Origin of the sequence: Phocaeicola salanitronis DSM 18170 (assembly GCF_000190575.1) — a bacterium.
Taxonomy (GTDB): Bacteria; Bacteroidota; Bacteroidia; order Bacteroidales; family Bacteroidaceae; genus Phocaeicola; species Phocaeicola salanitronis.
The window spans coordinates 230,465-1,153,210 of sequence record NC_015164.1; the positions used below are offsets into that span (position 1 = coordinate 230,465).

Below are 922,746 nucleotides of genomic sequence, written 5' to 3' on the forward strand. Positions count from 1 at the left end.
TTTCCATAATAGTATATGTATTTTATCTGAATGAATCAGTCAGTAATTTTATCTCAATCATGGGAGAAATGCGTTCGTACAGGATGTTGTAGACAGCATCTACTATCGGCATATTCACATGCAGGTGCTTGTTCAGTTCCTTGATGCATTTTGTGCCGTAATAGCCCTCTGCTATCATTTCCATTTCGATTTGTGCACTTTTCACCGAGTATCCTTTGCCTATCATGGTACCGAACACACGGTTACGGCTGAAATTGGAATAAGAGGTAACGAGCAAATCGCCTAAATAAGCCGAGTCGTTGGTGCATCGGTCTACCGGATGTACCGTATCTAAGAAACGGTTCATCTCTTGCAGGGCATTCGAGACCAATACAGCCTGGAAATTATCTCCATACTTCAGACCGCTGCAGATACCTGCCGCTATGGCGTATACGTTTTTCAACACCGAAGCATATTCGATTCCTGCCACATCCGTATTTACGGAAGTCTTGATATATTGTCCGCTCAGCTGGCGGGCAAACATTTTGGCTTTTTCGATGTCTTTACATCCCACGGTAAGGTAAGAAAGACGCTCCAGAGCCACTTCTTCCGCATGGCAAGGCCCTGCCAGTACGGCGATGTTTTCTTCGGGCACATCATACATCTTGTGAAAATAATCGGATATGATCATGTTTTCATCGGGTACGATACCCTTGATGGCTGTTACGATGAACTTGTCCTTTAGCTTCGTTTTCAGCTTTTTCAGGTGTGCTTTCAAGTAAGGTGAAGGAGTGACGAATATCAGCGTATCCGATTCTCTCACTACTTTGTTTATATCCGATGAAAAGTTAATGCATTTGATGTTGAAGCGCACACTGGTCAGGTAAGCCGGATTATGCCCCAACCGCTTGAAGTCCTCGATGCGGTCGTCTCGGCGCATATACCAGTTTATCGTACCGGCTTGGGCAAGGACAATCTTTGCGATAGCCGTTGCCCAGCTTCCTCCACCCATGATTGCTATTTTCCCGGGTAATTTCATGTTTGTTTTTTACTTACATGATTTTACTTATCCATGCTGCGATTTCGTCAACACTTGGATTAGCCAGTCCCAATTTATATTTCTTGTTTACTCCGCAGATGTCCATTTGCAGCTTTTGCGGATTAACTTCTTTCATGTCTGATACCAAATTATATCCTGCTTTTTGGATAAGCGGGACCCATTCTTCAGGAATGCCTAAAGCAGTAAATTTTTCAGTTTTGTCTTTAGGGACCACCTTTTCGGGACGCATCTGCGGGAAGAACAATACTTCCTGAATGAAAGTCTTGCCCGTCATAAGCATAACCAGACGGTCGATGCCGATTCCGATACCGCTTGTAGGAGGCATACCGTATTGCAGGGCACGCAAGAAGTCCTGGTCAATAATCATCGCTTCATCATCGCCTTTGTCGGCTAAGCGCATCTGTTCCTTGAAGCGTTCTTCCTGGTCTATCGGGTCATTCAGTTCCGAGTATGCATTGGCAAGCTCTTTCCCGTTTACCATCAGTTCGAAACGTTCGGTCAGTCCGGGTTTCGAGCGGTGCATCTTGGTAAGGGGCGACATCTCTACGGGATAATCGGTGATGAACGTGGGTTGTATAAAGGTGCCTTCGCAGAACTCGCCGAAGATTTCATCAATCAGCTTGCCCTTGCCCATGGTGTCGTCGATTTCCATGTTCAGCTTTTGGCACACTTCGCGGATTTGTGCCTCGTCCATGCCAGTCAGGTCATAGCCGGTCTTTTCTTTGATGGCTTCCAGGATAGGCAAGCGGCGGTAAGGCGCCTTGAAGCTGATGATGTTTCCGTCAATTTCACGTTCGGGCTTTCCGTTTACAGCGATGCAGACGGTTTCCAACAGCTTCTCGGTGAATGCCATCATCCAGTTGTAATCCTTATACTGTACGTACAGTTCCATACAAGTGAACTCCGGATTATGATTGCGGTCCATGCCTTCGTTGCGGAAGTTCTTGCCGATTTCGTATACACCTTCGAATCCGCCCACGATGAGCCGCTTCAGGTAAAGCTCCGTAGCGATACGCAGGTACATGTCGGTATCAAGAGCGTTGAAGTGGGTAATGAAGGGCTTGGCGCTTGCACCGCCTGCAATGTTCTGCAAGGTAGGGGTCTCTACCTCCGTATAGCCGGCTTCGTCCAGTACGCGGCGGATGGTACGTATCACCGTAGCGCGTTGCAGGAAGATGTCTTTCACTCCGTCATTTACTATCAGGTCCACGTAGCGTTGGCGATAGCGCAGTTCGGGGTCTTCGAACTTGTCATACGCCACGCCATCCTTGTATTTTACAATGGGAAGCGGGCGGAGCGATTTCGCCAGCACGGTCAGCTTCTGCGCATGGATGGATATTTCTCCCATCTGAGTTCGGAATACAAAACCTTCAATGCCGATGAAGTCGCCTAAGTCGAGCAAGCGTTTGAATGCTACATTGTATAAGTCTTTGTTTTCATCCGGACAGATGTCATCGCGGGTGATATATACTTGGATACGTCCTTTCGAGTCTTGTAGTTCGATGAAAGAAGCTTTTCCCATTACACGGCGCGACATCATGCGTCCTGCAACTGATACTTTGCGCGGTTCTGCCTCATCATCCTTGAATTCGGCTTTTATATCGGTTGAAAATGCATTGGTTACATACTCGGCAGCAGGGTACGGATTGATGCCCATCGCTCTCAGTTCATTCAGACTGTTGCGTCTGATAATTTCCTGTTCACTTAGTTCTAATACGTTCATTTGTTAATACATTAACTCAATTTCGGTACAAAAATAAAAAACTTTTTGCAATTTTACCCTATATCTTTCGTTCTTTTCTATGGGCTTGTTTAAAAAATAATTGTAAGTTATCGATGAATGTATTTGGCAGGTGCCGCGGATATAGTTGGAAAGCTCATCGGACATGGCTTCCTTGACTTATGAAGCTATATGCTTTAATTTGTGGAAGCGAACAGGAAATGCGTTATTTATTATAGGTATATGATTGGGTATCGAGATATGAAAGCAGAAAATCTGTTAGGGGACTTTCGCGCTCATATCTCGATTGCCTTTTGGGTCCGTTCGAACCTTATTCTTCAATGTTCTGATAGAGGAAACGTTTGATGCTCTTCTTTGCTGTCTTTTCGAATTCTTCGGGATAGAGACGGATGCGGGTAATCTGTGAATAAGCAGGCAGTTGCTTATTCAGTTCATTGCGGTTCGCTTCCATTGCTTGTTCCAGCTGGATTTTGCTTAGTCCGTGAGCAAAGGTGTCCTCGTGGTCGGGATAGACTAAAGCGATAAGCTTGTCTCCCGAGAGCAGGACGAGCGATTCGCCTACGAAGGGCAGGTTGTTCAGGCGGGCTTCGATTTCTTCAGGGTAAATGTTCTGCCCCGACGCGGTGAGGAGCATGTTCTTGCACCGCCCTTTGATAAAGATATTCCCTTCAGCATCTTTTATTGCCATGTCTCCTGTGTGGAGCCAGCCTTCGGCGTCAATGGCTTGTGCGGTGGCTTCGGGGTTCTTGAAGTAACCCGACATCACGTTCTGCCCGCGGCATATCAGTTCTCCGGGGATATGCTCAGGGTCGGGCGACAGCACTTTGGTCTCCATGTTTGTCACGGTCTTCCCGCATGAAGTGTATAGGATTTCGTCCCAGCGGCTATGGCAGATGAGCGGTGCGGCTTCGGTCATGCCGTAGGCGATGGTGTAGGGGAAATTTATCTTGCGTAAGAAGGCTTCTACCTCGACATTGAAAGGTGCCCCTCCGATGACGATTTCGATGAAGTTGTTGCCGAACACCTCCATGGCTTGCGTACGTATCTGTTCTTTGATTTTGTCGCTTACGATAGGGAGTTTAAGCAGGAGCTTGCCCAGCTTGTTGTCCACCTTCGGAAGGATGTTTTTCTTGAATATCTTTTCTACGATAAGAGGCACGCAGGCAATGACGCGCGGGCGTATTTCGGCAAATGACTCGGCTATGATTTTAGGCGAAGGCATGCGGGTCAGGAACCATAGATGTACGCCTGCCGTTACGCCATAAAGAAAATCGAAGGTCAGCCCGAATATGTGCCCTAAGGGAAGCATGGATACGACGTTGTCGCCCGGCTGGAGTCCGACTTTCATGCGGATGTGCTGGATGTTTGAAGTAATGCACCGGTAAGGAAGCATAACCCCTTTTGAGTATCCCGTGGTGCCTGAGGTATAGTTGATGACCGCCAGTTCTTCAGGGTCTTCGCATCGGTAAGAGACGTTTTCGGCACGGAAACGGCATGGATACCGCTTGCCGAACTCTTCGTTCAAGTGTTCACGGGCATAAGTGAGTTGCTTGGAGCGTGACACTACAAGGTCGAAGTTCTTCAGTTCAATGATGCCTTCCAGCCGGGGCATGGCGGCTTCGTTGAAGTTTTCCCATACTTGGTCGCCCACGAACATCATGCGGGCTTCGGAGTGATTGACTACATTATGCACATTGTCTGCCTTGAATTCGTGCAGGATAGGTACTGCTACGGCTCCGTAGGTAATGATGCTTAGAAATACGGCGGTCCAGTTAGCGCTGTTCCGTCCGCATAAGGCGATTTTATCTCCTGGTTTGATACCGGCAAATTCAAAAAGAATATGCATCTTTTCTATCTTGCGTGCTACGTCCCGGTATTGCAGGGTGGCACCTTTATAATCGGTCATCGCGTCCAGGTTCCAGTTCTGACGGATGCTTTGTTCTATTAGCTGTATGAGGCTTTCTTTGGTTTCCATGTTGTTTATGGGTTGCACATTTACTGCATAATTGTGCGCAAAAGTAATAATTTTATGCTTTCCGGCATAGGGTTCCATGAATTTATTCATACAATTTGCGAAAGAAAGGCAATAAATGGTCTTCTTTTAGTTTAACGTTGGAGGTCTTTTTCAATTTCTTTGTAAGATTCGGTCATTAGCATTTGCAGGTTCTCTTCTCCCTTTTTGCCCAATGGATAGATGGGGGTATGGATGGTAAGGGACAACGGATGCCAGGATAATATTTTTCCGGTGCGCGGCAGAACTTTGAAGGAACCGTTGATGGTAAGCGGAACAACTGGCATCTGCAGTTGGTCTGCAATGAAGAATGCGCCTTTTTTGAATGCATTCATTTGTCCGGTGTATGTACGTGCTCCTTCGGGGAAAACGACGAGTGAAGTTCCTCCTTGCAATACATTTTCTGCCTCTTTGATGGTTTTATATATTTTACGCGGGCTTGTCTTGTCGACAAAAATAAAGCCGGCAGATTCGCATGCTTTTCCTACGAAGGGGATTTCCCGAAGGCTCTTTTTCATCATCCATTTGAAATTACGTCCTAAAAATCCATATATCAGGAAAATATCGAATGCCCCTTGATGATTGGCTACAAATACATACGATGTCTTTTGGTCGAGAAGTTCGTGCCCTTTTACTTTTACGGGTAGCAAAAACAGATAGCATGTCAGTTGCGACCAAAGTTTGCCTGGGTAATATCCCCAAAAGTGACCGTTTCCTAACCAGCATCCTAACATGGTAGTCAGTGCAGTGATGATAGTAGCTGCCAAAAAGACAGGCAGTCCGATGCAGATTTGATAAATGATGTAGATGATTTTCATGTTTAAGTTTATGAGTTTGTTAGTTTTTCCTGTTGATTGGAGATGTGTTTTTATTCTTATTTTTTCGTTTTCAGCGTAATTACGGTTATTTCGGGCCATGCCCCCAAACGCATGGGAAACATAACGAATCCCAATCCGATGTTTACATAGAGCCCTCTTCCGTTTTCTAAATACATGCCTCGATGTTCTGGATAGACAAATTTGGAGAAAGAAAAGCCGAAAAGATTGACTTGCATGTCATGTGTATGTCCGGCTAACATCAATTGGATGTTAGTACGTGGCAAGACTTCCCGTCTCCAGTGTGTCGGGTCATGACTTAGCAGGATTTTAAACATGTCTTCTGTCCCTTTCTGTGCCTTAGGCAGATTCCCTTGGTTAGGGAAAGGCGGATTCCCGCTATTTTCAACTCCAATTAGAGCGATAGAGTCGTTCCCGCGATGCAGGATACGGTGTTCATTCATTAGCATATCCCAACCCATTTGTTTTTCGCGGGATATTAATGTGTCAACATTGGCAAGCCGGTCTGTTTCGGTATCCCAGTGTACGTATGTACCGTAATCGTGATTGCCCAAAACGGAATATATGCCATCTTTAGCCTGAAGTCGTGAAAGGATATGCATGAAGGGTTTTAGTTCATCGGCACGGCTATTGACCAAATCACCTGTAAATACGATGACATCCGGATGTTGTGCGTTGGAAAGCGCAACGGCACGTTGCAATGCTTTCCCTTTATCTGTCCAGCTCCCTGTATGTAGGTCGGAAAGCTGTAGTATGCGGTAACCGTCGAATGCCTGAGGTACATCTGCTGATGTAAATGTGACTTCTTTTACCTGAAAAAACTCTTTTCCGAAAATAGCTCCGAACACGATGTAGGCACAGGTCGCTAAAGATGCAAACAAGGGGAGGCATATCTTGGCTAACGAGTACAAGCGAACCAGTGGGAGAGGGGCAGAGGTTCTGAATAGGCATTGTGCTGTTTTTTTGCAGAGGTAAAGAATTGTATCGCACACCATAAATACCATCTTGGGTACGGCGATACAGAGTGCTATGATGAGGTACATGCTGAAAGCATGTTGTAGTGAATGACGGAAAAATATAAAGACAAGGAGAGCCAGTAGCAATCCGATACTGGGCATCCACCATATCCGGCGTTTCCATTTTTTTGTACTGTGCTTGATATAAAATTTATAGATATACCAATCGGGAAGCAGCAGCAGAATCAAGAAAAATAATGTAATGCGTAGTAAAATCATGGTATGATTAATATTGTAGGTTCATTGTCAAATAGTTTTGTATATAGGAAACCTCCTTCCCACGCCGGGCTGCATAGTCCGCCAGTTGGTGCTCGTCTATTTTCCCTACGGCAAAGTAACGGGCTTGCGGATGGGAAAACATCAGGCCGCATACTGATGCGTGTGGTTGCATCATGCCATTTTCCGTTAAGCGGATGCCGATGCTTTTTATGTCAATAAGTTCATCAAGTAAAAAAATGACCGATAAATCAGGTAAGGAAGGATACCCTACCGCAGGGCGGATGCCTTGGTATTCTTCATTCAGTAATTGTTGGCGGGTAAGGTGCTCGTCTTTTGCATATCCCCATACTTCCTTTCGAATCATTTCGTGCAATTTATTTGCAGCAGCTTCTGCCAACCGTTCATTTAGTGTTTGAATGAGCAAATGCTTGTAAGGGTCATATTCAAATCGTTTTTCCAAAGTTTCGTCTATCGTCGTGGCAAAACCTCCTACTGTATCAGGAATGCCTTGTGACAGAGGACGGACAAAGTCACTTAAACATAAATAAGGATCGGAGTCGTGTACACGTGTTTGTTGGCGTAATAAAGGAAGCTTTTTGCCATCCAGAATTAAGTCATCACCATCGGCATTTGCATCCATCAGCTTGAAAACTGCTTTGACGTTGCATATTTGTTCCATCGTATTCAGCATACGCATAGCTTCCTTATGGAGTTGCATGGCTTCGGTTGCTTTGGGGATGTCAGAAGCAGGAAAATTTGCCAGCCATGCGGCACGGCAGGCATCGCACCCATGGATTTCGGCGATTGAAGCGAACCGTGGCTGAAAATTCCATGCATGGAAAAAGTAAATCCAATTGATGTAATCAATCAATTCATGAATCGTATATGTAATAAAGGTTATTTTAGTTCTCATATCCTGTATTATCGGTTGAAACGAAGGGCTTCTCCTCGATGGCATGTGTTTACATTGCCGTCAGCATAGACTAATTCTCCGTTGACAAATGTTTTCTCTACTTTTGAATGGAATGTTCTGCCTTCGTAAGGGCTCCAGCCGCATTTGCTAAAGATGCAGTCTTGGGTAACGGTCCATTCATGGTTGGGATTAACGATGACCAAGTCTGCTTTATATCCCGGGCGGATGTAGCCTCGTCTGTCTAATTGAAACAGGTCGGCTGGTGCATGGCACATTTTTTTTACAACCTGTTCTATTGTTGTTACCCCTTCTTTTACTAACTCTAACATGCAGACCAATGAGAACTGGATAGAAGGCATGCCTGATACGGCTTTCAGTGCTCCTCCTTGTTTTTCAGACAAGAGATGAGGGGCATGGTCGGTTCCAATGACGTCAATGCAGTCGGTATTTAATGCGCACCGTAACATTTCCCGGTCAAATGCGGTTTTGATGCTGGGATTGCATTTGATGCGTGAACCTAATGTCTTATAATCCTCTTCGCTGAAGAGCAGATGAGGCACACACACTTCTGCTGTAATGTGCTTTTCGGCGAGTGGCTTGTCTTCGAAGAGTTGCAATTCACGGGCAGTGCTGATGTGAAGCACGTGTAACCGTGCTCCTGTTTCTTTAGCCATTTGCACGGCAAGTGAAGACGATTGCCAGCAAGCTTCTTCGCTTCGTATTCTCGGGTGAAGCGCGATATCCGGATTTTCTCCATATTTCATCTTGACAAGTTCGGTGTTCCATTGAATAATTGACGGATCTTCGCAATGCGTCGCAATCAGCATGTTTGCTTTGCTGAATATTTGTTTCAGCGCATTTGTGTCATCTACCAGCATATTGCCTGTGCTGGCACCCATGAATAATTTGATACCGCAAATTCGGGTATTGTCCAGCTGGGAAAATAAATCAGCGTTGCTGTTGGTTGCACCAAAGTAAAACGAATAGTTGACAATACTCTTTTCTGCAGCCATTTCAAACTTGTCTTCCAGCGCTTCCAGTGTAATGGTCTGTGGCTTGCAGTTGGGCATATCCATAAAAGATGTGACGCCTCCTGCGGCAGCTGCAGCACTTTCTGTAAGCATATCGGCTTTGTGGGTTAACCCTGGGTCGCGGAAATGCACATGGTCATCTATTACACCCGGAATAAGGTAGCATTGGTGTGCGTCAATGATGTTGTCGTACCACCCTTCCGGTTCCGGTTCGTTAGCCTGTACGGCGGTGATAATGCCGTTTTCTATAATTACTGAACCAATTATCTTTTCTCCATTGTTTACGATAATGGCGTTTTTTATACACGTTGTCATAAGAAATGAATTAAAATTACTGGTAAATAAAAACTTATAAGACTCTCGCCGTGTTCTTATTCAATGTAATTATCTGGCGGATATGCGGTATAGCTCTCTTGCGTTGTAACGTCTATATTCAAAGTGTTGTTATGGTTAATCATGCCGTATCTGCGGATATGTTTTGAATAGGCTGTCCCATTTCAATCGGATTACTCCGAATACGGCTTCTCCAAAAATGCTGCTGTTCATTTTCGAAGTCCCTAATTCTCTGTTAACAAAAATAACTGGAACTTCTTTTATTTTGCAACCGCATTTGTATGCCGTAAATTTCATTTCGATTTGAAATGCATACCCTTTAAAGCGGATTTTGTCAAGTGGGATTGTTTCCAGCGCTTGGCGGCGGTAGCATTTGAATCCGGCGGTCGTGTCATGGATAGGAAGCCCGGTAATAATCCGTACGTATTTTGATGCGAAATAGGACATCAATACCCTTCCCATGGGCCAGTTTACTACGTTTACTCCACTTATATAACGCGAACCGATAGCGATGTCGAAGCCCTCGTCGTGGCAAGCTGCATATAATCGGGGCAAATCAGCGGGGTTATGGCTGAAGTCTGCATCCATTTCAAATATATAATCATACTGGTGTTCGATTGCCCATTTGAATCCTGTAATGTATGCAGTCCCTAAACCTAATTTCCCTTTCCTTTCTATCAGGAACAGGCGTTCCGGGTATTCCGTTTGCAGATTGCGTACAATTTGAGCTGTGCCGTCCGGTGAGTTATCATCAATAATAAGAATGTGGACACATTTTTTTAATCCGAATACCGCCCGGATAATATTTTCTATATTTTCTTTTTCGTTGTAAGTCGGTATGATTACAACGCTGTCACTTGCCTGCATCATATTATTTTTTTTGCAAAGATACAGAATGAGGTTGATTAAACAAAGCACTAAAATGTTTTTGTAAGAAATTTAAGTCCAATAAAAGCATCGTGGTGGAGGGCAGGGACTGATTCGCACCGTAAATGTAGGGCAAATCGAAGTGATTTGGGGGCTGTTTCCTGCTCTGATAAGCGGTATATACCCCGCAGAATGTATGAAAACTAATTTTTATTGTAAGATTTATGCCGAAATATTTGGCTATTTCAAATAAAGGCTATACATTTGCACCCGCAAACGAAAAAGAAGTCGCACTCTTAGCTCAGTTGGTAGAGCAACTGACTCTTAATCAGTGGGTCCAGGGTTCGAATCCCTGAGGGTGTACTTCGGAGGGAGTTTGCGCGGGAAATTTGACAATTTATAGTAGTGGATGCACTCTTAGCTCAGTTGGTAGAGCAACTGACTCTTAATCAGTGGGTCCAGGGTTCGAATCCCTGAGGGTGTACCAGGCCGTGAGGTGAAAAAGAAAAAGATTCTGAAAACGATGCGTTTTTAGAATCTTTTTTTTGTTGTGTATCTGTCTGTATGCAAGTGCTGAGGTTTTAATATGCGTTTTTTTCTCCCTGGATTGCATTGCGGATGGTACGGTAGATAATATAGATGTCCAGTCCGAAGCTCCAGTGTTCGATGTACCAGATGTCGCCTAATACACGGCCTTCCATGTCTTTCAGTTCTTTTGTCTCTCCACGGTAGCCCGTGACTTGGCTCCAGCCTGTGATGCCGGGCTTTACAAAATGGCGTACCATGTATTTGTTAATCAGTTTTGAGTATTCTTCTGTATGCTTGAGCATGTGAGGGCGTGGGCCGACTATGCTCATATCGCCCAATAGTACATTGATGAACTGGGGAAGTTCGTCGATGTTGGTTTTTCGCATGATGTCTCCCCATTTTGTCTTGCGCGGGTCATTCTTGGTTGCTTGCAGGGTGTCGGCTTCTTTATTGACTTTCATTGAGCGGAACTTGATGCAATAAAATTCGCGGTCGTTCAGTCCGTTTCGTTTTTGGCGGAAGAATACCGGGCCGGGCATGGTCAGTTTTGTAATGATAGTCACGATAATAAGGACGATGGGGAATAGGGTGCACAAGAATAGCAACGAAAATGCAATGTCGAATGCGCGTTTCAAGGCTTTGTTCTCCGGACGGCTAAGCGGGTCGGGGCGCAGGCTCAAATAAGGCACATTCCCTATCATGTTGAAATATACTCGGTTGTGCAGGTAGTTGCGCAGGTTGGGCACGCTGTAGAAGTGTACCAGGTTGTTTTCGCAATAGTTGATGATAGGCACAATAATGTCGGCTTGTTTAGAAGGAAGGCAGCAAAACAGGAAATGGATATACGTGTGGGAAATAAGGTAGCCAATCACTTCTTCCGGCTTGCCTAAATAGGGACATTCCTTGAATTGGGGGTTGGGCTGTTCGTCAAAATATCCCGCAACCGAATATCCGCTGGCAGGGTCGTCTGCCAGTTCATGATATAATTCGATATTATTGGTCGTGCTTCCTACCAAAACCACATAGTTAAGATGGGATTCCCGGCTCCGGTAAGCTTTCAGGGATGCGTGGAAAATGAGCCTGTATGTACTTAGGGCTATGAATAATGTTGCGATGTAAGCCGCAAAGAATAGGGAGAATACATTGAGGTAATCTCCTGTTGCCAGCAATATGCCGCTTACGGCGGAAAAGTACAAAACGTTGCGTAGTACGCGCAGGACAATTTGGAAACCATGTACTTTCTGCCGGTGCAGGATGACACCTCCCCGCATGGTGCATATCAGGTAACAAAGCGATAGGGTGACCAGTATTTGAATTAATGACGCATGATGGGGAAGAGGGTGTAAAGAGGTCTCTTTCCAATAATATAGTGCATAAAACAGGCCGTTGCATAAACATAAATCGCCTGTGATGACAATAGCCTGAATCAGGCTGTTATATTGGGGCTTATAGTTCTTATTCTCCATATAATTATTGGGTTCGTTTGATAAAAGTGCTTTCTCTATAACATTTAAGTGTCTATTCTTGTTTTAAAGGGCTTTTACTTTCATGTTCTTTCCAAATTTATGTTCAGTAATCTATAAGGTTTCATCTGCAAAGGTCGTAATAAAATTAAACACTCACAAGGATTTCCTTTCAAATTGCCCTCTTGTTTCTAAAATAATGTTAATATATGAAAGGTTTTTGCCTGTAATGTATGTTCCATAACATAAAATGTATATCTTTGCATCGTGTTTTTCATGGTATTAGATTTAAGGTTAATGAAGATTGGGAATCTGGGAAGATTCCCTTTTTTTGTGCCCTGCCGTTTTTATATAGTTGCGGCGGTCCACACAAGTATCTGCATCGGACTGTGCATGTATATCCGAAAGGAACTGTACAGGGGTGAGACAACAGGCGTTACAATTGTTACAAATAACAATTAATAAAATCGAGAAAAGAAGAAAGAAGACTCTTGATTATAAATAATATTATATATAAATATATATTTATATATAATATTATTTATATGTGTCTCTCTCCTTGAAGCCTCCTTGTCAAAATCCGATTTTGTTATTTGTTATTTGTAACAATTGTAACGCCTGACTGTCTTCGTTTGGCGTATCATAAATAAAAACCGGAGCAACTGCTTGGTATTTCCATTAGAATCCCTTATATTTGTTATTGAGTTTGCACTCAAGGCTTATATATAATAAGGTATAGAAGAAATATGATGAATATAAAACTTCGACTGATTGTAATGAACTTCCTGCAGTTTGCCGTGTGGGGAGCTTATCTGACTTCGATGGGGACTTATCTGGCAGGAGTGGGCTTGGGTAGTCACATCGGGCTGTTTTATGCCATGCAAGGCATTGTGTCTTTGTTTATGCCTGCTGTTTTGGGCATTGTCGCCGACCGTTGGGTTCCTGCCCAGCGCTTGTTGAGCTTAAGCCATTTGCTCGCGTCTTTGTTTATGGCAGGGGCAGGTTATTATGGCATGACGGCTGGCGATGCGGTGTCTTTCCCGGTGTTGTTCGCTTTTTATTCGATGAGTGTGGCTTTTTATATGCCTACTTTGGCTTTATCCAATTCGGTGGCTTATACGGCGCTCGACCGTGCAGGACTGGATACAATCAAGGCGTTTCCTCCTATCCGGACATGCGGGACTATCGGTTTCATCTGTTCGATGTGGCTGGTAGATTTGTGGGGATTCCAGTCCAATTATATGCAATTCTTCGTGTGTGCAGGGTGGGGCATCCTGCTGGCGGTTTATGCCAATACGCTTCCGGCTTGTCCGGTGAGCCGGGAGGCTGGCGGGAAGAAATCGTTGGCTGAGGCGTTGGGCTTGAAAGCGTTCTTGTTGTTCCGCCAGCGCAAGATGGCGATTTTCTTTGTCTTCTCGATGCTGTTGGGCGTATCGTTGCAGATAACCAATGGGTTTGCCAATCCGTTTATCACCAGTTTCAGCGCTTTGCCCGAATATGCGGATACGTTTGGCGTCCAGCATGCCAATTTGCTGATTTCGCTTTCACAAATCAGCGAGACTTGCTGCATTTTGCTGATTCCGTTTTTCTTGAGCCGTTTCGGCATCAAGAAAGTGATGCTGATTGCAATGGTGGCATGGGTCTTGCGGTTTGGACTATTCGGATTGGGCAATCCGGGGAACGGCGTTTGGATGTTTATTCTTTCGATGATCGTATATGGAGTGGCATTTGATTTCTTCAATGTGTCAGGTTCATTATTTGTAGATAAGGAAACCGATGTGAGCGTACGTTCCAGTGCACAGGGCTTATTTATTATCATGACCAATGGATTGGGTGCGACCATCGGGACATTAAGCGCTCAGGCTGTAGTAAATTGCTTTGTTGATTTTAATAGCGCGGTTCCTCAGGTCGAGGGATGGAGTAAGGCTTGGTTTATTTTTGCGGCGTATGCATTGATAGTGGCAATTTTGTTTGCTATTGTCTTTAAATATAAACACGTAAAAGAATGAAAGAGATTGAAATGAAAATGCTGGATATGTCAACCGTGTTGAGGCCGTCTAATTCGTTTGCGCTGGTATTGGAAGAAGTTGGGGATGAGAAACGGAAATTGGCATTGATTATCGGTGCGGCAGAGGCACAAAGTATCAAAATGGGAGAGTTGAATTATAATCCGCCCCGCCCTTTTACACACGATTTGATGTTGAATGTCATTAAAGCGGGAGGAATACAATGCATGAAGGGCATCATTTATGAAGTGAGGAACGGCATTTATTACTCCTATTTATATATAAGGAGAGCAGACGGCGAAGTGGAGGTGGTTGATGCGCGTACATCGGATGTGATAGCATTGTCGTTGCGCGCTGGTTTCCCACTATATGTGTACGAAGATATTTTAGAGCGTGAACAATTGAGGAATATATCGACGGACGGCTCTACTTATACGCTTACGGTAAATTCCGTGGATATGGATACGCTGAAAAAGGCGATGGAAGAAGCGGTTGCAGCCGAGGACTATGAACGTGCATCGCAATTGCGGGACGAAATCCGTAAGAGGGAAGATGAAGGAAAAGACAATCGTTGATTTTAGAATGAACAGGTATGCATACATTTTATACACCGGATATTGCGGTAAAGACTGAGCTTCCGGAAGAAGAAGCAGCCCATTGTTTGCGCGTATTGCGGCTTACTATGGGGGATGAGGTAGTGCTGACGGATGGGAATGGATTCTTTTATAAAGCCGTAATCGATTCCATTGCAGGAAAACGTTGCCAGGTGAAGATTGTGGAATCTATCTTTCAGGAGCCGTTATGGAAAGGGCATTTGCATGTGGCGATGGCGCCCACGAAGAATATAGACCGGACTGAATGGTTTGCGGAGAAGGCGACTGAAATCGGGTTTGATGAACTGACTTTCTTGAATTGCCGTTTTTCGGAACGGAAGGTAATCAAGACGGAGCGCATCGAAAAGATTGTGGTTTCGGCGGTTAAGCAATCGCTAAAAGCACGGAAGCCAAAGGTAAACGAAATGATTGATTTCGATAAATTTGTCAGGCAAGATTTTAAAGGGCAGAAATTTATCGCGCATTGTTATGAAGGGGAGAAGCTTTTGCTAAAGGATGCTTTGGATGTTCGAATGGACGCGGTTGTATTAATCGGTCCCGAAGGGGACTTTAGCCGGGAAGAGGTCGCATTGGCAGAGTCTTGCGGATTCCGGCCCATCAGTTTGGGAAAATCAAGGTTGCGTACCGAAACGGCGGCTCTTGTGGCGGTACATCTGATGAATCTGGCACATGTGACGGAAAGCTGATGCAAACAAGTGTAAGATAGAAGCGTTAATGATAAAATGAGATTATGATGGACAATAAAATAATAAGGTGGATAGGTTGGATGGGATGTGTGCTGTTGCTGGCTTCATGCAAAAGCGGAGATGAATACGAAGCGGCTTTACCCCGGGATGCTGCTTTGGTGGTTTCGTTTAATCCGGTATCCATCGTTGAGAAGAGCGGTTTGTCGGGCGAGGAAGGAAAAGCAAAAGTGCAACGCTTGGGGGATGCGTTAAAGAGCGGCATGCAAGGCTCCGGACAACTGGTGGATAAGGTAATGGAAAATCCATCAGAAAGTGGCATTGATTTTCGGAAGAAAGTCTATTTATTTGTAGAATCCCAGTCGGTTTCCGCCGGTGTGTTGGCACGGGTGTCCGATGCGGGCAAACTGGAATCCTTGCTCGAAGTATTGGGCAAACAGCAGATTTGTGATGTTTTGACCCAAGAGGAAGGATATACGTGGACAACTATGGGAAATTGGCTGGTGGCGTATACCTCGGATGCTTTATTGGTGTTGGCAGACCCTAACGGAGGCGTTCCTCAAGACTTGTGCCATACGGCCTCGATGTTGCTCCGCCAGAAGAAAGCGGATGGGTATTGTGCTACATCAGATTTTGAGAAGATAAAAGCCGGGAAGGGGGATATTGTGGCATTGACCTCATTGGACATGCTTCCGGGGCAATACGTAAGTCCTGTTTTGATGGGAGCTTCCGGTGGGTTGGAACTGAAAGATATTAAAACATTGGCAGATGTGACTTTTTCGCAAGGCAAGATGCGTATTGATTTCACCAACTTGACTACTGGTCAAGTCATGAAGCAACTGCAGGAAAAGCAGGCTCAGGCTTTTGGAAAGATAGAGGGGACATATTTGGATAAATTTCCTGCCAATACCGGCTTCTGGATGTCCATGCATATAGACGGGAAGAAAATCTATGAGATCTTATGCAAGCATCCTTTGCTGAACAGCCAGCTGGAAAACTCGATGATGCCTATTGATTTTGAGTCGGTGTTGGGTTCAATGAAGGGGGATATGGCGGTAGCCGGAAATCCTGTATCGGGTAAATTTATTGCTTATGCGGACGTTACCGATGACCGTTTCTTGCAGACGTTTGAAAACCTGAAGCCGTTGTTGGCATTGACAGGCGGACGGATGCAGCTTGTCAGCCGCGGTGCTACGGGTTATGAGTTCCGTGTGTCGGACGGGAGCATGTTAGGGGTACGTCCCGGATATCAGGTGTGGTGGTTCGGTGTTTCGAACGGACGCTTTTATGTGACGAATCAAGTTGACTGGATAGATGCTTTTGTCCCGGGGCAGACATTGCGTGATTGTCCATGGGGAAAACAGGTGGAAGGCAATTTGCTATATTGGGGAATGAATTTGGAATCTGCCGTAGAAGAAGCAGGGCAAACTTATGGAGCGCTATCGGAATGGAAGCAGGCTTTGGGCTTTTTGCAGGGACTGGATTATTTGACGTTTGTCATGGAGGACATGAATAAGTCCCGTTTGGAATTAGTGATGAAAGATTCAGATCGGAATATTCTTCAGTCTTTATTGGGTGCAATCAATTAATACGTAAAGGATGGAAACAATCGAGTTACAACAAACCCTGCCGGAGGTATTTGCCGGCAGGGATAGGGTTATCTCTGATGTATGGCATCGGGAGATAGCTTTTCAGAAAGGGAAGATTTACCTGCTGGAAGCAGCTTCGGGGACGGGTAAGTCTTCTCTTTGTAGTTTTATATATGGATATCGGAAGGATTATCAGGGTATTATTTCCTTTGACGGGCAGAATATCCGCAATTTGTCCGTATCCCAATGGGTGCATTTGCGGAAAACTTCATTGAGCATGTTGTTTCAGGAACTTCGCTTGTTCGGAGAATTGACGGCATTGGAAAATGTGCGGATGAAGAATGCATTGACAGGGTATTGTCAACGGAAACAGATTGACGAATGGTTTCAAAGGTTAGGGATTGATGGGAAAAAAGACCAGAAAGTGGAACGTATGTCTTTTGGCCAGCAGCAGAGGGTGGCGTTTATCCGTGCATTGTGCCAGCCTTTTGATTTTATTTTCCTTGACGAACCGATAAGCCATTTGGATGATGGAAATAGCCGCATTATGGCAGATATACTGAAAGAGGAAGTAAACAAGAGGGGAGTAGGCGTGGTAGTGACTTCTATCGGGAAGCATTTGCCCTTGGAGTATGAGAGGGTATTGAAGCTTTAGGTTCCGCAACGCATTTATTAATTATTCATATTCATCGGATTATGGTTTGGAAATTATTGAGGCAGCATCTGAGCGTCTCCCAATTGGCAGGTTTTTTCTTTGCCAATGTATGCGGTATGGTAATTGTGTTGCTTGCCGTGCAATTTTATCGGGATGTTTTGCCGGTATTTACTCAGGGAGATAGCTTTATGAAAGGGGATTATGTCATTGTGAGTAAGAAAGTCAGTACATTGGGGACAATTGTGGGCAAACAGTCGGCATTTTCTTCGGGAGATATTCGGGACATTGAGGCTCAGCCTTTTGTAAAAGGGGTGGGGCGTTTTATCCCTTCTCAGTTTAAGGTGTCTGCCGGTATGGGGTTGCAGGGTATAAAAATGTCGACGGATTTGTTCTTTGAGGCGGTACCGGACGTATATGTGGACGTAAAATCGGAGAAATGGAACTTTAATCCGAACTCCGGTGAAGTGCCGATTATCATACCTCGTAATTATTTGAATTTGTATAATTTCGGGTTCGCTCAAAGCCGGAATTTGCCTCAATTGTCCGAGGGGTTGATTGGAATGGTTAGTTTGGATATCCGTATCATGGGCAATGGGAAGGTGAAGCAGATGAAGGGGCGTATCGTTGGATTTTCCAATCGGCTCAATACGATTCTGGTTCCCGAAACGTTTATGCGTTGGGCGAATAGCCATTATGGTGCGGGAGAAGACGCAAAGCCTTCTCGTCTGATTGTAGAAGTCAATAATCCGGCGGACGAGCGTATCGTTCAGTATTTTCAGCGGAAAGGGTATGAAATGGAGGGCAATGAACTGGATGCAGGTAAAACGGCTTGGTTCTTGAGGGTGATTATCGGAGTTGTATTGTCGGTCGGCCTGTTGATTAGCGCACTTTCGTTTTACATTCTGATATTAAGCGTTTATTTGTTGTTGCAAAAGAATATGCGCAAATTGGAAACCTTGTTGTTGATAGGATATAGTCCGGCGCAAATAGCGCGTCCTTATCAAATACTTACCATTGCATTGAACTTGTTGGTGTTGCTTTTAGGTGTTGGGATTGTGGCGTGCGTGCGTTCTTGGTATGTGCCGGTCCTTTCTGCTTTGTTCCCTGAAGCGGGTGTGGCTGGGTTGGTTCCTGCGCTGGTTGTGGGAGTCGTAGTTTTTGGGTTTGTATCTGTGCTGAATGTATATATAATTCGCCGGAAGGTGAATGCTGTTTGGTTTCGTAAAAAGTAGAGCGTATGGTTAGGCAAGTCGAATTTACATTAAAACCTCGTACGAGAGGGTTTCATTTGATAACGCAGGAAGTAATGAGCCATTTGCCGGAGTTGCCCGAAACGGGTCTGTTGCATTTGTTCATTAAACATACGAGTTGTGCATTAAGCATTAATGAGAATTATGACCCTAGTGTGCGTAATGACATGGAGCGTATTTATAATAATCTGGTGAAGGAGAATCAGGCTTATTATACGCATGTGGATGAAGGTCCCGATGATATGCCGAGTCATGCCAAATGCAGTCTGACAGGAGTGTCTCTTACCATACCTGTAACGTCCGGACGCTTGAATTTGGGTACATGGCAGGGGATTTATTTATGTGAGTTCAGAGATTATGGCGGAGCACGTCGGATTGTGGCCTCAATACTTGGTTAAGCCTCTTTGTTTTCGCACACGGAATGTTTTTTGTGTGAATAAATGTTTAAAAACGGGCGGTATTGTCTCCCCTTTTTAATATATAGTTTCATGTTCGCTGGAAAAAGTGGTTTTTTTACAAAAAAATGTTAGTTAGGATGACAAGATAATAAGATATTTATATAAATTTGCGTAGATGATTAATGATACATTGAACCATTAAAATGTGGTTCTGGTAGAAAATAGTTGAATCTATAAAAAATAAAGAGTAAAGCTTATGTCAAAAATCGTTGGACACATTTCGCAGGTAATCGGTCCGGTGGTCGATGTGTACTTCAAGTTGGATGAAGGGCAGGATGTAGAACAATCATTGCCGAAAATCCACGATGCGTTGACAATCGTCCGTAATGACGGTCGTACGTTGGTGATTGAAGTGCAGCAACATATCGGTGAAGACACTGTACGTTGCGTAGCCATGGACAGTACGGATGGTTTGAAACGCGGAATGGAAGTCGTTCCTGCCGGTCACCCGATTTCTATGCCGGTTGGAAGTCAGATTAAAGGACGTGTAATGAATGTGGTCGGTGATGCTATCGACGGAATGAAAGAATTGGATAAGGCGGAAGGCTTTCCGATTCATCGTGAACCGCCGAAGTTTGAAGACTTGGCTACTTCGCAAGAAGTCCTTTTCACGGGTATTAAAGTTATTGACCTTTTGGAACCTTATTTGAAAGGAGGTAAAATTGGTCTGTTTGGTGGTGCCGGTGTAGGAAAGACCGTGCTCATCAAAGAGTTGATTAACAACATTGCCAAGAAGCACAATGGTTTCTCCGTCTTTGCCGGTGTGGGTGAACGTACCCGTGAAGGTAATGACTTGTTAAGGGAAATGATTGAGTCTGGCGTAATCCGTTACGGCGATGAATTCTTGAAGAGCATGGAAGAAGGCAATTGGGATTTGTCGAAAGTGGATTACAAGGAAGTGGAGAAATCTCAGGTATCCATGGTGTTCGGGCAAATGAATGAGCCTCCTGGTGCACGTCAGTCGGTGGCTCTGTCCGGTTTGACACTTGCGGAATCTTTCCGTGACCGTGATACGGGCGAGAATGGTCCGCGTGATATCTTGTTCTTCATTGACAATATCTTCCGTTTCACTCAGGCTGGTTCCGAGGTTTCGGCTTTGTTGGGACGTATGCCTTCTGCGGTAGGTTATCAGCCGACATTGGCAACGGAAATGGGACAGATGCAGGAACGTATTACTTCTACAAAGAATGGTTCTATCACTTCGGTACAGGCTGTATATGTGCCTGCCGATGACTTGACAGACCCGGCTCCTGCAACGACCTTTACTCACTTGGATGCTACTACGGTGTTGAGCCGTAAGATTGCCGAGCTTGGCATTTATCCTGCCGTTGACCCCTTGGATTCTACTTCACGTATTTTGGATCCGCTGGTCGTAGGCAAGGAACATTATGATACAGCCCAACGCGTTAAGCAAATACTTCAACGTAATAAAGAGTTGCAAGACATTATCTCTATCTTGGGTATGGATGAATTGTCGGACGAAGACCGTCTGACCGTAAACCGTGCCCGCCGTGTACAACGGTTCTTGTCACAACCGTTTGCCGTAGCAGAGCAGTTTACGGGCGTGCCCGGCGTGATGGTTTCAATCGAGGATACAATTAAGGGATTCAAGATGATACTGGACGGCGAGGTGGATTATCTTCCGGAACAGGCTTTCTTGAATGTCGGTACGATTGAGGACGCGATAAAGAAAGGAGAGAAACTGCTTGCTGCTGCGAAAGGATAGTATTGAGTTTTTTAAAACTAAGAAAGAATGAAAGAACTTCATCTGGTTATCGCTTCACCTGAACAGACCGTTTTCGATGGGAAAGTGGACATGGCTGTATTGCCCGGCGAGCTTGGAGAATTTCAAGTGCTGGTGAACCATGCGCCATTGATTTCTTCGCTTATGGCTGGAGAAGTGAGGTATACGGCTGGAAAAGAATCGCATGCCTTGGCTATCAAGGGCGGATTTGTAGAAGTCAGGGACAATCAGATATCAGTTTGTGCCGAGCTCTAAAGAGAGGGAAGCTTGAGTTAATGCTATTGACAGAATGTTATTAAAGGCGATAAAGAAGAAATTCATTCAGGAACTGACAGGGACAGGTCTGATCCTGACAATCGGAACGCTGTTGTTTTTCCATTTCTTTTTCCCGGAAAGGTATTTCCAATGGTTTCCGCTGATTCCTGTGTTTTTCTATGTCTTTGGCCTTTTCTATATTTATATGTTTGAATTCAGCTATCAGCTGGGGGCAGACAAAATAGCGATGACTTATTTGATATGTAAGGTGCTGAAATTTATTTTGAGCGCTTTGGTACTGATATTTTACGGATTCGTAATAGAAGACGAGGTGGGTGCTTTCGTGGCTGCATTCGTTTTCTTTTATTTTGCGTTTCTGGTTTTTGAAACCCGTTTCTTCCTTCGCTTTGAAGCGAAACTGAAATTAAGTAAACAAGTAAAAAATGAAAAAAATACGGTACATAGTAATAACACTGCTGCTTTTGTTGGCAATTCCAACCACGACGCTGAAAGCGGAAACGGGCAGTGATGGGGAGATAGATGTGAACGAATTGATATTCGGGCATATCGGTGACGCGTACGAGTGGCATATAGTCTCGTTTGGCGACACTCATCTCACTATCCACCTTCCGGTAATCGTAAAAAGCAGTACGGGCTGGCATGTGTTCTGCTCTTCTCATTTGGAAGGAGGAGAAGAATACGAAGGCTTGTACATTGCCGAGGGGGGTGCCAATGACGGTAAGATAGTGGAACGGAATGCTGCCGGTGAAGAGGTGAGGCCTCTTGACATTTCCATAACCAAGAATGTGCTTGGCTTGTTCATCAACAGTGCGTTGCTGGTGGTGATTATGCTGGGCTGCGCGCGCTGGTATAAGAAACACGCGTTAGAGCAGGGAGCTCCTAAAGGCGGTGTGGGAATGATAGAGGCAACCGTAATGTCTATTTATGACGATGTAATCAAAGGCTGTGTAGGTGAAGATTACAGACGTTATGCACCTTATTTGCTGACCGCTTTCTTCTTTGTGCTGGTGAATAACCTGATGGGATTGATTCCTATCTTTCCGGGAGGGGCGACTGTAACAGGTAATATTGCCATTACGATGGTCTTGGCATTATGCACGTTCCTTTTCACCAATATTTTCGGTACAAAGGCTTATTGGAAAGACATTTTTTGGCCTGAAGTTCCAACATGGCTGAAAGTGCCGGTACCTATGATGCCGTTGATAGAATTCTTCGGTATATTCACTAAACCGTTTGCATTGATGATTCGTCTTTTTGCCAATATGATGGCAGGCCATGCCGCTATGTTGAGTTTGATAGCAATCATTTTCATCACGGTTAAGGCAGGACCGGTAATCAATGGTTCAATGACAATCGTCGCTGTGGCATTCGGAATTTTCATGAATGCGCTCGAGCTTTTGGTCGCATTTATCCAAGCGTATGTGTTCACGATGCTTTCGGCCGTGTTTATCGGTTTGTCGAGAGTGAAAGAACACGCAGAAAAATAAAGTAATAAATTAAAAGTATAACCAATTAAATTTTTAGAATTATGTTATTATCAGTTTTATTGCAGGCTGCTGCAGGTGTTGGCATTAGTAAATTAGGCGCTGCTATCGGCGCAGGTATCGCAGTATTGGGTGCAGGTATCGGTATCGGTAAAATCGGTGGTGCTGCCATGGAAGCTATGGCACGTCAGCCGGAAGCATCAGGCGATCTGCGTATGAACATGATTATTGCTGCTGCCTTGGTCGAAGGTGTGGCTCTGATTGCAATCGTGGTTTGTTTGTTGACTTTGTTCTTATAATAAAAACGATACATTATGGGATTATTAACTCCGGATCCGGGGCTGGTGTTCTGGATGATTATCACGTTCGGCGTCGTATTCGTCTTGTTGGCGAAATATGGCTTCCCCGTAATCATCAAGGCAGTAGAGGACCGGAAAGCATATATCGATAATTCGTTGAAGGCTGCACGCGATGCGAATGAACAGTTGGCGAACGTGAAGCTCGAAGGCGAAAAGATTCTTGCTCAGGCACGTGAGGAGCAGAACCGCATCTTGAGTGAGGCCGCCGTTACACGCGACCGCATTGTAAAAGACGCTCAAGACCGGGCTATTACCGAAGGCCAGCGGCTGATGGCGGAAGTGAAAAAACAGATTGAAACGGAAAAAGAAAGTGCAATCCGTGATATCCGCCGCCAAGTGGCTGTCCTTTCGGTCGAAATTGCCGGGAAAATCATGCGGAGTAAGCTTGCCGATACAAAAGAGCAGAATGCTTTGATTGACCGTATGTTGGATGAAATGCTTGAATCTTCTAAAAAATAATAGGTTATGAATACAGGAGTTGTTTCCAGACGTTATGCAAAAGCTTTGCTCGCTTATGTGAAGGCGGCAAAAAAAGAAGACAAAGTATATGAAGAAGTGAAAACGTTAGCTTCATACTTTGAGCGTGTTGCCGGTTTGCGTCACGCGGTGGAAAATCCTGTATTGGATATTCCGGCAAAACTGAAACTCTTGCGGGAAGCTGCGGGAGGAGCGGGCGTGAGCCAGGAACTGATGCGTTTCTTCGGGCTGGTATTGGAAGAAAAAAGAGAGAAATTCTTGCAGTTCATGACCTGGTCGTATATCGACTTGTATCGTGAGGATAAAAACATTCTCATCGGCAAATTGACAACGGCTGTTCCTTCTCCTAAACTGGTGGCGTATTTGCAAAAGACATTGTCTGAGGCGAATAACGCAACGGTTGAACTGGAGACGAAAGTGGATGCTAATCTGATCGGCGGCTATATCGTAGAAGTGGCAGGCACTCGTATGGATGCAAGCGTAGCCAACCAGTTGAAGCGTGTAGAACAGCAGTTTATTGCAAAAAACAGAAGAATAATTTAAAACAAAGCTTATGCCAGAAAATAATAATATTAAACCCAGTGAAGTTTCAGAAGTGCTTCTCCAGCAATTGCAGGGGATTGACACTTCACTGAAATTCGACGAAGTGGGTACCGTGCTTCAGGTGAGTGATGGCGTGGCTCGTATTTACGGATTGCGTAATGCCGAAGCTAACGAATTGCTTCAGTTTGAGAATGGTATCATGGGAGTCGTGATGAATCTGGAGGAAGATAATGTCGGAGCCGTTTTGTTGGGTCCTACCGACCAGGTAAAAGAAGGTATGGTAGTAAAACGTACTAACCGTATTGCCTCTATTAATGTAGGCGAGGGAATGTTGGGACGTGTTATCGACCCGTTAGGCGTGCCTTTGGACGGGCGTGGCGAAATCACAGGGGATACGTGTGAGATGCCTTTGGAGCGCAAAGCGCCGGGAGTAATCTTCCGCCAGCCGGTTACCGAGCCGTTGCAGACAGGGTTGAAAGCGATTGATGCGATGATACCTATCGGACGCGGGCAACGTGAGCTGATTATCGGCGACCGTCAGACAGGTAAGACCGCCATTGCGATTGATACCATTATCAACCAGCGCCATAATTATGAGGCAGGTGATCCGGTATATTGTATCTATGTCGCTGTAGGACAAAAAGGGTCTACGGTGGCGAGTCTTGTAAATGTATTGCGCGAAAAAGGCGCGATGGATTATACGATTGTGGTAGCCGCTACCGCTTCCGATCCTGCTGCCTTGCAGTATTTTGCGCCGTTTGCGGGAGCTGCTATCGGCGAATATTTCCGCGATACAGGCCGTCATGCCTTAGTCGTTTACGATGACTTGTCAAAGCAGGCGGTCGCTTATCGTGAAGTGTCTTTGATTTTGCGCCGCCCCTCAGGACGTGAAGCCTATCCGGGCGATATCTTCTATCTGCATTCCCGTTTGTTGGAGCGTGCGGCGAAGATTATCAGCCAGCAAGAGGTGGCAGAAACCATGAACGATTTGCCCGCAAGCCTGAAAGGGAAGGTGAAAGCCGGCGGTTCGCTTACCGCATTGCCTATCATTGAGACACAGGCAGGCGACGTTTCGGCTTATATTCCTACCAATGTGATTTCTATTACCGATGGCCAGATATTCTTGGAAACAGACTTGTTCAACCAAGGTTTCCGTCCTGCCATCAACGTGGGTATTTCTGTATCCCGTGTCGGTGGTAGCGCACAGGTCAAGAGTATGAAGAAAGTGGCAGGTACGTTGAAAATCGACCAGGCGCAATACCGCGAGCTGGAGGCATTCTCTAAGTTCAGCAGCGATATGGACCCTGTCACCGCTATGGCTATTGACCGCGGACGTAAGAATAATCAGTTGCTTATCCAGCCTCAATACACGCCGATGCCGGTAGGTGAACAGGTGGCTATCTTGTATTGTGGCACGCACTCGTTGATGCGGGAAGTCCCCATAGACAAAATACGTGCTTTTCAAGATGCGTTCTTGACCACCATGCGTGCAAATCATCAAAAAGATGTATTGGATGTCTTGGCGGCTGGCAAGATCAGTGATGAGGTAACGGCAATCATCGAAAAAGTAGCGGCAGATACAGTAGGACAATTTAAAGAAAAATAATCATCATGGCATCACTGAAAGAAGTAAAAGGAAGAATCAGTTCCATCAACGGTACGCTGAAAATCACTTCGGCGATGAAGATGGTGGCCTCTGCTAAGCTTCACAAGGCGCAGGGGGATATCGAAAGCATGCTTCCTTACGAACGAAGACTACATCACATGCTTACCAATTTTTTGAGTTCGGGGCAAAGTGTAGAGTCGCCTTTCATTGTGAAACGTGATGTGAGGAAGATTGCCATCGTCGTGTTTGCGTCAAACAGCAGTTTGTGCGGGGGCTTCAATGCCAATGTAATCCGGCACTTGCAGGAAACGGTTGCAGAATATGCGAAAACAATCGGGAAAGAGAATATCTTGGTTTATCCGGTAGGACGCAAAGTTGCGGATGCTGTCAAGAAAATGGGGTTTGCTCCCATGGGTGATTACCAGCACATGAGCGGCAAACCGAATTACCAGGAAGCTTCCGGTTTGGCGGCAGAGCTGATCAACCGTTATTTGGCGGACGAGGTTCAGGAAATCATTCTGTTGTATAATCACTTCAAGTCAACATCTTCGCAGGTGCTGGTGAAAGAGGCTTATTTGCCGCTTGACCTTGAAGCTGAGCAAAAGGCAGGTGCTGCACAAGAAGGCAGGCAGAAAGGGCAGATGGAGGCAGATTACATTATCGAACCCTCAGCAGAGCGGGTTATGCAGGAATTGCTTCCTAAAGTGCTCCGTTTGAAAATCTATACCGTCTTGCTTGATTCGGCTGCCGCTGAACATGCCGCACGTACAATGGCGATGCAAATTGCAACGGATAATGCGAATGATTTGTTGCAGGAGCTTACGTTGCTCTACAACAAGAGTCGTCAGCAGGCTATTACCAACGAATTGCTCGATATTGTGGGCGGTACGATGGCGTAAATAGTTTAAATGAAAAGCTTAGAAATGGAGAAAGGAAAGTAATGTTTGCTTTCTGTAGTCTTCGTTTCTAGGCTTTTTTTGTGGAATTATCTTAGATTCGTTCAGATAATTAAGAATTGATATAATCCTCTATTTTTCAAGCCTTAGAAATTCTCTAAGGCTTTCTTTATTTATCCGTCGATATTCATTACTTTTGCATAAAGCGATGTTTTATTATTAAAATAATTTTTTGATGAATGTTGATGAAATATTAAGCCGCCTGCATATTGAGCGGCTGAACGAAATGCAGCAGGCCGCTATCCGTGCTTTTGGGGGAGGGGATGACGTCATCTTGCTTTCGCCTACGGGGTCGGGCAAGACGCTGGCGTATCTTTTGCCTCTGCTTTCTTTTTTGAAACCCGGAGTAAAGGGGGTGCAGGCTGTAGTGTTGGTTCCTTCGCGTGAACTGGCTTTGCAGATTGACCAGGTATTCCGTGCGATGGGGACAGAATATAATGTAATGAGCTGTTATGGCGGCCGTCCGGCGATGGACGAGCATAGGGTGATGAAGAACGTGAATCCGGCGGTGATTATCGGTACGCCGGGCAGGATGAACGACCATCTTCAGAAAGCGAATTTCGATGCTTCTGCGGTCCGCCTGTTGGTGATAGACGAGTTTGACAAGTGCCTGGAATTCGGCTTTCAGGAGGAAATGGCTTCGGTGATGGGGCAATTGCCCCGGATAGAACGGCGTTTCCTGCTCTCTGCCACCGATGCCGAAGAAATACCTCGTTTTACAGGTTTAAGAAGAGTGAGGAAACTGGATTTCCTCCGTCCGGAGCACGTTTTGTCTTCCCGTTTGCATTTATATAAAGTGGTGTCTCCCGTAAAAGACAAGCTGGATACCTTATTCCGTTTGCTTTGCTGCATTGGAAACGAATCGACGCTGGTGTTCTGCAATCACCGGGAAAGCGTAGAGCGGGTAGGGGAATATTTGCGTAGGATGAAAATGTACTGTGAGGTGTTCCACGGGGGCATGGGGCAGGACGAACGCGAGCGGGCGCTGTATAAGTTCCGCAACGGGAGCTGTCCGGTGCTTGTCTCTACGGATTTGGCTGCCCGGGGGCTGGATATTCCGGAGATAAAGAACGTGGTGCACTATCATCTTCCGGTGTCTGAGGACAGCTTTATCCACCGCAACGGGCGGACGGCGCGTTGGGAAAACGAAGGGAATGCGTATGTGTTGGCTTATCAGGAGGAGGCGTTGCCTTCTTATTTGCCGGAAGACGCGTTGGAGGATTATGAATTGCCCGGTTCGGTGTCTTTGCCGCCTTTGCCCGAGTTTGTGACTTTGTATATCGGAAAAGGGAAAAAAGACAAGATAAATAAGGTAGACATTGTCGGTTTCCTGTCGAAAAAAGGCCGTTTGCAGAAGGACGAAATAGGGAAGGTAGACGTGAAAGAACGTCACGCTTTTGTGGCAATCGCCCGAAGAAAGGCTAAACAAGTGTTAAAACTTGTACAAAATGAAAAGATTAAGGGGGTAAAAGCTTTGATAGAAGTGGCAAAATGATAACTTTGTGTCAGAGATCTGTCCGTTCTTTATATTGAACACAGAGACACAGAGACGCGGAGTTTTATTTACGGTTTTACAATTTACGAAGTATGATTTCATATCAAACTGGTAAATGGTAAACCGTACATTGAAAAATAAACTATTTCTCCGTGCCTTTGTGTCTCTGTGTTCTGTTTTTATCTGTGTCAATGTGTAATTAAAATATGCCCCTTGTTGGTAATTTGTAAGCCTGAAAGCCGGCTTAGCGTAAAATTATTCATAAAACTTTTGGATATAAAAAAATAATTGCTAACTTCGCATCCAAGAACTAATGATATTGTTTAACCAAAACAAACTACCAAATGAAAAAACATAATTTTAATGCGGGACCTTCTATATTGCCTCGCGAAGTGATCGAAAAAACAGCTCAGGCTATTCTGGATTTTAACGGATCAGGACTTTCGTTGATGGAAATCAGTCACCGCGCTAAAGACTTCCAGCCTGTGGTAGACGAAGCAGTGGCGTTGTTTAAAGAGTTGTTGAACATCCCCGATGGCTATTCCGTGCTGTTCTTGGGCGGAGGCGCAAGCCTGGAGTTCTGTATGGTTCCTTATAATTTCCTGGAAAAGAAAGCCGCTTATCTGAATACAGGCACATGGGCGAAAAAAGCCATGAAGGAAGCAAAAGCTTTTGGTGAAGTAGTAGAGGTGGCCTCTTCGGCCGATGCCAATTATACATTTATTCCGAAGGGATATGAAGTGCCGTCGGACGTGGACTATTTCCATATCACGACCAACAATACGATTTACGGTACCGAGCTTCATGCGGACCCGGAGGTAAACGTGCCGCTGGTGGCTGACATGTCTTCCGACATCTTCTCGCGTCCGGTTGATGTATCGAAATACATCTGCATTTACGGCGGCGCGCAAAAGAACCTGGCTCCTGCAGGCGTGACTTTTGTTATCGTGAAGAATGATGCGGTAGGGAAAGTTTCGCGTCACATTCCGACCATGCTGGATTACCAGACCCATATCGAGAAGGGCTCTATGTTCAATACACCTCCTGTAGTGCCTATTTATGCGGCTTTGCAGACCTTGCGTTGGCTGAAGGCGCAAGGCGGGGTAGAGGAAATGCAGCGCCGTGCCAAACTGCGTTCGGACATGCTGTATGCCGAGATTGACCGCAACAAGTTGTTCCGTGGCACGGTGACGGCTCCCGAAGACCGTTCGTATATGAACATTTGTTTTGTGATGGCTGACGAATATAAAGAACTGGAAGCTGATTTCTTGAAGTTTGCCACCGAAAAAGGTATGGTAGGCATTAAGGGTCACCGTTCGGTCGGAGGATTCCGTGCTTCATGCTACAATGCACTGCCTGTGGAAAGCGTACAGGCATTGATTGACTGCATGCAGGAGTTCGAGAAGATGCATTGATTTGATTTACGAAAAATGGAATGGAACACAGAGGCACAAAGACACAGAGTCTTATTTACGATTTTACAATTTACGAAGTACGATTAAATCATAGAAATAGTAAGCAGTAAATGGTACATTGAAAAATAAATTTTTTCTCCGTGTCTCTGCGTCTCTGTGTTCGATTTTTCCGCTATTCATTCCTGATTAACTATAACATTGAATATGATGAAAATATTGGTTGCAACAGAGAAACCGTTTGCTAAGGTAGCGGTAGACGGTATCCGTAAAGAAATAGAAGGAGCTGGTTACGAATTGGCCCTGTTGGAGAAATATACTGATAAGGCGCAATTGCTGGATGCGGTGAAAGACGCAAATGCTTTGATTATCCGGAGCGACGTGATAGACAATGAAGTGTTGGATGCTGCCAAGGAACTGAAGATTGTAGTACGTGCCGGAGCGGGATATGACAATGTAGACCTTGAAGCGGCTACGGCTCATGGCGTATGCGTAATGAACACGCCGGGGCAGAACTCGAATGCGGTGGCAGAGCTGGCTTTCGGAATGATGATAATGGCTGTCCGCAATTTTTATGACGGCAAATCCGGTACGGAGTTGAAAGGCAAGAAACTGGGTATTCATGCCTACGGAAATGTGGGACGCAATGTGGCCCGTATCGCTAAGGGTATCGGCATGGAGATTTATGCTTACGACGCTTATTGCCCCAAAGAAGTGATGGAGGGTGACGGAATCGTTCCGGTAGATTCCGCCGAAGCCTTGTACGAAACCTGTAACGTGGTTTCGCTTCACATCCCGGCTACTGCTGAAACGAAGAATTCCATCAATTATGATTTGGTGAACCGTATGCCGAAGAACGGGCTGTTGGTGAATACGGCACGTAAGGAAGTCATTAACGAGGCAGACTTGCTTCGCTTGATGAACGACCGTCCTGACTTGAAGTATGTGACGGATATCATGCCGGTCCATCATGCCGAATTTGCCGAGCAATTCCCCGGACGTTATTTCTCTACTCCGAAGAAGATGGGCGCACAGACCGCCGAAGCCAATATCAACGCGGGCATAGCAGCCGCAAAACAGATTGTCGGCTTTTTGAAAGACGGATGTGAGAAGTTCCGGGTGAATAAGTAACTATCAATTAACAATTAATAATTAATAATTAATAGTTAATAATTAATAATTAACTATGCGGCACTGTGATTGTTTTGTTCTTGCGGATTACAAATCCGGCGTAGCAAAATCCATACCGCGTATGATATAATTGTTAATTATTAATTATTAATTATTAATTATCAACTGAATACTATGGTAAAGATAAGACCCTTTAAAGGCATACGTCCGCCGAAAGAGTTGGTGGAGGAAGTGGCTTCGCGCCCCTATGACGTGCTTAATTCGGAAGAGGCGCGGGCAGAAGCCGCGGGCAATGAGAAATCGCTGTATCACATTATCAAGCCTGAGATAGACTTTCCCGAAGGAACGGATGAGCATGACCCGCGCGTATATGAAAAAGCGGCAGAGAATTTCCGGATGTTCCAAGAGAAAGGCTGGCTGGTGCAGGATGAAAAGGCGTGCTATTACGTCTATGCCCAGACGATGGACGGGAAGACCCAATATGGATTGGTGGTAGGTGCGTACGTGCCCGACTACATGAACGGGAACATCAAGAAGCACGAACTGACCCGCCGCGATAAGGAAGAAGACCGCATGAAGCATGTACGGGTGAATAATGCGAATATCGAACCGGTTTTCTTCGCTTATCCGGAAAACGCGGAACTGGATGCGATTGTGAAGAAATATGTGGAACGGAAGCCTGAATACGATTTCATCGCGCCGGGAGACGGATTCGGCCACACATTTTGGGTAATAGACGCGGAGGAGGACATCGAAGCCATCACGCGTGCATTTGAAAAGATTCCTGCCATGTATATTGCCGACGGGCATCACCGGAGTGCGGCGGCTGCACTGGTGGGGGCGGAGAAAGCCCGGCAGAATCCGAACCACAAAGGGGATGAAGAATACAATTACTTCATGGCAGTATGTTTCCCCGCCAATCAGTTGACCATTATTGACTATAACCGGGTTGTGAAGGATTTGAACGGATTGACTCCACAAGCTTTCATCGAAGCCTTGAGAAAGCATTTTGAGGTGGAGGAGAAGGGGGCGGAAATCTATAAGCCGCAGGCTTTGCACAACTTTTCGCTTTATGTAGGGGGCAAATGGTATAGCCTGACCGCGAAGCCGGATACGTATGATGATACTGACCCGATAGGCGTGCTGGATGTAACGATTTCTTCCAGGTTGATTCTGGATGAGATATTAGGCATTAAGGATTTGCGCTCGGACAAGCGCATTGATTTCGTAGGCGGCATCCGTGGATTGGGAGAGCTGAAGAAGCGGGTGGATAGCGGCGAGATGCAAATGGCGCTGGCGTTGTATCCGGTATCGATGAAGCAGTTGATGGACATTGCCGATACGGGCAACATTATGCCGCCCAAAACCACCTGGTTCGAGCCTAAGTTGCGTTCGGGGCTTGTTGTTCATAAGCTGGAATAGGAGTTAGAGGGAGTTATTTCAGAAACGCAGATTCACGCAGATTTTCGCGGATATTCAATTATAGTAAAACAAAATTGGTTTGCGAAAAATGGAATGGAACACAGAGACACAAAGACACAGAGCTTTATTTTTTGAGAGAACAGAGTTCACAGAGTAAAAGTCTGACTCTATGGTCTTTACCTTCTCTATATATTTATTTCTCCGTGCCTCTGTGCCTCTGTGTTCAATAGAAAGGATTAACGGATTTTTCGCAATCCATTTCTGATTGACTATAAAATAATCCTCGAAAATCTGTGTTTCTGATGTCGGTTTCAGAAGCAAGGCTAACTCCCTCTAACTCCTATCCCATAAATGAAGAATTGTAAAAACGCAAAAATTCTTTGTTCTTCATTCTTCGTTCTTCATTTAAAAACTCCTATCTTTGCACCCGGTTTTGAAAAACGGATTGGATTTATGGAGCGTGTTACATTCAAAGGGTTTGCGTATGGAGCTATAGCAGCTGCCAGTTATGGGTTGAATCCCTTGTTCGCCTTGCCTCTTTATGCCGATGGCATGGGGGCGGATTCTGTGTTGTTTTACCGGTATGCCTTTGGGCTGGTCATGCTTGGCGTGATGATGTTGGTGCAGAAGCAGTCGTTTGCATTGCGCCGGTGCGAAGTGTTGCCGTTGGTAATCATGGGACTGCTCTTTTCCTTCTCGTCGCTTACTTTGTTCTTGTCTTATAATTATATGGATGCGGGGATTGCCTCCACCATCCTGTTTGTCTATCCGGTGCTGGTGGCCATTCTGATGGCGGTATTCTTTAAAGAAAAAGTTTCCCCGATAACAATGATTTCTATCGCATTGGCGTTTACGGGCATCTCGTTGCTTTATCAAGGCGAAGGCGGGCAGACTTTAAGCCTGACGGGCGTGACGCTGGTCTTTATATCCTCGCTCACGTATGCTCTGTATATAATAGGTGTAAACCGCTCGGTATTGAAGGATATGCCTATCGCCAAGCTGACATTCTATGTCTTGTTGTTTGGCTTGAGCGTCTATGTGATACGCCTGAAATTCTGCACCCAACTGGATGTAGTCAGCCAGCCGGTATTATGGATAAATCCGGTATGCCTTGCCTTGTTCCCGACCGTTATTTCATTGGTGGCAATGACAAAGTCCATTCATTATATCGGTTCGACTCCAGCCGCCATATTAGGTGCATTAGAACCGCTGACCGCTATCTGTTGCGGGGTGTTGGTGTTCGGCGAACGGCTTACTCCCCGCATTATATTGGGAATTGTGCTGATACTGATAGCCGTGACACTTATCATTCTGGGCAAGTCGTTGATTCGCCAGCTTCAGGTACGGGTGATTCACCGTAATCATCATTTCCCGCAACGTTAACCGAAAAAGGCAGGAGGACACGTGGACGATACCTATAGAACCATAACTGGACCTTCGGAAGCTGTTTATACGGAGAAGCGGAGCAAGTTTATCGCCGTTGCCCTTCCTGTGCGTACCCTTGAAGCGGTGAAAGAGCAGCTGGATATTTACCAGAAGAAATATTACGATGCCCGCCATGTGTGTTATGCGTATATGTTAGGGGCGGAGCGGAAGAATTTCCGTGCCAATGATAACGGAGAGCCTTCGGGCACAGCCGGAAAACCGATATTGGGGCAAATCAATTCGAAAGAGCTGACCGATGTGCTGGTGATTGTGGTGCGCTATTTTGGGGGTATCAAGTTAGGTACAAGCGGGCTGATAGTAGCATACCGTACGGCTGCTTCACTGGCTTTGGAGGAAGCCGAAGTGGTAGAAAAGACGGTTGACGAAGAAGTGGGCATCGCTTTTGAATATCCTTTTATGAACGATGTGATGCGGATTGTGAAAGAAAATCTGCCTGAGATTGTGAGCCAATCCTATGATATGGATTGTTTCATGCGTCTGCGCATCCGTAAGTCGGAAATGCCGCGTTTGCGTGCGCGGTTGGAAAAGGTGGAAACGTTGCGCTTTGTGTAAGGTTTAAATTTTGCTCAGGTTTATTTGCGAATTGTTTCCGGGAATGTAATGATGCCGCCTTGTGGTATTCGTACGACGGCGTTCGCACAGGCAAACGGGGACGGTTGCTTATCAAAGGCGGGAAAACACTCGATAAATAACCTTAGGAACATAGCTGAAAGCAATATTTTTATACTTTTGCATCGAAAATAATGATTATATGAGACAAATAATATACGCAATTATAATATTATATTCTATTTTGATAATTTCAGGATGCAACGGAAATAAAACAACAAACAAACTGATGCCGGAACTTGAACAAGCGGAAAAGGTAATGTTCGACCATCCGGACAGTGCATTGCATCTATTGGAAAGTATGGAGATTCCTTCGTCACAAACTGATAAGGAGAACCATGCGCTGTGGTGTCTGCTGACCTCACAGGCAAAGGTAAAACAGCTGATGAAAATCTCTTCCGATTCGCTTGTACGGATAGCATACGATTATTACAAGCCTACAAATAATGCCCGTAGAAAGGCAATGTCGGCCCTCTATATGGGAAACATCAATTACAATTTGGGTCATATAGAAGAAGCAATGAAGTATTATTTGGAAGGTAAATCAGAAGTAGAAAATACGGAAGATTATAAAACAGGATACCTTATAATGTCTTCTTTAGGAAAGTTATATTTATATCGTAACTTAACAGACTATGCACTGGAATCCTGCACAAAGGCATACGATTATGCTGTCAGAGATTCAAACTTACGGTATCAAATGGGTGCATTACAATATTTAGCCAGATGCTATTGTATCTCAAATAAACTTCCCAAAGCGATAGAGTCCTATCAAAGATGTAGTGCAATAGCAGCAGAGCTTGGACTTAAAAATACTGATTATTATTATGACATTCAACATGAAATAGCTTTAGTGTATACGAATAGTCATAAAATAGAAAAATCTTTGAGTATTTTGCAGTCATTTCCAATAGAATATCGTCCATTCTCATTAATAGGCAAGAACTATTTTCGTTTAGGCAAATTAGATTCAGCTTTTTATTATCTAAATAAAGCATTGAATACTGATAATATTTATACAAAGGCATCTGTTTATGAATATTTATATAGATTAAGTGAGAAGCCTAAATACAACCAATACCTGAAAACTTATTGTGACTCATTATTGTTTTATAATGACTCTATTATTGCTATAGATAAAGGAAAACAAATCATAGCCTATAAAGAAAAGTATAATAATGAAAAATTAATTACAGAAAAACAAAAGTTGGAGTTGGAAAAAGCTAATATCACCTATTGGTGGATGTTTACTGTAGTGATAGTTCTGCTATTGGGTATTTTACTTATTTATATTTATTTGCGTAAGCGAATTACAATACAAAAGAAAGAAGAGGAGTTAACAAGTTTGGCTTTACAACTACATCAAAAAGAGCTAGAAGTTGAAAAGAACGAATCATATATTGTAGAACTTCAGTCACAGTTTGCAGAAAACAATAAGAAGAAGGAGCTTTATATTGAGCAGATAGAGGCACTCAAGAATTTGAAAAAAGAAAATGAACGTTTGTCTTTAGAGAAAAATATGCTACATGAAAAGATTGCTTCCTATTCTATATCTTCTCATGAATTGTCGAATGTAAAGACTTTATCTGATAGACTTCTATTATTAGAAAAAAGGGAAAAAGAATTATGTTCTTTATTGTTGACGCAAATACCATTCTTACGAAATCTTCATTTGAAGCCTGTCTACTTGAATGATACGGAACTAAGTGACATATGTCAAGTAACAGATAATATATTTCATAATTTCACACAACGATTATCAAAAGAAATCTCATCCCTCAGTGAGCACGAAATAATTTTATGCTGTTTGATTAAACTTCGTTTTTCCATCACAGAAATAGCTGTTTTCTTGAACATAGCTCCCACATCCGTTTCACGAAGCAAGCTCCGCGTAAAAAACAAGATTTACGCAGAGTTGGGTGAAGATTCAAAGGAAAAGAGTCTTGATATCTGGCTTTGGGAATATTGAGGATTGCATTTGTCTATACAGGAAGATTGATACGCTTTGTAGAACATTGATTTATATTGTTTTATAAATTTCATCTTCATCGTGCTTGTCTATTCCGTATCTATATCATTTTTATCGTTATAATTAGATTCGTATCTATTTTTGCGACAGAAAAATTAACGCAAAATAGATACATGATTATGAGATTCTTTTTCTTAGCATTGTTTGTTGCTACATCATTGACAGCCAACTCACAAACGATATCAGGAAAGTTGGTTGAAGAAAATGGTAAACCGTTGCCCTACGCCAATGTGGTACTGCTCTCACTACCGGATTTGGCGTTTGTAAGTGGAACCATCAGCGAGGAAGACGGGGCTTTCACACTGGAAGCCACATCGGAGAACCAGATAGTGAAAATATCTTCCATAGGGTATAAAACGGTGTACAGACCAGTATCTCCTGCCAATATCGGTATCGTGCAACTCGAATCGGATGCACAATTGTTGAATGAAGTTGTTGTTAAAGGTAATTTACCTGTGACACGCATGAAGGGTGATGCTATGGTGACAAATGTGGAGAATAGCGTGTTGAGTAAGGCTGGCTCTGCCAATGATGTGCTGGCCAAAATACCGAGTATTACCAAAAAGCAGGATGCTTTTGAGGTTTTCGGGAAAGGAACACCTCTTATATATATAAACGGTAGAAAGCTGCATGATCTGTCTGAACTTGAACAGCTAAACTCCAATGATATCAAGAATGTTGAAGTTATCCGTAATCCCGGATCGAGATATGATGCGACAGTAAAGGCAGTGGTTCGCATCCGGACAGTGAAACGTCAGGGGGACGGTTTCGGGTTCAACTTGCGCTCCAGCTATTATCAGTCGAAGAATACGGATTTGATAGAACAGGCAAACTTCAATTACCGGCATGATAATTTGGATATTTTCGGTTCTATATATTACAACCAAATGGAAAGCTGGCAGGATTTCAGTCTGAAACTGGAAGAAAGAGGTACAAAGGTGTGGAATCATGATATGAAGAGCAATGGTGAGTTTTATTCAAAGATGCTAAACGGCAATATCGGATTCAATTATCAGTTGAATGACAATCATGCTTTTGGTATGAAATATAAGGCAGGAAGGACTCTGAATGAAGAAAATCCGCTTTCTAAAGAAACCGATATAAATGTTGACAATGTATTCTATGACAACATAAAGGTAAACAGTTACGATTGCTATGATTATAATCCCGACCATGAATTAAACGCATACTATAACGGACAATTTGGAGATGTGAATCTTGACTTCAACGCCGATTATCTTCAGAATGGCAAGCGTAGCAACTCCGTATTTCAGGAAACCAGTCAGACTTCGGAAAGCCGTGATGTCCATTCTGCCAATCATGTAAAGAACCGGCTTGTGGCAGGAAAGCTGACTTTGTCACTCCCATTGGGTGGAGGTGCTTTTGCCGTGGGCAGTGAAGTAACCTATACCCATAGAAATGACGACTATATAAACGAAGAAAACTACGTGCCGTCTTCATTCAGCAAGATTGAGGAACTCAATGCTGCCGGATATGCGGAGTATAACCGCAGTTTTCCGTGGGGCGACTGGTCGCTTGGGTTGAGGTATGAGCATGTCAAGTTTGACTATTACGAAGACGGCAGGCATATTGACGAGCAAAGCCGTACATTCGATAACTTCTTTCCGAATATTTCATTCTCAACTCAATTAGGAAAAGTGCAGGCTCAGTTGAGCTATACGGCAAAAACTCAAAGACCGACTTACAGTGAGTTGAGTAACAATGTGTTTTATTCAGACCGTTTTACCCTCCAAAAAGGCAATCCGGCTCTTCGCCCTACCATCATACACGACCTGACACTGTCCGCCGCTTGGAGATTCCTGCAAATGTCATTGTCCTACTCTCAGACAAAGGACTGGATTCTTAATTGGGGAGAACTGGTAAATGAAGATGCTTCACTGACCATGCTAAGTCAACGCAACTGGGATAAGTCTGTTCCCATGTTTGCCACATTTTTGTCGGTCACTCCTAAAATCGGGTGCTGGTCTCCTATGCTGGGTGTTGGAATGCAGAAACAGTGGCTGGTTGTCGATTATTTCAAAGAATCGAAAAACTTGGACAATCCCATATTTACCGCTTCATTCAATAATACTTGGGAGTTGCCTTTAGATTTCATGGTGAGCCTTGATTCATACATACAGAGCCCGGGTGCGACACAGAATATTTATTTTGAGAAACCGAACGGGTATGTGAACGTGTCGCTCAGAAAGAGTTTTCTGAATGATGCTTTGAGCGTTGAATTGAGAGGCAATGACATTTTCAATACGAATAAGATAAGCTATAGCATGTATAGCGGCGACTATTATCTGTATCAAAAAAGCGTATGGGACAGACAGGAGTTTGTGGTGACAATCCGTTACAAACTTAATGCAGCCAAGAGCAAATACAAGGGAACGGGAGCCGGAGACAGCCAAAAGAGCCGTATGTAAATTGATTAAGACTGTAAAAATGAAAACTATCAGAATGTTATTAATATTGGTTTGTACACTTATTTCAGTTGGGGTATCGGCACAAACCATAAGTGGAAAATTGATTGATGAGGACAGCCAGCCGTTGCCCTACGCCAATGTGGTGTTGCTGTCATTGCCGGATTCGGTATTTGTTTCAGGAGCCACATCGGATGATAAAGGAAATTTTATCCTGAAAGATTTATCTTCCCGAAGCTACCTGTTGCAGGTTTCATACATAGGCTACCAGCCGCAGTCCATACTATTAGAAAATCTGGACAGGAAAATAAACTTAGGAGATATCCGGTTGGTGCAGGACGCCGTGGCTTTAAAAGGCGTAACGGTAACAGGCAGTAATGTGGTGGAAAAAATAGACAGACAGATTGTCATCCCTTCATCTAGGCAGATTAAAGCGGCTACGTCCGGTTATGAGTTGCTGAGCCACATGCAGCTTCCGGGGCTGAAGGTGAACAGTATGGAAAGGAGCATTTCAACCGTAAGCGGAGGACGTGTGCAGTTAAGAATCAACGATATTGAAGCATCCACCGCACAGGTTCAGGCTCTGAGACCGGACGAGGTACTGAGGGTGGAATACATTGACAATCCGGATATGCAGTATGCCAATACGGATGTGGACGCCGTTATCAACTATGTAGTAAGGCGCAGAGAGTCGGGCGTTGCGGGAGGATTCAATCTGACCAATGCCGTTACGACCGGTTTTGGCAATGACAATGTGTATATCAAGGTCAATCATAAGCTGTCGGAGTTCGGTTTCAACTACTATGTGAGCTATCGTGACTATAATGACCGTTTTGTGGATGAGAACCAGTCTTTCAGCCTTCCGGACGGAAACCGTAACCGTTATCTGAAAGGCATAACTACTCCTTTCAATTACGCCGACCATTACTTGGAGTTGAATTATAATCTGACCAAACCGGAAAGGTATGTATTCAATGCCTCTTTCACGGACAATATTTTCCGTTCTCCCCATAACGATTACGGTCAGATTATTCGGGAGGAAGGCAAAAACGACATCTATAGTTTTACAAAGAAAATCAATAGTTCCAATTCTCCTTCATTGGACCTGTATGGAAAGGTGTCGCTACCCAAGAAACAGGAACTCATGCTGGATGTGGTAGGAACCTATATCAGTTCCGACTTTGAACGGAACTACAATGAAGCACTCAGCGAAGGAGGCGCTCCATATTCTGAATACATCTACAGTACGGATGGAAAAAGATACTCATTGATTGGTGAAGGTATTTACAGGAAAAACTTCAAGAACGTGGCTTTAAGCGGCGGGTTGAAATACACGCTGGCATACACCAATAATAAGTACAAGGGTGACGTAAAGCAGACGGATGGGATGCACAGTTCGGACTTGTACGGTTATGTGCAGGTAAATGGGAAATGGAAGAAACTAAGCTACCTGTTGGGCGTAGGCCTTTCAAGGCAAAGCTATGATGAATCCGGAAAAGGGTATTCGTTCTATATGTTCCGCCCTTCGGTTTCATTATCCTACAAACTGTTTGAAGGAGCGACTCTTAAATACGTGTTTTCCAGCACGCCGAATGTGCCGTCGTTGTCATCACTCAGTGACATCCGCCAGCAGCTTACGGATATAGAGGTCAACCGTGGTAATCCCAATCTGAATCCATACCGCTCATACAGCAATACGCTTCAGCTTTCATGGGGAAACAAATGGGTGGACTTGCAGCTGAAAGGAGGCTATTATTTCAGCAAGAATCCAATCATGGAAGAGGTAAGCAGGGTATCACAGCAGGACGGCAGCTATCTGTTCGAATATGGTGTGGATAACCAAGACCGTTTTTCAAGGTTGAACGGGCAGCTCTATGCCAATGTGGACATTGTTCCTGATATGCTTTCGCTCAGTCTCTATGGTGGTGTGAACAGATACGAGTCGAAAGGAAATTCCTATTTGCATACCTTCAACGCATGGTATGGTGGCGGCAATTTGTCATTCACTTATAAAAAGTTCTCGGCTTATGCGGTTGTCTCCAGCCGTTATAACACCTTGTTCGGTGAAACGGTTAGTTACGGTGAGAAAAACTGTATGCTTCAATGTTCATACAAAATCAAGCACTTCAATGTGGGTGCCGGTATGCTTTATCCTTTTAAGTCCAAAGGATGGAGCGGTGGCACGAAATTGCTGAGCAATGAGGTACGGAAAGAAACTTGGTCCTTCATAAAGGATAACGGGAACATGTTCCTGCTCACTCTGTCATGGGATTTCAGTGTGGGAAAGAAACACCATGCAGGAACCAAGGTCACGAACAATGTAGACCGGGAAACTGGTATTGTTATGTAACACAATCTTTAAACATATATTTAAACGACAGGCTCTAAGAGCCTGTTTAAATTTTGCTCAGGTTAATTTTGCGAATTGTTTTCGAGGATGTTTTTCTGACTTTATGAGGAAGATAGCGGGCTATCTGACGAATAAAATCGGGAAAACAGACCGGAAACAAACGCAAAAGAACCTGATAGAATATTACTTTATTGGAAAATTTAAACAGGCTCTAAGTCCGAGCACATTTCAAAACAGGCTCTTAATAAAATGTAACATGTTTGTAACATGTTTGACATAAATAGTTTACCTTTGTCCTTTACCTTTGCACAAGTTAAAAATGAAGAGACAAATGAAAAAATATCTCTCTGCGCTGTTGTTGGCGCTCTCTGTAGCATCTGTCGGTGCTCAAGATTTTAGTTGGAAAGATGCGGTTCCCGAGATTCACGGTACAGTGCGTGGAAAGTACGAATATCAGACTTCAACAAACGCACAACGCTTTCAGGTGCGTAATGCGCGTGTAAGCGCTACGGGCAAGGTGCTTCCTATCGTGAGTTATAAAGCTGAAATAGACCTTTGCGATGAGGGGGTTATCAAGATGCTGGATGCCTATGCAAGGGTTACTCCATTTAAAGGTTTTGATGTCACCATCGGGCAAATGCGTGTGCCTTTTACCATCGATGCGCACCGTTCTCCCCATTTGCAATATTTCGCAAACCGTTCGTTCATTGCCAAGCAGATGGGAAGCTTGCGCGATGCGGGTGCCACGTTGAAATATTCAATGAAAGAGAGCTTCCCTTTTGCTATCGAGGCAGGATTGTTCAGCGGGTCCGGATTGACCGAGCAGAAGGGATGGCACAAGGCGCTTTCCTATTCAGCCAAGTTGGAATTAATGCCGTTCAAGGGATACAACTTGACCTTGAGCACGCAGCGCATCCGCCCTTTCGACCGGAATATTTATATGTATGACCTCGGTACGTATTACGAATGGAACAATTGGCACTTTGAAGTGGAAGGGATGTATAAGGACTATGCGCATTCCGATTTCAAGAGCGTGTGGGCGGTAGACGCGTTCGTTAATTATGATTATTTTATCAAGAAAGAGAAGAGCCTGATAAAGAAAGTCTCATTTTTGGCGCGTTTCGACTACATGGGGAATAACAGTGATGAATTGGATGAAGATGGAATCGATTATATCATAACCGATTATGAGCGTAAACGTATTACAGGCGGCTTGACGTTTAGCTTCGGAAAACCGTTTCAGGCAGACCTCCGTTTGAATTATGAAAAATATTTCTATGATGATGATGCGTTCGCATTGGAGTCGGAACAAGATAAATTGGTAATAGAAATGATGGTTCGCTTCTGATAATTTGCTTTTATAAACATTTATTTTGCCTTTCCGGTTGTATTGGTTACACCTGGGAAGGCTTTTTGTTTAATGAATGTCCGAAATTAGCCAACGTAGGAGCGGGGTTCGCCGCGCCCGTATGTGTCCACGTGGATGTTTTCGGGCAGGCAAACCCTGCCCCTACAAGTTATTGGTAAAATGCGGACATTCATTGTATAAAACTTGTTTATTTGTATGATTTTGTGGGTTTTTCCATAAATCCGTACTTTATTTCAAGGTTTTGATGTATCTTTAGCCCCCGTTAAAAGTTTGGGAAACATGGAGCAGGAAACTTTTCATCTTTTCTTGTGGGTGATGTCTGGCATAGCCTTGATTGTATTTGTCGCCCTTTATTTCGTGAAAGCCGGGTATGGCATTTTTCGGACGCCTTCATGGGGATTGTCTGTCAATAATAAAGTGGGATGGGTGCTCATGGAGTCACCCGTATTTATTGTGTTGCTCGTCTTGTGGGCATATAGCGGGATAGGGGTTGCCTTCCCTCAATTCTTGTTTTTGTTGCTTTTCTTATTGCATTATTTCCAGCGTTCGTTCGTTTTTCCGTTTTTGATGAAAGGGAAGAGCAGGATGCCGGTGGCTATTATGGCTATGGGCATTGTATTCAATGTATTGAACGGGATGATGCAGGCCGGAGGGCTTTTCTATTTTAACGAGGGCGTGCCTACGGGTATCGGGCTGGGCTATCTGCTGGAGCCGCATGCCTTGATCGGACTTGCTTTGTTCTTTATCGGGATGGGCATTAACTTGCATTCCGATAGTGTTGTCCGGAATTTGCGCAAGCCCGGCGATACCCGTCATTATCTTCCGCAGAGAGGGATGTACCGGTATGTGACTTCTGCCAATTATTTGGGTGAACTGATAGAATGGACGGGATTTGCTGTTCTTACGGCTTCGCCTGCCGCATGGGTATTTGTTTGGTGGACTGCGGCAAATTTGGTTCCTCGCGCAAATGCCATTTATCATAAATATTGCGATGAGTTTGGCGCTGAGGCAGTAGGAAAACGGAAACGAATTATACCTTATATATATTGATAGTAGTAAATTATTATACAATGAAAGATTCGAAATTGTTTACTCCGGTCACGTTGGGACCGTTGACCTTGCGGAACCGTACCATCCGTTCGGCTGCATTCGAGAGTATGTGTCCGGGGAATAAACCTTCGCAGATGTTGCTGGATTATCATCGGTCTGTAGCTGCAGGAGGAATAGGGATGACTACGGTGGCGTATGCTGCCGTTACGCAAAGCGGTTTGTCTTTCGACCGTCAGTTGTGGATGCGTCCTGAAATCGTTCCGGGTTTACGCGAGCTGACCGATGCGGTGCATAAGGAAGGGGCTGCGGCCGGCATTCAGTTGGGGCATTGCGGAAACATGTCGCATAAAAGCATCTGCGGGTGCATGCCTGTAGGAGCCAGCAGCGGATTCAATTTGTATTCGCCGACTTTTGTGCGCGGGCTTCGTGCGGATGAGTTGCCTGAAATGGCACGTGCTTACGGGCGTTCGGTCAATCTGGCCCGTGAAGCTGGTTTTGATGCGGTAGAGATTCATGCGGGGCATGGCTATCTGATTAGCCAGTTCCTTTCTCCTTCTACCAACCATCGGAAAGATGAGTACGGCGGTTCGCTTCAAAACCGGATGCGTTTTATGGATATGGTGATGGAAGAAGTGATGAAAGCGGCAGGCAATGACATGGCGGTTTTGGTCAAGATGAACATGCGCGACGGATTCAAGGGAGGCATGGAATTGGACGAAACGTTGCAGGTGGCAAAACGTTTGGAGCAGTCGGGCGCGCATGCGTTGGTGTTGAGCGGAGGATTTGTAAGCAAGGCTCCGATGTATGTGATGCGTGGCGAGATGCCTATACGGAGTATGACGCATTACATGGATTGCTGGTGGCTGAAGTATGGTGTACGCATGGTAGGCAAGTGGATGATTCCCAGCGTGCCTTTCAAAGAGGCTTATTTCTTGGAAGATGCATTGAAGTTCCGGAAGGAAATCAAGATGCCGTTGGTATATGTAGGCGGTTTGGTATCGCGTGAGAAAATAGATGAGGTGCTTGACTGCGGTTTCGAAGCCGTACAGATGGCGCGTGCTTTGCTGAATGAGCCGGGATTTGTGAACCGTATGCGGGAGGAAGAGAATGCCCGCAGCGGTTGTAAGCACAGTAATTATTGCATTGCGCGTATGTATTCCATTGAAATGGCATGCCATCAGCATTTAAAGGAAGAATTGCCTCCGTGTCTGAAGAAGGAAATAGAGCGAATCGAGAAAAGACAGGCGTAGATATGGAAAATGAACGGAAATTAGCGGTTGTTACCGGTGCCGATGGAGGTATGGGCAGGGAGATAACCCGTGCGGTGGCTATGGCAGGCTATCGGGTGATAATGGCAAGTTGCCGTCCCCGGAAAGCGGAAGAAGTGCGCCGGATGTTGCTTCAGGAACAAAATGGTTTGCAACTTGAAATCCGGGAACTTGATTTGGCTTCGCTAGCTTCTGTCTCGGCTTTTGCCGAGCGGTTATTGGCAGAAGGTGTTCCGATCTGCTTGTTGATGAACGATGCCGGAACGATGGAAACGGGCAGGCACATTACCGAAAACGGGTTGGAGCGTACGGTGAGTGTGAACTATGTAGGTCCTTATCTCTTGACGCGCAAACTGCTCCCCTTGATGAAAGAGGGGAGCCGCATTGTGAATATGGTATCGTGTACCTATGCCATTGGGCGGTTGGATTTTCCCGATTTTTTCACCAAAGGGAAGAAAGGGGCGTTCTGGCGCATTCCTATTTATAGCAATACCAAGCTGGCACTGACGCTTTTCACAATCGACCTTGCCAATCGGGTGCGCGAGAAGGGAATCGTTGTTAATGCGGCCGATCCAGGCATTGTATCAACCGATATCATTACGATGCACATGTGGTTTGACCCCTTGACGGATATTCTTTTCCGTCCTTTTATACGTACTCCGCGGAAAGGGGCTGCTACAGCCGTTCACTTGTTGTTGGACGAAGAAGCGGGCAAACGGACCGGAACGCTGAACGTAAGTTGCCACGCCAAACCGCTTTCGGATAAATATGTGCATCATGTGCAGATGAAAGAACTTTGGGACAGAACTGAAGAGATTGTAAAGCCTTGGCTATAAAAACGAAAGGGCGTTCTCAAAATAAGCCTTGGCAAAATTTAAGCAAGCTTTTATTTGATAAAAAGGATTGTGTAACAGTCGGCTAATTCATTGCGGGTTAGCCGGCTTTTTTGTATGGAGTACGGGATATAGCACAAAGATAAACAACGGCACTATCCGGTTAGCTATCTTTCCTGTAATGGCGAAAATTGTAAAATTTAAATAGGGATTTTCTGCTTTTTTGAATTGCTTGCGGAAGCTGGGGGATTCGAACCCCCGGTACGGGAAATCCGTACGGCAGTTTAGCAAACTGCTGGTTTCAGCCACTCACCCAAACTTCCAATAAGCTGATTGTAGCGCATACGGGAATCGAACCCGTGTTTCAGCCGTGAGAGGGCCGCGTCCTAGGCCACTAGACGAAAGCGCCATATAATCTTTATAGAAAGAACAGCGGAAGCTGGGGGATTCGAACCCCCGGTACGGGAAATCCGTACGGCAGTTTAGCAAACTGCTGGTTTCAGCCACTCACCCAAACTTCCAGTCTTTCGATTTCGTTTTGGAGATACGCTTTTCTTAAACGCGGTGCAAATATAGGGTGACTTTTTGACTTGTGCAAACTTTTACCTTACTTTTTGTAACTTTTTTCTGACTATATTCATTTCGTGAAACGCATTTTTCTGATAGTAAAACATTTATATCGCTACGGAAAAATTTGAAAAGATTCATGTTAGAATGGAGCTAATTCCGATATTTAAGGTTGCCTGTGTGAACTTATTGCCTTGTTGATTGTTATAAGGGTAAATGAGGTAAAGCAAATCCGGAATTGTAACAAGTACAATTTAGTAATATACTCCGTAAAAGTATTGTGTCGTATTTATATTTTCCGTACCTTTGCGCCTCATTTTTTAAATCAGTATTAAACCACTTAAATTTTTTTGTGTATGATGAATTTCAAAGAAGGACATTGGAAGTATGAAATCAACGTTACCGATTTCGTGAAAACAAACATTACCCCTTACGAAGGCGACGCTTCTTTTCTGACAGGTCCTACTGAACGTACGAAAGCAGTGTGGAACAAATGCTTAGAGGCTCTTGCGGAAGAACGGGCTAACGGAGGCGTACGTTCACTTGATTCTTCTACCGTTTCTACTATTACTTCGTTTGCGCCAGGATACATTGATAAAGAAAATGAAGTGATTGTCGGTTTGCAGACTGATGAATTGTTGCGTCGTGCCATTAAGCCCTTTGGTGGAATTAAAGTGGTGGAGAAGGCATGTCGGGAGAATGGTGTGGAAGTAGACCCGAAAGTAAAAGATATATTTACGCATTATCGCAAGACGCATAATGACGGTGTGTTTGATGCCTATACCGATGAAATCCGTTCATTCCGTTCGCTGGGTTTCCTTACCGGGTTGCCCGATAATTATGCACGCGGGCGCATTATCGGTGATTACCGCCGTTTGGCATTGTATGGTCTTGACAGACTGATTGAGGCTAAACAGGATGATTTGCGCCATTTGACCAGTCCGATGACCGATGAACGGATTCGTCTGCGTGAAGAGGTGGCAGAGCAGATTAAGGCTTTGAAAGAAATCAAGACATTGGGTGAACAATACGGTCTCGATTTGAGCCGTCCGGCTGAAACCGCTCAGGAAGCGGTGCAATGGGTATATATGGCTTACCTGGCTGCGGTGAAAGAACAGGACGGTGCGGCAATGTCGTTGGGCAATGTGTCTTCGTTTCTTGATATATACATCGAATACGATATGGCGCACGGGAAACTGGATGAGCTCCATGCGCAGGAATTGATAGATCAGTTCGTGATAAAATTGCGTATGGTGCGTCACTTGCGTATGCAGGCATATACCGATATTTTTGCCGGAGATCCGACTTGGGTGACTGAATCTATTGGCGGACGTTTTAATGATGGACGGATGAAGGTTACGAAGACTTCGTTCCGCTTCTTGCAGACGTTGTATAATTTAGGCCCTTCACCCGAACCGAACTTGACGGTATTGTGGAGTCCTCAATTGCCCGAAGGCTTTAAGGATTTCTGTGCCCAGGTATCTATCGATACTTCTTCTATCCAATATGAAAACGATGATTTGATGCGTGAGGTACGTGGGTCGGATGACTACGGAATCGCGTGCTGTGTGTCTTATCAGGATATAGGCAGACATATCCAATTCTTCGGGGCACGTTGCAATTTGGCAAAAGCGCTTTTGCTTGCTATCAATGGCGGGCGGTGCGAGAATACCGGTACGGTAATGGTGAAAGGCATTCCCGTATTGAGCAGCGATGAATTGAATTTCGAGGAAGTGCTTGCCAATTACAAGAAAGTGCTGAAAGAAATGGCGCGCGTGTATAACGATGCGATGAACATTATCCATTACATGCACGACAAGTATTATTATGAAAAAGCGCAAATGGCGTTTGTCGATACGAATCCTGAAATCAACTTGGCTTACGGCGTGGCAGGCATGTCTATAGCTGTCGATTCGCTTTCTGCTATCAAATACGCCAAAGTAAAAGCACGCCGTAATGACATCGGTTTGACAGAAGGTTTCGATATCGAAGGCGAATTCCCTTGTTTCGGAAACGATGATGACCGGGTAGACCATTTGGCTGTAGACCTGATTTATTATTTTGATGAAGAGTTGAAAAAACTTCCGGTTTACAAACATGCGAAGCCTACATTGTCCATTCTTACGATTACTTCGAATGTAATGTATGGAAAGAAAACCGGAGCAACTCCCGACGGGCGTGCTAAAGGTGTGGCTTTTGCTCCGGGCGCCAATCCGATGCATGGACGTGATAAGAACGGTGCGGTCGCTTCGTTGAGTTCGGTGGCAAAATTGCGCTACCGCGATTCACAAGATGGCATCAGCAATACGTTTTCTATTGTGCCGAAGTCGTTAGGTGTAGACCGTGAGAGCCGCATTGAAAATCTGGTTACGCTGATGGACGGTTATTTTGTAAAAGGTGCGCATCATTTGAATGTAAATGTATTGAACCGTGAAATGCTGGAAGACGCAATGGTACATCCGGAGAAATACCCGCAGCTGACTATCCGTGTATCCGGTTATGCTGTAAATTTCATCAAGTTAAGCCGCGAGCATCAGTTGGAAGTTATTTCACGTAGCTTCCATGAGCGGATGTAACATAATGAGTTGAATGCAGAGATATACAAACGCAGAGATTCATTTTGGATTCTCTGCGTTTGTGTCTTTACGTTTGAATCAAAAAAATAGAATTATGATAAGAGTACATTCATACGAATCGTTAGGCACGTATGACGGACCGGGCATCCGGCTGGTTGTGTTTCTGCAGGGATGCAATTTCCGCTGTTTGTATTGTGCCAATCCCGATACTATCGACTGCAAGGGGGAGGGTAAAAATACCGCTCCCGAAGATATTCTGCGTATGGCGGTCAGCCAAAAGCCTTTCTTCGGAAAGAAAGGAGGCATTACATTCAGCGGAGGGGAGCCTACGATTCAGGCGAAAGCCTTAATACCTTTGTTCCGTATGCTGAAAGAAGCAGGCATTCATATCTGTGTGGATACGAATGGAAGTGTTTGGAATGAAAGCGTAAAGGATTTGTTTACGCTTGCTGATTTGGTATTGCTCGATGTGAAAGAATTCAATGATGAGCGTCATCACTTGCTTACTTTGCGCAGCAATGAGCAGACTCTTCAGACAGCTGCCTGGTTGGAAGCCAATGAGAAACCGTTTTGGTTGCGGTATGTGTTAGTGCAAGGATATAGTGCTTTCCGTGAGGATATTGAGGCATTGGGCAAACATTTTAAAGACTATCGGATGATAGAGCGTGTGGAGATTTTGCCTTATCATACCTTGGGGGTGCATAAGTATGAAGCAATGGGCTTAAGTTATCAATTGAATTCTGTAAAACAGAATACGCCCGAACAATTAGAAGAAGCTCGGGCATTATTTGAAGTTTATTTTAATAAGGTATTTGTGAACTGATGGCATCATGCAAGCCGGTTCGAAAGCCGGCTTGCATTTCAATGAGACTAACTGCATTTTCGACACGATTAGTAATCGTCATGCTGTACGATTAGTAATCGTTAGGCTATACGATTACTAATCGTATCTGTAATGAAGCAACTCATCCGGCAAAGTCAGTATGGCGGCGTTGGCGTAACAGATAGAAAGCGTATGCGGCGATAATTATAAAACATAGCAGGGGGACGATAAAGCCGGTGGCAGTGTTCACCGTATCGGCTATGTAACCCATAATGATAGGGGCGACCGCTCCACCTACGATACTCATAATCAGATAGGATGAGGCTCGTTTGGTATGTCCGCCTACTCCCCGTATGGCTAAAGCGAAGATGGTGGGGAACATGATTGATTCACAGAGAAAACAGAAGAAGAAAGCGCTTATTGACACGGTTCCCAAGCCAGCCATGACGATTGACATAGAGAGAATACCGCCTATGGATACACAGGCTAATAAGCGTTCGGAACGGATAAACCCCATTGCCCAGCTTCCTGCCATTCTTCCTGCCATAAATAATCCCATTCCTGCAAACGAAAGCCATAGCGCTGCTTCGCGGGGAGAGATGGAACCGTGTTCCGTTACATAATTGATAAAGAAACTATTAATGCCGGTCTGAGCGGCTACATAGAAAAACAGGGCAATCAGCCCGAATACAAAATTCCCGTGGCTCCATAAAGAGCGTTTGGTACCTGTTCGTGCAACGGCGGCAGGGTCTTCAGCTTTAATTTCCGGCAAATGGATGCGTGAGAACAGAATAGCTGCCAATAATACAAGTGTGCCGATAATGGCATAAGGCATAGCGACACTGCTTTCTTTTTCATTGGCAGTAAAGATAAACAAACCACCAATCAAAGGGCCGCATATCCAGCCTAATCCGTTGAATGACTGCGCTAAATTAATCCGGCGTTCGGCAGACTCTTTCTCTCCCAAAACCGTTACATACGGATTGGCTGCCGTTTCCAGGCAAGTCAGTCCACATCCGATAATAAACAGCGAGAGCAAGAAAAAAGGAAACGACATGATTTGTTCGCCGGGGATGAACATCAAAGCGCCTGTCCCATATAATAGCAAACCTGTTACGACACCGGTTCGGTATCCGCAACGCCGGATAATCTCACCGGCAGGCATTGCCATTAGAAAATAGCCGCCGTAGACTACAGCTTGTATCAATGCCGAATGGGTTTTTGAGATGCTCAAAGCGTCTTGAAAGTGTTTGTTCAATACGTCTAAGATGCTATGGGCAAATCCCCATAGAAAGAAAAGCGTGGTTATTAAAATGAATGGAACAAGGTAATTTGTTCCATCGCTTGTCTGCACTAGTTTTATTTTCGGTTTCATAGATGTATATTGTTGATGAGTTGCTTGTCAACCGGATGCTAACTTCTGCTTACTTCCAAACCTTTGTTTGACAAAGTCATTTCTACGAAACGGGCTCGGTCGTTTGGAGGATTTTGCACGAGTATTTTCCGGATTCGTAAAGCTGCTTCCGGGTCTTTGGCTACCATGTACAGGTATCCGCCTCCGCCAGCTCCGGGGAGTTTGTAGCCTAAACAGAGGTCATCTATTCTTTTTGTTAATTCCGCTATTGCTTTAGGATTAGTGCCTGCGTCAAGCAATTGGTTTTGCTGCCAGGTCTTGCGTATCAGCCGTCCGGTCTCTTCGAAATTATTGCGTAGGATTGCATCGTACAAATTAAGTGCATGTTGTTTCATTTCACCTAATAGCTGTAGATGTTCGGTCGAATTTAAGAACATGCTACGGACGATTTCCGCCAAAATGCTTTTGGCTGTCCGCGTAATGCCTGTATAATATAATAAATGGCATTTCCGGTATTCATCATTGGTGAAGAGATGTTCGGGCAACCAACGTACCATCGGTTCTTGATTCCAGCCAGGTTGTGTCTGGAGCAATTTCACGCCTTGTAAAACGCCTCCGTATTGGTCTTGCCAACCGCCTCCGGTAGTAAGCAGTTGTTCTAATATTAAAGTCCGGCTTCCTATTTCCTGTTTATCCCAATTCAGTCCACAAAAGTCGTTGACTGCTCCCAATACGGTAGATGCAAGAATGGAACTGGTTCCCAATCCGGAGCCTGCCGGTATGGCGGATAGCAAAGTGACTTCGATTCCCGAGCCAAAAGCCTGTAATTGTTTTTCCAGTGAACTGAAATGTTCGGTAGAGAAATCGGGGTGGAATCCTGCCAGCACTAAAGCTGCCTTGGGAATAGAGAAAGGAGACCCTACTTGGTTGAACTGATGCAGTTCTTCGTATGTCGTAACAGTTTCCATCGCTCCTAAATCAATGGAACGAAGGGTGATGCGATAAGCGTTCGAAGGCTTTACGTAAACTTGAAGCGGCGGTTGTCCGTTTAGTTCGATAGCGATGTTGACCACATTCCCGCCTTCCATTAAGCTATAAGGCGGTGTATCGGTCCAGCCTCCGGCAAGGTCTATACGTACGGGGCTGCGTCCCCACACAATTTGGTCTGCATAAACCGATAAACGGGGTGATTGCTTATGTTTGACCGTTGATGTCAGCCCTTCGCGCATCAGCCGAAAGGCAGTATCTTCTTCACGTTTGACTTCGTTCGTGAATTTTCCTTCTTTTAATTGAAGTGTTTGTGCCCGGAACATTGCGTCACTAATGCGGGTCATTAGTGGAGCAGAGTCGGGTAAGGGGTGAGGGAGAGGCAGGCGGAACTTTGTAAATTCTTCTGCTGCTTCCTGTAGATTGAGTTGGTAGAATATGCTTTTTTCGTAGTTATCAGCCAATGCGTTCCAATTGTATTTACGGAATTCTTCACGCTGGCTTGCCAGACGCCGTAAATTGGCGTATGCTGATATCTCGTCTGCTGATAGCTTTTGTGCTTGCATCCAAATGGTTTTACCGGTTTGTAGCTCAGGTTCGCTTGTCATCCAGCGCAAGACTTTTTCCAACTCGTCTTTGGTATGGCAAATCGGGAATAGCCGTGCGGCTTGTAAGTCTTCACTGTGTATGATTTGTCCCGCATCCAAACCTCGCTGGGCAAGCCAGTCTGTGACGGGCATTTCTTGGTATAGTGTGTCTTCCTTGTCCAATGCTCCACGGAATGCATCGTTGAATCCGTATGGGCGGGCTACATAATCGGTTTCGCCAATCGGTACAACATCTATGCAGCATCCTGTAGGGACATTGAGTGCCCAGTTGTTCTCAGGAACTCCAGTGATGATGTTTCGGGCGTTCAGTTTCCAGTCTGATGCGATACAGCTGTTTTCAATCCATACTTCAGAATTTTCGGGAGTGAATGTATAGTGGGTGATTGCATTCTGGACGAAAATGGCAGGATGCGGTTTGACTTTCTTGTGCATAATCATCCGCTGGTCTATCACGCAGTTTTGAATGGCCAATGTTGATGAAATCATTTCGCGGCTGGTTCCATAGTGATGGAATTCACCTCCCGGCAGCGGAAGTATGGCTACGGTAAGCTGGTTCAGTTCCGCATCTTCTATTTGGGGATGTGCGCCTAATGCACGTCCAAAATCAGAATACAAATCATAATACGTAATTTCACCGTTTTCATTGACGGAATGTTTGATTAATAACTCAATGGCACGGTCGCTTAAAAGCCAGATACCTATATCCATCAGGAAAAGATAATCTTGCATCAGTTTGCCTAACAGTTCTACGCTGGGCTTTTGCAACATGAAGTCTAATTGCTCCGGATTCTTGCGTGAGGATACGAAGACACCGTGGTTCTTTGCCAATTGTGGGTCTACCCATAATCCGTAGCAAACAACATCTGCTTCGGGTATGTCCTGCAATGCTTTTGACGTGCGGATATACACATCTCCGCTGGCAATGAGTGTGTGCAGGCTTTCGGGAGCTTTTTGCATGATTTCTTCGTATAAAGGAATCTGAAGTGAAAGAAGATTCTGTGTCAGCCGTTGTCCGCGTCCCCAGCGGAATACAGGGATAGGGGTCAGAATCTTGCCTGAAGGTGCGTAGGCAGGAAGCCTTCGGCTTTGTCCGCCGGCATGTAATAGGATACGTTTTTCGTTTCCCGTCCAAGTTGCCAAGTCATCCGTTATCCGATGAGTAGTTTCTGAATGCTTCTCTTCATTCCGGCATGCTTGCAACAGCCATGTTGTTCCTCCTCCCGAACCTAGTTTGCTGTCAATAGGGTCAGAAGTACAAAACCATTCTTTTGGGTCGGTATGAGTGATGTCGTGAAAACACGTTACTAAATTAGGGGGAAGTGATAAGAGCTTTTTCATACAGTCTGATGATTGATGCAGATTCCTTTCATATACCATTCATATAAGCGGTGGATGCCTTCATCTATTTCGATTTTGTGATGCCATCCTAAGTTGTGCAGTTTGCTTACATCGGTTAATTTGCGTAATGTGCCGTCAGGTTTCGATGCATCCCAACGCAGTTCGCCTTTAAATCCGATTTCTTTCATGATTTTCCCGGCAAGTTCCTTGATGCTCAACTCTTTGCCTGTACCTACGTTGATATGGCAGTTGCGTATTTCCTTGTCTCCTTCTTTGTAGGTATCTTTAAAGTCGACATTCAGCAATACATGTACGCTGGCATCTGCCATTTCTTCACTCCATAGGAACTCGCGCAGTGGTTTTCCTGTACCCCATAGTGTGACCGCTTCGGGCGTGATGCCGAATTTTGCCAGTTTCGCTAAGATTTCTTCGTTGCTGTTGCTTCCGTTCACTCCTTCTACCGGGCGCAGGTCGATGTCTTTGCGTACGGCATCCCAGTTGTTTTCGTTCAGGCATTTTGCCAGATGGATTTTTCGGATCATTGCCGGAAGGACATGGCTGTTTTCCAGATGGAAATTGTCATTCGGTCCGTATAGATTGGTGGGCATTACCGCAATGTAGTTGGTGCCATATTGCAAGTTAAAGCTTTCACACATTTTCAATCCGGCTATTTTGGCGATGGCATACGGTTCGTTGGTATATTCTAAGGGGGATGTGAGGAGGACTTCTTCTTTCATCGGTTGAGGCGCTTCACGCGGATAGATGCAAGTGCTTCCTAAAAAAAGTAATTTTTTCACATTGTGGCGGAAGCTTTCGCCGATGACGTTTTGTTGTATCTGCAGGTTTTGGTAAATAAAGTCAGCACGGTATTGCAAGTTAGCCATAATACCTCCTACGTGTGCGGCTGCCAATACAACTGCATCGGGCTGTTCTTCGTCAAAGAACCGTTTTACGGCGGCATTGTCCAACAAGTCCAGCTCTTTGTGGCTTCTGCCTGTTAAGTTGACATATCCTCTTTGCTGGAGGTTATTCCAAATGGCAGACCCCACCAGTCCGTGATGTCCTGCCACGTATATTTTCGCTGATTTATCTAACATGATTTTGCTTTTGATTCTTGTTTAATAATTAGCTTGTATGAAAAATTCACCACAGAGAACACAGAGTATCACAGAGGAATTATTTAAAAGTCTTCGTGTGCCTCTTGTGCTTTGTGGTGAAACATCGGTTAGTTTTAGAAGCTGTTTTGAATTTCTCCAAAAAGTTTTTCTTGGGTTGATGTATCCGTTTTCGTGTGTGCTTTGGGCGATTTTTTGGTCCTTTCCGCTCCTGTTCTTCGTCAGATAGCCCGCTATCTTCCTCATCACAGAAGCGAAAATGCCTCAAAAACTCATCCCAAATCATCGCACGATAAATTCAAAACAGCTTCTTATAACATGCCTAATTTATTCGGTTTTATCCATTTCGGCTTTTAAATGCAGTTTTTTTACAAAGCGCATGTCGTGTTCTACCATAATGCGTACCAATTCAGGGAATGGTGTTTTGGTAGGATTCCATCCTAAAGTCTCTTTTGCTTTTGTCGGGTCTCCTAAGAGTTGCTCTACTTCGCACGGGCGGAAATATTTGGGGTCTACTTCTACAAGAACCCGTCCTGTCGCCTTGTCAATTCCTTTTTCATCTACACCGCTTCCTTGCCATTCCAATTCGATGTTGAGATAATGGAATGCCAATGTACAAAACTCGCGCACCGTATGCATTTCGCCTGTTGCTATCACAAAATCTTCAGGCTTGTCGTTTTGCAGGATAAGCCACATGCATTCTACGTAATCTTTGGCATACCCCCAGTCACGTTTGGCATCAAGATTTCCTAAATACAGTTTATCTTGGAATCCTTGTTTGATGCGTGCTGCTGCCAATGTGATTTTTCGGGTTACAAAGTTCTCGCCCCGGCGTTCGCTCTCATGGTTGAAAAGGATGCCGTTTACTGCAAACATACCATAACTTTCCCGGTAGTTTTTGGTTATCCAGAAACCATATTGTTTAGCTACTCCATACGGCGAGCGTGGATAGAAAGGTGTTGTTTCTTTTTGAGGGATTTCCTGTACTTTGCCGAACAGCTCCGATGTGGATGCCTGATAAATACGGCAAGTTTTGTCAAGCCCGCAGATGCGTACCGCTTCCAATAGGCGTAATGTGCCGATAGCATCGGCTTCTGCTGTATATTCGGGTACATCGAAAGATACCTTTACATGGCTTTGCGCAGCCAAGTTGTATATCTCGGTCGGATGTATGTCGCTGATGATGCGGATAAGCGAACTTGAGTCTGTCATGTCTCCCCAGTGCAGGTTTACCAAGCGGCTTTTCTTCATGTCGCGTACCCATTCATCTAAATAAAGATGCTCGATGCGTCCTGTATTGAATGAGGAGGAGCGGCGCAGAATGCCGTGCACTTCATATCCTTTTTCTATTAAGAATTCGGCCAGATAAGACCCGTCTTGACCGGTGATGCCGGTAATTAAAGCAACTTTTCTCATTGTTTCATTTTTATATATCGCACAAAATAACAATTTTATTTTTGGACAGCCAAGTGTAAGAAAGAATTTTTGTATCGTTTCTGATGGGGGAATATGGAAATGCCAAACTTTTCAGAGGATAATGAAAAGTTTGGCATGGATGACGGGGATATTTATTTAATGGAGAGTATCAAAGAATCAGTCTCTGCGAAAAATATCCCGTGTATAAACTTTTTCTTTTACATCATCTAAAGATGAGTCATACCGGTTCGCGATAATTGCCTGGCTTTGGCGCTTAAATGTTTCTAAATCATTTACAACTTTACTTCCGAAGAACGTGCTTCCGTCTTCCAATGTTGGTTCATAGATGATGACAATTGCCCCTTTTGCCTTGATGCGTTTCATTACTCCCTGAATGCTGCTTTGGCGGAAATTGTCGGAATTTGATTTCATCGTAAGACGGTAAACGCCGATGATGCATTGACGTTCTTCATTCGGGTTATAATCTCCCCGGTTATAATAGTCATAATATCCGGCTTTATGCAGGATGCGGTCGGCAATGAAATCTTTTCGGGTACGATTGCTTTCTACAATTGCCTGAATCAGATTTTCGGGTACATCTGCGTAGTTGGCAAGAAGCTGCTTGGTATCTTTGGGCAAGCAATATCCGCCATATCCGAAACTCGGGTTGTTGTAATGTGTTCCAATGCGGGGGTCGAGGCAAACGCCGCTGATGATGGCTTGTGTGTCAAGACCTTTCATCTCGGCGTATGTATCCAATTCGTTAAAATAGCTGACCCGCAAGGCCAGGTAAGTGTTGGCAAATAATTTTACGGCTTCCGCTTCGGTCAATCCCATGAACAATGTGTCAATGTTTTCTTTGATAGCTCCTTCTTGCAATAGGTTTGCGAAAGTATGGGCAGCTTCATCCAGACGTTTGTCTCCTTCCGGACGGCCTACAATGATGCGGCTGGGGTAGAGGTTATCATACAATGCCTTGCTTTCGCGCAGAAACTCTGGCGAGAAAATGATGTTTTCGCTATTCATTTTCTTGCGTATGCTTTCTGTATAACCGACCGGAATCGTACTTTTGATAACCATGATAGCGTTTGGATTGACGCTTTTTACCAGCTTAATAACTTCTTCTACGTGGCTGGTATCGAAGTAATTCTTTACCGGGTCATAGTTCGTGGGAGCGGCGATAATGACAAAGTCTGCATCGCTATATGCCCGGGCACCGTCAAGCGTAGCCGTCAGGTTCAGTTCCTTTTCAGAGAGATATTTCTCGATATATTCATCCTGAATGGGAGATTTACGCTGATTAATCAAGTCGACCTTTTCAGGAATAACGTCTACAGCTGTAACCTGATGGTGCTGGCTCAGCAATGTGGCGATGCTTAAACCGACATAGCCTGTACCGGCTACAGCTATCTTAAACTCTTTCATGTTACTTTGTTTTATCTTTTTTATTCTTGTTTCCTTCGTCATACCCGTATCCGTAGCCATATCCATAACCGTATGTTTTTCCGCCATAGCCATATTTGGCTCCATATTCATAGCCGTAGCTATTCTTGCGTTTGCTCATGTCGATGTCATTGATGACGGTTGCTAGTTTGGGGAATTTCTTTTCATCGCGCAATACATTGATGTAGCGGTATCCTGCCTTGGGAGTGACATCTGCGCGGCAGACATAGACACATAAATTCGCTACACGTCCGATAATTGCCGTATCTGTAACCATTGCGATAGGGGCGGTATCTAAGATAATGTAGTCATACCGCTGTTTGAGTAGTTCTATAGCACGGTCGAGTACATCCCGAGCCACCAGTTCGGTCGGGTTGGGAGGTACGGGACCTCCGGGAAGGATATCCAGATTCGGACTGATATCAGAAGTCTGGACCATATCGAATATGTTGACATGTTCCGGATCGGCAAGGTAGTTGGTGATGCCTTCGGCACGTCGTGAAAGGTTGAACACTTTGTTCAGACCGGGCTTGCGGATATCCATACCTACGATAATGGTCTTTTTTCCTAAGAAAGCAAGGCTGACAGCGGTATTTCCCGCCACAAATGATTTTCCTTCTCCCGGTTGGGTAGATGAGAAAAGTATCACTTTTTGGTCTTTCCCTAACATGAACAACAGGTTCGTACGTAAGCCACGGAACGTTTCCTCCATGATGTCGTTTTTGTTTTCACGCACTACTACGGCTCCTTTTTCCGGTTTCTTGCAACGGGGCAATTCGGCGAGGATAGGAACGTCTGTGATATGTTCTACATCTTCTCGGTTTTCTATCTTGTATTTTAACAAGTCACGCAGATATACGATGCCGACCGGAATGCCTAATCCCAATATCAGTGCGGCTAAAGCGATAATTTTTTTCTTGGGAGAAACAGGGTCTTTATCAGCCAATGCATCTTCGATGATACGCCCGTTGTTTGCCGTAGCGGCAAGCGTGAGGGCGTTTTCCTCCCGCTTTTGTAAAAGCATGGTATAGAGTGCGGCTTTGATTTCCTGTTGGCGAGCGATGCTTAGGAATTCTTTTTCTTGAATTGGCGCATTGCTGATTCTGCCTTCAAATTTGCGGGCTTGGCGTTCGATGTCGCTTTTTGCAATATTCAGTCCTTTCAGTACGCTCTCGACCGTAGTTTGAACGCTATGGCGCATCGCTTCGATGCCTGTATTCATATTGATTACGGCTGGATTGCTTTCTGAGGAGGTACGTAACAGACGGTTCCGTTCGACAATCATCGCATTGTATTGGTCGATAGCGGAAGTCAGGTTTTGGTCTTGCAATCCCACATTGGAAGGAATCACTTCATCATCGTTTTTGGGGTCGTTGATGTAGTTACGCAAAAATTCCACTAATTGGATTTGAGTCGCGTTTTCCATACGTTGTTGTCCGTATCTGGAACTTTCTTCCAAGGCTAGTTTTGCATCGCTGGTTAAGTCTGTCAGTCCTGAACGTTGTTTAAAATCAGCCAGTTCTGTTTCTGCTGTTCCTAATTCCCGATTAATGATGCTGATGCGTTCTTCGATGAATTCTGCAGTTTTCTGAGCCACTTCGTTCTTTTCGTCGTTAGCATCCTGATTATAGAAAGCTACCAGACAGTTTACGAAGTCAATGCCTCGTTGTTTGTCTGTATTTTGTACGCTGATTTGTGCAATTGTTGTGGTTTTCGATGTTGCTTCTACCGTAAGGTTTTCCATATAATCTTGTGCCGTAACGGTAGGAGAACTGATATATGCCATTAATTTTACGTCTTCTTCCATTGGTTCGGGTAGAGAATCGTTTTTAGAGAAATTAATGACGCCTACCGGTGTAGGAAGTATGGCGGGTAACCGGTCGAATTCTTTTTCTATTTCTTCTTCATCTCCTTCTTCGTCAATAACGTATTTGGCATGCACATGCAGCTTTCCGTCAAGAGTGTATTTCATTTTCAACTTGACAGGAGCTTCCAGCTTGTCGGCTTCTTCGGGAGTCATGAATACGTTTACGGGGGAAGTCCGGTAGAGCGGGATGTTGTATCCGGTAATACGGTCTTTTGCTATAGTTGTATACAATCGGAGTTCGTTTACCGCTTTTTTGATAAGGGTGCGCGAATGTAAGATTTCCACTTCATTGTCGAAGTTGTTGGTCATGGAGAACATGCCTAAATCCTGAATGGCGGCTAAAGGAGATGCGGCCGAATTTCCACCCTTTTGTTCCTCTTCCTTAATCAATACAGCTGCTGTGATGTTGTATACAGGTTGTTGGTAGCGCAAGAAAAGGAATGCCAATATCATGCATGCGATCACACTGATTACAAACCAGGGCCAATAGGCAAGGTATTTGAAGAATATGGCATACAGGTTTATCGTTTCTTCACTGTTCTGTTCGTTGAAATTTTGTTCTTCCATACGTTTTTGAGTTCTTAAGTTTTTAAGTTCTTAAGTTGAGTTCTTTTTAAGTTGTTTATTTCAGTATATTGACTAACAAGCTGGCGATAGATACCAAGATGGAGGTTGCAGAGATAATGGTAGTTGTAGTATTACCGATATCAGAGTTCTTTGCCTTGGTCTTGTTGGGCGTTACATAAAGGATGTCATTCTGGCGGAGGTAGAAGTAAGGCGAGAGCACGATGTCGCTCTTGGTCAGGTCGAGTTCGATGATTTCGCGTTTTCCGTCCGCTTCTTCACGAATCAGTTTTACATTGGTTCTTACACCATATACCGTCATATCTCCTGCCATGGCAAGTGCCTCGAGCACGTTTACTTTTTCATTGCTGACATTGAATGTGCCGGGGCGTGCTACTTCGCCCAATACCGAAATCTTATAGTTCGCCATACGTACGGTTACAATCGGAGATTCCTTCAGATAAGGTTTCAGCCGTTCGCGGATCAGGTTTTCCGCTTCGTTTTTCGTAAGCCCTCCTACATGCAGGCGTCCCAATACCGGGAAATCGATGTCGCCTTCATTGCTTACCAGGTATTGTTGGAGGGTAGGTTGTGTAGTCGTGTTGATGTTAGTCAGAGCTGCATTCAAAGGGGTTTGCACCGTCAGGTTGAATGGTGCGGCAGCCTGTGGGTCGGTTGTGTTAATCGTGATGCTTAACAAGTCTTTCGGCATGATTTGGGCATCGTAAAGAGGAATTTCTTTTCCATATTCGTTCACTATCTGCGGGTCTTGCAGATAAGGCACATTCTTATAAGAAGTGCATCCTGCAGAGAGAACTGTTACAGTTAGGGCGAAAAAAATGGTTTTCAGTTTCATTTGTTTTGGGTTTGTAAATTTTAAATGCATCGGATAAAAACTTCAGCATTTAGTGTTTATTAAAGAATCACTTGATTATCTCTTGTCGTTTTATCTTATCTGAAAAGCCTTCCGAAAAGTCCTTTTTTCTTATTATCTTCCGGCTCCGTATCGTTTTCGTATCTGTCGAGCAAGTCTTCGTATGACAATTTTTTTGTAACCATTTCATAAATAGTTCCCCAGTCGGGTAGTCCTCCCAAGTTCCGGTCATCGATGAACAAGTCTGCTTTCAGCTTCCGGGAGTAGTGGTTGTTTTGTCCTTTTTCTTCTTCGGGGTAGTCTCGGTTGACGGCATAGAACTCCAATCCACGTTGCCGGCAGAACTCAACGGCTTCTTCCAATAGCTTGCCTTCACGTACGCTCCAGAGGATGAGCTTATGCCGTTCGGCTTTCAGTTTCTTTAAAGTTTCGATAGCAAACGGGATTTCAGGACCGATTGCCGGATATTTGTGTTCTACGATGGTTCCATCAAAGTCAACGGCTATTAGCATAGTTGTAAATTTAAATGGATAATATAAATTCGTTAATTTTTCGTGTCAAAGTGTGCTCCAACATTGCTTGTTTATTCTTATTACATATATTATATGAGACGAATAAGTAAGTAATTTTTAGAGCGTATGTAAAATCTGCGCAAAAATACAATTAATTCTTGAAAGCACAAAGAGAAAAACTTGTTTTAAGAAACAGTTTTGAATTGTTCAAAGATGTTCAAAAGAAGCATGTTATCTCATATATGTGCATTTCCTCTCGGATATATATGCGTAGCCCGATGCAGATAGTTGCGTGTGCCGCCGCAAATGTCCAGGCAAATATAACGTTGCTTATCGGAAAAATTTAGAAGCTGTTTTGAATTTATCGTGCGCTGATTTGGGATGAGTTTTTGAGGCATTTTCGCTTCTGTGATGAGGAAGATAGCGGGCTATCTGACGAAGAACAGGAGCGGAAAGGACCAAAAAATCGCCCAAAGCACACACGAAAACGGATGCATCAAGCCAAGAAAAACTTTTTGGAGAAATTCAAAACAGCTTCTAAGCAGGCTTAAGCGTCCTCAATATAAAATAGAGGCGATGAAAACTTAAAAACTCACAAACAGTTGGCGTATATAAAGGCATTTTATTATTTTTGCCGTCATAAATTTAGAGAAAAGATGAAACAGGTCAGACAAGTGCTTGCGGCATTGTTTTTTGCCGCTTTGTTTTTGCCGAGTTGCAATAACGGCAAGACGTATGCAGAATATCGAGAAGATGAATTGAACGCGATTGATTCTTGGATTGCTTCACATGACTATGATATAATAAGCGAGAGGGAGTTTTACGCGCAGGATACAATGACAACAGACAATCAGTTTGTCTTGTTCGAGGAAAGCGGTGTATATATGAATATTGTGGAAAAGGGCAAAGGCGAGTCGGTTTTGCCGGACGGCTCGTATTCGATTCTTTCGCGCTATTACGAGATCGCGATGCAAGACCGGGGCGATATGTTCAGCTTGGGAGATACCCTGACGGGGAATATGAAGCTGTACAACTATCCGCTTTACATTGTGGATTCGTCATGGTCTTTGCCGATGTATATGCTGCATCCGGAGGAGTATAAAGTGACCATTAGCGGAGATTCTTACTCGGCGGCTTTTTCGGCCAGCTATATTATGTATGCGGTTTACGAAACTACTTCAGTGCCTTCGGGATGGCTATTGCCGTTGAAGTATATCAAGCCTTCGCGCACGTCATCCTCTACGGACGTTGCCCGTGTGCGCCTGATTGTTCCGCATGCGGAGGGAACGTATGACGCTTCTCAGGCGGTATATCCGTGTTATTATGAAATCACTTATAATTTAGGAAAATAATGGCTCTGATAAAATCAATCTCCGGCATTCGAGGAACGGTCGGAGGCAATGCGGGCGAAGGGTTGACCCCGCTGGATATTGTAAAATTCACCTCTGCTTATGCGGCATTGATTCGCCGCATTTCTTTTGTGAAAAGTAATCGGATTATCGTAGGACGTGATGCGCGTGTATCGGGTGAAATGGTGCGCCGTTTGGTATGCGGCACGTTGATGGGCATGGGATTTGATGTCGTGGATATCGGTTTGGCTTCTACACCGACCACCGAGCTTGCCGTGACTATGGCAGGGGCGTGTGGAGGCATTATCCTGACAGCAAGCCATAATCCGAAGCAATGGAATGCATTGAAATTGCTGAACGGGCAGGGCGAATTCTTGAATGCGGAAGAAGGGCAGGAGGTTCTGCGCATGGCGGAAGCTGAAGCTTTTGAGTATGCCGGTATCGACCGCTTGGGGAGCTATACCGAAGATTTGAGCTATAATGAGAAGCATATCGAACGCGTATTGGCGTTGGATTTGGTTGATGTGGAAGCTATCCGCAAAGCCGGTTTCCGTGTCGCTATCGATTGTGTCAATTCGGTAGGAGGCATCATTTTGCCTCAATTGTTGGAGCGTCTGGGCGTGAAGCATGTCCGGAAGTTGTATTGCGAGCCGACAGGAGACTTCCAGCATAATCCGGAACCTTTGGAAAAGAACTTGGGAGACATCATGAATCTGATGAAAGAGGGAGGAAATGACGTGGCCTTCGTGGTGGACCCGGACGTAGACCGTTTGGCGATGATTTGTGAAGACGGGACAATGTTTGGCGAAGAATATACGTTGGTTTCTGTGGCAGATTATGTATTGAAGCACACGCCGGGCAATACGGTGTCGAATTTAAGTTCTACACGCGCTTTGCGTGATGTGACCAATAACTATGGCATGCAATATTATGCCTCGGCTGTAGGTGAAGTGAATGTTGTTGCCAAAATGAAAGAGGTGAATGCGGTAATTGGAGGCGAAGGCAATGGAGGTGTGATTTATCCGGAAGCGCATTATGGCAGAGACGCGTTGGTAGGCATCGCTTTGTTTTTAAGCCATTTGGCGCACGAAGGGAAAAAGGCGAGTGAGCTTCGTGCCGTTTATCCGAAGTATTGCATGGCAAAAAAACGCATTGACCTGACGCCGGATACGGATGTGGATGCGATATTGAAAAAGGTGAAGGAAACCTACCGTAAGGAGGAAGTGAACGATATAGACGGGGTGAAAATCGATTTCGCCGACGGTTGGGTACACCTGCGTAAGAGTAATACCGAACCGATTATCCGTGTTTATTCAGAAGCCGGAAGCATGGAAGATGCCAACCGGTTGGCGGATGAGGTGAGTGCATGTATTTGAGCTGATTTATAATTAGGAGGAACTATGCTGATTTACAATACGACTTATCACGTGGAGCTGGCGGACGCACGCAATTTCGTCATCTGGCTTCACGAGTGCTATATACCCGAAGCGGAGAAATCGGGGGAGTTGAAAAATCCACGTGTCTTACGTATCTTGAGCCATAAGGAGCAGGACAGCGAGTGCTTCTCTATGCAGTGGGAAGTGGAAGATAGTGCTGCGCTTCACCGTTGGCACACACAGGTTGGGGCGCGCCTGAACGATGAATTGATGAAAACGTTTAAAGACAAGGTGATAGGTTTCCCCACCTTGATGGAGGTCATTGCGTGATACAGCCCGTAAAGGAAAAGATTATCTTGGGTATCGACCCGGGTACGAATATTATGGGGTACGGGGTGCTGAAAATTACCGGTATCAAGCCTGAGGTGATGACGTTAGGGGTGATAGACCTGCGCAAGTGTGAAGACCCGTACTTGAAGCTGAAACATATTTACCAGCGGGTGCAGGGGGTCATTGCTTCGTATTTGCCCGACGAGCTTGCTATCGAGGCTCCTTTTTATGGTAAGAATGTCCAGTCGATGCTGAAGTTAGGACGTGCGCAGGGAGTGGCGATAGTGGCTGCCTTGTGCCGGGATATTCCGGTAACAGAATATGCGCCTTTGAAAATAAAGATGGCAATAACGGGAAACGGGCAAGCAAGCAAGGAGCAGGTGGCGAGTATGTTGAAACGGATGCTTCATATCCCCGATTCGGAAATGGGACCTTTCATGGATGCCACCGATGCTTTAGGCGCCGCCTATTGCCATTATCTGCAGATGGGACGCCCGTCGCTTCCCGATGCTTATTCGGGGTGGAAAGACTATATTCGCAAGCATCCTGAGAAGATTGTGAAATGAAATTGATGGGTTCATCACAGATTACACACCTATTAATGGATGGATGAATCTGTGCAATCTGTGGTGAAAAACAATAATGACAATGAATATTAAAACGACATTGCTGATGGGAATACTTGCCACGTTGATTTCCGCTTGCCGTCCGCATTCCGTTTCGTACGCTTCTTTCGATGAATATCCGGTGTATGAAGGGGGATGGGAAGAGATGGCATATACCCCTGAATGCACCGATTTTGCTTTGTGGGCACCTACGGCTCAAGCTGTTCGGGTATTGGTTTATGAAACGGGGCAGGGAGGCGCTGCCAAATGGATGATAGATATGCAACCTGCAGGAAACGGGATGTGGAGGGTATCGGTGAAAAGCGACCTGAAAGGATATTTTTATGCTTTTAATGTGCGGATAGATGGTGCCTGGCAAGGTGATACACCCGGATTGTGGGCGAAGGCGGTAGGTGTGAATGGAAATCGGGCTGCTATCCTTGATATGCAGGAGACCGACCCTGAAGGATGGAAGCAAGACAAGCGTCCGCCGATGAAAAGTTTCTCGGATATGGTGATTTACGAGATGCATTTGCGCGATTTCTCCGCCGATACCGTGGGAGGAATGAAGCATCGGGGTAAGTATTTGGCATTGGCAGAAGACAGTACACATACGTGGACGGGAGAACGGACAGGGCTTGCCCACCTGAAGGAACTGGGCGTAACCCATGTGCAATTGATGCCTGTGGCGGATTTTGCTTCGATAGACGAGACTAAGCCAGAAAGGCTTCAATACAATTGGGGGTATGATCCGAAGAACTATAATGTACCTGAAGGTTCGTATGCAACCGACCCATTCGAACCGGGAATACGTATCCGTGAATTCAAGCAAATGGTGCAAGCTTTGCACAAGGCGGGTATCCGGGTAATCATGGATGTGGTTTATAATCATACGTTCACTACACACGGCGGTATCTTCGAACGTACCGTTCCTGGATATTTCTATCGTAAGGATGCAGACGGGAATTTTGCCAACGGTTCGGGATGTGGGAACGAAACTGCCAGCGAGCGGGCGATGATGCGCAGGTTCATCGTAGAATCGGTATGCTATTGGGCGAAAGAATATCATATTGACGGTTTCCGTTTCGATTTGATGGGCTTACATGATATTGAGACGATGAATGCCGTGCGCCGTGCCCTTGACCGTATCGATCCTACTATATATGTGGGAGGTGAAGGCTGGTCGGCATCCGTTCCCCAGTTTCCGTCAGATTTGCTTGCTACAAAGGCGAATGTAAGTAAGATACCTCGGATAGCGGTTTTTCGGGATGAGTTTCGTGATAGCTTGCGCGGTCCTTTCGGAAACGATGAGAAAGGTGCGTTTCTTATTGGACGTCCAGGATATGAGCGGGGGATTCGTTTCGGTTTATCGGGAGGTGTATATTCTTTGACTTCCAATGATTCTGTTCCGCTTTCTCCTATGCAATTCATCAGCTATGTGAGTTGTCACGATGATTTGTGTCTGGCTGACCGCTTGAAAGTGACTTTGCCGGGTGCTTCCGTACAAGAATTGTGTGCGCTTCAGAAGTTGGGGGCAACGGCCATTCTTACTTCGCAAGGCATTCCTTTCCTCTTTGCCGGAGACGAGTTCCTTCGTGACCGGAAAGGTGCTCCGAATCCGTATAATATGCCAGATGCGGTCAATGCAATCAATTGGCATAATAAGATGCTTTATCGTGAGGTCTTCGATTATTATCGAGGGCTGATTGCGATGCGTAAGGCGCATCCTGCTTTCCGCATGGGCGATGCCGAATTGGTGCGTACATATTTGGAGTTTCTTCCAGTGCAGGCTGTGGGGGTAGTGGCTTTTCGCCTGAAAGGAAATCCGTGCGGGGATTCGTGGCTGAATACTATTGTAGTATTGAATGCACGTACAGAACCGGTTAAGGTCGATATACCTGACGGAAAATATTGGATTGTGTGCCAAGGCGGTAAAATCGATTTAGTTATGGGATTGGGGACGGTAACGGGAACCCAATTGGTAGTACATCCGCGTTCGGCTACGATTATCCATCAATAAATATAAAAAATAAAACAGCAGACAATGCAAAATATTATTACGATTGAAAATGGTGTTACCCGGCATCCGGCATACCGCTTGCGGGAACCTATCAACTTGCAATTGGGGGCAGATGAACACATTGCTATTGTGGGACCTAACGGAGGCGGGAAGAGTCTTCTGGTAGACACTCTCACGGGACGTTATCCGCTCTTGGACGCGAATGAAGTGAAGTATGACTTTTCGCCTTCGGCATCGAAAATGGTATCTGACAACATTAAGTACATAACTTTCCGTGATTCGTATGGTGACTCGGATGCCACGTATTATTATCAACAACGGTGGAATGCACATGATGTAGACGATACGCCCGTGGTGCGTGACCTACTTCCGGAGTGTAAGGATGAAGACTTGAAACGTGCCTTGTTTGGATTGTTCGGGGTGGAAGCGATGCTCGACAAGCATATTATCCTTCTTTCGAGCGGGGAACTTCGGAAATTTCAGTTGACAAAGACTCTATTAAGCCATCCGCGTGTGCTGATTATGGACAATCCGTTTATCGGGCTGGACGCAAAGACGCGTGATTTGTTGCAAGTTCTCTTGAAGGAGTTGACCGAAATGTCCGATTTGCAAATCATCCTCGTGCTCTCGAAATCAGACGATATCCCTTCGTTTATTACTCACGTGATTCCGGTGTCCGACCGCACGTGTGGAGCAAAAGTGACACTTTCGGAATATTTAGCGTCATGTCCTGTAATTCCTTCTCACGTATTGTCTGAAGAAAAGCGTGGGCGCATTTTGAACCTGCCTTACACCGATAATCTCTACCATACCGAACACATTGTCGACCTGAACAAGGTCAGCATCCGGTATGGCGAGCGTACGATATTGAGAGAACTTGACTGGACCGTACGATGCGGTGAGAAATGGGCGCTGAGCGGAGATAACGGCTCGGGAAAATCTACTTTGCTTAGCCTTGTATGCGCCGACAATCCCCAAAGTTATGCGTGTGACATTTCGCTCTTCGGACGGAAACGTGGGAGCGGGGAGAGCATTTGGGAAATCAAGAAACACATCGGGTATGTCAGCCCCGAGATGCATCGGGCATACCTGAAGAATCTGCCTGCTATCGATATCGTGGCAAGCGGCTTGCATGACTCCATCGGGCTTTATAAGAAACCAGACGAAGCCGGACGGGAAGCGTGTGAATGGTGGATGGATATTTTCGGCATCCTCGACTTGAAGGACCGTAGCTTCCTTCAGTTATCCAGTGGAGAGCAACGTCTTGTGCTTTTAGCCCGTGCTTTCGTAAAAGACCCTGAACTTCTAATCTTGGATGAGCCGCTTCATGGGCTTGACTTATACAACCGCCGGATGGTGAAAGACATTATTGAGGCTTTTTGTGAGCGTCAGGACAAAACGTTGATTATGGTGACGCATTACCAAGAAGAACTTCCCGCTTGTATTACCCACCGGCTCTTTCTGACAAGGAATGGATAGGGACATTGTTTTATCAATTAAAATAAGTTAATTGGTGTCGTTCGCTTTCCGATTCCCAATTTCTTTCAGATTTGTTGCCTTGCTTTGCATTAGAAAATTAAATGAAACAAAATTAGTAATAACCTTTTAAAAAGTAAGCCTTATGAAAAAGTGGATGTTTTTATTAGTGAGTTTATTTACGATGCAAGTGGCGATGGCAGACAATGACAAGCCGATTACCTTTGAACAACTTCCGGCATCAGCCCAAACCTTTATTAAGCAGAATTTCCCTGATGCGAAGGTAGCCTTCGTGAAAATGGAAAAAGAATTTCTCGATGCTTCTTATGATGTGGTGTTCATCAACGGTGATAAGGTCGAGTTTGATAAGAAGGGAAATTGGAAAGACATCAATTGCCGGCGGATGACAGTGCCACAAGCTGTAGTCCCCGCTAAGATTCAAGAGTTTGTAAAAAGTAACTATCCCGAAGCTAAGGTGATAAAAATAGAGAAAGACCGTTACGAATACGAAGTGAAGCTTACCAATTTTTGGGAACTGACTTTCGACACCAGCTTCAATCTCATCGACATGGATAACGATAACGATTGAAAAAACAATGGGTAAAAAATGTGATGCCGATGATAAATAGAGGGTATCCCTTAAATAAGACAAAATTAGTCAACTGATTCACATGCATATTGTTGTGGATTAGTTGACTTTTTGTAAGCCTTCGGCAAAGTATGTATTGCCAGAAAAAAACACGGTTAAACCGCCTTATTCTGACAACAAAAAAGGAGCTACGTTTTATCGTAACTCCTTGATTTTCTCTTGTCGGGGTAGCGGGATTCGAACCCACGACCCCCTGCTCCCAAAGCAGGTGCGCTAACCGGACTGCGCTACACCCCGAATGCCTGTTTTTAAAACCGGTGCAAAGGTAATGGTTTCTCTTGTAACCTGCAAATTTTTGGCAATCTTTTTTCTATTTCTTTAGCATTAATGTCTTGAAAGGAGTGGGGTATGGGGTCTCAAACTCCATCCATTCGTGTGTTACTGGATGGTAAAAACACAATTTAAAGGCATGAAGAGCCAATCTTCCCAACGGATTCATTTCGCATCCATAACGTTCGTCTCCTACCACGGGATGCCCTAACGATTGCATGTGTACGCGAATCTGATTTTTCCGCCCCGTTTCCAGTTGCAATTCCAATAACGAAAAGCCATTGGCACGTTTGATGGTGTGATAATGAGTCACCGAATATTTGCCTCCATCATCTGTCGGAGAGGAGCTTACGTATAGCTTACGGTCGGTAAGCCAAGAACATACCGTGCCTTCATCTTGTTCCATCTCTCCTTGTACAATTGTTACATAGCGGCGGTCGCGCACAAGGTCGTGCCAGTTATCACGTAATGTATGCTGTGTTTTTTCATCTTTGGCATACATCATAATGCCTGATGTTTCCCTATCCAGGCGGTGGACGACATAAATCCGGTTCCCTTTATGAATCCGTTTTACATACTCATTTAATATATGTTGTGCCGTCCGCTCTTTTTGACGTTCTGTAGCAACCGAGAGCAACCCTTCTTTTTTTTCAACAACGATGATGTATGCATCTTCATATAAAATCTTCAGCATCGGATGATGGAATTCGTGTTTGTGCTTTTCCCGGCTGATTTGCACACACATGCCAGGTTGCAACGGATAATTGTAAAGCGTCTGAATCGTATTGTCTACCAATACAACTCGGTTAGTCAATAAAGCTTTAACCCGTGTACGGCTGATTCCTGCCATTTTCTTCATCAGGAATTCCATCAATTCGCCCGGTTCGCTCACCCGGTAAGTCGTATATTTCGCAGCAGCACGTGCCATGATAGGCTTGTTTGCTTTAGAGTTTTTTCTTGCCACGTCTATTTTTTTTAATGAGTTTTCTTTTCTAATAATACCACATTCTCCACATGATGCGTATGGGGAAACATATCTACCGGCTGGACTGCCTTTACTTTATATTTCACATCGAGTAACTGCAAATCGCGGGCTTGTGTAGCCGGATTGCAACTCACATAAACGATGCGTTCCGGTTCTGCCGCCAATATCACCTGTATGACATCGCCATGCATGCCTGCCCGAGGCGGGTCGGTAATGATCACATCGGGCCGTCCATGCGTGCGGATAAAATCTTCGGTCAGGATATCTTTCATATCGCCTGCATAAAACAAGGTATTCTTTATGCCGTTCAATTCTGAATTGACTTTGGCATCCTCTATCGCTTCGGGCACATATTCGATTCCTATTACCTTTTTAGCCTGACGGGAAACGAAATTGGCGATGGTTCCGGTTCCGGTATACAAATCATATACCAGCTCATTGCCCGTTAATCCGGCAAAGTCACGGGCTACCTTATATAAATTATAGGCTTGTTCTGAATTGGTCTGATAAAAAGACTTAGGACCTACCTTGAACCGAAGCCCTTCCATCTCTTCGAAAATATGGTCTTTCCCTTTGAATACGCATACATCCAAATCGCCGATTGTATCGTTGCATTTGTTATTGACCACATATAATAAGGAGGTGATTTGAGGGAACTTGTCTGCCACAAATTGAAGGAGTTCCTTCATTTTCTCCAATTCCTCGTCATTCACAATCTTGCATTGCAACAAGACCATCAACTCTCCGGTAGAAGAGGTACGTACCATCATATTGCGCAACATGCCTTCTTGCGTGCGCAGGTTGAAAAAAGCATACTGATGTTCGTACGCATAGTCGCGGATAGCGTTGCGGATTTGATTGGAAATATCATCCTGGAGCCAGCATTTCTCGATGGCAAGTACTTTGTCGAACGCACCGGGGATATGAAAACCCACCGCATTCATCTGCTCGTATTTCACATCCTGCTTTACTTCTTCTTCGGTCAGCCAACGCTTGTTCGAGAATGTGAATTCCAGCTTATTGCGATAATACATCGTCTTTTCCGAACCGATGATGGGGCTGATTTCCGGCAATTCGATTTTCCCGATGCGGGTCAGATTGTCATACACTTGCTTTTGCTTGTACCGAATCTGGTCGGCATACGCCAGACATTGCCACTTGCATCCGCCACACACACCGTAATGCTCGCAAAACGGCTCTACACGCATCGGAGACTTTTCGTGCAACTTTACGGCTACAGCCTCCGCATAATGGTTTTTCTTCCGCTTGACTTGCAAATCGACAATATCGCCCGGCACTACGTATGGCACAAAGATGACCAGATCATTCACCTTGGCAACAGCTTTTCCCTCTGCCGCCACATCCGTTATCGTTACCTTTTCCAGTAAAGGAAGTTCTTTCTTCTTTCTTGTCACGTTGTTTCCCTATAAATCAATTTGGGTGCAAATTTAGGTATAAATCTCGATTTATACGCCAGTGAGATAAGAAAAAGTCAAGGTTACCCCTATCTTTTGGGCATGATAGCTCGGTAAGAAAAGAGGATTATCCTTTTTCGGTATAAGATAATCCTTTCCGGCAAACAGGATGTTATAATTTCCCGTTGCAGAAATCCATGTTCTCGTGGTCGCATTTTGCGGCATCCCGAATCTCTCTCAGAAACAGGCGTGCACACATTTCGGCATCGTCTCCCGCCCGGTGATGCAGTCTGTAAGGTATCTCGAATTGGTCGCAGAGATAATCCAGTTTGTTGCAATCGAAGTTATAAAGCTTGCGGGCGGCACGAAGCGAGCAATAATACGTGATGTCCGGCTTCTTGATGTGGTAAAATTGCAGCGAGTGTCGGATGCACCCGATGTCGAAAATGGCGTTGTGTGCCACCAGTACCGGACATTCGCCCAAGTACTCGGTTATCTTCGTCCATATTTCAGGAAACTCCGGAGCATTTTCCGTATCGCTTGGGCGTATCCCATGAATCTGCATGTTCCAATAACTGTAGTAATTGCCTTCGGGGCGGATAAGCCACGAACGGGTTTCCGCAACTTTCCCGTTGCGCACCACACAAATGCCCGCCTCACAAATGGAAGCACGCTTTCTTGTAGCGGTTTCAAAATCAATGGCGATAAAGTTTATTCCTTGCATGGGGATCCTCCTTTTTCTCATAAAGATGCATCATATTTGAAATGAAGTTACGCATCTCGTTGATTTTTATTAGCTAAACCATTAAATTATCTATGAACATATATGCAAAATTGGTCAAAATACTTGAGGCATGCAAGTAATTTTATACTTTAAGCGGCATTAAAATGTGTATTTACTGCCTCAAGCGTGTTCAGCCTGTTTGCTGCCGTTTTCAGATAAGCCTTTTCTTTGACTATACGTTACACACGAAGGGGGAAAGTGTGAAATCCCTGCGTAATATTCCCAAAACTCTTGACAACCGCTTTTCCGGATAGTATCTTTGAATTAAAACGCAGCTGGTTGCGTCAGCACACAGATATAAGTGCGGCGGCAAACGCGTATAGGCAGGGCTGACGCATTACTTGATTTCATCATTTTGCCATGGTGCATCTAAAAGTTCTGCAAGAAACTCATCACTCCATCCCGCCATTTTTCTTTTACCCTTAAGGCTTGCTTTTCTCTTGTTGTTTTTTAGTTGTGTCATGGCAATCTTGTTGAGTAGTGAAAAATTCTGTGCCGCATTTTTCTTTTTTTTCTGACTGTCCTCATTGAATGAGACATCAAGCTGCCAGTGAAGATTGTTCTCAATACTCCAATGGCTTCTGATAGTTTCAGTTATACGTTCAGAATCCAATGGCAGGGATGTTATGTAGTAGTGTCTCTCCACTGTGGTCTTTCCTGACTTTATGTATTTTTTCGTATTAGTCAAACATACCACTGAGTTTACACCTTTCCATTTCAAGACTTTAGACAGGACTCCATTGTTATATACCTGACATACACGTCTCTCGAAGCGCCCATGTGAACTCTCTTCCGTTATGCTGTACCTGTATCTTGTCTGAGGTATATGACCTATTCCGTCAATATTGTTTCCATATATGTCAATATCAGAGAACCAACCTTCTATCGTTTCATAAAGTTTCTTCTGGTTCTTCTTTACACTTATAAGATAGTCAGCTTTTGCATCGATGATTGTACTTACTATTTCATGCTGGCAGGCAATGGCATCAATGGTAATTATACAGCCTTCAAGGTCAAGAGCCTTTATCAATAAAGGGATTGCCTTTATTTCGTTGCTCTTGTCACTTACCTTTTCCTGGCCTAGAGAGACACCGTTGGCTGACGCCCAAGCACTTACTATACGCAGAGATTCAAAACTGCCGCCACTCTTCTCTTCACGTGCACCGCGTATCTCTTTACCGTCTATGGATACAAGACCACGGTATTTGCCGCAAATCTCACGTATCCAGGTACGAAAGCCATTTTCGAGTTCACTGGGAGAAAGAAGGGAAAATACACGATTGAAAGTGTCATGAGAAGGGACACATTTAAAGTCCTTTATACGTGAGCGGAAGAAAGACTCGTGCATCTTACCAAAATCGGCAACCTCATACCAGCTTTCCGCACCGCCGATGACTGCTGCCATTGCGATATAAAATATACACTCGAAACTGTGTGCCCTTAAATGATCACGACGGGGATCCTTTATTGTACGGAGTATTGAGATGATTTCCATTGGATGTTTTTTAACTTGAATATATAGGACAAAAGTAAAGAAAAAAGCTATTGTAAACAGGATGTATCACTGAGATTCTTCAAACTTAGTTTGATTTTTAGTCTATTAAGTAATGCGTCAGCCCTGTTATTAATCTTACACCAGACGAAGCTGTCTGCATTGAAGCAAGAAGATAGTAATGATAACCTTTTAAATAATCTGAGTATGATAAATTAGTAATCATTGCTCTGGATATTTTTCGAAAATCAATTTTCCCCCGCTAAATATGTGTACAAAATTCATCTCACCACAGAGGTCACAGAGACGCACAGGGGAATTAAAATTACACTGTGTCCTCTGTGGGTGGTATGGACGTTGTTTATTGCCCCTCCCAAAAGCTCAATCAGTCCAAGTTCCTTTCTCCTGTCCGCTCTATTTCGTCGATTACTTTGAGTAAGTATTGCCCATAGGGGTTTTTCAGCATGGGTTGTGCCAGCTGGCGCATTTTATCGGGGGTAATCCAGCCTTGGCGGAGGGCGATGCCTTCGAGGCATGCCACTTTCAGCCCCTGGCGCTTCTCGATGACTTCGATGTACGTAGAGGCTTCGGCAAGTGAGTCGTGGGTACCGGTGTCGAGCCATGCGAATCCGCGCCCTAAGGTTTGTACTTTCAGTTCGCCAGCGGCAAGGAAGGTCTGGTTGACCGTGGTGATTTCCAGTTCGCCGCGTGCCGAAGGTTTGATGTGCTTGGCAATGTCCACCACCTTATTGGGATAGAAATACAGTCCGGTCACGGCATAATTCGATTTGGGGTGCTCGGGCTTTTCTTCGATGCTCAGGCAATTTCCTTCCTTGTCGAATTCCGCTACGCCGTAACGTTCGGGGTCGCTCACCCAGTATCCGAATACGGTAGCTTTGCCTTCCGTCTCGGCGGTGCGTACGGCTTCTTTCAGCAGGCTGGTGAATCCGTTCCCATGGAAGATGTTGTCACCCAATACGAGGCAGGCGCAATCGTTTCCGATGAATTCTTCACCGATGATGAATGCTTGGGCAAGCCCGTCGGGCGAAGGTTGTTCGGCATAGGTAAAGCGTACGCCAAAGTCGCTTCCGTCTCCCAGCAGGCGGCGGAATCCCGGAAGGTCGTAAGGGGTGGAGATAATCAGTATGTCGCGTATGCCGGCAAGCATCAGGGTGGAGATGGGGTAGTAGACCATCGGCTTGTCGAAGATGGGCAGCAATTGTTTTGACACTCCTTTTGTGATAGGGTAGAGGCGTGTGCCCGAACCGCCGGCTAAAACTATACCTTTCATGTCTTTAGATGGATTGTTTGGTTTATGTCTTGCAAAGTAAGTTTTTTTTTGTCTATCGGCAAAATTAAAAGGGAAAAAATCTCATTTTCGCTTTCAAAAGATTATATTTGTAACATAGATTTAAAATGTAGTGAAGAAGTATGAATAGAAGGCATTATTGGATGGCGGCGATGTGCTTGATGACGCTTGCCGCTTGTACGCAAACGACGAAATTGCCCGAGAATCCGGAGGATAAAGAAGAATATCGTGACAACCAAGGGAATAGCTGGATTTATAACGCCATGTTGATGCGCTGGGCATTGATGCCGTCGGCTATGAACGGGCTTTCGACGACTCATTATTATTATCCCAATACGGGTTCGTGGACTGACGCGAACGGCACGCGTGTCAATGCACCTTCGGGAGTGAAGGTAAGTTCTTCGAGAACGGAAAAGTCGAAATCGAGCGGGCGTGTGTTCGGCACTACGCGCCGTTCTTCGGGCGTTCACGCATAAAAATAAGGTAATACAACAGTTATTTATGGAAAGAAAATATGTTACGCCCCGTGCAGATTATCGGGAGAAGATAGAGGCTTTGGGGTTTGACTTTCACGGTGATTATTGGCGTGAGGAAGCTTATTACCGGTTTACGTCAGACGAGATAGAACGGCTGGAGAAAGCTACGGCAGAAGCCTATCGCATGTATTGTGAAGCTGCGGGGTATATCATCGAAAAGGATCCGGAATGGATGGAGCGTTTCTTGCGCCTCCCTTTGGACGTTTGCCGGCGTATCCGCGAATCATGGGATGCGGACGAGCTGAGTCTGTACGGGCGTTTTGATTTCATGTTGGACGAAAAAGGCGTGCCCCGCATTTTGGAGTTCAATGCCGATACGCCCACTTCTTTGCTGGAAGCTTCGGTCATCCAATGGCAATGGAAGGAAGAGGTCTTTCCGGAGCTTGACCAGTATAACGGCATCCACGAGGGATTGGTCCAGTCGTGGAAAGATATTGTCCCTGCGGGCGGCAATGTGCATTTTGCCGGAGTGTTGGAGAACCATGAAGATACAGGCACGTTGCAATATTTGGCAAGTACGGCAATGGAAGCCGGGTATTCTACCCGTGTGTTGGACATGAACGATATGAATTTGCAGGACGGATGCTTTTACGATCCGAGCGGGGAACGTATCGGACATTGTTTCAAGCTATATCCGTGGGAGTGGATGGCGGATGAAAGTCCGGACGGATGCCTTGCTTCTGTGGTATGGATAGAGCCGATATGGAAACTGGTGATGTCGAACAAAGCGATTTTAGCGAAGGTGTTTGAATTGTTTCCTGATTCTCCTTACGTATTGCCTTGCTTTTTGTCGCGTCCGGAGTCGGGGGTGTATTGCAAGAAGCCGGTGTTTGCCCGTGAGGGGCATAACGTGAGCGTGGTGGACATCCGCAATTGGGAAGAACGTGCGCTGGTGCGCGAAACAGAAGGCGATTACAACACGGGGGCATACGTGTATCAATGGTATGTGAAGCCTACGGTGTATGGCGGACGTTATCCGATTATCGGATCGTGGATAATAGGAGGGGAGCCGGCGGGTATCGGCATCCGTGAGAACCGTACCGAAATCACCGATAACCTGTCGGAGTTCGTTCCTCATGTAATTTCATTTACGATTTAGCGATTTACTATTCACGGTTTTATTTGTTGATTCGTAATGCGAATCAGGAGTTAAATGTAGTTATGTTTCACAGGAGTTATCACTTCGTTCAGGAGTTATACTTCACGCGGTATTTATTTGTGCATTTTGTATATGCCACGTAGTAAAGACGATGTACACATCGTCTCTACAGAAGCGGTGCAAAAGGTATTGGCATCTAACTCCCAGCCCGCACTGGCGGGCGATAACTACCTATAACTCCCTTTTAACTCCTGATTGGCATTTGTAAACGCTAAATCGTAAATCGGCAAATTATTTCATTCCTCTTGCCTTATAGATGCGCTCCTTAGCGTTGTTGATGTGTTGGAATTTCTCTTCGGCAGCTTTGCGTATGTCTTCTCCTAATGTCGCTACCCGGTCGGGATGATGTTTCAAGGCAAGGCGGCGGTAAGCGGCACGCACTTCTTCATCGGTTGCTGACGGATCGATTTCCAATACCTTGTAGGCATCGGCAAGCGAGGCACCTCCGAGGTTCAGCATGGATTCCACTTCTTTTTCGGAGAGTTGCATGGCCTGTGCCACTTCTTTCAGGGCTTCTATCTCCTGTTGGCATACATGCCCGTCGCTTTGTGAGATTTTGGCGAGGAAGTCCAAAAGTTGCAAGCGTTCGCCGTATGTGAGGTTGGCTGCAATTTGTGCGCCGCATTCGTGAATTGTATTGCGGAATGCATAAGGGTTGGAGGCATCCATGCGCTTTTGTTGTTCGAAGAGGTTCAGGAGGATTTGTTCCCCTTCGTTTACGGCATCTTCTCCGAAGTTGGTGCGGAGGAAACGGCGTACGAACTCCATTTCGCTATGCATGATTTTCCCGTCTGCACGGATAATGTATGAAGCCATTACCAGCATGGAGAAGAGGAAGCTGTTGCGCTGGCCTGCATGGGTATAGGAGGCTCCTCCTTGCCCGTTATCAAAATCCGCTTGCGCATCGTTCGCTTTGTCGAATAAGGAGCCGATGGCGTATCCTGCCAAGGCACCCAGCGGACCCAGAGCCATGAACCCCATGATTCCGCCAATCCATTTCCCTATTTTCATAATCGTATGGGTATTAAGTAACGATTCATAATCAATTTATTCATGTGCCGGTTTTGCCGTGCGGATTAGTCTTGACTGGGTTGCGTATAAATGATATCCATTTGTATCTTCTCGCTTTCATCGGCAGATTCGTTGAGGTCTTTTCCTCCCACCAGCATAGCAGAATTAACGCTTAGGTCATTTCCTATTCCGATGATATTTCCTTGCGAGTCCGTCTCGGTGGTAACAGGCACGAGCAGTATCTTGTTCCAGTCCGGATGTTCTGCTTTCCATGCTTCCCATTGGGCTGTACCCTTTTCTATTTCCGGCCGGATTTCGCTGAATATAGCCGCAATCAGGCGGTTGAGTTTCGAAAATGAATAGGAGTTGTCCGTGCTGTTGTATGATGAGAGGAACGAGGTGTGCTCGTCGTATACTTCGTTGTTTTCAAAAAAGCTTTTCATCTCATCTGCCCGTACCATCAGCAGGTTGGCGGGAGTCCCCATCTTATAAGGGCTGGTGCTCGGATCTCTCATTTTCGTAAACGAAAGCGAGATGGAGTTTAATGTGTCCGTCCGGTGTTCTTCGTACATCTCTTCTATCGGGAGTGTCACTTTCGTGCAAAGTCCGGCAGGAGTCTTCAGGTATGTGCATGTAGGATCATCTACCAGGTTTTGCAGCCCTGAGTTTTGGAAACGGGTTGACATGAACACTTCATTGGTTGCGGTCATCGGCACAATGGCGGTCACCAATGAGTCCGCCGTATCTGCCGAGTTCCGGCTCATGTAGGAAACCGTCAGGTGCAGGTAGATGTCGGAAATGTAGAGGATGCAGCCTTCACCGTTTGTTACGTGTATATAGAAGCCTTTCAGCACATTGTTGATAAACGATTCGGAGTCTTTAAAATACGGGTGTACAGTTTCTCCGTTTTCCACGGCGGTCACGTCGTACTTGCTTTTAAAGTTGTCGCAGAATGCATTTCCTAAATCGATGGAAATGTGCTTGTAATAGTCTGATGTTTGGTGAAGCGAGTCGCTGACCGTTTGGTCGTAGGCTGTATAGTCTTTTGTAGCCAACGGCGGATTTTGAGTGTTGTAATAGCGCGTGGGATCCATGTTGGTGTAATACAGGTTCTTGTCCAGCCCGTTGTCTTGGATAGGCATGGTTAATGTATCTACCTGTACACGCATCGGCGCCAGCGAATCGCCGAAGTAGCTTGTATAATATAGCCCTAACGTAGCTTCGTCGATACTTTGCAGGCGGTCGGGCAATGAGAAGTTTTCGGGGCAGTTTATCTGGACGAGGAAATCAGACGTAAAAGTGCCGTAATTTTCATCGGTAAACTTGCCTAGATAAGCTGTGGTGGAGCGTGAATATACGGAGTCAAGCAAATGCGATTCCGTCTCTACGGTATACGAATCGGCTTTTGCCTGAATGAATTCTTCGTTTGAAATGAATTGTCCGATTCCTGTTGTCTCGTCATCACAGCTATAGAGTGTGGCGGCGATAAACCCTAATGCCGCCAAGAACTTGAGTTTCATTGTTTTGATATTAATGATTATATGTTTTTGGTTATTCGGGAGTTTCCCAAACTTTGTCGTAGAGCGCGTCACAAGCGTCTGCATATTGTTTTTCGTCCGCTTGATAGTCTACTGTCGGGAGGTTCAGGCTGCGCGCATAGTCCATAATGGCAGGATTTACCTCCTTGCTGTTTTGGATGACTCCGTCTGAATAGGTAATGGCTAATTTGCACAGTTCTTCGTAATTGACCGGAGTCTGGATCATTTTTATGTCGTCCGGCGTGATTTCACGGAATATTACTTGTTTGGCGAAATCGGGCGACAAGTTCGATTTGAAGCCGTCTCCGTATACAGAGAAAATGACTTTTGAATCCCGGAAAGAAGGCTCGTCGTAATACGCTTTCTTGATAAAGAGCGGAACGACAGCGCTCATCCAACCGTGGCAATGAATAATGTCGGGGCACCACCGCAGCTTCTTGACGGTTTCCAATACGCCGCGGGCATAAAAAATAGCACGTTCGCCGTTGTCTTCATATTCTTTCCCGTTCTCGTCGGCTTCCATTAAGCGGTGTTGAAAATAATCGTCATTATCAATGAAATAAACCTGACGGCGTGCTGCTTGGATAGAAGCGACTTTGATAATCAGGGGATGGTCGGTATCATCAATGATGATATTCATTCCCGACAGGCGGATTACTTCGTGCAGCTGGTTGCGCCGTTCGTTTACATTTCCCCATTTCGGCATAAAGGTACGTATCTCCCGCCCTTTGTCTTGGATTGCCTGAGGCAGGTTTTGGCCGATTAACGATAATTCACTTTCTGGTACGTAAGGAGTAATTTCTTGTGTAATGAATAAAACTTTCTTTGCACTCATGTTATTTTCTATTGCTCATAAATAATTGCGCAAAGATACAAAAAAAAACAGATGCGCTTATTAATTCGTATGCGATATTTACCTTATAGTTTGTTAATGTCGGATTGAACATGCATTTTTTTGCAATCTGTTTTCGTTATCTGCCAAAAATGTGGTTACTTTGCACCCGATTTTTTAAAAGCATAGCGTTTAATTATCAGAAAAATGGAATTAATTCAAACTATTCGGGAACTTCGGGCGAAGCTGGACGCGCTTCGCGGAGAAGGTAAAACCATTGGGCTGGTTCCTACGATGGGAGCTTTGCATGCCGGTCACGCTTCGTTGGTGAAACGCGCCGTCGCAGAGAATGATGTGGTGGTGGTAAGCGATTTTGTCAACCCCACCCAGTTTAATGATAAGGACGATTTGGCGAAGTATCCGCGCACGCTGGATGCTGATTGCCGTTTGCTGGAGTCGTGTGGGGCGGCGTTCGTGTTCGCTCCGTCGGTAGAGGAGATTTATCCCGAGCCCGATACGCGTACGTTCAGTTATGCGCCGCTTGACACGGTGATGGAAGGAAAGTACCGTCCCGGGCATTTCAATGGAGTATGCCAAATCGTGAGCAAGTTGTTCCTGATTGTGGAGCCTACGCGCGCTTATTTCGGTGAAAAAGATTTCCAGCAGCTTGCCATTATCCGTGAAATGGTACGCCGCTATCCGTTCGATTTGCAGATAGTGGGATGCCCCATCGTGCGTGAGGCGGACGGGCTGGCATTGAGCAGCCGGAATGCCCGCTTGAGCGGGGAGCAGCGCAAGCAGGCGTTGCAAATCTCGAAGGCGTTGTTTGCCAGCGTGGATTATGCCAAGTCTCATACGTTGGCAGAAACGAAGGCGTTTGTAGAAAAGACAATAGCCGATGCCGAGGGGCTGCGCCTGGAATATTTTGAAATCGTAGACGGGAACACGTTGCAGACGGTAGGCGAGTGGGAAGAAAGCAAGTATATCGTAGGATGCATTACCGTATTTTGCGGTGAGGTCCGTTTGATAGATAATATTAAATATAAGGAGTGACAACGCGATGATGATACAGGTATTGAAATCGAAAATACATTGTGTGACGGTGACCGAAGCGAACCTGAACTATATGGGCAGCATTACGGTAGACGAAGACTTGCTGGATGCCGCCAACATGATTGCAGGCGAGAAAGTGCAGATTGTGGACAATAATAACGGCGAGCGTTTCGAAACCTATATAATAAAAGGTGAGCGCGGTTCGGGATGCATCTGCCTCAATGGTGCCGCCGCCCGCAAGGTGCAGGTAGGCGATGTGGTCATCATCATGTCCTACGCTTTGATGGATTTCGAGGAAGCGAAGTCGTTCAAGCCTTCGGTTATTTTCCCCGATACGCTCACGAACAAAATCTGATACATCCACACAGGCATTCGGAAAACGTATTGCGTGCCATTGCAAGCGTGGAAAGTATCTTTAAATAAATCGGCTATCAAGTGTAATGTCCGTAGGCTGCTTAGGGGCGAGGTTGCTCGCCCCTAAGCGTATCCGTAGCACAAGGGCAGGACAGCTTTACCCCTATAAGCAGTTTGGTGAAAGATGGAATTCATAGTATAAAATTTATGCGCATGTCTTTATCTAAGAAAAAGAAATGGACGTACGGATGCATCGGAGTGCTGCTTGCGCTTTTTATAAGTTACTTGTTCCTGCCTTATTATGCGCGGCAGGCTTTGGTGCATTGGATGCCCGTAATCGATGATTTAGAAACGTTTCACCGTAACGTGGTGCGTCATAATCCTCAGGATGTCTGGCATTGGAAGAAAGCGGAGGAATATAACCGGTACCGGCTTCTCCCGGAAGATTCAGCCTATTTGGATAGTCTGCGTACGGTCTCTTTTCTGGTTATCCGGCACGATAGCATCTTGTTCGAGAGTTACCGGGACGGATGGAACGATACGTTGACTTCAAATCTTTATTCAGCCACAAAGACCATTGTGGGGCTTTTGACCGGCATTGCGCTGGATGAGGGAAAGATACATAGTTTAGACGATAAGGTTTCGCGCTATATCCCTATATATAATAAAGGTATGCAGGCGGATGTTACGGTTCGGGATTTGCTTACGATGAGCGGGGGAATGGCATGGGACGAATCGTATGCCTCGCTTTTTTCGGTTACGACACATGGATATTATGGAAACGATTTGTATGAGTTGGTGACCGGGCTGGAAGTGGCAGACCCTCCCGGTGTCCGGTTTTTATATCGGAGCGGAGAAACCCAACTTTTGGCTTTCGTCCTTGAAGCGGCTACGGGAGAGACGTTGAGCAGGCTTGCGGAAGAGAAATTATGGAAGCCGATGCAAGCCGGGCAGGACGCCTATTGGTTATTGGACAAGAAAGGGGGCGATGAAAAGGCATTTTGTTGCTTTCATACGACGGCCCGTGATGTGGCGCGCTTCGGAAGGCTTATTTTACACAAGGGGAACTGGAACGGAAAGCAGCTCATATCACATGCCTATATGGACGAGATGCTCCGTCCGGCTTCTTATCTGAAAGACCAATGGGGAAAAGATTCGCTCGATTATTACGGCTTGCAGACTTGGATTATGCGTTACCGGGGTGAGGAGATTCCATGCATGAGGGGAATGCTGGGGCAATATATTTACGCCATACCTTCGAAAGATGCGGTTGTCGTGCGATTAGGGCGCAAACGGCATGATGTTTATGAAGGACCTTTTACAGTAGATATGACCCGATATTTGGACATTGCGATGCGGATATTGGAACATTCGTGTATCTGATGTGGCGTTTACGGATACCCGCATGGGCAGGGAAGGCGATAAATTTCAACAAATTTGCTTCTTCGGTTGTTATTCTATAAACAATCGATTTTGAAAATGAAAAAAAATGTTTATCTTTGTCTGAACCTTAACCTGCCTGCTATGAAGAGAAAGGTTATCTGTTGTATATGTGTGGGCTGCCTGTTGCTCTTCGGGTGCGAAAAGCGGCAAATGCCTGATTTCCCAGTATTTGAAAAGCTGGGGATGATGAATGATATGCTTTCACGGATAGAGGGTAGAGGCTCTTCTGGACTTACTTTTTCAGATATAGAACTGACTAAAGACTTGCTTTACGACCGTTATACGCCGGAGGATATTTACCCTTATGGCGATACGGTACGTAGTTTTAAGTGGGAGACGATGCGCAAATGTTTGGCGTTTATTGAGAACATGCAGCATGATACGGTGCGCTGGGCTGTACTTTGCAATTATAAAAACCGGAATCAGGAAGCGCCTTTGGTGCATAAGTATGTCCGGAATGAATATGGGCGTGTGTCTGATACATTGGGCGTAGAGCGTTATCAGTCGGTGCCTCTGTATCGTCCGTCTGATATGGAAGTTCCCGAACGGTACGGGCGGGATGGCTCTTTGGTTTATTTACAGGGTGAAGACGGCGATTTTTTTCATGTGATTCCTGTTACGATAGGAGGGGATTGGTTCGTTCCCCGGCGTTATGTGAAGCGGCTTTCCCCGGATACAGAGTTTCATCATGTCATATTTGTAGACCGGAAAGACCAGAATATCGCTACAATGGAGCGGATGGGCGAAGGCAAGTGGGCTGTACGGAGCATGAATCCGGCAACGACAGGTGTGCATCGCCCGCCGTATGCGCAAGAGACGCCGTTGGGGATGTTTCTTTTGCAAGAGAAAAAGGCGCGGATGGTATTCCTGAAAGATGGAGGCTCTGCCACGGGCGGATATGCTCCTTATGCTTCCCGGTTTACGAACGGGGCATACGTGCATGGCGTTCCTGTTAATGTTCCTCAAACCGCTATGATAGAGTATAGTTGGTCTTTAGGCACTGTTCCCCGTTCGCACATGTGTGTGCGTAATGCTACTTCGCATGCCAAGTTTATTTTCGACTATATGCCTGCAGAAGCCACGCTGGTAGTGATTATTGAGTAATGCGAATCAGGAGTTAAACGTAGTTAAGTTTCACAGGAGTTATCACTTCGTTCAGGAGTTAAAGGTCTATAGCTTTTCTTCTGAAAGCGGTGGAAAAGGTATTGGCATCTAACTCCCGGCCCGCACTGGCGGGCGATAACTACCTATAACTCCCTTTTAACTCCTGATTGGCATGAGTAAATAAAGCGTTTCCATGCTCTATAAGGATGTACCGTTTGAAACGGTATGTTCATCTATGTGCATTACCCTTTGGATATACATGCGTAGCCCGATGCAGATGATTGCGTGTGCCGCCGCAAGCATCCGGACCGGGCATGACATTACTTATCGGGGCATGCGGCAAGGCTATGCGGTGAAGGGGAGGGTTGTATCTTCCTTTCCAATCAGCAGGGGCAAAATGTATGAAAAACCGTTTTTGACAAGTCTATCTGCCAAAACATGCCCAAAAACACCTTATTTGTATTTGATATGTTGCAAATTTTCCATAGCTTTGCAGACACTCTACTTATGAGAAACATAATAACCTAATAAATCTTACCAAAAGAAATGGAAACAAAAAGAGTTTACACCTTCGGAAACGGACATGCCGAAGGAAAAGCGGACATGAGAAACCTGCTGGGCGGTAAAGGCGCTAACCTTGCTGAAATGAACCTGATTGGCGTACCTGTTCCTCCCGGTTTCACCATTACTACAGAAGTTTGTAACGAATATTTCGAAAAAGGCAAAGACGATGTAGTAGCTCTGTTGAAAGATGACGTCGAAAAGTCCATTGCGGGAGTCGAAACACTCATGAAATCAAAGTTCGGTGATGTAGAAAATCCGTTGCTCGTATCTGTACGTTCGGGTGCACGCGCGTCTATGCCGGGCATGATGGACACTATCCTGAACTTGGGACTGAATGACGAAGTGGTTGCCGGATTGGCACGCAAGACAGGCAACGAACGTTTCGCATGGGATTCATACCGCCGTTTCGTGCAGATGTATGGCGATGTTGTATTGGGCATGAAGCCTGCCAATAAAGATGATATCGACCCGTTCGAGGCGATTATCGAAGACGTGAAGAAAAAGAAAGGGGTCCGCTTGGACAATGAACTGGAAGTGGACGACCTGAAAGAACTGGTAAGACGCTTCAAGGAAGCTGTTAAGACTCAAACCGGTAAAGAATTCCCTGCCAATGCTTACGAACAATTGTGGGGAGCTATCTGTGCCGTATTTGATTCGTGGATGAACGAACGTGCCATCCTTTACCGGAAAATGGAAGGCATACCGGCTGAATGGGGTACAGCCGTAAACGTGCAGGCAATGGTATTCGGAAACATGGGCGACACGTCTGCTACCGGCGTTTGCTTCTCTCGTGATGCCGCTACAGGCGAAGATCTTTTCAACGGTGAATACCTGATTAACGCCCAAGGCGAAGACGTAGTAGCAGGTATCCGCACGCCGCAACAGATTACTAAAATCGGTTCTCAACGCTGGGCGCAACTGCAAGGCATTTCAGAAGAAGAACGTGCCAGCAAATATCCTTCGATGGAAGAGGCCATGCCGGAAATCTATAAAGAACTTGACGAGCTGCAGACCAAACTGGAAAACCACTATCATGACATGCAGGATATGGAATTCACAGTACAGGAAGGAAAACTTTGGTTCTTGCAGACCCGTAACGGAAAGCGTACAGGTGCTGCCATGGTGCGTATCGCCATGGAGATGCTGGAACAGGGCTTAATCGATGAAAAGACAGCTGTCTTGCGTTGCGAACCGAATAAGTTGGATGAACTGCTTCACCCTGTATTCGATAAAGAAGAACTCCGTAACGCTAAGGTTTTGACTCGCGGACTTCCCGCTTCTCCGGGTGCTGCTACAGGTCAAATCGTATTCTTTGCAGAAGATGCGGCTAAATGGCGTGCCGATGGTCATCGGGTGGTTATGGTACGTATCGAAACTTCTCCCGAAGACTTGGCTGGAATGACCGTTGCTGAAGGTATCTTGACCGCACGCGGCGGTATGACTTCACATGCTGCCGTAGTGGCTCGCGGTATGGGTAAATGCTGTGTGTCGGGTGCAGGAGCTATCAATGTAGACTATAAAGCCCGCACGGTAGAAATCGATGGTGTCGTGCTGAAAGAAGGTGACTATATTTCCTTGAACGGTAGTACAGGCGAAGTTTATCAGGGCGAGGTGCCTACCAAGGCAGCTGAAGTATCAGGAAACTTTGCAAAACTGATGGACTTGTGTAACAAATATACCCGCTTGCAGGTACGTACCAATGCGGATACTCCCCACGATGCGGAAGTAGCCCGTAAGTTTGGTGCCGTAGGTATCGGACTTTGCCGTACGGAACACATGTTCTTTGACAATCAGAAGATTATCGCTATGCGTGAAATGATTCTGGCACCGGATGAAGAAGGACGCAAGAAAGCGCTTGCTAAGTTGTTGCCTTACCAGAAGAATGACTTCAAGGGCATATTCAAAGCAATGGACGGTTATCCTGTAAATGTACGTTTGCTCGACCCGCCTTTGCATGAATTCGTTCCGCACGACCAGAAAGGCCAGGAGGAAATGGCGAAAGCGATGGGTGTTACGGTAGATTATATCCACCAGCGTGTAGAAAGTCTGTGCGAGCACAACCCGATGTTAGGTCATCGCGGATGCCGCTTGGGAAATACTTATCCCGAAATTACCGAAATGCAGACGGAGGCTATTTTGGGTGCCGCTTGTGAGCTGAAGAAAGAAGGTTACGACCCGCATCCTGAAATCATGGTTCCGTTGATTGGTATCTTGTACGAATTCGAAGCACAGGAAAACATCATCCGCGCTACGGCTAAGAGAGTTTTCGAACAAGAAGGTATAGAAGTGCCGTTCAAGGTAGGTACGATGATTGAAATTCCACGTGCGGCTCTGACCGCTAACCGCATCGCTTCGCATGCTGAATATTTCTCATTTGGAACGAATGACTTGACGCAAATGACATTTGGCTATTCGCGCGATGATATCGCTTCCTTCTTACCGGTTTATTTGGAGAAAAAGATTCTGAAAGTAGACCCGTTCCAGGTACTTGACCAGAACGGTGTAGGCCAGCTTATCCAAATGGCAGTAGAGAAAGGCCGTTCAGTACGTCCTGATTTGAAATGCGGTATCTGTGGCGAACATGGAGGCGAGCCTTCATCAGTGAAGTTCTGCGATAAAGTAGGATTGAACTATGTCAGCTGTTCTCCATTCCGCGTGCCTATCGCACGTTTGGCTGCGGCGCAGGCTGCTATTGAAGGCACTCTCTAAAATTAGAATCCCTCAGGCAGAATAGCAATTAAGATTTGTTTCAGGCTGTAATCTACCGATTTATACGGTGATTACAGCCTGAGTTGCGTTAAGACAGTTCGTGCAGTTGACATCAAAAAATCGCCCAAAGCACACACGAAAGCGAATACATCAAGTCAAGAAAAACTTTTTGGAGAAATTCAAAACAGCTTCTTAGAATTGTGCATACCCACATCGCCTGCACGGACAACCTCAAAGAGGTTGAACCTCGCACGTCCGGCTCTTTCTTGCCTCGCACACTCGACAACCTCGAAGAGGTTGAACTATGCTTAACCGCTGGTAGCTCCCCGAAGGGGAACACCTGCGGATTATCCCGTCTCCCTTCTCCTCCATCGACCTCTTCGAGGTTGATTTAACTCCCAGCCCGCACCGGCGGTCGATAACTGCCTATAACTTCCTTTTAACTCCTGATTGGCACTATTTATCTAAGAGCCTGTTTGAATTTTCCAATAAAGTAATATTCTATCAGCTTCTTAGAAGCTGTTTTGAATTTATCGTGCGATGATTTGGGATGAGTTTTTGAGGCATTTTCGCTTCTGTGATGAGGAAGATAGCGGGCTATCTGACGAAGAACAGGAGCGAAAAGGGCCAAAAAATCGCCCAAAGCACACACGAAAACGGATACATCAAGCCAAGAAAAACTTTTTGAAGAAATTCAAAACAGCTTCTTATAAAGAAGAATAAAAAACATTGGACCATGACATCGATAAAACTAAAATTCAGACCGTCAGCGGTGCAGGGCAAGGAAGGCTCTTTGGTGTTCCAGCTGATACACGGACGCTCGGTGCGCAGGATAACGAGCGGGTATAGAATCTTCGCCGGGGAATGGGACAGTAAGACAGGGCGGATATTGCTTCCGTCGCTGTCGTCGCCGCGCTACACTTTCCTCGTTTCCCTGAAAACAGAATTGCAATGGGAGCTTGAGAACCTCAGGCGGATGGTGGAGGAAAGCGAAACAGCCACGGGAAATGTAAGCCTTGACGAAATCGCCGCCAACTTCCAACCTTGTACGGACACGCCGGACAGCGTATTCAACTTTATCCACGAACAGGTACGGCACAAGAAAAAGCTCGGCAAGGTACGCTCAGTCGAAACCTATCGCTCGATGCTCAACAGCCTCATGCGCTTCCGTAAGGGCGTAGACCTGACTTTCGACATGGTGGACGGCGGGCTTTTGGAACTCTACGAGGCGTGGATGCAAGGATGCGGACTGACGCGCAACACCACCTCTTTCTATATGCGCATACTGCGCACTAACTACAAGTTGGCGGTAGAGAAAGGGCTTACGCCCGACCGTCATCCGTTCAGGCACGTCTACTGCGGCATGGACAAGACAGTGAAAAGGAGCATGACTTTCATCGAAATCAAGAAAATCAATGACTTGGATTTATCACGGAACCCAAGCCTGGACTTCGCGAGGGACATGTTCATGTTCAGTTTTTGTACGCGCGGAATGTCCTTCATCGATATGGCGTATTTGAAGAAAACCGACCTTGACAACGGCTGCCTGGCATACCGCCGCAAAAAGACGGGGCAGCTGCTGACAATGGAATGGACCGAGCAGATGCAGGCCATCATGGACAAGTACAAGCCCAACGGCACAAGATACCTCTTGCTCATCATCACCCGTGAGGACGGGAGCGAACGCAGGCAGTACCAGAATCAAATGAGGAAAATCAACCGGCACCTGAAAGAAATAGCACGCCTGGCAGGGCTGCCGCTGCCGTTGTCTATGTATTATAGCCGACACAGTTGGGCCACCATAGCTCGTGGCAAGGACGTTCCGCTGTCGGTCATCAGCGAAGCCCTCGGACACGATTCGGAAACGACAACGCAGATATACCTCGACTCGATAAAGTCAAGTGAAGTGGATAAGGCAAACCGGATGATTTTGGAGGGTCTCTGACGCAAACAACAGTTTCACGAAAATGGACTTCTCCTATTATGAGATGGACATTTTCGTAAAACATCTAAATGCCAACAACTAACAGGACTTCCGTGAAAATATTCCGTCAACAAATTGCCAAATCGCTTGTCGCTTCATAAAAAATAATAGCAAATAAACCTGCAAAAAACACTTGACATTTAATTATTATTGCTACATTTGCAGCGGAATGTCCATCTCATAATAGGAGACGGACAAAAAATCCGTCATGAAAATCAATGCCAACACAAACGCTATTATGAGTGGTGACGGAGATGGAATAATCTTATGAAATTAAGGGAAGTCAACAGCCTGATTTGTGTAACTGCTTGTTATCGTGTAATTTGAGATAGCTTGCAGGACTAGAAGAAATGTCCCTGCCTGAAGAAATGAACGAATCTCGGATTAATGCGCAAGACCGTCTTTCTATAGAAAAAGACATATCTTCGGACGTAAATGGCCACCTCCAATGGTTTGTCATGCGCGACCTTAAGCGGTGGAACGCCAAGCTGTCAGCCTACGAGCTGTTCAAGAGTTTGAAGATACAGGTCTTTACGCCGATGGTGTGGAAACTGGTGACCCGGAACGGCAAGCGTTACCGGGAAGAAGTGCCTTTCATGCAGGACTTGCTTTTCGTGCATGACACACGGCTGGCGGTTGACCCGATAGTCGAGAAATACGACACCGTGCAATACCGCTACGTGCGCGGAGGTTACAAAATACCGATGACGGTGAGGGAAGCCGACATGGAACGTTTCATCCATGCCGTGGAATCCACCGAGAATACACGCTATTACGCGCCTGAAGAAATATCCTCCGATATGATAGGACGGAAAGTGCGCATCGTCGGCGGTCCGCTGGACGGCTACGAGGGCAATTTGCAGAAAATGCAGGGCGCACGCACCAAGCGGATGTTCGTAGAACTTCCCAACCTCCTTGCCGCTGCCGTTGAGGTGCAGCCTGAATACATACAGCTTATTTAGAGCCTGTTTATAGTAGAACAAAATTGGTTTGCGACAAAATCTTGATGTATTGTCATCCTGAACGAACGTGAAGGATCTCGTAGACATCCACGTGGGTGCATCCGAGATGCTTCACTTCGTTACCAATGACGGATTATCCTTAACCCTCTTGTCATTCTGACGACCGTAGGGAGGAAGAATCTCACATCCACGTGGATGTTTACGAGATCCTTCGCTGGCGCTCAGGATGACAATACCTGTCATAATCGAATGGGTTTTCCGCAGGAAATAGGCACTCAGCATGACAAATGATTTTTCGCATTTTATTTCTGATTGACTATAAATTTTGCTCAGGTTAAGAAGCTGTTTTGAATTTCTTCAAAAAGTTTTTCTTGGCTTGATGTATCCGTTTTCGTGTGTGCTTTGGGTGATTTTTTGGTCCTTTCCGCTTCTGTTCTTCGTCAGATAGCCCGCTATCTTCCTCATAGTAAAGACGCAAGATTTTGCGTCTCTACAAAAAACTCATCCCAAATCATCGCACGATATAGTCAATCAGAAATGAATTGCGAAAAATCCGTTAATCCTTTATATTGAACACAGAGGCACAGAGGCACGGAGAAATAAATATATAAAGAAGGTAAAGACCATAGAGCCAGACTTTTACTCTGTGAACTCTGTTCTCTCAAAAAATAAAGCTCTGTGTCTTTGTGTCTCTGTGTTCCATTCCATTTTTTCGCAAACCAATTTTGTTTTACTATAAATTCAAAACAGCTTCTTAAACTCCTCAAAAAAATGTACACGATAGACCAATTCAAGTCCCAATGGAAAAGCCTTCACCATCCGTCCATGAGCGTGGATGGCGACGTAGCCTTCTTCTATCAGCTATACGGCAGGCTGTACCGTCTTGTCGGGCAGGAAGCGAGGTGCTTCGACAGCCATAGAATCCTTCCTTTCCTGCTTTACATAGAGAATACCGTCGCCGTCGGGCTTGACGGCGTTTACGAATACAGGTACCGCTGCGTAGGCGATGTGGAGAGTAGCTGGTGCGATGGCTTGGGAATGAGTGCCAAAGCCGGTTCCGAAGTCCACAACCTCGTGGGAAAGGCCGTGACAGACGCAAAGTGCAGTGCCCTCAGGCAATGGATGGTCGAAAGTGTGCTTTCAGGGGATTTCATCCGTTTGAGTGAAATGCTGGCTTGGTTTGCACGCGAAGACAGAATCTTGCGGCAAGTCTTTCCCGACCTGCGCTACCGTAAGGCGATGTTCATGCGGTTTGTCGGAAAAAGGTTGGGGTCAAAGAAGATGCTGTGGGCTGACCTTGCCTTCAACTGGCGTGACAAGCACGGTTATTCCTTGGCGGATACCATAGCCAAAGAGTTCCGTTACGAGACTTCTTTCGTGGACGGAAAGGAAAAGGCTTTGCTGATGGAAACGGCAGAAATGCTTGATGCAATCCATTCCGAACGGTTGGATACTTATACAGTTTTAGAGCGAAAAGACGAACGCACGTTCGCTTTGCGCCATAGGGACGGCCGTGTGTTCCATGACGTAATTTTCCCGACACCCGCTCCCCAAGACGTGCCAAGCCTTTATCTTGCCGCCCAACTCGTTACTTACAATAACAAAACATACATAAGCGGTTCCGCCGTATGGCTCGACGAGGAAGACCTGCCCGTATGGAACGGTGAAACCGTCTGGCACGGCATCCTGAAGAAAGAGCAGGAGGCGGCAAGGAACATTTATTTCACCACTGCGTTCGGCAAGCGGATAAACCTTTACGAAGACCTCTACACCGTGCCGTCCGACCCGGAGGAAGCCTATTATGCCGACATGGGCATCTATTTCGACGAGCCGAACATCTTTGATTTCTTAGGAGGCCGTCCGAATGGCAGGGTAATCTATTTGGGTGGCTGACAGACAGCTTCTTAATTATTAATTGTTAATTATGCGAATCAGGAGTTAAACGTAGTTATGTTTCACAGGAGTTATCACTTCGTTCAGGAGTTAAAGGCCAATAGCTTAACTTCTGAAAGCGGTGCAAAAGGTATTGGCATCTAACTCCCAGCCCGCACTGGCGGGCGATAACTACCTATAACTCCCTTTTAACTCCTGATTGGCATTAATTATTAATTATTGTCGTGTCCGACATAACCATAAACATAAACGGAGGAAACAACCAGATCCTCCCCAACGCTACGGAAGCCGTGCAGAATTTCTACGGCGGCCACTTTCCGGAACATCCGCTTCCCGACCCATCCGCTCAGGAAACGGAACCTCCCGAAGCGCAGAAGCTTGCCCTATATATAAATAAGGAGAACCTCGGCCGCTATCTCTCCCTCATCGGCGAGTGCCGGTCGGCTACCGAACTGGCACGTGTCGTGGTGGAGATGGTGGAACAAGAGCCCAGGCTCTTCCCCGAAGAAATGGTGAAAGAACGCTTCATCAGCCTCCTGCTGCCTTTCGCGTCCAAGCTTGAAAAAGGCAAGACCATCGACAACATCCGTGCCCGCATCAACGACGCATGGATGAACCGTCCCAAGAAACGTCCCTGAACCTGTCTGAAAAGACCGCCCTGTCATGAACCCGATACTCATTCCAAGAGGACAAGTCACCGGGAAACTTTACGCATTTCCGGCATTTCACTTGAAACTCTTGGCTGATGAAAAAAAGCGCGTTCATAAAGAAGATAGCGGAAGCAGTCATCGAATCCATCCGGGAAGAGCATTTTGAGATACCTTATCTCAGGCAGATAGCCGCCGCTCAGGAATACCTGAATGCAAACCGCAACGCCGACCTCTCGCACGTAAAGTGCCTTCTCCGCTGGATAATGCCCAAGGAGTACCACGATGAGATAGACAAGCTCCACGAGCGGGAAGAACCCAAGTTTGTCTGCATCATCAACGGCGGCCAGAACCTCATCGCCCCGAACGCGCAGCAGGCGGAACAGAACATACAGGATAGTACACCCGAAAAATGAATATATACTGCATCGGCAGTTGAATATATACTGCAACTGCAGTTGAATATATACTGCAACTGCCGATGCAGTATATATCCCTAAAAAATAGATATAGATAACGTTTCCAAAACATACATGTATGACAAACGGAAAGAATAAAATCGAAGCCATATTCAGCGAACGCAACATAGATGAAGATTGCGATACCATAGCGAGACTGCTTTCACCCTATCGGAAAACGATTCGTGAATCGCTAAATCAAGGCAGCTATGCCGAAGCTGCAACCATCCTGCTTGAAGTGCTCGAAAGCCTCACTTACCACTTCGTGGAAGACGAGCATTACAACTATTTCGATGATATGTACAGTCCCGACTATGTTTGCCAAGACATGATGGAGGCAATCATCAGCTCTATCAAAAGCGGGAATTTTCCGGCAGCAGAGTTGCAATGGTTGAAAGATGGATTGGAAAAATTGAAGCATACGGAAGCATACGAAAATTATGGTGTGCCGTATGTGTTAGATGTGTGGGAGAGATTTTTGGCTTAAATGTTATTCGTGCCAATCAGGAGTTAAAAGGGAGTTATAGGCAGTTATCGCCCGCCAGTGCGGGCTGGGAGTTAGATGCCAATACCTTTTGCACCGCTTCTGTAGAGACGATGTGCACATCGTCTCTACTACGTGGCATATACAAAATGCACAAATAAATACCGCGTGAAGTATAACTCCTGAACGAAGTGATAACTCCTGTGGAACTTAACTACGTTTAACTCCTGATTCGCATTATTCATTGAAAAGCATGCCTCCAACACCCAAAAATGATTAATGGATGCCGCTTGCCAAAGAATAAAATACCGATAAATTTCTTTCCATTGAAAAGATTTATTATCTTTGTTTTTATCTTCAAGCATTTAAAGGAATATGACACAACAAGACTATATATCAAAATTGTCTCCCCATCTGTTTTGGGACATAGACAAAGAGCATGCAGATATGGACAGTTGCCCGTCGCAAATTATTCAGCGTGTGCTTGAATACGGGACGCTGGCCGACTGGAAACTGATACTCGCTTATTACGGATTAGATAAAATAGTCGCTGAGTGCCGTTCGCTACGGACATTGGATGCCAAAGCGCTATCCTTTATCTGCTGCATTTCACACACAGACAAAACCCAATACCGATGTTATCATACCACACAGTCGAGCCACACACATTGGAACTTCTAAAAGAACTTTCAAACCAAGACTTTCTTTCAGAAGCAAGACTGGTGGGCGGAACAGCACTGGCACTCCAGTATGGGCATCGTATGTCTGTAGATTTATCCACTACAAGATATTTTAGGATTTTATGCATCGAAATATCCTGAATATTCCATTTTCCGCGCATTAATGAGCCTGACCTATTTCGAAGATGCAGAAAACCAGTTCATGCCGAAAATGTTTACAAATGTGGCATGGGAAGATATAAAAGAAACCATTCGCAAAGAAGTCTCACGAATATCTTTATAGGTGAACTGTCAGTAAGTCATTGCTTTTGAAATGCCCTTCATTTTTCACGTAAGCGTCCAATATTGCCCGTCCTAATAAATGTGCCTACCTTCACGCTGTTAATATAAAAAGTTTATTGAGAAACTATTTTGAATTTCTCCAAAAAGTTTTTCTTGTCTTGATGTATTCGTTTTCGTGTGTGCTTTGGGCGATTTTTTGGTCCTTTCCGCTTCTGTTCTTCGTCAGATAGCCCGCTATCTTCCTCATCACACAAACGGAAATGCCTCAAAAACTCATCCCAAATCATCGCACGATAAATTCATAACAGCTTCTGGTATGTGCAGCAGTAAAGATTTGAAAGGTTTTTCATCCGCTACAAGGGTGAGACCTATCCGAATGGCGAAAGCATACATGGGAGAAGTTTCAGTACCAATAATATGCTAGGACACTCCCTTATAATATTACAATGTTATAACATGCACAACAAATCGATTAGAGGGACATCGTTCACCCTTCCATCCGTGAAGAAACTTAAGAAGCAATTAGGTGAAATGGATGCTTTCACACAATATATTGAAGTTGCTTTAAGGCATCTTGAAAAAGGGTACAATGCAACAGAAATGACCAATAATCAATATGTCAAGGCTACCGCAACTGAACTGGGAGTGAATTTGCATAATATAGACATAGAAAACTACAAACAGAAAATCATTCTTCGGGGATGAGTTGAAGTCCGCCCGGTTTAAAGATACCATACATCAAGTTTGCATGTCCCATGCCAAAAATAAGTTTGTCAAGGCTTACAACCAGGGTGGTGAACCGGCAGCTGAACGCTTTTCCAATATCTTAAAGGAATTCTTTATGAGGGAGCGTAAATGTAATGATGCCGGATTTACCCCGGAAGAGAGGCTGCGGGAAAGGCAAAGCTTGGAAACGAAGGAACACCTGATAGAATTGCGCAGCCTGTTGGAGAGTGAACTGTCAAAAGATTCGGAATTCAGAAGCCAGTATTATACAGAAGCTCTTAATTACTTGAAGAAGTTTTGGAAGGAACTATTTGCTTTTCTGGACGATGGGGATCTTCCGATAGACAACAATCTGGCAGAACGGACCATCCGGAAGCTGACCACCCAGCGCAACAATTCACTCCATTATGGCAGTGATGCCGGGGCTGAGATGGCTGCAACTTATCATAGTGTAATAGGAACGGTAAAGCTTCATGGCAGTTCTGTCTGGAACTTCATCGGAACTTTTTTCAAAAATATCTTTAACGGGTGCAGGGATTATGTTAACATGGTTCCTGACAAAATCACTTTGGCTGCCGGCCAATGTTAAATTCAAAACCAATTAATTAACAAAACTCGGTTTAGGGCACTGAAAAGTGCCCTTTCAAAAGGGGATGCCCTAAATTGAGTGCTTACAAAATGTCGGTGGAAATAGATGACAGAGTCTGGTTGGGTTCCAATGTCATCGTTCTTCCCGGTGTTCATATCGGCGAAGGAGCCGTATGTTGTGCCGGATGTGTGGTGACAAAAAATGTGGAGCCTTATGCAGTGGTGGCTGGTATTCCGGCAAAGAAGGTCGGAGAAAGACCCAAAGTATTGAAATATGAGTTTGATGGGAAAAGTTGCAGATTGTACTAAAATGAATTTTAGAATAAATGGCACAATCCAATAAAGAAAACAGTAAACGTATTGCAAAGAACACGTTACTGCTCTACATACGTCTTATCTTCACAATGGCTGTCGGGCTATTTACAAGCCGAGTCATATTAGCGACTTTAGGTGTAGAGGATTATGGGGTATATAATGTAGTTGCAGGATTCGTTATGATGTTTTCTTTTTTTACGAGCTCGTTAGGAGCAGCCATCAGCCGCTTTTTGACATACGAGTTAGGGAAAGGAGAGAGCGGTAAACTGCAACGCATATTTTCAACAAGCGTCAATGTGCAATTATTGCTTTCTTTGGCGATCTTGATTTTAGCGGAAGCTATTGGCGTATGGTTTGTCAACCACAAGTTGAATATCCCTGCAGATAGGCTGTATGCCGCAAACTGGGCATTCCAATGTGCTATTTTATCGTTTATCTTTAACTTAATCAGTGTACCTTATAATGCTGCTATCATAGCTCATGAAAGGATGAGTGCTTTTGCATACATCAGCATATTGGAAGTAACGTTGAAGCTTGCAATTGTTTATGTATTATACATATCCCCTATTGATAAGCTGATTACTTATTCCATATTGTTTGCCTTTGTCGGGTTGGTGATCCGATTGGTTTATGGAGGATATTGCAGGAAACATTTTGCTGAATGCCGTTATCAGACGGTTATCGACAAGACGATGTTGAAAGAAATTACGGGCTTTGCCGGATGGAATTTGTTGGGAAGTGGCGCATACTTGTTCAATACGCAAGGTGTCAATATTGTCATGAACCTGTTTTTTGGTGTGACTGTGAATGCCGCACGAGGTATCGCGACGCAGGTAGAAGGCGTTGTGAGACAGTTCGTGACAAATTTCACAACAGCTTTAAACCCGCAAATCACAAAATCGTATGCAGCAGGTAATATGGAATATATGTACACTTTGGTTTGTCGTGGCGCGAAATATTCTTATTTCCTCATGCTTGTCTTTGCTGTCCCGTTTATGTTTGAAGCTGACATAATATTGAAATTATGGTTGGACAACGTACCTGAATACACTTCCATTTTCCTTAGGTTGACCATGGTTGGGACACTTTGCGATGTATTGGGTAATTCGACGGCAAACGCTTGTTGGGCAACAGGAAAAGTGAAGAAATATTACTTGTGTGTCGGTTCAATAGGCTCTTTGGTGTTCTTTATCTCATATGGTTTGTTCGCTTTCGGTTTTCCGGCATATACTTCGTATGTGGTTTTTATTGTCATTTATATAATTCTGATTTTTGTGAAACTCTATCTCATAAAAGGGTTGATTGATTTCCCTGTGGCAATGTTTTATAAAGAAACATTGCTAAGAATTTTACCGGTGACTGTTTGCACGTTCATGATTACATCATTCTCCTATGGCATTCTGGAAGAATCCACAGGACGGATGCTGTTTACAGTTTTACTCTCAACCATTGCTTTAGGCATCAGTACATTTCTATTCGGGCTTGAACAGTCCGAAAGGCAAATCGTAAAAAACAAAATAGTTTACTTCAAGAAACGGTTTTTATAACTTATGCTAACATAATAATACCTACCTCTATAATTAAGCGTAATTCAATATGAAAATTCTGATATTGGGTGGCACAGGTGCAATGGGGAAGCATCTTGTCCAAAAAATGAAAGGGACGAATAATCAGGTGGCAGTGACTTCACGCCGTTTTTTTGCCGATAAAGAAAACATTTCCTTTATACAAGGAAATGCTCATGATTTGGACTTCGTAGACAACCTTTTGAGCAGAGACTTTGATGTCATTGTTGATTTCATGGCTTACGGAACGGAAGAGTTCAAATTGCGGTATAAGAAAATATTGGAGAATTGCGGACAATATATTTTTATGAGTTCGTCAAGAGTCTATGCAGATTCGGAACAAGCATTAACAGAAAAATCACCTCGCTTGTTAGATGTTTGTACCGACAAGGAATATCTTGTTACAGATGAATATGCCTTAGCAAAGGCAAGACAAGAGAATTTGTTGAGAAGTTCTGGTAGAAAAAATTATACGATAATTCGTCCTTATATTACATACAGCGAAAACCGTCTTCAACTTGGCGTGTTGGAAAAAGAAAGTTGGCTATACAGGGCGTTGAAAGGACGAACAATCGTGTTCTCTAATGATATTGCGTATAAGTATACGACTCTTACGTATGGCATGGACGTTGCTTCTGCAATCGTCCAGTTGATTGGTAATGAAAAAGCTTATGGAGAAACTTTCCATATCACATCTAATCAATCTTATCCTTGGGAAAAAGTATTGAGTTGGTATTTGGATGCCATAGAACAGTATTCTGGGGTTAGGCCTCGTGTAAAGATGGAAGAAAAATCTTCCAATCTCAAGTCTGACCGCACAAAATATCAGGTGAAATATGATCGTTATTACAATAGGCGGTTTGACAATGGCAAGATAAGTAAATTTGTTGATACTTCGTTGTTTATCGCAGCCAAAACTGGCTTGCTACAGTGTATGGATAGTTTTATAAAAAATCAGTCGTTCCTTTATATTGATTGGAAGAGAGAGGCTTATTATGATAGACTTGCTGGGGAATGTGCCTCTATCAAAGAAATGCCTACGCTGAAACAAAAAATAAAATATTTGATTTTCCGATATATAATATTTCCCTATAAATAAGAATAGACAATGGAACAATATTATACCAATGAGCGCAATGTGCAAATTCTTATTGCGCTCTTAAAAGAACATGGAATAAAGCGGGTGATTGCGTCTCCAGGCAGTACGAATGTCACATTCGTAGGCAGCTTGCAGCAAGACCCATATTTTGAAATGTACAGTTGTGTAGACGAACGCTCGGCTGCTTACATGGCATGCGGCATGGCTGCTGAAAGTGGTGAACCAGTTGTTTTGAGTTGTACAGGTGCAACTGCTTCACGTAATTATTTTCCGGCTCTTACAGAGGCTTTTTATCGGAAACTGCCTGTATTGGCAGTGACTTCTACACAGGATGAAAGCAAGATTGGTCACCTTGTAGCACAGGTCATAGACAGGACATGCCAGCCTAAAGATACAGTGGTTTGCAGCGTACATTTACAGACTGTACGTGATGAAAATGATTCGTGGGACTGCAATGTGAAAGCGAATGAAGCCATCCTTGCCTTGAAGCATCACGGAGGCGGACCGGTACATATTAATTTGACCACCACCTATTCAAAAGACTTCTCTGTAAAAGATTTGCCTAAGCAAAGGGTTATCCGGCGTTACTCCATAGAAGATGAATTGCCGGCTTTTCCGAAAGGCAAAATAGCGGTATTCTGTGGCTCGCACATTCGGTGGACGAAGAAAGAAACAGATGCGATAGACCGCTTCTGCCACGCTTATAATGCTGTTGTGTTTACAGACCCTTCCGCAAATTATGAGGGGAAATATAAAGTAGCCTATAATCTGGTCGCGCAACAAAGAATAGATGACGCTAACCGTCAAGTAGATCTGTTGATCCATATAGGCAATATGAGTGATTTCCCGAACATCATCAATCCAAAAGAAGTGTGGCGTGTATCTGAAGACGGGAAAATTGTTGACCGATACAAGAAACTTACAAATGTCTTTGAAATGCGTGAAGCAAGTTTCTTTAATCTTTATGCCGATAAAATGGCAATAGATAGCGATAATGACGATTCTTATTTGAATAATTGTCTTGCAGCTCAACACAGATTAGGAACAGAAATTCCAGACTTGCCATTCTCACATCTCTGGATTGCCAACCGGCTGCATGACAAACTTCCTAAAGATAGTGTATTGCATTTGGGGATTCTCAGTCCATTGCGCTCTTGGGGATATTTTGATATAGAAAAGAGCATAGATACATTCTGTAATGAAGGCGGATTCGGGATTGATGGGAACCTGTCTACTCTTATCGGTGCTTCGCTTATGAATCCGAATAAACTTTATTTTGGAGTAGTGGGTGACCTGTCTTTCTTCTATGATATGAATTCTCTTGGAAATCGGCATGTAGGAAACAATGTAAGAATATTGTTGGTGAACAATTCGTTAGGTGCTGAATTTTTGCTATTCAAACAAACCAATATTATTAATTGTGTAAATGATATAGAATCTTACATTTCTGCTAAGGATCATTTTGGTCACCAGTCTCCGGCATTAGTCCGTCACTACACTGAAGATTTGGGTTTCGAATATTTGTCAGCATCTGCTAAAGAAGAGTTCGAGCAAGTGTATTCTCGCTTTATAACGCCTGAGTTGACGGACAAACCTATGATTTTTGAAGTGTTCACTAAAGTGGAGGATGAAAATGAGGCTTTGAAACAAATGTGGAATATAGAAAAATCTGCTAAACAAAAAATAAAGCAGTCGATCAAAAGCGTATTGAGTGATGACGTAATAGATTTAGGCAAGAAATTTTTCGGTAAAAATTAGGGCTGTATGAATATATTGTTAATTGATCAGCCTTTATGGAATAGAGGGGATGAGTCCGCCCATAAAGGATTAATAAGAAGTCTTATAAAAAACGTTTCCAATGTAAAAATCAAAGTCATGGAGATAGATGTCGAACAGGCAGCTATTGATGAGTTTGATATGCAGTTGCCGCAAGTGCAATTCATAAATATTCATTCTCTAAGCAGGACATGGTTTATGCGGATATTTAATCATGCTTATGAATATTATATAGGATGGCTATTGTTGTGGATTCCAATTGGGCGAAAAATTAAAAAGATGTATGAAGAAGCAGACGTGATAATAATGGCACCAGGTGGTATAAACTTGGGTGGTTTTCAAGATTGGAAACATTTGTCTTTACTGCTCATTGCCCGTAAAATGAATAAAAAATTAGTATATTATGGAAGAAGCATCGGACCTTTCTATGACGAGAATTGGAAACAAAGACGTTTCAAAGAACTTGCATGTAAAGCTTTGAAATATTGTGAATTTGTTTCTTTAAGAGATGAGAAATCCGTTCAAGTAGCAAAAGAGTTGAATAACCTTTGTGTCCCAACTGTTGATTCGGCTTTTCTTGATTCTACGGAAGTTGAAATTCCCGTAGGAATACAGCAATTAATAGAGAATAATCCATATATAGTTTTTGTTCCTAACGAATTACGTTGGCATTATGCTTTTCAAAATATTGAAGCTTCTGATATTAATAATTTCTATGTCCGTTTGGTTGACATTATGCAAAAGTATTATCCTAAACATAAGATAGTCATGTTGCCACAAACTAATAATCAAAAGAGAAATGATTATGATTATTTCTGTGAATTGCGAGAAATTTTCCAAAATAAAGAAAATATTGTAGTTATACCAGATACGTATAGCAGTGATATACAACAAGCTGTGGTTAAACGAGCTATCTTGATGGTTGGGGCACGTTATCATTCTATTGTTTTTGCCATTAATCAAGGCATTCCATTCATCAGCCTGAGCTACGAACATAAAATGTCTGGTCTGCTTGAAAAATTAGGAGAGACTGACAGGATGATAGATATCGTTCCTATTTTTAGTAATTCTCAAACCATGGAAGTTGCTATCACACGTTTTGAGACTTTGTTAACAAACTTAGTCCGTCCTATGGTAGCGCAAGAGAAAGCTAAAATAATAGCTAAAGAATGTTTTGATAAATTCGTGAAAGTATTAGCAACAGTTGGTGAATAACATTTGAATGCCATATATGCGTTGTGGTAAATTTATTGACGTATCAAATTGCCAATTTATTTAAGAAATGGCTTGTTATAAAATGATAATAACATGATTAGTAGATTGGGTGCATCATATACAGACTGGGCAAAAAAAGAATGGTGTATCATTATTCTTTATACACTTATTTCTTTGCAATTTTATGCTTATGTAGGATTTAGCAATACAATGATAAAATTGCCATTGTTTTTGACAGTGCCATTGATGCTTGCATATTGTTGGAATACATTTATAAAGAATGTTCCTAATAGATTGTTTCTTTTAATGCGATGGCTCGTTTTGTTTAATATTATGGCCATTTTATGTGCTTTCGTATTTTGGAGACAGTCTATTGTTTTGGGATACAGGGCAATGGCTGTTGAATTTACACTCCTATTTTATTTTTATCTCATGCAACGTAAGCCGTCTATTCAATCGTTGGAAAAATATGTTTTTATATTTGGCGTGCTATATATCGTGCTTTGGATTTATGCCATGAATCAATTCCCAGTTCCTGTATTTGGATTTAATGAAGACGGTGAGGTAAAAGAAGATTTGTCCCGTGGTATCTTACGAATAAATTTTGGCAGAAAAATGTTTTTAGTTCTTGCTTATTTCATAGCTTTAAATAGGGGGTATGTTTTACGCAAAAAAATATGGTTTGCAATTGCTTCTATATTTTTTATAGTTATAGTGCTTCAGGTGACACGTCAGTTAATTTTGTGGACAGGGCTAATCACAATCATTTATGTATTTCAAAAGAATAAGAAATTATTAGTGATAGGAGTAGTATTCTTTATGATCTTATTCGCTTTGGGAAGAACTGTTAAGTTTAGTCCTGATTCTATCGTTGGCACTATGATTAATTTAACTGAAGAACAAATAGAAAGCAATAAGGCAGGCGATGAAAACATTCGCATTACGGAATACCGTTATTTTTTTACTCAGTGGTCTCGAAACATAGTGGCTGACATTATCGGCAATGGTTTTCCACATGGCGATTCATTATATGGTAGATATAATACAAACTTGGAGGAAAGGCAGGAGCTATACCTTTCGGATGTAGGCTATGGACGCATGAAAGTGGTTACTGGTATAGCAGGTATGATAGTTTACCTTGCTTTATTTGTAAGATGTTGTTTAATTCGTATGCCAAGCCATTTGGCGTGGACAAAGATGTTTATGTTGTTGTTTGCACTTCTGAATTTAGCTTCTGCACCATATTCAACAGCTGATGGTCAGATCACCATGTGCATCTGTGTTTATTTAATGACTATTTACGCATTACCAAAGATGAACAAAAAGCGATTTAATATATTAAAATCAAAATGAAATTCTCAGTAACTATCCCTGCTTATAAAGCAAGGTTCTTGAAAGAGTGCATTGAAAGCATTCTTGCTCAAACGTATAAAGACTTTGAACTTATTATTGTCAATGATGCGTCGCCGGAAGATTTGACTTCTATTGTGAAATCGTTTAATGATCCACGCATTCGATATTATATAAATGAAACGAATTGTGGTGCGGTGAATGTGGTGGACAATTGGAATAAATGCCTTGAATATGCTACAGGAGAATATATTATTTGTATGGGTGATGATGATATGCTGGCTGAAAATGCTCTGCAAACTTATAATGATTTGATCTGCAAATATCCAAATGTTGACTTGTTTCACTCACGAACAATGGCCATTGATGAGAAAGGCTTCTCTGTGGCATTAATGCTCATAAGAAATGAATATGAAAGCCTTTGCAATTTTATGCTTTACCGTTTTTTCCCTCATAATGGGAATATGCAATTTATTGGCGATTTTTGCTTTCGAACCACCACTTTACGTAAAGTTGGAGGTTTTTATAAATTGCCATTAGCATGGGAAAGTGATGATATTACAGCTTTTATGGTTGCAAATCCCAATGGAGTAGTGCATACCGCACACCCTACTTTTTTCTATAGGATAAATGGGCAAACAATCACTAATACAGGTAATGTTGAGATAAAATTAGAATCTACAGACAAAGCTTATTTATGGTATAAAAATTTCTTAACATCATACTCTCCTGTAAATGTATTGGAACAACAGCTTTTATTGCAGATAAAACAGAATTTGGATTCGTTTTTTACTAAAAAGAAAATACATATAATAGCCTCAGATATTGCACAAAATGTATTTCATTCATTTAAGTGGATCTTTCATAAAAACAGCTACAACTTATCTAGTGTATTAGTATTGCAAAGTATAGCTAAAGGTATAGTCGATAGTATTAAACATTAATATATTTAAACCATAACTTGTGATGCAAGAAAAAATCTTAATAATCGCCCATCTTTCATTTTCAGGTATGGGACCGTATGTTAGTGAAATAGTGAACACATTATCACCTAATGATAATATTAACTATTTCTTTTTTGATATGGAGGATAATTTCTTTGAGAAAAATGTAAAGCCTGAATTACATTCAAAAAGTATTTTCTTTAAATTTCATCATGGTATAATTTCTAAGGCTGATTTCTTGCTTGGTTACTATAGTGCTAAATACCGTAGAAAACTATTATCTTATTGCGTAAAAAATGAAATTACTATTGTTCATTTTATCAATGGTTGTACAGATACTAAAGTATTGAATAAGCTTCATAAAAAAGGAATTAAAACATTAGTGACGGTACATGATTTACATCCTCACGAGCAGAAAAAAGAATTCTATAAAATATGGAAATATAAAGTTTTGGCTAAACAAGAAATGCAAAATTTTAAAATATGCCCTAACTTACTCACCAATAGCCGTCTTCAATATGAAGAACTAAAGCGAATGTTCCCTGAAAAAAATATTTTTTTTCATGAATTCCCTTCTTTGGTTTCAAGCGAAATTAAAAATGGAAATGAAATTCCTCCAGAACTTAGAGAATTGCAAAATAAATACATTCTTTTTTTTGGTCGAATAGAAGAATATAAAGGTATAGGATTACTCTTTGATGCTTTTTGTCAATCTTCAATCCTAAATAATAAATATACATTAGTTCTTGCGGGAAAAGGGAAATTACCGACAAAAATAACTGATCAAACACATAATGTAATATTAATTAACCGTTATATTGCTGACAAAGAAATCGCTTATTTATATCGAAATGCAGCTGCTGTTGTCTATCCTTACATATCAGCGACTCAATCAGGGGTATTATCTTTAGCTTGTTTTTTTTGTACTCCAATGTTAGTCTCAGACATTCCCTATTTTACTTCAATGGTAAGGCAGTCTAAAATAGCGATGACATTTAAAAGCGGCTGTATTGAAGACCTTACAAAACAATTAAAATGTTTATTAAACAGTGATACGTTGCAAATGGAAAAAGACCAGCAAGTATTTTATAACAAATATTACTCGAATGTTTCTATCAGAAACAGCTTGTTAAATATCTATCTCAACTTGAAATAGTACAATGAAAAAAATATCTTTTATTTTACCAATTTATAATGTTGCTCCATACTTACAACAATGTTTTGATTCGATACATCCTTTTCTTATAAAAGGTCATCAAATGATATTAGTCAATAACGGAGAAGGATCGCTTTTCAACAAATGGGGATTCTAAAATATATAGATTATTAAAAGACTATGACTTACAGGATTTTCATTGTATATTGGAGAATGGAAAGCAGCTCATTTCTGTTGTAGAAAAAATTCCTTAACTCATGTCTTGTTTTGATGCCACATATATTGCCCATAAAAATAAAGAATATATTACGCAGGCGATGAACTTGTTAAAAGTCATCAGACAAAGCTATGATGCGACTCTAAAGCTACATTAATTTTTTACTTTTAATATCATGCACATCTATTTTTTTATTCAGGATATATCCTTAACAGGTGGAACAGAAAGGGTAACAGTAAATTTGTCTAATCTGTTTGTTGCAAAAGGACATCAGGTGACTATCGTTTCTTTCAATAAGGGAAAAGAAAAAGAAACTTATCAAACAGTACCGGAAGTAGATATTGTTTATTTATCACATGAACGATATCCTATTGATAATGGTTTTATCGCTCGTTTATACTCTTTTTATCAAAGTATTAATGCTTTAAAAACGTTTTTTAAAACACAGGTAGACCAATATGAAAAGAATGTTTTCATCGGACAAAACTTTTTCGCCAATACCTTGTTATGGTTGATTGGACAATCTAAGTATGTATTAGGATGTGAACATTTTAAGTATGACTTGTATCCGAAACCTGTCAGGGCTTTAAGATGCTTTGTTTATTCTTTCTTTAAAAAGATAATCGTATTGACCGATAAAGTCCGGATGAGGTTTTGCAGGCATCTTCCACAAAATAAAGTTGTCACTATTCCTAATATGGCGATTGCTAATGATGATTTTAAATTGGACCTAACCAGTAAGACCATCATTGCCGTAGGGCGTTTGCATCCTTCAAAAGGATTTGACATGCTGATTCCAGCAGCAAAAGACGTATTTGACAAGCATCCGGATTGGCATTTGAACATATTCGGAGAAGGAGAATTGAAAGAGGCATTACAATCACAAATTCAAGCTCTTGGTCTGCAAAGGAATATATTCTTAAAGGGATATACGGATAATATAAATGGGGAGTTCGCAAAAAGCGCCTTTTTTGTATTATCATCCAGATATGAAGGTTTCCCCATGGTCTTAGTGGAAGCAATGAGCCTGGGGATGCCTTCTGTAGCATTCGATTGCCCGGAAGGTCCCGCACAATTATTGGCAGAAGGAGGAGGCATCTTAGTTGAAAAAGAAAACATCTCCAAATTGTCTGAAGCCATGGATTATATGATAGAACATCCCGATTTCAGACAAAAGTGTTCTAAACATAGAGAGTTCATAAAAGAGCATTTGTCTCCGAAAGTTATCTATGAAAAATGGCGAAATGTTTTTTTAAGTTAAATGAAAAATGCAATGAATAATTATGGCTGGATAGTTACGCGCGGTACATTACTTTTAATTACACTCCTTTTCTGGAAACAGTTTATGGAATACCAGCAGAAAACATTCTTTACATACATGGGGAAATATCAAACAAGCAGAATCTTCCTATTATAGGACATGATGGAACAGACACATTTGAACTTTGGACTAAGTCAAATCCTCAAGGATACAAACGACATTATACCTCTAATAGGGCAGAGCTGCCAGAAGAAGAAATGATGACCGAGGCTGTGGAGGAATACTTTGAGTTATCAAGAAAGCCCGTTGCCGACATTTTAAAGAAAAACGAATGTTTTATCAACGATTTGTATGATATCAGAACAATAATCATTCTCGGTCATTCTTTAGGGAATGTGGATATGCCTTACTTCAAAGCCATATATGAATCAAATGATAGTCCGGCACAAATAAAATGGTACATGAGCTACTATAGCGATTCCGAGAAAAGAACATTGGAAGAAAAATTGCGCTCACATGTTGTTGGCGACAAGACACCAATTGCGATGTTTAGAATGGAGGGCTGGCTGATACAGAAAAATCCATAACAGTGCATTGAATCTTTTCGTTTTATCTATTTCAAACAATATATTTTATGAATATCAAGATTTTGGTGGCGGCTCACAAGCAATGTGAAATGCCCAAAGACAACGTGTACCTGCCTGTACAGGTGGGCAAGGCTCTGCATCCGGATTTAGACTTAGGTTATCAGCCTGACAATGGGGGGGAGAACATTTCGGAGAAAAATCCTTATTACAGTGAACTGACTGCCGTTTATTGGGCTTGGAAAAACCTGAAGGCGGATTATGTAGGATTGGTGCATTACCGCAGATATCTCGGAATGAAACACGGGAAAGATAAGTGGCAATGTCTGCTGACAAAGGAAGAAGCCCAAACACTATGCAAGAAACATGACATCATATTGCCACAGAAACGGAGATACTATATAGAATCGCTTTGGTCGCACTACGAACATACGCACGACATTTCTCATTTGGAAAAGACCAAAGGTATTATTGCGAAAGACTATCCGGAATATCTGCCTGCTTTCAACAAGGTAATGAAACGAACGTGGGGACACATGTTTAACATGTTCATCATGAAGAAGAGTTATGCGGATGAGTATTGTGCATGGTTGTTTGACATTCTATTTAAAGTGGAGAAACAAATAGATTTCTCTACTTTGTCAGCATTTGATGCCCGCCTGTTCGGTAGAATCAGCGAGTTGCTACTTGATGTATGGATAGAGACCAAAGGGTATTCCTATAAAGAGGTAAAAATGATACAGCTGGGAAACGAGAACTGGTCTCAAAAAATAAAATACTTCTTGGCGGCTAAGTTCTTTGGCAAGAAATATACGCAAAGCAGATAAATCCATAAAATTGTAAGCAGTCAAAAAAAGGCTATTGATTGAAATGGGTACCTTCGCTGCCGACTAAATTTATAGAATTATGTATAGCAGTGAAGATCTTGAAAGGTTTTACTTTCAGTACCAGACGGAGGCGTTACCCCGTGGAGAATCTCTCCAATCGTTTTGTGTCAAGAACAAAGTCCCTTATAACATTTTCCAGAAATGGTTTAAGGATACCCGCAAAAAAGTAGTTGAGGTTCAGGTTGACGGTGCTCCTGAGATTACCCATGAAGAAAAGATTAAGAAGCTGTTTTGAATTTCTCCAAAAGTTTTTCTTGGCTTGATGTATCCGTTTTCGTGTGTGCTTTGGGCGATTTTTTGGTCTTTTTTGCTCCTGTTCTTCGTCAGATAGCCCGCTATCTTCCTCATCACAGAAGCGAAAATGCCTCAAAAACTCATCCCAAATCATCGCACGATAAATTCAAAACAGCTTCTAAGACTGGTGACCGGCCTAAACCTGTATCAAAAGGCTGCAATGACAATCCCGTCCGCATATGGATTGACATCCGTATCAGTAATGGGTTACACTTGTCCCAAAAGAATTTAAGCTATCAGGACTTAGTCCGGATGATAGAGAAGCTGGAGGGTCTATGCTGAGTGTTACCGGTCTGAATCATTTTTATTATGTGCGTGACTTTACCGATATGCGTTGCAAGCACAGCCGTGTGTTGTCTATCATTCATAGGAATGACCATTTCTAAAAACACCTTACGCAACTGGCTTAAGAAAGGCAAGAAATACCTTGATGAGCTGGTTCGTGTATTGAAGAGTATCATGTCCAACGGATACAAGGCTTATATATTTATCGGGGATGAGTTGAAATCCGCCCGGTTTAAAGATACCATACATCAAGTTTGTATGTCCCATGTCAAAAACAAGTTTGTCAAGGCTTACAACCAGGGCGGTGAACCGACGGCTGAACGCTTTTCCAATATCTTAAGGGAATTCTTTATGAGGGAGCGTAAATATGATGATGCCGGATTTAGAAGCTGTTTTGAATTTCTCCAAAAAGTTTTTCTTGGCTTGATGTGTTCGTTTTCGTGTGTGCTTTGGGCGATTTTTTGGTCCTTTTCGCTCCTGTTCTTCGTCAGATAGCCCGCTATCTTCCTCATCACAGAAGCGAAAATGCCTCAAAAACTCATCCCAAATCATCACACGATAAATTCAAAACAGCTTCTAAATTCAAAACCAATTAATTAACAAAACTCGGTTTAGGGCACTGAAAAGTGCCCTTTCAAAAGGGGTGAGTGCTTACCCTTCTAACATCCATTTCCAGACAGGAATGATTTCGATAGTCTGATTACCTATAACAATACTGCTTTCCTCATTATAAGTAATGACAACCGAACGCTTTAGAGGCTTGAAGGCATTAAGCTTGACTAAGGCGGAAACTTCACGGTTGCGAGTCTCTTGATCGCTCATGTCATAAGATACTTGTATGCCAAGTTGCTCCGAAGGTATATAAAAATCAACTTCTACATTCCGGTTGTAATAAAACAACCCTTCACCGTATGTACGTAGCAAATAAATAGACACCACATTTTCAAGCAGCTTGCTTTCTGGGTTAATAAGAAAAAGATTCAAAACACCGTTGTCATAAAAATAATGTTTCTGCATCACTTCCCGTTGCGGAATGGTATCGGTAAAGTTTGATATGGAAAAGCAGAGATACGCTTCTTTTAAATAAGATAAATAGGTTGATATGGTGTTACGGTTTATTTTAGTTCCATCACCTTGCAAAATGTTTTGCAGACGCTTTACAGCCATCGGCTGCATTACGCTATCAGCAAGCTTCCGTATAAGTAGCGTCATACTTCGTTCGTTACGAATGCCTTTTCTAATAATGATATCCGAATAGAGCACTTTCTGGTAAAGTGACGTAAGCCATAAACGCTTATCGATGAAAGAAAATGATTCAGCCAACCCACCGAAATAAAAGTAATCGCTAAGTAAACGTACTACTTCCGCTTTTTGAGACGTAAGATGCCAATGCGGTTGAAGCACCACTCCTTTATATTGCAGGTATTCGGAAAAAGTGAAAGGCCAAATCTCTTGCATAAGGAATCGGCCTCCAAGCGTAGATGCTATTTCCCGACTCAGCATGTGCGCGTTACTGCCTGTAATGAATACCCGCCGTCCTTCATCGGCAAGTCTTCTGGCAAAATGCTCCCAACCGTCAATGTTTTGGATTTCATCGAGAAAGATTATCGGCTCATGTACAAAAAGTTCGCTGTAAGCATCAATGATAATGTGTAAGTCTTCTTTTTTAATATCGGTAATCCGTTCATCTTCGAAATTAACGAACAAGATTTCATGCGCATCATGTCCTTCATTTAACAATTGCTGAATATATTGATAAAGCATGTATGTTTTACCGGCACGACGCATCCCGACAAAAACGTAATTCCCTACCGGATCTATTTTTATATTACGTTTTTGCAACTTTATATTTTTAATGAAATCTTGTTGCCACAAGATGATTTCTTGAATGACTTTTTTTCCCATGTTGATTTTTGCTTTGAAAGCAAAGATAGTAAAAATTATTATATAAAGAGCATAATCGTGTAAAATATGCTCTTTATAAAGTGCATATTTATCTGATTTATGTTTCCTGTAGAATAAAATCATTAGAAAAATCAAATAATAAGAAGCTGTTTTGAATTTATCGTGCGCTGATTTGGGATGAGTTTTTGAGGCATTTTCGCTTCTGTGATGAGGAAGATAGCGGGCTATCTGACGAAGAACAGGAGCGGAAAGGACCAAAAAATCGCCCAAAGCACACACGAAAACGAATACATCAAGCCAAGAAAAACTTTTTGGAGAAATTCAAAACAGCTTCTAAACATAAATTAAACTTTCTATAATGTCAAGTACAAACATTCCGCGTCCGACGGACGCAAGCATTATCCTGACATATCGTTGTCCGATGCGCTGTCAGATGTGTAATATCTGGAAGAATCCTACCAACCGGCAGGAGGAAATCAAAGCTACAGATTTTCTGAAAAGGAAAAGGCGCGGAAAGAATCAGAATCCTGATTGTTTCTGCGCCTTTGCAATTTATGTGTCATAAACCTTATTCACTCCATACTGTCTGGTACCACGAAATGGCGGAACGGTAATAGTCGTTCCATCGGGTATTTCCTGGCACGGCATCGGGAATGTACATGCCCATTCCGCAATACTTGTCTTCGTCAAAATCGCCTATGATTTGACGGTTTACACTTTCTATGCAGCTTTTAGCTATTATCGTTTGGCTTAAAATTTGTTGGAATGCATCAGGAAGTACACCTTCATTCAGTTGTTGAATAAGGTCTGCTATATCAAAAGAGAAAAAACGGAATTGATTTCTTCCGTATTGTTGGATTGCATGGGAAGATAGATTTTCCACCAAAGAAGCTTTTGAAGCAATTTCTTCTCGCACAGAAGCTGCGAAAGCATCCATTTGTGTACAATCCACTACGGCGTATGTCCCCCATCGCCCTATTTCTCTATTGAACGAAACAACATCTGTACATATTTGGTTGAAATCGATATCATCTTGATATAACTCAGATAAAATGCGATGATAAGGGAAACCCTCTGTTGGCGTTTCCATTACAGATGCGATGCAATAATGTGTAGCATTTCGTAGTTCGTAACAAACTTCGGCGGTTTGCATCATGCAGGCATCAAACAAGACAAAATCAAGATTGCCGGGGAAGCTAGCTTCTAGTACATCGGCAAACTCGGGTATGTTAATGGAATTGTATGTGCTTCCATCCTGACCGAATGATTTTGTGGAAATAAACGGATTTTCTTCAGCAGGCATCCAGCTGGTGGCGTGCGATCCGAAAATAAGTCCGTAGCTTTCTGCCGGAATTATATCTGCCATGGCTTGCAAATTTGCTTGCATGACATCCGGATCGGTGGCGGTACCTGGAACTGCTGTATATTTCAATGCTTGTTCTACGACATTCCCTGTTGTTATGTCGCTTCCTTCTAAAGCAGGCTGTCCGTTTATCTGTCCATGTCCATCGGTGAAGAATGTTAAGATTTGCGTTTCCTTTAGATAACCGTTGTTATAGCTGTTGTTTGAAGACGGCTTGTAATAAATGGCTAACGAACAAGAGTCTTGGCTTTGTGCCAGACTTTCGTACATCCATACTACATTGTTCATGATGTCTGTATCCAAGTTGTTGTTGGCTATCAGATAAGCAAGTATCGCCCGTTTGGACTGTACGGGGCGTTCATGTTCGGGTATTTCGTCCGAGCATCCCACTAGGATGAAGAGTGAAACAATGTATAGGAACAGTTTTTTCATAATCAGTATTGTATGGCTTTTTTAAACTGGAATTCCGGATTTACGTCAATAAGTACCAAAGCATTCCCTTTCTGGTATTTTTCTTTCAGCTTATTGATTTCTTTCTGCAGATTCTTTTTCTTCTTATTGTAATAGACAAAGCAAGTACGGTTCTTCCCGTTTTCCTTTTGTTCTAAGTATTCTTTTAATTGGATGCTGTATTGGGCCCTGCCTATCAACAGGCCGTTATCGCTTAAAGAAGCACTGTCTACATATTGAATGTCTGTAAAATATACCAATGAGTCCGAGAATGAGGCAGATACTCCGGCAATGTATACACCATATTTATTTTTGTCCTTCGGCGATTTGGCAAGAACCGGAATGACCAGGGATGCGATAAGCAAAAAGCAAAGCAATTTGAACTGTTTCATAAATCTATAGTTTTATGAAGCAAAAGTAAGCAATTACGGGAATATATGAAACCTTCCGTATAGAAATTAACATAAAAAAATGAAGAATTAAGAATGAAGAATCAAGTTACGTTTGCTTGTTCTTCATTTTTAATTCTTCATTTTTCATTAAAATGGGTACCGACGTTTTACCCTAAATAGGATTTGAGCAACTTGCTGCGCGAATTTTGTCTTAATCTTCTGATGGCTTTTTCCTTAATTTGGCGTACGCGTTCGCGTGTCAGCCCAAATTTATCGCCAATTTCTTCTAACGTCATTTCTTGCGTACCTATACCGAAAAACATTTGGATAATCTCCTTCTCTCTGTCGGTTAACGTAGAAAGCGCTCTGTCGATTTCCCTCGAAAGTGATTCATTAACCAAGGAACGGTCCGCCATGGGTGAGTCATCGTTTACCAGCACGTCCAACAAGCTGTTGTCTTCGCCCTCTACGAAAGGAGCGTCTACAGAGATGTGGCGTCCGGAAACCTTCAGCGTATCCGATATCTTGTCGACCGGAATGTCCAACTCGTCTGCCAGCTCTTCTGGAGACGGACGGCGTTCGTTCTCTTGCTCGAATTTAGAGAAAGCTTTGCTGATTTTATTCAGCGAGCCCACCTGGTTTAGTGGCAACCGCACGATGCGCGCTTGTTCAGCCAAAGCCTGAAGGATGGATTGGCGAATCCACCATACGGCGTAACTGATGAATTTGAAGCCACGGGTTTCGTCAAACTTCTCTGCCGCCTTGATTAAGCCTAAGTTTCCTTCGTTAATCAGGTCCGGAAGGCTTAAGCCTTGGTTTTGATACTGTTTGGCTACTGATACTACAAATCGCAGGTTTGCACGTGTAAGTTTCTCTAACGCTGCACGATCGCCTTTGCGGATACGCTGAGCGAGCTCTACTTCTTCTTCTACCGTAATCAAGTCTTCGCGTCCGATTTCCTGCAGGTATTTGTCCAAAGAGGCGCTCTCTCGGTTAGTGATACTTTTGGTAATTTTTAATTGTCTCATTATTAAACACCGATTTGGGAACAAAGGTAAGAAAAAATATTGATATAAGTATCTTCTCTTTAATGAAAATTAAACATATTTGTAGCAAGGATGACTGTTTTTAATCTTTGAACTTCAATTTGAGCTGGACCCATTGGGCGGGTTGTTGCAAAAGCTCTTCCGGATTTTCTTCTTTCGGATTCGATACGGAAAGCCCCAGCAGGCGGATGGGATGGTTTTGATAGTCCACCCCCGAGAGCAATTGCTTGGCAAGCGGAAGGATGTCTTTCAGGATGCGGAGCGTTTTGTCCGTGCTGATGCTCCGGGTGATTTGGGTGAAATCATGGAACTTTACTTTCAGGGTGAGGGTGGTTCCCTTGAATTCTTTCCGCTCCAGACGCTCGCATAGTTCGCATGCCACGTGGTATAGTTCGATAATGGCGGAGGATGTGGTCGAAATGTCTTTCTCAAGCGTATGCTCGCATCCGATAGACTTGCGGATACGGACCGGTTCCACGGGCCTTTCATCGATTCCGCGCGCAAAATTGTAATAGATTTGACCGGCTTTCCCGAATTGGCGCACCAGCATGTCGAGCGAACATTCCCGAAGTGTTTTCCCGTTGTAAATGCCCAGTGTATGCATCTTTTGTGCGGTGACAGGCCCTACTCCCCAAAAGGATTCAATGGGCAAACGGTCTATAAAGGTTTGGGCTTGTGCGGGATGTATCGTGCAAAGCCCGTCCGGTTTCCGGTAGTCGGAGGCAATCTTGGCGAGGAACTTATTATAGGATATGCCGGCAGAAGCAATCAGGTGTAGCTCTTCGCGGATGCTTCGCTTGATTTCGCGGGCGATGTCTACCGCCAGTTCTATACCTTTTTTATTATGGGTAACGTCGAGAAAGGCTTCGTCCAGTGAGATAGGTTCGATAAGGTCGGTATATCGATGGAAGATTTCATGTATTTGACCTGAAACCTCTTTGTATACTTCCATACGCCCTTCTACAAAGTGCAGTTGGGGGCATAGCTTGAGTGCTTTCACCGATGACATGGCTGAGCGCACCCCGAATTTGCGCGCTTCGTAGCTTGCCGCGGCTACTACGCCCCGCTTTTCGGCATGTCCCACGGCAACGGGTTTCCCTTTCAGTTCGGGATGGTCGCGCTGTTCGACCGATGCATAGAAGGCATCCATGTCGATGTGGATGATTTTTCGCTCTGTATTCATAAAGTAAAGCTTTCTTCGTGCAAATTTAATGAAAGTTTTGTACTTTTGTGCGTTTCTTATGAAACAGATGTATGGAACACAGAGACACAAAGGCACGGAGAAAGGTATTTCATGCTTTGTCTTTCTTGAAAATAAAAGGCTCTGTGTCTCTGTGCCTCTGTGTTCATTTAATATAAAATAGGTATTATGATGAAAGAAGAAATCAAGAACGCATGCGAGGTCATGAATAAAGGGGGCGTAATCCTTTATCCCACTGATACCGTATGGGGCATCGGGTGCGATGCTACGAATGAAGAAGCCGTAAAGCGGGTGTATGAAATCAAGCGCCGCGCCGATAGCAAGGCGATGCTTGTGCTGGTGGACAGCCCGGTGAAAGTGGATTATTATGTACAGGATGTTCCCTCCGTGGCATGGGACTTGATAGAACTGACTACCAAGCCTTTGACCATCATTTATGACGGGGCGCGCAATTTGGCTCCCAATTTGTTGGCTGAAGACGGGAGTGTAGGCATACGGGTCACCAATGAGGCGTTTTCGAAAGAGCTTTGCTTCCGTTTCCGCAAGGCGATTGTGTCTACTTCCGCCAATATCAGCGGCGAGCCTTCTCCGGCGGTCTTTAGCGAGATAAGCGAGGAGATAAAGAGTGCGGTCGATTACATTGTCGATTTCCGGAGGGAAGAAACGGGGCATCCCAAGCCCTCCAGCATCATCAAGTTGGGCAAAGGCGGAGAGGTGAAAATCATCCGCGAGTAAGTGTAGTTTCAAATGCATATAGTTGCGTTGGCGTGCGGGACTATATCCGTATGCTTATGAAGGCAGGTGCGCAGGGCAATGCAACTGAGTCCGTTTTTGGACGGTTATAAATTAGACTGGACATGAAGATTTCTGAAGAAAGGTTTGATGTGCTTCAGCATTTCATCGCATGGCGCGAAAAGCACATCAAGGATAAACAATTCATATTGATGCTGAGCTTGCTGGTGGGCGTGTTCACGGCGCTGGCGGCGTATGTGTTGAAGTTCTTGGTAGAATACATTAAGGAGTTCCTGACCAACCGGTTCGACCCGATGGGTGCCAACTGGCTGTATTTGGTTTATCCCGTAGTAGGTATTTTCATAACGGGTTTGTTCATCCGGAAAGTGGTGCGCGATGATATCAGCCACGGTGTGACTAAAATCCTTTATGCCATCTCGCGCAAGCAGAGCCGCATCAAGCGGCACAACATCTGGTCTTCGGTTTGCGCTTCGGGCATCACCATCGGCTTTGGAGGTTCGGTAGGAGCGGAGGCGCCCATTGTCTTGACCGGTTCGGCTATCGGTTCCAATTTGGGAAGCCTGTTCCGCTTGGACCATAAGACCTTGATGCTTTTAGTGGGATGCGGAGCCGCAGGGGCGGTTTCGGGCATCTTCAAGGCTCCTATCGCCGGGCTGGTGTTTACGCTGGAAGTGCTGATGATAGACCTTACGATGGCTTCTTTGCTTCCTTTGCTGATTACCAGCGTTACGGCGGCTTCGGTTTCTTATCTGCTTACGGGTACGGAGGCGATGTTCCAGTTTCATTTAGACTATCCGTTTTCGCTGGAACGCATTCCGCATGCCATAGCGTTGGGAATCTTCTGCGGGCTGGTGGCATGGTATTTCACCCGTGCCATGAACTGGATAGAAAATATTTTCCGGCGTTATTCCAATCCGTACATCAAGTTTGCGATAGGCGGGACGATGCTGAGCATCCTGATATTCCTTTTCCCCCCGCTTTATGGTGAAGGGTATGATACGATTTCGCTCTTGCTCAATGGGACCACCGAGTACGAATGGGATACCGTAATGAACAATTCGCTTTTCTACGGCAATACGCATTTGCTTGTGCCTTATTTGCTCCTGATTATTTTGTTTAAGGTATTCGCTTCGAGTGCTACCAATGGAGGAGGCGGGTGTGGCGGAATCTTTGCTCCGAGCTTGTTCTTAGGGTGTATTGCCGGATTTGTCTTTTCGTATGTATGCAATGAGTTCCATATCGGCGACACCTACGTCCCTGAAAAGAACTTTGCTTTGATGGGCATGGCGGGGCTGATGTCGGGCGTCATGCATGCCCCGTTGACCGGTGTTTTCCTGATAGCCGAACTTACCGGAGGATACGGCTTGTTCCTTCCGTTGATGATTGTATCGGTATGCGCTTACCTGACGATTATCGTTTTCGAGCCGCATAGCATTTATTCCATGCGTTTGGCAAAGAAAGGCGAACTGATTACGCACCATAAAGACAAGGCGGTGCTGACCTTGATGAACATCGAAAGCATCGTGGAGAACGATTTCCTGAAAGTGCGTCCCGACATGGATTTGGGAGAAATGGTGAAGACCATATCCAAGTCGAGCCGGAATCTTTTCCCCGTAGTGGATGTGAACGATGAACTGATAGGCATCGTGGAACTGGATGATATCCGTACCATTATTTTCCGTCAGGAGTTGTATCACCGCTATCGGGTGGAAGGTTTCATGAAGGAGCCGAAAGCGCGGATTGTGAAGACCGACTCGATGGAAGAAGTGATGAAGAAGTTCGATACAACGAAGGCTTGGAACCTGCCTGTAGTGGATGAGGAAAACCGTTATTTGGGCTTTGTCTCGAAATCGAAGATGCTGAACACCTACCGGCAGGTATTGGTAGACCTTTCGGCGGAATAAATGATTGATTGAAGTTCACCTCGGATTGCACAGATGATACGAATTGTTTTATTTTAACCTGAGTAATCTGTGGTGGGAGAAAAACATAAAAAAAAGAATATGGAAAAGAAAGACTTGCGTATTGTATATATGGGAACTCCAGAGTTCGCCGTAGAGAGTTTGAAGAGATTGGTAGAAGGCGGATATAATGTCGTAGGGGTTATTACGATGCCCGATAAGCCGATGGGGCGTCATGGAAGCGTGCTTCAGCCCAGCCCGGTAAAGGAATATGCTGTATCTCAAGGACTGAAGATACTTCAGCCGGAAAAATTGAAGGATGAACGTTTTCTGGAAGAATTGCGTGCCTTGCAGGCAGACCTTCAGATAGTGGTTGCTTTCCGCATGTTGCCCGAAGTCGTTTGGCGGATGCCCCGTTTAGGTACATTCAACCTTCATGCTTCGCTCTTGCCTCAATACCGTGGAGCCGCCCCAATCAATTGGGCAGTAATCAATGGTGAGACTGAAACGGGTATTACGACATTCTTTTTGAAGCATGAGATTGATACGGGAGAAATAATCGACCAAGTGCGTGTGCCGATAGCCGATACTGATAATGTAGGTGTTGTCTACGACCGTCTGATGATGTTGGGAGGTGATTTGGTACTAAAAACGGTCGATGCGATTCTTGCGGGGAATGTCAGGACCATCCCTCAGGAAACGCTTTCAAGCGCAGGCGTTTTACATCCGGCTCCGAAAATCTTCAAGGATATGTGCCGCATTGATTGGACAAAAGGAGTAAAGCCGGTTTATGATTTCATCCGCGGCTTATCACCTTATCCTGCGGCATGGACTGAATTGTGTGAACCAGATTCCGCTCCTGTTGTCATGAAAATATATGAAACGGGAAAGGAGTTTGCGGAACATGCGTTGGCTCCGGGGACAATTGTGACCGATAAGAAAACGTATTTTAAGGTCGCTTCTACTGATGGTTTTGTACATTTGTTATCAATTCAGTTTGCCGGAAAGAAGCGGATGAACGTGGCTGACTTTCTGCGCGGGTACCGTCATTCGGAGAAAGCGATTGTAAAATGAAGGATGAAGAATTAAGAATGAAGAATAAGCGGATATAACTTGATTCTTCATTCTTAATTCTTCATCCTTCATTTTACAAAGACTCTCCATTCCGCCTGGCTATTGGCTCCGCTATTGTAGATAATGCGGAAACCTTTAAAGTCGGCAGACTGGCATTCGGCAATGCTTTCTAAGGTGAATGATACGATAGACTCCATGCTTTGGTCGGGGGAATCATTGTAAGCGTCGTGCCTGAACTCTACAGGGAGTAATCCGTTGGCGTCCAGTTCGCTTTGATTGGTCAGTACCAGATTAACCCCATGTTGTATATGTTTGCTCCCTTCGTAGACATATTGGATATTGAGGTGTTTTTTGCTGATGGACACATCGGTAATCTGTAAGGGGTCGTTTCCGAAATTATCTTCAGGCAAGGTGCGCAAATCGGATGCCGGAAGCGTGTTGACTTTGTAAAGCAAATCGACGATGCGGATGTAATGTCCTTCCAGAGAGGATTGGTCTGTAGGATTATTCAAGAAGATGAATCCTGCCAATATGCGTTGTCCGGTAGAATCTGCGTCAATAGACGATATGGTTTCCGGATTTTCGGGGATAAGGTTGCCGTATAAGTCAGACTCTATCGTTATGCCTTGATTGTCCATCATGACAGTTCCAAGAGTAGAAAATGTGCCTGCGCCTACATTGCTTTCTAAGTTAGCCAAATCATCGTCCGCATCTAAAGTACACGAAGAAAATGCCGGCATAAGTGCAAAAAGCAAACAGGTCGCGTATAAATAATGGATTGTTTTCATATTAAATTCTTATTTTATTTGTTCTTTTGTAGCTTAAATGAGAAGAACAATGATTTACTGCATCTGATATTGTTAAAACATTTTAACTGACTTTTTTGTCCTTGGGATGCAGTATTTGGAACATGTCTTCATTTTATAAGTGAAATGCAGTCAAAGGCAGATATATCAGAGAATGAACTTTCGCTTCGGTGTAAGCAAGAGGACATGAATGCACGTCGTATGCTCTACGAGCGGTATGGCGGTGTACTGATGGCTATTTGTCTTCGCTATACAGGTAATCGTGAGGAAGCAGAGGATGTGCTGCACGACGGATTTTTACATATCTTTGAATCAATTAAACAATTCACTTATCAAGGAGAGGGCTCACTTAAGGCGTGGCTTTCACGGGTTATGGTTAATGAGGCGTTAGGCTTTTTAAGGAAACGGAACGCTCAGACCCAGCAAGAAGTATTGTTGGATGAAATACCGGATATGCCCGATACGGAGGATACCGGATTTGACGGGTTGCCTCAATCTGTATTGATGCGGATGATAAGTGAGTTGCCGGACGGTTATCGGACCATATTTAATTTATATGTATTTGAAGATAAAAGCCATAAGGAGATTGCTTCGATGTTAGGGATATCAGAACGCACCTCGTCTTCCCAATTTTATCGGGCAAAGAGTTTGCTTATGAAAAAAATTAATGAATATAGAAATAAGGAGTTGACAAGATGAAAGACAAAGATAAATGGGCAATGCGCCTGCGCGATAAAATGGAAGGGTATTCCGAGCCTTTGCCAGAAGGATTATGGGAAAGGATGGAATCGGAAATATCTGCTCCTCGGGTGATTCCGATGTGGAGAACCCGACGTTTTGCGGTAGCGGCGGCTGTATTAGTTGTTGCGGTTTCTTTTTTGACCGTTTGGTTAATGCGGCCATTTTCAGACGATGCCTTGCATCTTGAGTCTTCTTTGGCGGAAAAGAAAAATCATTTTGCAGTGCCTGATGAAAAGCCAGTGCCTTCCGTTACGGAGATGCCTGTTCTGAAGGTCATGCCCGAAAAGTCTTTATTGGCTTTGGCTTCGGAGCCTGAAATGAAGCGGATCCAACCGGCATTGCTTCAGCGTATGGAAGTGCAAACCGAAGAAGTAAGGGAAGATGAGGCAGAGGAACCTTCGGCAGAGAATGTACAAAGCCGTGCGAAAGAACCGCCTGTTTCATATCAATCTTTCTATCAGGCAGACCGTGAACGGATGCAGCGTAATCAGGATATGGAGTTCGGGAAAAGGACACGGAAGTCCAATGCGTGGTCTGTAGGCATTAATGCGGGCAATACGCCTTACAGTTCATCCAATTCGTTTAACGGATTAGGACTGTTGAGCAGGGGGCAGTCTTTACAAACCACAGTATCGGATATGGTTTCGATTTCTGGTGAAGGCGGACAGGCTTATACTCAGGTCTTGTTGAATAACCGTGACCAGGTTTCGAAAACAGAAATTCATCACAAGATGCCGGTCACGGTAGGGGCTTCTGTTAAATGGAATTTCACTCCGCATTGGGCTGTTGAAACGGGATTGACTTATACCATGCTTGCTTCAGATTTGCGTTCCGGTTCAGGAACGTATCTGGAAGAGGAACAAAAGTTGCATTATATCGGCATTCCATTGAAGCTTCACCGTTCGTTGTATGATAGCCGTTGGGTATCTCTTTATGCTTCAGCCGGAGGAATGGTAGAGAAATGCGTTTCGGCAAATCAAGATGTCGTGTATGTCAATGGTATGTCTACGCATGAAGCTGAACATCATTCGCTGGATATTGATGCGTTGCAATGGTCTGTATCTGCATCGGCAGGCGTACAGGTCAATTTCACCAAGCAGCTCGGTTTATATGCCGAACCGGGTATTGTTTATTATTTTGATGATAATAGCGGGGTAGAAACAATTCGGAAAGAACATCCGTTTAACTTTAATCTTCAGGTAGGGTTGCGTTTTAGCTTTGGAAAGTAAAGTTTCTGGGAAACATTTTTGATATATGGATGTTTTTATGTATGTTTGTTATCCATTTATAGTAACGGCATGGTCATGAAAAAAGAATTGATAATATCTCCTTCGCTTTTAGCTGCAAATTTCGGCAATTTGGAACGTGAACTTGAAAAAATAAATAACAGTGAAGCAGACTGGCTCCATATTGATATTATGGACGGTGTGTTTGTTCCGAATATCTCTTTTGGATTCCCTGTATTAAAATATGTATCAAAGCTTTCAGAAAAACCGCTTGATGTGCATCTGATGATTGTACAGCCCGAGAAATTCATTCATGAAGTAAAAGATTTGGGGACAATGATGATGAATGTGCATTATGAGGCGTGTGTGCATTTGCATCGGGTCGTACAACAGATTAAAGATGCAGGAATGAAGGCTGGCGTGACTTTAAATCCTTCTACGCCGGTATCGATGCTGGAAGATATTATCAGAGATGTCGATATGGTTTTGCTGATGGGGGTGAATCCCGGGTTCGGCGGGCAGAAGTTTATTGAGCATACTATTGGTAAGGTCCGTGTTTTGCGTGAACTGATAGAACGTACAGGCTCATCTGCGCTGATAGAAGTGGACGGTGGTGTAAATTTGGATACGGGAGCGCGTCTGGTTGAGGCTGGAACCGATGTGTTGGTTACAGGAAGCGCTGTATTTAAAGCGCCGGATATGGGAGAGATGATTCACCGCTTGAAAATGTTAGGACGCTGAGTTGTTAGCTCATATTCTATCTTATCCGTTATTCCGGTTGACCGTTGTGTTGGCTGTCGGAATTGTTTTATCCGATTGGTTCTTTCCGGATTCGGCTTGTTTGATGTGGCTTGTAGGGGCATGGGGCATTGCTTTTCTGGGTGCCGTCGTGTGTTATCCGTTAAGCCGTTATCGTTGGCGTATGCTTTTCGGATGTATGGCTTATCTTGCTGCCGCTTTGTCGGGAGGCATTTTGTATCTGATAAATCGCGAAGCGGTACGTTTTGATTGGGCTGAAGGGCGTAATGTTTATGTAGGGACCATCCTTGACGTGCCCCATCCGAAAACCAAAACCATGCAGGCTGTAGTAGAAGTGGAGCAGGGAAGAAGCGTTTCCGATAGTATTTGGTATCCGGTGAGGCGGAAAGTCATGTTGTATTGGATGCCCGATTCCCTGCAAGGTGAATTGGCATGCGGTGACCGGCTTTGTTTTGAGGCAAATATCAGCCGTCCCGTTTCGGATGCGGATTTTTCCGGATTTGATTACGGCTTGTATTTGGAACGGCAGGGTATCGGAGGTACGGCGGTAGCTTTTACCGGATGTTGGCAAAGGTTGGATAATGCCGGTGCGCTTTCTTTCAGGCAGAAGGCCTTGTTATATCGCGAAAAGATTATAGAGACTTATCGCTTATGGGGATTGAAGGATGATGTGCAGGCAGTAGTGTCTGCCTTGACGGTTGGCGATAAGAGTGAACTGACCCGTGAATTGAAAGACAGCTATACCGCAGCGGGAACAAGCCACATTTTAGCCCTTTCGGGCATGCACGTTGTCATCCTTGCCCTCATTCTGTCTTGGCTGCTTTATCCGTTGCGCTATGTGCCTGGCGGTAGGTGGATAACCGGTTTTTTGATTGTGGTTTTCCTGTGGAGTTTCGCTTTTCTTTCCGGTTTAAGTCCTTCCGTGATTCGGGCGGTTGTCATGTATTCCTTGTGTGTCGCGGCGTCGGTTTTTACCGAAAGCCGGTTTTTAGGTGTTTCTTCGGTATCGCTGGCGGCTTTCCTGATGTTGGTATACCAGCCCTTGTATTTGTTCGACGTCAGTTTTCAGTTGTCTTTTGTCGCGGTACTTTCCCTTCTGTTGATATATCCGTTTATCGAAAGGCTGTTTCATTTCCGTTGGAAACCGCTTAATTGGCTTTGGAAGTCTATGGCGTTGACTATGGCTGCCCAATTGGGGACTTTGCCTTTCATTTTGTGTTATTTCGGCACGTTCCCTACGTATTTCTTGCTTGCCAATCTGGTAGTAACCCCTTTATCTATCGTTATTTTAGGTCTGGCATTGGTCTGTCTGCTTTTCGGGGCGGTGCCTTGGCTCGTAAAAGTCTTGGGTTTATCGGTTGAGTTATTGAACGGAATCATGGAGTGGGTGCAAGGCTTGTCTGGCTCTCAAATTACCTCTGTTTATTTATCTCCGGTGCAGGCTGGGGTGTTTGCCTTGTCTTTGATAAGTTTTCTGTTGTATCTGTCACGCCGGTCTGCCCGCCGGTTGATAGGGGTTTTGTGTTGTACGAATTTGTTTTTGGGTATGCTGCTTTTCGAATGCATGGCTCCTGCCGCTGACTATTTGTATTTCACGCGTGCCGGGATTTATACCAAGCGGGAAAGGAATGTTTCGCAACTGGTTTCCGAAACGAACCTGTACCGGATTCAGAACTTGCAAGTGGCGTTGGCAAATGACGGCAGGTGGAAAAACAAGCTGTCCAGCGAGCGTCTTGCCATTGATTATGTGTATGTCTGCAAAGGCTTTAGCGGCACTATGGCAGGACTGAGTGAGTTGTTTCAGATTAATTATGTGATATTCGATGGTTCGTTGAGCGATGCTTATCGGGAGCGGTTGAAACAAGAATGCCGTTCGATAGGATTGGCTTATACGGATATTACGGAGAAGGGGGCTTATGCGACTGTACTTCACTCCTCTGATGCTGCCATTGTAGGCAGATGATATACAGGAGAAAAAATCGGCTGACGCAACCGCCTGCGTTGGTCCTCACAGGCGGCTGTGTCAGCCGATGTAACCGCTTGCGTCAGCACTTGCAGGCGGTCACGTTTTTTATCTCATTTCTTTTCCTTGATAATGCCTACACAGCAGGCGCCGATAATCAGCAAGATACCTGCCAGCACCAGCATGTTCACTTCGGGAGGGACACTTCCTTCACGGGTGAAAAGGTGGAGGATTTGTCCGCCTGTAGCAGCGGCTACGATTTGAGGGACACAGATTGTCCCGTTGAACAAACCTAAATACGTTCCCATGTGTCCGCCGCTTAAAGAATTGGTCAGGATGGTGAAGGGCAGAGCCAGCATCGCAGTCCAGGCGCAACCGATGAGCAAGAATGATACAAACAGGGTATATTGGTTATGGATAAAGAATGTCGAAATAAAGCCGATTCCTCCCAGTATCAGGCTAAGCGAGTAAACCAGTTTGCGGTTTTTAAACGAAGGCAATATCGCAGCCCAGATTACCGAGCCGATTGCCTGTACGGCAAAGAGGATGCCTACCCAATTGCTGGCGTCCTGGTATTCGGGCGATTGGGTATTGAGCACCAAGGAGGTGACTCCGTCTTTTACGATTTCTACCGAAGGAGTGCCGAATACATTGGCAGCTACCGTTCCGTTGGTATAAGTCCACATGAACATGAAGGCGGCCCAGCAGAAGAATTGCACCAAGCCTACTGTCCAAAAGGCTTTCGGCGCATTCGCCAATAGCTTGAATACATTTACCTTTTCTTCTTTGTCGTTGTTGGTGATGCCATGATATTCGGCATAGAGCTGGGGCGGATATTCTTTTACCTTTATTGTGGTGTAGATGACGCATAATATCAGGATAGCGGCTCCTACATAGAACGAATAGATAACCGAATCGGGGATTACGCCTTTGGGCGCAATGTTGCTGATGCCGATGGCTGCAAAAATAAAGGGGAAAAGATAACCGGCAAGGCTTCCGGCATTGCACAGGAAGCTTTGGATAGCGTAAGCCAGCCCTTTCTGTTTTTCGTTTACCATGTCGCCGACCATCATTTTAAACGGCTGCATGGCTATATTGATGGAGGTGTCGAGCAGCATAAGCGACACAAGTCCGAATATCATCGCTTCTGATACGCTCATCCCGAAACTTCCGGCATTGGGCAACATGCACATTACCAATACAGCGATGAGCGCTCCGATAAACAGATAAGGGATACGCCTTCCGAAACGGCACCACGTACGGTCGCTGAACATGCCGATAAGGGGCTGTACGATAATGCCTGCCAAGGGAGGCAATATCCAAAAGTAGCTCAGGCTATGCGGGTCTGCCCCCAAGGTGGAGAAGATACGGCTGATGTTTGCGCTTTGAAGGGCATAAGCTATCTGTACGCCGAAAAAACCGAAACTAATGTTCCATAGTTTCCAAAAACTTAGGTTAGGTATTTCTTTCATGGTCTTTATATGTAAGTTATGCGAATCAGGAGTTAAACGTAGTTATGTTTCACAGGAGTTATCACTTCGTTCAGGAGTTAAATGCCAATACTCTTTCTTCTGAAACCGGAACAAAGGTATTGGCTTCTAACTCCCAGCCCGTCGGGCGGACGATAACTCCTTATAACTCCCTTTTAATTTCTGATTGGTATGAGTTAATGATGCGTTATCTTCCGCTTTCGTCTATCATCCGGCGGATTTTGTCATTGAATGCGTCTTGTTTCATCAGGCTTTCCAAGGACATGTGCATGCGCCAGCGCCAGTAATGTTTCGGGTTGGCAGGTACGTTTATCCGTTCGATGGCAATGTCGGGATTGCGCAAGGTTTCGTCCATAGATGTCCAGTCTTGCCACGTCAGGATGCACAGCATGGAAGGGCTGTACAGATGCCGGCGGATAACGTCTTCGCAGAGCCAGCCCGGTGCATGTTCGGGCAGTTCGCCCCAATGTCCCAGTTCATGATAGAAGAAGCGCGAGGCTACGTCCCGGTCTTCTTCCCACCAGCCCCGGAAGGTTGACATGTCGTGTGTGCCGATGGTGCAGACCGACCGGAACGGATAGGCATATACATGTCCGAACTCGTCTTCCGGATTCTTGGGCATCCGTTGGATTTCGAGCGAAAGAATCTGAAGCTGTTCCATAACCCAGGGCACACAGTCGGGAACCATACCTAAATCTTCGCCACACACCAGCATGGAGGTGGATTGTGTAAGGATAGGCAGCTTTTTCATGGCTTCCTGATACCAGAATTCGTTGTGGCGGCGGTAATAATAATCGTTGTACAGACGGTTGAAAGCATCTTTCTCCTGTTGGCTCAACCGGGTATAGATGAAATCGTTTTGTACGGCGATACGCGGGTGGTACATTTCCGGATTGTCGCGGTCTGGTATAAACAATACGTTGCTGACCAATGCATACAGCCCCTCTTTCAGGTCGTTATCCGGATTTTCCTGCCGGGCAAAGTAGCTCTCTATTTTCCGTTGGGTGTCAAACTCTGGACGCAGGGTATAGATATCGTGGTGTGAATGTTGCACGAAGGTATTCCGGACTTCCTGACTTTTTTCTCCAAACATGCTGTCGAGCATGGCGTCGTTAATGAACGGACGGGTCATGAATTCTTTCTGGAAATGCAGTCCGTAGCTTTCGATTTCTTCTGCGCTCATGGGCAATGCAGGTACAAACTGTCCCAAAAGCCCGTGTACGGAATGGGTCGGGATTTCCCAAATGCGGAAGAATCCCAAGATATGGTCGATACGGTAAGCGGTAAAATAGTCAGCCATTTTACGGAAACGGCGTTGCCACCATTGGTAGTTGTCTTTTTCCATGACCTTCCAGTTATAGGTCGGCATACCCCAGTTCTGTCCTTTGGTAGAAAAAGCATCGGGCGGTGCGCCGGCTTGTCCGTTCATGTTGAAATAATATGGCTCTATCCAGGCTTCTACGCTGGTGCGGCTGATGCCGATAGGAATGTCTCCTTTGACGATGACACCTTGCTCGCGCCCGTAGTTGCATGCATCAAGCAGTTGGATATGAAGCAGGTACTGAACGAAGCAGTGGAACGAGGTCTCGGGATAAGCTTCATTCTCAGGCGCACATAATTGCTCGGCAAATTCAGGCTGGTATGTGCTGTATGCTTGCCATTGGTGGAAGTCGGGGGTATGGAAATGGTCGCGCAAATAGCAGAAAGCGGCGTATGGACGTAGCCATTCGGCATTTTCCTGAAAGAAAGCCTGATAGCCTTCAGAAGAAAGAATGCTTTCTTGCTCTTGCTGGAATACGGCTTTCAGATAAGCACGCTTCCACTGGTTAACGGCTTCATAGTCAACCTGGGGCAGGGCATTAAGCTCGGTTCGTTTTTGTTCGAACGTTGCGGCTGCTTCTTTGTCTTGCAAGGAAGGAAGCTGGCGCAGGTCGACATACATGGGATGAAATGCGTAAATCGAAATGCTGCTGTACGGATAAGAGTCGGTCCATGTGCCTGTCATGGTCGTATCGTTAATCGGAAGTACCTGTACTGCATGTTGGTGTGTATCGGCTGCCCAGCGGATGAATGTCTTTAAGTCGCCGAAGTCGCCTACACCATAGCTGCCTTCCGAGCGGAGGGAGAATACAGGGATAGCGCTTCCTGCTACTTTGTATTTTTCGCTGGCGAAGAATATCTCTTCTTCCGGTGCGATATAGGTTTCCCCGGGTTGCAGGGATGGGGGAGTCATACGACGGTTGTCATGCGCTTCCCATTCAATGACCGTTCCGTTTTCCGGATTGACAATTGCATATTTGTATTCGAAGCTGGGAGGTAGTGTTGCTGCATCCAATGTCAGTTGCCATACGTTGGGCTGAATTTCGAACATACACAATAAAGCTGTTTTTCCCCAGTTGCCTAACACATTGCAGTTGCCTGTAATGCCCAGTACTCCTTCCTTCTTTTTGTTTAGAGGACAAAGGACACGGAAAACGATGCGTGTGTTGCATGAAATTTGAGGTATTGTGTCTGCCGGCTGGCATGTGTTCGCATTGCAAAAGGCTGAACTGAACCGGTAGGATGCCGATGGAAGGTCGCGCCAATTGTCTTGCACCAAATAGCAGCTGTCATCCCCAGCAGACAGATAGAGCGTATGAGGAAGCATGCCGAATTCTTGCCGGATGTTATGATTTTCGCGGCGCACTATATAACGGTACGTGATAAATGTAGCAGGAGCGTCCGGATGATAGTCGGTTTGTCCTTGCCAACAATAACCGTCTGCAGTAGACAATTCTACAACGGTTTTTTCATCAATGCAGACACATAGACTTTCACCCCATGTGGTGTGATACTGGATTCGAAAAGTTATAATCATAGTTATGGTATTAGAATTAAATTTGTGCAAAGATAGTCAGGCTGACCCATGACATTCGTGCTACAAAACAAAAATATAAATAAATATAAGTTTAAAATGCCTTTACAGGTATCTGTAGGCTGGTTTTATGGTACTCAAAATATAATATTGTTGTAGTATAATATTGGGTGAAAGCCGCTGGTAGCAGGCCTTTATTGTTCTCTTTTATCGTATAAGGGCATTCTTTGGAAAGTTCTATAAAACGTTTGGAAACACTCGGGCTATCTTTTGATTATCAGTAAGATAATGTTTGGGAAAGCTTCTATTTTTTTTCAATAGAAACAGGTATATGTCAGAAAGAGATACTTTTGAAGAAAATTCTTCTTTTTTATAAACATTAAATGTAAATACCATGAAGTTCAGACATTTGTTAGCTTTGCCGTTGCTGGCGGCAATGGGCTGTCAGCCCGTTCAGCGTGATTATGCTTTGTATGAAGATTATCCGATTGTGGAAGGAGATTGGATAGAAATGGCTTATTCTCCCGAATCTACAGAATTTGCTCTTTGGGCTCCTTCGGCAGAAGAAGTGAATGTAAAGCTATATGACGAAGGAACCGGAGGGGAGCCTGTTCAGGTATTGCCGATGAAGTCGGCAGAAAACGGTTTGTGGCGTACGGCTGTGGCACAGGATTTAATCGGGAAATTTTATACTTTTGATGTAAAGGTAAACGGAAACTGGCTGGGTGATACTCCGGGCGTATGGGCAAAAGCTGTAGGTGTTAATGGCGACCGGGCCGCAGTGATAGATTTGAATGCAACCGATCCGGAAGGATGGGAGCAGGATAAGCGTCCTGAATTGAAAAGCTTTGCTGATATTGTCCTTTATGAGATGCATCACCGGGATTTTTCCATTGATTCTTTATCGGGAATCGACCACCGAGGCAAGTTTTTGGCTCTGACGGAGAATGGGACAAAAACGGCTCGCGGGCAGAAAACAGGCATCGACCATCTGAAAGAGCTGGGTGTAACACACGTTCATATTTTGCCTTCGTTTGATTATTCATCAGTGGACGAAACGAAGCTGGATACTCCTCAGTACAATTGGGGATATGACCCGAAGAATTATAATGTGCCAGATGGTTCTTATTCGACCGACCCGTATGCCCCGGAGGTTCGTATCCGCGAATTTAAACAAATGGTGATGGCGCTGCATCAGGCAGGTATCCGTGTGGTGATGGATGTGGTGTATAATCATACGGCAGTGACCGAAGGGAGCAATTTCGAGCGTACCGTTCCCGGTTATTTTTATCGTCAGACGCCGGAAGGTAGTTTTGCCAATGCGTCGGCTTGTGGCAATGAAACGGCTTCCGAACGTGCGATGGTACGGAAATTCATGGTAGAAAGTGTGAAATACTGGGTGAACGAATACCATGTCGATGGTTTCCGCTTCGACTTGATGGGTATCCACGACTTGGAAACCATGCGTGCCATCCGTAAAGCTGTAGACGAAATAGACCCTACTATTTATATATATGGAGAAGGTTGGGCTGCAGGGGCGCCTCAATTGCCGATGGATTCGTTGGCGATGAAAAACAATATCGACCGCTTGTCACGTATTGCCGCATTTAGCGATGAATTTCGTGATAGCCTGCGCGGACCTTTCGGCAATGATGCTCAAGGTGCTTTCCTTGCCGGATTGAAAGGGCATGAGGCTGGTATTCGTTTCGGTATTGCAGGCGGCATCGAACATCCGCAAGTCAATGGCGAAGGGACTCATAAAGTGCCTAAATTCTGGGCATTACAGCCTACCCAATTTATCAGTTATGTAAGTTGTCACGATGACATGTGCTTGGCAGACAGGCTGAAGGCTACTATGCCACAAGCTTCGGTAAATGTGCGTAAAGATTTGCATAAGTTGGCATTGACAGCTGTATTGACTTCTCAAGGCGTGCCGTTTATCTTTGCGGGCGATGAAGTGATGCGCGACAAGCAGGGTGTTCATAATTCATTCAATAGTCCGGATGAAATCAATGCCATTCATTGGGAACTTAAAAAACAAAACCGGGACTTGTTCGATTATGTAAGCGGACTTATCGCAATGCGGCGTGCTCATCCGGCTTTCCGTATGGGGGATGCCGATTCGGTACGTAAATATCTGGAGTTCTTACCTGCAACCGAGGACAATGTGGTTGCGTTCCGCTTGAAAGGACAACCTAATGGGGATGCGTGGACGGATATAACGGTGATATTGAATGCGCGCGACCGTGCTACGTCTGTAGAATTGCCGGCAGGCGCTTGGCAGGTAGTATGCCGTGACGGACGGATTGCTCCGGATGCCGGATTGGGCACGTTGCAAGGAGGAAAGGTGAGCGTAGGCGCACGTTCGGCGTTGATTCTGCATCGTTAGTTATCTGTATGATTTTTATATCGAACACAGAGGCGCAGAGACACGGAGAAATTGACAATTCATGCGAATCGGGAGTTAAACGTAGTTATGTTTCACAGGAGTTATCACTTCGTTCAGGAGTTAAAAGCCAATAGCCTTGTTTCTGAAAGCGGTGTAAAAGGTATTGACATCTAACTCCCAGCCTGCCAAGCGGGCGATAACTACTTATAACTCCCTTTTAACTCCTGATTGTCAATTTTCAATTAAAAAACACTGTGCCTTCGTGTCTCTGTGTCCCATTCATATTTTCACAAACCGATTTTTTCTACTATCATAGATAGAATCGGTTTATAATCGTAATAGGTTTTATATTCCAACCCGTGGAATATACGTTCCAGCCCATGGAATATACATTCCAGCCCATGGAATATACGTTCCGGCTGGTGGAATATAAAATATAGTGTAGTTTTGTAGAAAAGGTTGACTGCTTTAAGCCTTATTCGTAGTACGAGTTGACTCGTATTATTACTATTCATGCACGGGGTTAACCCTGTGGCCTTTTTTCGATGAGGATTGCAGTTTGATGAAATTGTATTTCTTTATAGTAGGATTTGTATGATGAGAATAGACCATATTGCTTTGTATGTAAATGAGTTGGAAGAAGTGAAGGCGTTTTTTGTCCGCTACTTCGGGGCGGTTTCCAATGAGATGTATCATAATCCGCGGACGGGGTTACGTACGTATATCTTGTCCTTTGGCGATGGGGCAAGGCTGGAAATCATGTCGCGTCCCGACATGAAAGATGAGCCGAAAGATATGTTCCGCACCGGATACATTCATTTGTCTTTCGCTGTGGGAAGCCAATCGGAAGTGGATCGGTTGACCGGACTTCTTTATGACAATGGTTATCGGGTGGTAAGCGGTCCGCGTATTACAGGTGACGGCTATTATGAGAGTTGTATTGAGGGACCGGAAGGCAATCTGATTGAGATAACCGAATGAATTTTTGGCTTGGGGAATCCTGATATTTTCAATTTATCCCTATCTTTGTACTCTTAAATTTCAAATAATACAAGGTATGTTATCTAAAATCATTCTTCAAGCCAATATCGATAAGGTTGCCAAGTGTTTCGAGGCTGCCGATAAAATAGTGATTGTTTCCCATGTTTCGCCCGATGGGGATGCTATTGGTTCTTCGTTGGGATTGCTTCATTTCTTGGAAACGCAGGGAAAGGATGTGCACGTGATTGTTCCGAATGCATTTCCTGACTTTTTGCGCTGGATGCCCGGGGCAAAAGATGTGGTTCGTTATGACAAATATGGGGAATTTGCCGATAAACTGATATCGGAAGCAGACGTAATTTGTTGCCTTGATTTCAATGCCTTGTCTCGTATTGATGCGGTTGCGAAGCCGGTAGCAGAGGCGAAGGCTAAGAAAATCTTGATTGACCACCATCTGAATCCCGAAGGCTTTTGTCAGATTATTATTTCGCATCCGGAGATATCTTCTACCTCCGAACTGGTGTTCCGCCTGATTTGCCGTATGGGCTGTTTCGAGGATATAACTAAAGAGTGTGCCGAATGCATTTATACCGGCATGATGACCGATACGGGCGGGTTTACGTATAACTCGAACAACCAGGAGATTTATTTCATCATCAGTGAATTGCTGTCGAAAGGCATTGACAAGGACGAAATATATCGGAAAGTGTTCAATACGTATTCCGAAGACCGTTTGCGCTTGATGGGCTATGTCTTGTACGACAAGATGCAGGTGTACCCGCAATTTCGCTCTGCCTTGATTACGTTGACTAAAAGCGAGCAGAATAAGTTCCGCTATGTGAAAGGGGACACTGAAGGGTTTGTCAACATTCCGTTGCAGATAAAGAATGTTTGCTTTTCGGCTTTTCTCCGTGAAGATACCGAAAAGAATATGATTAAGATTTCCCTGCGCTCGGTAGGCGCTTTCCCCTGCAATAAGGTTGCGTCTGAGTTCTTTAATGGCGGAGGGCACCTGAACGCTTCGGGTGGAGAGTATTACGGCACGATGGACGAAGCCGTTCTGTTATTCAAGCAAGCCTTGGTGAAGTACGAGGATTTGTTGTTGAAAAACGGAGAATGATAGAATTGGACAAGAGGATTGTCCTCTTTAGGGAATGAAAACAATCATTCTAAATTAACGCAATGAGCGTGATGAACTGATGTCTCGTCCGTATTTGATATGTATGAGCATTCAAGTGTATGTCGTTGACAACGGTTTTGTGGTATCAAAGGCATTTACAGCGTTTTGAATATATGGATGTCCTGACGCATTTTAGAAGTATAGAAGAACTGACGAAAACGCTCTCACGTGAGCAAAGATTGCTAAGCGAGATGTTTGAGAAGCGGAAGCTTATGAAGTTTCCGTCGGGGCTTGCCATTGACCTTGTCGGAGGAAATGAACAAAGATTGAGAAAGCTGGTTGATTATGGTGTGCTGGTGGAATCCGGAAATGCAGTTGAGATTGAGAGCGACTATCTGAACTTCTTTGAGGAAGTGCTGAATGTCAATGAGGAAATTAGCGTATTAAGCGTACAGGAATGCATCAACACCCTGAAAGAGAATATCGGTTATTTCTTGCAAGAGACTAATCCCAACCGCAAAGCCGGATATCAGGATAGTGTGCGGCAACTTTTAAAGAAGACCGGATTCAGGACCCTGAAGAATGTGGTGGATTTGAAGCGAAATATGGACAATGCCTATAAGCAAGAACCCAATTATGTCATCAAAAAGAAGAAACTGGAGAATCTGGATGAAAAGAGCCATAGCATTCGTGCCATGATACGTGAATGTGAAAAACTGATGGATAATGAACACGCCTTTTTCATCATGGCCAATGATCCGCACATGGCAAAAACATGTAGCGATGTGAAGCATGATTTTGTAGAAGCCTATCATGCGCTAATGGAAATTGACAGACAGATTATTTCCTATATCAATCAGATAGACCTGCAAAATCAACTTTACAAAAAGATACGGAAGTTGAAGTACCTGCAAGATCAGTTGCTTATCAAGACTGACACGAACCTTGTAAAAGTTCTGGAAGAAAGGAATCCTCTTTGGATGGAATCCCGCCAATACAATAAGATTCGCCTGTCTTTAGAAATGCTAAGGGAAAACGATCAGGTAGTAAAGTTGCTGAGACGAATTGCCGAACGGAATGGGATACAGAAAACAGCCAGAACGGAAGCCGGGCCTCTGGGAGAGGAAGACTTGCAAGAACATATCCGGCAACTGAAGGAGGTGGATTCTGCCGAAGTCTGGAATGCATTTTTAGCATCAAGTTATAATCTGTTTGAATTCATTCTGAAGTATGACTATAAAGTAAAACGTAGCATAGAAGAACATGCTACTCTCTTCTGTCAGCTGGTTATCTTGCATCCTGATGAATGCCGGATAACAGGCGAATATGCAATTTATCAAGACATTGAATATCCTATAATTTATGCGAAATAATACTCAAAGAATATACGAGCGGTTAAGCCGGGGAGAGTTTCTTTCGGTAGACAGTGCAGATACCTCTGTCCGTCATCTGTATGAGGATATCGAGGAGAATTTGGAAGATTATACAGAATACTTCAAGGAAATCGGTCTGCAACTGGAATCTGGTAATGGTTACTTCTATTTTTCAAGAATAGGAGAGGGTAAACAGACGATAGAGCAGAAATTGGACAGCTTTTCAAAATGGCTTGACTATCTGGATTTTCTGAAATGCTATAATCAGTCATTTGCTGCAGGATATCAGTTTCGCAAAAGTCATTTGACAGAACAGATCAGTCTGGATATCGAACTGAAGGAAAAGGCAAACCGTTTGTTCAAAAAATACGGTGTGGGGTCTAATGTTGAAATAGTAAACAAACTGCTTCAGGAAATGCAGAACATGGGCTTTGCAGAGTGTATCAGCGAACTTGATGAGACCTTTAAGGTTACTTCGGCATTCCGCTATGTCGAAGAATTGGTTGAAATAATTCAAATTGCAAATGAAGATGAAATACCTGAATAAGATTATTTTTATCAATAGTGCCAATATTCCGTATGCAGAGATATCTGTAGACGGGAATGTGCATTTCACAGGGACTCAGGGTGTCGGTAAAAGTACGGTATTGAGGGCACTGCTGTTTTTCTACAATGCGGATAAACAGCATTTGGGTATTCAACAGGGACAGAAATCGTTTGATGAATTTTATTTTCGCCAGTCAAACTCTTATATACTTTATGAAGTGATTCGAGACAATGGCGCATATACGATACTTGTCGGCAGATATCAGGGACGCGCTTCATGGCGGTTTATTGATGCACCTTATCAGCGTGAATGGCTAATAGACGATGACAAGCAGGTATTGAGTGACTGGGTGAAGATTCGCGAACGTATAGACAAAGACGTAGCTGTTTCTGCAAGAATCGAGTCCGGTGTGATGTTCAAGGATATAATCTTTGGCAACACTCATGACCATAAATATGCGCGTTATGCACTGGTGCAGAGCTCGCATTATCAGAATATCCCACGAAGCATTCAGAATGTCTTTCTGAATACCAAACTTGATGCGGACTTTGTAAAGAATACGATTATACAATCCATGACTGATGAGGATTTGCCGATTGATTTGCAGACCTACAGACGGCTTGTTACAGATTTTGAGCGGGAGTATGACGAGATAGACTGTTGGTTCCGGCAAACACGTGATGGCAGTTACCCTGTGCGTCAGCAAGCATTGAAGATAGCTGAACAGGGCCGTACAATTGTAGCACTCGACCAGCAGTTGTCTGACGTATGGCACATGCTTAATCATGCTGTAGCTTATAGTGAAAAGCATATACCTCTTTTGGAGATAGAAGCCGCAGAAGTTGAAGCGGACATAGAGAAAGAGCATAACCGTGAAAAGGAACTTACGGCAGAATATGATAAAGAAAAAGACGCACTCAATCAGGACCTTGGTGCCCAAAAGGGTAAATTGAAGGAAATAGCACAGGCAAGAAAGTATTTCGCTGACGAGGGTATTGATGACAAACTCGCTCTTGCCGGTCGTGAGTCTGCTATCAGACAGGAGGCTGCTGATAAACAGACGCTATTGGATGATTTGTTGAAAGCTTATGCATCGATAGAAGAAAAGTACAACATTGCAAGAGGTAAACTGGAAAATGCACGTCAGGCGTTTGGGAACATGCAGAAAGAAGCATATTATCAGAAACAGACCGAACTTCAGATAAAGCGTAAGAGTTTGGAAGAAGAACGTACCAGAAACAGGAATCAGGTTATGGAGACTTTCAACAGCTGGCGACACGACTCTGACGAACGTCTGCAAATGTTGTTGACCGAACAGAACAGGACTGAAAATGCGCTGAAGGAACTCCGGCATTGGCATCCCAAAGCTACTGAAATAAAGCAAGTAGATGAGGAACTGCAACAATTGAATTTTTCGGAAAAAGAGAATGCGGCCCAACAGACAGCGGTAAAAAATCAGATTGCCCGGATTACTGCCGTGTATGAGATGAAAGAAACGGAGATAAAACAAGCCTCTCAGCGTGAGCAGGAACGTCTTGACGCTGACCGCACACAAATGCGTGAACAAATCGCGAAGATTCATGATTTATTGGATCGTTTAGACGGTTCTCTTTACAAGTGGCTTTGTGAAAACGCTGAAGGTTGGGAGAACACGATAGGCAAAGTCGTTGACGAAGAGAGGATTCTATATGCTCAAGGGCTTGACCCTCAGTTGGACACTGTGGCTAATGGTATGTTTGGCGTAAAGTTAAACCTGGATAATATTGCCTCTGTGCATCGTACGCCTGATGAATATAGATTGGAGAAGAATAACCTGGAAGAGCAGGTACGGCAGATTAACCATCAGCTTACGCAATTGCCTGTTACTCTTCAGGAAGAGATAGCTAAACTTGGCAAGAAATATGCTGTACAGGTCAATCCGCTTCGTCAGAAAATGACATCGTTGAAGGTGGAAGAAGAACAGGTGCCAGCCAAGCGGCAGAACCTGCAAAACCGCAGGCATAAGCTGGAGATGGAAGAACAGGAACAGATTGCCCGAGAAAAAGACGTTCGTGAACATTACTTTAATGAGGCAGTACTGCATGTGAATTCGGAGAAGGAGGCGCGCAATAAGTATGAATTGAAAAATAAAAAGGACCTTAAGGAGCTCGATTCATCGTTTAATAAAGCAGCCAAAGCACTCGATGAGGAATTGCGTATTTTCAAGGAGTCGCAAGATGCTGTAGCGGCCGAACGTAATCAGGAATTCGCCGCACAGAAGCAACAACTCAACGAACAGCAGAAAGCCGAACTTGCAGGCAAGGGCGTTGATACGAACCTGCTCGAGCAATACCGCAGGGCGTTAGAGAATTTAAAGGCTCTGTTGATGAGGATTGATGAAGAACGTTCAATTGTTATCAGATATCGCGACACAGAGCAAAATCTTTTTGCCAAGGAGCCGGAAATCAAAAAGGCAATTAAGACTATAGAGCAGCGGCTCGCCATGATACGTCAGCGTTATGAAGACAGGCGGACACGTATCGGGAAAAAATGTAAAGAAATGGAAGAGCGTCAGAAAAAGGTTCGTGGTGAACTGACGCATAGGAGAGAAGGCTTGACGCTTTATCATCAGATGGTAGAAAATGAGCATCTGGTGCCTGATGCTTTCCTCTCTGATGACAAGATGAAGAAGACCGAGTTGGATTGTCAGCAACTTTTAAGTCAACTTCGAGGTACGGTCAATCAGAAGCGTGAATCGATAGACAAGCTTAAATCCATAGTTGTCAGTTTCAATCGTAACTTTAAGCCCCAAAATGCTTTCCATTTCAATACAATGCCTGTAACAGACAATGACTATTTGGAGATTGCAGCGGATTTGCAGGACTTTATGGACAATAATAAAATCGAGGAGTTCCGCAGACGTACCAGCGAGCATTATAAAGATATTTTGGGACGTATCTCGGCGGAAATCGGTTCACTGATGAAACGCAGGTCGGATGTGGATGGGGTGATACAGGATATAAACCGTGATTTTATAGAAAAGAATTTTGCAGGAGTAATCAAGAGTATTGAACTTAGGGCAGATGAGTCATCTGACAAACTCATGAAACTGCTTATATCCATTCACGATTATGCGGTAGAGAATGCTTTTTCTATCGGCGAACTGAACCTTTTCTCAAATAATAATCGGGATGAAGTGAACCGTAAGGTCGTAGATTATCTGAAGAGCCTGTCTCATCAGTTGCAGAACGAACCGAATCGTCCGACTGTATCTTTGGGGGACGCTTTCCGTTTACAGTTCCGTGTGAAAGAGAACGACAATGACACCGGCTGGGTTGAACGTATTAATAATGTAGGATCGGATGGTACGGATATTCTTGTGAAAGCAATGGTTAATATCATGCTCATCAATGTGTTTAAGAAAAAGGCTGCCAAAAAAAGTGGTGATTTTATCGTACACTGCATGATGGATGAGATAGGTCGCTTGCATCCTACCAATATAAAAGGCATTCTGCAGTTTGCCAATTCACGCAATATCTATCTTATTAACAGTTCACCTACATCGTATAATCCATACGACTACCGCTATACATACCTGTTAAGTAAGCATGGAGTAAGGACAAGAGTAGAGAAATTGTTGAAACGAATAAATTAATCGGATAATATGGCAATAAGTGCGTCTATACAAGCATTGCTAGCCGGTGAACTGGTTGCCGGGTCGAGGCTGAACAGTAAGTTGCTTGATGAGCTGTTGGCAGAAGGTCTGCTGTTGGTTGTATCACGTGGCTCAAGAAAATCATATCGTGCCCGTGATGCTGAGGCGCTGAAAAGATTTCTTATAGACAAGGACGAGAGTTTCCGTATTATCGAAGCAAATGCTTTAGATTCCCGTGCCACAATGGCTGCGGAGACAGGAAACTCCAAACTCGTCATGGTCCGTTCCTGTCCGGGATTTCCTGTAAACAGTTATGAACCTATTGAGTGTTTTCTTGACGAAAATCCATTTGTGGTAAATCCGCAGGAAGGAAGCTTCCTTTTTGTCTCGGACTGGGAGAAATTTACAATTCCGGAAGATACAGTGGTGATTGGTGTGGAGAATATGGACAATTTCAGGATGATTCGCAGGCAGCGGACACTCTTTGATAGATATCTTCATAATCATGCTCTTTCAGATAAAGTACTTTTCGTATCCAGGTATCCGCAATCGACCGACCTTAGGAAATGGCTGTGTACTATATCCAATCATTATCTTCACTTCGGTGACTTTGATTTGGCAGGAATAAACATATTTCTCTATGAGTTTCAGCAATATTTGGGCAAAGAACGTTCTTCCTATTTAATTCCGGATGATATAGAATCCCGTTTGAAGTCCGGTTCCCGGAAAAGATATGATGAACAGTATTACCGTTTCAAAGACATTAAGTCGGATGTGTGCGAATTACAACAGTTGATAGATTTAATTCATCATGAGCGAAAAGCTTATGATCAAGAGGGTTACATATGTTGTAATCCGTAGAAACGGATAAGAATTGAAAGTTATAAAAATGCTGTCTTATCTAAGAAGCTGTTTTGAATTTCTCCAAAAAGTTTTTCTTGGCTTGATGTATCCGTTTTCGTGTGTGCTTTGGGCGATTTTTTGGTCCTTTTCGCTCCTGTTCTTCGTCAGATAGCCCGCTATCTTCCTCATCACAGAAGCGAAAATGCCTCAAAAACTCATCCCAAATCATCGCACGATAAATTCAAAACAGCTTCTAAAACCTGCAGCAGTTATTTAGGATTAGTCACGCATATAGGTTCATCTGCTGTAAGATTATTAATCTTCAGGCTGCAAGATTATTAATCTTACACCAGGCGAAGTTCTCTGTTTTTCTTGTAAATCCATGATTATTACTCAAATAAATTTGTTACTTTTGCTATGAGTAAAAGTTTTCATTGCATTGAGTAAAATGTAACAATATGTATAAACGAGCAGAATATCAGTTGATTACAGAGCGCATGAAAGAGCCTCGTAGGTTCATTCAAGTCGTTATGGGTGCCCGGCAGATAGGAAAATCAACGGTGGTCAAACAAGTGCTGAAAGATTTGGATATGCCTTACCAGTTCTTTTCTGCCGACAATGTACCTGCCACGAACAGTGCGTGGATTTCCGATTGTTGGGCGGCTGTGCGAAGCTTGAAGGAGAGCAAAGGCTGGGGAAGCGTTATCCTTGTAATTGATGAGATACAGAAGATTGCCAACTGGAGCGAAGTGGTGAAAAAGGAGTGGGACGATGATACATTCCATGACCGCGACATTAAGGTCTTGATTTTGGGGAGTAGTCGCGTATTATTGGAAAAGGGATTGTCTGAGTCATTGGCTGGGCGATTCGAAGAAATACGCATGAGCCATTGGAATTATCAGGAAATGAAGGAATGCTTCGGTTTCTCGCTTGACCAATATATGTTTTACGGAGGCTACCCTGGTGCGGCTACTTTAATTGGCGATGAAGACCGCTTCAGCCAATACATTCAGTCGGCTATCATCGAGGCTACCATTAACAAAGACATTCTGATGGATACGCCGATAAGTAAACCAGCTTTACTTCGGCAGACCTTTGAGTTGGGTGCTGCTTATTCGGGCGAATTGCTTTCGTTGAACAAGATGTTAGGTTCGCTTCAAGATGCAGGGAACACGGTGACATTGGCAGGCTATATCAATCTGTTGGATGAAAGCGGATTGCTTTGCGGGCTTCAGAAATTTAGCGTGGCTATGGCAAGGCGGCGTGCTAGTATTCCTAAGTTGCAGGTATATAACAATGCCTTGAAGATGGTGTATAGCCCGTTGACCTTTGAACAAGCCATTCTCAACCGTAAGGCATGGGGACGAATTTTTGAATCGGGTATCGGTGCCTATTTGGTAAGCCAAGCCTTTGTGTATCGTTTTGAAGTGTACTATTGGCGTGAACGGGATGATGAAGTCGATTTCGTTTTGCGCAAGAAAGGTTCGGTGGTCGCCATTGAGGTGAAAAGCAATGCGGAGAAGCGGACGGACGGGTTGGATAAGTTTCGTAAACTTTTCAATCCGCAAGCTGCATTTATTGTAGGTGATGGTGGCATCAGTGCGGAAGATTTTCTTTCGATGGATGTGAGGAAACTCTTCTGAGGAGGTTAAGCCTTCAAGTCAATGAATTAAGAATAATAAAAAGGAAAAACTATGGATACATTAAGTTTCACGAAAGTAAAATCATTGTTCATCCTAACTTTAATACAAAGAGACGATGGACAAAAGAAACAAACTTTGGAGACGCCAACAAATGGCGCGTGTGTTTAAGGCTCGCATGATTCTTTATGCAGCTTATGGAATTCCTGTTATCCGTGAGGATGGAAGTATAGACAATCATCCACATTGGTTCGAACTGGCAAAGGACAAATGGGCAAAGGTTTATCAAACCACAGGAACTCCGTGTAGTTGCTGGATGTGCAGAGGAGAAAAGTACAATCGTAAAGAATATAAAAAGGAAACTTTGCGCATTATCCGGGAGTCAATGGAGTAGAAATTGGGAAAGCCATTCTTTGTGTATCTAAGCAGGGAATGGTTTTCTTTTTTAGTTACCTGTATTGGTGATAGATTTCTGAAAGCATATCATAAAATCCCCAACCACAGTTGCTGGCATTATCAAGCAATTTCTCTATCCGTTCATAATATTGCGCCAATAAACCATGCATGAAAATAAACTTCATGGCTTTGTCGAAGTTGTTTTCCAAAGTAATGTAATATTGCTCCCACATGTCGCCAAAAGTCACGGTATATTCGCACCCCTGTTCGATGTAGAAAAGCATTAGGTCTGCGACATAAGTCGGTTCAGTTTTCAGTTTTTGGAAATCAGAGATGACTTTCCGGCATTTGGCGAATGAGGGCTTTTCCGAGAAACCACGGGTAGAGAAAAATTCCTGCCGGATGGCTTTCTTGCATTTCTCCAATTCGGCATTGCTGTCGGGAGTGAGATAGAACTCCAGATAGTCCTTGGCTTCTTTACGTGCGTCATACAGTTCAAGCATCACTTCTATGACTTGTTCTTTGGATAGTGTTTGAAGGTATTTCTTCAATTTTGCTTTTGACATACTTGATTTATTTTAAGGATTGATTGTGATTCATGAGTTTTTCCACGAGCGGCACATAATACTCCCGTACTTCTTCCGCCGTAGGTGTATGCCCACCGGGAAAATGATAGGCGTGCGTATAGTGTTGCAGGAACAACGGTTCAAAATGTGCCAGATGGTCATTCTCCCCAAACAATCCCCAAATGCGGTCGGAGAGTTTTGGGTGTGAATTGCCCCACTGGTGAGCTTGTACTTCGGCAAATTCGTCTATCAACAGTTGGTCTATTACGAGTTTCTGGTGCCCATCTGCCCGTAGCGATTTATATTCATGCGCTCCGATGCGTTCAATGAGAAAGCGAGTCATTTCTAAGTAAGGATTGCCCAATAAGGCAGGTATTCCCAAACGTGATGCCACTATCTGTGGAACAGAACCCACAAAGCAGCCGTCAGCAAACAAGTAAAGATAAAACCTAACCCGTTTGAAATGAGCGGTTTTTCACTATTCTGCCAAATGCCGGAAACGCAACGGAGTGCGGAATATTGAGCCATTTCAGTTACCAAGCCGTTAGCCGTCAGTTACCGAAGCAAGGACAGGTAACGCACAGAAAATGAAATTGTTGCAAGCCCGTGCCGATTGCGCCGATACGCACCGTTCTGCAAATCAATGGACGCTTACTCATAAGTTAATTTTGCGACAAAAACAGTAAGCGTATGAAAGTAGAAAAATTCAAGGTGCTGCTCTACCTGAAAAAGAGCGGAACGGACAAGTCGGGCAAAGCCCCGATAATGGGAAGGATAACGGTGAACCGCACGATGGCGCAGTTCGGATGCAAGCTGTCATGCAAGCCGGAGTTGTGGAACGCACGGGAAAGCCGTCTGGACGGCAAGAGCCGCGAAGCGGTGGAAACCAACGCTAAACTGGACAAGCTGCTGCTTGCGGTCAATGCGGCGTTTGACACGCTGGTGGAACGTGGGCAGGACTTTGACGCAACGGCGGTCAAGGACTTGTTTCAGGGAAGCATGGACACGCAGATGACCCTGCTGAGAATGACCGACCGCATCTGCGAGGACTTGAAGTCGCGTATCGGCATCGACCGTGCCAAAGGAACCTATCCCGGCTATTACTACATGAGAAGGACATTGGGCGAGTTCATCCTGTGGCAGTTCAAGACGAAGGACATCGCTTTCGGGCAGCTTTCCGAACAGTTCATCCACGATTACCAGAATTATGTCATGGACGTGAAAGGCTTGGCGGTGGACACCGTGCGCCACTATCTTGCTATCTTGAAAAAGGTATGCCGCATCGCCTACAAGGAGGGGTATGCGGAAAGATGTCATTTCGCCAATTTCACCTTACCGCAAAAGACAGAGCGTACACCGAGGGCGTTGAGCCGTGAGGACTTCGAGAAGATACGCGATGTGGAGATACCCGCATGGCGCACCACGCACATCCTTGTACGTGACCTTTTCCTGTTTGCCTGCTATACCGGAACCGCCTATGCGGATGCGGTGAGCGTCACAAGGGACAATCTGTACACCGATGACGAGGGATGCCTTTGGCTGAAATACCGCCGCCAGAAGAACGAGCTTCGGGCGAGCGTGAAACTGCTGCCGGAAGCCCTCGCCCTGATTGAGAAGTACCATGATGACAACCGCCCGACGCTGTTCCCGATGGTATACCATCCGAACCTCCGCCGGCACATGAAATCCCTTGCCGTCCTCGCAGGGGTAAGCAGCACCTTGTGCTATCATCAGGCACGTCACTCCTTCGCCTCGCTGATTACGCTGGAAGCCGGAGTGCCGATTGAAACCATCAGCCGGATGCTGGGTCATTCCAACATCCAGACCACACAGGTCTATGCCCGTGTCACTCCGAAAAAGCTGTTTGAGGACATGGACAGATACATCGAGGCGACCAAAGACTTGAAACTTATCCTTTAATCCTAAAACATTACATCTATGCGCAGTACATTTTCCATATTACCGTACATCAACCGTAACAAGGTAAAAGCTGACGGCACGACCGCCGTCCTCTGCCGCATCACCATAGACGGCAAGAGTTCCACGATAACCACCGGCATCTATTGCAGACCGGAGGACTGGAACAGCAAGACAGGCGTAATTCGCACCGTCCGCGAGAACAACCGCTTGCAGGAGTTCAAGAAGTCCGTTGAACTTGCCTATGAGGATTCGTTGAAGAAACAGAACGTGGTGAGTGCGGATATACTGAAGAATACGTTGGCAAGGAAAGCCGTCATCCCCACCAGGCTGTTGCAGATGGGCGAAAGGGAGCTTGAACGGCTGCTTGCCCGCTCAAAGGAGATAAATTCCACATCGACATGCAGGAACTCAAAGTATTATCAGAAGTACCTGAAAGATTACCTCACATCAACGGGTAAGGAGGACATCGACTTTACCGACATCACGGAGGAGTTCGGCAGTTCCTACAAGGCTTTCATGAAGCGCAACAAGAATTTCAGCGCACAGCAAATCAACAAGTGCTTGTGCTGGCTGAGCAAGCTGGTGTACCTCGCCGTGGACTACGAGATACTCCGCGCCAACCCGTTGGAGGACATGGAATACGAGAAGAAGCCCGCGCCGAAGCACAGGCATATCAGCCGTGCGGAACTGAAAGCCATCCTTGAAACACCCATGCTCGACCCGTTGCAGGAACTTGGGCGCAGGGCATTTTTGTTTTCAACGTTCACTGGCTTGGCGTATGTAGACATCATGCTGCTCCATCCGCACCATATCGGCACGACGGCGGACGGCAGGCGTTACATCCGCATCAACCGCAAGAAGACCAACGTGGAGGCGTTCATCCCCCTGCACCCGATAGCGGAGCAGATACTCGACCTCTACAACACGACCGACGACACAAAGCCCGTGTTTCCGCTTCCAAGCCGTGACGAGATGTGGTTCGAGATACACGAGTTGGGCGTGGCGATAGGACGGAAAGAAAACTTGTCCTACCATCAAAGCAGACACTCGTTTGGAACTTTCTTGATTTCGGAGGGCATACCCATCGAGAGCATTGCCAAGATGATGGGTCACTCAGGTATAAGGACTACCCAGCGGTACGCGGAGGTTACTGACAAGAAGATTTCAAAGGACATGGACAACCTGATGGCGGTCAGAATGATGTACGGAACGGGCAAATGGTACAAAAGACAAGAACTGCCAAAAGAAACAAACATTGATAATGAATAATATGAGGCATGACAATGGAACGGGGAATAATCACAATCACAGAAAACGGGGCGGTTGCCATGCCGACCGCTCCCGTCTGGATGACGCAGCAGGAAATGTCCGATGCGTTCAATGTGTTCGGCTGCCACATCCGCAAGGCTGTCCATGCCATATACAAGAATGGCGAATTGTTGGAAAGCGAAACGAAGCGGTACATCAAACAGGACAACGGGATAAACTACGATGTTTACAGCCTTGAAATGGTGATAGCCGTTTCCTTCAAGTTAAGAGGTCGGGAAAGCATGGCTTTCAGACGGTTTATCATGGGCAGGCTGACCATGAACAACAGACAGCCCGTCAACCTTTTCTTTTCGCTCTCCCCGTCGCGTGGAAAGAGAGCGGGAAATTGAGCAGACCTCAGACGGCGTAACACTGTTTTACAGGGAATTCCCGTCAGCCTACCTGAACGCTTCCCGGTAATTGGCGGCAAGCATCCGTTCGATGTCCGATTCCTTGTACAGAATCTTGCCGCCCAACTGGTAATAGGCGATTATGCCGTTGTTGCGGTAGTCCTGCAAGGTGCGTCGGCTCACTTTCAGCCGTGCCGACACCTCCTTGTCCGTCAGGAAGCGTTCGCCGCCCAATATCGGACGGCTGTTTGCCATAAAGTTCTCGATACCGTCCAGCAGACGGTCAAGGCTGTCGCCGAACTCGACGACAAGCGCATGGTTCTTGGTAATCATTTCACTCATTGTTACGTTGGATTTAGTGGTACATAATAATCAAACGGCTTTGTCTGCCAGCTTACCTTCAACGGGCTTGACGATGCGCAGCATATCCTCCGGTCGGTAAAACACCTTGTGGTTTATCTGCGAATAAGCCAGTGTGCCGTTGTCACGCAGGGTCTGCAAGGTGCGCGGACTGATGTTCAACTGTTGGCAGACCTCTTGGTTGTCCATCCAGCGGTTTAATGACTTGCCGCCTTGCTTGGCAAGGAGTTCGTTCACACGGTCTGAGAAGCGGCTGAACTTTGCCGCCATTTCTTCAAACGCCTCTTTCTGAAAAATCAATACTTCCATTGTCAATACTGTTTTTAATGTTGATACTCGGTTTTGGACGCAAAATAAATGGGTATCGTGCATCAAACAATAGGTTGGCACAATCGTGGCAGCTTGTGGCAGGGAGTGGCGTTGTTCGTAATCTAAGAGATATGGATTTTTAGCGAAAAAATGCTACCATATAATAATTCTGAACTTGCTATAACACAGCAATATTACTATCTATTTGAAATCTATATCCGACTTATGCCTTTATATTTCAATCAGGTTCGGGAGGTTAAAGTTTGTATAATCTTCATTCATAATAGATCCATTTGAGAAAATGGTTGGACCATCTTCCTTCACTCCGTGTTGTTTATGGATATGGCCAAACAGATGTAAACGGGGTTTTATTTCTTTTATCCTCGCCAAAAGTTCTGTCGAACCATAGTTTAACTCATCGTCAAAATCAAGAATACCATAGGGCGGGCAATGGGTAATCAATACGTCAGTATTGGTAGGTACGGCTGCATAGTTGCGACTCTGACGGTCAGAAATACAATCTTCCATGAACATGGGAACACCATAGAATTTAACTCCATCAATAACCACACCGGAATTACATAGATAATGTACATTCTTATCCAGTCCATCTATCTTAGATCCGTATAGGCAGGCATCGTGATTGCCACAAATAAAAATCTTGTGAGGGTAAGGAAGGTCGCAAAACCAATTCATGAAATCAATGGCTTCTTGCTCGCTTCCATTCATGGTAAAATCTCCTGAATGTATAAGGATGTCAGCATCGGGCAGCTGTGTGAGCTGCCGATGCTGACTGTGAGTGTCAGAGATGTGGAGAAAATTAATTGAGTTGGTCGGCATTTCCTTTTGAATTTCTATAACGGTCTATACATTGGTCCATCTTCTCAACCAAATCCTTTTCATCCTTTATCTCGCTACCATTAATGGTCAGGTTGTTGTTTTCTTCATAAAGGCGTTTATTGTCCTCATACAGGTCAATCCAATTCCAATGTTGCCAACGGAACGCATACTCTGCATCATCAACATAAATGAAATGGATATCCCATCCCCAGAAAAAATCACACCCTTCAATCTTCTGGTTGGTGTAGATCTTGCCAAGCTGTTTGTTGGACAGGTCAATGCACCCGCCGTAAAGGGTTGACAATAGCTTGTTACGCTTGTCAGCGATTATGTATTTCTTCCAATCAGCTTTTGCGTTGTAGGGATAGAGAATGTAAATGTCGTTGTCCCTGTAGTTCAAATGACATCCTCTCTCAATATAGTCCAATAAACCGGATATCACAAGTTCTTCTTGCACAGCCTTTTGCTTTCCTTCGAATGATGAGTGGTAATCAGGATTAACCTCGAAACTGGAAGAACACAACATTTCATCGATTGGGCAACTCCACTTGTCATCTAACAAATTAGAACGCCAAGACGATTGCGTACTATCAAAAGTAATCCCCCAAAACATATCCCATTCTGTAAATTTACTAATAAAATACCGCAATAAAGTGGATTTGTTCTTGTAAAATCCTTTTTCGCCGAATAGAAACTGAGCATTTCTCCATTTTGTCGCAAAATTATTCCACTCCCATTTATTGTTTTTATTTCTAAACAGAAATCGGATTGCACCATTGAAAAAGGCATATCCTTCTGCTTCCGATATAGCCGACTCCCAATTCCATTCTTTATCGTCACTCCAATCAGTAGGCCGCTCGGGTAGTTGCGCTTTCTGAGGTTTAAGTATTTGCTTGGCTTTCGCTATTTCCTCTCCTAATTGTTCAGGAGACGCTTTTGATTGTATTTTGAAATCTTCGCTTGCCAAATATTCATAGATGTTTTCCACGTGTTTGCTCAATTCATCTATTAATTTCAGACGAGCGGCCATTGCGTCAACCGTATTTATCGTGGTGTTCTCCGCTAAATTGCACACCACTCTCATCCACCTTCTGAAGCGACGCTCATTGAACGCTGTGCAGGATTCCAAATACCGGCATATCCCGAAGAACACGACCCTCTGCGTTTGAGTGAGCGTGGAAATAGTGTTCTCAGTGTATTTGGGAATGAAATCAAACTTCTTGAACCACTTTGGCAGATACGCACAGACATCTTCCTTGACTCCTGCTAAACGCTCAAAAAGGGAACTTAGATTCTCCAAAAATTCTGGCTTTGAGAGGATGGAAGAATAGATGCTAAAGCCATTATCATAGCGAAGCGATGAATCGTCTGATTCCGTTCCATATAGTTTCCATTCTTTTGATGTGTCCTTTGCCTCATTATATATGATAGCGCAATTCAAGAGATATCTGTTTAGGAAAGCAAAGAAAATCCTGTCAATCTCTCCATTACTGTCGCGGTTCTTCCAAAAGACATCCGTCCATTCAGTGTCGAGTTTTGTAGGAATGCCTTTTTCGGTATTAAGAAATCTTCCCCAAGCATCATCCTCTTTTGCCTTTTCTTCAATGTATCCGATAAAATCAGCCTTGAAATTCTCGAATGAAGTGAGTTGCTTACCACGAGCGTTCATTTTGATGTACAAGTCATCCGTTAGCTTGAAGTCTTTAAGATTAAGATAATAAAACACGATAGGTGCATTTTCAGAAGTCAAAGCTTTCCAATAATGTTCAAAGCTCTCTTTGTTTGCGTCAAACAATTCTTCCAAGCCATCAATAATATCGTTACCTTGTTTGTTGTTAATCTTTGTGCCGCCAATCATTCTCAACATTGATTGTATGGTTGGGTCTTGCTTCCAGGAAGAGTAAAACCAAGTACGGCTGGTTATGAAATCCACAATTCCTATGTTGCCGTCATATTCTTCAAAATTTTGGGGTATGCATAGGTTTCTGCAAAACTCCCTTGAAGATATTCGCGTCTCGTATGTGAAATTTCTCAGCCTTACAGAGGCTTCTTCGAGCTTGCCAGCCCTGAGTGCCACGTACCAATGAAGCAGCCATAGCGTGGTAAGCCTTTGTTGACCGTCAAGTGGAGATAGTTTGCCTTCGTCTTCGGAACCATAAACAAAATCAAGTTTCAATGCAGATTCCGGCAATTGATAGTCTAATGCCTGCTTTAGATTCCCAAGGAAATTATTGCGCAAGTATTCTTTGCCCAATCTGCCCTGTGCATAGTCGCGTTGTATTATCGGAATTTCTATTTGGTAATTGCCGATAAATTTCCAGAATGAAGTTGCTTCGTTTGTCATTGTTTGTCCTCCTGATCGTTTTGGTCAAGCTTTTCCAGGCATGAGTCTATATTGTTTTTGTAAGCTTCAGCATCGGCTTTTGTCCAATAGTTATTGTCACCGATTGTAGTTGAGTAATATTTCAGGAACACCTGTTTCGTGCAAGGCGGAACAAAAGAGGAAGTGGCAAACTTACTCTCTTTGTCTACTGCGAGCCTCCCGTCTTTCAATAGCTTCGGTATTGGTATCAGTCTGCCCTGATCCTTACCAATAATGACACGACGTTTCGCAGAAAAAATGGCGTTACCATAACTCCTATTCGTTGATGAGTCAAGCAGGGTGTAATTCCATATTCTGTTCTTTTCTTCTGGCGTCCAGACCTCAAGATCTTCATTGAAGTTCGCCTTTATTCTCTTGAAAAGTTCGTCTTTAGTCTCTTTGTCCTCGTTGTCGAAATATTCGTTTATGACTTTCTGCGTATCTTCGTCGGCACTTAGATAGACATTGACAAGCCATTCTTTACGCGTATCGTCATCTTCTTCCGAGTTGCTCGTGCTGGAATTGATGTGTTCCACATCCCAACCTTCCAACTTATACAGGTGGAACGGGAATTTGTAAAATGTCCCTATCTTGTATTTATTATTACCTTGTTGTGCCTGGTTTTGATTTATCACAGTCTGTATGTTGTGGAACAGCAATAGACGACAGCATTTGCGCTTGTCGCTTCCATCATCTTTGTATTGGTAGTCTGTGCCATTATTGCCTATCGTTCTCTTGATTTCGTCTTTCAGATAACACACAAACTCTTTCTTGTCCTTCTTCGCCTTCCATGAGTTTACAAGTTGTTCAATGGAAATGGAGCCTACCGCAAGGAGGAAACCTACGTAATGGTAAAGTACCAAGTCATCATACCATTCATTAAACGTTTGGAAATAGGATTTTACTATCTGCCAAGCTCTTTCTGTTTTCTGTAATTGGGTTTCTTCGTCATTATTCCCATCTTGGTGTGAGGACTTAAAGTATTCATAAAAGTATCGGAATGTCCTGTATTCGTCAGAACCAATAATCTTTCCCTTTTCATCCTCTTTATTGAGTTTTTCAATATTAAGCGCATTTCTGCTGCAAATCAAATCGAAGATGAAGTCTATACGCGTCGGACGATCATAACCCTTGTCGTGCAGGAATAGCCAAAACTCGTCGCTTTGCAGGGTATATTCTATCTTATCCCATTCGCTTGCGATTTCTTGTTGCCTCAATCTTAAACTGTCGGTCGACTTTCCTGCAAAATTAGATCTGTTAAGGAACAATGCCTTTATCAGCTCTGAATTGGTAAGGGCTATTTTGCCGATGTTCAGTCGGGTGAACACCTTTATGGGGTCTTCGTCAACAGATTCATACCATATAAAATTAACTTTGTTTTTCAGCTTGTCCAAGAATGCCCCTTTGTCAAAGTCAGGCTTGAGCCATTCGTTCACGGTTTTCCTGGCTTGAGCCATATAATAAAAGTCAATGTTGTCCCTTTCATCATATTTATCCATATTGAGAAGGAATTCCCTGCTTTTAGCGCGAGTTGCGTATTCCAATGAATAAGACTCATCGGAGTCAAGGCATCTGAGAATAATGTATATAGTGGTAAGTCGCTGTTGCCCGTCTATAACTTCCCACTTGCCAACGCTCTTATTGAGAATTTCCCTTATCGCTGAAAGTTTATTCCTTTCATGTATTTTTGCCACAATATCATTTTCGTTGCGCAGTCTCACTACCAATGGTTGCAAGCAATAGAATCCATCCTTGCTGGCATCGAACTCGTTGATGTCGTTGAGCAAGTCCTTCACTTGTTGGCGTGTCCACCTGTAGCCGCGCTGATAATTCGGGATGAAAAAGCTCAAGCCTGAAAGCTCTCCTATTGTTTTCAACCCAATTTGATTGTCGTTACATTGTTGTCCCATAATATTCGTAATTTTATAATTTTCCACTATAGTATTTCATTTCCTCTAATCCACAAAGTCCGAAGTCCTTTATTTCTCTCAGAAACAGCCGTGCACACATCTCCGCGTCATCTCCTGCCCGGTGATGCCGTCCGTAGGGAATCTTAAACTGGTCGCAAAGGTAATCCAGACTATTGCAACCGAAGTCATAGAGCTTGCGGGCGGCACGCAGGGAGCAATAATAAGTAATGTCAGGCTTCTCCATGCCGTATAGTTCCAATGAATGACGGATGCAACCGACGTCGAAAGCGGCATTGTGAGCCACAAGTATAGGAATATCTTTAAGGTATTCACTGATTTCCGCCCATACTTCCGGAAACTCTGGAGAGTCAACTGTATCATTCGGGCGGATGCCGTGTATCTGCATGTTCCAATAACTGTACCTGTTTCCTTGCGGACGGACAAGCCACGAACGGGTCTTGGTCACCTCACCGTTACGCACCACACAGATACCGGCTTCGCAAATGGAAGCACGTTTGCCTGTGGCCGTTTCAAAATCTATGGCTATGAAATTTATTCCTTGCATGGCTTGCCCTCCTTCTTTTCTGTATAAAAGTCCAATATGTTTTGGGCGAAGTTGCGCATCTCGTCACGTACCGATTCCGGCTCCAATACTTCCACTTGGTCGCCTTGGGCAAGCACCAACTGATAGAAGTCGAAAGTTGGTTTTAGGTGGTATTCAAAGAGAGTCGATTCGTCATCACTTCCAATCTCACGCTGTGATTCATGCAAAGGCAATGTGCGCAAATAGTCCGCAAAACCATTGTATGCCCGAAGAACAATCTTTTGAGACGATTCGTTAGAAGTGATTATGCCACAACATCCTTCAAAATAGCTGTGTACATCGAAGTTCTTTTTCATCTTGAACGTCCGTCCCGTATCTTGAATGTCTGAAATACGGTCGAGGGCGTACACCAAATACACATCACTTGGCTTGACGCCTTGTTCTTTATTCCGCTCGGAGTAATAAGGACTGCGCGCCACCACATACCAACGGCGTTTCACCACTTTCAAGAAGTAAGGCTCAATGTCGAATGTGCTGGGTTCCGGTTTGCCGAAGCCTTGGTGCGTAATGCTCAACACATGGTTACGACGCATGGCATCCGCAATGCAGGTCAGCCAGGTCTGTCCCGAAGGGATTTCCTCAAAGATAATCCGGTCTTCCAGCTTGTTATCCGCTTGTATCTGGTTCAATGTGGCGTATGAACTGATAAGCCAGCTGCGCAGATTATTGCCCTCTATGCGTTCCGGCTCGTCAATATAATAACGGTATCCGTCCTTCCGGTCACATTCTATATATACATCAAAAATGTCTTTGATGGCTTTCTTATGGTTATGAAAGGTCTTCAAAGGCAGTTCCTCGCCATAGCCTAATCCACTTTCCTGCCAAAGTTCATTGATTTCCTGAAACGTCAGCCGTTTGTATCTGCGCAAGATGTCCATCAGCCATACGTATCGTCCAAAAAGATTTGCTGCCATATTGCTGTCATTTAATGGTTATGCCACAAAGTTACGCATTTCCTTGTGCCAAATCGTAGCTCAATATTAAATTTTCTCTTTTTCCTGCATTTCTTTTTATGATATGCCGCGTTTTGGCATTTAACGCTCTTTACTTTGCAGCAGAATGAATGATAAACTTCTAAACATTAACGTATTATGGTAACAAAGAATTTAAGCAACGATTTTATGGCGAAAGTATTGGAAGATGCCGCTTGGAAGGAACTTTCGGGCGACTTTGCTTGGAACGAGCAACTGCTGGAGAAATACAAGGACAAGGTGGAATGGAAAACGGTTTCCGGCAACCGTACCATCCTTTGGACGGTCTCCATGCTTGAGAAATTTAAGAACAGAATTGACTGGGAAGAACTTTCCGGGTCGAACAATGAGCACCTATTTACGGCAGAAAACTTGGAGAAATACAAGAACTATTGGAACTGGCGGGAATTATCCCGTAACTCCGATCTGATTCTGACTTCGGAACTTTTGGAGCAGTTTGCCGACTGCTGGGACTGGAATGAAATTATTGATTGTTACGGCAGGGAAGGTTTGTTCAGTGCGGAGTTCTTGGAAAAGTATCAAGACCGCATTCCCGCTTCCTCTTTGCAACGCTCCCGCTTGTGGGACAAGCTGGTTGAGTATGAAGCAAAACGGTTGAAAGTACAGATTCTCTCTTGATGTCGGTTAATTGACTCCGCAAAAAGGTTGCCCAAAGACTGGATAGTAAGGGTAACCTTTTTAATTTTACCAACATAAATCACCATTAATGCCCGTAAAAGCATGAGCCACATGTGAAGCCTCATCGTCTTTTCCTTGATGGCTTAACGCATTCCACACCCCTGTTACGACTCTGCATGGACCACGACCATTTGGCGAATATTGCCAATTACCTTCTCTAAAACATGGAACTTGATTTAATATCGAGGAGGTAAGTAACCTGGCAGTCATGGTTGCCCCATATTTACGAAGCTCTAATGCGATTCCTGTTATGATTTCCTGAGCCAGTTCGTTATATTCTTCAGAGGATTGTGGATGCTTATTCATGGCTATCTGATTAGCCAAATCACAAAAGCGTGAATAGTCTGTCGTCTCGTCATAATGAGGAAAATGTCTGAAACGTTTAAATAACTTATGGCTTGCGAGAGCATCACAAACTGCTTGTGCAAAATCTTTTTTGTCTATAATACCTCTTGTCATATAACTTGAATGCCAACAATGCAGAATAACAACGCCTTTATGAATATATTCATGCAAGAATCCATCTTTACCCCATTTGTTAATTGGCTTCAAACCGTCAACGGGTCTATAACTGTCATAGGACTTTTCATTTCGGTATAAATATAAAATAACCTGTGGTTTAAACACGTCTATGAAATTGTCTATATTCGTAATTCCAGCATCAAAAGCTATTTCTTGGATACTATTCATTTCATCTGGAGTTATTTTACTTTGATCGACACCTCCTGAATCGTAAGTTTCAATAGCATGGCAATTATTCCATGCGATACTATTGATGATGGGGGAATCTTTTTCAAGCACACTATTTACGTCAACATCATACATCAAAGCTAATACTTCAGCGAAATATTGCCAAAATGTATTGCGCCATTCAGAAGGCCCTTCCGTGCGGAAATAGGTTTCTGAGTAAGAATTTATACTTTTCCCTTTTTCGAAATCTTTTAGATTTTCATACAAAGAATCTCCCCACCCATAGGTTTCTTTCCCCATTATTGCAATCTTAACCAATGAATCGGCATAATATTTACCACAGGATGGAACAAACAGTTCCGGTATTGCTTTTAAGCATTCGTCAGAGACATGAAGTTCATTTAATTTCTCAAAAAACATACGGCACAAAGGCTCGTATATAAGATTGCGCTGTTTCTGAATATGTTTATCTAAATCTTTCATTTCTATTGGTATTAGAGAATTCATACAATAAATGCAAATATAGGCAATTCCTTTTGTATGAACAAATAATGACATGAGAAAAAACGGGTATTTCTTCAATGTTACCGGCATCCCTTACAAAACCGATTTGGAAGAGCAGTCTCTATTATTGTATTACAGTCTGTTCAACAACAGCCTAACTTTAACATCCTGTCTGCTACTTTCATAAGTTGATGTACCAAACAGGATATCGTCATAACCCAAATGTAAGCGTATCGCTTCATTGAACCGATTGAGTTCAGGCTTTGTCAATGGATAACAAGTAGGAACTATTATGAAGACAATGGCATTATTATACTTTTCCAAAGTTAAGTATTGGTATTTGGTTATTGACTCTAAAATATAGTCCAAACGTCCATAAGTTCCGCTTGTGATGGACAAGTAATCGTATTGTCTTCCATACTCAATGTGAAGCAGGAAATCCACATCACTTCTCTTGAAACTACTTCCTTCGGCGGAAAGCTGTGTTATCAGGTTCTCGCGTGCAGCCATCCGTTTCAAATATTCCTCCCGTTTGTCCTGACGGTATTCCCGTTTCCGCTTGGAGCGGTTCTTCCGCTCGTTGAACAAGTAACGAGTGCTTTGCCGGGTAGTGTACCGTTCTCCGTTTTCTCCTCGGCAACGAAGCCGCCGTGGAGTTTGATGCTTCCAAATGCTTTCTTCCAGCTTGTCCAAAGCAATTTCATATTGGTTGGCTGGCTTATGGTGATTAAACCTCCGATTAAAGGTTTCTAATTGTTCTTGTGGGGAAAAACCCCAATAAGTGATTTCCCACAAACAGTGCATAGCAAGTTCTTCATTGGTGAGGTGTATGTCATCGGCAACCACAACATCCGCAGCCAAATCTTCCTCCCAACTGACTTCATGCATGGGATGCACTCTTATCCATTTTTCTTCTCCCTCCATTTCTCCACCGCTCCAGCTTACATGGATTTCATGTGGTCCATTTTTGGCAGGAGTCATGCGGCGCAAAATATCGTATGCCTCGCGGAAAGCATAAATGTTATCCAGATGTTCCGGCTCAAACTTCTCCAAGTGGGGACGAAGGCTGTCAAAATCTACTTTCATTACCAGTTCTTTCAGTGTCATAAGCAAATAGTTTTGCGCAAAGGAAGTGTTTTTCTGTGCCAAAATAAAGCACAGGGTTGATATTTTTTTGCTTATGCCTCAATTCGGCACACACCTTCTCTTATTTTTGCACTTGTAAACTCTAAATAGGTGAAAACAATGAGAAACATTCAGAATCACGACGTGAAGATATTCACGGACAACATCGAAACAACTGCCATTGAACAGATAGAACGGTTGCTGACCATCCCCGCATTCGGCGGTTGCAAAATCCGCATCATGCCTGATGTTCATGCAGGGGCAGGCTGTGTCATCGGCTTTACAGGTGACTTGGGAGACAAGGTTATCCCCAATATCGTAGGTGTGGACATCGGTTGCGGCATTCTTGTGCAGCCGTTCACCTGCATGAAAGAGATAGATTACCACGCCTTGAATGAGTTCATCCTACATCACATCCCGTCAGGACGCAATTATCGGGACAACAAGTATGCAACACTGTCACAAAAGTATATGGATGCTTACCGCGAGAGCAAGGACCTCATCAAACAGATGTGTTGCTACCGGGAATTGAAAGAGACGAAACGCCTCAATCTCTCCATCGGTTCGCAGGGCGGAGGCAACCATTTCATTGAATTGGATAAGGATGAAAGCGGTCTATTTTATTTGGTTGTGCATACCGGAAGCCGTAATCTGGGCAAACAAGTTGCCGATAATTACCAGAAGTTAGCCGTGAAATGCCAGTCCGGTTGGGCGGAACTGATGGAGGAACAGAACCGTCTGATTGCGGAATACAAGCAGGCCGGACGGAAAGATGAGTTGCAGGACGTTATCCGCGAACTGCACAATTCATTCAAGATGCGTAAACCTACGATACCGCCCGATTTGTCCTACTTGGAGGGCACCTATCGGGAAGACTACCTGTACGACATGCGCCTCTGCCAGCAATGGGCAAAGATAAACCGGCGCATGATTACGGGGCTTATCATGGATTACCTTATCCGTCAGGGATATGCCGACATGCGTGAAGACAACCTTCAGTTTGAAAGCATCCATAACTATATTAGCGATGATAACATCATCCGTAAGGGTGCCATCTCTGCCAATGCCGGAGAAAAATGTATCATCCCGTTGAATATGCGTGACGGTTCTCTCATCTGCATCGGTAAAGGCAACGAAGATTGGAACTGCTCTGCTCCCCACGGTGCAGGCCGCATCATGAGCCGAAGTCAAGCTTTCCAGAACATCAGTTTGGATGATTATGCCCGCTCTATGCAAGGCATCTATACAGAATGCGTGAACGAAGAGACCAAGGACGAGTCGCCGATGGTGTATAAGCCAAAGGACGAGATTATCCGCAATATCAACGATACTGTATCAGTGGTGAATGTCATTAAACCGGTGTATAACTTTAAGGCGGCGGAGTAAGCCACCCATTGGAAATGAATAGGACAAGAAGTATGACGGATTTTCAACAAATTTTCAATGTATTTGAAGACTATAGCTTGGCACTTTCCATGCTCGATGATTACGATCATCAACGGATGTCCCGACCGCAGGGATGTAAAGGCACATACGTTCTTACCTACGAAGAGTGCCGAAGCCTGATTGACACAATGCGTTTCAGCTGCGAGTCGGACTTGTTCGGTCATGAAAAGGATGATTCATTCAGAGGCAGCATTGGAAACATTTACCAGAGTTTCGCAGGAAAGGATGTCTATCCATCGGTGGAAGAGAAAGCTGCCAATCTGCTTTATTTCATCACCAAGAACCACAGTTTTAACGATGGCAACAAGCGTATAACGGCAGCTTTGTTTCTATACTTCCTCAACCTCAACGGCATCCTGTATGACGGAAAAGGTCAGAAACGTATAGCCGACCATACGCTGGTTGCACTTACAATTATGGTTGCTGAGTCACGCATGGAGGAGAAAGAGATTATGGTCAGTATCGTCATGCACTGTATCGGATAATTTTTTCCTTTTTCTATAAATCCCATATAAGAAAATATGAATGTTCGTAATTTACCCAACCCGACCACATTGAAAATGAAGATATACTTCGTTTGCCGATGAAGTATATCTTCGTTGGCTGTTGTAGTATATATTAAACTGGCGATGAAGTATATCTTCGTTCTCAGAGGGTATACGAAATTCAAGGAAATACAACAAAGAAGAAGGTGCTAAAAATTGATCTGCACTTTCTTCTTTGCTATCTTCAAACAGCTTTATTCAATAGCAACATAACTTTTATTTGTTCACATTCATTATTCTCTACGACAGTACCGAACAGGATATTTTCATATCCCAACCGGTTATGCACCGCTTGACGGAATGTCTCCAGTTCTGTATTATCCGGCGGATAACAGGAAGAATAGCGGATAAATACAATCGCATGGTCATATCGGCTTAAATCAAGCTGTTGGTATTTTGTCATGGACTCAAGGATATAGTCCAACCGTCCGTTTGTTCCAAGAACAACGGAACAATAATCATACCGGATGCCATACGCAATATCGAACAAAAATTCCACATCGCTACGCTTAAAGCTGCTGCCCGGAATGGTAAGCATCTGTATGAGCGTTTCCCGTTTTGCCATGACCTCAAGATATTCTTCGCGCTTGTCTTGACGGTATTTCCGTTTTTTCTTGCTGCGGTTCATCGGCTTGTTACAAAACTTGAATGGGAAATGTGCAATGGTCAGCCGTGCACCGTCTTCATCCCTTGCACGGAACTTGCGAGGAGTCTGATGCTTCCACATGCTTTCTTCCAACTTGTCCAATGCCACTTCGTAACGATTCAGCGGCTTCCGCCTGCCGAACATCTTGGAGAATGTGTCTTCACGATCTACGGGTGAGAAACCATAGAAAGTGATTTCCCACAGGCAGCGCATGGCAAGTTCTTCCATATTGAGCTGCATGCCGTTGGGAAAAACAAATTCTTTAGCCAATTCTTTCTCCCATACATTATCGTCCAAGAAGTTTACCTGTGTGATTTTTGTTCCGTCTTCTCTTGTTGTCGTTATTATGGTAACTTCCCCTCTATAATCCTTGTCCGGTTCCATGTTCCTAAGAATATCGTATGCTTCACGGAAGGCATAGATGTTATCCAAATTCTTCTTTTCCCATTTCTCCAGATACGGGAGAAGGCTGTCGAAGTCAACCTTCATGATAAGTTCTTTCAGTGTCATTTTTGATGTCGTTTATTGTTAGTTGATAAGATTGATTCAGCGTAATGTTTTGTTCCGGTCGGAGAGGAATGGCAAGATTATAGTCTAGTAAGAATTTGTTGCCGGAGTTTAGTTCATCCCATGTGTCATACTCCACCGCATAAATGTCGTTCTCCCAACCAAAGAAATCACCGTCATATTCCTGTGCGAAGCGCACGGCATACATGGTTCCGCTGATAATGGGGCATTGCGCCACAATGACCGATTGGGTCAAAGCCACTTGCATACGGCATCGGGCAACCAGCCTCGTAGGGTTTGCCTTCATGCCGAACGGATGTTCGGACACGATAGTTCCACCTTTTGCCACGATTTCCTCCTGTAAGGTTTTGTTTACTTTTGGATGTGTGATGTCCAATCCGGAAGCGACAATGGCGATAGTCTGCCCCTCCGCATCAAGACAACCCCGATGCGCCGCCGTGTCGCATCCCAATGCAAGACCGCTGATTACCACATGGTCTTGCCCGCCTATCTGCTTGCCAAACCGATAAGCTGCGTCCAAACCTTCAGCATCGGCTGCACGGGCACCGATAATGGTCACTGTATCGTTCCGGTTGAGCAATTCCAAATTGCCTGATACATGAATGAGAGGTGGGGTGTCATTGCATAGATTCCTGAAATGGTAAGGATAATCGACTGCATAATACGGAATAGTGATAACTCCTGCTTTAGCCTGCCTGTCCAATATCCGTTTCGCTTTGTCAAGCTCACGAGTGGCTTTTGCTGCCGTCCTTTTTAGCTGTTCGTTAACTTCGGGATTAACTCTTTCTATTATTTGCCGGGAAGAATATCCCAGCAGTTGCAAGCAAAGCAATTCTTCCACTGAAAGACATGAGGCTTTCCATTCGGTTTCTTCTTCTTTCCTTTTCTCAATTCTTCCTTTCAGAATGTCTGGCAAATCAAAATCTTCCATAATAAGTTTTTGCTTGCAAAAGAAATCATTAAATGTGCTGAATTGAAGCATAGGCAAATTATTTTTCTGTTCTGCCACGATTTGGCATTTAGCGCGAATACCTTTGCAAAAAACAGAAGGTATGAACAAGACACCGGCATGGAAAGAAAAAGCGTGGAAAGCCAAATGCCACGAGGGATATGCGGAAGTATCGTATGAAGACGTATGGTCTTTGGACACACGTTTGGCAAGGATTATCGCCAACCATCTTCGGGCTTTCTTGAAGGCAGAAAAAGGGCCATACGGCGGTACACCGGGCAACATCATTGAAAAGCATGGAGAAGACAAAGGCTATGCGGAATGGCTGAACATCATCCGCAAGATGATTTATGCTTTCGAGGAGTACCAGCGTACAGACCAATGGAGCGAGGAAGATGCGGAGAAGCGGAAACGCATCCGTGAAGGCATGAAACTCTTCATCGACCATTACGGAGATTTGTGGATATAATAATTTTAATTTTTTGCAATATGACATTCAAAGATTTATTGGAACAATTCAGTTTTGACGAGATAGCCCCGGCGTTCAAAACTTTGTGGCAACGGAATGCGCCGGAACAGGCCGCACGACTTGACATGGAGGGCTGGCGAAAAATCTATCATTCGATACAGGAGATAAAACCGGTGCATTCCCCTTACTATATCCGTTTGGGGTATCGTTGGGAGGGTTGCATACCAATGGTGGACATGAACTGTTCTGTCTATGCAAAAGAAGACAATGCACTATGCTATCCCCTCTCGAATCACTCACATTGGGCAGAAAGTGTCGGTATGGAAATCGTAATAGGGGAAGACGTAAAAATCGCTCCGAAAGAGTTGGTTGCCGGATTGCTTTGGGAAATCACATACTATGGCGGTACGGAGGCGATGTCGAATGAAAATCAGGAACGTTTTTTTAATCGGAGTAGGAATGCCAATAAATAAACGAAGGGTATTTACCGCCATATTAATCGGATTGGCTATGGCCGTTGTGCTTTATTACATCGTCCACTCGTGTGGCGGCATGTCAGAAGAACGGTGGATAAGAATCTTTTAATTATCATTAAAATGGAAACAACCAACGAAATCTTTTTCAGCGAGCATGGATTGACCTCTACTTCGGCATCCCATCTGGCGGATATCGCACAAGAAGTCATAGCCGGTTGTGAGGCAAAACTGAAAAATTTGACCTTTGTCACTACAAAAGTCGATATTGTAGGCTCTGCTTCCGAATCGGGCAAGACCGTCAACATCGGCTATGATGAAAAAATGTTGGAGCAAGTGCGCCCGCTTTTGGAGGAAATTTCTTCTATGAACGCTTTCTGCGCTTGGATGAGGGAAGCGGTCAAAGCCAAAGACAAGGAACTGAAACGGGTTGCCAACCAGACTTTTGAGGAATGGTGTACAGACAAAGGGATTGAACTCCCTTCCAAACCGAAGTATCCGGAAGAGACCAAGGAAGCGGATATAATTTCGCTGCTGAACATCAAAGAACGTAACCGTTATTTCCAACTGGAAGCCGTGGCCGCTACCATTGGCAAATATATTCATCCGGGCGGCGCGTTCTCTGCTGCCCGTGAAGAATTGCAAAATAAAATGGTGAAACCTTATAGCACGGACGGCAATGGGAAAGACACGCTGATTTATGCGCATACTCCATCCGTAAACCCGCAAAAGGTGGAAGACGTGTTCTTTGAACTTCAGAAATGGCATCGCCAAAATGAACGTGAGCTGAACAGGATGAAGTTTGCCATCAAGAAACAAGCGGAAAAGAAGACCTTGGAGGACATCCAGCAATTCAAGCAGGCATTGGAACAGGAGAAACAGCGTCACATGCAGCTTTTTACCCAATACAAAGAGTGGCAATTGGAAGAACGGGAACGTATTTCCCGCTTGAAGATTGTGGTGCCGGAAGCCTTGCAAGATACTTATGAGAGATTGAATAAATTGGAAGAATAAAACAAGGTGTTGTGAACCTGCTTCTCAATGGAAGCTAATCATGGCTTTGATGGAACGGGAGCTGTCAGTCCTATTGTGTGTGAAAAGTACGAAGGTACAAGGTATGTCAAATAAAAAAAACGGCGGATGTAGCTAATGCCTGCATGATGCACATCCGGTCTGAGCCTTTGCCGTAGTCTTTGTCTGTGTCTTGATGTTCCGGAATGGACATCGTTCGGACAGCTCCGTTCCTAACTTGAAATATCTGGTCTGTATATGGAATCATTAAGAAATGCGATACAACATCCCAAAGAACCATTCACTCTTGTTGAGAAAATTAAGATATGCCTGTTGTCTGTCTTTTTGTGTATAGGTCTGATGGCTCATATTTGTATGAGAATGTTAGGAATAAGAAAAACATCAGCTTGTCATCCAATGTCTCTTGTCAGATTGTTTGGGAATAAACGGAGGAATTAGTGTCATCCGTTATTCAGGTTGCCCGACTTCGGAGGTGCAACCAGCGGCAAGGCTTTCGGGGAGTAACCCGAAAGGTTTCGAGTAACTCGAAACATACCTTGCTGCTGCCACTTTTCGGCAGTAACCGAAAAGCCTTCGGGTAACTCGAAGGACACCTTGCTGTGCTTTTGAGAGCACAAGAAATCCGTCAATAAACGGATTTGAACAAGTGTTGTAATTTCGGCTTTCAAAGCATCGTTTCCCGATGCCCAAACTGCCCAAAAGAAGAAAGGGAATGAGGGCGGTGTGCAAGCCTGCACTTTATTGAGCTTACAGAGAACAAAGCCGGATTTTCATCCTTCTGAGAAACAGACAATAGTGTCAATTCGATGTTGATATGTGCCAATCACAGCCAAAACAGACATTAGACCAATAAGGAAATGCTATTTTGGGCAAATACAGCCTCGCTTGTTTACAAGCTCAGCGAACCAATGGTTTGCTAAAACAATGAAGAACAGAACCCGACAACCAAGAAAGTAATTCAATGCAGATAGGAAGCAACATGGTTTCAATGATATGCTGGTTTGCTGTCGTGTTGTTGTGCAGGTTTACAACAGCGAAACTTCAAATAAAGGTATCAGCAATGGATTGTGGCTTTAGAGAGGTGGAGTTTGAATGATATAAATCGGTGGTACAAAATACATCCGTCTATCAACGTAGTAATAAAGCAACAAAAGAATGGTGCAATAAACAAAAGCGTATGGACATACACACACTGGCCTGCAAACCAGCTCGCGTTCCAACCTGCCTGCCGTCCTGCTTGCCTGCCGACTGGCCCGCCAGCTTACCTGCCTACCGGCACACTGGCAGACAGGCAAACCTTCCAACAGACTAATCCGTCAACAGAAAAGCTTAAATACAATTGAGGAACAGTATGAATTTAAACGCGGGTGCAGTGCTACTGATTTTTCATCACCAAGATGAGCAACTAATGGCAATAATGAAAAGATGTTTGATTTTCTCTATTTTTCAGAAGAATAACTTTGGTAATAAGGGATAAAAACACTACTTTTGCAAATAAGAAAAGCGTTCTTTTGATTGATGCAGAACATTGCAGAATAGAGAAGCCCGCTGGTTTCCAAATCGTTACCTGTCAAGCTGACAATCTTTGTAAGTCCCTTGTTTTCAATGAGTAAGACAAAGTAATATGTCTTGCGCAATGCTAAGAATGCTCCATTGCTGTTGCCAACCAGCACACATGGCTTTTCTTGCTTACAGATGTTCTCAATAAATGCCAATGCCTCTTTCGGATGCAAGGGTAGGTCAGGCGTGAGGACTTCTGCCTCGCCCGTAAATGCCTGCCGCAATGCTTGGGCAGGTATACAACTGCCCGAAGCGAAGAAACCATGTAAGAAAAGTATTTTCTTGGTCATCATTGTTCTTTTATAAATTCCCAATGCCCGTCTTTGTCCGATCCGATACGCTTGATTATCGTTCCATTCAATTTTTTGATGTGACGTGCTACGGTAGCCCGACCAATGTTCAGTGCTTTGGCATATTCATCGTAGGTATATTCCGGATGTGCCTTAATCAGGGTAATAAGCCGCGTTGCAGTATCATTTACAGTATCACTTTCACTGTTTACAGTATCATTTATGCTTTGCTGATACTGTAAAATCCTACTTTCAAGGTTGGTGATATGCTGGGCAAGCATGATATCTTGGATAATCGTGCTGTCTTCTTGCTCACGGCTATCAATCAAGGCTTGAATATATTCACCCTTAGCATCTTTCGTTACGATGGAAGGGATGAGTCCTAACTGTCTTTGTATGATGTTCATCAGAAGCCTTGTGGTGCGCCCATTGCCGTCCACCCACGGATGAATGGTTACCAGACGAAAATGAGCTTCGAAACTCAGACGATAGCAGGTCGCCATATTATTTCTATCTACAGAAACAAGTGCATCGTTCAGCCATTGGCAAAAATCAGCGGTGGCTTGTGGAACTTTCTGAAATGCCATATAACTTCTTCCTCCAATGCCTGCACTTACGTTGCATCGACGCAGCTCACCGTTTGAGGAATCAAAGTTGCCGCCCATTGTGGAGTATTCCGAACCCGTACGTCGCATGACTTTAGCTGCCAACTCGCATAAAAAATTGACTGTATAGGATTTGGATGTTTTTGCCCATTCAAAACCGAAAAGATAAGCATTTTTAAGGTCCACATTCATCATCTGCTCAACAAGGCTTCTGCCTTTGGCAGCAATACCTTCATCGAACAACAATTGGTTTTCCACCTCTGTTACGGTAGAGCCTTCAATGGCGGTTGAGTGCGTGATAAGCGAATAGAGGTAGAATTTTTCATAATCCACCTGTTGCTCAATCCCCGAAGCCGTGTATCGGCTGATGGTTTCTATCAGTTTTTTATCAATATCTTTCATCGTATAGCTTTTGTATCATCTTTTATCACAACCCATTTGGAACAAGTCCAAGCCGATTAATGGATTCATTTACGAACTGCAAGGCTTCATGTATCCTTAGCACCTCTGTGTAATCCCAAAATTTCACTTCCTCTTTTATGGGGAGCGATTCTATCTCTTTTTTAATCCGTTCAATCTGTTTTTGGTCTGTGACGGCGACAATGCCTTGAACCGCTTTGTTGTTCTTGGCTTTCATTAAGTTTAGTATCAAGCTGTCGATAGAGCCGGAAGTTTGAACTTCAAACACATAAATCACGCGCCCCATGTTCCCAATGGTGACTTCCCATATTGCATCGACCACCGCGCCTGCGGCAACTTTCTTTTCAACCTCAGCCCGGAAACCTAGGCAATGACCGATTTCTGCCACTTTGTCCCGGATGTCATTGTGGATGAAAGTCGCATCTTTTTTGCTCGTGGCAATAAGTTCTTCTTCCTTGTCGGAAATGGTGCAATCTATAGAATCGTCTTGTAACTCATTCCATATAAAAGAATTTAACGCCAACAAATCGCAGATTTCATTATATCCGTATTCCTGAGACTTCGCCAGCAATTCTCGTCCGATGCCGGATAACTGTGCGTACATTTTCCCGTCCAATCTTGCCTCATAGCGTGGGAGGTTATTAATGTTCAAAGTTTTAAATCCGGTGTATGTCTTTTTATTCCAGAGTAGATATTGTGCGGGATAAGTTTTGCATAACAGCTCGCTCATAATAGCCGGACCAATACCTTTAATCTTTGAACGAAAATCATCCCATCGCTTTTCAATGTCGGCTTCTCCATAAATCAAATTGGCGAATTGTTTACGGAGCAATTCAATCCCGTTGGCTTCTATGATATTATCAATCTGATAATGCTTATTGCCCCACATCGCCATGGCCCATAGTGGCGAGAGATATTCAAACAAGTCATCTTCCGTCAGGGAAAGAAGCCGCTCTTTGGTGAAAACATGAGCTTTTTGCTGTGCTTCCATCTGTTCTTGTTTTGCCTCATTGGCTGCTGACGGATTTTGAGTCAGCCATTCTTTATAAGAAGCGAGATATTTTGTCAGTTTCTGTTCGTTCATCCTATTTATTGTGTTTATTTGCGCTCGTTTCTATTTGTACCCAAATTCAATCTTACTTCCCGATGCAGTATGTGTACATCGTTGATTATCAACAGTATAGCGCTCTAAAAGGTACAACCAACAGGTTGGCAAGTGTCTGAGAATGTGTAAGTTAGTGATTTTTAGCACCATTCTCGGCTTGTGCCTCCATTTTGGAAAGTAAAAATAAGTGTAATTTCTTGAATATCAAAATGTGCGGTACAAAAACTTGTGAAAAATGCCGATTTTTGATGAGAAAAGGTACAAAAATGGCCCTGAAACCGAGCGGGACATTATGATTATTTTGCGAAGTATTCAGTCTTCATTTAATAGGCATAAATCGGGTCCTGAAACGAGATTTCACCGACCATAAAAGCCTAGAGGTAGTTCAGTTGCTGTGTGGTCAATGTTTCGGTAATTGTTACAAACAATAGACTTATGTGACAGAAATCGCTATTTCTTAAGATTGTATAAGCAGTAATAATTTGAACAGAAAAAGAAGTATTATTTCTTTTATTGTTCAAATTATCACTATATTTGCAGTATGGACAGGCAATTAAATGAAATAGGAACCATTCCAGTAACGACTTCAATCATTGAATCGTTATATCCGGAACTTAAGTCTGCTAATAAGAAAGTAACCTGGCTCGAAAAGCAAGGGGTTATCATCAGACTTAAGCGAGGACTTTATGTGATCAACCCCGAATATTCAGGAAAGACTCTATCGAGTGAGTTGATAGCCAATCATCTCTATACACCTTCGTATATTTCAATGTCTACTGCACTACGATATTATGGACTTATCCCCGAGGCTGTATATGTTCATCAGTCAATGACGGTAAAGCATTCGCGTAGCTTTCAAACTCCGGTCGGCTGTTATGACTACAAACATATCTCAAAAATAGCATTTCCAATAGGAGTAAGGAGTATGTATAAGGATAATTATGCTTTTCTTATTGCATCACCGGAAAAGGCTTTGTGTGATTTGATTGCCAATTCCTCGCAGGTCAATCTTCGCTATATGAAAGATGTGGAAACATATCTTGAACAGGATATTCGTATGGATATGGATGAGTTCAATAAGATGGATAAAACCATATTCGAAGACTACATAAAAGTTGGCAAAAAGGCCGATTCAATTTCGACACTTTTAAAATTCTTAAGACGATGAAAAATGAAATATTCGACAATATGCTCTCCCGTTATGATTTAACAACAGAGCAACAGAAGAGAAACGCTATATTTGAAGTGAACCAACAAGTGATACTTGCTGGCTTGTATGCCGGAGGCTTTTTTGAGTCGGCGGCTTTCTATGGTGGAACTTGCTTGAGAATCTTTCATGGCTTACAGCGTTTCAGTGAGGATATGGATTTTTCATTGCTTACGCAAGATGATAAGTTCGATTTTACGAAATACTTTCCTGCTATCGTTGATGCTTTCACAATGGTAGGCCGTGAGGTTGAAATAAAGAAAAAAGACAAGAGGAATTTCGGAAAGGTCGAATCGGCATTTCTTAAAGATAATACCGATGTGTATGATGTGACTTTCCAGACAGAGAAATCTATAAAGATAAAGATAGAAGTAGATACTTGCCCACCGTTGAACTTCAAGACGGAACAGAAGCTATTGCTTCAACCATATTCATTTATGACCCGTTGTTTTACACTTCCCGACTTGTTTGCAGGCAAGATGCACGCCTTAGTATATCGTGCGTGGAAGAACAGAGTAAAAGGTCGTGATTGGTACGACTTTGAATGGTATGTACGCCATAATGTTCCACTTGATTTTGCTCATTTGGCAGAACGATGCAAGCAGTTCAACAATGAGGATATCACTCCAGAGTTATTCAAGGAGAAACTCATTGAGCGTCTCTCTTCAGCTGATATAAAACAAGTGAAAGAAGATGTATTGCCTTTCGTCCGCAATCCAAAAGAACTTGATATTTGGTCAAATGATTATTTCGTGCAGTTGGCAGGGATGGTAAGAATAGGATAATACAACATTAAGCTTTATTCAAGAAATAAAGCCTAAGGTATTTTTTCTTATTGGCGAAAGCAATCCAAGTACGGTTACACTTATTCATAGTCTTATTATTTTGCAAAGTACTCAGTCTTCAACCAATAGGCATAAATCGGGTCCTGAAACGAGATTTCACCGGCCTTATTATCCAATATATCATTCTTGATAAGGGCAGCCTTTGAACGGGATATTGAGGTCGTTGAAGAGATTTGATAGCGATGCATCACTTCGGTCGAACTAATGGCCTTTTCTCCAGCTATAAGAACCTTGAGGTAGTTTAGTTGCTGTGTGGTCTGTGTTTCGGTAATTGTTACAAACAACAGACTTAACTGCTCCACCAATGCTGTGTGCACCTCACGTACGATCTCAACGGTACATACATCCTTTGTTCTGAGCCATGAAAGCTGTGCCAACTGCTGTGCGTAGTATGGATGATTATCTACGAGCTTTGCAATCAAATGGCTTGCTTCATCGTCGATGTTTTTGCCGGTATCAGCGAAACGACTCTTGAAAAATTCTACAAGGCAAGGCGTGTCAATTTTATTGAGAAACATCAGATTGCCGAACTTGTAGAAGGGTTTGGATGAGTCGGTAAACACTTCCATCATCATGTGGCGCTTGCTACCATAAAGACAATAGGCCACACTTTGATGCAGCTGCCAATATGAACGCAATTTTTTCTGGAAATAGTCTGGGTCTGTAAATTCTGCGATATTTTGGAACTCATCTACGCAAATAACGATTTTCAGGCCCTTCTTCTTGGCAATCTTTTCAGCAAGATCGAGCACTTCATCAGGGTTGCGCTTTACCTCCTCCCAATCAAAGTCGATTGAAACCTCGTTAGTAGGGTCTGTACCGATTGAAATCTTGGGAACAAGGTGTGAAAAGAAACTCTTCGCGCTCTCGATTGCTTCCTCCCATTTTGTGGAAGTGGCGGCAATTACTTTCTGGGCGAGCAGCGAATAGAAATGCTCCTCGTTACGTACATTGAAAAGGTCGATATGACAGATTCGGAGGTTACAGTCCTGCGCCATTGCTAACTTTGCAGCCTTATTTACAAGCGAACTTTTACCCCAGCCGCGAGGAGAGATAATAATGGTATTGATTAACGATGTGAAGTACTGGACCAAGTAAGTCGTTTCTTTCTCACGATCACAAAAATCTTTTCCAGTAGTGATTTTTCCATAAATAAAAGGAACTTCCATATCACTCTATTTTTAATTGTAGTGCTAATATAGCACAAAAATGTAACTACAAAAATTGTTGCTACAAAAAGTGTATATACATTTATTGTAGTATTTTGCTGATTGGTGTTGTCTATACATAAATATCTGGATAAAAGTTGTACAATCATAATGGGTTTCGTTTTCTGGCAAGAAACAATATATTATTTGTTATAGGTGAAATACGAACTCTACGAATAATATAATAGCATTTAATATTTCAACGTTCAATAATGTGGCCAAGGCAGATTCAGGTAAGAGTAAATTCTAAAATTTATTTTTGTAACCTATCATAAAATAAAGTAAAACCGCTATATTTGCATATTATATGATATGTTGAGCTATGACGAAGAGTACGATGGGTACCAAGTTGCCAAGGAAATTGGGGCAGAAGATGCAAATTGTGGGTGAGCAGATCAGGCTGGCCAGACTGCGCAGGAATCTCAGTATCGCGCAGATTGCCGAACGCGCCACCTGTTCGCCTCTTACGGTTTCACGCATCGAGAAAGGCGTACCGACTGTGGCGATAGGTATTTATCTCAGGGTGCTTTATGCGCTTCAGCTGGATGATGATATTCTTCTACTTGCAAAGGAAGATGTAATAGGAAAAGCATTGCAGGATTTGAGCCTTAAGAAACGAGAAAGAGCATCCAAAAAAGAATAAAGTATGAAAAGACTCTACGTATTTGTTGATTTTGATTGGCAGAAAGAGCCAAAACTAATTGGAGAGCTGAGTTTCGAATCCTTTCGTGGCTCTGACAGCTATGGATTTTGCTGTAATGGTGAATGGCTCAAGGACTATAGCAATCTGTTTCTTAATGATGACTTGAATAACTACTATCGTCTGCACGCAGCTCTTGCCAAGGATATTTTCGGATGCTTTTCCACCATGAAATAAAAACGACGGACTTAAGGATGGGAATAACAAATGTTTCGACAATATTATATGATTTACACAATTTTCTTTTGATAATTAATAATATTCATTTATATACTTAAGATTTGGAAAATGAAAAATAGAGTGCATTATGGTGAGTTTACTTTAGACTATTGGCTTAAGCAACTTGTATCTGGAGGCATAGTACTTCCAGAATATCAACGTTCTTTTGTTTGGAGTAAGGAGCAGATTAAAAATCTTATAAATTCAATTAGCAGAGATGAATTTGTTCCACCAGTAACAATTGGTAAACTTAATGATAAAAATATCATCATAGATGGACAACAACGTTTAACTTCAATTGCTTTAGCCTATCTAAATATTGTGCCAAATGAAAGAAGATATAAAAAAACAGTAAAGGTTGAAGGTGATAATGAGGATGACGAGCTTGAAGAAGAACATTATTTCGAATGGACCATAAATACACTTAAAGAATTAGGAACTAATATCAATGAAATCAAAAAAGCCTTGATAGATAATCACGATTATGAGACTTTAGGAACCCATTGGGTTAATGATGAATTCCTTAAAAAGCATTATTTAGGTTTCTCTTATATAATTCCTCATACTGAAACTTTAGAAGATGCTCGGCATAGATTTTTTTCGACGATATTCAGAAATGTCAATATCGGTGGTACTAACTTATTAAAAACAGAAAGTAGAAAATCTCTCTATTATCTTAATAAAGCGTACGTTCCATTATTTGCGCCAGAATTTGCTCAAAACATACTTGTAAAACAATTTGGAGCAGATCCCCAGCCTATAGATTTTCTTAGATTACTTGCACTTGTTTTAGATTATTCAAAAAATAATGATTCATCCAAAGTGATGAAAGGATATAAAACAAAAAGCGAAATTTATTATGAGATTTTCATATCAGACACTGTAGATCCAGATTCTGCATCAGGCATATTTAAAAACATAAACGATATAATACCTAAGGCAGAGATTGAGGCGAAAATGAATGAATTAAAAGCAGAATGGATAAAATTATCTATGCCCCAAGACCTATCCAGCATCATTGACGTAGATATATATATGCTTGGTCTTATTTATTGGGTATTGATAAAAAAGGAACAATTGAATAATGAAAAAATTGCAGAATTGAAAGTAAAATTGGAAGATAAGATAAGAAAATTTAAGGGAAATCCTTCACATGCAAAATCTCCTGCATCGCTGAAATATTTACGAGAACGAATAAATGCATCTATAGGTATTTTTAAAAACTATTTAGCGTAATATATATGCATACAGACTTTATTATATCAGATATATTTGAAATTCTAGATGATGCCATAATGTCATCTTCTGGAATAGATCAGAATATTGCACATTATCCACTATGTGAATATATTTTACAAAGTGTTTTTTTACGACTAACGGGATATCAAGAACAAAAACTCAAATGCATCCTATGGGAAATAGCAAGTGATGATTTTGAATTTAGATATAAGTATCTAAATGGATCTATTAATGTAGGTGAATGTTCTCGATTAGAAGATAAAGATAAGGTATATAATGTTTTAAAGAAGATTTTGGAAAAGAAAGGACATACATACCCTTTCCCAAGTGAAGATGAAACAAATAGACAAATTTCTGAGATAAAAGAAAGATTGAAATTTAAATTTGAAGCAACTATATTTAAGAAATGGTTGCCACGTGAATATTCACGATTTATTGACTTTTCAAAAAATATACAATATAGAGTTAACGGTTATTTTACAGATAAAGGAATTTTTGGTGGTGATAATATTTTAAATGAATCATTTGACAAATTATATAGACATCGCAATAGGTGTGCTCACAATCTACTTTCGTATCAGAATAATGTACCCCAATTAGATGATTTAATCAAAGACGATGACGGTTCTGATAATTATTTTTCTCGAATTTTATTAATATGTATGGTTGATAATATTTTTACACGTATGTTTAAATATTATATATCGTATAAATGAATATCATAGCATGAAAAGAGGATAGGTTAAAACATACATGAGTGCTACATAAAGTTACAATTTTTAGGTAAGCAGTCAAAAAATGGCTATTGATTGAAATGGGTAACTTCGCTGCCAACCAAATTTATAGAATTATGTATAGCAGTGAAGATCTTGAAAGGTTTTACTTTCAGTACCAGACGGAGGCTTTGCCTCATGGAGAGTCTCTCCAATCGTTTTGTGTCAAGAACAAAGTCCCTTATAACATTTTTCAGAAATGGTTTAAGGATACCCGCAAAAAAGTAGTTGAAGTCCAGGTTGATGGTGCTCCTGAGATTGCCCATGAAGAAAAGACTAAGACTGGTGACCGGCCTAAACCTTTATCAAAAGGCTGCAATGACAATCCCGTCCGTATATGGATTGACATCCGTATCAGTAATGGGTTACACTTGTCCCAAAAGAATTTAAGCTATCAGGATTTAGTCCGGATGATAGAGAAGCTGGAGGGTCTATGCTGAGTGTTACCGGCCTGAATCATTTTTATTATGTGCGTGACTTTACCGACATGCGTTGCAAGCACAGCCGTGTGTTGTCCATCATCCGTGAACGGCTTCACCGGGAACCCTGTGACGGGGATGTCTTCATTGTCATGTCGCGAAACCGAAGGATAGTCCGTATGTTTTCATTTGACAATCATTCATACAGCCTGTTCGAAAAGAAGTTTGTCGCGGGCTACCAGTTCATGAAAGTGGAGCGGAACGGGGCGGATACCGTTTATCGGATTGACTGGAAAGATGTGGTCCTGATACTGGAAAACCCTATAGTTAAAACATTAAAAATCAGATAATTAATATGTCTGTTTGCTTGCGGTTTTGCGATTATTTTAGTACCTTTATATCTGTAAATCAAAGGTTTCAACATGATCGAACTGCAACATATAATAGACTCAAAAAGGGAATTGTTGAGTAGGGAAACCTACTCACGGAACCCTATAAATTATAGTGAAGGTATGGCAGACGATCAAAAAGACCGGTACATACAATACCTTGCTGAGCAGAATCAGAACCTCAGGTTGACAAATGACGCCATGAAGCTTGTCTTGGAGGATTTCATGGTTCAGATGAAGGAACTGAAGGATCAGGTGTCCTCCATGCAATCGAAACAGTCCGATTTGGAAAACCGGTTATCAGAAGAGCGCAAGCTTCGCCAATCGGCTGAACGGAAGGCAAAGGCTTTTCAGGAAAGACTTGATTTTGCCAATCAGGAACGTTTTGGAGACAGGCGTCAAAGGATACACTCCAAGGCAGAAAAGAGTGCTTCTGACCGGCAAAAGGAGAAAGATGATTATGACGGTACGGACGATACACTCCGTACGGATTCTGTAGACAATAACGAATCCCGGAATGAGCCGGCCCTTCCCAAAAAGGAACGTGACCTGGGCAATCGTCCCGACGGGTATAAAACGATGGGAGTGTCCGGAGAAGTGGTAGAGCATCCGTCAGATCTGACAAAGGTTCCCGGACGTATCATTGAAAGAAGGATGGTACGTGTATTCAGTTTCCGTACCTTCCTTACGGAAGAATGTTTTGAGATGGTCCATTATGCAGAGCCTGGCAAAAAGCCGAAATGGGGTTATTTCCCCTCTGAAGGCCATCCGGAGGTGGTAACTAAGTTTGAGGGGACTAAAGCCACTCCTGAATTTCTGCAGGCCATCGCCTATGAAGTTTATGTAAAGAATGTGACCTTCGGCCTTCTGCACCAATGGCTGACGGATATGGGAATGACCATTTCTAAAAACACCTTACGCAACTGGCTTAAGAAAGGCAAGAAATACCTTGATGAACTGGTTCGTGTATTGAAGTCCGTTGCCTTGGAAAAGGACTCGGTTGTGAACTGCGATGAGACCTGGTGCAAGGTGCGCAAATATGACCGTTATAAGAAGTGTTATATCTGGGTATTGGTCAACAAGGCTCAGAAAACAGCCATTTTCTTCTATGAGGATGGCTCCCGCGGCCGTGAGGTGCTTACGGATTTTCTGGGTGATGCGGAATTGAAGAGTATCATGTCCGACGGCTACAATGCTTATGTTTTTATCGGTGATGAGTTGAAATCGGCTCAGTTTAAGGATACTATCCATCAGGTTTGTATGTCCCATGCGAATAATAAGTTCGTTAAAGCCGGTAATCAAGGAGGCGAACCGCTGGCCGAACGTTTTTCAAAGCTTTTAAAGTGGTTCTTTTCTAAAGAACATATTTATGATGAAGCCGGTCTTACTCCGGAAGAGAGACTGCGGGAAAGGCAAAGCCTGGAAACGAAGGAACACCTGATAGAATTGCGCAGCCTGTTGGAGAGTGAACTGTCAAAGGATTCGGAATTCAGAAGCCAGTATTATACAGAAGCTCTTAATTACTTGAAGAAGTTTTGGAAGGAACTATTTGCTTTTCTGGACGATGGGGATCTTCCGATAGACAACAATCTGGCAGAACGGACCATCCGGAAGCTGACTACCCAACGCAACAATTCACTTCATTACGGTAGTGATGCAGGCGCTGAGATGGCTGCGACTTACCATAGTGTAATAGGAACGGTAAAGCTTCATGGCAGTTCTGTCTGGAACTTCATCGGAACTTTTTTCAAAAATATCTTTAACGGGTGCAGGGATTATGTTAACATGGTTCCTGATAAAATCACTTTGGCTACCGGCCAATGTTAAATTCAAAGCTAATTAATTAACAAAACTCGGTTTAGGGCACTCAAAAGTGCCCTTTCAAAGGGGGATTCCCTAAATTGAGTGCTTACTCATGGCAGTTCTGTCTGGAACTTCATCGGAACTTTTTTCAAAAACATCTTTAACGGGTGCAGGGATTATGTTAACATGGTTCCTGGCAAAATCACTTTGGCTGCCGGCCAATGTTAAATTCAAAACCAATTAATTAACAAAACTCGGTTTAGGGCACTGAAAAGTGCCCTTTCAAAGGGGGATGCCCTAAATTGAGTGCTTACAATTTTTAGCTATAACTCTTAAAAGGATCGTATCAAGTTTGTATTGAATAATGATGCGACCCTATTTTGTCTATAAGAAGGTATGTAATTTAAACTGTGTCAGCAAAGAGTAAAATAACATATTAACTTTGCTAACATAGTTTTTAATATGACAATATGATATTATTTATTGCATTAAAATATAAAAAATAGAATTCCATTAAGCTTACGCCGTAAAATCTAAGATATTAGGTATTGTAATGGTTTCAGTATAGACCTTTTAAGATGCAAATAAATAAAATTGTTGTATTATAATTTGATTTACATTTGGTTATTCTTAACTTTTAAGGAAAAATAAATCAACAAACAAGAACAAAAAAAAACTTATTCCATAATCAATTTAATTTTTATTGTATGGACATAAATCAATTGTCAGTTCTTTGAGCTGTTCATCCGAGAGATGCATATTTCTCAAAAGGCTCAACAGTTCTTCTTGGCGTGGCTGCCCCAGTGTCATGCGATACAAGGCAAGCACCTTAATAAGACGTTCGTACTTATATCGGTCACGACTGAGCGGATAAAGCGGAACAATACGTTCTATGTATTCCAATTTTGCCCGTTGTTCTTCCGTCAGTTCTGCTACAGGGAGACACCAATAAGGAACAATGTCCGAATGCATACCTTTCAAATTTGAATAGGCCATAGAGAACAATTCATCCCAAGTATGATAAGTCTCACTGGCATATAATTTTACCACATTTCTACGAATGGCCAGGCACTTAAAGCGGTTGATACGACCTTCACGTTGCTCCAGATCCACAGGATTGGAAGGAAGGTTCCAGTGAACAATCTTTCTGGCATACCAATGAAAATCAAGACCTTCCTGGCCGATAGAGGTTGTGGAAAGCAGGAATGGACGGAAAGGAGAATTGAATGCCTTACGGATATTGGTGGTACGTGCGACAGATTTGTCTGTGACTGTCTTATCAATAAATGGGATAGCAAAGTGGCAACGCATCAGTTGTTTTTTCTCTTCCTTACCCAAAGAATCAGTGGTGTCTATGCTGAGATTGCTTGTGCCGATAATGGCATCTGTGACTACTTGTCCCAGTTTTTTATTCTCTGTTTGTGTCATGTGCAGATATTCATCAAGTACAGCCTGCAGATTCCCCATCGCACAATAATCAAGGACTGATTCGTAATAATCATCATCGTTCTTTTTATTGTATATCAAGTCTATCACAGCTGCACTTTCAGGCTTGTTGAATACAGAGACTACTGCTTTGGCCACCATCTGGGCATCTTCTTCATTGCCAGATTGCCGATAAGCACATACCGCCGGTGAAGCGATGGCAATGTCCGTCATCACATCCAATGCATTTGAAGGTACATACAAGCCGGTCAAATCTTCTACTGGCTTTCCATCCAGTATTTTCATGAGCGTAAGAACAAGTCTGGCGTTGTTTCGCCCTTGTTGTGGAAGGGTACGTATAAGCGAATTCTGCATAAATTCTTCTTGAATTCTCTGTTTGATAATTTTCCGGATTGAGGAAAGTTTCTCTCCATAAAATATAGTAGGAGAGAAAAGTCCAGCCAAAGTTTTGCAAGGATACTCTAATATTCCGTCGGCTCTTAAACGATTCTCACCGTAACGGTTCTTCTTTTGAGAGGTATAGCGTATCTCTGGTTCTGTTTTCTTTAATTCTCCAAAAGTATATAACTCCGAATAATATGACATCATGATGGAAATCATTCTCGGTACCATTTCCCATGAAGAGAATAGGATAATCTTGGAGAAGTTGCGGGCTTCGTTACTCTCGAACATACCTCCGGCTTTATAGTATGGATTGGAGGCAGGAACCCAAAGTAACAACTGTGCTTTCTTCTCATGACGTGCTCCAAATACGAGGTCGTGGAGATACTTTAATTTCCCATTGGCAGCAGGGATGGGACGATAATTGTTGATGGCATACCTCGATAGAAGCAATGCGTCTATTTTCCCATATCTTTTTACATCTGAATGTGATAATGCCGAAACAATTCGCTTCTTCAGTTCGTATTTATCCATAAAGGACAACAAATAGGGGGAAGATTTGACGTATTCCATGGGAAGATTTCCCAAACGTACTCTCGTATTTTCATGACTCAGACAATCCATCAGATGCTGCCCCTCCGCAAACGAAAGGATATCTTCCGTCATGACCTGCACATCACTTACGCGGGAATCGTCTATAATGCCACTGTTGAACCGTTCCGTACGGCACATCACTCCATACAGAGCCTCTTCCGCTTCGTTCTTGGCAGACACAAGTGGTGTCAAATCAACCACATCCGTGCGTTTCAGCGCGGCAGAATAGGTGTGCCATATCAACTTGAACCGGTCGGCTTTATCTTTTGTAGCATATAGAAAATCCATTACTTTCATAAAGTCCTGATAATGTTCGTCATTCCCATTCGTGTTCAGCTCCTCAAGGGTGGAATAAGGTTTGTAGGGCGTAGCGGAAAGCAACAGAATTTTTGTATTGGAGCGTTTGTCGTCAAAGAATTTGTTGGCTAGCATGGATTGCTCGTCATTGCCTTGTTCAAGCAGTGAATTGAAGCGTTGAAACTCATCCATGATGACCAAGTCCGGATCGAGCATGTCTATACTGATTTCTGCGAAAATACGACGCAGCTTGTTAATCATGTCTGCCCGCTGACGATTGTCACAACCATTCTGTGCATACTCAATCAGTTGATTGATGATACTGTCTGACAAAATAGTCTGTAACTTACCATGCATCTCACAAAGATAATCATCTCCGCATCCTTTGATTTTTTCGTTATAAATGTTCGTAAGCTCCTGCCAGTTTTTTACTTTACAGCTAAGAAAATCACTGATAACTTCCTTATACCCTTTGAATTGAGTCAGTCCGCATAAGATATCACACATCAAGGCACGTTCATTGGCCGTTCCTTGCGCACTGTAGAAACGGAAGGAAGTGGAAGGAGTCAGCGGAATGATTGATTCAGGCATTTCTCCCTGTTCATGCTGTTCTGTAATCCGTTTCTCAGCCAATTTGATATAAAGATGCTGCATTGACAGACGACTCTCACTGATGCTCATCCGATTTTCAACCCCTAATTTTTCAATGTTCTGGTCGGCTATGTTGGCATTCGAACAGATATAAACCACCTTAAAGAAGTCATCCTTATTCTGTTTGTGCCATTCACGAACCAGGTTGATGACTTGTTTGGCCACGAACGTTTTGCCCAGTCCCACTTCATCAGCGAGCAATACCCGACGGTGGCCTAATTCTTTATAGATATGCAGGATACGATTTGCGGTGGCACGCTGAAAATCTTTTACTTCCTGACTCATAAGCGTTTGATTTGTTTAAGAACGTTTTCAAATGTGTTATACATCTCCATGAAATGGTCCGGGATGACCGTCTCGTCTGCTTTCTCAACAATTTGCCGGATAGAAGCGATGCGGTCAGGGTCTTTATAGGCCATTTTCACCATGTCCTCATAAAGTGAGGTGCTGATTTGCTGTTCCAGAGAGGACGTGTTATCATTGGCCAGCTCCTTTTCCAGTTGCTGGCTTTCCAATATATACGGTTCCACCTCATCTGTCAGCATGAATGCCAAATAGTTGATGAACTTTCCTTTCGTATTGATAAAGGAACGGAATATCGCTTTGTCCCGTTCTTCGACTGCTATTCCTTCCGTCTGTATTTTTATCAGACGGCGCAAGTCCCCAATTCGTATTGTATAGAATTCTGTCAATGAATCCAGTGGTATCTCTTTAAATGTCAAGTCGTCAGTCAAAATTTGTTCTTTACCATCACATCCTAAAGGACAAAGAAAAACAGGCTCCGAAGGTATCTTGTGAGTCAGGCATTGAATGGTAATAGTATAGCCTCCGTCATCAGACGTAACTTGTGCCTGCTGAATGGCCGAAATCGCACGACGCAACATCAATTCGTTGGTGACATCCTCTTTTCCACCGTCTTCCTCTGGTACCGAAATGACCTGCTCGAACATACATTCCTTACTGTCGTTAATCAGTTCACTTCGGTATTTTTCATACGAGGATTTGTAAGGGGCGAACTTCAGGTGCAGCAAAAACTCCACATTCCGCCCGAATCCATTCATAGTAGCATTGGTAGAACCGAGATATAGATGATTATAACTAAGATTGCCTTCGTACCGGCGTACGAAATACACTTTCTCGTGCAAGTCGACAGCCACATCTTTTTCCACCTTGTCGGTCAGTACTTCCTTGGGAGCGTAGACACCGTCATTAAACAAGTTTATGACTTCTTGCGTAACCGAAGCCTGTCGTGTGATGAGTGTCTTTTTAGCACCTGGACTGCAACTGACCATCTGATTCAAGATATTCTTGTCCACGAAAGGGGAGATGACCAGCATTTCTACCGCATGATTCAGCATACTTTGTTCAAAGCACTTTGTATATCCATCATATCTAGGTATCCCCATAGGGAAAAACTCGTAATCCTCAAAAGGAGAATCGGTAAGGTCAAATCGTTCAATGCTGTCAATGTCCTTACAGAGTGAACGCATATTTTTACGGATAGTACGGTTATCGGCTTTTGCGATTAACCATGTGAGGAAGTCTACAAGCGGTGCATGCTTGACTTGCGCTTCTCGGGTGGCCGGTTTGGCACCGATTTTACCAATAAGTTCACATACCACGTCCAGGTCGTTGGAACCGGTAAGGTTACGGGAAAGGACAATCAGTTTGATTTGCTGGGCACCGGTGTCTGGGTTCGTTTCTTTGATGAGCCATACTTTAGGATGAAAATTGACGAAACCACCCCCTTTTGCTTGCAGTGTTATCTGTACAACGCTCTGCTCCAGGAGTGAATACACTTTGGAATTGGCCTGCGGTACCGACATACATCCGGCATTGCAGAAAACGGCAAACTTGCCAGCCGATTGATTGATCGTCTCCAGTATCAGGTGAGGAGAGCGCATGGCCGTTTCCGTCAAATCGGTCATCGTACCCAACATAAAAGGAACCGACAATAGGGAAGGCATGTCCAGACTGTAGGTAGTACAAACCGCATAATCTATCACAAAACCATCGCTTTGCAACACATCCGTATAGACAATGTCATTCCATAATGCATCAGCCATTGACCGCCTCCTTTCTTAATTCCTCGGCAAAGGTCTTTACCGTTTCCCATCGGTAGGTGAGTTTATAGTAGTGTATGCGGTTCTTCTTGTCGTAAATATATGCAGGATTTCCTATTTTTCTGCGATTTCCCTTTACTCTTCGTTCCCGGTTGATAATCAACTGATCCAAACCTCCATCTTCTTCAATGTCATTGGCTGCAATGCGTTCCGCAATCTCTTTGCAGAACCATTTTCCACTGTTCTCCCGTATACTTACGGCATTCAGTACTTCGTCTATATCTGTACCACTATTCCGGTATTCTTCGAGTTTCTCCAGAAACTTAGTTCGCATTTCTTCATCCTGATATTTCGAATAGATATAGTTATATCGGATGTGTACCATATATATAAAATCAGCGAAACGTCGGGCCAGGTCTTGCAGTTCTCCAATCTCCTGCGGCAACTGGCGGGAGGGAATCTGTTCAAAACTATCGGCTATCACAAAGTCAGGATGATCTACGATGTAACGTAATAAGGTACCTTGACATGTTTCTGCGTTCAGAATGTGGTCCACAATGAAGTCTTTATCCTCTACGGTCAGGTCTAATGTACATTTCTGGGTAAAATCATAATCCACATTAGGGAAAGCGCAGAACTGGAACAAGCCAGACTTCTCATCTGCATCATCATTCGTATCTTCGTCATCTGTCTTGGTTACCTTAGGCCCATTGTGCAAGGTCTTTGAAGTGTAATAGATTAATTCATACAACTGTGGACTGCGTAAGATGCCAAAAGTCTGCAATCCTGAATTGTAGATGTATGCCGGATCATATTTTACATAACTGTTTGTATTTTTACCAATTATCTCACTTCCCGTGATGCCTCGTTTGTCCGCACTGCCTTCGTAAAGATTCTTTGTCATGATGCGTTCCAGCCGGATAATTTCCGCTTTCACCTCCGACAAACGGTTATATCGTTTTTCGGTTGCCTTGCGATAGAGTTGCGGCATGAGCGAGAAATATTTCATGTGCTTTTGCAGGGTAGATATTCCGGGGAACATACGGTCCGCGAAGGCATCACGGATACGGCCAATGCCGAGTTCGTCGAGGGCTACAGATTCCGAAGTCATTTTCAATACTTGCATGACTCGGGTTTGTTCTTCTCGGTTGCTGTGTATATATCCTAATTTCATAAAATTGCTAATAATGATTTTTTTATCGTTTCCTGATTCACTGTATCTGTCGTAGAAATGCGAAGCAGGCGAAGTCCTATGTTGGTGAAGATCTGATCTTTCAACGCATCACGTGATTGTTGGGCGCCATTCTCTTTATGGAAATGCCATCCGTCCACTTCTATGGCACAGATCGGCTGTTTGGTCAGGGAGTTATAAAGCAGAAAATCCACATGTGAGAATGGACTTTCGGCAAACGCTTTTTCTTTATCTTCCAGTTGATTCCAGTCGGCAATAAGTCTGGACAGTGGATAATGACAAAGTACTCCTGTATGGGGCAAACCTAATTCAGCAATAGCTTTTAACAGGATATTGTATATTAGATTCTCTGATAAATGTTCAGAGACGGCAGGATGAGCAGTTTCGTAAGCCAATCTTTCTGCTGTATATTGCTGATAGAGCAAATCAAAAACAGAATGCAATTTACTGGATTTCACTTCAAAATTGTTGTACTGAATATAACTGATTAGCTGGCTGAGATTGGAATCCTCTGGCATTTCATTTCCGTTTGTAACCAGACATAATTTGGTCTTAGCACGTGAAATGGCCACATTAAGCAAATTGGCGTCATCCGAAAATTCGGTAGGAGAGTTGTCTACCATACTCATAATGATGGTGTCACATTCCCGCCCTTGGTACTTATGTACTGTACTGGCTATGTCTTTTCCGATGGTTTTGTTGATTGCTTCAGCTTGTGCCCGATACGGAGTAATAATACCTATGCTTTCCGACTCTGCACATTCCGGTAACACCTCTTGCGTAATGACATCTATTTCACGTTGGTTGAAATGTCCTCTGGCATGGTTGCCGGGTACAGTTCGCATCACTTGCAATACATCTTTTTCTCCTTCGTCTGTAGTCATGGCAACTAGTTCTCCATTGTAAAAGCGCTGATTACAGAACTCTATGATTTTCGGATGGCAACGATAATGTTCTCTAAGCAGTGTTACTGGCGCATCTCGAAATATTTCTACGCACGATTGTAGGAAACTGTGTGTGACAGCATTGTATCGGTCGTCCACTTGATATGTGGTCTGAATAGCCTTCAACGCCAATTCTTCTTCTCGGCTTACCACATTGGGTAACTGTTTATCGTCACCCACAATCACGGCGTTCATGGCACATGATAGAGCCAGAGCCCCCGTCTTAATATCCACTTGTGAAGCTTCGTCCATAATCACATAGTCAAATACCAGGTCTTTACTTATACAGCTTTTGGCCGAATAAGTGGTACTGAGCACAACCGGATATTCTTTCATGAACTCTTCTGTTCTGGGCTTAATATCCTTGATCGTAAATTTTTTCCTTTGTCCGGTATTATACCGTTTAGCAATCTTATCCTTCAATAGTTGCAGAGAAGAGGAGCGAAGTTCTTTCATACTCTTCTGGATATCTATGCTTTGGAGTGCCGAAGCAATCGATTCCAGCTCTTGCTCTAATTCTGTTTTTCGAGAAAAGTAATAGGCCGACTCCAAACTGTGTATGACATCTATTGCTTTTCTATTTAAAAATGTCAATATTTTAGTTCCTAATGAAAAAGCCCATTGCAATCTAAACCATAAACCTGGCTTATGTCCGTTCTCAACCATCATCTGATAGCGGTTGAGCAATTTCATAAGTTTAGTCGATGGTTTGCCATTCAACCATTCATCTTCTGTATGGTTGTCTTCCCGCATTTCGTTGTATTTCGATTCTTTTAATAGGGCATCATATTCTGCCTTTAGTTTGGCCTGCCGGAGTTGTCCATCAAATCCTTGTGAAACGGCTTGAAGTGAGTCTTTCGCCAGATTCTTTGTAGTTGTTTGTTCTTCTAGCTTCCAATCTGTCATAGTAGGATACTCTGGCTGGTTGGCGATGAATGTTTCTTTGTTTTGTACACTGCCCAGTTGGGCCACAAGGAAGCCAAGTCCTTCTCCCTTTAGCTTCTCAGCTACATTCTCTACAGCCGAGTTATTGTTTGATACGACTAATATCGTTTTACCTTTCATCAGCAGATTGGCAATGATATTCAGTATCGTCTGTGTCTTACCGGTTCCCGGAGGTCCCTGAATAATGCTTACCTGATGTGTCAATGCTGCTTCTACGGCCGCTTTTTGGCTGGCATTGCATCCAAACGGATAATAGACTTGTTTGGGCATGGGGTAAGTTGCCAATTTTGTTTTGTCACCTAGGTATTGAGCCAAGGGAACATTGTCACGCTTCACATCTACCAATTCATATTGTTTGGATAGAATACTTTCATCATCTTTTTCCGCAATCAGTCCTGTTTCATCAGCCAGTTTGCGAAGATAATCCCAAATAGAACCTCCATTTTTGTCAATCGGGGTACGGGTAATATAGACCTCGTTTCCTTCTAGATTCTCATAGTAGCCATTGTCATAGGTCACTCGATAAAAAATGTAGCGACCATCTGTAAAACGTAGTAATTCTGTAACATTGTTAATGTGTTTATTATTGATGTATAGCCCTTTTTCTCCAAGATTGATTGTATCAGGATGTGTTAGATAAAGTAAACGTGACGGATTGTAATTGAATACACGTGGTGATGACGAAAACTGAACAGTCCAAAGTCCATTCTTGTTTTGATAAATAGAAGAAACACGTTCGGTGACAAACATTTGCTTGTCACCGCGTCTCTCTAAATCTATAATCATGTATTGGTATGGGTTCATATCAAATTAATCATCTAATATTTTGGCTACATCTTCTTTAGACCAAGTTCCTTTCAGTTTAGTCTTGAAATCGTCAATATTGTCAGCTGAGGTTACGAGCATTTTATAAAAAGCTGCGTTTTGGAAAATTATATCTTTTGCGTCATCGTTCTGTATAACAGGTTTTATTATTTTATCAATGACGTCTCCTGCTCTTTCTTTCAGCCTACCATATTTTCTTAGATTTAATTCAAGAATCTTAAATCTATTTACATCCATTACTATGTTGCTATTGCAATAAGAGTCACGAATGACAGAAAGCACATGAGTTAATTTAGAGCCATCGATATTTTTTACAATTTTAGTTGTATAATCATTTATGGCTACATTGCCACTTGCTATTCGTTCACATACTAATCCTCCAAAATTATTGATGATATCAGGTATAGGCTTCATGCAGTCATTTTCAATGAGAGCATTAATAATACGGTGACAATAATCGGTTGAATAATTTCCTATTGTATTTATTAAATCTGTTTCTTTTACAGAAAGAAGAAGAATTTTTGTCGCTGTTTTATTAATTAAATCTGGTAAATTTCTATACATCTTTTGTAATACATTCAAAATCAATACTATACAAAATCCATATTGCTTCTAAGAAACAAATTAGAAACAAAACTGTCTTTTTTGATAATTCTGTGTTTTTTTCTTTTCATTTGATTTCATTCTTTGCACTTGGTAACATTTGAGTGTCTCGACAAGCAGACTTACGGCTCAAACATCCCCTTGCAAAATCGTCTGACTTTCCCAATGGCTATTTTTGCAGCCAAAAGAAAAAAACACATTATATGGTTCAATGGCGACAGGATAATGCAAAGATACAACTTTCCATCAATAGGCAGTCACATTTTCCTGCCTAAATACAGTTTAGTTTAATTTAGCCTATATATAGAGCTAATAAACCAAACTAAACTGAATTTCGATGCCTTGATCAAATCACCGAAAAACTCTCTTCCCCCTTTTTATTTTTTCGCTGCACCCCTCTTTTATACGGGAAGCATCTTCCGATACTCCGCACACCGACTTTCGACCTTCCTGATAAGAATTATGTCGCGAAGGTATATGTCATGCCCCATTGTTCACAAGGTCAAGTCTGCCGATTCTCACCAAAATCTCCACCTCGGTTTCACTGAGGTTGTATTTTGCTGCGAAACCTTGCCGGAATGTTCCATGACACCTTTTGTTGCGCCAAAATTTTATCAAGCCCGAAAGTAGCGGATGCTACCAGAGGGAAGAAAAAAACTTAAAATATTGAGATTATGGCAAATTACGCAACAAACAATTTCTTTGCACAGACAGAGAACGAAAAAGACCTTATTACGATTGAGCAGTTCATAGAAGAGAATTTCTGTGATAGCAACATTGCGAGACATGGACAATGTGTCGAGAGTGAATTTTACTCTAAATGGGAATGTCCTCAAAAAGAAATGGATGAATTGATTGCCTTGCTGGAAGCACCTAAGCGAATTTACATTCGCATACATTCTTATGAGCTTGCGAATGAGTATGTGAGCTTCAGGACGTTTTCAAATGGAGTTTGGAACATCAAATAAAGACAGGTTTATGTACGAGAATGAAGAACAGTCCGACATCATAGGTAAGAGCTGCACCTTGCTTACCCCGTACAAGGGTTATACAGAGGGAACTGTTGTCGGCGACTATGGGGACAGAATCATTGTCTCCCTAACCAGCGGAAAAGAAATATCCGAATACCGAGATGAAGTAATCATTTATGAATAATAAGAATATACTTATGACACCGATAGCAAACAAATTTGTCCAGTGGGAAGTGCCTGCACTGGAGACATTGCGGAATAGCCGTGCGTACAAACTTCGTGAGAGCCTCAATAATGGAGGCAAGTTGAGCCGTGAAGATAAAAATTGGATAACCCGCAGCGTGAAGGAAAGCGTTTATTTCAAGCGAGGAATTGCCTTAAATGGCTATCACTTCGATTTCTCGGATGTCCTTAAGCGGTATTTTGTGAAACAACATGGGTTCATCTGTGAGTATTATGCCATTGACAAGACTGCATTAAGGTCAATATTGTACGGCAGAATAGATGACATTGTAGAATTAAATTAAGACAGGTATATGGGAAAATATCAGTTTTATCAAGACTGTAAGGTTACAGCCTGGGAACGTGATTATTTCACTGTGGAAGCTGAAAGCTACGAAGATGCGGAAGCCATTGTCCGTTCATGGAAATGTGAAGATGTTTCGAATATCATTGACAGCCGTTTGTGCTACGACGAATGGCGTGCGTTACCCGATACATCGGAATGTATGTCCCCCGATGAAAACGGTGGCAGTCCGACAATCGAGGTATATAACTCTGTTGGAAAAGTTATTATAAACAATGCTCCTGAAAAGGCTTAATCAAAATAGATTGTCATGAATGTAACGATAGAACATATCTTCTGTCCCTATTGCGAGGAAGTGATAAACCTGTATTTTAGAATTATGAATACGATTCTCTTTTCGTGTAATGAAGCTGAACTTCGCACAAGTATGGAACGTCTAAAGAAAGAGACCAGGCTTGACGAGTATTTCATATTCGGTTATGGGGCACATCATCTGTGGCTATGCCAGAGGAAACCGAGCGATAAAAACAAGGTCTTCGAGCATCGCATCATGATTGCCCGTTTCTGACCTTGCTGTATATGTATAGATTGCATTTTCTGGATTATTCAAGGTCATATTCTCAATACGCCGTATTGAGAATATGTACCTTCGATACTTTTTATCATGGCTATTTTCCGGGGGCAGGGATTCCTTTTTTATTTTCTTTTGGCTGCACCACACCCTTTTATTGCACATTCCATTCGCTGCGGAGCGACCCTCATGCTTTTGCCCGCAGGGGGCATTCCTGCCCGCTTTCCTGCCTGCCTCCTGCTTCCCATTGCAGCCGGAACAGACGCCTGACGGATGCTTTGCGCAAAGCCGGCTGTTGAACTTCCGGTCATGGCCCTCCACGCAGGGCTTTTTGGCCCGCCATTGGCTCCTTTTTGCCGCTTCAATGTCAAGCGGGTGTGGCTGGCCTGCCGACTTCATGCCGGCACTACGGGGAGAATATGCCTGCTTGCGCCTTGCGGACACGTCCTTCCGAAGCCCGTCGCTTCGTGTTCTACTTTTTCACTACTGCTTTTGGCCGAAGTCACAATCATTTTCCGCCGCAAAGATAGTATGCGGTCGGGAGCGGCTTGACAAGCCTTGACCAATGCACAGCTGTACAAATCTTCCTTTATCGGGCCTGCGGTTTTGGGGGACCAAAAATAAAGAGTATTTGCTGGCAGTCCTTGGTGCATCCCTTTGCGACACCTACTTTTTTGGGCATCGTAAAATTGATTTGTTTAACTTCTAAAAGCATTGAATTATGAAAAAGATTGAGAACACATTCACAGTGACAGGTTTCGTAGGTAAGGACGCTGAAATCCGCAGTTTCACCAGCGCAAGTGTAGCACGTTTCTCCCTGGCCGTAGGCCGTCAGGAGAAGTCCGGCGATCAGACCAGCCGGGTGTCCGCTTTCCTGAATTTTGAGGCGTGGCGCAAAAACGAGAACAAAGGGTCTTTCGACTACCTGGCCAAAGGCACCCTGCTTACCGTGGAGGGCTATTTCAAGCCCGAAAGATGGACAGACAAAGACGGCATCGAGCATAATAGCATCACGATGGTAGCCGTCAAGTTCTACCCGGCAGCGGAAAAGGAGGAAGCCCCTGCGGAGCCGGCAGCGAAACCGAAACGGGGCAAAAAATAACCTCCTGCTTCCCGGTCAAAAGCGGCCTTCGGGTCGCTTTTCTTATGCTCATTGTTATTCTCCTCGAGCCTGTTCCTTTTATACTGTATCTCCATGCCGGTCCCGCCGTCCATTGATTTTCCTGTGCAAAGTTAAGCCGGGCGGGAACCGTCAAGGCGCGGCTACATTTGTGGTTAACAACCATCAACTCGCAGGCTCGTCAATACTTCTTGAACACAAATGCAATCGTCATGGACTGTCCGCTTCCTCCTTGCCTTGTTCCCTCCTTTCCGGCTTGTATCCTGCACATAAAATCAAATCCCGTCGGAAGAGGCGAAACCTCTGAAGAGAGGGAAGAAAAACAAACAATTAAAATCATATCAAATGGAGAGAATTTACAGCTTCAAAGGATGGGTAAAAGCAATCATCGACAATGAAAACGCAGAAGTTCTGTGTCAGTTGGAAGAAAATGGGGTCGGCAATATAGGGAAAAAGACTCTGGTTGAAATGGCGAAAGCGCAATTTGAACACTGGAAAGAGTTTTGCCAACTACTTGACACAGAGAGTAGAATAGCGGTGCATGTTTGTGTATACGGCAATGACATTCTACCCAACGGCTTGCTTTGCCGGAAAGAGCACGAATGTGTCTATAGGGACTTCGTTAAAATTGAGCCGCACAGGAAGAATATTAACTTATAAAATTAAAAGACATGAAACAGATTATTTGGTCGAGCGAGGACAGGTTGGATGATAATGCAAGAGAAAGATACCAGGAATTTCAGCGTGAGGTGCAAGATGACAACACTTACATTGTCAGTGAAGAAGAATGGGCGGACGAGGTGTACGGCTATTTGGATGACGAACGGCATAACTTGAACAAGCACATTGACGGCGTTATCATGGTGTTTGCCGATTTAGGGCTGTGGTATGGCCGGAGGCAAGGCTACCAAATACTGGGCAGCAATATCGCCGACATATTGCACTCCCAATGTGATGAAGCCGAGTGGTACGGTGATGGTTACAACATTCGGGGGCGCATGATTCACCATGACGGAACAAACTATGTTTTGTACCGTATAGCCAAAGACAGGGACGAAGCGGAACGCATTGCCGCCAAAATCTACAGTGGGGAAATCGACGAGGAAGGCTTTCGCCGGAGAACCCGCTCCCTCTATCCGTATGTCGCCGATGTTTACGGCTGGAAGACCAGAAACCGTAAAAAGTCCGCGTGAGAATGACAAACATGGCAATGAATGCCGCAGCCGTCTATGGGATGTGTTGCGGCATATTCCTTTCATTCTGCATGAAAGACCCTTTTGCGGGCCGGGCAACCTGTTCTGACTCATCCGGACTAACCTTTTATATATACCTCTTTTCCCTTTTCTATTATTTTCTGTTCGCCTCTATAATCCGGACCGTAAGCCGTCTATTGTTTCTGCAAATTTCGATTGCCGCCTGTCAGTCCGCTCAAGGACCTCCTTGTTTGCTGGCGAAAAATCTTCCTCACCGTCTCCGCTGGCGAGCGTATTTTTCGCAGCATCCTTGTTCTTGGACTGGTCGCCAATCCTCGGGCAGAAAAATAAACAGCCTTCCGGTACAGGATTGTATCAGAGGGAAAAAAATCAAACTTAAAATTGAAGCATTATGACATTCAGAGAATTTATTAGCGAGAACGGCTACACGGTACAGACAACCTTTTGGGAAGATTTCACAATAGCCGACCGGTTTGGGCTTTCGGCTATCCGGGACACATACAACCGTGCTTTCAAGGAGTGGAATGAGAACTACAAGTTTCTGACCGAATTGGTATTGGTTCTCAATCACAAGATTTGGCAGCATCACAAGAGCCACCCCGAAGTCGCAGCACTTTACAATGACCTATGGAAGCAGGCAGACCTATACGCGGTCGAAAATCTGAAAGATGACGAGTTGAATTATTTTTTTGAAGTAACGGATTAAACAGATATTAAAATAGAAAAGATATGACAAAAGAAGAAGTTTTACAGCATGACAAGAAGTTCCGCTATATGCTCCTGTCCCGAATGCAGTCAGATTGCGAGTATTATCTGAACTATGGCAACAGGAATCCAAAACGCCTGTGGGCTGGCGATGAACAGCGACAAATCGAGTACATGATACTGTTGCATGACAGTTTCAAGGAGGATGAGAAACCGCAATGGCTGACAATGGATGAAATTATCGACTATCAAAAGAGAATGCTTGAGCCTGTCGCCTGATGCGAAAAGTAGCTGCAGCCGTCCTGATGGTGGCGGCTGCGGCATTTGCTGAGGTCTATCCCAACTCCTTTTTTATCGGCCACCGACATTCACTTCTGACATTTTTATTTTATTCAATGCCATGCGGCATAATAATTTATGAAAAGGTTTTATGAAAAAGAAGTATATCCGTCCCAAAGCATTGTGAAATTTAACGGATGTGCAGATACTGATTGCCTGCTCCGATTTTACCAGCTCGCCACACTCAATCTTGATTTCAAGAAATAGATGCCTGTCGTCTTTTTCAATTTGTATGTGATTGGTGGAGTTTTCCGTTATAAGGTCGTTAAAGCCGTTACTGGCTTTCAGCCCGAACCTTTTTACAATTTTATTCCGGATATTGAAAAGCAACCTTACAAGAGGAGGATAGTCGGAGAAAATCATGTCGTACACCTCCTGTGCCGTAATCTGCTTTTTCGTACATACACTTATCGAATATTTGTCTATGTAATCCATTTTACTGTTTTTTATTGCAACATTGCACGTTTATAATTTGACAATACATTTTCTATTCGGTCAAAAAACATTCCCCATCAATGTCTTTAATACGGATGACAGGAATACCCGTGCCATCCTCGAACTGTAGAACCCCTTTGTCCGGCTCTACACTCTTGACAATCCCGGTCGCCGTATGATAACTTCCACCCTCTTTCTTATCATCAGGCACAAAATAAGTAACACTAATAGTCGGCTTTTCATCCAATGATTGCAGATAAGCCAGCTTCCTGTTCAGCACTTCAGCATCACTTTCGGACAGTTCCTCTTCCGCCTCCGTCAGCCTTGCGGCCTCTGTGATGGCCGAATCATGTCCGGTCAATGCGGCAAAGGGAGCAAACTGGGCAGCACGGTTATACATGGACATCTGCGGATGTCTTTCGGAAACATGGTGCGGCAGGTTGATGATGTCGTCGTATGGGTGATTCATGCTTTGTGCCCTCCTATCTGTTCATTACGTTCCTTGGCAGTGGCGCCCTCTTCATAATTCAGTCCTTTCAGAATGGCGTTCTTACCGAACTGTTTCTTGATGTTCAGAATGGCCGTCTGTATTTGGCGCTCCTTGGCAAGCCTTTCCTTTTCTTCCCTCTGTTTCCTTTCCAGCGCTTCATAGTCTGTGAACAGGTCATACTGCACCGGAGACGGATTCTTGGCTGCCGTTTCTTCATCGACGACATGGTTCGTGGTCAGGTTGATGCGTCTCACCAGCAGCTTGGGATTGACAATCCGGCCGAAAAGTTCCATGACGGCTTCTGATATGAGCCGGGCGGATGATGTCGGGCTTTCAAGGTTGGCCGTGCCATGTGCGTGCTTCGGGACTTTCCGGCCATAGTAGTCGGTCGTTACTTCACCCTTATATGTTGTCCGTGCATCTTCATTGGACAGACTGGCTGTATCATAGCCGATGGTCAGCACGAGCTGGTCTGTAACCATCCTTTTGTCAAGCAGGTCGAGAGCGGCGCTTTCCGCCATTTCCCGGACTACCACACGGGCTTTCCGTACCGTGTATGGCTCCTGGAGCACCTGCCCGCTGCTGAACGAGTTCGTTGCCGGCTTATAGGCTTTTATAAATTCCATCGTGCAAGGCTCCCATCCCCAGGCATGGTCTATCAGCAGCTCTGCATTGACGCCAAACAGCTGATACAGCACCTCCTCGTTCCTGACGGACTGCCTTGCGATGTCTCCCATCGTGTAGATGCCGTATTGCTCCAGTTTGCTGGCTATGCCTTTTCCCACACGCCAGAAATCCGTCAGCGGTCGGTGCGTCCACAGCTTCCTGCGGTATGTCATCTCATCCAGTTCCGCTATGCGCACACCGTCCTTGTCCGCTGGGATATGCTTGGCCTCGATGTCCATTGCTACTTTGCAGAGGTACAGATTGGTGCCAATCCCTGCGGTTGCCGTGATGCCAGTCTGCCGCAGTACATCGCCGATCATTCTTCTTGCCAATTCGTGTGCCGTGACTCCGTAGGTGGACAGATAATCCGTTACGTCCATGAACACTTCGTCTATTGAATATACATGGATGTCCTCCGGGGCAATATAGTTGAGATATATCTTGTAGATGCGCGTGCTGTGCTCGATGTAATAAGCCATGCGGGGCGTAGCGGCGATATAGTCCACCTCCCAGTCCGGATGAGCTTTCAGATCAATGTCCGACACAGATTTTCCTGTCAGCCTGTATCCCCTTGAGTTTCTTCTGCGCCCGGCATTGACTTCCCTTAATTTCTGCTCAACCTCGAACAGCCGGGCCCGGCCGGGAATGCCGTATGCTTTTAGCGAAGGACTGACGGCAAGGCAGATGGTCTTTTCCGTCCGGCTCCTGTCGGCCACGACGAGATTGGTCGTGAGCGGGTCAAGCCCACGTTCCACACACTCGACCGAGGCGTAGAACGACTTCAGGTCAATAGCTATGTATGTCCTGCCTGTGTCCTGCATGTCTGTCTTGCCAACGGGTTATCGGTCTCTCCGGTAATCAGACTTCCTGAATCCGCCCCACAGCCCTTTAAGGATTTTGCCTACTACCCAGAACACGGCTATAATCACCAGAATTTCCATACTCTTCTCTTTTTATATAACCATATAATTATGCACTTATATAATTATGATTTTATATAATTATATATTATAACAATATCAATTCTATAACTCATTGAGGCTCTCCTCATTCTCCTCAATGTAAGTCATTATTATTGCGGCTGCAAGCGACCTCAAAGGAATATTACGGTGTGCATTGAGGCGGATTAGTTCAAGCCGTTTCTTTACCTCTTTGGGAAGCCAGATGGCAAATCCCTGCTCGCTTATGCCGGTATATTTTGCGAGGTTTTCCTCAAAGGCTTTCTTGCCTCTCTTGCGGCGTTTTGTCTCCCTTTCTGCGGCAGGGTCGCCGTTCGCATCCACGACGGGTTCTTTATCCTTGCCTGGTGTCGTTATGCCCCGCACGATGTCGTCCAGTCCCATGTTCGCAAGCGGGTTGTCTATTTCCGGTCTGCTGTTCTTTGCCATAGCCTTTATTTTTTAAGATCAAGTTCCTCGATGATTTTATTGAAAGCCGGTTCAAGCAGTTCCGTCTGGTTTTTCTCCAATGGGTACAGCGTGGAATATCTCTTTATGGCCACGCTCTGCCTCACCATCGGTGTAACGGTGCCGACCAGCCCGAGATACCCGATGGTCTGTTCCCGTTGCCGTATCTCTTCCGCCTTCCTCTCGGCCGCGTTGATTCGGTTGGGGATGAAAATCAGGCCGGCTGATGACACCGACTTCAGAGCCTTGACGAATATGCCTGTGGCGTCCACAGTGTCCGCGTCGAATGATATGGGTATTATTGCCGTATCCGCTGATTGGTAGATGTATGCCAGGTTGCGGTCGTTCAGGTTTCCCGGACAGTCTATCAGTACGATACCCGGCACTTCTTTCAGTTTGCCCATTACCTGCACGAGCCGCTTATGGTCGGACGTGTCAAGCATCTCCACGTTCCACGGGATCTGTGCGTCCGGTGCGGCGTCCTTTTCACGTTGGCGGTGACGGAACAGCGATGCCTGAAGGTCCGCATCTATCACAAATGAGGGGAAGCCATGCTCTATAAGATGATTTGCGAACAAGGCACAGAGGGTCGTCTTGCCAACGCCTCCTTTGATGTTGCTGAATATGACAATCTTGTTTTTCATGTCCATGCGAATTTATGCTATATAATTCACCTACAAAGATACAAAATTATCGGCTCACAGCAAAGGAAAGACAGTTAATAATTATATATTTATGATTTTATATATTTATATAATTATATAGTTGTATCTATTTCGTATCTATTTGTATATCAAATATGAAGAATGTCATATAGTGAAATTGTACAAGAATGAATATAAGGTGATTGAATTCATTATATATATAATTATATAACTATATAATTATATAATCACACAATAGAAGTCATTCCCGTCTGAAGGCTTTTCAACAAGGTTGTAGTAATTCAGCTCCTACTTACCACCTTGCATTTGAAGCAATCCGTTCACATCACCATTCCCGATATAAGCCAAGCATCTCCGTATCTTCTCGGCAGACCAATTCCACCATTGCAGCGTTTCAAGTTCCTGTATCACTTCTTCATCGAAACGCTTCCTTATCGGTCGGGCAGGAACACCGCCGACTATCGTATAGGGCGGCACGTCTTTCGTAACAACGGCACGGGCGGCTATGATTGCCCCATTGCCGATGTGAACACCAGCCATAATCACCGCTTCATAGCCTATCCACACATCGTTGCCTATCACGATGTCACCTTTGTTGTCCCAAGCCGTTGCCACGTCCGATTTCTCCAAATCCCAGTCTTCATAAAAGAGCGGGAAGGTGTAAGTGGATAGGGATTTTAAGGTATGGTTGGCACAGTTGAACAGGAATTTCGCGCCGCAGGCAATGGAACAGAACTTGCCGATTATCAGCCGCTCGTGGTTGATAGGGTAATGGTAAAGCACATTATTTTGCTCGAAAAGCAACGGGTCGGACACAAAATCATTATAGATGGTATAGTCTCCCACCTCGATAGACGGGGCTTTCACGACGGCATTCAGGTACACGGTCTGCGTGTCGCCTGTGCGTGGATATATCTTTTTCATTATGACGTTCTGTTCTTAATAGTGTTTATATTTCAGATAAATGACAGAAAGCAAGCCGAGTAATATCACATACAGATATTCTGCTGTCCAATAAACGGACAATGACGTGCTGAAACTGCTTATGCTCCACAAATAAATTTGATAAGCCACGATAGTTATCAGTTGGAAGATAAACGTCATGCGTGTCGCCCCCGTACCTGTTACGCTGTTCATATAGACATAGCCGGGCAAGGCAAAGATGTAGTTCAGCAACATGACTACAAACGGCAAATGGGCAATCTGCATCAGAGCTGTGCTTTCCGTATAAATACCGATAATCGGACGATAGAAAATCACGGCAAGGATGACCAGCGGAAAGCCGATGGCATATCCCAAACGGACAACACAGTTACATAGCGGGATGACCTGTCTCTTTTGTCCGGCTCCCAACAAATTGCTTACCAGCGAACCGGTAGTAGCCGCCAGCGAATTGACGATGACAAAGAACACCGTCGAGACACTGCGTATGACATTGGTAGCTGCCAGTTCCATTTCTCCCAAATGCTCGACAGCTACGAAGAAAGCAAGCCACGAGGCCACTCCGATAAACGAATGGAACATGCTCCATACGGACACACGACAAACATGATGTAACAAACCTTTATCAAAGTTCCAATACAAACCATAAAGCCGTCTGTCCATTTTCCGTAAGACATGAATTGTCAGCACAGCCAATGAACACGCTTCGGCAAAAGACGATGCGACGGCTGCACCCGCTATCCCCATGTCCCAATGGAATATGAGCAGCCAGTTGCCCGGAATGTTCACCAATACGGCTGTCAGGGCCGCCACGTTCAAGGCTTTTGTACGGGTAATGCCGACCAGAAACGAGCGTAAGGCAAGGAATGGAAAGGAGAACAGCAGTCCCCATATTCGTCCGTCCAAATAATCAATCACGGCATGATAGACTTCCGCAGAAGTTATCAGCCTACTTAGAATCATCGGGGAAAACAGCTTGGAGAACAAACACAAAAGGACAGCAAGTCCCGACAGGAAAAACAATCCTTGAAAGAACGTCTTCCCTGTTTCGGAATAGTGTTGTTCGCCGTTGCGCCGTGCGACAACAACCTGCAAGCCCAGACTGAAACCGAAGCCGAGCATATAGACAGCCAGATACCAGATCCCGGCAAGGGCGGATGCGCCCAACTCTATTTCTCCCACATGCCCCAAGAAAATGGCATCGGTAATATTGATAAGTTGTTCGATAAGGATGCTCATCATTACAGGAAAGTTGATGAGCCAAATATGCTTATATGTATAGTTCATTGTTCAACTTGATAGGATGCGACAAGTCCTGCTGCACGTGGCGGCATGACACATCGCAGGATTATGAATTTGGAATAATGGCAAAACAAGAAAGGACAAACCTGTTATAAGCCTGTCCGTTGCTGAATAGCTTGGTTAAAATGCTATCCGTTGAGCGCAGCTATATGCACACTTGCCATTTCATATGGGTTGAACAATTCTATTTTTTTCTGTTACCTTTGCAAAGATAGCATTTGTTCTTGATTATACCTCCAAGTTTCCAGTTTCTTTTTGTAGGATTTCCAACATTTCCCTCAAATTGACTTCGCTTTTTGGGGGATATGCACATTCCGGGTATTCACATCTTGTTTTTAATCCACTTATAAATTCTGGGTGTTACGATTTGCATCAGGCAAAGATTGGCTATACAAATAACCAGGCTTAAAACACCTAACAAAGCGTTTTCTACATTGGAATATTGCTCTTGACCAGCACTTATTGCCATGACGCAATAAGGCAAACATAACACGGTGCTGACAATGGCAGGAATATATTTGCGAATGATAAAGAATTGTATAATGTGGGCAACAAAATGCAAGCTGAAAGCCAGTAAACAAATATACCAGAACAACATGTTTCCTGTAATGATTGTAGCCATAGTACAAGCACTTATAATAACAAACTCCTCACACACGGCAATGCCGAATGCAGGACTTTGTAGAAAAGACAATTTTGACCGCAATGCAGGAAACCTCCGGGATAATTCTTTTTCATTTTTTTCAATCCATGCAGGCAGCATAACCATTTCCTCAAACTCATGGAGCATAAACATGATAGGAAGCAAATATATCAATATTAAAGTCATTCTATTCTATATTTTCGTTTCAAATTCAGCAAAATCAGTGTTGCTTGCTTCAATCCGCATCTTACAATGTTGGCTTCCGCGTAAAATGGATTCACAAATGGTTACTCGGAATGTTCTGTCATTCCACAACGACTGCAAAACATAAAGAATGCTTTGCCTGGAGCATTCACAAAGCAAAGGTGTCGAAACATAACCTTGTTTATGAAGCCTACAGGTGCATTCCATGAAGTATAAATCATAGACAGAACCTTTCTCTATCGTTTCGCATTTTACTCCCGGCAATTCATTGGCTTTGGCGAAAAACTGGTCAAAGTCTCCAGCCGCCTGTTCATACAAGTCTTTATAAATCTGAAGCGTGCCGCATTGCACACAGTTCTTGCCGCACTCACGGAAGAAAGTTTCCCTTTGCGCTTCTGGCAGTTTCGTGATACCTTTCTCAAAACCTTTGAACCAATCAGCCAAATCCATAAATTGCTATTTTAAGTAGTCAAACTGTTATCTTTCTTTTGATATATAAGCAGGGTAATCGTCTTTAGACAAACTTTTCGCTAACGTGTCCGGATTTACATCCCAAAGCGTAGGAAGATATTCAAACACGGCTTTCCCCTTATCAAGGTGGAAACGGACTTTGGCATCGAAAGCAACAGGCTTATAGTTGTCATCTCCTATAGGGTTGTCTCTATACAACAACTGGTTTTCTTGCCATTTCAGTTCTTTACCGTCAAAGTTCACATCGAATATTCCGCAGACCACAGCTTCCATCGTCTGATTTTGGACTGTTGTTGAGATACAACGCATATAGCCGGTCATCTGATTAGTGCTTTTCCTCATAGCCAGCTCATAGCGGAACACACTCGTCCCGGTATAATCTTTGGCAATAGTCATTCTTGAGCCTTTCCCATTCATATTATAAATCAGTTCATGCGTGACTGTAGTCATATTGAAGCCAAAGCCGTTTTCGGTTTTTGCCAAATCGGAAAACACTATCTTGTCGCTATACACGCCTTCTAACTTTCCGTTGTCAAGTTGATAGACTACATCATCCGTAAATAAATTCTTGCCAATGATATTTTCCTTCAGGAATTGAATTATTTCGTCTTTCATATCTATTTCTTTTTAAGCGAATCTGCATTTCTTCGTCACGATTGGTGATAACAAAGTAGTCGCCAGAACCAGCAACCACAAATTGCCGGACAACGGATTGTAAGCGGCTAAAAGTTCCGAAACAGTACTGCCTCCCGCCAGTCCTGCGGCAAATTCAAAAACAATCGTCAACAATGCCCAGCCTATCCCAATCAACCAACTATCTTTGGAGGTAAAGGCTTTTATTATTCGCGGAAGCAGTAGCCAAGTAATCAGAAAAATACATACGCTTAGTGTAATTCCGCTAACGGGCAATGCCCATTCCTCTCCGATGGTCTTCGCCAATACATATTCCCGCAGCCCGCCATTGAGAATGGCCACGGGAATAAAACAGAGCCAGACGGGAAGAGATTTTAGGACGTTCATATTCTTTTATTATTTTTCCCATTCCTCCTTCGTCATCCGCATGAAATGCTCCGTGCGGACATCGCCAAGCGGGGAGGTCTTGCCTTCTTCCGTATGATGGAAACGGAAACCGCATTTCTCCATCACCCGGCAGGATTTCGTATTGCCGTCATAATACCCGCACCAGACGGCGGTCATTCCCAAATCCTCAAAACACCTTCGCAGCAGGCGGCGCACGGCCTCTGGTATAAGACCCTGTCCCCAGAACGGCCTGCCTATCCAGTAGCCTATTTCAGCCTCGCCTGCCTGCATTTGAGCACTGTGCAGACCTTCTCCGTCCATGATTCCTGCGCTCCCGACAGGCTCGCCTGTCTCTTTCAGGACCACAGCATAGGTCTCCGGAGCGGAAAACACAGTCCGGATCACATTCAGGCTGTCTTCCACAGAAGTATGAGGAGGCCAGCCCGCAATAGGGCCGATTTCGGGATCCCGGGCGTATTTATATAAGGATTCTGCATCCGACTCTTGCCAGGGACGCAATATAAGTCGCTCTGTAACTATCTCTTTATCCATTGTTAAGACTTTAATTTCACTCTGTTTCTTCTGTTCCCTTTTTCCGTCTCGGTCCTTTGGTCCGTCCTCTGTTCAAATCGACATTGTATTTGTTCAGAATACGGAATATCGAACTCCTGCTGCTGAATCCGCTTACATTGGCAATGTCGTCCATAGAATAACCGGCATTGTACATATCCACGATGGTTCTTTCCCGTTCACTCCGGGATAAAGTCTTCATCGTCTTGGCCGGAGATTTGATGTTCTTTTGGAACAGCATGATATGGCTGGAAGACTTCCGCAATGCGGCTATTTCTTCCGGAAGAGCTCCAATCATTTCAAGAACCTCCGCCGCTGTAGTTTCCTTGAACAGTTCATTTCGGCTGTCAATTCGGTCATGAATGGAAATCAGACGCACGACCTTGATTCTGCACATCTCTATGCAGACGGCAAGTTCCCGCACTCCGCGAACCGCGTTACTGAACTTCGATACCACAAGCTCGTCACCCCGGTCAAGGGCATTCATGAGCTGTTTCCATTGCGGACGCATCAGCTCATGGTCAGTCTCTTCCTCAATCACCTGTACACAGCCGAATTTCAACATCCATTCCTTATCGGCCTCGTATGAATCATAGTGATTAGCCTTGAATATGTATCCAACTTTTGCCATTGTCTTATGCTGAAAATAATAACCGATGCAAAGATAATGTTTTTTGTTTGTCTGAAATCATACTCCGGCATATTTATTCTAAAAATCGTATTCTGAACTTACTTTTTCTTTCACTTGTTTTCATTGGAAATCATACTGTTGAATATGAATAAAAATAATCATCAAAATGTGGTTTTAAATCGCGTTTTATGGCAAATATTGTATAGTTTTGTGTCGTTTTTAGTCTGAAATTTCAAGATGATAGATACAAAATCATATTCAAAATCAAGGTCTCTTTTGGCCGGGTTGGTTGCCGCATCGGTAGCCATGTTCCTGTCCGTATCTTGTAGTAACGGAAATGGCAGTGCCGAATCGTCAATGAAAGAAGATCCTGCCGGAATATACGGAAAGTTCCTGAGTGAAATTAGAAACATGGACAGCCTCCCGACGGAAGAGCTGGCAATCCATATCAACCGGTGGCAGTCCCTCAAGGATTCCGTCTTTTTCTATGCGGCACAGGACACTTCCGGCAATCCCCATTCCGACCTGTACGGTAAATGCAACGAGGTTCACGATTCTCTCCGCACGGAGTTCACCCGTCTGGCAGGGTCAGCACCGCGTTCCTATCAGAACGTGTTTGTGCTCAAGGAAAGGACTTCTCCCTATTGCGACGACAAAGAACTGGCAGACGCGGCAGACAGTATAAGGCCTTTTTTTGTTTCTCTTGACAGTATTCCGCCCCTTGCCATTGATGGCAACGGCATTCGTTCAGCATACCGTCGGTTACTTGCCCGAACGTTGCAGGGTGGAATACATAATCTTACCGACTTGAAAACTTTCATCCGAGACGAGGATGTAATGTTCCGCATATTTCTTACACACCTTGATGGTCTGACTGGAGAGGATGTGTCGGATTTGACAAAAGACACGGAACGATGCTGCTCGCTGGTTTTTCTCGCTGCGGAGAAAAAGGAGATATCCTACCGGGATGCAATGATATACATGGCCATGCGTACCAACCGCCGGATTATACAGAATGCGGTTGCCTGCCTCAATGACATCCGCGAGGACAAAGTGAAATCCAGGGCGCAGGCATTCGGATATGCGTGCATGATACTGCAGCCCTACATCTCGATGGACGGCATTTGTATGGCCTTGCTTTCCGGATACGAAAAAGAGAAGTTGCGCCACATTGCGGAACAGACGCCTGCGGCTTTTACCCGGCTGGGAGATGTCCTGCAGTCGGACAATAACGGACTGGCGGAACTGCCCGGCACGCTGATGGGGATATACATCCGGACATTATGAACGAAACACAAACAGACATGAATATGCTACGACATTTTCTGAACGATTTCCTTTCTTTCGTCCCGTTGCAGTTGCCGCAGCTTCTCGACGTGACGACAATGGAGGAACCGCAGTTCTACGGAGACTATGTACTGCTTACATTTCCTCTGCGCGACACCTACGAGTTGGAAGAGGTAATGGACATGTTCGAGGACGACATGGAACTGATTACGCTGTACCACCATATCCCGATGCCGACGGAGCAGTACGGGCACAGCACCTGTGCGTACTCCAATCCCGCATTCGGGCAGATGTTCAAGATGAACACCAAGACCGATGCCGATGGCAGGGTCAGCTGCGTTTTCGCCACTATTTACGATTCGCTCGATCTGATGTACGGCGACCTTTGCCTTGATCTTAAACTGCATTCGAAAAGTGGCACATTGAAATACAGGAGGAACAAGGAAGACTTATTGATGGATTTTATATGAGAAATACATTGTACCGACAGATGGTGTACTGGATCAATGCACACAGGACATGGATTGAGGTGGCCGATGCCAGCCTTTACAGGGAGCACGTCATCGCAAGGAGCGACAGGACAGACTACCTCGTTTCCCGCACGCTGGTCCTACGGGCATTCAAGCCGAACGGAGGCTGTGCCGAAGGCACCGTGTGGAACATTCCCGAACACGATTTGGACAGGGCGTTGGCCACATTGCGCAAGCAGGACAGGCAGTTCCGTCAGCGAATCAAGAAAGCCGCCATGTATCTCACGGCTCCAGATGCAGAAGCCATCATACTGTTGGCCACACACGGCATTGTACGTTTGGAGCTGCTTGAACAGCCCATACATTTGACATCAAAGCCATCCTACCTATGACCAGCCTTCTATTACAATTTGTATTCATAGCACTGCTTGTCATTCTGCCGATGGCGTTGTACAGGAGCCGCCGTTCCTTCATGGCAGTATTCTACCGTGCCATGACAGACAATGCCCAGGCCCGCAAATTCTACACGCAGGTGCTTGTGGTCCTGTTGCTCCTTTTCCATTATGTCTATACGACCGGACATCCCGGACAGTTCGGCACGGTATTGTCTGCCATCGTATGTGCCGCCATGTTCTCCGCCAGGAGGACGGACAGATGGCTCCGCAAGCTGCTCGACCGTCCGAAGGCATTTGTCGCCTGCGGCGTCTTCGCACTGGCTGTATGTATCGTGCCGCAGTTGTTCACCCTGTCCGTTACCGTCTCATATATCCTTCTGGCAGCCCTGTTCTATCCCTCCGGCAGAGTTCTGGCCGAATGGGAGGACCGGGACAGGAGACTTTACCTGTCGGAACATCCGGATGAGATGTCCGACATCTACCATTGCAATCATCACGCGAGGCTGCCATGATAATGCGGACAGAAGCGGCCTTATCTTATCCGCACAATAGTCAATCACAAAAAACAGAATGAAGATGAAGAATAAAGAAGCAATGACCGCAACCATATCGACATGTATCGGTCTGTTCGACTTCCTCAAGGAAAAGGTCGGCGAACGCAAGACAAGGACAGAAGCCTATTGCGACCTGTTGGACAAGTCGCTGGCAGGCTTTGTTTCCCCTTTTTTAAGAAATCAGGATTTCGAGCTCAGGCCGAGGCAGTGCCATGTGACCGTTTCAGACCTCGCAACCGAATGGCGGTGGCACAGGGCTACTGTCCGTTCCTTTCTTGATACGCTGGAATCATTCGGACAGCTGGAAAGGACGAAACTGCCGAAAAGCATGGTCATCACCATGCACCTGCATGATGGCAGCCATGCCGTACCCGATATTGTGCAGGGAACCGCAGGCATTGTCCGTCAACTGAACGGAATCCTGTCCGAATGGATAAACGGCAGCACCACTTCCGATGACGCCGGTATTGCGTGTGGTCAGATTGTACACCAGTCCATCACCGATGTCGGACTCAAGTATGAACTGCCGGAAGACGACTGCAGTGTCACCTTGCAGAAGTTGCCGGAGAGGATGAACACGCGGGTGCTGAAAATTCACACCGCTGCTGTGGAGTGCATCGTTCTTGCTGCCCTGCGGAAAGTGTTGCGCCGGTCGAAGCCGGAAGAAAGCATGAAACTCATGCAATACTTCTGTTTTGATCTGGGAGCAAGCTGGCCGTCATTCATTGACCTGTCAAAGACTCTTGCAGAGCAAATTCTGAACTCAGGGAAAGAAAAGGACATCGACCACGACGACGACCGTCAGCTGCTCCTTGACGACCTTCACGACCCGTTCCTGTCGGCTGCGGCGAAAGCCCTGGAGAAATCCGCAGGTGCGGACTGCCGAACCCCATTGTATAACCACGGATAATCCGACCGATAACCGGCGTAGCCGTCCTGCCGTTTATAGCAGGCATCCGGGCTTGCCCGTCTGCCACCAAACAAAGGGATGGGGAGCCTAATACCCCAATGACAGGAGCCATTGGGAGAGATGTCCAGGCAGGCAGCAAGCTGGGACATGAAAGATTATCCAATGCAACAGAAGAAGCAGTATGGCAAATGCAAAACAGGTTCTCGACGTTCAGGTCTCCAAAGGCATCACCACCGCCCAAAGCAACGAACATCTGCGTAACCGCAGTGAGAAGGCGGCGGAATATGCCATGAAGAAAGGTAACTACGACCCGACAAGGGAACATCTGAACTTTGAGATAGTAAACGGCAAGGTGCGTCCTGTGGACAAAAGCCGGAGCATTCCGGATAGGATGGCCGACAGTCTCCGTCAGCGGGGTATTAAGGACCCGAACGAAGGACTGGTGGAACCCAAGTACAGGACGGTGGTCAACATTATCCTCGGCGGCTCCCGCGAACTGATGCGGCAGCTTGCCTTTGGAAAGCAGGATGTGGATTTCGAGCAAGGAGCGGACAACAGCCGGATCGTCAGAAAGCCGGAAATTGAGCAGTGGGCAAAGGATGCCTATAGATTCATCAGTGAAAAGTATGGCGAGCAGAACATCGCGGCGTTCGTTGTGCACCTCGATGAACAGAATCCCCATGTACATTGTACGCTACTGCCAATAAAGGACGGCAAGTTTGCATACAAGGAGATATTTGCCGGAAAGGACAAATACGAGTACAGCGCGAGAATGAAGCAGCTGCACAGCGACTTTGCCGAGGTGAACAGGAAGTGGGGACTTGCCAGAGGCAGCAGCGTCTCAGAGTCCGGCGCTCGTCACAGAACAACTGAGGAATACCGTCGTATGCTGTCGGAGGAATGTACGACCATTGAGGAACAGATAGCCCGGCACAAAGAAGTCCTTTCGGATCTCCAATCGGACATCCGGCTGGCAGAGCGCAGGGTTAAGGGTCTGACCTCTATGGTGGAAAATCTTTTGAAGAAGCAAGCGGAGAAAGAGGCAAGGCTCGCCGTTCTTGAAGACGAACTGAAAGAGCACAAGGGCGATGCCGATGCCATATCCGCCGAGACGGACAAGCTGAAAAAGGAGCTTGCCTATATCCAGCTTAAACTGGCAGACAAACAGGATAAGCTGAAGCTGGCTGACCGACAGCTGTCCGACCTCAAAGAGAACATGGATGCCATTCAGGAGAGGACAGAACATCTCAAGGAAGAAGCCTACAAATACTCCCGTGATGTCCATTCCAAAGTGGACAGTCTGCTCAAGGACGCGATGCTGGAAAATATGGTGAATGAGTTCCGTGACCTTTCGACACGGATGACCGGCCCGGAACGGCAGATGTTTGACGGCACTCTTGTACAGTCTATAGCGGAACAAGGGAAAGAGGTCATGCACTGCGCCACCTTGCTATTCCTGGGCATGGTCGATGATGCCACCACCTTTGCCGAAACACATGGCGGAGGCGGAAGCAAGAGCGACCTCAAATGGGGACGGGACGAAGACGAGGACAACCGTGCATGGGCTCTCCGCTGCATGAGGATGGCAAGTCGCATGATGAAGCCTGCAATCGGCAGGAAGCCCAAGCGTTGACCGGCATCCCTGACCCATAAATCAAAAGAATCAACCAATAAAGTATCAGATTATGACGAAACATATCATTTTGTTCTTTGCGGCACTTTGTTCGCTGCACAACCATGCGAATGCTGCACCGTCGGACAGCGATACTGTCCGATATGAAAGTTTCAGTAACGGCATTGAAATGCTACGCCCGATGCAGCCCTCTTATCTTGACGGAGTGGTAGTCCCGACACGCAAAAGCGGCAACTGGTTTGTCAGCCTGTCCGGAGGGGCATCGGCGTTTCTCGGCACGCCGCTCGGCTGTGAAGACCTTTTCGGGAGACTCAAGCCTTCGTACACTATGGGTGTGGGCAAATGGTTCACACCGTCGGTCGGCGTCCGTGTCAATTACAGCGGGCTGCATTTCAAGGACAGTCAACTGTCCACACAGGAATATCATCATGTCCATGCGGATCTGATGTGGAATCTGCTCGGAAGCAGGTATGCGAAACAGGATAATGTCCGATGGAGTCTTTCTCCGTATGCGGGTCTTGGGCTATTGCACAATGCAGACAACGGACATAATCCGCTTGCCATATCATACGGCATACAAGGTCAGTACCGTTTGTCCAAGAGGGTAAGTGTCCTGATGGAACTTTCCGGGACGACCACCTTCCAGGACTTCGACGGATACGGTAAAGCGAACCACCTCGGAGACCACATGCTTTCATTGACGGCAGGCTTTTCATTTAACATTGGCAAGGTCGGCTGGAAACGTGCTGTTGACACCCATCCGTATGAACGGCATAACGAGTGGCTGACCGGCTATGCGAACACCCTGACAGAACGGAACAGGCAATATGCGGGAAAGCTGGACAAGGAAAGAAGGACTTTGGACGAGCTGAAGAAGATTCTCGAAATAGAAGGGCTGCTTGACACTTACGGACATCTGTTTGAAGACATGGAAGCCGATGACAGGAGGTTTCCCGTAAACAATTACAGCGGACTGAACTCCCTCCGAGCCCGGTTGAAGAACCGTCATTGGGACGGCAACTCGCCCCTTGTAACAGAAACGGGTACAGACAGTATTCAGGGCATGAATACGGACAGCATCTGCAAAGTGGGAACGGACAGCCTGCCCGGAAAATGGAATGCGGCAATCAACCGCCCGGACACTGTTTCCGCAGCCGGTTATTTCGCCCTCATGCAGCATGGAGGCGAATGTATAGGCTCTCCGGTCTATTTCTTCTTTGATCTTAACACCGCCCACCTTACGGACTCTCTGCAAAAGGTCAATCTTGACGCGCTCGCTCATGTAGCCAAGAAGTATGGACTGTCCGTAAAAGTCACGGGAGCGGCAGATAGCGCAACCGGCACAGCTTCTATCAACAATGCGTTGAGCACAGCCAGAGCCGATTACATTGCCGGTGAACTCATCAAGCGTGGCTTATCGGCAGAAAGCATTACCAGAACATATGAGGGCGGCATATCGTATTATGTGCCGAACGAAGCCAACAGACACACGAAAGTAGAACTTTATTTCAGATAAGTAGTCTTTTTGTTCATAAATGGAAACTGCTTTTTCATTTTTTGTGCGAGCCTGTCCGTGACGGATTGGCTCTCACTTTTTTATTAGAATCTACTTCTGACTATCGCTTATGCCTGAAAAAGATCATCCATAGTTACCTCACTATGGACAATACTTTTATGCTTTCCACCTACTACACCGTATGTCGTCACAAAAGTGATAACAAGCGATTTCTTGTTTTTTGTCGCCATTCGGAACAGTCCCATACGTTCCCTCAGTTTTTTTTCATAGCTGTCGGTGATGCCATATTGGTCCGTGCTGAATTTCATTTCGCACAAATGGATAATCCTGTCTGCGCGTTCGATTATCATATCAATCTGAAAGCCGGGAATCCCTTTTTCAGGATCGGCCGTGCTCCGCCATGTGGATATGGCGGTTCCCACTCCGGCAATCCCAAGTGCTCCTTTAATCTGTTTATGATGATTCAGGCATACCAATTCAAAGCTCAGCCCCATCCATGCAGATACACTGCGTGAACTCATGTTGTTGCTCCACCACCTGTCGTCTTTGGTGTTGTTGTTTTCAATGAACTTATAATAGAAGAGCGTGTAGAAATCCGTAAGCCGGAATATGTTGTTTCGGACTTTTTGCCCATATTGTGACAACCGGGTGATAAAATCGCAACGCTCCAGATTCTTCAATATTTTGCTGAGAAACGCACCTTCCAAGCCGGTGGCTTTGGCTATGTCCTCCCTTAACATCCCAGACTTGTTTTCTGACAATAGTTTGACTACAGATATATAAGTGTCCGCATTGGCAAAAAGGGCGTTGTATAGTTCATCGAACTCATTTCTCAGCAATGCTCCTTCGGTGAAAAACAGCCAGTCTATATTCTGAACAAGGCTATCTGACATGTTCAGAAGGCTCAAGTAGTATGGTACGCCTCCTAATATCATGTAGCATTGTAATATCTGGTATCTGTCCCATTGACAGTTCCTTTGTCTCAGGTATTCTTCCGTTTCGTGCAGATTGAACGGTGGCAGGTGCAGGTTGCAGGTGACTCTTGCATGGAGACCGCCTTGATTTCCTACTATTTTGTCTGCCATCCATGATGTCGCCGAACCGGTGGCGATAAGCATGATGTCTGTGCGCCTGTTGCACCATCCGTTCCAAAAATTCTCCAATGCACTGACGAAGTTCGAGCGTTGTGTATCCATCCACGGCATTTCATCAATGAAAATAACCTTCTTTCTGTCAGAGGGCAATGTTTCAAGATAATCTTCAAGCGCATTGAAGGCATCATACCATGTCTCCGCTTTCGGTTGGCGTTTCTTGGACTGGCGGTGAAGTGCCCGCATGAAGTTCTTTATCTGAATCGTTGCTGAAGTCTTATGCTCACCCACGAACGTAAAATCGTATTTGTAGTTGAAGAATTTGTCTATAAGATATGTCTTACCTATACGACGGCGGCCGCTTATAATGACAAATTCCGAACGGTCTGAATCCAGACAACGTTGTAAATCCTCACATTCTTTCTTTCGTGAAATCAGTTTGTCCTGCATGATACTCTGTATTTGGGGCAAAAGTACTTAATCTGAATGTAATAGCCAAACTTTTTACGAATAAGTTTATACTTTATCTGCTAAAATAATCGAGATAAGGTATAAACTCATCAATATGTGGTGTTTGGGAGATAATACTTTATCCGCGATGTATCATCACTTAAGGTATGAACTCATCTCCCTATCCAAAAGGGTATTTGTATGGTATCCTTTTGTATCCAGTAATCACGCTTACTTTTATACTCCGCAAGTTCTGTCCGCTTTTAATCTGCCTCATAGCCACTCTCTCCGCTTTCTGGCATTCCCTGCCGGAGTGATTTTCCCATGCAAAAGTACAGCGTCCGTCCAGCCGTCAAGTACCGCTACGCTAACCGGTTCACGGATTGAGCGGCAGCCTTCCCAAATCGAAGATGAACCGCCGGTTCCCCGCAGGGTTGGGTATTCCGTTAAATCCATGACAGTTTCCTTGCCTTACCTGTTCTTTACACGCTGTCTGTCCTGCATGTAAAATCTTTCCCGACAAGGAAGCCGAAGAAGGCTTTCGAGAAGAGGGAGGAAAAAGAAAGTTTAACGAATAAAAATTTAGAGTTATGCCAAACTGGTGCAGTAGTGCATACGCAATAGAGGGCGATGCAAATGAAATCAAGAGCCTCTATGAATTAATGAAAGGATTGGAAAACATGGAAAAGCCTTCAGTGGAAAATGGCTTCGGGACTACATGGCTTGGATGCCTTGTGGATGCCCTGGGCAAGGATTGGAACGATGTAAGCTGTCGTGGTGAGTGGAGCTGCCTTGAAATGGACGGCGAAGTGATAAGGTTATACACCGAAACGGCGTGGTCTCCCTGCAATGAGGTGTTTGACCTTGTGAGGGAAAAATATCCGTCACTTTACTATTATTTTCAGGCGGAAGAGCCGGGCATGGGAATTTATGAAACGAACGACAGTTCGGGTGTCTATTTCCCCGACAGGTATTTTTTTGATGCCTGTACGCCCGAAGAAGAGTACATCAGCGAATACTTCGAGAATCAGGAAGATGCGTTCAAGTGGATTGAGAAAGAGACTGGGAAACCAATAAGGTCGGCAAAGGATGTCGAAGCTCTTGATGCAGAATGGAGTGAGAAGTGCGAAGATGCTTTCTGCTACCTGCATGAGTTTGAGGTGATAAGTTGACTCGGGTAAAGGGGCATATCTCCCGGGCTGCAAGTCAGTTCGGGGGATTTTTCATGTCATCACAATCCTTTTTCCAGTTCCTGCTCCCAGTTTTAGCCGGATGCCTTGAAAGGCACTGCAACCTTTTGTATGTCCCTTCCGTCCTGCCTTTTTATTTCGCAACTTCTGTCCACTTTTATCATGGGTCATAGTCTGTTCCTCCACTTCCGGCATTCCCCGCCGGAGTGATTTTCTCATGCAAAAGTACAGCGTTGGTACGGATGTCAAGCACCGCTATACTGACATGTTCAGAATTTGGCGGCAGCCTTCCGCAAATCCCAGATTTGGGTATTCCGCTAAATTCCTCCATGTCCTGCTTGTCTTTCCGTCCCTTTTCCCGCTGTGACGCTTGCATGTAAAATCTTTCCCGACAAGGAAGCCGAAAAAGGCTTTCGAGAAAAGGGAAGAAAAAAGTTTAACATACTAAAATTCAAGATTATGCACAGCAAAATTTTTCAAATTACAACGACAAAGGTAAGCAAGGACTGCTATCTGAACGAAGACACGCTCATGCAGGGCGATGACAGTTATTTTGACTATTGCGACAAAATTGACGAGGAGGAGCGCAAGTACCACATTGACGTATTGGTAAACCATATCCTGCCCAAAGGGATGTTCGAGCTTGTCGCTGAAGATACAATCCGCTACATCGGTGGGGCGGAAAAGTGGAAAGAAGAATTTGTCGCAGGTTTGCGTAACAAGGTGGAAGTCGTTACTCCTGACACAGTACAGGATTGGATTGGCCCGGTCTATCAGCTTGAAAAATACTTGAAGAACCCGCTTGAAACAGCTTATTGGTTTTATACGGATACGGAGGGTGCGCAATCCTATGCCGAACAGTCTTACGAGTTTATGCGCGAGGTTTGTGGGTATGAACCCGGCACACTGCTCTACATCGGAGGCGTCATTGATTATCATTTCTGACTCTAAATTAAAAGATTATGAACGAACAGGAAAGAATTGATTTGAAACGGAAATTACGGGAGGGACTTGCAGAATTGAGACTGACTTTTGACGAACTGCATAAGACCCTCGAATGGGCGGAATTGACGGAATGCTATCCTGAAGCATCCGCCGTATATAAGCGGATTGAATATCTGGAGGACATTGTAAATAAGATATGATATGAATGACAAGACAGCCATCATCGGCAGAGGCGGTATCCCGGCCGGTGGTGGCTGCCTCACAACGGGACTGGCCGAGCCTGTTATAACATGCCCATAGGTCATGGGCTCCCTCCTTTTTATAATGGATAAAGCTCATTTCCATGTACCGCCAACACCCCACAGGCTGTTTTTATGCGGCAAAGGTACAGCGAACGGATAGCCGGTCAAGGACCGCCTTGCCTATCAGGATAAAATTTGACGGAAACTTTCCGCAATCACAGATAGCGGCTTTTCATAAAATTTCACCGCAGATTCCTTGCCTGCTATCCTTGTCTTCGCCGTGAAAACCGCACATAAAAACAATCCCTTCGGAGGGTCGGAAGGCCCGGAACAAAGGGAAAATAAAAAATAGGACAATGACAACAGTAGAACTAATCAAAAGCATCGCCTTCGATTTCGGCTGGACAGTAAGTACAGACGAGGAAGAAGACACTGTAGTATTCGATTTCCGCTATTACACAAAGCATGGACTGGATTACGGATTTTGCGCCGAACTGACAGGAAACAAATTTGGCGGGTTTCTTGGGGATGTGGAGCGGTATTGCGAGGACTTTGACCCCGACTATGAAGCCTATCGGTGGATTGGCCATGACGGGCACGGCAAGTGTGGTGCACCTTACCATATCAAGGACATTGTGGATGAGATGGAAGAGGCGAAAAGACTTTTCACAGATTTTTATAACTCATTAAAAACAGCATTGACATGAGAACAAAGACACTTTACAGACGGGATGGTGAAAGAATAGGCATCAGCCGTTTCCCTAATTTCCACAAGTCCGGGAGCATTGCCGGAATGAAAAGGCTGTACTACGGAAAGAATGCGCTGCTGATTCGGTGCGGCAGGTGGATTTACAATGTATCAAGCGAACCCGAAATTTATTATAACTTGGCTCATTAGATTATTATGGAAAGAAATTGCAAGAAAGACTTTCAAGGTTGGAAAGGTATAATGGCTCTGAAGTTACTTTGCTGCAATATTGCGGCAGGCCGTTTCGACTGGCGGAAATACTGTACGCCGCAGCCTTATTATGGCCACGAGATTTGTGTTATACCCTTGCACAGCTCTTACGGTCAGATAGGCTATACCGTGTATTTCCCTTACTCCAATATGCCTGAAGTGGAATATGATTGGGAAATGGGCAGACTGACTGTTGATGAAGAGAATTGGCAGGAGTATTTTCAACAAAGCTGACAAAGACACGGGGCTGGCATCCACACTGGCCCCGTGTTCCTTTTTGTCTATCGCCGCATTCCGCCGCCATATTCCGCCTCTTGTAGCTCCTCCCTGTATTCGTCGAGTTCGTTCAGCTTCTCGTTTACAGCCTGCAGGTTGGTATCGAGCGTCGAATTGTAGTCGTATGGGAAGCTGTGCCGCACGGCAAGACCCGCATTGCATACACTTCCCACATCGAGCGCATCCTTCTCCCTGTTGTACGTTGCATACAGAATATCTCCGCTCGGCATTTCGAATACCGGCATTCTCTGATGCGTCAGTTTGGCAAACTGTTCAACGACCATATCCTTGGCAAGCTCTTTCACATCCACGCTCGCACGGTCAATGCCGTAGCGGTTGATGTGGTCGCGTACCTCCTGCTCCGAGTATTTCAGCATCACCTCATAGGTGCCGCCCACGCTCCCGTTATACACGACGGCAAAGTCCTTATCCTCGACAAGCAGGTCATCGCCCCTGTGCTGCAAGGGAGTCTGGTAGGTGTATTGTTCATCCATGCCGTTCCCGTCATAATATTCCTTGGCGCAGGCCAGCAGCCCCTCATAGTCTCCTTTTTCCCTCAGTTCGTCAAGTTGGCTCCTGTCATCGGTGGTTTGCAGGTAAGCCACGGACGCATAGAATGTCTTTCCCTTTGGAGAGGTCCCGTTTGCTATCCGTTCCGTATTGTCTTCGTCCAGTCCCCTTGCAATCCTGTCCACCTTCTGCGTGATTATAGAGGATGCCTTTTTTACATCCATCAGGGTTGTCTTGATGAACTGCGGGGACTCTTTCAATGAGTCGAGCCATGATTTGAGGTAGGCGCAGCTGTCTTCCTTGATGTGTTTGGTCATGCCGTAACGCTGTGAGACCAATGCGCTGCCGAGTTCGGCCACCAGTTCCTCCCTGGCATATTCCTTTGAACCGAAGGCTGTCGGTTCGAGGCGGTCGAGCACGCCTTTCGCACCGGTGGAATGGGTCATCTCGTGGAACAGGGTGCCGTAGAACGCTTCCCCGTCCTTGAACTGCCTCTTTTCCGGCACTACGATTTCATTCTTCGTAATGGAATAGTACGCACTATCCTGATGCATGGGCCGTATGGGACAGATCCACAGGTTCTCGCTTATCATCCGGTCCACCGGCTCGAAGTCGAACTGTTCGCCTGCCTTGACTTCAGGACGGCCGTTTTCCTTTTCCAGCTTTTCCCACAATTCCGGACGCGCTTCCCGCAGGTTGGTCTGCTGTACGTTGAACACCCTGAAAACCTGCATCCTCGGATAGACATTGTACTCCTTCTTCTCATCCTCGGAGAGATTCTTGTAGTCGTCATACTTGATTTTCTCCTTCGTCTCCTTGTGTATGCAGGTGAAAGTGGTGAGCATCACCGGGAAGGATTTCTCGCCGCGCAGCACGGAGACCCTCGGCAGTTCCTGTCCGTCCTTTCCCGGCTTGTTCATCCGCTGCACGCAGTCGAAGGTACAGAAGCGGGGTATTTTGTATCCCTCTTTCTCGCAGTGCAGCATCAACATGAAGGCGTTCATGCCGTTGTATTCGCGTCCGGACAGGTTGCGCGGCCACTGCAATGCGCCTTCCGTGAACCAGGGCTTGCGCCAGTCCTCATTGATGCTTTCTATCTTTTCAATCATCATCTCGGCGAACAGGTCGAGAGCCTTTTCCTCGCTGTTCGGCCCGTCCGCGTTCTGTCGTCTGTAACCGGCCATATCCGTCATCTGTTATCGTTGCCGGCCTCCGGCACATACTGGTTGAGTTCTTCCACACGGCAGGAGATGTCCGGCTTGCCGTCGTATAGGGAGAGGGACATTTCTCCTTTCGCGTCCACCTTGACACCCGGCTGCAGCCACTCCTCCTTTTCCTTGCCGAAACAGAAGAAGCGCACCCATTGGTACTCGAACCCGTCATTGACCTTCTCCGTGCTGAACGCGGAGAACATCAGGTACGGCTTGCCGGTCTTGTCCTTGCGTTCCTCTATGTGCTTGCCGGTCTTTCCACGGAAGACCATCTGCCCCTTGACGGAATCCGTGTTCCCGGCATCGGAAAGATCTACGGAATCTGCCGACAGGTTGAAATAGAGCTTCTCGCCCCTGCGTTTCAGCAAAAGGGTGCCCGTGACCTTGGCACGGGAGCCGTACCGGTATTCATGGACGGTGTCCTGTCCTCCGTCTTTGCTGACACTGACTTCCATGTTCCCGTCATTCCCGTTCTTTCCGGGGATGGAGACCTGGAGAGGAAAACTTACGAACTCCTTGCCGTCCTTGCCTGTGCGGACGGAGGCGTCGCGGCTGATCGTGCCGCATAGGGTAACATTGCATTTTATCATCGCTTGTCTTTTTTTGATGTGTGACATTTCCACCGGAAAGCGGAAGCAGCCATGTTGAAGTTGAACCGAAAAAAGTCTGCCGCTAATCGGGCGCCCTGATACGGATGTAGATTATCCATGCGGCAAGCAGCACCTGTATCCCGATGATGACAAGCGCCGCCACCCATCCGAACAGCTTAAGGTACATGACGGTATGCAGCACGCACGAGGACAATCCGAGTACATAAACACATAATTGCATCATCACGCTTTTCATATTTTCATTGCTATCTTTTCAGTCCTTCTGTCTGTCCCTGCAGTTGTTCCATTCCCATCTCGAAGTTGCGGGAAGCCGTCTCGGAGAGGATGACCGTGTTGAGCAGTCCACTCACGCGCATCCGCCTGGTCTCTTCGGAGAGAGAACGGTTGTTCAGCGTGGCCGACAGGCGGCTGAGTTCGGCAGAGGAAAGCTCCCTCGACATCTGCATGTTTCCGTTGTCGGCATGAAGCACGGTCTTGCCGTTTTCGTTGATGGTCAGGGTGCAGCTTTTCATACCCGGCAACAGGGATTTGAGGTCGATTCTCCCGCTGTCCATCGCAGCGGACACTTCCGCTTTCTGCCTTTCCTCTTCCTTGTTGTCAATATGCACGGCCAGCAGCATCAGGGAGGTGAAGGCGGTCATGGCCATCTCCACGACAGGATCGCTGCATCCGGACAGGCCCACGCCGCTGTCCTCCGAGGAGAGCAGTTTTTTCATCCATCCTTCGGTGGTGAGCGGTTTTCCGTCCCTGGTGCTTTCCGTACTCCTGTATCTGGCGAGCAAGTCGTTGCCGTTGTGCAGCACCTGCTGCCGGATGCTGCCTTTCTGGGCGATCTCTGCGAGGTACGCCGCCGGGTCGATGTCCCGCTGCGTGCCGTCCGCATAGATGTTTTTTACCCCGAAATGCAGATGTTCGCCGCCCGTCTTTCCGAGCTGCTGCCCAGACTTGACAGTATCCCCGGCCTTGACGGAGACTTCGCCGAGGTGCATATAGGTACACTGCACCTTGCTGCCGTCTTTCCGGCTGTATTCCACGGTCACGGACTGCCCGCTACCGCTTCCTTTCACGGAGACGACCTTGCCTCCGTTTTCCGTGGCGAGGACAGCATCCCCGTCACACCGGATATCCATGCCTTTGTGGACTTTCTCGCCACCGTTGGCCATGCGGCCGTCCACACCGAACGGGGTGGTGACAAAAAGGAAATCCTTCCTTTCGACCGGAAAGGAATAGGCCGTGCTTTCAGATTCTCCCAAAGGGTTTTCCTCCACGCCGAAATGCCGTCCCTGTGCCGCCATCTCCTGCATGACCTGACGGTCATATCTGTCAAGGCCGTTCTGCTCGATGATTTTCTGCAGGTTAGCGGCATAGCCGCTTCCCGTGGCATATCCGGCCCGGGCGATGCCTTCCGTCCACCCCTTGTAGTCATCCGGCGACAGATTGAAGCAGGCGGCATAGCGGCTGTTTTCTTTCAGGAAACGGGAGTGGTGTTCGTAGGAGTCGCCTACGGAGTCATAGCTGCAGAACTTTTCGTTCGGACGGTCGTCTGAGTACAGGGCATACCGCCCGCCTTTGTCAATCCATGACGGCGTGGCCTTGATGCCGAAGTGGTTGTTCTCGTTCTGTGCCAGTTGGCTCTGGCCGTTGCTGCTTTCCAGTATGCCTTGTGCCAGCGTCACGGAGGCGGGAATACCGTACCGCCGCATCTGTTCCATCGCGTATCCGGCATATTTCTCTGCGTATTCTTGATTTTTGCTCATTTCTTATAAATCTTCATCGTTTCATTCCTGTTTTCTGTTCTTCCTGTTCACTCTGTTCCGGCTGCCTTTCGGCTGATGCCGCTGTTTCCACGGAATTGTCCCGTGCCTGTCCTTTGCGCAGCACATCGGCAAAGAGAGCGGCCGCCAGGTTCAGCTTGTAATCGTCCTTGTCCTCGGCAAGCCACATCCGCTGCCATTGCTGTTGCGTGACGCTTCTCGGTTCCGGCCTTCGCCCGTCGATGGTCGCCGCGCACAGGATGCCGTCCTGTTTCGTCTTGAACACACTGACGCGCTGGATCCGGCTCATGTCTATATCCTTCTCCCCGCAACTGAACAGGTCAACCTTCAGGTCGGGTTTTGTTTCCGCAAGGGCGTAATACTTGTGTGCCAGTTCCATGCGCACTTTGTCAATGTTGTTCATCGCCTGCTTGAGCGTGGAGAAGAACCGGTTCACGTCCTCCTTGTCCGGATAGACGCTGTAACCGTTCTCGTTCTCCGGCTTGATGTAGAGTGCCCAGCGGTTCTTGTTGTCCTGTATCATCTGCACCCGGTCGAAACTTACCTCGCAGGCCTGCTTCACCGCAGGAGCTACATCCAACGTGGACAGTTCCTGTATCTCCCAGTTTTTCAGCCGGGCCAGAGATACCTCCTTGCCGGAGAAATAACTGTCGTCGGGCCTGAATCCCAATGCCCCGTCCGGATTGAAGAATCTTATCTGCCCGAAGCCCTCTTTACGCAAGGCTCTTTCGATGCGGCTCTTGTTCATTCCCGGCACCTCGTTGTCCACTTCCGTCGAAGCACCGGCCGGCAGAACCACATCCGCCGTTTTCGCGGCGTTGTCCCTGACCACAATGATGGTTTTCTTGTCCTTGTCCGGATGGCGGGCTATCTCGTCCGCTATGGCATGGTGTTTCGGAAGTTCCGCCCTCATGTCTGATGTCTGTCTCCGGTTGCGGATGGTGGCGTATTCAATCTTCTCGCCGCGTTCCGCCTTGCGTATCACTTCAAGGGCGTTATTCACGTCGCTTTCGATGGCGGCCATCATGAGCGGATTCTCCTGAAGTTCCCTGTTCCAGTATTCCACCGTCTTCAGACTCTCTTCCGACAGTCTTGCCGGCAGGCCGAGTTCCAGCATCTTGATGCCGGAAGCCACTTCCACAATCAGCCGTTCCTGTTTCAATGCGTCCTCCGAGGGTGCCATGCCGTTTTTCATCACCATGCCTTCACGTGCCAGACGCTGCTGGTGACCGGTGGAGCTGACAATCTGCCGAAGGGTTTCCTGTATATAATCGTGATAGTGTTCGAAATTCCGCTGCCGGGGCATATAGACGGCATCCTTGTCCGTTTCGTAATGGGGCATTCCGCTGCCGTCGTAACGGACGGGGACAAGGCTGTCTTTCATCTTCAGCAGAAAATCATTGAAGCGGATATGCAGCTTCCGGTTGTTCGCTTCCGTATAGCCCCTTTCCGCCACACCGCCGTATTGCCTCAGTGCGGCTTCATAGGATGGTCTGTCCACATCCTGCAGGGTGGTCTGGTCTATGTTGAAGAGGGTGCGCACTTCCCGGTTATGCACGCCCTTGTAATGTTTCCTGTCCTGTTCGTCCAGTCCGAGATAGGCTGTGCGGCTGATGATCTCTTCCGGATTGTTCCGGTTGACATATCTGTTCCAGTTGTAGAAAAGGAAAGGCACGCCCCGCTCATGCTCCCGGACGGACATACCCATCGCTTTGGCTTCATTATAGTGAATGAAAAGATTTGACCCGCAGCCGTTCTTGTCCGAGTGCAAAGCCATGAAAAGGGCATTGAACGGACTGACGGACACGCCGCGCGGATGGAACTTGGGATAGCCTTTGCCGGATGCGTTCAGCCAATACCCGTTTGCGTTCGAGGCTCCGTTCAAGGCTTCGGAAAGCAAGTCTATCTGCTTCCTCTCTGCATTTTTCTCTATGGGTGATTTTTCTTTCATACTCCGTATGCTGTTTTAATGGTCGGTTATTGGATGCCCCGCGTCCGAACGATGGTTTCAGGACGGTTGTTGTCGTAATTCTGGGAAGCCATCTGATTCATCCGGTCACTTTGGGCAAGCACGGCGTTGGCCAGCGTGTTCAGCGGTAGGGCACCTTTCCTGTAGGCATCGGCCACCACCGGACTGAGCTGGACGGTGCACGGCACATGGTCTATCGTGGCCACCAGCGTACAGCCTTGCAGCACAGGATTGACGATGCGGGGATTGAGCGGTTCGTCGGGATAACGCTTGTACTCCGTTTCCCGGTTCCCGGCGGTCAGTCCTTCCGACCGCTTGCGTTCCAGTGCCTCATGCCCGGCCTTGTTCAGCAGGTTCGCCCCGCCCAGGCCGATAAGGAGCATCTTCAACAGCGGATTACGGACAAACAGGCCCGCCACGATGCTTGCCATCGGCAGCAGGTTGTCTTTCAGTCGCAAGGATTGTGTCTTTCCCGTGAATGCTCCCAACAGGATGTCCGGAAGCATGGCCATGATGTAACCGAGGTTGCCGGTGATTTCACCCAGCCCGTCCAGTCCCACTGACCGTAACAGCCCGTTCCAGCCGTTTTCGTTGCTTTGGATGGCTGATGCAGATGGATTCTCCTGCCCGACAGTCGCAGTTTCTTCGTCGCCGTGAATTTGGGTTTGTGATTCTGTCCTGTTTTCTTCCCTCGGTTCCTCTTGCACTACAGCCTGCCCGTTCTTGTCCTCCGCTTTCTGCCTTTCCAGATCCCGCAGGTAGGCTTCTTCCTGGCCGGGAGCTACAATCAACGGAACATCCTTGTATTTTTCCTTCCGGTCATGTTCTGTTGCCCCGAAATCGGGCCACCACTGTGTGTTTCCCACTTGCATCCATTTCGTGAAGTCAAATTCGCATACAGGTATTTTCTTGCGCAGCACATTGTTTGCAGCGGCAAGGGTGACGTTTTCTTGGGGAGAAATGGCTGCGGCTTCCTTCCGGAACGTGGTGAAAACATTGCCGTCAATGCCGAACACGCCCTTGCTGATGCACGTTTCCACCGTAGGGCCTTCCGGCTTGTCCTTATCGAGATGTCCGGCAACGGCGGAAACGGCGGCATCCGCTCCAATGAACTTGGCGAATGTCGTCCACGACCCAGCGCCGCCCAGCATGAGAGTGTCCACAGAAACCCCCAATGCCCAGGCTGCACCTTTCTCTACCTTGCCCGGACGGTAGGCTGCCTCTCCTCGGGCTTCTATCTCTTCGGCAAGCGGCGATCGACCCAACACCTGCGGCAGTCCCAGCAGGCTCGACTCCGCCGCCTTGCGGATGATGTATTCTGCGGACGATTTGGGCATCCGTTCCTTGACCAGCTTGTCTATCATCAGCTGCTCCACGCGGTAGTCCACATAGGCATAGGCAAGGTCACAGCCCAGTTCCTTCGACAGTTCGTCGTACCGCTCCCTGCCGATTTCCTGCACGACGGCATGACGCCATTGTCCGGCGATACAGGCAAGGTCATGCTGCATCTCGTCGGACGAGACGATTTTCTCCCGGCACATCGCGATGTAGTCCTCGGTGGTTTTCGAGTTCCATTCTCCCGTGACCTTGAGGGTCTGGTAAGGGTCGCCGAGCGGCTGACCCGCCGTCGCCATCATGCTGAGTATGCCGCCGATGGAGGTGGAGTATTCCTTCATCTCCTCGCCCTGTTTCTCGTTCAGGTACGCCTGCGTCTGTTTCATGACGGGAACTATGTGGCAGACGAAATAGTTGTCCATAAGGGATTCCGTCTCCGCAAACTGTCTGCTATGTTTTATTCCTTCCATTATGTTGTCATATCATATCAAGTTCACCTGTTTCAGTAACTGTTCCTTTGTCTGTTCGATGGCGTTGCGGTACACCTCCATCTGCTTGGGGAAGAACGCTTCGAGCCATGCGTCCTTTCCGATGCGGTCGTGGATGAAGTCCACGGCCTGTGTCCGCTCGATTTCCACCGATGCCTCGCCTTCCTCCCGGTTGTTGAACCAGGCTTTGGTCCACCACCGGATGCCGGCACGGTCGGGATAGACGGTGACCGCCCTCGGTATGTCGAAACTCTGGATGTCGATGTCCAGTTCCGCCAGCGGGTCGATGATGCCGCTGGAGGCTACTGCTTCGGCACGAAGTTTTTTTTTAAGTTCCCGCCGCCCATTGTCGAAAGGTACACCTCATGCCGCAGGGCGAGGTAGTTCAGGAAGTCCGCTATCAGCAGGTTCTGTACCTTGCACACCAGAGGCAACGCTTTCTGTCCCAGACCGAGCGGGTTTGCCATGCTCGGCATCCGCTCATAAAAATATGCTTTCATCGCACCGGTCGTGAAGATGTTGCGAAGCGATTGCTCCGTATGTTCCGGCACCGTGTATCTTCCCAGCCGAAGGTCATCCATGTAGAGCGGCAGGAAACGGAACATCAGCCGTTCTATTTCCTCCCTGTCCCGTTCATAGTCGGTTTCCGGTGCGCCATCGTAGAAGCCGTCAGCACTGTCGCCGCCCGCTTCCTGCATGGCCTTGATGTTGCCGTACAGCATGGCGAGGAACTCCAGCGGATCCATTTCCTCGCCTTTGAACTTGACCCCGACATGCAACAGGTCGCCGCTCATCGCTACCGTCTGCCCGGCTTTCACTTGCCTGCCGAATTGGGCGAACACATTGGACAGGTGTCCGTATGTCACTTCATATTGTCCGTAGCGGATGGTCTGGCAGATGCCGTATGTGGGGTCGTTGCCTACACCCGACACGACACCGCTGGCCACGGCGGATAACAGGTAACGCCGCACGCCGAAGTCGATGCCGTGGTGGAAAAATCTCTCGCCGCTCTCCGGATGGTTCTGCTCGCCGTAGCCGAGCGACAGGCTCACATCCCTGCCGTCAGGTTCTGCGAACGGCATGCAGTAGCCGCTGTCGGAGTGCAGTATCATTTCTTCGGTATATTTCATTTTCTCATTTGTTTGATGTCCTATCTTCTCATGCCACCGCCTTGCGCCTGTCCCTCTTCTGTGGAAAGGCCCTGTGCGGAATTTCTCTGTGCGCTCTCCGGAACTTCCGTGCGGACAAGCCCGGCATTGTTGCCGATGAGCATCATGCCCAGGAACAACCCGGCTATCTTGCCGAGCCAGCCGGTGCGCCCGAAGACCAGGAAGGCGGCGGCGATAAGTCCCGCTATGCTCAGCCCGGACACGTTACCGCGTCCGAGGTTGCTGAAAAAACCGCCGATCATGTTCCCAAGTCCGCCTCCGGTGGCCTGGCCTATGAAGTTCGACACTCCATTCAGGCTGGAGCTGATGCTTGCCGCCGCACCGCCCACCGCCTCGGCTGCTTCTCCGGCCTTTCCTTTCAGTTCTTGTATATCCTCCGTCGTACCGGCAAGGGCATTCGTGGCCGATTCGCCGATGACGGTATCGCCCACGATCCTCGCCACGCTCTTGTCCGTGGTCAGCTTCTCCCATGCCACATAACCGGCCGCACTGCCTATGGCGGCAGTCTTCATCGCCTGACCCGCTCCGCGCAGGGTCTGCGAGGGATGCAACACGGCTTGTCCCGCACTCCTCCCGGTGGCTGCGGCAGCTTTACCCGCGCTTCTGGCGGCTTTTCCGCCGGCTTTCAATAATGTGTCCCAGAATCCCATATCTGTTCTTTTTACTTAAGGTCTTACATTCTTTCCGTTCTGCTTCCATCTGCGTCGGGCGGCTTCCACGATGTCGCGTTTGTCCGCAACGGGGAGCGAACCGCCGTCAATCTCTATCCAGATGTCGCCCATCGTGGTGTATTTCACCGCTATGGTCAGGCGTTGCAGTTTCTTGTTCATCAATTTGAGTTTCGGACGGATGCCGAACACGACTTCCATCCGTTCTTTCTCCGTCATCTTGTTGTCCGACAAGCAGGCGGTACGGATGTCGTTCACGATTTCCACGCTGCCGAGTATCAGTTCCCGGTATATTTTGTTCCGGCGTGACGAGAGGGCGACTGCAAGGGCGTTGGACGGATGTCTCGCAAGCTGCCGCGAGAAGTCGCCTAAATTGTCCGTCAGCCGGCTTATCTCATGGTAGAAGCCGTAGGTCTGGGCAGCATAGCAGACAATCGAGCGGAACGAGTCCAGATAATTGTTGAATTCCCGCTGCAGGTCGGTGGTACCCTCTATCTCCTCCTTTGTCCAAATGTGACCGGTAGTCTGCAGTAGCATCACCTTTTCCTGGCTTTTCAGTTCTTTCTGCGCCTTGTCGGTATAGAGCAGGATCATGCCTGCCAGTACCGGGTCGTTCTGTGCCCGGACTTTCGGAGAAGCGGCACACAGCAGTAGAATACAGGTCAATGTCATCGTCAGCTTCTTCATCTTTTCATCCTTTTTAATGTGCGAGTGCGGCTGCCCTGCGCCATCGGGTCATGGCCAGCCGTGCCACCTCTCCATTATCACGGTCCAACATCCCGGCTGTCACATTGTTCCATACGTCGTTCAGCGTATAGTACCGTATGCTCAGGTAGAGCAGGTGCAGTTTCCGGCTGAAAGCCGACAGTTTGTCGTTCAACGCCCACAAGGTCTTGCTGCGTTCTGCGCCTGTCAGCATGTTTTCCGTGCCTCCTTTCGCCACGGCATCGTTCAGCAGCGTGAACACGGAGACCAGTTCCGTGGCCGTCTCAATATAGAGGTTGTTCATGCTCATGCTGGCGATGATGCCCTGCGGGTTGTTTTTGATGGCCTTGCCCAGTTTGCCGAGGGTGAGGAATATCCTCACGCCGTCGTTGTACAGGTGCGTGCAGGCTTTCAGTGACGAAGCGAAGCCGCTGGCCGTCTTGAGGTAGCTGTTGTATTCTTTCTCCCATTGATGTATCCGGTTGAACTCCGCAGCAATGCTGTTCTGCAGTACCGCCGTCTGGGTCTGTCCCTTTATCTGTTTGTCAATCTGGCCGTTTATCAGCTCGTTCCCTTCGGCAAGAGCCACCCACTCCAACGGGTTGGAGGCTGCTATCTGCGCCTGCGCGATATGTGGCAGGAAAAGGGCGAGCACGGCGGCAAGGATGATGCTAATGGTTCGTGATTTCATATATTCCCTTTTTTCGTTTGTTGTATTCCACCCGTCCCCGGATGAGCGGCACGATGTCGTCTTTCCGTCTCATGCCTGTAAGGTCGAGCCGGGGCGTGTTACGGTCCGTCGAGAAAATGCGCACCGTCTTCAGTCCGCAGAGCTGCTGCATCAGGCTCTGATGTTCCTGGAAGTCCACGATACGGTACAATTCCATATAGTCCACCTTTCGGACGAACACACCCTGTTCACAGACAAGCTGCTCGATGCCGATGTGGTAGTGTGTCCTGCACAGGTAGATGAAGCGGTACAGCAGGACAAGCGACAGGAAAAAGAAGACAGCAACCCCGGCAACCGGGTATGGCACGCCTTCCATGCCGCCGTAGATGCCACCGGCACAGCACACGGCAAGGGACGGCAGCTCGTCGATGAAGAACTGCATCTTGTGTGGTCTCAATACGAGACTTTCCGGCTGTGATATGGATGGTGTCGTTCTCATCGGTGGAAGCCTGTTTTTCGTTCCTGTTCCGTATCTTCTTCTCTGGGACGGTTCTCTCGGGTGGATGTTTCCTGTCTTATGCCTGCCAGTAGCTCGTCGTTCCAGTCCTTGCAGGGAGCTTTCGGCTCTTCCCGCACGAACCGGGTGTCATCCTTTTCGTCCAGACCGAGAAAATCCCGCAGCCCATTCCGGAAATCCCTGTATTGTCTGTTCATCAGGCTTTCCTGTTCCTTTATGTCATCCGGATGGCACAGCCCGCTTGAGCGCATGGACATGACCTCTTCCCATGCGGCTTCGTATTTCCCGTAACATGACCGCAGGGCATCGGGCAACAGATCGGCATTGCCTCCGTCAATACCGCCTCCGGCAGGTATGGTTTCAAGATAGGCTTTTCGCTCAGGCGTGGACTCGATGCCAGACTTGACTATCCGGTGTATCTCTTTCTTGAGATTGTCGGCGAACTCCCGGCCTGCCGCATCGGTGTCGAAACAGATATGCTGCCGGGCGGAACGGGTACGGGAGATTACCCCACGCATCTGCTCCACGGTAGGAGTTCCACCGGTGGAGACGAACACGGCTTTTCTCAAATCCTTGTTCTCTTTCTGGTGTAGCTGGTAGTAGGACATGGCATCATAGCCGCTCTCGAACCAGTAAATGTGGGTGGCATCACCCAGGGCTGTCCCGGCAGGACTGCCAATCCACAGTCCCTCGCTCGAATTGCTTCCTTCGGCCTTGCCTTTGTAGCTGCCGCTGCCGTCCATCCTTGCCCGGCCCCGTTCCTCGAATCCCACGACCTTTTCCGGCTCTTTGGGCAGGCGGAGCGGGAATGCAAGGTTGGTATAGGACGACCCGTCCGGCCTTTTCCGCGTGGCCAGACAGAAATCTCTATGAAAGGCATATTGGGTGTACAGGTCTATGCCCCTATGTTTGAAGAAAAAGTAGAATTTCTTCTGTGTCTCTTTGTCCTGGGGGTTGAACTTGTGGATGTCGTAGTCGTCTATATTGAAGGGCCTGATGTCCCGTCTGGGCTGTATGATGCGTGTCTCCCTCTCGGGGATGGGCTGGTTCAGCAGGCGGTTGCAAACGAGGTTCACCAGCCTGTCGCCGGATATGCCCGCCCGGTATTCAGCAAAGAACTGCGGATGTTCCTTGATGAAGGAGATGATGTTGTACAACTTTTGCTGGGGTGGCTGGAAGCAGCACTGGCCGTTGGCCGTGACGATGAATTTGTCACCGCGCACACGCCTGCCGTCGCTGTCTGTCCGGACGTATGACGGATAACGCAGGCCGTCCCGCCTGTTCAGCCTGTAGCCCGCGTCAATGAGCACGTCCTGTATGGTCAAGCGCCGCAGAAAGTCATCGTATGTCAATTCGTTTCCGTTCATAGGCCTACCTCCCCATACGCAAGTCACTTATCTCCCGGTTCATCTCGGCCTCGAAATTGCGTATCGCCACATCCCTTGGCGTGTCCACACCCGGTTTGAAATAAGGTCTGGGCGGACCGCCGAACCGTTCGCCGTAGAACTCCGGCGCATGATGACTGTGCTTTATCCCGTGTACGACACCGGTCGTGACGACGGCTCCGGCTGTCAGGGCGGCGAATATCTTCACACCGAGGTCTTTCCGGGCTTCGGGGCGCATCTTCATGTCCACTTCGCTGAATATCTTCGAAAAGAGCTTCATGCGGTGGTAGTCATCGACCGCCAGGAATTTGTCATAGTCCTTCTGGCTGATTTCGTGGCTGACGACCTGCCCGTCGATGACGGCGGTCATCCTGTACTTGCCCTCAGCCTCTGCCGGATGGACGGCTATCTCGCTTACTTCCACTTCGCGCCCATGACGTCCTTCCTTATACCAGCCCCGGTTCTCGTTGAGATAGTAGAGATCCCTGCCGTCAATCACGGCTCCTTCGGACATCTGTTCCTCGGCAAGTCCCTGTTGCGGTTGTTCTTCAAAAAGCGTTTGTTCCTGCTGTTGGTGCCGTGCCAGGTCTTCCTGCACTTCCGGATGCAGGCCGATACTGATGCGCCGGTCGCTGTCCAGGGCTTCCATCGTCACCTTGTCCCGGTAGTCCGCTGCGATGATGTTATTGAGAAGCTCGATGCGTTTCTCTACCGGATGTTCTTCAATGGAGTTGGAGGTCAGCACCGCCGTCTCTTCCGCTGTCAGGTCATAGACGAAATCGGCGGAAACCGACTCCGACTGCACGGTCAGCGTCCGCTGCTCCGCATCCACGATAAGGCCGTGCGAGGACAGGCACTCCTGCCATTTCTCGTTGGAGAAGTACACGGGCGAGCTGACCAGTTCCTTGTAGGGCTTGGCCGGCTCGCTGCTCCGTTCCCGGGTGACAAGCGGCGTGATAACGCTTTGCAGGTTCTGTAAGACATCCGCAGGTTGCGCCGCAATCTCCCTTTGACCGCCTTTATAATAGAATCCGTAGCCGCCGGACTGGAGTTCGCCCGGCTTCATCCGTCCGTCCCAGCGTTCGGCGACGACGGGACCGGGATAGAACAGCTGGCCGCCGACCCTGCGCAGGTGAAAGCCCCATTGCTGGCGAGGCGTCCATCCGAGGAACGGGGGTGGCAGCCCCCTCCACCCGGTGCGTCCGTATTCGCCGATACCGATGCGGTATCCGTGAAGTCCCATCGCGACACGGCCGTTGGCGTTCCGGGCGTGGACGAAATCTTTGGGCATATAAAAGTCATTGCCGACAATGCTGGTAAACACATTGTAGGCTTTCTTGTTGGCCGTATTCGTACCCCAGTCGGTCAGTGCCAGCATCTGCCGCTCCGTGATGGGATAGGCAAGCAAAGGCGAGTCATGCCCCTGCACGACCAGGCTGTAGCCTGCGCCGTCAGGCACGATATGGGCCTGCATACCGTTGCGCATCAGGATGTCGCGCATCTCCGGCTGCAGATCCATCGCCCGTGGGTTGGTATTCTTTCGTATCGCCATTGTCTGATGATTTGGATTGTCTGTGATAGATTAAGCGTCTCCGTTTTCGAGGGCATATTCAAGTTCCCTGTCCTTGAAATGGACAAACTCTTCCGCCGACGGGTCTCCGACTAAAAGGTCGTTTTCCTTGCAGTAAAGAAGATACTCCTCCTGCCATTCGGCCGAGTGGTGATTGACAAAATCGAGCCAGCCGTATTCGCCGCTCTCCAGTTTCTCTATAAGGATGTCCTCCGGATAATACTGTTCTTTGTGCATGGTCGTGACGGTTATAAGGGTTATTTGTGAAGGGCTGCGGCACGGTTGCGCTCGGCGCTTTTCTTCTGTTCGTTCCACATTTCTTCAGTATAGTCGTCTTCGGAGACATAATTGAGGTTGCCGTCATCGTCCATGACCCAGCACCCGTAGCAGCCGAAGGTGTATTTATCCCATTCCCGTCTGGTCTGCTCGCGCCATTTCTCTCCATCGCCGTGGCAGAAGCGGATACCCGTCCTTGTATTGAGGTCGATGCCCACGGTGACAGGCTCGTCATCAACGACAATGGTCAGCGGTTCTCCGTGTTGCAGGCTGTTGACCTCTGCCGTGCCGAGGTGAAGTTCCTCTGCGGCCACCTGCAGATTGCGCCCGATGATGGGGGTAGGCACGGAAAGCACCTGCTTCGTCTCCGGGTCTATCTGCACGAATGCCTTGCTGTGGCGTCCGTCGGAGGTCTCCACGTCAACGATGACAGCCTTGCCGTCGAGTAGCTGTTTCTGCTGCGCCTCGCTGTATTTCTCCAGCGGGGAGGATTTCAGCACCGGATAGAATACCACGTCCGCCTGACCGTCGTCCCTGCGGATAAAGGCGATGCGTGTGCGACTTTCAAAAGTCTCACCGTTCTCACCGGTCACCCGGACAGGAAGCACAGGCGAATGCTTTCCTTGGCAAATGTCCTCAAGGACATACATGGGGAGATCCTCTATCATTTCTTGTGTAAGCCCGAATTTGGACAGTGTTCCAAACGGCAGTTCCGTCAAATCAAATCGTACTTGCTTCATATTATAAAATCAAATTCTAAATCATACTTTGCAAAGATAGATTGAATTTATTGTGACAGGCAAATATATGGAATAATAAGTAGTTGAAATATACTATTTTTATGATTAGAATATGATTTCTGCTTAAAAATCATATTCTAAACAGTTAAATAATCATATTCATATAAGAAATGGATTAGGATATTTGCACAGGGTGGATACGCCTTGTTACCTTTGCGGCATGAAAACAAAAAAATGGATGATGCTGGCTGCCGGTGTCATTATGACCACGACACCGCTTTTTGCACAGTTCAATACGGTCATGCCCGGTAGGACGACAGGTGTATCGGAATCTGTATCGCTGAAAGACGACGATATGGGGAACCGGCAGGGAAAGGCTTTTATGGAAGGATGCCTGTCTGAGGAAAAAAGCGCACCGGCATCGTCAGGCGAAGCCGGAAAGGAGAAATGGGTGCAACGCTATCTGAGCGTGTGCTATCCGCTCCGTAAGATGAAGGTCAATTCGCCATACGGGTACCGGACGGACCCATTTACCGGAAAGAGGAAGTTCCACAACGGCATAGACCTGCACGCGCGGGGTGACAAGGTGCTGGCCATGATGGAGGGCACGGTGATCAAGGTCGGACAGGACAGGGCTTCGGGAAAATATGTGGTGTTGCGGCACGGTGAGTTCACCGTCAGCTACTGCCATCTCTCGCGGATACTGGTCGGCAAAGGGGCTGTTGTCCGTCCGAGGGATGCGGTCGGCATTACGGGAAACACGGGACGCAGCACCGGCGAGCATCTGCACATCACTTGCAGGCGCAACGGGAAGAGTGTGAATCCGGCTAAGATTTTCAATTACATCAAAACCACACGGGAGAAATGCCTGGCGGCATTGGCAGAAATGTCATAAGACCTATGGCTCGTGCGTGATGGCGCGGACGATATGTCCGCCCCATACATGGGCCTTTATCAGGAACAGCGGCGGAACCGTAACGGTCTTTCCGTAGAAGATGGCGGCCACCACTTCGCCGCCGCACCGCTCTATCTCTTCCTTGTAGTCGGTAAGGCTCTGGCCGCTCGTGAACACATCGTCCACGATGATGATTCTTTTTCCCTTGATGTCGCCTGTAATATTGTAGTTTCTTTCAAGGATGCGTTCGCTGCCCTTGCACTCGTGCAGGCTCTCGCGTTCACTGTGTACATCGACATCATACAGTCCGGAGGTGAGTTCCTTCCGGTGGGTCGTGATGTACCAGTCGAGCCGCTTGAACCGCTGGCCGTATTTTATCCAGTTGCTGCATGGCATGAACATGACATGACAGGAAGCGGTGTCCACCGGCAGGGCGGCCATACAAGCCTTGAAGAAGTCGATGCCGTGGTTCTCTCCCTCTTTGAAGGCATAGAGAGTACGGCAGAACCCACGCTGTTCTTCGTCAAGCAGCCTTTTGTAGCGTGACGGATAATAATGGCCGTAGAACGTCACGCTTATGCCACGGAAACGGAAAGGCTTGAGCGGATGCCTGTCCTCGTAAAAATCGGGATGGGCGAAGCAGAACATACGGCAGGCATCCCTGTGCCCGGCCATCACAGCCAGACGGCAGTGGCGGTCACGGTCCTCGGCTTTATCGGCGAGCAGGGCAGCGGCAAAAGCGGCTTCCCCGGCTTTCTTCCGCCAGTACCCGGCCAGACAGGACAAGCCTATCGCTATGCCGACCAGTATCAGGAAGAGCAGCCTCGGTTCCATTACAATTCAAGTGAATTGTCCTTCAGCAGGAAATCATAAATACTGATGGTTGTAATACCTACTTCATCTCTTGTTACAGGACTTTCTTCACCGATGACAATAATTTTCTTGAACGAATCGTCCACTTTCAGTAGGGATGCCCGTTCCTGTTTTATCTTCTCATCAGACTCCATTCGGTAAGCCGACTGTATGTAGTACCGCCTGCTTCCCAAGTTGCAGACGAAATCGACTTCAAGGCTGGAACGCTGCTGCCTGCCGTTTTCATCAGTCACAACAACCGGAACGGTACCTACATCCACATTGAACCCACGTATCCGTAATTCATTGTAAACCATATTCTCCATCAGATGACTCCTTTCTGATTGACGGAAATTGATGCGGGCGTTGCGCAATCCCAAATCCATGAAGTAATATTTGTAAGGGGAGTTGATATATCGCTTTCCTTTGATGTCATAGCGGGTGGACTTTTCAACCAAAAACGAATCGATCAGGTAATCGATATATTCTTTGACCGTATCATAAGAGATGCTTGACTTCTTCTCGCTCCGGAAAGTGTTCGCCAGTTTGTTCGGGTTTGTCAACGCTCCGATACCGGAAGCCATGATGTTGATAAGTTCCTCCAGGTCATCGTCCTTGCGTATCTCATAGCGGTCTTTGATGTCTTTGATATAGGTCTCGTCGAACAAGGATTTCAGGAATTTCGCTTTCTGTTCTTCCGTATTATATGACAATATCTGCGGAAGACCGCCATATAGCATATATTCATTGAAGCCGGCCTGGATACTGCCCGGATAAACAGACATGTATTCACCGAAACTCAAAGGGTACATTTTCACTTCAAAACCACGCCCCCTGAACTCTGTGGCTATATCCTTGGAGAGAAACTTTGCATTACTGCCTGTTACATACACATCTACATTCCGCATCCTTAAAAAGCCATTCAGGACATCCTCAAACTTATCGAGCATCTGTACCTCGTCAAGCAGAAGATAATACATGGCGTCATCCGCAATGCGGCTTTCCATGTATGCGTACAGATTATCGGGATTTCTCATTTCCCGATTCTTATAGTCTTCCAGATCCACTTTTATGATATGGTCTGAAGCAATGCCCTCATTTTCAAGCCATGAAGCGAATATCTCAAAAAGAAGATAGGACTTGCCGCATCTGCGCATACCCGTTATGACCTTGATCATACCGTTATGTCGCAGGGAAACAAGTTCATCCAAATATTTATTCCTTTCTATATGTGCCATGCTAATCGAATTTTATGTCAGTTTATGACCGGTTTTTCGACTACAAAAATAACTGTTTTCAATCGCACGGCAAAATCCTAATCGGAAAAACTGTCATTGATGACACATTTTTTGGTTAGAATGTTTTTTTGAGAAAGTTTCTTGCCTAATTATACTCTTTTACCACGTGTTGCACCCATTCAGCCCTGCAACCTTCAGGGACTTATTTTGCTGCGAAAGTATCCGGCCGTCACAATCCTGCCAATGCCGGCATACCGCTGGGGCGTGAAAATCTTCCTCTCCGTTGTCGAGCGTATTTTCCCGTCCGGCCTTGTCCGGTTGCTTCTTGCCGCCTTTCCGATGCAGAAAAATAATCCCGAAGTCGCACAGAGGGCGAACAGAGGGAAAGAAACAAACTGATGTTGAACATTAAAATTGAAAGATTATGACGGAAGAAATCAGACAGAACGGCAGCACAGTGCTGGCAAGTTGCAGCGAACACGCAATCCCTATGATTTTCAACAATCTGTGCGGGAAGAACTTTTCGGGCAAGGAATACCGGGACTATATCCGGTATATAGCACTCGGTGAGATGGGCTTCAAACCCGGACGTATCGAACTTTACAGGGATGGAGAACTATTGAAGTCTGGCTACATCCCCAAATTCTGACCCCATGTTTTTAATAATGACCATTAAATCATAAACAAATAACTTTATAAATATGGAATTGACTAATATTCATCCGGCAGAAGCCTATCTCCGTAACGAACAGAACCCATCGTTTTTGTATATCAAGATTTACGGGGAGCGTAGGAAATTATTTATCAACCGGGGTGGTGAAAATGCCATCGGTATCATTGCCAAGGGAAAGCGCAAGCGTGGCTACATCTTTACAGACTGGGACAACATCGAAAAAATCTACGCCCCCTCACAGGATAATGAAAAGGACAGGAACAGGAAACTACTCCTTAAATACCAGCGGCTCGCACGCCTTGCCACGCATACCAACAACTGGCTCCGGAAAATTGCCGTAGCCGACCCGGAAAAGTCCCTGTATGAGAACCATATTACGACAGGAACAGTAATTGACGGAATGTGCATCAGTCTGGCAAGAATTGAAAAGTATTGCGGCAGCACGAGCATGGCCCTTTTCAGAAAGGCATTGAAAGATGGCAAAACTTTCTCTACCAGTCGTTTTGATTTTTGCGGTTATGACGGTACGCTTTGGTGCGAACCGGATGGTGAGGGAGGCATGAAGGCTGGCTTCAGCAAGGAATACCGGGATTGTGGAAACGGTTATTACTATTTGCTTATCAATGACAAGTTCATGATTGGGTACGACATCGACTAATCCGTCGGAACAAAGCTAAGCCGTGTCGGGCAGAATGGCCCGGTACGGCTTTTTATCTTTCCGGTCTGCCGACGGCAATGGCCTTTATACTTTTCCATTCCCTTTTCTACCTGCCGGGCATCCTCCCTTTTCTATTCCGGCGTTTCCGCCCCATTCAGCCGTGCGACCTCCTGGGGAACTATTTTGCTGCAAAAGTAACCGACAGTCCCAGCCTTTGCCAATGCCGGCAAGCCGCCGCAGGGGTGAGCCGGGAAAATCTTCCTCTCCGCTGTCGAGCGTATTTTCCCGTCCAGCCTTGGCCGGGTGTTCCTGCCGACTTTTCGGAGCAGAAAAATAATTCCCGGCGGCCGCAAACAGGCCGAACAGAGGGAAGAAAAATAAAAGGTTAAGCTATGAGTTACAACAGATTGAAATCACTGGCGGCAAATGTGGCCGCCATAGAAACAGCGGTGACTGTCCACAAACAACGCAGGAAAGCCACACAGGAAGAGAAACAGGTATTGGCGCAGTATTCGGGCTTTGGAGGTGTCAAGGAAGTGCTGACTATCGGAACGCAAATCCCCATGCCCGAAGAACTGGCGGAGCAGACAAACCGCTTGCAGGAGGTTTTGAGAACTCTTACAGGAGGGAGCGAGGGGGATTACGACCTGCTGATGAACAGTATAAAGGCTTCCGTGCTGACTGCGTTCTATACGCCGGATTTCCTCATTGAAGCCGTCGCAGGTCAGATACACACCACATTCAGGGAGAACGGACTGCAGATGCGCAGCTTCCTCGAACCGAGCGCAGGCATCGGAGGTTTCCTGCCTGTGGCTATGGGCGGCACACACAGCTACGCCATTGAAAAGGACATAATTACCGGGCTTGTGCTTTCTCTTTTGCATGATGAAGCAACCACCGTGACAGGAGGGTTTGAAGCAATAGACAGGCAGGAGCTGGAGCATCGGAAATTCGATGTCATTGCATCCAACATTCCGTTCGGCAATTTCCGTGTGTTCGATACGGAATTTTGGAAGAAAGGCGGTATTTACGAACAGGCCACCAAGACCATACACAACTACTTTTTCGTCAAGGCCATGGAACTGCTTAACGAGGGCGGACTGCTGGCTTTCGTCACTTCAAGGGGCGTAGCCGACACGCCGGGCAGCAAGTTCGTGCGAGAATACCTTGTCAGCCATGCTGACCTTATCAGTGCGGTAAGGCTTCCCGACACGCTTTTCATGCAGACGAGCGGTATCGAGGTGGGCAGCGACCTGCTCATATTCCAGAAGCACATGCACAAGGCATCCCTCTCGCTCCGGGAGAAATATTTCCTGCAAGTCACAAAGGAAAATGTAAATGCGGACGGTGCGATGACGGAATATGCCAACAAACTGTTTTCCATGCCGAAAACCGTGCTGGCAACAGACAGCCGCATCGTGAAGAACCAATACGGCAAATATGTACGCAAACATCACTGGCTCGGCTCTGATACGGCAATGGCACAATACCTTTCCGCTTTGGTTAAATATGACTTTGACAGATATTTCCACAAGAGCCTTTTCATCGGACAGGACGATGCGCCTGTACAGATGTCGCTTTTCGGTGGGGCGGTTGCCGCCGTGCCGGACAAAGGCAGGAGGGCATACACCGGGGATATGCCCGGATGGATGAAAGAGGGGGCGATAGTGCTGTTCGAGGGACAGGTAGGAACGCTCCGGTTCCGCAGGTCAAGCCACTACGAGGAAACGGCGGTGGATTTCATGCCATTGGACGAGGGCAAGGTCAATGTGGAGAGGGCGGCGGACTACTTGCCGCTCCGTGAGGCGTATTTCGAACTTTCAACGAAAGAGAGGGAGCAAGAAAAGGAACAGGCGGCTTTGCGTGAAAGGCTGAACACCCTGTATGATGCCTTTGTCACCAAGTGGGGATATTTCCACGAGAACGACAACAGGGATTTCATCATGCAGGACAGTCTGGGCATGGAGGTCTATACCATTGAAATGCAGGTCGGCGACAACATCTTCAAGTCAGACATCATGCGTGAGCCTGTGGCTTTCAAAAAGATAGACACAGGTGTAAGACTGGCACCGTTCGAGGCATTGGCAAGCAGCCTCAATTTCTACGGCAGGGTGGATATGGGCTACATTATGCAGTCCACAGGCACGGATTGGGAAGAAGTCATGGAAGCTCTCAAAGGGGAGATTTTCTACAATCCCGTTGCCGGATGTTGGGAGCATAAAGGAAAGTTTCTTGCCGGGAATGTCGTAGCCAAGCACAAGGAAATGGCTTCATATATTCCCTCTTTATGCAACACCGAAAAGGAATGGACGGAGGCATCCGTGAGGGCGTTGGAGGAAGCCATACCCGAAACGATACCTTACGAGGAGCTTGACATCAACATGGGCGAGCGGTGGATTGACACACAGATATACGCCGATTTTGCGGCGGAGCTGTTCGGCGTGGAAGCCGAGGTGATGTATTTCGATGTGAACGACACCTACCTTGTGAGGCTGAAAGGCTATTCTCCGGCGGCGTACAACACCTATTCCGTGCGGAATTACAACGGTGAAGACCTGTTCGTCCATGCCTTGCACGATACCGTGCCGGAGATAACGAAAGAGATTGATCGCAACGGCGACAAGGTGCGTGTGCCGGACGAGGAAGCCATACAGGAAGCCGCCACCAAGATACAGGAGATTAGGGAGCGGTTCAACGAATGGCTCGACAGGCAACCGTTGGAAGTCCGGGACGAACTGGTAAGGGTCTATAACGAGCGTTTCAACTGTTTTGTAAGGCCGCACTATGACGGTTCGGCGCAGACCTTTCCGGGGCTTTCATTCGAGCACTTCGCCTACAAGGAGCTTTATCCCTCGCAGAAAGATGCTATCTGGATGATTAAGCAGAATGGCGGCGGTATCTGCTGGCACGAGGTGGGCACGGGCAAGACGATGATAATGTGCGTGGCGGCTTACGAAATGAAGCGTCTCGGACTAATTAGGAAGCCGCTTATTGTCGGATTGAAAGCCAACGTGCACGAGATAGCCGACACGTTCCGCAAGGCTTATCCGTCTGCCAAACTACTCTATCCGGGCAAGGAGGACTTCACGCCTGCCAACCGGAAAGAGGTGTTTGCTAAAATCAAAAACAATAACTGGGACTGCATCATCCTGACACACGACCAGTTCGCAAAGATACCGCAGTCGGAAATAACCATGATGGAGATTTTCTCCGAAGAACTTGCCGATGTGGAGCGCAGCCTTGAGGTATTGGAGAACTCCACCATGCGCTACCGCAGCAGGCAGATGCAGAAAGGACTGGAGAAGCGGCAGGAGAATCTGAAAGCGAAACTCGCCGAATTGCGGATGAAAATCAATGAGCGGAAAGATGATACCGTGGATTTCCATTCGATGGGCATAGACCATATTTTTGTGGACGAATCGCACATGTTCAAGAACCTCATGTTTCAGACACGGCACACGAGGGTAGCGGGCATCGGCAACACCAAAGGCTCGCAAAGGGCGATGAATTTGCTTTTTGCCATCCGTGACATACAGCACCGTACAGGCCATGACCTCGGTGCGACATTCCTCTCCGGCACGGTGGTCGTCAATGCGCTTACCGAGCTGTATGTGATGTTCAAGTACCTGCGTCCTCATGAGTTGAGACGGCAGTCCATCAGTTGTTTTGATGCGTGGGCGGCGATATTCACGAAGAAAACCGCTGATTACGAGCTGAACGTGACAGGCTCAATCAAGCGTAAAGAGCGTTTCCGTACCTATATCAAGGTGCCGGAACTGGCGATGTTCCTGCGTGAGATTACCGACTACCGCACCGCCGACATGATTAACCTCGATGTGCCGCAAAAGAATGTGCGTTTCCTGTCATACGCCCCGACCATCGAGCAGGAGGAAATGATTGGGCGGCTGGTCTCCTTTGCGCATAGCGGACAATGGGAGGATTTGGGACTTGACATCCCCGAACCGGACAACCTCGACAAAGCGAAGATGCTCGTTGCTACCAATGTGGCACGCAAGATGGCTCTCGACATGAGACTGCTCGGAGACAAGTTCCATGACGATGCGGACAACAAGGCTTCTGTCTGTGCAAGGACGGTATATGACTATTATGTACGTTCCAATGCCAACCGGGGTACACAGTTCATATTCAGCGACCTTTCCACCTACAAGACGAATGAGTGGAACATCTACACCGACATCAAGGACAAACTGGTGCGGCTCGGTATTCCGGCGGATGAGATACAGTTTATCCAGTGCGCCCAGACCGAGAGGGCGAGAAAGAAACTCTTTGCGGACATGAACAGCGGCAGGGTGCGTGTGCTGTTCGGCTCGACTTCCATGCTCGGCACAGGTGTGAACGCCCAGCAACGGGCGGTGGCGGTGCATCATCTTGAGGTTCCCTGGAGGCCTGCTGACTTGGAACAGCGCAACGGCAGGGCGGTACGCAAGGGAAACACCGTCAAGCTCTGGGGCGGCAATGTGGTGGATATAGTCATCTACGGCACGGAGAAGACGTTGGATGCCTACAAGTTCAACCTCTTGCGTAACAAACAGATGTTCATCAATCAGATTAACAACGGCACGATTGCCGTGCGCCGCATTGACGAGGACAGCATGGACGAGGACAACGGCATGAACTTCGCAGAGTTCGTGGCCATCCTTTCCGGGAATACCGACCTGTTGAACAAGGCGAAACTCGACAACAGGATTATGCAGTTGGAAAAGGAACAGGCGATTTTCAAGAAAGAGCGCACCCGTGCCGAGCACAAGATTTCCGCCAACAGGCAGGACATCGAAAAGGCGGAACGGTTCATCGCCCAGGTCAATGCCGATAGGAAATACATCACGGCTTACACCGGAGAGCGGACGACCCTGCTGTTGAACCTGCCGCAAGCCACGGCAGAAGAAACCGGGCGTGAACTGCACCGCATGGCGAAAACATACCGCAGCGAGGCATACGCCACCATTGGCAGCTATATGGGGATGAACCTGCTGGTACGCAGCGAATACGACTTTTCCGGGACATTCGACCGCAACACGTTCTATGTCGAGGGCAGAAGTGGATTGAAATACCGTTTCGGCGTGTCGGGTGCGTTGCCGCTGGGGTTTGTCGAGTCGGCGCAATATCCCCAAACCACATTAGACAAACTGCCGGGCATCATCGACAATCAGCGCAAGAAAATCGAAAAACTGCAAAGCGAGCTTCCCACCTTGCAGGAAATCGTCAGCCGCAGATGGAGCAAGGCGGACGAACTTGCACGGCTCAAGCAGGAGTGCCGGGAGCTTCAGCGTCGGATAGACGAAGCCCTCAAGGAAGCGGAACAGAAACCGCATCCGGCACAGGAGGACATCGACAAAGCTGCCTGACCGTAATTCATATTTTAACCTTTACTCCCTGTCCGGTCGTGATGGCCGGGCAGGTTTTTCTGTATGGTATGCCCTGTGCGGCCCGCCCTGCCTTTATAGGCTGGCATCTGCCTTTTTTATCCTCCTTTTCCCTTTTTATCTGTAATAAGCACTGAAAATCATCAAATTGCAAGAGAATCACCCTGTTTTACATCCAAGAATGTTAAGTTGAGTGTTTTATTATTTCCACCGATTCTTAAAACCATCCTCTGCGTATGGCGGGCACATGGTAATATACTGTTTTTGAATCCATCATATGATTAACTCCATTTCTATGCAATTCCAAATCTCACCGAGGCAAGTGTAGCTTTCTGTCTCTTCTCTTTGAACTTGCTTGAGCCCTGCGGCTTCATAACAATGTATTGCAGATGGATTATTTTCAAATACACCAAGCGTTACTTTAGTTGCGCCTAATTCTTTGTGGGCATAATCAATAGCCATACCGACAAGCTTTTTGCCCAGACCGAGACCTCGCTTTTCATCATCAACTATTACGAATCCAAGTCGCCATTCTGAATTTTCAGGGGTTGGCTTTCTGAGTGTTATATAACCAATGACTTCCGCAGCATCAACCATAGTAAGAGCAATTGATGAATGTCCGTCTATGTATTTGTCATGATGTGAGTTAATATCATCTGCTGTGACAGGATAACGCGAATACCTGTCGGCACACCATTGACGCATTTGATACTCGCTTTTCAGCCATCCGGCAATAATATTTGCATCATCCGGATGGAATTTTCTTAATCGCAAAAGAATCTCGTTGCTCATATTCTATTGTTTATCTCGCTCCTCAGCCCAACAGAGCGGATTATTAAATGCAGAAGCGTGGACTGCAACGCAACACTTAGTTTGTAGGAAACCTTTGATACAAATGTGACAATAATAACCCACGCTATGTGCGTAATAGTCACTATTCTATTCTTGCATCAGTTTCTGAAATTCCTACGTTCACAAATTACAAGATGAGCATAACGCTTCTTTTTTCTTATGTCTTGGGAAGAGTTACCTCTATCCGAATACAAAATTAGTTATTATATTGATGTTTGAGTATTATATAGAACGGATTTATAACTTAAATTCTCTACTTTTGCTTGGCTCTTCTGTCGGTCTTCGTAAACTATGCCGTAATTTATCAAACTGTTCTTTGAACATGAGAAAACCATTTATGCGTTTTTTCAAATAAAGAGAGTTCAGCCAGGAAATTTCCCTGTCTTTGGCTTCAAGCTCTTGAGTGTGTATTCTTAAAGATCGCGTATCTGTTTTCCGTGCTGTTTCTGCATTTGTTGCATCTTAACTTTTAATTCATCAATTTCTTTATCACGCTTGGCAACTTCCTGACGCAATTTTGCATTGACATTATCAATGATTAGAAATTTTATGATATTTCTTGAATGTATAGGTTTGAGAGCCTTTTTATCGTCTCCCTTTATATCTGTCTTTCAATCCTTTTATATCTTTGTCCTTGCAGTCCGTCCTGACCTTCCGGCTTATTGTTCCGCGAAAGTAACGGATAACAGCTGCACCTTGCAAATCCTCACGGCCTGCGGTGGCCGACGGAAATCTTCCTTCTCGGGGAGAAGCGTATTTCTGTCGCCAGATTTGTCCGGTTGCCGTTATCACTTTCGTGGTGCGGAAAAATAAATCCGGCGAAGGTCTTTAAGGACCGAACGCAGGGAAAATAAAAAACGAAATTAAAAATTTGAAGTATGGAAAAAAACAGTGAGAAAAAAGTGGTCGTTGACGGTTTGACGTTAAAACTTCTGCGTAAGGATGAAAAATGGGTCTTCCCGTTTGTTACCTACTACCAGCACGGACTGGGCAGCCCAATCTGTCTGGAATTGCTTGAATATAAAGAAGACAGCAACGGTTTCGAGCCGGAGGCAGTCATAACCGTCAATCTTCCGGGCGTGGAGCGTAATGCCGGCTGCCAGTTCATCGACACGAACAACAACGGAGAAGCGGTGCTGGACTGGCTCGTGCTTTATGAGTTAGGTGTACCGACCGGCAGATACGCCGCTTCCGGCCATTGCATGTATCCCGAAGTGGACTTCTACCGGAGCGAGCGCTTCATGCGTCAGAAAGAATTTTGCGACAGGCATTTCAACTTCGTCGGCTGACAGGCAGGGGAGGGCAGTCATATTGGGCTGCCTTCATTGCCGGCAATTCCCTTTTTATGGCATACCGTCCCGGCATTTCATCCCTTTTCTACCCGGCTTTTCCCGCCCATGAAGCAAGGTAGGAGGTCTGTGCCGCTGTCCGCTCCTCAATCCAAGGTACGGAAGGCTGTGCCGGAGCACCGCCAGTCCGATTCTTGCCGCTCCATGCCGGAGCTTCGACAGATGTCGAAACAACACGGTATTCCGCTATGCAAGGCTTCCTGCCGGATCTTGCTCTGGCACATTCCGCCTTTAATCCGTATCTTTTCTTTCCGGGCCGTCAGTGTCATGGGCAAACGGTGACACATCCCGCTTTGCGCCGGCCTCCATATATTCCGGCAGATCTCAAGGCGGAAAGAGTCCCCTTTCTGTTTGCCTGGCAGACCACTATTCTCTACCCGCCCAAGCCGTTTCTCCCGTTATATCATCCTTTCCCTCTGCTTTTATCCCCGGCAGGGCCGTCCGTACAGTTATAATCGGTGCGACTTTATGCTTTCTCCGGATGCTTTCTGGCAGTCACCGGTCTGGTTTTACCGCTGCAAATATAGGCCGTCGCGCCTGTCCCTTACGTTTTGAAGTGCATTTCTTGCAAATTCTTCCTTGACAGCCGGGGCTGCCAAGAGTAATTGGCAAGAAAAAACGACGTGTGCGGCTTTGCCGACAGCCTTTGGTTGCAGCATAAAATCCCGACAGCGGTTCAGACAGAAAGGAACCGAAAAGAGGGAAAATAAAAGAAAGGTAACGGCAGGACCAACCACCTTGCCACAAAACATTTTATATTATGTTACATGTACACACTATCGGACGCATCGGCAAAGACTGCCAGGTGATTGCAGGAGCCCACGGCTCATTCATGGCTATGAACATAGCCGTTGACGATTATGCAAAGGGACAGAACGTCACCACATGGGTAAAGGTAAGAAGCAACAAGGAGAACCACATCCGGTTGGCTGAATACCTCACCAAAGGACGGCTGGTACTTGTTGAAGGCACGCTCTCATCTTCCCTGTGGACGGACAAAAACGGGGAGAGCCAGATTCAGCTTTCCATTACGGCGGAGAGCATCGCATTCATCAATACTGGCAAGAAGGACAGTTCGGCTGGCAGCCCGGACAACATGGCTGCCACTACGGACAGCACACCCGTTCCCCCTGCCGATATGCCGCAGGACGACAAGGACGACCTGCCATTCTGACAAAGGCATCCCGGTAACGGTATGGACTGGACTATGGTATATGCCGGTTCCGGTTTACGCTCTGGACAGAAAGAAATAGGAACAACCCTAAATGATAGAGATATGAGTAATTACGATTTTATAAAGATTGGAAACAAGGTTTTCTGGCATGACCCGGACGGCGGTTTGTCGGACGGTGTGTATCAGGTGGTGGATGTCCCGGAGGAAATCGAAGAGGACAGTATCATTTTGATAGCCTCGGACTATTCGGAGGCGGAAGTATTCGCAGCGGAACTGTCGCCGCTGTGATTTTCTTCAGGTGGCATATCGGAGTTGCCTGATATGCTGCCTGTTCCGCCAATCCTTTTATACGATTTGTGGAAAAATTACCTTTTGTATTTGTCAAATATCACATTCTTTTATACCCATTTATAGCGTTCATCCACACCGTTTCCATCTCCGGCAAACCCGTTTCCCTTTTCTATACGGCCGGGCCTTTATCCTCTCCTGGTCATTCCTGCTGTCACCGGCCATTGGTTTTATCAGATGCGAAGGTCGGCAGTCGCGCTTGATCCGTCGGCTTGAAGTGCATTTCTTGCAAAATTCTTCCTTTCCGTGAAAGAGTAATTTGGCAAGAAAAGCCGCCGTATGAAGCTGTTCCGACGGCCGGAACCTGCATCCATAAAACCCCAAAGGCGGTTCGGCAGAAAAGAACCGACAAGAGGGAAAATAAAACACAAGTTATTAACAAATTAAATTTTTGAATTATGGAAGCAACAAACATGAAGTCAGTAGAGAAGAACATCGCATCGGTAGCATTGGCAGACATTCAGCCGAGTAACTACAACCCTCGCAAGACCTTTGACGAGGCGAGCCTTGCCGAACTTGCCGACAGCATACGGCAGCAGGGTGTCTTGCAGCCCATAGGTGTACGCCCCATTGGTGAAAATCGCTTCGAGGTTGTCTTTGGCGAACGCAGATACCGTGCATCGCTCATGGCAGGACTGGAAACCGTTCCGGCAGTCATATACGAAGTGTCGGACGAGGTAGCCGAGGAAATGGCGGTCACGGAAAACCTGCAGCGCAAGGACGTTACACCCATAGAGGAAGCAAACGCCTATCAGAAACTGATAGAGAGCGGACGGCACGATGTGCATTCATTGGCTGTTCAGTTCGGCAAGTCGGAAGACTATATTCGCACACGGCTCAAATTCACGACTTTGATTCCCGAAATCGCAGCCCTTTTGGAAACGGACGAAATCACAATCAGTGTGGCAAGTGAAATCTGCCGATATGGTGAGGACATACAGAGTGAGGTGTACGACAGGCATCTGAAAGATGGAGTCATATACGGCAGTTGGCGTGGCATGAAAGCCGTAGATGTGGCGAAACGCATAGAAAGTGATTATACGACTGACCTTGACCGCTATTCCTTTGACAAGACCCTCTGCAAGTCCTGCCCGCACAACACCAACAACATGATGTTGTTCTGTGAGGGCAGTTGCGGAAAGTGTGCCAACAGGAAATGCCTTGAGGACATGAATGCAGCCTATCTTGTGGAAAAAGCCATGCAGATGTTGGCAGACCATCCTACCGCTTCGCTTGCTTATTCTATCTTTTACACCTGCAACGACACGACTGTCAAGCGGCTTGAGGAACTTGGCTACGAGTTGGAGAGATTATCATGCCGCCATGAGGACTATCCCGAACTGCCCGAAGCACCCGAAGCGGCAGATTACGAGACCACGGAAGAATACGAAGAAGCCCAAAGGGACTTCGAGCAGGAGCAGGAAGATTACAAGGCTGAATGCGAGGACATATTACGCCGAAGTGAAGAGGGGGAAATATCGCTCTATGTTCTTATCGGTAACAAAGACCTCTTTCTCGGTTATGTGGAGAACTCCGCAACGAATACGGCAAACGGCACATTATCGACAAAGGAGAAAGAACTTACTCCGCTTGAGAAACTGGAAAAGCAGGACAAGCGCAATAAGGAAATCGCCCTTGAAAAGACGGTTGCGGACACCAAGAAGCGGATTTTAGAGGTGGATGCCACAGATACCAAGTTCGGAGCTGACGAGGACAAGATGATTTATTACTTCCTCCTTTCATATCTCCGCAGGGAGCATTACGCAGCCGTAGGCATTGAGGACGAGAATGTGTACTACCTTTCCGACAAGGACAAGTTGCGCATCATTGAAAACCTGAATGGCAAGGCGAAAGCCGTTATCCGCAGGGACTTCTTGATTTCCGAGTTCCAAGACGCACCGGCCAGCGATGCCGCAGCCACCCTCTTGCTCCGATTTGCGGAGAAGCACATGCCCGAAACGCTTGCCGAAATCCGAAAGGGTTATGATGAAGTCTATGAGAAACGCCACCAGCGCATCGAGGAAAAGAAAGCAGTCCTCATGGTGCAGGACAAAGCCAGGCAGGAAGCGGAGCAGCAGGAAGAACCGCAACCCGATGAAACGCCACAAGCCGAAGATGTAGCGGCTTGACCTTTCCATAATTCAGTTCAGAAGCAGGGCGGAGAAATCCGTCCTGCATACTGTTGTGTTATGTGGTGCGTCGGTCATGCCTTTTTTAGTGAAAGCCACAAGGTGCGACGGCGGCACCATGCCGCTGCTATCCCTTTCTAACCGCCTGCCGACCTTTTCCAAAGCCTTGCCTCACAAGGCTCATTCCCTTTATACCGTTTGGGGGCTTCCCATGTTTCCGCCTCCATGCCGTCACCGCCGCAGGTTTTCTACGGTGCGAATGTAGGCTGCCGCGCCTGTCCCCTCCGTTTTGAAGTGCATTTCCTGCAAATTCTTCCTTGCCGGGGCAAGAGTAATTGGCAGGAAAAAACATCGGGAATGGCTTATCCGGCGGCCTCTCCCTGCACCGTAAAACCCGAAGCGGCTCCGGTTGCAGGATGCCGAACAGAGGGAAAAGAAAAAACTTAAATTCAAAAAGATGAAAACATTGGAAGAATTGTTACAAGAGCTTGGATGTGTCGGTGACGCATTCGACAGTACAGGAGAATTTACAGAAGCTGGAGACAAGGCATATCGCTTTCTGTTGGATTTGCTGTATGACATTGAAGGATTGACAGGAGAAAGTGTATCAAGCATAGTCAAGGAACTTGATGGGATATGTAATGAGAATTATTAAAAATCAAAACTATGGACAGAAATATTCAGGAATCGAAAGAGTATAGACTCGCAAAGGAGTGGGAGATGGCGGTGAACAGCTACAGTTTCGACCCCAGAAAATTCGCTGCGGCTATCCCGGGCATGCACCCGACAAATCAGCAGAGCCTTTACCGGCTTGTTCGGGAGTGCATCAAGGTCATGGCAGACGACAGCCGCCGTTACGATGACCGCAACAGGGCATCGCATGAAGAGGCGAAGTGCATCATGGAATATCTCAATGAACACGGAAAGTATATACCATTAAAATAAATCGAATATGAGAACAAAAGAATTGGAATTTGACGGCAAGACATACATCTGCCGTATCGTCGATTCAATTGACGGAGAAGAATTGTTGATTGGTTCAACCGAACTGCTTGACGCCTTGCAGCCGGGCAGTTTCGAGGATGTGAACGAAGGTTTTGCCAGTAAGGAAGCGGAAGACCTATACGACGAGGTATTCTACTTTACAGAACCGCAGAATCTTCTTCTGCCGGACAAGGAACTGATTGAAGTCTTGAAGGAAAGCAACCCGGATTGGTTCGAATGAAAAGAGTATAAATCAATCAAAAATCAAGATGATGGACAAAAAATATGTGGTACAGGTCGCACAGACCGTTAGAGAACAACTGATAGCAACGACCCGCATGGAAATCCTCATGTCTTGGGGTATCGGACAATTCACGCCTGCCATATTCAAGGATTTGCCGGGTCTGAAATTCCATGTGAACGGAAGACTATTTCAGGGCGATGTGCTTATATGTCTGAACGGCTCGGACTATTACGAGGTGTATCTTCGGGACGGTACGGGGGTGGAGTGCATCAGTGATGAAGTCTGTTTCGATGAACTGGGAGAGCTAATTGACCGCCGCATCGAAAGCGGGACGGACAAGGAGGAATATGCCCGTTTCTGCGAACAGACGGCGATGTCGCTCAGATGGTACAAATAAAGACATAGGGGAAAAGGATAACCCCGGAGGTCAGGCAAAGACCTTCGGGGCTTATTCATGTTACAGGTTCAGAGCCGTTTTTGCCTGATTTCCGGCATTCTCCTTTACGGATTATTAATTTTGGATGCTTTTCATTATCGCATCTAAAATCAGGACATTTCCGGATATGCTGGATAATTCTTTTAATGCAGTCACTGCTTCCGGCGCGATTGTGTTTCCATGCCGGGAAACAATCCACTCCTTTATTTTCGGAAACACCGTGTCTTCCGTGAGGTCCCATTCGGGGACGAGACACCGTGTGAGGGTATCGAACACGAAATCACGGATACCGTTTTTAACCAGCTTTTCGCAAAACCGCTTCATATTTACCTTTTCATAGCCGAGAAGCACGCATCCGGAATATACGGACAGCAGATCTGAAAACCTGACGGAACCGTATTCGCTGCACTTTTCCGCTGCCTCTGTCAAAAGCGGGAGCAGGTTGGTTTTCAGATAACGCACGCTTCTGCCCATAGAATAACCGGCATGGAGGGCATTGACTGAATGGGTAAGGAATGATTCGCAGGATTGAGCCAGTGAAGTGGCGCTATCCGGTTGGTCGTCCGAGGGCTTGCCCGCAAGATGGTTCCTTGCCATCAACCTTACACGGTCTCTTTCCACGAGTGCGGCCTGCATATTTTCAGCCATGATGTCACGGTAGTGCTGCCATGTGTCTCTCCTGTCACGGCTGCCTGCGAATGTGATTTCCATATAACCGCCGGATGCAGATGACGCTATTTCCAATTCCCCGCTGCATACAGTCATGTCGGATGTCCTGTCCCACTTGTTGCCGTCCACTATGATTTCACTGCCGTATATTCCGGTTGGTGCGGGAATGGCTGATACCTGCTCCTTGTTTTCTTTTACCTGTAAATAAATGGCCGAAATATTATAGGCATTCTCTTCGTTCCGGACGGCAGTCACTCCGGCATCGTCCCACACGAGGAAACTCCGTCTGTCGTATTGTATGGTCCTGCCTCTGTCATCCTGCATAGTCTTATGGGTGATCACAATTCTCTCCTTGCCAAAAATCTGCACCATAACCGTGTAGGATAAAGGCATGGACATCTGCCGGCCGTTTATTTTCAACCGTCCCTCTGCAATTTCTACTCCGTCTGTGGCTTGTGTCTCGGAGGCTTCTGCAGGTCCTGTTTTGACGCTTCTTGTCGGTTGCGGCTTTGCAACAGGAGAAATGGTTGGCTGAGATTCAACGAACGGAGGTGCAAACATCAGGGTCACGTCTTCCGACAAGGGAGGCAGCTCGTATTCCCTGTCCGGGTAAGGCTTCGGATAGTTGAGCCAGTATCCCAGTTTCTTCGCTCGGCTTGACGTGCGCAGGAAATTCCAGAAATCTTCCGCCCGGTACAATGCATCTCCTTTATTAAGGGTATTCACGATGACAGTTCCGTCAGGCATCGCATGGATGGATTTGAAGGATTCGTTGCCCAACACGCCGGGACGGAGACGCAGCACTTCGTCCGTCTTCCGGTTCCAGAGACGGGCATAGTCGGTTCGGTTGCCGTTCGATCGGCTCTCCACCAGCACCCACTCCTTGTAGAACTCACGCAGGCGGAAAGAACCGTCTCCCATGCGGAGCGGGGCGATGCGGCATTCCTGTGTCGCCATGTTCAGGTCGAGCAGACCGGGCTCCGTCCATAACCCGCTGTTGCTCCTTGCCATGTATTCTCCCAGCAGAAGGAGCCGGGAGGTTTCCGGCACCGGAATACAGCCGCTACTGAACCTGTCATATCCGGACATGTGGAACGGCATCCTGTAATATTTTCCGTTGCCTTCATAACGGTAAACCGATGAACGGCTGAACTCTCCCGGTATTATATATGGCATTCCTTTGCCATCTATGCCGAAAGAGGGAGGATAATTCATCCGGTCAATGAAAATGAAACGGCTTTCATATTTCATTCCCCGTGATGACATGGTGAATATGGTGGCACTATGGATGTCACCCATGCATAAATAACGTCCGCACCAGCGGAACTCGTGCGGGCTCTCGAGGGACAGGCCGCTCAAGCGGGGCCATTCATCGGCTTCCAGGGGATTTCTGCCTCCAACGGCGAATGTAGACCACTTACTATAACTGCTTAATGCGGCATAAAAATCCAATTCTTCCGAATATAAAAGAGCCTTTATCTTTGTCTTGCGCTGTTTCACCGGCTGAAGCGGTGTGACACGTAGATCCGCAACGAATGTACCCTGCCATTTCTCAACATCCGCCTGTCGCCATTCCCCATAAGCGAAATAACCCGCAAAACCTCTTGTGATATATCTGTTCCCGTCATCAGGCCATGCCATCCTTTCACGGGGCATCTGCCTTCGCAGTTTTATGGTTCTTGCCTTCATGCCGAAGTCATAGCGGGATTGTTTCAGCAGTTTGCAATACTGCCCGTACTTGCGGCATTTCTCCTCAAAAGCCTGCATTTCCGCCTGCGGAACCAATGCCAACAGGTAAATGTCATCTCCGTTCAGGTCATATAATGCGTACCCGTATGAGGAAAGTTCCTGTCCCAGGGCTGTAATGCCCATTTCGTGCGAGAAGCAGGAATACTGCATCACGATTTCGTCGAAACGGCCCTCTTTCAATACCGGTATCTCTTCTCCCCATTTTTTCCTTATCTCGTTGAGTGTGTCGCCAACATCCCCCTCGTCCTTGCGTATGTCGAGGGCCTGATCCCGTACCTCCTCCATGCAGTCATGCTCGTATGCCTCCATCATCTCCCTTATCCATTCCTTCACGGCTTTGCCGGATATTCCTTTAGAAGCGGAAACACCGGCCGGGACTTTTGAAAACGGATACCTACCCCCGAAAGTTTGTGCATCAGTATGACAAGCTGTCTGGGAGTGTAGTGTTCATCTTTTATCAGGTATTCGTTATCACGCAGGAGATAGCCGTCCTTTTCATTCCAATGCCCGTGAACGGAGTTGTCCCCGTTGCGTACATGGATGTGGTAGCTCGTGAACCTCGTGTAGTCGCCGTATAAAGCCTGAGGGCCGAACAGTTCGACACTCAGCGTGAACCACGCTTTCCTTTCCGTTTCGTTCCCCGACAGGAGGACCGTTTCCCCGTTGGAAGTGAAACGGAACGATACGGACCACTCGAAAGTGTCTGGGTACGGGATGCCTGCCTCTGCAAGCCATTTCGCCGCTTCAAGGTCTGGGATGATTTTCCGGTAGTAGTTAGCAAGCTCGTCTGTCAGCCCGTGCAGGTGTTCCCGCTCCGGCAGCAGAAGCAGGATGCGGTACAATATGCCAAGTTCTCCCGGTCCCTGCTCCATGAGGGTACGGGCAAGTCCCGACAGGCAGGCAACCGCACATTCGTCCGGGGACTGGGCGAGCAGGGCCACGCAGTACCAGAACCGGATGACATCATAGTTGTAGATTCCGGTTATGCGGTAATCCTCCTTTTCCTGCGGTGTGGAGGGTATGCAGGAATACCCCCGGATGACATCGGCCACGATACGGACAAGGGAGCTGTCCTCCGCATAAGGTTTCATCCGCTCCGTCTCTTTCCTGTTCGTGGGAGCATGGATGTATGAATCGAGGGCGGAGTTCAGCCGCTCTATCTTTCCGGACAATGCCGGGTCGCACCCGGGCGGCACAGGTATGTGGAGTGTGTTACGGTCGTTGACTGCATGGAAGGGTATGACCTCCTGCTGCGGGTTTTCATACATGGCGAGAGTCATGTCCAGGTACCAGTTCCAATACTCCCTACGTTTTTCCACGTCACCTTTCCAGTTATCGGAAAAGGGACTTCCACCGGAGCAGACCAGCGACACTATGAAATCGATGTCCATGCTCTCAGGGTCAAAACTGTCATCATCCTCTCCTTCGTAATCTTCCGGGTTCAGCATGGAGGCCGCATCACCGCAGACAAAATACCCGAGGCTGGCGATGGCCCAGCTCACGGTTGTGGTCGCCTCGTCAGGATTGTTCTGCACATGAAGCCACAGTTCGCCCGACTCCTTCTCGATGTCTTCCACCGAGTCCGGCTTTCTGTAAAGATGCTCGTTTATGCGGGAAAGCAGATGTACATTGTCCATAATCTGTCGCCCCGTGACAGAACAGGCTTTCTTGCAGCATTCGCACATGATTTTCTGCACGGTGAGTACATCGCCGACCTGTTTCATCAGTTCGATACGGCAGGACAGCGGCAGGTGCCCCGTGTCACTTTGGGCGATAATGCCTTTCAGTTTCTCTATGGTTTCTTTTATCATTTTCTCTGTATTCTCTCTTTTTTTATGTTAATGAAAACTTGTCGATACATCTCTTTCAGTTCCTCCGGAGCTGCGTCCACCACTTTCTGACCACCCTTGGCGCTGTTTTTGCCCCATATTACATAGCAAACTGTTTCCCATGCGTATTGCAGCACTTCTTCCGGGCTGGCTTCTGTTTCCTGACTGGGGGTATCATCCTCGTCATCATCCTCGTCGGAGGAAAAACCGCTTGGGACGATTTCAGACAGACGGGATTTTGTCTCCAGCAGAGCACCCAGGCTTTCGGCGTTTGCCATCCATGCGGCATAGTCCTTGGAATATTTCATGTCCTGCATGGACAGCACCCCCCGGACAAAAACGGGGACTGTATCGGCGGTAAAGCCGAACTGTTTCACATACTCCCGGAGGAATTTTTCCTGTAAGCGGGAGTGCTCATCATCGCAGAGGTCAAGATAATCCCACACCAACTGCCGCCACTCTTGCCCCAGCATTCCCAAGGCAAACACGGCAAAACTGCCGGGAAGGGCACACAGCTCATCGCTGAGATTGGTGTATTGTTCATATTGCCGCATGGCAAGCCGGGCGTACCGTTCCATCAAGTGGTGGAGGCTGGGGTATTGCACGGCACAGGCAAAAAGTTGGTTTACTCCCTTTTGGGGCAGTCCTGTAATGGGCAGATACTTCTTTTCCGGTCCTTTGAACTCCACAGCATAGCTGCGGGGAAAATCATCCTGCTCCAGAAGCTCACACAGGTAGTTCAGCACTTCATGACAGCATTCCTCCGTATTATCCCTGGCAGTAATACGGATGACGGCAAAGGCATCGTTGGCCGATGCGGTGAAGTGCACTGTTTTTCTCTTTTGCAGGTTGAACGGCAACCTGCCGGTTCCGTTTTCCTTCAGCTTTTCCACTATATCCGGTCGGACTTTCCCGACCAATCCCAACAGGTAATTGGTGTCCAAATACTGGAAGCTCATGCCATATACCTTATAGTTTACCGCCACATAGCAGGCAAAGCGCAGCAGCGGCTCCGGAACTTGCTCTGCATGGATACCTGGTTTCAGGGAATACTCCCGATTCCAGAAGCGATCATCTTCATTGTCTGTTGCAACAAAATACTTTTCCTGCAGCTCCCGTTTGAGCATATCAAGTAGATGGTGGTCAATTTCACCCCACCGGCTCTGGCGGCGCAGGTTTTCGCTGAAGGCGATGGCCTGTTCCGCATCCAGGGTCTCGGCCCGCTGTATTTCGGTCCACGCCCTAAGCAGTTGCCACACCTCAAAGGGCGCACCTTGACTGCTGACCACTACCGGCGGCCAGAGAGAATCAAGCCGCGTGATTCTCCCGTCAATAGCATCCTGGATGCACTGGTCAAAGAGCGGCTGCAATTCCTCCTGTACCTCGGGCTTCATCCAGTAACAGCGCCCGTCCTGGCTATTAAACTTGGGCAAATTCGTTGTTTTTTTCATTGCTATATAAAATCAACTTGTATGTTAATGATTTCACAAAAACCAGCAGGCCTTTATCCCGCATTTCCGGATATTCATTTGCCGTGCAATGCTTCCAGTCCGCAGGGTACTGGCAAACAGAGCCTGTTTCCTTGGAAATATATGCCCTTGTTGGGGCGTGCAATGCCGGCAGGAACAGGATAGCCGACAGGTACAGGATAATTTTTTGAATCTTGCCTTCATAGATGCAATTATGTATGTTTCCCAAAATATATCGTACTTCATTCCCGTTAGAAACAGAATCTCAAAAAGTTATACCAGCATACCGATAGATAAAACAGATCTCCGGCAATCAAGACAGTAAGCCGCTGTTTGAATTTCAGGTCACACTTTTCCTCCTTCAGCCTTCGCAGTTCCCTGAACATATAACTGAAGTCAACGGGAGTCCGGCTTAGCAGGTGGACAGGCAGCAAAATGATAGAGCCTACAAAATACCTCATTTCTCCGAACATGTAAAATGGGGCGAACAGGAACATCGGTATCAGTTCCCACCACCGGTAACTCACGTTCCTGTTCTTCTCTCTCTCCTTGTCAAGGCGTTCCTGCTCAGCACGGGCTGCGGCATCCAGTCTTCTCATGAAGGTTTCCTCCTTTTCTTCCATGATGTCGGCTATCAACTTGTAGTTTACACCGCGTTTGTACAGTTCCAGCTTGGCCTGTCTCACTTCCTTGTCCGTATATTCTCCGGTTACATTGTTGGCCATCATCAAAAGCTCATCGGTAGCGTATTCTTTTATTTTCATTGTGAGTTGGATGGTAATATTCTGACAGAACCGATTATATCATGGGCTTCGGATTCATGGGTCTCGGTCGCTGTCATTGAAACGATAATGAAACCGTCCAACGCCTTTTTATTCAGATAAAAAATTATACTCTGATTAAAGTTCATGCTGCCACCTCTTTCCAATGGATATTCCCTTCTGCCCGAAATCCGTTCAAACGGTATTCCGTTGATATTTACACTTTCGGGAGCGGTCCCGCTCATAGATTTCAACAACAGATTGCGTGCATTGTCGATTTCCTCGGTCGAAGAGAACTTTTTGTAGTTGAAGACAATGGTATTACCGGCATTGCCCATAAGCTGTAAAACACAGTTGTCATCTGATTTTACTACAGCATTCCATCCTGTGGGATATGTACACCTCAGTCCGCATGCTTTATTCACATACTCTCTCCTGCCGTCTCCTATGCTTTCATCGCTGCCGCTAAATGTTGCAGGATTATCCCCTTGGTTGGGTATATAATTGGTATGATCTGTTTCACTTTCCTGTATTCTGCCTTCAGATTCACTTTCCTGTGCGTATTTCTCTAATGTACCGTATTCCCACATGTTCCTTATTTCCCTAAAATCCGAAGGTACGGATTTTGTCAGTCCCGTAAAAAGGAATGCGAACATTATCAGAAATGTCATTTCAGCAATATATGCGATATATCGTGAGGCCCTTTTAGAGCTATACTTGTCTGCCAAAAGATAAGTTATACCCAATATAACTCCTGAGACAAGGCCTCCTATATGTGCCGCATTATCTATTCCTTCTTCCTTAGTTCCAAGCAAAAGATTGTAGATTACAAAGAAACCTATGCTAAACAAAAGAGATTTTCGCTGGTGTTTTTCTATCTTGTGATTGAAGATCAGGTAAGAAAGGAAGATGCCGTAAAGTCCGAAAATAGAACCGGAAGCCCCTGCGCTTATCGTTTCGGGATGAGCAGTAAGGCTTGCCAATGCCGAGAATAATCCGGTCAGGAGATAGGCGGTCATCAACTTTCTGCTTCCGATAATCTGTTCCAAGAATATCCCGATGTATAATAGAGCATACATATTCATCAGCAAATGGATTATCCCGATATGGATAAAATTGCAGGTCACGGTTCTCCACCAATCACCGGTAAGTGTGAGCGGACCAAAATCTGCACCCCATTTCATCAAAGAAATGCCTGTCGGTTCTATAAGGCTTACCCCACATATAGACATCACTATAAACAATGCCACATTTATATAAATAAGTAAGGGGGTTGCGATATTTCCTTTTCTTGGAGTTATTAGTGACCAGAATGACAGATCTTTGTTATCCTTTCCATTTGTCTCCTTATCGACAGGAAAGTTATATTCCTCAGAGCCTGCAGGGTTATTCTTTCTCTCTGTATCATCTGCATCAACAGTATGGACAGTTGATATGGTTTTTTCCTGATTATACCTGACCTTACCCCAATTAGCAGATTGCCCGGATGTGCATTCACACCCGGCAAAAAGATGCCCTTCTTGCCCGGCAGCACCGGCAAGTGCCTCCCTTATTCTTCGAATATTCCGTTTGTTATGTCCGAAAGAACATATCGAGGTACGCTTGTTCAGGTCGTTTACGCTATTGACCCATACCTGACCTTTGTCGAACACGACAAAAATCTGTTCTCCCCATGTCATACCCCAAAGGGAAGGATTGGTATGAGCCACGATGCAGTCCTCGCCGTAATGGTCCACGTCCCAGTCATAAGTTACCGACAACTTGTATATCTGGTCATAAATCGCCTGTTTGTCCAATGAGGTCGGTATGCTCTGGAAATCCAGCTTGCGCCGTTGGTGCCGGTAAAGTATAAAGGCAAGCAGTCCGGGAATGATACCGAGCCATAAAAGACCCTCTATATCAATATTGCTCGAATAATGCATCACTCCGCTTATGGAAATAAACATTGCGGCATAAAGCATCAACATATGCGATGCGCCGTAGTGGGTGTACGCCCAGCTGATAATCAGGGGAAGCGTCTTCTTTTCCAATACAAAGGCGGCAAGGGGAGCATTCTTTTCCTCACGGTAGCGAATCCGGTAGGCAAGCCACCATATCAGTTCGAACAATGCACCTATAATTAGGATTGCAACAATATAATCCGCTTCGTCCAGCTTGCTCTCCCTGGGTTTGATGAAATAAGGAACCCCGCCAAAGGTCAGTTCCTCGCAGGACACATCATAACCCTCGCTGGTAAAGTAATAAGTGTAAGTGTATTCCTCCTTGTTTTTGGAACTCGAATATGAGTTGCTGTTTGGCGGTACCGTTTTCCCGTTAATGGTCAACAAGGGGGGATTTTGGTCGGGACGGGCGTTGCAGGTCAGGATTGCACGGTACTTGACGTAATCGCTCTTCAGTTGCTCCACCTCCAGATGACATTCCAACTTGCTCATGTCCACTTCGGCAGGATGTACGGACACCCGGTATTCCGGCGTGGTATATGTCTTGCCATCGGCCGTCACGGATGCGACAGGGATTCTGGCTTCCCCACTGTTTTTGAACTGTACAAGATAATAGAAACCTGTTTCATAGCTATTGCTTTTCACACCGTTTATAATGGAACAGCTCTCTCTCTTATGCGGCTTCGGACCGTTCAACACTTTAATGCTGTCATTGAACACTGGGTAGGAAGCCGTGTCGAATCGGGAATTAACCAGTGCATACGTCAGCCGCAGTACCCGCCCGACACGGAGACCGCCAACCGTATCAAGCTCCGCATGAAAATATACGGAGTCTGCAGTCTCCGAAGCATGCGTATGGGCTACCGGCAAAAATGCAGATAGCAATAACAGGCAGACGAACATTCGGCTTCTGATGAAGCAGTATTTTGTTTTACTTGTTCTTTTTGTCATATATCGTTGTTGAATACCATATTAGCACTCCATTTTATAATATATTCCAGGTTATGTTTGGTGGATATGAGTTTGTACTGAACAGGTTGGGACACAGTGAATCCGTTTCCTGTGTCCCAACATCAAAGATTATCGGTCCTTGAACCTTGCTGGTTATCAGTCGGCGTCGTTATCGCACATGTGCCGGATAAATGCCTCGTTCTTCTCGTATTCCACCCCGGTGAGGATGACAGGGTCTGCAAGCCCTACAATCTTGTACCCCTTGGTATATGTAACCAGGATGCAATAAAGCTCATGCCCTTTTTCATCCTTTTCCACTTGCAACTGCACCGGTTGGTCGTTGCCGCTGGGTAAATCGCACAGGTACTCGAAATCATGGCGGTTGAAGGCTGCTACTATGTCGTCCTTGTCTGTCATGCTGCTGATGAACTTCTTGGTCTTGTAACGCTTCACCTCGCCGCCACTTGTACGGTTATAGATTTTAAGGCCTGCGGCCAACGCGGTAAGGACACAGAAAACCGCCCCGATAACACCGGCTGTCCGTACCAGCCATGAGGGGATGAATGGCAGCCACCCGGGAAAAATGACAAGCAGCACACATACTGCCGTCAGTCCCCAGTAAATCACCGGTTTTACTTTGTCTTTCCGTTTCTCGAATTTCTCCGGCATGGCATCATAGACCTCTCCGAAATGGCTGGGAAAATGTTTTCCCTCATCCATAATTTTTTCTTCTTCCAGTTTCATTTTTCTCTGTTTTTTATCCTATATTGAAATTTGATTTTTTCCAGGGTGATTCGTCATCCTCCAGCAGCAGGCTTACTATCTCGTATGCCGTTTCACTGTCATCCGGGTCGCCGTGCCATACGCCTCTGCCCATGACGAAACTCATTCCGTATTCCTCCCATGAAGAGAAATGCTCAAGTGCCGTATCTGCCGCCGCCTGCATGATTTGCCACATTTCACTCTCGCTCACATAACCGCAAAGGTATGCCCAGCGTCCGAGGTTTACCAGACGCACCAGATCCCATGCGATGACGCTGCCCGGCATCTTCCCTCCGGGACACCATCCGTTTTCTTCCATGCTCTCCGCTATCAGGCAGACATCTCCTATCTTGCTTTCCTCGTCGTCTCGCTCTTCCTGTGATATGTTTTCGATTCCCCGTTTCCGGACTTTTTCAAGGGCTTCGTCGGCCTCGGCATGATGCCCTTCTTCAAGCAGCCACTTCACAATCTCCAGTGTACTCTCGCGGTCAGTCACATTCCACCAGCTCTCAATCGTGCTCCTGATGCTTTCGACATCTTCCTCAGGACAGTCAATCGAATCCACATTCTCGTCATTATACACTAACATGGGCGCACCGAAAGCCAGCAGCCGGAGCTGTGCCGTATCCAGTTTGCCGTCGTCGGCTTTGTTAATGGTCCACCCATCACTACCGAAGGCGTCCATCATCTGTGCCATTGCATCGGATGAGGACAGTTCCTCTCCGAGTGTGCCGTCCATCATTCCCTGCATCATCTGCTGGGCGTATGCCATGTTCTGACGGCCTGCCTGCGCCACCGTCTCCGGGTCTATGCCCGCCGCTTTCAGCATAGCTTCCTGCTGTGCCTGTACTGCTGCCATGTCGGGCATTCCCGCGCCCATCTGTGCCATGAGTTGTTCCTCCATGCCGCCGGGCATCTGGAATCCCGGGATATTCCCGAACATGGACTGTGCCTGTTCCATAGCCGCCTTTACTGCGGCTTCCTGTGCCGCCTTTGCCATTTCCTCCGGACTTTGAGGATTTGCTTTTTCTTTTGTCATATCATCTTGATTATTAAAAATGTGATACTCTATCCTTCGGCTCCTGCCGTCAGCAGGATTTCCGTTATTTCGTTGTAACCCCGCTCACTGGCATAATACAATGCCGTATGCTGGAGATTGTCCGCAAGGTTCACGTTCGCCCCATGCTCCACAAGGAGTGAGACAAATTCGTTGTTCCCTTCTCTGGCGGCAAGGATTAGGGGCGTTTCCCCGTTCCCGTTCTGCGCATCTGCCTGTGCGTGGGCTGCTATCAGGTCGTTGCCGATAAACTTGTTCCCGGACCATGCGGCAAAATGTAGCGGGCTGTTTCCGTCCAATTGGGCCTTGTTTACATCAGCTCCGGCACCGATCAGAAGCCTGGCAACGGCAAGGTTCCCTTTCATGCAGGCGATGATTAACGGGGTTTCCCCTACGTCGTTCGCCGTATCTATCATGTCGGGGTATGCAGAAAGTAGCGAGCGGACGATTTCCGACTGGCCGTTGAAAGCCGCCTGATGAAGCGGTGTGTTGCCATGTGTATCGGTCGTGCTTTCTACGGACAGACGTTCCACCACTGTACGCAATCCTTGTGCAGTGGCGTAGTCTATCGCCTTGTGCCCCGTGTTGTCGGCTATTTCCGTGTCCGCTCCCTGTTCTATCAGGAACAGGGCGGCGTCTGTACGCCTGTTGTCAAGCAGACGGATCAACGGGGTACGGCCATCGCTGTCCGTTGCATCAATGTCCGCTCCGTATTGTACCAGTTTCCCGATTATCTCCTTGTTCCCGCTCCGGGAAGCGGCGTGCAAGGGTGTTTCCGACAGGTTGTTGGCGATGGTCGCATCCGCCTCGCTGTCAAGCAGCAGGTTCACGATGTCCCTGTAACCTTTCAGACAAGCGTAATGCAGCGGCGTATTGCCCTCGGCGTCCCGCTTGTTCACGTCGATGCCGCCTTTCTTCAGGAATATCAGCACGATGCCTTTCTGTCCGTTCCGGCAGGCATTCAGAAATGTCATGTTGTTGTCCATACGATTCTCAGCTGTATTTCAATAAAAATTTCACAAGGGATTCGTCGTTCTTCTTCGCCGCAATGTCCAGGGCTGTCAGCCCCTCATTGTTCACGGCGTTCACGTCCGGGGTACCGAAGTCCATCACGAGGGCGGCGGCTTCCTTCGAGCCTCTCATCGAGCTGGCTGCGATGTAATGCAGCAGGGTATTGCCCCATTTGTCCCTGGCGTTGATGTCCGCTCCGGCTTCAAGCAGTATTTCAAGTGTCTCTGCATCCTGTTCCGTGCAGGAACGCCCGTCGTATGGATATGACCTCGGCATGGCCGCGAAACGCGGTATGTTGCCGTCCCAGTACCGTCCCCCGTAGAGATTCATCGCAGGGGTCTGTCCCTGCATGTTGGCGGCATTTACATCCGCCCCGTTCTCCACAAGATAACGTACAGCCCAGATACCCGTATCATATCCTGCCCCGCGGCAGGCGACGGACAAGGCTGTGTTCCCCTCCTTGTCGGCGGGGCTTTCCGGGTCCCACCCGCATTCCGTCAGGCATTGAAGGAAATGCAGACATTCTTCCTTGTCCTCGTGCTCGTGTCCTCTGTTGCTCATCCATACGGCAAAGGCCGTCCGTTCTTCCGCGTCCCTGAAATTGGGGTCGGCACCGCCTCTGAGCAGCATTTCCGCTGCGGTGAAGTTCTCCCATGCCAGGGCGCAACCCAACGGGGATTTGCCCTTGAAGTCGGTCATGTTTTTATCCTCGCAGATGCTTTGGGTATCTACTCCGGAACGCAACAGGGCATCCAAGGCTGTCATGTCATTGTGCCATAATGCCTGGAAGATGTCCAGCCCTCCGGCGAGGGCGGCCAGACCGTCCGTTTCGGGGTCCTGTCCCGACAGCAATGCCCCGATTTTACGCGCACCGCTTTCCACGGCTATGTCAAAGGCGGTTTTCCCGATGCTGTCCTTTTCTTCAGGGTCTATCTGTCCGCTTTCCAGAATGAGCTTTGCGGTGTGGCAGCACTGTCTGTCCGATTCCCGCAGGTTTTCCAGTTCGGCATACGCTTCCTGCTTGGATTTGTCCGAGTACCACCGCTGGGAAAAATCTGCTATCCGTCCTTCCGTGCGCCTGATATCGTCCGCAATAAGTCCGGCAGACAAGCAGATGACGTGCAGCACGTTTCTGCCGCTCCTGTCTGTAGAATCAATGCGGTTCCCCGTCGTCAGAAGGGCATCGGCCATCTGGAAATTGCGGTTGCGCACGGCTTCGATGAGGGCGGTCGTGTCTTTGCCGGAACGGGGCACTCTCGCCCCTTTGGACAGGAGCAGGCCGGCAATGTCGGCATCGTCCGGTCGGGGACCGCGTCTTGCCATGACGCACAGTGGTGTGTCGCCGTCATCGTTTTTCACATTGGGGTCCGCGCCCCTGTCCAGCAGGATACCTACGGCTGTCATGTCTGCAAAATGGCAGGCCGTATGCAGAGGGGTATTGTTCTTGCGGCTTTCGTCCAGGCTGTCAAGCGGGACATCCTGGTATGCTTCGTATAATTCGGAAGGTTCCGAATCATGGGAAGTGTGCAGATTGTAGATTTCTTTATTGGTCATCATTGTTGCATGAAGTATTGATTAACGTTTCAATATGTTTGTATTTCCCGCCCAGCCGGAAGGAAATGGCCTTAAGTTCTCCGTACAGATGCTGTTTGCAAGCGGCTTCCGCCTTCAGGCGCAAGATCCGTGTGTATGCCAGCGGCTCGGGAGTGCCTTGCGGCATGGGGCAGAACGGTGACTCCTCGTCATGGAGGTAACGGAGGAAGGCTTCAGGAAGTCTTTCCGTGCCGTGGCCGACATTCATGGGCACAAGGCGTTCGGCTTCACAAAGCAGCCTGTGGCACTCATCGTACCATTCCACCATGAAACAGCAGAGGGCTTTGTTGTACAGTAGCTTAAAATCCTTGGCCGGAATACGGTCAAAGCACACATAGGCGGAAGAAAAAGCCTTGTTGCTTAGGAATGAAACTCCAGCAGCGAACAGCTTGTCCGCATCTTCTTTAGGTATGCCTGGGGTATTTGCAAACTGTGTCATATCAGAAAGTTTATTGGAATTTATAAATGACTTTTATTAAGTAGCCATGCTGCCTGCCACATTTTGTTGATTTAATGATCTAAAATTAAATTCTGTATTGTATTATTTTTCCATATAAAGCTGAAGCTATAATCCAAATCATATGTGGTGAAGGTGATTTCCCAGCTATTGTTGTATTTCTCGGATAATTTGATTTCTTCAGGATAGAATCTGTTTTGCCATGAGGCATATATTTCTTCCTTATGTGCCAACCGGCTTTCATCAGGCAAGCGGCTTCCCACTCGCTCATTCACTGATTTCCAGTTTTCCAGCAACACCTGTAAATCCAATATCTGCCGGGGTAATGGAGCCGAAGTGTCTCCATCCAGCCAAATCACTGTTTCAGCCGAATATGATGGCAACTGTAATGTACACCACCAGCCGCATCGCTCGTTCGGCCACCAATCGCAAACTTTGGAATGAAAAACTCCCAAGCCTTTTATCGCATATTCTCTTTTTCTTCCCAATAAAGCAATTGCCAGCTTCTTGATATGATTCATTGTTCTTGTTTTAAGTGTTATTTGAGAATGAGTTTTATGGTTTGAAAAAGAACACCGGTTGGGGCTACCTTTCCTTGCAGCCGATGAACTTGCTTTTGTATATGGCATACTCTACCGTATAAACAGCCAGTTTCACGCCTAAGAACATGCCAACAAGCAATATATATGCTACAAAACAAAAATGATTATACAGGAGGTCTGTCAAGAATATAGGTATCAGCAGGGCCGTGATTGTAGCGTTCTGAAACCATTTCTGTACTTTCAATAACAGGTCAATGTACAAGTGATTCTCTATGTAGCTGAACCCCCATCTGTAATTATGTCGTTTCAGGTAAGACAACGAGAACCATAGTCCTGTAAGTGAAGCGATAAGGGCTACATACCACCATGCATCCATGTATGGGAACATGCTTTTTAAGAATGTCAGCAGAACAATGCCAATGATGCTGCATTCATAGACTATTCTTACTTTTGTTGTATTATTCATATATATATATATTGTTTGTAGAAACGCCATTGGGTTGAAGCACCTCCGCATACGAAGTATTTCTGTATCTTCCGGCGTGATTTTACGAAAATTTGATTTTCATGCCAGAGCCTCGATGTAGCTGTTCTTGACAGCAGCCATCATAAAAGGCATTTTGATATATCCGTTCGCTCATACGATTCCTCCTGCAATCGGAATAGTGCCGGTACTTCGCTTTCGGGTCTTCCGGTATTCGACACATTCTGACCGACCTGCCCGGAACACACAGCAGGCCATTCCCGGATGCTCTATCCGGATGTAATACGCATCATGTTTTTCTTCCATGTACAGAAGGATGCTTCCTCTTTGTTTCTGAATCTTATCCATGTTGCCGAAACTAAATTCATATGCGCAAATATAGCAAAAGGATTGCAAAAACAAACTGACCGGTCTGTTTTATTGTGTTAAAACTTATAAGAAGGATGATTTACGGATATGGTTTTTACCGGAAATCTGCTTTCAGACCTTCAGTAAAGAGCAAAGGAAATGAAGCCTCTTTGTGTAAATCGCCTGATATTCAGCATTGAAATCTACCGATACCCTCCGTACCGTTGATGCCTTCTCAACATGCGGCTTAAATCTTTCAACTGCACAATTCCTTTCGTATTTCCCGAAATCCGATTCCCTGCAATACTTTGAAAGGAGCATTGTAAGATGCTGTCCTTCTGCTGCCAACTACTGAATTCTCTGTTATACAATTCTCAGCCAATGGCGATGCGTTATGATAAAATAAAGCAATATGACCCAAAGAGGATAAATCACCCAGGACATGATGCAGGAGAACCTTTGACTGCCAAACAGCAATGGCTTTTCCCGCATTATTTCAATTCCCCTTTTCTTTTTGATGTAATGCCTGCTCATGAAATGATACATGATACAATAGATTAGGATGAAGAAAATAAACGGCAAATCATAATCGAAGTTATCTTTGACCAATGGATAAATCAACACTATTGCAGGTAAAAATAATAGTCCGCAAAATAGCATCACAGTTCTTTCATGCGGGTTTTCCAACCGAAATTTGTCCCGGTTGAATATGAAGAATTGATAATACATTGCATCGAAGAAGAATTTTATCAGTCTGATTGCTTTCATGCTTGCTTTACATTATGGAAAAAAACGATATATTATCGTCAGGGCGGTCAGGATGATGTGTTCCCAAAGGCAGACCGTATTATATCTCATCCGATATAAAGCAGATATGCCTATACCGACAACTGCCCAACAGACGATTATCCAACAGGAAACGATGTAATTGCAGGAGGATTCGTAAATCCATCCGAAGCCTTCGCCTATGGGATAGAGTTCCGTATGCCTCGTGAACTGCAAGTAATTACTGATGCCTGCCCATAGCATCAACAGGCAGCATAACGCCCATATCGTCCTTGCTATCTTTTGCCAATGAATTATTTGTCCCAATTTATAATATCCGGCAACTAATCACTATTGGGGTGATTAAGTCGTTTGCTGCCGGCATACAGTTTCATAGCATAAGAAATAATCATTACCACCGTAAGATAAGTCATGATGATTGCGCCAACAATCCAACAAAAGTAGAAGTTGTTTTCATCAGACGGTATCATATTCTCCGGCAGTACCCCTGTGCGTTCATATTCCGCTTCGTATGTGCCAAGTGTTGGCAGTGCGCTAAACCATAATAGGCTCCAAAGGTTAAAAACAGCTTGCAGCAGAAGAGCGGACAACCGACACAACGTATTGCGTATCGCTATATCATACAATATATAAATGGGACAAATGCCAATTAGTGCCATCATGCTTACCAAAGGTCTGCGGTCGTCATGGGCAATCCATTCTCCCCCTTGCATTTCTATCGCATAATATTCAAAGTATAGAATAACAGCGAAAAGCAAGAAGTATATCGTGAACTTTATGACATTGGCTTTTCTCATTGAATTTGTATTTCAAGTTGGCAATCCTAATCCACCGTCTAAAATTACGGAAAATAATGGAGAGACTGACCATACGGCCGGATTTTTTTATGAATTATCCATACCGATTGGTTAAATACCCGCAAATGAATAGGTAGATTCCATAAATTACAATAGACAATCCCATATAGACGAATGCCCTATGAGGGAATATATCCAGATGATTGCTCCATAGCAACACAGGCATTATCACCGGGAGTGCTATCAGGAATTTTCTTCGGGTAAGCCGTAGGATGAACATGCCCGCCAGCAAAGTCAAGAACAGAACGGCAATGCTGAACCGGAAGAGGATGCCTATCGAAACGTCCATGTGCGCAATCGGTTTGCATACATTGATTTGATTGAGGCATACGCAATATGCCGCACAGCAGATTATATTCAATATGACAGGGACAAGTATTTTCATGTCATTCAATACCGTACAGCTTCTTTTTGGCGCAGACAAAAGAATTCCAATCCTGGAAAAGTTCTTTGATGCGGTTCACATATTTGTTGCCTTTCTTGTAGTCCCAATCCCAATGTACCCAAACCGTGTGGTATTTCTGGTTCGTGTCCACCGAATAGTGGTGCGTTTCCATTAGGATGTCGTCAATGTGGTTCCTGAAATCTTGGATGTTGTCCCAAGTGGAGAACTCCGGGTCGTATTCCTCTCCCTCCTTGAAATTCTTCGTCATATACTTTGTTTCTTTGTAATAGGTGCGGGATATGGATTCGTATTTCTCCAAAGTGTCCAGCGGCAATGTTTCAATGTCGTATTTCTCCACCATCTTGCGCAATTCGGAAGTGTCGCAGGGTGCATTGCTTACTACAAAGGCTTCGTGTTTCATGCCATCGTTCAGTCTTGTGAGAATCGGATAAAACTCCGTCGGTTTGTCAGGATTGTACCCGCAAGCCAGCCATTTCCACATCAGCAACCCTGCTGCGAGGATGGTCAGGATAAGTATTGTTCGCTTTTTCATGGGCAACTTGGGTTTAGCATACATATCAACTTATTTATCAGTCTTTGATTGTAAGACATGCCGTAAGCCCCAACAGTATTCCGTCTTGCTGTGGCTCTGGTAGCAATTATCTTCATCTAAATAAATATCCAACTTCCAAAAGTCCAAATCCTCTTTGCGGATGACATCGCCGTAGTTATCTATGAAAACAGCCACCTCGTCCTCCTCTTTCCAACTCCAAAGGTAGGGCAACCTGTAGCGGACAGTATGATTTTCGATATACAGTTTCTCCAAATCCCCATCTGCCGTACAAACTATTTTTCCCAAATACTTGCTCTCTTGTGGAGTATGGAAGATAATGGTCGGATGAAGCTCACGATATAGCCACCCCGACAGCACAAGGGCAGCTATAACGGCTATTGTCTTTACCAATCCTTTATGTCGTTTCAATCGGACAGTCATATTCTCCATTTTGGTTGCCAATGATTCAGCAGGAAACACTTCGACCTTATCCTGCGTTATGGGTTATGTTTCAGTCTGATACAAGCGTTATCTCGCCATCGCCTCATGCGCTGTTAAGCAACAGATAGAAAGTCGCGAACTGGACTATCAGAGAAACGACATAGATGCTGTAATAGAGCAGATACTTCTTCTTTTTATCGAACTCGGCGAAATACTTCCTATACTTGTCGTGTTTGAACAGGAATATGCGATTGGCATAATACAAGAACAGCACGATGATTGCGAAACACAAAATACAGAGGAAGATGTTCCCGACAATCATATCCAAAACACTCAATAATTCCACCCTGAAAATCTTGATGCAGGCAAGGCAGACAAGACAGAGCATCCAAAAGCTGATGATGCATGGGGTGTTAGTCGACCAAATTATGATAGAACCATTGATGCCTTTATGCATTTCGGCTGCTTCTTGTTTCTGAGCCATCGAAATGCCCCGTTTTATATAGCGGTTGTCCCATTTCGAGAGGCTTAGCCAATAGAAAGGGTTTAGCATCCTCTCGAAAATGAAGAACAGCAGCTTATAAGTGCAGTAATAATTTATATTGTAATATTTCTCCAATAATTTCATCATGCTTAATAAATAATGATGTATCCTTTTCCCTCCTTGTTTTTACGATTCCAAGCCAAATATCCAGTAACACGCCAACAGGTATAGGATGAGAAATACGATGAAGCCTATCCTGAATTTGAGTTCTTTCCGGGTGGGATGAAACCATTTTTTTATGCGTTCACCTGCTGTCTGCGGTCGTGGCATCAGTATGTCCGCCACTTCCTCAAAGGTCTTGCAGGCGAAAATCGCCTGCCGGAATTCGTCCACGCTTTCCCAGCTTTCTTCCTTGAACCACCGTGTCTTGGGGTATCGCTCCGTTATCAGTTCTTGCAGCTTTTGCAGCGGGAACGGTTCGGGGTTGTCCTTGTACTCGTATTCAATGGAAATCACACGCCCCTGCATTCCGGTAAAATACCCGAATATCCCTTGCCATTTCACTTTATGCGCCCCCGTTTCAACATATTTCGTCCCCGTTGCATCCACTACGATATAGTTTTTCCGCTTCTTTAACAACTCGGTATTGGTCGTTGTGTACAATTTCTCCGTGCGGAACACGTATATCATGTTGCCTTTGGTGGAAAAACTGAATATCGGGTATTTTAACTTCGTCTTCATCGTAAAAAATTGGTAATGGGTTGGTGCGGAACAGCGTTTAGCTGTTAGCTCAACCTTGTTAGCGATCTTTACTTTCTGAATCAGACAATCTTGTTAGCCTACAATACTGGCGGAAATCAGAAAGGTAGAACGAATATTGCGGATATTCGCGTAATACTGGCACGACCTTTTCTAAAAAGGCATTAACGTCATACAATAGAAAGTCCATATAGCAACAGCAGGTTCCCATTGCACCTCCCAACAGAAGCCCCAGCCCTTCCGGATTCAGAATTTCTTTCGTAATCCTATCCTCCAATGCATACCGGAAGCCTAAAACTAATTTTCTTTGTTCAGCACTTGTATTGTCATATGGAAATGCAAGAAATACAGCTTGCGCTCCAAACCGATTGATTTTATCAAAGATAGTCGTGTCGTTTTCGTAATACTGGGAAATCAAGTGAGAAAAACAGGTAGTACCGATAGCCACATCATACCGTAACTCTTCATTTTCTTCCGGCTCCAATTGATAGGTGACAAAAACATCCTTTGGATTTTCAAACACTTCTTTGCCATGTTCTTTTAATGTTTGCGTGATATGCCTACGGAGTGCCGTAAGAGGAAACATATCGCCTTTCAATTCATCAGCACGTTCAACATCTGAAATATACCTAAAAGCAAGACCTTCGCCTAACATTATTTCCATCATAATACAAAAAGTGCCATATCCTTGTTCTTCAGGCAAAGAGCATAAACCCTTTTCATAAAACGAAACAGCAAAATCATTTTGCTTGTCATCATAATTGGCATATACATAGACTTCTTCCATATTCACTTTAATCCCATGCATTCGGAATTCGAAAGAAGTATCCATTCCTGGATTATAAGGGAAGAAATGCCATTTGTTTTCCAGCGATTCCGGCATTCGGGATATTAAATAAGGATAGAGATAAAATAGGTGCTCATTCCCTTCTATTGAAAAAGTAAATTCATAATTGCCACCTATATTGAAATGCACGTCTTTTGCTATCAAGTCAGTACCTTGCTCAATAAATCTAACAACCACATCACCATCATATTCGTTACGTTTTTCAACCATTCTCGAAAGTTCTGCTTCATTCTGCAAAAACCATGACCAAAAAGCGTCAACCCTACTCTTAAATGGTACTTCTATATTGCATTGACGAATAAAATCAATCGTGTCTTCATCTCCTGGTGTCAATTCATCGGCTTTTGTAAAATAAGACAATGCTTCCCTATTCCTGCCAAGATAATAGAGAGCATAGCCCATTCGATAATTCCAGTTGGTATCCGACTCACCAACTTCTCGAATTGATTCAAGCAAGACTAATGCCTTTTCATACTCACCATTATAATTGTAAGCTCGTGCCAATAATCCGATTTCTTCAAAATCCCTGTTTGCTGGAAAGATTCCTTCTAAGAAATCAATTACATTCTGGTGTTTATCGGCTTCTGTCCAACTATCAATTTGTCGTTTTAGTTCTATATTCATAATTATATCCTTTATTTGATTGTTAATGGTTAGCAGGGAACGGCTTGTCCGTTATCCTGCGTTGTTAGCTGTATTTTAGTCAAAAGTCATGTAACACAAACAGACTTTTAACAAAATAATTTTCTACTGTCCATACGGCATAATATCCACCTGCACCGTCACTGTTCTGTGTGCTGATGAACAGTGTATTCCCTTTACCCAATGCCACGACAACATTGTTCGGGCTTGGTTCATACAGATGCGCTATATATACTGTTGGAAATTCCAATATTCCGGCAGGATGCTTGACAGTGATAGACGCATATTCTTCATGCGGAATATTATTCTCTATGCCTATCAAGTCAGAACAACCGTCAATGCTCCGAATAAAACCTGTTCCCAAATCGTAAACAATGGTGTGTCTTTGGGGATTAAAATCTTGGAAGCCTATTTCTACGGTTAATGTGTCGTTGGCATATACAAGATATTTATCCGTACTTTGCGGCTGTTTCTTCAACTGTGGCAAATCAGCCAAATAACGAATGCGGTTTTTATGAATTTCTCCTGTATGAGTGTTTCCATTCGGGTATGTCTTGGTTATGCCCGTTTCTGTTCCATATTCTACGCTATGCCATTCTTTATGGCTCTTTTGTGCATCCCAATCAACAAACACATGATTATCCAATAATTTGCCTATTACCGTTCCACTTATGTCACGTACATTTGTATATCCGTCCGTATCCTGAATGACACCGAAGAAACGCTGTTGTGCTTGTGTAGGCAGACAAAGCAGAAATGCCAATATATAGAAAATAATCTTTTTCATGCTTCTATTACAGCTAATGGTTTGACAAGGAGCTGCGTTTAGCAGCTAACTTGGCTTGTTATCAACTTTAATCATTATCATCATATCTTTCTCCTACTTGTGGATCATATAGAGGACACCCATATTCAAACAAAATATCTATAAATTTATTCATATCCTCACCATCCATTCCATAACAATCAATCATTACAGATTGAGAAGTAGTTGTTATCTGAAAGGCTCCTTTGTTGGAATTTTCAAAACTATTTTCATCAACTTTATTCCAATCAGAAAAAGCTTTTGCTATTTTCTCACGGATTTCATCGACTGGAACATTTTCTAATCCTTCAATATTTCCTTCATCACATAATGTTTCATAAACTTTATGATTATCTAAATAGGAATTTTCTTTATATCTCCAAAAACTCAGATTGTAACTCATGATAATTATATTTTGTTGGTTGACAATGGTTTAGCGGGGAACGCTGTCAAGCGTTATCACGCTTCGTTATCAGTTGATTATCTAAGCCGACAGTAATTATTTTGCGGATATAACCAAATATTAATGGCTGAATATTTGGTTCCCATTTAATCAATTCGTCAGGTGTTCTACAAATAATAGAAGTCTCATCAATATCAATAGATTGCAATATCAATTTTTCAAAAGGATATTTAATTACAAAATCACCTTCTTTATCAAAAACTATTATTAATGATTTGTCTATTTTTATGTTGTTGTACCTAATCAATTCAATTCTCTTTAATGTTGATTTCTCAAATTCGACATAAAACTTATCAATTTCATTCAGCTTATATTGAAATTTTTGATTCAAATCTATCATCATTTGATAGATAATTTGGTCAGATTTGTATTTGCTGCAAATAGTATAATCCTCTCTTTCTGAATTGAGTACTATATTAAATGTCAGCTTATCCTTTTGATTTCTCAAATCTGATATTGGAACAGGCTCTCTGGGTCTCCATAAGGATTCAAATCTAATTCAAACTGATGAGAATCATTATTAAAATGAAATAGTTCACCTGATATTATTGACCATTGCTTAGATAAAGGCTCATATTTAATTATAGAACCTTTTGATTTTATTTTTTTATGCATAATCATAAGTGTAATTGCTGATAATGGTTTGGAAAGGAACTCCGTTTAGGGGTTATCTTTCCTTGTTACTGATTTTATTACATTTACCGTCCAAAGAAGGCTGAATTGAATCTATTTTCATTATTGAATCAATCATGTTTGTGCCTTCACTTAGACGTATGAGTTCTTTTATTCTGAAAAAGTTATTTAACTTGTCATCATATTTATAATATGAATCAACATAAACTTTATCTGAAAACCTTGATGAATATGTACGTCTTGATATTATGCCTTTTTCTTCGATATTGTAAGCCAAAGATGAATAACCAGCATATGGATAATCAAAAACTTCTTTATCTTCCAACAGAAGTGTTTCTCCTGTATTTCCAAATGAAACAGAAAATATTACTCTTTCTGTCTGTTCGAAACATTCTTTCATACCATCATTATCATCATACCGATATTCAGAAGTCTTTTCAATGTATATGCTGTCTAAAACATTGTCATAATCTACATATCCAACCAAAGTATCTCTGAAAATGCAGTCCTTATTTTGAGATATATCTGTTGAATCTTTCCAACTTATTAATCCTATGGAAAGAATAGATGTTAATATCAAAAGAAACAGTTTCATATAAAATTTATATTATCAGTAATGGGATAGCGGGGAACGCTGTCAAGCGTTATCACGCTTTGTTAGTAACTTTTTTCTGTTGTGAGTTATTAAGACGTTGAACAAGCATTTCCTTAAACTCTGTACTATTACATTCATTTATAAGTTCTCTGTATTCAAGAGAATTTATTTCTGAATACACAGACTCTATTAAATGTAACAATGTCCATTCTATTCCATATAAAGCAGTCGGCGGAAAGAGCTTGATTAAAATATGTGCTTCATCCCAAGTGATAGGCTTAACTATCTTGCATAATAAGTCTTCATATTCATAAATTAATTCAGCCGTTATTCGTTCGTCTGTTTCATTGGGCATAGCACCCATTAAAGCTAATTGTTCAACTTCTTTTCTCATAACAATGTTGTTACTAATGGTTAGAAAGGAGCATCGTCAGATGCTATCTTTCGTTGTTACTAACTTATTTATATTTTTCAATCCGATAAATTATTGATACTTCATAACTTGCTCGATATTTAGAACTGATAAAGAAAGAGCATTAAAAGAAGCCCAATAGTCGGTACAACATATCTGACACTTAATACGGTCTTGTCCGAATATTTGGTGTTATAAACATTGTCTTGATATTTTTCCAACAAAGCCTTAATCCTTTTTTTGCTATAATATAGGTATATTACAGGCCAAGGGAGAAAACAGCCTATTACTCCTATTACAATTCTTTCTTCTCCGGAAGTATTTGGCAAAAAGAAATCTCCCGTTAAGAAAAACGACAGTATCAGCACGGCAAACAAATAAGCCATTGTGACAATTTCAGCCAATATGCACGTTGCCCCAAAACGGGGAAATTCTTCTCTCTTTATGCAAACCATGTAATACCTGAAAAACAAGTAGTCAATAATCGTTTTCATCGGCGATTGTTCTAAAACATAAATCACATTGTTGTTAGTAATGGTTAAGCAGGGAACGGCTTGTCCGTTATCCTGCTTCGTTAACATCATATTTAATTTCCATTCTAGTGTACCATATTAATACACCATAATCACAAGGTCCTTTTGTGCTTCAACGGCTTCATCGAGAATGAAGTTCAAATCGTCCATTTCCTCCTCGTAGTCGTAATCGCCGATACCATTGCCCTCTTCCAGAGAATTGTATTCCGTCCTCTTGCTCTCCAATTCAGAAACAGGTATGCTAATGATATAGGGAAAATCATCACTCAATGGAATAGGGATGAATGTGCTTTGGCTATCCAGTTGCCAAAGGTTTTCCGCACAATAGATTTGCGTTCCGAAATGATTGCAAATCTTTTCATATACATACCCGTACATGGAAGCGATTTCGGGATAACGGACTTCTCCGTTCACAATATCAGCCAATACAGCATAAGCATCCATATCCGTGTTCAGACTATCGTTGAAATAATCGTTCAAACTGTCAAGTCCCGGCTTCAGTGCTGCCTTTAATTGGTTAAGCAGCAGATTATCACGAGCTCCATAAACAGACTTTACCTTATCGGCTTCTGTCAAATATGCACAAACAGAGTAACTCATACTTATCTTTATTTTATGTTGTCGTTCCAGTGTACCATATCGTATGGATAATAGGGCAACCCTTTCAGGCTGCTATCATCCAGCCCCAAAACCTTGACCAATGCACCGCTCTCAAAACTCCAATATCCATCATGTATTATACCATATTTGTGGTCGTCATGCCAAGCACAATCGGAATGTCCTCGATACCATTCCCTTTTTAGATACTTTTCCAATCGCTTCGTCGCTTGAAGCTTGTTTGTTTTAGCCAAATCCGACACTTCCAAGATTGCCCGATAAGGCACAGCATCAAACACACAATCCGCCATTTCCTTCCGTTCCGGGAAACGGTAATTCAGCAATACATCATAAACACGGTCTTTAACTTCTTTCATGTCTATAAGTACGCGGAGTTTATCAATAACATTATTATCATACTCCAACATGATTCCTATTGAAAGCAACCATAACATCTGAACATAATAGCCATACGGAGTCCAGCATTTTTCTAAAACATTGATTGTTAAAATATAATTGGATTTTATAGATTCTAAATTCTCCCCCATAGAATACATAGTTACGATAGTATAAACTCTACAATCAAATAAACGTCCATACAAATCAGGGCTAATCTCATCACCATCTTTTTCTGATTGTTCTATCATACTATTAAGTTTTTCTATTCTGGTAGTATACTTAGCCAATTGCTTTATATACTGTTCTTCGGTAAAAAGTCTATCTCTTGTTTCCATTATGGTACACTGTTTTTGATGTTAATGATTTGGTGAGGAACAGCCTTAAGCTGTTATCTCGACCTTGTTATAAACTGAATTACATAGGTGCTTCTTTTTCGTATATTGGGTAAACAATAAGCGTGTCTTTAGTTACAACTTGCCCATTTTCATTTCGTTTCAAGAGCACATTTCCTGTAAATGTCATGTTATCAATCTTAAATTCTTTTATTTCATAATCCAACTGGTTTAACTCACTATAAGAGTCAGAGCTGTCAAAAAGCCCTACATATTTCTCTAAGATTCCACTTTTTTTATATATACTTTTTTGTTCGTAATAATCACGTCCTCCATATCTATATTGACGGATTATATATTGATTGTTTTCAGCTACAGCAGTGTCAAAGTTGAATAGAAACCACCATAATGGAGGAAAAATGACGAATGGAAATATATATACTCCAAAATAAATGCGCATACAGACTTTGCTCCATGTAGGTAGTTTTTTAGGAACACAGAACATCAGGACGAAAGGAGTAAGGAAAAACAATAACCGAAGAATATCACCAATATTCCAGCGTAACCGGTCACAATTACCTGACAAATTCAAAGTTATCAATCCTATTATTCCAGATAATAGATGAATACAGAGAATGATATAAAAGAATTTGGATTTCGTCATATTTCAATCAATACTGTTTATAATGGTTTGGTGAGAAACAACGTTAAGTTGTTTTCTCGACCTTGTTATAAACTTATCTTATTCCTTTCAACTCCTCTTTCATTTTCTCTTTTAGGTAAAAGAACAACAAAATATGCCAACACAAGTCAAAGGAGAATACGGCTTCTTCCTTTCTCCCTAATGCCTGATAGAACTTACATACATTCCGATATGCCATAAAAACAAATACAAGATAGATAGGCACCAGCATACAAAGACTTAATACCAAGACACAGACAGCTATCAGTGAATTTCTACAATAAGCTTTGTATTGTATCAATGCTTCTTCGTAATCGGAATTTTCCCAATAACCGAATGTTTTCAAATCCTCAACGCTCCAGCCTCTTTCTTTCAATAAATTAATAGCATAATCACGAATTTCATCATCATAGCCGTAACGCTTATAATTTTTTACAACATCTATTAGCTTATCATTGTCAAATCTCTTTAGAATATCAGAATCTTCCATAAAAAATTGTTTTATTGTTTATAATGGGATGCAGCTTGCTGCCGTTAGGCGGCACAGGTGCTTGTTATCGTCATTTTATACGGGTTTCATCATTATTTCAGGAATATTCCACATAGCTTTTGAATTATTCCAATCATGTTTATATTCAATTATTTCGGGATAATTCTTTTGGCAGATTTCTGAAATAAATTGTTTGAGAATATCTTCACTGACAATAGGCTCAAATCGCCAAAACAACATAAAAGCTATACCTTTATCACATAATGGATGCCTTAAAATATGAAAGACTGTATCTATATTTCCAAGAATGGGAAGATTACAAGCTATACCATATAAATCCATAGTTGATGAACAAGAATTTATCTGCTTATACAGATATTCACCAAACCAAGACTTCACGTCCTGTTCATCATAAATACTATATGGTTCTTCTCCTTTGACGTCTTTATACATAAAATCCGGAATAACAGAAATATCCTTTTTGTCGTTTGCCGGATTGTAATGTATATCTGTTTTAAGATAAAATCCATTAATATAGTTGATGATGATAATCTTTATAAGGTGGAAGACAGAGATGTCCTCTTTTATTTGAGTTTCATTCCACCTATAAACAGTAAAGTCTTGTGGTTGTGCCTGCCAAAAAATCATTAAAGCAGTAGCTTCGCTACATATAGATTGCTTCACAATCCATTCTATTAATGGTATATGAATATCCCAATTCACAACACTTGCGAGATAGTGTAGTTCGTCAGGTTCTGTTAATACAGACAACTTGTTTAAGTCAATGTTTGGATTTTCAACAATGTGGTTGTCTATATATTGTTTTATTTCATCTTTCATATTTTATGAATATTGACGATAATGGTTTGACAAGGAGCTGCGTTTAGCAGCTAACTTGGCATATTAATAATAAGTTACTGCTTATTTATGTAAACTCTACAGATAACCTTTTTAATACAATTCAACTTCAAAATAACGGAATGGAGGTTCTGCTATGTAATCCTCATCACAATACTGTCGAAGATATTGTGCAGCGCGTTGCTCTGCATAACCATAATTAAGTACAGAACCATTTTCATCAATCTCCAAATTATTGACGAATATGGCATATGTAGTTTGTAGAAGAGAAGGCTCTTCTCGGCAAACACTTAAATAGTCAATTCCTTCAAGCAAAGGCATTCCTACTGTACCGTTAGCTATCCAATAAGAGAAAATGTGTAACGCGCTGGATAACTCAGGGCTCACATGAATCCGTCTGCCACCAGTCTGTTCATCAGGAACAGGGAGTTCTGGTAAGTCATACCCCATTACCCATACATCTTCTACCGGGCAGTCTGAATAAATAGTTGGCCAATGTTCAATCATCCATGTTCTGTCTATTGCTCCCCAATCATTAACGGCTTCATTAGGTATATCACAATGAACACGACCCGCCATGAAGCCAGAAACGACCAATAATTGACGAGATGAAGCATCCTTTAGAGATTTTATAACCATAAAATCTACGACATCCTCATATGGATATTTCCCCTTACATCTGAAACGTTGGCCGATCCGAATTGGGGCAGAATCAATCAGTCTTGTTGCTTCCATAATCTTTTTTGTATAATGTTTATTATTAATGGGTTGCAGCTTGCCGCCGTTAGGCGGCACAGGTGCTTGTTAGCTGCTTGTTACACTATACTTTCTCTTTTATAATCAGTCATAGAATGCCCTAATTGGCTTATCAATTCTTGAACGCTTAATCGTTTTTTCATTATTTGTTGAAGCTCATTATTAGTTACACCAACCAACTGTACAAATTGGAGTTTTCCATTTGGGGTTATAATTTCTCCAGCTTCGTCGAGAATAGTGACAAAACCTGTTATGTTAGAAACTCCTTCCGAATCAATACCATTCGTTTGTCCCGTGTAAATATATTCATACGGTTTGAAGATAGAACCATTAGAGAATGTTTCTTCTGCCAATGACTGCAAGATGCCACAAATACATTCTAATTCATTTTGGACATTGTTCAAAGACGATTTTTTCAGTTTCAGAGTAAATTCAAAACCGTAACCGCTATATTCCTTATCTTCAGATTCTTTTTGATAAAGTTCAGACAATCCGAAAGATACAAAATGAAAAAAATCGTCATTTTCATATACACTTATATTATCCAATGGGTCTCCTCCAAGTCGGTATGAAAACAATGGAGCAAAATGCCGAGGTTCAGTTTGCTCTGGATATAATTTTAGGAATGTATCTGTTATTGCATTCCAACCAGTCATGTTTTTTTCTTCTTCCATATTATTCTTATTTTTTGTTTTGCAGCTAATGGTTTGCAGCTTGCCACTGTTAAGTGGCACAGGTGCTTGTTAGCAACTACATTAATAATAAGTCTTTTCCATTTCTACAACTTCATTTGCATTTTCATCCCAAAAGAGTGTTCCACATACTTCGCACTTTTCATTTGCCATATTGCTTTCCTCTTCAATCAACATGTCATAACATGCAAAATCTTTACAATTAGGGCAGGTTATGGAAATAACCACTCGACCTTGCTTTTGCTCTAAAGTTGATAACTTCCAAAAATCAGATTTTATAGACTTTAGTTTTTTGGCATCTTTTTTATAAGCCACCAATATGTTATAAGTGTCATTTTCTAAGTCAAGCAATACAACTCTTGCCCCAAGCTTTTCCAATTGCTTATCAAAATAGGATAACGCAAAGGGAATGAAATCACCTCGTTTGGGTTCTTCTATTTCTTGATTATATTTTTGATAAACTTCATCTTCGGATACAACCAATTGTACCCCCAACATTGATTGAAGTCTGTTGTTGAAGAAGTTATACAACATTCCTTGTCTATCTTCTCCACTCCAATCCACTATTAAGAGGAAATTTTTATCCACTAATTTATAGAACAGGCTTTCATCGTCTTTAATAGTCTGTACATTCATTTCCATAAGTTCTTTTTCTCCAAGAACTTTTGCGAGCATTGTTTTATAGTTCATATTTCTTATTTTTATTTGTTGCTAATGGCTAAGCGGGAAACGCTGTAAGCGTTATCACGCTTTGTTATAAACTCAATTTACTTTGCATGATTGGCTTTTATTTACCCACCATTCCTGTTCTTCCACTTCACGAGCCTTTTGTATCTCGTCCGTTGTCAGATTCTCATTGTGATAGGCATTATATAGATTTTCCCAACCATTCTTACGATATTTCGGTGATACAACCCATTCTCCTGCATCATTAAACAGGCAGAAGTTTGCTGGAGTATCTGGTATGATTTCATCTGCCCAGGAACAGACTTTTGTCAGCCCCTTTGCGGATTTCCACTTACCCCGATATTCAGATAAGTTCAATTTCAGTTCTGATATTTCATTTAGTCCTTTCTCTATTTGTTGTCCTCTCATCCGATACCCTTGTTTGAAAGAACCGGAGAATGTACCGCAATATCGTTTATCTCCGTATTCCTCAAACGAGTAATGCCCGTATATGAAACCGTCCACTTCCGTATATTCACTTTTTATTATTTGAGAACAGGAAGAAATGCTATCTATACAAACCTTTCCCTTAAACGGACATATTACGGACAATCGGGTACGACTGATACCCATTATCTCATATTCTCTACTATCCATTTTCCGAGCATCGGTAATATGAATGTCAATTCGGCTACAATCTTCTCCTAATATGCCAATCATGCTTGAATTGTCAAACAAGCCAGAAAGGTCTTGCTGCAAAATATCCGCTTTGTGATTTTGTGGATAGGCTACTCCACAAAACCAAAAGAGTAAAAAGATACTGATATGGTATATTTTCTGTTTCATATTTTGCATTACTGTTTATAATGGTTTGACAAGGAGCTGCGTTTAGCAGCTAACTTGGCTCGTTATTGATATATTAATATGTTATAATAACATCTAACTTTTTAAGTATTTTACCACTGTTACCGTCAATGACAAGCATTTTATTTTGCTTCTTTCTATTTATATAGTGATATTCCCAAATGTTCTTGCCCTGCCATTTGCCTCTATTCAAAATTCGTCTTGGATATTCCTTACTTGCTTTTAGCTTACTATATCTGTCGCCGATATACATTGCTTGTTCGCAACAAATTGAATATCCATCTTCATGATTTATAATCTTGATTATATCTCCTTTCGAATTAAATTTGTATTCCCTGCCAATCCGAACCCAATTAAATTCATTAGGCACAAAATAAAATAAACAAGACAATAATTTTCTGTTATTATCATAGATATATTGGGATATAATGCGATTTTCCTTATCTGTAACTGTGCGAAAGTATATATTTGTTCCGTTCACACCTAATTGCATTATTTCTTCAAAACACCTGTCAGAACAACAAATAGTAACACTGTTTCCTACTTCGACATTATAGGTTGTAGCAAGATGCAAATCCTGCCGGCTTATTGTATCTACCAAATGGCATGAGACCTCTTTTACCCCCTTGATTGCAGCACAACTTGATAGAAGTAAGAATAGGACAACATAAAATGCTGTATATCTAAGTATTTGTAACATAATATGCAATTATCAATAATGGTTTGAAAAGAAACGGCGTAAGACGTTATCTTTTCTTGTTAATAATATATTTATAGCCTCTTGAAAGTTATATCATCCGACACTCCCAATTCTTTCCGTTTAACTTCAAAGTCCTTTTTACTGAATGCCCCGAATTTGTTTTCTTGTGCTTCCCATGCTTCTTGTGTGTTATTTACGGGAATGATGTAATATTCGGTTGTATTCTTATCATAACGGGGTAAGGAAATTCCTATGCTGTCCCTCAAAGCACGATATGCCTTGACAAGAATAAAATCATTGTCATATCCCACTGCGTAAACACTTGCTCCGGTTATTCCCGTATAAGGCGCATCATCATCGTTTTGTTGGTGATAACACACATCCATATCTTCTTTGGTATCTACCGCTATCAAATAATAGTTCCCAGTAAGATGACGTTCATATACGAACCCGCAACTTTGCATTAGGGGCAACAATAAAAAAAGTAATGATATAACTGTTTTCATGCGCTCAATTATTATTAATGGTTTGGTGAGGAACAGCGTTAAGCTGTTATCTCGACCTTGTTACAGACGATTTTATTAACTTAATTCCATTTCCAATATCGTATATACCTGACCTTTGGCATTGCGAATAAGTATGGAAATGAAATCAAAAGCATTACATTTTAGATACTCTTTGTTTACCCAGTCGCCATTGATTAGTTGTACTTGTTCGGTGGCTGGGTATTCATCATCAAAATCGGTATTACTGCATCCAAGAATGATAATTTCAAATTCAGTTTCAGCATCTTTATCTACGAACTGAATTTCATGAGATAATGGTAGTTCTCTCTTATTCTCTATTAGTAATGCTTCATATCCATTATACCTTTCATCGAAAAGAGTAATCTTTTCTCCTGAATTTACTGAATACGCATATATTGCCAAAGGGAAATTTTGCTTGTTTGCCATGTAATTATCAATTAATTCACCACAAAAATAAAGTCTGAATTTTGTTTCATGTTGTGGTGATATTAACCGACCTTTCCAATACACAGGATTATTAAACCATGAATCTTCTATCAACTCAGGAAAATAATCTTTGTGTATAATGAATGGTTTTAGATAATCCGGTATATATTCCATATATTTCTGTATTAAGTTGTCTGTAATGGTTTGCAGCTTGCCGCCGTTAGGTGGCACAGGTGCTTGTTAGGCGATTTTTTAATCACAATTTACCAAACTCATACTTTTTAGGATTATGAATTGAATTAACAAGCAAAGAGGCACTTTGGGCAATACTGCTATTCGGTGATTTTGTCAAATCCTCAAACAATGAAATATGTTGTTGGATTAAATCCATTATACTTATCTGCATAAAATTTCGGTCTATGGATTTGAATGTTTTTATATAATCAGCATCCATTATTCCATCAAAATTTTCGTCAAATAATTTCGACTTAATTTTCTCATATTTCATCAGATTACCTTTAGTTGGTTTATAATTGGTTGAATGATCAACCTGTACATTAAAATTTGCAGCTTCAAAAAGTTCATTTATGTTTTGTAATAATATGGCTTGATTCGATTTGCCTTCCATCAGCAAACAGATATAGAATTTCAATCCCCAAGGGGTAATCCTATATAGCGTTTCCTGACATTCAAGTCTATCTATCACATATTGATAATCCGACACTTCAGCAAGATTGTTGAACATCTTTATAAAGATACCTTTTAAGCCGGTTGAATTAGTTTCATATACCGTAGCAAATCTATTCCACGGAAAATTGTTCATGCACTTTAAGAAATCCATAATATTTATATTTTAATTTTTTGCGCCTAATGGTTTGACAAGGAGCTGCGTTAGCAGCTAACTTGCCTCGTTATCAATATTTTAGAACCACTTCCTGTCTCTATCCTTCATGTCCTCTAAAGTAGGATATGGATGCGTATCTCTAAATGTATATTCATCTACAAAATCCTTTAATTCAACCATTCTAAAGCCACTGAAACCATTTCTATTGATTAAATCGGCAACCGAATCTTTTGCAACCAATACATTTTTCATCCAAAAAATATCAGGATATACCGTTTGTTCTCTAAGTTGAAAATCAAGATACAAATATGAAGTTATAACTTTATTCATTCTCTTAATCCTGTTCGAGTTCTCCAAATCAATGAATAGGTTATATGCCAAATGCTTGAATCTTATAAAGTAATATTTTTTATCGCTTATAGGAGCTAATTTCCTGGATAGCGGTGTTACTTCGCATATATCATACTCATCATAACAATTAAACTGTTTCAGAAACTCGAAAAGACAGGAAGATAATATAACCCCTTTAGAATGTGAATAATAATCTGTTCCTAGCTTTTTTACATTCGAGCATATCCAATAAAAGTGGGCAGGTAATTTGTAATTATCTGTCAGAGGAACAGGTTTTCCGGCTCTCATGGGTGTATAGTTAAACCAATCGTTGCTATAAACAGGATTGTTATAAGGATTTTTAGATTTTATGTCCTCTGTAAAAGTAGAGTCAATATATGGCGGTGCTATTAGAGTACCATGCCAAGGGGTTAATAAAATTTTGAAATTTGCCATATCTTCTGTCATTGTATTCTCATCTAATTATTGATAATGGTTTGACAAGGAGCTGCGTTAGCGGCTATCTTGGCTCGTTAGTAGCTTAGTTTACCTTTATCCTCATTGCGATATAAAAGGTTCATCAGCTTATTATAATTTCTCCCGTATAACAATATTTCATCATCATACACTCCATATATATTCTCATTTTCATCTGAGACTAATACCATGTGACCTGTATATATTTCGGCAAATGGAACAATGGAAGTAACCGATAGCTTTTTCGTTAATACAGGATGCAGATATTTATATGGATAATCCTTTAACACCTTCTCCACTTGGAAATCAACATCTGATTGTGGGAAGGTAATTTTGTATCCATAAAAATAGCATAGGAAGTCTATTAGTTTATCTGTTGGGTAATAATTTGCCCGGAAATATAAATCTAATAGATAATCTGCATCAATTATCGGCTGTCCTTTCCATTGATACCGAATATGCAAATATTGTTTTACTTCTTCTTCCATATTTTGACTTTTATAATCGCACTATTGCTACTAATGGTTCAGCAGGGAACGGCTTGCCGTTATCCTGCGTTGTTAGCGAAATTATTTTATATCACCACAGAAAACTAAGTCAAATACAGTTTTCTTCTTCCAACTATTTTCCTTAACCAAAGAGGTGTATATTCTTTACTTCGTGGAAATTTCTCAAACATCCCCAATAACCAATCAGGCTCCTGAAAAAAAGATGGAAGTTGTTCAAGGTTATCATAGTTGAAGTTGAATGTATATTGTTCCTTGTTTTTCAAGAATATTTCAACTTGAAACCATGCACCTTGTTTAGGATCTTTCTGATACATTCGTTTGCGTATGTCCCTAAGAGTATTACAAATTTTATCGCAGTTTTTAGTATTCAATGTAATTCTATCTCCATCAGAAGAAGTGATACTAAACATATCAACTACAGTTGAAACAAATAATATATCATATTCAAGTCCTTCTTTGAACTTTTGAGGCTCACAATCCATTATATAGGATAAAATGTCCTTGAATTGAGCTTCAATAGTATTGTCTGATTGATGACGAACAGGTATATCAATTAAAGGAGTTGCTCTTTTGCATACTGGTAATGACTGGTATTTGACATTTGGATTTTGAGAAACTTCCAATACCATTTTTACATACCACAACCAGTACTCTTTACGTTTCTCTACGTTTCCAGTTTCCACGAAGGGATTGCTGCCGGAACAAGCTATCGAGCATATAAAATCCGCATTCCAGCTTTCGAAATCAAAAGCATCATCATCTTCACCATTATAGTCTTCTATTGCTAATATGGAAGCTGCATCATAACGGATTGCATATCCCAAAGATATGATAGCCCAGCTTGCCATGTCGTCAGGACTGTCTGCGGATTGTTCCACATAATTGCGCAGCCGTTCTACAGAAACCAATATGCTTTCGGCAATTCCTTTATTCTTGTACAGATAACTGTCCATTTCCGACAAGACTTCAACCAACAGGTTTTCAGCACAAAATTCTTCTGGGAAGCTGGAACAGGCTTTCTTACAGCACTCACACAACACTTTTTGCACTGTCCGGGAGTTGCCTATTTGTTTCATCAAATCAACACGATAGGGTAAAGGCAAATGCCCCATGCTATTTTGATTGATTATTTCTTTCAGTTTTTCTATTTGCTGTATCATACTGGTTTCTGTTTTCGCTAATGGGTTGTGAATAGCAGACCGTTAGGGCAGCTCATTCGCTTGTTACCAACTTTTTATAAACATCCATCATTATAAGATTTCAAGAACTCATCAATCAATGATTTCGGATTACTTCTTGTAGTCCACATAATAGGTAAGTCGTAATATTCCAATTCGTGAACAATGACAGGAACTTCTTTACCTAATTGCTCTTTTATGACACCTTTTTTATGAAGTTCTTGAATAACAGAAATGATAATATCCATAAAGACCGACTGCATTTGGTCGTCTTGTTCATCCAACTTATTTTCTTCTCCATTTTTTTCGGCTCTCGAATACTCTTGTTGAGTATAGAATAAATTGGCTTCTTTAAAATACAGACGGAGATTCTTATCATTGCCGCCAATAGTACCCACTTCGTTTTGTAGCCAAAAAGCATAATTCCATTTGGCTTCCATTAAACTACTGGCATTCCTTTTTGCTACTTCCACTTGAGTTAAAGTGTTATAGCCTATTGTAATAACAGGACATCGGGGGTCGTCTTCAAGATTATCTTTCCAAAAGGAAATAGCATAGATATCTTTGATGTATTGTTTCCCCATTTTCTTAATCGCTTTTTCTGCTTTTGTATAAAAGCTTTCAAATAATGTTTCTCTATTCATGATTTATATATTTTAGTTGGTAATGGTTTGGTGAGGAACAGCGTTCAGCTGTTATCTCGACCTTGTTATCAATATATTGTTATTAAATGGAATAATATTCACATAGAGATTATCTCTTTTTAGTGGATTTCTTACCAAACTTCATGAGCAGTTCTTTATAAGCCTGTGAGTATTTTTCTCCCCATACCATTTTGAAACATCTTCCTCGAGATTTGACTTTAGCATTTGAAAAATATTCAAATGCTTTCTGATATTCTTTCCTTTCAAAATAAACGATTCCGACAAAATAATCTTTTTGGCCAGAGTCAAAACGTCCACTTTCTACATAATTATATTTATCAAGAATATTTCCCCAATATTGGGCGCTTTCAAAATCATTTAATGTAATATAAATGACAACAATATCTAATAACACATGAAAAGCTAATTCTTGCGATAACTTAGGTTCCTCTAATTCATCCCAAATTTTTTTATCAATAGATAAAACTTTTTCGTAATCCTTATTTTTATAGTATGGACTAATTTCATTTGCCCATAAAATGATTGGATTATTTGGTGATAATTTATCTTCCATAATACTAAGAGAATTATATTATTGATAATGGTTCAGCAGGGAACGCTGTTAAGCGTTATCCCGGTTTGTTAGCAAAATATTATACCCATTCTAATATTGGGTTAGGTCTATGAACAAGATACCGTCTATTACCCGGAATTGAAAATATCATTCCTGCAATGCAATTTCGTTCAAATTCCTCTTTTTACAATCCACAACGGCTCCATCCGTCTATCCGCATCTGAACCGCATCGATTTTCCAGACTTCCCCCACACGCTTCATCCAGAAACGATAATCAAGATTGATTCTTTCATCCTGCGCATAGATGTAAAGTTTGTTGCGGGAAACCTGTTCGGCATCAACCAGGCGGAAGGCGGCATACGTCCCCTCTGGAGAAAGCGACAAAGCGAGCGGCCGATACCCCATCCGTGGCTTCTCGGATACATACTGCTGCCAAATCTGCTGCAACTTCGGTCGCACATCCGGCGCATCAAAACCTGCCTGGTCGGTATATTTCTCCCATTGAGTCATGGCGGCAAAGAAAGCATACAGCACCTGTTCCGCCTGATGAACCGCATCAGCGTCCACCTCCAGCTTCTTCTTCGCCTGGTTTCGTTGCAACGAGGCGAACAGCTCCATCTGCTCCTGGGTAAAGAGGTCGTCAGGACGCAAGGAAAGGCGTTTATTGAAAGCAATGCCAAGCACCCCTTCATAGGTGATTTGAGTCTGCCGGACATGCAAATGACTCAGCTTCGGAAGCAGAGCTGCCAGATGCAACCCCTCATCGTCCAGCGACGTGGCACTCAAGTCCAACAAATCCACCTTACTTGCCTGCATCGTGGACAACCCCTTTCCCGTAATTGCAGGATTTCCTGCCAAAAGCAGATACTTCAAAGCGGGCATGGTGGCAAATACCGCAAAGCATGCGTCGGTAAGCTCCGCATATTCGATTCCTACATTGACCATTTTCTTGGCACCAGCCAGCGGTTGAACCTGTTCGTCTGTCAAAGGGTAATGCTTGACATGAAATCCCACCAAAGCAGGATAAGCGCCAATCTGTTGCATCACCTCCACAGACAGCTCGGGCATGAGCATCACCTTGTCGCCATCAAAAATCAGTTTGCCGTCCTCCCAGTCGATGGTACGTGCCCGCTTGGGAAAAGAAGTAAGTTCTTTTATCATCGTTCTATCATTTTAAGGTAATCTTTGTTCATAGACTTTCTGTTTTTGCTAATTTGTTTATAAATACACCTGTAGGTATAGGATATTTCGATAACCGACACCCGGCAGGTGTGTTTCCTGATCTCTAATAGCCGCACCCTACGAATCATCCAGCGAATCAAGCGGATTTGGGATTTTAGCTTTGTGTGCATTCGATGTATGAAGATATATGGCTGTAGTCTTTATGTCGTTGTGTCCCAACAGTTCCTGTATCGTGTGCAAGTCTGTCCCTTGTTCCAAAAGGTGTGTGGCAAACGAGTGGCGGGCAGTGTGTACATGCACTCGGTGCTTGATGCCCGCACGTTGTGCGGCTTCTTTCAGCACTTTCACCAATGCGCTTGCCGAGTACGGTTGTCCGGGCGTTTCGCCCTCAAACAGCCATTTCTTCGGTCGGTATTCACGGAAGTACCGCCGCAGCTCTTCCAGCAGTTTGGGCGAAAGCAGCGAGTAGCGGCATTTCTTGCCCTTACCCATGATACGCACGGACATCATTTCGCTGTTGATGTCTTTTGGTGTGAGGTTCAGCAATTCACTACGCCGTAATCCGGCTGAATAAACCAAGGAAATCATGCAGTGATGCTTGATGTTGGACAGTTGGTCGAGGATGCGTTTTATCTCGTTCTTGCTCAATACTTCCGGGACGGTCTTGTATTCTTTGGCTCGTGTGATGCCGCCGTAATACTGCCGTTTCCCGCCTTTCACCTGCTCGTAGTAGAACTTGATGGCGTTGATGCGCATATTCTGCTGTGAAACAGAAATTTTCTTTTCGTTTACAAGATAAAGAATGTACCTGTTGATGTCCGCCACTTTCAGGCGGTCGATGTTGCGCCCTTTGTGGTACTCCACGAAGTCGCTGAAATAAGCCCGGTAGGTCTTTATGGTGGATGGGCTGTAGCGTTTCTGTTCCAGCAGTTCCAGATAGCCTTCCGGCAGCGTGTATTCCCTCTTGGGTCTGGGATGCCGCACATATACCCGGCTGTAATCAATATAGGCATGGGGAGAATAGCGGTCGTAGAAATCCGACAGCTTGAAAACAGCAGCCGCCATGCAAGCGGAATCCTTGCCGGTCATTTCCACGCCTGTATCTTGGGCGAGCAGCAGGGGGATTGCCCCGTTTCCTGCATACTCTATCCGGACATAATCCACACCATCCTTTTCTTCCTTGTGAAGAACGATGCTTCCTCTTTGCCTCTGAGCCTTGTCCATGTCGTCGAAAGATTAATCATAAGCGCAAATATAGGAAAAGGATTGCAAAAACAAACCAGTTGGTCTGTTTTATTGTGTTAAAACACCTAATTTTAGATGATATGCGGGTGTGAGCGGGCGGAAAATCGGTTTCAGGCTTTCAACAAGGAGTAAATAAAATGCAGTTTCTTCCTCAGTTGCTTGATATTCAGACCTTGAAAAAATGATTGTTCAAAAGAGGAGCCGAAAAAGACTTGCCAGAACATTGAGGCCGTTTCTTCCACATCCAGGTCCTGACGCATTTCCCCGTTTTCTTTTGCCTTTTGGATGGCGGTCTCCCACAGCTGGAGATTCTGCTCGAATATGTTGGCCAGCTTTTTCTCTACATTCGGATAATATAATCGCACTTGCATCAGCAGATGGTAGTAGTAGAAATTGAAGCAGCACCCGTTGGGATTGTTGCCGTCGTTAAGCATGTGCACAAGGCGGTTCATGGTATTTTCCACACCCTCTACATATTGGTCGATAAACTCCGAAAACGAACCTCCCGTGAATTTGAACTTGTTTTCCAACTGCTGGGTGTTGAATACGTATTTGTCCACTACTGCAACAAACAGGTCAAGTTTGAGAGGGAAATAATAAATCAGTCCGGCTTTTGACAACCCACAGGCTTTGGCTATTTCCATTTGGCTTGCTTTTTCGTAATTCATTTTGGCGAATACCCGTAATGCATTTTCCAATACTTCTTCCTTGTTGGTAAACATACTTCTTCTGTTATTTTGCTTTCTGTAACAAAGATATGTATTTGAAACCATCTCACAATGGTTTTAATCTTTTTTTTGTATGGCTGATTATCGTTTTTTTTGGAGTATGATTAAAAAAAGTCTCGGCACACATCTTTCTATTTGCAAAACTCGAATCTGCCTTTCGATATGCGGAGTAATGATAGTTGGCCCGCTCATGACAGTTTTCCCATGATTCTGGAAAATAGAAACAAACTGGATGTGGACGGATATTGTTTCCCCCGATTTCCTTCCGGTTCAAAGATATGGAGGCTGCGGGTATGATAAGAAAAGAGGGAACAGAATATTTGCACCTCCACAGGAAGAAAAAGATGGTAATCCCATCATGCTGTCCATCCATTGATGGATAGGCAAACATATTCTTCATGTTCACATTCTTTTGTATAGTAATGAATTAAACAGATATGGCGCATTTTGTATTGAATCAAACGTTTAAACGGTTAAAGTCAGCATACTTTTTTGTGGAATAATAATAAAGTAGTACCTTTGCATAAAATATACGATTATGGCCATAACGATTAAGAACATCCCGGTTTTGGAAGGTGCTACGGCAGAGGATTTTGTGCGTAGTGCTGACAAGAATGCTGTAAAGGCAACGCCCCGTTTGTCGGCTACAGCCAAGAAACGGTTACAGAAAGTATTAGAGAAATCCCGTTCATTCCGTTTCAATTAAGCATGGACGAGATTTCCTTGTATGATGATTGCGTCATGCTTGCCTGCAATAAAGAGGTGCGTGATAATTGTCTCCCTTTCAGTTGTGGCGTGGACGACCTTGATGATTTTTTCATCAATGATGCCGATTTGTATGCGGAAGAATTGTTGGGGAAGACTTATTGTTGGGTGACGACGGAAGCCCCGCACCGTATTGTGGCGTTGTTCACATTGTCGAATGACAGTATCAAGACCAAGCTGATGCCCTCCAATGACAAAAACCGCTTCCAACGCAACATCGTCAATCCCAAGAGAGGACGCAGCTACCCGGCCGTGTTGATTGGCAGATTGGGGGTTAATCGTGATTTTCAAAACTCACCGAGCCATGTCGGTCGACAGTTGATGTCTTTTATCAAGGACTGGTTCCGACATGAGGACAACAAGACCGGATGCCGCTTTATCGTGGTGGATGCCTACAATGAGGACAAGGTGCTTCGCTATTATGAAAAAAATGGCTTTGTCCCCCTGTACAAGACAGAGGAAATAGAAAAGCAATACTATGATATTCCGCAGGACGAGCATCTGAAAACCCGCTTGCTGTATTTTGATTTGAAAAAGAAATAGAGCACCTTGGCGGATATGGTTTCCGATGTCCTTACTGGAAAAAGGTTTCAGCGACACGCCTATTTCTCAAAAAGCAGCATATATTCCACCTTCCTTCTTTTCTCTATGCTCGGAATTACCCTGCCTTTGTAGCACCGGAAAGAAATGTATTCCTCATAGATGTCCCGGTCGCCGGCCTCCAGCTTTTGTATGAGCCTGCTTTTGGGTATGGACTTGCTGCCTAAAAGCCTGTACGGGCCCACCTGGTAGGCAAGACACGAAAGCAGCGTCGAATCACGCCCGAACCGGCGGAACAGGCGGCACAGCTTCATCAGGTCGGCCTGCAGGATGGAATCGCCCTGCGCCCGGGTGATGTTGTTGGTAAGCCGCTCGCCGGGGAGCACATGGTGTCCCCAGCCCACATAGGGCCAGTGCTTCTTCTCGCCATGCCAGCCTTCATGGTATTTCGTGCATAGGATGGCCCTCTCCAGCGGAGGAAGCCGGTACAGGGACAGAGCGGCGGATGGTGTTCCTCCTCCGTGCTTTCCCTGCCCGTACAGGGCCGCCGCTGCGCACAGGAGCAGCACGACGGCCGTTGTCGTTCTTGCATGTCTCATTTCGCCCCCCGTTTGTTCAACACGTCCTTTATCATCTCCTTTACGTCCTGGCCTACCTGCACGAAGTTCTTGTACAGGATGCGCTCCCGTTCCTCCCTCGACGGGAAGGTGTAGAACTTCGGCAGGGGCACATACCCGGCTTCCTCTTTCTTTATCTCCCTCATGTCGAAGTCGGTCTTGCAGAAGAATTTCGTGGTCTTGAACTCCTCCGCTTCCTGTATGTTCATCGAGCCGCCTGCACCGGTCTTGGTCTTGGTGAAGTCCCTCGCCGTCTGGCCGCAGATCCAGCCGGTTGCCATGTCGGAGATTTTCGAGGCGGGAACCAGGCTGTCCATGTTCTCGTTGAGATTGATGGAGGTCTTGTCGCGGTCTATGGTTACGCCCTTCTTTATCTGTACCACCTTGCCGAAGATGTCGTTGCTCAGCCATTCCAGGGTCTCCTTGCTTCGGGCAGAACCGCTCACCACGTTGCCTACGGTGGTGATGATTTTCTCCATGCCCACCTTGCCGTAGTCGGCTTCCAGCTGCGGCAGTTCCTGAAAGCCCAATGCCACGCTCACCTTGTTGCTTCGGGCCGTTCCTATCAGGCGGTCTATCTTGTGGAAGTACAGGGTCGGAAGCTCGTCCACGATGATGCTCACGGGGATGTTCTTGCCTTGTCCGGTGTTCACACGGGTTACAAGGCGGTTCAGGATAAGGGCGTTCAGGGCGCCGATGATGCTCTCCATTTCCGGGTCGTTGGCGATGAGCAGGTAGCTCGGATTCTTCGGGTCGCTCACTTTCAGGTCGAAGTCGTCACCGTCCTTGTGGAATATCCAGTACGATTCCTTGGTCGCCAGGCGCGAGGTATAGACACGCAACGTTCCAATCATACCTTCCAACTGTTCCATCGCTTTGTTCTTGAAGGCGGTCTGGAACGGACCGAGCAGCGGTGCCACCTCGTTGTCGGTCTCCAATACTTCGAAGATGGTCTGGTAGCTCTCATTCAGGAACGACAGGATGTGCGGCATGTCGCTGTACTTGCCCAACCAGTAGGCGGGTTCCACAATGTTCCCGTCCTTGCGGTCGCGCACTACGCCCGTCGGCTTCCAGAACTTCGTCTCCGGGTCCTGCCGCTTCTCCGCATACAGCTTGTTTCCGTCCTTGTCGTAAGGCTCTTTCTCGTAGTTCACGAAGAAGTAGATACACGCGGCGAGGAAGTTCACCGCCGAAGTCTGGAAGAACTGGTCGCTGCCGCCGCCTCCCTCTTTCTTGCCTTTCTGCAGGGATTCCAGCAGGGTTTCCGCCGTCTCGCTCGCCGCTGCAAGGTTGTTGATGTACTTCGACTGGATGGGGTTCACCCTCCGGCTGTATTCCACATCCACGAAGTTGATGATGTTGAACTTGCAGCCTTGTGGCAGCTTGCCCAGCTTCTGGTTCTTCCTGTAATGATAGTACAGCTTGGTCGCCAAAGTGGGGAACTTATAGTCATACACGACCATCACGAAGCCCTTGGCGGAATGTTGCCTGATGAACGGCTCGATGATGGAGAAGGTCTTTCCGCTTCCCGGCGTGCCGACCACCCATGTACCTCTGAAAGGGTTGCTGATGTTCACCCAACCCTTACGGAACTTGCCCTTGTAGTAATAGCGCATCGGAATGTTCACGCTGTAGTTGTTCTCCACTTTTTCCTCACATTGTTCGAAGCTCTCGTTCTCGAAGTTAAAGCGGTCTTTCATCAGCCCGTCCTTGATGTATTTCGAGATATTGTCAAGTGCCACATGAACCAGTATCACGCCTGCAAGGGAGGCTGCCATATAGAGGATGATGTGTACGGGCAGCGTGTACAGCTGCATCCCCATCGGGTGGCCGAACAGCCATACGGAGAGGACGAGCAGCGCAAGGCCCGCCGTCAGGGGCAGGACGACCTGACGCTTGGCGTTGAACTCCAGATGTTTCTTGTTCCGCGTGCCGATACAGGTGATGCAGATCAGCAGGACGGTCGCCAGCTTGCTGTACACGAGGTGCCCGTCGCTGTATATCGCCCACCGCTTGATACGTCCGTGCAGGTCGGCGAGGATGCCGCCCCAGTCCCCGAATACGGAGGGGTCGAAGGCATACTCGAAAAACTCCAGCAGCACGGACACATAGACCGCCGCGCGGAATATCCGGTAAAATCCCTGTAACTCCTTGCTTTCTTCCATAAGCCTGTCTGTCTTTTAGTCCGTTTTTCTGCGATACCAGCGGTTACCCACCCGGATAACGTCCATGTCAAGACATGCGCCGTTTTCGTTCAGTTTGGTCTTTATCCGCTCGACGGTTGCCGGACCGATTCCCCATATTTCCATGAGGTACTGCTCGTCACGACGCACCAGGTCGCCTACATATCTTAACCCGTATGCGGTGAGGTGGTTCTGCGCCGATGGCTGGATGCCCAGGCTGAATAGCGGCTGCGAGAGGTAAGGCACCTCTTCCGCCGGTTTGTTCTCCACGGCAATCTCCAAGCCTTCCTTGATTCTTCTCAGGGTGTCGATGCGCTGCTCCAGCTCGACGACGGCCTGTCCGTCCTGCACTATGGCATCCCGCAGGCGGGCTGCCTTCTCCGTCAGGTCGGCATTGCTCCGCATCAGTTCGTCGTGGGTTCTCGCCAGGGACAGGTTCTCCCGGTCAAGCTCGTCCCGTCTGTATTCCAGCGAATCGACGGTATCCTGCAGTTGCCCTGCACGGTATTGCAGGGCGGAACATTTTTCATTGTCGGAGGCTATTTCACCCGACAGGGTTTCCAATCTCCTGACCTGAAGTTCAAAGCTATCATGGATAGAAAGAAGTGTATCCGCAAGTTCGTTCATCCGCTGGCGGCGGGATTTTCCCCGTGCGCATCGGTAAAGGATGACCAGTGCCGATACCATCAGCACCAGTCCGATAAGCATAGTAATATCCAATGTTTCCATATTGTTGTTATTTTTAGTTGTTCAAGGTAATGATGGGTCTTATCCGGTGTGCCTGTGTCTTCGGGGTCTCCTGCATGGCTCCGCTGCCTATCGAGTAGAGCCACGCTTTGGCGGTCTGTTGCCCCTCTACTTCCGTCGAGGTCCAGTACCAGCAGTCGCCTGTGCTGTCTGTGGGCAAGATGTCTCCGCCGCATTTTTCCAGTACGGGATTGACGACCTCCCGTGCCGCATACAGCAGGCGCATCTCCGCCACCGAGGGGATGTATGCGCTCTGTCCGTAGCACCACAGGTCGAATACCGCTTCCGCCATCGGCGAGGCGGTCTCCCGGGTGTCATATAGGGCAAAGGTGTTCGTGTTCCCGTCGAACGCTTCCGTGTCGGCGGATGTTCCTTGCTCCACGCCCAGAGTGTCCGCAAAGGCTTTGGGAGCGATGTCCCACAGATAGACGGCACGACCGTTCTCTTCTGTGTCGCCGTGCTTGCCGGTGTCGAATACGATGGCCACGGCCCGCTTGCCGGAAGTTTGGTACAACTCGTAGGAAAGGACCGTGCCGTCGTCGCAGAGGACATGTCCGGGCCGTACCGTCATGTCCGGAGTCTCGATGTGTGCGTCGCAGGCGGCCAGAGTTAAGACTGCCGCCACCGCAATGATGATATGTATCTTGTTTATTGTCATCTGTTCATATTTTTATTTTCCCTCATTTCATCAGTTATTTTACCGGCAGTTTCACGCCGAGCACGACACCTGCCCGCAGCAGGTCGGCTCCCTTTATCATCACGTCGCCCTTCGCCTGCCAGAAGAACACCCATCCCGACCGCAGCACATAGTTGTGTTCGTAGCCGAGGTGGATGCCGCCGAGGAATCTCTTCGTGTCACTGCCGCCCGATGCCCCGATGCGCAGGTTGCCGTAGTGGTTCCTGCCGCGTACCACGCAGGGCTTGTAGGCCACGCCGAAGCCGTAGGTGCGGTAGTTCCGCCAGAACGATTCCGGGCAGATATGCCCGCACGTCTCACAGTCTTTCCATTGCAGGTAGCCGTTAGCGAAGAACTCCCAGGCATTGTTGTAGTTCGTCTCATGTTCGTAGGCAAGGGTCAGATCCATGCCGTTCCGGTACAGCAGCCCGGCTCCGAGCGAGAGCCGTCCGGTGTTCCGCTGTGCCGAAGCTGTTACAGACAAGGTGAACACGGCCACCGCCAAGGCAAGCAGTCTGTTTCTTGTCCTTCCCTTATTTTTCAATGCTTCACTCATCATTTCCAATTCTTAATTCGTCACTCTTAATTCTTCATTGACATCATTCCTCCTCCAATAGCGATTGGTCAAACGAATCGGCGGCAAGCACGTCCTCGTAGTCGATGTGCAGGCTGATGTTGCGCCCGCTGATCTGTTTCTCCGTCATCTCGATGGTCAGCACCTTGTCGTTGGGGAAGGTCATCTTCTTGACGACTATCACATTGCGGTAGCCCCGCTTGAATGATTTTCCCAGTTCCAGCACCATTGCCGGAGTCAGCTCAATGACCTGCGAATTGGTTGCTTTCGACACCTTCTTGTCAGCGAGCTTCACACGGATTTCATCGATGTCAAACCGGATATGGGTCTTGTTCTCTATCGAGAAGTCGATGAAGAAGTAGTCGCCGGCCGCATAGATGTTGTTCAGCCGCATGGTCAGGCGGTGTGCCTTGCTCGCCACGTTCCGTATCTTGGCCGGGGAGTTCCAGATGCGTCTGGCCAGTCCGGTCATCTCCACTGTGGACATGGAGACGGTGGGATTGTGGTAGGCTTCCCGTTCCGCAGGCAGTATCTCCTTGTCGGTCACGGCTTCCTTCAGCCGGGTAGTATAGAGTAGCGCGTACTGCGTGCGGTAGCGTTCCGTCACGATGGTGACGATGGCGAGCACTTCGCCGTCCTCGTGTCCGGCCTCCTTGGGCTTCAGGCGGATAATGTTGTCCAATGGCTGGTCACCCGCCACCTTGTCGGTGGAGATGTCCACCAGTCGTACCGGTTCCGATGCCGTGATGACGGTCGTCACCTGCTCGTTCACGGTGAGCAGCTCCATTTCCTCGTAGGTTTTCTGGGCTTTTGCCTCGTATGCGGCGCACAGTCCGGCCGCAAGGAGAAACAGGCCCGTCATTCGATGTCTGTTCATGTCTATGCTTTTTATTGTTTATTCCCGTTGTTCATTCTTTCCCTCTGTTCGCCTTCCTCCCGTATTCGCTGCTCGGCAATTTCGCAATAACTCTTGTCGATTTCGAAGCCGATGTAGTGCCGGCCTGTCCGCAGGGCGGCGATGGCGGTCGTCCCGGAGCCGATGCAGTTGTCCAACACGAGGTCGCCCTCGTCTGTGTAGGTCCGTATCAGGTATTCTATCAGGGCTACTGGCTTCTGTGTGGGGTGGTAGAAGGCTCCCGTGCAGTGTTCCTTGGGTACGGATACTACCGATGTCGGGTATTTGTCATCGGCTATGCGCACTGGGGCGAGCTTCATGTCACCGTAGCAGCGGTTGGTGAAACCTTCCGTCTTGCGGCGGTCATGGTTCCGTTTTTCGGGCGGGCACGGGATCATCTGTGGGTGGTACACCGGCAGTTTCCGGTAGAACACCACGATGTCCTCATGCTGGCGCATGGGCATCCGGTTGGCGTTCAGGTGGCCGCTCACCCTGTCCTTGTGCCAGACGAGGTTGTATCTCCACAGCTTGGGCTGTGACAATACCAGTTCCGCCGTGAACATGCCTTGTGCGAACAGGATGATGGGGCTGTCCGGCTTGGTGATTCTCAGGTACTGCTCCCATAAGGGTGCAAGCGGGATTTTTTGGTCCCACCGGGCAGCCCCGTTCTGCCGGTTCAGCACGCCGTAAGGCAGATCCGCAATCACGGCATCGACGCTTCGGTCGGCTATCTGCTTCATCCCTTCCAGGCAGTCCATGTGGTATATCTTGTCTTGCTCCATTTTCGTCTTGTCTATTGTTTCTGGTTTCCGTTTACTAAATACACGAAGGTGCCGTACTTCAGTTTGACCTTGTTCTTCTTGATGGCCTTGCTGATGGCGTTGCTCGTTTTCTGGTAGGCGTTCTGCACGGCCTGCATTCCCCATTGGGCGAGGCTGTTGCCATAGCCGCCGGTGTTCATGCTCAGGTTGCCCGACATGGCGCTGCTGGCCACGTCCTTGCTCGTCTCGCGGAACTGGCTTTCCGGCACATACAGCCCTTCCAGCCCGTCGGTGTCGTACAGCGAGAGGCTGACCTTGACCAGCTTGTCACCCACGAGGATGCTGCTGATGCTGCCTTTCACCCTTCCGGAGGAAAAGCCGCTGACCGTGGCATACAGGTAGGTGCCCTTTCGGAGGGTGCTTCCGTCTATCTCCACATCGTCCAGCAGGCGCAGCCGCACACGCGAGCCGTCCACAGCCTTGATGTCCTCGTCGATGATGGCCTGGATGAGCTTCGGCTCCTCGCTGCTGCGGTCGAGCGTGTGGAAGTAGTCCGAGGATGCCTTGGCTTTCTTCACCACCTCGCTGGCCTTGTCATTCTCACCGGGAGTTTTCACGGCACGGCTGTCCTCGTCGATGCGGCCCTCTGCCTGCGGTTCCACTGGTGGTACCTCTGTTTGGGCCGTGTCCTCTTTTGCCGGCGGGGTCACTTCCTGCTGTCCGCGCAGCCTGGCTTCGGCAAGGGCTTTCTCCAGTTCCGCGAGGGCTTCTTCTTCGCGTTTCTTGGCGTCGGCAGCTTCCGCCGCCATACTCTTTTCCTGTTCGAGTTCTCCGAGCAGGGCGATGTCGTCATCGGTGTATTTCGATTCATATTCTTCCTTGTTTTCATCGGGTTCGTCCCTTTCAATGTTGTCCACGGCGGTATAGTCCTGTATCCGGCCCCATGATTTTGTCATGTTCTCGTACTTGCTGCCTATGCCGTCCCCGTTCTTAAGGGTGGCTTCCGGAAGTTCCGGGTTCAGGAACTCGGTGGTCTGCAGCGTGGTGTCCTGCACTTCGGCTTTTTCGGTGCGGAACAGGTCGAAGATGAAGTACGACGCGCCGAGCAGCGGCAGGTAGAGGATGGCCGGAAGCATGTACTTCGGTTGCCTGAAATTGATTTTCTCCAATATGCTCATCGTCATTGTTCTTTTGGTGGTTGTACATACAGCTCGGAGGACCGGTGCCTTTCCCGCAGGATGCTGTCCTGCATCTCGGTGGCTGTCCGCTTTACGGGTTGACGGTTGTACACGACGGTCAGCCGGTAGATGTTCCATGCCAGCCCTGCGGCGACGAAGGCAAATACGATGACAAGGAAAAGGGTGCGGTGCACGTTGGCAAAGCCCTGCACCTTGGCGGCCGCCTTGTCTATCCGGGTCGCCTTGGCGAACCTGCGCCCGGCATTCACCTCCCGCTCGTAGCGTTCCTTGTATTTCGGGTCGTTCCTGTCCGGCATCTTCTCGCCGAGCAGCATGCGTCTGAATCCTTTGATGTTCATGGTCGTTCCTCCTTTAATAGTTGTTCTTTGTCTTCTGCTCGATGTCCTTGTTCAGCAGCGTGCGCCAGTTCACGATGAGCAGCCCGTGCGGGTTGTTCTCCGTGCGCGGCACCCGTTTGAGCTGTCCGGCTGTGACCAGTTCGCGCATCAGGATGTTGCTCCGGCGTTCGATGCGCTGCCGTCCGTAGTAGGTGAACTCCATTTTGGCTGCATCGAATCGGATGCTGTCGCAGAAGATGGAGAACACCGCGCTCGTTCCGAGAATGTTGCTGTAGAAACCTTTCTCTTTGAGCGTATTATATTGTGCCAGTCCGGTCTCGTCCACCAGGTACATGGCCTTCTCCATCGTGTAACGGATGTACTTGTCATCCGGCGCAAGGGTGAAAAAGTAATGGTGGAACATTTCGACATGGCTCTTGGCCTCGACATCGAGCGTTTCGTCCATCGTGGTCTGGCTGACTAATATCGGCACGTTGCCGTCCAGCACATAGACTTTCTTGTGCGCGTCCGCGACCATTGTCCGGGCCGTCCAGATGCTCGACACGCTGATGATGACGCATCCTACAAGGAAAGCCGTGCAGACGATGCCTGTCAGCCTGATTTTGTTCTCCAGATTCTTTATGACCATTGCCTGCCTCTTTTTTCGCTGTTCAACCTACGTACATATTCGTCATGCAGCATGGGGATGATGCAGTCCTGCAGCTCGTCCAGCAGAGGGTCGAAATGTTCGGAGAAGACATGGGTGTAATGCCCCTGCATGAACACATGCACGAACACCCACCAGATGCCGCGTCTGCGCTTGTGCGGGTTCCTGCAAAGCCTTGCCAGATGCAGGCGGTAGGCGAGGTATTCCACAAGGGGCGAGATGTACCGGTCGTCACACTCGAAACCTTCGTCGAGTTCCTCGTACTTCCGGTCAAGCGTATGGTTCTCCGGCACTTCCGTAATCTCTTCCTGCATCCGTTTCTCGGCATACCGGCGGAAATTCTCGTCCGCCAGCCATTTCTCGATTCTTTTCTTGGTTTTCATATCCTTTTTGTTTTATGATTGATGATAGTTCTTAATGGGTCAGAGTTTCCTTATCGCGTCATGGTTCCGATGGCGCCCGTGGCTGTCATCTTCGCCTGCTGTGCCACGCCCTCACCGAAGTTACGGGTCGAGAAGGCGGTGTCTCCCTCCGGTATCATCCATGCGGCCAAATCCGGCACAAGGTTCAGGCATTTCAATGCCACGATGCTCGCCGCCATCAGGTAGCCGGCGGAGAAGAACGAGTTCTGCAGGTAGGCGGCCATCGTCTGCTCGCTCGCCGTTATCGCCGTCAGGTTCTCCACCTGGATGCACAGCACGATGTCGAACAGGAGCAATACGTAGAAGCCCACGAAGTAGAGCATCGCCCCGTAGAAGTGTACCGTCAGATACCTCGTGAGCCACTTCGCCCACGCGCCTTCCCATTTGGGCAGCAGCGAGAAAGCCCACTGTATTGGCCCGAATATCGTCAGCATCCCCAGCAGGATCTGCTGGCAGTATATCGTTGCCCACCACCCGATACGGAACACCACAAGGGCGATGAGCATGATGATTTTGTCGATGCCCACGACGATGCCGGAGGTCAGCGAGGTGAACCACAGCTTGGCCGCGTCTTTCTCCATGCTGGTCACTTCGTCCACGCCGGTCTGTTCCATCGTGGCCTCTATCAGGTTCGGGTCGGATGTTCCGGTATGGGCCACGTCCGCCTGCGCCTGTAGGCTGGTGTACATCGTGTCCCTGACAAAGATGAGTTCCTGCGCTTCCTCGAACTTATCGCTGATTTGCGCGGCTTCCGCCTGATAGAGGTCGTGGGTGTACGAGCCGATGCAGTTCGGGATGTAGGACAGGAAGTCCAGGAAGCACCAGTTGCTGCCGCTGCCTGCCATGCCCGTATCTGCCGGAGGATACCACCAGCACAGCACAAGCGACACAGCCAGCGGTCTGAACAGTTTCATTATGTCCAGAGGCTCGTGCTTGACCATCATCTTGTAGGCCATGCCCGCCGTCATGATGATGGCGAACAGGGCGGCGAGTGCCATGCACATCTGCAGGATCCACCAGAGCGGGCCTTGTGCACCGGTAAACGTGGCGTCGGTCAGAAACTCGTTGGTCTGAAAGATGACATCATCTATTTCCTCTTCCAGAAGGTCTATGCCGAAATTCGATAGGATATTTCCGTCTGCCATTTCCGTTTCTTTTTTAGTTCCTGTTCACGGTTTCTTCTCCGTCGCTTCCTCCGCTGCCGCCACCCGTCTGCGAGCCACGCACGGCAAACCGGGATTCGTTCCACCGCTCCACGGCATCGCGCAGGATGCTTCCTTTGTCGATAGGCTGTGCTTCTTCTGCGTTCAGCAGTCCCTCCGTCACGGTGGCGTTCTGTTTCCGGGCGAGGTAGAGGATGAGCGTCCCGTTCTGCCGGGCCACATCCTCGCTGATGCGCAGGTACTCTTTCTTCCGCTGGGCGTTGGGCATGTAGGCATCCTTGGTGGCGTTGATGGCGCACTGGTACACCTGATAATATTCTTCCCAGCGTTCCCGTTCGTCCGGCGTGCCGCCACACAGGAGAATGCGGTCGATGTTGCGCCGGAAGCGTTCCATCTGTCCGTTCACCTTGTCGCCCTCGGCGAGCCAGGCCAGGTCCACCTGCCTGTCGGCCACGTTCAATGCCTCGACAGCGGCCCGTTTGACCAGTGCCGAGTCGATGGCTTCCGCCTCGTCCGTCTGGTTGTAGAGGTTCACTCCGGCCAGCGTCCGGAACGACAGCTTGTTCTTCGCCGCCGCCGTCTTCTTGTACTTGTTATGCAACAGCGTGTAGTAGATTTCCGGGGTGAATGCCCCGGTGCCGGTTTCCATCACGGTAATCTGGTTCTGCTTGGGCGAGTCGTGGTTGTAGGTCACATACTGCGCATGGGCGGCATGTGCCGTCAGGACTGCCGCCGCAAGAAGTGTCATTGTTCGTTTCATGTGCATATCCTTTTCCTTTTTTCGTTAATAATCCAGTCTTCCGGCACCGCGCCAGCGGCCAAAGGCTCCGTCGATGATTTCCTGACGGCTGCGTGCCTGGTATATCTTTTCTTTCCAGTAGCCGATGCGTACCTGTATGTATCGCCATGTCTCCATATAGGCACGGTTCAGGTGCCGCTCGATGTCGTCGAGAGAGCCGTTGATGGCTTCCATGACCATCAGCAGGTCGGAAGTCGAGCAGGCAGCCGCTCCGGTGGCGTACAGCACAAGGTCGTTGAGCGACTTGTACAGCTGTTCCCCGTCATGGGCGATGTCTTCTATCGCTTTCTTGTTTATCGTGAGTATCAGGAGGTCTTCCGGCTCGGCCTTTCCGCGCTTCAGCACCTTGTCGTTGAACTCGGTCAGCATGTCCTTGTAGTCGCCGATGCGGTCGCTCACGGCCGTGTAGGTGTCCTTGGCGTTCAGCACCGTCCGCAGGGACTGGTACATCACGTCGATGACATCAAAGGCGCGTGTGTACCGGTCAAGGTCCACGTTCAGCTCCTTGTATTCCACGGTAGCGTCCTTGCTGTACTCGTGCAGCAGCTTGTTGCTGTATTCCAGGGTGGAACGTGCCAGCAGCAGGCTGCGCTGTTTCTTGTGGTCGTTGATGTAGGCTTCCACCGATACGATGTCGAAAGTCCATTGGGCTTTGGCGACATACGGCAGAAGAGCCAGCAGCAGGAAGGTCAAAGTCAGTCTCTGTCTCATCTTACGTCCTCCTTTCTTCCGTTCCCGCCGCGCAGGTTCCGCGCATTCTCCACCCACCGTTCGTGGCATTCTTCCACAAGCGTGAGCCTGCGTCCTTCATCCGTGTCCAGTTCGGGCAGCACATCCTTCAACAGGTCGATGATGCTGTACTTGTAATGCATCATCTTCTCCAGCGACACGAGGTCGGCGTAGATTCTCGTGAGGCGGGTGTCCACCTCACGGGCGATTTCAAGGCGGTCGCTCGACCATAGCAGGTGGTACACATCGCCCGTAGGCGTGTCTTCCATCGGCGGCGTGCTGGCATATTCGGTAGTAATCTTGCAGGAGGGGTATTCCCTCGCTATCTCTGCGATACGGTCGTTCACTTGCTTGGCCTTTTCCGCGTCCGACAGGTTCGGGTCGAGCGTCAGAACATCGGCCACATGGGTGTCGGTGTATTCCGTGGTCAGTTCCCATGTTATCTGCAGGATGGCACGGTGTATCTTGATGCCGAGGAAGTATTTGGGCTTCCTCGCGATCGAAAGGGTCGCCTTGAAGGTGATGACGCCGTTGATGTCCGTCATGGTGGCCTTGCGCACGAAGGTGTAACCGTTCCATGCTCCGCCGTCCTGCCACGTCAGGTTGTAGGCGGTCTTGCAGTCCTGCATGATGGCCGGGATGCGGTAGTAGTCGTCCGTCGCCACGGCATTGTCGCCGGCAGCCTCCGATTTTGCGTTTTCGTAGTCTGCCAGTTTTTGCTGCCACTCGGCCAATTCGTTCTTCAGTTCCTGTAGCCGGGTCTGGTTCGCATTATACTGCTGGCGGTAAGCGGCGGCATCTTCCACGCTCGATTCGGAGATTTTCTTCAATAGGGCGGCATTCTCATCCTCCAGAGCCTTTATCTGCGACTGGAGGGCGGCGACCTGGTTCTCGGCTTCCTGCACCATCCCGTCCAGTTCCGAGGTGTCCAGTTCATTGTCCGTCACGGTGGTCTGCATGGCGCAGTCTTTTGAATGGCTGTTCAGCGAACTGCCGCACTTGCGGCATTTGTATTGGGTCGAACCCTGTCCGAGGGTCGCGCCGTCAGAACAGGTCACGCTGATGGTCACGCTCTCGCAGCCCTGCAGCTTGGCGGCGTCCGTCGCCTGGTAGTAGTTCCGCGCATCGGAAGCGATATAGTAGGTGTACCCCTCCTCGTTTTCGTTGATTTCCGACAGGCGGGCGTTGAGCTGCGCCTTGAAGGTGTTCAGGTCCATCGAATAAGAGTCAAATACATCCTCATAGACGACTTCCTCCCGGTTCCAGCTCTGGGTCACGTGGATTTCGTAGGCGTATGCTTTTTTGGTCTGTTTCCCGCCACGGCTGATGACGTAGGCCTTCTGGCTGTAACGGATGGAGTAAGTGAAGCCGTCGTTTTGGTTGTTCAACTGCTGCACCCGGTCGCGCGACCATCCGGCATACCGCTCCGAGTTGGAGAGGGCCTGCTCGCGCTGCGAGGCGTTGGGATAGAACCCGGCGTCGGTGGTCTCGAAACGGGTCCATTCGCCGCCGTTCAGGATGCTGTTGTCGTCCGTGGGCGGATAATAGTCGCACAGCGACACGCTGCCTTGTTCCCGGCGGGCGATGTACCACCGCTGGGTGTAGTAATTCCCGGCGGCTTCGTCCATGTAGTCGGTAATCCACGAGGTCAGGTCGTAGTTGCTGAAGTCGAACAGCCCGGCCACATTTTCCGGACCGCCCACCATGTCGAGCAGGAGCCGTCCGGCATCCTGTTCCGCAGCTTCGTACAAGTAGCTGTAATGGTCATACAGGTGGAATATCTCTTCCACCTTGCCGTTCATCAGGTCATGGAACGAGCTGGTCTGCAGCAGGGCGTCGCCGATATTCCCGATGCCCGCCGTGGCCAGCCCCACACCCATGTTGTACAAATTGTCGAGGTCGCTCTGCAGGTTTTCTTTCGTGAAGTTGCCCGGTATGCGGGCCAGGTCGTCCAGCATCCGCTGCCAGTCAATGTTTCCCAGTTCGCTGAGCCGCAGCAGGGAGGCGAACTCTTCCTTGATTTCGAGAAAAGCCACGTCGGAAAAAGTCAGCGTGCTGTTGGTCACGATGCTCTCGAACTGCATGCACAGGCTCTTGGTGTCGTCGCACACTTTCATCAGGTAGCTGCCCCAGTAGAGGGCTGTCTGCGGGGATTGCAGCATCATCTTGGCCACCACCCAGATCTTCGGAATGATTTTCCGGGCAACCATGTTGTAGATGCGGCGATAATAGTAGTTCTCCGTGCTGCTGCTCCAGATGCCGAGTTCGGACAGGGCCTTGTGTTCAAGGAATTTCGACGAGAAGATGCCGGCGGCGGCGACCTCTGCGGCCGTATAGTGTTTGAGAATGTCATCCACTTGTTCACGGTAATAGCTCTCGGCGACCGTCTCCGTACCGAAGGCGGCGGCCATCGCCGCCACGGTGCGTGTGTCGTAGTTCACGCTGTAATACTGGGCGTGGACATGCTGCACGGTGGCGAGCGACAAGAACATTAGTATGAACGACAGCCGTTTCATGGTCATTTATTGCTGATTGTTTTTATCCCTCTTTTTCAGATTCAACACATGCCCCGCCGCATTCACCTTCTGGGCGAAAGGCAGGGACTTGCTTATGCCGCTGGCATCCCAGTCGCGGCAGTAGGCTTCGATGGCTTCCTGGTGGCTGCAACGGAGTTCTTTCTTGTACAGTTTCAACGCTTCCTTCTCCGCGCGTTCGGTGGTGTAGGTCATATAGCATTCGTGCGGCTCCTCCACGCCGTACACGCCGCTGGTCGAACCACGCCGGATGAAGACCTCGCGGAAGAAGCTGCGCCCTTCCTTGTTTTCCAACCTGTTGATGGTGAATATCTTCTTGCAGTCCACATCCGTCAGTCCGAGAATGGCCTTGATGCTGTCGAACCGTTCCTTGAACTTGCTCTGGTCGAGCAGCATCACCACATCGGAGTTGTTGATGATGGCTTCCTTTACTATCTCGCTGCCGATGATGTCCTGTATCTCCTGCGTCACCACGCCCACCGAGGCCCAAAACTTTCTTGCGGTCTTGTACATGAACTTGATGTATTCGGCCATGAGCGGCGAGGCGATGGCCTTCCACGCTTCCTCTATCACAAGGACTTTCCGGTTCTTCTTGATGCGCATCTTCTGCAGGAACACGTCCATGATGATGAGCGTTACGATGGGAAACAGTTTCTTATTTTCCTTGATGGCATCTACTTCGAAGACAATGAACGTTTCCGAGAACAGGGTAGTGTCCACGTTCTCGTTCAATATTTTGTCGTAGTTTCCGCCCTTGTAGAACGGCTGTATCATGTAGGTATATTTGTCGTAGTCTATCTCCGTGATGTTGTTTTCCAGACAGATAAGTTCCAACCGTTCACAGGAGTATTCATAGAAGGTGTTGAACGACAGCGAGTTTACTTTCAAGGCTTTCCGGCGTTCTTCCAGCATACGGATCTTGTAATCCACTTTCTGTTCCAGGGCCGGCAGGTCTTCCGTGCCCCAGGTGCCTTTCCGCTTCTCGGCGGCAATCAGGGTCTTGCGCAGGGTCTCACGCTGCACGGGGTCGTAGCCGTCAAAACCGTGGAAGTAGGCGTCGTAGTAGTCCGTCACCATCTGCTCCACGATGCGGAACTCCAGTTCCGTAATCCTTGTGTCCGACCCTTTCCATATCAGCAGGATCAGGTTTTTCAGGAAGTCTATCTTCTCGATGTTCAGCTCTGCCTGTGTGATGTTGAACGGATTCATGGTGATGGGCTTTTCCTCCGTGTAGCTAATGTACTTGCCGCCCAGGTATTCGCACAATCCTTCGTAGGAATTACCCGTATCAACCATCACCACGTCCGTGCCCTGCTCATGGAGCTGGCGCACCACGCTGTTCATGTGGAACGACTTGCCGCTGCCCGAAGGCCCCAGGCAAAAGAAGTTCGAGTTGTCCGTCAGCTTGTTCTTTCCCTCCTTTCCGGTGATGTCGATGGCCACCGGCACGCCTTGGCGGTCGGTGTAGTAGATTTTCAGCGGCGTATCCTCGCTGTGCTGTATGTGCTCCTTGTACATCAGGCACATGGCGGCGTCGCTCAGGGTAAGGAAACGGTCGTATTCCTCGTTCATGCTGAAACAGTTCCCCGGAAAGGAACTGACAAACAGTTCCAGCTGGTTGTAGGCGTGCTTGCTGATGTGGATGCCCATGCGCCCGAAGACGTTCTCCAGATAGTTGGTGCATTTCTGTATGTCCCTGTCGGCAGATACCCCTACAACAAGATTGAAATGGCTGTACACGAGCATCTTGCTCTCCCTGGCAACTATCTCCTGCACACGCTTGATGTCCTCCACGGCCATCTGGTTGCCGGGATTGGGGATACTTGCGTGACGGTTCTTCTTTTTGTCGAGTGCCGCCAGTTCCCGCTTTTGGTTGGGCAGGAAGATGATCTGGTTATAGACCACCGTCTCGGCTTCCGGTATGCTGTCGATGACGGACAGCAGGTCAACGGGCATCTCCGCATTGTTCACCTCTATATTGGTATAGGGCCTGACAAGCGAAGGCAGCGCGGCACAGTCCACGTCCACGAGGCTGTACACCTTGCAACGCTTGCCGCCCATCGAGACCGTCTCATCGTCCACCTTGAAATTGGTCATCGAGACAATCCTGTCCTTGAAGTTCATGGCGAAGTAGCGGTCAACGAACGCATTCGCCTGGGGCTTATCCAGGAACTCCGCTTGTATGCCCGCGTCATGGAGCTGGTCATGCACCTTGCGTATCTTCACGAGGAAGTCGCGCCACTTCTTGCCGTCGAAAGAGAATAGGCTGCTTTTTCTTGATTCCTGCGTAATGGTCAGGTAGCATACGCTGTCCGTGTACATCCGGCCTTTGAAGTACCGGAAATAGGCGGAGGATAGGAACTCGTGCCGGTCGCCCGTCACATCCTCGAACTGCTTGCGCACGAACACGTCCTGCTTGTGTATCGCATAGCCTTCGCCCAGCGTCTGTGCGACGGCGGTGAGCAGGCTTGTGAAATCGTAGTAGCTGTCGATGTTGGCCGAATACTTCTGCACAGGGTTCTCCATCCGCAGGACGGCCGAGTATTCCCCGGTCTTGGTGTACAGCACCCCGATGCCGTCCACGTCCTCCACGGTGAAATAGATGTCCTGGAAGATGCGCTTGCGCTTGCCGCCCGTGCCGAAGGCATGGACCGAAATGGCCATGCCCGCACAGAGGGCGATGAAAATCAGTATGATGTACAGTGTCATTGTCGGTTGCTTTCTGCTTAAGTAAGGGCAGACTCGCCTGTTCCAAAGCGGGCCTGCCCGGGTTCAACATTCAATAGGCCACGCGCTCTCCGTCATGGCTTTTTTTTCATTTCTTCTTCGAGCGGGCATAGACATACACTCCTTTCTGGTTCTTCTTGGTGTGAAGGCCTTTCCTTTGCTTGAGGATGATGAGCGAGATGCCCGCAGACAGGATGACGGCCAATACCACCAGTCCGGCCACGAAACCGGCAAGGCAGTAGGCAATGACGAAACCGACAATGGCTCCGCCTGCCGAACCCGCCGCCCAGTAGATATACCGTCCTTGTATGCCCATGAACTCAAGGGGCCGCTGAAGCCCCTTGAACAACGGGTAGTCCGGATAGCGTTCGTCCCTGCCTTTCATCGCATCTCCTTTTTAGCCGCCGATACCGAAAAACAGCGGAAGTGCCTGTGCCGCCGCAATCAGGAAGATGCAGGCACCCACGACCATCATGATTTTCTTCTTGACATCTTGCTCTTCGTTGTTCATCGCGATATAGACGCTGATGGCGCCCACGATGGCCACGACTCCGGCGATGGCATAGCACAGCTTCACCATGATGGGTACATACTTGGCGATTTCCTCCGCCACGGTGGTCAGGGCGTTGGTTCCGGCCGTGTAGTCGCCTGCGGTGTTCTGCGCCATCAGTGCGGCAGGCCCAGACACCAACAGAATGGCGAGCATCGCAACCTTGTACAATACTGCGCCTACGATTCTTTTCATTGCATTCTTTAACTTCTTCATTCTCGTTACTTTTAGTGATTACTATCATTGATATTCTGAATCTCTTTTCTATATGCGGTAGCCGAAAAAGGCCGGGAATACGATGGAGGCGCCTATGATGAACATGCATGCCCCGAACAGCATCAGGATGGATTTCACGATGCCGTCCTCTCCCGTGTTCCATTTGATATAGATCTGGAGCGCGGATATGACGGCCAGCACGGAGGCGACCGCATAACAGATGTAAAGGACGTACATCATCATCGTCACCACGAAGTCGTGCATGGTGGCAAGCGCATCCGCTCCCCATGAATAGTTTACGGCTCCGCTCTTGGCGAAGGCGAAGCAGGGAACAGTGAGCATCAGCAAGGCGCATACTGTCTTCTTCGTTTTCATCGCTAAATTTTGTCCATCGGTTTCCACGCCATTGCGGGACGGTTCTCCAGACGGCCGCCGGAAACCATCGCCTTGTACATATCGTCCGCTGTGAATGCCTCTGACAGGTAAGGGGTACTGTCCTCCATTTTCGCCTCGGCTTCGGCCTTCATACGGGCAAACCGCTCTTCGGCCGATTCCTTGTCTGTGTCTGCCGCGCCGTCCTGTATGGAAGTGCCGGAATTATCAAATGCGGTCTCGTACTTCTCCGTCCCGACGTTGAATCCGGTCTCGCTTTCCGTCACCGCCACGCTGTCCTGCCCGTCATCGGGGTCGAGTTCAAAGACTTCCTCGTCCGTCCTGCCCTGGCTTCTCTTTCGGTACAGGTCCCTGGCGATGTTGGCCGCATAGTAAACGACGTAGATTGCCGTCAGAATGATTGCGAATATAAAGTATGATTTCATATCCTAATATGAATTTTATTTTGTATTTAAAATTTGATTTGCAAAGAAAATCCATCTGTTCTATATTAAGAAATAATTGAAATACAAATTGCTGCTTCCTTAATAAGATTTATGGTATTTCTAAAAATCATACTCTAAAATCATATTCTGACATCTGTTTCATACTTGAAAATGCGCATTGGCAGACAAAAAAAGAAGCCCTCCGTCAGGAGAGCTTCATAAATTCCGACACGCTGGCCGGGTCAGCGTCTTTTGCCTCTTAAATAGTCGTTCAGGTCTTTGTAACCGTCGTACCGGTAGGCTTCGTTGTTGACTTTCCCGGTGAACAGCATGGCGATGGTTTCCACAGTCTTCTGTCCGGCAAGGTCATTGTCGAGGTAGCAATGGATGAACGGATATTCCTGCAAGTGTCCCAATGCCTTTTTAAGGTTGTTTATGGAGTTCATCACGAGATGGTCGCAAGGAACTTCAAGGCATATCTCCCTGTCTCCGGCCTGCCGCAGGGTCATATAGGAGAGAAAGTCCATGAATCCTTCGAAGACGCACACGTGGCCCTGCGTCTCGCCGTGCGTATGGCTTATCAGCGAAACATCCTTATTCTTCAGGCAGCCCTTGTAGTAAGGGTTGCGCACTTCATAGCCTCCTGACAGATTACAGAATGCCAGTCCGAAATAGTGTCGCTTGCGCAACTCATAATGCACTTCCTTGCAGAATATCTTTCCGATGTCGGCATCGATCATCCGGGAATGGAGGTACGACAGCAGCGCATGGTGTCGTAGCGGCACCACCCTTATATCCTTCATTTCCGCTTCCACCGGCCGGAGCATCACCGCCGGAAGCCGAACCCTCGGCAGTTCATTGGTTCCGGTGTGCCGTTCGATGCAGGCCAGCACCTCGCTTACACTGTCCGTTCCGTACAGGTGCTTGCCCAGTTCCACGAGGTCGCCCCCGGTAGCCGCCCCGAAGTCATACCATTCATTGAGCCGGTCGTTCACCTTGAACGATGGTGTGTCCTCCTGCCGGAATGGTGAGAGGTACCAGTATTGTTTCGATTTCACATACTGCGCATGGTGTCCGAGCTGTGCCAGGAAATCCACGATGCGTATCTGTTTTGCTTCCGATATGTTCATGTCGTTTTTCTTTCACTTGTTTTCATCAAACCGGTTTAGTTTAGTTTGTTTCCCTATATATATATGTACTAAATTAAACTGAATTATAGATGCCCGCGCCCGCCGTCATTCCTCGTCGAAAAGCATGGCTTCTGCCGGACTCATGTCATAATAGAATAGCTTATCCCGTTTGCGTATCAGCTTCAGGTTGTCGGTCAGGTAAAGTAGCAGCTTAACCATCACGTTCCTGCCGCGTTTGAAACCGATTGCCTCGTAGGAGGTCATGAGTGCCTGAAGCATGTTCTCGAATCCCTTAATGGGCTTGTCGCCAAAAGCAGCGGCAAGGGCTTCCCGGTGTTGCTCGATACTCAGGTCTGTAAAACTGGTCCGTGCTTTCGGTCTGGGGTGTTCGCTCACGGCATGACTTTCCGCAATGATGGGAAGCCCGGCTTCGTCTATCGTGAAAGCGAACGGCTTGAACTCCTTTTCTCGAATATGCAGGGCGTGCACCTCACTGATGCCGGGGTTCTCGTTGTCTTTGTTGATGACCAGCACCGTTTCCGCCTTGTTGCTCATCTCTGTACCGATATGCCCACGCACGTTATTGTCCCCTTTGTTCAGGTGCAACACGCAGTGGATATGCAGGTCGTATTTCGACGACCATTCCATCATTTTATTGATGACTTCCACGGATTCACTGGTACTGTTGATATCAAGCATCAGGTCGCGTATTCCGTCAATGACCACCAGCCCGTAGCCTTTGCTACGTCTTAGTGCATAGTCAATGACCTCTATGCGGATGGCAGGAGAATATTCGCGCAGGCAGATGAAGTCGAGCCTGTCGTTGTCCGTTGTGTCCGGAAGCCCCGCCAACTTGAGGATGCGCTCCAATACATTGTGGCAGTGGAAACGGCTCTGCTCCGTGTCCACATACAGGATCCTCTGCTTCCCTTCGGGCAAATGTGCCCGGTAGTTCAACACCTGTTTACCCGCCAGAGAAGCGGCGACAATGGCCGACACGTTAAAGGTCTTCTTCGATTTCGCCTTGCCTGTCGATGCGCTGAAGTTGCCGAGCGTGGCGATGGTCGAATTGTCAATCCAGATAATCTGCGGCGGTGTTTCGTAAGTGTCCGTCACCTTTATTTGCGAGGCGGACAGGATGTCCGAAAGGCGGCTGTCATCAAGTTCCGCCCCGATAATGTTAGTCCTTCTTTCGCTTTCCATTTTGTCTCCGATTAAAGAATGGTTCAACGGTTGCGGATTCGGCGGCCATCCGGGTCGCGTCGTCTATGGCTGGCTCGCAGTTCTGCAAGAGCCATTCATCCAGCTCCTCCTTGGCAAAATAAACCATCTTGCCTCTCGGCTTGTAGTGTGGAATCTCCTTGTTGGCGGTGAGCTTGTACAACATGCTTTCCGATACGCCGATATACACGCACGCCTCCTGGAATGTGAATACTTTCTTGGTGGAATAAAAAGACTCCTCAAGCATCTCCAGCCTTTTCAGCAGGTTTTCGACCGGTTCCAGTTTCTTCAGTACCGATTCGACTGTGGTGAGCCTTTCGCTCAGCCGTTCCATGAATGTTGTTCTGTTCTGCATTATGTGTATGATTAAATTTGACAATGAAAAAGCAAGCCTCCGTCGGGCATTGCGCTGACGGAGGCCAAAGTTATGCGATGTGTCCGCTATATCCGGACGAGAGACAATGACACTAAGCAAGTGTCATGGCAACTCTCACGCTTTTACTTTTCACATGTTTGGTTTCTTGGCAGTTTCTTTCATTCATCCAGTTCGCTCACGGCTTTTCGGATGCCGTATGCCACCGAGGTCATTTTATTTCTTGTCGCAGACAAAGCCGATGACAGACTGGTAGCCGAGACGGTACGTTTCCCGTCTTTCGACAGCAGGAACCCTCCGCGAGCGAGAACAGACTGCCAGTGCGCCTGTATGTATGACCTCTCAAGAAGGGCATCGAAGAGTACGGCCACATGGCGGATGTTGTTCACCCGGATTTGAAATCCCCTCTTGCAAGCAAAAAGAGCTTCCATATCCTCCATGCGGACTGTAGAAACGCAAAACAGATGATAAGTATTGGCGCAAGCCACGATACCTGTCATCTGTTCTTTGGTCAAATCACAGCCAAAAGAAATGGGTGGAGCATTCAGGGAAAAGCCGGTTTCATCCCGGTCGGCGGGAGAGCCGGGGTCTGAAATGTCATACATCCTTTTCAGTTCCATGCAGTTCTCGAATGAAAAGGTGTCCGCCACGAATAAAAGGCGGGTGCGTTCAGCCAGGTCGGTCAGAAGGACCTTGGCAATGTGAAGGTTCATTGCGTGGCAGTTCCGGCAGACTACGTTGCCACAATCAATGTACCGGTGACTGTTGATGAAGTCATCCACAAAGCGGCCATACCGTTTGCCGCCTGCCACGACATCATGTAGATAGATTTCCCTCGCTTCAGCGAGCAGTGCGAAAAGTTCTTCCGTTACATCCTGTTCTGCCGCGATGTGACGGCAGTGTTGCTTCCCTCCAAAAAGAGAGAAGACCATTTTCTGGTCTGTTCATGTCGAATTACTTTTAATTGATTGATAAATTATGATAATAGGATGTACTTCGATTGCATGGACAACCGAAGCTACACCCAATAAATATGTCCGCAAATTTGACATGATAATGGATCTGTTGTCAGTCGAATAAACCGTTTACAAGATTGACTGCCTCGTCTTTCTTCTTGTTGATAATCTTTGCATATACCTGGGTCATTTTTACATCCGCATGGCCGAGCAACTTCGAGGTAGTGTAAAGGTCTGCACCGAGGGTCAGCATCATCGTGGCGAAGGTGTGCCGACTTGTGTGAAATGAAAATCGCTTGTTGATGCCGGCAGCCTTGGCCCACGGTTTCAACAGGCGGTTTATCTCATTTCCGCTTGGCAAATCGAACACGAGGTCGTCCGGAGTCTTGTCCCCACGTTCCGGCATCCACTTCAGGGCTTCGGATGAAAGCGGCAGGTAAATCGGTTCTTTGGTCTTCTTCATGGATACCGCCAGACGGTACTGCCCCTTGTCGATAAAGACATCCTTCCATTGCAGCCTCTTGACATCACTGATGCGCAGGCCGCAGAAGCAGGAGAACAGATAGGCACACTTTATCTCCTCATATTTCATAGGCGTTGCGATGAGTGCCTTCACCTCCTCGATGGTCATGTAGGAGCGTTTGCTTTCCGGCAGCCGGATTTTGTCCGACTTGTCTATTTTGTCAAAGGGATTCGACCTCATGAGTTCCGCACGGACAGCCGCGTTCAAGGCGCTGTTCAGCACCCGGTAATAATTCTTGAGCGTGAAGTTCGACACTCGCTTGCCTCTCGGACGGTATTCCATCATCAGATAGTCGATATAGCCCTGGCAGAACGCCTTGTCTATCTGGTCAAGCGTAACCTTTTTCCCCGCATAGTCCTCGATAATGCGGATGGCCACCTTAATCTGGTTCTCGTCTTTCTTTCCCCTCTTTTCCTGATTCTCCTTGTAGGTTTGCATCCAGTCCAGCAGAAAGACTTTCTCCTTTTCGTTCTCAATACCGGCCTCACCGTTGGTCATTTCGATAATGCGTTTCGACTTGATGGCATTGGCGGCATTCATTGTCGCTTTATTCCGCCTGCGTGCATTCTCATCGGTTTCCGGGATGAGATACATCTTCAGATATTCATAGGTCCGTTTGCCGTTACGGTATATGTCCAGATACAGGCTCTTGCTCCCGTCGCTCAAGTCCTTCATCCGAAGGCGGACAGGCTCCTTCACTTTTTTAGGTTGTCTTATTCGTGCCATAGGAAATCCCTCTTTGTTTCTTCTGCCACAAAGGTACGAATAATAATCCAAAACGAGGAACAAACAAGAAACAAAAATGCACCAAAAAAGAACCAAACAACTGCAAACAATGAAAACAACTGCAAATAACAATACCCTTATAAATCCCTGTAATAAAGCCATTTTCTTTGCACTTGTTTGGATGTTGTTTTCATTTCACACCTTTACATTATAAATCTGTAAAATTATTGTTGATGGTTGATGTAATATCATAAATATTTGAATTTGGAATTAAAACTTTTAATTGAGATAAATCAACTATTGTTTTATTAATCAATTCCTTTACATCCCATCTGTTGATAAATTTAAGAAGTTCTTTGTCTGATACGCTATATCTATTTTTAATATTTTCGTATTGAGGCATTATCGTAAATATATTTAAATATACCCCAATGCCATGCTTTATCATATATGATATGACCTTGTTTAGAGTACTATTATTCCATGATTGATTTTTGTCCAACAAATCACTTTCGTTTGCATAATACTCAATATTTTCAGCGATAGCTACTACTAATGAATCGTCTATATTTACATTGCCATTTTGTGCTATATAGATAGATAACGCATCTATGTAGCCATCATTTTGTGTTGTTTTATTGGTGTTTTCAAGATTTGTACGCAATGTATTTATAAAGCTTGATGAAGGCAATTTTTCGAGAGGTTTATCATTGCTAAACAGACAACGGTAAGTATTGAAAATCTGTCCAGCGTTATTCACTTCAATCAATTCATTTATAATGGCAGACTTTATTGTTTCTTTAAGTAAGCCAAAATCACAAAATGAAGATTTACTTAGAATATTTACAACTTCAAAGTCATTAAATTCATTAGGCTGAATCTCTGATAGATACTTGTCTAATAAATTAGGTTGAATTTGTAGATTATAATCTTGATACGTTTCTTTGGCCTCTTTTACTGCGTCAATGAAGACTTCTGGGGAAACCTCTTTTGGTAACAGCTTAATATACTTAGCAATATCATCTATGGCTTTGAGTTGGTTAATACAATGCACATATTTTGACCCGGAAAATTCTTTTGAAGCCCTCCAAGAATTACAAAGTTTGTCAACAATTTGTTCCTTTGTTTTGTCACTTACATGACCTAAAAGGATTTTGTAAACATTTGGAAAGTCCAATGTCGAAATTGACTGTTTCTTTTGTAATGAAGCTAAATTCTCCCAGATTTCGTTGATAGTAGAATTATTTTTAACTAACCCATTCAGAACTTCAATCATTGCAGTCAGTTTTGCCGTATCAGTATTGGCATAAACCTCCGTTAGTATAGCGTCAAAGTTTTCATCAGTTTCTGCATATTCATTGATCTTATATCCTTCCAATTTATCTATACAATTGTTTATGTATCCAGTTAATGGAATTTGTTTGGCATTTGCAATATCGACGCCATAAGCTAAAGCTGATACTTCTGCTTTAAGTTTCTCGTCATTTGGTATAATGTTTGAAGCTAGACCTAAATACTCTCCACTTAATATTTGTTTTATTTCATTGTTGTCTTTATGTATAATATCTTTATATAATTGATATACGGCCATGCTTACGATGCTTACATCGTCATGTCTGACTTTATAAAGTGATACAAGTCTATTTATAAAGATTATTATATCCCTGATATTGGCTTCATTGTGTTGTAATCTGTACAACCTATTAATTATATTCTCATCTTGGTTTTTAGTATTACCAAATGCTTCTTCAAATAGTTTTCTAAAAATTCCTTTATAATCAGTTATTACAGGCTTAGGAACAGTAAAAGTAACAGGAAATGTCTTATTTATAAAATATTGAGCTAATTCATGTGCTTTCGTTTCGTTGTCTCCAAAAGCACATGAAAGATGTGTAATATCATAAGGTATTATTACCCAAATGTTTTCAAAGCCAGTTTCTGCAAAAAAAGTGTGAATAGAGGACCATAACTGTTTAACTTTTTCAGCAGGTAATCTATCCATGTTGTCAAAAATGATAACAAGCTTTCTGCACTTTTTAGGATTAAGATTGTCTGAAACATCTTGCATCCATTTTTTAAATTCAACGACTGATGGCTCTTCTTCACTAATAACTTCGTATTCAGTTTCTTTTTTTTCTTTATCATTGTATACAGCAAGTATATAGCTGAAATTTCTATAATTAGGATTTTTCCAGGCTGCTATAGCCCACACTATAAGAGTTATAACAATGGGTAATATGGCAATAATAATTGACCATCCCCAACCACACCTATCTGCTAACAAGGCACCAGTAAGAGACGCTATACTGGTGAATATTGTTGTGATAGTACCTGCAATTACACCATTGCTTAAACGTGGATATGATAAGGTTGTTGTTTCAGTCTTTCGTGCTAATAGTAGTTTTAATTTTTTAGGCCATGTAACGGATTTTGTCCCTCCACCTTTTGTCGTAATCTTTGTATAGCCGATTAATATCTCTTCATTGACTAATTTATCGGTAAGTTGCTCCAATAATGACCTGCGTTGCAGATCTTCTTGATTGCCCCATGCATCATATTCAAAAAAGAAGTAATCGGAACCATCTTTTTGCAAATGTTTTTCGATAAGTTTTACGACATTTGATTTTCCAGCTCCCCAAACGCCTTCTATACCGATTATTCTAGGTAAACAATCATCTTTTGTTAAAGAATCGTTATCCTTAATGTGTTTAGCTATTGCTTTTGATAGAGATTCCTGAGAAGCTCCATCAAATTTATCTATGCCTTGAGGCTTGTCCTGTATGAATCTAGGAAATTTTGTCATAATGTTCTATTGTTTTGAGCTTATTAATAGTTCTCGAATATCGACTTCTAATATTTGAGATATTTTTAATAATGTTTCAAGACTTGGTTGTGAAGTGTTTGTACACCATTTAGATACAGTAGCAGGATCTTTCTCCAATTGCTTAGCTAACCATTTATTGGTTCGCTTTTTCTCCACAAGCACAACCTTAATACGGTTTATGTCTTTTTCTTTTTCCATAAAGATTTTCTTTCGTTCTATGCAAAGATAAGAAAGCCTATCTATTTTTTATCATTTCAATAAGACTATTTGCAATATAAATTGCGAATTAGTTCAATATTGTGTATGGAAATACTATGTTCCACTATCTTTATAGAAACAATATATTGTTTGTGGTGTTAAAAAATGAACTCTATAAATAAAATAATAGTGTTTAGTATCTTCAAAATTCTGTTTCTGTAACTTATGTAATTGTAGGCGAGCAGATCAGGCTGACCAGATTGCGCAGAAATCTCAGTATCGCTCAGATTGCCGAACGTGCCACCTGTTCACCCATCACGGTTTCGCGCATAGAGAAAGGAGTGCCGACAGTGGCTATAGGCATTTATCTTAGAGTGCTTTATGCGCTTCAATTAGGTGACGATATTCTTCTGCTTGCAAAAGAAGATGCCATGGGAAAAGCCTTACAAGATTTGTGTCTTAAGAAACGAGAAAGGGCATCCAAAAAGGGATAGGTTATAAAAGAGCTTCATTTACTTGTCGATCTTGATTGTTGAAAGAATCAAGGCTAATTAGAAAGGTGAGCTAATAGTCCCTTTGTCGCTTTGACAACTATGGATTTTACTATAATAATGAATGACTTCTTGCTAAGTTGCTAACACTAATTAAATTGTAAATTCCTAGCAGAATGTACATTTACTATGAATTGGTTGTGTTTATTGAAGAAAAACAATAACTTTGCCTTATAATTTAATTTCTTAAAGATGGAAGGTAAGAAAATAAATCGGTTGAAATTAGTTTTGGTCGAGAAGAAGCGGACTGGTGTTTGGTTAGCGCAAGAATTAGGCGTTTCTCCTGTGACAATCAGTAAGTGGTGCTCAAATATAACTCAACCGTCACTTTTAACTCTTAGTAGGATTGCAGATTTGTTAGAGATTGATCCTAGAGTTTTATTAAATGGTAAAGAATAATATGGATAGTTCATATAGTCAAATAGTTGCACTCATCTGGAATATCGCAGATGATGTTTTGAGGGATGTCTTTCTTAGAGGACAGTATCGTGATGTGATATTACCTATGGTTGTTTTGCGCCGTCTTGATGCACTTTTGGAACCAACGAAAGAAGACGTAGAGGAAGAAATAAAAGAAAGTGGAGTTGATAATATAGACGAGGGAGTTTTGAAAGACATTACAAGGCTCAGTTACTTTAATACAAGTAAGTGGACCCTAAACCGTTTGAAGTCTCAGGCTTCGGATAATAATGATATTTTATACGATAACTTTGTAGAATATCTGAACGGTTATAGTGAGAATGTCCGTGATGTGCTTCGTAACTTTGAATATTACACTAAAGCACGAAAATTGGCCGACAATGACAGACTGCTTTCCATTATTGAGCGTATAACTGATCCAAGAATTAATCTAACCGATAAGAATACTATCGATCCTGATGGCTTGCCTTTACCGGCATTAACCAATGTGGGTATGGGAACTGTCTTTGAGGAATTGCTTCGTCGATTCAATGAGGAAAATAACGAGGAAGCGGGAGAACACTTTACACCAAGAGATGCGATTTCTCTTTTGGCGCATTTGGTCTTTGAACCCGTAAAGGAGAACCTCCCTAAGATTATAACACTATATGATCCGGCATGTGGTTCAGGTGGTATGCTAACCGAAAGTCGTGAATATTTACTTGATTTAGGAGTACGAAGTGCTGCTATTCAGCTATCTGGTACAGAAATAAACCCAGAGACGTATGCTATCTGTAAATCAGATCTTATCATAAAAGGTGTGGACCCAAGCGGCATACATTGGGGTAATACAATTACAGATAATAGCTTTTCAGACAAGTCTTTCGGATATATGATAACTAATCCTCCTTATGGTAAATCATGGAAGGAGGATAAAAAGAAAATATATCATGAAAAGATGCTTCTTGACCATCGTTTCGAACTGACTCTTACCAATTATGTTGGTGAAGAAGAAGTTTTAGATTCCACACCACGTACATCGGATGGACAGTTGCTTTTCCTTTTGGAAGAAGTTGATAAGATGAAACCTCTAGAATTTCAACCACAGGGAAGTCGTATAGCTTCTATCCATAATGGTTCGTCTTTATTTACAGGTGATGCTGGTAGTGGAGAGAGCAATATACGCCGTTATCTTATTGAAAAAGACTTGGTTGAAGCTATCATACAATTACCTAACAATATCTTTTACAATACGGGTATTTCTACTTATGTGTGGATGCTGACCAACAAAAAAAAGGATAACAGAAAAGGAAAGGTGCAGCTTATAGATGCTTCACAAGCTTTTGAAAAACTAAGAAAGAATCAAGGCTCAAGAAATTGCACAATTGAGCCTTATCGTACGGATATTTTAAGGGTCTATACAGATTTCGTTGAACAAGAAGCTAACGAGGAACTGAAAGTGGGGTCTAAGATTTTCGACGACGACGATTTCCGTTATTACAATGTAACTATTGAACGTCCGTTGCGTCTTCGCTGTCAGTTTAATTCGTTAAAGATTGATGAAATGCTTTATGATAGCAGTGATATTGAAGTAAGTAAGTGGTTGTATAATACTTATAAAGATAGAGTTTTTTCAGGTTTGGATTCAGAAATTCCAACTATAAAAGAATATCTGAATGATCAGGATATTAAGATAACCGATAAGAAACTAAATAAACTCATTTCGGCAAAGGCATGGAAAGACCGTCAGCGATTGATGATTGCTGCTAAGGTCTTGATGAAGGATATGGGTACGGATGTTTATATGGATTATAATCTATTCTCCGCCAAAGTGAATGCTACCGCTAAGGTGCTGAAACTTGAAACAAGTGCTGCCGAATTGAAAACTATATGCAGAGCGATGTCTGTAACAGATTCGAAAGCTACGCCTGTTGTAAAGAAAGAGCATAAGGTTAACAGTAAGGATGTCGTAATGCTTTTGGAAACTTATGGTGTACCAGAAGAAAAACTTTCTGATTATGGCTATCACTCAGTAAAAAAAGGCATGTATGTGGAATTTGAATCCGATAGTGAACTTCGTGATAGTGAAAAAATACCGGTAAAAGAAGATATCTACGATTATTTCCAACGTGAAGTTCGTCCATATGTTGAGGATGCATGGATTAATCTGCCGCAGACTAAGATAGGATGTGAAATATCTTTCAATAAGTATTTTTATAAGCCAACTCCTTTACGTTCACTTGAAGAGAATGAACGGGATATTATTGCTTTGGATGAACAAAGTCAAGGCTTTATTAAATCGCTATTCAAACAGATGTAATGATGGAAAGATATAGTGAATACAAGGATAGTGGTGTACAGTGGCTTGGGAAAATTCCAAGTCACTGGGAAGTAAAACGTCTTGCGAGTTGTTTTACAGAACGAAAAGTAAAGGTTTCAGATAAAGAGTTTGATCCACTTTCTGTTACAAAGAATGGCATTTACCCTCAGCTTGAAAATGTTGCCAAAACAAATGATGGTGATAATCGGAAGCTTGTTCTCTCTGGTGATTTTGTTATTAATAGTCGTTCTGACAGAAAAGGATCGAGTGGAGTTGCTAAACAAGATGGATCCGTCTCACTTATTAATATAGTCCTAAAGCCACGAAAAAATATTTATCCTGATTTTTGTAATTATCTACTTAAATGTTATTCTTTTATCGAAGAATATTATAGAAATGGACGTGGTATAGTAGCAGATCTTTGGACTACACGTTATGATGAGATGAAGACCATAAAAATATCTGTACCTTTATTAAATGAGCAAAAAGCCATTGTTAGATATTTAAATAAAGTTACATCAAAGATTGATGAAGCTATTGCCCAACAGCAAAAGATGATAGATCTTTTGAATGAGCGCAAGCAGATTATCATCAATAATGCAGTAACAAAAGGGCTTAATCCTGATGTTCCAATGAAAAATAGTGGGGTGGAGTGGATTGGGAAGATTCCTAAACATTGGACAACTATAAGACTAGGATATTGCGCATGGATAAGAGCTCGTTTAGGTTGGAAGGGACTAAAATCTGATGAATATGTAGATAACGGGTATCCCTTTTTGTCTGCATTTAATATCGTTAATAATAAGTTAGATTGGAATAAGCTTAATTATATAAATAAATTCAGATACGAAGAATCTCCTGAAATTAAATTAAGAATTGGAGATATACTTTTAGTAAAAGATGGTGCAGGAATAGGAAAATGTGCACGTGTAGATAGTCTTCCTTTAGGAGAAGCTACTGCTAATGGTTCTTTGGCTTTTATTACAGCGAATGAGAGAGTTTACTATAAGTTTCTTCATTATTATATTATAAGTAATAGCTTTAATAAGTATAAAGATTTACTCATAACCGGTATGGGGGTACCCCATTTAACTCAAGGAGAAATAAAAAATATGATGTTACCAATTCCTCCTCTTAATGAGCAATATATTATTGTCCAAAGATTAGATAAGAATATTAATGTTATAGATAATATTTTAGAACATTATTTGCAACAGATAACTTTCCTTCAAGAGCGTAAGCGAATAATAATCAATGATGTAGTAACTGGAAAAGTGAAAGTGTCATGAATAATTCATATTACATATTAGCAAAAGAGGATATCCAGATAGAACGGCTACATATTTGTACATGGGAATTTCCTAATGCTGATTCATATATAGAGTTTGGTATGGAATTTTCTTATAGAAGTTTTACAAATGATACTTTAAACATTTGGTTATCTGTCCCTTTTATTAAGGAGAACGATGATGTAAAATGTTTATTGAAGAATTTGGCTGATAGCGCAAACAGTCGCTTTATCTTTAATAATATAGTAAGTGGGATTAGTAATATCGGAGCCGATTCTCGAGATGGAAGTGTCTTGCATTTTGAGGGACGTGATTCGTTGACTATTTTACCTTGTAAGATAGACGTTTCAAGTGGTCTTCTAAAGTTTACTCTTAATAAGCCTAATAGATATGAAGGTAATTTATATTTTAGAGTTTTAGTAAAACATAATGGAACAATTGCGATAAAAAAATCAGGAATTGCCCAAAATACATATATATATGACCTGAAAATTAATGAAACTCGTAATTTACCAGAAGACATATATCATTTGAAATCAAATGAAAATTTGCAGATTTGTCAAATTCAAAATCTGTTCTGTCTACATTCTGTCCCTGATGATTTTGAGTTTAGTTTTATTGATTCTTCTAAGCTTAAAAACATTAGAAAACTAGAAACAGAAGCCTTCAAAAAATATCTTCCAGATGTGAAGGATATAGGTAAAGATTGCTATAACATAATGTTCCTAAAAGATTGTGGTAAAGAAAGTTATTCCCTGTTTACTACATGTTCTGAAGAAACTATTGGAACTAAGCAAATTTCACTTGCAATAGCTACAAATATATTATGCAGTCTACTTTTCTTTGTATATAGTGTTAGAACTGGAATTAAGAAGGGGGAGGTATGGTATATTCAAATGCCATGGGAAGGTATAATTGCTTTATTTGTACTAATTGTGCTATGTCTATATTTATTTCACATAAAAAGAAAAAAATAGTATGAAAGCCTTATTAGATACCAATATTATTATTCATAGAGAAGCAAATAAAATTGTGTCTCAAGATATAGGTATTCTTTATCGTTGGTTGGATAGAGGAAAATATACAAAATGTATTCATTCTGCAACTATTGAAGAGATAAAGAAAAATCCCAATAAAGAAACGGTTAAGCTTTTCTTGGTAAAGTTAGACAGTTATGAGACAATAGAGATACCTTCACCTATACAAGATGAAGTAAAAAAGATCTCTGAAAGCTATGATCGTACGGAAAATGACTTAATTGATACTTCTTTGTTGAATGAAGTATTTGTCGGACGTGTGGATATATTAATCACTGAAGACAAAAAAATTCATAAAAAAGCTAATGCTTTAGGGATTCAAGACAAGGTTTATACGATAGATTCTTTCTTGGAAAGAACTTTTGCAGAACACCCTGATTTAGTTAATTATAAAGTTCTTAATGTCCAAAAAATAAAATTTGGACAGCTCAGTCTTGAAGATCCTTTTTTTGATAGTTTAAAAGCTGATTATATTGGCTTTGATAAATGGTTCATAAAAAAATATGATAATGAGGCATATATTACTATAAATTCAAATAATGGGATGCTTTTGTCTTTCCTCTATTTAAAGGTGGAAGATGAAAATGAAAGTTATATGGATATAACCCCTATGTTCTCGCCTAAAAAACGATTAAAAATTGGTACTTTCAAAGTTATAAGTAACGGTTTTAGGTTAGGTGAAAGATTTATTAAAATAATTTTTGATAATGCTTTGAAAAATCATGTTCAAGAAATATATGTAACCATTTATGATAAACGTCCTGAACAAAGACGATTAATTGAATTATTGGAACAATGGGGATTCACTTTGTGGGGGAAGAAGAATGAAGAACTGGTATATATTAGGGATTTCTCACCTAAATATGATGTAAAGGATATTAAAGGCTGTTTCCCTTATATTTCAAGAGAGCAACAAGCATATATAGTCCCTATATATCCTGAATATCATACAGAACTTCTTCCAGATTCTATTTTAAATACAGAATCACCGCAAGAGTTTATTGAAGATTTTCCTCATCGTAACAGTATTAATAAAGTATATGTCTCAAGGGCTCTTGAACCTTATCCGAAAGTTGGAGACATTTTAATTTTCTATCGTACGGGAGGATTATATAAAAGTGTTATTACTACGATAGGAGTAGTGCAGGAACTTAAATTTGAGTTTAAAGATGAAGAAGATTTTATTTCATATTGTCGAAAAAAAAGTGTTTACCCAGAACAGGAGTTGAGGAACATGTGGAAGTATTCGATAAGACATCCTTTTGTTGTAAACTTTTTGTATGTATATTCTTTCCCGCATAGAATCAATATGCAAAAATTGATAGATCTAAAAGTTTTATCAGGTATAAACGATGCACCAAGAGGATTCAAACCGATAACAAAAGAACAATTTGAAATTATTTTGAAAGAGACAAAAAGTGATGAAAGTTTTATTATCAATTAAACCTGAATTCGTAGAGAGGATTTTTGATGGGAGTAAAAAGTATGAATATCGTAAAATGTTGTTCAAAAGAAATGATATAAATGTGGTTGTTATCTATGCATCTGCTCCAGTCAAACGCGTTGTTGGTGAATTTAGGATAAAAGATATATTTTCGGAAAGTGTAGATGTTTTATGGGAGAGAACAAAAGAATATTCTGGTATATCGAGAGAATATTATTTGTCATATTTCCAACATAAAAATATTGCAAATGCAATAGAAATAGGTAAGATTAAAAAATATAAAAAGATGAAAATGCTCTCTGACTATAATATTGCCCAGGCACCACAATCTTTTTGTTATATATCAGATTAGAATTAAAAAATATGAACAAGACAAACGAACAAGCTTTTGAAGCTTTGATAGAAAAGGCGCTTGTTGGCACAACATTAGAAGAACGTCAACAAACAGGTGTTAATGATATTGATGCACAGTCTCCAGACTTAGATAAATATTATTGGGGGCTGCTGAAGGATATGTCCGACAAGAAGTATGCTTTTGATATGCGTCGTTTGTGGTCGTTCTTGAGGACAACCCAACAAAATATTATAGATGAATATAAAGGAAAAAACATTGAAAACGAACTTCCTAAGCAACTTTCGAAAGCAATTGATACATTTGGTATTATTGAGGTACTAAGGAAAGGTGTAGATATAGATAATATTCATGTCACAATGTTTTATCCGAAACCATCGCCTGCCGATAGTCAATTATCAAAAGAAAAATATATTCAAAACCAATTCTCCGTGACCCGTCAGCAGACCTTTTCTGTTAGTAATCCAGGCTTGGAGATTGATATGGTGTTGTATGTAAATGGTTTGCCGTTATTTACATTCGAATTCAAAAATCCATGGACACATCAGACTGCCAAATATGATGGTCAAAAGCAATATAGGGAAGAACGGAATCCAAAGGAAACACTTTTGAAATTCGGTCGTTGTCTTGCCCATTTTACAATGGATAAGAACGAAGTATATTTCACCACTAAATTGAATTCGGGCAAAACATTTTTTATGCCGTTCAATCAAGGTCTGCCCAATGGACAGGGAGCAGGAAATCCAGTTAATCCTAATGGAGGATATAAAACCGCATATATGTGGGAGAAGGTCTTGCAAAAAGATATTGTGGCAGACATAATTATGAATTATGTGCTATTTGATTATGGTGAAGCAAAGACTCAAAAGAAGGTCCCTCATATAATGTCCAATGCCAAAAAACTTATATTTCCACGTTTTCATCAGCTTGATGTAGTTAGTAAATTGATTGTAGATGTAGCGAAATTTGGCGTTGGTAAAACTTATTTGATTGAACATTCGGCCGGTTCAGGAAAATCAAATTCAATAACCTGGTTGGCATACAAACTTATAGATGTTTGTCCTGTTACGATGGATGCTGTTCGTGCAAAGACACTAGATTCGCGTTTATATGATTCTGTGATCGTCGTTACAGACCGTAGATTGTTGGACAAGCAGATAACAGACAATATTAAGGCTTTTGGTAAGAGTGAAAAAATTGTGGCTCATGCTGATACTTCCAAAGACCTAAAAAAGGCCATTGAAGATGGAAAGCGAATAATTGTTACAACTATCCAGAAATTCCCTTATATATGTGATTCTATATCAGATGTGAGCGAACATAATTTTGCTATTATCATTGACGAGGCACATAGTTCGCAGTCTGGTATAGCTGCTGATAGTGTGAATAAAACAATTCAGAAGGACATGGATTGTGAAGGGGCAGATACAGACGAACTTTTGGAAAAACTGATGAAAGATCGTAAAATGAGTACAAACTGTTCTTACTTTGCATTTACAGCAACTCCAAAGAAGGAAACGCTTGAAAGATTTGGTTCAGAGGATAAAGACGGAAAATTCCATCCATTCCATCTTTATAGCATGAAGCAGGCTATTGAAGAAGGATTTATTCTTGATGTGTTGTCTAACTATACGACATATAAAAGTTATTATGAACTGACAAAAAGTATTGAGGATAATCCTGAATATAATAATGAAAAAGCCCAAAAGTTGCTCCGCAGAGCTGTAGAGCGAGAACCTAGAACTATAGAAGCCAAGGCTGAGATTATGCTGACACATTTTGATGCTAAGATATTCCGTAATCATAAGCTGAAAGGAAAGGCGAAAGCTCTGGTGGTAACTAAAGATATTGAGTGTGCGATTTTATATTATAAGGCACTCCAGAAGTTGGTGGAGGCAAGGAAACTTCCTTATAAGATATTGATAGCATTTTCTGGAGAGAAACAGATTATAGACAAAAGCATTGGATATGATACTCCAATATATAATACAAATAACATACAAGCTGCAGAACCTTATGGAGATTATTATGTGACACGTCGCTACACCGAGGCAGAAATGAATGGATTTCCTGATACTCAAACAGCTGAAAAATTCGAGTCAGATGATTATCGTATTTTGGTCGTTGCCAACAAATATCTGACAGGATTTGACCAACCGAAGTTGTGTGCTATGTATATTGATAAGCCTTTAGATGGCGTGTTGGCTGTTCAAGCTTTATCACGTCTAAATCGGGCAGCTCCTGACCTGGGTAAGCTTAGCGAAGATTTATTTATTCTCGACTTCTATAATAAAATAGAAGATATAAAAGAAGCTTTTGACCCTTTTTATACTGCCACAACTTTATCAGAAGCTACAAATGTGAATGTACTTCATGAATTAAAAGCTACATTGCTTGGAATGTGTGTATTCAATATGGACGAAGTGAATGAGTTCATCGATTTGTATATTCGTGGAGAAGAAGCTGACAAATGGGCTCCTATTATTGATGTTGCTGCACAACGATTTAATTCAGAAATTGAATGGGCTGAAAATGGGAAAGCTGATTTTAAGATGAAATGCAAGCAATTTGTTAAGGTTTATTCCAAAGCAGCTGCTATTATGAGTTATGAAGTCAAGGATTGGGAAAAATTATTCTGGTTTTTACGTTTCCTAATACCTGAACTTTATATTGAACCCAATGGCGGTAATGATATAAAAGACTTGCTTGATTATGTCGATTTAAATACATATGGCTTACGTCGTACCGTTTTGAATGAGACAATTAAGCTTGATGCTGGAGAAACGGTAATTGACCCTAACAAACCTATAATGGTAAATGCTGGAGGAGAAGATGATGAGCCTAAAGATCCATTGGATATAATTCTTAAAGATTTTAATGAACGATGGTTTAAAGGATGGGATGCTACGCCTGATGATCAGAAAGCAAAATTGATAAGCATTACAAAAGCTGTAACGGAGGATGAAGATTATCAGACTCTTGTTGTGGGTAATCCTGATAAGCAGGCTGTCGATGAAGCAATGGCTACTATAATCGATCGAATTATCCGAAAAAACGTAAAGGTGATATGTCTTTATACAAGGAATATCAACAGAACGATGGTTTTAAATATAATCTGCGTAATCTGATTAATCGAATGCTAGGTGATCTCGACTATGTAAAATGAATGTATGTAAGTAAAATAATTTTATCTACAGAAAAGAAGACGAGGTTAACTCAAAAGCATGAGTCAGCCTCGTCTTTTTCGTACTTCTAATGGGAACTGTTTACAAATATTAGATTCTCAGAGGAGGAATAATGTCTTTTGTGACAGGCTAGATAAAATCCACATTACACCTCCAGATCCTTCAACGGCAACCCATAATTATATTGTCTGAAAAATCCTCTGTGGATAAGTTTCAGACCAAGGGTCTGATAATACTTGTAATCGTCATCTTCGGTACAGAGGTATTTGTAACCGTATCGTGGGGCGTACTCCTTGAAGAAGCGGGCAAGGTCTTTCAGGTTCTCCTGTTGGTTTCGTTTGAAGTTGCTGCGAACAATGATAATACTCCAGTCAGGGATACTGCCGACACCACAACTATATTCCCAGAAACGGATGTATAAATCCATTTCGCCTACATGAACAGAAACACAAATGCCATTGGCGTTGTGCATGACGGAACAGCAGTTTCTGTAACCGAATCTCTCACACAAATAGAGATTGAAATCGTAAATAAAATCGGAATAGTTCATAATAATTTGAATTTTGATGGTTAATAAAAAATTGATTATAGACTGAAACCTCGCTTGCGTTTCGGTTTCTTTTTCTTCTTTTTAAGCCGGTTGGTCTGTATCGCTTCCTCCGTATCATAATCCGTAGGAGAGGGAGTGAACAGTCCAAGAGTAATACCGGAATGATTCTCCTGCTGATATTCATGCCGAGGTTCCTCGCGTATGGTTTCTGCCTGTGCCTGACGCTGGTTCATGGTAGCAGAAAGAGCGTTATATCTCAATTCCTGATCGATGTTCAGGAAACTGAACTTGCGGTCAATCTTGGAACCGCTAAAGGTCAGTTGGTCACATGTGAACTTGACACCTTGCATCTCTCCGGTCGTGCGACTTAGCTTCCATTGCGTATCAATTCCGTACTTCCGTAAGGCCAGTCGCAGCTCACTCCAACTTCGTGCGTTCGGAACTTCTCGTTTCAAGGCATGATAGATAAAATACTTTACCTTGTCATGACGACGCAATCGCATGAAATTGACATGCTCTTTTCCTTCGGCAAAATGCAAACGATAACGGGCTGTCAGCATCTTGCAGACCTTTTCGTTCCGGTAGCGGTCATTCTTGTCGCTGATGGTGCGGCCGTCATTATCCACCCGGTTGTAAACGATGTGACAATGCGGATGGTCACGGTTAGTATGCCGGGCGATGATGAACTGTGTGTTCTCGATTCCCATCAGCTTCATATAGTCGTGAGCGATCTTTAGCATCAGCCCATCATCGTCACGGATGCGGTCTTCGTCTTCTGCGGAGAAGCTCAATGATATATGACCGACCGTGTTCTTGACCTTGTCGTTCAGTAAAGTCTGCAACTCGAATTGTTCCGCTATTTCTTCGGGTGAACCGTAGACACCAACTGCTTTTAGCAGGCGTGACTTATCTTCTTTCAGCACATAGTTTACGCACCCGGAAAACGATGTGCCCTTGACAATTTTACCTATCATCCTTGAGCTGTTTTATGAGTTGTGAAATCTGTTGAACGGCGGTACTGCACTCATCGGCCACACGATAAAAACCGTAAGCATTGGCTCGTCTGGCAAGTTGATTCAGGTTCGTGCTTTCGCCAATCAGTTTTCGGATGATATCAAGATTTTCTCTCGTAATTCGTTCGCGCACCGTACCGTGTTCGATGAGTGAACGCACTACTTCGCTTTGACTGCGTTTACTGCGTCGGCTGAGTGCTCTGAGCCAACCGAATTGTTCGTCTGTAAGACGGATTGTTACTGTATTTTTCTTGTCCATAATATTTGCTTTTGAGATTAATAATTGTGACCATCGGGAGCCGTCTCACCGTCTTTTGAGGTGAGCAAGTGGCCGGGAAATGTAATACACCGGCATAAACTTGCTCCAGTGAAAAAGAAGTGAATCAGACATCTGAAAGTCATCGTTTGAAAAGTCCTTTTCGGGTACGTTGAACCGTTGCTGAAAGCGGTGCTTTCTCCACATTGACGGGCTGCAAATCGAAAGTTTCGACAAGCGTTTTCAAGGCCGGATTCAACGTGACAAGACGATTGAAAATTGCCTCCTTTGTCTCTTCTCTCAGCAGAAAATCAGCGATGTCATAACCCGCATCCCGTTCTTCTTTTGTTGCGTTTCTTTCCATAAAATCGAAAAGAAAAACCTCTATTCCCAGGCTTCGGATCATCTCCATTTTACTGTTCCAATAGTCGGTTGCACCCAGGTCAGGGAAGAGCAGGACACGTCGGTTTCTCAATACACTCATGGCATCCCGATTGAATGCTCCGTTCTTCCCGCCCGAAGCAATCCATAAATATTGCGGCAGATAGAAGCTGGATATCAAAGCGCTTTTCTCACTCTCCACAAGGGCAACCGGACGCTGCTGGTCGGAGGACAAAAGGTGCTCACCAAACAGGCATTGCCGGAGGTTGAAATTCTCTTTCTTCAGAAGGGAATGTACCCACGTGATGTAGTTGTGCGGCTTTTTAATCCGTCTTCCGTTTTCAGAATTGTAGAGCATCACTTTCCCGGTGCGTACCCGTCCGGAAATATCCACCTGCCAGAAGACCGTAGCTCCCGGCCAATGTTTCGAGGTTCCCACATGGTAGCGCAACATCAGTTCTTCGGTAGCCTCCTGCCCGAAATGGAAACTCAGAAACTGAAACAGCTTGTTCGTGTGATACAGCTTCAGAGACTGTCTCATGATTTCCGGTTCAATGAAGGATGGCACAGGAGGCAGACTGACGCGTGGCTTTGACACCGGCACAAATTCTTCGCTCAATCGTTCCTTGGCCATCGGGTTCTCGTCAAAGTACATTTTAGGCGTATAGTTGTAGCCGCACTTTTGTTCATGGTTGCATCGCCCTACATAATCGGGAAAGCTGATTTGCTTTTCCATATCGATGTATTTGGCAAAACAACTTTTGCGGTGGCAGTTCGGGCATGTGTGCCGGGTGCTGACACCTTTGTATGGTTCTAATGTGAATCTGTAGCTCATTTTTCTTTCTGTTTGGATGTTACTATGCACATTTTCGCAACTTCACAAACCCCTCGGTTGCGAAAATGTGCATAGTAACAGGTTTATTTACTGTATTCTCCATGATTCTCTTTTCTGAATAATGTTCCGATGTGGCGTTTTAGAAACATCTTGAAAGCATGCTCTTTCATCCCATAGCTTTCAGCAATGCCGATACCTTCTGCCGTTGTAAACCTCTGAGGCAGGTTCAGGTAGATGTTGCGGTGCAATTCGCTCAACTGTTCCTGGCTGACGGCAGTCTGCACCTTTACAGCTGTAGTCCGAAAATATTCAGTCAGCAGGATGGCACGATTCACGCTTTCAAGGTCAATCGTAGTCTTATCGCGCTCTCCGCAAGTCCATCGGGCAAGCTGGATAATCAGACAAAACCGGATAATGTAGATTTCCAGTTTGCAGTAAATACCTACCAAAGCATCATTGGTTTCCATATCACATTGGCGGGCATTTTCATGCTGCCAACCGTAAAGCCGTTGCTTGGCATCTTCATCGAATGGCAGGCATTGAGGCTGCAACTCATTATTCTCGTCATGCGGACAATCCTGTGCGATCAGCTTATCGATAATCTGTTGCCACTGAGACTCCAGTTCTTCTGGAGTTTCCCGGTCGTTCCATCTGCTTTTCAAGACAGATTCAGGCATCACGAAAAGAATACGGTCGATAAAACCGTTACTCGAACGCTCGCCCTTGACCAGTTCGCCCAGAATCTTCTTTTGGATAGTACCGATAACAGAGATGTAAGGACGTCTGATAAAAATGGAACTTTGCGTACTCTTGCGGTCGGAAATTGTAGGCTTGGCATTGAACACCGAAAGCCAGAACTGTTCTTCCGAACCGTTGTTGTAACGGTTGAAATTCTTGAACCAGGCCGACAGCTCGTCCGACCAAAGGCAGAGTCCTCTGGGATTCTGGGCATGTATCAGGCTCAATCCTTCGGGAGTGATATCCGAAACAAGAAAGCGTCTGCGCACGGGAGCTTGCGGAAACTCATCCAAACCAGCTTCCATGCGTTCCCTTTTGCTCATGGACATAGTGCATTCATACTCGGCATACAACTTCTGATACTCCTGATTCTGACAATAGTCATGTTCAATAAACGGCTGGAAAGCGAAACTCAGCGGATGACTCTTATTGGCTCCGGGGCGTCCAATCAGTGCCATGTACAGAATGGGACTTTCCAGCCAGTTGCGCTTTACCTGCACCAGATGGGAGTTTCCAATCCCCACGGCAATGGCTGCAAGGATAGCCGCAGCGACATAATCCACGGGATAGCCCTGACAATCGTGCAAACTACTGATGATACGCTGAATCCTGATAGGAAAGACCTCTATTGGGAATTCACCGCCGGACATCTTGGCTCCGATGCGCACAGCCTCGCCGATAATACCTTCTGCTGTTAATTTGGAGGTTTCCATAGCCGTGCAGATCAAAAGTTATAGCCTCCCTTTGGTTTGCGCTTCGCTCCATATACTATCTCCGCTGCCTGTTCCTGGAGCGATATTGCCTGCATCTGCTTGCGGCCGGACTCAATCCATTGCAGCAGCTCATCTTCATAGAAGTAGAGTTTTTTCCCTCGTTTGTAAGCCGGAATCAGTCCTTTACGCGCAAGCGTGTAAATGGTAGGCTTTGCCTTTCGTGTGATTTTACAGGCTTCGTCAATTTCAATAAGACGATGCTTGTCGGAAGAAGCCTGCGGTTGCAGTGCCGCTACCATTTGACGGATTTGTTCTATCTGCTCTGTGAGATAACCTACCGCCTGCGGCAGCTTATCAAAAGTGATTTGTTCGTTTGCCATACGTACTCGTTTTTAATTGTTCGCTGGCAAAGGAAATTGGTGTTTTGATGGTGGAAAACATCACCGGAATATAACTGTGAGATAACTTTTGGTGGTGATAAATTAGTATATTTGCAAAAAACAGACTATGAACAATACAGATAAAGTCTATCTAATAAAATGGGTTGGACCATTCTCATATGATGAGTTATATAATTGGGAAAAGAAATGGTTGGAGAATAATAATGAAAATTTTAATTTGTACTTGTTGCAAGGAAAAAGAAAATACGCTAGAAAATTTTCTTATTATTGTGGACAAACTATTAGATGCGTATATAGAAGACTAAAAGATAAGGATCATCATTTTAAAGAAATAGAACATAGCGATTATTCTATATGGATTGGTAAATTTTCCAATGTTGTACCGAATAAAACAGATATAAATGTAGTAGAGAAAATCATAACTTCAGAGCTAGCAGAATTGGAATTAGGATTTGAAAATATGATGAATGAAATAAATTTCCATCCACCAGTTTTCGATGTATATATTATTAATCAGTGGTATCATCCTATAAAAAATAGCGAATGGAAGAGGATTCATTATAATTCACCTGCTAATTATATTCCAGATTTAATGATTTATGATTCAAACTCAAAAGAAATGAAGGGAACTAGAAAAATAAGGAAATTAGGAATATTGGAATAAGTTTCATGGAGGATGTAAATTAAACTGTGTCAGCAAAGAATAAAATATTAACTTTGCTAACACAGTTTTTTTGTATGAAAGAAGAATTTGATTTTGAGAGTATCAAGAACAAGGCAATTGAACAGCTGAAAGCAGGTAAACCCCTGTTAGGTAAAGACGGTGCTTTTGCTCCCTTATTGGAAAGTATCCTGAATGCAGCTCTGGAAGGTGAGATGGATGCACACCTTACAGAAGAAGAACGTCAGATGGGTAACCGCCGTAACGGGAAAATGCAAAAGCAGGTTCAGACTCCATTAGGTGAGGTAACTGTATCCACTCCCCGCGACCGTAATTCAAGTTTTGATCCACAATTTATTAAGAAGCGTGAGACCATTCTGGCAGAAGGTGTTGCCGATCGTATAATCGGCCTGTATGCTCTTGGTAACAGCACACGTGAGATTAGTGATTGGATGGAAGAGAATCTTGGTAATCGTGTATCGGCAGATACAATCAGCGCCATTACAGACCGTGTACTTCCGGAAATAAAGGCATGGAAATCACGTATGCTTGATTCTGTCTATCCTATAGTCTGGATGGATGCCATCCATTATAAGGTAACAGATGAACGTGGTTGTGCTGTTACACGTGCAATCTATAATGTGCTGGGTATTGACCGGGAAGGACATAAGGAACTACTCGGAATGTATATATCAAGAAATGAGGGAGCAAACTTCTGGCTCAATGTTCTGACAGACCTTCAGAACCGTGGAGTCGAAGACATTCTTATAGCCTGTATAGACGGCTTGAGAGGTTTTCCTGAAGCAATCCAAAGTGTTTATCCCAATACAGCCGTACAGCTTTGTGTCGTACATCAGATTCGTAATTCCATCAAATATGTAGGCTCCAAAAATCAAAAGGAATTCCTGAAGGATTTGAAATGCGTTTATCAGGCTGTAAATAAAGAATCGGCAGAAAATGAACTTCTTAAGCTGGAAGATAAATGGGGCGAACAGTATCCTATTGTCATCAGGTCATGGCAGGAGAATTGGGATAAGCTGTCCGAATATTTCCAGTACACTCCGGCTATCCGTAAGCTCATATATACGACAAATACTGTTGAAGGTTATCACCGTCAGATTCGTAAGGTAACAAAGAATAAGGGCGTGTTCCCATCGGATACAGCCCTTGAGAAACTGGTTTATCTTGCATACCGCAATATACGGAAGAAGTGGACCATGCCACTGGCTAACTGGGCTACAATCTCACAACAATTAGCCATAAAGTTTGGAGAGCGATTTAAATTATTGTAATTTTACGCTCGTCGGGACGGGTGGTCCCGCCCCTTGGCGCTGGCCGTTCCCCGACCGATGAGTTTTCTAATAGGAAATAATGCGTGACACAGTTTATTTTACACTACCGTTTCATGTAATATTCAGATTTAGTCTGATTTTACATCCAGATTCTGTGTGTGACATTTTACGTTCAATAGTTGAGATTTCCAGGTCGCGAAGGGTATGGGCAAAGACATTCTTGATTAAGGTAGCAGTATGAATACGCTTTCTACCAAAAGCCTTGCCAATATTCCAACCAAAGTGCATAATATCAATGCTTTTAAGTTGTGAGTCAACCTTTACGGGCTATATCTTTTGTAAGGTATCACTTGTACTATATTCTGCAACGTATGTACATAGACGGTTGAGATCTTCTTCACTCATATAGGCAACCATTGTTTGCTTCGTATAGCTAATGACCTTTTCTAATTTGGTTTGAATAGCATGATCCTGTTTTGCGATGGCGTTGGCTCGCATGACTTCATATTCTGAAGGTTCAGAGATTGCTTCTTCAGTGGTAGGAGCAGGCTCAATGACATCAGGCATAGCCTGGTTTGAATCTTTGATTGTAGTGGCTGCCGGCTCAGAAACGGTTTCATTGTGATTTTTCATCGTTTGAAAAGCAGAGGAACGCAATAGAAAGGCTTCTATGCGTGGTAGCAGAAACTGATTGAAAGTTGTCTGTAAACTGGCATAGATCGCCATCAAGACAATTACTGTTGCAAAAAATGCAACACTACTACTGAAATCGTCAACACCTTTGGATATAACAAACTGACGAGCTAAAACGCCAACAACAAGAGTACCCACCAATACAAAGGTATAGAGTGCTATATGTTCTATATTTTTCTGGTTCATAGTGATATTTGCTAATTGTTTGTGCGCAAATATATGTCATTTAATAGATACCATGTTATAAATCCAAGAAAGTGGCAGCATTTGTCCTCGATATGTAGCTTTTTTCCTAGTTAAGAGTTTAATAACTATGAATTAAATTCGGCTTTATTATGTAATCTATTATTTTGAATTTAATCTTTTAGAAAATAATAAGATTGTAGTAGCTATCAATATTAAATGTGTATATTTGCTTGTAAATCAATTTTGTAATATGCATATAGTCTATAAAAGTAAACCTATGCCGATTCATATTGATAAATATGAGCATAATTCTTTTGAATATGATAAATGGATCATATCAGATGATTACAGGGAATTAAAATTTGGTTATGAATATCGTATTATAGTTTCTACAAAAGAAACTATCAAAGATTATAATGACTTAACATATGATTCAATTTTGACATCAGCTTTTGTGGAAAAGCTAACGATGTTGCTTAAATATGTCTTAGGAATATCTTTAAATTCCCCTCATAATCAGATATTTCACAAAAGGATTAGAGCTGTAGACTTTAGAGAGATACCTAAAGGTTGGGATGCTAATATTGATGAAATTGATACATATTTAATGGAAACGCTTCCTTCATTTGCACGGGCTGTTCCTATTCCTACTAATGGAAATATGAAAACCTCTATTTTGGATGAATTACATATTGCTCTTAATAATTATGATTCTTTAGATGAAGAAATTAAAGATTTAATAGCAGTGCATAATAGTGCTGTTGAATCCGACGAAAGAGCGTGTTATCTAATTATGGGGAAACTAATTGACATGATTAATTGGTTATATCCATTAAAGCATAGACTTGATAGACGAATTAAAGAAACTTTTCCTGAGCTAATTCCTTTCTTTGGAGATACAACAATAAAAGATTTAATGGGAATTGCTAATTCAAGAAAAGAAACAAGGCATTATAATGCGTCACCTCAATCATCTCATCCTGCATTAACAAATCAAGAGGCTGAATTATATTTTCAGCTTATAGATATTTTAGCTTTAAATATTGTTCGAATAAGACTTGGTTTACCTAAAATTACTGTGGAAGATGAGAAATAATAAATGAATAGGGAACTCTGAGAAATCAGAATTCCCCATTGATAATATAGAATTACTTCAACGAAATCTTATTAGCCGTCTCTCGCTTCTTGGAGTTAACCAAATCAGCATAGATTTGAGTGGTGGTGACATTCTTGTGTGTCAGCATCTTCGATACTGTGTAAATGTCTGTGCCTAAAGAGATTTGGATGACGGCGTATGAATGACGAAAGCAGTGGAAGGTTATGTGCTTTCTGATTCCGGCTTCGGCGATCCATTGTTTCAAGGGATGATGGGTCATGGAGCGAGTTAAGCCTTTGAAGACTTTTCCGGAGCCCCATTCGCCACACAACTCCAGTGCTTCCTGACTGATGGGGAGGGTAGCTTCTGTTTCCGTCTTTTCGGTGCAGATACGGATGTAATAGCCTTGGTCTGGCCCAACCTCAAAGTCTCGCCAGTCCAGCTTCAGAATATCACTGATACGGAGACCGGTCATGCAAGCAAATAGGGAGGCTTGTTTCAAGACTGGAATTTTGCATGGCGTAGCTGCCAGTTTCTTGACTTCATCAAGTGTCAGATACTCTTTCTTGACCTCTTTCCATTCTATCTTTTCCAGAAAGTCGTTCAAGTTCTCACGCAGCATCTTCTCTTTATAGGCTATTTTCAATAAGGCACGGAACGTCGAATAATAACCGGCTGCCGAATTGCGTGAGATATAAGCATTGGGATGATTGATCTGTTTGCATTTGAGCAGGTAATCTTTGAACTTCTCGCACAGTTCCACAGTGACATCACCAAAGGTGCATTTGCCGCCGACAAATTTCTCAAAGTGGTTGTAAACACAATCCCATTTCTCATACTTCTCCCGTGCCTTTGTCCGGAAGTAGGCGAGGAAATCTACCTTTTGCTTGTTCTTGTCCAAGAACCCGAATTCTTCATTGATAAGCGATTGGACACGGATACAGCGGATTGCCTCTGCCTTGTTCAGCATATCCTGATTGAACATTCTTTGCTGCTCGTTCTTGGGTTTGGCATAGATGTAGATGCCGAGGAATTCCCGGCGACTCATCTTCATCGTGTAAGGATTGCGGATGGCCGGATAATAATCCAGATAAAGAGATATACGGTCGTTACGCAATGGCTTTTGTCTCAAAGTTACGTTGGTGCATGTAAGTGTCATAGCTATATTGTTTCTTGATTAATACTTGTTTTTGTTGCAAATAAAATAGGTGTTATAATGGTGGTATTTATCACCGGAAAATAACTTTTGCTTCATTCTATCTTTGGAGGCTCAAAGAACTTGTCCAACTCTGCCCGCAGGATCTTGGTATATTTACCGACCTTGATACGGGGGATATTATGGTATTTCACATAATGGTAGAGTTGGTCCCGTGTCAGATTGAATCGCTCCATCGCTTCGGCAATAGTGTAGTATTTTGGTCCTTCGGGAGCTATGAGACCTTTGGCAATGTCCACATGCTTCTTGGAGTAGTACACCATGATGCCGACTTTCTTTTTGGGAATGGCATTCTTTGATACAAAAGAATAAATTGCTGTTAGTGTCATACCGAACTTCTCTTGCATATCTTGCGTGCTGTACCATTCCTTGATTTCAGGATCGGGAGCTTTCTTTGCAAAGTAGTCATCAATATGCTTTTTGCTCCAATAGGTTTTCCCACGATTAAAGGTTCGTGGAATATTATGTTCCTTAGCGATGTGAAATATCCAGGAATCTTTGACACCGAATTTCTCTTTAATCTCATTTGTGGTATAGAAGTCTATGATAGGAAGAGTGTCTTTAGGTTGTCGTTTCTTGTATGGGTTTCTTTTAAGCATCTCTTCTATATCGCTCTGCCGAACAAATGAAAGCCTACTGCTCAACTTGTAAGCAACAAGATGTCCAGTATAAATCATTTTATAAACAGCTTGCAGTGAAAGCCCCAACAAAGTAGCAGCCTGAGCGATCGACAAATATTCCTTGTCTTTAATATCTATCAAAGGCTTTTCACTCTTAACGATTTGAATCCTTTGCTCTTCCTGCTGAATCCGTTTTGCTCGTATGGCTTGTTTATAAGCCAAATTCGCACACCTGTGTGAGCAGTATTTCGTAGTTACTTTTTGTGCTACGAATTCTTGGCCACACCACTCACAAATCTTTTTAATTCTAATGTTGCTCTTTGCCATTTTACTTGAATTTTTAGGGTTTATTTCTCCTTGATTTCTCCAGTTTTATTCCCCCATCTTAAACTATATTCAACCATATTCAACTTTCTCCACGACCTTGCCAACGAAAATCCTCAGATTTCGTGGTGAGGTACACAGGAGGTACAAAAAATGGCGTAAAAAGGCTTAGCAACGATTATCAACGATACTTGGCAACAAAAAAGGCGCCCCGTAAAGAGCGCCATATTAATCGATTATAATCAATTTAACTATTTGATAATCAGATACTTACTTGCCGATGCAAAAGTGCTCAAAAATAGAGCCAAGCACTTCATCTGTCGTTACATCTCCTACAATATCGCTCAGATGAAAGATGCATTCGCGCAAGTCTTGCGAGATGAAATCGCCGGAGAGGTTTGTGGACAATCCTTCTTGCACGCGCCGGATAGCCGCAAGGGCATGGATGAGGGCTTCATAGTGGCGGGCATTCGTTACGATGACATCGCCGGTCTGGATGTCTGGAAGAGCGGCAAGTTCCACCAGCTTTTCTTGCAGGGCGATGATGTTTTGTCCTTTCTTGGCGGATATCTCAATGACTGTTCCTTGTGGAGAGAGGAAGGTGGGAGTGTCCGCTAAGTCACATTTGTTAAGGGCTACGATGACTTGTTTGCCTTCAAGGCGACCGGCCACTTGCCGGTAGAATGCTTGAAAGGCTGATTCTCCTTGTGATTTGTCACATACGAGAATTACGATTTGTGCCCGGTCAATGGCTTGGAAGCTGCGCTCAATGCCTAATGCTTCTATCGTGTCTTGGGTCTGGCGGATGCCGGCAGTATCGATGAAACGGAAAGTGATTCCGTTTAAGCTTATCGTATCTTCAATAATGTCGCGCGTGGTGCCGTGGATGTCACTTACTATGGCGCGTTCTTCTTTTACCAAGGCATTAAGCAATGTAGACTTGCCGGCATTGGTCTCGCCTATGATGGCTACAGGAATGCCATTCTTGATTGCGTTGCCCGCATGAAAAGAGTTAGCCAAATGAGAGATGAGCTGTTCTATTTGTGCGGCAAGAGCCTGCAATTCTGTACGGTCGGCAAATTCCAGTTCCTCATGGTCGGAGAAATCCAGCTCCAGCTCCATAAGCGAAGTGAGGTGAAGGAGCTGGTTGCGCAGCTTTGCCAGTTCTCGGCTGAAACCTCCGCGCATCTGATTCATGGCCAGGCGATGGGTAGCTTCAGACGTAGAGGCGATAAGGTCTGCTACTGCCTCCGCCTGGCTCAAATCCATTTTCCCATTCAGGAAGGCGCGCTGGGTATATTCGCCGGGCATTGCCGTACGGCATCCTTGCCCGATGAGCAAATGCATCACTTGCTGGAGGATATACGCCGAGCCATGGCACGAAATTTCGGTGGCATCTTCGCCCGTATAGGAATGGGGGGCACGGAAGACAGAGACCAGCACTTCGTCGATAATTTCTCCTTTGCTGTTTTTGATATGCCCGAAGGCAAGGGTGTAGGGCTTGCGTTCCGTCAGAGGGATGGTTGAGCCTATGGGGGTGAAAATGCGGCCGGTTAATGTCACGGCATCGGGACCGGACACGCGAACGATGCCTATCGCTCCTCCTTGGGCAGTGGCTATGGCACAAATGGTATCTTGTTGGTTCATATGGATGGTTTGCTATGATTATATAAGGTGCCGGCAAGTATCCGGACCGCTTGTTCAAGGTACAGCTTATCGGTTTCATCGAAAGCCGCCGGAAGGTCTGAATCAATGTCGAGCACGCCTTTTACTTCGCCTTGGACAATAAGAGGCACTACGATTTCCGAACGCGAGAGCGAACTGCAGGCAATGTGTCCGGGGAATTGTTCCACGTCGGGCACAACCAATGTCTGCATCCGTTCCCAGGCGGTTCCGCACACGCCCCGTCCTTTCTTGATGCGATAGCACGCCACGCTTCCTTGGAAAGGCCCTAATACGAGTTCATCGTTTTCCGCTAAATAAAATCCTACCCAAAAGAAGCCGAAAGCTTCTTTTAGGGCGGCGCATGTATTGGCGAGTACGCTTATTTCATGTGTTTCACCCTCGATAAGGGGGGCAAACTGGCGGAGAAACGTTTTGTAGCGTTCCGCTTTGTCTGTAATGTGGTCTTGTTTGAATTTAGCTTCCATTGTAATTTAAGGATAAAAAATCAAATCCGTTCAAGCACGACACGGATAAGGTCGTCTATTTGGTTCTTGTAACCCGTATTGGCTTCTTGCTTTACCCGGTTGGCTATGACCATGCATACCGTTGTGGCTTTGTGCCCAAGCAAAAGGGAGAGGCCGGCTATGGCGGAACTTTCCATTTCGTAGTTGGTAATATGCTGTCCTTTGTACTCAAAACTCTCTATTTTCTCGTTCTGGCGGGGGTCGGCAAGAGGGATGCGCAAGCGTCTGCCTTGAGGGCCGAAAAATCCGCCGCATGCCACGGTGATTCCTCTTACCATATCGTTTCTTGCGATGCGTTCCACTAATTCGTGATTGGCATGCACGGCGTATGGAGTGGGGGAGCAGAGGTTTCCTGTCCATCCCAGGTGGTTTAGCAAGGCGCGTTCCAGAGGAAGGTCGCTTACGGCATTCCGCCCCTCGTAAAAGTTGAGCAGCCCATCGAAGCCGATGGAGATTTCCGAGCAGACGAAAGTGCCTGCGGGCGTATAGGGTTGAAGCCCTCCGCACGTGCCGATACGTACCAGTTCCAGTTGGCGCAAGCTGTCTTTCTCTTCACGTGTCCCGAAGTCGATGTTGGCAAGTGCGTCCAGTTCGTTGAGCACGATGTCGATGTTGTCGCATCCGATACCCGTAGAGACCACGGTGATACGCTTGCCTTGGTATGTTCCGGTGATGGTATGAAACTCGCGGCTCTGGATGTCGCACTCTTTCGTGTCGAAGTGCGAAGCGACCAGGTTCACCCGTCCGGGATCGCCCACCAGTATCACCTTGTCGGCAAGCTGTTCGGGACGCACATGAAGATGAAACACCGAACCGTCTTCGTTGATGATGAGTTCGGATGGGGGAAAGTAAGTTTTCGTTTGCATAGTAGTCGTGTTTTTTTACCACAGATTACACAGATTTTTCTTATTAATGAAATAGAACGCAGAGCTTTTATTTTTGAGAAGGGCAAAAAGCACAAAGGCTGGCATTTGGCTCTGCGGCCTTTAGCCTTCTCAAAATTTTTCTTTCGCGTTTTTGCGTCTCTGCGTTCCATTTATCAATTGAAAATCTGTGTAATCTGTGGTGAGAATGTGAGATTCTATTTTCCTATCGGATCGCCTCCCGCGGGATGCTGGTCGGGCTGGGCGATGCTGTTCCGCATGTCGGTATCCGCCTGGATATTCTTCATGCGGTAATAGTCCATGATGCCGAGGTTCCCGCTCCGGAAAGCGTCTGCCATGGCTTTGGGCACTTCGGCTTCTGCCTGAATCACGTTGGCACGGGCCTCTTCCGCCTTGGCTTTCATTTCTTGCTCCAGCGCGACCGCCATGGCACGCCGTTCTTCCGCTTTGGCCTGGGCGATGTTCTTGTCGGCGTTTGCCTGGTCCATTTGGAGGGCAGCCCCGATGTTACGGCCTATATCGATGTCGGCTATATCAATAGAGAGGATTTCAAAAGCGGTACCGGCGTCCAGCCCTTTGCGGAGCACGAGCTTCGAGATAGAGTCGGGGTTTTCCAGTACCGACTTATGATTCTCGGACGAGCCGATGCTCGATACGATGCCTTCGCCTACGCGTGCCAAGACGGTATCTTCGCCTGCGCCTCCCACCAGCTGGCGGATGTTGGCGCGCACCGTTACGCGGGCTTTGGCGATGAGCTGGATGCCGTCTTTTGCCACGGCGGTCACAGGAGGCGTGTCAATCACCTTCGGGTTGACCGACATCTGTACCGCCTCGAACACGTCACGTCCGGCAAGGTCGATGCCCGTTGCCATCTGGAAGGAAAGCTCGATGTTGGCTTTCGATGCCGATACCAGCGCGTGCACCACTTTCTCTACGTGTCCGCCTGCCATGTAGTGGGCTTCCAGTTCATCACGGGTGATGGTGTTCAGTCCTGCCTTGTGGGCTTCTATCATGGCGGGCACGATGACATGGGGAGGCACGTTACGGATGCGCATCAGGAAAAGCTGTACCAATGATACGCGTACGCCTGATACTTTGGCGGAAAGCCAAAGGAAGAAGGGAACGTAATGAAAGAATACCGCCAAAATGATGACAATTCCAATCACGGCAATAATCTGCAAGTAGAGGGGAGGGATAATCATAATCATAGATATTAAAAAGGTGAATAAAAATCAGTTTCCGGCACGTTTTACATAAACCGTATTGTTACCGATACGGGTCACTTCGATGGAAGTGCCTTCATCGATGAACCCGTCGGCGGATTGTACCTCGATGAGATGCCCGTTGATTTCCGCGTTCCCAATCAGCGTGAGGCGCGTGGCAGACGTCCCGCGGTCGCCCACGCGGATGTCAAGCCCTTTCAATGGCTCGGGGCGGAAGTCAAGCTCTTTCTTCAGCGAAAGCCGGTCTACCGTTTTCGAGCGCATTACCCATACGGTGATGCCGATGATGCCTGCCGCGGTACAGCCCAGGGTGATAAAGCCTGCCTGCATGCCCATGCCGCTAAATGCGTAATAAATGGCATAAAGCAGGCTGCACGCCGACGCGATGCCCGCGATGGTAATGCCCGGCACGAGGAACACTTCGATAAGGAAGAGTATCAGTCCTGCCACGATAAGCGCGATGATGATAAGTATTTCCATAAGTGTCGTTTTTTTAGTTGGCAAGGTGACGGGTTCTCTTGTCACCTTATTTTCGTTTTCTCCAGTTCCGTATTCCGTATAGCCGTTTCCAGTTCCGCGATTTCATCCTGCAGCTCTTTCACGCGCCGCTCTTTGTCCAGGATGCCGGGGGCAAGCTGGTCTTTCCCCGCCTGGTTGCTTTCATGATATGCGGTGCGCAGGTTTTCGAGCGAGGCCTGAAGCTCATTCAGGTCTTTTTCCTTTTGGAGGTAAGAGCGGAATTGTTCGCGCGCTTCTTCCGAAACGAAGTCGGAAAGCCGGTGATAGACTGCATTGTCATCCACCACAAAGCGGAAATCGCCGTTCTTCTTCTTTTTCGTATCCTCGGCATACGTCACTTGTGCCAGGCGTTGTCTGGCGTTCCGCACCACATTGCCGCTGGTTTGTGTTTTCCTGATTTCCTTCAGGCTGGCAAGGGCAATGATGTCCTCAGGGTCGGAGGTCTCATAGTCGTACACTTCTTTCGATTCGTTGGGGACGAACACGTAGACGCATACCTTGCCTTCGGGCTGGTAGCGGTCGGACGCGAACCAGCCGAGGCGGTTCACTTCGTCGATGGCATACATATAGTCATTCGCCGGCGAGTTGAACGGCATGCCGATGTTATCGGGGCGCAGGTACGTGTTCTCGTCCGAGTCGTAGCGCGTGATGAAAATGTCGTAGCCCCCCAGGCTTTCTTCGTCCTCTGCGGCATAATAAAGGGTGATGCCGTCCGAATCGAGGAACGGGAAGTTCTGGCTGTACCCGCTCTGGCTTATCCCTTGCAAAGGCTGAGGGTCGCTCCAGCGGTCAATAAGTTTCATGCGTGAATAGAGGTGTGTTTTCCCCTCCTCATCGGTCTGCGGAAAGAGGGTCTTGTCTCCCCATTCATTGGTATAGACGGCGCCTTCTCCGTTATCGGTCATTTCGATGTTTCCCGAAGCTTTGCCCAGCTTGTAAGCGGAAAGGAACGAGGCTTTATCCACGACAAAACTATCGATTACGGTCACCCGTTCCGTCCCGCGCAGCATGCGTGCCGCCATCCTGCACCGCGAGAGCACCCGTTCCGCCTCTTCGGTATCCCGTTTTTTCTTTTCCAGCCACATGATGTGCTCTTCCAGGTTCTCTACCGCATCGTCAAAACGGTATTGGGTGTAGTAAAGCTTGCCTAAATAGAGGTAGGCGTTAATCACTTTCCGGGCTGCGCTTTTCTCAAGATAAGGTTGCGATTCCGCCAGTTCTCCGGTTTCGAAACAACATGCCCCGTACCAGAAGTTGTAATTGGCGTTCGAAGGGGCGCGTTTCACCAGTTTCTCGAATACAGGCTTGGCTTCGGCGAACTTGCCTTCGGTAAACCATTCTTTTGCCTGGTTTAACGTTTGGGCGTATGCCGTCCCTCCGCATGTCAGGGCAAGGAGCAGGGCGGCAAGGATATGTTTTTTCCTCTTCATGTGTCTTTTCGTGTTGTTTTCTCCAAAAGTACAAACTTTCTTTCAAATCTGAAGCATATTTCCCATTTCTTTTTTCAGAGTCGCTAAATTTGATGTACTTTTGTGCCCGGATTTGAACACAGAGGCGCAGAGGCACGGAGATTTTATTTGCGGTTTTACCATTTTCGAGGTACTATTTCATATCAAAATAGTAAATGGTACATTTAAAAATATTTGAATATCCGCAAACATCCCATGTAGGGGCGTATCGCATACGCCCTGAAGACACCCACGTGGATTAGTTGACGTATTCGGGCGTATGCGATACGCCCCTACATGGCAATTGGGTGAAATGCGGATATTCAAAAATAAAATATCCCTCTGTGTCTCCGTGCCTCTGTGTTCACAAAGAATGAAAAAAAACATGGGAAAAGAAGAAAAACTGATACATACCATCAACCGGAGGTTTAATAAAGGAGTGGTGGAATATGGGCTGATAGACGAAGGCGACAAGATACTGGTGGGGCTTTCGGGAGGGAAAGACTCGCTGGCCCTGCTGGAATTGTTGGCAAAGCGTTCGCGCATTTACAAGCCGCGCTTTTCGGTGGTGGCGGCGCATGTCGTAATGTCGAATATCGCGTACGAGTCGGATACGGGCTACCTCCGTACATTCTCCGAGGCGTTGGGCGTGCCGTTCGTAGGCTATGAGGCTTCCTTCGACCCCTCAACCGACACCCGCAAGTCGCCCTGCTTCCTCTGCTCGTGGAACCGGCGGAAAGCATTGTTCACCGTGGCGAAAGAGCAGGGGTGCAACAAGATAGCCCTGGGGCATCATCAGGACGACATACTGGAAACCCTCCTGATGAACATGACGTTCCAGGGCGCCATCAGCACGATGCCCCCGCGCCTGGTGATGCGCAAGTTCGACATGACGATTATCCGTCCGTTATGCCTGGTACACGAAGCAGAGCTGTCGGAGCTGGCACGCATCCGCGGATATCATAAGCAGTTGAAGAATTGTCCTTATGAGAAAGATTCATACCGCACCGATATGAAGGAAGTGTTGCGCACCCTGGAGCGTATGAACCCCGAAGCCCGTTACAGCCTTTGGAACAGCATGACGAATGTTCAAGCGGATTTGCTTCCGGCTTATGCCGAACGCAGAGGCGCAAAGACGCGGAGTAATAATTGAAATCTGAACACAGAGGCACGGAGATACAGAGATATTTTTATTGAATCCGCAAACAGCCAATGTAGTGGCAATCAGGCAAATGCGGATATTAATTGTTAATTATTAATTGTTAATTATTAATTGTTCAAGATGTTTACACAAGGAATTTATTCAGTCATTTTATTGGTTTTCTCCAACATCTTCATGACTTTCGCCTGGTACGGGCATCTGAAGATGCGTGAAGAGTTCAGCTGGTTCGCGGCATTGCCCCTCATCGGGGTCATTGCCTTCAGTTGGGCGGTCGCTTTTTTCGAATATTGCCTTCAGGTGCCAGCCAACCGGCTGGGGTTCCGCGACAACGGCGGCCCCTTTGATATCATGCAGCTCAAGGTCATCCAGGAGGTGATTACGCTCACCGTATTTACCGTGTTCTCGATGATTGCCTTCAAAATGGAGTTGAAATGGAATCATTTCGCCGCCTTCGCCTGCCTCGTGCTGGCGGTCTATTTCGTATTTAAGAAATAAATGAAAATGGAACACAGAGGCACGGAGACACAGAGCTTTTAAATTGACAATGGACAATTGACAATTATTTCCTCATCGGCATCGAAAATATCTCTCTGTGTCTTCGTGCCTCTGTGTTCAAATTTCAATTTTGTTCCGTCAAGGCTCAGTTCCGCTCTTCCCGCATCCGCCGGATTTGCTTCTCCACATCATACGCATTCCCGCGCGACTTGTCTTTGCGGAAAAACTCCTGGCGGCGGATGGAATCTTCTGCCTGGCGCTGGCGGATAAGCTTGTAGAAACGGTCCTCGTCGGGCGCTGGGGCAGCCGGAGCCTTCGGGGCGGGCAGGGTGTCTTGCGCCGCGCCGGGAGATGCCGTGGCGGTATCAGCCGGGGCATAAACGGGAAGAAGGCGGTTGTAAGTGGGAAACTTCAGGCTGTCCTCCCGCGTAGGCAGGTAGTCTTTATAGATTTTCCAGGCGTTGGCATGCTTGCGGTTGTGCTGCAGCATCCGCCCGCGCGGGGTAAGGTTGTTGTAGATGAATCCGAGGAAATCCAATCCTCCGACAACGGCTCCTGCACCTGTAGAGCCTCCGATGCGCCCTGCCGCACGCTCATACATCATCCCCCTTCCGGGGGCAAGGCTCCGCCCGTATTCTTCCGCAGAAACCGCATTGGGGTTGAGCGTCCAGTGCATTTCCCATTTCTCCGGGCGGCCCAGCACCAGCACGTCGTAGACCGGGTCTTCGCCGAAACGGGTCCAGATAGTATAAGGCAGCATCCGCACGTATCCTGTAGGTTTCTTCACTCTTGCCGTGTCCGTAAGGCTCCGCGGAAGGCGCAAGTCTTTCTTGAAATCCATCCAAGGCTTGTCCAGCGTGACGGCTTTCATCTCCTCGCGGGGCGCTTCTTCCGTGCCGCTGAAGTCGAACTGAATCATCCGGACAGCCTCTTCGTTCAGGCGGATATCCTTCTCCTTCCCGTTCTGGGCGTATGCGGGCAAGGCGCCGGACAAGGCAGACAATATGAATAATATACGGCGAAGTAAGCTCATTTCAGGTTCAAATATAGTCATCAGAAATGGATTGCGAAAAATCCGTTAATCCTTTCTATTGAACACAGAGGCACAGAGGCACGGAGAAATAAATATATAGAGAAGTAAAGACCATAGAGCCAGACTTTTACTCTGTGAACTCTGTTCTCTCAAAAAATAAAGCTCTGTGTCTTTGTGTCTCTGTGTTCCATTCCATTTTTCGCAAACCAATTTTGTTTTACTATAAATCATGCTTCATGCGAAAAACGGTGGCAAAAGTAGGCATAAAAAACGGGATTATTAACACGCCAATAGTTAATAATGCCGAAGGTTTTATTACTTTTGCAAGGCAAACGCCCCCGAAAGAGTTACGAATCCTAAAAAAAGAAAACAGAACATGAACACCCGCTTCCATCTGATAGACCGCTCCGCGTGGGAACGGAACGTCTACTTCGACTATTACTATCATCAAATCAAGTGCAAGTATAATCTGAACGCCAACCTCGACATCACGCCTCTCGTGGAATGGCAAAAGGCGCGCGGGCTGCGCTTTTTCCCCGTGATGCTTTACGTCATCATGAAAGCCGTCAACCGGAACAAGGAGTTCCGGATGAGCTTCAACGCCGGCGGAGAGCTGGGATATTGGGAAGAAGTCGTGCCCAGCTACACCTTGTTCCATCCCGAGACCAAGACCTTTACGGATATCTGGAGCGAATACAGCGAGGATTTCGACACGTTCTATCAGACGGTCGTGGCAGACATGGAGCGCTACCGGAATGTAACGGGCGTCATCAAGGCGCGCCCATGCCAGCCAGCCAATTTCTGTCCCGTCTCGTGCCTGCCGTGGCTGAGCTATACGGCCTTTGCGCAGGACACCTATTCCGAGAGCACGCTGCTCTTTCCCCTTATCAAGTTCGGGAAATATTTCGAGGCAGACGGAAGGACGCAAATACCCGTTTCGGTCTTTGTCAGCCATGCCGTAGCCGACGGGTATCATACGTGCAAGCTCATCAACGACATGCAGGAGATTGCGGAGCAGTTGTCCATTGCTTAGATACAAGAAGTCACGCCCAAGGTCGTCCCGATAGCCGTCAGAATCGTAATCAATGTCTGGATAATAATCCCCCAAATGTTTTTCTTGTTGTTTTCCATAGTTTTTTAGTTTTTGAGTTTGTCAGTTTAATTGAACACAGAGACACAGAGACACAGAGGGATATTTTATGAATCAATGTAGGGGCGGGGTTCGCCCGCTCGTATGCGCTTTGTCACGCCGGCATGACAAGCAAATCTGTTTTATTAGTAGAGACGTCACATTGTGGCGTCTCTGAATACATCCACAAAATACATTCATATACAGAACCATACCGCGATCAACCCTGCGGACGGGGAGACGCCACAATGTGACGTCTCTACTAAAATACCTCTAAATAATTCCTCCGTGTCTCCGTGTCTCTGTGTTCAAATATAAATCACACGCCCGGCTCCGATGCGGCAGGCTTGCGTTTCGCCGCTTCGAGGTCCACGGTAGTCTCGCCGCTCTTCTCCGCCTTCAGCGTAGCCGCCTGCGCCAAACGGCTTGCCACGGGGTTGAACTGCGCCTTGCCGATAAGCCCCTCGAAGTCCGTACCGGGTGTGAAAATCACGTTGATGCCCGTGATGTTCGCCGCCGTAAACGCCTCCATCGTTTCCGCGCCCGCCGACGAGAGCGAAATCCAGAAGTCGCCCAGCGCGCCCAGCTGCACCTTGTTGCCGTTCAGGAGCATTTCCACCAGGCACTCGCACATGTCGAGCACCACGCCCTGCACCGTGCCGCGCGAATACACCCCGTTGTGGTCGGCAATGTGTTTCACAAACTTGTCAAAGGTCATCGACTCGCTCATCTGAGCACGCGCGTACGCTTTTTCGCTCGCTTCCTCGTCCAACGGGTTGCGCATCATGTAGACAGAATAGTTAATCATAGTAGTTTAGTTTTAAGTTGGTTAGTTTTAAGTTTTTAAGTTTGTTAGTTTTTACCACAGATTACACCGATTTAATTAATAATTAATAATTAATAATGAATAACGGCGGATGTTCCGTAGCCAATTATTAATTATTATAGTCAATCAGAAATGAATTGCGAAAAACTATAGCCTGTTTTTTTAGTAGAGACGTCACATTGTGGCGTCTCTGAATGCATCCGCAAGACATTCACATACAAAAACATATAGCATCCCTTCGGTTGGGGAGACGCCACAATGTGACGTCTCTACTGCATTCCGTATTTTTCGCAAACCAATTTTGTTCTACTATAATTATTAATTATTAATTGTTAATTATTAATTGTTCATTGCAAAGGTACGCCATCTTCTCCCGTCCGCCAAAAATCGGGCACCGCTAATGTGTAAAAATCTGTTAACAAAAGGAGCTTTTTGTGTTAAATCGAATTCACCTGTTGATTATCAGCCGTTTATGGGTTGCAATCGTCAACTGTATCTTGTCTGCTATCTCCAGACGGACTATCAACTGTCTGTGTCCGCACCACACATAAATCATTGCGCGCCGTGCATATCGATGAAAATTTATTGACAAACGCTTGGATATGTCAAAAAAAATCCCGAATATTGCATGTAAACATAATTTATTAACGTACAAACCTTAAAAGCATCTTAGCCATGAAACGTTTTTTTACCCGTACCGTGCTCTTTACAGCACTTCTTTTCCTTGCCGGATGCGGCGGAGAAGATCCCGTAGTCCCCGAACCCGAGCAGCCTGGCCAGCCGGTGCAACCCGAAAATCCCGATACGCCGCCTCCGTCCGAAGAGGAAGTGTCCGCTTTCGTCCCTATCGATTGGGAGCAGACGGAGCTTCGCGGCTTCGATGCGGGGACCGGCGAAGTGACTTTAACGTTTCAGGGAGGCGGGACGCTGCCCGAGTTCGACGACGGGCATTCGGTGATGGTCATCGAGACCGACACCTCGGCACACATCCGCCGGGTGATGCGGAGCGAGGCAGACGGCGCCACGGTACGCTTGCAGACGGTGCAAGCCAACATGACGGAACTTTTCGCCGACACCGAGTTCGCCGTCTCGCTCACGCCTTCCGCCGCGCGCACCCGCACCCGCACGGGCGGCGTCACGTCTATCGACGAGGCGGGGGTGCTTCATCCCGTGAAGATTGTCGAACTGAACGGCGACGGCACTTACCGGAAGCTCTACGACGCCAAGGGGCAAAGCCGTGTGGACATCGGGGCAGAGAGCCGGATAGACCTCTATAATATAAATTTGAATGGGGTGGTCATCGCTTCGTCTGATGACGGCAATATGGCTCTTTCATGGGAATCCCTCAAGCAGCGTTTCTCGCTAAAGGCAGACGGCTATTTAAAGTTCACCAAGCCTGTCCGCGAAGAAGAAGTCACGGAAGGTCTTAAAGTCAAGCTCAGCGAGCTGGAAGCATGTCGCTTTGTATTCGGGGCGGAGGTGTTGAGCGAGTTGATTTTGCGGGCTGACATGAAAGGCGAGTTCTCGTTCGCGTTGAAGGACCCTGTCGAATTGGCTCAATTCAAACCGCAGGTATACAAATTCATTACCCCTTCGGGCATTCCTGTTTTCTTTACCTTGACAAGCGGTTTGTTCGCCGACTTTACGGCGGAAGGCAGCACGGAAAACACGGCAAGGACAGGAGTCAGTGCCGAGGGAAAATTCAACTTAGGCTTTGAGTACACCGGCAACTGGAAACCCATTCATGAGTTCTTCTACGATTATGACGTATATCCGTTTGAAATATCGGGCAAGGCAGAAGCCGGGCTGAAAGCTTGGGTATACCCCCAATTGCAACTGAAAATGTACGATTTCCTGGGACCGTCAGTCGAACCCAGCCTTTACGTGCGCGATGAGTTCAAGTCGGGTTATTTCGACCAATTCGGAACGGTAGAGCAGGATTACTATACATGGAACGAGAAAATGTTTGCGGGCGTTGACTTGCAAATCGCTTTAGGGCTTGATTTCTTAGGGCTTGAACAAACCCTTACGCTGGTTAACGAGAACATTGTCGACAAACAGTTCTACAATGCGCCCGACGCCATCAAGCTGGTGTATCCCGATACCGGCGCGAACGTGACGGTAGGCGAAGCGGTGCCCGTACGCTTCAATGTCACACGCAAAATGTTGGTAGCCGACCTCCCGCTTGCGCTGCTTCCCGTCAAGTTCGTTTCCGAGAAAGGCACGGTCAGCCAAGACTTCGCCATAACCGGCCCGCTGGGCAACGCCGACGTAGAGTGGACACCCGAAGCCGAAGGAGCCACCCTGACCGCCCAAATCTTCGATGCCGACGGCGAAGTGCTGCTGGAAGAAGTGTTCGCGCCGGAAGTGGAAGCAGCATATGAAAAATGGGTTACGGGTTCGGGAAAGATTGTAGAAGATTTAAACGGAAATGTTGTAGTCGAAGTTTATTGGGAGGATGTGCTTCGGCTTTACAAAAACGGGACCTACCTTTATACGCATAATCCTGACAAAATACCGCTTGAATGGATGCATGACGGGCTCCCCTACAACTCGTTGTCCCATGGGTATTGCACAGGGAAATATTGGTTTCTGGAGAATCCTTCGCGGTTGGTCTTAGAATTGGGGCAGAGTGTTGACTTGTCAACAAGTAACGGCAATCCGATACCCGGGCATATTTTCAGTATAAAATATATATTCGGGAAAAACGGTGCTTATGATATTATTTGGGGAGGAAATGATGATGGAAGCGTCAACAAAGATGTGATGGGAATACACTTTAAAGATGAGCAAGGGCAAACATCTGCTATTGTTTTTACGAAAGCTTCCGATTCAGCTCGAAATATGTCTCGCTCTACGGAAAAACGAATTCCGGTAACGCTACTTACAGTGGACGATGTAGGTAATGTGCTCGAACGTTCCGTTGAATGGCGTTCCCGATGAATTGTATTTTGTGACAGTGTGACAATTGTGACAAATGACAATAACTGAAAATGATTTTCCATCCGCCAAGGAAAAAGTGTGACTAAAATTTATATATATTATATATATAAATATATATAATATATATAATATAAATATATAACTTTTCTCTTCTTTCTTCCGTTTTCTGAAAAACATTATTGTCATTTGTCACAATTGTCACAATTGTCACGCCTTACCCCTGTGATATATGGCCGAACAAAATGAATTGCGAAAAACTATAGCCTGTTTTTTAGTAGAGACGTCACATTGTGGCGTCTCTGAATGCATCCGCAAGACATTCACATACAAAAACATATAGCATCCCTGCGGTTGGGGAGACGCCACAATGTGACGTCTCTACTGCATTCCGTATTTTTCGCAAACCAATTTTGTTCCACTATAAAAACACAAAAACGCATATATATGCATAATTCATTCTATCTGACTGCATGCGCACACGGATATAGCCGCGCCGCGCCGGGCAAACAGGAGCCTTCGCACGGGCGCGCGCGGACTTCTCTATCTGCCCTTGTGTTTTTCTTACAATATTTTTAAAATCCTTGATTGACAACAACTTTTTCATTATAAATTCTTGTTTTTTCGAAATATTTGTTTTATATTTGTAATTATCAACCAAGTAAAACGAACAAACCGTTAACTTTAAAACAACAATATATGAAAAAGCAAATGAAGAACATGCCCGCAATTCAGGAGGATGCCGAAGCAGAGCAGACAGCTCCGAAAGCCGGAGACATATTAAACGAACAAGACGCCTTCCTCCTGAAAAACAGCCGGAACATCATCGAGGGGCTGGGCAGGCACCTGATAGAAGAACGCCGCCTGAAAGAGCAAGCCCTGCAGGAAAGCGACCGCCACAAGCAGCGGGCGGACGACATGGCGGAAGAAGTCAAGCAAGCACATGCGGACGCCAGGCGGAAAGACGAGATAATCAACCGCAAAGACGAGGAAATCAGCCGGATGCGCGCCGAGAGCGAGCGCAAGGACGCTGCCCATGCCGAAGAAATCAGCCGGATGCGTGCCGAAAACCTTGCCATCCGCAAAGCCGCGGTCACCTACCTGCACGAAACTTCCGCCGCCCGTAACGGGAAAAACACCTCCGCACCCCCCGCAATCCCCGAAATACTGAATACTCCCAAAGCCCGCTCCCTGCTCGGGAAACTGAGAGAAGGGCAAATCCTTGACGAACACTGGCAACCCCTCGGGCTCTCGAACGCCGAAAGGGGAATCGTGGCGCAATACATCTCCGGACAGCTGGGCATCGCCGCACAATGGCAGACGTTCGGCTCCTTGTGGAACATGAAGCCCGAAACGCTGCGCCGTGCCGCGGCAAAAGCGCTTGACCAACGGAAAACGCTCGACTTCCAAGAATTGCTGAAAGGCCTGCTGAGGGCGTAAGCATCAATGTGGCAATGTGATAATGTGCCAATGTGAAATGAAGTAATGAGCACATTAGCACATTATTTATTAGCACATTATTTATTAGCACATTGTTTATTAGCACATTGTTAATTAGCACATTGTGTTTGCCCGTCTTATAGATTTGCAAGCCATTTCTTGCCTTTCGGCGTCCTGAACCAAATCAATATGCCGATGCCTATAACGAGGCATATCGAAAATAGAATGATTAAAAAATCCATACTTATCTATCGTTTTAGAATTTTATAACCTATTGCTGCAAACGTATATGTCAATGACACTCCTATTGTTGCCAATATGCCCTGTTGTATCCGGGCCTCATTCACTATAAGTGAAACTCCTCCTACCAAAGCCATTGACGTAAATACGAGCTTAGCCAAGTCAAAGAAAAATTTTCCAAGGTTTTCCCGGCTTAACTTTTCTTTTTCTTTTATTTCTTTTCGTTCCTCCTGTTGCCTTACAAAGTTGCTCATAATGAATACAAAGATATAAAATTTTGCCCGATAAAAAAGATTATTGAGGCAATAAATTTATCGTTCAAAAAATGGTTTAATCATATACTCTTATAAACGCATAAATTCTGAAAAGTACACGGATAAAATGTTAAAAATGCTTGTTGTGTATTCTTTTTGTCCGATTAGAAATGCGGTGGTACGCCTGCCCGTGCCAGCCACGCCGTGCCTGCCACGTGGCAGTTTTTTCCCAATCCATACGCTTACCTTTGCTTCCGTAATCAAGGCGCCCGTGGTTTTTCACCACAGATTACACGGATTCAATTAACAATTAATAATTCATTACAGAGAAAGCAGAAGACCATGAAAGCATTTTTGAAAATCGAGCGTTGCGGCGAGGTGTTCAGCGTGCGCAGCGAGAAGGCGGAACAGGGAACGATAAGCAAACGGGTGGTGACATTGAGCGACTGGTGCGGGCGGTACCCCGACCGCTACGTGGCGGTAATGCTGGGAGCGGTGGCAGAGGCGGACATCCATCCCGAAGACATCATCTACGGCGAACTGCGCTTCCAGACGCACGACCACAACGAGCAGACCTATCAGGACATCACGCTGGTGAACTTCGTCAAGCTGGGAAACGAGGAAAACTGATTTGATTGATAATCGAACACAGAGACACGGAGGCACAGAGGGATATTTTTATTCTTTGTCCTCTCAAAAAATAAAACTCTGTGCCTTTGTGCCTCTGTGTTCAAATTTAAAAAGCATTATGGAAAACATGATATTCAAAAGCAAGGAGTTCGGCGAAATCCGGACAATGACTGACGAACAGGGCGAGCCTTGGTTCTGTTTGGCGGATGTATGCCGGATATTGGAAATAAAGAGGGTAAGTGTTTGTAAATCAAGATTAAAAAGAGACGGTGTCTGTTTGGCAGAGGGGGTCTCAAATACCACCAACCAATACGGTGCAACTACAGGGCAAAAGCTTATGCTTACCTTTATCAATGAGCAAAATCTTTACAAAGTCATCATGCGGTCGGACAAGCCGCAAGCGGAAGGTTTTCAGGATTGGGTATGCGGCGAGGTGCTCCCCGCCATCCGCAAGCACGGGGGCTACATGGCGGTGCGGGCGGACGAGCCGGACGAGGTAATCCTCTCGCGTGCGCTGCTCATCATGCAGAAGGCATTGGAGCGCAGGGACAAGCGGATTGCGGAACTGGAGCCGAGGGCGGCGTATGCGGACGAGGTGATAGACTCGGTGTCGTGCATGACCACCACGCAGGTAGCCAAGGGCTTGGGCATGACCGCCATTGAGCTGAACCGCCGCCTGTGCCGGCTGGGCATCCAGTATTGCCAAAGCGGACAATACCTGCTCTACGCTGGCTATGCCCGGCAGGGGTATGCGCAGAACCGCACGTACATGTACCGCGACGCGGAGGGCGAAACGCATACACGGGCGTACCTGGTGTGGACGGAACGCGGACGGGAATTCATTCATCAATTAATAATTAATAATTAATAATTAACAATGAATAACGCAAGCGTGATAAACGACAAGGAAAAAACGGAACAACTAACTATTAATTATTAACTATTAATTATTCATTAAAACCATGAACATTACATTACAATTAAGTGATACCGCATACCAGCGGCTGGTTTCCACGGGAAGCCGAATCCAAGGGACTATCGGGCTGATTAACCCGATGGAAGGTAATTTTTCGGAACACAAGAAAGGCGTTTCAAAGCCGGGCACACGAAGCATCAAGTTGCGCCACGGAAGGGCTTCGGTGGGCGACACGCAGGTACGCCTGACGCTCCGCATCGGGCTGGACGAAGTGGACGTAATCCCTTCGCAGGTGATTGAGGACGAAAGCAAGGAGGCTTCGGCGTTCATCGAAGGGATGTATGACAATGTTTTCGGATATTAAACAATTAATAATTAACAATTAATAGTTAATAACGGTGGGTGTAAACATACGCCGTTATTGATTATTGATTGTCAATTATTAATTGTTAATTATTAATTATTAACTAAAAACTTATGTTCGGAATATCAAATAACGTCAGATGCCGGGAGGTGCGCGAGTGCACGCCCGAGCTGTTTTGGAAGGCGGTCAGGTCGCCTTTGGTCGCTGATATCTGTGCGCAGATAGCGGACGGACTGGAGAAAGTTCGTCGGGGAGAAATGGTAAAAGAAGATTACGAGACCTTGAAGGCGGGACTGAAGAAAAGGCTTCCGATTTTTACGCCGCATGCCACGTTTAGGAACGGGCGGAGGCTGAATGCGGATGCGGTGCCTTCGGGGCTTTCGATGTACGATATCGACCATTTGCCCAATCCGCGCGAGTATTGGGTGGATAAAAGTCAGGAACTTGCCGTAAAGGATGTGCTTCGGTTTGTAGTGCTGGCGCACATTACGCCCAGTACCGAGGGGCTGCGGTTGTTCTTCATTATCCCCGATGGGATGGACTTGGCAGGTGCGCAAAAGTGGATGTCGGAGCAGCTGGGGGACGCGAATTATGACCAGAGCGTGAAGGACTTGGCACGGTCTTCGTTCGTGGTGCCGGAGGATTATATTATTTATGTGGACGAGGATAGGCTTTTTTCAATTGACAATTGCCCTGCGGAAGACGGGACTGAAACAACCCATGTAGGGGCGTATCGCATACGCCCCGAAAACACCCACGTGGATGAGTTGGCGCATTCGGGCGTATGCGATACGCCCCTACAGGCGAAAAATGATAGTAAAGATAATTGTCAATTGAAATTCAAGGGCATCCCGTATGCCGACATCATCGCCCGTTGGTTTGCGCTTACGGGCGGCGAACCGGTGCAGGGAGAGCGCAACGACAAGTTGCATCGGCTGGCTTCGCACCTGCGGTATATCACGGATAATAACGAAGAAATTCTTTTACAGATTATGCCGAGGTATGGGCTGGGCGAAGAAGAAATGAAGGGGCTGATTCATTCGGCTTGTTCGGCGAAATGGTATTCGATGCCGAAGCTGATGAAAGAGGCATTGGATGGGGCGAAAATGAACACAGAGGCACAGAGCCACGGAGATTCTTTTTCGGAGGACTCAACTAAAAAACTCTGTGCCTCTGCGTCTCTGTGTTCGATTCCTCCCGAATTGCCTTCCCGTCTGCCCAAACTCATTTCCTTGTTGGTCAAGAACACCCCCGACGTGTACAAGCCTGCCGTGGCTCATGCGGTGTTTCCACCGCTCGCAACACACCTGCATAAGGTAAGATTCCGTTACATCGACAATGTGGAGCATGAAGCCACGCTGATGAACGTGCTTATGGCAGGTACGGGTGCCGGAAAAGATTGCATCTCGGAGCCGATAAACCGCATCATGGCGGACATCCGGCGCAGGGACGAAGAAAACTTGCGTAGGGAAAGGGAATGGAAGAACGAGGTGAACTCGAAAGGCTCGAACAAGGACAAGAGGCAGCGTCCCGAGGGGCTTGTGATTCAGGAAATTGATGCGGATATGACCAATCCGGCGTTTGTACTCCGTACCGCCGAGGCGGAGGGGCATTTCCTGTACACGAAACTGAACGAGATAGACCAGTTTGATGCCTTGCGCGGGTCGGGACGGGGAAACCAGCAGTTCCAGATTATGTGCCTGGCTTTCGACCCGGGGAACCGCTACGGGCAGACCCGTGTGGGGACGCAATCCATCACGGAGAAAGTCACGATTCGTTTCAACTGGAATGCCGCTACAACTATCCTGAAAGGGAAACGGTATTTCTCGCGTGTGCTGACGGACGGACCTATCTCGCGCATCAATTTCTGTACGATTCCGGAGCGTGAGATTGGGGCGGACATGCCGGTGTATGGCACGTATGATGCGGCGTTCGATGAAGAGTTGAGACCTTACATCGAGAACCTGAACCGTGCCACGGGGCTGGTGGATTGCCCGCAGGCTTTCCGGCTGGCGGAAAAGATGCGGAAGGAGAATGCCGAGTTCGCCACGCTCTCGCAAAGCCGTGTGTATGAGAACCTTTCGTTCCGCGCCAATGTAATTGCGTATCTCAAGGCTTGTGTGCTTTATGTGGCAAACGGGGAGAAATGGGACAAGACGATAGAGGAGTTCGTGCGCTGGAGTTTCCAGTACGACATGTGGTGCAAGATGGAGTTTTTCGGGGAGGCGATAGAGGAAGCAATGAAAGTAACAAACAGTTCTGATTCGAGGCATGGGCGGCATAACTTATTGGAGTTTTTGCCCGATGAATTTACCTTGCAAGACGCTATCCGGTTACGGCAAAGCGTGGGGATGAATGCCGAGGGAACAAGACCCATGATTAACCAATGGATATGCAGGGGGTATATCACCCGAAACAAAATGACAAATGACAAAATGACAAATGACAATTACAAGAAACTAAAATTCAGAAGCGATGGAATTGACATTAAAGCGAATCGCCAGGCGCGATAACTATACGATAGGCAGGCTGGAGGCGGATGGAGAATACGTGTGTGATACGTTGGAGCCTACGTGGCGCGACATCGGGCGCGGGCGTCCGGGCAGGAAGGTGCCGGGGCGCACAGCCATCCCCGAAGGACGCTACCCCGTGGTTATCACTTACTCGCCCCGCTTCAAGAAATGGCTGCCCCTGCTGCTCCACGTGCCGATGTTCGAGGGCATCCGCATCCATGCGGGGAACACCGCGGAAGATACCGCTGGGTGTATCCTGGTGGGCGAGAACCTGAAGCCGGGCATGGTGCTGAACTCGAACGCCTGGGTGCACCGGCTGAAGCAGAAGATTGTAGCCGCCAAGGAACGGGGCGAGGGGGTGTGGATTTCAATTGACAATGGATAATTGACAAAAGTGCTGATTGATTGAAACGCGGATTAACGCGGATTTTCGCGGAAAATAATTTATAAAATATAGTTAATCGGAAATGGATTGCGAAAAATCAGTGTGATTCTTTATCGAACACAGAGACGCAGAGACACGGAGAAATAATTATATAGAAAAAGCAAAGATCATAAAGCCAGCACTTTGCACCGTGAACTCTGTTCTCTCAAAGAAATAAAACTCTGTGCCTTTGTGTCTCTGTGTTCCAATCCATTTTTCGCAAACCAATTTTGTTCTACTATAATCTGCGTTAATCTGCGGAAATCCGCGTTTCAAAAAATCATCCTTGTCACGCACGAAAAGCTCTGTGCCTCCGTGTCTCTGTGTTCAATCTCTTCACTCTTCGTTCTCAAGCAACAGTTCCATGACCTGGCATGCCGATTTTGCGACCGATGTGCCCGGTCCGAAGATTGCCATTACGCCTGCCTGATAGAGGAAGTCGTAATCTTGCGGGGGGATGACTCCTCCGGCGAATACGAGGATGTCGTCGCGTCCCATCTTCTTCAGCTCGGCGATGATTTGCGGGATGAGGGTTTTGTGTCCTGCCGCGAGCGATGATACGCCTACCGCATGCACGTCGTTCTCTACCGCTTCGCGCGCCGCTTCCTCGGGCGTCTGGAACAGGGGTCCCATATCCACGTCGAACCCGCAATCGGCAAATCCGGTTGCTACCACTTTGGCTCCGCGGTCGTGTCCGTCCTGCCCCATTTTGGCAATCATGACACGCGGGCGCCGTCCTTCTCTCTTTGCAAACTCTTCGGTCAGTCCGCACGCCCGTGCGAAATCCGCATCCTTTTTACTTTCTGATGAATACACGCCTGAAATGGTTCTGATTACTGCTTTATATCTTCCTACTACTTTTTCGCACGCATCGGATATTTCGCCCAATGTGGCACGTACGCGGGCGGCTTCTACCGCCAGCTCCAGCAGGTTCCCCTTGCCGGTACGCACGCATTCGGTGATGGCTTCCAACGCTTTGCTGACTTCTGCCTGGTTTCGCCCTTCGCGCAGGCGGCGCAGGTTTTCTATCTGTTCCTGACGCACGGCGGTATTGTCCACTTCCAGGATGTCGATAGGGTCTTCTTTTTCCAGGCGGTATTTGTTGGTGCCCACGATAGTCTGTTCGCCTGAGTCGATGCGCGCCTGCGTGCGTGCGGCGGCTTCTTCGATGCGCATCTTGGGGATGCCGGTCTCGATGGCTTTTGCCATGCCGCCCAGTTTCTCTATTTCCTGAATGTGTTCCCAAGCCCGGTGCGCCAGTTCGTTGGTGAGCGATTCCACGTAGTAAGAGCCTGCCCACGGGTCGATTCCGCGGCAGATTTGTGTTTCTTCCTGGATGTAAATCTGTGTGTTGCGGGCGATACGTGCCGAGAAGTCGGTAGGCAAGGCAATGGCTTCGTCCAAGGCGTTGGTGTGGAGGGACTGGGTGTGTCCGAGCGCCGCCGCCATGGCTTCGATGCAGGTACGGCCTACGTTATTGAACGGGTCTTGTTCGGTGAGCGACCAGCCCGAGGTTTGCGAGTGGGTTCGCAGGGCAAGCGACTTGGGGTTCTTCGGGTTGAATTGTTTTACAATCTTCGCCCAAAGCATGCGTGCGGCACGCATCTTGGCAATTTCCATGAAGTGGTTCATGCCGATGGCCCAGAAGAAGGAGAGGCGGGGAGCAAAGGCGTCGATATCGATTCCGGCGGCGATTCCGGCGCGGAGGTATTCCAGTCCGTCGGCAAGCGTGTATGCCAATTCGATATCTGCGGTGGCTCCGGCTTCCTGCATGTGGTATCCCGAGATGGAAATAGAATTGAATTTCGGCATCTTTTGTGACGTATATTCGAAGATGTCCGAAATAATCTTCATGGAGAAGGCAGGCGGGTAAATGTAGGTGTTTCGCACCATGAATTCTTTCAGGATGTCGTTCTGAATGGTGCCTGCCATTTCTTCCAGCTTGGCTCCCTGCTCCAGCCCCGCGTTGATGTAGAACGCCATAATGGGCAATACGGCGCCGTTCATCGTCATGGAGACGGACATTTTATTCAAAGGGATGCCGTCGAACAGCACTTTCATGTTTTCGAGCGAGCAGATGGATACGCCCGCCTTGCCTACGTCTCCCACTACGCGCGGGTGGTCGGGGTCGTAGCCGCGGTGGGTCGGGAGGTCGAAGGCTACGGAAAGGCCTTTCTGTCCCGATGCCAGGTTCCGCCGGTAGAAGGCGTTCGACTCTTCGGCGGTGGAGAATCCGGCATACTGGCGGATGGTCCACGGCCGGAAGGCATACATCATCGAGTAGGGGCCCCGCAGGTAGGGAGGGATGCCTGCCGCATAGTTCAGGTGTTCCATTCCTTCGAGGTCTTCTTTGGTGTAGACCGGTTTCACTTGTATCTGTTCGGGGGTTTTCCAATTGGCGGCGATGCCATTGGCTTTTTGCCATTCCATTCCGTTTTGGGGATGGAATCCGGCATATATGTCTATGTTTCTAAAATTCGGTTTCATGGTTTTGCGTATTATTAATGGAACACAGAGGCGCAGAGACACAGAGTTTTATATTTCCCCGTTAATCTTCCGGCGTATCCCGTCTTTTAATACAGGGACATTGAAGTTGATGAGCAAGCCCAATTTCTTGTTGGCAAGTTTCAAATAAGTGACAAGCTGTACTTCATGTATGTCTTTCAGTTCCTCTACTGCTTTTAATTCTACTATCACGATGTCTTCTACCAATAAGTCTATGCGGAACTCTTTGTCAAGTTTTTCTCCTTTATAATAAAGAGGCAATGCAATTTGGCTTTCAACGTGATATCCTCTATTTTCTAATTCTGTAATAAGACACGCTTCGTAGACACATTCCAATAAGCCGGGACCAAGCTCTCTGTGTACTTCAATGGCTGCGCCGATAATGGCCCGGCTTAGCATATTATATATATTGTAATCGGATAAACTCATAAAATAGACCTTTGTGCCTCCGTGTCTCTGTGTTCAAAAATTATAATAATTGTTTGTTAAACTCGCGCAAGGTTTCCAAGACGTTGCAACGGACGTGGATGAAGTGTCCGATGCCGGCGGCTTTCAGCTCTTCCATGCATGCGGGGGCACCTGCCACGATGAACATGGCGCGGCCTGCCAACGCCCGGAAAGCCGGGACGGCATATTGCGCGTATTCGTCATCGCTGGAGCAGAGCACTACGATGTCTGCCTTTGCTTTCATGGCTGCATCAATGCCTTCTTCTACCGTTGCGAAGCCCAGGTTGTCGATGACTTCGTATCCGGCACATGCCAGGAAATTGCACGAGAATTGGGCGCGTGCCTGGCGCATGGCAAGGTTGCCGATAGTGAGCATGAATGCTTTCGGGCGTTTCCCGGAATGTTCCGTTTCGAGGCGGAGCGCTTCGAATTCGCTTGCGGCGCGGGCGGTCTCTAATTTGGCGAACGACGCTTCCTCTTCGTGCGGATGGTCCTTGCCTCCGCATCCGCATACATGTTCTAACGGGGCTTTATCGCCTGCCCGTTCGGTGAAATTGGGGTATTGGTTGGTTCCTAACAGGATTTCCTTGCGGCGTGATACGGCTTCACGGCGTGCCTTGTTGCTTTGGTTGACGGCATTTTGCACGCTTTCGTTCTGAATGGCTTTTACCATACCGCCTTCGTCTTCGGTCTGCAGGAAAAGGTTCCATGCTTCCTTGGCGATGGATACGGTAAGGTTTTCTATGTAATACGAACCTCCGGCGGGGTCAACGATGCGGTTGAAATGCGATTCCTCCTTTAATAATAATTGCTGGTTGCGTGCCAGGCGTTCCGAGAACTCATTGGGCGTTTCGTATACCGAATCGAAGGGGGTGACGGTCATGGAGTCTACTCCGGCAATAGCGGCGCTCATCGCTTCGGTTTGCGAGCGGAGCAGGTTGACGTATGAGTCGAATAAAGTCATGTTGAATGTAGAAGTGGTGGCGTGTACGTGCATCTGGCACGCATTGTCCTCTTCCGGCTGGTAAGCTTTCACGATGTCTGCCCATAGCATGCGTGCGGCACGGAACTTGGCGATTTCCATGAAATAGTTGGAGCTGATGCCGAAATTGAACTTGATTTTCCGGGCGGCAAGGCCGGCGGGGATGCCGGCTTCTGCCAGGCGGCTCAGGTATTCGTTCCCCCATGCCAGGGCGTATCCCAGCTCCTGGTAGATATAGGCTCCCGAGTTGTTCAGGCGGAGCGCGTCAACGCCGATGCAGCGGAAGTGGGGCCACTCTGCCAGTGCGTTTACCACTTCTGAAGCCAAACCGATAATCGGGCTCAGGTCTTTCCCTTTCTGGAGCATCTTGCTGATAGGGTCGAAGTTGACCGAACCGTGTATGTCCTGAGGGCCGTATCCTTTTTCTTTGAAATAGGCGGATAATAATTGTGCCAGTTGTACGGTATGCCGTTGGCATGTGGTAAAGTTCAGTTCGATGCAATCGCAATGGATGTCTTTCAGCAGTGTGTCGAGGACTTCCCGGCTGACATCCTTTCCTTTTATGTGGAAACCTAACGAGTCTATTCCTTTATTCAGGAGGCCGAGGGCTTTGCGGTTGGCTTCCTCGGGATTTTCCACCCGGATGTCCTGGCGGATGTACCAAGTGTTGTCATCCTTTTTGTTGCCTCTCAGATAGGGGAACTCTCCGGGAAGGGTTTCGATGGTTTTCAGCCCTTTTAAATCTTCTTGGCGGTAGAAAGGGTTTACCTTGAACCCTTCGTTGGTTTTCCATACTAATTTCTTTTCATAATCAGCTCCTTTCAAGTCGGCCTGGATTTTGTCCATCCATTCTTGCGCCGATACTTCCGGAAAATCAGAAAAGAGTTTTTCTTTTTTATCTGCCATACTTTGTGCTTTTAATGATTATGATTCAAGTTTATTTGCATGCCGGTTGGAAACGCATGCAGGGGCAAATATACAAATAAATTGCACATAACGGGCAAAAGTGTGACATTTTTCTTCAGGCATTTCCATACCGTTTCCTCATATTCTTCTATTTTGGTTTGTAAAAGTTTTGACTTCTTGTTTGATTTGCTTACATTTGCGCAACTTAAAATTATAATATCATGAATTGGTTACAAGATTTATTGACGAATCCTAACTCTATAGCGCATATTGTGGCGTTATATGCCTTTGTGATTTCGGGCGGAGTGTTATTAGGGAAAATCAAGGTCTTCGGCATTTCGCTGGGGGTTACTTTCGTCTTGTTCGTGGGAATCTTGGTGGGACACTTTGGATTTACGGGTAATCCTGCCATTCTTTCTTTCTTGCAAGACTTCGGACTGATATTGTTTGTCTTCTGCATCGGTTTGCAGGTGGGACCGTCGTTTTTCTCTTCTTTCAAGGAGGGAGGAATCCGGCTCAACTTGCTGGCGACGGGCATTGTGGCATTCAATATCATTGTCGCACTCATTATTTATTATGCGTTGCAGGGGCGTATCGAGGTGCCGATGATAGTCGGTATCCTTTGCGGTGCCGTGACGAACACGCCGGGGCTTGGTGCCGCCAACGAGGCATTGCAGCAGTTGAACTACGACGGTCCGGAAATCGCAATGGGATATGCCTGCGCCTATCCGTTGGGTGTCATCGGCATCATCCTTTCGATGATTCTCATCCGCTACATCTGCCGGGTAGACTTAGACAAAGAGTCGGAAGCTATCCAGCAGGCTGAAGAAGCCAATCCGCACCTGAAACCTTTCCGCATCCAGTTGCGGGTGGAGAATCCGGCATTGAACGGGAAGACCATCTTGCAGTTGCAGAATTTTCTGGCACGTAACTTGGTGTGCTCCCGCATCCTTCAGAACGGGGAAGTGAACATCCCCACTTCGAAGACGGTGCTTCACACGGGCGACGAGATGAACATTGTGTGCGCGGAAGATGATGCGGAAGCCATCGAGGCGTTTATCGGTTCGAAGATTGAAGTCGATTGGGAACACCAGAATACGGAAAACAAGCCGATGGTGTCGCGCCGTATCTTGGTGACGCAGCCTTCTATTAACGGCAAGACGGTGGGTGAGTTGCATTTCAGCAGCATGTATGGCGTGAACGTGACGCGTGTCAACCGTTCGGGTATGGACTTGTTTGCGGCACGTAGCTTGACCTTGCAGGTGGGCGACCGTGTGATGGTGGTAGGTCCGCAGGATGCCATCGAGCGTGTGGCAAACATGCTGGGTAACCAGTTGAAACGTCTGGACCATCCGAATATCGTGACTATCTTTGTCGGCATTCTGTGCGGTATCTTGTTCGGAAGTATTCCTATTGCTTTCCCGGGCATCCCGACGCCGGTGAAGTTAGGTCTTGCAGGCGGTCCGTTGATTATCGCCATCTTAATCGGACGTTTCGGCTATAAGGTACGTCTGGTGACTTATACCACGATGAGTGCCAACCTGATGCTGCGCGAAGTGGGGCTTGTGCTTTTCTTGGCGAGTGTCGGCATCAAGGCGGGCGAGAACTTCGTGCAGACGGTAGTCGAAGGAGACGGTTTGCTTTATGTCGGCATGGGATTCTTGATAACGCTGCTCCCGCTGATGATTATCGGCTTGATAGCGCGGTTGTATTACAAGATTAATTATTATACGCTGATAGGCTTGATTGCCGGTAGTACGACCGACCCTCCCGCATTGGCATATTCAAACCAGGTTTCGGGCAACGATGCGCCGGCTGTAGGTTATTCTACGGTATATCCGTTGGTGATGTTCCTGCGTATCCTGACGGCTCAGCTGTTCATCTTGTTTATGGCTTAGAGTTTCACCACACATTGAAATAAAAAGCGCAGATTAGCGCGGATTGATGCAGAAAAAGAATGAAAGATATTCTCTAATCTGCGAAAATCCGCGTTAATCTGCGTTTCTTTTACTTCGCTCTTTCCAATAGAGTTTCCACTTGCGCACGCCAGTCGGAAGCGTTTTCGGGTTGGAACGTTTGCAGCCCTGCGTTTTTCCCTGCGGCGATGTTCGATGTGCTATCGTCGATGAAAAGCGTCTCCTCGGGGCGGATTTGCGCATCTTTTATCATCTGGCGGAAGATTTCCGGTTCCGGTTTCATGCAGCCCATTTCGAATGAAAGATACAGCTTGTCGAAATATGCGTCTATGCTGTTTCCCTGCGGAGTGAATTGTGGCGTGCGTGCCCAGTAGTCCATTAAGTAGGGATTGGTGTTGCTGAGCAAGAAGGTGCGGTAGCCCCTTTGGCGTAATTGGGCGATGTAGTCCAGCTTACGGATGTCCATTCCGCTTACGAATCCCATCCACGCTTGCCGCACTTCTTCGCGTTCCAGCGGCTTGCCGCACAATATGCCCAGCTTTTCCCGGAAGGATTCTTCACTGAGCTTCCCTTCTTCCAATTCCTGGAATATTCCTGTCTGATGATATTTGTCGAGGATGCGGCCGGCATTTTCCAGTCCTAACCGGATAAATGCCTGTACCGCTTCTTCACGGTCGAGGTCTACGATGACCCCGCCGAAATCGAATGCAATGTTTCTTATCATGTTTTATTAAAGGGAAAAAAGAACACAGAGGCACAGAGACACAGAGAATTTCTTTAAATAATACTCTGTGTCTTTGTGTCTCTGTGTTCAATTAAAAATCAGTTTTTCAACCATTTGTCCAGCCAGCGGAAGAAAGTGCGTTGCCACAAGATGCCGTTCTGAGGCTTCAGTACCCAATGGTTTTCGTCGGGGAAGACGAGCAGCTCGGCGGGTATTCCCCTTAATATGGCTGCATTAAAGGCCGCCATGCCTTGCGAGGCGAGGATGCGGAAATCCTTTTCGCCGTGGATGCAGAGGATGGGCGTATCCCATTTGTCAACGAAGAGGTGGGGCGAGTTGGCATAACTGCGCTGCACGGCAGGGTCGTCTTTCTCCCAGTACGGGCCGCCTAAGTCCCAGTTGGTAAACCAAAGTTCTTCGGTTTCCAGGTATTGTTGTTCCATATTGAAGAATCCGTCGTGCGCAATGAAGGCTTTGAAACGTTTATTGTGGTGTCCGGCAAGCCAATACACCGAGTATCCTCCGAAGCTGGCTCCGACGCATCCCAATCGGTCTTTGTCTACGTAAGGCTCTTTTGCGATGTCGTCTATGGCGCTCAGATAATCGTCCATGCAATGTCCGCCGTAGTTGGTGCTGATTTCTTCCAGCCATTCCATGCCGAAGCCCGGAAGCCCGCGGCGGTTCGGAGCGATGATGATGTAATCGTTAGCTGCCATAATCTGCAGGTTCCAGCGATAGCTCCAGAATTGGCTGACGGGGCTTTGCGGGCCTCCTTCGCAGAAAAGCAGGGTGGGGTATTTCTTGTTCGGGTCGAAATCAACGGGATAAACCACCCACGAGAGCATATCCTTTCCGTCTACCGTCTTTGTCCAGCGCGGCTCTACCTTTCCCTTTTTCAGTTGGTTGAAGATATGGTCGTTTTCCGAAGTGATACGGGTCACCTTATGGTCTTTCTTCAAGCCGACCGTGAAGAGCTCATCGGCTTCGCTAAGCGAATGGCGCATCGTGAGCAACTGTTTGTCGTTCAGCATTTTCACAGATGCATAGTCGTACATTCCTTCGGTGAGTTGCTCCACTTCGCCTTTCAGGTTTGTGCTGTGAATCATGCTGGTGGCGTGCCATACGCCTGTGAAATAAAGTGTTTCGCTATCGGGTGCCCAGCAATAATCGTCCACGCCCGACTGGAAGGCTTCGGTGACGTATGTCTTTTCGCCGGTACTCAGATTCATCACACACAGGCGGTTACGGTCGCTCTCGTATCCGTCCCGCTCCATGCTTTGCCAAGCGATGCGTGTTCCGTCGGGCGAGAACTTCGGGTTGGTATCATAACCTTTATTCTGGTCGTTGGCGTCCTCTTTGCATAGGTTCCGGGTCTGTCGGGTCTCTATATCATAAAGGTATATATCCGAGTCGGTCGATTGCGAATACGCCACGCCCGTTTTCTTGCGGCAAGTGTAAGCGATTTGTTTTGAGTCGTTGCTCCATGCCAGCTGTTCGATGCCTCCGAAAGGTTTCATGGGGGATTCGTAAGGCTCGCCTGCCAAGATGTCGGCGGCTTCTCCTACCTTGTTTCCGTCAAAATCGGCGATGAACGGATGTGGAACCGTTTCTACCCATTCGTCCCAATGTTTGTACATCAGGTCGTTTATTACCCGTCCGCTTGCCTTGTCAAGGTCTGGATAGAGGTCGGAAGTGCGTTTGCCGTATTTCACTTGCGCGATGAAAAGCACTTTGGTTTCATCGGGCGAGAACTTGAAGCCTTCGATGTCGCCTTTGTATTCCGAGAGTTGTTTGCGTCCGGTTCCGTCGGGATTCATTTCCCAAAGCTGGTAGCTTCCGCCTTGTGGGGTGAGAAAAGCGATTTTCGTGCCTCCCTTTATCCATGCAGGGCTGCTTTCGTTTTCGGGAGTAGCGGTGAGCATCCGGTTGTTGCTTCCGTCGGCATTCATTGTGTAGATGACCGTGTGGCTGGCATTGTCTTTCACGCTGTAATACGATACGGTGTAAGCTATTTGTTTTCCATCGGGCGATACGCTTGTCTCTCCGATGCGCCCCATCGCCCAAAGCGCTTCGGGGGTCATCCGTCCGTCTTGAATGCTTATTTCTTGTTTCCCGATGAAGGGTTTCCCGCTGGGGGTGCCGGCATTGGCTTGTCCGCTTGCGGCAAGCAGCATGGCGGCGGTCATGGTCATTAAGTTTGATTTCATTGTTATGTGTTATTTATTTGATGTTCGTTTGAACACAATGGCACAGAGACGCAGAGGAAAAAATAACAAACTCTGTGTCTCCGTGTCCCTGTGTTCGATAAAATTTTCATTTTCCGGTAAAATAAGCCGGGTAATTGTCGAACAGGCAGTTCAGCTGGTTGCCTCCCATTTGGATGTTATCCATGTACGAGTATCCGTCCCGGTAAGTAAGACGGAGGCTTGTATAGGATACGTTCCACCAGTCCCAAGCGAACCTTAGGCTTGACTCTTCCCGATTCCCGTACCGGTCTTGCTTGTAAAGGTAGTCCTCGCCCGTATTGTCCGGATAGAAACGCAGTTCTTGGTAATAATAGGTATCGTAATCGTCATACCATTCGTCCGTCCAGATTCGGCTGCACAAGTAATCGGTCCGTTCCCGGTAATTGTTTGTCCCGTTTCCAAATTCGACTCCCAATCCTACGTATTCGCAAGACGTGAATGCCAATGTCATTGCCAATAGGAAAAATATGCGGTACAATGCCTTCTTTTTAGTTTTCATAATTGCCTCCTTTTTGCTTTGATTTCGTAGGGCAAAGATAAAAAATCAACTTCGTTCAGGCAAGTTGTTTTTCCTAAATCGGGCAGGGGAGATTCCTATTTGTGATAGGGATTTCCCCTTTTCAGAACGCTTTTTTGCTTTTGGCGCTTATGGTCTCGATGTCCAGCCGGATGATTTCCGTACGGTGGAATGACTTTTGGGCATAATCGATGCCGCGCATTTTATCGTTGGGGCAATATTTGCTTAATAGAAGCGAAAGTGCGGACATACGTTCGGCTTCATGCAGGCTGTGATGCGCAGAGCATTGCAGCACAACGCTCTCGTATGCAGTGGTAAATTGTTCCGGCTTTACTTTGGTCCGCCCTGTCACGCAAAAGGAAACTTGCGGGCAGGCATCGATGCATTTCAGCTTCCGTCCTGCGGGCGCGCAATGAATGTAGATGGAGTTCCCCCGGTCCCATACATAGCTGAGCGGAATGCCGTATGCTCCGTTCCCGTCTTCAGCACGCATCGAAAGAATGCCGAATTCACCCTCTTTCAGTATTTCGAAAGCCCGTTCTTGCTCCAATGTCCGGTCTTGCCGGCGGATTGTTGAATTGTCGAATTTCATGTTCCATTAAGAATTAAACGCTGCAAATTAACGGTTGGCTATCTCATAAATTTCCCGGCTTGCCTGACGGTCGAGGCGGACATAGCTTCCTATCTGTTCGCCTTTGTTTTCGTGCAGGTGGGCTACCAGCAGGCCGATGTCGGGATGCTCAATGCCTAATTCCCCAAAAGTGGTGGGCATGCCTATTTCATGTAAAAATGTTTTAAAGCGGGCAATGCCTTCCAGCGCTACGGCTTTTAAGTCGGCCGAGGCGGGAACATCCCATACCCGTTCAGCGAATTGTGCTATTTTGCCTACATTATGGTCTGCCATATAAGTCAGCCATGCAGGGAAAATGACGGCAAGTCCTGCTCCGTGAGTCACGTCATAGAGTGCGCTCATTTCGTGTTCCATAAAGTGTGAAGCCCAGTCCTCTTCACGTCCGGTTCCGCAAATGCCATTGTGTGCGACGGTGCCTGCCCACATGATATTGGCACGTGCGCCGTAGTTGTATGGTTCTTTTATTACAGTCCGGGCTTCTTTTATGATGGCTTTCAATGTGCCTTCACATAAGCGGTCTGTCACTTCCGTATCAGGCGTGTTGGTAAAATAGCGTTCCATGATATGTGCCATCATGTCGGTAATGCCGCTTGCCGTTTGCCAAGCGGGAAGCGTATAAGTCACTTCGGGATTCATTACGGCAAACGCCGGACGGAGCACTTCGGGTGTGCGCAGGCTGAGTTTCTTCAATCCGTCCGCTTTCGTAATCACTGAATTTCCCGAGCCTTCGCTTCCGGCGGCAGGAATGGTTAGTACCACACCGAGGCGCAAGGCCGTTTGCGGTATGGCTTTTCCTGTAAAGAAGTCCCAAAAATCACCTTGATAAGGGATTCCGGCCGCAATGGCTTTGGCTGTATCGATTACGGAGCCTCCGCCTACGGGCAGAAGGAAATCCACGTTTTCACGCCTTCCTAATTCGATGCCTTCGTATACTTTCGGGTCGGTAGGGTTGGGCTGGACACCTCCCAATTCGATGTGGGCAATATGGGCTTCATCCAGCGATTTCTTTACCCGGTCCAACAAGCCGCTTCGTATGACCGAACCTCCGCCATACACAATCAAGGCTTTGCTTCCACGATATTTTTTCACCAATGTCCCTGTCTGCAGTTCTGTCTCTTTTCCGAAGACAAATTCCGTCGGGCTATAAAAAATGAAGTTGTTCATATCCTTTATGGTTTTAATGGTTATAACGTAAAGCAAAGGTACAATAAATATCGGAATATTGCTTGTAATGGGTTTTGAAAATGGTCTGATAAGTTTTATCTCCTTCAGTCGGAGGGCGTAAAACTTATTCTGCTGCTTGCAGGTTTCCATCCTATTGAAATTTTATATTAATTTTGCAGGCAAAAACGGCAGATTGATATGAAACCACAATTTTTAATAGGTTCTCCCACTTCCGGATGCGGGAAGACAACTTTTATGTTAGGAATGTTGCGGGTCTTGCAGCGGAGAGGAATGAAAGTGCAGCCATTCAAGTGTGGTCCTGATTTTATCGACCCGCAATATCATGCGATAGCTTGTAATTGTGAATCTGTCAACTTGGATGCCTGGCTGGCTTCGCGCACTCATATCCAATCCGTTTATAATCATTACGCGGAGCCGGCTGATGTGTGCATTATCGAAGGGAACAGGGGATTGTATGACGGGTATAACCGGATGGAGAACAGTAGTGCGGCTTTGTCACGGATGCTGAATGTCCCGGTCATATTGGTCATAAATGCGCGTGCCATAGGCTATGCCATTGCTCCGGTTTTGTATGGGATGAAACGGTTTAATGCCTCGGTCCGGATAGTTGGGGTTGTCTTTACCCAGGTCGCCTCTCAGTCTCACGAAATCTCTTTGCGCGAGGCTTGTATCGATGTCGGGATAGAATGCTTAGGATATTTGCCGGTAGAGGAAGATATCCGTTTGCCGCAGCGTCATCAAGGGTTAACCCTTTCCGTCAAGCGTTCTTTCAGTAAGCTGATAGACCGGATTGCGGATTTGGTAGAAAAGCATGTTGACATAGAGAAACTATTGAATCTGTGCACCCGCATTTTCCCTTGTCCTTATACATTGCCTTATACGTCCGAGGTCGGCATAGACATGTTGCACCGTCCAGACAGGCGCCTGCGGATAGCTGTGGCCCGTGACCCGGCTTTTTGTTTCTTGTATCGGGAAAATGTAGACCGATTGGCCGAAGCGGGCAGAATTACATATTTTAGCCCAGTATATGGAAGCGATTTGCCGGAAGCGGATTATGTGTATATCCCCGGCGGATGTCCGGAGTTGTTTGTCCGCCAGCTTCATCGGAGGAAACGTTTGATGAGCCAATTGCGTGAATACGTAGAAGCGGGCGGCCGTTTATGGGCGGAAGGAGAGGGGATGACATTCCTTTCGCGTTCATTGACGGTACGTCAGGGAGGCACGGCCTATGAAATGGCGGGGATTCTGCCTTTTGACTGTACATTGGTAGACGCTAATCCGAGCAATGGCTATCGTTTGACCCGATGTGGGAATAATACATTCAAAGGTTATGAGAGCCATTATTCGGTGTTGGCTTCGTCATCGGATATACGGATTTCCGCAACGTCCTTATATGGATTGAGAGGCACGGAAACGGCAGCCCGCTTGTTTAGATATAAGAACCTGATTGCAGGATATGCGCACTGGTATTGGGGAGAAAACGATATTTTTTCGTTATGGAATTAAAAAATCCTTTTTGAGAATATCCACATAGAGGGGATTATTTGTGTCCTCCGTATAGTTTCTTTGCTGTATAAGCCATAAAGGTAAAGAGCCTTTAAGGGAACCGTTCTGCGATTGCCGTCTCCATTCTATTCGTGCGCATTACTAGGGATATTCAGTAAATGTCCCTAAAAAGTAAGATGGCATATAAAGTCGATAGAGTATAATCACTTTATATGCCATTATTATTGCCCTTTTTCTGTGTTTTTTCATATAATCCTATCTGTTGGACATGATGTTCCGGAAGAAGTCTGATGACCTCTTCTGCTCCTGTCTGTAAATTCATGTCATGCCGCTTTAGCTGTTCTGCTCGTGACCTTGTCTATCATCAGTACGGCATTTGCCGTATGTATTCCGAAGAAAATCCAAAGGATTTCAGTCTTCCTGTTCCTGGCCTTTATTCTTGCGAGTGAGTAGTGTTGCTTTTGAGTACCGAAGCTTCCTTCAAGCCGGGTGGCCCTTTCTTTGGAGAGTTCACTTCTGAGAACCTTTCTCAAGGGTTCATCCTTTGCCGCCCTTCCCTTGCGTACAAAGGAAGTGGATATACCATATTTTGTACAGAACCTTCTATTTGCATTGTTGGCATATATGGAATCTCCAGCCGCACATCTAACCCTGACATTCATGAGTTTCTGTTGCATACGGATACAGCCCTTCAGCCGTATTCCCTCATTGAATGCCTTGAACGAGAGGTGTTCGATAAACGATATACCGTCTATCTGTATGTTGTTAACCTTTGCACCGAATTCAACAGACTTTGTTTCCTTGCCTCTTACGATAGGACGTACGTAATGACGGTCGATGCTGACGATGCGGTCATTGACCTTCCTGCCTTCAAACAGTTCCTTCTCCTGTACAAGAACCTTTCTGATTATGGAAAGGCGTTTCTGATAATCCTGTGTATATCTGAGTGATCTCCCGTACTCCTTATGAATCTCATCCCTCTGTACGATGAGCTTTTCAAGGAGTCTGATCATACGGCGCTTGAGCATCCGTGTTCTTGAAGCTTTCCTCTTTCTTTTCTTGCAGTATGAAAGATAGGACTCTGACACATCCGCATATTTGTTACGGGGACGCCTTATCCCAAGATCCATACAATGCCGGCAGATATGCCTGTAAAGCCATTCAATACTTTCCCAAAGCAGTTTCATGTCTGTTGGAAAACGCATGTGACTTTCATAACACGTGGCATCAGTCATGCACACGTGAAGGTTCTCAAGATATGGTTTCCAGTGGGAGGCCAGTATCTCCTGAAGGGAGTCAATATCAAGACGGGATGCTATCTCATTGCGGATGGCACTGACTATCTTGTAGTTGGTTATGGGAAAGGCCGGATCTATCATGATTCCGCAGAACATCTGGTAGTGGAGGTTGCCGTTGAGATGTTCCACCAGCTGTCTGTCGGAGAATCCGGTGTAGGCTTTCAGGACCATAAGGGCAATCTTTGCCAGAGGGCTAAAAATGTTCCTGCGTCCAAGACGATGTTCCGACAAGCCTATGGCTTTTGCCATACGGTCAAACGGGAAAACTGAGTGAAGCCTGCCCAGTTCACTCTCATGAAAACTCTTGCGATATTTTTCCAGAACATCAAATTCTGTAAAGCCCAAAGTGGGCTGTATTTCCGAAATATTTTGTATCTTAGCCATATCTTTGTTGGGGTATTTCCCCCGTTTTGGCTGCCAAACCTTATTTTCGGGGGAATATCTAAAGATACAAAAAAGCCAACTAATTCGCAATACATTGTGTATGAATTAGTTGGCTAATTTTGTTATATTTACTGAATATCCCATTACTACTAAACTATACTTTGTTATACTCAGATTTTAAATGGTTGTTGTTATTATCTTCTCGCATCAACGCAGATAACTTCGTTTGGTGTAAGATTAATAATCTTCCGCTTGTAAGATTAATAATCTTGCAGCCTGAAGATTAATAATCTTACAGCGGATGAACCTATATGCGTTTGCCGCCACACCTATATCCGCAGGCTTCCGCAACCGGCTGCGTTTATGTACAATGATAGCTCCCATACCATATATAGCAAAAAAAAGAGGAAATCTGTCATCAGAAATCCTCTTTTCTAAGAGCGGAAAACGGGACTCGAACCCGCGACCCTCAGCTTGGGAAGCTGATGCTCTACCAACTGAGCTACTTCCGCATTTGCTTTTGTTTTCGGTGCACAAAGGTAAATCTTATTTCTGAATTAATCAAATAAAACCGGACTAAAAATTTGACACTGACATAAAATTCTTATGAATTCTTATGAGAATACTACTTCTGCTGCGCTAACATCTAAAGTTGACGGATGCCTTCATGGAATCCGTTTAAGCACGGAGGTGCGTGACAGGGTTTCATGCATTGGGCTATGCACTTAGATGAATTGCATCAGTCGTCTTTATAATAAATAGCAAAATACTCGGTTGAGGGTCGGCGGGTTCGAGTCCCGCTTGCCGTTCAATTTGATGAAAAGGAGTTACGGTAAAGTAACTCCTCTTTTTATTTCGGTGCTTTGTGATATAAGTAGATGGCAATAAACAAATAGAGGATATTTGGAATCCAAATAGCAAGAGCCGGAGGCATGTTTCCGTTGATGGCAAAAGTGGCTGAGATGGTTTGGAATAAGATATAAGAGAAACTTAATGCCAAACCGATACCTAAATGAAGTCCCATACCTCCCTTCACTTTTCGGGAAGAAAGCGAAAGTCCGATAGCCGTTAGAATAAATGCGGCAAAAGACATGGCTATGCGCCGATGGTATTCTACTTCAAACTCCTTAATGTTGGCGAATCCGCGTTGTTTCTGTTTTTGAATATATTCACGCAGTTGCGGGCTGGTCATGGTTTCTTGCTGGCCACGTGTAATCAGAAAGTCTTGCGGTTCCATCTTAATGATGGAGTCGATGCGTTCTCCCCGGGTAATTACTTCTTTCATGCCACGCATTTCCCGAATCATATAGTCACGGATAATCCATTTATGATAAGAGGCTGTATCGTACGTAATGCGTCGTGCGGTCAGGTGAGACACCAGTTTGTGGTCTTCAAATTTATCCAATGAAAATCGGTATCCGGTTTTATTGTAATTTTCGTAACGCTCCATGTAGGCGACTACCCCGCTATCTACTTCCAGCTGGATGTTACGGGCATAATCTGCAGATTTCTTTTTCTTGTATTTTTCCTCGAATTTCAATCGTGTAACGCTTCCTTTGGGAATAACCTCTGTCCCTAGCATAAAAGTCACAGCCGAAATAATGGCCGCCGATATCATGTAAGGGACCATCAGCCGCTTAAAGCTCATGCCTGTAGAGAACATCGCGATGATTTCGGAATTCTCCGCAAGCTTTGAGGTAAAGAATATCACCGCAATAAAGACGAACAACGGACTGAACAAATTGGTGTAGTAGGGGATGAAGTTCAGGTAGTAATCAAAAACAATGGCTTCGAGCGGCGCTTTATTATTAATGAAACGGTCGATGTTCTCATTGATGTCAAATACTACAGAAATGGAAATAATCAAAGCGATAGCAAAGAAGTATGTTCCCAGAAACTTGACGATAATGTACCGGTCAAGCCGTTTCAGCCATTTCTGTTTGAAAATGCTTTTCAGAAAAGGCATGAACTTAGCTGTTTTAGGTAACGTAACTTTCTGTTTAAGTTGTTCCAGTTTCATCATCTATATAATATTACAAACGCGTGGAAATTCGTTTTACCATAGCCGGTTTCCATGTAGTGAAATCTCCGGCGATAATGTGTTTGCGTGCTTCGCCTACTAGCCATAAGTAGAAAGCCAGGTTGTGGATAGAAGCAATTTGCAGTGCCAACAATTCTTGGGCATGGAACAGATGGCGCAGGTAAGCACGGCTATACATCGTGTCTACATAGGAGGCTCCGTCCGCTTCAATGGGGGAATAATCTTTTTCCCATTTCTTGTTACGCATATTCATGATGCCGTCTTTGGTGAAGAGCATCCCGTTTCGCCCGTTTCGGGTAGGCATGACACAATCGAACATGTCTACTCCCCGTTCGATGCCTTCTAGAATATTGACCGGAGTTCCTACCCCCATTAAATAACGGGGCTTATCGGCGGGCAAGATTTCGTTGACCACTTCAATCATTTCGTACATCTTTTCCGTAGGTTCGCCTACTGCCAATCCTCCAATCGCATTTCCGTCCGCATTTTTTGAAGCGATATATTCAGCCGAACGTTTCCGCAAATCCGGATACACACAACCTTGAACGATAGGGAAAAGCGACTGGTTATATCCGTATTTGGGCTCTGTCTCGTTGAAACGTGCCATGCAACGGTCTAACCAGCGATGGGTGAGTTCCATGGATTTTTTTGCATAGTCATATTCTGCCGTACCCGGAGTGCACTCATCGAATGCCATGATTATGTCGGCTCCGATTGTCCGCTCGATATCCATGACCCGTTCGGGCGTGAACAGGTGTTTGGAGCCGTCGATATGGGAGCGGAATTCTACGCCTTCTTCTTTCAGCTTGCGTATGCCCGAAAGCGAAAACACTTGAAAACCGCCGCTATCGGTCAGCATCGGACGGTCAAACCCGTTGAATTTATGCAGCCCTCCGGCAGCTTCAAGCACTTCAAGACCTGGACGAAGGTACAAATGATAGGTATTCCCTAAAATGATTTGTGCCTTGATATCCTCTTTCAATTCATGCAGATGAACCGCTTTTACACTGCCCAGTGTACCTACTGGCATGAAAATAGGCGTCTCGATTTGCCCGTGGTCTGTCGTAATCAGACCGGCACGGGCATTTGATTTCGGATCAGTATGTTGTAATTCAAATTTCATTCAAAACAATCAGATAATTGGTGTTTTCTCCTCTTTGGAACGCATTGCTTCCTGTTCTTTCTCTTTTTTCAGAATCGCTTCAAAGTCAATGGCATCCGCTACTTTTTCATCCGTTAAAGCCAATTGAAGCACTTCCTTAATGTCTTTTACATAATGGAATTCCAGTCCTTTCAGGTAAAGCGGTTGGATTTCTTCAATGTCTTTCCGGTTTTCTTCGCACAAGATAATGTCGGTAATGCCGGCGCGCTTTGCCGCTAAGATTTTTTCACGGATTCCACCTACGGGAAGTACTTTCCCGCGTAATGTGATTTCGCCCGTCATAGCCAGGTTTGGCTTTACTTTACGTTGGGTCAAAGCTGATGCCAATGAAGTTACCATGGTGATACCTGCCGAAGGTCCGTCTTTCGGAATGGCTCCTTCCGGCACGTGGATATGGATATTCCAGTTCTCAAAAATGCCTTCCGGCAGGTTGAGCAGGAAAGAATGCGCTTTCAGATACTCCAAAGCCAGCATGGCTGATTCTTTCATGACATCTCCCAGGTTTCCGGTTAAAGTCAGACGTTCTCCCTTTCCTTTGCTCAAGCTGGTTTCCACGAATAAGATTTCGCCTCCTACCGCGGTCCACGCCAACCCTGTAACGACTCCGGCATATCCATTCCCCTGGTATTTGTCGCGCGAGTATTCAGGCGTTCCTAAATATTGCTTGATGTCATCCGCTTTCAGTTCATGCAGGCCGGTGAATTTATCGCTGGCAATTTCCAAAGCAATCTTACGCATGACCTTCCCGATTTTCTTTTCCAATTCGCGTACGCCGCTTTCCCGTGTATAGTTTTCGATGATGTACTCGATAGCCGGCTTGGTGAACTTGACATGTGCTTTTGTCAATCCGTTTGCCAGCATTTCTTTCGGAATCAGGTGACGCCGTGCGATTTCTATTTTTTCTTCGGTAATGTATCCGCTTACCTCAATCAGTTCCATACGGTCTAACAAAGGAGTCGGAATCGTGCTCAGGTTGTTTGCCGTAGCTATAAACATCACTTTTGACAGGTCATAGTCCAAATCAATATAGTTGTCGTGGAACGTGTTGTTCTGTTCCGGGTCGAGCACTTCCAGCATGGCCGAAGCCGGGTCTCCCTGACGGTCATTGCCCAGTTTGTCTATCTCGTCCAGGATGATGACCGGGTTGGACGATTCCGCTTTCATCAGGCTCTTGATGATACGCCCCGGCATGGCGCCGATATAGGTTTTACGGTGTCCGCGGATTTCGGCTTCGTCGTGCACGCCTCCCAATGACATGCGGATGTATTTCCGTTTCAAGGCAGACGCGATGGATCTGCCCAATGAGGTTTTTCCTACGCCCGGAGGACCGTATAAGCAAAGAATCGGTGATTTCAAATCCCCTTTCAGCTTCAGTACGGCAAGATGTTCCAAGATACGTTCTTTCACCTTTTCCAGTCCGTAGTGGTCTTTGTTCAATATTTTTTCGGCATTCGGGATGTTTAACGAGTCGGTCGTGAAAACATTCCACGGAAGTGAAAGCAGTGTCTGAAGGTAAGTGAGCTGCACATTGTAATCGGGCGATTGCGGGTTGATGCGCTCCAGCTTCTGCAATTCGCGCTCAAATGTAGCCGCAACTTCCTTGCTCCATTTTTTTGCATTCCCTTTATTGCGCAGTTCGTCTATTTCGTCTTCCTGTCCGTTCCCTAATTCGTCTTGAATGTTTTTGATTTGCTGTTGCAGGAAATATTCCCGTTGTTGGCGGTCCAGGTCTTCCCGCGTGCGCATCTGGATGTCATGCTTCAGCTCAGCCAGCTTGGTTTCCCGGTTCAGCACTTGTATCAGGTTATACAGCCGGTCTTTTAATGTATCTTTCGACATCAATTCAAACTTTTCATCCAGGCTGAACGGAAAGTTTGTACAGATATAGTTCACCATGATATGGTCTTTGGGCAGGTTTTTCAATGCAAAAGTCACGTCCGGGCTTAACCTGTCACTGGCATCCACATATTGGTTGGCAAGGTCGGTGCACATATCCATCAATGCCATAAACTCGTCATTGTCCTTGACGCTCATGTCTTCGGGCTCGATTTGCACTCTTCCTTTCAAATAGGGAAGGGAGGAGGTTATTTCTTCCAGCCGGACTTTCACATTGCTGGCTTGCAAGATGACGGTAGTCGTTCCGCCGGGAAGTTCGAAAATCCGGAGTATCCTGCCGATTACAGCAAGTGGATATAAATCGTTGATGCCAGGCTCTTCGACTTCTGCCATTTTTTGAGTGGCTATGATGATATGTTGCTTGTTCTTTAATGCCGAGCGGACCAACTTCAGCGTACTTTGCCTGCCTACGGTTACGGGCATGACGATGCTTGTAAACATCAGCATGTTGCGTAAAGTCATGATGGGCAGTTCCCCGGTCAGTTCGTCGGCTGAAGGAGATTCGGCATCGGCCTTTATCTCGGTGACCATCGATACTTCATCTGTAGTTGATTGCATTTCGAAATCGTTTTCGTTTCTCTTTCTTCTTACCATAATTTGCGGTTAGTCTACTTTATAGTTTGGTCTATTCAATTTCTTTGTTCTCAAAACGGGTACAAAGTTAAGAAATCTGCTTCGAATACGGAAGTAGAAAAGTTGTAAAAGCATTGTCCGGAAGAAAATAATTTGTGATTTTATACATGGATATGGAGCGTTTTACTTATTTTTGGCGAAAAATAAGAGACAAAGGTATGAGAAGCCCCTTTTTCAGATTCAAGCAATTCACGATATGGCATGACCGGTGTGCGATGAAAGTTGGCACGGACGGCGTCTTGTTAGGCGCGTGGGTTTCATTGCGCCAGGCCCGGAACGTATTGGACATCGGGACGGGGAGCGGGCTGATTGCGTTGATGATAGCCCAGCGTTGTCAGGCGCAAGTGACGGGCATTGATATCGATTCGGACGCGATAGGGCAGGCGGGCGAAAACGCCTTGGCTTCGCCGTGGAGCGGACGCATCCGGTTTTGCCAGGCAGATGCGGGAGCATTCCAAGGCGGCGTGTATGATACGATTGTTTCCAATCCTCCTTATTTCAGGGAGCGGGTGCATTGTCCGGACGGGCAACGCAACGCCGCACGCCATACCGAGAGCCTGACATTCGAATGCCTGCTGGACGCGGTGGCGCGTTTAATGTCGGAAGACGGAAGCTTTTCGGTTATCCTGCCGGCAGAGGCGGGGGAACGTTTTATTACGTTAGCCGCCGAACGGCATTTGTATCTGTTGCGCCGGACGTATGTTCATACAAAGCCTTCGGCATCTCCCAAACGGGTCTTGATGGCATTTGTGCGCACGATACAGGCTTGTGAGACTACTCATTTGACCCTTGAGGAATCTCCCAACGTATATAGCCGGGAATACATCGGCCTGGTCGGTGATTTTTATTTGAATATAAACGCATGAAAACGCATGCGGCTGCGTTGGCCTACGTGACTATATGCGTTGGCTTGCGAAGCCTGTCTCGTTAGCCAACGCAGCCGTATGTGTTTCGGGCGGCGGCAAGACCGGTTTACCGCTTCGATAATCTTCTGAGCAGGTTTTGGTTTAATTGTAACAGTTTTTTATGCTTTTCCGCAATGCTGTAAGCCAAAGGGCGTGTGCCGATGAAATCGGTGAAGTGCTGCAATATGCTGAATGGCTCTACCGATGTTTTCCCCCGTTCAGGAGCAATCACTCTTAACCCCCGGTGCACGACCTCTACGGTTAAGTCCTTACCGCCCATCATGGGGTCTCCGTCGAAATGGAATACGCCCTCCTGATGGCGGTGGATTGTAATCTTTTTTTCTTTCATGATTTTGATTCGGCTGTTCTGATCCAATGTCTTGTTGAACAGCTGGAACGAAAGGGCAGGCACGTCGAGCACCGTAAAAGGTTCTAAGATGGTGATATCCATCATTCCGTCGGTGAGCGATGCCTGAGGGGCGATGTAGGCATTGTTCCCGTATTGCGAAGCGTTGGCGCAAGCGATAAGGAAGGCCTTGTGGCGCACGGTTCCCAATTCGTTCTCTATTTCATAGGTTTCCGGCTGGTATTTCAAGCTTTCGTGTAACGTATTTTCCAGGTATGTAAGCAGCCCTCTCTTTCCGGAATCGGCAAACTTCAAGCTGACGAATGCATCGAATCCCACCCCGCACGTGCAGAAGAAGGGGTGATTGTCGATGATGCCGTAATCAATGTCTTTAATAAATCCGCGGTTCAATGTTTCGATGGCTCCCCACACATTTATCGGAATATGCAGGTGGCGTGCCAGCCCGTTCCCCGAGCCGCAAGGGATAATTCCTAACGCCGTGTCGGTATGGATGAGTGAGCGCCCTATTTCGTTAATGGTTCCGTCTCCGCCGATAGCGGTTACGATGTCGATTCCTTTTTCCGCTGCATCCCGGGCGATTTCGCTTGCATGTCCTGCATATTCGGTTTTGCAAATGGTATAATCATATTGGTTTCGGTCGATATGCTTGTTTATCAGGTGCAGGATAAATTCTTTTCCATGCACACCCGATATGGGATTGACGATAAATGTGATGCTTTTTTTTGAGCTCATGTTAGTTAAGAGTCTTAGTTGTTAAATCCGCATCTCTGGCAAAGAGCATGGCAGAGGTCTTTTATTTGAAAACAAAAATAAGACTATTTTGTTTATAAACCGTATATTTTTGTAGAGAATTGACAGATAAAATATTTTTTTGCCACAATAGCTGATTTAGATTGCTAAAATTATTATCTTTGCACGTTCTTTTATTAAATAATGAAATCCGCCGGTGATGTTCCGGCTAATGTAAATAACATAATGTAAGTCGTTAGGATTTACCAAACAGAGTAAGAATATATGGGACTATTGCAAGACAAGCTGGGGAAATACAGAATCCCCCAAATGTATATGGAGCGGGGTGTTTATCCTTATTTCCGTGAAATAGACAGTGCCCAAGACACTGAAGTGATGATGGACGGAAGAAAAGTCTTAATGTTTGGCTCCAATTCATATATGGGGCTGACTTATGACGAGCGTATCATCAATGCAGCGATTGCCGCGACCCGCAAATATGGTACAGGATGCGCGGGATCCCGTCTGTTGAACGGTACGTTGGATATTCATGTGAAATTAGAAAAAGAACTGGCTGAATTTGTCGGGAAAGACGAAGCCTTGTGTTTCTCTACGGGATTTACCGTAAACGAAGGCGTGATTCCGCAACTAGTAGGGCGGGGTGACTATATTATATGTGATGACCGCGACCATGCTTCGATTGTAGACGGACGCCGCCTCTCATTCGCTACCCAGTTAAAGTACAAGCATAATGACATGGATGCGTTGGAGAAAGAACTTCAGAAATGCGAGCCGGATGCCATTAAGCTGATTGTGGTGGACAGTGTTTTCTCGATGGAAGGTGATTTGGCGAATTTGCCTGAAATAGTCCGTCTGAAGAAAAAATACAATGCGACTGTTTATGTAGACGAAGCTCATGGTCTTGGCGTGTTCGGGAGAAACGGACGAGGTGTATGCGACCACTTTGGCGTGACAAAGGACATTGATTTGATTATGGGTACCTTTAGCAAGTCGTTGGCGTCGATAGGCGGATTCGTTGCGGCAGATAAAGACATCATCAACTGGTTGCGCCATAACGCGCGCTCGTATATTTTCCAGGCCAGCAACACGCCGGCTGCTACGGCGGCTGCTATCGAAGCGCTTCATATCTTTCAGGAAGAGCCGGAACGTCAGGAAAACCTGTGGAAGATAACCAACTATGCGCTGAAGAGTTTCCGTGAGGCAGGTTTTGAGATAGGCGATACGGCGAGCCCGATTATTCCGTTGTATGTGCGTGACACCGACAAGACATTCGAAGTGACCAAGCTGGCGTTCGATGAAGGTGTGTTTATCAATCCGGTTATTCCGCCGGCATGTGCACCTCAAGATACGTTGGTCCGTTTTGCCTTGATGGCTACCCATACGAAGGAACAGGTAGACTTTGCTATCGATAAATTGATAAAATGCTTTAAACAATTGCATATTTTAAAATGACGGGAAAATCCCGTTGTCTTTTAAGGACATTTTTATAAAAAAGGAGGATTCATTATGGGAGCTGCCGGTAATAAAAAACCGAAGGGCATGCATAAAAAACATGCTCCGGCTTATCAGGTAGAAGAGGCCATGCATGAGAATGACCTTAAAAAAGGAAAGAAGAAATAGGCAAGAGCTTGTTTCTGAAATGTATTGAAGATGAACCGCAGATTAACAGGGATAGAGGGAGTCGGCAGGACTTGACGGAAATCAATGTTAGTCTGCGGTTCTTTAATAAAAAAGGAGGGCTTATGATACTGAATGAAAGAGACAGCCGGCACGAACAAGTGCTGCAGATTGCCCAGCAGATGATGATTGCCGCACGTACGGCGCCGAAAGGGAAAGGAGTGGATATCATTGAGGTGGCAATGGTGACTGAAAGCAATATCCGTATCTTGTCGGATACCATGAAGCAGATGTACGAAGAAAACGGCTTTAAGTTTTTCTTGCGTGACGCCGAAAACATACTGAATGCAGAGTGTATTATATTAATAGGTACGCGCGAGCAGCCTCAAGGGTTGAATTGCGGACATTGCGGTTTCGAAACTTGTGATGCCCGTGAAGAAGGAGTGCCTTGTGCGATTAATAGCGTAGATGTAGGGATTGCAATAGGTTCCGCCTGTTCGGTGGCTGCCGATCATCGGGTAGATACTCGTGTGATGTTCTCGGCGGGCTTGGCGGCACAACAACTTGATTGGCTGGACGGATGTAAACAGGTTTACGCGATTCCGGTAAGTGCTTCCTCTAAAAATCCGTTTTTCGACCGTAAGCCCAAGGACTGATTTCTTGTAGAAAAGGAATATATACTGCGTTGCCCAATAAAGATATCTGCATCGGCCTACGAAGTTATATTAATCGGCATGCGCAGTATATATTCATTTGCGAAACTTGTCAAATGAACTTTTCTACGGCATAAGCCACACCGTCTTCATCGTTTGACAGGGTGATGAAATCGGCGTTTTCACGTACTATCGGCTGGGCATTTGCCATGGCAATCCCTAAGCCTGCATACTGAATCATAGACAAGTCGTTGAAACCATCGCCTATGGCTATCATTTCTTCTTTAGCCAGTCCGATTTCTTTTAATAAAACAGATAAGGACTGGGCTTTGTCTATGCCTTTAGGGACAAGTTCAAGAAAATAAGGTTCCGAACGGAACACGCCCATTTTGTCTTTTAATTGTCCGTACATTTCTTTCTCTAAGATTTCCAGCCTTTTGGGCTCACCCACTATCAGACATTTGGTTATGGGGCGGGGGATGGCCTCCAGAAAGTTGTCCACCTTCTTTATTTTCATTACGTTCAGCAAGGCTTCTTTTAAGACATATTCGTCATCGGGCGATTCGGTTAATACAAATTCGTGGTCATACGTTACAATGGCGAATCCATTTTCTTTAGCACACTTATATAAATAAGGCAGGATGTCGTTTTCCAGCCATTTCTTGTACATCAGTTCTCCAGTCTTCCAGTCAATGATTTCACCTCCATTGTATGAAAGGATATATCCTTCGTAACGGTTTAATTCCAGCGCATTGGCTAATGGCGCCACTCCATAAGTCGGCCTGCCTGATGCAAGTACGATTTTCACACCTCGTTTTTGTGCTTCTATCAACGTATTCCGTGTGCGGTCGGTTATCTTTTTCTTCGAGTTCGTTAATGTACCGTCCAAGTCAAGTACGAGTAGTTTATATTTCATATTCAGAGAATTAAATTGAGCCGCAAAGATACACAAATCTTCTTACAATTACAATCTCCGGGCATGAGCGTATGTTTTTTCTGTCACATATCATGATGTTTTTCCGGCATTCGTTTCGTTTCAATGTTTATTTTTTGTAATTTAGTCCCAAGCTCCATTCAAAATGGAACAATAAGTGAATTTGTAAACCGAATTAAACTGGAAGAATATGGATATGGTATGGGATTTTGCCTTGCGCTTGTTCTTGGCTGGTGTAATGGGAATATTAATAGGATTGGAGCGTGAGTATCGGGCAAAAGAAGCGGGATACCGCACGCATTTTTTAGTGGCATTGGGCAGTGCGCTGATGATGATTGTTTCGCAATACGGGTTTACCGAAGTGTTGAAGGCTGATTTAGTCCGGTTGGACCCTAGCCGTATTGCGGCTCAAGTAGTAAGCGGAATCGGTTTTATTGGTGCCGGAACCATTATTCTGCAGAAGCAGATAGTCAGAGGCTTGACCACCGCTGCAGGCATTTGGGCGACTTCTGGCATCGGGCTAGCCATTGGGGCGGGTATGTATGGTATCGGAATAACGGCTACGGTTCTGGTCTTGCTGGGGTTGGAAGCATTAAGTTTCTTTTTTAAAAGCATTGGTCTGCGCAACCTGATGGTGGAATTTTCTGCGCACGATAAAGAAACGATAAAGCGCGTGTCGGCTAAATTCCATTCGAAAAATTACATTGTTGTGTCTTACGAAATGTCTGAAACCTATAGTGAAGGCACAGCTATTTATCATGTAAGCATGGTTATCAAAGCCAAGCGTATGAACGAAGAAGGGTTGCTTCTGATGTTTATGCAGGAATTTCCCGACATTACGGTGACTAAAGTGATTTGAGTTTTTTAGTTCGTAAGTTTTCGAGTCTGTTATAAGAGCTTTTTATAGCCGGGCTATTAAAAGGGCTTACAAACATAAAAACTCAAAAACTTGCGAACTGCCATGTTATCCGATAAAGATATTGACTGTCAAGAAGATTCTGTCGCCGTGTTCATTCACATCGAAATCAATTTTGTCTTCCCGGGCAAGCCATCCTATGGCTGCGTTTAAATCCCTGTCTGTTAGTCCTGTGGCTGATTTTAAATCTTCATACTCCCAGTGCCTGTTGTCTTTTAGCTTGTTCCAGACAATGCCTGCATTTTCTCCGATTTGAATTTTGTTCATTTTGTACTTAGTTTTAGGATTAATACTAAAGGTTTTTAAAGTGTATAAGGCAAAGTAAACAAAAATAATGCAGAAAATCAACTTTTTCTTTCGTTTTTTATCATTGCGGATGTATTTCCTGCGATTTGTGGAATTTAGTTCTTTCCAAATTACAATACCGTTTCCAGATATATTTCGATGCGCATTTCAAAAGCGTGAAATTTATTCGTTTATTCCGGCGATTTTATATACCTTTGCCTATGTTTTTTAAGAGAATCGAAAGATGATTAGAAGAAAAAAGGTAAATTGGAAGATTCCGAAAGGGGCTGAATTGACCGAATTGGACAAGAAAGTACTTTATTTTCAGAATAAGGGATGTCTGGTTCCGACCCGCGAGCTGATAAAGACTCCGGAACAAATAGAAGGCATCCGCCGAAGTGGTTTGTTGAATACGGCTGTGTTGGATAAAGTGGCGGAAAGCATAAAAGAAGGCATGAGTACCGCTGATATAGATAAGATTGTTTATGATTATACTACCAGCCATGGCGGAATTCCTGCTTGTTTGGGTTATGAAGGTTTCCCTAAGAGCGTGTGCACTTCTATCAATGAAGTGGTATGTCACGGCATTCCCTCGGAAGAAGAAATACTGGAAGAAGGCGACATTATCAATGTAGACTGCACAACGATATTGGATGGATATTATGCCGACGCATCGCGCATGTTTATCATTGGGAAAACCACTCCCGAAAAGGAAAAGCTGGTACAGGTGGCGCGGGAATGTATGGATATCGGTGCCGAAGCCGCTCATCCTTTTGGATTTGTGGGAGATATCGGCCATGCTGTCGAAAAACATGCCAAGAAGAATGGTTTTTCGGTGGTGCGTGATTTATGCGGGCACGGAGTCGGATTGGAATTTCATGAAGAACCGGATGTATTGCATTACGGGCGGAAAGGAACGGGGATGTTGCTGGTGCCGGGTATGGTATTCACCATTGAGCCGATGATAAATATGGGTACGTGGGAAGTGTTTATTGATGAAGAAGACGGCTGGACGGTTGTAACAGAAGATGAATTGCCTTCCGCACAATGGGAGCACACGTATGTGATGACTGAAAACGGTTTGGAAATATTGACATATTGAGTAGAAAGTATGGAAGCAAAAGACATAATTATATTAGGTATAGAGTCTTCGTGCGATGATACCTCGGCGGCTGTCATCCGGAATGGCGTATTGCTTTCGAGTGTGATAGCCAGTCAGGCTGTCCATGAAGCTTACGGAGGCGTTGTGCCCGAGTTGGCTTCGCGGGCACATCAGCAAAATATAGTTCCGGTAGTTCATGAGGCGCTGAAGCGCGCGGGGGTAACGAAAGAGCAGTTAAGTGCAGTCGCTTTTACCCGCGGTCCGGGATTAATGGGTTCGTTATTGGTCGGAGTCTCGTTTGCCAAGGGATTCGCGCGCGCATTAGGCATCCCGATGATTGATGTTAATCACCTGCAAGGGCATGTGTTAGCTCATTTTATTAAAGAATCGGATGAAGATGCCAGCCAGCCTGCATTCCCCTTTATCTGTCTGTTGGTGTCGGGCGGAAATTCTCAGATTATCCGCGTAAACGCATACAATGATATGCAGGTGTTGGGGCAAACGATAGACGATGCGGCCGGCGAGGCAATTGACAAATGTTCGAAAGTGATGGGGCTGGGTTATCCGGGCGGACCGATTATCGATAAACTGGCACGGACGGGAAATCCGAATGCGTATACGTTTAGCAAACCTCATATTTCAGGCTATGACTATAGTTTCAGCGGACTGAAAACCTCTTTTCTTTATTCGTTGCGTGACTGGTTGAAAGAAGACGCAGACTTTATCGAACATCATAAAGCAGACCTTGCCGCTTCGTTGGAAAAGACCATCGTGGATATTTTAATGGATAAGCTTCGTAAGGTGGTAAAGGACACAGGTATCAACGAAGTAGCTGTGGCAGGAGGGGTTTCAGCCAATAACGGTTTGCGGAATGCTTTTCGTGAACATGCAGCCAGATACGGTTGGAACATCTATATACCGAAATTTGGCTATACGACCGACAATGCGGCAATGATTGCCATAACGGGTTATTATAAGTATCAAGATAAAGATTTTTGCAGCATAGACAAACCTGCTTATTCGCGGGTAACTATATAGGTATCAAAAGTATTAATTAAAAGGAAAATAGTATGTCAGTAGAAACTAAAAAACTAAGTAAGGAAATAAGTGAAATTTTCTGGAGAGAGAATTTCACCTTGGCTACGGCTGAAAGTTGTACGGCTGGCAATGTAGCGGCAATCATTACAGCAATCCCGGGAAGTTCTCGTTTCTATAAAGGCGGAGTAGTGGCATATGCGGATGAAGTGAAACAGAATTTGTTGCATGTAAAGTCGGAAACACTGGAAACATACGGAGCCGTAAGTGAGGAAACAGTAATTGAAATGGTAAAAGGTGCTATTGAAACCTTTAATACGGATTATGCAATGGCTACTTCGGGAATAGCAGGTCCTGGCGGAGGAACTCATGAAAAGCCTGTAGGTACGATTTGGCTTGCTGCCGGAAGTAAAGATAAAATCATTACAGAAAAACTGACGGAAGACGAAGGACGCGAGAAAAATGTCCAATCTGCCACTAAAAATGTGCTCCAATTATTGCTTGAAGCATGCCAAAATCAAGAAAATGAGCAATAAATTGCTAATTAGTTGCAGAAAAACTTGCATATATAAAATAAAAGCGCTTACTTTGCACTCCGTTTTAAAGAGCATAGGAATAAAACTATAAAAACTAGATAGAAATGTCGAAAATTTGTCAAATTACCGGAAAGAAAGCCATGATTGGCAACAATGTTTCACACTCAAAAAGAAGAACGAAAAGAACGTTCGATGTGAACTTGTTTACAAAGAAATTCTACTATGTAGAACAAGATTGCTGGATTAGCCTGAAAATCTGTGCTAACGGCTTGAGAGTTATTAATAAGAAAGGCTTGGATGCTGCACTGACAGAAGCTGTAGCTAAGGGCTATTGTGATTGGAAATCTATCAAAATCATTGGTTAATTAAAAGGAGAGAATAAACTATGGCTAAGAAAGCTAAAGGCAATAGAGTACAGGTGATCCTTGAATGCACAGAAATGAAGGATAGTGGTATGCCGGGAACTTCTCGTTACATTACCACAAAGAACAGAAAAAATACACCTGAAAGATTGGAGTTGAAGAAATACAATCCGATTTTGAAAAGAGTAACAGTACATAAAGAAATTAAATAATAAGATACCATGGCAAAGAAAACAGTCGCAACCCTTCAGACAGGAAAAGAAGGCCGTTCTTATACTAAGGTTATCAAAATGGTCAAGTCTCCGAAAACAGGTGCTTACATTTTTGACGAACAAATGGTTCCTAACGAAAAAGTTCAGGACTTCTTTAAGAAATAAAGAGTTTGTCTCTATTCGATAAATGAAAAAGGTTCCTTTCATAACAGATGAGAGGGACCTTTTTTGTTGACGTCTAAATTTTGTTCGTAGATTATTCTTCGGTCTCTGTATTTTCAGTATATTTGCAGGAAAGAATAGGAACAGTCCGAAAGTCCGGTCATATATGTGCTTTTTAGAGGCTCATCTTTTTAGAAAGAGGACAATCCTATATTGGGAAAGGGATAATCTAACGGTTATCCGGATAGCATAAAAAATAGTTGAACCTAAAAGATAACGTATGGGAATTTTTAGTTTTTTCTCTAAGGAAAAGAAAGAAACATTGGATAAAGGATTATCGAAAACCAAAGAAAGTGTATTCGGTAAGATTGCACGGGCTATAGCCGGCAAATCCAAGGTGGATGACGAGGTGCTCGACAATTTGGAAGAAGTGCTGATTACTTCAGATGTAGGTGTAGAGACTACGCTGAAAATCATTAAGCGTATTGAAAAGAGAGTGGCTCAAGACAAATATGTCAATACAGATGAACTGAATGGCATCTTGCGGGAAGAAATCGCTGCGTTACTAACGGAAAACAATACTGTAGATGCGGAAAGTTTCAATATACCCGAAGGAAAAGCGCCATACGTCATTATGGTTGTAGGTGTAAATGGAGTAGGCAAGACTACGACAATCGGCAAATTGGCATATCAGTTCAAGAAGGCAGGAAAGTCTGTTTATTTAGGTGCTGCCGATACGTTCCGTGCCGCAGCTGTAGAGCAATTGATGATATGGGGTGAACGTGTAGGAGTTCCAGTCATTAAGCAAAAGATGGGGTCTGATCCAGCTTCTGTGGCGTTTGACACATTAAGTTCTGCCGTTGCCAATCATGCGGATGTCGTTATTATTGATACGGCAGGTCGTTTGCATAATAAGATAGGCTTGATGAATGAGTTGACAAAAATCAAGAACGTGATGCAAAAAGTGGTGCCTGATGCACCTCATGAAGTCTTGTTGGTGCTCGACGGTTCTACCGGACAGAATGCTTTTGAACAGGCTAAACAATTTACGTTGGCTACAGAAGTCAATGCCATGGCTATTACGAAATTAGACGGAACGGCAAAAGGTGGAGTCGTAATAGGTATTTCAGATCAATTTAAAATACCGGTGAAATATATCGGTTTAGGCGAAGGCATGGAAGACTTGCAGATTTTCCGCCGTCGCGAATTTGTGGATTCACTGTTTGGAACAACGGATAAATGAAAAAAAACACGATAGATATTATTACCTTAGGCTGCTCGAAGAATTTAGTTGACTCGGAAAAGTTGATGAAACAGCTTGAGGCGAACGGTTATAAAGTCACACATGACAGCGGGAATCCTCAAGGTGAGATTGCGGTAATCAATACTTGTGGATTTATCGGTGATGCGAAAGAGGAATCAATCAATACAATTCTGGAGTTTTGTCAGGCGAAGGAAGAAGGGAAATTAAAAAAACTTTTTGTGATGGGGTGCCTTTCGGAGCGTTATCTGAAAGATTTGCAAGATGAGATACCGCAGGTTGATAAATATTATGGAAAATTCAACTGGAATGAGCTGTTGGCAGATTTAGGAAAGCCTTATCATCCGGACTTAGCCATCGAGCGTCACTTGACAACTCCTAAACATTACGCGTATTTGAAAATATCGGAAGGATGTGACCGGAAATGTGCATATTGCGCCATTCCTATTATAACAGGCAGGCATGTGTCACGTCCTATGGACGAGATTTTGGATGAAGTCCGATTGCTGGTGTCGCAAGGAGTGAAAGAATTTCAGGTTATTGCGCAGGAACTGACTTATTACGGCGTTGACTTGTATAAAAAGCAGATGCTTCCGGAACTTATCGAAAAGATGGCAGCTATTCCGGGTGTGAAATGGATTCGGTTGCATTATGCTTATCCGGCACGTTTCCCCAAAGACTTGTTCCGTGTCATGCGTGAAAATGATAATGTATGCAAGTACATGGATATAGCGTTGCAACACATAAGCGACAATATGTTGCAACGCATGAACCGTCATGTGACAAAGGCGGAAACTTATGAATTGATTGAGCAGTTCAGAAAGGAAGTGCCTGGCATTCATTTGAGGACCACGCTTATGGTAGGATTTCCCGGGGAAACGGAGCAGGATTTTGAAGAATTAAAAGAGTTTGTCCGCAAGGTCCGTTTCGATCGCATGGGGGCTTTTGCATATTCAGAAGAAGAAGGCACTTATTCTGCTAAGCATTATAAAGACGATGTGCCGCAAACCGTAAAGCAACAACGTTTGGACGAACTGATGGAAATGCAGCAGGAAATATCAAACGAACTGAGCCATTCAAAAATCGGTAAGATATTTCAAGTCGTTATTGACCGTAAAGAAGGTGAATATTACATCGGCCGTACCGAATTTGACTCACCTGAGGTTGATCCTGAAGTGTTGATTAAAGATGAAGGGAAATTGCTGCACATCGGCTCGTTTCATCGGGCAAAAGTGTATGATGCGGATGATTTTGATTTGTATGCAACTTTATTGTCGTAAATGCCTCCATGAATAATAAAGAATTAACAAATGAATTAGCCCGGCGTTTAGGATATGAAAATCAAGATGCGGCGCAGCTTGTCAATTCAATGGTTACGATGATGAGCGAACAACTGCAAGAAGGGAAAACATTGGTTCTTGCCGATTTCGGAACATTTGAGGTAAAAAAGGAATTAGAGCGCATAGAAGTCAATCCATTGACAAAACAACGGTTCTTGGTTCCCCCCAAATTAGTTTTAACCTTTAAACCTGCTGCTGCATTTAAGGAAAAATTAAAAAATACACGCGCTATCCATGAATGACCAGATTACTTTACAAGAATTAATCGAGTTGTTGGCACAGCATCATCAAATAGAACATACAGATGCAGAAAAATTTGGCCGGACTTTCTTTGCCTTGATTGGAGAAGCGCTTGCAACTGACAAATATGTAAAAGTCAAAGGGCTAGGAACTTTTAAGCTTATTGATGCAGATGTTTGCGAAAATATGGGCACTGATGCGGAAGAACGCATTGGGATGCAAAATCATTTGCGGATTTCGTTTACTCCTGACGCAACTATACGCGACGCAGTGAATAAGCCATTCAATCATTTTGAAACAGTTTTGCTGAATGAATCAACGTGTTATGATGATATGCAAGAAGCGCCTGCCCCACAAGATTCTTTTACGGAAGACACTTCGGACGAAGAGTTAGGAATGCAATCTGATATAGCTGCCAGACATGAAGCTTTCATAAAAGAAGAGCCGTCGGTAAATAAAGGAACGATTTTAGAAAGTAATCAAGAAAAGAAAAATGTGTATTTGCATTTGCCTTGGTGCTTGATAACTTTTGTGTTGTTAGCAGGTATATTGATTGGTATAGGAGTCGCATGGATTATACTATCCGGTAGGCAATATGTACCGGAATCGGTTGTTCGGACTATAATAGAACAAGAAAAGAGTGCGGGAGCCGATACGTTATCGGCCGTTGCAATAACAGATACCCTTCAAGTGTCATCTACGGGACAAGAAGGGGAAACCGCTTTACCTGTCATTCTGTCTGATACGGTTCGTTATGACATGCAGGGAACGCTTACTACACATGTGCTTCGGCGTGGGGAAAGCCTGGCACGTTTGGCTGAACACTATTATGGGAATCGAAATTTGTGGACTTATTTGGCGCGTTATAACCGAAATAGAATAAAAGATGCGAACGATATACCAATAGGAACGTTGATATGCATTCCGAAACTGGTTCCAAAAGAATAGAGTTTGAACGTGGATATGTAATTCGTCTTTGGGTTTACGCCATTTTAAAAAACTTTAGCCCAATAAGATTTAAATGGAACGAGGCTGCTACTTTTTTTAATAAAAATTAGTTGTGCCTGTTAATATAATGCCGTACTTTTGGAATCGATATAAAAATGCGCAGGAAGCGCATGGAAGTTTAGATATTTGAAACATAAAAAATAAAGAGAAACTATGGCTGAAGCTATTGACATTCGTGCATTGAATGAACAAATTGAACGTGAAAGTGCGTTTGTAACAAACCTGATGACGGGGATGGATCAGGTAATTGTTGGACAGAAACATCTGGTAGAATCATTATTAATCGGTTTGTTGTCGGACGGGCATATTTTATTGGAAGGTGTACCCGGATTGGCAAAGACTTTAGCAATAAAAACACTTGCTTCGCTGATTGACTCCAAATATAGCCGTGTCCAATTTACTCCGGACTTGTTGCCTGCCGATATTCTCGGAACGATGATTTATAGTCAGAAAGAAGAACGGTTTGTGACAAATAAAGGACCTATTTTCGCTAATTTTATTTTGGCTGATGAAATAAACCGTGCACCGGCAAAAGTGCAGAGTGCTTTGCTGGAAGCAATGCAAGAGCGCCAGGTGACGTTGGGTAAAGAAACATTCGACCTCCCTTCTCCTTTTCTGGTTATGGCAACACAGAACCCTATCGAACAAGAAGGAACTTATCCGCTTCCGGAGGCGCAAGTGGACCGTTTTATGTTAAAGGTCATTATTGATTATCCGAAGCTGGAAGAAGAAAAGAAGATTATCCGTCAGAACATCTCAGGCGAAAAAACAGAAGTTCGTCCCATCCTTCGTGCAGAAGATATTATTGAAGCTCGGAAAGTAGTGCGTCAGGTATATTTGGATGAGAAAATTGAACAATATATAGCCGATATCGTTTTTGCGACCCGTTACCCGGAAAAATACGATTTAAAAGACTTGAAAGGGTTGATCGGCTTCGGAGGCTCTCCGCGTGCATCTATTAATTTGGCATTGGCTGCACGCAGCTTTGCATTTATTAAACGTCGTGGTTATGTAATTCCGGAAGATGTACGTGCTATTGCACATGACGTATTGCGCCATCGTATCGGACTGACTTATGAAGCAGAAGCGACCAACGTTACATCTGACGAAATTGTAAGCAAGATTTTGAATAAAGTGGAAGTGCCCTAAATGCTGCGGCACATAATCCGTATGTACGGAAACACTGGAGGTTGAATGTTTTTATTTGCAATGTAAATGCATTCGTCGTTTCCAGCCAATAGCTGAGGTTGGATGCATACGCTACGAATCATAATTGTAAATAATGCGAATCAGAAGTTAAACGTAGTTATGTTTCACAGGAGTTATCACTTCGTTCAGGAGTTATATTTCACGCGGTATTTATTTGTCATTTTGTATATGCCACGTAGTAGAGACGATGTGCACATCGTCTCTACAGAAGCGGCGCAAAAAGGTATTGGCATCTAACTCCCAGCCCACCAAGTGGGCGATAATTCCTTATAACTCCCTTTTAACTCCTGATTGGCATAAATAATCAAATAGTAAATGCATAGATGGAAACAAGTGAACTATTAAAACGAGTGCGTCAGATTGAAATTAAGACTCACGGGCTTTCAAGCAATATATTTGCCGGGCAATACCATTCCGCTTTCAAAGGGAGGGGTATGGCGTTTTCGGAAGTCCGTGAATATCAATTTGGAGATGACGTGCGCGATATCGACTGGAATGTGACAGCCCGCTTTGACAAGCCATTTGTAAAAGTGTTTGAAGAGGAACGTGAGTTGACCGTCATGTTGTTGGTTGATGTATCAAACAGTCTGGATTTCGGTACCGTAAAACAATTAAAGAAAGATATGGTGACGGAAATAGCTGCGACATTGGCTTTTTCGGCTATCCAGAATAATGATAAGATAGGTGTAATCTTTTTTTCAGACCGGATTGAGAAATTCATTCCGCCTAAGAAAGGACGCAAGCATATTTTGTATATTATTCGAGAATTGCTTGATTTCCAGCCTACAAGTACACGTACAGACATTCAGTGTGCCATTGAATATTTGACGAATGTATTAAAGAAACGTTGCACCGCATTTATGCTGAGTGATTTTATTGATGATCATGATTTTCAGAATGCGTTAACCATAGCCAATCGTAAGCATGATGTTGTGGCAGTACAAGTGTATGACCGCCGTATGGAAGAGTTGCCCAACATAGGTTTAATGAAAGTACGTGATGCCGAGACTGGTCATGAACAATGGATTGATACCTCATCCAAGTCATTGCAAAAAGCGCATCAGGCATGGTGGAAAGGACGTCAGCAGAAATTGAATGATATATTTACCCATAGTAATGTTGATTCTGTCTCCGTCCGTACAGACCAGGATTATGTAAAAGCATTGCTTAATTTATTTGCAAAACGAAACTGAGTGTAATTTATGAAACATACCTTATTATATATAGCGCTATTGATATTGCTTGTCATACCAAGAGCGAATGCACAAGTGACAGTTGATGCCAGTATTGACTCGTTACAGTTGCTGATTGGTGAGCAGGCAAAAATCAAGCTGCAGGTTAGTATGAACGCCAACCAAAAACTGCAGCTTCCGTTGCTTCGTGATACGCTGGTAACAGGGGTGGAAGTGTTGGATGTGGCAAAGCCTGACACTCAATTATTAAACGACAATAAACGCTGGCTCATATCACAAGAATATACCATTACATCATTTGATTCGGCATTGTATTATCTGCCACCGTTTGAGGTACGGGTAGATAATCAGGCTTATCGTTCGAAAGCTTTGGCTTTGAAGGTTTATTCTATTCCTGTTGATACCTTACATCCCGACCAGTTCTTTGGACCTAAAGATATACGTGAAGTGCCTATCACCTGGGAGGATGTGGCTCCTTTAGTTTATTCGGCTATTATCATGTTGATATTGGGTGCATTGGCTGTATTTTTCATTATCCGCTTCCGCGACAACAAGCCGATAATTAAGATTATCAAGATAGAGCCTAAATTGCCCCCGCATCAAGTTGCAATGAAGAAGATTGAGGAAATAAAAGCCGACAAGCAGGTTCAGCGTGAAGACCCTAAACTGTATTATACAGCATTGACCGAAGCTATCCGCACGTATATTAAGGACCGGTTTGGATTCAATGCGATGGAGATGACATCTTCTGAAATTATAGACCGTTTGCTGGAAGAAAAAGACCCGCAGTCTATTAGCGATTTAAAACTGTTATTTGAAACAGCCGATTTGGTGAAATTTGCCAAGCATGCTCCGATGATGAATGAAAATGACATGAATTTGGTGAATGCCGTTGATTTCATTAATCAGACTAAAGTAGAGGAAGACCCGAATGTAAAGAAAGAGCCGACAGAAATCCGTGTGGAGGAGAAGCGTTCCAAGCAAGGGCGTATCGCTTTGTTGTGTAGCATAGCAGTGGCAAGTATAGGCACTTTGGTTTGCTTGTATATGGTAATCCGTCATATAGTCGACTTGTTCTTTTAACTTTAACTATTAAGAATCATGATTTTTGCAAATATTGAATATCTGTTTTTATTGCTTTTGCTGATACCTTATATCGTATGGTATTTTATGCGAAGAAAAAAGACAGAGCCTACCATGCAGGTTTCAACAACCCGCATGTATATGAATGCTCCGCAAAGTTGGAAGGTATATTTGCTTCATGCGCCTTTCTTGCTGCGCATCGTAACTTTTATAATGATTGTATTGGTATTGGCTCGTCCGCAAACTACTGATAATTGGCAAAATACGGAAATTGAAGGCATTGATATCATGTTGGCTGTCGATGTTTCTACCAGTATGCTTGCCGAAGATTTGAAGCCCAATCGTTTGGAAGCGGCAAAACAAGTGGCAGCACAGTTTATTAACGGACGCCCTAATGACAATATCGGACTGACTATTTTTGCGGGGGAAGCTTTTACACAATGCCCGTTGACTATCGATCACGGTGTCTTGTTGAATTTGTTTGGCAGCATAAAGGGAGACATCGCTCAACGGGGACTGATAGAAGACGGAACGGCAATCGGTATGGGGTTGGCGAATTCCATCAGCCGCCTGAAAGACAGCAAGGCTAAATCAAAAGTCATAATTTTATTGACTGACGGAAGTAATAACCGAGGAGACATTTCCCCCCTTACAGCAGCCGAAATAGCCAAGCAGTTTGGCATACGTGTTTATACGATTGGAGTTGGGACAAATGGGACTGCTCCTTATCCGATGCCTACGTATGCAGGCGTTCAATATGTAAATGTACCTGTGGAAATCGATGAACAGACCTTGATTCAAATTGCCAGTACAACGAATGGAAACTATTTTCGTGCGACAAGCAATTCGAAGTTGAAAGAAGTCTATGAGGAAATCGATAAGCTGGAGAAGACAAAATTAAACGTAAAGGAGTTCAGTAAACGTGAAGAGGCTTATACACCGTTTGCCTTAGTGGCATTTTTGTGTATCTTGCTGGAACTTGTTTTGCGTAATACTATATTAAAGAAAATACCTTAAAATCAAGAAGTGTCATGTTTCGATTTGGAGAACCGATTTATTTATATTTACTCATTGTGTTGCCGGTATTGGTGATTTTGTATTTATATTCCAATTACCGGAGACGCAAGAAGATTCGCCAATATGGCAGTCCGGAATTATTAATGCATTTGATGCCGGATGTATCAAAATATCGTCCTGATGTGAAGTTTTGGCTGGTTTTTTCAGCTTTAGCCATGGTTATTTTTATGTTAGCGCGTCCACAGTTTGGTTCAAAGATGGAAACGGTTAAACGTCAGGGAGTTGAAACTGTAGTTGCACTTGACATCTCCAATTCAATGTTGGCAGAAGACGTAACTCCAAGCCGATTGGAGAAATCGAAGAAATTGATTTCACGCCTTGTTGAAACATTTAATAATGACAAAGTTGCCATGATTGTATTTGCTGGTGAAGCGTTTACCCAACTTCCCATAACCAGTGATTATATTTCTGCTAAAATGTTTCTTGAAACAATAACTCCTTCTCTTATTTCTACACAAGGTACAGATATTCGGGGGGCAATTGATTTGGCAATGAAAAGCTTTACTCCAAACGAGGGGGTAGGGCGTGCTATTGTATTGATAACTGATGGCGAAAATCATGAAGGAGGAGCCGTTGAAGCCGCACAGGAAGCAGCAAAGAAAGGCGTGCGTGTCTTTGTGTTAGGGGTAGGTTCTCCTGACGGTTCACCGATTCCTACAGGCAACGGAAGCGAGTTTCGCAGGGATAAAGACGGCAATGTCATTGTTACGAAACTCAACGAACAGATGTGTCAAGAGATTGCGAAAGCAGGGAATGGCATGTATGTACGGGTAGACAATACGAATAATGCTGAACGTGCGTTGAATGCGGAAATCAACAAACTGGCAAAGGCTGATGTCGAAACACAGATATTTACAGAATTTGATGAACAGTTTCATGTGTTGGCGTGGATTGCATTGATTTTGTTAGCCGTTGATTTAATGATATTGGAACGGAGAAATCCGCTTTTCAAGAATGTGAAACTATTTAAACAGGACTAAGATGTTACGAAAGGGATTTGTCATATTAGGGCTTTTCTTGGTTTCAGCCATGGCGTATGGGCAAAAAAATGAACGCGATTATTTGCGTAGCGGAAACAAGTTGTATAAGGACAGTACATTTGTGAAAGCGGAAGTAGACTATCGTAAAGCTTTGGAATTGGAACCAAAATCAACTGATGCCATTTATAATTTAGGAAATTCGCTATTGATGCAGCAAAAAGCAAAAGAAGCGATGGAGCAGTATGAAAAGGCATCACATCTGGAAAAGGATAAAATGAAATTGGCGCAGATTTATCATAATATGGGAGTGATCCTGCAATCGTCCAAACAATTGCCGCAATGTATAGAAGCATATAAAGAGGCATTGCGAAATAACCCTAAAGATGATGAAACACGCTATAACCTGGCTCTTGCACAAAAGCAATTGAAGGACCAGCAGCAACAGCAGCAAAATCAAGACCAGCAACAGGAACAGAAACAAGACCAAAAGCAAGACAAGAAAGAGCAGAATAAAGACCAACAAGACCAGAAAAAGCAGGAACAACAACAAAATCAGCAACAGCAGCAACAGAATCAAATGTCAAAAGATAATGCAGAACAACTGTTGAGAGCTGCCATGCAAGATGAAAAGAATGTACAGGATAAAGTGAAGAAAGGCATTCGTGTAGAAGGCCGCAAGTTGGAGAAGGATTGGTAATTCTTAATAAAAAATGGAGAATGAAGACTTATAAAAAACAGACACATACAATGAGACAATTGATTTTCTTTCTATTGTTAGCCATAACTGTTTTGCCAATACAAGCAAAAAATGATGTTACGCTGGTTGCTGAAGCTCCAGATGTAGTGGTAAGCGGTGATCAGTTCCGGCTGACTTTTACAGTCAATACGCAAAAGGGGAAAGACTTTTTGGCTCCTTCCATCAGTGGATTTGATGTGCTGATGGGACCGAGCCGCTCACAACAGAGCAGTACACAAATCATTAATGGCAAAGTATCTTCAAGCAGTGCCATTACTTATACCTATATATTGATGGCTGGGAAGGAAGGGACGTATACCATTCCGGCTGCCAGTATTGAAGTAGACGGTAAGAAAATATTTTCGAATGCGCTTACGATTAAAGTGCTTCCTCCCGATCAGTCGGCTGGCAATCAGCAGTCAGGGCAGGGCCAGAGTAATTCTTCACGTGGGCAAATAGCTGGAGGCAAGATTAGTGATAAGGATTTGTTTATTACGGCTACTGCTGCCAAGACCACAGTCTATGAACAAGAAGCTATCCTATTGACATATAAGGTGTATACATTGGTAAACTTGCGCCAATTGTACGGGAAAATGCCGGATTTGAAAGGTTTTCATACGCAAGAGATAGAATTGCCGCAACAGAAGACTTTTTCACTGGAGCATTACAACGGACGTAATTATAATACTACGATATGGAGTCAATACGTTCTTTTCCCTCAACAGACGGGTAAGTTAGAGATACCTTCCATTACATTTGAAGGAATTGTGGCGCAGCAAACTATTTCAGATGACCCGTTTGATGCATTTTTCAATGGTGGAGGATATATTGAAGTCAAGAAAAAAATCGTTACTCCGAAAGTAACCATCAATGTCAAGCCGCTTCCTGCCAAACCAGATAATTTTTCTGGAGGTGTAGGCGAGTTTACCCTTTCGTCATCCATTAACGCGAAAGAAGTAAAGACGAATGATGCCGTAACCATTAAGCTGACAATCAAAGGGGCAGGAAATATGAAATTGATTAACACCCCGGAAGTGAAGTTCCCTGAAGACTTTGAAATATATGACCCGAAAGTGACAAACAACTTTGACGTATCGCGCGCAGGATTGTCTGGGACACAAACAATTGAGTATTTGGCTATTCCCCGCCATGCCGGAGATTTTACTATCCCGCAGGTAGAGTTCACTTACTTTGATTTGAAAAGCCAGGCGTATAAGACGCTGAAGACAGAAGAATATCATTTGAAAGTCGCAAAAGGCAAGGGTAATGCCGATCAGGTAATAGCAGATTTTACCAATAAGGAAAATGTAAAAGTATTAGGGCAAGATGTACGCTTTATTAAGTTGGGCGATACGGAATTGCTCCCGAAAGGCAAAGTGTTCTTTGGTACCACAGGGTATTGGTTAGGATATATAATTCCGTTCATCATATTTGTTGTTCTGGTTATCTTCTTCCGTAAACAAGCTGCTGAGAATGCGAATATAGCGAAAGTGAAGACCAAAAAAGCCAATAAAGTAGCGACAAAACGTATGAAATTGGCTGGCAAATTATTAGCGGAGAACAAGAAAAATGAGTTTTATGATGAAGTGTTGAAAGCCTTGTGGGGATACATTAGCGATAAATTGAGTATACCGGTTTCACAACTGTCAAAGGACAATATTGAAGCTGAACTTATGCGGTATGGTGTGTCAGATGAGGTGACAAAAACGTTCATAGATGCCCTTAATGAGTGTGAGTTTGCCCGTTATGCACCGGGAAATGAAAATGAGGCAATGGATAAAGTTTATGCGGCCTCAGTGGAAGCTATCAGCAAGATGGAAAATAGTATCAAACATTAAAATGGATAGGAGAGAAGGATATATGAAAAAGTTTTATATTCTGTTGGCTGTGTTCTTGTTAAGTGCAGTGCAATTAGTTTCTGCAGCAACAAAAGCGGAAGCCGACCAAGCTTATCAGGAGAATAAGTTTGCCGATGCGATTGCTGCATACGAAACCATATTGGGCACGGAAGGTGAATCAGCTGACATCTACTATAATTTAGGTAATTGCTACTACAAAACGAAGAATATCGCTAAGGCGGTCTTGAATTATGAGCGTGCATTGCTTCTGAATCCGGGCGATGCCGATATCCGTTTTAATTTAGAACTGGCAAGAAGCAAGACGGTTGATCAGATTACTCCTGCCAGCGAAGTCTTTATCGTGGCATGGATGAAAAATATTACAAATCTGATGAGCGAGAAAGAGTGGGGGGTAACAGCGCTTGTTTCCTTTTTGCTTTTATTGTTAGGCCTGGCACTGTATATCTTCGGAAATCGCATTGTACTGAAGAAAGTCGGGTTTGTGGGCGCTATTGTTTTTCTGATAATGTGTGTCAGCGCCAATTTGTTTGCACGTGGACAGAAAAATAAAATTGTCAATCGTACGGGAGCTATTGTCATGTCACCCACTATTACCGTTAAAAGTACGCCCAATGAAAGTGGTACAGATTTGTTTGTGCTCCATGAAGGGACAAAAATTTACATACAAGATAATTCTATGAAAGGTTGGAAAGAAATCCGGCTTGAAGATGGAAAAGAGGGATGGCTTCCGGCATCTGCCATTGAAGTAATATAATTTAGTTGGAAGTGATTATGGATATACAGCAATTAATAGAAATAGACCGTGACTTGTTATTGAAATGGAACGGAAGCGGCTCGCTGTTTTGGGATGGATTTATGTGGATTGTGTCTGATACCAAGACATGGATATTTGCCGCTGCTATGTTGCTGTATATCATATTCAAAAATACAAAATGGACGCATGGCATGCTTATCATAGTCATGCTGGCGTTAACTGTCACGTTGGCAGATCAGTTCGCTTCAGGTTTATGTAAACCTTTTTTTGAACGGTTCCGTCCTACACAAGACCCGGAGCTGATGTATTTGGTAGATGTGGTCAACGGGTATAGAGGGGGGCGTTACGGGTTTATGTCCAGTCATGCAGCCAATACGTTTGCTTTTGCATTGTTTATTTCTTTATTGATACGCAATGGATGGCTGACCTGTATTTTGTTTCTTTGGGCGGCAATACCTTCTTTTTCCCGTATTTATTTAGGTGTACATTATCCGGGAGATGTGTTGTGTGGAGCTGTGTCCGGATGTGTTATGGCTGTATTGGTTTATTGGCTGTATCATGCAATCAAAAAGAAATATTTCGAATGTCCTCAGTATATTTCCGGACAATATACATCAAGCGGGTTTGCAATAGCTGACATACACCTTTTCTATAGTGTTTTGCTTCTGACTTGTTTATACATTGTCGTTGCTGGAATGATGGTGTCTAAATACCTGCATTTTTAATCAGATTCTGACTAATTCTTCTGCTTTAAGAGAAAAACAGACGGATTTGTTTTGAAGATTCATTTTCTTTCACTACATTTATATCGTGAATTAACATCTTATTTGTCTAACTTTAAAATTTTGGCTACTATGAACAGAACAATAACTTTTAATGAACTTCGTAAAATAAAAGATTCATTGCCAAGCGGGAGTATGCACCGTATTGCTGACGAATTGAATATGAGTGTAGAAACGGTGCGTAATTTCTTTGGCGGACATAATTTTAAGGATGGGAAGAGTGTTGGCATCCATTTAGAGCCGGGACCGGATGGCGGTTTGGTAATGTTAGATGATACAACTGTATTGGATAAGGCTATTGCAATATTGAAAGAACAGCAATCTGTCTAAAAAGTAAGAAGTCTCGGTGAATAATATAATTATTTGCTGAGACTTTTAAATTCAGCATTTATAAACCTTTAAATCTTTGAGTTATGGAAGATAAACTTATAACATTAGCTATTCTGACGTACTCGAAAGCCCAAATACTGCAATCTGTATTGGAAAATGAAGGGATTGAGTCTTATATTCATAATGTGAACTTGATTCAACCGGTTATTTCATCAGGAGTACGGGTGCGTATAAAAGAAAGTGATTTGCCGCAAGCATTGAAAATCATTGAAAGTTCTTCGTGGCTGTCTTCTGAGATATTGCATGAAGAATCTCCTGCGTCTCCCAAAGCCTCACATGTCTTAATACCTATCGACTTTTCTCCTTATTCATTGAAAGCTTGTGATTTTGGTTTTCGTGTGGCTGCAAAGATGCATGTAGATGTGGTGTTATTGCATGTGCATTTTACTCCTATTTACATTCCAAGCTTGCAATATTCAACAGATAATTTCGGTATTCCGTCTATAGAGAATGCTGCAAACATGAGAAGTATAATGGAAACTGTCCATAAGGAAATGGAGGATTTGGCAAAAATAATAGACAAGAAAATAGAAGACGGCATTTATCCTAAGGTAAAATATACATGCCTGTTGCGCGAAGGCGTTCCGGAAGAAGAAATTTTGAGTTATGCCCGTCATGAGAAACCGCTTATCATTGTTATGGGTACGAGGGGAGAACACCAGGAAAATTTGGAATTGATAGGGAGCGTTACTGCTGAAGTCATAGAGCGCAGTCCGGTCTTTGTTTATGCAATTCCGGAACAGGCTCCTTCAAAATCTATAGAAGATATTCACAAGGTTGCTCTATTTACGAGCTTTGACCAACGCGATTTGATTGCTTTTGATTCGCTGATTAAGACATTCAAAGATAATCAGTTTGAAATAACATTTATTCATATTAATTCGCATGAAGAGAAGCGCACTTGGAATGAAATCACGCTGGCGGGAATTAAAGAATATTTTAAGAAACAATATCCACAATTGGAGTTTGATTATGTAGCTGTAGATGAGTCGCATTTATTAAATAACATAGACCAGTTTATACAAACGAATAAAATAGATGTAATTTGTACATCAAATTACAAACGGAATATTTTTGCCCGTCTGTTTAACCCAAGCATGGCGCGTAAGATGCTGTTCCATTCTAATACGCCGCTTTTAATAATAAAATAAATTTAAAGAATGATGTTATTGACAACGACAAATACAATTGAAGGCAAGCACATTACTCATTATTATGGGATTGTGTCAGGTGAAACGATTATTGGAGCAAATGTTTTCCGTGATCTTTTTGCAAGCATTCGCGATATAGTAGGCGGACGCAGCGGTTCTTATGAAAAAGTATTAAGGGAAGCTAAAGATACAGCTTTACGTGAAATGCAGGAACAAGCACAGACGCTGGGTGCCAACGCAGTAATCGGAGTCGATTTGGATTATGAAACGGTAAACGGTTCCATGTTAATGGTAACAGCGAGTGGTACGGCTGTGACGGTTGTATAATCGTAAGCATTTGATAAACTACAGGTATTAACCTTTTATAGTAAAACAAAATTGGTTTGCGAAAAATTCTTGATGTATTGTCATCCTGAACGAACGTGAAGGATCTCGTGTACATCCACGTGGGCGCATCCGAGATGCTTCACTTCGTTCAGCATGACAAATGATTTTTTCGCAATTCATTTCTGATTGACTATATATACAACAATAGCGACTGTCACTATGTACCTACTAGTTGCAGTCGCTATTGTTTTGTTGAATCCTGCCCCTACAAAGCTATTAGGCTAAGAAGCTGTTTTGAATTTCTCCAAAAAGTTTTTCTTGGCTTGATGTGTTCGTTTTCGTGTGTGCTTTGGGCGATTTTTTGGTCCTTTTCGCTCCTGTTCTTCGTCAGATAGCCCGCTATCTTCCTCATCACAGAAGCGAAAATGCCTCAAAAACTCATCCCAAATCATCGCACGATAAATTCAAAACAGCTTCTAAATTGCGGACATCTATATTCATAAAAACATTTATACCACATACAGCCTTTGTCTTATTTTAGAAAAGGTTGACTCATAAATCAGAGTCAAGAAAATGAAAAAAGAAGAAAGTTTTGTGCACGATCATTCTTGCATCCGTGCAGTAGAGATTTACCGTTTGTGTAAAGTTGAGGGGTTGGACAATTCCGCCTTAATGAAAAAATTCGGCATAAGCCGTACGACTTTGTATCGTATATTGTCTACCTTTGAGCGTGAAAACCCTCAAATAGCAGAACAGATGAAACGTCAAGGAAAAGATGTGACTCCGGAAGATTACAAGCGTCTTCAGAATGAACTGGCCCGTTTGAAGAAAGAGCTTGAACGGGAACGCCTCCGCGCCGACTTCTATGAAGAGATGGTCGCATTCGGGGAGGAAGTATACGGCATACGGCTAAAAAAAGCTGGCACCAAGTAGCATGTAGGCTGCACGTCCGGGACAAGCGTCTTTACGGCATTGCCCCGATGTGCCGTCTGCTTGGTGTGAGCAAACAGGCCTACTACAAGCATGAGGACAAGCTTTTGCACCGCCTGGCGCTGGAATCTTTCGTTGTGGACTACGTCAGAGAGGTCCGCCGCAAGGATCCGGGCATAGGAGGAGGCAAGTTGTGGCAGATGTACAACCGCCGTTTCGGCACAGCCTGGCACGTGGGCTTCAACCGTTTTTATGCGATAATGGAACGCCACGGGCTTAAGCTCCGCCGCCGTAAGCGTCGTGCCGTGACGACCGATTCGCGCCACGGGCTTCCGGTCTATCCGAACCTGGTGAAAGCGCTGATACCCGATGCGCCCTGCCAGCTGATAGTGAGCGACATCACCTACATCGTATGCTGGACGGATCCGTTGACGGGGGAATACACGTTCTGCTACCTTTCGCTCATAACAGATTATTACACAAAGGAAATCGTGGGCTATAGCGTGGGCGAGACATTGGACTCCCGCTATCCCCTTGAAGCGCTGGAAATGGCCTTGCGGCACTATGGGGACAGGGACTTGAGCGGCCTGATCCACCATTCGGACCGGGGCGTACAATATGCCAGTTACGAGTACACGCGGCGTCTGAAGGAACGTCAGATCCGCATCAGCATGACCGAAAGCGGCAATCCGAAAGACAACGCGGTGGCCGAACGGGTGAACAACACGGTCAAGAATGAGCTGCTCGGCGGCATGACGTTCCTGAACATCACTCAGGTAAGGGAGGCGGTGAAGGCGGCGGTGGACTTTTATAACAACGAACGTCCCCACTGGAGCCTGGACGGCATGACGCCGGCCGAAGCCTCCCGGTGCAAGGGGGAGCTGAAGAAGAAGTGGACCAGTTTCCGGGAGAGAGCCATAAAAGGACAAAGCCGCCCACAGACTGGAAGCCTGCCGGCCTCCGGATGAAACTTACGTTTTTACCTTGTTATAGAGAGGAAGATGAAAATAAAAGCTTATCTTTGCCTCGAAAACGGAAAGGTAAACCCTTTTCATGAAAAAACGGCCACAGGGTTAACCCTGTGCATGAATAGTAATAATACGAGTCAACCCGTACTACGAATAAGACTTAAAGTAGTCAACCTTTTCTACAAAGCTACACTTTGTTTCCCTCAGAAGCCTGATAAATTTTATATTCCATGGGCTGGAACGTATATTCCACGCCGTGGAACGTACATTCCAGCCCATGGAATGTACGTTCCGCCAGCCGGAATATAAAACATAAGCAGCTGCTTGCAGAAAATCATCTATCCGATTACGGAACATCAGCCTTTTCATTTATTCTTTTATTTTTTTTGAAAAATTCAATAGATTCTGTTGTTGGTGCTAGATTTATTATATATCTTTGCCGCTGAAATAGGTTACTTCTATTTTATCGGACAGGTCTGATACACCTTTATATTATATATGTAATACATCTTCAAGGTGCAAGTTCCGATAAAACAGTAAGATTGATGGAGTAAGAATAAAAAGATATATGCTATGAAGCGTTTGCTTTTCGTCCTTTTGTCATGCATAGGACTGTCGGTTTCAGCGCAAAATTGGGCGGTGAAGACCAATCTGTTGTACGATATGACCGCGACCATGAATTTGGGAGCGGAAGTCCGTATGTCCCCACAGTGGACATTGGATGTATCCGCGAATTGGAATCCGTGGACCTTTTCCGACAACAAGAAGTGGAAACAGCTTGTTGTCCAGCCCGAGGCGCGCTATTGGTTTTGCGAGGCATTCAACGGTCACTTTGTAGGCGCGCACCTCTTGGGCGGCATCTACAACATGGGCAACTGGGATACCGATTTCACTTTCTTGGGCACCGATTTCGGCAAGCTGAAAGATTACCGTTTCGAAGGATGGATGGTGGGAATGGGCATTGCCTACGGATACCAATGGATGCTTTCCAAGCATTGGAGCGTAGAGGCGGAAATCGGTATCGGTTACGTGTATTCCCAATACGACAAGTACGACTGCGCCACGTGCGGCGAGACGTACGAACAGGATAAGCCCCATCATTATGTTGGCCCTACCAAGTTGGCTCTCAGCCTGATTTATGTCTTTTAATCTGCAATGCGTATGAAGAAAACAATCATTTATATCGGTTTCCTCTTGGCTTTTGCCGGAACGGCACAGGCGCAAGAAGGGTTGAAAGGAAGAATTACGGTCAACGATGTCAGTCTGTCTGTCGCTGGAGATTCGCTTCGTGTACAGATGGATATGGACTTCTCGGCATTGCATCTTCCGGCAAACCGTTCGGTTTCTTTATTGCCTTCCCTCCGTATGGATACGGCAATTGTCCGCCTGCCCGGAGTAGACGTCATGGGGCGCAGGCAATACATTCAGTGGCAACGGAACACCGGCAGGAGTGCGATGACGCAAGTGATACGGCGTTATAACGGCACGACGCAACACCTGCATTACCAGACTGCCGTCCCCATAGCGGAACGCCCGGGGCTGGTGCAAGTATACTTGGACGAAGATTCATGCGGATGCTTGCGCGAAGTGTTGGCGGACCGCAACCGCCTGCTTGCCGAACAAGACTTTACACCGGCTGTATTTACGCCACACTTTGTCTACGTCAGCCCACAGGCGGAAACCCGTAAGACACGCCACGAGAAAGGGGCAGCCTACGTTGACTTCCCCGTCAACAAGACCGACATACGTCCCGATTATCGCGGCAACCGGTCGGAACTGGCAAAGATAGAAAACACCATCAACCGCATCAAAGGCGATGCGGACGTGTCCATCAACCGCATTACCATCAAAGGATACGCTTCGCCCGAAGGGGCGTATGCCAACAACCGCCGGCTGGCGGAAGCACGTACCCGCTCGCTGGTAGACTATCTGAAAAAGGAATATCCGCTCGACGCTTCCCTGTTCCGGTTAGATTACGAGCCGGAAAACTGGGAAGGTCTGCGTGCTTACATTGCAAAGGGCAGCTTGCCCGAAAAGGATGCGTTGCTCAGCTTGATAGACAGCGGTTTGGAAGCCGATGCCAAAGAGCGCCGCTTGCGCACGGAATACCCCGAAGCATACCGCACGTTGTTGCGCGACTGCTTCCCGGCTTTGCGCCGTTCCGATTATGTAGTGGCGTATACCGTACGCGGTTTCGATGTGGAGGAAGCCCGGAAGCTGATTTGGAAAGAGCCGCAAAAGCTTTCGCTGCAAGAGATGTATGCTGTGGCGCAGACCTACGGAACGGGCAGCAAGGAATACAATGAAGTGTTCGAAACAGCGGTACGGCTTTTCCCCGATGATGAGGCGGCAAACCTGAATGCGGCGAATGCGGCGATGCAGCGAGGTGATACCGCAGGGGCTGCCCGCTATTTAGAGAAGGCAGGAGACAGCGCATCGGCTGATTACGCGCGTGGCATACTGGCGGCATTAAAAGGCGAGTATGATGCAGCGTCCGCTTACCTACAAAAAGCGAAAGCGGGAGGAATAACGGAAGCCGATGATGCTTTGCGCCAAATAGAAAGGATGAAGAAGTGAATTTTAACCGGATAGTAAATTAAAGAAAATAGATTATGAAAAGGTGGAGTTATTTATTCATGGCAATGGGTATCGCTACGGCATTTTCAGCTTGTAGCGATGAGGTTGACTTGTCAGCAAACAACGGAGGAGGTACAGAAGAAAGCACAAGCCAAGTGTTTATGCAATTCAATCTGGAACTTCCGGCAGTATCACGCAGCACTACGACTTCGGATGATGACGATGACTATGTTTCATCCGATGCAGGAGTGGAAATCGGGAAGGATTACGAAAACCAGGTTTCAGAAGTTTTGGTGGTAATCACAGATGCTACAGATGACAAGTTTATAACGAAAAGTTCTGTAGTAACCGCTACTCCTACAGCTAATAATACCACTTATGTAGTTCCATTCAGCACTACGGCATTGACAAGTTATGTAGGAAAATCTGTAAATGTATATGTTTACTGCAATCCGACACAAGAACTTAAAGAAGCAGAAAGCATCAATGTAAATATGATGACTTATGCATTGAAATCTGAAACTGATGAAACTATTTGGACTAACAATAAATTTTTGATGACCAATGCAGATGACGATTATGAGCGGACTTTGCCTGCCAATTTAGATGATTATAGAGTCGAGACCAATCCATTTGACTTAGAAACTATCAAAGTAGAGCGTGCCGCCGCCCGTTTTGATTATAAATCAACGGTTACTGACGAAACCTATACGTTAATGGAAGATGAAGAAGGAAAGCCGGAAGTAACAGTAACCTTAACGGATATGGCATTGGTAAACTTAAGCAAAGAGTTCTATTACCTGCGACGGGTATCTGCTGATGGAACCAATACATCTGCTACTATTGGTGGTACTGAAGTAGGTGGAACATCTGCTAATTATGTGGTAGATACGGATGCGGACTGGAAAAGTTCTTATTCTTCAGGCAGCGAATCTGACCATTTCTATTATATTTATCAGCCTAATGATGCCAGTGCTTCGACTTATGATTGGGATAGAATCACGGATGTTACAGGAACAAACGGAACAGATGATAACAATAATAGTTGGAATACAGATAACTCAAAAGGCGATTACAAAATCTGGTGTTACGCTACCGAAAACACGATTCCCGCTCAAGTTTCCAATCAGAAGAAAGGCATCACTACCGGGGTGGCTTTCAAAGGAGAAATTAAAGGCGTAAGTGAGGGTATGAAAACTTTGTTGAATGGTACCAATACCGTTTATGTATTCGATAACATCCTGTGGGGTACATGGGAGAACGTAGAAAAAGCCGCAGAAGCTACGGAAAGTGATAAAACAACTTTGGCAAATCCCTCATTGGCTGCTGCTTATAACGAAGCGACAAAAGAAGGTTACACAGACGCTAAAGCCGTAGCTGCCGGTTTCACCATATTCAGACCGAACACTACTGGGAAGTACGAAGTCCTTTACTATTATTGGAACCGTCATAACGATAACAACAATAACGGTTCCATGGGTCCCATGGAATTTGCCGTTGTGCGCAACAATGTGTATAAGCTGAGCGTAACGGGAGTGGATAAGTTCGGTCATCCTACAGACCCGGATGATGACCCCGACCCGGAAAATCCGGAAGACCCGGACGAAGAAGACGATGTTTACTTTAAAGTGGCAGTGGAGGTTCTTCCCTGGGTAGTACGCATCAATAATATTGAATTCTAATAAAAACGAGTAACCAATGAAACGGAGTATAATCCCGGTTGCAGGTGCGGCATTGCTGGCCGCATTGGTAACCTTCGCGTCATCCTCATGTGATACGGTCTATGACGATGACTTGCAGCCTTGCCCTACTGGCGTTTCCCTGCATTTTGTCTACGATTACAACATGGAATACGCCAATGCCTTTCCGGCAAAGGTAGATTGTATAACCCTTTATGTGTTCGACAGCGAGGGGAAACACGTCACCACTTGTACGGAAACCAGCGATGTGCTGAGCCGTGAAGATTATCGTATGCAGATTGACTTGGATGAGGGGGATTACCGTTTCATTGCCTATGGCGGGTTGGCTTGCCAAGCCCATTCTTTTGCGGTGGGGCAAGAACCGAAGCCGGGAACGCACTGGTCGGAATTGTCGGTCGAAATGGTGCACGATAACCTTACGTCCGCCCAAAAGTTGCACGATTTTTATTATGGGACGGCAGAAGGCAAGGTAGAGGAGAACGCCTATAAAGAGGTCACGCTCCGCCTGATGAAAAACACCAACAACCTCCGTGTGGTGCTTCAGCAGGTCAATGGCAAACCTTTGTCGGATGAAGACTTTACCTTCGCCGTGACCGATGACAACACGTTGTTTGACAACAGCAACAATCTGACAGCCAACGGAACGGTTACTTATTCGCCTTGGTCGCAAGGATGCCAGTCTGTAGGCGAGAATGAAGGAGAGGTGACGGTGGCATACGCCGAGTTTTCCACCTCAAGGCTGGTAAAAGAGGAAAGCCATCGTCCCCGCTTGTCCATCCGGCGTGCATCCGACGGGGAAAATATCATAGACATTCCGCTGATTGATTACCTGTTGCTGTTGAAAAGCGACGCATACAGCGAAATGGGCGAACAGGAGTTTCTGGACCGTGAAAGTGAATGGTCGTTGATATTCTTCTTAGATGACCGTGGGGAATGGCTGAAGACACAAATTGTGGTAAACGGCTGGGTAGTCCGGCTGAATGGAATGGTAATCGAATTTTAACGTACGGATATGAAAAGATGGTTTCTCTATATAGGTGCATGTTTGCTGGCGTTCGTCTGCTTTGCCTGTACGGGCGAAATGGAGGCAGACGGCAGTGGCAAGGAAAGGAGCATAAAACTCCAGTTGCAGCTTTCCTTGCCTATGGACGCATCTGCCCGTACGACACGCACGACATCCGGTTTTGAAGCAGGCAGCAAGTATGAAAACTACATCAATTTCAACGATGTAAACAGTTACCGGATCTATTTCTTCGATACAAACAACAACTATATTACCCGGTTTATTCCAACCAAGACCGTAATGACCGAAGCGACTGAATACACGTTGTATAGTGTGGAAGGGGAAGTGCCGGAGGATGTCCTCCGACATGCATCAAATAATGCAATGGATTTCAAGATTGTTGTTTTGGCGAATTGGGAAAATTACGAAGAACCTGAAGCAGGAAGCGCACTTAAAACGATTTGCAATGCGGATTGGGCACAATTCGAGATTTTAAAGTCTTTTGAACTGGGCGAAGAGAACCTTATCCCTTTCTATGGTGTCAACGAATACGAGGATGTACCGGTTCAGTATGGCGGAACCATCACTTTAAAAGAATCTATCCCATTGCTTCGTGCCATGGCGAAAGTGGAGGTAATACTCGACAAAGAAGACGAGTTGGACACGGAAGAGGTGTCTTTTAGCGATGTTACCCTTCACGGCTATAATTCAAAAGGTTATTGTGCTCCTATGAATGGTGCATATCCACAGAACGGGCACATTTTGCATTTGATTGGAGACCAGAACGAAGAGGGTTCAATCAATAAGACTATCCCTTTTTTACGAACCCAATCAGACAATAAAAAAGAAACATGGATAGCTTATGTCCCAGAGTATGACAATACATCGGACGAGGACAATGCCGCTTATATCGAACTTCGCTTTGATATTCAAACAGAAACGGATGAGAAAGATTTTGTCATTCACTTTGCGGATGATCAAACAGATATTGAGAATACATCTTTTGATATTACCCGCAACCACCTTTACCGTTTCAATGTAACGATAGACCCCAAAGGAAATTTGGCGGTTGAAGTGAATGATTGGGAAAATGTTTTTAATAATGATTTTATTTTCTAATGTTTATGAGGTATCTTGTATTTCTTTCTGCAATATTATGTGCAAATATTCTGTTAGGAAGCTGTTCCGAAGAAAAATTGGCAGCAGATAAAGAAACTTCTTCTAATTTTGAAGAAGGGGAATTGACATTGGCATCTCTCAAATTGGCTGTTAATAGTTTTGAAGTTGATGTACAATCTGATTCAAGAGCACCGGAAGAAGATACAGAGGCGGAAAGAGCTATCCATGATATTTGGGTATTTCAATTTGATGCAACAGAGAATCATAATCTGCTTATCTATCCTCGTTATTATACTATTGCTAATCAGTCGGAACTGGATAACCTTCAAGTGTGGCTGAAGCCCAACATCACGTCTACCGTTTATATAGTGGCAAATACCAACCAACCGAACTGGATAACCGACGAAACAGATGTTAGTTCTCGTGCAAATTTAGAAGCCCAAGAATTATATAATTTAGAACCCCAATTTACGAATGAAGGACAAAGCCTTTCCATTCCGATGACAGGATATAAAGACAATGTAATAATTAATGAAGAAAGTGGAACGGCAACGAATGAAGTTACTATTCCCGTCACCCGTATGTTTGCCAAATTGTGTGTAAAAGCAAATATAAACATTGATTATATGACATTGCGTTCTATAGCTATCAGCCGAATCCCTAAAGCCAGCAAAGTGACTGCACGGACAGGAGAAGGTGATGATAAAACAGACTATCAAAACGGATATTATTACTGGAACACAACGACTTTCGATTTAAATGGTGAAGAAGAACATATAGTATATGTTGCGGAAAATATGCAAGGAATCATAGAAGAAGATAATAACTCAGGAAAAAATGAAGGAAATGCTCCGGCAAAAGCCCTTCGATTGACCGTTGAAGTAGACAGAAAAGATCCGGTTACCGGAGATAATACACACCCCAATTATGTCGTTTATCCTGGAGGAAATGTATTAACAGATTTCAATATTAAACGGAATTGTATTTATAATGTAACCATTAACATAACCTGGGATCAAGATGTGCATATACCTTCCTCTAATTGTTTTGTCGTAGTACCAGGCAATCTGCTTTCGTTCGAGCCTTATTATCGTGAAGAAAAAGGGGGAGGTTACAACTTCAAAGATTATCTGGATGTAAATGACGAAACAGGGAAAAAAGTCATTGACAAAGTGGAGATTATCTGGCAGTCAAAGGATGCTATTGGTGACAACTCTAATGGAGACCTTGTTTGGTATAATTCAGAGACACAAAAAATCTATGTTAAAACGAATACAGAAGGTAACGCATTAATAGCTGCTTACAACAAGGACGATGAGATTATTTGGTCATGGCATATTTGGGTAACAGACCATGACCCTGCCAATTTAAGCAATGCCGTCAGGTATACAACTTATGTGTGGGATAGTAATGGGATTTATCCTGACCGACCTCGAACTTCCGGATTGGAAGTCATGTCTTGCAACTTAGGGGCATTGGCTAATGAGCCGGAAAACGGTCAAGACACAAAACCTTTTGGGATGTTATATCAATGGGGACGGAAAGACCCATTTCCTCCTGTATTAAAAGGAAATCCTGGAAACTATACGGTTCAAAATGTAGGAGAATATTATGATAATTCCAATGAACAAGTTGTGGGGATGACTTCGGCTGTAGACTCGACCCAGCTTTTTCATTCAATATCAGGAACTTATATGTTAAACTTGAGTGACCCTGTATATTATGCGATTCAGCATCCCACTGTTTTTATATGTGGAACAAAAGAAGTTATGAAAGGAGAACAGTATGTAGAAAATATTTTAAATTATGTTGCGGAAGGGGATTGGAATCACAAACACGATGACAAACTATGGGGAGGATTACCGCCCGCAGATGATGGTAGCATGGAAAAATACACGATTAACTCACAAAGGAATGTACATATATATGATAATTATGGATCTTCAAAAACGATTTTTGACCCTTGTCCCTATGGCTGGAGAACAGCACCTGGCGAGTTATGGTTAGGATTTACTAAAACAGGACTTAATCCCACGAATTGGGATGAGGTCAATAATTATCCGGCACCAGGTTGGAATTCATCTTGGTGGGGTACTTATATTTATATGCAAAGTTGGAAAGGGGAAAACGGGAATGGTTACACTTATTTTCCTAATCAAGGAACTCGTGTAGGCGATGGATATGGCATAAGAGTTGGAAGTTGCGGGAATTACCATAATGCTACTACAGACAGTGATAACCGGGTAAATATTTTACATATTCATAATAGTGCAAGATTATTTCATATTTTTGAATTCGAATTTCCGATGTATTATGTCAAATCAGTCGCCGGCCCTATCCGCTGTGTTCGTGACCCCAATCCAGGACAATAATACTTTTGCTTATAAGAAACATTTTTATATCTCTATCAATAGATAATGGGGAAGCGTCCCCACACATTTTACTTAAATTAGTAATCTTTGGAAGCCGGTTCGCAGGGATGCGCGCCGGCTTCTTTATACCATCGTGATATAGAAATTTTAAAGGAACATATACTGCCAGTGCCTGCATCTCCTGCGCTGTTTCCGTAGAGACGATGTGCACATCGTCTCTACATTTGATGGCATAAGTATATGTACAAAATGAATCGACATCTCACCACAGAGGCTTTAAACTTTTTCCTCTGTGCCCTCTGTGGTGCACATCGTCTTTGCATTTTTCGGGTGGGGTCTTGATGTATCGTAAGCATTCTAAGAAATACACATTGCATGCCCTATAGTTTGATTGTAATTTTGCCCCACATAACAATCAAACCGAATAGCAATGAACAGAACTGGATTTGAAGAATTAGAAATGCAGGTGCAACAAAGCGGCCTGTCATTGAAGTCGTACCTACGACAGATAGGAGTGAGTTATTCCACCTATCACTATTGGCAAAAGAAATACTCTGCCGAGAAAGACAGTATCAAACAAGAGCTGGCTCCGATCAATATCAAACGGCCAACAGCAGAATTGTCCTTGGATGAACAGGCTCCTTACGGCGTGTCCTTGTTGTTTCCCAACGGGCTCCGTGCCCACTTTGGAAGCGGCTCAGAGAAGCTGTTGATGGAAGTGTTGAACCAAAGTCTGCAGGAGGGCCATGTTTAACTTGAACGACACGATGCGCTACTTCCTGTGTCCCGGCAGGACGGACATGCGCAAGGGCATCAGTTCGCTGTGCGGGGTGGTGCATGAAAAGATGAAAAGTGAGGTGAAGAACGGCGATGTCTTCATCTTCATCGGCTCCAACCGCAGGCTTATGAAGCTGCTTCATGCGGAAGACGGCGGCATGGTGATGTACGTCAAACGGCTGGAGGCCGGACGCTTCAAACTGCCGGAATACGACCCGGAATCAGACAGTTATCCCATGGAATGGCGTGACCTGGTAATGATGGTCGAGGGCATTCAGGAAAGCCCGGGGCAGAGGCTCCGGCGGCTCAGGGCAGAGCGTAAGGAGTACCATGTATGACATGTCTTTTATTGAAAAAAGTGCTGGTATTATTGTATAATCCATTAATAATTAGTATCTTTACATCAGTAAAAAAGAGACAGGCAATGGATGAAAAAGCTATATTACTCAAGACGATAGAAGGGCTGAATGCCTCTATTGCTTCATTGTCTGCCACTAATAAAAAACAGGCTGAGCAGAATGAAAAACTGCAGGCGCGCATCAAGGAGCTGACGGCTCAGGTCGCATGGCTGAACCGTCAGCTCTTTGGGCGTAAATCGGAGAAGCTTCGCGCATATGACCCTAATATCCCCGATCTTTTTGCAGACGAGTTTGCCGGACTCCAACATCAGGCGGAAGAAAAGCGCGACGAAGCCGTTGGGAAGATTGAAAAGGAATCGGCGGAAGTACGGAAGCAGAATCGTCAGAACCGAAAAATGATAGAGGACTTACCCGTACTGGAGACCGAGACAATAGAACCGACAGGTGTTGACCTGTCTTTATACCGTAGAATAGGCGAAGAGATAACAAAAGTCGTCAAACACAAGCCGGGCATGCTTTACGTCAAGGAAATCATCCGTCCCAAATATGCACTCAAGGACAGCACCATGCTTCCTCCGGCTGGACAGAAAGGAGTGGAGATTGCCCCCATGCCGCTGATGCCTGTTGACAAGTGCATCGCTGATACCAGCCTGCTTGCCGAGATACTGCTTCAGAAGTATGAATACCACGTCCCGTTCTACCGTCAGATACGGCAATACAGGCATCTCGGGCTGAAAGGCCTTACGGAAAGCACGCTGGACGGATGGTTCAAGAAGACGGTAGAACTGCTGAAGCCCCTGTATGAGTCGCTTAAGAAAGAGGTCTTCTCTTGCGACTATGTGCAGGCGGACGAGACCACCATCCCGGTCATCAACAGAGGAAAGCACAAGGCGGAAAAGGAATACCTCTGGATGGTCAGGTCTGTCATGGAAAAACTGGTCATCTTCCATTATGACATGGGATCCCGGGCCGGATCAGTCATCGAATCACTGGCAAGCCAATACCGCTTCAAAGGATACCTTCAATGCGACGGTTTTGCAGGCTATGAGACAGCCTTCAAGACCAACCCCGACGTGCGGCTGGTCAATTGCATGGCGCATATCCGCCGTGATTTTGAGCATGCCTTGGGTGAAAACAAAAAGGAAGCCGAATATGGGCTGGCCCAGATACAGTACATGTACAGGATTGAGCACTGCTGCGATAAGGCGGGCTTGTCGTTCGACGGACGCAAAGCGAAACGCCGGGAACTGACACGCCCAATCATGGAGGCCATGAAGACGTGGATGGAAACGGAAGGCATCAAATACAGTCCCCAATCGCTAATCGGCAAAGCTGTCTCGTATGCCTATACCCGATGGGACAACATGATGAGATGCCTGGAGGACGGACGCCTGCTTTTGGACAACAACCTGGCGGAAAATGCCATCCGGCCAATTGCTTTGGGGCGCAAGAACTATCTCTTCTGCGGTAATCACGAGGCTGCCGTTAACATGTCTGTAATCTGTTCCCTGCTGGCCACCTGCAAGGCACACGATGTGAACCCAAGGGATTACCTGAAGGATATCATTGCCCAAATGCCGTATCATAAGAAGTCCGCTGATGAGGAACTGCTTAACCTTCTTCCGCACAAATGGAAACTGCAACATCCGGAGAGCCTGTTGACCAAACAAACTGTAGAATCCGCCAACTAACCACAACGTCAACATACAGGTTCAACAAAACTATAGCGACTGTCACTATGAATCCAATAGTAACAGTCGCTATCATTATATAGATATTTAATGACTGTAGTTTATCGAATGCTTACGATGTATCTGTGAAGGGGATACGAAAAAAGCCTCTTGAGAGAGAGGCTCTTTTGTGACCGCGACAGGATTCAAACCTGTAACCGGCTGATCCGTAGTCAGCTACTCTATTCAGTTGAGCTACGCGGCCAACATTTGTTTTTCGGAGTGATCGCGACAGGATTCAAACCTGTAACCGGCTGATCCGTAGTCAGCTACTCTATTCAGTTGAGCTACGCGACCCTCTTTCCTTTCTAACATCGAAGAGTGACCGCGACAGGATTCAAACCTGTAACCGGCTGATCCGTAGTCAGCTACTCTATTCAGTTGAGCTACGCGGCCTTCTCTTTTCGTTTGACGGGTGCAAAGGTAGGTACTTCTTGGGTAATATGCAAATTTTTGACGGATTTTTTTCTCTTTTTTATTCAATAAACCGTGAATTAAATATCTGCCAACCCAATGTCAATCCGAAATTCCAATTATTTTTCGGTGAACTATAATGATTTACGTATGCACCGATCGCTCCGAATGGAAGCTTGACGACCAATGACAATTCTCCCAGATATTCTATTCTGCTGAATAATTTCCCATAATGTGCTTGGGATTTATCATCACGCAGAATAGGGAAGATAGGGGCAAAACCATACAATTCCAGGCGTGCATGAAAAACTGGCGTAAACTGATAAATGGGCATCAAGCCTGCACCGATGAATTGATTGGCACGAAAAGCTTCATTGTATGAAATCTTACTATGTGCCGTAGGCGAAAATTCCCCCGCCTGCATCATTGTCGCGGTATAATTGTGGCTGAAATTTCGTGAAGAATAATAGGCGCGAATGTAATTTCCTAAAACAAATTTCGAGGATAATGGAAAATAGCGCTCCATTTCGTATGATAATTGCAGCCACGACTGCTGGTATTTATACTCGCCGTCATACGGATCGACGCTTGAACCTGCTTCGAAGCGTTCTTGTCCTGTATAAATATTTGCGACTAAACGCTCTTTTCGTCCTGCGGTCGCATATTGCCGGCTATCCAAGGTGTTTCCTTCCAATGCGACAGAGCCACCGAAAATTGTATAATGACTGCAATCGCTCTGGTCGTTATTAAAATCGATAACGTTTGTCTGGAAATATTCATCTTGCAAATCCCCGACACCTATGCTGAATTCGGCTTTTTGCCGATTGAGGAAAGGAAGCGAAAGCAATACCTTAACAAATTTTTCTTTCTTTTTGCTGAATACCGGTGAATTGCCTTTCGTAAATAGCTTTTCCTGTTTATAATAGTCGAATGAAGATAGCGAACCTATTAATCTGATAGAAGTCGGTATGTGGGTAGGCAAATCAATCCGTCCGGAAAGTTGCAGATTATTGTATATTTGCCCTAATTGTCCGTCTAATGACACTTCTTTGGAATAATTGTTCAAGTTCTGATAGGTTGCTCCAATATAAATCTGGTTTGCTCCATTCGAACTGACATTTCCTCCGACACGCAACGAAAGATCATCTTCCAGCTTTACTTTCAGATGCAGGTCAAAAGTATGGTCAGACGCATTATATACGGCATGCGGAATGATTTCGGATATCATATTGTCTGACATCAAACGGAAATACCCGCTTCGGAAATCTTCAAAACTAAATATTTCGTCTTCCGATGAATGAAATTCTTTTCGGATATAACGTTTCTGTTGTTCATTCGCTCCTTCGATTTCTATTTTGCGGAATCTGAATTCAGGCATCCGGCTTTTATAAGCAATGCGCTCCTTTTCCAATTGCCTGTAATTGACACGCCTTGAAATACGCATCTTTATCGTATCCATCAATTGGATGGTGCGGTTATAACCGATGTCATGCAGCTCATCATACCGGTTGAAATCCATCAGATTTACGTCTGTATATTTGAATGTCATCAGAATTCCCAATGAATCAGGCATGGAATAATCGGTTTTTTGCATAATCATATTTTCCAATTGCCCCATGATGTCGTCATCTTTGGGCTTACCGGGGTTGGAGCTGACGGCACTTCCTATCATAATATCCGGATGAAAGTCTTGCATCATTACATTGGTAGGGAAATTATTGTAAATGCCTCCGTCATAAACCAATACGGAATCGATTTCAATCGGTTTGAACATGGCGGGAAAACTCATCGATGCACGGACGGCATCACCTAAATCACCTTTGCGGAAAATAATCGGACGCTTGTTGTATACATCTGACGCCACACAGCGGAACGGGATGAACAAACGGTCAAAATCGTTATGGCAAGAAGCTGTAGCCTGCCCGAACAGTTGTAAGAAAGCAAAGTTCATTTGTAGCGGGTCGACTACACTCGAAGGTAAAAACTGAGCTTTTACCTTTTGCAATGGATTCTTCAGAGACACCCTGACATTCACAAATTCGGGAGTAGGCGGATTCTTTTTGAAATAATATATGTATTGTTCTTCGATATTCCCTGTATACCAACGTTTAAAGTCGTCCGACTTTATTAATCTTTCCATATCATCCGGCGAATATCCCATGGCGTAAAGCGCGCCTACAATAGCTCCCATGGAAGTTCCTGCTACATAATCAATCGGAATATTATTTTCCTCCAATGCCCGTATGATGCCGATATGGGTAATTCCTTTCGCGCCTCCGCCGCTCAGCACAAGCCCCACTTTCTGAGCCTTTAGCGGCAATGCGAAAAGGACGCAGAGGCATAAAAGGATGGAAACGATTTTGTTCATGTATTTGTTATCATTGATTAGAGATATCCAAAGATAAACAAAAAAAGATTCCTACAGAAGAAATCAGCCTTTTTTTATAATATAAGCGTAAAAAAGGACATCAAGAAGACAAAGAATGAGAAAACTTTGTTTCCTGATGTCCTTTCGTGACTCTTATCTGAATAGCTATTAAATATTAAATCAATTCAATGCTTCGTTTTACAAAGTTGGTCAATGCTTCACCTTTCAACATGCCGTTTTGCAACAGTGCCAGGTCGATAAGTTGATGAACGATCTTATTACCGGTTGCATACGAATTGATGATATCCGTCTTTTCCTGTTTCTTTTCGTCCAGCTTTTTGTCTATGTCCTTCAGCTCATCTTTTTCAGCGGTCGGGATTTCTTCGTCCTTCTTGCCTTCGTGCGCCTTGTGCAATTCGCTTTCACGCATTTTCAAGGTAGCGATTTCTCCTTCTACTGGAACCAGTTTCTCTGAACAAGCCGATTCTGCATCGTCCAACACTTGCTTGATAAGCTTATGGTCGCTATTCAATACCAGGTTGAACATATCCGGCATTTCGCCATAGAAACTCATGCCCGGCTGGATATTCGCCATTTCCTTCATACGGCGCATGTATTCGGATTGCGTAATGACAATCGGAGCGCCTGTTTCGCCCATCGGCTGTGCCTCTACATGAAATTCAGTCTTTTGCAGCTTAGGCATCTGCCCATTGAATACCGCAGTCAATACCTCTCGTTTGCTTTCGGGAAGCTCTTCGCCTTTCTGCTCGTCTTTTGTAATCAAACGGTCGATTACATCGGCATCCACACGCGTGAAACGACTCTTCTCGAACTTCTGTTCCAACATGTTCACCATAGGCACATCCAGTTGTCCGTCCAGCAGCAGTACGTTGTACCCCTTGTTCTTGGCTGCATCGATGTATGTATATTGTTCATCGGTATTGTTGGCGTACAGGTAAATCAGATTGCCGTCCTTATCGGTCTGATTGTCTTTTATCAAGGCCTGATATTCTTCGAAAGTATAATATTTGCCTTCCGTGTCTTTTAAAAGGGCAAACTTATTGGCTTTATCATAGAAGTCTTCTTGTGTCAGCATGCCGTAATTGATGAAGATTTTCAGGTCATCCCATTTCTCTTCAAACTCTTTGCGGTCGTTCTTGAAGATAGATTGCAGGCGGTCTGCCACTTTCTTGGTGATATAGGTAGAGATTTTCTTCACGTTCGAATCACTCTGCAAATACGAACGGGATACGTTCAGCGGAATATCCGGAGAGTCGATAACCCCATGCAACAACGTCAGGAAGTCGGGCACGATGCCTTCTACTGAATCGGTCACATATACCTGGTTGCAATACAACTGAATCTTGTTCCGTTGCAGTTCGATGTTGCTCTTGATTTTCGGGAAATAAAGCACACCCGTCAGGTTGAACGGATAGTCTACATTCAGGTGAATCCAAAACAACGGTTCGTCCGACATCGGATACAAGTCACGATAGAACTTCTTGTAATCTTCGTCTTTCAATTCGCTTGGCTTCTTGGTCCAGATAGGGCAGGTGTCATTGACGATATTGTACTCATCCGTATCGACTTGCTTGCCGTCTTTCCATTCTTTCTTCTTTCCGAAAGCGACCGGAACGGGCAAGAAACGGCAATACTTCGAAAGCAACCCCTGAATGCGGGATTCTTCCAGAAACTCTTTGCAATCATCATCGATGTGCAAGATAATGTCGGTGCCACGGCCGTCACGCTCTGCGTCTTCCAATGTAAACTCAGGGCTTCCGTCGCAAGTCCATTTAACGGCTTTTGCGTCTTCTCTATAAGAACGGGTTACGATTTCGACTTTCTTTGCCACCATGAAAGCGGAATAGAATCCCAAGCCGAAATGTCCGATAATGGCGTTGGCGTCATTCTTATACTTCTCAAGGAAATCATTAGCTCCTGAGAAAGCTATCTGATTGATGTACTTGTCTATTTCTTCAGCAGTAAGCCCCAGCCCACGATCGGATATGGTAATAGTCCCTTCTTCCTTATTTACTTTCACTTGGATAGTCAAATCGCCCAATTCGCCTTTGAAATCACCAGTAGAAGCCAATGTCTTCAGCTTCTGTGTCGCATCAACGGCATTAGAAACCAATTCGCGAAGGAAAATCTCATGATCGCTGTACAAGAACTTTTTGATGATAGGGAATATGTTCTCTGTAGTAACCCCAATATTACCTTTCTGCATATACATATATAGTTTTAATGATTATCTGATTTTCATTCCGTATACCGGCAAAAAAAATGCCAGACGGGAACCGTCTGACATTTTGTCCGTATTCTTTGTCATTTTAGCAGGCTTAGGCCTTGACTATTTCCATTTTCAGGGCGCTTCCGCCTTCGTCCATAGATACATGGACGGTATCACCTGCCTGTGGCGTCTCTTTTAAAAGGAGTTCGGCAAGCCCGTCTTCCAAATTGTTTTGGACAGACCGCTTCAGAGGCCGTGCCCCGAACTGTACATCATAGCCTTTCGAAGCGACAAAGCGTTTGGCGTCTTCATCAATCACCAGCTTGTACCCCAGTGTTTCCATACGGCGGTACAGACCTTTCAGCTCGATGTCGATAATCTTTTGCAAGGCTTCGATATCCAACTGGTCGAAGGTGATGATTTCATCCAGACGGTTGATAAACTCGGGCGCAAACGACTTGTTCAGTGCCTTGGTGATGACACCGCGTGAATATTCCTTATCGTCCGTACGGGTCTGGGCGGCAAAGCCGATTCCTTTCCCGAATTCCTTCAACTGGCGTGTGCCGATGTTCGAGGTCATGATGATGATGGTGTTCTTGAAGTCTACCGTCCGTCCGTAGCTATCGGTCAGACGCCCTTCATCCATCACCTGAAGCAGCAGGTTGAATACATCCGGATGGGCCTTTTCGATTTCGTCCAGCAATACGATAGAGTAGGGCTTACGCCGCACTTTCTCTGTAAGCTGTCCTCCTTCTTCGTAGCCCACGTATCCGGGAGGCGCTCCGACCAGGCGGGAAACCGTAAACTTCTCCATATATTCGCTCATGTCGATGCGGATTAACGCATCTGACGAACCGAACATTTCCTTTGCCAGTTCTTTTGCCAAATGGGTCTTTCCCACACCGGTCGGTCCTAAGAACAGGAAGGTGCCTATCGGTTTGTTGGGGTCTTTCAGTCCGATTCGGCTCCGCTGGATAGCTTTCACCAGCGTCTCTACCGCCTTGTCTTGTGCGATGACTTTCGAGAGCAAGACGTCTTTCATTCCCAGCAATTTGCTCCCTTCTGCCTGTGCCATACGCTGGACAGGCACTCCCGACATCATGGATACGACATCGGCTATCTGGTTTTCGTCCACTTTTTCACGGTTCTCGCGCAAGCTTTCTTCCCATCGGCTTTTCATCGTTTCCAGTTCTTCTTCAAGCCTTCGCTCACGGTCGCGGAAGCTTGCCGCCAGTTCAAAGTCCTGAAGGCGCACCGCTTCGGTCTTGTGCATCCGCGCCTCGTCTATGAGCTTCTCCTGTTCCTCCATTTCTTTCGGAACCGTTATATTAGTAAGGTGTACGCGCGAGCCGGCTTCATCGAGCGCGTCAATGGCTTTGTCCGGGAAATTACGGTCGGTTATGTACCGCTCGGTAAGTTTGACACATGCCTCGAGCGCCTCTTCCGTATACGTCACATTGTGGTGCTCTTCGTACTTGTCCTTGATGTTCCGCAAGATTTGCAGGGTTTCCTCCGGCGTGGTAGGCTCTACCAGCACTTTCTGGAAGCGGCGTTCCAACGCCCCGTCCTTTTCTATGTTCTGGCGGTATTCGTCAAGGGTAGTGGCGCCGATGCATTGTATTTCGCCCCGTGCCAATGCCGGTTTCAGCATGTTGGCTGCATCCATTGAGCCTGCCGCCGAGCCTGCCCCTACGATGTTGTGGATTTCATCGATGAACAGGATGACGTTCGGATTCTTCTTCAACTCGTTCAGGATGGCGCGGATACGCTCCTCGAACTGGCCGCGGTACTTCGTGCCCGCCACGATAGAAGTCATGTCGAGCGCCACCACACGCTTGTCGAACAGGATGCGCGACACTTTCTTTTCTACGATACGCAAGGCAAGCCCCTCTACGATAGCCGACTTGCCGACGCCCGGTTCGCCAATCAGGATGGGATTGTTCTTCTTGCGCCGGCTCAGGATTTGGGCAAGACGCTCGATTTCCTTTTCTCTTCCTACCACCGGATCCAGCTTGCCTTCTGCCGCCACTTGGGTCATATCCGTCCCGAACGAGTCAAGCACCGGCGTGTCATTGTCCGGCTTCTGTTGTTTGGTGCGGGTAGCCGGCTGGGGGTCAGAGGCATAATTCGCCCTTCCGTTCTCCGGATTATGGCGGCGGATACCGTCCTCTTCCTCATCCTCTTCTTCCTCGCCGAAATCCAAGCCGCTTTGGGGTTCGGTTTTGGGCACAAGCTTGTCCCATATCTTCTGATAGGTCACTTCGTTTTCTTCAAGTATTTGAGATGCTTTATTTTGGTTTTCTTTCATAATCGCTAATAACATGTGTTCGGTATCCGTAGCCGGACTTTTTAATACACGGGCTTCCAATATGCTCATCTTCAATATTCTGGAAGCCTGGCTGTCGAAAGTAATGTCTTCGGAATAAGCGTCTGACATATCCGCCTGCAAGCGCAATTCGTCCTCTAAGGTTTGCTTTATCTTTTGCAAATCCACGTATAGGCTCTGCAAGATACGAACCGCTTTCCCTTCGCCTTCACGTATCAGCCCTAAAAGCAAATGTTCAGGCCGGATACTGTTGTTCCTTAACCTGTTTGCTTCTTCTTTGCTGAATTGGATAACATCAGAAACTCGTTGCGTAAATTGATTGTTCATATTGTTTATTTTCCTCCTGTTCGGATGTTTGTTCATATTACCTTTGGATTCTCGCTTGCCGGCACCTGCAAAAATGTCAGCCAGACCCTGACAAAAATGCATACGGCTGTATCGGCAAACGCAGCCTGTTTCATCAGGCTACGCATGCGGCTGCATCAGCCATCGCAGCCGTATGTGTTTTTACATGCGGCTATACCCGCTATAAAATGCAAATATACATTATTAAATTAATATAGCCCGCACCTTTTGGTTGTATTTAACAAAATCTGTGCCAGAATGAAAATGCACGCATCGGGGAGGCTGTTTTTAAATATCTTGTTATCAATGCATTTTTTAAAACTTGCCCGATTTGTTTTGCCAATTCAACAAAAAGTCGTACTTTAGCATGATTTTTCAAGTAAGAACGATAAGTATTAATTTTAATTTGTTTCAATGCAAGAACAAGACAGAATTATAAAAATCAACATCGAGGAGGAAATGAAAAAGTCGTACATCGATTACTCCATGTCAGTAATCGTTGCCCGTGCCCTCCCGGATGTGAGAGACGGATTCAAGCCCGTCCATCGCCGTATCTTGTACGGGATGATGGAACTGGGAAATACATCAGACAAACCTTATAAGAAAGCCGCAAGAATCGTCGGCGAAGTGTTGGGTAAATACCACCCGCACGGCGATTCGTCCGTATATGGAGCCTTGGTGCGTATGGCACAGGATTGGGCTATGCGTTATCCGCTGGTAGACGGACAAGGGAACTTCGGTTCGATAGACGGCGATAGCCCTGCAGCCATGCGTTACACTGAAGCGCGCCTGAAGAAGATAGGCGAGGACATGATGCAGGACCTGTATAAAGAAACGGTGGATTTTACCAACAATTTCGATGATACGTTGCAGGAACCTACGGTGATGCCGACCCGCATCCCCAATCTGCTGGTAAACGGAGCGTCCGGCATCGCGGTAGGTATGGCGACAAATATGCCGACACACAACTTGTCGGAAGTAATCGATGCCTGTGTGGCATACATCGACAATAGCGATATCGATACGGACGGGCTGATGCAGTACATCAAGGCACCCGATTTCCCGACGGGGGGATATATATATGGTGTAAGCGGCGTGCGCGAAGCCTACGAAACCGGACGCGGGCGCATCGTGATGCGTGCCAAGACGGAAATCGAATCGCACCCGACTCATGATAAAATCATTGTCAACGAAATCCCGTACAACGTCAACAAGAAAGAGCTAATCGAGAAGATAGCTTCGCTGGTCAATGAGAAGAAGCTGGACGGCATTTCATATATCAATGACGAAACCGACCGCGAAGGCATGCGTATCGTCATCGATGTGAAACGTGACGCCAATGCAAGTGTCGTATTGAATAAGTTGTTCAAGATGACCGAATTGCAAAGCTCGTTCAATGTCAATAATATCGCTTTGGTACACGGACGCCCACGCTTGCTGAGCTTGAAGGACTTGATTCGCCTGTTCGTGGAGCATCGTCATGAAGTGGTTATCCGCCGTACGAAATTCGACTTGCGGAAGGCAAAGGAACGTGCCCATATCTTAGAGGGCCTGATTATCGCATCCGATAACATCGATGAGGTAATCCGTATCATACGTGCGGCGAAAACGCCTAACGAAGCTGTAACCAACTTGATGGACCGCTTCCAACTGACAGAAGTCCAGGCGCGTGCCATCGTAGAGATGCGCCTGCGCCAGCTGACCGGGCTGCTTCAGGAACAGCTTCATGCCGAATACGAAGAGCTGATGAAGCAAATCGCTTATTACGAAGAAATCCTTTCGAACGAGGAATTGTGCAAAAAGGTAATCAAAGACGAACTTCTTGAAGTAAAAGAGAAATACGGAGACAAACGCCGTTCGGAAATCGTTTATTCTTCGGAAGAATTCAACCCCGAAGATTTCTATGCCGATGATGAAATGGTCATTACGATTTCTCACTTGGGCTATATCAAGCGCACGCCGTTGTCCGACTTCCGTACGCAGCATCGTGGTGGAGTAGGGGCAAAGGGAAGCGAAACACGCGATGAAGACTTTATCGAGCACATTTATCCGGCTACGATGCACAACACCTTGCTGTTCTTTACTCAGAAAGGAAAATGCTATTGGCTGAAAGTCTATGAAATACCGGAAGGGAACAGGACTTCGAAAGGACGTGCCATTCAGAATCTGCTGAATATTGAAGCGGATGATAAAGTGACGGCATACCTTCGCGTGAAGAACTTGAACGACACGGAATTCGTCAATAGCCACTATGTGCTGTTCTGTACAAAGAACGGTGTCATCAAGAAAACCGTACTCGAACAATATTCACGTCCGCGCCAAAACGGTGTGAATGCCATTACAATCCGTGAAGACGACCGTGTGATAGAAGTCCGCATGACCAAAGGCGACAACGATATCGTCATAGCCAACCGCAACGGACGTGCCATCCGGTTCAATGAAACCGCCGTTCGCGAAATGGGACGTACCGCTACAGGTGTGCGCGGCATCACGCTGGACGAAGACGGTCAGGATGAAGTGGTAGGCATGATTTGCATTAAAGACCCGCAAAAGGAAACGATTATGGTCATTTCGGAACACGGATACGGAAAACGTTCCGATATTGAAGACTATCGTAAGACAAATCGTGGAGGAAAAGGTGTAAAAACTTTGAATATTACAGAAAAAACCGGTAAATTAGTCGCCATAAAATCTGTAACAGACGAAAACGATTTGATGATTATCAACAAGTCGGGTATTACTATTCGTTTGAAGGTGGCAGATGTGCGTATCATGGGACGTGCCACACAAGGTGTCCGCTTGATTGACTTAGGGAAGCGCAACGATAGCATCGGTTCCGTATGTAAAGTCAATTCGGATACAGAAGAACAAATGGAACAGATTCTGCCTGATGCCGCCAATGCCGAAGACAATTCCGCTGGCGAAAACGAAACAGGAAACGAGTAAAATAAATAAGTTTGTATTTTTAAATTAAAAGCAGTTATGAAAAAAGTTTTATTGACTACAGCGCTGTTCTTCACAGCATTCACTATCTCTGCGCAAGAAAGTGTAGTGAAGGAAGCAAAATCAGCAAAGAGCAATCCGGAAGAAGCGGCTAAGATTATCGAACCCGCTTTGGTTGATCCTTCTACAGCCAATGATCCTGAGACATGGAAATTGGCAGGCGATTTCCAGAAAGCCATCTATGATGATGAAAACATGAAACTGTATTTGCCTGGAGGACAAGCTGATACAGCTAAGTTATACAATAGTTTGGCTAAAATGTTCGAATATTACATGAAATGTGACGAAGTAGAACAGGCTAAAGTACAAAGCGGAGAACTGAAGAAGCCCAAGCTGAGAAAAAAATTGGCTAAGACACTTCAATCAGTACGTCCGAATCTGACTAACGGAGGTTCTGATGCTTATAACACAGGCAATTATGCCAATGCATTGAAATTCTTCGGTCTTTATGTAGACGCTTCTCAAAATCCGATGTTCGCAGATATCGACGAAGTGAAGAACGATACATTGAATCCGTTGATTGCATGCTATGCGGCTTTGGCGGCTAATTCATTGAATGATAAAGCCGCTGTAATCAAGTACGCTACAATCGGAAAAACTCACAAAGAAGAAGGCTACAGAGCGTTGATGTGCTTGGCTGAAGCATACGGAAAAGGTGAACAAACTGATTCTGTACAATGGTTGGCGACAATTAAAGAAGGAACTGAAAAATTCCCTGATCAAGAATATTTCATCGGAAACTTGATGGATTACTACATTCAAAAAGGACAAGTTGATGTAGCATTGAATGAAATTGATCAGGTTTTGGCTAAAAATGAAACTCCGTATTTCTTGTATGTAAAAGGTGTTCTGCAATATGAGAAAGAAGATTATGATGCAGCTATCGCAACCTTTAATTCAATCATCGCTAAAAATGATAAATTCGTAGCTGAAGCATATTCTAAAATTGGCGATTGCTATTTCTTTCCTGCGCAAATGATTGTAGAAGAAAACAGCAAGATTTCAATGGACGATCCTAAATATGCAGCAAACGAAAGCAAAATTAAAGAGCTTTATGAAAAGGCAAAACCCAATTATGAAAAAGCAAAAGAATTGGCACCTGATAATAAACAATTGTGGGGACAGTTCTTGCTGAACATTTATTGGAAGCTGAACAAGGCTGAATATGATGCTTTGGAAAAAGAATTAGCTATGTAATCTCTAATGGGATAAATTTATTTCTCAAATGAAGCAGAAACTGGATTTTAAAGGTTTCTGCATAAATCTTACCCAAGCTTACGTTTAAATATCATCGTAAGCTTGGGTAAATCTTTTTTAATGCAGTTCATCCGTAAGCTACATGGATATCCAATAGCGATATAATCGGAATTATGTTTAATTTATAACAATCAAAAGACAATAAAACAAATTACCCCCAAAAGTTTAATCTAACTTTTGGGGGTATTATAATAAAACTTCCTTTTGCTTTAATAGGCTCGTGCAAACAATACACGGCGTGCAGAAGGCTTGCCTGTTACCATATCCACTCCTGGAGTCAAGCTTTCCTCATCAGCTTCAAACGGAATGCAACGGATAGTCGCCTTTGTTTCTTCTTTGATTCGCTCCTCTGTTTCGGTTGTACCGTCCCAATGCGCAAGGATGAATCCGCCTTTTTCGATTTGCTCCTTGAATTGGTCGTAGGAATCTACCTTTGTGATGTGCTCATTGCGATACTTCAACGCTTTTTGGTAAATATTCGCTTGAATTTCTTCTAAGAGATTTTTTACATATTCTTCAATGCCATCACACGAACGGGTTTCTTTTTCCAGCGTATCGCGTCGCATCAATTCGATGGTGTTGTTTTCAAGATCCCTGCCTCCCATTGCAAGACGTACAGGCACGCCTTTAAGCTCATAATCAGCGAATTTGAATCCCGGACGCTTGTTGTCTGCGTTATCATATTTCACGGTAACGCCCATGGCACGCAACTTGTTTACAATACCTTCCACTTTGGCATCAATCAGCTTCAACTGCTCATCATTCTTATAAATAGGAACGATAACTACCTGAATCGGAGCCAAATGCGGCGGGAGCACCAAACCGTTATCATCTGAGTGGGTCATAATCAATGCCCCCATCAAACGGGTAGACACCCCCCACGAAGTAGCCCATACGTAATCCAACTTGTTGTTCTTATCAACAAACTGAACATTGAACGCTTTAGCAAAGTTCTGTCCTAAGAAGTGTGACGTGCCACACTGCAAAGCTTTCCCGTCTTGCATCAAACCTTCAATGGTATAAGTATCCAATGCTCCAGCAAAACGCTCGTTGGCACTTTTTACTCCTTTAATGACTGGCACCGCCATATATTTTTCAGCAAAATCGCCATATACATGAAGCATCTTTTGCGCTTCAGCTTCGGCTTCCTCACGTGTTGCGTGTGCCGTGTGTCCTTCTTGCCACAAGAATTCAGCCGTACGTAAGAAAAGACGGGTACGCATTTCCCAACGCACCACATTTGCCCATTGGTTGCACAAGATAGGCAGATCGCGGTATGAGTTAATCCAGTTCTTATAAGTGCTCCAAATGATGGTTTCCGAAGTAGGACGGATAATCAGTTCCTCTTCCAATTTAGCGGCAGGGTCAACGATGACTCCTGAGCCGTCTTCAGCATTTTTTAAGCGATAATGAGTGACTACGGCACATTCTTTGGCGAAACCTTCTACATGTTCCGCTTCACGGCTGAGGTATGATTTCGGAATCAGTAACGGAAAGTACGCATTGACATGTCCGGTTTCCTTGAACATCGTGTCCAACTGGTGTTGCATCTTTTCCCAAATCGCATATCCGTAAGGTTTGATTACCATACAGCCACGCACTGGTGATTGTTCTGCCAAATCGGCTTTTACAACCAAATCATTGTACCACTGCGAATAATTTTCGCTTCTTTTGGTCAGTTCTTTAAGTTCTTTTGCCATAAGTTTATCTATTATTTGTTTCTTGCTTCATAAGGCCATTCCCTTTTGCAGGGAATTCGGCTTGCAAAATTAGTAAAAAAGACACTGAATGCCTACGAAGCAAGGCTGTTTTTTATTCCTGATAGTTGAAATACCACCAATAGGTATCACCAAACTCTCTTCGCATTCCGTTTCGTTCTGTAATAAATGAAGTAAAGCCAGTTTTCCGCTTATGGTATTCATCATATCGTTTAATCAAAACACTGTCTTTTATAATGAAAGGGTAATCCGGATGAGACGACCGATACATCAGGATGGCTTCTTTATAATAGCGTGGCAAGGTATCTTCCGCATCGTAAAAGTCTACCAAGGCTTCTCCGAATTTATCTATTTGTTTTTCAAGCAATAACGAAGACAAATAATAATCAAGTGCAGTATATTTACCTATGCCTTTGTAACAAATATTACGCAAGAATTCCATCCGGTCTTCTCCTTTATATGGCTGTGCTCCGAGCAAATAATAAATAGAATCGTTGGTATAACGCAATGTTTGTGTAGAATCGTTTGCGAAGAAGAGTCCGTCTGAGCGGTAATATTGCGGATAAGCGAAAAGCTTTTCTCCCAGTAACCCGGCATGAGACATAGCCATGGAGCGAAGTACGGTTAAGGTCCGTGTAGCTTTTAGGGACTTCTTTCCAACTTCCAAAACCTCTGAATACTGATGTTCACGCAGGTAACGTTCAGCTTCCAATTCATGGTGAAAGTCACGTTCGGTATTTCCTATCAGAACAGTCATCAGGCTGAATAAAACGATTGTTAACAAGCCATTATTCATCTGTGATACAGAACCTGCTTCTTTATTTGATTGATTCTTGAAAAATCGCCCCACTCCATAACCTAATAGGATGTAAACCAATAATAATACAGGCAAGAGCCATCCCCAACAAGTATGATGATTGTAGATGTAAACATCTCTCCCAACATTAGTCAACACACCTAAAATCAGAAACGACGGAAAATAAGAAAGTGCGCGAAGGTTTCCTTTTAGCCTTAACAAACTATTGACTCCCCAGCGCAATAGGATTAAACTAAGGGTTATGATTAATGCACTTGCTAACGGAGCAAAATGAGTTTTGCCATGCGCCAACGAAAAATGTAACGCTTCTAAAATGTCCCGTTGGAAAACATATAAATAGACGAAGCTGAAAATAGCAAAAAGAAAGCCGCACACAACGGTTTGTATGCGAGCGGCCTTCTTATAAGCAGTATGGATATATTCACTCATTTTAGTTGACTGGATTTTTGGTTGACTAGGCTTTAGGAAATATCGATTAAGTTTGTAATAGATATTGTTAATCTGTTCCTAAGGCCTAGCATCTAGGAACTATTTCTGACGTTTCAATACTACAGCCGAACGTGCCGGGATGTAAAGTTTAAGCCATTCTTTCTTATCTTTTGCATACAACGGGTCGGCACAAGTAAAATGAGGTATCGAATCGTCTGAAAATCCGAATCCGCCAAACGCTTTATTATCAGTATTCAACACAACATGATATTCCCCACGTGGAACTAAAAATCCGTAGTCGGTAAACGAACGTGTCGGGTTAAAGTTAAATACAAACACTAAATCCTTCCGGCGGTATGCCAATACTTGGTCGCCATCGTTGTGCCAAACTTCTATTACATCGGTTTTTTGAATATTCTTGACACTTTCTATCAAATGAACCATAGCGGAATCGAAATCTCCTAAGTATTGATAACACAAAGAAGGATCGTCTACCAAATGCCATTGACGGCGAGCATACTTGTACGACCAGCCGTTACCTTCGCGCGGAAAATCAATCCATTCGGGATGTCCGAATTCATTTCCCATAAAGTTCAGATAGCCTCCATTGATGGTAGAAGCGGTCAGCAAGCGAATCATCTTATGCAAAGCTATGCCTCGTTCTGCGACACCATTCTCATCACCTTTACGGAAATGCCAATACATATCCGCATCGATCAAACGGAAAATAATCGTCTTGTCTCCTACCAATGCCTGGTCATGGCTTTCACAATACGAAATAGTCTTTTCGTCTTTTCTCCGATTGGTCACTTCCCAGAACATACTGGACGGTTTCCAGTCTTCATCCTTGCGTTCCTTGATTATCTTAATCCAATAATCCGGAATATTCATAGCCATACGGTAATCGAAACCATATCCTCCGTCATCAAAAGGAGCAGCCAATCCTGGCATACCTGACACTTCTTCAGCTATTGTTATGGCACGCGGATTGACCTGATGAATCAGTTTATTAGCCAAGGTCAAATAACAAATGGCATTGTCGTCTTGATGCCCATTGAAATAGTCTTCATAGCTGCAGAAAGCCTCGCCTAACCCATGACTGTAATAAAGCATTGAAGTGACTCCGTCAAAACGGAAACCGTCAAAATGGAACTCCTCCAACCAGTACTTGCAGTTCGAAAGCAAGAAATGGAGCACTTCATTTTTTCCGTAATCGAAACAAAGAGAATCCCATGCCGGATGTTCACGGCGGTCACCTTGATAGAAATACTGGCAAGGGTCTCCTGCAAAGTTGCCCAATCCCTCCACTTCATTTTTTACGGCATGTGAATGCACAATATCCATGATAACGGCAAGTCCCATTTGATGTGCTGTATCAATAAGCTGTTTCAATTCATCGGGTGTGCCAAATCGTGAAGAAGGAGCAAAAAAGCTGGATACGTGATAGCCGAAACTTCCATAATACGGATGTTCCTGAATAGCCATAATCTGAATGCAATTATAACCGTCTTTTACTACACGCGGCAAGATGTTTTCACGGAATTCATTATAGGTACCGACTTTTTCTGCATCTTGAGCCATGCCGATATGGCATTCATAAATCATCAAGGGACTTACATTCGGTGTAAATACTTTTTTCTTAAATTTATACGGTTTGCTTGGATTCCAGACTTGTGCGCTGAATATCTTGGTATTGTCATCCTGAACTACACGGGTAGCCCATGCCGGAATACGTTCTCCGCATCCGCCTTCCCAATACACCTTTAATTTGTACAGGTCGCCATGCTTCATGGCTTTCTCCGGAAGATTGATTTCCCAATTCCCGCTATTTTTTACTTTTTTCAGCTTAAACTTAGGTGATTCTGTCCAGTCATTAAAATCACCAATTAAATAAATTGCAGTTGCATTGGGCGCCCATTCACGGAATGTCCATCCTTTGTCCGTATGATGCAAACCGAAATAAAGATGTCCGGTCGCAAAGTCCGACAACGTTTTCTTTCCTGCCAGTTCTTTTTCCTTATCTATCGCATGTTGGTGCCTGCCGGTAATCGCGTCTTGATATGGAGCCAACCACGGGTCATTCTTAATGATATTCAATACTTCATCCATAGTATCAGCTTATTAATTATTTAACTCGTACTTTTACTATCAATTTCTTTATTTCATCAGGAGTCACACCGGGAGCGTGTCCGTCTTGAGGGAAAAAGAGGGCAAACATGCCGGGCTTTATTGTTAGGTAATCTTGAGCTAAGCCTTTATAGAAGGTTCTGTCTTTCGCTGTATCATATTCTTCTTCGGGCAAATCAGTACGCGGAGTATATCCCATTAATTCCACTCCCGACAAAGGAATCTGGATGTCAATGAAATCATTGTGAGTCTCCAACTTTGCTTCTTCTTTCGTTTTCGGTTTTGCCAAAGTAAAGTTTACGGTCAGCTCATTTTCTTTCAATGTCATTTTCCCTAATTCGTGTGCATTCAAATCGGTTGTTTTGAAGAAAGCCGCTACATCGGCAAACAAAGGGTTCAGCGATGCGTATTTCTCAAAATTTTCCAGTGTATCGACAACCATAATCGTATAAATTAAAAGGTTTATAATTAAGTTTATTCAAAATCATCTATTGTAAAGTTCGTAAAATCGGCAAAACGTTTCAATTGCTTGAACACGTCTGCAATCTTATCCACAAAATCCGGCTTGTTGAAAAAAGCATCCGGTATCCGGCAAGACACGGTATAATCTTTGCATTGGAGATATTGGGGATAAGGGAAGTCTTTAGGAAATCCTTTCGGCATTGTTTTCAAATGCTCCTCTCCCACTATCGGGAAATATTTTTTGAAAGCCGGATCTTCCACTATGGAACGATATTCGTCTATGTTGTCACAGATTGATTGGCGGACAGCCCTTAACATATCCGAAGGCATGCACCAGCTTCCGCCCGCCAGCATACAATTGTCCGGTTCCAAATGAATGTAATAACCACAATGGTTTGATTTTTTCCCTTTCGCATTGATATATCCGCCTATGTGGGATTTATAAGGGGATTTGTCCGAAGAAAAACGGACATCACGATAAATTCGGTACGTGCAATCTTTAGGCTGTACATGAGACACGCTTTCATCAAACACAGAGATGCGTGCTATTACGACAGCCAATAACTCTTCAAAGCTTTGCTGTACGTGCTGATATTCCGTTTTATGTTCCAGAAACCATTGGCGGTCATTGTTAGCTGCCAATTGCTTCAAGAAGTCCAATATGCCCGGTATATTCATGTCTTTCCTTTTTAGTGACACAAACATACAAAAATATTTGGAGAAAAATAAATTTAATCAGAAGTATTTTGCAACTTGTCAATAATATTCATCAGATCGGCATGAAGCTTGCCATTTGATGCCAATACTTGAATCCCGGAACAGAAAGAGTCTCCACCTTTGAAATCAGATACTTTTCCTCCTGCATTTTCCAGAATAAGCGTTCCGGCAGCAATATCCCATGGTCCTAAGAATGCTTCGATACGGGCATCGAAGCGGCCTGCTGCAATATAACATAATTCGGCTGCAGCAGCCCCTATCAGACGTAGTCCGCCTACATTGCCATATAACCTGTTTACCAAATGAACAGCCATCGGCTTATACGCTTCCGCATTATATGGGAAACCCAATTCGATAAAAGCGTCATCCAGTGCCGATACTGGAGAAACATGTATGGGAACCTCATTCAAATAAGAGGCCGAGCCTTTATATGTCCAAAAACATTCGTCACGGGTGATTTCGTATACGACGCCTATCAGCAACTCGGCTTTGTCTCTTAATGCGATGCTTACACAATATGGTGCATTGTTATGGATGAAATTAGTCGTTCCGTCTAACGGATCCACGACCCAGCAATATTCCGCATGCTCATTGTGTGCGATACTGCCTTCTTCTGTAATGAAGCCCGCTTCCGGAAGCAGGTCTTTCAGGCGTGCGACAATTCGTTTTTCCGATTCTTTATCGACATACGATACATAATCGTGCGCATGTTTTTTTTCTACAGCATTTCTGTTAAACTTCTTTTGTTCATCACGGATAAATGCCCCTGCCTCTTTTGCGGTTTCGCATACCTGCCTGGCCAACAACGATAAATTCAGCATATTATTTCTTCTCCTCCAACAATCTTCCGTTACGGAATGTCCCTTGACGGGTTATCTTCCCATTCGCGTCCATTTCGATAAAGGCGCCGTCTTTTTTCCCCTGCTTGAAAAATCCCTCAAAGCGTGAGCCGTCTTTATTTACAATGACTCCTTTGCCGTTTTCCTTTCCTCCGGCAAATTTACCGGTATATACCGAGCCGTCTTGCATACGCAATACGCCGTCTCCTTCAGCAACATTGTTTTTCCATTCACCTTCGTACTCATCACCGTTGCCCCACTTATAGTGCCCGTGCCCCGAACGTTGGTTATTTTTCCATTCGCCTTCGTATACAGCTCCGTTTTGCCATGTAAATATACCGTTTCCTTCTTGTTTGCCGTTTTTAAATTGACCTACATATTTGTCACCGTTCGGATATGTATAGATGCCTTCACCGGTACGCTCACCGTCGGCATAGTCTCCTTCGTACTGTTCTCCGTTCTGGAAGTAATAAGTGCCTTTGCCATGCTGCACGTCGTGCACCCAGTCGCCTACATATTTATCTCCATTGGTATAATAGAAAGTGCCTTTTCCGTCACGCTCGCCGTTTTTCCATTCGCCTTCATATTTCGAATTGTCTTCCCAAATCATGACGCCTGTCCCGTTTTTCAAGTCATCTTTCCATTCGCCTTCATATCGCGCACCTCCGTTCCATGTATAGATTCCCTTTCCGTTCCGCTTGTCCTGATGCCACAAGCCGACGTATTTATCGCCGTTATAATAATACATTGTACCTTCGCCTTCTTGGAAGTCCTGATACCACATGCCTTCATAGCGGTTATTATTCATGAAATAATAAGTGCCTTTGCCGTGCTGCTGGTCTTCGTACCATTCACCCACATATTTTTCGCCATCAGCGAACATGTATGTGCCTTGTCCTTGGCGTTTCCCTTTTACATACTCACCTTCGTATGTATCACCGTTTTTAAATACCGTTTTTCCTTTTCCGTTCGGACGGCGCCCTTTCAGTTCGCCCGTATATTCCGCTCCGTCCTTAAATTTATAATAGCCTAATGACATCTGGGCAGAAGCAGACAAACTTCCCCACCCGATAAATGCCCATAGCAATAATGTGTATCTGTTCATTCTTTTCTATGCTGTTTTTTTGAGACGTTCAAAATTAGTTTTTTTACTTCAGCTGCTGTAATTTCATTACACTTTTTTACCTGCGACTACAGATATTAAGTTTTCTTTACAGAAATGTCTTTGTGCCAATGTCAAAATCTCTTCGGAACAAACCTCTCTGATAGCTTTCAGGGAGCGCTCAAAGAAATCATTTCCCAGTCCGGCCGTTTCAATGAAAATCCATGCGTCCGATAAAGAGAAAGCGCTTTCATACGAACGGCACATGTCTCCCAACATATAGTTGCGCACCATTTCAAGTTCTTTTTCGGATACTTTCTCCGAACGCAAGATATCCATTTCTTTTTCTATTTCAGTGATGATAGGCTGGATGTATTCATTGGCAGCCTCGGTGCTGATTCCCAATATACCAATCTTAGGATAGTTCACCAATCCTGCGCTTATCCCATACGTATAGCCTTTTTCTTCACGGATATTCGACATTAACCTGCTTCCGAAATATCCCCCGAATAAAGTGACCAACACACGGAACTTCAAATAGTCCGGGTGTTGTTGGGAAAGCGAAAAGCCTCCCATTTTCAACGCGCTTTGCAATGCGTCTTCTTTTTCTACAAAAATATAATTGTTCTTCTCTTGCTGGGGTATATAGTCCGTAAAAGATGCTTTCACAGAGGTATCTCCCCAGTCGGATTCACCCCAATGCCGCTCGATACAGCGTATAATCTCCGGCGTGATTTTCCCCGATACATAAACCGAGCTGTTGCCGGAATGGTAATAAGTCCGGTAATATTTTTGCAATGCTTCGCGGTTGATACGGTCATAATCTTCCAGTTCTGCATATTTCCCCAACGGATGATGAATGCCGAAGAGGGCACGGTTTAGCCTTTTGCGTGCCATCACATCTACACGGCGTGCATTCACCTGAAACTGCTGCTTGTTCACATTCAAGATAACCGCCAGTTCTTTTTCAGGGAAAACCGGTTCTTTCACCATGGAAGCGACAATTTCTATTGTTTTAGAAAAATGCTTGCTTAATGAATACAAAGTGATAAAACCATAATTGACCGATGAAGACAAATCAAGCCACGCGCCATAATAATCCAGTTTCTCGGCTATCTGGGCAGAAGTCAGACTAGAAGTCCCTTCCCGTAGCATACGGTTGGTAAACATGGCTTGTAAGGGCTGGGTTTGGTTCCATTGCCCTCCTTTTATTAATAGGTCAAAACGGACTACATCTTCTTGACCGACCTGAATAATGTTCAACGGAACTCCGTTTCGCATCACACGACGTTCCGGTTCCGCTATCGAAAAATGTTCTATCTGACGAATTTCAGGAGCTGTTGTTCTATCTAAAGCCATTATCGTACTGCAAATTTTATTCCGATTACATTCATTGTTAACTCCTCCGGCTTGCACACTTGCCCGTACATTCGCAGAATGGCCTTTCCCTTTTCCGGCAAAGCAAATGTTCTGTCAAAAGAACAAGGAAATGCGTCATATTTTGCAGGAATCTTTCCGATAAATTTCATGGTATTCATTTTTTTGATTAGTAGCGTGCAAATTTACAAAAAAAATCTATTTTTGCATCCAAAACTTCATCAATATGAAAAATATGCATCGATGCATTCTTTGCATCGGGTCGAATTATCGGGCGGAAACTTTTATGGAACTGGCAGAAATGCTGCTCAACCGGCGTTTCCCTTCCATCCGGTGGGGAAAGATGATAAAGACTTTACCCGAAGGGACAACATGTCCTGACCCTTACTTCAATCGTGCCGCCTCATTCGATACGGCATGGGATGCCGATGCTTTGCGGAATTATTTTAAAAGCATTGAAAAAGCCTGCGGGCGTACATTGCTGAGTAAGCAGATGGGCATCATCCCTCTTGACATTGACTTGCTGATGATGGACAATACGGTGCTTAAGCCGGAAGACATGCAAAAAATGTATGTACGTCAAGCGTTGCAAGGGTTTGAAACATAACTGCATCACCTGCACGATTACTAATCGTACAGCATGACGATTACTAATTGTACAGGCGTACGATTACTAATCGTACACACAACGCAGCTATATTAAATGAATAAGACTACTTAATACAGGATTCCGGCAAACCGCTTATTCTTTTAACTTAAACGTCAGTGTACCCTTCTCATCAATAAGCAAATTCACATAATAGCATGACAAATCATCAGGCATACTGACCGTTGCCTGATAATGATAGCCCTCTGAATCAACTCCCGTAAATTTCATATCTGACAAAACCGACATTTTCAAGAAATCAGCAGGTACCGTACCTTCGAAAATCTCTTTGCCGATGTCTTTTGCGTACAGGCGCTGTTTGCCTTGAAATACACAGATATGAATAATGTTGTCATAATAAACATTGTCTACAATCATCCCTTCTTCGGTTATTGTAGGGCGGAATACTTTTTTGGTTGAAGGGTTGATATAGGCATATCCATGATAACGCTTCCCTTGAAAATAAAAAACAGAATCCTTTTCTATAACCTTCTTTTCAGGCTCCGTTACGGTTTGATAGCCAAACGGAATCGTATCGTTGTCTGATTTGTGCAAAGAGACCAAATCGCCTAAAGAGGTGTAGAACTGGAATACGTGTTCTTCGATTTTGATAATCCGGTAAGCGACTGGCTCCAAGCCTTTGGCCAACAATGAATCACCCGAAATGCTAAAACAGAACGGCATATTGATTTGGCTTGCAAGAAAAATACTATCTCCCTTAATTTTCAACATTGGCAATTCCGTATTGTCATCTATCCAAATGCCTTGCAAATGTTGCATAATCATTTGGTTCCTTTCCTCCTCAGCCTTTTCTTCTTTTTTTTCAACACTTCCCGTACAGGCTGCAATCAAAGGCATAAAAAGCATGAAAAATAATACTTTTCTCATTTTTTATTAATTTCTTGCTGCAAAAGTATAACAAATTAGCCAAGTATCGTCATATAACAGAAAAAAAAACTATATTTGCAGTATGATTGAATTAGCCAGACATATCGAAGTATTGCTTTTGGAGAACGATTGTGTAATCGTTCCCGGCTTGGGTGGGTTCATAGCTCACTACTGCTCTTCTAAATATAATAAGGAGACACATGAATTTTGTCCGCCGGTGCGTTCCATAGGGTTCAACCCAAAACTGGTAATGAACGACGGATTATTGGTCCAATCATACATGCAGGCATATAATACGGACTTTCCTGATGCTACCCGCAAAATAAAGGTTGTGGTAGAAGCATTGAAAGAAAAATTATATCAAGAAGGTCATGTGTGCTTGAATCAGGTAGGGACACTTTATTATAATATAAACGGTGTGTACGAGTTTGAGCCGGCCGAGAATGGATTCTTTACTCCATCGCTTTACGGATTGGCGGCTTTTACGGTTCAAAAATTGCCATTCAAGCCTACGATGGCAATCGAACCGTTGCGTCAGAAACCGGCAATGCGGTTGCCACGACACAAGCAGGCCTATTCTTATCAACGTTGGGCTCGAAATGCCGTGGCCGTAGCTGCTACCATTCTATTGTTCTTCTTGTTCTCCGTTCCGGTAAAGAACACTTATGTCGATGAAGCCAATTATGCGTCATTAGGTTCTTCCGGATTATTTGATGCAATCCGTAATCAGTCGGCTGCTTCTTGTATACTTTCTCCTGTTTCACAAGCTGCCGGCGGGAAAGAAGAACAGCCGCAAGCTCAAAAAAAGCAAGTAAAGAATAATGTAAATACGCTGAAACCGGTTGCCGTAAAAACCGAAAAGGTAGAAGCGCTTTCTAAAGCCGGACAAACGGCACGTCAGGCAAAAAAAGAAGCAAACGTTTCCAAGGTCTCTTCTCAAAAAGAAACGGTAAAAACTTCTCCGGCAGTTCCGAAAAACGGTAAGGCGAGCCATGTCATTGTAGCGAGTCTTACAAATTCCGCCGATGCCGAAAGTGTAGTGGAAAGCTTGAAAAAGAAAGGCTATACAGAAGCGCAAACGGTTGTTTCGCAGGGACGATACCGGGTTTCGTTGTACCACTATACTGATAAAGCGGAGGCTTACAAAAAAGTACAGGAATTAAAGAAGCAAGAAGATTTCGCTTCGGCATGGGTTTTTACTTCTAAATAAAATCAAGCAAACGAATATGAAGAGAGTAAGATGTCCGAAATGTGACCATTACATCCAATTTGACGAGACGAAATATCAGGAAGGCCAGTCTTTGGTTTTTGTTTGTGACCAGTGCAAGAAGCAGTTTTCCATTCGGATTGGAAAATCCAAGCTGAACGCAGGAAGCCGGAAAGAAGAAGTCATAGATGAAAAAGAAGGGACACAAGATTGGGGAAATGTAGTAGCAATCGAGAATGTGTTCGGCTATAAGCAGGTATTGCCCTTGCATGAAGGCGATAATCTAATCGGACGGCGCTCGAAAGGTACAGAAGTTGACATTCCGATAGAGACCAACGATCCGAGTATGGACCGCCGTCATTGCATTCTGAATGTGAAACGCGATAAACAAGGCAAAGTCATATATACGTTGCGCGACAATGACAGTATCACCGGCACTTTTGTGATGAATGACTTGTTAGGTCCTAAAGACCGAATCCGATTGGAAGATGGCAGCATTTTCACCTTGGGGGCCACGACCTTGATTCTTCGGGCAGCAGAAGAAAAAGAATAAAGAAAGCCCGCACACCGAACATCAGTTCAATTGTGCGGGCTTCTTGTTTGCTTTTTGTTGTATTCAAGTCAAAAGAATCTTCTTTACTTTTTCAGGTAAGAAGCCAATTCGGCGGGAGTCACGTTTTTCGCCACAATCACCCCTTTGCTGTCCACCAGATAATTGGTGAAACCCTGCTTGAGGTCAAACGCGCGAAATGCCTCCGAATCGGAACCGTTCGTTTCCACAAAGCAGCGGACATCCTCTAGTCCATCCTGCTCTACCGTTGCATGGAATACCGATGCATAGCGGTCGAAGGAAACAGAGAGCATTTCCACTTGGCCCGTCTCGCCGGCCAAATGCGCCAATGCGGCATTATTTTGCCTGGACACCGCATCGTAACTTGCCCAGAAGCTCAACAACGTATACCCTTCACGGGCGGAGTGCAGGTCGAGCGGCTGCACGGTGTCGCAAAGAACCAACGCAGGAATCTTGTCACCTTCCTGCAACTTCTCTGCATGAACATTCTCTTTACTGAACGCAAGAGAAATCAAAGAACTGAATACTAATACAACAAAAAACCATTTTACATTTTTAGTCATGTAATTTGATTTTAGTTAATACTATCCGGGACTGTCGTTCTACAGTGATTTCTTCCCGGAACATCGTTGGATAGAAAGCGTAACATTTGTGCCACTACTTCCCATTTCGTTTTGAAATCGCTGCAAAGATAGGCATTTTAGGCTTTCATTGTATCTAAAAATAAGAAAAATTATGTTTTTCAGCATAAAATCCATCTCTCTTATGCTTGGTATTATCGTTTCTTTTTCGCATATTTAGGGCATGATTCCAATCGGGTTTTACAATCATTCATAAAAATAAGGATACGGATTATGAAACGTTTTCTTTTCCTGTTAGGCTTACTCTTGAATGCCGTGTGGCTGCCGGCACAAGACACTTACCGTTATTTGGAACTGGTAAACGATACGGCCAAGAGACAAGAGATAAGACAATTTCTTACACGTACGCTTTCACTCCATACACAGGTTTGCTACCTGCATTACGCTGCATGGGGAGATTATTTCCGGATGTGGGGATTGCAGGAAAATGGGCATCGGAAGCAAGCCACACTTTATGCGATAAAGGGAAATGGCTTTTCTGCTCCCGATTCCACCTTCTGTAAACACAAGGTTGCGGTCTCCCTCTCTGTATGCCAAGCCGTGCAACGTCTTTTCAAGAAGGCTATCCGGCTGGCGGAAGATACAGATTTCAACACAATGGGACTGGATGGCTACACGTGTTATTTTGCGATACCCGATTCTGCGGACGCATTTCATCTGACACAAATATGGACACCTTTAACAGACAGTTCCTTTTGCCGGAAGCTGGTCGATTGGAGTGATTCTGTATTCCAACGTATCATGCATCACGAAACAGACTGGGAACAGACAGAGCATACAGCCAACCGGTTATGGGAAGAAATACAGAATGACCCGCTCCCCGAAGACCGTTTTCCTGCCTGGCACGGTATCTGGGCAAGAGGCTTGCTGACTCCCCGCGAAACGTTGGGCGATACGGCTCGTTTTGCCGGATATCCCACGATAGAAGCCTATTGTTACGATAACATGATTTATCCGGAAGAAATGCTGAAGCAAGGCAAGGGAGGCTATGCATTCTGCCAGCTTGACTTGGACACCTTGGGAATTGCCACAAACATCCTGACGATACAAAGCAGCCATGAGTCTTTTGCGGAGGAGGTGACACGTCTGCTCAGGCAAATGCCGCATGCTCTTCCGGCACTTGACAAACAAGGAAAGCCTGTCTCCTGCACGTATGGCATTTATGTGCAGTTCCGCCCTTATCGTTACCTGCGCCGTCTGAAAGAAAAACAGGAATGAGAAGCCTGTGCCGACTCGATGTTTGTCGGCTATGATTCGTCTGCCAGTTTTCCGGGAGGCATGTATAAGCTGCAACAATATTTCAAGCAGAACCTGATTGAAGTTTATGGACAGGGCAATGCTTCAGGGGTACGAGGTGTTTACCGTTTCAAGATTACGGATTATGGTTATCCGGAAGAGGTAAAGGTGCTTCGTCCCGGACCTTTCCCCGACTTTGACGAACAGGTGTTGCGCTTCATCCGGGAAATGCCCCGCTGGACTCCTGCCGTAGACTGGCATGCCTCTCCTTATATATTTAGGGACTGTGTTTGTACACTTCCGGTTCAGCTTCCATCCCGTCAGGTAAAGAAATGAACTTATACTCGTCAGTCAATGCACTTATGTCCATCAGCCGGCGCACCTATGTGCACAAGCCAACGGACATAAGTGCATCTTAAAACGGCAAATGCCCACAAATTACCCACAAATTTGATGTACTTGCCTAGTTTTCCAATCCGAAATCCGGTTCCGTATCAAAATAATCATGTATATTTGCAAAGAATAACAGTTTGAATAAATAAGCATGGACAGTACGAACACAGAACTCATCTTAATACGCATCAGCGGACTGGACCGTCCGGGACTGACGGCTTCCATTACCGAAATACTTTCGCGTTACGAAGTGGATATCATGGATATCGGACAGGCAGATATCCATAGTACGCTATCGCTGGGCATTCTTTTCAAATGCCGTGAAACAGATTCAGGCAACGTGATGAAGGACTTGCTGTTCAAGGCCTCCGAGCTGGGCATTAACATCCGTTTTTATCCCATTTCGACGGAGGAATACGAGGAATGGGTCAACATGCAAGGCAAGAACCGCTACATCCTGACTTTGTTGGGGCGTAAGCTGACCGCCCAGCAGATAGCTGGAGCCACGGAAATCCTTGCCGCACAGGGATTGAACATCGATGCCATCCGACGGTTGACGGGCCGTATTCCCTTAGATGAGCAAAAAGCGCGGGTACGTGCCTGTATTGAGTTTTCCGTACGAGGGACTCCCCATGACACCGATGAACTGCAAAGCCAGCTGATGAAGCTGAGCAACCGGCTGGAGATGGACTTCTCCTTCCAAAAGGATACGATGTACCGCCGGATGCGCCGTCTGATATGTTTCGATATGGACTCTACACTCATCAAAACCGAAGTGATAGACGAACTGGCGGAACGTGCAGGCGTAGGCGAACAGGTACGTGCCATTACCGAACGGGCGATGCGTGGCGAAATTGATTTCCGCGAAAGCTTTACAGAGCGCGTGGCACTTCTCAAAGGGTTGGATGAACGCGTAATGAGGGATATTGCCGAACACCTGCCCATCACCGAAGGAGTAGAACGCTTGATGTACGTGTTGAAGAAATACGGTTATAAAATTGCGATTCTTTCCGGCGGATTCACATACTTCGGCAATTATCTGAAAGAGAAGTTCGGAATTGATTACATGTATGCCAATAATCTGGAGATTGTCGACGGGAAGCTTACCGGACGTTATGTAGGTGACATTGTAGACGGAAAGCGGAAAGCAGAACTGCTGCAGTTGATTGCTCAGGTAGAGAATGTGGATATTGCACAAACCATTGCCGTAGGTGACGGAGCCAACGACCTGCCGATGTTGTCGGTAGCAGGTTTGGGGATTGCTTTCCATGCCAAACCCAAAGTAAAAGCGAATGCACGTCAGTCTATCAATACCATCGGGCTGGACGGTGTGCTTTATTTCTTGGGCTTCAAAGATTCGTATTTGGACGAACGTGCCAACAGTTGAATATAATAGAAACGATATATATGAAGTTTACTGAACTGAATTTGGAAGAGAGTGTCTTGGATGCACTCGATGCGATGAACTTTAAAGAATGTACTCCGGTGCAGGAACAGACCATCCCTGTCATTTTAGAGGGTAGAGACCTGATAGGCGTGGCGCAAACGGGTACAGGCAAAACCGCAGCTTATTTGTTGCCCGTCATCAACCAGCTGAGCAAGGGAGGATATCCTGCCGATGCCATCAATTGTGTGATTATGGCACCCACCCGTGAACTGGCACAGCAAATCGACCAGCAGATGGAAGGCTTTTCTTATTTTATGCCTGTCTCCAGTGTAGCCATCTATGGAGGAAATGACGGGATACGGTTCGAACAGGAGAAGAAAGGATTGACACTGGGAGCAGATGTCGTGATTGCTACTCCGGGACGTCTCATCAGTCATTTGAGTCTGGGGTACGTCGATTTGTCGAAAGTCTCCTTTTTTATACTTGACGAAGCCGACCGGATGTTGGATATGGGTTTTTCGGATGACATTATGCAGATTGTGAAATACCTGCCCAAGGAAAGACAGACAATCATGTTCTCCGCCACGATGCCAGCCAAGATACAACAACTGGCACAAAGCATCCTGCATGACCCTGCGGAAGTAAAACTTGCGGTATCAAAACCTGCCGACAAAATCATTCAGGCGGCATACATTTGCTACGAAGCGCAAAAGTTAGGCATCATCGAAAGCCTGTTCAGGCAGCAGGAACCGGAACGGGTCATCATTTTTGCGTCTTCAAAGCTGAAAGTAAAAGAGGTAACCAAGGCATTGAAGCGACTCAAGTTGAATGTGGGCGAGATGCACTCCGACCTTGAGCAGAGCCAGCGTGACGAGATTATGCACGAGTTCCGTAACGGGCGCATCAACATGCTGGTAGCTACCGATATTGTGGCACGAGGCATTGACATCGATGATATCCGTTTGGTTATTAATTACGATGTGCCTCATGACAGCGAAGACTATGTGCACCGTATCGGACGTACGGCACGCGCCAACAATGACGGATGTGCCATTACGTTTGTCAGTGAAAATGAACAAACCCGCTTCAAGCAGATAGAGGATTTTTTAGGGAAAGAGATTTATAAGCTGCCTGTCCCAGCCGAATTGGGCGAAGCTCCTGTTTATGCCCCGCACACCAGCAGCCGGAACAAACCCGGGAACAAGGGAAAAGGAGGTTGGAAAAAACGTTCGTTCAACAACCGGCGGCCTCAGAAGAAAGGCGGAAGCAAGCAATAGCAATCATAGAAACTGTTTTGAATTTCTCCAATTTTCTCATCTTGATGTTTCCGTTTTCGTGTATGCTTTTTCAAAACAGTTTCTTAAAGGGACGTATCATGACTCGGAGAGCTTTTTTCGATATTCTTTGGGAGAAGCCCCGCATAGTTTCTTGAAATAGCGGCCAAAAGTAGATTGGTCGGGAAAGTTCAGCTTTTCTGCCACTTCTTTCACGCTTAGGCGGGTAGAGACCAAATAATGCTGAGCGTGAATGAGGGTGATGGTTTCTATCCACCGGATGGCGATACGTCCCGATTTTGCCCTGACTACGGACGAAAGATAGTTGGGCGACAGATTCTGTTCGTCTGCATAAAACATGACCGAGCGTTTCTTGTCGCAGTGTCGGTGTACCGACATAAGAAAGGTATTGAATATCTGCTCTTCTCTACCTTGCCGCGATTCTTCCACGGGAGAACTGTCAAAATAGATTTCCATCAACTCGAACAGGAAAGCCTGTATCAAATTTTGTACTGCCAGCCGTAACAGTTTTCCCGACCGGAAAGCAGTGGCTTGCAACATCTTTTCGTGGCGTAAGTCCAATACTTCCAACATTTGTTCGAGGTTTGCCACCTGGCTCTTCCTGATGGTAGCGGTGCGCAATGTGGTGGCTCCTGCATCGGTACTTCGGTTTACGCCAACTGGTTGCAGGAGAGGCAGCAGTATTACATCACTCGTTTCGCGCAGGATGTCCGTCTGGACAATCCGCAGTCTTCGGCTCCGTTTGTCCAAGCGGCTTACCTCGGGCAGCGGCAAGGAAAAGACAGTTTCGAGGCTTCCCGCTGGGCTTCTACCCTGATAAAAGGGCAGGTTTCCTTGCAAGCCACTTTGGTAGCGATGAAAGACATCACCGGCTCTACCATCTGGATTTGCATGGGCAGCATATTATTCGTCCTATGTGTACCCTATTGTAAACAAGAAAAAACTTAAAATCAGAAAACTATGGAATATAAACAATCAGAAAAACAGGCGGTTCTTGATGCTATAAAGAACTGCAGCAGTAGTCTGTCTTTCGATAATCTGAAAGCAACTACCGGATTAGGTTTCATGGAATTGTCCACACTCATCGGACTGTTGGTAAAAGAGAACCGGATTTTGGTGCGTTTCAATCATGCAAAGGATAAAAGCTATCTCTATAAGTCAAGCGGTGAAGCCTTGTATGCCCGGTTTAAAGACCTGTTGTTTCTGCACCGGGGTAAAGAGCGCAAGGTCGCATTTTATGCTTCCGAATTGTGTATTTCTCCTAAATACCTGACAGCTGTAGTGAAAGAATGCAGTGGTAAGACTCCAACAGAATGGATTAATGAAACGGCTATCTGGGAAATCGAGTACATGCTTTGTCATACTCAGTCTTCTATTAAGGAAATTGTCAATGAACTGAAATTTCCTAATCTTTCTTTTTTCGGGAAATATTTCAAGGCGCACAAAGGCATGTCGCCCAAATATTACCGGACGGCATATCTCAACACTCAACTTTCAAGCTTATGAATAACTGTCAGATTGGAGAAAATGCAGGCATCGTATGGCGTGTGTTACACGACCGCAGACATTCGTGGGAAGAACTGGTGAAAATCACGGAATTGCATCCGTTGGAATTGGCTTCTGCCATCGGCTGGTTAGCAAGAGAAGATAAGATTCGCTTTTTGCCGGAACGGGGTATTATGTACTTTGAGGTATATCATGAATGCTATTATTGAACGGAGACCTTAACACATCAGGTCATGACAGCCGACACAGCCTGACGTGTAAGCCTGTACGTGCGGTCGTATGAGCCAACGCGACCGCACGTTTTTTCATCCGTGCCTTGTCAGCATTTCACTTGCAGTTCGTTCAGGATGCGGCGCATTTCTTCGAAGGTAGTGATGCGCGTGGGAACCAGCGGAAGGCGCAGGCGGTTCTTAATCATTCCCATCATGCTGAGCATTGCCTTTACGCCTGCCGGATTACCGTCAACGAATAGCAACTTGAACAGTTCGGTGAACTGGTGATGGATTGCCAGTGCACTGGGATAATCGCCAGCCAATGCCAAACGTGTCATACGGCTGAATTCACGCGGGAAAGCATTTCCGATAACCGAAATAACCCCTACAGCCCCCAGGGTGATGAGTGGGAACGTGATGCCGTCATCGCCCGAAATGACATCAAAATTGGCAGGCTTGTTCTTGATGATGTCATCCATTTGCGTGATGTTTCCCGAAGCTTCCTTGATTGCCACGATATTCTCGAAGTCACGTGCCAGACGTAAGGTAGTCTCGGCAGTCATGTTCACGCCTGTACGTCCCGGCACGTTGTAGAGTACTACCGGCAGCTTGGTAGCCTGCGCAATAGCCTTGTAGTGCTGGTAAATGCCTTCCTGCGAAGGTTTATTGTAATAGGGAACGGCAACCAGTACGGCGTCCACCCCTGTCATATCATCGTTCTTCAGCGTGTCGACCACCGTCTGCGTGCAGTTGCTGCTTACACCCAGCAAAATGGGTACCCGTCCGTTTGCCCGTTCGATGACGGTCTGTTTTATCTTTTTCTTTTCATCGGCTGTCAATGTCGGTGTTTCAGCAGTGGTGCCCAGCACGCACAAGAAGTCTGTCCCATTTTGTATCTGGAATTCCACCAGTCTGACGAGTGCGTCGTAATCCACACTTCCGTCTTCATTGAAAGGAGTGACCAATGCCACTCCCATTCCTCTCAACTTTCTTCGTATCATAAATCAAAATATAAACGCGGTAATAGTTTCGCAAAAGTACGAATATTTTCTTATTGAATGGCAATCTTATCACTTTTTTACTTTTAGAGCCTGTTTAAATTTTCCAATAAGGTAATATTTTATCAGGTTCTTAGAAGCTGTTTTGAATTTCTCCAAAAAGTTTTTCTTGGCTTGATGTATCCTTTTTCGTGTGTGCTTTGGGCGATTTTTTGGTCCTTTTCGCTCCTGTTCTTCGTCAGATAGCCCGCTATCTTCCTCATCACAGAAGCGAAAATGCCTCAAAAACTCATCCCAAATCATCGCACGATAAATTCAAAACAGCTTCTTAAAATAATAAGCGAATTTCCCTTTCTGCCTGTAAGGACGGAAAGGCTGCCCCTCACTGTTCGCCTACCATCGCCAGGAACTCGTCTTCGCCCATGACAGGGATGTTCAGCGCACGGGCTTTTTCCAGCTTGCTGGGTCCCATGTTTTCGCCGGCAAGGATGAAACTGGTCTTTTTCGAGATACTGCCCACGTTCTTCCCTCCGTGTTTCTCTATCATCTCCTTATATTCATCGCGCGAATGACGGGCGAATACGCCGCTAATGACAATCGACTTTCCCTGTAGCTTATCGGTATGCCCTGCAAGGTCTTCTTCATCGGCTTCCAGCTTCAGCCCAGCCGTACGCAAGCGTTCGATAAGGTTGCGGTTTTTCTCGTCGGCAAAATAACGCAGTATGCTGCCAGCTATCTTCTCGCCGATTTCGTCCACGTGAATCAGGTCGTCAAGCGTAGCTGTAGCCAATGCCTCGATGGAACGAAAAGCACGTGCCACTTTCTTTGCCACTGTTTCGCCTACAAAGCGGATGCCTAATGCAAAAAGCACCCTTTCGTAAGGCACTTCCCGTGAACGGGCAATACCCTGAATGATGTTCTCTGCCGACTTTTCGCCCATGCGTTCTAGCCGTACGAGGTCTTCTGCCTTCAGCGTGTAGAGGTCTGCTACATCGTGTATCAGTCCTTCCTGGTAGAATTGGTCGACGGTTTCAGGTCCCAAGCCTTCGATGTTCATCGCACGGCGGCTGATAAAATGCTCGATCTTCCCTTTTATCTGCGGCGGACAGGAACTTTCGTTGGTGCAGTAATAGGCGGCCTCGTCTTCGTAACGCACCAACGGGCTTCCACATTCGGGACAATGGGTGATGAAGGTTACTTTCTCGCTTCCTTCGGGACGGGATGCCACGTCTACACCTGTTATTTTCGGAATGATTTCGCCTCCCTTTTCTACATAGACGTTATCGCCAATATGCAAATCAAGTGAGGCAATGATGTCGGCGTTGTGCAACGAAGCGCGTTTGACTACCGTTCCTGCCAATTGCACGGGTTCCAAATTAGCGACAGGCGTTACGGCTCCCGTGCGCCCTACCTGATAAGTGACTTTCAGCAATCGGGTCAAAGCACGTTCTGCCTGAAACTTGTAGGCGATAGCCCAACGCGGCGATTTGGCTGTATAGCCCAAATTGCGTTGCTGGCGCAAAGAATTTACCTTTAACACAATGCCATCGGTAGCCACGGGCAGATTCTTCCGTTCTACATCCCAATAATTGATGAAGTCGAATATCTCCTGCAGGGTCTTCACCTTGCGTGTCACGTGCGAAACCTTGAAGCCCCATCGGGCAGCCTCTTGCAGGTTTTCATAGTGTCCGTCGTGAGGCAGGTTTTCGCCCAACATATAATAAAGGTAAGAGTCAAGCTTGCGGGCTGCTACTTCGGCAGAGTTCTGCAACTTCAGCGTGCCCGAAGCCGCATTTCTCGGATTGGCAAACAAAGGCTCTTCACGTAGTTCGCGTTCGCGGTTCAGTTCCTCGAACACCTTCCAGGGCATCAGCACTTCGCCGCGCATTTCGAATTGGCGGGGATAGCCGTCGCCGTGCAGCACCAGCGGAATAGCCCGAATGGTCTTCACATTATCGGTCACGTCATCGCCTCGCACACCGTCTCCACGTGTCACGGCACGTACCAGCTTGCCGTTTTCATAAGTCAACGAAATGGAAGTACCATCGTATTTCAGTTCGCAGCAGATTTCAAAATCTTCGTTCAGTGCTTTAGCGATGCGTTCGTAAAACTCCGTCACTTCGGCTTGCGAATAAGTATTCCCTAACGAAAGCATCGGATAACGGTGCTCTACCTGGACAAAGTTTTTATTGATGTCGCTGCCCACCCGCACCGAGGGCGAATTGGGGTCGTAATGCTCCGGATGACGGGCTTCGAGGTCTTGCAGTTCGCGCATCAGGTGGTCGAACTCCTGGTCGGAGATGACGGGCGCATTCTCTACATAATATTTATAGTTGTGAAGGTGCAATTCTTCACGCAACTGGTCGATTCTTTCTATTTCTGTCATAATAGTTACGGATGATGTTTCACGCAAAAGTAGAAAAAATCTGCGGAAATAGAGCACAAGATAGCACAGAAAGGCACAGATAAATGCAGATTTCAAGAATGCATCGGCTATGAAAACCCTTACCTGCTACACGCAGAACAACGAAATCAGGATAGGAACACTAATCTCGAGAATGATGCCATGAATGACAGCTACAGGCAACAGCCCCTTGTCGCCTGTAACTTTAAGAATAATCGGCAGGCAAACATCCATCGAATTAATACCTGCAACGGAAATAGGTGCAAAACGTCCTCCCTTGCCGTTGAAGAAGGATGTACCGAACAAGGAAACCATTTCACGCACAACATTGGCAATTAGTGCAACGGCGGCAATCTGGGTTGCAGTTTCTTGTCCTGCAACAGCTCCTTTCATCTTTGAAATTAGGACAGAGGAGAGCGAATAATAACCGAAACCACTGCCTGTAGCAAGGATGTCGCTCATCTGCCAGTCATGGAACAGAATTCCCGCAAGAGCTGTGAATAAAAGTGTACCAATAATGGTAAAGAAAGGAAGCAACAGCATCTGCCAGCGGAACGAATGAAACAACAGACGCAAGTCACCTTTAGAGCCAATGCCGATACCTACCTGCAACACCAGCAGGGATAACAGCCAAGTAGGAAGAGAAGGATGAGACAGCCAGTCCATATCTAAACCAGTCCATCCTAAACCAATGCCGCAGAGCAAGCTGAGCAAAAGCAATGCGTTCTCTTTCATTCCGCACCTCCTTTTCCCTCTTTCCAAATACGTTGGAACAAGCGGGCTGCCACGAGGCTTCCCGCTACACCCAGCAAGGCGATGACTACAGCTCGTCCACCCAATTGCATAATGTTTTCCAACAACGCTTTATTCGAACCAATAGAAACGCCGAAAACAAATAGCAATGCGAATATAGTATATCGGGAACCGTGTTCCACCTTTTGCACAAAGCGGACTTTGCGCAACAAATGCCCTGCTCCTATGCTAAGGAGCAGTAATAATAAAATGATGTACATATTGAAATATTAACTTAAAGAATTAGACAAAAAGGGAATTAAGACTCTAAGCTAATATCGTTAGATGAATCCGCTGAACCAATGGACATGCACGCCCCGGCAGACTTGCAACCCTGCCCGTCTGCGGCTTAAATTCATGTATGTCACTCTTCTGTTCATGGATGTTTGGGTAAAAATTCGGGTGCAAAGATAATGACTTTGAATATAAAATGCAAATTTATAACATTTTCTCCATTACAAAGTTTGTCAGATAAAGCCGGTTGGCTTTCGCCTTTTGCTCTTTCACAACTCTATAGCCCCGTTTCTCGAAGAAAGGGCGGGCGGTAATACTGACTTCGGTGCTTATCTTACGCACTCCATATTCATCCGCCATCTTTTCCACCTCTGAAAGCAATAAAGTTGCCACGCCTTTTCTTTGCCAATCTTTGTGGACGAACAAGGAGTGCAGATAGCCGTCAGCATTCATAGAAGAGAAGCCAATGATGTTCCCCCAGTTGTCAAGAGCAGCTATGTAGCTATTCTTCAGCAAAAGTCCTTTCCAATGCTCCATACTGTCGCCGCATGAAGCCCAGTCCTCAACTTCCTCTTTAGTATAATCCTTGGAATTGACATAAAATACGGTGGACTGGAACAAACTCTGCATCTGCGGGATATCTTGTTCAGTAAGCAACCTTGTGCTATAGTTCAGAGAAGTTTTCTTTTCCATTGTATCATTGATTTTATGTTACTGATTTCTCGGCAAAAATAGAGAAAAGCAGGAAAAGGAACAAAACATTGCCTGTTTTCTGCCAGCAAGAAGAATGGGATACCAAAGGGACGCGTTGTTTCTTTCAAGAATTGTTCTTACCTTTGCGCTTATTAGTTTACCTATCGAATTTTTGCGAAAACAACAAGACCTATGCGAATAGACATTATTACCGTTTTGCCCGAAATGTTAGAGGGATTTTTCAACTGCTCTATTATGAGCCGGGCACAGAAGAAAGGCATCGCCGAATTTCACATACACAACCTGCGAGATTATACCTTCGACCGCTATCGTAAGGTGGACGATTATCCGTTTGGCGGATGTGCGGGGATGGTGATGAAGATTGAGCCGATAGACCGTTGCATCTCGGCACTGAAAAGCGAACGCGACTATGATGAAGTCATTTTCACGACTCCCGATGGAGAGCAGTTTAACCAAAAAATGGCGAATACGCTATCAATGGCTCAAAATCTAATTATTCTGTGCGGGCACTTTAAGGGAATAGACTACCGCATCCGGGAACATTTTATCACCAAAGAAATCAGCATCGGCGATTATGTGCTGACAGGAGGTGAACTGGCTGCTGCTGTCATAGCGGATGCCGTAGTACGTATAATACCGGGAGTCATTTCTGACGAACAGTCGGCACTATCCGATTCTTTTCAAGATAATTTACTGGCTCCTCCTGTATATACCCGCCCTGCAGATTATAAAGGATGGAAAGTGCCGGACATCCTGCTTTCAGGACATGAGGCGAAAATACGTGAATGGGAATTCCAGCAGTCAATGGAGCGCACCCAACGGTTACGTCCCGACTTGTTGAAGTAAGATATATCTTTACACGATAGCGCACGGAAAACACAGAGAAGGCAGATAGCCGCAGATTTGTATTTTCTCTTTTGATAAAGAAGTGAAAAGAATCTGTGCCTATCTGCCTTCTTTGTGTTTTCTGTATGTCAGCCTAATTTGTGTTTACTTTTTTTACACATCCAATGCCCCGATAATATCCTTTACTGAAGCAAATCCATGACGGTCGAGGTATTCGTTAATGCCTTCCGCCACTTTCACTGTTATCGCAGGATCGATAAAATTGGCAGTACCTATCTGGACAGCCGTTGCTCCGGCAAGCAAGAACTCTATCGCATCGCGCGCATTCATAATGCCTCCCAGCCCGATGACAGGAATCTTCACCGTTTTGGCAACCTGCCATACCATACGCAAAGCAATGGGCTTTACTGCCGCTCCGCTCATTCCACCTGTGACGGTAGATAATATGGGCTTGCGCTTTTCAGCATCAATTGCCATGCCCAACAGCGTATTAATAAGTGACACGCTATCGGCTCCGGCACTTTCTACCGCACGCGCAATTTCGGTAATGTCAGTTACATTGGGAGACAGTTTTACAATTAAAGTTTTATGGTAAACTTTCCGTACAGCCGACACTACTTCGGAGGCTCCGTGTGCCGTTACTCCGAAAGCCATTCCGCCCTGTTTCACATTCGGGCACGAGATGTTCAACTCAATGGCAGGAATATGCTCCAGACCATCAATGATGCTTGCCGTTTCAGCATAATCTTCTATCTGTGACCCCGACACGTTTACAATCATATTGGTACGGATGTCCTTTATCTGAGGATAGATGTGCTCTACAAAATAATGCACGCCCTTATTTTGCAAACCTACTGCATTCAGCATGCCCATTGGAGTCTCCGCCATACGCGGATAGGGATTCCCCTCTCGGTGGTGTAACGTTGTACCTTTTACAATGATGCCTCCAATCTTTTCTAAGTCTACAAAATCCTGAAACTCGACTCCGTAACCGAATGTACCAGATGCGGTCATTACCGGATTCGCCAATGTCAGTTTACCGATGTTTACACTCAAATCTGCCATAATAATTTCTTTATATTAAATACCGGACCTTCTTTACATACACACACATGACCTTCCTTGGTGTTTTCCACACAGCATAAACAAGCGCCTACACCACAAGCCATCGTATTTTCCAACGAAACTTCACACTCAATGCCGTTTGCTGCGGCATATCTGGCAACAGCCATCATCATTGGTTTAGGGCCGCAAGTGCAAATCAAATCGAATTTGTTTTCCTTCAATACGCTGTGCATGGTTACATATCCCTTTTCACCGTAGCTTCCGTCTTCGGTTGTGGTATATACATTACCCAACGCCTCAAACAACTCCAATTGCAGCAAATCGTTCTTCGAACGGGCTCCTAACAGGAATGTCGGCTTGCATCCTTTCTTTAGCAAAGCTTCACCCAAATAGAGGAGCGGAGCCGTGCCTACACCTCCGCCGATAAGCAAGACTTTCGTTTGGGGATTTTCTGGCATCGAAAAACCGTTTCCCAAAGGCATTACCACATTTACCGTGTCACCCGATTGTACGGTAGCTAACTTTCGGGTTCCGTCTCCTACCAATTGAATCAGGAACCATACTTCGTTTTTCTCGCGGTCTACATAATTAATGGAAATAGGACGGCGCAGGAATGTTGTGTTCGAACCGTCCACTCGAATCTCAGCAAATTGTCCCGGGAGCATTTCCGGTAACGGTGCGGCTTGCGTCAATTTGAGCAACACATAGTTTGCGTGCAAACGTATGTTTTCTGTTACAGTTAAATCAAGAATGTATTTTTTCATAAATAAATTGAGGTAAATTCGTTTTATTGTACAAAGATAACGAATTTACCTCAATCTATAGGAAAATACGCTAAGCTTTTGCATTCTGAAGCATAAGCCCGCGTTAAGATTTATCCGGTCTAAAAACTTGATAAGTGCCATTGTCGAAGAAAATACGTATTTCAACAATCTTCGGCTGAGGCTTTTCAATGTATTTAACTTCTTCTCGTACAGGATCTTTAAGGGTATTGTTAGTGGAAGAAGGGGCATTTTCCTTGCGAAATTCGAAATGAACCGGACTCACGCCCGCAATTTCCGGATTCTCATCGCCTTCAGAAAATAAAGAAACTGATTCATTCGAAGCATTTGTCTCCTTCATGTTACCTTCGCCGTAAAGCAGCCAATTTAAGTTGATAAACGGATATGCTTTATGGATACGCATAACGACTTCCAAACTGGGCTTGTTCCGTTCGGTCAATATATGTGATAAGGAAGAAGTCGAAATGCCTATTTTCTCGGCAAACTCAGCATTTGTCAACGCTTCTTCTTGTATAAGTTGTAGAATCCGCTCCTTCATGATGAAATATACATATAAACTTAACGAGTACAAATGTAATGCCTTTTATTTTCATTTGCAAATATACATATAGAAAATTAAACTATATATTTGTACACGCTATGACTACATTTGTATACAAAAAGAGGATATACAGATGTAAACAGGCTATAATTTTCTTCTTTTCAACTTTAATATATTAATATAATTTCTTGATTACATGGCATTTATAATACACAACTATATGTTTACAACTCTATAATATCGAATTGTATATAACAAGAAGAGACTAAATTAAACCATGTTTTTAATAATGAAGTATACTTTATTGGGTTTTAGCTTATTATTCTGTATCTAAATGCGTTGAATATATTTTCATCAACATTTATAAAAGTAAATGATACAAGTATAATGATTGTGTTTTACGTTTGTATTTACCTAATTGGATAAATGTATATATGTACTTTGATGTACAAAATACAAATGTAAACAGTTGCATTTGCATTGAAAATATAGAAATGTATATATCGAAATGTAAATCATTTTATCAGCAATCAAGAGAGTCGCTTCGCTTCTGCGAGATTTAAAAATTTACGGATAAAACTTCAGATGTGACCGATTTTTCGATTCTCATAAATATGTTTGGAGTTTGAATGAATCTCCTAATGTTTGTAACGATGGAGAAAAGACTACGATTGTAATAGCTGAACCATTGGATATGCCAAGAGATAATCCGATACAATAATAGAGAAATAAATTTTACAAATAGGTTGAAAACAAAAGCCGCAAAGACATGGGATAGTTTAAACTATTTGCCATGCCCTTGCGGTTCGTATTTTAATCAACGGATAGGATTAATGCAATATCAGATATACCAACTCGCGCAATAATTCTCCATCAGAAACGGAAGCATTGCCAACACCTTTCGAACGGACATCGCACTGACGGATGGCTTCGATAATTTTCATCACCTTCACACCTGTATAACAACGCATGGCTGTTTGGTAATCGCGAGCTTGCCAAACGGAACGTAAGCCGAGTTGGGCAGCTATTCCCTGCTCGTTTTTTTCCGGAGCATAATAAGCCAGCATCAAGTTAGAGAAGAAATTAAACAGGACTGCCAGTGTCACTTGCAATGGATTGCTCTTAGGGTTCTCTTCAAAATATTTTACTATCTGATTTGCCTTGAAAACATCCTTCGCAATTAATGCATTCCGCAATTCAAAGTTATTAAAGTCTTTGCTGATTCCGATATTGCGTTCTATTTGTTCGGGAGTAATCCGCCGTTGGCCTTTAGGAAGTGTGATAATTAATTTTTCCAATTCGCTTGCCATCCGGCTTAAGTCTGTCCCTATAAATTCCGCCATCAGCTCAGATGCCTTAGGCTCTATCTCTACCTGACGGCGCTTCAAATAAGATGTGATAAAACCAGGAAGCTGGGTGTCTTTTAGCTTTTTCGATTCGAATACCACCCCTGTCTTCTCTATTTCTACTGTAAGCTTTTTTCGTTTGTCAAGCGAACCATGCTTATAGCAAAAAACAAGAATTGTGGAAGGCATCGGCTTCGTCAGGTAATAAAGCAATTCATCCAAGTTCTTTAAATTCTGAGCCTCTTTAATGACCAGCACCTGATATTTAGACATCATGGGATAACGTTTAGCCGCATTGATTACGGTAGCGATATCGGTATCAGCCCCATACAAAACCGTTTGATTGAATTCTTTTTCGCTATCGTTCAATACATATTCTAAAATATAATCCGCAATACGGTCGATGTAGTAATCTTCTTCTCCCATCAGGAAATAGACAGGAGCATATATTTTATTCTTCAGATTCCGAACAATTTCTTCGTATGTAGTTTCTTTTGCCATAAATAAAGTCTTTCTCTTTCGTAATCTTTTTATATTTTTGCCGACAAAACAAAATTCCTTATTATGCAAAAGTACGAAATGTTGGCTTTAAATTTGCCTCCTTACCCGTTTAAAATATCTAATAAGGAGGGGAAAAGATATATATTCGATATGCTTCGTAAGAAATACGTTGCCCTGACTCCAGAAGAATGGGTGCGGCAACATTTTACCCACTATTTATTAGAGCATAAAGGTTATCCGCAAGGATTGCTTGCCAATGAAATACAACTGAATCTGAACGGAACGAAAAAACGATGTGATACGGTATTATACAACCGAAACCTGACGGCTAAAATGATAGTGGAATACAAAGCGCCGAATATAAACATCACCCAAGCGGTATTCGACCAAATCACGCGGTATAATATGGTATTGAAGGTTGATTATTTAATTGTAACAAACGGAATCAATCATTACTGCTGCCATATTGATTATGCGACCCATTCCTATCATTTCTTGCCTGAGATTCCGAATTACAATGAATTATAGAAGCTGTTTTGAATTTCTCCAAAAAGTTTTTCTTGGCTTGATGTATTCGTTTTCGTGTGTGCTTTGGGCGATTTTTTGGTCCTTTCCGCTCCTGTTCTTCGTCAGATAGCCCGCTATCTTCCTCATCACACAAGCGAAAATGCCTCAAAAACTCATCCCAAATCAGCGCACGATAAATTCAAAACAGCTTCTAAAAAAAGGAGAGACTTTGTCCAAGCCTCTCCTCGTAATCTCATCTGATTTTATTTTACTTTAGTTTCCAATTTCTTTTCCGGAACTACTCCTGCCAGTTCAGGGTCAATCATGATGCGGCCGCAATACTCACATACGATAATTTTCTTACGCATGCGGATATCCAACTGTCTCTGAGGCGGAATCTTATTGAAACAACCGCCACATGCATCACGTTGCACATAGGTAATTCCCAAACCGTTGCGCGAATTCTTGCGGATGCGCTTGAAAGCCTGAAGCAAACGAGGTTCGATTGTCGCTTCCAAGGTTTTGGCTTTGTCTCTTAGTTTTTCTTCTTCCTGTTTGGTTTCCGAAATGATTTCATCCAATTCGTTTTTCTTGGTTTCCAAATCCTTCTTTCTTTCTTCCAATTTTTCGGTATTTTGCTCTATTTCCTCTTGTTTGGAAGCGATGGCAGCCGTATATTCCTTAATACGCTTTTCGCATAATTCTATTTCCAGCGTCTGGAATTCAATCTCTTTGGTCAACACGTCATATTCACGATTGTTGCGTACATTGTCTTGCTGAGCCTTATACTTATCAACTGAAGCTTTGGCAGATTCGATTTCGATACGTTTCGTAGTTACATTCGATTTCAATTCTTCTATCTCGCCCTTGATTTTCTCAATACGAGTGCTCAGTCCGGTCACTTCGTCCTCCAAATCTTGCACTTCCAAAGGAAGTTCTCCTCTTAACGTCTTGATTTTATCGATTTCAGACAACATTGTCTGCAACTGATACAATGCTTTCAGCTTTTCTTCCACACTCAGTTCGCTGGGATCTTTTTTTGCTTCTCTTGCCATAATTATAAATATTTAATCGGATTTGTATTGATTCGGGTCATTTGGAGTTCCAGTGACGGAAACATCTTTTCTAACAAAGAATAAATCAATTCCTTGGTATACTGTTCGCTCTCGTAATGACCGATTTCTGCTATTAAAATGCTGTTCTCGTAATAAAAGTAGTCGTGATATTTCATCTCGCCCGTAATGAACACGTCAGCCTGGCTTGACACCGCACGGGGCAGCAGGAAAGCTCCGGCACCTCCGCACAAGGCGACTTTCTGAATCAACCTGCCTGCCATGCGCGAATGCTTTACGCACCCTACTTCAAATGTCTGCTTGATACGCCGCAGGAAGTCACTTTCGGTTTCCGGTTCTTCCAGCTCACCTATCACTCCTGCCCCAGCCTGTGCCCATACATTCTGCACCGGATAGAAATCGTATGCAGGTTCTTCATACGGATGAGCTTCCAACAAGGCTTTAGTCACCTGTTGCCTGCGGTATGCAGGCAGAACAGTTTCTATCCGCACCTCGTCTTCCTGATGCAACTCGCCTATTTTGCCGCAGAAAGGATGTGTGCCTTTACCCGCACGGAAAGTTCCCTTCCCTTCCACGTTGTAGCTGCACGAGTCATAGTTGCCGATGCATCCGCAACCATACTTGAATAATATGTCACGCACTCCGTCTGCTTGTTTCCGAGGCACAAATGTTACCAGTTTCAATAATGCGTTTTCTTTGGGTTCCAAAATACGTACCTGTTTCAGCCCTATCTTTTCAGCAATCTTGTAATTGACTCCTTGCAGGGCATTGTCCAAATTGGTGTGCATTGAATAGATAACGATGTCATTCTTGATAGCTTTGATGACACACCGTTCCACATAGTCTTTCCCTATAATCGACTTAAACCCTTTAAAAATAAGCGGATGATGCGAAATAATCAGGTTGTAGCCCAATGTTACCGCTTCGTCCACTACTGCTTCAGTCACGTCTAAACACAACAAAGCCCCTGTAGCTTCCGCGTCTGTCAATCCGATTTGCAGTCCGGCATTATCAAATCCGTCTTGCAAAGGCAGAGGCGCGAACATCTCAAGGGCATTCAGAATCTCCTTAATCTTCATGTTCTGCGAAAAATAATCGCTGCAAAGATAATGAAAAGCTGTGATATGGAAAAGATTTCAATGAAAAGAAATATGCTTTCGCATGTATACTTTTGCATTGTGGCTATTCATGGAATCAAGAAAAGGGCTTTTCCTTTTACGGCCTCACCCATTTTCTGATTTCTCCCCGGAACAGTTGTTTCCGCATTTGGATTACATTATCGTTTCAAGCGGCTTCCATTTATGGTTTTCATATCAAAACCGTACGGTTTCCATATCAAGAACGTACGGTTTCCATATGGAGAACGTACGGTTTTGATATCAAGAACGTAAAAGTATGCCTGCTGAAACAACGATATGGGCTACATGCAAAACAAAATATTCCGTACTGTACAAGAAAAAGTAAGCGTCCCTATGACACCCATCGATTTATAGACTCCGTATTTCGTAATTATTCTTGTGTTACTTCCACATCCGGTAACGAAATGGAGTGAACCACTTGCATCCAATAAGTCCGGACATCTTTCCAATGGTAGAAAGGCGCACAATCGGTCTTGACGGGAAGCGTCACCTCACGCTCGTTCAGAAGAAGCTTCACCAGAATGTCATCATTGCCCGGCTTGCGGAAGAAAATGAGTTGCACGTTGCCGCACATCGGAATAATACGGTAGGTGCGGTAGGTATCGGCTATCTTTTGCCAATCACCGGTAGAGGCAGACAAATGATTGCACCCCATCAGCGTGGCCAAGGGAGCCAGATTGGTATCATGCCCATAACGAAGGGTAACGCAATTCCGTTTCGAAGCGATGACCGTATCGGCAGTCTCTACAAAATTACGGAGCAGGTTACGTTCTACCTTGTACATACAAGCACCGCTCAGCGGGGATGCGCCTTTCTCGTAATACCACTCGAAGTTATTACGTTGCCACAAGTCGTAACGTTCATCTTCGGTAAACAAGAACGCCAAATCAGGCTGATTGTAACTGCTTTGGCTGATTCCGTTCAGTTCGAAGAGGTCCATCATCAGTCCCATAGGATCTTCCACAGCCTGAGGACGGGTGAAGAGCTGCTTCATCAGACGGTCAGGATGCACGTATATGCTGTCGGCAGCACGATAGACCGAATCAGCATTCGCCAAATGGACAGCTTCGTAGGGTTCGTTCTTATACTTTATATAATAAAGGTCATGATTGCTGGCATCGTTGGTGATATTCAATTTCGGATTTAAACCTTTCAGCTCCACACACCCGGCGGTCATCGAAAGGAAAGCACGGGTCTTATAGGTAGAGCGGGCATCTACGTGTACACCTTCGGTAAACACTTGCGGATAACGGGCAAACATACGGCGTACCAACTGGCGATGTTGTTCAGCTCCTTTCGGAGTGAGTTCTCCATAGCGTCCTTCGGCTTCCTGCGCCAGACTTTCCACTATCTCGAGTGCCCGTTTCCCATCGGCGGTAAGGATATGTTGCTTTTCGGCATCACGCAAGACAGCCAAGGGCTTATCGTATTTTTTCTGCTTGGTAAGATAACGTGAACCGTGACGGGCGAACATCGAGATGTAAAAGGGTTCATAGCCTTCAGGAGCCGGAGTAAGTTCTACGGACGGAGCCTGATAGGCATAATACTTACCGGCTGCCAAAGCCGGGTTTTGGCGGATTTCATCCTTTGCGGTCTGTGCTGACACTGACAAGGCAACACAAAACAAGGGAACAAACGATAACAATCTTTTCATACTATCTTATAAATAAAAAAACGGATGTAAATGTAGAGATTCTTCCCTACACTTACACCCGTTGATACGTTAAAAGATAACGTCAGCCTTTGAAATGAAACAGGACTGAAATATGTTTGTCACGTTTATTGCGCCGGCATACTTACGATCTCTTGCATAATGCGTACGGCGGTCTGCACGTCTTTTACGTCTTTGATGACCATGCTTCGCTTACCGTTTTGCTCGCGCAGGTTACATATACGCGGGTTCTGTGACATATAGTTGATTATTTTCCCGAACGCCTCGCTTTGATAATAAGGGCTCTCCAGGTTGCTGACAAAATACAGCGTCATCCGCCCTAACTTGAGGATAACCTTTTCGATGCCCATCCGTTTCGCCATCCGGCGCAAGGGCACGATACGTATCAGTTCTTCTCCTTCGGGCGGAATCTTGCCGAAACGGTCTACCAGCCTTGCCTTGAAGGCTTCGACATCCTTGTCCAATTCCAGTTTATCCAATTCGCGGTAAAGCAGCATACGCTCGCTGCTGCTGGGAATGTACTCGTTGGGGAAAAGCAATTCGAGGTCGCTCTCTACCGTACATTCGTCAACAAATCCCTCGCCGCTCAGTTTTTCTTCACCCGCTTTGATTTCATCGGCATAAAGTTCGGCAAACTCATCGTTCTTCAATTCTGTCACCGCCTCTGCCAGAATCTTCTGATAGGTCTCATAACCCAGGTCGGCAATGAAACCGCTCTGCTCAGCACCCAGCATATTCCCGGCACCGCGGATATCAAGGTCCTGCATGGCAATGTGAATGCCGCTTCCTAAGTCGCTGAAGTTCTCGATAGCTTGCAAACGGCGTTTGGCTTCGGGGGTCAGAGTAGACAAGGGGGGAGCCAGCAGATAACAGAAAGCTTTCTTGTTGCTCCGCCCTACCCGTCCGCGCATCTGGTGCAGGTCGCTCAATCCGAAATTCTGCGCCTGGTTAATGATGATGGTATTGGCGTTGGGAATATCGATACCGCTCTCGATGATGGTGGTGGCAAGCAACACATCGTAATCATAATTCACAAAGTCGAAGATGATTTTCTCCAGTTCTTCGGGTTTCATCTGTCCGTGCCCCACGCACACACGGCAATCGGGAATGTTACGTTCTATCATCGCTTTCAGTTCGGGCAGATTCTGGATGCGGTTGTTTACGAAAAACACTTGCCCGTTACGGCTCATTTCAAAGTTGATAGCATCGGCAATGATTTCTTCATTGAACGTGTGCACCTCGGTCTGTATGGGATAACGGTTGGGCGGCGGGGTCTGGATAACCGACAGGTCGCGTGCTCCCATCAACGAAAACTGCAAGGTACGCGGAATAGGCGTAGCGGTCATTGTCAGCGTATCGACGTTCACCTTCAGCTGACGCAGTTTTTCCTTCACGCTCACGCCGAACTTCTGCTCCTCATCGATAATCAGCAATCCAAGGTCTTTGAACTTCACACTCTTGCCGATAATCTTGTGCGTGCCTATCAGGATGTCTATCTTTCCGTCGGCAAGTTCCTTCAAGATACGGCTGGTGTCTTTTGCCGTACGGGCACGGCTCAAGTAGTCTACCTTGCACGGCATTCCTTCCAACCGCTTGCTGAACGTCTGGAAATGCTGGAACGCCAGCACGGTAGTAGGTACCAGCACTGCTACTTGCTTGTTGTCGGTCACCGCCTTGAAGGCTGCACGCACAGCTACTTCAGTCTTGCCGAATCCTACATCGCCACACACCAGACGGTCCATCGGACGGTCGCTTTCCATATCTGCTTTTACCTCTTGTGTAGCTTTCAGCTGGTCGGGCGTATCTTCGTAAAGGAAACTTGCTTCCAGTTCGTGTTGCAGAAAACTATCGGGGCTGTACTTGAAGCCCTTTTCCTGCTTGCGGCGCGAATAGAGCTTGATAAGGTCGCGGGCGATGTCCTTGATTTTCGTTTTGGTACGTTCCTTCATCTTCTCCCACGCCCCGGTACCCAGCTTGCTGATGCGAGGCTGCTCGCCTTCTTTCCCTTTGTACTTCGAAATCTTATGCAACGAATGGATGGAAACGAAGACTACATCGTCATTTTGATATACCAACTTGATAACTTCCTGCGTAGTGTTCCCATTGGGGATGCGCACCAGTCCGGCAAACTTTCCGATACCGTGGTCGATATGCACCACATAGTCTCCCGGTTCAAACTGGCTCAGTTCTTTCAGCGAAAGCGCTACCTTTCCGCTACGTGCCTTGTCGCTGCGTAAATTGTATTTATGAAAACGGTCGAATATCTGATGGTCGGTAAAAATGCAACACTTCAGTGTATGGTCGATGAAGCCTTCGTGCAAAGTGCGGTCTACCGGCACAAATGATATCTTATCGCCACGTTCTTGAAAAATGTCACGCAAGCGGTCGGTCTGCTTCACACTGTCCGAACAGATATACAACTGATATCCCCGCTGCCGGTAATCGGTCAGGGTGCTCGCCACCAAATCGAAATTCTTATGGAAAATCGGCTGAATGGAAGTTTGGAATGCCAACGTTGCCTGAGGAGTGCCTGCCGCTTTATGCCCAAAATCTATCCGCCGGAAAGACAATGCCTTTTGCAGGAATTCCGGACCGTCAACCAGTTTCTGCTTCAAGTTATCCAAATCTACCGCTTCCCCTTCGTATGCCTGTATGGCTTGCGGAGAAAATGTGTCATCATGGACCGTCTGGATGCGCTCACGCACCCACATCAAGTCTTTCACCCATATTATTGCTGTATCGGGAATAAAATCGAGAAAACAGACGTCTGCTCCCGATGATTTTGAAAGTTCCGGCACGATACTGACGGTGTCTTTCTTCTCTTTTGAAAGTTGTGATTCAACCTCAAATGTACGGATGCTGTCTATCTCATCCCCGAAAAAGTCGATACGATAAGGATATTCCGAAGCAAAAGAAAACACATCAAATATACTTCCGCGTGTTGCAAATTGCCCTGGTTCGTACACGTAATCTACATGTTCGAATCCAAAAGCTGTCAGTTGCTCCGCAATCTTATCTGTAGCTATCTCCTGCCCTACTTTCAGCACCAGCATTTGTGTATCCAGCTCCCGTTGGGAAACCACTTTCTCTGCCAATGCATCCGGATAAGTCACGATTGAAACAGACTCGGATTTTCCCAAGCGGGTCAATACTTCCGTACGCAAGATTTCATTAGCTGCATCACGTTGACCGTACTTTATCGCCCTGCGGTAAGAAGACGGGAAAAACAAGATATCCGCATCTCCGTTTGCCTGTACTATGTCGTGGTAAAAATACCCCGCTTCTTCCTGGTCGTTCAAGACAAACAGGTTTACCCCCGGATGCTCTTTAACGTATGCAGAAGCGAAAAAAGAAGGGGAAGACGCATGCGTCCCCTCCAAAAATATCGTACGGATGTCTTTTCTTTGTAATAAATCAGCCAGCCCCTTCATGTTGGGATGCTTGGCATAAATCTGTTGAAGTCCAGCTATTTCCATTGTTATTTCGATAGATGCCCGCAAAATTACAAAATTATTGCTACATTTGCACCTGTCAAACCGGATAAACTTATGTACGAGCAAATAATTGAACTTTTAGACCAACGGAGGCTGAAGGAAGCTCTTATTCAATTGCAGGCTCTTGCCTCGGAGACTGAAGACTGGCAGCTGTCCGCGGATATAGAAAACATAGCGACCACCTATAATTATATGTTGCAATATGCAGCACAAGGAACAAGCGACCCTGAACGGTCCAAACTTTATCATTTGTTGCGGAGAAATACGTACGAATTGACAGATAAGGCTGAGTTCCTGAAGGCATGCAGGAAGAATAGCGGGCACTTTGCCGACAAGTGCCGGTATATGCGCCAGAATCCTCCCCGTACATTCCACGAGTTGCATGTAGGTTTGGAGTCCTTGAGCGAGGACATGGCTCTTGCCGGATTGCTTGCAGGAGAGAAAGACGGGCAACCCGACACACAGAAGAATTTGGCGTTACGTCACGAGCAAATGACCGATGAACTGTTCGACAAAATATGGACTTCGACACAATGGAGTGAAGAGGAATTCCAACAAGCCAACGCATTCTTGTCTTCCCTTCTGATTCCGGTCAATGACCTTGCCGTAATGATTAGTGCCGTTACCCTAAGCCTGCTTCGCTTGTTCGACAACCGCAAATTCCAATTCTTGCTGAACGCATACCAGGCAGAGACAAATCCCTTGGTCACGCAACGTGCCTTGATAGGCATCGCACTGACCGCATATTACCAGGAGAAACGGCTTTCGCTCTACCCCGAGCTGCAAGCCGCCCTCTCTTTGCTGGGTGAATCACAAAGCGCATCCGAAAATATGCTCATTATCCAAATCCTGCTTTTGCTCTCGCGCGAAACAGAGAAGATTGAAAAGAAGATGCGCGAGGAAATAATCCCGCAAATGATGCGCACGCCGGGCATATACAAGCCTGACTTGAAAATCATTGATATCGAAGACTTGGAAGACAAGAATCCCGAATGGAGCAAGGACATGGCTCAGATAGAGAAAAACATCCGCGAGCTGGGAGAACTTCAAATGGAAGGGGCGGATACCTACATGAGCACTTTCGCCCAATTGAAAAGCTATCCGTTCTTCCGGCAGGCGGCACATTGGTTTTACTTGTTCGATAAGCAGATGCCCGAAATATCGTCTCTCTTCGAAAACGAGAAGAAAGGGCAAAAGAGCCTGATGAGCTTCATTGTGAATTCGCCGGTTTTCTGCAATTCGGATAAATATTCGTTCTGCCTTACCTTATATAATATACCTGCCCAGCAACAGGAGATGCTCACCTCTCACCTTGCCAACCAGAACGAATTTGCGCAAGAGCAAATGCAGGCGCTTGCCGAATCTGCTAAAGAAGCTCAAAAGCCCAAAACCATAAGCAGCCAATACATCCACGATTTGTACCGTTTCTTCAAGCTATGGGCATATAGGAACGAAATGCATGATTTGTTTAAAGACAAGCTGGATTTATGGAACTGTCCGGCGCTTCATTCCTTGCTCCATAAGCCCGAAGCATTGAAACACATCGCTGACCACCTGTTTGCAAAGGATTACATGGAAGAGGCTTCTGCCCTTTACCTGAAACTGAGCCAAGAAGAAAAGCCCGATGCCGAAATCATGCAAAAACTGGGTTTTTCGTACCAAAAGTTGAAAAATTACGACGAAGCTATCAAGGCATACATCCATGCCGACTTGCTTAAGCCAGACCATGTATGGACGCTGAAACATTTGGCGCAATGTTATAAGCGCACCCGTCAATACCCTCAGGCATTGGAATGTTACGAAAAAGTGAAAGAAATGAAGCCTGATGACTTGAACACGTTGCTCCAGATGGGGCAATGCCTCGCTACGATGCGTCAATACGATAAAGCGCTTGCGTATTTTTTCAAGGTAGAGTACCTCGGCAAGACTCCGGCAAATGCCCAACGCGCCATCGGCTGGTGTTATTTTATGACCGGAAGGTATGAAGATGCACTCCGTTTTTACCAAAAGTTGCAGGAGACCGATGATGTGCAAATATCGGATTGGTTGAATGCCGGACATGTGTATCTGGCATCAAACCGTATACCGGAGGCATTGGAATGTTACCGGAAAGCCGAAACTTATTGCAAGACACACGAAGAGTTCATCAAGACTTTTTTAACGGATAAAGAAGCCTTGCAAGAGCAAAACATCCCGGAAGATACAATCTATCTGGTTCCGGACATGATATAAAATGACTTCTGTTTTATACTGATATCTTCAAACTTTCCCCAAACTCATAGCCTACTTTTGCCAGAAAAAACGAAAGTAGGCTATGACACGATTCATATTTCCTTTCTTATTATCCCTTCTTTGCCTGTGCGCTTACGGGCAAAGAACCGGTAAATCGCTGCCCGATTATGTGGAAGCAGCCAAGCGGTACAGCCCCTTGCTCCACGATTACCGCCACCAACTGCAAATAGAGCAGGCGGAGCTCCGGCGGCTGAAGACGCTGTACACCCGTTCACGGCTGGAGCTGAACGGGGATTACCTGTTCGTACCCGTCCTGACCAAAGACGGGGGACAAACTTCTTTCCGGTGGAACGCACAGGATGCCACGGATTATTACGGCTACGATTTGGGCGAGAGCAGCGGGCACCTGCATGCCGGAGCCACGTGGACACAACCGCTCTTGGGACATTCGTCTTACAAAGTGGCACAGGAGCAATCCCGCATCAATATGGATATGGCTCGCAACCACATCCGCTTGGAAGAGAACCAACTGGAACGCGCGGTGACGGAACAGTACCGGTTGGACAGCCTGAACACGGCGGCATCGCTGCGCTCTTTCAACTTGCAGTACAAGCCGCGGCTGGACCTGTTTGTGGACGGAGGCATGCAGACGGGCAGCTTCTCGCAATGATACAGGCATTTCGGCTGGAGCGCAGGACTGACATTTACGTGGACACTCTTCGACGGCAGGCAAAAGCGCTGGAAAGAGCGTCAGGCGGAACTGCAGCAGCAAAGCATACGCATCTACCGGGACCATGCCGAATACCAACGCAGCATGAGGCTTCGCCAATGCCTGTCGGAGTTGGAGAAATATGACCGGAGGGAAAAGGCTCTGACGGAGCAACTCGCCGGATACGAGCGTGTCCTGTCCGATTACGCGCGGGAGGTGGAGGCCGGGCAGGTGTCCGTGTTGGATTACCTGACCGTGCTCCGCAACAAGATACAGACGGAACGGGATGCCCTGCTGATGCGCACGAACCGGCAGCTTGTCATTGCCGCCTACAATTACTGGAACCACTAAACACAACTTGGATATGAAAGCAACTCTTTCGATTCATCAACTCTACGCCAAGCCCATCCTCTTCGTGGCGGGTCTGCCCCTGCTGCTGGTGGGGCTTCCGGCGCTGATGCGGAGGATTTACCGGTGAATGGTGGGCTTGGTGTTTGCCAAGCTTGCTGATTTTTCATACCTTCGCAAGAAAAAACTATGACATCAAAAGATTATCTTGAAAAGGTAACTATCGGGAATCTTGCCGAATTGTCGGGGAAAATCATCTTGCATGAATATGACCCTCAGTGGAAACTTCTGTTTCAACATGAAAAGGCTCGGATAGAGAATGCCTTGTGCGGAAAAGAGATTATTGTCGAACATGTCGGCTCCACCTCAGTTCCTGGATTATGCGCGAAACCGATTATCGACATTCTTCTTTTGGTACCAAATTCGGCAGATGAAACCTACTACGTGAGGTTATTGCAAGACGCAGGATATGTTCTTAGAATCCGTGAACCAGAATGGTTTGAACATCGGATGTTCAAAGGCAAATCGCCGGAAGTGAATTTGCATGTCTTTTCAATCGGATGCAAGGAAGCAGACAGAATGATAGACTTCCGTGATTGGCTGATAGCGCATGAAGATGACAGCCGTCTGTATGCAAACACGAAAAAGCACTTGGCCACCAAAGATTGGAAATATGTACAAGAGTATGCCGATGCGAAGTCAGAAGTAGTGAAAGAAATATTCCGGCATATTTTTGCCCGGTAGAGTCCTTCGGGGGGCCGACGGTGTAAATCTGTTTTTGATGAGGCTTAGTGTTTGCTCCGCTTGCTGATTTTTTCTATCTTCGCATGCAAACTTCCAAAATTTAGATATGATTACCGAAAAAGATGCTATTGATTTAATCATGCTTGCCGAAGAATTGGAGATAAATGTTTTCATTGACGGCGGCTGGGGTGTAGATGCATTGTTAGGCGAACAAACGAGAGAACATCAAGACATTGACTTGTTTGTGGAAGAAAGGCAGGCTGTGCGTTTCATTCATGCTTTACATCAACAGGGATTCAAGGAACGGACAGAAACATATTCCACTCCGCAGCACATCGTTTTCACAGATGCGGATGGGCGGACGGTGGATTTGCATTTGTTTACATATACTTCGGAAAGGAAGATTGTTTTTGAAGGAGCAATTTATCCGGCAGACACGTTCAATGGAGAAGGTTGTATCGGCAGAAAAAAAGTGTCGTGTATTCCTCCCCAGGTACAGGTCGCTTTCCACACAGGATATGTTTTTGATGAAAACGATATTAAAGATGTGCTTGCCTTGTGTTATCATTTCCATATTCCTATCCCTGAAGAATACAAGCCTTATGCTAAGTAATCCGCCCCCATCCGAAGCTCCGACAAATCTTACAGGAGAAAGTACTATTCCTGGCAGAGGCTTTCCTTCTTCCTTCAAAATTCCTACAAAATCCGCTCCTACCTTTGCGCAGATACAATAACTTTGCAACCGACTTAAAAACAGGAAAGCGATTATGTGGAAATACTATGCACTGCTGTCCGCCCTCTTTGCCGCGCTGACCGCTATCTTCGCCAAGGTGGGCGTGAAAGACATTAATTCAGATTTGGCTACGGCTATCCGCACCACCGTCATCCTGCTGCTGACGTGGGGCATCGTGCTCTTCGGGCAGCACGTGGGCGAGATAAGGGAGATACCGCGTCATGCCTAGCTCTTCCTTGTGCTGAGCGGCGTGGCGACGGGGCTGTCGTGGTTGTTCTATTTCAAGGCACTGCAGACAGGCGACGTGTCGCGCGTGGCGCCGATAGACAAACTGAGCGTCGTCATCACCATCTGTCTGTCGTTCCTGTTTCTGAAGGAACCGGTCAGCCTGCGGGTTGTGGCGGGCGCGCTGCTAATTACGGGCGGAAGTATCATCATGTTAATCAAGTAAGCGCAGGTCAGATGCTGTTGGTTATCCGTTCTTTTACCTTACTCCATGCATTTGTATTGAAGAGGCAACAACGGTCCATTGCCTGATACATTTCTTTAAAACGGCTTGCCGGAATCACAAAACTCAGCACATTGCTTTCTACATAAGGGCGCACGGAAGGGTCGAGCAGACCTATAAACGTACGACGGCCGCCTGTTCTGTTTTCTTTTACGGCTTGGGCTACAACTGATGAACAGCCTGAGCCGAAAATGCAGGAGACAGCATCATCGGCGTTATTGTCGAAGAATGCCCAAGTTGCCAGTCCTGACAGCATGTCGGGAGTAGCAAAAAACAAAATCCCTTCCATGGGTTCAAAACTCTCTACGCGGTCAATCCGGATGAAATTAAGATACTTTTTAGCAGCCGGCCGTATATCAAGCCGTTCAATGCACGTTATCACATCTTCCGGAGAAGCCTTGTAGCGTTCTTTATGTGACACAAAGCCGGGCACATGCTCAGGCATCGGCGCAAAGGCGGTATAGAGCTTGCCACCGCCACAACCGATGGTCTCGGCATTCAGGCTAAGCCCTTTCCCTTTTCTCGCGGCATCCATTCCCTTAAAGAGACAACCGTTTATCTTATCTGTATCTGCCACCGGCTCGTTATCATAATAGAACAGAAGCGGAAGTTCCGCCGTTTCACCAAAAGCCTGGCGGTATTTGCTGATGAATGTCTGAGTATCCATATCTTTTTCAGTATAAGTAGTTTTGTGGATAAATATAGTGAAAAATTCGATTCTTCTTCAATATATCTTCAAATTTCACTATTACCTTTGTTTCTCATCAAACGCAATGAAACTGCTGATTATTGAAGACGGAAGTATTTCTCCCCCGAATAATCGTTTCCGCATCGGGATTGCATTATCGTTGCAGCCAGCTTCTATTTATGGTTTCCATATCAAAACCGTACGGTTTCCATATCAAGAACGTACGGTTTCCATATGGAGAACGTATGGTTTTGATATCAAGAACGTAAAAGTATGCCTACTGAAACAACGATATAGATTACATGCAAAACCAAATGTTCATTAATGTCTTATCCTTTTATATGTTGTATGCCATCAAAAGCAGAGACGATGTGTGGTGCACATCGTCTCTGCGGAAACGGCATAGAACATGCAGGAAATGCACAAATCCATGCCGTGAAAGGAATAAAGTTGGTTCTTATTCGAATTTCCCGTATCGTGTGGGAAGAAGTTTCCGGTCGCCTAACGTGTTGTCTACACGGGCAACGTTAATCCAAAATTTATTTTCGCGTACGCTTTCAATCGGATAAACTGCTTTTGTGCGGGTGTAGGCATGTTGCCAATTATCGGAAACGGCCTCATATTCGGGATGCGGAGCGTTAACGAGAACATTGTCTTCCTTCGAAGCTTCCCCATTCTTAATCTCCTCTATCTCGTTCCAAATAGAGAGCATACAGTCTATAAAATTATTCAGTTCGGCAAGGCTTTCGCTTTCGGTCGGCTCAATCATTAAGGTGCCGTGAACAGGGAAAGAAAGCGTAGGCGCATGATAGCCATAATCCATCAGACGTTTGGCGATGTCATTCTCGGTGATGCCGCTTTCCTCGTGTATCTTCCGGCATTCCAGAATCATTTCATGTCCGACGTATCCGTTGATGCCCCGGTAAACCGTTCCGTAAGTATCATTCAGAGAGGCAGCCAAGTAATTGGCGTTCAGGATGGCAGCTTTCGTTGCACGCTCCAGCCCTTCTGTCCCCATCATGCAAATGTATCCGTAAGTGATAGGCAATATGCCGGCACTTCCAAACGGAGCCGCAGAGACTTCGTTCGTTTCATTGCCAAAGAGTGCATGCCCCGGTAAGAAAGGAATCAGATGCTTGGATACGCATACCGGGCCAACTCCCGGACCACCGCCTCCATGGGGGCTGGCAAAAGTCTTGTGCAGATTCAGATGGCACAAATCTGCCCCGATGGTACTCGGATTGGTAAGCCCTACCTGTGCGTTCATATTGGCGCCGTCCATGTAGACCTGCGCGCCGCATTGATGAATAATCTGGCAGATTTCCACAATATCGTTTTCAAAGATGCCGTGCGTAGAAGGATAGGTAATCATCAAGGCGGCAAGGCGGTCTTGATTGGCTTCGGCTTTGGCGCGCAAATCGTTAATGTCTACGTTACCTTGTTCATCGCAAGCGCATGTCAGGGTTTCGTATCCGGCTTGTACAGCCGATGCGGGATTGGTTCCGTGTGCCGATGCGGGAATCAGAATCAGATTGCGGTGCCCTTGCCCGATGCTTTCCAAATAGCTTCGGATAATGCGCAATCCGGTATATTCGCCGGCTGCTCCCGAATTGGGTTGGAAGGTAATGCCGTCAAATCCAGTGATAGCAAGCAATTGTTTCGACAGGTTATCAATCAGTTCATGATATCCTTGCGCCTGGTCTTCAGGCACCAATGGATGGATATTCATCCAAGCAGCGTTGCTAAGCGGAAGCATTTCGGCTGCTGCATTCAGTTTCATGGTACACGAACCTAATGAAATCATGGAATGGGCAAGGGAAATGTCCTTACGTTCCAGCCGCTTGATGTAACGCATCATTTCGGTTTCGGTGTGATAGCGGCAGAACACCTCGTGAGTGAGGAAAGCAGATTGCCGGCACATTTCTTTCTTTAAGGAAGAGCATTCAGGAATGTTATCCACTTCGTGTACAGATTCTTCTGCAGCGATGCCGAGTATCGTTAGCAGGTGGTTGGCATCGGCGGCTGTAGTGGCTTCATCCACGCTGATGCCGACATCACCGTTTTCGAAATAACGCAAGTTGACCTCCTTGCTTAACGCGATGGTCTGCAATTTCTCTTGAGACACATGAGCGGGAAGTTGCAGGCGAAGCGTATCGAAAAAGTCCTCGTTCCGTTCTGCATATCCCAACTTGACTGCTTGCTTATCCAACCAGCTGGCTATGCTGTGGATGCGCGCGGCTATTTCCCGGATACCTTCCGCTCCGTGCCATACGGCATAGAATCCGGACATAGTAGCAAGCAAGGCTTGGGCAGTGCAGATGTTCGAAGTCGCTTTCTCACGCTTGATGTGTTGTTCGCGTGTCTGGAGAGCCATCCGATAGCACAAATGCCCGTATTTGTCTTTCGAGAGTCCGATGATGCGTCCGGGCATGTTGCGCTTATATTCATCACGTGTGGCGAAATAGGCGGCAGAAGGTCCCCCATAAAACATCGGGATACCCAAACGCTGGGTGCTTCCGAATACGATGTCGGCTCCCCACTCGCCGGGAGGCACCAGCAAGGCAAGACTCAGGATATCCGCATCAACCGCTACCTTGCATGAGGCTTCATGGGCGCGGAGGGTAAAGTTGCGGTAATCTTCAATATTCCCGCTATTATTAGGATACTGCACGATACACCCAAAGATATCGGGCGTAAATTCCAGTTCCTTATAGCTTCCTGTTCTCACTTCGATGCCCTGAGGTATGGCACGGGTACGGATTACCGAAAGCACTTGCGGGAATACCTCACTATCGACAAAGAGGGTATTAGCTCCTGCCTTTTGTTGAGCACGGCTTCGCAATGCATGCATCATGGTTGCAGCTTCGGCGGCTGCAGTGGCTTCATCCAGTAAAGAACAATTGGCGAGGGGCATTGCGGTCAGGTCGCTTACAGCGGTCTGGAAATTAATGAGCGCTTCCAGACGTCCTTGCGAAATTTCGGTCTGATAGGGAGTGTATGATGTGTACCATACCGGATTTTCGAAAACATTCCGTTGGATAACAGCGGGCGTAATGCTATCGTACCAGCCTGTACCAATGTAAGACTTGTAAATTTTATTATGAGATGCAAGCTGTGCAATGTGTCCGGCAAATTCGCGTTCGGTCATAGCGGAAGGCAAATCCAAGGGATGTTTCAAGCGAATTCCTTTTGGGATGACCTTATCTATCAGTTCATCTATTGTTTTAACACCTATTTTCCCCAACATTTGGGGCAGGTCTGAATCTGTAATGCCAATATGACGGTTGGCAAAAACATTTGTTTTCATGGTCAGTTTTAGTTTATGAGGTTAAGGCTTTTCATTTAAAATAAGGATTGTCTATCTTTTCTTTTCCGATGGTAGTGGAATCCCCATGTCCGGGGTAAACCACGGTTTCGTCGGGAAGAGTAAAAAGTTTGCTTACGATGCCATCCATCAGTTCTCCGAAGTCACCTCCTTCCAAATCTGCACGTCCGATGCTTCCCCGGAACAATACGTCTCCGCTAAATGCGCATGAGTGTGCCGCATCGTAATACACGATGCTTCCGGGCGAATGTCCGGGCACATGGATGGCTTTCAATTCTGTATTGCCGAAGCGGATGATGTCTCCGTCCGAAACATATCCGCCCAAGGGAACCGGAGGCTCATTGGGCGGGAAGCCGAACGCATGGCATTGGGCAGGCAATCTGTCCAATAAGAATTCATCTTTCCGGTTGGCTTCTGCCCGAAGATTGAATTCCCTAAGCATAAACGGATTTCCGAAAACATGATCTAAATGCAGGTGGGTATTGAGCAGGTGCTTTATCCTAAGATGATTTCCGTTGATGTATTGTTTCAGCTTCTGCTGCTCTTCGGGATAATAGCATCCCGCATCAATCACAACGGCTTCTCCCGTTTCGTCGGAAAGGACATAACAGTTAACGGGAAACATATTGAATTCAAAACGTTTGATTATCATGGGGTAATTACTTAATTTATACAAACATAAATTACCTTTTTGGTCTCGAAATATTCTTCCTTAAAGAAGTCTTTCAGATTAGTCACCATGACCTGGTGCCTCACTGATTGTATTTCATGTTGCAATTCGCCTCCTTTTAAGCAAATCAGTCCGTTGGGAAGGGCATTGCTTTCTTCTTTTTTAATGTTCTTCCGTACGATTTTTATTAAGTCAGGAAGAGGCATCACGGCACGGCTTACAACGAAATCGAACATGCGTTTTTCTTCTTCAGCCCTGCAATGACGCGCCGTTACGTTTTTCAATTCTATGGCATTTGCCACTTCCGTAGCCACTTTCACTTTCTTTCCGATGCTGTCTACCAGATGGAAAGACACTTCCGGGAAGAGAATGGCAAGAGGGATGCCCGGAAATCCGCCTCCTGTTCCTAAATCCATGACTTCGGTTCCGGGACGGAAATGAATGACTTTTGCAATGCCTAACGAATGCAATATATGATGTTCGTATAAGTTTCCGATATCTTTTCGGGAGATTACGTTGATTTTGCTATTCCAATAGGTGTACAAATCCCAAAGGGCAGCGAATTGCTCCTTTTGTGTATCGGTCAAGTCTGGAAAATAATTCTGAATTATGTCCGCCATATCCATGCATCATTGTTTTAAATAAGACTGAATGTCATCGTAATTTACGGTCAACCGGAAATCTCCGGCAGAGTAAGGGGCAATTTCATACCGGTTATAGTAAAAGGTGACTCCTTCTTTCCCTAAGATAAAGTTAGCGGGAATATAAAGGTATGTATCCAGCAAGATACCCATGGATTGCAGCCCGTCGAGCGAAGTAATGGTATCGATACCGGTCCGTTTGTTCACTTCCTTAATCAGCTCGTTCATGATGAGCTTGCAAATGTTGGCTGTATCTTTCACGTTGAACACATCTTCTTCGCTCAATATCTTTCCCGTTTCCTGACTGACATTTAAACAAGTGATTTCGGTGTTGGGATGAGCGCCTCCCGTGTACCGGAAATCAGTCAGGGTATAATTCCAAATGCCCTTTCTTCCTTCTTTCATTTCTGTATTCAGCTGGTATTCGTAATTATACCATGCCGGCACATCATCCGGCTTCATTCCGTTGTGAAGATCTGCCTCGAACAAGCTTTTCACATCAGACTTGTAATTTTCAATGTAGTTTTCAGTTAAAGCCTGCAAGACCTCATCAGGTCGGGCTGTTTCGTATTGGGGTCCGAAAAAATGCTTTATTACCGTAGTATTGATTTTCGGTGAAATTGAATCAGTCTCCGATATGGGCTGGAGATAAGAGATATCTAAACTGATTTTGCAAGACGGAACATTTTCACCCTCTTGCAGATAAACGATGGTATCGGTGCTTACAGTACATACCTGTGGAGGCATGTCCGCTTTCTTTTGGGGTTGGCAACCTGGCAACACCATACATCCGGTGGCACAGAGCATCATCGATAGCAATACTAATTTTCTCCTTTCCATATCATTTGTTTTTAGCGTTGGAATTTTTTTGCATTACAAATGTAATACAAATCCGTGAATAAATCAGTATAAAAGCAGACATCTTTCTGTTATTGGAGGCAAGTATTTGGGAAAAGATGTTTTTTATTCTGGTTTTTCTTTCAAGAAAGTGTAATTTGGCTTACATTTGTTTAGATTTTAATTGTTCCAAAAAAGGGATTTTATGAAAGCAAGCTTACAAATCGAATATTGGGGCACGATTCCTTACCGTGAAGCATGGGAAAGGCAGACGGCTTTGTTCAATGCACTGATAGCCGCACGGACCGGGCATGCCCCTTATGTGAACCGTCTAATCTTTTGCGAACATCCGCATGTATACACATTGGGAAAGCATGGAAAAGAAATGAATATGCTTTTGAACCAAGCTCAACTGAAGCAGATTGGGGCAGAACTGTTTCATATCGACCGGGGTGGAGACATTACCTATCACGGGCCGGGGCAGTTGGTGTGCTACCCTATTCTATGCTTGGAAGACTTTCATTTGGGGGTGAAGGAATACATAGCCTTATTGGAAAATGCCGTTATCCGAGTATGCCGTTCGTATGGCATCGAAGCCGGAAGGGTAAAAGGAGCAACGGGAGTATGGCTTGCATCCGGCACACCCGAGGAACGGAAAATATGTGCCATCGGGGTGCGGTGCAGCCACTTCGTAACAATGCATGGGCTGGCTCTGAATGTGAATACCGATTTACACTATTTCGGTTATATTCATCCGTGCGGCTTTATCAATAAAGGTGTAACATCGATAGCGCACGAAACAGGGCACGAAGTTCCGATGGGAGAAGCCATAGGGAAGCTGGAAGCATGTTTAAATGAAGAATTGCTGCATTCATAAGCGTACGCGCCTCTGTTTATCGGCCTATACATCCAATGCCCGAGGGGCGGATTCCAGCCGGGCGTTACAATTGTTACAAATGACAATTAAATAATTTGATGTTAAGAAGGCGGCACCACCATCCCCACCACACGAAAGTGATACAATAAATAATATTATATATAAATGTATATTTATATATAATATTATTTATACATAAGAGTCTTCCTTCTTTCTTTTCCCGATTTTGATAATTGTCATTTGTAACAATTGTAACGCTTTGAGCTGTTCCGGTGGCTCCATGAGGACGTGCCGTCCTAAAACGGCTCCTTCATCTATGAGCATTTCCTTTTGGATATACCTGCGCCGCCCGATGCAGATAGTTGCGTGTGCCACCGCAAACATCCGGATTATCAGATATAGACATAACATCGCTTATTGGAAAACTCAAAACAGGCTCTTCCGTTTAACGCGCAATCTTGACATAACCTAACCGGGTATAACGGACGCCATGGCTTTCATAGTGGGACATGACACGGGCGGACGAGAGATGGAGCATTCCGTGCGGAGTGATTTTAAGGCTATGGCAACTCAGGGCATTGGGAGAAAGGCTTCTGCCTCCGGCTTTTATGGTGAAGACAAAACGATTCCCATCGCGGTCGGCGGCTAAGACCGATTGGTCGACATAAAAATCGGGTTTGTACGTGTCCACCTGAAAGCGCACGCCGAGAACGGTAAGGAAAAGCTCTCTTAAAGTCTCTCCCACTTGCCCGACATTGCGGCTGACCGATGATATATGGCGTTTCTGGACCGTAAGTTCGAAATGTACCCGTGCAAAGAGTTTGGCTTTCTCAGCCAAAGGCTCGTAGCGCTTTTGTTCCGGCTGGAACTTATTGGCTAACCACAATACATACGAAGGGTCGATGTAGTAAATTTCAGACATGCGCTTTCCCCTGTATTTCCCGAAAGGAATCATATCGTCCGACGAGCCATAATAAGATTCAAAAATCTGGTTGTCAAATGCTTCCAATCGGATATTGCAATTCTGAAGCAGGGCAAAAGCACGTTCAGAAGCCGTATCAAAAGTCACGGCAAGCGTACGGATGAACAAAGGAGCCTGCACGTTGGGGAAAATGCGCCAAAAGCCATAGTAAGGGCGGTATGCCGTAGCCATACTAATGGCATAACACCCATTGGCGTTGGTGCGCCCCCGATTGAACTCATCAATGCTTCCGAATACTTTTTCAGCCAAACGAGGCGAAACTTGATACAAAGTGAGGTTGCGGCTCATACATTCCTCCTTTCTTTTTTCCGATTGGGCAAGATAATAAAAAAGGAGGAAATATGCAAGGAAAAGCGCAATTTACTGGAAGAAAACGTCATCCAGACGGCTGGCATTTTCTTCTTCCATCTCGGTCAGCTTATCTTTGCAAGGGTCGAAATCTTCAGGAATATCAAAATGCTCTTCTTCGGAATAACCGAGCGTCTTGTCTGCATAAACCTTTTGCATGTAAAGCCCCCATACAGGCAATGCCATAGAAGCTCCCTGCCCGTCACGCATGGTATCGAAGTGAATATCACGCTCCTCGCCTCCTACCCAGCATCCCGAGACCAACGAAGGGGTAAAGCCCATAAACCAGCCGTCGGAATTGCGATTGGTGGTTCCTGTCTTGCCTCCCATATCGGCTTTGATGCCGTACAGGCGCCGCACACGCCCGCCTGTACCTTCATTAATTACGGCACGGAGCATAACCAACATCTTATAGGCACTTGATTCGCTAATGACTTCATCCACTTGCGGAGAGAAGGTCGCTATGACGTTCCCTTCATTGTCTTCAATCCGGGAAACAAAAAGAGGCGCGGTACGGATGCCCCGGTTGGCAAATGCCGTATAAGCGCTTACCATTTCGCCGACTGATATTTCGCACGGCCCCAAGCAGAGAGACACCGTTGGCTGGATATCCTTATTCAATACGCCGAACGAATGAATCAGACGGGCAAGCGCATACGGACTGAGCTTGCTCATCAAGTATGCCGAAATCCAATTGTTCGAATTGGCAAGCCCCCATTTCAGGGTCACGATTTCGCCATAGTGCGACTTGGAAGAATTGCGGGGCGACCATGCCTTACCGTTCTCGTCGAAAAGGGTTTGTTCGACATTGCGCACCTCATCGCAGGGCGAGAAGCCGTTTTCCATTGCCAGGGCATACAAATAAGGCTTGATGGTAGAGCCCACCTGACGGCGTCCCACCATAGCCATATCATATTGGAAATAATTGTAATTCGGTCCGCCTACGTATGCTTTCACATAGCCCGTAACCGGATCCATCGACATGAATCCGGCACGCAAGAAATACTTGTAATACCGGATGGAATCCATCGGAGTCATAATGGTATCTTTCTCTCCTTCGTAAGAGAATACCGACATTTCATGCTTTGTATTGAATGCCTTGCGGATTTCTTCTTCCGAACATCCGGCCGCTTTCATCTGGCGATAACGGTCGGTAAGACGCATCGAACGGTCCATGATTGCATCCACTTCCTCTTGCGTCAGTTCATTGGTATAAGGCGCGGTCTTCCGCCCGCGTTTTTCCTTGAAGAAACGGGGCTGGAGATATTTTGCCACATGTTCGTAAACCGCTTCTTCGGCATATTGCTGCATCCGCGAATTGATAGTGGTATAAATCTTCAAACCATCATTATAGATGTTATAGTTCGTGCCGTCCTTTTTCTTGTTTTTCGCGCACCAGCCGTAAAGCGGGTTGGTCTTCCATGCCAACGAATCTTCGTAATATTGCTGCATTTGCCAGCCGCGGTATTTGCTCTTTACGGGTTCCTTGGCGGTCATGATGCGGCGCAGGTATTCGCGGAAATACGTAGCAAGCCCGTCCTTATGGTCTACCGGCTGGAACTTCAACTTGAGCGGAAGCGCCTGAAGCGAATCGCATTCGGCTTGAGTCAGGTATCCTGCCTTGCGCATTTGGTCAAGCACCGTATTCCGGCGGCCGCGTGAACGCTCGTTAAAACGGCGTGGATTATAAAGCGAAGGATTCTTGCACATGCCTACCAATGTAGCCGCTTCTTCAACGGAAAGGTCTTTCGGGTCTTTCGAAAAATACGTCTTAGCCGCCGTCTTGATGCCTACCGCATTGTTCAGGAAATCAAACTTATTGAGGTACATTGTCAGGATTTCCTCTTTGGTATAATACCGTTCCAGTTTCACGGCTATCACCCATTCAATCGGCTTCTGAAGCAGACGTTCCATCACATTATCTGCCGTAGGTGAATAAAATTGCTTGGCAAGCTGCTGGGTAATGGTGCTTCCTCCTCCGGCATTTTTCTGCATAAGGATGCCACGCTTTACCACCGCACGGACAAAGGCACGGAAATCGATGCCCGAATGTTCGCTGAACCGCACATCTTCGGTCGCAATCAAGGCATTTACCAAATTGGGAGACAAGTCATTATACCCTACATATACCCGGTTCTCCTTGCTATACGACCAGGTACCAAGCAATTCTCCGTCATCGGATATAATCTGAGTGGCAAACTTTAAGTTCGGATTCTCCAGTTCTTCTACCGGAGGCACATAGCCTATCCATCCTTTGGCAATCGCCGTAAAAACCGTTGCCACCGCCAGTATGCCTAAAATCACCAAAGCCCACAACAGATATATGAATTTCTTTCTCATAATTTCCTTTCCTTATTATATTATGTAAAAAACCCGTACGCAGAACATGCGTGAGCCGCTCTTCTTATTTGCGGGAAACAGCGCATCGCCGTGTCTCTGTGTCCTATATTCTCCTTTTAATGTGCAAAAGTATAAAAAATGCGGGAATAAAAGCCGTTCATTCTATTTTTTTGACTATCTTTGAACTCCGGTATTTATATACAACGATCATAAAAACCGAAAATATGGAAAATAGAAGTTTAGTTACTATCGCCAACCACTCGAAAGAACGCATTCTTTACCTGTTGGAAATGGCACAAGAGTTTGAAAAGAGACCGAACCGTCATCTGCTGGACCAGAAAATCGTAGCCACCCTTTTCTTTGAGCCTTCTACCCGCACCCGCTTGAGCTTTGAAACTGCAGCCAACCGGTTGGGGGCGAAAGTAATCGGATTCACCGACCCGAAAGTGACCAGCTCTTCAAAAGGAGAAACACTGAAAGATACCATTATGATGGTGAGCAATTACGCCGACATCATCGTAATGCGGCATTATCTGGAAGGAGCGGCACGCTACGCCAGCGAAATCGCTCCGGTGCCTATTGTCAATGCAGGCGACGGAGCCAACCAGCATCCTTCTCAAACCATGCTCGACCTCTATTCCATTTATAAGACCCAAGGGACATTGGAAAACCTGAACATCTATCTGGTGGGTGATTTGAAATACGGACGTACGGTACACTCGCTTTTGATGGCAATGCGCCATTTCAACCCCACCTTCCATTTCATTGCTCCCAATGAACTGAAAATGCCGGAAGAATACAAGCTGTATTGCAAGGCGCATCAAATCCGTTACGAAGAGCATACCGATTTCAACGAAGAGACAATTGCCAACGCGGATATTTTGTATATGACCCGTGTGCAACGTGAGCGCTTTACCGACCTGATGGAATATGAACGGGTAAAGGATGTATATATCTTGCGTAACAAAATGCTGGAACATACCCGTCCGAACTTGCGTATCCTGCACCCCCTGCCCCGTGTGAACGAAATTGCTTATGACGTGGACAGTAATCCGAAAGCTTATTATTTCCAACAGGCACAAAACGGGCTGTATGCACGCGAGGCTATCTTGTGTGACGTGTTGGGCATTACCCTGGATGAAGTAAAAGCGGATACCGAACGATTAATGAACTTTTAAATCTTACACCTATATGAGCAATAAGAAAGAATTACAGGTAGCCGCTTTGGAAAACGGTACCGTTATCGACCATATACCTTCAGATAAGTTGTTTACCGTAGTGTCCTTGCTCGATTTGCAACACATGGATAGCAACATTACCATCGGGAACAATTTTGAGAGCAAGAAACTGGGGAAGAAAGGCATCATCAAAATTGCCGGCAGGTTCTTTTCCGATGAGGAAATAAGCCGTCTTTCGGTCGTTGCCCCAAACATGAAACTGAACATCATCCGCAACTATGAGGTGGTGGAAAAGAAAGAAGCCGTTATGCCCGATGAACTGAAAGGCATCGTGCGGTGCAACAACCCCAAATGCATCACCAACAACGAACCGATGCAGACATGGTTCCACTTGGCAGACAAGGAACACGGCATATTGAAATGCCATTATTGCGAAAAAGAGCAACAAGTGGACAACATTAAACTAATCTGATAAGACAATGAAGCAAGACTGGAAACCAGGCACAATGATTTATCCCCTTCCGGCTGTACTCGTGAGTTGCGGGAGCACGGAAGAGGAATACAATATCCTGACGGTAGCATGGGTAGGGACAATTTGCACGAACCCGCCTATGTGTTATATCTCAGTCCGTCCGGAACGCCATTCCTATCCGATATTGAAAAAGAATATGGAATTTGTCATCAACCTTACGACAAAAGACATGGCATACGCAACGGACTGGTGCGGCGTACGTTCGGGAAAAGATTACAACAAGTTTAAAGAAATGCATCTGACTCCGGGAAAAGCATCGATGGTAAAGGCGCCGGTTATTGAAGAATCCCCCCTTTGCATCGAATGCCGGGTGAAAGAAATCATTTCCCTTGGCTCACACGATATGTTTATTGCAGATGTGGTAAACGTAAAGGCTGATGATAAATACTTAGATTCAGAGACCGGGAAATTCGATATGGAAAAGGCGAACCTGCTGGTCTATGAGCATGGAGGATATTATGAAACGGGAAAGAAAATAGGTAAGTTCGGCTGGTCGGTCGAAAAGAAAAAATAATCCTTGCACCATGAGAACGAATGTCTTGATACTGTTATGCATTTTGTGGAGCATCGGATTCTCCGGAAAAGCCCGGGCCGCTTCGCGGAATGCCGAAGGTGATCCCAAGGTAAATATCGGTATCAAGGCTGGATTTAACTCATCCATGTTCATTATTGACCGCATTTCTATAGGAGGTACCGAGTTGGGAAATATTCAAAACAACTATAAGGTCGGTTATTTCGGAGCTTTTTTCTGCCGGTTTAACATGAAGGGACATCATTTCATGCAAACTGAATTATCCTATAATGTTTCAAAAGGAAGCATTTCAATCCCCAGTAGCGCAGAAAATATTTCTTTGCTTCAAGACAATGCTTTAGTAAAGACAGACATTCATTCTATAGATATACCTTTGCTTTACGGATATAAGTTTATAGATAAATATCCGTATGGGATGGCATTCTTTGCCGGTCCTAAGGCAGCTTATATTTGGGAAAAACATAGTGAAAGCGAATATTCCGGATTTTATCAACAAGGCATCCATGAAGAAATAAGGCCATTTATTTTCAGCGGAGTCGTGGGATTGTCTGTTAATGTTTCAAATATCTTTTTTGATTTCCGTTATGAAATCGGGCTGCACAATATGGTTCGTTCCGTATCTTTTGACAAAGACTTGACGGAAACACCTTACGATACACAGGATCTTTCATTGAAACGACGCAGGAACGTATTGAGCTTCTCCGTCGGCGTTATATTTTAAGCATCGAATTATTAATTAAAAGAAATAGGAATATGAAAAGAGACGATTTAATTTTCGACATCATCGAGAAAGAACACCAACGTCAGTTGAAAGGTATTGAGCTGATTGCTTCCGAAAACTTCGTAAGTGATGAAGTAATGCAGGCAATGGGTTCATGCCTGACCAACAAATATGCAGAAGGTTATCCCGGCAAACGCTATTACGGCGGATGCGAAGTGGTAGACCAAAGCGAACAAATCGCAATCGACCGTGTAAAGAAAATATTCGGGGCAGAATGGGCAAATGTACAACCTCACTCGGGAGCACAAGCCAATGCAGCTGTATTTCTCGCTGTACTGAATCCGGGAGACAAGTTCATGGGGTTGAACCTGGCACATGGCGGCCACTTGTCTCATGGCTCGGCTGTTAATACATCGGGCATCATCTATACTCCTTGTGAATATAACCTGAACAAAGAAACCGGCCGTGTAGATTATGACCAAATGGAGGAAATCGCCCTTCGCGAACATCCGAAGATGATTATCGGCGGCGGTTCGGCTTACTCACGTGAATGGGATTACAAACGAATGCGTGAAATAGCCGATAAAATCGGTGCAATTCTAATGGTAGATATGGCTCATCCTGCCGGACTGATTGCAGCCGGATTGCTGGATAACCCGTTGAAATACGCACATATCGTAACATCTACCACACATAAGACATTACGTGGGCCACGTGGCGGTATCATCCTGATGGGAAAGGACTTCCCTAACCCATGGGGCAAGAAAACGCCGAAAGGTGAAATCAAGATGATGTCTCAATTGCTTGACTCGGCTGTATTCCCCGGCATACAAGGCGGTCCGTTGGAACATGTCATCGCAGCAAAAGCCGTTGCGTTCGGTGAAATCCTGCAGCCGGAATGGAAAGATTACGCCATGCAAGTGAAAAAGAATGCGGCGACTTTAGCGCAAGCGTTGATAGACCGTGGCTTTTCTATCGTATCGGGAGGTACAGACAACCATTCAATGTTGGTAGACTTACGCACTAAATATCCTGACCTTACCGGTAAGGTGGCTGAAAAAGCTTTGGTTGCAGCCGATATTACGGTAAACAAGAACATGGTTCCGTTTGATACACGCTCGGCATTCCAGACTTCAGGTATCCGTTTGGGAACTCCGGCTATCACCACCCGTGGCGCAAAAGAAGACTTGATGTACGAAATCGCCGAAATGATTGAGACGGTATTGTCGAACGTAGAAAACGAAGAAGTGATAGCATCGGTACGTGCGCGTGTAAACGACACGATGAAAAACTACCCGCTCTTCGCATATTAAAAACAACATAAAAACAAAGCGTATGAAAAAGACAAGTTGTATGGCTATTCTATTAAGCGGATGCTTGATACTTAGCGGATGCGGAAGTTTGAATAATACGGCTAAAGGCGGTATGATAGGAGGCGGAAGCGGTGCGGCTTTAGGTGCCCTTATCGGCGGCATTGCCGGGCATGGAAAAGGTGCGGCAATCGGTGCCGCCGTAGGTGCCGCCGTTGGTACAGGCGCCGGTGTATTGATTGGCAAGAAAATGGATAAAGCTGCTGAACAAGCTGCACAAATCGAGGGTGCAGAGGTAGAACAAGTAACCGATAACAACGGTTTGCAAGCCGTAAAAGTTACATTCGATTCAGGCATCCTGTTTGCGACCAGCAGTTCTGATTTAAGCACATCTGCCAAATCGGCTTTGAGCAAATTCGCCAACAATGTCTTGATTCAGAATCCGGACATGGATGTGGCTATCTACGGTTATACCGACAATACCGGCTGGAAAAACAGCACTGCAGAACAAAGCGTACAAAAGAATCTGGAACTTTCGCAATCACGTGCACAAAGTGTATCCAATTATTTGCGTGAATGCGGAACAACAACTTCACAAATCAAGACAGTAGAAGGTTTAGGCGAAAGCAATCCGGTTGCAGACAACAGCACTGAAGCGGGCCGCCAAGAAAATCGCCGTGTAGAAGTGTATATGTACGCCAGCCAGCAGATGATTCAAGCCGCTGAAGCCGGAACATTGCAATAAAAGAGCGTTGAAGTAGAAAAATAATACCATTTTCACAACACTCCAATAGAAAACAGAGGGGCAAAAACACGGAGAATGAATTGGAAAGCTTTGTGTTTTTGTCCCTCTGTTTTTCCGATAAAGAATCACGCCATTTCCAGCAAGCGCTTTTCTTCAATGTAATCCAAGTCTTTATCTAAAATGACCTGGTATGTTTTTTCAGCGTCATCGGTGCGGAATACTAAAATACCTTTCCCCGAGAGCAGGAATGAATAGAGATAAGAAATGCCTATTCCTGCCTCGCTAAAGCTACGAATCGCATCAGCCGCACATCCGGGTTGGTTATCAAGCATAATGGCAAATACATCTGAAAGGTTTGCCGCTATGCCTGCCTGCTTTAATGTATCATACGCCCGCATAGGCTCCGAACAGATAATGCGATAGATACCGTATTCTACAGTATCGGATATGGTGGAAGCAATAAGCTGAATACCGGCATCCTTTAGTAATTCGAGAACTTGAAGCAGTGTTCCTGACTTGTTTTCTACAAATACGGATAATTGATGGATAGTCATATTAGTGTCTGTTTATATTAATGTTTTTCTTAAATCTTTTACGCGCACGGCCTTGCCTTCCTGTTTGGGCAGGCTTCCTTTGGGCACAAGTTTCACACGCGGAGTGATAAGTATTTCGTCTTTTAGCTGACGGGTTATTTCCTTTGTCAGGCGTTGCAAGAAACCGTAGTCATCGGTAAAGTCGTTAAGTTCCACTTCCACGGTCATTTCATCATTCGCCTCTAAATTGGTTAGGGTGATAAGGTACTCGTTACCCAATTCCTTGAATTGCATTAAGATGTTTTCTATCTGGATGGGGAAAATATTCACGCCTTTCAGTATCATCATATCGTCGCTTCGTCCCTTCATGCGGTCCAACCGTTTGTGATGGCGTCCGCAAGGACAATCACCCGGCAAGATGCGGGTCAAGTCACGTGTACGATAGCGCAACAAAGGCATTGCTTCACGGTTAATGGTAGTCAATACCAATTCTCCGATTTCCCCTTCGGGCACAGGCTCCAGCGTATCGGGGTTAACGATTTCTACAATGTAATAGTCTTCCCAGATGTGCAGCCCATTTTGTTCAGGGCATTCAAAAGCCACACCCGGACCGCACATTTCCGACATGCCGAACGAATTATACGCTTTCACTCCCAGCATATCCTCAATGCGCCTGCGCTGCTCGTCCGAATGCGGTTCGGCTCCGATAATCAACGTGCGAAGTTTTGTGTCACGGCGCGGGTCAATCCCCATTTCTTCCATCACTTCATAAAGCCGTCCCGCATAACTCGGAATAGCATGCAAAGCGGTTGTCCCGAAGTCTGTAATAAACTTAATCTGGCGTTTGGTATTCCCTGCGGCTGCGGGTACGGTAAGCATTCCCAGGCGCTCTGCCCCGTATTGGAATCCCAACCCTCCCGTAAACATGCCGTATCCAGATGAGTTCTGGAAAATATCCCCTTTGCGTAATCCTACCATATACAGGCAACGTGCTACAGCATTCGCCCACTCGTCCAAATCGTGCTGGGTATGAAGAATAACGGTTGGTGTGCCTGTTGTCCCGCTGGAAGAATGCAAGCGCACCACTTTTTCCAATGGAACGGCAGAAAGCCCGAAAGGATAGTGCTCGCGCAAATCTTGCTTGGTAGTAAACGGTATCTTCTGCAAGTCGTCTAATGTATGTATATCTTCTGGTTTCAGCCCTATTTCAGCAAAACGCTGCTTATAAAAAGGAATACACATACACCGTTGTAAAGTCTGTTGCAGCCTCTCCATCTGGAGCCGGTTGATTTCCGACCGAGGCATAGTCTCCAGTTCCGGATGTAAATACATAGATTCGTGTTTCATGGTCTTATCATTATCTTTTTCTGTGAACAAAGATAGTAAAAAAAGTGAAATGCCGAGAGTAAATCATGGAAATATAAAAGCCGGCTAACCCGAAACGGATTAGCCAGCCTTTATTTTTATCTTCTGTCCATAATGTCAGCGAAAGGTGATATGCCGGTTGGTCATGAAATTAACCGCGCCATAAATAAAAAGCCCTAAGAACTGAGCCAGATATTCATTGCAATGAAGCAACTCGACCAACATCAGGAGGAACAGAAACTGGGTAGTATATGCCAACAGGAAAGCGCCTGCAAAAAACAGCACCTGATGCCAAAAGCTGTTCCTCTTATCATCCGTTTCTAAAGGGAATATCCAATATTTGCACCAAATGAAATTATGAACCTGCGCAATGATATAAGCAATGATGTTCGCTATAATATAACTTTCCCCCTCAATGTGCATCAATAGCCATACTACTAATGCCGTTATCAGCGCATTGAGCGTTCCTACTATCGCGAAGCGAATAATTCGCACAGATTCTTTCATGTAGTTTATTATCAAATTTGAACACAGAGACACAAAGCCACAAAAAATTTTGTTACGGCAAATAAAAAACTCTGTGTCTCCGTGTCTCTGTGTTCAATTTATCAGTCAGTTGCCACTTATTCTTTAATATCCACTTTCAATTGTAACTCGTCCAATTGTTTTTGGTCAAGGAAACCCGGAGCGTCTAACATCACGTCACGGCCCGAATTGTTTTTCGGGAAAGCAATGCAGTCACGAATAGAGTCAAGCCCTGCAAAGAGCGATACCCAGCGGTCGAGACCGTATGCCAAACCTCCGTGAGGCGGCGCGCCGAATTTGAACGCATTCATCAGGAAGCCAAACTGCTCCTGGGCTTTTTCAGGAGTAAAGCCCAAAATTTCGAACATCTTTTCCTGCAAAGCCGAATCGTGAATACGGATAGACCCCCCTCCTACTTCTACACCGTTGACAACCATGTCATAGGCATCGGCACGTACCGAAGCAGGGTCGGTATCCAACAACGGAATATCCTCGTCTTTCGGATGTGTGAACGGATGGTGCATTGCCATCAGGCGGCCTTCTTCTTCACTCCATTCAAACATGGGAAAGTCTACCACCCACAAGCATGCAAACTTGTCTTTGTCGCGCAATCCCAATTGATTACCCATTTCCAAACGCAACTCGCAAAGTTGCTTGCGGGTTTTCATGACATCGTCTCCGCTCAAAATGAGAATCAAATCGCCAGGTTTCGCGCCGAACGCCTCTTTCACTTGCTGAAGGACTTCCTGGCTATAGAACTTGTCAACACTCGATTTCACATTCCCGTCTGCTTCCACGCGGGCATAAACCATGCCCTTCGCGCCGATTTGCGGACGTTTTACGAACTCTGTCAGCTGATCGAGCTGCTTACGGGTATAGTGAGCGGCACCCTCGGCACAGATACCGCCGATATAAGCCGCATTGTCGAATACAGAGAAACCGTATCCTTTCAGAATATCCATCAGCTCGACGAACTTCATGCCGAAACGCAAATCAGGCTTATCGCTTCCGTAATACTTCATGGCATCCGCCCACGGCATCCGCTGGAACGGTCCGGCCAGTTCCACGCCACGAAGTTCTTTGAACAAATGCTTCGCCATGCCTTCGAACATCTGAATGATGTCTTCCTGCTCTACGAAACTCATTTCGCAGTCTATCTGAGTAAACTCAGGCTGGCGGTCGGCACGCAAATCCTCGTCACGGAAACATTTTACAATCTGGAAATACCGGTCGAATCCCGATACCATCAACAATTGCTTTAATGTCTGGGGCGATTGAGGAAGCGCATAAAACTGTCCCGGGTTCATACGGGAAGGAACCACAAAGTCGCGGGCGCCTTCTGGAGTAGACCCGATCAGCATCGGAGTTTCCACCTCGAGAAATCCTTTGCTGTCCAGATAACGGCGCACCTCCATGGTCATACGGTGACGGAGTTCCAAATTCTTGCGAACGGCAGTACGGCGCAAGTCAAGGTAACGGTATTTCATCCGAAGGTCATCCCCTCCGTCAGTATTATCTTCGATTGTAAACGGAGGCGTCTGCGCCGCATTCAGGATATTCAATTCCGACACGATGATTTCAATGTCTCCCGTAGGGATATTGGCGTTTTTGCTGGAACGCTCGCTTACCGTGCCTTTTGCCTGAATCACATATTCGCGTCCCAAATGATTGGCACGCTCGCAAAGCTCGGCATTCACTTCCGTATTGAAAACCAGCTGGGTGATTCCATAACGGTCGCGTAGATCGACGAAGGTCATCCCTCCCATTTTACGTGAGCGCTGTACCCAACCGGCAAGCGTCACATTTTTGCCTGCATCGGCGAGCCGGAGCTCACCGCAAGTATGACTTCTGAACATATTTTAAACGTTTATAAATCTAAGTTTCACTAAAAGTTAGGCAAAGGTAGCACTTGTTTTTGACTTATGCAACAGATTCGCCTCAGAAGCTGTTTTGAATTTATCGTGCGATGATTTGGGATGAGTTTTTGAGGCATTTTCGCTTCTGTGATGAGGAAGATAGCGGGCTATCTGACGAAGAACAGGAGCGAAAAGGACCAAAAAATCGCCCAAAGCACACACGAAAACGGATACATCAAGCCAAGAAAACTTTTTGGAGAAATTCAAAACAGCTTCTCAATTCAAATCGTATGCAAAACGGTGCTTTGAGCCAAATAATCGGGCTTATCGGCGTAAATATACATCACGCTCCCGCCCTTAATGGCGTCAATAATGGGACGCGAGAGCTTTTCCGGAACCGCCGGGCATCCGAAGCTACGTCCCAGCCTTCCCCCATTGCGGATAACCGAAGGATTGGCGTAAGCGGCACCATGCACCACGATGGCACGCCGGCGCGCATGGTCGTTTATCCCCTTCTCCAGCCCCTCTAATATCAAAGAATAGCCGTTCTTGCCCTGGTAAGTAGATTCGGTCAGATAAAATCCCAACGAGCTTTTCAGCGAACCGTCTTCGTTAGAAAAAGAAGTGGCATAGTTATTCCCGCTGTTTTTCCCATGCGAAACGACCGACGAGAAAAGCATCTTCTTCCGTTTCATGTCGAACACGTACAGGCGCTCTTGCGTGGAAGGCTTCGAGAAATCAATCAAAGTCAACACTTCCCGCTTCCGTTCCCCGATGCGGTAATACCCCGTCACCGCCTGGCGGAAAGCGGTATAATCCACCCTCCCCTCCAGGTCCATCTCGCGGTATAACTGAAGGCAGCGGTCAGGCACTTTCACTTGCGGGACTTCTTTTTCCCCTTCCGCCCGGTTAAAGGTAGAACCGGATGCGGCGCCCACGAACATACAAATAAGCAAAACGAAACGCAACATTAGAAATCTTTTTTGGAAATAACGGGCGCAAAGATACTAATTTTTAATGAACTAAGTAAGCGTACAAAATTAAATGATACGATCAGAACACAGATTTTCGCGGATTAACGCAGATTAAGGAATAATAATCCGCGAAAATCCGTGTGAATCCGCGTTTCCGGACTGACAGATTATATAAAGAAATGAAGAGGCTGTATCAAAATATAGTCAATCAGAAATGAATTGCGAAAAATCATTTGTCATGCTGAACGAAGTGAAGCATCTCGGATGCGCCCACGTGGATGTACACGAGATCCTTCACGTTCGTTCAGGATGACAATACATCAAGATTTTTTCGCAAACCAATTTTGTTTTACTATAAAAATTGAATATCCGTATTTCACCCAATTGCCCCTACATGGGATGTTTGCGGATATTCAATAAATAAAAAACGGCTGTCAAAAAGTAATTTCAGTTTTGATACACCCTTACCAATTTTGTGCTACCATATCATTGCACATGCCGGGATGTATCCGCCTTCACCTCAATCCCCCGGAGCACCCGGAGCAAGGAGTCGCGGACGATGGCAAACTGCGGGCGGTTGGCATCACTTATCGGCTTTTTGGGCTGCGACTTGATGGTAAGCGGATTGACGGGCGTGCCGTTATCGTAAACGCGGAAATCGAGGTGAGGGCCCGTAGACAAGCCCGTGCTTCCCACATAACCGACGATTTCCTTCTGCTTCACTTCCGAACCTACCTTGATGCCTTTGGCGAAACCCGACAAGTGCATATACGTAGTGGTATACCGGCTGTTATGGCGTATCTTCAGGTAATTGCCCGCACCGCCCGCCTGATACGCCTTGGCTATCACCTTTCCCTTTCCGATGGCATAGACGGGCGTGCCTTTCGGAGCGGCATAGTCAACCCCATGGTGAGCCCTGTACCTGCGCAATACCGGATGGAAACGGCTGTTCGAGAAACGGGACGAAATGCGGTAATAGTCCAGCGGAGCCTTCAGGAACTCGCCTTCCAGGCTGTTCCCGTCGGCGTTGTAATAGAGTTCCTCGCCGTCCTGCACAAAGGGAATGGCGTAATACGTGCTGTCGCCGTAGGCAAACGAAGCCGCCAGGACGTGGAAGTTCTGCAGCTCCTTTCCCTCTACGGTCTCTTGCTCGTACCACACGCGGAACTCGTCTTCCTTCTGCAGGCCGAAAAAGTCGATGCTCCACCCGAAGATGTTCGAAAGGTCGAGCGCCAGCTGGGGATTCGTGCCGCTTTGCTGCATCGCCACCCATAGCGACGATTCTACCTTCCCGCCTACCGTCTTGCGTTCCCACGTCACGGGATTCTCCCCGCGTGTCACCCGGTAGTCCTCGCGCAAGTCGAAGACGATGTACGACTTCGGGCTTTCTTCGTAGACGAAATAGGCTTTTTGCGGAATGCTGTCTTCCGTAGAGAACACCGCATACGCCTGCCCCTCCCGTATCTTACGCACGTCGAACACCCCCTTGGCGCTTTCCGTCAGCCGATGCACGTCCGCCAGCGACAAACCGTGCTTCCGAAGGATGACAGAAAGGTTTTGCCCCGGCTCTACAATCCCATACTGAATCTGATAGTCCGAAACGGGTATCCCGTACTTGCGCACGATGTTGTCCACTTCCGCCGAGTCGGTCACTTCCACCTCGTCCAAAGGCTGCGCCAGGTAGTTCATGTACTGCCTTACTCCGACAATGCCTGAAAACACGGCTACAACGATGCCTGCAATGATGTATCCTCTTCGTTTTTTCATTTCTTTCTGATTTTAGAACACAGAGGCACAGAGACACGGAGAAATAAATATAGAGAAGGCAAAGTTCACAGAGCCAACCTTTTTTCCGTGAACTCTGCTCTCTCAATAAATAAAACTCTGTGCCTTCGTGTCTCTGTGTTCAATCAATTCTCTATTTTACGATAATCCCTCTATTTCCCCGTTCACGATGTCGATATGCAACGCCTGAGGCTCTTTGGGCAATCCCGGCATCCGCATAATCTCACCCGCTACGACCACCAGCATTTCCGCCCCGGCATTCAGCACGATGTCGCGCACGTGGAACTCGAAGCCTTTTGCCACGCCGTACAGCTTCGGGTCGGTAGAAAACGAATACTGGGTCTTGGCGATGCAGACGGGGAACGTATCATAACCCAACGACTCCGCCATCTTGATTTTCTTCCGCGCCGTGATGCTGTAGGTCACTTCCGCCGCCCCATACAGGCGGGTAGCCACCTTCGCAATCTTCTCTTCGATGCGGTTGGCGTCTTCGTATGCGAAACGCAAGGGCTGCGAGGGATGCCGCTCGATGGTGTCTGCGACCAGTTGCGCCAGCTCCACCGCTCCCGCGCCTCCTTCGGCAAAGGCGTTGTTGACGGCAAATCCCACGCCCAGCTCTTCGCAATGGCGGCGCACCAGCGCGATTTCCTCTTCGGTATCGTTCGCATAGCGGTTGAACGCCACCACCACCGTCTGCCCGAACGAACGCAGGTTCCCGATGTGCTTGTCCAGATTGGCAAAACCTCTCTGCAAGCCCTCCATATCCGGTTCCTTGATTTTGTCAAGGCTCACGCCGCCGTGCATCTTCAACCCCTGTGCCGTAGCGACGATAACGGTCAGCTTGGGCTGAAGCCCCGCCTTGCGGCACTTGATGTCGTAAAACTTCTCCGCACCCAGGTCGGCGCCGAATCCGGCTTCCGTCACCACATACTCGCCGAAGGTCATAGCCAGCTTGGTAGCCAGGACGGAATTGCATCCGTGGGCGATATTGGCGAACGGGCCGCCGTGGACGAAAGCGGGCGTATGCTCGGTGGTCTGCACCAGATTGGGCGCAATGGCGTCCTTCAGCAATACCGTAATGGCTCCCGCCACGCCCAGATCCTTCACGGTAAAAGGCTTGTTGTCGACGGTAAATCCCAGCAGGATATTCTCGATGCGCCGGCGCAGGTCCGCCTCGTTTTTCGCCAGGCAGAGAATCGCCATGATTTCCGATGCCGGCGTGATGTCGAAGCTCGATTCGCGGGTGATGCCGTTCGACTTTCCTCCCAGCCCCGTGACGATATACCGCAAGCCGCGGTCGTTCACGTCCAGCACCCGGTTCCACAACACTTCCTTCATGGCGAAACCGTTGTCCTGGTTCTGGTACATATAGTTGTCGAGCAAGGCGGCAATCATGTTATGCGCCGAAGTGATGGCATGGAAATCGCCGGTGAAATGCAAATTGATTTTCTCCATGGGGAGCACCTGCGCATATCCGCCTCCGGCGGCTCCTCCCTTCATGCCGAAACACGGTCCGAGCGAAGGCTCGCGCAGGGCGCAGAAAGCTCTCCGTCCGATGCGGTTCAGCCCCAAGGCAAGCCCGATAGATACGGTGGTCTTGCCGATGCCGGCCTTGGTCGGGGTGATGGCGGTCACCAATATCAAATTGCTTTGCTTCACCTTTTCTTCGTCAATCAACTCCTCCGAGACTTTTGCCATATACCTCCCATAATGGTGCACATAGTCTGTCGGAATCCCATAATTCTGGGCTACCTGCTTGATTTTCATCAGCTCAATGCTGCGAGCTATTTCTATATCTGACTTCATATCCAATAATTTTAAAAAAACGAAGCGCAAAGATACGAAATTTCTTTCAAATCCCCGCTAAAAAACGGATATACCGCATCCGCAATTCATGCGCCGCACGGTATGGATCTGTGCATTGCCCTCCTTCCTGCACCGTTTCCCGCCCGGTTTGCTTATCCCCTTTTCCCTCTCACGTACAAAGGTAAGCATTCTTTTCCACACGGCAATGGATTTGAAACGGGCGAATGTAAAAATCTGTTAATACAATGCGGACTGTTTACATGTACCTCTGTAAATCAGCAAGATACGAGAATAAATATACTGCTGGATCAGGTTGCAAATCATTTTCAAGATCTAACAATCTAACATCTAACAATATAACAATAACGTTTTACCAATCTGTGCGCCCGAGAAAGAATGAGTATTACAATATAATATTATATATATAAATATATATATATATATTTATATATATAAAATATTTATGTTATATTTCCCCATTCGTCTTCATTTTCTCATAAACGTTATTGTTAGATGTTAGATTGTTAGATTGTTAGATGTTATACGTCTTTGCTACATGCAATTGTAAGGATTGTAATTGTAATCAACTGTAATCAATTTCAGGAAACTTACAACTTACAGTTACAATCCTTACAATTACGTTTATCGTTTTTACGGTCTCGTGGCAGAGAGAAAAGTGTTTATAAAATTTATATATATAAATATATATATTTATATATATAGTATATTATGTAATTCTTTCTTCTCTTTCCGCTCGCTTTCATAAACGGTAATTGTAAGGATTGTAACTGTAAGTTTTTGCAGATGCAGCTATAATGAATACATCATGCATCTATATGCACAGCCCGATACATATAGCTGCGAGCCCGTGCAAATACCTGTGTTTCACCGGCTTAAAGCACACGGTTGAAAAATAATCCGCCAATTGTCCATTATCCATTGTCAATTGCTCTTTGCCAATTGAAAAATTTTTCGTATCTTTGTGAAGTGAATCCTCCCTCACTCCCTCCCGGCTCACACCGTTTCTGTAGACGATGTGCACATCGTCTCTACGATGATAGCGCAAGGCAATAACAACCTGCCTTGAAAGTAGGTTATCTCTGAGATAAGGTAGTTTCAAACCACCCTATCTTTGAGACGAGGTTGTTTCAAACAACCTCATCCACGAGATGACCTTGGTTGAAACAAGGTCATCGGAAAGATGATAGGAATTGAAATCATACTGTGCGCAGGGGTGTCGTTTCAACCTATACCCCTCTTGCATCCGTCCGTAAGACGAGGTCGTTTCAACCGGCCTCATGTCCGTGGGATGAGGTACCTTGAAAGTACCCTATCCCTGAGATAAGGTGATTTCAAACCACCCTATCTTTGAGACGAGGTAATTTCAAATTACCCTATCCCGCAGGATGACCTCACTTGAATTAAGGTCATCGGGAATACGATAAGAGTTGTACGGTTTTTCAGAGAACCGCGACCGACTTGCGTATGTTCTCCAATATGGCGGAAAGTTTGTTGTCCCGCCGGGCTGCCTGCATATTATAGTCAGTCTGCAAACCGAGCCATATCGTTGCGGCAATCCCTGTCGCAGCCTCGATTTTCAATGCCGTATCAGTGGTTATCGGACGTTTGCCGTTGATTATCTCGTTGAATGCCGTATAAGGCATACCGATTATCCCGGCAAATTTTCTTTGCGACATTCCACGTGCCTGCAATTCATCCTTGAGCATTTCTCCCGGATGTATAGCCACCGCACATACCAACTCGTCGGGAGCGTAGATTTTCTTTGCTGTTGCTTCCATATCACGCTTATTTATAGTGGTTACACAAAGATAATGCTTTTCCGTGGAATATCCACAAAAATAGTGAATCTTAATAATAGCTAAGTAGATGTTGAGAATCAGTTTATATAATGGTCAGCCCAGAAACGCAGATTTTCGCGAATTATTATTCTAATCATCTTGTTCTTAATCTGCGTTAATCCGCGAAAATCTGTGTTTCTGATAATATCATTTCATTTTGCATACTTACTTATACAATAAAAACAACTCTGTGTACCTCTGTGGTGAAATAATACAGAAAACCTGTTTTTTTCCAGAAAAAACGCTATCTTTGTTTCGAAAAACAAACAAACAGACACATAAAAACGAAATGAATATGGCAACAGAACATGTGAAATGCCTGATTATCGGGTCAGGCCCTGCCGGCTATACGGCAGCTATCTATACCAGCCGCGCCAATATCGCGCCGGTGCTTTACGAAGGCCTCCAGCCGGGCGGCCAGCTCACCATCACCACCGAAGTGGAGAACTTTCCCGGCTATCCCGAAGGGGTTACAGGACCGGTGCTGATGGACGACCTGCGCAAGCAAGCCGCACGCTTCGGAGCCGACATCCGTCCGGGCATCATCGTCAAAGCCGACCTGAGCAAGGCTCCTTATACCTTCGAGACCGATGAAGGCAAGGAAATCAGCGCCGACACCGTCATTATCTCGACCGGCGCCACCGCCAAATACCTGGGGCTGGAAGACGAAAAGAAATACGCCGGCATGGGCGTGAGCGCGTGCGCCACCTGCGACGGGTTCTTCTACAGGAAGAAAACCGTAGCCGTTGTGGGCGGAGGCGACACGGCGTGCGAGGAAGCCATCTATCTGGCGGGACTGGCAAAGCAAGTCTACTTAGTGGTGCGCAAGCCCTACCTGCGCGCCTCGAAAATCATGCAGGAACGGGTGTTAAGCCATCCCCACATCCAGGTGCTCTTCGAACACAATGCCGTAGGGCTGTACGGCGAAAACGGCGTGGAAGGAATGCACGTGGTGAAACGCATGGGCGAGCCTGATGAGGAGCGTTACGACGTGCCTGTCGACGGTTTCTTCCTCGCTATCGGACACAAGCCGAACTCGGACATCTTCAAGCCGTGGGTAAAGACCGACGAGACGGGTTATATCCTGACCGAAGCCGGAACGCCCCGTACGGGCATACCGGGCGTGTTTGCCGCCGGAGACGTGGCCGACCCGCATTACCGCCAGGCGATTACCGCCGCCGGAAGCGGATGCCAGGCGGCTATCGAAGCCGAACGCTACCTCTCGGCAAACGGGATGTTATGATTCGGATAGTTGAAACACAGATTTCCGCAGATTTTTATTGAACACAGAGACACGGAGACACGGAGAAATAAATATATGAATGTCCGCATTTTACCAATAAACTGTAGGGGCAGGGTTTGCCAGCCCGAAAACATCCACCTGGACGCATACGGGCGGGCGAACCCCGCCCCTACATTGGCTAATGGCGGACATTCATTAAAAATAAAACTCTGTGTCTTTGTGCCTCTGTGTTCTATCCTGTTTTTCGCGGACCCATTTTATTATACTCATTTTTATCATGAAAAAGTTTTTTAGAAAAGCGTTTATCGCCGTGTTCCTCCTCGGGAGCACGGGCACGGCATTTGCCCAGCAGATGCCTCCTGTCCCTACCGACCCTGACGTACGGATAGGCAAGTTAGCGAACGGACTGACCTATTACATCCGGCACAACGGACTGCCCGAGAACCAGGCAGACTTCTATATCGCGCAAAAGGTAGGCTCCATCCTGGAAGAAGACAACCAGCGCGGGCTTGCCCACTTTCTGGAGCACATGTGCTTCAACGGCACCCAACATTTTCCGGGCACCAGCCTGCGTGAATATTTAGAGTCTGTCGGCGTAAAGTTCGGCGCCAACCTGAACGCCTATACCTCGATAGACGAAACGGTGTACAACATCAGCAACGTGCCCGTCACCCGTGATGGGGTTATCGACTCCTGCCTGCTCATCCTGCATGACTGGGCAGACGGCCTTACCCTCGACCCGAAAGAAATAGACAAGGAGCGCGGTGTCATCCACGAAGAGTGGCGCACCAGCCTGGGAGCGATGATGCGCATGTACGAAACGGCATTCCCCACCCTGTTCTCGGGAAGCAAATACGCCTACCGCCTGCCCATCGGAACCATGGAGGTGGTAGACAATTTCCCGTATCAGGCCTTGCGGGATTACTACGAGAAATGGTACCGTCCCGACTTGCAGGGCATTATCGTAGTGGGCGACATCGACGTAGACCAAATCGAAGCCAAGATAAAGAAATTGTTCAGCCCGATCCAGATGCCGGCTAATCCGGCGGAACGCACCTACTTCCCCGTGCCCGACAATAAGGAACCCATCGTTTCGGTTAACAAGGACAAAGAGCAGGAAATCACGCAAATCATGGTGTTCCACAAGCACGAGCCTTTCCCAGCCGAGATGAAGAACACCGTAGGCTATCTGGCATATTCATTCATGGACTACGCGATATCCCACATGCTGAACGCGCGCCTGCAGGAACTCCTGCAAACCGCCACCCCTCCATTCATCAACGCCGGCGTGCAAGACATGGACTTCATCCTCGCCAAGACCAAGAAAGCCTTTACCGGTGTGGCTATCTGCAAGGAAAACGGCATCGGGACAAGCCTGAAAGCCCTGACGCGCGAAATGGAGCGCGCGCGCCGGTTCGGATTTACCGCCAGCGAATATGCCCGTGCGAAAGCCGATTACCTGAGCAATCTGGAGAACGTGTACAATGAACGCAACAAGATGCGCAACGAGCAGTTCGTTGACCAATATGTATCCAACTTCATCGACGGAGAGCCTATCCCGAGCATCGCCTACGAATACGCCACGATGAACCAGGTGGTTCCGAACATCCCGCTGGAAGGCGTGAACGGCCTTTACAAACAACTGGTGAACGATACCAACATGGCGGTATGCCTCTTCTGCCCGGACAAGCCCGGCATGAGCTATCCCACCAAGGAAGACATCCGCAAGGCATTGGCAGAAGTGCGTGCCGAAAAGCTGGAAGCGTATGTAGACAAGGTGTCCGACGAACCGCTGATGCAGGAAAAGCCAGCCGGAGGAAAGGTCGTAACTACCGAAAAGGGACAATACGAATCGACCGTCCTGACCCTGAGCAACGGCGTGCGTGTGGTGCTGAAGCCCACTAACTTCAAGGCAGACGAAATACGGATGCAGGCGTTCAGCGCAGGAGGAAACTCCTTGTTCGATGATAAAGACGCCCTGCAATTCAAGGTGCTCGACGACGTCATCTCATTGGGCGGATTGGGCAACTTCAACGCTACCGACCTGCAAAAGGTATTGGCGGGCAAGGTGGTCTCGGTATCTCCTTCGGTGCGCACCCTGAGCGAAGCCGTAAACGGAAGCTGCGCGCCCAAAGACCTGGAGACACTGCTCCAGCTCACCTACCTTACCTTCACCGCTCCGCGTGCCGACCAGGCCGCCTTCGAATCGTTCAAGACCCGCATGAAAGCCGCGCTTGCCAACCAGGAAGCCAACCCGAATACGGCGTTGAGCGATACGGTGACGAAAATGCTATACGGAGACAATCCGCGCGTCATGCGCCTGAAAGCCGATAAGGTGGACCAAATAGACTATGCCAAGGTCATGGAAATGTATAAAGACCGCTTTGCGGACGCAAGCGACTTTACGTTCATCTTCGTGGGCAACATCAATCCGGAGACCGCCACGCCGCTTATCGAGACCTATCTGGGCGGATTGCCCGCTACGGGACGCAAGGAGAACTTCCGCGACGTGAACCTCAACATCCGCAAAGGCGAATGGAGAAACGTCTTCCACAAAGAGCTGCAGACCGAAAAGGCGACCGTCCTCATCGTGGAAAGCGGGACTTGTGACTACACGCTGAAGAACAAGCTGATGATGAGCATGCTCGCGCAACTCCTCACCATGGAATATACCGAAACCGTACGCGAGGAAGCCGGAGCGTCATACGGCGTAGGCGTGCAAGGCGACCTGAGCAAATACCCGAAACCGGAAGGCGTATTGCAAATCTATTTCGATACCGACCCCGGAAAACGGGCGGACATGAGCGCGCTTATCGACAAGGGCATCAATGATTTCATTTCCAACGGGCCGAAGGCGGAAGAGCTTGCCAAAGTGAAAGAATACATGCTGAAGACCTATGAAGCCAACCAAAAGGAGAACGGATACTGGATGGGGCTTCTGCACGACTATCTATGGGAAGGCATGGATTCGCGCACCGGATACGTTGACTTGGTGAACAGCATCACGAGCGCCGACCTCCAGCAATTCGCCAAAGCGTTTGCAGCTCAAAAGAACCGCATCGAAGTGAGCATGACTTCGGGCGACATTAACTGATAAGCAACTATTCATAATTAGCTTATATAATGTGTCGGCTCAGAAACGCAGATTAACGCAGATTTTCGCAGAATATTATTCTAATTATCTGTTCTTAATCTGCGCTAATCTGTGAAAATCTGCGTTTCTGATAATATCATTTAATTTTGCCCACTTACTTAGCTGAAATAAATATGACACACCTGTTCTTCGATATACGAAAATTACACAAGCTTGACGAAAAGCGAAGCCCGATGTTCGAGAAGAACCGCTTCGCCAAAGTCATGGTATATCTCGGAATCGCGTTTTGGGCAGCATACCTCGTCTTGTTCGGGGTATTGCTGCCCTCGGCTTTTTCCGAAGGCTTCCCCGGCATGGAACCCTACCATATCCTCAACAAAGGCCTGCTCATTGTGCTGGCACTCGATTTTCTGGTGAGGTTCCTGTTCCCTACTCCCATTCAGGAAGTCAAGCCTTTCCTCTTGCTTCCCATACCGAAACGGAAAATCATGACGGTACTCCTGATGCGCGAGGCGGTAAACCCCTTCAACCTGTTCTGGCTTTTCCTTTTCGTGCCTTTCGCCCTGCTGAGCGTCACCCGCTTCTACGGGCTGGCGGGCATACTGGGATATGCCGTGGGCGTATGGCTCCTCACCGTGATGAACAGCTACTGGAGCATGCTCATCCGTGTATTGAAGCGCCAGAAGTTCGCCTACATTTGCTGGTGCCTGCCTGTTTACGGGATACTTGCCCTGCTGGAGTTCCTTCCCGGCACGCATTGGGTAAGCACCTTCACGATGAACTGGGGCGAAGGTTTCATCCTCTGGAATCCCCTCGCCTTCCTCGGCGCATTAGCGGGCATCGGGCTGATGGGGTTCATCAACTACAAGGTGCAGCTCCATCTTATTTATAGCGAACTCTCGCGTGTGGAAGACACCAAACTGAAGAAAATCAGCGACTACAGCTTCCTCGACCGGTATGGGAACGTGGGCGAATACATGCGCTTGGAACTGAAGATGCTTTTCCGCAACAAGACCCCCCGGAGCCAGTTCTGGGGATTCATCGCCATCATGGTGATGTTTGCCGTAGCACTGGCTTTCGATGTCTACGAAGGAAGCTACATGAACAATTTCATCTGCCTGTATTGCTATTGCGTCTTAGGGCTGATTACATTAAGCCAGGTCATGGCGATAGAAGGGAATTACATCGACGGGCTGATGGTGCGCCGGGAAAGCGTGTACAACATGCTCCGCGCCAAATACTACGTGCAATGCGCCCTCCTTGCCATCCCCTTCATCCTCTGCCTGGTCCCGGTATTCCGGGCGACGATTCCCCTGCTCATGGTGGTTTCTTACGGCCTGTTCACCATGGGGATTGTCTTCCCCGTCACGATGCAGATGGCGGTGTACAACGACAAGACCGCACCGCTCAATACGGGCGTGATGGGGAAACGCCAGAACAACAACGTGTACCAGACGGTCATCATCCTCGCCTCATTCACCGTCCCGCTCCTTATCAACCGTGGGCTGGAATTGCTTTTGGGAAGTACAGGCGGCTATATCGCGATGGGCATGTTAGGCTTGGCAGGCTTCTTGACCCACCGCTGGTGGATAGGCAACATCTACACCCGCTTCATGGCACGAAGATACCGCAACATGGAAGGGTTCAGGAATACAAGATAACCCACTGAAGTAAAACAAAATTGGTTTGCGAAAAATGGAATGGAACACAGAGACACAAAGGCACAGAGTTTTATTTTCAATTTTACAATTTACGAAGTACAATTAAATCATTGAAATCGTATATCGTATATTGAAAAATAAATTTTTCTCCGTGTCTTTGTGCCTCTGTGTTCAACATAAAGGCATTACACCGATTCTCGCAATTCATTTCTGATTGACTATACAAACTTAAAAACTCAAAAAACTCATGGAAATAACTCTCAATAACCTGAAAAAGAAATACGGCGAACGCACCGTACTCGATATCGATTCCTACACCATCCATACCGGTGAAATCCTGGGACTGGTGGGTAATAACGGAGCGGGGAAAACCACCCTCTTCCGCCTTATTCTCGACCTCTTGAAAGCCGATGAAGGCAACGTATGCATCGGGGATATCGAAGTGAGCCAAAGCGAAGCGTGGAAAGACATTACCGGCGCTTACATGGACGAAAGCTTCCTTATCGATTATCTTACTCCTGAAGAATATTTCTATTTTGTAGGAAAGATGTGCGGGCTCGACAAGGCAACCGTAGACGAACGTCTTGCACCCTACGAACGCTTTATGAACGGCGAAATCTTAGGGCAAAAGAAACTCATCCGGAACTTCTCGGCGGGCAACAAGCAGAAGACGGGCATCCTTGCCGCCCTGCTTAACCGCCCCCAGCTCTTGATTCTGGACGAACCGTTCAATTTCCTCGACCCCAGCTCGCAATCCGCATTGAGGCACCTGCTTCAAGCCTACAACCAAGAAACGGGCGCCACCATCCTCGTGTCGAGCCATAACCTGACCCATACGATAGAAATCAGCACCCGCATCGCCCTTTTGGAGCACGGGAAAATCATCCGCGACATCACGCCGATAAACGAAGATGCCAAGCACGAGCTGGAAAGCTATTTCGAAATCGGAACCGAAGAATGACAAGTAAACCTATAGCACACCCATGAAAAAGCAAATACTCCTCATCGCGGCACTCCTCGCCTTCCTCACCTCCTGCGGCACACGCGCCCCACACTACGATTACCGCGAGCTGGCACAAGCCGCCCTACGCCTTAATATGGACATCGGCATGGAAGACAACCACCGGCTTTATGTCGAATCGGCACGCTGGATAGGCGTGCCCTACCGTGCGGGCGGAACCTCCAAACGGGGCGTGGACTGTTCGGGGCTTACCGGCAATATCTACCGCAAGGTGTACCACAAACGGCTGGAACGGAACTCCGACCGCCAGCGCACCGAGAATTGCCGCAAGGTACGCAAAAGCAAACTGGAAGAAGGCGACCTGGTGTTCTTCCACAACGGGCGCAACAAGCGGCATGCCACCCATGTAGGCATCTACCTGAAAGAGGACCGTTTCATTCATGCCAGCACCAGCCAAGGCGTTATCGTAAGCAGCTTGGACGAGACCTACTACAAGCGTTGCTGGATGCAAGGAGGAAAGGTGAAATAAAATGCCTGCAACCGGTCCCGGTATTGAACACAAAGGCACAGAGACACGGAGGAAAATTTATTTTTCTGAATATCCGCAATTAGCCAATGTCGGGGCGGGGTTCGCCCGCCCGTATACGTTCACGTGGATGTTTTCGGGCAGGCAAACCCTGCCCCCACAAGTTATTGGTATAATGTACGATTTACTATTCCAAGAATTTAATTGTACTTCATAAATTGTAAAATCATAAATAAAACTCTGTGCCTTTGTGTCTCTGTGTTCCATTCTATTTCCGCAAACCCATTTTGTTTTACTATAATCTGCCCGATTCCGGCGGTTATTCCATAGATTTTTGTAACTTTGCACGCGAAAACAGGCTAACATAACCAGTATCCGATATGGCATTAGTAAACGAACATTTCCTGAAATTGCCGAACAATTACTTCTTCTCCGATGTGGAAAAGAAAGTCAATTCGTTCAAGGTCACGCATCCGAAAGCAGACTTAATCCGCTTAGGAACAGGAGACGTTATCCTTCCGCTCCCTCAAGCCTGCATCGAAGCCATGCACCGTGCCGTAGACGAAATGGGGCATGAAAGCACATTCCGCGGATATGGTCCAGAAGCAGGGTATCCTTTCCTTATCAATGCCATTATCAAACACGATTATAACCCGCGCGGCGTACACCTGGAGCCAAGCGAAATCTTCGTGAGCGACGGAAGCAAAAGCGATACGGGAAACATCGGCGACATCTTGCGCCATGACAACAGCATCGGAGTGACCGACCCGATTTATCCTGTCTATATCGACTCGAACGTTTCGTGCGGACGTGCCGGCGAACTTCTGGCAGACGGGAAATGGAGCAACGTGGTCTATATGCCTTGCCTTCCGGAAAACGATTTCATTCCGCAACTCCCCAAACAGCGTGTGGACATTATCTATCTATGCTATCCCAACAATCCTACGGGCACCGTACTAAGCAAGGCAGAGCTGCGCAAATGGGTGAATTATGCATTGGAGAACGATACGCTTCTCATCTTCGACGGAGCCTATGAGGCCTATATCCAGCATCCGGACATTCCGCATTCGATTTACGAAATAAAAGGCGCCAAGAAAGTAGCGATAGAATTCCGGAGTTTCTCGAAAACCGCCGGCTTCACAGGAGTAAGATGCGGCTATACCGTCATTCCCAAAGAACTGACCGGAGGCACATTGGCGGGGAAACGGATTCCGCTCACCCCGCTATGGAGAAGGCATCAGGAAACGAAATTCAACGGCACTTCCTACATCACCCAACGCGGGGCGGAAGCCATTTATACACCGGAAGGAAAAGAACAGGTGAAAGCCCACATCCAGTATTATATGAACAACGCCCAACTCATGAAACGGGCGCTCACCAGCATCGGGCTGAAAACCGCCGGAGGAGAAGACGCGCCATACTTGTGGGTAAAGGCTCCCGACGGGCTTTCCTCGTGGAAGTTCTTCGAAAAACTATTATACGAAGCTCAGGTTGTGACCACTCCCGGTGTAGGTTTCGGACCGAACGGAGAAGGTTACCTGCGCCTTACGGCTTTCGGGAAAAAAGAGCGCATCCAAGAAGCCATGCAACGCCTGTGCCAATGTCTGTAAGCAACGAAATACAACATATTATAATAAGAAAACAACAACAGAGGTAATCATTATGTCTAAGTTAAGATTCAGAGTAGTAGAGAAAGCTTTTCATAAAAAGCCGGTAGAAGTAATTCCTCCTTCAGAACGTCCCAGCGAATACTTCGGGAAATATGTATTCAACCGTGAAAAGATGTTCAAATACCTGCCCAGCAAGGTATATGCCAAATTGACAGATGTCATTGATAACGGTGCGGCACTCGACCGGAGCATCGCCGATGAAGTGGCGGAAGGCATGAAGAAATGGGCGATTGAAATGGGCGTAACCCACTATACCCACTGGTTCCAGCCCCTGACCGAAGGCACCGCAGAGAAGCACGACGCTTTTGTGGAGCACGACGGCAAAGGAGGCATGCTGGAAGAATTCTCCGGAAAGCTCCTCGTACAGCAAGAAGCCGACGGCTCTTCTTTCCCCAACGGAGGCGTGCGCAATACGTTCGAAGCACGCGGATACAGTGCTTGGGACCCTTCTTCTCCGGTATTCATCGTAGACGACACCTTGTGCATCCCTACGGTATTCATCGCCTATACCGGAGAATCGCTCGACTATAAGGCTCCGCTATTGAAATCGATTCAAGCCGTGACCAAATCGGCGCTTGATGTGGTACACTATTTCGACCCTTCCGTAAAAAAGGTTATCGCCTACTTAGGCTGGGAACAAGAATATTTCCTGGTAGACGAAGGCTTGTATGCAGCCCGCCCGGACCTATTGCTTACCGGACGTACCCTGATGGGGCACGAAGCTTCTAAGAACCAGCAATTGGAAGACCACTACTTCGGAGCGATTCCCCCGCGTGTAGCCGCTTTCATGAAAGACCTGGAAATTCAAGCCCTGGAACTGGGCATTCCCGTGAAGACCCGCCATAACGAAGTAGCCCCGAACCAATTCGAACTGGCTCCCATCTACGAAGAATGCAACCTTGCCGTAGACCATAACATGCTCATCATGTCGCTCATGCGCAAAGTGGCGCGAAACCACGGCTTCCGCGTCCTGCTCCATGAAAAGCCGTTCAAGGGAATCAACGGGTCGGGAAAACACAACAACTGGTCATTGGGGACAGATAACGGCATCCTGCTCATGGGACCGGGCAAGACTCCCGAAGAGAACCTGCGCTTCATCACGTTCATCGTCAACACCCTGATGGCGGTATATCACCATAACGGACTGCTGAAAGCCTCCATTATGAGCGCAACGAACGCACATCGCCTGGGAGCGCACGAAGCGCCTCCGGCAATCATCTCGTCTTTCCTCGGCACCCAGCTCAGCAAAGTGCTCGACCATCTGGAAGAAAGCACCAATAGCGATTTAATCGCATTGGGAGACAAGCAAAGCATGCGTCTGGACATCCCGCAAATCCCTGAACTGCTGATAGACAACACCGACCGCAACCGCACCTCGCCTTTCGCTTTCACCGGAAACCGTTTTGAGTTCCGCGCACCGGGTTCGGAAGCCAATTGCGCCAGTGCGATGATTGCCCTGAACACCGCTGTGGCAGAGCAGCTCATCCAATTCAAGAAAGACGTAGACACCCTGATAGAGGACGGCGAACCGAAGATTTCCGCCATTATCGAAGTGGTGCGCCGCTACATCAAGGAATGCAAACCCATCCGCTTCGACGGTAACGGATATAGCAAAGAATGGGAAGAAGAAGCCAAACGCCGCGGACTGGATTGCGAGACCAGCTGCCCGTTGATATTCGACAATTACCTGAAACCGGACACCATCCGCATGTTCGAATCAACCGGTGTCATGAACCGCAAGGAACTGGAAGCCCGCAACGAAGTGAAATGGGAGATGTATACCAAGAAAATCCAGATTGAGGCACGCGTATTGGGCGACTTGGTCATGAATCACGTAGTGCCGGTGGCTATCGAATACCAGACCAAGCTGATAGACAATGCCTATAAGATGAAATCCTTGTTCGATGCCGATGAAGCCCAAACGTTATCTGCCGAGAACATAGCGATTATCAAGCAGATAGCCGAACACACCGGCTATATTAAAGAACATGTCGATGCCATGGTAGAAGCCCGAAAAGTAGCGAATAAAATCGAGGGACAACGCGAAAAAGCCATCGCTTACCACGATACAATCGCTCCCATGCTGGAACAAATCCGCTATCACATCGACAAGCTGGAACTGATTGTAGACGACCAGATGTGGACACTTCCGAAGTACCGTGAACTGTTATTCGTAAGATAAAATGTGACAATGTGATAATGTGCTAATGTGATAATGTGGCAATGTGATAATCTATTCTCACATTGGCACATTGTTTATTGGCACATTGTTTATTCGCACATTGTCCAACAAAAGCATCAGACCAAATGGAATGGTTATATAATTTGTTTTTTGAGCAAACCGCCCTGCAGGCGGTCATTATCATTTCCCTTATCATCTCTACGGGACTTGCTTTAGGGAAAATACACATCTGCGGCATCTCGCTGGGCGTGACATTCGTATTCTTCATGGGCATTTTTGCCGGGCATTTAGGCTTTGCCATCGACCCGCAAATGCTGAACTATGCCGAAAGCTTCGGGCTGGTGTTGTTCGTCTATGCCTTAGGTTTACAGGTAGGTCCGGGTTTCTTCAGTTCCCTCCGTCAAGGGGGATGCCGATTGAACCTGTTAGGGCTGGGAGTCATCGCTTTAGGTACGCTCATGGCGGTGGCACTAACCGCCTTCACCCCTATCCCCATGTCCGACATGGTAGGCATCCTGTGCGGAGCCACCACCAACACGCCGGCACTTGGGGCTGCCCAGCAGACCTTGAAACAACTGGGCGAGCCTACCAGCGGAGCCGCACTGAGCTGCGCGGTCACCTATCCGCTGGGTGTAATAGGAGTCATCTTAGCCATTATTGCGGTTAAAAAGCTATTTGTCCGCCCGTCGGATATGGAAGAACACCCGCACGATGACCCCAATCATACGTACATCGCCACGTTCCAAGTGCATAACCCAGCCATATTCGGCAAGACCATCCACGAGTTAGTCCACATGGGGTACAGCAAATTCGTCATTTCCCGCTTGTGGAGAAACGGACAAGTATGCATCCCTACCTCTGATAAAACGCTGGAAGAGAACGACCGCTTGCTGGTAGTCACCACCGAAAAAGACGTGGCGGCACTCACCATCCTGTTCGGAGAGCAAGAACAGAAAGACTGGAACAAGGAAGACATCGACTGGAATGCCATCGATAGCCAGCTTATCTCGAAGCATATCGTTATTTCCCGTCCCGAAATAAACGGGAAAAAGCTGGGTTCGCTCCGCCTGCGCAACATTTACGGCATCAACATCAGCCGGGTATTGCGAAGCGGAGTGCAATTGCTCGCCACTCCCGAACTGGTACTCCAGCTGGGAGACCGTCTGACCGTAGTAGGCGAAGCCGCCGCTATCAAGAATGTGGAAAAAGTATTGGGCAATACCGTCAAGACACTGAAAGACCCTAACTTAGCGTCTATCTTTATCGGTATCGTGCTGGGGCTGGTCGTCGGCTCTATCCCCATTGCCATTCCGGGCATTTCCTCACCCGTCAAGTTAGGTCTCGCCGGAGGTCCCATTATAGCCGGAATCCTGATAGGCTCGTACGGGCCCCGCCTGCACATGCTCACCTACACCACCCGAAGCGCCAGCCTGATGCTCCGCGGTATCGGACTTTCCCTGTATCTCGCCTGCCTGGGGTTGGATGCCGGCGCACATTTTTTCGAAACCGTGATGCGGCCTGAAGGGGCATTGTGGGTTGGTATCGGATTTATTATTACCTTTGTACCCGTAGTCATTATGGCACTGGTCGCCTTGAGGTGTTTTCATGTCGATTTCGGCAACACCTGCGGGATGCTTTGCGGAAGCATGGCAAACCCCATGGCATTGAATTATGCCAACGACATCATCCCCAACGACAACCCTGCCGTAAGTTATGCTACCGTTTATCCGTTAGGCATGTTTACCCGCGTAATCATCGCCCAGCTGATACTGATATTGTTTTTATAAATGCATACAATGAATAATTAATAGTTAACGATTAATAACGGGGAAGCACAGCATCATCACGATCAATTGTCAATTATTAATTATTCATTGTCAATTATTAATTTCCTAACCTGAAAAACGACATGAAACCCTACAACCAAATCACCGCGGAAATAATTCAGGAAGACATGCGCTACCTTGAATTGCTTTCACACAGCTTCCCGACCATAGCCGCCGCCAGCACCGAAATCATCAACCTGGAAGCGATACTCAACTTGCCCAAAGGTACCGAACACTTCCTTGCCGACCTGCACGGAGAATACGAGGCTTTCCAGCACGTGTTGCGAAACGCTTCGGGAGCCATCAAGCGGAAGGTGAACGAAATATTCGGAAACACCTTGCGCGAAGCGGAAAAAAAAGAACTCTGCACCCTCATCTATTATCCCGAACAAAAGCTGCAACTGGTGAAGGAAACGGAAAACGAATTGGAAGACTGGTATGTCATCACCCTGAACCAGCTGGTAAAGGTATGCCAGAACGTTTCGTCGAAATACACCCGGTCGAAAGTGCGGAAAGCGCTGCCCGAAGAGTTTTCATACATTATCCAAGAACTCCTGCATGAAAGCAGCATGGATCCTAACAAGCAAGCGTACATCAATGTCATCATCAGCACCATCATCGATACGCACCGCGCCGATGATTTCATCGTGGCACTATGTAACCTGATACAACGCCTCACCATCGATACGCTCCATATCCTGGGCGACATCTTCGACCGCGGTCCCGGTCCGCACATCATCATGGACACCCTGTGCGATTACCATAACTTCGACATCCAATGGGGAAACCACGACATCCTGTGGATGGGAGCGGCATCTGGAAACGATTGCAGCATCGCCAACGTATTACGCCTTGCCATGCGCTACGGAAATCTTTCCGTGCTGGAAGACGGATATGGCATCAACCTCCTGCCCCTTGCCACATTTGCCATGGAGACTTATGCCAACGACCCTTGCACACTCTTCGGACCGCGCATCGACGAAGCCACCAATACAGACAACCAGAAAACCATACGCCTCATTGCCCAGATGCACAAAGCCATCAGCATCATCCAGTTCAAGCTCGAAGCCGGAATCATCCGCCGCCGCCCCGAATTCGAAATGGAAGGAAGAATGCTGCTGCACCGCATCGACTTCGACAAGCATACGGTCCGGATAGACGGGAAGGAATACCCCTTGCGCGATACCTTCTTCCCTACCGTAGACCCCAAAGACCCTTACCGCCTGAGTGCCGAAGAGCAAGACATCGTGCAGAAACTGCACAATTCGTTTGTCGGAAGCGAGAAACTGCGCAAACACATGAAATGCCTTTTCCGTTACGGATGCATGTACAACGTATGCAACTCCAACCTGCTCTTCCATGCTTCCATGCCGCTTAACGCAGACGGCACACTGAAAGAAATAGAGATTCTGGGCAAAAAATACAAAGGGCAATCATTATTGAAACGGGTAGGCCAGCTAATCCGTACCGCCTATTTCGACGAAAACGACAGCCCCGAGAAAGCCTTCGCCCTGGATTATATGTGGTACCTGTGGTGCGGAAAAGACTCGCCTGCCTTCGACAAGGACAAGATGGCAACTTTCGAACGGTATTTCGTAAGCGACAAGGAAACCCATGTGGAAACAAAAGGGTATTACTACCAGCTACGTGACCGTGAAGACATCTGCGACATGATACTGGATGAGTTCGGCGTAGAAGGCGAACACCGCCACATCATCAACGGACACGTGCCCGTAAAAGCCGTAAAAGGCGAAAAGCCGATTAAGGCGAACGGCAAACTCATGGTGATAGACGGAGGATTCTCGAAAGCTTACCAGCCCGAAACCGGCATCGCAGGCTATACGCTGGTCTATCATTCGCGCGGCTTCCAGCTGGTTCAGCACGAACCGTTCACCTCCACCCAGCGCGCCATCGAAGAAGGGCTTGACATCAAGTCGACCACCCAAATCGTAGAAATGAGCGCCAAACGCATGATGGTGAAAGACACTGATAAAGGAAAAGAACTGGAAGTCCAAATCGAAGACCTCAAGAAACTGCTGGCAGGATACCGCACAGGGCTTATCAAGGAAAAAGCGGACTGAACATGACTATCGAAAAGCAATGTTATTTTAGAGGCTCAAAATGAAAGCTATTTTTTCATTTTGAGCTTTTTTTATCCTCATAGTGTTACCAAAATAATGTGCCTTACATTATGCAGGAAGGAGGGTAAAATAAAAGAAACAGGAGTCTTTCAGCCCTAAATATTTGGCGATGGCACCGATGTGTAATTATATCGGATTAGGAGCTGCCCAAAAACGCTCGGCATCCGTTGTGTGTACGTCCGAAGGACGGGCGTCAGGGTCAGTGAATCCGGCAGGTGCCAATGTGATTTGACGTCCTTCCATACTATCCTCTTTGCCGTATCCGGTTTCTTCCCAACAGATGAACCAATAAAGATTCTTTGCCCAATACGAACGATAATAATCATAATTGAAATCTTCTTTTGTGCCGTCGAGCAAGGGATGGATTTGCATCGACGAGCCGGAGATATACCGTTCCCGCATCTCTGCCAAAGACAAAGGAGTGCCTTCGGGATTGCTTATCCATGCTTGCATGTCCGAGTCTATCATGGCCCATTTGTTTTGTTCGGGAAGCCAAACCAGGTTTACCACATGGCAATCGGAATCAAGCGTATCGGCCGGAAGGCAGGTGACGAAACGGTTGGTGATACCTTCCGCAAGCATCAGTTCATGTAACAGAATGGCATGCAGGCGGCAATTAAAGGCAGGTTCCACCTTGCGTGTATACTCCCAAAGGTCGATGGCATTACTCTTTTGAGGATATTTTGTTTGGTTGGCGTGCGGGATGTGGCTTGCTACGAACGTTGCCAAAGTGAGTGTTTTATCCCATGTAGTAGCGGAAGAATCGGTCAATAAGGTGTCGAGACGGAAATACGCATGTATCTTTTGTGCCTGAATCGTGTCTTGCCGATAAACGAAACGGTAGCGTACCGTGTCGGAAGCGTATGGCGTGGCGTGGCGGAGTAAATCAATGCGTTCTTTTTCCTCAATTTTAGACACATACGCTATCATTTGTTCCTTGAAAACGAAGCGGATAAGTAAAGCGGCGAGAACCACGATAAGAATCAGTCCGGCTAATGCATAGCCGATAACTTTCAATGCTTTTTTCATAAACAGTTTTAGTTTTAATATAACTTCATCGGCGGTTTAATATATCTTCATCAGCCGATGAACATAGCTGCACCGGCTGATGAAAGCATGTCTCGACAAGATTCAATCCATCTCGTCCAGATTGCGCAAAACGAAATGAGTCACTTCCACTTCGCCTCCTCCTGCATAAATGGCAGGGCGTACGAAAAGGAAACCATACAGGATATTGTGGTGGGCGCCACTGATTTCGAATGCCCATGGATACTTATGCCACTCTTTCCCGTCGGCACTATACCAAGCCGAAAGTACATGCTCGTCGTTGCGCATCTTCAGCCATAGCTTGCCCTGCTTGTTGGCTTCGGGATACAACGACTTACTCCGGCTCACCTGACCGCGGCGATACCGGAGAATCTGCTCCCGGTTAAACCCAAACCCGAAGTGATAATCTTCGTTGTAATAAGCCACCAGCCCTGCCGATGCATCCGGACTTTTCAACTCAAAACAAGCCTCCACTTCGTAGCGGTGCGCACTGGTACGAGCCAACAAAGGCGAGCCTTCTTGCGGATTATTTCCCTTGCCTTTAATAAGGATTTTGTCTTCTTCGGGGAAGAAACTGAACCGGTCGGTGATAGCATGCTCCTGATAGGTCTGCCATACCAGGTCATTCATCCGTGTTTCCTTCAGCCGTTGGGGGGCTGGCAGGGAAATGCCCCCTTCCTTCAAATGCAGCCAACCGTCTTCACCCAGAACCAGTTCGCGTATCAACGTCTGCCGTCCCAAGGTCTGGAAACCGTTTTCGTATGCATGGAAAAGCATAAACAAGCGTCCGTCGGGCGTATCTACAATAGAGCCATGTCCTTTGCTCCACCATTTTTCCTGACGCGAACGCGTGCGGAGCAAGGGATTCTCAGGCGCATTCTCCCACGGTCCCATGATGCTCTTGCTACGTGCCTGCACCACCATGTGGCTGGTAGGAGGTCCGGCGGTACCCCCTTCGGCAGCAAAAAGATAATAATACTCGCCTACTTTCTTGATGTTGATGCCTTCCAGCGAAACGCCTTCGATGTCCCATTCTTCAGGGATAGGCCATTCGTCATAAATGTGAATCGGGTCGCCCGTAATCCGTGTGCCGTCTTCCGAAAGCGGATGAAGCGTTCCTGAGCTAAGCAACAAGTAACGTTTCCCGTCGGCATCGGTGACATGTTCGGGATCTATCTCCCCGATTTTCAGGTCTACCGGCTTGCTCCAAGGACCTTCAGGACTGTCTGCCCAAATCACCATATTCGTTTTCTTCTTCTGCGCGTCACGTGTAGGCAGATAAATATAGAAACGGTCTTTATACACACACAAGTCGGGCGCCCAAATCTCGCCGTTGTATTCGGGCAAGGCTATGGAGCACGGATGCCAGTCGACCAGATTGTCCGACTCATACACGACGAGCCCCGGCGTATAGACAAACGAGGAATGAATCATGTAATACTTGTTTCCATAACGGATGATGGAGGGGTCGGGATTGTCTCCTTCCAACAAACGGATAGTAGTACGGTCTTCATTCAGGATATCAGAAGGAGGAAGTTGTGCCTGAAGCGGTATGTTGCTTCCCAGCATGAGCAACGATGCCAAAGCTGCAAAGGTCTGTTTTCGCATAATTTTGTTTGATTAGGGTTAATAAATTAAACGCAAATATATAAAATCCACACAAGAATCCTTGCTTTTCGATTGTTATTTTATAAATTTGCGTGAACAACGAAAACGAGAAAGACAATTATGTGTGGAATTGTGGGATATATCGGGAAAAGACAAGCCTACCCGATTTTAATCAAAGGACTGAAACGGCTGGAATACCGCGGATATGACAGTGCGGGAGTAGGACTGATAAACGGTTCAAATCAATTGAACATCTATAAAGCCAAAGGCAAAGTATTGAATCTGGAAGAAACCGCTGCACAAAAAGATGTGTCAGGGTGTATCGGCATTGCTCACACACGATGGGCGACCCACGGTGAACCATGCCAAGCCAATGCCCATCCTCATGTTTCCCAATCGGGCAACCTTGCACTGGTACACAATGGCATCATCGAGAACTATGCCTCGTTACGCGACCAACTCAAAGAAAAAGGATACACGTTTCAAAGCTCTACAGATACCGAAGTGCTGGTACAACTGATAGATTACCTGCAAAATTCGTACCAGATAGATTTGTTGGAAGCGGTACAAGTCGCCCTTCACCGGGTAATCGGCGCATACGCCATTGCCATTATCGACAAACGCACCCCCGGCCGCATCATCGCCGCACGCAAAAGCAGCCCACTGGTTATCGGCGTAGGGAATGATGAATTTTTCCTTGCCTCAGACGCTACTCCCATTGTAGAATATACCAACCAAGTGGTTTACCTGCAAGACGGAGACATCGCCGTACTGGAAACGGGCAAGCCACTGAAAGTCGTCAATCTGGAAAACGAACTTCAACCGGCAGAAATCAAGGAAATAGACATGAACATCGGCCAGTTGGAAAAAGGAGGATACCCCCACTTCATGTTAAAAGAAATCTTCGAGCAACCCGAATGCATCAACGATTGCATGCGCGGAAGGGTGAACAAAGAAACGCACGAGGTAATACTTTCAGCAGTAAACGACCACAAGGAACATCTCCTGAACGCCCGCCGGTTCATTATCGTGGCATGCGGCACTTCGTGGCATGCCGGACTCATCGGGAAGCAACTCATCGAAGCTTTTTGCCGCATCCCTGTAGAAGTGGAATACGCCTCGGAATTCCGTTACAGGAATCCGGTCATCAGCAATGAAGATGTCGTCATAGCTATATCCCAATCGGGAGAAACCGCCGACACGCTCGCCGCTATCGAATTGGCACGGAGCAAAGGCGCGTTCGTATATGGCATTTGCAATGCAGTAGGTTCATCTATCCCACGCAATACAGATTCGGGCTCGTACATCCACGTAGGACCGGAAATCGGCGTAGCATCTACCAAAGCCTTTACCGGACAAGTGACGGTACTCACGATGCTTGCCCTTACGTTGGGGCATGAGAAAAAACTCATCAATGATACGACTTATACGCATATCATCGACGAGTTGGTCCAAATACCGGACAAGATAAAGGAGGTATTGAAGCAGAACGAAAGCATTGCCCGGCTTTCGCGCATCTTCACCTACGCACACAACTTCCTCTATTTAGGACGCGGATACAGCTATCCTGTGGCACTGGAGGGCGCATTGAAGCTGAAAGAGATATCCTACATCCACGCCGAAGGCTATCCCGCCGCCGAAATGAAGCACGGCCCCATCGCATTGGTAGACACGGAGATGCCCGTAGTGGTCATAGCCACCCAAAACGCAATGTATGAAAAGATTATCAGCAACATTCAGGAAATCAAAGCCCGCCAGGGACGCATCATCGCACTGGTAAATCCCCATGATACGGTCATCAGCAAACTGGCGGACGAATGCATCGAAATCCCAGAAACCTTAGAGTGTCTGGAACCTTTGATAACCACCGTCCCTTTGCAATTATTGGCATATCATATCGCCGTATGCAAAGGGAAAGACGTAGACCAGCCTCGGAATTTGGCAAAGTCTGTCACGGTGGAATAAATGATGTTTAATAAATCTTATTCTACATACAACACCAGGCCTTTCAGGTATTCGCCTTCGGGATGGTAAATATTTACCGGATGGTCTCCCGGCTGGGTCAGCTGATGCAAAATACGGACGCTTCTCCCCGCCTGAGCCGCCGCGGTAAATACCGCATTACGGAAATTCTCTTTCGTCACTACCTGTGAGCAAGAGAAAGTAAACAAGATACCGCCGGGGCGAATCTTCTCAAAGGCTTTGGCATTCAATTTTGTATAACCGCGCAAGGCATTGCGGAGTGCGTCCCGGTGTTTGGCAAAAGCAGGAGGGTCAAGAATAATCAAATCGTATTGGTCACCCATCCGGTCGAGGAACTTGAAAGCGTCTTCAGCATAAGCCTGATGGCGCGGGTCATCGGGGAAATTCAATTTCACATTCTCGTTGGTCAAGTCAATTGCTTTAGCCGAACTGTCTACCGAATGCACCAGTTTCGCCCCTCCGCGCATGGCATAAAAAGAGAATCCGCCCGTATAGCAGAACATGTTCAACACGTTCCGTCCCGAGGCATACCGCTCCAACAAATGCCGGTTTTCACGCTGGTCGACGAAAAATCCTGTCTTTTGCCCTTTCAGCCAATCTACATGGAACCTTAATCCGTTCTCCATCGCTACATTATCCGTGCTTCCTCCCTTGATAAAGCCATTCTCTTTCGCCAACAAATCCGCCTTGAAAGGAAGGGTTGTTTCCGATTTGTAATAAATGTTCCGGACCGTATCACCCATTACTTGGATTAGCGCATCGGCTATCTCCAGCCGACATACATGCATCCCTGCCGAATGGGCCTGCATCACCGCCGTGCTTCCATAAATATCGATAATCAACCCGGGCAAATTATCACCCTCGCCATGCACCAAACGGTACGTATCGGTTTGCGGATTGCCTATCAGGCCCAACGCCACACGCAAGGCACGGGCAGACTCCAACTTGCGCACCCAAAAGGCATGGTCAACGGTTTCTTGCGCAAACGATAATACACGCACGGCAATGCTCCCTATCTGGAAATGCCCGCAAGCGATAAACTCTTTCTTCGATGTATAGACATCTACCACTTCCCCCTCTTCAGGTTCTCCTTCTGCATAAGCGATGGCTCCCGAAAAAATCCACGGATGGAAACGCTTCAGCGATTCTTCCTTTCCGGACTTCAAATAAACTCTTTTATATGACACGTTCATTTTACTTTAATTGAATATCCGCATTTCACCCAATTGCCATGTAGGGGCGTATCGCATACGCCCGAATGCATCAACTAATCCACGTGGATATTTTCAGGGCGTATGCGATACGCCCCTACATGGGATGTTTGCGGATATTCGTGTTACTTTAAATTCAGTTGACAAAAGATTATCTCAAAAAAACTACACAAGACCTATTCAGCATCTGCTTCCTCCACCTTCTCTACCTGATAATTCCCATGGCTGCGGAGTTCTTCCAGATAAGTGTAAATCTCCACGCATGCCCATGCATCGGTAGCGGCATAGAGCTGCTGGGCTTCGGTCAGTACGTCCGCTTCCCAGTTCGACAAACGCTGCGTTTTCGAAATCTTCTTGCCGAAAAGCAATGCGTAAATCTTCTGCAAGCTCTTTTCTTCGATACCGAAGCGCGGCACATAATCTTGCAGTTCAATCCAATTACCGTCCCGCGGGTCTCCCTGGTTCCTTTTGCGCAACATCGCAAAATCATCACGCAAGGAAAGCCCGACCTTCAACACATTATTTTGTAAGAACTCCTCCAAGAAATCGGGAAGCCCCAAGTGGTTCAGGCGAAACAAGAAACAGGTATCATGCGTAGCTATCTGCAAGAGAGCCACCTTATGTACCGTCCCTCTTTTAAACGAAGGGCGTGTCTCCGTATCCACTCCTACAACCGAATGGGTATTAAGATACCTTACCGCCTTCCGCGCCTCGGATTCGGTATAAATCACAAAGATACGTCCGGAGAAATTCTCCTTCGGCATATTGGCTATTTGTTCTTTTGAAATTTTATTCCGTAATATTATCATAAATCATTCATCTTCACCTGTATCCAATCCTTCATACAAATCATCTTCCGTATAATTCGCATCCGCGTCAAAAACAGCCGGCAAGGGACCGTCTACGTCTTCCTCCGTTTCCTGACGGACGTTGTATTTCACATCGTGCAAGGCACGCATGACATTCAACAAGCGTTGCCCCCAAAACTCGCTGAAATTCTCCCGGCATACCACCAACGCATCGTTCATCGTCCTGCCAAGGCCTAACTGATAGACACAAATAAAATCCTTCACAGACTGGTAGATATCCGCCAATCCCTCGGATATCGTCTGGCAAATGGGAGTATCACTGTATGCCATATCGTCCAGAAACACATCCAGATAATCATCGTATCTGCCCATCAATGCAGCCACTCCGGCACGTACCCGCTCGTAATCACCTTCCGTAACGAATGTTTCGGGGTCGAACTCGTCCATACGCTCCGCATATTCGGGAAGCAATGATGCCTTCAGATACAACAATGGCAATAATTTCAAAGCTTTGTCTACAAACGGACGGCGTTTCATTTCGCCCGTCCGCTCCAAGAAACCGCAAAATTCAGCGGCTACGGTTACAAACTCTACCGTATTCTTATCATATATAGCGGATATATTCTTTTCCATAACGAAATTTGATTGCGGCGCAAAAATAATAAAAATAATTCGTACATTTGCGTTTGATTTTTACTATTTCCCTATTCGATTATGAAGAAAAAGACTGAGACTAAAGAAAACGAAGAAAAAATGATTGCTCCTTCGAAGGTGATAAAAGCCATGAAAGGCGAAACGATACATTTCATTATTGGATTGCTCTGTGTCATATTCGGCGTGTATATGCTTTTGGCATTCACGTCTTTCTTCTTCACCGGGGGCAATGACCAAAGCATATTGGCACATCCTGACCCCGGAGAATTGCTCGAGACTGAAAACCGGATTCAGAACTATGCCGGTGCACGCGGGGCGCAACTCTCGCAATTTCTGATAAATGATTGTTTCGGAATTTCAGCATACCTGATTGTCGTATTCCTTATCGTAGCGGGTATGAAACTGATGAAAGCCTATCAATTCACATTATGGAAATGGTTTATAGGCTGCTCGGTACTCATGATATGGCTCTCCATTACGTTGGGATTCGCCTTCGGAGGCACGTTCCAAGACACTTTCCTTTATCCGGGAGGTCTGCACGGATACAATGTAAGCCAATGGATTTGTTCCCAAATCGGTGCGCCGGGACTCATTCTTGCCCTGCTTGTCACCTTGATTCTTATCGCCGTATTCTTTACCCGCGAGACCATGCAGATTGTACGCAAGACGCTTCATCCTACCCTTCCGCTGCGGAATAACAAGGAAAAGAACCGTGCGGAAGAGAAGCCGAAAACCGAAGAGGCCGCCCCCGTCAACACTTCTTCCGAACCAGTCACGGACAAACCTGCCGATGCGCTTTCAGATTCCGGCTCTGGCCCCATTGAACTTGAACTCGACCCCATAGAGAACAAGGAAGAAGAGCCGCACCACGATATGCGGGAAGAACAGGTTCCTCTAAACGAGACGTTAACTGTACCTGCGAAAGAGAAAAAAGAGGAAACGCCCAATGAGCCTACGTTTGAAATTGAAAGCACCTCAGAAGAAGAACCTGCGTCCGAACGCGGAACATTGGACCAGCCCTACAATCCACGCTTGGATTTAGAGCACTACCACTTCCCTACCCTTGACCTGCTCAACTCGTACAACGACCATGAGCCTTCGATAGACATGGAAGAGCAAAACGCCAACAAGAACCGCATCATTCAGGTCTTGCGAAGTTTCGGCATCGAAATCAGCTCTATCAAAGCAAGCGTAGGCCCTACCATTACCCTTTACGAAATCACGCCGGCGGAAGGCGTGCGCATCAACCGCATCCGGAACCTGGAAGACGATATTGCCTTGAGCCTTTCGGCACTGGGCATCCGCATCATTGCGCCGATTCCCGGAAAAGGCACCATCGGCATCGAAGTGCCGAACGCTAACCCACGCATCGTTCCCATGAACTCAATCTTGAGCAGCAAGAAGTTTCAGGATACCACGTTCGAGCTTCCTGTGGCATTGGGAAAGACCATCACGAACGAAGTATTTATGGTTGATTTGGCAAAAGCGCCACACATGCTGGTAGCCGGTGCCACCGGTCAAGGTAAATCGGTCGGGCTGAATGCCATTGTCACCTCTTTATTATACAAGAAGCATCCCAGCGAGTTGAAATTCGTCATCGTAGACCCGAAGAAAGTAGAGTTTGCCATCTACGCACCGATTGAAAGGCATTTTCTGGCGAAACTGCCCGACTCGGACAGTGCCATCATCACCGATGTGACAAAAGTGGTGCAAACCCTCAATTCGCTCTGCACCGAAATGGATAACCGTTACGATTTGCTTCAGGAAGCAGGATGCCGCAACATCAAGGAATACAATGCCAAGTTCATCAGCCGCCAGTTGAATCCCGAAAAGGGACATCGCTTCATGCCGTATATCGTGATTATCATCGACGAGTTCGGCGACCTGATTATGACCGCCGGAAAAGAAGTGGAACTTCCGATATGCCGCATCGCCCAACTGGCACGTGCCGTAGGAATCCATGCCATTATCGCGACCCAGCGTCCGACTACGAACATCATTACCGGAACCATTAAAGCAAACTTCCCGGCACGTGTCGCATTCCGTGTGGCTTCGATGATGGACTCGCGTACCATTCTTGACCGCCCGGGAGCGCAACAACTCATCGGTAAGGGAGACATGCTTTATCTGCAAGGGAACGACCCGGTACGTGTTCAATGTGCCTTTGTAGATACGCCGGAAGTAGAACGTATCGTAAAATACATCAGCCAGCAACAAGGATATACGACCGCATTCCTTTTACCCGAGCCGGAAGATGATTCGGAAGGAACAGGAGGCAGTGCCGATGTCGACATGAACCGCCTCGACCCCTTGTTCGAGGAAGCCGCACGCTTGCTCATCTACCACCAGCAAGGGTCTACCTCGCTTATCCAACGCAAGTTCTCTATCGGATATAACCGTGCCGGACGCATCATGGACCAATTGGAACGCGCGGGCATCGTAGGGCCAGCCAACGGAAGCAAGGCACGCGAAGTGCTCTGCATGGACGAGAATGACCTGTCCATGCGTATGAATAATCTGAAGAACCAATAAAACGATTGCAGAAATGAAACACATCTATCTGATTTGCCTGTTCATCGCCGCATCCGTCTTCACCTATGCAGGTGAAGACAACCGTGCGAAAGCGATTCTTGACCAAACCGCCAAAGCCTACCGGGAAGCGGGAGGCATCAATATCCTTTTCGAAGGAACACAGCGAGGCACTTTGCTCTTGAAAGGTGAATGTTTTTACTTGGAATGCGGCGGAGTGAAAAGTTGGTTCGATGGAGAAACACAATGGAGCTACGTAGAAGAAAACGAAGAGGTTACCGTATCCAATCCTTCTCCCGAAGAATTGCAAAGCATCAATCCGTATGCGCTAATCAACTCCTACACCACCCTCTTCAATTACCAATATGGAAACCGGCATGCCATCAAAGGAAAGCAGGGGAACGAAGTCATCCTTACCCCTCGCCGGAAAAGTGACATCAAGTCGATTGTCCTTTTCATCTCAGACAATTACCAGCCGCTTCATATCACTATCAACCTAGTGAACGGACAAGTCCAAGAGTTCCGCATCGTATCCTATAAGACGCACCAACCTTATGCGGAAACTACTTTCCACTTTAATCCGAAACAGTACCCAGATGCTGAAGTAATCGATATGAGATGAACCGGCACTTGCAGATAAAACGAAACTTAGACAAAACAAGCCTCATCGTCAGTCCTATGAATCGGGAGTGCATTCCTCCCAAAACAAAAAAGCTCCAGTCATCTTTTGCAAGGACTGACGATGAGATCTTACCAATTTGCCTATTCTGCTTAATAGATGGCGGGCTTCTACCTTTTTATTTGAGAAACATAATCTTTGACTGCAAAAAATTATCTTGATACCATGAAAAAACATTTCTTTCTTTTATGTTATATCACACTTGGATTATTGCCGGTACAAGCTCATGTTCCCGAAATGGACTCTTTACTAAAGCGTCTTGATACAGTCATCAAGGAACGCCCGCTTGCTATCGAAAAGAAAAAAAGCCGATTGCGTGAATTAGAGTTGCGTTATTCTCATAGCCTCTCCGAAGAAGAACGTTTTTTGCACTTGGGCAGATTGCTGGAAGAATACCGTTCATTCAATGCGGACTCATCGCTGGCACTCACACAAAAGCGTTTACGCTTGGCACAAAGTTTAAAATGCCGGGAATACTTAGACAATGCCCGCATGAATTTAGCAGAAGTAATGGGTATTGCAGGCATGTATAAAGAAGCGTTAGAACAAATGGATAAAGTTTGTTTAGATTCATTGCCAGGATACTTACGTACTTATTATTTCCACAATCTGCGTACCCTTTACGGTTGGATGGCGGATTACGTGATTCTACCCGAAGAAAAAATACGTTACCGCAAATTAATGAAAATTTATACCGACTCCTTATTGGAGCGTAGGCTTATGGAACATGACACACTGTTTTACATCATGAACCGTTGCCAGCATTATAATCAATCAGGACGTTATGACGAAGCTATTCGCTTGATAAAACCTTATCTAGAAGTTGGAGACATGCATTACAAAGGCATTGCCGCCTATACGCTTTCAGAATCCTACGGACAGAAAGGCGATACAGAGCACGAAACAAAATACCTTGCCATGTCAGCTATATCCGATATGCAAACTCCTGTTTTGGAATATGCCGCATTGCCTCGCCTTGCCGTTCGATTGTTCCATAAAGGTGACGTAGAACGTGCGTACACTTACTTGAAGTTATGTATGGAAGATGCCGTATCTTGCAATGCCCGCTTACGCATATTAGAGATACTGAAAATATTCCCCATCGTAAACGAGGTGTATCAATTACAAATACAGAAACGGCAACGTCAGATGGGGTGGGCTTTGGCTTCTATCAGCCTGCTTTCTTTCTTTTTGGTCTTAGCCGTAATCTATGTACGCAGGCAAATGAAGCGGACAGAACAGGCGCGCCGGGAAGTGGAAGAAGCAAACAACCGTTTGAAAGAGTTGAATGAAGAATTGCACTGTTCCAATAATATGTTGAAAGAAGCGAATCGGAGCATAGCGGAAAATTCCCGCTTGAAAGAAGCGTATATCGGACGCTATATGGACCAATGTTCACTTTATATAGAGAAGATAGACGAATATCGTCGCCAATTAGGGAAACTGGCTGCGGCGGGGAATGTGCAGGATTTATACAAGTCACTCAAATCATCAAAATTCATAGATAAAGAATTGCAAGATTTTTATGCAGGTTTCGATGATACATTTTTACAATTGTTCCCTACCTTCGTGGATGACTTCAACGCTTTATTGATGCCGGAAGAACATATTATCCCCAAACAAGGAGAACGAATGAACACAGAGTTACGTATTTTTGCGCTTATCCGGCTTGGTATTACAGACAGTGTAAAAATAGCCCATTTTTTACGCTATTCGGTTACAACGATTTATAATTACCGTACTCGCGTACGGAACAAAGCCGCAGGCAGTCGAGAAGAACTTGAAAAGCGAGTAGCCGATATTGGGAAAATGGATTCATAAGCCTTTCTTCTCCCTCCATAATCTTTTATTTTTACTACTTTTTCCTCTTCCTTTGAAAATAAAATCATACTGATTATTAGTGCATTGCATATACGGCTGCACTACTTTTTTACTATCCTGCCAAGAAGGTTTCTTGTTAATGTCATACTTTTGCAATACGCTTCGTATGGAGAATGAAGCGATAATTATCAAATGTTTAATTTTAAATTTAATGGTATGCAAAGCAACAAGAAGCCATTACGATTCCGGCTATTCGCACTGTTGGTCGGAATCCTATGTTCACTCGGTGTTTCGGCACAGCAAATTACAGTGCAAGGTATCGTGAAAGACCAAACGGGCGAGCCTGTTATCGGTGCCAGTGTGGTACAGGACGGCACAAACAATGGTGTCATTACCGATTTCGACGGAAAGTTTACGCTTTCAGTTCCCGGCGATTCTAAGATTCGCATTTCTTACATTGGTTACATCACCCAGCTTATCCCCGTCAAAGGACAGAGTACGTTCAACATCACATTGGAGGAAGATTCCGAAATGCTGAGCGAAGTTGTAGTCATCGGTTATGGAAGTGTGGACAAAAAAGAACTGACTTCAGCCGTTTCTCACGTGTCCAGTAAAGATTTCCTGAACATCGCCTCGTCCGACCCTGCCATGCAGATACAAGGCAAAGTGGCAGGCGTGTCTATCGACAACCGTGGCGCAGCCGACCCTAACGTATCATCAAGCATTCAGGTACGTGGGCTTTCGTCGAGAAGTGCCGGAACAGGACCGTTGATTGTAATAGACGGTGTGCCTGGAGGTAATCTGATGAATGTCAACAGCAATGACATCGCTTCCATTGATGTATTGAAGGACGGTGCAGCTTCCGCTATTTACGGTACGCGGGGAAGTAACGGAGTAATCCTTATCACAACCAAACAAGGTTCGAAGGACGGTGCTATCCATACGACCTATAATGGTTATGTATCGGCTGATTTTATCGTCAACCCAATGAAAACGCTTTCTGCCGAACAGTTCCGTCAATGGCGTGTACCCCAAGGCGGAACAGATATGGGCGGCGACACCGACTGGATGGATGAAATCACCCGCACAGGGTTCTCCCATTCGCACGCCCTTACCTTATCGGGAGGCAATGCGCAGAACAATTACCGTGTGACGGTGGACATGCGACAGGCAAAAGGCATCGATTTACGCTCGGACCGCAAGGAATGGGGAGCACGCGCCACGTTCAACCATACAACGAAGAACGGACTCTTCAAATTCACAGCAAATGTTGCGCCTCGTTTCGTAAACAAAAACAATTCCGATTGGGGAGTGTTTGATGTAGCTTTAGTCGCTAATCCTACTACACCGGTATTCGACCCGTCTGACCCTTCTGGAAAAACTTATTATAATTTCCAAGGACAAGACAATTACAATCCGGTAGAAAAGCTGAAGTTAGAAAAGAATTATGACGAAACCAAATGGTTCGACTGGGATGTTACCGCCAAGCTGAATCTGTTGCCTTTGCTGGCTCCGGAGGCAAGCAATCATACATTGAGCACGCAAGTCACACTGGCGCAACAAATCAACGACAACATGAACTATTGGTATGCTCCTTCCACGATGACCACAGAAATCAATGCGGGGCGAAAAGGCGAAGCCAAACAGGCTTATACGAAAGACCGGCAGGAAAGCCTGGAATGGCTGGTGAATTACAGTTTTCAGAAAAAAGGACATAGCCTAAGCTTTATGGGAGGTTATTCTTACCAATACTGGATGCATAACGGTATGACCGCCGAAAACAAGGACTTTTCATCAGACGCTTTTTTGTGGAACAATTTGGGTAATGGTGAATATATGTTAGAAGAAGGGCGCAACGGCATGAGCAGCTATCGGAATGATGCCAAGCTCATCGCATTCTTCGGACGCCTCAGCTATGACTGGGAAAAACGGTATATGGTGACCGCATCTTTACGTTACGAAGGCTCGTCTAAGTTCGGCGACAATAACAAATGGGGATATTTCCCTGCGGTATCTGCCGGATGGCGTATCAGCGATGAAGCCTTTATGGAAGACATTCGCTGGATTAATGACTTAAAAATACGCGGTGACTTCGGTATGACGGGAAATCAGGATTTCGATGCATACAAGTCGTTGGCTACATACGGAGGTTTCGGTTGGGTTTACTATAATGGAGGTTACTATCAGGTATGGGGACCGGGCAAGAATGTTAATCCAGACTTGAAATGGGAAAAAGGCATCAACTGGAATGTGGGTGTTGATTTCTCGCTGTTCGATAATCGGCTTTCCGGTTCGATAAACTACTATCATCGGAAGCAGCAAGATTTGTTGGGTGACTATACCGTGCCTGTTCCTCCTTACCTATTCGAATCAACATTTGCCAACGTAGGAACGATGCGCAATACCGGAATTGAGATAAATTTGGACATATTGGCTGTGCAGACCAAAGACTTTACATATAATATCGGTTTTGTCGGCTCTACAAACAACAATAAGTTTGTAAGCTTCTCCAATTCCATTTACAAAGGCAACCCCTATATGGATGTTTGCGGATTGCCCGGTCCAAATAATCCCGGAAACTTGCAACGCATTCAGGAAGGAGAACGCATCGGGAACTACCGCACGTATGCATACGCCGGAGTAGATGCAGACGGCAACTGGCTGGTGTGGAACAAAGACAATACCGAAAAGATTTCCATCAATGATGCTACAGAGGAAGACAAGCGCATTACCGGAAACGGTCTGCCGAAATTTACCGCTTCACTTGCTAACACTTTTACGTGGAAGAATTGGGATTTGACTCTTTATTTCCGGGGCGCATTTGGATTCGACTTGTTCAATGTACACGATCTGTATTATGGCTTGCAAAGCTCGAATAAGATTTCAAACGTTCTGCCTAAAGCATACGAAGAAAACGCCGCTATCACAACGGGTGTCAATGTATTGACAGATTATTTCATCGAACGTGGTGATTATGTAAAACTGGATGTTGCCACGTTAGGATATACTTGGAATGTGGATAAGAAGTATTTGGAGCGTATCCGTTTCTATTTGACCGGAAGGAATCTTTTTACCATCACCGGATTCAGCGGAGTAGATCCTTCTACGTATTCGGTCAACGGCCTTACTCCAGGCACTTTCGGCGGAAACCGCAACTATTATCCTTCAACCACACAACTTATGTTCGGTGTGCAAGTGGATTTCTAACAATAGATAATGTTTAAAGAAAAAGAATGCAATTATGAAATTCAAGACGATTATAACTGATTTATGTATAGGAACAGCGTTGTTGACAATCACACCGTCCTGTACAGATTTAACGGAAAACGTTTACGACCAAACCGTTACTGCCAACTATTACCAGACACACGATGACGTGATACGTGCTTTCCTCCGTCCTTTTGAGCATGGATTCTGGTCTATTACCAGCACTTACCGGCTGCAAGAAATCACGGCAGACCAAATCGGGACATGGGAACGTGACGGTTGGTGGTACGATGGCGGTCAATGGGAACGTCTGCACGACCATACGTGGGGACTGGAAGGCGGAGAAGCCGACATTATAACAGGTTGTTGGAACGGCTTCTTCCAAGGCATCGGGCAGTGCAATTCTGTCTTGGAAGACTTTGCCCGCCTCGACCCTGTGCAATATGGCTTTACCACGGAAGAGTTTGATGCGCTCAAATCACAGATCCACGTGATGCGTGCTTGGTTTTATATCCGTGCGCTCGACCTGTTCCGCCATTTGCCTTTAGTGGTCAGTTTCAGCGATCAGTCGCAAAACACTTCTTACCAGTTGCCTCCGAAAGAGATTTTCAATTTTATAGAGACCGAACTGCTGGACGCTTTGCCTCTGTTGCCGTTGAAAGAAGGTAATTCGGGAAATGGAGTGAATCAAGGCCAATGGAATCAAGGTTCTGCCGCCGCATTGTTGGTCCGTCTCTATTTAAACGCCGAAAAATGGATTGGAGAGGCACGTTATGACGATTGTGCCCGTGTGGCTCAGGAAATCATTGACGGCAAGTATGGATATTATGCGCTGGATGAAAAGTGGGATAGCCCGTTCGATTGGAACAACGAGACATCCAACGAAGTGCTTTTTGCCTATACTTCCAGTTACGGGTACAGCCATTGGCACATGACCAGCGACATGTATTGGTGGGGCTTGCCTTCGAACGCCCACTATTATTTCGGCTTCACGGATTGGGGAGGCATGAATCCAGGGCGTGGTGTCCAGCCGGGACACGATGTGGACGGCAATCTTTATCACTTTGATTTGGGCACGCCCATTCCCAAGTTCCAGAAGTATCCCGAAGATGTGCGTTTGAAGAAATATGTCAATTTATCCGGCACCAGCCAGCGTGAAGGCATGTTTCTCTATGGCTATTTGCCATACGCTGATGGTTCCGGCGAGCATGTTAAATCTCCTGTAGGTGATTATCCGATTTATTTACGTGATCAAGTAGGCAAATTCGGGAATACTGAACCAGGTACGGTTATAGACGACAAGGAGTCCAGTGTGACTCACGGCGACATGAATTCTGGATGGTGTTGCGTAAAATACCCCATTTACCGTGATGATGATCCGGGTGCGATGGAATCCGATTATGTAGAAATCCGTTTGGCGGAAATCTATTATTCGTTAGCCGAATGCAAGTTCCGACAAGGGGATGTTACTGAAGCTGGCAAATTGCTCAACACTGTGCGCAAGCGTAATTATCCTGAAGACACGTGGACAGAATACCTTTACCAGCCTGAAGGGAAAGTACAGTTGACCGAGGGTGAATTGTTGGACGAATGGGGACGTGAGTTCATCGATGAATCACGCCGCCGGACCGACCTTTGCCGTTGGAACAAATTCAGTTCGTCCACTTGGTGGGACAAACAACCTGACGCGGACAATCATACCGACATCTTTATTTTGACACAAAAGATTTTAGGGGCGAATCCCGACTTGAAACAGAACCCAGGTTATCCCGATATCGCACGTTGAGTATGAAATTTTTTTCGCATATATTGTGGTTTTGCGGTGCAGCGGTCTTAGGAACCGCTTGCACCCGCCATCCGGCACCGAAAGAAGAAACGGAAATCTTGCAGCTTCAAACGGACAAAGCCTGTTATCATCCCGGCGATTCGGTAACATTCGGAATAGACAAGAGCGTATCTTTATCAGGGCTGCACGTTCGTTACCGTCATTTGAACGAGGTGGTGGATGAAGATTCATTGCATGCCGATTCATGGACTTGGATGCCGCCTGCCGTAGACTACAAAGGCTATCTGGCAGAAGTATTCCGTCGGGATACAAAAGGTAAAGAAGAAACTTTAGGTACAATTGCCGTTGATGTGTCTTCCGATTGGAGCAAATTCCCCCGTTACGGATTTTTGTCACATTATGCCGGTGTATCGCAAGAACATATGGAGCAAATTATCGACCGGTTAAACCGTTTACATATCAATGGCGTTCAGTATCAGGATTGGCACTGGAAACACCATCGGCCCGCAGCAGGCACTTCATCTTGTCCCGCTGAAACCTGGACGGATATTGCTTTGCGTCCCGTAGAAAAACGGGTGGTGGATGCTTACATTGCTGAAACGCATCGCCGGGGAATGCTCTCTATTTTCTATAACCTGTGTTTCGGTGCACTGAAAGATGCTGAAACGGACGGAGTATCTCCCGACTGGTTCTTGTATAAAGACAAAGCCTGCACCGAACGCGATGCACACCGCCTGCCTTCCCAATGGAAGAGTGACATCTACTTGCTTGATCCGGGAAATGCAGGTTGGCAACGGTATTTGGCACAGGAAAACGAAAAGGTGTACAGCCTGTTCGCTTTCGACGGTTTTCAAATAGATCAGTTGGGAAGCCGAGGCATCGTGTACAACGCCCAAGGGCAAGAAGTGGATTTGCCTCAAGCGTATGAATCATTCATCCGTGCGATGCGTACAGCCCGGCCAGACAAACGGTTGGTGATGAATGCGGTCAGCGGATTCGGTCAGGATGCCATAGCCCGTGCGGGTACAGATTTCTTCTATAATGAAGTATGGGCAGACCAGCCTCAATTCGCTGACTTAGCCGAAATCTTAAAAGAAAATGCCGCTTTGGATTCCACTCGCGCTACCGTATTTGCCGCTTATATGAATTATAATGTGGCGGATTCAACGGGGATATTCAATACGCCCGGAGTTTTACTGACAGATGCTGTGATGTTCGCTTTAGGGGCTTCGCATTTAGAAGCAGGTGAGCACCTGCTCTGCAAAGAATATTTCCCGAATAACAACTTACGCACAACGGCGGAATTGGATAAAGCACTCATCGCTTATTATGATTTTTTGGTAGCTTACGAGAATTTATTACGTGATGGCGGGCAATGGCAAGAAATCAAGGTGGATTGTACCGATGGTTCTTTGAAATTCGCTTCTTGGCCTCCACGTGCCGGATGTGTATCTGTGCTTTGCCGGCAAATTGGCAATAAACAAGTATTGCATCTGCTTAACACTTCACAAGCTGATAAATTGGAGTGGCGTGACGCTTCTGGAACAATGCCGGAGCCAGACTTACATACCGATGTACCCATAAGCATAGAAGTTGCCCGTCCAATAGAGCGTGTATGGATGGCATCGCCTGATTTTCATTTCGGCATACCTTATAGTCTGGAGTTCCGGCAAAAGAAAGGACAGGTAACGCTAACATTGCCTAACTTAAAATATTGGGATATAGTGGTACTAGAATATTAAGTACCTCAATAGAGTATTGGTTTTTAGATAACAAACTTTTAATAAAATCTGTAATATGAAGAAACTATTATTAACGGCAGGCATTCTGCTGACTTCCCTTTTAGGGAAAGCCGAAGGAATTACATCCCCTTCCGGCATAGTGAAAGTCGATTTCGAGTTGACAGGAAACGGTGTCCCGACTTACAGCGTGGCATACAAAGACCGTCCTGTAGTGAAGCCCAGCACCTTAGGATTAGAGTTGAATGGACAAAGCAATCTGATGGATGGTTTTGAGGTTGTGAAAACGTCCACCTCTACTTTCGACGAAACATGGCAACCCGTGTGGGGAGAAACGAAAGACATCCGTAATCATTACAATGAGTTGCTGGTGGAACTGCGCCAACCCACTACCGACCGCTATATGAACATCCGATTTCGTGTGTATGACGAGGGAATGGGGTTACGTTATGAATTTCCGACACAAAAGAACTTGATTTATTTTGTCATTAAAGAAGAGCATACCCAATTTGCCATGACCGGCGATCATACCGCCTGGTGGATTCCCGGCGACTACGATACGCAGGAGTATGATTACACAGAAAGCCGTCTGTCTGAAATCAGAGGATTGCTGGAGAAAGCATATACAAGTAATCTGTCGCAAACGATGTTTTCGAATACAGGCGTTCAGACTTCTTTGCAGATGAAGACAGACGATGGACTGTATATCAATCTGCACGAAGCCGCTTTGGTGGACTACTCGTGTATGCATCTTAATCTGGATGATAAGAACATGGTTTTCGAATCCTGGCTGACTCCCGATGCGCAGGGAAACAAAGGATACATGCAAGCTCCGTGCCATACCCCTTGGCGTACGGTAATGGTTAGCGATGATGCCCGCGACATCTTGGCTTCTAAACTGATTTTGAACCTGAACGAGCCGTGCAAGCTGGAAGATACTTCGTGGATAAAGCCTGTAAAGTATATCGGTGTATGGTGGGAAATGATAACGGGCAAAAGTGCCTGGTCGTACACCAATGACCTGCCATCGGTGAAACTGGACGAAATTGATTATACTAAGGTGAAACCTCACGGTAATCATGGTGCCAATAACGAAAACGTAAGACGCTATATCGACTTTGCCGCACAACATGGTTTCGACCAAGTGCTGGTAGAAGGATGGAACATCGGTTGGGAAGACTGGTTCGGCAACAGCAAGGATTATGTTTTCGATTTTGTAACGCCCTATCCTGATTTCGACATCAAAGCCTTGAACGAATATGCGCATAATAAAGGTGTGCGTCTGATGATGCATCATGAAACTTCAGCGTCTATCCGTAACTATGAACGGCATTTGCGCGATGCCTACGAACTGATGGAGAAATATGGATATAATTCGGTGAAAAGCGGATATGTAGGCAACATCATTCCTCGCGGTGAGCACCATTACGGACAATGGATGGTCAATCATTATTTGTATGCCGTAAAGGAAGCAGCCAAACATCATATTATGGTGAACGGGCACGAGGCAGTACGCCCTACAGGCCTATGCCGTACCTATCCTAATTTAATAGGGAATGAATCTGCCCGTGGAACAGAATACGAAGCTTTTGGCGGAAGCAAACCTTTCCATACAACGGTCTTGCCTTTCACACGCCTGCAAGGCGGTCCGATGGATTATACGCCGGGGATTTTCGAGATGGAAATCAGCAAACTGAACCCCAATAACCATTCGCATGTCAACTCTACCTTGGTGCGTCAGTTAGCTTTGTATGTCACATTATACAGTCCGCTCCAAATGGCTGCCGACATTCCTGAAAACTATGAACGTTTTATGGATGCCTTCCAGTTTATCAAAGATGTAGCTGTAGATTGGGATGACAGCCGCTATTTAGAAGCTGAACCAGGACAATACATCACAGTGGCACGCCGCGCGAAAGGAACTAATGACTGGTTTATTGGCTGTACCAGTGGCGAGAACGGACACGACTCTGAATTAAGATTCAATTTCTTGGATACAGACAAAACCTATATTGCTACAATTTATGCCGATGCTCCTGACGCTCATTATAAAAATAATCCGCAAGCATATATTATTCATAAAGGGACTATTACTGCTAAAACAACATTGAAGCTGAAAGCAGCTCCCGGTGGAGGATATGCCATCAGTATATGCGAAGCCTCAAAAGAGGAGAGTAAAGGACTAAAGCGTCTTTCAGGAAATATTCATTAAAATGAACTTCGCATCTTGCCCAATTGCTTGTAGAAGCGTATTGCAATTAGGCTGGAATGCAATTGTTTTTAGGAAGGTATTTAGCCGCTCAGGCAGACAGAGGTATATGTTTTGTGAGTTTCAATAGGCTGAAACTATAGTTTTATATATACTGAAACTTTTGTTTCAATAATCTAAAACCATAGTTTCACACTATTAAAATAAAAGCGAAACTATACTGCCTTAGCGAAAGAAACTGTATATAATTCAATATGAGTGCGTTATAGATTCATATAAATGCCTGCAAACAGTTCATTTGACACAATGCAGACATTCATCCTCATTAAGAAGCACAATTCACTATCGGGCAGTGCAATCATGTTTGTAGGAATGAAACAAATTATCCCCGCATTCCCGATCTGCAATGCTATACTTGATTCCAATAAAAATGGGCAAACTGCTTTCTTGCAGCTTGCCCATTTTTATTAACTTCACGGCTTATTTCAGCAATTCAGCCAACTTGGCTTCGATTGCATCCCCACGCAGATTGCGTGCGATAATCGTACCTTCCTGGTCTACCAATACCGTAGCCGGAATGCTGCGTACGCCATACAGTTTAGCGCCTTCACAATCCCAGGCTTTCAAGTCTGACATTTGCGGCCATGTGATGTTCAAATCCTTGATGGCTTTCTTCCATGCTTCTGCGTCACGGTCGAGAGAAACGCCCACGATACCGAAGCCTTTTGACTGATATTTCTTATATGCAGCAACTACATTCGGCATTTCCGCACGGCAGGGACCGCACCAGCTTGCCCAGAAGTCAATCAACGTATACTTGTTCTTTGCAATGAAATCAGATAATTTCACGCTTTCACCTTCAGGAGTATTCATGGTGAAATCAATGAACTTCTGGCCTACCGCGGTTTTAGCTACCGTAGCCAAATGTTCTTTCAAAGCCACCACGTCTTCATTTGAGGCATACGATGCAGGTATCTGGTCTACCAAAGGCTGAATGCGCTCGGTTTCAAATGCGCCATAATAGTTTGTCAACATCTGGACACCCATCAAATTCGTAATGTTTGAAGAAATGGCATTGAACATCATTTCCATGCTCAAACTATCCTTTTCCTCCAATTGCTTTTCAGCCTCTTTACGCTGCTCTGCGCTCAACGAGTCGTTCTTACTCTGCTGGTACAAAGCAAACATTTCTTTATTCAAAGGAATAAATTCGTCCATGAATTTCTGATAAGCATCGTTACATACTGTACCCGCCACTTTCGAAACTTCCTTATTCATGTTCAATGTAATGGTTCCCGGTTCAAGAAAGACCATCGTCTGCATCTCTCCCGGAGCGTATGTCACATAACGGCTTACTGTAACCGTATCGGCATCTCCCGTAAACTGGAATGTTCCGCCTGTTACTACCGCAGAATCAACGCTGACCCAATTCCTGCCAACCAAATCCTGCAAATACACAACTTCACCGTCAGCTACACCTTCAATTGTACCCTTAATTGTATAACTCGGTTTGCTCTGACATGAAGCAAACGCCAGCATGCCAGCGGTTGCTATCCATAAAAATGTTTTCATATTGCTATTTATTGAATAATTTTGACGGACAAAGATACGTTTTTTTTCATAGATACGGATAAAACGGCCTATATTTTATCATTCATTGGTAGTTCTTGATAAAAACAATGTTAAAAACAGGCCTATCACATAACAAAGATGAAGGGCGGAAGGACTTAATCCCATAAACACATCCAGTCCGGTATAGCGGAGCGAGGCAAAAAACTGTACCATAAAGAAAAGCGTAATGAAAAAGCCGGAGAAACGGACAAAGGCATACGACAATCCCCGTACCAAGTCCCGGTCGGTATGATAATAATCTACAGCATATCCGTACACCAAAGCCATGGTGCCCACTCCTACAGACACGAGAAAAGTACACCCCTCCGCCAACGGCGAATGTTCCAATCCTCCGGTAATGCTTCGTACCAGATTCCACGGTCCCCATGCCAGAAGCATGCATCCCGCCAAGAATATGCCTCCGACCATTAAACTCCAACAGAATGCCCGTTTTTCTTTTCCCGACAAACGGCTATGACGCATGAACAGACGCATGATGAGTGCCCCAAGCCCCGAATGCATCCATAACCCTATCCCAAAAGCCAAGATAAGCAAATGCCCCAGAAACGGAGCCTTCAGGAATCCGGGGACGGCATTCCTTAATTGCCAACGCAAACCTTCGGAGCTGAGCAGGCTTTGCACATCATGCCAGCCGTAAATGCTCCCTACCCATGATAAAAACGCGACAAGCAACGTGAGCAGGAAGAATACAATAGCCGGATGCAGAAAACGTCTATTCATCATCAGGCTCTAAATTATCGATATCCAGGATGCGCAATTCGAAAGCCCGTGTGACCAGCCGGCAGGCGTTCACGCCGGTACGTTCGTCTGAACGGAACAAGCGGTTTATCAAATCATTCTGACGCTTCTCTATCGATTTCACGCCAAAAGGCATTCCTTTCAGGTTCGTAATCATTTCTTTCGTATAGCCCAGCGCCAAATGACGCAACAAACGCTCGTCATACTCATCAATATCGTAATCAATCAACGCTTCCTGACGGCGCTGCTCAGCAAGTACCGACTGCTTGAAACGGTCTACAATTTTTTCTAATATCGGATAATTGAATACCAGTTTCTTTCCAGCCATTACCGCTTCTACATCGGTTGCGGTCAACAGTTCTCCCGTTTTCAGGATAATGCCATCCGCTCCGGCGTTCAATGCGTCTACCCAAAGCTTTTCGTTCAATACTTCTCCCGTAAAAATCAAGACTTTCAGTTCGGGATGTTCCTTATGCAAACGGGCACAAATGGAAACCCCGATTGTAGTAGATCCTCCCAATCCTAAATCAAGCAAGACCATATCAGGGATATGCTGTTGCAGCAAAGCCCAAAACTCCGCCTCGGTCATGGCCGTACCTATCACTTCTGCATTGGGTATCTCATGACGGAATATCTCTTCCGTACCTTTTAATTCCAATTTTACATCTTCAACGATGATAACCTTAAATTTTTCCATATACTTATTTTTATGTGCCTGCATTTAATTGTTTCTTCTCCGGAATGGTAAACCATACCGTATATCCGCCTCCCGCTTCCGGACAAGCATTGATACGGCATCCACGTTTTCCGCCATATTCATCATGGTCGCGGATGATTTGTTTGCAAACTAAAAACTCCGTACCCACCAGCTCATTCCGATTGCCTGTATACATACGTGCCAGCGAAGGATAAAACCATGCGTTCAATTCCTCCTGCGTATAAGTGCGCCGCATATCGGTAAAACAAAACCTCACAAAACCATTATCCGGACCGGCAGATACGACCAGCTTGCCCGCTTCCGGATAACGGAGCGCCTCGTTTATCAGATTCTCAAAAAGGAAATCCAACAACACCACATCGCCCGACATAACTAATCCGGAAGGGATGTGGGATTCCAGTTCAAGGGCGGACATGAATTTGCGGGACACCTTCCGGAAATAACGGCATAGCTTTTCTTCTACATATTCCGAACGGATTTCTGTACGGCGGAAGGTAATTTCTTCCAACTGGCGTGCCGCACAGGAACTGAGCAAGCCGAATATGTCCTTATAATAATTCACCAGCTCGTCCACCGTCTGAAGCTGTTCGCGTTCGTCCGATTCAAGCCTTGCCTCATCCGTATTCAGACGGTCTATAATCTGCTTGATGCGGTTAGGGTAATAAACCGTTTCATGCTTAATGGTAGACAAGCAATTATCCAGCACCATGTTCTGCACATGCAGCAGGTTTTCTTCGTACAACGCCCGCCTTGCATCGTCCTGCGCCAGCTCTATGTCATTGTATTTCTGACGTACCCGTACTACGGCGTTATACAATACAGCCGCCAGATAATCGACCACCAATTCTGAAAGCAACACATCTTCCTCGTTGATTTTCCGCCTTACAATCTGCAAGGCAAACACACCGGTAGAATGGGTTTCACCTCCTATCTGCACCCGGAGAGGCAAGGCAATCCAGCCCGTGGCGTCGGCGCGCAAGAGCACCTGCTTATCAAAACAACGCTGCATCAAGGCGCGCACCTCGTCTATGTCATTCTCTTGCCTGAAATGCCAACGCAAGACCGAGGTTTCTTCATCAAAGAATGCCATGCCCAAATTAGATACCGGGAACAATTCGTTCAACTCATCACCTAATTCCGTCAATAGTACATCCGGCATGATATCCCCTTCGTCGGTAAGGCGGACAGAAGCAAATATCGCCTGGTTAATCACAAACACCTGCTCCATGTTGTAGCGATAGCGCAAACGGTGGCGCCAATACAGCCAATAATAGCCTATCAGGCAGACAAATACCAGCAAGACGAGCAATACCAAAGCAATGAGCTTATTATTTGCAGACTGGCGCATCTGTACACAATATGCTTCCAGCGAGCGGTCCTTGCTTATTTGCTTATAAAGTGCCGTATACGCCTGATTGTTATAATAATAGACATAAAAATCCTTTACCGCCAATGCCGCGACGGCAGCCTCGTTCCGCACATCCAAAAGAATATAATAATCGGTATCAAACTGCTTGTCCAGCCATGCTTGCTCTCCCATCCGGAAATCATCCTGATAAAGGCTCAGCAAAGGCGCGTCACATCCCGAATAGCGAAGGTAATGGATATTCAGATAATGCAGCACGCTATCGGCATATTCTAACGCATCGGCATAATATCCGTTTACATTACATTCGTATACCAGATTGGCGTAATCATTCGCAATTGCCAATAAGCTGTCGTATGACACCACTTGTCGGGAACCGGTTGATACGGATGTTACAGGTTGCTTCCGGCAACCGCTCCCGCCCACTGCAAGCAACACGAGTCCGATATATACCAATGCCCTTTTTACGCCTTTCGGCAAGCGGAAATAAAACCGGCTCCCTTTGCCCAAAGCACTCTGTATATCAAACCGGCACACATTGAACAAAGCGTTCGTTTTCCGGTATTTCTCTATAATGCCCTTGCAATTCATCAATCCGAAACCATGCCCTTTCTGGAGGCGGAGCGATTCCGCATCCGTAGCGGTATCCATCCCGATTGCTCCCGAATCATACACCTTTTCATCCAATATACGGCGGATATCCTTCTCTGAAAGCCCCATGCCGGTATCAGATACCGAAATCTCCACATAATCCGGCGTCTCACTCGCTTCCAGCTCGATGCGCCCTCCTTCCGGCGTATACTTACGGGCATTCTCAGCCAACGTATTAATCATGAATAACGTAAGTGCTCGGTCTGCCTTCACAATCGCCTCGGTTGGATGAACAACGAAAACCTGTCGCTTCATCTCAAAGGAACGCTTCCCTTTAGCCACCATATCAAACAACTCGTTCAGCCCAAAGCTTTCGATATTCAGGCTCACCGTACCCTGACGCATTTTAATCCACAAAGCCAAAATATCATTGTATTCGTTAATCCGGGTAATCAGCTCGTCGATATAGGCATACTTTCCCTTTTTCACCTGCTCCTGACGGGCATAAGGCGCCGATTTTAATTTATGCACTTCATTTACAATCCGGTCGATGTATGGCAAGATTCCCGTCACAATCGAAAGGCACGCTTTCTTGACCGCGTTCTCTTTCTTGTTCTCGACCAAATGTTGCCGGTGAATATACTGCTCTTTCTCTACCCTCCGCCGCTCGTCATCCAACGAAACCAGATTCGCCCCGTTCTCCAATGCCCATGCCAGATAAGGCGAAACCAATTGCAATAAAGCTTTCTCTTCCTTATGGAAAGGGCGGTTCAGTGCCATCCACATACGTCCAATGGCACCTTTCCCCGGAGAAACCAAGTCAAAGGCAAAACCGATTGTCTTCTCCGGAAGTTCAAAAGACAGGCCTTCAGGCAAAGCTCCCGTTTCTGCATCTTTCAGACGGATCTGCATGTCTACAGCCCCGAATATGCGGAGGAAATCGTCTTTCACCGTTTGCTGGATGGCACAGACCACCTCATCCATATCAGAAGCAGAAGAAGGTACGGAAGAAATGATTTTCCGGCACAATTCAAATACTTGCTTTAATGCTGACAGATAAATGGAATTACGCCTTTTCCATCTCCGATTAAAAAAGGCAAACAACAGAACCAATACGCACAGCCCGAGCACAACCAAGAAAAGCAAGGCACTGAGCTGTTTCGATTCGCGTTCCAACGCTATATAGCGGCTCTCTAACAATTTGTCCTGACGGGTATAATCCAGCAAATCGAGATAAATATTGCGGTTATAGTCCGATTCCGGCTTCATGTCCATAGCCGAATACGTCCGGCTCAATTGCTCGCGCAAACGCAGGATCCATTCCGGAACCGTCTTTATCCCGTCATCGGCAATCCATTTCAACTCTATCGAACGCCCTGCACCCGGAATGTAAGTACGCAGACGGTCTAATGTATCCGTACAATGATAGTATTTCTCATGATGCAGGTTGACATAATGCAAGGCTGTATCCAAATTGGGCAACGCCTTTTCCGGGCATCCTATGTAATTATAATAAGTAGCCAGCGTACGGTATGTCCCCGATATCTGATACCAATCATCATATTGCTTGAACAAGCCCAATGCTTTCCGCGCAAACGAAAGCGGAAGGCTGTCCAAAGGCAGCCCCTTATCATTAATCATCCGCAGCATCCCCGGACTGTTTTCCGCCAGGACTTCCCGGTTTTGGCGGAAATTCAAGAGTTCCGCCAATGCCTGCAAGGCATTCGCTTCAAAATAGATGTACCCTCTTTCCCTGCTCACCATCAGGCAGCTGGTCAAATAGTTCAGTTCGCCAGCCAACAATTTTTCACGGGTCGGAGCCGCATACATATCTCCGGAACCGCGCATATACACATAATAAAGCCATTGTGCCGTATCACTCCGGATGGCATTTACATCCACAGAATCAATCGCACGGAGCGACTCGTCATGCTGTTGCAGATAATAAAAGTAAATCCCAGATACGATATAGAATTCAGAAATGGCGTAACTCAAGCGTAACTTGAGCCGGGCGTCCGAAACCAGCTTTTCATCCTCGCGGATACGTTTCATCCGGCGGAAAGCACTGTTCCGATAGTCATAAAACTCTTTATTCATTGCAGTCCGCTGGCATATTTTCATCATGCCGACATCTGCTATCAACCGCTCTATTTCGTTATCCCCTTCCCCCAGCGCTTGCCTGAAAAGGCGGGAAGCACGCTCAAAGTCCATGCGCATAAAAGCGCAAAAGCCCAGATTATTCAAAGCCTCTGCACGCTGGCCGGAATTTCCTTTTGCCAAAAGAAAGGCTTCCTGTGCGGCTTTCTCAGAAGCAGCAAGATTCCGGTAACGCATGGAATACGCTTCCTGATTCAGCGAATCTGCCCGAAAATACGCCTCCATCCGCTCCGAACGGTTTCCGCATGCCGTCAATACCAGCATCAGAAACGCCAGACACCACCCTTCCTTACGCACAATTTGTATCTCCTGTTTTCTTATCCTTCACAATGAAAAAAAGAGGTTATATCATCAGACAACCAATCTCAATGATACAACCCCTTTCACTCTAACTGAAAGAATGGTCATTTTTTCGATTCTTCTAAAGAAACTTTTCTGAATTCCTTCAACAGTTTTTCCAATTCCAATGAAGCTTTACGTGCACGAGTGCCTGCTGCCTTGTTGCCCTTTGCAGCCTGCAATTCAGCATCTGCAACCAACGCTTCATTCAATTCCTTAATTTTTGCAATTAATTCGTTCATAGCTTTTAATGATTTTGACCTTAAACATTTTCAAAGTAAATACAAATAACTCAATATGCTGCTGTTCCGCCTTTCTTTTTTACATTATTTAAACATTTCAAGCATGAATGCATTGCAACCCAGTTGCAAAAGTGCCTTCACCAAAGAAAATCAAACGATTTGAATAACGACAGAACGAAAGATTCTATTTAATTTCGCACCGGATAAAAATAAATGATTATGGCACACCAACATGTACACATTCACACGCACAATCAAGCACTGACCTCGCTCAATACGGTTTTTATTGTATGTATTGTCATTAACCTGCTCTTTGTCATCATAGAAGCAGGAGTGGGATTTTTATTCAATTCCTTAGGCCTGCTGTCTGACGCCGGACACAACCTGAGCGATGTTTTCAGCCTGTTGCTTTCGCTCTTTGCCTACCGCATGGCGAAGCGTCACAGTACCGACCATTTTACTTACGGATACAAGAAAAGTACGGTTCTGGTTTCTTTGCTCAACGCCATTATCCTGCTGATTGCAGTAGGTGCCATCATTATCGAAAGCATTTACAAGCTCAGGCAACCCGAACAAGTATCGGGCGTTGCGGTATCCTGGACGGCTGGAATCGGAATTCTTGTCAACGGCATCACGGCATGGTTGCTTATGAAGAACCAAAAGCATGACTTAAATGTACGGGGCGCCTTCCTGCACATGGCAATGGACACCTTGGTTTCCGTGGGAGTCGTTATTTCGGGTATCATTATCGTGCTTACGGGCTTCGTCTTGATTGACACGCTCATCAGCCTCGCCATCGCGATTCTGATTCTGATTTCAACTTGGAAACTTTTAAAAGAAAGCCTTTTCCTTTCGCTTGATGCCGTACCCGAAACGATTCACCTGCATGAACTGGAGAAACACATCGCTCAAGTAGAGGGGGTAGAAAGTTTCCATCATTTCCATGTGTGGGCAATGAGCACGACCGAGAATGCAGCCACAATCCATGTCGTGCTAAAAGACTTAACGCAGATGGAAGAAGTGAAACATGCCGTCAAAGACAAGCTGCGCGATTATGGCATCCAGCATAGCACCGTAGAATGCGAAGCCCCCGGAAGCCATTGCCATGACTCCTGTTGTTGCAAGTAAACGCAAAAAACACCTGATGAACAGACTTCCCCGTTACAGCGTTACAATTACAATAATTACAATTACAAAACATCGTTTTTCCAAAGACATGCCATCTAACAATAAGCTTTTTTCGGTCTCCCCGAAATACGTAAAAAAACGAGATATTACAATATAATATTTTCTTCAAGCTATCCGCACTTTTCCGTTTGAACTTATTGTTAGATGTTAGATTTGTAATTGTAATTATTGTAATTGTAACGCTGTAACGTTGGTTGGAGATAATATAGGTGCACAGCCCTTCGGATATATATGCACGGTCCGGTGCAGATAGTTGCGTGCGCCGCCGCAAGCATCCGGACCAGCCATCACGAACGAATGCCGCGAGAAGCATATACCGCACAAAATATAAAAACAAAAAAGAAGGAGGAAAGCCTGGAGCCGTTCCATGGCTTTCTCTCCTTCCCTTATGGAATTTCTAACAATTAATTACAAAATTGACTTTACAGTTTCCAGCATGCCTTTTTCCTGAATGCTGTCCAAATCAGCTTTTACGGCTGCGGTCAATCCCGGAATCTGATTCAAATCTTCGCCCCAAATAGACTGTGCCGCCAATACGCCTTCTGCAATCTTCTGCGTATCACCTGTAGCCCACAACTGTTTCAGCAAATCCATGATTTCCGGAGCGTCATTCGGAACGATTTCAGCACCGTCTTCGCGTACGCCGCCCTTATAATAAGTAATGATAGCGGCCAATCCCAATACCAAGCCTTTCGGAAGTTCACCCTTACGTTCCAGATATACCTTCAAGCCGGGCAGGTCACGGGTCTGGTATTTCGGGAATGAGTTCAGCATGATAGAAGTCACTTGATGGTCAACGAACGGATTGTTGAAGCGTTCCAATACATCATGAGCGAATTGTTCCAATTCAGCCTTCGGCAAATTCAAGGTTTCCATCAGTTCGTCAAACATCACCTTGTGGATGAACTTGCCGATAACCGGATGCTGGCAAGCATCGCGGACAATGTTCACTCCCGACAGATATGCAACCGGCGACAATACGGTATGCGGACCGTTCAGCAACGTAACTTTTCTTTCATGATACGGAGCTTCAGACGGAACGAACAATACATTCAGGCCTGCCTTGTCTGCAGGGAATTCTTTTGCCACTTCTTGCGGTGCCTCGATTACCCACAAATGGAAAATTTCTCCCTGAACGACCATGTTGTCGTCGTATTGAAGTTTTTCCTTAATGGCATCAATTTCCTTGCGCGGGAATCCCGGAACGATACGGTCTACCAAAGTAGCATATACACCGCAGGCTTTTTCGAACCAATTCTTGAAATCCTCGCCCAAGTTCCACAAATCGATGTACTGATATATTGTTTCCTTCAACTTATGTCCGTTCAAGAAAATCAATTCGCACGGGAAAATAATCAAACCTTTTGACATATCACCGTTGAATGTCTTGAAACGATGATACAGCAATTGGGTCAGTTTGCCCGGATAAGAAGCAGCAGGAGCATCTTCTAATTTGCAAGCCGGGTCAAAAGCGATGCCGGCTTCCGTTGTGTTTGAAATGACAAAACGCATTTCCGGCTGCTCTGCCAATTTCATGAATTCATCATTCTGTGAATACGGATTCAAGGCACGGCTTACTACATCAATCATTGTAAGGCTGTTCACCACTTGCCCTTTGTCAAGCCCTTGCAAATTAACATGGTACAGACAATCTTGTGCATTAAGCTTGTCTATCATACCGTTTGCCAAAGGCTGGACGATTACTACACTGCTGTTAAAATCGGTCTTCTGGTCCATGTTGTAGATAATCCAATCTACAAATGCGCGTAAGAAGTTACCTTCACCAAATTGAATGATTCTCTCAGGACGGATTGTCTTGTTTGCTGTTTCTTTGTTTAATGGTTTCATACTCATGATATTTTTAAAGTTCTAATTGTTACTTTTCACCCATATCGCCTCCTTAAATTATATAAAAGGAGGAAATTCGTTTGCCATACTCAGTAAAAAACATTGATAAATCGAGACGTATCCGGACGAATCATGTGATTAATTTTACTAAATATTCGCTGCAAATATACGAAATATTTTGTTATTCCAAATAAAATTTTTACTTTCGTGTTCGATAACGAGAAATAAAACGATATTTGTGTTCTTCAACATAAAATATGCCTTATAGCTTCTTGTTTACATGAAAATACCTAACAAAAAACATAAACCAAAAAGAAAGCTTTATGAAAAAATTTATGGATGAAAACTTCCTGTTGAAAACAGAGACAGCACAGGAATTGTACCACAATCATGCAGCAAAAATGCCTATTATCGATTACCATTGCCACTTGATTCCGAAAATGGTAGCCGATGATTATCAATTCAAGTCAATCACAGAAATCTGGCTGGGCGGTGACCACTATAAATGGCGTGCTATGCGTAGCAACGGTGTAGACGAACGCTATTGTACCGGAAAAGACACCACAGATTGGGAAAAATTCGAGAAGTGGGCAGAAACAGTTCCTTACACATTCCGTAACCCCTTGTATCATTGGACTCACCTGGAACTGAAAACCGCTTTCGGTATCGATAAAATCCTGAACCCCTCTACCGCACGTGAAATATTCGAAGAATGTAATGCCAAATTGGCTACTCCTGAATACTCTGCACGCAACTTGATGCGCCGCTACCACGTAGAGACCGTATGTACGACAGACGACCCCGTAGATTCTTTGGAATATCATATCGCAACACGCGAAAGCGGCTTCGAAATCAAGATGCTTCCGGCTTGGCGTCCCGATAAGGCCATGGCTGTAGAATCTGCAGCCAACTATCGTGCTTACATCGAAAAACTGGCGGAAGTGAGCGGCGTAAACATTTCTTCGTTCGATGACATGATTGACGCTTTGCGCAAACGTCACGCATTCTTTGCAGAACAAGGATGTAGATTGTCAGACCACGGAATCGAAGAATTCTATGCTGAAGACTATACAGATGCTGAAATCCGTGCGATATTCAATAAAGTGTACGGCGGCACGGAATTGACGAAAGAAGAAATCCTGAAGTTCAAGTCGGCTATGTTGGTTATCTTTGCCGAAATGGACTGGGAAACCGGTTGGGCGCAACAATATCACTACGGAGCTATCCGCGACAATAACAGCAAGATGTTCAAGTTATTGGGACCGGATACCGGTTTTGACTCTATCGGTGAATTCAACACAGCCAAATCAATGTCGAAATTCCTCGACCGCCTGAACTCTGAAGGCAAACTGACTAAAACCATCCTGTACAACCTGAATCCATGCGCGAATGAAGTAGTTGCTACCATGCTGGGCAACTTCCAGGACGGTTCGGTACCGGGCAAGATTCAGTTCGGTTCCGGCTGGTGGTTCCTCGATCAGAAAGACGGTATGGAAAAGCAGATGAACGCGCTTTCACTGCTGGGCTTGTTGAGCCGCTTTGTAGGTATGCTTACAGACTCACGTTCATTCCTGTCTTATCCGCGTCATGAATACTTCCGCCGCACATTATGTAATTTGTTAGGCAATGATGTTGAAAACGGAGAACTCCCGGAATCAGAAATGCCGCGCATCCAGCAAATGGTAGAAGATATTTGCTATAACAACGCAAAGAATTATTTCAATTTCTAATCGTTCTTCATAATTGACTAGGTTATGCAAAGGGAAGCCCGCTTTTTTGGCGGGCTTCTTTCTTTTTTGTATCTTTGCGCTCCTAAAAATGCAGACATAAAAAAGACAATGAAAATACGATTTATGAGTTTGGGAAGCGGAAGCAGTGGGAACTGCTATTATCTCGCTACTGATACATACAGCATATTGATAGACGCAGGCGTAGGCATCCGGAGCATCAAAAAAACATTTAAAGACTATAATTTAAACATTCAAGAACTAAAAGCCATTCTTATCACACACGACCACGCAGACCATATCAAAGCTGTAGGGAACCTGGCAAAAAAATATAATATCCCAGTCTACACGACCCAAGAGATACACAAAGGCATGCAACGCAGCTATTGCATGACGGAAAAACTGAGTGCCGAACACACTTGCCTGCTATACAAGGAAACTCCCATACAGCTTGGAGATTTCAATGTCACATGTTTCGAAGTGCCCCATGACGGTACTGACAATGTAGGCTATTTCATCGAAGCAGACAACAAGACGTTCGCTTTCCTTACCGACATGGGGCATATCACCCCTACTGCCGCCACTTACATATCACGTGCCAACTACTTGATTTTAGAGGCGAATTACGATGACGAAATGCTGCAAATGGGGCCTTATCCTCCTCACTTAAAAGTCCGCATTGCCGGCGCTAACGGGCACATGAGCAACCGGGATACGGCGCAATTCCTCGCCGAACACTTCCCGCCTGACTTGAAGTATCTTTGGTTGTGCCATCTGAGCAAAGACAATAACCATCCGGAACTGGCGTACAAGACGGTTGAACTGGCATTAAAAGAACGAAACATTATTGCCGGACGCGATGTACAGGTCATTCCCTTAAAACGTACCTTGCCTTCTGAATTATATTGCTTTGAATAAGAAGCTGTTTTGAATTTATCGTGCGATGATTTGGGATGAGTTTTTGAGGCATTTTCGCTTCTGTGATGAGGAAGATAGCGGGCTATCTGACGAAGAACAGTAAGCATTCGATAAACTACAGTCATTAAATATCTATATAATGATAGCGACTGTTACTATTGGATTCATAGTGACAGTCGCTATAGTTTTGTTGAACCTGTATGTTGACGTTGTGGTTAGTTGGCGGATTCTACAGTTTGTTTGGTCAACAGGCTCTCCGGATGTTGCAGTTTCCATTTGTGCGGAAGAAGGTTAAGCAGTTCCTCATCAGCGGACTTCTTATGATACGGCATTTGGGCAATGATATCCTTCAGGTAATCCCTTGGGTTCACATCGTGTGCCTTGCAGGTGGCCAGCAGGGAACAGATTACAGACATGTTAACGGCAGCCTCGTGATTACCGCAGAAGAGATAGTTCTTGCGCCCCAAAGCAATTGGCCGGATGGCATTTTCCGCCAGGTTGTTGTCCAAAAGCAGGCGTCCGTCCTCCAGGCATCTCATCATGTTGTCCCATCGGGTATAGGCATACGAGACAGCTTTGCCGATTAGCGATTGGGGACTGTATTTGATGCCTTCCGTTTCCATCCACGTCTTCATGGCCTCCATGATTGGGCGTGTCAGTTCCCGGCGTTTCGCTTTGCGTCCGTCGAACGACAAGCCCGCCTTATCGCAGCAGTGCTCAATCCTGTACATGTACTGTATCTGGGCCAGCCCATATTCGGCTTCCTTTTTGTTTTCACCCAAGGCATGCTCAAAATCACGGCGGATATGCGCCATGCAATTGACCAGCCGCACGTCGGGGTTGGTCTTGAAGGCTGTCTCATAGCCTGCAAAACCGTCGCATTGAAGGTATCCTTTGAAGCGGTATTGGCTTGCCAGTGATTCGATGACTGATCCGGCCCGGGATCCCATGTCATAATGGAAGATGACCAGTTTTTCCATGACAGACCTGACCATCCAGAGGTATTCCTTTTCCGCCTTGTGCTTTCCTCTGTTGATGACCGGGATGGTGGTCTCGTCCGCCTGCACATAGTCGCAAGAGAAGACCTCTTTCTTAAGCGACTCATACAGGGGCTTCAGCAGTTCTACCGTCTTCTTGAACCATCCGTCCAGCGTGCTTTCCGTAAGGCCTTTCAGCCCGAGATGCCTGTATTGCCGTATCTGACGGTAGAACGGGACGTGGTATTCATACTTCTGAAGCAGTATCTCGGCAAGCAGGCTGGTATCAGCGATGCACTTGTCAACAGGCATCAGCGGCATGGGGGCAATCTCCACTCCTTTCTGTCCAGCCGGAGGAAGCATGGTGCTGTCCTTGAGTGCATATTTGGGACGGATGATTTCCTTGACGTAAAGCATGCCCGGCTTGTGTTTGACGACTTTTGTTATCTCTTCGCCTATTCTACGGTATAAAGACAGGTCAACACCTGTCGGTTCTATTGTCTCGGTCTCCAGTACGGGTAAGTCCTCTATCATTTTTCGGTTCTGACGATTCTGCTTCCGTACTTCCGCCGATTCCTTTTCAATCTTCCCAACGGCTTCGTCGCGCTTTTCTTCCGCCTGATGTTGGAGTCCGGCAAACTCGTCTGCAAAAAGATCGGGGATATTAGGGTCATATGCGCGAAGCTTCTCCGATTTACGCCCAAAGAGCTGACGGTTCAGCCATGCGACCTGAGCCGTCAGCTCCTTGATGCGCGCCTGCAGTTTTTCATTCTGCTCAGCCTGTTTTTTATTAGTGGCAGACAATGAAGCAATAGAGGCATTCAGCCCTTCTATCGTCTTGAGTAATATAGCTTTTTCATCCATTGCCTGTCTCTTTTTTACTGATGTAAAGATACTAATTATTAATGGATTATACAATAATACCAGCACTTTTTTCAATAAAAGACATGTCATACATGGTACTCCTTACGCTCTGCCCTGAGCCGCCGGAGCCTCTGCCCCGGGCTTTCCTGAATGCCCTCGACCATCATTACCAGGTCACGCCATTCCATGGGATAACTGTCTGATTCCGGGTCGTATTCCGGCAGTTTGAAGCGTCCGGCCTCCAGCCGTTTGACGTACATCACCATGCCGCCGTCTTCCGCATGAAGCAGCTTCATAAGCCTGCGGTTGGAGCCGATGAAGATGAAGACATCGCCGTTCTTCACCTCACTTTTCATCTTTTCATGCACCACCCCGCACAGCGAACTGATGCCCTTGCGCATGTCCGTCCTGCCGGGACACAGGAAGTAGCGCATCGTGTCGTTCAAGTTAAACATGGCCCTCCTGCAGACTTTGGTTCAACACTTCCATCAACAGCTTCTCTGAGCCGCTTCCAAAGTGGGCACGGAGCCCGTTGGGAAACAACAAGGACACGCCGTAAGGAGCCTGTTCATCCAAGGACAATTCTGCTGTTGGCCGTTTGATATTGATCGGAGCCAGCTCTTGTTTGATACTGTCTTTCTCGGCAGAGTATTTCTTTTGCCAATAGTGATAGGTGGAATAACTCACTCCTATCTGTCGTAGGTACGACTTCAATGACAGGCCGCTTTGTTGCACCTGCATTTCTAATTCTTCAAATCCAGTTCTGTTCATTGCTATTCGGTTTGATTGTTATGTGGGGCAAAATTACAATCAAACTATAGGGCATGCAATGTGTATTTCTTAGAATGCTTACGAAGAACAGGAGCGAAAAGGACAAAAAAATCGCCCAAAGCACACACGAAAACGGATACATCAAGCCAAGAAAAACTTTTTGGAGAAATTCAAAACAGCTTCTAAATAAAAACGCATACGTTCTCATCAGGCAACGAGAACGTATGCGTAAGCCAACAAGACAGGCTTCACCGGCAAGCGAAGCCTGTCTCGTTAATCCCATTCATTTATTGCACGGCAATCCGATAAACGGCAAAAGTCTGTGCACCGACTTCTGTCTGCATTGTTTCTCCATCTACCGCTACTTGGCTTTCCTGAGGAACAATCATGTCCGGATTATCCAACGTATTCTCTGCGTCAGGGTCATCCGAATGAAGCGTAATGCAAGTGGCTTGTCCTGCCAGTTTCTTTTTCTTCAATCCATCAAACTCAATGCTGACCGGCTGTGCTTTATCCGACACATTCACCACTTTGACAATATAAGTCTTTGTCGGTTCATCCCATACCGCGCTGGCAAACAAGCCATTCTGATCCGCTTGCCCGCTTACAACTTTTCCGTCCATCAGCAAAGGCACTACCTGCGTTCCTTTATTGTGCCCATACAAATTCTGGACATGCCAGCTGCATGAACGTACGCTACGCAAATTATCAAACCAAATCAAGTCCGGACGCCATTGCCAACCCTTTACATGAGCCAGCAAGGGAGCGTATGTAGCCATGTACACCACATCCGCATTCCGCTCTACTCCGGTCAGGAAGGCAGCTTCAAGCAAGGATGCATGGAAATGGTTCCATTTTTTCCCTTTACCGTGACATGCATATTCACCTGCAAATACTTTCGGTCCTTTACGGTCATAATTATCATAACGGTTACCCGATTTCAAGAACCAGTCTTCCGGACGATAGAAATGCTCGTCTACCAAATCCACTTTCAACTTTTTCATTTCAGGCCACAGATAATCAAAATCTTTACCTTCCGAGTTAGGGCCAGACGAACCGATAATCTTCATATCCGGATATGCCTTACGGATAGCGTCTACAAAATATTTCAAACGCTCAGGATATTCAGGTCCCCATTGCTCATTGCCTACGCCTATGAATTTCAGATTAAACGGTGCCGGATGTCCCATCTCCGCACGCAACTTTCCCCATTGGGTCGATTCATCCCCATTGGCGAACTCGATAAGGTCGAGCGCATCTTGGATATAACTGTCCAATTGGTCTACCGGAACATGCGCTTTGGGGTCATTGTTCTGATACTGGCAAGCCAAACCCACATTGACAATCGGAAGCGGTTCTGCGCCCATATCTTCCGAAAGCAAGAACAGTTCGTAGAAACCCATGCCGTAGGTCTGATGATAATCAGGATAATAACGATGTTGGAACGTATATTCCCAGCGGTTTGAGTTCAAGGGACGGTTTTCAACCGGGCCGACCGAGTTTTTCCATTGGTAACGGTCTTCGATTTCTGTTCCTTCTACAATACACCCGCCCGGGAAACGGAATACACCCGGTTTGGTATCTGCCAATGCCTGTACCAAATCCTTACGCAAGCCATTTTCACGGCCTTTCCATGTATCAACCGGGAAAAGAGAAACATGCTCCAAATCTACGTTCCCTTCCGATGCCAGGAATATACGCAAATGACCTTCTTCCAAAGTCACCGGAGATGTAAGCACCAATTCATATTTCTTCCATTCGCTCGAATTGATTTCAATTTTACCCGAAGCCAACACTTGCGTTTCCCCCATCGAATAAGGGTCAATCAATTCAACCAATATCTTCTGCGCATTTCCTTTAGCCCAAACACTGAAACGGTATTTTTCATTGGCTTTCAAACCTATTCCGAAAAAGCCTTCATTCTCTAAGCCGGTGCGCTTATGCGCATGTCCGGGCGATGACAAACGCACGTAATGCGGATTTTTATCAAACGGTCCGTCTTCCTGTACAGAAACCTTTCCGAATGTTTTCCATCCTTGCAAACGATTGGGGAACTCAAACGAACGGTTCTTAACCAATTCGGCATACAACCCTCCGTCGGCTCCATAATTAATATCCTCAAAGAAGTGCCCATACATCGTAGGCTGTATCTCTGCCCCCAATTTATTCGCTTTTACGACAAAGTGATTGGTCTCTTGCGCCGATAGCCCTGAATAGCAACAAGTTGCCAAAGCCAGACTTAATACAGTTAGTTTATTCATATTTCTATCAGTTTATTTCAAGTACTACAATTGATTTGGCAGGCATTTTTACCAACAGACTGCCCTTTTCTATTTTCACGTCTTTAAACGGTTGGGGAGCAACCTTGTCCGGATTATCAAACGTATTGTAATCGTCAATCTTGTCAGCAGTCAGAATACGTCCGGAAACTTGTTTCCCATTAACTCCCTCCAAATTTACGGTCACTTCTGCAGCTTCATCCAGGCTGACATTCGAGATAGATACATGAATACGTCCTTCCTTATCGCGCGATGCAGTGCTGCTGATCAGAGGAATATTCCGTTTGTCGCGTACGTTTTTATAGGTACATTGCAAATCGGCAGGCAAGAATGTAGCGTCCTGATGTACATTATACATTTCAAAGACATGATAAGTCGGAGTCAGAACCATCTTGTCGTCTTTGGTCAGAATCATCGACTGAAGGACATTGGCTATCTGAGCGATATTGGTCATCTTTACCCGGTCGGTATATTTATGGAATATATCCAATGTCAAAGAAGCGACAAACGCATCGCGCATGGTATTTTGCTGATACAGATGTCCGGGAACCGTTCCGGGCTCTTCGTCCCACCAAGTACCCCATTCGTCTACCATTAATGCGATTTGTTTCTTCGGGTCGTATTTGTCCATAATAGCGATATGACGTTTCATCACATCTTCTATTTCACGGCACTTACCCATTGTCCAATAATAATCATCTTCCGTAAACTTTGTAGCCGAGCCTTTGCTTCCGCTCCAGCCAAGCACTGTATAATAATGCAACGAAATACCGTCCATCCGATGCCCGATATTCTTCATCAGCACTTCTGTCCAGTTATAATCGTAATCACTGGCACCGCTGGCTATCTTAAACAAGACATTGCCGTTATAATTACGGCAGTAAGTAGAATAACGGCGGTATAAGTCTGAATAGTATTCCGGGAGCATGCTTCCGCCACATCCCCAACTTTCATTTCCTACGCCAAAATATTTGACTTTCCAAGGCTTTTCCCTTCCGTTTTCCTTCCGTAATTTTGCCATCGGGCTTCCTTGCTCGGAAGTCATGTATTCCACCCATTTTGCCATTTCTTCCACACTCCCACTACCGACATTGCCACTGATGTACGGTTCGCATCCCAGCATTTCGCAAAGATTCAAAAACTCGTGTGTACCGAAACTATTATCTTCTACCGTGCCTCCCCAGTTGTTATTCACCATTTTCGGACGGTTTTCCTTAGGACCGATTCCGTCCATCCAATGGTATTCATCGGCAAAACATCCGCCCGGCCAACGCAATACAGGCACTTTCAGTTTCTTCAAGGCTTCGAGCACGTCATTGCGGTATCCGTTTGTGTTAGGAATAGAAGAATCCTCGCCTACCCACAAACCGCCATAGATACATGTTCCCAAATGTTCGGCAAACTGCCCATAAATTTCCTTCGGGATAATCTGTTCCGCCTGATCTGTATGGATTGTTACAACGGCCTGCTGCTGAGCAAAAAGAGTTAAATTAGCACTCAGCATCAAGCCTGCAATAAAAAATCTATTTTTCATAAGCACCGTTTTATTTCCTTACATTTATGATTCGCTGATTTTACATTTTACAGCAGCTTCTTCAATTAACAAACCAGCCTTATAACGTTCAATGTATGCATTAAATCCTGCCACATCTTCTCTATCAGGCTGAATTTCCACACCCGTATTTCCGGCAAACACCTGTTCTTCCAGAAAATCTGCGAGCGATTGTTCCTTCGTATTATTCACCAGATAAGCCCCCAATAAAGCTATGCCCCAAGCACCTCCTTCACCTGCGGTTTCCATCACTGATATCGGAGAATTAAGAGCTGCGGCAAGCACACGTTGCCCTACCCCTTTGGTCTTGAATAATCCGCCATGTCCCGTAATGCGGTCCACCTTAATCTTTTCTTCATTAAAAAGAATATCATTGCCGATTTTCAAAACAGCAACCGATGCATAAAGATGGGCACGCATAAAATTGGCGAGGTTGAACTTATCATTGGCAGAACGTACCACCAAAGGCCTTCCTTCAGCAAGTTTGGTGACGGGCTCACCTGAAATGTAGTTATATGAAATCAATCCACCGCAATCCGGATCACCTTCAAGGGCATGATTATACAACTTCCCAAAAACTTCATTCATATCTACGGGTACGCCTAACAATTCCTGATATTCCTTAAAGAGGTTCACCCATGCATTGAGGTCAGAAGTGCAGTTATTGCAATGTACCATTGCCACCAAGCTTCCATCAGGTGTGGTCACCATATCAATTACTTCGTACGGTCTTGACAATTCTTTTTCCAAAACAATCATTGAGAACGATGATGTTCCTGCCGACACATTTCCGGTGCGTTGCTTTACAGCGTTCGTCGCTACCATACCCGTACCAGCATCCCCTTCAGGCGGGCAAAGCGGTATTCCGGCTTTCAGACGACCCGACACGTCCAGTTTCTTAGCCCCTTCGGGGGTAAGGAATCCTGCATTCTTGCCAGCCAAGAGCACTTTAGGCAGAATATCGGTCAACTTCCAAGAAAATCCTTTCGGGGCAATCATCTTGTCAAATTTCTCAACCATTTCCGCCGAATAATTCTTAGTCTCCGGATCAATAGGAAGCATACCCGACGCGTCGCCAATGCCCAATACCTTCTGACCGGTCAATTGCCAATGAACATACCCTGCCAAGGTAGTTAAATAGTCGATATCCTTTACATGCGGTTCACCATTCAAAATAGCTTGATATAAATGAGAGATGCTCCAGCGGAGCGGAATATTGTAAACAAAAGCCTCCGACAAAGCTGCAGCAGCTATTCCTGTATTGGTATTACGCCATGTGCGGAAAGGAACAAGAATTTCTTCCTTGTCATTAAATGCCATATAACCATGCATCATGGCACTGATGCCAATAGCTGCCAACGACTGTATTTCCGTATCATATTGCTTCTTTACATCGGCGCAAAGGTCGGCATAGCAATCTTGCAAACCGCTCCAAATAGCATCAATGCTATACGTCCAAAGGCCGTCAATCAGTTGGTTTTCCCAAACATGGCTTCCCTGAGCAATCGGTTTGTTTTCCGGGTCAATCAACACCGCCTTAATACGAGTTGACCCAAATTCAATTCCCAAAATAGCTTTACCCGATTCGATAATCGATTTTGTGTTTGTATCCATGATATAAGAATTAAAAAAGTTAGAAATAAACACAGAGACACAAAGGCACAGAGGATAAACATCATTTAAGATCTCAGTGTCTCCGTGTCTCTGTATTCCCTTTTACAATCAGCAAAGTGCCTTGTTCAGCATATAGTAAACTTCATTCATGCGAAGCTCTTTCTTGAAGTCGCTGATGGTGGTATCTTTGTTGATATGTACCATTTCGATTCCTGCAATTTCTGCATAATCTTCCCAATATTCTGCGGTCAGGTCGTATGAGAAGCAAGAATGGTGTGTACCACCTGCCAGAATCCATGCACCGGCACCTACTTCGAAGTTGGGTTGCGGAATCCACAACGCAGAAGCTACCGGCAACTTAGGCAATGGTTTCGGTTCGATACACTCTACATCGTTTACAATCAAGCGGAATCGGTTTCCTAAATCTACAACTGTAGCCGTGCAACCTGCACCGGTCTTGCTGGTAAATACCAAACGGGCTGTCTGGCTCTTACGTATGCCGATACCCAAGAAGTGAACTTCCAGACGAGGTTTCTTAGCGGCAATCAACGGACATACTTCCAACATGTGAGCCTGCAGGATAGCGCTGTTTTCGCCGTCGAAGTTCAAGGTATAGTCTTCCAGGAACGAGCAGCCGTTAGGCAAACCTTGGTTCATCACCCATACCATACGGTAAAGGGCAGCTGATTTCCAGTCGCCTTCCGCACCGAATCCATAACCTTCTGCCATCAAGCGTTGAGAAGCAAGCCCCGGAATTTGGTCGAAATGGCTTCCGTCTGTCTGACCCAAATCATCAAAGTTGGTAGTGAAACCTTTCGCTCCTTTTGCTTTCAAAATCGCACGCAATGCCAATTCTGCTTTCGCCGAATTCCATACTTTCTGATACGCTTCGGTAGACTTATCTTCTAATTCAGCATCATGGTCGTATTCCTGGAAATATGTTTGAACCAGAGCATCTACATCTGCATCTTTTACTTGGCTATGATATTCCATCAATTCGCTTGCCGGGCAATAATCTACATGATACCCCATACGAACTTCGGCTTCTACTTTGTCACCGTCAGTTACAGCCACATTATTCATCTGGTCTCCGAAACGGATAATCAGCATATCCTGAGCGTCTGCCCAAGCTGCACATACACGCATCCAGACTGCAATCTTACGCTGAGTTTCTTCGTCTTGCCAATACCCTACTACCACTTTACGGCGGATACGCATACGGGTGCAGATGTGTCCGAATTCACGGTCACCATGTGCCGACTGGTTCAGGTTCATGAAGTCCATGTCCATGGTATCCCAAGGTATTTCCTTATTGTATTGAGTATGCAAGTGAAGCAAAGGCTTCTTCAGTTGCTGCAGGCCATGAATCCACATCTTTGCAGGCGAGAATGTATGCATCCACGTAATAACACCGATACACTTATCATCGTTATTAGCTGCCTTCATTACGGCTTCTACTTCTTTTGAAGAGTTTGCCGTTCCTTTATATACTACTTTCACCGGCAACTTCCCGCTATTGTTCAGTCCGGCTACCATTTCATTGCTATGTGCATCTACTGCGATGACTGCATCGCCTCCGTACAGAAGCTGTGCTCCTGTTACGAACCATACTTCAAATTGATCAAATGTGTTCATGATTGTTTATTTTTAAAATGGTTTGTTGTCTTTAATTCCTAATTACTTCTTCTGTCCATAATAAGCATTCGGTCCATGCTTGCGGCTAAAATGTTTCTCTACCAGCAACGGGTTCATAGTCAGATGCGGATTAACAGCATAGGCAATGCTTGCCATTTTAGCGACTTGCTCCATAACTACCGCATTATGAACGGCATCATGCGCATCTTTTCCCCACGAAAACGGACCGTGGTTTTTTACCAGCACACCCGGCGTATGAACAGGATTCATCCCTTCGAAACGTTTTACAATCACATTGCCGGTTTCCAATTCGTATTCGCCTTTTACTTCTTCTTCGGTCATATCAGCCGTACAAGGAATCGCTTCGTGGAAATAATCCGCGTGTGTCGTTCCTATATTCGGTATGTCACATCCGGCTTGTGCCCACGCTGTAGCGTATGTAGAATGGGTATGCACCACGCCTCCTATTTCCTTAAAAGCCTTGTAAAGGATCAAATGAGTGGGCGTATCACTCGACGGGCGCAAATCGCCTTCAACCACATTTCCGTCCAAGTCTACCACCACCATATCCGATGCTTTCATTTCATCGTATGACACTCCGCTGGGTTTGATAACTACCAGTCCCTTTTCACGGTCAATGGCAGAAACATTTCCCCATGTGAAAATAACCAGTCCGTGTTTCACTAAATCAAGATTGGCACGGAACACTTTTTCTTTTAAATCTTCCAACATAATCTTATAATTTGAATTTGGGAGCTTTCCGGTAAGCTTTATCATTGAACTTATACAATGAAGCACCTCTTTTAGACCCCGTTTTATCTATTTTATCCGTTTTTTCAATAAAGCCCATATCCGCAATGCGTTTCCTGAAATTACGCTTATCCATCGATTCTCCATAAATGGCTTCATACAAACTTTGCAACTGGGTCAATGTAAACAACTCAGGAAGCAAATTGAAACCAATTGGAGCAGAAGACGCTTTTTCTTTCATAATCGTTCTCGCCTTTTCCACCATTTCATTATGGTCAAAAATCAGATTGGGCAACTCTTCGACATCGATCCAATGTGCATTATGCTGCTGTACCAATTCACGGTCATATTCATTGATATTGATTAGCGCATAATAAGCCAACGAAATAACCCGTTCTCCCGGATCTCTGTGTATCTCCCCATAAGCGCCAATATGCTCCATATACACGTCTTTTAGCCCTGTCAATTCATACAAGACACGCTTGGCGGCATCATCGGCACTTTCGTTTTCTTGGACAAACCCACCCATCAGTGACCATTGTCCTTTTGCAGGCTCAAAATTCCGTTGAAGCAACAACAGACTTAACCTGCCTTTTTCGAAGCCGAAAATGATGCAATCTATGCCTACATAGAATTTAGGATTATTACTATAATATGAAGCCATATATCTTTACGTTATTTGTTTTCTACACCAAACTGGAAAATGCAATGACTCTGATAAGTTTCTCCCGGTTTCAATATAACCGAAGGCCATTGCGGATTATTGGGGCTGTCCGGATAATGTTGTGTTTCCAAACATACCGATGCACGTTGCGGATAAGCAATGCCTTTCTTACCCTTCACCGTACCGTCAAGAAAATTTCCGGTATACACTTGAATTCCGGGCTCGTTCGTATAAACGGTCAAGGTAATTCCTGAAGTCGGGCTAACCAGCTTCGCTGCTATTTGGCTAATGTCACCTTTCGTTTTCAATACCCAGTTATGGTCAAAACCGTTTCCGAACTTTACCTGTTCGTTATCAAATTCAGTTACAGACGGAGCAATCGGTTTAGGTGTATTAAAATCGAATGGAGTGCCCTTTACAGCCATCATCTTTCCATTTGTCATATAGGTGCTGTCTACCGGTGTTATGCTATCGGCGGCAACATATAATATCTGGTCTGTTCCGGGTTTTGACGGATCGCCATTCAAGTTGAAATAAGAATGGTTGGTCATATTTATGACCGTTGTCTTGTCGGTTGTAGCATCATATTTGATGTCAATGGCATTATTTGCAGTCAACGAATAGGTCACATGAGCCGTTACATTGCCAGGGAAGTTATTGTCACCGTCAGCCGAATTCATAGTCAGCACCAACGTACTGTCGTTCGTTTGATTGGCTTCATATACCTGATATTGCCAGCCTGTAGGGCCACCATGCAAACAATGTCCGAAATTGTTTACAGGCAACTGATACGATGTACCTTCTATTTTCATCTTTCCCTGATTGATACGGTTGGCATACCGCCCGATTGAAGCGCCGAAATCGCTCGGGATATTCTGATAGTCAGCGACACTATCAAAACCCAATACCACATCAGTCATTGTACCGTTTTTGTCAGGTACCATCAGTGACACGATGCGTCCGCCAAAGTTTGTAATGCAAACTTCCATACCCTTATGGTTCTTCAACGTGTACAACTTTGTCTGCTTGGTCCCGTCAACCGTAGTTTCAAAATTTGCAGGATTCAACCCCGAAAGGGTCAGAACAGGTTCCTTCTCTTGTGTAGCACAACCGGCTAATACAGCCCATGCCGCCATGCCCCAAATAGACATCCGAATGCTTTTCATGATTGTTTATTTTTATATGATTTGATTTGACAATAGAGACGCGGGAGCCGCGCCTCTACCTGAAAAAATTACCAGAAATACCAATAGAACGCAGCACAACATGCGATAACGCCCAATGTTGCAATCACATCCCACTTATTCCAGCTTTCTTTAATAGCCTTCTTGTAATCACTTGTAAATGTGATAGCTTCTACTTGTTCTTTGGTTGGAGCAGGAGTAAAACAAGAAACGATAACCATCATGACAATAATGAATACAAGCAGCCAGACTTCGAAAATAAGCCAATTGGTCTGCCAGAACCAGGAAGTATATTCCCAAAACGCTCCGTCCATTGCTTTCGTACCAGATTCGGTTATAACATTCGTAAGCAAACGAAGCATACCGATTAAGAAACCACCGATAAGTCCCCACTCACCGGCTTTAGGAGTAATTCTTTTTGAGAAAATACCGAGGGCAAACACAGCCACCATCGCCGGAGCAATCAAAGACTGAATGTCTTGCAAATAAGAATACAGGTTACCCATATTCATCATAATCGGCATCCACGCCAAACCTAAAATAACGACAACCACCGTGGCAAGACGCCCAACGAATACATAATGGCTTTCGCTCATCCCCTTCTTCATGGGTTTATAAAAGTCTTCTGTAAACAACGTAGCGCAACTATTAAAAAATGCAGCCAAAGATGCAACCAGCGCACAAACAAAACCAATCGTCACAATGCCTTTTACACCTGTCGGCAAAATATTCTTCACCATCATGGCAAACGCGCCGTCTGTGTCGTGAGTATTGGTAATATCCATCACAATGCCACTGCCCGCCTTCAGCGAAAGTGCGTATGCGACCATCCCCGGAATCAAGAACATGAATATCGGCAACAATTTAAAATAGCCGGCAGCAATGGTACCCCGACGGGCACGTCTCATAACAGCCGCATTATCTTCCCCCTTTGTCTGCCCCAGAACACGCTGTACAATATGCTGGTCCGTACACCAATACCAAAAACCGATAATAGAGGCGCCTAAGAAGACCACATATCCCGGGAACTTCGGATACATCGGGTCGGCAGGGTCGGTATGGAACATGTGTGTCGTCCCGAAACCATCATGCGCAGCATTACATACTGCCATCATTTGTGTCCAACCTTCCATTATGCTTCCATCTCCCAACATACTCAATCCGAGGAACAACACGAGGAAAGAGCCGACAATCAGAATCGGAGTCTGGATTGCAGACAAGGTCATTACCCCTTTCATACCGCCAAAGACAGTAAACACCGCTGTAATGGCAATTAATCCGATAGCTCCATACCAGAACGGCAAGCCAAGCAAATATTCAAAGAAAATACCGCCGGTAAATGCCGTTACCGAAACTTTAGTCAATATATAAGCAATCAGCGTGATTATAGAAAGCCATGAACCCGTCCGCTGAGTATAACGGAATTTAAGGAAGTCAGGCATCGTTATGATTTTCCCCAATTTGTTGTTCAACAACTGGTAAAATGGGACGAACAACCATCCGAGAATCAAAATCATCCACCCTTGCATTTCCCAGTGTCCCATGCCGACACCGTCTTTTGCACCTGTACCGGCAAGTCCTACAAGGTGTTCTGAACCAATATTTGCAGCAAAAATAGCTGCACCAATAACATACCAGGGTTCTCCTTTACCAAAAAGGTAATCTTCACTGTTGGCTCCTTGCTGAAGCTTTTTGTCTTTTTGAATGGCGCGATATACCGCCCACGCAATCAGAATGACTCCAACGGAAAGAACTGCCCAGTCGAGCCACACAAATTCATTTGAATTCCAATTCATAGTTACATCGTTTTTATATTATGTTTTCAATTAGATCTCAAAGGTCACTCAGACACCTAAAACCCCTGGTCTTTATATTAGTGTACTATCTACACTAATTCGACTGCAATATTACGAATAAGAATCGAACTCTGTGCATAAATTCATGTGTTTCACAACATATTTTCAAACATTTAGAGCCTGTTTAAATTTTGCTCAGGTTAATTTGCGAATTGTTTTCGAGGATGTTTTCCTGATTTTATGAGGAAGATAGCGGGCTATCTGACGAATAAAATCGGGGAAACAGACCGGAAACAAACGCAAAGGAACCTGATAAAATATTACTTTATTGGAAAATTTAAACAGGCTCTTATTATTCAAGCAATTCATAACTGCTTACTTGGATGGGCATATCAAGATTATGAAGCACTTTTTCCAACATAATACCTTCCAGATTATTGTATTCATAACCGAATGTAGCACGTATCCCTTGCAAAATAAACTGTGTAGCGCGATCCAGCGCAATAGGCAAGCTGTCCCCTTGCATCAACGAACCGGTTATCACACTGGTAAACGTATCTCCCGTACCCGGATAATGGGCAGGCAAATAAGGGCATGTCACTTTCCAGTAACGCCCCCCGAAGCGGTTATAAGCATAAACCGATGTAGAATGCGGATCATCCTTAACGGGAACGCTGGTCACAATGACAATGCTCGGGCCCTTGTCAGACAAAGCCTTGAGTGCCGCTTTCAGTTCCGTATCGCTTATATTCTCTTGAAACGGCAAATCAAGCAGACGGAACAATTCAGTCATATTCGGAGTAATGATATCAGCCAGACAAATCAATTTCTTCATTTCAGTCACCATATCTTCGGATATGCCTTTATACAAGCTGCCGTTATCTCCCATTACAGGATCGACCACGACTAAATCGGAAGGACGGCGAAATTTCTGAATAAAATCTTCTACGATTTGCGCTTGTTGCGGAGAACCTAAATATCCGGAATAGAATGCATCAAAATGAATGTCAAGTTGTTCCCATTTTCCAATAATCCGCTTCATTTCCTCGGTCAGGTCAAGAAAAGAATAAATAGGATATTGAGTATGATTGGAAAGAATAGCCGTAGGAAGCGGGCATACCTGCACCCCCATAGACGACAGAATAGGTATCACTGCCATAAGCGAAACCCGTCCTACACCGGAAAGGTCGTGTATCGCCACGACTTTCTTGCTATGATTATGGAAAAGCCGTTCACAAGGATGATTAACCGGCTCTGTACGCGCCGCAGGCTTTTTCCGTTTATATTTGTTTTCTTTTTCCCACGCGGCTTTCCGTGCCTGATAAGACTCAAATTGCTTTTCGATATAATTATCTGCCATCTCTATAATTGAAATTTAAATGTCTTTTAAATTAAAATGTAATTAGGATATACAAAGGACGTGACTTTTTGCGGAACGAGCAAACTTTTCTTCAGAAAATTAGAGAACTACCCGGCAAGAAACAGAATTGTCAATACTGTAATATAGATGTCTCCTATTTGCAAACAAGAAGCGAATAAAACCTATTTTAATTATCTGACATTTATGGTTTCCATATGAAAACCGTACGGTTTTCATATCGAGAACGTACGGTTTCCATATCAAGAACGTACGGTTTCCATATCGAGAACATAAAATGCAGACTAATGGAAACGGATTCCTAACTTTCTAAAAAGACAAAAGAGGACCGCCCCAATGTTATATTAAGGCATGTACCCTCTTATTATTTATTCAAGCTAAATCAGCTAAACGATATGTATCAGGAACTATCTTACACCATAAATCTCTCATACAAAGCATTACCGGAGGATTTATTAGTACAGGTATCTCCTACTATATGTTGTTACAATCCCGAATTGCAGACAATACAACTTCTGTTTTAGTGCTTATCATTTTCATTTTTGGGCAGCGGAAAGCTGAAAGAACTGGAAGCCGACAACCGCACCCTGCAAGGCGAGGTTGCCGCCCGTGACGAAAACATCGAACTGTTGCAACAGCAAATGCAACGGCAACAGGAGGAACACCACCGCCAGCTTATGGAACTGCAAGCCAAGCACCGCAGGGAATTGTCGGACAAGGAAGCGGAACACCAAAAGGAAGTGTCATTCCTGAAATCCATTATCCAAAAAGCCCAAAAGTGGTTTCCGCTGTTCCAAGAATTGGTGTACATGGAGAAGTTCTGCCTTAAAGTCGGCTTCAACGAACGGCAGACCGCCACGCTCATCAGCGGCAAGCCGCTGTTCTACGAAGGCGAACTCTATTCGGAGGAACACAATCGGAAGTTCACGACCGAAAGGGCTGGTTTCCAAGTGGTGAAAGACCCGAAAGACAAGTCTAAACTTGCACTTTCCATCAACGGGCAACTGATTGGCGAATGGTTCAAAGAGCAGTTTGGCAGGCTGTTTTCATCCGTTAAAAGGACGGTTGAGCCGCTCAGGAAAGGCAAGGGCATGGGATTATAAACAATGCCAACGGGAGGATAGCAAGTTTGTGTTTTGGGCAGACCAAAACCGCTTGTAATCCTTCCGCCAATTCAAAATAAGCTCATGCCTCAATTTTCCCTCTGTACTCGTTAGGTGTCATACCAGTCGCTTTCTTGAATACCCTTGTAAAATGCTGTGGATATTGAAATCCAAGATTATAGGCCACTTGACTGACCGTGTTGGCAGGAATAAGCAGTTGTTCTTTTGCAATGCCGATAATCTTTTGCTGAATATATTCCAAAGCAGTCTTTCCGGTCTCTTTCTTAATCAAGTCACCGAAGTAGTTGGACGAAAGGCACAGTTCTCCGGCACAATACTTCACAGTGGGCAACCCTTTCTGCATGGCATTATCACCTGTGAAATAGTTGTCAAGCAATGCCTCGAAGCGGGTCAGGATATCGCGGTTGGCATCCTGCCTTGTGATAAACTGGCGTTCATAGAAGCGCAGGCAATAATTGAGCAGCAACTCAATATTGTTGGCAATTAACCGCTTGCTCATGCGGTCGATGGAGTGCTGTAATTCCTCCTGTATCTTCATCAGACAGTCTATGAAAGTATGGCGTTCACGCTCTGACAAGTGCAGTGCCTCATTCACTTCGTAAGAGAAGAACGTATATTCCTTGATGTTGCGTCCAAGATTTGTGCCACGGATAAGGTCGGGGTGGAAGCATAGTGCATAGCCCTGTGGTTGGAACTCCTCGCCTGTGTCCTCAATACCGACGACCTGACCCGGAGCCAGACAGACCACCGAGCCTTTCTGATAATCGTACCGCTGGCGGCCATAAATCAGTTCGCAGTTCTTCTCGTCTTTCAGGAATACCACATAAAAGCTGAACGTGTGCCGCATGTGGCGCATGGGTCTGGCTTTCGAAAGGTCTATCACGCTGACCTGTGGATGCAGGGTTTCTACACCGAGCATGTCGTCATATTCCGTAACCGTTTCTATATTCAATAATGTTTTTTCCATATTGTCCTTTTGATTGTTGTCACAAAGGTAAGGAACATTATCGGCTTTCTCTTACAGGAACGGATAAAATCTGTGTTTTCGTGAAGCATATCCGTGTTTTGTATCATATCGTCTAATAAGCTGATTGTAACATAGATAAAAATCCGTGGATATGTGAAGCGTGTCCGTGTTTTGTATCACATCTGATAACTGCAAGCAATTTAACTTTGCAACCGAAATCAACGAATAAGTGATACGAGACATGAAACAAGAAATGGAAGACCGCATGGCGTTGAAGGATTTAGTAGACCGCTATGCAACCGAATCGGACAAGAACAATCAGGATTACTATCGTGAAATCTTCCGCCCGGATGTAAAGCTGAAAGTCTATTTCGGCGAAGCACTGGGCATGGACATCAACAATGTGGAAGACATGATTGCGCAATACAAGGCTTTTGGGGCGGCAAAGGCATCGTTCCACCAGAACGGGCAGCAGGTGGTGGATTTCATAGATGATACACATGCAACCGGCATCTGTTACGCCATCGCCACGCTTGTGACAGAAGAAGAGGGCAAAGACAAACTGACATTGCACGCCGTGCGCTATTATGACAAGTATGAGAAAATGGAAGGACGCTGGTGGATTGCAGAACGCGAACAGCATTTCGTTTATTCGTCCGTGCCGCCATTGGCTTAATGCCTGCCATTATTACCCCAAACAAGAATATCACCATATGAACGAAACAAAGAAAGATATAATCAAAATGATGCGTAACGGTGAGCCGGTCAGCATGGCAGACCCCGATTATGCAACCGCTGCAGCGGTCATTGCCGAAACATGGAAAAAGTGTGAGGAAATCAACTGCGTCCCCAACTCGTTCGCTGAGTTACATGATGTGATAGTGGAAAAGCTCGGTATTGCCTTACCCAAGTCATCCAACATCGTACAGCCGTTCCATATAGACATGGCAAGCGGGTTGGAAATCGGCGAGAATGTCTTCATCAACTATAATTGCAGCATGATGTCCTGCGGAGGTATTATCATCGAGGACAATGTGCAGATAGGCCCGAATGTGATGTTGGTGACCACTAACCATGATTTCACCAAACGCGAATGGGTGCTTCACAAGCCCATTACTATAAAGAAAGGCGCATGGATAGGCGGGCGTTCCCTTATTCTGCCGGGGGTGACCATCGGCAAAAACGCTGTAGTGGCTGGTGGTGCAGTCGTCACTAAGGATGTGGAGCCGAATACCATTGTCGGGGGCAATCCGGCAAAAGTCATAAAAAGACTGTAAGAGATAAGATGGTTTTAATAATAACATATCAAAAGATGAAAAAGAAAATCTTATATGCAATAGCCTTGTTGTTTGTCATATCGGGTGCAAAGGCGCAACAGAACGATGGATTGCCCGGCGTTCCGCAGACTGAAAGCTACGTGGTAACACCTGTCGATACGACAAGCGGCGTGATTGTCCGCAAGGTTTCATTCCTGCGGAGTAATAACATTGTATTAGTGGGCAACCTGTTTTTGCCGAAAGGGTTAGACAAGACACAAAAATATCCTGCTGTCCTCAGTATCCATCCTGCCGGAAGCGTCAAAGAACAGTCAGCAGGGCTGTATGCCTACCGCTTGGCGGAGAGCGGTTTTGTCACCCTCGCCTTCGATGCAGCCTACGCCGGAGAGAGCGGTGGTACGCCCCATTGGTCGGAAGCTCCGTATGAACGGGTGGAAGATATCCGCTATGCCGTGGACTATCTGGTCACGCTTCCTTTTGTGGATGAATATCGCATCGGTGCGCTCGGTCTTTGTGCCGGAGGCGGATATGTCATAGCAACGGCTCCCACCGAACGGCGCATCCGTGCCGTGGCAGGAGTCAGTGCGGCAGACATTGGGGCTGCCAACCGGGAGAGCTGGTTGAGAGGACGAAGTGTGGAAGAACAAATCGCGCTGCTGGAGGATGTTTCGCAGCAACGTACCCGTGAAGCCCGTGGTGCGGAACTGATGAAAGTCTATATGTGTCCTGAACCTGATGAAAGCACCGCACCATCCTTTCGCGAGGGATATGAATACTATCGCACAACCCGTGCATGGCATCCGCGTGCCGACAACTTCTACCTGCGGCGCAGCCAAGCCACCAAAATGGCATTCTCCGCTATCGAGAACATCTACCTGTTGACCCAACCCGTCCTGCTCGTGGTCGGTGAGAAAGCCGATTCCGAATGGCAGACCGAACGCTTCTACAACGCACTTCCCGGAAAGGACAAGGAAGTGTTCACCGTACCGGGCTACTCACACATCGACCTTTACGACAAGCCGGGAGCGGTCAATCCGGCTGTAAAGAAGCTGGCCGAGTTCTTCAAACGTACATTGCAATAGACAAATGAAAACTATAATCATCATAACTATAACAGTTTTAACTGGTATAATTGGTATAAAAGCTCAAGAAACAAAAGAAATGGAAGTAGTTAATTCAATTCCGCATTTAAGTGCGGAAGCTGTCAAGAACCACGAAGCATGGTTTCCCGGCTATGTATCGACGGTCAAACAGACCGACCCGGAGTTAATAGAAGTATTCGATAACTTCGCCTTTGATGAAATTCTGAACCACGGCAATTTAGACACGAAGACACGCATCATGGTTACGATGGCTTCTACCATCGCCCAGCACGCCGTAGCCGAATACCGCATGATGCTGCGTGCGGGACTTGCCAACGGAGTGACACCTGTGGAAATCAAAGAAGTCCTTTATCACTCTGTTCCATATGTCGGTATTGCCAAAGTGATAGATTTTATCGGGGCGGCAAACGACTTCCTGACAGAAAATGGAGTCAAACTGCCTCTGCCTTCGCAATCCACGACTTCGCCGGAAGACCGTTTCGAGAAAGGGCTTGCTGTACAAAAAGAAATGGTAGGTGTGGAAATGATAGACAATATGTATAAAAACACACCGGGAAACCAAATGCACATCCAGCGTTATCTTTCAGCCAACTGCTTCGGCGACTATCAGACACGTACAGGACTGGACAAACAGATGCGCGAGTTGCTCACGTTCTCCATGCTCGTATCGCTTGGCGGCTGTGAATCGCAGGTGAAAGGACATATCCGGGCGAATATAAATATGGGAAACGACAAACAGAAATTGTTGGATGTTGTCACCCAGCTTTTGCCCTATATTGGCTATCCGAGAACACTCAATGCGATAGCCTGCCTGAACGAGATAATCCCTGAACAGTAATAATGATTCAACCAATTAACAATATGATAATGAAAAAGAGTTTGATTTTAGCAGCAACATTGATTTTTACAGCCATGACTGCATTTGCACAAAACAATGACGGACGCATCCCGGCCAAGGGCTTTGCCGTCTATGAGGAGAAAGGGCATTTCAAGCCTTACGAGTTTACCCGCCATGCCGTAGGTGACCATGACATACAGATTGAAATCCTGTATGCGGGTATCTGCCACAGTGACCTGCACCACGTATTCGCCGACTGGGGAGCAGAGGAATATCCGATGGTTCCCGGACATGAGATTGCCGGACGGGTGGTGGCTGTCGGGAAGGATGTCACACGTTTCAAGGTGGGAGATTATGCAGGTATCGGGTGCATGATAGGTTCATGCCGCCACTGCGATGCCTGCGAACAGGATTTGGAGCAGTATTGTGAAGAAGGGGCGATAATGACCTATCATGGCATTGACCGCTATAACGACAATGAACATACACAAGGAGGCTACTCCAACACCTATGTCGTGGCAGAGGATTTTGCCATAAAAGTACCCGACAATGCTGACATTACGAAAGTCGCTCCTTTGCTTTGTGCAGGCATCACATCCTATTCCCCTATCATGCAGGCCGGAGTTAAGAAAGGCGACAAGGTGGGCGTTGCAGGTTTCGGCGGCTTGGGACACATGGGCGTGCAATATGCCGTATCACTCGGAGCGGAAGTTACGATGTTCGACATTACGGAGGAAAAACGGGAAGACGCACTTCGCATGGGAGCTGTGCGGTATGTCAATGTGAACAATCCCGAAGACATGAAAGGACTTGACAAGACTTTCGACTTCATTCTTTCCACCATCCCTGCCAAATACGAACCGGTCATGTATCTGAAAATGCTGAAGCTGGACGGGCAACTGGGTATTGTCGGACTTCCGGCATTCCGTAATATGCCCACGCTTTCAGTAGCCGAACTGGTCATGCCCGGAGCAAGGCGCAAGGTATTCGGGTCGCAAATAGGCGGCATCAAGGAAACACAGGAAATGCTGGATTATTCCGTGGCCAACAATATCTATCCGGAAGTCGAGATTATCAAGGCTGGTGGTGCTGAAATAGACAAGGCTTACCAAAATGTGCTGGACGGGAAAGTGAAATTCCGCTATGTGATAGACATGAAGACAATGAAATAACTCTTAGAAGCAATGAAACATATTTATTCATTCATAGCCATCTTGTTGGTTGGTCTACTGCCAATCACATCATGCGCACAAACCAATCAAAGAAAGGAACAGAACATGAAAGAAAAGAAGATACTCGTGGCATTCTTTTCACGGGCAGGCGAGAATTATGCCGTAGGACACATTGAGAAAGGCAACACCCACATCATTGCTGAAATGATAGCCGCCGAAACGGATGGTGACCTTTTCCACATCGAGCCTGTAACACCTTATCCCGATGATTATACGGAATGTACGGAAGTAGCCAAACAGGAATTGAATGTCAAGGCGCGTCCGGCCATCAAAGGGGATATAAAGGTAGAGGATTACGACATCATCTTCATCGGTTATCCCAACTGGTGGGGCGACATGCCGATGCCTGTGTACACGTTTATTGAGAAGCACAGTTGGCAGGGAAAGACTGTCATCCCGTTCTGTACCCATGAGGGCAGCGGACTGTCCGGTACGGAAAACAAACTGAAAGCCGCCTGCAAGGGAGCAACCGTGTTGAAAGGCTTGGCGGTACGGGGTGCTACGGCACAGAACGCACAGGCTCAGGCAAAGGAAAGTGTGAATAACTGGTTAGGCAAACTTAAATACTAAGCGCATTATGGATGTAATGATACTTACCGGAGCCGGACAGATAGGCATGGCAATAGCCCGGCGCATGGGATACGGCATGAAGATAATCATCGGCGACAAGCACGTGGAGAATGCCGCACAGGTAGCCGACACAATGAACAAGGCGGGCTTCGATACCGTAGCCACAGAAATGGATTTGGCTTCACGCTCCTCCATCCTTGCACTGATAGAAAAAGCAAAGATGTATGGGGATATAAAATATCTGGTCAATGCCGCAGGCGTTTCCCCATCGCAAGCATCCGTTGAAACAATTCTGAATGTGGACTTATACGGCACGGCGGTACTGCTGGAGGAAGCGGGCAAGGTCATCAAACCCGGTGGTGCAGGCGTGACTGTTTCCAGCCAGTCAGGACACCGTTTGTCTGCTCTTGGAGAGGACATTGACCGCCAGCTTGCCTGCACGCCGACCGAAGAACTGCTCGGCCTCGACGTGCTGCAAACGCAGAACATCCGCAACACGCTTCATGCCTACCAGCTTGCCAAGCGTTGCAACGTGAAGCGCGTCATGGCGGAAGCCGTCAAGTGGGGCAAGCGAGGCGCACGCATCAACTCCATTTCGCCCGGCATTATCGTCACGCCGCTTGCCCTTGATGAGTTCAACGGACCGCGGGGCGATTTCTACAAGGACATGTTCGCCCGATGCCCGGCAGGGCGTCCCGGTACAGCCGATGAAGTGGCGAATGTCGCCGAACTGTTGATGAGCGAAAAAGGTGCGTTCATCACCGGGGCTGATTTCCTCGTGGACGGGGGTGCTACGGCAACTTATTTCTATGGCAGACAGGAACATTGATGTAACCTCAATCATTAAATGATGTTGGTAGAAAATTCGCTTGAACTTTTTACTGACATCATTTTGATATAGAAGCATTATTTTTGCATCAGTAAGAGTTACCCAAATAAGCAAAGCGATGCAGACCACGGCAATCAGAACGGTTGCCAGCTCATTACCCGAAAATATGGTAATTCTTCTAACTCTCTTGATTTCAAAGAGGTATATTCTTTATACAGATTTACGGAAATAAGTTTGCCATTGAGGAGTATAGAATTTATGTGGGCAGACAAATTATTTTTATGTCCTCCGATGCGAGGATATACATCCTTGCTACCGGGGACATAAAACCTACTCCTGTTGCTTGCAGGTTGTCACCTACCGAAAAGGTATTCGCATTGCTTTTGCAAACCCTTAGGAGAATGCAGATATCAGGGAACTATGAATTCCAATTAAAAATACTTTAGGCTTTATCTTACACGTACCAATTCATAATCACGGTTTCCCAACCCGATTTTTTCAGCATGAGCCAAACACGTTTTATATTCCGTGTTCGGATTGGTATTGTCGAAATGGTCATGATGGTCATGAAAATGAGGACTTGCCATTTCATCCGCCAACTGGCTATCGGGCAAAGGAGTCTGTTTCAAACAAGCGTCTACACATGCCTGGTCTAAAGCCAACGGGTCGAAAGATGCGAACATGCCCACATCGGGTATAATCGGAGTGTCATTCCCCGAATGGCAATCACAAGTCGGCGAGACATCGCATACCAACGAGATATGGAAGTTTGGCCTGCCATAAACTACGGCTTTCGTATATTCAGCCATCCGGCAATTCAGCTCTTTGATTGCCGCATCTTGGGCAAAGCCGATTGCATCAAAATTACATGCCCCGATGCAGCGTCCGCAACCTACACAGTTGTCTTGGTTGATGGACATCTTCTTTCGCCCTTCGTCAAAAACAAGACCGTCATTCGCACATTCGCGCATGCACCTCTTACATCCCCTGCATGCATCCTGATTGATAACAGGCTTTCCGTTGCAGTGCTGGTCTTTCTTTCCGGCTCTCGACCCGCATCCCATACCGATATTCTTTATTGCGCCTCCGAATCCGGTCATCTCATGCCCTTTGAAATGAGTGAGTGAAATAAAAATATCGGCATCCATTACGGCACGGCCGATTCTCGCTTCTTTTACATATTCACCTCCAGCCACAGGCACCGCAATGTCATCCGTTCCTTTCAGGCCATCGCCGATAATCACCGGACAGCCTACGGTCAAAGGCGTAAAGCCATTCTCCCATGCACAATACAGATGCTCAATGGCATTCTTGCGGCTGCCCGGATACAATGTATTGCAATCGGTAAGGAATGGCTTCCCGCCACATTGTTTCACCATATCCACTACAGCCCGCGCGTAGTTCGGACGAAGGAAACTCAAGTTCCCCAGTTCGCCGAAATGCATCTTGATAGCGACAAACTTTCCGTCCATATCTATTGTATTCATACCTGCTGCCTTTATCAGCCTTTTCAGCTTGTCAGCAGGACCTTCATCAGGCTTGCACCGGAAATCGGTATAATAAACCTTGCTTTTTGTTTTTACTTCATCCATTGTCTTATTCCTTTTGGTCGATACCGCAAAGATAATCGAAAATCACATTACAGGCAATAAAAAAGCAGATTAACACAAATCCTTCCAATCTGCATTAATCCGCTTTCTTAGTTCCTATGTTTGTAATGTGCCATCTTTCGCTAGCACTTTACAAACATAGGAACTTATTATATCACAATGTCTTATTTCGTACGGCGAACCGTATGGAGCACTTTCCCGTTCTTGTCCATCATGTGTAGGCAAAGCTCGTGTTTGTCTACCGTAATGAGCGAGAAACCTGTCGCACCGCTGCAGAACTGCGTGCCGTCTACCGGTTTCACTTCGCGTGCCAACGAGCCGGAAGTGTTCACCACATAGTCAATCTTGCTGTCCGTCTTACGGATGTGCTGGAAGTTATGGATATGGCCACATACGTACATGTCTACATTGCCGTGCTTGCGCAAAATAGAGTCTACCCGCTTCTGCATGTCCGTCCGTTCGCTATCGTTCTTATCGGTATCGGCATAGATGGGGTGATGGCCTACCACCATTACCCAGTCTTCTTTAGCCGAAGTCAATACCGAATCCAGCCATGCCAGCTGCTTGTCCATATCTTGTTTGCCTGCATCGGGATATTTCTCGGTATCTTCACGGTATTTGTCAAGCAAAGGCGGCGTATCAATCATCACCAAGCGGATAGTCGCCCCGTCTTCCTCCATCACCTTTGTATAATAGCGTGCCGGCATCTCCCACCGTGCGCTGACATTGCTATAATCCAACACCGCCTGCGTATTGCCCCGATACTCATGATTCCCTAAAATGGGATACCAGGGCAACATCAAATCGGGATGGCTGTATATCAGTTCGTAATTGGTCATCCACAAAGGGTCTTGCACACTGCGCACCCCCTCGAAATGATGCACGTCACCGGCAGCTACTACAAATTCGATATCAATCGTTTCTGCCATTTTACCCATCAGTTCGGCTATCGGCTTCTGGTCATAATAACCGTTGCGCCCAAGGTCGTTTGCCAAATAAAAATTAAGCGGTTTTTCCAAAGATTTCCACGTTGCCGCATCTTGCGCGAAAGCGACTACAGCCGCCATTACCAGGAATAAAGAGATTCCTATTTTCTTCATTGATTTCATTTGCTTAAAGATAAATGTTGATTAATAATTATGTGACAAAATTAGGAGGCAATTCTGAATTAAAACTGAAACCCTGCTGATTTCATAAACAAAGTCCGGGATACTGGACGCTTTCCAGTCCCGGACTTCTTAGGAAAAAAGAATGTATCAGAGTTGTATCAGAGATACCGCGTTCAGATTACTCTGCACCATACGCACCGAAATAAGGTTGGGGAGCAGGAGTCGTATAAGTCTCGCCGTTTACAGTCAGACCAGTCGTGCCGAACAAAGGTGCCATATCCGAAGCATTTGCACTATATGCGCCTTCCAATGCCGGAGAACTTGCAGTCAGGTGGAAATCCCAGCTGTCATCGTAAGTATAGCTTGTCAGCGACGTAGTATTGATATCGAAATTTGCAAACTGCGGATCTTTGCTGTCACCTTGAGTAGCAATCACACTGTTCAGGTCGACTCTTTCGGTATCATAGTCTTCGTGGTCATAGTTGTAGCCTTCCCATGAATAATTGATGTCTTGTTCGTAAACATAGCTCGGATCTACTTCCTGGCTTCCTGAAGCGTAATAGTTGTAATCAATGGTAGAGTTAGCTTCATCGTAACCACCTTCAATATTGTGCAGGTTGTCCAGTCCCGGAGTCATAGCACGGAACTTACAGTTCACCAGCAGGTTGTTGTAAACGTGTACCGAAACATTTTCCTCAGCATAGATGCCACCGCCCTTATCGCTGTCACGACGCCAGCCTGCATTGATGATGGTATTGTTGTAAGCCTGAATCTTAGCTTGCGGACGTACATCGCTTTGGTCAGAGCTTGACAGTTTCAGTGCATTGGTATTCGGGGCAAACATTACATTACCAACTACATCTACCTGGCAACCCGATTTCACGTTAACGGCTTCTTCACCCGTTTCGCCGTTTGCTATAAACAAGTTGTTCATGATAATGGCATTACCACCCATCATGTAAATCGCGTCAGAAACGCCGTTGCGCAGAATGGAGTTTGTAATGACATAGTTACCGTTCACGTTGTTGGTAGTTATCTGCGGATAAGCGTCATCACCTGCTTCATAATAACCAGCCTGGGCTGCTGGAGCACCTTCCAGCACATCACCACCGGTATATTCGATAATGGTATGGTCTATCAACATTTCTTCACAAGTAGTACCAGCTACAATGCCTCCCCATTTTCCGGCAAATACGTTAGCTTCGGTACGTTCCGCTTCAGGAATAGAGAACAGGATGGGTTTTTCTTCCGTACCTTCACAATACAAGTTTCCGTTTACAGTAAACTCTACCGGAAGCAAGTTCGCACCTACGCCTTCTGTGCTGGCGATGATCTGCACGCCTTCCTTGATAATCAAAGTCTTGCCTTCGGGTACTGTGTAGTGTTCGGTCAAATTGATGATTGTATCAGCCGGCCAAGTCACCGTATTGGTATTGTTCCATTGGTCTTCCAGACTTACAGGACCTTCCGGATCATCGCCATTCGGTTCATCCGGTTCTTCTACAGGAGGATTCTGCGGTTCGTTCTCGTCATCACTACAAGCAGCGAAGAATGATACGCTCATCAAAGCTGCACCTACGAATAAATACTTCTTTAAATTCATAATTAAAAGTGTTTGTTAGTCAATATGTTTTGTTTTGCTTTCTTACAATTTATATCTCACGCCCAGCATAATGGTTTGTCCGTGCCATTCCTTACGCTCTATCAGGTTCCCGTTCTTGCGTTCGAAATTCGTCACACCGTCTGTATGAGGACCTTTATGGGTATAACGGAGCAATGGAATATCCAACAAGTTAGAAGCCTTGGCAAATACACTCACGCCACACTTGAAACTTTTCTCTACCGATGCGTCCAATTGGAAATACCCGTCTTCCCAAATATCGTCATCAAAATAGTTAGAAACTTCACTCAAGCGCTTGCCCGTGTAACTTCCGGCTATCTGACCTTCCCAACCGTATTTCGTACTCTTGAAAAGCAAGGAAAGATTTGCCACATGACCTGCCTGGCCATACAACGGACGCGACTGGCGGACGGTCTTCACTTCCGTACCTTCCATAATACGTTTATCGGTTGTAATTTTAGAATGAGTGTACGTATAATTTGCTTTGATACCGAACCAATTGAAATATTTCATAACGTCTACCTCTACACCCATATTGTCTGCATCACCAAAGTTCATCGGCACGTAATAAGTATTTTGTCCCATATTCAACAAACCGGTTTCAATCGGGTCTTTCAAATGTTTGTAGAACAGACCAACCATAAACTGCTCAGACGATTTCGGGAAAAATTCATAACGCAAGTCTACATTGTCAGCTACCGTATGCTTCAAATCCGGATTACCTTTTTCATCAAAGTCCTCATTAAAAATTGTATAAGGCACAATTTCGAAGAAACTCGGACGATTGATGGCACGGGCGTATGAGAAACGCAGATTGGCATTTTCGTGCACATTGTATTTGGCATGGAAACTGGGCAATACATCCGTATATTTCTGGTTGCCTTCAGGGTCTGCGTTCTCGGTGGGGAACTTCAGCAAATATCCTTGATTGGTATGTTCTACACGCACACCCGCAATCAATTCCCACTTGCTCCATGTATATTTTACCATTCCGTATCCGGCGCCAATCTTTTCGGTTGCATCATAATTCAAGGCTCCGCTAATATTACGGCTGCTTACATCCGAGAAAACGATTTCATCAAAATTATTCCAATCTTCTCCTTTTATCTGAGGATCACCGTTTGTTGTTCTAAACTTATATTCATTGAAATAGCTGTCACGCTTCTTGTCGCGATACATACCTCCGATTGAAAAGTCAAATGATGAGCCGTTCGAAAGATTCAGTTTATACATTAAGTCAAGGTATCCGGCAAAGTCACGGTCGGAATTGTGTTCCCAGCGGCGAACCAACGCATCGTTTACCGCTACACGATTTCCGCCATCCAGCAAACCTACTTCTGCATTATCGGGAGTTTCATTATACGCTTTCGATGCTACCGCCGACCAATTCAAGCGCAAGGCATGATTGTCCAGAAACCCATGTTCGCCTTTCAGCGTAGAATTAATAATGTACTGATGGTTCCATTTCATGCGTACATGTTCTTCATCATCATCTTTTTGGTCGCGCACTTCCGCTTCACGCATATCCATGTATCCATTATACCAGGTCAGCTTATTGTTTTCATTGATGTGATAATCCAGTTTTACGTGTGCACCGATACGGGTCTGCTGGGAAGAATAGTTACGGTATTCAATATTACCGCTATCCCGCCCCGGCTGATAAAAAATCTGGCTTTCCTTACCACGGTACGTATTCAAGAATGTACCTGCCACCATCACGCCCAAACGGTCATTAAAGAAACGGTCACCATACGAAAGGCTTGCATTCAAGTCGGGCATCGGCTTGCTCCATTTCATGTGAAGATTATCGTAATTAAAATCATCGGGAGTCGCGCGGAAATATTCAGGCTTGCCCATCCGCTCGTAAGGCGAATCCTTCACAATAGCTCCATGGTCGAACGACTGGAAATCGCGGTCGAAATACATAGCGTTATAACCGGTAGAAATGCTTGCCGTGAACTGACGTTCCGTAGGCGCATCTTTCATCACCAGATTGACCGCACCTCCGATACCGTCGCCTTCCATATTGGCAGTAAGTGATTTGGTCACCTCCAACCGGTCGAGCATCTCAGAAGGGAATATGTCAAGAGGGACGAAACGGTTCTTATTATCGGGACTTGGAATCTTCACTCCATTAATCAAGGTATAATTGTAACGCTTGTCCATACCGCGCAGGATAGCATACTGCCCTTCCCCACTGCTGTTACGCTCAATCGTCACACCCGACATTCGCTGGATAACATTCGCGACCGTGATATCCGGAGAAAGCTCGATGGCTTTCGCGCTCATTACATTTACTACGTTCATTGATTTACGTTCAATGGCACGGGCGCCTGCCTCCGTACGTCCGGGATTAGTTGCCACTACGGTCACCTCACCCAATAAAATGTCATCACTCGCCAAAGGGATTTCAATGTCTACATCTTTCGAAGTCACCTTCTGCTCGTAGGTCTTATATCCTACATACGTACAGATGATAGTAAATGTCGGCCGGTTTACCGAAATGCTGAAACTTCCGTCCAACCCTGTTACGGCTCCTTTTGAAGGCTCTTCTTTCACCACTACCGAGGCTCCGATAATCTCTTCGCCTGTTTTTGCATCCTTAATCTTACCTTTCAGGTTCATCGCATTTGCTCCTGCAGCCAATGCCAGCAAAACCAGACTCAAAACAGCTCTTTTTTTCATACAATCTTTTATCCTTTTTTCATTTTGACGCTGCAAAAGTAAAAGGCATTCTTTTCAAGAAGATTGCATGAGTGTTTCATTTCTGTTTCAAGAAGAAAGTAAGCAAAATAGGCTCCACTCCCTATATTCTACAAACATTCTTATTACATTTTCATTACAAAAAGAAGGAATATCTTTCTTTTGTGAAGCAAATCATCTTCACTTAAAGAAAGTACGCCGGCGAATAATCACATAAATGATGACAGGCGCACCCAATATGGGAGTAACCGCATTAAGAGGAATGATGCCACGCTCTGCAGGAAGAAGACAGAGCAAATTACAAAGCAAAGCCACGGCACACCCCGCCAATAAAGTCACCGGAAGTAAAGAACGATGATTGGCTGTACCCAGCAACATACGAGCCACATGAGGAACAGCAAGCCCTATAAAGGAAATGGGACCGCAAAAGGCCGTAGCCACGGCGGTAAGAAGTCCAGCTATCACCAATAACCATGACCGCACGCGCCGTACACGGACACCTAAGTTTTCGGCATAACGAGGTCCTAACAAAAGGGCATTAAGAGGCTTAATCATAAGCAAAGAAGCCGCCAATCCGAGAAGTGCCGCCACAGAAAAAGCCGGAAGCTGGGCAGAGGATACACCTCCGAAACTTCCCAACCCCCAAATAACAAACGAATGCACCCCTTCATCTGTAGCAAAAAAATTGAGCAGGGAAATAGCGGAAGAAGCCAAATACCCCATCATAATTCCCGCAATAAGCAGCATGATACTGTTACGAATCAAGGCAGAAAGAAAAAGTACGGCAAACATTATCGCCATAGCTCCCACAAACGCCCCTGCCACCACCGACAGGAAACCCGAAAGGACAAACTGGCCTGCCACGATGCTTCCTCCACCTGCCAGCACCACCAATGCCACTCCCAAGCTTGCACCCGAACTGATGCCCAAGATAGAAGAGTCGGCAAGCGGATTATTGAAAACGGTCTGCAAAATCAATCCCGACACCGCCAACGCCGCTCCGCAAAGCAATGCCGTGACACATTGAGGCACACGCGACTCCCATACAATGAAGCTCCACCCCGAATCCACGGAGCCATCACCCAAAAGAACAGCGGTCACATCCTTCATCGGAATTGACACAGCTCCCCAATAAAGGTTGGCGAAGATAAGCACCAGCACTATCACCGCCAGTGCAACCATACAAACTGATTTCTTATTTGCTTTCATTTCTTTCTCTCAACGGCGTAAAATACCTTGCCTGATAATCGGGGAACATATCGGGATGAAATACTGCGATTAAATCTTTTAATAAACGTTCGGGATGGAAGGGTATTTCCTCGTAATAAGACACCTTTGCTGTATTACACCCGTATATCTTCCGCTTGCGGAAAGCGTCGAATCCCGTATACGGACGGTAATCCTGCTCCAACTCGGCGTATGTCTTATCATGCTTCTGATTATATTTCACCAGCCAATAATCCGCATGCCGTGCACGATTGAACACGGTCTCGAACGACAAGGGGGACGAACCGTTCTCCGCTATGGAAGCAAAGGCATAATGCGCGCCCGCATCGGCATACATCTGTCCCGTGACACTACGCCCGCCCGGAACATACCATGCCGACCCTTGCTTCAACTCCGCCAGCACCACAGGCTTTTCTTTCGCTTTGTCCGCCATTGCGCACAACGCCTGATATCCGCGTTCCACTTCCGCAAACAAGGAATCCGCTTCACGCTCCTTCCCTGCCAGCATTCCATAAAAACGCATCCACTCCGCACGCCCTAAAGCTGAGGTCTCCATATAATCGGCACATTCTATCAACGGGATATCCAATTTTTCGACACGTCCGTACGAACCATTTTCGAAAGGAGAAAGCAAGATGCCGTCAGGGTGCAAGGCAATAACCCGCTCGATGTCTGGGCTCATGCTGCTTCCGGCATCCGTTATCAACCCGTCGCGCACACGCCGCCGTATCTTTTCCAACCGGATATAGGACAAGTCGCATACCCCACCCACGGCTTCCATCGCGCCCAGCTCGTCAAACAAGCCGCAATGCACCGCCGAATACACCAGCATCCGCTCCAACGGTATGCGCACCACCGTGCCTTGAGGCAATACGCGGGGGGAAGGCTTGTGCTTGTCCACCAATAAATAAGTATGCAAGATGCGTGCAGAATCCCATGGATTACGTATTGTAACCTGCGTAAACTCTTTGTGCTTCACAACCGTAAGATAGTGCGCATACGCCAATCTCAACGTATCTCCTCCTTCGGGCATTCCGGATTTCGTGTTTCCGCTCCCGCCACATGCCGAGAGCACAAAAACGCATCCCACCATCCCCCAGAACAAACTTACCAGCCGCCGCATGTTTATTTTCTTATTCATATCTGTCATCTATAATTTCCGGACGGCTTTTCGGCAACGCTCTACGGTCTTTTCACGTACGGGATGCTGCTTAGTCCCTCCAGCCTCAATCGTAGCAAGCACTTTAAAGCCACTCCATTTCAAGATTTCTTTCAATGCCCGGATGACTCCGCGCGTTTGATGGAAAAGAATGTTAAAAGGATAAGGTGTCGTGCCGACACTCACCAATATGGCACGTTTTCCCCGGTGCAACGGTTGAGGAATGCCTCGTGTGCTTTCCCCCATCATTCCATACACCATACGGTCGAACAATACCTTCAGTTCGCCAGGCATATTTCCCCAATAACAAGGCGCGCCGATAACCAGTACGTCACATGCCTGAATCAGCCGAAGCACCCGTTGGGCATCGTCTTCGGGCAACACGCAAGCCCGCTTGGTACGGCATGCCATGCATCCCGTACAAGGACGCACACGCAATCCGGAAACACGGACCGACGTAACCTGCATCCCTGCTCTTGCCGCCTCTTCCTCCATTGCATCCAGCATACGGGAAATATTTCCCTTCGGGCGTGGGCTGGCGTTAAGTATCAGCACGTTCATGGCTTCATGGAACGCAGAGCCTTACAAAGCTGGTCGGGACATGAAGTGGGCTTCTCCCCGCACCGGATGCCTTCCAGCCGGGCAATCACTTCCTCTACCGGCATACCCTTCACCAAAGCACAAATCCCCTGCAAATTCCCGTTGCATCCTCCCGTATAATGTGCATTCTTCACAATTCCGTTCTCTACTTCTACCTTTATATGCGTGCTGCAAGTCCCTTGCGTCGTATAATCGATTACCATATTTATTATAATTTGTCTTACTCAATGCGCAAAGGTAACACTATTTTCCGAAATAACAAACGCACCTATATCCGCCGGCTTAGGCACATAGGTTCAACGGGCATCGAATCTATGTCCATCAGCCTTCGGACATAGGTTCGCAAAATAAAGATCCCTTTTTTTGAATTTTTCTTATTTACCCTCCCCAAATTATTCGTTTATTTCATCGTTTTTTCCTATTTTTGTATTCCGAAAATTTGAAATAACTAAAAACGGAAAATGAATCGGATTATGAATTTAAGGACTCAACCCGTATGGAGGGAAGCAAAGGATTATGTGTTTATCGCTTTAGGCATGATGATGTACGGGATTGGGTGGACCGTGTTTTTGCTGCCGAATGATCTTCCTTCGGGAGCCGTTCCGGGTATCGCCTCCATTATTTATTGGGCAACGGGATTCCCGGTGCAGTACACCTACTTGGGAATCAACGGCATATTGTTGCTGTTGGCTTTAAAGATTTTAGGGCTCAAGTTCTGCGTGAAAACCATCTGGGCTGTAGCAGTATTGACCATATTCCTGGAAGTAATCCAACGGATAGCGGGCGAAGGGCTGATACACGACCAACCCTTTATGGCATGTGTATTAGGCGCTTCATTTTGCGGCGGAGGAATCGGGCTTGCCTTTTCAGCCAACGGAAGCACAGGCGGCACCGACATCATTGCGGCTATCGTAAACAAGTACCGCGACATATCATTGGGGCGGGTCATCCTGATGTGTGATGTCATCATCATCTCGTCCAGTTACCTGGTGCTCCACGATTGGGAACGGGTGGTATATGGTTATGTGGTATTGTTCATCACCAGCTTCGTTATCGACCAGGTGGTGAATAGCGCACGCCAGTCGGTACAATTCTTCATTATCTCAAGCAAGTACGAAGAAATCGGGCACCATATCAACAAGGACCTGCATCGGGGCGTGACGTTCATCGACGGCGTGGGATGCTATACAAACAAAGGTGTGAAAATGATGTTCGTATTGGCGAAGAAGCGGGAGTCGAACACGATTTTCCGCCTGATAAAGGACATCGACCCCCATGCGTTCGTATCGCAAAGTGCGGTAATCGGCGTTTTCGGCGAAGGATTCGACCGCATCAAAGTAAAATAACTTAAAAATGAACCAGTTAAAATCAATATATGGTAACAACAAGCATTGACATCGCAAGGCAAATGGTAAACAATTATCATTTGCAGGCGGACAAAGAAAGCACGCATGCCCTTGCCGATATTTTGGTTTGCAAGAAATATAAAAAAGGAGAAATAATCCTGAACGAAGGAGAAATCTGCACATGCATGCGTTATGTGGAAAAAGGCCTGCTCCGCCAGTTCTACTTCAAATACGGGAAAGACATGACCGAGCACATCGCTTACGAGAAAGGCGTAGTGATTTGCCTGGAAAGCTATTTCCGACAGGAACCTGCCCACCTGATCATAGAGGCGCTGGAGCAAAGCGTGGTTTGGGAAATAGACAAAGCCATGATAGACCAACTGGCAATAGAATACGTCACCATCGGCTTGCTATACCGGAAGATACTGGAATATTCGTTGATAGAATCACAGATTAAAGCCGACACGCTGCGTTTCGAGCCGGCTCACGAACGGTATAACAAATTGTTCCAGATGCATCCGGAAATATTGAAGCGTGCCCCCTTGGTGTATATTGCTTCCTTGCTCCAGATGACTCCGGAAACACTGAGCCGCGTGCGTTCGGCAAGCCTAAGCAATTAAAGGACAGGCGAATGGCATACGACTTGATTACAATATTAGGACCGACCGCATCGGGAAAGACTCCCTTGGCGGCGGCACTTGCCAACCGCTTGCATACGGAAATCATTAGCGGGGACAGCCGTCAGGTGTACCGCCGGATGGATTTGGGCACGGGAAAAGATTTGGCGGATTATACGGCAGGCGGGAATCGGATTCCCTATCACTTGATTGATATCGCGGAACCGGGAACCAAATACAATGTATTCGAATTCCAGCACGATTTCCTTCGGGCTTACGATGACATCCGAAAGCGAGGGATGCTTCCCATCTTATGCGGAGGGACCGGAATGTACCTGGAATCTGTCTTGAAAGGATATAAGCTGCTTCCCGTACCGGAGAATCCCGAGTTGCGCGAAAAGCTTGCGGGAAAATCCCTGGCAGAGCTGACCGAGATATTGGCTTCGTATAAGACCTTGCACAACTCTACGGATGTGGATACGGCAAAACGTGCCATACGCGCCATAGAAATAGAAGAGTATTACCATACCCAACCTGTAGACGCAAGGGATTTTCCGGACATCCATAGCCTGATTATCGGAGTCAGTATCGACCGTGAATTGAGGCGTGAGAAAATATCCCGCCGGTTAAGGCAAAGGCTGGACGAAGGCATGGTGGATGAAGTGCGCCGGTTGCTGGAAGAAGGCATCGCGCCCGAGGACTTGATTTATTACGGACTGGAATACAAATTCCTTACCTTATATATAATAGGAGAATTGAGTTACGAAGAAATGTTCCGCCAACTGGAGATAGCCATCCATCAATTTGCCAAAAGGCAGATGACATGGTTCAGGGGCATGGAAAGACGCGGATTCGCCATCCATTGGATTGATGCAACCTCGCCTATGGAAGAAAAGGTGGAGAAAATAATGAATTTATTAAACACAGACTGATATGGCAATAGAACCTACCCGTTGGGGTGTGATATATAATCCGAAAGCCGGAAGCCGGAAAGCGCAAAAGCGCTGGAAGGAGATTCGGGACTACATGGAAAGCCGTGAAGTCCAGTTCGACTATGTACAATCGGAAGGCTTCGGCTCGGTAGAGCGCCTATCGCGCACCATGGCGAACAACGGTTACCGGACCATTGTTGTGGTAGGAGGAGACGGGGCATTGAACGATGCCGTAAACGGCATCATGTTCTCGGACGCCGAAAATAAGCAAGACATTGCCTTGGGCATTATCCCGAACGGCATTGGAAATGATTTTGCCAAATATTGGGGACTGGATTCAGATGATTATAAAGGGGCGGTAGATGTCTTGATTAACCGCCGTTTGCGGAAGGTAGATGTAGGCGTATTCGGGTATTTCAACGGGAAAAGCCACGTGAAGCGCTTTTTCCTGAATGCCGTTTACATCGGGTTAGGTGCCCGTATCGTAATCATCACCAATGAGACACGGCGCTTTTGGGGAATACCCCTGTTCTCGTACCTGTCCTCGCTCTTTCTGGTGGCATTCGAACGGAAACTGTACCGGATGCACCTGAAAGTAAACGATGAACATATCCGGGGACGCCTGATGGCGGTAGCCATCGGAAGCGGGCGCGGATACGGGCTGACCCCCAGCGCGGTACCCTATAACGGCTGGCTGGACGTATCGTTAATCTATCGCCCGGAACTCCGCCAACTGATTCAAGGCTTATGGATGATGCAGCAGGGACGCTTGTTGAACCATAAAACCGTAAAGCCCTACCGTACCCGTACGGTTAAAATATTACGGGCGCAAAATGCCGAGATAAGCCTGGACGGACGCATTTGGTTCGACCGGCATTTCCCTATCGAGGTGACCATTGCTCCCGAAGCATTGACTTTGATAATCCCGAATTAAGAGCCTGCTAAGATATCGTTAAAGTATCTTGTAAGATTCATTGTTTATGTTTCAATAAAAGAATATCTTTGCAGCACGAAACTTAAAAACAAAAAAAGATATGCTTACAATCAAACAAATTACAGAGGATACCGAAAAGGTAATCCGCGGACTGGAAAAAAAGCATTTCGCCAACGCGAAAGAAGCGATTGCGAAAGCAATTGAACTGAATAACAAACGCCGCACAGCACAAGGGCAATTAGATAATAATCTGGCAGAAGTCAACGCCACTTCCAAAACAATCGGCCAATTAATGAAAGAGGGGAAAAAGGAAGAAGCCGAAGCTGCTAAAGCCCGTGTAGCCGAAATCAAGGAAGCAAGCAAGGGGCTTCAGGCTGAAATGGACCAAGCCGCAGAAGACCTGCAAAACCTGCTGTACACCATCCCCAATGTGCCCTATGATGAAGTGCCCGAAGGAGCAAGTGCAGAAGATAACCTTGTGGTAAAGATGGGAGGAATGGAAACTGAACTTCCGAAAGACGCCCTCCCCCACTGGGAATTGGCGAAGAAATACAACCTGATTGACTTCGATCTGGGCGTGAAAATCACCGGAGCAGGTTTCCCGGTTTACCGCGGACAAGGCGCACGCCTGCAACGTGCGTTAATCAACTTCTTCTTGGACGAAGCACGTGCCGCCGGATACGAAGAAATTATGCCGCCTACTGTAGTAAACGCCGCTTCAGGATACGGAACAGGACAATTGCCCGATAAGGAAGGACAAATGTACCATTGCAATTTGGATGACCTTTATCTGATTCCGACTGCCGAAGTTCCTGTTACAAATATCTACCGCGATGTGATTCTCGATGAAAAACAATTGCCGATTAAGAACTGCGCTTACACCGAATGTTTCCGCCGCGAAGCCGGTTCGTATGGAAAAGACGTACGTGGCCTGAACCGCTTGCATGAGTTCTCAAAGGTAGAATTGGTCCGCATTGATACGCCTGAACATTCACGCCAATCGCATCAGGAAATGTTAGACCACGTGGAAGGGTTGCTCAAAAAATTGGAACTCCCGTACCGCATCCTGCGCCTGTGCGGAGGAGACATCAGCTTTACCGCCGCTATCTGCTATGATTTTGAAGTCTATTCGGAAGCACAGAAACGCTGGCTGGAGGTAAGTTCTGTATCCAATTTTGACACCTATCAGGCGAACCGCCTGAAATGCCGTTACCGCACGGCAAATAAGAAAACCGAACTCTGCCACACTTTGAACGGTTCGGCATTGGCTTTGCCGCGCATCGTAGCGGCCTTGCTCGAAAATAACCAGACGCCCGAAGGCATCCGCATTCCGAAAGCATTAATCCCATATTGCGGTTTCGACATGATAAAATAAATGTATATATGAAGAGAAAAAAAGACGTCCGGCTTTCCCATAAGAACAGATGCCGGACGTCTTTTTTTACCCCTTCCGGTTGGGGCACGCACGGAAAAACGTGATGTTTTTGTAAAAAAAGCGCGCTAAAACGGCCATAAATGCTTTTTTTTATGTGAAAATAAAAAAAAAGAGTAATTTCATTTTGTGTTGTTTATTTAATTATTAATTTTGAGGTGCTAATGAAATAACATTTTTTTAGAGAATTAATAACCTTAATATAACAGCTATGAGTTATTTACGATTTGACAAAACGCTGATGACGAATCTGGAAGAATCTCTGACTCGTGAAATCCTTCGGACGAATCGTTCTGGTGCGTATCATTGCTCTACGATAGTAGACTGTAACACTCGCAAATACCATGGTCTATTAGTCATTCCGGTTCCGGAATTGGATGACGAGAACCATGTATTGCTATCTTCGCTCGATGAAACGGTAATCCAGCATGGAGCAGAATTCAATTTAGGGCTCCATAAATACCATGGAGACAATTTCAGCCCGCGCGGACATAAATACATCCGTGAATTTGAGTGCGAGAAAGTGCCTACAACTATTTATCGTGTAGGAGGAGTGGTATTGAAGAAAGAGAAATTATTCGTCCACCACGAGAACCGAATCCTGATCCGTTATACTTTGCTGGATGCCCATTCCAGTACGACCCTTCGCTTGCGTCCGTATTTAGCTTTCCGTAGCGTACGTCAGTACACTCATGAAAACGCACAGGCAAGCCGGCAATATGATGCAGTAAAAAACGGAATCAAAACATGTATGTATCCGGGATATCCCGAATTGTTCATGCAGACCAATTGCCCGAACGAATTCCATTTCCAGCCGGATTGGTACCGGGGCATAGAGTATCCGAAAGAACAAGAACGCGGATACGACTTCAATGAAGACCTGTATGTGCCGGGGTATTTCGAAATGGAAATCACCAAAGACCATCCGGTTGTGTTCTCGGGAGGCATTTCGGAAATTGAAACCGCTAACCTGGACCAGCTCTTCTCGGAAGAAGCAGACCGCCGTACTCCGCGCGACAATTTCAAGCATTGCCTGATTAATGCCGCCCACCAGTTCCTGAACAAACAAGGAGACGAGTCATACGTCTTGGCAGGCTACCCATGGTTCAAATGCCGGGCACGTGACATGTTCATCTCTCTGCCGGGGCTGATGCTTGCCATCAACGAAACGGACAAGTTCGAAACGGTGATGGACACGGCATCTAAAGCGATTTACGAATTCATGAAAGGCGAACCCGCAACGCTGAAAGTCTACGAAATGGAACATCCGGATGTATTGTTATGGGCAGTATGGACTATCCAGCAATACGCGAAAATGGTATCACGCGATGCGGCACGAAGCAAATACGGGGCATTATTGAAGGACATCATGACGTATCTTGCCGAAGGGAAACATCCGAATCTGAGAGTGTGTGATAACGGACTGGTATATGCCCAAGGCAGAGACAAAGCCATTACGTGGATGAATGCAATGTCGAACGGCCGTCCGGTTACTCCGCGTACAGGATATATCGTCGAATTCAATACCCTGTGGTATAACGCGTTGATGTTTGTCGGAGAATTGCTGGGCGAAGGAGGCGATACAGAATTTGCCGGAACCTTAACCCAATTGGCAGAAAAAGCAGGAAAGGCTTTCATTGACACATTCTTGAACGAATACGGTTACCTGCTCGATTACGTAGATGGAGACATGATGGACTGGAGCGTGCGTCCGAACATGATTTTCGCCGCAGCCTTCGATTACTCTCCATTGAATGCAAAACAAAAGAAAGGCGTAATCGACATCGTGACAAAAGAATTGCTCACCCCGAAAGGTTTGCGCTCATTAAGCCCGAAGAGCGGAGGATACAACCCGAATTATGTAGGCCCGCAAATCCAACGCGATTACGCTTACCATCAAGGTACGGCATGGCCCTGGCTGGAAGGATTCTATCTCGAAGCCTATCTGCGCATCTACAAGCGCAGTGCCATTTCGTTCGTAGAACGTCAGATGATTAGCTTCGAAGACGAATTGTCACTCCATTGCGTAGGCTCTATTCCTGAATTATTCGACGGAAACCCGCCATTCAGAGGCAGAGGAGCCATTTCGTTCGCCATGAACGTGGCTCAAATATTGAGAACTTTAAATCTGTTAGAAAAATATGACAATCAGTAAAAGGGAGGAAATACTATGAAAGTTTTAATGTTTGGATGGGAATTTCCTCCCCATATCTTGGGAGGTTTAGGTACAGCCAGTTACGGACTTACCAAAGGTTTAGCGCAACAAGAGGACATGCAGATTACCTTCTGCATACCGAAGCCATGGGGAGATGAAGACCAAAGCTTCTTGAAAATCATCGGCATGAACAGCGTACCTATCGTATGGCACGACGTACAATGGGATTACGTAAAAAGCCGCGTAGGAAACTACATGGACCCGCAACTCTATTATGACTTGCGCGACCATATCTATGCCGACTTCAACTATATGCACACCAACGATTTGGGATGCCTGGAGTTCTCAGGACGCTATCCGGATAACCTGCACGAAGAAATCAACAATTATTCCATTGTGGCAGGAGTCGTGGCACGCCAGCAAGAGTTCGACATCATCCATTCGCACGACTGGCTGACTTATCCGGCAGGTATTCACGCGAAGCAGGTTTCGGGAAAGCCATTGGTTATCCACGTACACGCCACCGACTTCGACCGAAGCCGGGGTAACGTAAACCCGACGGTTTATTCCATCGAAAAGAATGGCATGGACCATGCAGACTGCATCATGTGCGTAAGCGAGCTGACGCGCCAAACGGTCATCAATAAGTACTACCAAGACCCGCGCAAAGTATTTACCGTACATAATGCTGTATCCCCGTTGTCGCAAGAGATTCAAGACATTGTTCCGCACAAGAATCCGAAAGAGAAAATTGTCACCTTCCTGGGGCGTATCACCATGCAGAAAGGTCCTGAATATTTCGTAGAAGCAGCAGCTATGGTATTGAGACGTGCCCGTCACGTACGTTTCGTCATGGCAGGTAGCGGCGATATGATGAATGCCATGATTCGTCTGGCTGCCGAAAGAGGCATTGCCGACCGCTTCCATTTCCCAGGCTTTATGAGAGGAAAGCAAGTGTACGAAGTGCTGAAAGCCAGCGATGTGTACATCATGCCATCGGTTTCCGAACCGTTCGGCATCTCTCCGCTTGAGGCGATGCAATGCAGTGTGCCTACCATTATTTCCAAGCAATCGGGATGTGCCGAAATCTTGAGCAAATGCATCAAGACCGATTATTGGGATATCCATGCCATGGCGGATGCCATCCATTCCATTTGCACCAATCCGGCACTATACGAATACCTGCGCGATGAAGGAAAGAAAGAGGTAGACGGCATCGTATGGGAAAAAGTAGGCGTGAAGATTCGCGGCTTATATGAACAGACTTTAAAAAATTGTGGACAACTATAATTATACGAAATCAATATGAAAACAATCTGTCTTTACTTTGAGATACACCAGATTATCCACCTGAAACGTTATCGTTTTTTCGAAATCGGTACAGACCATTACTACTATGATGACTATGCCAACGAACAGGGTATAAACGACGTGGCGGAACGTTCTTATATTCCGGCTTTGACGACCCTGATTGAAATGGCTAAAAATAACGAGGGAGCGTTCAAAGTTGCCTTGTCCATCTCCGGAGTGGCACTCGAACAATTGGAAATCCATGCCCCAGCCGTTATCGAACTCTTGCAGGAACTGAATGCTACAGGATGTTGCGAGTTCATTTGCGAGCCTTATTCTCACGGATTGTCTTCTCTGGCAAACGAAGAATGCTTCCGCGAAGAAGTAGAAGTGATGCGCAAGAAAATCAAAGACTATTTCGGACAAGACCCGAAAATCTTCCGCAATTCCAGCTTGATTTACGACAATGAAATAGGTGGAATCGTTGCCAGCATGGGCTTCAAAGGCCAGCTGATTGAAGGCGCAAAGCACGTGTTGGGATGGAAGAGCCCTCACTACCTGTATCATTGCACCGAGAATCCGAACCTGAAATTGCTGATGCGCGACTTCAAGCTTTCCGATGACATCAGCCTGCGGTTCTCCAACTCGGAATGGAGCGAATATCCGTTGTTTGCCGATACCTATATCGACTGGATTGCATCCTTGCCCGAAAACGAGCAAGTCATCAATATCTTCATGGAACTCTCCGCATTGGGCATCGCCCAGCCGCTTTCATCCAATATCCTGGAGTTCTTGAAGGCATTGCCGGTATGCGCAAAACAGAAAGGAATCACGTTCTCTACTCCGACCGAAATCGTGACTAAACTGAAATCGGTAGACATGATGGATGTTCCCTACCCGATGTCATGGTCGGACGAAGAAAGAGACATCAGCCCGTGGTTGGGCAACGTTATGCAACGCGAAGCCTTCAATAAATTGTACAGCGTAGCAGAACGCGTACACCTGTGCGATGACCGCCGCATCAAGCAAGACTGGTATTATCTGCAGGCAAGCAATAACTTCCGCTTCATGACTACGAAAGATACCGGCGTAGGACTGAACCGCGGCATTTACGATTCGCCTTACGATGCATTTACCAACTATATGAACATCTTGGGAGACTTCCTGGCACGTGTCAACGCATTATATCCGGTAGACATGGATAATGAAGAACTGGGTTCATTGCTTACGACCATCAAGAATCAAGGTGAAGAACTGGTTCAGCTGAACGAAGAGGTGGCTAAGCTTCAGGCAGAGTTGAAAAAAGCCGAGGCAAAGAAACCGGCCGCAAAGAAAACCGCTACGGCTAAAAAAGCAAGCACAGCCAAGAAGGAAAACAAGGCGGAATAAATAAAAGAAGAAATATGCAAATCAAAAGAGAGGCTATCTTAAAACGAGACCAGCCTCTCTTTTAATTAACAATTAATAATTAATAGTTGATAATGGCGGATGTTCCGACACAACGTATGTTCCCGTCATTGGCTATTAATTATTAATTATTAATTGTTAATTATTAATTACAAACATCACTCGCCTTCTTCGGGCTTCATATTGGTATATACCGTCTGCACATCATCAAACTCTTCCAGGCGTTCCACCATTTTGTTGATGGTTTCGCGCTGTTCGGGAGTCACATCCTTCAGGTCGTTCGGAATATAAGTAAATTCACCTCCTACATCCTCGAACCCGCACTCTTCCAAATGCTTCTGGATGGCAGCATAGCTCTTCGGGTCACCATAAATCGTGATAGTGCCTTCTTCGGGGTCTTCATCGTATTCATCGTCTACATCGTAATCGATGAGGTCGAGAATCAGTTCTTCCATATCCAGCCCGTCTTTCTTCTTGAAAGTGAACACACACTTGTGGTCGAACAAGAAAGCCAGCGAACCGGTCGTACCCAAGTTTCCGCCGAACTTGTTGAATACCGAACGCACATCGGCAACGGTACGGGTAGTATTGTCGGTCAACGTATCGACGAAGATAGCCACCCCGTGCGGGCCGTATCCTTCGTAAGTCATTCCCTTGTACTCGCTCTGGTCCTTGCCCATCGCGTTTTTGATGGCACGCTCGATGTTGTCTTTCGGCATGTTCTCACGCTTGCAGGTAGCGATGACCGAACGCAAGGTCGGGTTGTTTTCGGGTTCCGGTCCGCCCGCCTTTACGGCAATGGCGATTTGTTTTCCCAGACGAGTAAATGTTTTGGCCATATGGCCCCATCTTTTCAGTTTTGTAGCTTTTCTATATTCAAACGCTCTTCCCATTGGATTATATATTTTAAATGTTGTTGTTTTTATGAGGTGACCCAAAGAACACAGACTACACAGACAAGCACCGACAAACACAGACTTTTATCTATAGCAGAACAATATTAGTTCGCGAAAAATTTCCGATGTATTGTCATCCTGATGTATTGTCATCCTGAACGAATGTGAAGGATCTCGCGTACATCCACCGGGTGCATTCGAGATGCTTCACTACGTTCAGCATGACAAGTGCTTTCCCCGCAATTCTTTTTGATTGTTTATATTCTGTGTTCCTCTGTGCTATCTGTGTATTCTGTGTTCTATAACATCACCTAAAAAATTTATCTCAATTTCGCTCCCAGCTTTGTTTCCAGGTTCTGCACCAGCTTGTTCATCAGCTTGTCTATCTGCTTGTCGTTCAGCGTGGCGTTTTCGTCCTGCAGGGTGAAGCTCACCGCGTAACTCTTCTTTCCGGCTTCGAGGTTCTTGCCTTCGTACACATCGAAAAGCTCTACGCGCTTCAAGAGTTTCTTGTCGGTCTCGTAGGCGATTTTCTCGATTTCGGCAAATTGCACCTGCTTGTCGAGCAAGAGCGCCAGGTCGCGCTTCACGGCAGGATACTTGGAAATGTCCTTGTAAGTCACCGCGTTGTTCTTGACCGCCTTCATCAGCTCCCTCCAGTTCAGGTCGGCATAATACACTTCGTTCTCGATATCGAACATCTTCAGGAGCTTCTTGTGCAGGATGCCGAGCGTAGCCAGCAACTTTCCGCCACGGGTATGCACCGACAGGGCGGCGGCATAGATGTCATCGCTCAAGGTGCCGAACACCAGCGCGCCGAAGTTCACGCCCAGACGGCGCAGGATGTTCAGCACGTATGCCTTCAGCTCGTACACCGACGAGTCCTCATCGGCGTGCGCCCACGAGTTGCTTACCCGCTTGCCGGTCACCCACAAGCCCATGTGCAGTTCTTCGGAGTAAGGCGCGAGCGCTTTTTCAGGGTTCCGCTTTCCGGCATTATAATGATAGCAATTGCCGAACTCGAAGAACTTCAGGTCGGCATTCTTGCGGTTGGCGTTGTGCTCGATGCTTTCCAGCCCGCCGAACAGAAGGGTGCCGCGCAATACGTTCAGGTCGTTGCTCAACGGATTCATCAGCCGCACCAGGTTTTCGGGCTTATACGTTTCCAGCCCTTCGTAATACGAAGCGGAGGTGAGCGAGTTGTTCAGGATTTCGTTGAACCCGCATCCCACCAGCTGCTCCGACACGAGGTTCTGGAGCTTCACCGACTTGTCTTCGGCTCCTTCCACGCTCAGGCACGCCTTTACCGAAGTGGGGATTTCCACATTGTTGTATCCGTAGATGCGCAGGATGTCCTCCACCACGTCGCACGGACGCTGCACGTCCACACGGTAAGGAGGCACCACCAGCGAAAGCCCTTCTCCGGTCTCGCCCGTGATTTCCATTTCCAGGCTCGAAACGATGCGCTTTATCACCTCGGCAGGGATTTCCTTGCCAATCAGCGAACGGACATACGCATACGGAAGCTCTACCGGGAAGCCGGCTATCGGGCTGGGATAGTTATCCTTGATTTCACAAGCGATTTCACCTCCCGCAAGCTCTTTCGCCAGGATAGCCGCCTCTTTCAGGGCATAAATCACGCCGTTCGGGTCGATGCCCCGTTCGAAACGGAACGAAGAATCGGTGCTCAGCCCTTGGCGGCGTGCGGTCTTGCGCACCCACGTAGGATGGAAATAAGCGCTTTCGAAGAACACGTTGCGGGTCTCTTCGGTAGTGCCCGAATCGAGTCCGCCGAACACGCCCGCGATACACATCGGCTCTTCGGCGTTGCATATCATCAGGTCGCGGTCCGAAAGCTTGTGCTCCACGCCGTCCAGCGTCACAAACGGAGTGCCTTCCGCCACGGTCTTCACCACAATCTTGCCACCCTTTATCTTGTCGGCGTCGAAGCAGTGCATCGGCTGGCCGTAAGCGTGCAGGATGTAGTTGGTGATGTCCACAATGTTGTTAATCGGGCGCAAGCCGATGGCTTTCAGCTTCGCCTGGAGCCATTCGGGGCTTTCCTTCACCGTGACGTTCTTTACCACCACGCCGGCATAGCGCGGGCAAGCCTCGGTGTTCTCTACCACCACGTCAATGTCCAGGTCGTGATTGTCTACCGCAAACGCCTCTACCGAAGGGCGCTTCAGTTCCGCCTCATGCCCGTTCTGCACGAGCCAGGCGTACAGGTCGCGCGCCACGCCGTAGTGCGAGCAGGCATCCGCGCGGTTGGGCGTGATGTCCACCTCCAGCACGTAGTCGCTCTTCACGTTGTAGTAATCCTTGGCAAGCGTGCCCGGCTCCACGTCATCGGGCAGCACGATAATGCCCTCGTGGCTGGTTCCGATGCCGATTTCGTCTTCGGCACAAATCATGCCGTTCGATTCCACGCCCCGGAGTTTCGATTTCTTTATGGTGAAACACTCGTCTCCGTCATACAGCTTGGTGCCCAAGGTAGCTACCACCACCTTTTGCCCTGCGGCTACGTTCGACGCCCCGCATACAATCTGCACGGGGTCGCCCTGCCCCAAGTCGACCGTCGTAATGTGCATGTGGTCAGAATTGGGATGCGACTCGCAGGTCAGCACTTTTCCGATGACCAAGCCTTCCAGCCCTCCTTTAATCGACTGGACTTCTTCCACTTCGCCTGTTTCCAGCCCGATAGAGGTAAGCGCCGCCGCCACCTGTTCGGGGGTCAAGTCGAAGTTGACGTATTCTTTTAGCCAGTTATACGAAATATTCATATTAAGTATGTTTTGATGTTTTCCTTGTTTTTGATGCGCAAAGTTACAATAAATCTATGAAAAACCATACAAAATTTAAGAGCCTGTTTAAATTTTCCAATAAAGTAATATTCTATCAGGTCCTTTTTCGTTTGTTTCCGGTCTGTTTTCCCGATTTTATTCGTCAGATAGCCCGCTATCCTCCTCATAAAATCAGAAAAACATCCTCGAAAACAATTCGAAAAATTAACCTGAGCAAAATTTAAACAGGCTCTTAAGGACAACAACGAAAATATTCGGTTTTTACGGTGCACAAGAAGATGCGGAAACCTATTTTCTGAAACGCAGATTCACGCGGATTTCCGCAGACTATTTTCATTTGCGCCGCTTTTTTCATTCAAATCCACCGGAAAAAGGCCTATATTTTTGTACCTTTGCGCCCCGAAAACGGATGCGCGGAACGCTGATTCACGCAAACATCCCTCATGTAGGGGCGTATCGCATACGCCCGAATACGTCAACTAATCCACGTGGATGTTTTCAGGGCGTATGCAATACGCCCCTACATGAATAAAAAATACAATCTGCGGAAATCCGCGTGAATCCGCGTTTCAAAAAAACCGTAAATAATAAAACCGTAAACAAACAACATGTCCAACGCATTGATAACCATATTCTTGGGAGGCGGCATCGGAAGCGTGATGCGCTTCGGGGTGCAGGCGGTGATGAACGGGCGCATCCCTCCCCTTTTCTTCCCGTGGGCTACGCTCGGCGTCAACGTGGCGGGAAGCTTCCTCATCGGGCTGTTCTACGCCCTCTCCGCCCGCTTCGGCTTCTCCGACGAGACACGGCTTTTCCTCACCACGGGGCTTTGCGGAGGGTTCACCACCTTCTCCACCTTCAGCCAAGAGAGCCTGACGCTGCTCCGCCAGGGGCATTACGCCGCCTTCGCGCTCTACACCCTTGCCAGCGTGGCGGCAGGCATCGCCGCGGCACTTGCCGGAGGGTGGGTAGGGAAAGCCCACGTATAGACGACCTTGTTTCAACCAAGGTCATCCCACGGGACAGGGTAATTTGAAATTACCTCGTCTCAGAGATGAGGTAGTTTGAAACAACCTCATCCCACGTACATGAGGCCGGTTGAAACGACCTCGTCTTACGTGCGGATGCAAGAGGGGGATTTATCCGATAAACACCCCTGCGCACGGCATGGTTTCAACTCCTATCGTCTTCCCGATGACCTTAATTCAAGTAAGGTCATCCTGCGGGATAGGGTGGTTTGAAACTACCTTATCTCAGAGACGACCTGCTTTCAAGGTAGGTCGTTGTTGTCTTGCGCAGAGACCCCCTCTGTCAAACAGACACCGTCTCGGCATGTATGTCGGTATGGAGAGGGGAATAGTGAGGGAGGATTCACTCCACAAAGATACGAAAAATTTTTCAATTGGCAATGGATATTAGGCAATGGACAATGGAAATTTGACAATCGGCAATTATTTTTTTTGCCAAGTTGTGTTTAAACCGCTGAGATGCAACCATTTGCACAGGCGCGCGGAGCTATATATACCGGAATTTGCATATAGATGCGTGATATATGCAAGATATAAGCATAATGATGACAATGACAAATGACAAATGACAATTAACTTTTTTCCGGAAAATGCCTTAATGGCAGGTGAGCGACATTATAAATTATATTATATATATATTATAATATATATATAATATAATTTAATTTACAATTCTCTTTTCTTCTTCGTGGTGCGTTACATCACTTTGTTAATTGTCATTTTGTCATTTGTCATTGTCACGATAATACAAGCATAGAAATAACATTTTTACATCTTATATAATTCTCATTTTCAGCAATATAGATAGAAAAACGATAATCAGTTAACAGATTTTTACGCCCACCTGTTCCAAATCCATTGCCGTATGGAAAAAATTTCTTATCTTTGCAGAGGAGAGAGGGAGGAACATTATAGGCAACAAGGCTTTTAGGCGACAAGGCAGCAGTTGACAAGTTTGAATTGCCTACACAAAAACAAATTATGGAGAAGGAACGAATCATCGAAATCACGTCGCTGGAGCAGCCGGGGGTGGAGCTGTTCGGCGCACTGACCGAGGCACAACTGCGCAACCGGCTGGAACCGGAGAAGGGCGTGTTCATCGCCGAAAGCCCGAAAGTAATCCGCGTGGCGCTGGACGCGGGCTACGAGCCGCTGGCACTGCTGTGCGAGCGGAAGCACCTTGCGGGCGACGCCGCCGACATCCTTGCCCGATGCCCGGACATACCCGTCTACACCGGCGGACGCGAGCTGCTCGCCCGGCTTACGGGCTATACCCTGACACGCGGCGTGCTCTGCGCCATGCGCCGGCCGCCGGTGAAAAGCGTGGAAGAAGTATGCGGCGGGGCACGGCGCATCGTGGTGATTCACGGGGTGACCGACACGACCAACATCGGTGCCATCTTCCGCTCTGCCGCCGCATTGGGCATCGACGGGGTGCTGCTCACCCCCGACTCGTGCGACCCGCTGAACCGCCGTGCCGTGCGTGTCTCGATGGGCTCGGTGTTCCTCATTCCGTGGACGTGGGCCGACGCTCCCCTCGCCGCCCTGCGCCGCCTGGGCTTCCGCACCGCCGCCCTGGCACTCTCGGACGACTCCGTCCCGCTCGACACGCCTGCCCTCAAGCAAGAACCGCGGCTGGCACTGGTGATGGGCACCGAAGGCGACGGGCTTCCGCACGCCACCATCGCCGAAGCCGACTACACGGTGCGCATCCCGATGGCGCACGGGGTGGACTCGCTCAACGTGGCGGCAGCATCCGCCGTAGCGTTCTGGGAATTAAGACGATGATATTATTTCACCACAGAGGACACTGAGGCACACTGAGGAAATATTTTATTATCACTGAATTTACGATTTACGATTTTGAAACGCGGATTAACGCAGATTTCCGCAGATTAAATAATATAGTCAATCAGAAATGAATTGCGAAAAACTATAGCCTGTTTTTTTAGTAGAGACGTCACATTGTGGCGTCTCTGAATGCATCCGCAAGACATTCACATACAAAAACATATAGCATCCCTTCGGCTGGGGAGACGCCACAATGTGACGTCTCTACTGCATTCCGTATTTTCGCAAACCAATTTTGTTCTACTATAAAATAAATAATCCGCGTGAATCTGAGCTAATCTGCGTTTCAGGTTTTGTCGCGTATCGTCACGCTGGATTTGCAAATCCGGCGTGACAATCGTGGCAATCGTGACAATGACAATCGTGACAAATGACAATCGTGACAATGACAAAATCGTAAATAGCTAAATCGTCAATAAAAAACCGCTCAGCTTTTCTTCTTATAGCTCACCACCGCCCATACGTTGAACACGAGAGCGAAGCCGCAGAGCCAGCAGAAGGGAGAAAGCATTTCCGTGAAGCCGCTCCCCTTCAGGTAGACAAGGCGCATCGCCTCGGCAAAATATTGCAAGGGATTGATGGCGGTGGCGCGCTGCATCCAGAGCGGCATGCTGTCTACGGGCGTGAAAAGCCCTGAAGTCAGCAGCATGATGATGATGAAAAAAAACATCACGAACATCGCCTGCTGCATCGTGTCCGAATAGTTGGATATCACCATGCCGATGCCCGTGACCACCAGCACGTAAACCGCCGTAAACAGGAGAACCGTAAGCAAGCTGCCCTCCGGCGCCACCCCATGCACCGCCCAGCCGAACGTCATCCCGAACGCAAGGGCAACGAACCCGATGGCCCAGTTGGGCATCAGCTTGGCAAGGATGAAAAGCCGCTTCGGCACAGGCGACACGTTGATTTGCTCGATGGTGCCCACCTCTTTCTCGCCCACAATGTTCAGGGCGGTCAGCGCGCACCCGAGGATGGTGAGCAGCATCATAATCAGCCCCGGCACCATGAAGACCTTGTATTCCAGTTCGGGATTGAAACGGTACCGGACACGCACATCGGGGACGGGCATCACGGATGCGGCGCCCGATACGCCCTCAGACGCACGTATCTCCTGATTGTAATCCATCACCACCGACGCAAGGTACTGCGCTCCCAAGGTGCCCCGGATACCGTTCACCGAATTGGCGGCAATCATCACCTGCGCCGTCCCGTCGCGATAAATGCCGCGCTCGAAATCTTGCGGAATCTGGAACAGGATGTCGGCATCGCCCGTCTCGATGCTCCGCATCGCTTCGCCATAGGCGGGCGACACATCGGCAAGGCGGAAATAGCCCGAATCGGACACCTTCTGCACCAGCCGCCCGGACAGCGGGCTATGGTCTTGGTCGACCACCGCCAGCTTTACGTCCTGCACGTCCTGATTGGTGACGAAAGGGAACAACACAATCGTCATAATCGGCATCACGATAATCATCTTCGACAAAAACTTGTGGCGAAGTATCTGCTTGAACTCTTTTTCCAATAAATATTTCAGCATACGTCTTTAGGATTTATATAGTCAATCAAAAAATGAAATGCGAAAAATCATATATGAATTCCGTATTTTTACCTAATTGCCATGTAGGGGCGTATCGCATACGCCCTGAAAACATCCACGTGGATTAGTTGGCGCATTCGGGCGTATGCGATACGCCCCTACATGGGATGTTTGCGGATATTCATTAAACATATAGCATCCCTGCGGCTGGGGAGACGCCACAATGTGACGTCTCTACTACATGCTTATTTACATCACGCCCGCATCATCGGCAAATGGTTTCGGATTACAAATCCGATTCTTTACTTACGCCGGATTGCAAATCCGGCGTGACAAGGAATCCGGCGTGACAAGAGACGTCTTTGCGCCTCTGCGTTCAATAATTATTCAAGCCGCACCTTGAATTTCTTCCACGATACGGCGACCAGCACCGCCGCCATCAGGGCGAGCACGCCCAGCTCGGTGGCGAAGCACGACACGTCCACACCCTGAATCATAATCTTGCGCATCGCCGAGATATACCAACGGGCAGGGATGATGTCGGCTATCCAGCGCAGGGCAAGGGGCATGCTCTCTAACGGGAATATCAAGCCCGAAAAGACCAGCGTGGGCATCATCAGCCCAATGCCCGAAGACAAGAGCGCCGCTACCTGCGAATCGACCAGCGTAGAGATGAGCAGCCCCAACGAGAGCGCCACAATGATGAAGATTACGGATACCAGTGCCAGCCAGCCCAGGCTTCCACGGATGGGCACGCCCATCACAAACACCGCCAAGAGGAGAATCGTCACGACGTTGGTCACCGACAGGGTGAAATAGGGCGTCATCTTCGAGAGGATGATATGAAGGGGCTTCATCGGCGAAGCGAGCAGGATTTCCATGGTACCCGTCTCGCGCTCGCGTACGATGGAAACGCTGGTCATCAGGGCGCAGATAAGCATCAGCACGATGCCCATCACGCCGGGCACAAAGTTGTAAGCGCTCTCGCCCTGCGGATTGTAAAGCATCCGCGAGACGGTTTCTATCCGCATCGGGACACGGTATTGTTCCATCCGTTCCGCCTGGTAAGCGGCAAGCACGCCCTGCGCATAGTTCGTCAGGAGGGATGCCTGGTTGGGGTCGGTTCCGTCGGCTATCAGCTGGATACCCGCTTCGCCACGGGGAAGCCCCGAAGCGAACTCCTCGCTGAAGACCACCACCAAGCCGGCGGTTCCGTCGCGGAACACTTCGTTTATCCCGGCGGGCGAATCAAGCTCGCGGACCACGGTAAAATACTCGCTCGCCTGCAGGCGCTCGATGATGCGCCGGGTCTCCACGTCTTTAGAGGGGTCGAACACCGCCACCCGCGCATCGTTCAGTTCCGTCTTGATGGCATATCCCAACAGCAAGACCAGCATCAGCGGCATGATGAGCAGGATAAGCAGTGTCCGCCGGTCGCGGAATATCTGGCGGAACTCTTTTCGGACAAATGAAAGGAATTGTTTCATGCTCTTTCTGAATTATAATGGAACAAAATTGGTTTACGAAAAATGGAATTAAACACAGAGACACAAAGACACAGAGCCTTATTTACGATTTTATAGTAAAACAAAATTGGTTTGCGAAAAAATCTTGATGTATTGTCATCCTGAACGAACGTGAAGGATCTCGTGTACATCCACGTGGGCGCATCCGAGATGCTTCACTTCGTTCAGCATGACAAATGATTTTTCGCAATTCATTTCTGATTGACTATACAATTTACGAAGTACAATTAAGAGCCTGTTTAAATTTTCCAATAAAGTAATATTCTATCAGGTTCTTTTGCGTTTGTTTCCGGTCTGTTTTCCCGATTTTATTCGTCAGATAGCCCGCTATCCTCCTCATAAAATCAGGAAAACATCCTCGAAAACAATTCGCAAAATTAACCTGAGCAAAATTTAAACAGGCTCTAAATCCTTGAAATAGTAAATCGTACATTATACCAATAACTTGTAGGGGCAGGGTTTGCCTGCCTGAAAACATCCACGTGGACACATATAGGCGGGCGAACCCCGCCCCTACATTGGCTAACTGCGGATATTCATAAAAATAAATTTTTCTCCGTGTCTCTGTGCCTCTGTGTTCAATAGAAAGAATCATACGGATTTTTCGCATTTTATTCAACTTATTCTTAATCTGACTTACGGACAGCCCTACGCGCCAATTGCTGGAACACCTCGTCCATGGTGGCGGCATGAAACCGCTCACGCAGGCGGGCGGGCGAATCCAGCGCTTCTATCCTTCCGTCCACCATGATGGAGACACGGTCGCAATACTCCGCCTCGTCCATATAGTGGGTGGTGACGAATACGGTGATGCCTCTGTCCGACGCACGGTAGATAAGCTCCCAAAACTGGCGGCGCGTCACGGGGTCGACACCTCCCGTAGGCTCGTCGAGGAAGACCACCCGCGGCTCGTGGAAAATAGAGACCGAAAAGGCAAGCTTCTGCTTCCAGCCGAGGGGCAAGGAGCGGACGAAGGTATTCCGTTCGGCCTCGAAGCCCAGTCCGGAAAGCATCTCATCGGTCTTCCGGGCGATTTCCTTGTCCTTCATTCCGTAGATGCCTCCGAACAGGCGCAGGTTTTCCCACACCTTCAGGTCTTCGTAGAGCGAGAACTTCTGGCTCATGTAGCCGATGTGTTTCTTCACCTCCTCCGTTTGCGAAGCGATGTCGAATCCCGCCACGCTCCCCCGTCCGGAAGTAGGGATGCTCAGCCCGCAAAGCATACGCATGGCGGTGGTCTTCCCTGCCCCGTTGGCTCCCAAGAATCCGAATATCTCGCCCCGCTTCACTTCGAACGAGATGCGGTCGACGGCGGTAAATGTCCCGAAGCGTTTGGTCAGCTCATGAGTATAAATTACATTTTCTTCCATGATGATATTTTTATATGGAACACAGAGGCACAAAGACACAGAGGCTTTTATTGAAGAGCAAAGGACAAATCCTTCTCTGTGTCTCCGTGTCTCTGTGTTCCATGAGACAACAACATAAAGCAATCTTCTACCGAAGGCGGAATCACCTGTACCTCTACATCGGGATGTCCCCTTTGCACGAGATAAGCTTTCAACGCTTCGGGAGAACCTTCCGCGGCAAGCGTGACGTGGAATGCCGTGCCGAACGAAAACGAAGTATTCACGTACGGATAGCCGTGCAAATCGCCCAGCAGGCGGTGCATCTTTCCCGAACGCACCGCCAAAAGCGTAGAGGGATAACGGGCCACAATGCCCTGGGGTGTATCCACTTCCAAAAAAGCGCCTCCTTGCACCAGGGCGATGCGGTCGCACAGGGTCGCTTCGTCCATGTAAGGCGTAGAGACAAGGATGGTGATGCCCTGCTTCTTCAAGTTGAGCAGCATCCCCCAAAACTCTTTGCGCGAGACGGGGTCGACCCCCGTGGTCGGCTCGTCGAGGAACAAGACTTCGGGCTTGTGAATCAAGGCACAGCTTAGCGCCAGCTTCTGTTTCATGCCTCCCGAGAGCTTGCCTGCCATCCGGTGCTTGAACGGCTCGATCTGCCGGTAGATGTCCGCTATCAGGTGATAGTTCTCTTCGATGGTGGTGTTGAATACCGTGGCGAAGAATTGCAGGTTCTCTTCCACCGTCAGGTCCTGGTAGAGCGAGAACTTGCCCGGCATATACCCGATGATGTTCCGTATCTTCCGGTAATCCCTTGCCACGTCGTACCCCTTCACTTGCGCCTGCCCCCGGTCGGCAAGCATCAAGGTGGTGAGGATGCGGAAAAGCGTGGTCTTCCCCGCCCCGTCCGGTCCGATAATGCCGTACAGTTCGCCTTCGTTTACGGAAAAGCTCACACCGTCCAGTGCCTGCACCTTGCCGTATGCCTTGTATAACTGGTCCACTATTACCGCGCTCATGTTTTTTTATTTACGATTTTACGATTTTTGGATTGCCAATCCGGCATGCCCCAATTATTAATTGTTAATTATTAATTGTTAATTATTAATTGTTAATTATTAATTGTTAATTGTCAATTATCTTGATTTCCCCATACATCCCTTTCTTGATGTATCCGTCGTTCTTTACCCTTACCTTTACGGCATACACCAGGTTGGCACGCTCGTCACGGGTCTGAATGGTTTTGGGAGTGAACTCCGCCTTACCGGCTATCCACGACACCGTGCCGGTGTATTCTCGCCTTCCGTCTTCCCCCTCATCGGCATATACCTTCACCTGCTGGCCTACCTTCAACGTAGTCAGCTGGGGAGCGGTGATGTACACACGGAGGTACATATCGGTAAGGTCGCCTACCTTGAACAGGCTCCGTCCCTGCGCCGCCAGCTCTCCCTGCTCGGCATATTTCGCAAGCACCGTTCCTTTCACGGGGCTGGTGATGACGCATTTCGCTATCTGGTCTTCGACTTGCCCGATTTGCGCTTCCAGCATCAAGACCTGCCCGCTTACGCTCCGGTTTCCGTTCTCCAAGGTCTCGACCTGCGCGGCAAGCCGTTTTTCGAGGACGGCAAGCCCCGAACGGATGTCATCCAATTGCTTTTGGTTGGCAGCTTTCTCGCACACCAGATTCTCATAGCGTTGTTGTTCCCGCTTCTGCGTCGCTATTTCCTGGCGGAGCGAAGCGATTTGCCTTCCCACATCATAGCGGCGGCTGTCCGTAGCCATCAGGTTTCCCAAAAGTTCTTCTTTCTTCAGGTGAAGCTGGACGGTATCTATATAGCCTACCGCCTGCCCGGCTTCCACTTGATTCCCTTCCTCGGCGTCCAGGCGCATAATCTCGCCCGTTCCCCTTGCGGAAACGGTCACTTCGGTGGTCTCGAACACCCCCGACGCATCATAGTCCCCGCTTCCTCCCTTACACGAAGCGAGCAATGCCACCCAACCGATGGCTGCATAATAAGCATGTATCGTTTTCATCTTCTCCTGTATTTAAGTAACTAATTATAATTAGGTTGTATTAATAGACTGTTTTGAAACGCGGATTAACGCAGATTAGCGCGGATAATCATTTATAGTCAATCAGAAATGAATTGCGAAAAATCATTTGTCATGCTGAACGAAGTGAAGCATCTCGGATGCGCCCACGTGGATGTACACGAGATCCTTCACATTCGTTCAGGATGACAATACATCAAGATTTTTTCGCAAACCAATTTTGTTTTACTATAATTATCCATTCAATCTGCGTGAATCTGCGAAAATCTGCGTTTCTTCGTCATATCAATTAATTTTGCACATTCACTTATTCCCGGTATTGGTCACATATTTCAGGTTATAAATAGCCAGCAGCAATTCGATTTCGTGCAGGATTTTGTCCTGAATGGCGGATTGCTCGGCATGGATATCCCGCGTCAGGTCGGTTCCCGACAAGGTGCCGTTCGCCATCTTGGCTTCCGAAGCCCGCTTCACGGAACCTCGCAAGGCGATAATCTCGTCATCGTATTCCAGCTGGTCGAAATATTTGTCGATAGCGGCATTGCGCTGGGCGACATCGAGTGACGTGTTGAAAAGAAATGTCTCCCGTTGGGTCTCGATGGAGCGGATGCCCGTTTGCACCTTCCTGCGGTCGTTCTTCCGGGTGTAAAGGCTCCCGAGGTTCCACGAAAGCCTTACGCCCGCCAGGTAATACGCCTTGAACTTGTCTTCGAACATATCCAGCCCGGGATTTCCATAGCCTCCCGTAACAAACAAGCCCAGCTTGGGCATCATCCCTGCCGTGATGCGGCTATCCTGTGCCTCCAGGTTCCGTATCTGCGCCTGATACAGCCCCAGTTCGGGACGGTTGTTCTCCACCGCCAGCGGACGCACGGCTTCGGGCTTCACGAAACGGGTCTGCTCGCCGATTTCCTCGCCGATGAGCCGGGAAAGCATCGCCACGTAAGCGCGCCGGGTATGCCTGAACTGGGCTTCTGTCTGCTTCGCCTTGAGCAGCTCTACCCGGAGGGCGTCCAGGTCCGACTGGTTGGCGATGCCGTTCTTGATGTACGAAGACACTTGGTCGCAATTCCGTTGCAATTCGGCTTGCAGCACCTTGTTCTGCGCCAATTGGGCTTCGGCAAGGAGAATCCCGAAATAAAGCTGATTCACCCGGTCGTTGATGGCATAGATGGTTACATCCATGTTCCGCTGGTCCACTTCCGCCTGCGTGCGGAGTGTCTTCTTTTCCGAGCGTATCGCCCCGCCGTCCCAAAGCGTCTGGTTCAGGGCAAGCTCCATTTTATACTGGTCTTTGCTCAGCGCAGGAATCTCGACACCCGTCAATCCAATGGCGTCAAAGTCTATAGGGATTTCCGTCACCTCCGACTGGTAAGTGGCTTGCGCCGAAAACGTCACGTGAGGCAGATACCCCTTGGCTGCATTCGAAAGATTGTATTCTTCCGTTTTCGCTATCAGGCCATATTGCTTGATAAGCGGATAATTCGCCTGCGCTTTCCGGTAACACGCTTCGATGCTGAGCTGGGCGAAGCTGGGGACATAGAGCGCAATCGCGAGGAAGAAAGTGATTGTCTTTATTCGCATATCCATCGTTTTATTGGTTTATTTATCCTATCGTCTGTATTGTTCGACAATCCTGTCGATGCAAAGGCAAAAAAATTAAGGTTTCAAAGCTTCAAGGATGAGCTGCATGTTGTGCTCACGGTATGATGCCATTAATCTCTGCGCCACTTCCGTTTCTATCCCTTCCTTCCCCCGACAAACGGAGATAGCCGTTAATGAAGAAGTATCGAGCGTAAGCAACATAAACAAGAAATCGCCGAAGCGGATGGGACGGATTCTTCCCGCCTCTACCTCTGCTTCCAGCATCTCCTTGACCCGCTGGACCGCCTCAATCCGTTCGAGCAGGCCAATCACCATCGCCCGGTTTCCGGGTTTCAACAACATTTCCGACAAAAGGAAATAAGGCATTTGGGGGACTTGCGACAAAAGATACCGGTCGCGCTCCTCCCGGATGCGGTTCAATGTCTCTTCAAAAGGCAAGCCTTGTTCGAAGATTCCGCGGAACAAGGGGACTATCTCGCGTGTTTTCCGCAACATGACCGCCTGAAACAGTTTTTCCTTGCTCCGGTAATAATAATGCAGCATCGAATGCGCCACGCCTGCCCGCCGGGCAATAGCCAGCATCTTCGCCCCGTCATACCCTTTCTCCAAGAATTCGGCTTCCGCCGCTTCCAGAATGGCCTGTTCCGTATTTTGTTCGTTGGTTTTCATCGTTTTACTCCTATCGGCTGCATTGTTCGACAATCTTGTCGACACAAATATATAAACAAACTCTGACCGGTCAAGCGTTTTAACAATCTTTTCATTCCTTTTTTTGCCCGTTGGCTGGGTCTCCTTTCAATATAGGCAACGTAATCTGGTATTTTACGGCAAGAATGCGGACCACCAGCACCGTCACAAAACCGATAATCTGCGAGAGATAAGCTTCCAGCCCCATCTGCAAGCATATCCAATAGAAAAGCCCGCCAATCACACATGCCATCGCATAAATCTCCTTGCGGAATATCAGGGGAATCTCGTTAATGAATACATCGCGGATGACGCCGCCCGCGGCACCCGTGACGCTTCCCATGATGATTGCCACCCAAAACGGGAAACCCAATGCAATGGTCTTGTCAAAACCGACTACGGTAAACAAGGCAAGGCCGATGCTGTCGAAAAAAAAGAAGGTATTATTCAGGTGAATCAGATACTTGCCGAATATAATGACGAAAAACATGGCGAACGCCGTACATATCAGATAAATGGGGTCGGTCATCCACACGGGCGTGACATTCAGCATCACGTCGCGCAACGTCCCGCCTCCGATAGCCGTAGCCAATCCTACGATGTATGCACCAAACCAGTCAAACCGCTTGGCGGATGCCAGACGGATGCCGCTAATCGCAAAAGCAAATGTTCCGATAAAATCGAGAACCTGAACGAATGAAATCATATTCCAATTTTTTAGTCCTTAAATCCGTTATTCTTCACCATGCATAATTAAACCCCAAGCTCAGCAGCTCCTGAAGCTGGAAATAACTGTCATTATCCTCTTCAAGCGTTACCGAATCATCGAAACGGGCATGAACGAACAGCTTCGTGGAGAAGTATTTGTTGAATGCAAAGGTAAACGTATTTTCCCATTCAGCTAACACTTTTTCGTAATTTGTGGTATACGATAGGCGGGACTCCCACAACAGATTATTGATGATGCTCCACTTCAAAGTGGTTTCCAGACGCGAACCCCATTGGTTTTCCACTCTATGCCCCGCCTTAATATTGAATTTAGTAGGGTCTACCCTATCGCTCGCCACACTATAACGCGAATAGTTGAAAGGATTTATCAATACAGACAGATTGCATACGCCATCCTTTATATATTTATAGTCCATACCCAGACCGATGTTTAACTCGGCAGGCGAGAACAAAGCCGAGACCAGATTGTCCGAGTTGGTATCGTACTTAGAGAAAAACTGCGTCTTAAACTCGGCCGACAACGTATAATACCAGTTGTAAAACGCCTTGTATCCCAACTTGGAGCTAAGGCGTAACATATCCTCACTCGTCTTATACTGGTGCACCGTATCCGAAGGCGCAGTGATGAACCCTAACTTCCACTCGATTTTATTCTCAAACTGAATCTTCTGCTTATCGTCATAATTGAATTGCCACGTCATTCCCGACAAGAGCGACACCGTACTTTCACCGCCTTTATACCAGTTGTCCGAGATGTAGTTTTGAGAGAACTGCATATACCCGTTCCCTGAAATCGTCCAAAAGTTGGGCTTAATCACCAGCAGGTCTTTCTCAGCCATCGAGTGTTCCCTCTCCGGCACAAGCAACGGCATCACCTTGTTTTTCCGAGGCTTGCGTATCACCATCTTGTCAGACAAAGGCTCCAGCCCTTTCAGGTCATTTTCGTTCTTCCGGACCAAATAAGGGTATTCCAGGTAAAAGCTTAAAAGCTGCCTGTTTACCGCACGGTCTACGTCAGCCGTACGCGTAAGGCGAGGCACCTGAAAAACCGAATCACGGACCGGATTCTCTGCGACATAGGGATTATCCGGCTTCCAGCCGTCTATGGACATCGCTTGCTCAATGGCAGCAGAATAATAAGTAGCAGGCATGGCAAGTTTAAAATAGTCAGCGTCCGAACGTATCCATGCCGGAGCATGCGGTATGAAAATATCATCCCAACGGTCGGACATTACCTGGCTCTCCTTACGGTATCGGGCAAGAAAAGCCCTAAAACATCTCTTTACCTTCGCATTAACCGAAACGGATACCGGTTTCTTGACCACAGGGACAAGAGTATCTTGGGCAGAGCCCACAAGGTTCGCCAACGAATCGGGCACAGGCACCGACACCGAATCACTCTTTATTTCAATGACAGATATACTATCTACTTTCACCGAATCCGCACCAGTCTGGGCAGACCCATTTATACCTATTAATAATAACAACGTAAGAATGCCTATCGTTTTCATCTCTTCTTCTGAGCTATCTAATTAAGTTTCCGCAAAAATACAACTTTTTTCATTTCCACGGCAAGATATTTGAAATGTTAATATGTTCCTGATATGTTTTCTCCCCTGCACGAACGATAATTTGCGGAAAGATAGTGTGGGATTCGGCATTTTTTTGTAATTTTGCCACTTTGAAATAGAAGTGCTAAATCAAAACATTAAAAACGAACATATTGTGGCAGAAACTAAGTACATTTTCGTAACAGGTGGTGTTGCCTCTTCCTTGGGTAAAGGCATTATCTCATCATCTATCGGTAAGTTGCTGCAAGCCAGAGGCTACAGCGTAACCATCCAAAAGTTTGACCCCTACATCAACATCGACCCCGGAACTTTGAACCCTTACGAGCACGGAGAGTGTTACGTAACCGTAGACGGACACGAAGCCGACCTCGACCTGGGACACTACGAACGCTTCTTGGGCATACAAACGACCAAAGCGAACAACATCACGACAGGACGTATCTATAAGAGCGTAATCGACAAGGAACGCCGTGGAGACTATTTAGGCAAGACCATCCAGATTGTGCCGCACATCACCGATGAAATCAAGCGCAACATCAAGCTGCTGGGAAATAAGTACAAATTCGATTTCGTCATTACCGAAATCGGCGGAACGGTGGGCGATATCGAGTCGCTTCCTTATCTGGAAAGCATCCGCCAGCTGAAATGGGAATTGGGACGGAACGCCTTATGCGTACACCTGACCTACGTGCCTTATCTGGCAGCAGCAGGCGAGCTGAAGACCAAACCTACCCAACATTCCGTAAAAGAACTGCAGTCGGTAGGTATCCAGCCCGACATCCTGGTATTGCGTGCGGAACACGAATTAAGCACTAATTTAAAGAAAAAAGTAGCTCTGTTCTGCAACGTAGACGAAAACGCGGTCGTACAGTCTATCGACATGCCAACCATTTACGAAGTGCCTCTCCGTATGCAAGAGCAAGGACTGGATGCAACCATCCTGAAGAAGATGGGCTTGCCCATCGGCGAAACTCCGACCTTGGGTCCGTGGAGAGATTTTCTGGAACGCCGCCACAAAGCCACCGAAAAAGTACACATTGGCTTGGTAGGCAAATACGACCTGCAAGACGCTTACAAGTCTATTTTGGAAGCCTTGTCGCAGGCTGCCACTTACAACGACCGCAAGGCGGACATCCATTTCATCAATAGCGAAAAGCTGAACGAAAGCAACGTGGAAGAGACGCTGAAAGATATGGACGGCATCGTCATCTGCCCGGGATTCGGCCAACGCGGCATCGAAGGGAAATTCGTAGCCATCAAATATTGCCGCACGCACGATGTACCGACATTCGGCATCTGCCTGGGCATGCAGTGCATGGCAATTGAATTCGCACGCAACGTATTGGGTTATGCCGATGCCAACAGCCGCGAAATGGACGAAAAGACTCCACACAACGTCATCGACATCATGGAAGAACAGAAGTCCATCACCAATATGGGCGGAACAATGCGCTTGGGTGCCTACGAATGTGTGCTCGACCCGAACTCGAAGGTTTATCAGGCGTACGGAACCGAACATATCCAGGAACGCCACCGCCACCGCTACGAGTTCAACAATGACTACAAAGCTGAATTCGAAAAGGCAGGCATGAAATGCGTGGGTATCAATCCCGAATCGGACTTGGTGGAAATCGTCGAGATTCCGACCTTGCGCTGGTTCATCGGCACGCAATTCCACCCGGAATACAGCAGTACCGTACTGAAACCGCATCCGTTGTTCCTGTCGTTCGTTAAGGCGGCAATCAGCAAGTAATTTTTCCCACCACAGATTACACAGATTAAATTAATAATTAATAAATGCATGACGGTATATCTTTCCGCTTCCGTTCTATTAACTATGAATTTGATAAAATCTGTGTAATCTGTGGTGGATCCTTATAAACTTAAAACTTTAAAAGCAAATGGATAAAAACACGTTAGTGGGATTTGTCTTGATTGGAGCAGTCATCGTAGGCTTCAGCATCTACAGCCGCCCCAGTCAAGAAGAAATGGAACGTGCGCAGCACTATCAAGATTCTATCGAGACCGTCGTCCGGCAACAGGAACAAATGCAGAAGGCACAGGAAGCTGAAGCCGTGCAGACACTCCGGTTGGACTCTACCTCGCAATTCTTCGCGCATACACAAGGTTCCGAAGAGTTTACCGTATTGGAGAACAACGTGGTGCAGCTCACTTTCTCGAACAAAGGCGGACGGGTGAGCAAGGCAATGCTGAAAGAATACAACGACCAGCAGAAACAACCGCTGGTATTATTTGACGGCGAGGACGCTTCACTCAACTTCGGATTCGAAGGGAAAACCGAAAACATCATGAGCAGCGGACTTTACTTCCAACCGGTCAATGTAACCGACACAACCGTAACAATGCGCCTGAACGCGCAAAACGGAGGGCATTTAGATTTCATCTACCGCCTGCTTCCCGACTCGTATATGCTCGACTTCACGATACAGGCAAGCGGACTGCAGAACTTTTTCTCTCCTTCGGTCAAGACAATGACCATCGACTGGAACCAACGTGCCCGTCAGATGGAAAAAGGATATAACTTCGAGCAACGTTACACCTCGCTGACCTACAAGCCTGCCGGAGAAAGTTTCGACTACCTGAGCGAGACAAAGGACGAAAAAGAAACCATTCCCGAAGCCCTTGACTGGGTGGCGTTCAAAAACCAATACTTCTCGTGCGTATTCATGGCAGAGAAGAACTTCGAAAACGCTACCCTCGATTCGAAAATGGAACAAAAGGAAAGCGGTTACATGAAACGCTATCATGCCGACATGCAAACGGCATTCGACCCTACGGGCGCACAACCCAGCCATTTCCAGTTCTATTTCGGACCGAACCACTTCAAGACCCTGCTCGCCAGCAACAAACTGAGTTTCGATAACAAAGACCAGGAGCTGGAAGACCTCGTCTATTTGGGATGGCCTATCATCCGGCTCATCAACCGCTGGTTCACCATCAACCTCTTCGACTGGCTTTCGGGCATGGGGCTGAGCATGGGTATCGTTATCCTGCTGATGACTATCATCGTAAAGATTCTGGTGTTGCCCACTACTTGGAAATCATTCATCTCTTCGGCAAAGATGCGTGCACTGAAACCTTATGTAGACAAAATCAACGAGAAATATCCCAAGCAGGAAGACGCGCTCAAGAAACAACAGGAAACCATGTCGCTCTACAGCCAATACGGCGTAAGCCCGATGGGAGGCTGTCTTCCAATGCTGATTCAGACTCCCGTCTTCATGGCGCTGTTCTTCTTTGTGCCGAATGCCATCGAGCTTCGCCAACAAAGTTTCCTTTGGGCTGACGATCTCTCGGCATACGATGACCTCATCCACTGGAGCACCAGCATCCCGTTATTGGGCAACCACCTCAGCCTGTTCTGCCTGCTCTTCAGTGCCACAACGGTCATCAACCAGATTGTAATGATGAAGCAACAAGACACGGGAGCCAACCCACAAATGGCAGCCATGAAATGGATGATGTACATCATGCCCGTCATGTTCTTCTTCATCTTCAACGAATATGCTTCAGGACTGAGCTACTACTACTTCATTTCCGGCTTGCTCGGCATCCTTACCCTTTGGGTAATGCGCCGCATGACCGATGAAAAGAAGCTGCTGGCACAGCTGGATGCCAACAAGAAAGCCCCGTCCTCACGTAAGCCTACGGGTCTGATGGCGAAACTCGAAGCCCTACAGAAAGAACAGGAACGCCTTCAAAAGGAACGCGAAGAACGGATGAACAAAATGAACAAAAAGCATTGATACTACCCTTTGCAATAAAAGCCTCCGGTTTCCATAGGAATCGGAGGTTTTTTATTGAACGTATCTTAAAGAAAAACCATTGCAGAATCATAGTCCGACGCTTGCAAAGCATCGCATTATTAAGGCAGGCATATTAAAAAAGGATATTGAAGCGAGACATCAACTTAACAAGCGTCACTGTCGTATATTATGAAACGTCAAAGCTTTATAACTTACTGAACACCAAGTCTTAGCAAATCATGTTTTTCTAAATTAGCCGAACAGATGATACTTCCTGAAAAAAATAATTCCCTGTTCTGTAAAAGTGAAAGCTTTAGAAATTTCATCATACACAAATTTGTGAATCTCCCCAAGTATTCTTATCTTTGTAAACAGACTGGTGAGTTTGTAATTCTTATGTTTTTTAGAAATCGTGTGATGATTTGGGATGACTCAAAAAATCGCCCAAAGTACACACAAAAAACAGATATATCAAGGCGAGAAAAACTTTTTGGAGAAATCCAAAAACAGTTTCCCATATTACAATATAAAAGAAAGGAGTAATATATGATGCCCAAGAAAAATGAAACAGGGATGCCCGACCACCTGAAGGAAAGCATCGAAAACCTTTCCGGTTACTCAATGGACGACGTGCGTGTGCATTACAATTCCGACAAGCCCGCTACCGTACAGGCATTGGCATACACGCAAGGCACGGACATCCACGTGGCACCGGGTCAGGAACGGCACCTGCCGCACGAGGCATGGCATGTGGCACAGCAGATGTCGGGACGTGTGGAGCCGACCACCGAAATGGGCGGAATGCCCGTGAACGACAATGAAGACCTGGAACGCGAGGCAGACGTGATGGGAGCAAGGGCGGACAGCCTTTGATTGCCAGAAATTAGCAACCGAGGAAGGCAAAGATACGTGAGTATGGCGAATGGTTCAACCAAGCGCTTCCCGGCTCCATCCAGTTCTATTTCCGAAAAGGATGCAAGGTTGACAGCACCGAGAGAACGTACGTCTTCCTGCCGACAATTGGATTCGATCCTTTTTGCTCAAACGTTTTCTTTATGCGTAAGTAAAAAGGTCTGTTATTTCATTTTTTCGGATAATAACCGGGCTTTTCATACAATTATGGACCTGTAAAAATTAATACGCCTAGAAACCAATCCCTGCCAATAGGGCATATCATGCCGGACGGAAAAGTGGCGGCAAAGGCACGGTATTCCCATGTATAGTCAATCAGAAATGAATTGCGAAAAATCATTTGTCATGCTGAACGAAGTGAAGCATCTCGGATGCGCCCACGTAAATGTCTACGAGATCCTTCACGTTCGTTCAGGATAACAATACATCAAGAATTTTTCGCAAACCAATTTTGTTCTACTATAAAAACAAATGAAAGCGGCACGGCAAAGCAGACAATTATACCGGGAAAGACGAAAACGGTAAAGCTAAGAGCCTGTTTAAATTTTCCCATAAAGTAATATTCTATCAGGTCCTTTTGCGTTTGTTTCCGGTCTGTTTTCCCGATTTTATTTGTCAGATAGCCCGCTATCCTCTTCATAAAATCAGAAAAACATCCTCGAAAACAATTCGAAAAATTAACCTGAGCAAAATTTAAACAGACTCTAAAAGCAGGAGATTTTTATTTCTAAGCTTCAACCTTAACTTTAGCAATTCTATTTTGAGCCTCCTCTTTTTTATAAAAATCGGACAAGCCTTAGAACTCGCTGGTGAAATGGAACTTGATGTGCTTGAAGTCATTCTGAGCCATCTGAAGCACATATCCGCTGTCGGCAAGGAAGACATCACGCCCTTCGCGGTCTTTTGCCATATACTGGAACTTCCGTTTCTTGAATGCTTCCAGTTCGTCCATATCATCGCTTTCTATCCAGCAAGCCTTGTACAGGCTGACCGGCTCCCAACGGCACTTTGCGTTGTATTCGTTCTCCAAACGATACTGGATTACCTCGAACTGCAACTGCCCTACCGTACCTATCAGCTTACGTCCGTTAAACTGATTGATGAACAATTGCGCCACGCCTTCGTCCATCAATTGGTCAATACCCTTATTTAATTGCTTGGTCCTCATCGGGTCGGCATTTTCGATGTACTTAAACATTTCCGGCGAGAAACTGGGCAATCCCTTGAAATGAAGCACTTCGCCTTCGGTCAACGTATCGCCGATTTTAAACGTCCCGTTATCCGGCAAACCGATAATATCGCCTGCCCAAGCCTCGTCTACCGTAGTCTTGCGCTGCGCCATGAATTGTGTCGGCGAAGAAAAACGCATGGTTTTATTATGACGGACATGCAGGTACGGCGTATTGCGAGTGAATTTACCGGAGCATACTTTACAGAAAGCCACACACGAACGATGGTTCGGGTCAATGTTTGCCGTAATCTTAAAGACAAAGCCTGTAAACTTGGGTTCATCAGGCTGTACCAGCCGCTCTTCCGCCTGTACCGGACGTGGGCTGGGCGCTATTTCCACAAAGCAATCCAACAGCTCCTGCACGCCGAAGTTATTCAACGCAGAGCCGAAGAACACCGGAGCCAAGTCCCCTTTCAGGTATTCATTGACATCAAATTCGGGATATACGCCTTCTATCAGTTCCAAATCGTTGCGCAGTTTTTCAGCCAAAGGAGCGCCAATGTGGTTATCAAGCTCTTCGGTATGGATATCCACTTCCACCTTCTCCGTCACCACTTGCTTGGAAGGCTGGAACAGGTTCAGCTTCTTCTCATAAATGTTATACACACCCTTGAAACGCGGTCCGCTTTCGATAGGCCAGGTCAAGGGACGCACATTGATAACGAGTTCTTCTTCCAACTCGTCCAGCAGGTCGAACGGGTCCTTAGCCTCACGGTCCATTTTGTTGACGAAAATAATCACCGGCGTGTTGCGCATACGGCACACTTCCATCAGCTTGCGTGTCTGCGTTTCCACACCTTTCGCCCCGTCCACCACGATGATTACGCTATCCACCGCCGTAAGCGTACGGTATGTATCCTCCGCAAAGTCCTGGTGACCGGGAGTATCCAGAATGTTCACCTTATAGTCATGATAATCAAACTCCATCACCGATGTAGTGACCGAAATACCACGCTGCTTCTCAATATCCATCCAGTCGGAGGTAGCGGTTTTCTTAATCTTATTCGACTTTACAGCACCTGCCACCTGAATCTGCCCTCCGAAAAGCAACAGTTTTTCCGTCAACGAAGTCTTACCGGCATCCGGATGTGCAATAATCGCAAATGTTCTTCTTCTTTCTATTTCCTGATTTGCCATATTTCTTATTTTTCTACGATATCAGTCTAAATCCAATTCCCCTTTTTTCTCCTTTATATAATAACCGGCAAGCATAGCCAGCAAATCACTGATTGCTTTCACCGCCTTCTGCGTATCTTCACTCACCTCTTTCTTTTGCAGTTTCAGCATCCATACGCCATACATGGCATCGAAGCACGTCTCCAGTTCAGGCACGTCCCTGTCCGCCCCCTTTGCCCGAAGCTCTACGATAAAAGGCAGAGCCTTGTAATAAGCAGCGCTATAGTACGGGAATTTAGGCGAGCGGAGCAAACGCAGATGCAGGTCGGTCAGCCATACGATGATGTTCTTATTGATTTGCAAATGCCCCTTCTGCATCACGCCCTCATCGTGCATCATGTTTATCAAATCGGCGTACCATTGCTCCAACTCCTTTTTCTGCCCTTCGGCCAGCGAAGGATAAGGTTCGATAATACATTTCTTTATTTTCTCGATATCGAAGCCGTTGGCACGAATCAAGTCTTCCACCTGCCACATATAAAGCAGGTATTCCGCAATATTCTGTTGTTTTAACTGTTGAGAGATATACATATCATGCTAATGATTTTCCGAGACAAGCAAACACGATGCCCACGATAGCCGCAATCATCACCGCCACGCCGATGATGCGGTTCAGTATCCAGATGCCCCGCACATTGAAGCGGGTACGCACCTTATTGACAAAATAGGTGATGCTGAACCACCACGTGACGGCTCCCATAATAATGGCAAGGTAACCTACCAGCTGAAAACCGATGGGGCTGCCCGGCATCACAAACGAAAAGCGGGCAAACAAACCGACGAACAGGAAGATAATCAAAGGATTGGAGAATGTGACCAAGAAAGCGGTAACAAAATTATGCAAATACGTACCCCGCTTCCCGGAAGAAGGGCGCAACGACTTCACCGGATTGCTCCGGAACGTATAGATTCCGAAAGCAAGCAGCATAATGCTTCCCACGACCTGCAAGAAGAGTTGATGCTTCACTATCAGCTCGTCCATAAAGCTCATGCCGTATCCCGTAAGCAACGCATAGCAAATATCGCTCAGTGCCGCCCCCAGTCCTGTCACAAAGCCAAACCAGCGTCCTTTATTCAATGTGCGCTGAATACAAAGAACGCCCACAGGCCCCAGCGGAGCGGAAACCACCACTCCCACTATAAACCCTTTTATCAATAAATCCAGTATCGTAACCTGTTCTATCCAATTCATAGTGCAAAGATGCTACTTTTTTGCGAGATTACCTACTTTTTCGGCCTCTATTATCAAGAGAAAAGCCGAATTGGGATTCATTGGTTGACAATTTGCCCCTATCCTTGCTTCCCTTACGAGGAAAACATCATTCACGGCACTTCCGCAAAGACAACCAGCCTCTCAGCCCGATACATCTATATCCTCTTCCCAGTCCTTATAGCCAGGACTGCAGTCCCAATAGGCTATGACTGCACTCCTGACCTGTTAAAATCGCAGTCCTGGCTATAAGGACTGGAAAGAGCAGCTAATCCCGTCGGGGAAAGCAGCCTTTTGCGTTTCTCAATCATCCTGCTTCCAGATAAAAACAAGCGCTTTTCCTATACCATCTGAAGCCTGCGGTATTCATTGGGCGTATAGCCTACATTCTTCTTGAATACCCGGTTGAAGTGTTGCGAATACTGGAAACCTAAGTCGTATGCTATCTGGCTGATGGTCTTGTCGGTACCGGCAATCATCTCCTTAGCGGTATCAATCAGTTTGTTCTGGATATATTCTTGGGCGGTCTTGCCCGTCTCCTTCTTAATCAAATCCCCGAAATAATTGGGTGAGAGAAAGACCCGGTCGGCAAAATACTTTACGGTAGGAAGCCCCTCGGTCTGAGGTTTATCTCCTTGAAAATAGGCGTCAAGCAAGGTTTCGAACTTGCTCAGCACATCCCGGTTGGCTACAGTACGGGTATCAAACTGGCGTTCATAAAAACGCATGCAATAATCCAACAATAACTGAATATTCCTCGCTATCAGGCGTTTGCTAAGCCGGTCTATCGAATGGACCAGCTCCAGCCTGATTTTCGCCAGGCAATCGGAGAAGATGCTTTTCTCTTCGTCGGAAAGATGAAGGGCTTCGTTCGACTTGTACGAGAAGAAAGAATACGATTTGATTTCCGCTCCCAGCGAAGTGCCTTTTATCAGGTCGGGATGAAACAAAAGCCCTTGTGCCATCGGCTTTACGCCCGGAGCCAGTTCCGTTTCCACTACCTGCCCGGGCGCGAAGCTGACTACGGTACCTTCCTGATAATCATACGTCTGTTTCCCATAGCGGATGTCTCCGCACCGGGTATCTTTCAGGAAAAGGGCGTAAACCTCATAATTGAAGGTAAAATGAGTGGGAAACCGGGTTGCTTCCGACAAGTCAATCACGCTCACCAACGGGTGCAACGTTTCCAGCCCGAAGAGTTGGTTATACTTGTCTATTGAATCCAATTTGATGATTTCGTCCATAAGGCTAAGCGTTTTTGAAATTTAAGGCAAATGTATACAATTATTTTATACGTAGTACGCACGAAGCCTCCTTATTTATAAAACGCTAAGCCCGGCACCTCCGCATTCAATGCCTTTAAGCGGATTTTCCCGATTTTGTTCGGTTATTCCAAGTAATTGTGTAACTTTGCACATTGATTCATCAGAAAATACATTTTTAATCCAAACAAGCGTATGATTCTATTTTTCAGAACACCTAATCAAAGTGTGATTGCTACCCAATGCAACAAGGAAATGAATGCAGACGACATCAAGAAACTGAGTTGGCTGTACGGAGACGCAACGGTAGAAAAAGAAGAGAATTTACAAGGTTGGTTCATCGGTCCACGCCGGGAAATGATTACGCCGTGGAGTACGAACGCGGTAGAAATTACCCAGAACATGGGACTTACAGGCATCCGCCGTATCGAAGAATACTTTTCCGTAAAAGACGAAAACGCGGAACACGACCCGATGCTGCAACGCATGTACCATGGGCTAAACCAACAGATATTTGACGTAGACATCAAGCCCCAGCCCATTATTTACATTGATGACCTGGAAGCTTACAACGAGCAGGAAGGACTGGCCCTCTCGCGCGAGGAGATGGACTACCTGAAGAAAGTGGAACAAGACCTGGGACGCAAGCTGACCGACTCGGAAGTGTTCGGTTTCGCCCAAATCAATTCGGAACATTGCCGCCATAAAATATTCGGAGGCACATTCATCATCGACGGAAAGGAAATGGAATCATCCTTGTTCCAGATGATTAAGAAGACTACCAAAGAGAACCCGAACAAGATTATCTCGGCATACAAAGACAATGTAGCCTTTGCCGAAGGTCCCGTAGTAGAGCAATTCGCTCCGAAAGACCACTCTACATCCGATTATTTCATCATCAAAGATATAAAGACCGTCATCTCCCTGAAGGCGGAAACGCATAACTTCCCCACAACGGTAGAGCCGTTCAACGGCGCTTCCACTGGTACCGGAGGTGAAATCCGCGACCGTATGGGCGGAGGAAAAGGCTCGTGGCCCATTGCAGGTACAGCGGTTTATATGACTTCTTATCCCCGTACCGATGAGGGACGCGAATGGGAAAGCATCCTGCCCGTACGCAAATGGTTGTACCAGACTCCCGAACAAATCCTGATTAAGGCTTCGAACGGTGCTTCCGACTTCGGAAACAAATTCGGGCAACCCCTGATCTGCGGTTCGGTATTGACCTTCGAGCATCAGGAAAACAATGAGAAATATGCATACGACAAGGTGATTATGCTTGCCGGAGGTGTGGGCTACGGAACAAAACGCGATTGCCTGAAAGGAACGCCCGAAGCAGGAGATGAAATCGTAGTATTAGGAGGTGACAACTATCGCATCGGACTGGGAGGCGGTTCGGTATCGTCGGTAGAAACCGGCCGTTATTCATCAGGCATCGAGCTGAATGCCGTACAGCGTGCCAACGCCGAGATGCAGAAACGCGCATACAATGTAGTGCGCGCCCTCTGCGAAGAAGATACCAACCCGATTGTTTCCATCCACGACCACGGTTCGGCAGGTCACGTAAACTGCTTGTCGGAATTGGTTGAGGATTGCGGCGGATTGATTCACATGGACAAGCTGCCTATCGGAGACGAAACACTTTCGGCAAAAGAAATCATTGCCAACGAATCGCAAGAGCGTATGGGCTTGCTTATCGAAGAGGAATCGCTGGAACATGTACAGAAGATTGCCGAACGCGAACGTGCCCCGATGTATGTGGTAGGCGAAACTACCGGCGACCATCGTTTTGCCTTCGAGCAAGCCGACGGTGTACGCCCGTTCGACCTGGCGGTAGACCAGATGTTCGGTTCTTCTCCTAAGACTTATATGGTAGACAAGACCGTAGAACGCCACTATGAAAACGTGACCTACGATGTAACCAAACTGAACGAATACGTGCGCCGTGTGCTCCAACTGGAAGCCGTAGCCTGCAAGGACTGGCTGACCAACAAAGTAGACCGCTCGGTTACAGGTAAAATCGCGCGCCAGCAATGTCAGGGCGAACTTCAGTTGCCTTTGAGCGATTGCGGTGTGGTTGCGCTCGACTATCGGGGTGAGAAAGGTATTGCCACAGCTCTCGGACATGCTCCGCAAGCAGGTCTTGCCAATCCGGCATACGGTTCGGTACTGTCTGTAGCCGAAGCCCTGACCAACATCGTGTGGGCACCTTTGGCAGACGGCATGGACAGCCTCTCGCTTTCGGCTAACTGGATGTGGCCCTGCCGCTCGCAAGAAGGTGAAGACGCACGTCTCTACACGGCGGTGAAAGCATTGTCCGACTTCTGCTGTGCCTTGCAAATCAATGTGCCTACAGGCAAAGACTCGCTTTCGATGACGCAAAAATACCCGAACGGAGAAAAGATTATCAGCCCGGGAACAGTTATCGTATCTGCAGGAGGCGAAGTATCGGATATCAAGAAAGTTGTTTCTCCGGTAATGGTAAACAATCCGAAATCGACCTTCTACCACATCGATTTCAGCTTCGACCAGCTCCGCTTGGGAGGTTCGGCATTTGCCCAATCCTTGAATAAAGTGGGCGATGACGTTCCAACCGTACAGAACCCTGACTATTTCCGCGATGCATTCCTTGCCATTCAGAAACTGGTGAACAAAGGACTGATTTTAGCAGGACACGACATTTCGGCTGGAGGTCTTATCACCACCTTACTCGAAATGTGCTTCGCCAATACCGAAGGCGGTATGGAAATCAACCTCGATAAATTCAAGCACGAAGACATCGTGAAGATTCTCTTCGCTGAAAATCCGGGCGTTGTCATCCAGGTAGCCGACAAGCACAAACACGAAGTCAAGAAAATCCTGGAAGATGCAGGCGTAGGATTTGTCAAGCTGGGTACACCTGCCGACGAACGCCATATACTTGTCACGCTTCACGAAGCTACTTACCAGTTCGGCATCGACTACTTGCGTGATGTATGGTACTCTACTTCCTACCTCCTCGACCGCAAGCAGAGCATGAACGGATGCGCCAAGAAACGTTTCGAGAACTACAAGATGCAACCGCTCGAAACCGTATTCGACAAGTCATTTACAGGCAAATTGTCACAATTCGGCTTGAACCCCGACCGGCGCACACCAAGCGGCATCAAGGCGGCAATCATCCGTGAAAAAGGGACCAACGGTGAACGCGAAATGGCATATATGCTCTACTTGGCAGGCTTCGATGTAAAAGACGTAACGATGACCGACCTTGTAAGCGGACGCGAAACACTGGAAGACATCCATTTCATCGTGTTCTGCGGAGGGTTCTCCAATTCCGACGTATTAGGCTCAGCAAAAGGATGGGCTGGAACCTTCCTCTTCAACCCGAAAGCCAAGGCGGCACTTGATAACTTCTATGCACGCAAGGATACCCTTTCGTTAGGCGTATGCAACGGATGCCAGCTGATGATGGAATTAGGGCTGATTACTCCTGAAGACAAGAAACAGGGCAAGATGTTGCACAACGACTCGCACAAGTTCGAATCGGCATTCTTGGGCGTAACCGTACCGATGAACCGAAGCGTGATGTTCGGCTCGTTGAGCGGCTCAAAATTAGGCATCTGGGTAGCCCATGGAGAAGGAAAATTCTCGTTGCCTTATCCTGAAGACCATTACAACGTGGTATTGAAATATTCATACGATGAATATCCGGGCAATCCGAACGGTTCAGACTATAGCGTAGCAGGTATCGCCAGTCAGGACGGACGCCATCTGGCTATGATGCCGCACTTGGAACGTGCCTGCTTCCCCTGGAACAATGCCTACTATCCTGCCGACCGCATTCACGAAGACCAAATCACACCGTGGATGGAAGCCTTCGTCAATGCGCGTAAGTGGGTAGAAGTACATAAGTAAATACCTTTAATATATAAGGAAACACAGATTAACGCGGATTAACGCAGATTATCGAATGAATATCTGCGAAAATCTGCGTTAATCCGCGTTAAAAACAAAACTCATAAACCTTTCCGTTATGCTGAACAAGTTCTTTATTCTAATAGGAATGATACTGATGTCATTATTCCCTATAAACGCCCAAATATTCAAATACATCGGCATGGATAACGGACTCAGCAGCAGAAGGGTACTTTCTATCGAACAAGGAAAACAATATTATATCTGGATACTTACCCACAAAGGGGCAGACCGTTACGACGGAAAACGATTCACCCATTATAACCTTTGCCGCGAAGGGAAAGCGCTAAATTTCTATCCCAACCTGAACATCCTTCACACAAGCCAAGACAAGACGGTTTATGAAATAGGGAAAGACGGATTTCTATTCCGGTACGATGAACGGAAAGATTCGTTCCTGCTCATGTTTGATTTAAAGCAACGTTATCCAGAATTCAAGAAACGTCCTGTTTCTGCCATTTACATGGACAATACAGACCGTATATGGTTCTGCATAGACCAACAGATTGTCTTGTATGACGTTCATAAGAAACACAGTTATAAATCAAAGCATCCTTTCAATGGGAAAATCACTTGCATCACACAAGTCAATGATACAGAATTTTATCTTACCACCGAAAGGCAAGTCGGTAAAATCCATCTCAAGGAAAACCAAATACAAGACACTGAACTGATCAATCTTCCTTCCCTTCAGCTAATAGACTATATTTATTATCACCGCCCTTCAAGCAAGTTAATCATCAACAGCCTGCTTGACAAACTCTTTATCTATAACCCGCAAAACGGGAAACTTACCTCAATGGGCGAATCAATGAAAGACATCGGAATCAACAAGATTATCCCCGACCGCCTACACCCAGACATACTCTACATAGCGACTGATGGGAAAGGCGTGTACAGACTGGATGTAAGTCATGAACATCTTGCTCCTTTCCTGTGCGAGGACCCTCATACCCCCAACAAAATGAACGGGAACATCATTAAAGATATTTACCAAGACCTATCGGGAAGACTTTGGAATGTTGTCTATCCTACCGGACTTACCGTCTACTCGGAACAATACCCAAGCTATAAGTGGGTTAAACACTCGCCTAACAATCCCCGCTCGCTTGCAAACAATTGTATAAATGCCATCTTAGAGGATGCGGATGGCGACATTTGGTATGCCACCAGCAATGGAATAAGCTGCTACAAAAAAGACACACGCCAATGGATGAACTTCCTCACCGATGAAGCCCAAACAGACGATGAAAGCGAAAATCGCATATTCACCTCTTTGTGCGAAGTAAAACCAGGGCTTGTCCTCGCCGGAGGCTATATGTCGGGCATCTACATGATTGACAAACATACACAAGCAACCACTTTCTACCAACAACATAGCGTCACTCCTGATGAAGGACCCGACAAATATATCCGATGCATCTACCGTGATACGGACGGCTTTGTATGGACTGGAGGTTTTTACCGGTTGAAGACACACAATCCACAAGCCCATACTACTACCGAATATAACATCGGCTACCCCGTTACCACCATCCAACAAAGAGACGAACATTCTTTATGGATAGGAACCATCAACGGTGTCTACATCTTTGACAAAAGAAATCAAAATTTCCGTCCATTGGAAAATGACCAAATGGGATGCGTCAATGTGGTCTACACAGATTCTGCACAGAACACCTATATCGGCACATACGGGAACGGACTATTCGTATTGCCTAAAAACAAAACGGAATTCATCCATTATCACACAGAGAATAGCGGTATAGGAAGCGACAACATCTATAGCATTGTTTCCGACCGGAACGGGAACCTGTATATCGGTACAGAAAACGGTTTATGCTTTTTCGACCCTATGGAAAGGACGTTCACCAATTGGACGAAAGAACAAGGGCTTCTTGCCGCCAGTTTCAATCCGAACGCCGCTATCCACACCCACGACGGCACATTGATATTCGGGAGCAACGATGGAGCGATTGTCCTCCACGACAACATCAAACTGCCTAACGAGTTTTATAATCACATCGTGTTTACTGACCTGAAAATCATGTACCGCACTGTACATCCCGACGAAAAAGACTCGCCCCTTTCCCGTCCTCTTGACCAGACCGAGCAAATAAAACTAAGATACGACCAAAACACATTTTCGCTTAACGTATCGTCTATCAATTTCGACAATCCTTCCAATGTCGCTTACACATGGAAGCTGGAAGGATTTTACGACCAATGGTCACCAGCCACCACCGACGGGCTTATCCAATACACCAACCTCTCGCCAGGAAACTACACGCTACGCGTACAAGCCATACTGACCGACAGCCATCAATTAATAGAAGAACGGGACATCCGCATCCTGATAGGCCGTCCGGCATGGCTTACCTTTTGGGCATTCTTAGGCTATGCGCTCATCATCATCGGCATCACATGGCTCATCGTACGCATCAAAATGATTCGCCACGAAAAACAAGTGTCACAAGAGAAAATCAATTTCTTTGTCCATACGGCACACGACATCCGCACCCCGCTAACTCTTATCAAAGCCCCGTTAGGTGAAATCCTAAAAGACGAGCCACTGAGCGAACAAGGAGTGAGAAATCTTAACCTTGCCATGCAAAATACAGAAAACTTGTCTGAACTGGCAAATAACCTTATCAATTTCCAGAAAGAAAGTTATTACAGCCCACAGGCTACTGTATCACGTCAGGAACTGAACCACTACCTGCAAACCTACCTGAAGCAATTCGAAGCATACGCAGAACAAAAAGGAATCATTTTACATTATAAAGGCACTCCAGAGCCATTGGAGGTATGGATAGACCGTAACAAGATAGATTCTATCTTGCGCAATCTCATCAGCAATGCCTTAAAATATACACCGGGCGGAGGAAATATCAATGTAGAGGCCGGGCATACCAAAAACCGTTGGACACTGTCCATACAAGACACCGGTATAGGCATTCCGAAAGAAGACCAAAAGAAATTATTCCGCTTTCTTTTCCGCGGTCAGAATGCCACCAACCAGCTCATTACCGGTTCAGGCATCGGGATGCTACTCACCTATCGCCTAATCCGGAATCATGAAGGCAAGATAAACTGCACCAGCACAGAAGGTGTAGGAACGACCTTTACCTTGAGCTTTCCCATTCGAAGCGAACACTTTCAATACCGTACAGAAGATACTCCCAGCGGAGTCTTATCCGAAGGGAAAAAGCCGGCAGAAGTGTTTGGAGACATGACACACAACGAGCCACAAAAGCCAGACAGCAAACTTCCTCTTATCCTGATAGTGGAAGACAATACCGGACTGCGCACATTCTTGGCAGAAAGCCTTGCTGACACCTACCGTACAGAAGAAGCCGGCAACGGACAAGAAGCCCTTGATAAAATACACGCCACACCGCCCGACCTTGTCATTTCCGATGTGATGATGCCTGTCATGAACGGTGAAGAAATGTGCAGCATCCTGAAAAGCAATATGGAGACCAGCCACATCCCTGTTATCCTGCTTACGGCACTCGGCACTCGCGAAGACATTTTACGAGGATTGCAGACCAAAGCGGATATGCACATTGTAAAACCTTTCGATCTCACCGTACTGAAAGCCAACATCAGCAATTTACTGGAGAACCGTGAACTAATCCGCAAAAAGCTGAAACAAGCCTCAATAGATATGGAACCTCCTGCAGAAGACACGCTTCTCCTGCCGGAATTGGATAAGGAATTCATTCACAAAGTCACTACTTTCATTAAAGAAAACCTGGAAGGCGAACTGACTGTAGATGCCATCTGTGCAGAAATGAATATGAGCCGCACCAGCTTTTACAACAAGATGAAAGCCCTCACCGGCATCCCGCCCAATGAGTTCATCCGCAACATCCGCATGCAGGAAGCTGCTATCTTGCTGAAGACCCAACGATATACGGTGGCAGAAGTTTCAGACCGTATGGGATTTGCAGATCCGAAATACTTCGCGGATGCATTCAAAAAGTTCTACGGCGTTCCGCCCAGTGTGTATAAGAAAAACGATTTCACGGCAGAGGACACAGAGGAAATTAAAGGATAAAAATCTCCGCGCTACTCTGTACAGCCGTGACAAATAATCAAGAACCAAACCATAAAAAAACAAATATGAACTTTTATATCAAATCATTTCTCATCTTTACCCGCATCGGAATGTTCACCATTGGAGGAGGATATGCCATGGTGCCCCTGATAGAAGATGAATTGGTAGACAAACGAAAATGGATTACGCACGAAGACTTCCTCGACCTGATGGCATTGGCGCAAACTGTGCCGGGCATCTTCGCAGTCAACATTGCCATTTTCATCGGTTACAAGTTACGCCGCTTTTGGGGAGCTTTCTGGATGGCATTGGGCACTATCCTGCCCTCATTTCTCGTCATCCTTGCCATTGCTCTTTTCTTCCAGCAATTCAAGCACTACCCTGCAGTGGAAAGCGTATTCAAGGGCATCCGCCCCGCCGTAGTGGCACTGATAGCTGCCCCTACGTTCAAGATGGCAAAATCGGCACGCATCAATCGTTACAATGTATGGATTCCCGTAGTTTCCGCTCTTCTTATCTGGCTTTTAGGTTTCTCCCCCATCTATGTCATTATCCTAAGCGGATTAGGAGGATACATCTATGGGAGGTTAAAATTTAAACGTTGAAAATTAGAAGTTTGCATACACCGGCTCAAACATCAACCATTCACTATTAATTATTAATTATTAATTATTAACTATTAATTATCCAAATGCTTTTCCTGCAACTTTTTTATGCGTTCTTCAAAATCGGCCTCTTCGGATTCGGAGGAGGCTATGCCATGATTTCCATGATACAAGGTGAAGTAGTAACCCGTCACCAATGGCTCACTTCAACCGAGTTTACCGATATTATCGCCATCAGCCAAATGACTCCCGGCCCTATCGGAATTAACTCAGCCACATACGTAGGCTACTCGGCAGTTGTCAATGCAGGTTATTCACACACTATCGGAATTTTAGGTTCCATCATAACCACCGGAGCCGTAGTGTTGCCTTCGTTCATACTAATGGTACTTATCAGCCGCTTCTTTCTCAAATACCAAAAACATCCTGCCGTAGCCGCAGTATTCAATGGATTACGTCCTGGCGTAGTGGGCTTGCTGGCAGCAGCAGCCTTAGTATTAATGAATGGCGAAAACTTCGGTACTGATTATTTGCAAATCATTGTCAGCACGGTACTGTTTGTGGCAACCTTCATCACTTCCTATTACTATAAGACCAATCCCATACTCCTGATTGTAGCAAGCGGCATAATAGGATACATCATTTATGGTCAATAAGCAAACGCTGAAATACATTCATACACAGAAACAATTTAGGCTGTAACGTCTGATAAACATTTCGTTACAGCCTAAATCAAATAGCATCTCATTTATGCTTCCTTTGCTACGCCTGCACTCTCCTTGACTGTCCACATTTTGTAACTGTCAATCTGGCATGCTATAACCCATGATGACACATTCACTTATCGAATTGTATTGTATGCTCGTACCAGCACTTCATCCTTGCCAATAGCCCGAATGGCAAGCCAATTCAAAATAATACATACAAACGGCAAACAAACAGACCATGAAGGAGTAAAGCTACCGTATGCAGACAAGGTAGAAACAGCAAATACCGCACATGTGATGTAATACCCTACCAACACAATGCTGCTGAAAACAGTCAAGCGGATTTGCAACATGCGCTTCTTATATAAGAAAATGGTCACAAACGACAATGCCGTTGAAATAAGCAACAAAACAAACAATGCCCACGGCGTATAATCGGAAGCGCCGTCTGCCGTTGTCACACATAAATTGGACATTTCCGCTACACTGGTTTCGGTATAAAAATGTCCGACTGACACCGACATCATGATAATCAAGAGAACAAAAACAATAAATAAATAAACAGACTGAATACGCTGTATCATAATCGATTCCTTACCTAAAATTATACAAATAAAAAACACAGAAGCGTATTCTCTTCCTTCTTGCAGGATGCGGCAATACGTTTCTGTGTCGTTTAATCAAACTAATTATTGCAATTTTTCTTTTTCTTTCGCCGGATTCCGATAATACACCTTACCTTCGATGTATTCTTGCGTAGCAATCAGCGTCGGCTTCGGAAGTTTCTCATAATAACGTGAAATTTCAATCTGCTCTCTGTTCTCAAAGACTTCTTCCAAGTTATCGTTATACGAAGCAAACTCCTGCAATTTCTTCGACAAATCGTTCTTCATCTCCACGCCTATCTGGTTCGCACGTTTACCGATAATGGCTACGGTTTCATAGATATTGCCGGTATCTTCACACAATTCCATTACATTACGGGTGATGGTATTGGTAGGAGCATTTGTTTTTTTGTAATCCATAATTTTACTTTATTATAAACCTAAATTAATCTTCCTCTTTCACATATTGGCTGGCATCCTTATAAATAGCCTCCACTTCTTTGATGTACTTGCTTTCGGGATACTCGTTCTTGAACGCATAATATTCATCAATGGCATCACGCATACGTTCCTCTTTCTTTTCGAGCACACTCTCTTTTGCCATATCGTACTTGGCACGTAAAATCAAGATAGAAAGGTCTTCCCTTCTCTTCGTATAAGGATAATCACGCAGCACGTTTTGGGCAGTTACTACCGCTGCCAGATAATTGTTACCTGTACTGCTATACGATGTATTTCCTGTATATGACCCCAAATCATAATACAACTTAGCCGACAAATATTCTTTTTCCACCAACTTATCCTGCAATTCATAAATCATGTTCTGAGCCAAATCCTTTCTGGAACTGGTCGGAAAATATTCGATGAACATCTGCAATTCATCAATTGCCTTATACGTGCTAGTCTGGTCCAAACGAGGTTCAGGCGTATCCAAATACAATGATTTTCCACAAAAGAAACGAGCCAATTCGGTATACGTTCCACGCGGATAAGTGGTATAATAAACATTAAAATAGTGAGAGGCAGAGATATAGTCACCTTGATTGAAATACGTCATAGCCAGCATGTATGCCGACTCTTCCGCATTACTCGTCCCCTTCAAGATAGGAATCAGCTCTTCCAACAAGGTAGCAGCCCTGCTATTCTGCCCTTTAGCAAAATATCCTTTCGCCGCCTCATATTTATATTCATAATCCGTGCTTTTCAGCACCGTATTATACTCACCGCACGAAGAAAGCATCGTCACGGAAAGCATCGATAGAATGATGTACTTTTTCATGTTTATCCATATAGTTGTGCAAAAGTACGGCTTTCCCTTGAATAATGCAATATCTCAATGTTTTTTAATATAAAAATTCTCCTTCCACTTCATTTTGATGAAAAATATTATGTAATTTTACACACTTTTCTAATCATAGCAAGTTATGAACTTTGAACTCGTATCAGACTATCAGCCGACAGGCGACCAACCGGAAGCTATCGCACAATTGACCGAAGGAGTGAAAAACGGCGTTCCTGCCCAAACTTTACTGGGAGTTACAGGTTCAGGAAAAACATTCACCATCGCCAATGTCATCAAGAATATCAACAAGCCCACACTCATATTAAGCCACAACAAAACACTTGCAGCCCAACTGTATGGTGAATTCAAGAATTTCTTTCCGCATAATGCAGTAGAATATTACGTGTCTTACTATGACTATTATCAGCCGGAAGCCTACATCCCTTCCACTGATACGTATATAGAAAAGGATTTGGCCATCAATGGCGAAATAGATAAATTAAGACTGGCTGCTACCTCTGCCCTTTTATCAGGAAGAAACGATGTGGTAGTCATTTCATCCATATCCTGTATCTACGGCATGGGGAACCCCGCCGATTTTTACAACAACGTCATCGAAATCAAAAAAGGGAAAAAACTGGACCGGAACGTTTTCTTGCGCAAATTGGTAGACAGCCTGTATGTCCGGAATGACCTGGAACTGAACCGAGGCAATTTCCGGGTAAAAGGAGACACGGTAGATATATTTCTAGCATATACAGACAGTGCCCTGCGGGTAATGTTTTGGGACGATGAAATTGATGCCATAGAAGAAATCGACCCTATTTCGGGACACCGGATAAACGAATATGACGAATACAAGATTTATCCTGCCAATCTGTTCATGACGACCAAGGAAAGCGTGCTTCGCGCCATCCATCAAATAGAAGATGATTTAACCAAACAAGTAGCCTGGTTTGAGGAACAAGGGAAAAACTACGAAGCCAAACGGTTGTATGAACGGGTTACATACGACATGGAAATGCTTCGCGAATTAGGGCATTGCTCAGGCATTGAGAATTATTCCCGCTATTTTGACGGCAGAGAACCCGGCACACGCCCGTATTGCCTTCTCGATTTCTTCCCGAAAGATTTCCTGATGGTTATTGACGAAAGCCACGCCAGCGTCCCTCAAATCCGTGCCATGTACGGAGGCGACCGCGCCCGAAAAGAAAACTTAATCAAATATGGTTTTCGCTTGCCTGCCGCAATGGACAATCGCCCTTTAAAGTTTGAAGAATTTCAAGAATTGGCAAAACAGATTATTTATGTCAGTGCCACACCGGACGACTATGAGCTGGAACAAAGCGAAGGCATTGTAGTAGAACAAGTCATACGCCCGACAGGCCTGCTAGACCCAATCATCGAAATACGCCCAAGCATGAATCAGGTGGACGACTTAATGGAAGAAATCCAGCAACGCATCGAAAGGCAAGAGCGTATATTGGTTACCACTTTAACCAAACGCATGGCAGAAGAACTGACCGAATACCTGCTTCAGCACGGAATACGCTGTACTTATATCCATAGTGATGTAGAGACACTGGAACGGGTCAAGATTATGGAAGATTTGCGGCAAGGCATATATGACGTTCTGGTAGGAGTCAACTTGCTTCGTGAAGGACTGGACTTGCCAGAAGTATCACTTGTAGCGATACTGGACGCTGACAAAGAAGGTTTTCTCCGTTCTCACCGTTCCCTGACTCAGACCGCAGGACGAGCAGCCCGAAACGTAAACGGAAAAGTGATTATGTACGCAGACAGAATAACAGACAGCATGCAGCAAACCATTGACGAAACAAACCGCAGAAGGGCAAAACAATTGGCTTATAATGAAGCACATGGAATCACGCCCAAACAAATCAAACGGGCATACAACAACATTTTGCTCGAACAAACCGAAAGCGAAAGCAGTACGTCCAAACCCAAAGCCTACACAGACGCTCCTGCACAAATGTATGCCGCTGCCGATCCGATTGTACAATATATGTCGAAAGAGCAACTTCAAAAAAGCATTAACCGCACCCGTAAATTGATGCAAGAAGCGGCCAAGAAACTGGACTTTATCGAAGCAGCCCAATACCGGGACGAACTGCTCCGTTTAGAAGACCAATTGAAAGGAAAATAAAAAAAGGCACCTTCTACAAAGAGGGTGCCTCCTGTTTAATCATTATTATCGCGTGAACGGATTACTTTTCAACATTAATGCCTTTGTTATTCAAAGTCAACGCCATCAGACGTACATATTTAGCGTATTGCTTTTCATCCAGCGTTTCCTTCATTAATTTCAAATTTCCATAAACAGCATTACGCACTTTCTGATCTGCATTTTTGGTAGAGCGGTTAGCCGTTTTCATTTGTTCTTGGAAATAATCACAAATATCTGCAACTTCTTCCTTCTGAGTTACAGTAAGTTTCAAATACTTACTCAGTTTAGCCTTGTTAATAGATCCATCCCATTTAGCAACAGTCGTTGAATCGTTTACACCGTTAGCCAAAACAGATGCAGAAAATGCTAAAGCAGCTACTAATGTTAATCCAAACTTTTTCATAATACCTAAATTTTAAATGTTACCTAAAAACTTGTTACCTTAAAAATAAAATGTTATCCCTTTAATCTAGTTTAGTTTAGCTCGAGCTTTTATCTTTTTACCGATGCAAAGATAAGAACATGTTGCATAACATAAAAACATTTCCAAAGAAAAATTCACACGATGGTATCATTTATTGATTTAAATCAATAGAAAGATAGCAAAATGCACTGTTTTGAAACGACATTGTAACATGCGGAGCAAAATGCAAGAACAAGCAAAAACTATTTGAAAGCAAATAAGCTTTCTGCATTGAAGAAAGAATTCTTTTCATAATAAAGTAGCATAAGCAAAGATGCTTGTCCAATGAACCAAGGATACTTGAGAATTTATCATCGGATACTCTGCCGTTTATCCAAGATAAAAGTATAAGCGTTCTATACCTGAAAGAATAAATGCATTGGAATGAAAAACAACCTTATGTCCATGTGGAACAAAATCATGCTCCGCAAAAAGGTACGTCATCTATTTCCCTTAGAAATTGCCTTAGAAATTTCGTAAGCATTCGAACAGATGCTTACTGACTACCGACTTTCCAGATAGAATCATGGCAAGACGCAGCCGGTTACGGAGGCTTGCGAATATAGGTGCGGCGGCAAACGCATATAGGTTCATCCGCTGCAAGATTAATAATCCTCAGGCTGCAAGATTATTAATCTTACAAGCGGAAGATTATTAATCTTACACTAGACGAAGTTATCTGTGTAGAGAGAAGAAGATAATAACAACAACCTTTTAACTAATCTGCGTATGATAATGTACCGTTTAGTAATGTGCGGTGAACGGAACGGAGACAGCATACTGGAGCTGTGACATCAACAAAATGCACAAAATCCATGCCGCACATAGTATATCTTTGTGGCTAGTTTGTTTTTACGAGGACATAAAACAAGCTACAAGCTAACGGATTATTAACCTAATTAAAAAGCAAAACTATGAGTGCACTTTATGGCTATACACTTCCCACTATCGGGCGTGTTGCGATGCGCACCGGTTAGAGAATGTCGCACTGGACCGAACTACGAAAAAAGGAGAACCGGCAAATACGCCCATTCTCCTTTTTCCCTATTGATAAAAATACAATGATTATCCTCCGAAGTTATCATACATGATTGAACTGGATTCCACTCCTAAACTGTCCAACATTTTCACAACAGCATTCGACATCGGACCCGGACCGCACATATAGTACTCTATGTCTTCGGGTGCCTCGTGATTCTTCAAGTAAGTTTCATACATCACCTGATGCACGAAGCCCGGAGTATATTTCACGCCTGCGGCATCGGCAGCAGGGTCAGGACGGTCAAGCGCCAAATGGAAATGGAAGTTCGAGAAATCTTTTTCCAATTGCAGGAAATCTTGCAAATAGAACACTTCATTCAATGCACGGGCGCCATAGAAATAATGCATTTCACGGTCGCGTGTGTTCAGTGTGCGGGTCATGTGCATAATTTGTGCACGCAACGGAGCCATACCGGCACCACCTCCTACCCAAATCATTTCTTTCTTCGAATCGAATATCGGGTGGAAATCACCGTAAGGACCGCTCATCAGCACCTTGTCACCCGGCTTCAGCGTGAAGATGTAAGAAGATGCGATACCCGGATTCACGTCCATAAAACCACTGCGGTCGGGTTTGAACGGAGGCGTGGCAATACGGACCGTCAACATGAACACATCACCCTCTGCCGGATAGTTCGCCATTGAATAAGCACGGATAGTCGGCTCAGGGTTGACGCACTTCAACGAGAACATATTGAACTTCTTCCATGCTGGCAAATATTCATCACCAATCAATGACTTGTCAATATCCTTGTCGTAATCCATCGTAAATGTCGGAATCTTAATCTGTGCATACGAACCGGGGATGAAGTCCATGTGCGCGCCGGCAGGCAATTGCACCTTGAATTCCTTGATGAACGTTGCCACATTCTTGTTCGAAATAACGGTACATTCGTATTCCTTCACACCCAAGACCGATTCAGGCACTTTGATAGCCATATCGCCTTTCACTTTCACCTGACATCCCAAACGCCAATGGTCTTTCTGCTGCTTACGGCTGAAATGCCCTACTTCCGAAGGAAGGATTTCTCCCCCACCTTCCAAAACCTGGCACTTGCATTGCCCGCAAGACCCTTTCCCGCCACAAGCCGATGACAAGAATATATTGTTTACAGCCAAGGTGTTCAGCAATGTCGAACCAGACTCCACTTCCAACTGGTTTTCTCCGTTAATGGTCAGTTTTACCTTACCCGAAGTTACCAAGAACTTTTTCGCCACCAACAAAATGATGACCAACACCAGAATAGTCACCAGGAATACTCCAATGCTTGCTAATATAAAATTCATGTCCATTGTCTTATTCCTTTCCTTATTAGATGTTCAAACCTGAGAAACACATAAATGCCATAGCCATCAAGCCTACTGTAATGAAAGTTATGCCCAAGCCCTTCAACGGGGCAGGCACATTGGAGTAAGCCATCTTCTCACGAATGGCAGCCAGACCCACAATAGCCAGCAGCCAGCCTATACCCGACCCCAAGGCGTATGAAACAGAGTCCCATACATTGCCGATAAATTTCGGGTCAGACTCTCCCAAGCCAATGCGTTGCTGCATAAACAAAGACGCACCCATAATCGCACAATTCACGGCAATCAAAGGCAAGAAAATACCCAATGAAGCATACAATGAAGGGCTGAAACGCTCTACAACCATTTCTACCAACTGGGTGATGGCAGCAATAACGGCAATAAAGAGGATGAAGCTCAAAAAACTTAAATCAATGCCCAAGATACCGTCTGCCGCAAGCACTTTGGTCTGAAGCAGATAGTTGACCGGTAAAGTCACAACCAATACGAACGTAACGGCAATACCTAACCCGAGGGCAGTTTTTACATTCTTCGACACAGCCAGATACGAACACATACCCAGGAAGAATGCAAAAATCATATTGTCCACAAAGATTGAACGGACCAATAAACTTATAAAATGTTCCATAATCATTACCTTTCCTTATTATTCCTTTTCTTGTAATTCGGGATGTTTCGCACGCTGGTACCATATCAGGCAAGCCACGATAATCAATGCCATAGGCGGCATCAACATCAAGCCGTTGTTCACATATCCCGCCTCCTTAATGGCATCGTAATTCAATATATTGTAGCCTAACAATGTACCTGAGCCCAAAAGTTCACGGATAAACGCCACGATAATCAAAATCTTGGCATAGCCTAAGCCATTGCCCAGACCGTCCAGACAAGATTCCCACGGACCGTTTGCCATCGCAAACGCTTCAAGACGTCCCATCAAGATACAATTCGTAATAATCAGACCTACGTAAACGGATAATTGCACACTGACATCGTATGCAAATGCCTTCAACACTTCGCTTACGATTGTCACCAAAGCGGCAACCACTACCAGCTGGACGATGATACGGATACGGTTCGGAATCGTTTTGCGAATCAATGAAATGACAACGTTGGAAAATGCCGTAATAATCGTCACGGAAAGACCCATTACGATAGCCGGTTCCAACTTAGAGGTTACGGCGAGTGCAGAACAGATACCCAATACCTGAACCGTTACCGGGTTGTTCATGCTTATCGGAGTAGAAAATACCTCTTTATTCTTAGCTGAAAATAAACTTCCCATGATATTCGTCCTCCTTATTTAGTAGTTAAAAAATTGGTATAATGACCCATGCAGCTCTTTAACATCTGGCCTACCGCTACCGAAGTGATTGTACCGCCTGAGATTCCATCCACCTGGAACTCCGGCTTCTCCACCTTCCCGTTCTTCACGACATCCAGACCAACCACAGAACCATCCATGACTTTCTTGTCTTTAAACTCGTTTTGGAAATGCTCGGTAGCGATTTCCGCACCCAAGCCCGGAGTCTCCGAAGCATGAGAGAAATAAGTGCCATACACGGTATTCTTGTCTTCGTTCAGCGCCACATATCCCCAGATGGCCCCCCAAAGGCCGGCACCGTAAACAGGAATAACATACTTTGTTTCCCCGTCCACTTCACAGACAAAGAGATGAGCTTCTCCTTTTTCTTTATATGCTTTCTCATATCCGGTGACAAAAGCGCCTTCATACGGTTTCAGCGAACCGTCTTCAGCCACCAGCATATCTTCCTTCACCACCTCGGCAAACTTGGCTTCGGGATTCTGCACATCGCGAATGCCCAGTGAAGAAAGAATCTGTTTCTTCGTATCCAGCTCAACGTTCTTTCCTTGCAGTTCGCGCAAAGAAGAGTTGACGAAAGCCAGCAAAAACGCTACGATAATAACCAATACCGAAGCATAAATGATCGTATAAGAATTGCTATTCGTATTCATTGTATATTCGGTTTAATTGTTAGACATAGCACGTTTCGCACGACGCGAAATATTATTCTGTACCACTACATAGTCAATCAGCGGTGCAAAGATATTCATCAGCAGGATTGCCAGCATCATGCCCTCCGGATAGCCCGGATTCAATACACGGATAATGATTGCCATCGCGCCAATCAGGAATCCGTAAACAAACTTGCCGTTCTCCGTACGGGAAGAAGTGACCGGGTCGGTCGCCATAAATACAGCGCCGAAACAGAAACCGCCCAAGCACAAATGTTCGTACCAAGGCATGTGGGCAACTGCCGTATCCGGTCCCCATTGATTGAACACCCAACCCATAACGGCACCGCCGACAAATACAGACAACATCGTTTTCCAACTTGCCACGCCCGACCATAATAGGATAACGGCACCGATAGCAATGGCAATTACGCTCGTCTCGCCGATAGAGCCCGGAATCAGACCGGTCACCATATCCCACGAGAAAGCAGGGCACTCGGCAACCTTAGCCACGCCTAACGGAGTAGCGGCGGTCAAGCCATCTACCGTCTTGCCCAATCCGAAAATGCTATCGCCCGAAACCCATACGGTATCGCCCGACATTTTGGTAGGATAAGCAAAGAACAGAAATGCGCGGGTAATCAACGCCGGATTGAAGATATTCATACCTGTCCCGCCAAACACTTCCTTACAGAAGATTACCGAAAACGCCGTGGCTACGGCAAGCATCCACAACGGACAATCTACCGGAACAATCATCGGTATCAACATACCCGTTACCAGAAAACCTTCCTGAATCTCTTCTTTCTTCCATTGGGCAACAATGAACTCAATGCCCAGACCTACGACATACGAAACAATGATTTTAGGCAACACGGCAAGGAAACCATATCCGAACAATTCTATAAAGCTGCCTTCCACGCCTGCCGCATGATAATGCTGGTAACCCACATTATACATACCGAACAACAAAGCCGGCATCAAAGCAATGACCACGAACGACATGATACGTTTGCTATCTATCGCATCGTGGATGTGAGTACCTGTTTTCGAAGTGGCATTCGGCACGAACAAGAATGTTTCGAAGCCATCGAACACCGAACGAAAAGCATGGTATTTGCCTCCCTCCTCAAAGTTCGGCTTTATCTTATCGAGATAATTTCTTAATGCTTTCATTTAATTATTATTTTTAGTTGACAAGGCATCAGTTAACAAGGTTTTTAAAGCCTCGTACACTTGTTAACCTATCCCCTTGTTACCTTATTATTTATATTAACACATCTCCTTGCGAAGCATATCCAAACCTTCACGGACTATACGCTGAAGTTCCATCTTCGAAGAGCAGACAAATTCGCAAAGCGCGAAATCTTCGGGAGCCACCTCATAGATACCCAGTTCTTCCATCCGGTCAATATCACCGGCGATGATAGCCTTAATCAGGTATTCCGGCAGAATGTCCATCGGAAACACCCTATCATATTCGTTGGACATAATCATGTGGCGTTCGCCTCCCTTTACACGGGCATCCAACACATATTCTTTCTTCTTGCCCATCAGCCAGCTAAAGTAAGAACGGCTCACGCTGAAGTCATTCGTGCGGGGCATTATCCAGCCCAACATTTCGTGCACGTCATTTCCTTCGGGAATTACCGTCACTTGGGAATGGAAAGCGCCCAAGAAACCATTTGCCGGAATCTGCTTCCCGGTCAGGACGTTTCCGCTAATGTAACGCACTTCCCTCTCCTTATTAATATTACCGGCAAGCACATCGGTCAGCATCGCGCCCACCTTCAATTTGCAATATGCCGGCTTCTTCACTTCAGAACCCGTGATGGCAACGGTACGGGTCAAATCCACCCTACCCGTATTCATCAGGCGGCCGATAAAGATAACCGCTTGCGGATCAACCGCCCATACGGTCTCGCCCTTATTTACCGGAGCGATGTGATTGATTTGCACACCGACATTGCCGGCAGGATGCGGGCCTTCGAATACGGTCAATGTAACGCCTTTCGCTTGAGTCAATGCCTTAGCCTGCTGGCTTGCGCTGATGCTGAGATACACGCCGGCTATCTTAGCCAAAGCATCCAGCCCGGTTTGGAAATTCGCTTCCTCGCCTTTCAACGCGAACTCAAAGTCAGGAGCCAACGGATTCGAATCGAAAGCAGACACAAAAATAGCCCGCGGCGCAATCGCCGGGTCGGCAATCACATCATACGGGCGTTGGCGGATGAACGCAAACAAACCTGCATTCAACAACAATTCTTTTACGGCAGTCCCATCCAGCTTGGCAACATCCTGCTTGCCAAACTCTTCATAATCCTGCTCGGAAGCTGCTTCTACCGTAATGCTCATCACTTTCCGGCGGGCACCGCGTTCCACACTCGTCACTACGCCACTTACTGGCGATACAAACTTCATCTCAGGATGATTCTTGTCGATAAACAAGGGCCCTCCCGCCATCACATATTCCTGTTCTTTCACAACCACTTTCGGAGTGACTCCGGTAAAGTCTTCAGGACATATCGCATAAAATCCCGGTTCTTTTACTTTTATCACCTCTTCGGCGGCTTTTCCCTTCAGGTTTATGTTCAGACCTTTACGTAATTTTATCAGATTAGCCATGTTAGGTTATAAAAATGGTTTTTCATTATTCTGACCGCAAATTTAAAAAAAGATAAATACAAAGGAAAGCTCTGCGCACTATTAAAGAAAAATTTCCCTATTATTTCCCCCTTTCCTACCCTTCTATGTCAAGACCGTTTCAATTTTGCAATGTAAAGAATACAAAATGAATAGAAAAAGAACATTTATTTCCTTTCAAGCCTCACGCCCAAGCCTTCCCGTTCAGATATATGCAACCTTAGAAGCTGTTTTGAATTTCTCCAAAAAGTTTTTCTTGGCTTGATGTATCCGGTTTCGTGTGTGCTTTGGGCGATTTTTTGGTCCTTTCCGCTCCTGTTCTTCGTCAGATAGCCCGCTATCTTCCTCATCACAGAAGCGAAAATGCCTCAAAAACTCATCCCAAATCATCGCACGATAAATTCAAAACAGCTTCTTAGAGCCTGTTTAAATTTTCCAATAAAGCAATATTCTATCAGGTTCTTTTGCGTTTGTTTCCGGTCTGTTTTCCCGGTTTTATTCGCCAGATAGCCCGTTATCCTCCTCATAAAGTCAGAAAACATCCTCGAAAACAATTCGCAAAATTAACCTGAGCAAAATTTTAACAGGCTCTTAATTCGCATATGTCAGAGAAATGTCGTATGTTTGCAACTCTAATTTTTTTTACTAATTAACCAAACTTAAAGCGACACATGGGAAACGAACTTCTGCGTTCCAAGGAACGCATCTTGGCGGTTGACGCCCTCCGAGGATTTGCCGTAATGGGAATCATCCTCTTACATAACATTGAACACTTCAACTATTATTCTTTTCCGGAAGCCGGCTCTCCCCTGCTTTCCAGCCTCGACAAGCACCTGTGGGACATGCTTTTCTTCCTCTTTTCAGGAAAGGCATACGCTATCTTCGCCTTACTTTTCGGCTTTACCTTCTACCTGCAAAGCCACAATTGCGAGAAACGGGGCGAAGACTTCCGGAACCGGTATATGTGGCGGCTCGTCCTGCTGCTGGGCTTCGGATTCATCAATGCCTCCTTCTTCCCCGGCGAGATATTGGTGCTTTACGCGCTTTTGGGATTCGTGCTGGTGCCGGTCCGGCATCTCTCGGACAAGACGGTGGCATGGATTGCCTTTTTCCTAATGCTCCAACCGCTGGAATGGTGTAAAGTGATTTATGCCCTGATAAACCCCGAAGCCAATCCGCAACAAATGATTTACTCGCTGGGCGATGTATACCCGCAACTCGGAGGAAGTTCCTGGTGGGAAATGGTGAAGGCGAACTTCGTGACCGGCCAGCTTGCCAGCCTCAACTGGGCATGGTGCTACGGGCGTGTGTTCCAGACCGCCTCCCTCTTCATGATAGGCATGCTGATTGGACGGAAAGGACTGTTCCGCATGACCGACGAGACACACGGTAGGGTGATGGGCTTCTGGCAACGGACAGGCATCTACGCTTTGCCCTGCGCGGTCATCCTTTACTATCTGAAAGACTTTATCTATTCGCAAATCAAAAACCCGTTCCTGAAAGCCTCGATGGAAACCATCTGGAACTCCTGGTACAACCTGGCTTTCATGCTGGTAATGGTCAGCGCCTTCCTCATCCTTTACTGGATAAACAAAGGGAAAGTGCAACGCCTCTTAGTGCCATACGGCAAGATGAGCCTCACCGATTACATCACCCAATCCGTCATCGGAAGTTTTATCTACTATGGATACGGGCTGGAGATGCACCGCTATTGCGGAACCACGCTGAGCCTCCTGATTGGCATCGCTTTCTTCCTGCTCCAGCTGGCGTTTGCCCACTGGTGGTTCCGCCACTTCAAACGCGGCCCGCTGGAGACCGTCTGGCACCGCCTCACGTGGATAGGGAAGAAACATTCCTGACACATACGGACACACCCGGAAACACATACGGCTGCATCGGCTTACGCATGCGGTTGCATCCCCCAACGCATACGGCTGCGCCGGGTGATGCAACCGCATGTGTTTTTTGCCCATAACCGGCAAACTTGCCGGTAAAAGCGGCCAATGCAGGCAATCTTATTAAAAATCATAAAAATACCGGGCAGAAACAAGGACTATCTCAACCGATATTTGTACCTTTGCTATATTTTAGAGGCTACTGAATGAGAAAGATATTCCACATAAAACATTTTGTCCGGTCGACAATCATCCTGGTGCTGGTGTGCTACTTCGGATTGATTGCCATCCTGAACCTATCTTTCATCCAAAAGCAGCTATCCGCCTTCGTATCCGACGAGTTAAGCCAGCTCATGCACACGGAGGTAAGCGTCGGCAACATCGATTTGGGACTTCTCAACCGGATTATCGTGCAAAACGTGACCTTGAAAGACCAAAAGAACCACGAGTTGCTCAAGGTATCGCGCCTCTCGGCCAAGATAGAAATCACCCCCCTTTTCCATGGGCAAATCCGCATCAACAGCGTGCAGCTCTTCGGACTTCAGGCACGGCTGAACCGGGAAACGCCTGAAAGCCCCGCGAATTTCCAGTTCGTAATAGATGCGCTCACCCCGAAAGATACGGTAGAGAAGAAAAAAAGCCCCATCGACCTCCGCATCAATGCGGTCCTCATCCGCCGCGGGCAAATTTATTACGATGTCTTGTCGGAACCCGAAACCCCGAACCGGTTCAATGCCCGGCACATCGGAGTGCAGAACCTCTCGGCGACCCTTTCCTTGAAAGCCCTGACCAACGACTCGGTCAATGCACAAATCCGGCGCATGAGCTTTAACGAAACAAGCGGATTCAGGTTAAAGAAAATGGCGCTGAAGTTCATCGCGACCCCACATTGGCTCGCCCTTAACGATTTGGAAATCCAGTTGCCTGAAACCTCGCTCGTGATAGACAGCCTCAGCGCAAATTATGACAGCATCCCGAAACTTCCGCTCCTGCCCACAAGCACGACCTACCGCATGCGCCTCGAAGCCCGTATCACCCCGGCAGACCTTGCCATGTTCGTTCCGGCTTTGAGCCATTTCCATAGCCCGGTGGACTTCCGCCTGGCAATGGAAGGAGAAGGGAACCGCACCCGGTGCACCCAAATCTACCTGAGCGGGAGCAACCAGGCGTTGCTTCTGAAGGCACAAGGCATCGTCAACCATTGGCACGAGAAAAACGGCATGTTCCTGTTCGGCCAAATCTCCCAACTGGATGCCGATGCCCAAGGGCTGGCATGGCTGTACCGGAACCTGTCAGGCAAAGAAGAGACACCGGGCATCATGAAGCGGCTGGGAGACGTGCAATTCACCGGAAACATATCCGGATACCTCCGCCAGCTCACCACCTACGGCATGATAACATCCGATGCCGGAGAGGTGCGCGCAAACATAACCATGCACAAAGGCACCGGACACGAACCGCGCTCGTACTCAGGCAAAATCAGAAGCGACGCCTTGAATCTCGGAACACTTTTAGGCAAGGAAGAAACCTGGGGGAACACGGCATTCGACATCGAATTGGAAGGATTCAGGTACCAAGACGGAAATGCCCAGTCTTATATCAAAGGAATCGTTTCCTCGTTGATTTACAAACAATACGAATACCACAATATCCAGCTCGACGGGCAATATGCTCCGGGAGGATTCGACGGGAAAATCGCGCTTAACGACCCTCATGGGAACATTGAAATCAACGGGCATGTGGCAACCCGGCAACAAGTACCGGACTTCAACGTAACGGTAAACGTGCGCAATTTCAACCCGAACGCACTCCACCTGACCGAGAAATACAAAGACACCGACTTTTCGCTGAATGTCCTCGCCGACTTTACGGGACATTCCATCGACGATGCCCAAGGCGTTATCCATATCGATAGCGTATCGGTCAACTCGCCCGATAAAGACAAGAATTATTTCCTCGAGCATTTCGACATTGTCGCAAGCAACCCTGAGCATAATAATAAGGAGAAACGGATTGAAATACGTTCATCGTTCCTTAACGGAACGGTGCAGGGGCACTATTCATACCGCACCCTCCCCACGAGCGTCCTGAAAACGGTGCAACGCTATATCCCGTCTTTGCTCAACACGAAAAAGGAAATGCCCGAGACCAACAATAACTTCCGCTTCAACCTGAAGCTGGATAATACCGAACTGCTATCGAAAGTGTTGGATATCCCGCTTCAGACCGGCATGCCGGTGTCCCTAAGCGGATACTTCGACGATAGCCGCACGCGCATACAAGTGCGGGCGTACGCTCCCGAATTTACCTATAAGGATGCCTATTACGAAGCCGGGACCTTCCTCTGCGACAATACCGATGCCGGACTGGAATGCCAGCTCCGCGCCAACAAACGCATGAAAAAGGGAGGCATGGTGAATCTGGCTGTACAAGCTTTGGCAAAAGAAAACCGCCTCCGGGCAACGGTCAATTGGGGAAACAATACCGAAGCGACCTTCAGCGGAAAGCTGCAGGCCATAGCGCATTTCAATAAATCGGAAGAGGAAAACCAATTGAACACCCGGATTCAAATCCAGCCCAGCCGGATTATCCTGAATGACAGCATCTGGAATATACATCCCTCGGAGGTAGTGATTAATAAAGGTATCGTTGATATCCGTGATTTCTTGTTTGAGCACCGTGACCAATACGTACGGGCAAACGGACGGATTGGAAAAGCCGAAACCGACAGTTGCCTGGTAGACCTGCGCAACATCAACCTGCAATACATCATGGATATCATCCAATTCCATGCCGTGAAGTTCAACGGGCTGATTACCGGAAAAGTCCACTTGCATCACGTGTTGGACAACCCCGTCATGTACACGCGCCTGAACGTGGAAGGCTTCTCCCTGAACGACGCCTTGTTGGGGCAGGGAGACATCAAAGGCGAATGGGATAACGAACTGGGCGGCGTGCGCCTTTTGGCTGACATTAAAGAGAACAAGCAATACTCCACGTTCGTAGACGGGTATGTCTCGCCCAAAGAAAAGGGGCTGAACCTGAACATCCGCGCCGGAGGCACGAACCTGGCTTTCCTCCAACCCTTCATCGACGGTATTTTCACCAACATGCAAGGGCGTGTATTCGGCAATGTACGACTATACGGTCCTTTTTCAAGCCTCGACCTGGAAGGGGAAGCCCGGGCAGACGCCAGCATGAAAGTGGATATCCTGAACACCGCCTTTAAGGTACATGCCGACTCGGTACACATCCGTTCGGGGCATTTCGGCTTCGACAATGTCCAGATAGCCGACATGGAAGGGCATACGGGGCTGGTAAACGGTTCGTTGAACCACCGGAAGCTCAAACAACTGACCTACAACTTCCGCTTCAACACCAACAATATGCGGGTATTCCATACGGAAAGGGAAACACCTGAATTTCCTTTCTATGGCACCATCTATACCACCGGCGAGGTTTTGCTGCGGGGCGGGAACAATGCACTGAACGTAGACGGAACGTTGCGGACCGACCCGCGCACATCGTTCACTTACGTGACCGCAACCGCCGCCGAAGCCACCAGCAACCAGTTTATCGAATTCGTAGACCGTACTCCCCGGCGCAAACAGGAAAACATCTATACCGAACTTTACCATCCGTTGAACGAACGCGAAGAAAAAGAAGAAGACGACACACCGCTGGATATGCATTTGAATTTCCAGATAGAAGCCACACCCGACGCAACGATGCGGATTGTCATGGACCCGATTGCAGGAGACAACATCTCGGCAAACGGCACCGGAAACCTGCGCATCAATTTCTATAATAAAGGAGATTTCCTGATGTTCGGAAACTACAATATCGAGGATGGCATCTACAAAATGAGCATGCAGAACGTCATCCGAAAAGACTTTGCCCTACAATCGGGCGGCACGGTATCCTTCAACGGAAACCCGCGCCAGGCAAACCTGAATGTACAAGCGGTCTATACGGTCAACTCGGCATCGCTAAACGACTTGGTGGCAGACGCGTCCAGCACCCGAGGCAATGTACGGGTCAATTGCTTGCTGAACCTGAGCGGAAACCTGACCAGCCCCAGCCTGAAGTTCGACCTCGAGCTGCCTACCGTAAGCGATGAAGACCGTGAGTTGGTGCGGAGCCTGACCAGTACAGAAGAACAGATGAATACCCAAATCATCTACCTGCTGGGCATCGGAAAGTTCTATACATACGACTATAACAATAACGCCACCCAGTCGGACGCGACCAGCTCGCTGGCTTTCAGCACCTTATCCGGGCAATTGAACAACATGCTCGCCCAGGTCATCGACAACCAGAACTGGAACGTGGGCACCAACCTGAGCACAGGAGAAAACGGATGGAGCGATGTGGAAGCCGAGGCAATCCTGTCCGGAAGGCTTTTGAACAACCGGCTCATCATCAACGGGAACTTCGGGTATCGGGACAATGCCATGCAAAACACGAACTTCGTAGGAGACTTCGAAGCCATGTGGATACTGACCAAGAACGGAGAGCTTCGCCTGAAAGGATACAATGAAACCAATGACCGCTATTTTACCAAATCAACCCTGACAACCCAAGGCATCGGCCTGATGTATAAAAAAGATTTTGACAACTGGCGGGAATTGTTCGACTGGATGCTGCTCCGCCGAAGAAACAAACAAAAAACGAAATAACAATGGAACATACCTATTATTTACCTGCCGAATGGCATACACAAAGCTATATCCAACTGACTTGGCCTCATGCCGGAACCGATTGGAAATATATGCTGGAAGAAGTGGAAGCGTGTTTTCTCAACCTGGCACGGGAAATCGCAAGCCGCCAGCCCTTATTGCTTGCCGCTCCCGAATTTCCGAAAGCACTCGAACAAGCGACATACAAGTCCAATATCCATTTCGTCCCCTGCCCTACCAACGACACATGGGCACGCGACCACGGCTTCATCACCCTGCTTCAAAAGAATGCATCCCCTTTGCTGCTGGACTTTTGCTTCAATGGCTGGGGAATGAAATTTGCCGCATGCAAAGACAACCTGATTAACACCCGCCTTTACAAAAGCGGAGTGCTGAACGGGCATTATATCAATTGCCGCAATTTTGTGTTGGAAGGAGGCTCAATAGAAAGCGACGGAAAAGGCACGTTGCTTACCACTTCCACCTGCCTGTTGGCTCCCAACCGGAACGACACCTTATGCCGGGAAGAAATCGAACAATACCTGAAAGAGCGGTTCAACGTGCTTCAGGTGCTATGGCTCGATTACGGTTTTCTGGCAGGAGACGATACCGATAGCCACATTGATACATTGGCACGCCTTTGCCCGGACAATACCATTGCCTATGTGCAATGCGCCGATACGGAAGACGAACACTACGGGGCTTTGCATGCCATGGAAGAACAATTAAAAACCTTCCGCACCCTGGACGGCAATCCTTTCCGTCTGCTTCCGCTCCCCATGCCCGATGCCATCTACGATGCGGAAGGAGAAAGACTGCCTGCTACGTATGCCAATTTCCTGATTATGAACCAAGCTGTATTGTATCCCACATACGCACAACCAGACAAAGACCATCGTGCAGCCCAAGTGCTGGCAGAAGCTTTTCCCGAAAGAGAAATCATAGGAATCGATTGCCGTGCCTTGATTCAGCAACATGGCTCCCTGCATTGTGTTACCATGCAATACCCCGAGAATGTCTGCCCCTTTTGAATAAGACTTAAGAACTTAAAAACTTAAAACTCAAAATATGACAAGAATCATCCGTGCAGGTATCGTACAGCAATCTTGCTCTGCCGATATCAAGACCAATTTAGAAAAACTTCATCGCAACATCGCATCCGTAGCGCAAGCCGGAGCCGACTTAGTCGTCCTGCAAGAACTTCACAACACACCTTACTTTTGCCAGACCGAAGACACGTCCTTATTCGATCTGGCAGAACCGATACCGGGACCTTCTACCGGTTTCTATAGTGAAATAGCCGCGGCATACCGTATCGTGCTCGTCACTTCGCTCTTCGAACGCCGCGCAGCCGGACTGTATCACAATACAGCCGTTGTATTCGATACAGACGGAAGCATTGCCGGCATCTACCGCAAGATGCATATTCCCGATGACCCGGCATACTACGAAAAATTCTATTTCACTCCCGGAGACATCGGCTTCGAACCCATCCAGACTTCCATCGGGAAATTAGGCGTACAAGTCTGTTGGGACCAATGGTATCCCGAAGGAGCGCGGCTTATGGCACTGAAAGGAGCCGAAATCTTAATCTACCCTACTGCCATCGGCTGGGAAAGCACCGATACGCAAGAAGAAAAACTGCGCCAAACCGGTGCCTGGATAACCGTACAGCGCGGCCATGCCGTAGCCAACGGCTTGCCCGTAATAGCCGTAAACCGTGTAGGATTGGAGCTTGACCCGTCCGGACAGACCAACGGAATCCTGTTTTGGGGGAACAGCTTCGTAGCCGGACCGCAAGGCGAAATTCTGGCTCAAGCCAGCAATACAAAAGAAGAAAACTTGGTAGTAAGCATCGATATGGGCAGAAGCGAAAACGTACGCCGCTGGTGGCCCTTCCTCCGAGACCGCCGCATTGATGAATTTAAAGATCTCACCCGCCGGTTTATCGACTAAGTTAATTGTAGTTCATAGCTTATATGATGAATACTCACCACTGAGGCATACAGAACCTTTTAATTTACGAAATGACAATTTAAAATCGTACCTCGTAAATTGAGAAGCTGTTTTGAATTTCTCCAAAAAGTTTTTCTTGGCTTGATGTGTTCGTTTTCGTGTGTGCTTTGGGCGATTTTTTGGTCCTTTTCGCTCCTGTTCTTCGTCAGATAGCCCGCTATCTTCCTCATCACAGAAGCGAAAATGCCTCAAAAACTCATCCCAAATCATCGCACGATAAATTCAAAACAGCTTCTGAATAATGGCAAATATATGTTCCTCTGTGGTGAGACTTCAATTAATATTGCACACATACTTAACAAAAAGACCATACTTCACGCATTTTTTACTAACGAATACTGACTAAGAACAGTCTTATTATTCGAAAAAAACATTACCTTTGCACCCGTTTTAATGAAAATTACCATAATGACATGAATGATATTTGCTGTATAGGACACATTACACTGGATAAGATAATCACCCCAAAACAAACCGTTTATATGCCTGGAGGCACTTCGTATTATTTCTCACACGGAATATACCACCTTAAAGACCATGCGCATTATAAGCTGGTTACGTCTTTGGCATCCAGCGAATATCAATCAGTAAACGAACTCCGCGCCAAAGGAATTAATGTGGAGGTCATTCCCAGCCGCTACACAGTATATTTTGAAAATAAATACGGGGAAAACCAAAACAACCGTACCCAACGTGTATTGGCTAAAGCAGACCCTTTTACGGTAGAAAAGCTGAAACATCTGGAAGCGCGTTTCTTCCATTTAGGCAGCTTGCTTTCGGATGATTTCCCGCTCGAAGTCATCAAATTCATGTCTGCCAAAGGTATACTCTCGGTAGATGCACAAGGATATTTACGGGAAGTGCGTGGCGAGAAGGTCTATCCGGTAGACTGGGAAGAAAAGAGGGAAGCGCTGAAATACATCGACATACTCAAAGTAAACGAGCACGAAGCGGCTGTCCTCACCGGTTCTTCCGATTACGACGAAGCTGTTCATCTGTTGCACGAATGGGGAGTAAAAGAAGTACTGCTGACCTTAGGCAGCGAAGGCTCGCTGATTTATGCCGAAAACAAGCTTTACCGCATCCCTGCCTATCCGCCCCAAGAAGTGGTAGACGCTACTGGATGCGGGGATACATATATGTTAGGTTACCTGTACATGCGTAACAAAGGGGCATCGTATGCCGAAGCCGGAACGTTTGCCGCAGCCCTTTCTACCATCAAGCTGGAAAAATCCGGTCCCTTCTGCGGAACGGAACAAATGGCTTCCGACATCATCAAGCGCAGTCCCCTGAAAGCCGAACGCCTGACTTCTGTAGCAAACATGCTCCAACTGCAATAAGAGCCTGTTTCTAAGGAGAAAGAGTTTTTTTCCTGCACGGCATTGTTTTTCTCAAAATAAATGATATATTTGCGGTAATTTGTAACAAATCTAATAATTACCGCACTATGAGTCTTGAAAAAACATTAGTCATCTTAAAACCCAGTGCCGTACAGCGCGGGCTGATTGGAGAAATTACCACTCGTTTCGAACGGAAAGGGCTACGTCTGGCTGGCATGAAAATGATGCAGCTGACCGACGAGCTTCTGAATGAACATTATGCGCATTTGGCAGACAAACCTTTCTTTGCACGTGTCAAGAAATCCATGATGGCTTCTCCCGTAATCGCTTGCTGCTACGAGGGAGTAGATGCCGTACAGGTAGTCCGCTCCATGACAGGAGCCACTAACGGACGGGCAGCCGTTCCCGGCACCATCCGTGGAGATTATTGCGTCAGCAACCAGGAAAACATTGTCCACACTTCCGACTCTCCGGAAAACGCCATCATAGAAGTCAACCGTTTCTTCAAGCCCGAAGAATTATTCGAATACAAGCTGAACGCGCTTCCTTTCCTGCATTATGCGGAGGAAATGCAATAAAAACATCTGGTCAATCAGAAAATGAATTGCAAATTCATTCATTTCTGATTGACCAGAATAGCAATATTTCATCCGCGATTAGCTATTTGCGGACATTTAATCTATTTCTTCATCGGCTTCATAGCCCCCCATTTCCCGAATCGCATTCTTCAGCATTACATATTGCTGGAACAAATGGTTTACAGGCACTTCATCCTGCGTATAGTCATGCATCGGACTCTTGAGGAAGAAGCTCAAGAAACGCTGAATGCCGTAACGTCCGGCACGGGCAGCAAGATCACTCAACAAAACCAAGTCTAAACAAAGCGGAGCGGCAAGAATCGAATCGCGGCACAAGAAGTTTATCTTTATCTGCATCGGATAGCCCATCCAACCGAAAATGTCGATGTTGTCCCAACCTTCCTTATTGTCATTGCGCGGCGGATAATAGTTGATGCGCACTTTATGATAATAATCTGTATACAAATCAGGCTGGTTTTCCGGAACGAGGATAGACTCCAAAGTGGACAATTTACTAACCTCCTTTGTATGGAAGTTGGCAGGTTCGTCCAATACAAGCCCGTCGCGGTTTCCTAAAATATTGGTCGAGAACCAACCCGACAAGCCTAAGCAACGGGTTCCGATAATCGGCGCAAAACCAGACTTCACCAATGTCTGCCCGGTCTTGAAATCTTTTCCGGCAATCGGCATCCGCGTCTTTTCTGCCATTTCCCACATCGCCGGAATGTCCACCGTCGTATTCGGCGCACCCATAATGAACGGAGCACCTTCGGCAAGCGCCGCGTATGCATAACACATGGAAGGAGCGACATGACGGCGGTCATCCTCCTTCATCGCCTGCTCCAGGGCAGCCAGCGTGCCGTGCACTTCTTCGCATACCGGCACATAAATTTCGGTGGAAGCAGCCCATAAAACAACAATACGGCTGCATCCGTTCGCCTCCTTGAAATCACGGATATCTTTCCGCAAGGCTTCCACCATGTCCCAACGGGTTGCACAGTCTTTCACGTTATCGCCTTCCAACCGTTTGGCATAATCACGGTCGAAAGCCGCTTTCATCGGGACAATCTTTTCCAATTCATCCTTCACCGGATTGATATCCTTCTCTTTTAAGACCTCACAATTTATAGCAGACTCGTAAGCATTGGCAGGATATACATCCCATGCTCCGAAAACGATATCTTTCAGCTCAGCCATCGGGACAATTTCATGATAATGAAGATATTTCTTTTCCGCCCCACGTCCTACACGGATTTTGTCGTACTGGGTCATCGAACCTACGGGCTTCGCCAACCCTTTCCTGACCATTAACACCCCTGTCATAAACGTAGTGGCTACTGCACCCAATCCCACACACAGCACACCCAATTTTCCGGTAGCCGGTTGTACATTCATTTTTTCCATTTCGAATTCTTTTTTTTGTTCGTTTTTTCTTATAAATAAATCACAATAACTTCCTATATAAATGTAAAGTTAGCCTTTTTCGATTTATTACAAACACAATTGCATCATCTTATTTCATTTTTGAACAAAAAAAGGACATTATTTCTGTAAAAACTACCACACAAGCATGTGATATAGGATAAATTTCCATTGATTTTTCTTTTCATTATTCCACTTTTCCAAGAAAAAACCTACCTTTGCAATGAAATAAAAAAAGAATCTATGCAAACAGTTGTCAAACTTTTTATTTTTGCAGCAATCTATATAATAGCTATCGTAAATGTAGCGAAAACCAATACAGTCTGGACTGGCGATTTAAGTTACCGCATCATTCATTTGATGCTGTTTATCACCAGCATCATTGCACTCATAAGCAGACCAAAAGCGAAAGAAGGGCAAAAAGAGCCGTGGCACATCATTTCCCGATGGGTTTTCATCTTCGCGTGTCTGGTTTATGCCCTAATTTACCTTTCGGCTGTCTTCGTGCACGATTTGCCTTTACTTATCGGATAATAAGCTTGGCCAATAGCATCTAAAAACGGACAGTTGGACCGATTATCTTTTTGCTACGGAAAGCATTTTCCGGGCATATAGCCACACTACCGCATACGCTACCCAAGGTACGGCAAACGCCCATACCATAGAAGCTGTATGGTCGGCTACAAAACCCATCAATAAAGGGCCGACAACTCCGCCTACCGGCGACATCATGAGGAAAGAAGACGCACGCTTGGTATGGCTTCCCAGTCCCTTTAACGCCAAAGCAAAAATAGTGGGAAACATGATTGCTTCGAACGCATAACCCAAAAGCAAGGCTATCAAGGAAACAATGCCCATATCAAGCAAGACCACGGTAGTAGTAAGCACCGTCCCCGTAGCACACCAGAACAACATCTTTTCGGCACGTATCCGGCGCATGATCCAACTTCCGAGAAAACGCCCCAACATGAACAAGCCTAATCCGCCAAAAGACAAAATCAACGAAGCATAACGGGCGTTCATCCAATTCTGCTCCACCACATAATTAATAAAAAAGCTATTAATCGAAATCTCGGCGACCTCGTAAGCGAATAAAGCAATCAAGCCAAAAACAAACAGACGGTGCGACCACAGGCTTACCCGTTTCCCCTGATCATCTATTTCTGTCTGGTGTACGATTTCAGGCAGTCTTACACGCAAAAAGACACATGCAACCAACAGCACCAATATCCCCATACAAACATAGGGGAAAGCAACGCTATTGGGATGTTCCTTATTGTCGGAAAACAAGAACAGCCCAACCAACAAAGGCGCGCAGATGCAACCCAATCCGTTAAAAGACTGGGCGAAGTTCAAGCGGCTTGCAGCCGTTTCTTTTGCCCCCAACTCTGTAACATACGGATTGGCAGCCGTTTCAAGAAAAGTCAACCCGCATCCGATGACAAAAAGAGCAAACAAAAACGCATTAAATGAAACAAAATACTGGCCGGGAATGAAGAGCAAAGCGCCGATTCCATAGAGCAACAATCCGAAAACCACCCCGCTCCGATATCCGAAACGGTTGATAAACAATCCTGCCGGAATCGCCATCACAAAATATCCCATATACATCGTAACCTGTATGAAAGCCGAATGGGTCTTCGAAATATCAAGCATTTCTTGGAAGTGCTTGTTCAACACATCCAAAATAGCATGGGCAAATCCCCACAGAAAGAATAATGAGGTCAATAAAACAAAAGGCAACCGATATTGCCTGTCGACCAATGCAGTACGTTGTTTCTTCATTTCTATACGTTTATCAATTAACAATTACTTATAGGAAGCTTTCGCAGGGTTGCGATTCCTCGCAGCACGCTGCAGGAAGCTTTCGCAGGGTTGCGATTCCTCGCTGCACGCTGCAGGAAGCTTTCGCAGGGTTGCAATTCCTCGCTGCACGCTGCAGGAAGCTTTCGCAGGGCTGCAATTCCTCGCTGCACGCTGCAGGAAGCTTTCGTAGGGCTGCAATTCCTCGCTGCACGCTGCAGGAAGCTTTCGTAGGGTTGCAATTCCTTGCTGCACGCTGCAGGAAGCTTTCGCAGGGTTGCAATTCCTCGCTGCACGCTGCAGGAAGCTTTCGCAGGGCTGCAATTCCTCTGTCTCCCGTCTGTGTCCTGTGCCCATTCGTCAACCGACATTACCAACGGCTCATTATTCATTGCCAATTATTAATCAATTATCAAATAAGGCAACAAATCCGGAAGGTCGGTTATCACCACATCGGGCAACGAATCGTCTGTTTCCTCGTTTCCCCACCCTTCGCCTTTCAGCCAAGCGACTTTACATCCTACTTTTTTGGCAGGCACCACATCTTTCGAAAACGAATCGCCTACTACCAAAACTTGACCAGCCGGAAGTCCCATAGCTTCTACTCCCAAACGGTAAATCGCAGGGTCGGGCTTACGTACTCCTACCACAGACGACTCAACGATGCGGGAAAAGAAGCCATCCAAGCCAAAATCTTTCAATACAGCCTGAATGTTTCCATAAAAATTAGAGACCAAGACCAACTTATAATGTTCGGAAAGCGTCTTCACCACGGGACGTGTGCGCTTCAAGACCTCAAGCACGTATGCATAACATGCATCCGCAATGCGGCTGGCATAATTTTCCGCCACGGCTTTTTCATGCGGCAATATTCCATTCTCCACCAGCCAATCCATCTGGACGCGCGTCTTGATGCGAAGCACATCGTAAAAATTGTCTTCGGGCTTCACCAACGGCTGGCGCGCCAACGTGCGTTCGCCATGCACGTATGCCTCACGAAAAACCGGCTTGTCTACCGGCACCTGAAGTTCCCGGTACTTCTCCCACAACACTTCCGCCCAATGGCGGCTGTTGGTGTCGATTGTCCCTCCGTAATCGAATATCACTCCCTGAATATCTGTTAACTTCTTCATTTTATCCTTTTTTACGGTTGCCTACTTTCATCAGCAACACACCGATTATAATCCAAAACAACTCACGCACACGGGTTATCAGACTGGTATATACCCCAAAGGCACTGGGAATGGCAAGCCCTCCCGTAGCCAATGCGAATCCGCCTTCGCGTGCACCCAACTGCATGGGCGAAAAGAAAAACAAGTTGGCGAAAAGGGAAGTAAAAGCCATAATCAGGATACAGACAAGAAAACTCACGTCTGTGGTCAGGATGTTCAATATGAAATACACTTCCAGACAGCCCACGATACGTGCCAAAAACTCCAGCCCCAACGAGACATAAAACGTGCTCTTGCGCTGCTTGTGAAGCTCGGCTATCTGCGCGTCAATCCGTTGCAGCGTTTCTTTTTTCTCCACACTGAACCGGTTTGCCCATTTCTTGAGAAAAGGCACATGCGTAAGCATCTTCAGTGTACGCACCGCCATCCCGTTACGGTATCCTTTCATAAAAAAATAGATGGCAAGCGAACAGAATGCAACGACAACGGCAAGCATCACGCCTATTCCCCAATTCATCGGCTCAATGAGCACATAAAGCACAGCCGAAGTTAGCCAAAACCAAAAATGGGAAAAAATGTGCATCATCGCATAAAGGATGACAGACGAAGTCGCTTTGCTTGTCCCGACATACGAACTAAGTTCCATAATGCGGTAAGGCTCTCCACCCATCAGCCCTACCGGCGTAGCATAGTTCAAGGCATATCCTGATATCGTCAGCTTATACACTTGCCAGAAAGGCACTTTGGCACTCTTCCCGTCACGGATAATCACATACCACGACCATGCGTTCAAGTAATAGATGAACACCCACAGCAAAATAACCGCAGGAAGCCATATCCCTGCCCGATGAAGGTTAGCCCATAGTTCTTCATAGTCCATATCGAACGTAAAAAGCATCACCACAATGGCAAAGATGCCGAAGAACCAAAATATATTACGGAATTTTTCTTTCATTATTCTACATATTTATGATAAAGGAAAGCGCATACCGCTTCGTGGCGATGACGCATATACAAGAACAAAGCAGTCATTACAACAATTTCAAAAACGAAATACAGCCACGGCTCGCCAATGAGTAATGAAACATAAAGCGCAATGGCACGCGTGTTGAACGTCAGGATATTGGCATACTTCATTAAAGGCAGGCTCAAACGGCGGAATTCATCGCGCAATTCCTGCGGGACAGCATTGCCGTATTTCTGCTGCACAAATGTGTAAAAGCGTTGGAAATTGGGTGTCATGCGTTCTTGCTTGCGGGTATAGTTCCCATAAAAATAAAGAAAAGCTTTCCACCAAAAATTCCTTTTCCACGGAAGGCTGTGGAATATCTCGCGCTGCTGCTTGAAGTTATCAAGCTCACTTCCGGACTCTCCTTTCAAAAAGAAAAGGTGGATATTACGGTAATAGTCTGCCAACGCACATTGGCGGCTATGGCATAGCGTGCCTGAAAGCAACGCCAGCACCCAAATGCCTATCCCCCATACTGCTCCATGCTCTGCCCCTATCCCAAAGGGCAAAGGCTGAAAAGTAAGCCGCAGGCAAATGGCAGCATAGATGGATATAAACCAAAGGTCGCCTGCAAAGCCATCGAGCATACGTCCCCAACGAGTCTTTTTCCCCGTCATCCGCGCCAATTGCCCGTCACAACTGTCATAATGGTTTGCCCACATCAGCAGCACGATACCCGTAATGGTATGCTTCATGTCAGGGAAATAAAACATGACGCCAGCCGCCACACCTAAAAGAATAGAGAGGATGGTCACCACATTGGGATGCACACCAAAACGGTTAAAGAACAACGCCCAAACATAACCTATCGGGCGATTGAAGTGTATATCCAAAAACTCTTCTGTGTCCATCGACTTAAACGATGCTTCAAGCCCTTTCTTTTCTATACTCATCTTTTATCGGTTATTCAGTTTGGACAAGATACGGTTGTAAATACACTCGGCAATGTAGGGAGCCGCCTCCTCACGGCAAGGAGCGAAACTCGGCCAGTCATTGAAATCAATAATGCGGATTTCTCCCGTAGAAGACACAACGCAATCGCCTCCGTAAATGGGAACCTTAAGCACTTCTGCCGCCTGATTGGCATAATCCCTCAGCTTATTGCGGTCGAACGGAAAACCTCTTGCCTTCCCGTTAATCGCTTCCAGACCGTATTTGCTATGCGATTGCTCGGTAGGATAAAAAGAATAAAAGAAATCTGTACCTTGCACGCCGTAGAACTTCACCAAGTCACCGACCAAATGCGCATTGATTACTGCCGTAGAGATGCCTCTCCTGCGGAAATCTGCCATCACCATGTCTGCTTCCCGCTTGCATTCTACGTACACCACATCCTCTTTTACCATCGCATGCGAATCGCCTCGTTTAATCCAATAAGGAAACACCTCTGGCAACGAACCGCCTTCCGTCGGAATGATGCAAGTATCCGGATGAGGGATACCGTTCGCTATTAAAAGTTCGGTCATCGGCTGACGTGCGCAATTATCAATGCCATAGCCTGAATTTATCACCAAGGCTCCCGCATCTTCCAGTTCTTTCAAGCGGGAAACCGTCGCACTGTCACGAGCCATATCAAAAATAAAATCTGCCTGAATACACTCAGCTACAAACTCTTTTTCAGGGAAAACTGTCACTTCACATCCTCTCTTAGCCAATTCGTTTGCCGCACCGTTGAAAATGGCAGCATCGTTCCCTATATGATTCGGGGAAAACTCGTTTCCGCGGCTCACGCCTACTACCCGAATCTTTTCTCCATTTTGTTGCATGGTCTTTTCTTAACTTCTTGTTTATTTGCTTATGTTTAATGAATATCCGACATTTTGCCAGATTGCCCGCAGAGGCAGGGTTTGCCAGCCTTTTGTATCACACAAATGCATCCGGACAAAGTGAACTCACCCCCTACATGGCTGTTTGCAGACATTCATATTATTTTTTATCATTCAAAAAATCCTCCGCCTTCCGGATATCATCCGCATGGTCTACGTCCAGAATCTTCGAAAACGGATAAGCTTTCAGCTGCAAGCCGTCACTTACCAGCTGGCGCTGAAAATTGCGCATACGCGATATACCCTGACGGATGCAAGATTCCAACGTATCAATCGCCCGGGGAGCCAGGCAATAAATGCCCCCTGATATGTATTTCGTATCAGTTCTTGCCGCATCATAAAAGCCCGTTATGTTCAGGTTGTCATCCGTCCCAATGTACAAAGGCTTCTCATCGTCTATATAGTCAGTCACCGCCATCATACCGTCTGTATCCGACACCTTGAACGCCTCGATAAAACGGGCAAACTCATCTTCATGAAAAACCGTATCTACCGTAGTAAGGCAAAAACGCTCTCCTTTCAGATAAGGGCTAAGCTCATAAAAACTATGCATCGAACTGGGCGTAGTCTTCACTATCACCCGCAAAGGCACTTCGGATGCCTGCGCCAACTCTTCCAAATGCGCCTTTGTGAGCGGCACTTCATTATTGATTATCACCACAATCTCTTCTGCCCCGTTTGCCGTAAAAATACGGATTAAACGGTCAATCATTGCTGTACCATTCAATTGCACCAACGGTTTAGGCAAACAGACGCCCTCTTGCGAAAGGCGGGAGCCTTCTCCCGCTGATATTATCGCGAACTTCATATCAATCTTCTTCTACCGTATCCAATTTCAATTTATCACTATCATCCCGCTTCTCATAATATTGCTTACGCAAGGGACGCGCGCTAATTTCTTCTTCCAAGCGGCGGCGGCGAAATACATCTATCGCCATATACACAGCCTGACGGAACGATTCTTCCGAAGCAATTCCCTTTCCGGCAATATCATAAGCCGTACCATGCGCCGGAGATGTATGCACGATAGGCAATCCTGCAGTAAAATTAACACCTTCATCCATTGCCAAAGTACTGAAAGGCAGCACGCCTTGGTCGTGATACATAGCCAATATACCGTCAAAATGCCGATAATTGCCCGACCCCATCAGTTCGTCAGCCGGATAAGGGCCGTAACAGAATACTCCCCGCTGCCCCATCGCTTCCATAGCAGGAATGATGATTTCCTTTTCTTCATCCCCGGTCAAGCCGTTGTCGCCAGCATGCGGATTAAGCGCAAAAACCGCAATACGCGGACTGTCTATACCAAAATCCTGCTTTAATGAACGGTTAAAGATTTCAAGTTTCTCTATAATCAGTTCTTTGCTCAAACTGCCGGATACATCTTTTACCGGAATGTTTCCGGTAAGCAAAGCAACCCTAAAATCTCCTTTCACAAACATCGTCAACGCTTTCCGGTTTCTTCCGACCTGCTTTTCAATGTATTCGGCATGACCAGGGAAAGACTTAACCTCCGATTGGATAACATTCCTATTGAGCGGTGCCGTCACCAACACATCGAAAAGGTCTTCACGATATTCTCCCAATGCTTTTTCCAACGCATCCAAAGCAGCCCGGCCGCCTTCAGCAGTTGGCTTGGACAATTCCACCTTCAGTTCATCCTCAGTACAATTAACGATGCTCAACCGTCCTTCTTGCGCTTCGGAAGCTGAATTGACAATGCTGAAATTGGTTGATATATCCATAGCCTTGCGATGATAAGCCGCTACTTTCGGCGAACCATACACGATCGGAGTGCACAATTCCAACATCAACGGGTCAGAAAAAGTCTTTAAAATCACCTCATAACCCACTCCGTTAATGTCTCCATGGGTAATCCCCACTTTTATTTTACGTTCTTCCATTTTATATCTTATTTCGTTATTCTGCTTTACGCTCCATCTTTTCTTCCGCAACAGTTGAATCCACAGGGATTTCAGAAACGTCCTTTACCGAGGGAAGCTGCAAAGTATACAAAGCGGCATTTAATTTACGCATTTTATCCCGCTTCAGCCCGCCGGGATTGTACACAAATCCCTCTACCACCACTACACGGGCATGAGCACGGTCAACACGCACATGAGAGACAAAAGGCCCTCCCATGGCATCGTTCTTCATTTCCCATAATCCACGTGCTTCGAATGCATAATCGCCGCCGACTGATATACTGCGCGTCTCTACAAACATCGAATCCGCAGTTTCCATATACATCCCTTCACGTGCGCCCGGCAAATTTATTTTCATGACCGAATCACGCTTATGAATAAAATAAGCTTTCGTAAATGTATCATGGTCGCGGAACGGATACGAATACATGACAAAATTCAAGTCGTTCAAATTAGAAGAAGCCCATAAGAAGTCTTTTCCTTCTTTATACGATTCCAATTCCAACGGCATCCAGATGTCACAGTCAAATATACTGCCTGCTTTCGCCGAGATTACACGATTATGCTTCTGCTTCAATTCCTTGATTTCGCGATTCATCTCCGCACGCGTAAAGAAGTCAACGATTACATTGCCGTGCCGGCTCACGTAATCAGCGAATTCACGCTGGGAAGGAGCCTGAATAATCAGAATCATCTGGGGAGACGAATAAACGTCACGGGCATATTTAAACTTTGTCTGCGTATAAAGTTCGGGATTTATGTCTGTCAGAATAATGTTACGGAACAAACGCATCGAGCGGTCATAATAAGCATGAGGCACACGGGAAATCCGGAAAGAACGTTCCGACTGGGGAAGTCCCGGCACATCAGAATCCAGCACATGATACAAAGCACTGTCCGGAGCCTTCCAGCAATTATCGTCAGCGACCACCAATATCTCATAAGGCCGTCCGCTCGAAGCAGGAGTAATCAAACTCTTCCCGTCACCTTTACATGACGCCATGCTTACCGCAAGCGTCACCATACCTATCAAATAAAGAGCCAAACGCTTCATATCTTTATTGTTTTACTAAGTTCCTTTCTTTTTCCGCCTGCTGTTCAGCCGTCGAAAGCATGCCGCAAGCCGCAAATATATCTTCTCCACGTGAAGCACGGATGGTAGCGAATATGCCATGCTTCGTCAGATAGTCACGGAAAGCCGTCATGGTTTCCATATCCGCACCCTGCAAGTCCACACCCGGAATGGCATGAAAACGAATCAGATTGATACGGCAATCCAAGCCACGCAACAACTTCACCAATTCTTTGGCATAAACCAAACTGTCGTTCACTCCCCCAAACAGGATATACTCAAACGACAAGCGGCGCTGCTTGCTAAAATCATAGTTACGCAGCACATTTACGATTTCTGTTATCGGGAAAGCCCGTTCTGCAGGCATCAATTCAGCCCGTTGGGAAGGGAACGGCGAATGCAGGCTAACCGCCAAATGACAATCGCTTTCCGCTAAAAAGCGCTCCAATCCACGGCGTAAGCCTACGGTAGACACCGTTATCCGCTTAGGGCTCCAGGCATATCCGTAATCAGAAGTCAATATTTCCAAGGCACGCAATACAGCATCCAAATTATCAAACGGTTCACCCATGCCCATGAATACGACATTGGTCAGGGAGTCGCGTTCGGGGATTGAATAAATCTGATTCAGTATCTGCGTGACGGTCAAGCTACCTGCATATCCTTGCTTCCCCGTCATACAGAACTTACAATTCATTTTACACCCGACCTGTGAAGAAACGCACAGTGTCGCACGCTCTCCGTCAGGGATATAAACAGACTCCACAAAGTTGCCTTCCGGAGTACGGAAAAGATACTTTACGGTCCCGTCTGCCGAGCGCATCGCATGTACCGGAAGAGCAGCCCCGACTTCATAATGTTCTTTCAGCAGCTCCCGGTTCCGAAGAGACAGATTGGTCATTTCGTCTATCGAACTGACCTTCTTTCCATAGAGCCATTGAGCAATCTGCCTGGCAGAAAACGCAGGCATGCCTAATTCTTTAACGGCATCATTCAACTCGTCCAATGTCTTACCCAATAAAGCTGTCTTCATCCCACTCTCCACGATTTAGTTATTTGGCGACAAAATTACAGAAAATCTCTCGAATAACAACGAATGCCCGCTTGTTATTTATTCTTCATCCGCAAACATCGGATCCCATGCCGGAAGCCGGACAGGCTTCTGTTTCAAGATATCCAAGACTGCTGCCGGTACATATTTCTTTTCGACAACCAGACGGAACATGTATTCGTCAAACCATTCATCGGTCATGATAAGATGTCCCTGATAGCCGGCTTCAGCACCCCAACTGTTTTCCACCATCCATTTCTTCGGCTTGCCATTGGCATCCAAATCTACAGCCATCAAGGTCATGGCATGGCTCGACCCACTGGCAAAAGTCTGGATACGCTGCTTTTTATCCATATTGAATGTAGTACCCAGCAAAGAAGCGTAATCGTAATTATTCAAATCGAGCGTCCCCTGTTTGCTATCGAGAAACTTGCCCACATCACAAGAGAAATACATCATCGTGCTGTCCTTGATAGACTTGATTGCCATTTCCTTGATATCTTCTATCGGCAAATTCACATACGTCCAGTTCCGTCCGTCGTACGTATGCCGGTCATAATCGATTTCATAACATTGGTAGAATTCACGGCTGGGGTCATTCATCAGCATCACATAATTGCCCGTCAAATCATTACCTAAAAAAGTCTGATAAAATGATTGAGGAGTATATTCTTTGGTCTCTCCTTTCATGGTCCATTCAAAATGCTCCACCGGCTCGCCAAAAGCCAGTGCCAACATGCGGTAAATTGTGCCCAGCATCTCCGTCTTCTGCTTTGCCAATGCAGCCTCGCCCGCACCTTCCGATGCGGCCTGACGCAACTGCAAGCCAAACTCTTTCAGCTTCAGCCCTACCAAGTTGGCAATCTGCCCCGTATTTTCGCTGCTGTATGTTTCGGGCATTACAGAAGCAGGCACAACCCCATACTTCCCGATAATGTCGGAAATGCCCGTAAACTGGCCGCCGTCACTGATAGGATGCTTAAAGAGCCACTCTACCATCTTATCTTCCATCGGCTTCTCGCGTGTATCAATGATGCCCTGCAGGAACAGGTTCGCTTTCTCCAACTGGTCATAAAAGAAACAATAATTCTCGGAAAACTCCATTTCATCCAAGCCGTACTTCGCCATCATCTGCGCACGAAGCACATTCAGGCCTGTAAACAGCCAGCAGCGCCCGGACTGTTGTTGGTCGGTAATGCCATGGGAAACGACACGGTCAGAGAAATGCGTGTCAAAGTTAGCCAAACGTTCATGATTCTTTGCCAGAACCGCAATACTCGTTCCTGCCATCGCATTATAGATTGCCTTATCCGAAGCCGTATGTTTATAACTGCTTTTTATTTCTTTCAATACATCCGGAGTAATCCCTCCTTGTTGTGCCTGCACTGTAAGAGCCATAGTCATCAGGCACAATGCCATACTTTTCCTCATATTCGTTATTTCTTTTTGTAATCTTTCACAATAGCCTCTGTTATCCAATTTGCCAACGCCTGCCGGTTATCCGGAATAACCAGACGCTGCTGGTCGCGCGCATTCTGGATATTTCCCAATTCCAAAAACACGGCATAAGGGGTAGAATTACGCAAGACATACAGATTACGTTCGCTCACCGTTCCCCTAAATCCCCGGTTAGGCTGATGGCGGTCATACTTGGCACGGAATGTCTTTTGCAGTTGTGACGCCAGACGTTCACCATACTTGCTTCCGGGAGCATGATAGAAATAGACATCGGTCTGCTTCCCTTTGCTCCGGCTGTCTATATGGATAAAGACAGCCCGCTTGTAACTTCCCTTTTCTTTCCGGTAAAGCTTGTTAATCGCGTCGCAGCGCTGTTGCAGGCGCTCTATCTGTCCCAAGGGAATCGCCTTGCCCATACATGTTTCCCGTTTGCTGTTCTTCAGAATAGCCGTATTCCGGATGCCGTCTTTTGCATCCTGAATGATAAAATGCACTTTTGCGCCCCGTTTCAGCAATTCCCTGCCTAAACGCAAGACAATGTCGTAAGCGTATTCATCCTCGTGCAGCTCTTTTCCCCGATACTTCCCGATACATCCGGGGTCAGGACCTCCATGCCCGCTAACCAAATAGAATGTGGCTCCTTTCAATGCATCCGAAGTTACCTGATAAGAAGCCTCCGCTTTCCCGAACAAAGGTTCTTTACGCGTCTTTTTATCTTTTGCCGCAAATACCGGAACTACCAAAAGACAACACAACACCATTCCGATTAATCGCATCCGGCTCATTTCAGCAATTCGTCTATTTTCTTACACAATGAAGCGAACTCGTCCTCGTTATACAACCGTGTCATCAGCACAATCTTGCCATCTTTATCAATCAGTACATTACGGGTAATTCCCGCCTGGCGCTCGGCATATTTAGCAAAAATATCCGCACCCGGATCAAGCCCCATGGGATAGGTAACCTTTGTCTGCTTGATAAACGCATTGACTTTTTCCAACGGTTCATCCCGGTCAATGCCCAATAAGGCAAACGAAGCATTGTCCTTATGCTTCTGCCAGATATCCCGCTCGATGAAAGGCATTTCCTTACGGCATACCCCACACCAGCTTGCGGTAAACTGAAGCATAACCACTTTGCCGCGCAAGGAAGACAACCGGATTTTCTCTCCGGTGGTCAACGTCATTTCAAAATCGGGAGCCGTCTCTCCTACTTTCACTATATATCCCGCCGCATCAGGCTCTTGAGCCTGCATGGAAGAGGCATTCCCAAACAACAGGCACCCGCCTAAAATTAAAGCACTCAAAAATCTTCTCATACATTCATTCATTAAAAAACGGGTCAAATATACAAAAAAAAGTGTCATCTTGAATGTTTTTTATCCAGAATGACACTTTCTCACCGATTCTAACCAATCTTTCTATTTTTATAACGGCATATTACCGTGTTTTTTCGGCGGATTGCTTTGGCTCTTGTTCTGAGTCATCTCCAACGCCTGAATCAACTTATAGCGTGTATCCTTCGGCAAAATAATCTCGTCGATGTAACCTTGTTCCGCCGCACGGTACGGATTCGAGAATTTCTCCTTATACTCTTCAATGGCTTGTACTTTTTCTTCCGGTGTAGCCTTACGGTACAGGATATTCACCGCACCGTCTGCCCCCATCACGGCGATTTCCGCTGTCGGATAAGAGAAGTTCACATCCGCGCCAATCGGCTTGCTGTTCATGACGATGTATGCGCCGCCGTATGCCTTGCGCGTAATCACCGTAATCTTAGGAACGGTAGCTTCGGCGTAAGCATAAACTATTTTCGCCCCGTGGCGGATGATGCCGTTATGCTCTTGCGCACAACCCGGAAGGAAGCCCGGAACATCCTCGAATGTAATAATAGGAATATTGAAGCAATCGCAAAAACGGATAAACCGCGAAGCCTTGTCCGAAGCGTCAATGTCAAGCACACCGGCAAGATAAGCAGGCTGGTTTGCCACAATACCGACCGAACGTCCGCCCAAACGGGCAAAACCGATAACGATATTCTTCGCAAAATGAGGCATAACCTCAAAGAAATAGTGGTCATCCACTACCGGTTCGATAATGTTCTTGATATCGTATGGCATGTTCGGGTCATCGGGAATCACGCTCATCAGCGACTCGTCTGTCCGGCGGATATCATCGGTGCAAGGCACCATCGGAGCGTCTTCCATATTGTTGGAAGGCAAGAAGCTCAGCAATTCGCGGATGCTCATCAACGTTTCTTCTTCCGTGTCGCACAAGAAATGCGTCACACCGCTCTTGCTGCTATGCGTATAGGCACCGCCCAACTCTTCCTTGTCCACTTCCTCATGCGTTACAGCCTTTACCACATCCGGCCCCGTAATGAACATGTGGCTCTTTTCTTTCACCATAAAGATAAAGTCGGTCAATGCCGGAGAATAGCAGGCACCACCCGCACAAGGACCTAAAATAGCGGAGATTTGCGGAATCACGCCCGAAGAGATGGTATTCTGATAAAAGATAGAAGCATAACCCGATATGCTGCCTACCCCTTCCTGGATACGCGCGCCTCCCGAATCGTTCAAAGCAATGACCGGCGCACCGTTCTTCAACGCCAGCTCCTGCACTTTTACAATCTTCTTGGCACCCGTAGTGCTCAGCGTTCCTCCGAATACCGTAAAATCGTACGCATAAACGTAAACCAGACGTCCGTCAATCTTACCATATCCGCACACGATGCCATCTCCCGGAATGTGTTTCTTATCCATTCCGAAATCGGTACAATGATGAATAACCAGCTTATCCAGCTCGTTAAATGTCCCTTTATCAAGCAACATGTCAATGCGTTCGCGGGCAGTCATGTGCCCATTAGCATGTTGTTTTTCAATGCGGTCGATACCTCCGCCTTGAGAAGCCAGCTTATCCAGCTCTTCAAATTTCTTATATTGTTCTTCTGTCGTCATGTTCATATTAGTTTTCTTCGTCCTCTATCACATCAAGCGTCATAATCACCTGATTGCTATTTACCGAATCTCCCTCGTTCACCAGAATTTCCTTCACCACGCAGGGGCTGTTCACCTTGTAGTTGCTCTGCATCTTCATAGCCTCGATAACCGCTACAATATCGCCTGCTTCCAGACGGTCGCCTGCCTTTACCGGTATTTTCACTACTTTTCCGGGCATCGGAGAGATAATCTTGTCCTGCTGTTTCTCGTCAGCTCCCTTACGCATCCGCAAATACTTCGCCTGCGAATCGATAATGTCGATATTATACGACTGATAGTGTGCATTGACCGTATAGCTTTTCCCGCCTTCCTTGCGAATCAGTTCCGCATTGTACGACTTTCCGTTATGCAGGATGGAACAACTTCCGTTCTCCGCCATCACAATGTCTACATCGTAAGGAACGCCGTCAATGGTAAGCTGCACCTTGTTGCCTTCTTTGCTAACCAATGTAACATCAGCCACTCTGTCTCCAATATGTATTTCCATATCTTTTCTGAGTTTTTAAGTTCATGAGTTTGTGAGTTCTTGAGTTTTTAAGTTCTTAAGTTTGTGAATTCTTGAGTTTGTAAGTACATGGTTCAGCCTCAACTTAAAAACTCAAGAACTTAAAAACTTAAAAAGCTTAAATCCGCAATACGCCTTTCTTCAGCCCGAATTCACGCCAACGGCTAATCAGGCGGTTATCCGACACTCCCGACTTGTTTTCTTCCAGGTTCATCAGATAATCGATATAGGCAGCTATCAGGGCGATATTCTCGGTATCCTCTTCTTTCTTTCCAGCCCAACGGCGCAGCATGTCCTGATGTTTCGGGATAAACAAGGTATCATAATGCCCTTCTACAAAGTCGGGGACATTCATGATATGACGTAAATAAGCGATGTTGGTTTTCAGACCCGTAATACGGTATTCATACAGCACGCGGCGCATGCGCTCGATGGCAAACTGGCGGGTAGTAGCCCATACAATCAGCTTGCCGATCATCGGGTCATAATAAATGGGGATTTCATATCCGTCGTACACGTAACTGTCAATGCGCACGCCGATGCCGTTCGGTTCGGTCAGCTGACGGATAATGCCCGGAGAAGGCATGAAATTATTCTCTGTATCTTCGGCACAGATCCGGCATTCGATGGCATGGCCGCGCTGTTTCAGCTCTTCCTGTCTGAAATGAAGCGGTTCGCCGCTCGCGATGCGGAGCTGTTCTTTTACCAAGTCCACACCTACGACTTCTTCTGTAATCGGATGCTCCACCTGAAGACGGGTGTTCATTTCGAGAAAATAGAAATTGCGGTGCTTGTCAACCAGGAACTCAATCGTGCCCGCGCCTTTGTAACGAACTGCCTTAGCCGCCGCTACAGCCGCCTCACCCATCTTCTGGCGAAGCTCCGGAGTAACGAAAGGAGAAGGGGTTTCCTCTACAATCTTCTGGTTGCGCCGCTGGATAGAGCATTCGCGTTCGAACAAATGAACGGCGTTGCCATAATTATCACCCAAAATCTGGAACTCGATATGATGAGGTTCTTCTACAAACTTTTCCAAATAAACCGTATCATCACCGAAAGAAGACATCGACTCGGAACGGGCGGTATTGTAGGCTTCTTCTACTTCGTCTTCGCTGTGAATCAGACGCATGCCCTTTCCGCCTCCGCCCATCGAGGCTTTCAACATCACTGGATAACCGATGCGGTTACAGATTTCCTTGGCTTCCTCCACGCTTTGCAAAGGTTGTTCCGTCCCCGGAACAACGGGAACGCCTGCCGCAATCATGTGCTTGCGTGCCGAAATCTTATCGCCCATCGCATCCATCGTCTCAGGATCCGGACCGATGAAGGTGATTCCCTCTTCACGACAGCGCCGTGCAAACTCTGAATTTTCCGACAAGAAACCATATCCCGGATGAATGGCATCGGCTCCATGGCGCTTGGCAGCCATGATAATCTTGTCTATATTCAAATAACTTTCACGCGAAGCCGCAGGACCAATCAAGCAAGCTTCATCCGCGTATGATACGTGGCGGGCCGTTCTGTCGGCTTCAGAAAATACTGCTACGGTACGGATGCCCATTTCACGGCACGAACGCATTACACGCACAGCTATTTCACCACGGTTAGCGATCAATACTTTGTGTATCATGCTTTATCTTTTAAATTTTGTTTTCCTTTCTTTAGTTAAAAACCGGTTGCTGCTCTTGCACCCTCAAACGATTTCTTGCAGAAATACATCCGCACATGAAACCCAAAACTGTGCAAAAGTAGCAAAAAAAACCGATACACGTCCATATCTGTCGTTTTTTTTAGGTTTTACAGCATAAATAAGAGGAATCCCCCCAGACATCGCCGTCTTTTCAGAAGAAACGGCAACTCCAGTTTGCAAAAGGACAAATGCATATAGGTTGACAAAAGAACAAATGCATATTAGAAATGATAAACGTACATATTTTATACTTCACACGGCAACAAAAACATCATTTTTCAGTTTTAGAGCCTGAAATACCCAAGCAAATTTATTCCTACGAAATCGATGGGTATCATAGGGACGCTTACTTTTTCTTATACACTACGGAATATTTTGTTTTACATGTAGCCCATATCGTTGTTTCAGCAGGCATACTTTTACGTTCTCGATATGGAAACCATACGGTTTTGATATGGAAACCGTACGTTCTCGATATGGAAACCGTACGGTTTTGATATGGAAACCATAAACAGAAGCCAATTGAAACGATAATGTAATCCAAATGCGGAAACAACTTTTCTGGAGAAAAATCAGAAAACGGATGAGATGCCCATATCCGCCACCTGCAAATCAAGGCTTCCTTGCCGAATATTCTCCTTGCCGCTATGCAGGCTCTAAATATTTTCGTACATTTGTCCTGCTATAAATAAAGAACTGCGAATATGGAGAAAAACATAACCTGTTTCATCGCCTGCGGCGAAGAGACAAAACCAAGTGACATGATAGAGGGGCTGCCCGAATGCCGGGTACTGAAAATCCCCTGCTCCGATGATACCGAAACTTACCGGTTTATCGCAGCAGAAAGCCATACTCCTTATGTTTTAGTATGCCGTGCCAAACAATACATCCGGTTAGGAAGCCGGGCTTTGGAGCGCATGACGGATTATCTGTCCGCTCCTTCGTGCGGCATGGTGTATGCCGACCGGTACGAAGAAACCGGAGAAGGCATGCGCCCGCATCCGGTCATCGATTATCAAGAAGGAAGCGTGCGCGATGATTTCGATTTCGGCTCACTCGTCATGTACCGCACCGAAGCCCTGAGGCAAGCGGTGGCTGAAATCAGCGTGGAAGACGATTATGCCTACTCGGCAAGCTATGCCATACGGCTCGCCTTATCGCGCCGCTATGCCTTGACGCATATCCGTGAATACCTGTACACGGAGGCTGAAACGGATACCCGGCGTTCGGGCGAAAAACAATTCGACTACGTGGACCCGCGCAACCGCTCGGTGCAGATAGAACGTGAGGCGGCATTCACCCGTTACCTGAAAAAGACCGGAGCCTACCTGCCTCCGGCAACACACCGCATCGACCCGAACGAAGGCAGTTTCCCTTGCGAAGCCTCGGTCATCATTCCTGTGCGCAACCGGGTGCGCACCATCGACGATGCCATCCGCTCCGTGCTGGAACAACAAACGACATTCGATTACAACCTCATCATCGTGGACAATCACTCTACGGACGGGACTACCGAAGCAATCCGCCGGTACGCGGGAAATGCGAAAGTGGTCCACCTCATCCCCGAACGTACCGATTTGGGCATAGGCGGATGTTGGGACCTGGCGGTACGCGACGCCCGATGCGGACGGTTCGCCGTACAATTGGACAGCGATGACCTCTATAGCGGTCCCGACACCCTACAACTGATTATCGACAAATTCCATAACGAACGATGCGCCATGGTCATCGGCTCGTACCGCATGACCAACTTCGACTTAGAGACATTGCCTCCCGGCGTAATCGACCACCGCGAATGGACAGACCGGAACGGGCATAACAATGCCCTGCGCATCAACGGGCTGGGAGCGCCCCGTGCCTTCTTCACCCCATTGTTGCGTGAAACCGGCATACCGAACGTGAGCTACGGCGAAGACTATGCCCTCGGATTAGCCTTCTCCCGCCAATACCGCATCGGGCGCATTTACGAGGTGATATACCTGTGCCGCCGTTGGGAGGGAAACTCCGACGCTGCCTTGAGCATTGAAAAAGTAAACCGCAACAATGCCTATAAAGACAGCCTGCGCACATTGGAACTTGCCCGGCGCCGCGCCCTTGCCGCCAAGGAACAAGACCGTCCGGGCACCCGTTTCTTAAAACACCAGCTGGCACACTGGGAATTGGCACGCACGAACCACGAAGCCCTGGAATACATCCAGACCCGGTGCATCCGGCCGGGCGACAATGTGATATGGGTGCAGTTCAATCCGGCACGTGCCGTTTCGACGTGTGCGAAGACCGACCCTGCCAGCATTGCGGCACGTCCTTGCTTCTTATGCCTGGAGAACAAGCCTGCCGAGCAGGAATCCTTACGCATCGAACTGGATGAAACATTCGACCTGCGCATCAACCCCTATCCCATCCTGCCCGGCCACCTGACCATCTCCAGCGAACGGCACCAGCCCCAAACGCTTGCGGGAAAAACCGGACGCCAACTGCCCGGAAAGCTGGTAGAATGGATAAACCGGCATTTCGCGCCAGGGTATGCCTTATTCTACAACGGAGCCAAATGTGGCGCATCAGCTCCCGACCATTTCCATTTTCAGGCGGCACGGATGCAAGACATCCCCCTCATCCTGCAATGGGACCGGCTGATGGAAACCGCTACGCTCACGGCTGAAACAACCTTAACAAACGGGAACAAATGCCGGAGCTACCGCATCGAAGGTTACCTCTGCCCCGTCCAGGCGTTCATCACCGAAAACACTCCGGTTTCCGATACAGCACTGGTAGAGGCCTATCTCCGCTCCTTGCCCCTGCATCCGGACGAAGACGAGCCGCGCTATAACCTGTTCGCTTGGGAAGACCCGAAACGAGGGTTTACCGTGGCATACATTCCCCGCGCCCTGCACCGCCCTTCCTGCTATACGGCACAAGGCGGAGCACAACGTCTGATAAGCCCCGGAGCACTCGACATGGCAGGGCTGCTCGTAACTCCCCGCCGCGAAGACTTCGAGAATCTGACGGAAGAAGAAATACGACAAATATACAACGAAGTAAGTTTATAAGAAACTGTTTTGAATTTATCGTGCGATGATTTGGGATGAGTTTTTGAGGCATTTCCGCTTGTGTGATGAGGAAGATAGCGGGCTATCTGACGAAGAACAGAAGCGGAAAGGACCAAAAAATCGCCCAAAGCACACACGAAAACGGAAACATCAAGACGAGAAAAACTTTTTGGAGAAATTCAAAACAGTTTCTAAGTATATGTACAAAATTAACCGACATTTCACCACAGAGGATTTACGATTAGACAATTTACTATTTACTATTTTTTCGTAAATTGGAAAACAGTAAATAGATTTTCCTCTGTGATACTCTGTGGTGAATGTTATCATATAAACAGTTACTTAGAATGAAAGAACCCGAAATAAGCGTAGGCATACTCAACGCACAAGAAATCCATTTCAACCTCCACGGACACTTCCTTGCCAAAGGCGAAAGCGTGGAAGGCGAGCAATGCGTGTCCTTCAGCGAAGGAGGCATCCTGTGGAACGGCAACCTGTATCGCGAACTGACTTTCACTCCACTGGAGAATGAAGCCTCGTTTGCCGTCCACGACGTGACAATCGGCATCAACTTCCACTGGGAACGTCAGGAAACCCAACGTTTCATCGGCGTACTGAAGCTGGTAGTGGACGAAGGGAAAATCACCGCCATCAACATCTTGCCGGCGGAAGACTACCTGATAAGCGTCATCTCCTCGGAAATGAACGCCACTTCCTCACTTGAGTTCCTGAAAGCGCACGCCGTCATTTCCCGAAGCTGGCTATTGGCACAAATAGAGAAACGGAAAGCCCTGAGCAAGAAAGACAACGGATTTTTCTCGTTCGTCAAGACCGAAACCGAATACATCCGTTGGTACGACCGCGAAGACCACACCATCTTCGATGTATGCGCCGATGACCATTGCCAGCGTTATCAAGGCATCACCAAGGCATCCAGCCGACGGGTGGAAGAAGCCGTGAAAGCCACGCGCGGACAGGCGCTGATGTATAAAAACGCGATTTGCGATGCACGTTTCTCGAAATGCTGCGGAGGAGTGACCGAAGAGTTCGGCACATGTTGGGAAGACAAGCATTACCCCTATTTAAGTACGGTATGCGACACGAAAGCAGAAACCCCTGTCCCCGACCTGACCCATGAAGAAGAAGCCGAAAAATGGATACGCTCTGCCCCGGAAAGCTTTTGCAACACACACGACAAAAACATTATCCGCCAGATACTGAACAATTACGATTGCGAGACCACCGACTTCTACCGCTGGAAAATCCGTTACACCCAAGCCGAGATAGCCGAACTAATCCGCACCAAAACCAAGAACGATTACGGAAAGATACTCGACCTCATCCCCATAGAGCGGGGAAAGTCGGGACGCATCTGCAAACTGAAAATCGTAGGTTCGGAAAAGACGTTGATTATCGGCAAGGAACTGGAGATAAGGCGTACCCTCTCGCCCACCCACTTGTTCAGTTCGGCTTTTGTGGTCGATAAAGGCGAAAACGCCGACGGAGCGCCCGTATGGTTCCAGCTGACCGGAGCCGGATGGGGACACGGCGTAGGCTTGTGCCAGATAGGTGCCGCCGTCATGGGCGAACAAGGATTCGATTACAACGACATCCTGCTGCATTATTACAAAGGTGCGGAGATAAGGAAACTTTATTAATTGCAAATCCAGCGTGACAAGCAAGGAATATTTCCTCTGTAATACGCTGTAACGCATTACATAAACGAATCAAACAAATACTTAAAGTATGAAAACAGAATTTCTTGAACTTATCCAGACACGCCGTAGTTGCCGCAAATACCAACCGCAGCAGATTACGGACGAAGAACTGAAAGCCGTGCTCAAAGCCGGAACGTATGCACCCACCTCACGTGGCTTGCAAGCTCCTTACATCGTAGCCCTGCAAAATGAGGGTTTACGCAAGAAATTAGGAGAAATGAACGCCCGTATCATGGGAGTGACCTTCAATCCATATTACAATGCGCCTACCTACGTGCTGGTATTCGCACCGGCTGATGCACACAACCCGATACAAGACGGAAGCTGCATCTTGGAAAACATGATGCTGGCTGCCCATGCCATCGGATTAGGAAGCTGCTGGATACATCGCGAACGAGAAATGTTCGACACAGAAGAAGGAAAACAACTGATGAAAGAATGGGGACTGCCCGAAGGATTGATGGGCATCGGCGCACTTGCCTTAGGCTATCCTGCCGAAGAGCCTGCACAGGCGAAACCCCGCAAAGAAGATTATTTCCGGATTATCAAGTAAAAAGTTCACCACAGAGTACACAGAGGCACACTGAGTCTTAATTTCACAGTGATACCCTGTGTCTCTGTGGTGAAAAAACATTCTATCCAATCGCCACTTTAATCACTCCGTCTTCCCTGTTCTCGAATAAGCGGTAAGCTTCTTCGATACGGCTAAGCGGAAAACGGTGGGTAATGAGCGGAGTGGTGTCAATCTTCCCCGCTTCTATCAGACGAAGAATCTCGGCACAATCGCATCCGTCTACCCCTCCCGTCTTAAAAGTCAGGTTCTTGCCATACATATCGGGCAAAGGCAAAATCTGCGGCTCGTCATACATCGCCACCACAGTCACAACCGCATTCGGACGGGCGCATTGCCATGCCAGCTGAAACGTATCGCGTGCTCCAGCCACTTCCATCACCACATCGGCTCCTCCATGGTCGCTATGCGCATGCACAAAGGCAAGGCATTCTTCAGGAGTTGTCACCAACACATCCAGATAATGCTCACGGACAAACCGAATACGCTCGGGCGATTTCTCGCATACAATGATGCGGCGCGGATGCTTCAGCATCGTACACAGAAGCGAACAGATTCCCGTAGGGCCCGCACCGATAATCAGCACCGTGTCTTCGGGAGTTATCTCAGAGATGCGTGCAGCCCAAAAGCCGGTAGCAAGAATATCGCCCACGAACAAAGCTTGCTCATCGCTCACGCCGTCGGGAATGCGAGTCAATCCTTGGTCGGCATGAGGCACACGGACATATTCCGCCTGACCGCCGTCAATCCGGCATCCTAACGCCCAGCCTCCATCGGGGTCGGTGCAATTATTCACATACCCATGCCTGCAGAAAAAACATTCGCCGCAAAAGGTCTCTACATTTACAGCAACACGGTCGCCGGGCTTTACGTTCCGTACCGCATCACCCGTTTCTTCTACTATGCCCACCATTTCGTGCCCCACTGTAATGCCCGGAACGGCACGCGGAACACTTCCGTGCTTGATATGCAAATCACTGGTACAAATACTCCCCAACGTGACACGCACAATCGCGTCACGGGCATCCTTCAACCGAGGTCTCGGCTTCTCTCTCAATTCGAACTTTCCCTGTTCTACATACGTATATGCCAACATAAGTCCATTTACTATTTTTCAATTTACAATTTACAAAACTACACTTCGATATGCTAATAAACAATGTGGCAATGTGCAGATTCATTCTCACATTCTCACATTAGCACATTATTTATTAGCACATTTTAAATATACTCATTTCCTCCCAAACTCCGGGTCAATCTTCAACAATGCCGTAACAGCAAAAGTTACCGCACAGCAAACCATAATCCAAATAAAGAACATCCGGTAACCCAATTGCTCTTGAAGCCAGCCCGCTGCCATCCCCGGAAGCATCATGCCCAATGCCATAAACGCCGTACAGAAGGCGTAATGTGCCGTGCTATGCGCTCCACGCGAAAAATAAATGAGATACATCATATAAGCGGTAAAACCGAATCCGTATCCGAACTGCTCAACAAAGATACAGACATTGACCCATAATAAACTTGTTTCAGGGAAATAACTTAAATAAACATAAACCAAATCAGGCAAAGAAATTGCCCAGACCATCAGCCACAGCCAGCGCTTCAATCCATGACGGGATACGGCTATGCCTCCCAAAATACCTCCTATCGTAAGCCCGATAATGCCTACCGTACCTTGGGTAAAACCGATTTGCTCGGTAGTCATCCCCAATCCGCCTTCGGAGACGGGGTCGAGCAAGAAAGGAATGCTCATCTTTGCCAACTGCGCTTCGGGAAAGCGGTAAAGCAGCATAAACAGAAGCGCCACCCCAATGCCTTCTTTCTGGAAAAACGAACGGAAAGTAAGCAAGAATTCATGTAACAGTCCGCGTGCCGACACATTGGCTGCAGGATGGTCGGAGTCCGGACGCGGAAGCACAAAAGCATGATAGACAAACAATGCCAGAAACAAGCCTGCCATTACCAGAAACGTCATGCTCCACGCATACGGAATGCCCCGCCCCGACTTTTCCAGATAACCGGCAAACATAATCAGCAATCCCTGCCCTGCAATAGTAGCTATGCGGTAAAATGTGCTTCGGATGCCGACAAACAGAGCCTGCCGGTGCGGAGAAAGCCCTAGCATATAAAAACCGTCCGCGGCGATGTCGTGCGTGGCAGACGCAAAAGCCATTAGCCAAAATACAGCTAAAGTCGATTGGAAAAAACGGTCGGCAGGAATCAGAAAAGCAATGCCCGCCAGTCCGGCACCCACCAATACCTGCATGGCAACAATCCACCAGCGTTTCGTCCGCATCAGGTCGATGAACGGACTCCATAACGGCTTAATCACCCACGGCAAGTTCAGCCAACCTGTATACAAAGCCACCTCCGTATTGGAAATGCCCATGCGCTTATACATCACCAACGACAACGTCATCACTGCAATATAAGGCAATCCCTCGGCAAAATATAATGTGGGCACCCATGCCCACGCCGCATCTTTTTTCATGCCTCCCCGCCGTGCCATTCATCATCCCCTTCGTCAAAACGGTCTTCTCCATCATCTTCATCGTCATCGTCGTGGCAACAACCGTGATGGCGGTGGTCACGGTGATGGCGCGGGCGATACCGGCGGTCATCCCATTCGTCGTCTCCTTCATCGAAATGGTCTTCCCCGTCATCCCAAAACTCACCTTCCCAGCGTCCTTCATCCCATTCGTCATCCCACTCGTCATCGTAAAAACGCTCAATGATATTGCCTCTTTCCGATACCACCAACACATAGCTCCGGTCGTTCCGGTCGGCCTGTACGATGTAATACATCCCCCGACGGTTCTCCATCGCCTTGTTATCGTTGTCGTCTATTTCTTCATAAACAAATCCCGAACGCTTCAATACATTAATGACCGCACGGGGAAGACGGCTTCGGCGCACTTCCCACATCGTACGCAACCATTCCCCGCCGGAGTTGAAGATAGCTATCTTTTCCGCACCCCGATGGTTCATCTTCACTTCGATAAACCCGTCATCGTAATCTTTATCCAAAATACGGGCATTCGGATAACGGTTCCGAACAAACGAAACAGGATCACTCTCAGCATACACACTTAACGCAAAGCACATTGCCAGCATTCCAAAAAATACACGCATTTTCATAAATTGTCTGCTTTTATGGTTAAGGCAAATGTACAAAGCTTTTCTTATTGATAAGGATATAACAGTGTTAAGAAAGTCAAAAGCCCGCTCATCACAGAAGGCTTTCCCTTATTGACAATGGTATGACTTATACTTCCCGCGGTACTTATTTGTGCATTTGTCGATGCCATCATAGTAGAGACGATGTGCACAGAATGCATATAACTCAAAGCTTTTCTACATCTTCCGATGACAGTCCGGTAATTTCTGCAATCTTATCCGAGGCGATTCCAAGATTTTTCATACCTTTGGCGTTTTTCAAGCGTTCATCCATTCTTCCTTCGGCTATTCCTTCTAATCGTCCTTCCATGTTCCCTTCTTCCTTTGCCGAACTAAGCACATCATTTTGAATCATAACTGCATTCAAGTGCTCATCGTAGGCACGACGTTCCTGGGGTGTCATCGAATAATAACGAAGTTTTTCACGTGCTTCATTCAGCCCGGGTGCCGTAGTGTCCGGACGGATAATTCCCTCCTTCAGGTAGCGCATCCATTCTTCGAGCGGCGTAACCGCTACGTCATTAAACTCGTTTACCCGTATTAAAATGTATTCAGGGAATATGGATGCAGGCGTACGGGTGACAAAGGCGTTCCGTTCCTTGACATTTACTTGCAATTCATCGTGTGTATGTACACCGATGAAACGGTTTTGCCTGTGGTAAAGATAGTCTGTCCCCTTTCCGATGTCGAAATAAAGGATACTGATAGAATAGACTTTCTTCACTTTATTATATGAATTGCCCAACGAGATGTGTTCAGTAATAGCTTTCGCCACACCGTATAAAATACGTTCCAGATAATAAAGCTCACGAGTGTTCTGTACTTCGATGATGATGATTTCGTCCTTGCTGTTTTTCGCTTTGATGTCAACACGGTTGTACTTATCATCATAGCTTTCCTGATTTCCCTCGCTTGCCAATATCTCAATGATTTTAATAGGTTTGCCAAAAAACACAGTCAGGAAGCCTTCCAGCACATCGCAGTTTGCCTTTTGACAGAGCAAACGTTTGATTGCCCAGTCGAAGCGGATGTATCAGTCTTGCAGTTCACTCATAACATTTCGGTATTGAGTGTGAATAACATTTTATGCAAAGGTAACGAATTGTTTTCATATAACGATTTGACTGGGCGATAAAAAAGGACCGGAACTCATGCATCGCACACAAGTTCCGGCCTTCCTTCACTTTATTTATCTATTAAACAACAGGTAGAGAGTTTTTAACGCGATAATGTATATGTACCACAAGAGTGGTCTTCAGTCACTTGCGGCAAAGAAGTATATGTGCCATCTTCACCTACCGAATATACACTCAAACCATAACGATGTTGAGTATTGCTGATCATCTGTACCGTTCCACCCGGACTGGTTTCCAAACGATAAATATAAGCTTCATTTGCCGGCCAAGAAATAGGATTGCTTGTATAAGTACCAACACCCATCGCATATTGCTGACCGTTCAATTCGCCAAATGCGCCAACTGATACAGTAGCCGTACCATAATCTTCATTGTATTCCATTACGAACGGCAAAGTATCTGTTACTGTACCCGATGAATTGACGTCACTTTCCCAACCGTACACATTATAAGTCTTACCTGCTTCTCTTGCTTCGATACGAATGGTAAATTCCTTAGAACTGTGCCAATCCCACCACTGACTATCATCAGTCGTGCTGATGAAGTAATACAAAGAATTAGCTGATGTAACATTCCACGTACCAATATAAGAGTCGTATGACGGAATAGAGAACTGAACCGGAGTCATTTCTGTACGAGAATATACATTACCCGTCCATTCTACAGTCTGTCCGTCATACAAGATGTCGGCAACCTCGTCGAATGTCGGAGTGTACAGACGATTCGACCTCAAATTATAGAATGCAAAATAACCATAGTTATCTTTTACTGTCTGGAGGTATTCTTCGTTTACAGGAACTATTCTCGCATTACCATTGTCGTTTTCACCTACCAATGTAATAGCATACGGAGCTTCTATCTCATTGCTAACGTCTTGGCTGTAATATTCATGGAATGCACCATACGTACCATATACAGTATAGTCTATCAAGTCTTCCAGATTGCTGCCTACCGGATGGTCATCCTCACGATACCAGTAGATACCGAATGCGCTTTCACTCTTCGGCAATACTTCGCGGCAGATTTCCAGCATACGGGTATAGTTTTCACCTGTACATTCGTCAACCGAAGCCACAACTCCCGAACCTGATGTAGCACTTCCCTTGAAAGTACCCTCTGCATAAGAAGAATATTCATCGTCGAAGTCGAATCCGTCGAATCCGTAAATGTCAGCATACATCTTCAGTTCCTGTGCAAATGCTCTTGCGCCTTCTTCACTCAAACTGCGCATACCGGCATCATCGTGATTACCCAAGATAGAAAGGTGAACCTTAATGCCTTTTTCCTGCAACGGACGAATGATTTCATCAGCATGCTGCAACACGAAAGTCACCTGGTCGTTGCAATAAATATAAGGCTTGCCGTCCGCGCTCAAGTTCATATTGGCAGCGAAAATGCTCACGATATCGAAGAACGGTTCACCGTTCGACAACGTATATTCGCCGGCATTCAACGGGTTCTCGTTGTTCACTTCGATGTAGCACAAGTTCTTAATCGCCTTGTTGTGCTGCGGAATATTCACCTGAGCCACCTGATATACATACATCGCGTTGTTTTGTGAAACCGTCACGCCATCATTGGCAGTAGCTGTAATGGCAACCGCATTACCGTCTCCGCCTGCCGGGATGTTGACAGCCACGTAATCCGACTTGCGTTGTCCTGCCGGAATGGTCACCGTACCGCCGTTTGCCAAAGTCACGCCGCTATACGCCGTGTAGTTGGTTCCGTTCTTGTCGTTGTACGACTGCAACGAGTCATTGTTTACCGTAAAAGTCACCTGTGTATCGGTATCTGCGGTCTTGCTCAATTCAAAATATACATAGCCTGTAGCCGCCTCGCCGTTGCGTACAGTCAAGGTTGTACCCATTCTTGCTCCGGCAGCCGAACGTACCGCACCAAAAGTCTCGCCTACGTTTTCCCAAGGATTCGACGCATTGTTAGGCACTTCGATATCATCTTCACAGGCTGTAAAAGCTACTCCCGAACATACGAGAGCCATTGCCATGAAAGCTGATTTAAAAGTTATATGTTTCATAATTCATTCTGATTTTTAAGGTTGTTACTCCTTCATCTAATTATTCTGTTGCAGGAAGGCTGACAGAAACCCATTGCAAACCTGCAACCTCAGCTACGCCGTTGTTGCCGTATTGGCTATAGTCCTTAATCTCGTCAACGCCGTCATTCAGTTTCCAGTACATCAACAGGTTCGGTTCGTTTTCCGGTTCCAAAACTGCATAGAAATGATTTTCGGCATTGATTTCTTCCGGAGTCAGCACTTTATCCCAAATACGCACTTCCGACATCTCGCCTTCGAACCAGCGTGAAGCGCTGTATGAGTGTCCTACCCAGAAGCTGCGTGCCTTACCATCGTTGTCGTTCGAATATTCCGGACTCCAGTCTACAGGACCTTGGTTCACTCCGGTAAACGTATTTACCAAGCTGCCGTTGAAATAGACATTGACTTCCTGTGCGTCGCTGTCGTAAGTAATAGCCACGTGTGTCCAAACATTCTCTTCTACCGCACGGCTTACCGCAAAATTACCAGCACTACCGGTTGCTATCTGCAAAATGTTAGATGCCAGACCCGCATCACCAAAACGGAACAAGAAGTTGCCTTCAATACCCATCAGGGTGCTGATGCCCGACTCATGGCCTTCGCCGCTCAACGAATACGGATAAATCAAGGCTTCGCAAGTCAACTTGGTCAAATTCCTGAACTTATCAGGAGTAGCCCATGCATTACCCGGACGCAATGCATTGTCGTCCAGATTTGCAACCACATTAATCAACGCACCCTTTTGGAATACATAGTAACGGGTATTCTGCGAACCCAACACACCGATACTGCAATTGGTTACCGTTATCGGCAACACGTAAGTTTTCGTATCGTCCATGGTGCTCAGCCCGATGAAATTGATTGCGATAGGGTCAGAGTTCAGGCTACCGGCTCTTATCACGCCCTGTGTCGTAGCCAGTTCATAGTTCGCACTCGGAACCATTTCTATCTCTTTCGTTCCGTCAGTGTAAAGATCCTTATACGTCTGGACCTTATTTGCATCGGCAGCAATGGTAAACGTAACATCCGAATCTTGCGGTTTCGGAATAGAGAAAGTAAATTCCTGCGTCTCGTCTTCAGCCGTAGCCATCATCAACACCACAGCAGGTGTCGTGTCGGTCACGAACATCTGATTGTCGAAGTTCTCGATGTCATCCGAGCAGCCGGCAAACATACCACCTGCCACTGCCATCAGAGAAGCGAAATAAATATGTTTCAGTTTCATAATTCAATCTTTATTTAGTTGGAGCTGGATTCAATGTATTAATGGCATCTTTCACATAGGTGTACATGCCGCCTGTAGAATAGTAATCGTTCTGCACATTGTAGATAGCGATGCCTGCACGGGTAAAGCCGTCAGTTGCCGGATAACCTCCGGATACCCACTCAGCCACTTCGCCCAAGGCACGTGTGCTGCCCCAATATCCATACGAGGTGTCCGAAGAATCTTCCGGTGTAGTAGATACGGCAATCAGGATGTTACCGGTAGGCACACCTTCCGTCAATGCCTGTTGCACTGTCAGCATCAAGCGGTTGGTGTCTTCCACATCGTCAATATCCAAAATAATGTAGTCGCACGAAGCCAGAATACCCTTATCGGTCAGGTTCTGCGGTTTGCCCTGCCACGTCAGGATTTTATCGGCATTCGCACTCTTCCATGTATTTGCCGCATTCAACACGATGTTCTGCTTCGTTTCGTAAGCCGTAAGCGCAGATCCGGTCATAAAATCGGGATTCTGGCCGACAAATTCCACGATTATTCCGTCAAACGAATCGGAGCAAGCGAACAAAGCGTCCAATTCTGTCTGCAAGTACGTATTGAACTCCGCACTTGTCGTTGACTGGTCACCGCCATTGGCAAACTGCTGGTCAACCCATGCCTGCTCGATGTCGGGTACACTGATGGTATAAACCACCTTCGTACCTTTCGCGCGCACTTCTTCCATATCGCTCAGTTCAAATTCTGCCAATGATTCGGGATACATCATCGAAATGACATCCACACTGTCAGGCACGCTCGTAATGTGCTGCCCTGCACTTTGCGGTACTTTCGCGCTATTGTCAAACCACGCATAAACGATTTTATGGTCAGATGCTTTATAGTCATTCAGAGCCTGCACATACGCTGCATACGATTCCGGATAAGTTTCTTCCGTCGTAGGCTGTACGATGTCCAAACTTTCCACATCGGTACAAGAAACCATAACCAGGCTTCCCATAGCGAACAAGCCCAAAGCTGTTTTCAATATATTTTTCATATCGCTTTGAATTTTAGGTTAATAGTTTAATTGGAACTACCGGCATAAATGTTTTCTCTTCCCGGTTTCTTGTCCCACCATACATGCGTGCTGTAATTGTCACCCGAACCTTGTGAAGATTCGCCGTTCAAGATACCTACAGCCGCATCGGCATTTTCCTTATTGCTGACAAACTCATCGGTCGGATACGGAATACGGTTAATGCCTACATTCGAATTTACAGTACCGCCACTCTTGTTACCGGCAGCAGTAGCCGGCATCAGACGCGGATACCCCGTACGGCGATGGTCTGCCCATGCCTCGTTACCCAACAGCCAGTTGGCAATCCACTTCTGCGTAATGATGCGTTCCAGTTTCACTTCTGTAGTCGCATTCTCATCCCACGCAACGGTAATGGTCGACAACGGAGTAGCGAAGCTGTTCGTTCCGGTCGGGTCGTTGTATGCCGTCGGAGTGGACGTAGAATTGCTCATATACGTATCAGCACCGCTCACGCCCCATTGTTCGAACGACAGGCGGATACCGTCTTCGTAGTAGCTCTGTGCCGTACCGCCGCCTACATTGAAGTTGTTCAGACGGGCCTCCGCACGGAGGAATGCCACTTCGGCAGCGTTCATCCACATAATCGGGTCGTTTCTGCCAATCCGAGCACCTGAATACGCATGGTTATAACTTCCTAATGAAGTCAGGTCGATGCTGCGGCGTACACCTACGTAAGGCATATCGTCAAACTCAGACTCCACGAAATAAACCGAACGGCGCGGGTCTTCATATCCGTTCATGTAGCAAATGATGTCGGCTGCAGCGTGTGTGTCACCGCCGCTTTCGTCACCTTCGTTGTTATAACGGGTTGCCGTATAAAGCGGATTTTCGGTAGCTCCGAAGTAGTTCCATTGCGCATTGTCCGCATTGGTTTCAATCACTCCCCCGTTCGCTTCGTTGGTAGCGTCTTCAGCCCATTGCTGTGCCTTCGCACGGTCTGCATACAAAAGGCGCATCGCCAGACGCAGCTTCATCGAATTGGCGAATTTAATCCATTTTGTCAAGTCGCCGCTATATACATAGTCGGCAGTAGCAGACAATGCTGCTTCCGGATTCTCCTGCAAGGTCTTTACGGCATCACTCAGTTCCACGAACATCGTGTCGTAAACCATTTCCTGCGCATCGTAAGGAGTAGTCACAGAGCCGTCCGCACCGATTTTCGAATACGGAATAGGACCGTATGCGTCCGTAACGCGGCTCATGGAAGTCACTTTGATAATTTTGGCGATAGCAAGAGGAACGGGATTGCCCAATTGAGTAGCCAAGTTTTCTACCAATGTCAGGTTGGTATAAAGAACCGGAATGATGCGATCTGATTTCAAGAATACGTTTGTCCAGTTATCTGTAGCGTTAAAGTTCTCAATCGTATTGTTGAATCCGGTATTTGTAGTTGCGAGATATCCGCCAGCCGGTCCACCTAAAAGGCAGTCGGTGAACTGGGTCGTATTAACGTCCGATGATACGACACAACTGGCAAGACCGTTCATGGCAGATCCTAAGATATAGTCATCCGCCTGCATTTCGTCTCCGTTCGGCTCATAGGGATTGGAGTTGATGTCCAGATAATCACCTGTACAAGCTGTACCTGCCACTGCCAACGAGACAATCAAGAATTTATTTAGTAAACTTCTCATAGCGTGTTCGTTTTAGAATTTTAAAGTTACACTACAACCAATGTTACGGGTAGAAGGCATCATGAAGTAGTCGATACCTTGATAGAAATTATTCGTAGAAGCCACGTTTTCGGGGTCGAACGGAGCCTTGCAATACAACATCCACAAGTTACGTCCTACCAACGAAATGCTCAGGTCGCATACATCGCCCAGCATCTTGCGCGGGAATGTATAACCGATAGAGGCTTCCTGCAAGCGTACGTTTGTCGCAGAATACGTATAATACTGTGCCACAGCATCGCCGCTACCGATTGCGCGATACCAAGCTTCCGGATTTACCTGATCGGTTCCGTTTACCAAGACATAGCCTTGGTCGCGGGCGTCAGCCGAAGCTTCAGATACTCCGTAATCATCCAACACAGCCTGTGTACGAGAGAATACCACGCCACCCAGACGGGCTGAAATCATAAAGCCGAAACGGAAATTGCCCCACGTAAAGTCGTTGCGCCATGCCATATTTGCTTTCGGCAATACGCTGCCCAACTTGATGTAGTCATCCGAGTTTGCGATAGTTTCTGCTGTCAAGTTGCCGTTGGCATCCACGTAGATATCACCGTTCACGTCACGTTTCAACTGACGGTTTGAGTAAACGTCACCCATCGAACCGCCTTCACGCAACAAGAATACTGCCGACCCTAAACCGCCCATATCCAAGGTGCTGATAGAGAATTGCTCGCCGGTTGCCGGATTAATGGCGTTATCAGCCAATTCCAGAATCTTGTTCTTGTTGGTAGAGAACGTGTAGTTGCTACTCCACGTAAACTTGTTCCAAGTCTTTTCATAACCCAATGCCAACTCGATACCGGAGTTACGTACGGCACCGGTCTGGATATACAGGTTCGAATAACCGGATACACCCAATTCCGGGTTAAAGGTCTGGTTTTCTGTCACTGTATTATAATAAGTAAGGTCCAAGTTGAAATCCTTGAAGAAGCGTATGGTCAAACCGGCTTCCCATGATTTGGTACGTTCCGGCTTCAAGTTATATACCGGATACTGGGTAGTATTATTCCATTGGCCTGAACTTGAGTTCCATTCGTAAAGCGGATTGGCAATGTAGCGTTGGAACGCTGTACCTACTGATGCGAATGAACCGCGCACTTTCAAGTACGACAGATAATCCTTGTTTACATTCGGCATCAATTCGCTCAGCAAAGCGGAAACACCGACAGAAGGATAGAAGAACGACTTGCTGGTAGAGTTCGGTCCTGCCAACTGCGAAGGCCAGTCATTACGTCCGGTCAATGTCAGGTAGTAAGTGCTCTTGTAGCCCACCTCGGCAGAAGCGAAGATAGATTGGGTTTGTTCGCGCCAACCGGTCTGCAAGGGACGGGTACGAGTCTTACTCAAATTCTGTACGTTGAACACGTTAGCCAAGCCCGGCTGCTCACCCGTAAAGTTCTCGTCAGCAATCGGTCCGCGCACTTCCAATACATCCGAACGCATATCGGTGAACGAAGTACCGATATTTGCCGACAGGCTCCAGTCTTCGCCGAAAGTCTTGTTGATATTCACCAGGAAGTCGGCATACAGCTGCTTGTCAGTACTCTTGGCGATGGTGTACAAACCGCGCGTAGACGATTCGGTCATCTGCGTATTGGTACCTGCATAATATTTTTCGGTATAATCGTTTGTAGAGCTATCCCAACGTACACGGCCGCTTACGCTCAACCAGTCCAGAATCTGGTAATTCAGGCTGGCGTTCAGCATGTAACGGTCCTTGTTGTTGTTACGAAGCTGGCGGTAGTTCACCCAATACGGGTTCTGCATGACCATACCTGCATCGCCTACGGGCCAGTACTGCGTGTTCAGCTTGCGCACCGGGTCATAGCGTTCGTACATCTTGATGTCTTCCCAGTCGTTGCCGCGCGGGAACAGGTAAGCACCTACAATCGGGTTGTTGTACGGACCCTGGTTCACCATGTTCTGGTCTTTCTGGATGATGTAAGACGCGCCTACATCCAAGGTCATCTTGTCATTCAAGAACTTGGTGGTGTTGCGGAACGTAAAGTTGTAACGCGCATATTTGTTGTTGGGAACGACACCGCGCGAATTGACAGCCGCAGCCGAAGCGTAGGTCTGGTTCTTGTCGGTACCGGTAGAGAGTGAAACACTTTCCGTACCGATAATACCGGTCTGCAAATAATCGCTCAACGGGTCATAACCGGTATAGTTGGAACTGTTCAACAGTTTGCCCCAGCTACGCACCTGATCGTTGGCAGCCAATGAACTTCCGGTTCCATACTTATTCTGAAAACGCGGAGCCACAAACGTGTTCTGGAATTCCGTGTTGCTGTTTACCGTGATGCTCAGACGTCCTTCCTTACCTTTCTTGGTCGTAATGACGATAGCACCGTTGGCAGCGTCCGAACCATACAATGCGGCAGCGGCTGCACCGGTCAGGACTGACATCGATTCGATGTCTTCGGGGTTGATGTCGGCAATCGGTTCGGTAGCACCTTTCGAGTCGAATCCTGTACCTCCTTCGCTGGTAGCCGAATACATCGGCACACCGTCGATGACATACAAGGCATTGGATGACTGCATGATGGATTTCGTACCACGCATCACTACCTTCGAGATACCGCCCACACCGGAAGAAGAAGCGTTGATGTTGACACCGGCAACCTTACCGCTCAACGAATTGACAAAGTTCGCATCCTTGTTGCGGGTAATGTCATCCGAATTTACCTGCTGCACGTTGTAAGACAATGCTTTTTCCGCACGCTTGATACCCAAAGCGGTTACCACCACTTCTTCCAGCACTTCGGAATCTTCTTCCATCGTCAGGTTAATGGTAGTCAGTCCGGCTACCGCCATTTCTACGGTCTTATAACCGATGTAAGAGAACTGCAGCGTAGCGGTCTCCGGCACGGTTACCGTAAAATTACCATCCAAGTCGGTGATAGAACCGTTCGTTGTCCCTACTTCCAACACGCTCACACCAATCAACGGAATACCCGCCGCATCAACAACCGTACCGGTCACAGTCTTGGTGTCTGCCTGTTGATCCGACTGAACCGATGCAGAAGCAGTGGAAGGCGAGGAAGTCTTAGACAAATAGACCACGTTCTCATCAACTCTGTACTCGATGCCTTTACCCGCAAGTGCCTGTTCCAACACTTCTTCCACCGAAGCGTCTTGGGCGTTGACAGACTGGACCTGTGTATCGGCAAGGTCATCATCGTAAAAAAATTGATACTGAGATTGTGATTGAATCTGCTTAATCACTGTCCCTAAGGGAGCATTCGATAAAGCAATATTCAACTGCGCCGCGGTGAACTGCGATGGCACCGTAATAAGCGCAGACAACACCAATGCCCGGAGTAGCTTCTTCGAGCATTTGCAAGATTTTTTGCTTCTCATACCTGCTTTTTTAAGGTTACACATTAAGTTAGTTACTATTAATTTTTAGATTTATTGTTAAAGTATTAAGTCTATCCGGCGGATAAACAAAATCAATCTTATAACAAGTTCGCAAGACAAAACACTTACCCTACTATGCATTTTTTCGTCATTTCTGCCCTTTGCGGTTCAAAATTCCGGCTGATATGCCCTCTTTCGTCCTATTTTATCCTGCATTTATGTGCGCATTTTACTAAGGAACGCCCGCATCCGCGCGTGCGACTGCCCATGCCAGAAGATACAAACGGTCGTATTCACAAACAGAAGCGGACATCACCGACTATGCGGACAACAATGCTTGATTCCCAATGCAAGTTTGTTTAGCAGATACGAATCAATGTATGATTGAAAGGTTCAGTTTCTGCTTCAGGCTGTATTCTTTTTATGTTCTCCAATTCAAAACCGTATGGTTTCCATATCGAAAACATACGGTTTCCATATCAAGAACGTACGGTTTCCATATGGAAACCATAAAAGGATGCCGTCCGGATTGACAATACAGCCCTATCAGAAACTCCAACTATTTTGATAGTTTTTGGAATTTATAATAGAACAGAATTAATTCGCAAAAAAATGGAATGAAACACAGAGACACGGAGGCACAGAGTTTTTTTCATTATCAATTAATCCTCCGTATCTCTGTGCCTCTGTGTTCAATGAAAGACTCACACGGATTTTTCACATTTAATTTCTGATTGACTATAAATGCTGGAGGAAGTATAGAAATTCAGAACCGCAGCCCTTTCAGCCTCTCGCGGAGGAATTTCAGCGCCTTATACATGTGCGCCTCTACCGTGCGCAAGGAAATGCCCATCACGTCGGCAATGTCCTTGTTCTTCATTTCGTGCAGGTAGCTCAGCTTGAAAACCTCCTGACACTTATCCGGCAATCCGTTAATGGCACGGCGAAGCTCCGCACGCAATTCCTGATTCTCTATCCGGCTGATTACGTCCGCATGGTCGGGCTGGTAATAATCAATCTTTTTCTGATAGAACTCCACCTCCTCGGCATTGTAGTTTTCCGCCACTGCCCTATGCTTCAGCAGATTGAGCGATTTGGTATAGACCGAACGGTACAGGAATGACTGGATCTGGTCGCCTAGCTCTACCGTATCCTGCCTCCGCCAAATTTCCACGAACACATCCTGAACGATGTCTTCAGCGTCAGCTTCTCCAACAAGGCGTGCCGCATAAAACAACAATCCCGGATAATAACGCCTGAACAATGCCTTATATGTCTTCTCGAATTCCTCCGTCATTCCAATCCCGTTAAGATTAACATCATGCAAATGTAATCAATTGTAAAGAAATGTGCAAAACAAAATAAGTGTTTTTCGCTTGCCGCTTGTTTTTATTTATGAATGTCCGCAATACACCCCTACAGGCAATCGGGCAAATGAGGACATTCATATTTTTATTTTATGAACTGCAAATCCAACATTCAAACACGAATATTATGAAACTGAAAGCCACTCCGATTTATGCTTTTCTTTTTGCGCTGGCAGCATGCAGCACTCCCCCCCAACCTTCTGAGGAAGACCTGACCCAATATGTCAATCCGTTTATCGGCACCGATTTCACAGGAAACACCTATCCGGGCGCGCAAGTGCCTTTCGGCATGGTGCAGCTAAGCCCTGATAACGGCTTGCCCGGCTGGGACCGCATCGCCGGTTATTTCTATCCCGACAGCACGATAGCCGGATTCAGCCACACGCACCTGCTAGGGACAGGAGCGGGCGACCTGTACGACATTTCGTTCATGCCCGTCACCCTGCCTTACAAAGAAGCCGAAGCCCCCTTGGGCATCCACTCGAAATTCTCGCACGAGAACGAAGAGGCATACGCCGGATATTACCGGGTGAAGCTGGATGACTATGACATCAACGTGGAGCTGACTGCCACCGAACGGTGTGGCGTGCAGCGTTACACGTTCCCGAAAGCCGAGTCTGCCATCATCCTCAACCTGGCGAAATCCATGAACTGGGACGCTACGCAAGACACCTACATCGAAGCCGTCGACTCGGTGACCGTCCGCGGCTACCGCTACTCGAACGGCTGGGCACGCAACCAGAAGGTTTATTTCTGCACCCGCTTCTCCCGCCCGTTTGCACAAATGAAGGTAGACACCGTAAACGTCCCGCGGGAGGACAAAGGCTATGACAGAGGGCTTATCGTCCGTTTCGAATACCCCACACAGGAAGGCGAGCAGATAACCCTTGCCACTGCCATCTCAGGCACAGGCATGGAAGGCGCCCTAAAGAACCTGCAAGCGGAAGCGCCGGACAACGATTTCGACACGTACCTGCAAAAGGCCAAAGCCGCCTGGAACAAGGAATTAAGCAAAATCAAGATAGAAACCGACGATGCAGACACACGTACCGTATTCTATACGGCACTGTATCACAGCATGCTGGCACCTACTATCTACAGTGACGTAGACGGCTTGTATTATGGACCAGACGGAGAAAACCACCAGGCAGACGGCTGGACCAATTACAGCACCTTCTCCTTGTGGGACACCTACCGTGCCGCTCATCCGCTCTTTACCCTCACCCAGCCCGAACGCACCAACGACATGGTAAAGTCACTCATCGCTTTTTACGAACAGAACGGACGCCTGCCCGTATGGAATTTCTACGGAAGCGAAACGGACATGATGATCGGCTACCATGCCGTAGCGGTCATCGCCGACGCTTACCTGAAGGGCATCGGTGACTTTGATGCCGAAAAAGCGTTGGAAGCCTGCGTGAAAACCGCCAATATCGACGAATACCGCGGCATCGGCGTGTACAAGCAAAAAGGATATATCCCCTACGACATGCACGACCCGTATAACAACGACGGCTGGTCGCTCTCGAAAACGCTGGAATACGCGTTCGACGATTACTGCATTGCCAAAATGGCAGAAAAGATGGGCAAAGCAGACCTCGCCAACGAGTTTTATGCCCGCTCACAGAATTACCGCAACGTGTACAATCCTGCCACTTCCTTCATGCAGCCGCGCGACACGAAAGGCGGGTTCATCCCCGATTTCGATGCCGAAGACTATACGCCCAACATCTGCGAGAGCAACGGCTGGCAATATTTCTGGTCGGTACAGCATGACATCGAAGGGCTGATAGAACTGACCGGAGGGAATGAACGCTTTGTCCAGAAACTGGACAGCATGTTCACTTTCCACCCTACCGACACCACCAAGCTCCCGCTGTTCAGCACCGGCATGATCGGGCAATACGCACATGGCAACGAACCCAGCCACCACGTGGCATACTTATACAACAAGGTGGGAGAACCCTGGAAAACCCAACAATATGCCAGCCAAATCATGCACACATTATACACCAACACTCCGGCAGGCTTATGCGGCAATGAAGACTGCGGGCAGATGTCGGCATGGTATGTGCTGAGCGCAATGGGATTTTATCCGGTAAATCCGGTTTCGCAAACATACGAAATCGGAAGCCCGCTCTTTCAAAAATTATCATTATCTTTGCCGGGCGGTAAAACATTTACTGTCATCGCGCACAACGTAAGTCCTGAAAACTGTTACATCCAGTCTATCCGGCTGAACGGCAAACCTTACGACAAAAGCTACATCACGCATAGCCAGATATTGGAAGGAGCCACGCTGGAAATGGAAATGGGAAACCAGCCGGGACCGAAATGGTATTGATGGCGGCAATGGATTCCACAGGAACGCCTGTCACGTCCCCTGCCTGTCTTGTCACGCCGGATTTGTAATCCGGCGTAACCAAAGAATCGGATTTGCAATCCAGCGTGACAATAAAAAGTACAAATAAATGCCGCAAGAAATATAAAATGTAGAAATCCTGCCTTTTGTGTAAGTGTTTTTACGTTTTCGATTGTTGTTGAGATAGAATTGGTTTAGATATAGGTAAAAAGATGAAAATAAGTTATGAAACCATTATGCATTTCTTCCGTAATGAATGCACGCCCGAAGAAAGACGTGCAGTCATGCAATGGGTGAATGAATCGGAGGAACATAAAGCATTTTTCTTCAAGTGGGAAGAACTTTTCCACTTAGGGAAAATGCATGAGATGTCAGATGAAACGATTCTTCAAGAAGCCGAAAACAAGCTGGAGGCGCGCATCCATACGGAAGAGGAAGGCAAAAGGTTGAAGATATACAGTTTATGGGAAAAAGGGCTTAAATATGCAGCGGCAATCGCTGTAGTGGCTGCCGTAGCGGGACTGGCAGCCTGGTATCTGTCAAGCGGGCAACACCCCGAAATGCTTACCGCCTCTACCGGAAGCGGAGAAACACAGGAACTGGTTTTGCCCGACAACAGCAAAGTATGGCTGAACGAAAATACCACGCTGACCTACCCCAAGAAGTTCGAAAGAGGCAAACGGGAACTGCATTTGAACGGAGAAGCCTATTTTGAAGTAAGCAAGGACAAACACAAACCCTTCCGCGTATGCAGCAAAAGCATGAATGTGCAGGTATTGGGCACCAAGTTCAATTTCCGGAGCATGGATAAAGGGAAAACGGCGGAAGCCTCGTTGATAGAAGGCGAAGTAAGGGTAGAAGGCAACAACAACGAAGGAGCCATCACGCTGACGCCCGGACAGAAAGTGGAGCTGAACCTGAGGACCCGCCAAATGAAAGTATCGCAAACAGACGCCGTCATAGACGCGGTATGGCACGATGGCTTGATACCGCTGGATCAAGCTGACGTATTCCGCATTGCCGATATTCTGGAAAAGCTATACGGCATGGACATCATCCTTGCACCGGACATTGACCGGACAAATACCTATTCGGGCGTACTGCAAAAGAAGGAAACAATAGAAGAAGTATTGAAAATATTACAGAACACCATTCATATCAATTACAAGATATACCAAGGGACTGTATTCATATCATCCGGAAAATAAATGTATTAACTAACTTAAAAATGATATTATGAAAGCAAGACTTTCCGTTATAGCTTATTGCACAGGAGCAGCCCTGATGCTGGCGGCGTGCGCACAGACAGCCACGACGCCTGACTATACGGTGTATGTAAATCCGTTTATCGGAACAGGCGGGCACGGGCATACGTTTCCCGGACCCGTAGTACCTCACGGCATGATCCAGCCCAGCCCGGATACACGTATTGACGGGTGGGACGCCTGCTCGGGCTACTATTACGCAGACTCTACGATAAACGGCTTCTCGCACAACCATGTCAGCGGGACAGGATGTGCCGATTACGGCGACTTCCTCCTGATGCCGACCGTAGGCGAACAGCAGTATAACCCACAAGACTACGTGAGCCAGACCGAGCCATACGCCTCTCCGTTCAGCCACGAAAACGAAACGGCAGAGCCGGGATATTATTCGGTATTCCTTGACCGCTACGGTGTAAAAGCGGAACTGACCTCTACCCCACGCGCCGCCCTGCACCGCTATACGTTCCCTGAAACGACAGATGCGGGCTTTATCCTCGATATGGACTACTCCATCCAATACCAAACTAACCTGGACATGCAGGTGGAAGTGGTCAGCGACACGGAAATCAAAGGCAGCAAGCTCACCAAATACTGGGCATTCGACCAGCAGGCAAGCTTTTACGCCAAATTCTCGAAACCTTTCACTTACACCATCGTGCGCGATACGCTGACCGACGCGAAGGGAAGAGTACAACCGCGCTGCAAGGTATTGCTGAAATTCGAAACCCAGAAAGACGAACAGGTATTGGTGAAAGTAGGCATCTCTACCGTAGACACGGAAGGCGCGAAGAAGAACCTGGAAGCCGAAATACCTGCATGGGACTTCGACAAGGCGCGCAACGATGCCAAAGCGGCGTGGAACACGTGGCTGTCTAAAATCGACATCACCACTGCCAACGAAACCAACAAAGAGATATTCTACACAGCCATGTATCATGCCGCTATCAGCCCGAACCTGTTTACGGATGCAGACGGGCGCCACTGGGGCATGGACATGCAGGCACACCAAGGCAGCGTAAACGAGCCGGTATATACGGTATTCTCCTTATGGGATACGTTCCGTGCGCTTCATCCGCTGCTGACCATCATCGACCCGCAGTTGAACAACGACTTTATCCGCTCGCTGATACTGAAGAGTCAGGAAGGCGGCGTTTTCCCGAAATGGGAACTGGCAGGGAACTATACGGGAACCATGATCGGCTATCATGCCGTGTCGCTCATAGCAGACGCTTATACCAAAGGGATTGCCGACTTCGACTTGCAGGAAGCCTATAAAGCCTGCCTGCGTGTAGCCGAATATGATACGACAGGCATCAAATGCCCGCCTGAGGTATTGCCTTTCCTGATGCCAAAAGCCAAATATTACAAAAACACCCTCGGCTATATCCCTTGCGACCGCGAAAACGAATCGGTTGCCAAGGCATTGGAATATGCGTATGACGACTATTGCATTTCCATCTTGGCAGAAGCGGTAGGCGATTACGAAAACCAAGAGAAATACGCCAAGTTCGCCAAAGCCTATACCCACTATTTCGACCCCTCTACCCGCTTCATGCGCGGTCTGGACTCGAACGGCAACTGGCGCACTCCGTTTAACCCGAAAGCTTCGAACCACCGCAACGACGACTATTGTGAAGGCAACGCCTGGCAATGGCTGTGGTTCGTACCGCAAGATGTAGAAGGATTCGTAGAACTGATGGGCGGCGAGGAAGCTTTCGCGGGCAAACTCGATTCGTTGTTCAACGCCGACTCTACGATTGAAGGAGAACTGGTTTCGGCAGACATCACGGGATTAATCGGCCAATACGCACAAGGCAACGAACCCAGCCACCACGTGATTCACCTGTACAACTACGTGAACCGTCCGTGGAAAACCCAAGAACTGATAGACCGTGTGCTGAAAGAGCAATACCGCAATGAGCCGGACGGACTGTCGGGGAATGAAGACTGCGGACAGATGTCGGCATGGTATATCCTGAACTCCATGGGATTCTACCAAGTATGTCCGGGCAAACCGGTATATTCCATCGGACGCCCGATATTTGACCAAACGGTCATTAACCTGCCCGAAGGAAAGACTTTCACGATTGTAACCAAGAACAATTCGGCTGACAATAAATACATCGAAAGCGCGACGTTAAACGGAAAACCGCTTGACAAGCCGTTCCTGGAACACAAAGCAATCTCTGCCGGAGGTGTCTTGGAAATCACCATGACCAACCAGCCGACGAAATGGGGAGTGTGAACAATCTGGCAATGTGACAATGAACTAATGGGGTAATGTGCCAATGTGTTAGGGTGACAGTGAAATACCGTCATTTTCAACACATTGGTTCATCAGCAAACCAGCACATTTGCACATTGCCATATTAACACATTGGCACATGAATACATTTGCATATTAATACATTTGCACATTAAACTAAAACCATTCACCATGAAAAAACGAAGTTTACTATTGACCTTATTCGCTTGCCTGTTCACCATCGGACAGGCGAAAGACTACGCCGATTATGTGAATCCGTTAGTAGGCACGCAATCTACTTTCGAATTGTCTACCGGCAATACATACCCAGCCATCGCACGTCCATGGGGCATGAACTTCTGGACGCCTCAGACTGGAAAAATGGGTGACGGCTGGCAATACACCTATACCGCCACCAAAATCCGCGGGTTCAAGCAGACCCACCAGCCCAGCCCGTGGATAAACGACTACGGACAATTCTCCATCATGCCGATGGTAAACAAACCGGAATTCAACGAAGACCGCCGTGCAAGCTGGTTCGCGCACAAAGGAGAAACAGCCAAAGCCTACTATTATAAGGTATATTTAGCAGAATACGACATCGTAACGGAAATGACTCCTACCGAACGCGCCGTTATGTTCCGTTTCACCTTCCCCGAAAACGAACATTCGTACATCGTAATCGACGCATTCGACAAAGGTTCGTACGTGAAAATCGACAAGGCAAACAACCGCATTATCGGTTATTCTACCCGAAACAGCGGAGGCGTTCCTGCCAACTTCAAGAACTATTTCGTCATCGAATTTGACAAGCCGTTCACATACCAGGCGACTGTAGCCGACAGCATCCTGCATGAAAACGGCACCGAACAACAGGCGAGCCACGCAGGTGCCATCATCGGCTTCAGCACCCGGAAAGGAGAGACCGTACACGCACGCATCGCGTCTTCTTTCATCAGCTACGACCAAGCCATGCAGAACCTGAAAGAACTGGGCAACGACTCGTTCGACACATTGGTGCAAAAAGGACGTGACGCATGGAACGATGTATTGGGACGCATTGAAGTGGAAGGCGGAAACTTGGACCAATACCGCACGTTCTATTCGTGCCTGTACCGTTCGTTGCTGTTTCCGCGCAAGTTCTACGAAATCGACGCACAAGGCAAGCCGGTACATTACAGCCCATATAACGGAGAAGTACTTCCGGGCTATATGTACACCGATACCGGTTTTTGGGATACGTTCCGCTGCCTGTTCCCGTTGCTGAACCTGATGTACCCCTCCACAAACCTGGAGATTCAGGAAGGGCTTATCAACACATACAAAGAAAGCGGATTCTTCCCCGAATGGGCAAGCCCCGGGCATCGCGGCTGCATGATTGGCAATAACTCGGCATCTGTATTGGCAGACGCATACCTGAAAGGCGTGAAGGTGGAAGATGTGGAAACCCTTTACCAAGGCATCCTGCACGGCACGGAAAGCGTACACCCCGAAGTATCGTCTACCGGACGTTTAGGATATGAATATTACAACAAATTGGGCTATGTGCCTTATAACGTGAAGATTAACGAGAACGCCGCACGTACGCTGGAATATGCTTACGACGACTGGTGTATCTACCAACTCGCCAAAGCGTTGGATCGCCCGAAGAAAGAAATCAAGCGTTTTGCCGAACGTGCCATGAATTACAAGAACCTGTTCGACCCCGAAAGCAAACTGATGCGCGGAAAGAATGAAAACGGTACATTCCAGTCGCCATTCTCACCGCTGAAATGGGGGGATGCCTTCACCGAAGGAAACAGCTGGCACTATTCATGGTCGGTATTCCACGACCCGCAAGGACTGATAGACTTAATGGGCGGCGACGAGGCGTTCATCACCATGATGGACTCGGTATTCTCGGTTCCTCCCCTCTTCGATGACAGTTACTACGGCTTCCCCATCCACGAAATCCGTGAGATGACGGTAATGAATATGGGCAACTATGCACACGGCAACCAACCCGTGCAGCACATGATTTACCTGTACAATTATGCCAAGCAACCGTGGAAAGCACAATATTGGCTGCGCCAGGTAATGGACCGCATGTACACACCGACCCCCGACGGCTATTGCGGCGATGAAGATAACGGCCAGACATCGGCATGGTACGTATTCACGGCATTGGGCTTCTATCCGGTATGTCCGGGTACCGACCAGTACGTAATGGGAGCGCCGTTGTTCAAGAAAGCCACCTTGCATTTCGAGAACGGCAAGACACTTACCATCAACGCTCCCGAAAACAGCAAGGACAACTTCTATATCGAAGCGATGAAAGTGAACGGACAGGATTATACCAAGAACTATATCACCCACTCTACGCTGCAGAACGGAGGAGAAATCGACATCAACATGGGAAGCACACCCAACAAGACAAGAGGCATCGCTCCCGAAGACGCTCCTTATTCATTCAGCAATGAGCTGGAGAAGAAATAATGCCGGACATGGAAGAAGAAAAACTTCATAAAAGAAGCCCTATCACATGGGTCCCCACCGCATATTTTGCGATGGGGCTTCCTTTTGTTGTACTCAATATGGTGACCGTGCTTATGTTCAAAGGATTGGGCGTGGAAGACAAGCTCATTACCTTTTGGACCTCGCTCATCCTATTGCCGTGGACATTAAAGCCCCTATGGAGCCCGTTCCTCGAACTGTTCAAGACGAAGAAATTCTTTGTAGTCGCCACCCAATTGATTACAGGCATTACCTTCGGACTGGTAGCGTTCTCGCTGAACCTGCCTCACTTTTTCAGCATTGCCATAGCCCTGCTGGCTGTCATCGCCTTCAGTGGCGCCACACATGACATTGCTTGCGACGGTGTATACATGAGCGAGCTTTCCCAGCAGGAACAAGCCAAATACATAGGCTGGCAAGGCGCGTTCTATAACATCGCCAAGATTATCGCCACCGGCGGTCTGGTTTATCTGGCAGGTTATGCCATCGAGCGTTATGCCGGAGGGAACATGGACGATAAAACCGTCCTGTTTGCCGCAAACCAAAAAGCATGGATGCTGATTATGGCTATCCTTTGCGCCACCATGGTATTGTTAGGCATTTACCACATTTTCATGCTCCCTTCCGGACAAAAACGGCAACAGGGAGAAACAAGGACAGCAGGTCAGGTGTTGAAAGAACTGATATCTGTATTGACCGATTTCTTCCGCAAGAGCCACATCGTATATTACCTGTGCTTCATCATCCTGTACCGGTTTGCCGAAGGCTTTGTGATGAAAATCGTACCGCTCTTTCTGAAAGCGGACCGTGCGATGGGAGGCTTGGGATTGAGCGAAAAGGAAATCGGGCTTTACTATGGAGCCTACGGGGCAGCAGCTTTCGTATTAGGCTCCTTGCTTGCCGGATATTACATCTCCTCACGCGGACTGAAGAAAACATTGTTCACCCTGTGTTGCATCTTCAACCTTCCGTTCGTAGTCTATGCCTTGCTGGCAACTTTCCAACCTGAAAACGGCATACTGATTTGCAGCGGCATCGTGTTCGAATACTTCGGCTATGGCTTCGGCTTTGTTGGGCTGACCCTGTTTATGATGCAGCAAGTGGCACCGGGCAAGCATCAGATGGCACACTACGCGTTCGCTTCGGGCATCATGAACTTAGGCGTGATGCTGCCGGGCATGCTGAGCGGATGGGTATGCGAGACCTTGGGCGAATGGTTCAACAAGCCGGGAGGATACGAGCCTTTCTTCATCTTCGTGCTGATAGCCACGATACCCGCATTCCTGATTACGTATTTTGTACCGTTCAAGTATGCGCCGGACGGCTCGTTGCTGAAAGGAGAAAGAGAATAAAGACAACACTATAAACTTTTAATTATTAACTATTAACTAAAAGAAAAATGGTAGAGAATTTCAAAATGCCATGGGAAGAACGCCCGGCAGGATGTACAGACATGATGTGGCGGTATTCGCAGAACCCCGTTATCGGACGCTACGACATACCCACCTCAAACAGCATTTTCAATAGCGCCGTAGTGCCATTCGGTGACGGATTCGCCGGTGTGTTCCGATGCGACAACAAGGCGGTACAGATGAACATTTTTGCCGGATTCAGCAAAGACGGCATTCATTGGGAAATCGAACACAATCCCATTCAATTCAAGGCGGGAAATACGGACATGATTGAATCGGATTACAAATATGACCCGCGCGTGACATGGATAGAAGACCGCTACTGGATTACCTGGTGCAACGGATACCACGGACCGACAATCGGCATTGGCTATACGTTCGATTTCAAGGAATTTTTCCAGTGCGAGAATGCCTTCTTGCCCTTCAACCGCAACGGCGTATTGTTCCCGCAGAAGATAAACGGGAAATATGCCATGCTGAGCCGTCCCAGTGACAACGGACACACCCCGTTCGGCGACATCTACATCAGCTACAGCCCCGACATGAAATATTGGGGCGAACACCGTTGCGTGATGAAAACCGCTCCTTTCGAAGACAGTGCCTGGCAATGCACCAAGATAGGGGCAGGTTCCGTACCCTTCCTCACCGATGCCGGTTGGTTGCTGTTCTATCATGGTGTCATCCAGACCTGCAACGGCTTCCGCTATTCGATGGGTGCCGCTATCTTAGACAAAGATTGCCCCGAAAAGGTATTATACCGCACACAACCTTATCTGTTGGCGCCTGCCGCTCCTTATGAATTGCAAGGCGACGTGCCCAACGTAGTGTTCCCCTGTGCGGCATTGCAGGACGGCAAGCGTGTAGCGGTATATTACGGTGCAGCGGATACGGTAGTAGGCATGGCATTCGGCTATATCGACGAAATCGTTGATTTCGTGAAGTCGCATTCGCTTTAAAATCTGAACACAGAGACACGGAGACACAGAGACTATCAGTTAAATTCCTTATCGCTGTGTTTTTGTGTCTCTGTGTTTCATTATTATCCAATTTACCAACCCTTAAACCTGAAAGACATGAAACATTTACTTACTTGCATAGCAAGCCTGTTCTTGTTAAGTCCGTTAACGGCACAAGAAGAACCCGCCGACTATGTGAATCCGTTTATCGGAACCACCAACTTCGGCACCTGCAACCCGGGCGCTATCTGCCCTAACGGCATGATGTCTGTCGTACCGTTCAATGTGATGGGCTCGTCTGACAACACTTACGACAAAGACGCACGATGGTGGTCTACTCCCTACGAATACACCAACAGCTTCTTCACCGGCTTCGCGCACGTTAACCTGAGCGGCGTGGGATGTCCCGAATTGGGTTCGCTCCTGCTGATGCCTACCACAGGCAAGCTGGACGTAGACTATCATAACTACGGAAGCAAATACGAAAAAGAAAACGCCACACCGGGATACTATACCATCTCGCTCACCAAATACGATGTACTAGCAGAAGCTACCGCTACACCACGCACCGGACTTACACGTTTCACGTTCCCGAAAGGCGAAAGCCACATCCTGTTAAACTTGGGCGAAGGGCTGACCAACGAGTCCGGAGCCTATATGCGGAGAGTCAACGACCGGGAAGTGGAAGGCATGAAAGTGCTGGGCACGTTCTGCTACAACCCACAAGCGGTTTTCCCCATCTATTTCGTCATGCGTATCAGCCAGGCACCTAAAGCGACAGGCTACTGGAAAAAACAACGCCCGATGCAAGGAGTTGAAGCGGAATGGGACCCCGACCAAGGCAAATACAAACTGTATACCAAGTACAATAAAGACATAGCAGGAGACGACATCGGCGCATGGTTCACTTTCGATACGGAAGAAGGCGAACAGATAGAAGTGGCCATGGGCGTATCGTTTGTCAGCATTGAGAATGCACGCGAGAACCTGGAGAAGGAACAGCACGGACAACACTTCGACGCCATACACAACGAAGCACGTACCCGCTGGAACGAAGACTTAGGGCGAATCAAGGTAGAAGGCGGCACCCAAGACCAGAAAACCGTATTCTATACCGCACTTTATCATGCACTGATTCATCCCAACCTGCTGCAAGACGTAAACGGAGAATATCCGCAAATGGAAGGCGACAAAATCCTCACCACGAAAGGAAACCGCTACACCGTATTTTCATTGTGGGATACTTACCGCAACCTGCACCAACTGATGACACTGGTCTATCCCGAACGCCAGATGGATATGGTATGCACCATGATTGACATGTACAAGGAACACGGCTGGCTGCCCAAATGGGAACTGTATGGACGTGAAACCCTGACCATGGAAGGCGACCCTGCCATCCCCGTATTGGTAGACACCTGGATGAAAGGCTTGCGTGATTTCGACATCGAACTTGCCTACGAAGCCATGCGCAAGGGAGCCGACACACCGGGAAAAGACAATCTGCTCCGCCCGGACAACGATGACTATATGAAATTGGGATACGTTCCTTTACGCGAACAGTTCGACAACTCCGTATCACACGCACTGGAATATTACATCGCCGACTATTCACTTGCCACCTTGGCTGAAGCCTTGGGAAAGAAAGACGATGCCAAACTGTTCTATGCCCGCTCAATGGGATACAAGCATTATTATTGCAAGGAGTTCGGCACATTCCGCCCCATCTTGCCCGACGGTACCTTCTACTCTCCCTTCGATCCCAAACAAGGGGCAAACTTCGAGCCGAATCCCGGATTCCATGAAGGATGCGCCTGGAACTATACATTCTATGTGCCCCACGATGTAATGGGACTTGCCAAACTGATGGGCGGAAAAAAGAAATTCATCGACAAGTTGCAAATGGTATTCGATAAAGGGCTATACGACCCTGCCAACGAACCGGACATCGCTTATCCATACCTGTTCAGTTACTTCAAGGGAGAAGAACGGCGCACACAGCTTTTGGTAAAAGAACTGCTTGCCAAATATTTCACCACCAAACCCGATGGCCTGCCGGGAAACGAAGATACAGGAACCATGTCGGCATGGGCAATATTCAGCATGATGGGCTTTTATCCCGACTGCCCTGGCGTACCTGAATATACGCTCACCACTCCTACCTTCGACAAGATTACCATCAAACTCGACCCGAAATATTACGGACGGGACAAGCTGGTTATCGAACGGATAAATGAACCGGGGGATTCCGGATGGGGCTTCATCGACTACATCCGTATGGGAGACGAAAAATGCGGATACCGCATCAACCACAACGATTTAGTAAAAGCCGGTACACTGACCTTTAAGGTAAAGCCTGACGTACCAGCGAAATAGATTTATCTGTCAAAAAACGATGCCCCCTTTCCTATTTCGTGAAGAAACCGGAAAGGGAGCGTTTCTATGTCATTCCACTAACAAGAATCAGTTGTTTTCAGGACGGAGCTTACGTACTACCACACCCGTCTGCCACATTTCGCTTTCGCGCAAGGCTTTCAGCTCTTCGTTCAGCTTTTCGCGATAGTCGGGCTGAGAGTTGGAGTCGATGGAACGCTGGGCTTCCAGTCCGTCGGCTACCGACTTATACAGTTTTTCGAATACCGGCTTGGTAGCATCGTGGAACGGAACCATCCAGTCGAGTGCGCCGCGCTGGGCTGTAGTAGAGCAGTTGGCATACATCCAGTCCATACCTTTGGCAGCAAAGAGCGGCATCAGCGACTGGGTAAGCTCTTCTACGGTTTCATTGAAAGCTTCAGAAGGCGTGTGCCCGTGTTCGCGCAAGGTTTCGTACTGAGCCAAAAGCAAGCCCTGGATGGCACCCATCAGCGTACCGCGTTCGCCGGTCAAGTCGGAAGTAGCTTCGCGCTGGAAAGTGGTTTCGAACAGGTATCCCGAACCAATACCGATACCCATAGCGATGACACGGTCCCAAGCCTTACCGGTAGCATCCTGATAGATTGCGTATGACGAGTTCAGCCCGCGACCTTCAAGGAACATGGTACGCAAAGAAGTTCCCGAACCTTTCGGTGCCACCATAATCACGTCTACATCTTTCGGGGGAACCACGCCTGTACGGTCGTTCCAAGTAATGGCGAAACCGTGAGAGAAATACAGTGCCTTACCAGCCGTAAGATGTTTCTCGATAGTCGGCCAGCAAGCTATCTGCGCTGCATCCGAGAGCAATACGGCGATAATCGTCGCACGCTCGCAAGCCTCTTCGATGCCGAAAAGGGTTTCGCCCGGCACCCATCCGTCGGCAACGGCTTTATCGTATGTCTTTCCCGGACGCTGGCCCACGATGACATTGAACCCGTTATCGCGCAGGTTCAACGACTGGCCCGGTCCCTGTACGCCGTAACCGATTACGGCTATAGTTTCGTCTTTCAATACTTCACGTGCTTTTTCCAAAGGAAATTCTTCGCGGGTCTCTACGTTTTCGATAACTCCGCCAAAATTCATTTTTGCCATAAAATTACAATCTTTTTACGCAGACCTTACCGGTCCGCAAGTTAATATTTGAGTTTGTTAGTTTTTAAGTTTGTTAGTTTTTAAGTTTTCACCACAAAGAACACAGAGGCACACAGAGTTTTTTAATTATTATGAATATCCGCATTTTGCCCCTACATAGGATGATTGCGGACATTCATTTTAATTATTAATTCTGAATTATTCAAACACCACTTTGCTCCGTATGGCGGTCTCAGTCCCGTTCTTCCGTACCTCGATGTCGTATTCGTTTTCCGACTTTTGTTCCCGATAAAACCCCAGCACATCACCATAATGGCTTTCGGCTGCATACGCCACCTCGAAACGGTGCAGCGTTTTTTCACGGTACATTTCCAGCGGAAACAGGTCGAGGATATGCTCGATGTACTTGATGCTGTTCACATGCCCATTCAGGTCGATGTCGCTGTACCGGGTATGATATTCCGCCACCGGCTGCGCATCGCCTACCTTTACCCTACCCGCCTTCGCGATGGGACAAGGCTTGTCGGCGCATATATAACTTGTGATTTCATCGCCATGCAAGAGAAACAAATCAGCAGGCTTACGGGTCTCCATACTAATCATCGCCCATACCGAACGTGCATAACCGATGGGCTTGCCTTCCGCATTGAGTACCGCGAAGTTGCGGTCGGTGAAGAGCCGGTAGACATTTTCCACCCATGTCTCGATACTGAACTTCTCGTATGCCCGGGGCATATCGGTCATTTCTACCGCCAAGCGCGAAAGCACCCACGTATAATGATTCTCATTCAATACCGCTATCCCAAACCCGCGGTCGGCGGCATGGAATCCGGCACAATTCAATAAATGGTTTCCCAATACTCCCATGGTGAGCCGTCCCGCAAAATCTACATGAAAAGGCTCAGCCACAAATTCGTATCTGCCTACTTTCTCTTTTGCGTCCATAATGTTTACTCTTTTTTCTCTTTCAAATAACGTTCTTCCCGATGCGCCAGGTACTCGTTCACCCGCTCGAAACAACTGGTAGACACAGCTATCCGCCCTGAGCGGACAAACTGGAGCACGCAGTTCAGGTCTTTCAGCTTCTGGTACAAGTCGGTGATTTCGGCACTCATTCCTGTCAGTTCCACGATGCAGAACGTGGGGTTTACCTCCACGATGTGCGCACTGGCACGGCGCACCACCTTCGATGCCTCGGGATTCGACTGGAACTCGGGTGTAGAAACCTTGTACATCGCCACCTCACGCTGAAAGATTTCCTTTTCAGTGAAATAATGCGCCTGAATGACGTCGATTTTCTTCTCTATCTGACGCACTACCTTCTCCACGATGTCGGGGGTGGTCCAGCACGTTATCGTATATTTATGCACGCCCTTGATGGAAGATGCCGAAACGTTCAGGCTCTCGATATTGATTTGCCGGCGGGTGAACACGGCGGTCACCTGATTGAGCAAACCGGCAAAGTTTTCCGAGTGAACGATAATTGTATATAATGTCTTATTATCCATTTGCGTTTTCGTTTTTAAATAGTAGCCCTTCCCCTCATGGGAAGGCTGGGAGGGGCTTTTTATTCAACAATCCAGTTCAAGCAGCATATCGTTTACCGAACTTCCCGGAGGAGTCATCGGGAGCACATTGCCTTCTTCTACCACACACACTTCGAGCAGGAAAGGTCCGTCGGTGTCCAGCATCTCGCGGATGGCACCTTCCAGCTCGTCCCGTTCCATCACGCGGCGTCCGGCTATGCCGTAGGCGGCAGCTATCTGCATGTAGTCGGGGTTCATCATCGGCGTAAACGAATAGCGGCGGTTGAAAAACATCGCCTGCCATTGACGCACATTACCTAAGTAATTATTGTTCAGTAAAATAAGCTTCACCGGTACTTGCTGCTCCATCACGGTACCCAGCTCTTGCATCGTCATCTGCAAGCCTCCGTCGCCCATAAAGGCGCATACCGTACGTCCGGGACAGCCGAACGTGGCACCAATTGCCGCCGGAAGGCAGAAGCCCATCGTTCCCATACCACCCGAAGTCACGATGCTCCGTTTTTTCCCGAACTTGAAATAGCGGCATGCCATCATCTGGTTCTGACCTACATCGGTCACCAATATCGCTTCGCGACAGGTTGCCTCGCTCACGGCATTGACCACCTCGCCCATATTCAGCGGACCGCTTTCGGGATGTACCTCGGGACGGATTACCTGCTCGTACTCTTTCTCATCGTACGGGCGGAAACTTTCTATCCATTCCGTATGCTTGTGGGTCTGTATCAATTCGGTCAGCAAAGCCAACGTACGCTTGCAATTGCCCAGCACAGGCACATCCACCGGCACGTTCTTACCTATCTCCGAAGGGTCTACATCCAAGTGGATGACCTTCGCCTGACGGGCGTATGTTTCCAGCTTACCCGTCACACGGTCGTCGAAACGCATCCCCACGGCTATCAGCACGTCACACTCGTTGGTCTTCACGTTAGGGGCAAGATTGCCGTGCATCCCCAGCATTCCCTTGTTCAGCCGGTGGGCAGAAGGCAATGCCGAAAGCCCTAACAAGGTACATCCGCAGGGGATGTCCGCCTTCTCGGCAAATGCTTTCAGTTCTTCTTGTGCACCTCCCAATTCTACACCCTGCCCTACCAGCAGCAAGGGGCGTTCGGCTTCGTTGATGAGCTTCACCGCCTCTGCCACCATCTTCGGGTCGGTCTCGGGGTCAGGGTCATAACTCCGGATAAAGTCCACATCCACCGGTTCGTATTCCGTCATTTCGGTCTGCGCATTCTTGGCAAAATCGAGCACCACCGGACCGGGACGCCCGCTCCGCGCAAGGTAGAACGCACGCGACACCGCCCATGCCACGTCTTCGGCACGGCGTATCTGGTAACTCCATTTCGATATAGGCTGGGTAACACCTACCAGGTCCACTTCCTGAAAAGCGTCTGTACCCAATAACGATGCACCCACCTGACCGGCTATCACCACAATGGGCGTACTGTCTATCATCGCATCCGCCACACCGGTAATGGTGTTCGTAGCGCCGGGACCGCTCGTCACCAGACATACCCCTACCTCACCCGACACCCGGGCAAAGCCCTGTGCCGCATGTACCGCCCCCTGTTCGTGACGCACAAGGATATGGTTCAACTTGTCCCGATGGTCGTATAATGCATCAAATACCGGCATAATGGCTCCGCCGGGATAGCCGAAAAGCGTCTTCACCCCTTCGTGCTCCAGCGAACGCATCAATGCCTCCGAGCCTGTTATTCTTTCTTTGTCCATATTCTTCCTTTTATTTATTTTAGGAACTAGGGTTTAGACACTAGTTGACTAGGTTTTGAATAGTCTTATGAATGGTATCCAGAACCTAGTTACCTAGTACCTAAACAATTCAGTCAATCATTCTCACTCCTCCTTTATCTGCCGAGCTTACCATCGCGGCATACGCCCTAAGAGCTTTCGACACCTTGCGGTCACGCGTAACGGGTGCCATCGGGCGTGCAGCCAGTTCCTCATCGCTCAGCCGTACGTTGATGGTACGGTTCGGGATATCTATCTCGATGATGTCGCCGTCTACAATCTTACCGATGTTTCCCCCGGCAGCAGCTTCGGGCGAAATGTGCCCGATGCTCAAACCCGATGTACCGCCGCTAAAGCGTCCGTCGGTAATGAGGGCACACTCTTTGCCCAAGTGTTTCGACTTGATGTACGATGTGGGGTAAAGCATTTCCTGCATTCCCGGTCCTCCTTTGGGACCTTCGTGGGTGATGACCACCACATCGCCGCTCACCACCTTGCCTCCCAAGATTCCCTCGCAAGCCGCTTCCTGCGAATCGAAGACTTTAGCGGGACCGGAGAATTTCCAGATACTCTCATCCACTCCAGCCGTCTTCACCACGCATCCGTCCTGCGCAATGTTACCCTTCAATACCGCCAGGCCTCCGTCTTTCGAATAAGCATGTTGCAAATCACGGATACACCCTGCGGCACGGTCGGTGTCCAACGTATCGTACATTGTGTCCTGTGCGCCCAGCGCGATGCAGAACTTACCGCCCGGTGCGCTCCGGTAAATGCGCAACGCCTCGGGATCGGGAGCGGGCACACATATATTATATTGGGCTATGGCTTCTGCCAAGGTAGTTCCGTCTACCCGGCGCACCGAAGTGTCCAGCAAGCCTCCCTTCGCCAGCTCGCCCAAAATATTCAGAATACCACCGGCACGGTTCACGTCCTGTATGTGGTATTTCTGCGTATTGGGAGCCACCTTGCACAGGCAAGGCACGCGTCGCGAAAGCTGGTCGATGTCGTCCATACAGAAATCCACTTCCGCCTCGTGGGCAATGGCAAGCAGGTGAAGCACCGTGTTGGTAGAACCGCCCATCGCAATGTCGAGGGTCATGGCGTTGAAGAAAGCCTGGCGTGTGGCGATGCTCCGTGGCAATACACTATCATCCCCATCACGGTAATACTTCCACGCATTCTCCACGATGAGCCGTGCCGCGTCTTCGAACAGGATGCGGCGGTTGGCGTGCGTGGCAAGAACGGTGCCGTTCCCCGGCAGGGCAAGCCCGATTGCCTCGTTCAGGCAATTCATCGAGTTGGCGGTGAACATTCCCGAGCAGCACCCGCATCCGGGACAGGCATGACGCTCTATTTCCGCCACATCGGCATCGCTCACACTCGTGTCCGCCGACTTAATCATCGCGTCTATCAGGTCGAGATGCATCCCGCCCCATTCGCCGGCCTCCATCGGTCCTCCCGACACGAACACCGTGGGAATATTGAGCCGCATCGCCGCCATCAGCATCCCCGGCGTAATCTTGTCGCAATTGGAGATGCAAATCATCGCATCCGCCTTATGCGCGTTCACCATATACTCGATGCTGTCGGCGATAATGTCGCGCGAAGGCAATGAATACAACATCCCGTCGTGCCCCATCGCTATTCCGTCATCAATGGCAATGGTGTTGAACTCGGCGGCAAAGCACCCCTGCCGTTCGATTTCGGCTTTCACCATCTGCCCGATTTCATGCAGGTGGGTATGTCCCGGCACAAACTGGGTAAACGAGTTGACCACCGCAATAATCGGCTTGCCCATCATTTCTTTCTTCATCCCGTTGGCCACCCACAAGGCGCGGGCTCCCGCCATGCGCCGGCCTTCGGTACTCATTGAACTGCGTAACTGATGTTTCATCTCCATTATGTTTTTTTAGTTCTTTAGTTTTTAAGTTTGTTAGTTTTTAAGTTCTTGAGCTTCCACCCAATCACAATACCAGCTTAACCCAACTGCCAATTATAAAAAAGCCTCTCTCGACTCAGGGGTGAGAAAGGCTTTTCAACGTATAATCTCGAACAACTACATACACGAACCTTCCTCACCCCCTGGTACCACCACGACGTGAATCAAATGCAGGACTGCCAAGTTAATTCGTATATCAGTTGTCATTGTCATTCGGTTTAATTGGTTTTTACGGTTGCAAAGGTAAAGCCTTTTCCCGAATAAACAAATAAAATGAAACTTTTTTATCGAAAAAAATTATCATTAGTAAGCATCATCCCTGTGGAAAATGAAAAAACCTTTGAACAATTGACAATTGCAACGCCGATGAGGAAAAATAAACTGAATATCCGCATTTCACCTAATGAACTGCAGGGGCTGTTTGCGGATAGTCATACAAAATCTTGCGTCTCTATTACATACACTATTTTTCGCAAACCAATTTTATTATACCATAAGGCTGATATGATGAAGAGATGCCGCTACGTGACCCGATGCATGCGGCTGCATCCCTCAGTCCTCATAGCAAGGACTGCAGTCCTGACTGGCTGGGACTGGAATACTGGCTGCAGAGGACAGCAGTCCCGGCATGGCAGGACTGGCAGGACAATAGGACGTGTTGGGTTTTGCAGTGTAGCTTTGTAGAAAAGGTTGACTACTTTAAGTCTTATTCGTAGTACGGGTTGACTCGTATTATTACTATTCATGCACAGGGTTAACCCTGTGGCCGTTTTTTCATGAAAAGGGTTTACCTTTCCGTTTTCGAGGCAAAGATAAGCTTTTATTTTCATCTTCCTCTCTATAACAAGGTAAAAACGTAAGTTTCATCCGGAGGCCGGCCGGCTTCCGGTCTGTGGGCGGCTTTGTCCTTTTATGGCCCTCTCCCGGGAACTGGTCCACTTCTTCTTCAGCTCCCCCTTGCACCGGGAGGCTTCGGCCGGCGTCATGCCGTCCAGGCTCCAGTGGGGACGTTCGTTGTTATAGAAGTCCACCGCCGCCTTCACCGCCTCCCTTACCTGAGTGATGTTCAGGAACGTCATGCCGCCGAGCAGCTCATTCTTGACCGTGTTGTTCACCCGTTCGGCCACCGCGTTGTCTTTCGGATTGCCGCTTTCGGTCATGCTGATGCGGATCTGACGTTCCTTCAGACGCCGCGTGTACTCGTAACTGGCATATTGCACGCCCCGGTCCGAATGGTGGATCAGGCCGCTCAAGTCCCTGTCCCCATAGTGCCGCAAGGCCATTTCCAGCGCTTCAAGGGGATAGCGGGAGTCCAATGTCTCGCCCACGCTATAGCCCACGATTTCCTTTGTGTAATAATCGGTTATGAGCGAAAGGTAGCAGAACGTGTATTCCCCCGTCAACGGATCCGTCCAGCATACGATGTAGGTGATGTCGCTCACTATCAGCTGGCAGGGCGCATCGGGTATCAGCGCTTTCACCAGGTTCGGATAGACCGGAAGCCCGTGGCGCGAATCGGTCGTCACGGCACGACGCTTACGGCGGCGGAGCTTAAGCCCGTGGCGTTCCATTATCGCATAAAAACGGTTGAAGCCCACGTGCCAGGCTGTGCCGAAACGGCGGTTGTACATCTGCCACAACTTGCCTCCTCCTATGCCCGGATCCTTGCGGCGGACCTCTCTGACGTAGTCCACAACGAAAGATTCCAGCGCCAGGCGGTGCAAAAGCTTGTCCTCATGCTTGTAGTAGGCCTGTTTGCTTACACCAAGCAGACGGCACATCGGGGCAATGCCGTAAAGACGCTTGTCCCGGACGTGCAGCCTACATGCTACTTGGTGCCAGCTTTTTTTAGCCGTATGCCGTATACTTCCTCCCCGAATGCGACCATCTCTTCATAGAAGTCGGCGCGGAGGCGTTCCCGTTCAAGCTCTTTCTTCAAACGGGCCAGTTCATTCTGAAGACGCTTGTAATCTTCCGGAGTCACATCTTTTCCTTGACGTTTCATCTGTTCTGCTATTTGAGGGTTTTCACGCTCAAAGGTAGACAATATACGATACAAAGTCGTACGGCTTATGCCGAATTTTTTCATTAAGGCGGAATTGTCCAACCCCTCAACTTTACACAAACGGTAAATCTCTACTGCACGGATGCAAGAATGATCGTGCACAAAACTTTCTTCTTTTTTCATTTTCTTGACTCTGATTTATGAGTCAACCTTTTCTAAAATAAGACACAATATTCTTTTGCAAGATTTTTTATTGTCATATTTTCATTCTATTTATTTTATGGTAATCGACATTTTTTCGTTATTACAGGCGATAATAAAGTAGTCGCTAAAACTAGTAGCCACAGATTACCGGTCAATGGATTATATGCATTGAAAAGTTCAGTCATTGAATTGCCATCTGCAAGTCCTGCTGCAAATTCAAAAGCTATAGTTAAAACGCTCCAACATATCCCTATCAGCCAGCATTCTTTGAAGGTGCAGAGCTTTATTATTCGAGGCAACAGCAACCAAGTTATCAGAAAAATACACACGCTTAATGTAATCCCGCTAACAGGCAATGCCCATTCCTTTCCGATAGCCTTAACCAAAATATATTCCCGCATTCCTCCATTGAGAATTGCCACTGGGATAAAACACAACCAAATTATAAAGAATTTCAAAATGTTCATGAAGACGTGCATTTTTAGATAAAAATTTCGAGATTTTACATCAACAAAATAACGACAAAGCCGAGACCATATATCCTGCTTCCTCCTGCATGTGCTTAATTACAATTTTCTTAAATTGGAAGAAAATTTATACCATGCGCGGCATGAAATTGTGCATTTTGTTGATGCTATCATAGAACACAGACTACACAAGAATACACAGAAAAAAATATAAAAATCTGTGTTCGCCTGTGTCTTTCCGTGTCTTCTGTGTTCTATTAAAATACACAAATAAATACCGCGTGAAGTATAAAATCAAATCAATGTGAACAGAAATTAAATGGTCGCCGATCTTGATGTCCACAAAGATAGCGTTTATCTTTGTATTATGTGTATAATGAAAACATTAATTTGTGTTTATCTTCTCTTTCATTATATTTTGTCACAGAAGGTTTATTGAAAAGCCGGACTCATTCGGGTAAAAGATAGTTGCATAGAGATTGCATAGAGCAGAAAACATTATTATTATGCCTTGCCAAATCCTGTGCAGCCACTTCAGACACTCCCCATGCGGCAGAGAGGCAATCCAACCCTACTGCTTTGCATGCCATTATGTCGGAAACAGTATCGCCTATATATACCGCTTCACGGGCAGATAAATGATAGTTTTGCAACAACCATTCTAATGAAGCTGCCTTTATATTCCTCTCGGCGTTGCCGGTCAGAACTTTGTCAAACAAAGTGTTCATGCCGAATTGCCGCAAAGTGATGTCGCAGCTCTTTACCCCCTTTCCCGTTACGAGAGCCACAATCATACCGCTTTGCTTCAAGTCGGTTATCAGTTCTCGTATTCCTGGAAATGGACAAGGACACATCTGTTCATGCAGATTTTTATAAATGATATAGAAATCTTCTAATGCTCGTTCTTTGTGTGAAGTATCTATAATACTCCCAATCATTCCCTGCTCATTCAATCCGAAAGTCTGTATTACATCGTCATCCGACAATTCGTGTCCGATATAAGGCGTTACGGCTTCTTTAAATGCCCGTATGCATAATGGAATAGTGTCACCGATAGTGCCATCCAAATCGAAAGCTACCAATCTAATCTTGTTCATGGGGAATATTGATTTTGCGAATAACTTTACAAGGATTTCCTACTGCCAAACTGTTTTCAGGAATAGATTTAGTTACAACACTTCCTGCACCTATTACGCTTCCCTTGCCGATAGTAACACCCGGCAAGATGATGACACCTCCACCAATCCAACACCCATCTTCGATGGTGACGGGTAAAGCGTAGGTATGCCGGACATATTCGATTCCATCAGGCGTTTCTACGGGTGTCAGACGTTCGTTCAATTCTATGGGATGCGTTGCTGTATAGATTTGTACGTTGGGAGCAATCAAAACATTATTTCCAATGGTGATTTTATTGCAATCCACCAATGTACATCCTGTGTTGATGCTGACATTGTTACCAATATGGATATTACAGCCATAATCGCACACAAAAGGATTGCCAACGGAAACTTTCTCACCAATGCTTCCAAGCATTTCTTTCAGGACAGCCCGCCTTTCCTCCCTGCTTTCATAGGGAAGCGCGTTATATTTCAACAATAACCTGTAAGTTTTTCTCTTAAACTCAATAAAGACAGGGGCGTGGCAATCGTACCATTCACCGGACAAACATTTCTTTAATTCACTATCCATAATCTTCGCTTTTACTAGTTGTGGGCAAAAATATACATATCTTACGCTATTTCCCTGTATCATTTTTCTTTTTATCTGTATTTTTGCGCTTCAAACAATTTTTCGTATGAAAAGAGAAAACCTACATCAACCTTTTGAAATCTCATTCAGTGAAATGGACGAATCAACCTTGAAAGAACACAACCATACTTTTTTTGAGTTGGTTTATATCTTGACAGGTACGGGTATTCAGTGGATAAACAACCACAAGTTCCCTTATCATGACGGGCACTTGTTTATGATTACGCCGGGAGACATACATGCATTTGACATCCACACAAGGACGAAATTCGTCTATATTAAATTCAATGACATATACATACATTCGGCAGTATTTGGCGCAGACAATATTCAACGTTTGGAATTTATCCTTCAACATGCCAATCATCAGCCAGGCTGTATCTTGCGGAACATAACAGATAAATTGCTGGTGAAACCTATGATAGAAGCCATTATCCGTGAATATACGAACAAACATTTGTATAGTACGGAAATCATTACGCAGCTAATCAACACCATCATCATCGTGGTTGCCCGCAATGTAGCCATGTTCCTGCCGGAAAAGCTGGATGAAAACTCGACCGAAATGTCATTGAACATTCTGCAATATATCCAATCCAATATCTATCATCCCGATAAGATTAAGGCAAAAGCCATCAGTCAGCATTTTGGCATTTCTCCCAACTATTTAGGGAGATATTTTAAGAAGCAAACCAATGAAACCATGCAACAATATATCTTGAATTATAAAATGAAGATGGTAGAAAGCAGGCTTCTGCATACTGACATGCGAATCAATGAAATCGTAGAAGAACTTGGGTTTACCGATGAGAGCCATTTGAACAGGCTGTTCCGTAAATACAAAGGGGTTAGTCCGACCGAATTTAGGAAAAGAAATCAACAGGGTTAACCCTGTGGCTGAATGCGTTTGCCGTTTTATGACTATCCACATATCACCCAGCCCCTACAAAGCTACTGGGTAAATGCGGATAATCTTTTGATTACGGAGCCAAACGCCATTCCCTGCACTCCTTGCCTTCTCTGAAAATAAGTGCTGCGATTCTGCGTCTCTGCGTTTGATTAAAAAAGCCGCATGGAATTCTTCATTCTTCCTTCTTCATTCTTCATTAAAATATTGTATCTTTGCACCGCAATAAAACAACCTATTTACATTTTACGACATGGAAAATAAATACATCACTGTATCATACCGCCTTTACGCAATGAACGGCGGAGAAAAAGAACTTATCGAAGAAGCACCAGCCGCACACCCGTTCCAATTCATTTCGGGCATCGGATATACGCTCGACCGTTTCGAAAAAGAAATCACCGCCCTGGAAAAAGGATCCGACTTCAACTTCACCATCCCTTGTGCCGAAGCATACGGCGAGCGCGATGAAGACAACGTGCGCCAGGTATCGAAAGCGATGTTCTGCGGTCCCGACGGCAAGTTCGATAGCGAAAACATCTATCCGGGCAACATCATCATGCTGAACGACAACGAAGGGCACCGCTTCTACGCCAACGTGGGCGAAATCACCGATGACAAGGTGGTAATCGACCTGAACCATCCTCACGCCGGCAAGGACCTGATATTCGAAGGAAAGATTATCGAAATGCGCCCTGCCACGAACAAGGAAATCGAAGAAATCGTAAACGCCATGAGCGGCGGATGCGGAGGGCATTGCGAAGGTTGCGGAGGCGGATGCGGCGAAGAAGGGCATCACCACGATGAAGAGGGATGTTGCGGAGGCGGATGCGGACATTGCCATTAAAAAATGATTCTGATAGCTGATAGCGGAGCTACGAAGACCGACTGGTGCTATGGTACCGCCAACGGGGCTTGCATACGGGTACAGACTGAGGGAATCAACCCGTTCCACCAGTCTGCCGAGCACATCCGCCACATCCTCGAAAGCCAGCTGGCACCCCGATGTACGATGCCTGCGGAAGCGTGTACGGAAGTCTTTTTCTACGGTGCGGGATGCCTGCCTTCTGTATCGGGTCCTGTTGCCGAAGCCTTGCACCGCCTTTTCCCTGAAGCGCATGTCGAGGTGGAAACGGATTTATTGGGAGCCGCACGCGCCTTGTGCCAGTACCGTCCAGGCATTGCCTGCATTCTGGGTACAGGTTCCAACTCGTGCCTGTACGACGGAGAGCGCATCACGCAAAACGTCTCCCCCTTGGGCTACATCTTGGGCGACGAGGGAAGCGGGGCTTGCCTGGGCAAGCATTTCGTGGCAGACTGCCTCAAAGGGCAGCTTCCCGCCCACCTGAAGGACGCGTTATTGGAAGACTTGCAGACGGATGCAGCCGGAATCATTGAGCGGGTGTACCGCCAGCCGCAAGCCAACCGTTTTCTGGCAAGCCTATGCCCCTTTATCCACCGGCATAAGGCGGAGCCGTGCGTCCATACCTTCCTCTTGCAATGCTTCGATGATTTTTTCCGGCGCAATGTGCTCCACTATTCCGAACAGCTTCCCGTTTCGTTTGCCGGTTCCATCGCATGGCATTTCCGCACGGAGATAGAAGAAGCCGCACGCATACGGGGGCTTCAGACAGGCGTTTTCCTTCAAAGCCCCATCGAAAAGCTGGCCGAATACCACTTTAAGGCAGAATAATAAACGCCGGGAGACCGACCGCTTATAAAAAAGAGGCTGTCTCAAAATAAAAAACGACAATCAAAAAGTAATGTCATCCTGAGCAAAGCGAAGGATCTCGTATGCATCAACTTCTGTTTTCGAGATCCTTCGCTCACGCTCAGGATGACAAAATGAAAGTTGATTCCAATTTTAAGACAACCTCTTCATATATTTTAAAACGGGACATCCTGCACCGGTGTCCCGAAAGGATTCTCGGGCATCGGAGGCATGTCGGACGCAGCAGGCGGGACATAATCCGGATTTCCTCCCTTGTTCATCTTCGAACGGAGCACAGGCGAATTCTTGTCTTCGCCCGGCATCGGCACAATCAAATCATCATCGGGATTCTGGAAGCGGGCATACTCGGCACGGAAACGCAAAAGCACATCGCCCACCGCACCGTTACGGTGCTTGGCTATGATGATTTCCGCCATGCCGTGCAGGTCGTTCCCCTTCTCGTCCTGGTAAATCTTGTAATACTCCGGACGGTGAATGAAGCACACCATGTCGGCATCCTGTTCGATGGCTCCCGACTCGCGAAGGTCGCTCAGTTGGGGACGCTTCCCGTCGATGCCCTCACGGTTTTCCACCCCACGGTTCAACTGGCTCAGCGCGATAATCGGAATATTCAGTTCCTTCGCCAGCCCCTTCAACGAACGCGAAATGGTACTCACCTCTTCCTGACGGCTTCCGTACGACATGCCGCTGGCGTTCATCAACTGAAGGTAGTCGATGATAATCACCTTCACATCGTGCTCACGCACCAGGCGGCGTGCCTTTGTGCGGAGTTCGAACACCGAGAGCGAAGGCGTGTCATCCACATAAAGCGGCGCATCATACAGTTCCCTTATCTTATAGTCGAGCTGCCCCCATTCGTAAGGCGCCAGCTGGCCGCTCTTGATTTTCTCGCCCGGTATTTCGCATACGTTCACTATCAAACGGTTGACCAGCTGCACGTTGCTCATTTCGAGCGAAAACAACGCCACGGGCACCTTATTGTTCACCGCCATGTTTTTCGCCATCGAAAGCACGAACGCCGTTTTTCCCATTGCCGGGCGGGCAGCTATGATAATCAGGTCGGAATTCTGCCAGCCCGAAGTCATCTTATCCAGCTGGTGGAACCCGCTGGAAAGCCCGCTCAACCCGTCGGTACGCGCCGCCGCTTTCCGAAGCATCTCGTACGCTTCCTGAATGACAGGATTGATTTGCGTATAATCTTTCTTCATATTCTGCTGGGAGATTTCGAAGAGCTTCCCCTCCGCCTCCTGCATCAGGTCGTCCACATCCTGCGTCTCGTCGAACGCCTTGGTCTGAATGGAGCTGGTAAACGAAATCAGCTCGCGAGCCAAGAACTTCTGGGCAATGATGCGGGCATGGTATTCGATATGGGCAGACGAAGCCACCTTGCCGCTCAGCTGGGTGATGTAGAACGGTCCGCCTGCCTCTTCCAAATCGCCCCTTGCGCGCAACTGCTCGGTCACGGTCAGGATATCAATCGGTTTCTGCTGGATGGCAAGGTCGGTTACCGCCGCATAAATCAACTGATTGCGATGTTCGTAAAAAGACTCGGGACGGAGAATCTCGCTTACCAGCGAATAAGCGTCCTTTTCTATCATCAATGCGCCCAGCACGGCTTCTTCCAGTTCGGGAGCCTGCGGCTGCAAGTGTCCGTATTCGTCCACCGGCTTGGTTTTCACCGCCTTCGGGACGCGCGTCGTTCTTCTTGTTTCTGCCATGTATCGTTCGTTTTATGAATAAGCGCACAAAGATAGCGAAATAAATGAAGAATAAAGAATGAGGCGAAAAGAATTCGCCGCCCTATATCTTCCCTTCCAGCCAAGCGTCTATCAGCCGGCGGGCTATGCTCAGTTTCTTGGGAATCTCGGGCAGGCACGATTTGTGGTAGAAGGCTCCCGCACTCAGCTCTTCATCCTGAAGCTTGATGGTGCCGCTCTCGTACTCGGCGGAATAGCCTATCATAATGCCGCTGGGATAGGGCCACGGCTGGCTCCCGAAGTATTTCAGGTTCTTGATGGTAAGCCCTGTTTCCTCCATCACTTCGCGCCGCACACATTCTTCGAGCGTTTCGCCCGGCTCGAGAAATCCCGCTACCAGCCCCTTGAAGGTGCCACGGAAATTGCGCGCATGCACCAGGAGCACTTCGTCCTCGCCCCGCTTGATGAGCACGATGATGGCAGGCGATATGCGCGGATAAATTTCCATACCGCACACGGGACACCGCTTGGCAATGGGCGCCACCTGTCCGGCAGGCGCTCCGCAACGGGGACAGAACCTGCTGTCGCGGTCCCACGTCAGTATCTCCGAGGCTTTCCCCGCCATCCGGTATTCGTCCCAGGGCAATACATCGAACGAGGCACGCAGGTCTTTCATCCGACGGGGACTTTCATCATCCCCTTCTATGGGCGCCGCCAAAGCGTATGCCTTTGCCACACACCCGTCCATCACGCCTATCTCGTGCACGGTACTCCCTTCGGGTATAGCTGCCGGCGGCTCTGTGCCCACGGGGATATGCCACCCGCCTGCCCGCTTCTCAATCAATACCTGCCCTTCGTAAAAAGCAAACCAATAACAATTGTTCTCTATTTGTTCTTCCATAATTATTCCTATTTGTCATATATTTCACCACAGAGGACACAGAGGGGCACAGAGGAAAAATTTAAAAAACTCTGTGTTCCTCTGCGTCCTCGTGTGGTGAAAAAAATCAATCATTTTTCTTTCATCGTCAGTTGGATGCGCTTGCGCTCCCTGTCTACGCTCAACACCCGCACACGTACCTGCTGGTGGATGCTTACCACGGTGGTGGGGTCGCTCACAAAATGACCGGCAAGCTGGGATACGTGCACCAGCCCTTTTTCCTTGATGCCGATATCCACGAAGCACCCGAAGTTGGTGATGTTGGTCACGATGCCCGGCAGTTCCATGCCCTCGCACAGGTCGTCAAGAGTATGCACGTTAGGGTCGAAACAGAATGCCTCCAACCGCTTGCGCGGGTCGCGTCCCGGCTTCTCCAGCTCGTGCAGGATATCGGTCAAGGTGGGGATGCCCACCTCGTCTGTCACATAGTCTTCCATCCGGATACGCTCACGGAGCGACTTGTCCGCTATCAAGTCGGAGACGGCACATTTCAGGTCTTTCGCCATCTGCTCTACAATGGGATAGCTTTCGGGATGCACCGCCGAATTATCGAGGGGATTGCCGGCGTTCGGGATGCGGAGGAAACCCGCACATTGCTCAAACGCCTTCGCACCCATACGGGGCACGTCCAGCAGTTCCTTCCGCGAGCGGAAAGGTCCGTGAACGGTACGGTAGTCCACGATGTTCTGCGCCAATACCGGACCCAGCCCTGACACATACGTGAGCAGATGCCGGCTTGCCGTATTGACATTCACGCCCACCAGGTTGACGCAGCTCTCCACGGTGCGGTCGAGCGCCGCTTTCAGCTTCGTCTGGTCCACATCGTGCTGGTACTGCCCCACCCCGATAGACTTGGCATCGATTTTCACCAATTCGGCAAGCGGGTCTATCAGCCTCCTGCCGATAGACACAGCCCCGCGCACCGTCACATCATAGTCGGGAAATTCCTCGCGGGCGGTCTTCGAAGCCGAATAAACGGAAGCCCCGTCCTCGCTTACCACAAACACCTGCACCTCGCGCCCGAAGCGCAACGCATTGACAAATTGTTCCGTCTCCCGGCTCGCCGTGCCGTTGCCGATGGCTATCGCCTCCACCTTATATTGCTCCACCAGCGTCGTCAGCTTGCGTGCCGCCGCCTGCCGCTCGGATTTCGGCGGATGCGGATAGACCGTATCGTTGCAGAGCAGGGCGCCTTGCGCGTCGAGGCAGACCACCTTGCATCCCGTGCGGTATCCGGGGTCGATGCCCATCACCCGCTTCTGCCCCAACGGAGGAGCAAGCAGCAGCTGACGCAGGTTTTCGGCAAACACGCGGATGGCTTCTTCGTCGGCACGCTCCTTGCTGGTGCCGGAAAACTCGGTCTCGATAGCCGGCTTAAGCAAACGCTTGTAAGCGTCCGCCACCGCCTCTGCCACCTGCGCCGAACAGGCATTGCCGCCCTTCACGTAGCGGCGCTCCAGCCCCCGGATGCATTCCTCGTCATCTTCGGGCGTGATGCTCACCTTCAGGATACCTTCCGCCTCCCCTCTCCGCAAGGCAAGCAGGCGGTGCGAAGAACAACGCTTCAAAGGCTCGGAAAAATCGAAATAGTCGCGGTACTTCTGCGCCGCCTCGTCCGCCTCTTTTCCCTTCACCACCTTCGAAACGATGACTCCCCGCCGGGCGAAGCATCCGCGCACCAGGCTGCGTGCCCGTTCGTCTTCGCTCACCTGCTCGGCGATGATGTCGCGCGCCCCTTTCAAGGCCTCTTCCTCATCCTTCACCTCGCCTTTTACGAAGGCATGCACACGTGCGTCCAAACGGTTCTCGCGCTGTATCAGAAGCAGCGCCGCCAGCGGTTCCAGCCCTTTCTGGCGCGCCATTTCGGCACGTGTCTTGCGCTTGGGCTTGTAGGGAAGGTAAATGTCTTCCAGTTCCGTGGCATCCCAGCAGGCATCTATCCGCGCACGGAGTTCAGGGGTAAGTTTTTCCTGCTCCTCAATGGTGGAGAGCACGGTTTCTTTCCGTTTCGCCAACTCGCGCAACTTCTCGTTACGCGCCTGTATCTCGCCTATCTGCACCTCGTCCATCCCGCCGGTGGCTTCCTTGCGGTAGCGGCTGATAAAGGGGATGGTGGCGCCGCCCTCCAATAGTTTCAATGTATTTTCTACGCGATGCGCGGGCAGCTTGAGTGCCCGTGCTATCATTTCGCTGAAGTTTTCCATAATTCGTCGTTCTGTATTTTCGGATGGCAAAGATATGGATAATTGACAATTGATAATTGACAATTGACATTTTTTTGCGGATTGGAGAATGAGGGCTGGAAAGTTTCCTGCATGATGCAGCACGGATTCCCAAAGCTGGAAAGCTTGCCGCCAACGGCGACACGAAATCCCAAAGCTGGAAAGCTTGCCGCCAACGGCGGCATGAAATCCCAAAGCTGGAAAGCTTGCCGCCAACGGCGGCATGAAATCCCAAAGCTGGAAAGCTCGCCGCCAACGGCAGCACGAAATCCCAAAGCTGGAAAGCTTGCCGCCAACGGCAGCATGAAATCCCAAAGCTGGAAAGCTTGCCGCCAACGGCAGCATGAAATCCCAAAGCTGGAAAGCTTGCCGCCAACGGCGGCATGAAATCCCAAAGCTTGTGAAGAATCAGCGGTAAAAGCGCAATTCATTTTCCAGTTTGCGCACGCGCTCTTGCAGGTCTTCTATCCGCCGGAGCAGGTGTCGGATGGCATCGATGCCTTCGATGTTAATCGACAAGTCGTAATACAGATGGGTGTAACGCTCCAGTTCGCCCAGCTGGGAGGCAGGGAAATAGCCGGTGTTGCCGATGATTTCCACGTCAATCAGCCCGCCTTCGCCCAACATCAGCACGAAATCCGGCTCGATGTCGCACCGTTCGCAATAATCGTTTATGATAATTAAATCGTTTTGCATAATCTTTGAGTTTTTAAGTTGTTGAGTTTGAAACACAGATTTCCGCGGATTAACGCAGATTAAAACAAACGATTAAGAACAATAATCTGCGATAATCCGCATTAATCTGCGTTTTAATAAAAGCATCACGCTCCTTTTTGCAACTCCCGGAAGAGGTCTTTCTGATGTTCCGTGAGCGAAGTCGGGATAGTTATATGATAGGTTACCAGCAGGTCGCCGAAACTGCCTTCTTGCTTGTAGACCGGAAAGCCTTTGCCCTTCAGGCGCACCATCGCGCCGTTTTGCGTTCCGGGACGCACCTTCAGTTTCACTTGCCCGTCGAGCGTGTTCACCGTGACCTCGCCGCCCAACACAGCCGTGTAAAGGTCGATGGTGACATCGGTATACAGGTCGTTGTCTTTCCGCTTGAATACAGGGTCATCGCCCACTACGAACGTGATGTACAAGTCGCCGTCCGGACCTCCGTTGGTACCTTTCCCGCCATGGCCTTTCAGCTTGATGACCTGCCCGTCCGCCACGCCTGCAGGCACCGTGATACGCAAGGTTTCTCCGCCCACGGTAAAAGTCTGCTTGTGCGTCACCGCCGCCTCACGCAACGTAAGGTGCAGCTCCGCTTCGATATCCTGCCCTCGGAAGGCTCCTCTTCCCCGCCGGCCGCTTGCACCTCCACGGTGCCCGAACAGTTCTTCGAAGAAATCGGAGAAGCCCCCGGCATTTCCGCCAAATCCGCCGGTAAAATGCTGCCCGTCGGTAGAATACCAGTATTCCGTTCCGCCGGCGGCATCTCCCTGACGTGCCTGATAAGCCCTCTGCTGTGCTTCGAACTCATCGGCATGCTTCCAATTCTCCCCATAAGCGTCGTATTTCTTTCGCTTCTCGGGGTCGCTCAATACCTCGTTGGCCTCGTTTATCGCCTGAAACTTTTCCTTCGCGCTCGGGTCGTTCGGGTTCAAGTCCGGGTGATACTTGCGTGCCAGCTTACGGTATGCTTTCTTGATGTCGTCTTGAGTTGCCGTTTTGTCAACTCCCAAAATGCTGTAATAGTCTATGTAAGCCATATAGTCAGTTGTTTTTTTACGCGAAAAGGAACAAAATATATGCCAATGACATTATTTTAACTATCTTTGCACTAACCGACAATTTGTCACATCACATAAAAACCAAACTTATGCATATCCGAAACTATCTTATGGCGTTGCTCGGCGCCGGAAGCATGCTGGGCGTACAGGCATCGAACACCGAAGAAATTACCATCAAACTGTTGGAGACAAGTGACGTGCACGGAGCTTATTTCCCCTACGACTTTATCAACCGGCGCCCACAGAAGGGCAGTCTGGCCCGGATTTCCACCTTCGTGGATGCCCAGCGCAAGCAATACGGCGACAACGTACTGCTTTTCGATAACGGAGACATCCTGCAAGGACAGCCCGTAGCCTATTACTACAACTACATCGACACGGCCTCGACCCACGTATGCGCTGCCATGCTCAACTACCTGAAATACGATGCAGGCAATATGGGGAACCACGACATCGAGACGGGACATGCCGTATACGACCGCTGGGCGAAGCAATGCCGCTTTCCGATGCTGGGCGCCAACATCATCGACCGGCGCACGGGCGAGCCTTACTTCCCTCCATACCGCGTGTTCGAACGCAACGGCGTGCGCATCGCCGTGCTGGGGCTTATCACACCCGCCATCCCCTCGTGGCTGCCCGAAACGATGTGGAGCGGACTGCGCTTCGAGGATATGGAAACATGCGCGCGCCGATGGGCAGGCATTATCGCCGCCAAAGAGCATCCCGATGTACTGGTAGGGCTGTTTCATGCCGGACCGGAAGGGAACCTGCTGGATAACGTAGTAGAAAACGGCTCGGAAGCGGTGGCACGCAACGTGCCGGGCTTCGACATTGTATTCATGGGGCACGACCACCGCCGCCTGTGCAAGAAGATATGCAACGCGGAAGGTGACTCGGTATTGCTCATCAATCCTGCCAATGCCGCCCGCACCATAGCCGACGTAACCCTGAAAGTGACGCGCCAAGACGGCCGCATCCTGAAAAAAACGGTTGAAGGCAAGCTGAGCGATGTGTCCTCCCTTCCCGTCGACGAAGACTTCATGCAGGCGTTCGACCCGCAATACCAAGCCACGCTCAGTTTCGTGTCGCGCAAGATAGGAAGCATCCGGCAAACCATCTCCACGAAAGACGCCTATTTCGGCTCTTCGGCATTCATCGACCTGCTCCATCAGCTCCAGCTCGACATTACAGGAGCCGACATCTCGTTCTGCGCCCCGCTCTCGTTCGATGCTGAAATCAAGGCGGGCGACATCTACATGAGCGACATGTTCAACCTCTACAAGTACGAAAACCTACTCTACACGATGCGCCTTACCGGACGCGAAATCAAAGGTTTCCTCGAAATGTCGTATGCCTTGTGGACCAACCGGATGCAATCACCCGATGACCACCTGCTCCTGCTCAACGACAAAGACGAAGGTTTCGGCCGCCTGAAGAACCCAAGCTTCAACTTCGATTCGGCGGCAGGCATTCTTTACACGGTAGATGTCACCAAGCCCGAAGGCGAGAAAATCACCATCACGAGCTTAGCAGACGGCACACCGTTCGACCTTGACCGCACCTACACCGTAGCCGTCAATTCGTACCGGGGCAACGGAGGAGGTGACTTGCTGACCCGAGGGGCAGGCATCCCCAAAGAAGAACTCCCCCGACGCATCGTCTTTTCTACCGACAAAGACCTGCGCTATTACCTGATGAAACGCATCGAAGAGGTCGGGACACTCGACCCGCATCCCTTGAACCACTGGCGTTTCATCCCCGATGAGTGGGTAAAACCTGCCGCTGAACGCGACCGGAAAGTATTGTTTGAATAATCTGCCACAGATTATGCAGATTTAGAAGCTGTTTTGAATTTATCGTGCGATGATTTGGGATGAGTTTTTGAGGCATTTTCGCTTCTGTGATGAGGAAGATAGCGGGCTATCTGACGAAGAACAGGAGCGAAAAGGACCAAAAAATCGCCCAAAGCACACACGAAAAAGGATACATCAAGCCAAGAAAAACTTTTTGGAGAAATTCAAAACAGCTTCTTAGATAATTGATTAAAAAGAAAGCACTCCATTGAATAAGAAAATCAAATCTATCCCTATTCTGATAATCACCGCTTGTCTGGCACTTACCTCATGCGCCACCGCTTCCTTCTCGAAATACAAAGGAGTGGGACGCATCAAGCGGTATGAGATTTACAGCGAGCAAGTGCCCGACTCTTTCAACGGGTTCCGCATCGCTTTTGCTTCCGACTTCCATTACGAAAGCCGGTTTGACGCCAATCGCCTGCATGGAGCCATCCGTGCCTTGCAAGCGGCAGATGCAGATGTCCTCTTGTTGGGAGGCGATTATCGCGGACGGGAAGGAGGAGATATGGAAGAACTGTTCTCGGCACTGGCACAGGTAAAGACACGTTTCGGCACATACGCCGTCATGGGCAACCACGAACGGGGAGAAAGCGACACCTTGGTGCGCCAAGCCATGGCACATACGGGAGTGCGTCTGCTGGAACATAAAACGGATACCTTATGGAAAGGAAACGAATACATCCTGATATGCGGTATCCGCAATCCGTTCGACCTGAAACGGAACGGTGTATCGCCTACCCTTGCGCTTCGTGCGGAAGACTTTGTGGTAATGCTGGTACATACCCCCGACTATGTGGAAGACACAGACGTATCGAACACCGACCTTGCCTTGGCAGGACATACGCATGGCGGACAAGTCAGCCTGTTCCGCCGGTGGAGTCCTGCACACTTCTCCAAATACGGAAACCGCTTCCTCACGGGACTGAAGCACAACAGCCAGGGCATCCCCCTCATCATCACCAACGGGCTGGGCACCTCGCGGAAAGACATCCGCCTCTTCACGCCCAGCGAAGTGGTAGTGGTCGAATTGAAAAATGCCGCGCCTTGATCACCAAGACACGGCACCCAAAAATCTAACTTTTAAATTAATGAATTAAGCAAATCAGTTTGTAAGTTTTTTAGTTTTTGAGTTTTTAAGTTCTTGAGTTCTTCAGTTTTTGAGTTGGTAAGCAACACCTCTTTAACTTAAAAACTTACAAACTCAAGGACTTAATAAGCTTATTCCGCCTCTTCTATGCGGAAATCATTCACAGTAACGCCTGCCAGATATTCTACATTTCCCTCCTCATCGTAAACACCACGACCGCTTGCCCGTATGACGATACGTACAGCCATGCCATCGTTTGCCCGCAAGAGATACTCTCCTTTATACTGCTGCTCGTTTATCGTATACCACATGGCATTCTGTCCATACTGCACTTCTACGTAGCTTTCTCCCGTATCATAATCCCACGAAATACGGTAGTCTGCCGTCTCGCCCCGATGAAAGGTAAAAGCACATGCACTCTCACTGTATTGCATATACGAAAGGTCTGTCACCTCTTCCGGATAAAAGTTCAGAACAACAATACCCACAGAATCCAAGCCTATCACATTATTCAACGTGTATGTTTCGTATGTCTCTCCCAAATGCTTTTTCGCTATCGGGACGTACTCGATTTCTTCCTCACCGCAGGCACACCCCCCCAAAAGCAAGAAACCCGCTATAGTGAATAACAACGCTTTCATTCTTCAGGCATCATCGGGAAAGGGGCAGCTGGTTCTTCCGGTTCAGGTATTCTCGATATCCATTTCTCGTATTGCTCGTCGGTAAGAATCTTCTTCAACTTCTTATTCCGCTTTTCCATCCGGCTTTGCATGTCCTCTTGCATATCTTCCGGCATCGGAGGACGCATGCCTCCGCGCTCAAAAGAGCCGTTCTGAGGAGGCATCCCACCACCCATGGGAGGCATGGGAGGACGCTCTCCGCCGAACGGAGCCTTGCCTGTCATCCTTTCAACCTTCTCTTTCTCCTCTTTCTGATTCAACTTATAAATCTTCTTATACTGCTTCTCGGTAAGCTGCAACAACTCATCCATTTCATCGGTCAGCTTCCGGGCTGCCTGTTCCGGATTAGGAACCTCCTTCACCTGTTCTTCCGCTTGAGGGGAAAAAGCGGAGAGATTGTCTGTAGCAGCCGCAGACTTCTCTCCGCAAACAACCACCCCACATAAGAACAAACTAAATGCGTATCTTCTCATATTGCTGTTTTTTGTTTTTACGGTTACGAAGTTAGCTTCCCCGGAACACTCCGCCAAAAACTATCAGCCAACCGGACAATTCTCTCGGCAAAGGCAGAGATATTTACAACAAAGTAAATTCCAAGGCGAAATGACTTGCAAAATCGCCGTAATGGTCTGCAAAATCTTCCCGTTCGCCGATTATTTTTGCAACGGAATGCCATTCCTTATACTTTTGCAACAGCTATAAAAAAGAAGGCATACAATGACAACTTTACAAAAACAACAACTTTTCGAGCAGATAATCTATGCCACTATCGCATTGCTGATTTTCGCCACTCCCTTCATCAATGCCCTGCTAATGGCATACCAGACCGACGGCAACACCGACATCCTCCACACCGCCCTTGACATGTGGGTCATTACCAGCCCGTTCTTTTTCCTCTTTTTGATAAACAACTATATACTGATTCCCCAACTGCTGTTGAAAAGACAATATGCCGGATACATGGCAGCCCTCGTCTTTATCATTCCCTTATTATTCATTATTGTCCCCGAACTCATCGGACTGTTCCATTTAGACGACATCACCCGCCAGCCTTCCCGCATGATGCCTCCGCCTCCCCCTCCTGCCGCACACAACGAAGGCATGCACAATTCTCCGTTTCCTCCGTTTGTCACATTCACCCATATCCTCATAGCCGTACTGCTGGCTGGCTTCAACATCGCCATACGGCTCTTCCTGAAATCGCTCCGCGACGATGAAATGCTGAAAGAGCTGGAACGCGAACGCCTGAAAGCCGAACTGAAATACCAGCTGAACCCGCATTTCTTCATGAACACGCTGAACAATATCCATACCCTGATAGGCATTGACAAAGAGAAAGCGCAAAAAAGCATCATCGAACTCTCCAAACTCATGCAATACATGCTTTACGAAGCCGATAAAGTACTGGTCCCCTTAACAAGGGAAGTACAATTCCTGGAACACTATTTAAAGTTAATGGAGCTGCGCTACACCGACAAACTGCACATCGCATTCCATACTCCGTTCATCATTCCCGATGTGCAGGTGCCGCCCTTGCTTTTCATTTCATTATTGGAAAACGCTTTCACGCATGGCATCAGCCACCGGAATGAATCGTTCATCGAAGCGGCTATCAGCATTGAAGGGAACAACGTCTATTCCACATGCAAAAACAGCCTGACGCCCAAGACACCCGGAACCCGGCATCAAGGCATCGGACTGCCCAACATACAAAAAAGACTCAACCTGCTCTTCGACAATGACTATACGCTAAACGCCGAAGAAAAAGACAATCAATACCACGTACTTTTAATTATCCCTGCACAATGATGAACTGTATCATACTTGACGATGAACCGCTTGCCCTGCTTAAACTGGCGGAATACATCAAACAAATCCCGTTTCTGACATTGGAAAAAGCCTGCATGGAAACCGGCGAAGCCCACACGCTTTTGGAAAAGAAACACATCGACCTGTTATTTACCGATATCGACATGCCGGACATGAACGGCATTGAATTTATCCGTTCGCTGACACATCCGCCCATGGTTATCATTACGACAGTCTATCCCTCGTTTGCCATAGACGGGTTCAAGCTGAATGCCATAGACTATCTGCTAAAGCCATTCGAACTTGAAGACTGCCTGCGTGCCGCCGAAAAAGCGCAAAAGATGAAAAGCCTCAACAAGCAGGCGCCGGTTCCTGCCTCATCGGATGACACGCACACGCTTTTCGTAAAAAGCGACTACAAGGTGGTGCGCATCGATGTCGATAGCATCAAATACATCGAAAGCATGAGCGAATATGTACGCATCTATATCGAAGGGAAAGAAAAACCCGTCATCACCCTCAATAGCCTGCAAAAACTGGAGGCACGCCTGCCTTCACATTTCATACGCGTACACCGGTCGTATATTGTCAATCTGCAAAAAATAACGGAAATATCCCGCCTCCGCATCCGTTTCGATGACAAAAAACTCATACCTATCGGAGAAAACTACAAAGAAAAAGTAATGAACTACATTACCCGCTATGGAATGCTTTGAAAATTAAGAATGAAGAATGAGGAATGAAGAATCGCCTTCGGCGGTATTGACGTAGGAAGCTATTCCCAGAGATACGGATTGCAAATCCGCAACTCGATTACGCCGGATTACAAATCCGGCATGACAAAGTCAACACACGCTGAAGGCGATTCTTCATTCTTAATTCTTCATTTAATTAGATTCCCAAAGACTTCTTCACGGCCTCTACCTTTTCAAGAGCCGCATTGGTCTCACGCGCATAGCACTTCGGGCAACCCATTTCGCCCTTTACTTCCACGTAGAACTTAATCTTCGGTTCTGTTCCCGACGGACGTACAGACACCTTCGTGCCGTCTGCGGTAAAGTATTGAAGCACATTCGAAGTTTCCGGCATGTCCAAATCCGTTACATTTCCCTGATTGTCCGTAGCCTTCAGCGTCTTGTAATCCTTAATCAATACGATTTCAGAACCGCCCAATTCCTTCGGCGGGCATGCACGGAAGTTATCCATCATCGCCTTGATTTCGTCAGCACCGCTCTTGCCCGGCTTCACCACGTTTACGGTCACTTCTTTCGAGAATCCGTATTCCAAGTAAACTTCCATCAGGATGTCATACAAAGTCTTGCCCTGGTCTTTCGCCCATGCACAGATTTCAGCCAGCAGCGAGCAAGCCGATACGGCATCCTTATCGCGCACAAAGTCTTCAGCCAGGAATCCGTAGCTTTCCTCGCCTCCGCCGATGTATTGCTCCTTGCCTTCGCGCAGACGGATTTCGCGGGCAATCCACTTGAATCCGGTGTAGCAGTCCATCATCTTGATGTTGTTCTTTTCAGCCACCTTACGGATGACTTCTGTGGTCACGATGGTCTTCACGATAAACTCGTTGCCCTTCATCTTGCCCATCGCGATGCGGTTCTTGATGATGTAATACAAGAAAATCAAGCAAGTCTGGTTACCGTTAATCAATACCCACTCGCCCTTGTCGTCCTTGCAAGCCATGCCTACACGGTCCGCATCCGGGTCGGAAGCCATCACAATGTCGGCATCTATACTCTTGGCAAGGTTGATAGCCATCGTCAAAGCCTCAGCGTTTTCAGGGTTCGGAGATACGACCGTAGGGAAATCGCCGCTCTTCACCATTTGTTCGGGAACGCAATGCACGTTCTCGAATCCCCACAACTTCAACGATTGCGGAATCAGCATCATGCCTGTGCCGTGCAGCGGCGTGTAAACAATCTTCAAGTCTTTCTGACGCTTGATGACTTCGGGATCAATCGAGATGCCATGAACCTTCTCCAGGTACACATCGTCTATGTCCTTACCGATAATCTGAATCAAGTCTTTGTTTCCCTGGAACTTGATATCGCCTACCTTCACCTTGTTCACCTCGTCAATGATGCCCTTATCATGCGGAGCAAGCACCTGAGCGCCATCGTCCCAATAAGCCTTGTAGCCATTATATTCACGCGGATTGTGTGAAGCCGTGATGTTAATGCCGCTCTGGCATCCCAAATGACGGATAGCGAACGACACTTCGGGAGTCGGACGCATATCATCGAAGAGATAAACCTTAATGCCGTTAGCCGAGAAGATATCAGCCGAAATTTCAGCGAACTTACGGCTGTTGTTACGGCAATCATGACCGACTACCACCGAAATCGAATCTCTTCCGGCAAAGTTCTTGTTCAAGTAATTCGCCAAGCCTTGTGTAGCGGCTCCTACAGTATAGATGTTCATACGGTTAGAACCTGCGCCCATGATGCCGCGCAAACCGCCTGTCCCGAATTCCAAGTCCTTATAGAACGCGTCAATAAGCGCAGTCTTGTCGGGGTTTTCCAAAATCTGTTTCACCTCGGCTTGCGTCTCAGCATCGTATGCAGGGGTCAGCCAGCTCTGAGCCTTTTCAGTACAAAGTTTGATCAATTCTTCGTTTTCCATGATGTTATGAATTATTATTTAAGTTAGTAATATGCATCATCCATTTTATTCCCCAAAAATAAAAGATTCATTCTAAATATCCTAATTTTAAGACATTTTTTTATTCAGACACATCAAACAAAGACAATCAAGATTCTTTCTATCGCACACAGAGGCGCTGAGGCACGGAGGAATTGACAATTAGAAGCTGTTTTGAATTTATCGTGCGATGATTTGGGATGAGTTTTTGAGGCATTTTCGCTTCTGTGATGAGGAAGATAGCGGGCTATCTGACGAAGAACAGGAGCGGAAAGGACCAAAAAATCGCCCAAAGCACACACGAAAACGGATACATCAAGCCAAGAAAAACTTTTTGGAGAAATTCAAAACAGCTTCTTAAAAAAACTCCGTGCCTCCGTGTCTCTGTGTTCCATTTGAATGCACTAATCCTTACGCTTCACATACACCCGGTGGGGAGCACGCCCCTTGATGTCGATTAGGTGCGCTTTCACCCATTTGTCCAGGTCCTGCCACGCTTTGTATTTCAGCAGTCCCGTCAAAGCGCCATATTCCGCACGGGTGATATAGTCGTGGCTCTCCAGATACGATTGAAGCAAGGCGAGCCGCTCTTCCTCCGTATACGTGCACGAACTTTGCCGGAATTTCTTCCCCGAAGGGGCGCGCAGCACCTTTCCGCTGCATTGCTTCGAGAATTGTTTGGACACGGTCATCTTCACCTTATCAAAACGGATAGACTGGGCGTGTATATCCTCTTTATCGTACACCTCCGCATCTGCCTTGAGCGAGGCAGAAACCGTGCCGATGTTCCCTATCTGCACGCGGTACCCGTCTGAAAGGAGCTGCTTGGTCCAGTATTCTATCTCTTCCATCACGGCAAGGATATTCCCTTTGGTCAATCCGGAATGGGAGGCGATTTTTTCAGTAAGTTCATCGAAAGAAACAGTCTTGTAAGGACGCAGCTTAGGATAAAGGTGCGATCCGCTTTCATCGTTTCCTTTTGGCGGCACAGGCAAGAAATCATAAAGGGCACTCATGACAATGTGTTTTTAAAAGGTTAATAATCGGTTTTCAGCTGTCTCCTTTTTACGGTTTCCATATCGAAACCGTACGTTCTTGATATGGAAACCATACGTTCTCCAATTGGAAACCGTACGTTCTTGATATCAAAACCGTAAAAAGAAGCTATATGCAAAGATAATATAACCCAGCAGCAAAGTCAAGTGTTTGAGGGTTTATTTGAAAAAATACAGCGCATTTATATCACGCATGACATAAATACGCTGCACTTCCGTATCCGCACATTATTGCGCTACAGCCGGAGCGTTATTCCCGCCGGATAATCCTGCGGAAATCACTCACTATCTCCCGTCCCAGGTTGATGCGCGTGCTGTCCACCTTACGGATTGCCACCGGTGTCACGTCATCCTTATACTTTGCCTTGCCCAGCCTGATTTTCATTTTGTCCAGATTGCCGGTTATGTTGACTCCCAGCTTAATCGGAATCGGCGACTTCAACACCGAGATGTGGTAGTCAAAATTCATGTCAAGCCCCTGCGTGCCGCCTACCGCCGCCTTATAACGGTCAATCTGGACAAGGAAAGGATAAACCGTCACGTTCCCGTCCTGTACGGTCATATTGACGGTAATGTTATCGAATACGTTCCGCTTCTTGTTTTTGAACATCAGCATCTTCGAAATCTCGGCAAAGGTTTCTCCGTCCATCAGCACCAGACTGTCCCCGTCGATGTGTACTGCCGCACGCAAGCTGGGTATCTTGATGTTCAGGTTGGAATCGATGCGTGACTCTGCTGCCGCCTCAAAATTGACCAGCCCCTTGAACGAGCGCAACATGGGTACGACGCTGTCCAACGACGGAATAAAGTCGACCAGCTTGCCGATGTTGATTTTCCGCAGACGGAAGTCAAAGCCGGCATATCCCATTTTCCTTTCCGTTGCCCGATACACAACCGTAGCCGCCATGTCGGCATCCATTCCCCTCATGTTCAACCCGTTGAGATGTACCGCCTGATTGCGTATTTCTACTCCTCCGCGCACGTTTTCGAACACGAGGTTGTCATACTTCACCCGCTTCAGGTCCGTCTGGAGTTCAAACTCGATGCCCTTGGGAATAATAAACAGTTTCAGATCCGAAGCCGTGGTGTCCACTTCCGCTTCCGGCGTTTCTTCGAACGTATCGGTCACCTGTGTGGTATCGTTAGGGACATTCAAGGCATTTATCAACTGGTTGCAGTCCAGATTGCGCGAAGAGATGTCAAGCTTTGCCCGCAACGGACGGTGATGCTTCAGCACGCCATACAAATCGTAGACCGCTCCGCTTGCCGTGAGGTCGGAACGCCCGATACGGAAACTGGCATTGCGCAAGGTTATAACCCGGTTTCCTACAGTGAGCGAAGTCTTGCGCATGTGGACGGGCATAGCCAGTTGGGGAGCCGAAACCTTCAGACGGTTGAAGCCGATAATGCCTTTGGGCATCCACAACGAGTCGCGCAACTTTTCGGCAGAGACTCCGAATCCTGCCTTATCCATACCCAACTTAATTCCGCCTGCACGGGCAAAAAGCGTATCCGCCTCCAGCGACAGACCGATTTTGGGCTTTGCAGGGTCCTTGTCGCCCGGCTGCAAATGTACGGTAGCCTTTGTCTGCTTGCAGAATACCGCCAGCGAATCGCCCATGCGTCCTTTCAACTGATTTAGTTCCACCTTGCACTCTACATCGACAATGCGGGTCGTGTCCTGCGGATTGGTCGACTTCACCGTAGCCGCCAGCCGTTGCAAGTTGGCATTAATCCGCTTCGACTGCAATGCCAGCTTGGTGATTTCGGCATGTGCCCCCAGGAAATCATTGCCCACGAAAGCAAGCGAGGCATCGCTGCTGAACTCAAAGCCCTTGTTCACGTCCCGCAACAGCATACCGCTCATGACAATCTTTCCTCCTGCCCGGATGCGCCCCAAATCTTGTTTCTTGATAGAAGAAAGACGGGCCCTCAGCTTCAGGTCGGCATCTACCGAACCTTGAATCGTGACCCCTTCCTGCAAAGGGAAAGTCTGTGCCAACGAAGTCAGGTCTATCTTCGACTTGGTATTGAAGGTAATGTCAGGGTCTCCCAACAGGTCGTTTATCTTTGCATCGGCAAGGATATCGGTATGCGCACCCTGAAAGCGGAAAATCTTCAGGTCGGCATACGAAACCTTATTCCGCATCAGGTCGACAAACCCTTGAAAATCGGCGGACAGACGGTCGATGCCGTATGGCAGCTTGTCGTACTTGGCTGAAGCATCCTTGATACGCACGTTGAGAGTCACTTCGGGCATCTGCCGCTTGCCGTACCAGCCTTCTATCTTGCCATGCATACCGACTTCGCCCTGCGCCGTCAGCTCTTCACGCTTCAGGATGCTTTCCGGAATCATGTTCAGCACGGTTTCCAGCGTAGGCGCATGCAGCCCGTACTCCAGATTGACCGCCAAGGCATGCCGGGCACTGTCTCCCCTCAACGTACCCTTTACATCAAAGCGGACGCCATTCACCGAGATGCCTGCATCGTTCAAGGTCAGCAGGCGTGTCGCACGCTCCAGCTCCACATCGGCATTCAGTTCCGTAGCGATACGGTTTACCAGCAACTGCCCGTCTTGCCAGAAAATGATGTTGTCGTTCTTGAATCCTACCGACAGGCGCGACCGCTCCTTGTACAGCGAAGCACGCAATGCAAGCGAAGCATTCCGCAGACTGGCATACACCCGCGTGTCACGGTCATCGAAAGTGACATTGGCACGTTTCAGCGACACTTTCCTTATATCGATGCCTCCCGTCAAGGGGCGCACCGTATCCGAAACCACCGTATCGGCAGGCGCCTGCACCGATGCCGTATCCGTCTTCAGGATGTCCCAGTTCGCCACACCCTCCTTATTCTTATAGGCATAAATGGAGGCATCTTCCACACCCAAGTAATTCACCGTAATCTTACTCTTATAGAAATAGTCCAACGGATTCACCACCACTACGCACTTTCCGAACGCAAGGAGCGAATCGGTCTTTTCCCATACAGAATCGGATACGGCTTTCGACACCAAGCTGCCTTCCGTCAGCTTCAGCCCAAAACGGGGGAACGTAGAGAAGAAAGTCAGCTCCACGCTCTTCATATCCAGCTTAGCATTCATGGTCTGGTTGGCAACCTTCAACACGACCGGAGTCAGCTTCTCCGGCGTGAATATAAAATTAATGGCGAGAGCTATGACGCCCAACACCACCACGACAAGCGACACAAGCGAAAGGCTGGTCACTTTGAGGATTTTCTTTGTACGCTTTTTCATGATTGTCTATTCTCTCAACATAAACCGCCACAAAGATAAAAATAAAAGAAATACCGCTGTCCGATAAATGCAAATCAAGAGTTAAAAAGAAGTTATAAGGAATTATCGCCCACCTCCTTCAACCAGGCTACAATAAAAAACTAACATGGGAAATATTTTACCCCATAAAATTCCCCCGATTCATTTGATTAATTCGTAAGGATTGCTTACTTTTGTGGCATCCCATGCCGATAATTCCTTCTGTGGAATGGTCGGGTGGGACACATATACATAAAAAGGCGTTACTGGACGCTTTGGTTTTGACGATGTAAGAACTTCGCAACTTCAAAACAGTTAGTCAAAAACAAAGCAACGGGAACGCCCCAAGGGTGTTTTATATGTATAGCCCGTAGTGTACCTTATTTAAAGGAAAGGGTGAACTATATACAGACATCGGCGTGGGGCTTTCAACGTTGCTCGTTTCGACTAACTGGGCAATGCGAAGGCCTTTACATCGTGGAACGAGTGACAGGACTGGCTCCACGTTTTTTGTGTGCATGTGTGAACCTTTGTTTAGTAAATCTCTGTTGTGGTAGCCAAGCAGACAAGTGAAATAGCTTTTATGGTTACTGACATACATGTAAAATTAAATCAAAATGAATTAAGGCTTTTGTGTAGGATTAGTTTATTCTTATCCGTTCTATCTCTTGTCTTATCATTTAGTTCCTGTGGACCTAAACATGGTAATGGAAATGGTGAGAATGATTCGACAATTATTTCAGCTATTGTAGAAACACCCACCAATACACCCACAAATATACCAACAAATTATCATTTTATGGTAGAAAATTCGGGAAGTGTAAAAGGATATTTTAATGGCAATTCAAAGGCAAAAGCTATTTTAAAAAATTTGTATGACAGACTTGATGAACAATTAAATGTGGATGATACTATTACACTTAATTATATTAATACAAGTATAACCCCTTTTCATGCTTCTATTGAGCCATTTCTTCAGCAGACATGGAGTAAATGTACAGCGAGTTTTACTAAATTAGACGATATTCTTTCCATGGCTTTTTCTGCTGCCAATACTGAAAGTGTAACATTACTTGTTTCTGATTATTGTTTTGCGAGCAATGTAGGAAGTTTAGAAACTGCAAAATCAGGTATAACGAATCTGTTTACAAAAGGGTTAAAAGATAATACTGGACTTTCCGTTGCCATATTAAAATTTAATTCAGATTTTAATGGCAAATATTATCCGGGTGGATTGCCTTGCAAACAAAACTTGCCATTTTACGTATGGGTATTTGGTTACGCTGATAAAGTAAAAAAAGTGATAGAACTGCCCAATATCATTAACGATGGCATATTGGTGCTTCAACCAACTGAAACGATTACTCCTGAAATACAATTCAGTAATGCTAGAATGAAAGGAAAATCAGCAGGTTTCGTAAAAGTTAGTATGTGGAAAAAAGACAGACACAATGATACATATTCATTAACATATAAGTTTCCTCTATCTAATATCATTATGGATAAAGATGCGATTTTAAATCGGAATGCTTATAAATTACCTTTAGGATATACCATTTCCAATATTGAAGTTGAAGAAGATACATGCACTATGACCATAGCAACAAAACGTCCTTCACCGGGTAAGTTATGCATTGAATATCAAAATAAATTACCTAATTGGGTAGAAGAATCAAATTTTGAAGGTACAGGTGTTCCTCCGGAAGGTAAGACATTAGGTGTAAAAAGTTTAATTGAAGGGGTTTATAATGCTTACATCAATAAAGACAACAATATTTTTACTATAAATATAACATTGCAATAATTATGGAAGATTTCTTTTGTACAATTTATTATTACACAAGTGGGCTTTATGATCAATTATTGGACAATTACTTATATGGGACTATTCCAGGATATTTGCATATAGGCATATTCTTACTTGTACTTTCTTTTATCGTTAGTGCTGTATTTTATTATGGGTTCGCTCCTGTCAGAAAACAAACATTCTGGTGGTTTATTTATGCTGGAATAAACATAGTGTTGAATATAGGAGTTGCTTTATATTATACCATGACTCCTCTCATAAACAATGAAATAGAAATAGATAAGGCATGGACTTATCTTGATTGTTTTGGTTTTTGCTTGGCTAATTTAATATGGTCGTGCATATTCTTTGTAATTGCATCGTTAATCATTAAGTGGGGAAGCATTGCTAAATATGTTCCTTTCCAGAGATTCTAATTATTATAATTTATAAGGTATGAGCAGATTATATGTGTATGCTATTGGAGGGTCAGGTTCTCGTGTTCTTCGTTCACTTACTATGCTGTTAGCAAATGGCATTGCATGTAAGGATGAGATTGTTCCGATGATTATTGATCCTGATTATTCAAACGGAGACTTAAAAAGAACTGTAGATTTAATGCGGTTATATGGGAAGATACATAGTTCCCTCCAGTTTAGTAATAATACAGTAAATAAATTCTTTTCAACGGAGATTTCTCCATTTAATGATGGAGATTTTTTGTTACCTTTAATTGGTACATCCGGTGTGAATTTTGATAATTATATACAATTGAGTACGATGAGTAAAGAAAATCAGGCATTTATGAAAATGCTTTTTTCTGATAAGAATTTGGCATCGGATATGAATGTGGGATTTAAGGGTAATCCTAATATAGGGAGTATTGTATTGAATCAATTTACACAAAGTTCAGAATTCAAAACTTTTGAAAATGATTTTGCACAAGGTGACAGAGTTTTTATAATAAGTTCCATATTCGGAGGGACAGGAGCAAGTGGATTTCCCCTTTTGCTTAAGACATTGAGGACAAGTACAAATACAGCCCTTGCTTCGGCTCCAATAGGAGCAGTAACATTACTCCCTTATTTCAATTTAAAAGTAAATGATAAAAGTGCTATCCAAGCTGATTCTTTCATAACGAAAACCAAGGCGGCACTAAATTATTACGAGAAAAATGTTACTGGAAATGGAACCTTGAATGATATGTATTATTTAGGCGATGATTCAATGTCTAATAGTTATGAGAATTGCGATGGAGGAGAAGGGCAAGGAAACGAGGCACACTTGATAGAATTATTGGCAGCATTAGCAATCTTAGATTTTTCAAGTAAAAATCATTCAGGGAAAATTAGAACAAATTTTCATGAATTTGGACTTAATTCGGATGCTTCACAATGTGTTACTTTTCTAGATTTTGGAAATGGAACATTATATCTATTAAGAAAGCCAATGACTCAATTTGCCTTAATGATGAGCTATTTGGGGAAAAGAGATAATGCACATAAAATGTCACAAAAGTGGGCAAAAGAACGTAATTCTTTATTAGGTGAGAATTTTTTAAGATCTGATTTTTATAGAGGTTTATTCAATTTTAGATCTCAGTATGAAAGTTGGCTCTCTGAAATGGCAAAAAATAAAATTGGCTTTAAGCCATTTCTTGAAGATAAAGATATTACAGATGTTTTGGATAAAATCAATGGAATGCCTAAACGTAATAAATATGGTTATAATCTATTTGCAAAAAAAAGTTACGATTTGATTGACGAAAAACTTAGTAAAAATTTATCCAAAATTCAGCATAACACAAGTGCTCCTCAAACTTTTATGGAATTGTTTTATATCGTAGCAGATGAATTATGTTCAGATAAACTTAAAATATAAGAAAAATGGGATATGTTTTTAGAATAAATAAAGAGGGAATCAAAAATAATCAGACTACTATAGTTGATTGGAGTACAACTGCTGCCACAACATATAATCACGGATATGTAAATGCAGTTACTGATACTACAACCACCCAAAAAGAGATAACGTCTATTCCATCTCCTTTTGCCAGAATAGAACTTATTAAAGAGGCTTTTAATAAAGTTGTTCCTAATACAATTGGTGGAATGACCATACAACAAGTTCAACAATGTCTGCATGGAAATTCTATTTATCACAAGATGGTATCGGATACGTTAGATGTTGCGCAGTTATTTTTTTCTTTCCCGTCATTACAAAATAAATTAGAAATCGTCGTTTGGCAACGCTCTAAAGAGATACAAGCACTTTCTAATTCTTCTTTACCTGTTCATCAAATTGTAGGGAAAACATTGGATATGTTTTTAGTTCAAGATGCCAAAGGGAATGACCCATATAATTTTGGAAAAATGAATAATATTTATATTCTGAAATATAAAGGACCAAAACAGAAACCCATGCATATTATTGGTGCAACTTCTCCGGCTACTTTATTTTTCTCAACCGCTAATGACGAAACAGCTATATCTAAAGAACTTTGTTTTGGTACTGATTATGCGTTTGATACAAAATATGCATCATTGGATGAAAGAAATCCTGAATTCCTAAAATATTTATATACGTTTAGATATTCGAATCCCAATTTTAATGTGTACTATCCAGAAGTTGCGCATTATCTTGACGCTGTATATTATGTCCTTGATGATAATTTGAAGAATGAAATAAATAATATACAAAATTCTTGCCAAACTATTACACAAGGACAAAAGTCATATATAGATAACAATTATGAAGTACTTGATGTGACAATAAATGCAACTACCACATTTCAAGTTGAAATAAATGGATTTCCTTTTCATTGTAATAAACCGATAGTAGCAGGCAATTCTGATTTTGAAATTAACCCGAGTCAGAATACTTCAATAAAACCTTTAGTATTACCTGTTATTAAGAGTTCGGCGTATGAGAAACTTACTTATTTAGGAGCATCTTTTGGGAGAAATATTCAAGTTCCTTATTATGACTCAGCAAGTGTGAAAAACCGCCATCTACCGGGAATTAATGCACCTTATCCTTATTTGACAATCAGCGATTTTCTATGTGATAAAATTGTAAAATTACCTTCTGCCGTTAATACGGATTATTTCTTTGATGGGAATTATTGTGGTCAAAGCGAAAAGAAAGATGGTTATTTAATTCCTGTCACGGATCTTTATTTTGATTATTTCTCAGTTGATGATTTAATGGGGTGTGTTCCGTCCGGGAAAAATACGATTGATATAAAGCAGATTGCATCAGGAGTAGAAGTAACATTGCGCATTCCCATTCAAAACAATAATGAGGTGGAGTATAAGAGAATCTATACACTTGATGTGAAAGCTGATCAAATAAACAATAAAGGAGCTATAGTTTTACCTCCCGAAGATTTTGCGGTTGGTGTATTTCCACCAGTGAAGTTCTCACAAGCTTCAGAAGCTTACTACCGTATTGTACTGGTAGGTGATTATGTGCTTAATAAGGATTTCTCGTGCATATGCCATAATCAAACCCAAGGATTGTTTACTCCTGATTATGTAGTAAGAAACAGTGACATTGACAATGATGACCGGACGAAAGTGTATATTATTGATAAGCAAACTTTTGATTATGCTAGAATCTCAATAAAGACAAAAGAGGGAAAAGAACGTTCAGGGAATGGTTTGATGATACCTAAGTTTAAGCAGAGAACTGGTAATTCTATATTATCTTTTGCGATAGATTTTGGTACATCAAATACTCATATTGAATACTCAGCAGGTCAAAATATGATGCCCCAAGCATTCGAGTTTGGAAAAGAGCAGCCACAATTGAGTTTGTTATTTATTCCCGGAAACGATACACCTATCAATCATTTGAGAGGTGAATTTATACCGGAAGCGATAGGTGCAAAAGCTATATGCCGATTTCCAATGCGTACAGTTCTTTGCATAGATAAAAATAATACAGGAATAAACGAAAGTGGAAAAGGTTCGTATGTGGCTTTAGGAAATGCCTCTCCGGCATTTATGTATAATAAATCCGTAGTTGGACCTAAATACAATAATTATATACCAAACTTGAAGTGGAGTCAAATGACTCTTGATAATGAAGAGAGAATTCGATGCTATATAGAATCTCTTTTCATGATGATTCGTACGAAAGTAATCCAATCGGGGGCAAGTTTATCTCAGACACAAATCATGTGTTTTTATCCAATTAGTATGTCCCCTTTAAAGCAAGGATTATTTAGAAAAATGTGGGATAATGCTTATCATAAGTACTTTAGTACTGAAAATTCTCCCATATTGATAACTGAGTCTATTGCACCTTATTCGTTTTTCCAACAAACCCGACCGGATGTCTCCGACATTGTTACTATAGATATAGGTGGTGGAACAACCGATGTCGTTGTTGCAGATGCAAATGGCGTCAAATGTATTACGTCTATGAGATTTGCTGCTGATGCTATATTTGGGAATACATTAGTTGCTGTAAATAATGGTAGTTTAAATGGTATTATACGACAATTTAAGGATGAGTTTATTGCAAATCTTGAAGGAACAACGGAATTGAAAGAAATGCTTATGAATATGACTACAGGAAATTTAGGAAACTCTTCTGAAGTTGCTTCTTTCTTGTTTTCTCTTTCAGAAAATGAAGAAATAAAGAAATTTGGGATGGCTGATAAAGTTGATTTCAATGCCATATTGGCAAGGGATAACACTCAAAAAATCGTATTCTTCATTTTCTATTCTGCAATTATTTATCACATAGCAAATTTAATGAAAGTTCGTGGTTTGCGTGCTCCTTCTAATATCGCTTTCAGTGGGAATGGTTCTAAAATCATTTCTGTATTGACCCCAAATCAAAAGACACTTGAAGAACTTACTACCAAAATCTTCAGAATGTTTTATCGTGATGTTGAGGATATTAAAGATATCAAACTGATAATTAATACAGTTAATCCGAAAGAGGCTACCTGTAAAGGAGGATTGTTTTTAGGACATGAGCTCGATAACATCAAAAATAGTAAAACCATACTTTTAACAAATAAATTAGTGACAGATGAAACATATAATGATGTTGTAAATTTATATGATGATGTAGCTAGTGAAGTTCGGAAATTTGTTGATTGCCTTTTCTTGAGATTACCTCAAGAATTATCACTGAGTAACAATTTCGGTATAGACCCAAGTTTTACTCGATTAGCTCTTGATTGTTTCAACGAAAATATTGAGACTTACATTGAAAAAGGAGTAAACTTGAAAGTACAATCTAAAGATGTAAGTAAAGAAGATATAATAGAGGAAACATTATTCTTTTATCCAATTATTGGAGTAATAAATGATTTGAGCAATAGAATTTGTGACATGCAACAATAATTTATCAAATGAAGAAATATGACAATATGTGAATTTATTTCGAATATTTTATTTCGAAAATCAAAACACCACAAAATTAAATCGCATAGTGATAATAAAGAAAAACGGTTGGATTTAAGTGAGTATCACTACATACTAAAAAGACAAGAAGAACGGATAAAACAACTTGAACAAAAATATTCAAATCTAGAAAAACGGATTAAATTGTTCAATTATACAACTGTGCAAAAAAATGAGACAAAGGATGAGAAAACGTCATCAAGTACAATTTCATGGATTATTCAGCAACCCAATGAACAAACGGAAGTAGATTTACAAAATAATTTCATACAATTATCTATACAAAGTGGCGGAAGATTAAAACAAGCCGAAATAGGTGATACCATTTATTACAAAGCATGGAAGGAAAAAGGACAAATTTACTTTATTTTTGTAAACAGCAACCGAACAAAAAAAGCCATAAATAATCGCACAACTATTATAGAACCATTTTGTGATAATGTAGGAAATATGAAATCTCCTAATAATGCAGATTCTATAGAAATAGTGAAAGAAGGGGTTTTAAATAGTAACTTTCAAGTTCTTGAAAAAGTTAAAATTAAATATGTATAAATATGGGAAAGTTTATAATAGATACACTTAATAAGGAAGATATTATCTCTGCAATGGATATGTTATATGGAGTTTGCAAAGAAAAATATTGCTACCGGGAAGAATTAGATTTACTAAAACAAAAATTTGAAGCTTTACAAAAAGAACATACAAACTTAAAGAGTGAAAAAGATAAGTTTGAAAAAAATTTATCTCAAATGAAGATTGATGCTGAAAAAGTAAAAGAAGAAAATGTTAAGTTAACCAAAGAAAACAATCATTTAAACGAGGAGATATTAAAAATAGAACAAGAATATAAAGGGTACAAAAACCGCTTGATTGAAATCGAAATAACAAATAATGATTCACTGGATAAAACTTATTATCAAGTAAAAGACAAATATTTAGAAATGACAACGAGTAATAAGGCTCCTTATATTGTAACAAAAAATGAGTTTTTTTTCAATGATAATGGTCAACACCAGAATGCAATACAACATAAAGAAAGAATGCTGGACCCTTTTTGTGAAATAGTTAGCTCTACCCCTGATGCCAATTATGTTAAAATGCTAAGCAAAGGGAAATGCCAAATTCTTGAAACCAACACACTAAAAATGAGGATTGTAGAGAAAGCAAAAATAAGTTTAATACATCGTTGATTATGGAAAAATTTCAACACATTCAGTATATCATTGTAGCTTGTATAGTTTTAGGCATTATTATATGGCAAATATATTCATTTGTGCAAAATTGTCGCCAAATAAAACGATTAAGAAATATTTATCCAGACCAAAATAATACTCGAATCTATACGGATGAAAGAGGATATGTATCAATTGTAAATGAAAATTCATCAGATGATTTTCAACAAACCTTAGATGATATAAATTCTTATTTGTCAAAAAATAGGAATAAAAGTATAGATTATCATATTATTAAGGAAATAGTAAACCGTAATGCTGATGAAACTGAAGAGGAGGTAGATACGATGTTGTCTGCACCTCTTTATTTGGGTCTAATGGCAACTATTGTAGGAGTTGCTATTGGTGTAGTATTTTTTGCATGGAAAGATTTGGGCAATTTACTGACTGGAGGTATCCAAATAGATGGTATTAAAACCCTTCTTACAGATATTGGAATTGCAATGATTGCTAGCTTTTTAGGTATCTTATTTACCAAACTATCAACAAGCAAATTCAAGGATGCAAAAGCTGTTATGTCGAAAAAGAAGAATAAATTTTTGACATGGATACAAACAGAGTTAATGCCTAATCTTACAGACGACCTCACAGGAGCATTGATAAAAATGACTCAGGATTTAAATAGTTTTAATAGCACATTCTCTGATAATACAAAAGAATTAAAAGAGACATTATCAATGGTTTCTGATAATTACCAAGAACAAACGAAAGTTCTCGAAGCAATCAAAAATTTGAGGATTAATAAAATAGCAACAGCTAATATTGAAGTTTATGATAAATTGCACGGATGTACAGAAGAAATAGGTTACCTTGCAGATTGCTTAAAAAATTCAGAACAATATCTTCATGAAGTCGCTACATTAAATCTACAACTTGGGGAGATAGAGAAGAGAACTCGTTCTTTCGAAGAATTAGGAGCTTACTTTAAAGAAGAAATGCAATTTGTCAGTGATAGGCAAGGTATGATAAGACAAAGTATATCTAGTTTGGATTCTGTAATGCAGGAAGCTTTGTCTAATCTTGGTGATAGTGTTGGAGCAAATACACATATTTTGATAGAAACGTTTCAAAAACAGAATCAAAATTTATCAATATGGTTTGAAGAGCAGCAGAAAATGTTGAGTGATACACTTGTCCAGTTACGAGATTCCATAAGTCAGAAAGTATTAGAGTTTGGTAATCCTATTATTGATTTTAAAGATATTTTTTCAGAAATCACTCAAAAAGCAAATCAAGGTATAGAGACTATTGCAACAACTTTTGAACAACAGAATGCTGCTATTGCTCAAATGTTGCAAAATCAAAAAGATACATTAGAGGCTGAATTGGTTGAGCAACGTGCTATTTTGCAACAGAAGATGTCAACACTATATGAGCAACAACCTGTTTTGACGAATATGGTTGAAGCTATAGAGAAATTAAATACTTGTTTAAATGCTCAAAATGAAGAGTTAAAAAATCAAGGCATGATGATTCAGCAAATAATGAATAAAGAAAGCTCTGACTCATCCGAATCAGATAATAAAGTTAATCGCTGGTTGAATATTGCTATGGTTTGTGGAGTTTGCGGATCGTTTATTTTGCTGTTGATTCTTCTTATTGTCAAATTGTTGGGATAAATTTATTATAAAATTATGGGAGTACATAACAAAAAAGATTCTTTATTTTGGACAAGTTATTCAGATTTGATGACAAGCTTATTTTTTGTCATTCTTGTCTTATTTATTGTAGCAACTATTGTTATGGGGAAAGCAATACAAAAAGAAAGGACAACAAGAGATGCTACAGAAAAAGAAATTGAGAAAATTAGAAATATTGAGAATAGTATTCAAAATATAGATACGATTTGGTTTGATTACAATGATAAGTATAAAAAGCATGTTTTAAAAATTGATGTCTCGTTCCCAACATATGAGTCAGATATTACTTATATACCTTTGAATATAAGAGAAAATTTGTATCAGGCAGGATTGGCAATCGATAGGTTTTTAAATAAAGCAAAGAAGGAATATGGAAATACTGTAAATTATTTGCTAATTATTGAAGGGCAAGCTTCGAATGATGGATATAAAGAGAACTTTGAGTTAAGTTATAAACGTGCTTTATCTGTATATAATTATCTCCGGAATAATCGTAAGCTTGATCTAAAAAGAGAAAATTGTGAGGTTCTTATTTGTGGTAGTGGGACACAAGGGACGATGCGTTCCTATCCTGATAATTCCTTAAATAAAAAAAATCAACGTTTCTTAATTCATATACTTCCTAAACCTGGTGTTATTAAATGAAGTCCTTGCATTATTTTTATGTTATCGTAGTTTTGTTAGGATTGCAGAGCTGCCGTAAAGCTGCATCTTCACGTGAGTATCTACGTAGTGATTCTAAAACCGAGATGCAAAAAGAAAACGTTGCATTATCGGTAACAGAAAGGGAAAATAATCAAAAAAACAATAGGAATAAAATTTATTCAGCCACAGAACTATTCAAGCGATATAACTCAGCTGTTTTTATGGTCTTTACGACAGATGGCTATAAGGCTTACCAAGGTTCGGGCTTTTTTATTAGTAAGGACGGACTGGCTGTGAGCAATTATCATGTGTTCAAAGGAACTGCTGTAGGTTATGAAGTCATAAAGTTGTCTGATGGACGCCAGTACAAAATAGATAGGGTAGTGGCAAAGAGCGAATCGGATGATTATATCTTATTTAGAGTAAAAGGGCAATTCAATTATATACCTATTTCTCGAAGGCAATGTGAAGTAGGAGAAAGAGTTTATACAATAGGCAGCCCAAAAGGATTGGAAAATACATTTGCTTCGGGTGAAATCTCTCAAATAAGAGATGATGATTTCATCCAAATAAGTTGCCCCATAGATCATGGAAGCAGCGGTGGAGCCTTGATTAATCGATATGGTGAAGTTATTGGAATCACAACTGGAGGTCGTGATGATTCGGGAGCTAATCTCAATTTTGCGAAGGATATTCATGTCGTACCTTATCAAATGAAATGATGAGACGTCTCAAACAAATCTTAATCATTGCATTGGTATTATGTTTAGCACCGATGCCATACGGCTATTACATCTTAGTCCGTTATTTTGCTATGATCATTTTCGGACTTATGGCATACCAATATTATCAGGAAAAGAAAAAAATCTGATGATTACTTTCGGTACATTAGCGGTCTTGTTCCAGCCGTTCATTAAGATTCCATTGGGGCGTGTTGTTTGGAATATCGTTGACATAGCAATTGCCGTTGTATTGCTTGTTATGCTTTTGATAGAACGTGAATCGAAGAAGTGATTTAAATGGTCAAGACATTAAAGGAACAGCAACGCTTTATCATAGAAGGCTGAATAATATTTAAAAAGGTATTTAGATATTTATCATCTCATTGATAAAACATTGGCTTCCAATTATATTTTGTATCTTCGCGAGATGCTCAGTTGTTATGGAAACGGATAAAATAACTCGTGAAGAGATACATGTTAAGTTCCGGGTAGCGAAGGAAAAGATAACCACCGATTCTGGCAAACAAATAGAAGCAACCGCTCCGGTAATCATTTCCGCCAGCCGCTCTACGGATATACCTGCCTTTTATGACAAATGGTTCTTCAACCGTTTGGCTAAAGGGTATTGTGTATGGTATAATCCGTTTAACCGGAAGCCGATGTATGTCTCTTTCAGGCATTGTAAGGTGGTGGTGTTCTGGACAAAGAATCCGGAACCTATCTTGCCTTATTTATATCAGTTAGATGAACGGGGGATTCATTATTATTTTCAGGTAACGTTGAACGACTATGTACGCGAAGGTTTCGAACCGAATGTGCCCAGTGTGGAGAAACGGATTGAAACGTTCCGCAAATTATCGGAACAGATTGGACATGAACGAGTAATATGGCGGTTTGATCCGTTGATTATCACGCCTACCATAACCCCACGTACATTGCTAAACCGGATATGGAAGATAGGCAATCGGTTAAAAGGGTACACGGACAAGCTGGTATTCAGTTTTGTGGATGTAAAAGCCTATCGGAAAGTGCTGAGCAATCTGATAAAGGAAACGCATTGCTTTACGAAAGAGAATGTAGAAACCGCAGAACTGAATGAGGTGCAACGGTTGGAAATAGTGGAAGGTCTGGCGAAGTTACGCGATGTATGGAAAGCCGAAGGCTGGAACCTGACGCTTGCCACATGTGCCGAAGAAGCTAACTTGGAGAAGTATGACATTGATCATAACCGTTGCATAGACGGGGAGTTAATGGAACGTGTGTTCGGCGAAGATAAGGAGTTGGTTTACTATCTGCATACCGGCAAGTTGCCCGAACCGGATTTGTTCGGAGAGATTCCTCCTATTCCTATTGAACGGAAAAATTTGAAAGACAAGGGGCAGCGTAAAATATGCGGATGCATGGTGAGCAAAGACATCGGGATGTATGATACGTGCCGTCATTTTTGTGTATATTGCTATGCCAACACAAGCCGTGAATGTGTGTTGCGAAATAAAGCAAGGCATTCGGATGATAATGAAAGCTTGATAGAATGAAGATTAACCAACATATTTATACAAAGAATCCGCTTCAAAATGAAGAAGCTTTCATCTTAAAGCGGATTTACTATTTGTATAAAGGCCTACTTCAGGTCAATCATCTTATAGCGCTCGCCGGTAGACTTCACCAGTTCGTTCAGGAATTCTTGCGGATATCCGGGACGGTCAAGCGGAGCCGTATTGCCCGTTTCGGGACGTACCAGCTTGCCATTCTTTACCCGTTTCACTACCCCGTCGTTATAGCGCACAATGAGGAACTCGCCCAACTTCTTCCATGCATCTACCGCCGCCTGGGCACTCATGCCTGTGTAATTAGTGAGGAACTCTTTCGCCTTCTGCGGATTCTCGGCATAAAGTTTCATGGCGGTGCTTTCGATTCCGGATTGCGCATCGGCATACATATCTTCCAATGCATTCTGAACGGTACGCATATCCTCTACCATCAGGCTATACCGCGGACGAATCATATCTGCCACCCAATTGTAAATCCAGAACGCCGAATTCCATGAGAACGTGACACAATCGCCTTCTCCTTCGGCATACGAAGCCGGCACCTTATCGGTATTGCAATACACCGGAGTGAAAACCGTCATGTTGGCATCGTCCAAGCCGAACCACAGAACACCGCCGATAGCATCGGGCATCGTGGAACGCATCTGGGAAACAAACGTAAAGGCACTTTGCTGGGTCGAGATGGGACGCTCGTTGAAATATTCCTGCCCGTCTACCTTAAATGTCAACGGAGACAAGCGGTAAGGCATCTGGAAAGCTCCGGCACCCATATCGTTCGTAATATCGAGGGGAGTGCCTTCGTAATGGTCGCGCATCGCCTGCTGGATGTCGCGCACCGACACCTTGCGGTCGGGTTTCACGTAAAGCGGCATCGGCTCCTTGCTTTTGCCTTGGATGTAAGGAAGGTATGCATCGCCGGTGGTCTTGCTGAACATATTATAGAAACTCCACACGCGGGCTTCGCACGCACGCAAGCCACTGAAATCCAGCGGACAATAGGCATCGGCGAAACTGAAATCCTTGTTCATCCCATTGAAATAGCCTTTCTCACGGGCGAAGGAAATCACATCGGGCGAATACAGGCAATTGTCCTTGTCGTTCAGGTCGAACTTATGGATGCGGCTTTGGTTGGCATGTGCCGCGATGCAATCATCGGGAACACGCACCGCCACCCATACGGCACCTTTCACGCCCGGACCTTTGCCTATCATCTCCATAATCCATACCTCGTTCGGGTCGGCGATAGAAAACGACTCGCCGCTACTGTAATATCCGTATTCCTTAACCAAGTCGGTCATCACCTTAATGGCTTCCTTTGCCGTGCGAGAGCGCTGGAGCGCCACATAAATCAGGCTTCCATAGTCCATGATTCCGGTAGTATCCACCAGTTCGGGACGTCCGCCAAAGGTGGTCTCCCCTATCGTCACCTGAAATTCGTTCATATTTCCAATGACATTATAGGTCTGCTTCGCCTCCTTTATCTGCCCCAGGTACTTGCCGGTATCCCATTCGTAAATCGGGCGCATGGCTCCCGATTCGTGCGTCATCGCCGGATAATGGCACAAGAATCCGAACATGCCGTACGAATCCGCCGAATAGGAAACGATTACAGACCCGTCGGCAGAGGCTTTCTTTCCGACAATCAGGTTGGTGCAAGCCCAACCGTTCATCACACACATTGCCAATAGCATGGCAATCCATCCAAGTTTTTTTCTCATTGTTATTCGTGTTTTTTATTTTGATAATTTATAATTGTTCTGAAACGCAGATACCCGCAGATTGACGCGGATTTAAATGCATCGCCCGATGCACCTATATTCAGAATTCATATTCCTCTCGTGCCTCGTTCCCGCATCCGTCTTTCACGATGACTTCCAGCCGGTGAGCCACGCCTTTCTTTATCCGCTCAGGGTCTTGAATGACCAAGACTCCCTTCTTCAGCCCGAACAATACAAACTCTCCGTCGACATAAACCTTATACGAAGCAATCCCAGTCTGCGCATCGCTCACCCGGAAACGTATGTTGCGGTTCGTACGCCAAGTGCCTCTTCCCAAGGGAGTGATGCGGGGAGCGACCGTATCTGTCTGTACCGAAAATGTACCGAGCGTACGGACGGTTGCCTTTACCCAACCGTTGGCGTATGTTCCTCCCACCGATGCTTTCCACTTGCCCACCCGTTGCTCGATGTAATATTTCGTGGTGTCTGCTACGGGCAAACGGCGCACGCCTATTTCCAACGGGCAAAAGCCATGCAAAGGTGCAGGTCCCGCATCAAGCACATAGTCGAACGAGATTTTCCCGCTATCACTCACCACACGGGTATCCAGTTCGGTATCTTCATACACCATGGCTTTCGGAACAATCAGGTTCATGCCCGGTTCCTGTACGACATTGGTCTGGTTCCAATGCAACACCCGCTTGGCCTGAGGCTCGTAAACAGGGATATCCTGCCGCTTTCCCGATACCGTGAAGCGGTATGAACGCTTGTTCCCGAAATTATCCTCCAGCACATACCGGAAATGATAATCACGCTCCTCGTCTATCGTCACGATGCCCCTTGCGTCATCCGTCTCCAATAAACGCAAGCTATTGCCCGGAGCCTTATACGAACGCATGACGAGCCGGCGGGTTTTCGCGTACTCCCCATAATCGATAAAGCTGTTTATCATCCGGTTCTCATTTGCCGAAACTTCATCGGTAACACTCCGGAAAACCTGTACCGAATCGACATAAAGCGTCACCGAATGCACGCCATAGAAATTGGAAGTCCCGCTCATATAATCCTTAGCGGCAATGCCCGTATAGATTTCTCCCCATGCCGTAAAGCGTTGCTTCAGGTTTCCAGCCCCTACCAGCTTGCGCCGGGAACTTCCATCTACCACTCCCCTGCCCTTTACGGGATAAAGCCCTATCAGGCTTGCCACGGGCGAACGGTCATCCTTCAGGTATTTCCGGAAGTAAGGCATGGGGTCGACATAATCCCCGTTATCGTTCCGGCGCAACTCCAGGTGCAGGTGCGGCCCTGCCGATGAGCCTTCGTTTCCGCTCAACGCAATCATTTCTCCCTTTTCTATGGGAAGCACATCCGGCTCGATGCGAATGTCGCATACGAACGTCTCATGTTCGTACTGATACTTACGGACATATTCCTGAATCTTCGGAGCGAACGAAACCACGTGTCCGTATACCGAAGTGAATCCGTTGGGATGGGTCACGAACAAAGCTTGCCCATATCCGCCATGCAGCACCATGACGCGCGACACATAGCCTTCCGCTACACTGTAAATAGGTTTTCCTGTCACGCCTCCGGTCTTGATGTCCAAACCGTTATGGAAATGATTGGGACGCAATTCACCAAAGTTCGCGCTCAATAAAAGCGGAAAGTCGAAAGGCGAACGGAAGTCCGGCTCCATTTTTCCTTGTGCATGAGCGAAAAGCACCGCCCCCCATACCAGTGCCAATAGTATTTGTCTCTTCATTCAAACCTCTTTTTTAATGCTTTTTGAAAATTCGGAGCAAATATACAATTTCCTGACAAAAAACACGGCATAGAATTTGTAAAGTATTTAACTTTTTCGTACATTTGGGAACTTTCGGGTAAAAGCGAGAGACAAACCGGAAACCTTTCCTAATACGAAGATTCTTTTTACATTTTTACTTGTTTTCAATAGGATTACATATAATTATCGCAAATAGAAGAGGAAAGGGAAACGGACATGAACTGTTCCTCTTCTGAACGGGTTCTGATGCCTGTGACAGATGATTTATGCGCATGGATGCCACAAGCGGAAACCACATTCCGCTTATGGCAAACAAGCGGGCTTCCCTTATCCGTTATTACTTGAGTTTATCACGAATAATTCTTTTTCAATAGGTTTATTGGATTTAATCACCTACCTTTGCACCCGCAAAGAAAAAAATAACCATTAAAATTCATTGTGTATATGTTCGAAAAAGGAAATAGGGGAAATACCCTACACGGTATCTTGCTTATCGCCCTCTTCTCATTCGCGGCTTTCTATATCGCCGAAATCCCCTTCGTCAGAAGTCTCTCGTTCAGCCCGCTTATCGTGGGCATCATATTAGGCATGCTGTATGCCAACAGCTTACGGAACCGGTTGCCAGAGACATGGGTACCGGGCATCAAGTTCTGCACCAAGCAAATCCTGCGTGCCGGCATCGTGCTTTACGGTTTTCGCCTGACCCTTACACAAGTAGTAGCGGTAGGGCTTCCCGCCATCCTCATTGATACCCTCATCGTGGCTGGCACCATCGGACTGGGCGTATGGCTGGGACGTGCCTTGAAAATGGACAAGGACACTTCGCTCATGACCGCTACGGGAAGTGCCATTTGCGGTGCGGCAGCAGTACTGGGAGCCGAACCGGTGGTAAAATGTGAAGGGCATAAAACCGCCATTGCGGTATCTACGGTCGTTATCTTCGGTACCATTTCCATGTTCTTATACCCGATTATGTACCGCGCCGGATTACTGGACGCATTAGGGAACATCGGTACGGCTATCTATACCGGAAGCACACTTCACGAAGTGGCACACGTAGCCGGAGCCGGCAATGCCATGGACCCGACCGATGCCTTGGGCATAGCCGGTACAGCCACCATTACCAAGATGATTCGCGTCATGATGCTTGCCCCGGTATTGGTTATCATGAGTTTCGCACTTGCCAAACGCAAGTCGGCTGAAACCGGAAGCACCTCGGGTAAAAGCAAAATCACCATCCCCTGGTTTGCCTTCGGATTTATCGGCATCATCTGCCTCAACTCTTTCCTACAATATATATTAGGTGTAGAGAGTGTAAAAGAAATCCCGCTGAACGGCGCCATCGAATACATCGATACCTTTATGCTGACCATGGCGATGACGGCACTGGGCACAGATACCAGCATCGAGAAGTTCAAGCAAGCGGGCGCCAAACCGTTCCTTCTTGCCGGATTATTATATGTATGGCTGGTGGGAGGCGGATACCTGCTCACGAAATGGCTGGTTCCGGCGTTGATGTGATGTCTCACAAAGAAACGATTTAAACACAGATTAGCGCAGATTTACGTGGATAAATAATAAAAAGAATCCATGCAAATCTGCGTTTCTTCGTTTTTTCAATAGCAGAACCAATCATATTTAAAGAATTATTCGTAGTTTTGCAGCGATTTGTTACAATATGAAACAATTTAATTACTGAAAAACTATGATAACATTTGTGTTGAGCCTGATAGCCCTCGTAGTGGGCTATCTCATTTATGGGCGTATCGTAGAGCGTATATTTGCTCCCGATGACCGCCCTACCCCTGCGGTCAGCATGGCGGACGGGGTCGATTACGTGGTACTTCCCGGATGGAAGATTTTTATGATTCAATTCCTGAACATTGCCGGAACAGGCCCTATCTTCGGTGCCATCATGGGAGCCAAGTTCGGTCCTTCTGCTTACCTGTGGATTGTATTAGGCTGCATCTTTGCCGGAGCCGTGCACGATTATTTAAGCGGCATGCTCTCCATGCGCCATGGCGGAGCCGGATTGCCCGAACTGGTAGGCGCTTATCTGGGCGGACGCACCAAGAAAGTAATGCTGGTTTTCTCCGTATTCCTCTTATTAATGGTAGGTGCCGTATTCGTTTATAGCCCTGCTATCATTTTAGGAAAACTTTGCAGCGACTCGCTAACGTGGGTGTACATCTGGTGCCTCATCATTTTCGCCTATTACTTCCTTGCCACCATGCTGCCCATCGATAAGATTATCGGACGCATCTATCCGATTTTTGCCATAGCCATGCTGTTTATGGCAATCGCCTTAATGGGCGTGCTCTTTATCAAATGGCCTTCCTTGCCCGAACTGACCGACGGGCTTACAAACATGAATCCGGCTTCAGGAACCATATTCCCCTGCCTGTTCATCACCATTGCCTGCGGAGCCATCAGCGGTTTCCATGCCACCCAAAGCCCGCTTATGGCACGGTGCATCAAGAGTGAACGCCAAGGACGCCCCTTGTTCTATGGAGCCATGATAACCGAAGGAGTAGTCGCTCTGATATGGGCCACCGTATCGATGTACTTCTTTTATGGAGGTGCCGCCGGAGAGTTAGGCGTGCCGGCTACCCTGCAAGCGCCCGAAGTCGTTACCACCGTATCTCAAGGATGGCTGGGAGTATTCGGCGGCGCCCTGGCAATATTGGGAGTAGTAGCCGCCCCAATCACCAGCGGCGATACAGCCCTGCGCAGTGCCCGGCTTATCATTGCCGAATTCCTGCACTTGGAACAACACTCCATACGCAAACGCATCTACATTTGCATCCCCGTATTCGGAGTCACCTTAGCGCTATTATGGTATAACATTGCCGATGCAGACGGATTCAACGTGATATGGAATTATTTCGGATGGGCTAACCAAACATTAGCGGTATTCACGCTTTGGACAATAACCGTTTACCTGGTACGGAAGAAGAAAAATTATTGGATTACGCTTCTTCCTGCCATGTTCATGACGGCGGTCTGCCTTTCGTTCCTGCTCATTTCCAAGGATAGTTTCGGCTTGCCAACTATCGTAGGCTACATCTCGGCTATAGCCGCTTTCATCATATCGGGATTGCTTTTCGCCGTATGGAAAGCAAGATGTAAATAAATCCAAACGCAGAGACGCAAAATCAATCTTCACTTTTTGCGTCTCTGCGTTTCCTGAAAAACAGGCATCATTTCTTCCGCTCTTACAGTTCATCGGGGCGAATGCCCAACGCCTGAAGAATAGCAAAGCCCAACATTTCGAAAGCAAATGCGCCTTGATAAGCCGGCGGATTCATACCAAACACGGTTACCCCGTCTTTGCCTTCTTCCACCTTATTTATATAAGAGCCCAACTGTTCTCCATACCCGTCCTCATCGGGCACTACGATAATCTTCCGCACCTCTTTCGATTCTCCCAGCAATTGGAACGACTCAAGAAACAAATCTTCACGCGAAGAAAATCCCGAAGGCTGGAAAGCATACAAGGAGAACTCGCCCAACTGGCTCTTGAAAGCCATGGCATGAAGTTCTTTTTCTAAATCGGAAGGAGTACAAAACGATAAATGCTTGTCTGCCCCATCGTAGACAAAAACGACTTGAACCTTATTGTCTCCTAAAGGTACCCCGGCATCCAATGCAAGGCATTCCAACAAAACAGCCAAGTCGGCTTTGGGCAAATCCCGCTTGATGAGCGGAGTAAAGTGCCGTACCAAATCAGTTCCGACACGCTCCAAATAAGTTGCGTCTATCAACATCACCACGGGTTCAAAAGGTATTTTCTTTTCCATATCAGCACAATCTAATCAGTTTCCGCGATAAAGATACGAAAACTTTACTGACAATTTGTACATACATCGGACAAACTTGCAGATTTATTTTATAACATACTGACTTTTAGTCAGATATATATTCATTTTTCCAATTGGCAAACTATTTGAAGAAGATAGAATGTAATCATTGAAACAAGAAATCAAGAAAGGAGAATATATGAACTTTAACAACTTTACAATCAAATCGCAAGAAGCTGTGCAAGAAGCGGTCAATCTGGTACAAAGCCGCGGACAGCAAGCCATCGAGCCCGAACATTTGATGGCAGGGGTGCTGAAAGTAGGAGAAAATGTGACAAACTTCATTTTCCAGAAACTGGGCATCAACGGCCAACAAATCGAAACGGTACTCGACAGGCAGATTGCTTCTCTGCCGAAGGTATCGGGAGGAGAACCCTACCTGAGCCGTGATGCAAACGAGGTATTGCAGAAAGCCATCGAATACTCGAAAGGATTAGGTGACGAGTATGTATCACTGGAAGCGCTGCTGCTCGCTCTGCTGAATGTGAAGAGCACCGTTTCCACCATGCTGAAGGATGCCGGACTGACCGACAAGGAACTGCGTGCAGCCATCAGCGAACTGCGGCAAGGACAGAAAGTAACTTCGCAATCGAGCGAAGATACCTACCAGTCGCTGAACAAGTATGCCATCAACCTGATTGAGGCAGCCCGTACCGGAAAACTCGACCCCGTAATCGGACGTGATGAGGAAATCCGCCGTGTGCTTCAGATATTAAGCCGGCGTACGAAGAACAACCCGATTCTGATTGGTGAGCCGGGTACCGGTAAGACCGCTATTGTAGAAGGGCTTGCCCAACGTATCCTGCGTGGTGACGTACCCGAAAACCTGAAGAACAAACAGCTCTTCTCACTGGATATGGGTGCGCTGATTGCCGGCGCCAAATACAAAGGCGAATTCGAAGAGCGGCTGAAATCGGTTATCAACGAGGTGAAGAAATCAGAGGGAAACATCATCCTGTTCATTGATGAAATCCACACACTGGTAGGTGCAGGAAAAGGTGAAGGTGCCATGGATGCAGCCAATATCCTGAAACCGGCATTGGCACGTGGCGAACTGCGGAGCATCGGTGCCACTACCCTTGACGAATACCAGAAGTATTTCGAAAAGGATAAAGCCTTGGAGCGTAGGTTCCAGACCGTCATGGTGGACGAACCCGACACGGCAAGCTCTATCTCTATCCTGCGTGGCTTGAAGGAGCGTTACGAGAACCACCACCAAGTGCGTATCAAAGACGAAGCCATCATTGCCGCCGTAGAACTGAGCAACCGTTACATCACCGACCGTTTCTTGCCCGATAAGGCTATCGACCTGATGGACGAGGCAGCCGCAAAACTCCGTATGGAGCGTGATTCGCTTCCCGAAGAGCTGGACGAAATCGAACGCCGGTTGAAACAACTGGAAATCGAGCGCGAAGCCATCAAGCGGGAAAAGGATGAAGCCAAACTTGCCCAGCTGAACAAGGAAATAGCCGAACTCAAGGAACAAGACACTTCTTACAAAGCCAAATGGCAGAGCGAGAAGGAACTGGTGAACAAGATACAGCAGAACAAGAAGGAAATCGAGCAATTGAAGTTCGAAGCCGACCGTGCCGAACGTGAAGGCGACTACGGAAAAGTGGCAGAAATCCGATACGGAAAACTGCAGGCATTGGAAAACGAAATCAAGAGCATCCAAGAAGACCTGAAGAAAAAGCAGGGCGACAACGCCATGATTAAGGAAGAGGTAACTGCCGAGGATATAGCCGATGTAGTATCGCGCTGGACGGGAATACCGGTAAGCAAGATGCTGCAAAGCGAACGCGACAAGCTGCTCCATTTGGAAGACGAACTGCACAAACGTGTTATCGGACAAGACGAAGCCATCGAAGCCGTAGCAGACGCCGTGCGCCGGAGCCGTGCAGGACTGCAAGACCCGAAACGCCCCATCGGCTCGTTCATCTTCCTGGGCACCACCGGTGTAGGTAAGACCGAACTGGCAAAAGCACTGGCAGAATACCTGTTCGATGACGAATCGCTGATGACCCGTATTGACATGAGTGAGTATCAGGAGAAACATACCGTCTCGCGTCTAATTGGTGCGCCTCCGGGATACGTAGGTTATGACGAGGGCGGTCAGCTGACCGAAGCCGTGCGCCGGAAACCTTACTCGGTCGTACTGTTCGATGAAATCGAGAAAGCGCACCCTGATGTCTTCAATATCCTGCTTCAGGTATTGGACGACGGACGTCTGACGGACAATAAGGGACGTACGGTGAACTTCAAGAACACCATCATCATCATGACCTCCAACTTGGGAAGCTCATACATACAAAGTCAGTTTGAGAAGATTAACGACCAGAACCATGACCAGATTGTAGAAGACACCAAGAAAGAAGTGATGGAGATGCTGAAAAAGACCATCCGTCCGGAGTTCTTGAACCGTATCGATGAAATCATCATGTTCCAGCCGTTGGATAAAGACCAAATCAAGCAGATTGTACGCCTGCAAATCAACGGCATACAGAAGATGCTTGCCGACAATGGCGTAACACTACAGATGACCGACGAAGCCGTCGAGTTCCTTGCTACGGCAGGATTCGACCCCGAATTCGGTGCACGTCCGGTCAAGCGTGCCATCCAGCGTTACCTGCTCAACGATTTGTCGAAGAAACTGCTGGCTCAGGAAGTCGACCGCACAAAACCGATTGTGGTAGAACGCAATGCCGACGGATTGAAGTTCCGCAACTGACCCTACGGCGGCACTTTCAGACGCACGGGAGACGCGCCGCACCCTTACGGCAACTGAAAAACGCCACAGAAGCATTGGAATCTTTCCCGCTTCGCACATTAACAACAGAGGCTGCCTCAAAGTCCGACTTGAGGCAGCCTCTGTTTTTTTATTCTTCAACGAAGAAAAGCCTTTCAGAGCAGTTCGAACGAAACCGCACCGCGTATATCCGCAGACGATGCGCCGATATACGCCTTGAATTTACCCGGTTCCGCTACCCATTCGTGACGCTTATCATCGAAGAATTTCAAGGCATCGGGAGTAACGGTGAAAGTCACTTCTTTTTCTTCACCCGGCCGAAGATCCACTTTTCGGAAGCCTTTCAGCTCCTTTACAGGACGAAGCACGGAGCACTTATCGTCGCCGATGTAAAGCTGGACAATCTCCTTGCCGGCTACCGTTCCCGTATTCTTTACTTTTACCGAAACCGTAAGGCTTCCGTCTTTATTCATCGCCTTAGCCGAAATCGCCGGTTTGCCGTATTCGAAAGTCGTGTAGCTCATCCCATAGCCGAACGGGAACATCGGTTCAATTTTCTTGGTGTCATACCAGCGGTACCCCACAAGAATGTCTTCCTTATATACTTCGCGGATGCTGTCACCCGGATAGCAAAGCGCATCGAAAGCATGGGCTGGGCAGTCCTCCAGTTTCACAGGGTAAGAGAAAGGAAGTTTCCCACTGGGATTGACTTCGCCGCTCAGCACATCTGCCAACGCGTTTCCGGTAATCGTACCCAAATACCAAGTCTGCACCACAGACGGAACGTCATCGAGCCACGGCATCGCCACCGCATTCCCGCTTATCAAAACGACTACCATATTCTTATTTACTTCGAGCAACGAACGAATCAGTTCATCTTGCCCGAAAGGCAAGTTATAGGTAATGCGGTCGCCCGCCTCGCAATCCTGCTGATGGTTTTTGTTCAGTCCGCCTACATAAATGACCAAGTCGGCTTCCTTCGCCTTTGCCACGGCATCCTCACGCAACGAATCCATCACCGCCTGCGGAATCTCTTCCACATTGCCATACATCGGACGCCCTGCCTTATAACCTTGCGCATACGTCACATTGCCGTACTTTTTACGCAAACCGTCCAAGGGAGAAATGAAATCTTTGGGCTTCAGTTCCGAAGAGCCTCCTCCCTGCATCAGGTTGCGCACCGCATTGTCGCCTACCACAAGGATGTTTTTATACGCGCCGGGAACAATCGGAAGCAAGCCTGCCTGTTTCTTCCCGTTTCCGTTCTTCAGGAGCACTGTCCCCTCGGTTGCCACTTCGTATGCCACCTGATAATGTGCCGGCGAAGCCATCGAGCCGAAAGGCTTTTTGCGGTTCATTGCCGTGCGGAAAATCAGACGGAGCACGCGCCCTGCCTTGTCATCGACCACCTCCATCGGAATCTTGCCTTCTTTTATCATCTTCAAGTAAGCTTTGCCCAAATAATAGTCATCATAACCGAACTCCGACTCCGAGGTCAATCCGTTGGTGTAAGAGCCCATTTCGAGGTCAAGCCCGTACATGGCGGCTTCGTACGTATCGTGTGCCGCTCCCCAGTCGGTCACCACACACCCGTCGAACTTCCATTCGCCTTTCAGAATGTCATTATTCAAAAGCTTGTGATGCGTGGCGTGCGTACCGCGTACTTTATTATAAGCTCCCATAATGCTCCATGCCCCGCCCCGCTCTACCGCCGCCTTGAATGCAGGCAGATAGATTTCGTACAAGGCACGGTCGCTCACCTCCACATCGATATGCCCGCGCCACAATTCCTGATTGTTGAGCGCATAATGTTTCACGCAAGCCGCTACTCCGTTCTTCTGCAACTCCTGAATGTAAGGCACACACATCTCGGCGGCGAGGTAAGGGTCTTCGCCCATGTATTCAAAGTTACGTCCGTTCAAAGGCGTGCGGTATATGTTCACGCCCGGTCCCAGCTGCACGTCCTTGCCACGATATAAGGCTTCTTCGCCCAATGCTTTTCCGTATTTGCCCGAAAGTTCAAGATTCCATGTAGCAGCAAGGCATGTCAATGCCGGAAAAGCCGTACAACTGTCGCTAGTCCATCCGGCATATCCCCAGTCGTTCCAATTGATTTCGGCACGTACCCCGTGAGGGCCGTCGGAATACCACAGTTCAGGAATGCCCAGACGCGGACATCCGGGCGAACTGAATTTTCCCTGCGCATAACTCAGGCGTGCCTTTTCCTCTACCGTCATCCGGCTCAAGGCATCCTGCACGCGCGCTTCTATCGGCTGGCTGTCGTCCAAATACACCGGAAGCGTTTCCACCGTTTGCGCCATCGGTGCAGACAGGGATAACGCCACACTAGCACATATTGTCAATAATTGTTTTTTCATGGTTTTCTGTTTTATAATTTTATTCTGCTGTTATCGATACTTCGGCATCACGCAAGCCATCGGAAACCGCCTTCAGGCGGGCACCTCCGGCATCTCCCGTGTTTTGCAATACCACGAGGCACTTGCCGTAAAAAGCCTTGCGCTTATTGTCCTTGAACCGCTCCATCGAAATGGGGCTTCCGTTATCCACTCCGGCTATAAAAGCATTGCCTTCTACCTGAAAACGGACCAAATTGTCGGCGTTCGGACACAGATTGCCATCCTTATCCAAAATCTCTACCGTTACGAAACTCAAGTCACGCCCATCGGCATACAAGTTGGAACGATCGGGAGTCAGGCGGATTTGGGCAGGGGTTCCGGCTGTACGGATTTCTTTCTCGCCTACTACCTTTCCTTCTTTACGTGCCACCACCTTCACGCTTCCCGGCTCGAACTTGACACGCCATGCCGCATGCAGGCAATCAGGAGTCTTCGCCTTCACGCCTTGCGACTTGCCGTTGACAAAAAGTTCCACCTCGTCGGCATTGTTGTAATAGCACCACATATCAATATCCTGTCCCGGCGTCCAGTTCCAGTGCGGGAAAAGATGGAGCACAGGCTTGTCCGACCACTCCGCCTGATAGAGGTAATAGGCATCCTTCGGAAATCCGGCAAGGTCGACGATGCCAAAATACGAGCTGCGTGCAGGCCATCCGTAAGGAGTAGGCTCGCCGATATAGTCGAATCCCGTCCACACATATTGCCCGCTGATGAAAGCATTGTCACGAATCAGCTTTATAGTTTCCTCATGCGTGTTTCCCCAAGGCACATGGCAATTGTCATATGCCGAGCAAGCGAAAGTCGGGTCGTAATACGGCTTGTCCCAACGGTCGGGACAAACGGTAACCTTATCGCTCGGCATCCGGTAATACCCGCGTGTGGCAAGAGCCGAATTGCTTTCGGTGATTATAAAAGGCTTGTTAGGGAAATTCTTAGGCACATCGGGAATATTCGCGTTATGATAATTGTACCCGATAATGTCCATAGCTCCCGACTTGAACAAATGGTTTGCCGGATTCGGTTCATTGCATCCGGTCGTAATGGGACGTGTCGGGTCGAGTGCCTTTACAAACTCAGCCAGCCTCTTCGCCAGCAATGAATTGACACTCATCTCCCCTTCTTTTGCCAACATATCCGCCGAATGCCCGAAGTTCAGAATCAGGTTCGCTTCTTCCAGACTTAACGTATCGGCTTTGGCATCGCTCCACTGCTCCAACACTTCGTTGCCGATGCTCCAAATAAATATGGAGGGATGGTTGCGGTCGCGCAAGATGAAATCGCGCAAATCCCGTTCATACCACTCATCAAAATAGCGGGCATAGTCGTGCGAGGTCTTCTTCTTGCGCCACATGTCGAACGCCTCATCCATGACGATGAACCCCATCCGGTCGCACAAGTCGAGCAATTCGGGCGCAGGAGGATTGTGCGAACACCGGATGCCGTTGCATCCCATCTCTTTCAGGATTTCCAGCTGGCGTTCCATGGCACGCACATTGACCGCCGCTCCCAAGCATCCCAAATCGTGATGCATACATACCCCGTTTATCTTCATCGGTCTTCCGTTAAGGATAAATCCCTTTTCGGCATCAAAAGAAAACGAACGGATACCTACAGGCGTTTCATAACGGTCGACCTGTTTCCCTTCTTGTACCACTTCGGTCAATAAGGTATATAAATAAGGTGTATCAATATCCCACCGTTCGGGATTCCCGACCTTTAGCTGTTGCGAGACCTCGGTTTCCTTCCCGGCTTCTACGAAACAGTCCGTTTCTCCACTTGCAACGATAAGCCCTTCCGCATCCAGCAAAGAAGAATGCACCTTCACCTGAGCAGGCATAGCTGATTCATTTGCTACACGGGTCTGAATATCCAAATCCGCCTGCGCATCACTCACCTCACTCACCGTAGCATACGTTCCCCATTCTGCCACATGCACCGCACCGGTCTTCACCAGCCATACATTCCGGTAAATGCCGCATCCCGAATACCAGCGTGAATTAGGCTGTTCGGAATTGTCCACACGCACGGCAAGCACATTCTTTTCGCCCCACTTGAGATGCGGGGTAAGGTCGTAACTGAAAGTAATGTATCCATACGGACGATGCCCCAGAGACACACCGTTGAGAAATACTTCCGAATTCATATAGACCCCATCAAACACGATACGGAACTTCTTATCCGCATCGGCTTTATCGGGAACGAAAGTCTTACGGTACCATCCGATGCCTCCGGGCAAAGCCCCTCCGCCTGTACCGGACGGATTATCCTGACTGAAGTCGCCCTCTATCGCCCAATCATGAGGCAAGTCGAGCGCACGCCACGCCGTATCAGCAAAACCGACTTCTTCCGCTTGCGGTTCGTCTCCTAACAGGAAACGCCAGCCGTCGTTGAAGTCTATCTTCTCGCGGACTTTTTCCGGAGATGCCGCACACGAAGCTAAAAGCAGGCAACATACTCCGCATAAAAGAGAAGCTAATTTCTTCATGGTTGTTTCTTTTATTGAACACAGAGGCACAAAGACACAGAGCTATAAAATTAAAATCCTCTGTGCCTCCGTGTCTCTGTGTTCTATTTCATTTATAATTTCACCGATACTTCTTCACCCGTATAGTCCACCGTTACACCTTTGGCATTCAAGTCGAAAGGCTGTGCCTTGTCAGGATTCACCTTTACCACGGTAAAGGTACGTTTCTCCAGCATACCGGGGAATGAACCCTCACGCTTGCCAATGGTCAAAGTCTTTTCTTCCTCATCGTATTCCATCGGAATCATGGCATACTTGCCCTGCTCGTAGTTATAGTTCACACCTTCGTCTTCGTACAGCGTAAACTCTCCATCGGCACCTTGATATACATAAAGTACAATGCGATCTGCCGGCTTTTCATCGGTATATTGCATATCCTCACCGAACGGAACGATAGAACCGGCACGCACGTAAAGCGGTACACGCTCGTAAGGCGCTTTCACATCTGCCTTCACACCACCCTGCTGGAACTTGCCGGTATAGAAATCATACCAACCTTCCGCTTTCGGAAAATAAACCTCACGCGAACGGGCACCGTATTTATATACCGGAGATACCATAAAGGAAGGACCGAACATAAACTGGTCACCGATGTTATTTACATTCGTATCAGATGTGAAATCCATCACCAGCGGACGCATAATCGTATAATCCTTAAACCAGGTCATGCCTGCCAGAGAATAGATATACGGCATCAGGTTGTAGCGCAACTTCGTATAATAAACAATGGAGTTATAAGCCGGATGCCCTTCTGGAGCAATTTCCCACGGCTCGCGCAACGGATACTGACCATGGGCACGGTACAGCGGACAGAACGCGCCGAACTGGAACCAACGCGTATTCAGCTCACGCCATTCCTTATAGTCGGCATTCTCGGTCTTTGTCTCGTTCCATTGCTTCTGACCTGCCACGTAACGGTTTTCTACACAGAATCCGCCAATGTCCATCGTCCAATATGGAATGCCGCTCATGGCAAAGTTCAGTCCGGCTGATATCTGTGCCTTCATGTCTTCCCAACGGGTAGCGATGTCACCGCTCCACGTAGCGGTAGAATAACGCTGCAATCCGGTAAAGCCCGAACGGGTCAGCAAGAATACACGTTTATTGTTATCTACTCCACGCTGGCCGTTATAGATAGCATCGGCATTCATCAAAGCGTAAGCATTGAAGTATTCAGCCGAGGAGCCTAATGCCGTAGGACCGCACAAATCCTTGCGGTATTGCAAATCAGTACAATCGCGCACGTTCGGCTCGCTGGCATCCATCCACCAGGCATCAATGCCCAACGGATAATAATGCTCGTACATCTGGTTCCAGAACAACTTGCGTGCATCGGCACTATAGGCATCATAGAATCCGTATGTATAACCCGGACCTACCCAGTCCTTCAAACTGTCCTTTACCGATTGCTGGTACATCCAGCCCTTCTCATCAAATTCCTTGAAATGTTCGGTTGTCGTATAGAATTTCGGCCATACGGAAATCATCATCCGTCCGTGCATGGCGTGAATAGAATCTACCATTGCTTTCGGATTGGGGAAACGTGCCTTGTCGAACTCATGGCTTCCCCAAGCATTTTCGGGCCAGTGGTTCCAGTCAAGCACGATGTTGTCAATAGGAATCCGGCGGTCGCGGAACCCTTTCAAGGCACCCAGCATTTCGGCTTGCGTATTGTATTTCTCACGGCTTTGCCAATACCCCATCGCCCATTTCGGCATAATCGGCGACTTGCCCGTCAGCGTACGGTAGCCGCTGATGACCTCGTCCATATCGTCACCCGCGATAAAATAATAATCCAGTTGCCGCGTCATTTCGCTCCACCACGATTGCTTGCCCTGTTCTTTCGGGTCTACCGGACTGTATACACGAAGTCCGGAATAAGATACGGCTCCGTCGGGAATCCATTCCACTTTGAGCGGCACACGCTTTCCGGCTTCCAGATTGACCGAGAACTTATAGCTGTTCGGGTTCCACGCCGTACGCCAACGTTCAGGCACCACCAGCTGGTTATCGATGTATATCTTTGTATATCCCGCATAATACAGAATAAACTTGAATTCTCCGCTTTCCGACGGTTCGATAGAACCTTCATACGTCACCTTCGAACCATAGAAAGGAAAATCTTTAGGCAAGTTCACCACATGTCCCAAATCGCCTCTTACCAGATGCTCGAAATAGAGCGAATCCTCACGGCGCACCAAGGTCTCCGCCCCCGACCCTTCGGCAGGCACGTATGTACCGGTAATGGCACCTTCTTTTCCATCCTTGTCATAAAGCTTGAACACTTCCCCCAATTGTGAATAATCATTGGGATTACCGAAACGGCAGAGCGAATAACTGTCAAGCAACACACCGTAATTCTTGTTCGATACGATAAAAGGCACAGACACCTTCGTATTGTATTGGAACAACTCCTCATTCTTACCTTTGTAGTTGAACTCGTCCGCCTGATGTTGCCCCAGGCCATAGAACGCCTCGTCATCGGGCGACTCGAATACCTGACGGATCGTGTATCCCTTCGTGCCTTCTACTTCGATCGGAGCAAATGTTTTCCCTCCCCCTTTGTTTTCCTGCAGAATCATGTTACCGTCTTCATCGGTAAACCATACTTCACCCGTAGACGCCAGCACCGAAGCACGCACCTCATCGGTAGATACCGTAATGGTATCGCCTTGTTGCGCTACCGTAAAGGGAGTCTGCTCCGTTTGAGGAACAACAACCAGACTTTGCCGGTCGGCAAATTTCTTTTCAGGCGTTGCCGACACGTGGATAAGTTTTTCACCCATCACCTGAAAACGAACCAGACGCACATCTGTGTCGCCCTTTTGCTGTACTTTTACGATTACACCCTTGTCTGTCTCTTCATAAACGTTTCCGGAACATGCACCAAACAATAATCCGGCGAGCAGGCAATAAGAAATGTTTTTCATATTCATACCCAACTGATGTTTAAAGTTAAACCATAAATTATCTATGCACAAAATTACACATTGTCTGCCTATTCCCGGCTTTCAAATGTTTTATACAAGGATTGTCTTTTGTCTCTTTAGGTCTCATTTGTTACCAAGTTGGGTGTCATTTGTTATTTACCCTCTTTTTCCTGATAGGCAGAGGGCAAAACGCCAAATTCCTCCTTAAAGTAACGGCTGAAATATTTAGGGTTGTTAAAACCTACTTCATAGGCAATTTCCGACACGTGCAGCTGGCTTTCACGCAACAACTGGGCTGCTCTTTTCAACCGGATAACCCGGATAAACTCAATGGGAGTCTTACCGGTAATCTGCAACAACTTCTTATAAAGGTGCACACGGCTCATCCCCAGTTCACGGCTCAATTCCTCTACCGACAAATCGCTTCTCGAAATGTTTTCTTCCACATATTTCACAGCCTTCTCTATCAGCTTTTCATCCAAGGACGTAATGAGTATTTCGCTCGGAGCCGGGTCTATGGTCGATGTTTGTGCAGACCGATGATAGCGGCTCAATTCTATCAGTTTCCGGATGCGCAACACCAATACAGTCATGTTGAAAGGTTTGGTCACATAGTCGTCCGCTCCCGTCTCCAGTCCTTTCACTTTCGATTCCACCGCCTGACGCGCCGTCAGCAGGATAACCGGGATGTGTGCCGTACGCTTGTCTCCTTTTATCAGCCTGCACAGTTCGTTTCCATCCATACCGGGCATCATCACATCGCTGATGACCAAATCAGGCTGTAACTCCTGTATCTTAGACAAAGCCTCTTGCCCGTTCGAGGCAACCTCTACCCGGTATTGCAATTCCAGACTATGCCGCATAAACAACCGGAAATCCTCGTTGTCATCCACGACAAGCAAAAGCGGGAAATCCTTCCGGTCGGTTGACGCCATTGCCGTCTCCTGCCCTTCATCCATAGGCACACATACCGGTTTAGGCAATTCTGCCTTTACGTCGACATGCCTTACCGGCAAGCACACCACAAATACTGCTCCCGTACCGATGTTATCAAAGACTTCCACCGTACCGTCATGCAGCCTGACAAAATCCCGCACCAGGCTCAAGCCGATGCCGCTTCCCGTCATTTCATCCTGCCCCTTATGCTCTGTCTGGTAAAAACGCTCGAAGATATGTTCCTTTTCACCGTCGGGGATGCCGATTCCTGTATCTGAAACCTTTATCTCGAATACGTTCGAATCGCCTTCCACATACTCCAGCATCACGGTGACACGTCCGCCCTCAGGAGTAAACTTAAAGGCATTGGAAAGCAGGTTCATCACCACCTTCCCTATCTTGTCGGCATCGAAAGCCATCGAAAACGCATCCACCCCCGAAAAGAAAGAAAACCGGATATGCTTCTTGTCTGCCATTGACAAAAACGAATTGCAGACCTCATGGATATACCCCACAATATCTCCTTCCGACAAAGACAGGTGATGTCCGCTCATCTCTCCTTTCCGGAAGTCCAGCAACTGGTTGACCAACATCAACAGACGCTGCGCATTGCGGTACATCAGCTGCAACACGGTGCGCTTCGATTCATCATCTGCCGTTTTCTTCAACAAATCTTCCAGCGGAGCAATAATCAAAGTCAATGGCGTACGCAATTCGTGGCTGATGTTGGTAAAGAAACGGAACTTCATCTGATTGATTTCCTCCTTCCGGGCTGCTTCTTGCTCTATCTGCTGCATGCGGAACTTTTCGCGTTCACGCTTCAAAGTCAAACGCCGCGCAAACAACAATGCACTTATGCCCATAATCACATAAAGCAGGTAAGCCCACCACGACAGCCAGAAAGGTGGATGCACAATCAATTTCAGTTGTGCCATCTCCTTGCTTTCATAGCCATCGCTATTGACCGCCTTCACTTTCAAGGTATAAACGCCATGATTCAGATTCGTAAATATAAGCCGGTAAGCACCTGCCGGAAGCGACAACCAGTCCTTACCGATTCCTTCCAGTTTATACCGGAACAATGTCTTTTCCGGCAAGATGAAATTATCCGTAGCCAGTTCTATGGTAAAAATATTCTGCCTGTAGTCCAATTCCACCTTACGGACCTTGTTCAAGTCTTCGGGCAATATCAGATTGCCTTCATACGTTTTGCCTACCTCCACCTCCTTGTCAAACAAAGACAAGCCGGAGAACAAGACATTCGGCAGCTGTGTGTTGTAACTGATTTCACCCGGATTAAAAATATTCAAGCCATAAAGTCCTCCCGCCACAATTGTTCCGTCCCTCAAGGTCTTGATGGAACGCAAGTTGAAATCGCAGTTCTGAAGCCCGTCCGCATTATCATATACATGCGGTTCAAACGAATAGTCTTCTTCACCCTGACGCGACACTTTGATATGAACCATCCTCCGTGTCGATGATACCCACAGATTATGCCCATGGTCTTCAGCAATCCCCGAAATCATCTCCCCTTCCTCGCCTGTAATTTCGGGAAAATCTCTCAAGACTTGAGATTTCGGGTCATACATTTTCAATCCTTCAAGAGTGGCAATCCATACCAGCCCCCGGCTGTCTCCAAATACCTGGTTGACCCCAAAATCGTTTCGCTCTCCCGACATCGACGGCACCTTGTAAATCGTCCTGTCCTGCAAGTTCATGCATGCTACACCCACCGTACCAATGACCAGCGTATTGTCGGGCAAAAGGCAAAGCGAATTAATCAGGTTGTCGGGCAAATCCGAATTGGCAGTCGTGTAGGTTTCCATTTTACCAGTTTGCGGATGAAAGCATTGCATCCCTGCATCCAGATACCCAATCCACAGGTTACCTTCCCGGTCTTCCACCAAGTCCCAGACATTGTTACTCGACAAGCCATCCGCCATGGTATACCGGACTGTCTTTCCCTTATCCAGGCAATACAATCCGCCATTGAAAGTGCCAGCCCATAATTTCCCGTCACGTGCTTTCAACAGTGCAACAATCGGATTCGAATCAATCCGCCGGGAACCATATTCCTCAAACTTGCGTGTCTTGACATTCCATAAAAGCAACCCGTCATCGTTGGTTCCCAGCCACAACCGATGCGCATCTTCCTGTTCGATGCACGTAATATCGCCCAAAGACTGGAAATGAAACTTGAAAATACTTTCTCCGTAATACGAAATACCTTTCTTGTAAGTACCTGCCCATACCAAACCGTTACGGTCGACATAAAGCTGATACACCGTATTATGGCACAAGCTACGTTCATCGTCTGCATGATTTGTCAGATTCACGACCTCGCCAGTCTTTTTGTCGAACACGTCAATGCCCTTGTAATCCTTTGCCAGCCAAATGCGTCCGGCCTTATCCTGCGCCACCGCATGCACAAAGTCTGTCTGATGCCTCCACGGAGCCGCCCAGTCATCGCGCCAGCGTCCGGTTGGCACATCATATACCCACAGCCCCAACACGCTGTATATCCACACACAGTCATCAGCATCCGTAAAAAGCGAAAACTGAACGTATTTCCCCTTCGGAAGTTGAGCCGGTATATCATCTTTTTTCCATTTCAGATTCAGTTCGTCACGCCCGATGCAGACCAGCAACCCATTATCATACAACAACAAAATCCCGTCACGGCACTCTCCCACCACACTGATACCCGATACAGGCAAGCCGTTTTCCCGCAATACAAAGACTTTCGGCTCTTCTCCTTGTTTATAGCGGTAACACCCCTCTCCGGCAACATACAGCCACGTATATCCTTTCTTGTCTACATAAACATACAACGGATTTTTAGCGTTGCTGCCCAATTGTTTCATAAATCCGCTCAAATCATTGATAAAAATCTCTTTATCTTTATCAAACAAAGCATATTCACGTTCTGTCTTTATCCAAAGCTTGCCTTCGGGACTCTCACAAATATTCGCTACCACATTATCGGGCAACGAATACGGGTCATTATTCAAATGCCGGAACACGCGGAAAGTATACCCGTCATAACGGTTCAACCCGTTCCGCGTACCGAACCACATAAATCCGTCCCGATCCTGATAAATAGAATAAACCGTATTGCTGGAAAGCCCGTCGGCTACTTCCAAATGCTTGAACATATAGCGGTGTGCACGACCTCCGGCACATGCCAGTATAATAAACAATGCAATAAAAATCTGTTTTTTCAGCATAATAAGATGAAAGGCTTTGTTTGTTTTCGATTACAAAAGAAACAAAAAAACGAGAAAAAAGCAAGCGCACCCGTTTTTTTCTAAGAAGCTGTTTTGAATTTATCGTGCGCTGATTTGGATGAGTTTTTGAGGCATTTCCGCTTGTGTGATGAGGAAGATAGCGGGCTATCTGACGAAGAACAGAAGCGGAAAGGACCAAAAAATCGCCCAAAGCACACACGAAAAAGGATACATCAAGCCAAGAAAAACTTTTTGGAGAAATTCAAAACAGCTTCTAAATGAACCTTGCCTTTCACCCCATGCCGGATACGCCGAAGCAACCGTTACGGTTTGCCTTTTCGGACCGTATACGTCCACAGACATGAAGGCAACAGCAAAAGACACAGGCTTTCGGACATTTTCTTCCTGCTGTAAGAACAAAAGGGACAACCGGCGTGTTATATCTATAGAACCAATTAAAAACCAATAAGTAATGAAAAAATTAGCATTCTTGACAGTACTTGCCCTATTCGTGACAAGCTGCCACAACGATGACACTCCGGTAGCTCCCGAAAACCCGGCATCCGACCTGATCAGTCCTGCCATGTACATGGGCATATTCACCCGTGACGGAAACAAACCTTTTACAGGAGTACTGAGCGTAGCTCCCTGCAACGAAAGCACATCCATTTATTATGGAAATTATGTAAACCAGAAACTGACACCTTTCCATGGATATTATTTCATCAAAGACGGTTCTGTTTATCCCAATGCAAACAACCAGGAAGTAAGCCTGCCTGCCGGTACATACGACATGGTTTATTGGGGCACACCCCAGTATACCGAACCCATTTACGCTTATCCGAATGTACGAGAACCCAACTACAGCATCGGTGAAGACTTTGCCCAACAAGACTTCAGCCTGCTTGCCATTTCCAATGACACGACCTATTATCCCACTTTCGACCTCGTACATGCCCGCCGCCCGGTAAATGTCGGGACAGAAGACCTGGACGCAGACCTGCACCGGGTAGTGAGCGGACTGAAAGTAACGTTAAAAGACAACAAAGGCAATGCTTTGAGCAATAATATCGAAAACGTAGAAGTACGGGTAACACACATTGCGGAAAAGCTGAACTTTTACACCGCCCAGCCTGAGGGAAAAGCCTGCACTGTAGCTTTCCCGCTGGTCCGCTCTGACGACGACAAAGAAATGAGTAACGGCACAGTGATGATGTTTCCTTCTTTCGGCACCCCCGAACTCCAAGTCTTCATCACACTTGCCAACGGAAAGACCAAGACGTTCAAACAAACACTGAATGCCCCACTGGAAGCCAACAACAAGCTGACACTTGATATCAGCATCGGCAATATCCTGGAAGAAGAAGATTCGGGCAGTTTCACCGTTGACGAATGGAACGAGTCAAACGAAGAAATCAATGTCCCTATCCTGGAATGAACGGCAGGTATGAAGGAACCATTTGGTTTTGCATGTAAGTCATATCGTTCTTCCAGAAAGCATACTTTTATGTTCTCGATATCAAAACCGTATGGTTTTGAATTGGAAACCGTACGTTCTCGATATGGAAACCGTACGGTTTTCACATGAAAACCATAAATAGAAGCTGGATGAAACGGTAATGTAACCCAAATACGGAAACAACTGTTCCGGTGAGAAATAAAAAACGGATGAGGAATACACTTACCCGACAAAACAATATATTCATGTTGAATATCCGCAAACATCCCATGTAGGGGCGTATCGCATACGCCCGAATACGCCAACTAATCCACGTGAATGTTTTCGGGGCGTATGCAATACGCCCCTACAAGGCAATTGGGTGAAATGCGGATATTCAAATTTTTATTCTATGCATGCCCATTGAATACGGACATAAAAAACAGAGGCAGACTTCACAATCTGCCTCTGCCTATAAATCTCAGCATATCTATGCTGAAACACGCAGGTATAAAATCAGCAAACTTCTCATTGCGGCGCACTGTCGTATACCGACTGCAAGGTGTATGATGCATCCTCGGTAAAGATGCCCCGTTTCATCACGTCAATCACTTCCTGAGCATTATTCAGCATCTCGCCTGTAGCGTGATTGAAAAGTGCCCATGATTGTGTTCCGGTTCCGTCTCCTCCTGCATCCCAATAAAATGGAGGCATCCCATAATCTTTCGCTGCCTTACATACATATTCCAAGTAATACAAACGGAACGATTCCGACAAGTCATCCGCACGGTGTACGCATCCCATCTCGCCGATATAGGCAGGAATACCTTGGTCGATGAACGTTTCTTTCATCTTGGCAAACTGTCCGGTCACATTGTCTTCATCGCCCCAATCCGCTTTCAGCGACGGGTCTGCGGTATGCCCCCATTGCGAATAAATATTGTCGGCATTCTCGGTATAGTCTATCGGGTCGTAGAAGTGAACGGCTACCATCAGCCGGTTATCCACCACATCCTGCGGCAAGACAAAGTTTTCTACCGTCAGGTCGATGTTTGTCACATACCCCGGCACGCCCAGGTAACGGGTCTGGTTGTTTCCACCCGTAGCACGCACGGCATCTACAAACACCTGATTCCATTCATTCAGTACGGCATATTGTCTGCCGCCATCCGTACGGTTGTCTCCCCAGCCCCAACTTCCGTCATGGATTTCGTTCATGGCTTCGAACACCAGGAAGTTTCCTTTGTCTGCAAACCGGTTGGCTATTTGGGTCCACATGGCAGCCAGCTGTGCCTTTACCGCACTATTGACCGTCTCATCCGTTGCCGCATCCTTGATATCCAGCCAATACTGGCTGTTCGCACCATCGTGGTGAATGTTGATAATGGCATTCAGTCCGGCACTCTCGGCATAGCCTACCACTTCTGCCACCCGGTTCAAATAAGTCTCGTCGATGGTATAATCGGGAGCTTCGCCCACATGTCCCAGCCACGTAACCGGAATACGGACAGAAGTGAAACCGGCATTTGCCAAAGCATCAAACAAGGCTTGCGTGGCAGCCGCATTTCCCCAAGAGGTCTCATCTGCCACTCCATTATTATGTGCATCCAACTGATTGCCTAAGTTCCATCCCAGTCCCAAGCTGACCGCTATTTCCAACGGCGTTTCTCCCGACACGGCTGCAGCCTGTCCGGCAGCCTGTGTTACAGTAACGGTTTCCGTCAAGTCGCCTAACGTAAACGTAATGGTTCCGGTGCGTTCCGTGCCGTGATTGGCAGATACGGTAAAATGCAAGGTATATTCCGTCATTGCCCGCGCATCGGTCACTTCTGCCTCAGCTATCCACGAGTCATTGATTGTATAGGCATAATCGCCATTGGTGGTCAGCGTAATGCTCAGCGCACCTCCTGCTGCCGGCATATCGTATGCAGTCTGTGCCACAATCAAACCGTCTCCGGCAGTCTGTGTCACCTGCACCGAAGCTGTAAAGCTTCCAGCCACCACCGAAAGCGTAGCCACGCGGTCATCGGTTTCCGAATTAGCATCTACCGTTACATTGTAGGTATAAGTTCCTCTTTCGGTTACACTCGCGAATGACACGTTGCACCAAGTCTGATTACTGGTCACTTGTGGTTCAACCGAAGACAAGACAGAAAGCGTGAGTGTGTCACCGGATTTAGGGAAAGTCATTTCCGTAGCAGAAATTTGCGTTTCTCCCGTATAGCCTCCGCCTTCGTCATCCGAACAAGAAGCAAACAAGGCTATCCCCGTCAGCAACAGAAAGAATAATGTCAGACAATTTCGCATAGTTTTCATAGGTTAATCATTGATTAGTAGAAAGGCGCAGGCCCATGCAGTTCTATCCGCATACACCTGCGCCCACAAATATTACAGAATAGAAAGATTATCAATCGTAACCGTTATGGCATCCGGATTTTCGATATCACTGAACATCTCCTGAATATCGATGCAGAAAACAATCACACCGTTGTAGGCTGCCGAAGGGCTGTAGCGAATCGTATAAGTACCGTCACCCTGTACGGTTGTCGTACCTTGACCTTCGCCTACCGACGGCCACCAGCCGTCAGCCGTACACATCAGTTGGGCGGTATAAGCATTGGTTGCAGCCGCACCGGTCAGTCCACTGATTGTAAACGTCAGCTCCATTGAATAATCGAACACAATGGAAGCTGGGTCAAACGGTTGGTTGGAAGCCGTGGAACCATACATGTTATACAATTCGATACGGAAATTATTCGTAGCTTCTTCCAGATGCCCACAAACAATTTTGCTATTGTCTACGGCAATCTCCGTAGCCGTCGGCGTACCGCTTCCGCTACCGGCATTCGGCAAGAAGTGGTAAGCCAAGTATTCGTCTTTCTCCATACTGCGGTTGCCTAACCACATACCCATCACGCTGTTTCCTGCCGTTTCAATGCTCAAGATACGCAATTGGTTTTCTGCCGTAGCACTGAACATGATGTCACCGCCACCGATATGATAAGTCGGCACACCGGCACTGAACGTATAGATACCGTCTTCATCCAAAGTATAAGTACCGCTGGTAGTCGTTCCGTCCGGCATTTCGAACGTATAAGTCATATCCGCCGAGTTCAGTGTCATACTCAGGTTTTCCAATCCGTCTACTACCGTAGCCCAGTCGGGATAATTGCCTGCAGTAAAGTTGTTCATCAGACTTCCGTCCAGATTAGCCCAGTCAAACGGCACATCAGGCGACATGGTCCACTTGATTTCGCTTGTAACCACTTCTGAAACCATATCCTGCCAGCCGTCGGGCAAAGTAGGTTCGGGGTCGGGCTGGTCTTCGGGTACATAATTGTCAGCATATTCTTTCGATACGAAATTCCATATCAGCCACCAAGGTCCTTCACTGTTGTCACGCATCACGCCGATACGCAAATGATTCTCATCCAGTTCCAACAGTTGCAAATCTCTACGCCAGTTTGTCGTACGGTCTGTCCAACCGGGTGTATGCAGCAAGTCACAATCAGTAAAAGTTATGGTATGCGAGTCGGTATTCAACATGAATGTACCGGTCTGGGTTTCACCCGAAGAAGAATTATACACCGTCACATTTGCACCGCCTTGCAGGTTGAACGTCATGGTGCTTTCCCAAATGGCATCATCGCCTGTATGTCCTACTCCCGGATCCCAATTGGCAGTCCAGTTGTTCCAAGTCACCGTACCCGAAGGGTCAGCGTATGTCAGTTCTCCGGCTGCAAATCCGTATTCTCCGTTATCGAAAATCCAGGTTTTCTCCTGATCTACCCCTCCGGTCAGATACGTCCACAGGTCATCATTCACAAAGCCAGCATAGAAGTCGTCAATGGTAAAAGTCGCAGTAGGACCATAAACCACCCCACCACGGGTCTGCACACCGAAACGCACTTCATATTCTCCCTCGAAAGGCATCTGCAAAGTCACTTCGGCTCCTTGTGCACGTCCTTGCGGATGTTCCCAGCAAACCTGATAACTGGAAGGCATCAGGCTTTTCAAATAAACGATATTCGGATTTTCCGAATCGTGAGTAATGGTATAGGCAATGCCTTCTACCAAATCTTCAGAAGCTACATCCGGAGCTTCCAAATCGTATGAATCTGGCGTACAGGCAGCAATCATACCCATCAGCATCGCCAGCAACGCCATTTGCAATGTATGTATCAGTTTATTCATAATGTTTCGATTTAAAAAATGGTTTGTTAGTTCTTAAGTTTTTGAATTTATCAGTTTTGTAAGCCTCGTCAACTCAAAAACTTAAAAACTTAAGAACTCAAAAACTTATTATTCACCAACCTGCATTTTGCTTCAATACACCGTTCGACAAGGTAATCTGATTATTCGGAATCTGCATCAAACCTTGTTTGCTAGTGATATTTGAAGCCGTAACGCTTACATTATCCGGATTGCCACCACTAACTACTGATGTATTTCCTGCAATCTGAGAAGCGGCATAGTCCACACCTTGACGGAGCAAGTCCCAGTAACGCTGCCCTTCGAAAGCAAACTCCAGCATCCGTTCGTTCATGATATTTTCCTGCGTAGCGGATACCTGACGATAGTAAGTAGACAATACCAGTTCACCGTTCTCGTCCTCTTCGGTAAAGGCGCGCTGGCGCACCTGATCCAAGTATTCCTGCGCATTGTTGCTGCCCAGTTCTGCTGCCATAAGCAAGACATCGGCATAACGCATCACCACAAAATCCTGATATTGGGAAACCATATAATCACCCCCGCTTCCCAATCCTGTGGTTTCATCGGTCAACGCCCATTCTCCGGTCGATTCGTTCTGTTCCCATTTCGACATCGGAGTATATTTCTTGATAGTATAGCCCGTATATTCACGCTGGTCATTATAACCGTTTTCATAATTCGGATCTTCAGCAATGCCCTCGCTTAAAAGGTTCACCATAGACGCTTCACGACGTGTATCTCCGGTATTGTAAGCCATCCACATTTTCGGATTGACCGTACAGATACCCCAACCTCTTCCGTAAGGTGTCCAATACACATTGATACTACGGATGCCAACATTCACCAGCCAGCGGTTTCCATCATTATTTCCGTTATAATCAGAGGTATAATTAAACTTCTGTGCCAATACGGTTTCTTCATTACCCCGACCGGCGTAAGTTGAATGTTGAGTATAACCGCTCGCGGCATCGCCTTCCCACCAAGTGGAAGCGGGTACCCACAGATTTTTGAATTGCGGAACCAATGCATATTCGCCCGAAGAAATGACATCTTCCAAACCTTGCAATACAGAAGCACGGGTCACACCTTCTACACTTGGTTCTTTTCCGTAATAACCAGTATAGTACAAATATACACGGGCTAGCAGAGCTTTGGCAGCATACTGGGTGATATGCCCGTCGTTGTTCGCCGCATCGCTCTTCGGGTAAGCCGAAGCCGGAATGTTTTCAGCGGCATAAAGCAAATCGCTGAAAATAACATTATACACTTCATCCGGTTCAGCCTGCGGTCGGTTCTCGTTCACCGGTTCGGTAAACAAAGGAATATTCCCCCATAAACGCACCATATCGAAATAGCACAAAGCACGCAGAGCACGACATTCACCCATGTAAGTACCTCTTGTCTCCTCACTTGTCCAAGAAATCTGTTCTTCATGCGCAATCAGTTCATTGCAACGGTACACCGCCGCATAATATCCCGTCCAATCCCCTTCGAAAAGATTTAAATCAGAAGGAGATTGCGTCTGATCGAAACGGTCAATAATTTGATAATTACGTGCATCCGAAACGCCAGCCCCTCCAAAACACTCGTCAGCCATCAGCTCTGAAGCCATATAAAACGAAGTGCCGTTCGAAACCGTACTTTGCCACCCGTCATAGCATCCTATCAAAGCCCGGTATGCATCGCTTTCCGTCCGATAGAAATTGCCAGTAGTAGATTCTACTTTCGACTCCACATCCAGGAAATCAGCCGTACACGAAGCCAAGCCCATTCCAGCCAACCCCAATGCCATTATATAGATTTTATAGTTGTTCATATTCTTCAATTTTAAGATGATTCGTTAGAATTTCAAATTTACGCCCACCAAGAACGTACGCGGACGCGGATAATAGCCCAAGTCAATGCCCGATACCCAGTCAGAAGTACCGTAACCGATTTCCGGATCCATGCCGTCATACTTGGTAAAAGTAAAGGCATTCTGTACTTGGAAGTACAAACGGGCCTGGCTAATAGCCTTCAGGTTGATGAGTTTCGCAAAGTCGTATCCGATGGTGATGTTGCTGATGCGCAGATAGTCGCCATCTTGGATATAGAGGTCTGAAAATTGCCAGTTAATATTGGTTTCCGTCACACGCGGGATACGATTACTGGTACCTTCACCCGTCCAACGTTCCAATATAGCCGAGGTATAGTTCGAGTGGCTATTAGCATGATTGCGGTAGCTTTGTACAATCTGGTTGCCGGCAGCTCCATATGCGTTCAAGGCAAAATCGAAGTTTTTGTAACTGAACCCGAGGTTGAATCCATACGTGAAGTCGGGCGTACCGTTACCCAAGTCCACCTTATCGTTATCATCAATTATACCGTTATGGTCTTGGTCTACGTATATGACATCACCCGGCTGGACATCAGCTTGCAAGATGCCGTTCCCTGCTGCACGCCAATCTTCAATTTGTTGTTTGTTCTGGAAGATTCCTGCGGTCTGATATCCCCAGAAATAACCTATCGGATGACCGTTAGAAGCGCGATAAAATTCTGGAGTATTGTCATAAAGCATATTCACATCGCCATGAATGATACCGTCCTCAGTCGGTATATTTCCCACCTTATTCTTATTATACGCACCGTTGACACCTACATTATATTGGAAATCACTTCCGATTTGGTCGTTCCAAGTCAAAGCTAATTCGATACCGGTATTCTTTACATCACCGCCATTGATATACGGAGCGCCCGTACCTGCCGTAGCAAGAATCGGAGCTTCTACCAGCCAGTCTTTAGTCTTCTTGATATAGAAGTCGGCGGTCAAACTCAAGCGGCTCCGCAAGAAACGTGCATCAATACCGATGTTGGTCTGTTCAGATGTTTCCCATGTTACGTCTTCATTGGCAAGACGGCTGGGATAAGCTCCCCAATAACCGGACTGGGCATCGGCTCCCACCTGATTGCCGAACAGGTAATGCGTATTGCTCGAAGTAATCGGAGCAGTGTACTGGTAATTGTCAATGTTCTGGTTACCTACCTGGCCCCAGCTGACACGGAGTTTCAAGAAATCCAGCCAGTCGTGCGTGTCTTCCATAAAAGCTTCGTTTGAAATCGTCCAACCTGCCGATACTGAAGGGAACACGCCATAACGGTTTCCACGAGCGAAACGGGAAGAGCCGTCGGTACGTACCGTAGCGTTAATCATATAGGTTTCTTTCCAGTTCCAGCCGAAACGGGCAAAATAAGAAACCGTACGTGTCTCATCATTCGGATGACCTGCCGCACCCAAACCGTTATCGGTACTGGTAGCCGTACCGTTATCTACATACGCATGATCCCAATCATCGAACCCGTCACGCAAAATACCATTTGTAGCACGCAAATACGTACCGTTATATCGGCTGATTTCCATACCCAGCAAGGCATTGAAGGCATGTTCGCCCACCGTCCAGTCGTATGTAGCTGTATTCGTCCATGTCATCGTCAATCCGTGCGACATGTTTTGGGCAGCACTGGTACGTGTGTTGTTGAAACTATAAATAGAGAACTGATACAGCGGAGAAAAGCTGCGGTATTCGTTCGTGCTGTAAACAGCACCGAATACGGTACGGAACTTCAGGTTCTTGACAGGCTGTAATTCGGCATACACATTGCCCGAGAATGTCACGTCCTTGTTCTCATTGTTGCTGTTGGTCATCATGCTTCCATAAGGGTTGCCATCGGCATTATACCAATCCGAATTGGTCGTATCGTTATAAGGTGAATCATAAATGTTGTTATCGCTATAAATAGGTGCTAACGGAGAAGTCCCGAACGCGCCGCGAAGCGTATTGTTATATTGGTTACCTACTGAAATACCGTTGTTCATCTTATAAACGAAGCTGACCTGCTCTCCTACCTTCAACAAGTCGGAATCCTTGAAAAGCTTGTGTTCCGAATTGATACGGAAGTTGTAACGTTCGTAATTCGATACGTCCTTACCACCTACGATACCTTCCTGGCTCATATACCCTAACGACATCGCGTAAGTAGAAGTTTCCGAACCTCCGGTAATGCCCAGCGTATAACTCTGTGTCTGGGCATTGTTCTGGAACATCGAGTTTACCCAGTCGGTATCATACACATTGCCGTTGGCATCGTAAATGCTCTCGTACGAGCTCCAGTCGTAAGGCGCATTACCCGAATTGACCGCCTGTTCGTCCATAATCATCATGTACTCCTGCGCGTTCAGCATGTCCGCCTTGCGTGCCTGGGTCTGCCATCCGTAGTAGGCATCAAACGAAATCTGCGCCTTGCCAGCCTTACCGCTCTTGGTGGTTATCAATACCACACCGTTGGCAGCCTGTGCACCGTAGATAGCAGCCGATGCAGCATCCTTCAACACATCGATGCTTTCGATATCGGCTGGATTCAACGTAGAGATATCACCACCTACTCCATCAATCAGATACAAAGGTTCAGCATTGCCCACCGTACCCAAACCACGGATACTTACTTTCATCGATTCGCCCGGCTGACCAGAGGTAGACGAAATGTTCACACCCGGCGTCTGTCCTTGCATCGCCTGCAAGGGGCTGTTGGTATTCATCTTCGCCAGCGTCTCGCCTTTCACCTGCACCGTGGCACCGGTGACCAGCTTCTTTTTCTGCACACCGTAACCTACTACAACTACTTCTTCCAGCGTCTCGCTATCCTCGTTCATCACAATGTTTAAGGTACGCTGGTTCGTAATTTCCACTTCCTGGGTTACGAAACCGATATACGAGAACACCAACGTCTGTCCGGGCTGCACCGTTACGGTGTAGTTCCCGTCCAGGTCGGTAATGGCTCCATTGGATGTTCCTTTCACCTGCACGCTGACGCCGATAAGCGGCAACTGGTCAGCGGCCGAAGTAACAACACCCGAAACAGTTAGATTTTCTTGTGAAGCCGGAGCGGCGTTCACACCACTTGCAGGGATGCATAGCAACATCGCCATTGCAAGAAAACACATGTGCACGAATGTGCACTTTCTGAATAAGTGTTTACTCATGGTACTTTGTTTAATAGTTAAAATTACATTCTTCTACATGTCCCGGAAAAGCCACGCCACATGCGTTTCTCTCATCAAGACGCTACAAATATATTACAGATTGTAGAAAAAGAAGGGATGCATTTGTTTCCCGATAGGACATGATTTGTTTTCCGCACTATTTAATAACTTTTCAATCCCTACAACACATATATAAGCATCCGCCCACGCACGTATTTGCAAGCGCCGATGATGATACCTGCACAAGCCGGTGATTATATATGCGAACTTACCGGCACGGGAACGGCATCTTGTCACAAGATTCCCGCACGCTCTACTTCTTCTATCCAAAGCTCTGACATGCGCCGGTGTCCCGCAGGTGTGGGATGAATGCCGTCCCATATCCAATATGTGTCCTGCGAGGAAGGTGCTTCACGCAAGAGGATTTCGAACATTTCATCATAAGGCAAATACACCGCCTTGTACTCAACGGCTATCCGCTTCACGATGCGGGCAAGGGTATGCACCAGACTATCACGCAAGGCAAATCCTTCCGATTCCTTCATCGAACCCGTGAAAGCCGTAAAGGGAGCACCCAGCACCAGCTTCAGGTTGGGATTGGCACGTAAAGAACGGTCGAGCAAGGCACGGTAACGCTTCTCCCACCCCAAGGTATCGAAAGGCTCGGCGTGCGGTCCTCCTATATAATAATGTATATCATTCGTACCTACCAATACAGAAAGTATATCGGGCTTCAAGGCTATGGCATCTTCTTCCCACCGCTTCTCAAGGTCGGCAAGCGCATTGCCGCTGATGCCCCGGTTGAAGAACTCGTATCCCTTGCCAGGATATTTGCTCTGATAATACGAGGCACACAGATACATGTACCCGCTTCCGTAGATGTGGTTCATGTCCCACAAGTTCCGCCCGGCGGAAGGCATCGCACTTCCGTCGCTATTTCCCCAATTCCCGTCGGTGATAGAATCGCCGATAAACAATACCCGAAGCCCCTGCCCGTACATCGGGAAAAGGCAAGCCAGCCCAAGCAGGCAAATCCATATTCGTTTCATATCTTATCAGATTAAAGTCACGCAAAAGTAATGATTCTCCTGTTTCACGCAAGACTTCCATCGCATCCTACAACATTTCATACCCCATTTAAAAACATCCTGCCCATAGGAAATACTGAGAATACCCTTCAAGAGACTGAAAAAAGATTATCTTTGCAAAAAAGAAAATCCAACTTCAAATCTAAACACACATACCATGCGAAACAAGAACATACTGACCTTTGCTTTGCTTGCCTTATTTTCACAGGCATTCGGACAAGGATACAAGAATCCGGTCATCCCGGGTTTTCATCCCGACCCCAGTGTCTGCAAGGCTGGAGATGACTATTATCTGGTGAACAGTTCGTTCCAATACTTTCCCGGTGTCCCCCTGTTCCATAGCAAGGACCTTGTCCATTGGGAACAGATAGGCAATTGCCTGGACAGGCCCTCACAAGTCGACCTGACAGGAGCCAATGCCTGGGGAGGCATCTATGCCCCTACCATCCGTTATCATGAAGGAACATTTTACATGATAACCACCAACGTTTCGGGAAAAGGAAACTTTCTGGTGCATACCACCGACCCGCGCGGCGGATGGTCGGACCCCGTATGGCTGAAGCAAGGAGGCATCGACCCTTCGCTCTACTTCGAGAACGGGAAATGCTACATGGTGAGCAACCCCGACAATTACATCACCCTGTGCGAAATAGACCCGATGAGCGGAGAACAACTCTCTCCCTCGCGCAAGATATGGGGCGGCACAGGAGGCAGATATCCCGAAGGTCCTCATATTTATAAGAAAGACGGATGGTACTACCTGCTTATCTCGGAAGGCGGAACCGAAACGGGACATAGCGTCACCATCGCACGCAGCGCTTTCATTGAAGGTCCCTACACACCGAATCCTGCCAACCCCATCCTGACACATGCTTGCGTGGCAGGACAAGCCAGCCCGATACAAGGAACGGGACATGCCGACCTGGTAGAGGGAACCGACGGCTCGTGGTGGATGGTCTGCCTCGCTTACCGCATCATGCCGGGCACACACCATACGTTAGGGCGTGAAACCTATCTGGCACCCGTGCGCTGGGACAAAGGTGCATGGCCGGTAGTAAACGGAAACGGTACCATAGCGATAAACATGGACGTGCCCACACTTCCTCTCACTCCTTCCAAACCACAACCCGATACCTTCGAGTTCGAAGAAGAAAAGCTATCGCCCGAATGGGTATACCTGCAAAACCCGATACCGGAAAACTATGCCTTCGAAGACGGAAAACTACGCCTGAGCGCAACAAACACGACCCTGAGCGACGGGAAAAGCCCTACATTCGTCGCGCTCCGGCAAGACCAGTTTGATATGGATGCCTCCACAAAAGTAGCACTCCGGCAGGCTCAGCCAGGAGATGAAGCCGGCATCACGGCGTTCATGGATTTTAGGTCCCATTACGACCTGTTCGTGCGCCAGGAAGCAAACGGAAAGCAATCCGTCGTGCTCCGCTACCAATTGGGTGAATTAAAGCACATCGAAAAAGAGGTGGCACTTCCCGATACAAGCCCTGTGATACTGAACCTGAAAGCGGACATAAACGTCTACCGCTTCGGATATACCGTCGACGGTAAATACCACGAATTAGGTAAAATGAACACACGCTACCTGAGTTCGGAAACCGCAGGAGGATTTACGGGAGTGATGTTGGGACTGTACGCCGTATCAGCATCTCCCGAATCGAAAGCATTTGCCGATTTTGATTACTTCAAATACCAACGACCATGAAAAGAAACCTATTCATTCTCTTACTTCTGCTCTTCCCTCTGATGCTCCTTGCGCAAAAAGAGGCGAAGCCCATCAAGGTGGCTTGCGTAGGGAACAGCATCACCGAAGGATTTGCCCTGGCACATCCGGAAACAGAAAGCTATCCCGCCGTACTCCAACGCCTGCTGGGAGACGGGTATCAAGTAGGCAACTTCGGACTTACCGCCCATACCCTGATGATGAAAGGCAACCTGCCCTACATGAGCAAACAACCTTTCAAGGACGCACAAGCCTTCTTGCCCGACATCGTGACCATCAAGCTGGGAACAAACGATTCAAAACCAATAAACTGGATACACAAGGAAGACTTCAAGAAAGACTTGAACACGATGATAGATGCCTTCGAAGCACTCCCCTCGCATCCGCGCATCTACCTGTGCCTGCCCATTCCATCCGACCGGAAAGACTGGGGCATCAACGACAGTACCATCGTGAACGGCATCATCCCACGCATCCGTGAAATGGCACACGAACGTAACTTGCCCGTCATTGACCTGCACACGCCGATGCTTCCTTATTATCCGAAAGAATATACCGACGGAGTGCACCCGAACAAATACGGTGCCATCATAATAGCCGAAAATATCTACAAGGCACTGACCGGAAAAGACCCCGTACCTGCACCAGGCAGAGCCGACCAGACCCTATGGTATGACAAACCGGCAAAACAATGGGAAGAAACCCTTCCGCTGGGCAACGGACGTCTGGGCATGATGCCCGACGGAGGCATCACGAAAGAGCACATCGTACTGAATGAAATCAGCATGTGGAGCGGTTCGGAAGCAGACTACCGCAACCCGGAAGCTGCCGAAAGCCTTCCCCGCATCCGCCAACTCCTGTTTGAAGGCAAAAATAAAGAAGCACAAGAATTGATGTACACAAGCTTCGTACCCAAAAAACCTGAAAAAGGAGGCACATTCGGATGTTTCCAAATGCTTGCCGATATGTACATCAACTATACCTTCCCTGATACGATAAGCCAAGCGAAAGATTACCTGCGCTGGCTCAATCTGGATGAAGGTGTGGCATATACCACCTTCACGAAAAACGCTACGCGCTATATCCGCGAATATTTCGTGTCAAGAAACAAAGATGTAATGCTGATTCACCTGCAGGCAGATCGTCCGGACGCACTTGGATTCCATTTAACTTTGAGCCGTCCCGAACGGGGACATGTGCGGAAACTGAGCGAAGGGAAACTGGAAATAACGGGAACACTGGACAGCGGAAATGAACGGCAAGAAGGCATACGCTATGCTGCCATAGCCGGTGTAAAACTATCGGGCAAGAAAAGCCGGATGCATACTCATGCAGATGGCATTGAAGTTTCGGATGCTGACGAGGCATGGATTATCGTATCGGCGAACACTTCGTATATGAAAGGCGAAATCTATCAGACCGAAACCCAACGCCTGCTCGACCAAGCCCTGGCTTCCGACCTGACACAAGCCAAACAAGAAGCAACCGGTGAATACCAACAACTCTTCCACCGTGCCGGCATCGAATTACCCGAAAATAAAACCGTGTCCCAATTAAGCACCGACAAGCGGCTGGAGGCTTTCCAAACGCAGGATGACCCTTCTCTGGCTGCCCTTTATTACAATTACGGACGCTATCTGCTGATTAGCAGTACCCGCCCCGGAAGCTTGCCTCCCAACCTGCAAGGGCTTTGGGCGAACGGAGTAATGACTCCGTGGAATGGAGACTATCATACCAACATCAATGTCCAGATGAACCACTGGCCGGTAGAACCTTGCAATTTGTCGGAATTGTACCAACCGCTCGTCGACCTGATAAAAAGACTGGTACCCAGTGGAGAAGAAACCGCAAAGGCTTTCTATGGTTCCGAAGCAAAAGGCTGGGTACTCCACATGATGACCAACGTATGGAACTATACCTCACCGGGCGAACATCCTTCATGGGGAGCGACCAATACAGGAGGCGCATGGCTTTGCGCACATCTGTGGGAGCACTATCTGTATACGGGCAACAAACAATACCTTGCCGATATTTATCCCTTATTAAAAGGAGCTTCGGAGTTCTTCTACTCTACCATGGTACGTGAACCGGAACACGGATGGCTGGTGACGGCTCCCACTTCCTCTCCCGAAAACGAGTTTTATGTATCAAAGAAAGACCGGACCCCTATCAGCGTATGCATGGGACCCACGATGGACATCCAATTGGTAAGGGAACTTTACACCCATGTGATTGAAGCCGCATCCATCCTGCATACAGACTCTCTTTATGCCAATCAATTGAAAGAAGCAAGCGCCCAACTTCCTCCACACCAGATCAGCAAGAAGGGGTATCTGATGGAATGGCTCAAAGACTACGAAGAAACGGATGTACATCACCGGCACGTGTCGCATCTGTATGGTTTGCATCCGGGAAACCAAATCTCGCTTTATTATACACCCGAATTGGCAGAAGCATGTAAAGTTACGTTAGAACGAAGAGGAGACGGAGGAACAGGATGGAGCCGCGCATGGAAAATAAACTTCTGGGCACGACTGGGTGACGGAAACCGGGCATACACCTTATTCCGTAACCTGCTTTATCCTGCCTATACCCAAGAAAACCCCCATGAACACGGAAGCGGAACTTTTCCCAACCTGTTCTGTTCGCACCCGCCTTTCCAAATAGACGGGAACTGGGGAGGCACTTCGGGGATCAGTGAAATGCTGATACAAAGCCAGGATGGATTCATCAACCTGCTCCCTGCCCTGCCCGACTCGTGGAAAGAAGGAAACTTATACGGATTCAAAGTACGTGGAGGCGCTATGGTCAGCATGAAATGGAAAGAAGGAAAGCCGGTAGAAGTTATTCTTACCGGAGGCTGGAATCCGAATGTCAAGATTAAGATGCCGGAAAGCATAACCGAAGTTTCGGTGAACGGAGAGAAACGCAAAGCGGAAAAGTTTGTGGAACTTACGGTGCCGGAAGGGGAAATAGCAAGACTGCGCTTTTAAAACCAAATGAATGTCTGCAAACAGCCAATGCATACCCCTGAAAAATGAATATATACTGCATACGCGGTTGAATATATACTGCATTCGCTTACGGATATATACTTCATCGGCAGATGCAGTACTACTGCGTTTTCAACTCAGATAGACTGACTAAATGCGGACATTCATATACAATAATACTATCTTATCAAAAGATAATACCCCCAATGACATTACTTAGAAAAAACAAAAGAACGATTTATCTTTGAACAACACCAATAAACAAATATATCATGAAACATCTAAAAAACATTGCACTGGCTTCTGTTTTGTGTGCAGGAACCTGTTTAAATGCAGAAGGACAAACCGTCCCGCCTGCCATCCCTTCTGACCCCGAAATCGAAGCCAACATCCAAAATTGGCTCAAGAAAATGACCATCGAGGAAAAGATAGGTCAGATGTGTGAAATCACCATCGATGTAGTGACCGACTTCGAAGCGAGCCAAAAGGACGGGTTCACCCTGGACAAAGCCAAGCTGGATACCGTTATCGGGAAATACAAGGTCGGCTCGCTCCTGAACGTTCCCCTGAGCATTGCCCAGCCGAAAGAGAAATGGGCGGAAGCCATCAGGCAGATTCAGGAACTTTCGATGAAGGAAATCGGAATCCCCTGCATCTATGGCGTAGACCAGATACACGGAACCACTTATACTCTTGATGGAACCCTGTTCCCGCAAGGTGTCAACATGGGAGCCACATTCAACCGGGACCTGGTAAAGCGTGAAGCCGAAATCTCGGCATACGAAACCAAAGCGGGATGCATCCCCTGGACGTATGCTCCCGTAGTAGATTTGGGAAGAGACCCGCGCTGGTCGCGCATGTGGGAGAACTATGGAGAGGACTGCTACGTGAATGCGGAAATGGGCAAAGCGTCGGTCATCGGCTTCCAAGGCGAAGACCCGAACCACATCGGCAAATATAACGTAGCCGCCTGTATGAAACACTATATGGGCTATGGCGTTCCGGTTTCGGGCAAGGACCGTACGCCCTCTTCCATCTCGCGGAGCGACATGCGCGAAAAGCACTTCGCGCCTTATCTGGCAGCCGTCCGCCAGGGGGCGTTGAGCGTGATGGTCAACTCGGGCGTGGACAACGGCATGCCCTTCCATGCCAACAGGGAATTCCTGACCCAATGGCTGAAAGAAGACTTGAACTGGGACGGGCTGGTGGTAACAGACTGGGCGGACATCAACAACCTGTGTACCCGCGACCACATTGCCGCGACCAAGAAAGAAGCCATCAAGATAGCCATCAACGCCGGCATTGACATGTCGATGGTGCCATACGAAGTGAGCTTCTGCGATTACCTGAAAGAACTGGTACAGGAAGGCGAAGTGCCCATGAGCCGTATTGACGATGCGGTAGCGCGTGTCTTGCGCCTGAAATACCGTCTCGGGCTCTTCGACAAGCCTTACTGGAGCACCGGAGACTATCCGGAATTCGGTTCAAAAGAATTTGCTGATGTAGCCCTCCAGGCAGCCGAAGAGTCGGAAGTGCTGCTTAAGAACGAAGGGGGCATCCTGCCGCTCGCCAAAGGCACGAAGATTCTTCTGGCTGGCCCGAACGCCAACTCCATGCGGTGCCTGAACGGAGGCTGGTCATACAGCTGGCAAGGGCACCGTGCCGACGAATGCGCCCAGGCATACAACACCATCTACGAAGCCCTCTGCAACAAGTTCGGCAAAGAGAACATCCTCTACGAACCGGGCGTGACTTACGCTCCCTACAAGAACGATAACTGGTGGGAAGAGAACACGCCGGAAATTGACAAGCCGGTAGCCGCCGCTCAAAATGCCGATGTCATCATCGCTTGCATCGGCGAGAATTCCTATTGCGAGACTCCGGGCAACCTGACCGACCTGAACCTTTCGATGAACCAGCAAAACCTGATGAAGGCATTGGCTGCAACCGGCAAGCCCGTCATCCTGATTCTGAACGAAGGCCGCCCGCGCCTGATAAAGGATATCGAACCGCTTGCCAAAGCCGTAGTAAACGTAATGCTTCCGGGCAATTACGGAGGAGACGCCCTGGCAAACCTGCTTGCAGGCGACGCCAATTTCAGCGGGAAGATGCCGTACACCTATCCGAAACATATCAATGCCCTCGCCACCTACGACTACAAGCCGTGCGAGAACATCGGACAGATGGGCGGGAACTACAATTATGATTCGGTCATGGATATCCAATGGCCTTTCGGATTCGGACTGAGCTACACTACCTATAAATACAGCAACCTGAAGGTAGACAAGGTCCAATTTACCGCCGATGATGAGCTGACCTTCACCGTAGACGTGACCAACACGGGAAGCGTGGCAGGCAAGGAAAGCGTATTGCTTTACTCGAAAGACTTGGTGGCAAGCAGCACCCCCGACAACATCCGCCTGCGCAACTTCGAGAAGGTTTCCCTGAATCCGGGCGAAACCAAGACCGTAACCATGAAGCTGAAAGGAAGCGACCTGGCTTTCGTCAACTATTACGGAAAATGGACGCTGGAGAAAGGTGACTTCAAAGTGAAGTGCGGCGACCAGTGGATAGACCTGCAATGCACACAAACCAAGGTGTGGGATACCCCTAACCGATAAATTATAATCGAACACAGAGACACGGAGACACGGAGAAAAAATAAAAAACTCTGCGTCTCCGTTTCTTTGTGTTTAAATAAATCGTATCTTTGGCAAAACATTAATCAAAAACATCATATCATGATAACATTCCCTAACGCCAAAATAAACTTAGGCCTCAACGTTGTAGAAAAACGTGCCGACGGATACCATAATATCGAAACCGTCTTTTATCCGATTAACCTGCAAGACGCACTCGAAGTAAACCGGTTGGAGAACAGAAGCGAACCTTTCCGCCTCTGTGTCAAAGGCACTCTGCTCGATGGTGCCCCCGAAGATAACCTTGTAGTAAAAGCCTACCTTTTGCTTCGCGAAAAATACCAGTTGCCTCCTGTCGACATTCATTTATATAAACATATCCCTACCGGAGCCGGATTAGGAGGAGGCTCTGCCGACGGAGCTTTCATGATTAAGCTATTGAACGAAAAATTCCAAATCGGACTGACCGTTCAGGAAATGGAAGAATATGCCGCACGCATCGGAGCCGATTGCGCTTTCTTTGTGCGCAACCAACCCGTATTTGCCACCGGCATCGGAAATATCTTCGAACCTGTCACTTGCACACTTGCCGATTATCGGCTGGTATTGGTCAAACCGCAAAACGCAATTTCGACCAGCGAAGCCTATAGCCGCATCAAGCCGCATTATCCGGAAAAATCGGTGAAAGAAATCATCCGCCAGCCCGTAGAGACTTGGAAAGACGAATTAAAAAATGATTTCGAAGAATCGGTGTTCGCCCTCTATCCCGAAATAGCCGCCATCAAAGACAAAATGTACGACTTGGGAGCCGTATATGCCTCGATGACAGGTTCCGGGTCAGCCGTTTACGGCATCTTCCGCGAACGGATTGAGAACATAGACGCCATTTTCAGCGGATACTTTTGCCGCCAACGAGAAATGATTTAACAATATGATGAGAACGCAGAGACGCGGAGTTCACATAAAAATCCGCCACCTATGAGCGACCCAAACATCCATCGTTTTACATCGCCCATCGAAGGCATTCCTTTGCCTTCGGCATTCACATATCCCTTCCATTACACCCCTCACCCCTTGGTGCAAATGGCAGCACACGAAGTACAAGTCTATCTTCGTACCCGTTCCGATTGGGAAGAGGAATTGAATAAAGGAAAGATGTTCGGCGTGCTTCTGATACAAGACAAAGAAGGGAATGTGGGCTACCTGACGGCCTTCTCGGGAAACCTTGCCCAAAATAACCGGCAGAATGGATTCGTGCCTCCGGTATACGACCTCTTGCGCCCCGATGGATTCTTCAAATTAGAAGAAAGTGAAATATCTGACATCAACCGGCGCATCGAAGCATTGGAAAAAGAGGAAACCTACCTGCATCTGCAACATGCCTGTCAAATCAACATGCAGACCAGCCAAGAGGCATTGGCGAAAGCCAAGGATGAAATGAAACGAGCTAAGCTTTTGCGCGAAGAAAAGCGGGGAAAAGGAATCTCACCCGAAGAGGAAGCCCAACTTATCAAAGAAAGCCAGTTCCAAAAAGCCGAATACAAACGCCTGGAGAAAAGGCTAAAACTACAAGGAGAAGAACTAAAAGCCTCTCTCTCGGTTTTCGAGAATCAAATACAAATCTTAAAACACGAACGGAAAACCCGCTCGGCGGCACTCCAGCAAAAACTATTCGAACAGTTTCGCATGCTCAATGCTCAAGGAGAAGAAAAAGACCTTTGCCAAATCTTTCATGAAACCCCACAAGGCACACCACCTGCAGGAGCCGGCGAATGTGCCTTGCCCAAACTTCTGCAATACGCCTACCAACATAACTTTCACCCTTTAGCCATGGGAGAATTTTGGATCGGCGAATCTCCCAAAGAAGAAATCCGACACGAAGGACATTTCTATCCCTCGTGCAAGAATAAATGTGAACCCATACTGAAACACATGCTTATCGGATTACAGGTAGAACCCAATCCCTTGGCAGGAAGAGAGACAAAGAAAAAAGAACTGGAAATTGTATACGAAGACGAATGGCTAATTGTAGTAAATAAGCCTGAAGGCATGCTTTCCACACCTGGCAAACTGATCACAGATTCGGTCTATACCCGCCTGCATACACTTTATCCTACCGCAACAGGCCCACTTATTGTCCATCGCCTTGATATGGCTACATCCGGATTGTTGCTGGTTGCCAAAACCAAAGAAATTCATTATGCACTACAAAAAATGTTCGCTTCCCGACGGATACAAAAACGATACACAGCATGGCTGAACGGCATCGTAACCACAGATGAAGGTATCATCAACCTTCCTATTTGCCCCGACTATGACAATCGTCCTTATCAAATGGTGCATTCCGAATACGGGAAACCAGCCATTACCCGTTATAAAGTGCTCGGACGGAAAGAAGGTAAAACCCGCATTGCATTCTATCCCCTCACCGGACGCACTCACCAACTGCGCGTCCATGCGGCTCATCCCGACGGACTGAATTGCCCCATCATAGGCGATGAATTATATGGCAAGAAAGCAGACCGGCTCTACCTCCATGCCGCCGGACTTTCCTTTATCCATCCCGTCACTCACCAGCCACTCGTAATCCGGAAAGAAGCCGGATTCTGACGCATTAGCAGACAGAAGGCGTTACAATTGTTACAAATGACAATTACAAAAATCAGATTTTAACAAGAAGAGTTCATGGAGAGAGAGTGACACATATATATATTTATATATAATATAATTTATGGTCAAGAATCTTCTTTCCTTCTTTTTCAGTTTTAGTAATTGTCATTTGTAACAATTGTAACGCCGTAACGGAATCCCCACTTATATGCATGTCCCTTCGGATATAGATGCACAGCCCGATGCAGATAGTTCCGTGTGCCTCCGCAAGCATCCGGACCCGATATAACCGTACTTACCGGACAATTCAAGCAAGCACTTCATCGGCTAATTGCAGAATTCATTGCCCGAAATTTGGCTATACCGAAATATAAATCTATATTTGTAGATAGTTGACAAGAAATGAAAGCAAAAAACAAATGACAGATTATCCGCAACTATTGGTTTACAAGGCATCAGCAGGTTCAGGAAAAACCTTTACCCTTGCCCTACATTATATTAAGCAATTAGTGGAAGACCCCACGGCCTACCGTCACATTCTGGCGGTAACTTTTACCAACAAGGCAACCGCCGAAATGAAAAACCGTATTCTGGAGCAATTATACGGATTAGGGTACGGTTTGCCGACATCCAAAAGCTACCTCCAAGAATTGAAGAAAACCTGTGCACTGAGCGATACAGAAATACGGCAAGCGGCAATCCGGGCATTACACAACATCATCCATGACTACAGCCGTTTCCGCATCGAAACCATTGATTCGTTTTTCCAAGCTGTATTACGCAATCTGGCACGCGAGCTGGAACTGGGAGCCAACATGACCATAGAACTGAATAACGCAGATGTGCTTTCGGATACTGTAGACGCCATGATAGAAAAGTTAGACAGGCTCTCTCCTTTATTAAGCTGGCTGTTGGAATACATCGAACAACGCATCTCGGACGATAAGAGATGGGATATTTCAGACGAAATCAAGGGATTCGGACGCAACATTCTTGATGAAAGATACATCGAGAAAGGCGAAGGATTGCGCCGCAAACTGGCAGACCCGGCATTCATCCCTGCCTACCGGAAGAAACTGGAATCACTCCGCAAAGACGTCTTGGAGCAGATGAAAAGCTTCAGCCAACAGTTTTTCGACACATTGGAACTGAACAGCTTAACACCCGCAGATTTGAAAAACGGCACACGAGGCATCAGCAGTTATTTCGACAAACTGAGCAAGGGCAAGCTGAGCAATGACGTACGAAACGCCACGGTAGAAAAAAGCCTGGCAAGCGCGGAAAACTGGGCGACACAGGCTTCCCCAAAACGTGCCGAAATCCTCAGCCTCGCCACACGCGAACTGATTCCCCTGCTTAACACCGCAGAAGAATTCCGCACAAAGAACAACCTGATAGCCAACTCGTGCGACCTCTCGCTCAGATACTTGAACAACCTGCGCTTGCTTGCTCACATTGACGAAGAACTTCGCCTGCAGAACCAGTTGCATAACCGCTTCCTCCTCTCAGACACCAACGCCCTGCTGCACAGCCTGATGAACGAAGGAGATGCTGCTTTCGTCTACGAAAAGATTGGCACCAGCATCGACAGGGTGATGATAGACGAGTTCCAAGACACTTCGCGCATGCAATGGGAAAACTTCCACCTGCTCTTGAAAGAAAGCCTTGCACAACGGGAAGGAAGCCTCATCGTAGGCGACATCAAACAGAGCATTTACCGCTGGCGGAACGGGGATTGGAAAATACTGGCTGGATTGAATACCGATTCCTCCTTACGTATCCGTGAACTGACCTTGCAAACCAATTGGCGAAGCGAAGCGCGCATTGTGCGTTTCAACAACATCTTCTTCACCTCTGCCTGCCAGACGCTGAACCAGCGTTACGAGGAAGAAAAAGGCGAATCGTGCCTGCCCCTGCTCAATGCCTATAGCGATGTATGTCAGCAAACGGCAAAACAGACCGAAAAGGGATATGTAAAGCTCACGTTCCTGACAGACACTCCGGAACAATCTTATGCCGAGGCAACCTTAGAAGAATTGGCAAAAGAGACCGAATGCCTTATCCGGCACGGCATCCGCACAAACGACATCGCCATTCTGGTGCGCAAAAACAAAACAATCCCTGCCATTGCCGATTACTTCGACAAACATACCCCCTACCGCATCGTATCAGATGAAGCCTTCCGGTTAGACGCCTCGCTGGCGGTATGCATGATGATAGACGGGCTGCGCTACCTCACCTCGCCCGAAGACCGTATAGCCGGAGCACGACTTGCCGTGGCATACCAGCGGGAAATCCTGCACACCCATACGACACTAAACCGCATTTTGCAGGATGACATCAGCACGTATTTGCCCGCTGGCTTCACAGAACACATCGCCGAACTGCGGCTGATGCCTCTATATGAACTACTGGAGAAACTTTTCCTCTTGTTCGACATGAAAGGAATCGAGCACCAAGATGCCTACCTCTGCGCTTTCTATGATGCCGTGACCGAATACATGCAGCAACACTCGTCTGAACCGACTGCATTCATCACCTATTGGGACGAACGCTTACACGAGAAAACCATTCCTTCGGGTGAAATAGAAGGCATCCGGATTCTCTCTATACACAAGTCGAAAGGATTGGAATTCCATACAGTCCTGATTCCTTTCTGCGATTGGAAAATGGAAAACGAGACCAATAACCACTTGATATGGTGCCAAGCGCAAGACGACGGATTAGAGCCGTTCAACCAACTGGACCTCGTGCCGGTGAACTATTCTTCGGCGATGGCAGAATCGGTATTCAAGGCAAGCTATTGGGACGAACGGCTTCAGCTTTGGGTAGACAACCTGAACTTGCTCTATGTAGCATTTACCCGCGCCTGCAAGAACCTTATTATATGGGGAAGAACCGGAAACCGCCAAAAAGGAACCGTATCCGAACTGCTGGAACAAACTGTTCCCCAACTTCCGATTTGGAGCACCCGCGAAGAAAGCGATGAAGACACTCCTGTCACATATACTTTCGGTGAGCTTTTCCCTTCGGAGATGAAAGCGGAAAAGCATTCGGACAATCCACTTGCCACGCCCCCCGAAAGTGTCACCGTACGGGTAGAGTCAATAGAAACCCCTATCGAATTCAAGCAATCGAACCAATCCGCCGACTTTATCCAAAGCGAAGACGAGAGCGAAGAAGAACGGAAAGAATACATCCGCCAAGGACAATTGCTGCATCAAGTATTTGCTTCAATCCGAACCGAAAATGAATTGCCGCAAGCCATTTCCCGTCTGGTTTTCGAAGGTGTGCTGGAATCGGAGAAGCAAGCGGAGCAAATCGAAGAATTGGCACGCTGGGCACTCGCTCATCCACACGTAAGGGACTGGTACGATGGGACATGGGAGTTATATAACGAATGCAGCATCATCTATGCCGATGAAGCGGGCAATCTCCAGACCCGACGCCCCGACCGTGTGATGATGAAAGACGGGAAAGTAATCGTAGTTGATTTCAAATTCGGAAAAAAGAAACAAGGTTACAGAAGCCAAGTAAAAGAATACATGAACCTGCTCACCCAAATGGGGTATTCCAATGTAAAAGGATATTTATGGTATGTATTTGAAAACGAATTAGAGAATGTCCGCAACTGACCCAAAGAATGATACGCTAAATAAAGGTATGCTTACTTTGCCGGCTCAGTTATCTGAAACTGCCGATAAAGCATATCTTCGATTTCGAAGGCATATCTGCGGACGGATTTAATACTAAAACAACGAACAAAATGAAAACATTTTTGCAAGAAGTAGCACACGATTTATATCAAAAGACAGAAGGTGACTTCAGCCATGTAGCCGTAGTCTTTCCGAACAAACGCGCCAGCCTGTTTTTCAACGAATGCCTGATACGGGAAAGCGAACATCCGCTTTGGTCTCCCGCCTATATCAGCATCAGCGAACTGTTCCGCCAAAGTTCCTCATGGCAAACCGGAGACCCAGTCAAACTGGTATGCGACCTATACAAAGTATTCCGCCAAGTAACCGGGAGTTCAGAACCCCTCGACAACTTCTACTTTTGGGGCGAGATGCTGATAGCCGACTTCGATGATGCCGACAAGAACCTGGCAGACACCGATGCCCTTTTCAGCAACCTGAAAGAGTTGAACGCCTTGACGGACAACTATGATTTCTTGGAGGAAGGGCAAAAAGAAGCACTTGCGCAATTCTTCCGCAATTTTTCGATGGACAGCGTTACCGAACTGAAACAACGCTTCATTTCAATATGGGACACACTGGGCGACATCTATACCCGCTACAAAGCATTGCTCGAAAGCCAAGGCATCGCTTACGAAGGCATGATGTACCGTCGGGTCATCGAGACACTGGATGTCAGCCAACTCCCTTACAAGACCTATGTATTTGTGGGATTCAATGTTTTAAACAAAGTAGAGCACACGCTTTTCCAAAAGCTGAATGATGCCGGGAAAGCCTTGTTTTATTGGGACTACGACATGTTTTATCTGAAACGTACCCCCCATGAGGCAGGTGAATTCATCCGCCGGAATTTACACGACTTTCCCTCGGAACTCCCTGCTGCACGATTCGAGAACCTGGAACAACCCAAAGAAATCACTTTCGCCGAATCACCCACAGAAAACGGGCAAACACGCTTCTTGCCTCAATGGCTCCGCAAAAATCTGACACAAGAAGAAAAAGAAACCGCCATCGTGCTCTGCAACGAAAGCCTGCTCCAGCCTGTGCTTCATTCGCTTCCTGAAAATGTAAAGCACATCAACATCACCATGGGATTCCCGCTCTCGCAAACACCCGCATATAGCTTTGCGAACGCCCTGCTGGAACTCCATACCTCCGGATACGATTCCCGGAACGGACGCTATCATTTCAAGGAAACGGTCAGCCTCTTGAAACATGCTTACACCCGCTTGCTCTCTTCTAACGCGGAAATGTTGGAAAAAGAACTGACGAAGAATAACCGCTTCTACCCTCTCCCCTCCGAACTGGAAAAAGATGAAGCGCTGGAATTGCTCTTCAAGCCTTGCCACACCAACGAAGCTTTATGCAATACCCTCTCGAAAGCCTTGCAACAGATAGCCATGCGCTATCAGGAACAAAAGACAGATGAAAAAGACGCATTCGACCAACTCTACCGCGAAGCCCTGTTTAAGGCTTTTACCCTAACTAACCGCTTCCATACTCTGCTTGAAAGCAAAGAACTGGATGTGAAACCCGATACTTTCCAACGCCTGCTGACCCGCGTCATGGCTTCTTCCAGCATTCCTTTCCATGGCGAACCAGCCATCGGTTTGCAGGTAATGGGCGTACTGGAAACACGTAACCTGGACTTCCGCCACCTGATTATGCTTTCAGTCAACGAAGGCCAACTTCCCAAAACAGGGAGCGATGCCTCATTTATCCCTTACAACCTGCGGAAAGCGTTCGGCATGACCACTATCGACCATAAGATAGCCGTCTACGCCTATTACTTTTACCGCCTTCTGCAACGCACGGAGAAAGCCACACTGGTATTCAATACTGCTACCGACGGCATCAACCGGGGCGAAATGTCACGCTTCATGCTCCAATACCTCATCGAGTGGGGATATCCCATACGCCGCATCCGGCTGGAAACCGCTCAATCCCCCCAAAACACTGCACCCATCTGCATCGAAAAAGATTCGGACGTTCTGCTCCGATTGAGACAAAGCTTCGACTTGAAATACAATCCGAAAGCCGTACTCTCTCCTTCCGCACTCAACACATACCTGGATTGCCCGCTAAAATTCTATTATAAATACGTAGCGCGGTTAAACACTCCCGATGAAGTTTCACCGGAAATCGATGCAGCCAAATTCGGAAGCATCTTCCACTATGCCGCCGAACACATCTATAAAGACCTGACCGCACACGGAAAAGTCATCAACAAAGAAACACTCGAAAAATTATTAAAGGACGAAACACGTCTGCAAACGTATGTAGACAATGGTTTCAAAGAACTTTTTTTCCATCTTTCTCCCGAAGAAAAACCAGAATACAACGGCATCCAGCTCATCAATTCCGCCGTAATCCTACGCTATATCAAACAATTGCTGAACAAAGACATAAAATATGCCCCCTTTACATTCATCGGTTCAGAACAACCCGTCCAAGAAGACATCGAAATCCACTCTACGACAGGTGTGTTCCAATCACGCATCGGAGGCACAATCGACCGGATAGATATGAAAGACAACATCTTCCGCATCGTAGATTATAAAACGGGAGGACACGCCGACACACCTCCAAGCATCCAATCGCTTTTCACCCCCAGTGCCAAACGCTCTAACTACGTGTTTCAGACCTTCCTTTATGCCGCTATCGTATGCCGGATGTTACAACAAAAGCATGATGAACGCCAAGTAGCACCTTCGCTTCTATACATCCATCAAGCTGCATCCGAAGATTATACACCAGTTATCCGAATGGGAGAACCCCGGAAGACAGAACCTGTAGAAGACTTTGCCCGGTACGAATCGGAATTCCGAGAAAATCTAGACCAGTTGCTTACGCATATCTTCTCGCCGGAAATTCCGTTTGCTCAAACCGATGAAACCGATGTATGCGCCTTTTGCGACTTCAAGGAACTATGCAAAAGAAAATAAATTCCACAAGATGCAAGGCGTATCTTTTGTGAAATAATATTCAAACAAGCGGATTTTACGGCGGTTTTTGTTAAAAAGGATTTAATAAAGGAAAGAAGTTACTTCCATATGCAACAAAATAGCAAAAATATGCGTTACTTTAAGTGTTTTTCATAGTAATAGATTTTTAGCCCAGCCCAAGCTTGTGAAAGTATGTGCTGGAAGAAGTGAAAGCGTTCGCTTCTGAAAGAAAAAGAGATTGCTTTTCCCCAGCAATCTCTTTTCATTTCACAAAAAATCCATTATTTTTGAGCGGACATTTGCCACACAACTTAAAAAAACGACACGTATGATTACCGCAGAAAACATCCTCCTCATCGGCTCTATCCTGATTTTCATCAGCATCCTCATCAGCAAAACCGGCTACAGGTTCGGCATTCCTACCCTGTTGCTTTTCCTTTTGGTGGGCATGCTTTTCGGAAGCGACGGACTAGGCATCCAGTTCAACAGCGCAGAAGACGCCCAATTCATCGGAATGATTTCCCTGAGCATTATCCTGTTCACGGGCGGAATGGACACACGCTTCCATGAAATCAAACCCGTCTTGACACAGGGCATACTGCTCTCCACCATAGGCGTGCTGCTCACTACCCTGCTGACCGGATGGTTCATTTATTACCTGTCGTGCCATACCCGTGCAGACATCCATGTGACCATGCTCGCCGGCATGCTACTTGCAGCCACCATGTCATCTACCGACTCGGCTTCGGTATTCAGCCTGCTTCGCTCGCAACGGATGAACCTGAAAGAAAACCTGCGCCCCATGCTGGAACTGGAAAGCGGAAGCAACGACCCCATGGCATACATGCTCACCATCGTGCTCATACAGGTCATCGGAAGCGGTTCAAACCTGGAAGCAGGCGTCATTGCACGCGACCTGCTCATGCAGTTTTTCTTCGGAGGAGTCATCGGCTATGCCGCAGGCAAGTTCGGTGTGTGGCTATTAAACCGCATCAATTTGCCCAACACCTCTCTCTACCCCATCCTGTTGCTAAGCATTGTCTTTATCACCTTCACCGCCACCGATTTAGTAAAAGGCAACGGATACCTGGCGGTTTACATAGTCGGAGTCATCGTGGGCAACGCACGCCTTGCCTCGCGAAAAGAAACACAGACTTTCATGGACGGCCTGACCTGGCTGGTACAAATCATCATGTTCATTGCCCTCGGATTGCTGGTCAACCCACACGAGATGATAGACATTGCAGGCGTAGCGTTGCTCATCGGCGTCTTCATGATTGTGGTGGCACGCCCTGTAAGCGTGTTCCTTTGCCTGCTGCCTTTCCGGAACATCTCCGGCAGGGCACGGGTTTTCGTGTCGTGGGTAGGGCTTCGCGGTGCCGTTCCCATCATCTTCGCCACCTATCCTGTCATAGCCCAAATACCCGGCTCGAACCAACTGTTCAACATCGTGTTCTTCATCACCCTCCTTTCACTTGTCATTCAGGGGATGAGTATTTCGCAAATGGCGCGCTGGCTCAAGCTCGATATTCCTCAAGAAAAAGAGGGGAACGAGTTCGGCGTAGAGCTTCCTGAAGAAATAGACACCCGCCTGGACGACCTGACCCTCACCGCTGACATGCTCAAGGAAGGAAACCGGCTGACCCACATCGACTTGCCCCAAGGCACATTGGTAATGCTGGTAAAGCGAGGAAACGAATTCATTATCCCCAACGGGCAAACAGAACTTCATGAAGGCGACAAGCTTTTGCTCATTTCTGAAAATAAACAGAAAAAGCGACAAAATACGTAAATAAGGAAATAAACCGAAGAGATTTTTTCCTTACCTTTGAGAAGTGTGGTGTCTCCAGCACACGGACGACACCGTGAAGTATAGGCAACTGTCAAATTTAAATCATACACTTATGGAAAACTATCTTTTCTGGATTGCTCCAGCCGCCTCGTTCCTGGCACTCGCCTTGGCGGCTTTCTTCTACAAGCAAATGAAAGGAGAAAGCGAAGGAACGCCCGAGATGCAAAAAATCGCCGAACACGTACGCCGCGGCGCGATGTCGTACCTCAAACAACAATACAAGGTAGTGACCTTGGTATTCATCGGACTTGCCCTCCTGTTTGCCATCATGGCTTACGGATTCAACCTGCAAAACCATTGGGTGCCCGTCGCTTTCCTCACGGGAGGTTTCTTCTCCGGACTCTCCGGATACTTGGGCATGAAGACCGCCACATACGCTTCGGCACGCACCGCCAATGCCGCCCGAAACTCGCTTGACAAAGGCTTGCGCATCGCCTTCCGGAGCGGAGCCGTAATGGGGCTGGTCGTGGTAGGATTAGGCTTATTCGATATCTCTTTCTGGTACCTGCTTTTAGAATGGTGCATCCCAGACGATATGCTCAACCCGACTTCGAAACTTTGTATTATCACCACCACAATGCTCACTTTCGGAATGGGAGCCTCTACGCAAGCGCTCTTCGCCCGTGTAGGCGGAGGTATCTATACGAAAGCCGCTGATGTGGGAGCCGACCTCGTAGGAAAAGTAGAAGCAGGTATTCCCGAAGACGACCCGCGCAATCCCGCCACCATTGCCGATAACGTAGGAGATAACGTAGGAGATGTAGCAGGCATGGGAGCCGACCTCTACGAATCCTATTGCGGCTCTATCCTTGCCACTGCCGCATTGGGGGCAGCAGCCTTCATCGGAAGCGGAGATACTGAAATGCAATTCAAAGCAGTCATCGCCCCGATGCTGATAGCCGCCATCGGCATCATCCTTTCCATCATTGGCATCTTCTCCGTACACACCCGCGAGAACGCCACAATGAAAGAACTCCTGAAAGCCCTCTCTACGGGTACCAACCTCAGTTCGTTCCTGATTGTCATCGGCACGTTCTTCATTCTTTGGCTGCTCGGATTAGACAACTGGGTAAACATTTCGTTAGCAGTGGTAGTAGGGCTTTTGGTAGGCATTGTCATCGGGCAGTCTACCGAATATTATACTTCGCAATCGTATAAACCGACAAAGAAACTTGCCGAAAGCGGAAAAACAGGTCCTGCCACGGTCATCATCTCCGGTATCGGATTGGGAATGATTTCCACTACTATCCCCGTCATAGCAGTTGTGGCCGGCATCATCCTCTCCTATTGGCTGGCTTCAGGATTCGACTTTACGAACATCAGCATGGGACTTTACGGCATCGGCATTGCGGCAGTAGGCATGCTCTCTACCTTGGGCATCACCCTTGCTACAGATGCTTACGGACCGATAGCCGACAATGCAGGAGGAAACGCCGAAATGAGTAAATTAGGTGAAGAAGTGCGCCGGCGCACCGATGCGCTCGACTCGTTGGGCAACACCACCGCTGCCACAGGAAAAGGATTTGCCATCGGGTCGGCTGCCCTTACGGGACTTTCCTTACTGGCATCCTACATCGAGGAAGTGCGCATCGGGCTTAACCGCATTGGCACTGCCATCCTAGAACTTCCAAACGGCATCGAAGTAGCCGTTCACGAAGCAGGATTAGATGACTTTATGATTTATTACGATGTAACGCTGATGAACCCGAAAGTATTGTCGGGCATGTTCATCGGAAGCATGATGGCGTTTCTCTTCTGCGGACTTACGATGAATGCCGTAGGACGTGCCGCCTCGCGCATGGTGGAAGAAGTGCGCCGCCAATTCCGTGAAATCAAAGGAATCCTCACAGGAGAAGCCGAACCCGACTATGCCCGTTGTGTACAAATCTCCACGCAAGGAGCACAACGTGAAATGGTATTCCCTTCCCTGCTTGCCATCATTGCTCCGGTAGCTACAGGCTTGCTCTTCGGCGTGCCGGGTGTCATCGGCTTGCTGATAGGCGGTCTTTCCGCAGGATTCGTGCTTGCTATCTTTATGGCAAATGCCGGAGGAGCCTGGGACAATGCCAAGAAATACATCGAGGAAGGGAACTTCGGAGGAAAAGGTAGTGAAGTTCATCGTGCCACAGTAGTAGGAGACACGGTAGGTGACCCGTTCAAGGATACATCCGGTCCCAGCCTCAACATCCTTGTAAAGCTAATGAGCATGGTCGCCATCGTCATGGCAGGGCTTACTGTAGCATGGAGTCTGTTCTAAATCTCTAAAAAACAAAATCTTATTTCAACGCAAATTAACGCAGATTGAGAGTATATTAAACAAAGGAGTCATGCAGATCGAAACAAAGATACTCATATGCATCAACTTACATTTTTGAGGTATTTCAACGCATTCCCTTAGACAAAAATGAAAACCAATTTTATTTCAGCACACTCTCAACCTGCGTTAATCTGCGTTAGGAAAAACACACGCTTACAACCTGTCCTTTGTCAAGATATCGCAATGATGCGCTTGAAGCACTTCCAGGCAATGCGTCAAGTCGTTGGGCTTAATAACCACGTTCGCACGGTCGTTTTGCGCGAAAGCGTACATATACTCGATAAAGATTTGCTTTTGCGCCAAATATTCCAAGATGACTGCTAACGAACCGGGCACATTTTCGCAACTCAGGCAGACCACATCGGTAGACATTACCGCAAAATCATGCGAGCGGAGCACTTCTACCGCCTTGTCCACATCGGATACAATCAGACGGAGAATTCCGAAATCTGCCGTTTCTGCCATGCTGAATGCGTGCATGTTAATATCGTTCGCGCCTAACGTACGAACCACTTCATTGATACGTCCGGTCTTATTCTCCAGAAAGACCGATAATTGTTTGATTGTCATATATTCGAATAATTAATAATTAAACAATTAATAATTAATAGTTGATAACGGGATAGGTGAATATCTGCCGTTATTAATTATTAACTATTCATTATCCGTTAAAAACGTCCGTTTGTCTATCACCCGTTGTGATTTGCCCTGACTCCGCTGAATGCTGTTCGGCTCCATCAGCTTCACATCCGCACTAATGGAGAGGACACTTTTCAGCTTGTCCGACAAAAGTTTCTTCAGATTCAGCATGGAGGCAATGTCATCGCTGAAATAATCGCGCCGCACTTCTACCTGCACTTGTAAAGTATCGAGATTGTTCACCCGGTCTACCACCAGCATGTAACGCGGTTCGAACTCCTTCATGCTCAATATCACACTTTCTACCTGCGACGGGAATACATTGATACCCCGGATAATCAGCATATCATCGCTACGTCCCATTATCGGAGTCATCCGCACGCTGGTCCGTCCGCACGGACATATACCCGGCATCAAAGAGGTAAGGTCTTTCGTACGGTAACGCAACAAAGGCATCCCCTCTTTGGTAAGCGTAGTAAACACCAATTCCCCTTGTTGCCCGTATGGAAGCGGAGCCAAGGTCTCAGGATTGATGATTTCAGGATAGAAATGGTCCTCCTGGATGTGCGAGCCGTTTTGTTCCTCACATTCGCATGATACGCCCGGTCCCATAATCTCACTCAACCCGTAGAGATTGTAAGCCTTTAAGCCCAAACGTTCCTGTATCTCCTGACGCATGTGCTCGGTCCACGGCTCTGCGCCGAAAGCACCAATGCGAAGACTCAGTTCGTTCTTGTCGATGCCCATCTTATCCACGGTCTCTGCCAGATAAAGGGCATACGAAGGCGTACAGGCAATGCCAGTGATATGCAGGTCGCGAATCAGGCGGACATGCTTCTCTGTATTACCCGTAGAGGCAGGTATTACCGTAGCTCCCAAATTCTCCACACCGTAATGCGCTCCCAAGCCTCCGGTAAACAAACCGTATCCATAGCTCACGGAGAAGGTATCTTCGCGGGTCACGCCATACGCCGACAAGCAACGTGACATCACTTCCGACCACACCGCCAAGTCCTTGCGGGTATAGCCTACGATGGTAGGATTACCCGTCGTACCCGATGAAGCGTGCACACGCACTACTTCCGACTTTGGCGCCGCCATCAGCCCGTAAGGATAATTATCACGCAAATCCTGTTTGGTAGTAAAAGGCAATTTCACGATATCATCAATGCTTCGGATATCTTCAGGCATCAAGTCCATCTCTTGCATCTTGTGCCGATAAAAAGGCACATTGTGGTAAACATACGCAACCAATTTCTGCAACCGTTTACCTTGCAGCTCACGCAATTGCTCGCGAGGCATACACTCTTTGTTCGGATTCCAAATCATTTAATCAGTTAATAATTAATAGTTAATAATTAATAATTAATAGCCCGGCATGATGCTTTGTTATCAATCTGTCACGCTGGATTTGCAATCCCGCGTAAACGAACCCGCGGATTTATAGTCAATCAGAAATGGATTGCGAAAAATCCGTTAATCCTTTATATTGAACACAGAGGCACAGAGGCACGGAGAAATAAATATATAGAGAAGGTAAAGACCATAGAGCCAGACTTTTACTCTGTGAACTCTGTTCTCTCAAAAAATAAAGCTCTGTGTCTTTGTGTCTCTGTGTTCCATTCCATTTTTTCGCAAACCAATTTTGTTTTACTATATAATCCGCATCATCGGCAAATGGTTTCAGACTATAAAGCCCAATCCTTCAATTACACCGGATTACACGAATGTCAGGCGAAGCGATTCTTCATTCTTAATTCTTCATTAATTATGTTGTGGTCCTTACGAAACGCTTTCATCCGCTCTTCCAAAACAGGATAAAGCGCCTCACGCATCCGCGAAGTGCAGGCACGTACTCCTTGCTGCTCGCTTCCGGTAGTGGAAAGCGAAATGCTGCTCACCCCATAATACATTAACTCTAAAAGCAATTCACCTCCCGTCATGCCCGGATAACCGAGGGTGAAGAAGAAGCCGTCTCCCACTTGTTGGGTCACATCACGGTCGTATACAATGGTAAAGCCGTTATCTGTAAATATCTTCTTCATCCGGCTGGCACGGCGTTCATACTCACGCACGTCTTCAACGAAATTAATTTCGCCTGACACCGAACGTTCCAGCATCTCCGCCATTCCGTATTGGGTAGTGGCAGTACAGCCCGATGTAATCATGTACAAGATAGAAGCGATAAACGTAGGGCCGAACACGCCTGAATCTTCGTACCGCTCTGCCAATGCCGGATATTGCTTGTCGAAGAGCACGTCGGAAATGCAAGCCAAGGCGATACGTTGCCCCGCATAGCTGAATATCTTCGAGGCGGAAAGCATCAGGATGTAATTATCCGTATAACGAGCCACCGTAGGTACAAAAGGCGGCTGGTACGGACGCCCGTATTCATGACGGAAGTCCATACAGAAATACGCCTGGTCTTCCATCACCACCGCATCGTATCGCGTGGCAAGTTCACCGATGATTTTCAACTCTTCCTCTTCCAGACATATCCACGCCGGATTGTTCGGGTTAGAATACACAATGGCGGCTATGTCTCCTTTCGAAAGATAGCTTTCCAATTTCGCACGGAGCGGTTCGCCCCGGAAATCGTGAATATCGAAATATTCCCATCCAATGCCCAAGATGCGCAACTGGGATTTTTGAATAGGGAAACCCGGGTCGATGAAAAGCACTTTATTCTTTCCCGGAATGCGTTGCGTACAAGCGATAAACGCTCCGAACGATGCCGCTACAGAACCCGTAGTAGGCACACACGCACGGGGAGATATATCAATATTAATAAAAGCCTTCACGAAGCGGGACGCCGCTTTCTTCAATTCGGGCACACCCGCCGCGGCAGGATATTGCGCTCCCAAACCAGCGTCCAACGCTTTCTTCTCGGCTTCGATGCCTACCTTATTGGCAGGCAAACCGGGCGACCCCTGGTCCATACGGATAAAAGGGATGCCGGTCAGTTCTTCCAAACGGGAAGCCACCAACAGCACGTCTCCGATGGTAGCATTCTGCAGGTCGGCAACTTTCATCTCGCGCGCCACATCCGCTACCAATTCCTTGCTAAATACACTGCTCATATTTTATATTTACGATTTTAGTATGTACGATTTACTATTAATCAGGAGTTAAGGAGTTAAAAGGGAGTTAGAAGGAGTTAAGCCAATACATTCACTCCTACTTCCACCAACCAAACTATTGGCTTAACTCCTAACGGAGCGTAGCGGAGTGATAACTCCTTTTAACTCCTTAATTCCTGATTGACATAAATTGTCAAATAGTAAATAAAATCACCCTTTCAACTTTCTCACATAATCGCGTCCAAGGTCGAAGGCACGATAGTTCATCTCGACCACTTCCTCGCCTTTCGATGCAAAGATGCGCCCTACGCTTTCACGCAAGGTAGATACATCTAATATCTGAAGGAAAGCAGCGGCGGCACCCAACAAGATGACATTCGCCGAACGAGGGACATGGTTTTCTTTCGCCAGTCCTTCCACATCGAGCGACACCACGTGAGGCTGGGCATTCAACTCATCCGCCAACGCCTGCTCGTCGGGATAATTAGGGATGTTCTTAAACGGAGCGGACGAAGTGATAATCCATCCGTCTTTTGAAAGATAAGGCAAATAGCGCAATGCCTCCATCGGCTCCAGGGAAATAATCATGTCTGCCGTGCCCAAAGCGATAAGGTCGGAAGCGATAGGTCCGTCCGAAAGACGGAGATTCGACTGTACGTCTCCCCCACGCTGGCTCATTCCGTGCACTTCCGCTTGCTTCAAGGTCAGCCCCATACGGGTGGCAGCTTCTCCGATAATGGTAGCGATGGACAAGATTCCTTGCCCGCCCACTCCTGAAAGTATAATATCTGTTTTCATTTTTTCTCTGCTTTTTTCTTTTTCAACTTACGGTTCAATGTCTGAATGCACTCACGGCGCGGGATGATAACCGATACCCCCTTGTATTCGATTTCCTCACGGATAATGCGGGTAATCTCTTCCATGTTCTTCGGAAGCGGCACTACCACACGCACGTGCTCCGGCTCCACACCCAATCCCAGGCAAATGGCTTCGAACTTGTTGGTGCCCGCCGAATCTTGCCCGCCCGTCATAGCCGTGGTCAGGTTATCCGAAATAACCACAACGATATTCGCTTTATCGTTCACCGCATCCAACAGGCCCGTCATGCCCGAATGGGTAAAGGTAGAGTCGCCAATGATAGCGATAGCCGGGAATTGCCCCGCATCTGCCGCACCCTTCGCCATGGTGATAGAAGCTCCCATATCCACGCAACTGTTCAAGGCACGGAACGGAGGCAATGCGCCCAAGGTATAGCACCCGATATCACCGAATATCTTCGCGTCGGGATATTCCGCCGCAACCTTGTTCAAGGCATCATACACATCCCGATGTCCGCACCCTACGCACAGGGCAGGCGGACGGGGAACCACGTTTTGGGCAGCTGCATAGACTTCGGCACCCGGTATGCCCAAAGCCGCCTTCACGCTATCGGGAGTCAATTCTCCGGTACGGGGCAGGTCACCGCTCAAGCGTCCTTTCACAATGTATTTCGTCGGAAGCAGTCCCTTCAACTGTTCTTCTACGAAGGGTTGCCCGTCTTCTACCACCAATATCTCCTTGCACGAATCCGCCAAACGGGTGAGCTGTTCTATCGGGAGCGGGTATTGCGAAACCTTCACTATCGGCCACGGACATCCGGCAGGGTAATTCTCCATGACATAATTATAGCCGATGCCACACGCCACGATGCCCCGTTCGGCAATATTTTTCCCAAGTTCCGATTTATTATAAGGAGAAGATTCAGAGAGAGCCAATAATTGAGGTTGGGCGGAAACGACTTCCAAATAACGCCGGCGGGCATTGGCAGGAAGCAAGACCCAATCCGCCGGAACGGATTTCCGACCCGTACAAGTGACTTCACTGAACTCCGCCTTCACCTGCACCGCGGCACGCGAATGCGCCAAGCGGGTGACAATGCGCATCAGAACGGGCAATTTTTCCCGCTCAGACAACTCGTAGGCATACGCCATCATGTCGTACGCCTCTTGTTGCGATGAAGGTTCGAGGACAGGCACCATGGCAAATTTGCCATAGAAGCGCGAATCCTGCTCGTTTTGCGACGAATGCATCGTGGGGTCATCGGCAGCCAACACCACGATGCCTCCGTTAACACCTGTAATTGCCGAGTTCACAAAAGCGTCGGCACATACGTTCATTCCCACATGTTTCATACAGACCAACGCCCGCTTGCCCATATACGATACACCCAAAGCCGCCTCCATGGCGGTTTTCTCGTTCGTGCACCAACTGCTGTGCAAGCCTCTCTCCTTCGCCAAAGGCGAATCCTGTATGTATTCCGTTATCTCAGTCGAGGGAGTTCCCGGATAAGCATATACTCCGGAAATCCCCGCATGAATGGCACCCAAAGCTATCGCCTGGTCGCCCAATAATAAAAGTTTACCGCTGTTATTCATATCTTCTATTTTTTCACCACAGATTACACAGATTTTAAAATATTTCCTCTATGCACTTCTATAGCAAACTTTTGATTTTTAATTCTCAATATTCAATATTCCAAATCTGTGTAATCTGTGGTGAGAGAAAACTCATCCGCATCATCCAGTACGGGGAATTTCTTGCGGAACGCTTCCAATTCTCCCATGTCAATCAAAGCTCCGGCACATTCCTCTTGTCCGTCGGCACATGCCGCAAGCGTATGCCCATAAGGGCTGATGACGGCACTCCCCCCGCAATATTCACAATACGGGTCTTTCCCCACCCGGTTTACGGCTACCACGTAACACTGGTTCTCAATGGCACGGGCACGAAGCAACGCCTTCCAAGCCTCTACGCGCGGCGTAGGCCAGCTTGCCACGTAAAGGATGGCATCATAATCCCCCTGGTTGCGTGACCACACGGGGAAACGCAGGTCATAGCATACCTCAAGCAGGAAACGCACGCCACGGAACGGCACAACGACACGTTCGTTTCCCGGCGTATAATGCTTATCCTCGCCTCCATACGTAAACAAATGCTTCTTATTATACCAACGCGCCTTCCCGTCGGGAGTGACAAAATAGAACCGATTATAATATTTTCCTTCTTCCTCAACGGCAATGCTTCCCGCCAAGGCACAGTCTTTTTCCTCCGCCTTCCGCTTCATCCACCGGAGGGTATCGCTATCCACCGGTTCCGCTACCCCTTCGGGCTGCGTACAAAAGCCGGTAGAAAACATTTCGGGAAAGACATACAAGTCTGCGCCCGGCTGTGCATCGAGCATCCCGTCCAAATGCAGCCGGTTTGCCTCCGGGTCAGCCCAACAAATATCTGCCTGTAGAATGATTACTTTCATGCTTTTCATATTTAGAAACGCCCAAAGGTAACAAAATAATCATTATACCCCAATAATACGAACAAAAATTTACACACAAAAACGCACTTATATGCACCGGTTCATGAATATAAGTCCATGAACCGGTGCATATAAGTGCATAAAGCCACGCAACCGCCTTCGCAGCCCTTCCCCATCAGGCACACCGGGAAAGGCAAAGAATCAATGCCCGAAACGGTACAGGCTACACCCCAAATAAAACAAATACAAAGCAGCTGCAAGAAGCATCATGCATACCACCAGCCACGGTTTGGGTTTCCCTATAAAAAGACCAGCATCCATATTTCTTCTTTTTTTCCGCAAAAGTAAACGCAGGATGTCACAAACCTGTTTCAAACACATGACAATCCTGCATTTGCATAATGAAGAGAAAAAACGTATCTTTGCCTCCCGAATCCCGACATAAGAAAACATGAAAAAGAAAACGCTATTCATTGCCATCGGCATCGTGCTCCTCGTGGCGGCATGCGGCATCGTCACCGCATACACCTGCATCCTCAACCGCCCCCTGAAAATAGAGAAGCCCACCTTTATATATATAGATACCGATGACAACATCGACTCGGTCTGCTACAAACTGGAGCACCAGCTGCTGGCTTCCCGCATCACAGGATTCCGCATGCTGGCTTCATACACCCATTATGCCGAGAACATCCATACCGGAGCCTACCGGTTCGCACCGGAAGAACGCACATGGCATATCTTCCGGCGCCTGCAAGCCGGAAACCAGACCCCGGTAAGGCTCACGGTTCCCAGCGTCCGGACCATCGGAATGTTATGCAAGGCGGTATCGCGCCAGATTATGGCAGACTCCGCCGATATAGCTTCCCTGCTGGCAGACAGCACGTACCGCGCTTCGCTGGGATATACCGCCTATACCCTTCCGGCATTGTTCATCCCCAATACGTACGAAGTGTATTGGAACATCGGAGCCAAAGAGTTCGTTTCCCGGATGCAAAAAGAGCACAAACGGTTCTGGAACGAACAACGGACGACTCAAGCCAAAGCCATCGGGCTAACCCCTGACGAAGTCAGCACACTGGCATCCATCGTAGAAGAAGAAACGGCAAACCAGGCTGAAAAACCCGTCATAGCAGGCCTTTACATCAACCGCCTTCACCGCGGCATGCTCTTGCAAGCCGACCCTACCGTAAAGTTCGGGCTTCAGGCATTCGGCTTGCGCCGCATCCTCAACAAGCACCTGGAATACGACAGCCCTTACAATACGTATAAATACACCGGGCTTCCTCCCGGCCCCATCCGCATCCCCAGCATCCAAGGACTGGAAAGCGTGCTGCATTATACTCATCATGACTATCTGTACATGTGCGCCAAAGAAGATTTTTCGGGTACACACAATTTCGCCCGCACCCTACAGCAGCATCTTGCCAATGCCCGCCGATACCAGCAGGCACTGAACCGAAGAAATATCCGATAACTTTGCCGGATTCTATCAGAAAATGCTAACTTTGCGCATTATTTAATCCTTTGAATATGAATTGGAGAAAAGCAATCCTGCTGGCAGGAGCATGCGCCTTAAACGTTCCTCTCTTTGCCCAGCAAGCACACTCAGACTTGACATACCGTATCGAAGCGAGCGGTAATCTTTCGAACGGGACATACGCGCCGCTCTGGCTCACAGCCAACCGATACGGATTATCCAGCCAGGAGCCGAACAGCGGCTATATTCGGGCAGGAATCCTTTACGATAAAGAACTGAAACGCCATTGGCATCTCAAAGCCGGGCTTGACCTGGCGGGTGCTGCAAACCAGACCTCAGACTTTGTTATCCAACAAGCCTTTGCCGATATCTCGTGGAAATTCCTGCGCCTAAGCATCGGAAGCAAGGAACGGAACGGATTCCCCTTGGACAAAAACACCCGCTTGAGCAGCGGCATGATGGTAGAAGGTCCCAATGCGCGCCCTGTGCCGCAAGTACGGATAGACATACCTGACTATCTCGTCATCCCCCAAACAGGCAACTGGCTGGCATTAAAAGGGCACATTGCCTACGGAGCCTTTACCGACGAAAACTGGCAAGAGAGCTTTGCCTCGTCCGGAAACACATGGGGCAAACGCATATTCTATCATAGCAAATCTTTGATGTTCCGTATCGGGAATCGGGAGAAGTTTCCCATGGAATTTGAATTAGGTCTGCTCATGGCTGCCCAATTCGCCGGAGACCAAATGCGCAAGAATGCGGACGGGACCAGCACCGTCATGGTAAACATGCCCGACGGATGGAAAAGTTTCGTAAAAGCCTTCATCCCGATGAGCGGAGGAAGCGACACGCCTTGGGGCGATCAGGTGAACGTAGAAGGCAACCATTTGGGAAGCTGGAACTTTGCGCTTACCTATTATCTCAACGACTGGAAATTCCGTGCATATTTAGAGCATTATTTCGATGACCATTCCCAAATGGTATGGGAATACGGACGCTGGAAAGACGGACAATTGGGCATTGACATTACATTCCCCCAAAACCGGTGGATAAGTGCCGTGGTGTGGGAAGCGATGTCAACCAAGCAACAAACCGGCCCCATCCTCTACGATGACTTTGCCGGCACGCTGGGATATCAGGTCAGCGCAAGCGATAATTACTACAACAATTATTGCTATCAGGCATGGCAACATTGGGGGCAAGGCATGGGCAATCCGCTTCTGCCAGGCCCTATATATAATAAGGATGGGAAAATCACTTTCAAGAGCAACCGCGTGCGTTCACACCATTTGGGCTTCGAAGGCGACCCCAGTCCGGAATGGAACTACCGGGTGCTGATTTCATTTGCCCGCCATTGGGGTACATACGCTACCCCGCTTGACAAACAACGGAAACAATTCAGTTCGCTATATGAAATCACCTACCTTCCTGCATGGGCAAACGGATGGAGTGCCACATTGGGCATGGGGCTTGACCGAGGGAACTATTTAGAGAACTCTACCGGAGGCATCTTGACCATTCGGAAAACGGGAAGAATATTTTGAGTTTGTAAGTTTTTGAGTTTGTAAGTCATGAAAACCATTTATATCCTATTAATTGCCAGCCTTGCCTTGCTGGCATCTTCTTGCGAAAAAAAGCCTATCGATGGAGACATTGAAGGTATGTGGAAGATGAAGCAATTTACCACTCTTGCGGACGGCATTGTCCATGACGAGTGTCCGCGTATTTTTTTCAGCATCCAGCTCAACGTTGTGGAACTGGCAGAAAAACAATGCACACATGGGTACGGAACCTTTATCGGCCACATATATTATAATGAAGACCATAGTGCCTTAACCATGCAAGACTTTAAGTTCCGGGAGTCAACGGGAGATAACGGAGAAAACGTACCGGCAGAAAGGCTTTTGCCATACGGCATCAATACGCTTGAAACCACTTTCAAAGTCTTGAAAGCAGACGGCAGGCATCTGGTATTACAATCCGATTACGCGACATTGGAGTTTACAAGTTTCTAACGGGCACGGGCGTTCGTGCCCGCCTTCATGTACGCCCGTATCTGCTCTCGTGTATGCCCGCATCCGCTTTCGTGGGCATTCACGGTTTGCAAATTGTTCCATAAATAAGAAAATAACGGGCTGTCCGGCAGATAAAATCAAGAGAACAAAACAGAAAACCCGACCTCTATCCTCAATTTTCAATTCTCAATTCGTTTGTGCTTCCAAGATTTTCTTTATCTTTGCAACAAACAATAATACATCCAACTAATATATTCAATAATGAAAAACAGTAAAGAACTTATGAACCGTGCGGCTGATAACATCCGCATTTTAGCTGCATCAATGGTAGAAAAAGCAAAATCCGGACACCCCGGAGGTGCCATGGGCGGTGCAGACTTTGTAAATGTACTGTTCTCTGAGTTTTTAACTTACGACCCTGAAAATCCCCGCTGGGAAGGAAGAGACCGTTTCTTTCTCGACCCCGGACATATGTCTCCGATGTTGTATTCTGTATTGGCATTGACCGGAAAATTTACCATGGACGAACTGCAGCAGTTCCGCCAATGGGGAAGCCCTACTCCGGGACACCCTGAAGTAGATGTAATGAGAGGCATTGAAAATACTTCCGGACCGCTGGGGCAAGGACATACTTTTGCCGTAGGTGCCGCTATCGCTGCCAAATTCTTGAAAGCCCGTTTGGGTGACGTAATGAATCAGACAATTTACGCTTACATCTCAGACGGAGGTGTACAGGAAGAAATCTCTCAAGGTTCCGGACGTATCGCCGGACATTTGGGACTGGACAACCTGATTATGTTCTACGACTCGAACGACATCCAATTGTCTACCGAATGCAAAGACGTGACCGATGAAAATGTTGCCAAGAAATACGAAGCGTGGGGCTGGAAAGTCATCACCATCAACGGCAATGATGCCGATGAAATCCGTGCAGCTTTGACTGAAGCAAAAGCCGTAACTGGACAACCGACTTTGATTATCGGAAAGACCATCATGGGTAAAGGCGCCCGTAAGGCAGACAACAGCAGCTACGAACACAATTGCGCCACACACGGCGCTCCGCTTGGAGGTGATGCTTACGTCAATACCATCAAGAACTTGGGCGGTGACCCTGAAAATCCATTCCAGATATTCCCTGAAGTAGCAGAACTCTATGCCAAACGCCGCGAAGAACTGAAAACCATCGTGAGCGAACGCTATGCAGCAAAAGCCGAATGGGCAAAGGCTAATCCGGAGCTGGCTGCCAAAATGGAAGACTGGTTCTCGGGCAAAGCTCCGCAAGTTAATTGGGAAGCGATTCAACAAAAGGCAGGTTCGGCTACCCGTGCCGCATCGGCAACTGTGCTCGGCGCTTTGGCAGAACAGGTAGAAAACATGGTATGCGCATCTGCCGACCTTTCTAACTCTGACAAGACCGACGGTTTCCTGAAGAAAACCCATGCGTTTACCAAGAATGACTTCAGCGGTGCATTCTTCCAAGCCGGCGTATCCGAACTGACCATGGCATGCTGTTGCATCGGTATGGCGTTACACGGAGGCGTTATCCCTGCATGCGGTACGTTCTTCGTATTCTCCGATTATATGAAACCTGCCGTACGTATGGCTGCACTGATGGAAACTCCGGTAAAATTTATTTGGACACACGACGCCTTTCGTGTAGGCGAAGACGGTCCGACTCACGAACCGGTAGAACAAGAAGCACAAATCCGCCTGATGGAAAAACTGAAAAACCACAAAGGACACAACTCCATGCTGGTTCTCCGTCCGGCAGACTGCGAAGAGACGACTCAGGCATGGAAGCTGGCAATGGAAAATACGGCTACACCTACTGCGCTGATTTTCTCACGCCAGAATATTGCGAACTTACCCGAAGGCAACGACTATACACAAACCGCTAAGGGAGCTTACATCGTAGCCGGTTCTGACGAAAATCCGGATGTAATTCTGGTGGCTTCAGGCTCCGAAGTATCTACACTGGTAGCCGGAACAGAACTTCTCCGCAAAGACGGCATCAAGGTACGCATCGTTTCCGCTCCTTCAGAAGGCTTGTTCCGTAACCAAAGCAAAGCATATCAGGAAAGCGTCCTTCCTGCCGGAGTAAAGAAATTCGGCCTGACCGCCGGACTTCCTGTCAACTTGCTCGGACTGGTAGGCACAGACGGAAAGATTTGGGGACTGGAATCATTCGGCTTCTCTGCTCCATACAAAGTATTGGACGAAAAGCTGGGATTCACCGCCGAAAATGTGTACAACCAAGTAAAAGCCATGCTCTGACAAATAACTGTTGTTTAAGTTTTTGAGTTTGCAGGCTTGTAAGTTATAGTCAATCCGAAATGAATTGCGATATTTACAATTCCAAGTAGAGACGTCACATTGTGGCGTCTCTATTACACGCATTACTTTCGTTAATCAAATTCTGTTTGACTATAGGACTTAAAAACTTAAAAACTCACAAACTTAGAGTCTGTTTAAATTTTGCTCAGGTTAATTTGCGAATTGTTTTCGAGGATGTTTTTCTGATTTTATGAGGAGGATAGCGGGTATCTGACGAATAAAATCGGGAAAACAGACCGGAAACAAACGCAAAAGAACCTGATAGAATATTACTTTATTGGAAAATTTAAACAGGCTCTTAGAAACTTAAAAACTCAAGACTCATGAAAGTGATTGGATTGGCTTCCGACCATGCCGGATTTGAATTGAAACAATACGTAAAGCAATGGCTCGAAGCAAAAGGCTGGGAATACAAAGATTTCGGAACCTATACTGCCGAGAGTTGCGACTATGCAGACTTCGCACACCCGTTGGCGCTTGCTGTGGAAGCAGGCGAATGTTATCCGGGCATAGCCATTTGCGGAAGTGGAGAAGGCATCGGCATGACCTTGAACAAGCATCAAGGCATACGTGCTGCCCTATGCTGGATTCCTGAAATCGCACATTTGGCCCGCCAGCACAACGACGCGAACGTATTGGTTATGCCGGGACGTTTTATCGATACAAACATGGCGGATAAAATCATGACCGAATTCTTCAATACCGCTTTTGAAGGAGGACGTCATCAAAGACGTATTGAAAAGATGCCGGTACGCTAACTCCGGCATGCTCCATATACCAGACACAGAGACACAAAGATGCTGAGGCTTTATGAATTGCAAATCTTCCTCAGTGCCTTTGTGTCTCTGTGTTTTTCTGCTTTTCTGATAGTCTTTTTGTATTATTTATAGCAGAAGGTGAGCTTGTTTTCCTTTTTCTTCCTATATTTGCTCTCCATAATAATCAATCAAATCATAGCATCATGAAAAAACTATTGCTCATCCTTTTGATATGTTTGCCTCTTACCGGCATAGCTAAGGATAAAAACGACAATTCAAATCCCAAGTATCTGGCTGGAGCCGTGACATTGACCGACGGGAAGGTCACTTTTACCAAAGAAATCAAAGCGCCCGGTTTATCCCGCTCGGCTATCTTCGACCAATTATTGAAATGGGCTCAAGAACGGTTTAAACCCGATGGCAAACTGAACAGCTTTGTGGCTTACACCAACGAAGAAGCCGGAGAAATCGCCGTACAAGCGGAAGAATACCTCGTATTTTCTTCTTCAGCCTTATCGCTCGACCGTACCCGCATCTACTACCAATTCTTTATTTATGCGGAAGAAGGCGTATGCAACATAGAAATGACCCGTATCCGTTACTGGTATGACGAGGCGCGCGACGGAGGCGAAAAATATACAGCCGAAGAATGGATTACCGATGACATGGCCCTGAACAAGAAACAGACCAAGCTGGCTCCTATCTGCGGCAAGTTCCGCCGTGAAACCATTGACCTGAAAGACCAGCTGTTCCAACAAGTAGCTGATGCACTGGGACAGAAATTGTTGACTGCCGAAGTACCTGCACCCCAAGCACAACAACCGGTTCCAGCCGTTGTTCCGCAACAACCTGTACAGACCGTACCTGCTTCTACAGGCGAACTGAAAGAAGTGAGCATCGAACAGCTTCCGTCTAATATGAATGAACTGGCAGCCCAAGGACGCATTACCCTGACAGCCGAAAACGGCGAGACAATCGACATCAAAGCGGAAAACTGGAGTGGATTCGGAAAGATGTTCACCAAAAACGTAGCTTACATCCTCTTCGACCAAAGCCGCATTGCTGCCACCGCATTAATGGAGCAAAGCAATACGTATACGGTTTCCTTCTATCTCAACCAAAGTGCCCAGCCGGCAATCGTCATTTCCTGCAAAAAAGCAATGGCGCAAAAGATGACTGCCGAAGAGCTGAAATCATTGAACCAGACGGTGGATGCTTCGAAACAATACACCATGTATATCGGAGAAATCACAAAAGCGGAAATGAGATAACCTGTGGCGAAAAACATAAAAACATGAAAAGACATCTGTTAATCTTTACGCTGGCACTTCTGGGCTTCGTGTCCGGAAGCGCCAACCCTGCCGATGACATGCGGATCATGAAACGCGACTCGATTCTAGCACAAATCACCGGAGCGACAATTCCCGAAAAGGAATGGCTCATTACTTCTTTCGGCGCCAAAGGTGACGGGAAGAAAGACTGTAAACCGGCTTTTGATAAAGCCATGAAGCGTGCAGCCAAATCCGGCGGCGCGCACATTGTGGTGCCAGCCGGCGAATACAAGCTAAATGGTCCCATCCATTTCGTAAGCAATGTATGCCTGGAACTGCAGGAAGGAGCCGTTCTGAAATTCGCTCCGGAACCCGAATATTACCTGCCCTTGGTCAAAACCAGTTGGGAAGGCACATTCTTGCAGAATTACAGCCCTTTCATTTATGGCTACCAACTGGAAAACATTTCCATTATCGGCAAAGGAACCATAGACGGCAATGCCGGAAGCACATTTGCCACTTGGAAGAGCCAGCAAAAGAAAGGACAACAGCTAAGCCGGGACATGAACCACAACGAAACGCCGGTAGAAGAGCGGAACTTTGGCGAGGGATATTATCTCCGCCCGCAACTCATCCAGTTCTTCGCTTGTAAAAACATTACACTGGAAGGCGTATTCATTACCAACTCCCCTTTCTGGTGCATCCACCTGTTGAAGTCGGAAAACATCATTTGCCGCGGCTTGCGCTACGATGCGAAATTGGTAAACAACGATGGCATCGACCCCGAATTTACCCGCAACTTATTGATTGAAAACATCGAATTCAACAACGGTGACGACAATGTAGCGATTAAATGCGGACGCGACAACGACGGATGGACTACTGCCCGCCCATCGGAAAACATCATCATCCGCAATTGCAAGTTCAAAGGGCTGCATGGAGTGGTTTTAGGCAGCGAAATGTCGGCAGGCGTGCAAAATGTATTTATAGAAAACTGCACCTATGGCGGTTACTGCAAACGGGGCATCTACATTAAGACCAATCCCGACAGAGGCGGATTTATCCGGAACATCTATGTCAACAATTGCCGGTTCGGCGAAGTAGAAGACTTGTTTTATGCCACCTCCATGTATGCAGGAGAAGGCATGGACAACACCCATTTTACCGAAGTGCACGACATTTATGTAAAGGACGTTACATGCCAGAAAGCCTCAGCCGCTGCGCTCGTATTGCAAGGCACCACCGTCAAGCCCATCTACAACGTCCGCTTTGAAAACGTCAATGTAGACCAAGCAGGCATCGGGCTTAGTTTTTCGAATACCGAAGACATCATTCTGAAAAACTGCAACCTGGGCGGCTATGTCGGAGTCCCTTCCACAGCCAGTGCCAAAGACAATATCTTCAATAAGTAAAAACCGAAGTATCCCGGCGTTACATTTATCCTGATACAAAAAATTACAATAAGATGGCATAGATGATTTATTGATTATCTCTATGCCATCTTATTTTTGAAGGGCATTACTGAATGTCCCTTTCGTAATAATTCACAGATTAATCCCCATACATCCGGGCACGCATTTCCCTGATATGGTCAGATGTAATGTATTCATCGTATTCCATCATCTTATCGATGATACCGTTGGGTGTCAGCTCGATAATACGGTTTGCCACGGTTTCGATAAATTCATGGTCGTGTGAAGCAAAGAGCACATTTCCTTTATAAATCTTCAAATTGTTGTTAAACGCCTGAATGGATTCCAAATCCAAATGGTTGGTAGGCGTATCCAGAATCAGGCAGTTCGCATTGCGAAGCTGCATCCGGGCTATCATACAACGCATCTTCTCTCCTCCCGAAAGGACATTGACTTTCTTCAACACTTCTTCGCCTGAGAAAAGCATGCGCCCCAAAAAGCTTTTCATATAGACTTCATTCCCTTCCCCGTACTGGCTCAGCCATTCAACCAAATTCAAATCACTGTTGAAATAATCGGTATTATCCAAAGGAAGGTATGCAGTAGTAATTGTTACGCCCCAATTGTAATGCCCAGCCTGAGGCTTCCGGTTTCCGTTGATAATCTCGAACAAAGCCGTCATGGCACGCGGGTCACGGCTCAAGAATACAATCTTGTCTCCTTTTTCTACAGTAAAGTTGACATCATTGAAGAGCAAGACCCCGTCCTCGGTTTCAGCACGCAAACCCGACACCTCCAATATCTGGTTGCCCGGCTCACGCTCCATGGTAAAGATAATACCCGGATATTTACGCGATGATGGCTTGATTTCGTCTACATTCAGTTTCTCCAACATCTTCTTGCGGCTGGTAGTCTGCTTGGATTTCGCCACATTTGCCGAAAAGCGGCGGATAAACTCTTCCAGTTCTTTCCGTTTTTCTTCCGCTTTCGCCTTCTGATTCTGTTGCTGGCGCAAAGCCAACTGGCTGGATTCGTACCAGAAACTATAGTTTCCGGCAAACAAATTCACTTTGCCGAAGTCGATATCGACCGTATGGGTGCAGACCGAATCAAGGAAATGCCGGTCGTGACTTACCACCAATACCGTATGCTCGAAATCGGCAAGGTAGTTCTCCAGCCATGTTACGGTATCCATATCCAAGTCATTGGTAGGCTCGTCGAGCAACAAATTGTCCGGATTCCCAAACAAAGCCTGCGCCAACATCACACGCACTTTCTCCTTTCCGCTCAGGTCGCCCATCAGCATCGAGTGTTTGTCTTCCTTGACCCCCAACCCACTTAGCAGGATTGCCGCATCGCTCTCGGCATTCCAGCCTTCCAGCTCGGCGAACTTTTCTTCCAGTTCTGCCGCCTTCAGCCCGTCTTCGTCTGTAAAGTCGGCTTTTGCATATAATGCTTCCCGCTGCTTCATGATATCCCACAAAACCGAATGTCCCATCAAGACCGTATCAAGCACCGTATAGGCATCAAACTTAAAGTGGTCTTGGCTTAATACCGAAAGACGCTCGCCCGGTCCCAAGGTCACGCTTCCCTTCGTAGGCTCCAACTCTCCCGAAATCACTTTCAGGAAAGTAGATTTTCCGGCACCGTTTGCACCGATAATACCATAAATATTCCCATTGGTGAACTTCATGTTCACATCGTTATACAACACCCTTTTACCAAATTGAACGGCAACGTTTGAAACTGTTATCATCTTATTATACCTATTATATATAAATTCGGGCACAAAGATAAGAAAAAAAAGGCAAACGAACCGTCTATATTCTGCCAGTCTGACAAAAATTCACTACCTTTGCGTCCGTTTTTTACGGCTTCTACAGTTAGGCACAGATTTTGTAGGGGACAAAAGAAAAGCGAAATAATAAAAATACAATATCATCATGAGCACAAACAATCACAACGAAGAAGAAGAGTTGAAACAAAACCAGGCTGCTGCAGAACAAGCAGAAACACAAGCTGAAGAAACTCAAAATAAAGAAGAGGCTAACGAAGAACTGACCAGCGAACAAAAACTGGAAAAAGAACTGGAAGCCGCCAACAAGACTATCGAAGAGCAAAAAGACAAATACCTGCGCCTGTCCGCTGAGTTTGACAACTACCGCAAACGTACCATGAAGGAAAAGGCGGAACTCATCAAGAACGGGGGAGAAAAGGCTATCAGCGCCATCCTTCCCATATTGGACGACATGGAACGGGCTTTGCAAAACGCACAAAAGTCGGAAGACATTCAGGCAGTATGCGAAGGTATCGAACTGATATCCCAAAAGTTCCAAAAGGTGCTGGCGCAAGAAGGGCTTGAGAAAATGGAACCGGTAGGCGAAGCGTTCGACACAGATTTCCACGAGGCAGTGGCTTTGGTTCCTGCCCCAAGCGAAGAGCAGAAAGGAAAAGTATTGGATTGCGTACAGACCGGATATAAATTGAACGATAAAGTAATCCGCCACGCAAAAGTTGTAGTTGCACAATAAATAAAAGAGTTTGATGACCATGGCGAAAAGAGATTATTACGAAGTATTGGGCGTTGAAAAGTCGGCATCAGCAGACGAAATAAAAAAAGCATATCGTAAAAAAGCGATTCAGTATCACCCCGACCGCAATCCGGGTGACAAGGAAGCCGAAGAAAAATTCAAAGAAGCCGCCGAAGCATACGAAGTGTTAAGCAATCCGGACAAACGTGCCCGGTATGACCAGTTCGGCTTTGCCGGTGTAGACGGAGCCGCAGGTGGAGGAGGATTTGGAGGCTTCAGCGGAGGAATGTCAATGGACGACATCTTCTCGATGTTCGGAGATATCTTCGGAGGCAGAGGAGGTTTCGGAGGATTCGGCGGAGGAGGACAGACACGCCAACGCCGCTACAGAGGCTCTGACTTGCGGGTGAAGGTTAAACTGAATCTCAAGGAGATTTCTACAGGAGTGGAAAAGAAATTCAAGCTGAAGAAATACGTCCAATGCACCCATTGCCATGGTACAGGAGCCGAAGGGAACAGCGGTGCGGAGACCTGCCCTACCTGCCACGGGACAGGAAGCGTCACCCGCACCCAGCAAAGCATTTTCGGCATGATGCAGACCCAAACGGTTTGCCCTCAATGCGGAGGCGAAGGAAAAATCATTAAGAACAAATGTAAGGAATGTGAAGGTGAAGGCATCGTGTACGGCGAAGAAGTCGTAACCGTCAAAATACCTGCAGGGGTAGCGGAAGGCATGCAAGTCACCATCAACGGAAAAGGAAATGCAGGCAAGCACAATGGCGTATCGGGCGACCTGCTGGTACTGATTGAAGAAGAAAAGCATCCGGAACTGATACGAGATGAAAGCGACCTGATTTACAATCTGCTACTGAGCGTTCCTACAGCAGCTTTGGGCGGCACGGTAGAGATACCGACCATTGACGGGAAAGCAAAAATCAAAATAGAGCCTGGCACCCAGCCGGGAAAGGTATTGCGCTTGCGCGGAAAAGGACTTCCTAAACTCAACAGTTACGGATATAATACCGGTACAGGCGACTTGCTGGTAAATGTAAGCGTCTATATTCCGGAAACCCTGAACAAAGAAGAACGCCAGGCGTTGGAGAAATGGCAAGAATCGGAAAGCTTCAAGCCTAACATGACCTTGAAAGAAAAAATCTTCAAGAAATTCAGAAGCTTATTCGAATAAGATAACCATGTGAAGGAGCCTTGCGTACGCACCTATATTCATCCGCTTCCGAAACTATATGCAAGAACAAATGCATCTAATCTCATCGGACGATGAATGTATCTGCGTACGCAACTTGTTTTCACAGCACCCAAACAGGTTAATCTGTGAAAATGTGCGTGAATCTGCGTTAATGCAGCCGTTTATCTACCCAATTATGCTTATCTTTGAATCGGAATCACAAAACAAGAATGCATCATGAAACGGTTAGGACTGATTATCATTTTAATGGGACTCGCCTTTCCCGCCCTCCATGCGCAAACTGAACAATCAGGGACAATGGAAGCGGAGAAGGAACATGCGGCATCTCCAGAACCACTATCCTCGAAAGACAGCCTAAGTGTGCCCTTAGCGTCTCCCGTTTCATTCGCAAGCCAGCTGCGCCCTTTCGGGATGTACGGCATCACCCCTTTCGATTATAATTTCGCCACATGGGAACTGCACAAAGGATTTAACGCTTCCATCGGACTGAACGTTACATTCAGCCCGAGCAAATGGGCGCCGTCGGGGGTAGGGTTCGGACAAGACTTTGCCTTCATGTATGCCGTTCCGGTAAGTGACCGGCTGAGCATTGCCGCCGGACTTTATGCGACCAACATGGACTGGGGCTTCGTGCGCTACCGCAATGTAGGCTTTGCAGGAGTTGCCGCATACCGCCTGACCGACAAAATCAGCATCTATGCCTACGGGAACAAATCGTTCATGCCCAACCGTCCGGCTTACTGGTATCCTTTGCCCAACTATACCCCCGACCGCATCGGAGGCATGGTCAACTTCAAGTTGGGAGAAAGCAGTTCGATAAGCATCGGCGTAGAAGGACGGAAGAACGATTATCCGTGGTGGTATTAAACCATTTATAAATGCTATTTACGATTTATCAGTTGACATCTAATTCCCAGCCTGCACCGGCAAACGAGAATTCCTGTTAACTCCCTTTCAACTCTTGATTGGCATAAATAGTAAATTGTAAATAGACAAATAGTAAATAAAAAAGATGAATTATCAAGAAACCCTTACTTACTTATATACAAGTGCCCCCTTATTCCAGCAAGTGGGCAAAGACGCGTACAAAGAAGGACTGGAAAACACCTATACCCTCGACGAACATTTCAATCACCCACACCGGAAATTCCATACAATCCATGTAGCCGGAACAAACGGGAAAGGCTCTTGCTCGCATACACTGGCGGCTATCCTTCAATCGGCAGGCTATCGGGTGGGACTTTACACTTCTCCTCATCTCGTAGACTTCCGTGAACGGATTCGCATAAACGGCATTCCGGTGTCAGAAGAATTTGTCATTGACTTCGTGGAACAACACCGGGCATTCTTCGAACCTCTGCACCCGTCTTTCTTTGAATTGACCACGGCCATGACCTTCCTCTATTTTGCCCGGCAACAGGTAGACGTAGCGGTCATTGAAGTGGGATTGGGAGGACGATTGGATTGTACCAACATCATCCAGCCCGATTTGTGCGTCATCACCAACATCAGCTTCGACCATGTACAATTCTTAGGAAACACCTTAGATAAAATCGCTTCGGAAAAAGCAGGCATCATCAAGCCCCACACTCCGGTAGTGATTGGTGAAACCACGCCCGAAACCAAGCCCGTATTTCTCCAGAAAGCCGTTTCGGTGAGTGCCCCGATTGTTTTTGCCGAAGAAGAACATCTCTTGCTCGAAGCCACACCCAATCCCAACGGAGGCTATGTTTACCAAACCGTCGAGTATTCAGACTTGAAAGGAGAATTGGGAGGGTTGTGTCAAGAAAAAAACACCAATACTCTTCTATCCGCTATCCGCCAACTGAAGCAAACCGGATACCGTTTCACCGAAACTGATGTACGGAAGGGATTCGCCCAGGTATGCGAACTGACCGGATTGAAAGGACGCTGGCAAAAACTGGCTGACCATCCCACCGTAGTATGCGACACGGGACACAATGTAGGGGGCATCCAATACATCGTTGAGCAATTATCCCGCCAGCATTACCACCGGTTGCATATCGTAATGGGCATGGTCAATGATAAAGACATCAACGGTGTGCTTTCTCTTTTACCCACCGATGCAGCCTATTATTTTACCCAAGCCAGTGTCAAACGTGCCCTGCCCGCCGAAGAGATGAAAAAACAAGCCTCGGCACACGGACTTCATGGAGATGCTTATCCTACGGTAAAGAAAGCACTACAAGCCGCATTGGCTCAAGCAGATAAAGATGACTTCATTTTCATTGGCGGAAGCAGCTTTATTGTCGCCGATTTATTGGCAACATGTTATACTTCGTGAATTATTTAACTAAATTACTTGTTTATCTTGAATAAAATCTTTTTATTTGCATACATTTATAGTTGTAGCATCAAAAAAAGAAAAAGATATTCAAGATCATGATTAACACATTCTATTATGAAAACAATCTCTGCGGACTGAAACGCAGCGATTTTCAACGTACCATTGACGGTAAAGACGTTGACTTGTTCATTCTGAAAAATGATAATGGTGCCGAAATGGCAATCACAAACTATGGAGGTGCCTTATTGGCTATTATGGTACCGGATAAGAACGGGAAACTTGCCAATGTTATCCAAGGACATGACACGTTAGACGGTGTCATCCATAGTCCGGAAGCTTTCTTAAGTACGTTAATCGGACGGTATGGAAACCGTATAGCCAAAGGCAAATTCCAATTGGGAGGAGAAGAATACCAACTTGCCATTAACAATGGTCCGAATTCACTCCATGGAGGTCCTACGGGATTTCATGCTCGCGTATGGGACGCAGAACAAACCAGCAAGCAAAGTGTCACGCTCAGCTATTTATCGCAAGACGGCGAAGAGGGATTCCCTGGAAACCTCCACGTACAAGTGATTTACACTTTCACCAACCAAAACGAATTTATCCTGACTTATACGGCAACAACCGACCGCACGACATTAGTCAACCTTACCCATCATGCTTTCTTCAGCCTTTCGGGCATTGCCAATCCGACTCCAAGCGTGGAAAACAACATTCTTACTATCAATGCAGACTTTTATACTCCGATAGATGAAGTATCTATCACAACAGGAGAAATCCTGAAAGTAGCGGATACTCCCATGGATTTCCGTACTCCACATACAGTAGGAAGCCGCATCAACGAACCTTTCCAACAGTTAATCAACGGAAGCGGATACGACCACAATTATGTACTTAACAAACAAGAAGCGGGTACATTGACTTTCGCCGCCAAATGCGTAGAACCTCAAAGCGGACGTTCACTTGAAGTATTTACTACAGAACCGGGCGTACAAGTATATACAGCCAATTGGCAAAGTGGTTTCAGCGGATGGCATGGTGCCACATTCCCTGCACGCAGTGCCATTTGTTTTGAAGCACAACATTTCCCCGACACACCGAACAAGGGACATTTCCCCTCGGCTGTTCTGAATCCAGGCGAAACCTATCACCAGGTGACCGTATATAAATTCGGCATAGAAAACTAACCCTATTAATTACTAACCTCTTAATAAACAACCATGAATCAACAAAAACAGAACGGTAATCTCATCGCAATCATCACCATGTTTTTCCTTTTTGCGATGATCTCTTTTGTTACCAATCTTGCCGCCCCGTTCGGCACTATTTGGAAAAACCAATATGCGGGAGCCAATACATTGGGTATGATGGGGAACATGATGAACTTCCTCGCTTATCTGTTTATGGGTATTCCGGCTGGAAACATGCTGGTGAAAATCGGATATAAGAAAACTGCCCTTATCGCTATGGCGGTAGGATTCTTAGGATTATTTACCCAATATGTTTCAAGCCTGGTAGGTGCTGACATCGCTGTATTCAGTATGGGCGCATACAGCATCAAGCTGAACTTCATTATTTATTTGTTAGGTGCATTCATCTGCGGCTTTTGCGTATGTATGCTCAATACAGTTGTAAACCCGATGCTGAATCTGTTAGGTGGCGGAGGCAACAAAGGTAACCAGCTTATCCAGGCCGGCGGTGCCCTGAACTCTTTGTCAGGTACGCTGACCCCGTTGTTCGTAGGTGTATTGATTGGAACCGTTACGCCTGAGACTGCAATGTCCGACGTGACTCCCCTGCTTTTCATTGCCATGGGCGTGTTCCTCCTTTCTTTTATTGTGATTTCGTTTGTGGCTATTCCCGAACCTCACTTGCATAAAGGAGACGTAAAAGAAGAAAAATTCAGCCACAGCCCCTGGAGTTTCCGTCATACGGTATTGGGCGTATTCGGTATCTTCGTATATGTAGGTATTGAAATCGGTATTCCGGGCACATTGAACTTCTACTTGGCAGATGCTTCGGACAAAGGAGCAGGCATCTTATTCAACGGTGCGGCTATCGGCGGAGCCATTGCTGCTATCTATTGGCTGCTCATGCTGGTAGGACGTCTTACCAGTACCATCATCAGCGGAAAGGTTTCTACCCGTACCCAGCTGATTACGGTATCTGCTACAGCCATTCTTTTCATTATCTTCGCTATCTTCATTCCGAAGAATGTAGGTATCAACGTACCGAAAATCGTTTATGACCCGATTGCCAAGACCTCTGAAATACTGACGGAAGCCAAAGTTCCTGAAGCTACAATCAGCGCAATTATCGCTGATCCGTCAGGTGCAAACCTCCAACAACATGAAGCGGAATTGACTCAAGCCAACTTGAAATTGTCTGACATCGAAGGCTCATTGAAGACTCCGAAAGTACCGGTGAGCGCCTTGTTCCTCGTACTTTGCGGTTTGTGCACTTCCATTATGTGGGGAGGAATCTTCAACCTTGCCGTAGAAGGATTAGGCAAATATACAGCCCAGGCATCCGGAATCTTCATGATGATGGTTGTGGGTGGTGGTATCTTCCCGCTTCTGCAACAAGTCATTTCCGACTCGGTCGGCTATATGGCAAGTTATTGGCTCATTGTCGCCATGTTGGCATACCTGTTATATTACGGACTGATAGGATGTAAAAACGTCAACAAAGATATTCCAGTAGACTAATTTATTTATTAACTCATTAATTATAAAATACCATGGATATAGATTTCGTAAGAAGCCGTTTCATCAAACATTTCGATGGAACCACAGGAGCTATTTATACTTCACCCGGACGCATCAATCTTATTGGCGAACATACCGATTATAACGGAGGATTTGTATTCCCCGGTGCAGTGGACAAAGGCATTACCGCCGAAATCAAACCGAATGGAAAAGACAAAGTCTGCGCTTATTCCATCGACTTGAAAGATTACGTAGAATTCGGTCTGAATGAAGAAGACGCTCCCAAGGCAAGTTGGGCACGTTACATTTTCGGTGTATGCCGCGAAATGATTAAACGTGGCGTAGATGTAAAAGGATTCAATACCGCATTCGCGGGCGATGTTCCTCTGGGTGCAGGTATGTCATCATCTGCCGCACTTGAATCCACTTTTGCATACGCATTGAACGACTTGTTCGGTGACAATAAGATTGACAAGTTCGAATTGGCAAAAGTAGGTCAGGCTACCGAACACAACTATTGCGGTGTAAACTGCGGTATCATGGACCAGTTCGCTTCTGTATTCGGCAAAGAGGGTCACTTGATGCGCCTTGATTGCCGTTCATTGGAATATAAATACTATCCGTTCCGTCCCGAGGGCTACCGTTTGGTATTGGTAGACTCAGTGGTTAAACACGAACTGGCTTCTTCTGCCTACAACAAACGCCGCCAAAGTTGCGAAAACGTGGTAGCCGCTATCAAGAAAAACCATCCGGAAGTAGAATTCCTGCGCGATTGCAACATGGATATGCTGAGCGAAGTGAAAGCGGATGTATCGGAAGAAGATTACAAACGTGCTGAATATGTCATCGAAGAAATCCAACGCGTATTGGATGTATGTGACGCCCTGGAACGCGGCGATTATGAAACCGTAGGGCAAAAGATGTTCGAAACCCACCACGGCATGAGCAAACTGTATGAAGTAAGTTGCGAAGAACTGGACTTCTTAAACGATATCGCTTTCGATTGCGGAGTAACCGGCTCACGCGTCATGGGCGGCGGATTCGGCGGATGCACCATCAACTTGGTGAAGAACGAATTGTACGAAACCTTCATCACAACTGCCAAAGAACAGTTCAAGAAGAAATTCGGACGTTCACCCAAAGTATATGATGTAGTTATCAGCGACGGCTCGCACCGCGTTTGCTAAAAACAAACATTCATAACACATACGCGAGGCTGCTTCAGGGAATACACATGAGGCAGCCTCTTTATTCATACATCTATGGAAAGCAATGCGATTATCTACATAAAAAACATGGTATGCCGACGCTGCATTATCATCGTTACCCAAATATTCCAAAAACACGGCACCGAACCTTTGGACGTCCAGTTAGGCAAAGTAACCCTTTCCAAGCCGATTTCAAAAAAAGAATTGGAACCGATACAGCAAGAGCTGGAGAATTGCGGATTTGAAGTGATTGATGACAAACGTACCCGCATCATCGAACAGATACGCACAGCCGTTATCCAATATGTACATTACAATGATGCTCCGAAAAAGAAAAACCTATCAGACTATATCAGCAGCCAATGCAAACGGGAGTATAGCCTGCTCAGCAAATTATTCGCAGAAACAAACGGCATTACCATTGAAAAATACTACATCGCCCAGAAAATCGAACGCGTGAAAGAACTACTCATCTATGGTGAACTAAGCATCAGCGAAATAGCCGACAAGCTGCATTATTCAAGCAGTGCGCACCTAAGCACGCAATTCCGTTCCGTCACGGGGCTATCTCCCACTCAATTCAAGCAACTGAAAAATCCTCAACTAAAGCCATTAGATGAGGTATAAGGAGACATTACCTGCCTAAATCCTCCAACTTACTTATCCATGAGTGCCAAGATGTATAGCTGCGTTGCTTGTAAGATTAATAATCTTCATGCTGTAAGATTATTAATCTTACACGTGTAGGATTATTAATCTTACAGCAAGGTTAGCTATGTTGCCCGCAGAGTTAAATTAAGTCCGAAGCCTATTGGCACATGCAAACATCTCCTGTCCCACTTATTCGAAACGGATAGAACGTGCCGGAAGAATGCGGCTAATGAGGTAAGAAGGACCGACCAGCATCAGAACGGAAACGGCAAGCGTACCCACATTCAACAAGAGCCATACCCCTACATTCAACTCGACAGGTACGGCATCGATGTAATAAACCGCCGGGTCTAACTTGATGAGATGAAAGAAATGCTGCAGGGCACAACATGTAAGCGCCAGCACATTCCCCCAAACCATTCCCTTTCGAATCAAGAAAACAGCAAGCATCAGAAAAACCTTCCGGACAGATGTATTATCAGCCCCCAACGCTTTCAGGATACCTATCATATTTGTCCGCTCCAGAATGATAATCAGCAATCCGGATATCATGGTGAACCCCGCCACTCCTACCATCAAGATAAGAATCACCCATACATTGACGTCCAATAAGCCGAGCCATGCAAAAATCTGAGGGTACACCTCTTCTACTGTTTGCGAATAATATTTTCCCCCGTACCTGTCGGTTTTCCCATAGAAGAAAGAAAGCATCTGCTCGTTTGTTTCATTCAAGCGCGCATAGTCACTCACACTGACTTCCAAGCCTCCTACCTGCCCTTCCTTCCAATTATTCAATCGCACTACCGTGCGCAAATCGGTCAGCAGGAACAAATCGTCATACGAAGAGAAGTTGGTCTGATAAATGCCCGCTACCGTCAAACGGCGTGCCCGGATATTGTTTTCCACATAATAGGTAGAAAGCTTGTCGCCTACTTTTACGCCCAGCTTATCCGCAATAGTCTTTGACACCAAGACCTGAAAAGAAGATACCGAATCGGCGAAAGCCGGGATTTCGCCTTCCAGCAAATGACGTTTAAGAAAAGTCAGGTCGTACTCCTGGCTTACCCCTTTCAGCACAATGCCCTGAAAGTTATCCGAAGTCATAATCATCCCCGGCTTGGTGGCATAACGCTGCACATGCCTGACGCCCGGCATTGCGCCTAAAACCGACATCAAACTATCATCGCCTACAATCGGCGTCACCTGATACGACTGCACTTCATCCAGGCTCGTAATCAGGATATCCGACCCCAATCCGATAACCTTGTCGCGCACTTCATGCTTAAATCCGATAACTACCGCCACCGAAATAATCATGACCGCCAAACCGATGGCAATCCCCGCAATAGCAATGCGCACGGCAGGCTTCGAAACGTTTCTTTCGCCTTCTTCCTTATTCTTATAGATACGGCGCGCGATGAAGAGCTTCCAGTCCATGGTCAATCATCTACCCGTCCGGGATAAGCTTCGAGCGCTTTACGCAAGACAAACAAAGCGCGTACCAAGTCTTCTTTCTTCAACACATACGCCAGACGCACTTCATTATGCCCGGCTCCGGGAGTCGTGTAAAATCCGGCTGCAGGAGCAAGCATGACGGTCTCGCCTTCGTAATTGAAATCACTCAGACACCACGCACAGAACTTCTCGCTATCGTCTACCGGCAATTTGGCTACGGTATAAAAAGCGCCCATCGGTATCGGCGAGTAAACTCCGGGAATACGGTTCAATCCGTCAATCAGGCATTTACGGCGTTCCACGTATTCATCATACGTCTCACGCGTATATTCTTCCGGCTCGTCCAATGAGGCTTCTGCCGCAATCTGCCCAATCAAAGGAGGGCTCAAACGAGCCTGGCAAAACTTCATGACCGCCTTGCGCACTTCTTTATTCTTTGTTATCAGCGCACCGATACGGATGCCGCATTCCGAATAACGCTTCGACACCGAATCAATCAGCACCACGTTCTGTTCGATTCCTTCCAGATGGCATGCCGAGATATAGGGAGAACCTGTATAGATAAACTCACGGTACACTTCGTCCGAGAACAAGAACAAGTCGTATTTCTTCACCAAATCCCGTATCTGGTTCATTTCACGCCGCGTATAAAGATACCCCGTCGGATTATTCGGGTTGCAAATCAAGATTCCTTTGGTCCGCTCGTTAATCAGTTCTTCAAACTTCTCTACTTTCGGCAAAGAAAACCCTTCCTCGATGGTAGTTGTGACCGTGCGGATAACTGCCCCCGCCGATATGGCAAATGCCATGTAATTCGCATAAGCCGGTTCGGGCACAATGATTTCATCTCCCGGATTCAGACAACTCATGAAAGCGAACAATACGGCTTCCGAACCGCCTGTAGTCACAATGATATCATCGGCATCCAACAGGATGTCGTACTTCTTATAATACCCTACAAGCTTCTCGCGATAGCTTCGGTACCCCTGGCTCGGGCTGTATTCCAAAACTGTACGGTCTATATGGCGAATCGCTTCAAGGGCCGCTCGCGGAGTAGGAAGGTCTGGCTGACCGATATTCAGGTGATATACACGAATCCCTCTCTCCTTAGCAGCTTCTGCCAATGGCGCCAACTTGCGAATCGGCGACTCCGGCATTTCATTTCCTCGAATGGATATATGTGGCATAGAATATATGAATTTTAAAATATGGTCGCAAAGATAAACCGAAAGAATAAAACCCGCAAACATTTCCGCCGAAATAAATCAACTCTTAACCCTAAACAGGGACTAAACTCTATCAAAAAACATAAAAACGCCCCTCTTTCTCTCGGGTTATTCAGAAAAAGCCCGTATATTCGTCCACGTTAATAATTGCCTTCATTTTAACTTAACGATTATGGATTTATATTTACTCATCTTCACTACCGGAACATATATCGCAGAACAAACGTACGAAAGTCATAAAGAATTGTTCATCGCGCTCGAAAAGCATTTCACCTTGCATCTTGTAAACTACACGAAAGCGGAAACCATCCCGTCCAACGCATACAAGATGGGGTTTATCGGAAGCGGAGGCGTGGAAGATAAAGTAATTCAGAACTTCAGCAGCTTTTCGTATCCCATCACGTTATTGACCGACGGGCTGAACAACTCGCTTGCCGCCGCGCTCGAAGTTTCCGCATGTTTCGGATATAAAGACATGAAGGTACGCATCATCCACGGAAGCATCCCTGAGATGGTCGAACAGGTATTAATCCATCACCGCGCCTTTGCCGCCAAGCGCTCGCTGAAAGGAAAACGGATTGGCGTAATAGGCACGCCCGCCCCCTGGCTGGTCGCAAGCCACGTCGATTACCTGTTGGCAAGCCAACGGTGGGGAGTGACGTATGTAGACATTCCGATTGAAGAAGTATTCAAACGTTTCTATGCCATTACCGACGATGAAATCGGCATGCAAGCCTCCATCTTCGCCAACCGGGCGAAAGCATGCCAGGACACTACCCCCGACGACCTCTTGCGCGCCATGAGGCTCTATAAAGCCGTAAAGGATGTATGCGCCGAACAAAAGCTGGATGCCGTGACCTTGTCTTCCGACCAATGCATCAGCCAGCTGAATGCTACCGGAAACGTAACTTCAGCCCTGTTGACCGATGAGGGCATTCCAGCCGGAGGCGAAGGCGACCTGCAAACCATTATGACCATGCTAATGGCGTATGCCATAACAGGCAAACCCACTTTCATGGGCAATCCTTCCTTTATCGACCGCAAAAGGAACGAACTGATTTTGGCGCATTGCTCCGTACCCACTAAAATGGTAGACGAATTCATCATCCGCGACCATTTCGAAACCGGGCGAGGCATCGGGCTGCAAGGGCTGATGCACGAAGGCGACATCACCCTATTCAAATGCGGAGGAGAATGCCTGGACGAATATTACGTATCGGAAGGATACCTTGTAGAAAACACAAACCTAATCTCGGCATGCCGCACCCAGTTCCGCCTGAAAATGAACAAGCCGGTAGACTATTTCCTGAACAATCCGATAGGGAACCATCACGTCCTGATACAAGGGCATCATGCTGCTGCCCTGCAAGAGTTTATGCAGCTGAACCGATGCAAACTGAGGGAATAATCGGAAAATAATCATGCCGCGGGGATGCATCATTCCAAATTTTAATGTACATTTGCAAGAAATTAATCTCACAAAACGAATAGAAATATGATGCATAACTGGTTCGAGTGCAAAACCATCAATATCCTAAACGTAATTTTCTAACTGATTGATTTGCACGCTTTAGAATCTTTAATATCAAAGACACTAAGGTGTGCATATAAAGTTGTATCTTTGCAAAAAGTGTGCAATAGATGGTGCAAAACAGGATTTTTCCCTTATTTTGAGACTTGCACACACTTAAAAAAGTCAGATATAGAAAAATGAAAACAGATACAGCAATCATTAGGTTAGCACAAATTACAAGCAGGGCAAAGGCTGATGGCACTTATCCAATAGTCTTGCGTGTACAATTCAATGGGAGGAAAGAAAAGTACCTGAATGTAAGTTGTCCTATCAAGTATTGGGATAAAAAGAATGAAGTAGTCAAGAATGGATATGCCAATGCTGCTACTTTAAATTTAATTTTGAAAGAGGCAAAAGATAAAGTCATTGAAAGGAAGTACCAATATGAACTGAAAGGAATTCAATATACTGCTGCAATGCTCCTTGATGATAGCCTCAACATCAAGCCTGACTTATGTGGTAATTCAATTATCCTACATGATTTGGTACAACGTCTAATTGACGAAAGGCACTTGAAACCAAACACCATTAAGAATTATCATTTAATGTGTGATAAGATTGAACAGTATAGCAGGAAAAGTTCTAAATATATCATTTTGTCTGAAATTGATGAAAAATTTGTAAGAGGCTTATGTAAATGGCTTAAATTGAATGTAATTACTACCACTAAGGCAGAAGGTACAATCAATGTTGTATGCAGCAAGATTGCTTCCATTTGGAATTATGCAATCAGCCATAATCTTATAAGTGCTGATTTATATTGCTTCAAAAAATGGAAATATAATGTAGAATATCGATCAACAGAAATAAAAAAGCATTAAACAGAGATGCAATAAAGGCACTTGAAGCTAAATTTTCGCAACTGATAATTGTTGATCCTTTTGATTTAGCAATGGCATACAAGGCTGAGGCTTACAGTAAATTGATTGTACGATATACCAAAGAGTTTGCAATTGCAATATATCTTATTGGGTATAGATTACAAGGCCTTGCATTCTGTGATTTGGCAGACATTAAGGCTGATGATGTAAGTATTGAGAAACATAATGACACTGAATATTACGTTATTCAAAATATCAGAAGAAACAAAACAAATGTTCCTGTTCCAGTCGTGCTAAAGAAAGATATGATAGGAATGGCATTGATGGATTGTTTCATTAGAACTGCCAATTTGAGGGATGGATACTTATTTCCAATCCTCCAGAATAACTTGCATTCATACACTTATGATACGCCACAGAAAAAAGCTAATGCTTTGCAAACAAGTGAAAGATTAGTCAATGATAATCTTAAAAAAATTGCTGTTGAAATAAATAAAGAAATTGGCAAAGAGATTATTCCACCTGACATTACTTTCTATTCAATGCGTCATACGTTTGCTACCATATATATGGCTAATCCTAATGCTAATCCTGTTCATCTTGCTACAATGATGGGAAGAAGTGTCAGTGGCATATACAGATATGTGAAATCATTGCAAAGTGTTGATGATATTATTGATGAAAGGGAAAAAGTTTTCGATCAATACGATTAAATTGCCTAGGACTGCAATTATAAAATGCTTCCAGTAGTAAATAAAGCCTCATCAATCACATAAATAGTTGAGGCTGATTGCTGTATCTTCTTACTCAGAGTACGATTTCGACCTACTTACTATATAGGTATAATCGTTCCTCATGTCTGAAAATTTTCTGATCCAAATTTTTCATTTTATCCTATCTACTTAATATTTATATAAGAGCACGTATTTTGGCACACACTTATCTTAAAATAAAAATCCTTATCCCTAAAATACAAATGAATGAACTTATCAAGAAAAAAATCTCTTATTCGTTAAAAGGTAGAAGAAAATCAGCAACCACAAAAAAACGTAAGCATTCGATAAACTACAGTCATTAAATATCTATATAATGATAGCGACTGTTACTATTGGATTCATAGTGACAGTCGCTATAGTTTTGTTGAACCTGTATGTTGACGTTGTGGTTAGTTGGCGGATTCTACAGTTTGTTTGGTCAACAGGCTCTCCGGATGTTGCAGTTTCCATTTGTGCGGAAGAAGGTTAAGCAGTTCCTCATCAGCGGACTTCTTATGATACGGCATTTGGGCAATGATATCCTTCAGGTAATCCCTTGGGTTCACATCGTGTGCCTTGCAGGTGGCCAGCAGGGAACAGATTACAGACATGTTAACGGCAGCCTCGTGATTACCGCAGAAGAGATAGTTCTTGCGCCCCAAAGCAATTGGCCGGATGGCATTTTCCGCCAGGTTGTTGTCCAAAAGCAGGCGTCCGTCCTCCAGGCATCTCATCATGTTGTCCCATCGGGTATAGGCATACGAGACAGCTTTGCCGATTAGCGATTGGGGACTGTATTTGATGCCTTCCGTTTCCATCCACGTCTTCATGGCCTCCATGATTGGGCGTGTCAGTTCCCGGCGTTTCGCTTTGCGTCCGTCGAACGACAAGCCCGCCTTATCGCAGCAGTGCTCAATCCTGTACATGTACTGTATCTGGGCCAGCCCATATTCGGCTTCCTTTTTGTTTTCACCCAAGGCATGCTCAAAATCACGGCGGATATGCGCCATGCAATTGACCAGCCGCACGTCGGGGTTGGTCTTGAAGGCTGTCTCATAGCCTGCAAAACCGTCGCATTGAAGGTATCCTTTGAAGCGGTATTGGCTTGCCAGTGATTCGATGACTGATCCGGCCCGGGATCCCATGTCATAATGGAAGATGACCAGTTTTTCCATGACAGACCTGACCATCCAGAGGTATTCCTTTTCCGCCTTGTGCTTTCCTCTGTTGATGACCGGGATGGTGGTCTCGTCCGCCTGCACATAGTCGCAAGAGAAGACCTCTTTCTTAAGCGACTCATACAGGGGCTTCAGCAGTTCTACCGTCTTCTTGAACCATCCGTCCAGCGTGCTTTCCGTAAGGCCTTTCAGCCCGAGATGCCTGTATTGCCGTATCTGACGGTAGAACGGGACGTGGTATTCATACTTCTGAAGCAGTATCTCGGCAAGCAGGCTGGTATCAGCGATGCACTTGTCAACAGGCATCAGCGGCATGGGGGCAATCTCCACTCCTTTCTGTCCAGCCGGAGGAAGCATGGTGCTGTCCTTGAGTGCATATTTGGGACGGATGATTTCCTTGACGTAAAGCATGCCCGGCTTGTGTTTGACGACTTTTGTTATCTCTTCGCCTATTCTACGGTATAAAGACAGGTCAACACCTGTCGGTTCTATTGTCTCGGTCTCCAGTACGGGTAAGTCCTCTATCATTTTTCGGTTCTGACGATTCTGCTTCCGTACTTCCGCCGATTCCTTTTCAATCTTCCCAACGGCTTCGTCGCGCTTTTCTTCCGCCTGATGTTGGAGTCCGGCAAACTCGTCTGCAAAAAGATCGGGGATATTAGGGTCATATGCGCGAAGCTTCTCCGATTTACGCCCAAAGAGCTGACGGTTCAGCCATGCGACCTGAGCCGTCAGCTCCTTGATGCGCGCCTGCAGTTTTTCATTCTGCTCAGCCTGTTTTTTATTAGTGGCAGACAATGAAGCAATAGAGGCATTCAGCCCTTCTATCGTCTTGAGTAATATAGCTTTTTCATCCATTGCCTGTCTCTTTTTTACTGATGTAAAGATACTAATTATTAATGGATTATACAATAATACCAGCACTTTTTTCAATAAAAGACATGTCATACATGGTACTCCTTACGCTCTGCCCTGAGCCGCCGGAGCCTCTGCCCCGGGCTTTCCTGAATGCCCTCGACCATCATTACCAGGTCACGCCATTCCATGGGATAACTGTCTGATTCCGGGTCGTATTCCGGCAGTTTGAAGCGTCCGGCCTCCAGCCGTTTGACGTACATCACCATGCCGCCGTCTTCCGCATGAAGCAGCTTCATAAGCCTGCGGTTGGAGCCGATGAAGATGAAGACATCGCCGTTCTTCACCTCACTTTTCATCTTTTCATGCACCACCCCGCACAGCGAACTGATGCCCTTGCGCATGTCCGTCCTGCCGGGACACAGGAAGTAGCGCATCGTGTCGTTCAAGTTAAACATGGCCCTCCTGCAGACTTTGGTTCAACACTTCCATCAACAGCTTCTCTGAGCCGCTTCCAAAGTGGGCACGGAGCCCGTTGGGAAACAACAAGGACACGCCGTAAGGAGCCTGTTCATCCAAGGACAATTCTGCTGTTGGCCGTTTGATATTGATCGGAGCCAGCTCTTGTTTGATACTGTCTTTCTCGGCAGAGTATTTCTTTTGCCAATAGTGATAGGTGGAATAACTCACTCCTATCTGTCGTAGGTACGACTTCAATGACAGGCCGCTTTGTTGCACCTGCATTTCTAATTCTTCAAATCCAGTTCTGTTCATTGCTATTCGGTTTGATTGTTATGTGGGGCAAAATTACAATCAAACTATAGGGCATGCAATGTGTATTTCTTAGAATGCTTACAAAAAAACGCATTAGCCAAGCTCTAAAAGGACGCAAATTGTCAGAAGAACACAAGAAAAGGATCGGCAAATCAATGCGAAAAAAGTGTATTAGCACACCTATTAACCAACAGCCCACCAATACACCTTCACGCACATAAAACATAGTCTAAATACTTCTAAATAAGAGCTTCAAGCAAGTTATAAGATTTGCGACTCTTTTGGATGCGTACCAAGCGATTTAAGGAAACCCAAAACAACTTCATCAAAGTATTGCTATCCACCAAGCTGTAATAAAGTTCCTCATCTTTGACATTGGCAGCCTGTAAAGTTTCACGAATAACCTTGTAGCAATTCAATCGCACTTCAAAGCGATATATCCTGTTAAAGCCAACCTTTAAAGCGATATAATCCTTTGCACAATTTTCTACCATTTCTAATGCCTTATTATATGCGCTCAACACCAAACTATCATCGTTGTTTTTGACGTAGAAAGATTTGTCTTGATAACGATTCTTTCTCGTACCAACAGAAATATGTATCAAGGAATGTACCTTTTCATCCATCGATTTTATTTTCTTGTCGTTGATAACAAAATCCACGTCTTCATTTTTCAACAGTTTATAGAACCTGTTTATTATATTTACGTTCGTATCAAAAGCAAGATGCAACTTTGAAATTCTGAAAAACTCCAAATGCAAGGCTTGCTCAATGTAGGAGATACCTCCCAGCATATAATCTTTATAGAGTATTGGATTGCGAACAGACAAATACACATAAGGGCGCAAAGGATTGGGACTGCCAAAGAACAAATCGCCTATTACTGTATCATTTCCATCATCCCCAGGCCCAAGCACGACAAATTGGTGATGGTAGTTCCTGTTCTCTATCCTCTTTATAGAAATTTCCCCATATTCCCCACATTGCAAGTAATCAAGACCTTCAATATAGGCACGTGTTTCCATATCCCATATATAGGTTATTTCCAACTTATCAATATTGACTGCAAATTTCGTTTCAAACATTTTCTTCTTCTTTTAAGTTGTTATTTTCATAAGGAATTCCTTCCCAATATTTCTTCAAAGCCAAACTTATTTTTTCTCGTGTTGAGGCTGTTTGTTTCCTGCCACTCATTGACTCGCTTATCTTTTTGCGAGTCTCCTGTTTCATCTTTCGTTCTTTCCTCATTATATAACTGTGTATGTTTATTATTTTAACCTATTTAACTATTCTAACTATAAATAGTTGCCAACATCAAAAGCTCATTACTTTTTTTGCAAACATACTAATATCTTTCACTAAAAATAAGATTATTTCATACTTTATAATTTATCAACTTCCAATAACTCAAGACAATACAAAATAAACATCTTTTTCTCGTTAACAGAAGCAAAATTAAAGTTGGTACTATTATTTGCCCCTTTGCGTAATTTACGCATCCCAATAAAGTAGTGCGTAATTTTCGCACTTGTATTCTGAAGCAAATTGTATTCAAATAAATCTAATAAACAACAAGAATACATCTAATTTATGTATTCTATTTTATCTTTGATTTGTTTGCATACTTCAAAAGAAATTCTTATCTTTACATCAGTAAATGAAGGAATTAAGAAACTAATTAAAGAATATCAGTTATGAAAGCAGTTATATACGCTCGTGTAAGTTCCACGACTGACAGACAGAACACAGAAAGACAAATCGCAGACTTGACGAAGTATGCAGAGTATAAGGAAATGGAAATCTCCAAAATCTTTGAGGAAAAGATTAGTGGCGCAAAGAAAAACGTTGAACGTCCTGTTTTTGTTGAGGCTATGAACTTCTGCAAGACAAACAAAGTAGATATATTATTGGTATCTGAACTTAGTCGCTTGGGAAGAAATGCCTTTGAAGTATTGGAAACTGTTAAGCAACTCGTAGATGAAGGTATTAACCTCTATATGCAGAAGGAACAGTTTACACTATTGGATGATGAAGGAAAGCCATCCATGTTTGCGCCCATTATGATTGCTACATTATCCACCTGTGCGCAACTTGAAAGGGAAAACATAAAATTTCGTCTGAACAGTGGTCGCCAGCTTTATATTGAAAAGGGAGGTAAACTTGGACGCAAGGAGGGCAGTAAGAAAACGACAGAGCAAAAACAAGAAGAATATAAGCAAGTCCTTAAAGAACTGAAAAGAGGTACCAGTATTCGCAAGGTCGCTAAATTATGTGATGTGAGCGTTTCAACAGTCCAGAGACTCAAAGCAGAATTCAATCTGTAAAAAGTGGAATATACTTCACTTATAATAAATAAGGAGAGCGATTTTAGCCCCCCTTATTTTATTAACAGTCTTAATTTACATAAGTCTCATACTTTGTAAGTATAAGCCCATCAAGTTTGATTTCTGACTGTGGATTATCAACGTCATTAACGTCTCGACCATACGAAACGATTACATTGTCAAATCTATATACTATTAATGGTGTGCCTTCAGCATTCGTTGTATATGATTCAAATGTAATCTTTCCACTTTTTATTTTATTGAAGTAAGTAGTAGGCACATAAGTTGGATTTGTCGTTTGCTCGTACTTCCTGACACTTAACTCACCATTAATAAATGCACCTTCAATAAACTCAACCTCTTGTCCTTTGGTTGCAGTCGCAGGGTCAAAGGCTTTTATATAGAAATTTATATCTGCAAGCAAAACATCTCCAAGGTGATTATATTCACTTGACGCAATGTATTCCAAATAGTCAGATGGACTATTGAACAGCCTATAACATGCTGCTTCTACTTTGAGTCCATCGTTAGAAACGCCAAAGGCAGGATATGTGGTACGTCCTGTTGTTTCTTCAAGAAAACTTTCATACGCAGATGGATATGTAGCCTCATCGTCCACATACAATACATAATCGCCATTGTTGCCATTGCCACCACCATTGTTAGGATCGTCATCATCGCTACAAGCAACCAATGTAAAAGACGAAACAGCAAATAACGCTACACACAAACGATAAATATACTTTTTCATATCAACTTAGAATTTATATTTTGCGCCTAAACCTACAACAAACTGAGAATATCCCCCTGTAATAACTTCATAGCGCAGTTCCAGTCCAACTGCAATATTATCCATTACATCATATTCAACACCACCACCAAAATTGAATTTGAAACATGCATCTGTTTCATGTTTGGTGTCTGCCTCTTCACCTGTTAATACACCTTCTATAGCATCATCCCATTCAACAGTCTCGTATCTACACATATCAAAGCCAATACCTGCCAAAGGATATACATTGATTTTGGGTGCTACATTAAACAGATAATGCGCATTGGCTGAAATGTCAAACATACCACTGCCTCCAAAATAATAAGTAAGAGAAGGCTCTATACGAATGGCATCAGTTATCCCATACTGAAACTTTGCGCCCAAACCCACACTACTTGCTGTTGTACCAAAATTAAGATTGATTCCAGCAGCCTTTTCGCCCTTTTGGGCAAATGCGCTACTCATTCCAAATAAAGCAACGCACAACACTAAAAATAATTTCTTCATTTTGCTCAATGATTTTATTGTTTATACTTGGTTTATTTAGTCCTAATGCTCCAAATTTTAGACAATAAAAAAACGTGGACTAATAACTTCATCTACGCACTCTGAGGTATTGGGGATAACCTTCGCTGCAATAAATGAGTAAAAGCCCACGCTATATGAGCGCAGGCATCAACTTTTACTCTTTGCAGCATTCGTCAAATTCCCCAATTTTCAGAGCGCAAGAATAAAGCTAACGCTTTTTATCTATATGTCTTTAAGATAGTCTATACCATAGGCAAAACCTTTTTTTTGTTTACGCTGCAAAATTAACATTTTCTGTGGGAACTACATAATTTCAAAAGGAAAATCAGTATCAAGTATTAGATTTTTGCTAACTTTGCACTGAATATATCTGAGAAATATGCGTTATAAAGTATGCAGTAAAGTAAGCAATACTATAGATTTAATAATTAAATAACTTAAAGACAAATAATTATATGCTACATAACTGGTTTGAGTGCAAAATCCGCTATGAGAAAATAGCGGAAAACGGCATGAACAAAAAAGTGACAGAACCCTATCTGGTAGATGCGCTGAGCTTTACGGAAGCCGAGTCGCGCATCATCGAAGAAATAACGCCATTCATAAGCGGCGAATTTACCGTATCCGATATCAAACGCGCCAACTATAGCGAACTGTTCCCCTCGGAAGAAGAAGCCGCCGACCGCTGGTTCAAGTGCAAGCTCTATTTCATCACCCTCGATGAAAAGAGCGGGGCGGAAAAGAAAACAGCCACCAACGTATTGGTACAGGCAGCCGACTTGCGTGACGCCATCAAGAAACTGGACGAGGGGATGAAAGGCACCATGGCAGATTACGTAATCGCATCCGTGGCTGAAACCGCCATCATGGATGTATATCCCTATTCTGCCGAGCCCGACGTGAAACCGGAATTTCCCGATGCCGACAAAAGATAACGCCTAACCCCCAATTCGATTATTATAACAACAATGGACATCCAAACCAATCTACGAAACGTATTAGCCGAATTGCCTGAAGGAGTCCGGCTGGTAGCCGTATCCAAATTCCATCCTGCCGAAGCCATCGAAGAGGCTTACCGTGCCGGACAACGGATTTTCGGAGAAAGCAAAGAACAGGAATTGTCCGAAAAGTACAACGTACTACCCAAAGATATCGAATGGCACTTTATCGGACACCTGCAAACCAACAAAGTCAAATACATTGCGCCTTACATCACCCTAATCGAGGCGGTAGACTCTTATAAGCTCCTGACGGAAATCAACAAGCAAGCCGGGAAACACAACCGGACCATTCCGTGCCTGCTCGAAATACACGTTGCCCAAGAAGAAAGCAAATACGGATTCACACCGGACGATTGCAGGGAAATGTTGGAAGCCGGAGAATGGAAAGAACTGCACAACATCCGCATAGCCGGCGTAATGGGCATGGCAACCAATACCGACGACGAGGCACAGATAGAACGGGAATTCCGTACCCTGAAAGCCTTGTTCGACGAATGGAAGCAAGCCTTTTTCGCCGATGAGCCTGCATTCAAGGAAATCTCGATGGGCATGTCGCACGATTACCGCATAGCCATACGCGCCGGAAGCACTCTGGTGCGTGTAGGAAGCAAAATATTTGGAGAAAGAAATTACGTTAAATGATACTATTATGGCACAATTGAAAACTACATTCGCAGGACTAACGCTGAAAAACCCGATTATCATCAGCAGCTCGGGACTGACCAACAGCGCGGAGAGAATCAAGAAACTGGAAGAAGCAGGGGCAGGAGCCGCCGTGCTGAAATCCGTGTTCGAGGAACAAATCAACATGCAGGCTGGAACCATGCACGGATACGGAGCGCCCGAAGCCGACGACTATCTGAACGCATACGTCCGTTCGCATGCGCTGAACGAGTATATCAGCCTGATTGAAGAAGCCAAGAAGACATGCACCATTCCCGTTATTGCGAGCATCAATTGCTATAGCGATAACGAATGGGTAGACTTTGCCAAACTGATGGAAAAAGCCGGAGCAGATGCGCTGGAAATCAACATCCTTGCACTTCAGACCGAAAAAGAATACATTCCCGGAAGCTTCGAGCAACGCCACATCGACATCTTGCGCCATGTAAAAAAAGAAGTGCGAATCCCCGTCATCATGAAACTGGGAAGCAACTTCACGAACCCGATTACCCTGATAGAACAATTGTATGCCAACGGCGCAGACGCCGTAGTCTTGTTCAACCGCTTCTATCAAACCGACATCGATATCGAAAACCTGACATTCTGCAATGCCCACGTGCTGAGCGAAGAAAGCGAACTTGCCGACCGCCTGCGCTGGACCGCCATTGCGTCGGCATCCGTCCCCAAACTGGATTATGCCGTTTCCGGAGGCATACATAACGGAAAAGGACTTGTCAAAGCCATTCTGGCAGGAGCGTGCGCAAGCGAAATCTGCTCAACGGTTTATCAAAACGGAGCGGAAATCATCGGAACGATGCTGGACGAACTGGCGCAATGGATGGACGCCAAAGGATTTAAGTCTATAGAAAGCTTCCGCGCAAAAATGAACGCAGAAGCCGCGGGCGACATCAATCCGTTCGAACGCACCCAGTTCATGAAATACTATAGCGAGCACAAAGAATAATCATCGCATATCCCGGGCATATAGGTGCAAGCCTTTACGCACCTATATCCAACCCTTTACGGACCTATGTCCACCAGCCAACGGACATAGGTTCGCTTTTTAAAGGAAAGAAATTGGCTTTTCCATTGCACAAGTAAGAATAAAAAGATATATTTGCACATTATTGCACGATTTGTGCATCAAACATACTCGAAAAATATGGAAAAAAGTTTCTTAGCCTTCATAGAGCAGAGCATCAAAAAGAATTGGGACCTCGATGCACTGACCGATTACAAGGGTGCCACTTTGCAATACAAAGACCTGGCACGGAAGATAGAAAAGCTACACATCCTATTGGAAGAAAGCGGCGTACGCCCGGGCGATAAAGTAGCTATCTGCGGACGGAACAGTTCACATTGGGGTGTGGCTTTCCTTGCCACCCTGACCTATGGCGCGATAGCTGTCCCTATCCTGCATGAATTCAAAGCCGATACCATCCACAATATCGTCAATCACTCCGATGCCCGCCTGCTTTTTGTAGGCGACATGGCATGGGAAAGCCTCAACGAGGCGGAAATGCCTTTACTGGAAGGCATTATCCTGATGACCGATTTCACCTTATTGGTATGCCGGAGCAAACAGTTGGAATATGCCCGCGAGCACCTGAACGAAATGTTCGGGCGCAAATTCCCGCGCAATTTCCGCCGCGAGCATGTATCCTACCGGCGTGACACCCCCGAAGAGCTGGCTATCATCAACTACACATCGGGCACCACCAGTTTTTCGAAAGGAGTCATGCTCCCCTACCGTTCCTTATGGTCGAACACGCAATTCGCGTTCGAGGTGCTTCCGCTCCAAGCGGGAAACCGGGTCGTATCCATGCTTCCGATGGCACACATGTACGGACTTGCGTTTGAATTCCTTTACGAAATCTGTTGCGGATGCCACGTTTATTTCCTCACCCGCATGCCCAGCCCGAAAATCATCGCACAAGCATTCACGGATGTAAAGCCCCATATTGTCATTGCCGTACCGCTGATTATCGAAAAGATTATCAAGAAAGGCGTATTGCCGAAAATGGAAACGCTCAAGATGAAGATGCTCATGAAGCTTCCCATCATCAACGACAAGATAAACGAAGCGGTACGCGAGCAAATGGTGAAAGGCTTCGGCGGACAATTCTATGAAATCATTGTAGGCGGGGCTGCATTCAACAGCGAGATAGAGACCTTCCTGAAAGGGCTTGATTTCCCGTATACAGTAGGCTATGGCATGACCGAATGCGGTCCGATTATCAGCTATGAGGATTGGAAAAGCTTCCGCCCCGGCTCATGCGGGAAAGCCGCGCCACGCATGGAAATACGCATAGACAGCCCAGACCCTCAATATACGGTTGGGGAAATCCTGGTACGCGGCGACAATGTCATGTTGGGCTATTACAAGAATCCGGAGTCTACAGCCCAAGCCATAGACAAAGACGGATGGCTGCATACGGGCGACTTAGGAGTAATGGATGCCGAGGGAAACCTCTTTATCAAGGGACGAAGCAAGAACATGCTGTTAGGGCCTTCGGGACAAAACATCTATCCGGAAGAAATTGAAGAACAACTGAATAACCTGCCCTATGTGGCGGAATGCATCGTTATCCAGCAAAAGGACAATAAGCTTGCCGCACTTGTCTATCCCGATTTTGAAGCCGCATACGCACAAGGCATGAACGAGGCAGATATTGAGAAACAAATGGAAGAAAACCGCCTCATGTTGAATGCGGCTCTCCCGTCCTATTCACAAATAGCCGCAGTAAAAATCTATCCGGAAGAATTTGAGAAGACTCCGAAAAAAAGCATCAAACGCTTCTTGTATCAAGATGTTAAATAAAGAACGACACATGAAACTAAAAACACTGCGGAGCGGATTCATATTGTCCGCTCTGCTTTTTGCCATATCGTTACCCGCATATTCCCAGTCCGCCCAGCATAAGAAGCTGAAAAAGAGGGCTAATCTTGCTTTAAACATAACCAATAAGAAAGAACAGCCCCCATGCACGTACTTCAACATAGGCTTTGCAAGCAACTACCCCAGCCTGTCCGGAGTGGGCATCAACGTAATCTCCAGTACCACCCATTACCACTCCAAAGGATTCCAATTGGCCGGGCTTGTCAACATTACGGGCATACATGCAGAAGGGGTACAGCTTTCCGGCATAGCCAATGTTACAGGGCGGAACTCCAACGGCGTCGTGTTAAGCGGGCTTATGAATGTAAACGGAGGTTCGCTAAACGGTATCGCCTTATCGGGCATAGGCAATATGACCGGAAAAAACACCCACGGGCTTATCATAGGAGGATTAATCAACATCGCCAACGGACAATCGGGCGGAATGCTTCTGTCCGGTATCGCCAATGTATCCAAACAAGCACAAAACGGCGTGATGATAAGCGGATTGATGAATGCCAGCGGAGATACCGTCAGAGGATTACAGCTCACCTCTTTACTAAACGCTGCCGGAGAAGCCAACAACGGTGTGCAGCTTGCCGCCCTGGGAAACATAAATACCCTCAATCGAGGCCTTCAGTTGGGAATATGCAATTTTAGCGCAAAGAATAAAGGAGCGCAAATAGGCATAACCAACTTGTCAGGCGAAGGGAAAAAGGGTCTGCAGTTCGGATTCGTCAACTTGAGTGCCGATAGCCTTGCACGCCAAATCGGATGCATCAATATTACCCCCCGTACTCAAATCCAATTATTGATTTCAAGCGGGAACCTGAATAAAGCCAACCTTGCCGTACGGTTCAAGAACCGGTATACCTACACCGAATTGGGCGGAGGGGCTTATTACTTCGACCTCGACCACGATGTATCTGCTTCCGCATTTTACCGTGCGGGTATCTACTACCCGCTATTATCCCGCCTGGAAATCAGTGCCGATGCAGGATTTTACCACATCGAAACACTTGATAACAAACACAAAGGATATCCTGCACGGGCTTATGCCCTTCAACCACGCCTGAATCTAGAGTTCCGCATAACGAAAAAACTGGGCATCTTCGCCTCGGGCGGCTATGCCTGGACACGCCCGTATAGCAAGGAACACACCTTAGACCATAAAGGGACTTTCGAAGCCGGTATCGTTTTATTCTAAATGCAACACATTCCAAACAAAACTACATCTTTCTGCTACAAATAATAGGAATTCAACAATAATTCGCTATTTTTGCAAAAACAAAAAAGAAACAAGAGAAAAAGCATGAATGTAGCGATTATCAAATACAATGCAGGAAACATCTTCTCGATAGACTATGCCTTGCGCCGGTTAGGGATAGAGCCGGTCATTACCGCCGACAAGGAACTTATCCGAAAAGCGGATAAAGTCATCTTTCCGGGCGTTGGAGAAGCCAAGAACACCATGGAATATCTTCAGGAGCATCAGCTGGACCGGCTGATCACCGACCTGAAACAACCCGTTTTAGGCATTTGCCTGGGCATGCAATTGATGTGCCGGCATTCGGAAGAAGGTGATGTCCCATGCTTGGGCATTTTCGATGTAGATGTCAAGCGTTTCCATCCTGTCCGCCACGAAGACAAAGTGCCCCACATGGGTTGGAATACCATCCAATGCACAGACAAGCTATTGTTCAACGGTTTCGAACAAGAAGAATTTGTCTATTTCGTACATAGCTATTACGTTCCGCTAAACGATTTTACGGCAGCCCGGACAGACTATATCCTGCCCTTCAGTGCCGCCCTGCACAAAGACAACTTCTATGCCACCCAGTTTCATCCCGAAAAGAGCGGGAAAACCGGAGAACGTATATTACAGAACTTTTTAAACATAGCATACTGACATGATAGAACTAATCCCAGCCATCGACATCATTGATGGAAAATGTGTCCGTCTCTCGCAAGGCAATTACAATTCGAAGAAGGTCTACAACGAGAATCCGCTGGAAGTAGCCAAAGAGTTCGAAGCATACGGCATCCGCAGGTTACATGTGGTCGACTTAGACGGAGCCGCATCCCACCATATCGTGAATTACCGCACATTGGAACAGATTGCCACTCATACCTCGCTCATCATCGATTTCGGCGGAGGAATCAAGACATCGGGCGATATCGAAATCGCATTCGAGAGCGGTGCCGAAATGGTCACACTGGGCAGCGTAGCCGTGAAACACCCCGAATGGTTCTGTGAATGGCTGCAAACCTACGGGAACGAGAAAATCATTCTGGGAGCGGATGTGAAAGACCGCAAAATCGCCATCAACGGCTGGAAAGAAGAAAGCCCGATGGAACTGATGCCCTTCTTAGAGCAATACACACAAAAAGGAATCACCAAGGTATTGTGCACCGACATCAGCCATGACGGAATGCTGGACGGTCCTTCCCTCCCGCTCTATCAAGACATACTGAAAGCCTGTCCGGGACTTTACCTGATAGCCAGCGGAGGCATCAGCTGTATGGATGATATCCTGAAACTGGATGAAGCAGGCATCCCTGCCGTTGTATTCGGGAAAGCCATTTACGAAGGACGGATTTCACTAAAAGAACTTAGCCACTATATAATATAATAAGGAGTAGAGCGCATGTTAGCAAAACGAATCATACCCTGTCTGGATATAAAGAACGGACAAACCGTAAAAGGAACCAACTTCATCAACTTACGCGAAGCAGGCGACCCCGTGGAACTGGGACAACTCTACAGCGAGCAAGGAGCCGATGAACTGGTCTACCTGGACATTACAGCCAGCCACGAAGGACGGAAAACGTTTACCGACTTAGTGAAACGCATAGCTGCCTGCATCAATATCCCGTTTACCGTAGGCGGAGGCATTCACGAGCTAAGCGATGTGGAGCGCCTGCTGAATGCCGGTGCCGATAAAGTATCGGTCAATTCTGCCGCTATCCGGAATCCCCAACTCATTGATGACATAGCCCAGCATTTCGGTTCTCAAGTATGTGTGGTTGCCATTGATGCCCGCCAAACGGAAAAAGGATGGAAATGTTATCTGAACGGAGGACGGGTGGAAACCGAAAAGGACTTGTTCAATTGGGCGCATGAAGCCAACGAACGGGGAGCCGGAGAGATACTTTTCACCAGCATGGACCACGACGGAGTGAAAAACGGATACGCAAACAAGGCACTGGCAATACTGAGCGACACATTAACCATTCCGGTCATCGCTTCGGGAGGAGCCGGGAACAAACAGCATTTCAAAGACGCGTTCACGCAAGGGAAAGCCGATGCGGCACTGGCGGCAAGTGTATTCCATTTCGGCGAAATACCCATACCCGAACTGAAAGCATACCTCCATACGGAAGGCATTAACGTAAGAATTTAACTGATTATATATCTCATAACCCTTAAAATGAAAAAACTATGCAACCCGACTTTGATAAAATGGACGGATTAGTCCCTGCCATTATCCAAGACAGCTACACCCAAAAAGTGCTTATGCTTGGATTCATGAACAAAGAAGCCTACGAAAAGACCTTGACAACAGGCAAAGTCACGTTCTATAGCCGTACCAAACAACGCTTATGGACGAAAGGCGAAACCAGCGGGAACTTTTTGGAAGTAGTTTCCATAAAGAGCGATTGCGACAATGATACCTTGCTCATTCAGGCACACCCGACCGGTCCTGTATGCCATACGGGCACCGACACCTGCTGGGGAGAAAAAAACGAGCAAGACATCATGTTCTTGAAAGAATTGCAAGACTTCATCGACAAGCGCCACGAAGAAATGCCCGAAAAGTCATATACCACAAGCCTGTTCAAATCTGGCGTTAATAAAATGGCACAAAAAGTAGGTGAAGAGGCGGTTGAAACCATTATCGAAGCCTGCAATGGTACAGACGAACGCCTCATTTATGAAGGCGCCGACCTGCTATACCACCTCATCGTATTGCTCACTTCCAAAGGATACCGCATCGAAGACCTGGCACGGGAACTGAAAGAACGCCATAGCGAAAGCTGGAAAAAACATTAACGCATCATGAACGAAGAAACGCTTATACGCTATAAAGGGGTAGAAATAAACCAGCAAGCCCTCTGCGTTCTGCATGATGTGGACTTCGAACTTCATAAAGGCGAATTCATTTACATCATCGGAAAAGTAGGAAGCGGAAAATCGACTTTCCTGAAAACCATTTATGGAGAATTAGACATCGCCGAAGGGGAAGCCACCGTACTGGGCTACAACCTGAAAAAGGTGAAGCAAAGGCAAATTTCAGAATTACGGCGCAAGCTGGGCATCGTATTCCAAGACTTCCAACTCCTGATTGACCGGAACGTACACGACAACTTGGATTTCGTATTACGCGCTACCGGCTGGAAGCAGAGAAGCGAAATTGAAAGCCGGATAGAAGAAGTGCTGCAGCTGGTAGGCATGGAAAACAAGGGCTATAAAATGCCGAATGAACTTTCGGGAGGCGAGCAACAACGCATTGTCATCGCACGTGCCATACTGAACAAGCCCGACATCATCCTTGCCGACGAGCCAACCGGAAACCTGGATGTAGAAACAGGACGGAACATCGTGGAACTGTTGAAAGAGATATGCAAACAAGGGTCATCCATCATCATGACGACCCACAACCTCAACCTGCTTTCCGAGTTCCCCGGTATCGTTTACCGCTGCGAACAGCATCAATTGCAACGGATAGGCGAATCCTAAAAAAAACAAAGAGACCAAGATTTTAGCGGCAAATCATGAAAAGACCGTGAAATATTCGTATCTTTGCGCGCAGAAAAGAAATAGTATTTAAACTGAACAATTAAAAATTCGAAACTGAAAATGAAAGTTTTAAAGTTTGGAGGAACGTCAGTAGGCTCGGCACAGAGAATGAAAGACGTTGCCAAATTGATTACCGATGGCGAACAGAAAATCGTAGTCCTGTCTGCCATGTCGGGTACGACCAATACCTTGGTCGAAATTTCAGATTATCTGTACAAGAAAAACCCGGAAGGTGCGAATGAAATCATCAACAGGTTGGAAGGCAAATACAAACAACACATTGATGAACTTTATTCTACAGAGGAGTATAAACAGAAGACACTGGAATTTGTAAAATCGGTATTCGATTACATCCGGTCGTTTACAAAAGATATTTTTACGTTGTTCGAAGAAAAGGTAATCTTGGCACAAGGAGAAATCATCTCTACCAACATGGTTACCAACTACCTGTGCGAACAAGGCGTAAAAGCCTATTTGATTCCTGCACTGGAATTCATGCGCACGGACAAAAACAGTGAACCTGACTTGAATTATATCCGCGAGAAACTTGCCGCACAGCTGGAAGCACATGCGGGACAAGACATCTACATCACCCAAGGATTCATCTGCCGCAACGCATACGGCGAAATCGACAACCTGCAACGGGGCGGAAGCGACTATACCGCATCCCTCATCGGAGCCGCTATCAACGCTTCTGAAATCCAGATATGGACCGACATCGACGGCATGCACGACAATGACCCGCGTGTGGTTGACAAAACATCGCCCGTACGCCAGCTGCATTTCGAAGAAGCCGCAGAACTGGCATACTTCGGTGCTAAAATCCTGCACCCTACCTGCATCCAGCCTGCCAAATATGCCAACATTCCGGTGCGCCTGCTGAATACGATGGAACCAAGCGCCCCCGGTACCTTGATTTCAAATGATACCGAAAAGGGGAAAATCAAAGCCGTAGCTGCCAAAGACAACATAACAGCCATTAAAATCAAGTCGAGCCGTATGCTGCTGGCTTACGGGTTCTTGCGGAAAGTATTCGAAATATTCGAAAGCTACCAGACCGCCATTGATATGGTCTGCACCTCGGAAGTAGGCGTATCGATGTCGATAGACAATACCAAACATTTAAATGAAATTGTCAATGACTTGAAGAAATACGGCACCGTCACCGTTGACCACGATATGTGCATCGTCTGTGTTGTGGGCGACCTGGAATGGGAAAACGTGGGCTTCGAAGCCAAAGCGCTCGATGCGATGCGTGACATTCCGGTACGTATGATTTCATTCGGAGGCAGCAACTATAACATCTCGTTCCTGATTCGGGAATGCGACAAGAAGAAAGCCTTGCAATCCTTGAGCGACGTGCTGTTCAATGCCGGCAAGTAATGAAATCTTCTTCATAACTTTTATATAACACGAAAAGCGGATGGTACGGTTGTAACACAAACCGCATCGTCCGCTTTTTTTATAATACTTAATACAAATCGATTATGAAAGGTATTTTTCCTGTAGAGAGATTCCAAAACGTAGAAACTCCTTTTTATTATTACAACGCCGACCTGTTGCGCGAGACATTGAACGTTATCCGCACCGAAGCCGGAAAGTACAACAAATTCTGTGTGCACTATGCCATCAAGGCAAACGCCAATCCTAAAATCTTAGGCATCATCCGCGAGAGCGGACTGGGAGTGGATTGCGTAAGCGGCTGGGAGATAGAAGCGGCTATCCAAGCAGGGTTTCCCGCAAGCAAGATCGTATTTGCCGGCGTGGGCAAGACCGACAAGGAAATCAACCTTGCACTCGACCACGACATCTTTTGCTTCAACGTAGAGTCTGTTCCCGAACTGGAAGTCATCAACCAACTGGCTGCCGGCAAGAACAAGATAGCACGCGTAGCTTTCCGCATCAATCCCGATGTAGGAGCACATACACATGCCAATATCACCACAGGACTTGCCGAAAACAAGTTCGGCATCAGCATGCAGGATATGGATAAGGTTATCGACCGGGCACTCGAAATGAACCACGTGAAGTTCGTCGGCCTGCACTTCCACATCGGTTCGCAAATCCTGGATATGGGAGACTTCATCGCCCTGTGCAACCGTGTAAACGAATTGCAGGAAAAACTCTACGCACGCCAAATCATCGTGGAACATATCAACGTAGGAGGAGGGCTGGGCATCGATTACGCGCATCCCAACCGGCAATCCATCCCCGACTTTGCCGAATACTTTGCTACCTACCACAAGCACCTGAAGCTTCGCCCGCAACAGACTTTACACTTCGAGCTGGGCCGTTCTGTAGTAGGACAATGCGGAAGCCTCATCACACGCGTCATATACGTAAAACAAGGCACCAACAAGCAATTCGCCATTGTCGATGCAGGCATGACCGACCTCATCCGCCCTGCCCTTTACCAGGCATACCACAAGATAGAAAACATTTCCTCCGAAGAACCGGTGGAAACCTACGATGTAGTAGGACCTATTTGCGAATCGTCCGATGTCTTTGGCAAAGCCATCGACCTGAACCGCACACATCGTGGCGATTTTCTTGCCCTCCGCTCTGCAGGCGCATACGGAGAAATCATGGCATCCGGGTACAATTGCCGACCGCTCCCGAAAGGCTACACTTCGGACGAACTGAGATAACACATTCCCGGTTCTTTACTCCTGCAAACAAATACTAAGCCGCTCCGCCAGATGCATCTGCACGCATCTGGCGGAGCGGCTTAGTTTCAGACCGGTTTCAACAGGCTGAAACTATAGTTTTCACCCGCTGAAACTATAAGTTCATCCCGGTAAAACTCCTAAAACAAACCGGCATTCCTTCCCGTACAGCCCCATAGCTTCATCCGCTTGCCCCGGCACATCATGTCACGCCATTTGATTCTGCTGATTTTATATGCATATTCCAAAGAATTTATTACCTTTGCACGCTGAAGCAGAATAAGGTAAACATTAAAAACGAATAAAATAAAATGGAATTAGCAAGTAAGTACAATCCCGCAGATGTGGAGGGGAAATGGTACCAGTATTGGCTGGACAACAAACTATTCAGTTCGAAACCCGACGGACGTGAGCCGTACACCATCGTCATCCCGCCGCCCAACGTGACCGGCGTGCTCCACATGGGACACATGCTTAACAATACCATTCAGGACATCCTGGTGCGCCGCGCACGCATGACCGGCAAGAATGCCTGCTGGGTGCCGGGAACCGACCATGCCTCGATTGCCACCGAAGCAAAAGTAGTAAACAAGCTGGCACAAGAAGGCATTAAGAAAACCGACCTGACACGCGATGAATTCCTGAAACACGCATGGGCGTGGACAGACGAACACGGAGGCATCATCCTGAAGCAATTACGCAAGCTGGGCGCATCGTGCGACTGGGACCGCACGGCATTCACCATGGACGAAACGCGCAGCAAGAGCGTCATCCGTGTCTTTGTAGACTTATACAATAAAGGACTTATCTATCGCGGTGTGCGAATGGTGAACTGGGACCCGAAAGCCCTGACCGCACTTTCTGACGAAGAAGTTATCTATAAGGAAGAACATAGTAAGCTCTATTATCTCCGCTATAAGGTAGAAGGAGATTCCGAAGGACGCTATGCCGTAGTAGCCACCACCCGTCCCGAAACCATCATGGGTGATACGGCAATGTGTATCAACCCCAACGACCCGAAGAACCAATGGCTGAAAGGCAAGAAAGTGATTGTTCCGCTGGTGAACCGTGTGATTCCGGTTATCGAAGATGATTATGTGGATATCGAATTCGGTACAGGCTGCTTGAAGGTTACGCCGGCACACGACGTGAACGACTACATGCTGGGCGAAAAGCACAACTTGCAAAGCATCGATATCTTCAACGACAACGGAACCATCAGCGAAGCCGCCGGACTTTATGTAGGCATGGACCGCTTCGAGGTACGCAAGCAAATTGAAAAGGACCTGGAAGAAGCCGGACTGATGGAGAAAGTGGAAGCCTATACCAACAAGGTAGGCTTTTCGGAACGCACCAACGTGCCTATCGAGCCGAAGCTCTCGATGCAATGGTTCCTCAAGATGCAGCACTTTGCCGATATGGCATTGCCTCCGGTAATGAACGATGAACTGAAATTCTATCCTGCCAAGTACAAGAATACGTACCGCAACTGGCTGGAGAACATCAAGGACTGGTGTATCAGCCGCCAGCTTTGGTGGGGACACCGCATCCCGGCTTATTACCTTCCCCAAGGCGGATACGTAGTAGCTGAAACGCCGGAAGAGGCATTGAAGTTGGCACAAGAGAAGACTGGAAACGCCGCTTTAACCATCTCCGACCTCCGTCAAGACGAAGACTGCCTCGATACGTGGTTCTCATCATGGCTCTGGCCTATCTCGCTGTTCAATGGCATCCTCGACCCGGACAATGAGGAAATCAACTACTACTATCCGACAAGCGATTTGGTGACCGGACCGGACATCATCTTCTTCTGGGTAGCACGCATGATTATGGCAGGTTATGAATACAAACACGACATGCCGTTCCGCAACGTGTACTTCACCGGTATCGTGCGCGATAAAATCGGACGCAAGATGTCGAAGTCGTTAGGCAACTCGCCCGACCCGCTGGAACTGATTGACAAATACGGTGCCGACGGCGTGCGCATGGGGATGATGCTTTCGGCTCCCGCCGGAAACGATATCCTGTTCGACGATGCGCTTTGCGAACAAGGACGTAATTTCAACAACAAGATATGGAACGCCTTCCGTCTGGTGAAAGGATGGAACGTGGCAGACATCGAACAGCCCGAATATGCCCGCATCGCCACGGAATGGTTCAAGGCAATGCTGACGAAAACCACCCTTGAAGTGACAGACTTATTCGGCAAATACCGCCTGAGCGAAGCGCTGATGGCAGTTTACAAACTCTTCTGGGACGAATTCTCAAGCTGGTACCTCGAAATGGTGAAGCCCGCATACGGACAACCCATCGACCGCACCACCTACGAACAGACCCTGAAGTTCTTCGAAGCCTTGCTCATGCAGTTGCATCCGTTCATGCCGTTCATCACCGAAGAATTGTGGCAACACATCTACGACCGCCAACCCGGCGAAAGCATCATGACGCAACAGCTGGACAAAGCGGAAGGGTTCAACGAGGCTTTGGTAAACGATTTCGAAAAGGTAAAAGAAGTTATCGGAGGCATCCGCACCATCCGCTTGCAAAAGAACATTGCACAGAAAGAAACCCTGGCATTGGAAGTGGTTGGAACAAATCCGGTATCCGCATTCAATTCTATCCTGACAAAGATGGGAAACCTGTCCGATATCCATACGGTAGAAGCAAAAGCAGAAGGCGCAGCGGCTTTCATGGTAGGTACTACCGAATATGCTGTGCCATTGGGCAACCTCATCAATGTAGAAGAAGAATTGAAAAAGCTGGAAGCCGACCTGAAATACCAGGAAGGATTCCTGCAGAGCGTGCTGAAAAAGTTAGGCAACGAGAAGTTCGTAAGCAAAGCGCCTGCCAATGTGATTGAAATGGAGCGCAAGAAGCAGGCAGATGCTGAAACTAAGATTGCCGCACTGAAAGAAAGTATCGCCGCACTGAAGAAATAACTTTTTTAGAATGAAGAATGAAGAGTTAAGAATGAAGAATGAGAATAAGTTTAACTGATAAGTTTCTCTTCTTCATTCTTAATTCTTCATTCTTAACTCTTCAACCTTACCGATATGAAAAAACGCTTCCGATTCTGCCTGCTCGTATGCAGTACCTTAATTATCTCTGCCTGCAACCTGAATGTCCCTCTGCGATACGAAAAGCCAAGCAACAACGATACCTATACGATAGATTACCTATTCCAGCACGACGGAGTGAAAGTATACCGTTTCTATGATATGGGAAACTATGTGTATTTCACGACACGTGGAGATGCAACCAGCATCCACGGGGATTCAACCCAACAACGTACCGTCACCATCCATCGGGAAGACAGCATTGTTTCACCGATTTGGTAAGATAAGAATTTAGTAGAATCCTTTACCACCCCGCCAAACGCACTTTATGCGTAGGAGCTGGAAATGCTTTATCGATGTCATGCAGGTCTTCTTCCGTCAAGGATATGTCGAGACTTCGGACATTCTCCTCCACATGGGCAATGCTGCTTGCTTTGGGAATAGCGATGACATTCTGTGTACGCATTACCCACGCCAGCATGATTTGTGTGGAAGTGGCATCATGCCTACGGGCTATCTCTATCAACGTCTTGTGGTTGCGCAACCGTCCTTCGCCCAGCGGCGTGTAGGCCATGACGGGAATACCGTGCTGCTCGCTCCACGAGATAAGGTCGTATTCAATGCCTCTGTCTTTCAGGTTGTAGAGCACCTGATTGGCTGCGCAGTCCTTGCCGTGTGGTAAAGAAAGAATATGTTCCATATCGTCCACATCAAGGTTGCTCATGCCCCATTGCCGGATTTTTCCTTCCTGCTGCAATTCCACCAAAGCACGGACAGTCTCGGAGAAAGGATAGTGCCCTATCCAGTGCAGTAAATAGAGGTCGATATAATCCGTGCCGAGCCTCATCAGGCTTCGTTCGCAAGCACGTTTTGTTCCCTCGTAGCTGGCATTGCTGGGCAGCACCTTGCTGACGATGAACGCCCGTTCGCGGCAATCTCGCACGGCTTCGCCTACGAGGTCTTCCGTGCCGTACATCTCGGCAGTATCTATTAATGTCAGCCCCAAGTCAATGCCCCGGCGTAGGGCTTGTATTTCTTCGTTGCGCCTGCGCCCCATCTGATAAGTACCTTGGCCAAGCGGGCAGACTTGCTGCCCGTTTCGGAAAGTGACATGTTTATCCATATCGCTCATCATTTCAGGTTCTCACGGTAGAATGCCTCTATCTTGTCGAACGGTATCTTGTCGAAGTTGTCGTAGAGGTCGGTGTGGCTGGCACCGGGGATAATCAACAGCTCCTTGTTGTCGCCCTTGAGTTTCTTGTAGGTGTCCTCGCTGAAGTAACGCGAATGAGCCTTTTCCCCGTGGACAAGCAGCACGGCACTGCGGATTTCGCCTGCGTAGGACAATATCGGCATGTTCAGAAAAGAAAGTGTCGATGTCTTGTTCCAGCCGCCGTTAGAGTTGAGTGAACGCTTGTGGTAGCCACGTTCCGTCTTATAGTAGGCGAAGTAGTCCTTCAGGAATTGCGGAGCATCGTCGGGCACCACATCGGGCAGGCCTCCGGCAAGTTCATACGAACCGTTGCGATAATCTGCTATACGTTGTGCATTCAGTTGGCGGCGCAGTTCGTGGCGTGCGTCGGCATTGTCGGCAGCATCGAAATAGCCGTTGGCATTGACACGGCTCATGTCGTACATGGTGGCGGCAACGGTGGCCTTGATGCGGGTATCGATGGCTGCGGCATTGACTGCCATGCCACCCCAACCGCAGATGCCGAGGATGCCGATTTGTTCCGGATTCACATCGTCACGGGTAGCGAGATAGTCCACAGCCGCACAGAAGTCCTCGGTATTGATGTCGGGTGATGCCACATAACGGGGCTGTCCGCCGCTCTCGCCTGTGAACGACGGGTCGAAGGCTATTGTGAGAAAGCCGCGCTTAGCCAGTTCCTGTGCATACAATCCGGATGCCTGTTCCTTAACTGCTCCGAACGGACCGCAGACAGCTATGGCAGGCAATTTGCCCGTGGCGTTCTTGGGCATGTACAGGTCGGCGGCAAGCGTGATGCCGTAACGGTTGTGGAACGTGATTTTACTGTGATTCACTTCGTCACTCAGAGGGAACACCTTGTCCCATTCTTGCGTTAAATTCAATTTTTCTTCCATAATGTTATTCGTATTAAGTTGATTTTCTTGTGCCATGAGGCTGCCCGTTCCGCAAAGGCAGGCGAGCAAGACCACGAATGAGGTTTTGAATGAATGTTTCATGTTGTTTCGAGTTTTATGATGTTATCGGATAAAGTTTGTCATGATTCCCGGCTCCCGTTCGGGCATTGGCTGTCCTCCGGCTTTCAGGCTTTTCAGCATCCACGCCATGTTGTTGCCCAAGGTACGCATCGTCTGTAGTCCTTCAGCATCCTGAGTGGCTTCGCCCGGCAGACGGCCATGGACGCTGTTCCAATACTGGGAGCTTACGACGGGCATGTCGGTTATCGTGAAATACTTGTTCAGACGGTCGAACGTGGCACTTGCCCCTCCTCGCCGACAAACGGCTACGGAAGCTGCAGGCTTGTAACGCAACAGTGACGATGCGGAATAGAACAGCCTGTCAAGCAGGGCGCAGAGCGATCCGTTGGGACCTGCATAATAAACAGGCGAGCCGATAATAATGCCGTCCGCCGTTTCCAGTTTTTCGCGAATCGTGATGTACAGTTCATCACCGAACGCGCATCTGCCCGATTCCGCACAACGGTTGCAGGCAATGCATCCCTGAACCGCTTTCGTGCCGATAGAGACGATTTCCGTTTCCACGCCGTTTGCCTCCAGCGTCTTCGCAACTTCCGACAGGGCGATGTAAGTGTTTCCTTTGCCCCTCGGACTTCCGTTAATCAGTAATACTTTCATCGTTTTTCCTCCTTATTTATTTTAATACCAGTCATGTTTCTCGTTCCGGTCGAGTGCGTCAATGCGTGCCATTTCCTCCGGTGTCAGTTCGAAGTCGAACACGGAGATGTTCTCTTTCTGGTGGTCGGGATTGCTCGAACCGGGGATGACTGCCACACCGTGCTGCAAGTCCCAACGCAGGATGACTTGTGCAGGGGACTTGCCGTGCGCTTCGGCTATCTCCTTGAGGGTTTCGTTGCTGAACATCGCCTTTGTATAGCCTCTGCCGCCAAAGGGATACCACCCCTCTATGACAATGCCGTTGCGGTGCATGAACTCCCTCACCTCTTTCTCCTGATAATAGGGATGAATCTCGTTCTGCGTCATCACGGGCTTGATGCTCACTTTCGGCAGGAACTCCGTCATCTCCTTTATATAATAGTTGGACACGCCGAGCGAGCGTATCTTGCCTGCGGCCACGGCACGCTCCATCGCTTTGTAGGCTTCCACGTCGTTACGGCCCGGATGGTGCAACAGCATCAAGTCCACGTAGCCGATGTCGAGCTTTGCAAGAGAGGCTTCGATGGCTTCCTCCGCGTGACCGAACTCGTTGGGATAAAGCTTGGTGCAGATGAAGAACTCCTCACGGGGCACTCCAGAGCGACGTATCGCTTCGCCCACTTCCTCCTCGTTTCCGTAGAATGTGGCAGTATCGAACTTGCGGTAGCCCAACTTGATGGCGGAGAGTATGGCGTTGATGCACTCGTCCCCGTGCAGGCTGTATGTTCCCAAGCCGAGTACGGGCATGGTGTAGCCGCTGCTGAGCGTAATGACAGGCGGCTTGCCGTTCTCGCCCGTGGTTAGGTCGAACAAGCCTTCGCCGCTTACCACGGTATCATTTGCGTTCACATCGCTGCCACCAGTAATCTCATTTTCCGTCGTCTGCTGATGCGTTCCGTCCGTACCGCAGGCGTTCGCTGACAAAGCCATGCAACACAGCATCGTGAAGAATAACAGTTTTCGTTTCATCATATCCTATCCGTTTGATTTCTTATTACAATACAAAGATACGCCGAAAAAGCTGCCGCATAATTGCTGTGAGGCTCAAATAGTATTGGTGAAAAGGTCAATTAGCCTTTCATAACTTCTCATTTATATTAACTACCTGTTTCCTCCGTCCAGCCAAGACGCTGCTTTCGTCCAAACAAAGCTATGCCTTCGTCCAAAGGTAGCAGTACGGCACAGAAAAAATTTCGACTGAAAAACGAGCCTCACAGCAAACAGATTATCAAAGCAAATGGTTACCTTTGCGTATTAAAACAATATAAAGATGAAAACAGACTGTTTGAAAGGAATCAACACGTTGCGGTACTCGGACATCTTCCTTGCCATGTATTCAGACAACGGTAGCAGTTGCCTGCACCGCAACCATTCGCATGTGCTGGTCTATATGTATTCCGGCGAGCTGGAGATAAAGGAACACGAAAAAGTCACCGGGCTGCACAAAGGGGACTGCTCCTTCATCCGCAAGGACTTCAGCGTGCAGCTCACCAAGCAGGCATACAAAGGAGAGCAGTTCAAAGCCATCTTCCTGATGTTCACGGACAAATTCCTGCGTAGTTTTTACAATCGCCTGAACAAGGAAAGCCTGCCGCAAGATGCACGACGAAGCAAAGTCAGCCTGTACAGGCTACCGTCCAACCGCCCCGACATCGTAAGCCTGTTCGAGTCCATGACCCCTTACTTCAATTCCGGCATCCAGCCTACGGACGAACTGCTGGAGTTGAAGATGACGGAAGGATTGTACATACTCCTGAATACGGACAAGAACCTGTATGCCTCACTTTTCGACTTTGCCGATCCGTGGAAAATCGACATCATGAACTTTAGGAACAGAACTACACCAACGACCTCTCACTGGAAGAAATGGCCAATTACACCGGGCGGAGCCTTGCCACATTCAAACGGGACTTCAGCAAAGTCTGTGACCTGTCCCCGCAAAAGTGGGTGATACGCCGCAGGCTGGAAGCCGCACACGCACTCATATTGTCCGGCACACAGAAAGTGACCGATATTTGCTACAGTGTAGGCTTTAAGAACTTGTCGCACTTCTCGAAAGCATACAAGGGACTGTACGGTTGTTCTCCTGCTCACAGCCTCTGACCTTTTATTCAAAACGAACGAATCATAAACAAAAACATAACTATTATGAATATTCAAGGACAAGAAAACCAACTTATTCTTGCATTCCCGGACAGGGAAGTATGCTGTCCGGATACGGCAGATGAGAGAATCAGCCAGATGTTGGAACGGTCGGACATTTCTATCATCGGGAACAACAACCGCGTGCTGCTGCGCTTCGACTCGGAAGACAGCGCGGAAGAATTGCTGACGGGAGGCGGATTCCTGCTGATTGTCAAAGGGGATGGGAACAAGGTGGATATGGGAACGGTTATCGTGCGTTGCTCCTCCATATTGGGCATGACCGGACTGAAACTCATCATCGGGCAACTTCCCGGATTAGGTGCAGGCGTGTCACGGACAGCAAGCGGATGCAGCGTCACCATAGGCGACAGAGTGGTCATCAACGGAGTCACCCTCTACCTGCAAGAAGACAATTCGCATGTCTGTATCGGCGATGACAGCCAGTTGAGTTGGGGAGTAGATATATGGTGTACGGATGCCCATACGATTACTGACCTCGAAGGTAACCCGGTCAATTATGCTGAAAGCATTGAAATAGGCCGTCACGTATGGGTGGGTAAGGATGTCAAGATAGGCAAGAACGTGCGGATTGCCGACAACAGCATTGTAGGTTGGGGCAGCATCGTCACCAAACGGTTCGATGAGCCGAACGTAATCCTTGCCGGCATTCCGGCCAAGATCGTGAAGCGTGGCATAAACTGGGATCGCAAGTGCATCAACAAGTACGTGAAAGGGCTGTAACTGCATTTCCGTTTTTTGAACTGTACAGCAAAAAACTTTGAGCCGGCTGGCAAAGACTTTTTCACCCAAACCCGTTACCTTTGCATCAGAATCTTAAAATAAAAAAGATATGGATATTTTTGAAAAAGACCTTTCAGGTGCTATGGTCTCACCCGATGAGCCGGGTTATGACAAACTTATCAGCACCATCTTCGACACGATGGCTACCGCTGCGGAAATGAATGCAAAAGGCTGGCTCACGCCGGAAGAAGTACATGAGTATCTACGCCATATTACAGGCAGGGAGATTGATAAGAGTACGACACTGCTACCTCCGTTCTATGTAGATTACGGCAAGAACATCCGCATCGGCAAAGGATGCTGGATACAGCAGGGCTGCACTTTCTTCGACCGTGGCGGCATCACTATCGGCGACGGCGTGTTTATTGCCCCGAAGGTGAACCTTATCACCATCAACCACGACCCGAATCCGGATAACCGCAGCGCGACATACGGTCGTCCCATTGTTATTGAGGACAAGGTATGGATTGGCATCGGTGCTACGGTTCTGCCCGGCGTGCGCATCGGCTACGGTTCTATTGTCGGTGCCAACAGCGTGGTGACACACGATGTACCACCGATGACCATCGTAGGCGGCAATCCGGCAAAGTTCATCAAGAAGATTGAAACCGGAAGTAACCGATAATAAGTCGTCCAAAAACGCAAATTAACACAAATTTTCGCAGATTATCATTTTAATTATCTGCGAAAATCTGTGTTGCTAATAATATCAATTCTGTACACCTTTGATTTACCGCAAAGGCTTCAGCTTAACAATCTCCCCCAGTTCGGGAACAATGACGGGCATGTTACGCTTCTTTGCTTCCGCCTTAAACACATGGGGAGGGTCGAACAAAGGTTCGTCCGAGAGGTCGAACGTACCGTAATGCATCGGGATAGTCATGCAGGCATGCATCTCGGCAGAAGCCGTCAACGCATCATACGGAGAGATGTGGTTCGGTTTCATAAACCAGCGAGGCTTGTAGGCACCGATGCCGATCATGCAATAATCGATATGCGGAAACATGTCGGGCAATTCTTGAAAATGTTGCGCATAACCGGTATCTCCACTGTTGTAAATAGTAATTCCGCCCGCCTCTATCATAAAAGACCCCCAAAGCCTCATTCCTCCATCATTCACGCCCCGTTTGCTCCAATGCTGGGCAGGCAGGAAAGTGAGCCGCACCCCGTCTGCCTCATATTGCTGATACCAGGCAGCTTCTATCACTTCCATTGCTGGGAACCAATTCTGAATCAACGTACCTGTATTAATGCCGCAAAACAACTTCATCTGCGGATTATCGGCAAACAGGCGTGCCACACTCGGCTTGTCCAAATGGTCGAAATGGTCGTGGCTGATAAGCAAATAGTCGATGTCCTTAAAAACAGATACATTGGCGGGGAACGGACTCCGGCGTTTCACGAAAGGAATGCTTCCATACACCGGGTCTATCATAAACCGCTTGCCCCCCAACTGGAGAAAGAAAGAATTATGTCCCAGCCAAATCAACGAATTGCCCACTACGGCGTCCAGCGAACGAAGGAAATGCACTTTCGGCTCCCATTTGATGGTGCGTTTTTCTTTCCGTTGCGGATTGGGAGACAGGCGCCATTTCAATACACTCCCCATCCCCGGCCGCCAACGGTGCTGGCGGTTAAAAAACTTTCCCCCTGCTGTAGGATTGCCACGCCAATGTGGATTGACCGTGCGCAACCGCTCGTTTCTGCGAAATGAAATGCGCTCTCCCATAAGCCTTTTAGTAATGAAGAATGAAAAATTAAGAATGAAGAAACAACGTTCGGCGTAAGCCAATGAAGAACAACGTACTTCATCCACGCCTTATTTTTCCAACAAGTCTTTCAAAAATGCGTCCAGTTCCTCATCCAGTCCTTTCAGCAATTCATCGTTTAAGAACAAGGTTTCATTGTCATCCATCAGCAACAGGTCTGCTACAGTCTCCTTCTCGTCATCCACCAGCACAAACGAATACGGCTTCATCAGCGAAAGCTTGTCCAGCAATCCCTGTTCCTTCAATGCCGTCACTTCAGCACGAAGCAGAGGTTCTATTTCCGTATAGAAATCGTCTCCTTCATAATTCACCCATTCGGCAATGACCGTACGTGCCAGCACGTTTTCATCATCGTCCAAAATAATCAATTCACCGCTATCCTGATTTGGAAGCAAATGAATATCCGTCAAGACCGACTCCTCACCGGCACTTGCATATCTTTTAAGCGCTTCTTCCAATACAGAAGCAATGGCTGCATGCGATTGTTCACTAATATCCATTCTATTCTCTTTTAATTCTCGACCAAATGTACAAAAAAAATCGGTTTTGCCAATATTATTCCGGCAAATTGTTTCCAAACCGTCTCATCTGAATCTGCAAATGCGGGAAACCGGCTCTTCTTTCCTCCAATTTCAAGGCAAGATATTTATAAATCCTGTCTTCGTCCGAACCGGGTTCCACCCGTTTCCCGGCTTCATCCAACCACTTCCGGGCTGCATCCAAATCGCCTGTCATCTCTGATGCCAATGCCAGATTCAATGCGGCACGCGCCTTTACCTTCCCCGATTTACGATGCTCGTAAAGAGAAAGCCATAGCGCTTTTGCCCCTTCCCAGTCACCTTCCTTTACATATACAGCCGCATCACGCATCTCTACACAGCCTCCTGTAAAATATGCCCGCTCCGTATGCTCCCAATAAGGCACTACCTGATGCGCCAACACCTCTGCGGAAAAAGCCGCCGTATACTTCACTAACTCTTTATCCGAAGGCATACGGTCCAGATCCCACTCCAAGCTATCCATAGGGGCTATGACCTGAAGAGGACGTTCACGCGCCGGCGAATAAATGCTGACCACCGGAGTCACCCGCGTCACTACTACAGGCCATGGCTCTATCAAGCCCGGATAAATGATGTTTTTCTTTTCATTCTGAAGAAAGACACGGTCTAACGAGAACAACACATCTACGCCCAAATCCTGCGCCAACCGGATTACGTCTTCATGAGGCAGAGAACGTATCCCGGCATCCGAAACCTGTTCTTCATTCAATGCCGAATCGCAAATGACCACTTGATTAAAATACTTCGAATCAGCCAACGCATTCGCAAAAGCTTCTGCCGTCTGTTTCCCGTCACCGTCTAAATTCCCTAACGTGGCAAGATTGCCTTTTGCCTCTGGTATAGAAGGCATATTATTGACTACAGCCACATTTTTCACCTGCTCGGGCATACTGAACTTCGCCGGGCAAAGCTGGTCGAACGATATCGTCTGCACCGAAACGCACGAAACAAATCCCCATGCCGCCAGCAATACAACTAAAATACGTATCTTCATATTATAACCTTTTCTAAGTCTGTACGAAGCAAAGATAAAGAGAAAAAGTGAAAGTATATTCATTCTGACTCAAATTATCACATTTTTCATTCTTACTCTGTTATTTTTATATTACTTTTGTCCTCACTGATTTAAGAAACAACAGATATGAACAAGAAAATTTTAAGCATGCTCTTCCTTCTGATAGGAAGCAGCACATGGATAAGCTGCTCGGACGAAGAAGAATCCATAAGGCAACCCGACCGGCAGGAAGCCATCAGTACAGAAACATATTATGCCAATACGTTCGGCAAAGACATTATGAGCACGTATTATTATTGGAATGAGGATATCGCTTTGGACCTGTTGCTATGGAACATTGAGACCAACGGAGACCCCATCGGAACCGTAGACCGCATACGGTATCACGAAGGCGAGAAATACATCGATAAGTGGACCATGATGACGGACGATATGGATTCGTTTACAAGCAGCGTTGACGGAGTATCTACTACCTACGGCTGGAATCTTACGGTTTATCTGCTTAGTGAAGACAGCAACCAATGCATCGGAGTGGTCAATTATGTGTCAGCCGGAAGCCCTGCAGAGAAAGCCGGACTGAAACGCGGCGACATCCTGCTTACGCTAAACGGAGAAGACATCACCACCGACAATTATACCGATTTATATTACAGCACTACCCTAACCTCCTCGCTCGCTTCTTACAACGAAGAGACAAACACCATTCAGGCATCGGGCAAGGAAGCGGAACTAAGTGCGGTCACGATGTACGAAGATCCTGTATTGTGTGACACAGTATATGAATTCAATGGGAAGAAAGTTGGCTATCTTGCCTATACCAGCTTCGACCTGAACGCTATCCCCAAGTTGATCGAAATCGGGAAAAAGTTCAAAAGCGAAGGCATCAAAGAACTGATACTTGACCTTCGCTACAACGGAGGCGGCTACGTGATTACCGAAAATGTATTGGCATCGATGTTTGCCCCGGAAGCGAATGTCAAAGCGGGAGATGTATTTGAAAAAGAAGTATACAATGACATACTGACCGAAGTCTACCGGCAAGAAGGCATCAGCCTGGAAACTCCCTTTATGACCGAATATGATTACGATGCCATCGACCTGCATGTGAGCACGAAAGACGCCAATATCGGGCTGGAACGGATATACGGCATCACCACCGGAAACACGGCATCCGCATCCGAGGCCTTGCTCGGCGGATTGATGCCCTACATGGACGTACAACTGATTGGCGAGGCATCGTATGGAAAATATTGCACCGGACTGATGCTGAGCGGAGAAGACACATATACAGATTGTCCGGAAGAAATCAAGAACTGGGGAATATATGTCATGGTCAGCATTTACCAGAATGCCGCAGGAGAAACCCCTTGCATGCCCGATGGCATGCAACCCGATATAGAAGCAGAAGACAACCCCATGCTGCCCTATCCATTGGGAGACGTAAACGAGCCGATGCTCCGGGAAGCCCTTACGCAAGCAGGCAGGCAATATGAGGAAAAAGACGTAAAAAGCCGCAGCCTATCCCCATTGTACCCACGCATAGAGGTTCCGCAAAAAGCCGTATTCGGCAAACGCATCCTATTGCCTTCGGCTTCTTTGAGAACCAATAAAACATTTCAATAAAGAAAAACAGTTGGATATGGACTTGAAAAGCAATAAAGAAGAATTCATCGAATTGTTGCGGTCGACCCACCGTGACGGAGTAGAAGATTTGATAAAAGGATTGGAAGATATGGGATTCTTCACCGCACCGGCATCTGCCAATCATCATCTGAATACCGAAGGCGGACTGGTCCGGCACTCGCTTAACACCTGCAAAGCCGCACTCATGGTATGGGAAGGTATGAAAACACTGGAACCCGGCTTGGAAAAAGAAGTAGGGAAGACAACGTAATCATTGCCAGCCTCTTGCATGATGTATGCAAAAGCGATATCTACATACGTTCCGTCAAAAAGACCAAGAATGCGCTGGGCATTTGGGAAGATACCGAAGGATACAAAGTATCATACAAGGGTTTTCCGATGGGGCATGGCGAAAAGTCGGTTATCCTTTTGCTTTGCAACGGATTGGAGATGAGCGATGACGAGATGCTTGCCATCCGCTGGCACATGGGAGCTTTCGGCATCAACATGAACAGCTTCGAAGACCAGCGTTGCTACGATACCTCCAAAAAGCTTTACCCCTTGGTTTCGATTATCCAGGCGGCCGACAACTTAGCCGCAAGCATTATGGAACGCACCGGGAAAGAGCTGGACGAACTTTGATTTTTCACCTCAAAGAGCAAATAAGAATAAAAACACAGAGCGCAGAGACACAGAGTTTTTTTAATTCTTGATTAAAGAAATATTCCTCTGTGCCTCTGTGTCTCTGTATTCAATACTTTATTATAGTCCCTCACACTCCTGAAGCCACAGAGCCGCACTGGCATCGCTCGGCATACGCCAGTCGCCACGGGGGCTTAACGATACCGACCCCACTTTAGGACCATCGGGCAAACAGGAACGCTTGAATTGCTGGCTGAAGAAACGCCGGAAGAAATTGGCCAGCCATTTCTTAATGGTAGCATCATCATAGTTTCCGCGAAAAGCCAGGCACGTCAGGTAATAAATCTTTTCGGGACGGAAACCGAAGCGCAAGAAATAATACAAGAAAAAGTCATGCAACTCGTAAGGTCCGACTAAGTCTTCCGTTTTCTGCTTGATATTACCGTTTTCATCAGCCGGAATCAGTTCCGGACTGATCGGCGTGTCAATAATGTCCAATAAAGTCGTCTGCGAATCAGCGTCTACACCGGTTTCGGCTACCCAATTCACCAAATAACGCACCAATGTTTTCGGAATGCTGGCATTCACGCCATACATCGACATGTGGTCACCGTTGTATGTAGCCCATCCCAACGCCAGTTCCGACAAGTCACCCGTACCGATAACCAACCCTCCTATCTTATTGGCATAATCCATCAGTATCTGCGTACGTTCGCGCGCCTGACTGTTTTCGTAGGTCACATCATGCACATCCGCATCCTGGCCGATATCCTCAAAATGCTGGAGGCATGCTTCACGGATGCTGATTTCACGCGATGTTACCCCCAACGAACGCATCAGCTCGACCGCATTGCGATGCGTGCGCCCCGTAGTACCGAATCCGGGCATCGTTATGCCCACGATCCCCTTGCGGGACAAGCCCAATTTATCAAAGGTTTTCACACAAACCAATAAAGCCAAGGTCGAATCCAGCCCCCCCGAAATGCCTACAACAACCGTCTTGCATCCGGTATGCACCAGACGTTTTGCCAGACCGGCAACCTGAATCGAGAAAATCTCCTCGCAACGCTCGTCCAAAAGCTTACCCCCGGCAGGCACAAACGGATGGGGCTCTATCTTACGGGTCAAGGAAAGCTCTTTCTCCGGCACGCGTTCCGTCTGAATCACCTTCAGCGTACCAGCGCCCGCCTGACGCACACTCGAAGCAAATGTGGTATTCACTAAGCGTTCGCTACGCAGACGCTCCACATCTATTTCGCTTATCACCAGCTGCTTGTCGAAAGAAAAGCGCTCGGATGCCGCCAAAAGCGTGCCATTCTCATAAATCAATGCATTGCCTGCAAAAACCACATCGGTAGTCGACTCGCCGAAACCCGAAGAAGCAAACACATAGCCCGACAAGCAACGTGCAGACTGCTGTGCCAACAACGAACGCAAATACTGATGCTTGCTGATATTCTCTGTATCGGCAGATAAATTAAAAATAATTTCAGCACCTTTCAGAGCCAAAGCCGAACTCGGAGGAACAGGCGCCCACACATCTTCACAAAGCTCTATGCCGAAACGCATTTCGGATGATTCGAACAACAGATTAGCCCCAACCGGAGCAAGCTGACCGCACAAACGGACAACCTTTTCATCCGGATAAGTAAAGGCTGAAGCAAACCAACGGTGCTCATAAAACTCTTTATAATTAGGCAAATACGTTTTAGGAACTATACCCAATATCTTTCCTTTCTGAATCACTACCGCACAATTCATCAATACAGACTCCACACGTACAGGCATTCCCATAATAGAAATAATATCCAACTGGCGCGTATTGTTCAGCACGCGCATCAAAGCCATCTCTGCCTGTTCCAGCAACAAGGCTTGTCCGAACAAATCACCGCACGAATATCCCGTAAGGTTCAACTCCGGAAAAACAATCACTTGCACGCCACTTCCTTCAGCCCGCGCTATCAGGCTTTCAGCCTGTTCCGCATTATACTGGCAGTCGGCTACCTTGACCAAAGGAACAGCAGCCGCTACCTTTACAAAACCATATTTCATAAGGGTATCATTTAATGTCTAACTTACAACTTACAAGTTACAACGTACAAAGATAATATAAAAAAGGAGTAACAGCTAACCCTATTGAAAAAAAGTAAAAAAAGCAATCCATGTTTTGCAAATAAAGAAAATATATCTATCTTTGCCTCAAATTTAAAATTGTAACAATTACAAATAAGAAAAAAATGACTGCTTACGAATATCTGCTCAATTATCACATCAAGCCATCCGTACAGCGCATTGCCATTATGGATTACTTGTTGAAGCACCATACTCATCCGTGCATTGATGAAATCTATGTGGCATTGTGTACAGATATTCCTACCCTATCAAAGACAACAGTCTACAATACGCTCAAGCTTTTTGTAGAGCATGGAGCTGCACGGATGCTGACGATTGACGAACGCAATGCCTGCTTCGATGGAGACACCTCGGTACATGCACACTTTCAATGCAAAATATGCGGAAAGATAACCGACGTCCCTTTCCATCATCCGGAAGAATCGGAAGACATGAAGCATTTGCGCGAAAACGGGTATCAAATCGATGAAATACACCGCTATTATAAAGGCGTATGTCCGAATTGCATACCGTCGAACAAGAATTAAAGCTGCCTTAAAAGCAGAATGTATTAACTAAATAACTAACTCATTTAAAATCATTGGAATTATGAAAAAATTTATTTGTACTGTATGTGGTTACATCTATGAAGGTGAAACAGCTCCCGAAAAATGCCCATTGTGTAAAGCTCCCGCTTCAAAGTTCAAAGAAATGGAAGAAGACAACAACGGACTGACTTTCGTTGACGAACACGTTATCGGCGTAGCAAAAGGTTGCGACGAAGAAATGATTAAAGACCTGAACAACCACTTCATGGGCGAATGCACCGAAGTAGGCATGTACTTGGCTATGAGCCGTCAGGCAGACCGCGAAGGCTATCCCGAAGTTGCTGAAGCTTTCAAACGCTATGCTTGGGAAGAAGCAGAACACGCCGCGAAATTTGCGGAATTGTTGGGTGACTGTGTATGGGATACCAAGACCAATCTGGAAAAACGCATGAACGCCGAAGCAGGTGCTTGCGAAGACAAGAAACGCATCGCTACCCGTGCTAAACAACTGAACCTGGACGCTATCCACGATACAGTTCACGAAATGGCTAAAGACGAAGCCCGCCACGGAAAAGGTTTCGAAGGCCTGTACAACAGATACTTCAAGAAATAATCAACAACTTGATAGGTTAAGGAAAAGCGCCGGCAATTGCCGGCGCTTTTTATTTTTCCGTAAATGATTCCGCAAACAGCCCGTGTAGGGGCGTATCACATACGCCCGAATGCGCCAACTAATCCACAAGGACGTTTCCATTGTCAATTGTTTGTCACGCCGGATTTGCAAATCCGACGTAACTGAGGAATCAAATTTGCAATCTGAACCGTTTTCGTGGATGATGCGGATTACAAATCCGCGCACGTGATGTACGTCGGATTACAAAATCCGACGTGACAAATATTCAGCTGTTTTGAGAAACTGTTTTGAATTTATCGTGCGATGATTTGGAATGAGTTTTTGAGGCATTTTGCTTCTGTGATGAGGAAGATAGCGGGCTATCTGAGGAAGAACAGGAGTGAAAAGGATCCAAAATCGCCCAAAGCACACACGAAAACGGATACATCAAGCCAAGAAAAACTTTTTGGAGAAATTCAAAACAGCTTCTTAATTTTAATCTGTGCAATCTATGGGGAAAACCTAAAAACGAAACTGCTATGAATAACCATTCTGTATGTCTGATGCGCACCGATGGACGAGGAAACGGCAAGAAAACAGAAAACGTATGCACGTGCCTAGACGGACGAGTCGATGACCTTCGACAAGTTGTAAAGCACATTGCCGGTCACAACGGCGTGTATTTGCGCGGCACGGTGCAGGTAACTACGCTGAAGGCGGAGAAGCCGGACGTATAAACAATTGACAATTGTGAAGTCGATGAGGTAAATAATTATCAATTGTCAATTAAAAAAGGATACACCCAAGGGTATATCCTTTTTATATTATAACAAGGAGAAGAGTTTATCTTATTTCTTTCCGCCTTCTTCCAGCTGTTGTTTCAATGCTGCCAAAGCATCGATATCGCCTAAGGTAGTAGAAGCAGCCTGATTCTGAATCATCGGAGCGTCTTCTTTCTTAGCTGCAGCCTTCTTAGCCTTCTTTTCTGCCTTTTCTTCAGCCTTCTGAGCATCTTCGAAGATACGGCTGTGAGACAAGATAATGCGTTTAGCGTCCTTATTGAATTCGATGACCTTGAACGGAAGCTTTTCATCGAGCTGAGCTTGAGATCCGTCTTCTTTTACCAGGTGTTTCGGAGTTGCGAAACCTTCTACACCGTAAGGCAATGCGATAACGGCACCCTTATCCAGCATTTCGATGATGCGTCCTTCGTGTACCGAACCTACTGTAAATACGGTTTCGAATACATCCCACGGATTTTCTTCCAATTGCTTGTGACCCAAGCTCAGGCGACGGTTTTCCTTGTCGATTTCCAGAACTACTACATCGATGTCTGCACCGATCTGAGTGAATTCTGACGGATGTTTGATTTTCTTCGTCCAAGACAGGTCAGAGATGTGAATCAGTCCGTCTACACCTTCTTCGATTTCTACGAATACGCCGAAGTTGGTGAAGTTGCGTACCTTAGCCGTGTGCTTAGAGCCTACGGGGTATTTCTCTTCAATCGTTTCCCATGGATCCGGTTTCAGCTGCTTGATGCCCAAAGACATCTTGCGTTCGTCGCGGTCGAGTGTCAGGATAACGGCTTCGATTTCATCGCCTACCTTCATGAAGTCCTGAGCCGAACGCAAGTGTTGCGACCAAGACATTTCTGATACGTGAATCAGTCCTTCTACGCCCGGAGCGATTTCAACGAATGCTCCGTAATCAGCCATAACGACAACTTTGCCTTTCACATGGTCGCCTACCTTCAAGTTCGGATCGAGGCTGTCCCATGGATGCGGAGTCAGTTGCTTCAAGCCCAAAGCGATGCGTTTCTTTTCGTCATCGAAGTCAAGAATAACTACATTCAGTTTCTGATCCAACTGAACGACTTCATGCGGATCGCTTACACGGCCCCACGACAAGTCGGTGATGTGGATCAAACCGTCTACGCCGCCCAAGTCGATGAATACGCCGTAAGAAGTGATATTCTTGACAGTACCTTCCAGTACCTGGCCTTTTTCGAGCTTGCTGATGATTTCTTTCTTCTGTTGTTCCAGTTCGGCTTCGATAAGCGCCTTGTGCGAAACAACCACATTCTTGAATTCCTGATTGATTTTTACAACCTTGAATTCCATCGTCTTGCCTACGAACACATCGTAGTCGCGGATAGGTTTCACATCGATTTGCGAACCCGGCAAGAATGCTTCGATGCCGAATACGTCTACAATCATACCGCCTTTCGTACGGCACTTGATGTAACCCTTGATAATTTCTTCGTTTTCGAGTGCTGCGTTGACACGGTCCCAAGAACGTGTAGCACGCGCTTTCTTGTGCGACAAGATCAGTTGTCCTTTCTTGTCTTCCTGGTTTTCGATGTACACTTCTACAGTGTCGCCTACCTTCAGGTCGGGATTGTAGCGGAATTCGCTCAGCGGAATAATACCGTCTGACTTGTAGCCGATGTTCACTACAACCTCACGTTTGTTCATTGCGATTACGGTACCGTCAACCACCTCATGGTCGCCTACCTTGTTCAAGGTGTTGTCATAAGCCTTTTCTTGTTCTTCTTTGCTTATGCTTGATGCTGACTCACCGCTTTCATAAGCATCCCAATTGAAATCTTCAATGGGCTTTACGTCTTTTAAGTTTTCCATTAAGTTTAAATAATTGTTTTGTAAATAACTAATTGTGTTAGACTTTATATTGATCTAAATCGGGTGCAAAGGTATAACAAATTCCTGAAAGTGAAAACTTTTATCCGTTTTTTTAATCTTCCAATGAATAATCTATCGTAGTGACTACCCTTACCTTCTTAATATAAGGAGTATTGGCATCGCGGTCGGTGATACTGAACTGACCCTGATAGGCATGGCGGATTTTCCCTAACTTGCTATCCGAATCCTTTGCAAACTTCTCGGCGGCCTCGCGTGCGTTCTTGGTAGCTTCTTCTATCATTTTCGGCTTGATGGTATTCAGCCCTGTATATTCATATTGGATATTATAGCGGTAATCACCGCCCGTAACGGCAATGCCCCGCTTCAGCAATTCCCCTTGCTCAGTCACCAAATCACGGATCAGGTCCACTTTGTTCGAAGTTACGGTAATCACCGAAGTCACATTATAGCGGTACGGCACATTCTCCTGATTGCTATAACGTTCTGCCTTAAGGTCGATAATCTCCGGAGCATTCACGCTGATTTCAGTCTCGGCAATGCCCTTTTCTTTCAAGAACTGCACAATGGTCTGGTTCGAACGCTTGATTTCATCATAAAGTGCATTCAGGTCGTTACCCAAGCTTTTATACACCAAAGGCCACGTAACCTTATCTGCCGGAACCTCTTCTTCAGCAAGCCCTTTCACATTCACACTGCGGTCGCGCTCGGCAAACGAGGTTATTCCGCTTTTAACAAATATACCCAGCACAATCATGCCTACCGCCAAAATAATGGCTTCAATTCTCCAATTCTTCATAATCTGTCTGCTTTTTAAGTTAATTCTATTATTAAAGGACAAGGTACGAAAAAATCCGCAATCTTAACGCATTCTTTCCGTTAAAATAAAACAATGAAAAGCATCTATTGTTCGACCGGAAACGCCGTTGCCGTAAAATAGGTAATGAAATCTGTAATTAAGTTACCTTCCCATTTGAATGAATCTTCTACCTTTGCATTGCAAATCATAGCAAAAATGGTTTGCGGTAAAACCGATTTTGCCTTATTATTTATCATTTAACGAAAGAAGATGAAAAAGATAACCTGCTTATCCCTCTTGGCTTATAGCCTGATTCCGATGGCACTACACGCTTCGGAACTGACAGATACATTGACTTCCCAACGCAATTACGCATTGGACGAAGTGGTAGTGACCGGCACACGCAACGCGACGGATATCCGCCACCTTCCCATGACCATTTCGATAGTAAACCGCACCCAACTGGAAAACCGTTACCAGCCTTCCGTGCTTCCGGCACTGACCGAGCAAGTTCCGGGGCTTTTCGTTACCAGCCGGGGCGTAATGGGATATGGCGTATCTACCGGTGCAGCCGGAGGCATCAGCCTGCGCGGCATGTCGGGAAGCGCACAGATGCTGGTGCTTATCGACGGGCATCCGCAATACATGGGACTTTTCGGGCATCCTATTTCCGATGCTTACCAGACCATGCTTGCCGAGCGTGTGGAAGTGTTGCGCGGACCGGCATCGGTGCTTTACGGTTCCAATGCCATGGGGGGAGTCATCAACATCGTCACACGGAAAATGCAGGAAGACGGCGTGAAGACGGACATCAATTTAGGAGGCGGCTCGTATGGGACAGCACAGGCGGAAGCGACCAACCGCGTGAAGAAAGGACGGTTCAGCAGCACCGTATCGGCATCGTATATCCGCACCGACGGACACCGCCCCGACATGGCGTTCGAGCAATATGGAGGCTATGCCAAATTAGCATACGACTTTAACCCGAACTGGAAGCTATGGGGAGATGTCAACGTGACCCACTTCAACGCTTCCAATCCCGGAGAGGTTTCCGACCGGCTTTTCGACAACGACTCACGGATTACAAGAGGAATGGCTTCGGCTATGCTGGAGAACCGGTACGAACGGACTTCGGGCGCATTGAGCTTCTTCTACAACTGGGGAAGGCACAAGATAAACGACGGATACCATGCCGGCGAAGAGCCGCAAACCTCCCTCTTCCACTCGAAAGACCTGATGATGGGCGTGTCGTGGTATCAGAGCGCCGAACTCTATACGGGCAACCGCCTGACCTTGGGCTTCGACTACCAACACTTCGGCGGAGAATCGTGGAACGAAGCCATAGCCGACGGAGCACGCACACCGGGCGTAGACAAGAAGCAAGACGAGTTTGCCGGTTACGTCGATTTCCGTCAGGACATCGGAACATGGCTCTCGCTCAACGTAGGATTACGTGTCGACCACCACTCACACGTAGGCACCGAACTGGTTCCACAAGGCGGGCTTGCCTTCCACCTGCCCAAGAACGCCGAACTGAAAGCCATGGTGAGCAAAGGTTTCCGTAACCCTACCATCCGCGAAATGTATATGTTCCCGCCACAGAATCCCGACCTGAAGCCGGAACGGATGATGAACTACGAGCTTTCGTACACCCAGCACCTTTTAGACGGTGCCCTGAGCTACGGCGTAAACCTCTATTATATAAATGGAGACAACCTGATTATGACGACTCCTGTAGACGGACGCCCCCACAACGTCAACTCGGGCGAAATCGAGAACTGGGGAGCGGAAGGGAACATTGCCTACCGCATCAACCGCCAATGGAACGTAAACGCCAACTACAGCTGGGTGCACATGGAACATCCGGTCATCTCGGCTCCAGAGCACAAGCTGTATGCCGGCGCCAACTTCCGGCAAGGAAGCTGGGGCGTGTCGACCGGCATCCAGTACATCAAAGGGCTATATACCTCCGTCAGCCCTGCCAGTACCGAGGACTTCGTGCTTTGGAACCTGCGTGCCAGCTACCGCCTGTGCCCGTATGCCTCGCTCTTTGTGCGCGGCGAGAACCTCTTGGCACAACGCTACGAAATCATGGCTGGCTATCCCATGCCGAAAGCCACATTCTTGGGAGGAATCCATATCCATTTCTAATCCCATATAAATGTCCGGATTATGCCAGATATATCACTTTCCAAACGAATATATACTTCGAAGGCAGTTTCAGTATATATGAAACTGCCTTCGAAGATAACTGCATCGGCAAAGGCAGTATATATTCGTTTTCGAATACCATTACATGGGTCAATTACAGGCATTATATAACGAAAGAATTCTATTTACCCTAAAATAAAACGAAACATGAAAAAGACATTTCAAACTTTAATCTGCGCGGCATTCACACTGGCAAGCACCGTCGGATGCGGACATGCGCAATCCTCGGAAAACAAGGCTGCCGAGAGCAACGAGAACCTTCCGAAAGTGTATTTCTACAAAGAAATCAATTCAGAGAACTTGGTCAAAATCTACGAAGCCTTAGGGCGTGAAGCCAAGGGGAAAGTGGCGGTAAAGCTCAGCACCGGCGAACCGGGCGGACACAACTTCCTTCAGCCCTCATTGATAAAAGACCTGGTGCAAAAAGTGAACGGCACTATCGTAGAATGTAATACCGCCTACGGAGGAAAGCGCGGAGATACCCAGAGCCACCTGCAAGCGGCTAAAGACCACGGCTTCACCGCCATCGCTCCGGTGGACATCATGGATGCCGAAGGCGAAACGGAATTACCGGTTACAGGCGGCAAGCATCTGAAATCGGATATCGTAGGGAAGAATTACCTGAACTATGACTTTACCGTTGTACTCTCCCACTTCAAAGGACATGCCATGGGAGGATTCGGGGGTGCCATCAAGAACATCTCCATCGGCATCGCCTCGTCGAACGGGAAACGGAACATCCACTCCGCAGGTGCCAGCACGACCAGCTGGGGCAATCCGGAACAAGATGACTTTCTGGAATCCATGGCAGAAGCCGCCAAGGCGGTTATCGACCATTGCGGAGAAAACATTCTCTACATCAGCGTGGCCAACAACCTCTCGGTGGATTGCGATTGCGACTCCTCTCCTGCCGATCCTCAAATGGGCGACATCGGCATCCTTGCCTCGCTCGACCCCGTCGCATTGGACAAAGCTTGTACCGACCTGGTCCGCTCTTCGAAAGACCACGGGAAAATCCACCTGATAGAGCGCATCGACTCGCGCCACGGTATGCACACCCTCGACTATGCCGAACAATTAGGCATCGGAAGCCAGAAATATGAACTGGTAGAGCTGGACTAACAGGGATTTACGATTTACTATTTTGCTATTTACGATTACAAATCCAGCGTGACATAAATATATGGTAAATAGTAAATCGTAAATAGCAAAATAGTAAATCCCGTCAATTGTAAATCTCATAATAAAACCGTATTTTTGCATTGTTTTTTTAATCGCTAACAAAAATGAATGCAAAAGAAATTCCGGTGCTGCTCCTGACCGGTTATCTGGGAAGCGGCAAAACCACTTTGGTAAACCGTATTCTATCCAATAAACGAGGTATCAAATTTGCCGTCATTGTAAACGACTTGGGCGAAGTGAATATTGATGCCGACTTAATCCAAAAGGGAGGAATTGTAGACAAGAAAGACGACAGTCTGGTATCGCTTCAGAACGGATGTATCTGCTGTACCCTGAAGACCGACCTGATAGAACAGTTGTTCGACCTGATGAAAAGCCAACGCTTCGACTATATCGTCATCGAAGCCAGTGGCATCTGTGAACCGGAACCCATCGCACAGACCATTTGCTCCATTCCTTCACTGGGAGGCGCATATACCAAATACGGCGTATGCCGGCTGGATTGTATCGTAACCGTAGTGGACGCCCTGCGCATGCAGGACGAGTTTGCATGCGGAGACAATCTTACCCGCACACACATCGATGAAGAAAATATCGAAAACCTTATTATCCAGCAAATCGAGTTTTGCAACATCATCTTGCTGAACAAGGCTTCCGAAGTAAAACCCGAAGAACTGAACCGCATCAAGCAAATCATCCGCACCATCCAGCCCACGGCTGAGATTATCGAATGCGATTACGGGGATGTCAACCTCGACAAACTGCTCCATACGCATTCTTTCGACTTCGAGCGTGTAGCCACTTCCGCCGGGTGGATCCGGGGCATCGAACGTGCCGCCAGCGAAGAAGAGGAACGTGAGGCGCACGGACATCATCCCGAAGAACATCATCACGATGAAGAAGGCGGACATCACCATGAGCATCACCATCATCACGATGAAGGGGAAGCGGAAGAATACGGCATCGGCACGTTTGTCTATTACCGCCGTCCGGCATTCGACATCCACAAGCTAGACCATTACATCGCGACCAAATGGCCCAAAAACATCATCCGTACCAAAGGCGTATGCTACTTCAGCCATAACCGTGACATGTCTTACCTCTTCGAACAGGCCGGACGCCAAAAGCAACTGAAAGAGGCAGGATTATGGTATGCCACCGCTCCCGAAGAAGACCTTATCAAGCTGATGATGCAAGAGCCCGGACTGATGCGCGACTGGGACGAGAAATACGGAGACCGCATGATCAAGCTGGTTTTCATCGGGCAACATCTTGACAAGGAACAAATCACCCATGATTTGGATGAATGCTTAGAAACGGAATAGAACGCAAAAACATTCAATATCATCAACGACAATTATAAATAATAAATCAGGAACAACATGGAAATAACAAGTGCCAAATTTGTAATAAGCAACTCGCGGGCAGATATGTGTCCCGAAGGGAATCTGCCCGAATATGCGTTCATCGGACGCTCGAACGTAGGCAAATCCAGCCTCATCAATATGCTGACCAACCATTCGAAACTGGCCATGACCTCATCTACGCCCGGAAAGACCTTGCTGATTAACCATTTCCTGATTAATAACTCATGGTACTTGGTCGACCTTCCGGGTTACGGTTATGCACAACGTGGAAAGAAAGTGATGGAACAAATTAAAAACATCATTCAACATTACGTATTGGAGCGCATGCAGATGACGTGCTTGTTCGTACTGATAGACAGCCGGCTGGAACCTCAGAAAATAGACTTGGAATTCATCGAATGGCTGGGCGAGAACAGCGTTCCCTTTGCACTTGTATTTACCAAAGCCGACAAGCAAAACATCGTAAAAACCCAACAAAATGTCGAACGGTTTCTGAATACACTGAAAGAACAATGGGAAGAACTTCCGGCTTATTTCATCACTTCTGCCGAAAAAAAGACGGGAAGAAAAGAGGTGCTCGATTACATTGACTCAATCAACAAATCGTTACAAGAATAATTTCACGCAAATCCCATCGCACTTCCTCGAAGCGTTTTCAAATAAACAATGCCCTTTATCTGCAGCACTTCAACCGCAAATAAAGGGCATTCATTTTGAATCGGCTTTTTCATTTACATCCGCTCCACCTGATAATCTTCTCCGGCTACAGTATCCAAATCATATTCGTAAACCTGATACAAAATCGGACGTTGAGGATGAATGTCCTTCGATACCAAAGGTTCTTTTATCTGCGCCTGCTGATAAAACGGATTCGGATTCTTTCCTGAAACCGGTTTCAAACCTTTTCCTTTTAACGGCACGTAAGAACGCAAACGAAGATTCCCTCCTAAACGTGAATGAATCTTTGCCTTAGCCAATTGTACGCCGTCCCATTCCATATCAACCACAAATCCTCCGCGTGCCACCAATCCCTTGACGCTCCCTTTTACCCACACATCGGGCAATGCAGGCAACAGATGAACCGCACCGTCATGGCTCTGCATCAACATTTCAGCCACACCGGCCGTATAACCAAAATTCCCGTCAATCTGGAAAGGCGGATGGGCATCAAAAAGATTAGGATAGGTACGTCCTTCGGGATATTGCGTTTTCACGCTATCGGAAGGAAGCAGTTTCAGCATATTGCCAATCATCTTATAGGCATGATTACCGTCGAGCAGACGCGCCCATAAATTGATTTTCCAACCGATAGACCACCCCGTAGCCTCATCGCCCCGCTGAAGCATGGTGTTCTTGATAGCCTGAAAAAGAAGCGGATGCGCATACGGCGATATCTGATTGCTGGGGAACAGCCCGTATGCATGTGATATGTGTCGGTGCCGGTCGCGCGGATTATCCAAGTCTTCGAGCCATTCCTGCAACTGATTGTATTGACCTATCTGCATTGGCGGAAGCTGCTCAATCATCCACCGCAAAGAATCCTGATAAGCAACAGAGCCATCTAAAATCCGGGTAGCATGCAACGCATTGTTCAGCACATCAAACACAATCTGATTGTCCATCGTACAACCTGCTACAATCGTAGAAGCTTTTCCGGTATTCTCACCTTGCGGACCATGTTCGGGTGACATGGAAGGAGCTTCCACCATCCAACCGTATTTTGGATGAGGAATCAAATAAGACAAATAAAAATCAGCAGCCCCTTTCAATGCCGGATAAACTTCTTCCAGAAATTCCTTGTCTCCTGTATAAAGATAATGTTGCCATAAATGTGTGGTCAGCCATGCTCCTCCATTGGGCCATGTTCCATAAAACGCTTTATCCACCGGACCGGTGCATCGCCAAATATCTGTATTATGATGTGCCACCCATCCGTTCGCTCCATACATCACACGCGCCGTTTCCTGCCCGGTCTGCGAAAGCTCCTTTACCAGTTCGAACAAAGGCTGGTGCGTTTCCGGCAAATTGGTCACCTCGGCAGGCCAGTAATTCATTTCGGTATTGATGTTGATGGTATATTTCCCGTCCCAGGGAGCCAGCAATTTATCATTCCATATCCCTTGCAGGTTCGCAGCCTGTCCTCCCGGCTGCGAAGAAGAAATGAGCAAGTAACGCCCATACTGAAACATCAGTGCCGCCAGCGATACGTCCTTACCCTCGTTGAAACGGCGTATCCGTTCAGTTGTCTCCCATTGGTCTCCCTGCCCTTCTCCCAAGTCGAGCCGTACACGGTCAAACTGTTTCCGATAATAAGCCTCATGGTCGGCCAATGCCTGAGTATAAGAGGTCTTCACTGCTTTCTTCAACAGTTCTTGCACGCTACGGTGCGGATTTCCGCTCACATCGTTATATGAGCGGAAATTGGTAGCAGATGCCACGTAGAGCGTCACTTCGTCCGCCCCTTCTACACACAACTTGTCTCCTTGAGCCTTTACCTTTCCACCTTTAGCCATAACCTGTGTACCCGTTTCCATCCGGATAACACCCTTCACACCTTCATGGTCCTCACCGTTTCCGGTCAAGACCAATGTCTTTCCTTTGCACGTCACCTGATGCCGTGTCAGCGGACTCTGGTAACCGAGCGTAAAAGTCAACATTCCCGGACGGTCTGCCGTCAGGTGCACCCTTATCACCTTATCCACCAACGAAGCAAACACTTCGCGCCGGTAAGTCACTCCGTCTACTTGATAACGGACAGTAGCCACGGCACGTTCCAAATCCAAGTCACGGTAATAATCCGTAGCATGTTCGTGTCCGGGTTGCTCAATCATCAGGCTGCCGATGGTCTGGTAAGGCATCCCGTTGCGTCCCGAATAGAATGTTTTGTCAATCAATTGCTGTGCCTCCATGTTCCGGTTATCGAAAATAAGCTTCCGCACTTCCGGAAGAGCCTGCAAAGCTTTGGGATTATCATTGCGGTGAGGTCCTCCTCCCCACATCGTCTCCTCGTTCAACTGCAACTGTTCTACCCCGGTACCGCCGTACACCATCACTCCCATATTCGAATTGCCAAGAGGCAAAGCCTCTACCCAGACATGTGCAGGCTGTCTGTACCAAAGCTTCAGGCTTTCCGCCCACGAGGATACAGCAATTGCCGAACAGAGACACGCCGCCAAAAAGATTTTTTTCTTCATGGTATAAGTATATGTTATAAGATTAATACTATCTCACCACAGAGGGCACAGAGGTACACAGAGGAAAATTTTAAGGACTCTGTGATACCCTGTGCCCTCTGTGGTGAATTGCGTTTTTATCATTTACCGCCAAAGATACACTTTTTGAGCCAATATCAAACAATCCGGCACAAAAAATACAGCCTTACGACTTCATCTGCTTCATCTGCTTCAGCCTCATCAAAGCTTCGATGTAATAATAATCGGCATAGATGATTGCCGCATCGATTTCGGAATGACTCGGATAATTTCCGGTGGAATGCAACAGGAAAGCCGGCTTGCTTTTCCCGCTACGGTATTTGTCCGAACTCAGACTTTCCAGCATACAGACTGCAGCCTTCTTGTATTCCTGCCCCTTTTCCGGTGATACATATCCGGATAATTCAAGCAATGCCGAAGCTACTACACAGGCTGCCGAAGCATCGCGGGGCGCGTATGGAATGGCAGGGTCATTAAAATCCCAATAAGGAACATAATCATCGGGCAAATGTTCCAGATACACGTCTGCCACCTTTTGCACGAAATCGAGGAAACGCGGCTCTTTCGTTTCGCGATACACCACCGTATAGCCATAAATAGCCCATGCCTGTCCACGTGCCCACATGCTGTTATCGTCATATCCCTGATGGGTGACTCCCTTGACAAACTCGCCCGTCAAGGTATCATATACAGCCACGTGATACGATGTATAGTCGGGACGGAAATGATATTTCATCGTAGTATCGGCGTGGGACACCGCCATATCATACAGCTTTTTATCGCCTCCGTTCTTTGCCGCCCAAAACAACATCTCCAGGTTTATCATATTGTCCATTATGGTGTTATGCCCACCAAACATGGCTACATTACGGGGCCACGAAAGCATGGTACCCACCTTCGGATTGAACAATGCCGAAAGGGCTTCGGCACTGCGCAAGATAGCTTGCCGATAAGATTCATTACGTGTCAGGCGGTAGCCGTTCCCATAACTGCAAAACATCAGGAATCCCAAATCGTGGTCGTATGCAGGCTCATAGGTGAGATATTCTAACGAAGCGGTAAACTTCTCTGCCTCCTGCCGGATGGCAGGGTCATTCGTATACTCATAATCATACCACAGGATACCAGGCCAGAAGCCGGCACACCACTCATCCTTTGTCACTTTGCTGCAGTACCAATGCGAGGCACTGTCGGCTATGTTCCGGGGCATCATCGTATAATCCACTCCCCCATCGCGTTGAGCCAGCTCGTCTAACGTGCGGCGCACCTGAGCATCACAATATGCCAATGCTTCGTCTGCATCAAACCGCCCGGACACATCGCCAGATTTTGTATCTGCACAAGCCGTCAGACAAACTAACCCGATTCCAATCAACCAATTTCTTGTTTTCATATTTTCCTTCTATTGTATGTTATAATAATTGTCCTTGATAAGATTCCACTTTTCTGTCATCCTGGTCCGACACGGGAACCAGGCGAACCGCCGCCCCTCCGCGTGGCTTCAAGGCAAAGCGCAACGCCTGTTTGCCATCAACCAACCATTCGGAACATTTCACTTGCGTACGTGTGCCCGTCTCTTCTCCACCGTCGGCATACACATAGGCAATGTATGTCTGCCCTTCATCAAGAAAAGACAAGTCAATCTGCCGGGAAGAAGCTTCGTTGTTACCCAACAGCCCTACGAACCAAGTCTTTCCGCTGCGGCGGGCTATGCTCACATACTTGCCCGGCTCCCCTCCCAAGACTTTCGTGTCATCAAACACCGTCTGCAACTGCTCGAACCACGTTATTTCGGGTTCGCCTCCATAGAAGGAAGGCTTATCATACCAGAACAGTGTCTGCAACGGGCTGTAAAATACCAGCGATGCAGCCAATTGATGAGCGTGGGTGGTTTTCAGACGTTTGTCGTAATAACAGATAGTATAGTCTGCCGCCCCGTTTATCATACGGGTAAAAGGCAGAATAGTATTATGCGTGGCATCGGGAAACTCCTCGTTGCCATGGATGCCTTCTTGCGTCAGCAAGTTGGGATAGGTACGGCTGAAACCCGACGGACGGAACTCGTCGTGGATATTTATCATCAGCCGGTTCTCGGCAGCATAGCGCACCATGTCGTGCAACCATACCGCCCAACGGTGGGAAGCATATTGCACAAAACCCGACTTCACGCCCACTACGCCCCATTTGCGCAGCAGCGGGAACAGCTCACGCATCTGCTTCTGCAAGGCGTGCTGGTTGACGTAAAGCCATACCCCTACACCTTTCTTCTTCCCGTATGCTATCACCTTGGGCAAGTCGAGTTTGGACACCACCTGCGTGGCATCTCCGTCGAATGAAGTACAGGGCATATACCATTGCCAGTCGAACAACATATAAGGAATCTTGTGCGCCGCGCAAAAATCAATTGTCTCCATTGCCCCAGCCGTGGTAAGCGTGGTCTCGCGCATAATCTTGCCGGGCTTTATCCACGAGACATCGGCTATCTCGCACGGCGGGTTCAGATTTTGGATGATATCGTTATGCTCCAGCAATTCACCGGGCTTGTCCGCCACCATAATCACTTTCCACGGCGAAGCGAAGTAGGTTACGGCATCCACCGGACTGTACATCACCGACGTCAAGGTATTCGGCTTCTCCTGAGAGGCGAGAAACTTGGTCAGGCACCAGTCGTCTACATCGGCATCAGCCAATGCCATCCACGTTCCGCCGGGAAGTTCCAGCGTCAATGCACGCTCCACCGGCTGCTTGAGCGCATTCACATCCACGTGCTCGAACGGAGCCTGCGCCCACTGCTCCGCCCATGCCTTCGTGCCTTCGGGCAGCGTATATTCTGTCAAGTCACCCACGACCTTATGGAAGATGGCCTGCGGATGCTCAGGGAAGAAATAGCGGAAGGCGATGCCCTCATCATACGCACGTACCTCGATGTTCATCCGGTAACCCGAACCGTCCTTGCGCGACAAGTACAGCGTACCGCTATTGTGGCGGTCGCGCACCGTGCCCCGTTCGCCATACAGCGGATGCCATGTCTCGTCACAACTTCCGTACGACACCGAGTCAGCCTCCATCGTATCCATCCAGCAATCGGGCTGGGGAAGGCTGCGCTTGCCCAATGCCATCTCCCATACCCGGTTGTCCAACTCCAGTCCTGCACGCGATGAACCAATCACCTTTTCACCTTTATAATACACTTGATAACAAAGCACATTCGCCCCCGAAGCCGAACGCGACACGTAGAACTCGACCTGCTGCGTCCCGTCAGGGGACTTCACTTCCAATTTCTCCGGTGCGGCAGCGTACATCGAAACGCCCGCCACACACATCATTATTCCTGCTACAAAATGTTTCATACGAATTTAGTCTTTTTGTCAAGGAATACGAACGAACAGGCAAAACCACTCAACCAAAATGCAATTATTTTTCATCCGAACGAATTTTTCTGCAAATCTGTTGGCTAAACGCAAGAAATCCATACCTTTGCCCCCAAAGAAACAAACCTACTTAATATAAAAAAACTATGAACAAGATTGTACTTCTGACGGCAACGGCTCTGGGAGCCTGCCTGTGGGGGTGCGGAAATCCCCAAACGGTCACCGTGACCGTAACCAACCCGCTCGATGCCGAACGCACGGGCGAAATGATAGAAGTGCCCGCCGCACAAGTGTTCCAATCGCTGAACCTGCCCGACACGGCGCACATCATCGTCTGCAACGCACAAGCCCAAGAAATCCCTTACCAGCTTACCCACGACGGAAAACTGATATTCCCCGTATCGGTATCGGCAAAAGGAACCGAAGCATATACCATCCGGCAAGGGACACCGGCTGAAACCGACACCGTAGCATACGGAAGGCATTACCCCGAACGTCTGGACGACATAGCCTGGGAAAACGACCGCGCCGCCTACCGTGCCTACGGACCCGCCCTGCAACAGAAAGGCGAACAGGCATACGGCTACGACGTGTTCACCAAGAACACCGACCGCCTGGTAGTGGAAGACCGCTACGCAATGGAACTGGACACCGCCGCCTGGGCAAAAATCAACGCCCTGCGCAAGGCTGGCAAAAAACAGGAAGCCGACGAACTGGTACGTCAAATCTCCTACCACGTAGACCACGGCAACGGAATGGACTGCTATGCCGTAGGCCCCACATTAGGCGGAGGCACCTCGGCACTGATGCCCGACTCTGCCATCGTCTATCCGTATTGTTATAAAGAATATGAAATTCTGGACAACGGTCCGTTGCGCTTCACCGTGAAACTTACCTTCAACCCGCTGGTAATAGGCAATGACTCGGACGTAGTGGAAACCCGCATCATCCGGCTCGACAAAGGCTCGCAGCTGAACCAGACTACCGTGACGTATGCCAACCTGAGCCAACCCACCCCCGTGGCAGGAGGAATCGTGCTCCATGCCGCCAATGCCGAAGGCTATGCCCACAACGCACAGGAGGGATATATCGCCTACGCCGACCCTACCACCGAACCTCAATCGGACAACGGCATCGTTTATGTGGGTGCCGTATTCCCCGACACGGCGGTGCAGACCAAAGTGCAGCTCTTCGACAAGCCCGCGGGCGATGCGTTGGGACACGTATTAGGAATCTGTACCTACCGTCCCGGCGACACCTTCACCTATTACTGGGGTTCGGGCTGGAGCAAATACGGCTTCGACACGGATGAATCGTGGACCGATTACCTGAAAGCCTATGCAAAACAGGTGCGCCACCCGCTGCAAGTGACCGTAAAGTAAGCTTTCCGGCACCTTGAAAAACATGTAAAATGCAATTCAGACCTCTGAATCTAACTTTGCACCGCTTGCAAAGTCTGTTTTCACCACATAGGACACAGAGTAAATAATTAAAAAACTCTATGTCCTCTGTGGTGAAATATTAAGACAAAAAAACATCACTCGCCCGTTATCCGATCCTTCTCCAAATCAATGCGAAAATGACCACTCGGCTCCCCGTTTAAGAAACATTCAAATATATCGGCTATCTCACGCAAGTGTATGATAAGTTCATCGTTTACCGCTGAATATCGAACGGCATCGAACAACATACGGTATTCCTGCATACGTTTCTCAGGAATCCAGCGCAAAGCCAACTTATCAGCATAACGCAACCGATAAAGATCCAAAATCAAATCATAGCCCTTCCAGTCTGTCTCCCATTCTTCCGGTTCTTCACCCGTTATCTCAGCCATAAGTTGAGCACCTGTCTTATCAATCATTTCTTCACGTACCGCTTCGGGCAAGTCCTTTGGAATGAAACGCACCCGTACCAAGTCACGGAATTGCCAATCACAAAACTCCGCATAATCCTTCGATGCCAAAGCTTCTTTGCTCCACACCGGCTTCTTTCCCGCCCGCATGTCATACTCATATTCTTTCTCATAAAGACCGAACAAGCGATCAAATCCGGGAACAGAATCGACCAATACCGTTTCTACCTCAAAGTGCATATCATCTTCCGCGGTCAGAATCTTATAAGCGGGGATGCAAGTAGCAATGGACGGCACTTGAATATTATACAAACACTTCCCATTCTTTCCCCGCTTCACGCCGGTATCATTCACGTGCATGTGACCTGCCACGTGAAGGCGGATACCTGCTTCCAAAAAGGCTTCTGACACTTCCTCACTGGGTACCCGGTGTAAATCAAATTTCTTGCTTCCCCAAGCCTTACGCACCAGCTCAGAAGCACCGTCATTGAAATCCGCCAACGGATAATGCGAATAAGCCACTAATATCTTGTTTCTTATCTTTGCCTCGGAAGCCACTTTCCGCACCCACGGAAGAATGAACTCCTTATACTTTAACACATTATTATAGCCCACGCTCGAACCTTCGTAAGTCTGTACACCGTTTTTTACCGGACCCGGCAGGTAGACTCCTCCATCAATCGCCAAAAGCCAAAGCCCTTCTACCGGCTCCACCAAATAGCTGGCATCAATGGCCTTCAACGAATCACACAACGTATATTCACGTTTTTCCAACGCTCCTTCACGCAAGGCTTCCTGATAGCTGTAGTCCTCATACCGATAAGAAGTGAAAGGCGTTTCCCAATACAAATATTCCGGCTGGGGATAAAATCCGAAAGCGGCATAACATTGCATCTCGTCAACATATCCGGCACAACGGTTCTCTTGCACAGTACGGCTTCCATCCGAACGGAGGAAATCGTGCTCCTCGTTCTGCATGCCGAACGGACGTACCGGGTCGTGATTACCCGTGGTCACAAAAAACTTCATTCCGAAACGTTCCTGATACCCCTCTAAAATCTCCTTGACTTTCTCTTGGTTCACAAATTGCCCGTTATCGGTCAAGTCTCCCGGAAGAACCACCAAGCTTATTCCTCGTTTGGCGGCATCCTCCAATGCAGCTATCAAGGCGTAATAATTCTCATTAAACAACCGGGTGGACTGCACCTGCACTTCCATCGAACGTACCAATTCGGGATAATCCACGATGTTCTGAATGTGTGCATCCGAGATGAAAGCAATCCGTTGCTGGGACATAGCCGGCAGGCTTACCCCTCCTGAAAGAAGCAAAGCCAATAAATAGTTCCGAATCTTCATATAATCAATCATTAAGTTTGACAAAGATACAAATTCTCAACTATCCAGTAAGTAATATCACACAAATTATATTACCTTTGTCCCTCACTAACCAATACATCTCTTTATGAAATACATTGAAGTTACAATAAAGGCACATCCGTGCAACGAGACCATTACCGATGTGCTTGCCGCCCTGATGGCTGAAATCGGATTCGAAAGCTTCGTGCCTTGCGAAAGCGGAACACAAGCGTATATTCAAAAAACGCTATTCGATGAAGAGGCATTAAAGAATGTGCTTGCCGACTTCCCGATTCCGGATACGGACATTGTCTACACGCTTTCCGAACCGGAAGATAAAGACTGGAACGAGGAATGGGAGAAGAATTTCTTCCAGCCGATTGTGATAGGCGAACGATGTGTAATACACAGTACGTTTCATACCGATTATCCGAAAGCGGAATACGATATTGTCATCAATCCGCAAATGGCATTCGGCACGGGACATCATGAAACAACCAGTTCCATTATTGCCGAGCTTCTGGATGCCGACCTGAAAGGAAAATCGGTGCTTGATATGGGGTGCGGCACGTCTATTCTTGCGATTCTCGCCAGCATGCGCGGAGCCAATCCGGTGACCGCTATCGATATAGATGACTGGTGTGTGAACAATTCGCGGGACAACATTGCCTTGAACCATATAGATAATATCACTGTAGAACTGGGTGATGCCTCGCTTCTGCATGGGAGTGCTCCGTTTGATGTGATTATTGCCAACATCAACCGGAATATCTTGCTTGCCGACATGCCCGCATACACCGCGTGCATGCATTCCGGCTCGGAACTTTATATGAGTGGTTTTTATATGGAAGATATCCCTGCCATACGGGAAAAAGCCGAAAGTTTAGGCTTGGAATTTACGCATCACCGGGAGAAAAACCGCTGGGTTGCGGTGAAATTTGTGATGCGTTGAATATGTATCACAACAGAGGGCACAGAGTATCACAGAGGACATTAATAAAAAACTCTGTGACATTCTGTGCCCTCTGTGATGAAAAGCCATCATCATCCTATACTTTTTCCGAAAGGCGTAAGAGCCAGCGTAGCCAGCTTGAAATGCTGCCTTCCGAAAGGGATACCGATAATCGTAATGCAAAGCAAGACACCCAGCACTACATGAGTTAAGGCAATCCATACGCCTCCACATAATACCCATATCAGATTCATGATAATGGTAAGGCATCCTCCGTTAGAAGGTTCGGTCTTTATTGTACATCCAAACGGACACAAGCCCAGCATCGCCAGCTTAATGGTCTGTACCCCGAAGGGAATGCCGATAATGGTAATCATCAACAACAAGCTCGACACAAGATATTCCAGACAAACCAGCCAGCCGCCCAAGACAATCCATAAAATATTCAACAATACATTCATAAGCGATATTATTCAATCCCATTCCTGCGAAGTATATCCAGCAATTCGGCATCCGTGATATTCTCCCGGTCTGCCTTATCGTATATGGTAATCAACTTTATTTCAGCATCCGCCTGAGCGAGGATTACCGTGTAGGTAATAACCCGTGCTCCGCCCCGCTTACCTTTTCCTTTCGAAGCGATAGCCATACGCACTTTGCGCAGATGATGGCCAAGTTCGACACCGAGGAAAGGATTACGTTCCAATTCATCTCCTAACTTATTCAAATCTTCCTTCAGAGATTTATACCGTTTAGACAAGTGTTTCATCTCTTTCAAAAAATCAGGAGTAACGGTAATTTTACAATTCATCAAGTGCTTCCTTTAAAGTTTTAAACTCCAGCTTCCCTTCCAGATTCAATTTCAATTCTTTACACGCCTGATCAAAGTTAGCAAGTATTTCTTCTTTTGTCATATAGGGAGCCTCATCCTCCGATACAACAGACGGCACTTCTGCACTTGATGCCTTACGCTCTTCTTTATGCAAAAGCTTCTTTACTTTCTTCAAAATATTGACATCGTTGACATTCAATACATCACGGATTACCTCGTTCTGTAATGTTTCTAATGACACAGCAGACATAGCATTCAAGTTTTTTACTGGTTAAGGTTACAAAGATAAGGGAAAACGCCGGATTGCCCAAATGCTTTCGGGCAAAAGTGCTTACGACTTATGAAAAGCCGAATCGGGCAAGATGGTCATACGCTTCAATTCATCCAGCGTCCCGTTAAAGACATTCAGGTCTACCTGCTCGCGGATGCCGGGCAATGTGCCTCCATCGGTATGTTGCCAGAACTTCCATTCCCCCTCATAGCGCACCGAATCCACATAATAATGCGCTATCCAATAAGGATAAGTATTGAAAATCGAATCGTTCAGATAACGTTCCTTGAACTTATACGAAGCATAAAGAATAGGTTTCACACGATAATGCCGCTCTATCAGGCGAAGCCAAGTCTTCACCCCTTTCCGGAGTTCCAGCTCGTTATCTCCTACTTTTTCGATATCGAGCACCGGAGGCAAATCGCCCGGTTCCAGCTTGACCGAACGGATAAAGAAATCAGCCTGACGCGCCGCATCGGTATTCGGATTAAAAAAATGGTATGCCCCACGGATAAAACCATATTGACGGGCGCGGTCGAAATTGCGGATAAAAGTCGTGTCACTGAAATCGCCTCCTTCGGATGCTTTCATGAAGACAAAACGTACCGGAAACGGAGCGTTCTGAACCTTCTGAAGCTCTTTCCAATTAATGTCTCCCTGATGATGGGAAATATCAAATCCATGAACGGAATATCCTGCCGGAAGGCATACACCGTATGCTTTCGTGCCATAACAAGGCTTCCAGCGATAGGCATACGGACGAATAAAAAAATAATAGAAACCGATAACGAACAACGCCGCCACACTCCCCATCGCCACATACTGGAGCCAACCCGGCATATTCCAGACACGTTTTTTCCCGCGCTTTCCTTTTTTCCCCGCCGGCTTCTTTTTCCTTCCAGCCCCACCCGTGCGCCGTGATGCGGAGGGACTTTTCATTCTTCCCGCAGAATTCCGACGAGGCTTGTTTACAGGCATCAAAGGCGATTCTTGTACCATAGTTATCGTATCGGTTTAAATAATCTTTTACTCAAAGAAATGTCACTTCAGGCAACAGATTCCCCTTGCCTGAAATGACATTATATCCACAAAGCTATCGAATCATTATCCGATTACTTTTGGTGTTCCAACTGCAACGTCTTAGTAGGCTGGTCACATACTTCCGTCGGGCCAAAGTACTGAATCGGACCCGGATAAACGTATGCCGTTTCTTTTGCCCACGTGTCACGTGCTGCAGCAAATGCCTTGAACGGTGCACCGTCCAGCTTAACCAGCGCTTTCTGGATAACCGGCTTCATTTCTCCATGACGGCGTTCCATGTTCATCATCATTGTGATAGGCACACCGCCTGCAACCCATTCTTCAGCAGGAGCGGTCAGGTTGCGTACAGATGACATATAACCGGTCTTTCCGTTTGCCATCAATACGGCTGCGGTATAACCCAACGAGTAGCAATAGTCAGCATCGAAATTTGACGGAGCAGCGCAACGTCCTTCGTATCCGAAGAAATGGTGCTGTGCCGAGAACTTGCCTACGTACTTGCCTTCTGCCTTCCATGCAGCCAGCTTCTTGCCAACCATTTCCGACAAAAGTTTTTCGGTTTCGATAAGCGATACCTGTACGTTTCCATGCGGGTCACGGTCGAGTGTCAACTGGCGTGCAACACCTTCGGGCAACGAAGCGTAAACATCGGCATTTTCTTTCGACAAGTGGCTGATGATATATTCACGTTGCTTATTAGGTTCGATAGCGGCATACTCCTCTGCATGCACAGCCAAGAAATCATTCAATTCCGCAATCAGTTTCTTCATCGCCGGGATGAACTCGATCAGGCCTTCCGGAATCAATACCGTACCAAAGTTATTTCCTTCAGCAGCACGTGCGGCTACAGCATTCGCGATGTAAGTCACAATATCATCCAGCGACATGTTCTTGGCTTCTACTTCCTCCGAAATCAGGCAGATATTCGGCTGGGTCTGCAGGGCGCATTCCAATGCTATATGCGAAGCCGAACGGCCCATCAGCTTGATGAAGTGCCAGTACTTGCGTGCCGAATTGCAATCGCGCTCAATGTTGCCGATTACTTCCGAGTAAGTCTTGCAGGCAGTATCAAAACCGAATGAAGTCTCAATCATTTCATTCTTCAAGTCACCGTCGATGGTCTTCGGGCAACCGATTACCTGAATGCCGTAGTTCTTGGCAGCATAATATTCCGCCAATACGCAAGCGTTTGTATTCGAGTCATCACCGCCAATGATTACCAATGCCTTGATGCCCAACTCCTTCAATATCTCGTATCCTTTTTCGAACTGGTCTTCTTTCTCCAGTTTCGTACGTCCAGAACCGATGATATCAAAACCGCCCGTATTGCGGTATTCATCAATGATGTCAGCGGTCAGTTCCATATACTTGTGGTCAACCAGTCCGCCGGGACCCAAAATAAATCCGTACAGTTTGTTGGCTGGATTCATCTTCTTGATACCGTCGAACAAACCCGAGATGACATTGTGCCCGCCCGGAGCCTGACCGCCTGAAAGAATAACGCCTACATTCATCGGAGCATATTCCTTAGCTTCGCCGGTTTCAAACTTCAGCAACGGCATTCCGTACGTATTCGGGAACAATTTCTTGATTTCTTCTTGGTCGGCTACTGATTGAGTAGGATTGCCTTCCATTACCTTCACCCCGCCCTTCAACGCGTTAGGCAACTTGGGTTGATAGGCAGCTCTTGCAATTTGTAATGCACTTTTTGTCATAATCGTTTTGTTTTTAAAAGGTGTATATTGTCTCCATTATTTCTTTCTCGCAAATTTCGGTCTTTTTTTTGGAATCACAAAAAGTCTGCCACAAAAAATCATCCGACAAGACTTTAAAAAGTGTATTGATTTTGTTCTGCTATAAGGTTGATATTACCAAGGGATGCCGCAGCTTGGTCCGATGCACGCTGCTGCATAGCCCGATGCATGCCGCTGCATCCCTCAGTCCTCCTGGGAAGGACTGCAGTCCTGACAGGCTGGGACTGGAGTACTGGCAGCAGAGGACAGCAGTCCCGGCAGGGCAGGACTGGCAGGACATGTAGCTTTGTAGAAAAGGTTGACTACTTTAAGTCTTATTCGTAATATGGGTTGACTCGTATTATTACTATTCATGCACAGGGTTAACCCTGTGGCTGTATGCGTCTGCCGTTTTATGAATCTCCTTTTTGCCCCTCCCCCTGCATAGCTACCGGAATGAATGCGGATATTCATGAAAAGTTTTTTCCGCAAACAAAGCGGTTATTTCAATCAAAAACCTTATCTTTACCCCACAAACAACCCTATTATAAACTTTTAAACAGATACGATTATGGCAAAAAGAAGAAACTTAAAGAAATTCATCAAGTATACATCAGGTTCTATAACCGGTTTCATCTTGTGGGAAATCAGCCGTGCGAAAGAAGAAAAACGTCCGGCATACGACCAGCTTCTGGCAAATATCATCGACCTGCACAATGACATGGTAAGCCGCATCAGCCACACCGAACCGGGAAACGTAAAAGGTTTCTACAAGAAACTGAAGAGCGACTTTTCGGAAGGCATCAACGCGATACTTACCCAAACAGACGAATTAGCGGACAAAGAGCAAGCATGAAACAAGCCCTCTGCCGCTTTATTTATTATAAGGTATTAGGCTGGAAAGCGCGCGTCTCTATCCCCGATTTCGACAAGTGCATCTTCTGTGCCGCACCGCATACCACCAACTGGGACCTTTTCGTGGGAAAACTCTTCATCTCCGCCATCGGACGTGAGTCGGGGTTCATGATGAAGAAAGAATGGTTCTTTTTCCCCTTAGGCATCCTGTTCCGGTGGATGGGAGGCATCCCTGTACACCGCGACAAGCATACCTCGCTGGTCGACCAAATTATCTGCCAGGCAAAAGACAGCAAGAAATTCCATCTTGCCATCACGCCTGAAGGTACACGCTCGCCCAACCCGAACTGGAAAAAAGGCTTCTACTACATCGCCTTGGGAGCCGGAATCCCTATCGTGCTTGTGGGCATCGACTACGAGAAAAAGTGCATCTGTGCCGAAAAATACCTGTATGCCAGCGGAGACATCGACAAGGACATGCGCGAAATCAAACTTTACTTCAAGCCGTTTAAGGGCAAGCATCCCGAACGGTTCGACTTGGGGGAATATTGATTTAATCCAATCGAACGCAGAGACGCAAAGGCGTAGAGGAATAATTTAGAGAAGGCAAAGGACACGGAGCCAAACGTTACTCTCTGTACGCTTTTGCTCTCTCTAAAAATATAGACTCTGTGTCTTTGCGCCTCTGCGTTTAATAAAAACACTCATCATGAAACGCTTCAATTCGATACTCTTTTTTTGTTTCTTCCTCCTCCACGCTCCGGCGCAAAGCCTTGAGAAAAATGTAGAAAACCGGCTGAAAGATTTCTTTGCAAATTATCAGACCAGCTATGCCGATATCGGCACGTGCGCGTTGGAACGGTTCTCCATCGACCACCAGAAGAAAACCTTGCATATATATGCCAACGACAACTTCGGGTACCAGCCTTTTACCGAAGCGAACGTAAAAGCCGTCTACCGTTCCCTCACGCAATCGCTTCCGGGACCGGTAAATTACTACCGCGTCACCCTCTACGCCGACGGGCAGCCAATCGAGAACCTCATCCCGAACGCCTATCGGGGAAAAGCCAAAGACAAGAGCCGCCTCTACGAAGACATCAGCTACAAGGGTGACGCATGGACCGAAAACCTGTCACGCCCCTTCCGCGTCACGCAAGGACTGGAAGGACGGCATATCGCCCTGTGGCAAAGCCACGGCAGGTTCTACCAGAACAAGACCGGCGAATGGCGCTGGCAACGCCCCCGCCTCTTCGGCACCTGCGAAGACCTCTACACGCGTTCCATCGTAGTCCCCTACCTCATCCCGATGCTGGAGAACGCAGGAGCCGTGGTGTTCACGCCCCGCGAACGGGACGAGCAGACGCACGAAGTCATCGTAGACAACAATACCTGCACGCCCGGAAGCCGTTACCTGGAAGTCAACTACAAACGGAAATGCGTGTGGCAAGACGCCCCTACGCCCGGATTCGCACAAAAGCAAACGACCTACACCGACGGACAAAACCCTTTCCGCGACGGAACCGCACGCTTCATCCCTACCCACAAGAAACCCGAAAAAGCCTTTGCCGAATGGATTCCCCGCATCCCCGAGAAAGGACGTTACGCCGTGTACGTGAGTTACCAATCACTTCCCGAAAGCGTGACCGATGCCAAATACCTGGTGTTCCATAACGGAGGAGTGACCGAGTTCCGTGTCAACCAGCGCATCGGAGGCGGCACATGGACCTACTTAGGCACCTTCGAGTTCGATGCCGGAATGAACGATTACGGCATGGTGGCACTCAGCAACGAAAGCGCGCAAGACGGTGTGGTGTGCGCCGATGCCGTACGCTTCGGAGGCGGCATGGGCAACATCGCCCGCGGAGGGCACGTCAGCGGCATGCCCCGATGGGCGGAAGGGGCACGCTACTGGGCACAATGGGCAGGCATGCCCTACTCCGTCTATAGCAAGAGCGAAGGCGAGAACGACTACAACGATGACATAAACACCCGTTCGCTCATGCTCAACCACCTAAGCGGAGGCTCGGTGTTCAACCCGCACGAAAAAGGGCTGGGCATTCCTTTCGAACTGAGTTTCGCCCTCCATAGCGACGCCGGATTCAAGGCAGACGACACCTTCGTCGGCTCGCTGGGCATCTACACCACCCGGTTCAACGACGGGAAGCTGGCAAGCGGCATCTCACGCTACGCCTCGCGCGACCTTGCCGACATGCTCCTCACAGGGCTGCAACGCGACATCAGCTCCCGCTTCGGCATCCGCTGGACACGCCGCGGGATGTGGAACCGCAACTACAGCGAGACACGCCTGCCCGCCGTGCCTTCGGTGATACTGGAAACCCTCTCACACCAGAACTTCGCCGACCTGAAGATGGGGTACGACCCTGCGTTCAAGTTCACCGTTGCCCGCTCGGTCTATAAAACGATGCTGAAATACCTCGCCACGATGCACGACGAACGATATACCGTCCAGCCCCTGCCCGTCACCCACTTCGCCATCGATGAAGGCAAGCAAGAGAATACCTTCCGGTTGCGCTGGACTCCCGCCGAAGACCCGCTCGAACCTACCGCACGTGCAGAAGGATACGTAGTCTATACCCGTGTGGGACGAGGAGGATTCGACAACGGTACCTACGTGCGCGAACCCCACTATACCTTCGAAGCCGAACCAGGCATCGTCTACAGCTTCCGCGTGACGGCGGTCAACCGGGGCGGAGAAAGCTTTCCTTCCGAAACGCTTGCGGCATACCGGGCGAAACATAGCCGCGGCACCGTGCTCATCGTGAACGGGTTCCGCCGCACTTCCGCACCTGCCGCCATAGAGACCGATACGCGCCAAGGCTTCGACCTCTATTCCGATCCGGGCATCCCCTACCTCGGCACAACCGCCTTCTGCGGATACCAGCAAAGCTTCGACCGCTCGCGCATCGGCGTCGAGACCGAAGGCGGGCTGGGTTACAGCGGAAGCGAACTGGAGGGCAAACGCATCGCCGGAAACACTTTCGACTATCCTTTCATCCACGGTAAAGCCATCCAGCAAGCAGGAGGCTGGTCGTTCGTATCGTGCAGTGCCGAAACTCTTGAGACCGGCTCGACCGACCTCACCCCATACCCCGTCGTCGACCTTATCCGGGGTGCCGAAGACCGCCCGCTCAGCCCTGCGGCAGAACGTGCCCTCACGGCATATTGCGAGGCGGGAGGCAACCTTCTGGTAAGCGGCACTTATACCGGAAGCCGCATGGGAAGCGAAACCTTCCTGCGCAACGTCCTGCACTACACCTACGGAGGCAGCCTGCGCCATTCGTCCGCCGACGAAGTCTACGGAACCTCCCTTCGTTTCCGCATCGCCCGCCATGCCGATGACGGGACCTATGCCGTACCCTCGCCCGAAAGCCTGACCCCCACCGGAAACGCATTCACCGCCTACCTGTACACAGGCATGAATGCCGGCGCAGCCGTGGCATATCCGGGCGCTCACCGCGTCTTTGCCTTGGGCTTTCCTTTCGAGTGCATCCGTGAAGAAAGCGCACGCACCCAACTGATGCAAAGCGTCTTAGGATTCCTATGTCCGAAATAAATTCCTCGCCCGAAAAGCCCGATTCGTTTATATATAGCCAATCAGAAATGAATCGCAAAAAATCCATGCTTCTTTAAGCAAGCACGGAGGCGCGGAAACGCGGAGCTTATTTTTCGAGAGAGCATAATATTTGCCAATTCGCACATTGTTTATTTTCCCATTTATATTACCTTTGCCGTAACAAAAAAAACAAAAAACAAGTTATGGATTCTATTAAAAACAGACGTACGATACGCAAGTATAAGCAGCAGGACATCCCTGACGACTTGCTGAACGGATTGCTGGAAGAAGCATTCCGCGCCCCTACAATGGGCAACATGCAACTGTATAGTGTCATCGTGACACGCGACCCGGCGATGAAAGAACGGCTGGCTCCGGCGCATTTCCACCAGCCGATGCTGACGGAAGCTCCCGTGGTGCTGACCTTTTGCGCCGACTTCAACCGCTTCGTGAAATGGTGCCGCCAACGCAAGGCGGAACCCGGTTACGACAACCTGCTCTCGTTCATGAACGCCAGCATCGATGCCATCATGCTTACGCAGAACTTCTGCACACTTGCCGAAGCCGCCGGACTGGGCACCTGTTTCCTGGGAACCACGATTTATAATCCCGACCAAATCATCGAAGTGCTGAACCTGCCCGAACGGGTCATTCCGCTTGCCACCATCACCGTGGGCTATCCCGACGAATGCCCTCCCCAGACCGACCGCCTGCCCTTGGAAGGCATTATCCATCAAGAACAATACCATGACTATTCGCCCGAGGACATCGACCGCATCTATGCCTACAAAGAGTCGCTGCCCGAGAATAAGCATTTTGTGGAAATCAACCATACTGAAACGCTGGCACAGATTTTCACCGACATCCGCTACACAAAAGAAGGAAACGAGGCTATGTCGAAAGTACTGAAAGAAACTCTCCGCAAGCAACGGTTTGATGAATAAATTGAAGGCAGAGACGCAAAAGTCTTCTCTGCACTTTTGCGTCTCTGCCTTCAATGATACAATCATCCAATCTCCACCGTCAACCCGTCGTAAGCCAAACGGACATGAGGAGGGAGCGTTGCCTCTACCTCGGCATGCATGCCCAGCTGGTGGCTCGCATGAATGAAATATGCCTTGCGGGGGCGGATGCGTTCCACCTGCTCCAAAGCCTGAGAAAGCGACTGGTGGGTAGGATGAGGCGTGAGGCGCAACGCATTCATAAACAGGCAATCCAACCCCTCCAGACAGGCATACGTTTCAGCCGGCATTTCGGTCATATCCGTAATCCATGCCATCTTGCCGATACGGAAACCTAAGATGGGAAGCCGCCCATGGATAACCCGGAGCGGAACCACCTCTACCTCCTGCCCAGCACCGCCCGTTACCTTGAACGGCACATACGGCTCGACCTCTGCCAAAGGAATACGGGGCACTCCCGGATAAGGATGCTCGGCAAAACAATAAGGAATACGGGTCTTCAGACGGTCTGCCGTATATTGCTCGGCATATACGGGCACATCACGGAAATGACAAAACGGACGCAAATCGTCCAGTCCGCCCACATGGTCATAGTGTTCATGCGTAATCAAAACGCCGTCAATAGGCTGGAAATCGGGCAAACGGAGGCTTTGCTCCCTAAAATCGGGACCGCAATCGATTAATATCCGCACCCCTTGGGTTTCTATCAGTCCCGAACACCGCAAACGCTTGTCGTGCGGGTCGGTGCTCGTACAGACCGGGCACGTACACCCAACCTGCGGCACACCTGTAGAAGTGCCGCTTCCCAATACCGTTATTTTCATATACTAATGAGTTTGTGAGTTTGTAAGTTTGTGAGTCAAAACGTTTAAGAGTTTAAAACTTAAAAACTTAAGAACTTAAAAACTAAATATAATTCACTTCGGGCACAATCACGATGCCGAACTTTTCTTTTACCGAATCCGCCACATCCTCTGCCAAGCGGCGAACCTCTTCACCCGTAGCTCCCCCTAAATTCACCAATACCAATGCCTGCTTATCGTGCACACCTACTTTCCCTTGCTTTTTACCTTTCCATCCACACCTGTCTATCAGCCATCCGGCAGGCACTTTCACCTTCCCTTCTCCAGCCGGATAATGAGGCATATCAGGATATGACACGCGCAACGCTTCGTACTGAGCCAACGGAATCACCGGATTCATAAAGAAACTTCCCGCATTCCCCACCTCCACCGGGTCGGGCAATTTGGCTTTCCGGATGCGGATTATCACGGCACGCAACGTCTCGAGCGTAAGCTCCGCATGGGCTTTCTCCAGTTCAGCACGGATATTCCCGTAATCCAAATGCCACACCGGCTTCTTGCTTAACCTGAAAAAGACCTTAGTCACGATATAGCATCCTTTCATCTCTCGCTTGAAAACGCTTTGGCGATAGGTATAACGGCATTCGGCATTCGAGAAGCGGCGATGTTCACCCGTGGCTATGCATAATGTATCCACCTTTGTTATCAAGTCCTTCACTTCGACTCCGTATGCGCCGATATTCTGCACAGCCGAAGCCCCCACTTCTCCAGGTATTAACGAAAGGTTTTCGGCTCCATACCAGCCACGGGAAACGGCATATGCCACAAATTCGTCCCACACGACACCCGAACCCACGCATACTTCCACCTCATCCTCGTTCTCATACACCACACGAATGCCTTGAATGGCAGAATGCAATACTGTCCCTGAAAAATTACCTAAAAAAAGCAAATTGCTTCCGCTTCCTACAGGCAAGAGCGGCAAAGGAGTATCCCCTTGCATCAAAAACGCGCGGAGTTCTTCCTCCGATGCATATTCTACCCACCTGGCGGCACGCACATCCATGCCGAACGTATTATGAGGCAACAATGAATAGTCACGTAAATCTTTCATAAGTCAATCACTCAAATCCTCAAACTGTTTCAATATCCATTCTCCGCCCCGGCATTCAAAATACAACGTATTGCTGAAGCCATTCCCGAATCCCTTGAACTCCACAATCTTCGAATCGGTATCGGGAACCGCTTCCTGCCCGTAATGGACATTGGTCAGACGTTCTTTCAACAAAGGCGGACGGAAAGAAAACCATTGTCCTTCGTCCAATGTCGTCTCCAGTATCTGGAACTCATCTTCCGGATCAACCGTTACAAACGACAGAGGGTCTGCCAGACGCTCTCCCTGAAACACCGAATCATTGGCAAAACGGAAGTAGAAATCAAAAAAATCTTCTCTCCCGCCTTCTGCATGCGCCAGCTTCTCTTTATTTATCGCCTCCAGAAACCAACTATCGTTGATGCGCTGGAAATAATAACGCTTCACCTGACGGTCTTTCAGGTAAATCCAGTCGACCTGCACACTCCTCACCGCCGTGTCCTTCTCCAACTCCATTTCCTCTTCCCTGTCGAAAAGCACGGTATATACCGGGTCGCGGCTGAAAAGCGGATCGTACTTCCAGTCCTCTTTCGAGATACGAACCACTTCCTTCCCTTTATAATAAGAAATCGGGAAAACAATCCGCGAATGCTGGAAACCTTCGTTTGAAGCGAAGTTATAGAAAAAGTCGGCAAAACTTTCATCAGCCGTGGCAGGTATCACTTCCGGACGGACCGGAGCGGTATCCACAACCGCTTCTTCCTCAACCTGTAAGGAATCTATCTGCCTTGTCAGCGTCTCAAAAGGGTCTATCTTCTTTTTTCCACCCCCACAAGAAGCCATTAGCCATACAAGCAAACAACATCCGAATACAATTTTTTTCATGATTAGTGCTTCTGAAAAACCAGCGCAAAGGTACTTCTTTTTTTCATTCATGAAACAAAAGACGCATAGTTTTCTTTTTTATCGGAAGAAAAAGGCAAAAATTCAGTTTTAATCCTTACCTTTGCACGTAAAAATAAAAGATAATAGATTATGTTAACGAAAATAGAAGAACTGCTTCAGGAAGTTGACCAGCTGACCGCCCAGAACGCGGAAGAACTGGAAGCGCTCCGTATCAAGTACCTGAGCAAAAAGGGAATCATCAATGCCTTGATGGCAGATTTCCGGAATGTGCCCGCCGAACAAAAGAAACAAGTGGGCATGAAACTGAACGAACTGAAAACCCGTACCCAAGAACGCATCGCCGCTCTGAAGGAAACATTCGAGAACCAGGATGCCGACATGTCGGGCATTGACCTGACCCGTACGGCCTATCCCATCGGACTGGGCACGCGCCATCCGCTGAACATCGTGCGCAACCAAATTATTGATATCTTCAGCCGTTTGGGATTCACCATTGCCGACGGTCCGGAAGTGGAAGACGACCTGCACGTATTCACAAAGATGAATTTCGCTCCCGACCATCCGGCACGCGACATGCAGGATACCTTCTTCGTAGAGACCAATCCGGACGATGTGACCAAGAACATCATCCTGCGCACGCATACCAGTAGCGTACAGGCACGCACCATGGAAGTGACCCAACCTCCTATCCGTGTCATCTGCCCGGGGCGTGTGTACCGCAACGAAGCCATCAGCTACCGTGCCCATTGCTTCTTCCATCAGGTAGAAGGACTGTATGTAGACAAGAACGTATCGTTCACCGATCTGAAACAGGTTTTGCTGCAATTTGCCCAAGAAATGTTCGGACCTGAAACCAAAATCCGTCTGCGCCCTTCCTACTTCCCGTTCACCGAACCCAGTGCCGAAATGGATATCAGTTGCCACATCTGTGGTGGAGAAGGATGCCCGTTCTGCAAATATACCGGCTGGGTGGAAATTTTGGGATGCGGTATGGTAGACCCTGCTGTACTCGACGCTTGCGGCATCGACAGCAAAGTTTATTCAGGCTATGCCTTCGGCATGGGCGTAGAACGCATTGCCAACCTGAAATACAAGGTGAAGGACTTGCGCATGTTCTCGGAAAACGACACCCGCTTCCTTGAAGAATTCGAAGCGGCAAACTAAATAAACAGTTAATAATTAATAGTTAATAATTAATAGTTAAGAGTAGGAACATCCGCTGATCCTTATTAATTATTAATTGTTAACTATTAATTAACCTCACCCTAACACTCCTGTTTATGGAAAAGCAACGGCTTATTACCCCAAGTTATTGTTGCATCCTTGCCGCCAATTTCCTTCTCTACTTCGGCTTTTGGCTCTTGGTTCCGGTGCTTCCCTTTTATCTTTCGGAAATTTTCCATGCTTCAAATACCACTATCGGCATTGTCTTGTCGTGTTATACTGTATCTTCACTTTGCATCCGCCCGTTTTCGGGATACTTGCTTGATACTTTCGCACGCAAGCCCTTATACTTGTTTGCCTATTTTGTTTTCACATTGATTTTCGCCGGCTACATCTTTGCCGGCGCACTGGTCATGTTTATCATCTACCGCATCATCCACGGCATTTCGTTCGGGATGGTGACCGTAGGAGGAAATACCGTAGTCATCGACATCATGCCTTCATCACGAAGAGGGGAAGGCTTGGGCTATTACGGACTGGCTAACAACCTTGCCATGTCTGTCGGACCGATGTTCGGATTGTTCCTTCATAGCGCAGGCACATCTTACATCGCCATTTTTTCTTATGGACTCGGTTCATGCATCTTGGGCTTTATCGCAGCCAGCCTGGTAAAGACCCCTTATAAACCGCCGGTCAAACGCGAACCGATATCGCTCGACCGCTTTATCTTATTGAAAGGGCTTCCCGCCGGACTCAGCCTGCTTCTGCTTTCCATCCCTTACGGCATGACAACCAATTACGTGGCAATGTATGCCCGGCAAATCGGCATCACCGCCGAAACCGGATTCTTCTTTACCCTGATGGCTGTAGGCATGGCTATCAGCCGCATGTTCAGCGGACGGCTGGTCGACAAAGGGAAAATCACGCAAGTCATCAATGCCGGACTGTATCTGGTATGCCTCTGCTATTTTGCCCTGACCGCTTGCGGCTGGCTGATAGAGTGGAACTATGCCTTCACAACGAGCCTGTTCTTTTCAGTCGCCTTGCTTTTGGGCATCGGATTCGGCACCATGTTTCCTGCCTACAATACGTTATTCGTAAACCTGGCTCCCAACAACCAGCGTGCGACCGCCACCAGTACTTACCTTACTTCGTGGGATGTGGGGCTTGGAATCGGCATGCTGCTGGGCGGATACATTGCCGAAATCGCTTCGTTCAGAGACGCATACCTGTTCGGAGCCATACTTACAATCGTATCCATGACCTATTTTCACCTGAAAGCAGGACCACACTTCCAGCGCAACAAGCTAAGATGATAATAAATGAAGAATTTGCAAATCCCCGGCTTCTTAATTCTTATACGTAAAGACAAAGATATGAGAAAGGCGGTTGCCCACCTTTGTCAGTTGGGCAGAAAAAATAAATGAACGGAAAAGAGAGGCATGACGAGCCACAAACCTCGGCAAATAGGGCTTATAACAAGCGATGCTGTCTTTTATCTCATCCATATCCGCAACGAATATAAACGAAGCGTCATGCGATAAGTTTGAAACACACTCCTCGAAAAGTGTATGCTGGGGAAGAGCGGTAATCTTCGAGATGCAGGAGTCTACTTCAGCCTGTCCCGATAATGCCAATACCCCTTTCTCTGCCAAAGGAGCAATCCGGTCTAATTCCGCAATGACATGCGTCCTGCACGAATCCGGAATCATCATCGAGCCGCTTAAATAAAAGACCTCGCTGCTCAGATGGATATCGAAACTGCTCCAGCAATGTACATGTCCCTTCACCAGCACAGGCAATGAAGCCGTATGCCCATACAATGTCATAAAATTGGCAGCTTTCGACTCGTAACCTTCCATAAACACCTCATCTCTCAACAAAGAAAGTTCCTCTTTCTTCGCGTCAATCACCCGCTCTATCAGATTCTTCTGGTAACTCACGACACAAAAGCCTTTCCCGCAGTACGTGGAAATAAACTCGCCGTTATCCAAGGCATAAATATCAATGTCTTCTCCCCGGTAAGAATCTTTCTTCGGGACAAACTTCATTTCTTTTTTCTGCATCATCTTCTGCAAAAAAGCCTTTCCGGAACTGTGTGTCTGAAAATACATGACCACATTACGGGCAGAAAGCGGATAATGAAAACTCATCATCATCCGGTCAATGCCATTACTCAAACGATGTACGGTACTATCCGAAGCCGCAAAAAGATTACCAAACACAATGGGAAACAACCCGCTTTTCTGAATCGTATCCAATTGCATGGCATACGCAGCTTGAGGAAACTCATTAATCAAGAAATCAGCATTATCTGTTTCCAAGACAGCGGCACAATCCGCCGGAACAAAAGACAATAAATCGACATTCTTCCCCCTATCTGCCATATTCAGCTGGATAAAGCCATAAACTCCAACACCGATGCAGAACAGGATAATAGAAACAATAACACCTACCTTGCCGACCATATTATTCATATTTTTTTGCAAATATAGGCAATTATTTAAAAAAGACAAATAAATGAGGGAGAATAAAATAAGAAAGAGGAAATTCCTTGCAGAAAATCCTCTTCCTTTTACGGGTGATTAGTGGGACTCGAACCCACGACATTCAGAACCACAATCTGACGCTCTAACCAACTGAACTATAATCACCATTTTAAACTTACTCAAGAAAGGGTGACTAGTGGGACTCGAACCCACGACATTCAGAACCACAATCTGACGCTCTAACCAACTGAACTATAGTCACCGTATTGGTTACCCTTTCAAAAGCGAGTGCAAAGGTATGAAATTATTTTGAATCTGCAAACTTTTCCATCATTTTCTTTCTAAAAAGTATTCATAAATCCCTTTTGTATACTGTTTGAAGAACTTCCGCACATTGCCTAAGAACAAATCCATGCGGCTTTTCTCCACGCCATTCAGCTTTTCAGGCCTGACGTCCGAAGGATAAACCGTAAAATTACGCTTGCCGCTCAATGCCGGACGTGAAGTCCATACGAACGAATAACCGCAACCGGCAAGCTGTGCTCTTCCCGGCGACTTCTTTAAGAGAAGCTTGACCATCATTCCCCCGTCGGTATGCACACGGCTCATATTGGAAATGAAATTTCCTAATGAATAAACGACGACATGGGGAACCTTATCGGGCAATGTATCTACTATTTCTACCGGCTGTACTACATGAGGATGCGAGCCAATCACATGATCCACTCCCAACGACAACATCCACTCCGCCAGTTCACGATCCGAAACTTCCGGCAACAATTCATATTCTATTCCCCAATGCATGCAAGCAATGATGGCATCGGGCTTCATCTGCCTTGCCGACAAAATGTCCTTCCGGATTTGCTCCCGGTCTATCCGATTGACAATCGCCGGATAATCCACCGGTATGCCATTCGTTCCGTAAGTATAATTAAGGAATGCTATGCGGAAACCTTTTTTCCCGACCAATAACGGATAACGCTTCACCCTCTCCAATGAATCCCGATAAATGCCGGCATAATCCATTCCCAACGAATCGAACATTTCCACCGTTCGCACCAACCCTCTCGTCCCTCTGTCCAAACAATGGTTATTGGCAGCCAACAACACATCAAATCCGGCATTACGCATGGCATACAGCCATTCATCGGGAGCACTGAAAGCCGGATAGCCCGAGTAAGGCCTCCCGCCTAAAGGAACTTCCAGATTACCTATTGCAATATCCGCTTTCCTTATCTCGGCATCCACCTCTGCAAAACAGGGAGCATAGTCAAAAGTCCCATCAGGCTGACGGGCTGCATCAAGTTGGGCATCATGCTGCATCAAATCACCTACAAAAAGCAACGACAAGGAATCGCCCTGCCCTGCCGCATACACACAAGGCAGCACAAGCACTTCTATCAGTAGAAATGCCCATGCTGCCTTACGCATCCTTCGACGGATATTCTCCTCCATATCGGCGGTTATTGGTAAATCGCTTTCTTGCCAGCAAGCAATGTATTCCGCATCAACGAAACAATGGTCATCGGACCTACCCCACCCGGAACCGGAGTGATAAACGAACACTTCGGAGACACTTCGTCAAACTTCACATCACCGGTCAACTTAAAGCCAGACTTCTTTGTCGCATCCGGCACACGCGTCGTACCTACATCAATAACTACGGCTCCTTCTTTCACCATATCCGCCTTCACAAAATTGGGCTGCCCCATAGCGGCTATAATAATATCCGCCTCGCGGCATTCCTTTACCAAATCCTTGCTACGGCTATGGCAGACGGTCACGGTAGCATCCCCCGGATAACTTTTCTGCATCATCAGCATCGCCATCGGCTTGCCTACAATGTTGCTTCGTCCCAATACGACGCACTTCTTACCCTGGGTTTCGATTTGATAGCGCTTCAACAACTCCAAAATTCCGTTCGGCGTAGCAGAAATATAACACGGGAGCCCGATAGACATGCGCCCCACATTAATCGGATGGAAACCGTCTACATCTTTCCGGTAATCAATCATTTCTATCACTTTCTGTTCCGAAATATGTTCCGGCAAAGGAAGCTGCACAATAAACCCGTCGATATCATCATCTTCATTCAGTTCGCGCACCTTTGCCAACAGCTCTTCTTCGGTCACATCGCTTTCATAACGAATCAAAGTCGACTTAAACCCGCATACCTCGCATGCCTTTACTTTCGAAGCCACATACGTCTCGCTTCCGCCGTCATGTCCTACTAAAATAGCAGCTAAGTGCGGACGCTTTCCGCCTTTCGCCACAATATCCGCCACTTCCGCCGCAATTTCCTGCTTGATTTGTTCAGAAATGGCTTTTCCGTCAATCAATGTCATAGTCACTCTTGTTTTTAAATATTATAATGCTAACAAATGTAACATTTTCTATCCACTTATTCAGGCTTCCCCGCCTGTTTATGTTTTATTAACAAGCAGAAGAACACTTCAAACAAGAAAAAGGCAGGCTCAATTCACCAGTTCCTCATAAACATTCCGCCCTCTGACCTTCGCCTGCCACAATATACTGAATTTATACCGCCCGGCAATCTCATCACATACACTTTTCTGAAGATTTTCCTGTCTGTCAGCTTCAAAAAGCGGCCGCATCCTTACATATTCCTTCCGTGCCCGCAATACCGCACGACAATTCGCTATATCCCCCTTCAAGATAAAAAAGCAAGCGGCTAAATCATCCAAGACTTTCCTTACGCACATAACCCGTTTCAATTCGCGGGAAGGCAAATTCTTATAAAGCATCAACAAATTGTTCCGGAAATTAAGGAACGTCTTATGCGGGTTCTCTTTTTTCAATGTTGCTCCACCCACGTGGTACACTTCACTTGCCGGCAAACACACTATCTGATACCCACGGCTGCGCAGACGCCAGCATAAATCAATCTCTTCCATGTGGGCAAAAAAACGTCCGTCCAACCCGCCGGCTTCGCGATAAACAGCCAGCCGAATCATCAGTGCCGCTCCGGTAGCCCAAAACACAGGCGTAACCCAATCATACTGACCGCGGTCTTCCTCCACCGAGTCGAAAATACGCCCCCGGCAAAACGGATATCCATATTTATCGATAAACCCGCCTGCAGCTCCAGCATATTCAAAACGCGTCTTCTCACGCCAGCTCAAGATTTTCGGCTGGCAAGCGACCACTTCCGGATGAGCATCCATATACTCCACCATCAATGACAACCAGTTTTTCGCCACTTCCACATCACTATTCAACAACACTACATATTCAGCCTCAACTTGCTCCAAGGCTTTATTGTATCCATCTGCAAATCCGTAGTTCCGGTCCAGACGAATCAAACGGACGGATGGAAATTCTTTCTCCACGATTTGACAAGACGCATCGGTCGAAGCATTGTCTGCCACATAAACAGCGATTCCTTCTCCTTGCGAAAACATCAGCACGGACGGCAAAAAACGGCGAAGCACCTCCGCCCCATTCCAATTCAATATAACTACAGCTACTTTTAATTTATCATTCATTTTTCCCTATTTTATCTTTTTGAATATCCGCAAAATGCCCATAGTATAAAAGGGAGTTAGAAGGAGTTATGCCTCCGGCAGGAGTTAAATGCCAATAGTCCTGCTATGGCTCCCATGAGCAAAAGTATTGGCTTCTAACTCCTTTTAACTCCCTGAAATAACTCCTTTTAACCCCTTATTGGGCAAAATGCGGACATTCATTTTATTCTTTAAATGAGGAAAAGCGTTTTTTACTGCTTCCGGAATGTTAAAACAATTTAAACATAAACGGTTGCGCAGGCAAGAATGAATACAAGCGTTCACATAAGCGTCCCTTGCAGCGCCGTTCCATCCGCATTAAAATCACCTAAACGCACCCGCACCATCTGATTGTCCAAGGCTTCATTCCGCTCTAACTCAACCCGAATGTAATTCGGAGTAAAGCCGTGCATCGGCATACCCGCTTTGGCATGTTCCACCAACACCGTAGCCTCCTGCCCGATATGCCGGGCATAAAAAGCGTGCGTTTTCTCTTCAGACAAGGCAAGCAAACGCTGGCTGCGCGCATGTTTGTCTTCCGGAGAAACCACATAATCAATCTTCAATGCCTGAGTGCCGGGACGTTCCGAATAACTGAACACATGAAGTTGCGTAACGTCCAATCCCTGAATAAATTCGTACGCCTTTTCAAAATATTCCGGTGTCTCTCCCCGTGTACCGACAATCACATCCACTCCGATAAATGCATCGGGCATATACGACTTGATAGTGTGCACTTTGGAAGCGAACAGCTGGGTATCATATCTCCGGCGCATCAGCTTCAGCACTTCGTCACATCCGGATTGCAAGGGTATATGGAAATGAGGCATAAACCGTTTCGATTGAGCTACAAACGCAATAATCTCATCGGTCAACAAGTTCGGTTCAATCGAAGAGATACGGTACCGCTCGATTCCCTCCACCTTATCCAGTGCCTGAACCAGACTGAAAAATGTCTCGCCCGTAGTTTTCCCGAAATCTCCGATATTCACACCGGTCAAGACAATTTCTTTTCCGCCTTCTTCCGCCACCTGACGTGCCTGTTCAACCAAATCGGCTATCTTTCCGTTCCGGCTTCTTCCGCGGGCAAAAGGAATCGTGCAATACGAGCAGAAGTAATCGCATCCGTCCTGCACCTTCAGAAAATAACGGGTACGGTCTCCTCTCGAACACGAAGGGACAAATGTACGGATGTCTTTTACAGCAGTCGTTACAGCTTCGCCGTGCGCATGTTTTTCCAAATTACCTAAATATTTCATCAAGTCGCCCTTCTGCTCGGCACCCAATACCAAATCCACCCCTTCGATATCAGCGACCTGCTCCGGCTTCAGCTGAGCATAACATCCCATCACTACCACAAAAGCACCGGGATGGTTTTTCACCAGCCGATGAATGGCTTGCCGGCATTTCTTGTCAGCCACCTCCGTTACCGAACAGGTATTGACGATGCAAATATCCGCCTTCTCTCCGGGTCGCACGGTACGCACTCCCGCTTCTTTCAGCATCTTCCCGACAGTAGAAGTCTCCGCAAAATTCAGCTTGCATCCCAAGGTATAATACACCGCTTTCTTATTTTGAAAAATAGTCGTATCTATCATATATAATATAATGTAATTCGCTGCAAAGTTACTCAATCTCGCCGGAATAATCGAGCAAAACCGATAGAAAGCTGATACCTTCACTCCGAAAAGTTGCATAAAACGTTTTTCTAAGAGCCTGTTTAAATTTTCCAATAAAGTAATATTCTATCAGGTTCTTTTACGTTTGTTTCCGGTCTGTTTCCCCGATTTTATTCGTCAGATAGCCCGCTATCCTCCTCATAAAATCAGAAAAACATCCTCGAAAACAATTCGAAAAATTAACCTAAGCAAAATTTAAACAGGCTCTTAGAAATTGTTTTGAATTTCCCCAAAAAGTTTTTCTCGCTTTGATGTATTCGTTTTCGTGTGTGCCTTGGGTGATTTCTGGCTCCTTACTCTGCTTCCGTTTTCCGATAGACGATTAGTCTTATTTGGAGACCGGGAAGCACAGAATTTACAAAACATTGAATAGCAATAAGATAAGCGCATATCTTAAAATAAATTGAAAATCATTTCGCAAGAAAATCTTTCCTAAAACATATTTTTTTGAAAAAAAATCCGTTTTCAAGAACAACGTATCAAAAAAGTCTATATCTTTGCAACGTTTTAAGAAGACAACATAAGTATTACAGATTTAAAAAAGCAAAGAAAATGAAAAAATTAGTATTTTTGTTCGTAGCGTTCGCTGCTGTATCTTTCGCATCTTGTGGTAACAAAGCAGCTAATACTGAAGTTGCAACTGATTCTGTAGAAGAAGCAACTCCGGTTGTTGATTCAACAGCAGTTGATACTGTAGCAGTTGATTCAGCTGCAACTGATTCTGTTGCAGAATAATTATCTCGAACAATTTAGAGAGAATTGAAAGTCTGTAAGCTCAGCCTACAGACTTTTTTTATACCCTGCCGCCATCTTTTCCCCCTTCACAAACAGCCCCAATCTCTTCATCCGGCGTAAGCACGGCAGTTATAGCGATGATTTCCGTAGGAATTACCATTCGCTTTCATGCCACTTTTCTAAAATAAGACAAAAGCCGCACGCATCGGTCCGGATAAGCTGTCATGTCCCCAGACGAACCTTGCTTAGCCTTTCCGCACCGTTTCTGTATAGGGCATGCAATGTGTATTTCTTAGAATGCTTACCGCTAACTAACCACAACGTCAACATACAGGTTCAACAAAACTATAGCGACTGTCACTATGAATCCAATAGTAACAGTCGCTATCATTATATAGATATTTAATGACTGTAGTTTATCGAATGCTTACGGTGGGCAATACCCCGAAGATTGTCCGCAAACAGTTTTGCTCTGCCATAAAGTCCATCCTAAAAGGCGAAGCCGACGCGCATCCCTGCGAACCGGCTTCTGAGATTACTAATTAAAATATGTGCAGGGACGCTTCCCTGCTATTGATAGAGATATATTTATTTTCACATTTAATGGGAATATCCAAACTTCAACCCACAATACTTATTGTTCTTCCAATTGAATCAATTTGCTGTTTAGCAATTCCTCTATAGTCATGGAATCTTGATAAATACTTCTCCACATTCCCCATCCACTTGTATACCTAAAGTACAGAGTCTGTTTAGGATCGCGTCCAATAATCAGTGTATTAACACTTTCCTCTTCATTTGAGCCATCCCACTGGCCGCCATCAGTAGTCGTAAAATCAAAGATGGGATCCGTATTGTTATTTGGCCAGGTATCATATACGTACACCTTTTCTCTTTCCAAATCCTCAAATGATCGATTCCCATATTCAACAGAAATCGTACAAGGAGTATTTTTATAGTTCACCCTAGCCGTCTCATGGTCGTAAGAGGCAAGCTGTACCGTTTCGCTGGCATAGTTCGTATTGATGGTAAAGGTCAACGATTGTTCTGCTAACGGGTCATTGGGAGTATAAAGTATGGCTTGGCCATCATCCCTACGTGTCCAAGTTCCTGTCGTGGTTTTAATGGTTCCGTCAGTAAAGTCGAGATACCTTGCGAAAATTTCTATTTCCGGATGTGTGGCGTTCTGGTCAAAACCGTTATCCACGTCTTCTTGATCATGTATGCTAAATGTAAGCGTCACCTGATTGCCTATCGGATTATAATCCCCGTCCGTAAACGTCAGTGTTCCTTTATTGGTATAGCTGTCTGCATTGTCTTGTGGCGACCAATTCCCTTCATCACTTGTAAGCGATACATTGAAGAAATTGTAACGCGGGGCATTACGGAACTTCGTCACATTATATGCAAGATTGGTTACATCGTCATCAGGGTCAACATCCGCGTACAGAAAGTCTCCATCCTCATCTCTGCTTTCATCCACAAAGTAAGGATTGGTAACCGTTATAAAAGTCTTGCTATCGGCTATGTTGGTTTTGAACACATAGTTAAAAATACGGTTTTGCGTATATTCACCGTGTGTCACTGTCGCTTCATAAAAGAACGTATATTTCTCTTCAGGATCTGTAGCGACGGGTATTTGATTCTCTTCCGCATCAGGATAAATGGTTTTCCGGTAAGGTTCTATCCGCAGCGTTAACGGGAAGACGGAAACAGGCATATTGGCAGGCAAGCGCACCATCAGATTGACGGCTTCGCCCACATTGTCCGGAACAAGGTCTTCACAATCCACCGCTTCAAACCGATATGGTTCACGTACCCTTACGATTACGCGACGGGATAAACCGGAATTGTTTACCGTAATGGCAAACTCGTAGGTTTCCATGGTTTCGGGCAAACTTATAGGAGTAATCTTCAGTACACCCTGTTCACTTTTATCCACATTAATAATATCAGGATCTACATCAATCTCCACTACATTTACCTGATCGTTCTGTACGTTATCAGGATTATTCTCTACATCTTCCGTAAACCTGTAGTAAATTTTGGCAGTTTGATTGAGGGTAACCAGCAACGTATCAATGGTGCTGACATACAGCTCATCCTGACCATCGCGTATTGTGTTTACCTCACTTACTTCGATAGAGGCACCGATGTTGTTGGAAGCCACTGCAGCAGCCGCTTCGTCAATGCTGCTATAACCTTGGTTGGTCACGTTGCCGATAATCACTTTGTAATGGAAGTTGCGGTACAAGTTCAGATAAGTAGTAAGCCATGTCTCTTGATCGGTAGTCACAAGATCCAGCTTATAATAGCATTCCGCCCCATCGTATCTCGCATGGATTAGAATGTACGCAGGACGTGAACTGTCATCCTGATTGCGTTCGTACACATAGGTTGCAGAAGAGGTAAAGTCTGTATTGCTTTGTGGCAAAGCGTCATCTCTCTCTCCTGCATTGTTTCCGCCAAAGCCGGGATTAAGCGAAGTGAACTGTTCGTAAACGTTAGTGCCTGTAGCCTGATTCAATTCGAAAGTGGCGAAACCGCCTGCCACGTCATGATTTCCGGTATAGGGAGCTACCGTCCCGGCTGTACGTTCATTAACAACGGCATAGCCTAACAATTCAAATCTTTCTGGTGTCTCTGTTGAAGTTTCCACGGATATCTTGGCAAAGTTGCGCACCAAATGCACGGTGGGCAACTGGGTGTCTTTACTTATCTCTTGCACACTGATTCGTTGCCAATAGGCATCCTGTCCGTCACTTACGGTCAGTTGGCTAAAGATGCTCGCTTCGCTGTCCGATGGCGTAAAAGTGCCGCCATAATCGGCATCATCCAGCCCTAGCACAAAGTGGAGTGTAGTGATATCATCCCTTACCGGCAGATTGACCGTATAAGTACCTTTTTGGCTGACATCGTCAAATGATTCAACGGTTGCCACTTCGTATGCCACAAAGAAACCGTTCTCATCAAAGACCAATACCCGCATGGACATGCGCATAACATCTTGTGGCGTTTCGCCCAAAGTCCGTGTAGTTGCTTCTATGGCTTCGGGTATGGTTACGGTAAAGCGGTACGTGCCTTCGGGCAAGTCCGAACGATTGCTTGCTATCTCTTGGTCGGTGCAGGAAGCAAGGAGCAAGAGGAATATTAATGGAATGTAAGTATATAGTTTCTTCATATTATTCTCATCTATCAATTATGTGTATCACCTTCCGTTAAAGAACCATCAACCGCATCTCCCCATACAAAATCATAATTCGTTAAGGGATCTGCACCTGACGGGGTGTTGTGTTCATCATCTTCTATGGTCTGCTCTCCCCAATACCAAACATCATAGATACAACGAACATAAGCTTCACCATTAATGCCGGCTCTATACCCCGTGGAGGTATTATACTTGCCAGAAGAGACCCAATAGTCTGTTGTTTCCCCTGCCTCTCCAAACAATCGTGGAATTTTTCTTTGATTTGACAGGTTAATTATGTATTCTACTTCTGCTTTTGTAGGTATCCTCCATCTTCCTGCGGGATAACCGGCTTCTTGATAAGAAGCACAGCGCTCTACTGTATTTACATAAGATCTTGGTAATGTCTTACCCCAAGAAGAAGCAACTTTATAAGCGGGTGCTATTACTTCTACAGCATCTTGACTTGTGCTCCTGTATTCTGTGGCATCTAGTCTTGTACCAAAATCTTCAAAAGTTTCATTCCTAGGGTCACCTAAAGCGTATGCATTATCAGTAAATGAAGATATATGTATGGTGTATAAATTGGGATTTGCATTATTACCACTTAATGCTGATACTGATCCTAAATCATATTTATTTCTCCCCCATTGATCCCCATCATCATAAGGTGTATCTCCATTTTCATAATAACCATTGATAAAACGATTAGCTCTCGCATTCTCCCAGTAATCTGGTACGTATCCTTCATCATTCTTTTCTCCTACGATGTATCTTGCCGGATACTGGTCTATCGTCCAAATATTCGCCTTTACACCATCTTTGTTGTATACTTCTACAGTTATGGTATATTTCACAAAATCGTTTTGGTCACTTAGCTCATGACTTACCATTATAGTCTCATCACTACCTGATCCTATTTCAAAATCCGTAAATTTTACAGTACTATTATTATTTCTATTATCCTGTTGATAGTTCTCATTCAGTTCTACCAAATAAGATTCATCTTCGTGATAATCCCAATAAGATACACTTATAATTTTCGTCTTGTCCCAATCTATATTGCTGCTACTGATATACGCATTTTCAATACTATTCACATTATTCATTACCGAGTTATATTCGTCCAGCACCAGATACTCATACTTTTGCATATCTGCGTCCACCTCCATATCAAACCAGTCCAAGATTTCAAAATCTGCATCTGTTATCTCTACCGCTTCGTTCGGATTCAGGCTGCCCAATACACCGATGTTCACCTTGATACGGTAATAGTGGTTGCGTTCCAACGTTGCGGGAGCTGTACTGCCGGTAATGGGTATACGGTAATAATAGTTGTGCGAACGATACGAACCGCCCTGGTAACGTTCTTCCCAAGGCACGCAGAGTATCAGGTATGCGTCCTGCCGGTCGGCGGTAGTCCCCGAATTGGGATAGGAATAGAACGGAACCTCCTGTTCGTAGTATTGAATTTGGATTTCTTTTGCGTCTTCACCTTCACCTTCCGTTATCGTTTCGGTGATGGTATTACTAGTATAGTCGCGCCTCATGCGGGTGATGTAGTCACTGTTTTCCGCATCATCCGCAGCTGTCACAGTATACGTCCCCTCTAGATTGGTGCGCTTCACTCCATAGACCATAGTCACATTCATTTGATTAAGTACAGGAGTGTATGTCACATTATCCATTTCAATTGACTCCTCCGCAGCCGCATACAGCATTACTTTCGCCATCGCTCTGGTCAGCTTCACATGTCCCTGTGTGCCTTCCGGATTTACTGTAACTGTGGTGCTTCCGTCCATCACCAAGCATTCTTCCGTTACGCTTTCGTCCTCGTAGCCTTCTTTCCAGTTGGTAGTAATGGTACGTTCCTGTAGGGCGGCAAGCGTCCGTCCGTTCGCTTCTGTAAACGTTGTGTTGCTGCTTCCGGTGCGGTTTACCACTACATAGATGTAATAGTTGTTGTTATCTTGGATGATGGTTTTATCAAGCTCTACTTGCAGCAGACTGCCTTCGGGCACCAAACCTTCTTTTGCATAGAGGTACTCCGCCGTGTTTTCTTGCCCGTCAGCAAAGAAATACACATCTACGCTTTTCACCTCGTTTTCGTTGAAACGGTCTTCACCCACTATCGGGGCACGGGTAGACGCGGCTGAGGTCTGCAAGGTCAGTGTCAGGTAGTTGCCGCTCAGGGTTTGCCCGTTGTCCAGTTCGTCCTGGCAAGCCCACAATGCCAATAGCAGGGGCAGGGCAAACATCCGGCAGATTTTATGTATGCTAACTTGTTTCATTTCATCAATAACTTTGAAGTATGGTAAAACGGCTAATAGGGTCATTCCCCGGTTCTTGTTCATTGCCTGAATCGGTCAAATCCATTTCGTATGTCAGGCCGCCTATGTCGGCATAGACATGGAGAGTCACGCTATGGCTGTCGGTGGCATCCGGATCTGTACATTTTATCCGGATGTATTGCGTTGCAGGCTTTTCTCCGTCTTCGGAAGCTACGCCGGAAGCGGTAGCCCCAAGCGGGTTCCCTTCCGCATCCACAAACGTAAAATAATTGATGTCTGCTCCGCTCAGTTGGGCACGCCACATGGCAACAACCGGCGTATTAATGGTAAAGGGAAGTACGGCTGTCTCGCTCGGATTCAGGAAATGTACGGTCTTGCCGTTGTCCAGCAATTCCAGAATCGCATTTCCTTCCGTATCTTCTTCCTGCCATTTGTCCGGTGTGTAACTCAATTCGTCCTCATAATTCACTATCACATCTTCCCTGTCCCACGGTTCGACCTCATACGTCAGGTTCACCAGTTTGCCAGGGTCAAGTTCCGTGCCACCCGGACGGTCTATGTTCACCGTGATGTCGTAAATGTAATTGCGCTGTAAGCGGTAGAGGTGACGGTACGTGTCTGGGTCAATCATGTCATATCCGTCATCCTCGTTGGGTATTGCGTCATCGTTATTGGTTGGTAATCGGAAATTGACAGGCACTTTGTAATAGTACCACTGTTTATTCGTTCCTTCCCCGTAAGGAGCATAAAGCAAGATATAAGTCTGCCTATCGTCCACTATCGGCTCTACTTGGTTGATTTGGTTAGCTTTCGATTCGTCAAACCAGTCGTTAGCGTAGGAGTAAAGCACTAATCCTTTTCGGGTAATAGTTACTTCTTCTCCGCCTTCATTTTCTACTATATGTGTATATTCATGAAGATAGTCTGAGTTTTCCGAAACGGCTTCTGCCATACTTGGCTCTCCGTTTTCTGTTGGATAAGTGGCTATCCCGGCATTATCTCCCAAATAAGATTCTTCGTTTTTATCAATTGCAGTAGTGGTTGTAGCGTATTGACAAAAGCGGTAGGAAACATCTTCCCAATCGGTATCTGAAGCAAATGCCAGACGAATCTTGGCAGCGGCACGCTTCAGGTCTACGGTAATAACTTTGTTTCCTTCTATATTATCTGCTGTTACCTCAGTCTTCCCATCCATCAAGAAAGATTCCTGTTTGCCTGCCGGGTTGCCCAATCCTGTCACATGCAAATTCTCCATTCCAGACCAACTATTGATAGAGTTATCACAATTGGCTACTACATAGATTGTAGCCCCTATCAACTCATCCGCTGTGATATCAGATGTCCACGTATAATAGCCGGGACTACCTTCTAAATCACTAGCATTAAGCGGAAAATGTTCCTCAGATCCATTGGCGAAGACGATGTATATATCCGCTTTCGTAATGGTATTCTCGTTCCAATCTCCCCAGCCCGGTTCAGATGCTCGCGTCTGTACGTCCGTACTTTCGCCCGCACCTACCGTCAAGGCAAACACCACCTGATCTTCCCTCTCACTGGAAAGAGCGGGTGTCGCTTCGTCCGTGCAGGCAGCCAGAGCCATAGCAACAGCCAGCAAACAGCCTATATAATATGGTATATACTTCTTCATATTTAATCAATATCTCCTTCACCTGTCCACCATGGATTTGTGATATCTCCATTATTTATATAATAGTCCATTAGGTCATCATACGCATATCCATTCAGTGCCCGCAGTTGCCAGATGGTGATACGCGTATCTGTACCGGCAAAACGACGGTTGTTATAATAATAGGTTTCATCCACATAGCTATCGTTAGGATTGATGACCAGTTCGTATTCCGTACCGTCCACCAAGGTGATGGTAATCCAAAACTCGGTCTTTACTTCTTTCAAACCAGTGAATTCTGCGTTCACATTACCGTTAAAATCTGTACCCTCTGTCCATGGATGCTTGGCGTAAATCTGTATCTGATATGCCTCATCACGTGCCCTGCCCGTAGAGACACATCTTCTTTCGTGCACATTATCACCATTAATATCGTAAGTGCCCGTACCAAAAGCAAAATAATCAGGATTGGAAAGGTGCGCTTTCCATACTGCTCCTTCCGGTTCGTTCAAACGAAAATAAAAACCGGCGTAGGCGGAATGTTCTTCCAATTCGATATGATCATCATCGCTCGTATAACGCGGATTCAACACATAGCAATACTTTGCCTCAGCGTCTCCATTTTTTGCATTTTCATGGTCGGGTTCTATTTTTCCACTTAACAACCTCCACGCAACCAACGGCGCATTACTTCCTACGGGAGTGTTCCCGTTCCATCCTATATCTGATTCTTCCACCTCTTCCCACGGTAATACGTTCAAGGCTATGGCAAAACCGTCATCTTTCACCCTTACAAATATCTTGTTCCACACATTGCGCTCTATGGCGGGTAGATACACCACTTGTTCTTTTTCCGTACCGTTTGTTGATGCCTGATAAAAAACCGTCATCTTATAACGAGTTTCTTCATCTTCTATAATAGTAGGATAGATATAATCTTTGTTGTTATCTATAGCTGTCCAAGTATCACCGTTTAAGTTTTCAAGCAAATAGGTATGTGTCAACTTAAGTTTTGTAAATTTATCTTCGTAATCACTGAAATGTCCTATTTGAGTATCTTCGCTTTCTGGCAGAGAAGTTTCGATTTCTAAGCCATTTCCAGATTCGTTATCTAATAGGTTGTCTATTTCATCAGTATAGCTTTCAGCAACTTGCTGCGTTTCTCCTTCGCCGGCATTCTTCAAATAACCTATATCCGGCATCTGTTCCAATTCAATCTTATTTATTTTCAAATATGCGTTTTCGTTTTCTTTCGTGAAGAACAACTCCAACTTACCTACGGCACGGGTAGTCTCAATACTAACGCTGTACTCCGAACGGTGTGTGGAAACATCAAGTGTGCCATAACCATAGAGAGGCACTTTGTTATCGCCTGTCCATGTGGTTTGTTGCGTAAACGTAGCGGTTTCTATATCATGTGGAGTGGAGTTTTCATCCAAAGATATTCCTGTGGTGTTCATCACGATGTAGAAATGCAGAATATTGATTTCGTTCTCCACATTGATAATGCGCTCGATGGTTTGCACCAACCGATTATTAAGGTCGATGATAGAGAAATCGAGGTTATTCGTGATATTCTCATGGAATATCAGGGTTGCATCTGCTGTATTACCGTCAAATATCCATAATTGCAAATTATCCGGACGAGTATTGTCCCCTATCACACCTTCTATGTCCGCCACCCTGCTCATCGCAATACCTAAATTGACCGTGATAGTCCGCTTGCTTTCGGCAGACTGCACGGGCTCTTCGTCCCTGCAACCAGCAAGGAAAAGCAGGGAGAGGATACACATTATTATATATAGGCGATGCTGTTTCATTAGAGTTCGGGGGTTATATCGTTAAAACGGACTATCCAGTCGTTGATGATTACTTGGGTGTTGAGCCAGGACTGGTTGCTGTCGAGGAAGAACGTCATGGTGTAGGTGTCTTCACGGTCGAGGTATTCCTGCAGAGGCATGTCGTAGTTTGCCACCGTGCGGCAAAGCTCCAGATAGTCTATCAAGGGGATAGACAATATGGTTTCTCCTGTCTGGCGGTTGGAGATAGTAAGACGGGTGTCTCCATCTGCCATCAACCTGCCTACACTCAGTTCTGCCACTACCACGTTGAGTTGCTCTTCGGAGGCTTCGCCTTCTACTACCGTTGAGCCTTGCGCCTGATGATAGGGCATGTAGGTCAGTACGCCGTCGCCTTCCACCAAACGGTTTTCGTGGGTCATCATGCCGTTCTCGTCGGTGATGGTGAAGTCAAACTGCGAAGCATCCAGCTGCCCTTGCGCCAGTTGTTGCAGGATGACACGGATGGTGCTGGTGTTCTTCATCAGCGGCAGGGTAATGACTTGTGTTTCCGTTGCGGCACGTGTCAGGGTCTGCGTTTCTACGATGCCATGCCATAACGGATGCAGATAGCCTACGGAGTCTATCGGTTCATCGTGGAGCGTAGTAGGGTAACGGTTGATGCGGCACGTCAGGTCTTCCTTGTCGGATATGTTTTCGGTAAGGACGGGAACGGTATAGGCATTGCCTTCTGCCAAGCCTGCCCATGCTACCAGCCGGTAATTCCCGGGAGCAAGGTCAAGCTTCATGGTGTAATCGTCACGGCTCAGGGTTTCGCCTTGTTCGGACTGCTGGAGCACCAGCTTGCCGTCTTCGTCGAACGCATAAAGGGTAATGGAACGTACTTGCGTGGCAAACGCATCGGTAAAGAGCATGTTATAGTCGTGCACAAACTTTACCCGATACTCGGTTTCTACGGGGCAATCGTCGTCATCGTCCCAAACGGTGTGGCATGAAACCATAGGCAGGGCGATTGCCATAGCCAGCAAAGCTTTTCGTACCTGATGATGTATGGAGTAAAGCAAGGTTTTCATCTTTTCTTTAATTAATAATTAACAGTTAATAATTAATAATGGTGAGGATGAGTGCGTTGGTTTTTATTTTGTAGGGGCAGGGTCTGCTTGCCCTGATTGCATCACGTGGATGTATTCGGGCGAGCGAACCTCGCCCCTACAAGGTTATTACTTATGTTAATGGTTATCTATCAATCAAATTCGATGTCATTGTAGCGGACAATCCAAGGTACTATACGAACTTGAACATCCAATGCAGCCTCTTTTGATTCATTATCTGTTCCAGGAGTCGGATCTACATACGGATCACCTATTTGGTCAATCTTAGTTACAGCCAATGAATAGATGTTGTTACGCATAATAGCGAATTCCATATTGCCCAATACATTTGGATCGCCATTATCGAAATGCTTGATTTCGGTTGTATAATAATAGCAAATGTTACTATTATACAATTCGATGCCCGCAGCTTCCAATTCGGTCCTTGTTGATTGATCTGACAAGTCCTTAAGTGCATCTATTGTAGGATAAGCATCTTGTATCTGTTTAATAGTTGTAAAATTATGTCCCTGATAAAGATATAACTTCTCTATTTCTTCTGAACAATTAGCATCTTTCCAAATAGTAGCGACAAAAGAAATACCTGTACTTAAACCATGAGTCTGATGTTCAATATCAGTTGAGTTTTCAAAACAGTAAGACATCAATTTACCAACAGCAGGCAACTTCGGGTCCTCCTCATAATGATCGCTTCCCGATACGGTACTACCATCGTTTATTAAAGACCCCATTGTCTTAAAATATTTAAGAGTTCCCTCTGATACAGTAAAACTTGCATTATCTTTACCTGCATTTGTTATATTCAATTTTGTACTTTCACCAGAAACATCAGCCAATGTATTATAGAACCAATCGTTAGTAGTAGTACCTGCCGGGAATTGCATCTCACCATTTGCATCAGGTACAAATACGATATTGTTATTATTATCCCAATTCGGCGTCCACAAGAAGTTGGTTCCATCCAATGTTCCAAACGGACTCATAGCAGTTCCTGTAATGGTATGTCTTACATAATTCACCGTTTTCGAAAGATTTACCAAAGCATAACCTTCCAGTTTTACAAACCATTCATCGGTTTCAACCGGCGCATTTGTATTATATTGCAAGTCAATAGACGGATTTTGCGTATCTTGTACGAAGCAATAATCAGATGGAATTTGTTTTTCTTCATCCAATGCTGCAAATCCTTCTTCTGTTATATAGTCGATTTTCTTAACAATAATACATTCTGTATCAACTCCATCTACTTCTAAAGTAGTTGTCTGTGGTTGATCCGTTTGACCTTCTTCTGTCTTATATACTACTTTATATACACCCGAGAGTTTATCTGAACTATCATATTCTCCATAAACATCTTGACCTCTTAAATCTTTTGCCTTATTCAGCAATTTATAGTCATACGAACCTGCTTGGTCTGTTTTCTCCAAAGCTGCATTCAATGTGATAGCAGGTTGGTTACCTAATGTAACATTTACTTTATATACATTTTCCTTATTTGTTTCTGTAGGTGTAGTCGAACGGAAAGTGATTTTTGATAAAACACGTTCTACATCAACGCTTACACTTGCCGGATACTCAGGAGTATGATTTTGATTTATTGTAACAGTGGCTTCTGCTTTGTTAGCCATCATAAATCCTGTTGCACCACTAACTAATGCTTGATTATTACTACCTGTATATCCTACACCCATACCAATACTGTTGGCTGCATTTACATAATTATCTTCTGTACCCCCTGCAGGTGTATAATCATAAGCTCCCGTAACAATATCATCATATAACTGACTTGCAGTCTTCGCCAAAGCTGTTCCATCAGAAATTGCAGCTACAGGATTCACAACAACCAATACTTTGTAATCACCTGTAGTTATTTCAATGGGTTCTGCATTTTTATAAATGCCACCAGTTGTTTCTTCAAAATCATTCTCTCCTGCTTCAGTAGCTCCCCCACTTGCTGCATCAAATACAGAATACAATTTTTTGAAACCTTCGTTATTAGAGCCAGTAGAAGCCGGAGCCACAACAACCAACACATTCTTTATTTGCCGTTCTGCATCTAAACCATCGCTATGGTGTCCACTGTCTTCACCATTTCCTTCATTGACATCAGGCGTATCTGGATCATCATCCGTAGAATGGTCATCCCCATTATTATTCGCATCATCCGCAGTAGAACGGCTACTACTACTGCTATTAGCCGAGAACGAAATAGTCAGATAAGCCGGAGTACCGTCACCTATTGTGCCAGTGTTTCCGCCTTGCCCGTCGATTGCATCATCAGAGCATCCGGCAAAAGCTATTGCCGCGAATGCCAAAGCAAAAAACTTAAATTTTCTCATAATCACATTTTACTTAAATTAATATTTTATGTTCGTTATCTCCTTTTTCCAGCTAAAGCCCCTTCAAACT

The 922,746-nt window shown here is 46.2% G+C and carries 779 protein-coding genes, 12 tRNA genes and 20 pseudogenes (1 of these 811 running past the window's edge); 384 read left to right on the forward strand and 427 right to left on the reverse strand.

What is annotated here, in order from left to right:
• From BACSA_RS00980 to BACSA_RS01020, 9 genes are all read right to left on the reverse strand, one after another.
• On the reverse strand, nt 1–7 hold the 5' end (the start) of the coding sequence (locus BACSA_RS00980) for a glucose-6-phosphate isomerase (RefSeq protein ID WP_013616263.1). The gene continues 1,343 nt to the left of window position 1, outside the view; the window shows 7 of its 1,350 coding nt (coding positions 1–7); its start codon is at nt 5–7; its stop codon lies beyond the left edge, outside the window.
• A 15-nt stretch (nt 8–22) separates the two neighbouring features.
• Complete coding sequence (locus tag BACSA_RS00985) at nt 23–1,018, reverse strand: NAD(P)H-dependent glycerol-3-phosphate dehydrogenase (RefSeq protein WP_013616264.1); 996 nt, start codon at nt 1,016–1,018, stop codon at nt 23–25.
• 13 nt (nt 1,019–1,031) lie between these two features.
• Entirely contained in the window at nt 1,032–2,762 is a 1,731-nt protein-coding gene (lysS, locus tag BACSA_RS00990) for a lysine--tRNA ligase (protein ID WP_013616265.1), read from the reverse strand.
• Between the two features lie 328 nt (nt 2,763–3,090).
• On the reverse strand, nt 3,091–4,755 hold the full coding sequence (locus BACSA_RS00995) for an AMP-binding protein (RefSeq protein WP_041584151.1): 1,665 nt from the start codon (nt 4,753–4,755) through the stop codon (nt 3,091–3,093).
• A gap of 131 nt (nt 4,756–4,886) precedes the next feature.
• The gene (locus tag BACSA_RS01000) at nt 4,887–5,609 is read right to left on the reverse strand and encodes a lysophospholipid acyltransferase family protein (protein WP_013616268.1); all 723 of its coding nucleotides are present in this window, start codon (nt 5,607–5,609) and stop codon (nt 4,887–4,889) included.
• Nucleotides 5,610–5,665: 56 nt separating this feature from the next.
• Nucleotides 5,666–6,862: a metallophosphoesterase gene (locus tag BACSA_RS01005; RefSeq protein WP_013616269.1), complete on the reverse strand. Its 1,197-nt coding sequence runs from the start codon at nt 6,860–6,862 to the stop codon at nt 5,666–5,668.
• Between the two features lie 7 nt (nt 6,863–6,869).
• Nucleotides 6,870–7,775, reverse strand: coding sequence for a vitamin B12 dependent-methionine synthase activation domain-containing protein (locus tag BACSA_RS01010; RefSeq protein WP_013616270.1), 906 nt, complete (start codon nt 7,773–7,775; stop codon nt 6,870–6,872).
• A gap of 8 nt (nt 7,776–7,783) precedes the next feature.
• Nucleotides 7,784–9,121 carry a dihydroorotase gene (locus BACSA_RS01015; RefSeq protein ID WP_013616271.1) on the reverse strand — a complete coding sequence of 446 codons (1,338 nt, stop codon included), beginning with the start codon at nt 9,119–9,121 and terminating at the stop codon, nt 7,784–7,786.
• A gap of 135 nt (nt 9,122–9,256) precedes the next feature.
• On the reverse strand, nt 9,257–10,006 hold the full coding sequence (locus BACSA_RS01020; RefSeq protein ID WP_041584152.1) for a polyprenol monophosphomannose synthase: 750 nt from the start codon (nt 10,004–10,006) through the stop codon (nt 9,257–9,259).
• Nucleotides 10,007–10,296: 290 nt separating this feature from the next.
• Between BACSA_RS01020 and BACSA_RS01025 the strand changes: the two genes are divergently transcribed.
• Together BACSA_RS01025 and BACSA_RS01030 are read left to right on the forward strand one after the other, a co-directional pair.
• A tRNA-Lys gene (locus tag BACSA_RS01025) sits at nt 10,297–10,369 on the forward strand.
• A gap of 48 nt (nt 10,370–10,417) precedes the next feature.
• Nucleotides 10,418–10,493, forward strand: a tRNA-Lys gene (locus BACSA_RS01030).
• A gap of 94 nt (nt 10,494–10,587) precedes the next feature.
• On the opposite strand, the gene BACSA_RS01035 is transcribed toward BACSA_RS01030, so the two are convergent.
• Nucleotides 10,588–12,000: an undecaprenyl-phosphate glucose phosphotransferase gene (locus BACSA_RS01035; RefSeq protein ID WP_013616273.1), complete on the reverse strand. Its 1,413-nt coding sequence runs from the start codon at nt 11,998–12,000 to the stop codon at nt 10,588–10,590.
• Between the two features lie 746 nt (nt 12,001–12,746).
• Between BACSA_RS01035 and BACSA_RS01040 the strand changes: the two genes are divergently transcribed.
• From BACSA_RS01040 to BACSA_RS01185, 29 genes are all read left to right on the forward strand, one after another.
• Nucleotides 12,747–14,006, forward strand: coding sequence for an MFS transporter (locus BACSA_RS01040; RefSeq protein WP_041583816.1), 1,260 nt, complete (start codon nt 12,747–12,749; stop codon nt 14,004–14,006).
• Nucleotides 14,003–14,578 (forward strand): bifunctional nuclease family protein, encoded by a 576-nt coding sequence (locus BACSA_RS01045; protein ID WP_013616275.1) that lies wholly within the window; start codon nt 14,003–14,005, stop codon nt 14,576–14,578. The genes BACSA_RS01040 and BACSA_RS01045 overlap by 4 nt, the downstream gene beginning before the upstream one ends.
• Nucleotides 14,579–14,595: 17 nt before the next feature.
• Entirely contained in the window at nt 14,596–15,303 is a 708-nt protein-coding gene (locus tag BACSA_RS01050; RefSeq protein ID WP_013616276.1) for a 16S rRNA (uracil(1498)-N(3))-methyltransferase, read from the forward strand.
• 44 nt (nt 15,304–15,347) lie between these two features.
• Nucleotides 15,348–16,889 (forward strand): DUF4836 family protein, encoded by a 1,542-nt coding sequence (locus tag BACSA_RS01055; RefSeq protein ID WP_083802503.1) that lies wholly within the window; start codon nt 15,348–15,350, stop codon nt 16,887–16,889.
• Nucleotides 16,890–16,899: 10 nt separating this feature from the next.
• A complete protein-coding gene (locus tag BACSA_RS01060) occupies nt 16,900–17,544 on the forward strand; it encodes an ATP-binding cassette domain-containing protein (protein WP_013616278.1) in 645 nt (214 codons plus the stop codon).
• A 41-nt stretch (nt 17,545–17,585) separates the two neighbouring features.
• Nucleotides 17,586–18,776 carry a hypothetical protein gene (locus BACSA_RS01065; protein WP_013616279.1) on the forward strand — a complete coding sequence of 397 codons (1,191 nt, stop codon included), beginning with the start codon at nt 17,586–17,588 and terminating at the stop codon, nt 18,774–18,776.
• 5 nt (nt 18,777–18,781) lie between these two features.
• The gene (locus BACSA_RS01070) at nt 18,782–19,192 is read left to right on the forward strand and encodes a secondary thiamine-phosphate synthase enzyme YjbQ (RefSeq protein WP_013616280.1); all 411 of its coding nucleotides are present in this window, start codon (nt 18,782–18,784) and stop codon (nt 19,190–19,192) included.
• Nucleotides 19,193–19,448: 256 nt separating this feature from the next.
• Nucleotides 19,449–20,978, forward strand: coding sequence for a F0F1 ATP synthase subunit beta (gene atpD / locus BACSA_RS01075; protein ID WP_013616281.1), 1,530 nt, complete (start codon nt 19,449–19,451; stop codon nt 20,976–20,978).
• Between the two features lie 27 nt (nt 20,979–21,005).
• Nucleotides 21,006–21,251, forward strand: coding sequence for an ATP synthase F1 subunit epsilon (atpC, locus tag BACSA_RS01080; RefSeq protein ID WP_013616282.1), 246 nt, complete (start codon nt 21,006–21,008; stop codon nt 21,249–21,251).
• Between the two features lie 34 nt (nt 21,252–21,285).
• Complete coding sequence (locus BACSA_RS01085) at nt 21,286–21,780, forward strand: hypothetical protein (protein WP_013616283.1); 495 nt, start codon at nt 21,286–21,288, stop codon at nt 21,778–21,780.
• The gene (gene atpB, locus BACSA_RS01090; protein WP_083802505.1) at nt 21,695–22,759 is read left to right on the forward strand and encodes a F0F1 ATP synthase subunit A; all 1,065 of its coding nucleotides are present in this window, start codon (nt 21,695–21,697) and stop codon (nt 22,757–22,759) included. The genes BACSA_RS01085 and atpB overlap by 86 nt, the downstream gene beginning before the upstream one ends.
• A gap of 41 nt (nt 22,760–22,800) precedes the next feature.
• Nucleotides 22,801–23,055 (forward strand): ATP synthase F0 subunit C, encoded by a 255-nt coding sequence (atpE, locus tag BACSA_RS01095; RefSeq protein WP_013616285.1) that lies wholly within the window; start codon nt 22,801–22,803, stop codon nt 23,053–23,055.
• Nucleotides 23,056–23,070: 15 nt separating this feature from the next.
• Nucleotides 23,071–23,574, forward strand: a complete 504-nt coding sequence (gene atpF / locus BACSA_RS01100) for a F0F1 ATP synthase subunit B (RefSeq protein ID WP_013616286.1) — start codon at nt 23,071–23,073, stop codon at nt 23,572–23,574.
• Nucleotides 23,575–23,580: 6 nt separating this feature from the next.
• Nucleotides 23,581–24,135: a F0F1 ATP synthase subunit delta gene (locus BACSA_RS01105; protein WP_013616287.1), complete on the forward strand. Its 555-nt coding sequence runs from the start codon at nt 23,581–23,583 to the stop codon at nt 24,133–24,135.
• Between the two features lie 10 nt (nt 24,136–24,145).
• Nucleotides 24,146–25,741, forward strand: coding sequence for a F0F1 ATP synthase subunit alpha (gene atpA, locus BACSA_RS01110; RefSeq protein ID WP_013616288.1), 1,596 nt, complete (start codon nt 24,146–24,148; stop codon nt 25,739–25,741).
• A gap of 5 nt (nt 25,742–25,746) precedes the next feature.
• A complete protein-coding gene (locus BACSA_RS01115; RefSeq protein WP_013616289.1) occupies nt 25,747–26,640 on the forward strand; it encodes a F0F1 ATP synthase subunit gamma in 894 nt (297 codons plus the stop codon).
• A gap of 232 nt (nt 26,641–26,872) precedes the next feature.
• The gene (locus BACSA_RS01120) at nt 26,873–28,192 is read left to right on the forward strand and encodes a DEAD/DEAH box helicase (RefSeq protein WP_013616290.1); all 1,320 of its coding nucleotides are present in this window, start codon (nt 26,873–26,875) and stop codon (nt 28,190–28,192) included.
• A 344-nt stretch (nt 28,193–28,536) separates the two neighbouring features.
• A complete protein-coding gene (serC, locus tag BACSA_RS01125; protein ID WP_013616291.1) occupies nt 28,537–29,607 on the forward strand; it encodes a 3-phosphoserine/phosphohydroxythreonine transaminase in 1,071 nt (356 codons plus the stop codon).
• 207 nt (nt 29,608–29,814) lie between these two features.
• A complete protein-coding gene (locus BACSA_RS01130; protein ID WP_013616292.1) occupies nt 29,815–30,735 on the forward strand; it encodes an NAD(P)-dependent oxidoreductase in 921 nt (306 codons plus the stop codon).
• Nucleotides 30,736–30,909: 174 nt separating this feature from the next.
• Nucleotides 30,910–32,157, forward strand: a complete 1,248-nt coding sequence (locus BACSA_RS01135) for a DUF1015 domain-containing protein (RefSeq protein ID WP_013616293.1) — start codon at nt 30,910–30,912, stop codon at nt 32,155–32,157.
• A gap of 453 nt (nt 32,158–32,610) precedes the next feature.
• The gene (locus tag BACSA_RS01140) at nt 32,611–33,540 is read left to right on the forward strand and encodes a DMT family transporter (protein ID WP_013616294.1); all 930 of its coding nucleotides are present in this window, start codon (nt 32,611–32,613) and stop codon (nt 33,538–33,540) included.
• Nucleotides 33,541–33,561: 21 nt separating this feature from the next.
• Nucleotides 33,562–34,155: an IMPACT family protein gene (locus BACSA_RS01145; RefSeq protein ID WP_013616295.1), complete on the forward strand. Its 594-nt coding sequence runs from the start codon at nt 33,562–33,564 to the stop codon at nt 34,153–34,155.
• Between the two features lie 199 nt (nt 34,156–34,354).
• Nucleotides 34,355–36,181, forward strand: a complete 1,827-nt coding sequence (locus BACSA_RS01150) for a tetratricopeptide repeat protein (RefSeq protein WP_013616297.1) — start codon at nt 34,355–34,357, stop codon at nt 36,179–36,181.
• 179 nt (nt 36,182–36,360) lie between these two features.
• Complete coding sequence (locus BACSA_RS01155) at nt 36,361–38,670, forward strand: outer membrane beta-barrel family protein (protein WP_052306013.1); 2,310 nt, start codon at nt 36,361–36,363, stop codon at nt 38,668–38,670.
• A gap of 19 nt (nt 38,671–38,689) precedes the next feature.
• On the forward strand, nt 38,690–41,017 hold the full coding sequence (locus tag BACSA_RS01160; protein ID WP_144005163.1) for a TonB-dependent receptor: 2,328 nt from the start codon (nt 38,690–38,692) through the stop codon (nt 41,015–41,017).
• A 331-nt stretch (nt 41,018–41,348) separates the two neighbouring features.
• On the forward strand, nt 41,349–42,365 hold the full coding sequence (locus tag BACSA_RS01170) for a porin (RefSeq protein WP_013616300.1): 1,017 nt from the start codon (nt 41,349–41,351) through the stop codon (nt 42,363–42,365).
• 300 nt (nt 42,366–42,665) lie between these two features.
• The gene (locus BACSA_RS01175; RefSeq protein WP_013616301.1) at nt 42,666–43,436 is read left to right on the forward strand and encodes a DUF1295 domain-containing protein; all 771 of its coding nucleotides are present in this window, start codon (nt 42,666–42,668) and stop codon (nt 43,434–43,436) included.
• A 20-nt stretch (nt 43,437–43,456) separates the two neighbouring features.
• Nucleotides 43,457–44,686, forward strand: coding sequence for an NADH:flavin oxidoreductase (locus tag BACSA_RS01180; RefSeq protein WP_013616302.1), 1,230 nt, complete (start codon nt 43,457–43,459; stop codon nt 44,684–44,686).
• A gap of 2 nt (nt 44,687–44,688) precedes the next feature.
• Nucleotides 44,689–45,540, forward strand: coding sequence for an SDR family oxidoreductase (locus tag BACSA_RS01185; RefSeq protein WP_013616303.1), 852 nt, complete (start codon nt 44,689–44,691; stop codon nt 45,538–45,540).
• Between the two features lie 232 nt (nt 45,541–45,772).
• Here BACSA_RS01185 and BACSA_RS01190 read toward each other — a convergent pair.
• The 3 genes from BACSA_RS01190 to BACSA_RS01200 form a co-directional block, all read right to left on the reverse strand.
• Nucleotides 45,773–45,860: transfer RNA gene (locus BACSA_RS01190), tRNA-Ser, on the reverse strand.
• A gap of 13 nt (nt 45,861–45,873) precedes the next feature.
• Nucleotides 45,874–45,946: transfer RNA gene (locus tag BACSA_RS01195), tRNA-Glu, on the reverse strand.
• A 24-nt stretch (nt 45,947–45,970) separates the two neighbouring features.
• Nucleotides 45,971–46,058, reverse strand: a tRNA-Ser gene (locus BACSA_RS01200).
• A gap of 402 nt (nt 46,059–46,460) precedes the next feature.
• Here BACSA_RS01200 and pflB point away from each other — a divergent pair.
• Nucleotides 46,461–48,680, forward strand: coding sequence for a formate C-acetyltransferase (gene pflB, locus BACSA_RS01205; protein ID WP_013616304.1), 2,220 nt, complete (start codon nt 46,461–46,463; stop codon nt 48,678–48,680).
• Nucleotides 48,681–48,774: 94 nt separating this feature from the next.
• Nucleotides 48,775–49,503, forward strand: a complete 729-nt coding sequence (gene pflA, locus BACSA_RS01210; RefSeq protein ID WP_013616305.1) for a pyruvate formate-lyase-activating protein — start codon at nt 48,775–48,777, stop codon at nt 49,501–49,503.
• A gap of 142 nt (nt 49,504–49,645) precedes the next feature.
• Here the strand turns inward: pflA and BACSA_RS01215 are convergent, their stop codons facing one another.
• The 8 genes from BACSA_RS01215 to BACSA_RS01255 form a co-directional block, all read right to left on the reverse strand.
• Nucleotides 49,646–50,878 carry a sugar MFS transporter gene (locus BACSA_RS01215; protein ID WP_013616306.1) on the reverse strand — a complete coding sequence of 411 codons (1,233 nt, stop codon included), beginning with the start codon at nt 50,876–50,878 and terminating at the stop codon, nt 49,646–49,648.
• A 38-nt stretch (nt 50,879–50,916) separates the two neighbouring features.
• Nucleotides 50,917–53,790 (reverse strand): bifunctional fucokinase/fucose-1-phosphate guanylyltransferase, encoded by a 2,874-nt coding sequence (locus tag BACSA_RS01220; RefSeq protein ID WP_013616307.1) that lies wholly within the window; start codon nt 53,788–53,790, stop codon nt 50,917–50,919.
• Nucleotides 53,787–54,887 carry a GDP-L-fucose synthase family protein gene (locus BACSA_RS01225; protein WP_013616308.1) on the reverse strand — a complete coding sequence of 367 codons (1,101 nt, stop codon included), beginning with the start codon at nt 54,885–54,887 and terminating at the stop codon, nt 53,787–53,789. Before BACSA_RS01225 ends, BACSA_RS01220 begins: the two co-directional genes overlap by 4 nt.
• 345 nt (nt 54,888–55,232) lie before the next feature.
• The gene (gene gmd, locus BACSA_RS01235) at nt 55,233–56,321 is read right to left on the reverse strand and encodes a GDP-mannose 4,6-dehydratase (protein ID WP_013616309.1); all 1,089 of its coding nucleotides are present in this window, start codon (nt 56,319–56,321) and stop codon (nt 55,233–55,235) included.
• Nucleotides 56,322–56,498: 177 nt separating this feature from the next.
• Nucleotides 56,499–57,746 (reverse strand): nucleotide sugar dehydrogenase, encoded by a 1,248-nt coding sequence (locus BACSA_RS01240; RefSeq protein WP_013616310.1) that lies wholly within the window; start codon nt 57,744–57,746, stop codon nt 56,499–56,501.
• Between the two features lies 1 nt (nt 57,747).
• Nucleotides 57,748–60,198 carry a GumC family protein gene (locus BACSA_RS01245; RefSeq protein ID WP_013616311.1) on the reverse strand — a complete coding sequence of 817 codons (2,451 nt, stop codon included), beginning with the start codon at nt 60,196–60,198 and terminating at the stop codon, nt 57,748–57,750.
• A 55-nt stretch (nt 60,199–60,253) separates the two neighbouring features.
• On the reverse strand, nt 60,254–61,051 hold the full coding sequence (locus BACSA_RS01250; protein ID WP_013616312.1) for a polysaccharide biosynthesis/export family protein: 798 nt from the start codon (nt 61,049–61,051) through the stop codon (nt 60,254–60,256).
• A gap of 95 nt (nt 61,052–61,146) precedes the next feature.
• Nucleotides 61,147–61,581 (reverse strand): BT0820 family HAD-type phosphatase, encoded by a 435-nt coding sequence (locus BACSA_RS01255; protein ID WP_013616313.1) that lies wholly within the window; start codon nt 61,579–61,581, stop codon nt 61,147–61,149.
• Nucleotides 61,582–62,237: 656 nt separating this feature from the next.
• Between BACSA_RS01255 and BACSA_RS01265 the strand changes: the two genes are divergently transcribed.
• The 7 genes from BACSA_RS01265 (at nt 62,238) to BACSA_RS01295 (ending at nt 69,326) form a co-directional block, all read left to right on the forward strand.
• Nucleotides 62,238–62,933, forward strand: coding sequence for a DUF4827 domain-containing protein (locus BACSA_RS01265; protein WP_041583821.1), 696 nt, complete (start codon nt 62,238–62,240; stop codon nt 62,931–62,933).
• Nucleotides 62,933–64,306, forward strand: a complete 1,374-nt coding sequence (glmM, locus tag BACSA_RS01270; RefSeq protein WP_013616315.1) for a phosphoglucosamine mutase — start codon at nt 62,933–62,935, stop codon at nt 64,304–64,306. Before BACSA_RS01265 ends, glmM begins: the two co-directional genes overlap by 1 nt.
• 24 nt (nt 64,307–64,330) lie before the next feature.
• Entirely contained in the window at nt 64,331–64,636 is a 306-nt protein-coding gene (locus BACSA_RS01275) for a DUF4286 family protein (protein WP_013616316.1), read from the forward strand.
• Complete coding sequence (ruvC, locus tag BACSA_RS01280; protein ID WP_013616317.1) at nt 64,633–65,202, forward strand: crossover junction endodeoxyribonuclease RuvC; 570 nt, start codon at nt 64,633–64,635, stop codon at nt 65,200–65,202. Before BACSA_RS01275 ends, ruvC begins: the two co-directional genes overlap by 4 nt.
• Nucleotides 65,203–65,284: 82 nt before the next feature.
• Nucleotides 65,285–67,261 carry a type I pullulanase gene (pulA, locus tag BACSA_RS01285; protein WP_041583822.1) on the forward strand — a complete coding sequence of 659 codons (1,977 nt, stop codon included), beginning with the start codon at nt 65,285–65,287 and terminating at the stop codon, nt 67,259–67,261.
• 24 nt (nt 67,262–67,285) lie between these two features.
• Nucleotides 67,286–68,740 carry an ATP-binding cassette domain-containing protein gene (locus BACSA_RS01290; protein ID WP_013616319.1) on the forward strand — a complete coding sequence of 485 codons (1,455 nt, stop codon included), beginning with the start codon at nt 67,286–67,288 and terminating at the stop codon, nt 68,738–68,740.
• A 142-nt stretch (nt 68,741–68,882) separates the two neighbouring features.
• Entirely contained in the window at nt 68,883–69,326 is a 444-nt protein-coding gene (locus BACSA_RS01295; protein ID WP_013616320.1) for a PepSY-like domain-containing protein, read from the forward strand.
• A gap of 222 nt (nt 69,327–69,548) precedes the next feature.
• On the opposite strand, the gene BACSA_RS01300 is transcribed toward BACSA_RS01295, so the two are convergent.
• The 6 genes from BACSA_RS01300 to rfbA all read right to left on the reverse strand — a co-directional run bounded on the left by BACSA_RS01300 (nt 69,549) and on the right by rfbA (nt 75,623).
• Nucleotides 69,549–69,623: transfer RNA gene (locus tag BACSA_RS01300), tRNA-Pro, on the reverse strand.
• Between the two features lie 73 nt (nt 69,624–69,696).
• Entirely contained in the window at nt 69,697–70,584 is an 888-nt protein-coding gene (locus tag BACSA_RS01305) for an RluA family pseudouridine synthase (protein ID WP_394358877.1), read from the reverse strand.
• Nucleotides 70,585–70,631: 47 nt separating this feature from the next.
• A complete protein-coding gene (gene rlmD, locus BACSA_RS01310; protein ID WP_013616322.1) occupies nt 70,632–72,056 on the reverse strand; it encodes a 23S rRNA (uracil(1939)-C(5))-methyltransferase RlmD in 1,425 nt (474 codons plus the stop codon).
• A 172-nt stretch (nt 72,057–72,228) separates the two neighbouring features.
• Nucleotides 72,229–72,780 (reverse strand): 3'-5' exonuclease, encoded by a 552-nt coding sequence (locus BACSA_RS01315; RefSeq protein WP_013616323.1) that lies wholly within the window; start codon nt 72,778–72,780, stop codon nt 72,229–72,231.
• 397 nt (nt 72,781–73,177) lie between these two features.
• Entirely contained in the window at nt 73,178–74,335 is a 1,158-nt protein-coding gene (locus BACSA_RS01320) for an ISAs1 family transposase (protein ID WP_013616325.1), read from the reverse strand.
• A 382-nt stretch (nt 74,336–74,717) separates the two neighbouring features.
• Complete coding sequence (gene rfbA / locus BACSA_RS01325) at nt 74,718–75,623, reverse strand: glucose-1-phosphate thymidylyltransferase RfbA (protein ID WP_013616326.1); 906 nt, start codon at nt 75,621–75,623, stop codon at nt 74,718–74,720.
• A 140-nt stretch (nt 75,624–75,763) separates the two neighbouring features.
• Between rfbA and BACSA_RS01330 the strand changes: the two genes are divergently transcribed.
• A complete protein-coding gene (locus tag BACSA_RS01330) occupies nt 75,764–76,117 on the forward strand; it encodes a hypothetical protein (protein ID WP_013616327.1) in 354 nt (117 codons plus the stop codon).
• A 25-nt stretch (nt 76,118–76,142) separates the two neighbouring features.
• A complete protein-coding gene (locus BACSA_RS01335; protein WP_013616328.1) occupies nt 76,143–77,276 on the forward strand; it encodes a glutathionylspermidine synthase family protein in 1,134 nt (377 codons plus the stop codon).
• Nucleotides 77,277–77,567: 291 nt separating this feature from the next.
• Here the strand turns inward: BACSA_RS01335 and BACSA_RS01340 are convergent, their stop codons facing one another.
• The 3 genes from BACSA_RS01340 to BACSA_RS01350 form a co-directional block, all read right to left on the reverse strand.
• A complete protein-coding gene (locus tag BACSA_RS01340; RefSeq protein ID WP_013616329.1) occupies nt 77,568–78,347 on the reverse strand; it encodes a DnaJ domain-containing protein in 780 nt (259 codons plus the stop codon).
• Nucleotides 78,348–78,412: 65 nt separating this feature from the next.
• Complete coding sequence (locus BACSA_RS01345; protein WP_013616330.1) at nt 78,413–79,867, reverse strand: DUF4270 domain-containing protein; 1,455 nt, start codon at nt 79,865–79,867, stop codon at nt 78,413–78,415.
• A 31-nt stretch (nt 79,868–79,898) separates the two neighbouring features.
• Nucleotides 79,899–80,720, reverse strand: coding sequence for a glycogen/starch synthase (locus BACSA_RS01350; protein WP_013616331.1), 822 nt, complete (start codon nt 80,718–80,720; stop codon nt 79,899–79,901).
• A 204-nt stretch (nt 80,721–80,924) separates the two neighbouring features.
• Here BACSA_RS01350 and panC point away from each other — a divergent pair, with 204 nt between their 5' ends.
• From panC to BACSA_RS01385, 8 genes are all read left to right on the forward strand, one after another.
• Nucleotides 80,925–81,770: a pantoate--beta-alanine ligase gene (gene panC, locus BACSA_RS01355; RefSeq protein WP_013616332.1), complete on the forward strand. Its 846-nt coding sequence runs from the start codon at nt 80,925–80,927 to the stop codon at nt 81,768–81,770.
• A gap of 7 nt (nt 81,771–81,777) precedes the next feature.
• A complete protein-coding gene (gene panD / locus BACSA_RS01360; protein WP_013616333.1) occupies nt 81,778–82,125 on the forward strand; it encodes an aspartate 1-decarboxylase in 348 nt (115 codons plus the stop codon).
• 212 nt (nt 82,126–82,337) lie between these two features.
• Complete coding sequence (locus tag BACSA_RS01365) at nt 82,338–83,507, forward strand: serine hydrolase domain-containing protein (protein WP_013616334.1); 1,170 nt, start codon at nt 82,338–82,340, stop codon at nt 83,505–83,507.
• Between the two features lie 141 nt (nt 83,508–83,648).
• The gene (locus BACSA_RS01370) at nt 83,649–84,671 is read left to right on the forward strand and encodes a L,D-transpeptidase (protein WP_041584157.1); all 1,023 of its coding nucleotides are present in this window, start codon (nt 83,649–83,651) and stop codon (nt 84,669–84,671) included.
• A 546-nt stretch (nt 84,672–85,217) separates the two neighbouring features.
• Nucleotides 85,218–87,944, forward strand: coding sequence for a pyruvate, phosphate dikinase (gene ppdK / locus BACSA_RS01375; protein WP_013616337.1), 2,727 nt, complete (start codon nt 85,218–85,220; stop codon nt 87,942–87,944).
• 540 nt (nt 87,945–88,484) lie between these two features.
• Nucleotides 88,485–88,667, forward strand: a complete 183-nt coding sequence (locus BACSA_RS20015) for a hypothetical protein (RefSeq protein ID WP_169311430.1) — start codon at nt 88,485–88,487, stop codon at nt 88,665–88,667.
• A gap of 13 nt (nt 88,668–88,680) precedes the next feature.
• Nucleotides 88,681–89,889, forward strand: coding sequence for a site-specific integrase (locus tag BACSA_RS01380; protein ID WP_013616338.1), 1,209 nt, complete (start codon nt 88,681–88,683; stop codon nt 89,887–89,889).
• 497 nt (nt 89,890–90,386) lie between these two features.
• Nucleotides 90,387–90,890 carry a UpxY family transcription antiterminator gene (locus tag BACSA_RS01385; RefSeq protein ID WP_245546617.1) on the forward strand — a complete coding sequence of 168 codons (504 nt, stop codon included), beginning with the start codon at nt 90,387–90,389 and terminating at the stop codon, nt 90,888–90,890.
• Between the two features lie 111 nt (nt 90,891–91,001).
• On the opposite strand, the gene BACSA_RS20020 is transcribed toward BACSA_RS01385, so the two are convergent.
• Nucleotides 91,002–91,172 (reverse strand): hypothetical protein, encoded by a 171-nt coding sequence (locus tag BACSA_RS20020; protein WP_013616340.1) that lies wholly within the window; start codon nt 91,170–91,172, stop codon nt 91,002–91,004.
• 489 nt (nt 91,173–91,661) lie between these two features.
• Here BACSA_RS20020 and BACSA_RS01390 point away from each other — a divergent pair, with 489 nt between their 5' ends.
• The 6 genes and pseudogenes from BACSA_RS01390 to BACSA_RS19080 all read left to right on the forward strand — a co-directional run bounded on the left by BACSA_RS01390 (nt 91,662) and on the right by BACSA_RS19080 (nt 95,335).
• Nucleotides 91,662–92,783, forward strand: coding sequence for a hypothetical protein (locus BACSA_RS01390; protein ID WP_013616342.1), 1,122 nt, complete (start codon nt 91,662–91,664; stop codon nt 92,781–92,783).
• Nucleotides 92,784–93,007: 224 nt separating this feature from the next.
• Nucleotides 93,008–93,421 carry a hypothetical protein gene (locus tag BACSA_RS01395; RefSeq protein WP_013616343.1) on the forward strand — a complete coding sequence of 138 codons (414 nt, stop codon included), beginning with the start codon at nt 93,008–93,010 and terminating at the stop codon, nt 93,419–93,421.
• Nucleotides 93,422–93,528: 107 nt separating this feature from the next.
• Complete coding sequence (locus BACSA_RS01400) at nt 93,529–93,846, forward strand: hypothetical protein (protein ID WP_013616344.1); 318 nt, start codon at nt 93,529–93,531, stop codon at nt 93,844–93,846.
• 121 nt (nt 93,847–93,967) lie between these two features.
• On the forward strand, nt 93,968–94,375 hold the full coding sequence (locus tag BACSA_RS01405) for a hypothetical protein (protein WP_013616345.1): 408 nt from the start codon (nt 93,968–93,970) through the stop codon (nt 94,373–94,375).
• Nucleotides 94,376–94,747: 372 nt separating this feature from the next.
• The gene (locus tag BACSA_RS19075; protein ID WP_013616346.1) at nt 94,748–95,053 is read left to right on the forward strand and encodes a DUF6922 domain-containing protein; all 306 of its coding nucleotides are present in this window, start codon (nt 94,748–94,750) and stop codon (nt 95,051–95,053) included.
• A pseudogene (locus BACSA_RS19080) lies at nt 95,008–95,335 on the forward strand (nucleotidyl transferase AbiEii/AbiGii toxin family protein). Before BACSA_RS19075 ends, BACSA_RS19080 begins: the two are co-directional and overlap by 46 nt.
• A 112-nt stretch (nt 95,336–95,447) precedes the next feature.
• On the opposite strand, the gene BACSA_RS20025 reads toward BACSA_RS19080, so the two are convergent.
• Complete coding sequence (locus BACSA_RS20025) at nt 95,448–95,621, reverse strand: hypothetical protein (protein ID WP_169311431.1); 174 nt, start codon at nt 95,619–95,621, stop codon at nt 95,448–95,450.
• Between the two features lie 214 nt (nt 95,622–95,835).
• On the opposite strand from BACSA_RS20025, the gene BACSA_RS01415 reads away from it, so the two are divergent.
• From BACSA_RS01415 to BACSA_RS20500, 15 genes and pseudogenes are all read left to right on the forward strand, one after another.
• Nucleotides 95,836–96,039 (forward strand): hypothetical protein, encoded by a 204-nt coding sequence (locus tag BACSA_RS01415; protein ID WP_144005165.1) that lies wholly within the window; start codon nt 95,836–95,838, stop codon nt 96,037–96,039.
• Nucleotides 96,026–96,649 (forward strand): annotated as a pseudogene (locus BACSA_RS01420) (IS66 family transposase); the annotation flags it as partial. The gene BACSA_RS01415 and the pseudogene BACSA_RS01420, both read left to right, overlap by 14 nt.
• Nucleotides 96,650–96,723: 74 nt before the next feature.
• On the forward strand, nt 96,724–96,957 hold the full coding sequence (locus BACSA_RS01425) for an acyltransferase (RefSeq protein WP_245546565.1): 234 nt from the start codon (nt 96,724–96,726) through the stop codon (nt 96,955–96,957).
• A gap of 17 nt (nt 96,958–96,974) precedes the next feature.
• Nucleotides 96,975–98,510 carry a lipopolysaccharide biosynthesis protein gene (locus BACSA_RS01430; RefSeq protein ID WP_013616348.1) on the forward strand — a complete coding sequence of 512 codons (1,536 nt, stop codon included), beginning with the start codon at nt 96,975–96,977 and terminating at the stop codon, nt 98,508–98,510.
• Nucleotides 98,511–98,559: 49 nt separating this feature from the next.
• Nucleotides 98,560–99,627 (forward strand): NAD-dependent epimerase/dehydratase family protein, encoded by a 1,068-nt coding sequence (locus BACSA_RS01435; RefSeq protein ID WP_013616349.1) that lies wholly within the window; start codon nt 98,560–98,562, stop codon nt 99,625–99,627.
• A gap of 9 nt (nt 99,628–99,636) precedes the next feature.
• On the forward strand, nt 99,637–101,385 hold the full coding sequence (locus tag BACSA_RS01440) for a thiamine pyrophosphate-binding protein (protein WP_013616350.1): 1,749 nt from the start codon (nt 99,637–99,639) through the stop codon (nt 101,383–101,385).
• 6 nt (nt 101,386–101,391) lie between these two features.
• Entirely contained in the window at nt 101,392–102,618 is a 1,227-nt protein-coding gene (locus tag BACSA_RS01445; RefSeq protein ID WP_013616351.1) for a polysaccharide pyruvyl transferase family protein, read from the forward strand.
• Nucleotides 102,619–102,711: 93 nt separating this feature from the next.
• Nucleotides 102,712–103,971 carry a hypothetical protein gene (locus tag BACSA_RS01450; protein WP_013616352.1) on the forward strand — a complete coding sequence of 420 codons (1,260 nt, stop codon included), beginning with the start codon at nt 102,712–102,714 and terminating at the stop codon, nt 103,969–103,971.
• Complete coding sequence (locus BACSA_RS01455; RefSeq protein ID WP_013616353.1) at nt 103,968–104,912, forward strand: glycosyltransferase; 945 nt, start codon at nt 103,968–103,970, stop codon at nt 104,910–104,912. The genes BACSA_RS01450 and BACSA_RS01455 overlap by 4 nt, the downstream gene beginning before the upstream one ends.
• Nucleotides 104,913–104,934: 22 nt before the next feature.
• Nucleotides 104,935–106,068 (forward strand): glycosyltransferase, encoded by a 1,134-nt coding sequence (locus BACSA_RS01460; protein ID WP_013616354.1) that lies wholly within the window; start codon nt 104,935–104,937, stop codon nt 106,066–106,068.
• A gap of 392 nt (nt 106,069–106,460) precedes the next feature.
• Nucleotides 106,461–107,546 (forward strand): glycosyltransferase family 4 protein, encoded by a 1,086-nt coding sequence (locus BACSA_RS01465; RefSeq protein ID WP_013616356.1) that lies wholly within the window; start codon nt 106,461–106,463, stop codon nt 107,544–107,546.
• A 47-nt stretch (nt 107,547–107,593) separates the two neighbouring features.
• Nucleotides 107,594–108,133 carry a bacteriophage abortive infection AbiH family protein gene (locus tag BACSA_RS19085; RefSeq protein WP_262501263.1) on the forward strand — a complete coding sequence of 180 codons (540 nt, stop codon included), beginning with the start codon at nt 107,594–107,596 and terminating at the stop codon, nt 108,131–108,133.
• Nucleotides 108,134–108,180: 47 nt separating this feature from the next.
• Entirely contained in the window at nt 108,181–108,957 is a 777-nt protein-coding gene (locus tag BACSA_RS01475) for a DUF4422 domain-containing protein (RefSeq protein WP_013616357.1), read from the forward strand.
• A gap of 79 nt (nt 108,958–109,036) precedes the next feature.
• Nucleotides 109,037–109,234, forward strand: a pseudogene (locus BACSA_RS20495) (hypothetical protein); the annotation flags it as partial.
• Between the two features lie 434 nt (nt 109,235–109,668).
• Nucleotides 109,669–109,977: pseudogene (locus tag BACSA_RS20500) on the forward strand (hypothetical protein); the annotation flags it as partial.
• Here the strand turns inward: BACSA_RS20500 and BACSA_RS20030 are convergent.
• Nucleotides 109,933–110,148, reverse strand: coding sequence for a hypothetical protein (locus BACSA_RS20030; RefSeq protein WP_169311424.1), 216 nt, complete (start codon nt 110,146–110,148; stop codon nt 109,933–109,935). The pseudogene BACSA_RS20500 and the gene BACSA_RS20030 sit on opposite strands and share 45 nt — an antisense overlap.
• A 99-nt stretch (nt 110,149–110,247) precedes the next feature.
• Nucleotides 110,248–111,771, reverse strand: a complete 1,524-nt coding sequence (locus BACSA_RS01495) for an ATP-binding protein (RefSeq protein ID WP_245546566.1) — start codon at nt 111,769–111,771, stop codon at nt 110,248–110,250.
• Between the two features lie 88 nt (nt 111,772–111,859).
• Here BACSA_RS01495 and BACSA_RS20505 point away from each other — a divergent pair.
• Nucleotides 111,860–111,991, forward strand: a pseudogene (locus BACSA_RS20505) (radical SAM protein); the annotation flags it as partial.
• A gap of 78 nt (nt 111,992–112,069) precedes the next feature.
• Here the strand turns inward: BACSA_RS20505 and BACSA_RS01505 are convergent.
• From BACSA_RS01505 to dinB, 4 genes are all read right to left on the reverse strand, one after another.
• The gene (locus BACSA_RS01505) at nt 112,070–113,296 is read right to left on the reverse strand and encodes a clostripain-related cysteine peptidase (protein ID WP_013616360.1); all 1,227 of its coding nucleotides are present in this window, start codon (nt 113,294–113,296) and stop codon (nt 112,070–112,072) included.
• Between the two features lie 2 nt (nt 113,297–113,298).
• The gene (locus BACSA_RS01510) at nt 113,299–113,706 is read right to left on the reverse strand and encodes a hypothetical protein (protein ID WP_013616361.1); all 408 of its coding nucleotides are present in this window, start codon (nt 113,704–113,706) and stop codon (nt 113,299–113,301) included.
• 167 nt (nt 113,707–113,873) lie between these two features.
• Nucleotides 113,874–114,734, reverse strand: coding sequence for a sigma-70 family RNA polymerase sigma factor (locus tag BACSA_RS01515; RefSeq protein ID WP_013616362.1), 861 nt, complete (start codon nt 114,732–114,734; stop codon nt 113,874–113,876).
• 100 nt (nt 114,735–114,834) lie between these two features.
• Nucleotides 114,835–115,935 carry a DNA polymerase IV gene (gene dinB / locus BACSA_RS01520; RefSeq protein WP_013616363.1) on the reverse strand — a complete coding sequence of 367 codons (1,101 nt, stop codon included), beginning with the start codon at nt 115,933–115,935 and terminating at the stop codon, nt 114,835–114,837.
• Between the two features lie 189 nt (nt 115,936–116,124).
• On the opposite strand from dinB, the gene BACSA_RS01525 reads away from it, so the two are divergent.
• From BACSA_RS01525 to fmt, 3 genes are all read left to right on the forward strand, one after another.
• Nucleotides 116,125–116,688 (forward strand): L-threonylcarbamoyladenylate synthase, encoded by a 564-nt coding sequence (locus tag BACSA_RS01525; protein WP_013616364.1) that lies wholly within the window; start codon nt 116,125–116,127, stop codon nt 116,686–116,688.
• A 122-nt stretch (nt 116,689–116,810) separates the two neighbouring features.
• A complete protein-coding gene (locus BACSA_RS01530; RefSeq protein WP_013616365.1) occupies nt 116,811–118,610 on the forward strand; it encodes a chloride channel protein in 1,800 nt (599 codons plus the stop codon).
• 99 nt (nt 118,611–118,709) lie between these two features.
• Nucleotides 118,710–119,681, forward strand: coding sequence for a methionyl-tRNA formyltransferase (gene fmt / locus BACSA_RS01535; protein WP_013616366.1), 972 nt, complete (start codon nt 118,710–118,712; stop codon nt 119,679–119,681).
• A gap of 68 nt (nt 119,682–119,749) precedes the next feature.
• Here fmt and BACSA_RS01540 read toward each other — a convergent pair whose 3' ends face one another.
• Nucleotides 119,750–120,469: a NigD1/NigD2 family lipoprotein gene (locus tag BACSA_RS01540; RefSeq protein WP_013616367.1), complete on the reverse strand. Its 720-nt coding sequence runs from the start codon at nt 120,467–120,469 to the stop codon at nt 119,750–119,752.
• A 162-nt stretch (nt 120,470–120,631) separates the two neighbouring features.
• Between BACSA_RS01540 and BACSA_RS01545 the strand changes: the two genes are divergently transcribed.
• The 4 genes from BACSA_RS01545 (at nt 120,632) to BACSA_RS01560 (ending at nt 125,176) form a co-directional block, all read left to right on the forward strand.
• Nucleotides 120,632–121,186 carry an RNA polymerase sigma factor gene (locus BACSA_RS01545; RefSeq protein ID WP_041584165.1) on the forward strand — a complete coding sequence of 185 codons (555 nt, stop codon included), beginning with the start codon at nt 120,632–120,634 and terminating at the stop codon, nt 121,184–121,186.
• A complete protein-coding gene (locus BACSA_RS01550; RefSeq protein WP_013616369.1) occupies nt 121,183–122,457 on the forward strand; it encodes an outer membrane beta-barrel protein in 1,275 nt (424 codons plus the stop codon). Before BACSA_RS01545 ends, BACSA_RS01550 begins: the two co-directional genes overlap by 4 nt.
• Nucleotides 122,458–122,532: 75 nt before the next feature.
• A complete protein-coding gene (gene rpe, locus BACSA_RS01555) occupies nt 122,533–123,195 on the forward strand; it encodes a ribulose-phosphate 3-epimerase (protein WP_013616370.1) in 663 nt (220 codons plus the stop codon).
• A 46-nt stretch (nt 123,196–123,241) separates the two neighbouring features.
• Complete coding sequence (locus tag BACSA_RS01560; protein WP_169311432.1) at nt 123,242–125,176, forward strand: ComEC/Rec2 family competence protein; 1,935 nt, start codon at nt 123,242–123,244, stop codon at nt 125,174–125,176.
• Nucleotides 125,177–125,289: 113 nt separating this feature from the next.
• Here BACSA_RS01560 and BACSA_RS01565 read toward each other — a convergent pair whose 3' ends face one another.
• Entirely contained in the window at nt 125,290–126,648 is a 1,359-nt protein-coding gene (locus BACSA_RS01565) for an MFS transporter (RefSeq protein ID WP_013616372.1), read from the reverse strand.
• A 205-nt stretch (nt 126,649–126,853) separates the two neighbouring features.
• A complete protein-coding gene (locus tag BACSA_RS01570) occupies nt 126,854–129,523 on the reverse strand; it encodes a 4-alpha-glucanotransferase (RefSeq protein ID WP_013616373.1) in 2,670 nt (889 codons plus the stop codon).
• Nucleotides 129,524–129,914: 391 nt separating this feature from the next.
• Here BACSA_RS01570 and pulA (BACSA_RS01575) point away from each other — a divergent pair, with 391 nt between their 5' ends.
• The 7 genes from pulA (BACSA_RS01575) to BACSA_RS01610 all read left to right on the forward strand — a co-directional run bounded on the left by pulA (BACSA_RS01575) (nt 129,915) and on the right by BACSA_RS01610 (nt 140,425).
• Nucleotides 129,915–131,909: a type I pullulanase gene (pulA, locus tag BACSA_RS01575; RefSeq protein ID WP_013616374.1), complete on the forward strand. Its 1,995-nt coding sequence runs from the start codon at nt 129,915–129,917 to the stop codon at nt 131,907–131,909.
• 597 nt (nt 131,910–132,506) lie between these two features.
• Nucleotides 132,507–132,890, forward strand: a complete 384-nt coding sequence (locus BACSA_RS01585; RefSeq protein WP_041584166.1) for a VOC family protein — start codon at nt 132,507–132,509, stop codon at nt 132,888–132,890.
• A 76-nt stretch (nt 132,891–132,966) separates the two neighbouring features.
• Entirely contained in the window at nt 132,967–134,010 is a 1,044-nt protein-coding gene (locus BACSA_RS01590) for a DHH family phosphoesterase (protein ID WP_013616377.1), read from the forward strand.
• A gap of 173 nt (nt 134,011–134,183) precedes the next feature.
• On the forward strand, nt 134,184–135,383 hold the full coding sequence (locus BACSA_RS01595) for a hypothetical protein (protein ID WP_052305954.1): 1,200 nt from the start codon (nt 134,184–134,186) through the stop codon (nt 135,381–135,383).
• Entirely contained in the window at nt 135,373–135,930 is a 558-nt protein-coding gene (locus BACSA_RS01600) for a condensin complex protein MksE (protein WP_013616379.1), read from the forward strand. Before BACSA_RS01595 ends, BACSA_RS01600 begins: the two co-directional genes overlap by 11 nt.
• Entirely contained in the window at nt 135,914–139,564 is a 3,651-nt protein-coding gene (locus tag BACSA_RS01605; RefSeq protein WP_041584168.1) for an ATP-binding protein, read from the forward strand. Before BACSA_RS01600 ends, BACSA_RS01605 begins: the two co-directional genes overlap by 17 nt.
• Nucleotides 139,565–139,573: 9 nt before the next feature.
• Complete coding sequence (locus tag BACSA_RS01610; RefSeq protein ID WP_013616381.1) at nt 139,574–140,425, forward strand: DUF7281 domain-containing protein; 852 nt, start codon at nt 139,574–139,576, stop codon at nt 140,423–140,425.
• Between the two features lie 40 nt (nt 140,426–140,465).
• Here BACSA_RS01610 and BACSA_RS20035 read toward each other — a convergent pair whose 3' ends face one another.
• Nucleotides 140,466–140,636, reverse strand: a complete 171-nt coding sequence (locus BACSA_RS20035; protein WP_158098033.1) for a hypothetical protein — start codon at nt 140,634–140,636, stop codon at nt 140,466–140,468.
• Between the two features lie 229 nt (nt 140,637–140,865).
• On the opposite strand from BACSA_RS20035, the gene BACSA_RS01615 reads away from it, so the two are divergent.
• On the forward strand, nt 140,866–142,050 hold the full coding sequence (locus BACSA_RS01615; protein ID WP_013616382.1) for an ATP-binding protein: 1,185 nt from the start codon (nt 140,866–140,868) through the stop codon (nt 142,048–142,050).
• 115 nt (nt 142,051–142,165) lie between these two features.
• On the forward strand, nt 142,166–142,441 hold the full coding sequence (locus BACSA_RS01620; protein ID WP_013616383.1) for a hypothetical protein: 276 nt from the start codon (nt 142,166–142,168) through the stop codon (nt 142,439–142,441).
• Nucleotides 142,442–142,496: 55 nt separating this feature from the next.
• Here BACSA_RS01620 and BACSA_RS01625 read toward each other — a convergent pair whose 3' ends face one another.
• Both BACSA_RS01625 and BACSA_RS01630 read right to left on the reverse strand, forming a co-directional pair.
• A complete protein-coding gene (locus tag BACSA_RS01625; RefSeq protein WP_013616384.1) occupies nt 142,497–143,009 on the reverse strand; it encodes a DUF6155 family protein in 513 nt (170 codons plus the stop codon).
• Between the two features lie 7 nt (nt 143,010–143,016).
• Nucleotides 143,017–143,424 (reverse strand): hypothetical protein, encoded by a 408-nt coding sequence (locus BACSA_RS01630; RefSeq protein ID WP_144005167.1) that lies wholly within the window; start codon nt 143,422–143,424, stop codon nt 143,017–143,019.
• Between the two features lie 275 nt (nt 143,425–143,699).
• Between BACSA_RS01630 and BACSA_RS01635 the strand changes: the two genes are divergently transcribed.
• The 3 genes from BACSA_RS01635 to BACSA_RS01645 are packed head-to-tail and all read left to right on the forward strand — an operon-like array spanning nt 143,700 to nt 146,587.
• Nucleotides 143,700–144,929 carry a site-specific integrase gene (locus BACSA_RS01635; RefSeq protein WP_013616385.1) on the forward strand — a complete coding sequence of 410 codons (1,230 nt, stop codon included), beginning with the start codon at nt 143,700–143,702 and terminating at the stop codon, nt 144,927–144,929.
• A gap of 18 nt (nt 144,930–144,947) precedes the next feature.
• Nucleotides 144,948–146,198 (forward strand): site-specific integrase, encoded by a 1,251-nt coding sequence (locus BACSA_RS01640; protein WP_013616386.1) that lies wholly within the window; start codon nt 144,948–144,950, stop codon nt 146,196–146,198.
• Between the two features lie 8 nt (nt 146,199–146,206).
• Nucleotides 146,207–146,587 carry a hypothetical protein gene (locus tag BACSA_RS01645; RefSeq protein WP_013616387.1) on the forward strand — a complete coding sequence of 127 codons (381 nt, stop codon included), beginning with the start codon at nt 146,207–146,209 and terminating at the stop codon, nt 146,585–146,587.
• A gap of 48 nt (nt 146,588–146,635) precedes the next feature.
• Here the strand turns inward: BACSA_RS01645 and BACSA_RS01650 are convergent, their stop codons facing one another.
• The 7 genes from BACSA_RS01650 to BACSA_RS01680 all read right to left on the reverse strand — a co-directional run bounded on the left by BACSA_RS01650 (nt 146,636) and on the right by BACSA_RS01680 (nt 153,886).
• Nucleotides 146,636–146,929, reverse strand: coding sequence for a helix-turn-helix domain-containing protein (locus tag BACSA_RS01650; protein ID WP_013616388.1), 294 nt, complete (start codon nt 146,927–146,929; stop codon nt 146,636–146,638).
• Nucleotides 146,930–146,959: 30 nt separating this feature from the next.
• A complete protein-coding gene (locus BACSA_RS01655; RefSeq protein ID WP_013616389.1) occupies nt 146,960–147,256 on the reverse strand; it encodes a helix-turn-helix domain-containing protein in 297 nt (98 codons plus the stop codon).
• Nucleotides 147,257–147,487: 231 nt separating this feature from the next.
• Nucleotides 147,488–148,096 carry a metallophosphatase domain-containing protein gene (locus BACSA_RS01660; RefSeq protein ID WP_013616390.1) on the reverse strand — a complete coding sequence of 203 codons (609 nt, stop codon included), beginning with the start codon at nt 148,094–148,096 and terminating at the stop codon, nt 147,488–147,490.
• Nucleotides 148,077–150,440, reverse strand: coding sequence for a DUF262 domain-containing protein (locus tag BACSA_RS01665; RefSeq protein ID WP_013616391.1), 2,364 nt, complete (start codon nt 150,438–150,440; stop codon nt 148,077–148,079). The genes BACSA_RS01660 and BACSA_RS01665 overlap by 20 nt, the downstream gene beginning before the upstream one ends.
• Nucleotides 150,437–152,368, reverse strand: a complete 1,932-nt coding sequence (locus tag BACSA_RS01670; protein ID WP_013616392.1) for a DUF262 domain-containing protein — start codon at nt 152,366–152,368, stop codon at nt 150,437–150,439. Before BACSA_RS01670 ends, BACSA_RS01665 begins: the two co-directional genes overlap by 4 nt.
• Before the next feature lie 13 nt (nt 152,369–152,381).
• A complete protein-coding gene (locus BACSA_RS01675; protein ID WP_013616393.1) occupies nt 152,382–152,933 on the reverse strand; it encodes a 3'-5' exonuclease in 552 nt (183 codons plus the stop codon).
• Nucleotides 152,921–153,886 (reverse strand): helix-turn-helix transcriptional regulator, encoded by a 966-nt coding sequence (locus BACSA_RS01680; RefSeq protein ID WP_013616394.1) that lies wholly within the window; start codon nt 153,884–153,886, stop codon nt 152,921–152,923. The genes BACSA_RS01675 and BACSA_RS01680 overlap by 13 nt, the downstream gene beginning before the upstream one ends.
• A gap of 177 nt (nt 153,887–154,063) precedes the next feature.
• Here BACSA_RS01680 and BACSA_RS01685 point away from each other — a divergent pair, with 177 nt between their 5' ends.
• On the forward strand, nt 154,064–154,582 hold the full coding sequence (locus BACSA_RS01685; RefSeq protein ID WP_013616395.1) for a hypothetical protein: 519 nt from the start codon (nt 154,064–154,066) through the stop codon (nt 154,580–154,582).
• Between the two features lie 66 nt (nt 154,583–154,648).
• On the opposite strand, the gene BACSA_RS01690 is transcribed toward BACSA_RS01685, so the two are convergent.
• Both BACSA_RS01690 and BACSA_RS19100 read right to left on the reverse strand, forming a co-directional pair.
• Complete coding sequence (locus BACSA_RS01690; RefSeq protein WP_013616396.1) at nt 154,649–155,815, reverse strand: hypothetical protein; 1,167 nt, start codon at nt 155,813–155,815, stop codon at nt 154,649–154,651.
• 153 nt (nt 155,816–155,968) lie between these two features.
• Nucleotides 155,969–156,943, reverse strand: coding sequence for a DUF6557 family protein (locus BACSA_RS19100; RefSeq protein WP_013616398.1), 975 nt, complete (start codon nt 156,941–156,943; stop codon nt 155,969–155,971).
• Between the two features lie 138 nt (nt 156,944–157,081).
• On the opposite strand from BACSA_RS19100, the gene BACSA_RS01700 reads away from it, so the two are divergent.
• On the forward strand, nt 157,082–158,347 hold the full coding sequence (locus BACSA_RS01700) for an RNA-splicing ligase RtcB (RefSeq protein WP_013616399.1): 1,266 nt from the start codon (nt 157,082–157,084) through the stop codon (nt 158,345–158,347).
• A 206-nt stretch (nt 158,348–158,553) separates the two neighbouring features.
• Nucleotides 158,554–158,892, forward strand: a pseudogene (locus BACSA_RS01705) (type II toxin-antitoxin system death-on-curing family toxin); the annotation flags it as partial.
• 244 nt (nt 158,893–159,136) lie between these two features.
• Here the strand turns inward: BACSA_RS01705 and BACSA_RS19105 are convergent.
• Nucleotides 159,137–160,108 carry a hypothetical protein gene (locus BACSA_RS19105; protein WP_013616401.1) on the reverse strand — a complete coding sequence of 324 codons (972 nt, stop codon included), beginning with the start codon at nt 160,106–160,108 and terminating at the stop codon, nt 159,137–159,139.
• Nucleotides 160,077–161,057 carry a DNA-processing protein DprA gene (locus BACSA_RS01715; protein WP_111936086.1) on the reverse strand — a complete coding sequence of 327 codons (981 nt, stop codon included), beginning with the start codon at nt 161,055–161,057 and terminating at the stop codon, nt 160,077–160,079. The genes BACSA_RS19105 and BACSA_RS01715 overlap by 32 nt, the downstream gene beginning before the upstream one ends.
• Before the next feature lie 121 nt (nt 161,058–161,178).
• On the opposite strand from BACSA_RS01715, the gene BACSA_RS01720 reads away from it, so the two are divergent.
• The 3 genes from BACSA_RS01720 to BACSA_RS01730 all read left to right on the forward strand — a co-directional run bounded on the left by BACSA_RS01720 (nt 161,179) and on the right by BACSA_RS01730 (nt 163,031).
• Nucleotides 161,179–161,544 carry a hypothetical protein gene (locus BACSA_RS01720; protein ID WP_013616403.1) on the forward strand — a complete coding sequence of 122 codons (366 nt, stop codon included), beginning with the start codon at nt 161,179–161,181 and terminating at the stop codon, nt 161,542–161,544.
• A gap of 20 nt (nt 161,545–161,564) precedes the next feature.
• Nucleotides 161,565–162,017, forward strand: coding sequence for a DUF6557 family protein (locus BACSA_RS01725; protein ID WP_013616404.1), 453 nt, complete (start codon nt 161,565–161,567; stop codon nt 162,015–162,017).
• Nucleotides 162,018–162,140: 123 nt separating this feature from the next.
• Nucleotides 162,141–163,031 carry a hypothetical protein gene (locus tag BACSA_RS01730; RefSeq protein WP_013616405.1) on the forward strand — a complete coding sequence of 297 codons (891 nt, stop codon included), beginning with the start codon at nt 162,141–162,143 and terminating at the stop codon, nt 163,029–163,031.
• A gap of 1,655 nt (nt 163,032–164,686) precedes the next feature.
• On the opposite strand, the pseudogene BACSA_RS01745 reads toward BACSA_RS01730, so the two are convergent.
• The 3 genes and pseudogenes from BACSA_RS01745 to BACSA_RS01755 form a co-directional block, all read right to left on the reverse strand.
• Nucleotides 164,687–164,899: pseudogene (locus tag BACSA_RS01745) on the reverse strand (YqiA/YcfP family alpha/beta fold hydrolase); the annotation flags it as partial.
• On the reverse strand, nt 164,899–165,906 hold the full coding sequence (locus BACSA_RS01750; RefSeq protein ID WP_013616408.1) for a Fic family protein: 1,008 nt from the start codon (nt 165,904–165,906) through the stop codon (nt 164,899–164,901). The pseudogene BACSA_RS01745 and the gene BACSA_RS01750, both read right to left, overlap by 1 nt.
• A 25-nt stretch (nt 165,907–165,931) precedes the next feature.
• Nucleotides 165,932–167,008 (reverse strand): hypothetical protein, encoded by a 1,077-nt coding sequence (locus tag BACSA_RS01755; protein ID WP_013616409.1) that lies wholly within the window; start codon nt 167,006–167,008, stop codon nt 165,932–165,934.
• Nucleotides 167,009–167,570: 562 nt separating this feature from the next.
• On the opposite strand from BACSA_RS01755, the gene BACSA_RS01760 reads away from it, so the two are divergent.
• Both BACSA_RS01760 and BACSA_RS01765 read left to right on the forward strand, forming a co-directional pair.
• Nucleotides 167,571–168,197 carry a type IV toxin-antitoxin system AbiEi family antitoxin domain-containing protein gene (locus BACSA_RS01760; protein WP_013616410.1) on the forward strand — a complete coding sequence of 209 codons (627 nt, stop codon included), beginning with the start codon at nt 167,571–167,573 and terminating at the stop codon, nt 168,195–168,197.
• The gene (locus BACSA_RS01765; RefSeq protein WP_013616411.1) at nt 168,194–169,021 is read left to right on the forward strand and encodes a nucleotidyl transferase AbiEii/AbiGii toxin family protein; all 828 of its coding nucleotides are present in this window, start codon (nt 168,194–168,196) and stop codon (nt 169,019–169,021) included. The genes BACSA_RS01760 and BACSA_RS01765 overlap by 4 nt, the downstream gene beginning before the upstream one ends.
• 95 nt (nt 169,022–169,116) lie before the next feature.
• Here the strand turns inward: BACSA_RS01765 and BACSA_RS01770 are convergent, their stop codons facing one another.
• Nucleotides 169,117–170,250, reverse strand: a complete 1,134-nt coding sequence (locus BACSA_RS01770; protein WP_013616412.1) for an AAA family ATPase — start codon at nt 170,248–170,250, stop codon at nt 169,117–169,119.
• A gap of 361 nt (nt 170,251–170,611) precedes the next feature.
• Here BACSA_RS01770 and BACSA_RS01775 point away from each other — a divergent pair, with 361 nt between their 5' ends.
• The 7 genes and pseudogenes from BACSA_RS01775 to tnpC (BACSA_RS01805) all read left to right on the forward strand — a co-directional run bounded on the left by BACSA_RS01775 (nt 170,612) and on the right by tnpC (BACSA_RS01805) (nt 175,855).
• Nucleotides 170,612–170,932 (forward strand): helix-turn-helix domain-containing protein, encoded by a 321-nt coding sequence (locus BACSA_RS01775; RefSeq protein WP_013616413.1) that lies wholly within the window; start codon nt 170,612–170,614, stop codon nt 170,930–170,932.
• Between the two features lie 3 nt (nt 170,933–170,935).
• A pseudogene (locus BACSA_RS01780) lies at nt 170,936–171,154 on the forward strand (type II toxin-antitoxin system HipA family toxin); the annotation flags it as partial.
• A gap of 123 nt (nt 171,155–171,277) precedes the next feature.
• Nucleotides 171,278–172,444, forward strand: coding sequence for a DUF262 domain-containing protein (locus BACSA_RS01785; protein WP_013616415.1), 1,167 nt, complete (start codon nt 171,278–171,280; stop codon nt 172,442–172,444).
• A 5-nt stretch (nt 172,445–172,449) separates the two neighbouring features.
• On the forward strand, nt 172,450–173,163 hold the full coding sequence (locus tag BACSA_RS01790) for a hypothetical protein (RefSeq protein WP_013616416.1): 714 nt from the start codon (nt 172,450–172,452) through the stop codon (nt 173,161–173,163).
• A 134-nt stretch (nt 173,164–173,297) separates the two neighbouring features.
• Nucleotides 173,298–173,660: a hypothetical protein gene (locus BACSA_RS20385; protein ID WP_041584174.1), complete on the forward strand. Its 363-nt coding sequence runs from the start codon at nt 173,298–173,300 to the stop codon at nt 173,658–173,660.
• The gene (tnpB, locus tag BACSA_RS01800; protein WP_013616418.1) at nt 173,654–173,989 is read left to right on the forward strand and encodes an IS66 family insertion sequence element accessory protein TnpB; all 336 of its coding nucleotides are present in this window, start codon (nt 173,654–173,656) and stop codon (nt 173,987–173,989) included. Before BACSA_RS20385 ends, tnpB (BACSA_RS01800) begins: the two co-directional genes overlap by 7 nt.
• Nucleotides 173,990–174,061: 72 nt before the next feature.
• Nucleotides 174,062–175,855: an IS66 family transposase gene (tnpC, locus tag BACSA_RS01805; protein WP_013616419.1), complete on the forward strand. Its 1,794-nt coding sequence runs from the start codon at nt 174,062–174,064 to the stop codon at nt 175,853–175,855.
• Nucleotides 175,856–176,524: 669 nt separating this feature from the next.
• Here the strand turns inward: tnpC (BACSA_RS01805) and BACSA_RS01810 are convergent.
• From BACSA_RS01810 to BACSA_RS01830, 5 genes are read right to left on the reverse strand one after another with little or no spacing between them, the layout of a single operon-like run.
• Nucleotides 176,525–179,485 carry a DEAD/DEAH box helicase gene (locus BACSA_RS01810; RefSeq protein WP_013616420.1) on the reverse strand — a complete coding sequence of 987 codons (2,961 nt, stop codon included), beginning with the start codon at nt 179,483–179,485 and terminating at the stop codon, nt 176,525–176,527.
• Nucleotides 179,482–181,266 (reverse strand): phospholipase D family protein, encoded by a 1,785-nt coding sequence (locus BACSA_RS01815; protein WP_013616421.1) that lies wholly within the window; start codon nt 181,264–181,266, stop codon nt 179,482–179,484. The genes BACSA_RS01810 and BACSA_RS01815 overlap by 4 nt, the downstream gene beginning before the upstream one ends.
• A complete protein-coding gene (locus tag BACSA_RS01820) occupies nt 181,259–182,437 on the reverse strand; it encodes a DUF6361 family protein (RefSeq protein ID WP_013616422.1) in 1,179 nt (392 codons plus the stop codon). The genes BACSA_RS01815 and BACSA_RS01820 overlap by 8 nt, the downstream gene beginning before the upstream one ends.
• Nucleotides 182,434–185,148, reverse strand: coding sequence for an AAA domain-containing protein (locus BACSA_RS01825; RefSeq protein ID WP_013616423.1), 2,715 nt, complete (start codon nt 185,146–185,148; stop codon nt 182,434–182,436). The genes BACSA_RS01820 and BACSA_RS01825 overlap by 4 nt, the downstream gene beginning before the upstream one ends.
• 6 nt (nt 185,149–185,154) lie before the next feature.
• Nucleotides 185,155–185,733, reverse strand: coding sequence for a hypothetical protein (locus BACSA_RS01830; RefSeq protein ID WP_041583830.1), 579 nt, complete (start codon nt 185,731–185,733; stop codon nt 185,155–185,157).
• A 713-nt stretch (nt 185,734–186,446) separates the two neighbouring features.
• Here BACSA_RS01830 and BACSA_RS01835 point away from each other — a divergent pair.
• The 10 genes from BACSA_RS01835 (at nt 186,447) to BACSA_RS01890 (ending at nt 191,158) form a co-directional block, all read left to right on the forward strand.
• Nucleotides 186,447–186,740 (forward strand): hypothetical protein, encoded by a 294-nt coding sequence (locus tag BACSA_RS01835; protein ID WP_013616424.1) that lies wholly within the window; start codon nt 186,447–186,449, stop codon nt 186,738–186,740.
• 10 nt (nt 186,741–186,750) lie between these two features.
• Nucleotides 186,751–186,927, forward strand: a complete 177-nt coding sequence (locus BACSA_RS01840; RefSeq protein WP_013616425.1) for a hypothetical protein — start codon at nt 186,751–186,753, stop codon at nt 186,925–186,927.
• Nucleotides 186,928–186,940: 13 nt separating this feature from the next.
• Nucleotides 186,941–187,270 (forward strand): hypothetical protein, encoded by a 330-nt coding sequence (locus BACSA_RS01845; RefSeq protein ID WP_013616426.1) that lies wholly within the window; start codon nt 186,941–186,943, stop codon nt 187,268–187,270.
• A gap of 9 nt (nt 187,271–187,279) precedes the next feature.
• Nucleotides 187,280–187,564 (forward strand): hypothetical protein, encoded by a 285-nt coding sequence (locus BACSA_RS01850; RefSeq protein ID WP_013616427.1) that lies wholly within the window; start codon nt 187,280–187,282, stop codon nt 187,562–187,564.
• 15 nt (nt 187,565–187,579) lie between these two features.
• A complete protein-coding gene (locus tag BACSA_RS19120) occupies nt 187,580–187,837 on the forward strand; it encodes a hypothetical protein (RefSeq protein ID WP_013616428.1) in 258 nt (85 codons plus the stop codon).
• 724 nt (nt 187,838–188,561) lie between these two features.
• Nucleotides 188,562–188,942, forward strand: coding sequence for a single-stranded DNA-binding protein (locus BACSA_RS01865; protein ID WP_013616429.1), 381 nt, complete (start codon nt 188,562–188,564; stop codon nt 188,940–188,942).
• Nucleotides 188,943–189,305: 363 nt separating this feature from the next.
• Nucleotides 189,306–189,620, forward strand: coding sequence for a hypothetical protein (locus BACSA_RS01870; RefSeq protein WP_013616430.1), 315 nt, complete (start codon nt 189,306–189,308; stop codon nt 189,618–189,620).
• Between the two features lie 11 nt (nt 189,621–189,631).
• Nucleotides 189,632–190,153, forward strand: coding sequence for a hypothetical protein (locus BACSA_RS01875; protein WP_013616431.1), 522 nt, complete (start codon nt 189,632–189,634; stop codon nt 190,151–190,153).
• 412 nt (nt 190,154–190,565) lie between these two features.
• Nucleotides 190,566–190,880 (forward strand): hypothetical protein, encoded by a 315-nt coding sequence (locus BACSA_RS01885; protein ID WP_013616432.1) that lies wholly within the window; start codon nt 190,566–190,568, stop codon nt 190,878–190,880.
• Nucleotides 190,881–190,903: 23 nt separating this feature from the next.
• Nucleotides 190,904–191,158, forward strand: coding sequence for an LPD11 domain-containing protein (locus BACSA_RS01890; protein WP_013616433.1), 255 nt, complete (start codon nt 190,904–190,906; stop codon nt 191,156–191,158).
• A gap of 72 nt (nt 191,159–191,230) precedes the next feature.
• Here the strand turns inward: BACSA_RS01890 and BACSA_RS01895 are convergent, their stop codons facing one another.
• The 13 genes from BACSA_RS01895 to BACSA_RS01955 all read right to left on the reverse strand — a co-directional run bounded on the left by BACSA_RS01895 (nt 191,231) and on the right by BACSA_RS01955 (nt 200,663).
• The gene (locus tag BACSA_RS01895) at nt 191,231–191,653 is read right to left on the reverse strand and encodes a DUF2867 domain-containing protein (protein ID WP_013616434.1); all 423 of its coding nucleotides are present in this window, start codon (nt 191,651–191,653) and stop codon (nt 191,231–191,233) included.
• 52 nt (nt 191,654–191,705) lie between these two features.
• Entirely contained in the window at nt 191,706–192,122 is a 417-nt protein-coding gene (locus BACSA_RS01900; RefSeq protein ID WP_013616435.1) for a hypothetical protein, read from the reverse strand.
• Nucleotides 192,119–193,630, reverse strand: coding sequence for a Y-family DNA polymerase (locus BACSA_RS01905; protein ID WP_013616436.1), 1,512 nt, complete (start codon nt 193,628–193,630; stop codon nt 192,119–192,121). Before BACSA_RS01905 ends, BACSA_RS01900 begins: the two co-directional genes overlap by 4 nt.
• Nucleotides 193,631–193,834: 204 nt before the next feature.
• Nucleotides 193,835–194,197 carry a hypothetical protein gene (locus BACSA_RS01910; RefSeq protein ID WP_013616438.1) on the reverse strand — a complete coding sequence of 121 codons (363 nt, stop codon included), beginning with the start codon at nt 194,195–194,197 and terminating at the stop codon, nt 193,835–193,837.
• Between the two features lie 5 nt (nt 194,198–194,202).
• Nucleotides 194,203–194,859, reverse strand: coding sequence for a ParA family protein (locus BACSA_RS01915; protein WP_013616439.1), 657 nt, complete (start codon nt 194,857–194,859; stop codon nt 194,203–194,205).
• Between the two features lie 309 nt (nt 194,860–195,168).
• The gene (locus BACSA_RS01920; RefSeq protein WP_013616440.1) at nt 195,169–195,804 is read right to left on the reverse strand and encodes a CatB-related O-acetyltransferase; all 636 of its coding nucleotides are present in this window, start codon (nt 195,802–195,804) and stop codon (nt 195,169–195,171) included.
• A 15-nt stretch (nt 195,805–195,819) separates the two neighbouring features.
• Nucleotides 195,820–197,109, reverse strand: coding sequence for an MATE family efflux transporter (locus BACSA_RS01925; protein ID WP_013616441.1), 1,290 nt, complete (start codon nt 197,107–197,109; stop codon nt 195,820–195,822).
• Nucleotides 197,110–197,446: 337 nt separating this feature from the next.
• Complete coding sequence (locus BACSA_RS01930) at nt 197,447–197,953, reverse strand: HXXEE domain-containing protein (protein WP_013616442.1); 507 nt, start codon at nt 197,951–197,953, stop codon at nt 197,447–197,449.
• A gap of 6 nt (nt 197,954–197,959) precedes the next feature.
• Complete coding sequence (locus BACSA_RS01935; RefSeq protein ID WP_013616443.1) at nt 197,960–198,421, reverse strand: hypothetical protein; 462 nt, start codon at nt 198,419–198,421, stop codon at nt 197,960–197,962.
• A 27-nt stretch (nt 198,422–198,448) separates the two neighbouring features.
• Nucleotides 198,449–199,057, reverse strand: coding sequence for a hypothetical protein (locus BACSA_RS01940; RefSeq protein WP_013616444.1), 609 nt, complete (start codon nt 199,055–199,057; stop codon nt 198,449–198,451).
• A 12-nt stretch (nt 199,058–199,069) separates the two neighbouring features.
• Nucleotides 199,070–199,462 (reverse strand): hypothetical protein, encoded by a 393-nt coding sequence (locus BACSA_RS01945; protein WP_013616445.1) that lies wholly within the window; start codon nt 199,460–199,462, stop codon nt 199,070–199,072.
• Between the two features lie 9 nt (nt 199,463–199,471).
• On the reverse strand, nt 199,472–200,014 hold the full coding sequence (locus BACSA_RS01950) for a GNAT family N-acetyltransferase (protein WP_013616446.1): 543 nt from the start codon (nt 200,012–200,014) through the stop codon (nt 199,472–199,474).
• Between the two features lie 16 nt (nt 200,015–200,030).
• A complete protein-coding gene (locus BACSA_RS01955) occupies nt 200,031–200,663 on the reverse strand; it encodes a recombinase family protein (protein WP_013616447.1) in 633 nt (210 codons plus the stop codon).
• Between the two features lie 276 nt (nt 200,664–200,939).
• Between BACSA_RS01955 and BACSA_RS01960 the strand changes: the two genes are divergently transcribed.
• The 7 genes from BACSA_RS01960 to BACSA_RS01990 all read left to right on the forward strand — a co-directional run bounded on the left by BACSA_RS01960 (nt 200,940) and on the right by BACSA_RS01990 (nt 207,428).
• Nucleotides 200,940–201,950: a hypothetical protein gene (locus BACSA_RS01960; protein WP_013616448.1), complete on the forward strand. Its 1,011-nt coding sequence runs from the start codon at nt 200,940–200,942 to the stop codon at nt 201,948–201,950.
• A 17-nt stretch (nt 201,951–201,967) separates the two neighbouring features.
• On the forward strand, nt 201,968–202,420 hold the full coding sequence (locus tag BACSA_RS01965; protein WP_041583836.1) for a hypothetical protein: 453 nt from the start codon (nt 201,968–201,970) through the stop codon (nt 202,418–202,420).
• Nucleotides 202,417–202,812, forward strand: a complete 396-nt coding sequence (locus tag BACSA_RS01970) for a hypothetical protein (protein WP_013616450.1) — start codon at nt 202,417–202,419, stop codon at nt 202,810–202,812. Before BACSA_RS01965 ends, BACSA_RS01970 begins: the two co-directional genes overlap by 4 nt.
• Complete coding sequence (locus tag BACSA_RS01975; protein ID WP_013616451.1) at nt 202,809–203,327, forward strand: hypothetical protein; 519 nt, start codon at nt 202,809–202,811, stop codon at nt 203,325–203,327. Before BACSA_RS01970 ends, BACSA_RS01975 begins: the two co-directional genes overlap by 4 nt.
• A 64-nt stretch (nt 203,328–203,391) precedes the next feature.
• Nucleotides 203,392–204,279 (forward strand): hypothetical protein, encoded by an 888-nt coding sequence (locus BACSA_RS01980; RefSeq protein WP_013616452.1) that lies wholly within the window; start codon nt 203,392–203,394, stop codon nt 204,277–204,279.
• 181 nt (nt 204,280–204,460) lie between these two features.
• Entirely contained in the window at nt 204,461–205,912 is a 1,452-nt protein-coding gene (mobV, locus tag BACSA_RS01985; protein WP_013616453.1) for a MobV family relaxase, read from the forward strand.
• Between the two features lie 52 nt (nt 205,913–205,964).
• Nucleotides 205,965–207,428 (forward strand): OmpA family protein, encoded by a 1,464-nt coding sequence (locus BACSA_RS01990; RefSeq protein ID WP_013616454.1) that lies wholly within the window; start codon nt 205,965–205,967, stop codon nt 207,426–207,428.
• Between the two features lie 107 nt (nt 207,429–207,535).
• Here the strand turns inward: BACSA_RS01990 and BACSA_RS01995 are convergent, their stop codons facing one another.
• The gene (locus BACSA_RS01995) at nt 207,536–208,969 is read right to left on the reverse strand and encodes an AAA family ATPase (protein WP_041584176.1); all 1,434 of its coding nucleotides are present in this window, start codon (nt 208,967–208,969) and stop codon (nt 207,536–207,538) included.
• A 273-nt stretch (nt 208,970–209,242) separates the two neighbouring features.
• Nucleotides 209,243–209,425 carry a hypothetical protein gene (locus tag BACSA_RS19720; protein ID WP_144005168.1) on the reverse strand — a complete coding sequence of 61 codons (183 nt, stop codon included), beginning with the start codon at nt 209,423–209,425 and terminating at the stop codon, nt 209,243–209,245.
• Between the two features lie 134 nt (nt 209,426–209,559).
• Here BACSA_RS19720 and BACSA_RS02000 point away from each other — a divergent pair, with 134 nt between their 5' ends.
• The 6 genes from BACSA_RS02000 to BACSA_RS02030 all read left to right on the forward strand — a co-directional run bounded on the left by BACSA_RS02000 (nt 209,560) and on the right by BACSA_RS02030 (nt 212,538).
• Nucleotides 209,560–210,141: a hypothetical protein gene (locus BACSA_RS02000; protein WP_013616456.1), complete on the forward strand. Its 582-nt coding sequence runs from the start codon at nt 209,560–209,562 to the stop codon at nt 210,139–210,141.
• 477 nt (nt 210,142–210,618) lie between these two features.
• Entirely contained in the window at nt 210,619–211,104 is a 486-nt protein-coding gene (locus tag BACSA_RS02010) for a hypothetical protein (RefSeq protein ID WP_013616457.1), read from the forward strand.
• A 17-nt stretch (nt 211,105–211,121) separates the two neighbouring features.
• Nucleotides 211,122–211,304, forward strand: coding sequence for a hypothetical protein (locus tag BACSA_RS02015; RefSeq protein WP_013616458.1), 183 nt, complete (start codon nt 211,122–211,124; stop codon nt 211,302–211,304).
• A 398-nt stretch (nt 211,305–211,702) separates the two neighbouring features.
• Entirely contained in the window at nt 211,703–212,053 is a 351-nt protein-coding gene (locus BACSA_RS02020) for a hypothetical protein (RefSeq protein ID WP_013616460.1), read from the forward strand.
• Nucleotides 212,050–212,244: a hypothetical protein gene (locus tag BACSA_RS02025; protein ID WP_013616461.1), complete on the forward strand. Its 195-nt coding sequence runs from the start codon at nt 212,050–212,052 to the stop codon at nt 212,242–212,244. The genes BACSA_RS02020 and BACSA_RS02025 overlap by 4 nt, the downstream gene beginning before the upstream one ends.
• A 6-nt stretch (nt 212,245–212,250) precedes the next feature.
• Nucleotides 212,251–212,538 carry a hypothetical protein gene (locus BACSA_RS02030; protein ID WP_013616462.1) on the forward strand — a complete coding sequence of 96 codons (288 nt, stop codon included), beginning with the start codon at nt 212,251–212,253 and terminating at the stop codon, nt 212,536–212,538.
• A 47-nt stretch (nt 212,539–212,585) separates the two neighbouring features.
• Here the strand turns inward: BACSA_RS02030 and BACSA_RS02035 are convergent, their stop codons facing one another.
• The 16 genes from BACSA_RS02035 to BACSA_RS02105 all read right to left on the reverse strand — a co-directional run bounded on the left by BACSA_RS02035 (nt 212,586) and on the right by BACSA_RS02105 (nt 228,179).
• Nucleotides 212,586–214,274, reverse strand: a complete 1,689-nt coding sequence (locus BACSA_RS02035) for a zincin-like metallopeptidase domain-containing protein (RefSeq protein WP_013616463.1) — start codon at nt 214,272–214,274, stop codon at nt 212,586–212,588.
• 5 nt (nt 214,275–214,279) lie between these two features.
• Nucleotides 214,280–214,891 carry a hypothetical protein gene (locus BACSA_RS02040; protein ID WP_013616464.1) on the reverse strand — a complete coding sequence of 204 codons (612 nt, stop codon included), beginning with the start codon at nt 214,889–214,891 and terminating at the stop codon, nt 214,280–214,282.
• 82 nt (nt 214,892–214,973) lie between these two features.
• On the reverse strand, nt 214,974–215,135 hold the full coding sequence (locus BACSA_RS20040; RefSeq protein ID WP_162612731.1) for a hypothetical protein: 162 nt from the start codon (nt 215,133–215,135) through the stop codon (nt 214,974–214,976).
• Nucleotides 215,136–215,157: 22 nt separating this feature from the next.
• A complete protein-coding gene (locus BACSA_RS02045; RefSeq protein ID WP_013616466.1) occupies nt 215,158–216,669 on the reverse strand; it encodes a glucosaminidase domain-containing protein in 1,512 nt (503 codons plus the stop codon).
• A gap of 13 nt (nt 216,670–216,682) precedes the next feature.
• Nucleotides 216,683–218,638 (reverse strand): zincin-like metallopeptidase domain-containing protein, encoded by a 1,956-nt coding sequence (locus BACSA_RS02050; protein WP_013616467.1) that lies wholly within the window; start codon nt 218,636–218,638, stop codon nt 216,683–216,685.
• Between the two features lie 26 nt (nt 218,639–218,664).
• Nucleotides 218,665–220,461 (reverse strand): hypothetical protein, encoded by a 1,797-nt coding sequence (locus BACSA_RS02055; RefSeq protein WP_013616468.1) that lies wholly within the window; start codon nt 220,459–220,461, stop codon nt 218,665–218,667.
• 12 nt (nt 220,462–220,473) lie between these two features.
• Entirely contained in the window at nt 220,474–220,758 is a 285-nt protein-coding gene (locus tag BACSA_RS02060; RefSeq protein ID WP_013616469.1) for a hypothetical protein, read from the reverse strand.
• Nucleotides 220,759–220,781: 23 nt separating this feature from the next.
• Nucleotides 220,782–221,609 carry a M23 family metallopeptidase gene (locus tag BACSA_RS02065; protein WP_013616470.1) on the reverse strand — a complete coding sequence of 276 codons (828 nt, stop codon included), beginning with the start codon at nt 221,607–221,609 and terminating at the stop codon, nt 220,782–220,784.
• A 20-nt stretch (nt 221,610–221,629) separates the two neighbouring features.
• Entirely contained in the window at nt 221,630–222,298 is a 669-nt protein-coding gene (locus BACSA_RS02070) for a hypothetical protein (RefSeq protein ID WP_013616471.1), read from the reverse strand.
• Nucleotides 222,299–222,313: 15 nt separating this feature from the next.
• Complete coding sequence (locus BACSA_RS02075; protein ID WP_013616472.1) at nt 222,314–223,003, reverse strand: hypothetical protein; 690 nt, start codon at nt 223,001–223,003, stop codon at nt 222,314–222,316.
• 13 nt (nt 223,004–223,016) lie between these two features.
• Entirely contained in the window at nt 223,017–223,712 is a 696-nt protein-coding gene (locus BACSA_RS02080) for a hypothetical protein (RefSeq protein ID WP_013616473.1), read from the reverse strand.
• On the reverse strand, nt 223,693–224,190 hold the full coding sequence (locus BACSA_RS02085; RefSeq protein ID WP_013616474.1) for a PH domain-containing protein: 498 nt from the start codon (nt 224,188–224,190) through the stop codon (nt 223,693–223,695). Before BACSA_RS02085 ends, BACSA_RS02080 begins: the two co-directional genes overlap by 20 nt.
• The gene (locus tag BACSA_RS02090) at nt 224,187–225,575 is read right to left on the reverse strand and encodes a toprim domain-containing protein (protein ID WP_013616475.1); all 1,389 of its coding nucleotides are present in this window, start codon (nt 225,573–225,575) and stop codon (nt 224,187–224,189) included. The genes BACSA_RS02085 and BACSA_RS02090 overlap by 4 nt, the downstream gene beginning before the upstream one ends.
• Nucleotides 225,576–225,579: 4 nt before the next feature.
• Nucleotides 225,580–227,145, reverse strand: coding sequence for a hypothetical protein (locus tag BACSA_RS02095; protein ID WP_013616476.1), 1,566 nt, complete (start codon nt 227,143–227,145; stop codon nt 225,580–225,582).
• Between the two features lie 30 nt (nt 227,146–227,175).
• Nucleotides 227,176–227,400, reverse strand: a complete 225-nt coding sequence (locus tag BACSA_RS02100; RefSeq protein ID WP_013616477.1) for a hypothetical protein — start codon at nt 227,398–227,400, stop codon at nt 227,176–227,178.
• 20 nt (nt 227,401–227,420) lie between these two features.
• Entirely contained in the window at nt 227,421–228,179 is a 759-nt protein-coding gene (locus BACSA_RS02105; protein ID WP_013616478.1) for a DUF4099 domain-containing protein, read from the reverse strand.
• A gap of 220 nt (nt 228,180–228,399) precedes the next feature.
• Here BACSA_RS02105 and BACSA_RS02110 point away from each other — a divergent pair, with 220 nt between their 5' ends.
• A complete protein-coding gene (locus BACSA_RS02110; protein WP_052306014.1) occupies nt 228,400–229,074 on the forward strand; it encodes a M23 family metallopeptidase in 675 nt (224 codons plus the stop codon).
• Between the two features lie 3 nt (nt 229,075–229,077).
• On the opposite strand, the gene BACSA_RS02115 is transcribed toward BACSA_RS02110, so the two are convergent.
• Entirely contained in the window at nt 229,078–229,908 is an 831-nt protein-coding gene (locus BACSA_RS02115; protein ID WP_013616480.1) for a phosphoribosyltransferase family protein, read from the reverse strand.
• Nucleotides 229,908–231,164, reverse strand: a complete 1,257-nt coding sequence (locus tag BACSA_RS02120) for an ATP-binding protein (protein WP_013616481.1) — start codon at nt 231,162–231,164, stop codon at nt 229,908–229,910. Before BACSA_RS02120 ends, BACSA_RS02115 begins: the two co-directional genes overlap by 1 nt.
• 424 nt (nt 231,165–231,588) lie before the next feature.
• Between BACSA_RS02120 and BACSA_RS02125 the strand changes: the two genes are divergently transcribed.
• The 3 genes from BACSA_RS02125 (at nt 231,589) to BACSA_RS02135 (ending at nt 237,861) form a co-directional block, all read left to right on the forward strand.
• Nucleotides 231,589–231,813, forward strand: coding sequence for a DUF7688 family protein (locus tag BACSA_RS02125; protein WP_013616482.1), 225 nt, complete (start codon nt 231,589–231,591; stop codon nt 231,811–231,813).
• Nucleotides 231,814–231,865: 52 nt separating this feature from the next.
• Complete coding sequence (locus BACSA_RS02130) at nt 231,866–232,495, forward strand: hypothetical protein (RefSeq protein ID WP_013616483.1); 630 nt, start codon at nt 231,866–231,868, stop codon at nt 232,493–232,495.
• 392 nt (nt 232,496–232,887) lie between these two features.
• Nucleotides 232,888–237,861, forward strand: a complete 4,974-nt coding sequence (locus BACSA_RS02135; RefSeq protein WP_013616484.1) for an N-6 DNA methylase — start codon at nt 232,888–232,890, stop codon at nt 237,859–237,861.
• Nucleotides 237,862–238,152: 291 nt separating this feature from the next.
• Here BACSA_RS02135 and BACSA_RS02140 read toward each other — a convergent pair whose 3' ends face one another.
• Nucleotides 238,153–238,671 carry a GNAT family N-acetyltransferase gene (locus BACSA_RS02140; RefSeq protein ID WP_013616485.1) on the reverse strand — a complete coding sequence of 173 codons (519 nt, stop codon included), beginning with the start codon at nt 238,669–238,671 and terminating at the stop codon, nt 238,153–238,155.
• Nucleotides 238,672–238,968: 297 nt separating this feature from the next.
• Nucleotides 238,969–239,267: pseudogene (locus tag BACSA_RS20510) on the reverse strand (hypothetical protein); the annotation flags it as partial.
• A gap of 342 nt (nt 239,268–239,609) precedes the next feature.
• Here BACSA_RS20510 and BACSA_RS02145 point away from each other — a divergent pair.
• The 8 genes and pseudogenes from BACSA_RS02145 to BACSA_RS02195 all read left to right on the forward strand — a co-directional run bounded on the left by BACSA_RS02145 (nt 239,610) and on the right by BACSA_RS02195 (nt 245,356).
• Nucleotides 239,610–240,020: a DUF4313 domain-containing protein gene (locus BACSA_RS02145; RefSeq protein ID WP_013616486.1), complete on the forward strand. Its 411-nt coding sequence runs from the start codon at nt 239,610–239,612 to the stop codon at nt 240,018–240,020.
• 820 nt (nt 240,021–240,840) lie between these two features.
• Nucleotides 240,841–241,254 carry a single-stranded DNA-binding protein gene (locus tag BACSA_RS02155; protein WP_013616488.1) on the forward strand — a complete coding sequence of 138 codons (414 nt, stop codon included), beginning with the start codon at nt 240,841–240,843 and terminating at the stop codon, nt 241,252–241,254.
• Between the two features lie 102 nt (nt 241,255–241,356).
• Nucleotides 241,357–241,539: pseudogene (locus BACSA_RS02160) on the forward strand (hypothetical protein); the annotation flags it as partial.
• A 461-nt stretch (nt 241,540–242,000) separates the two neighbouring features.
• Entirely contained in the window at nt 242,001–243,731 is a 1,731-nt protein-coding gene (locus BACSA_RS02170) for a ParB/RepB/Spo0J family partition protein (protein WP_013616489.1), read from the forward strand.
• Between the two features lie 457 nt (nt 243,732–244,188).
• Nucleotides 244,189–244,386 (forward strand): hypothetical protein, encoded by a 198-nt coding sequence (locus tag BACSA_RS02180; protein ID WP_013616490.1) that lies wholly within the window; start codon nt 244,189–244,191, stop codon nt 244,384–244,386.
• A gap of 11 nt (nt 244,387–244,397) precedes the next feature.
• Complete coding sequence (locus tag BACSA_RS02185; protein WP_013616491.1) at nt 244,398–244,676, forward strand: hypothetical protein; 279 nt, start codon at nt 244,398–244,400, stop codon at nt 244,674–244,676.
• A 7-nt stretch (nt 244,677–244,683) separates the two neighbouring features.
• A complete protein-coding gene (locus tag BACSA_RS02190; protein ID WP_013616492.1) occupies nt 244,684–244,956 on the forward strand; it encodes a hypothetical protein in 273 nt (90 codons plus the stop codon).
• 31 nt (nt 244,957–244,987) lie between these two features.
• Nucleotides 244,988–245,356, forward strand: coding sequence for a hypothetical protein (locus BACSA_RS02195; protein WP_013616493.1), 369 nt, complete (start codon nt 244,988–244,990; stop codon nt 245,354–245,356).
• A 114-nt stretch (nt 245,357–245,470) separates the two neighbouring features.
• Here the strand turns inward: BACSA_RS02195 and BACSA_RS20515 are convergent, their stop codons facing one another.
• From BACSA_RS20515 to BACSA_RS02445, 48 genes are all read right to left on the reverse strand, one after another.
• Nucleotides 245,471–248,146: a DUF7738 domain-containing protein gene (locus BACSA_RS20515; protein WP_245546568.1), complete on the reverse strand. Its 2,676-nt coding sequence runs from the start codon at nt 248,144–248,146 to the stop codon at nt 245,471–245,473.
• The gene (locus BACSA_RS20520; RefSeq protein ID WP_013616495.1) at nt 248,143–249,624 is read right to left on the reverse strand and encodes an Imm5 family immunity protein; all 1,482 of its coding nucleotides are present in this window, start codon (nt 249,622–249,624) and stop codon (nt 248,143–248,145) included. Before BACSA_RS20520 ends, BACSA_RS20515 begins: the two co-directional genes overlap by 4 nt.
• Entirely contained in the window at nt 249,621–251,075 is a 1,455-nt protein-coding gene (locus tag BACSA_RS02210; RefSeq protein ID WP_013616496.1) for a DUF6138 family protein, read from the reverse strand. Before BACSA_RS02210 ends, BACSA_RS20520 begins: the two co-directional genes overlap by 4 nt.
• A gap of 287 nt (nt 251,076–251,362) precedes the next feature.
• Nucleotides 251,363–251,875, reverse strand: coding sequence for a hypothetical protein (locus tag BACSA_RS02220; protein ID WP_013616497.1), 513 nt, complete (start codon nt 251,873–251,875; stop codon nt 251,363–251,365).
• A complete protein-coding gene (locus BACSA_RS19020; protein ID WP_013616498.1) occupies nt 251,872–254,763 on the reverse strand; it encodes a rhomboid family intramembrane serine protease in 2,892 nt (963 codons plus the stop codon). The genes BACSA_RS02220 and BACSA_RS19020 overlap by 4 nt, the downstream gene beginning before the upstream one ends.
• A gap of 156 nt (nt 254,764–254,919) precedes the next feature.
• Complete coding sequence (locus tag BACSA_RS02235) at nt 254,920–255,507, reverse strand: hypothetical protein (protein WP_013616499.1); 588 nt, start codon at nt 255,505–255,507, stop codon at nt 254,920–254,922.
• A 13-nt stretch (nt 255,508–255,520) separates the two neighbouring features.
• Nucleotides 255,521–256,564 (reverse strand): DUF1266 domain-containing protein, encoded by a 1,044-nt coding sequence (locus BACSA_RS02240; protein WP_013616500.1) that lies wholly within the window; start codon nt 256,562–256,564, stop codon nt 255,521–255,523.
• Nucleotides 256,565–256,593: 29 nt separating this feature from the next.
• Nucleotides 256,594–257,568, reverse strand: coding sequence for an ankyrin repeat domain-containing protein (locus tag BACSA_RS02245; protein WP_013616501.1), 975 nt, complete (start codon nt 257,566–257,568; stop codon nt 256,594–256,596).
• 7 nt (nt 257,569–257,575) lie between these two features.
• Nucleotides 257,576–259,150, reverse strand: a complete 1,575-nt coding sequence (locus BACSA_RS02250) for an ankyrin repeat domain-containing protein (protein WP_013616502.1) — start codon at nt 259,148–259,150, stop codon at nt 257,576–257,578.
• Nucleotides 259,137–259,625, reverse strand: coding sequence for a hypothetical protein (locus BACSA_RS02255; RefSeq protein WP_013616503.1), 489 nt, complete (start codon nt 259,623–259,625; stop codon nt 259,137–259,139). The genes BACSA_RS02250 and BACSA_RS02255 overlap by 14 nt, the downstream gene beginning before the upstream one ends.
• Nucleotides 259,626–259,696: 71 nt before the next feature.
• Complete coding sequence (locus tag BACSA_RS02260; RefSeq protein ID WP_013616504.1) at nt 259,697–260,164, reverse strand: hypothetical protein; 468 nt, start codon at nt 260,162–260,164, stop codon at nt 259,697–259,699.
• A gap of 64 nt (nt 260,165–260,228) precedes the next feature.
• Nucleotides 260,229–260,651 (reverse strand): hypothetical protein, encoded by a 423-nt coding sequence (locus tag BACSA_RS02265; RefSeq protein ID WP_013616505.1) that lies wholly within the window; start codon nt 260,649–260,651, stop codon nt 260,229–260,231.
• A 171-nt stretch (nt 260,652–260,822) separates the two neighbouring features.
• The gene (locus BACSA_RS02270) at nt 260,823–261,017 is read right to left on the reverse strand and encodes a hypothetical protein (protein WP_144005170.1); all 195 of its coding nucleotides are present in this window, start codon (nt 261,015–261,017) and stop codon (nt 260,823–260,825) included.
• Between the two features lie 780 nt (nt 261,018–261,797).
• Nucleotides 261,798–262,109 carry a hypothetical protein gene (locus BACSA_RS19750; RefSeq protein ID WP_144005171.1) on the reverse strand — a complete coding sequence of 104 codons (312 nt, stop codon included), beginning with the start codon at nt 262,107–262,109 and terminating at the stop codon, nt 261,798–261,800.
• Nucleotides 262,110–262,126: 17 nt separating this feature from the next.
• Nucleotides 262,127–262,600 (reverse strand): hypothetical protein, encoded by a 474-nt coding sequence (locus BACSA_RS02280; RefSeq protein WP_013616507.1) that lies wholly within the window; start codon nt 262,598–262,600, stop codon nt 262,127–262,129.
• Between the two features lie 94 nt (nt 262,601–262,694).
• Nucleotides 262,695–262,949 (reverse strand): hypothetical protein, encoded by a 255-nt coding sequence (locus BACSA_RS02285; protein ID WP_041583848.1) that lies wholly within the window; start codon nt 262,947–262,949, stop codon nt 262,695–262,697.
• 97 nt (nt 262,950–263,046) lie between these two features.
• Complete coding sequence (locus BACSA_RS18840) at nt 263,047–263,598, reverse strand: hypothetical protein (protein WP_013616509.1); 552 nt, start codon at nt 263,596–263,598, stop codon at nt 263,047–263,049.
• Between the two features lie 30 nt (nt 263,599–263,628).
• The gene (locus BACSA_RS02295) at nt 263,629–264,039 is read right to left on the reverse strand and encodes a hypothetical protein (RefSeq protein ID WP_013616510.1); all 411 of its coding nucleotides are present in this window, start codon (nt 264,037–264,039) and stop codon (nt 263,629–263,631) included.
• Between the two features lie 103 nt (nt 264,040–264,142).
• Entirely contained in the window at nt 264,143–264,670 is a 528-nt protein-coding gene (locus tag BACSA_RS02300; protein ID WP_041583849.1) for a hypothetical protein, read from the reverse strand.
• Nucleotides 264,671–264,709: 39 nt separating this feature from the next.
• Entirely contained in the window at nt 264,710–265,264 is a 555-nt protein-coding gene (locus BACSA_RS02305) for a hypothetical protein (RefSeq protein WP_041583850.1), read from the reverse strand.
• Between the two features lie 58 nt (nt 265,265–265,322).
• Nucleotides 265,323–266,753, reverse strand: a complete 1,431-nt coding sequence (locus tag BACSA_RS02310) for a tetratricopeptide repeat protein (protein ID WP_013616513.1) — start codon at nt 266,751–266,753, stop codon at nt 265,323–265,325.
• Between the two features lie 79 nt (nt 266,754–266,832).
• Nucleotides 266,833–267,558, reverse strand: coding sequence for a hypothetical protein (locus BACSA_RS02315; protein WP_013616514.1), 726 nt, complete (start codon nt 267,556–267,558; stop codon nt 266,833–266,835).
• A 67-nt stretch (nt 267,559–267,625) separates the two neighbouring features.
• Nucleotides 267,626–267,979, reverse strand: a complete 354-nt coding sequence (locus BACSA_RS02320; protein WP_013616515.1) for a hypothetical protein — start codon at nt 267,977–267,979, stop codon at nt 267,626–267,628.
• A 46-nt stretch (nt 267,980–268,025) separates the two neighbouring features.
• On the reverse strand, nt 268,026–268,382 hold the full coding sequence (locus tag BACSA_RS02325; RefSeq protein WP_013616516.1) for a hypothetical protein: 357 nt from the start codon (nt 268,380–268,382) through the stop codon (nt 268,026–268,028).
• Between the two features lie 324 nt (nt 268,383–268,706).
• Nucleotides 268,707–269,267 (reverse strand): hypothetical protein, encoded by a 561-nt coding sequence (locus BACSA_RS02330; RefSeq protein WP_013616517.1) that lies wholly within the window; start codon nt 269,265–269,267, stop codon nt 268,707–268,709.
• A 52-nt stretch (nt 269,268–269,319) separates the two neighbouring features.
• Nucleotides 269,320–269,661 (reverse strand): hypothetical protein, encoded by a 342-nt coding sequence (locus BACSA_RS02335; protein WP_013616518.1) that lies wholly within the window; start codon nt 269,659–269,661, stop codon nt 269,320–269,322.
• Nucleotides 269,662–269,780: 119 nt separating this feature from the next.
• Nucleotides 269,781–270,173, reverse strand: coding sequence for a hypothetical protein (locus BACSA_RS02340; protein WP_041584185.1), 393 nt, complete (start codon nt 270,171–270,173; stop codon nt 269,781–269,783).
• Nucleotides 270,174–270,290: 117 nt separating this feature from the next.
• Nucleotides 270,291–270,812 carry a DUF7691 family protein gene (locus tag BACSA_RS02345; RefSeq protein ID WP_013616520.1) on the reverse strand — a complete coding sequence of 174 codons (522 nt, stop codon included), beginning with the start codon at nt 270,810–270,812 and terminating at the stop codon, nt 270,291–270,293.
• 8 nt (nt 270,813–270,820) lie between these two features.
• The gene (locus BACSA_RS02350; protein ID WP_013616521.1) at nt 270,821–271,543 is read right to left on the reverse strand and encodes a PoNe immunity protein domain-containing protein; all 723 of its coding nucleotides are present in this window, start codon (nt 271,541–271,543) and stop codon (nt 270,821–270,823) included.
• Nucleotides 271,544–271,622: 79 nt separating this feature from the next.
• Nucleotides 271,623–272,204 (reverse strand): hypothetical protein, encoded by a 582-nt coding sequence (locus BACSA_RS19755; RefSeq protein ID WP_013616522.1) that lies wholly within the window; start codon nt 272,202–272,204, stop codon nt 271,623–271,625.
• A gap of 73 nt (nt 272,205–272,277) precedes the next feature.
• Nucleotides 272,278–272,712, reverse strand: a complete 435-nt coding sequence (locus BACSA_RS02360; RefSeq protein ID WP_013616523.1) for a hypothetical protein — start codon at nt 272,710–272,712, stop codon at nt 272,278–272,280.
• Nucleotides 272,713–272,787: 75 nt separating this feature from the next.
• Complete coding sequence (locus BACSA_RS02365) at nt 272,788–273,552, reverse strand: DUF4274 domain-containing protein (RefSeq protein WP_013616524.1); 765 nt, start codon at nt 273,550–273,552, stop codon at nt 272,788–272,790.
• Nucleotides 273,553–273,663: 111 nt separating this feature from the next.
• Nucleotides 273,664–274,305: an Imm45 family immunity protein gene (imm45, locus tag BACSA_RS19140; RefSeq protein WP_013616525.1), complete on the reverse strand. Its 642-nt coding sequence runs from the start codon at nt 274,303–274,305 to the stop codon at nt 273,664–273,666.
• 80 nt (nt 274,306–274,385) lie between these two features.
• Complete coding sequence (locus BACSA_RS02375; protein WP_013616526.1) at nt 274,386–275,000, reverse strand: suppressor of fused domain protein; 615 nt, start codon at nt 274,998–275,000, stop codon at nt 274,386–274,388.
• 81 nt (nt 275,001–275,081) lie between these two features.
• Nucleotides 275,082–275,708: a DUF6630 family protein gene (locus tag BACSA_RS02380; protein WP_013616527.1), complete on the reverse strand. Its 627-nt coding sequence runs from the start codon at nt 275,706–275,708 to the stop codon at nt 275,082–275,084.
• Nucleotides 275,709–275,780: 72 nt separating this feature from the next.
• Nucleotides 275,781–276,530 carry a hypothetical protein gene (locus BACSA_RS02385; RefSeq protein ID WP_013616528.1) on the reverse strand — a complete coding sequence of 250 codons (750 nt, stop codon included), beginning with the start codon at nt 276,528–276,530 and terminating at the stop codon, nt 275,781–275,783.
• Nucleotides 276,531–276,603: 73 nt separating this feature from the next.
• Nucleotides 276,604–277,248: a hypothetical protein gene (locus BACSA_RS02390; RefSeq protein ID WP_013616529.1), complete on the reverse strand. Its 645-nt coding sequence runs from the start codon at nt 277,246–277,248 to the stop codon at nt 276,604–276,606.
• A 71-nt stretch (nt 277,249–277,319) separates the two neighbouring features.
• On the reverse strand, nt 277,320–277,754 hold the full coding sequence (locus tag BACSA_RS02395) for a DUF3997 domain-containing protein (RefSeq protein WP_013616530.1): 435 nt from the start codon (nt 277,752–277,754) through the stop codon (nt 277,320–277,322).
• A gap of 75 nt (nt 277,755–277,829) precedes the next feature.
• Nucleotides 277,830–278,375: a hypothetical protein gene (locus tag BACSA_RS02400; protein WP_013616531.1), complete on the reverse strand. Its 546-nt coding sequence runs from the start codon at nt 278,373–278,375 to the stop codon at nt 277,830–277,832.
• Between the two features lie 82 nt (nt 278,376–278,457).
• Nucleotides 278,458–279,042, reverse strand: coding sequence for a hypothetical protein (locus BACSA_RS02405; protein WP_013616532.1), 585 nt, complete (start codon nt 279,040–279,042; stop codon nt 278,458–278,460).
• A gap of 81 nt (nt 279,043–279,123) precedes the next feature.
• The gene (locus tag BACSA_RS02410; RefSeq protein WP_013616533.1) at nt 279,124–279,843 is read right to left on the reverse strand and encodes an Imm43 family immunity protein; all 720 of its coding nucleotides are present in this window, start codon (nt 279,841–279,843) and stop codon (nt 279,124–279,126) included.
• Between the two features lie 65 nt (nt 279,844–279,908).
• The gene (locus BACSA_RS02415) at nt 279,909–280,340 is read right to left on the reverse strand and encodes a hypothetical protein (protein ID WP_007566586.1); all 432 of its coding nucleotides are present in this window, start codon (nt 280,338–280,340) and stop codon (nt 279,909–279,911) included.
• Nucleotides 280,341–280,444: 104 nt separating this feature from the next.
• Nucleotides 280,445–281,521 carry an Imm5 family immunity protein gene (locus BACSA_RS02420; RefSeq protein WP_013616534.1) on the reverse strand — a complete coding sequence of 359 codons (1,077 nt, stop codon included), beginning with the start codon at nt 281,519–281,521 and terminating at the stop codon, nt 280,445–280,447.
• Between the two features lie 74 nt (nt 281,522–281,595).
• Complete coding sequence (locus tag BACSA_RS02425; RefSeq protein ID WP_013616535.1) at nt 281,596–282,183, reverse strand: hypothetical protein; 588 nt, start codon at nt 282,181–282,183, stop codon at nt 281,596–281,598.
• A 109-nt stretch (nt 282,184–282,292) separates the two neighbouring features.
• Nucleotides 282,293–282,757, reverse strand: a complete 465-nt coding sequence (locus BACSA_RS02430) for a hypothetical protein (RefSeq protein ID WP_013616536.1) — start codon at nt 282,755–282,757, stop codon at nt 282,293–282,295.
• Between the two features lie 184 nt (nt 282,758–282,941).
• Nucleotides 282,942–283,919 carry an NTF2 fold immunity protein gene (locus BACSA_RS02435; protein WP_005650138.1) on the reverse strand — a complete coding sequence of 326 codons (978 nt, stop codon included), beginning with the start codon at nt 283,917–283,919 and terminating at the stop codon, nt 282,942–282,944.
• 138 nt (nt 283,920–284,057) lie between these two features.
• Nucleotides 284,058–285,164: a tyrosine-type recombinase/integrase gene (locus tag BACSA_RS02440; RefSeq protein WP_013616537.1), complete on the reverse strand. Its 1,107-nt coding sequence runs from the start codon at nt 285,162–285,164 to the stop codon at nt 284,058–284,060.
• 131 nt (nt 285,165–285,295) lie between these two features.
• On the reverse strand, nt 285,296–285,907 hold the full coding sequence (locus tag BACSA_RS02445; RefSeq protein WP_013616538.1) for a TetR/AcrR family transcriptional regulator: 612 nt from the start codon (nt 285,905–285,907) through the stop codon (nt 285,296–285,298).
• 544 nt (nt 285,908–286,451) lie between these two features.
• Here BACSA_RS02445 and BACSA_RS20045 point away from each other — a divergent pair.
• The gene (locus BACSA_RS20045) at nt 286,452–286,619 is read left to right on the forward strand and encodes a hypothetical protein (RefSeq protein ID WP_013616539.1); all 168 of its coding nucleotides are present in this window, start codon (nt 286,452–286,454) and stop codon (nt 286,617–286,619) included.
• Between the two features lie 2 nt (nt 286,620–286,621).
• Nucleotides 286,622–287,221 (forward strand): GNAT family N-acetyltransferase, encoded by a 600-nt coding sequence (locus BACSA_RS02450; RefSeq protein ID WP_013616540.1) that lies wholly within the window; start codon nt 286,622–286,624, stop codon nt 287,219–287,221.
• A gap of 59 nt (nt 287,222–287,280) precedes the next feature.
• Here BACSA_RS02450 and BACSA_RS02455 read toward each other — a convergent pair whose 3' ends face one another.
• The 27 genes from BACSA_RS02455 to BACSA_RS02585 all read right to left on the reverse strand — a co-directional run bounded on the left by BACSA_RS02455 (nt 287,281) and on the right by BACSA_RS02585 (nt 313,763).
• Entirely contained in the window at nt 287,281–287,817 is a 537-nt protein-coding gene (locus BACSA_RS02455; RefSeq protein ID WP_013616541.1) for a glycoside hydrolase family protein, read from the reverse strand.
• Entirely contained in the window at nt 287,814–290,000 is a 2,187-nt protein-coding gene (locus BACSA_RS02460; protein WP_013616542.1) for a type IV secretory system conjugative DNA transfer family protein, read from the reverse strand. The genes BACSA_RS02455 and BACSA_RS02460 overlap by 4 nt, the downstream gene beginning before the upstream one ends.
• 15 nt (nt 290,001–290,015) lie before the next feature.
• A complete protein-coding gene (locus BACSA_RS02465) occupies nt 290,016–290,747 on the reverse strand; it encodes a DNA-directed RNA polymerase subunit alpha C-terminal domain-containing protein (RefSeq protein WP_013616543.1) in 732 nt (243 codons plus the stop codon).
• A 13-nt stretch (nt 290,748–290,760) separates the two neighbouring features.
• Nucleotides 290,761–291,423: a DUF1566 domain-containing protein gene (locus BACSA_RS02470; protein WP_013616544.1), complete on the reverse strand. Its 663-nt coding sequence runs from the start codon at nt 291,421–291,423 to the stop codon at nt 290,761–290,763.
• Between the two features lie 34 nt (nt 291,424–291,457).
• A complete protein-coding gene (locus BACSA_RS02475; protein ID WP_013616545.1) occupies nt 291,458–291,997 on the reverse strand; it encodes a hypothetical protein in 540 nt (179 codons plus the stop codon).
• A gap of 43 nt (nt 291,998–292,040) precedes the next feature.
• The gene (gene traN, locus BACSA_RS02480) at nt 292,041–292,877 is read right to left on the reverse strand and encodes a conjugative transposon protein TraN (RefSeq protein WP_455430430.1); all 837 of its coding nucleotides are present in this window, start codon (nt 292,875–292,877) and stop codon (nt 292,041–292,043) included.
• A 26-nt stretch (nt 292,878–292,903) separates the two neighbouring features.
• Nucleotides 292,904–293,692: a DNA-methyltransferase gene (locus tag BACSA_RS02485; protein ID WP_013616547.1), complete on the reverse strand. Its 789-nt coding sequence runs from the start codon at nt 293,690–293,692 to the stop codon at nt 292,904–292,906.
• An 11-nt stretch (nt 293,693–293,703) separates the two neighbouring features.
• Nucleotides 293,704–294,849 (reverse strand): conjugative transposon protein TraM, encoded by a 1,146-nt coding sequence (gene traM / locus BACSA_RS02490; protein ID WP_013616548.1) that lies wholly within the window; start codon nt 294,847–294,849, stop codon nt 293,704–293,706.
• A 2-nt stretch (nt 294,850–294,851) separates the two neighbouring features.
• Nucleotides 294,852–295,208, reverse strand: a complete 357-nt coding sequence (locus BACSA_RS02495; protein WP_013616549.1) for a hypothetical protein — start codon at nt 295,206–295,208, stop codon at nt 294,852–294,854.
• 13 nt (nt 295,209–295,221) lie between these two features.
• The gene (gene traK, locus BACSA_RS02500; RefSeq protein WP_013616550.1) at nt 295,222–295,836 is read right to left on the reverse strand and encodes a conjugative transposon protein TraK; all 615 of its coding nucleotides are present in this window, start codon (nt 295,834–295,836) and stop codon (nt 295,222–295,224) included.
• On the reverse strand, nt 295,827–296,237 hold the full coding sequence (locus BACSA_RS02505; protein WP_013616551.1) for a hypothetical protein: 411 nt from the start codon (nt 296,235–296,237) through the stop codon (nt 295,827–295,829). Before BACSA_RS02505 ends, traK begins: the two co-directional genes overlap by 10 nt.
• 50 nt (nt 296,238–296,287) lie before the next feature.
• Entirely contained in the window at nt 296,288–297,421 is a 1,134-nt protein-coding gene (locus tag BACSA_RS02510) for a membrane protein (protein WP_013616552.1), read from the reverse strand.
• Between the two features lie 13 nt (nt 297,422–297,434).
• Complete coding sequence (locus BACSA_RS02515; protein ID WP_041584190.1) at nt 297,435–298,199, reverse strand: DUF5045 domain-containing protein; 765 nt, start codon at nt 298,197–298,199, stop codon at nt 297,435–297,437.
• 24 nt (nt 298,200–298,223) lie between these two features.
• Nucleotides 298,224–298,949, reverse strand: coding sequence for a hypothetical protein (locus BACSA_RS02520; RefSeq protein ID WP_013616554.1), 726 nt, complete (start codon nt 298,947–298,949; stop codon nt 298,224–298,226).
• Nucleotides 298,946–301,483, reverse strand: a complete 2,538-nt coding sequence (locus BACSA_RS02525; RefSeq protein WP_041584191.1) for a hypothetical protein — start codon at nt 301,481–301,483, stop codon at nt 298,946–298,948. The genes BACSA_RS02520 and BACSA_RS02525 overlap by 4 nt, the downstream gene beginning before the upstream one ends.
• Nucleotides 301,484–301,489: 6 nt before the next feature.
• A complete protein-coding gene (locus BACSA_RS02530) occupies nt 301,490–304,210 on the reverse strand; it encodes a TraG/VirB4 family ATPase (RefSeq protein ID WP_013616556.1) in 2,721 nt (906 codons plus the stop codon).
• A 106-nt stretch (nt 304,211–304,316) separates the two neighbouring features.
• Complete coding sequence (locus BACSA_RS02535; RefSeq protein ID WP_013616557.1) at nt 304,317–304,613, reverse strand: DUF4133 domain-containing protein; 297 nt, start codon at nt 304,611–304,613, stop codon at nt 304,317–304,319.
• A gap of 12 nt (nt 304,614–304,625) precedes the next feature.
• Nucleotides 304,626–304,934 carry a DUF4134 domain-containing protein gene (locus BACSA_RS02540; protein WP_371325555.1) on the reverse strand — a complete coding sequence of 103 codons (309 nt, stop codon included), beginning with the start codon at nt 304,932–304,934 and terminating at the stop codon, nt 304,626–304,628.
• A gap of 108 nt (nt 304,935–305,042) precedes the next feature.
• The gene (locus BACSA_RS02545; RefSeq protein ID WP_013616559.1) at nt 305,043–305,369 is read right to left on the reverse strand and encodes a DUF4134 domain-containing protein; all 327 of its coding nucleotides are present in this window, start codon (nt 305,367–305,369) and stop codon (nt 305,043–305,045) included.
• A gap of 2 nt (nt 305,370–305,371) precedes the next feature.
• Complete coding sequence (locus BACSA_RS02550) at nt 305,372–305,812, reverse strand: hypothetical protein (protein WP_013616560.1); 441 nt, start codon at nt 305,810–305,812, stop codon at nt 305,372–305,374.
• A gap of 242 nt (nt 305,813–306,054) precedes the next feature.
• Nucleotides 306,055–306,942, reverse strand: coding sequence for a toprim domain-containing protein (locus BACSA_RS02555; protein WP_013616561.1), 888 nt, complete (start codon nt 306,940–306,942; stop codon nt 306,055–306,057).
• A gap of 105 nt (nt 306,943–307,047) precedes the next feature.
• Complete coding sequence (locus BACSA_RS02560) at nt 307,048–308,145, reverse strand: AAA family ATPase (protein WP_013616562.1); 1,098 nt, start codon at nt 308,143–308,145, stop codon at nt 307,048–307,050.
• Nucleotides 308,123–308,497, reverse strand: a complete 375-nt coding sequence (locus tag BACSA_RS02565; RefSeq protein ID WP_174490725.1) for a helix-turn-helix domain-containing protein — start codon at nt 308,495–308,497, stop codon at nt 308,123–308,125. Before BACSA_RS02565 ends, BACSA_RS02560 begins: the two co-directional genes overlap by 23 nt.
• A gap of 200 nt (nt 308,498–308,697) precedes the next feature.
• Nucleotides 308,698–309,468 carry a hypothetical protein gene (locus BACSA_RS02570; RefSeq protein ID WP_013616564.1) on the reverse strand — a complete coding sequence of 257 codons (771 nt, stop codon included), beginning with the start codon at nt 309,466–309,468 and terminating at the stop codon, nt 308,698–308,700.
• Nucleotides 309,469–309,604: 136 nt separating this feature from the next.
• Nucleotides 309,605–310,741 (reverse strand): site-specific integrase, encoded by a 1,137-nt coding sequence (locus tag BACSA_RS02575; protein ID WP_041583852.1) that lies wholly within the window; start codon nt 310,739–310,741, stop codon nt 309,605–309,607.
• Nucleotides 310,742–310,949: 208 nt separating this feature from the next.
• On the reverse strand, nt 310,950–313,544 hold the full coding sequence (locus tag BACSA_RS02580; protein ID WP_013616566.1) for a P-loop NTPase fold protein: 2,595 nt from the start codon (nt 313,542–313,544) through the stop codon (nt 310,950–310,952).
• A 6-nt stretch (nt 313,545–313,550) separates the two neighbouring features.
• On the reverse strand, nt 313,551–313,763 hold the full coding sequence (locus tag BACSA_RS02585; RefSeq protein ID WP_013616567.1) for a helix-turn-helix transcriptional regulator: 213 nt from the start codon (nt 313,761–313,763) through the stop codon (nt 313,551–313,553).
• 230 nt (nt 313,764–313,993) lie between these two features.
• On the opposite strand from BACSA_RS02585, the gene BACSA_RS02590 reads away from it, so the two are divergent.
• From BACSA_RS02590 to BACSA_RS02625, 8 genes are all read left to right on the forward strand, one after another.
• Complete coding sequence (locus BACSA_RS02590) at nt 313,994–314,257, forward strand: helix-turn-helix domain-containing protein (protein WP_052305957.1); 264 nt, start codon at nt 313,994–313,996, stop codon at nt 314,255–314,257.
• Between the two features lie 249 nt (nt 314,258–314,506).
• On the forward strand, nt 314,507–314,713 hold the full coding sequence (locus BACSA_RS02595; RefSeq protein WP_013616568.1) for a helix-turn-helix transcriptional regulator: 207 nt from the start codon (nt 314,507–314,509) through the stop codon (nt 314,711–314,713).
• Between the two features lies 1 nt (nt 314,714).
• Nucleotides 314,715–317,033 carry a type I restriction-modification system subunit M gene (locus BACSA_RS02600; RefSeq protein WP_013616569.1) on the forward strand — a complete coding sequence of 773 codons (2,319 nt, stop codon included), beginning with the start codon at nt 314,715–314,717 and terminating at the stop codon, nt 317,031–317,033.
• Entirely contained in the window at nt 317,033–318,322 is a 1,290-nt protein-coding gene (locus BACSA_RS02605; RefSeq protein ID WP_013616570.1) for a restriction endonuclease subunit S, read from the forward strand. The genes BACSA_RS02600 and BACSA_RS02605 overlap by 1 nt, the downstream gene beginning before the upstream one ends.
• Nucleotides 318,319–319,299 carry a hypothetical protein gene (locus BACSA_RS02610; protein ID WP_013616571.1) on the forward strand — a complete coding sequence of 327 codons (981 nt, stop codon included), beginning with the start codon at nt 318,319–318,321 and terminating at the stop codon, nt 319,297–319,299. Before BACSA_RS02605 ends, BACSA_RS02610 begins: the two co-directional genes overlap by 4 nt.
• A 1-nt stretch (nt 319,300) precedes the next feature.
• A complete protein-coding gene (locus BACSA_RS02615; RefSeq protein ID WP_013616572.1) occupies nt 319,301–320,803 on the forward strand; it encodes a PIN domain-containing protein in 1,503 nt (500 codons plus the stop codon).
• Nucleotides 320,781–321,155: an ASCH domain-containing protein gene (locus BACSA_RS02620; RefSeq protein ID WP_013616573.1), complete on the forward strand. Its 375-nt coding sequence runs from the start codon at nt 320,781–320,783 to the stop codon at nt 321,153–321,155. The genes BACSA_RS02615 and BACSA_RS02620 overlap by 23 nt, the downstream gene beginning before the upstream one ends.
• 11 nt (nt 321,156–321,166) lie before the next feature.
• Entirely contained in the window at nt 321,167–324,283 is a 3,117-nt protein-coding gene (locus BACSA_RS02625; RefSeq protein ID WP_013616574.1) for a type I restriction endonuclease subunit R, read from the forward strand.
• Between the two features lie 202 nt (nt 324,284–324,485).
• Here BACSA_RS02625 and BACSA_RS02630 read toward each other — a convergent pair whose 3' ends face one another.
• The 6 genes from BACSA_RS02630 to BACSA_RS02655 form a co-directional block, all read right to left on the reverse strand.
• Nucleotides 324,486–324,890, reverse strand: coding sequence for a hypothetical protein (locus BACSA_RS02630; RefSeq protein WP_013616575.1), 405 nt, complete (start codon nt 324,888–324,890; stop codon nt 324,486–324,488).
• A gap of 35 nt (nt 324,891–324,925) precedes the next feature.
• Complete coding sequence (locus tag BACSA_RS02635) at nt 324,926–325,864, reverse strand: relaxase/mobilization nuclease domain-containing protein (protein WP_013616576.1); 939 nt, start codon at nt 325,862–325,864, stop codon at nt 324,926–324,928.
• Complete coding sequence (locus BACSA_RS02640) at nt 325,854–326,162, reverse strand: MobC family plasmid mobilization relaxosome protein (RefSeq protein WP_005646264.1); 309 nt, start codon at nt 326,160–326,162, stop codon at nt 325,854–325,856. The genes BACSA_RS02635 and BACSA_RS02640 overlap by 11 nt, the downstream gene beginning before the upstream one ends.
• 139 nt (nt 326,163–326,301) lie before the next feature.
• The gene (locus BACSA_RS02645; RefSeq protein ID WP_013616577.1) at nt 326,302–327,375 is read right to left on the reverse strand and encodes a DUF6371 domain-containing protein; all 1,074 of its coding nucleotides are present in this window, start codon (nt 327,373–327,375) and stop codon (nt 326,302–326,304) included.
• 83 nt (nt 327,376–327,458) lie between these two features.
• Nucleotides 327,459–328,826: a DUF3987 domain-containing protein gene (locus BACSA_RS02650; protein WP_013616578.1), complete on the reverse strand. Its 1,368-nt coding sequence runs from the start codon at nt 328,824–328,826 to the stop codon at nt 327,459–327,461.
• 11 nt (nt 328,827–328,837) lie between these two features.
• Nucleotides 328,838–329,206, reverse strand: a complete 369-nt coding sequence (locus BACSA_RS02655) for a helix-turn-helix domain-containing protein (RefSeq protein WP_013616579.1) — start codon at nt 329,204–329,206, stop codon at nt 328,838–328,840.
• Between the two features lie 127 nt (nt 329,207–329,333).
• On the opposite strand from BACSA_RS02655, the gene BACSA_RS02660 reads away from it, so the two are divergent.
• Both BACSA_RS02660 and BACSA_RS02665 read left to right on the forward strand, forming a co-directional pair.
• Complete coding sequence (locus BACSA_RS02660; RefSeq protein ID WP_013616580.1) at nt 329,334–329,891, forward strand: hypothetical protein; 558 nt, start codon at nt 329,334–329,336, stop codon at nt 329,889–329,891.
• Nucleotides 329,892–329,965: 74 nt separating this feature from the next.
• Nucleotides 329,966–331,180 (forward strand): IS256 family transposase, encoded by a 1,215-nt coding sequence (locus BACSA_RS02665; RefSeq protein WP_013616581.1) that lies wholly within the window; start codon nt 329,966–329,968, stop codon nt 331,178–331,180.
• A 111-nt stretch (nt 331,181–331,291) separates the two neighbouring features.
• Here the strand turns inward: BACSA_RS02665 and BACSA_RS02670 are convergent.
• Nucleotides 331,292–332,059: pseudogene (locus BACSA_RS02670) on the reverse strand (mobilization protein).
• 250 nt (nt 332,060–332,309) lie between these two features.
• Between BACSA_RS02670 and BACSA_RS02675 the strand changes: the two are divergent.
• The gene (locus tag BACSA_RS02675) at nt 332,310–333,155 is read left to right on the forward strand and encodes a hypothetical protein (RefSeq protein ID WP_041583853.1); all 846 of its coding nucleotides are present in this window, start codon (nt 332,310–332,312) and stop codon (nt 333,153–333,155) included.
• A 52-nt stretch (nt 333,156–333,207) separates the two neighbouring features.
• On the opposite strand, the gene BACSA_RS02680 is transcribed toward BACSA_RS02675, so the two are convergent.
• The 8 genes from BACSA_RS02680 to BACSA_RS02715 all read right to left on the reverse strand — a co-directional run bounded on the left by BACSA_RS02680 (nt 333,208) and on the right by BACSA_RS02715 (nt 341,560).
• Nucleotides 333,208–334,314: a site-specific integrase gene (locus BACSA_RS02680; protein WP_013616583.1), complete on the reverse strand. Its 1,107-nt coding sequence runs from the start codon at nt 334,312–334,314 to the stop codon at nt 333,208–333,210.
• Nucleotides 334,315–334,406: 92 nt separating this feature from the next.
• The gene (locus BACSA_RS02685; protein ID WP_013616584.1) at nt 334,407–335,318 is read right to left on the reverse strand and encodes a helix-turn-helix domain-containing protein; all 912 of its coding nucleotides are present in this window, start codon (nt 335,316–335,318) and stop codon (nt 334,407–334,409) included.
• A gap of 267 nt (nt 335,319–335,585) precedes the next feature.
• Nucleotides 335,586–336,962: a tRNA uridine-5-carboxymethylaminomethyl(34) synthesis GTPase MnmE gene (mnmE, locus tag BACSA_RS02690; protein ID WP_013616585.1), complete on the reverse strand. Its 1,377-nt coding sequence runs from the start codon at nt 336,960–336,962 to the stop codon at nt 335,586–335,588.
• The gene (locus tag BACSA_RS02695) at nt 336,959–337,465 is read right to left on the reverse strand and encodes a GAF domain-containing protein (protein ID WP_013616586.1); all 507 of its coding nucleotides are present in this window, start codon (nt 337,463–337,465) and stop codon (nt 336,959–336,961) included. The genes mnmE and BACSA_RS02695 overlap by 4 nt, the downstream gene beginning before the upstream one ends.
• Nucleotides 337,466–337,485: 20 nt before the next feature.
• Nucleotides 337,486–338,370: a nucleoside phosphorylase gene (locus tag BACSA_RS02700; RefSeq protein WP_013616587.1), complete on the reverse strand. Its 885-nt coding sequence runs from the start codon at nt 338,368–338,370 to the stop codon at nt 337,486–337,488.
• A gap of 215 nt (nt 338,371–338,585) precedes the next feature.
• Nucleotides 338,586–339,590, reverse strand: a complete 1,005-nt coding sequence (floA, locus tag BACSA_RS02705) for a flotillin-like protein FloA (protein WP_013616588.1) — start codon at nt 339,588–339,590, stop codon at nt 338,586–338,588.
• A gap of 30 nt (nt 339,591–339,620) precedes the next feature.
• Nucleotides 339,621–340,091, reverse strand: a complete 471-nt coding sequence (locus BACSA_RS02710) for an NfeD family protein (protein WP_013616589.1) — start codon at nt 340,089–340,091, stop codon at nt 339,621–339,623.
• Nucleotides 340,092–340,132: 41 nt separating this feature from the next.
• The gene (locus BACSA_RS02715) at nt 340,133–341,560 is read right to left on the reverse strand and encodes a tetratricopeptide repeat protein (protein ID WP_013616590.1); all 1,428 of its coding nucleotides are present in this window, start codon (nt 341,558–341,560) and stop codon (nt 340,133–340,135) included.
• 403 nt (nt 341,561–341,963) lie between these two features.
• On the opposite strand from BACSA_RS02715, the gene BACSA_RS02720 reads away from it, so the two are divergent.
• Together BACSA_RS02720 and BACSA_RS02725 are read left to right on the forward strand one after the other, a co-directional pair.
• A complete protein-coding gene (locus BACSA_RS02720) occupies nt 341,964–342,731 on the forward strand; it encodes an ATP-binding protein (RefSeq protein WP_013616591.1) in 768 nt (255 codons plus the stop codon).
• A gap of 129 nt (nt 342,732–342,860) precedes the next feature.
• A complete protein-coding gene (locus BACSA_RS02725; RefSeq protein WP_013616592.1) occupies nt 342,861–343,235 on the forward strand; it encodes a DMT family protein in 375 nt (124 codons plus the stop codon).
• 145 nt (nt 343,236–343,380) lie between these two features.
• On the opposite strand, the gene BACSA_RS02730 is transcribed toward BACSA_RS02725, so the two are convergent.
• The gene (locus BACSA_RS02730) at nt 343,381–344,268 is read right to left on the reverse strand and encodes a DUF4858 domain-containing protein (RefSeq protein WP_144005173.1); all 888 of its coding nucleotides are present in this window, start codon (nt 344,266–344,268) and stop codon (nt 343,381–343,383) included.
• A gap of 376 nt (nt 344,269–344,644) precedes the next feature.
• Here BACSA_RS02730 and BACSA_RS02735 point away from each other — a divergent pair, with 376 nt between their 5' ends.
• Nucleotides 344,645–345,301 carry a chloramphenicol acetyltransferase gene (locus BACSA_RS02735; RefSeq protein WP_013616594.1) on the forward strand — a complete coding sequence of 219 codons (657 nt, stop codon included), beginning with the start codon at nt 344,645–344,647 and terminating at the stop codon, nt 345,299–345,301.
• On the opposite strand, the gene BACSA_RS20050 is transcribed toward BACSA_RS02735, so the two are convergent.
• Together BACSA_RS20050 and BACSA_RS02740 are read right to left on the reverse strand one after the other, a co-directional pair.
• Complete coding sequence (locus tag BACSA_RS20050) at nt 345,298–345,399, reverse strand: smalltalk protein (RefSeq protein ID WP_169311433.1); 102 nt, start codon at nt 345,397–345,399, stop codon at nt 345,298–345,300. The genes BACSA_RS02735 and BACSA_RS20050 overlap by 4 nt on opposite strands.
• 317 nt (nt 345,400–345,716) lie before the next feature.
• Nucleotides 345,717–346,205 (reverse strand): HU family DNA-binding protein, encoded by a 489-nt coding sequence (locus BACSA_RS02740; RefSeq protein WP_013616595.1) that lies wholly within the window; start codon nt 346,203–346,205, stop codon nt 345,717–345,719.
• A 693-nt stretch (nt 346,206–346,898) separates the two neighbouring features.
• Here BACSA_RS02740 and BACSA_RS02745 point away from each other — a divergent pair.
• Nucleotides 346,899–349,166 (forward strand): hypothetical protein, encoded by a 2,268-nt coding sequence (locus BACSA_RS02745; protein ID WP_013616596.1) that lies wholly within the window; start codon nt 346,899–346,901, stop codon nt 349,164–349,166.
• A 418-nt stretch (nt 349,167–349,584) separates the two neighbouring features.
• Here the strand turns inward: BACSA_RS02745 and BACSA_RS02750 are convergent, their stop codons facing one another.
• The gene (locus BACSA_RS02750) at nt 349,585–349,770 is read right to left on the reverse strand and encodes a hypothetical protein (RefSeq protein WP_013616597.1); all 186 of its coding nucleotides are present in this window, start codon (nt 349,768–349,770) and stop codon (nt 349,585–349,587) included.
• Nucleotides 349,771–349,862: 92 nt separating this feature from the next.
• Here BACSA_RS02750 and BACSA_RS02755 point away from each other — a divergent pair, with 92 nt between their 5' ends.
• On the forward strand, nt 349,863–350,603 hold the full coding sequence (locus BACSA_RS02755; protein WP_013616598.1) for a hypothetical protein: 741 nt from the start codon (nt 349,863–349,865) through the stop codon (nt 350,601–350,603).
• 248 nt (nt 350,604–350,851) lie between these two features.
• On the opposite strand, the gene BACSA_RS02760 is transcribed toward BACSA_RS02755, so the two are convergent.
• Nucleotides 350,852–351,097, reverse strand: coding sequence for a hypothetical protein (locus BACSA_RS02760; RefSeq protein ID WP_013616600.1), 246 nt, complete (start codon nt 351,095–351,097; stop codon nt 350,852–350,854).
• Nucleotides 351,098–351,439: 342 nt separating this feature from the next.
• On the opposite strand from BACSA_RS02760, the gene BACSA_RS02765 reads away from it, so the two are divergent.
• The 5 genes from BACSA_RS02765 (at nt 351,440) to BACSA_RS02785 (ending at nt 355,905) form a co-directional block, all read left to right on the forward strand.
• On the forward strand, nt 351,440–351,727 hold the full coding sequence (locus BACSA_RS02765) for a hypothetical protein (protein ID WP_013616601.1): 288 nt from the start codon (nt 351,440–351,442) through the stop codon (nt 351,725–351,727).
• 118 nt (nt 351,728–351,845) lie between these two features.
• Nucleotides 351,846–352,595 carry a phage antirepressor Ant gene (locus BACSA_RS02770; RefSeq protein WP_013616602.1) on the forward strand — a complete coding sequence of 250 codons (750 nt, stop codon included), beginning with the start codon at nt 351,846–351,848 and terminating at the stop codon, nt 352,593–352,595.
• Between the two features lie 94 nt (nt 352,596–352,689).
• Nucleotides 352,690–353,007 carry a hypothetical protein gene (locus BACSA_RS02775; RefSeq protein ID WP_013616603.1) on the forward strand — a complete coding sequence of 106 codons (318 nt, stop codon included), beginning with the start codon at nt 352,690–352,692 and terminating at the stop codon, nt 353,005–353,007.
• Nucleotides 353,008–353,120: 113 nt separating this feature from the next.
• Complete coding sequence (locus BACSA_RS02780) at nt 353,121–355,520, forward strand: BT4734/BF3469 family protein (protein WP_013616604.1); 2,400 nt, start codon at nt 353,121–353,123, stop codon at nt 355,518–355,520.
• A complete protein-coding gene (locus BACSA_RS02785; protein ID WP_013616605.1) occupies nt 355,483–355,905 on the forward strand; it encodes a DUF5675 family protein in 423 nt (140 codons plus the stop codon). The genes BACSA_RS02780 and BACSA_RS02785 overlap by 38 nt, the downstream gene beginning before the upstream one ends.
• A gap of 375 nt (nt 355,906–356,280) precedes the next feature.
• Here BACSA_RS02785 and scpA read toward each other — a convergent pair whose 3' ends face one another.
• The 3 genes from scpA to mutA are packed head-to-tail and all read right to left on the reverse strand — an operon-like array spanning nt 356,281 to nt 360,784.
• A complete protein-coding gene (gene scpA, locus BACSA_RS02790; protein ID WP_013616606.1) occupies nt 356,281–358,431 on the reverse strand; it encodes a methylmalonyl-CoA mutase in 2,151 nt (716 codons plus the stop codon).
• 48 nt (nt 358,432–358,479) lie between these two features.
• A complete protein-coding gene (locus BACSA_RS02795) occupies nt 358,480–358,878 on the reverse strand; it encodes a GxxExxY protein (protein WP_013616607.1) in 399 nt (132 codons plus the stop codon).
• Between the two features lie 40 nt (nt 358,879–358,918).
• Nucleotides 358,919–360,784, reverse strand: coding sequence for a methylmalonyl-CoA mutase small subunit (mutA, locus tag BACSA_RS02800; RefSeq protein ID WP_013616608.1), 1,866 nt, complete (start codon nt 360,782–360,784; stop codon nt 358,919–358,921).
• 221 nt (nt 360,785–361,005) lie between these two features.
• Between mutA and BACSA_RS02805 the strand changes: the two genes are divergently transcribed.
• A complete protein-coding gene (locus tag BACSA_RS02805; RefSeq protein ID WP_013616609.1) occupies nt 361,006–362,682 on the forward strand; it encodes a putative transporter in 1,677 nt (558 codons plus the stop codon).
• A gap of 109 nt (nt 362,683–362,791) precedes the next feature.
• Here the strand turns inward: BACSA_RS02805 and BACSA_RS02810 are convergent, their stop codons facing one another.
• The 5 genes from BACSA_RS02810 to BACSA_RS02830 form a co-directional block, all read right to left on the reverse strand.
• Nucleotides 362,792–363,424 (reverse strand): HAD family hydrolase, encoded by a 633-nt coding sequence (locus BACSA_RS02810; protein WP_013616610.1) that lies wholly within the window; start codon nt 363,422–363,424, stop codon nt 362,792–362,794.
• A 98-nt stretch (nt 363,425–363,522) separates the two neighbouring features.
• Nucleotides 363,523–365,631 carry a S9 family peptidase gene (locus BACSA_RS02815; RefSeq protein WP_013616611.1) on the reverse strand — a complete coding sequence of 703 codons (2,109 nt, stop codon included), beginning with the start codon at nt 365,629–365,631 and terminating at the stop codon, nt 363,523–363,525.
• A gap of 106 nt (nt 365,632–365,737) precedes the next feature.
• Nucleotides 365,738–366,169, reverse strand: coding sequence for a hypothetical protein (locus tag BACSA_RS02820; RefSeq protein ID WP_013616612.1), 432 nt, complete (start codon nt 366,167–366,169; stop codon nt 365,738–365,740).
• 121 nt (nt 366,170–366,290) lie between these two features.
• Nucleotides 366,291–366,779 (reverse strand): pyridoxamine 5'-phosphate oxidase family protein, encoded by a 489-nt coding sequence (locus BACSA_RS02825; RefSeq protein WP_013616613.1) that lies wholly within the window; start codon nt 366,777–366,779, stop codon nt 366,291–366,293.
• 27 nt (nt 366,780–366,806) lie between these two features.
• The gene (locus BACSA_RS02830; protein ID WP_013616614.1) at nt 366,807–367,982 is read right to left on the reverse strand and encodes an iron-containing alcohol dehydrogenase; all 1,176 of its coding nucleotides are present in this window, start codon (nt 367,980–367,982) and stop codon (nt 366,807–366,809) included.
• A 198-nt stretch (nt 367,983–368,180) separates the two neighbouring features.
• Here BACSA_RS02830 and BACSA_RS02835 point away from each other — a divergent pair, with 198 nt between their 5' ends.
• The gene (locus BACSA_RS02835) at nt 368,181–369,509 is read left to right on the forward strand and encodes a cobyrinate a,c-diamide synthase (RefSeq protein WP_013616615.1); all 1,329 of its coding nucleotides are present in this window, start codon (nt 368,181–368,183) and stop codon (nt 369,507–369,509) included.
• A 323-nt stretch (nt 369,510–369,832) separates the two neighbouring features.
• On the opposite strand, the gene BACSA_RS02840 is transcribed toward BACSA_RS02835, so the two are convergent.
• From BACSA_RS02840 to lon, 5 genes are all read right to left on the reverse strand, one after another.
• A complete protein-coding gene (locus BACSA_RS02840) occupies nt 369,833–371,191 on the reverse strand; it encodes a transposase (RefSeq protein ID WP_013616616.1) in 1,359 nt (452 codons plus the stop codon).
• Nucleotides 371,192–371,630: 439 nt separating this feature from the next.
• Nucleotides 371,631–371,703, reverse strand: a tRNA-Gly gene (locus tag BACSA_RS02845).
• 338 nt (nt 371,704–372,041) lie between these two features.
• Nucleotides 372,042–373,157 (reverse strand): LptF/LptG family permease, encoded by a 1,116-nt coding sequence (locus BACSA_RS02850; protein WP_013616617.1) that lies wholly within the window; start codon nt 373,155–373,157, stop codon nt 372,042–372,044.
• Between the two features lie 67 nt (nt 373,158–373,224).
• Nucleotides 373,225–374,355 (reverse strand): tRNA guanosine(34) transglycosylase Tgt, encoded by a 1,131-nt coding sequence (gene tgt, locus BACSA_RS02855; protein ID WP_013616618.1) that lies wholly within the window; start codon nt 374,353–374,355, stop codon nt 373,225–373,227.
• 9 nt (nt 374,356–374,364) lie between these two features.
• The gene (gene lon, locus BACSA_RS02860) at nt 374,365–376,884 is read right to left on the reverse strand and encodes an endopeptidase La (RefSeq protein WP_013616619.1); all 2,520 of its coding nucleotides are present in this window, start codon (nt 376,882–376,884) and stop codon (nt 374,365–374,367) included.
• A gap of 197 nt (nt 376,885–377,081) precedes the next feature.
• Between lon and BACSA_RS02865 the strand changes: the two genes are divergently transcribed.
• Nucleotides 377,082–377,789 (forward strand): tRNA1(Val) (adenine(37)-N6)-methyltransferase, encoded by a 708-nt coding sequence (locus tag BACSA_RS02865; RefSeq protein WP_041583856.1) that lies wholly within the window; start codon nt 377,082–377,084, stop codon nt 377,787–377,789.
• A 106-nt stretch (nt 377,790–377,895) separates the two neighbouring features.
• Here the strand turns inward: BACSA_RS02865 and BACSA_RS02870 are convergent, their stop codons facing one another.
• The gene (locus tag BACSA_RS02870; RefSeq protein WP_013616621.1) at nt 377,896–378,927 is read right to left on the reverse strand and encodes a diacylglycerol/lipid kinase family protein; all 1,032 of its coding nucleotides are present in this window, start codon (nt 378,925–378,927) and stop codon (nt 377,896–377,898) included.
• A gap of 282 nt (nt 378,928–379,209) precedes the next feature.
• Here BACSA_RS02870 and spt point away from each other — a divergent pair, with 282 nt between their 5' ends.
• Together spt and BACSA_RS02880 are read left to right on the forward strand one after the other, a co-directional pair.
• Complete coding sequence (gene spt, locus BACSA_RS02875; RefSeq protein WP_013616622.1) at nt 379,210–380,397, forward strand: serine palmitoyltransferase; 1,188 nt, start codon at nt 379,210–379,212, stop codon at nt 380,395–380,397.
• A 290-nt stretch (nt 380,398–380,687) separates the two neighbouring features.
• Complete coding sequence (locus BACSA_RS02880; RefSeq protein ID WP_013616624.1) at nt 380,688–381,218, forward strand: ferredoxin domain-containing protein; 531 nt, start codon at nt 380,688–380,690, stop codon at nt 381,216–381,218.
• A 109-nt stretch (nt 381,219–381,327) separates the two neighbouring features.
• Here BACSA_RS02880 and BACSA_RS02885 read toward each other — a convergent pair whose 3' ends face one another.
• Nucleotides 381,328–382,131, reverse strand: coding sequence for a Cof-type HAD-IIB family hydrolase (locus tag BACSA_RS02885; RefSeq protein ID WP_013616625.1), 804 nt, complete (start codon nt 382,129–382,131; stop codon nt 381,328–381,330).
• A gap of 208 nt (nt 382,132–382,339) precedes the next feature.
• On the opposite strand from BACSA_RS02885, the gene BACSA_RS02890 reads away from it, so the two are divergent.
• Nucleotides 382,340–383,008 carry an MgtC/SapB family protein gene (locus BACSA_RS02890; RefSeq protein ID WP_013616626.1) on the forward strand — a complete coding sequence of 223 codons (669 nt, stop codon included), beginning with the start codon at nt 382,340–382,342 and terminating at the stop codon, nt 383,006–383,008.
• 105 nt (nt 383,009–383,113) lie between these two features.
• Here BACSA_RS02890 and BACSA_RS02895 read toward each other — a convergent pair whose 3' ends face one another.
• Nucleotides 383,114–383,332 carry a winged helix-turn-helix domain-containing protein gene (locus BACSA_RS02895; protein WP_013616627.1) on the reverse strand — a complete coding sequence of 73 codons (219 nt, stop codon included), beginning with the start codon at nt 383,330–383,332 and terminating at the stop codon, nt 383,114–383,116.
• A 262-nt stretch (nt 383,333–383,594) separates the two neighbouring features.
• Here BACSA_RS02895 and map point away from each other — a divergent pair, with 262 nt between their 5' ends.
• The 22 genes from map to BACSA_RS03000 all read left to right on the forward strand — a co-directional run bounded on the left by map (nt 383,595) and on the right by BACSA_RS03000 (nt 402,149).
• On the forward strand, nt 383,595–384,452 hold the full coding sequence (gene map / locus BACSA_RS02900) for a type I methionyl aminopeptidase (RefSeq protein WP_013616628.1): 858 nt from the start codon (nt 383,595–383,597) through the stop codon (nt 384,450–384,452).
• Between the two features lie 9 nt (nt 384,453–384,461).
• On the forward strand, nt 384,462–385,490 hold the full coding sequence (gene tsaD, locus BACSA_RS02905) for a tRNA (adenosine(37)-N6)-threonylcarbamoyltransferase complex transferase subunit TsaD (RefSeq protein WP_013616629.1): 1,029 nt from the start codon (nt 384,462–384,464) through the stop codon (nt 385,488–385,490).
• A gap of 32 nt (nt 385,491–385,522) precedes the next feature.
• On the forward strand, nt 385,523–386,023 hold the full coding sequence (locus BACSA_RS02910; protein WP_013616630.1) for a CinA family protein: 501 nt from the start codon (nt 385,523–385,525) through the stop codon (nt 386,021–386,023).
• A gap of 104 nt (nt 386,024–386,127) precedes the next feature.
• Nucleotides 386,128–386,388: a 50S ribosomal protein L28 gene (rpmB, locus tag BACSA_RS02915; protein ID WP_013616631.1), complete on the forward strand. Its 261-nt coding sequence runs from the start codon at nt 386,128–386,130 to the stop codon at nt 386,386–386,388.
• 20 nt (nt 386,389–386,408) lie between these two features.
• On the forward strand, nt 386,409–386,597 hold the full coding sequence (gene rpmG, locus BACSA_RS02920; RefSeq protein ID WP_013616632.1) for a 50S ribosomal protein L33: 189 nt from the start codon (nt 386,409–386,411) through the stop codon (nt 386,595–386,597).
• A gap of 9 nt (nt 386,598–386,606) precedes the next feature.
• Entirely contained in the window at nt 386,607–386,762 is a 156-nt protein-coding gene (locus BACSA_RS19150; protein WP_005841293.1) for a DUF4295 domain-containing protein, read from the forward strand.
• Nucleotides 386,763–387,039: 277 nt separating this feature from the next.
• On the forward strand, nt 387,040–388,002 hold the full coding sequence (gene ftsY / locus BACSA_RS02925) for a signal recognition particle-docking protein FtsY (RefSeq protein ID WP_013616633.1): 963 nt from the start codon (nt 387,040–387,042) through the stop codon (nt 388,000–388,002).
• Nucleotides 387,999–389,300: a 30S ribosomal protein S12 methylthiotransferase RimO gene (gene rimO / locus BACSA_RS02930; protein WP_013616634.1), complete on the forward strand. Its 1,302-nt coding sequence runs from the start codon at nt 387,999–388,001 to the stop codon at nt 389,298–389,300. The genes ftsY and rimO overlap by 4 nt, the downstream gene beginning before the upstream one ends.
• 8 nt (nt 389,301–389,308) lie before the next feature.
• Entirely contained in the window at nt 389,309–389,602 is a 294-nt protein-coding gene (locus BACSA_RS02935) for an HU family DNA-binding protein (protein WP_013616635.1), read from the forward strand.
• A complete protein-coding gene (locus tag BACSA_RS02940) occupies nt 389,595–390,548 on the forward strand; it encodes an HU family DNA-binding protein (protein WP_013616636.1) in 954 nt (317 codons plus the stop codon). Before BACSA_RS02935 ends, BACSA_RS02940 begins: the two co-directional genes overlap by 8 nt.
• 213 nt (nt 390,549–390,761) lie before the next feature.
• Nucleotides 390,762–391,757: an AAA family ATPase gene (locus BACSA_RS02945; protein WP_013616637.1), complete on the forward strand. Its 996-nt coding sequence runs from the start codon at nt 390,762–390,764 to the stop codon at nt 391,755–391,757.
• 383 nt (nt 391,758–392,140) lie between these two features.
• Nucleotides 392,141–393,010, forward strand: a complete 870-nt coding sequence (locus tag BACSA_RS02950) for a DUF58 domain-containing protein (RefSeq protein WP_013616639.1) — start codon at nt 392,141–392,143, stop codon at nt 393,008–393,010.
• A 9-nt stretch (nt 393,011–393,019) separates the two neighbouring features.
• Nucleotides 393,020–394,093 carry a BatD family protein gene (locus BACSA_RS02955; protein WP_013616640.1) on the forward strand — a complete coding sequence of 358 codons (1,074 nt, stop codon included), beginning with the start codon at nt 393,020–393,022 and terminating at the stop codon, nt 394,091–394,093.
• A gap of 18 nt (nt 394,094–394,111) precedes the next feature.
• On the forward strand, nt 394,112–395,110 hold the full coding sequence (locus tag BACSA_RS02960) for a vWA domain-containing protein (RefSeq protein WP_013616641.1): 999 nt from the start codon (nt 394,112–394,114) through the stop codon (nt 395,108–395,110).
• A gap of 14 nt (nt 395,111–395,124) precedes the next feature.
• A complete protein-coding gene (locus BACSA_RS02965; RefSeq protein WP_013616642.1) occupies nt 395,125–396,150 on the forward strand; it encodes a vWA domain-containing protein in 1,026 nt (341 codons plus the stop codon).
• A gap of 1 nt (nt 396,151) precedes the next feature.
• Nucleotides 396,152–396,847 carry a tetratricopeptide repeat protein gene (locus tag BACSA_RS02970; RefSeq protein WP_013616643.1) on the forward strand — a complete coding sequence of 232 codons (696 nt, stop codon included), beginning with the start codon at nt 396,152–396,154 and terminating at the stop codon, nt 396,845–396,847.
• Nucleotides 396,848–396,897: 50 nt separating this feature from the next.
• Complete coding sequence (locus tag BACSA_RS02975) at nt 396,898–398,724, forward strand: BatD family protein (protein WP_041584198.1); 1,827 nt, start codon at nt 396,898–396,900, stop codon at nt 398,722–398,724.
• 22 nt (nt 398,725–398,746) lie between these two features.
• Nucleotides 398,747–399,499, forward strand: coding sequence for a tetratricopeptide repeat protein (locus tag BACSA_RS02980; RefSeq protein ID WP_041584199.1), 753 nt, complete (start codon nt 398,747–398,749; stop codon nt 399,497–399,499).
• A gap of 17 nt (nt 399,500–399,516) precedes the next feature.
• Entirely contained in the window at nt 399,517–400,224 is a 708-nt protein-coding gene (locus BACSA_RS02985) for a phosphatase PAP2 family protein (RefSeq protein ID WP_041583857.1), read from the forward strand.
• Between the two features lie 129 nt (nt 400,225–400,353).
• Nucleotides 400,354–400,611, forward strand: coding sequence for a hypothetical protein (locus BACSA_RS02990; RefSeq protein ID WP_013616647.1), 258 nt, complete (start codon nt 400,354–400,356; stop codon nt 400,609–400,611).
• A gap of 83 nt (nt 400,612–400,694) precedes the next feature.
• A complete protein-coding gene (locus tag BACSA_RS02995) occupies nt 400,695–401,822 on the forward strand; it encodes a universal stress protein (protein ID WP_013616648.1) in 1,128 nt (375 codons plus the stop codon).
• 12 nt (nt 401,823–401,834) lie between these two features.
• Complete coding sequence (locus BACSA_RS03000; protein WP_013616649.1) at nt 401,835–402,149, forward strand: YbjQ family protein; 315 nt, start codon at nt 401,835–401,837, stop codon at nt 402,147–402,149.
• A 281-nt stretch (nt 402,150–402,430) separates the two neighbouring features.
• Here the strand turns inward: BACSA_RS03000 and BACSA_RS20055 are convergent, their stop codons facing one another.
• Entirely contained in the window at nt 402,431–402,601 is a 171-nt protein-coding gene (locus BACSA_RS20055; RefSeq protein ID WP_158098149.1) for a hypothetical protein, read from the reverse strand.
• A gap of 121 nt (nt 402,602–402,722) precedes the next feature.
• Here BACSA_RS20055 and BACSA_RS03005 point away from each other — a divergent pair, with 121 nt between their 5' ends.
• The 11 genes from BACSA_RS03005 to tnpC (BACSA_RS03055) all read left to right on the forward strand — a co-directional run bounded on the left by BACSA_RS03005 (nt 402,723) and on the right by tnpC (BACSA_RS03055) (nt 415,645).
• A complete protein-coding gene (locus BACSA_RS03005; RefSeq protein WP_013616650.1) occupies nt 402,723–403,082 on the forward strand; it encodes a hypothetical protein in 360 nt (119 codons plus the stop codon).
• A gap of 8 nt (nt 403,083–403,090) precedes the next feature.
• Nucleotides 403,091–404,047: an IS3 family transposase gene (locus tag BACSA_RS03010; RefSeq protein ID WP_262501264.1), complete on the forward strand. Its 957-nt coding sequence runs from the start codon at nt 403,091–403,093 to the stop codon at nt 404,045–404,047.
• Nucleotides 404,048–404,620: 573 nt separating this feature from the next.
• Nucleotides 404,621–405,196, forward strand: coding sequence for a DUF3575 domain-containing protein (locus BACSA_RS03015; RefSeq protein ID WP_013616653.1), 576 nt, complete (start codon nt 404,621–404,623; stop codon nt 405,194–405,196).
• Between the two features lie 12 nt (nt 405,197–405,208).
• Nucleotides 405,209–406,624 (forward strand): DUF3868 domain-containing protein, encoded by a 1,416-nt coding sequence (locus BACSA_RS03020; protein ID WP_013616654.1) that lies wholly within the window; start codon nt 405,209–405,211, stop codon nt 406,622–406,624.
• A 35-nt stretch (nt 406,625–406,659) separates the two neighbouring features.
• Nucleotides 406,660–408,306: an Mfa1 family fimbria major subunit gene (locus BACSA_RS03025; protein WP_013616655.1), complete on the forward strand. Its 1,647-nt coding sequence runs from the start codon at nt 406,660–406,662 to the stop codon at nt 408,304–408,306.
• Between the two features lie 16 nt (nt 408,307–408,322).
• Nucleotides 408,323–409,327 carry a FimB/Mfa2 family fimbrial subunit gene (locus BACSA_RS03030; protein WP_013616656.1) on the forward strand — a complete coding sequence of 335 codons (1,005 nt, stop codon included), beginning with the start codon at nt 408,323–408,325 and terminating at the stop codon, nt 409,325–409,327.
• Between the two features lie 9 nt (nt 409,328–409,336).
• A complete protein-coding gene (locus BACSA_RS03035; protein ID WP_013616657.1) occupies nt 409,337–410,446 on the forward strand; it encodes a FimB/Mfa2 family fimbrial subunit in 1,110 nt (369 codons plus the stop codon).
• 5 nt (nt 410,447–410,451) lie between these two features.
• Nucleotides 410,452–412,818, forward strand: coding sequence for a DUF4906 domain-containing protein (locus tag BACSA_RS03040; RefSeq protein ID WP_065757455.1), 2,367 nt, complete (start codon nt 410,452–410,454; stop codon nt 412,816–412,818).
• Nucleotides 412,819–413,248: 430 nt separating this feature from the next.
• Complete coding sequence (gene tnpA, locus BACSA_RS03045; protein ID WP_013616134.1) at nt 413,249–413,572, forward strand: IS66 family insertion sequence element accessory protein TnpA; 324 nt, start codon at nt 413,249–413,251, stop codon at nt 413,570–413,572.
• A complete protein-coding gene (gene tnpB, locus BACSA_RS03050; RefSeq protein WP_013616133.1) occupies nt 413,565–413,933 on the forward strand; it encodes an IS66 family insertion sequence element accessory protein TnpB in 369 nt (122 codons plus the stop codon). Before tnpA (BACSA_RS03045) ends, tnpB (BACSA_RS03050) begins: the two co-directional genes overlap by 8 nt.
• An 86-nt stretch (nt 413,934–414,019) precedes the next feature.
• The gene (tnpC, locus tag BACSA_RS03055; RefSeq protein ID WP_013616132.1) at nt 414,020–415,645 is read left to right on the forward strand and encodes an IS66 family transposase; all 1,626 of its coding nucleotides are present in this window, start codon (nt 414,020–414,022) and stop codon (nt 415,643–415,645) included.
• 170 nt (nt 415,646–415,815) lie between these two features.
• Here the strand turns inward: tnpC (BACSA_RS03055) and BACSA_RS03060 are convergent.
• The 6 genes from BACSA_RS03060 to BACSA_RS03085 all read right to left on the reverse strand — a co-directional run bounded on the left by BACSA_RS03060 (nt 415,816) and on the right by BACSA_RS03085 (nt 423,349).
• Nucleotides 415,816–415,889, reverse strand: a tRNA-Arg gene (locus BACSA_RS03060).
• 18 nt (nt 415,890–415,907) lie between these two features.
• Nucleotides 415,908–415,981: transfer RNA gene (locus BACSA_RS03065), tRNA-Arg, on the reverse strand.
• Nucleotides 415,982–416,006: 25 nt separating this feature from the next.
• Nucleotides 416,007–416,080 (reverse strand) — tRNA-Arg (locus BACSA_RS03070).
• Nucleotides 416,081–416,159: 79 nt separating this feature from the next.
• Nucleotides 416,160–418,466: a patatin-like phospholipase family protein gene (locus BACSA_RS03075; protein WP_013616659.1), complete on the reverse strand. Its 2,307-nt coding sequence runs from the start codon at nt 418,464–418,466 to the stop codon at nt 416,160–416,162.
• Between the two features lie 175 nt (nt 418,467–418,641).
• Nucleotides 418,642–420,693, reverse strand: a complete 2,052-nt coding sequence (htpG, locus tag BACSA_RS03080; RefSeq protein ID WP_013616660.1) for a molecular chaperone HtpG — start codon at nt 420,691–420,693, stop codon at nt 418,642–418,644.
• Between the two features lie 112 nt (nt 420,694–420,805).
• Nucleotides 420,806–423,349 carry an ATP-dependent Clp protease ATP-binding subunit gene (locus tag BACSA_RS03085; protein ID WP_013616661.1) on the reverse strand — a complete coding sequence of 848 codons (2,544 nt, stop codon included), beginning with the start codon at nt 423,347–423,349 and terminating at the stop codon, nt 420,806–420,808.
• A 432-nt stretch (nt 423,350–423,781) separates the two neighbouring features.
• Here BACSA_RS03085 and gyrA point away from each other — a divergent pair, with 432 nt between their 5' ends.
• Together gyrA and BACSA_RS03095 are read left to right on the forward strand one after the other, a co-directional pair.
• A complete protein-coding gene (gene gyrA / locus BACSA_RS03090; RefSeq protein ID WP_013616662.1) occupies nt 423,782–426,313 on the forward strand; it encodes a DNA gyrase subunit A in 2,532 nt (843 codons plus the stop codon).
• A gap of 36 nt (nt 426,314–426,349) precedes the next feature.
• Nucleotides 426,350–427,567 (forward strand): tetratricopeptide repeat protein, encoded by a 1,218-nt coding sequence (locus tag BACSA_RS03095; RefSeq protein ID WP_013616663.1) that lies wholly within the window; start codon nt 426,350–426,352, stop codon nt 427,565–427,567.
• A gap of 269 nt (nt 427,568–427,836) precedes the next feature.
• Here the strand turns inward: BACSA_RS03095 and proS are convergent, their stop codons facing one another.
• The 9 genes from proS to BACSA_RS20060 all read right to left on the reverse strand — a co-directional run bounded on the left by proS (nt 427,837) and on the right by BACSA_RS20060 (nt 437,367).
• Nucleotides 427,837–429,327, reverse strand: a complete 1,491-nt coding sequence (proS, locus tag BACSA_RS03100; protein ID WP_013616664.1) for a proline--tRNA ligase — start codon at nt 429,325–429,327, stop codon at nt 427,837–427,839.
• 112 nt (nt 429,328–429,439) lie between these two features.
• Nucleotides 429,440–430,591 (reverse strand): DUF6057 family protein, encoded by a 1,152-nt coding sequence (locus BACSA_RS03105; protein ID WP_013616665.1) that lies wholly within the window; start codon nt 430,589–430,591, stop codon nt 429,440–429,442.
• A 99-nt stretch (nt 430,592–430,690) separates the two neighbouring features.
• On the reverse strand, nt 430,691–432,700 hold the full coding sequence (locus BACSA_RS03110; protein WP_013616666.1) for an alpha amylase C-terminal domain-containing protein: 2,010 nt from the start codon (nt 432,698–432,700) through the stop codon (nt 430,691–430,693).
• 16 nt (nt 432,701–432,716) lie between these two features.
• A complete protein-coding gene (locus tag BACSA_RS03115; RefSeq protein ID WP_013616667.1) occupies nt 432,717–433,160 on the reverse strand; it encodes a YhcH/YjgK/YiaL family protein in 444 nt (147 codons plus the stop codon).
• A gap of 32 nt (nt 433,161–433,192) precedes the next feature.
• Complete coding sequence (locus tag BACSA_RS03120) at nt 433,193–433,858, reverse strand: DUF2461 domain-containing protein (protein WP_013616668.1); 666 nt, start codon at nt 433,856–433,858, stop codon at nt 433,193–433,195.
• Between the two features lie 53 nt (nt 433,859–433,911).
• Nucleotides 433,912–434,718: an inositol monophosphatase family protein gene (locus BACSA_RS03125; RefSeq protein ID WP_013616669.1), complete on the reverse strand. Its 807-nt coding sequence runs from the start codon at nt 434,716–434,718 to the stop codon at nt 433,912–433,914.
• Between the two features lies 1 nt (nt 434,719).
• A complete protein-coding gene (locus BACSA_RS03130) occupies nt 434,720–435,841 on the reverse strand; it encodes an MORN repeat-containing protein (RefSeq protein ID WP_013616670.1) in 1,122 nt (373 codons plus the stop codon).
• 66 nt (nt 435,842–435,907) lie between these two features.
• Entirely contained in the window at nt 435,908–437,197 is a 1,290-nt protein-coding gene (locus BACSA_RS03135) for a M16 family metallopeptidase (RefSeq protein ID WP_013616671.1), read from the reverse strand.
• Nucleotides 437,197–437,367, reverse strand: a complete 171-nt coding sequence (locus BACSA_RS20060) for a hypothetical protein (protein ID WP_013616672.1) — start codon at nt 437,365–437,367, stop codon at nt 437,197–437,199. The genes BACSA_RS03135 and BACSA_RS20060 overlap by 1 nt, the downstream gene beginning before the upstream one ends.
• 74 nt (nt 437,368–437,441) lie before the next feature.
• On the opposite strand from BACSA_RS20060, the gene BACSA_RS03145 reads away from it, so the two are divergent.
• Entirely contained in the window at nt 437,442–437,822 is a 381-nt protein-coding gene (locus BACSA_RS03145; RefSeq protein WP_013616673.1) for a 2-amino-4-hydroxy-6-hydroxymethyldihydropteridine diphosphokinase, read from the forward strand.
• Between the two features lie 135 nt (nt 437,823–437,957).
• Here BACSA_RS03145 and BACSA_RS03150 read toward each other — a convergent pair whose 3' ends face one another.
• Nucleotides 437,958–438,749 (reverse strand): DUF4738 domain-containing protein, encoded by a 792-nt coding sequence (locus BACSA_RS03150; RefSeq protein WP_041583859.1) that lies wholly within the window; start codon nt 438,747–438,749, stop codon nt 437,958–437,960.
• 82 nt (nt 438,750–438,831) lie between these two features.
• On the opposite strand from BACSA_RS03150, the gene BACSA_RS03155 reads away from it, so the two are divergent.
• Both BACSA_RS03155 and BACSA_RS03160 read left to right on the forward strand, forming a co-directional pair.
• On the forward strand, nt 438,832–439,959 hold the full coding sequence (locus BACSA_RS03155; protein WP_013616675.1) for an HU domain-containing protein: 1,128 nt from the start codon (nt 438,832–438,834) through the stop codon (nt 439,957–439,959).
• A 16-nt stretch (nt 439,960–439,975) separates the two neighbouring features.
• Complete coding sequence (locus BACSA_RS03160) at nt 439,976–440,509, forward strand: FHA domain-containing protein (protein WP_013616676.1); 534 nt, start codon at nt 439,976–439,978, stop codon at nt 440,507–440,509.
• A gap of 83 nt (nt 440,510–440,592) precedes the next feature.
• On the opposite strand, the gene BACSA_RS03165 is transcribed toward BACSA_RS03160, so the two are convergent.
• Nucleotides 440,593–441,090: a thioredoxin family protein gene (locus tag BACSA_RS03165; protein WP_013616677.1), complete on the reverse strand. Its 498-nt coding sequence runs from the start codon at nt 441,088–441,090 to the stop codon at nt 440,593–440,595.
• A gap of 291 nt (nt 441,091–441,381) precedes the next feature.
• Between BACSA_RS03165 and BACSA_RS03170 the strand changes: the two genes are divergently transcribed.
• The 4 genes from BACSA_RS03170 (at nt 441,382) to BACSA_RS03185 (ending at nt 445,461) form a co-directional block, all read left to right on the forward strand.
• Nucleotides 441,382–442,386 carry an energy transducer TonB gene (locus BACSA_RS03170; protein WP_013616678.1) on the forward strand — a complete coding sequence of 335 codons (1,005 nt, stop codon included), beginning with the start codon at nt 441,382–441,384 and terminating at the stop codon, nt 442,384–442,386.
• An 18-nt stretch (nt 442,387–442,404) separates the two neighbouring features.
• On the forward strand, nt 442,405–442,740 hold the full coding sequence (locus BACSA_RS03175) for an energy transducer TonB (RefSeq protein WP_013616679.1): 336 nt from the start codon (nt 442,405–442,407) through the stop codon (nt 442,738–442,740).
• Nucleotides 442,741–442,948: 208 nt separating this feature from the next.
• Nucleotides 442,949–444,184, forward strand: a complete 1,236-nt coding sequence (gene serB, locus BACSA_RS03180; RefSeq protein WP_013616680.1) for a phosphoserine phosphatase SerB — start codon at nt 442,949–442,951, stop codon at nt 444,182–444,184.
• A 20-nt stretch (nt 444,185–444,204) separates the two neighbouring features.
• Nucleotides 444,205–445,461 carry a DEAD/DEAH box helicase gene (locus BACSA_RS03185; protein ID WP_013616681.1) on the forward strand — a complete coding sequence of 419 codons (1,257 nt, stop codon included), beginning with the start codon at nt 444,205–444,207 and terminating at the stop codon, nt 445,459–445,461.
• A 96-nt stretch (nt 445,462–445,557) separates the two neighbouring features.
• Here the strand turns inward: BACSA_RS03185 and BACSA_RS03190 are convergent, their stop codons facing one another.
• Nucleotides 445,558–446,052, reverse strand: coding sequence for an AraC family transcriptional regulator (locus BACSA_RS03190; RefSeq protein WP_041583860.1), 495 nt, complete (start codon nt 446,050–446,052; stop codon nt 445,558–445,560).
• Here BACSA_RS03190 and BACSA_RS03195 point away from each other — a divergent pair, their 5' ends adjacent.
• Genes BACSA_RS03195 through BACSA_RS03205 form a run of 3 tightly spaced genes read left to right on the forward strand, consistent with a single transcriptional unit; the run spans nt 446,053 to nt 447,194 of the window.
• Nucleotides 446,053–446,427: a hypothetical protein gene (locus BACSA_RS03195; protein WP_041583861.1), complete on the forward strand. Its 375-nt coding sequence runs from the start codon at nt 446,053–446,055 to the stop codon at nt 446,425–446,427.
• Nucleotides 446,428–446,439: 12 nt separating this feature from the next.
• On the forward strand, nt 446,440–446,985 hold the full coding sequence (locus BACSA_RS03200) for a helix-turn-helix domain-containing protein (protein ID WP_013616683.1): 546 nt from the start codon (nt 446,440–446,442) through the stop codon (nt 446,983–446,985).
• Nucleotides 446,982–447,194: a winged helix-turn-helix domain-containing protein gene (locus BACSA_RS03205; protein ID WP_013616684.1), complete on the forward strand. Its 213-nt coding sequence runs from the start codon at nt 446,982–446,984 to the stop codon at nt 447,192–447,194. Before BACSA_RS03200 ends, BACSA_RS03205 begins: the two co-directional genes overlap by 4 nt.
• Nucleotides 447,195–447,304: 110 nt before the next feature.
• On the opposite strand, the gene dapA is transcribed toward BACSA_RS03205, so the two are convergent.
• From dapA to BACSA_RS03235, 6 genes are all read right to left on the reverse strand, one after another.
• Entirely contained in the window at nt 447,305–448,198 is an 894-nt protein-coding gene (dapA, locus tag BACSA_RS03210; RefSeq protein ID WP_013616685.1) for a 4-hydroxy-tetrahydrodipicolinate synthase, read from the reverse strand.
• 69 nt (nt 448,199–448,267) lie between these two features.
• On the reverse strand, nt 448,268–448,498 hold the full coding sequence (locus tag BACSA_RS20065) for a hypothetical protein (RefSeq protein ID WP_041583862.1): 231 nt from the start codon (nt 448,496–448,498) through the stop codon (nt 448,268–448,270).
• A gap of 79 nt (nt 448,499–448,577) precedes the next feature.
• The gene (gene ligA / locus BACSA_RS03220; protein WP_013616686.1) at nt 448,578–450,581 is read right to left on the reverse strand and encodes an NAD-dependent DNA ligase LigA; all 2,004 of its coding nucleotides are present in this window, start codon (nt 450,579–450,581) and stop codon (nt 448,578–448,580) included.
• Nucleotides 450,582–450,707: 126 nt separating this feature from the next.
• Nucleotides 450,708–451,334, reverse strand: coding sequence for a lysine exporter LysO family protein (locus BACSA_RS03225; RefSeq protein WP_013616687.1), 627 nt, complete (start codon nt 451,332–451,334; stop codon nt 450,708–450,710).
• Nucleotides 451,331–451,612 carry a LysO family transporter gene (locus BACSA_RS03230; protein ID WP_013616688.1) on the reverse strand — a complete coding sequence of 94 codons (282 nt, stop codon included), beginning with the start codon at nt 451,610–451,612 and terminating at the stop codon, nt 451,331–451,333. Before BACSA_RS03230 ends, BACSA_RS03225 begins: the two co-directional genes overlap by 4 nt.
• A gap of 217 nt (nt 451,613–451,829) precedes the next feature.
• A complete protein-coding gene (locus tag BACSA_RS03235; RefSeq protein WP_013616690.1) occupies nt 451,830–452,318 on the reverse strand; it encodes a GNAT family N-acetyltransferase in 489 nt (162 codons plus the stop codon).
• A gap of 192 nt (nt 452,319–452,510) precedes the next feature.
• Between BACSA_RS03235 and trmD the strand changes: the two genes are divergently transcribed.
• Complete coding sequence (trmD, locus tag BACSA_RS03240) at nt 452,511–453,185, forward strand: tRNA (guanosine(37)-N1)-methyltransferase TrmD (RefSeq protein ID WP_013616691.1); 675 nt, start codon at nt 452,511–452,513, stop codon at nt 453,183–453,185.
• Between the two features lie 153 nt (nt 453,186–453,338).
• Here trmD and BACSA_RS03245 read toward each other — a convergent pair whose 3' ends face one another.
• The 4 genes from BACSA_RS03245 to holA all read right to left on the reverse strand — a co-directional run bounded on the left by BACSA_RS03245 (nt 453,339) and on the right by holA (nt 457,420).
• Nucleotides 453,339–454,250, reverse strand: a complete 912-nt coding sequence (locus BACSA_RS03245; protein WP_013616692.1) for a dihydroorotate dehydrogenase — start codon at nt 454,248–454,250, stop codon at nt 453,339–453,341.
• On the reverse strand, nt 454,238–455,014 hold the full coding sequence (locus BACSA_RS03250; RefSeq protein WP_013616693.1) for a dihydroorotate dehydrogenase electron transfer subunit: 777 nt from the start codon (nt 455,012–455,014) through the stop codon (nt 454,238–454,240). Before BACSA_RS03250 ends, BACSA_RS03245 begins: the two co-directional genes overlap by 13 nt.
• 103 nt (nt 455,015–455,117) lie before the next feature.
• Entirely contained in the window at nt 455,118–455,570 is a 453-nt protein-coding gene (locus tag BACSA_RS03255) for a helix-turn-helix domain-containing protein (RefSeq protein ID WP_052306017.1), read from the reverse strand.
• An 833-nt stretch (nt 455,571–456,403) separates the two neighbouring features.
• Nucleotides 456,404–457,420 (reverse strand): DNA polymerase III subunit delta, encoded by a 1,017-nt coding sequence (gene holA / locus BACSA_RS03260; protein WP_013616695.1) that lies wholly within the window; start codon nt 457,418–457,420, stop codon nt 456,404–456,406.
• A 78-nt stretch (nt 457,421–457,498) separates the two neighbouring features.
• Here holA and BACSA_RS03265 point away from each other — a divergent pair, with 78 nt between their 5' ends.
• Complete coding sequence (locus tag BACSA_RS03265) at nt 457,499–457,948, forward strand: type I restriction enzyme HsdR N-terminal domain-containing protein (protein WP_041584206.1); 450 nt, start codon at nt 457,499–457,501, stop codon at nt 457,946–457,948.
• 242 nt (nt 457,949–458,190) lie between these two features.
• On the opposite strand, the gene BACSA_RS03270 is transcribed toward BACSA_RS03265, so the two are convergent.
• The 4 genes from BACSA_RS03270 to mfd all read right to left on the reverse strand — a co-directional run bounded on the left by BACSA_RS03270 (nt 458,191) and on the right by mfd (nt 465,287).
• Nucleotides 458,191–458,982, reverse strand: coding sequence for a zinc ribbon domain-containing protein (locus BACSA_RS03270; RefSeq protein ID WP_013616697.1), 792 nt, complete (start codon nt 458,980–458,982; stop codon nt 458,191–458,193).
• A gap of 2 nt (nt 458,983–458,984) precedes the next feature.
• On the reverse strand, nt 458,985–460,079 hold the full coding sequence (locus BACSA_RS03275) for a Nif3-like dinuclear metal center hexameric protein (protein ID WP_013616698.1): 1,095 nt from the start codon (nt 460,077–460,079) through the stop codon (nt 458,985–458,987).
• 430 nt (nt 460,080–460,509) lie between these two features.
• The gene (locus tag BACSA_RS03280) at nt 460,510–461,793 is read right to left on the reverse strand and encodes a histidine-type phosphatase (RefSeq protein WP_013616699.1); all 1,284 of its coding nucleotides are present in this window, start codon (nt 461,791–461,793) and stop codon (nt 460,510–460,512) included.
• Nucleotides 461,794–461,918: 125 nt separating this feature from the next.
• Nucleotides 461,919–465,287, reverse strand: a complete 3,369-nt coding sequence (gene mfd, locus BACSA_RS03285; protein ID WP_013616700.1) for a transcription-repair coupling factor — start codon at nt 465,285–465,287, stop codon at nt 461,919–461,921.
• A gap of 72 nt (nt 465,288–465,359) precedes the next feature.
• Between mfd and BACSA_RS03290 the strand changes: the two genes are divergently transcribed.
• The 6 genes and pseudogenes from BACSA_RS03290 (at nt 465,360) to BACSA_RS03310 (ending at nt 470,522) form a co-directional block, all read left to right on the forward strand.
• Nucleotides 465,360–467,537 carry a tetratricopeptide repeat protein gene (locus BACSA_RS03290; RefSeq protein ID WP_013616701.1) on the forward strand — a complete coding sequence of 726 codons (2,178 nt, stop codon included), beginning with the start codon at nt 465,360–465,362 and terminating at the stop codon, nt 467,535–467,537.
• 82 nt (nt 467,538–467,619) lie between these two features.
• Entirely contained in the window at nt 467,620–468,207 is a 588-nt protein-coding gene (locus tag BACSA_RS20525; RefSeq protein WP_245546571.1) for a hypothetical protein, read from the forward strand.
• A gap of 27 nt (nt 468,208–468,234) precedes the next feature.
• Entirely contained in the window at nt 468,235–468,597 is a 363-nt protein-coding gene (locus BACSA_RS20530; protein ID WP_245546619.1) for a TolC family protein, read from the forward strand.
• A gap of 186 nt (nt 468,598–468,783) precedes the next feature.
• Nucleotides 468,784–469,338 carry a GrpB family protein gene (locus tag BACSA_RS03300; protein WP_013616703.1) on the forward strand — a complete coding sequence of 185 codons (555 nt, stop codon included), beginning with the start codon at nt 468,784–468,786 and terminating at the stop codon, nt 469,336–469,338.
• A 106-nt stretch (nt 469,339–469,444) separates the two neighbouring features.
• The gene (locus BACSA_RS03305) at nt 469,445–469,951 is read left to right on the forward strand and encodes a nucleotidyltransferase domain-containing protein (RefSeq protein ID WP_013616704.1); all 507 of its coding nucleotides are present in this window, start codon (nt 469,445–469,447) and stop codon (nt 469,949–469,951) included.
• Nucleotides 469,952–470,105: 154 nt separating this feature from the next.
• Nucleotides 470,106–470,522, forward strand: a pseudogene (locus BACSA_RS03310) (EamA family transporter).
• A gap of 7 nt (nt 470,523–470,529) precedes the next feature.
• On the opposite strand, the gene BACSA_RS03315 reads toward BACSA_RS03310, so the two are convergent.
• From BACSA_RS03315 to BACSA_RS03335, 5 genes are all read right to left on the reverse strand, one after another.
• Nucleotides 470,530–471,246 carry a DUF169 domain-containing protein gene (locus tag BACSA_RS03315; RefSeq protein ID WP_013616705.1) on the reverse strand — a complete coding sequence of 239 codons (717 nt, stop codon included), beginning with the start codon at nt 471,244–471,246 and terminating at the stop codon, nt 470,530–470,532.
• A gap of 478 nt (nt 471,247–471,724) precedes the next feature.
• The gene (gcvP, locus tag BACSA_RS03320; protein ID WP_013616706.1) at nt 471,725–474,574 is read right to left on the reverse strand and encodes an aminomethyl-transferring glycine dehydrogenase; all 2,850 of its coding nucleotides are present in this window, start codon (nt 474,572–474,574) and stop codon (nt 471,725–471,727) included.
• 31 nt (nt 474,575–474,605) lie between these two features.
• On the reverse strand, nt 474,606–475,244 hold the full coding sequence (locus BACSA_RS03325) for an MBL fold metallo-hydrolase (protein ID WP_013616707.1): 639 nt from the start codon (nt 475,242–475,244) through the stop codon (nt 474,606–474,608).
• An 11-nt stretch (nt 475,245–475,255) separates the two neighbouring features.
• Nucleotides 475,256–475,888, reverse strand: a complete 633-nt coding sequence (gene rsmG, locus BACSA_RS03330; protein WP_013616708.1) for a 16S rRNA (guanine(527)-N(7))-methyltransferase RsmG — start codon at nt 475,886–475,888, stop codon at nt 475,256–475,258.
• Between the two features lie 3 nt (nt 475,889–475,891).
• On the reverse strand, nt 475,892–476,743 hold the full coding sequence (locus BACSA_RS03335) for a DUF3298 and DUF4163 domain-containing protein (RefSeq protein ID WP_013616709.1): 852 nt from the start codon (nt 476,741–476,743) through the stop codon (nt 475,892–475,894).
• Between the two features lie 202 nt (nt 476,744–476,945).
• Between BACSA_RS03335 and lipB the strand changes: the two genes are divergently transcribed.
• Entirely contained in the window at nt 476,946–477,617 is a 672-nt protein-coding gene (gene lipB / locus BACSA_RS03340) for a lipoyl(octanoyl) transferase LipB (protein WP_013616710.1), read from the forward strand.
• A gap of 445 nt (nt 477,618–478,062) precedes the next feature.
• Here lipB and BACSA_RS03350 read toward each other — a convergent pair whose 3' ends face one another.
• Together BACSA_RS03350 and BACSA_RS03355 are read right to left on the reverse strand one after the other, a co-directional pair.
• The gene (locus tag BACSA_RS03350) at nt 478,063–478,887 is read right to left on the reverse strand and encodes an exodeoxyribonuclease X C-terminal domain-containing protein (RefSeq protein ID WP_013616712.1); all 825 of its coding nucleotides are present in this window, start codon (nt 478,885–478,887) and stop codon (nt 478,063–478,065) included.
• 72 nt (nt 478,888–478,959) lie between these two features.
• Nucleotides 478,960–481,287, reverse strand: a complete 2,328-nt coding sequence (locus tag BACSA_RS03355) for a transglycosylase domain-containing protein (protein ID WP_013616713.1) — start codon at nt 481,285–481,287, stop codon at nt 478,960–478,962.
• Nucleotides 481,288–481,511: 224 nt separating this feature from the next.
• On the opposite strand from BACSA_RS03355, the gene pyrB reads away from it, so the two are divergent.
• The 6 genes from pyrB to BACSA_RS03385 are packed head-to-tail and all read left to right on the forward strand — an operon-like array spanning nt 481,512 to nt 486,305.
• The gene (gene pyrB, locus BACSA_RS03360) at nt 481,512–482,465 is read left to right on the forward strand and encodes an aspartate carbamoyltransferase (protein ID WP_013616715.1); all 954 of its coding nucleotides are present in this window, start codon (nt 481,512–481,514) and stop codon (nt 482,463–482,465) included.
• A gap of 13 nt (nt 482,466–482,478) precedes the next feature.
• Nucleotides 482,479–482,937, forward strand: a complete 459-nt coding sequence (pyrI, locus tag BACSA_RS03365) for an aspartate carbamoyltransferase regulatory subunit (RefSeq protein WP_013616716.1) — start codon at nt 482,479–482,481, stop codon at nt 482,935–482,937.
• Between the two features lie 7 nt (nt 482,938–482,944).
• Nucleotides 482,945–483,511 carry a flavin reductase family protein gene (locus BACSA_RS03370; protein ID WP_013616717.1) on the forward strand — a complete coding sequence of 189 codons (567 nt, stop codon included), beginning with the start codon at nt 482,945–482,947 and terminating at the stop codon, nt 483,509–483,511.
• Between the two features lie 10 nt (nt 483,512–483,521).
• Nucleotides 483,522–484,250 carry a porin family protein gene (locus tag BACSA_RS03375; protein ID WP_013616718.1) on the forward strand — a complete coding sequence of 243 codons (729 nt, stop codon included), beginning with the start codon at nt 483,522–483,524 and terminating at the stop codon, nt 484,248–484,250.
• A gap of 32 nt (nt 484,251–484,282) precedes the next feature.
• Nucleotides 484,283–485,563, forward strand: coding sequence for a serine hydroxymethyltransferase (gene glyA / locus BACSA_RS03380; RefSeq protein WP_013616719.1), 1,281 nt, complete (start codon nt 484,283–484,285; stop codon nt 485,561–485,563).
• A gap of 22 nt (nt 485,564–485,585) precedes the next feature.
• On the forward strand, nt 485,586–486,305 hold the full coding sequence (locus tag BACSA_RS03385) for an OmpA family protein (RefSeq protein WP_013616720.1): 720 nt from the start codon (nt 485,586–485,588) through the stop codon (nt 486,303–486,305).
• A gap of 125 nt (nt 486,306–486,430) precedes the next feature.
• Here BACSA_RS03385 and BACSA_RS03390 read toward each other — a convergent pair whose 3' ends face one another.
• From BACSA_RS03390 to BACSA_RS03430, 8 genes are all read right to left on the reverse strand, one after another.
• A complete protein-coding gene (locus BACSA_RS03390) occupies nt 486,431–486,859 on the reverse strand; it encodes an amino acid-binding protein (RefSeq protein WP_013616721.1) in 429 nt (142 codons plus the stop codon).
• Nucleotides 486,860–486,871: 12 nt separating this feature from the next.
• Nucleotides 486,872–488,170, reverse strand: coding sequence for a phenylacetate--CoA ligase family protein (locus BACSA_RS03395; protein WP_083802639.1), 1,299 nt, complete (start codon nt 488,168–488,170; stop codon nt 486,872–486,874).
• A gap of 150 nt (nt 488,171–488,320) precedes the next feature.
• Nucleotides 488,321–488,710 carry a GtrA family protein gene (locus BACSA_RS03400; RefSeq protein ID WP_013616723.1) on the reverse strand — a complete coding sequence of 130 codons (390 nt, stop codon included), beginning with the start codon at nt 488,708–488,710 and terminating at the stop codon, nt 488,321–488,323.
• A 116-nt stretch (nt 488,711–488,826) separates the two neighbouring features.
• Nucleotides 488,827–490,584, reverse strand: a complete 1,758-nt coding sequence (aspS, locus tag BACSA_RS03405; protein WP_013616724.1) for an aspartate--tRNA ligase — start codon at nt 490,582–490,584, stop codon at nt 488,827–488,829.
• Between the two features lie 281 nt (nt 490,585–490,865).
• On the reverse strand, nt 490,866–491,555 hold the full coding sequence (locus BACSA_RS03410; protein WP_013616725.1) for a murein L,D-transpeptidase catalytic domain family protein: 690 nt from the start codon (nt 491,553–491,555) through the stop codon (nt 490,866–490,868).
• Between the two features lie 489 nt (nt 491,556–492,044).
• Entirely contained in the window at nt 492,045–493,325 is a 1,281-nt protein-coding gene (locus tag BACSA_RS03415) for a peptidoglycan DD-metalloendopeptidase family protein (RefSeq protein ID WP_013616726.1), read from the reverse strand.
• A gap of 156 nt (nt 493,326–493,481) precedes the next feature.
• Nucleotides 493,482–495,149, reverse strand: coding sequence for a formate--tetrahydrofolate ligase (locus BACSA_RS03420; protein WP_013616727.1), 1,668 nt, complete (start codon nt 495,147–495,149; stop codon nt 493,482–493,484).
• A gap of 1,460 nt (nt 495,150–496,609) precedes the next feature.
• Entirely contained in the window at nt 496,610–496,948 is a 339-nt protein-coding gene (locus tag BACSA_RS03430) for a HigA family addiction module antitoxin (protein WP_013616728.1), read from the reverse strand.
• A gap of 355 nt (nt 496,949–497,303) precedes the next feature.
• Between BACSA_RS03430 and trxB the strand changes: the two genes are divergently transcribed.
• The 9 genes from trxB (at nt 497,304) to BACSA_RS03480 (ending at nt 512,252) form a co-directional block, all read left to right on the forward strand.
• Nucleotides 497,304–498,251 (forward strand): thioredoxin-disulfide reductase, encoded by a 948-nt coding sequence (gene trxB / locus BACSA_RS03435; RefSeq protein ID WP_013616729.1) that lies wholly within the window; start codon nt 497,304–497,306, stop codon nt 498,249–498,251.
• Nucleotides 498,252–498,528: 277 nt separating this feature from the next.
• Complete coding sequence (locus BACSA_RS03440; RefSeq protein WP_041583865.1) at nt 498,529–501,345, forward strand: M16 family metallopeptidase; 2,817 nt, start codon at nt 498,529–498,531, stop codon at nt 501,343–501,345.
• 173 nt (nt 501,346–501,518) lie between these two features.
• Complete coding sequence (locus BACSA_RS03445) at nt 501,519–503,006, forward strand: DUF5687 family protein (protein ID WP_013616731.1); 1,488 nt, start codon at nt 501,519–501,521, stop codon at nt 503,004–503,006.
• Nucleotides 503,007–503,253: 247 nt separating this feature from the next.
• Nucleotides 503,254–503,967 (forward strand): ABC transporter ATP-binding protein, encoded by a 714-nt coding sequence (locus BACSA_RS03450; RefSeq protein ID WP_013616732.1) that lies wholly within the window; start codon nt 503,254–503,256, stop codon nt 503,965–503,967.
• Between the two features lie 22 nt (nt 503,968–503,989).
• The gene (locus tag BACSA_RS03455; protein ID WP_013616733.1) at nt 503,990–504,496 is read left to right on the forward strand and encodes a C40 family peptidase; all 507 of its coding nucleotides are present in this window, start codon (nt 503,990–503,992) and stop codon (nt 504,494–504,496) included.
• 377 nt (nt 504,497–504,873) lie between these two features.
• The gene (locus tag BACSA_RS03465) at nt 504,874–506,103 is read left to right on the forward strand and encodes an LL-diaminopimelate aminotransferase (RefSeq protein WP_013616734.1); all 1,230 of its coding nucleotides are present in this window, start codon (nt 504,874–504,876) and stop codon (nt 506,101–506,103) included.
• 52 nt (nt 506,104–506,155) lie between these two features.
• Nucleotides 506,156–508,345: a glutamine synthetase III family protein gene (locus BACSA_RS03470; RefSeq protein ID WP_013616735.1), complete on the forward strand. Its 2,190-nt coding sequence runs from the start codon at nt 506,156–506,158 to the stop codon at nt 508,343–508,345.
• 125 nt (nt 508,346–508,470) lie between these two features.
• Nucleotides 508,471–510,132 carry a putative transporter gene (locus BACSA_RS03475; protein WP_013616736.1) on the forward strand — a complete coding sequence of 554 codons (1,662 nt, stop codon included), beginning with the start codon at nt 508,471–508,473 and terminating at the stop codon, nt 510,130–510,132.
• Between the two features lie 122 nt (nt 510,133–510,254).
• Nucleotides 510,255–512,252 (forward strand): fructose-bisphosphatase class III, encoded by a 1,998-nt coding sequence (locus BACSA_RS03480; RefSeq protein ID WP_013616737.1) that lies wholly within the window; start codon nt 510,255–510,257, stop codon nt 512,250–512,252.
• A gap of 186 nt (nt 512,253–512,438) precedes the next feature.
• Here BACSA_RS03480 and BACSA_RS03485 read toward each other — a convergent pair whose 3' ends face one another.
• The gene (locus BACSA_RS03485; RefSeq protein WP_013616738.1) at nt 512,439–513,341 is read right to left on the reverse strand and encodes a transglutaminase-like domain-containing protein; all 903 of its coding nucleotides are present in this window, start codon (nt 513,339–513,341) and stop codon (nt 512,439–512,441) included.
• Nucleotides 513,342–513,443: 102 nt separating this feature from the next.
• The gene (locus tag BACSA_RS03490; protein ID WP_144005255.1) at nt 513,444–514,928 is read right to left on the reverse strand and encodes a family 43 glycosylhydrolase; all 1,485 of its coding nucleotides are present in this window, start codon (nt 514,926–514,928) and stop codon (nt 513,444–513,446) included.
• Between the two features lie 159 nt (nt 514,929–515,087).
• Between BACSA_RS03490 and glmS the strand changes: the two genes are divergently transcribed.
• Nucleotides 515,088–516,932, forward strand: a complete 1,845-nt coding sequence (glmS, locus tag BACSA_RS03495) for a glutamine--fructose-6-phosphate transaminase (isomerizing) (RefSeq protein WP_013616740.1) — start codon at nt 515,088–515,090, stop codon at nt 516,930–516,932.
• 17 nt (nt 516,933–516,949) lie between these two features.
• On the opposite strand, the gene BACSA_RS03500 is transcribed toward glmS, so the two are convergent.
• The 3 genes from BACSA_RS03500 to BACSA_RS03510 form a co-directional block, all read right to left on the reverse strand.
• Nucleotides 516,950–518,143 (reverse strand): class I SAM-dependent rRNA methyltransferase, encoded by a 1,194-nt coding sequence (locus BACSA_RS03500; RefSeq protein WP_013616741.1) that lies wholly within the window; start codon nt 518,141–518,143, stop codon nt 516,950–516,952.
• A gap of 194 nt (nt 518,144–518,337) precedes the next feature.
• Nucleotides 518,338–518,970 (reverse strand): 3'-5' exonuclease, encoded by a 633-nt coding sequence (locus tag BACSA_RS03505; protein ID WP_013616742.1) that lies wholly within the window; start codon nt 518,968–518,970, stop codon nt 518,338–518,340.
• 3 nt (nt 518,971–518,973) lie between these two features.
• Nucleotides 518,974–519,603 (reverse strand): DUF5063 domain-containing protein, encoded by a 630-nt coding sequence (locus BACSA_RS03510; protein ID WP_013616743.1) that lies wholly within the window; start codon nt 519,601–519,603, stop codon nt 518,974–518,976.
• An 81-nt stretch (nt 519,604–519,684) separates the two neighbouring features.
• On the opposite strand from BACSA_RS03510, the gene BACSA_RS03515 reads away from it, so the two are divergent.
• From BACSA_RS03515 to BACSA_RS03555, 7 genes and pseudogenes are all read left to right on the forward strand, one after another.
• A complete protein-coding gene (locus tag BACSA_RS03515; RefSeq protein ID WP_013616744.1) occupies nt 519,685–522,156 on the forward strand; it encodes an FtsK/SpoIIIE family DNA translocase in 2,472 nt (823 codons plus the stop codon).
• A gap of 13 nt (nt 522,157–522,169) precedes the next feature.
• Nucleotides 522,170–522,775, forward strand: coding sequence for a LolA-like putative outer membrane lipoprotein chaperone (locus BACSA_RS03520; RefSeq protein WP_013616745.1), 606 nt, complete (start codon nt 522,170–522,172; stop codon nt 522,773–522,775).
• 222 nt (nt 522,776–522,997) lie between these two features.
• Nucleotides 522,998–524,653: a DUF6377 domain-containing protein gene (locus BACSA_RS03530; protein WP_013616746.1), complete on the forward strand. Its 1,656-nt coding sequence runs from the start codon at nt 522,998–523,000 to the stop codon at nt 524,651–524,653.
• A 216-nt stretch (nt 524,654–524,869) separates the two neighbouring features.
• Complete coding sequence (locus BACSA_RS03540) at nt 524,870–527,860, forward strand: SusC/RagA family TonB-linked outer membrane protein (protein ID WP_013616747.1); 2,991 nt, start codon at nt 524,870–524,872, stop codon at nt 527,858–527,860.
• Between the two features lie 34 nt (nt 527,861–527,894).
• Complete coding sequence (locus BACSA_RS03545) at nt 527,895–529,646, forward strand: RagB/SusD family nutrient uptake outer membrane protein (protein WP_013616748.1); 1,752 nt, start codon at nt 527,895–527,897, stop codon at nt 529,644–529,646.
• Between the two features lie 2 nt (nt 529,647–529,648).
• Nucleotides 529,649–531,322, forward strand: a pseudogene (locus BACSA_RS03550) (endo-dextranase); the annotation flags it as partial.
• A gap of 121 nt (nt 531,323–531,443) precedes the next feature.
• Nucleotides 531,444–533,597, forward strand: a complete 2,154-nt coding sequence (locus BACSA_RS03555; RefSeq protein ID WP_013616750.1) for a glycoside hydrolase family 97 protein — start codon at nt 531,444–531,446, stop codon at nt 533,595–533,597.
• A 477-nt stretch (nt 533,598–534,074) separates the two neighbouring features.
• Here BACSA_RS03555 and BACSA_RS03560 read toward each other — a convergent pair whose 3' ends face one another.
• The 5 genes from BACSA_RS03560 to BACSA_RS03580 all read right to left on the reverse strand — a co-directional run bounded on the left by BACSA_RS03560 (nt 534,075) and on the right by BACSA_RS03580 (nt 541,377).
• Complete coding sequence (locus BACSA_RS03560; RefSeq protein WP_013616751.1) at nt 534,075–535,166, reverse strand: TlpA disulfide reductase family protein; 1,092 nt, start codon at nt 535,164–535,166, stop codon at nt 534,075–534,077.
• A gap of 78 nt (nt 535,167–535,244) precedes the next feature.
• On the reverse strand, nt 535,245–535,949 hold the full coding sequence (locus BACSA_RS03565) for an AbgT family transporter (protein WP_013616752.1): 705 nt from the start codon (nt 535,947–535,949) through the stop codon (nt 535,245–535,247).
• On the reverse strand, nt 535,939–536,661 hold the full coding sequence (locus BACSA_RS03570; RefSeq protein ID WP_013616753.1) for a DUF5932 domain-containing protein: 723 nt from the start codon (nt 536,659–536,661) through the stop codon (nt 535,939–535,941). Before BACSA_RS03570 ends, BACSA_RS03565 begins: the two co-directional genes overlap by 11 nt.
• Before the next feature lie 10 nt (nt 536,662–536,671).
• The gene (locus tag BACSA_RS03575) at nt 536,672–541,060 is read right to left on the reverse strand and encodes a DUF5113 domain-containing protein (RefSeq protein WP_052306018.1); all 4,389 of its coding nucleotides are present in this window, start codon (nt 541,058–541,060) and stop codon (nt 536,672–536,674) included.
• A 140-nt stretch (nt 541,061–541,200) separates the two neighbouring features.
• Nucleotides 541,201–541,377, reverse strand: coding sequence for a histone H1 (locus BACSA_RS03580; RefSeq protein ID WP_013616755.1), 177 nt, complete (start codon nt 541,375–541,377; stop codon nt 541,201–541,203).
• Between the two features lie 219 nt (nt 541,378–541,596).
• On the opposite strand from BACSA_RS03580, the gene BACSA_RS03585 reads away from it, so the two are divergent.
• Entirely contained in the window at nt 541,597–542,505 is a 909-nt protein-coding gene (locus BACSA_RS03585) for a cation diffusion facilitator family transporter (protein ID WP_013616756.1), read from the forward strand.
• A 468-nt stretch (nt 542,506–542,973) separates the two neighbouring features.
• Here the strand turns inward: BACSA_RS03585 and BACSA_RS03590 are convergent, their stop codons facing one another.
• On the reverse strand, nt 542,974–544,413 hold the full coding sequence (locus BACSA_RS03590) for a tagaturonate reductase (protein ID WP_013616757.1): 1,440 nt from the start codon (nt 544,411–544,413) through the stop codon (nt 542,974–542,976).
• Between the two features lie 323 nt (nt 544,414–544,736).
• On the opposite strand from BACSA_RS03590, the gene uxaC reads away from it, so the two are divergent.
• A complete protein-coding gene (gene uxaC / locus BACSA_RS03595) occupies nt 544,737–546,143 on the forward strand; it encodes a glucuronate isomerase (protein ID WP_013616758.1) in 1,407 nt (468 codons plus the stop codon).
• Between the two features lie 108 nt (nt 546,144–546,251).
• Nucleotides 546,252–547,058, forward strand: coding sequence for an MBL fold metallo-hydrolase (locus BACSA_RS03600; protein WP_041583869.1), 807 nt, complete (start codon nt 546,252–546,254; stop codon nt 547,056–547,058).
• A 215-nt stretch (nt 547,059–547,273) separates the two neighbouring features.
• Here the strand turns inward: BACSA_RS03600 and tnpC (BACSA_RS03605) are convergent, their stop codons facing one another.
• The 12 genes from tnpC (BACSA_RS03605) to BACSA_RS03660 form a co-directional block, all read right to left on the reverse strand.
• Nucleotides 547,274–548,899 carry an IS66 family transposase gene (tnpC, locus tag BACSA_RS03605; protein ID WP_013616132.1) on the reverse strand — a complete coding sequence of 542 codons (1,626 nt, stop codon included), beginning with the start codon at nt 548,897–548,899 and terminating at the stop codon, nt 547,274–547,276.
• 86 nt (nt 548,900–548,985) lie between these two features.
• Nucleotides 548,986–549,354 (reverse strand): IS66 family insertion sequence element accessory protein TnpB, encoded by a 369-nt coding sequence (tnpB, locus tag BACSA_RS03610; RefSeq protein ID WP_013616133.1) that lies wholly within the window; start codon nt 549,352–549,354, stop codon nt 548,986–548,988.
• Nucleotides 549,347–549,670: an IS66 family insertion sequence element accessory protein TnpA gene (tnpA, locus tag BACSA_RS03615; RefSeq protein WP_013616134.1), complete on the reverse strand. Its 324-nt coding sequence runs from the start codon at nt 549,668–549,670 to the stop codon at nt 549,347–549,349. Before tnpA (BACSA_RS03615) ends, tnpB (BACSA_RS03610) begins: the two co-directional genes overlap by 8 nt.
• A 287-nt stretch (nt 549,671–549,957) precedes the next feature.
• A complete protein-coding gene (locus BACSA_RS03620) occupies nt 549,958–551,931 on the reverse strand; it encodes an alpha-L-arabinofuranosidase C-terminal domain-containing protein (protein ID WP_013616761.1) in 1,974 nt (657 codons plus the stop codon).
• Between the two features lie 7 nt (nt 551,932–551,938).
• Nucleotides 551,939–553,483 carry an alpha-N-arabinofuranosidase gene (locus BACSA_RS03625; RefSeq protein WP_013616762.1) on the reverse strand — a complete coding sequence of 515 codons (1,545 nt, stop codon included), beginning with the start codon at nt 553,481–553,483 and terminating at the stop codon, nt 551,939–551,941.
• Nucleotides 553,484–553,507: 24 nt separating this feature from the next.
• Nucleotides 553,508–555,115: a xylulokinase gene (locus tag BACSA_RS03630; RefSeq protein ID WP_013616763.1), complete on the reverse strand. Its 1,608-nt coding sequence runs from the start codon at nt 555,113–555,115 to the stop codon at nt 553,508–553,510.
• Nucleotides 555,116–555,223: 108 nt separating this feature from the next.
• Nucleotides 555,224–556,750 (reverse strand): L-arabinose isomerase, encoded by a 1,527-nt coding sequence (araA, locus tag BACSA_RS03635; protein ID WP_013616764.1) that lies wholly within the window; start codon nt 556,748–556,750, stop codon nt 555,224–555,226.
• Nucleotides 556,751–556,792: 42 nt separating this feature from the next.
• On the reverse strand, nt 556,793–557,482 hold the full coding sequence (locus BACSA_RS03640; protein ID WP_013616765.1) for an L-ribulose-5-phosphate 4-epimerase: 690 nt from the start codon (nt 557,480–557,482) through the stop codon (nt 556,793–556,795).
• Between the two features lie 4 nt (nt 557,483–557,486).
• The gene (locus BACSA_RS03645) at nt 557,487–558,164 is read right to left on the reverse strand and encodes an NUDIX hydrolase (protein ID WP_013616766.1); all 678 of its coding nucleotides are present in this window, start codon (nt 558,162–558,164) and stop codon (nt 557,487–557,489) included.
• Between the two features lie 11 nt (nt 558,165–558,175).
• Entirely contained in the window at nt 558,176–559,300 is a 1,125-nt protein-coding gene (locus BACSA_RS03650; RefSeq protein WP_394358878.1) for an aldose epimerase family protein, read from the reverse strand.
• A gap of 98 nt (nt 559,301–559,398) precedes the next feature.
• Nucleotides 559,399–561,144 (reverse strand): sodium:solute symporter, encoded by a 1,746-nt coding sequence (locus tag BACSA_RS03655; protein ID WP_013616768.1) that lies wholly within the window; start codon nt 561,142–561,144, stop codon nt 559,399–559,401.
• A 352-nt stretch (nt 561,145–561,496) separates the two neighbouring features.
• The gene (locus BACSA_RS03660; protein WP_013616770.1) at nt 561,497–562,504 is read right to left on the reverse strand and encodes a pyridoxamine kinase; all 1,008 of its coding nucleotides are present in this window, start codon (nt 562,502–562,504) and stop codon (nt 561,497–561,499) included.
• 560 nt (nt 562,505–563,064) lie between these two features.
• On the opposite strand from BACSA_RS03660, the gene BACSA_RS03665 reads away from it, so the two are divergent.
• Nucleotides 563,065–563,625: a hypothetical protein gene (locus BACSA_RS03665; protein ID WP_013616772.1), complete on the forward strand. Its 561-nt coding sequence runs from the start codon at nt 563,065–563,067 to the stop codon at nt 563,623–563,625.
• Between the two features lie 82 nt (nt 563,626–563,707).
• On the opposite strand, the gene BACSA_RS03670 is transcribed toward BACSA_RS03665, so the two are convergent.
• Complete coding sequence (locus BACSA_RS03670; protein ID WP_013616773.1) at nt 563,708–564,613, reverse strand: helix-turn-helix domain-containing protein; 906 nt, start codon at nt 564,611–564,613, stop codon at nt 563,708–563,710.
• Nucleotides 564,614–564,854: 241 nt separating this feature from the next.
• Here BACSA_RS03670 and BACSA_RS03675 point away from each other — a divergent pair, with 241 nt between their 5' ends.
• The 7 genes and pseudogenes from BACSA_RS03675 to BACSA_RS03705 all read left to right on the forward strand — a co-directional run bounded on the left by BACSA_RS03675 (nt 564,855) and on the right by BACSA_RS03705 (nt 570,462).
• Nucleotides 564,855–565,289: a nuclear transport factor 2 family protein gene (locus BACSA_RS03675; protein WP_013616774.1), complete on the forward strand. Its 435-nt coding sequence runs from the start codon at nt 564,855–564,857 to the stop codon at nt 565,287–565,289.
• 37 nt (nt 565,290–565,326) lie between these two features.
• Complete coding sequence (locus tag BACSA_RS03680) at nt 565,327–565,890, forward strand: DapH/DapD/GlmU-related protein (protein WP_013616775.1); 564 nt, start codon at nt 565,327–565,329, stop codon at nt 565,888–565,890.
• Between the two features lie 35 nt (nt 565,891–565,925).
• Entirely contained in the window at nt 565,926–566,972 is a 1,047-nt protein-coding gene (locus BACSA_RS03685) for an alpha/beta hydrolase (RefSeq protein ID WP_013616776.1), read from the forward strand.
• Between the two features lie 163 nt (nt 566,973–567,135).
• Nucleotides 567,136–567,831, forward strand: a pseudogene (locus BACSA_RS03690) (carboxymuconolactone decarboxylase family protein); the annotation flags it as partial.
• A gap of 29 nt (nt 567,832–567,860) precedes the next feature.
• The gene (locus tag BACSA_RS03695; RefSeq protein ID WP_013616778.1) at nt 567,861–569,003 is read left to right on the forward strand and encodes an NAD(P)-dependent alcohol dehydrogenase; all 1,143 of its coding nucleotides are present in this window, start codon (nt 567,861–567,863) and stop codon (nt 569,001–569,003) included.
• 105 nt (nt 569,004–569,108) lie between these two features.
• Nucleotides 569,109–569,633, forward strand: a complete 525-nt coding sequence (locus tag BACSA_RS03700) for a flavodoxin (RefSeq protein WP_245546573.1) — start codon at nt 569,109–569,111, stop codon at nt 569,631–569,633.
• Nucleotides 569,634–569,640: 7 nt separating this feature from the next.
• Nucleotides 569,641–570,462: an SDR family oxidoreductase gene (locus tag BACSA_RS03705; protein WP_013616780.1), complete on the forward strand. Its 822-nt coding sequence runs from the start codon at nt 569,641–569,643 to the stop codon at nt 570,460–570,462.
• Between the two features lie 449 nt (nt 570,463–570,911).
• Here the strand turns inward: BACSA_RS03705 and BACSA_RS03710 are convergent, their stop codons facing one another.
• From BACSA_RS03710 to BACSA_RS03745, 8 genes are all read right to left on the reverse strand, one after another.
• Nucleotides 570,912–572,054 (reverse strand): DUF362 domain-containing protein, encoded by a 1,143-nt coding sequence (locus BACSA_RS03710; protein ID WP_013616781.1) that lies wholly within the window; start codon nt 572,052–572,054, stop codon nt 570,912–570,914.
• A 182-nt stretch (nt 572,055–572,236) separates the two neighbouring features.
• The gene (locus BACSA_RS03715) at nt 572,237–573,139 is read right to left on the reverse strand and encodes a metallophosphoesterase (RefSeq protein WP_245546620.1); all 903 of its coding nucleotides are present in this window, start codon (nt 573,137–573,139) and stop codon (nt 572,237–572,239) included.
• Nucleotides 573,140–573,359: 220 nt separating this feature from the next.
• On the reverse strand, nt 573,360–574,784 hold the full coding sequence (locus tag BACSA_RS03720) for a right-handed parallel beta-helix repeat-containing protein (protein ID WP_013616783.1): 1,425 nt from the start codon (nt 574,782–574,784) through the stop codon (nt 573,360–573,362).
• A 42-nt stretch (nt 574,785–574,826) separates the two neighbouring features.
• The gene (locus BACSA_RS03725) at nt 574,827–577,487 is read right to left on the reverse strand and encodes a TonB-dependent receptor (RefSeq protein ID WP_013616784.1); all 2,661 of its coding nucleotides are present in this window, start codon (nt 577,485–577,487) and stop codon (nt 574,827–574,829) included.
• A 198-nt stretch (nt 577,488–577,685) separates the two neighbouring features.
• The gene (locus BACSA_RS03730; RefSeq protein WP_013616785.1) at nt 577,686–578,687 is read right to left on the reverse strand and encodes an iron ABC transporter permease; all 1,002 of its coding nucleotides are present in this window, start codon (nt 578,685–578,687) and stop codon (nt 577,686–577,688) included.
• Nucleotides 578,688–578,700: 13 nt separating this feature from the next.
• A complete protein-coding gene (locus BACSA_RS03735) occupies nt 578,701–579,855 on the reverse strand; it encodes an ABC transporter substrate-binding protein (RefSeq protein WP_013616786.1) in 1,155 nt (384 codons plus the stop codon).
• 27 nt (nt 579,856–579,882) lie between these two features.
• Entirely contained in the window at nt 579,883–580,452 is a 570-nt protein-coding gene (locus BACSA_RS03740) for a flavodoxin family protein (RefSeq protein WP_013616787.1), read from the reverse strand.
• A complete protein-coding gene (locus BACSA_RS03745; protein WP_013616788.1) occupies nt 580,449–580,694 on the reverse strand; it encodes a TIGR03905 family TSCPD domain-containing protein in 246 nt (81 codons plus the stop codon). Before BACSA_RS03745 ends, BACSA_RS03740 begins: the two co-directional genes overlap by 4 nt.
• Nucleotides 580,695–580,952: 258 nt before the next feature.
• On the opposite strand from BACSA_RS03745, the gene BACSA_RS03750 reads away from it, so the two are divergent.
• The 8 genes from BACSA_RS03750 (at nt 580,953) to BACSA_RS03785 (ending at nt 590,586) form a co-directional block, all read left to right on the forward strand.
• Nucleotides 580,953–581,837 carry a YitT family protein gene (locus BACSA_RS03750; RefSeq protein ID WP_013616789.1) on the forward strand — a complete coding sequence of 295 codons (885 nt, stop codon included), beginning with the start codon at nt 580,953–580,955 and terminating at the stop codon, nt 581,835–581,837.
• Nucleotides 581,838–581,866: 29 nt separating this feature from the next.
• The gene (locus tag BACSA_RS03755) at nt 581,867–582,457 is read left to right on the forward strand and encodes a Crp/Fnr family transcriptional regulator (RefSeq protein ID WP_013616790.1); all 591 of its coding nucleotides are present in this window, start codon (nt 581,867–581,869) and stop codon (nt 582,455–582,457) included.
• A gap of 11 nt (nt 582,458–582,468) precedes the next feature.
• Complete coding sequence (miaA, locus tag BACSA_RS03760) at nt 582,469–583,386, forward strand: tRNA (adenosine(37)-N6)-dimethylallyltransferase MiaA (RefSeq protein WP_013616791.1); 918 nt, start codon at nt 582,469–582,471, stop codon at nt 583,384–583,386.
• A 1-nt stretch (nt 583,387) separates the two neighbouring features.
• The gene (locus BACSA_RS03765; protein WP_013616792.1) at nt 583,388–584,320 is read left to right on the forward strand and encodes a diacylglycerol/lipid kinase family protein; all 933 of its coding nucleotides are present in this window, start codon (nt 583,388–583,390) and stop codon (nt 584,318–584,320) included.
• Nucleotides 584,321–584,420: 100 nt separating this feature from the next.
• Nucleotides 584,421–585,695: a serine--tRNA ligase gene (gene serS / locus BACSA_RS03770; RefSeq protein WP_013616793.1), complete on the forward strand. Its 1,275-nt coding sequence runs from the start codon at nt 584,421–584,423 to the stop codon at nt 585,693–585,695.
• Between the two features lie 268 nt (nt 585,696–585,963).
• Nucleotides 585,964–587,907: a glycogen debranching enzyme N-terminal domain-containing protein gene (locus BACSA_RS03775; RefSeq protein WP_013616794.1), complete on the forward strand. Its 1,944-nt coding sequence runs from the start codon at nt 585,964–585,966 to the stop codon at nt 587,905–587,907.
• Nucleotides 587,908–587,922: 15 nt separating this feature from the next.
• Entirely contained in the window at nt 587,923–589,197 is a 1,275-nt protein-coding gene (locus BACSA_RS03780) for a glycosyltransferase family 4 protein (RefSeq protein ID WP_013616795.1), read from the forward strand.
• 15 nt (nt 589,198–589,212) lie between these two features.
• Entirely contained in the window at nt 589,213–590,586 is a 1,374-nt protein-coding gene (locus BACSA_RS03785; RefSeq protein WP_013616796.1) for a glycoside hydrolase family 57 protein, read from the forward strand.
• 176 nt (nt 590,587–590,762) lie between these two features.
• Here the strand turns inward: BACSA_RS03785 and BACSA_RS03790 are convergent, their stop codons facing one another.
• Together BACSA_RS03790 and pheT are read right to left on the reverse strand one after the other, a co-directional pair.
• Nucleotides 590,763–591,497: a YebC/PmpR family DNA-binding transcriptional regulator gene (locus BACSA_RS03790; protein WP_013616797.1), complete on the reverse strand. Its 735-nt coding sequence runs from the start codon at nt 591,495–591,497 to the stop codon at nt 590,763–590,765.
• Between the two features lie 323 nt (nt 591,498–591,820).
• Nucleotides 591,821–594,283: a phenylalanine--tRNA ligase subunit beta gene (gene pheT / locus BACSA_RS03795; protein ID WP_013616798.1), complete on the reverse strand. Its 2,463-nt coding sequence runs from the start codon at nt 594,281–594,283 to the stop codon at nt 591,821–591,823.
• Nucleotides 594,284–594,912: 629 nt separating this feature from the next.
• Between pheT and crcB the strand changes: the two genes are divergently transcribed.
• Together crcB and BACSA_RS03810 are read left to right on the forward strand one after the other, a co-directional pair.
• Nucleotides 594,913–595,293, forward strand: coding sequence for a fluoride efflux transporter CrcB (gene crcB, locus BACSA_RS03805; RefSeq protein ID WP_013616800.1), 381 nt, complete (start codon nt 594,913–594,915; stop codon nt 595,291–595,293).
• A 1,020-nt stretch (nt 595,294–596,313) separates the two neighbouring features.
• Nucleotides 596,314–597,120, forward strand: a complete 807-nt coding sequence (locus tag BACSA_RS03810) for a TrmH family RNA methyltransferase (protein ID WP_013616801.1) — start codon at nt 596,314–596,316, stop codon at nt 597,118–597,120.
• Nucleotides 597,121–597,610: 490 nt separating this feature from the next.
• Here BACSA_RS03810 and BACSA_RS03815 read toward each other — a convergent pair whose 3' ends face one another.
• The 9 genes and pseudogenes from BACSA_RS03815 to BACSA_RS03860 form a co-directional block, all read right to left on the reverse strand.
• Nucleotides 597,611–598,723, reverse strand: a complete 1,113-nt coding sequence (locus BACSA_RS03815; RefSeq protein ID WP_013616802.1) for an ABC transporter permease — start codon at nt 598,721–598,723, stop codon at nt 597,611–597,613.
• Between the two features lie 383 nt (nt 598,724–599,106).
• Nucleotides 599,107–600,210: an ABC transporter permease gene (locus BACSA_RS03820; RefSeq protein WP_013616803.1), complete on the reverse strand. Its 1,104-nt coding sequence runs from the start codon at nt 600,208–600,210 to the stop codon at nt 599,107–599,109.
• Nucleotides 600,211–600,875: 665 nt separating this feature from the next.
• Nucleotides 600,876–601,604: pseudogene (locus tag BACSA_RS03830) on the reverse strand (ABC transporter ATP-binding protein); the annotation flags it as partial.
• Nucleotides 601,605–601,666: 62 nt separating this feature from the next.
• Nucleotides 601,667–602,620 (reverse strand): ABC transporter ATP-binding protein, encoded by a 954-nt coding sequence (locus BACSA_RS03835; RefSeq protein WP_013616806.1) that lies wholly within the window; start codon nt 602,618–602,620, stop codon nt 601,667–601,669.
• A 106-nt stretch (nt 602,621–602,726) separates the two neighbouring features.
• A complete protein-coding gene (locus BACSA_RS03840; protein ID WP_013616807.1) occupies nt 602,727–603,635 on the reverse strand; it encodes an HlyD family secretion protein in 909 nt (302 codons plus the stop codon).
• Between the two features lie 321 nt (nt 603,636–603,956).
• Complete coding sequence (locus BACSA_RS03845; protein WP_013616808.1) at nt 603,957–605,243, reverse strand: TolC family protein; 1,287 nt, start codon at nt 605,241–605,243, stop codon at nt 603,957–603,959.
• Nucleotides 605,244–605,312: 69 nt separating this feature from the next.
• Nucleotides 605,313–605,927, reverse strand: coding sequence for a TetR/AcrR family transcriptional regulator (locus tag BACSA_RS18850; RefSeq protein WP_013616809.1), 615 nt, complete (start codon nt 605,925–605,927; stop codon nt 605,313–605,315).
• 91 nt (nt 605,928–606,018) lie between these two features.
• Nucleotides 606,019–606,651: a trimeric intracellular cation channel family protein gene (locus BACSA_RS03855; protein WP_013616810.1), complete on the reverse strand. Its 633-nt coding sequence runs from the start codon at nt 606,649–606,651 to the stop codon at nt 606,019–606,021.
• 34 nt (nt 606,652–606,685) lie between these two features.
• Nucleotides 606,686–608,185 (reverse strand): DUF3078 domain-containing protein, encoded by a 1,500-nt coding sequence (locus BACSA_RS03860; protein ID WP_013616811.1) that lies wholly within the window; start codon nt 608,183–608,185, stop codon nt 606,686–606,688.
• 214 nt (nt 608,186–608,399) lie between these two features.
• Between BACSA_RS03860 and BACSA_RS03865 the strand changes: the two genes are divergently transcribed.
• The 3 genes and pseudogenes from BACSA_RS03865 to BACSA_RS03880 all read left to right on the forward strand — a co-directional run.
• Nucleotides 608,400–609,998, forward strand: a complete 1,599-nt coding sequence (locus BACSA_RS03865) for a CTP synthase (RefSeq protein WP_013616812.1) — start codon at nt 608,400–608,402, stop codon at nt 609,996–609,998.
• Nucleotides 609,999–610,146: 148 nt separating this feature from the next.
• Nucleotides 610,147–612,012 (forward strand): membrane protein insertase YidC, encoded by a 1,866-nt coding sequence (yidC, locus tag BACSA_RS03870; RefSeq protein ID WP_013616813.1) that lies wholly within the window; start codon nt 610,147–610,149, stop codon nt 612,010–612,012.
• A 555-nt stretch (nt 612,013–612,567) separates the two neighbouring features.
• Nucleotides 612,568–612,885 (forward strand): annotated as a pseudogene (locus tag BACSA_RS03880) (eCIS core domain-containing protein); the annotation flags it as partial.
• Nucleotides 612,886–613,720: 835 nt separating this feature from the next.
• On the opposite strand, the gene BACSA_RS03890 reads toward BACSA_RS03880, so the two are convergent.
• The 4 genes from BACSA_RS03890 to BACSA_RS03905 all read right to left on the reverse strand — a co-directional run bounded on the left by BACSA_RS03890 (nt 613,721) and on the right by BACSA_RS03905 (nt 617,785).
• A complete protein-coding gene (locus BACSA_RS03890) occupies nt 613,721–615,292 on the reverse strand; it encodes a peptide chain release factor 3 (protein ID WP_013616814.1) in 1,572 nt (523 codons plus the stop codon).
• 21 nt (nt 615,293–615,313) lie between these two features.
• Nucleotides 615,314–615,862 carry a DUF4924 family protein gene (locus BACSA_RS03895; protein ID WP_013616815.1) on the reverse strand — a complete coding sequence of 183 codons (549 nt, stop codon included), beginning with the start codon at nt 615,860–615,862 and terminating at the stop codon, nt 615,314–615,316.
• Between the two features lies 1 nt (nt 615,863).
• A complete protein-coding gene (locus BACSA_RS03900) occupies nt 615,864–616,523 on the reverse strand; it encodes a LysE family translocator (RefSeq protein ID WP_013616816.1) in 660 nt (219 codons plus the stop codon).
• A 359-nt stretch (nt 616,524–616,882) separates the two neighbouring features.
• The gene (locus BACSA_RS03905) at nt 616,883–617,785 is read right to left on the reverse strand and encodes a helix-turn-helix domain-containing protein (RefSeq protein WP_013616817.1); all 903 of its coding nucleotides are present in this window, start codon (nt 617,783–617,785) and stop codon (nt 616,883–616,885) included.
• Between the two features lie 213 nt (nt 617,786–617,998).
• Here BACSA_RS03905 and purL point away from each other — a divergent pair, with 213 nt between their 5' ends.
• The 4 genes from purL (at nt 617,999) to BACSA_RS03925 (ending at nt 627,084) form a co-directional block, all read left to right on the forward strand.
• Complete coding sequence (gene purL / locus BACSA_RS03910; protein ID WP_013616818.1) at nt 617,999–621,700, forward strand: phosphoribosylformylglycinamidine synthase; 3,702 nt, start codon at nt 617,999–618,001, stop codon at nt 621,698–621,700.
• 118 nt (nt 621,701–621,818) lie between these two features.
• The gene (locus BACSA_RS03915; RefSeq protein ID WP_013616819.1) at nt 621,819–625,823 is read left to right on the forward strand and encodes a hybrid sensor histidine kinase/response regulator transcription factor; all 4,005 of its coding nucleotides are present in this window, start codon (nt 621,819–621,821) and stop codon (nt 625,821–625,823) included.
• A 65-nt stretch (nt 625,824–625,888) separates the two neighbouring features.
• Nucleotides 625,889–626,428: a chromate transporter gene (locus BACSA_RS03920; protein ID WP_013616820.1), complete on the forward strand. Its 540-nt coding sequence runs from the start codon at nt 625,889–625,891 to the stop codon at nt 626,426–626,428.
• 86 nt (nt 626,429–626,514) lie between these two features.
• Nucleotides 626,515–627,084 (forward strand): chromate transporter, encoded by a 570-nt coding sequence (locus tag BACSA_RS03925; RefSeq protein ID WP_013616821.1) that lies wholly within the window; start codon nt 626,515–626,517, stop codon nt 627,082–627,084.
• A gap of 185 nt (nt 627,085–627,269) precedes the next feature.
• On the opposite strand, the gene BACSA_RS03930 is transcribed toward BACSA_RS03925, so the two are convergent.
• From BACSA_RS03930 to BACSA_RS03940, 3 genes are all read right to left on the reverse strand, one after another.
• Nucleotides 627,270–627,719, reverse strand: coding sequence for a DUF4293 domain-containing protein (locus BACSA_RS03930; RefSeq protein WP_013616822.1), 450 nt, complete (start codon nt 627,717–627,719; stop codon nt 627,270–627,272).
• Nucleotides 627,720–627,824: 105 nt separating this feature from the next.
• Nucleotides 627,825–628,160: a DNA-directed RNA polymerase subunit omega gene (locus tag BACSA_RS03935; RefSeq protein WP_013616823.1), complete on the reverse strand. Its 336-nt coding sequence runs from the start codon at nt 628,158–628,160 to the stop codon at nt 627,825–627,827.
• Between the two features lie 25 nt (nt 628,161–628,185).
• On the reverse strand, nt 628,186–629,019 hold the full coding sequence (locus BACSA_RS03940; RefSeq protein WP_013616824.1) for an outer membrane protein assembly factor BamD: 834 nt from the start codon (nt 629,017–629,019) through the stop codon (nt 628,186–628,188).
• A 145-nt stretch (nt 629,020–629,164) separates the two neighbouring features.
• Between BACSA_RS03940 and uvrB the strand changes: the two genes are divergently transcribed.
• On the forward strand, nt 629,165–631,189 hold the full coding sequence (gene uvrB / locus BACSA_RS03945; RefSeq protein WP_013616825.1) for an excinuclease ABC subunit UvrB: 2,025 nt from the start codon (nt 629,165–629,167) through the stop codon (nt 631,187–631,189).
• Between the two features lie 61 nt (nt 631,190–631,250).
• On the opposite strand, the gene BACSA_RS03950 is transcribed toward uvrB, so the two are convergent.
• From BACSA_RS03950 to BACSA_RS03985, 8 genes are all read right to left on the reverse strand, one after another.
• A complete protein-coding gene (locus BACSA_RS03950; protein WP_013616826.1) occupies nt 631,251–631,613 on the reverse strand; it encodes a hypothetical protein in 363 nt (120 codons plus the stop codon).
• Between the two features lie 1,125 nt (nt 631,614–632,738).
• On the reverse strand, nt 632,739–634,007 hold the full coding sequence (gene nqrF / locus BACSA_RS03955) for an NADH:ubiquinone reductase (Na(+)-transporting) subunit F (protein ID WP_041583875.1): 1,269 nt from the start codon (nt 634,005–634,007) through the stop codon (nt 632,739–632,741).
• Nucleotides 634,008–634,026: 19 nt separating this feature from the next.
• Nucleotides 634,027–634,650, reverse strand: coding sequence for an NADH:ubiquinone reductase (Na(+)-transporting) subunit E (nqrE, locus tag BACSA_RS03960; protein ID WP_041584217.1), 624 nt, complete (start codon nt 634,648–634,650; stop codon nt 634,027–634,029).
• Nucleotides 634,651–634,668: 18 nt separating this feature from the next.
• Entirely contained in the window at nt 634,669–635,307 is a 639-nt protein-coding gene (locus tag BACSA_RS03965; protein ID WP_013616829.1) for an NADH:ubiquinone reductase (Na(+)-transporting) subunit D, read from the reverse strand.
• A gap of 14 nt (nt 635,308–635,321) precedes the next feature.
• Nucleotides 635,322–635,999: an NADH:ubiquinone reductase (Na(+)-transporting) subunit C gene (nqrC, locus tag BACSA_RS03970; RefSeq protein ID WP_013616830.1), complete on the reverse strand. Its 678-nt coding sequence runs from the start codon at nt 635,997–635,999 to the stop codon at nt 635,322–635,324.
• 12 nt (nt 636,000–636,011) lie between these two features.
• Entirely contained in the window at nt 636,012–637,175 is a 1,164-nt protein-coding gene (locus tag BACSA_RS03975) for an NADH:ubiquinone reductase (Na(+)-transporting) subunit B (protein ID WP_013616831.1), read from the reverse strand.
• A gap of 96 nt (nt 637,176–637,271) precedes the next feature.
• On the reverse strand, nt 637,272–638,624 hold the full coding sequence (locus BACSA_RS03980) for a Na(+)-translocating NADH-quinone reductase subunit A (RefSeq protein WP_013616832.1): 1,353 nt from the start codon (nt 638,622–638,624) through the stop codon (nt 637,272–637,274).
• 222 nt (nt 638,625–638,846) lie between these two features.
• Entirely contained in the window at nt 638,847–639,032 is a 186-nt protein-coding gene (locus BACSA_RS03985; protein WP_041583876.1) for a hypothetical protein, read from the reverse strand.
• 281 nt (nt 639,033–639,313) lie between these two features.
• Between BACSA_RS03985 and BACSA_RS03990 the strand changes: the two genes are divergently transcribed.
• The 4 genes from BACSA_RS03990 (at nt 639,314) to BACSA_RS04005 (ending at nt 647,172) form a co-directional block, all read left to right on the forward strand.
• Nucleotides 639,314–640,501, forward strand: a complete 1,188-nt coding sequence (locus BACSA_RS03990) for a DUF418 domain-containing protein (protein ID WP_013616833.1) — start codon at nt 639,314–639,316, stop codon at nt 640,499–640,501.
• Nucleotides 640,502–640,743: 242 nt separating this feature from the next.
• The gene (locus BACSA_RS03995) at nt 640,744–645,216 is read left to right on the forward strand and encodes a translocation/assembly module TamB domain-containing protein (RefSeq protein ID WP_013616834.1); all 4,473 of its coding nucleotides are present in this window, start codon (nt 640,744–640,746) and stop codon (nt 645,214–645,216) included.
• Between the two features lie 2 nt (nt 645,217–645,218).
• A complete protein-coding gene (locus BACSA_RS04000; RefSeq protein WP_013616835.1) occupies nt 645,219–646,247 on the forward strand; it encodes an agmatine deiminase family protein in 1,029 nt (342 codons plus the stop codon).
• Nucleotides 646,248–646,284: 37 nt separating this feature from the next.
• Nucleotides 646,285–647,172, forward strand: coding sequence for a carbon-nitrogen hydrolase (locus BACSA_RS04005; protein ID WP_013616836.1), 888 nt, complete (start codon nt 646,285–646,287; stop codon nt 647,170–647,172).
• A gap of 12 nt (nt 647,173–647,184) precedes the next feature.
• Here the strand turns inward: BACSA_RS04005 and BACSA_RS20070 are convergent, their stop codons facing one another.
• Nucleotides 647,185–647,442: a hypothetical protein gene (locus BACSA_RS20070; protein WP_169311434.1), complete on the reverse strand. Its 258-nt coding sequence runs from the start codon at nt 647,440–647,442 to the stop codon at nt 647,185–647,187.
• Between the two features lie 203 nt (nt 647,443–647,645).
• Between BACSA_RS20070 and BACSA_RS04010 the strand changes: the two genes are divergently transcribed.
• Both BACSA_RS04010 and ndk read left to right on the forward strand, forming a co-directional pair.
• Complete coding sequence (locus BACSA_RS04010) at nt 647,646–648,572, forward strand: PfkB family carbohydrate kinase (RefSeq protein ID WP_013616837.1); 927 nt, start codon at nt 647,646–647,648, stop codon at nt 648,570–648,572.
• A gap of 107 nt (nt 648,573–648,679) precedes the next feature.
• Entirely contained in the window at nt 648,680–649,150 is a 471-nt protein-coding gene (gene ndk, locus BACSA_RS04015; protein WP_013616838.1) for a nucleoside-diphosphate kinase, read from the forward strand.
• Between the two features lie 96 nt (nt 649,151–649,246).
• Here ndk and BACSA_RS04020 read toward each other — a convergent pair whose 3' ends face one another.
• A complete protein-coding gene (locus tag BACSA_RS04020; RefSeq protein WP_013616839.1) occupies nt 649,247–650,554 on the reverse strand; it encodes an inositol-3-phosphate synthase in 1,308 nt (435 codons plus the stop codon).
• A gap of 261 nt (nt 650,555–650,815) precedes the next feature.
• Between BACSA_RS04020 and BACSA_RS04025 the strand changes: the two genes are divergently transcribed.
• Nucleotides 650,816–651,106, forward strand: a complete 291-nt coding sequence (locus BACSA_RS04025) for a hypothetical protein (RefSeq protein ID WP_013616840.1) — start codon at nt 650,816–650,818, stop codon at nt 651,104–651,106.
• 42 nt (nt 651,107–651,148) lie between these two features.
• Here BACSA_RS04025 and BACSA_RS04030 read toward each other — a convergent pair whose 3' ends face one another.
• From BACSA_RS04030 to accC, 15 genes are all read right to left on the reverse strand, one after another.
• A complete protein-coding gene (locus BACSA_RS04030; protein WP_013616841.1) occupies nt 651,149–652,357 on the reverse strand; it encodes a sugar MFS transporter in 1,209 nt (402 codons plus the stop codon).
• Nucleotides 652,358–652,776: 419 nt separating this feature from the next.
• Complete coding sequence (locus BACSA_RS04040) at nt 652,777–653,508, reverse strand: HAD family hydrolase (protein WP_013616843.1); 732 nt, start codon at nt 653,506–653,508, stop codon at nt 652,777–652,779.
• A gap of 1 nt (nt 653,509) precedes the next feature.
• Entirely contained in the window at nt 653,510–654,502 is a 993-nt protein-coding gene (locus BACSA_RS04045; protein ID WP_013616844.1) for a lysylphosphatidylglycerol synthase transmembrane domain-containing protein, read from the reverse strand.
• Nucleotides 654,502–655,449, reverse strand: a complete 948-nt coding sequence (locus BACSA_RS04050; protein ID WP_013616845.1) for a CDP-alcohol phosphatidyltransferase family protein — start codon at nt 655,447–655,449, stop codon at nt 654,502–654,504. The genes BACSA_RS04045 and BACSA_RS04050 overlap by 1 nt, the downstream gene beginning before the upstream one ends.
• A gap of 3 nt (nt 655,450–655,452) precedes the next feature.
• Nucleotides 655,453–656,322 carry an ATP-grasp domain-containing protein gene (locus BACSA_RS04055; RefSeq protein WP_013616846.1) on the reverse strand — a complete coding sequence of 290 codons (870 nt, stop codon included), beginning with the start codon at nt 656,320–656,322 and terminating at the stop codon, nt 655,453–655,455.
• A gap of 160 nt (nt 656,323–656,482) precedes the next feature.
• Nucleotides 656,483–657,190: a nucleotidyltransferase family protein gene (locus BACSA_RS04060; RefSeq protein WP_013616847.1), complete on the reverse strand. Its 708-nt coding sequence runs from the start codon at nt 657,188–657,190 to the stop codon at nt 656,483–656,485.
• Nucleotide 657,191: 1 nt separating this feature from the next.
• Nucleotides 657,192–658,286: a 4-hydroxythreonine-4-phosphate dehydrogenase PdxA gene (pdxA, locus tag BACSA_RS04065; protein WP_013616848.1), complete on the reverse strand. Its 1,095-nt coding sequence runs from the start codon at nt 658,284–658,286 to the stop codon at nt 657,192–657,194.
• A gap of 16 nt (nt 658,287–658,302) precedes the next feature.
• The gene (locus tag BACSA_RS04070) at nt 658,303–659,361 is read right to left on the reverse strand and encodes a DUF4837 family protein (RefSeq protein WP_013616849.1); all 1,059 of its coding nucleotides are present in this window, start codon (nt 659,359–659,361) and stop codon (nt 658,303–658,305) included.
• Between the two features lie 4 nt (nt 659,362–659,365).
• Nucleotides 659,366–660,412, reverse strand: a complete 1,047-nt coding sequence (gene rlmN, locus BACSA_RS04075; RefSeq protein ID WP_013616850.1) for a 23S rRNA (adenine(2503)-C(2))-methyltransferase RlmN — start codon at nt 660,410–660,412, stop codon at nt 659,366–659,368.
• Nucleotides 660,413–660,490: 78 nt separating this feature from the next.
• Nucleotides 660,491–661,861 (reverse strand): C1 family peptidase, encoded by a 1,371-nt coding sequence (locus tag BACSA_RS04080; RefSeq protein WP_013616851.1) that lies wholly within the window; start codon nt 661,859–661,861, stop codon nt 660,491–660,493.
• A gap of 5 nt (nt 661,862–661,866) precedes the next feature.
• A complete protein-coding gene (locus BACSA_RS04085; protein ID WP_394358879.1) occupies nt 661,867–662,649 on the reverse strand; it encodes an N-acetylmuramoyl-L-alanine amidase family protein in 783 nt (260 codons plus the stop codon).
• Nucleotides 662,650–662,669: 20 nt separating this feature from the next.
• A complete protein-coding gene (locus tag BACSA_RS04090) occupies nt 662,670–663,143 on the reverse strand; it encodes a TlpA family protein disulfide reductase (protein ID WP_245546621.1) in 474 nt (157 codons plus the stop codon).
• A 171-nt stretch (nt 663,144–663,314) separates the two neighbouring features.
• The gene (locus BACSA_RS04095) at nt 663,315–664,847 is read right to left on the reverse strand and encodes an acyl-CoA carboxylase subunit beta (protein ID WP_013616854.1); all 1,533 of its coding nucleotides are present in this window, start codon (nt 664,845–664,847) and stop codon (nt 663,315–663,317) included.
• Between the two features lie 7 nt (nt 664,848–664,854).
• Entirely contained in the window at nt 664,855–665,376 is a 522-nt protein-coding gene (locus tag BACSA_RS04100) for a biotin/lipoyl-containing protein (RefSeq protein WP_013616855.1), read from the reverse strand.
• Between the two features lie 136 nt (nt 665,377–665,512).
• Entirely contained in the window at nt 665,513–667,024 is a 1,512-nt protein-coding gene (accC, locus tag BACSA_RS04105) for an acetyl-CoA carboxylase biotin carboxylase subunit (protein WP_013616856.1), read from the reverse strand.
• A 764-nt stretch (nt 667,025–667,788) separates the two neighbouring features.
• On the opposite strand from accC, the gene BACSA_RS04110 reads away from it, so the two are divergent.
• The 4 genes from BACSA_RS04110 to BACSA_RS04125 all read left to right on the forward strand — a co-directional run bounded on the left by BACSA_RS04110 (nt 667,789) and on the right by BACSA_RS04125 (nt 672,402).
• Nucleotides 667,789–670,131: a DUF4922 domain-containing protein gene (locus BACSA_RS04110; protein WP_013616858.1), complete on the forward strand. Its 2,343-nt coding sequence runs from the start codon at nt 667,789–667,791 to the stop codon at nt 670,129–670,131.
• A gap of 25 nt (nt 670,132–670,156) precedes the next feature.
• Entirely contained in the window at nt 670,157–670,405 is a 249-nt protein-coding gene (locus tag BACSA_RS04115) for a hypothetical protein (protein WP_041583878.1), read from the forward strand.
• A 73-nt stretch (nt 670,406–670,478) separates the two neighbouring features.
• Nucleotides 670,479–671,789: a SpoIID/LytB domain-containing protein gene (locus BACSA_RS04120; protein WP_013616859.1), complete on the forward strand. Its 1,311-nt coding sequence runs from the start codon at nt 670,479–670,481 to the stop codon at nt 671,787–671,789.
• Nucleotides 671,790–671,877: 88 nt separating this feature from the next.
• Complete coding sequence (locus tag BACSA_RS04125) at nt 671,878–672,402, forward strand: nitroreductase family protein (protein WP_013616860.1); 525 nt, start codon at nt 671,878–671,880, stop codon at nt 672,400–672,402.
• An 82-nt stretch (nt 672,403–672,484) separates the two neighbouring features.
• Here BACSA_RS04125 and BACSA_RS04130 read toward each other — a convergent pair whose 3' ends face one another.
• The 10 genes from BACSA_RS04130 to BACSA_RS04175 form a co-directional block, all read right to left on the reverse strand.
• Nucleotides 672,485–673,516, reverse strand: a complete 1,032-nt coding sequence (locus BACSA_RS04130; protein WP_013616861.1) for an alcohol dehydrogenase — start codon at nt 673,514–673,516, stop codon at nt 672,485–672,487.
• 135 nt (nt 673,517–673,651) lie between these two features.
• A complete protein-coding gene (locus tag BACSA_RS04135) occupies nt 673,652–674,914 on the reverse strand; it encodes an MFS transporter (protein WP_013616862.1) in 1,263 nt (420 codons plus the stop codon).
• Nucleotides 674,911–675,561, reverse strand: coding sequence for a PepSY-like domain-containing protein (locus tag BACSA_RS04140; protein WP_013616863.1), 651 nt, complete (start codon nt 675,559–675,561; stop codon nt 674,911–674,913). The genes BACSA_RS04135 and BACSA_RS04140 overlap by 4 nt, the downstream gene beginning before the upstream one ends.
• Before the next feature lie 205 nt (nt 675,562–675,766).
• A complete protein-coding gene (locus BACSA_RS04145) occupies nt 675,767–676,630 on the reverse strand; it encodes an Rpn family recombination-promoting nuclease/putative transposase (RefSeq protein ID WP_013616865.1) in 864 nt (287 codons plus the stop codon).
• Between the two features lie 188 nt (nt 676,631–676,818).
• Complete coding sequence (locus BACSA_RS04150) at nt 676,819–678,771, reverse strand: BT_3987 domain-containing protein (RefSeq protein WP_013616866.1); 1,953 nt, start codon at nt 678,769–678,771, stop codon at nt 676,819–676,821.
• A 40-nt stretch (nt 678,772–678,811) separates the two neighbouring features.
• Nucleotides 678,812–680,017: a DUF1735 and LamG domain-containing protein gene (locus BACSA_RS04155; RefSeq protein ID WP_013616867.1), complete on the reverse strand. Its 1,206-nt coding sequence runs from the start codon at nt 680,015–680,017 to the stop codon at nt 678,812–678,814.
• A gap of 10 nt (nt 680,018–680,027) precedes the next feature.
• Nucleotides 680,028–681,050 carry a glycoside hydrolase family 18 gene (locus BACSA_RS04160; RefSeq protein WP_013616868.1) on the reverse strand — a complete coding sequence of 341 codons (1,023 nt, stop codon included), beginning with the start codon at nt 681,048–681,050 and terminating at the stop codon, nt 680,028–680,030.
• A 26-nt stretch (nt 681,051–681,076) separates the two neighbouring features.
• The gene (locus BACSA_RS04165; RefSeq protein WP_013616869.1) at nt 681,077–682,726 is read right to left on the reverse strand and encodes a SusD/RagB family nutrient-binding outer membrane lipoprotein; all 1,650 of its coding nucleotides are present in this window, start codon (nt 682,724–682,726) and stop codon (nt 681,077–681,079) included.
• Nucleotides 682,727–682,738: 12 nt separating this feature from the next.
• Entirely contained in the window at nt 682,739–686,131 is a 3,393-nt protein-coding gene (locus tag BACSA_RS04170; protein WP_013616870.1) for a SusC/RagA family TonB-linked outer membrane protein, read from the reverse strand.
• Between the two features lie 766 nt (nt 686,132–686,897).
• Nucleotides 686,898–687,428, reverse strand: a complete 531-nt coding sequence (locus BACSA_RS04175) for an RNA polymerase sigma-70 factor (protein WP_013616872.1) — start codon at nt 687,426–687,428, stop codon at nt 686,898–686,900.
• Nucleotides 687,429–687,625: 197 nt separating this feature from the next.
• Between BACSA_RS04175 and BACSA_RS04180 the strand changes: the two genes are divergently transcribed.
• The 7 genes from BACSA_RS04180 to BACSA_RS04210 all read left to right on the forward strand — a co-directional run bounded on the left by BACSA_RS04180 (nt 687,626) and on the right by BACSA_RS04210 (nt 700,607).
• Complete coding sequence (locus BACSA_RS04180; protein WP_013616873.1) at nt 687,626–689,842, forward strand: GH92 family glycosyl hydrolase; 2,217 nt, start codon at nt 687,626–687,628, stop codon at nt 689,840–689,842.
• Nucleotides 689,843–690,072: 230 nt separating this feature from the next.
• A complete protein-coding gene (locus BACSA_RS04185; protein ID WP_013616874.1) occupies nt 690,073–691,068 on the forward strand; it encodes a FecR family protein in 996 nt (331 codons plus the stop codon).
• Nucleotides 691,069–691,096: 28 nt separating this feature from the next.
• Nucleotides 691,097–693,370, forward strand: coding sequence for a GH92 family glycosyl hydrolase (locus tag BACSA_RS04190; protein WP_013616875.1), 2,274 nt, complete (start codon nt 691,097–691,099; stop codon nt 693,368–693,370).
• Between the two features lie 192 nt (nt 693,371–693,562).
• Nucleotides 693,563–695,845, forward strand: a complete 2,283-nt coding sequence (locus tag BACSA_RS04195) for a GH92 family glycosyl hydrolase (RefSeq protein ID WP_013616876.1) — start codon at nt 693,563–693,565, stop codon at nt 695,843–695,845.
• A gap of 8 nt (nt 695,846–695,853) precedes the next feature.
• Nucleotides 695,854–697,215 carry an MFS transporter gene (locus BACSA_RS04200; RefSeq protein ID WP_013616877.1) on the forward strand — a complete coding sequence of 454 codons (1,362 nt, stop codon included), beginning with the start codon at nt 695,854–695,856 and terminating at the stop codon, nt 697,213–697,215.
• A gap of 47 nt (nt 697,216–697,262) precedes the next feature.
• Entirely contained in the window at nt 697,263–698,231 is a 969-nt protein-coding gene (locus BACSA_RS04205; RefSeq protein WP_013616878.1) for a glycoside hydrolase family 130 protein, read from the forward strand.
• A gap of 117 nt (nt 698,232–698,348) precedes the next feature.
• Complete coding sequence (locus tag BACSA_RS04210) at nt 698,349–700,607, forward strand: GH92 family glycosyl hydrolase (protein ID WP_013616879.1); 2,259 nt, start codon at nt 698,349–698,351, stop codon at nt 700,605–700,607.
• Nucleotides 700,608–700,694: 87 nt separating this feature from the next.
• Here BACSA_RS04210 and ilvC read toward each other — a convergent pair whose 3' ends face one another.
• The 10 genes from ilvC to BACSA_RS04265 all read right to left on the reverse strand — a co-directional run bounded on the left by ilvC (nt 700,695) and on the right by BACSA_RS04265 (nt 711,338).
• A complete protein-coding gene (gene ilvC / locus BACSA_RS04215) occupies nt 700,695–701,738 on the reverse strand; it encodes a ketol-acid reductoisomerase (RefSeq protein WP_013616880.1) in 1,044 nt (347 codons plus the stop codon).
• 198 nt (nt 701,739–701,936) lie between these two features.
• A complete protein-coding gene (locus tag BACSA_RS04220) occupies nt 701,937–702,683 on the reverse strand; it encodes an acyl-[acyl-carrier-protein] thioesterase (protein ID WP_013616881.1) in 747 nt (248 codons plus the stop codon).
• Nucleotides 702,684–702,688: 5 nt separating this feature from the next.
• The gene (gene ilvN / locus BACSA_RS04225; RefSeq protein WP_013616882.1) at nt 702,689–703,246 is read right to left on the reverse strand and encodes an acetolactate synthase small subunit; all 558 of its coding nucleotides are present in this window, start codon (nt 703,244–703,246) and stop codon (nt 702,689–702,691) included.
• Nucleotides 703,247–703,309: 63 nt separating this feature from the next.
• The gene (gene ilvB / locus BACSA_RS04230) at nt 703,310–705,013 is read right to left on the reverse strand and encodes a biosynthetic-type acetolactate synthase large subunit (protein WP_013616883.1); all 1,704 of its coding nucleotides are present in this window, start codon (nt 705,011–705,013) and stop codon (nt 703,310–703,312) included.
• A 109-nt stretch (nt 705,014–705,122) separates the two neighbouring features.
• Entirely contained in the window at nt 705,123–706,925 is a 1,803-nt protein-coding gene (gene ilvD / locus BACSA_RS04235) for a dihydroxy-acid dehydratase (protein WP_083802641.1), read from the reverse strand.
• A 908-nt stretch (nt 706,926–707,833) separates the two neighbouring features.
• On the reverse strand, nt 707,834–708,850 hold the full coding sequence (locus BACSA_RS04245) for an IS3 family transposase (RefSeq protein WP_316928575.1): 1,017 nt from the start codon (nt 708,848–708,850) through the stop codon (nt 707,834–707,836).
• Complete coding sequence (locus BACSA_RS04250; RefSeq protein WP_013616650.1) at nt 708,799–709,158, reverse strand: hypothetical protein; 360 nt, start codon at nt 709,156–709,158, stop codon at nt 708,799–708,801. The genes BACSA_RS04245 and BACSA_RS04250 overlap by 52 nt, the downstream gene beginning before the upstream one ends.
• 95 nt (nt 709,159–709,253) lie before the next feature.
• Nucleotides 709,254–709,646, reverse strand: a complete 393-nt coding sequence (locus BACSA_RS04255; protein ID WP_013616887.1) for a hypothetical protein — start codon at nt 709,644–709,646, stop codon at nt 709,254–709,256.
• Nucleotides 709,647–710,095: 449 nt separating this feature from the next.
• On the reverse strand, nt 710,096–710,743 hold the full coding sequence (locus BACSA_RS04260; RefSeq protein ID WP_013616888.1) for an HAD family hydrolase: 648 nt from the start codon (nt 710,741–710,743) through the stop codon (nt 710,096–710,098).
• Nucleotides 710,730–711,338, reverse strand: a complete 609-nt coding sequence (locus BACSA_RS04265) for a sugar O-acetyltransferase (protein WP_013616889.1) — start codon at nt 711,336–711,338, stop codon at nt 710,730–710,732. Before BACSA_RS04265 ends, BACSA_RS04260 begins: the two co-directional genes overlap by 14 nt.
• 106 nt (nt 711,339–711,444) lie before the next feature.
• Between BACSA_RS04265 and BACSA_RS04270 the strand changes: the two genes are divergently transcribed.
• The 3 genes from BACSA_RS04270 to BACSA_RS04280 all read left to right on the forward strand — a co-directional run bounded on the left by BACSA_RS04270 (nt 711,445) and on the right by BACSA_RS04280 (nt 713,998).
• Nucleotides 711,445–712,287 (forward strand): AraC family transcriptional regulator, encoded by an 843-nt coding sequence (locus BACSA_RS04270; protein WP_013616890.1) that lies wholly within the window; start codon nt 711,445–711,447, stop codon nt 712,285–712,287.
• 271 nt (nt 712,288–712,558) lie between these two features.
• Nucleotides 712,559–713,152: an FKBP-type peptidyl-prolyl cis-trans isomerase gene (locus BACSA_RS04275; RefSeq protein ID WP_013616891.1), complete on the forward strand. Its 594-nt coding sequence runs from the start codon at nt 712,559–712,561 to the stop codon at nt 713,150–713,152.
• A 3-nt stretch (nt 713,153–713,155) separates the two neighbouring features.
• A complete protein-coding gene (locus tag BACSA_RS04280; protein WP_013616892.1) occupies nt 713,156–713,998 on the forward strand; it encodes an ATPase in 843 nt (280 codons plus the stop codon).
• Between the two features lie 194 nt (nt 713,999–714,192).
• On the opposite strand, the gene dnaB is transcribed toward BACSA_RS04280, so the two are convergent.
• The 6 genes from dnaB to BACSA_RS04310 all read right to left on the reverse strand — a co-directional run bounded on the left by dnaB (nt 714,193) and on the right by BACSA_RS04310 (nt 720,650).
• Nucleotides 714,193–715,755: a replicative DNA helicase gene (dnaB, locus tag BACSA_RS04285; RefSeq protein WP_013616893.1), complete on the reverse strand. Its 1,563-nt coding sequence runs from the start codon at nt 715,753–715,755 to the stop codon at nt 714,193–714,195.
• An 82-nt stretch (nt 715,756–715,837) separates the two neighbouring features.
• A complete protein-coding gene (gene nudC, locus BACSA_RS04290) occupies nt 715,838–716,635 on the reverse strand; it encodes an NAD(+) diphosphatase (RefSeq protein ID WP_013616894.1) in 798 nt (265 codons plus the stop codon).
• Nucleotides 716,636–716,745: 110 nt separating this feature from the next.
• A complete protein-coding gene (locus BACSA_RS04295) occupies nt 716,746–718,878 on the reverse strand; it encodes a Tex family protein (RefSeq protein ID WP_013616895.1) in 2,133 nt (710 codons plus the stop codon).
• On the reverse strand, nt 718,857–719,327 hold the full coding sequence (locus BACSA_RS19770) for a hypothetical protein (protein WP_144005179.1): 471 nt from the start codon (nt 719,325–719,327) through the stop codon (nt 718,857–718,859). The genes BACSA_RS04295 and BACSA_RS19770 overlap by 22 nt, the downstream gene beginning before the upstream one ends.
• Nucleotides 719,305–719,592: a chaperone modulator CbpM gene (locus BACSA_RS04305; protein WP_013616896.1), complete on the reverse strand. Its 288-nt coding sequence runs from the start codon at nt 719,590–719,592 to the stop codon at nt 719,305–719,307. Before BACSA_RS04305 ends, BACSA_RS19770 begins: the two co-directional genes overlap by 23 nt.
• Before the next feature lie 125 nt (nt 719,593–719,717).
• Nucleotides 719,718–720,650 carry a DnaJ C-terminal domain-containing protein gene (locus BACSA_RS04310; protein WP_013616897.1) on the reverse strand — a complete coding sequence of 311 codons (933 nt, stop codon included), beginning with the start codon at nt 720,648–720,650 and terminating at the stop codon, nt 719,718–719,720.
• A gap of 110 nt (nt 720,651–720,760) precedes the next feature.
• Between BACSA_RS04310 and BACSA_RS04315 the strand changes: the two genes are divergently transcribed.
• From BACSA_RS04315 to BACSA_RS04320, 3 genes are read left to right on the forward strand one after another with little or no spacing between them, the layout of a single operon-like run.
• Nucleotides 720,761–722,485 (forward strand): bifunctional metallophosphatase/5'-nucleotidase, encoded by a 1,725-nt coding sequence (locus BACSA_RS04315; protein WP_013616898.1) that lies wholly within the window; start codon nt 720,761–720,763, stop codon nt 722,483–722,485.
• A gap of 49 nt (nt 722,486–722,534) precedes the next feature.
• On the forward strand, nt 722,535–722,705 hold the full coding sequence (locus tag BACSA_RS20075; RefSeq protein WP_158098033.1) for a hypothetical protein: 171 nt from the start codon (nt 722,535–722,537) through the stop codon (nt 722,703–722,705).
• A 39-nt stretch (nt 722,706–722,744) separates the two neighbouring features.
• Nucleotides 722,745–723,575 carry a metallophosphoesterase gene (locus BACSA_RS04320; protein ID WP_041584223.1) on the forward strand — a complete coding sequence of 277 codons (831 nt, stop codon included), beginning with the start codon at nt 722,745–722,747 and terminating at the stop codon, nt 723,573–723,575.
• Nucleotides 723,576–723,745: 170 nt separating this feature from the next.
• On the opposite strand, the gene BACSA_RS04325 is transcribed toward BACSA_RS04320, so the two are convergent.
• Nucleotides 723,746–724,255, reverse strand: coding sequence for a hypothetical protein (locus BACSA_RS04325; RefSeq protein WP_013616900.1), 510 nt, complete (start codon nt 724,253–724,255; stop codon nt 723,746–723,748).
• Complete coding sequence (locus tag BACSA_RS04330) at nt 724,252–724,767, reverse strand: hypothetical protein (protein ID WP_013616901.1); 516 nt, start codon at nt 724,765–724,767, stop codon at nt 724,252–724,254. Before BACSA_RS04330 ends, BACSA_RS04325 begins: the two co-directional genes overlap by 4 nt.
• Before the next feature lie 244 nt (nt 724,768–725,011).
• On the opposite strand from BACSA_RS04330, the gene BACSA_RS04340 reads away from it, so the two are divergent.
• Both BACSA_RS04340 and BACSA_RS04345 read left to right on the forward strand, forming a co-directional pair.
• A complete protein-coding gene (locus tag BACSA_RS04340; RefSeq protein WP_013616903.1) occupies nt 725,012–726,103 on the forward strand; it encodes a sensor histidine kinase in 1,092 nt (363 codons plus the stop codon).
• Nucleotides 726,103–726,819, forward strand: a complete 717-nt coding sequence (locus BACSA_RS04345) for a LytR/AlgR family response regulator transcription factor (RefSeq protein WP_041584225.1) — start codon at nt 726,103–726,105, stop codon at nt 726,817–726,819. The genes BACSA_RS04340 and BACSA_RS04345 overlap by 1 nt, the downstream gene beginning before the upstream one ends.
• Before the next feature lie 175 nt (nt 726,820–726,994).
• Here the strand turns inward: BACSA_RS04345 and BACSA_RS04350 are convergent, their stop codons facing one another.
• Nucleotides 726,995–728,737: a phospho-sugar mutase gene (locus BACSA_RS04350; RefSeq protein WP_013616905.1), complete on the reverse strand. Its 1,743-nt coding sequence runs from the start codon at nt 728,735–728,737 to the stop codon at nt 726,995–726,997.
• Between the two features lie 208 nt (nt 728,738–728,945).
• Between BACSA_RS04350 and BACSA_RS20080 the strand changes: the two genes are divergently transcribed.
• Nucleotides 728,946–729,116 carry a hypothetical protein gene (locus BACSA_RS20080; protein ID WP_158098033.1) on the forward strand — a complete coding sequence of 57 codons (171 nt, stop codon included), beginning with the start codon at nt 728,946–728,948 and terminating at the stop codon, nt 729,114–729,116.
• Between the two features lie 43 nt (nt 729,117–729,159).
• Here the strand turns inward: BACSA_RS20080 and BACSA_RS04355 are convergent, their stop codons facing one another.
• Together BACSA_RS04355 and BACSA_RS04360 are read right to left on the reverse strand one after the other, a co-directional pair.
• Entirely contained in the window at nt 729,160–729,771 is a 612-nt protein-coding gene (locus BACSA_RS04355; protein ID WP_013616906.1) for an HU family DNA-binding protein, read from the reverse strand.
• Between the two features lie 289 nt (nt 729,772–730,060).
• The gene (locus tag BACSA_RS04360; RefSeq protein ID WP_013616907.1) at nt 730,061–733,066 is read right to left on the reverse strand and encodes an AsmA family protein; all 3,006 of its coding nucleotides are present in this window, start codon (nt 733,064–733,066) and stop codon (nt 730,061–730,063) included.
• A 568-nt stretch (nt 733,067–733,634) separates the two neighbouring features.
• Here BACSA_RS04360 and BACSA_RS04365 point away from each other — a divergent pair.
• The 11 genes and pseudogenes from BACSA_RS04365 (at nt 733,635) to BACSA_RS04415 (ending at nt 746,067) form a co-directional block, all read left to right on the forward strand.
• Complete coding sequence (locus BACSA_RS04365) at nt 733,635–734,888, forward strand: hypothetical protein (RefSeq protein ID WP_144005180.1); 1,254 nt, start codon at nt 733,635–733,637, stop codon at nt 734,886–734,888.
• A 2-nt stretch (nt 734,889–734,890) separates the two neighbouring features.
• The gene (locus BACSA_RS04370) at nt 734,891–735,307 is read left to right on the forward strand and encodes a hypothetical protein (protein ID WP_013616909.1); all 417 of its coding nucleotides are present in this window, start codon (nt 734,891–734,893) and stop codon (nt 735,305–735,307) included.
• Nucleotides 735,308–735,326: 19 nt separating this feature from the next.
• Nucleotides 735,327–736,751, forward strand: a complete 1,425-nt coding sequence (locus tag BACSA_RS04375; RefSeq protein WP_013616910.1) for a hypothetical protein — start codon at nt 735,327–735,329, stop codon at nt 736,749–736,751.
• 5 nt (nt 736,752–736,756) lie between these two features.
• Nucleotides 736,757–740,233, forward strand: a complete 3,477-nt coding sequence (locus BACSA_RS04380; protein WP_013616911.1) for a hypothetical protein — start codon at nt 736,757–736,759, stop codon at nt 740,231–740,233.
• Nucleotides 740,234–740,251: 18 nt separating this feature from the next.
• The gene (locus BACSA_RS04385) at nt 740,252–740,845 is read left to right on the forward strand and encodes a hypothetical protein (protein ID WP_013616912.1); all 594 of its coding nucleotides are present in this window, start codon (nt 740,252–740,254) and stop codon (nt 740,843–740,845) included.
• A 2-nt stretch (nt 740,846–740,847) separates the two neighbouring features.
• A complete protein-coding gene (locus tag BACSA_RS04390; RefSeq protein WP_013616913.1) occupies nt 740,848–741,483 on the forward strand; it encodes a hypothetical protein in 636 nt (211 codons plus the stop codon).
• Nucleotides 741,484–741,485: 2 nt separating this feature from the next.
• Nucleotides 741,486–743,144, forward strand: coding sequence for an ABC transporter permease (locus BACSA_RS04395; RefSeq protein WP_013616914.1), 1,659 nt, complete (start codon nt 741,486–741,488; stop codon nt 743,142–743,144).
• Nucleotides 743,145–743,159: 15 nt separating this feature from the next.
• The gene (locus BACSA_RS04400; protein WP_013616915.1) at nt 743,160–743,810 is read left to right on the forward strand and encodes an OmpA family protein; all 651 of its coding nucleotides are present in this window, start codon (nt 743,160–743,162) and stop codon (nt 743,808–743,810) included.
• Nucleotides 743,807–744,532 carry a S1C family serine protease gene (locus BACSA_RS04405; protein WP_013616916.1) on the forward strand — a complete coding sequence of 242 codons (726 nt, stop codon included), beginning with the start codon at nt 743,807–743,809 and terminating at the stop codon, nt 744,530–744,532. Before BACSA_RS04400 ends, BACSA_RS04405 begins: the two co-directional genes overlap by 4 nt.
• A pseudogene (locus BACSA_RS20785) lies at nt 744,532–744,824 on the forward strand (DUF6804 family protein). The gene BACSA_RS04405 and the pseudogene BACSA_RS20785 overlap by 1 nt, the downstream one beginning before the upstream one ends.
• A gap of 148 nt (nt 744,825–744,972) precedes the next feature.
• Nucleotides 744,973–746,067 (forward strand): DUF1848 domain-containing protein, encoded by a 1,095-nt coding sequence (locus BACSA_RS04415; protein WP_013616917.1) that lies wholly within the window; start codon nt 744,973–744,975, stop codon nt 746,065–746,067.
• A gap of 86 nt (nt 746,068–746,153) precedes the next feature.
• Here BACSA_RS04415 and BACSA_RS04420 read toward each other — a convergent pair whose 3' ends face one another.
• Together BACSA_RS04420 and BACSA_RS04425 are read right to left on the reverse strand one after the other, a co-directional pair.
• Complete coding sequence (locus BACSA_RS04420; protein WP_013616918.1) at nt 746,154–747,800, reverse strand: C69 family dipeptidase; 1,647 nt, start codon at nt 747,798–747,800, stop codon at nt 746,154–746,156.
• 100 nt (nt 747,801–747,900) lie between these two features.
• Complete coding sequence (locus BACSA_RS04425) at nt 747,901–749,562, reverse strand: M23 family metallopeptidase (protein ID WP_013616919.1); 1,662 nt, start codon at nt 749,560–749,562, stop codon at nt 747,901–747,903.
• A 465-nt stretch (nt 749,563–750,027) separates the two neighbouring features.
• Here BACSA_RS04425 and BACSA_RS04430 point away from each other — a divergent pair, with 465 nt between their 5' ends.
• Both BACSA_RS04430 and BACSA_RS04435 read left to right on the forward strand, forming a co-directional pair.
• Nucleotides 750,028–751,104, forward strand: coding sequence for a YeiH family protein (locus tag BACSA_RS04430; RefSeq protein WP_013616920.1), 1,077 nt, complete (start codon nt 750,028–750,030; stop codon nt 751,102–751,104).
• 184 nt (nt 751,105–751,288) lie between these two features.
• Nucleotides 751,289–752,716, forward strand: a complete 1,428-nt coding sequence (locus BACSA_RS04435; RefSeq protein ID WP_013616921.1) for a carbon starvation CstA family protein — start codon at nt 751,289–751,291, stop codon at nt 752,714–752,716.
• A gap of 82 nt (nt 752,717–752,798) precedes the next feature.
• Here BACSA_RS04435 and BACSA_RS04440 read toward each other — a convergent pair whose 3' ends face one another.
• Nucleotides 752,799–753,383, reverse strand: a complete 585-nt coding sequence (locus BACSA_RS04440; protein ID WP_013616922.1) for a DUF6621 family protein — start codon at nt 753,381–753,383, stop codon at nt 752,799–752,801.
• 199 nt (nt 753,384–753,582) lie between these two features.
• Here BACSA_RS04440 and clpB point away from each other — a divergent pair, with 199 nt between their 5' ends.
• Nucleotides 753,583–756,171 (forward strand): ATP-dependent chaperone ClpB, encoded by a 2,589-nt coding sequence (gene clpB, locus BACSA_RS04445; protein WP_013616923.1) that lies wholly within the window; start codon nt 753,583–753,585, stop codon nt 756,169–756,171.
• Nucleotides 756,172–756,344: 173 nt separating this feature from the next.
• Here the strand turns inward: clpB and BACSA_RS04450 are convergent, their stop codons facing one another.
• The 4 genes from BACSA_RS04450 to BACSA_RS04465 all read right to left on the reverse strand — a co-directional run bounded on the left by BACSA_RS04450 (nt 756,345) and on the right by BACSA_RS04465 (nt 768,223).
• Nucleotides 756,345–758,567 carry a glycoside hydrolase family 3 C-terminal domain-containing protein gene (locus tag BACSA_RS04450; RefSeq protein WP_013616924.1) on the reverse strand — a complete coding sequence of 741 codons (2,223 nt, stop codon included), beginning with the start codon at nt 758,565–758,567 and terminating at the stop codon, nt 756,345–756,347.
• A gap of 19 nt (nt 758,568–758,586) precedes the next feature.
• Complete coding sequence (locus BACSA_RS04455; RefSeq protein WP_013616925.1) at nt 758,587–761,091, reverse strand: glycoside hydrolase family 2 TIM barrel-domain containing protein; 2,505 nt, start codon at nt 761,089–761,091, stop codon at nt 758,587–758,589.
• A 92-nt stretch (nt 761,092–761,183) separates the two neighbouring features.
• Complete coding sequence (locus BACSA_RS04460) at nt 761,184–764,066, reverse strand: TIM-barrel domain-containing protein (protein ID WP_013616926.1); 2,883 nt, start codon at nt 764,064–764,066, stop codon at nt 761,184–761,186.
• A 146-nt stretch (nt 764,067–764,212) separates the two neighbouring features.
• The gene (locus tag BACSA_RS04465) at nt 764,213–768,223 is read right to left on the reverse strand and encodes a hybrid sensor histidine kinase/response regulator transcription factor (RefSeq protein ID WP_013616927.1); all 4,011 of its coding nucleotides are present in this window, start codon (nt 768,221–768,223) and stop codon (nt 764,213–764,215) included.
• Nucleotides 768,224–768,695: 472 nt separating this feature from the next.
• On the opposite strand from BACSA_RS04465, the gene BACSA_RS04475 reads away from it, so the two are divergent.
• The gene (locus tag BACSA_RS04475) at nt 768,696–769,661 is read left to right on the forward strand and encodes a FimB/Mfa2 family fimbrial subunit (RefSeq protein ID WP_013616928.1); all 966 of its coding nucleotides are present in this window, start codon (nt 768,696–768,698) and stop codon (nt 769,659–769,661) included.
• Between the two features lie 528 nt (nt 769,662–770,189).
• On the opposite strand, the gene BACSA_RS04480 is transcribed toward BACSA_RS04475, so the two are convergent.
• The 5 genes from BACSA_RS04480 to BACSA_RS04500 form a co-directional block, all read right to left on the reverse strand.
• Complete coding sequence (locus BACSA_RS04480; protein ID WP_245546576.1) at nt 770,190–771,977, reverse strand: cellulase family glycosylhydrolase; 1,788 nt, start codon at nt 771,975–771,977, stop codon at nt 770,190–770,192.
• Between the two features lie 72 nt (nt 771,978–772,049).
• A complete protein-coding gene (locus BACSA_RS04485; RefSeq protein WP_013616930.1) occupies nt 772,050–773,855 on the reverse strand; it encodes a hypothetical protein in 1,806 nt (601 codons plus the stop codon).
• A 112-nt stretch (nt 773,856–773,967) separates the two neighbouring features.
• The gene (locus tag BACSA_RS04490) at nt 773,968–775,689 is read right to left on the reverse strand and encodes a RagB/SusD family nutrient uptake outer membrane protein (protein WP_013616931.1); all 1,722 of its coding nucleotides are present in this window, start codon (nt 775,687–775,689) and stop codon (nt 773,968–773,970) included.
• A gap of 24 nt (nt 775,690–775,713) precedes the next feature.
• Complete coding sequence (locus tag BACSA_RS04495; RefSeq protein WP_013616932.1) at nt 775,714–778,890, reverse strand: SusC/RagA family TonB-linked outer membrane protein; 3,177 nt, start codon at nt 778,888–778,890, stop codon at nt 775,714–775,716.
• Between the two features lie 293 nt (nt 778,891–779,183).
• A complete protein-coding gene (locus BACSA_RS04500; protein WP_013616933.1) occupies nt 779,184–779,939 on the reverse strand; it encodes an SGNH/GDSL hydrolase family protein in 756 nt (251 codons plus the stop codon).
• 196 nt (nt 779,940–780,135) lie between these two features.
• On the opposite strand from BACSA_RS04500, the gene BACSA_RS04505 reads away from it, so the two are divergent.
• The 9 genes from BACSA_RS04505 (at nt 780,136) to BACSA_RS04545 (ending at nt 800,707) form a co-directional block, all read left to right on the forward strand.
• A complete protein-coding gene (locus BACSA_RS04505) occupies nt 780,136–781,698 on the forward strand; it encodes a glycoside hydrolase family 43 protein (protein WP_013616934.1) in 1,563 nt (520 codons plus the stop codon).
• Nucleotides 781,695–784,709 carry a glycosyl hydrolase family 95 catalytic domain-containing protein gene (locus BACSA_RS04510; protein ID WP_013616935.1) on the forward strand — a complete coding sequence of 1,005 codons (3,015 nt, stop codon included), beginning with the start codon at nt 781,695–781,697 and terminating at the stop codon, nt 784,707–784,709. The genes BACSA_RS04505 and BACSA_RS04510 overlap by 4 nt, the downstream gene beginning before the upstream one ends.
• A 272-nt stretch (nt 784,710–784,981) precedes the next feature.
• Nucleotides 784,982–787,330 carry a glycoside hydrolase family 3 N-terminal domain-containing protein gene (locus tag BACSA_RS04515; RefSeq protein WP_013616936.1) on the forward strand — a complete coding sequence of 783 codons (2,349 nt, stop codon included), beginning with the start codon at nt 784,982–784,984 and terminating at the stop codon, nt 787,328–787,330.
• A gap of 120 nt (nt 787,331–787,450) precedes the next feature.
• Nucleotides 787,451–788,275, forward strand: a complete 825-nt coding sequence (gene ispE / locus BACSA_RS04520) for a 4-(cytidine 5'-diphospho)-2-C-methyl-D-erythritol kinase (protein ID WP_013616937.1) — start codon at nt 787,451–787,453, stop codon at nt 788,273–788,275.
• A gap of 51 nt (nt 788,276–788,326) precedes the next feature.
• Complete coding sequence (locus BACSA_RS04525; protein WP_013616938.1) at nt 788,327–789,958, forward strand: RluA family pseudouridine synthase; 1,632 nt, start codon at nt 788,327–788,329, stop codon at nt 789,956–789,958.
• 419 nt (nt 789,959–790,377) lie between these two features.
• Complete coding sequence (locus BACSA_RS04530) at nt 790,378–793,593, forward strand: UvrD-helicase domain-containing protein (protein ID WP_013616939.1); 3,216 nt, start codon at nt 790,378–790,380, stop codon at nt 793,591–793,593.
• 131 nt (nt 793,594–793,724) lie between these two features.
• On the forward strand, nt 793,725–796,598 hold the full coding sequence (locus BACSA_RS04535; RefSeq protein ID WP_013616940.1) for a PD-(D/E)XK nuclease family protein: 2,874 nt from the start codon (nt 793,725–793,727) through the stop codon (nt 796,596–796,598).
• Nucleotides 796,599–796,926: 328 nt separating this feature from the next.
• A complete protein-coding gene (locus tag BACSA_RS04540; RefSeq protein ID WP_013616941.1) occupies nt 796,927–798,390 on the forward strand; it encodes a potassium/proton antiporter in 1,464 nt (487 codons plus the stop codon).
• A 112-nt stretch (nt 798,391–798,502) separates the two neighbouring features.
• The gene (locus BACSA_RS04545; protein WP_013616942.1) at nt 798,503–800,707 is read left to right on the forward strand and encodes a sodium-translocating pyrophosphatase; all 2,205 of its coding nucleotides are present in this window, start codon (nt 798,503–798,505) and stop codon (nt 800,705–800,707) included.
• A 213-nt stretch (nt 800,708–800,920) separates the two neighbouring features.
• Here the strand turns inward: BACSA_RS04545 and BACSA_RS04550 are convergent, their stop codons facing one another.
• From BACSA_RS04550 to BACSA_RS04575, 6 genes are all read right to left on the reverse strand, one after another.
• Nucleotides 800,921–801,337, reverse strand: coding sequence for an amino acid-binding protein (locus BACSA_RS04550; protein ID WP_013616943.1), 417 nt, complete (start codon nt 801,335–801,337; stop codon nt 800,921–800,923).
• A gap of 84 nt (nt 801,338–801,421) precedes the next feature.
• Nucleotides 801,422–802,735: a phenylacetate--CoA ligase family protein gene (locus tag BACSA_RS04555; RefSeq protein ID WP_013616944.1), complete on the reverse strand. Its 1,314-nt coding sequence runs from the start codon at nt 802,733–802,735 to the stop codon at nt 801,422–801,424.
• A gap of 401 nt (nt 802,736–803,136) precedes the next feature.
• Nucleotides 803,137–804,486 (reverse strand): aminotransferase class I/II-fold pyridoxal phosphate-dependent enzyme, encoded by a 1,350-nt coding sequence (locus BACSA_RS04560; protein ID WP_013616945.1) that lies wholly within the window; start codon nt 804,484–804,486, stop codon nt 803,137–803,139.
• Between the two features lie 210 nt (nt 804,487–804,696).
• Complete coding sequence (locus tag BACSA_RS04565) at nt 804,697–805,284, reverse strand: indolepyruvate oxidoreductase subunit beta (RefSeq protein WP_013616946.1); 588 nt, start codon at nt 805,282–805,284, stop codon at nt 804,697–804,699.
• Nucleotides 805,281–806,900, reverse strand: coding sequence for a thiamine pyrophosphate-dependent enzyme (locus BACSA_RS04570; RefSeq protein WP_013616947.1), 1,620 nt, complete (start codon nt 806,898–806,900; stop codon nt 805,281–805,283). The genes BACSA_RS04565 and BACSA_RS04570 overlap by 4 nt, the downstream gene beginning before the upstream one ends.
• A gap of 92 nt (nt 806,901–806,992) precedes the next feature.
• The gene (locus tag BACSA_RS04575; RefSeq protein ID WP_013616948.1) at nt 806,993–807,778 is read right to left on the reverse strand and encodes an amidohydrolase; all 786 of its coding nucleotides are present in this window, start codon (nt 807,776–807,778) and stop codon (nt 806,993–806,995) included.
• 451 nt (nt 807,779–808,229) lie between these two features.
• Between BACSA_RS04575 and mltG the strand changes: the two genes are divergently transcribed.
• From mltG to BACSA_RS04610, 7 genes are all read left to right on the forward strand, one after another.
• Nucleotides 808,230–809,255, forward strand: coding sequence for an endolytic transglycosylase MltG (gene mltG, locus BACSA_RS04580; RefSeq protein WP_013616949.1), 1,026 nt, complete (start codon nt 808,230–808,232; stop codon nt 809,253–809,255).
• A 56-nt stretch (nt 809,256–809,311) separates the two neighbouring features.
• A complete protein-coding gene (locus tag BACSA_RS04585; protein ID WP_013616950.1) occupies nt 809,312–810,802 on the forward strand; it encodes a capsule assembly Wzi family protein in 1,491 nt (496 codons plus the stop codon).
• 27 nt (nt 810,803–810,829) lie between these two features.
• Nucleotides 810,830–811,273 (forward strand): lipocalin-like domain-containing protein, encoded by a 444-nt coding sequence (locus tag BACSA_RS04590; protein ID WP_013616951.1) that lies wholly within the window; start codon nt 810,830–810,832, stop codon nt 811,271–811,273.
• A 261-nt stretch (nt 811,274–811,534) separates the two neighbouring features.
• The gene (locus BACSA_RS04595; protein ID WP_013616952.1) at nt 811,535–813,547 is read left to right on the forward strand and encodes a transketolase family protein; all 2,013 of its coding nucleotides are present in this window, start codon (nt 811,535–811,537) and stop codon (nt 813,545–813,547) included.
• A 383-nt stretch (nt 813,548–813,930) separates the two neighbouring features.
• Nucleotides 813,931–814,365 carry a ribose 5-phosphate isomerase B gene (rpiB, locus tag BACSA_RS04600; RefSeq protein WP_013616953.1) on the forward strand — a complete coding sequence of 145 codons (435 nt, stop codon included), beginning with the start codon at nt 813,931–813,933 and terminating at the stop codon, nt 814,363–814,365.
• Nucleotides 814,366–814,568: 203 nt separating this feature from the next.
• Complete coding sequence (locus BACSA_RS04605; protein ID WP_013616954.1) at nt 814,569–815,636, forward strand: DUF4468 domain-containing protein; 1,068 nt, start codon at nt 814,569–814,571, stop codon at nt 815,634–815,636.
• A gap of 98 nt (nt 815,637–815,734) precedes the next feature.
• The gene (locus BACSA_RS04610; protein WP_316928576.1) at nt 815,735–817,048 is read left to right on the forward strand and encodes a glycoside hydrolase family 28 protein; all 1,314 of its coding nucleotides are present in this window, start codon (nt 815,735–815,737) and stop codon (nt 817,046–817,048) included.
• Between the two features lie 139 nt (nt 817,049–817,187).
• Here the strand turns inward: BACSA_RS04610 and BACSA_RS04615 are convergent, their stop codons facing one another.
• A complete protein-coding gene (locus BACSA_RS04615) occupies nt 817,188–818,804 on the reverse strand; it encodes an ABC-F family ATP-binding cassette domain-containing protein (RefSeq protein ID WP_013616956.1) in 1,617 nt (538 codons plus the stop codon).
• Nucleotides 818,805–818,991: 187 nt separating this feature from the next.
• Here BACSA_RS04615 and BACSA_RS04620 point away from each other — a divergent pair, with 187 nt between their 5' ends.
• From BACSA_RS04620 to BACSA_RS04655, 9 genes and pseudogenes are all read left to right on the forward strand, one after another.
• Nucleotides 818,992–819,579: a nucleotide exchange factor GrpE gene (locus BACSA_RS04620; RefSeq protein WP_013616957.1), complete on the forward strand. Its 588-nt coding sequence runs from the start codon at nt 818,992–818,994 to the stop codon at nt 819,577–819,579.
• Nucleotides 819,580–819,598: 19 nt separating this feature from the next.
• Nucleotides 819,599–820,765: a molecular chaperone DnaJ gene (gene dnaJ, locus BACSA_RS04625; RefSeq protein WP_041584229.1), complete on the forward strand. Its 1,167-nt coding sequence runs from the start codon at nt 819,599–819,601 to the stop codon at nt 820,763–820,765.
• Between the two features lie 237 nt (nt 820,766–821,002).
• Complete coding sequence (locus BACSA_RS04630; protein ID WP_013616959.1) at nt 821,003–821,653, forward strand: hypothetical protein; 651 nt, start codon at nt 821,003–821,005, stop codon at nt 821,651–821,653.
• Between the two features lie 145 nt (nt 821,654–821,798).
• Nucleotides 821,799–823,091, forward strand: coding sequence for a bifunctional folylpolyglutamate synthase/dihydrofolate synthase (locus tag BACSA_RS04635; protein WP_013616960.1), 1,293 nt, complete (start codon nt 821,799–821,801; stop codon nt 823,089–823,091).
• Between the two features lie 98 nt (nt 823,092–823,189).
• Nucleotides 823,190–824,284 (forward strand): aldose epimerase family protein, encoded by a 1,095-nt coding sequence (locus BACSA_RS04640; protein ID WP_013616961.1) that lies wholly within the window; start codon nt 823,190–823,192, stop codon nt 824,282–824,284.
• Between the two features lie 33 nt (nt 824,285–824,317).
• Nucleotides 824,318–825,317 (forward strand): annotated as a pseudogene (locus tag BACSA_RS04645) (MFS transporter); the annotation flags it as partial.
• Nucleotides 825,318–825,511: 194 nt separating this feature from the next.
• Nucleotides 825,512–825,805, forward strand: a pseudogene (locus BACSA_RS20790) (MFS transporter); the annotation flags it as partial.
• A 32-nt stretch (nt 825,806–825,837) separates the two neighbouring features.
• Nucleotides 825,838–826,992 (forward strand): galactokinase, encoded by a 1,155-nt coding sequence (galK, locus tag BACSA_RS04650; protein WP_013616963.1) that lies wholly within the window; start codon nt 825,838–825,840, stop codon nt 826,990–826,992.
• A 75-nt stretch (nt 826,993–827,067) separates the two neighbouring features.
• On the forward strand, nt 827,068–827,640 hold the full coding sequence (locus tag BACSA_RS04655) for a helix-turn-helix domain-containing protein (RefSeq protein ID WP_013616964.1): 573 nt from the start codon (nt 827,068–827,070) through the stop codon (nt 827,638–827,640).
• Nucleotides 827,641–827,853: 213 nt separating this feature from the next.
• Here BACSA_RS04655 and BACSA_RS04660 read toward each other — a convergent pair whose 3' ends face one another.
• Nucleotides 827,854–829,101: an ABC transporter permease gene (locus BACSA_RS04660; RefSeq protein WP_013616965.1), complete on the reverse strand. Its 1,248-nt coding sequence runs from the start codon at nt 829,099–829,101 to the stop codon at nt 827,854–827,856.
• Nucleotides 829,102–829,103: 2 nt separating this feature from the next.
• Nucleotides 829,104–830,306 carry a pyridoxal phosphate-dependent aminotransferase gene (locus BACSA_RS04665; protein WP_013616966.1) on the reverse strand — a complete coding sequence of 401 codons (1,203 nt, stop codon included), beginning with the start codon at nt 830,304–830,306 and terminating at the stop codon, nt 829,104–829,106.
• Nucleotides 830,307–830,517: 211 nt separating this feature from the next.
• On the opposite strand from BACSA_RS04665, the gene BACSA_RS04670 reads away from it, so the two are divergent.
• The 3 genes from BACSA_RS04670 (at nt 830,518) to BACSA_RS04680 (ending at nt 833,452) form a co-directional block, all read left to right on the forward strand.
• Complete coding sequence (locus BACSA_RS04670) at nt 830,518–831,753, forward strand: fucose isomerase (protein ID WP_013616967.1); 1,236 nt, start codon at nt 830,518–830,520, stop codon at nt 831,751–831,753.
• A 302-nt stretch (nt 831,754–832,055) separates the two neighbouring features.
• Entirely contained in the window at nt 832,056–832,739 is a 684-nt protein-coding gene (locus BACSA_RS04675) for a phage integrase SAM-like domain-containing protein (protein WP_041583883.1), read from the forward strand.
• 71 nt (nt 832,740–832,810) lie between these two features.
• Nucleotides 832,811–833,452, forward strand: a complete 642-nt coding sequence (locus BACSA_RS04680) for a site-specific integrase (RefSeq protein ID WP_041583884.1) — start codon at nt 832,811–832,813, stop codon at nt 833,450–833,452.
• A gap of 452 nt (nt 833,453–833,904) precedes the next feature.
• Here the strand turns inward: BACSA_RS04680 and tnpC (BACSA_RS04685) are convergent, their stop codons facing one another.
• The 5 genes from tnpC (BACSA_RS04685) to BACSA_RS19775 form a co-directional block, all read right to left on the reverse strand.
• Nucleotides 833,905–835,530 (reverse strand): IS66 family transposase, encoded by a 1,626-nt coding sequence (tnpC, locus tag BACSA_RS04685; RefSeq protein ID WP_013616132.1) that lies wholly within the window; start codon nt 835,528–835,530, stop codon nt 833,905–833,907.
• An 86-nt stretch (nt 835,531–835,616) separates the two neighbouring features.
• Nucleotides 835,617–835,985: an IS66 family insertion sequence element accessory protein TnpB gene (gene tnpB / locus BACSA_RS04690; protein ID WP_013616133.1), complete on the reverse strand. Its 369-nt coding sequence runs from the start codon at nt 835,983–835,985 to the stop codon at nt 835,617–835,619.
• Nucleotides 835,978–836,301, reverse strand: a complete 324-nt coding sequence (gene tnpA / locus BACSA_RS04695) for an IS66 family insertion sequence element accessory protein TnpA (protein ID WP_013616134.1) — start codon at nt 836,299–836,301, stop codon at nt 835,978–835,980. The genes tnpB (BACSA_RS04690) and tnpA (BACSA_RS04695) overlap by 8 nt, the downstream gene beginning before the upstream one ends.
• A gap of 239 nt (nt 836,302–836,540) precedes the next feature.
• On the reverse strand, nt 836,541–837,386 hold the full coding sequence (locus BACSA_RS04700) for a hypothetical protein (protein WP_013616968.1): 846 nt from the start codon (nt 837,384–837,386) through the stop codon (nt 836,541–836,543).
• Nucleotides 837,379–837,531 carry an NUMOD3 domain-containing DNA-binding protein gene (locus tag BACSA_RS19775; RefSeq protein WP_169311436.1) on the reverse strand — a complete coding sequence of 51 codons (153 nt, stop codon included), beginning with the start codon at nt 837,529–837,531 and terminating at the stop codon, nt 837,379–837,381. The genes BACSA_RS04700 and BACSA_RS19775 overlap by 8 nt, the downstream gene beginning before the upstream one ends.
• 464 nt (nt 837,532–837,995) lie before the next feature.
• On the opposite strand from BACSA_RS19775, the gene BACSA_RS04705 reads away from it, so the two are divergent.
• Nucleotides 837,996–838,625 carry a recombinase family protein gene (locus BACSA_RS04705; protein ID WP_013616971.1) on the forward strand — a complete coding sequence of 210 codons (630 nt, stop codon included), beginning with the start codon at nt 837,996–837,998 and terminating at the stop codon, nt 838,623–838,625.
• A 70-nt stretch (nt 838,626–838,695) separates the two neighbouring features.
• On the opposite strand, the gene BACSA_RS04710 is transcribed toward BACSA_RS04705, so the two are convergent.
• Complete coding sequence (locus BACSA_RS04710; protein ID WP_013616972.1) at nt 838,696–839,376, reverse strand: hypothetical protein; 681 nt, start codon at nt 839,374–839,376, stop codon at nt 838,696–838,698.
• Between the two features lie 6 nt (nt 839,377–839,382).
• The gene (locus BACSA_RS04715) at nt 839,383–839,904 is read right to left on the reverse strand and encodes an outer membrane protein (RefSeq protein WP_013616973.1); all 522 of its coding nucleotides are present in this window, start codon (nt 839,902–839,904) and stop codon (nt 839,383–839,385) included.
• A gap of 476 nt (nt 839,905–840,380) precedes the next feature.
• Here BACSA_RS04715 and BACSA_RS04720 point away from each other — a divergent pair, with 476 nt between their 5' ends.
• The 14 genes from BACSA_RS04720 to BACSA_RS04785 all read left to right on the forward strand — a co-directional run bounded on the left by BACSA_RS04720 (nt 840,381) and on the right by BACSA_RS04785 (nt 855,272).
• On the forward strand, nt 840,381–840,860 hold the full coding sequence (locus tag BACSA_RS04720) for a DUF4494 domain-containing protein (protein ID WP_013616974.1): 480 nt from the start codon (nt 840,381–840,383) through the stop codon (nt 840,858–840,860).
• 33 nt (nt 840,861–840,893) lie between these two features.
• A complete protein-coding gene (locus BACSA_RS04725; protein WP_013616975.1) occupies nt 840,894–841,568 on the forward strand; it encodes a YggS family pyridoxal phosphate-dependent enzyme in 675 nt (224 codons plus the stop codon).
• A gap of 7 nt (nt 841,569–841,575) precedes the next feature.
• Complete coding sequence (locus BACSA_RS04730; protein ID WP_013616976.1) at nt 841,576–842,553, forward strand: dihydroorotate dehydrogenase-like protein; 978 nt, start codon at nt 841,576–841,578, stop codon at nt 842,551–842,553.
• A gap of 198 nt (nt 842,554–842,751) precedes the next feature.
• The gene (locus BACSA_RS04735) at nt 842,752–844,410 is read left to right on the forward strand and encodes an AMP-binding protein (RefSeq protein ID WP_013616977.1); all 1,659 of its coding nucleotides are present in this window, start codon (nt 842,752–842,754) and stop codon (nt 844,408–844,410) included.
• Between the two features lie 10 nt (nt 844,411–844,420).
• Nucleotides 844,421–845,674: an LA_2272 family surface repeat-containing protein gene (locus BACSA_RS04740; protein WP_013616978.1), complete on the forward strand. Its 1,254-nt coding sequence runs from the start codon at nt 844,421–844,423 to the stop codon at nt 845,672–845,674.
• Nucleotides 845,675–845,779: 105 nt separating this feature from the next.
• Nucleotides 845,780–846,376 (forward strand): imidazole glycerol phosphate synthase subunit HisH, encoded by a 597-nt coding sequence (hisH, locus tag BACSA_RS04745; protein ID WP_013616979.1) that lies wholly within the window; start codon nt 845,780–845,782, stop codon nt 846,374–846,376.
• A gap of 1 nt (nt 846,377) precedes the next feature.
• Nucleotides 846,378–847,100 carry a 1-(5-phosphoribosyl)-5-[(5-phosphoribosylamino)methylideneamino]imidazole-4-carboxamide isomerase gene (hisA, locus tag BACSA_RS04750; RefSeq protein ID WP_013616980.1) on the forward strand — a complete coding sequence of 241 codons (723 nt, stop codon included), beginning with the start codon at nt 846,378–846,380 and terminating at the stop codon, nt 847,098–847,100.
• A gap of 15 nt (nt 847,101–847,115) precedes the next feature.
• Complete coding sequence (hisF, locus tag BACSA_RS04755) at nt 847,116–847,871, forward strand: imidazole glycerol phosphate synthase subunit HisF (protein ID WP_013616981.1); 756 nt, start codon at nt 847,116–847,118, stop codon at nt 847,869–847,871.
• A 38-nt stretch (nt 847,872–847,909) separates the two neighbouring features.
• Nucleotides 847,910–848,521: a bifunctional phosphoribosyl-AMP cyclohydrolase/phosphoribosyl-ATP diphosphatase HisIE gene (hisIE, locus tag BACSA_RS04760; protein ID WP_013616982.1), complete on the forward strand. Its 612-nt coding sequence runs from the start codon at nt 847,910–847,912 to the stop codon at nt 848,519–848,521.
• A 6-nt stretch (nt 848,522–848,527) separates the two neighbouring features.
• On the forward strand, nt 848,528–849,208 hold the full coding sequence (locus tag BACSA_RS04765; RefSeq protein WP_013616983.1) for a cell division ATP-binding protein FtsE: 681 nt from the start codon (nt 848,528–848,530) through the stop codon (nt 849,206–849,208).
• Between the two features lie 120 nt (nt 849,209–849,328).
• Nucleotides 849,329–850,651, forward strand: a complete 1,323-nt coding sequence (locus BACSA_RS04770) for an aspartate kinase (protein WP_013616984.1) — start codon at nt 849,329–849,331, stop codon at nt 850,649–850,651.
• A 104-nt stretch (nt 850,652–850,755) separates the two neighbouring features.
• The gene (gene lysA, locus BACSA_RS04775) at nt 850,756–851,916 is read left to right on the forward strand and encodes a diaminopimelate decarboxylase (protein WP_013616985.1); all 1,161 of its coding nucleotides are present in this window, start codon (nt 850,756–850,758) and stop codon (nt 851,914–851,916) included.
• A 329-nt stretch (nt 851,917–852,245) separates the two neighbouring features.
• Nucleotides 852,246–854,873 (forward strand): valine--tRNA ligase, encoded by a 2,628-nt coding sequence (locus BACSA_RS04780; protein WP_013616986.1) that lies wholly within the window; start codon nt 852,246–852,248, stop codon nt 854,871–854,873.
• 114 nt (nt 854,874–854,987) lie between these two features.
• Nucleotides 854,988–855,272, forward strand: a complete 285-nt coding sequence (locus BACSA_RS04785; protein WP_013616987.1) for a DUF4884 domain-containing protein — start codon at nt 854,988–854,990, stop codon at nt 855,270–855,272.
• A 22-nt stretch (nt 855,273–855,294) separates the two neighbouring features.
• On the opposite strand, the gene BACSA_RS04790 is transcribed toward BACSA_RS04785, so the two are convergent.
• Genes BACSA_RS04790 through BACSA_RS04805 form a run of 4 tightly spaced genes read right to left on the reverse strand, consistent with a single transcriptional unit; the run spans nt 855,295 to nt 858,845 of the window.
• Nucleotides 855,295–856,113: an aldo/keto reductase gene (locus BACSA_RS04790; protein ID WP_144005181.1), complete on the reverse strand. Its 819-nt coding sequence runs from the start codon at nt 856,111–856,113 to the stop codon at nt 855,295–855,297.
• An 8-nt stretch (nt 856,114–856,121) separates the two neighbouring features.
• A complete protein-coding gene (locus BACSA_RS04795; protein WP_013616989.1) occupies nt 856,122–857,198 on the reverse strand; it encodes an alpha/beta hydrolase in 1,077 nt (358 codons plus the stop codon).
• A 21-nt stretch (nt 857,199–857,219) separates the two neighbouring features.
• Nucleotides 857,220–857,834, reverse strand: a complete 615-nt coding sequence (locus BACSA_RS04800; protein ID WP_013616990.1) for a flavodoxin family protein — start codon at nt 857,832–857,834, stop codon at nt 857,220–857,222.
• Nucleotides 857,835–857,855: 21 nt separating this feature from the next.
• Entirely contained in the window at nt 857,856–858,845 is a 990-nt protein-coding gene (locus BACSA_RS04805; RefSeq protein WP_013616991.1) for an aldo/keto reductase, read from the reverse strand.
• 313 nt (nt 858,846–859,158) lie between these two features.
• On the opposite strand from BACSA_RS04805, the pseudogene BACSA_RS04810 reads away from it, so the two are divergent.
• The 3 genes and pseudogenes from BACSA_RS04810 to BACSA_RS04820 all read left to right on the forward strand — a co-directional run bounded on the left by BACSA_RS04810 (nt 859,159) and on the right by BACSA_RS04820 (nt 861,444).
• A pseudogene (locus BACSA_RS04810) lies at nt 859,159–859,976 on the forward strand (helix-turn-helix domain-containing protein).
• 45 nt (nt 859,977–860,021) lie between these two features.
• The gene (locus BACSA_RS04815) at nt 860,022–860,759 is read left to right on the forward strand and encodes an acyltransferase (protein ID WP_013616992.1); all 738 of its coding nucleotides are present in this window, start codon (nt 860,022–860,024) and stop codon (nt 860,757–860,759) included.
• A gap of 109 nt (nt 860,760–860,868) precedes the next feature.
• Entirely contained in the window at nt 860,869–861,444 is a 576-nt protein-coding gene (locus BACSA_RS04820) for a DapH/DapD/GlmU-related protein (RefSeq protein WP_013616993.1), read from the forward strand.
• Nucleotides 861,445–861,549: 105 nt separating this feature from the next.
• Here the strand turns inward: BACSA_RS04820 and BACSA_RS04825 are convergent, their stop codons facing one another.
• The 3 genes from BACSA_RS04825 to BACSA_RS04835 form a co-directional block, all read right to left on the reverse strand.
• Nucleotides 861,550–862,548: an MBL fold metallo-hydrolase gene (locus BACSA_RS04825; RefSeq protein ID WP_013616994.1), complete on the reverse strand. Its 999-nt coding sequence runs from the start codon at nt 862,546–862,548 to the stop codon at nt 861,550–861,552.
• A 90-nt stretch (nt 862,549–862,638) separates the two neighbouring features.
• Complete coding sequence (locus BACSA_RS04830) at nt 862,639–863,088, reverse strand: hypothetical protein (protein WP_013616995.1); 450 nt, start codon at nt 863,086–863,088, stop codon at nt 862,639–862,641.
• A gap of 55 nt (nt 863,089–863,143) precedes the next feature.
• Entirely contained in the window at nt 863,144–864,142 is a 999-nt protein-coding gene (locus tag BACSA_RS04835; protein WP_144005182.1) for a DUF6340 family protein, read from the reverse strand.
• Nucleotides 864,143–864,289: 147 nt separating this feature from the next.
• On the opposite strand from BACSA_RS04835, the gene BACSA_RS04840 reads away from it, so the two are divergent.
• The 3 genes from BACSA_RS04840 to BACSA_RS19180 are packed head-to-tail and all read left to right on the forward strand — an operon-like array spanning nt 864,290 to nt 866,428.
• Nucleotides 864,290–865,786: a S41 family peptidase gene (locus BACSA_RS04840; RefSeq protein WP_013616997.1), complete on the forward strand. Its 1,497-nt coding sequence runs from the start codon at nt 864,290–864,292 to the stop codon at nt 865,784–865,786.
• A 16-nt stretch (nt 865,787–865,802) separates the two neighbouring features.
• Nucleotides 865,803–866,057 carry a hypothetical protein gene (locus tag BACSA_RS20535; RefSeq protein ID WP_052305964.1) on the forward strand — a complete coding sequence of 85 codons (255 nt, stop codon included), beginning with the start codon at nt 865,803–865,805 and terminating at the stop codon, nt 866,055–866,057.
• Nucleotides 865,997–866,428 (forward strand): hypothetical protein, encoded by a 432-nt coding sequence (locus tag BACSA_RS19180; protein ID WP_245546577.1) that lies wholly within the window; start codon nt 865,997–865,999, stop codon nt 866,426–866,428. Before BACSA_RS20535 ends, BACSA_RS19180 begins: the two co-directional genes overlap by 61 nt.
• Before the next feature lie 120 nt (nt 866,429–866,548).
• On the opposite strand, the gene BACSA_RS04850 is transcribed toward BACSA_RS19180, so the two are convergent.
• Nucleotides 866,549–868,480 (reverse strand): NAD(+) synthase, encoded by a 1,932-nt coding sequence (locus BACSA_RS04850; RefSeq protein ID WP_013616998.1) that lies wholly within the window; start codon nt 868,478–868,480, stop codon nt 866,549–866,551.
• Nucleotides 868,481–868,665: 185 nt separating this feature from the next.
• Here BACSA_RS04850 and BACSA_RS04855 point away from each other — a divergent pair, with 185 nt between their 5' ends.
• The 4 genes from BACSA_RS04855 (at nt 868,666) to BACSA_RS20090 (ending at nt 870,438) form a co-directional block, all read left to right on the forward strand.
• Nucleotides 868,666–869,088, forward strand: coding sequence for a Fur family transcriptional regulator (locus BACSA_RS04855; RefSeq protein WP_013616999.1), 423 nt, complete (start codon nt 868,666–868,668; stop codon nt 869,086–869,088).
• A 61-nt stretch (nt 869,089–869,149) separates the two neighbouring features.
• On the forward strand, nt 869,150–869,701 hold the full coding sequence (locus BACSA_RS04860; RefSeq protein WP_013617000.1) for an NADH peroxidase: 552 nt from the start codon (nt 869,150–869,152) through the stop codon (nt 869,699–869,701).
• 324 nt (nt 869,702–870,025) lie between these two features.
• Nucleotides 870,026–870,244: a hypothetical protein gene (locus BACSA_RS20085; protein ID WP_041583887.1), complete on the forward strand. Its 219-nt coding sequence runs from the start codon at nt 870,026–870,028 to the stop codon at nt 870,242–870,244.
• Entirely contained in the window at nt 870,241–870,438 is a 198-nt protein-coding gene (locus BACSA_RS20090) for a hypothetical protein (protein ID WP_013617001.1), read from the forward strand. The genes BACSA_RS20085 and BACSA_RS20090 overlap by 4 nt, the downstream gene beginning before the upstream one ends.
• 111 nt (nt 870,439–870,549) lie before the next feature.
• On the opposite strand, the gene rpsA is transcribed toward BACSA_RS20090, so the two are convergent.
• Both rpsA and BACSA_RS04880 read right to left on the reverse strand, forming a co-directional pair.
• Nucleotides 870,550–872,340, reverse strand: coding sequence for a 30S ribosomal protein S1 (gene rpsA, locus BACSA_RS04875; protein ID WP_013617002.1), 1,791 nt, complete (start codon nt 872,338–872,340; stop codon nt 870,550–870,552).
• A gap of 112 nt (nt 872,341–872,452) precedes the next feature.
• Nucleotides 872,453–873,157, reverse strand: a complete 705-nt coding sequence (locus BACSA_RS04880) for an SIMPL domain-containing protein (protein ID WP_013617003.1) — start codon at nt 873,155–873,157, stop codon at nt 872,453–872,455.
• 318 nt (nt 873,158–873,475) lie between these two features.
• Between BACSA_RS04880 and BACSA_RS04885 the strand changes: the two genes are divergently transcribed.
• From BACSA_RS04885 to yihA, 4 genes are all read left to right on the forward strand, one after another.
• Nucleotides 873,476–875,308 carry a TonB-dependent receptor plug domain-containing protein gene (locus tag BACSA_RS04885; protein WP_245546622.1) on the forward strand — a complete coding sequence of 611 codons (1,833 nt, stop codon included), beginning with the start codon at nt 873,476–873,478 and terminating at the stop codon, nt 875,306–875,308.
• A gap of 207 nt (nt 875,309–875,515) precedes the next feature.
• Entirely contained in the window at nt 875,516–876,490 is a 975-nt protein-coding gene (locus BACSA_RS04890; protein ID WP_013617006.1) for a DUF362 domain-containing protein, read from the forward strand.
• Nucleotides 876,491–876,654: 164 nt separating this feature from the next.
• The gene (locus tag BACSA_RS04895) at nt 876,655–877,875 is read left to right on the forward strand and encodes a CobW family GTP-binding protein (RefSeq protein WP_013617008.1); all 1,221 of its coding nucleotides are present in this window, start codon (nt 876,655–876,657) and stop codon (nt 877,873–877,875) included.
• Between the two features lie 57 nt (nt 877,876–877,932).
• Nucleotides 877,933–878,535, forward strand: coding sequence for a ribosome biogenesis GTP-binding protein YihA/YsxC (yihA, locus tag BACSA_RS04900; protein WP_013617009.1), 603 nt, complete (start codon nt 877,933–877,935; stop codon nt 878,533–878,535).
• 113 nt (nt 878,536–878,648) lie between these two features.
• On the opposite strand, the gene BACSA_RS04905 is transcribed toward yihA, so the two are convergent.
• The 3 genes from BACSA_RS04905 to BACSA_RS04915 all read right to left on the reverse strand — a co-directional run bounded on the left by BACSA_RS04905 (nt 878,649) and on the right by BACSA_RS04915 (nt 884,479).
• Nucleotides 878,649–881,111, reverse strand: coding sequence for a glycoside hydrolase family 95 protein (locus BACSA_RS04905; RefSeq protein WP_013617010.1), 2,463 nt, complete (start codon nt 881,109–881,111; stop codon nt 878,649–878,651).
• A 184-nt stretch (nt 881,112–881,295) separates the two neighbouring features.
• The gene (locus tag BACSA_RS04910) at nt 881,296–882,522 is read right to left on the reverse strand and encodes a glycoside hydrolase family 88 protein (protein ID WP_013617011.1); all 1,227 of its coding nucleotides are present in this window, start codon (nt 882,520–882,522) and stop codon (nt 881,296–881,298) included.
• Between the two features lie 19 nt (nt 882,523–882,541).
• Nucleotides 882,542–884,479, reverse strand: a complete 1,938-nt coding sequence (locus tag BACSA_RS04915; RefSeq protein WP_013617012.1) for a glycoside hydrolase family 97 protein — start codon at nt 884,477–884,479, stop codon at nt 882,542–882,544.
• 167 nt (nt 884,480–884,646) lie between these two features.
• Here BACSA_RS04915 and BACSA_RS04920 point away from each other — a divergent pair, with 167 nt between their 5' ends.
• Nucleotides 884,647–885,882, forward strand: coding sequence for a DUF4861 domain-containing protein (locus BACSA_RS04920; RefSeq protein WP_013617013.1), 1,236 nt, complete (start codon nt 884,647–884,649; stop codon nt 885,880–885,882).
• A 155-nt stretch (nt 885,883–886,037) separates the two neighbouring features.
• Here BACSA_RS04920 and BACSA_RS04925 read toward each other — a convergent pair whose 3' ends face one another.
• Nucleotides 886,038–887,708, reverse strand: a complete 1,671-nt coding sequence (locus BACSA_RS04925; RefSeq protein WP_013617014.1) for a metallophosphoesterase family protein — start codon at nt 887,706–887,708, stop codon at nt 886,038–886,040.
• A gap of 106 nt (nt 887,709–887,814) precedes the next feature.
• Here BACSA_RS04925 and prmA point away from each other — a divergent pair, with 106 nt between their 5' ends.
• A complete protein-coding gene (gene prmA / locus BACSA_RS04930; protein ID WP_013617015.1) occupies nt 887,815–888,660 on the forward strand; it encodes a 50S ribosomal protein L11 methyltransferase in 846 nt (281 codons plus the stop codon).
• A gap of 92 nt (nt 888,661–888,752) precedes the next feature.
• Here prmA and BACSA_RS04935 read toward each other — a convergent pair whose 3' ends face one another.
• The 5 genes from BACSA_RS04935 to BACSA_RS04955 all read right to left on the reverse strand — a co-directional run bounded on the left by BACSA_RS04935 (nt 888,753) and on the right by BACSA_RS04955 (nt 892,519).
• Nucleotides 888,753–889,121 carry a YccF domain-containing protein gene (locus tag BACSA_RS04935; RefSeq protein ID WP_013617016.1) on the reverse strand — a complete coding sequence of 123 codons (369 nt, stop codon included), beginning with the start codon at nt 889,119–889,121 and terminating at the stop codon, nt 888,753–888,755.
• 8 nt (nt 889,122–889,129) lie between these two features.
• A complete protein-coding gene (locus tag BACSA_RS04940) occupies nt 889,130–889,471 on the reverse strand; it encodes a type II toxin-antitoxin system RelE/ParE family toxin (protein WP_013617017.1) in 342 nt (113 codons plus the stop codon).
• The gene (locus BACSA_RS04945) at nt 889,461–889,742 is read right to left on the reverse strand and encodes a hypothetical protein (RefSeq protein WP_013617018.1); all 282 of its coding nucleotides are present in this window, start codon (nt 889,740–889,742) and stop codon (nt 889,461–889,463) included. Before BACSA_RS04945 ends, BACSA_RS04940 begins: the two co-directional genes overlap by 11 nt.
• 81 nt (nt 889,743–889,823) lie before the next feature.
• A complete protein-coding gene (locus BACSA_RS04950) occupies nt 889,824–890,762 on the reverse strand; it encodes a glycoside hydrolase family 25 protein (protein ID WP_013617019.1) in 939 nt (312 codons plus the stop codon).
• A 113-nt stretch (nt 890,763–890,875) separates the two neighbouring features.
• Nucleotides 890,876–892,519: a diphosphate--fructose-6-phosphate 1-phosphotransferase gene (locus tag BACSA_RS04955; protein WP_013617020.1), complete on the reverse strand. Its 1,644-nt coding sequence runs from the start codon at nt 892,517–892,519 to the stop codon at nt 890,876–890,878.
• 589 nt (nt 892,520–893,108) lie between these two features.
• Here BACSA_RS04955 and BACSA_RS04965 point away from each other — a divergent pair.
• The 4 genes from BACSA_RS04965 (at nt 893,109) to BACSA_RS04980 (ending at nt 897,910) form a co-directional block, all read left to right on the forward strand.
• Nucleotides 893,109–893,393 carry a hypothetical protein gene (locus BACSA_RS04965; RefSeq protein WP_013617021.1) on the forward strand — a complete coding sequence of 95 codons (285 nt, stop codon included), beginning with the start codon at nt 893,109–893,111 and terminating at the stop codon, nt 893,391–893,393.
• On the forward strand, nt 893,390–893,944 hold the full coding sequence (locus tag BACSA_RS04970; protein WP_013617022.1) for a 1-acyl-sn-glycerol-3-phosphate acyltransferase: 555 nt from the start codon (nt 893,390–893,392) through the stop codon (nt 893,942–893,944). The genes BACSA_RS04965 and BACSA_RS04970 overlap by 4 nt, the downstream gene beginning before the upstream one ends.
• Nucleotides 893,945–894,101: 157 nt before the next feature.
• Nucleotides 894,102–896,966, forward strand: a complete 2,865-nt coding sequence (locus BACSA_RS04975) for a golvesin C-terminal-like domain-containing protein (RefSeq protein ID WP_013617023.1) — start codon at nt 894,102–894,104, stop codon at nt 896,964–896,966.
• 203 nt (nt 896,967–897,169) lie between these two features.
• A complete protein-coding gene (locus tag BACSA_RS04980) occupies nt 897,170–897,910 on the forward strand; it encodes an NADPH-dependent oxidoreductase (protein ID WP_013617024.1) in 741 nt (246 codons plus the stop codon).
• 62 nt (nt 897,911–897,972) lie between these two features.
• Here the strand turns inward: BACSA_RS04980 and BACSA_RS04985 are convergent, their stop codons facing one another.
• From BACSA_RS04985 to BACSA_RS04995, 3 genes are all read right to left on the reverse strand, one after another.
• Entirely contained in the window at nt 897,973–898,752 is a 780-nt protein-coding gene (locus tag BACSA_RS04985; RefSeq protein WP_013617025.1) for an MBL fold metallo-hydrolase, read from the reverse strand.
• An 82-nt stretch (nt 898,753–898,834) separates the two neighbouring features.
• Nucleotides 898,835–899,845 carry a UDP-N-acetylmuramate dehydrogenase gene (gene murB, locus BACSA_RS04990; RefSeq protein ID WP_013617026.1) on the reverse strand — a complete coding sequence of 337 codons (1,011 nt, stop codon included), beginning with the start codon at nt 899,843–899,845 and terminating at the stop codon, nt 898,835–898,837.
• 3 nt (nt 899,846–899,848) lie between these two features.
• Nucleotides 899,849–900,709: a DUF4348 domain-containing protein gene (locus tag BACSA_RS04995; protein WP_041584234.1), complete on the reverse strand. Its 861-nt coding sequence runs from the start codon at nt 900,707–900,709 to the stop codon at nt 899,849–899,851.
• Between the two features lie 150 nt (nt 900,710–900,859).
• Here BACSA_RS04995 and pheS point away from each other — a divergent pair, with 150 nt between their 5' ends.
• Together pheS and BACSA_RS05005 are read left to right on the forward strand one after the other, a co-directional pair.
• Complete coding sequence (gene pheS / locus BACSA_RS05000; RefSeq protein ID WP_013617028.1) at nt 900,860–901,894, forward strand: phenylalanine--tRNA ligase subunit alpha; 1,035 nt, start codon at nt 900,860–900,862, stop codon at nt 901,892–901,894.
• A gap of 116 nt (nt 901,895–902,010) precedes the next feature.
• Nucleotides 902,011–903,210, forward strand: coding sequence for an MFS transporter (locus BACSA_RS05005; protein ID WP_013617029.1), 1,200 nt, complete (start codon nt 902,011–902,013; stop codon nt 903,208–903,210).
• A gap of 33 nt (nt 903,211–903,243) precedes the next feature.
• Here BACSA_RS05005 and BACSA_RS05010 read toward each other — a convergent pair whose 3' ends face one another.
• The 7 genes from BACSA_RS05010 to mtaB form a co-directional block, all read right to left on the reverse strand.
• Nucleotides 903,244–904,371: a hypothetical protein gene (locus BACSA_RS05010; protein ID WP_041583890.1), complete on the reverse strand. Its 1,128-nt coding sequence runs from the start codon at nt 904,369–904,371 to the stop codon at nt 903,244–903,246.
• Between the two features lie 103 nt (nt 904,372–904,474).
• Nucleotides 904,475–904,548: transfer RNA gene (locus BACSA_RS05015), tRNA-His, on the reverse strand.
• 23 nt (nt 904,549–904,571) lie between these two features.
• A tRNA-His gene (locus BACSA_RS05020) sits at nt 904,572–904,645 on the reverse strand.
• 68 nt (nt 904,646–904,713) lie between these two features.
• Nucleotides 904,714–905,838, reverse strand: a complete 1,125-nt coding sequence (locus BACSA_RS05025; RefSeq protein ID WP_013617031.1) for a CapA family protein — start codon at nt 905,836–905,838, stop codon at nt 904,714–904,716.
• Nucleotides 905,839–905,846: 8 nt separating this feature from the next.
• The gene (folD, locus tag BACSA_RS05030; RefSeq protein ID WP_013617032.1) at nt 905,847–906,728 is read right to left on the reverse strand and encodes a bifunctional methylenetetrahydrofolate dehydrogenase/methenyltetrahydrofolate cyclohydrolase FolD; all 882 of its coding nucleotides are present in this window, start codon (nt 906,726–906,728) and stop codon (nt 905,847–905,849) included.
• A 129-nt stretch (nt 906,729–906,857) separates the two neighbouring features.
• Nucleotides 906,858–907,889, reverse strand: a complete 1,032-nt coding sequence (locus BACSA_RS05035) for a glycosyltransferase family 2 protein (RefSeq protein ID WP_013617033.1) — start codon at nt 907,887–907,889, stop codon at nt 906,858–906,860.
• Between the two features lie 299 nt (nt 907,890–908,188).
• Nucleotides 908,189–909,505 carry a tRNA (N(6)-L-threonylcarbamoyladenosine(37)-C(2))-methylthiotransferase MtaB gene (gene mtaB / locus BACSA_RS05040; RefSeq protein ID WP_041584235.1) on the reverse strand — a complete coding sequence of 439 codons (1,317 nt, stop codon included), beginning with the start codon at nt 909,503–909,505 and terminating at the stop codon, nt 908,189–908,191.
• A 633-nt stretch (nt 909,506–910,138) separates the two neighbouring features.
• On the opposite strand from mtaB, the gene BACSA_RS05045 reads away from it, so the two are divergent.
• The gene (locus BACSA_RS05045) at nt 910,139–910,321 is read left to right on the forward strand and encodes a PG1828 family lipoprotein (RefSeq protein WP_013617035.1); all 183 of its coding nucleotides are present in this window, start codon (nt 910,139–910,141) and stop codon (nt 910,319–910,321) included.
• 634 nt (nt 910,322–910,955) lie between these two features.
• Here the strand turns inward: BACSA_RS05045 and BACSA_RS05050 are convergent.
• The 6 genes from BACSA_RS05050 to BACSA_RS05075 form a co-directional block, all read right to left on the reverse strand.
• A complete protein-coding gene (locus tag BACSA_RS05050; RefSeq protein WP_013617036.1) occupies nt 910,956–913,502 on the reverse strand; it encodes a hypothetical protein in 2,547 nt (848 codons plus the stop codon).
• A gap of 14 nt (nt 913,503–913,516) precedes the next feature.
• A complete protein-coding gene (gene fimD / locus BACSA_RS05055; protein WP_144005183.1) occupies nt 913,517–915,799 on the reverse strand; it encodes a fimbrial tip adhesin FimD in 2,283 nt (760 codons plus the stop codon).
• A gap of 4 nt (nt 915,800–915,803) precedes the next feature.
• Nucleotides 915,804–917,447: a DUF4906 domain-containing protein gene (locus BACSA_RS05060; protein ID WP_041583892.1), complete on the reverse strand. Its 1,644-nt coding sequence runs from the start codon at nt 917,445–917,447 to the stop codon at nt 915,804–915,806.
• Between the two features lie 2 nt (nt 917,448–917,449).
• The gene (locus BACSA_RS05065; protein WP_013617039.1) at nt 917,450–919,246 is read right to left on the reverse strand and encodes a DUF4906 domain-containing protein; all 1,797 of its coding nucleotides are present in this window, start codon (nt 919,244–919,246) and stop codon (nt 917,450–917,452) included.
• On the reverse strand, nt 919,246–920,298 hold the full coding sequence (locus tag BACSA_RS05070) for a FimB/Mfa2 family fimbrial subunit (protein ID WP_013617040.1): 1,053 nt from the start codon (nt 920,296–920,298) through the stop codon (nt 919,246–919,248). Before BACSA_RS05070 ends, BACSA_RS05065 begins: the two co-directional genes overlap by 1 nt.
• Before the next feature lie 170 nt (nt 920,299–920,468).
• On the reverse strand, nt 920,469–922,676 hold the full coding sequence (locus BACSA_RS05075; RefSeq protein WP_013617041.1) for a fimbria major subunit: 2,208 nt from the start codon (nt 922,674–922,676) through the stop codon (nt 920,469–920,471).
• Nucleotides 922,677–922,746: the final 70 nt, after the last annotated feature.

What these genes read in the sequence shown, in the direction of transcription:
- BACSA_RS02755 (WP_013616598.1), top strand. Translation starts at nt 349,863, where the DNA reads ATGAAAAAGCAAATGAAGAACATGCCCGCAATTCAGGAGGATGCCGAA.
- pheS (WP_013617028.1), top strand. Translation starts at nt 900,860, where the DNA reads ATGTTAACGAAAATAGAAGAACTGCTTCAGGAAGTTGACCAGCTGACC.
- BACSA_RS04570 (WP_013616947.1), bottom strand. Translation starts at nt 806,900, where the DNA reads ATGAATAACAGCGGTAAACTTTTATTATTGGGCGACCAGGCGATAGCT.
- BACSA_RS01605 (WP_041584168.1), top strand. Translation starts at nt 135,914, where the DNA reads ATGAAATACCTGAATAAGATTATTTTTATCAATAGTGCCAATATTCCG.
- BACSA_RS01335 (WP_013616328.1), top strand. Translation starts at nt 76,143, where the DNA reads ATGGAAAGAAAATATGTTACGCCCCGTGCAGATTATCGGGAGAAGATA.
- BACSA_RS04945 (WP_013617018.1), bottom strand. Translation starts at nt 889,742, where the DNA reads ATGTCTGCTGTGTCATTAGAAACATTACAGAACGAGGTAATCCGTGAT.
- BACSA_RS01585 (WP_041584166.1), top strand. Translation starts at nt 132,507, where the DNA reads ATGAGAATAGACCATATTGCTTTGTATGTAAATGAGTTGGAAGAAGTG.
- BACSA_RS01475 (WP_013616357.1), top strand. Translation starts at nt 108,181, where the DNA reads ATGAATATCAAGATTTTGGTGGCGGCTCACAAGCAATGTGAAATGCCC.
- BACSA_RS04565 (WP_013616946.1), bottom strand. Translation starts at nt 805,284, where the DNA reads ATGAAAACAGATATTATACTTTCAGGAGTGGGCGGGCAAGGAATCTTG.
- atpD (WP_013616281.1), top strand. Translation starts at nt 19,449, where the DNA reads ATGTCAAAAATCGTTGGACACATTTCGCAGGTAATCGGTCCGGTGGTC.
- BACSA_RS01140 (WP_013616294.1), top strand. Translation starts at nt 32,611, where the DNA reads ATGGAGCGTGTTACATTCAAAGGGTTTGCGTATGGAGCTATAGCAGCT.
- BACSA_RS03190 (WP_041583860.1), bottom strand. Translation starts at nt 446,052, where the DNA reads ATGTTGGAAGTATTGGACTTACGCCACGAAAAGATGTTGCAAGCCACT.
- BACSA_RS01530 (WP_013616365.1), top strand. Translation starts at nt 116,811, where the DNA reads ATGAAGATTTCTGAAGAAAGGTTTGATGTGCTTCAGCATTTCATCGCA.
- nqrF (WP_041583875.1), bottom strand. Translation starts at nt 634,007, where the DNA reads ATGGACATGAATTTTATATTAGCAAGCATTGGAGTATTCCTGGTGACT.
- BACSA_RS04400 (WP_013616915.1), top strand. Translation starts at nt 743,160, where the DNA reads ATGGGAGTACATAACAAAAAAGATTCTTTATTTTGGACAAGTTATTCA.
- BACSA_RS03855 (WP_013616810.1), bottom strand. Translation starts at nt 606,651, where the DNA reads ATGATTTCATTCGTTCAGGTTCTCGATTTTATCGGAACATTTGCTTTT.
- BACSA_RS02025 (WP_013616461.1), top strand. Translation starts at nt 212,050, where the DNA reads ATGAGAACAAAGACACTTTACAGACGGGATGGTGAAAGAATAGGCATC.
- rpsA (WP_013617002.1), bottom strand. Translation starts at nt 872,340, where the DNA reads ATGGAAAACTTAAAAGACGTAAAGCCCATTGAAGATTTCAATTGGGAT.
- BACSA_RS01815 (WP_013616421.1), bottom strand. Translation starts at nt 181,266, where the DNA reads ATGGCTGATGCATTATGGAATGACATTGTCTATACGGATGTGTTGCAA.
- BACSA_RS02425 (WP_013616535.1), bottom strand. Translation starts at nt 282,183, where the DNA reads ATGAATAGAGAAACATTATTTGAAAGCTTTTATACAAAAGCAGAAAAA.
- prmA (WP_013617015.1), top strand. Translation starts at nt 887,815, where the DNA reads ATGAAATACATTGAAGTTACAATAAAGGCACATCCGTGCAACGAGACC.
- BACSA_RS01690 (WP_013616396.1), bottom strand. Translation starts at nt 155,815, where the DNA reads ATGAAAGATTTAGATAAACATATTCAGAAACAGCGCAATCTTATATAC.
- BACSA_RS02340 (WP_041584185.1), bottom strand. Translation starts at nt 270,173, where the DNA reads ATGAAAACGATTATTGACTACTTGTTTTTCAGGTATTACATGGTTTGC.
- BACSA_RS03515 (WP_013616744.1), top strand. Translation starts at nt 519,685, where the DNA reads ATGAAGAAAAAGACTGAGACTAAAGAAAACGAAGAAAAAATGATTGCT.
- BACSA_RS02615 (WP_013616572.1), top strand. Translation starts at nt 319,301, where the DNA reads ATGAAAGCCTTATTAGATACCAATATTATTATTCATAGAGAAGCAAAT.
- BACSA_RS01915 (WP_013616439.1), bottom strand. Translation starts at nt 194,859, where the DNA reads ATGAAAAACAAGATTGTCATATTCAGCAACATCAAAGGAGGCGTTGGC.
- BACSA_RS19105 (WP_013616401.1), bottom strand. Translation starts at nt 160,108, where the DNA reads ATGACACTGAAAGAACTTATCATGAAGGTTGACTTCGACAGCCTTCTC.
- BACSA_RS01775 (WP_013616413.1), top strand. Translation starts at nt 170,612, where the DNA reads ATGACGAAGAGTACGATGGGTACCAAGTTGCCAAGGAAATTGGGGCAG.
- BACSA_RS04740 (WP_013616978.1), top strand. Translation starts at nt 844,421, where the DNA reads ATGAAACTAAAAACACTGCGGAGCGGATTCATATTGTCCGCTCTGCTT.
- BACSA_RS02955 (WP_013616640.1), top strand. Translation starts at nt 393,020, where the DNA reads ATGAAACATACCTTATTATATATAGCGCTATTGATATTGCTTGTCATA.
- BACSA_RS02455 (WP_013616541.1), bottom strand. Translation starts at nt 287,817, where the DNA reads ATGAGACATGCAAGAACGACAACGGCCGTCGTGCTGCTCCTGTGCGCA.
- BACSA_RS03005 (WP_013616650.1), top strand. Translation starts at nt 402,723, where the DNA reads ATGAAAAAAGAAGAAAGTTTTGTGCACGATCATTCTTGCATCCGTGCA.
- BACSA_RS01595 (WP_052305954.1), top strand. Translation starts at nt 134,184, where the DNA reads ATGGATGTCCTGACGCATTTTAGAAGTATAGAAGAACTGACGAAAACG.
- BACSA_RS01020 (WP_041584152.1), bottom strand. Translation starts at nt 10,006, where the DNA reads ATGCAGGCAAGTGACAGCGTTGTAATCATACCGACTTACAACGAAAAA.
- traM (WP_013616548.1), bottom strand. Translation starts at nt 294,849, where the DNA reads ATGAGCATATTGGAGAAAATCAATTTCAGGCAACCGAAGTACATGCTT.
- hisF (WP_013616981.1), top strand. Translation starts at nt 847,116, where the DNA reads ATGTTAGCAAAACGAATCATACCCTGTCTGGATATAAAGAACGGACAA.
- BACSA_RS02495 (WP_013616549.1), bottom strand. Translation starts at nt 295,208, where the DNA reads ATGAACATCAAAGGATTCAGACGCATGCTGCTCGGCGAGAAGATGCCG.
- BACSA_RS02120 (WP_013616481.1), bottom strand. Translation starts at nt 231,164, where the DNA reads ATGGCACATATAGAAAGGAATAAATATTTGGATGAACTTGTTTCCCTG.
- BACSA_RS20015 (WP_169311430.1), top strand. Translation starts at nt 88,485, where the DNA reads ATGATTTGGGATGAGTTTTTGAGGCATTTTCGCTTCTGTGATGAGGAA.
- BACSA_RS03860 (WP_013616811.1), bottom strand. Translation starts at nt 608,185, where the DNA reads ATGAAAACGATAGGCATTCTTACGTTGTTATTATTAATAGGTATAAAT.
- BACSA_RS04250 (WP_013616650.1), bottom strand. Translation starts at nt 709,158, where the DNA reads ATGAAAAAAGAAGAAAGTTTTGTGCACGATCATTCTTGCATCCGTGCA.
- tgt (WP_013616618.1), bottom strand. Translation starts at nt 374,355, where the DNA reads ATGAAATTTGAATTACAACATACTGATCCGAAATCAAATGCCCGTGCC.
- BACSA_RS02475 (WP_013616545.1), bottom strand. Translation starts at nt 291,997, where the DNA reads ATGAGTGAAGCATTGAAAAATAAGGGAAGGACAAGAAACAGACTGCTT.
- nudC (WP_013616894.1), bottom strand. Translation starts at nt 716,635, where the DNA reads ATGGAAGAACAAATAGAGAACAATTGTTATTGGTTTGCTTTTTACGAA.
- BACSA_RS01785 (WP_013616415.1), top strand. Translation starts at nt 171,278, where the DNA reads ATGAAAAATAGAGTGCATTATGGTGAGTTTACTTTAGACTATTGGCTT.
- BACSA_RS20035 (WP_158098033.1), bottom strand. Translation starts at nt 140,636, where the DNA reads ATGATTTGGGATGAGTTTTTGAGGCATTTTCGCTTCTGTGATGAGGAA.
- BACSA_RS04205 (WP_013616878.1), top strand. Translation starts at nt 697,263, where the DNA reads ATGGTAGAGAATTTCAAAATGCCATGGGAAGAACGCCCGGCAGGATGT.
- BACSA_RS04725 (WP_013616975.1), top strand. Translation starts at nt 840,894, where the DNA reads ATGGACATCCAAACCAATCTACGAAACGTATTAGCCGAATTGCCTGAA.
- BACSA_RS04045 (WP_013616844.1), bottom strand. Translation starts at nt 654,502, where the DNA reads ATGAAAGAAAAATTCCGTAATATATTTTGGTTCTTCGGCATCTTTGCC.
- BACSA_RS01450 (WP_013616352.1), top strand. Translation starts at nt 102,712, where the DNA reads ATGATTAGTAGATTGGGTGCATCATATACAGACTGGGCAAAAAAAGAA.
- BACSA_RS02345 (WP_013616520.1), bottom strand. Translation starts at nt 270,812, where the DNA reads ATGAGTTACTCTGTTTGTGCATATTTGACAGAAGCCGATAAGGTAAAG.
- BACSA_RS03815 (WP_013616802.1), bottom strand. Translation starts at nt 598,723, where the DNA reads ATGCTGAAATATTTATTGGAAAAAGAGTTCAAGCAGATACTTCGCCAC.
- clpB (WP_013616923.1), top strand. Translation starts at nt 753,583, where the DNA reads ATGAACTTTAACAACTTTACAATCAAATCGCAAGAAGCTGTGCAAGAA.
- BACSA_RS02775 (WP_013616603.1), top strand. Translation starts at nt 352,690, where the DNA reads ATGAACATTACATTACAATTAAGTGATACCGCATACCAGCGGCTGGTT.
- BACSA_RS20040 (WP_162612731.1), bottom strand. Translation starts at nt 215,135, where the DNA reads ATGATGCAATTATGTGTTTATGTACTCGGATTGTCCTCGTGCGTGCTG.
- BACSA_RS18850 (WP_013616809.1), bottom strand. Translation starts at nt 605,927, where the DNA reads ATGAAAACCAACGAACAAAATACGGAACAGGCCATTCTGGAAGCGGCG.
- BACSA_RS20085 (WP_041583887.1), top strand. Translation starts at nt 870,026, where the DNA reads ATGATTTGGAATGAGTTTTTGAGGCATTTTGCTTCTGTGATGAGGAAG.
- BACSA_RS03975 (WP_013616831.1), bottom strand. Translation starts at nt 637,175, where the DNA reads ATGAAAGCATTAAGAAATTATCTCGATAAGATAAAGCCGAACTTTGAG.
- BACSA_RS01275 (WP_013616316.1), top strand. Translation starts at nt 64,331, where the DNA reads ATGCTGATTTACAATACGACTTATCACGTGGAGCTGGCGGACGCACGC.
- BACSA_RS04635 (WP_013616960.1), top strand. Translation starts at nt 821,799, where the DNA reads ATGAATTATCAAGAAACCCTTACTTACTTATATACAAGTGCCCCCTTA.
- BACSA_RS03685 (WP_013616776.1), top strand. Translation starts at nt 565,926, where the DNA reads ATGAAAAAGAAAATCTTATATGCAATAGCCTTGTTGTTTGTCATATCG.
- BACSA_RS03290 (WP_013616701.1), top strand. Translation starts at nt 465,360, where the DNA reads ATGTACGAGCAAATAATTGAACTTTTAGACCAACGGAGGCTGAAGGAA.
- BACSA_RS02990 (WP_013616647.1), top strand. Translation starts at nt 400,354, where the DNA reads ATGAACAGAACAATAACTTTTAATGAACTTCGTAAAATAAAAGATTCA.
- BACSA_RS20025 (WP_169311431.1), bottom strand. Translation starts at nt 95,621, where the DNA reads ATGATTTGGGATGAGTTTTTGAGGCATTTCCGTTTGTGTGATGAGGAA.
- BACSA_RS03790 (WP_013616797.1), bottom strand. Translation starts at nt 591,497, where the DNA reads ATGGGAAGAGCGTTTGAATATAGAAAAGCTACAAAACTGAAAAGATGG.
- BACSA_RS02145 (WP_013616486.1), top strand. Translation starts at nt 239,610, where the DNA reads ATGGAAAAAAACAGTGAGAAAAAAGTGGTCGTTGACGGTTTGACGTTA.
- BACSA_RS03895 (WP_013616815.1), bottom strand. Translation starts at nt 615,862, where the DNA reads ATGTATATCTCTCAACAGTTAAAACAACAGAATATTGCGGAATACCTG.
- BACSA_RS03735 (WP_013616786.1), bottom strand. Translation starts at nt 579,855, where the DNA reads ATGCGGCGGCTGGTAAGTTTGTTCTGGGGGATGGTGGGATGCGTTTTT.
- BACSA_RS03530 (WP_013616746.1), top strand. Translation starts at nt 522,998, where the DNA reads ATGAAAAAACATTTCTTTCTTTTATGTTATATCACACTTGGATTATTG.
- BACSA_RS02260 (WP_013616504.1), bottom strand. Translation starts at nt 260,164, where the DNA reads ATGAATCATATCAAGAAGCTGGCAATTGCTTTATTGGGAAGAAAAAGA.
- map (WP_013616628.1), top strand. Translation starts at nt 383,595, where the DNA reads ATGATTAGAAGAAAAAAGGTAAATTGGAAGATTCCGAAAGGGGCTGAA.
- BACSA_RS01350 (WP_013616331.1), bottom strand. Translation starts at nt 80,720, where the DNA reads ATGAGTGCAAAGAAAGTTTTATTCATTACACAAGAAATTACTCCTTAC.
- BACSA_RS02645 (WP_013616577.1), bottom strand. Translation starts at nt 327,375, where the DNA reads ATGAGCTACAGATTCACATTAGAACCATACAAAGGTGTCAGCACCCGG.
- BACSA_RS03645 (WP_013616766.1), bottom strand. Translation starts at nt 558,164, where the DNA reads ATGGCTTCATATTATAGTAATAATCCTAAATTCTATGTAGGCATAGAT.
- BACSA_RS01810 (WP_013616420.1), bottom strand. Translation starts at nt 179,485, where the DNA reads ATGAGTCAGGAAGTAAAAGATTTTCAGCGTGCCACCGCAAATCGTATC.
- BACSA_RS04970 (WP_013617022.1), top strand. Translation starts at nt 893,390, where the DNA reads ATGAAACAAGCCCTCTGCCGCTTTATTTATTATAAGGTATTAGGCTGG.
- BACSA_RS04720 (WP_013616974.1), top strand. Translation starts at nt 840,381, where the DNA reads ATGCTACATAACTGGTTTGAGTGCAAAATCCGCTATGAGAAAATAGCG.
- BACSA_RS02020 (WP_013616460.1), top strand. Translation starts at nt 211,703, where the DNA reads ATGACAACAGTAGAACTAATCAAAAGCATCGCCTTCGATTTCGGCTGG.
- BACSA_RS03470 (WP_013616735.1), top strand. Translation starts at nt 506,156, where the DNA reads ATGTCTAAGTTAAGATTCAGAGTAGTAGAGAAAGCTTTTCATAAAAAG.
- BACSA_RS02815 (WP_013616611.1), bottom strand. Translation starts at nt 365,631, where the DNA reads ATGAAATCAAACTTAATGACCATGACCGCCGCCATGCTGCTTGCCGCA.
- glmM (WP_013616315.1), top strand. Translation starts at nt 62,933, where the DNA reads ATGGCTCTGATAAAATCAATCTCCGGCATTCGAGGAACGGTCGGAGGC.
- BACSA_RS03105 (WP_013616665.1), bottom strand. Translation starts at nt 430,591, where the DNA reads ATGAGTGAATATATCCATACTGCTTATAAGAAGGCCGCTCGCATACAA.
- tnpB (WP_013616133.1), top strand. Translation starts at nt 413,565, where the DNA reads ATGTTTAACTTGAACGACACGATGCGCTACTTCCTGTGTCCCGGCAGG.
- BACSA_RS03915 (WP_013616819.1), top strand. Translation starts at nt 621,819, where the DNA reads ATGCTGAACAAGTTCTTTATTCTAATAGGAATGATACTGATGTCATTA.
- BACSA_RS01130 (WP_013616292.1), top strand. Translation starts at nt 29,815, where the DNA reads ATGAAAATATTGGTTGCAACAGAGAAACCGTTTGCTAAGGTAGCGGTA.
- BACSA_RS01650 (WP_013616388.1), bottom strand. Translation starts at nt 146,929, where the DNA reads ATGAGTGAAATGATTACCAAGAACCATGCGCTTGTCGTCGAGTTCGGC.
- BACSA_RS01390 (WP_013616342.1), top strand. Translation starts at nt 91,662, where the DNA reads ATGTACACGATAGACCAATTCAAGTCCCAATGGAAAAGCCTTCACCAT.
- BACSA_RS01150 (WP_013616297.1), top strand. Translation starts at nt 34,355, where the DNA reads ATGAGACAAATAATATACGCAATTATAATATTATATTCTATTTTGATA.
- BACSA_RS04095 (WP_013616854.1), bottom strand. Translation starts at nt 664,847, where the DNA reads ATGACGACAGAAGAACAATATAAGAAATTTGAAGAGCTGGATAAGCTG.
- BACSA_RS04260 (WP_013616888.1), bottom strand. Translation starts at nt 710,743, where the DNA reads ATGAACAAGATTAGATTGGTAGCTTTCGATTTGGATGGCACTATCGGT.
- BACSA_RS04985 (WP_013617025.1), bottom strand. Translation starts at nt 898,752, where the DNA reads ATGAAAATAACGGTATTGGGAAGCGGCACTTCTACAGGTGTGCCGCAG.
- BACSA_RS03175 (WP_013616679.1), top strand. Translation starts at nt 442,405, where the DNA reads ATGTTTGTCGGCTATGATTCGTCTGCCAGTTTTCCGGGAGGCATGTAT.
- BACSA_RS02890 (WP_013616626.1), top strand. Translation starts at nt 382,340, where the DNA reads ATGGATATGGTATGGGATTTTGCCTTGCGCTTGTTCTTGGCTGGTGTA.
- lysA (WP_013616985.1), top strand. Translation starts at nt 850,756, where the DNA reads ATGAAAGGTATTTTTCCTGTAGAGAGATTCCAAAACGTAGAAACTCCT.
- BACSA_RS01315 (WP_013616323.1), bottom strand. Translation starts at nt 72,780, where the DNA reads ATGCAAGGAATAAACTTTATCGCCATTGATTTTGAAACCGCTACAAGA.
- BACSA_RS02770 (WP_013616602.1), top strand. Translation starts at nt 351,846, where the DNA reads ATGGAAAACATGATATTCAAAAGCAAGGAGTTCGGCGAAATCCGGACA.
- BACSA_RS01750 (WP_013616408.1), bottom strand. Translation starts at nt 165,906, where the DNA reads ATGAAAGATATTGATAAAAAACTGATAGAAACCATCAGCCGATACACG.
- BACSA_RS01065 (WP_013616279.1), top strand. Translation starts at nt 17,586, where the DNA reads ATGGTTTGGAAATTATTGAGGCAGCATCTGAGCGTCTCCCAATTGGCA.
- BACSA_RS03620 (WP_013616761.1), bottom strand. Translation starts at nt 551,931, where the DNA reads ATGAATAAACTAACTGTATTAAGTCTGGCTTTGGCAACTTGTTGCTAT.
- BACSA_RS04305 (WP_013616896.1), bottom strand. Translation starts at nt 719,592, where the DNA reads ATGCAAAACGATTTAATTATCATAAACGATTATTGCGAACGGTGCGAC.
- BACSA_RS02135 (WP_013616484.1), top strand. Translation starts at nt 232,888, where the DNA reads ATGAGTTACAACAGATTGAAATCACTGGCGGCAAATGTGGCCGCCATA.
- BACSA_RS19020 (WP_013616498.1), bottom strand. Translation starts at nt 254,763, where the DNA reads ATGACAAAAAGAACAAGTAAAACAAAATACTGCTTCATCAGAAGCCGA.
- BACSA_RS01515 (WP_013616362.1), bottom strand. Translation starts at nt 114,734, where the DNA reads ATGAGACAATTAAAAATTACCAAAAGTATCACTAACCGAGAGAGCGCC.
- BACSA_RS19770 (WP_144005179.1), bottom strand. Translation starts at nt 719,327, where the DNA reads ATGAATTGCGCTTTTACCGCTGATTCTTCACAAGCTTTGGGATTTCAT.
- BACSA_RS04615 (WP_013616956.1), bottom strand. Translation starts at nt 818,804, where the DNA reads ATGATAACAGTTTCAAACGTTGCCGTTCAATTTGGTAAAAGGGTGTTG.
- BACSA_RS03255 (WP_052306017.1), bottom strand. Translation starts at nt 455,570, where the DNA reads ATGAAGGAGCGGATTCTACAACTTATACAAGAAGAAGCGTTGACAAAT.
- BACSA_RS03385 (WP_013616720.1), top strand. Translation starts at nt 485,586, where the DNA reads ATGAAAAAGACAAGTTGTATGGCTATTCTATTAAGCGGATGCTTGATA.
- BACSA_RS04090 (WP_245546621.1), bottom strand. Translation starts at nt 663,143, where the DNA reads ATGCAGGCTCAAGAGCCTGATGCGGCGGGATATATAGTGAAAGTAGGA.
- BACSA_RS03920 (WP_013616820.1), top strand. Translation starts at nt 625,889, where the DNA reads ATGAACTTTTATATCAAATCATTTCTCATCTTTACCCGCATCGGAATG.
- BACSA_RS01265 (WP_041583821.1), top strand. Translation starts at nt 62,238, where the DNA reads ATGAAACAGGTCAGACAAGTGCTTGCGGCATTGTTTTTTGCCGCTTTG.
- BACSA_RS04905 (WP_013617010.1), bottom strand. Translation starts at nt 881,111, where the DNA reads ATGAAGAAAAAAATCTTTTTGGCGGCGTGTCTCTGTTCGGCAATTGCT.
- rlmN (WP_013616850.1), bottom strand. Translation starts at nt 660,412, where the DNA reads ATGAAGACAGCTTTATTGGGTAAGACATTGGACGAGTTGAATGATGCC.
- BACSA_RS04465 (WP_013616927.1), bottom strand. Translation starts at nt 768,223, where the DNA reads ATGCTGAAAAAACAGATTTTTATTGCATTGTTTATTATACTGGCATGT.
- panC (WP_013616332.1), top strand. Translation starts at nt 80,925, where the DNA reads ATGGAATTAATTCAAACTATTCGGGAACTTCGGGCGAAGCTGGACGCG.
- BACSA_RS03040 (WP_065757455.1), top strand. Translation starts at nt 410,452, where the DNA reads ATGAGGTATCTTGTATTTCTTTCTGCAATATTATGTGCAAATATTCTG.
- BACSA_RS02435 (WP_005650138.1), bottom strand. Translation starts at nt 283,919, where the DNA reads ATGATAAAAGAACTTACTTCTTTTCCCAAGCGGGCACGTACCATCGAC.
- BACSA_RS04200 (WP_013616877.1), top strand. Translation starts at nt 695,854, where the DNA reads ATGGAAGAAGAAAAACTTCATAAAAGAAGCCCTATCACATGGGTCCCC.
- BACSA_RS02250 (WP_013616502.1), bottom strand. Translation starts at nt 259,150, where the DNA reads ATGATGACCAATAAAGAAATCTACAATCTGCACACTTCCCATGATTCG.
- BACSA_RS01770 (WP_013616412.1), bottom strand. Translation starts at nt 170,250, where the DNA reads ATGGAAGTTCCTTTTATTTATGGAAAAATCACTACTGGAAAAGATTTT.
- ligA (WP_013616686.1), bottom strand. Translation starts at nt 450,581, where the DNA reads ATGACAGAAATAGAAAGAATCGACCAGTTGCGTGAAGAATTGCACCTT.
- BACSA_RS03335 (WP_013616709.1), bottom strand. Translation starts at nt 476,743, where the DNA reads ATGGAAAGGAGAAAATTAGTATTGCTATCGATGATGCTCTGTGCCACC.
- BACSA_RS02185 (WP_013616491.1), top strand. Translation starts at nt 244,398, where the DNA reads ATGGACAGAAATATTCAGGAATCGAAAGAGTATAGACTCGCAAAGGAG.
- fmt (WP_013616366.1), top strand. Translation starts at nt 118,710, where the DNA reads ATGGAAAAGAAAGACTTGCGTATTGTATATATGGGAACTCCAGAGTTC.
- BACSA_RS03565 (WP_013616752.1), bottom strand. Translation starts at nt 535,949, where the DNA reads ATGATGAATAGACGTTTTCTGCATCCGGCTATTGTATTCTTCCTGCTC.
- BACSA_RS05065 (WP_013617039.1), bottom strand. Translation starts at nt 919,246, where the DNA reads ATGAAACAGCATCGCCTATATATAATAATGTGTATCCTCTCCCTGCTT.
- BACSA_RS03375 (WP_013616718.1), top strand. Translation starts at nt 483,522, where the DNA reads ATGAGAACGAATGTCTTGATACTGTTATGCATTTTGTGGAGCATCGGA.
- BACSA_RS01625 (WP_013616384.1), bottom strand. Translation starts at nt 143,009, where the DNA reads ATGTCAAAAGCAAAATTGAAGAAATACCTTCAAACACTATCCAAAGAA.
- BACSA_RS01845 (WP_013616426.1), top strand. Translation starts at nt 186,941, where the DNA reads ATGACACCGATAGCAAACAAATTTGTCCAGTGGGAAGTGCCTGCACTG.
- BACSA_RS03625 (WP_013616762.1), bottom strand. Translation starts at nt 553,483, where the DNA reads ATGAAAAATAGATTTTTTATTGCAGGCTTGATGCTGAGTGCTAATTTA.
- BACSA_RS01870 (WP_013616430.1), top strand. Translation starts at nt 189,306, where the DNA reads ATGGAGAGAATTTACAGCTTCAAAGGATGGGTAAAAGCAATCATCGAC.
- tnpA (WP_013616134.1), bottom strand. Translation starts at nt 836,301, where the DNA reads ATGAACAGAACTGGATTTGAAGAATTAGAAATGCAGGTGCAACAAAGC.
- BACSA_RS04950 (WP_013617019.1), bottom strand. Translation starts at nt 890,762, where the DNA reads ATGGTACAAGAATCGCCTTTGATGCCTGTAAACAAGCCTCGTCGGAAT.
- BACSA_RS01885 (WP_013616432.1), top strand. Translation starts at nt 190,566, where the DNA reads ATGACATTCAGAGAATTTATTAGCGAGAACGGCTACACGGTACAGACA.
- BACSA_RS01115 (WP_013616289.1), top strand. Translation starts at nt 25,747, where the DNA reads ATGGCATCACTGAAAGAAGTAAAAGGAAGAATCAGTTCCATCAACGGT.
- BACSA_RS01765 (WP_013616411.1), top strand. Translation starts at nt 168,194, where the DNA reads ATGAAAAATGAAATATTCGACAATATGCTCTCCCGTTATGATTTAACA.
- araA (WP_013616764.1), bottom strand. Translation starts at nt 556,750, where the DNA reads ATGAACACATTTGATCAATTTGAAGTATGGTTCGTAACAGGAGCACAG.
- BACSA_RS04660 (WP_013616965.1), bottom strand. Translation starts at nt 829,101, where the DNA reads ATGGACTGGAAGCTCTTCATCGCGCGCCGTATCTATAAGAATAAGGAA.
- BACSA_RS02485 (WP_013616547.1), bottom strand. Translation starts at nt 293,692, where the DNA reads ATGGAGCAAGACAAGATATACCACATGGACTGCCTGGAAGGGATGAAG.
- lysS (WP_013616265.1), bottom strand. Translation starts at nt 2,762, where the DNA reads ATGAACGTATTAGAACTAAGTGAACAGGAAATTATCAGACGCAACAGT.
- BACSA_RS04085 (WP_394358879.1), bottom strand. Translation starts at nt 662,649, where the DNA reads ATGGTGTTGTGTTGTCTTTTGGTAGTTCCGGTATTTGCGGCAAAAGAT.
- BACSA_RS04515 (WP_013616936.1), top strand. Translation starts at nt 784,982, where the DNA reads ATGAAACATCTAAAAAACATTGCACTGGCTTCTGTTTTGTGTGCAGGA.
- BACSA_RS01185 (WP_013616303.1), top strand. Translation starts at nt 44,689, where the DNA reads ATGGAAAATGAACGGAAATTAGCGGTTGTTACCGGTGCCGATGGAGGT.
- BACSA_RS03940 (WP_013616824.1), bottom strand. Translation starts at nt 629,019, where the DNA reads ATGAAAAAGTACATCATTCTATCGATGCTTTCCGTGACGATGCTTTCT.
- BACSA_RS04575 (WP_013616948.1), bottom strand. Translation starts at nt 807,778, where the DNA reads ATGAAAGTAATCATTCTACAGGCAGATATTTGTTGGGCTGACCCGGAG.
- BACSA_RS04995 (WP_041584234.1), bottom strand. Translation starts at nt 900,709, where the DNA reads ATGAAAAAAATTGTATTCGGATGTTGTTTGCTTGTATGGCTAATGGCT.
- BACSA_RS01905 (WP_013616436.1), bottom strand. Translation starts at nt 193,630, where the DNA reads ATGCAGGACACAGGCAGGACATACATAGCTATTGACCTGAAGTCGTTC.
- BACSA_RS03075 (WP_013616659.1), bottom strand. Translation starts at nt 418,466, where the DNA reads ATGAACAAAATCGTTTCCATCCTTTTATGCCTCTGCGTCCTTTTCGCA.
- BACSA_RS03475 (WP_013616736.1), top strand. Translation starts at nt 508,471, where the DNA reads ATGGAATGGTTATATAATTTGTTTTTTGAGCAAACCGCCCTGCAGGCG.
- BACSA_RS03505 (WP_013616742.1), bottom strand. Translation starts at nt 518,970, where the DNA reads ATGATAATATTACGGAATAAAATTTCAAAAGAACAAATAGCCAATATG.
- trxB (WP_013616729.1), top strand. Translation starts at nt 497,304, where the DNA reads ATGGCAACAGAACATGTGAAATGCCTGATTATCGGGTCAGGCCCTGCC.
- BACSA_RS19775 (WP_169311436.1), bottom strand. Translation starts at nt 837,531, where the DNA reads ATGAAACAGGAGACTCGCAAAAAGATAAGCGAGTCAATGAGTGGCAGG.
- BACSA_RS01240 (WP_013616310.1), bottom strand. Translation starts at nt 57,746, where the DNA reads ATGAAAGAGTTTAAGATAGCTGTAGCCGGTACAGGCTATGTCGGTTTA.
- serC (WP_013616291.1), top strand. Translation starts at nt 28,537, where the DNA reads ATGAAAAAACATAATTTTAATGCGGGACCTTCTATATTGCCTCGCGAA.
- BACSA_RS20070 (WP_169311434.1), bottom strand. Translation starts at nt 647,442, where the DNA reads ATGATTTGGGATGAGTTTTTGAGGCATTTTCGCTTCTGTGATGAGGAA.
- BACSA_RS01920 (WP_013616440.1), bottom strand. Translation starts at nt 195,804, where the DNA reads ATGAAAAAGATATATCCACGCACAGGCGACACGCAGACCGTGTACCTG.
- BACSA_RS01755 (WP_013616409.1), bottom strand. Translation starts at nt 167,008, where the DNA reads ATGAACGAACAGAAACTGACAAAATATCTCGCTTCTTATAAAGAATGG.
- BACSA_RS01255 (WP_013616313.1), bottom strand. Translation starts at nt 61,581, where the DNA reads ATGCTAATAGCCGTTGACTTTGATGGAACCATCGTAGAACACAAATAT.
- BACSA_RS01835 (WP_013616424.1), top strand. Translation starts at nt 186,447, where the DNA reads ATGGCAAATTACGCAACAAACAATTTCTTTGCACAGACAGAGAACGAA.
- yidC (WP_013616813.1), top strand. Translation starts at nt 610,147, where the DNA reads ATGGATAAAAACACGTTAGTGGGATTTGTCTTGATTGGAGCAGTCATC.
- BACSA_RS04630 (WP_013616959.1), top strand. Translation starts at nt 821,003, where the DNA reads ATGAAACGGTTAGGACTGATTATCATTTTAATGGGACTCGCCTTTCCC.
- BACSA_RS02315 (WP_013616514.1), bottom strand. Translation starts at nt 267,558, where the DNA reads ATGAAAAAGATTATTTTCTATATATTGGCATTTCTGCTTTGTCTGCCT.
- BACSA_RS04910 (WP_013617011.1), bottom strand. Translation starts at nt 882,522, where the DNA reads ATGAAAACAAGAAATTGGTTGATTGGAATCGGGTTAGTTTGTCTGACG.
- BACSA_RS04500 (WP_013616933.1), bottom strand. Translation starts at nt 779,939, where the DNA reads ATGAAACGAATATGGATTTGCCTGCTTGGGCTGGCTTGCCTTTTCCCG.
- BACSA_RS04535 (WP_013616940.1), top strand. Translation starts at nt 793,725, where the DNA reads ATGAAAACATTTTTGCAAGAAGTAGCACACGATTTATATCAAAAGACA.
- BACSA_RS04165 (WP_013616869.1), bottom strand. Translation starts at nt 682,726, where the DNA reads ATGAGAAGTTTACTAAATAAATTCTTGATTGTCTCGTTGGCAGTGGCA.
- BACSA_RS19180 (WP_245546577.1), top strand. Translation starts at nt 865,997, where the DNA reads ATGGGAAGGTATGAAAACACTGGAACCCGGCTTGGAAAAAGAAGTAGG.
- BACSA_RS04475 (WP_013616928.1), top strand. Translation starts at nt 768,696, where the DNA reads ATGAAAAAATTAGCATTCTTGACAGTACTTGCCCTATTCGTGACAAGC.
- BACSA_RS04485 (WP_013616930.1), bottom strand. Translation starts at nt 773,855, where the DNA reads ATGAATAAACTGATACATACATTGCAAATGGCGTTGCTGGCGATGCTG.
- BACSA_RS04770 (WP_013616984.1), top strand. Translation starts at nt 849,329, where the DNA reads ATGAAAGTTTTAAAGTTTGGAGGAACGTCAGTAGGCTCGGCACAGAGA.
- tnpA (WP_013616134.1), bottom strand. Translation starts at nt 549,670, where the DNA reads ATGAACAGAACTGGATTTGAAGAATTAGAAATGCAGGTGCAACAAAGC.
- BACSA_RS01680 (WP_013616394.1), bottom strand. Translation starts at nt 153,886, where the DNA reads ATGGCAGCAAATCTTTTTGGACGATACGTATGGCTGATGGACATCTTG.
- gyrA (WP_013616662.1), top strand. Translation starts at nt 423,782, where the DNA reads ATGCAAGAACAAGACAGAATTATAAAAATCAACATCGAGGAGGAAATG.
- rfbA (WP_013616326.1), bottom strand. Translation starts at nt 75,623, where the DNA reads ATGAAAGGTATAGTTTTAGCCGGCGGTTCGGGCACACGCCTCTACCCT.
- BACSA_RS04700 (WP_013616968.1), bottom strand. Translation starts at nt 837,386, where the DNA reads ATGTTTGAAACGAAATTTGCAGTCAATATTGATAAGTTGGAAATAACC.
- BACSA_RS04920 (WP_013617013.1), top strand. Translation starts at nt 884,647, where the DNA reads ATGAACAAGATTGTACTTCTGACGGCAACGGCTCTGGGAGCCTGCCTG.
- BACSA_RS01955 (WP_013616447.1), bottom strand. Translation starts at nt 200,663, where the DNA reads ATGGCAAAAGTTGGATACATATTCAAGGCTAATCACTATGATTCATAC.
- BACSA_RS19120 (WP_013616428.1), top strand. Translation starts at nt 187,580, where the DNA reads ATGAATGTAACGATAGAACATATCTTCTGTCCCTATTGCGAGGAAGTG.
- BACSA_RS02780 (WP_013616604.1), top strand. Translation starts at nt 353,121, where the DNA reads ATGTTCGGAATATCAAATAACGTCAGATGCCGGGAGGTGCGCGAGTGC.
- BACSA_RS04360 (WP_013616907.1), bottom strand. Translation starts at nt 733,066, where the DNA reads ATGAAAAAGCGTACAAAGAAAATCCTCAAAGTGACCAGCCTTTCGCTT.
- BACSA_RS04885 (WP_245546622.1), top strand. Translation starts at nt 873,476, where the DNA reads ATGGCACTACACGCTTCGGAACTGACAGATACATTGACTTCCCAACGC.
- BACSA_RS02190 (WP_013616492.1), top strand. Translation starts at nt 244,684, where the DNA reads ATGAGAACAAAAGAATTGGAATTTGACGGCAAGACATACATCTGCCGT.
- BACSA_RS01005 (WP_013616269.1), bottom strand. Translation starts at nt 6,862, where the DNA reads ATGATTTTACTACGCATTACATTATTTTTCTTGATTCTGCTGCTGCTT.
- BACSA_RS02665 (WP_013616581.1), top strand. Translation starts at nt 329,966, where the DNA reads ATGAAAGAAGAATTTGATTTTGAGAGTATCAAGAACAAGGCAATTGAA.
- BACSA_RS04010 (WP_013616837.1), top strand. Translation starts at nt 647,646, where the DNA reads ATGAATGATATTTGCTGTATAGGACACATTACACTGGATAAGATAATC.
- BACSA_RS00985 (WP_013616264.1), bottom strand. Translation starts at nt 1,018, where the DNA reads ATGAAATTACCCGGGAAAATAGCAATCATGGGTGGAGGAAGCTGGGCA.
- BACSA_RS05045 (WP_013617035.1), top strand. Translation starts at nt 910,139, where the DNA reads ATGAAAAAATTAGTATTTTTGTTCGTAGCGTTCGCTGCTGTATCTTTC.
- BACSA_RS04560 (WP_013616945.1), bottom strand. Translation starts at nt 804,486, where the DNA reads ATGAGCAGTGTATTTAGCAAGGAATTGGTAGCGGATGTGGCGCGCGAG.
- BACSA_RS01155 (WP_052306013.1), top strand. Translation starts at nt 36,361, where the DNA reads ATGAGATTCTTTTTCTTAGCATTGTTTGTTGCTACATCATTGACAGCC.
- BACSA_RS04375 (WP_013616910.1), top strand. Translation starts at nt 735,327, where the DNA reads ATGAGCAGATTATATGTGTATGCTATTGGAGGGTCAGGTTCTCGTGTT.
- BACSA_RS01380 (WP_013616338.1), top strand. Translation starts at nt 88,681, where the DNA reads ATGACATCGATAAAACTAAAATTCAGACCGTCAGCGGTGCAGGGCAAG.
- BACSA_RS04890 (WP_013617006.1), top strand. Translation starts at nt 875,516, where the DNA reads ATGAAAAAGACATTTCAAACTTTAATCTGCGCGGCATTCACACTGGCA.
- BACSA_RS02360 (WP_013616523.1), bottom strand. Translation starts at nt 272,712, where the DNA reads ATGGAAGATTCTGATATTCTAAAGAGATTTGACAATGATAAGCTAATA.
- BACSA_RS01685 (WP_013616395.1), top strand. Translation starts at nt 154,064, where the DNA reads ATGGTAACAAAGAATTTAAGCAACGATTTTATGGCGAAAGTATTGGAA.
- BACSA_RS01385 (WP_245546617.1), top strand. Translation starts at nt 90,387, where the DNA reads ATGCGCGACCTTAAGCGGTGGAACGCCAAGCTGTCAGCCTACGAGCTG.
- BACSA_RS04705 (WP_013616971.1), top strand. Translation starts at nt 837,996, where the DNA reads ATGAAAGCAGTTATATACGCTCGTGTAAGTTCCACGACTGACAGACAG.
- BACSA_RS04450 (WP_013616924.1), bottom strand. Translation starts at nt 758,567, where the DNA reads ATGAAAAAACAATTATTGACAATATGTGCTAGTGTGGCGTTATCCCTG.
- BACSA_RS04390 (WP_013616913.1), top strand. Translation starts at nt 740,848, where the DNA reads ATGGGAAAGTTTATAATAGATACACTTAATAAGGAAGATATTATCTCT.
- BACSA_RS04710 (WP_013616972.1), bottom strand. Translation starts at nt 839,376, where the DNA reads ATGAAAAAGTATATTTATCGTTTGTGTGTAGCGTTATTTGCTGTTTCG.
- BACSA_RS04525 (WP_013616938.1), top strand. Translation starts at nt 788,327, where the DNA reads ATGAGCGACCCAAACATCCATCGTTTTACATCGCCCATCGAAGGCATT.
- BACSA_RS02305 (WP_041583850.1), bottom strand. Translation starts at nt 265,264, where the DNA reads ATGAAGACGAAGTTAAAATACCCGATATTCAGTTTTTCCACCAAAGGC.
- BACSA_RS03165 (WP_013616677.1), bottom strand. Translation starts at nt 441,090, where the DNA reads ATGACTAAAAATGTAAAATGGTTTTTTGTTGTATTAGTATTCAGTTCT.
- BACSA_RS02030 (WP_013616462.1), top strand. Translation starts at nt 212,251, where the DNA reads ATGGAAAGAAATTGCAAGAAAGACTTTCAAGGTTGGAAAGGTATAATG.
- BACSA_RS01330 (WP_013616327.1), top strand. Translation starts at nt 75,764, where the DNA reads ATGAATAGAAGGCATTATTGGATGGCGGCGATGTGCTTGATGACGCTT.
- BACSA_RS02810 (WP_013616610.1), bottom strand. Translation starts at nt 363,424, where the DNA reads ATGATAAGAAACATTGCATTCGATTTCGGCGGGGTCATCGTAGACCTC.
- BACSA_RS02575 (WP_041583852.1), bottom strand. Translation starts at nt 310,741, where the DNA reads ATGGCACGAATAAGACAACCTAAAAAAGTGAAGGAGCCTGTCCGCCTT.
- BACSA_RS03590 (WP_013616757.1), bottom strand. Translation starts at nt 544,413, where the DNA reads ATGAAACCATTAAACAAAGAAACAGCAAACAAGACAATCCGTCCTGAG.
- BACSA_RS02580 (WP_013616566.1), bottom strand. Translation starts at nt 313,544, where the DNA reads ATGACAAAATTTCCTAGATTCATACAGGACAAGCCTCAAGGCATAGAT.
- BACSA_RS04595 (WP_013616952.1), top strand. Translation starts at nt 811,535, where the DNA reads ATGAAAAACAGTAAAGAACTTATGAACCGTGCGGCTGATAACATCCGC.
- mobV (WP_013616453.1), top strand. Translation starts at nt 204,461, where the DNA reads ATGGCAAATGCAAAACAGGTTCTCGACGTTCAGGTCTCCAAAGGCATC.
- BACSA_RS03400 (WP_013616723.1), bottom strand. Translation starts at nt 488,710, where the DNA reads ATGAAAGAATCTGTGCGAATTATTCGCTTCGCGATAGTAGGAACGCTC.
- BACSA_RS04790 (WP_144005181.1), bottom strand. Translation starts at nt 856,113, where the DNA reads ATGGATAAACATGTCACTTTCCGAAACGGGCAGCAAGTCTGCCCGCTT.
- BACSA_RS02000 (WP_013616456.1), top strand. Translation starts at nt 209,560, where the DNA reads ATGCCAAACTGGTGCAGTAGTGCATACGCAATAGAGGGCGATGCAAAT.
- BACSA_RS03650 (WP_394358878.1), bottom strand. Translation starts at nt 559,300, where the DNA reads ATGGCGGCATGGGCTGTATTAGCCGGTTGTGCTACACAAGAGAAGGAA.
- BACSA_RS03390 (WP_013616721.1), bottom strand. Translation starts at nt 486,859, where the DNA reads ATGACTATCCATCAATTATCCGTATTTGTAGAAAACAAGTCAGGAACA.
- BACSA_RS04155 (WP_013616867.1), bottom strand. Translation starts at nt 680,017, where the DNA reads ATGAAACTGAAACATATTTATTTCGCTTCTCTGATGGCAGTGGCAGGT.
- BACSA_RS04195 (WP_013616876.1), top strand. Translation starts at nt 693,563, where the DNA reads ATGAAAAAACGAAGTTTACTATTGACCTTATTCGCTTGCCTGTTCACC.
- BACSA_RS03670 (WP_013616773.1), bottom strand. Translation starts at nt 564,613, where the DNA reads ATGGAAAAAACATTATTGAATATAGAAACGGTTACGGAATATGACGAC.
- ftsY (WP_013616633.1), top strand. Translation starts at nt 387,040, where the DNA reads ATGGGAATTTTTAGTTTTTTCTCTAAGGAAAAGAAAGAAACATTGGAT.
- BACSA_RS04640 (WP_013616961.1), top strand. Translation starts at nt 823,190, where the DNA reads ATGATTAACACATTCTATTATGAAAACAATCTCTGCGGACTGAAACGC.
- BACSA_RS01975 (WP_013616451.1), top strand. Translation starts at nt 202,809, where the DNA reads ATGACCAGCCTTCTATTACAATTTGTATTCATAGCACTGCTTGTCATT.
- BACSA_RS02430 (WP_013616536.1), bottom strand. Translation starts at nt 282,757, where the DNA reads ATGGAAGATAAATTATCACCAAATAATCCAATCATTTTATGGGCAAAT.
- BACSA_RS02350 (WP_013616521.1), bottom strand. Translation starts at nt 271,543, where the DNA reads ATGGAAACAAGAGATAGACTTTTTACCGAAGAACAGTATATAAAGCAA.
- BACSA_RS03675 (WP_013616774.1), top strand. Translation starts at nt 564,855, where the DNA reads ATGAAACAAGAAATGGAAGACCGCATGGCGTTGAAGGATTTAGTAGAC.
- tsaD (WP_013616629.1), top strand. Translation starts at nt 384,462, where the DNA reads ATGGAAGCAAAAGACATAATTATATTAGGTATAGAGTCTTCGTGCGAT.
- BACSA_RS04220 (WP_013616881.1), bottom strand. Translation starts at nt 702,683, where the DNA reads ATGGACGCAAAAGAGAAAGTAGGCAGATACGAATTTGTGGCTGAGCCT.
- BACSA_RS02465 (WP_013616543.1), bottom strand. Translation starts at nt 290,747, where the DNA reads ATGGAAACATTGGATATTACTATGCTTATCGGACTGGTGCTGATGGTA.
- BACSA_RS04125 (WP_013616860.1), top strand. Translation starts at nt 671,878, where the DNA reads ATGAAAACAGAATTTCTTGAACTTATCCAGACACGCCGTAGTTGCCGC.
- BACSA_RS05005 (WP_013617029.1), top strand. Translation starts at nt 902,011, where the DNA reads ATGGAAAAGCAACGGCTTATTACCCCAAGTTATTGTTGCATCCTTGCC.
- BACSA_RS02835 (WP_013616615.1), top strand. Translation starts at nt 368,181, where the DNA reads ATGAAACCACAATTTTTAATAGGTTCTCCCACTTCCGGATGCGGGAAG.
- BACSA_RS03630 (WP_013616763.1), bottom strand. Translation starts at nt 555,115, where the DNA reads ATGGATACAAACACAAAATCGATTATCGAATCGGGTAAAGCTATTTTG.
- BACSA_RS02285 (WP_041583848.1), bottom strand. Translation starts at nt 262,949, where the DNA reads ATGGACGTTTCGATAGGCATCCTCTTCCGGTTCAGCATTGCCGTTCTG.
- BACSA_RS03560 (WP_013616751.1), bottom strand. Translation starts at nt 535,166, where the DNA reads ATGAAAACATTTTTATGGATAGCAACCGCTGGCATGCTGGCGTTTGCT.
- BACSA_RS03120 (WP_013616668.1), bottom strand. Translation starts at nt 433,858, where the DNA reads ATGAATATACCGGGCATATTGGACTTCTTGAAGCAATTGGCAGCTAAC.
- BACSA_RS03160 (WP_013616676.1), top strand. Translation starts at nt 439,976, where the DNA reads ATGAAGAGAGTAAGATGTCCGAAATGTGACCATTACATCCAATTTGAC.
- BACSA_RS04550 (WP_013616943.1), bottom strand. Translation starts at nt 801,337, where the DNA reads ATGACAATCAAACAATTATCGGTCTTTCTGGAGAATAAGACCGGACGT.
- BACSA_RS03845 (WP_013616808.1), bottom strand. Translation starts at nt 605,243, where the DNA reads ATGGATATGCGAATAAAGACAATCACTTTCTTCCTCGCGATTGCGCTC.
- BACSA_RS02070 (WP_013616471.1), bottom strand. Translation starts at nt 222,298, where the DNA reads ATGGGATTCTGGGACACATTATTGAAAGCCGGCGGAAAAGCCGCCAGA.
- BACSA_RS04020 (WP_013616839.1), bottom strand. Translation starts at nt 650,554, where the DNA reads ATGGAAAAAATGAATGTACAACCGGCTACCGGAAAATTGGGTGTGCTG.
- BACSA_RS03545 (WP_013616748.1), top strand. Translation starts at nt 527,895, where the DNA reads ATGAAATTCAAGACGATTATAACTGATTTATGTATAGGAACAGCGTTG.
- BACSA_RS01455 (WP_013616353.1), top strand. Translation starts at nt 103,968, where the DNA reads ATGAAATTCTCAGTAACTATCCCTGCTTATAAAGCAAGGTTCTTGAAA.
- fimD (WP_144005183.1), bottom strand. Translation starts at nt 915,799, where the DNA reads ATGAAACAAGTTAGCATACATAAAATCTGCCGGATGTTTGCCCTGCCC.
- BACSA_RS02335 (WP_013616518.1), bottom strand. Translation starts at nt 269,661, where the DNA reads ATGAGAAAAGAAGTTGAACAATTAGCTTTAATGGGTGCTATGCCCAAT.
- BACSA_RS04275 (WP_013616891.1), top strand. Translation starts at nt 712,559, where the DNA reads ATGGAAAATAAATACATCACTGTATCATACCGCCTTTACGCAATGAAC.
- BACSA_RS03150 (WP_041583859.1), bottom strand. Translation starts at nt 438,749, where the DNA reads ATGAGAAAAGTATTATTTTTCATGCTTTTTATGCCTTTGATTGCAGCC.
- BACSA_RS02110 (WP_052306014.1), top strand. Translation starts at nt 228,400, where the DNA reads ATGAAAACAAAAAAATGGATGATGCTGGCTGCCGGTGTCATTATGACC.
- BACSA_RS01850 (WP_013616427.1), top strand. Translation starts at nt 187,280, where the DNA reads ATGGGAAAATATCAGTTTTATCAAGACTGTAAGGTTACAGCCTGGGAA.
- BACSA_RS04150 (WP_013616866.1), bottom strand. Translation starts at nt 678,771, where the DNA reads ATGAAACATATAACTTTTAAATCAGCTTTCATGGCAATGGCTCTCGTA.
- tnpA (WP_013616134.1), top strand. Translation starts at nt 413,249, where the DNA reads ATGAACAGAACTGGATTTGAAGAATTAGAAATGCAGGTGCAACAAAGC.
- pyrI (WP_013616716.1), top strand. Translation starts at nt 482,479, where the DNA reads ATGAGCAATAAGAAAGAATTACAGGTAGCCGCTTTGGAAAACGGTACC.
- BACSA_RS20520 (WP_013616495.1), bottom strand. Translation starts at nt 249,624, where the DNA reads ATGATAAAAGAAACCATAGAGAAACTGAAAGGCATTATCGCCCAAAGT.
- BACSA_RS04355 (WP_013616906.1), bottom strand. Translation starts at nt 729,771, where the DNA reads ATGAGTGCCCTTTATGATTTCTTGCCTGTGCCGCCAAAAGGAAACGAT.
- BACSA_RS19150 (WP_005841293.1), top strand. Translation starts at nt 386,607, where the DNA reads ATGGCAAAGAAAACAGTCGCAACCCTTCAGACAGGAAAAGAAGGCCGT.
- gcvP (WP_013616706.1), bottom strand. Translation starts at nt 474,574, where the DNA reads ATGAAAACAAATGTTTTTGCCAACCGTCATATTGGCATTACAGATTCA.
- BACSA_RS01935 (WP_013616443.1), bottom strand. Translation starts at nt 198,421, where the DNA reads ATGGATTTGGCTGATTGGTTCAAAGGTTTTGAGAAAGGTATCACGAAA.
- BACSA_RS04040 (WP_013616843.1), bottom strand. Translation starts at nt 653,508, where the DNA reads ATGAAGAAGTTAACAGATATTCAGGGAGTGATATTCGATTACGGAGGG.
- htpG (WP_013616660.1), bottom strand. Translation starts at nt 420,693, where the DNA reads ATGCAGAAAGGTAATATTGGGGTTACTACAGAGAACATATTCCCTATC.
- BACSA_RS01445 (WP_013616351.1), top strand. Translation starts at nt 101,392, where the DNA reads ATGAATATATTGTTAATTGATCAGCCTTTATGGAATAGAGGGGATGAG.
- trmD (WP_013616691.1), top strand. Translation starts at nt 452,511, where the DNA reads ATGCGAATAGACATTATTACCGTTTTGCCCGAAATGTTAGAGGGATTT.
- BACSA_RS04315 (WP_013616898.1), top strand. Translation starts at nt 720,761, where the DNA reads ATGCATATCCGAAACTATCTTATGGCGTTGCTCGGCGCCGGAAGCATG.
- scpA (WP_013616606.1), bottom strand. Translation starts at nt 358,431, where the DNA reads ATGAAACCGAATTTTAGAAACATAGACATATATGCCGGATTCCATCCC.
- BACSA_RS01465 (WP_013616356.1), top strand. Translation starts at nt 106,461, where the DNA reads ATGCACATCTATTTTTTTATTCAGGATATATCCTTAACAGGTGGAACA.
- BACSA_RS02280 (WP_013616507.1), bottom strand. Translation starts at nt 262,600, where the DNA reads ATGAGAAAAGCCAATGTCATAAAGTTCACGATATACTTCTTGCTTTTC.
- BACSA_RS02040 (WP_013616464.1), bottom strand. Translation starts at nt 214,891, where the DNA reads ATGATAAAATGCAATGTTACCCTATGCGGCACGATCAGCCGCGACGCC.
- BACSA_RS02530 (WP_013616556.1), bottom strand. Translation starts at nt 304,210, where the DNA reads ATGACACTGTACATCATACTGATTTTCATCGCCCTCTGTGCGGGCATG.
- BACSA_RS05070 (WP_013617040.1), bottom strand. Translation starts at nt 920,298, where the DNA reads ATGAAAACCTTGCTTTACTCCATACATCATCAGGTACGAAAAGCTTTG.
- BACSA_RS03725 (WP_013616784.1), bottom strand. Translation starts at nt 577,487, where the DNA reads ATGAAAAAAAGAGCTGTTTTGAGTCTGGTTTTGCTGGCATTGGCTGCA.
- pflB (WP_013616304.1), top strand. Translation starts at nt 46,461, where the DNA reads ATGATGAATTTCAAAGAAGGACATTGGAAGTATGAAATCAACGTTACC.
- BACSA_RS04270 (WP_013616890.1), top strand. Translation starts at nt 711,445, where the DNA reads ATGAAAAGAGAAAACCTACATCAACCTTTTGAAATCTCATTCAGTGAA.
- BACSA_RS01215 (WP_013616306.1), bottom strand. Translation starts at nt 50,878, where the DNA reads ATGAAACCGAAAATAAAACTAGTGCAGACAAGCGATGGAACAAATTAC.
- BACSA_RS03660 (WP_013616770.1), bottom strand. Translation starts at nt 562,504, where the DNA reads ATGGCAGATAATTATATCGAAAAGCAATTTGAGTCTTATCAGGCACGG.
- BACSA_RS03415 (WP_013616726.1), bottom strand. Translation starts at nt 493,325, where the DNA reads ATGAAAAAACGAAGAGGATACATCATTGCAGGCATCGTTGTAGCCGTG.
- BACSA_RS02365 (WP_013616524.1), bottom strand. Translation starts at nt 273,552, where the DNA reads ATGAAAGATGAAATAAAACAATATATAGACAACCACATTGTTGAAAAT.
- holA (WP_013616695.1), bottom strand. Translation starts at nt 457,420, where the DNA reads ATGGCAAAAGAAACTACATACGAAGAAATTGTTCGGAATCTGAAGAAT.
- tnpC (WP_013616132.1), bottom strand. Translation starts at nt 835,530, where the DNA reads ATGGATGAAAAAGCTATATTACTCAAGACGATAGAAGGGCTGAATGCC.
- BACSA_RS01135 (WP_013616293.1), top strand. Translation starts at nt 30,910, where the DNA reads ATGGTAAAGATAAGACCCTTTAAAGGCATACGTCCGCCGAAAGAGTTG.
- BACSA_RS04050 (WP_013616845.1), bottom strand. Translation starts at nt 655,449, where the DNA reads ATGAGTATAGAAAAGAAAGGGCTTGAAGCATCGTTTAAGTCGATGGAC.
- BACSA_RS03705 (WP_013616780.1), top strand. Translation starts at nt 569,641, where the DNA reads ATGGATGTAATGATACTTACCGGAGCCGGACAGATAGGCATGGCAATA.
- BACSA_RS03275 (WP_013616698.1), bottom strand. Translation starts at nt 460,079, where the DNA reads ATGAAGATTAAGGAGATTCTGAATGCCCTTGAGATGTTCGCGCCTCTG.
- BACSA_RS04915 (WP_013617012.1), bottom strand. Translation starts at nt 884,479, where the DNA reads ATGAAACATTTTGTAGCAGGAATAATGATGTGTGTGGCGGGCGTTTCG.
- BACSA_RS02825 (WP_013616613.1), bottom strand. Translation starts at nt 366,779, where the DNA reads ATGAAATTCGACAATTCAACAATCCGCCGGCAAGACCGGACATTGGAG.
- BACSA_RS02385 (WP_013616528.1), bottom strand. Translation starts at nt 276,530, where the DNA reads ATGAAACAGAAAATATACCATATCAGTATCTTTTTACTCTTTTGGTTT.
- rpmG (WP_013616632.1), top strand. Translation starts at nt 386,409, where the DNA reads ATGGCTAAGAAAGCTAAAGGCAATAGAGTACAGGTGATCCTTGAATGC.
- BACSA_RS04135 (WP_013616862.1), bottom strand. Translation starts at nt 674,914, where the DNA reads ATGAAAAAAGATGCGGCGTGGGCATGGGTGCCCACATTATATTTTGCC.
- BACSA_RS02235 (WP_013616499.1), bottom strand. Translation starts at nt 255,507, where the DNA reads ATGAAACTGGAAGAAGAAAAAATTATGGATGAGGGAAAACATTTTCCC.
- BACSA_RS01550 (WP_013616369.1), top strand. Translation starts at nt 121,183, where the DNA reads ATGAAAGACAAAGATAAATGGGCAATGCGCCTGCGCGATAAAATGGAA.
- BACSA_RS03325 (WP_013616707.1), bottom strand. Translation starts at nt 475,244, where the DNA reads ATGATAATCAAACGTTTTGAATTCAATATGTTTCCCGTTAACTGTTAT.
- ispE (WP_013616937.1), top strand. Translation starts at nt 787,451, where the DNA reads ATGATAACATTCCCTAACGCCAAAATAAACTTAGGCCTCAACGTTGTA.
- BACSA_RS02375 (WP_013616526.1), bottom strand. Translation starts at nt 275,000, where the DNA reads ATGGAAGAAGAAAAAAACATGACTGGTTGGAATGCAATAACAGATACA.
- BACSA_RS04140 (WP_013616863.1), bottom strand. Translation starts at nt 675,561, where the DNA reads ATGAAAATGCGTGTATTTTTTGGAATGCTGGCAATGTGCTTTGCGTTA.
- BACSA_RS02195 (WP_013616493.1), top strand. Translation starts at nt 244,988, where the DNA reads ATGGACAAAAAATATGTGGTACAGGTCGCACAGACCGTTAGAGAACAA.
- BACSA_RS02170 (WP_013616489.1), top strand. Translation starts at nt 242,001, where the DNA reads ATGGAAGCAACAAACATGAAGTCAGTAGAGAAGAACATCGCATCGGTA.
- traN (WP_455430430.1), bottom strand. Translation starts at nt 292,877, where the DNA reads ATGACGGGCCTGTTTCTCCTTGCGGCCGGACTGTGCGCCGCATACGAG.
- BACSA_RS03350 (WP_013616712.1), bottom strand. Translation starts at nt 478,887, where the DNA reads ATGAGCCGCAACCTCACTTTGTATCAAGTTTCGCCTCGTTTGGCTGAA.
- BACSA_RS04670 (WP_013616967.1), top strand. Translation starts at nt 830,518, where the DNA reads ATGGATTTATATTTACTCATCTTCACTACCGGAACATATATCGCAGAA.
- glyA (WP_013616719.1), top strand. Translation starts at nt 484,283, where the DNA reads ATGAAAAGAGACGATTTAATTTTCGACATCATCGAGAAAGAACACCAA.
- BACSA_RS04190 (WP_013616875.1), top strand. Translation starts at nt 691,097, where the DNA reads ATGAAAGCAAGACTTTCCGTTATAGCTTATTGCACAGGAGCAGCCCTG.
- BACSA_RS04655 (WP_013616964.1), top strand. Translation starts at nt 827,068, where the DNA reads ATGGAAAGCAATGCGATTATCTACATAAAAAACATGGTATGCCGACGC.
- mfd (WP_013616700.1), bottom strand. Translation starts at nt 465,287, where the DNA reads ATGGAAATAGCTGGACTTCAACAGATTTATGCCAAGCATCCCAACATG.
- BACSA_RS04555 (WP_013616944.1), bottom strand. Translation starts at nt 802,735, where the DNA reads ATGATTTGGAATCCGAACAAAGAGTGTATGCCTCGCGAGCAATTGCGT.
- BACSA_RS03155 (WP_013616675.1), top strand. Translation starts at nt 438,832, where the DNA reads ATGATTGAATTAGCCAGACATATCGAAGTATTGCTTTTGGAGAACGAT.
- BACSA_RS03135 (WP_013616671.1), bottom strand. Translation starts at nt 437,197, where the DNA reads ATGGCTTTAGATAGAACAACAGCTCCTGAAATTCGTCAGATAGAACAT.
- BACSA_RS02745 (WP_013616596.1), top strand. Translation starts at nt 346,899, where the DNA reads ATGAAACGTTTTTTTACCCGTACCGTGCTCTTTACAGCACTTCTTTTC.
- BACSA_RS02995 (WP_013616648.1), top strand. Translation starts at nt 400,695, where the DNA reads ATGGAAGATAAACTTATAACATTAGCTATTCTGACGTACTCGAAAGCC.
- BACSA_RS01990 (WP_013616454.1), top strand. Translation starts at nt 205,965, where the DNA reads ATGACGAAACATATCATTTTGTTCTTTGCGGCACTTTGTTCGCTGCAC.
- BACSA_RS03755 (WP_013616790.1), top strand. Translation starts at nt 581,867, where the DNA reads ATGGTAACAACAAGCATTGACATCGCAAGGCAAATGGTAAACAATTAT.
- miaA (WP_013616791.1), top strand. Translation starts at nt 582,469, where the DNA reads ATGGCATACGACTTGATTACAATATTAGGACCGACCGCATCGGGAAAG.
- BACSA_RS03245 (WP_013616692.1), bottom strand. Translation starts at nt 454,250, where the DNA reads ATGGCAGATTTGAGTGTAAACATCGGTAAACTGACATTGGCGAATCCG.
- BACSA_RS04000 (WP_013616835.1), top strand. Translation starts at nt 645,219, where the DNA reads ATGGAACATACCTATTATTTACCTGCCGAATGGCATACACAAAGCTAT.
- BACSA_RS02945 (WP_013616637.1), top strand. Translation starts at nt 390,762, where the DNA reads ATGGCTGAAGCTATTGACATTCGTGCATTGAATGAACAAATTGAACGT.
- pdxA (WP_013616848.1), bottom strand. Translation starts at nt 658,286, where the DNA reads ATGGAAGAACGTAAAATAAAAGTGGGGATTACCCATGGAGACATTAAC.
- BACSA_RS04005 (WP_013616836.1), top strand. Translation starts at nt 646,285, where the DNA reads ATGACAAGAATCATCCGTGCAGGTATCGTACAGCAATCTTGCTCTGCC.
- BACSA_RS02765 (WP_013616601.1), top strand. Translation starts at nt 351,440, where the DNA reads ATGAAAGCATTTTTGAAAATCGAGCGTTGCGGCGAGGTGTTCAGCGTG.
- BACSA_RS04965 (WP_013617021.1), top strand. Translation starts at nt 893,109, where the DNA reads ATGGCAAAAAGAAGAAACTTAAAGAAATTCATCAAGTATACATCAGGT.
- BACSA_RS02395 (WP_013616530.1), bottom strand. Translation starts at nt 277,754, where the DNA reads ATGAAAACAGTTATATCATTACTTTTTTTATTGTTGCCCCTAATGCAA.
- BACSA_RS04295 (WP_013616895.1), bottom strand. Translation starts at nt 718,878, where the DNA reads ATGGAAAACTTCAGCGAAATGATAGCACGGGCACTCAAGCTGCCCGCG.
- BACSA_RS01365 (WP_013616334.1), top strand. Translation starts at nt 82,338, where the DNA reads ATGTCTTTATCTAAGAAAAAGAAATGGACGTACGGATGCATCGGAGTG.
- BACSA_RS03095 (WP_013616663.1), top strand. Translation starts at nt 426,350, where the DNA reads ATGAAAAAAGTTTTATTGACTACAGCGCTGTTCTTCACAGCATTCACT.
- ilvN (WP_013616882.1), bottom strand. Translation starts at nt 703,246, where the DNA reads ATGGATAATAAGACATTATATACAATTATCGTTCACTCGGAAAACTTT.
- BACSA_RS03465 (WP_013616734.1), top strand. Translation starts at nt 504,874, where the DNA reads ATGGCATTAGTAAACGAACATTTCCTGAAATTGCCGAACAATTACTTC.
- BACSA_RS04420 (WP_013616918.1), bottom strand. Translation starts at nt 747,800, where the DNA reads ATGAGAAAAAAACTTGGATGGATTGCCATGCTATTGGCAATGTGTGTG.
- BACSA_RS01015 (WP_013616271.1), bottom strand. Translation starts at nt 9,121, where the DNA reads ATGACAACGTGTATAAAAAACGCCATTATCGTAAACAATGGAGAAAAG.
- BACSA_RS03820 (WP_013616803.1), bottom strand. Translation starts at nt 600,210, where the DNA reads ATGAAACAATTCCTTTCATTTGTCCGAAAAGAGTTCCGCCAGATATTC.
- BACSA_RS02180 (WP_013616490.1), top strand. Translation starts at nt 244,189, where the DNA reads ATGAAAACATTGGAAGAATTGTTACAAGAGCTTGGATGTGTCGGTGAC.
- rpmB (WP_013616631.1), top strand. Translation starts at nt 386,128, where the DNA reads ATGTCGAAAATTTGTCAAATTACCGGAAAGAAAGCCATGATTGGCAAC.
- accC (WP_013616856.1), bottom strand. Translation starts at nt 667,024, where the DNA reads ATGATACACAAAGTATTGATCGCTAACCGTGGTGAAATAGCTGTGCGT.
- BACSA_RS04055 (WP_013616846.1), bottom strand. Translation starts at nt 656,322, where the DNA reads ATGCAACAAAATGGAGAAAAGATTCGGGTAGTAGGCGTGAGCCGCGGA.
- BACSA_RS04680 (WP_041583884.1), top strand. Translation starts at nt 832,811, where the DNA reads ATGGCATACAAGGCTGAGGCTTACAGTAAATTGATTGTACGATATACC.
- BACSA_RS04940 (WP_013617017.1), bottom strand. Translation starts at nt 889,471, where the DNA reads ATGAATTGTAAAATTACCGTTACTCCTGATTTTTTGAAAGAGATGAAA.
- BACSA_RS02265 (WP_013616505.1), bottom strand. Translation starts at nt 260,651, where the DNA reads ATGAATAATACAACAAAAGTAAGAATAGTCTATGAATGCAGCATCATT.
- BACSA_RS04120 (WP_013616859.1), top strand. Translation starts at nt 670,479, where the DNA reads ATGAAAGAACCCGAAATAAGCGTAGGCATACTCAACGCACAAGAAATC.
- BACSA_RS03680 (WP_013616775.1), top strand. Translation starts at nt 565,327, where the DNA reads ATGAACGAAACAAAGAAAGATATAATCAAAATGATGCGTAACGGTGAG.
- BACSA_RS04110 (WP_013616858.1), top strand. Translation starts at nt 667,789, where the DNA reads ATGGAGAAAAACATAACCTGTTTCATCGCCTGCGGCGAAGAGACAAAA.
- serB (WP_013616680.1), top strand. Translation starts at nt 442,949, where the DNA reads ATGGACAGTACGAACACAGAACTCATCTTAATACGCATCAGCGGACTG.
- rimO (WP_013616634.1), top strand. Translation starts at nt 387,999, where the DNA reads ATGAAAAAAAACACGATAGATATTATTACCTTAGGCTGCTCGAAGAAT.
- BACSA_RS01620 (WP_013616383.1), top strand. Translation starts at nt 142,166, where the DNA reads ATGGACAAAAGAAACAAACTTTGGAGACGCCAACAAATGGCGCGTGTG.
- BACSA_RS04310 (WP_013616897.1), bottom strand. Translation starts at nt 720,650, where the DNA reads ATGGCTTACATAGACTATTACAGCATTTTGGGAGTTGACAAAACGGCA.
- BACSA_RS02840 (WP_013616616.1), bottom strand. Translation starts at nt 371,191, where the DNA reads ATGGCTAAGATACAAAATATTTCGGAAATACAGCCCACTTTGGGCTTT.
- BACSA_RS01570 (WP_013616373.1), bottom strand. Translation starts at nt 129,523, where the DNA reads ATGATTATAACTTTTCGAATCCAGTATCACACCACATGGGGTGAAAGT.
- BACSA_RS03395 (WP_083802639.1), bottom strand. Translation starts at nt 488,170, where the DNA reads ATGTATTTACATCCGGAACTGGAGACTATGCCTCGGTCGGAAATCAAC.
- BACSA_RS04430 (WP_013616920.1), top strand. Translation starts at nt 750,028, where the DNA reads ATGTTCGAAAAAGGAAATAGGGGAAATACCCTACACGGTATCTTGCTT.
- BACSA_RS02820 (WP_013616612.1), bottom strand. Translation starts at nt 366,169, where the DNA reads ATGAAAACTAAAAAGAAGGCATTGTACCGCATATTTTTCCTATTGGCA.
- BACSA_RS01345 (WP_013616330.1), bottom strand. Translation starts at nt 79,867, where the DNA reads ATGAAACTCAAGTTCTTGGCGGCATTAGGGTTTATCGCCGCCACACTC.
- BACSA_RS03700 (WP_245546573.1), top strand. Translation starts at nt 569,109, where the DNA reads ATGAAAGAAAAGAAGATACTCGTGGCATTCTTTTCACGGGCAGGCGAG.
- mutA (WP_013616608.1), bottom strand. Translation starts at nt 360,784, where the DNA reads ATGGCAGATAAAAAAGAAAAACTCTTTTCTGATTTTCCGGAAGTATCG.
- BACSA_RS20050 (WP_169311433.1), bottom strand. Translation starts at nt 345,399, where the DNA reads ATGGAAAACAACAAGAAAAACATTTGGGGGATTATTATCCAGACATTG.
- BACSA_RS02940 (WP_013616636.1), top strand. Translation starts at nt 389,595, where the DNA reads ATGAATGACCAGATTACTTTACAAGAATTAATCGAGTTGTTGGCACAG.
- BACSA_RS01440 (WP_013616350.1), top strand. Translation starts at nt 99,637, where the DNA reads ATGGAACAATATTATACCAATGAGCGCAATGTGCAAATTCTTATTGCG.
- BACSA_RS01250 (WP_013616312.1), bottom strand. Translation starts at nt 61,051, where the DNA reads ATGAAACTGAAAACCATTTTTTTCGCCCTAACTGTAACAGTTCTCTCT.
- BACSA_RS02515 (WP_041584190.1), bottom strand. Translation starts at nt 298,199, where the DNA reads ATGAAACGAACAATGACACTTCTTGCGGCGGCAGTCCTGACGGCACAT.
- BACSA_RS03200 (WP_013616683.1), top strand. Translation starts at nt 446,440, where the DNA reads ATGGAATATAAACAATCAGAAAAACAGGCGGTTCTTGATGCTATAAAG.
- BACSA_RS01565 (WP_013616372.1), bottom strand. Translation starts at nt 126,648, where the DNA reads ATGAAAGAAATACCTAACCTAAGTTTTTGGAAACTATGGAACATTAGT.
- BACSA_RS03025 (WP_013616655.1), top strand. Translation starts at nt 406,660, where the DNA reads ATGAAAAGGTGGAGTTATTTATTCATGGCAATGGGTATCGCTACGGCA.
- BACSA_RS04480 (WP_245546576.1), bottom strand. Translation starts at nt 771,977, where the DNA reads ATGAAAACTATGCGAAATTGTCTGACATTATTCTTTCTGTTGCTGACG.
- BACSA_RS04060 (WP_013616847.1), bottom strand. Translation starts at nt 657,190, where the DNA reads ATGAAGTTCGCGATAATATCAGCGGGAGAAGGCTCCCGCCTTTCGCAA.
- BACSA_RS01790 (WP_013616416.1), top strand. Translation starts at nt 172,450, where the DNA reads ATGCATACAGACTTTATTATATCAGATATATTTGAAATTCTAGATGAT.
- nqrC (WP_013616830.1), bottom strand. Translation starts at nt 635,999, where the DNA reads ATGAATACGAATAGCAATTCTTATACGATCATTTATGCTTCGGTATTG.
- BACSA_RS03235 (WP_013616690.1), bottom strand. Translation starts at nt 452,318, where the DNA reads ATGGAAAAGAAAACTTCTCTGAACTATAGCACAAGGTTGCTTACTGAA.
- BACSA_RS03205 (WP_013616684.1), top strand. Translation starts at nt 446,982, where the DNA reads ATGAATAACTGTCAGATTGGAGAAAATGCAGGCATCGTATGGCGTGTG.
- BACSA_RS03250 (WP_013616693.1), bottom strand. Translation starts at nt 455,014, where the DNA reads ATGAAAAAATACATTCTTGATTTAACTGTAACAGAAAACATACGTTTG.
- glmS (WP_013616740.1), top strand. Translation starts at nt 515,088, where the DNA reads ATGTGTGGAATTGTGGGATATATCGGGAAAAGACAAGCCTACCCGATT.
- BACSA_RS03780 (WP_013616795.1), top strand. Translation starts at nt 587,923, where the DNA reads ATGAAAGTTTTAATGTTTGGATGGGAATTTCCTCCCCATATCTTGGGA.
- BACSA_RS02880 (WP_013616624.1), top strand. Translation starts at nt 380,688, where the DNA reads ATGATACTGAATGAAAGAGACAGCCGGCACGAACAAGTGCTGCAGATT.
- BACSA_RS03000 (WP_013616649.1), top strand. Translation starts at nt 401,835, where the DNA reads ATGTTATTGACAACGACAAATACAATTGAAGGCAAGCACATTACTCAT.
- BACSA_RS02620 (WP_013616573.1), top strand. Translation starts at nt 320,781, where the DNA reads ATGAAAGTTTTATTATCAATTAAACCTGAATTCGTAGAGAGGATTTTT.
- BACSA_RS04545 (WP_013616942.1), top strand. Translation starts at nt 798,503, where the DNA reads ATGGAAAACTATCTTTTCTGGATTGCTCCAGCCGCCTCGTTCCTGGCA.
- BACSA_RS04825 (WP_013616994.1), bottom strand. Translation starts at nt 862,548, where the DNA reads ATGGGAGAGCGCATTTCATTTCGCAGAAACGAGCGGTTGCGCACGGTC.
- BACSA_RS01665 (WP_013616391.1), bottom strand. Translation starts at nt 150,440, where the DNA reads ATGACAAACGAAGCAACTTCATTCTGGAAATTTATCGGCAATTACCAA.
- tnpC (WP_013616132.1), bottom strand. Translation starts at nt 548,899, where the DNA reads ATGGATGAAAAAGCTATATTACTCAAGACGATAGAAGGGCTGAATGCC.
- BACSA_RS04380 (WP_013616911.1), top strand. Translation starts at nt 736,757, where the DNA reads ATGGGATATGTTTTTAGAATAAATAAAGAGGGAATCAAAAATAATCAG.
- BACSA_RS02830 (WP_013616614.1), bottom strand. Translation starts at nt 367,982, where the DNA reads ATGAACAACTTCATTTTTTATAGCCCGACGGAATTTGTCTTCGGAAAA.
- mltG (WP_013616949.1), top strand. Translation starts at nt 808,230, where the DNA reads ATGAAAAAGAAAACGCTATTCATTGCCATCGGCATCGTGCTCCTCGTG.
- BACSA_RS01405 (WP_013616345.1), top strand. Translation starts at nt 93,968, where the DNA reads ATGACAAACGGAAAGAATAAAATCGAAGCCATATTCAGCGAACGCAAC.
- BACSA_RS04715 (WP_013616973.1), bottom strand. Translation starts at nt 839,904, where the DNA reads ATGAAGAAATTATTTTTAGTGTTGTGCGTTGCTTTATTTGGAATGAGT.
- BACSA_RS03980 (WP_013616832.1), bottom strand. Translation starts at nt 638,624, where the DNA reads ATGGCTAATCTGATAAAATTACGTAAAGGTCTGAACATAAACCTGAAG.
- BACSA_RS03655 (WP_013616768.1), bottom strand. Translation starts at nt 561,144, where the DNA reads ATGAATTGGAATTCAAATGAATTTGTGTGGCTCGACTGGGCAGTTCTT.
- BACSA_RS03500 (WP_013616741.1), bottom strand. Translation starts at nt 518,143, where the DNA reads ATGAACGTGTCATATAAAAGAGTTTATTTGAAGTCCGGAAAGGAAGAA.
- BACSA_RS02445 (WP_013616538.1), bottom strand. Translation starts at nt 285,907, where the DNA reads ATGTTTACCAACAAGGAAGAAGTATTGGAAAATGCATTACGGGTATTC.
- BACSA_RS04160 (WP_013616868.1), bottom strand. Translation starts at nt 681,050, where the DNA reads ATGAAAAATATATTGAAAACAGCTTTGGGCTTGTTCGCTATGGGAAGC.
- BACSA_RS02640 (WP_005646264.1), bottom strand. Translation starts at nt 326,162, where the DNA reads ATGGACAAGAAAAATACAGTAACAATCCGTCTTACAGACGAACAATTC.
- BACSA_RS04530 (WP_013616939.1), top strand. Translation starts at nt 790,378, where the DNA reads ATGACAGATTATCCGCAACTATTGGTTTACAAGGCATCAGCAGGTTCA.
- BACSA_RS01675 (WP_013616393.1), bottom strand. Translation starts at nt 152,933, where the DNA reads ATGCAAGGAATAAATTTCATAGCCATAGATTTTGAAACGGCCACAGGC.
- BACSA_RS01430 (WP_013616348.1), top strand. Translation starts at nt 96,975, where the DNA reads ATGGCACAATCCAATAAAGAAAACAGTAAACGTATTGCAAAGAACACG.
- BACSA_RS02870 (WP_013616621.1), bottom strand. Translation starts at nt 378,927, where the DNA reads ATGAGCTCAAAAAAAAGCATCACATTTATCGTCAATCCCATATCGGGT.
- ppdK (WP_013616337.1), top strand. Translation starts at nt 85,218, where the DNA reads ATGGAAACAAAAAGAGTTTACACCTTCGGAAACGGACATGCCGAAGGA.
- BACSA_RS03740 (WP_013616787.1), bottom strand. Translation starts at nt 580,452, where the DNA reads ATGAACGTGCTGATACTTAACGCCAGCCCACGCCCGAAGGGAAATATT.
- BACSA_RS02730 (WP_144005173.1), bottom strand. Translation starts at nt 344,268, where the DNA reads ATGAGCTTACTTCGCCGTATATTATTCATATTGTCTGCCTTGTCCGGC.
- BACSA_RS02415 (WP_007566586.1), bottom strand. Translation starts at nt 280,340, where the DNA reads ATGGAAGAAGAAGTAAAACAATATTTGCATATTCGGTATCAATGGAAA.
- BACSA_RS04385 (WP_013616912.1), top strand. Translation starts at nt 740,252, where the DNA reads ATGACAATATGTGAATTTATTTCGAATATTTTATTTCGAAAATCAAAA.
- BACSA_RS03315 (WP_013616705.1), bottom strand. Translation starts at nt 471,246, where the DNA reads ATGGATACTCAGACATTCATCAGCAAATACCGCCAGGCTTTTGGTGAA.
- BACSA_RS02075 (WP_013616472.1), bottom strand. Translation starts at nt 223,003, where the DNA reads ATGAAGAAGCTGACGATGACATTGACCTGTATTCTACTGCTGTGTGCC.
- BACSA_RS04975 (WP_013617023.1), top strand. Translation starts at nt 894,102, where the DNA reads ATGAAACGCTTCAATTCGATACTCTTTTTTTGTTTCTTCCTCCTCCAC.
- uxaC (WP_013616758.1), top strand. Translation starts at nt 544,737, where the DNA reads ATGAAAAAATTTATGGATGAAAACTTCCTGTTGAAAACAGAGACAGCA.
- BACSA_RS02520 (WP_013616554.1), bottom strand. Translation starts at nt 298,949, where the DNA reads ATGAGACAGAGACTGACTTTGACCTTCCTGCTGCTGGCTCTTCTGCCG.
- BACSA_RS02035 (WP_013616463.1), bottom strand. Translation starts at nt 214,274, where the DNA reads ATGGCCGGTTACAGACGACAGAACGCGGACGGGCCGAACAGCGAGGAA.
- BACSA_RS03440 (WP_041583865.1), top strand. Translation starts at nt 498,529, where the DNA reads ATGAAAAAGTTTTTTAGAAAAGCGTTTATCGCCGTGTTCCTCCTCGGG.
- BACSA_RS03995 (WP_013616834.1), top strand. Translation starts at nt 640,744, where the DNA reads ATGAGAAAGATATTCCACATAAAACATTTTGTCCGGTCGACAATCATC.
- BACSA_RS04265 (WP_013616889.1), bottom strand. Translation starts at nt 711,338, where the DNA reads ATGGATAGTGAATTAAAGAAATGTTTGTCCGGTGAATGGTACGATTGC.
- BACSA_RS04370 (WP_013616909.1), top strand. Translation starts at nt 734,891, where the DNA reads ATGGAAGATTTCTTTTGTACAATTTATTATTACACAAGTGGGCTTTAT.
- BACSA_RS01715 (WP_111936086.1), bottom strand. Translation starts at nt 161,057, where the DNA reads ATGGAAGATTTTGATTTGCCAGACATTCTGAAAGGAAGAATTGAGAAA.
- BACSA_RS00995 (WP_041584151.1), bottom strand. Translation starts at nt 4,755, where the DNA reads ATGGAAACCAAAGAAAGCCTCATACAGCTAATAGAACAAAGCATCCGT.
- BACSA_RS04980 (WP_013617024.1), top strand. Translation starts at nt 897,170, where the DNA reads ATGGATTCTATTAAAAACAGACGTACGATACGCAAGTATAAGCAGCAG.
- BACSA_RS02080 (WP_013616473.1), bottom strand. Translation starts at nt 223,712, where the DNA reads ATGAAATCACGAACCATTAGCATCATCCTTGCCGCCGTGCTCGCCCTT.
- BACSA_RS02115 (WP_013616480.1), bottom strand. Translation starts at nt 229,908, where the DNA reads ATGGAACCGAGGCTGCTCTTCCTGATACTGGTCGGCATAGCGATAGGC.
- BACSA_RS01830 (WP_041583830.1), bottom strand. Translation starts at nt 185,733, where the DNA reads ATGTATAGAAATTTACCAGATTTAATTAATAAAACAGCGACAAAAATT.
- BACSA_RS02155 (WP_013616488.1), top strand. Translation starts at nt 240,841, where the DNA reads ATGTTACATGTACACACTATCGGACGCATCGGCAAAGACTGCCAGGTG.
- BACSA_RS03085 (WP_013616661.1), bottom strand. Translation starts at nt 423,349, where the DNA reads ATGAACAATCAATTTACGCAACGAGTTTCTGATGTTATCCAATTCAGC.
- BACSA_RS20080 (WP_158098033.1), top strand. Translation starts at nt 728,946, where the DNA reads ATGATTTGGGATGAGTTTTTGAGGCATTTTCGCTTCTGTGATGAGGAA.
- BACSA_RS02255 (WP_013616503.1), bottom strand. Translation starts at nt 259,625, where the DNA reads ATGACACAGTTTGCAAATACCCCAGGCATACCTAAAGAAGATGCGGAC.
- BACSA_RS03510 (WP_013616743.1), bottom strand. Translation starts at nt 519,603, where the DNA reads ATGGAAAAGAATATATCCGCTATATATGATAAGAATACGGTAGAGTTT.
- BACSA_RS01875 (WP_013616431.1), top strand. Translation starts at nt 189,632, where the DNA reads ATGAAACAGATTATTTGGTCGAGCGAGGACAGGTTGGATGATAATGCA.
- BACSA_RS03015 (WP_013616653.1), top strand. Translation starts at nt 404,621, where the DNA reads ATGAAGCGTTTGCTTTTCGTCCTTTTGTCATGCATAGGACTGTCGGTT.
- serS (WP_013616793.1), top strand. Translation starts at nt 584,421, where the DNA reads ATGCTTACAATCAAACAAATTACAGAGGATACCGAAAAGGTAATCCGC.
- BACSA_RS01510 (WP_013616361.1), bottom strand. Translation starts at nt 113,706, where the DNA reads ATGAAACAGTTCAAATTGCTTTGCTTTTTGCTTATCGCATCCCTGGTC.
- BACSA_RS01055 (WP_083802503.1), top strand. Translation starts at nt 15,348, where the DNA reads ATGATGGACAATAAAATAATAAGGTGGATAGGTTGGATGGGATGTGTG.
- BACSA_RS04455 (WP_013616925.1), bottom strand. Translation starts at nt 761,091, where the DNA reads ATGAAGAAATTAGCTTCTCTTTTATGCGGAGTATGTTGCCTGCTTTTA.
- pflA (WP_013616305.1), top strand. Translation starts at nt 48,775, where the DNA reads ATGATAAGAGTACATTCATACGAATCGTTAGGCACGTATGACGGACCG.
- BACSA_RS02555 (WP_013616561.1), bottom strand. Translation starts at nt 306,942, where the DNA reads ATGAACATATCGGAAGCAAAACAGATACGCATCGTGGATTTCCTGGCA.
- BACSA_RS01340 (WP_013616329.1), bottom strand. Translation starts at nt 78,347, where the DNA reads ATGAAAATAGGGAAATGGATTGGCGGAATCATGGGGTTCATGGCTCTG.
- BACSA_RS04620 (WP_013616957.1), top strand. Translation starts at nt 818,992, where the DNA reads ATGAGCACAAACAATCACAACGAAGAAGAAGAGTTGAAACAAAACCAG.
- BACSA_RS01730 (WP_013616405.1), top strand. Translation starts at nt 162,141, where the DNA reads ATGGAAACAACCAACGAAATCTTTTTCAGCGAGCATGGATTGACCTCT.
- BACSA_RS01895 (WP_013616434.1), bottom strand. Translation starts at nt 191,653, where the DNA reads ATGGATTACATAGACAAATATTCGATAAGTGTATGTACGAAAAAGCAG.
- BACSA_RS04880 (WP_013617003.1), bottom strand. Translation starts at nt 873,157, where the DNA reads ATGAAGAATTGGAGAATTGAAGCCATTATTTTGGCGGTAGGCATGATT.
- BACSA_RS20030 (WP_169311424.1), bottom strand. Translation starts at nt 110,148, where the DNA reads ATGATTTGGGATGAGTTTTTGAGGCATTTTCGCTTCTGTGATGAGGAA.
- BACSA_RS02140 (WP_013616485.1), bottom strand. Translation starts at nt 238,671, where the DNA reads ATGAGCAACGAGATTCTTTTGCGATTAAGAAAATTCCATCCGGATGAT.
- BACSA_RS02635 (WP_013616576.1), bottom strand. Translation starts at nt 325,864, where the DNA reads ATGATAGGTAAAATTGTCAAGGGCACATCGTTTTCCGGGTGCGTAAAC.
- BACSA_RS20535 (WP_052305964.1), top strand. Translation starts at nt 865,803, where the DNA reads ATGGACTTGAAAAGCAATAAAGAAGAATTCATCGAATTGTTGCGGTCG.
- BACSA_RS02965 (WP_013616642.1), top strand. Translation starts at nt 395,125, where the DNA reads ATGTTTCGATTTGGAGAACCGATTTATTTATATTTACTCATTGTGTTG.
- spt (WP_013616622.1), top strand. Translation starts at nt 379,210, where the DNA reads ATGGGACTATTGCAAGACAAGCTGGGGAAATACAGAATCCCCCAAATG.
- BACSA_RS02560 (WP_013616562.1), bottom strand. Translation starts at nt 308,145, where the DNA reads ATGGAAAGCGAAAGAAGGACTAACATTATCGGGGCGGAACTTGATGAC.
- BACSA_RS02450 (WP_013616540.1), top strand. Translation starts at nt 286,622, where the DNA reads ATGGACGAGATTTCCTTGTATGATGATTGCGTCATGCTTGCCTGCAAT.
- BACSA_RS02505 (WP_013616551.1), bottom strand. Translation starts at nt 296,237, where the DNA reads ATGAAAACCAAGAAAAGAATCGAGAAATGGCTGGCGGACGAGAATTTC.
- ilvB (WP_013616883.1), bottom strand. Translation starts at nt 705,013, where the DNA reads ATGGACAAAGAAAGAATAACAGGCTCGGAGGCATTGATGCGTTCGCTG.
- atpC (WP_013616282.1), top strand. Translation starts at nt 21,006, where the DNA reads ATGAAAGAACTTCATCTGGTTATCGCTTCACCTGAACAGACCGTTTTC.
- BACSA_RS02725 (WP_013616592.1), top strand. Translation starts at nt 342,861, where the DNA reads ATGTTTACACAAGGAATTTATTCAGTCATTTTATTGGTTTTCTCCAAC.
- BACSA_RS02100 (WP_013616477.1), bottom strand. Translation starts at nt 227,400, where the DNA reads ATGCACAAAGAACAGTATTATCCGGAGGACATCCTTATAGAGAAACTG.
- uvrB (WP_013616825.1), top strand. Translation starts at nt 629,165, where the DNA reads ATGAACTTTGAACTCGTATCAGACTATCAGCCGACAGGCGACCAACCG.
- dnaB (WP_013616893.1), bottom strand. Translation starts at nt 715,755, where the DNA reads ATGGCAGAAACAAGAAGAACGACGCGCGTCCCGAAGGCGGTGAAAACC.
- atpA (WP_013616288.1), top strand. Translation starts at nt 24,146, where the DNA reads ATGCCAGAAAATAATAATATTAAACCCAGTGAAGTTTCAGAAGTGCTT.
- BACSA_RS19100 (WP_013616398.1), bottom strand. Translation starts at nt 156,943, where the DNA reads ATGACACTGAAAGAACTGGTAATGAAAGTAGATTTTGACAGCCTTCGT.
- BACSA_RS03490 (WP_144005255.1), bottom strand. Translation starts at nt 514,928, where the DNA reads ATGCTGGGAAGCAACATACCGCTTCAGGCACAACTTCCTCCTTCTGAT.
- BACSA_RS03185 (WP_013616681.1), top strand. Translation starts at nt 444,205, where the DNA reads ATGAAGTTTACTGAACTGAATTTGGAAGAGAGTGTCTTGGATGCACTC.
- BACSA_RS01590 (WP_013616377.1), top strand. Translation starts at nt 132,967, where the DNA reads ATGTTATCTAAAATCATTCTTCAAGCCAATATCGATAAGGTTGCCAAG.
- BACSA_RS03540 (WP_013616747.1), top strand. Translation starts at nt 524,870, where the DNA reads ATGCAAAGCAACAAGAAGCCATTACGATTCCGGCTATTCGCACTGTTG.
- BACSA_RS03890 (WP_013616814.1), bottom strand. Translation starts at nt 615,292, where the DNA reads ATGGCAAATCAGGAAATAGAAAGAAGAAGAACATTTGCGATTATTGCA.
- BACSA_RS01910 (WP_013616438.1), bottom strand. Translation starts at nt 194,197, where the DNA reads ATGGCAAAGAACAGCAGACCGGAAATAGACAACCCGCTTGCGAACATG.
- BACSA_RS02660 (WP_013616580.1), top strand. Translation starts at nt 329,334, where the DNA reads ATGAACAATACAGATAAAGTCTATCTAATAAAATGGGTTGGACCATTC.
- BACSA_RS02510 (WP_013616552.1), bottom strand. Translation starts at nt 297,421, where the DNA reads ATGGCAGACGGAAATATCCTATCGAATTTCGGCATAGACCTTCTGGAA.
- BACSA_RS04170 (WP_013616870.1), bottom strand. Translation starts at nt 686,131, where the DNA reads ATGAGAAGCAAAAAATCTTGCAAATGCTCGAAGAAGCTACTCCGGGCA.
- BACSA_RS03585 (WP_013616756.1), top strand. Translation starts at nt 541,597, where the DNA reads ATGGCACACCAACATGTACACATTCACACGCACAATCAAGCACTGACC.
- BACSA_RS04325 (WP_013616900.1), bottom strand. Translation starts at nt 724,255, where the DNA reads ATGAAAGCGTTGTTATTCACTATAGCGGGTTTCTTGCTTTTGGGGGGG.
- BACSA_RS01600 (WP_013616379.1), top strand. Translation starts at nt 135,373, where the DNA reads ATGCGAAATAATACTCAAAGAATATACGAGCGGTTAAGCCGGGGAGAG.
- tnpC (WP_013616419.1), top strand. Translation starts at nt 174,062, where the DNA reads ATGATCGAACTGCAACATATAATAGACTCAAAAAGGGAATTGTTGAGT.
- dinB (WP_013616363.1), bottom strand. Translation starts at nt 115,935, where the DNA reads ATGAATACAGAGCGAAAAATCATCCACATCGACATGGATGCCTTCTAT.
- BACSA_RS02300 (WP_041583849.1), bottom strand. Translation starts at nt 264,670, where the DNA reads ATGATGAAATTATTGGAGAAATATTACAATATAAATTATTACTGCACT.
- BACSA_RS03420 (WP_013616727.1), bottom strand. Translation starts at nt 495,149, where the DNA reads ATGAAGTCAGATATAGAAATAGCTCGCAGCATTGAGCTGATGAAAATC.
- BACSA_RS01820 (WP_013616422.1), bottom strand. Translation starts at nt 182,437, where the DNA reads ATGAAATTAGGATATATACACAGCAACCGAGAAGAACAAACCCGAGTC.
- BACSA_RS01930 (WP_013616442.1), bottom strand. Translation starts at nt 197,953, where the DNA reads ATGACTTTAATATTGATATATTTGCTTCCTATCATGTTTATGCTCCAT.
- traK (WP_013616550.1), bottom strand. Translation starts at nt 295,836, where the DNA reads ATGGTCATAAAGAATCTGGAGAACAAAATCAGGCTGACAGGCATCGTC.
- BACSA_RS05010 (WP_041583890.1), bottom strand. Translation starts at nt 904,371, where the DNA reads ATGAATAATATGGTCGGCAAGGTAGGTGTTATTGTTTCTATTATCCTG.
- BACSA_RS19075 (WP_013616346.1), top strand. Translation starts at nt 94,748, where the DNA reads ATGACACAACAAGACTATATATCAAAATTGTCTCCCCATCTGTTTTGG.
- BACSA_RS04495 (WP_013616932.1), bottom strand. Translation starts at nt 778,890, where the DNA reads ATGAGTAAACACTTATTCAGAAAGTGCACATTCGTGCACATGTGTTTT.
- BACSA_RS04675 (WP_041583883.1), top strand. Translation starts at nt 832,056, where the DNA reads ATGAAAACAGATACAGCAATCATTAGGTTAGCACAAATTACAAGCAGG.
- BACSA_RS02655 (WP_013616579.1), bottom strand. Translation starts at nt 329,206, where the DNA reads ATGGCAAACGAACAAATCACTTTTGATAAGCTGCCGCAGGCGGTAGGT.
- BACSA_RS04340 (WP_013616903.1), top strand. Translation starts at nt 725,012, where the DNA reads ATGACAACTTTACAAAAACAACAACTTTTCGAGCAGATAATCTATGCC.
- BACSA_RS01640 (WP_013616386.1), top strand. Translation starts at nt 144,948, where the DNA reads ATGCGCAGTACATTTTCCATATTACCGTACATCAACCGTAACAAGGTA.
- floA (WP_013616588.1), bottom strand. Translation starts at nt 339,590, where the DNA reads ATGATTATCCCTCCCCTCTACTTGCAGATTATTGCCGTGATTGGAATT.
- lipB (WP_013616710.1), top strand. Translation starts at nt 476,946, where the DNA reads ATGAAAGCAAGCTTACAAATCGAATATTGGGGCACGATTCCTTACCGT.
- BACSA_RS02650 (WP_013616578.1), bottom strand. Translation starts at nt 328,826, where the DNA reads ATGGAAACCTCCAAATTAACAGCAGAAGGTATTATCGGCGAGGCTGTG.
- BACSA_RS04435 (WP_013616921.1), top strand. Translation starts at nt 751,289, where the DNA reads ATGATAACATTTGTGTTGAGCCTGATAGCCCTCGTAGTGGGCTATCTC.
- BACSA_RS04330 (WP_013616901.1), bottom strand. Translation starts at nt 724,767, where the DNA reads ATGAGAAGATACGCATTTAGTTTGTTCTTATGTGGGGTGGTTGTTTGC.
- BACSA_RS20090 (WP_013617001.1), top strand. Translation starts at nt 870,241, where the DNA reads ATGAATAACCATTCTGTATGTCTGATGCGCACCGATGGACGAGGAAAC.
- BACSA_RS02330 (WP_013616517.1), bottom strand. Translation starts at nt 269,267, where the DNA reads ATGAAACTGTTTCTTTTGATATTAACATCTATTCTTTCCATAGGATTA.
- BACSA_RS02540 (WP_371325555.1), bottom strand. Translation starts at nt 304,934, where the DNA reads ATGCTCGCCATTCTGTTGGTGTCTGGGCCTGCCGCACTGATGGCGCAG.
- BACSA_RS19755 (WP_013616522.1), bottom strand. Translation starts at nt 272,204, where the DNA reads ATGACGAAATCCAAATTCTTTTATATCATTCTCTGTATTCATCTATTA.
- BACSA_RS04735 (WP_013616977.1), top strand. Translation starts at nt 842,752, where the DNA reads ATGGAAAAAAGTTTCTTAGCCTTCATAGAGCAGAGCATCAAAAAGAAT.
- BACSA_RS04935 (WP_013617016.1), bottom strand. Translation starts at nt 889,121, where the DNA reads ATGAATGTATTGTTGAATATTTTATGGATTGTCTTGGGCGGCTGGCTG.
- BACSA_RS02270 (WP_144005170.1), bottom strand. Translation starts at nt 261,017, where the DNA reads ATGGATAAGATTCAGAAACAAAGAGGAAGCATCCTTCTGTACATGGAA.
- tnpB (WP_013616133.1), bottom strand. Translation starts at nt 549,354, where the DNA reads ATGTTTAACTTGAACGACACGATGCGCTACTTCCTGTGTCCCGGCAGG.
- atpB (WP_083802505.1), top strand. Translation starts at nt 21,695, where the DNA reads ATGAAAAAAATACGGTACATAGTAATAACACTGCTGCTTTTGTTGGCA.
- BACSA_RS04030 (WP_013616841.1), bottom strand. Translation starts at nt 652,357, where the DNA reads ATGAAGAAACAACGTACTGCATTGGTCGACAGGCAATATCGGTTGCCT.
- BACSA_RS20020 (WP_013616340.1), bottom strand. Translation starts at nt 91,172, where the DNA reads ATGCTGAGTGCCTATTTCCTGCGGAAAACCCATTCGATTATGACAGGT.
- BACSA_RS01400 (WP_013616344.1), top strand. Translation starts at nt 93,529, where the DNA reads ATGAAAAAAAGCGCGTTCATAAAGAAGATAGCGGAAGCAGTCATCGAA.
- BACSA_RS01610 (WP_013616381.1), top strand. Translation starts at nt 139,574, where the DNA reads ATGGCAATAAGTGCGTCTATACAAGCATTGCTAGCCGGTGAACTGGTT.
- BACSA_RS03905 (WP_013616817.1), bottom strand. Translation starts at nt 617,785, where the DNA reads ATGGACGAAATCATCAAATTGGATTCAATAGACAAGTATAACCAACTC.
- BACSA_RS02630 (WP_013616575.1), bottom strand. Translation starts at nt 324,890, where the DNA reads ATGAACTATTCCGATTTTATTTACGATTTCAATCTCTATTTGTGTGAG.
- BACSA_RS04490 (WP_013616931.1), bottom strand. Translation starts at nt 775,689, where the DNA reads ATGAACAACTATAAAATCTATATAATGGCATTGGGGTTGGCTGGAATG.
- BACSA_RS03985 (WP_041583876.1), bottom strand. Translation starts at nt 639,032, where the DNA reads ATGATTTGGGATGAGTTTTTGAGGCATTTTCGCTTCTGTGATGAGGAA.
- BACSA_RS02470 (WP_013616544.1), bottom strand. Translation starts at nt 291,423, where the DNA reads ATGACAATAAACAAGATACATATCATCATTGCGGTGGCGGCAGTCTTA.
- BACSA_RS01010 (WP_013616270.1), bottom strand. Translation starts at nt 7,775, where the DNA reads ATGAGAACTAAAATAACCTTTATTACATATACGATTCATGAATTGATT.
- BACSA_RS01670 (WP_013616392.1), bottom strand. Translation starts at nt 152,368, where the DNA reads ATGGGACAACAATGTAACGACAATCAAATTGGGTTGAAAACAATAGGA.
- purL (WP_013616818.1), top strand. Translation starts at nt 617,999, where the DNA reads ATGATTCTATTTTTCAGAACACCTAATCAAAGTGTGATTGCTACCCAA.
- BACSA_RS03480 (WP_013616737.1), top strand. Translation starts at nt 510,255, where the DNA reads ATGAAACCCTACAACCAAATCACCGCGGAAATAATTCAGGAAGACATG.
- BACSA_RS03715 (WP_245546620.1), bottom strand. Translation starts at nt 573,139, where the DNA reads ATGGCGGCTGTAGTCGCTTTCGCGCAAGATGCGGCAACGTGGAAATCT.
- BACSA_RS02010 (WP_013616457.1), top strand. Translation starts at nt 210,619, where the DNA reads ATGCACAGCAAAATTTTTCAAATTACAACGACAAAGGTAAGCAAGGAC.
- BACSA_RS20075 (WP_158098033.1), top strand. Translation starts at nt 722,535, where the DNA reads ATGATTTGGGATGAGTTTTTGAGGCATTTTCGCTTCTGTGATGAGGAA.
- BACSA_RS04185 (WP_013616874.1), top strand. Translation starts at nt 690,073, where the DNA reads ATGAAAATAAGTTATGAAACCATTATGCATTTCTTCCGTAATGAATGC.
- atpE (WP_013616285.1), top strand. Translation starts at nt 22,801, where the DNA reads ATGTTATTATCAGTTTTATTGCAGGCTGCTGCAGGTGTTGGCATTAGT.
- BACSA_RS01900 (WP_013616435.1), bottom strand. Translation starts at nt 192,122, where the DNA reads ATGAATCACCCATACGACGACATCATCAACCTGCCGCACCATGTTTCC.
- BACSA_RS02605 (WP_013616570.1), top strand. Translation starts at nt 317,033, where the DNA reads ATGATGGAAAGATATAGTGAATACAAGGATAGTGGTGTACAGTGGCTT.
- BACSA_RS03575 (WP_052306018.1), bottom strand. Translation starts at nt 541,060, where the DNA reads ATGCTGGTATTGACGGCATGCGGAAACCGTTCGGAGCGGATGGAGGCG.
- yihA (WP_013617009.1), top strand. Translation starts at nt 877,933, where the DNA reads ATGGAAATAACAAGTGCCAAATTTGTAATAAGCAACTCGCGGGCAGAT.
- BACSA_RS03225 (WP_013616687.1), bottom strand. Translation starts at nt 451,334, where the DNA reads ATGAAAGAGAACGCATTGCTTTTGCTCAGCTTGCTCTGCGGCATTGGT.
- mtaB (WP_041584235.1), bottom strand. Translation starts at nt 909,505, where the DNA reads ATGATAGATACGACTATTTTTCAAAATAAGAAAGCGGTGTATTATACC.
- BACSA_RS04800 (WP_013616990.1), bottom strand. Translation starts at nt 857,834, where the DNA reads ATGAAAGTATTACTGATTAACGGAAGTCCGAGGGGCAAAGGAAACACT.
- BACSA_RS04820 (WP_013616993.1), top strand. Translation starts at nt 860,869, where the DNA reads ATGGATATTTTTGAAAAAGACCTTTCAGGTGCTATGGTCTCACCCGAT.
- BACSA_RS01460 (WP_013616354.1), top strand. Translation starts at nt 104,935, where the DNA reads ATGCAAGAAAAAATCTTAATAATCGCCCATCTTTCATTTTCAGGTATG.
- nqrE (WP_041584217.1), bottom strand. Translation starts at nt 634,650, where the DNA reads ATGGAACATTTTATAAGTTTATTGGTCCGTTCAATCTTTGTGGACAAT.
- BACSA_RS01305 (WP_394358877.1), bottom strand. Translation starts at nt 70,584, where the DNA reads ATGGCACGTGCTGCTGCGAAATATACGACTTACCGGGTGAGCGAACCG.
- BACSA_RS02950 (WP_013616639.1), top strand. Translation starts at nt 392,141, where the DNA reads ATGGAAACAAGTGAACTATTAAAACGAGTGCGTCAGATTGAAATTAAG.
- BACSA_RS04100 (WP_013616855.1), bottom strand. Translation starts at nt 665,376, where the DNA reads ATGGAAATACATATTGGAGACAGAGTGGCTGATGTTACATTGGTTAGC.
- pyrB (WP_013616715.1), top strand. Translation starts at nt 481,512, where the DNA reads ATGGAAAATAGAAGTTTAGTTACTATCGCCAACCACTCGAAAGAACGC.
- BACSA_RS02760 (WP_013616600.1), bottom strand. Translation starts at nt 351,097, where the DNA reads ATGAGCAACTTTGTAAGGCAACAGGAGGAACGAAAAGAAATAAAAGAA.
- hisH (WP_013616979.1), top strand. Translation starts at nt 845,780, where the DNA reads ATGAATGTAGCGATTATCAAATACAATGCAGGAAACATCTTCTCGATA.
- BACSA_RS02570 (WP_013616564.1), bottom strand. Translation starts at nt 309,468, where the DNA reads ATGGTCTTCTCTCTTTTTGGAGGGAAGCAACACTGCCGTCACATCGCG.
- BACSA_RS01175 (WP_013616301.1), top strand. Translation starts at nt 42,666, where the DNA reads ATGGAGCAGGAAACTTTTCATCTTTTCTTGTGGGTGATGTCTGGCATA.
- BACSA_RS05050 (WP_013617036.1), bottom strand. Translation starts at nt 913,502, where the DNA reads ATGAAGAAACTATATACTTACATTCCATTAATATTCCTCTTGCTCCTT.
- BACSA_RS02935 (WP_013616635.1), top strand. Translation starts at nt 389,309, where the DNA reads ATGAATAATAAAGAATTAACAAATGAATTAGCCCGGCGTTTAGGATAT.
- BACSA_RS03555 (WP_013616750.1), top strand. Translation starts at nt 531,444, where the DNA reads ATGAAGAAACTATTATTAACGGCAGGCATTCTGCTGACTTCCCTTTTA.
- BACSA_RS03410 (WP_013616725.1), bottom strand. Translation starts at nt 491,555, where the DNA reads ATGTTGCGTTTCGTTTTGCTTATTTGTATGTTCGTGGGCGCCGCATCC.
- BACSA_RS01320 (WP_013616325.1), bottom strand. Translation starts at nt 74,335, where the DNA reads ATGGAAATCATCTCAATACTCCGTACAATAAAGGATCCCCGTCGTGAT.
- BACSA_RS03930 (WP_013616822.1), bottom strand. Translation starts at nt 627,719, where the DNA reads ATGATACAGCGTATTCAGTCTGTTTATTTATTTATTGTTTTTGTTCTC.
- BACSA_RS01045 (WP_013616275.1), top strand. Translation starts at nt 14,003, where the DNA reads ATGAAAGAGATTGAAATGAAAATGCTGGATATGTCAACCGTGTTGAGG.
- BACSA_RS04395 (WP_013616914.1), top strand. Translation starts at nt 741,486, where the DNA reads ATGGAAAAATTTCAACACATTCAGTATATCATTGTAGCTTGTATAGTT.
- BACSA_RS04815 (WP_013616992.1), top strand. Translation starts at nt 860,022, where the DNA reads ATGAATATTCAAGGACAAGAAAACCAACTTATTCTTGCATTCCCGGAC.
- BACSA_RS02885 (WP_013616625.1), bottom strand. Translation starts at nt 382,131, where the DNA reads ATGAAATATAAACTACTCGTACTTGACTTGGACGGTACATTAACGAAC.
- BACSA_RS03270 (WP_013616697.1), bottom strand. Translation starts at nt 458,982, where the DNA reads ATGGCAAGAGAAGCAAAAAAAGATCCCAGCGAACTGAGTGTGGAAGAA.
- BACSA_RS03370 (WP_013616717.1), top strand. Translation starts at nt 482,945, where the DNA reads ATGAAGCAAGACTGGAAACCAGGCACAATGATTTATCCCCTTCCGGCT.
- BACSA_RS01105 (WP_013616287.1), top strand. Translation starts at nt 23,581, where the DNA reads ATGAATACAGGAGTTGTTTCCAGACGTTATGCAAAAGCTTTGCTCGCT.
- BACSA_RS04415 (WP_013616917.1), top strand. Translation starts at nt 744,973, where the DNA reads ATGGAAACGGATAAAATAACTCGTGAAGAGATACATGTTAAGTTCCGG.
- BACSA_RS02805 (WP_013616609.1), top strand. Translation starts at nt 361,006, where the DNA reads ATGAATTGGTTACAAGATTTATTGACGAATCCTAACTCTATAGCGCAT.
- BACSA_RS20045 (WP_013616539.1), top strand. Translation starts at nt 286,452, where the DNA reads ATGGCCATAACGATTAAGAACATCCCGGTTTTGGAAGGTGCTACGGCA.
- BACSA_RS03730 (WP_013616785.1), bottom strand. Translation starts at nt 578,687, where the DNA reads ATGGTTGCACTGGCGGTGATAGTGCTGGTGCTTATCTTCGCCAACCTT.
- BACSA_RS03600 (WP_041583869.1), top strand. Translation starts at nt 546,252, where the DNA reads ATGAAAATACGATTTATGAGTTTGGGAAGCGGAAGCAGTGGGAACTGC.
- BACSA_RS04835 (WP_144005182.1), bottom strand. Translation starts at nt 864,142, where the DNA reads ATGAAGATACGTATTTTAGTTGTATTGCTGGCGGCATGGGGATTTGTT.
- BACSA_RS03720 (WP_013616783.1), bottom strand. Translation starts at nt 574,784, where the DNA reads ATGAATTTAAAGAAGTATTTATTCGTAGGTGCAGCTTTGATGAGCGTA.
- BACSA_RS02975 (WP_041584198.1), top strand. Translation starts at nt 396,898, where the DNA reads ATGAGACAATTGATTTTCTTTCTATTGTTAGCCATAACTGTTTTGCCA.
- BACSA_RS04405 (WP_013616916.1), top strand. Translation starts at nt 743,807, where the DNA reads ATGAAGTCCTTGCATTATTTTTATGTTATCGTAGTTTTGTTAGGATTG.
- BACSA_RS01540 (WP_013616367.1), bottom strand. Translation starts at nt 120,469, where the DNA reads ATGAAAACAATCCATTATTTATACGCGACCTGTTTGCTTTTTGCACTT.
- BACSA_RS02460 (WP_013616542.1), bottom strand. Translation starts at nt 290,000, where the DNA reads ATGGAAGAAAGCAAGGAGTTACAGGGATTTTACCGGATATTCCGCGCG.
- BACSA_RS03305 (WP_013616704.1), top strand. Translation starts at nt 469,445, where the DNA reads ATGATTACCGAAAAAGATGCTATTGATTTAATCATGCTTGCCGAAGAA.
- BACSA_RS01660 (WP_013616390.1), bottom strand. Translation starts at nt 148,096, where the DNA reads ATGCCGACCAACTCAATTAATTTTCTCCACATCTCTGACACTCACAGT.
- BACSA_RS03695 (WP_013616778.1), top strand. Translation starts at nt 567,861, where the DNA reads ATGAAAAAGAGTTTGATTTTAGCAGCAACATTGATTTTTACAGCCATG.
- BACSA_RS04510 (WP_013616935.1), top strand. Translation starts at nt 781,695, where the DNA reads ATGAAAAGAAACCTATTCATTCTCTTACTTCTGCTCTTCCCTCTGATG.
- BACSA_RS01965 (WP_041583836.1), top strand. Translation starts at nt 201,968, where the DNA reads ATGAATATGCTACGACATTTTCTGAACGATTTCCTTTCTTTCGTCCCG.
- BACSA_RS04175 (WP_013616872.1), bottom strand. Translation starts at nt 687,428, where the DNA reads ATGACGGAGGAATTCGAGAAGACATATAAGGCATTGTTCAGGCGTTAT.
- BACSA_RS01655 (WP_013616389.1), bottom strand. Translation starts at nt 147,256, where the DNA reads ATGGAAGTATTGATTTTTCAGAAAGAGGCGTTTGAAGAAATGGCGGCA.
- BACSA_RS02740 (WP_013616595.1), bottom strand. Translation starts at nt 346,205, where the DNA reads ATGATTAACTATTCTGTCTACATGATGCGCAACCCGTTGGACGAGGAA.
- BACSA_RS02600 (WP_013616569.1), top strand. Translation starts at nt 314,715, where the DNA reads ATGGATAGTTCATATAGTCAAATAGTTGCACTCATCTGGAATATCGCA.
- BACSA_RS01950 (WP_013616446.1), bottom strand. Translation starts at nt 200,014, where the DNA reads ATGGATAAAGAGATAGTTACAGAGCGACTTATATTGCGTCCCTGGCAA.
- BACSA_RS01760 (WP_013616410.1), top strand. Translation starts at nt 167,571, where the DNA reads ATGGACAGGCAATTAAATGAAATAGGAACCATTCCAGTAACGACTTCA.
- BACSA_RS02130 (WP_013616483.1), top strand. Translation starts at nt 231,866, where the DNA reads ATGGAATTGACTAATATTCATCCGGCAGAAGCCTATCTCCGTAACGAA.
- BACSA_RS02015 (WP_013616458.1), top strand. Translation starts at nt 211,122, where the DNA reads ATGAACGAACAGGAAAGAATTGATTTGAAACGGAAATTACGGGAGGGA.
- BACSA_RS02410 (WP_013616533.1), bottom strand. Translation starts at nt 279,843, where the DNA reads ATGACAGAAGATATGGCAAATTTCAAAATTTTATTAACCCCTTGGCAT.
- BACSA_RS04830 (WP_013616995.1), bottom strand. Translation starts at nt 863,088, where the DNA reads ATGGATATTAGTGAACAATCGCATGCAGCCATTGCTTCTGTATTGGAA.
- BACSA_RS04350 (WP_013616905.1), bottom strand. Translation starts at nt 728,737, where the DNA reads ATGGAAAACGAAGAATTGATCAAACTTTGTACTGAAAAGGCTCAGAGC.
- BACSA_RS05060 (WP_041583892.1), bottom strand. Translation starts at nt 917,447, where the DNA reads ATGAAGAAGTATATACCATATTATATAGGCTGTTTGCTGGCTGTTGCT.
- ilvD (WP_083802641.1), bottom strand. Translation starts at nt 706,925, where the DNA reads ATGAAACATCAGTTACGCAGTTCAATGAGTACCGAAGGCCGGCGCATG.
- BACSA_RS01725 (WP_013616404.1), top strand. Translation starts at nt 161,565, where the DNA reads ATGACATTCAAAGATTTATTGGAACAATTCAGTTTTGACGAGATAGCC.
- BACSA_RS03520 (WP_013616745.1), top strand. Translation starts at nt 522,170, where the DNA reads ATGAAACACATCTATCTGATTTGCCTGTTCATCGCCGCATCCGTCTTC.
- BACSA_RS03950 (WP_013616826.1), bottom strand. Translation starts at nt 631,613, where the DNA reads ATGAAAAAGTTTGGATTAACATTAGTAGCTGCTTTAGCATTTTCTGCA.
- BACSA_RS03710 (WP_013616781.1), bottom strand. Translation starts at nt 572,054, where the DNA reads ATGGATGAAGTAAAAACAAAAAGCAAGGTTTATTATACCGATTTCCGG.
- BACSA_RS02245 (WP_013616501.1), bottom strand. Translation starts at nt 257,568, where the DNA reads ATGGACAACAACATGACATTTCTGAATGCCTGCCGGAACGGACAGAAA.
- BACSA_RS02595 (WP_013616568.1), top strand. Translation starts at nt 314,507, where the DNA reads ATGGAAGGTAAGAAAATAAATCGGTTGAAATTAGTTTTGGTCGAGAAG.
- BACSA_RS02625 (WP_013616574.1), top strand. Translation starts at nt 321,167, where the DNA reads ATGAACAAGACAAACGAACAAGCTTTTGAAGCTTTGATAGAAAAGGCG.
- BACSA_RS02735 (WP_013616594.1), top strand. Translation starts at nt 344,645, where the DNA reads ATGAACACCCGCTTCCATCTGATAGACCGCTCCGCGTGGGAACGGAAC.
- BACSA_RS02680 (WP_013616583.1), bottom strand. Translation starts at nt 334,314, where the DNA reads ATGACACTTACATGCACCAACGTAACTTTGAGACAAAAGCCATTGCGT.
- BACSA_RS05075 (WP_013617041.1), bottom strand. Translation starts at nt 922,676, where the DNA reads ATGAGAAAATTTAAGTTTTTTGCTTTGGCATTCGCGGCAATAGCTTTT.
- BACSA_RS02720 (WP_013616591.1), top strand. Translation starts at nt 341,964, where the DNA reads ATGGGAAAAGAAGAAAAACTGATACATACCATCAACCGGAGGTTTAAT.
- BACSA_RS03110 (WP_013616666.1), bottom strand. Translation starts at nt 432,700, where the DNA reads ATGGATGAAGTATTGAATATCATTAAGAATGACCCGTGGTTGGCTCCA.
- BACSA_RS04255 (WP_013616887.1), bottom strand. Translation starts at nt 709,646, where the DNA reads ATGAACATTTTGAAATTCTTTATAATTTGGTTGTGTTTTATCCCAGTG.
- BACSA_RS02310 (WP_013616513.1), bottom strand. Translation starts at nt 266,753, where the DNA reads ATGAATATAGAACTAAAACGACAAATTGATAGTTGGACAGAAGCCGAT.
- BACSA_RS02985 (WP_041583857.1), top strand. Translation starts at nt 399,517, where the DNA reads ATGGATATACAGCAATTAATAGAAATAGACCGTGACTTGTTATTGAAA.
- BACSA_RS01940 (WP_013616444.1), bottom strand. Translation starts at nt 199,057, where the DNA reads ATGAAAGACGAAATAATTCAATTCCTGAAGGAAAATATCATTGGCAAG.
- dapA (WP_013616685.1), bottom strand. Translation starts at nt 448,198, where the DNA reads ATGATACGAAGAAAGTTGAGAGGAATGGGAGTGGCATTGGTCACTCCT.
- BACSA_RS02295 (WP_013616510.1), bottom strand. Translation starts at nt 264,039, where the DNA reads ATGACTGTCCGATTGAAACGACATAAAGGATTGGTAAAGACAATAGCC.
- BACSA_RS01180 (WP_013616302.1), top strand. Translation starts at nt 43,457, where the DNA reads ATGAAAGATTCGAAATTGTTTACTCCGGTCACGTTGGGACCGTTGACC.
- BACSA_RS04855 (WP_013616999.1), top strand. Translation starts at nt 868,666, where the DNA reads ATGACTGCTTACGAATATCTGCTCAATTATCACATCAAGCCATCCGTA.
- BACSA_RS02865 (WP_041583856.1), top strand. Translation starts at nt 377,082, where the DNA reads ATGAGAAGCCCCTTTTTCAGATTCAAGCAATTCACGATATGGCATGAC.
- BACSA_RS03935 (WP_013616823.1), bottom strand. Translation starts at nt 628,160, where the DNA reads ATGGATTACAAAAAAACAAATGCTCCTACCAATACCATCACCCGTAAT.
- BACSA_RS04585 (WP_013616950.1), top strand. Translation starts at nt 809,312, where the DNA reads ATGAATTGGAGAAAAGCAATCCTGCTGGCAGGAGCATGCGCCTTAAAC.
- BACSA_RS03230 (WP_013616688.1), bottom strand. Translation starts at nt 451,612, where the DNA reads ATGTACATCATTTTATTATTACTGCTCCTTAGCATAGGAGCAGGGCAT.
- BACSA_RS03900 (WP_013616816.1), bottom strand. Translation starts at nt 616,523, where the DNA reads ATGAATTGGATAGAACAGGTTACGATACTGGATTTATTGATAAAAGGG.
- BACSA_RS04925 (WP_013617014.1), bottom strand. Translation starts at nt 887,708, where the DNA reads ATGAAGATTCGGAACTATTTATTGGCTTTGCTTCTTTCAGGAGGGGTA.
- imm45 (WP_013616525.1), bottom strand. Translation starts at nt 274,305, where the DNA reads ATGGAAGCAACAAGACTGATTGATTCTGCCCCAATTCGGATCGGCCAA.
- BACSA_RS03300 (WP_013616703.1), top strand. Translation starts at nt 468,784, where the DNA reads ATGACATCAAAAGATTATCTTGAAAAGGTAACTATCGGGAATCTTGCC.
- BACSA_RS03750 (WP_013616789.1), top strand. Translation starts at nt 580,953, where the DNA reads ATGAATCGGATTATGAATTTAAGGACTCAACCCGTATGGAGGGAAGCA.
- BACSA_RS01220 (WP_013616307.1), bottom strand. Translation starts at nt 53,790, where the DNA reads ATGAAAAAGCTCTTATCACTTCCCCCTAATTTAGTAACGTGTTTTCAC.
- BACSA_RS02240 (WP_013616500.1), bottom strand. Translation starts at nt 256,564, where the DNA reads ATGACAAAAGAAAAAGCAAATCCTCAAAGTCCGGAGGAAATGGCAAAG.
- BACSA_RS03355 (WP_013616713.1), bottom strand. Translation starts at nt 481,287, where the DNA reads ATGAGAAAGAAATTCATATATCTGTTGTGGGCTTTGGTGATTTTAGGC.
- BACSA_RS01840 (WP_013616425.1), top strand. Translation starts at nt 186,751, where the DNA reads ATGTACGAGAATGAAGAACAGTCCGACATCATAGGTAAGAGCTGCACC.
- BACSA_RS03145 (WP_013616673.1), top strand. Translation starts at nt 437,442, where the DNA reads ATGAAAAATATGCATCGATGCATTCTTTGCATCGGGTCGAATTATCGG.
- BACSA_RS04115 (WP_041583878.1), top strand. Translation starts at nt 670,157, where the DNA reads ATGATTTGGGATGAGTTTTTGAGGCATTTCCGCTTGTGTGATGAGGAA.
- BACSA_RS02715 (WP_013616590.1), bottom strand. Translation starts at nt 341,560, where the DNA reads ATGAAGAGGAAAAAACATATCCTTGCCGCCCTGCTCCTTGCCCTGACA.
- BACSA_RS04795 (WP_013616989.1), bottom strand. Translation starts at nt 857,198, where the DNA reads ATGAAACATTCATTCAAAACCTCATTCGTGGTCTTGCTCGCCTGCCTT.
- BACSA_RS04505 (WP_013616934.1), top strand. Translation starts at nt 780,136, where the DNA reads ATGCGAAACAAGAACATACTGACCTTTGCTTTGCTTGCCTTATTTTCA.
- BACSA_RS02440 (WP_013616537.1), bottom strand. Translation starts at nt 285,164, where the DNA reads ATGGACAAGGCTCAGAGGCAAAGAGGAAGCATCGTTCTTCACAAGGAA.
- BACSA_RS01825 (WP_013616423.1), bottom strand. Translation starts at nt 185,148, where the DNA reads ATGAACCCATACCAATACATGATTATAGATTTAGAGAGACGCGGTGAC.
- BACSA_RS03580 (WP_013616755.1), bottom strand. Translation starts at nt 541,377, where the DNA reads ATGAACGAATTAATTGCAAAAATTAAGGAATTGAATGAAGCGTTGGTT.
- BACSA_RS03835 (WP_013616806.1), bottom strand. Translation starts at nt 602,620, where the DNA reads ATGAGCGCGGTAATAGTGGACCAGTTATACAAGGCATACGGCAAGGTG.
- BACSA_RS02380 (WP_013616527.1), bottom strand. Translation starts at nt 275,708, where the DNA reads ATGAACTATAAAACAATGCTCGCAAAAGTTCTTGGAGAAAAAGAACTT.
- hisIE (WP_013616982.1), top strand. Translation starts at nt 847,910, where the DNA reads ATGCAACCCGACTTTGATAAAATGGACGGATTAGTCCCTGCCATTATC.
- panD (WP_013616333.1), top strand. Translation starts at nt 81,778, where the DNA reads ATGATGATACAGGTATTGAAATCGAAAATACATTGTGTGACGGTGACC.
- BACSA_RS02895 (WP_013616627.1), bottom strand. Translation starts at nt 383,332, where the DNA reads ATGAACAAAATTCAAATCGGAGAAAATGCAGGCATTGTCTGGAACAAG.
- BACSA_RS05025 (WP_013617031.1), bottom strand. Translation starts at nt 905,838, where the DNA reads ATGGAGGAGAATATCCGTCGAAGGATGCGTAAGGCAGCATGGGCATTT.
- BACSA_RS04025 (WP_013616840.1), top strand. Translation starts at nt 650,816, where the DNA reads ATGCAAACAGTTGTCAAACTTTTTATTTTTGCAGCAATCTATATAATA.
- BACSA_RS04805 (WP_013616991.1), bottom strand. Translation starts at nt 858,845, where the DNA reads ATGATGAAACGAAAACTGTTATTCTTCACGATGCTGTGTTGCATGGCT.
- BACSA_RS18840 (WP_013616509.1), bottom strand. Translation starts at nt 263,598, where the DNA reads ATGAAAAAGCGAACAATACTTATCCTGACCATCCTCGCAGCAGGGTTG.
- BACSA_RS01505 (WP_013616360.1), bottom strand. Translation starts at nt 113,296, where the DNA reads ATGAAAAAACTGTTCCTATACATTGTTTCACTCTTCATCCTAGTGGGA.
- atpF (WP_013616286.1), top strand. Translation starts at nt 23,071, where the DNA reads ATGGGATTATTAACTCCGGATCCGGGGCTGGTGTTCTGGATGATTATC.
- BACSA_RS04665 (WP_013616966.1), bottom strand. Translation starts at nt 830,306, where the DNA reads ATGCCACATATATCCATTCGAGGAAATGAAATGCCGGAGTCGCCGATT.
- BACSA_RS19720 (WP_144005168.1), bottom strand. Translation starts at nt 209,425, where the DNA reads ATGGATTTAACGGAATACCCAACCCTGCGGGGAACCGGCGGTTCATCT.
- BACSA_RS01865 (WP_013616429.1), top strand. Translation starts at nt 188,562, where the DNA reads ATGAAAAAGATTGAGAACACATTCACAGTGACAGGTTTCGTAGGTAAG.
- BACSA_RS02220 (WP_013616497.1), bottom strand. Translation starts at nt 251,875, where the DNA reads ATGAAAATAAAAGAATACGCTACCGATGAGCTTTTGATGATGGCCAAC.
- pheT (WP_013616798.1), bottom strand. Translation starts at nt 594,283, where the DNA reads ATGAATATTTCGTATAACTGGCTAAAAGAATACGTCAACTTCGACTTG.
- BACSA_RS03265 (WP_041584206.1), top strand. Translation starts at nt 457,499, where the DNA reads ATGTTGGCTTTAAATTTGCCTCCTTACCCGTTTAAAATATCTAATAAG.
- BACSA_RS02710 (WP_013616589.1), bottom strand. Translation starts at nt 340,091, where the DNA reads ATGGAAATACTTATCATCATCGCGCTTATCGTGGCAGGACTGATACTC.
- proS (WP_013616664.1), bottom strand. Translation starts at nt 429,327, where the DNA reads ATGGCAAAAGAACTTAAAGAACTGACCAAAAGAAGCGAAAATTATTCG.
- folD (WP_013617032.1), bottom strand. Translation starts at nt 906,728, where the DNA reads ATGACATTGATTGACGGAAAAGCCATTTCTGAACAAATCAAGCAGGAA.
- BACSA_RS01050 (WP_013616276.1), top strand. Translation starts at nt 14,596, where the DNA reads ATGCATACATTTTATACACCGGATATTGCGGTAAAGACTGAGCTTCCG.
- BACSA_RS02675 (WP_041583853.1), top strand. Translation starts at nt 332,310, where the DNA reads ATGCATATAGTCTATAAAAGTAAACCTATGCCGATTCATATTGATAAA.
- BACSA_RS01925 (WP_013616441.1), bottom strand. Translation starts at nt 197,109, where the DNA reads ATGAACTATACATATAAGCATATTTGGCTCATCAACTTTCCTGTAATG.
- BACSA_RS04440 (WP_013616922.1), bottom strand. Translation starts at nt 753,383, where the DNA reads ATGGAAAAGAAAATACCTTTTGAACCCGTGGTGATGTTGATAGACGCA.
- BACSA_RS01295 (WP_013616320.1), top strand. Translation starts at nt 68,883, where the DNA reads ATGAAAAAGTGGATGTTTTTATTAGTGAGTTTATTTACGATGCAAGTG.
- ndk (WP_013616838.1), top strand. Translation starts at nt 648,680, where the DNA reads ATGAGTCTTGAAAAAACATTAGTCATCTTAAAACCCAGTGCCGTACAG.
- BACSA_RS04180 (WP_013616873.1), top strand. Translation starts at nt 687,626, where the DNA reads ATGAAACTGAAAGCCACTCCGATTTATGCTTTTCTTTTTGCGCTGGCA.
- BACSA_RS02565 (WP_174490725.1), bottom strand. Translation starts at nt 308,497, where the DNA reads ATGGAACGGCTGAGCGAAAGGCTCACCACAGTCGAATCGGTACTGAAG.
- lon (WP_013616619.1), bottom strand. Translation starts at nt 376,884, where the DNA reads ATGGTAAGAAGAAAGAGAAACGAAAACGATTTCGAAATGCAATCAACT.
- BACSA_RS01245 (WP_013616311.1), bottom strand. Translation starts at nt 60,198, where the DNA reads ATGGAAGAACAAAATTTCAACGAACAGAACAGTGAAGAAACGATAAAC.
- BACSA_RS01945 (WP_013616445.1), bottom strand. Translation starts at nt 199,462, where the DNA reads ATGAACGTCCTAAAATCTCTTCCCGTCTGGCTCTGTTTTATTCCCGTG.
- BACSA_RS01040 (WP_041583816.1), top strand. Translation starts at nt 12,747, where the DNA reads ATGAATATAAAACTTCGACTGATTGTAATGAACTTCCTGCAGTTTGCC.
- pulA (WP_013616374.1), top strand. Translation starts at nt 129,915, where the DNA reads ATGAAGTTCAGACATTTGTTAGCTTTGCCGTTGCTGGCGGCAATGGGC.
- BACSA_RS01645 (WP_013616387.1), top strand. Translation starts at nt 146,207, where the DNA reads ATGACAATGGAACGGGGAATAATCACAATCACAGAAAACGGGGCGGTT.
- BACSA_RS02685 (WP_013616584.1), bottom strand. Translation starts at nt 335,318, where the DNA reads ATGGCAAAGAGCAACATTAGAATTAAAAAGATTTGTGAGTGGTGTGGC.
- BACSA_RS02850 (WP_013616617.1), bottom strand. Translation starts at nt 373,157, where the DNA reads ATGCCTTTTCTGAAAAGCATTTTCAAACAGAAATGGCTGAAACGGCTT.
- rpe (WP_013616370.1), top strand. Translation starts at nt 122,533, where the DNA reads ATGAAAAAAGAATTGATAATATCTCCTTCGCTTTTAGCTGCAAATTTC.
- BACSA_RS04280 (WP_013616892.1), top strand. Translation starts at nt 713,156, where the DNA reads ATGATTCTGATAGCTGATAGCGGAGCTACGAAGACCGACTGGTGCTAT.
- hisA (WP_013616980.1), top strand. Translation starts at nt 846,378, where the DNA reads ATGATAGAACTAATCCCAGCCATCGACATCATTGATGGAAAATGTGTC.
- BACSA_RS02970 (WP_013616643.1), top strand. Translation starts at nt 396,152, where the DNA reads ATGTTACGAAAGGGATTTGTCATATTAGGGCTTTTCTTGGTTTCAGCC.
- rsmG (WP_013616708.1), bottom strand. Translation starts at nt 475,888, where the DNA reads ATGGATATGGCGGACATAATTCAGAATTATTTTCCAGACTTGACCGAT.
- BACSA_RS01995 (WP_041584176.1), bottom strand. Translation starts at nt 208,969, where the DNA reads ATGCAGGACAAACTGATTTCACGAAAGAAAGAATGTGAGGATTTACAA.
- BACSA_RS01615 (WP_013616382.1), top strand. Translation starts at nt 140,866, where the DNA reads ATGTATAAACGAGCAGAATATCAGTTGATTACAGAGCGCATGAAAGAG.
- BACSA_RS20055 (WP_158098149.1), bottom strand. Translation starts at nt 402,601, where the DNA reads ATGATTTGGGATGAGTTTTTGAGGCATTTTCGCTTCTGTGATGAGGAA.
- BACSA_RS03455 (WP_013616733.1), top strand. Translation starts at nt 503,990, where the DNA reads ATGAAAAAGCAAATACTCCTCATCGCGGCACTCCTCGCCTTCCTCACC.
- tnpC (WP_013616132.1), top strand. Translation starts at nt 414,020, where the DNA reads ATGGATGAAAAAGCTATATTACTCAAGACGATAGAAGGGCTGAATGCC.
- BACSA_RS04590 (WP_013616951.1), top strand. Translation starts at nt 810,830, where the DNA reads ATGAAAACCATTTATATCCTATTAATTGCCAGCCTTGCCTTGCTGGCA.
- crcB (WP_013616800.1), top strand. Translation starts at nt 594,913, where the DNA reads ATGTCCAACGCATTGATAACCATATTCTTGGGAGGCGGCATCGGAAGC.
- BACSA_RS01370 (WP_041584157.1), top strand. Translation starts at nt 83,649, where the DNA reads ATGAAGAGAAAGGTTATCTGTTGTATATGTGTGGGCTGCCTGTTGCTC.
- BACSA_RS02795 (WP_013616607.1), bottom strand. Translation starts at nt 358,878, where the DNA reads ATGAGTTTATCCGATTACAATATATATAATATGCTAAGCCGGGCCATT.
- BACSA_RS03130 (WP_013616670.1), bottom strand. Translation starts at nt 435,841, where the DNA reads ATGAACAGATACACATTATTGCTATGGGCATTTATCGGGTGGGGAAGT.
- BACSA_RS04605 (WP_013616954.1), top strand. Translation starts at nt 814,569, where the DNA reads ATGAAAAAACTATTGCTCATCCTTTTGATATGTTTGCCTCTTACCGGC.
- BACSA_RS01635 (WP_013616385.1), top strand. Translation starts at nt 143,700, where the DNA reads ATGAAAGTAGAAAAATTCAAGGTGCTGCTCTACCTGAAAAAGAGCGGA.
- BACSA_RS03430 (WP_013616728.1), bottom strand. Translation starts at nt 496,948, where the DNA reads ATGGAAGCAACAGCAAAGAAAATCTACGCTCCCGACGAGTTGGTATGT.
- BACSA_RS04070 (WP_013616849.1), bottom strand. Translation starts at nt 659,361, where the DNA reads ATGAAGCGTTTGGCTCTTTATTTGATAGGTATGGTGACGCTTGCGGTA.
- BACSA_RS02750 (WP_013616597.1), bottom strand. Translation starts at nt 349,770, where the DNA reads ATGAAAAAGTTGTTGTCAATCAAGGATTTTAAAAATATTGTAAGAAAA.
- BACSA_RS03450 (WP_013616732.1), top strand. Translation starts at nt 503,254, where the DNA reads ATGGAAATAACTCTCAATAACCTGAAAAAGAAATACGGCGAACGCACC.
- BACSA_RS01035 (WP_013616273.1), bottom strand. Translation starts at nt 12,000, where the DNA reads ATGGAGAATAAGAACTATAAGCCCCAATATAACAGCCTGATTCAGGCT.
- BACSA_RS01000 (WP_013616268.1), bottom strand. Translation starts at nt 5,609, where the DNA reads ATGAAAATCATCTACATCATTTATCAAATCTGCATCGGACTGCCTGTC.
- BACSA_RS02545 (WP_013616559.1), bottom strand. Translation starts at nt 305,369, where the DNA reads ATGAAAACGAAGAAGACAGTATGCGCCTTGCTGATGCTCACTGTTCCC.
- BACSA_RS02105 (WP_013616478.1), bottom strand. Translation starts at nt 228,179, where the DNA reads ATGAAGCAAGTACGATTTGATTTGACGGAACTGCCGTTTGGAACACTG.
- BACSA_RS02325 (WP_013616516.1), bottom strand. Translation starts at nt 268,382, where the DNA reads ATGATGATAGATTTGAATCAAAAATTTCAATATAAGCTGAATGAAATT.
- BACSA_RS01160 (WP_144005163.1), top strand. Translation starts at nt 38,690, where the DNA reads ATGAAAACTATCAGAATGTTATTAATATTGGTTTGTACACTTATTTCA.
- BACSA_RS01290 (WP_013616319.1), top strand. Translation starts at nt 67,286, where the DNA reads ATGCAAAATATTATTACGATTGAAAATGGTGTTACCCGGCATCCGGCA.
- BACSA_RS02695 (WP_013616586.1), bottom strand. Translation starts at nt 337,465, where the DNA reads ATGGAAGCTAAATTCAAACAAGACCACATTACAGACAAAGCGGAACGC.
- BACSA_RS03280 (WP_013616699.1), bottom strand. Translation starts at nt 461,793, where the DNA reads ATGAAAAGATTGTTATCGTTTGTTCCCTTGTTTTGTGTTGCCTTGTCA.
- tnpB (WP_013616418.1), top strand. Translation starts at nt 173,654, where the DNA reads ATGCTGAGTGTTACCGGCCTGAATCATTTTTATTATGTGCGTGACTTT.
- BACSA_RS02390 (WP_013616529.1), bottom strand. Translation starts at nt 277,248, where the DNA reads ATGTTACAAATACTTAGATATACAGCATTTTATGTTGTCCTATTCTTA.
- BACSA_RS04895 (WP_013617008.1), top strand. Translation starts at nt 876,655, where the DNA reads ATGAATGCAAAAGAAATTCCGGTGCTGCTCCTGACCGGTTATCTGGGA.
- BACSA_RS03775 (WP_013616794.1), top strand. Translation starts at nt 585,964, where the DNA reads ATGAGTTATTTACGATTTGACAAAACGCTGATGACGAATCTGGAAGAA.
- BACSA_RS03170 (WP_013616678.1), top strand. Translation starts at nt 441,382, where the DNA reads ATGAAACGTTTTCTTTTCCTGTTAGGCTTACTCTTGAATGCCGTGTGG.
- BACSA_RS03765 (WP_013616792.1), top strand. Translation starts at nt 583,388, where the DNA reads ATGGCAATAGAACCTACCCGTTGGGGTGTGATATATAATCCGAAAGCC.
- BACSA_RS04785 (WP_013616987.1), top strand. Translation starts at nt 854,988, where the DNA reads ATGAAAAAACGCTTCCGATTCTGCCTGCTCGTATGCAGTACCTTAATT.
- BACSA_RS03925 (WP_013616821.1), top strand. Translation starts at nt 626,515, where the DNA reads ATGCTTTTCCTGCAACTTTTTTATGCGTTCTTCAAAATCGGCCTCTTC.
- BACSA_RS02535 (WP_013616557.1), bottom strand. Translation starts at nt 304,613, where the DNA reads ATGAAAGGCAGGGACGAACGCTATCCGGACTACCCGTTGTTCAAGGGG.
- BACSA_RS03030 (WP_013616656.1), top strand. Translation starts at nt 408,323, where the DNA reads ATGAAACGGAGTATAATCCCGGTTGCAGGTGCGGCATTGCTGGCCGCA.
- BACSA_RS04840 (WP_013616997.1), top strand. Translation starts at nt 864,290, where the DNA reads ATGAACAAGAAAATTTTAAGCATGCTCTTCCTTCTGATAGGAAGCAGC.
- BACSA_RS01170 (WP_013616300.1), top strand. Translation starts at nt 41,349, where the DNA reads ATGAAAAAATATCTCTCTGCGCTGTTGTTGGCGCTCTCTGTAGCATCT.
- BACSA_RS03485 (WP_013616738.1), bottom strand. Translation starts at nt 513,341, where the DNA reads ATGAAAAAAGCATTGAAAGTTATCGGCTATGCATTAGCCGGACTGATT.
- BACSA_RS02090 (WP_013616475.1), bottom strand. Translation starts at nt 225,575, where the DNA reads ATGAACGGAAACGAATTGACATACGATGACTTTCTGCGGCGCTTGACC.
- galK (WP_013616963.1), top strand. Translation starts at nt 825,838, where the DNA reads ATGGATATAGATTTCGTAAGAAGCCGTTTCATCAAACATTTCGATGGA.
- BACSA_RS03020 (WP_013616654.1), top strand. Translation starts at nt 405,209, where the DNA reads ATGAAGAAAACAATCATTTATATCGGTTTCCTCTTGGCTTTTGCCGGA.
- BACSA_RS02960 (WP_013616641.1), top strand. Translation starts at nt 394,112, where the DNA reads ATGATTTTTGCAAATATTGAATATCTGTTTTTATTGCTTTTGCTGATA.
- BACSA_RS01970 (WP_013616450.1), top strand. Translation starts at nt 202,417, where the DNA reads ATGAGAAATACATTGTACCGACAGATGGTGTACTGGATCAATGCACAC.
- BACSA_RS04610 (WP_316928576.1), top strand. Translation starts at nt 815,735, where the DNA reads ATGCGGATCATGAAACGCGACTCGATTCTAGCACAAATCACCGGAGCG.
- BACSA_RS03990 (WP_013616833.1), top strand. Translation starts at nt 639,314, where the DNA reads ATGGGAAACGAACTTCTGCGTTCCAAGGAACGCATCTTGGCGGTTGAC.
- BACSA_RS04210 (WP_013616879.1), top strand. Translation starts at nt 698,349, where the DNA reads ATGAAACATTTACTTACTTGCATAGCAAGCCTGTTCTTGTTAAGTCCG.
- pulA (WP_041583822.1), top strand. Translation starts at nt 65,285, where the DNA reads ATGAATATTAAAACGACATTGCTGATGGGAATACTTGCCACGTTGATT.
- murB (WP_013617026.1), bottom strand. Translation starts at nt 899,845, where the DNA reads ATGAAAGATTTACGTGACTATTCATTGTTGCCTCATAATACGTTCGGC.
- BACSA_RS03570 (WP_013616753.1), bottom strand. Translation starts at nt 536,661, where the DNA reads ATGGAAAAATTTAAGGTTATCATCGTTGAAGATGTAAAATTGGAATTA.
- BACSA_RS20065 (WP_041583862.1), bottom strand. Translation starts at nt 448,498, where the DNA reads ATGATTTGGGATGAGTTTTTGAGGCATTTTCGCTTCTGTGATGAGGAA.
- BACSA_RS01070 (WP_013616280.1), top strand. Translation starts at nt 18,782, where the DNA reads ATGGTTAGGCAAGTCGAATTTACATTAAAACCTCGTACGAGAGGGTTT.
- BACSA_RS01890 (WP_013616433.1), top strand. Translation starts at nt 190,904, where the DNA reads ATGACAAAAGAAGAAGTTTTACAGCATGACAAGAAGTTCCGCTATATG.
- BACSA_RS02785 (WP_013616605.1), top strand. Translation starts at nt 355,483, where the DNA reads ATGGAATTGACATTAAAGCGAATCGCCAGGCGCGATAACTATACGATA.
- BACSA_RS03840 (WP_013616807.1), bottom strand. Translation starts at nt 603,635, where the DNA reads ATGAAAACGATACATGCTTATTATGCAGCCATCGGTTGGGTGGCATTG.
- BACSA_RS02050 (WP_013616467.1), bottom strand. Translation starts at nt 218,638, where the DNA reads ATGAAAGAAAAATCACCCATAGAGAAAAATGCAGAGAGGAAGCAGATA.
- BACSA_RS02525 (WP_041584191.1), bottom strand. Translation starts at nt 301,483, where the DNA reads ATGAAACGGCTGTCGTTCATACTAATGTTCTTGTCGCTCGCCACCGTG.
- BACSA_RS04425 (WP_013616919.1), bottom strand. Translation starts at nt 749,562, where the DNA reads ATGAAGAGACAAATACTATTGGCACTGGTATGGGGGGCGGTGCTTTTC.
- BACSA_RS04080 (WP_013616851.1), bottom strand. Translation starts at nt 661,861, where the DNA reads ATGAGGAAAAGTATGGCATTGTGCCTGATGACTATGGCTCTTACAGTG.
- BACSA_RS02085 (WP_013616474.1), bottom strand. Translation starts at nt 224,190, where the DNA reads ATGAGAACGACACCATCCATATCACAGCCGGAAAGTCTCGTATTGAGA.
- BACSA_RS04765 (WP_013616983.1), top strand. Translation starts at nt 848,528, where the DNA reads ATGAACGAAGAAACGCTTATACGCTATAAAGGGGTAGAAATAAACCAG.
- aspS (WP_013616724.1), bottom strand. Translation starts at nt 490,584, where the DNA reads ATGTTCAGAAGTCATACTTGCGGTGAGCTCCGGCTCGCCGATGCAGGC.
- BACSA_RS03745 (WP_013616788.1), bottom strand. Translation starts at nt 580,694, where the DNA reads ATGGTAATCGATTATACGACGCAAGGGACTTGCAGCACGCATATAAAG.
- BACSA_RS04460 (WP_013616926.1), bottom strand. Translation starts at nt 764,066, where the DNA reads ATGAATATGAAAAACATTTCTTATTGCCTGCTCGCCGGATTATTGTTT.
- BACSA_RS02980 (WP_041584199.1), top strand. Translation starts at nt 398,747, where the DNA reads ATGAAAAAGTTTTATATTCTGTTGGCTGTGTTCTTGTTAAGTGCAGTG.
- BACSA_RS03785 (WP_013616796.1), top strand. Translation starts at nt 589,213, where the DNA reads ATGAAAACAATCTGTCTTTACTTTGAGATACACCAGATTATCCACCTG.
- BACSA_RS01525 (WP_013616364.1), top strand. Translation starts at nt 116,125, where the DNA reads ATGAAAGAAGAAATCAAGAACGCATGCGAGGTCATGAATAAAGGGGGC.
- BACSA_RS04130 (WP_013616861.1), bottom strand. Translation starts at nt 673,516, where the DNA reads ATGTTGGCATATACGTATGTAGAACAGGGAAAGTTCGAATTGAGAGAG.
- BACSA_RS02400 (WP_013616531.1), bottom strand. Translation starts at nt 278,375, where the DNA reads ATGGAATATATACCGGATTATCTAAAACCATTCATTATACACAAAGAT.
- gmd (WP_013616309.1), bottom strand. Translation starts at nt 56,321, where the DNA reads ATGAGAAAAGTTGCTTTAATTACCGGCATCACCGGTCAAGACGGGTCT.
- BACSA_RS01085 (WP_013616283.1), top strand. Translation starts at nt 21,286, where the DNA reads ATGTTATTAAAGGCGATAAAGAAGAAATTCATTCAGGAACTGACAGGG.
- BACSA_RS03115 (WP_013616667.1), bottom strand. Translation starts at nt 433,160, where the DNA reads ATGGTTGTCGATACACTGGAAAATTTTGAGAAATACGCATCGCTGAAC.
- BACSA_RS03965 (WP_013616829.1), bottom strand. Translation starts at nt 635,307, where the DNA reads ATGGGAAGTTTATTTTCAGCTAAGAATAAAGAGGTATTTTCTACTCCG.
- dnaJ (WP_041584229.1), top strand. Translation starts at nt 819,599, where the DNA reads ATGGCGAAAAGAGATTATTACGAAGTATTGGGCGTTGAAAAGTCGGCA.
- BACSA_RS04860 (WP_013617000.1), top strand. Translation starts at nt 869,150, where the DNA reads ATGAAAAAATTTATTTGTACTGTATGTGGTTACATCTATGAAGGTGAA.
- BACSA_RS02610 (WP_013616571.1), top strand. Translation starts at nt 318,319, where the DNA reads ATGAATAATTCATATTACATATTAGCAAAAGAGGATATCCAGATAGAA.
- BACSA_RS01980 (WP_013616452.1), top strand. Translation starts at nt 203,392, where the DNA reads ATGAAGAATAAAGAAGCAATGACCGCAACCATATCGACATGTATCGGT.
- BACSA_RS03640 (WP_013616765.1), bottom strand. Translation starts at nt 557,482, where the DNA reads ATGTTGGAAGATTTAAAAGAAAAAGTGTTCCGTGCCAATCTTGATTTA.
- BACSA_RS20385 (WP_041584174.1), top strand. Translation starts at nt 173,298, where the DNA reads ATGTATAGCAGTGAAGATCTTGAAAGGTTTTACTTTCAGTACCAGACG.
- BACSA_RS02700 (WP_013616587.1), bottom strand. Translation starts at nt 338,370, where the DNA reads ATGCAAACGAAAACTTACTTTCCCCCATCCGAACTCATCATCAACGAA.
- BACSA_RS20060 (WP_013616672.1), bottom strand. Translation starts at nt 437,367, where the DNA reads ATGAAATTTATCGGAAAGATTCCTGCAAAATATGACGCATTTCCTTGT.
- BACSA_RS04730 (WP_013616976.1), top strand. Translation starts at nt 841,576, where the DNA reads ATGGCACAATTGAAAACTACATTCGCAGGACTAACGCTGAAAAACCCG.
- BACSA_RS04780 (WP_013616986.1), top strand. Translation starts at nt 852,246, where the DNA reads ATGGAATTAGCAAGTAAGTACAATCCCGCAGATGTGGAGGGGAAATGG.
- BACSA_RS02095 (WP_013616476.1), bottom strand. Translation starts at nt 227,145, where the DNA reads ATGGCGATACGAAAGAATACCAACCCACGGGCGATGGATCTGCAGCCG.
- BACSA_RS05035 (WP_013617033.1), bottom strand. Translation starts at nt 907,889, where the DNA reads ATGAATGATAAATTAAAAGTAGCTGTAGTTATATTGAATTGGAATGGG.
- BACSA_RS04955 (WP_013617020.1), bottom strand. Translation starts at nt 892,519, where the DNA reads ATGACAAAAAGTGCATTACAAATTGCAAGAGCTGCCTATCAACCCAAG.
- BACSA_RS01060 (WP_013616278.1), top strand. Translation starts at nt 16,900, where the DNA reads ATGGAAACAATCGAGTTACAACAAACCCTGCCGGAGGTATTTGCCGGC.
- BACSA_RS03445 (WP_013616731.1), top strand. Translation starts at nt 501,519, where the DNA reads ATGACACACCTGTTCTTCGATATACGAAAATTACACAAGCTTGACGAA.
- BACSA_RS20525 (WP_245546571.1), top strand. Translation starts at nt 467,620, where the DNA reads ATGACACGATTCATATTTCCTTTCTTATTATCCCTTCTTTGCCTGTGC.
- BACSA_RS01700 (WP_013616399.1), top strand. Translation starts at nt 157,082, where the DNA reads ATGAGAAACATTCAGAATCACGACGTGAAGATATTCACGGACAACATC.
- BACSA_RS02550 (WP_013616560.1), bottom strand. Translation starts at nt 305,812, where the DNA reads ATGAAATCATACTTTATATTCGCAATCATTCTGACGGCAATCTACGTC.
- BACSA_RS02065 (WP_013616470.1), bottom strand. Translation starts at nt 221,609, where the DNA reads ATGAAATATACCGAAGAAATGATACTGCACTCCGACAGCGGCTACTGC.
- rpiB (WP_013616953.1), top strand. Translation starts at nt 813,931, where the DNA reads ATGAAAGTGATTGGATTGGCTTCCGACCATGCCGGATTTGAATTGAAA.
- mnmE (WP_013616585.1), bottom strand. Translation starts at nt 336,962, where the DNA reads ATGAACCAACAAGATACCATTTGTGCCATAGCCACTGCCCAAGGAGGA.
- ilvC (WP_013616880.1), bottom strand. Translation starts at nt 701,738, where the DNA reads ATGGCAAAAATGAATTTTGGCGGAGTTATCGAAAACGTAGAGACCCGC.
- BACSA_RS01225 (WP_013616308.1), bottom strand. Translation starts at nt 54,887, where the DNA reads ATGTTAGATAAATCAGCGAAAATATACGTGGCAGGACATCACGGACTG.
- BACSA_RS02045 (WP_013616466.1), bottom strand. Translation starts at nt 216,669, where the DNA reads ATGAGCAAAAATCAAGAATACGCAGAGAAATATGCCGGATACGCGATG.
- BACSA_RS02420 (WP_013616534.1), bottom strand. Translation starts at nt 281,521, where the DNA reads ATGATACAGCAAATAGAAAAACTGAAAGAAATAATCAATCAAAATAGC.
- BACSA_RS01435 (WP_013616349.1), top strand. Translation starts at nt 98,560, where the DNA reads ATGAAAATTCTGATATTGGGTGGCACAGGTGCAATGGGGAAGCATCTT.
- BACSA_RS02055 (WP_013616468.1), bottom strand. Translation starts at nt 220,461, where the DNA reads ATGGAAGGAATAAAACATAGCAGACAGTTTGCGGAGACGGAATCCCTT.
- BACSA_RS02405 (WP_013616532.1), bottom strand. Translation starts at nt 279,042, where the DNA reads ATGGATTTCTTAAAGTGCATGAACAATTTTCCGTGGAATAGATTTGCT.
- BACSA_RS04345 (WP_041584225.1), top strand. Translation starts at nt 726,103, where the DNA reads ATGAACTGTATCATACTTGACGATGAACCGCTTGCCCTGCTTAAACTG.
- BACSA_RS02320 (WP_013616515.1), bottom strand. Translation starts at nt 267,979, where the DNA reads ATGAGTTACAATCTGAGTTTTTGGAGATATAAAGAAAATTCCTATTTA.
- BACSA_RS03810 (WP_013616801.1), top strand. Translation starts at nt 596,314, where the DNA reads ATGGAGAAGGAACGAATCATCGAAATCACGTCGCTGGAGCAGCCGGGG.
- BACSA_RS04850 (WP_013616998.1), bottom strand. Translation starts at nt 868,480, where the DNA reads ATGAAATATGGTTTTGTAAAGGTAGCGGCTGCTGTTCCTTTGGTCAAG.
- BACSA_RS03035 (WP_013616657.1), top strand. Translation starts at nt 409,337, where the DNA reads ATGAAAAGATGGTTTCTCTATATAGGTGCATGTTTGCTGGCGTTCGTC.
- BACSA_RS01720 (WP_013616403.1), top strand. Translation starts at nt 161,179, where the DNA reads ATGAACAAGACACCGGCATGGAAAGAAAAAGCGTGGAAAGCCAAATGC.
- BACSA_RS04540 (WP_013616941.1), top strand. Translation starts at nt 796,927, where the DNA reads ATGATTACCGCAGAAAACATCCTCCTCATCGGCTCTATCCTGATTTTC.
- tnpB (WP_013616133.1), bottom strand. Translation starts at nt 835,985, where the DNA reads ATGTTTAACTTGAACGACACGATGCGCTACTTCCTGTGTCCCGGCAGG.
- BACSA_RS02125 (WP_013616482.1), top strand. Translation starts at nt 231,589, where the DNA reads ATGACGGAAGAAATCAGACAGAACGGCAGCACAGTGCTGGCAAGTTGC.
- BACSA_RS01120 (WP_013616290.1), top strand. Translation starts at nt 26,873, where the DNA reads ATGAATGTTGATGAAATATTAAGCCGCCTGCATATTGAGCGGCTGAAC.
- BACSA_RS02910 (WP_013616630.1), top strand. Translation starts at nt 385,523, where the DNA reads ATGTCAGTAGAAACTAAAAAACTAAGTAAGGAAATAAGTGAAATTTTC.
- BACSA_RS02585 (WP_013616567.1), bottom strand. Translation starts at nt 313,763, where the DNA reads ATGGAAAAAGAAAAAGACATAAACCGTATTAAGGTTGTGCTTGTGGAG.
- BACSA_RS03125 (WP_013616669.1), bottom strand. Translation starts at nt 434,718, where the DNA reads ATGCTGAATTTATCGTTGTTGGCCAGGCAGGTATGCGAAACCGCAAAA.